This window comes from Pseudarthrobacter oxydans (assembly GCF_034258515.1).
Lineage (GTDB): Bacteria > Actinomycetota > Actinomycetes > Actinomycetales > Micrococcaceae > Arthrobacter.
Map to the genome: position 1 here is coordinate 3,652,879 of NZ_CP139438.1, position 787,225 is coordinate 4,440,103.

Annotated in this window: 700 protein-coding genes, 2 tRNA genes, 6 rRNA genes, 6 pseudogenes and 4 riboswitches (1 of these 718 cut by a window edge); of the genes and pseudogenes, 354 read left to right on the forward strand and 360 right to left on the reverse strand. The window is 65.9% G+C overall.

Features of this window, described 5'->3' with window-relative positions:
- Window positions 1–427: the 3' portion of a TrkH family potassium uptake protein gene (locus SMD14_RS16675; RefSeq protein ID WP_157241164.1), read on the forward strand. 1,007 nt of this gene lie to the left of the window's left edge; only the last 427 of its 1,434 coding nucleotides appear in the window; its start codon lies beyond the left edge, outside the window; the stop codon is at window positions 425–427.
- Between the two features lie 40 nt (window positions 428–467).
- Window positions 468–1,106, forward strand: coding sequence for a TrkA family potassium uptake protein (locus tag SMD14_RS16680; protein ID WP_171059109.1), 639 nt, complete (start codon window positions 468–470; stop codon window positions 1,104–1,106).
- Between the two features lie 72 nt (window positions 1,107–1,178).
- Here SMD14_RS16680 and proC read toward each other — a convergent pair whose 3' ends face one another.
- The 5 genes from proC to SMD14_RS16705 form a co-directional block, all read right to left on the reverse strand.
- Window positions 1,179–2,012, reverse strand: a complete 834-nt coding sequence (proC, locus tag SMD14_RS16685) for a pyrroline-5-carboxylate reductase (protein WP_321214374.1) — start codon at window positions 2,010–2,012, stop codon at window positions 1,179–1,181.
- A gap of 306 nt (window positions 2,013–2,318) precedes the next feature.
- A complete protein-coding gene (locus tag SMD14_RS16690) occupies window positions 2,319–3,308 on the reverse strand; it encodes a Ppx/GppA phosphatase family protein (RefSeq protein WP_157241159.1) in 990 nt (329 codons plus the stop codon).
- A 7-nt stretch (window positions 3,309–3,315) separates the two neighbouring features.
- Window positions 3,316–3,735: an SseB family protein gene (locus tag SMD14_RS16695; protein ID WP_321214375.1), complete on the reverse strand. Its 420-nt coding sequence runs from the start codon at window positions 3,733–3,735 to the stop codon at window positions 3,316–3,318.
- Between the two features lie 43 nt (window positions 3,736–3,778).
- The gene (gene topA / locus SMD14_RS16700) at window positions 3,779–6,505 is read right to left on the reverse strand and encodes a type I DNA topoisomerase (RefSeq protein ID WP_321214376.1); all 2,727 of its coding nucleotides are present in this window, start codon (window positions 6,503–6,505) and stop codon (window positions 3,779–3,781) included.
- Window positions 6,506–6,620: 115 nt separating this feature from the next.
- Entirely contained in the window at window positions 6,621–8,288 is a 1,668-nt protein-coding gene (locus SMD14_RS16705; protein ID WP_321214377.1) for a methyltransferase, read from the reverse strand.
- A gap of 65 nt (window positions 8,289–8,353) precedes the next feature.
- On the opposite strand from SMD14_RS16705, the gene SMD14_RS16710 reads away from it, so the two are divergent.
- Complete coding sequence (locus SMD14_RS16710; protein WP_321214378.1) at window positions 8,354–8,830, forward strand: hypothetical protein; 477 nt, start codon at window positions 8,354–8,356, stop codon at window positions 8,828–8,830.
- A 101-nt stretch (window positions 8,831–8,931) separates the two neighbouring features.
- Window positions 8,932–9,480 carry a hypothetical protein gene (locus SMD14_RS16715; RefSeq protein WP_321214379.1) on the forward strand — a complete coding sequence of 183 codons (549 nt, stop codon included), beginning with the start codon at window positions 8,932–8,934 and terminating at the stop codon, window positions 9,478–9,480.
- Here the strand turns inward: SMD14_RS16715 and SMD14_RS16720 are convergent.
- On the reverse strand, window positions 9,477–10,370 hold the full coding sequence (locus SMD14_RS16720) for a rhodanese-related sulfurtransferase (RefSeq protein WP_321214380.1): 894 nt from the start codon (window positions 10,368–10,370) through the stop codon (window positions 9,477–9,479). The genes SMD14_RS16715 and SMD14_RS16720 overlap by 4 nt on opposite strands.
- Before the next feature lie 152 nt (window positions 10,371–10,522).
- Here SMD14_RS16720 and SMD14_RS16725 point away from each other — a divergent pair, with 152 nt between their 5' ends.
- Window positions 10,523–11,215, forward strand: coding sequence for a GNAT family N-acetyltransferase (locus SMD14_RS16725; protein ID WP_157241150.1), 693 nt, complete (start codon window positions 10,523–10,525; stop codon window positions 11,213–11,215).
- A 79-nt stretch (window positions 11,216–11,294) separates the two neighbouring features.
- A complete protein-coding gene (locus SMD14_RS16730; RefSeq protein ID WP_321214382.1) occupies window positions 11,295–13,670 on the forward strand; it encodes a DEAD/DEAH box helicase in 2,376 nt (791 codons plus the stop codon).
- 32 nt (window positions 13,671–13,702) lie between these two features.
- Here the strand turns inward: SMD14_RS16730 and SMD14_RS16735 are convergent, their stop codons facing one another.
- From SMD14_RS16735 to ssd, 7 genes are all read right to left on the reverse strand, one after another.
- The gene (locus tag SMD14_RS16735) at window positions 13,703–14,137 is read right to left on the reverse strand and encodes an Rv3654c family TadE-like protein (RefSeq protein WP_321214384.1); all 435 of its coding nucleotides are present in this window, start codon (window positions 14,135–14,137) and stop codon (window positions 13,703–13,705) included.
- Window positions 14,134–14,457, reverse strand: a complete 324-nt coding sequence (locus SMD14_RS16740; protein ID WP_321214386.1) for a TadE family type IV pilus minor pilin — start codon at window positions 14,455–14,457, stop codon at window positions 14,134–14,136. Before SMD14_RS16740 ends, SMD14_RS16735 begins: the two co-directional genes overlap by 4 nt.
- Window positions 14,458–14,576: 119 nt before the next feature.
- Window positions 14,577–14,921 carry a DUF4244 domain-containing protein gene (locus SMD14_RS16745; RefSeq protein WP_321214387.1) on the reverse strand — a complete coding sequence of 115 codons (345 nt, stop codon included), beginning with the start codon at window positions 14,919–14,921 and terminating at the stop codon, window positions 14,577–14,579.
- Window positions 14,922–15,086: 165 nt separating this feature from the next.
- Window positions 15,087–15,695 (reverse strand): type II secretion system F family protein, encoded by a 609-nt coding sequence (locus SMD14_RS16750; protein ID WP_321214388.1) that lies wholly within the window; start codon window positions 15,693–15,695, stop codon window positions 15,087–15,089.
- Window positions 15,692–16,498 (reverse strand): hypothetical protein, encoded by an 807-nt coding sequence (locus tag SMD14_RS16755; protein WP_321214389.1) that lies wholly within the window; start codon window positions 16,496–16,498, stop codon window positions 15,692–15,694. Before SMD14_RS16755 ends, SMD14_RS16750 begins: the two co-directional genes overlap by 4 nt.
- Complete coding sequence (locus SMD14_RS16760; protein WP_321216295.1) at window positions 16,495–17,649, reverse strand: TadA family conjugal transfer-associated ATPase; 1,155 nt, start codon at window positions 17,647–17,649, stop codon at window positions 16,495–16,497. Before SMD14_RS16760 ends, SMD14_RS16755 begins: the two co-directional genes overlap by 4 nt.
- A gap of 152 nt (window positions 17,650–17,801) precedes the next feature.
- Window positions 17,802–18,866, reverse strand: a complete 1,065-nt coding sequence (ssd, locus tag SMD14_RS16765) for a septum site-determining protein Ssd (RefSeq protein ID WP_321216296.1) — start codon at window positions 18,864–18,866, stop codon at window positions 17,802–17,804.
- Window positions 18,867–19,129: 263 nt separating this feature from the next.
- On the opposite strand from ssd, the gene SMD14_RS16770 reads away from it, so the two are divergent.
- A complete protein-coding gene (locus SMD14_RS16770) occupies window positions 19,130–20,848 on the forward strand; it encodes a bifunctional 3'-5' exonuclease/DNA polymerase (protein WP_321214390.1) in 1,719 nt (572 codons plus the stop codon).
- Between the two features lie 166 nt (window positions 20,849–21,014).
- The gene (locus SMD14_RS16775; protein ID WP_157241136.1) at window positions 21,015–21,206 is read left to right on the forward strand and encodes a DUF1508 domain-containing protein; all 192 of its coding nucleotides are present in this window, start codon (window positions 21,015–21,017) and stop codon (window positions 21,204–21,206) included.
- Between the two features lie 2 nt (window positions 21,207–21,208).
- On the opposite strand, the gene SMD14_RS16780 is transcribed toward SMD14_RS16775, so the two are convergent.
- From SMD14_RS16780 to SMD14_RS16790, 3 genes are all read right to left on the reverse strand, one after another.
- Window positions 21,209–21,886 carry a CoA pyrophosphatase gene (locus SMD14_RS16780; protein ID WP_321214391.1) on the reverse strand — a complete coding sequence of 226 codons (678 nt, stop codon included), beginning with the start codon at window positions 21,884–21,886 and terminating at the stop codon, window positions 21,209–21,211.
- Window positions 21,883–22,677 carry an endonuclease III gene (nth, locus tag SMD14_RS16785; protein WP_321216297.1) on the reverse strand — a complete coding sequence of 265 codons (795 nt, stop codon included), beginning with the start codon at window positions 22,675–22,677 and terminating at the stop codon, window positions 21,883–21,885. The genes SMD14_RS16780 and nth overlap by 4 nt, the downstream gene beginning before the upstream one ends.
- Window positions 22,678–22,745: 68 nt before the next feature.
- A complete protein-coding gene (locus SMD14_RS16790; protein ID WP_321214392.1) occupies window positions 22,746–24,092 on the reverse strand; it encodes a hypothetical protein in 1,347 nt (448 codons plus the stop codon).
- A gap of 410 nt (window positions 24,093–24,502) precedes the next feature.
- On the opposite strand from SMD14_RS16790, the gene acs reads away from it, so the two are divergent.
- On the forward strand, window positions 24,503–26,527 hold the full coding sequence (gene acs, locus SMD14_RS16795; protein WP_321214393.1) for an acetate--CoA ligase: 2,025 nt from the start codon (window positions 24,503–24,505) through the stop codon (window positions 26,525–26,527).
- Window positions 26,528–26,627: 100 nt separating this feature from the next.
- Window positions 26,628–27,413, forward strand: a complete 786-nt coding sequence (locus SMD14_RS16800) for a DeoR/GlpR family DNA-binding transcription regulator (RefSeq protein WP_157241130.1) — start codon at window positions 26,628–26,630, stop codon at window positions 27,411–27,413.
- A gap of 7 nt (window positions 27,414–27,420) precedes the next feature.
- On the opposite strand, the gene SMD14_RS16805 is transcribed toward SMD14_RS16800, so the two are convergent.
- Window positions 27,421–28,437 (reverse strand): LacI family DNA-binding transcriptional regulator, encoded by a 1,017-nt coding sequence (locus tag SMD14_RS16805; RefSeq protein ID WP_321214394.1) that lies wholly within the window; start codon window positions 28,435–28,437, stop codon window positions 27,421–27,423.
- A 212-nt stretch (window positions 28,438–28,649) separates the two neighbouring features.
- On the opposite strand from SMD14_RS16805, the gene SMD14_RS16810 reads away from it, so the two are divergent.
- From SMD14_RS16810 to SMD14_RS16825, 4 genes are all read left to right on the forward strand, one after another.
- Complete coding sequence (locus tag SMD14_RS16810; protein WP_321214395.1) at window positions 28,650–30,713, forward strand: beta-galactosidase; 2,064 nt, start codon at window positions 28,650–28,652, stop codon at window positions 30,711–30,713.
- On the forward strand, window positions 30,700–31,635 hold the full coding sequence (locus SMD14_RS16815) for a carbohydrate ABC transporter permease (RefSeq protein WP_157241124.1): 936 nt from the start codon (window positions 30,700–30,702) through the stop codon (window positions 31,633–31,635). Before SMD14_RS16810 ends, SMD14_RS16815 begins: the two co-directional genes overlap by 14 nt.
- A gap of 77 nt (window positions 31,636–31,712) precedes the next feature.
- Window positions 31,713–32,546, forward strand: a complete 834-nt coding sequence (locus SMD14_RS16820) for a carbohydrate ABC transporter permease (RefSeq protein WP_157242935.1) — start codon at window positions 31,713–31,715, stop codon at window positions 32,544–32,546.
- Between the two features lie 72 nt (window positions 32,547–32,618).
- Window positions 32,619–33,950 carry an ABC transporter substrate-binding protein gene (locus SMD14_RS16825; RefSeq protein ID WP_157241122.1) on the forward strand — a complete coding sequence of 444 codons (1,332 nt, stop codon included), beginning with the start codon at window positions 32,619–32,621 and terminating at the stop codon, window positions 33,948–33,950.
- 82 nt (window positions 33,951–34,032) lie between these two features.
- On the opposite strand, the gene SMD14_RS16830 is transcribed toward SMD14_RS16825, so the two are convergent.
- Window positions 34,033–35,088, reverse strand: a complete 1,056-nt coding sequence (locus tag SMD14_RS16830; RefSeq protein ID WP_157241120.1) for a LacI family DNA-binding transcriptional regulator — start codon at window positions 35,086–35,088, stop codon at window positions 34,033–34,035.
- Window positions 35,089–35,098: 10 nt separating this feature from the next.
- On the reverse strand, window positions 35,099–36,304 hold the full coding sequence (locus SMD14_RS16835; RefSeq protein WP_321214396.1) for a Gfo/Idh/MocA family oxidoreductase: 1,206 nt from the start codon (window positions 36,302–36,304) through the stop codon (window positions 35,099–35,101).
- 206 nt (window positions 36,305–36,510) lie between these two features.
- Between SMD14_RS16835 and SMD14_RS16840 the strand changes: the two genes are divergently transcribed.
- The 5 genes from SMD14_RS16840 (at window position 36,511) to aroQ (ending at window position 42,694) form a co-directional block, all read left to right on the forward strand.
- Window positions 36,511–37,455, forward strand: coding sequence for a sugar ABC transporter permease (locus SMD14_RS16840; protein WP_311217723.1), 945 nt, complete (start codon window positions 36,511–36,513; stop codon window positions 37,453–37,455).
- 12 nt (window positions 37,456–37,467) lie between these two features.
- A complete protein-coding gene (locus SMD14_RS16845; protein WP_321214397.1) occupies window positions 37,468–38,391 on the forward strand; it encodes a carbohydrate ABC transporter permease in 924 nt (307 codons plus the stop codon).
- 48 nt (window positions 38,392–38,439) lie between these two features.
- Complete coding sequence (locus SMD14_RS16850; protein WP_321214398.1) at window positions 38,440–39,780, forward strand: sugar ABC transporter substrate-binding protein; 1,341 nt, start codon at window positions 38,440–38,442, stop codon at window positions 39,778–39,780.
- 139 nt (window positions 39,781–39,919) lie between these two features.
- Window positions 39,920–42,112, forward strand: coding sequence for an alpha-galactosidase (locus SMD14_RS16855; RefSeq protein ID WP_321214399.1), 2,193 nt, complete (start codon window positions 39,920–39,922; stop codon window positions 42,110–42,112).
- A 120-nt stretch (window positions 42,113–42,232) separates the two neighbouring features.
- Complete coding sequence (gene aroQ / locus SMD14_RS16860; RefSeq protein ID WP_321214400.1) at window positions 42,233–42,694, forward strand: type II 3-dehydroquinate dehydratase; 462 nt, start codon at window positions 42,233–42,235, stop codon at window positions 42,692–42,694.
- Between the two features lie 3 nt (window positions 42,695–42,697).
- Here the strand turns inward: aroQ and SMD14_RS16865 are convergent, their stop codons facing one another.
- Entirely contained in the window at window positions 42,698–43,882 is a 1,185-nt protein-coding gene (locus SMD14_RS16865; protein WP_157241106.1) for a MarP family serine protease, read from the reverse strand.
- 251 nt (window positions 43,883–44,133) lie between these two features.
- On the opposite strand from SMD14_RS16865, the gene SMD14_RS16870 reads away from it, so the two are divergent.
- Window positions 44,134–44,811 carry a Crp/Fnr family transcriptional regulator gene (locus SMD14_RS16870; protein ID WP_050684013.1) on the forward strand — a complete coding sequence of 226 codons (678 nt, stop codon included), beginning with the start codon at window positions 44,134–44,136 and terminating at the stop codon, window positions 44,809–44,811.
- A gap of 189 nt (window positions 44,812–45,000) precedes the next feature.
- On the opposite strand, the gene SMD14_RS16875 is transcribed toward SMD14_RS16870, so the two are convergent.
- From SMD14_RS16875 to SMD14_RS16885, 3 genes are read right to left on the reverse strand one after another with little or no spacing between them, the layout of a single operon-like run.
- Entirely contained in the window at window positions 45,001–45,912 is a 912-nt protein-coding gene (locus SMD14_RS16875; protein WP_157241104.1) for an NUDIX hydrolase, read from the reverse strand.
- Window positions 45,913–45,928: 16 nt separating this feature from the next.
- Window positions 45,929–46,462, reverse strand: coding sequence for a RidA family protein (locus SMD14_RS16880; protein WP_321214401.1), 534 nt, complete (start codon window positions 46,460–46,462; stop codon window positions 45,929–45,931).
- A 1-nt stretch (window position 46,463) separates the two neighbouring features.
- Window positions 46,464–46,619 carry a DUF4177 domain-containing protein gene (locus SMD14_RS16885; RefSeq protein WP_003797879.1) on the reverse strand — a complete coding sequence of 52 codons (156 nt, stop codon included), beginning with the start codon at window positions 46,617–46,619 and terminating at the stop codon, window positions 46,464–46,466.
- A 37-nt stretch (window positions 46,620–46,656) separates the two neighbouring features.
- Between SMD14_RS16885 and SMD14_RS16890 the strand changes: the two genes are divergently transcribed.
- The 5 genes from SMD14_RS16890 (at window position 46,657) to SMD14_RS16910 (ending at window position 53,860) form a co-directional block, all read left to right on the forward strand.
- Entirely contained in the window at window positions 46,657–48,942 is a 2,286-nt protein-coding gene (locus SMD14_RS16890; RefSeq protein WP_321214402.1) for a transglycosylase domain-containing protein, read from the forward strand.
- 6 nt (window positions 48,943–48,948) lie between these two features.
- A complete protein-coding gene (locus SMD14_RS16895; protein WP_321214403.1) occupies window positions 48,949–49,896 on the forward strand; it encodes a metallophosphoesterase in 948 nt (315 codons plus the stop codon).
- A gap of 139 nt (window positions 49,897–50,035) precedes the next feature.
- Entirely contained in the window at window positions 50,036–51,856 is a 1,821-nt protein-coding gene (locus tag SMD14_RS16900; protein ID WP_321214404.1) for an ABC transporter ATP-binding protein, read from the forward strand.
- Window positions 51,853–53,679: an ABC transporter ATP-binding protein gene (locus tag SMD14_RS16905; RefSeq protein ID WP_321214405.1), complete on the forward strand. Its 1,827-nt coding sequence runs from the start codon at window positions 51,853–51,855 to the stop codon at window positions 53,677–53,679. The genes SMD14_RS16900 and SMD14_RS16905 overlap by 4 nt, the downstream gene beginning before the upstream one ends.
- Before the next feature lie 104 nt (window positions 53,680–53,783).
- Window positions 53,784–53,860: transfer RNA gene (locus SMD14_RS16910), tRNA-Pro, on the forward strand.
- Window positions 53,861–53,997: 137 nt separating this feature from the next.
- On the opposite strand, the gene SMD14_RS16915 is transcribed toward SMD14_RS16910, so the two are convergent.
- A complete protein-coding gene (locus SMD14_RS16915) occupies window positions 53,998–54,225 on the reverse strand; it encodes a hypothetical protein (RefSeq protein WP_157241093.1) in 228 nt (75 codons plus the stop codon).
- Window positions 54,226–54,353: 128 nt separating this feature from the next.
- Between SMD14_RS16915 and SMD14_RS16920 the strand changes: the two genes are divergently transcribed.
- On the forward strand, window positions 54,354–55,619 hold the full coding sequence (locus tag SMD14_RS16920; RefSeq protein ID WP_321214406.1) for a helix-turn-helix transcriptional regulator: 1,266 nt from the start codon (window positions 54,354–54,356) through the stop codon (window positions 55,617–55,619).
- Window positions 55,620–55,655: 36 nt separating this feature from the next.
- Here SMD14_RS16920 and SMD14_RS16925 read toward each other — a convergent pair whose 3' ends face one another.
- Window positions 55,656–56,594: a phosphoribosylaminoimidazolesuccinocarboxamide synthase gene (locus SMD14_RS16925; protein WP_157241089.1), complete on the reverse strand. Its 939-nt coding sequence runs from the start codon at window positions 56,592–56,594 to the stop codon at window positions 55,656–55,658.
- Between the two features lies 1 nt (window position 56,595).
- Complete coding sequence (gene purD, locus SMD14_RS16930) at window positions 56,596–57,912, reverse strand: phosphoribosylamine--glycine ligase (RefSeq protein WP_321216298.1); 1,317 nt, start codon at window positions 57,910–57,912, stop codon at window positions 56,596–56,598.
- A gap of 125 nt (window positions 57,913–58,037) precedes the next feature.
- Here purD and SMD14_RS16935 point away from each other — a divergent pair, with 125 nt between their 5' ends.
- The 3 genes from SMD14_RS16935 to SMD14_RS16945 are packed head-to-tail and all read left to right on the forward strand — an operon-like array spanning window position 58,038 to window position 61,111.
- Window positions 58,038–59,612: a molybdopterin-dependent oxidoreductase gene (locus SMD14_RS16935; protein ID WP_321214407.1), complete on the forward strand. Its 1,575-nt coding sequence runs from the start codon at window positions 58,038–58,040 to the stop codon at window positions 59,610–59,612.
- 46 nt (window positions 59,613–59,658) lie between these two features.
- Window positions 59,659–60,675: an asparaginase gene (locus SMD14_RS16940; protein WP_157241085.1), complete on the forward strand. Its 1,017-nt coding sequence runs from the start codon at window positions 59,659–59,661 to the stop codon at window positions 60,673–60,675.
- Between the two features lie 58 nt (window positions 60,676–60,733).
- Window positions 60,734–61,111 (forward strand): sterol carrier family protein, encoded by a 378-nt coding sequence (locus SMD14_RS16945; protein ID WP_157241084.1) that lies wholly within the window; start codon window positions 60,734–60,736, stop codon window positions 61,109–61,111.
- A gap of 6 nt (window positions 61,112–61,117) precedes the next feature.
- On the opposite strand, the gene SMD14_RS16950 is transcribed toward SMD14_RS16945, so the two are convergent.
- The 3 genes and pseudogenes from SMD14_RS16950 to SMD14_RS16960 form a co-directional block, all read right to left on the reverse strand.
- Window positions 61,118–61,879: an SDR family oxidoreductase gene (locus tag SMD14_RS16950; RefSeq protein WP_321214408.1), complete on the reverse strand. Its 762-nt coding sequence runs from the start codon at window positions 61,877–61,879 to the stop codon at window positions 61,118–61,120.
- A gap of 24 nt (window positions 61,880–61,903) precedes the next feature.
- On the reverse strand, window positions 61,904–62,671 hold the full coding sequence (locus SMD14_RS16955) for an aspartate/glutamate racemase family protein (RefSeq protein ID WP_157241080.1): 768 nt from the start codon (window positions 62,669–62,671) through the stop codon (window positions 61,904–61,906).
- A 10-nt stretch (window positions 62,672–62,681) separates the two neighbouring features.
- Window positions 62,682–64,153, reverse strand: a pseudogene (locus tag SMD14_RS16960) (NCS1 family nucleobase:cation symporter-1).
- Between the two features lie 297 nt (window positions 64,154–64,450).
- Between SMD14_RS16960 and aceE the strand changes: the two are divergent.
- Together aceE and nboR are read left to right on the forward strand one after the other, a co-directional pair.
- Entirely contained in the window at window positions 64,451–67,231 is a 2,781-nt protein-coding gene (gene aceE / locus SMD14_RS16965; RefSeq protein WP_321214409.1) for a pyruvate dehydrogenase (acetyl-transferring), homodimeric type, read from the forward strand.
- Between the two features lie 24 nt (window positions 67,232–67,255).
- Complete coding sequence (gene nboR / locus SMD14_RS16970; RefSeq protein ID WP_321214410.1) at window positions 67,256–67,885, forward strand: nicotine blue oxidoreductase; 630 nt, start codon at window positions 67,256–67,258, stop codon at window positions 67,883–67,885.
- 2 nt (window positions 67,886–67,887) lie between these two features.
- Here nboR and SMD14_RS16975 read toward each other — a convergent pair whose 3' ends face one another.
- From SMD14_RS16975 to SMD14_RS17005, 7 genes are all read right to left on the reverse strand, one after another.
- Window positions 67,888–68,553, reverse strand: coding sequence for a uracil-DNA glycosylase (locus tag SMD14_RS16975; protein WP_321214411.1), 666 nt, complete (start codon window positions 68,551–68,553; stop codon window positions 67,888–67,890).
- Between the two features lie 36 nt (window positions 68,554–68,589).
- Window positions 68,590–69,570, reverse strand: coding sequence for an aldo/keto reductase (locus SMD14_RS16980; protein ID WP_157241070.1), 981 nt, complete (start codon window positions 69,568–69,570; stop codon window positions 68,590–68,592).
- 64 nt (window positions 69,571–69,634) lie between these two features.
- A complete protein-coding gene (locus tag SMD14_RS16985; RefSeq protein ID WP_321214412.1) occupies window positions 69,635–72,466 on the reverse strand; it encodes a molybdopterin cofactor-binding domain-containing protein in 2,832 nt (943 codons plus the stop codon).
- Window positions 72,467–72,469: 3 nt separating this feature from the next.
- On the reverse strand, window positions 72,470–73,390 hold the full coding sequence (locus tag SMD14_RS16990) for an FAD binding domain-containing protein (RefSeq protein ID WP_321214413.1): 921 nt from the start codon (window positions 73,388–73,390) through the stop codon (window positions 72,470–72,472).
- The gene (locus SMD14_RS16995; RefSeq protein ID WP_321214414.1) at window positions 73,381–74,634 is read right to left on the reverse strand and encodes an XdhC/CoxI family protein; all 1,254 of its coding nucleotides are present in this window, start codon (window positions 74,632–74,634) and stop codon (window positions 73,381–73,383) included. The genes SMD14_RS16990 and SMD14_RS16995 overlap by 10 nt, the downstream gene beginning before the upstream one ends.
- A gap of 162 nt (window positions 74,635–74,796) precedes the next feature.
- Complete coding sequence (locus SMD14_RS17000) at window positions 74,797–76,317, reverse strand: NCS2 family permease (RefSeq protein WP_321214415.1); 1,521 nt, start codon at window positions 76,315–76,317, stop codon at window positions 74,797–74,799.
- A gap of 9 nt (window positions 76,318–76,326) precedes the next feature.
- Window positions 76,327–76,821, reverse strand: coding sequence for a nucleoside deaminase (locus tag SMD14_RS17005; protein ID WP_157241061.1), 495 nt, complete (start codon window positions 76,819–76,821; stop codon window positions 76,327–76,329).
- A 406-nt stretch (window positions 76,822–77,227) separates the two neighbouring features.
- On the opposite strand from SMD14_RS17005, the pseudogene SMD14_RS17010 reads away from it, so the two are divergent.
- Window positions 77,228–78,591: pseudogene (locus SMD14_RS17010) on the forward strand (8-oxoguanine deaminase).
- A gap of 15 nt (window positions 78,592–78,606) precedes the next feature.
- Here SMD14_RS17010 and SMD14_RS17015 read toward each other — a convergent pair.
- On the reverse strand, window positions 78,607–78,792 hold the full coding sequence (locus SMD14_RS17015) for a hypothetical protein (protein ID WP_157241056.1): 186 nt from the start codon (window positions 78,790–78,792) through the stop codon (window positions 78,607–78,609).
- Window positions 78,793–79,144: 352 nt separating this feature from the next.
- Here SMD14_RS17015 and pucL point away from each other — a divergent pair, with 352 nt between their 5' ends.
- Entirely contained in the window at window positions 79,145–80,053 is a 909-nt protein-coding gene (gene pucL, locus SMD14_RS17020; RefSeq protein WP_157241054.1) for a factor-independent urate hydroxylase, read from the forward strand.
- Between the two features lie 181 nt (window positions 80,054–80,234).
- Window positions 80,235–81,746, forward strand: a complete 1,512-nt coding sequence (locus tag SMD14_RS17025; RefSeq protein WP_321214416.1) for a nucleobase:cation symporter-2 family protein — start codon at window positions 80,235–80,237, stop codon at window positions 81,744–81,746.
- Window positions 81,747–81,849: 103 nt separating this feature from the next.
- Here SMD14_RS17025 and SMD14_RS17030 read toward each other — a convergent pair whose 3' ends face one another.
- The gene (locus SMD14_RS17030) at window positions 81,850–82,605 is read right to left on the reverse strand and encodes an IclR family transcriptional regulator (protein WP_321214417.1); all 756 of its coding nucleotides are present in this window, start codon (window positions 82,603–82,605) and stop codon (window positions 81,850–81,852) included.
- 221 nt (window positions 82,606–82,826) lie between these two features.
- On the opposite strand from SMD14_RS17030, the gene SMD14_RS17035 reads away from it, so the two are divergent.
- The 5 genes from SMD14_RS17035 (at window position 82,827) to SMD14_RS17055 (ending at window position 89,257) form a co-directional block, all read left to right on the forward strand.
- Entirely contained in the window at window positions 82,827–84,272 is a 1,446-nt protein-coding gene (locus tag SMD14_RS17035) for an NAD-dependent malic enzyme (RefSeq protein WP_157241050.1), read from the forward strand.
- 37 nt (window positions 84,273–84,309) lie between these two features.
- On the forward strand, window positions 84,310–85,908 hold the full coding sequence (gene aceB, locus SMD14_RS17040; protein WP_321214418.1) for a malate synthase A: 1,599 nt from the start codon (window positions 84,310–84,312) through the stop codon (window positions 85,906–85,908).
- A 3-nt stretch (window positions 85,909–85,911) separates the two neighbouring features.
- The gene (locus SMD14_RS17045) at window positions 85,912–87,189 is read left to right on the forward strand and encodes a DUF6986 family protein (RefSeq protein WP_321214419.1); all 1,278 of its coding nucleotides are present in this window, start codon (window positions 85,912–85,914) and stop codon (window positions 87,187–87,189) included.
- Window positions 87,190–87,206: 17 nt separating this feature from the next.
- Entirely contained in the window at window positions 87,207–88,019 is an 813-nt protein-coding gene (locus tag SMD14_RS17050) for a bifunctional allantoicase/(S)-ureidoglycine aminohydrolase (protein ID WP_157241044.1), read from the forward strand.
- A gap of 86 nt (window positions 88,020–88,105) precedes the next feature.
- On the forward strand, window positions 88,106–89,257 hold the full coding sequence (locus SMD14_RS17055) for a serine hydrolase domain-containing protein (protein WP_321214420.1): 1,152 nt from the start codon (window positions 88,106–88,108) through the stop codon (window positions 89,255–89,257).
- A gap of 29 nt (window positions 89,258–89,286) precedes the next feature.
- Here the strand turns inward: SMD14_RS17055 and SMD14_RS17060 are convergent, their stop codons facing one another.
- Complete coding sequence (locus SMD14_RS17060; RefSeq protein ID WP_321214421.1) at window positions 89,287–90,468, reverse strand: zinc-dependent alcohol dehydrogenase; 1,182 nt, start codon at window positions 90,466–90,468, stop codon at window positions 89,287–89,289.
- Window positions 90,469–90,638: 170 nt separating this feature from the next.
- Between SMD14_RS17060 and SMD14_RS17065 the strand changes: the two genes are divergently transcribed.
- Window positions 90,639–90,887 (forward strand): hypothetical protein, encoded by a 249-nt coding sequence (locus tag SMD14_RS17065; protein ID WP_321214422.1) that lies wholly within the window; start codon window positions 90,639–90,641, stop codon window positions 90,885–90,887.
- Between the two features lie 33 nt (window positions 90,888–90,920).
- On the opposite strand, the gene SMD14_RS17070 is transcribed toward SMD14_RS17065, so the two are convergent.
- From SMD14_RS17070 to SMD14_RS17080, 3 genes are all read right to left on the reverse strand, one after another.
- A complete protein-coding gene (locus tag SMD14_RS17070) occupies window positions 90,921–91,628 on the reverse strand; it encodes an HAD family hydrolase (protein ID WP_321214423.1) in 708 nt (235 codons plus the stop codon).
- Entirely contained in the window at window positions 91,628–91,918 is a 291-nt protein-coding gene (locus SMD14_RS17075; protein ID WP_157241034.1) for a hypothetical protein, read from the reverse strand. The genes SMD14_RS17070 and SMD14_RS17075 overlap by 1 nt, the downstream gene beginning before the upstream one ends.
- Before the next feature lie 114 nt (window positions 91,919–92,032).
- Window positions 92,033–93,841 (reverse strand): glycoside hydrolase family 15 protein, encoded by a 1,809-nt coding sequence (locus SMD14_RS17080; protein WP_321214424.1) that lies wholly within the window; start codon window positions 93,839–93,841, stop codon window positions 92,033–92,035.
- Window positions 93,842–93,925: 84 nt separating this feature from the next.
- On the opposite strand from SMD14_RS17080, the gene SMD14_RS17085 reads away from it, so the two are divergent.
- Together SMD14_RS17085 and SMD14_RS17090 are read left to right on the forward strand one after the other, a co-directional pair.
- The gene (locus tag SMD14_RS17085; RefSeq protein WP_157241030.1) at window positions 93,926–94,657 is read left to right on the forward strand and encodes a DUF72 domain-containing protein; all 732 of its coding nucleotides are present in this window, start codon (window positions 93,926–93,928) and stop codon (window positions 94,655–94,657) included.
- A gap of 67 nt (window positions 94,658–94,724) precedes the next feature.
- Complete coding sequence (locus SMD14_RS17090) at window positions 94,725–95,831, forward strand: App1 family protein (protein WP_157241028.1); 1,107 nt, start codon at window positions 94,725–94,727, stop codon at window positions 95,829–95,831.
- Window positions 95,832–95,838: 7 nt separating this feature from the next.
- On the opposite strand, the gene SMD14_RS17095 is transcribed toward SMD14_RS17090, so the two are convergent.
- The 4 genes from SMD14_RS17095 to SMD14_RS17110 all read right to left on the reverse strand — a co-directional run bounded on the left by SMD14_RS17095 (window position 95,839) and on the right by SMD14_RS17110 (window position 98,738).
- On the reverse strand, window positions 95,839–97,419 hold the full coding sequence (locus tag SMD14_RS17095) for a family 1 glycosylhydrolase (protein ID WP_321214425.1): 1,581 nt from the start codon (window positions 97,417–97,419) through the stop codon (window positions 95,839–95,841).
- A gap of 83 nt (window positions 97,420–97,502) precedes the next feature.
- Window positions 97,503–97,880: a hypothetical protein gene (locus SMD14_RS17100; RefSeq protein WP_157242932.1), complete on the reverse strand. Its 378-nt coding sequence runs from the start codon at window positions 97,878–97,880 to the stop codon at window positions 97,503–97,505.
- 49 nt (window positions 97,881–97,929) lie between these two features.
- Complete coding sequence (locus SMD14_RS17105; protein ID WP_157241024.1) at window positions 97,930–98,253, reverse strand: J domain-containing protein; 324 nt, start codon at window positions 98,251–98,253, stop codon at window positions 97,930–97,932.
- A gap of 59 nt (window positions 98,254–98,312) precedes the next feature.
- Complete coding sequence (locus SMD14_RS17110) at window positions 98,313–98,738, reverse strand: Hsp20/alpha crystallin family protein (RefSeq protein WP_157242931.1); 426 nt, start codon at window positions 98,736–98,738, stop codon at window positions 98,313–98,315.
- A 137-nt stretch (window positions 98,739–98,875) separates the two neighbouring features.
- Here SMD14_RS17110 and SMD14_RS17115 point away from each other — a divergent pair, with 137 nt between their 5' ends.
- Window positions 98,876–99,199, forward strand: a complete 324-nt coding sequence (locus SMD14_RS17115) for a MerR family transcriptional regulator (protein ID WP_321214426.1) — start codon at window positions 98,876–98,878, stop codon at window positions 99,197–99,199.
- Window positions 99,200–99,211: 12 nt separating this feature from the next.
- Here the strand turns inward: SMD14_RS17115 and SMD14_RS17120 are convergent, their stop codons facing one another.
- Window positions 99,212–100,015, reverse strand: a complete 804-nt coding sequence (locus SMD14_RS17120) for a phosphatase PAP2 family protein (RefSeq protein WP_321214427.1) — start codon at window positions 100,013–100,015, stop codon at window positions 99,212–99,214.
- Between the two features lie 137 nt (window positions 100,016–100,152).
- Between SMD14_RS17120 and SMD14_RS17125 the strand changes: the two genes are divergently transcribed.
- Window positions 100,153–101,265, forward strand: a complete 1,113-nt coding sequence (locus SMD14_RS17125) for a DNA alkylation repair protein (RefSeq protein WP_321214428.1) — start codon at window positions 100,153–100,155, stop codon at window positions 101,263–101,265.
- Here the strand turns inward: SMD14_RS17125 and SMD14_RS17130 are convergent.
- From SMD14_RS17130 to SMD14_RS17140, 3 genes are all read right to left on the reverse strand, one after another.
- The gene (locus tag SMD14_RS17130) at window positions 101,262–103,058 is read right to left on the reverse strand and encodes a S8 family serine peptidase (RefSeq protein WP_321214429.1); all 1,797 of its coding nucleotides are present in this window, start codon (window positions 103,056–103,058) and stop codon (window positions 101,262–101,264) included. The two genes, SMD14_RS17125 and SMD14_RS17130, sit on opposite strands and share 4 nt — an antisense overlap.
- Before the next feature lie 184 nt (window positions 103,059–103,242).
- Complete coding sequence (locus SMD14_RS17135; protein ID WP_321214430.1) at window positions 103,243–104,118, reverse strand: NAD(P)-dependent oxidoreductase; 876 nt, start codon at window positions 104,116–104,118, stop codon at window positions 103,243–103,245.
- A gap of 57 nt (window positions 104,119–104,175) precedes the next feature.
- Complete coding sequence (locus SMD14_RS17140; RefSeq protein ID WP_157241013.1) at window positions 104,176–104,769, reverse strand: adenylate kinase; 594 nt, start codon at window positions 104,767–104,769, stop codon at window positions 104,176–104,178.
- Between the two features lie 299 nt (window positions 104,770–105,068).
- On the opposite strand from SMD14_RS17140, the gene SMD14_RS17145 reads away from it, so the two are divergent.
- A complete protein-coding gene (locus tag SMD14_RS17145) occupies window positions 105,069–105,812 on the forward strand; it encodes a GAF and ANTAR domain-containing protein (protein WP_321214431.1) in 744 nt (247 codons plus the stop codon).
- Between the two features lie 151 nt (window positions 105,813–105,963).
- Here the strand turns inward: SMD14_RS17145 and SMD14_RS17150 are convergent, their stop codons facing one another.
- The 5 genes from SMD14_RS17150 to SMD14_RS17170 all read right to left on the reverse strand — a co-directional run bounded on the left by SMD14_RS17150 (window position 105,964) and on the right by SMD14_RS17170 (window position 110,873).
- Complete coding sequence (locus SMD14_RS17150; RefSeq protein WP_321214432.1) at window positions 105,964–106,800, reverse strand: alpha/beta hydrolase; 837 nt, start codon at window positions 106,798–106,800, stop codon at window positions 105,964–105,966.
- Between the two features lie 145 nt (window positions 106,801–106,945).
- Window positions 106,946–107,143: a hypothetical protein gene (locus SMD14_RS17155; RefSeq protein ID WP_104999076.1), complete on the reverse strand. Its 198-nt coding sequence runs from the start codon at window positions 107,141–107,143 to the stop codon at window positions 106,946–106,948.
- A gap of 151 nt (window positions 107,144–107,294) precedes the next feature.
- The gene (locus SMD14_RS17160; protein ID WP_157241009.1) at window positions 107,295–108,491 is read right to left on the reverse strand and encodes an acyl-CoA desaturase; all 1,197 of its coding nucleotides are present in this window, start codon (window positions 108,489–108,491) and stop codon (window positions 107,295–107,297) included.
- Between the two features lie 13 nt (window positions 108,492–108,504).
- Window positions 108,505–109,602, reverse strand: a complete 1,098-nt coding sequence (locus SMD14_RS17165; RefSeq protein ID WP_157241007.1) for a ferredoxin reductase — start codon at window positions 109,600–109,602, stop codon at window positions 108,505–108,507.
- A 236-nt stretch (window positions 109,603–109,838) separates the two neighbouring features.
- A complete protein-coding gene (locus SMD14_RS17170) occupies window positions 109,839–110,873 on the reverse strand; it encodes an LLM class flavin-dependent oxidoreductase (RefSeq protein ID WP_157241006.1) in 1,035 nt (344 codons plus the stop codon).
- A gap of 110 nt (window positions 110,874–110,983) precedes the next feature.
- Here SMD14_RS17170 and SMD14_RS17175 point away from each other — a divergent pair, with 110 nt between their 5' ends.
- A complete protein-coding gene (locus SMD14_RS17175; protein ID WP_321214433.1) occupies window positions 110,984–111,388 on the forward strand; it encodes a DUF202 domain-containing protein in 405 nt (134 codons plus the stop codon).
- 85 nt (window positions 111,389–111,473) lie between these two features.
- The gene (locus tag SMD14_RS17180) at window positions 111,474–111,728 is read left to right on the forward strand and encodes a hypothetical protein (RefSeq protein ID WP_231755058.1); all 255 of its coding nucleotides are present in this window, start codon (window positions 111,474–111,476) and stop codon (window positions 111,726–111,728) included.
- A gap of 17 nt (window positions 111,729–111,745) precedes the next feature.
- On the opposite strand, the gene SMD14_RS17185 is transcribed toward SMD14_RS17180, so the two are convergent.
- On the reverse strand, window positions 111,746–112,144 hold the full coding sequence (locus tag SMD14_RS17185; protein WP_157241000.1) for a hypothetical protein: 399 nt from the start codon (window positions 112,142–112,144) through the stop codon (window positions 111,746–111,748).
- A gap of 57 nt (window positions 112,145–112,201) precedes the next feature.
- Here SMD14_RS17185 and SMD14_RS17190 point away from each other — a divergent pair, with 57 nt between their 5' ends.
- From SMD14_RS17190 to SMD14_RS17200, 3 genes are all read left to right on the forward strand, one after another.
- Window positions 112,202–112,438, forward strand: a complete 237-nt coding sequence (locus SMD14_RS17190; RefSeq protein WP_321214434.1) for a DUF2630 family protein — start codon at window positions 112,202–112,204, stop codon at window positions 112,436–112,438.
- Window positions 112,439–112,493: 55 nt separating this feature from the next.
- Entirely contained in the window at window positions 112,494–113,288 is a 795-nt protein-coding gene (locus SMD14_RS17195; protein ID WP_157240998.1) for a carbon-nitrogen hydrolase family protein, read from the forward strand.
- A 345-nt stretch (window positions 113,289–113,633) separates the two neighbouring features.
- Window positions 113,634–114,986, forward strand: coding sequence for an ammonium transporter (locus tag SMD14_RS17200; RefSeq protein ID WP_321214435.1), 1,353 nt, complete (start codon window positions 113,634–113,636; stop codon window positions 114,984–114,986).
- On the opposite strand, the gene SMD14_RS17205 is transcribed toward SMD14_RS17200, so the two are convergent.
- Entirely contained in the window at window positions 114,987–115,613 is a 627-nt protein-coding gene (locus tag SMD14_RS17205; RefSeq protein WP_321214436.1) for a PadR family transcriptional regulator, read from the reverse strand.
- A gap of 178 nt (window positions 115,614–115,791) precedes the next feature.
- On the opposite strand from SMD14_RS17205, the gene SMD14_RS17210 reads away from it, so the two are divergent.
- Complete coding sequence (locus SMD14_RS17210) at window positions 115,792–117,969, forward strand: transglycosylase domain-containing protein (protein ID WP_321214437.1); 2,178 nt, start codon at window positions 115,792–115,794, stop codon at window positions 117,967–117,969.
- A gap of 109 nt (window positions 117,970–118,078) precedes the next feature.
- Here the strand turns inward: SMD14_RS17210 and SMD14_RS17215 are convergent, their stop codons facing one another.
- The 3 genes from SMD14_RS17215 to SMD14_RS17225 all read right to left on the reverse strand — a co-directional run bounded on the left by SMD14_RS17215 (window position 118,079) and on the right by SMD14_RS17225 (window position 119,676).
- Window positions 118,079–118,672, reverse strand: coding sequence for a DUF1992 domain-containing protein (locus tag SMD14_RS17215; RefSeq protein ID WP_321214438.1), 594 nt, complete (start codon window positions 118,670–118,672; stop codon window positions 118,079–118,081).
- Window positions 118,673–118,830: 158 nt separating this feature from the next.
- A complete protein-coding gene (locus tag SMD14_RS17220; RefSeq protein ID WP_157240993.1) occupies window positions 118,831–119,331 on the reverse strand; it encodes an SRPBCC domain-containing protein in 501 nt (166 codons plus the stop codon).
- 12 nt (window positions 119,332–119,343) lie between these two features.
- Window positions 119,344–119,676, reverse strand: a complete 333-nt coding sequence (locus SMD14_RS17225) for a metalloregulator ArsR/SmtB family transcription factor (protein WP_321214439.1) — start codon at window positions 119,674–119,676, stop codon at window positions 119,344–119,346.
- 100 nt (window positions 119,677–119,776) lie between these two features.
- Between SMD14_RS17225 and SMD14_RS17230 the strand changes: the two genes are divergently transcribed.
- Window positions 119,777–120,508: a hypothetical protein gene (locus tag SMD14_RS17230; protein WP_321214440.1), complete on the forward strand. Its 732-nt coding sequence runs from the start codon at window positions 119,777–119,779 to the stop codon at window positions 120,506–120,508.
- 26 nt (window positions 120,509–120,534) lie between these two features.
- Here the strand turns inward: SMD14_RS17230 and SMD14_RS17235 are convergent, their stop codons facing one another.
- A complete protein-coding gene (locus SMD14_RS17235; protein ID WP_321214441.1) occupies window positions 120,535–121,269 on the reverse strand; it encodes a GAF and ANTAR domain-containing protein in 735 nt (244 codons plus the stop codon).
- Window positions 121,270–121,436: 167 nt separating this feature from the next.
- Here SMD14_RS17235 and SMD14_RS17240 point away from each other — a divergent pair, with 167 nt between their 5' ends.
- The 8 genes from SMD14_RS17240 (at window position 121,437) to SMD14_RS17275 (ending at window position 127,024) form a co-directional block, all read left to right on the forward strand.
- On the forward strand, window positions 121,437–122,156 hold the full coding sequence (locus SMD14_RS17240) for a GAF and ANTAR domain-containing protein (RefSeq protein WP_321214442.1): 720 nt from the start codon (window positions 121,437–121,439) through the stop codon (window positions 122,154–122,156).
- A gap of 9 nt (window positions 122,157–122,165) precedes the next feature.
- Window positions 122,166–122,513, forward strand: coding sequence for a hypothetical protein (locus tag SMD14_RS17245; RefSeq protein WP_157240983.1), 348 nt, complete (start codon window positions 122,166–122,168; stop codon window positions 122,511–122,513).
- A gap of 169 nt (window positions 122,514–122,682) precedes the next feature.
- Entirely contained in the window at window positions 122,683–123,408 is a 726-nt protein-coding gene (locus tag SMD14_RS17250; RefSeq protein WP_157240981.1) for a GAF and ANTAR domain-containing protein, read from the forward strand.
- A 2-nt stretch (window positions 123,409–123,410) separates the two neighbouring features.
- Window positions 123,411–123,665, forward strand: coding sequence for a hypothetical protein (locus SMD14_RS17255; RefSeq protein WP_157240979.1), 255 nt, complete (start codon window positions 123,411–123,413; stop codon window positions 123,663–123,665).
- Window positions 123,662–124,432, forward strand: a complete 771-nt coding sequence (locus SMD14_RS17260; protein ID WP_321214443.1) for a GAF and ANTAR domain-containing protein — start codon at window positions 123,662–123,664, stop codon at window positions 124,430–124,432. The genes SMD14_RS17255 and SMD14_RS17260 overlap by 4 nt, the downstream gene beginning before the upstream one ends.
- A 312-nt stretch (window positions 124,433–124,744) precedes the next feature.
- Window positions 124,745–124,942: a hypothetical protein gene (locus SMD14_RS17265; RefSeq protein WP_157240975.1), complete on the forward strand. Its 198-nt coding sequence runs from the start codon at window positions 124,745–124,747 to the stop codon at window positions 124,940–124,942.
- Between the two features lie 169 nt (window positions 124,943–125,111).
- Window positions 125,112–125,957, forward strand: a complete 846-nt coding sequence (locus tag SMD14_RS17270) for a type II CAAX prenyl endopeptidase Rce1 family protein (protein ID WP_409339691.1) — start codon at window positions 125,112–125,114, stop codon at window positions 125,955–125,957.
- A 101-nt stretch (window positions 125,958–126,058) separates the two neighbouring features.
- Window positions 126,059–127,024, forward strand: a complete 966-nt coding sequence (locus tag SMD14_RS17275) for a nitronate monooxygenase (RefSeq protein ID WP_409339729.1) — start codon at window positions 126,059–126,061, stop codon at window positions 127,022–127,024.
- Between the two features lie 11 nt (window positions 127,025–127,035).
- Here the strand turns inward: SMD14_RS17275 and SMD14_RS17280 are convergent, their stop codons facing one another.
- From SMD14_RS17280 to SMD14_RS17290, 3 genes are all read right to left on the reverse strand, one after another.
- Window positions 127,036–127,215: a hypothetical protein gene (locus SMD14_RS17280; RefSeq protein WP_157240971.1), complete on the reverse strand. Its 180-nt coding sequence runs from the start codon at window positions 127,213–127,215 to the stop codon at window positions 127,036–127,038.
- A gap of 109 nt (window positions 127,216–127,324) precedes the next feature.
- On the reverse strand, window positions 127,325–128,365 hold the full coding sequence (locus tag SMD14_RS17285; protein WP_321214445.1) for an NAD(P)-dependent alcohol dehydrogenase: 1,041 nt from the start codon (window positions 128,363–128,365) through the stop codon (window positions 127,325–127,327).
- A gap of 112 nt (window positions 128,366–128,477) precedes the next feature.
- Window positions 128,478–129,698 (reverse strand): multidrug effflux MFS transporter, encoded by a 1,221-nt coding sequence (locus SMD14_RS17290; RefSeq protein ID WP_321214446.1) that lies wholly within the window; start codon window positions 129,696–129,698, stop codon window positions 128,478–128,480.
- A gap of 139 nt (window positions 129,699–129,837) precedes the next feature.
- Here SMD14_RS17290 and SMD14_RS17295 point away from each other — a divergent pair, with 139 nt between their 5' ends.
- On the forward strand, window positions 129,838–130,722 hold the full coding sequence (locus SMD14_RS17295) for a helix-turn-helix transcriptional regulator (protein WP_321214447.1): 885 nt from the start codon (window positions 129,838–129,840) through the stop codon (window positions 130,720–130,722).
- A gap of 12 nt (window positions 130,723–130,734) precedes the next feature.
- Here SMD14_RS17295 and SMD14_RS17300 read toward each other — a convergent pair whose 3' ends face one another.
- Complete coding sequence (locus tag SMD14_RS17300; RefSeq protein WP_321214448.1) at window positions 130,735–131,877, reverse strand: PQQ-dependent sugar dehydrogenase; 1,143 nt, start codon at window positions 131,875–131,877, stop codon at window positions 130,735–130,737.
- A 498-nt stretch (window positions 131,878–132,375) separates the two neighbouring features.
- Here SMD14_RS17300 and SMD14_RS17305 point away from each other — a divergent pair, with 498 nt between their 5' ends.
- The 4 genes from SMD14_RS17305 to SMD14_RS17320 are packed head-to-tail and all read left to right on the forward strand — an operon-like array spanning window position 132,376 to window position 136,493.
- The gene (locus tag SMD14_RS17305; RefSeq protein WP_321214449.1) at window positions 132,376–133,491 is read left to right on the forward strand and encodes an ABC transporter substrate-binding protein; all 1,116 of its coding nucleotides are present in this window, start codon (window positions 132,376–132,378) and stop codon (window positions 133,489–133,491) included.
- Window positions 133,488–134,345 (forward strand): ABC transporter permease, encoded by an 858-nt coding sequence (locus tag SMD14_RS17310; RefSeq protein WP_321214450.1) that lies wholly within the window; start codon window positions 133,488–133,490, stop codon window positions 134,343–134,345. The genes SMD14_RS17305 and SMD14_RS17310 overlap by 4 nt, the downstream gene beginning before the upstream one ends.
- Window positions 134,321–135,091 carry an ABC transporter ATP-binding protein gene (locus SMD14_RS17315; protein WP_321214451.1) on the forward strand — a complete coding sequence of 257 codons (771 nt, stop codon included), beginning with the start codon at window positions 134,321–134,323 and terminating at the stop codon, window positions 135,089–135,091. The genes SMD14_RS17310 and SMD14_RS17315 overlap by 25 nt, the downstream gene beginning before the upstream one ends.
- Window positions 135,092–135,116: 25 nt before the next feature.
- A complete protein-coding gene (locus tag SMD14_RS17320) occupies window positions 135,117–136,493 on the forward strand; it encodes an LLM class flavin-dependent oxidoreductase (RefSeq protein WP_321214452.1) in 1,377 nt (458 codons plus the stop codon).
- Between the two features lie 230 nt (window positions 136,494–136,723).
- On the opposite strand, the gene SMD14_RS17325 is transcribed toward SMD14_RS17320, so the two are convergent.
- The 3 genes from SMD14_RS17325 to SMD14_RS17335 all read right to left on the reverse strand — a co-directional run bounded on the left by SMD14_RS17325 (window position 136,724) and on the right by SMD14_RS17335 (window position 138,451).
- Window positions 136,724–137,017, reverse strand: a complete 294-nt coding sequence (locus SMD14_RS17325) for a phosphatase PAP2 family protein (RefSeq protein WP_409339730.1) — start codon at window positions 137,015–137,017, stop codon at window positions 136,724–136,726.
- Window positions 136,996–137,577, reverse strand: a complete 582-nt coding sequence (locus tag SMD14_RS17330) for a hypothetical protein (protein WP_321214454.1) — start codon at window positions 137,575–137,577, stop codon at window positions 136,996–136,998. Before SMD14_RS17330 ends, SMD14_RS17325 begins: the two co-directional genes overlap by 22 nt.
- A 79-nt stretch (window positions 137,578–137,656) precedes the next feature.
- On the reverse strand, window positions 137,657–138,451 hold the full coding sequence (locus SMD14_RS17335) for an oxygenase MpaB family protein (RefSeq protein ID WP_321214455.1): 795 nt from the start codon (window positions 138,449–138,451) through the stop codon (window positions 137,657–137,659).
- 196 nt (window positions 138,452–138,647) lie between these two features.
- Here SMD14_RS17335 and SMD14_RS17340 point away from each other — a divergent pair, with 196 nt between their 5' ends.
- On the forward strand, window positions 138,648–139,052 hold the full coding sequence (locus SMD14_RS17340; protein ID WP_157240949.1) for an Hpt domain-containing protein: 405 nt from the start codon (window positions 138,648–138,650) through the stop codon (window positions 139,050–139,052).
- Between the two features lie 104 nt (window positions 139,053–139,156).
- On the opposite strand, the gene SMD14_RS17345 is transcribed toward SMD14_RS17340, so the two are convergent.
- Together SMD14_RS17345 and SMD14_RS17350 are read right to left on the reverse strand one after the other, a co-directional pair.
- Window positions 139,157–140,206: a metallophosphoesterase gene (locus SMD14_RS17345; protein ID WP_157242922.1), complete on the reverse strand. Its 1,050-nt coding sequence runs from the start codon at window positions 140,204–140,206 to the stop codon at window positions 139,157–139,159.
- Window positions 140,207–140,241: 35 nt separating this feature from the next.
- A complete protein-coding gene (locus SMD14_RS17350; protein ID WP_321214457.1) occupies window positions 140,242–141,102 on the reverse strand; it encodes a phosphatidylinositol-specific phospholipase C/glycerophosphodiester phosphodiesterase family protein in 861 nt (286 codons plus the stop codon).
- Window positions 141,103–141,286: 184 nt separating this feature from the next.
- On the opposite strand from SMD14_RS17350, the gene SMD14_RS17355 reads away from it, so the two are divergent.
- The 5 genes from SMD14_RS17355 (at window position 141,287) to SMD14_RS17375 (ending at window position 146,229) form a co-directional block, all read left to right on the forward strand.
- Window positions 141,287–141,751, forward strand: coding sequence for a hypothetical protein (locus SMD14_RS17355; RefSeq protein ID WP_157240947.1), 465 nt, complete (start codon window positions 141,287–141,289; stop codon window positions 141,749–141,751).
- Window positions 141,748–143,514, forward strand: coding sequence for a DUF5671 domain-containing protein (locus SMD14_RS17360; protein WP_157240945.1), 1,767 nt, complete (start codon window positions 141,748–141,750; stop codon window positions 143,512–143,514). The genes SMD14_RS17355 and SMD14_RS17360 overlap by 4 nt, the downstream gene beginning before the upstream one ends.
- A gap of 86 nt (window positions 143,515–143,600) precedes the next feature.
- The gene (locus SMD14_RS17365; RefSeq protein ID WP_321214458.1) at window positions 143,601–145,205 is read left to right on the forward strand and encodes an HNH endonuclease; all 1,605 of its coding nucleotides are present in this window, start codon (window positions 143,601–143,603) and stop codon (window positions 145,203–145,205) included.
- A 233-nt stretch (window positions 145,206–145,438) separates the two neighbouring features.
- Window positions 145,439–145,861: a universal stress protein gene (locus tag SMD14_RS17370; protein ID WP_104999110.1), complete on the forward strand. Its 423-nt coding sequence runs from the start codon at window positions 145,439–145,441 to the stop codon at window positions 145,859–145,861.
- A 200-nt stretch (window positions 145,862–146,061) separates the two neighbouring features.
- Window positions 146,062–146,229 carry a hypothetical protein gene (locus SMD14_RS17375; protein ID WP_157240941.1) on the forward strand — a complete coding sequence of 56 codons (168 nt, stop codon included), beginning with the start codon at window positions 146,062–146,064 and terminating at the stop codon, window positions 146,227–146,229.
- Window positions 146,230–146,516: 287 nt separating this feature from the next.
- On the opposite strand, the gene purU is transcribed toward SMD14_RS17375, so the two are convergent.
- The 10 genes from purU to SMD14_RS17425 form a co-directional block, all read right to left on the reverse strand.
- Window positions 146,517–147,455 (reverse strand): formyltetrahydrofolate deformylase, encoded by a 939-nt coding sequence (gene purU, locus SMD14_RS17380; RefSeq protein ID WP_321214459.1) that lies wholly within the window; start codon window positions 147,453–147,455, stop codon window positions 146,517–146,519.
- Window positions 147,452–148,918 carry a D-serine/D-alanine/glycine transporter gene (cycA, locus tag SMD14_RS17385; protein ID WP_321214460.1) on the reverse strand — a complete coding sequence of 489 codons (1,467 nt, stop codon included), beginning with the start codon at window positions 148,916–148,918 and terminating at the stop codon, window positions 147,452–147,454. Before cycA ends, purU begins: the two co-directional genes overlap by 4 nt.
- Window positions 148,908–149,759 carry a methylenetetrahydrofolate reductase gene (locus SMD14_RS17390; protein WP_321214461.1) on the reverse strand — a complete coding sequence of 284 codons (852 nt, stop codon included), beginning with the start codon at window positions 149,757–149,759 and terminating at the stop codon, window positions 148,908–148,910. The genes cycA and SMD14_RS17390 overlap by 11 nt, the downstream gene beginning before the upstream one ends.
- Before the next feature lie 54 nt (window positions 149,760–149,813).
- Entirely contained in the window at window positions 149,814–150,833 is a 1,020-nt protein-coding gene (lipA, locus tag SMD14_RS17395) for a lipoyl synthase (protein WP_157240933.1), read from the reverse strand.
- Between the two features lie 24 nt (window positions 150,834–150,857).
- Window positions 150,858–152,297 carry an L-serine ammonia-lyase gene (locus SMD14_RS17400; protein ID WP_321214462.1) on the reverse strand — a complete coding sequence of 480 codons (1,440 nt, stop codon included), beginning with the start codon at window positions 152,295–152,297 and terminating at the stop codon, window positions 150,858–150,860.
- 164 nt (window positions 152,298–152,461) lie between these two features.
- A complete protein-coding gene (gene glyA, locus SMD14_RS17405) occupies window positions 152,462–153,796 on the reverse strand; it encodes a serine hydroxymethyltransferase (protein WP_321214463.1) in 1,335 nt (444 codons plus the stop codon).
- Window positions 153,793–154,176, reverse strand: coding sequence for a glycine cleavage system protein GcvH (gene gcvH, locus SMD14_RS17410; protein ID WP_157240929.1), 384 nt, complete (start codon window positions 154,174–154,176; stop codon window positions 153,793–153,795). Before gcvH ends, glyA begins: the two co-directional genes overlap by 4 nt.
- A 196-nt stretch (window positions 154,177–154,372) precedes the next feature.
- Window positions 154,373–155,494 carry a glycine cleavage system aminomethyltransferase GcvT gene (gene gcvT, locus SMD14_RS17415; RefSeq protein WP_321214464.1) on the reverse strand — a complete coding sequence of 374 codons (1,122 nt, stop codon included), beginning with the start codon at window positions 155,492–155,494 and terminating at the stop codon, window positions 154,373–154,375.
- A 10-nt stretch (window positions 155,495–155,504) separates the two neighbouring features.
- Window positions 155,505–158,357, reverse strand: a complete 2,853-nt coding sequence (gene gcvP / locus SMD14_RS17420; RefSeq protein WP_157240925.1) for an aminomethyl-transferring glycine dehydrogenase — start codon at window positions 158,355–158,357, stop codon at window positions 155,505–155,507.
- 160 nt (window positions 158,358–158,517) lie between these two features.
- Window positions 158,518–158,615, reverse strand: a riboswitch (glycine riboswitch).
- A gap of 167 nt (window positions 158,616–158,782) precedes the next feature.
- Complete coding sequence (locus SMD14_RS17425) at window positions 158,783–159,082, reverse strand: hypothetical protein (protein WP_321214465.1); 300 nt, start codon at window positions 159,080–159,082, stop codon at window positions 158,783–158,785.
- Between the two features lie 81 nt (window positions 159,083–159,163).
- Here SMD14_RS17425 and SMD14_RS17430 point away from each other — a divergent pair, with 81 nt between their 5' ends.
- On the forward strand, window positions 159,164–159,523 hold the full coding sequence (locus SMD14_RS17430; protein WP_157240920.1) for a VOC family protein: 360 nt from the start codon (window positions 159,164–159,166) through the stop codon (window positions 159,521–159,523).
- Window positions 159,524–159,555: 32 nt separating this feature from the next.
- On the opposite strand, the gene SMD14_RS17435 is transcribed toward SMD14_RS17430, so the two are convergent.
- The 4 genes from SMD14_RS17435 to SMD14_RS17450 all read right to left on the reverse strand — a co-directional run bounded on the left by SMD14_RS17435 (window position 159,556) and on the right by SMD14_RS17450 (window position 164,347).
- Entirely contained in the window at window positions 159,556–160,224 is a 669-nt protein-coding gene (locus SMD14_RS17435; protein ID WP_157240917.1) for a GntR family transcriptional regulator, read from the reverse strand.
- Window positions 160,225–160,266: 42 nt separating this feature from the next.
- The gene (locus tag SMD14_RS17440; protein ID WP_321214466.1) at window positions 160,267–161,253 is read right to left on the reverse strand and encodes an ornithine cyclodeaminase family protein; all 987 of its coding nucleotides are present in this window, start codon (window positions 161,251–161,253) and stop codon (window positions 160,267–160,269) included.
- An 83-nt stretch (window positions 161,254–161,336) separates the two neighbouring features.
- The gene (locus tag SMD14_RS17445) at window positions 161,337–162,674 is read right to left on the reverse strand and encodes an amidohydrolase family protein (RefSeq protein WP_157240912.1); all 1,338 of its coding nucleotides are present in this window, start codon (window positions 162,672–162,674) and stop codon (window positions 161,337–161,339) included.
- A 185-nt stretch (window positions 162,675–162,859) separates the two neighbouring features.
- Window positions 162,860–164,347, reverse strand: a complete 1,488-nt coding sequence (locus SMD14_RS17450; RefSeq protein ID WP_321214467.1) for an amidohydrolase family protein — start codon at window positions 164,345–164,347, stop codon at window positions 162,860–162,862.
- 171 nt (window positions 164,348–164,518) lie between these two features.
- On the opposite strand from SMD14_RS17450, the gene SMD14_RS17455 reads away from it, so the two are divergent.
- Both SMD14_RS17455 and SMD14_RS17460 read left to right on the forward strand, forming a co-directional pair.
- On the forward strand, window positions 164,519–165,976 hold the full coding sequence (locus tag SMD14_RS17455; RefSeq protein ID WP_321214468.1) for a DUF3100 domain-containing protein: 1,458 nt from the start codon (window positions 164,519–164,521) through the stop codon (window positions 165,974–165,976).
- 103 nt (window positions 165,977–166,079) lie between these two features.
- Window positions 166,080–167,312, forward strand: coding sequence for an amidohydrolase family protein (locus tag SMD14_RS17460; protein WP_321214469.1), 1,233 nt, complete (start codon window positions 166,080–166,082; stop codon window positions 167,310–167,312).
- 98 nt (window positions 167,313–167,410) lie between these two features.
- On the opposite strand, the gene SMD14_RS17465 is transcribed toward SMD14_RS17460, so the two are convergent.
- Window positions 167,411–168,691 carry an MFS transporter gene (locus SMD14_RS17465; RefSeq protein ID WP_321214470.1) on the reverse strand — a complete coding sequence of 427 codons (1,281 nt, stop codon included), beginning with the start codon at window positions 168,689–168,691 and terminating at the stop codon, window positions 167,411–167,413.
- Between the two features lie 284 nt (window positions 168,692–168,975).
- Between SMD14_RS17465 and SMD14_RS17470 the strand changes: the two genes are divergently transcribed.
- From SMD14_RS17470 to SMD14_RS17485, 4 genes are all read left to right on the forward strand, one after another.
- Complete coding sequence (locus tag SMD14_RS17470) at window positions 168,976–169,701, forward strand: GntR family transcriptional regulator (protein ID WP_321214471.1); 726 nt, start codon at window positions 168,976–168,978, stop codon at window positions 169,699–169,701.
- Window positions 169,702–169,864: 163 nt separating this feature from the next.
- Window positions 169,865–171,211 (forward strand): enolase C-terminal domain-like protein, encoded by a 1,347-nt coding sequence (locus SMD14_RS17475; RefSeq protein WP_157240903.1) that lies wholly within the window; start codon window positions 169,865–169,867, stop codon window positions 171,209–171,211.
- Window positions 171,208–172,689 carry an aldehyde dehydrogenase (NADP(+)) gene (locus tag SMD14_RS17480; protein ID WP_321214472.1) on the forward strand — a complete coding sequence of 494 codons (1,482 nt, stop codon included), beginning with the start codon at window positions 171,208–171,210 and terminating at the stop codon, window positions 172,687–172,689. The genes SMD14_RS17475 and SMD14_RS17480 overlap by 4 nt, the downstream gene beginning before the upstream one ends.
- The gene (locus tag SMD14_RS17485) at window positions 172,686–173,885 is read left to right on the forward strand and encodes a fumarylacetoacetate hydrolase family protein (protein WP_321214473.1); all 1,200 of its coding nucleotides are present in this window, start codon (window positions 172,686–172,688) and stop codon (window positions 173,883–173,885) included. Before SMD14_RS17480 ends, SMD14_RS17485 begins: the two co-directional genes overlap by 4 nt.
- A gap of 66 nt (window positions 173,886–173,951) precedes the next feature.
- On the opposite strand, the gene SMD14_RS17490 is transcribed toward SMD14_RS17485, so the two are convergent.
- Entirely contained in the window at window positions 173,952–174,413 is a 462-nt protein-coding gene (locus SMD14_RS17490; protein WP_157240898.1) for a RidA family protein, read from the reverse strand.
- 152 nt (window positions 174,414–174,565) lie between these two features.
- On the opposite strand from SMD14_RS17490, the gene SMD14_RS17495 reads away from it, so the two are divergent.
- Window positions 174,566–174,850, forward strand: a complete 285-nt coding sequence (locus SMD14_RS17495; RefSeq protein ID WP_157240896.1) for a DUF427 domain-containing protein — start codon at window positions 174,566–174,568, stop codon at window positions 174,848–174,850.
- A gap of 59 nt (window positions 174,851–174,909) precedes the next feature.
- On the opposite strand, the gene SMD14_RS17500 is transcribed toward SMD14_RS17495, so the two are convergent.
- From SMD14_RS17500 to SMD14_RS17520, 5 genes are all read right to left on the reverse strand, one after another.
- Window positions 174,910–176,448, reverse strand: coding sequence for an alpha-N-arabinofuranosidase (locus SMD14_RS17500; RefSeq protein ID WP_321214474.1), 1,539 nt, complete (start codon window positions 176,446–176,448; stop codon window positions 174,910–174,912).
- Between the two features lie 68 nt (window positions 176,449–176,516).
- On the reverse strand, window positions 176,517–177,413 hold the full coding sequence (locus SMD14_RS17505) for a carbohydrate ABC transporter permease (protein ID WP_321214475.1): 897 nt from the start codon (window positions 177,411–177,413) through the stop codon (window positions 176,517–176,519).
- A gap of 2 nt (window positions 177,414–177,415) precedes the next feature.
- On the reverse strand, window positions 177,416–178,318 hold the full coding sequence (locus SMD14_RS17510) for a carbohydrate ABC transporter permease (protein ID WP_157240890.1): 903 nt from the start codon (window positions 178,316–178,318) through the stop codon (window positions 177,416–177,418).
- Window positions 178,319–178,345: 27 nt separating this feature from the next.
- Window positions 178,346–179,680, reverse strand: a complete 1,335-nt coding sequence (locus SMD14_RS17515; protein WP_321214476.1) for an extracellular solute-binding protein — start codon at window positions 179,678–179,680, stop codon at window positions 178,346–178,348.
- Between the two features lie 182 nt (window positions 179,681–179,862).
- Window positions 179,863–180,864 (reverse strand): LacI family DNA-binding transcriptional regulator, encoded by a 1,002-nt coding sequence (locus SMD14_RS17520; protein WP_321214477.1) that lies wholly within the window; start codon window positions 180,862–180,864, stop codon window positions 179,863–179,865.
- A 218-nt stretch (window positions 180,865–181,082) separates the two neighbouring features.
- On the opposite strand from SMD14_RS17520, the gene SMD14_RS17525 reads away from it, so the two are divergent.
- Window positions 181,083–182,429 carry an MBL fold metallo-hydrolase gene (locus SMD14_RS17525; protein WP_321214478.1) on the forward strand — a complete coding sequence of 449 codons (1,347 nt, stop codon included), beginning with the start codon at window positions 181,083–181,085 and terminating at the stop codon, window positions 182,427–182,429.
- A 33-nt stretch (window positions 182,430–182,462) separates the two neighbouring features.
- Here SMD14_RS17525 and SMD14_RS17530 read toward each other — a convergent pair whose 3' ends face one another.
- Window positions 182,463–183,215, reverse strand: coding sequence for a GPP34 family phosphoprotein (locus SMD14_RS17530; RefSeq protein WP_321214479.1), 753 nt, complete (start codon window positions 183,213–183,215; stop codon window positions 182,463–182,465).
- A 117-nt stretch (window positions 183,216–183,332) separates the two neighbouring features.
- On the opposite strand from SMD14_RS17530, the gene SMD14_RS17535 reads away from it, so the two are divergent.
- A complete protein-coding gene (locus SMD14_RS17535) occupies window positions 183,333–183,653 on the forward strand; it encodes a hypothetical protein (RefSeq protein ID WP_231754857.1) in 321 nt (106 codons plus the stop codon).
- A 108-nt stretch (window positions 183,654–183,761) separates the two neighbouring features.
- The gene (locus tag SMD14_RS17540; RefSeq protein WP_321214480.1) at window positions 183,762–184,997 is read left to right on the forward strand and encodes an NYN domain-containing protein; all 1,236 of its coding nucleotides are present in this window, start codon (window positions 183,762–183,764) and stop codon (window positions 184,995–184,997) included.
- On the opposite strand, the gene SMD14_RS17545 is transcribed toward SMD14_RS17540, so the two are convergent.
- Window positions 184,994–185,365, reverse strand: coding sequence for a VOC family protein (locus tag SMD14_RS17545; RefSeq protein WP_321214481.1), 372 nt, complete (start codon window positions 185,363–185,365; stop codon window positions 184,994–184,996). The genes SMD14_RS17540 and SMD14_RS17545 overlap by 4 nt on opposite strands.
- 455 nt (window positions 185,366–185,820) lie before the next feature.
- Between SMD14_RS17545 and SMD14_RS17550 the strand changes: the two genes are divergently transcribed.
- Entirely contained in the window at window positions 185,821–186,597 is a 777-nt protein-coding gene (locus SMD14_RS17550; RefSeq protein WP_321214482.1) for a peptidase, read from the forward strand.
- Between the two features lie 129 nt (window positions 186,598–186,726).
- Window positions 186,727–187,713 carry an aldo/keto reductase gene (locus tag SMD14_RS17555; protein WP_321214483.1) on the forward strand — a complete coding sequence of 329 codons (987 nt, stop codon included), beginning with the start codon at window positions 186,727–186,729 and terminating at the stop codon, window positions 187,711–187,713.
- Between the two features lie 128 nt (window positions 187,714–187,841).
- Here SMD14_RS17555 and SMD14_RS17560 read toward each other — a convergent pair whose 3' ends face one another.
- Window positions 187,842–188,315: an SRPBCC family protein gene (locus tag SMD14_RS17560; RefSeq protein ID WP_311216710.1), complete on the reverse strand. Its 474-nt coding sequence runs from the start codon at window positions 188,313–188,315 to the stop codon at window positions 187,842–187,844.
- Between the two features lie 227 nt (window positions 188,316–188,542).
- On the opposite strand from SMD14_RS17560, the gene SMD14_RS17565 reads away from it, so the two are divergent.
- Both SMD14_RS17565 and SMD14_RS17570 read left to right on the forward strand, forming a co-directional pair.
- On the forward strand, window positions 188,543–190,156 hold the full coding sequence (locus SMD14_RS17565; RefSeq protein WP_321214484.1) for a phospholipase D-like domain-containing protein: 1,614 nt from the start codon (window positions 188,543–188,545) through the stop codon (window positions 190,154–190,156).
- A gap of 36 nt (window positions 190,157–190,192) precedes the next feature.
- On the forward strand, window positions 190,193–190,666 hold the full coding sequence (locus SMD14_RS17570) for a GNAT family N-acetyltransferase (RefSeq protein WP_157240867.1): 474 nt from the start codon (window positions 190,193–190,195) through the stop codon (window positions 190,664–190,666).
- A gap of 54 nt (window positions 190,667–190,720) precedes the next feature.
- Here SMD14_RS17570 and SMD14_RS17575 read toward each other — a convergent pair whose 3' ends face one another.
- Window positions 190,721–192,172 (reverse strand): DUF222 domain-containing protein, encoded by a 1,452-nt coding sequence (locus SMD14_RS17575; RefSeq protein ID WP_321214485.1) that lies wholly within the window; start codon window positions 192,170–192,172, stop codon window positions 190,721–190,723.
- A gap of 91 nt (window positions 192,173–192,263) precedes the next feature.
- On the reverse strand, window positions 192,264–193,544 hold the full coding sequence (locus tag SMD14_RS17580; protein WP_321214486.1) for a wax ester/triacylglycerol synthase domain-containing protein: 1,281 nt from the start codon (window positions 193,542–193,544) through the stop codon (window positions 192,264–192,266).
- Between the two features lie 126 nt (window positions 193,545–193,670).
- On the opposite strand from SMD14_RS17580, the gene SMD14_RS17585 reads away from it, so the two are divergent.
- Together SMD14_RS17585 and SMD14_RS17590 are read left to right on the forward strand one after the other, a co-directional pair.
- Window positions 193,671–194,249: a hypothetical protein gene (locus tag SMD14_RS17585; protein ID WP_321214487.1), complete on the forward strand. Its 579-nt coding sequence runs from the start codon at window positions 193,671–193,673 to the stop codon at window positions 194,247–194,249.
- Entirely contained in the window at window positions 194,246–197,080 is a 2,835-nt protein-coding gene (locus SMD14_RS17590) for an ATP-binding cassette domain-containing protein (protein WP_321214488.1), read from the forward strand. Before SMD14_RS17585 ends, SMD14_RS17590 begins: the two co-directional genes overlap by 4 nt.
- A gap of 34 nt (window positions 197,081–197,114) precedes the next feature.
- Here the strand turns inward: SMD14_RS17590 and SMD14_RS17595 are convergent, their stop codons facing one another.
- Window positions 197,115–198,680 carry an alpha/beta hydrolase domain-containing protein gene (locus tag SMD14_RS17595; protein ID WP_321214489.1) on the reverse strand — a complete coding sequence of 522 codons (1,566 nt, stop codon included), beginning with the start codon at window positions 198,678–198,680 and terminating at the stop codon, window positions 197,115–197,117.
- Between the two features lie 391 nt (window positions 198,681–199,071).
- Between SMD14_RS17595 and SMD14_RS17600 the strand changes: the two genes are divergently transcribed.
- Window positions 199,072–199,896, forward strand: coding sequence for an alpha/beta hydrolase (locus SMD14_RS17600; RefSeq protein WP_321214490.1), 825 nt, complete (start codon window positions 199,072–199,074; stop codon window positions 199,894–199,896).
- A gap of 94 nt (window positions 199,897–199,990) precedes the next feature.
- On the opposite strand, the gene SMD14_RS17605 is transcribed toward SMD14_RS17600, so the two are convergent.
- From SMD14_RS17605 to SMD14_RS17625, 5 genes are all read right to left on the reverse strand, one after another.
- Entirely contained in the window at window positions 199,991–201,223 is a 1,233-nt protein-coding gene (locus tag SMD14_RS17605) for a saccharopine dehydrogenase NADP-binding domain-containing protein (protein WP_321214491.1), read from the reverse strand.
- A 274-nt stretch (window positions 201,224–201,497) separates the two neighbouring features.
- Complete coding sequence (locus SMD14_RS17610) at window positions 201,498–202,457, reverse strand: carbohydrate kinase (protein ID WP_321214492.1); 960 nt, start codon at window positions 202,455–202,457, stop codon at window positions 201,498–201,500.
- Window positions 202,458–202,561: 104 nt separating this feature from the next.
- Complete coding sequence (locus SMD14_RS17615) at window positions 202,562–203,356, reverse strand: ATP-binding cassette domain-containing protein (RefSeq protein WP_321214493.1); 795 nt, start codon at window positions 203,354–203,356, stop codon at window positions 202,562–202,564.
- Window positions 203,353–204,399 (reverse strand): ABC transporter permease, encoded by a 1,047-nt coding sequence (locus tag SMD14_RS17620; RefSeq protein WP_321214494.1) that lies wholly within the window; start codon window positions 204,397–204,399, stop codon window positions 203,353–203,355. The genes SMD14_RS17615 and SMD14_RS17620 overlap by 4 nt, the downstream gene beginning before the upstream one ends.
- Window positions 204,400–204,505: 106 nt before the next feature.
- Window positions 204,506–205,624, reverse strand: a complete 1,119-nt coding sequence (locus tag SMD14_RS17625; protein WP_321214495.1) for a substrate-binding domain-containing protein — start codon at window positions 205,622–205,624, stop codon at window positions 204,506–204,508.
- A 164-nt stretch (window positions 205,625–205,788) separates the two neighbouring features.
- Between SMD14_RS17625 and SMD14_RS17630 the strand changes: the two genes are divergently transcribed.
- The 3 genes from SMD14_RS17630 to SMD14_RS17640 all read left to right on the forward strand — a co-directional run bounded on the left by SMD14_RS17630 (window position 205,789) and on the right by SMD14_RS17640 (window position 210,005).
- Window positions 205,789–206,787, forward strand: a complete 999-nt coding sequence (locus SMD14_RS17630) for a LacI family DNA-binding transcriptional regulator (RefSeq protein WP_321216301.1) — start codon at window positions 205,789–205,791, stop codon at window positions 206,785–206,787.
- A 48-nt stretch (window positions 206,788–206,835) separates the two neighbouring features.
- Window positions 206,836–207,129: an antibiotic biosynthesis monooxygenase gene (locus tag SMD14_RS17635; RefSeq protein ID WP_321214496.1), complete on the forward strand. Its 294-nt coding sequence runs from the start codon at window positions 206,836–206,838 to the stop codon at window positions 207,127–207,129.
- 254 nt (window positions 207,130–207,383) lie between these two features.
- The gene (locus SMD14_RS17640) at window positions 207,384–210,005 is read left to right on the forward strand and encodes a GH32 C-terminal domain-containing protein (protein ID WP_321214497.1); all 2,622 of its coding nucleotides are present in this window, start codon (window positions 207,384–207,386) and stop codon (window positions 210,003–210,005) included.
- A 144-nt stretch (window positions 210,006–210,149) separates the two neighbouring features.
- Here SMD14_RS17640 and metH read toward each other — a convergent pair whose 3' ends face one another.
- The 7 genes from metH to SMD14_RS17675 form a co-directional block, all read right to left on the reverse strand.
- A complete protein-coding gene (gene metH, locus SMD14_RS17645; protein WP_321214498.1) occupies window positions 210,150–213,812 on the reverse strand; it encodes a methionine synthase in 3,663 nt (1,220 codons plus the stop codon).
- 644 nt (window positions 213,813–214,456) lie between these two features.
- Complete coding sequence (locus SMD14_RS17650) at window positions 214,457–215,800, reverse strand: hypothetical protein (protein WP_321214499.1); 1,344 nt, start codon at window positions 215,798–215,800, stop codon at window positions 214,457–214,459.
- Window positions 215,801–216,203: 403 nt separating this feature from the next.
- The gene (locus tag SMD14_RS17655) at window positions 216,204–216,692 is read right to left on the reverse strand and encodes a hypothetical protein (RefSeq protein ID WP_321214500.1); all 489 of its coding nucleotides are present in this window, start codon (window positions 216,690–216,692) and stop codon (window positions 216,204–216,206) included.
- 367 nt (window positions 216,693–217,059) lie between these two features.
- The gene (locus SMD14_RS17660) at window positions 217,060–221,022 is read right to left on the reverse strand and encodes a helix-turn-helix domain-containing protein (RefSeq protein ID WP_321214501.1); all 3,963 of its coding nucleotides are present in this window, start codon (window positions 221,020–221,022) and stop codon (window positions 217,060–217,062) included.
- Between the two features lie 579 nt (window positions 221,023–221,601).
- On the reverse strand, window positions 221,602–225,363 hold the full coding sequence (locus SMD14_RS17665; RefSeq protein ID WP_321214502.1) for a hypothetical protein: 3,762 nt from the start codon (window positions 225,361–225,363) through the stop codon (window positions 221,602–221,604).
- 393 nt (window positions 225,364–225,756) lie between these two features.
- The gene (locus tag SMD14_RS17670) at window positions 225,757–227,100 is read right to left on the reverse strand and encodes a Shedu immune nuclease family protein (protein ID WP_321214503.1); all 1,344 of its coding nucleotides are present in this window, start codon (window positions 227,098–227,100) and stop codon (window positions 225,757–225,759) included.
- Window positions 227,101–227,338: 238 nt separating this feature from the next.
- A complete protein-coding gene (locus tag SMD14_RS17675) occupies window positions 227,339–228,097 on the reverse strand; it encodes a hypothetical protein (RefSeq protein ID WP_321214504.1) in 759 nt (252 codons plus the stop codon).
- A 183-nt stretch (window positions 228,098–228,280) separates the two neighbouring features.
- On the opposite strand from SMD14_RS17675, the gene SMD14_RS17680 reads away from it, so the two are divergent.
- The gene (locus tag SMD14_RS17680; protein WP_321214505.1) at window positions 228,281–228,664 is read left to right on the forward strand and encodes a hypothetical protein; all 384 of its coding nucleotides are present in this window, start codon (window positions 228,281–228,283) and stop codon (window positions 228,662–228,664) included.
- A gap of 1,589 nt (window positions 228,665–230,253) precedes the next feature.
- Window positions 230,254–230,991: an NYN domain-containing protein gene (locus SMD14_RS17685; RefSeq protein ID WP_321214506.1), complete on the forward strand. Its 738-nt coding sequence runs from the start codon at window positions 230,254–230,256 to the stop codon at window positions 230,989–230,991.
- A 417-nt stretch (window positions 230,992–231,408) separates the two neighbouring features.
- On the opposite strand, the pseudogene SMD14_RS17690 reads toward SMD14_RS17685, so the two are convergent.
- Both SMD14_RS17690 and SMD14_RS17695 read right to left on the reverse strand, forming a co-directional pair.
- Window positions 231,409–232,455 (reverse strand): annotated as a pseudogene (locus tag SMD14_RS17690) (ABC transporter ATP-binding protein); the annotation flags it as partial.
- Between the two features lie 121 nt (window positions 232,456–232,576).
- Entirely contained in the window at window positions 232,577–233,596 is a 1,020-nt protein-coding gene (locus SMD14_RS17695) for a LysR substrate-binding domain-containing protein (protein WP_321214507.1), read from the reverse strand.
- Between the two features lie 96 nt (window positions 233,597–233,692).
- Here SMD14_RS17695 and SMD14_RS17700 point away from each other — a divergent pair, with 96 nt between their 5' ends.
- From SMD14_RS17700 to SMD14_RS17710, 3 genes are all read left to right on the forward strand, one after another.
- Window positions 233,693–235,072 (forward strand): MFS transporter, encoded by a 1,380-nt coding sequence (locus tag SMD14_RS17700; RefSeq protein ID WP_321214508.1) that lies wholly within the window; start codon window positions 233,693–233,695, stop codon window positions 235,070–235,072.
- 109 nt (window positions 235,073–235,181) lie between these two features.
- On the forward strand, window positions 235,182–236,393 hold the full coding sequence (locus tag SMD14_RS17705; RefSeq protein ID WP_321214509.1) for an FAD-dependent monooxygenase: 1,212 nt from the start codon (window positions 235,182–235,184) through the stop codon (window positions 236,391–236,393).
- A gap of 5 nt (window positions 236,394–236,398) precedes the next feature.
- Window positions 236,399–237,022 (forward strand): NAD(P)-binding domain-containing protein, encoded by a 624-nt coding sequence (locus SMD14_RS17710; protein ID WP_321214510.1) that lies wholly within the window; start codon window positions 236,399–236,401, stop codon window positions 237,020–237,022.
- 22 nt (window positions 237,023–237,044) lie between these two features.
- On the opposite strand, the gene SMD14_RS17715 is transcribed toward SMD14_RS17710, so the two are convergent.
- Together SMD14_RS17715 and SMD14_RS17720 are read right to left on the reverse strand one after the other, a co-directional pair.
- Window positions 237,045–239,063 (reverse strand): ABC transporter ATP-binding protein, encoded by a 2,019-nt coding sequence (locus SMD14_RS17715; protein ID WP_321214511.1) that lies wholly within the window; start codon window positions 239,061–239,063, stop codon window positions 237,045–237,047.
- A complete protein-coding gene (locus SMD14_RS17720) occupies window positions 239,060–240,793 on the reverse strand; it encodes an ABC transporter ATP-binding protein (RefSeq protein ID WP_321214512.1) in 1,734 nt (577 codons plus the stop codon). Before SMD14_RS17720 ends, SMD14_RS17715 begins: the two co-directional genes overlap by 4 nt.
- A 201-nt stretch (window positions 240,794–240,994) precedes the next feature.
- On the opposite strand from SMD14_RS17720, the gene SMD14_RS17725 reads away from it, so the two are divergent.
- Complete coding sequence (locus SMD14_RS17725; RefSeq protein ID WP_311216728.1) at window positions 240,995–241,426, forward strand: Lrp/AsnC family transcriptional regulator; 432 nt, start codon at window positions 240,995–240,997, stop codon at window positions 241,424–241,426.
- Window positions 241,427–241,578: 152 nt separating this feature from the next.
- Window positions 241,579–242,607, forward strand: a complete 1,029-nt coding sequence (locus SMD14_RS17730) for an ornithine cyclodeaminase (RefSeq protein WP_321214513.1) — start codon at window positions 241,579–241,581, stop codon at window positions 242,605–242,607.
- A gap of 5 nt (window positions 242,608–242,612) precedes the next feature.
- Here SMD14_RS17730 and SMD14_RS17735 read toward each other — a convergent pair whose 3' ends face one another.
- Window positions 242,613–244,211, reverse strand: coding sequence for a helix-turn-helix domain-containing protein (locus SMD14_RS17735; RefSeq protein ID WP_321214514.1), 1,599 nt, complete (start codon window positions 244,209–244,211; stop codon window positions 242,613–242,615).
- A gap of 104 nt (window positions 244,212–244,315) precedes the next feature.
- On the opposite strand from SMD14_RS17735, the gene SMD14_RS17740 reads away from it, so the two are divergent.
- The 6 genes from SMD14_RS17740 to SMD14_RS17765 all read left to right on the forward strand — a co-directional run bounded on the left by SMD14_RS17740 (window position 244,316) and on the right by SMD14_RS17765 (window position 250,247).
- Window positions 244,316–245,182: a chorismate synthase gene (locus tag SMD14_RS17740; protein WP_157240831.1), complete on the forward strand. Its 867-nt coding sequence runs from the start codon at window positions 244,316–244,318 to the stop codon at window positions 245,180–245,182.
- A 23-nt stretch (window positions 245,183–245,205) separates the two neighbouring features.
- On the forward strand, window positions 245,206–246,147 hold the full coding sequence (locus SMD14_RS17745; protein ID WP_157240829.1) for an ABC transporter substrate-binding protein: 942 nt from the start codon (window positions 245,206–245,208) through the stop codon (window positions 246,145–246,147).
- Window positions 246,144–247,148, forward strand: coding sequence for an amino acid ABC transporter permease (locus SMD14_RS17750; RefSeq protein ID WP_321214515.1), 1,005 nt, complete (start codon window positions 246,144–246,146; stop codon window positions 247,146–247,148). The genes SMD14_RS17745 and SMD14_RS17750 overlap by 4 nt, the downstream gene beginning before the upstream one ends.
- Window positions 247,145–247,954, forward strand: a complete 810-nt coding sequence (locus SMD14_RS17755) for an amino acid ABC transporter ATP-binding protein (protein WP_321214516.1) — start codon at window positions 247,145–247,147, stop codon at window positions 247,952–247,954. Before SMD14_RS17750 ends, SMD14_RS17755 begins: the two co-directional genes overlap by 4 nt.
- A gap of 62 nt (window positions 247,955–248,016) precedes the next feature.
- Window positions 248,017–249,129 (forward strand): dipeptide epimerase, encoded by a 1,113-nt coding sequence (locus tag SMD14_RS17760; protein ID WP_321214517.1) that lies wholly within the window; start codon window positions 248,017–248,019, stop codon window positions 249,127–249,129.
- On the forward strand, window positions 249,126–250,247 hold the full coding sequence (locus SMD14_RS17765; RefSeq protein WP_321214518.1) for an amidohydrolase: 1,122 nt from the start codon (window positions 249,126–249,128) through the stop codon (window positions 250,245–250,247). The genes SMD14_RS17760 and SMD14_RS17765 overlap by 4 nt, the downstream gene beginning before the upstream one ends.
- A 13-nt stretch (window positions 250,248–250,260) precedes the next feature.
- Here the strand turns inward: SMD14_RS17765 and SMD14_RS17770 are convergent, their stop codons facing one another.
- The 3 genes from SMD14_RS17770 to SMD14_RS17780 all read right to left on the reverse strand — a co-directional run bounded on the left by SMD14_RS17770 (window position 250,261) and on the right by SMD14_RS17780 (window position 253,422).
- Entirely contained in the window at window positions 250,261–251,127 is an 867-nt protein-coding gene (locus tag SMD14_RS17770) for a 3-hydroxyacyl-CoA dehydrogenase family protein (protein WP_321214519.1), read from the reverse strand.
- A gap of 43 nt (window positions 251,128–251,170) precedes the next feature.
- Window positions 251,171–252,391 carry an acyl-CoA dehydrogenase family protein gene (locus SMD14_RS17775; protein ID WP_321214520.1) on the reverse strand — a complete coding sequence of 407 codons (1,221 nt, stop codon included), beginning with the start codon at window positions 252,389–252,391 and terminating at the stop codon, window positions 251,171–251,173.
- Window positions 252,392–252,519: 128 nt separating this feature from the next.
- On the reverse strand, window positions 252,520–253,422 hold the full coding sequence (locus SMD14_RS17780; protein WP_157240816.1) for a LysR family transcriptional regulator: 903 nt from the start codon (window positions 253,420–253,422) through the stop codon (window positions 252,520–252,522).
- 209 nt (window positions 253,423–253,631) lie between these two features.
- Between SMD14_RS17780 and SMD14_RS17785 the strand changes: the two genes are divergently transcribed.
- The 12 genes from SMD14_RS17785 (at window position 253,632) to SMD14_RS17840 (ending at window position 265,232) form a co-directional block, all read left to right on the forward strand.
- On the forward strand, window positions 253,632–254,840 hold the full coding sequence (locus SMD14_RS17785; RefSeq protein ID WP_321214521.1) for a CoA transferase: 1,209 nt from the start codon (window positions 253,632–253,634) through the stop codon (window positions 254,838–254,840).
- Window positions 254,833–255,246, forward strand: a complete 414-nt coding sequence (locus SMD14_RS17790) for a thioesterase family protein (protein ID WP_321214522.1) — start codon at window positions 254,833–254,835, stop codon at window positions 255,244–255,246. Before SMD14_RS17785 ends, SMD14_RS17790 begins: the two co-directional genes overlap by 8 nt.
- A gap of 102 nt (window positions 255,247–255,348) precedes the next feature.
- A complete protein-coding gene (locus SMD14_RS17795; protein ID WP_409339731.1) occupies window positions 255,349–256,509 on the forward strand; it encodes an acyl-CoA dehydrogenase family protein in 1,161 nt (386 codons plus the stop codon).
- Between the two features lie 59 nt (window positions 256,510–256,568).
- Entirely contained in the window at window positions 256,569–257,345 is a 777-nt protein-coding gene (fabG, locus tag SMD14_RS17800) for a 3-oxoacyl-ACP reductase FabG (protein WP_157240810.1), read from the forward strand.
- Window positions 257,345–258,529, forward strand: a complete 1,185-nt coding sequence (locus tag SMD14_RS17805) for a thiolase family protein (protein WP_321214524.1) — start codon at window positions 257,345–257,347, stop codon at window positions 258,527–258,529. The genes fabG and SMD14_RS17805 overlap by 1 nt, the downstream gene beginning before the upstream one ends.
- Window positions 258,530–258,780: 251 nt before the next feature.
- On the forward strand, window positions 258,781–259,755 hold the full coding sequence (locus SMD14_RS17810; RefSeq protein WP_321214525.1) for a tripartite tricarboxylate transporter substrate binding protein: 975 nt from the start codon (window positions 258,781–258,783) through the stop codon (window positions 259,753–259,755).
- Window positions 259,756–259,773: 18 nt separating this feature from the next.
- Window positions 259,774–260,307 carry a tripartite tricarboxylate transporter TctB family protein gene (locus SMD14_RS17815; protein ID WP_321214526.1) on the forward strand — a complete coding sequence of 178 codons (534 nt, stop codon included), beginning with the start codon at window positions 259,774–259,776 and terminating at the stop codon, window positions 260,305–260,307.
- Window position 260,308: 1 nt separating this feature from the next.
- Window positions 260,309–261,889: a tripartite tricarboxylate transporter permease gene (locus tag SMD14_RS17820; RefSeq protein WP_321214527.1), complete on the forward strand. Its 1,581-nt coding sequence runs from the start codon at window positions 260,309–260,311 to the stop codon at window positions 261,887–261,889.
- 83 nt (window positions 261,890–261,972) lie between these two features.
- Window positions 261,973–262,971, forward strand: coding sequence for a tripartite tricarboxylate transporter substrate binding protein (locus tag SMD14_RS17825; protein ID WP_197432462.1), 999 nt, complete (start codon window positions 261,973–261,975; stop codon window positions 262,969–262,971).
- A gap of 40 nt (window positions 262,972–263,011) precedes the next feature.
- The gene (locus tag SMD14_RS17830; protein WP_157240801.1) at window positions 263,012–263,467 is read left to right on the forward strand and encodes a MaoC family dehydratase; all 456 of its coding nucleotides are present in this window, start codon (window positions 263,012–263,014) and stop codon (window positions 263,465–263,467) included.
- 17 nt (window positions 263,468–263,484) lie between these two features.
- The gene (locus SMD14_RS17835; protein ID WP_321214528.1) at window positions 263,485–264,399 is read left to right on the forward strand and encodes a CoA-transferase; all 915 of its coding nucleotides are present in this window, start codon (window positions 263,485–263,487) and stop codon (window positions 264,397–264,399) included.
- A 71-nt stretch (window positions 264,400–264,470) separates the two neighbouring features.
- Window positions 264,471–265,232 (forward strand): CoA-transferase, encoded by a 762-nt coding sequence (locus tag SMD14_RS17840; RefSeq protein ID WP_321214529.1) that lies wholly within the window; start codon window positions 264,471–264,473, stop codon window positions 265,230–265,232.
- An 82-nt stretch (window positions 265,233–265,314) separates the two neighbouring features.
- Here SMD14_RS17840 and SMD14_RS17845 read toward each other — a convergent pair whose 3' ends face one another.
- The 8 genes from SMD14_RS17845 to SMD14_RS17880 form a co-directional block, all read right to left on the reverse strand.
- The gene (locus tag SMD14_RS17845; RefSeq protein ID WP_321214530.1) at window positions 265,315–266,676 is read right to left on the reverse strand and encodes an MFS transporter; all 1,362 of its coding nucleotides are present in this window, start codon (window positions 266,674–266,676) and stop codon (window positions 265,315–265,317) included.
- A 119-nt stretch (window positions 266,677–266,795) separates the two neighbouring features.
- Window positions 266,796–268,442 carry a tripartite tricarboxylate transporter permease gene (locus SMD14_RS17850; RefSeq protein WP_321214531.1) on the reverse strand — a complete coding sequence of 549 codons (1,647 nt, stop codon included), beginning with the start codon at window positions 268,440–268,442 and terminating at the stop codon, window positions 266,796–266,798.
- A gap of 13 nt (window positions 268,443–268,455) precedes the next feature.
- Window positions 268,456–268,968: a tripartite tricarboxylate transporter TctB family protein gene (locus SMD14_RS17855; RefSeq protein ID WP_321214532.1), complete on the reverse strand. Its 513-nt coding sequence runs from the start codon at window positions 268,966–268,968 to the stop codon at window positions 268,456–268,458.
- Between the two features lie 55 nt (window positions 268,969–269,023).
- Window positions 269,024–269,995 carry a tripartite tricarboxylate transporter substrate binding protein gene (locus SMD14_RS17860; protein WP_321214533.1) on the reverse strand — a complete coding sequence of 324 codons (972 nt, stop codon included), beginning with the start codon at window positions 269,993–269,995 and terminating at the stop codon, window positions 269,024–269,026.
- Between the two features lie 109 nt (window positions 269,996–270,104).
- Window positions 270,105–270,974 (reverse strand): SDR family NAD(P)-dependent oxidoreductase, encoded by an 870-nt coding sequence (locus SMD14_RS17865; RefSeq protein ID WP_321214534.1) that lies wholly within the window; start codon window positions 270,972–270,974, stop codon window positions 270,105–270,107.
- 11 nt (window positions 270,975–270,985) lie between these two features.
- Window positions 270,986–271,756 (reverse strand): SDR family NAD(P)-dependent oxidoreductase, encoded by a 771-nt coding sequence (locus SMD14_RS17870; RefSeq protein WP_321214535.1) that lies wholly within the window; start codon window positions 271,754–271,756, stop codon window positions 270,986–270,988.
- A 63-nt stretch (window positions 271,757–271,819) separates the two neighbouring features.
- Window positions 271,820–273,349, reverse strand: a complete 1,530-nt coding sequence (locus tag SMD14_RS17875) for an NAD(P)/FAD-dependent oxidoreductase (RefSeq protein ID WP_321214536.1) — start codon at window positions 273,347–273,349, stop codon at window positions 271,820–271,822.
- Window positions 273,350–273,392: 43 nt separating this feature from the next.
- Window positions 273,393–274,235 (reverse strand): alpha/beta fold hydrolase, encoded by an 843-nt coding sequence (locus SMD14_RS17880; protein ID WP_321214537.1) that lies wholly within the window; start codon window positions 274,233–274,235, stop codon window positions 273,393–273,395.
- 164 nt (window positions 274,236–274,399) lie between these two features.
- Between SMD14_RS17880 and SMD14_RS17885 the strand changes: the two genes are divergently transcribed.
- The 9 genes from SMD14_RS17885 to SMD14_RS17925 all read left to right on the forward strand — a co-directional run bounded on the left by SMD14_RS17885 (window position 274,400) and on the right by SMD14_RS17925 (window position 283,352).
- Window positions 274,400–275,521: an alcohol dehydrogenase catalytic domain-containing protein gene (locus SMD14_RS17885; RefSeq protein WP_321214538.1), complete on the forward strand. Its 1,122-nt coding sequence runs from the start codon at window positions 274,400–274,402 to the stop codon at window positions 275,519–275,521.
- 91 nt (window positions 275,522–275,612) lie between these two features.
- Complete coding sequence (locus SMD14_RS17890) at window positions 275,613–276,266, forward strand: TetR/AcrR family transcriptional regulator (RefSeq protein ID WP_197432458.1); 654 nt, start codon at window positions 275,613–275,615, stop codon at window positions 276,264–276,266.
- A gap of 388 nt (window positions 276,267–276,654) precedes the next feature.
- The gene (locus SMD14_RS17895; RefSeq protein WP_321214539.1) at window positions 276,655–278,058 is read left to right on the forward strand and encodes an MFS transporter; all 1,404 of its coding nucleotides are present in this window, start codon (window positions 276,655–276,657) and stop codon (window positions 278,056–278,058) included.
- A 460-nt stretch (window positions 278,059–278,518) separates the two neighbouring features.
- Entirely contained in the window at window positions 278,519–278,782 is a 264-nt protein-coding gene (locus tag SMD14_RS17900; protein WP_321214540.1) for an NINE protein, read from the forward strand.
- An 18-nt stretch (window positions 278,783–278,800) separates the two neighbouring features.
- Window positions 278,801–279,172: a PH domain-containing protein gene (locus tag SMD14_RS17905; protein ID WP_104999181.1), complete on the forward strand. Its 372-nt coding sequence runs from the start codon at window positions 278,801–278,803 to the stop codon at window positions 279,170–279,172.
- 373 nt (window positions 279,173–279,545) lie between these two features.
- Complete coding sequence (locus SMD14_RS17910; protein WP_321214541.1) at window positions 279,546–280,448, forward strand: PEP/pyruvate-binding domain-containing protein; 903 nt, start codon at window positions 279,546–279,548, stop codon at window positions 280,446–280,448.
- Window positions 280,394–282,037: a PEP-utilizing enzyme gene (locus tag SMD14_RS17915; RefSeq protein ID WP_321214542.1), complete on the forward strand. Its 1,644-nt coding sequence runs from the start codon at window positions 280,394–280,396 to the stop codon at window positions 282,035–282,037. Before SMD14_RS17910 ends, SMD14_RS17915 begins: the two co-directional genes overlap by 55 nt.
- Window positions 282,034–282,690: a TetR/AcrR family transcriptional regulator gene (locus SMD14_RS17920; protein ID WP_321214543.1), complete on the forward strand. Its 657-nt coding sequence runs from the start codon at window positions 282,034–282,036 to the stop codon at window positions 282,688–282,690. Before SMD14_RS17915 ends, SMD14_RS17920 begins: the two co-directional genes overlap by 4 nt.
- Window positions 282,687–283,352 carry a haloacid dehalogenase type II gene (locus SMD14_RS17925; protein WP_321214544.1) on the forward strand — a complete coding sequence of 222 codons (666 nt, stop codon included), beginning with the start codon at window positions 282,687–282,689 and terminating at the stop codon, window positions 283,350–283,352. The genes SMD14_RS17920 and SMD14_RS17925 overlap by 4 nt, the downstream gene beginning before the upstream one ends.
- Window positions 283,353–283,563: 211 nt before the next feature.
- Here SMD14_RS17925 and SMD14_RS17930 read toward each other — a convergent pair whose 3' ends face one another.
- Window positions 283,564–284,232, reverse strand: a complete 669-nt coding sequence (locus tag SMD14_RS17930) for a helix-turn-helix domain-containing protein (protein ID WP_321214545.1) — start codon at window positions 284,230–284,232, stop codon at window positions 283,564–283,566.
- Between the two features lie 88 nt (window positions 284,233–284,320).
- Here SMD14_RS17930 and SMD14_RS17935 point away from each other — a divergent pair, with 88 nt between their 5' ends.
- Window positions 284,321–284,737 (forward strand): hypothetical protein, encoded by a 417-nt coding sequence (locus SMD14_RS17935; RefSeq protein ID WP_321214546.1) that lies wholly within the window; start codon window positions 284,321–284,323, stop codon window positions 284,735–284,737.
- Between the two features lie 80 nt (window positions 284,738–284,817).
- Window positions 284,818–285,336, forward strand: a complete 519-nt coding sequence (locus SMD14_RS17940) for a GNAT family N-acetyltransferase (RefSeq protein ID WP_321214547.1) — start codon at window positions 284,818–284,820, stop codon at window positions 285,334–285,336.
- Between the two features lie 70 nt (window positions 285,337–285,406).
- Here the strand turns inward: SMD14_RS17940 and SMD14_RS17945 are convergent, their stop codons facing one another.
- The 8 genes from SMD14_RS17945 to SMD14_RS17980 all read right to left on the reverse strand — a co-directional run bounded on the left by SMD14_RS17945 (window position 285,407) and on the right by SMD14_RS17980 (window position 296,453).
- Entirely contained in the window at window positions 285,407–286,024 is a 618-nt protein-coding gene (locus SMD14_RS17945; protein WP_321214548.1) for a class F sortase, read from the reverse strand.
- A 10-nt stretch (window positions 286,025–286,034) separates the two neighbouring features.
- Window positions 286,035–287,165: an ice-binding family protein gene (locus SMD14_RS17950; RefSeq protein WP_321214549.1), complete on the reverse strand. Its 1,131-nt coding sequence runs from the start codon at window positions 287,163–287,165 to the stop codon at window positions 286,035–286,037.
- 373 nt (window positions 287,166–287,538) lie between these two features.
- The gene (locus tag SMD14_RS17955) at window positions 287,539–288,285 is read right to left on the reverse strand and encodes a hypothetical protein (protein ID WP_157240765.1); all 747 of its coding nucleotides are present in this window, start codon (window positions 288,283–288,285) and stop codon (window positions 287,539–287,541) included.
- A 5-nt stretch (window positions 288,286–288,290) separates the two neighbouring features.
- A complete protein-coding gene (locus SMD14_RS17960; protein ID WP_157240763.1) occupies window positions 288,291–289,526 on the reverse strand; it encodes an MFS transporter in 1,236 nt (411 codons plus the stop codon).
- Between the two features lie 12 nt (window positions 289,527–289,538).
- On the reverse strand, window positions 289,539–290,426 hold the full coding sequence (gene narI, locus SMD14_RS17965; protein WP_321214550.1) for a respiratory nitrate reductase subunit gamma: 888 nt from the start codon (window positions 290,424–290,426) through the stop codon (window positions 289,539–289,541).
- Between the two features lie 2 nt (window positions 290,427–290,428).
- A complete protein-coding gene (narJ, locus tag SMD14_RS17970; RefSeq protein ID WP_321214551.1) occupies window positions 290,429–291,049 on the reverse strand; it encodes a nitrate reductase molybdenum cofactor assembly chaperone in 621 nt (206 codons plus the stop codon).
- Window positions 291,046–292,740, reverse strand: coding sequence for a nitrate reductase subunit beta (narH, locus tag SMD14_RS17975; protein WP_321214552.1), 1,695 nt, complete (start codon window positions 292,738–292,740; stop codon window positions 291,046–291,048). The genes narJ and narH overlap by 4 nt, the downstream gene beginning before the upstream one ends.
- On the reverse strand, window positions 292,740–296,453 hold the full coding sequence (locus SMD14_RS17980; protein WP_321214553.1) for a nitrate reductase subunit alpha: 3,714 nt from the start codon (window positions 296,451–296,453) through the stop codon (window positions 292,740–292,742). Before SMD14_RS17980 ends, narH begins: the two co-directional genes overlap by 1 nt.
- Window positions 296,454–296,653: 200 nt before the next feature.
- On the opposite strand from SMD14_RS17980, the gene SMD14_RS17985 reads away from it, so the two are divergent.
- Window positions 296,654–297,298, forward strand: a complete 645-nt coding sequence (locus SMD14_RS17985; protein WP_409339732.1) for a DNA alkylation repair protein — start codon at window positions 296,654–296,656, stop codon at window positions 297,296–297,298.
- 6 nt (window positions 297,299–297,304) lie between these two features.
- Here the strand turns inward: SMD14_RS17985 and SMD14_RS17990 are convergent, their stop codons facing one another.
- The gene (locus SMD14_RS17990; protein ID WP_157240757.1) at window positions 297,305–298,219 is read right to left on the reverse strand and encodes a LysR family transcriptional regulator; all 915 of its coding nucleotides are present in this window, start codon (window positions 298,217–298,219) and stop codon (window positions 297,305–297,307) included.
- A 278-nt stretch (window positions 298,220–298,497) separates the two neighbouring features.
- On the opposite strand from SMD14_RS17990, the gene SMD14_RS17995 reads away from it, so the two are divergent.
- The 4 genes from SMD14_RS17995 to SMD14_RS18010 all read left to right on the forward strand — a co-directional run bounded on the left by SMD14_RS17995 (window position 298,498) and on the right by SMD14_RS18010 (window position 303,268).
- Window positions 298,498–299,577, forward strand: a complete 1,080-nt coding sequence (locus tag SMD14_RS17995) for a PrpF domain-containing protein (RefSeq protein WP_157240755.1) — start codon at window positions 298,498–298,500, stop codon at window positions 299,575–299,577.
- 84 nt (window positions 299,578–299,661) lie between these two features.
- Entirely contained in the window at window positions 299,662–300,873 is a 1,212-nt protein-coding gene (locus tag SMD14_RS18000) for a hypothetical protein (protein WP_321214555.1), read from the forward strand.
- 8 nt (window positions 300,874–300,881) lie between these two features.
- Window positions 300,882–302,852: a tripartite tricarboxylate transporter permease gene (locus SMD14_RS18005; RefSeq protein ID WP_321214556.1), complete on the forward strand. Its 1,971-nt coding sequence runs from the start codon at window positions 300,882–300,884 to the stop codon at window positions 302,850–302,852.
- Between the two features lie 35 nt (window positions 302,853–302,887).
- Window positions 302,888–303,268 (forward strand): universal stress protein, encoded by a 381-nt coding sequence (locus SMD14_RS18010; RefSeq protein WP_157240749.1) that lies wholly within the window; start codon window positions 302,888–302,890, stop codon window positions 303,266–303,268.
- A 465-nt stretch (window positions 303,269–303,733) separates the two neighbouring features.
- Here the strand turns inward: SMD14_RS18010 and SMD14_RS18015 are convergent, their stop codons facing one another.
- Both SMD14_RS18015 and SMD14_RS18020 read right to left on the reverse strand, forming a co-directional pair.
- Window positions 303,734–305,032 carry an Nramp family divalent metal transporter gene (locus SMD14_RS18015; RefSeq protein WP_321214557.1) on the reverse strand — a complete coding sequence of 433 codons (1,299 nt, stop codon included), beginning with the start codon at window positions 305,030–305,032 and terminating at the stop codon, window positions 303,734–303,736.
- Window positions 305,033–305,156: 124 nt separating this feature from the next.
- On the reverse strand, window positions 305,157–306,092 hold the full coding sequence (locus tag SMD14_RS18020) for a dihydrodipicolinate synthase family protein (protein WP_321214558.1): 936 nt from the start codon (window positions 306,090–306,092) through the stop codon (window positions 305,157–305,159).
- Window positions 306,093–306,257: 165 nt separating this feature from the next.
- On the opposite strand from SMD14_RS18020, the gene SMD14_RS18025 reads away from it, so the two are divergent.
- Both SMD14_RS18025 and SMD14_RS18030 read left to right on the forward strand, forming a co-directional pair.
- Complete coding sequence (locus SMD14_RS18025) at window positions 306,258–307,301, forward strand: LacI family DNA-binding transcriptional regulator (RefSeq protein WP_321214559.1); 1,044 nt, start codon at window positions 306,258–306,260, stop codon at window positions 307,299–307,301.
- Between the two features lie 403 nt (window positions 307,302–307,704).
- Entirely contained in the window at window positions 307,705–308,961 is a 1,257-nt protein-coding gene (locus SMD14_RS18030; RefSeq protein WP_231755048.1) for an SLC13 family permease, read from the forward strand.
- Between the two features lie 214 nt (window positions 308,962–309,175).
- On the opposite strand, the gene SMD14_RS18035 is transcribed toward SMD14_RS18030, so the two are convergent.
- The 6 genes and pseudogenes from SMD14_RS18035 to SMD14_RS18060 all read right to left on the reverse strand — a co-directional run bounded on the left by SMD14_RS18035 (window position 309,176) and on the right by SMD14_RS18060 (window position 315,714).
- On the reverse strand, window positions 309,176–309,640 hold the full coding sequence (locus SMD14_RS18035) for a pyridoxamine 5'-phosphate oxidase family protein (RefSeq protein WP_157240741.1): 465 nt from the start codon (window positions 309,638–309,640) through the stop codon (window positions 309,176–309,178).
- A gap of 10 nt (window positions 309,641–309,650) precedes the next feature.
- A complete protein-coding gene (locus SMD14_RS18040) occupies window positions 309,651–310,100 on the reverse strand; it encodes an SRPBCC family protein (protein WP_321214561.1) in 450 nt (149 codons plus the stop codon).
- Window positions 310,101–310,195: 95 nt separating this feature from the next.
- Window positions 310,196–312,589, reverse strand: a complete 2,394-nt coding sequence (gene ppsA / locus SMD14_RS18045; protein WP_157240737.1) for a phosphoenolpyruvate synthase — start codon at window positions 312,587–312,589, stop codon at window positions 310,196–310,198.
- 149 nt (window positions 312,590–312,738) lie between these two features.
- On the reverse strand, window positions 312,739–313,557 hold the full coding sequence (locus SMD14_RS18050) for a pyruvate, water dikinase regulatory protein (RefSeq protein ID WP_321214562.1): 819 nt from the start codon (window positions 313,555–313,557) through the stop codon (window positions 312,739–312,741).
- 160 nt (window positions 313,558–313,717) lie between these two features.
- Window positions 313,718–314,377: a response regulator transcription factor gene (locus SMD14_RS18055; RefSeq protein WP_157240733.1), complete on the reverse strand. Its 660-nt coding sequence runs from the start codon at window positions 314,375–314,377 to the stop codon at window positions 313,718–313,720.
- Window positions 314,370–315,714, reverse strand: a pseudogene (locus SMD14_RS18060) (sensor histidine kinase). The gene SMD14_RS18055 and the pseudogene SMD14_RS18060 overlap by 8 nt, the downstream one beginning before the upstream one ends.
- A 183-nt stretch (window positions 315,715–315,897) precedes the next feature.
- On the opposite strand from SMD14_RS18060, the gene SMD14_RS18065 reads away from it, so the two are divergent.
- Entirely contained in the window at window positions 315,898–317,004 is a 1,107-nt protein-coding gene (locus SMD14_RS18065) for an FtsX-like permease family protein (RefSeq protein WP_321214563.1), read from the forward strand.
- A 12-nt stretch (window positions 317,005–317,016) separates the two neighbouring features.
- On the forward strand, window positions 317,017–317,736 hold the full coding sequence (locus SMD14_RS18070) for an ABC transporter ATP-binding protein (protein ID WP_231754852.1): 720 nt from the start codon (window positions 317,017–317,019) through the stop codon (window positions 317,734–317,736).
- 46 nt (window positions 317,737–317,782) lie between these two features.
- Here the strand turns inward: SMD14_RS18070 and SMD14_RS18075 are convergent, their stop codons facing one another.
- On the reverse strand, window positions 317,783–318,538 hold the full coding sequence (locus tag SMD14_RS18075) for a ZIP family zinc transporter (protein WP_321216302.1): 756 nt from the start codon (window positions 318,536–318,538) through the stop codon (window positions 317,783–317,785).
- A gap of 214 nt (window positions 318,539–318,752) precedes the next feature.
- Here SMD14_RS18075 and SMD14_RS18080 point away from each other — a divergent pair, with 214 nt between their 5' ends.
- Window positions 318,753–319,229: a sensor histidine kinase gene (locus SMD14_RS18080; protein WP_157240727.1), complete on the forward strand. Its 477-nt coding sequence runs from the start codon at window positions 318,753–318,755 to the stop codon at window positions 319,227–319,229.
- Window positions 319,230–319,300: 71 nt separating this feature from the next.
- Here the strand turns inward: SMD14_RS18080 and SMD14_RS18085 are convergent, their stop codons facing one another.
- Window positions 319,301–319,912, reverse strand: coding sequence for an NADPH-dependent FMN reductase (locus tag SMD14_RS18085; RefSeq protein ID WP_157240725.1), 612 nt, complete (start codon window positions 319,910–319,912; stop codon window positions 319,301–319,303).
- A gap of 249 nt (window positions 319,913–320,161) precedes the next feature.
- Here SMD14_RS18085 and SMD14_RS18090 point away from each other — a divergent pair, with 249 nt between their 5' ends.
- The 3 genes from SMD14_RS18090 (at window position 320,162) to SMD14_RS18100 (ending at window position 324,813) form a co-directional block, all read left to right on the forward strand.
- Window positions 320,162–322,828: a Tat pathway signal sequence domain protein gene (locus SMD14_RS18090; RefSeq protein WP_321214564.1), complete on the forward strand. Its 2,667-nt coding sequence runs from the start codon at window positions 320,162–320,164 to the stop codon at window positions 322,826–322,828.
- 201 nt (window positions 322,829–323,029) lie between these two features.
- Window positions 323,030–323,692: an SRPBCC family protein gene (locus tag SMD14_RS18095; protein WP_321214565.1), complete on the forward strand. Its 663-nt coding sequence runs from the start codon at window positions 323,030–323,032 to the stop codon at window positions 323,690–323,692.
- A gap of 179 nt (window positions 323,693–323,871) precedes the next feature.
- Window positions 323,872–324,813, forward strand: coding sequence for an SRPBCC family protein (locus tag SMD14_RS18100; protein WP_321214566.1), 942 nt, complete (start codon window positions 323,872–323,874; stop codon window positions 324,811–324,813).
- Between the two features lie 84 nt (window positions 324,814–324,897).
- On the opposite strand, the gene SMD14_RS18105 is transcribed toward SMD14_RS18100, so the two are convergent.
- Window positions 324,898–326,895 carry a rhamnogalacturonan lyase gene (locus SMD14_RS18105; protein WP_321214567.1) on the reverse strand — a complete coding sequence of 666 codons (1,998 nt, stop codon included), beginning with the start codon at window positions 326,893–326,895 and terminating at the stop codon, window positions 324,898–324,900.
- Window positions 326,896–327,103: 208 nt separating this feature from the next.
- Window positions 327,104–327,607 (reverse strand): Lrp/AsnC family transcriptional regulator, encoded by a 504-nt coding sequence (locus tag SMD14_RS18110; RefSeq protein ID WP_321214568.1) that lies wholly within the window; start codon window positions 327,605–327,607, stop codon window positions 327,104–327,106.
- Window positions 327,608–327,699: 92 nt separating this feature from the next.
- On the opposite strand from SMD14_RS18110, the gene SMD14_RS18115 reads away from it, so the two are divergent.
- The 3 genes from SMD14_RS18115 to SMD14_RS18125 all read left to right on the forward strand — a co-directional run bounded on the left by SMD14_RS18115 (window position 327,700) and on the right by SMD14_RS18125 (window position 330,186).
- A complete protein-coding gene (locus tag SMD14_RS18115; RefSeq protein ID WP_321214569.1) occupies window positions 327,700–328,794 on the forward strand; it encodes a histidinol-phosphate transaminase in 1,095 nt (364 codons plus the stop codon).
- Window positions 328,791–329,474 (forward strand): YitT family protein, encoded by a 684-nt coding sequence (locus SMD14_RS18120; RefSeq protein ID WP_409339692.1) that lies wholly within the window; start codon window positions 328,791–328,793, stop codon window positions 329,472–329,474. Before SMD14_RS18115 ends, SMD14_RS18120 begins: the two co-directional genes overlap by 4 nt.
- Window positions 329,475–329,544: 70 nt before the next feature.
- Entirely contained in the window at window positions 329,545–330,186 is a 642-nt protein-coding gene (locus SMD14_RS18125) for an NAD(P)-binding domain-containing protein (protein WP_321214570.1), read from the forward strand.
- A gap of 84 nt (window positions 330,187–330,270) precedes the next feature.
- Here SMD14_RS18125 and SMD14_RS18130 read toward each other — a convergent pair whose 3' ends face one another.
- Window positions 330,271–331,215, reverse strand: a complete 945-nt coding sequence (locus tag SMD14_RS18130; protein WP_321214571.1) for a hypothetical protein — start codon at window positions 331,213–331,215, stop codon at window positions 330,271–330,273.
- A 154-nt stretch (window positions 331,216–331,369) separates the two neighbouring features.
- Between SMD14_RS18130 and SMD14_RS18135 the strand changes: the two genes are divergently transcribed.
- The gene (locus tag SMD14_RS18135; protein WP_157240708.1) at window positions 331,370–331,708 is read left to right on the forward strand and encodes a hypothetical protein; all 339 of its coding nucleotides are present in this window, start codon (window positions 331,370–331,372) and stop codon (window positions 331,706–331,708) included.
- A gap of 49 nt (window positions 331,709–331,757) precedes the next feature.
- Here the strand turns inward: SMD14_RS18135 and SMD14_RS18140 are convergent, their stop codons facing one another.
- Window positions 331,758–332,693, reverse strand: coding sequence for a threonine/serine dehydratase (locus SMD14_RS18140; protein ID WP_321214572.1), 936 nt, complete (start codon window positions 332,691–332,693; stop codon window positions 331,758–331,760).
- Between the two features lie 8 nt (window positions 332,694–332,701).
- Window positions 332,702–332,971, reverse strand: a complete 270-nt coding sequence (locus SMD14_RS18145; protein ID WP_157240704.1) for a hypothetical protein — start codon at window positions 332,969–332,971, stop codon at window positions 332,702–332,704.
- Window positions 332,972–333,156: 185 nt separating this feature from the next.
- On the opposite strand from SMD14_RS18145, the gene SMD14_RS18150 reads away from it, so the two are divergent.
- Window positions 333,157–333,765, forward strand: a complete 609-nt coding sequence (locus SMD14_RS18150; RefSeq protein WP_321214573.1) for a thymidylate kinase — start codon at window positions 333,157–333,159, stop codon at window positions 333,763–333,765.
- Window positions 333,766–333,858: 93 nt separating this feature from the next.
- Here SMD14_RS18150 and SMD14_RS18155 read toward each other — a convergent pair whose 3' ends face one another.
- Window positions 333,859–334,713, reverse strand: coding sequence for a hypothetical protein (locus SMD14_RS18155; RefSeq protein ID WP_321214574.1), 855 nt, complete (start codon window positions 334,711–334,713; stop codon window positions 333,859–333,861).
- 194 nt (window positions 334,714–334,907) lie between these two features.
- Here SMD14_RS18155 and SMD14_RS18160 point away from each other — a divergent pair, with 194 nt between their 5' ends.
- Complete coding sequence (locus tag SMD14_RS18160) at window positions 334,908–335,666, forward strand: GntR family transcriptional regulator (protein ID WP_321214575.1); 759 nt, start codon at window positions 334,908–334,910, stop codon at window positions 335,664–335,666.
- Between the two features lie 39 nt (window positions 335,667–335,705).
- Here SMD14_RS18160 and SMD14_RS18165 read toward each other — a convergent pair whose 3' ends face one another.
- Together SMD14_RS18165 and SMD14_RS18170 are read right to left on the reverse strand one after the other, a co-directional pair.
- Entirely contained in the window at window positions 335,706–336,161 is a 456-nt protein-coding gene (locus SMD14_RS18165; protein ID WP_321214576.1) for a PTS glucose transporter subunit IIA, read from the reverse strand.
- Window positions 336,161–336,391 carry a glucose PTS transporter subunit EIIB gene (locus tag SMD14_RS18170; RefSeq protein ID WP_157240699.1) on the reverse strand — a complete coding sequence of 77 codons (231 nt, stop codon included), beginning with the start codon at window positions 336,389–336,391 and terminating at the stop codon, window positions 336,161–336,163. The genes SMD14_RS18165 and SMD14_RS18170 overlap by 1 nt, the downstream gene beginning before the upstream one ends.
- A 228-nt stretch (window positions 336,392–336,619) precedes the next feature.
- Between SMD14_RS18170 and SMD14_RS18175 the strand changes: the two genes are divergently transcribed.
- From SMD14_RS18175 to SMD14_RS18195, 5 genes are read left to right on the forward strand one after another with little or no spacing between them, the layout of a single operon-like run.
- Window positions 336,620–337,870, forward strand: a complete 1,251-nt coding sequence (locus tag SMD14_RS18175; RefSeq protein WP_321214577.1) for a PTS transporter subunit EIIC — start codon at window positions 336,620–336,622, stop codon at window positions 337,868–337,870.
- 47 nt (window positions 337,871–337,917) lie between these two features.
- On the forward strand, window positions 337,918–338,697 hold the full coding sequence (nagB, locus tag SMD14_RS18180; RefSeq protein ID WP_321214578.1) for a glucosamine-6-phosphate deaminase: 780 nt from the start codon (window positions 337,918–337,920) through the stop codon (window positions 338,695–338,697).
- A 2-nt stretch (window positions 338,698–338,699) separates the two neighbouring features.
- Entirely contained in the window at window positions 338,700–339,452 is a 753-nt protein-coding gene (locus tag SMD14_RS18185) for a copper homeostasis protein CutC (RefSeq protein WP_321214579.1), read from the forward strand.
- A complete protein-coding gene (locus tag SMD14_RS18190) occupies window positions 339,452–340,654 on the forward strand; it encodes an amidohydrolase family protein (protein WP_321216304.1) in 1,203 nt (400 codons plus the stop codon). Before SMD14_RS18185 ends, SMD14_RS18190 begins: the two co-directional genes overlap by 1 nt.
- A 54-nt stretch (window positions 340,655–340,708) precedes the next feature.
- Entirely contained in the window at window positions 340,709–342,436 is a 1,728-nt protein-coding gene (locus SMD14_RS18195; protein ID WP_321214580.1) for a DUF222 domain-containing protein, read from the forward strand.
- A gap of 134 nt (window positions 342,437–342,570) precedes the next feature.
- On the opposite strand, the gene SMD14_RS18200 is transcribed toward SMD14_RS18195, so the two are convergent.
- From SMD14_RS18200 to SMD14_RS18210, 3 genes are all read right to left on the reverse strand, one after another.
- Complete coding sequence (locus SMD14_RS18200) at window positions 342,571–343,500, reverse strand: Rieske 2Fe-2S domain-containing protein (RefSeq protein WP_321214581.1); 930 nt, start codon at window positions 343,498–343,500, stop codon at window positions 342,571–342,573.
- A 93-nt stretch (window positions 343,501–343,593) separates the two neighbouring features.
- Window positions 343,594–343,893 (reverse strand): putative quinol monooxygenase, encoded by a 300-nt coding sequence (locus SMD14_RS18205; protein WP_157240688.1) that lies wholly within the window; start codon window positions 343,891–343,893, stop codon window positions 343,594–343,596.
- 38 nt (window positions 343,894–343,931) lie between these two features.
- Window positions 343,932–345,371, reverse strand: a complete 1,440-nt coding sequence (locus tag SMD14_RS18210) for a cation:dicarboxylate symporter family transporter (RefSeq protein WP_321214582.1) — start codon at window positions 345,369–345,371, stop codon at window positions 343,932–343,934.
- A gap of 240 nt (window positions 345,372–345,611) precedes the next feature.
- Here SMD14_RS18210 and SMD14_RS18215 point away from each other — a divergent pair, with 240 nt between their 5' ends.
- Window positions 345,612–345,917, forward strand: a complete 306-nt coding sequence (locus SMD14_RS18215; protein WP_157240684.1) for a hypothetical protein — start codon at window positions 345,612–345,614, stop codon at window positions 345,915–345,917.
- On the forward strand, window positions 345,914–347,611 hold the full coding sequence (locus SMD14_RS18220) for an amidase (protein ID WP_321214583.1): 1,698 nt from the start codon (window positions 345,914–345,916) through the stop codon (window positions 347,609–347,611). Before SMD14_RS18215 ends, SMD14_RS18220 begins: the two co-directional genes overlap by 4 nt.
- A 58-nt stretch (window positions 347,612–347,669) precedes the next feature.
- Here the strand turns inward: SMD14_RS18220 and SMD14_RS18225 are convergent, their stop codons facing one another.
- Entirely contained in the window at window positions 347,670–348,701 is a 1,032-nt protein-coding gene (locus tag SMD14_RS18225) for an Lrp/AsnC family transcriptional regulator (RefSeq protein WP_321214584.1), read from the reverse strand.
- A 138-nt stretch (window positions 348,702–348,839) separates the two neighbouring features.
- Here SMD14_RS18225 and SMD14_RS18230 point away from each other — a divergent pair, with 138 nt between their 5' ends.
- Together SMD14_RS18230 and SMD14_RS18235 are read left to right on the forward strand one after the other, a co-directional pair.
- Entirely contained in the window at window positions 348,840–350,072 is a 1,233-nt protein-coding gene (locus SMD14_RS18230) for a M20 family metallopeptidase (protein ID WP_321214585.1), read from the forward strand.
- A 60-nt stretch (window positions 350,073–350,132) separates the two neighbouring features.
- Window positions 350,133–351,422: an MFS transporter gene (locus tag SMD14_RS18235; protein ID WP_321214586.1), complete on the forward strand. Its 1,290-nt coding sequence runs from the start codon at window positions 350,133–350,135 to the stop codon at window positions 351,420–351,422.
- Window positions 351,423–351,501: 79 nt separating this feature from the next.
- On the opposite strand, the gene SMD14_RS18240 is transcribed toward SMD14_RS18235, so the two are convergent.
- On the reverse strand, window positions 351,502–351,900 hold the full coding sequence (locus SMD14_RS18240; RefSeq protein WP_157240680.1) for a cupin domain-containing protein: 399 nt from the start codon (window positions 351,898–351,900) through the stop codon (window positions 351,502–351,504).
- A gap of 346 nt (window positions 351,901–352,246) precedes the next feature.
- On the opposite strand from SMD14_RS18240, the gene SMD14_RS18245 reads away from it, so the two are divergent.
- From SMD14_RS18245 to bcp, 7 genes are all read left to right on the forward strand, one after another.
- A complete protein-coding gene (locus tag SMD14_RS18245) occupies window positions 352,247–353,047 on the forward strand; it encodes a TIM barrel protein (RefSeq protein ID WP_321214587.1) in 801 nt (266 codons plus the stop codon).
- Between the two features lie 136 nt (window positions 353,048–353,183).
- The gene (locus SMD14_RS18250) at window positions 353,184–354,062 is read left to right on the forward strand and encodes a 2-hydroxy-3-oxopropionate reductase (protein WP_321214588.1); all 879 of its coding nucleotides are present in this window, start codon (window positions 353,184–353,186) and stop codon (window positions 354,060–354,062) included.
- A 120-nt stretch (window positions 354,063–354,182) separates the two neighbouring features.
- A complete protein-coding gene (gene gcl, locus SMD14_RS18255) occupies window positions 354,183–355,973 on the forward strand; it encodes a glyoxylate carboligase (protein ID WP_321214589.1) in 1,791 nt (596 codons plus the stop codon).
- A 22-nt stretch (window positions 355,974–355,995) separates the two neighbouring features.
- Entirely contained in the window at window positions 355,996–357,195 is a 1,200-nt protein-coding gene (locus SMD14_RS18260; RefSeq protein ID WP_321214590.1) for a glycerate kinase, read from the forward strand.
- Window positions 357,188–358,531: an allantoinase AllB gene (allB, locus tag SMD14_RS18265; RefSeq protein ID WP_157240670.1), complete on the forward strand. Its 1,344-nt coding sequence runs from the start codon at window positions 357,188–357,190 to the stop codon at window positions 358,529–358,531. The genes SMD14_RS18260 and allB overlap by 8 nt, the downstream gene beginning before the upstream one ends.
- A gap of 8 nt (window positions 358,532–358,539) precedes the next feature.
- Window positions 358,540–359,202: a winged helix-turn-helix domain-containing protein gene (locus SMD14_RS18270; RefSeq protein WP_157240668.1), complete on the forward strand. Its 663-nt coding sequence runs from the start codon at window positions 358,540–358,542 to the stop codon at window positions 359,200–359,202.
- 79 nt (window positions 359,203–359,281) lie between these two features.
- Window positions 359,282–359,761 carry a thioredoxin-dependent thiol peroxidase gene (gene bcp / locus SMD14_RS18275; protein ID WP_157240666.1) on the forward strand — a complete coding sequence of 160 codons (480 nt, stop codon included), beginning with the start codon at window positions 359,282–359,284 and terminating at the stop codon, window positions 359,759–359,761.
- Window positions 359,762–359,894: 133 nt separating this feature from the next.
- Here the strand turns inward: bcp and SMD14_RS18280 are convergent, their stop codons facing one another.
- Window positions 359,895–361,391, reverse strand: coding sequence for an MFS transporter (locus tag SMD14_RS18280; protein ID WP_321214591.1), 1,497 nt, complete (start codon window positions 361,389–361,391; stop codon window positions 359,895–359,897).
- A 57-nt stretch (window positions 361,392–361,448) separates the two neighbouring features.
- On the reverse strand, window positions 361,449–361,652 hold the full coding sequence (locus tag SMD14_RS18285) for a hypothetical protein (protein ID WP_157240662.1): 204 nt from the start codon (window positions 361,650–361,652) through the stop codon (window positions 361,449–361,451).
- A 146-nt stretch (window positions 361,653–361,798) separates the two neighbouring features.
- On the opposite strand from SMD14_RS18285, the gene SMD14_RS18290 reads away from it, so the two are divergent.
- Window positions 361,799–362,377: a GNAT family N-acetyltransferase gene (locus SMD14_RS18290; protein WP_321214592.1), complete on the forward strand. Its 579-nt coding sequence runs from the start codon at window positions 361,799–361,801 to the stop codon at window positions 362,375–362,377.
- A gap of 191 nt (window positions 362,378–362,568) precedes the next feature.
- Here SMD14_RS18290 and SMD14_RS18295 read toward each other — a convergent pair whose 3' ends face one another.
- On the reverse strand, window positions 362,569–362,895 hold the full coding sequence (locus SMD14_RS18295) for a hypothetical protein (protein ID WP_231754849.1): 327 nt from the start codon (window positions 362,893–362,895) through the stop codon (window positions 362,569–362,571).
- Window positions 362,896–363,222: 327 nt separating this feature from the next.
- Between SMD14_RS18295 and uraD the strand changes: the two genes are divergently transcribed.
- From uraD to SMD14_RS18350, 11 genes are all read left to right on the forward strand, one after another.
- The gene (gene uraD, locus SMD14_RS18300; RefSeq protein ID WP_321214593.1) at window positions 363,223–363,720 is read left to right on the forward strand and encodes a 2-oxo-4-hydroxy-4-carboxy-5-ureidoimidazoline decarboxylase; all 498 of its coding nucleotides are present in this window, start codon (window positions 363,223–363,225) and stop codon (window positions 363,718–363,720) included.
- Window positions 363,717–364,055 (forward strand): hydroxyisourate hydrolase, encoded by a 339-nt coding sequence (gene uraH, locus SMD14_RS18305; RefSeq protein ID WP_321214594.1) that lies wholly within the window; start codon window positions 363,717–363,719, stop codon window positions 364,053–364,055. Before uraD ends, uraH begins: the two co-directional genes overlap by 4 nt.
- Window positions 364,056–364,082: 27 nt before the next feature.
- The gene (locus SMD14_RS18310) at window positions 364,083–364,397 is read left to right on the forward strand and encodes a hypothetical protein (protein ID WP_321214595.1); all 315 of its coding nucleotides are present in this window, start codon (window positions 364,083–364,085) and stop codon (window positions 364,395–364,397) included.
- Between the two features lie 74 nt (window positions 364,398–364,471).
- Window positions 364,472–366,151 carry an amidophosphoribosyltransferase gene (purF, locus tag SMD14_RS18315; RefSeq protein WP_321214596.1) on the forward strand — a complete coding sequence of 560 codons (1,680 nt, stop codon included), beginning with the start codon at window positions 364,472–364,474 and terminating at the stop codon, window positions 366,149–366,151.
- Window positions 366,148–367,308: a phosphoribosylformylglycinamidine cyclo-ligase gene (gene purM / locus SMD14_RS18320; RefSeq protein WP_321214597.1), complete on the forward strand. Its 1,161-nt coding sequence runs from the start codon at window positions 366,148–366,150 to the stop codon at window positions 367,306–367,308. Before purF ends, purM begins: the two co-directional genes overlap by 4 nt.
- Window positions 367,309–367,724: 416 nt before the next feature.
- On the forward strand, window positions 367,725–368,030 hold the full coding sequence (locus tag SMD14_RS18325) for a hypothetical protein (RefSeq protein WP_321214598.1): 306 nt from the start codon (window positions 367,725–367,727) through the stop codon (window positions 368,028–368,030).
- A gap of 227 nt (window positions 368,031–368,257) precedes the next feature.
- On the forward strand, window positions 368,258–368,989 hold the full coding sequence (locus SMD14_RS18330; RefSeq protein ID WP_321214599.1) for an ABC transporter ATP-binding protein: 732 nt from the start codon (window positions 368,258–368,260) through the stop codon (window positions 368,987–368,989).
- Window positions 368,986–369,789 (forward strand): dipeptide/oligopeptide/nickel ABC transporter ATP-binding protein, encoded by an 804-nt coding sequence (locus SMD14_RS18335; protein ID WP_321214600.1) that lies wholly within the window; start codon window positions 368,986–368,988, stop codon window positions 369,787–369,789. Before SMD14_RS18330 ends, SMD14_RS18335 begins: the two co-directional genes overlap by 4 nt.
- 17 nt (window positions 369,790–369,806) lie before the next feature.
- Complete coding sequence (locus SMD14_RS18340; protein ID WP_321214601.1) at window positions 369,807–371,069, forward strand: MFS transporter; 1,263 nt, start codon at window positions 369,807–369,809, stop codon at window positions 371,067–371,069.
- Between the two features lie 63 nt (window positions 371,070–371,132).
- Window positions 371,133–372,662 (forward strand): ABC transporter substrate-binding protein, encoded by a 1,530-nt coding sequence (locus SMD14_RS18345; RefSeq protein ID WP_157240644.1) that lies wholly within the window; start codon window positions 371,133–371,135, stop codon window positions 372,660–372,662.
- Between the two features lie 8 nt (window positions 372,663–372,670).
- Window positions 372,671–374,401 (forward strand): ABC transporter permease subunit, encoded by a 1,731-nt coding sequence (locus SMD14_RS18350; protein ID WP_321214602.1) that lies wholly within the window; start codon window positions 372,671–372,673, stop codon window positions 374,399–374,401.
- Between the two features lie 167 nt (window positions 374,402–374,568).
- Here SMD14_RS18350 and SMD14_RS18355 read toward each other — a convergent pair whose 3' ends face one another.
- Entirely contained in the window at window positions 374,569–374,802 is a 234-nt protein-coding gene (locus tag SMD14_RS18355) for a DUF3073 domain-containing protein (protein ID WP_009359485.1), read from the reverse strand.
- A 274-nt stretch (window positions 374,803–375,076) separates the two neighbouring features.
- Between SMD14_RS18355 and SMD14_RS18360 the strand changes: the two genes are divergently transcribed.
- A complete protein-coding gene (locus tag SMD14_RS18360; protein WP_321214603.1) occupies window positions 375,077–375,742 on the forward strand; it encodes a septum formation family protein in 666 nt (221 codons plus the stop codon).
- 47 nt (window positions 375,743–375,789) lie between these two features.
- On the opposite strand, the gene clpB is transcribed toward SMD14_RS18360, so the two are convergent.
- A complete protein-coding gene (gene clpB / locus SMD14_RS18365) occupies window positions 375,790–378,435 on the reverse strand; it encodes an ATP-dependent chaperone ClpB (RefSeq protein WP_321214604.1) in 2,646 nt (881 codons plus the stop codon).
- 236 nt (window positions 378,436–378,671) lie between these two features.
- Between clpB and SMD14_RS18370 the strand changes: the two genes are divergently transcribed.
- The gene (locus tag SMD14_RS18370; RefSeq protein ID WP_157240638.1) at window positions 378,672–379,007 is read left to right on the forward strand and encodes a hypothetical protein; all 336 of its coding nucleotides are present in this window, start codon (window positions 378,672–378,674) and stop codon (window positions 379,005–379,007) included.
- A gap of 19 nt (window positions 379,008–379,026) precedes the next feature.
- Here the strand turns inward: SMD14_RS18370 and SMD14_RS18375 are convergent, their stop codons facing one another.
- The 4 genes from SMD14_RS18375 to SMD14_RS18390 form a co-directional block, all read right to left on the reverse strand.
- A complete protein-coding gene (locus SMD14_RS18375; protein ID WP_321214605.1) occupies window positions 379,027–380,076 on the reverse strand; it encodes an ABC transporter ATP-binding protein in 1,050 nt (349 codons plus the stop codon).
- Complete coding sequence (locus SMD14_RS18380) at window positions 380,073–380,903, reverse strand: ABC transporter permease (RefSeq protein ID WP_321216305.1); 831 nt, start codon at window positions 380,901–380,903, stop codon at window positions 380,073–380,075. The genes SMD14_RS18375 and SMD14_RS18380 overlap by 4 nt, the downstream gene beginning before the upstream one ends.
- A gap of 86 nt (window positions 380,904–380,989) precedes the next feature.
- Complete coding sequence (gene modA, locus SMD14_RS18385; protein ID WP_321214606.1) at window positions 380,990–381,796, reverse strand: molybdate ABC transporter substrate-binding protein; 807 nt, start codon at window positions 381,794–381,796, stop codon at window positions 380,990–380,992.
- Window positions 381,793–382,203, reverse strand: a complete 411-nt coding sequence (locus SMD14_RS18390) for a molybdopterin-binding protein (protein WP_157240636.1) — start codon at window positions 382,201–382,203, stop codon at window positions 381,793–381,795. Before SMD14_RS18390 ends, modA begins: the two co-directional genes overlap by 4 nt.
- Window positions 382,204–382,320: 117 nt before the next feature.
- Here SMD14_RS18390 and SMD14_RS18395 point away from each other — a divergent pair, with 117 nt between their 5' ends.
- Together SMD14_RS18395 and SMD14_RS18400 are read left to right on the forward strand one after the other, a co-directional pair.
- Window positions 382,321–383,190, forward strand: a complete 870-nt coding sequence (locus SMD14_RS18395; RefSeq protein WP_321214607.1) for a DUF4031 domain-containing protein — start codon at window positions 382,321–382,323, stop codon at window positions 383,188–383,190.
- Window positions 383,187–383,996 (forward strand): 2-phosphosulfolactate phosphatase, encoded by an 810-nt coding sequence (locus SMD14_RS18400; protein ID WP_321214608.1) that lies wholly within the window; start codon window positions 383,187–383,189, stop codon window positions 383,994–383,996. Before SMD14_RS18395 ends, SMD14_RS18400 begins: the two co-directional genes overlap by 4 nt.
- A 36-nt stretch (window positions 383,997–384,032) precedes the next feature.
- On the opposite strand, the gene SMD14_RS18405 is transcribed toward SMD14_RS18400, so the two are convergent.
- Window positions 384,033–384,434 carry a YccF domain-containing protein gene (locus tag SMD14_RS18405; protein WP_157240631.1) on the reverse strand — a complete coding sequence of 134 codons (402 nt, stop codon included), beginning with the start codon at window positions 384,432–384,434 and terminating at the stop codon, window positions 384,033–384,035.
- 70 nt (window positions 384,435–384,504) lie between these two features.
- Complete coding sequence (locus tag SMD14_RS18410; RefSeq protein ID WP_157240623.1) at window positions 384,505–385,119, reverse strand: phosphoribosylanthranilate isomerase; 615 nt, start codon at window positions 385,117–385,119, stop codon at window positions 384,505–384,507.
- Window positions 385,120–385,221: 102 nt separating this feature from the next.
- Between SMD14_RS18410 and SMD14_RS18415 the strand changes: the two genes are divergently transcribed.
- Window positions 385,222–385,803, forward strand: a complete 582-nt coding sequence (locus SMD14_RS18415; protein ID WP_157240622.1) for a HutD family protein — start codon at window positions 385,222–385,224, stop codon at window positions 385,801–385,803.
- Here SMD14_RS18415 and SMD14_RS18420 read toward each other — a convergent pair.
- Genes SMD14_RS18420 through SMD14_RS18445 form a run of 6 tightly spaced genes read right to left on the reverse strand, consistent with a single transcriptional unit; the run spans window position 385,787 to window position 392,660 of the window.
- Window positions 385,787–387,091, reverse strand: coding sequence for a Gfo/Idh/MocA family oxidoreductase (locus SMD14_RS18420; protein ID WP_321214609.1), 1,305 nt, complete (start codon window positions 387,089–387,091; stop codon window positions 385,787–385,789). The genes SMD14_RS18415 and SMD14_RS18420 overlap by 17 nt on opposite strands.
- A 3-nt stretch (window positions 387,092–387,094) precedes the next feature.
- Window positions 387,095–388,438, reverse strand: coding sequence for an MGH1-like glycoside hydrolase domain-containing protein (locus tag SMD14_RS18425; protein ID WP_321214610.1), 1,344 nt, complete (start codon window positions 388,436–388,438; stop codon window positions 387,095–387,097).
- On the reverse strand, window positions 388,435–389,523 hold the full coding sequence (locus SMD14_RS18430; protein WP_157240620.1) for an ABC transporter ATP-binding protein: 1,089 nt from the start codon (window positions 389,521–389,523) through the stop codon (window positions 388,435–388,437). The genes SMD14_RS18425 and SMD14_RS18430 overlap by 4 nt, the downstream gene beginning before the upstream one ends.
- Window positions 389,524–389,545: 22 nt before the next feature.
- Window positions 389,546–390,430 carry a carbohydrate ABC transporter permease gene (locus SMD14_RS18435; RefSeq protein WP_321214611.1) on the reverse strand — a complete coding sequence of 295 codons (885 nt, stop codon included), beginning with the start codon at window positions 390,428–390,430 and terminating at the stop codon, window positions 389,546–389,548.
- Complete coding sequence (locus SMD14_RS18440; RefSeq protein WP_197432452.1) at window positions 390,427–391,332, reverse strand: carbohydrate ABC transporter permease; 906 nt, start codon at window positions 391,330–391,332, stop codon at window positions 390,427–390,429. Before SMD14_RS18440 ends, SMD14_RS18435 begins: the two co-directional genes overlap by 4 nt.
- Window positions 391,332–392,660, reverse strand: a complete 1,329-nt coding sequence (locus SMD14_RS18445; protein ID WP_321214612.1) for an ABC transporter substrate-binding protein — start codon at window positions 392,658–392,660, stop codon at window positions 391,332–391,334. Before SMD14_RS18445 ends, SMD14_RS18440 begins: the two co-directional genes overlap by 1 nt.
- A 125-nt stretch (window positions 392,661–392,785) precedes the next feature.
- Between SMD14_RS18445 and SMD14_RS18450 the strand changes: the two genes are divergently transcribed.
- The 4 genes from SMD14_RS18450 (at window position 392,786) to SMD14_RS18465 (ending at window position 395,436) form a co-directional block, all read left to right on the forward strand.
- Window positions 392,786–393,967, forward strand: coding sequence for an ROK family protein (locus tag SMD14_RS18450; RefSeq protein WP_321214613.1), 1,182 nt, complete (start codon window positions 392,786–392,788; stop codon window positions 393,965–393,967).
- Window positions 393,968–394,022: 55 nt separating this feature from the next.
- The gene (locus SMD14_RS18455; protein ID WP_157240616.1) at window positions 394,023–394,553 is read left to right on the forward strand and encodes a ferritin; all 531 of its coding nucleotides are present in this window, start codon (window positions 394,023–394,025) and stop codon (window positions 394,551–394,553) included.
- Window positions 394,554–394,699: 146 nt separating this feature from the next.
- Window positions 394,700–394,765: riboswitch (guanidine-III (ykkC-III) riboswitch) on the forward strand.
- A gap of 9 nt (window positions 394,766–394,774) precedes the next feature.
- A complete protein-coding gene (locus tag SMD14_RS18460) occupies window positions 394,775–395,098 on the forward strand; it encodes an SMR family transporter (protein ID WP_321214614.1) in 324 nt (107 codons plus the stop codon).
- Window positions 395,098–395,436, forward strand: a complete 339-nt coding sequence (locus tag SMD14_RS18465) for a multidrug efflux SMR transporter (RefSeq protein ID WP_157242884.1) — start codon at window positions 395,098–395,100, stop codon at window positions 395,434–395,436. Before SMD14_RS18460 ends, SMD14_RS18465 begins: the two co-directional genes overlap by 1 nt.
- On the opposite strand, the gene SMD14_RS18470 is transcribed toward SMD14_RS18465, so the two are convergent.
- Complete coding sequence (locus SMD14_RS18470; protein WP_321214615.1) at window positions 395,378–396,463, reverse strand: LacI family DNA-binding transcriptional regulator; 1,086 nt, start codon at window positions 396,461–396,463, stop codon at window positions 395,378–395,380. The two genes, SMD14_RS18465 and SMD14_RS18470, sit on opposite strands and share 59 nt — an antisense overlap.
- A gap of 195 nt (window positions 396,464–396,658) precedes the next feature.
- Here SMD14_RS18470 and pulA point away from each other — a divergent pair, with 195 nt between their 5' ends.
- The 4 genes from pulA (at window position 396,659) to SMD14_RS18490 (ending at window position 402,240) form a co-directional block, all read left to right on the forward strand.
- On the forward strand, window positions 396,659–399,736 hold the full coding sequence (pulA, locus tag SMD14_RS18475) for a pullulanase-type alpha-1,6-glucosidase (protein ID WP_321214616.1): 3,078 nt from the start codon (window positions 396,659–396,661) through the stop codon (window positions 399,734–399,736).
- 165 nt (window positions 399,737–399,901) lie between these two features.
- Window positions 399,902–400,528, forward strand: a complete 627-nt coding sequence (locus tag SMD14_RS18480; RefSeq protein WP_321214617.1) for a nucleoside/nucleotide kinase family protein — start codon at window positions 399,902–399,904, stop codon at window positions 400,526–400,528.
- 58 nt (window positions 400,529–400,586) lie between these two features.
- Window positions 400,587–401,579 carry an aldo/keto reductase gene (locus SMD14_RS18485; protein WP_321214618.1) on the forward strand — a complete coding sequence of 331 codons (993 nt, stop codon included), beginning with the start codon at window positions 400,587–400,589 and terminating at the stop codon, window positions 401,577–401,579.
- Between the two features lie 10 nt (window positions 401,580–401,589).
- A complete protein-coding gene (locus SMD14_RS18490) occupies window positions 401,590–402,240 on the forward strand; it encodes an MBL fold metallo-hydrolase (RefSeq protein ID WP_321214619.1) in 651 nt (216 codons plus the stop codon).
- An 89-nt stretch (window positions 402,241–402,329) separates the two neighbouring features.
- On the opposite strand, the gene SMD14_RS18495 is transcribed toward SMD14_RS18490, so the two are convergent.
- Window positions 402,330–404,216 (reverse strand): DEAD/DEAH box helicase, encoded by a 1,887-nt coding sequence (locus SMD14_RS18495; RefSeq protein WP_321214620.1) that lies wholly within the window; start codon window positions 404,214–404,216, stop codon window positions 402,330–402,332.
- Window positions 404,217–404,605: 389 nt separating this feature from the next.
- Here SMD14_RS18495 and SMD14_RS18500 point away from each other — a divergent pair, with 389 nt between their 5' ends.
- Window positions 404,606–405,376, forward strand: coding sequence for a class I SAM-dependent methyltransferase (locus tag SMD14_RS18500; RefSeq protein WP_321214621.1), 771 nt, complete (start codon window positions 404,606–404,608; stop codon window positions 405,374–405,376).
- Between the two features lie 45 nt (window positions 405,377–405,421).
- On the opposite strand, the gene SMD14_RS18505 is transcribed toward SMD14_RS18500, so the two are convergent.
- Both SMD14_RS18505 and SMD14_RS18510 read right to left on the reverse strand, forming a co-directional pair.
- Window positions 405,422–406,822, reverse strand: coding sequence for an MFS transporter (locus SMD14_RS18505; protein WP_321214622.1), 1,401 nt, complete (start codon window positions 406,820–406,822; stop codon window positions 405,422–405,424).
- Between the two features lie 13 nt (window positions 406,823–406,835).
- Window positions 406,836–408,155 (reverse strand): MFS transporter, encoded by a 1,320-nt coding sequence (locus tag SMD14_RS18510; RefSeq protein ID WP_321214623.1) that lies wholly within the window; start codon window positions 408,153–408,155, stop codon window positions 406,836–406,838.
- A 290-nt stretch (window positions 408,156–408,445) separates the two neighbouring features.
- Between SMD14_RS18510 and SMD14_RS18515 the strand changes: the two genes are divergently transcribed.
- The 3 genes from SMD14_RS18515 (at window position 408,446) to SMD14_RS18525 (ending at window position 410,667) form a co-directional block, all read left to right on the forward strand.
- The gene (locus tag SMD14_RS18515; RefSeq protein WP_321214624.1) at window positions 408,446–408,715 is read left to right on the forward strand and encodes a hypothetical protein; all 270 of its coding nucleotides are present in this window, start codon (window positions 408,446–408,448) and stop codon (window positions 408,713–408,715) included.
- 36 nt (window positions 408,716–408,751) lie between these two features.
- Window positions 408,752–409,675 carry a tRNA (guanosine(46)-N7)-methyltransferase TrmB gene (trmB, locus tag SMD14_RS18520; protein ID WP_321214625.1) on the forward strand — a complete coding sequence of 308 codons (924 nt, stop codon included), beginning with the start codon at window positions 408,752–408,754 and terminating at the stop codon, window positions 409,673–409,675.
- Window positions 409,676–409,818: 143 nt separating this feature from the next.
- A complete protein-coding gene (locus SMD14_RS18525; protein WP_321214626.1) occupies window positions 409,819–410,667 on the forward strand; it encodes a DUF1206 domain-containing protein in 849 nt (282 codons plus the stop codon).
- 66 nt (window positions 410,668–410,733) lie between these two features.
- Here SMD14_RS18525 and SMD14_RS18530 read toward each other — a convergent pair whose 3' ends face one another.
- The gene (locus tag SMD14_RS18530; protein WP_321214627.1) at window positions 410,734–411,396 is read right to left on the reverse strand and encodes a zf-HC2 domain-containing protein; all 663 of its coding nucleotides are present in this window, start codon (window positions 411,394–411,396) and stop codon (window positions 410,734–410,736) included.
- Complete coding sequence (locus SMD14_RS18535) at window positions 411,393–411,893, reverse strand: sigma-70 family RNA polymerase sigma factor (protein WP_157240595.1); 501 nt, start codon at window positions 411,891–411,893, stop codon at window positions 411,393–411,395. Before SMD14_RS18535 ends, SMD14_RS18530 begins: the two co-directional genes overlap by 4 nt.
- Window positions 411,894–412,060: 167 nt before the next feature.
- On the opposite strand from SMD14_RS18535, the gene SMD14_RS18540 reads away from it, so the two are divergent.
- Window positions 412,061–412,588 carry a hypothetical protein gene (locus SMD14_RS18540; protein WP_321214628.1) on the forward strand — a complete coding sequence of 176 codons (528 nt, stop codon included), beginning with the start codon at window positions 412,061–412,063 and terminating at the stop codon, window positions 412,586–412,588.
- Window positions 412,589–412,598: 10 nt separating this feature from the next.
- Here the strand turns inward: SMD14_RS18540 and SMD14_RS18545 are convergent, their stop codons facing one another.
- The 3 genes from SMD14_RS18545 to SMD14_RS18555 all read right to left on the reverse strand — a co-directional run bounded on the left by SMD14_RS18545 (window position 412,599) and on the right by SMD14_RS18555 (window position 414,776).
- Window positions 412,599–413,321, reverse strand: a complete 723-nt coding sequence (locus tag SMD14_RS18545; RefSeq protein WP_321214629.1) for a hypothetical protein — start codon at window positions 413,319–413,321, stop codon at window positions 412,599–412,601.
- Window positions 413,314–413,892 carry an RNA polymerase sigma factor gene (locus SMD14_RS18550; protein ID WP_157240589.1) on the reverse strand — a complete coding sequence of 193 codons (579 nt, stop codon included), beginning with the start codon at window positions 413,890–413,892 and terminating at the stop codon, window positions 413,314–413,316. The genes SMD14_RS18545 and SMD14_RS18550 overlap by 8 nt, the downstream gene beginning before the upstream one ends.
- A 194-nt stretch (window positions 413,893–414,086) precedes the next feature.
- Complete coding sequence (locus tag SMD14_RS18555; protein WP_321214630.1) at window positions 414,087–414,776, reverse strand: protein tyrosine phosphatase; 690 nt, start codon at window positions 414,774–414,776, stop codon at window positions 414,087–414,089.
- Between the two features lie 179 nt (window positions 414,777–414,955).
- Between SMD14_RS18555 and SMD14_RS18560 the strand changes: the two genes are divergently transcribed.
- On the forward strand, window positions 414,956–415,549 hold the full coding sequence (locus SMD14_RS18560; protein WP_321214631.1) for a DUF5655 domain-containing protein: 594 nt from the start codon (window positions 414,956–414,958) through the stop codon (window positions 415,547–415,549).
- 75 nt (window positions 415,550–415,624) lie between these two features.
- Here SMD14_RS18560 and SMD14_RS18565 read toward each other — a convergent pair whose 3' ends face one another.
- On the reverse strand, window positions 415,625–416,476 hold the full coding sequence (locus SMD14_RS18565; protein WP_157240583.1) for a hypothetical protein: 852 nt from the start codon (window positions 416,474–416,476) through the stop codon (window positions 415,625–415,627).
- Between the two features lie 256 nt (window positions 416,477–416,732).
- Between SMD14_RS18565 and SMD14_RS18570 the strand changes: the two genes are divergently transcribed.
- Both SMD14_RS18570 and SMD14_RS18575 read left to right on the forward strand, forming a co-directional pair.
- On the forward strand, window positions 416,733–420,236 hold the full coding sequence (locus SMD14_RS18570) for a DEAD/DEAH box helicase (RefSeq protein WP_321216306.1): 3,504 nt from the start codon (window positions 416,733–416,735) through the stop codon (window positions 420,234–420,236).
- A gap of 103 nt (window positions 420,237–420,339) precedes the next feature.
- Window positions 420,340–421,014 carry a hypothetical protein gene (locus SMD14_RS18575; protein WP_321214632.1) on the forward strand — a complete coding sequence of 225 codons (675 nt, stop codon included), beginning with the start codon at window positions 420,340–420,342 and terminating at the stop codon, window positions 421,012–421,014.
- A 130-nt stretch (window positions 421,015–421,144) separates the two neighbouring features.
- Here the strand turns inward: SMD14_RS18575 and SMD14_RS18580 are convergent, their stop codons facing one another.
- Entirely contained in the window at window positions 421,145–422,434 is a 1,290-nt protein-coding gene (locus SMD14_RS18580; protein WP_157240579.1) for an ammonium transporter, read from the reverse strand.
- Between the two features lie 476 nt (window positions 422,435–422,910).
- On the opposite strand from SMD14_RS18580, the gene SMD14_RS18585 reads away from it, so the two are divergent.
- The 4 genes from SMD14_RS18585 (at window position 422,911) to SMD14_RS18600 (ending at window position 427,728) form a co-directional block, all read left to right on the forward strand.
- The gene (locus SMD14_RS18585) at window positions 422,911–423,909 is read left to right on the forward strand and encodes a LacI family DNA-binding transcriptional regulator (RefSeq protein ID WP_157240577.1); all 999 of its coding nucleotides are present in this window, start codon (window positions 422,911–422,913) and stop codon (window positions 423,907–423,909) included.
- A gap of 152 nt (window positions 423,910–424,061) precedes the next feature.
- Window positions 424,062–425,198, forward strand: a complete 1,137-nt coding sequence (locus SMD14_RS18590) for a Gfo/Idh/MocA family protein (RefSeq protein ID WP_409339693.1) — start codon at window positions 424,062–424,064, stop codon at window positions 425,196–425,198.
- The gene (locus tag SMD14_RS18595; RefSeq protein ID WP_157240573.1) at window positions 425,198–425,941 is read left to right on the forward strand and encodes a ThuA domain-containing protein; all 744 of its coding nucleotides are present in this window, start codon (window positions 425,198–425,200) and stop codon (window positions 425,939–425,941) included. The genes SMD14_RS18590 and SMD14_RS18595 overlap by 1 nt, the downstream gene beginning before the upstream one ends.
- 95 nt (window positions 425,942–426,036) lie before the next feature.
- Window positions 426,037–427,728 (forward strand): alkaline phosphatase D family protein, encoded by a 1,692-nt coding sequence (locus SMD14_RS18600; RefSeq protein WP_321214633.1) that lies wholly within the window; start codon window positions 426,037–426,039, stop codon window positions 427,726–427,728.
- Here SMD14_RS18600 and gdhA read toward each other — a convergent pair.
- The gene (gdhA, locus tag SMD14_RS18605) at window positions 427,725–429,062 is read right to left on the reverse strand and encodes an NADP-specific glutamate dehydrogenase (RefSeq protein WP_321214634.1); all 1,338 of its coding nucleotides are present in this window, start codon (window positions 429,060–429,062) and stop codon (window positions 427,725–427,727) included. The two genes, SMD14_RS18600 and gdhA, sit on opposite strands and share 4 nt — an antisense overlap.
- Before the next feature lie 205 nt (window positions 429,063–429,267).
- Here gdhA and SMD14_RS18610 point away from each other — a divergent pair, with 205 nt between their 5' ends.
- The 3 genes from SMD14_RS18610 (at window position 429,268) to SMD14_RS18620 (ending at window position 432,854) form a co-directional block, all read left to right on the forward strand.
- Window positions 429,268–429,915 (forward strand): AmiS/UreI family transporter, encoded by a 648-nt coding sequence (locus SMD14_RS18610; RefSeq protein WP_321214635.1) that lies wholly within the window; start codon window positions 429,268–429,270, stop codon window positions 429,913–429,915.
- Window positions 429,916–429,984: 69 nt separating this feature from the next.
- Window positions 429,985–431,886, forward strand: a complete 1,902-nt coding sequence (locus SMD14_RS18615; RefSeq protein ID WP_321214636.1) for an alpha-amylase family glycosyl hydrolase — start codon at window positions 429,985–429,987, stop codon at window positions 431,884–431,886.
- A 110-nt stretch (window positions 431,887–431,996) separates the two neighbouring features.
- Window positions 431,997–432,854, forward strand: a complete 858-nt coding sequence (locus SMD14_RS18620) for a prephenate dehydratase (protein WP_321214637.1) — start codon at window positions 431,997–431,999, stop codon at window positions 432,852–432,854.
- On the opposite strand, the gene SMD14_RS18625 is transcribed toward SMD14_RS18620, so the two are convergent.
- Complete coding sequence (locus tag SMD14_RS18625) at window positions 432,836–434,746, reverse strand: FAD-binding monooxygenase (protein WP_321214638.1); 1,911 nt, start codon at window positions 434,744–434,746, stop codon at window positions 432,836–432,838. The genes SMD14_RS18620 and SMD14_RS18625 overlap by 19 nt on opposite strands.
- Window positions 434,747–434,964: 218 nt before the next feature.
- Here SMD14_RS18625 and SMD14_RS18630 point away from each other — a divergent pair, with 218 nt between their 5' ends.
- From SMD14_RS18630 to SMD14_RS18690, 13 genes are all read left to right on the forward strand, one after another.
- Window positions 434,965–436,431 (forward strand): fumarylacetoacetate hydrolase family protein, encoded by a 1,467-nt coding sequence (locus SMD14_RS18630; protein ID WP_321214639.1) that lies wholly within the window; start codon window positions 434,965–434,967, stop codon window positions 436,429–436,431.
- On the forward strand, window positions 436,424–437,107 hold the full coding sequence (locus SMD14_RS18635) for a GntR family transcriptional regulator (RefSeq protein ID WP_321214640.1): 684 nt from the start codon (window positions 436,424–436,426) through the stop codon (window positions 437,105–437,107). Before SMD14_RS18630 ends, SMD14_RS18635 begins: the two co-directional genes overlap by 8 nt.
- Before the next feature lie 68 nt (window positions 437,108–437,175).
- Window positions 437,176–438,690 (forward strand): 5-carboxymethyl-2-hydroxymuconate semialdehyde dehydrogenase, encoded by a 1,515-nt coding sequence (gene hpaE, locus SMD14_RS18640; RefSeq protein WP_321214641.1) that lies wholly within the window; start codon window positions 437,176–437,178, stop codon window positions 438,688–438,690.
- Window positions 438,691–438,719: 29 nt separating this feature from the next.
- A complete protein-coding gene (gene hpaD / locus SMD14_RS18645) occupies window positions 438,720–439,829 on the forward strand; it encodes a 3,4-dihydroxyphenylacetate 2,3-dioxygenase (RefSeq protein WP_157240556.1) in 1,110 nt (369 codons plus the stop codon).
- Window positions 439,830–439,832: 3 nt separating this feature from the next.
- Complete coding sequence (gene hpaH, locus SMD14_RS18650; protein WP_321214642.1) at window positions 439,833–440,618, forward strand: 2-oxo-hept-4-ene-1,7-dioate hydratase; 786 nt, start codon at window positions 439,833–439,835, stop codon at window positions 440,616–440,618.
- Complete coding sequence (locus tag SMD14_RS18655) at window positions 440,603–441,415, forward strand: HpcH/HpaI aldolase/citrate lyase family protein (protein ID WP_321214643.1); 813 nt, start codon at window positions 440,603–440,605, stop codon at window positions 441,413–441,415. Before hpaH ends, SMD14_RS18655 begins: the two co-directional genes overlap by 16 nt.
- 103 nt (window positions 441,416–441,518) lie before the next feature.
- Window positions 441,519–442,571: a D-2-hydroxyacid dehydrogenase gene (locus SMD14_RS18660; RefSeq protein ID WP_321214644.1), complete on the forward strand. Its 1,053-nt coding sequence runs from the start codon at window positions 441,519–441,521 to the stop codon at window positions 442,569–442,571.
- 35 nt (window positions 442,572–442,606) lie between these two features.
- Window positions 442,607–443,344 carry a fumarylacetoacetate hydrolase family protein gene (locus tag SMD14_RS18665; RefSeq protein WP_157240550.1) on the forward strand — a complete coding sequence of 246 codons (738 nt, stop codon included), beginning with the start codon at window positions 442,607–442,609 and terminating at the stop codon, window positions 443,342–443,344.
- A gap of 119 nt (window positions 443,345–443,463) precedes the next feature.
- Window positions 443,464–444,264 (forward strand): IclR family transcriptional regulator, encoded by an 801-nt coding sequence (locus SMD14_RS18670; protein ID WP_066279747.1) that lies wholly within the window; start codon window positions 443,464–443,466, stop codon window positions 444,262–444,264.
- Window positions 444,265–444,415: 151 nt separating this feature from the next.
- Window positions 444,416–445,765, forward strand: coding sequence for an MFS transporter (locus tag SMD14_RS18675; protein ID WP_321214645.1), 1,350 nt, complete (start codon window positions 444,416–444,418; stop codon window positions 445,763–445,765).
- A gap of 91 nt (window positions 445,766–445,856) precedes the next feature.
- Window positions 445,857–446,840, forward strand: coding sequence for an NAD(P)-dependent oxidoreductase (locus SMD14_RS18680; protein ID WP_321214646.1), 984 nt, complete (start codon window positions 445,857–445,859; stop codon window positions 446,838–446,840).
- Window positions 446,837–447,607, forward strand: a complete 771-nt coding sequence (locus SMD14_RS18685) for an SDR family oxidoreductase (protein ID WP_321214647.1) — start codon at window positions 446,837–446,839, stop codon at window positions 447,605–447,607. The genes SMD14_RS18680 and SMD14_RS18685 overlap by 4 nt, the downstream gene beginning before the upstream one ends.
- Window positions 447,607–448,725: an L-idonate 5-dehydrogenase gene (locus SMD14_RS18690; protein ID WP_321214648.1), complete on the forward strand. Its 1,119-nt coding sequence runs from the start codon at window positions 447,607–447,609 to the stop codon at window positions 448,723–448,725. The genes SMD14_RS18685 and SMD14_RS18690 overlap by 1 nt, the downstream gene beginning before the upstream one ends.
- Window positions 448,726–448,789: 64 nt before the next feature.
- On the opposite strand, the gene SMD14_RS18695 is transcribed toward SMD14_RS18690, so the two are convergent.
- Window positions 448,790–449,047: a metal-sensitive transcriptional regulator gene (locus tag SMD14_RS18695; protein WP_104999301.1), complete on the reverse strand. Its 258-nt coding sequence runs from the start codon at window positions 449,045–449,047 to the stop codon at window positions 448,790–448,792.
- A 122-nt stretch (window positions 449,048–449,169) separates the two neighbouring features.
- Here SMD14_RS18695 and SMD14_RS18700 point away from each other — a divergent pair, with 122 nt between their 5' ends.
- The 8 genes and pseudogenes from SMD14_RS18700 to SMD14_RS18730 all read left to right on the forward strand — a co-directional run bounded on the left by SMD14_RS18700 (window position 449,170) and on the right by SMD14_RS18730 (window position 453,522).
- Window positions 449,170–449,784: a rhodanese-like domain-containing protein gene (locus SMD14_RS18700; protein ID WP_157240544.1), complete on the forward strand. Its 615-nt coding sequence runs from the start codon at window positions 449,170–449,172 to the stop codon at window positions 449,782–449,784.
- Window positions 449,781–450,542: a sulfite exporter TauE/SafE family protein gene (locus tag SMD14_RS18705; RefSeq protein WP_321214649.1), complete on the forward strand. Its 762-nt coding sequence runs from the start codon at window positions 449,781–449,783 to the stop codon at window positions 450,540–450,542. The genes SMD14_RS18700 and SMD14_RS18705 overlap by 4 nt, the downstream gene beginning before the upstream one ends.
- A 25-nt stretch (window positions 450,543–450,567) precedes the next feature.
- Window positions 450,568–450,909 (forward strand): rhodanese-like domain-containing protein, encoded by a 342-nt coding sequence (locus tag SMD14_RS18710; RefSeq protein WP_321214650.1) that lies wholly within the window; start codon window positions 450,568–450,570, stop codon window positions 450,907–450,909.
- Window positions 450,910–450,939: 30 nt separating this feature from the next.
- Complete coding sequence (locus SMD14_RS18715) at window positions 450,940–451,236, forward strand: rhodanese-like domain-containing protein (RefSeq protein ID WP_321214651.1); 297 nt, start codon at window positions 450,940–450,942, stop codon at window positions 451,234–451,236.
- Between the two features lie 57 nt (window positions 451,237–451,293).
- Entirely contained in the window at window positions 451,294–451,656 is a 363-nt protein-coding gene (locus SMD14_RS18720) for a thioredoxin domain-containing protein (protein ID WP_321214652.1), read from the forward strand.
- Window positions 451,634–451,789: pseudogene (locus SMD14_RS20305) on the forward strand (rhodanese-like domain-containing protein); the annotation flags it as partial. The gene SMD14_RS18720 and the pseudogene SMD14_RS20305, both read left to right, overlap by 23 nt.
- Before the next feature lie 159 nt (window positions 451,790–451,948).
- Window positions 451,949–453,358 (forward strand): MBL fold metallo-hydrolase, encoded by a 1,410-nt coding sequence (locus SMD14_RS18725; protein ID WP_321214653.1) that lies wholly within the window; start codon window positions 451,949–451,951, stop codon window positions 453,356–453,358.
- A gap of 11 nt (window positions 453,359–453,369) precedes the next feature.
- Window positions 453,370–453,522 carry a hypothetical protein gene (locus SMD14_RS18730; protein ID WP_157240535.1) on the forward strand — a complete coding sequence of 51 codons (153 nt, stop codon included), beginning with the start codon at window positions 453,370–453,372 and terminating at the stop codon, window positions 453,520–453,522.
- A gap of 12 nt (window positions 453,523–453,534) precedes the next feature.
- On the opposite strand, the gene SMD14_RS18735 is transcribed toward SMD14_RS18730, so the two are convergent.
- Window positions 453,535–453,885 (reverse strand): helix-turn-helix transcriptional regulator, encoded by a 351-nt coding sequence (locus SMD14_RS18735; RefSeq protein WP_157240533.1) that lies wholly within the window; start codon window positions 453,883–453,885, stop codon window positions 453,535–453,537.
- A 200-nt stretch (window positions 453,886–454,085) separates the two neighbouring features.
- Here SMD14_RS18735 and arsB point away from each other — a divergent pair, with 200 nt between their 5' ends.
- The 5 genes from arsB to SMD14_RS18760 are packed head-to-tail and all read left to right on the forward strand — an operon-like array spanning window position 454,086 to window position 458,470.
- Window positions 454,086–455,078 (forward strand): ACR3 family arsenite efflux transporter, encoded by a 993-nt coding sequence (arsB, locus tag SMD14_RS18740; protein ID WP_321216308.1) that lies wholly within the window; start codon window positions 454,086–454,088, stop codon window positions 455,076–455,078.
- A 24-nt stretch (window positions 455,079–455,102) separates the two neighbouring features.
- Window positions 455,103–455,525 carry an arsenate reductase ArsC gene (locus tag SMD14_RS18745; protein ID WP_104999201.1) on the forward strand — a complete coding sequence of 141 codons (423 nt, stop codon included), beginning with the start codon at window positions 455,103–455,105 and terminating at the stop codon, window positions 455,523–455,525.
- Between the two features lie 53 nt (window positions 455,526–455,578).
- Window positions 455,579–456,556, forward strand: coding sequence for a thioredoxin-disulfide reductase (gene trxB, locus SMD14_RS18750; protein ID WP_321216309.1), 978 nt, complete (start codon window positions 455,579–455,581; stop codon window positions 456,554–456,556).
- A 34-nt stretch (window positions 456,557–456,590) separates the two neighbouring features.
- A complete protein-coding gene (locus SMD14_RS18755; protein WP_321214654.1) occupies window positions 456,591–457,955 on the forward strand; it encodes an FAD-dependent oxidoreductase in 1,365 nt (454 codons plus the stop codon).
- Complete coding sequence (locus SMD14_RS18760; protein WP_321214655.1) at window positions 457,955–458,470, forward strand: DinB family protein; 516 nt, start codon at window positions 457,955–457,957, stop codon at window positions 458,468–458,470. Before SMD14_RS18755 ends, SMD14_RS18760 begins: the two co-directional genes overlap by 1 nt.
- 22 nt (window positions 458,471–458,492) lie before the next feature.
- Here SMD14_RS18760 and SMD14_RS18765 read toward each other — a convergent pair whose 3' ends face one another.
- The 7 genes from SMD14_RS18765 to SMD14_RS18795 form a co-directional block, all read right to left on the reverse strand.
- A complete protein-coding gene (locus SMD14_RS18765) occupies window positions 458,493–458,879 on the reverse strand; it encodes a hypothetical protein (RefSeq protein ID WP_321216310.1) in 387 nt (128 codons plus the stop codon).
- 205 nt (window positions 458,880–459,084) lie between these two features.
- Window positions 459,085–459,510, reverse strand: a complete 426-nt coding sequence (locus SMD14_RS18770; RefSeq protein WP_104999308.1) for a heat shock protein transcriptional repressor HspR — start codon at window positions 459,508–459,510, stop codon at window positions 459,085–459,087.
- A gap of 14 nt (window positions 459,511–459,524) precedes the next feature.
- Window positions 459,525–460,496: a DnaJ C-terminal domain-containing protein gene (locus SMD14_RS18775; RefSeq protein WP_157240524.1), complete on the reverse strand. Its 972-nt coding sequence runs from the start codon at window positions 460,494–460,496 to the stop codon at window positions 459,525–459,527.
- A 263-nt stretch (window positions 460,497–460,759) separates the two neighbouring features.
- Window positions 460,760–461,440, reverse strand: coding sequence for a nucleotide exchange factor GrpE (locus SMD14_RS18780; RefSeq protein WP_157240522.1), 681 nt, complete (start codon window positions 461,438–461,440; stop codon window positions 460,760–460,762).
- A 5-nt stretch (window positions 461,441–461,445) separates the two neighbouring features.
- Entirely contained in the window at window positions 461,446–463,323 is a 1,878-nt protein-coding gene (dnaK, locus tag SMD14_RS18785) for a molecular chaperone DnaK (RefSeq protein WP_157240520.1), read from the reverse strand.
- 251 nt (window positions 463,324–463,574) lie between these two features.
- Entirely contained in the window at window positions 463,575–463,850 is a 276-nt protein-coding gene (locus SMD14_RS18790) for a hypothetical protein (protein WP_157240518.1), read from the reverse strand.
- A gap of 144 nt (window positions 463,851–463,994) precedes the next feature.
- Window positions 463,995–466,202: an efflux RND transporter permease subunit gene (locus SMD14_RS18795; RefSeq protein ID WP_321214656.1), complete on the reverse strand. Its 2,208-nt coding sequence runs from the start codon at window positions 466,200–466,202 to the stop codon at window positions 463,995–463,997.
- A 198-nt stretch (window positions 466,203–466,400) separates the two neighbouring features.
- On the opposite strand from SMD14_RS18795, the gene SMD14_RS18800 reads away from it, so the two are divergent.
- From SMD14_RS18800 to pabB, 7 genes are all read left to right on the forward strand, one after another.
- Window positions 466,401–466,934 carry a MarR family transcriptional regulator gene (locus tag SMD14_RS18800; RefSeq protein WP_321214657.1) on the forward strand — a complete coding sequence of 178 codons (534 nt, stop codon included), beginning with the start codon at window positions 466,401–466,403 and terminating at the stop codon, window positions 466,932–466,934.
- Between the two features lie 71 nt (window positions 466,935–467,005).
- Window positions 467,006–467,824: a methyltransferase domain-containing protein gene (locus SMD14_RS18805; RefSeq protein ID WP_157240512.1), complete on the forward strand. Its 819-nt coding sequence runs from the start codon at window positions 467,006–467,008 to the stop codon at window positions 467,822–467,824.
- A gap of 47 nt (window positions 467,825–467,871) precedes the next feature.
- A complete protein-coding gene (locus tag SMD14_RS18810; protein ID WP_321214658.1) occupies window positions 467,872–468,495 on the forward strand; it encodes a LysE family transporter in 624 nt (207 codons plus the stop codon).
- Between the two features lie 128 nt (window positions 468,496–468,623).
- Window positions 468,624–469,160 carry a low molecular weight protein-tyrosine-phosphatase gene (locus SMD14_RS18815; RefSeq protein WP_321214659.1) on the forward strand — a complete coding sequence of 179 codons (537 nt, stop codon included), beginning with the start codon at window positions 468,624–468,626 and terminating at the stop codon, window positions 469,158–469,160.
- A gap of 112 nt (window positions 469,161–469,272) precedes the next feature.
- Entirely contained in the window at window positions 469,273–470,349 is a 1,077-nt protein-coding gene (locus tag SMD14_RS18820) for a GTP-binding protein (RefSeq protein WP_157240506.1), read from the forward strand.
- Entirely contained in the window at window positions 470,346–470,468 is a 123-nt protein-coding gene (gene ykgO, locus SMD14_RS18825) for a type B 50S ribosomal protein L36 (protein ID WP_157240505.1), read from the forward strand. Before SMD14_RS18820 ends, ykgO begins: the two co-directional genes overlap by 4 nt.
- A 16-nt stretch (window positions 470,469–470,484) precedes the next feature.
- Entirely contained in the window at window positions 470,485–472,560 is a 2,076-nt protein-coding gene (gene pabB / locus SMD14_RS18830; protein ID WP_321214660.1) for an aminodeoxychorismate synthase component I, read from the forward strand.
- A gap of 12 nt (window positions 472,561–472,572) precedes the next feature.
- Here the strand turns inward: pabB and cls are convergent, their stop codons facing one another.
- Complete coding sequence (gene cls / locus SMD14_RS18835) at window positions 472,573–474,012, reverse strand: cardiolipin synthase (protein ID WP_321216311.1); 1,440 nt, start codon at window positions 474,010–474,012, stop codon at window positions 472,573–472,575.
- 131 nt (window positions 474,013–474,143) lie between these two features.
- Between cls and SMD14_RS18840 the strand changes: the two genes are divergently transcribed.
- Window positions 474,144–475,073: an aminodeoxychorismate lyase gene (locus tag SMD14_RS18840; RefSeq protein WP_157240501.1), complete on the forward strand. Its 930-nt coding sequence runs from the start codon at window positions 474,144–474,146 to the stop codon at window positions 475,071–475,073.
- 66 nt (window positions 475,074–475,139) lie between these two features.
- Complete coding sequence (locus tag SMD14_RS18845; protein ID WP_157240499.1) at window positions 475,140–475,604, forward strand: pyridoxamine 5'-phosphate oxidase family protein; 465 nt, start codon at window positions 475,140–475,142, stop codon at window positions 475,602–475,604.
- 27 nt (window positions 475,605–475,631) lie between these two features.
- Here the strand turns inward: SMD14_RS18845 and SMD14_RS18850 are convergent, their stop codons facing one another.
- Window positions 475,632–476,342, reverse strand: a complete 711-nt coding sequence (locus tag SMD14_RS18850) for a TetR/AcrR family transcriptional regulator C-terminal domain-containing protein (protein WP_157240498.1) — start codon at window positions 476,340–476,342, stop codon at window positions 475,632–475,634.
- Window positions 476,343–476,607: 265 nt separating this feature from the next.
- On the opposite strand from SMD14_RS18850, the gene SMD14_RS18855 reads away from it, so the two are divergent.
- The 4 genes from SMD14_RS18855 (at window position 476,608) to SMD14_RS18870 (ending at window position 479,168) form a co-directional block, all read left to right on the forward strand.
- Window positions 476,608–476,862, forward strand: a complete 255-nt coding sequence (locus SMD14_RS18855) for a hypothetical protein (RefSeq protein ID WP_157240496.1) — start codon at window positions 476,608–476,610, stop codon at window positions 476,860–476,862.
- Window positions 476,863–477,146: 284 nt separating this feature from the next.
- Window positions 477,147–477,261, forward strand: a riboswitch (SAM riboswitch).
- A 12-nt stretch (window positions 477,262–477,273) separates the two neighbouring features.
- Window positions 477,274–477,552, forward strand: a complete 279-nt coding sequence (locus tag SMD14_RS18860) for a DUF1737 domain-containing protein (protein WP_321214661.1) — start codon at window positions 477,274–477,276, stop codon at window positions 477,550–477,552.
- Complete coding sequence (locus SMD14_RS18865; RefSeq protein ID WP_157240494.1) at window positions 477,549–477,959, forward strand: rhodanese-like domain-containing protein; 411 nt, start codon at window positions 477,549–477,551, stop codon at window positions 477,957–477,959. The genes SMD14_RS18860 and SMD14_RS18865 overlap by 4 nt, the downstream gene beginning before the upstream one ends.
- The gene (locus SMD14_RS18870; RefSeq protein ID WP_321214662.1) at window positions 477,960–479,168 is read left to right on the forward strand and encodes an O-succinylhomoserine sulfhydrylase; all 1,209 of its coding nucleotides are present in this window, start codon (window positions 477,960–477,962) and stop codon (window positions 479,166–479,168) included.
- A 31-nt stretch (window positions 479,169–479,199) separates the two neighbouring features.
- Here the strand turns inward: SMD14_RS18870 and SMD14_RS18875 are convergent, their stop codons facing one another.
- Complete coding sequence (locus tag SMD14_RS18875; protein WP_321214663.1) at window positions 479,200–479,502, reverse strand: DUF1905 domain-containing protein; 303 nt, start codon at window positions 479,500–479,502, stop codon at window positions 479,200–479,202.
- 185 nt (window positions 479,503–479,687) lie between these two features.
- Between SMD14_RS18875 and SMD14_RS18880 the strand changes: the two are divergent.
- A pseudogene (locus tag SMD14_RS18880) lies at window positions 479,688–481,441 on the forward strand (DUF222 domain-containing protein).
- A gap of 32 nt (window positions 481,442–481,473) precedes the next feature.
- Here SMD14_RS18880 and SMD14_RS18885 read toward each other — a convergent pair.
- Together SMD14_RS18885 and SMD14_RS18890 are read right to left on the reverse strand one after the other, a co-directional pair.
- Window positions 481,474–482,700, reverse strand: a complete 1,227-nt coding sequence (locus SMD14_RS18885; RefSeq protein ID WP_157240491.1) for a glutamate--cysteine ligase — start codon at window positions 482,698–482,700, stop codon at window positions 481,474–481,476.
- Between the two features lie 67 nt (window positions 482,701–482,767).
- A complete protein-coding gene (locus SMD14_RS18890; RefSeq protein WP_157240489.1) occupies window positions 482,768–484,291 on the reverse strand; it encodes a UDP-N-acetylglucosamine 1-carboxyvinyltransferase in 1,524 nt (507 codons plus the stop codon).
- Window positions 484,292–484,535: 244 nt separating this feature from the next.
- On the opposite strand from SMD14_RS18890, the gene SMD14_RS18895 reads away from it, so the two are divergent.
- The gene (locus tag SMD14_RS18895; RefSeq protein ID WP_231754847.1) at window positions 484,536–485,324 is read left to right on the forward strand and encodes a hypothetical protein; all 789 of its coding nucleotides are present in this window, start codon (window positions 484,536–484,538) and stop codon (window positions 485,322–485,324) included.
- Between the two features lie 13 nt (window positions 485,325–485,337).
- Here the strand turns inward: SMD14_RS18895 and SMD14_RS18900 are convergent, their stop codons facing one another.
- Genes SMD14_RS18900 through SMD14_RS18910 form a run of 3 tightly spaced genes read right to left on the reverse strand, consistent with a single transcriptional unit; the run spans window position 485,338 to window position 488,314 of the window.
- Entirely contained in the window at window positions 485,338–486,138 is an 801-nt protein-coding gene (locus SMD14_RS18900; protein WP_157240485.1) for an energy-coupling factor transporter transmembrane protein EcfT, read from the reverse strand.
- The gene (locus tag SMD14_RS18905; protein ID WP_321214664.1) at window positions 486,135–487,691 is read right to left on the reverse strand and encodes an ATP-binding cassette domain-containing protein; all 1,557 of its coding nucleotides are present in this window, start codon (window positions 487,689–487,691) and stop codon (window positions 486,135–486,137) included. Before SMD14_RS18905 ends, SMD14_RS18900 begins: the two co-directional genes overlap by 4 nt.
- Window positions 487,691–488,314 (reverse strand): ECF transporter S component, encoded by a 624-nt coding sequence (locus SMD14_RS18910; RefSeq protein WP_104999333.1) that lies wholly within the window; start codon window positions 488,312–488,314, stop codon window positions 487,691–487,693. The genes SMD14_RS18905 and SMD14_RS18910 overlap by 1 nt, the downstream gene beginning before the upstream one ends.
- A 64-nt stretch (window positions 488,315–488,378) precedes the next feature.
- A riboswitch (TPP riboswitch) is annotated at window positions 488,379–488,519 on the reverse strand.
- Window positions 488,520–488,605: 86 nt separating this feature from the next.
- Between SMD14_RS18910 and SMD14_RS18915 the strand changes: the two genes are divergently transcribed.
- The 5 genes from SMD14_RS18915 to SMD14_RS18935 all read left to right on the forward strand — a co-directional run bounded on the left by SMD14_RS18915 (window position 488,606) and on the right by SMD14_RS18935 (window position 491,543).
- A complete protein-coding gene (locus SMD14_RS18915) occupies window positions 488,606–489,148 on the forward strand; it encodes a heme-degrading domain-containing protein (protein WP_157240482.1) in 543 nt (180 codons plus the stop codon).
- A gap of 127 nt (window positions 489,149–489,275) precedes the next feature.
- Window positions 489,276–489,845, forward strand: a complete 570-nt coding sequence (locus SMD14_RS18920; RefSeq protein WP_321214665.1) for a DUF4383 domain-containing protein — start codon at window positions 489,276–489,278, stop codon at window positions 489,843–489,845.
- Window positions 489,832–490,929: an iron-containing redox enzyme family protein gene (locus tag SMD14_RS18925; RefSeq protein ID WP_321214666.1), complete on the forward strand. Its 1,098-nt coding sequence runs from the start codon at window positions 489,832–489,834 to the stop codon at window positions 490,927–490,929. The genes SMD14_RS18920 and SMD14_RS18925 overlap by 14 nt, the downstream gene beginning before the upstream one ends.
- Window positions 490,930–490,985: 56 nt before the next feature.
- Entirely contained in the window at window positions 490,986–491,201 is a 216-nt protein-coding gene (locus SMD14_RS18930; protein WP_157240476.1) for a CDGSH iron-sulfur domain-containing protein, read from the forward strand.
- Window positions 491,202–491,279: 78 nt separating this feature from the next.
- On the forward strand, window positions 491,280–491,543 hold the full coding sequence (locus tag SMD14_RS18935; RefSeq protein WP_104999338.1) for a DUF4235 domain-containing protein: 264 nt from the start codon (window positions 491,280–491,282) through the stop codon (window positions 491,541–491,543).
- A gap of 18 nt (window positions 491,544–491,561) precedes the next feature.
- Here the strand turns inward: SMD14_RS18935 and mnhG are convergent, their stop codons facing one another.
- The 6 genes from mnhG to SMD14_RS18965 are packed head-to-tail and all read right to left on the reverse strand — an operon-like array spanning window position 491,562 to window position 497,960.
- The gene (gene mnhG / locus SMD14_RS18940) at window positions 491,562–491,963 is read right to left on the reverse strand and encodes a monovalent cation/H(+) antiporter subunit G (RefSeq protein ID WP_321214667.1); all 402 of its coding nucleotides are present in this window, start codon (window positions 491,961–491,963) and stop codon (window positions 491,562–491,564) included.
- Complete coding sequence (locus SMD14_RS18945; protein ID WP_157240472.1) at window positions 491,953–492,231, reverse strand: monovalent cation/H+ antiporter complex subunit F; 279 nt, start codon at window positions 492,229–492,231, stop codon at window positions 491,953–491,955. Before SMD14_RS18945 ends, mnhG begins: the two co-directional genes overlap by 11 nt.
- Window positions 492,228–492,773 (reverse strand): Na+/H+ antiporter subunit E, encoded by a 546-nt coding sequence (locus tag SMD14_RS18950; protein WP_157240470.1) that lies wholly within the window; start codon window positions 492,771–492,773, stop codon window positions 492,228–492,230. The genes SMD14_RS18945 and SMD14_RS18950 overlap by 4 nt, the downstream gene beginning before the upstream one ends.
- The gene (locus SMD14_RS18955; protein ID WP_321214668.1) at window positions 492,770–494,374 is read right to left on the reverse strand and encodes a Na+/H+ antiporter subunit D; all 1,605 of its coding nucleotides are present in this window, start codon (window positions 494,372–494,374) and stop codon (window positions 492,770–492,772) included. The genes SMD14_RS18950 and SMD14_RS18955 overlap by 4 nt, the downstream gene beginning before the upstream one ends.
- Entirely contained in the window at window positions 494,371–494,892 is a 522-nt protein-coding gene (locus tag SMD14_RS18960) for a Na(+)/H(+) antiporter subunit C (protein ID WP_157240469.1), read from the reverse strand. The genes SMD14_RS18955 and SMD14_RS18960 overlap by 4 nt, the downstream gene beginning before the upstream one ends.
- Window positions 494,889–497,960 (reverse strand): Na+/H+ antiporter subunit A, encoded by a 3,072-nt coding sequence (locus SMD14_RS18965; RefSeq protein ID WP_321214669.1) that lies wholly within the window; start codon window positions 497,958–497,960, stop codon window positions 494,889–494,891. Before SMD14_RS18965 ends, SMD14_RS18960 begins: the two co-directional genes overlap by 4 nt.
- 194 nt (window positions 497,961–498,154) lie before the next feature.
- Between SMD14_RS18965 and SMD14_RS18970 the strand changes: the two genes are divergently transcribed.
- From SMD14_RS18970 to SMD14_RS18980, 3 genes are all read left to right on the forward strand, one after another.
- On the forward strand, window positions 498,155–499,558 hold the full coding sequence (locus tag SMD14_RS18970) for an MFS transporter (RefSeq protein ID WP_321214670.1): 1,404 nt from the start codon (window positions 498,155–498,157) through the stop codon (window positions 499,556–499,558).
- A 98-nt stretch (window positions 499,559–499,656) separates the two neighbouring features.
- Window positions 499,657–500,139: a cation:proton antiporter regulatory subunit gene (locus SMD14_RS18975; protein WP_157240465.1), complete on the forward strand. Its 483-nt coding sequence runs from the start codon at window positions 499,657–499,659 to the stop codon at window positions 500,137–500,139.
- A gap of 5 nt (window positions 500,140–500,144) precedes the next feature.
- Complete coding sequence (locus tag SMD14_RS18980) at window positions 500,145–501,326, forward strand: cation:proton antiporter (protein ID WP_321214671.1); 1,182 nt, start codon at window positions 500,145–500,147, stop codon at window positions 501,324–501,326.
- 30 nt (window positions 501,327–501,356) lie between these two features.
- Here the strand turns inward: SMD14_RS18980 and dcd are convergent, their stop codons facing one another.
- Entirely contained in the window at window positions 501,357–501,932 is a 576-nt protein-coding gene (gene dcd / locus SMD14_RS18985; RefSeq protein WP_321214672.1) for a dCTP deaminase, read from the reverse strand.
- Window positions 501,933–502,090: 158 nt separating this feature from the next.
- Between dcd and SMD14_RS18990 the strand changes: the two genes are divergently transcribed.
- A complete protein-coding gene (locus SMD14_RS18990; RefSeq protein WP_321214673.1) occupies window positions 502,091–503,791 on the forward strand; it encodes a CAP domain-containing protein in 1,701 nt (566 codons plus the stop codon).
- A 3-nt stretch (window positions 503,792–503,794) separates the two neighbouring features.
- On the opposite strand, the gene SMD14_RS18995 is transcribed toward SMD14_RS18990, so the two are convergent.
- Window positions 503,795–504,274: an SRPBCC family protein gene (locus tag SMD14_RS18995; RefSeq protein ID WP_321214674.1), complete on the reverse strand. Its 480-nt coding sequence runs from the start codon at window positions 504,272–504,274 to the stop codon at window positions 503,795–503,797.
- A gap of 237 nt (window positions 504,275–504,511) precedes the next feature.
- Here SMD14_RS18995 and SMD14_RS19000 point away from each other — a divergent pair.
- The 3 genes from SMD14_RS19000 to SMD14_RS19010 all read left to right on the forward strand — a co-directional run bounded on the left by SMD14_RS19000 (window position 504,512) and on the right by SMD14_RS19010 (window position 505,974).
- Window positions 504,512–504,585, forward strand: a tRNA-Gly gene (locus SMD14_RS19000).
- Between the two features lie 97 nt (window positions 504,586–504,682).
- Window positions 504,683–504,823 (forward strand): hypothetical protein, encoded by a 141-nt coding sequence (locus SMD14_RS19005; RefSeq protein ID WP_197432449.1) that lies wholly within the window; start codon window positions 504,683–504,685, stop codon window positions 504,821–504,823.
- Window positions 504,820–505,974 (forward strand): N(5)-(carboxyethyl)ornithine synthase, encoded by a 1,155-nt coding sequence (locus SMD14_RS19010; RefSeq protein ID WP_321214675.1) that lies wholly within the window; start codon window positions 504,820–504,822, stop codon window positions 505,972–505,974. Before SMD14_RS19005 ends, SMD14_RS19010 begins: the two co-directional genes overlap by 4 nt.
- 7 nt (window positions 505,975–505,981) lie before the next feature.
- On the opposite strand, the gene SMD14_RS19015 is transcribed toward SMD14_RS19010, so the two are convergent.
- Window positions 505,982–507,391 carry an MFS transporter gene (locus SMD14_RS19015; RefSeq protein ID WP_321214676.1) on the reverse strand — a complete coding sequence of 470 codons (1,410 nt, stop codon included), beginning with the start codon at window positions 507,389–507,391 and terminating at the stop codon, window positions 505,982–505,984.
- A gap of 143 nt (window positions 507,392–507,534) precedes the next feature.
- Between SMD14_RS19015 and SMD14_RS19020 the strand changes: the two genes are divergently transcribed.
- Both SMD14_RS19020 and SMD14_RS19025 read left to right on the forward strand, forming a co-directional pair.
- Window positions 507,535–508,389 carry a LysR substrate-binding domain-containing protein gene (locus SMD14_RS19020; protein WP_321214677.1) on the forward strand — a complete coding sequence of 285 codons (855 nt, stop codon included), beginning with the start codon at window positions 507,535–507,537 and terminating at the stop codon, window positions 508,387–508,389.
- Window positions 508,390–508,547: 158 nt separating this feature from the next.
- Window positions 508,548–508,865 carry a hypothetical protein gene (locus tag SMD14_RS19025; RefSeq protein ID WP_321214678.1) on the forward strand — a complete coding sequence of 106 codons (318 nt, stop codon included), beginning with the start codon at window positions 508,548–508,550 and terminating at the stop codon, window positions 508,863–508,865.
- A gap of 99 nt (window positions 508,866–508,964) precedes the next feature.
- Here the strand turns inward: SMD14_RS19025 and SMD14_RS19030 are convergent, their stop codons facing one another.
- Window positions 508,965–512,471 (reverse strand): bifunctional proline dehydrogenase/L-glutamate gamma-semialdehyde dehydrogenase, encoded by a 3,507-nt coding sequence (locus SMD14_RS19030; protein WP_321214679.1) that lies wholly within the window; start codon window positions 512,469–512,471, stop codon window positions 508,965–508,967.
- A 309-nt stretch (window positions 512,472–512,780) separates the two neighbouring features.
- Entirely contained in the window at window positions 512,781–514,244 is a 1,464-nt protein-coding gene (locus tag SMD14_RS19035; RefSeq protein ID WP_321214680.1) for an amino acid permease, read from the reverse strand.
- A gap of 156 nt (window positions 514,245–514,400) precedes the next feature.
- Between SMD14_RS19035 and SMD14_RS19040 the strand changes: the two genes are divergently transcribed.
- The 4 genes from SMD14_RS19040 (at window position 514,401) to SMD14_RS19055 (ending at window position 518,047) form a co-directional block, all read left to right on the forward strand.
- Window positions 514,401–515,315, forward strand: coding sequence for a LysR family transcriptional regulator (locus tag SMD14_RS19040; RefSeq protein ID WP_157240456.1), 915 nt, complete (start codon window positions 514,401–514,403; stop codon window positions 515,313–515,315).
- 152 nt (window positions 515,316–515,467) lie between these two features.
- Entirely contained in the window at window positions 515,468–515,893 is a 426-nt protein-coding gene (panD, locus tag SMD14_RS19045; RefSeq protein ID WP_197432448.1) for an aspartate 1-decarboxylase, read from the forward strand.
- A gap of 66 nt (window positions 515,894–515,959) precedes the next feature.
- A complete protein-coding gene (locus tag SMD14_RS19050; RefSeq protein ID WP_321214681.1) occupies window positions 515,960–516,886 on the forward strand; it encodes an AEC family transporter in 927 nt (308 codons plus the stop codon).
- Between the two features lie 18 nt (window positions 516,887–516,904).
- Complete coding sequence (locus SMD14_RS19055; protein WP_321214682.1) at window positions 516,905–518,047, forward strand: FAD-dependent oxidoreductase; 1,143 nt, start codon at window positions 516,905–516,907, stop codon at window positions 518,045–518,047.
- Between the two features lie 6 nt (window positions 518,048–518,053).
- Here SMD14_RS19055 and SMD14_RS19060 read toward each other — a convergent pair whose 3' ends face one another.
- The 3 genes from SMD14_RS19060 to SMD14_RS19070 form a co-directional block, all read right to left on the reverse strand.
- Window positions 518,054–519,532, reverse strand: coding sequence for an MFS transporter (locus tag SMD14_RS19060; RefSeq protein WP_321214683.1), 1,479 nt, complete (start codon window positions 519,530–519,532; stop codon window positions 518,054–518,056).
- Between the two features lie 65 nt (window positions 519,533–519,597).
- Window positions 519,598–522,228: a trehalase-like domain-containing protein gene (locus SMD14_RS19065; protein ID WP_321214684.1), complete on the reverse strand. Its 2,631-nt coding sequence runs from the start codon at window positions 522,226–522,228 to the stop codon at window positions 519,598–519,600.
- Between the two features lie 320 nt (window positions 522,229–522,548).
- Window positions 522,549–523,538 (reverse strand): LLM class flavin-dependent oxidoreductase, encoded by a 990-nt coding sequence (locus SMD14_RS19070; RefSeq protein WP_321214685.1) that lies wholly within the window; start codon window positions 523,536–523,538, stop codon window positions 522,549–522,551.
- A 142-nt stretch (window positions 523,539–523,680) separates the two neighbouring features.
- Between SMD14_RS19070 and SMD14_RS19075 the strand changes: the two genes are divergently transcribed.
- Together SMD14_RS19075 and SMD14_RS19080 are read left to right on the forward strand one after the other, a co-directional pair.
- Window positions 523,681–524,553 carry an aldo/keto reductase gene (locus tag SMD14_RS19075; protein WP_321214686.1) on the forward strand — a complete coding sequence of 291 codons (873 nt, stop codon included), beginning with the start codon at window positions 523,681–523,683 and terminating at the stop codon, window positions 524,551–524,553.
- A gap of 24 nt (window positions 524,554–524,577) precedes the next feature.
- A complete protein-coding gene (locus SMD14_RS19080; protein ID WP_321214687.1) occupies window positions 524,578–525,276 on the forward strand; it encodes a type 1 glutamine amidotransferase domain-containing protein in 699 nt (232 codons plus the stop codon).
- An 88-nt stretch (window positions 525,277–525,364) separates the two neighbouring features.
- Here SMD14_RS19080 and SMD14_RS19085 read toward each other — a convergent pair whose 3' ends face one another.
- Window positions 525,365–527,428: a PxKF domain-containing protein gene (locus tag SMD14_RS19085; protein WP_321214688.1), complete on the reverse strand. Its 2,064-nt coding sequence runs from the start codon at window positions 527,426–527,428 to the stop codon at window positions 525,365–525,367.
- A 730-nt stretch (window positions 527,429–528,158) separates the two neighbouring features.
- Between SMD14_RS19085 and SMD14_RS19090 the strand changes: the two genes are divergently transcribed.
- The 4 genes from SMD14_RS19090 to SMD14_RS19105 all read left to right on the forward strand — a co-directional run bounded on the left by SMD14_RS19090 (window position 528,159) and on the right by SMD14_RS19105 (window position 533,729).
- A complete protein-coding gene (locus tag SMD14_RS19090) occupies window positions 528,159–528,785 on the forward strand; it encodes a TetR/AcrR family transcriptional regulator (RefSeq protein WP_321214689.1) in 627 nt (208 codons plus the stop codon).
- 100 nt (window positions 528,786–528,885) lie between these two features.
- Window positions 528,886–530,403, forward strand: coding sequence for an aldehyde dehydrogenase family protein (locus tag SMD14_RS19095; RefSeq protein WP_321214690.1), 1,518 nt, complete (start codon window positions 528,886–528,888; stop codon window positions 530,401–530,403).
- The gene (locus SMD14_RS19100; RefSeq protein ID WP_321214691.1) at window positions 530,404–532,047 is read left to right on the forward strand and encodes a GMC oxidoreductase; all 1,644 of its coding nucleotides are present in this window, start codon (window positions 530,404–530,406) and stop codon (window positions 532,045–532,047) included. It abuts the gene before it with no gap.
- A gap of 80 nt (window positions 532,048–532,127) precedes the next feature.
- Window positions 532,128–533,729: an amino acid permease gene (locus tag SMD14_RS19105; protein WP_321214692.1), complete on the forward strand. Its 1,602-nt coding sequence runs from the start codon at window positions 532,128–532,130 to the stop codon at window positions 533,727–533,729.
- Between the two features lie 160 nt (window positions 533,730–533,889).
- Here SMD14_RS19105 and SMD14_RS19110 read toward each other — a convergent pair whose 3' ends face one another.
- The gene (locus SMD14_RS19110) at window positions 533,890–535,113 is read right to left on the reverse strand and encodes an ROK family protein (RefSeq protein ID WP_321214693.1); all 1,224 of its coding nucleotides are present in this window, start codon (window positions 535,111–535,113) and stop codon (window positions 533,890–533,892) included.
- A gap of 123 nt (window positions 535,114–535,236) precedes the next feature.
- Between SMD14_RS19110 and SMD14_RS19115 the strand changes: the two genes are divergently transcribed.
- Entirely contained in the window at window positions 535,237–538,392 is a 3,156-nt protein-coding gene (locus SMD14_RS19115) for a glucan 1,4-alpha-glucosidase (protein ID WP_321214694.1), read from the forward strand.
- A gap of 63 nt (window positions 538,393–538,455) precedes the next feature.
- On the opposite strand, the gene SMD14_RS19120 is transcribed toward SMD14_RS19115, so the two are convergent.
- Entirely contained in the window at window positions 538,456–539,652 is a 1,197-nt protein-coding gene (locus SMD14_RS19120; RefSeq protein ID WP_321214695.1) for an ROK family protein, read from the reverse strand.
- A 113-nt stretch (window positions 539,653–539,765) separates the two neighbouring features.
- Here SMD14_RS19120 and SMD14_RS19125 point away from each other — a divergent pair, with 113 nt between their 5' ends.
- The 7 genes from SMD14_RS19125 (at window position 539,766) to SMD14_RS19155 (ending at window position 548,390) form a co-directional block, all read left to right on the forward strand.
- Complete coding sequence (locus SMD14_RS19125; protein ID WP_321214696.1) at window positions 539,766–541,043, forward strand: extracellular solute-binding protein; 1,278 nt, start codon at window positions 539,766–539,768, stop codon at window positions 541,041–541,043.
- A 39-nt stretch (window positions 541,044–541,082) separates the two neighbouring features.
- Entirely contained in the window at window positions 541,083–542,021 is a 939-nt protein-coding gene (locus tag SMD14_RS19130; RefSeq protein ID WP_321214697.1) for a sugar ABC transporter permease, read from the forward strand.
- Window positions 542,018–542,908 carry a carbohydrate ABC transporter permease gene (locus SMD14_RS19135; RefSeq protein ID WP_321214698.1) on the forward strand — a complete coding sequence of 297 codons (891 nt, stop codon included), beginning with the start codon at window positions 542,018–542,020 and terminating at the stop codon, window positions 542,906–542,908. The genes SMD14_RS19130 and SMD14_RS19135 overlap by 4 nt, the downstream gene beginning before the upstream one ends.
- 92 nt (window positions 542,909–543,000) lie before the next feature.
- Window positions 543,001–544,677, forward strand: coding sequence for a glycoside hydrolase family 13 protein (locus SMD14_RS19140; protein WP_321216312.1), 1,677 nt, complete (start codon window positions 543,001–543,003; stop codon window positions 544,675–544,677).
- Window positions 544,677–545,474: a polyphosphate--glucose phosphotransferase gene (ppgK, locus tag SMD14_RS19145; protein ID WP_321214699.1), complete on the forward strand. Its 798-nt coding sequence runs from the start codon at window positions 544,677–544,679 to the stop codon at window positions 545,472–545,474. Before SMD14_RS19140 ends, ppgK begins: the two co-directional genes overlap by 1 nt.
- A gap of 152 nt (window positions 545,475–545,626) precedes the next feature.
- Window positions 545,627–547,327 carry a helicase HerA-like domain-containing protein gene (locus SMD14_RS19150; protein ID WP_321214700.1) on the forward strand — a complete coding sequence of 567 codons (1,701 nt, stop codon included), beginning with the start codon at window positions 545,627–545,629 and terminating at the stop codon, window positions 547,325–547,327.
- Window positions 547,328–547,397: 70 nt separating this feature from the next.
- The gene (locus SMD14_RS19155; protein WP_321214701.1) at window positions 547,398–548,390 is read left to right on the forward strand and encodes a hypothetical protein; all 993 of its coding nucleotides are present in this window, start codon (window positions 547,398–547,400) and stop codon (window positions 548,388–548,390) included.
- A 42-nt stretch (window positions 548,391–548,432) separates the two neighbouring features.
- Here SMD14_RS19155 and SMD14_RS19160 read toward each other — a convergent pair whose 3' ends face one another.
- The 17 genes from SMD14_RS19160 to SMD14_RS19240 form a co-directional block, all read right to left on the reverse strand.
- On the reverse strand, window positions 548,433–549,314 hold the full coding sequence (locus SMD14_RS19160; RefSeq protein WP_321214702.1) for a type IV toxin-antitoxin system AbiEi family antitoxin domain-containing protein: 882 nt from the start codon (window positions 549,312–549,314) through the stop codon (window positions 548,433–548,435).
- A 167-nt stretch (window positions 549,315–549,481) separates the two neighbouring features.
- Window positions 549,482–551,509 carry an NHL domain-containing thioredoxin family protein gene (locus SMD14_RS19165; protein ID WP_321214703.1) on the reverse strand — a complete coding sequence of 676 codons (2,028 nt, stop codon included), beginning with the start codon at window positions 551,507–551,509 and terminating at the stop codon, window positions 549,482–549,484.
- Window positions 551,509–553,677, reverse strand: a complete 2,169-nt coding sequence (locus SMD14_RS19170) for a cytochrome c oxidase assembly protein (RefSeq protein WP_321214704.1) — start codon at window positions 553,675–553,677, stop codon at window positions 551,509–551,511. The genes SMD14_RS19165 and SMD14_RS19170 overlap by 1 nt, the downstream gene beginning before the upstream one ends.
- A gap of 114 nt (window positions 553,678–553,791) precedes the next feature.
- Window positions 553,792–554,079, reverse strand: a complete 288-nt coding sequence (locus SMD14_RS19175; protein WP_009358243.1) for an HU family DNA-binding protein — start codon at window positions 554,077–554,079, stop codon at window positions 553,792–553,794.
- Window positions 554,080–554,511: 432 nt separating this feature from the next.
- Window positions 554,512–554,628: ribosomal RNA gene (gene rrf, locus SMD14_RS19180) — 5S ribosomal RNA — on the reverse strand.
- 204 nt (window positions 554,629–554,832) lie between these two features.
- Window positions 554,833–557,959: ribosomal RNA gene (locus SMD14_RS19185) — 23S ribosomal RNA — on the reverse strand.
- Between the two features lie 497 nt (window positions 557,960–558,456).
- A 16S ribosomal RNA gene (locus tag SMD14_RS19190) occupies window positions 558,457–559,979 on the reverse strand.
- Together the 16S, 23S and 5S rRNA genes form the textbook arrangement of a ribosomal RNA operon.
- 564 nt (window positions 559,980–560,543) lie before the next feature.
- A complete protein-coding gene (locus tag SMD14_RS19195) occupies window positions 560,544–563,621 on the reverse strand; it encodes a glycoside hydrolase family 2 TIM barrel-domain containing protein (protein WP_321214705.1) in 3,078 nt (1,025 codons plus the stop codon).
- Window positions 563,622–563,741: 120 nt separating this feature from the next.
- Window positions 563,742–564,749 (reverse strand): LacI family DNA-binding transcriptional regulator, encoded by a 1,008-nt coding sequence (locus SMD14_RS19200; protein WP_321214706.1) that lies wholly within the window; start codon window positions 564,747–564,749, stop codon window positions 563,742–563,744.
- An 89-nt stretch (window positions 564,750–564,838) separates the two neighbouring features.
- Window positions 564,839–564,955 (reverse strand): 5S ribosomal RNA (gene rrf / locus SMD14_RS19205).
- A gap of 204 nt (window positions 564,956–565,159) precedes the next feature.
- A 23S ribosomal RNA gene (locus tag SMD14_RS19210) occupies window positions 565,160–568,286 on the reverse strand.
- Window positions 568,287–568,783: 497 nt separating this feature from the next.
- Window positions 568,784–570,306 (reverse strand): 16S ribosomal RNA (locus tag SMD14_RS19215).
- Between the two features lie 665 nt (window positions 570,307–570,971).
- Window positions 570,972–571,277: a 30S ribosomal protein S14 gene (gene rpsN / locus SMD14_RS19220; protein WP_009358853.1), complete on the reverse strand. Its 306-nt coding sequence runs from the start codon at window positions 571,275–571,277 to the stop codon at window positions 570,972–570,974.
- 2 nt (window positions 571,278–571,279) lie between these two features.
- Entirely contained in the window at window positions 571,280–571,447 is a 168-nt protein-coding gene (gene rpmG / locus SMD14_RS19225) for a 50S ribosomal protein L33 (protein ID WP_013602737.1), read from the reverse strand.
- Window positions 571,447–571,683 carry a 50S ribosomal protein L28 gene (gene rpmB / locus SMD14_RS19230; RefSeq protein WP_013602738.1) on the reverse strand — a complete coding sequence of 79 codons (237 nt, stop codon included), beginning with the start codon at window positions 571,681–571,683 and terminating at the stop codon, window positions 571,447–571,449. Before rpmB ends, rpmG begins: the two co-directional genes overlap by 1 nt.
- 253 nt (window positions 571,684–571,936) lie before the next feature.
- A complete protein-coding gene (locus SMD14_RS19235; protein ID WP_321214707.1) occupies window positions 571,937–572,698 on the reverse strand; it encodes an SGNH/GDSL hydrolase family protein in 762 nt (253 codons plus the stop codon).
- Window positions 572,699–572,750: 52 nt separating this feature from the next.
- A complete protein-coding gene (locus SMD14_RS19240; RefSeq protein WP_104999378.1) occupies window positions 572,751–573,230 on the reverse strand; it encodes a MarR family winged helix-turn-helix transcriptional regulator in 480 nt (159 codons plus the stop codon).
- Between the two features lie 70 nt (window positions 573,231–573,300).
- Between SMD14_RS19240 and SMD14_RS19245 the strand changes: the two genes are divergently transcribed.
- Window positions 573,301–573,588: a YciI family protein gene (locus SMD14_RS19245; protein ID WP_157240408.1), complete on the forward strand. Its 288-nt coding sequence runs from the start codon at window positions 573,301–573,303 to the stop codon at window positions 573,586–573,588.
- A gap of 41 nt (window positions 573,589–573,629) precedes the next feature.
- Here the strand turns inward: SMD14_RS19245 and SMD14_RS19250 are convergent, their stop codons facing one another.
- The gene (locus SMD14_RS19250; RefSeq protein ID WP_321214708.1) at window positions 573,630–574,475 is read right to left on the reverse strand and encodes an SGNH/GDSL hydrolase family protein; all 846 of its coding nucleotides are present in this window, start codon (window positions 574,473–574,475) and stop codon (window positions 573,630–573,632) included.
- A 340-nt stretch (window positions 574,476–574,815) separates the two neighbouring features.
- Between SMD14_RS19250 and SMD14_RS19255 the strand changes: the two genes are divergently transcribed.
- The gene (locus SMD14_RS19255; RefSeq protein WP_321214709.1) at window positions 574,816–575,766 is read left to right on the forward strand and encodes a glycoside hydrolase family 16 protein; all 951 of its coding nucleotides are present in this window, start codon (window positions 574,816–574,818) and stop codon (window positions 575,764–575,766) included.
- A 22-nt stretch (window positions 575,767–575,788) separates the two neighbouring features.
- Here the strand turns inward: SMD14_RS19255 and SMD14_RS19260 are convergent, their stop codons facing one another.
- The 8 genes from SMD14_RS19260 to SMD14_RS19295 form a co-directional block, all read right to left on the reverse strand.
- Window positions 575,789–576,844 carry a siderophore-interacting protein gene (locus SMD14_RS19260; protein WP_321214710.1) on the reverse strand — a complete coding sequence of 352 codons (1,056 nt, stop codon included), beginning with the start codon at window positions 576,842–576,844 and terminating at the stop codon, window positions 575,789–575,791.
- Window positions 576,841–577,656, reverse strand: coding sequence for an ABC transporter ATP-binding protein (locus tag SMD14_RS19265; RefSeq protein WP_321214711.1), 816 nt, complete (start codon window positions 577,654–577,656; stop codon window positions 576,841–576,843). Before SMD14_RS19265 ends, SMD14_RS19260 begins: the two co-directional genes overlap by 4 nt.
- Window position 577,657: 1 nt before the next feature.
- Window positions 577,658–578,701, reverse strand: coding sequence for a FecCD family ABC transporter permease (locus SMD14_RS19270; RefSeq protein WP_409339733.1), 1,044 nt, complete (start codon window positions 578,699–578,701; stop codon window positions 577,658–577,660).
- A 65-nt stretch (window positions 578,702–578,766) separates the two neighbouring features.
- Window positions 578,767–579,858, reverse strand: coding sequence for an iron chelate uptake ABC transporter family permease subunit (locus SMD14_RS19275; RefSeq protein ID WP_321214712.1), 1,092 nt, complete (start codon window positions 579,856–579,858; stop codon window positions 578,767–578,769).
- Window positions 579,859–579,883: 25 nt separating this feature from the next.
- A complete protein-coding gene (locus SMD14_RS19280; RefSeq protein WP_321214713.1) occupies window positions 579,884–580,975 on the reverse strand; it encodes an iron-siderophore ABC transporter substrate-binding protein in 1,092 nt (363 codons plus the stop codon).
- 208 nt (window positions 580,976–581,183) lie between these two features.
- Entirely contained in the window at window positions 581,184–584,663 is a 3,480-nt protein-coding gene (locus SMD14_RS19285; protein WP_321214714.1) for an ATP-binding protein, read from the reverse strand.
- A complete protein-coding gene (locus SMD14_RS19290; RefSeq protein WP_321214715.1) occupies window positions 584,660–585,472 on the reverse strand; it encodes a DUF4194 domain-containing protein in 813 nt (270 codons plus the stop codon). Before SMD14_RS19290 ends, SMD14_RS19285 begins: the two co-directional genes overlap by 4 nt.
- Window positions 585,469–586,923: a DUF3375 family protein gene (locus SMD14_RS19295; RefSeq protein ID WP_321214716.1), complete on the reverse strand. Its 1,455-nt coding sequence runs from the start codon at window positions 586,921–586,923 to the stop codon at window positions 585,469–585,471. The genes SMD14_RS19290 and SMD14_RS19295 overlap by 4 nt, the downstream gene beginning before the upstream one ends.
- 230 nt (window positions 586,924–587,153) lie before the next feature.
- Between SMD14_RS19295 and SMD14_RS19300 the strand changes: the two genes are divergently transcribed.
- The 3 genes from SMD14_RS19300 (at window position 587,154) to SMD14_RS19310 (ending at window position 590,468) form a co-directional block, all read left to right on the forward strand.
- Window positions 587,154–587,456, forward strand: a complete 303-nt coding sequence (locus tag SMD14_RS19300; RefSeq protein WP_321214717.1) for a hypothetical protein — start codon at window positions 587,154–587,156, stop codon at window positions 587,454–587,456.
- 62 nt (window positions 587,457–587,518) lie between these two features.
- Window positions 587,519–589,564 carry an acyl-CoA dehydrogenase family protein gene (locus SMD14_RS19305; RefSeq protein WP_157240396.1) on the forward strand — a complete coding sequence of 682 codons (2,046 nt, stop codon included), beginning with the start codon at window positions 587,519–587,521 and terminating at the stop codon, window positions 589,562–589,564.
- Window positions 589,565–589,628: 64 nt separating this feature from the next.
- Complete coding sequence (locus tag SMD14_RS19310) at window positions 589,629–590,468, forward strand: YrzE family protein (RefSeq protein ID WP_321214718.1); 840 nt, start codon at window positions 589,629–589,631, stop codon at window positions 590,466–590,468.
- Here SMD14_RS19310 and SMD14_RS19315 read toward each other — a convergent pair whose 3' ends face one another.
- Entirely contained in the window at window positions 590,469–590,867 is a 399-nt protein-coding gene (locus SMD14_RS19315) for a YchJ family protein (RefSeq protein ID WP_321214719.1), read from the reverse strand.
- 163 nt (window positions 590,868–591,030) lie between these two features.
- Here SMD14_RS19315 and SMD14_RS19320 point away from each other — a divergent pair, with 163 nt between their 5' ends.
- The 6 genes from SMD14_RS19320 to SMD14_RS19345 all read left to right on the forward strand — a co-directional run bounded on the left by SMD14_RS19320 (window position 591,031) and on the right by SMD14_RS19345 (window position 596,853).
- Window positions 591,031–591,813 carry a hypothetical protein gene (locus SMD14_RS19320; protein WP_321214720.1) on the forward strand — a complete coding sequence of 261 codons (783 nt, stop codon included), beginning with the start codon at window positions 591,031–591,033 and terminating at the stop codon, window positions 591,811–591,813.
- A 27-nt stretch (window positions 591,814–591,840) separates the two neighbouring features.
- Window positions 591,841–592,845: an aldo/keto reductase family protein gene (locus tag SMD14_RS19325; RefSeq protein WP_157240392.1), complete on the forward strand. Its 1,005-nt coding sequence runs from the start codon at window positions 591,841–591,843 to the stop codon at window positions 592,843–592,845.
- A gap of 64 nt (window positions 592,846–592,909) precedes the next feature.
- On the forward strand, window positions 592,910–593,707 hold the full coding sequence (locus SMD14_RS19330; RefSeq protein WP_321216314.1) for an SDR family oxidoreductase: 798 nt from the start codon (window positions 592,910–592,912) through the stop codon (window positions 593,705–593,707).
- 117 nt (window positions 593,708–593,824) lie between these two features.
- Window positions 593,825–594,952: a sulfite oxidase gene (locus tag SMD14_RS19335; RefSeq protein ID WP_321214721.1), complete on the forward strand. Its 1,128-nt coding sequence runs from the start codon at window positions 593,825–593,827 to the stop codon at window positions 594,950–594,952.
- A 57-nt stretch (window positions 594,953–595,009) separates the two neighbouring features.
- Complete coding sequence (locus SMD14_RS19340) at window positions 595,010–595,393, forward strand: RNA-binding S4 domain-containing protein (RefSeq protein WP_157240388.1); 384 nt, start codon at window positions 595,010–595,012, stop codon at window positions 595,391–595,393.
- Window positions 595,390–596,853: an amidohydrolase family protein gene (locus SMD14_RS19345; protein WP_321214722.1), complete on the forward strand. Its 1,464-nt coding sequence runs from the start codon at window positions 595,390–595,392 to the stop codon at window positions 596,851–596,853. The genes SMD14_RS19340 and SMD14_RS19345 overlap by 4 nt, the downstream gene beginning before the upstream one ends.
- Before the next feature lie 12 nt (window positions 596,854–596,865).
- Here the strand turns inward: SMD14_RS19345 and SMD14_RS19350 are convergent, their stop codons facing one another.
- Window positions 596,866–597,372: a hypothetical protein gene (locus SMD14_RS19350; RefSeq protein WP_321214723.1), complete on the reverse strand. Its 507-nt coding sequence runs from the start codon at window positions 597,370–597,372 to the stop codon at window positions 596,866–596,868.
- A gap of 113 nt (window positions 597,373–597,485) precedes the next feature.
- On the opposite strand from SMD14_RS19350, the gene SMD14_RS19355 reads away from it, so the two are divergent.
- The 3 genes from SMD14_RS19355 to SMD14_RS19365 all read left to right on the forward strand — a co-directional run bounded on the left by SMD14_RS19355 (window position 597,486) and on the right by SMD14_RS19365 (window position 601,213).
- Entirely contained in the window at window positions 597,486–599,105 is a 1,620-nt protein-coding gene (locus tag SMD14_RS19355) for an HNH endonuclease (RefSeq protein ID WP_409339694.1), read from the forward strand.
- Between the two features lie 152 nt (window positions 599,106–599,257).
- Window positions 599,258–599,875, forward strand: coding sequence for a uracil-DNA glycosylase (locus SMD14_RS19360; protein ID WP_321214724.1), 618 nt, complete (start codon window positions 599,258–599,260; stop codon window positions 599,873–599,875).
- Between the two features lie 75 nt (window positions 599,876–599,950).
- The gene (locus SMD14_RS19365) at window positions 599,951–601,213 is read left to right on the forward strand and encodes an MFS transporter (RefSeq protein ID WP_321214725.1); all 1,263 of its coding nucleotides are present in this window, start codon (window positions 599,951–599,953) and stop codon (window positions 601,211–601,213) included.
- Window positions 601,214–601,256: 43 nt separating this feature from the next.
- Here SMD14_RS19365 and SMD14_RS19370 read toward each other — a convergent pair whose 3' ends face one another.
- The 3 genes from SMD14_RS19370 to SMD14_RS19380 form a co-directional block, all read right to left on the reverse strand.
- Window positions 601,257–602,507, reverse strand: coding sequence for a HipA domain-containing protein (locus SMD14_RS19370; protein ID WP_321214726.1), 1,251 nt, complete (start codon window positions 602,505–602,507; stop codon window positions 601,257–601,259).
- Entirely contained in the window at window positions 602,504–602,728 is a 225-nt protein-coding gene (locus SMD14_RS19375) for a helix-turn-helix domain-containing protein (protein ID WP_321214727.1), read from the reverse strand. Before SMD14_RS19375 ends, SMD14_RS19370 begins: the two co-directional genes overlap by 4 nt.
- A 158-nt stretch (window positions 602,729–602,886) precedes the next feature.
- Window positions 602,887–603,300 (reverse strand): hypothetical protein, encoded by a 414-nt coding sequence (locus SMD14_RS19380; RefSeq protein ID WP_157240379.1) that lies wholly within the window; start codon window positions 603,298–603,300, stop codon window positions 602,887–602,889.
- 89 nt (window positions 603,301–603,389) lie between these two features.
- Here SMD14_RS19380 and SMD14_RS19385 point away from each other — a divergent pair, with 89 nt between their 5' ends.
- The 4 genes from SMD14_RS19385 to SMD14_RS19400 are packed head-to-tail and all read left to right on the forward strand — an operon-like array spanning window position 603,390 to window position 608,139.
- The gene (locus tag SMD14_RS19385) at window positions 603,390–604,091 is read left to right on the forward strand and encodes a FadR/GntR family transcriptional regulator (RefSeq protein WP_321214728.1); all 702 of its coding nucleotides are present in this window, start codon (window positions 603,390–603,392) and stop codon (window positions 604,089–604,091) included.
- 30 nt (window positions 604,092–604,121) lie between these two features.
- The gene (locus tag SMD14_RS19390) at window positions 604,122–605,180 is read left to right on the forward strand and encodes an asparaginase (RefSeq protein ID WP_321214729.1); all 1,059 of its coding nucleotides are present in this window, start codon (window positions 604,122–604,124) and stop codon (window positions 605,178–605,180) included.
- Between the two features lie 6 nt (window positions 605,181–605,186).
- The gene (locus SMD14_RS19395; RefSeq protein ID WP_321214730.1) at window positions 605,187–606,608 is read left to right on the forward strand and encodes an aspartate ammonia-lyase; all 1,422 of its coding nucleotides are present in this window, start codon (window positions 605,187–605,189) and stop codon (window positions 606,606–606,608) included.
- Window positions 606,609–606,624: 16 nt separating this feature from the next.
- Window positions 606,625–608,139, forward strand: a complete 1,515-nt coding sequence (locus tag SMD14_RS19400) for an amino acid permease (RefSeq protein ID WP_321214731.1) — start codon at window positions 606,625–606,627, stop codon at window positions 608,137–608,139.
- Window positions 608,140–608,247: 108 nt separating this feature from the next.
- On the opposite strand, the gene ggt is transcribed toward SMD14_RS19400, so the two are convergent.
- Complete coding sequence (ggt, locus tag SMD14_RS19405; RefSeq protein WP_321214732.1) at window positions 608,248–610,086, reverse strand: gamma-glutamyltransferase; 1,839 nt, start codon at window positions 610,084–610,086, stop codon at window positions 608,248–608,250.
- A 182-nt stretch (window positions 610,087–610,268) separates the two neighbouring features.
- Between ggt and SMD14_RS19410 the strand changes: the two genes are divergently transcribed.
- The 4 genes from SMD14_RS19410 (at window position 610,269) to SMD14_RS19425 (ending at window position 614,362) form a co-directional block, all read left to right on the forward strand.
- On the forward strand, window positions 610,269–611,216 hold the full coding sequence (locus SMD14_RS19410; protein ID WP_321214733.1) for an L-lactate dehydrogenase: 948 nt from the start codon (window positions 610,269–610,271) through the stop codon (window positions 611,214–611,216).
- 164 nt (window positions 611,217–611,380) lie between these two features.
- Window positions 611,381–611,629 (forward strand): SCO4226 family nickel-binding protein, encoded by a 249-nt coding sequence (locus SMD14_RS19415; RefSeq protein ID WP_157240367.1) that lies wholly within the window; start codon window positions 611,381–611,383, stop codon window positions 611,627–611,629.
- A 147-nt stretch (window positions 611,630–611,776) separates the two neighbouring features.
- Window positions 611,777–613,093, forward strand: coding sequence for an ATP-binding protein (locus SMD14_RS19420; protein WP_157240365.1), 1,317 nt, complete (start codon window positions 611,777–611,779; stop codon window positions 613,091–613,093).
- A 9-nt stretch (window positions 613,094–613,102) separates the two neighbouring features.
- On the forward strand, window positions 613,103–614,362 hold the full coding sequence (locus SMD14_RS19425) for a low temperature requirement protein A (RefSeq protein WP_321214734.1): 1,260 nt from the start codon (window positions 613,103–613,105) through the stop codon (window positions 614,360–614,362).
- Here SMD14_RS19425 and SMD14_RS19430 read toward each other — a convergent pair.
- Entirely contained in the window at window positions 614,340–615,017 is a 678-nt protein-coding gene (locus tag SMD14_RS19430) for an HD domain-containing protein (protein ID WP_321214735.1), read from the reverse strand. The two genes, SMD14_RS19425 and SMD14_RS19430, sit on opposite strands and share 23 nt — an antisense overlap.
- Before the next feature lie 9 nt (window positions 615,018–615,026).
- The gene (gene gluQRS / locus SMD14_RS19435) at window positions 615,027–615,908 is read right to left on the reverse strand and encodes a tRNA glutamyl-Q(34) synthetase GluQRS (RefSeq protein ID WP_321214736.1); all 882 of its coding nucleotides are present in this window, start codon (window positions 615,906–615,908) and stop codon (window positions 615,027–615,029) included.
- 327 nt (window positions 615,909–616,235) lie between these two features.
- Here gluQRS and SMD14_RS19440 point away from each other — a divergent pair, with 327 nt between their 5' ends.
- Window positions 616,236–616,703 (forward strand): Lrp/AsnC family transcriptional regulator, encoded by a 468-nt coding sequence (locus SMD14_RS19440; protein WP_157240358.1) that lies wholly within the window; start codon window positions 616,236–616,238, stop codon window positions 616,701–616,703.
- A 15-nt stretch (window positions 616,704–616,718) separates the two neighbouring features.
- Here the strand turns inward: SMD14_RS19440 and SMD14_RS19445 are convergent, their stop codons facing one another.
- Window positions 616,719–617,174 carry an Lrp/AsnC family transcriptional regulator gene (locus SMD14_RS19445; RefSeq protein ID WP_321214737.1) on the reverse strand — a complete coding sequence of 152 codons (456 nt, stop codon included), beginning with the start codon at window positions 617,172–617,174 and terminating at the stop codon, window positions 616,719–616,721.
- A gap of 105 nt (window positions 617,175–617,279) precedes the next feature.
- On the opposite strand from SMD14_RS19445, the gene SMD14_RS19450 reads away from it, so the two are divergent.
- A complete protein-coding gene (locus tag SMD14_RS19450) occupies window positions 617,280–617,927 on the forward strand; it encodes a LysE family translocator (protein WP_321214738.1) in 648 nt (215 codons plus the stop codon).
- Between the two features lie 6 nt (window positions 617,928–617,933).
- Here the strand turns inward: SMD14_RS19450 and SMD14_RS19455 are convergent, their stop codons facing one another.
- The 6 genes from SMD14_RS19455 to SMD14_RS19480 all read right to left on the reverse strand — a co-directional run bounded on the left by SMD14_RS19455 (window position 617,934) and on the right by SMD14_RS19480 (window position 623,498).
- The gene (locus SMD14_RS19455) at window positions 617,934–618,911 is read right to left on the reverse strand and encodes a hypothetical protein (RefSeq protein WP_157240353.1); all 978 of its coding nucleotides are present in this window, start codon (window positions 618,909–618,911) and stop codon (window positions 617,934–617,936) included.
- Between the two features lie 46 nt (window positions 618,912–618,957).
- Complete coding sequence (locus SMD14_RS19460; RefSeq protein WP_157240351.1) at window positions 618,958–619,332, reverse strand: nuclear transport factor 2 family protein; 375 nt, start codon at window positions 619,330–619,332, stop codon at window positions 618,958–618,960.
- A gap of 39 nt (window positions 619,333–619,371) precedes the next feature.
- Window positions 619,372–619,875 carry a DUF456 domain-containing protein gene (locus tag SMD14_RS19465; RefSeq protein ID WP_321214739.1) on the reverse strand — a complete coding sequence of 168 codons (504 nt, stop codon included), beginning with the start codon at window positions 619,873–619,875 and terminating at the stop codon, window positions 619,372–619,374.
- Between the two features lie 114 nt (window positions 619,876–619,989).
- Window positions 619,990–621,189, reverse strand: coding sequence for an NADP-dependent malic enzyme (locus SMD14_RS19470; protein WP_321214740.1), 1,200 nt, complete (start codon window positions 621,187–621,189; stop codon window positions 619,990–619,992).
- A gap of 284 nt (window positions 621,190–621,473) precedes the next feature.
- Complete coding sequence (locus tag SMD14_RS19475; protein WP_157240347.1) at window positions 621,474–622,082, reverse strand: TetR/AcrR family transcriptional regulator; 609 nt, start codon at window positions 622,080–622,082, stop codon at window positions 621,474–621,476.
- Between the two features lie 129 nt (window positions 622,083–622,211).
- Window positions 622,212–623,498: an MFS transporter gene (locus SMD14_RS19480; protein WP_157240345.1), complete on the reverse strand. Its 1,287-nt coding sequence runs from the start codon at window positions 623,496–623,498 to the stop codon at window positions 622,212–622,214.
- Window positions 623,499–623,620: 122 nt separating this feature from the next.
- On the opposite strand from SMD14_RS19480, the gene rraA reads away from it, so the two are divergent.
- The 3 genes from rraA (at window position 623,621) to SMD14_RS19495 (ending at window position 627,524) form a co-directional block, all read left to right on the forward strand.
- Window positions 623,621–624,118, forward strand: coding sequence for a ribonuclease E activity regulator RraA (rraA, locus tag SMD14_RS19485; RefSeq protein ID WP_321214741.1), 498 nt, complete (start codon window positions 623,621–623,623; stop codon window positions 624,116–624,118).
- Window positions 624,119–624,228: 110 nt separating this feature from the next.
- On the forward strand, window positions 624,229–625,881 hold the full coding sequence (locus SMD14_RS19490; RefSeq protein WP_321214742.1) for an MDR family MFS transporter: 1,653 nt from the start codon (window positions 624,229–624,231) through the stop codon (window positions 625,879–625,881).
- A 203-nt stretch (window positions 625,882–626,084) separates the two neighbouring features.
- Window positions 626,085–627,524: a sugar porter family MFS transporter gene (locus SMD14_RS19495; protein WP_157240339.1), complete on the forward strand. Its 1,440-nt coding sequence runs from the start codon at window positions 626,085–626,087 to the stop codon at window positions 627,522–627,524.
- 83 nt (window positions 627,525–627,607) lie between these two features.
- Here the strand turns inward: SMD14_RS19495 and SMD14_RS19500 are convergent, their stop codons facing one another.
- The 4 genes from SMD14_RS19500 to SMD14_RS19515 all read right to left on the reverse strand — a co-directional run bounded on the left by SMD14_RS19500 (window position 627,608) and on the right by SMD14_RS19515 (window position 632,235).
- Window positions 627,608–628,099, reverse strand: a complete 492-nt coding sequence (locus tag SMD14_RS19500) for a GNAT family N-acetyltransferase (RefSeq protein WP_321216316.1) — start codon at window positions 628,097–628,099, stop codon at window positions 627,608–627,610.
- 177 nt (window positions 628,100–628,276) lie between these two features.
- Window positions 628,277–629,440 (reverse strand): mannitol-1-phosphate 5-dehydrogenase, encoded by a 1,164-nt coding sequence (locus SMD14_RS19505; protein WP_321214743.1) that lies wholly within the window; start codon window positions 629,438–629,440, stop codon window positions 628,277–628,279.
- The gene (locus tag SMD14_RS19510) at window positions 629,440–631,431 is read right to left on the reverse strand and encodes a PTS mannitol transporter subunit IICBA (protein ID WP_321214744.1); all 1,992 of its coding nucleotides are present in this window, start codon (window positions 631,429–631,431) and stop codon (window positions 629,440–629,442) included. The genes SMD14_RS19505 and SMD14_RS19510 overlap by 1 nt, the downstream gene beginning before the upstream one ends.
- Before the next feature lie 75 nt (window positions 631,432–631,506).
- A complete protein-coding gene (locus tag SMD14_RS19515; RefSeq protein WP_321214745.1) occupies window positions 631,507–632,235 on the reverse strand; it encodes a TetR/AcrR family transcriptional regulator in 729 nt (242 codons plus the stop codon).
- A 162-nt stretch (window positions 632,236–632,397) separates the two neighbouring features.
- Between SMD14_RS19515 and ptsP the strand changes: the two genes are divergently transcribed.
- Complete coding sequence (gene ptsP, locus SMD14_RS19520) at window positions 632,398–634,083, forward strand: phosphoenolpyruvate--protein phosphotransferase (RefSeq protein WP_321214746.1); 1,686 nt, start codon at window positions 632,398–632,400, stop codon at window positions 634,081–634,083.
- Window positions 634,084–634,107: 24 nt separating this feature from the next.
- On the opposite strand, the gene SMD14_RS19525 is transcribed toward ptsP, so the two are convergent.
- Window positions 634,108–634,890 carry an alpha/beta fold hydrolase gene (locus tag SMD14_RS19525; protein WP_157240333.1) on the reverse strand — a complete coding sequence of 261 codons (783 nt, stop codon included), beginning with the start codon at window positions 634,888–634,890 and terminating at the stop codon, window positions 634,108–634,110.
- Between the two features lie 48 nt (window positions 634,891–634,938).
- Between SMD14_RS19525 and SMD14_RS19530 the strand changes: the two genes are divergently transcribed.
- Entirely contained in the window at window positions 634,939–635,346 is a 408-nt protein-coding gene (locus tag SMD14_RS19530) for a helix-turn-helix domain-containing protein (RefSeq protein ID WP_157240331.1), read from the forward strand.
- Window positions 635,347–635,358: 12 nt separating this feature from the next.
- On the opposite strand, the gene SMD14_RS19535 is transcribed toward SMD14_RS19530, so the two are convergent.
- Window positions 635,359–636,579, reverse strand: a complete 1,221-nt coding sequence (locus SMD14_RS19535) for a helix-turn-helix domain-containing protein (protein ID WP_321214747.1) — start codon at window positions 636,577–636,579, stop codon at window positions 635,359–635,361.
- A 233-nt stretch (window positions 636,580–636,812) separates the two neighbouring features.
- Between SMD14_RS19535 and ald the strand changes: the two genes are divergently transcribed.
- Window positions 636,813–637,931 (forward strand): alanine dehydrogenase, encoded by a 1,119-nt coding sequence (gene ald / locus SMD14_RS19540; RefSeq protein WP_321216317.1) that lies wholly within the window; start codon window positions 636,813–636,815, stop codon window positions 637,929–637,931.
- A gap of 69 nt (window positions 637,932–638,000) precedes the next feature.
- Here the strand turns inward: ald and SMD14_RS19545 are convergent, their stop codons facing one another.
- From SMD14_RS19545 to SMD14_RS19570, 6 genes are all read right to left on the reverse strand, one after another.
- Complete coding sequence (locus SMD14_RS19545) at window positions 638,001–639,065, reverse strand: Gfo/Idh/MocA family oxidoreductase (RefSeq protein ID WP_321214748.1); 1,065 nt, start codon at window positions 639,063–639,065, stop codon at window positions 638,001–638,003.
- A gap of 210 nt (window positions 639,066–639,275) precedes the next feature.
- Complete coding sequence (locus tag SMD14_RS19550) at window positions 639,276–640,979, reverse strand: ABC transporter family substrate-binding protein (protein WP_321214749.1); 1,704 nt, start codon at window positions 640,977–640,979, stop codon at window positions 639,276–639,278.
- A gap of 52 nt (window positions 640,980–641,031) precedes the next feature.
- Window positions 641,032–643,269: an ABC transporter ATP-binding protein gene (locus SMD14_RS19555; RefSeq protein WP_321214750.1), complete on the reverse strand. Its 2,238-nt coding sequence runs from the start codon at window positions 643,267–643,269 to the stop codon at window positions 641,032–641,034.
- Window positions 643,266–644,255, reverse strand: a complete 990-nt coding sequence (locus SMD14_RS19560) for an ABC transporter permease (protein WP_321214751.1) — start codon at window positions 644,253–644,255, stop codon at window positions 643,266–643,268. Before SMD14_RS19560 ends, SMD14_RS19555 begins: the two co-directional genes overlap by 4 nt.
- A 2-nt stretch (window positions 644,256–644,257) precedes the next feature.
- Window positions 644,258–645,241, reverse strand: a complete 984-nt coding sequence (locus SMD14_RS19565) for an ABC transporter permease (RefSeq protein WP_157240320.1) — start codon at window positions 645,239–645,241, stop codon at window positions 644,258–644,260.
- Between the two features lie 357 nt (window positions 645,242–645,598).
- Window positions 645,599–646,207 carry a helix-turn-helix domain-containing protein gene (locus SMD14_RS19570; RefSeq protein ID WP_321214752.1) on the reverse strand — a complete coding sequence of 203 codons (609 nt, stop codon included), beginning with the start codon at window positions 646,205–646,207 and terminating at the stop codon, window positions 645,599–645,601.
- 123 nt (window positions 646,208–646,330) lie between these two features.
- Between SMD14_RS19570 and SMD14_RS19575 the strand changes: the two genes are divergently transcribed.
- The 6 genes from SMD14_RS19575 to SMD14_RS19600 all read left to right on the forward strand — a co-directional run bounded on the left by SMD14_RS19575 (window position 646,331) and on the right by SMD14_RS19600 (window position 651,491).
- Window positions 646,331–646,888 (forward strand): NADPH-dependent FMN reductase, encoded by a 558-nt coding sequence (locus SMD14_RS19575; protein WP_321214753.1) that lies wholly within the window; start codon window positions 646,331–646,333, stop codon window positions 646,886–646,888.
- A 112-nt stretch (window positions 646,889–647,000) separates the two neighbouring features.
- Window positions 647,001–648,245 carry a non-homologous end-joining DNA ligase gene (gene ligD / locus SMD14_RS19580; RefSeq protein ID WP_157240315.1) on the forward strand — a complete coding sequence of 415 codons (1,245 nt, stop codon included), beginning with the start codon at window positions 647,001–647,003 and terminating at the stop codon, window positions 648,243–648,245.
- A 127-nt stretch (window positions 648,246–648,372) separates the two neighbouring features.
- Window positions 648,373–649,143, forward strand: a complete 771-nt coding sequence (locus SMD14_RS19585; RefSeq protein WP_321214754.1) for a hypothetical protein — start codon at window positions 648,373–648,375, stop codon at window positions 649,141–649,143.
- A gap of 96 nt (window positions 649,144–649,239) precedes the next feature.
- Window positions 649,240–650,532, forward strand: coding sequence for a PLP-dependent aminotransferase family protein (locus SMD14_RS19590; protein ID WP_321214755.1), 1,293 nt, complete (start codon window positions 649,240–649,242; stop codon window positions 650,530–650,532).
- 45 nt (window positions 650,533–650,577) lie between these two features.
- Window positions 650,578–651,006, forward strand: coding sequence for a universal stress protein (locus SMD14_RS19595; RefSeq protein WP_157240312.1), 429 nt, complete (start codon window positions 650,578–650,580; stop codon window positions 651,004–651,006).
- A 149-nt stretch (window positions 651,007–651,155) separates the two neighbouring features.
- The gene (locus SMD14_RS19600) at window positions 651,156–651,491 is read left to right on the forward strand and encodes a hypothetical protein (RefSeq protein ID WP_321214756.1); all 336 of its coding nucleotides are present in this window, start codon (window positions 651,156–651,158) and stop codon (window positions 651,489–651,491) included.
- Between the two features lie 31 nt (window positions 651,492–651,522).
- Here the strand turns inward: SMD14_RS19600 and SMD14_RS19605 are convergent, their stop codons facing one another.
- The 5 genes from SMD14_RS19605 to SMD14_RS19625 form a co-directional block, all read right to left on the reverse strand.
- The gene (locus SMD14_RS19605) at window positions 651,523–652,143 is read right to left on the reverse strand and encodes a phosphatase PAP2 family protein (RefSeq protein WP_321214757.1); all 621 of its coding nucleotides are present in this window, start codon (window positions 652,141–652,143) and stop codon (window positions 651,523–651,525) included.
- A gap of 9 nt (window positions 652,144–652,152) precedes the next feature.
- Window positions 652,153–653,685, reverse strand: coding sequence for a dihydrolipoamide acetyltransferase family protein (locus SMD14_RS19610; protein WP_157240308.1), 1,533 nt, complete (start codon window positions 653,683–653,685; stop codon window positions 652,153–652,155).
- 21 nt (window positions 653,686–653,706) lie between these two features.
- Complete coding sequence (locus SMD14_RS19615) at window positions 653,707–654,687, reverse strand: alpha-ketoacid dehydrogenase subunit beta (protein ID WP_321214758.1); 981 nt, start codon at window positions 654,685–654,687, stop codon at window positions 653,707–653,709.
- Window positions 654,687–655,928, reverse strand: coding sequence for a pyruvate dehydrogenase (acetyl-transferring) E1 component subunit alpha (pdhA, locus tag SMD14_RS19620; RefSeq protein WP_321214759.1), 1,242 nt, complete (start codon window positions 655,926–655,928; stop codon window positions 654,687–654,689). The genes SMD14_RS19615 and pdhA overlap by 1 nt, the downstream gene beginning before the upstream one ends.
- Before the next feature lie 149 nt (window positions 655,929–656,077).
- Entirely contained in the window at window positions 656,078–657,196 is a 1,119-nt protein-coding gene (locus SMD14_RS19625; protein ID WP_321214760.1) for a histidinol-phosphate transaminase, read from the reverse strand.
- Window positions 657,197–657,287: 91 nt separating this feature from the next.
- On the opposite strand from SMD14_RS19625, the gene SMD14_RS19630 reads away from it, so the two are divergent.
- Window positions 657,288–657,713 (forward strand): phage holin family protein, encoded by a 426-nt coding sequence (locus SMD14_RS19630; RefSeq protein WP_321214761.1) that lies wholly within the window; start codon window positions 657,288–657,290, stop codon window positions 657,711–657,713.
- Window positions 657,714–657,745: 32 nt separating this feature from the next.
- On the opposite strand, the gene SMD14_RS19635 is transcribed toward SMD14_RS19630, so the two are convergent.
- Both SMD14_RS19635 and SMD14_RS19640 read right to left on the reverse strand, forming a co-directional pair.
- Window positions 657,746–659,092 (reverse strand): hypothetical protein, encoded by a 1,347-nt coding sequence (locus SMD14_RS19635; RefSeq protein ID WP_321214762.1) that lies wholly within the window; start codon window positions 659,090–659,092, stop codon window positions 657,746–657,748.
- Window positions 659,092–659,394 carry a hypothetical protein gene (locus tag SMD14_RS19640; RefSeq protein WP_321214763.1) on the reverse strand — a complete coding sequence of 101 codons (303 nt, stop codon included), beginning with the start codon at window positions 659,392–659,394 and terminating at the stop codon, window positions 659,092–659,094. The genes SMD14_RS19635 and SMD14_RS19640 overlap by 1 nt, the downstream gene beginning before the upstream one ends.
- A 183-nt stretch (window positions 659,395–659,577) precedes the next feature.
- Between SMD14_RS19640 and purB the strand changes: the two genes are divergently transcribed.
- Together purB and SMD14_RS19650 are read left to right on the forward strand one after the other, a co-directional pair.
- Window positions 659,578–661,020 carry an adenylosuccinate lyase gene (gene purB, locus SMD14_RS19645; protein WP_157240297.1) on the forward strand — a complete coding sequence of 481 codons (1,443 nt, stop codon included), beginning with the start codon at window positions 659,578–659,580 and terminating at the stop codon, window positions 661,018–661,020.
- A gap of 86 nt (window positions 661,021–661,106) precedes the next feature.
- Window positions 661,107–661,778: a histidine phosphatase family protein gene (locus SMD14_RS19650; protein ID WP_157240296.1), complete on the forward strand. Its 672-nt coding sequence runs from the start codon at window positions 661,107–661,109 to the stop codon at window positions 661,776–661,778.
- Here SMD14_RS19650 and SMD14_RS19655 read toward each other — a convergent pair.
- The 3 genes from SMD14_RS19655 to SMD14_RS19665 form a co-directional block, all read right to left on the reverse strand.
- Window positions 661,775–662,695: a serine/threonine-protein kinase gene (locus SMD14_RS19655; protein ID WP_321214764.1), complete on the reverse strand. Its 921-nt coding sequence runs from the start codon at window positions 662,693–662,695 to the stop codon at window positions 661,775–661,777. The genes SMD14_RS19650 and SMD14_RS19655 overlap by 4 nt on opposite strands.
- The gene (locus tag SMD14_RS19660) at window positions 662,692–662,985 is read right to left on the reverse strand and encodes a hypothetical protein (RefSeq protein ID WP_321214765.1); all 294 of its coding nucleotides are present in this window, start codon (window positions 662,983–662,985) and stop codon (window positions 662,692–662,694) included. Before SMD14_RS19660 ends, SMD14_RS19655 begins: the two co-directional genes overlap by 4 nt.
- Window positions 662,986–663,094: 109 nt before the next feature.
- Complete coding sequence (locus SMD14_RS19665) at window positions 663,095–663,601, reverse strand: MarR family transcriptional regulator (protein WP_321214766.1); 507 nt, start codon at window positions 663,599–663,601, stop codon at window positions 663,095–663,097.
- 153 nt (window positions 663,602–663,754) lie between these two features.
- On the opposite strand from SMD14_RS19665, the gene SMD14_RS19670 reads away from it, so the two are divergent.
- The 5 genes from SMD14_RS19670 to SMD14_RS19690 all read left to right on the forward strand — a co-directional run bounded on the left by SMD14_RS19670 (window position 663,755) and on the right by SMD14_RS19690 (window position 669,033).
- Window positions 663,755–664,258, forward strand: a complete 504-nt coding sequence (locus SMD14_RS19670) for a GNAT family N-acetyltransferase (protein ID WP_321214767.1) — start codon at window positions 663,755–663,757, stop codon at window positions 664,256–664,258.
- 88 nt (window positions 664,259–664,346) lie between these two features.
- A complete protein-coding gene (locus SMD14_RS19675; protein ID WP_139030952.1) occupies window positions 664,347–664,781 on the forward strand; it encodes an acyl-CoA thioesterase in 435 nt (144 codons plus the stop codon).
- A 235-nt stretch (window positions 664,782–665,016) separates the two neighbouring features.
- Window positions 665,017–666,093 (forward strand): extracellular solute-binding protein, encoded by a 1,077-nt coding sequence (locus SMD14_RS19680; RefSeq protein ID WP_321214768.1) that lies wholly within the window; start codon window positions 665,017–665,019, stop codon window positions 666,091–666,093.
- Between the two features lie 55 nt (window positions 666,094–666,148).
- Entirely contained in the window at window positions 666,149–667,216 is a 1,068-nt protein-coding gene (locus SMD14_RS19685; protein ID WP_321214769.1) for an ABC transporter ATP-binding protein, read from the forward strand.
- Window positions 667,213–669,033 carry an iron ABC transporter permease gene (locus SMD14_RS19690; RefSeq protein WP_321214770.1) on the forward strand — a complete coding sequence of 607 codons (1,821 nt, stop codon included), beginning with the start codon at window positions 667,213–667,215 and terminating at the stop codon, window positions 669,031–669,033. The genes SMD14_RS19685 and SMD14_RS19690 overlap by 4 nt, the downstream gene beginning before the upstream one ends.
- On the opposite strand, the gene SMD14_RS19695 is transcribed toward SMD14_RS19690, so the two are convergent.
- Window positions 669,034–670,089: an FAD-dependent monooxygenase gene (locus SMD14_RS19695; protein WP_321214771.1), complete on the reverse strand. Its 1,056-nt coding sequence runs from the start codon at window positions 670,087–670,089 to the stop codon at window positions 669,034–669,036.
- A 56-nt stretch (window positions 670,090–670,145) separates the two neighbouring features.
- Between SMD14_RS19695 and SMD14_RS19700 the strand changes: the two genes are divergently transcribed.
- A complete protein-coding gene (locus tag SMD14_RS19700) occupies window positions 670,146–670,685 on the forward strand; it encodes a TetR family transcriptional regulator (RefSeq protein WP_321214772.1) in 540 nt (179 codons plus the stop codon).
- A gap of 98 nt (window positions 670,686–670,783) precedes the next feature.
- Here SMD14_RS19700 and SMD14_RS19705 read toward each other — a convergent pair whose 3' ends face one another.
- The 3 genes from SMD14_RS19705 to SMD14_RS19715 form a co-directional block, all read right to left on the reverse strand.
- Window positions 670,784–671,971, reverse strand: coding sequence for a 4-hydroxybenzoate 3-monooxygenase (locus tag SMD14_RS19705; protein ID WP_321214773.1), 1,188 nt, complete (start codon window positions 671,969–671,971; stop codon window positions 670,784–670,786).
- A 121-nt stretch (window positions 671,972–672,092) separates the two neighbouring features.
- The gene (locus SMD14_RS19710; protein ID WP_321214774.1) at window positions 672,093–672,836 is read right to left on the reverse strand and encodes an IclR family transcriptional regulator; all 744 of its coding nucleotides are present in this window, start codon (window positions 672,834–672,836) and stop codon (window positions 672,093–672,095) included.
- 53 nt (window positions 672,837–672,889) lie between these two features.
- The gene (locus SMD14_RS19715; protein WP_321214775.1) at window positions 672,890–673,978 is read right to left on the reverse strand and encodes an FUSC family protein; all 1,089 of its coding nucleotides are present in this window, start codon (window positions 673,976–673,978) and stop codon (window positions 672,890–672,892) included.
- A gap of 165 nt (window positions 673,979–674,143) precedes the next feature.
- Here SMD14_RS19715 and SMD14_RS19720 point away from each other — a divergent pair, with 165 nt between their 5' ends.
- The 6 genes from SMD14_RS19720 to SMD14_RS19745 all read left to right on the forward strand — a co-directional run bounded on the left by SMD14_RS19720 (window position 674,144) and on the right by SMD14_RS19745 (window position 680,394).
- On the forward strand, window positions 674,144–674,983 hold the full coding sequence (locus tag SMD14_RS19720) for an ACT domain-containing protein (RefSeq protein ID WP_157240282.1): 840 nt from the start codon (window positions 674,144–674,146) through the stop codon (window positions 674,981–674,983).
- Window positions 674,984–675,299: 316 nt separating this feature from the next.
- Entirely contained in the window at window positions 675,300–676,658 is a 1,359-nt protein-coding gene (locus SMD14_RS19725) for an MFS transporter (protein WP_321214776.1), read from the forward strand.
- Window positions 676,659–676,738: 80 nt separating this feature from the next.
- On the forward strand, window positions 676,739–677,422 hold the full coding sequence (locus SMD14_RS19730) for a GntR family transcriptional regulator (RefSeq protein ID WP_157240280.1): 684 nt from the start codon (window positions 676,739–676,741) through the stop codon (window positions 677,420–677,422).
- Complete coding sequence (locus SMD14_RS19735; protein WP_321214777.1) at window positions 677,419–678,207, forward strand: aspartate/glutamate racemase family protein; 789 nt, start codon at window positions 677,419–677,421, stop codon at window positions 678,205–678,207. The genes SMD14_RS19730 and SMD14_RS19735 overlap by 4 nt, the downstream gene beginning before the upstream one ends.
- A gap of 27 nt (window positions 678,208–678,234) precedes the next feature.
- Window positions 678,235–679,659, forward strand: a complete 1,425-nt coding sequence (locus SMD14_RS19740; protein ID WP_321214778.1) for an amidohydrolase family protein — start codon at window positions 678,235–678,237, stop codon at window positions 679,657–679,659.
- A gap of 9 nt (window positions 679,660–679,668) precedes the next feature.
- Window positions 679,669–680,394, forward strand: coding sequence for an aspartate/glutamate racemase family protein (locus tag SMD14_RS19745; protein ID WP_321214779.1), 726 nt, complete (start codon window positions 679,669–679,671; stop codon window positions 680,392–680,394).
- Between the two features lie 6 nt (window positions 680,395–680,400).
- On the opposite strand, the gene SMD14_RS19750 is transcribed toward SMD14_RS19745, so the two are convergent.
- The 6 genes from SMD14_RS19750 to SMD14_RS19775 form a co-directional block, all read right to left on the reverse strand.
- A complete protein-coding gene (locus SMD14_RS19750; RefSeq protein WP_157240275.1) occupies window positions 680,401–681,321 on the reverse strand; it encodes a diacylglycerol kinase family protein in 921 nt (306 codons plus the stop codon).
- A gap of 93 nt (window positions 681,322–681,414) precedes the next feature.
- The gene (locus tag SMD14_RS19755) at window positions 681,415–682,788 is read right to left on the reverse strand and encodes an NAD(P)(+) transhydrogenase (Re/Si-specific) subunit beta (RefSeq protein WP_157240273.1); all 1,374 of its coding nucleotides are present in this window, start codon (window positions 682,786–682,788) and stop codon (window positions 681,415–681,417) included.
- Window positions 682,785–683,105 carry an NAD(P) transhydrogenase subunit alpha gene (locus SMD14_RS19760; protein WP_321214780.1) on the reverse strand — a complete coding sequence of 107 codons (321 nt, stop codon included), beginning with the start codon at window positions 683,103–683,105 and terminating at the stop codon, window positions 682,785–682,787. Before SMD14_RS19760 ends, SMD14_RS19755 begins: the two co-directional genes overlap by 4 nt.
- Complete coding sequence (locus SMD14_RS19765; protein WP_321214781.1) at window positions 683,105–684,274, reverse strand: Re/Si-specific NAD(P)(+) transhydrogenase subunit alpha; 1,170 nt, start codon at window positions 684,272–684,274, stop codon at window positions 683,105–683,107. Before SMD14_RS19765 ends, SMD14_RS19760 begins: the two co-directional genes overlap by 1 nt.
- A gap of 113 nt (window positions 684,275–684,387) precedes the next feature.
- A complete protein-coding gene (locus SMD14_RS19770; protein WP_321214782.1) occupies window positions 684,388–685,254 on the reverse strand; it encodes an IclR family transcriptional regulator C-terminal domain-containing protein in 867 nt (288 codons plus the stop codon).
- Window positions 685,255–685,335: 81 nt separating this feature from the next.
- Entirely contained in the window at window positions 685,336–686,172 is an 837-nt protein-coding gene (locus SMD14_RS19775) for a shikimate dehydrogenase (protein ID WP_321214783.1), read from the reverse strand.
- A gap of 173 nt (window positions 686,173–686,345) precedes the next feature.
- Between SMD14_RS19775 and SMD14_RS19780 the strand changes: the two genes are divergently transcribed.
- Complete coding sequence (locus SMD14_RS19780) at window positions 686,346–687,683, forward strand: MFS transporter (RefSeq protein ID WP_321214784.1); 1,338 nt, start codon at window positions 686,346–686,348, stop codon at window positions 687,681–687,683.
- A gap of 84 nt (window positions 687,684–687,767) precedes the next feature.
- Here the strand turns inward: SMD14_RS19780 and SMD14_RS19785 are convergent, their stop codons facing one another.
- The 12 genes from SMD14_RS19785 to SMD14_RS19840 form a co-directional block, all read right to left on the reverse strand.
- Entirely contained in the window at window positions 687,768–688,568 is an 801-nt protein-coding gene (locus tag SMD14_RS19785; protein WP_157240264.1) for an IclR family transcriptional regulator C-terminal domain-containing protein, read from the reverse strand.
- A gap of 21 nt (window positions 688,569–688,589) precedes the next feature.
- The gene (locus SMD14_RS19790) at window positions 688,590–689,264 is read right to left on the reverse strand and encodes a 3-oxoacid CoA-transferase subunit B (RefSeq protein WP_157240262.1); all 675 of its coding nucleotides are present in this window, start codon (window positions 689,262–689,264) and stop codon (window positions 688,590–688,592) included.
- A 1-nt stretch (window position 689,265) separates the two neighbouring features.
- Window positions 689,266–689,961, reverse strand: coding sequence for a 3-oxoacid CoA-transferase subunit A (locus SMD14_RS19795; RefSeq protein ID WP_157240261.1), 696 nt, complete (start codon window positions 689,959–689,961; stop codon window positions 689,266–689,268).
- Between the two features lie 4 nt (window positions 689,962–689,965).
- Entirely contained in the window at window positions 689,966–691,180 is a 1,215-nt protein-coding gene (locus SMD14_RS19800; protein WP_321214785.1) for a thiolase family protein, read from the reverse strand.
- A gap of 87 nt (window positions 691,181–691,267) precedes the next feature.
- Complete coding sequence (gene pcaC, locus SMD14_RS19805) at window positions 691,268–691,774, reverse strand: 4-carboxymuconolactone decarboxylase (protein ID WP_321214786.1); 507 nt, start codon at window positions 691,772–691,774, stop codon at window positions 691,268–691,270.
- Window positions 691,771–692,589 (reverse strand): alpha/beta fold hydrolase, encoded by an 819-nt coding sequence (locus SMD14_RS19810; protein ID WP_321214787.1) that lies wholly within the window; start codon window positions 692,587–692,589, stop codon window positions 691,771–691,773. The genes pcaC and SMD14_RS19810 overlap by 4 nt, the downstream gene beginning before the upstream one ends.
- The gene (locus tag SMD14_RS19815; RefSeq protein WP_321214788.1) at window positions 692,582–694,069 is read right to left on the reverse strand and encodes a lyase family protein; all 1,488 of its coding nucleotides are present in this window, start codon (window positions 694,067–694,069) and stop codon (window positions 692,582–692,584) included. The genes SMD14_RS19810 and SMD14_RS19815 overlap by 8 nt, the downstream gene beginning before the upstream one ends.
- A complete protein-coding gene (gene pcaG / locus SMD14_RS19820; protein WP_321214789.1) occupies window positions 694,066–694,623 on the reverse strand; it encodes a protocatechuate 3,4-dioxygenase subunit alpha in 558 nt (185 codons plus the stop codon). The genes SMD14_RS19815 and pcaG overlap by 4 nt, the downstream gene beginning before the upstream one ends.
- Before the next feature lie 4 nt (window positions 694,624–694,627).
- Complete coding sequence (gene pcaH, locus SMD14_RS19825) at window positions 694,628–695,500, reverse strand: protocatechuate 3,4-dioxygenase subunit beta (RefSeq protein WP_321214790.1); 873 nt, start codon at window positions 695,498–695,500, stop codon at window positions 694,628–694,630.
- A 58-nt stretch (window positions 695,501–695,558) separates the two neighbouring features.
- Window positions 695,559–697,442, reverse strand: a complete 1,884-nt coding sequence (locus SMD14_RS19830) for a TIM barrel protein (protein WP_321214791.1) — start codon at window positions 697,440–697,442, stop codon at window positions 695,559–695,561.
- Window positions 697,442–698,323: a shikimate dehydrogenase gene (locus tag SMD14_RS19835; RefSeq protein WP_321214792.1), complete on the reverse strand. Its 882-nt coding sequence runs from the start codon at window positions 698,321–698,323 to the stop codon at window positions 697,442–697,444. Before SMD14_RS19835 ends, SMD14_RS19830 begins: the two co-directional genes overlap by 1 nt.
- A 172-nt stretch (window positions 698,324–698,495) precedes the next feature.
- Window positions 698,496–699,323, reverse strand: a complete 828-nt coding sequence (locus SMD14_RS19840; protein WP_321214793.1) for an IclR family transcriptional regulator — start codon at window positions 699,321–699,323, stop codon at window positions 698,496–698,498.
- Window positions 699,324–699,555: 232 nt separating this feature from the next.
- Between SMD14_RS19840 and SMD14_RS19845 the strand changes: the two genes are divergently transcribed.
- Window positions 699,556–700,875: an MFS transporter gene (locus tag SMD14_RS19845; protein WP_321214794.1), complete on the forward strand. Its 1,320-nt coding sequence runs from the start codon at window positions 699,556–699,558 to the stop codon at window positions 700,873–700,875.
- A 100-nt stretch (window positions 700,876–700,975) separates the two neighbouring features.
- Here SMD14_RS19845 and SMD14_RS19850 read toward each other — a convergent pair whose 3' ends face one another.
- Window positions 700,976–702,052 (reverse strand): ATP-dependent DNA ligase, encoded by a 1,077-nt coding sequence (locus SMD14_RS19850; RefSeq protein WP_321214795.1) that lies wholly within the window; start codon window positions 702,050–702,052, stop codon window positions 700,976–700,978.
- A gap of 45 nt (window positions 702,053–702,097) precedes the next feature.
- Window positions 702,098–703,021, reverse strand: a complete 924-nt coding sequence (locus tag SMD14_RS19855; RefSeq protein ID WP_321214796.1) for an AEC family transporter — start codon at window positions 703,019–703,021, stop codon at window positions 702,098–702,100.
- 173 nt (window positions 703,022–703,194) lie between these two features.
- Between SMD14_RS19855 and SMD14_RS19860 the strand changes: the two genes are divergently transcribed.
- The 4 genes from SMD14_RS19860 to SMD14_RS19875 all read left to right on the forward strand — a co-directional run bounded on the left by SMD14_RS19860 (window position 703,195) and on the right by SMD14_RS19875 (window position 707,510).
- On the forward strand, window positions 703,195–704,187 hold the full coding sequence (locus tag SMD14_RS19860; protein ID WP_321214797.1) for a TIGR03885 family FMN-dependent LLM class oxidoreductase: 993 nt from the start codon (window positions 703,195–703,197) through the stop codon (window positions 704,185–704,187).
- Window positions 704,184–705,878, forward strand: coding sequence for an alpha-amylase family protein (locus SMD14_RS19865; RefSeq protein ID WP_157240240.1), 1,695 nt, complete (start codon window positions 704,184–704,186; stop codon window positions 705,876–705,878). Before SMD14_RS19860 ends, SMD14_RS19865 begins: the two co-directional genes overlap by 4 nt.
- 38 nt (window positions 705,879–705,916) lie before the next feature.
- Entirely contained in the window at window positions 705,917–707,146 is a 1,230-nt protein-coding gene (locus SMD14_RS19870; RefSeq protein ID WP_157240238.1) for a pyridoxal phosphate-dependent aminotransferase, read from the forward strand.
- 127 nt (window positions 707,147–707,273) lie between these two features.
- Window positions 707,274–707,510, forward strand: a complete 237-nt coding sequence (locus SMD14_RS19875) for a hypothetical protein (protein WP_139030984.1) — start codon at window positions 707,274–707,276, stop codon at window positions 707,508–707,510.
- A 76-nt stretch (window positions 707,511–707,586) separates the two neighbouring features.
- Here the strand turns inward: SMD14_RS19875 and SMD14_RS19880 are convergent, their stop codons facing one another.
- From SMD14_RS19880 to SMD14_RS19890, 3 genes are all read right to left on the reverse strand, one after another.
- Window positions 707,587–707,922 (reverse strand): MoaD/ThiS family protein, encoded by a 336-nt coding sequence (locus tag SMD14_RS19880; protein ID WP_157240237.1) that lies wholly within the window; start codon window positions 707,920–707,922, stop codon window positions 707,587–707,589.
- Window positions 707,882–708,988, reverse strand: a complete 1,107-nt coding sequence (locus SMD14_RS19885) for an exo-alpha-sialidase (protein ID WP_321214798.1) — start codon at window positions 708,986–708,988, stop codon at window positions 707,882–707,884. Before SMD14_RS19885 ends, SMD14_RS19880 begins: the two co-directional genes overlap by 41 nt.
- A gap of 62 nt (window positions 708,989–709,050) precedes the next feature.
- Window positions 709,051–709,251 carry a hypothetical protein gene (locus tag SMD14_RS19890; RefSeq protein ID WP_157240233.1) on the reverse strand — a complete coding sequence of 67 codons (201 nt, stop codon included), beginning with the start codon at window positions 709,249–709,251 and terminating at the stop codon, window positions 709,051–709,053.
- 295 nt (window positions 709,252–709,546) lie between these two features.
- Here SMD14_RS19890 and SMD14_RS19895 point away from each other — a divergent pair, with 295 nt between their 5' ends.
- The 6 genes from SMD14_RS19895 (at window position 709,547) to SMD14_RS19920 (ending at window position 714,946) form a co-directional block, all read left to right on the forward strand.
- On the forward strand, window positions 709,547–710,224 hold the full coding sequence (locus tag SMD14_RS19895) for a hypothetical protein (protein WP_321214799.1): 678 nt from the start codon (window positions 709,547–709,549) through the stop codon (window positions 710,222–710,224).
- A gap of 103 nt (window positions 710,225–710,327) precedes the next feature.
- The gene (locus SMD14_RS19900) at window positions 710,328–711,068 is read left to right on the forward strand and encodes a class F sortase (RefSeq protein WP_321214800.1); all 741 of its coding nucleotides are present in this window, start codon (window positions 710,328–710,330) and stop codon (window positions 711,066–711,068) included.
- 55 nt (window positions 711,069–711,123) lie between these two features.
- Window positions 711,124–711,642, forward strand: coding sequence for a universal stress protein (locus tag SMD14_RS19905; protein ID WP_321214801.1), 519 nt, complete (start codon window positions 711,124–711,126; stop codon window positions 711,640–711,642).
- A 286-nt stretch (window positions 711,643–711,928) separates the two neighbouring features.
- Window positions 711,929–712,276 carry a metal-sensitive transcriptional regulator gene (locus SMD14_RS19910; protein WP_157240226.1) on the forward strand — a complete coding sequence of 116 codons (348 nt, stop codon included), beginning with the start codon at window positions 711,929–711,931 and terminating at the stop codon, window positions 712,274–712,276.
- A 58-nt stretch (window positions 712,277–712,334) separates the two neighbouring features.
- On the forward strand, window positions 712,335–712,574 hold the full coding sequence (locus SMD14_RS19915) for a heavy-metal-associated domain-containing protein (protein WP_157240224.1): 240 nt from the start codon (window positions 712,335–712,337) through the stop codon (window positions 712,572–712,574).
- 26 nt (window positions 712,575–712,600) lie between these two features.
- Window positions 712,601–714,946, forward strand: coding sequence for a heavy metal translocating P-type ATPase (locus SMD14_RS19920; RefSeq protein WP_321214802.1), 2,346 nt, complete (start codon window positions 712,601–712,603; stop codon window positions 714,944–714,946).
- A 9-nt stretch (window positions 714,947–714,955) separates the two neighbouring features.
- Here the strand turns inward: SMD14_RS19920 and SMD14_RS19925 are convergent, their stop codons facing one another.
- Window positions 714,956–715,228 carry a DUF2277 domain-containing protein gene (locus tag SMD14_RS19925; RefSeq protein ID WP_321214803.1) on the reverse strand — a complete coding sequence of 91 codons (273 nt, stop codon included), beginning with the start codon at window positions 715,226–715,228 and terminating at the stop codon, window positions 714,956–714,958.
- 213 nt (window positions 715,229–715,441) lie between these two features.
- On the opposite strand from SMD14_RS19925, the gene SMD14_RS19930 reads away from it, so the two are divergent.
- Window positions 715,442–715,705 (forward strand): WXG100 family type VII secretion target, encoded by a 264-nt coding sequence (locus SMD14_RS19930; RefSeq protein ID WP_157240220.1) that lies wholly within the window; start codon window positions 715,442–715,444, stop codon window positions 715,703–715,705.
- 59 nt (window positions 715,706–715,764) lie between these two features.
- On the opposite strand, the gene SMD14_RS19935 is transcribed toward SMD14_RS19930, so the two are convergent.
- Window positions 715,765–716,808: an EamA family transporter gene (locus SMD14_RS19935; protein WP_321214804.1), complete on the reverse strand. Its 1,044-nt coding sequence runs from the start codon at window positions 716,806–716,808 to the stop codon at window positions 715,765–715,767.
- A gap of 72 nt (window positions 716,809–716,880) precedes the next feature.
- On the opposite strand from SMD14_RS19935, the gene SMD14_RS19940 reads away from it, so the two are divergent.
- Complete coding sequence (locus SMD14_RS19940; RefSeq protein WP_157240216.1) at window positions 716,881–717,426, forward strand: ABATE domain-containing protein; 546 nt, start codon at window positions 716,881–716,883, stop codon at window positions 717,424–717,426.
- Here SMD14_RS19940 and SMD14_RS19945 read toward each other — a convergent pair.
- From SMD14_RS19945 to SMD14_RS19955, 3 genes are all read right to left on the reverse strand, one after another.
- On the reverse strand, window positions 717,423–717,791 hold the full coding sequence (locus SMD14_RS19945) for a hypothetical protein (protein WP_321214805.1): 369 nt from the start codon (window positions 717,789–717,791) through the stop codon (window positions 717,423–717,425). The genes SMD14_RS19940 and SMD14_RS19945 overlap by 4 nt on opposite strands.
- A gap of 103 nt (window positions 717,792–717,894) precedes the next feature.
- Window positions 717,895–718,485, reverse strand: coding sequence for a hypothetical protein (locus SMD14_RS19950; protein ID WP_321214806.1), 591 nt, complete (start codon window positions 718,483–718,485; stop codon window positions 717,895–717,897).
- Window positions 718,486–718,544: 59 nt separating this feature from the next.
- Window positions 718,545–719,897 carry an MATE family efflux transporter gene (locus SMD14_RS19955; RefSeq protein ID WP_321214807.1) on the reverse strand — a complete coding sequence of 451 codons (1,353 nt, stop codon included), beginning with the start codon at window positions 719,895–719,897 and terminating at the stop codon, window positions 718,545–718,547.
- A gap of 107 nt (window positions 719,898–720,004) precedes the next feature.
- Here SMD14_RS19955 and SMD14_RS19960 point away from each other — a divergent pair, with 107 nt between their 5' ends.
- Window positions 720,005–720,439: a DoxX family protein gene (locus SMD14_RS19960; RefSeq protein ID WP_321214808.1), complete on the forward strand. Its 435-nt coding sequence runs from the start codon at window positions 720,005–720,007 to the stop codon at window positions 720,437–720,439.
- A 134-nt stretch (window positions 720,440–720,573) separates the two neighbouring features.
- A complete protein-coding gene (locus SMD14_RS19965) occupies window positions 720,574–721,545 on the forward strand; it encodes a hotdog domain-containing protein (protein WP_321214809.1) in 972 nt (323 codons plus the stop codon).
- 27 nt (window positions 721,546–721,572) lie between these two features.
- On the opposite strand, the gene dnaB is transcribed toward SMD14_RS19965, so the two are convergent.
- Complete coding sequence (gene dnaB, locus SMD14_RS19970; RefSeq protein ID WP_321214810.1) at window positions 721,573–722,955, reverse strand: replicative DNA helicase; 1,383 nt, start codon at window positions 722,953–722,955, stop codon at window positions 721,573–721,575.
- A gap of 657 nt (window positions 722,956–723,612) precedes the next feature.
- Between dnaB and SMD14_RS19975 the strand changes: the two genes are divergently transcribed.
- Together SMD14_RS19975 and SMD14_RS19980 are read left to right on the forward strand one after the other, a co-directional pair.
- A complete protein-coding gene (locus tag SMD14_RS19975; RefSeq protein WP_157240209.1) occupies window positions 723,613–723,888 on the forward strand; it encodes a hypothetical protein in 276 nt (91 codons plus the stop codon).
- A 2-nt stretch (window positions 723,889–723,890) separates the two neighbouring features.
- The gene (locus tag SMD14_RS19980; RefSeq protein ID WP_157242838.1) at window positions 723,891–724,463 is read left to right on the forward strand and encodes a hypothetical protein; all 573 of its coding nucleotides are present in this window, start codon (window positions 723,891–723,893) and stop codon (window positions 724,461–724,463) included.
- A gap of 75 nt (window positions 724,464–724,538) precedes the next feature.
- Here SMD14_RS19980 and SMD14_RS19985 read toward each other — a convergent pair whose 3' ends face one another.
- Window positions 724,539–725,165 (reverse strand): FMN reductase, encoded by a 627-nt coding sequence (locus SMD14_RS19985; RefSeq protein WP_321214811.1) that lies wholly within the window; start codon window positions 725,163–725,165, stop codon window positions 724,539–724,541.
- 217 nt (window positions 725,166–725,382) lie between these two features.
- On the opposite strand from SMD14_RS19985, the gene SMD14_RS19990 reads away from it, so the two are divergent.
- Window positions 725,383–725,928, forward strand: a complete 546-nt coding sequence (locus tag SMD14_RS19990; protein WP_157240205.1) for a hypothetical protein — start codon at window positions 725,383–725,385, stop codon at window positions 725,926–725,928.
- 98 nt (window positions 725,929–726,026) lie between these two features.
- On the opposite strand, the gene rplI is transcribed toward SMD14_RS19990, so the two are convergent.
- The 4 genes from rplI to rpsF form a co-directional block, all read right to left on the reverse strand.
- Complete coding sequence (gene rplI / locus SMD14_RS19995; protein ID WP_013602898.1) at window positions 726,027–726,479, reverse strand: 50S ribosomal protein L9; 453 nt, start codon at window positions 726,477–726,479, stop codon at window positions 726,027–726,029.
- A gap of 17 nt (window positions 726,480–726,496) precedes the next feature.
- Window positions 726,497–726,736: a 30S ribosomal protein S18 gene (gene rpsR / locus SMD14_RS20000; RefSeq protein ID WP_003800144.1), complete on the reverse strand. Its 240-nt coding sequence runs from the start codon at window positions 726,734–726,736 to the stop codon at window positions 726,497–726,499.
- 128 nt (window positions 726,737–726,864) lie between these two features.
- Window positions 726,865–727,440 carry a single-stranded DNA-binding protein gene (locus tag SMD14_RS20005; RefSeq protein ID WP_157240203.1) on the reverse strand — a complete coding sequence of 192 codons (576 nt, stop codon included), beginning with the start codon at window positions 727,438–727,440 and terminating at the stop codon, window positions 726,865–726,867.
- A gap of 70 nt (window positions 727,441–727,510) precedes the next feature.
- Complete coding sequence (rpsF, locus tag SMD14_RS20010; RefSeq protein WP_013602900.1) at window positions 727,511–727,816, reverse strand: 30S ribosomal protein S6; 306 nt, start codon at window positions 727,814–727,816, stop codon at window positions 727,511–727,513.
- Window positions 727,817–728,157: 341 nt separating this feature from the next.
- Between rpsF and SMD14_RS20015 the strand changes: the two genes are divergently transcribed.
- The gene (locus SMD14_RS20015) at window positions 728,158–729,111 is read left to right on the forward strand and encodes a hypothetical protein (RefSeq protein ID WP_321214812.1); all 954 of its coding nucleotides are present in this window, start codon (window positions 728,158–728,160) and stop codon (window positions 729,109–729,111) included.
- A gap of 57 nt (window positions 729,112–729,168) precedes the next feature.
- On the opposite strand, the gene SMD14_RS20020 is transcribed toward SMD14_RS20015, so the two are convergent.
- The 23 genes from SMD14_RS20020 to SMD14_RS20130 all read right to left on the reverse strand — a co-directional run bounded on the left by SMD14_RS20020 (window position 729,169) and on the right by SMD14_RS20130 (window position 759,153).
- On the reverse strand, window positions 729,169–730,245 hold the full coding sequence (locus SMD14_RS20020; protein ID WP_321214813.1) for a hypothetical protein: 1,077 nt from the start codon (window positions 730,243–730,245) through the stop codon (window positions 729,169–729,171).
- Entirely contained in the window at window positions 730,242–730,457 is a 216-nt protein-coding gene (locus SMD14_RS20025) for a hypothetical protein (RefSeq protein ID WP_157240199.1), read from the reverse strand. The genes SMD14_RS20020 and SMD14_RS20025 overlap by 4 nt, the downstream gene beginning before the upstream one ends.
- A complete protein-coding gene (locus tag SMD14_RS20030) occupies window positions 730,454–730,765 on the reverse strand; it encodes a hypothetical protein (RefSeq protein ID WP_231754842.1) in 312 nt (103 codons plus the stop codon). Before SMD14_RS20030 ends, SMD14_RS20025 begins: the two co-directional genes overlap by 4 nt.
- A gap of 47 nt (window positions 730,766–730,812) precedes the next feature.
- Window positions 730,813–732,591 carry a glycosyltransferase gene (locus SMD14_RS20035; protein WP_157240196.1) on the reverse strand — a complete coding sequence of 593 codons (1,779 nt, stop codon included), beginning with the start codon at window positions 732,589–732,591 and terminating at the stop codon, window positions 730,813–730,815.
- Window positions 732,588–733,871, reverse strand: coding sequence for an MATE family efflux transporter (locus tag SMD14_RS20040; protein WP_157240194.1), 1,284 nt, complete (start codon window positions 733,869–733,871; stop codon window positions 732,588–732,590). The genes SMD14_RS20035 and SMD14_RS20040 overlap by 4 nt, the downstream gene beginning before the upstream one ends.
- On the reverse strand, window positions 733,868–734,623 hold the full coding sequence (locus SMD14_RS20045; protein ID WP_321214814.1) for a glycosyltransferase: 756 nt from the start codon (window positions 734,621–734,623) through the stop codon (window positions 733,868–733,870). The genes SMD14_RS20040 and SMD14_RS20045 overlap by 4 nt, the downstream gene beginning before the upstream one ends.
- A gap of 70 nt (window positions 734,624–734,693) precedes the next feature.
- Window positions 734,694–735,794 (reverse strand): hypothetical protein, encoded by a 1,101-nt coding sequence (locus tag SMD14_RS20050; protein WP_321214815.1) that lies wholly within the window; start codon window positions 735,792–735,794, stop codon window positions 734,694–734,696.
- A 77-nt stretch (window positions 735,795–735,871) separates the two neighbouring features.
- Entirely contained in the window at window positions 735,872–739,621 is a 3,750-nt protein-coding gene (locus SMD14_RS20055) for an Ig-like domain-containing protein (protein ID WP_321214816.1), read from the reverse strand.
- Between the two features lie 63 nt (window positions 739,622–739,684).
- The gene (locus SMD14_RS20060; protein WP_321214817.1) at window positions 739,685–740,677 is read right to left on the reverse strand and encodes a glycosyltransferase family 2 protein; all 993 of its coding nucleotides are present in this window, start codon (window positions 740,675–740,677) and stop codon (window positions 739,685–739,687) included.
- Between the two features lies 1 nt (window position 740,678).
- The gene (locus SMD14_RS20065) at window positions 740,679–741,404 is read right to left on the reverse strand and encodes a glycosyltransferase family 2 protein (RefSeq protein WP_321214818.1); all 726 of its coding nucleotides are present in this window, start codon (window positions 741,402–741,404) and stop codon (window positions 740,679–740,681) included.
- 426 nt (window positions 741,405–741,830) lie between these two features.
- The gene (locus SMD14_RS20070) at window positions 741,831–743,141 is read right to left on the reverse strand and encodes a M18 family aminopeptidase (RefSeq protein WP_321214819.1); all 1,311 of its coding nucleotides are present in this window, start codon (window positions 743,139–743,141) and stop codon (window positions 741,831–741,833) included.
- A gap of 10 nt (window positions 743,142–743,151) precedes the next feature.
- Window positions 743,152–744,570, reverse strand: a complete 1,419-nt coding sequence (locus SMD14_RS20075) for an amino acid permease (protein ID WP_157240186.1) — start codon at window positions 744,568–744,570, stop codon at window positions 743,152–743,154.
- A gap of 271 nt (window positions 744,571–744,841) precedes the next feature.
- Entirely contained in the window at window positions 744,842–745,735 is an 894-nt protein-coding gene (locus SMD14_RS20080; protein ID WP_321214820.1) for an ABC transporter permease, read from the reverse strand.
- Window positions 745,735–746,658 carry an ABC transporter ATP-binding protein gene (locus tag SMD14_RS20085; protein WP_157240182.1) on the reverse strand — a complete coding sequence of 308 codons (924 nt, stop codon included), beginning with the start codon at window positions 746,656–746,658 and terminating at the stop codon, window positions 745,735–745,737. Before SMD14_RS20085 ends, SMD14_RS20080 begins: the two co-directional genes overlap by 1 nt.
- Window positions 746,659–746,813: 155 nt before the next feature.
- Window positions 746,814–748,310, reverse strand: a complete 1,497-nt coding sequence (locus SMD14_RS20090; protein ID WP_321214821.1) for a phosphatase PAP2 family protein — start codon at window positions 748,308–748,310, stop codon at window positions 746,814–746,816.
- A gap of 56 nt (window positions 748,311–748,366) precedes the next feature.
- Entirely contained in the window at window positions 748,367–749,560 is a 1,194-nt protein-coding gene (locus SMD14_RS20095; protein WP_321214822.1) for an MFS transporter, read from the reverse strand.
- Window positions 749,557–750,327, reverse strand: a complete 771-nt coding sequence (locus tag SMD14_RS20100) for a DeoR/GlpR family DNA-binding transcription regulator (RefSeq protein ID WP_321214823.1) — start codon at window positions 750,325–750,327, stop codon at window positions 749,557–749,559. Before SMD14_RS20100 ends, SMD14_RS20095 begins: the two co-directional genes overlap by 4 nt.
- Window positions 750,328–750,460: 133 nt before the next feature.
- A complete protein-coding gene (locus tag SMD14_RS20105) occupies window positions 750,461–752,143 on the reverse strand; it encodes an ATP-binding cassette domain-containing protein (protein ID WP_321214824.1) in 1,683 nt (560 codons plus the stop codon).
- A 68-nt stretch (window positions 752,144–752,211) separates the two neighbouring features.
- Window positions 752,212–753,648, reverse strand: coding sequence for an amidase (locus tag SMD14_RS20110; RefSeq protein ID WP_321214825.1), 1,437 nt, complete (start codon window positions 753,646–753,648; stop codon window positions 752,212–752,214).
- 5 nt (window positions 753,649–753,653) lie between these two features.
- Window positions 753,654–754,919 carry a M20 family metallo-hydrolase gene (locus tag SMD14_RS20115; protein ID WP_321214826.1) on the reverse strand — a complete coding sequence of 422 codons (1,266 nt, stop codon included), beginning with the start codon at window positions 754,917–754,919 and terminating at the stop codon, window positions 753,654–753,656.
- Window positions 754,920–754,965: 46 nt separating this feature from the next.
- Window positions 754,966–756,297: an MFS transporter gene (locus SMD14_RS20120; RefSeq protein ID WP_321214827.1), complete on the reverse strand. Its 1,332-nt coding sequence runs from the start codon at window positions 756,295–756,297 to the stop codon at window positions 754,966–754,968.
- A gap of 200 nt (window positions 756,298–756,497) precedes the next feature.
- Window positions 756,498–757,433, reverse strand: coding sequence for a LysR family transcriptional regulator (locus SMD14_RS20125; protein WP_321214828.1), 936 nt, complete (start codon window positions 757,431–757,433; stop codon window positions 756,498–756,500).
- 67 nt (window positions 757,434–757,500) lie between these two features.
- Window positions 757,501–759,153: a PucR family transcriptional regulator ligand-binding domain-containing protein gene (locus tag SMD14_RS20130; RefSeq protein ID WP_321214829.1), complete on the reverse strand. Its 1,653-nt coding sequence runs from the start codon at window positions 759,151–759,153 to the stop codon at window positions 757,501–757,503.
- A 106-nt stretch (window positions 759,154–759,259) separates the two neighbouring features.
- On the opposite strand from SMD14_RS20130, the gene SMD14_RS20135 reads away from it, so the two are divergent.
- Window positions 759,260–760,747, forward strand: coding sequence for a CoA-acylating methylmalonate-semialdehyde dehydrogenase (locus tag SMD14_RS20135; RefSeq protein WP_321214830.1), 1,488 nt, complete (start codon window positions 759,260–759,262; stop codon window positions 760,745–760,747).
- Between the two features lie 26 nt (window positions 760,748–760,773).
- The gene (locus SMD14_RS20140; protein WP_321214831.1) at window positions 760,774–762,144 is read left to right on the forward strand and encodes an aspartate aminotransferase family protein; all 1,371 of its coding nucleotides are present in this window, start codon (window positions 760,774–760,776) and stop codon (window positions 762,142–762,144) included.
- Window positions 762,145–762,231: 87 nt separating this feature from the next.
- Here SMD14_RS20140 and SMD14_RS20145 read toward each other — a convergent pair whose 3' ends face one another.
- The 6 genes from SMD14_RS20145 to SMD14_RS20170 all read right to left on the reverse strand — a co-directional run bounded on the left by SMD14_RS20145 (window position 762,232) and on the right by SMD14_RS20170 (window position 770,208).
- Entirely contained in the window at window positions 762,232–764,220 is a 1,989-nt protein-coding gene (locus SMD14_RS20145) for a penicillin-binding transpeptidase domain-containing protein (protein WP_321214832.1), read from the reverse strand.
- A gap of 69 nt (window positions 764,221–764,289) precedes the next feature.
- Window positions 764,290–765,738: an NAD(P)/FAD-dependent oxidoreductase gene (locus SMD14_RS20150; RefSeq protein WP_321214833.1), complete on the reverse strand. Its 1,449-nt coding sequence runs from the start codon at window positions 765,736–765,738 to the stop codon at window positions 764,290–764,292.
- Window positions 765,731–767,197: a glycosyltransferase 87 family protein gene (locus SMD14_RS20155; RefSeq protein WP_321214834.1), complete on the reverse strand. Its 1,467-nt coding sequence runs from the start codon at window positions 767,195–767,197 to the stop codon at window positions 765,731–765,733. Before SMD14_RS20155 ends, SMD14_RS20150 begins: the two co-directional genes overlap by 8 nt.
- Window positions 767,198–767,368: 171 nt before the next feature.
- A complete protein-coding gene (locus SMD14_RS20160) occupies window positions 767,369–767,506 on the reverse strand; it encodes a hypothetical protein (protein ID WP_199775297.1) in 138 nt (45 codons plus the stop codon).
- A gap of 543 nt (window positions 767,507–768,049) precedes the next feature.
- Window positions 768,050–768,634 carry a histidine phosphatase family protein gene (locus SMD14_RS20165; protein WP_321214835.1) on the reverse strand — a complete coding sequence of 195 codons (585 nt, stop codon included), beginning with the start codon at window positions 768,632–768,634 and terminating at the stop codon, window positions 768,050–768,052.
- Window positions 768,631–770,208 (reverse strand): CCA tRNA nucleotidyltransferase, encoded by a 1,578-nt coding sequence (locus SMD14_RS20170; protein ID WP_321214836.1) that lies wholly within the window; start codon window positions 770,206–770,208, stop codon window positions 768,631–768,633. Before SMD14_RS20170 ends, SMD14_RS20165 begins: the two co-directional genes overlap by 4 nt.
- A 207-nt stretch (window positions 770,209–770,415) precedes the next feature.
- Here SMD14_RS20170 and SMD14_RS20175 point away from each other — a divergent pair, with 207 nt between their 5' ends.
- From SMD14_RS20175 to trxA, 5 genes are all read left to right on the forward strand, one after another.
- Window positions 770,416–770,916: an NUDIX hydrolase gene (locus tag SMD14_RS20175; protein ID WP_157242834.1), complete on the forward strand. Its 501-nt coding sequence runs from the start codon at window positions 770,416–770,418 to the stop codon at window positions 770,914–770,916.
- 72 nt (window positions 770,917–770,988) lie between these two features.
- Complete coding sequence (murJ, locus tag SMD14_RS20180; protein WP_321214837.1) at window positions 770,989–773,148, forward strand: murein biosynthesis integral membrane protein MurJ; 2,160 nt, start codon at window positions 770,989–770,991, stop codon at window positions 773,146–773,148.
- A gap of 164 nt (window positions 773,149–773,312) precedes the next feature.
- Entirely contained in the window at window positions 773,313–774,887 is a 1,575-nt protein-coding gene (locus SMD14_RS20185) for an ABC transporter substrate-binding protein (RefSeq protein ID WP_321214838.1), read from the forward strand.
- 256 nt (window positions 774,888–775,143) lie between these two features.
- Entirely contained in the window at window positions 775,144–776,100 is a 957-nt protein-coding gene (trxB, locus tag SMD14_RS20190) for a thioredoxin-disulfide reductase (protein WP_321214839.1), read from the forward strand.
- A gap of 37 nt (window positions 776,101–776,137) precedes the next feature.
- Window positions 776,138–776,464 (forward strand): thioredoxin, encoded by a 327-nt coding sequence (gene trxA / locus SMD14_RS20195; RefSeq protein ID WP_104999538.1) that lies wholly within the window; start codon window positions 776,138–776,140, stop codon window positions 776,462–776,464.
- 4,585 nt (window positions 776,465–781,049) lie between these two features.
- On the opposite strand, the gene SMD14_RS20200 is transcribed toward trxA, so the two are convergent.
- From SMD14_RS20200 to rpmH, 8 genes are all read right to left on the reverse strand, one after another.
- Window positions 781,050–782,330 carry a ParB/RepB/Spo0J family partition protein gene (locus SMD14_RS20200; protein ID WP_321214840.1) on the reverse strand — a complete coding sequence of 427 codons (1,281 nt, stop codon included), beginning with the start codon at window positions 782,328–782,330 and terminating at the stop codon, window positions 781,050–781,052.
- A gap of 62 nt (window positions 782,331–782,392) precedes the next feature.
- Window positions 782,393–783,460: a ParA family protein gene (locus tag SMD14_RS20205; protein ID WP_321214841.1), complete on the reverse strand. Its 1,068-nt coding sequence runs from the start codon at window positions 783,458–783,460 to the stop codon at window positions 782,393–782,395.
- Window positions 783,461–783,549: 89 nt separating this feature from the next.
- A complete protein-coding gene (rsmG, locus tag SMD14_RS20210) occupies window positions 783,550–784,200 on the reverse strand; it encodes a 16S rRNA (guanine(527)-N(7))-methyltransferase RsmG (protein WP_157240159.1) in 651 nt (216 codons plus the stop codon).
- 21 nt (window positions 784,201–784,221) lie between these two features.
- Window positions 784,222–784,797: a R3H domain-containing nucleic acid-binding protein gene (locus SMD14_RS20215; RefSeq protein WP_157240157.1), complete on the reverse strand. Its 576-nt coding sequence runs from the start codon at window positions 784,795–784,797 to the stop codon at window positions 784,222–784,224.
- The gene (gene yidC / locus SMD14_RS20220; RefSeq protein ID WP_321214842.1) at window positions 784,797–785,771 is read right to left on the reverse strand and encodes a membrane protein insertase YidC; all 975 of its coding nucleotides are present in this window, start codon (window positions 785,769–785,771) and stop codon (window positions 784,797–784,799) included. Before yidC ends, SMD14_RS20215 begins: the two co-directional genes overlap by 1 nt.
- A gap of 16 nt (window positions 785,772–785,787) precedes the next feature.
- Entirely contained in the window at window positions 785,788–786,183 is a 396-nt protein-coding gene (yidD, locus tag SMD14_RS20225) for a membrane protein insertion efficiency factor YidD (protein WP_321214843.1), read from the reverse strand.
- Window positions 786,176–786,586, reverse strand: coding sequence for a ribonuclease P protein component (gene rnpA / locus SMD14_RS20230; protein ID WP_321214844.1), 411 nt, complete (start codon window positions 786,584–786,586; stop codon window positions 786,176–786,178). Before rnpA ends, yidD begins: the two co-directional genes overlap by 8 nt.
- A gap of 40 nt (window positions 786,587–786,626) precedes the next feature.
- A complete protein-coding gene (rpmH, locus tag SMD14_RS20235) occupies window positions 786,627–786,764 on the reverse strand; it encodes a 50S ribosomal protein L34 (protein WP_003800212.1) in 138 nt (45 codons plus the stop codon).
- Window positions 786,765–787,225 lie beyond the last annotated feature (461 nt).

Consider the following 787,225-nt stretch of genomic DNA (forward strand, 5'->3'; position numbering starts at 1 on the left):
CGGCTCGGCATCCACGGCCGGCGGCATCAAGGTCACCACCATCGCCGTGATGTTCCTGGCGATCGTGGCGGAGGCCAGGGGCGACACCGACGTGCAGGTCTACGGCAGGACCATCCCGCAGGGCACCATGCGCGTTGCCATCTCCGTGATCGTCGCGGGCGCCACCCTGGTGTCCGTGTCCGCCTTCCTCCTGCTGCACATCAGCGGGGCGTCCCTGGACCGGGTGCTGTTCGAGACCATTTCGGCTTTCGCCACCGTGGGTCTCAGCACCAACCTCAGCGCAGAGGTGCCGCCGGCGGGCGTTTACGTCCTTGCCGCCCTGATGTTCGCCGGCCGCGTCGGCACCGTGACCCTGGCGGCCGCCCTGGCCCTCCGCCAGCGCAGCCAGTTGTACCACTATCCCGAAGAGAGGCCGATCATTGGCTAGTTCCCCAGACGCCCCCCGGCGCCCCGCCCACAACGCTCCAGTGCTGGTGATCGGGCTGGGCCGCTTCGGTTCATCCACGGCAGAACAGCTGGTCAAGCAGGGCCGGGAAGTCCTGGCTATTGAACGGGACCGGTCCCTGGTGCAGAAGTGGGCACCGCTGCTGACCCACGTGGTGGAGGCCGACGCCACCAACATCGATGCGCTCCGCCAGCTCGGCGCGCAGGAGTTCAGTTCCGCCGTCGTGGGCGTGGGCACGTCCATCGAGTCCTCCGTGCTGATCACGGTCAACCTGGTGGACCTTGGCATCGAGCACCTGTGGGTGAAGGCGATTACGCCGTCCCACGGCAAGATCCTCACCCGGATCGGCGCCAACCATGTGATTTATCCGGAGGCCGACGCCGGCGTCCGCGCAGCCCACCTGGTGTCCGGCCGGATGCTGGACTTCATCGAGTTCGACGACGACTTCGCGATCGTGAAAATGTACCCGCCGCGCGAAACGGTGGGGTTCACCCTGGACGAGTCAAAGGTCCGTTCCAAGTACGGCGTGACGATCGTGGGCGTGAAGTCGCCCGGCGAGGACTTCACCTATGCCCGCCCGGAGACCAAGGTGTCCTCCCGGGACATGCTGATCGTGTCCGGCCACGTGGACCTGCTGGAACGGTTCGCTGCCCGGCCGTAATTGCACGGGTGCCTGGGCCCACGCCCGCCGGGTTCCCTGGCCGAGCTTGCGAGGTTAGGGAGCGGGTGGGGACTAGCCGAGCTGCCTGGTGATTTCGGCTGCCCGCTCCGTAGCCGCGCGGGCACCGGCCACAATGATGGCGGGAAGGCCCCGCTCGTCAAAAGTGGCGATGGCCCGTTCAGTGGTGCCGTTCGGGCTGGTCACTGCCTTGCGCAGCGCTGTTGGATCCGCCCCGGGCTCGGCCAGCATGAAGCCGGCCCCGGCCACGGTTTCCCTGGCAAGGAGAACGGACAGTTCCGGATCCAGGCCCAGTTCCCGGCCGGCTGCCGCCATTGCTTCCGCCAGGTAGAACGCGTAGGCGGGTCCGGAGCCGCTGATGGCCGAGACCGCGTCCACCTGCTCCTCGGGGACCTCCACCACTGTTCCCGCACCCCGCAGGACGTCCTTGACCTTTTGAAGCTGCTCCGGGGTGCAGTGGGTCCCCGGCGACACCGACACCACGCCGCGGCCCAGCTTCGCCGGTGTATTGGGCATGGCGCGGATTACCGGCTGCCCCGCCGGCAGTGCGGCCTCGAGCTGGGCGATGGACACCGCGGCAGCCACACTGACCACCACGGCGGTTGGTGAGAGGGAGCGGCTGATCTCCCGCGCAAGGTCAAGGATGCCAACAGGCTTGACGCCAAGGATGACAACGCCGGAGCCCTTGGTTGCCTGTTTGTTGTTGTCCGGCTCCTCCTCACCGGCAATCGCGGTCACGCCGTGGTGCCGCTCGGCCAGTTCCGCGGCACGCCCGGCACGCCGGACCGTTGCGACGACGTCCGCGGGATCCGTCCCCGCTTCCAGCAGGCCACTCAGAATTGCTTCGTTCATGGATCCACAGCCCAGGAAGGCGATTCGGTTGCTCATGGCTCCATCATTACAGTTAGGCCCGGCCGGCGCCGAAAATGATGACCACGGGGTGGACAACCCGGTAACCAGGGAACCGGCTGAAATGCACTCACAGGTGGCTCACATGTAAGGCGCAGGTACCTCACAACTTGGGGTCCTAACGTAGTTATTACCTCATTGAGGGTGCGAGTGATGCGGCAGGGATGGGGATCCCTGCCAGGGCACCGGCGGTCGGCAACAGGTTTTCCCCCATTTTCCTGTTGTGGACGCCGGTGCTTCCGCTTTTAATCGGCTCGTGTGCCGCGGGCACCGTCCGGCAGGGCCCTAGGCCGGGGCTTCGACAGCCTGCGGCGCCGCCACGTGGGGCGCAGGCTCCAGCGGCCCCGAAAACACCAGCTGGTCCAGCCGGCGCAGGATCAGGCCTTCACGCAGGGCCCAGGGGCAGATCCGGAGCTTCTTGAACCTGAAGAGCTCCAGCGCGGCCTCGGCAACGAGTGCTCCGGCCAGCAGCTGATGGGCACGTGCCTCGGAAACCCCCGGCAGGTGCAGCCGGTCCTCGGCCTTCATCGCCGAGATGCGCTGCGCCCACACTCCAAGGTCCGTTGCACGGAGCTCCCGCTTGACGTACGGGCCGGCCGCGCTCGGGGCCGCGCCGGCGATCCGTGCAAGGGAGCGGAAGGTCTTGGACGTTCCCGCCACGACGTTGGCACGGCCCAGCCCGTCGAATTCCCGCACCGCGGGCTTGAGGGTGGCCTGGATGTACCGCCGCAGTTCCTTGACGCTCTTGGCTGACGGCGGATCCTCGGATAGCCAGTCCCTGGTGAGCCGGCTGGCACCCAGCGGCACGGAGGTGGCAACCTCCGGAAGTTCGTCCTGGCCGAAAGCCATCTCAAAGGAGCCGCCGCCGATGTCCAGGTTGAGGATGGGCCCGGCGCCCCAGCCGTGCCAGCGCCTGACGGCAAAAAAGGTCATCGACGCTTCTTCGCTGCCGGTGAGCTCCTGCAGCGTCACAGTGGTTTCGTGTTTTACGCGCGCCAGGACCTCAGGGCCGTTGGTGGCCTCGCGGATGGCCGACGTACAGAACGCCAGGAGGTCCTCGGCCTTGTGCCTGGCGGCAAACTCCCAGGCTTCCAGCACGAATTCGGTGAGCTCGTGCTGGCCGGCGTCGTTGATGCTGCCGTCCGGTTCCAGGTACTGGACCAGGGACAGCGGCCGCTTATGCGAGGCGAAAGGTACCGGGCGCGCGCCGGGGTGGGCGTCCACAAGGAGGAGATGGACAGTATTGGACCCGATATCGAGGACGCCTAGCCGCATGGTGACATTATTGCTCGTCAGCCCGCTTGAAGTCGCGCTTGATGTTGGCCACGCCCTCAGGGTTGATCTCGAACCCGTAGGCGGCGCCCGGGTTGATAACCATGCCCAGCTCCTCGCCGATGTTAGCGATGATGGCTGCGCCCTGGGTGCCCAGCACGTTCGGCGCAGCGTCAAGGTACTGCTGGTCCACGCGGCTGGGGTGCGAGAAGACGGCAAGCACGGGATCGCCGTCGGCATTGCCCAGGACCAGCGGCTCCACCTGGGAGTCCTCGCCCTCGATGCCGTCCGAACTGATGATGTAGACCTCGCTGTTCAGGAAGGACAGGATGACGTCCACCGGGTTGGCGTCGGGCTGCCCGCCCTTGGCGAGCTTTTCCTCGAGGTCGTTCAGGGGCTGGAGATCCGTGTGCGCAGGCTGTTCAGTCATCCCTCTACCCGATCACGATCCCGTGCGGCATGCAAACGCCCGGCTACTTCTTCGCGGTGGCCTTTTTCTTGGCCGGCGCCTTGCGGGTGGCCGTGCGCTTTACCGGGCCCTTGGCGCGCTTCTCGGCCAGGAGCTCCACGGCCTGCTCGCGCGTCAGTTCCTCCAGGGAGGTGGCCCGCGGGACGGTGATGTTGGTGATCCCGTCCGTGATGTAGGGGCCGAACCGGCCTTCCTTCACCACGATGTTCTTCTCCGACACGGGGTCCGGGCCGAACTCCGCCAGCGGCGGGACGGCAGCCCGGGCTCCGCGCTGCTTCGGCTGGGAGTAGATCTCCAGCGCCTGGTCCAGCGTGATGGTGAAGATCTCCTCCTCCGAGCCGATGGACCGGGAGTCGGTTCCCTTCTTCAGGTATGGACCGAACCGGCCGTTCTGCACCGTGATGAGGTTGCCTTCGGCGTCCTCGCCCAGGACGCGGGGGAGGCTCATGAGCTGCAGGGCCTCGTCCAGCGTTACCGACTCAACGGTCATGGACTTGAACAGCGAGCCCGTGCGCGGTTTGGCCTTGACGGGCTTCTTGGGCGGCTTGGGCTTGCCGTTCTTGTAGTACTCCACCGGCTGCGCAGCGATTTGTTCCTCGGTCATCTCCGGGATGACCTCGGTGACGTAGGCGCCGTAGCGGCCGTTCTTGGCAACAACGGTGTGGCCGGTGTGCGGGTCCGTGCCCAGCACGCGTTCCTCGGGGGCAGCGGTCTCCATCAGCTCGATGGCCTTGGCAGCGGTCAGCTCGTCCGGAGCCAGGTCCTCCGGCACGTTGGCCCGGGGCGACTCCACGATCTCCCCCGTCTTCGGGTCAACAGTGGCGGCTGTGCTTTCCAGGTACGGGCCGAACTTGCCCACCCGGAGCGTGATCTGGTCCGTGATGGGAATGGAGTTGATTTCCCGCGCGTCGATCTCGCCGAGGTTGTTCACGATGCTCAGCAGGCCCGGATCCGAGTCCTCGCCGAAGTAGAAGTGCCGCAGCCAGGAGGCGCCCACGGCCTGGCCGTTGGCGATCTTGTCCAGGTCGCCTTCCATGTCCGCGGTGAACTCATAGTCCACATAGTCGCTGAAGTGCTGCTCCAGCAACCTGATGACGGAGAAGGCGATCCAGCTGGGGACCAGGGCCGAGCCCTGTTTCCGGACGTAGCCGCGGTCCTGGATGGTGGAGATGGTGGAGGCGTAAGTGGACGGGCGGCCGATGCCCTTCTTCTCCAGCTCCGCCGTCAGCGATGCTTCCGTGTAGCGCGGCGGCGGCGAGGTCTCGTGGCCCACGGCGATGATGTCGGACGCCTTGAGGGCGTCGCCCTTGGCCACATTGGGGAGGCGGCGGGCTTCGTCGGAGTCGTCGTCGCCGCGGGTCTCGTCCTTGCCTTCCTCGTAGGCGGCAAGGAAGCCGGGGAAGGTAATCACTGTGCCGGACGCGGAGAACTCCGCGTCCCGCCCGTCAGCGGACACGGCGCCCAGGCGGATGGTGGCCGTGGAGCCCTTGGCGTCAGCCATCTGGGAGGCGACGGTGCGCTTCCAGATCAGCTCGTAGAGCCGGAATTCGTCGCCGGAGAGCTGCTTGGCCACCTGGGCCGGGGTGCGGAACGAGTCGCCGGCGGGGCGGATGGCCTCGTGGGCTTCCTGGGCGTTGGCTGCCTTGCCGGTGTACACACGCGGGGACTGCGGGATGTACTCCGGGCCGTACAGCTCCGAGGCCTGGCGGCGGGCTGCGGTGACGGCTTCGTCGCTCAGCGCGGACGAGTCCGTACGCATGTAGGTGATGTAGCCGTTTTCGTAGAGCCGCTGGGCCACCTGCATGGTGCTCTTCGAGGAGAAACGCAGCTTGCGGCCTGCCTCCTGCTGCAGCGTGGAGGTGGTGAACGGCGCAGCCGGACGGCGGGTGTACGGCTTGGTGTCGACGGACCGGACGGTGAACGAAGCATCCTGCAGCCCGGCCGCCAGGGACGCAGCCAGCTCCTCATTGAGGTGGGCGACGTTCTTCGAGGTGAGGACGCCGTCGTCGTTGAAGTCCCGGCCGCTGGCTACCTTGGCGCCGTCCACGGCGGCGAGCTTCGCTTTGAACGAGCCGGCGTCTGCGCCGAACTGGCCCGTGAGGTCCCAGTACGAGGCGGCTTTGAAGGCCATCCGTTCGCGTTCGCGGTCCACCACCATGCGGGTCACCACGGACTGCACGCGGCCGGCGGACAGGCCGCGTGCCACCTTGCGCCACAGCACCGGGGAAATCTCGTAGCCGTACAGCCGGTCCAGGACGCGGCGGGTCTCCTGCGCATCCACCAGCGCGGTGTCCACATCGCGCAGGTTCCCCATGGCGCGCTGGATGGCTTCCTTGGTGATTTCACCGAAGGTCATCCGGTAGACCGGGACCTTGGGCTTGAGCACTTCGAGCAGGTGCCACGCGATGGCTTCGCCCTCGCGGTCCCCATCGGTTGCGAGGTAAAGTTCGTCGGCGTCCTTGAGCGCGGCCTTGAGCTCAGTCACCTTTTTCTTTTTGTCCGGGGAGACCACGTAGTACGGCTTGAAGTCGTGTTCAATGTCGACGGCGAACTTGCCCACCGAGGTCTTCTTCAGCTCAGCGGGGAGCTCGGACGGCTGGGGAAGGTCGCGGATGTGACCAATGGAGGCCTCTACGATGAAGCCCTCGCCCAGGTACTTGGCGATGGTCTTGCTCTTGGCCGGAGACTCCACAATCACGAGTTTCTTGCCGGTTTTGGCCTTGCTTGGCACGGTGCTCCTACAGAAAAAGGTTGCTCGGGCAGATGCGCCCATACTGGCCTAGTTCACCATATTTTGCAGAAATGTGCGCATCCATGTGGAAAAGTAGGGGGTTCCCCTGCTGGTCTTAGGCGCCCTGTTCCGGGGCCGGGATCAGGAAACCGTCGCGGACCAGATTAGCCACTTCGGTGAGCAGCCCGGTCCGGAACGAGCCAGCGTCGAACCCCTCCTCCCCCGCCATTCCGCCGCCCAGCAGCGCCTCCAGCGCCCCGGCGATCTGGCCGGCGGTCAGGTCACCGTCGCACGCTGAAACGAAGCCGGCCAGCTCGGTGCTGAGCAGGTTGGTACGGCGCAGGCCGGCGCCCTGGCGCAGCAGGATGACCCCCGGGTGCTCGGCGCCCGGCCGCTGGTGGCGCTCCTCCGTGACGTCGTCCGCCACCAGCAGGTGCGCATCCTCCAGGGCGTGCACGGCCAGCCAGTCGATGCGTTCGACCGCGGCCCCCAGGTGGGGTCCGATGGGCTGCTCAATGGGGTACGTGATTTCCTCGAACCTGCTGATGGCGGCCCGCCCCGGTTCAACGGGCCGGCGCAGCCAGACCATGCCGAAACCGATGCCCTCCACGTTCCTGGATTCGAAGTCTGCGAGGTAGGCGGCGTAGGCCTCCCGGTAGTGCTGCCGGTCCCGGCCCTCCGAGGCGTCGCGCAGCCATGTTTCCGCATACTGTTCCGGCCCCACCTGCTCGCGCTGGATAAACCAGGCGTCAACGCCCGGACTGGCCCAGCTTTGCGGCCGTTCCTGCCATGACGTTCCCTTAATGACCTCCCAGTTGCCTAAAAGCTGGGCTGTTCCGCCGGGTGCCAGGACGTCCGGCAGGCCGGCAACGAGGGCCGCCACGATCTCATCGCCCGGCAGGCCGCCGTCGCGGTACGTGAACTGCCCTGCTGCGTCCTCCCCTGCGCTGCGCGGCGTGATCACGAACGGAGGGTTGGACACCACCAGCCCGAACTCCTCGCCCTCGACGGGGTCCAGGAGTGAGCCCAGGCGCAGGCTGACCCGGTCCGCAAGCCGCGCGGGATCAACGGAGAGGGCCTGCGCATTGAGGAGGATGTTGAAGCGGGTGAAGGCCAGGGCGCGTTCGGAGATGTCCGTGGCGGTGACGTGCCGGCAGTGCTGGAGCAGGTGGAACGTCTGGATGCCGCAGCCCGTGCCGAGGTCCAGGGCGCGTTCGGCGCGGCGGCGGGCGGTGGTCTGCACCAGCGTGGTGGAGGCATGGCCGATGCCCAGGACGTGGTCGTGCCGGAGCACCCCTTCCTGCTGGTGCGCCGCCAGGTCGCTGGCCACCCAGAGTTCCGTGCCGCCGCCGGCTGCGTTGTCCCCGGCGGTGCCGTGCCAGCCGTAGGGCCGCAGGTCCACCTTCGCTGCCAGCAGCCCTGGGCCGGGAACGGGTTCAACCAGCCCCAGCGTGAGCAGGCCTTCCGCACGGATGCCGGGAAGGGCGGCGTCGAGCGTCTCCGCCGCCTGCGGCTCGGCGAGAAGCCAGAGGCGGACGACGGCGGCGAGCGCCCTGTTTGCTTCGTCCTGCCGCACGGCGCGGTCGGCGGCGAGCAGGGCCGGGATGGTCTGGTCCCGGTCCAGCGCTGCGGAGGCGGCGGGGCCCAGGAACCGGGCGACGCCGTCGGGCGTGTAGTCGAGCCGGCGCAGGTCCGCGGCGAGGGCGGCGAGCAGCTCCGGCTGGTCGCTGCGGGGGGCGTCCGGGGTGTTGCCGGCGGTGAACTCGTACGGGGATTCAGGCACCGCTCAAGTTTAGTCCGGCGGGCTGCGGCGCATTGCGGGCTGCGTTGACGCGGTAGCGTGGAGCCATGCCTTCAAGTTTTGCCGTCCTTCTGCGCGCCCGGCTCCAGCCGGCGGGGCGCGCCCGCCTGTTGCCGTGGTCCGGAGCCTTGGCAGGTGCGGCGGCCCTTGCCCTGGCCGGCTGCTCACCCGTGGTTTCCGTCGAGAACGCGGACGTCCCCCATTGGCAGGCAACCGCGCTGCCCCCGGCGCCGGGCGCCGTCATCGAGGACGCCGGCAAGATCCTCAACCGGAACCGCATTATTAAGGAAGCCGCCGATGTTCCGGCAGGGCGCTACATCCTGACCGCAACGTGCGATGGCGGCGGCAAGGCCTTCTTCGCCGTATCACTTGATGGAGCGATGCTGGCGGACGCAGGAGCGGCGTGCAACGGCAGCCGGGAGACAACCAAAATCACCCTGCCCGAGGCCGGCACCCTGGAAATCAGCGCTTCCAGCGTGGACGCGCCCCTCATCTACGCGTACCGGCTGGAACCCGCCGGATAACGGTACCTTCGGCTCTGGCCCGCCGATGGCGGCGGGCATACAGTCTGACTATGCCCAGTGTGCGGATCGCCTCCGCGCCTTGTACCGTGCGGACGCCCCGCGTGCGCACAGCGCCGGTGCCGCTGGCCCGGAAGCCGGGCGCCGCCGTCGTCATTGCTGCGCTGGCCGCCGCGATGGTGCTGGGCGGCTGCGAGTATACGTACGACGACGGCCGCAGCCTTCCGGGGCCCGTCGAGGCAGAGCCGACGCGGCTTCCCGGGCCGGTGTTCACGCGCGACCCGCTGCAGAACGACCCCGTCAGCGAGGCTGAGCTTGGCGCTTGGGTAACCCGGACGCTGCCGGACACAGGGCAGCCGGTGGCCCACGCCAGGGCAGGGCTCATGGCAGCCGGGGAAATCCGGGCCGAGTCGACGCCCGTCCTGGGGACCGGCACGTACGCGCTGGCCCTGGCGTGCCGCAGCCAGCGGCGTGTGACGTTCACCGTCCGCAGCGAGTCGCTCACGCTGGTGGATCTGGGGCTCCGGTGCGGGATCAACCGGGAGAACGTTATTTATCTTTCCTCGGAGACAGCCCTCACCATCAGGGTGGAAGCCCGGACCGGCGCCAACTACGCCTACCGGCTGCGGCTTCTCTCGCCACCCGTTCCCTAGGCTGCGCACCCGTCGGGGCAGCGCAGGGTTTCCGGGCTGGATGCGCAGTCGGCGCAGTACAGGGTGAGGGTGCGGCAGCTGGGGTTTGTGCAGTTCTCGAACTTGCTGGTGGGCGCCGAGCAGCGGGTGCATTCGCCGATGGTCTTGGCGTCCTCGCTGAATTCCAGGTGCATGCGCTTGTCGAAGACGTAGAGCGAGCCTTCCCAGAGCCCCTGGTCCTTGAATGTTTCGCCGTAGCGGACAATGCCGCCGTCCAGCTGGTACACCTCCTTGAAACCCCGGTTCACCATGAGGCTGGACAGCACCTCGCAGCGGATGCCGCCGGTGCAGTAGGTGACCACGGGCTTGTCCTTGAGGTCGTCATACTTGCCGGACTCCAGCTCCTGGATGAAGTCGTGGGTGGTGGCGACATCGGGGACGATCGCGTCCTTGAAGCGGCCGATCCGGGCTTCGAAGGCATTCCGGCCGTCGAAGAAGACAACGTCCTCCCCGGCTTCCTTCTTGCTGTCCACCAGCTCGTGCAGTTCCTCCGGCTTGAGGTGCGTACCGCCGCCAACCACGCCGTTCTCGTCCACTTTGAGTTCCCCGGGCGCGCCGAAGGAGACAATCTCGTCCCGGACCTTGACGCTGAGCCGGGGGAAGTCCTCGGCACCGCCGTCGGACCATTTCACGTCGATGCCGCGGAAGCCCCTGTACTCGCGGGTGGTCTTCACGTACTGTTTGACCGCGCCGATCTCCCCGCCGACAGTCGCGTTGATGCCGTCCTTGGAGATCAGGATGCGTCCGGTCAGCCCGAGCTTCTCGCACAGCGCGCGCTGCCATAGCCGTACCGCCTCGGGGTCCGCGATCGGGGTAAAGCCGTAAAAAAGCACAATTCGGTTCAAAGCCACGTATTTAAGGGTACCGGCACGGTCCGCGGCGACGGTGCCGGCCGGTCCGCTCCAGCTTCCGCGAAGGTCCGTGGCGTTTTCGGCTCATCACGATTGCATAAGCTCTCTGCCACCCCCTGTTGCTTAAGATCGGGCTGGAATATTCTCATCCCATGACCCCGGAAACCATGGTTGAAGACATCACTGGCCTTCTTGAGGTGTGGGTGGCGGGCTGGGCCGGTTGCCGCGGCTACAGGACATCCACCGAGGGCCGCTTTCCCGCCGTGCTGCGGGCGGATACCAGCGGCGAATGGGAATTCTTCGCGTCCGAGCCCACGGACGATGAGTTCGCGGCGCTGGCCGCCAAGACGGCCGAAGTTCCGGCCAGGGTCCTCACCATCCTGACCAATGACACGGCCCGCTACTCGGCCTTGGCCGCAAGGCACGGGCTGAATGTCACATCTGACTCGCAGGCGATGATGATTGTGGACATGGAGACCCAGGACGCCGAGGATCCCTGGCTTTCCGACGACGAACTGACCTGGACCACGTCCGCGCAGAACGGCGTCCACTACGCAGAGGTCCGTTCCGGCGACACCCTGGCCGCCAGCGGACGGGTTTACGTGGTGGGCGACACCGCGGTGTTCGACAAGATCATCACGGAACCGGCCTTCCAGCGCCGGGGCCTGGGCAGTTTCATCATGCGTGCCCTTGCAGCCAAGGCCTTCGAGCACGACGTGCAGGAAGGGCTCCTGCTGGCCTCCGCGGACGGCCAAAAACTCTACTCCCACCTCGGCTGGACCACCGTGTCCCGGGTACTCATGCTGTCCGCTTCGCACGACGGCTCAGACCTTTCCCTCAGCTGAGCCTTACCGTTCCCCCCACACTGTTACCCCGACGGCGAACCGGGGCCCGCAAGTCCCTGCCGGGTGAAACAATGTTCGGGTGAACCCCCATGACTCCCTGATTCCCTTGCTGGGCCGCGGCCCGGAACCGGAGCAGCTGCGTCATGTCCGCACTATCCCGGCCCGTGAGGCCGAGTACGAGCCCTGGCCCGCGTGGGTGCATCCGGACCTGGTTGCGGCGTACGGGTCCCTGGGCATCCAGGAGCCCTACCGGCACCAGGTGGAAGCGGCCGGAATCGCCCACGCCGGCGAACACGTTGTGGTGGCCACCGGAACCGCATCGGGAAAGTCGCTCGCCTACCAGCTCCCCGCCCTGGACGCCATCCACCGTTCCGAACTGCGGGTCATGGCCGAGCCCGGGAAGATCCATGACGACGGCGCCGTGACGCTCTACCTGTCCCCCACGAAGGCCCTCGCCGCGGACCAGCTCAATGCCATCAGGGGCCTGGAACTGCCCACCGTGCGGGCGGAAACCTACGACGGGGACACCGACCCCGCCTCGCGCCGCTGGATCAGGGACCACGCCAACTTCATCCTTGCCAACCCGGACATGCTGCACTTTGGGATTCTTCCCAACCACGCCTGGTGGGCCGGGTTCTTCCGCCGCCTGCGCTACGTGGTCATTGACGAGGCCCACAGCTACCGGGGTGTCTTCGGTTCCCATGTGGCCAACCTGATGCGCCGGCTGCGCCGGATCTGCGCGTACTACGGTGCGGGCACGGCCTACCCGGAGCCGGTATTCATCGCCGCCTCCGCGACCGCTTCGGAGCCCGAGGTCTCCTTCGCCCGGCTGATCGGGGCTCCGGTGAGGGCAGTTTCCCGGGACGGCTCGCCGCACGGTGCCACCACGGTGGCTTTCTGGGAACCCGCCCTCACCGACGTTCGGGGCGAAAACGGCGCCAAGGAGCGGCGGACGGCTGTGGCTGAAACCGCAGACCTGCTGGCGAACCTGGTATCGGCCCAGGTCCGCACCATAGCGTTCATCAAATCCCGGCGCGGGGCGGAGTCCATCTCCTCCATCACCAAACGCCTCCTGGACGAGGTGGACCCCAGCCTGCCGCAGCGGGTGGCTGCATACCGTTCCGGGTACCTTCCCGAGGAACGCCGCGCCGTGGAAAAGGCGCTCCGTTCGGGGCGGCTCCTGGGTGTTTCGAGCACTTCCGCCCTGGAACTGGGGATCGACATTTCAGGACTGGACGCGGTCCTGGTGGCGGGCTGGCCGGGGACGCGCGCCTCCCTGTTCCAGCAGATCGGCCGGGCGGGCAGGGCCGGGCAGGACGCCATCGCGGCCTTTGTTGCCAGCGATGATCCCCTGGACACCTTCCTGGTGAACCATCCGGAAGCGATTTTCGACGTGTCCGTGGAAGCAACTGTCTTCGACCCCTCAAACCCCTATGTGCTGGGTCCACACCTGTGCGCCGCGGCAGCGGAACTTCCGCTTGGTCCTGCCGAACTCGACCTCTTCGGCAGCACGGCGGAGTCCCTCCTGGACCGGCTGGTGGCCCAGGGGTACCTGCGCCGGAGGCCCGCGGGCTGGTTCTGGACACACTCGCAGAGCGCGGCGGCCATGGTGAACCTGCGGGCCGACGGCGGCGGACCGGTGAGCATCGTGGATGCCGAAACCGGGTCCCTCCTTGGAACCATGGATTCCCCGCAGACCCACTACCAGGCCCACACCGGCGCTGTTTACATCCACCAGGGTGACAGTTACGTCGTGGAGGACCTGAATGAAGATGACCACTGCGTGATGGTGCGCCGCGCCAATCCCGATTACTACACCACCGCCCGGGACATTACCCAGATCGAGGTGCTGGAGACGCAGCGCACGGTGCAGTGGGGTGACGTTTCGGTGCACTTCGGTGATGTCAAAGTCACGACGCAAGTGGTGTCCTTTCAGCGCAAGGCCCTGATCTCCAACGAAATCCTTGGCGAGGAGCCGTTGGAACTGGGCGCCCGCGATCTCTTCACCAAGGCCGTCTGGTTCGTGGTGGACAACCGTTCCCTCACCGGGGCGGGGCTGATCGAAGCGCAGTTTCCCGGCGCCCTGCATGCCGCGGAGCATGCGGCCATCGGCCTGCTGCCCTTGGTGGCGTCAAGCGATCGGTGGGACATCGGCGGGGTATCCACGGCCCTGCACGCGGACACCGGGGTGCCCACCATCTTCGTGTATGACGGGCATCCCGGCGGCGCGGGTTTCGCCGAACGGGGTTTCGACAAGGCGAAGGTATGGCTCACGGCCACCCGGGACGCCATCAAGGCCTGCGAGTGCGATTCCGGCTGTCCCTCCTGCGTCCAGTCACCGAAATGCGGCAACAAGAACAACCCCCTGGACAAGGCTGCCGCGGTCTCCCTCCTCGACGTCCTGCTCAAGGACGCCACCGAGGGCAGCTCCCTGAGGATGGAAGCACAGCGCTGACGGTGCCGGCCACACCCGGGCAGGTGCGAGGTTCAGGGCGGCGGCCCCGCGCGGGAACGCCCGGTTGCTGCCCCGAACACGGTCCGTTCCATCAGCTCCGTCCTGACCTCGATCGTTTGCCCTGCACCCTCGGTGCAGCCAAGGACCGCAGCCCCCTGCCGGGCCGCAACCTGGAACGCTACGGTGCAGGGGTCCCCGTCAGTGACGCCGCGGAGGGCATCGGCCGCCGCAAGTGCCGCGAGGTCGGCAGCGGACGCGGCCCTGCTTGCCAGGACGGCCGACTGTGCCAGCAGCAGCATCAGCGCCATGGCCGTCATCACCACCAAGGCCAGGCCGGCCGCCAGGACCGTCCCGGACCCGCGCTCCCGGCCGCAGGCGGAAGCCTGCCGGCGCCGGCCTGAGTCTGCAGCACCTGCCCGGCGCGGCTGAACGATGCGAGTCCGTCCACAGGGCCCGGCACGCATCATCCGGCCGTCTCGGCGCGGGTGGAGGCCCGGGCAGTTAGCAGCCAGGGAATGGCCGAACCGAGCGGGCCGCCCACCCGGCCGGTGACGGTGACGTCCAGCCACTCGCCGTCGGCCGAAACCGCCGCCGACGCGGACCCGCCCGTCAGGGTATGGACGATTCTTTCCACAGCGGCTGAATCTTCGCCGCGGGCCAGGGCCCGGGCACCGGCGCGTGCTCCCTCCTCCAGCCGCAACTGGGTGACCCCGGCGGAGGCACCTGACAGCAGCATGGCCAGCAGCAGGAGGACCGCAGGCAGCGTGACGGCGAACTCGGCGGTCACAGCGCCGCACGATTCCTCCGGTCCGGGACCGACGTAGGGCCTGCCCGGCCCCTGGGGCCGGGAGCCGGCCTGCGGGGTGGGGCACGGACGAACGGGTGGAAGCACGGCCGGCGCGACGGTCATGGCAGGGCCAACGCCGTGCGGATCAGAGTCAGCAGGAAGCCACGGACCTCCTCGCTGCGGAGGATGAAGACCAGCAGCCCGGCAAAGCCCACGGCAGCGAGAGTGGCTATGGCGTACTCGGCGGTTGCCATTCCCGCCTCGGATCCCAGGAGCCGGAGACCCTGCCTGGGGCTGGTTGGCGCCTTCACGCCCGGGTACAGTTCTACGACGTTGGCCGGCAGGGAACCGTTTCCGGCCCCGCCCGTGTGGTGGCTGTTGCTGCGGTGTCCCCGGGAGGCGGAGCGGGCAGCGGCGAGCGCCGCTGTCCCGTCGGCGTAGTGGCGGCGGTGATGAGTGGGCATGTGGTTTTCCTTCCGTTGGGCCGGTGGTGTTGCCGGCTGTCTCGACTCTTCCGGGCCGTGCCGGAAGCGGTAAGCCCTGCCGACTCCTAAGTGGAAAAGCCGGGTGGTTCCGTGGTGTGGACCCCGCTGTGGAGGAGAAGAGTGCAGGAAAAGGCTCATGGCGCCCTAGCCCGAGGGCACCAGCGCAAGCAGCACCGGGACCACGCCCAGGCAGATGAAGGCCGGCAGGGAACACACGCCGAGCGGAACCACCAGCTTGACGCCCAGTGACGCCGCGCGTTTTTCTGCCGCCCGGAACCGCTCGCGGCGGAGCCGGGCAGCCTGGGCGTAAAGGATCGCGGACGACGGCGCGCCGGTCAGGGCCGCGAACCCCAAGGCGTCCCGCAGTTCCAGGACCTCCGGCAGGCGGACCGCACTGCTGCGCCAGGCGGTTTCCCAGTCGGCCCCGATAGCCAAGGCAGCCACGACCGGCCGGAGAGCGTCCCTGTACCTGTCGGAAGCGGAGTCCGACACCAGGTCCAGCGCACGGCCGATGCCCGACCCCGCATCCAGCATGGCGGCCACGAGCTCCAGCATCATGGCGGCGTCCGTCAGGCCCTCCCGTCCCCCGCGCGGCAGGGATCCTCCGGAGCCGGCGGGCGCGCCCCTCATCGGGGGGCTGCCGGACAGCGCCAGCAACCTCTTCCCCGGACTGCCCGTCCCGGCACACACCAGGGCGGCGGCCGCAGCAAGCACGAGGAAAAGAGCGAGCGCTGAAGGGGAAGGCCAGGTCATGTCACGCCAGCCCCCGCCGCCGCGGCCACCAGCCTGGCGGACCACAGCCTTCCGGCAGCTGTAAGGCCAATTCCGGCAGCAAGCGCTGCCAGTCCCCATGGCGTTCCCAGCAGGATGGCCAGCGGGTCCACGCCCAGCGCCATTCCCAGGCCCAACCCCAGCAGCGGCAGCCAGGTGAGGAGGCTTACGGTGGCCTTGGGTCCGGCCAGGGCGGTCTGCCGGGCGGCATCGGCGTCGTCCTCCGCTTCGAGCTGCGCGGCGAACCTGGTGAGCACGTCCGCAAGCGGACAGCCGCTTGCTTCCGCAACATCAAAGCACGCGGCAAGTTCCGCCCAGATGCGGGATTCCCGATCCCGCCGGGGAAAGGCGGAGGGCAGCGACCGGCGGATGGCGTCCGAGACCGGAGTTCCACCGGCCGCCGCAGCGCGTGCCGATCCCAGCATGGCGCTGGAGCCCGTTGGGAGGCCCTCGCTTGGGAGGCCATCGCTGCGGGAACCCGAGGAGCCGTAAACCAACCAGATCTCCTCCCAAAGCCGGGCCGTTGTCCGCCCGCCTTTGAGCAGGGCGGCAAGTTGCTGCACAACGACGGTCATGGGCGCTGCAGACTGTTTGCCTCCCTTCCCGGCCCTGCGCCTGCTCAGCAGAAGGATCCCTGCCCTGAGGGCACCTAATGCCGGGGCCGGACCGGGTTTTCCTGCAGGGCCGGCATTTCCTGCACGGCGCAGCCTGGCGGCAGCGCCGTGCGGCGGACGGGCAAGCAGCACTGCGGCCAGCCCCAAAACCATGACAAGAAGGGGGATCATTGCAGCTCTCCCAGGCCCAGCCCCAGCCGTTCGGCCAGGACCGGCCACGCCGGGCCTGTGCCCACCGGGCCTTCACCACCTTCCCAGGCAGGCAGAACCGTCAGGCCGTCCGGCCCCTCTCCCACCAGGCCAACGCACGTCACTTTCCGGGACTGTTGCGTGCGCTCGACGTGGATGATGACGTCCAGGGCGCTCGCTGCCTGGAGCCGCACGCCGTCGGGGTTCAGTCCCGCCAGGGCACCGAGAGCTGTGAGCCGGGCTGGAACGGCAGTGGCGGTATTGGCGTGGATGGTTCCGCCCCCGCCGCTGTGGCCGGTGTTCATGGCAGTCAGCAGCTCCCGCACTTCGGCGCCCCGGCATTCACCCACCACCAGCCTGTCCGGACGCATGCGCAAGGCCTGCCGGACCAGGTCCCCCAGGTCCACCGCGCCGCCACCTTCCAGGTTTCCGTGGCGGGATTCAAGGGAGACGATGTGCGGATGCACCGGATTCAGTTCCGATGCATCCTCGATCAGGACCAACCGCTCCGAGGGAGGGCACAGCCCGAGCAGGGTGGAAAGCAGGGTGGTCTTTCCGGACCCGGTGGCACCGCTGATAAGGAAGCTCAGCCTGCGCTCCACCACCCGTTCCAGGACACGCTGCAGTCCGGAACTGAACATTCCGCCGGCGCGGAGCTCATCCATGGTGAAGACCCGTTCGCGCCGGATCCTGATGCTCAGCAGCGTTCCCGCCGTGGAGACGGGCGGCAACACGGCATGGACGCGGTAGCCGCCGGCCAGCCTCACGTCAACGCAGGGTGAGCCGTCATCCAGCCGCCGGCCGCCGGCGGCCACCAGCCGGCAGGCCAATGCCCGCAGCTGGACTTCATGGTCGAAGGCCACCGCTACGCGCTCCATCCCGCGGCCCCTGTCAACCCAGACGGAGTCCGGGGCATTCACGAAGATATCCGTCACCGCGGGGTTGCGGGTGAGGTTTTGGAGAGGTCCCAGCCCGTTGAGCTCGGCGCTGATCCGCTCCACCGCCGCCAATGATCCGGCGGTGCCCAGCAGTTTGCCCGTGGCCTGCACTGCCGCCGCCACACGGGAGGGTGTCACAGCCGCCGCGTCCGCCATCATGGACTCCCGCACCGATTCGAGCAGCCCCACATCCACGGCGTCCCGGACGGCCGGACGGCGTTCGCGCCGCCGCCCCTCGCCGGAAGCATGCCCGCCGGAACTGAGTTCCCCAATGCGCCGTTCCCCGATGCGTCGTTCCCCGATGCGCCGTTCCCCGACGCTGCGTTCACCTGAGCCTGGCGGCTGCCTCACCCGAGATCCCCCGCAGGCAGGCCGTCTCCGAGAAGATCCAGCACGGAGGCAGCGAATTGCCTGACGCTCCGCCGCTTGCCCAGATCAAGGAGCCGGCCCGACTCCATGGCCGCCGGGACGCCCCGCAGCTCGGGCACGCGCCCCTGGACGGGAAGGCCGATGGCTTCGGCAAGAAGGGCGCCGTCCAGCGCCGCACCGTGCTTGCCCCGAACCAGGAGGGAAGCCTCCACCGGAGGGAATTCCTGAAGCAGCCGCACCGCCGCTACGGCAGCCTTCAGCTGCGCCGGAACCACCACGGTGATGAGGTCGCAGTCCCAGGCGAACGTGTGGATCGGCTCCGCTCCCCGGCCGATGTCCACCACCACCAGCTCATACCCACGGCGGGCGGCATCAAGGACGCCCGCCGAGGTGGCGGCGGCAACAGTCACAGGCTGCTCACGGCTGGCGGGCCAGGACAGGAACGAAAAGCCTCCTGCAACGGGCAGGGAATCCGCAAGCTGGACCGGATCGATGCTGCCCCTGGCCTCAGCGAGGTCGGGCCAGCGCAGCCCGGGGTCTTCTTCGGCGGCGAGGGCGAGCTCCAGCCCGCCGCCCCACGGGTCACCGTCCACCAGGAGCACCCGGGCCCCCAGCCCGGCGGCAGCCTGGGCAATCCAGATGGCTGCGGTAGTGGCACCCGCGCCGCCGCAGCCGCCGGCCACGCCCAGGATGAGGCCGCCGGGGCCCGGCGAACGCGACCTGCTGAGATGGTCCGCAAGCCAGGCGGCGGCGTCGGGCAGCACAGCCACCCGCTCTGCACCGAGGACCGCGGCCAGGTGCCACAGGCTGTCGCCTTCACCGTCAAGGCCCACCAGGACTGCCGGCGCCCGTCGCCGGGGAGGCAGTTCGCGGATGTCGCTGCCCACCAGGACTGCCGCCGCCCCGTCCCAATGCCTGCCCGCCCCGGCGGCATCGGCTGCCGTGCGCAGCTGTGCTCCGGCTGCCGCAACGATCCGCTCCACGTCGGCCCGGAGGACAGCGGACGAGGTCACCAGCAGTACCTCGCCGCCGCTGTCCGGCAGCCAGGCTTCCCGGGCTCCTCCCGGGGCGTGCACCGGGAGGGCTGCCCGTAATGGCTGACCAGCCTCTGCTGCAAGGCTGAAGCCGGCGGGGCCCGGTTCAGGGTGGGACGGAATCAGCTGATGCCTGCTCATGGACCCACTTTCCACCGCCGAAAGATGGCGGGTAAGGGCGCCGGGGCCGTATGTGGAAAAGCAGGGCGCGCCACGCGCGCAGCCGCCGGCCCCAGAGCCGGCAAGCCCGGAAACAAGGCAGAATGGGGACCATGTACCTGCTGCTCGCCGCCCACCCCCACGGCGCGGCACTGCAGGAACTCACGCAGGCGGGAGCCCCGCTGCCGTCCACCCCGGAACCAAGGCTCATCAGCACAGGCGACCTCGCCGCCGTCGTACGTGAACTGGAACACCGCCGGCCGAACGGGCAGCCGCCCCGCTGGATCTGGCACCGCACCCAGGATTGGTACCCCGCCCTGCTGGCAGCCGGCGTCGAACTGGAGCGGTGCCATGACCTAAGCCTGTGCGCGAACATCCTGGCCTTTTCCCGGTTCACCGCCGACACGGAATACGCACGGAACGCGGACAGGATCGCCGTCGAGGACCCGCTGCTGCCTCCCAAAGCGTTGCAGCCGCCGCCTCCCCCGGCGGACCAGGGTGCCCTGTTCGAGGATCCCGGGACCCTGCCCCTCACTGGGCGTACTCCCGAAGAGCTGCGGGCCGAATACGCCGCCCAACAGGCGGCCCTGGCCTCGGTCGGCCATGAGGAGAACCGGCGGAACCGGCTGCAGCTCCTCCTCGCAGCAGAATCCGCCGGTGCCATGATCGCCGCCGAGATGCAGCATGCCGGCGTACCGTGGCGGGAAGACCTGCACGAACAGATCCTCGCCGGGCACCTTGGCCCCCGCCCGCCCCTGGGCCACCGCCCCGCGAAACTTGAGGCGCTGAACCAGGAGCTTCGCCGGCTCCTGAATTCGCCCACGCTGAATCCCGATTCCCCGCAGGACCTGATGCGGGCCCTGCACCGGAACGGGATCGAAGTCAAAAGCACCCGCAAATGGGAGCTGAGGGAATCCAGCCACCCGGCCATCGAACCGCTGCTGGCCTACAAGCAGTTGTCTCGCCTGCACACGGCCAACGGATGGGCCTGGCTCGACGCCTGGGTGGCCGGCGGCAGGTTCCGCCCCGAATACGTGGTGGGCGGCGTGGTTTCCGGCCGCTGGGCCTCCCGCGGCGGCGGTGCGCTCCAGATTCCGCGCCAGATCCGCGGCGCCGTCCATGCCGATCCCGGCTACAAGCTGATCGTCGCGGATGCCTCACAGCTGGAACCTCGCGTGCTGGCGGCCCTGGCCCGGGACTCGTCCATGGCCGAGGCTGCCCGCGACCAGGATCTCTACGCGGGCATCGCCGCCAAGGGATTCGGCGGGGACCGGGCAAAGGCAAAGATGGCGCTGCTGGGCGCAATGTACGGCGCAACCTCCGGCGAGGCCGGCCGGCTCATGCCGCAGCTGGCGAAGACTTATCCGCGGGCCGTGGACTTTGTGGAGCAGGCTGCGCGGGCGGGCGAGTCCGGTGGCACGGTGACCACGAGGCTGGGCCGGAGCAGCCCTCCGCCGTCCGGGCGATGGTTCCAGAGCCAACGGTCGGCCAGCGCCGAGGAGCAGCGCCGCGCCGAATCGATCGCCCGCTCCCGGGGACGCTTCACCCGCAACTTTGTTGTCCAGGGCTCGGCCGCTGACTGGGCGGCCTGCTGGCTGGCGGAATTACGACGGCGGCTGCGCACCCTCCGGAAGGACCGTCACCTTGACGCCGAGCTTGTCTTCTTCCTGCATGACGAGGTGATGGTCCACGCCCCCGTGGAGGCAGTGGACGCCTGCATCGCGGCGATCGAGGACGCGGCCAGCGCCGCGAGGGAGCTCCTGTTCGGTCCCATCCCCGTTGAGTTCCCGGTCAGCGTTGCAGTGGTTGACTCCTACGACCATGCGAAATAGCCGCCCGTCCGCGGCAATTGGGGCGTTTGGCAGCCTGCCGACCCGCAAAGTAACCTACCCGGCGGTAGCTCGACCGGCCCCCGTGACCAGCGTTACAGTTCATAGCGGCGACTGAGGCAGACCGGTCAAAAGCTGATGCAACGACGCACAGGGGAGGTCCCGGCTTATGGCGGGCAGGTTCGAAATTCATCGGGTAGGCGACGAGTCCTACCGACTGCGGCTCACTGATGCAGAGGGCAACACTGTTGCCGTCTCACCCAAGTTCAAGTCCCTCAACTCGCTGCTTGAGGGCATCAAGGCAGTCCGGGAGAACGCCGCCACCGGCATCGTGGTGGATCTCCGCCAGCAGCAGGCCTGACGCTAGACGCCCATGCGGTGGAGCCGGCTCCGGTCCCACGGAACGGCCCAACCCAGCTGTTCGAACAGCCCGTTCAGGACAATTCCGGTAAATCCCCAAACCACCACGCCGTTCACTGTGAAGGCGGGGCTGTCGAAGCTGCGCCCGGCGCGGTGGACGGTTGCCATCACGCGGTTGTCCGGCTCCAGCAGGTCACGGACGGGGACGCGGAACACCTGGGCTGACTCGGCATAGTCCACCACCCTGACGGGGGTTGGCGAACGCCACCAGGCCAGCACCGGGGTGACCAGGAAATTGCTGTGGGCAAGGCCCAGTTCCTGAAGGGATCCCAGAACTTCCACGCCGTCCGAGTCGAGGCCGGTTTCTTCCTCTGCTTCCCGCAATGCCGCCTGAACCGGCGTTTCCCTGGCGTCAAGGGCGCCGCCAGGGAACGCCACCTGCCCGGGATGGGACCCTAAAGTATGGGCGCGTTCGAGCAGGAGGACGTCAAGATCGGCCGGCGCCAGTGGCTTGTTGGAAGCTGCGGGGACGTCATCAAGGGCCCCGAAGAGCATCAGGACGGCCGCCCTCCGCGCCCGGGACTTGTCCACCGTCAGGGCGGCCCAGAGGGGATCCGGCGCCGCATCGGCACCGGACTCCGCCCGGCGCACCAGTTCGAGGAGGTCTTCGCGCGCGCTCACGGTGTCCTCTGCTGGGATTCCATCCGGATTTCGGCGGCGCGGTGGGTCTCGGCCAAAAGCTGCTCCAGCAGTGCCTCGCTGCCGGGAGCGAGCTCGTACTTCAGCAGCTTCGCAGCCTTCGCGGGATCCGTTTCGCCCAGCCCGAAGCTGGGGCACCACGTGGCCACGGGGCAGGCCCCGCAGGCCGGCTTCCGCGCGTGGCACACCCGCCGCCCGTGGAAGATCACCCGGTGGGACAGCATGGTCCAGTCCTTCCGGTCGAACAGCTCGGCCACGTCCCGTTCGATCTGCACGGGGTCGTCGGACTGCGTCCAGCCAAAGCGGTTGGCGAGCCGGGCGAAGTGGGTGTCCACCGAGATGCCGGGGATGCCGAAGCCGTTCCCCAGCACCACGTTTGCCGTCTTGCGGCCCACGCCCGGCAGGGTGACCAGGTCCTCCAGCCGCCCCGGTACAACGCCGTTGTACTCGTCCACAAGGCGGGTGCAGAGCGCAATGACGTTCCTGGCCTTGGCCCGGAAGAACCCCGTGGGCTTCAGGATCGTTTCCAGGTCGCCAGGATCCGCCTCGGCCAGGGCCCGGGCGTCCGGGTAGCGCGCGAACAGCACCCGGGTGACCTGGTTGACCGTCACGTCAGTGGTCTGGGCGGAAAGGACCGTGGCCACGAGCAGTTCGAACGGGTTGCGGAAGTCGAGCTCGGCGTGGGCGTATGGATACTTCTCGGCCAACGCCCTGTTGATCCGCCGTGCCCGCCGCTTCAGCGCCAGCACCGATTCGGAAGAGACCACCGGCATCCCGGCAGCCTGGCTGGCGAGTGCCTTGATTCCGCCGGCCTTCGAGGCCCCGGGCCCGGCCACAGGCGTCAGCCGCGCTCGATGTTGCTGAGGTCCCGCAGGACGCCCAGGCGCCCGTCAGTGTGCTGCACCAGGAACTCCTGGCCGCGGTCCTCAAGGGCCAGCACCCAGCCGCCCGGTTCAATAACGAACGCCGGCGCGCCGGTTTGGGGGTCATAGGCAGTGCGGTGCTGTGCCACGGCAAACCAGAAGGCCTCGTGGATGGGGTGTTCTTCCGATTCGTCGGGCCGGCTGGCCGGATCAACCGTGGCGCCGATGGGCTGCTCGATCCGGACCTGCTGGTGCACTGCGGTGGCGGCCGGCGGCTCCCAGCCCGCATGCCCGCCCGGGGCCGGGGAGGCAGCACCCTGGCCGGACGGGGCAGCCGGCGGGGCGCCGCCGTCGTGAACCGGAGCAGGAGTGGAAGAAGGACGGACGACGTCGGCGGGCTGGGTTGCGGGCCCCGGGTCGCCTGCTGGAGTCCACTCGGAGACCTCGGGGGCAGTGGAAACAGGCGATGCCCCGGTAGGGATGGCAGCGGTGGCGGGGGCATGGACTGCCGCGGGCTGCGGGGCGGCGCCGGGCTGCCCTGCTGACACCGGCTGCTCCGGCGAACCGTGCTGTTCCGGTGAACCGGTCTTGCCGTTTGAGCCCGGCCGGACAGCTGATGAACCTGCACCGGCACCGCCGAACAGCCCTCCGCCCGAGAACAGCTTCGAGCCCGGCTTCGACTCTTTCGAACCGGCGGCGGACTCGTCCTTCGGCTTCTTGGGAGCGCGGGGTTTCTGGACGGGAACAACCGCATCCCGGGCCACCACGTGGGCCGGCACTTCGGCCCGGCCCTGGAAGTCACCGGAGACGTAGGGCAGGAAGCGGCCCAGCACGGTTGCGGCGAACAGGACCAGCGAGCCGATCAGGCCCACAAGGAGGCTCGGCACGTAGGCGCCGGCCACGGAGATGAAGAAGAACGCCACGGCAAAGGAGGCAACCACTGACGCGAACTGGTCAATGGACAGGGAGCCAATCCGGAGCTTCGTGGCGGGAGCCAGCCTGCGCGCGGCGAAAAGCGCGCTCACGATCAGGGGCAGGACGATGCCCAGCCCCAGGAAGAACAGGTTGTTGAGGTTCCACAGGTTGTACCGTGCGCCGAAGATTGGCAGCAGGGAGGCAACGAAAAGGATGAGCGTGCCGGCGAAGACGGCCAGGTCCCGGATGGTGAACGGACCCAGCACTGCCTCGTTGGCGTTCGGAGCCTTGCCTCCCTTGGAAGCGGTGCCCGCGGTGGCCTGGGACCCTGGCCCGTCGGCTGTTCCGGCGCTGTGGCCGGAACCTGCCGTGTCGGGGCCGGTCTTCTGGCCGAAGCCTTGCTGGTTCATTCTGCTCTCCTTAGCGTGGCGGCACCGGGGCCTGCATGGTCCCGAAATCGTGCCGTCTTGACAGCGGTTCCGGTGTTGCCAGGCCCTTGCGTTGCCTGGCCGAAGCGGACCGAAGTGAAGTCACAATTCCATCTCAGCCTAGTCAAGAGCCCAGCTGATCACTAGCTGGCCGCAGCCTGCGGCGGGCCGGAAAGGCCGGCCCGCAGACCATTCACCGCTTAATAAATGCCGTTCACGGGCTCTCGTGTGACACCGCACACATCAGCGGCGGGCCAAGCATTAGTCTTGATTCCGGAACAGCTCTTTGCGGAATGTCCGTGACCAGCCGGTGCCCGACGTCGTGCAGGCGGCGGAGCCCGGACGTCGGCGGACATCCCGCCCAGCAAAGATCGATGAATGATGAGGTTCACATGTCCCAGGACACTTCAAGCGCCGTTGCACCCGCTGCCGCAGGCGCAGGGCAGCAGGTTACCCACGGGAGCGATGAGCAGGGCGACGCCTTCGAAAACCTGCTGCATGAGACCCGCGCCTTTCCGCCCACGCCGGAGTTCGCTGCCGGCGCCGTGGTCACCGCGGCGGAGTATGAGGAGGCGGGCAACGACCATCCCGCTTTTTGGGCGAAGAAGGCCCGTGAGCTGCTGACCTGGAGCAAGGACTTTGACCAGCCCCTGGACTGGTCCAACCCGCCGTTCGCCAAGTGGTTTGTGGGCGGGGAGGTCAACGCCGCGTACAACGCGCTGGACCGGCACGTTGAGAACGGCCTGGGCGACCGGGTGGCCATCCACTTCGAAGGCGAGCCCGGGGACACCAGCACCTACACCTATGCCCAGCTCACCGAAGAGGTGAAAAAGGCCGCCAACGCCTTCGAGTCCCTGGGCGTGGCCAAGGGCGACCGGGTTGCCGTCTACCTGCCGATGATCCCCGAGGCCGTCATCACGCTGCTGGCCTGCGCCCGCATCGGCGCGGTGCACTCCGTGGTGTTCGGGGGCTTCTCCGCGGACGCCCTGCGCTCCCGGATCGACGACGCCGAAGCCAAGCTCGTGGTCACCGCGGACGGCACCTACCGCCGCGGCAAGCCCAGCGCACTGAAACCCGCCGTCGATGAGGCTCTCGCGAAGGATAACCACACCGTGCAGAACGTGGTGGTAGTCAAGCGCAACGGCCAGGACGTGGACTGGACCGAGGGCCGGGACCACTGGTGGGCCGACACCGTCGGGGCCGCCTCGAACCAGCACACCGCCGTCGGACATGATTCCGAGCACCCGCTGTTCATCCTGTACACCTCCGGCACCACCGGAAAGCCCAAGGGCATCCTGCACACCACCGGCGGGTACCTCACCCAGACCGCCTACACGCACCGTGCCGTGTTCGACCTGCACCCCGAGACGGACGTGTACTGGTGCACGGCCGACGTCGGCTGGGTCACCGGCCACTCCTACGTCGCCTACGCCCCGCTCATCAACGGCGCCACCCAGGTGATGTACGAAGGCACTCCGGACTCCCCGCACCAGGGCCGCTGGTGGGAGATCGTGGAGAAGTACAAGGTCTCCATCCTCTACACCGCCCCCACCGCAATCCGCACGTTCATGAAGTGGGGCCGGGAGATCCCGGACAAGTACGACCTCTCCTCCCTGCGCGTCCTCGGCTCCGTGGGCGAACCCATCAACCCCGAGGCATGGATGTGGTACCGGAAGGTCATCGGCGGGGACAAGGCCCCCATCGTGGACACCTGGTGGCAGACCGAGACCGGCGCCCAGATGATCGCACCCCTCCCCGGGGTCACGGCCACCAAACCGGGCTCGGCGCAGGTGCCGCTGCCCGGCATCGCCGTGGACGTCGTGGACGAGATGGGCGAATCCGTGCCCAACGGCCACGGCGGGTTCCTCGTGATCCGCGAACCCTGGCCGGCCATGCTCCGCGGTATCTGGGGCGACCCGGAACGCTTCAAGGACACCTACTGGTCCCGCTTCGAGACCATGTACTTCGCCGGGGACGGCGCCAAGAAGGACGAGGACGGCGACATCTGGCTCCTGGGCCGGGTGGATGACGTCATGAACGTCTCCGGGCACCGCCTCTCCACCACGGAAATCGAGTCCGCGCTCGTCTCGCACCCGGCCGTGGCCGAGGCCGCCGTCGTGGGCGCTGCGGACGAGACCACCGGCCAGGCCGTCGTCGCATTCGTCATCCTCCGCGGCGATGCCGTGGATTCCGGCGACGCCATCGTCCAGGAACTCCGGAACCACGTCGGCAAGGAAATCGGCCCCATCGCCAAACCGAAGGCCATCCTGGTGGTCCCGGAACTGCCCAAGACACGCTCCGGGAAGATCATGCGGCGCCTGCTCAAGGACGTCGCCGAAGGCCGCGATCCCGGAGACGCCACCACCCTCTCGGACCCCACCATCATGCAGCAGATCGCGGCATCCCTCAGGAAATAGGTAGAGCATCAACGCACGACGGCGGCGCCCGGCTCACAGCCCGGCGTCGCCGTCGTCGTATGCTGGGACCAGCCCCACCGCCTAGTGAAGGATTCCTACGATGCTCGCCGTCGCCCGCCACCAGGCTATTTTGGACGCTCTCCAGCGGGAGCGGGTTGTCCGGGTGTCAGACCTGGCCCAGCAACTGGGCGTGTCCCTGATGACGGTCCGCCGCGACATCGAGGTGCTGGAGGAGGGCGGCCGGCTGGAGCGGATCCATGGCGGCGCGAAGATCCCGGGCGACACCAGCACCCACGAGCCCGGATTCGACCTCAAGTCCACGCAGCTGACGGCGGAGAAGCGCGCCATCGCGGTGGAGGCGGCAACCCAGGTCCACGAAGGCATGGCCGTGGGGCTCAGCGCAGGAACCACCACCTGGGCCCTGGCCAGGGAACTGGTCAACGGACCGCAGATCACGGTGGTCACCAACTCGGTACGCATTGCGGACCTTTTCCATCACGCCGCTTCGGCCGGCTCCGCCCGGTACAGCTCCACCGTGATCCTGATTGGGGGCGAGCGCACGCCGTCGGACGCGCTGGTGGGACCCATCGCCACCGCTGCACTGAAACAGCTGCACCTGGACGTGCTGTTCCTTGGTGTGCACGGGATGGATGCCGACGCCGGTTTTACCACCCCAAACCTGCTCGAGGCCGAGACGGACCGTGCCTTCGTGGCGGCCGCGCGCAAAACCGTGGTGCTGGCGGACCACACCAAGTGGGGCCTGCTCGGCATCAGTTCCATTGCGGCGCTGGACGACGTGGATGAGGTCATCAGCGATTCCGGGCTAGGGCCGGAAGCGCAGCGCCTCATCAGTGACAGGACCATGCTCCGGGTAGTACCGGCCTAAGCCGCGCTCAGGCTGAGCCGCGCCACATAATCGCGGTTTCCAGGACCCGCGGCGGACTGGGCTGGCCGCTGAGCTGCGCAAGCACCAGTTCGGCGGCGGCGCTTCCCAGGAGATCGGCCGGCTGGCGCACAGTCGACAGCTGGGGCCTGCACCTTAGGGCCCAGCTGCTGTCGTCGAAGCCCACGATGCCAACGTCTTCAGGCACCTGGCGCCCGGCCTCCTGAAGTGCCGTCATCGCTCCCGCGGCCACAGCATCCGAGGCGGCGAAGACGCCGTCGATATCGGGAGCACGGCGGAGCAGTTCCTGCATCCCTTCCAGGCCCGCTGCGTACGTATACAGCGGGTACTCCACCACCATCCGGGGGTCGAAGCGCCCGCCCATTGCCGCACGGAAGCCGGCAAGGCGGTCCTGGCCGGAGTCCCGGTCCAGGGCGCTGGCAATCATGCCCACCCGCTGTCGCCCCGTATCCAGCAGCCTGCTGGTGATGCTTCGCGCTGCCGCGACATTGTCGATGGCAGCGTACGGGAGCTCCGGATTACCGTCAGGATGGCCCACAAAAGCAGCGGGCAGTCCGATGTCGGCGACGGCGGTCGCGATGGGGTCCGAGGCGCGGGCAGAAATGATGACCGCGCCGTCAACGAGGCCTCCGCGCAGGTAATCCGCCACCCGGCGGCTGTCGCGGTCTGAATCGATGATCAGCGATACCAGCTGATAGTCAGCCTTGGACAGCACCTCGTTGGCCCCGAGCAGGATTGAGCCGATATTCGGGTCCTCAAAAAGCAGCGAATGCGGCTCGTGGATGATCAGGCCTATTGCCCGGGACTCCTGCTTGACCAGGTTCCGTGCCGCACTGTTGCGGACATAACCCACGCGAGCGATGGCTTCTTCCACCGCCTGCCGGGCCTCGTCAGAGACGTATTTTTCCCCGTTGACGACCCTCGAAACGGTACCCCTTGAGAGCCCGGCAGCGTCCGCCACATCGTTGATGGTGGCGCGGCGGGCACGGGTGCGTGTCAGGGACATATCTGTACTGTAGCGGAGCAAACGGACGGTGCAGCTTCCGCCCGCCCGTTGACATGCCAGCAGGGCGAAGATATTCTGTGAACGTTCCCAGATAACCCGCATCACACTTTGGCGCGCATCCCTGGGAACGTTCACAGAAATTCGACAACAGCGTCCAATGCCGCAGGGTCTCTCCCCGGCTTGCACGTCTGCTGCAAGTTGAAGGAGCAGGGTTGAGCCCCACCAGAACGCCCGTCAAGGCACTGTCCGGCAGCGGAAAGCTTGTCTACGGCTGCGATTACAACCCCGAACAGTGGGACAGCGCCATCTGGCGGGAAGACGTCCGGCTGATGAAGCAGGCGGGGGTCAACCTTGTCGCGGTAAACATTTTCGGCTGGGCGGAACTGGAATCACTCCCGGGGGAATACTCGTTTGAACGCCTGGACGAGATCCTGGACCTCCTCCATGCGAACAACATCGGGGTCAACCTCGGAACAGGCACGTCATCCACCCCGGCCTGGCTCACCACCCTGTACCCCGGGATTCTTCCCCAGTCGGCGTCCGGGACCCGCGCCTGGCCGGGCGGCCGCCAGGCCTGGTGTCCCAGTTCCCCGCAGTACAGGGAACACGCCCTCAGGCTCGTGGGCGAAACCGTCCGCCGCTACGGCGCCCACCCTGCTGTCCGCTTGTGGCATGTCTCCAATGAGCTTGGTTGCCATAACGCCCTCTGCTACTGCGACGTCTCCGCAGGCGCCTTCCGTAGCTGGCTTAAGGCGCGGTACGGCACTTTGGATGCGCTCAACAAAGCCTGGGGCACCACGTTCTGGTCCCAACGGTATTCGAGCTGGGAGCAGATCCTTCCGCCCAGGACCACCGTCTCCACGAACAACCCCACCCAGGTTCTCGACTTCCACCGCTTCAGCTCCGATGAACTGCTTGGCTACTACCAGGCCGAAGCTGAAGTCCTCCGGCAGCACAGCACCGTTCCCGTCACCACCAACTTCATGGTCACGGCCCACATCCGCAACCTGGATTACTGGTCCTGGGCACCCCATATGGACGTGATCGCCAATGACCATTATTTGGACCACCGGCTTGATGCTCCCGCAACCGAACTGGCCTTCGCTGCCGACGCAACCCGGGGGCTTGCCCAGGGCCGGCCATGGCTACTGATGGAACACTCCACCTCGGCCGTGAACTGGCAGCCACGCAACATCGCCAAAGGCCCTGGCGAGATGCTCCGCAATTCCCTCGCCCACCTTGCAAGGGGAGCCGACGGGCTCTGCTTTTTCCAGTGGCGGGCCTCAGTGCAAGGCAGTGAAAAATTCCATTCGGCGATGCTTCCCCATGCGGGAACGGACTCGCGTATTTGGCGGGAGGTCCTGGAACTGGGCAGCATTTTGGAGACGCTTGCGGAGGTCGCCGGGACCACGGTGAAGGCCGAGGCCGCCCTGGTGTTCAGCTGGGAAGCGTGGTGGGCCTACGACCAGGAGTCACACCCGTCATCGGATGTTCGGTACCTCGACCAGGTCCATGCCATGTACGCCGCTTTCTGGGAGGCAGGCATCACCGTTGACGTCGTTGCCCCCGGCGCGGATCTTTCCAGGTACAAGCTGGCCGTCGTTCCCGGCCTGTACCTTGTGCGGGAAAAGGACTCCGCCGCGCTGGCCGAATACGTCGCGAACGGGGGTACTGCCCTTGTGACCTACTTCAGCGGCATCGTGGATGAAAACGAGAAGGTGCTTGCCGGCGGCTATCCGGGGGCCTTCCGGACCATGCTTGGCATTCGTTCCGAGGAGTTCTACCCCCTGCCGCCCGGACGGACCCTGGCTTTGAGTAACGGTTCCACCGCCTCGCTCTGGAGTGAAGCGATGCGCCTCGAAGGCGCCGAGGCGCAGCTGACCTTCACCGAGGGGCACCTGTCCGGCACCGCGGCCGTCACGCGCAACCGCCATGGCGCCGGCAACGCCTGGTACCTCGGCACCGTCCTTGATCCTGCCTCGTTGCGCGACGTCGTCACCGGGGCTGCCGGCGAGGCGGGGATCAACGTCCTGGGCTCCCCCACCGGCCTTGAAGTCGTGGTCCGCTCCGGCGCCGACCATAGCTACGTCTTCCTCATCAACCACTCCGACGAGGACCACAAGTACGCCGCCCACGGCCACGAACTGATTGTGGGCGAGGACGTGTCCCATGCCGTCGTTGTTCCCGCGGGCGCCGTGCGCGTCGTCCGCACCTCCGATCCTGTTCCACAAACCGCTGGCCCCAGCGCCAGCCAAAAGGATGATGAAAGTGACTAGACCAAGCACCGCTCCGGCAGCGGCCCTGGGGACGCCGAAGACCCGGAAAGCCAAAACCACCGGCGCCCAGCGCCGCGCCGTCTTCCTGTTCATTGCGCCGTTCGGCGTCCTCTTCCTCGCTTTCTACGCCGTACCCATCATCTTCGCGGTGGTGCAGTCCCTGCTGACTGTTGAACGCAAAGGGACCTTCGGCCCTCCCCGGCAGGTCTTCGGCGGACTCGTCCAGTACCAGCAGGTGTTCCAGAACACCGAATTCTGGGAGTCGGTTGGACGGGTGCTCCTTTTCGGAGTGGTCCAGGTGCCAATCATGCTGGGCCTGGCCCTGCTGTTTGCCCTGCTGCTCGATTCGCCCCTCCTCAAGGGCAAGAAGTTCTTCCGGCTCGCATTCTTCGCCCCTTACGCAGTTCCCGGCGTCATCGCCGCCATCATGTGGGGGTTTCTGTACTCGCCGTCGCTGTCCCCCTTTGAAGCCGTCACTTCAGAGGTGAACTTCCTCTCCGCAGAACTGGTCCTGTGGGCGATCGCCAACATCGTCACCTGGGTGTACGTCGGCTACAACATGCTGATCATCTACTCGTCCCTGCTGGCCATCCCAACTGAAATATACGAGGCGGCCCGGCTCGACGGCGCCAGCAACCTGCAGATTGCCTGGCGGATCAAAATCCCGCTGGTGGTCCCGGCCATTATCCTCACCGGCGTGTTCTCCATCATCGGCACCCTCCAGCTGCTCGCGGAACCACAGACGCTGCGGAGCTTCAGCTCGGCGATCAGCAGCACATTCACGCCGAACCTCGCGGTGTACACAACAGCGTCCGTCCCCAACTACAACCTCGCCGCAGCATTCTCGGTGGTGCTGGCGCTGGCAACATTCGTTCTTTCCTTCGTCTTCCTCAAGGCAACCCAACGGAAGGTCTCCCAGTGAGTGCAGCAACGGTCACGGCAGCAGGACCCAAGTCCACCCACGGGGCGGCCAATGCCCGCGGGCCCCGTCACAGCGTGATGTCGCGCAGCGCGGCGATGCTCATCATGGGCGTCTTCACGCTCTACTTCCTCACCCCCATTTGGTGGCTTCTGGTGTCCTCCTCCAAGACGGGCGGAGAGATCACCAGTACCGCTCCGCTATGGTTCACCATGGATTCGGCCCCTACCTTCCTGGCAAACCTGGGCAACCTGTTCACGTACAGTGACGGTGTCTTCGGCCGCTGGCTCGCCAACAGCGCCCTCTATGCCGGACTGGGCGCCCTCATGGGCACCGTCATCGCGGCTATGTGCGGCTACGCGCTGGCAAAATACGAATTCCGGGGGCGGGAAGCTCTCTTCAATATCGTGCTCAGCGGGGTGCTGGTCCCGGCGACGGCTCTCGCGCTTCCGTTGTTCCTGATTTTCAGCGAAGTGAAACTGACCAACACCCTGTGGGCCGTTTTCCTTCCGAGCCTGGTCAGCCCCTTCGGCGTATACCTTGCCCGCATCTATGCCGCGGCCAGCGTGCCCACCGAGCTCCTGGAAGCTGCGCGGCTCGACGGGTCCTCCGAAGTCAGGACGTTTTTCACGGTCTCAACGCGCCTCATGGCCCCGGCGCTGGTGACCATCTTCCTGTTCCAGTTCGTCGCAATCTGGAACAACTTCTTCCTGCCCCTGATTATGCTCCGCGACCAGGTCCTGTTTCCGGTCACGCTCGGCCTCTACGCCTGGAACAGCCAAATCAGCCAGATTCCCGAGCTCCGCGTCCTGGTGATCGTCGGCGCACTTGTCTCAATCCTCCCGCTTATCGGAACGTTCCTTGCGCTTCAACGCTTCTGGAGCAGCGGGCTCGGCGCCGGAAGCGTCAAATAGCTTCCATCCTTCCCACGCAAACCGTCCCGCGGCTTCCGCCCCGGTACAGCACCCCCACTGATAGGAATAGAAATGCGCGCGCATTACGGAAAAGCCACTGCAGCCTTTGCCCTTGTTTCAGCGCTGGCCCTCGCCGGCTGCTCAGGCGGCGGAGGCACCACGGAAACCAAGGCCGCCGGATCCTGCGAACCCTCATCCGGTCCGGTCGAGCTGACCTTTACCACCTGGGTCCCCGGCATGGAAAAGGTGGTGGATCTGTGGAACAAGGAAAACGAAAATATCCAGGTCAAGGTACAGACCGGCCCCAACGGCAACTCCGGCACGTACCAGAACTTCTTCAACCAGCTGCAGGCCGGCAACGCCCCGGACCTCGGCCAGATCGAATACGACGCCCTGCCCAACTTCCGCGTCCAGGACGGCCTCGAGAACATCGCCGCCTGCGAAGGAGTGTCCGACGCCCGGGACAAGTTCGTTGACTGGACGTGGGGCCAGGTCACCTTCGGCGAGGAAGGCTCCGTCTATGCCATCCCGCAGGACAGCGGACCGATGGCGATGTTCTACCGGGCGGATCTCTTCAAGGAGGCAGGCATCAAGGTTCCCACCACCTGGGACGAATACGCCGCGGCTGCCGAGCAGATCAAAGCCCGCGGTTCGTACATCACCAATTTCCCCCGCAGCGATGTCAACTGGTTCGCCGGCAACGTATGGCAGGCAGGCGGGCAGTGGTTCTCAAGCGCCAACGACCAGTGGGAGGTCAACCTGACCGGCGCCGAATCCGAGAAGGTGGCGAACTACTGGCAGGACCTGCTGGACAAGAACCAGGTATCCACGCTGCCGTCCTTCTCCGATGAGTGGAATGCCTCGTTCAATACCGGTCAGCAGTGGACCTGGGTCTCCGCGGTCTGGGGCGCCTCAACGCTGGCCAGCGGTGCCCCAGATACCGCCGGCAAGTGGGCTGTCGCCCCGATGCCTCAGTGGGAAGACGGTGGAAAGCCCGCCGGCAACTGGGGCGGTTCCTCCACCGCAGTCCTGAAGGGCTCCAAGCACCCCTACGAGGCATCGAAATTCGCTCTGTGGTTGAACACGGATCCTGAGGCCCTGGCACTGGCAAATGAACTCGGCGGGCTCTACCCGGCTGCGAAGTCGGCCAAGGACCTCCCTGCGTTCACCGGCGGCGTGGACTACTTCGGCGGCCAGAAGATCTACGAAGTTTTCGCCGAGGCATCATCAAACGTCGATCCCAACTTCACCTGGGGCCCGACCATGACCCAGACGTACACCGACGTCTCTGACGGGTTCGGCAAGGCCGCGGGAGGCGACGGCACCCTCTTGGACGCGCTCAAGACAGGCGAGAAAAAGACTATCGATTCCCTGAAGTCACAGTCGATTCCTGTGAAGGAGTAGCCTCAACCCCCAGGGATTGCTTTCCGGCAGGACTGGCCGCCACCTCCGCTTTCAGCAGAGGTGGCGGCCAGTCCTTAATGCATTATCCGCCTTGCGGCGCCCCGGCGGACGGCGTCCACGGGCAGCCGCAGGACTGCCGGATGTGAAGTTTGGTGGGGAAGATCCGATGCTGTGGCGTTTCCCCGCGAGTGGCTCCCACCAGTGCGGCCACCGCCGCTTCCGCCATGGCAGCCACCGGCTGCTCCACCGTGGTCAGCGGCGGCCACGAGTACTCAGCTTCGATGGATCCGTCGAAAGACACCACCGCAATTTCGCCCGGCACAGCCAGACCTGCCTCATGCACTGCTCGCAACAGGCCCACTGCCTGGGTGTCCGAGGTGGCAAAGATGGCAGTCGGCCTGTTGACTGACGCAACCAGGCGCTGACCGGCGAGATAACCGCCGGGCCACGTGAATCCGCTGTACGCAATCGGCCCCTCCGGCAAACCTGCCTCCTGCAGTGCCTGGCGCCAGCCCACCTCGCGACCGTCAGTGCTGCCGGAAACGTTGGTTCCCATGGCCAGGCCGATGTTTGTATGGCCGTGGCCAATCAGGTGTTCGACGGCGATCCTGGCGCCGGCGGCGAGGTCAACGCCGATGCTGTTGAAGCCCGGCGCGTCGCGTTCCTGGTTCAGCAGCACCGACGGGATGTCCGCGGTTTCCAGGACCTCCAGGTCGGGTTCAAAAAGGACGCTGGCCAACAGCACGCCGTCCACCTGCCTGGCGGCGAGGTTGCGGATGTTGCGCCGTTCCTTGGCAAGGTTTCCGTCCGAGTTGCCCAGCACCAGGGCGTAGCCCAGGGCTGCGGCCGCGTCTTCAACGGCGTGGGAGAACTGGGCGAAGAACGGATTGGAGATGTCCGGAATCACCAGGCCCAGCGTCTCGCTGGAGCCCAGCTTGAGAGCCCGGGCCGCCGCGTTGGGCCGGTACCCCAGGACGCGGATGGCGTGCTGGACCTTCGCTTCTGTGGCTGGAGCAACTTTCTTGGGGCCGCCGTTGACCACATAGCTGACGACGGCGGTGCTCACGCCGGCGTAGCGTGCAACGTCCTTGCGGGTCACGGGGCCGCCGCGCGCAGTCTGCACTGCCGGAGTAGTCATGCTGTCCATACTAGGTACCTGTACCCGGCGCATCGCCAAAGTCACGGATGGGAAGGCGCGCCCCGTTTTGCAAGGCGGACTGGTGGGCAACTATGCCCGGAAGGGTGAACCGCGCGGCCACCCAGGCGTTCACCGGAGGCAGGGTGCGGTTGTTCACGGCAGTCACGAAGTCGTCCACCAGGAAGTGGTGGCTGCCCTCGTGGCCATTGGGCGCGCCCAGGAACTCCTCCGGAAGCCGCCCGGGATCATGGACCGGAGCCAGGCCTGAGACGAAGGCATCCCTCAGTTCTGGCGCGACATTCGCAAGGGAAGGGTCATCGAGGGGGATGCTGGGCCGGGTCTCCATCTGCTCGGAGATGTCGTGGACGTTCTGTTTGTCCTGCCAGACGGACACCGTGGCGAGCTGCTCGAAGCTGGCCTCCGTCCCGAAGAACCGGAACCGCGATTCGCGGATGTGCGAGGGATAGCCCACCCGGCGCATCTCGTTAGTGCGCATGACGCCGCCGTCGTTCAGCTCGAACAGCGCGGTGGCGTTGGAGAAGTCATTGCCGAACATGCTGACGTCCTTGTCGAAGACGCCGTCGTCGCGGTCATCCCTGACGCCCACGCAGCTGACGCTGACTGCATGGGCCGGGACTGCTCCCAGCACGCCGCCCACAGCGTGGGTGGGATACAGCATGGGCGGGTAGCTGGCGGTTTCCTTCCAGCGCTCGCCGCCGCTGTACTGGTAGGCCTCGTAGAAGCCCAGGTCCATGTCGTGGACGTAGTCGCCTTCGGCGTAGAAGATCCGCCCGAATTTTCCCTCGGCCAGCTGTTTGCGGGCAAAGACTGTGGCGGGGTTGTAGTAGCTGGTCTCCCCCATCATGTACACCAGGCCGGTTTCCCGGACGGCCTCGATGATCCGCGCTATTTCCTCTTCTGAAATCGCCATGGGAACGGCTGAGTAGACGTGCTTGCCCGCCCGGAGCGCCTGCTCCACGAGCGGACCATGCGTCCAGCGCTGCGTGAAGATGGCAACGGCGTCGACGTCGGAAGCCAGAAGGTCTTCAAAAGTCGCCATCGTGCCGGCCAAATGGTAGCGCCCGGCGGCCTCGGCTGCGCGATGTGCAACGTCGTCAACAGCGAAGACGCTGCTGACGCCCGGGTGGAGATTGAACAGGTGCGCGAACTGGCTGCCGAACTGGCCGGCTCCTACTACGCCGATCGAAAACGTCATCGTCTGCCTTTCGAGGATTGCAGGGGCGCGGCAAGCGCTCTCCGGCGGATTCCCAGTGTTTCATTGCAATCTACTCGAGTCAACAGTCCGGTGAATGGATTAATGCTTACCGACAAAAAGAAAAATTAACCCCTTGCCCACTCAAATCTACTCGTGTAGATTCTTCCCTAGTTGTTACCCCCATCACAGTCAGGAAAGGGTCGAAGATGACCACCCTTGCCAAAAACCCGAGATCCGCCACCGGCGCAGCGGTGTCTGCAGCCAAGCCGCGGGGCAGCCTCCGCCGGTTCGGCGATCTCAAGATCGCACTGCTGTTCATCGCCCCGGCAATGATCGGTTTCGTCGTCTTCTACGTGGTGCCCACCATCCGCGGTGTCTACCTCAGCTTCACGGAGTACAACATCCTGGGAGACCCCACGTGGGTGGGGGTGGACAATTACACGGCGATCGCCAAGGATCCACTCTTCTGGAACTCCCTGGCCGTCACAGGCCAGTACGTTTTCCTCAATATCGTCCTCCAGACCGCCCTGGCCCTGGGCCTGGCACTGTTGATGAACCGGGTCGCCAAGTCCACCCTCATCCGGGGAGCCCTGCTGCTGCCCTGGATGATGTCCAACATCATCGCGGCACTGCTGTGGTTCTGGATGCTGGACTACCAGATTGGCGTGGTCAACCAGTTCATCGAGTGGGCCGGCCTCCCCCGCGTCGCGTTCTTCGGCAGCGAGGAGTGGGCCATCCCCACCCAGGCCCTGATCAACACCTGGCGCCACATGGGCTACACCGCCCTGCTCATCTTCGCCGGCATGCAGGCCATCCCGGGCCACGTCTATGAAGTTGCCAAGCTCGACGGCGCTTCACCGTTCCAGACGTTCACCAAGATCACCCTTCCGCTGCTGCGGCCGGTCCTGGTCCTCGTCCTCGTCGTAACGGTGATCGGCTCCTTCCAGGTCTTCGACACTGTCGCAGTGACCACCGGCGGCGGGCCGGTCAACGCCACCCGCGTCATCCAGTACTACATCTACCAGCGGGCCTTCACCGAGTCGGACTTCGGCTACGGATCAGCCATCGCCGTCATTCTCTTCCTCATCCTCGCCCTGGTGGCCTTCATCCAGATGAAGTTCCTCAAGGGCAACGAGTCGGACCTGGACTAAGGAGCCTCCCGCATGACCACCACCAGCCGCGCAACGCTGCCGGCGCCAGCCCGCCGCCGTCGTCCCTTCAACGCCCGCCGCGCCGGCGCCTGGGCCCTCATCGTCCTCGCCATCGCCGTCTCCATCCTCCCGTTCTTCTGGGTCCTGCGCACGGCACTGTCCACCAACAACGCGCTTGCCGCCAACGCAACCAGCCTCCTTCCCGCTGAGTTCAGCTTCGGTGCGTTCCTGCGGGTCTTCGGCCTGCAGAGCCCGGCCGACGCCGTCGCAGAGGGCGGTTCCGGTGCAGCCATCAACTTCTGGCTCTACCTGCGGAACTCGATCATCTTTTCCTCCATCACTACCGCAGGCGCCGTGTTCTTCAGCGCGATGGCCGCCTACGCCTTTGCCCGGCTGCGCTGGAAGGGCCGGAATGCGGTCTTCAGCCTCTTCCTGGGGACCATGCTGGTCCCGCCGATCTTCACCGCGCTGCCCAACTTCCTGCTGATCAAGAACCTGGACCTGCTCAACACCATGCTCGGCATGGTCCTCCCGTACATCTTCATGACGCCGTTCGCCATTTTCTTCCTCCGGCAGTTCTTCCTGAACATGTCCCGGGAGGTGGAGGAGGCGGCCATGCTCGACGGCGCCAAGCACCTGCGCATCTTCTTCCAGATTGTGCTTCCCAACGCCGCCGCCCCGATCGCCACCCTGGCGCTGCTCACCTTCATCGGCCAGTGGAACGAATATTTCTGGCCCCTGCTGGTGGGGTCGCAGGACGATGTCCGCGTCCTGCAGGTGGGGCTCGGCGTCTTCAAGTCCCAGTCACCCCAGGGCGCACCGGACTGGTCCGGCCTGATGGCGGCAACCCTCATCTCGGCCCTGCCGGTGCTGGTGCTCTTCGCCGCCTTCGGCAAGAAGATCGTCAATTCCATCGGCTTCTCCGGCATCAAATAAGAACCTCATTCACCGCCTCCCTCCCATCCCCAAAAGGAAAGTAGAACCATGAAGAAATCCCTCGGCGCCGTTGCCGTTGCCGCCGCTGTGGCGCTCTCCCTCTCCGCCTGCAGCGGATCCTCCTCCTCGGCTGAATCAGCCAAGGGCGAGATCAGCTACTGGCTCTGGGACGCCAACCAGCTCCCCGCCTACCAGCAGTGCGCCGATGACTTCACCAAGGCCAACCCGGACATCAAGGTGAAGATCACCCAGCGCGGCTGGGATGACTACTGGAGCACCCTCACCAACGGCTTTGTTGGCGGCACCGCCCCGGACGTGTTCACCAACCACCTGGGACGCTACGGCGAACTGGCAGAAAACAAGCAGCTGCTGGCCATCGACGACGCCGTCAAGAAGGACAACATCGACCTGACCGCCTACAACGAAGGCCTCGCCGATCTCTGGGTGGGCCAGGACGGCAAGCGCTACGGCCTGCCCAAGGACTGGGACACCATCGGCCTCTTCTACAACAAGGCCATGCTCGCCAGCGCGGGGATCACCGAGGAGCAGATGAAGGACCTCACCTGGAACCCGGAAGACGGCGGCACCTATGAAAAGGTCATCGCGCACCTCACCGTGGACAAGAGCGGGAAGCGGGGCGACGAGCCAGGGTTCGACAAGAACAACGTCCAGGTCTACGGGCTGGGCCTGAACGGCGGCGGCGACTCCTCGGGCCAGACCGAGTGGAGCTACCTCACCAACACCACCGGCTGGTCCCACACGGACAAAAACCCGTGGGGCACCCGCTACAACTACGACGACCCCAAGTTCCAGGCGAGCATGGACTGGTTCGCCGGGCTGGCCGACAAGGGCTACATGCCCAAGCTGGAGACCACCGTCGGTGCGGCCATGGCTGACACTTTCGCGGCGGGCAAGTCCGCCATCAACGCCCACGGCTCGTGGATGATCGGCCAGTACACCGGCTACAAGGGCGTCGAGGTGGGCATCGCGCCTACCCCGGTGGGCCCCGAAGGCAAGCGCGCCTCCATGTTCAACGGCCTGGCTGATTCCATCTGGGCGGGTACCAAGAAGAAAGACGCGTCCATCAAGTGGGTGGAGTACCTCGCCTCGGCTGACTGCCAGGACGTCGTCGCGTCCAAGGCTGTTGTCTTCCCGGCACTGAAGGCCTCGTCCGAGAAGGCGTCGGAGGCCTTCAAGGCCAAGGGCGTGGACGTCACCGCCTTCACCGAGCACGTCAGGAACAAGACCACCTTCCTGTACCCGATCACGGACAACACTGCCAAGGTCAAGGGCATCATGGAACCCGCCATGGACGCGGTGGTTTCCGGCAAGGCGCCGGCGAGCTCCCTGACCCAGGCCAACGAACAGGTCAACGCCCTCTTCAAGTAGGCCCCTGCTTCGGCAACGCCCCCAATCCGTGGCTGCGTATGTGGTCGCAGCCACCCGGCTGGATGCCGCCGTCCCCTCCTCGCGGCGGCGGCATCCACCACCCTGTTTTGCATCACCCCACAAACCGAAAGAGATCTCTATGGACCCCCTCCACCTCCGTTCCGCCGGCACCAGCCTGGTGATCAGCTTCGACAGCGGAGAGGCCGAGGTCATCCATTGGGGCGCGGACCTGGGCACCACCTTGCCGGATCTCGCCATCCTCACCGCCCCGGTCCCGCACTCCGCCATCGATGCGCGCGTTCCGGCGGGCCTCCTCCCCCAGGCTTCGTCGTCGTGGCGCGGCAGGGCCGCCCTGCGCGGTTCCCGAATGGCCGACGGCGTCTCCGGGTTGGATTTCTCGGCCCGCCTCCGCGTTGCCACAGCCAGCGCCAACGGCGGTTCTGCCGTCATCGTCCAGTCGGACCCGGATGCCGGCCTCACGGTGGAATCCACCCTGGCCCTGCACGACGGCGGCCTGCTGGAACTGCGGCACACCGTCACCAATGACGGCACTACCCCCTACCAGCTCGACGAACTGGCGACCGTCCTCCCCGTGGCGCCTGACGCCGTCGAACTCCTCGACCTCACCGGCCGCTGGTGCCGCGAGCGCCACCCGCAGCGCCGGGCCATCCAGCAGGGGACCTGGGTCCGGACGGGCCGGCACGGCCGCACCGGCCATGATTCCTCCCTGCTGTTCGCCGCCGGCACCGCCGGTTTCGGCAACCGGCACGGGAAAGTCTGGGCCACGCACCTGGCCTGGAGCGGCAACCACGAGCAGTTCGCCGACACCATCGGTGATGGCCGCACCATGATCGGCGGTTCAGAGCTCCTGGGACCTGCCGAAGTCATCCTTGAAGCCGGCGGCAGCTACACAACGCCCGCGCTGTTCGCCGCCTATTCGGACAAGGGACTGGACGGGATCACCGAAGCCTTCTACAGCTGGTTCCGGTCCCGTCCGCACCACGTGCTGCCCGCCGCTTCCACAGGCCGGCCCGCCGGCAAGCCGCGCCCGGTGGTGCTCAACACCTGGGAGGCCGTCTACTTTGACCACAACCTGGACACGCTGATTGAGCTGGCCGAGTCCGCGGCCGATCTTGGCGTGGAGCGCTTCGTGCTCGACGACGGCTGGTTCCGCGGCCGCCGCGACGACCACGCCGGCCTCGGCGACTGGTACGTGGATGAAAGCCTGTGGCCCAGGGGGCTGACGCCGCTCATTGAGGCGGTCACCTCGCGCGGCATGGAGTTCGGGCTGTGGGTGGAGCCGGAAATGGTCAACCTCGATTCAGACATCGCCCGGGCACATCCTGACTGGATCGTTGGCCCGTCCGCCGTCCAGCACAAGGACGGCGGACGGCTTCCCCTGGAATGGCGCAACCAGCACATCATCGACCTGGTGAATCCTGAAGCCTGGCAGTACATCTTCAGCCGCATCGATGCGCTCCTGCGCGAGAACAACATCAGCTACCTGAAGTGGGACCAGAACAGGGACCTGCTGGAGCACGGCCACGCCGGCCGCTCCTCCGTCCACGAGCAGACCCTGGCCGCCTACCGGCTGTTCGACGAGCTCCGGAAGGCGCACCCCGGCGTCGAAATTGAATCCTGCTCCTCCGGCGGGGCACGCGTGGACCTGGGCATCCTGGAGCGGACGGACCGGATCTGGGGGTCCGACTGCAACGATGCGCTGGAGCGGCAGACCATCCAGCGCTGGACGGGCGCGGTGGTCCCGCCGGAACTGGTGGGCAGCCACATCGGCCCCACCACCTCGCACACCACCGCCCGCACGCACGATCTCTCCTTCCGTGCCATTTCCGCGCTGTTCGGCCACTTCGGCATGGAGTGGGATGTCCGGCAGGTCACCGGGGCTGAGCGTGAGGAGCTCAAGCGCTTCATCGCCCTGTTCAAGGAACACCGCGCGCTGATCCACAGCGGCCGCCGCGTCCACGCGGACGTTGCCGGCGATGCCCTGCTGCTGCACGGCGTCGTCACCGGGGCCCCCGCGGCTGAAGGCACGACGGCGGGCCTGTTCGCCCTGGTGAGCACGCGCACCTCCGCCGCCGAGGTACCGGGCCGGCTGGGCATCCCTGGGCTGGACCCTGAGCGCAGTTACCGCGCGGAGGCAATCTTCCCCACTCCGGATGACTCCGACTACGGCCACACCTACACCCAGGTGCAGCCGCCGGCCTGGCTGGCGGACGGGGCGGAGGCAACCGGACGCTTCTTCGCCGAGGTGGGCCTGCCCATGCCCAACCTCAACCCCGAGCACGGGCTGCTCGTGCGGTTCACCGCACTCTAATGACCGTCGATTGCTCCGTAAACGTCGTTTTCACGCTTCAAAACGGCATTTACGGAGCAGTCGATGGGGTTCCGGCGTAAGAATGCGCGGCACCCGAAGCCAGCCGATAGATTGTCATTCATGACTGAAGCCTCCACCGACCCTGCCGCCCGCCGCACCCTCCTGGTAATCAACGGGCCCAACCTGAACCTGCTGGGAACCCGGGAGCCGGAAAAGTATGGCACGTCCACCCTGGCGGATGTGGAGCAGCTGGCGGCCGCAGCCGCCGAGGCCCACGGTTTTACGGTCGAATGCGTCCAGTCCAACCACGAAGGCGTCCTGCTCGACGTCATCCACGCCGCCCGGAGCAACGCCGCGGGCATCGTCATCAACGCGGGGGCGTTCACCCACACCTCAGTGGCTCTCCGTGACGCCCTCGCTGCCGTGCAGCTGCCCGCCGTCGAGGTCCACATCACCAATGTGCACCAGCGGGAAGAGTTCCGGCACCACTCGTTCCTGTCCCCCGTCTGCTCGGCGGTCATCGTGGGCGCAGGCGTTGTGGGGTACCGGCTGGCGATTGACTACCTCGCAGAGGTCCTCTAACCGCTACTTCTGGATGCACTGCCCGGAGGAAACCGGAGCGCTCAACGACGCCGCCTGAGAGGCCACCGGGTTGAGGTCATCCATGGTGATGGCGAATCCCATTTCCGTGTCTGCGGTCGCCTTGGCGAAAATCACCCCTGCCACATCCCCCTCCATGGTCAGCAGCGGCCCGCCGGAGTTCCCGGGCTGCACGTCGCCGGCCAGGCGGTAGATCTCCTCGGGGGAGGCATTGTTGCCGTAGATGTCCGGCACCATCACGGTGGTGATGTCCTGGACCGTGGCCGGCTTGGACTGGAACGGTCCGCCATGGGGGTAGCCGGCAAAAGCGGCGGGGCTGCCGTTGGGCAGGTCGGGGCTAAGCGCCAGCGCATCCGCGGGGAGGTTGTCCACGGCCAGCACCGCGAGGTCGTGCTTGGTGTCGAAGTAGACGACGCGCCCGGGCATCGCCCCGCCGTCAGGCAGTTCCACCACCGGCTCCGACACGCCCGCCACGACATGCGCGTTGGTGATCACACGGTCCGCAGAGACCACGAACCCGGTGCCTGTCTGGTTCTGGCCGCACTGGTAGGCGGTCCCCGCGATCCTGAGCACGGAATCGGCGGCACGGTTCAGGGCCGGCGTATCGGTGCTGGCGTTCGGTACCGGCACTGCCGGGCCCTGTTCCAGTCCCTCGAGCAGGGTAGGGATGCCGTTGCCGATCACCGTGGAGCGAAGCTGCGCCATGGTTGCTTTGACGGGGTCCGGGGTCAGGCCGTCGATAAAGCGGATGACCTTGGATTCGGCCAGCTGCTGGGACACAAGCGGCACGCCCAGGGAGCCGATGCTGAAGGCCAGCATGGACATCACCAGCGCGGATACCACCACGTTCACGGCCCCGCCCACCAGGCGGTCCACCGCACGCAAGGGCCGGATCCGCACGGCGCCGCGGATTTGCCGGCCTGCCATCGTCCCCAGGCCGTGCCCCAGGACCACCAGGACGACGGCGGCTGCCACGATGGCGGTCAGCCTCCATCCGGAGTCCTGGACAAAGCCGCTCACCAGGGGGACTGCAAAAAAGGCTGCCACTGCTCCGGCAGCGAATCCCGCAATGCCGCCGACTGTCACCAGGAAACCATTGCGCAGGCCGTAAACCAGATAGGACAGCAGCGCCAGGATCAGGACCAGGTCCAAGACAGTCAAGCCGACCAATGAGGCTCCTTATTAAGCAGTTGAACCTTCATTCTAATGTTGGATGCTGACAATATTCTGGACAGCTCCCCGCCCTGCGGGCCGTGTGGAGTCCCGCTGCCCGCCGCCTTCACGGCCGCCCGAATTAGGTCCCGACCGGCCGTTGGAGCCCTGCATCGGGGCGTTTTGCCTGCCAAGTTCGTCACAGAACCTTGAAAATTCTGAAACAATGGCACAAGCGCCACAGCCGACACTTTTATTCAGGAGATTTCATGGACATCGAGGTACTGCGCCGAGCACCCCTTTTCGCCACGCTCGACGACGACGCATTCCGTCTGCTGACGGACGAGCTCACCGAGGTGGACCTGTCCCGCGGCGCTTCGGTGTTCCGTGAAGGCGACCAAGGCGACCAGCTGTACTTCATCGTCTCCGGCAAGGTGAAGCTCGGCCGGACCTCTCCCGATGGCCGTGAATCCCTCCTGGCCATCCTGGGCCCGGGTGAACTCTTCGGCGAAATGGCCCTCTTCGATCCCAGCCCGCGGACCGCGACGGCAACCGCCGTCTCCGAGACCCGGCTTGCCGGCCTCCGGAACGAGAGCTTGAACACACTGCTCCGCACCCGTCCCGAGGTCTCCGCGCAGCTGCTGCAGGCCCTGGCCCGCCGCCTGCGCCGCACCAATGATTCGCTGTCCGACCTCGTGTTCTCCGACGTTCCGGGCCGCGTTGCCAAGGCGCTGCTTGACCTGGCAGACCGTTTCGGGCGGCCGGCGACGGACGGTGTCCTGGTAGCCCACGAGCTCACCCAGGAAGAGCTCGCCCAGCTCGTCGGCGCATCCCGCGAAACCGTCAACAAGGCCCTCGCCGAATTCGTCCAGCGCGGCTGGCTCCGGCTGGAAGCCCGCGCCGTCGTCATTTTGGACATGCAGCGCCTCCGCCAGCGCTCCCGCTAGCAACCCGCCGCCTCCGGCCCCGGGCCCCTGTTTCCCCGCGAACGCTCTCTCACTTGATGCGCTAAAACGGCCGACGCTCTATCACTTTCCTAAGGAAAGCGAGAGAGCGTCGGTGGAAAACCAGCATCAAGTGAGAGAGCGTTTCACGTGGGCGGCAGCCCGCCAACCGGACCGAAACCCGCCGCGGACCTACCGTTCGCGCTGGGGATCGTCCGGGGTTGTCTTGGCGGCCTCGACCTCGAGCATGAGCCTGCCGTCCTCTTCAACCAGGACCGGCTGGTACACGTGGGCCTTGCGCTTGTAGCTCAGGTAGGCGATGCAGCCGTTGGCCATGGCCATCTTTTCGAGCATGATTTCAGAGCCGGGGACCAGGAGCTCACCCAAGGTGCGGCCCACTGTATTCTCCTGGCCAACCTCGTCGCCCAGGGCGGTGGTATCGCGCTCGGCGATCACGTCGGCAGCATTGACCCAGCGCCCCCAGACGCCCTTCCCGTCCAGCAGGGTGGGCTGCTGGTTCAGGGGCACGGTGGCGGCGAAGTAGCGGGTGTCGAACCGACGGTGCGCGAAGTCCGGGCTGCGCCAGTTGACCAGTGACTTCAGCAGGTCCGCCCGGACGGACAGTCCCCGCTTTGCCAGGATCTCCGGGAAGGTCTTCTCCTGCTCAGCCACGGCAATGCGGGCGCGCATCCACTCCGGGGTCGACGTCGCTTCCACCGTACTGGCCATGTCCGGGCCGGCCAGCAGCACGCCGGTTTCCTCGAAGAGCTCGCGGATGGCGCCCAGCACGTGGCGCCGCGCCAGCCCGACGTCGTCCGTTCCCATCTGCTCAGCCCAATGCTGGGGCGGGGGGCCGAGCCAGCCCACGGGATCGTCGTCGGCGGCGTCCAGCGATCCGCCGGGGAAGGCGAGGACGCCCAACGGCGAGGACCCCGGCCGGTAGGCCAGCCAGGTTTCCAGGCCTGTGGGGGAATCGCGCAGGAGGACCACCGAGGACGCAAGGCGCGCCGCGCGGGGCGTCCGTTCGCCGTGTTCGAGCCAGCTCTGGGCGGCCCCTTCAAGGTCCTGGGGAAGAGCAAAGAGCCGTCGAGCTAGCTGAGGCAAGGGAAACCTACCGGTCCTAGCTGAATTCCGCTATGAGTTCGACCTCAACAGGAGAATCGAGCGGCAGCACGGAAACGCCGACGGCGGAACGGGCGTGCTGGCCCGCATCACCGAGGACGCGCCCCAGCAGTTCCGACGCGCCGTTGATGACGCCGGGCTGTCCTGTGAAGGACGGATCGGACGAGACGAAGCCCACAACCTTGACGATGCGGGTGATCCGGTCAAGGTCACCAATGACGCTCTTGACGGCTGCCAGGGCGTTGACGGCGCAGATGGCCGCGAACCGCTGGGCGTCTTCGGGGGACACCGTGGGCTCGTCAGCATAGCCTTCGGTTCCGGCCGACACTTTGCCGGTTGCCGGGAGTTTGCCGTTAATGAACGGCAGCTGTCCCGAGGTGTACACGTGGCTGCCGGAAATCACGGCGGGGACATAGGCGGCCACAGGCGGAGCGACCTCGGGAAGGGTGAGCCCAAGGTCTGCGAGCCGCTGCTCAACAGCCGAAACAGGCGCCGCTGCTGCGCCGGGCGTGGCCTCTGCGGAGGTGCCCATGCTACTGCTTCTCCCTCTTGAGGTAGGCCACCAGGCCGTTTCCGTCCGGTCCGGGGACCACCTGCACCAGCTCCCAGCCGTCGTCTCCCCACTGGTCCAGGATCTGCTTGGTGGCGTGAATAATAAGCGGAATCGTCGCGTACTCCCATTTGGTCATGAGAGAAAGACTAGTCCTTGCCGGTAAAGTGGAAAACATGGCGACTCGTACGAACCCATTATTCGACACTGCCACCACCCTCGGTAAGATCCTCGTTTTCCTTGGCGTGAGTGCTATTTGCGGTGTCCTGGTAGCAGGCCTGCTGGTTCCCGCAGCGGCCGTTTCAGGCAGCGCAGCGAGCGGTTCCATCGAGTTCTTCGACACCCTTCCCGCCGAGTTGAAGGTTGACCCGCCCAACCAGACCACCAGGATCCTGGCTGCGGACGGAAGCGAGATCGCCAGCGTCTACACCGAGAACCGCACCAAAGTCGCCCTGGACCAGATCTCGCCCTTCGTTAAGGAAGCTGTCATCGCCGTCGAGGACAGCCGTTTCTATGACCACGGTGGCGTGGACACCACAGGCATCCTCCGCGCGCTGGTCAGCACCGCCCGCGGCAACAAGCAGGGCGCGTCCACCATCACGCAGCAGTACGTGAACAACGTCCTCAACGCCAACCTCGCCGCCGAGGGCAACGAGGACCAGATCAAGCTCAACGGTGTCAACAAGGGCGTGGGCGACAAGCTCCGCGAGATGAAGCTTGCCATCGCCCTGGAAAAGGAGTTCAGCAAGGAGCAGATCCTTGAGGGCTACCTGAACATCGTCTTCTTCAACCGCGACGCATACGGCATCGAGGCCGCGTCCCGCTTCTTCTTCAGCACCAGCGCCAAGGACCTCACGCTCCCTCAGGCGGCGTTGCTGGCCGGACTCGTCAACAGCCCGTCCGCGTTTGACCCCATCAACAACCCGGAGAACGCCAAGCAGCGCCGCGACCTGGTACTGGGCCTGATGCTTAACCAGGGCAAGATCACCCAGGCCGACCACGACGCCGCGGTGGCCACCCCCGTGGAGACCAAGGTAACGCAGCCTAAGCAAGGCTGCGCCTACGCGTCCACCGCCCCCTACTTCTGCGACTACGTGCTGCACCTGCTGGAGAACAACCCGGCGTACGGTGCGGACCGCGAAGAACGCCTGCGCCTCATCTACGGTGGCGGCCTGACCATCACCACCACGCTGGACCCGAACGCCCAGGCAGTCGCGCAGGAGCAGGTCAACGCCTCCGCCGGCGCCAACCCGGACAAGTGGGGTGCGGCCATGGTCTCAGTGCAGCCCAACTCGGGCAAGATCGTCTCGATGGCCCAGAACACCTCCTTCCTGCCCGCCGAAGGCGCCTTTGATTCCCAGGTGAACTTCAACGTGGACAAACTGGACAAGGACGGCAACGACCTCAACGGCCTCGGCGGTGCCCAGCCCGGCTCCACCATGAAGCCGTTCACCTTCGCGGAGTGGCTCAACGAGGGCAAATCCATGAACACCGTGGTCAACGCAGCACAGCGCCGCTACCCGCTGAACTTCCCGTGGCGCAACACCTGCGGCAAGGTGACAGGCGCCTACAACACGGCCCAGAAGTCACTTGGCGCCGCCGACGACCTGCAGAACGCCGAACCGCAGTGGTACCGGCCGCTGTCGGTCCTCGAAGGCCTCTACAACTCCATCAACACGGTCACTTTCGCTTCGGCGGCACAGCTGGACTTCTGCGGTATCCAGAAGATCGTGGATGCAACAGGACTCCATGGCGGGCTTCCGGCTGACGGCGAACCCAACCCGAAGATCAATATGTCCACGCTGGGCAACCTGCTCGGTTCCACCCAGACCGCCCCGCTGACCATGGCCAGCGCCTTCGCTACCTTCGCCAACGACGGCAAGTACTGCGAGCCCATCGCCATCACTGCCGTGACCGACCAGACCGGGGCCACCCTGCCGGCACAGTCCAGCAGCTGCCGGGACGCGGTCAAGCCGGAGGTTGCCCGCGGCGTGAACTACGCACTCCAGGAAGTCCTGAACCGCGGCTCCGGCTCGCTGATCCAGCCCCGGATTTCCACCCGCACCAGCTTCCCCATCGGCGCCAAGACCGGTACGTCCAACAACAACGGGTCCACCTGGGTGGTGGGCCACACCACAGGCCTGGCCACGGCTGCCTGGTTCGGCGACGCACTCGGCGCACAGGACCGGGCCGGCCAGAACATCACGGTCAACGGCAAGTTCTACCCCGGTATCGACGGTTACATGATCGCCGGACCCATGTTCTCGAACTTCATGTCCCGGATCGCGCCCGCCTACGGCACCAATCCGTTCCCGGCCCCGCCCAGCAACCTCCTGAACGGCGGCACGAACACCCGCACGCCCGCCACGACGGCACCGCAGGCAACCCAGGCACCGGCCCCGGCACCCGCCACCCAGCCCGCCCCCGCACCCGCGCCGGGCAACAGCGACAAGAAGAACTAGCCGCCGATGACTTCATCCAGCGAGTTGGCCAGCCGCGCCCGGACCATCGGGCGCGGCTTTGCCGTCACCGCCGGAACCGGGGCTGCCGCCGGAATGGCCGCCTTCGGGTACGGCCTGTGGGAGAAAAACCAGTTTGTCCTCCGTGAAGAGACCCTGGCCATCCTGCCCCCGGGGAAGAACCCCTTCCGCATCCTGCACCTGAGCGACATCCACTTCGTTCCCGGCCAGAAAAAGAAGGCTGCGTGGCTGCAGTCACTGGCCGAACTCAAGCCGGACTTGGTAGTAAACACCGGAGACAACCTCAGCCACGCCAAAGCGGTGGATCCCCTCCTGGCCGCGCTCCGTCCGCTGCTGGAGTTCCCCGGCGTCTTTGTCCCCGGATCCAATGACTACTTCGCCCCGAGCCTGAAGAATCCCGCTTCCTACCTGCTGGGGCCGTCCAAGGCCAAGCCCAAGCCGACGGCGCTTGACTGGCCGCGGCTGCGTTCAGGCTTCGGGATGGGCGGCTGGGTGGACCTGACCAACCGCCACCAGTCCCTGGTCATGAACGGCATGCGCTTCGACTTCTCCGGAGTGGACGATCCCCACCTGCAACGCGAGCGGTACGCCGGATGGCCGCGCGGGACCGTGAACCAGGACGCCGCAGACCACCTCAAAGTGGCCGTCATCCACGCGCCCTACCAGCGGGTGCTGGACCACTTCACGGAGGACGGCGCGGATCTCCTGCTCGCCGGCCACACCCATGGCGGGCAGCTTTGCATCCCGGGCTACGGCGCCCTCGTGGCCAACTGCGACCTTCCCACCTGGCGGGCAAAAGGCCTGCATGACTGGAGCAGCAATGGACGCACGACGCCGGTCAACGTGTCGGGCGGCATCGGCACCTCGCGCTTCGCCCCGGTAAGGATCGCCTGCCGTCCGGAAGCTGTCCTGCTGACCCTGACTTCGCCCGCCTGACCGGGTACGCGCGCCTATTGCCGTTCGTAACAACCGGCCAGGCTCTTTCCGGAACCACGACCCTGTGAATCGGCTCACGCCATGGCATAGGGTAGTTGCTACGGGAAACTACATTCGTTTTAGAGCTTGAGAAGCGGGCATGGCCAGGCAAACTCCATTTTTTGGGTCGATCAGTCGTCTCTACCCCCATGTCCGGCCCATTATCCCGCGGCTCGTGCTGGGACTCCTCTGCGCGCTGTTTGCCAGCGTTGTAGCCCTGGCCATCCCCCAGGTCCTGAGGGTCCTGGTCAACGAATCACTGCAGCCGGGCGGCAACACTGAGGCGATCTGGATGTCGGCCGGCATCATCCTGGTTCTGGGCATCGCTGAAGCGGGCCTGGTTGCGCTCCGCCGGCAGTTCGTCATCAACCCGGCCACCACCGTGGAGACCCGGATGCGCGTCTCCCTTTATGACCATCTCCAGGAACTGACGGTCTCCTTCCATGACCGCTGGGGCTCCGGCCAGCTCCTGTCCCGCGCCATGACCGACCTGAACTTCCTGCGCCGCTGGATGGCGTTCGGCGCCATCATGCTGGTGGTCACCACCCTCACCGTGATCATCGGTATTGCCGTCATGTTCGCCATGAGCTGGCAGCTTGCCCTGATCTTCCTGGCCGCGGCCGTGCCCATCATGGCGTACAGCTTCCGGTTCCGGACCCGCTTCAGCAAAGTGGCACGCCTCAGCCAGGACCAGGCAGGCGACCTGGCCACCACGGTGGAGGAATCCGTCCACGGCATCCGCGTGCTCAAGGCCTTTGGCCGCAGCCGGGAAGCACTCGAAACCTTCGAGTTACAGGCCGAAGAGCTCCGCCAGACGGAAATCGCCAAGGCGCGCCACCAGGCCACGTTCACCTTGGTGGTCACGCTCCTGCCGGAACTCGCCCTGGGCGCCGGCCTGGTGGTGGGTATCCTGCTGTGCTCCACCGGGCAGCTGAGCATCGGCGCGTTGGTGGCCTTCTTCGCCACCGCGGCGGTCATTGCCACACCCGTTGAATTTTCCGGCATGCTGCTGGCCATGGCACTTACCGCCAAGACCGCCGTCGACCGCCACTACGAAGTGATGGATACTGCCAACACCATTACCAGTCCCCCGGAACCGCGGAGGCCGCGCCAGCCCGCCGGCGCGCTCCGTTTCAACAACGCCACTTTCGCCTTCGAGGACGCCCCGGACAAGCCCATCCTCAAGGACATCAACCTGGAACTCCGGCCCGGTGAGACCATGGCCCTGGTGGGCATCACAGGAAGCGGCAAGAGCGCCCTGATCCAGCTGGTGCCCCGCCTCTACGACGTCACCGGCGGTTCCATCAGCATCGACGGCGTGGACCTGCGCGACTTCGACGTGGAGGAGCTCCGCCGCATCGTGGGCGTAGCCTTCGAGGACACCACCCTGTTCTCCAACTCCGTCCGCGACAACGTTCTCCTCGGCGCACCGGAGCGCACCGACGAGGCCCTGGACGAGGCGCTGGACGTGGCGCAGGCCCACTTCGCGTACTCCCTCCCGGACGGCGTGGACACGCTGATCGGCGAGGAGGGCCTCAGCCTGTCCGGCGGGCAGCGCCAACGGATTGCGCTGGCCCGTGCCATTGCCGCCCGGCCGCGGGTGCTGGTACTGGATGACCCGCTGTCCGCCTTGGACGTCCACACGGAGGAGCTGGTGGAGAACCGGCTCCGGACCGTCCTGAAGGACACCACCACGCTGATCGTCGCGCACCGGCCATCCACTGTTGCCCTCGCGGACCGGGTGGCCCTGCTCGAACAAGGCAGGATCGCCGCCGTCGGAACGCATACGGAACTGCTGGCAGGCAACGACCATTACCGTTACGTCATCGCCAGCCTGGACCAGGAACCCCGGGACCTGGATTCGGAGTTGTCGGACCTCGAGGACGATGCCGATATCCAGGAAGCCGAGGCCACCCGATGAGCGCCACGACATTCGGCACCGCCAACGAAGACAACGCCCACCTCAGCAAGAGCGACAGCAGGGCGGTACGACGGCGCTCGCTGGCGCTGCTGCGGTCACTGATCCGGCCGGTGCGCCTGCGCTTCTGGCTGACCATCGCCATGGTGGTCCTGTCCCAGGCGGCACGCGTGGCGGGCCCGGCGCTGATCGCCTACGGCATCGACCGCGCACTGCCCGCCCTCCAGGCCGGGGACAACGCGCCCCTGGTGCTCACCGGCGTCGCCTACCTCCTCGCGGCCATGGCGACGGCGGGGCTCACGGCCTTGTATGTCACGTCCACCGCCAGGCTGAGCCAGGCCATGCTGCTGGACCTGCGCCTCCGGGTGTTCCGCCACACCCAGCGGCTGAGCCTGGAGTTCCACGAGAAGTACACCTCCGGCCGGATCATAGCCCGGCAGACGTCGGACCTGGAGGCCCTCCGGGAGCTCCTGGACTCGGGGGTCAGCTCGCTCGCCTCAGGCGTGCTGTTCATGGTGTTTACTGCAGCCACCGTGTTCGCACTGGACTGGCGGAGCGGGCTGCTGGTGCTGGCCGCGGGCGTTCCCATGTTCCTCCTGGCCCGCTGGTACCAGAAACACTCCCAGATCGTCTTCCGGGAATCGCGGGTGGTCTCCGCCCGGCTGATTGTGCATTTCGTGGAAACCATGACAGGCATCCGCGCAGTCAAGGCCTTCCGGAAGGAGCAGGAAAACTCCGGGCTTTACAGCCGGCTCGCCGAGGAATACCGGCGGGTCACCGTGCGCTCCATCAACCTGAACGGCATCTTCCAGCCCGGGCTGGTGCTGATCGGCAACGTGTGCGTGGCAGTGGTCCTGCTCCTCGGAGGCTTCCGCGTCCTCGGCGGGGACCTGGAAGTCGGGGTTCTCCTGGCACTCATCCTCTCCACCAAACGGTTCTTCCAGCCGGTGGACCAGATGGCCATGTTCTACAACTCGTTCCAGAGTGCCCAGGCCGCGCTCGAAAAGGTCTCGGGGCTCCTCGAGGAGGTGCCTACTGTCCGGCCGCCGAAGAATCCCGTCGCACTGAAGGACGCCAAGGGTGCAATTGACTTCACGGACGTCGAATTCCGGTACGGAGACGGTCCTGTCATCGTCCCCAACCTGAACCTGCACATCCCTGCTGGGCAAACCGTAGCCTTGGTGGGCCAGACGGGAGCAGGGAAATCCACCCTGGCCAAGCTGATAGCCCGTTTCTACGACGTCACGTCGGGTTCGATCACGCTCGACGGCATCGACCTCCGGAGCCTCGGCACCACTGACCTGCGCCGCAACATTGTCATGGTCACCCAAGAGGCGTTCCTGTTCAGCGGCTCGGTGGCGGACAACATCGCATTGGGCCGCCCGGAAGCCTCACGCACCGAGATCGAGGAAGCAGCCAAGGCAGTGGGCGCCCACGACTTCATCATGGAACTTCCCGAGGGCTATGACACCGATGTCAACAAGCGCGGCGGGCGGGTGTCATCCGGTCAGCGGCAGCTCATCAGCTTTGCCAGGGCTTTCCTGGCCCGCCCGGCAGTACTGATCCTGGACGAGGCGACCTCCTCGCTGGACATCCCCTCCGAACGGCTGGTGCAGCAGGGCCTTGCCCGCCTCCTCGCGGGCACGGAGGCGGCCAGCCGGACGGCCCTGATCATCGCCCACCGCCTGTCCACAGTGGAAACCGCGGACAGGGTGCTGGTGGTGCAGGACGGCCGCATCGTGGAGGACGGCAGCCCGGCCGATCTCATTGGCGGCGGCGGACGCTTTGCTGACCTGCATGGAGCGTGGAAGGACTCACTGGTCTGATCCCGGTCCCCTGCCCCAGCCCGGCCGGCCTTCCTGTCCGGGCTGAGGATTTCGCATCGGGACCCGGCATCGGCTATCCTTGTAAAGTTGCTTTTGCAGCGGATCGGGATGTAGCGCAGCTTGGTAGCGCGCTTCGTTCGGGACGAAGAGGTCGCAGGTTCAAATCCTGTCATCCCGACCACAACTGAAGAGGGTCTCCTTACGGAGGCCCTCTTTTTTGTTGCCTGGAATCCGGCGCATCGGTAACTTTTTGGTAAAGGAAAAGCCCCGGAGCGGATGCTCCGGGGCTTTCCTCGCCTCCTGTTGTGAGGAAGCTGTTTACACCGGGTCAGGCCAGTTGCCCGTGTAGGTGGTGTAGCTGGTTTCGGTGCTGTTGGCCTTCTTGCCCTTGGTCTCCGTGGAGACGGGATCCGGCCAGTTTCCGGTTCCGGCTACAGCCACTCGTTCGGTGTCGGCAATGGAACCTGCAGACAGGACAGCCGGAGCCGCCGCAGAAAACGCTAAGGCCCCAGCCAAGGCGGCTGCAGCTGCAATCTTCTTCAACATATAAGTTCCTCAATACGAGTCGGATTCGTTACAAAGCCAGCACTGTCCTTGTTGACATACATTGTAAAATGTTTTCCACAGCGGCTGTCAAGCGCCAATGGGAAACCTGTGGAGAAAGGAGGAGTCCTGTGGGCAACGGATTCGGGGAGAAGCTCCGGGCGGAGAGGCTCGATCGGGGGCTGACACAGGCGGAACTGGGCAAGGACCTGTATTCACCCAGCTACATTTCCCTACTCGAAACAGGCCGCAGGGAACCAACTGCGGAGGTCATTGAAGAACTGGCACGCAGGCTGGAGCTTGCACCGAAGGCCTTGGAGGCATGGAGCCAGCCCATCTCGGTCAGCGACGCCGAGTACGTACTTGCAGGGCTCTACGCCCGCCAGGCCTGGGACCTGAGGGACTATCCCCTCGCCGCCAGCCATGCGGCTTCAGCAGCGCAGATAGCCCTGGACGGACGAAACACCAGCGCCTGGTGGAACATGAGCTACATGCAGGCCGAGTGCCTGCTGAAGCATGGCGACCTGCTGGAGTGCAGGGAGCTTGTGGAAAGGCTGCTCGAGCACCCGATGGCCAGGGAATCCGTGGGGCTGGGCGCGCGTGCCCGGCAGATGCTCGCGGTTGTGTGCCAGCGCCAGGGCCAGCTGACGGCTGCCGTGGAGCATGCAACGGAGGCAGTGGCCTTCGCGGAGCAGTTGCCCAGGGGCTCAGTGATCACCATCGGCGCGCTCCGGGCCCTGATCGGTGCGTTGGCCGAAAGCGGCCGCCTCAATGAGGCGTGGAAGTACTGCCAGGAATTGCTCGCCCAGGTGGATGAGCACGCGATGTCCCAGCTGGCCGGCGAGGTGGCCTGGGTCATCGGCAATGTGGCGTTTATGCGCCACGACTATGTGGAGGGCGTCAAACACCACGAACGGGCAGCGAAACTGCTGTCACCGGCAAATGACATCGAGCTGTGGGCCCGTTTCAATAAAGCGTCCGCCGCGGTACGGCTGTCCTCCGGAATTGTGGAGCCTGAAACGCTGTCATCCATTGAGCGGGCCGAGCTTGCTTTTTCAATCGTCAGCGGCACCAAGAGTGATGAGCTGGAAGTTGCCTTCATCCGCGCCCGGTGGCTGTACCTGACCGGGGACATCGTTGCCGCCGTCGAGAAGCTCCGGGAAATCCATGCCGAGCGGGACAACCTTGCGAAGCACACCGCCGGGGAAGTGTCTTTGCTGCTGGGGAAGTCCCTTAAGGCCGCGGGCGAAGCAGAAGAAGCCCTGGTGCACCTCGAAGAAGCGCAGAAAGCCTTCAGCGCCGCGGGAGCCGCTGACCGCGTCCAGCAGGCAATGGACGCGGTCCTGGAAATAAAGCTGGCCCAGCGGCGCGCCGCGGCCGCTGCCAAGGCAAGCTAGCCGGCACGCCGTTCGCCGGGAGCCGCTGGGGCTCCGTCAGGCGAAGGTTTTCCCCGTGAGTTTCTCGTACGCCTCAACGTAGCGGCTGCGGGTGCGTTCGATGACCTCGGCCGGCAGGGCCGGCGGAGGGGTGTCCGAGGACCTGTCCCAGCCCGATTCGTCCGATGTGAGCCAATCCCGGACGTACTGCTTGTCAAAGGAAGGCTGCGCACTGCCCGGCTGGTATGTTGCGGCGTCCCAGAACCGTGAGGAATCCGGTGTCAGGACCTCGTCGCCAAGCGTGATCGACCCCGAAACGGCGTCGTAGCCGAATTCCACTTTGGTGTCTGCCAGGATGATGCCACGCTCCCGGGCGATCTTTTCGGCCGTGGAGTAGATCTTCAAGGTGAGCTCGCTCAGGCGTCCAGCGATGTCGTCGCCCACCATGGCCACCACGGCGTCGTAGGTGATGTTCTCGTCGTGCTTCCCCACCTCCGCCTTGGCCGAGGGTGTGAAGATGGCGTGGTCCAGGCGCGAACCGTCCACCAGCCCCTCCGGCAGCGGAATGCTGCACACGGTCCCCGAAGCTTTGTATTCCTCCAGGCCGGAGCCGGTGAGATAGCCGCGGGCGATGCATTCCACCGGAAACATGTCCAGCTTCTTGCAGATCATGGCCCGGCCCTCCACCGCGGCGGGGACGCCGTCCTCCACGGTGGATCCCAGTACGTGGTGTTCCACGTCCAGCTGGTCAAACCACCACAGGCTCAACTGGGTGAGGATGCGCCCCTTGTCCGGAATCCCGCTGGACAGGACATGGTCAAACGCGCTGATCCGGTCGCTGGCCACCACCAGCACACAGTCCTGGCCGACGCGCTGCAGGATGGACTCGTCCGCCGGCTCGTACAGGTCCCTGACTTTCCCCGAGTAGACATGGGTCCATCCGGGCAGTTCGGGGGCCGTGGTGCTGAAACCGCGGGATGCTGGAACGTTGCTCATGCTAGGCCTTCGTCTCGGTCCGGTGGAGGGATGCACTGGCATTAAAGGGGACCTTCACTTCCCCGCGGGCGGCCTTGCCGCCGATGTCCGTACGGAACTGCGCGCCATCGAGCTGAATCAGTTCCACGCCGTCGTACGCTCTTTCACGCGCCTCCACCAGGTCGCTGCCCAGCGCGACGACGGCGAGCACGCGTCCGCCGGCGGACACCACTTTACCGTCCTCGTCGAAGGAGGTGCCGGCGTGGATGATGTGTACGCCTTCCAGTTCCTCCGCCTTCTTGAGCCCGCGGATTCGGTCCCCGGTGCGCGGAGTGTCCGGGTAGTTTTCGGACGCAATGACGACGGCGACGGCAGTTTCCTTCGCCCACCGCAGCTCTTCTGCCTTGTCCAGTTCGCCCTTGGCGGCTGCCAGCAGCAGGGCGCCAAGGGGCGTCTTCAGCCGGGCGAGGACGGCCTGGGTCTCCGGGTCGCCGAAACGGACGTTGAATTCGATGACGCGGGTGCCGCGCGAGGTGAGGGCCAGCCCCACGAACAGTACGCCGACAAACGGGGTGCCGCGGCTGGCCATTTCGTTGACGGTGGGCTGGGCAACGCGGTCGAGAACTTCCTGGACCAGGCCCTCGGGCGCCCATTCCAGCGGAGTGTACGCGCCCATGCCCCCGGTGTTGGGGCCTTCGTCGTTGTCGAAGATCCGCTTGAAGTCCTGTGCCGGGGAAAGTGCCACGGTGTTGTGTCCGTCGCAAAGAACGAACAGGGACACCTCGGGCCCGTCCAGGAACTCCTCGATGACAACCGAGCCGCCGGCTTCGAAGCAGGACTGCGCGTGAGCCAGGGCTTCCTCGCGGTTCGTGGTGACAACCACGCCCTTGCCCGCGGCCAGGCCGTCATCCTTCACCACGTAGGGGGCGCCGAAGGTGTCCAGGGCCGAGGCGGCTTCCTCCGCGTTGGTGGCCACCATGGCCATGGCCGTGGGCACTCCGGCTTCCGCCATGATTTCCTTGGCGAAAGCCTTGGAGGCCTCAAGCTGTGCGGCCGCCTTGCTGGGGCCGAACACGGGGATCCCGGCCTCGCGGACAGCGTCGGACACACCTGCTGCGAGCGGCGCCTCGGGACCCACCACCACCAGGTCCACGGCGAGCTTGGTGGCCAGGGCGGCGACGGCGTCGGGATCGTTGGCGTTGATGCTGTGGGTCGGGACCAGCTTGCTGATGCCGGCGTTGCCGGGAGCTGAGTGGACCTCGGACACGTTGGGATCGGCGAGCAGGGAGCGGACAATGGCGTGTTCGCGGCCTCCGGGGCCGATGACGAGTACCTTCACAGTCTCCAAGGGTACTTCGTGCACCCTGCCCGTTCCTAAGCTGTGTCGGCGGATCAATTCGGCGGTTCTTTCCGGTAGAGGGCCGCCGCGACAATCCGCGGCCCGCGCCGCTCCGAATCCTCATCATGAAGAAGCTGAGGAACTCGCCCAAAGGACCCACTGCCATGGCCGCGCTGGCAGGCGCGGTGGCAGCCGCCGTCGTCCTCGCCGTGGCCGAACTGCTCGGCGCGTTCTTCACCGCCCGCGCCACACCGCTGATCGCCCTGGGATCGACCTTCATCGACTTCACGCCGCCCTGGCTGAAGGACTTCGCCATCGCTACTTTCGGCACCAATGACAAAGCCGCACTGTTCGCGGGCATGGGCCTGACCATTGCCGTGCTGGCATGCGTCCTGGGCGTGGTGGCCTACCGGCGCTGGGCATTGGGCGTGCTGGGGGTCCTGGCCATGGGAGCGGTCATCGTCGCCAGCGTGGTGACCCGGGCAGGCGTCGCGCCGGCTGATGCCCTTCCCTCGGTAGCGGGCACCTTTGCCGGCCTGGCCGCCCTGCGGCTGCTGATGAACCGCATGCCGCGGCAGGCGGCGTGGCCCGAAGCCCCCGCGAAGGCCGCTGAGCCTGACGGACACCCGGGGACCAGCCGTCGGCGGTTCTTCGCGGCAGCGGGGATCACCGCGGCTGCTGCCGGTTTGGCCGCCACCGGAGGCCGGCTGCTGGGCGCGGCCCGCAGCAACATCCTCCAGGCACGGGACGCCCTGAAGCTGCCCGCCCCGGCCAAGGCGGCGCCGGCCGTTCCCGCCGGCGTCCAGTCACCGGTACCCGGAGTTGCGCCGTGGCTGACGCCCAACGGGGAGTTCTACCGCATTGATACAGCGCTGAGCATCCCCGAAATCGACGTGGACAGCTGGGAGCTCCGGGTCCACGGCCTGGTGGAGGAGGAGGTCCGCCTCACCTTCCAAGACCTGCTCGACGCCGACCTGATCGAGTCCCACGTCACCCTCACCTGCGTGTCCAATCCCGTGGGCGGAAACCTGGCCGGCAACGCGAAATGGCTGGGCCTGCCGCTGCGGGAGGTCCTGAAGCGGGCAAGGCCCAAGGACGGCGCAGACATGGTGCTGTCCACGTCCGTTGACGGCTTCAGCGCCTCCACGCCGCTGGAGGTGCTGCAGGACGACCGGGACGCGATGCTGGCCATCGGCATGAATGGCGAGCCCCTGCCGCTGGAGCACGGCTATCCCGTGCGGATGGTGGTTCCGGGCCTGTACGGCTTTGTCTCCGCCACCAAGTGGGTGGTGGACCTCGAAGTGACCCGGTTCGCCGACAGCAAGGCCTACTGGACCGAGCGAGGCTGGTCCGAACGCGGCCCCATCAAGACCATGGCCCGCGTGGACGTCCCCAAGTCCTTCGCCAAGGTCCCCGCAGGAAGAGTGGCCGTGGGCGGCACCGCCTGGGCCCAGACGCGCGGCATCACCAAAGTGGAGATCCAGGTGGACGACGGCGATTGGGCGGCCGCGGATCTTTCCGCAGAGGCTTCCCTGGTTACCTGGCGCCAGTGGTCCTACCAGTGGGACGCGACCCCCGGCCCGCACTACATCAAGGTCCGTGCCACCGACGGGTCCGGCGAAGTGCAGACGGACCGGCGCGCGGACCCCGTTCCCGACGGCGCGTCCGGCTGGCAGTCCGTGATGGTCACGGTCGAGTAGGGCGGCCTTCCGCCGCATTCCATCAGGCGGCCCCTAGACTGGCACCATGCCGCACAACCCGCATGCCACCTTTACCGTGGACTCCGCAGTGGAACTGGCCGTGATCGAACGGAGCGGTTTTGTGGAGTCGCGGCACATCGGTTCTGCCGTGCTCCTGGCTGCGGACGGGTCCGTGGTTACTGAGCTGGGCGACATCAACACCCCGATTTTCGCCAGGTCCACGCTGAAGCCGTTCCAGGCCCTGGCATCCATGCAGTCCGGCGTCCCGCTGCGGGGCGCGCAGGTGGCGGTGGCCTGTGGCAGCCATACCGGTTCCCTGGACCACATGGATGTCGTGGAAGGAATGCTCAAGGCAGCCGGGGTCCGCGAGGACCAGCTCCAATGCCCGGAGGCCTGGCCCCAGGACGAGACGGCCCGCAACTGGCTGGTGCGGTCAGAGCGGGGAAAATCCAGGCTTGCCTGCAACTGTTCCGGCAAGCACGCGGCCTTCCTCTGGGCATGCACCGAAAACGGCTGGGATACCCACAGCTACCTTGAGCCCAACCACCCGCTGCAGCAGCGGGTGCGCACCGTCATCGAGGAATACACGGGCGAGAAGATCGCCCACCTGGGCATCGATGGCTGCGGCGCTCCGGTGGCGGCAGTTTCCCTCAAGGGACTGGCCAGGGGGTACTCGCTGCTGGCGAAAGCCCCGGGCGACCAGAGCTTCAGCGCCCGGGCTGCCACCATTGCAACGTCCATGCTGGACTACCCCTGGGCGGTCCAGGGACGGGGCGAGGCCAACACACTGGTCATGGACGAGCTGGAGATCATCGCGAAGATCGGTGCGGAAGGCGTCCTGGCCATGGCCACCCCACAGGGTGTTTCCGTAGCCGTGAAGATCCTGGACGGGAACGTCCGTGCCACCTCACTGGTGGCCTTGACCCTCCTGGCCGCGGCCGGTGCAGTGGAGATTCCCGGGGTTGCCAGCGTGTTGGAAAAAGTGGTTGACCCTGTGCTGGGCGGCGGAAAACCTGTTGGCAAAATTCGGCTGGGTCCCGCAGTGTCGGCGCTGCTGGACTAGGCTCCTGCCGCTCGAAGTTCTCCTTATCGCCAACCCCAACGTGAAGGAAGCCGGATCCATGGCTGTTGCCCGCCGTCGTATCGACCCGGAGGAAGGCGCCGCCGCCCTCGCCGCCTGGCAGGAAGCCGCCGGCCCGTCGTCGGACGTTCCTGTCCCGCGAAGCATCCTGGCCACTGCGGTGCGCTACACGCTTGAGGAGGTCACAGCGCGGGCACCGGGCAATTCCGTGGAGGTGCGGGTGCCCCCGTTCGGCGTCACCCAGTGCGTGGAAGGTCCGCGGCATACGCGCGGCACCCCGCCCAACGTCATAGAGTGCGACGCCGCCACCTGGCTTGCGATGGTTACAGGCCGGTTGGGCTGGGCGGATGCGGTGGCCGCGCACAAGGTTGCTGCCTCCGGACTCCGGGCCGACCTCTCGGCACTGCTCCCGCTGTAGCCGGGCTCAGCCGCGGCCGATGAACGGCATCCCGGCGGCGGTGACCACCACGGACCCCACATTGGCTGTGGGCGGCATGTTGGCCATCATCAGGACGGCACGGGCGGCGTCCTCCACGGGGAAGGTGGGTTCAACCCGCCGGCTGCCGTCAGCCTGGAGCGCCCCGGCACCCACGCCGATGGTGTCCATGATCTCCGTGGCCGTGTTGCCGATGTCGATCTGCCCGCACGTGATCCCGAAGCCCCGCCCGTCCAGCTCGATGCTCTTGGTCAACCCTGTCATGGCATGCTTGGTGACGGCGTAGGCTACCGTTTTGGGCCGCGGCGAGTGCGCGGAGATGGAGCCGTTGTTGATGATCCGCCCGCCTTGCGGATCCTGCGCCTTCATGGCCCTCACAGCGGCTGCGGCGCACAGCATGGAGCCTGTGAGGTTCACTGCCAGGGTGGCGTTCCAGTCCTCCAGCGAGATTTCGTCCACGCTGGCCGCCGGGCCGAACACCCCGGCATTGTTGAACAGAAAGTCCACCCGGCCCCACTTTTGGCGGGTGGCCTCGAAAAGATTCTCGACGTCGTGGGGCCGGGTGACGTCACAGGTGACCGGCAGGGCGTTCGGATGGCCGTCCGCCGTCTCGGCAAGCTGTTGTTCCCGCCGCCCGGCGAGGGCGACGGCGTAGCCGTCGGCCAGGAGAAGGCGCGCCACTGCACGGCCAATTCCGGAACCCGCTCCGGTGACGACTGCTACGCGCCCCGGTTGCTGGAACTGGTTCAAAGTCTTCTCCTGTACTGCCGGTCGCTACGCGTCGGTGGACGCTGCAGCCTCGAGAGGTGCCGCGACTCCCGCGCTGTTCAGCGGCCAGCCTATGACGGTCTTGGGCCGGGGCGCAGCGTAGGTCCGCACCTTGGAAGTGGACAGCCGCATGCGGACCAGCGATTCAGCGATGGCCACGGCCGACGCGACACCGTCCACCACGGGCACTCCCGCCCGCTGCCGGATCTGCTCGTCCAGGCCGGCCATGCCGCCGCAGCCGAGGACAATCACTTCGGCCTTGTCCTGCGTGACGGCCTGCATGGCCTGGCTGATGATGGCTTCCACGGCCCGTTCCGGTTCCTCCTCAAGTTCCAGGACCGCCATGCCGCTGGCCCGCACCGAGGCGCACCTGGCATCCAGCCCCGCCAGCTTGAGCCGGTCTTCAATGAGCGGAACGGTACGGTCCAGGGTGGTGACCACGGAGTACTTGTGGCCCAGGAACATCGCCGTGCTGGCTGCGGCTTCGGTGATGTCCACCACCGGGACGTCCAGCAGCTCCTGCAGCCCCTCCCGTCCGTGCTCGCCGTAGCCTGCCTGGACGACGGCGTCGAACGGTTCCGGGTAGGAAGTCACGGCGTCCATCACAGCGATGGCTGCCAGGTAGCTCTCGAAGTTGCCTTCGCAGGAGTCCGCCCCGAACCGCGGCGTGATGCCAACGATCTCCGTGCCCGGTGCCGCGATGCTGCGGGCCTGGGCCGCAATGGAATCCGTCATGGACTGGGTGGTGTTGACGTTCGCAACGAGTATGCGCATCAGGGGATCCTTAGTGTTTGCTGGCGACGGCGATGGCCTCGCCGTCGCGGTCTTCGAGCCGCTGCGAGCGGTCCGCGATGAAGAAGTACACAACGGCTGCGATGCCGGCGGCGAAGAACCAGGCGAACGGTGCTGCCGCCGCCAGCGCCGGGATGAAGGCGATGAGGAGCGCCAGGACGGCGGCCGGCACCATGGCGATGATGGCCCTGGGGTTGACGCCGTTCTTGTAGTAGTAGGCGCCGGCAGCAGATGCGGTGTACAGCTCGGGAACGTTGACCTTGCCGCGGCGGATCAGCCAGTAAGGATGACCAGGCCGATGACGGCGCTGACGATGGCAGCCTTGCGGAAGTCCAGGTGTTTGGGGAACAGGTTGGTGAGGGCATAGACCGGAGCCACGAAGTTGGCCATGAGGTTCACCGCGATGGTCAGGATCAGCAGGGCCAGGCATGCCAGGACCAGGAAGAGCGTGTTGGGGATGGTCTGGACGATGTCCGAGGGGCTCTCGATGATGGTGCCGTTGATTTTGAACTGCCCTCCCGCCATCACGACGACGATGGCGCCGAAGACGAGCATGTTGATGGGAATGCCCCAGAAGTTTCCGCTGACCACGGCCTTCTTGGAGACGGCGGACCGGGTGAAGTCGCAGAAGTTCAGGACGAATGTGCCGTAGATGGAGACCCAGAGGGCGCCGCCGGCGAAGATTGTCAGCCACATTTGCGGCCCTTCGAGGGCGTTGTCCGAGGACCAGGCAATGGCGCCGCCCGCTTCCATGAAGATCCAGACGGCGATGGCGGCCATGGTGACCAGGATGATCGGGCCTGCGAAGGCCTCATACTTGCGGATCATTTCCATGCCGAAGCTCACGATGACCAGCTGGACAACCCAAAGGATGATGAACGCGATCCATCCCAGGGTGGACAGCCCCAGGATGGAGTCCTTGTCCAGCTCGCCGAGGGGCGGGAACACGGCCACGAGCATCACCCGGAAGACCACCGAGGCCAGGTAGGTCTGGATGCCGAACCAGGCCACGGCGACGGCGCCGCGGAGCAGGCTGGCGATTTGGGCGCCGCGGATGCCGAAGCTGATCCTGCTCATCACCGGGAATGGGACGCCGGTTTTGACGCCCATGAATCCGGAGAGGTTCAGGAGGCCGAAGAGCAGGGCGGCTCCGATGCCGAGTGCCAGCAGTATCTGCCAGCCGCCAAGGCCCAGGGCGAAGAGTCCGATGGCAAAGGCGTAGTTTCCGAGGCTGTGGACATCATTGGCCCACAGGGTGAAGATGCTGTAGCCGGACCAGCTGCGGCCGGCACGCTTGGTGGGGGCAAGGTCCGCGTTGTAAAGGGTGGGGCTGATGGCCTGCCCTGATGCTGCGCTGGCTGATTCGCACAGGGCTTCGACACGTTCGGCGGAGTGGGCTGAGGAATCTGACGGCGTTGTCAGGTCAGGAGCCATATCAACGCCCGTCGGGGGAGGGGTCTGCATGGGGGATCTCCGGTTCTGGAAAGGTTTCGCTGCGGTGAGCCCTGGCTGGACAGGCCGGTTCTGTTATTCCGCATTGCGAAATCTTGATATTGAATGGTGAAAAAAGGTTATGACGTGGATCACCCGCCGTCAAGGTGCCCAGCGAACGGCGCCAGTCACAAACGCGATCTTCCCGCCGGACGGCCTTCTTCCCTGAGCGAAGGGGCGGGAGCGTTTGACCGGCCGTGACCGGCTCACTAATCTCGTATAGCAATAATGTTTTCCCACATTATGAAATTAATTGCCCAGCATTCAAAGATGAAAGAGGCTGCCGTGGCTGCAGGGGAAGATACCTCCCATATCCTCAGCGGGTTGACTAACCAGCTGCCTGATCGTGATCCCGAAGAGACTGCCGAGTGGGTTGAGTCCCTGGATGCATTGATCAGGGAACAGGGCACCGAGCGTGCCCAATTCATCATGCGGAGCCTGCTGCAGCGTGCCGGCGCGCAGAGCGTCGGGGTGCCGATGGTGACCACCACCGATTACGTGAACACCATCCCGGTGGACCAGGAAGCGGAATTCCCGGGCAACGAGGAATTCGAGCGCCGTTACCGGGCGTACATGCGCTGGAACGCTGCGGTGATGGTCCACCGGGCCCAGCGGGCGAACATCGGCGTGGGCGGACACATCTCCACTTACGCCGGGGCCGCGACCCTGTACGAGGTCGGGTTCAACCACTTCTTCCGGGGCAAGGACCACCCCGGCGGCGGGGACCAGGTCTTCTTCCAGGGCCACGCCTCCCCCGGCATGTACGCCCGCGCGTTCATGGAAGGCCGGCTCTCCGAGGAGGACCTGGACGGGTTCCGGCAGGAAAAGTCCCGCGAGGGCCACGCCCTGTCCTCCTACCCGCATCCGCGCCTGATGCCGCACTTCTGGGAATTCCCCACCGTGTCCATGGGCATCGGGCCGATGAACGCGATCTACCAGGCCCAGTCCAACCGGTACCTGCACAACCGCGGCCTGAAGGACACCAGTGACCAGCAGGTCTGGGCGTTCCTCGGCGACGGCGAAATGGACGAGCCCGAGTCCCGCGGCCTGCTCCAGCTCGCCGCGAACGAGAACCTGGACAACCTCAACTTCGTGATCAACTGCAACCTCCAGCGCCTGGACGGGCCCGTGCGGGGCAACGGCAAGATCATGCAGGAACTCGAAGCGTTCTTCCGCGGTGCGGGCTGGAACGTCATCAAGGTCGTCTGGGGCCGGGAATGGGACGACCTCCTCACCAAGGACACCGACGGGTCGCTGGTGAAGATCATGAACGAAACCCCGGACGGGGACTACCAGACCTACAAGGCCGAATCCGGCGGGTTCGTCCGCGAACACTTCTTCGGCAAGACCCCGCAGACCAAGGACATGGTCGCGGACCTCACCGACGACCAGATCTGGAACCTCAAGCGCGGCGGCCACGACTACCGCAAGGTCTACGCCGCCTACAAGGCAGCCACCGAATTCAAGGGCAAGCCCACCGTCATCCTGGCCAAGACCGTCAAGGGCTACGGCCTCGGACCGCACTTCGAGGGCCGCAACGCGACCCACCAGATGAAGAAACTCACCCTGGATGACCTGAAGAAATTCCGCGACCACCTGCGGATCCCTATTACCGATGCGCAACTGGAAGCGGATCCCTATTCCCCGCCGTACTTCCACCCCGGGCATGATGCACCGGAGATCGTGTACCTCCATGAACGGCGGAAGGCGCTGGGCGGCGCCGTCCCTGAACGCCGGTCCTCCCATGATGCCGTTGCGCTGCCGGATCCCAAGACGTTTGATGTTGCCAAACGCGGCTCGGGCAAACAGCAGGCCGCCACCACCATGGCCTTTGTCAGGCTCCTGAAAGACCTGATCCGGGACAGGAACTTCGGGCACAGGATTGTGCCCATCGTCCCGGACGAATCGAGGACGTTCGGCATGGACGCGTTCTTCCCCACGGCCAAGATCTACAACCCGGGCGGCCAGAACTACCTCTCCGTAGACCGCGACCTGGTCCTGGCCTACAAGGAATCCGCCCAAGGCCAGCTGATCCACCCCGGCATCAACGAAGCCGGCGCCGTCGCAGCTTTCACCGCCGCCGGCACCGCCTACGCCACCCACGGCGTGCCCCTGGTCCCGGTCTACGTGTTCTACTCCATGTTCGGCTTCCAGCGCACCGGCGACGCCTTCTGGGCCGCAGCGGACCAAATGACCCGCGGCTTCATCATCGGCGCCACCGCAGGACGGACCACCCTCACCGGCGAAGGACTCCAGCACGCCGACGGCCACTCCCCCCTGCTCGCCTCCACCAACCCCGCCGTCGTCACCTACGACCCCGCCTACGGCTACGAAATGGGCCACATCATCCGCGACGGCATCGAACGCATGTACGGGCGGGCCGCAAGCGGCGAAGGAACCGGAGCTGCATCCGATCCAAACCTGATGTACTACCTCACCGTCTACAATGAGCCGATTACTCAGCCCGCCGAGCCTGAGAACCTCGACGTCAACGGTGTATTGAAAGGCATCTACCGGGTATCGGCGTCGGACCTTGCAGGACCGAAGGCCCAGATCCTCGCCTCCGGCGTCTCCGTCCCCTGGGCCCTCGAAGCCCAGCGGATCCTCGCCGAAGACTGGTCAGTCTCCGCCGACGTCTGGTCCGTCACGTCCTGGAACGAACTGCGCCGCGACGGCCTCGCCGCCGAAGAGGAAGCCTTCCTCAACCCCGGCGAACCCGCCCGCGTCCCCTTCGTCACCCGGCAGCTCGAAGGAGCCACCGGCCCCGTCGTCGCCGTGTCCGACTACATGAAAGCCGTCCCCGACCAGATCCGGCAATTCGTGCCCAACGAATTCGCCACCCTCGGCGCCGACGGCTTCGGCTTCTCCGACACCCGCGCCGCCGCCCGCCGCTTCTTCAAGAACGACACCCACTCCATCGTGGTGAAGACACTGCAAATGCTCGCGGCGAGGGGCGAGGTCGAGGAGGCGGCGCCGTCGTACGCCATGGACCGCTACAAACTCCTGGACGTCAGCGCCGGGACCACCGGAGGGGCCGGCGGCGACGCCTGAGACAACAAGGGTTAGGGTGTGGCTATGCGGAACACGGAGGCGGCGGACACCACCGGCGTTGTGCTCGCGGCCGGCGGCGGCGCCAGGCTGGGACGCGGTCCCAAGGCGCTGCTCCCCTACCGTGGCCGGCCCCTGGTGGAAGCGGTCGCTGAAGCGCTGCTCGACGGAGGCTGCCGCGAGGTTGTGGTGGTGCTCGGCGCGGGTGCCCACGACGTCCTGGCCGCCGCCAGGCTGGACGGCTGCCGCACGGTGGTGAACCATGAATGGCAGTCAGGGATGGGGAGTTCCCTCCTGCTGGGCAACGCCGCCGCCGATCCCCGGGACCACCTGATGATTGCCCTCGTGGACCAGCCCGGCCTGTCTTCCCTGGCGGTGGCGCGGCTGCTTGCGTCCCACAGTCCGGGCCGGGTCACCGCAGCCGCGTACGACGACGGCGCTGCCGCAGCGCAGGGTGGGGACGGCGGGCTCCGCCGCGGCCACCCCCTGGTGATCGATGCCTCCCTGCGCCAGGCCGTGGCTGCAACCGTGACGGGCGATGCCGGGGCGCGCGCCTTCCTGCGTAACCACCCGGAACTGGTGGACGAGGTGGATTGCAGTGATCTCTCCAGCGGCCTGGATGTTGATACGCCGGAGCAGCTCTACCTGCTGGACTAGCCCTACGTGCTGGGCTGGGTGGTGATGCTTCCGGCCAGGAGCAACTCCTCCAGACCGCGCTTGAAGCCCGAGCGTCCGCCGTGGGCCGGATGCCGGACCTTGGGCGCATCCATTCCGCTGGCCAGCAGGCTTCGGTGCGCGACGTTTCCCACGGCCACCACGGTTTGGATGGCGAACAGTTCCGCCAGCTCCTGCCAAAACAGAGTTCCCAGCCGGGCTTCGGCAGCCGTTGGCGTCCGGTTGGACTGCGGCTTCCCCGGAACATGGGTATGCCAAGGGCACGCGCTCCACAGCAGGGGAAGGAACTGCAGCTCCGCCAGGACGCCCCACATCACCGTTGCGGTGGGCTCGGCCGCAACAACCGCCGCCTCCGGCGGCAATGCGTAGCCCTTGCCCGGCCCGAACAGGCCGAAGGAGTTGGCCGGCCCCTGGAACATGGTGCGGTTGGTGAAGGGGACACCGGTGATCCGCATTCCCCTGAAGCCCGGGGCTTCGCCCAACAGGAGCACCTTCGGCGAGCGGTCCCCCATCTCCTCCAGGTAAAGCTCCAGGTTGCGCCGGCGCACGGCGTTCTCCGGGACACTGTGGTCAAAGAAGTTGTTGCGTCCCGGAACCGTGGGCACGGCTGCGAGCCGTTCCACGAAGCCGCCGGCGGCAGGCGCTTTCATCTGCAGTGTTCCCGGAACCCCCAGGAGTCCTGCACGCTACCAGCGCGGGTGGATGGCTTCGCGGAAGTAGTGGTCGTAAATCCAGCGGACCCCGGCGTCGAACTCTTCGCTGACGGCCACGGAAGCCGCGGCAGCGTTCGCCGCTGCCTGGTCCACGTTCCGCGCCCCGGGGATCACGGTGGTGACGCCGTCCTGCGCGGCAATCCAGGCGATGGCTGCCTGGGCCGTGGTGGCACCGGCAGGCACAAGCTGCTCGAACTCGGCCACGGCCTTCAGCCCCAGCTCATAGTCCACGCCGGAGAAGGTCTCGCCGACGTCGAAGGAGCCACCGTTGCGGTTGTAGTTCCTGTGGTCGTTCTCCGCGAAGGTGGTTTCCTTGGTGTATTTGCCCGAGAGCAGCCCCGAAGCCAGCGGCACCCGGGCAATGATCCCGACGTTGGCAGCTTTCGCTGCGGGCAGGACTTCGTCGAGGGGCTTGAGCCGGAAGGCGTTCAGGATGATCTGGACGGAGGCGGTGCCCGGGTGCCGGATCGCTTCCAGCGCCTCATCCGTGCGCTCCACGCTGACGCCGTAGTTGCGGATGGCGCCCTCGGAGACCAGGGTGTCCAGCGCGTCGTACACCTCGGCGTTGCTGTACACGGGCGTGGGCGGGCAGTGCAGCTGAACCAGGTCCAGGGTGTCCGTCCCCAGGTTCTTACGGGACCGGTCCACCCACTGGCGGAAGTTGGCCAGGGTGTAGTTCTCCGGCTGCTGGTCCACGCGGCGGCCCATCTTTGTGGCCACCGTGATATCCAGGCCGGGATTGTCAGCCAGGAACTTTCCGATGGCCTGCTCGCTCTTGCCGTCACCGTAGACGTCGGCGGTGTCGAAGAAGTTCACCCCTGCTTCCGCGGAGGCTGCCAGGACGGCCTGCGCCTGTGCCGGGTCAACGTTGCCCCAGTCAGCGCCAAGCTGCCAGGTTCCCAGCCCGACGATGGAGACGTTCCGTCCGGTCTTGCCTAAAATCCGCTGTTCCATCCCTCGACTATAGGCCGAGGCTGCGCAGCCACCGGAATTTTACGGCACCCGCCACGCCGGATCCTCAGATGGCCGAGCGCTGCAGGTTGGGCACCAGCCCCGCTTCCTTCAGGCCCAGGTAGATCTTGTCGCGTGCAATGGGCAATGAGGTAAAGCGCACCCCGGTGGCGTTGCGGATTGCGTTGGCCAGCGCCGGTGCAACCGGGTTGAACGGGCTCTCGCTCATGGATTTTGCCCCCAGCGGCCCCAGTTTGTCGTTCGTGTCGGCAAAGTACACCTCACTGCGGGGAACGTCGGCAAAGGTGGGGATGTGGTACTGCCGGAGGATGTCCGTGGTGACCCGGCCGGCGTCGTCAACCACCACCTCCTCATACAGCGCGGCACCCAAGGCCTGGGCAATCCCGCCTTCGATCTGGCCGCGGCACTGGCGCGGATTAACCACCACGCCGGCGTCCGCGGCCTGCACGCTCTGCAGGATTTTCAGCTCTCCCGTGCCGCGGTTCACCGCAACGCGGAAGCCGTGCACGTTGAACGCCACGGAACGCGGCGTCCCGCCCCAGCGTCCCTCCGCCGCGAGTTCGACGCCGGCGTCAGCGGCCGCCTGTGCCAGTTCGGCCAGCGGCACGGACGTTCCGTCAATGACCACCGAGCTACCGGCGAGGACGCAGGCCGAGGCCTGGGTCTGGCGGATGCCGGCTGCGAAGGCGCGGATCCGGACGGCGAGTTCCTCCGCGGCGGCGAGCGTTGCCTTGCCGGCCACCACGGTTCCGGCCGAGCCGAAGGCCCCGGTATCGTGCTCAACGAGGTCGGTATCGGACTGCCGCACCACCACCCTGGCGGCCTCCGTGGACAGCGCCGTGGCGGCCAGCTGGGCGTGGACGGTGGTGGTGCCATTGCCGAACTCGGCGGTTCCGACGTCGGCCTGGTACGTCCCGTCTGGCAGGAGCCGGAGGCGGGAGTGGGCAAAGTGGCCGCGCGGGGGCACGGTGTCGATCATGGAGAGCGCCGTGCCCTCGCCGGTGAGCCAGTCCGGGCCCAGTTCGTCGAGGCCGGCGGCGCGATAGCGTTCCCGGCCCCGGGCCAGGGCTTCGCGGACCAGGCTCAGGCACTGGTCCAGGCCGTAGCTGCCGTAATGGACGTCCTCCTCGGGCTCCGGCTGGGTGGACAGCATCCGGTCGCCTTCGCGCACCATGTTCCGGCGGCGGAACTCGAACGGGTCCATGCCGATGCCGGCTGCGAGCTCGTCCATGGCCGACTCGATGGCGAAGATCATCTGGCTCAGCCCGTAGCCGCGGAACGCCCCGGCCGGGACCGTGTTGGTGTACACCGCATGGGCGTCCACTTTTTTGTTGGCGCAGTTGTAGACGCTCAGGGATTCGCCGCAGCCGTGGAACATCACGCCGGGTCCGTGGTTGCCGTAGGCGCCGGTGTTGGTCAGGACGTCCAGTTCCAGGGCGGTGAGCCGTCCGTCATTGCTGGTGCCGGCCTTGAGCTTGATGGTGAACGGATGACGGGTGGTGGTGGCCGTGAACTGCTCGGTCCTGGTCAGTTCCAGCTGGACCGGCCTGCCCAGTTTCAGGGCTGCGAGGGCCACGATGTCCTCGGTGAGGACTTCCTGTTTTCCGCCGAACCCGCCGCCTACGCGGCCGGCCACCACGTGCACCTGCTCCTCCGGGAGCCCGAAGACCCGGCACAGCGTCCGCCGGACCAGGAACGGGACCTGGCTGGACGTGCGGACCTGCAGCCTCCCGTCGCCGTCCACTGATGCGATGGCCGCATGGGTTTCCAGGGCCACGTGCTGGACCCGCTGGGTGCGGTAGGTCTGTTCATGGATGAAGTCCGCGGCGGCGAAGCCCTCGGCCACGCTCCCCAGTTCGGAGTGCAGCTCGGCCACCACATTGCGGTCGGGCCGGGAAATGCGCGCCACAGTTCCATCCTTGTCCCCGTGCACCAGGGGCGCACCCGGCTGCAGTGCATCCCGGGGTGAGAAGACTGCAGGGAGTTCCTGGTACTCCACCTCCAGTGCGCGGACCCCGGCCTCTGCGGCGGCCACCGTTTCGGCCACCACCGCGGCAACCCGCTGGCCCCTGAAGCGCAGCACGTCATCCAGCACGCGGGTATCGTCCGGGTCATCGGTGAACAGTTCGTGCTGGGCAGTGGAGAACAGCTGTTCCGGTGCGTCCTTGTGGGTGAAGACGGCCACCACGCCCGGTACCTTCAACGCCTGTCCAGTGTTGATGGAGCGCACCCGGGCATGCGCGTGCGGCGAGCGCAGGAGCTTGAGGTGGAGCAGTCCCTGCAACTGGTCGGTGGGAACGTCCAGTGTGTAGCGGGCGGTGCCGGTCACCACGGCGCGGCTGGCGGGTGCCGGAACGTCGTCACCCAGCTGTCCCGGCTCGGGATCCGGCTGCCCCTCCCCCGCAATTCCGGAGCCCTGTCCCTTGGGATCGGGGTGGCCGGCGTGTCCGTAGACAGCGTCGGAAATGGCCCGGTATCCGGTGCAGCGGCAGAGGTTGCCCTTGAGGTTGCGGGGCAGGTTGTCCTTCTGTTCGTCGTTGAACGCAGCGGCCGTCATCACCATGCCGGCCGTGCAGAACCCGCACTGGAAACCCTGGCGCTCCATGAACTGCTGCTGGACGGGGTGGAGGTCTGCCCCGTCGCCGGCGGTGGACGCCAGTCCCTCGATGGTGGTGACGGCGTGACCTTCGGCCCTCACGGCCGGGTAGATGCAGCTGTGCACCGGGGTGCCGTCCACGTGCACGGTGCAGGCACCGCAGTCTCCGCCGTCGCAGCCCTTCTTCACACCGAGGCTGCCCTGCTCCCGCAGGAAGGTGCGCAGGCATTGCCCCGGGCGGGGTGCGGCGTCCGCCTCTTTTCCGTTGATTTCGATGGCCACGTTTCAGGCCCCTTCCTGCTGTGCGTCAAGCCTGCGGTGGTTCGGCGGCCAGAAGTCGCCCGATGCCCGGAGTCCGGGGGCCCCTTCGGGGGCAGCGAGTTCTGCGCGGATCTCTTCCGCCAGGCGGTAGGTCATGTCCCGGCGCCAGGCTGGCAGGCCGTGGATGTCGTTGTGGTAGAGGTCGTCAGGGATGGCCTCCCGGATGGCCGCGGCCAGGTCCCCGGTCTCCGGGACCTCGTCGAAGCGCAGCTGCACAGGCCGCTTGGTGGCCGCGGTGACGGTGAGCACCAGGCGGTGTCCGCCGTCGAGCCTTCCAACCAGCAGCACCCCCGACCTGCCCAGGTTAGTGAGGGACAGGCGGCGGAATGCCACCCTGGATTCAAGGGCCGACGCCGGGAGGAAGACGCTGCGGAGAAGCTCGCCGGGTGCCAGGCAGTTCCGGGCGTCGCCGGTGACGAAGTCCGCCACCGGCACGCTGCGGCTGGTCCCGCCGGGCGCAAGGACTGTGGCTGTTCCGTCCAAACCGGCGCAGAGCGAAATAACCGGACCGGCGGGCAGGGACGTGCACAGGTTGCCGCCCACGGTGGACATGTTCCAGACCTTGAAGGACGCCACGAAGGAGTCGCAGCAGGGCCGGACCAGGTCCAGGGCGGGCCAAGTCCGGCCGATCGCTGCGGGTGCGGCCGGAAGTTCATACAGTTCGGCGATGGTGCAGGTGGCAGCTAGCTCGATGCCTCCGTCAGTGACGGTCACCGGGGCCCAGCCGGAGCTTCCCAGGTCCAGGAGGCGCGTCAGCGGCCGGGGGCCGAACGCCAGGCTGCCGTAGGAGAACAGCACGGTGCCGCCGGCCAGCCACGCGTCGCCGTCGCGCCATTCTGCGGGGTCGGTGGTGGCGACCACGGCCTCGATGGTGTTCATGTCCATGCGATCTCCTGCTGCAAAAGGTTTGTAGGGGCCGGCGCCTTGGCTGGTGCGGGTGCTGACGGCGCGGCGGTCCGGTGGATAGGGCCGGAGGTCTCCCTCAACGGCTGATGTGATGCCGCCGGGTTGCGGGCGGCGATGATTTCGGCGAGGACGGAGACCGCCACTTCGGCGGGGGTCACTGCTCCGATGTCCAGGCCGAGCGGTGAGTGGAGCTGGGCGATCCGCTCCGGGCGCACTCCCCGGTCCAGGAGGGAATCGACCCGTTGGACGTGGCTGCGCCGTGAGCCGAGTGCTCCGATGAACGCGACATCCAGTGCCAGCGCGGCTTCCAGCAGCGGAATGTCGAACTTGGGGTCGTGGGTCAGGACGCAGACCACGGTCCGGGAATCCACCCGCCCCGCAGCCGCTTCTGCTGCCAGGTACTGGTGCGGCCAGGCTGTGACCACCTGGTCCGCCGCCGCGAACCGTGACTGGGAGGCAAAGGCCGGGCGGGCATCCACCAGGGTGACCAGGTAGCCGAGCGGTTTGGCGGCCGGCAGCAGCGCTGCGCTGAAGTCATTGGCACCGAAGACCAGCAGGCGCGGCGGTGCGAGCCTGGTTTCCACCAGGACGGCGGCGTTACTGGTGCACAGCCCTGCTGAGCCCAAATCCAGCACAGCGGTGGTGCCGGCACGGAGCATCGACTCGAGCTGCGCGGCGCTGGCCCGCCAGATTGGTTCGCTGCCGCCGGTACAGTCGCGGCTTTCCAGCAGCGTGGCCAGTCCGCGCTGTCCGGCTGCCTCGATGGCGCCGGGGTCCGGAAGAACGACGGCGCCGCTGCCGCCGGCATCAGGGCGGACGTCCAGCCTGCGGACAAGGGCCACGGGTTCGTCCGGCCCGTACCCCGCCAACTGCCGGACGGCTTCCCCCAGCGCGCACCCGCGGTTCCTGTTGGCCGGCTCGATGTACACATCCAGCTCTCCGCCGCAGGTGAGCCCGGCGGCGAAGGCATCGGCGGCGCTGAAGCCGAAGGTCTCAAGCCGGGCGACGCCGTCGTCCAGGACGTCCAGCGCCGCCGCCACGACGGCGCCTTCGACGCAGCCTCCGGAGAGGCTGCCCAGGACCGCGCCGTCCGCGGACACCAGCATGGAGGTGCCCACGGGCCGGGGGACGGAACCGCTGGCGCGCACGATGGTGGCCACTGCGAAGGGCTGTCCGGCCAGGGCCGGCGCCCAGGTGCCCAGTGACGGGATCAGGTCAAGCATGGCGGCACTCCTTCTTCCGCGCTGCGGTGGTGTCCATATTGTCGTTGCTGCGGGCTGGTTCGGAAAGCATGTGGTCCTGGAAGCGTGTGGGTCGGAAAATGCGCTGCCGTTCCGGACATCCGCTCCCCGGGTCGCGGGGGCGGATGTCCGGAACCGGTGCGCTCAGGCGCCGAGCAGCAGGTTGATGGGTCCGCGGGCGAAGTACACGAGGAACCCTGCGCTGACCACCCACATGAGCGGATGGACCTTCCAGGCCTTGCCGGACGCGGCCCCGATAACGGCCCAGCTGATGAAGCCCACGCCGATGCCATTGGCGATCGAGTAGCTCAGCGGCATGGTGACAATGGTGAGGAAGGCAGGCAGGGCCACGCTGAACTTGCTGAACTTGATCTCGCGGATCTGCGCCATCATCATTGCGCCCACCACCACCAGTGCGGCGGCGGCCACTTCGAGCGGAACCACGCTGGTGAGCGGGGTCAGGAACATCGAGCCCAGGAACAGGACGCCGGTCACCACGGACGCCAGGCCTGTGCGGGCGCCTTCACCGATGCCGGCGGCGGAGTCGATGTACACCGTGTTGGACGAGCCCGAGGTTGCCCCGCCGGCCACGGCGCCGAAGCCTTCCACGATGAAGGCGGATTTCAGCCGCGGGAACGTTCCGTCCTTGTGCGCGACGCCGGCGCTCTTGGCCAGGCCGGTCATGGTGCCCATGGCGTCGAAAAAGTTGGTGAACACCAGGGTGAACACCAGCATGGTGGCGGCCAGGGCTCCGATCCGGCCGAAGGCGCCGAACAGGTCAAAGTGTCCCACCAGGCCAAGATCCGGTGCCGAGACCAGCTGGCCGGAGAGGACCGGGGTGTTCAAGTGCCACCCGCCGGGGTTGGTTTCGGTGGCCGGGCCGATCTTCATGACTGCCTCGACGACGGCGGCCAGGAAAGTGGTGCCCACGATGCCGATCAGCAGCCCGCCCTGGACCTTGCGTGCCACCAGGATGCCCATGGCCAGCAGGCCGATGATGAACACCAGGGTGGGAACCGACGTGATGGAGCCGCCGTTGCCCAGCTGGACGGGGGGTCCGCCGGCCGACGCCTTGACAAAGCCGGAGTCCACAAACCCGATGAAGGCGATGAACAGGCCGATGCCCACCGTGATGGCGGCTTTCAGTTCCTTGGGCACGGCCCGGAAGATGGCGGTGCGGGCACCGGTGATTCCGAACAGGACGATCAGGATGCCGTTGATCACCACCAGGCCCATGGCCTCGGCCCACGTGACTTCCTGGATGACGGAAACGGCCAGGAACGAATTGATGCCCAGCCCGGCGGCAAGGCCGAAGGGCAGGTTGGCGACCAGCCCGAAGAGGATGGTCATGACGCCGGCGGTGAGCCCGGTGACGGCGCCCACCTGCGCTGCGGACAGCCAGCCCCCGGCGACGTCGGTAGGTGCATTGTCCGCGCTGAATCCTCCCAGGATCAGCGGGTTGAGGATGACGATGTACGCCATGGTGAAGAAGGTGACCAGGCCGCCGCGGAATTCCCGCGCAAGCGTGGAGCCGCGCCGGGTGATCTGGAAGAACCGGTCAAGGAAGGAGCCCGGCGCCGGGGGCTTGGGAGTGCTGTTCGCCGGACGTGGGATGCGGGTGCTTGGAGCCGAATGCTCCTCGTGGGAATTGTCCAGGATGGTCATCCCGGCCGCCTAGTAGTCGATCCTGGTTTCGAGTGCGTTCCAGGTGTTGAACGGTTCCAGCGGGGCCGGGGCCTCCGGATCGTCCAGCACCAGCTTCGAGACCGGCATCAGGGAGTTCCGGTCCTTGTTGTCGAAGTACTCGTAGAAAACGGCGTCGTCGAAGCCGACGGACGCGGCGTCATGCCGGTCGGCGGCGAAGATGACCCGGTCCACCCGGGCCCAGAGCGCGGAGGCCAGGCACATGGGGCATGGCTCGCAGCTGGTGTAAAGGGCGGCGCCGCTAAGGTCGAAGGTGCCCAGTTCGCGGCAGGCCGTGCGGATCGCGGTGACCTCGGCGTGGGCGGTGGGATCGTTGTCCGCGGTGACCCGGTTGACGCCGTCGAACGTGCGGCCGTCCGCCGTGACGATCATGGCTCCGAAGGGGCCCCCGCTGTTCAGGACGTTGGCCGTAGCCAACCTGATGGATCTGGCCAGGAACTGTTCGGCCGTGACGGTAGTACTCATGATGCGACTTCCTTTTGCCGGGAAGCCTGATGCCGCTTGCAGGACCAGTAGAACCAGGTGCGACGGTTACCAGGCTTCAGCATGTGCTGTGAAGGTTAAGTTGCGCCTGGTAGATAGCTTCCCGGGGACCGGGTGCCCGCCTTTGGCAGAATCGAGATTAGCACCGGATTGTGGTCCGCGCCATAGTTTTCTGGAAATTTAATTTCGCAATGTGAAATCCATGTTTCGGAGGTTTCACGTTCTCCGGTCACAATCCGCCGGCGTTGACGCACCGCCCGGCCGCCTCTAGCCTAGGTCCCAGCCGAGCCCCGGCCGGGCACCGCCCGCCTTCGCGGGCGCGGCCGCCTGGATCAGCAGACAGGGCCCCACTGAGCTGGCATATCGACCGCGCTCAGGAAGGTCAGCCATGACGCCAGCCACCGCACCCGCCCGCCTCTGGATCCGGAACCCGCAAGCGGCGTTTACCGCCAACCAGCTCGACGCCTCAGGCGGAGTGGTGGTAGGCGGCGCGAAGATCGAGGAGGTTCTCACGGCGGGGCAAGAGCCCGCCGAACCGTGCTCCGCAATCTTCGACGCGCGGAACCACGTACTGCTTCCAGGCCTGGTCAACACGCACCACCACTTCTACCAGAACCTCACGCGCGCCTGGGGCCCTGCGGCGAACGCCCCCCTCTTTCCCTGGCTGCAGAACCTGTACCCGGCATGGGCCAGGCTCACCCCGCGGGACCTTGAGCTCGCCACCACGGCGGCGTTGGCGGAGCTGCTGCTTTCCGGCTGCACCACGGCGGCCGACCACCACTACCTCTTCACCGCGGGCCTTGAGGATGCCATCGATATCCAGGTGGACGCGGTACGCCGGCTGGGAATGCGCGCAACCCTCACGCGCGGGTCCATGACCTTGGGATCGGACGACGGCGGCCTGCCGCCGCAGGCGACAGTGCAGGCGGCTGAGGTGGTCCTGGCCGACAGCGAGCGCCTGGTTGGCTCGTACCACGAGCGCGGCGAGGACGCGGTGATCCAGATTGCCTGGCGCCCTGCTCGCCGTTTTCGGTCACGAAAGAGCTCATGGCCGAAAGCTCCGCGCTCGCCGAACGGCTGGATGTCCGGCTGCACACCCACCTGGCGGAGACCCTGGACGAGGAGGACTTCTGCCGGGAAACGTTCGGACTCCGGACCGTTGACTACCTGGAAAGCGTCGGCTGGCTGACGGACCGCACCTGGCTGGGGCACGGCATCCACTTCAGCGACGGGGAGATCGCCAGGCTGGGTGCCGCGGGCACCGCCGTCGCACACTGCCCCACGTCGAACATGCGCCTGGCATCGGGGACCGCGAGGGTCCTGGAACTGGAGGATGCGGGAGTTCCCGTGGGGCTGGGAGTGGACGGCTCGGCGTCGAACGATGCCTCCAACATGATCCTGGAAGCGCGGCAGGCGCTTTATTTGCAGCGGCTGCGGTACGGGGCGCATGTCCCGGTGGAGCGCGCGCTCGGCTGGGCCACGCGCGGTTCGGCAGCCGTCCTGGGCCGGACCGGATTAGGCCAGCTGGCTCCGGGAATGCAGGCGGACCTGGCACTTTTCCGGCTGGACAGCCTGCGCTTCTCCGGCAGCCACGATCCAGTGGCCGCCTTGCTGCTGTGCGGTGCAGACCGGGCGGACCGGGTCATGGTGGGCGGACAGTGGCGCGTGGTGGACGGGCAGATCCCGGACCTCGATATTGCCGGCCTTATTGCGGAGCACTCCGCTGCTGCCCGCCGGCTGGTGAACGGGTAGCCCGGCCCGGGCCCGCTAAGCGCGCCGTCCGAACCCCGGGAGCGCATGGATCCAGCGTGAGATAGGCCCGGGAACGTGCTCCCGGTCAGGCGGGAGGTAGAAGTCCGGGTCGGTGCCGCCGCCGAGGGGGAGGTAGAACTCCTGGACTGAGGGTGCCGCCGTGGGTGCCGGTGAGACCGGCGTGCTGTCCTGCTGGTACATCTGATCCTCCTTCGAGGGCTTGGATTAGTTCCACAAAATGGAAAACAACTTTTGCTATGTGGAATAGCTTAGGATGCCGTCGGCAGCTTCGTCAATGGTCCGGAGGTGACCCGGTCACAAAATGAATTTTCGGCTTGTGATGTACACCACCGGCTTCCACGGGTACGCTGGATGTTAATTCGTGGCGCATGTCACGTAACCTGGGAGCAGCAGGCAGGGTTGTTAATGAGCTGGCATCAATGGATGCCGGCTCTTTTTTGTTGGGTCGGCACCACCGGAAACGCGCTTGAAATGCGCGCTTAATTTCAGTGACGGAACCTAGGTTCCACTTACCGGAAGTTGGGAACAGACCATGAGCAGCAAGATCATCCTCGGCGACAACCAGTACGGAAAGGCCGAGGTCCGGGTCGTCAAGATCACCCGCGATACCGACCGCCACGAAATCGAAGACCTCAACGTCACCTCGCAGCTGCGGGGGGATTTCACGGCCGCCCACCTCGAAGGCGACAACGCCCGCGTGGTGCCCACTGACACCCAGAAGAACACCGTGTACGCCTTCGCCCGTGAAGGCATCGGCTCCCCCGAAGCGTTCCTGCTTCGCCTCGGTGAGCACTTCACCTCCAGTTTCGACTGGGTGGCCGGAGGCCGCTGGGAGGCCGAGTCCTACAGCTGGAACCGGATCCAGGCCCACGGCACCGAACACGACCATTCCTTCGTGCGCAATGGCCAGGAAGTCCGCACTGCCGTCGTGGTGCGCGATGGCGCCACCACGCACCTGATTTCCGGGCTCAAGGACCTGACCGTCCTCAAGTCGACCGAATCCGGCTTCGTGGGCTACCCGAAGGACAAGTACACCACCCTGCAGGAGACCACCGACCGCATCCTGGCGACCGATGTCTCTGCCCGCTGGCGCTTCAAGACCGGCACCGATTTCAGCACGCTGGACTTCAACAAGAGCTACGACGACGTCAAGGGCCTCCTGCTCGAAGGCTTCACGGAAAAGTACTCCCACGCCCTGCAGCAGACACTCTTCGACATGGGCACCAAAGTGCTGGAAGCACACAGCGAGATCGACGAGATCAAGTTCTCCATGCCGAACAAGCACCACTTCCTGGTGGACCTCTCGCCGTTCGGCCTGGACAACCCCAACGAGGTCTTCTTCGCGGCCGACCGTCCCTACGGCCTGATCGAGGCCACGGTCCAGCGCGAGGACGCCACCCCTGCGGACATCGCCTGGTCGGGCATCGCCGGGTTCTGCTGAACCGCAGCGCCGTCAACCCATCCGGGCCCGGGGTTTCTTTCCATTGGTCATCCCATGGCGCTGCGAAGTGCCCGTGACCTGGGCGGCAGCTCCGGGCCCACGCCCCTGGCCTTTCAGCCACACCGTTAGCCAGACAACGTTAGCCAGACGAAGACGTCTGCCATGAACCAGAAAGTCTGCCATGAACATCAAGAACCCCCTCAAAGCCGACGCCAAACAGCGCCTGAAACGCGCCACCTCCACCAGGCCCGAGGATGAACGGCTCTCAATCGGGAGCAGCTTCGCCTACGGTTTCCAGCATGTCCTGACCATGTATGGCGGCATCATTGCCGTTCCCCTGATTGTCGGCCAGGCCGCAGGCCTATCTCCTGCCGATATCGGCATCCTGATCGCAGCGGCCCTATTCATGGGCGGCCTGGCCACCCTCCTGCAGACCATCGGCATCCCTTTCTTCGGATCCCAGCTTCCCCTGGTGCAGGGCGTTTCCTTTGCGAGCGTGGCCACCATGGTCGCGATCGTCAGCGGTGGAGGCGGGCTGCCCGCCGTCTTCGGCGCGGTCATGGTCTCGGCGGCCATCGGCCTCTTGATCGCCCCGATCTTTTCCAAGATCGTCAGGTTCTTCCCCCCGGTGGTGACCGGCACCGTCATCACCACCATCGGCCTGACCCTGATGCCCGTCGCTGCAAACTGGGCCATGGGCGGCAACCGAAAGGCCGAAAACTACGGCAGCATGGCGAACATCGGCCTCGCCGCCGCCACTTTGGCCCTGGTGCTGCTCCTGAGCAAGGTCGGCAGCGCCACTATTTCACGCCTGTCGATCCTTCTGGCGATGGTCGTGGGCACGGCCATCGCCGCGGCCACCGGGATGGCGGACTTCTCCAAGGTGGGCCAGGGGCCGATTGTCGCCTTTCCGACTCCCTTCCACCTCGGCGCCCCCACGTTCGAGATTGCGGCGATCATCTCCATGCTCATTGTTGTGCTGGTGATCCTGACCGAAACCATGGCTGACATCCTTGCCGTTGGCGAAATCGTGGGAACCCGGACCGACTCCAAGCGCATCGCCGCAGGACTGCGGGCCGACATGGGCTCCAGCCTCATCGCACCGGTGTTTGGTTCCTTTACGCAGAGCGCCTTCGCCCAAAACGTGGGCCTCGTGGCAGTCACAAAGATCAAGAGCCGTTATGTCGTGGCAGCCGGAGGCGTGATCCTGGTCCTGCTCGGCCTGCTCCCGGTCATGGGCCGCGTCGTGGCCGCCGTCCCCACCGCCGTCCTGGGCGGCGCGGGAATCGTACTCTTCGGCACGGTCGCCGCCAGCGGCATCAGGACCCTTGCGAAGGTCGAATACAAGAACAACATGAACCTGATCATCGTGGCCGCGTCCATCGGGTTCGGCATGATTCCGATCGCCGCGCCGACGTTCTATGACAAGTTCCCTTCCTGGTTCGGGACCATCTTCCACTCCGGCATCAGCTCGGCAGCGGTCATGGCGATCCTGCTGAACCTCCTCTTCAACCACCTCAAAGCCGGCAACTCGGAGAACCAGTCGGTGTTCGTGGCGGGGACGGGCCGCGTGGTGCGGGAGGAAGACCTCAGGTGCCTGGCGGAAGGCGACCGTTTCGAGGGCGGCAAGCTCATCGACTGTGAAGGCAAGGAAGTGAAGGTCGAGTCGTCCGAGAAAGCGTCGGAGCACTAGGAGCAAACGCGAAATGGCAGTTCACGGCAGTGTTCCCCAGGAACATTGCTGCGAACTGCCATTCCGGCGGTTAAGCACGACGGCGGCTTGCCGCTTTGGTGCCTCAGGTGCGGTTCAGCTCACGGGAGATTGCCTCGGCCGCCTCCCGGAGGACGGGCACGGCCTTGTCGGCGAAGTGCTCGTCCACGCGGGATACCGGGCCGGAAACAGAGATTGCCGCTGGAGTGGGCGCATTCGGTACCGCCATGGCGAAGCACCGTACACCCAGTTCCTGCTCCTCCTCGTCAATGGAGTAGCCACGCTCCCGGATGAGCTTGAGGTCGGCCAGGAGTTCGTCCACGTCACCGATGCTCTTGGGGGTTGGGGTGGGCATGCCGGCGCGGGTCACGATGCCGCGGACCACCTCGTCATCCAGCTGGGCAAGGATCGCCTTCCCGACGCCGGTGGCGTGGGTATGGGCGCGCCGGCCCACTTCCGTGAACATGCGCATCGAATGCAGCGAGGGAACCTGTGCCACGTAGATCACCATGTCCGAGTCCAGTACCGCCATATTGGAGGTCTCCCCCAGCCGGTCCACCAGCGTTTTCAGCTGCGGACGCGCCACTGCGCCCAACTGCTTGTTGGCCCCCTCGCCCAGGCGGATCAGCCGGGGCCCCAGCGCGTAGCGCCGGTTCGGCAGCTGCCGGATGTAGCCAAGGGACACCAGCGTCCGCAGCAGGCGGTGGATGGTGGGCAGGGGAAGGTCCGTTGACGCGGACAGTTCGCTGAGCGTGACGTCGCCGCCGGCGTCCGTGATGAGCTCGAGCAGTTCGAAGACACGCTCCACTGACTGCACGCCGCCCGACGCTTTTTCTGCCATTCCGTTGTCTCCTACGGTTCGGAATCCGACAACTCTTATCCGCATCGTGAAAAGAGTTGCTTGGAACACCCAACATACAGCACGCCGGTTCACTCCGCGATGAGCCTGGGCCGGTCATATATGCGGAGCTTGTATTTCCATCTTGCAGATAATAATATCCATAATACGAAAACATTTGATTGAGTAGATGCCCGTTCCCGGGCCCAACAGGAGGACATTCAATGGCGAACCCCAGCCCCGGAAATTCGATCACCCTGCGCGTGGAAGCGCCGTCCAGCTTCAGCGCCACCAGCGAGCTCGCAGCAGCCGTCGGCGCGGCAGGCGCCGCCATCACCGCCTTGGACGTCAGCGAATCCCACCATGAGACCCTGGTCGTGGACGTCACCTGCAACACCACCGACGACGAACACGCAGCCCGCGTCAAGGATGCCCTCAACGCGCTCGACGGCGTCAGGGTCCAGCACGTCTCGGACCGCACCTTCCTCATGCACCTGGGCGGCAAGCTCGAAGTCGTCCCCAAGGTAGCCCTCCGCAACCGCGACGACCTCTCCCGCGCCTACACTCCCGGCGTCGCCCGCGTCTGCCTCGCCATCGCCGAGGACCCCGCAGCGGCCCGCAACCTCACTGTCAAGCGGAACACCATCGCCGTCCTTACCGACGGTTCGGCCGTCCTGGGCCTCGGCAACATCGGCCCGGCCGCCGCCCTTCCGGTGATGGAAGGCAAGGCCGCGCTTTTCAAGCAGTTCGCCAACGTGGACGCCTGGCCCGTCTGCCTGGACACCCAGGACACCGAGGAAATCATCATGATCGCCAAGGCAATGGCCCCGGTCTACGGCGGCATCAACCTGGAGGACATCGCCGCCCCGCGCTGCTTCGAAATCGAGAACCGGCTCCGCGAGGAACTGGACATCCCGGTGTTCCACGACGACCAGCACGGCACCGCCATCGTCACGCTCGCCGCCCTGGTCAACGCACTGCGCGTGGTGGGCAAGAAGCTGGACGAGGTGAAGATCGTGGTCTCGGGTGTGGGCGCCGCGGGCTCGGCAATCATCCAGCTCCTCAAGGCACAGGGCGCGCAGCACATCGTCGCCGCCGGCCGCTCCGGTGCCATCCACTCGGGTGAAACGTACGGGGACGAGCACCGCAGCTGGATCGCCTCGAACACCAACGAAGAAGGCTTCGCCGGAACCCTGCACGAAGCCCTCGTGGGCGCGGACGTGTTCATCGGCGTCAGCGCCCCGCACGTGATCGGCGAGGAACAGGTGGCCGCCATGGCGGAGAAGGCCATCGTGTTTGCCATGGCCAACCCGACGCCGGAAATCGACCCTGTCGTTGCTTCGAAGCACGCCGCCGTCGTAGCCACCGGCCGCAGCGACTTCCCCAACCAGATCAACAACGTCCTGGCCTTCCCGGGCTTCTTCCGGGGCCTGCTCGACGCCGGAGCCTCGGACATCACCCCGGAGATGCTGGTGGCGGCCGCGGAGGCCATCGCCAACCGGGTTGCTGACGACGAGCTGAATGCCAGCTACATTATCCCCAGCGTCTTCGATCCCCATGTCGCCGCTGATGTCGCAACAGCCGTTGCCGCCGCAGCCCACGCCGCCAACGTGGCAAACGCAGCTGTTCCGGAAACCGCGGCTCCCGTTGCCGCCCTGGCCGGCGCCTGATTCACCGCCCGACTTCAGCACAAGGAAAGGACCAGAAATGGCCATCACTGTCACGGACCCCCGGCCCATCAACCGCGCGGAGGAAATCCTCACCCCCAAGGCACTGGCCTTCGTGGAGGAGCTCCACAACCGTTTCGCCGGCACCCGCAACGAACTCCTGCAAGCCCGTGCCGCCAAGCGGCAGCGCGTGGCCGAAACCGGCAAACTGGACTTCCTGCCGGAAACCAAGGACGTGCGCGACGGCGACTGGAAGGTTGCGCCGGCACCGGCAGCTTTGCAGGACCGCCGGGTTGAGATGACCGGGCCCGCCTCGCCGGCAAAGATGGCCATTAATGCCCTTAACTCGGGCGCGAAGGTATGGCTTGCGGACCTCGAAGATGCCAGCACCCCCACGTGGGGCAACGTCATCGATGCCATCCTGAACCTCCGCGACGCCGCCCAGGGCACCCTCAGCTACACCTCGGAGGAAGGCAAGGAGTACAGGCTCCGTACGGACGCGCCCCTCGCCGTCGTGGTGGCCCGCCCCCGCGGCTGGCACATGCAGGAAAAGCACCTGCTGCTCGACGGCGAACCCGCCGTGGGCGCCCTGGTGGACTTCGGCCTGCACTTCTTCCACATCGCCAAGCAGCTGGTGCTCAACGGTCAGGGACCGTACTACTACCTGCCCAAGATGGAAAGCCACCTCGAGGCCCGGCTGTGGAACGACGTTTTTGTCTTCGCCCAGGACTACCTGGGGCTGCCCCAGGGCACCGTCCGCGCCACCGTGCTGATCGAGACCATCCCGGCCGCCTTCGAGATGGACGAGATCCTGTATGAACTGAAGGACCACGCGTCCGGCCTGAACGCCGGCCGCTGGGACTACCTGTTCAGCATCATCAAGTACTTCAGGGACGCCGGCGAGGAGTTTGTACTCCCGGACCGCGCCAGCGTTGCCATGACCGCGCCGTTCATGCGCGCCTACACCGAACTGCTGGTCAAGACCTGCCACAAGCGCGGCGCCTTCGCCATGGGCGGCATGGCGGCAGTCATCCCCAACCGCCGCCACCCGGAGGTCACGGAGGCTGCGTTTGCAAAGGTCCGGGCGGACAAGACCCGCGAGGCGAACGACGGCTTCGACGGCTCCTGGGTGGCGCACCCGGACCTTGTTCCCACCTGCCGGGAAGTCTTCGACTCCGTGCTCGGTGACAGGCCCAACCAGCTGGACAAGCAGCGCCCGGAGGTCAACGTCACGGCCGGGCAGCTGCTGGACGTTTCCTCCGCCGACGGGCAGGTCACCGAAGCCGGGCTCCGACTGAACCTGTACGTGGCCATCGCCTACACGGCGGTATGGCTGTCCGGGAACGGCGCCGTGGCCATCCATAACCTGATGGAGGACGCCGCCACCGCGGAAATCTCCCGTTCCCAGGTGTGGCAGCAGATCCGCAACAAGTCGGTCCTCGCGGACACCGGCAACACCGTCACCCGCGAACTCGTGGAGCGGATCCTGGGCGAGGAAACCGAGCGGCTGCGTATCGAATTCGGCGACGAAGCCTTCCGCCGCTACTACAAGCCGGCCAGCGAACTGATCGGGGAAATCTGCCTCTCTGAGGACTACACGGACTTCCTCACCATCCCGGCCTACGAACTGGTGGGCTGAGGCATGGCAGCATCACCCGTGCCGTCGCTGTCCGCCGGAGACCTGGCCGACATTGACCGGCAACTGGCCGCCACGGACCGGCTGCTGGAGCAGAACTACCCGGGCGACGACGGCTCACGCCAGCCCGTCCACACGGTGTACGTCCCTGCGGACCGGTTCACGCCGTCGTTCGCTGCCGAGTGGGGCGCCGAAGCACTGGCTGCGGCCAAGGCCCACGGCGGCTTCGAAAGGCTGGGGTCGCTCCTGGGCCAGGACACCGCACTAGCGGAGGCCGTTGCCCCGCGCGTTCAAGCCAAGCTCTCCAGCGAGCCCATCGAGGACCTGCGCCTCGATTTTGAGGACGGCTTCGGGGACAGGGGCGACGACGCCGAGGACACCGCCGCTGTTGCCGCGGCTTCCGCCGTGGCCGCCGCAGTCGCGGCCGGGTCTGCTCCGCCGTTCATCGGCATCCGGTTCAAGTGCTTCGAGGCGGCCACCCGCTCCCGCGGGCTGCGGACCCTGGACCTGTTTGTCTCCGCCCTGGCCTCCGCCGGGGAACTCCCCGAAGGGCTGGTCCTGACCCTGCCCAAGGTGACCACCGTGGCCCAGGTCAAGGCTATGGACTACGCCGTCTCCCGGCTGGAGGACGTGCACTCCCTCCCGGCCGGACGGCTCCGTTTCGAGGTGCAGGTGGAAACACCGCAGCTCATCCTGGGGCCGGACGGAACGTCGCCGGTAGCGCAGCTCCCGCATGCTGTCCCGGGCCGGATCAGCGGCCTGCACTACGGCACGTACGACTACTCGGCGTCACTGCAGATCTCCGCCGAATACCAGTCCATGGAGCACCCCGTGGCGGACTTCGCCAAGGAGGTCATGCAGCTGGCGGTGGCCGGCACCGGCATCCGGCTCTCCGACGGATCCACGAACATCATCCCGGTGGGCGACAACGTGGAAAACGCCTGGCAGCTGCACGGCAGGCTGGTCAGGCGTTCACTTGAACGCGGCTACTACCAGGGCTGGGACCTGCACCCGGCACAGCTCCCCAGCCGCTTCGCCGCCACCTATGCCTTCTACCGGCAGGGACTGCCCGCAGCCGCAGCCCGGCTGCGGAACTACGTTGAGCAGACCGCAGGCGGCGTCATGGATGAACCCGCCACCGCCCGGGCACTGGCCGCCTTCGTCCTCCGCGGCGTCCAGTGCGGCGCAGTCGGTGCGGATGAAGTCCAGGCGCTTGCCGGCGTCGGACTTCCGCAGCTCACTGCCCTGGCCCACCCGCGTCTCGCCACCACTTCCAACTCCTAGGTAAGGACCTTCTCTTCATGGGCAAGTACTACTCCCCCGCCGGCGGACTGCCGCCGCAGACCCACCTGACCACCGAACGGGCTATCGTCACCGAGGCCTATACGGTGATCCCCAAGGGCGTGATGACGGACATCGTCACGTCCAACCTCCCGGGCTTTTCCAACACCCGCTCCTGGATCATCGCGCGGCCCATTTCCGGCTTCGCCACCACTTTCTCGCAGCTGATCGTGGAAATCGCCCCGGGCGGCGGTGCTCCCAAGGCAGAGTTCGAGGCCGGCGTCGAAGGCGTCATTTTCGTGACCCGCGGCAGGCTCAACCTCAGGCTCAACGGCGAACTGCACCAAATGGAGGAAGGCGGCTACGCCTACCTGGCCGCCGGTGCTGAGTGGGGCCTGGAGAACGTTTCGGACGACGTCGTGTCCTTCCACTGGATCCGCAAGGCCTACGAACGCCTTGAGGGCTACGAAGCCAAGTCCTTCGTCACCAACGAAAAGGACGTGGAGCCCACGTCCATGCCGGACACCAACGACGTCTGGAAGACCACCCGTTTCACGGACTCCAACGACCTTGCCCATGACATGCAGGTGAACATCGTGACGTTCCAGCCCGGCGGCGTCATCCCGTTCCCTGAAACCCACGTCATGGAGCACGGCCTGTACGTCCTCGAGGGCAAGGCCATGTACCTGTTGAACAATGACTGGGTGGAGGTGGAGGCCGGGGACTTCATGTGGCTGCGCGCGTTCTGCCCCCAGGCCTGCTACGCCGGCGGCCCGGGCGAGTTCCGCTACCTGCTCTACAAGGACATGAACCGCCAGGTGCGCCTCACCTGATCCCCTCCCAACTAGGTAGCGCCAAGTGTCGTTTTGAGGCTCCAAAACGACACTTGGCGCTACTTAGTTGGGGGAAAATTGGTGGCATGGGCACAAACTGGGGCCGCGGGTCGAAGCGGGTCGCGGCTGTCCTGTGCGCAACCCTGCTGGCAGCGTCCCTGCCCGGCTGTACCGGGGAGCCGCAACCTCCGGAGCCTGAGCCGGACAAGCCTGCCGCTTTCGCCCTCCTGGAGGACTTCAGTGCCCGGATGCTCGCGGAAGGCGCTCCCGCAGTCCTGGTCTCCGTCCGGACCCGGGGCACCACCTGGACGCATGCCGCCGGCGTGCGGAGCCTGGAAACGGGCGAGCCGGCCACGGTTTCCGATCCTGTCCGCGTAGGTGGCATCACTGAATCCTTCATCGCGGTTTCGGTGATGAAGCTGGCGGCGGAGGGGAAGCTTGACCTGGACGCCGGGGTAGACCAATACCTGCCCGAGTTCGGCAGCGTCCTCCATCCACCCGGCCCTGTGACTGTCCGCCAGCTTTTGACGCACGAATCAGGACTTCCCGACTTCTCGGTCCCCCTCCTGGCGTCCGGCAATTGGGCGGAAACGATGAACCGGCCGCTCAGCCTTGAACAGCAACTGGCCCTGGCCGCCACCTTGCCGTGGGACGGCCGGCTGGCACGGATCTTCGACTATTCCCGCTCGAACTATGCAGCCCTGGCACTGATTGTCGAGCGGCTCCGCGGCGAAGGGATCGAGCAGGTCCTCGCCGATGACACGGCCAGGCCCCTGGGCCTGGCGAAAACCCGGCTTGGCGGCTCCCCGCCCATGGGAATGATCCACGGCTACGTCGCCCTTGAAGGCAGGCGCACGGACGTCAGCATGCCGGCCTGGCAGGCGGAATCCCCTTCAACCGGGGCCGTGTCCACCGTGGAGGAAGTGAACAGTTTCTACGCCGCGCTGCTGGAGGGCAGGCTGCTTCCTCCGGACAGCGTGACGGCCATGAAGGGCGGCTACTCGCAGTACTACGGTTTTGCCCTGCGCCGCTGGAACAACACCTGCAACAACCGGTTCTACTATGGCCTTCCCGGTGATACCGACGGCTACGGCACGGTTGCCATGACCAGCGAGGACGGCCGCAGCCAGCTGGCGCTGGCGGTCGCCTACCCTCCCGCACCGCCCACCCTCGAGCTCAACCCGCTGATCCTTGAGATGCAGGACGTGGCCCAGGAAGCCCTCAACACGCTGTGCTGAGGGCTTCGTGCCGGGGTTTCACGCCGGGTTCAGGCGCCGGGGTTGAGGACCACCTTGATGCAGCCGTCCTCTTTCTTCTGGAACTTCTCATACAGGGCCGGCGCCCCCTCCAGCCCCGAACGGTGGGTGACCAGGTCCATCACACCCAGCGGATCGGCGTCGTCCTCCACCAGCGGCAGGATGTCCTCGGTCCAGCGCCGGACATTGCATTGCCCCATCCGCACCTGGAGCTGCTTGTCGAACATGGCCAGCAGCGGCATGGGGCTCGCCTGGCCGCCGTACACGCCGCTCAGGGACAGCGTCCCGCCGCGCCGCACGGCATCGATGGAGGTGTGCAGTGCGGCGAGGCGGTCCACCCCGGCGGTCTCCATCGCCTTCCGGGCGAGTTTGTCGGGCAGCAGTCCAAGCGCCTGGTGCGCAAAGCCGGCAACCGGGGAACCGTGGGCTTCCATGCCGACGGCGTCAATCACCGCGTCCGGACCCCTTCCGGCTGTCATCTCCCGCAGCTGGTCCGCCACGTCCTCGCCGTAGTCGAGCGTTTCGACGCCGTGCCGCGCCGCCATGGCGCGGCGTTCGGGAACAGGGTCCACGCCGATGACCCGCAGGCCCCGCTGGACGCCGATCCGGCCGGCGAACTGGCCCACGGGCCCTAGCCCGAACACTGCCAGGGTGCCTCCCGGTGGAACGTCCGCGTACTCCACCCCCTGCCAGGCAGTGGGCAGGATGTCGGAGAGGAACAGGTAGCGCTCGTCCGGGAGCTCGGTTCCCACTTTCACCGGACCGTAATCGGCATGCGGCACCCGCAGATACTCGGCCTGGCCGCCGGGAACAGAACCGTACAGCTCCGAGAAGCCAAAGAGCGCAGCGCCGGAACCCTTACTTTTGACCTGGGTGGTTTCGCACTGGGACTGGAGGCCCTGGCTGCACATGAAGCAGTGGCCGCAGGAGATGTTGAAGGGAACCACCACCCTGTCATCCTTGCGGAGGTTGGTGACGGCGCTGCCCACCTCCTCTACGATGCCCATCGGTTCATGGCCGATCACGTCGCCCTTGTGCATGTACGGTCCCAGGACCTCGTACAGGTGCAGGTCCGAGCCGCAGATTGCCGTAGAGGTGATGCGGACAATGGCATCGGTGGGTTCCTGGATCACGGGATCAGGTACTTCTTCCACGCTTACCGAGCGTTTTCCTTGCCAGGTCAGTGCTTTCACGATTCGCCTTTCTGGAGGTTCTGCCTTCAGTCCGGGCCGCAGCCCGTCATTCGACGCTATCGGCTTCCAACAGAAAAGATAAGTAGGCTGACTAAATACTTGCCGTCCCGGCCCCGGGCTCCTAGCGTGGGAAGGGCCAGCTCCGCAGCTACGTATGAAAGAGGAACGCCATGTCGCTCTACCAGCCGGAACCCGTTGAGATCTCCACGCGCATGCGGCCCGGCGAGTGGAGCGAGGAAAGCCTGGAGGCGCTCGTCAACAGCTACCGGACCCGCATCATGGAGATGGGAGCCAACATGGCGGAAGTGCTCACGGACATTGAGCGGAACGACGACGGATCGGTCAAGGTTGCGGTGGTATGGAACAAGGCCGCGAATGCAGGCGACGAGGACGCCGTTGCGGGCGGGCAGGCGCCTTGACCCGGCGTGGTACCAAGCCTGTGCAATGCGGTTTCAGGGCCGCGCGAGCAGCCGGCCGATGGCACTTGACGTCAGGTTTTGCAGCAGGTCCTGCGGCCCTTCATAGACTTCCACCGCCCCCGCCTCCCGGAGTTCGGCGGCGCTGACTCCGCCGCAGGTAACACCGATGGCGGGAATCCCCAATGCCCCCGCGGCCAGCATGTCCCAAACGGCGTCTCCAATGAAGACGGCGTCCGCGGCCTCCACGCCGATCGCGTCGAGTGCCGCCACCAGGATGTCCGGGGCGGGCTTGCTCTCCTTGGCGTCGTTGGCGCTGGTGGCGCTGTCAATGAAGGCATCGGCGTCGAGGACGGACCCCATGACCGCAAGGTCCTTCTTGCGGGCGGATGAGGCCAGCGCAACGGCCAGGCCGCCGGCATGGCATTGGGCCAGCAGGTCCTTTGCCCCCTTGAAGGCGCGGAGCGCGGGCCAGTGGGATGCATAGAGCGCACCATGGCTGGCCATCACCTCCGGGTCCGCGGACCGGTCCCGCCCCTCGGGCAGGAGGCTGTCCACCAACCGGTCGCCGCCCATGCCCACATAGTGGTGGATGGAGGCCATGGGGATGTCATAGCCGTGCTCTCGGAAGGCGCCCCACCAGGCAATGGTGTGGATGTAGGACGAGTCGATCAGGGTCCCGTCAACGTCAAAAAGAACCCCCCGGCGTCGCCCGCCAGGGGGTGTGGTGCCTTGGGGTGCCATCAGCCTACCGCTGCCCGTTTGGCCGCAGGGGCCTTCTTTCGGCGGGCTGCTTCCTCCTTGGCGGAGTTCACGGGGCGGACGCGTTCCCGGAGAACCGTACCGGCGCCGTCGTGGCTCTTATCCCGGATCAGGCCGGTACCGGCAATCTCCCGCGCCAGTGCCACGCCGGCAACCGCGGCCCTTTTGGTGGGAAAGGTGACCGAGATGGCCATCAGGCTCCCTGCTCCGTCCAGCATCCGGATCCTGTAGCCGCCGTCAGGCGCATCCACGAGCTCAAAATACCCGGCCATGCAAATCACTCCTCCGTCAGTCACCGCGTTGTGCTTTGTTGGAGCACTCCATGAGGTGTTAGTAAGTATACTTATCTATTGCGCGAAGGAGAAGAGACCCCGGGCCGCGCCGCCTCAGCACGGTTCCGCCGCCTCCGGCGGAATGGGGGTGTCACTCCGCCGAACCGTATCCTGATGGAGCTCCAAAGCGCTAGTCACAAGCGCGAAGTGACTGAAGGCCTGCGGCGTATTGCCCAACTGCCGGCCGGCTTTCACGGCCCACTCCTCGCTCAGCAGGCCGACGTCGTTCCGCAGGTCCAGCAGCCGCTCGAAAAGCTCCCGCGATTCCTCGTGCCGTCCCGCGCCCAGCAGTGCCTCCACCAGCCAGAAGGAGCACGCAAGGAAGACGCCCTCGTCCCCCGGCAGGCCGTCGTCGCTCTCTTCAGGGCGGTACCGCAGGACGAACCCGTCCTGCGTAAGGTCACGCTGGATCGCCTCGATGGTTCCAATCACCCGGGGATCATCGGGCGGCAGGAACCCTACGCGCGGAATCAGGAGGAGGCTGGCGTCCAGCTCGGACCGGCCGTAGGACTGCACGAAAGTATTGCGGGCAGCGTCAAAGCCATTGGCCATGACGTCCTGGCGGATGGTCTCCCGCAGCCTTTCCCACCGCTCGGCCGGACCCGGTAGCCCGGACTCCCGGACGCCTTTCACCATCCGGTCCGCCGCCACCCAGGCCATCACCTTAGAGTGGGTGAAGTGGCGGCGCGGGCCCCGCATTTCCCAGAGGCCGTTGTCCGGCTGGTCCCAGATCGTCTCCAGGTGTTCCATGAGGGCCAGCTGGACGTCCCAGGCCTCGTCCGGATGCGTCAGCAGCGAATTCCGGGTCAGCGCGAGGCAGTCCAGCACTTCGCCCCAGACGTCCAGCTGCAGCTGCTCCGCCGCTCCGTTGCCGATGCGCACCGGAGACGAATTCTCGTAGCCCTTCAGCCAGGGCAGCTCCATCTCCGGCAGGCGGCGCTCGCCGTGGATGCCGTACATGATCTGCAGGTCCGCGGGGTCTCCGGCCACCGCCCGGAGCAGCCAGTCCCGCCAGGCGGCCGCCTCCGCCGTGTAGCCGGCTGCCAGGAGGGCCTGGAGCGTCATGGTGGCGTCCCGCAGCCAGCAGTAGCGGTAGTCCCAGTTGCGGGGGCCGCCCAGCTGCTCCGGCAGGGACGTGGTCACGGCCGCCACGATGCCGCCGGTGGGGGCGTAGGTCAGCGCCTTCAGCGTCACAAGCGAGCGCACAACCGCGTCCTGGTACTTCCCCTTGACGGTGCACTGGGAAGCCCAGCCGCGCCAGAAGGCGGACGTGGTGCGCAGGACTTCCTCCGCGTCCACCGTGTGCGGCCGGGCCACATGGCTTGGCGCCCAGGTGAGCACGAACGGGACGCGGTCCCCGGCGTTGACCGTGAAGTCGCTGACGGTGTGCATGTTCTCGCTCTGAAGCGGCGCGGGCGTGACGAAATAGACAGCATCCGGGCCTGCGATGGCGTGGAGCCCCAGCTTGTCCCGACGGACCCACGGGATGATGTGGCCGTAATCAAAGCGGAGGACAAGCTCACTGTGCATCGGCACGCTGCCGCTCACCCCCTCAACGATGCGAACGATGTCCGCCACGGAGTCGCGGGGCGGCATGAAGTCGATGACCCGCACGGTGCCGTCGGGGGTTTCCCACTCCGTCTCCAGCACCAGCGTGCCGTCCCGGTAGGCCCTCCGGGTGCACGGCCCGCCGCTCTTGGGCGCCAGCAGCCAACGGCCGGCCTCCGGCGTATCCAGCAGCGAGTTGAAGCAGGCCGGGGAATCGAACCGGGGAAGGCACAGCCAGTCGATGGAGCCGTCCTTGCTGATCAGGGCCCCGGTTTGAAGGTCGCCGACCACCGCGTAATCTTCAATTCGCGCCATGTCCTTACCCTGCCACAGCCGCCCCGAAAAGGAAGGGCATCCGCCGGTGTAGCCTGAAGGAATGCCGGCCGGCGGGAAGGAACTATGGCAATCCACATCGGAACCTCCGGCTGGAGCTACGACCACTGGGAAAACGTCCTCTACCCGCCCAAATTGCCGGTGAGGGACAGGCTTGCCCACTATGTCTCCCGCTTCAGCACCGTTGAGCTCAATGCCAGCTTCTACCGCTGGCCCCGGGACACCACCTTCGCGGGCTGGAACCGGCGGCTGCCGCACGGCTTCACCATGTCCGTCAAGGCTCCCCGCGGCCTGACCCACGCCCGGAAGCTGTACCAGCCGGAGGTGTGGCTGGAGCGGATCGAGCGGTGCTGGCACGAACTCGGTGACAAACGGGCAGTCCTCCTGGTCCAGTTGCCACCCGGCATGGAACGCGATGACGCCCGGCTGGAGTACTTCCTGGCCATGGTTCCGGAGTGGATCCGGGTGTCCGTCGAGTTCCGGCATGCGAGCTGGGACAGCCCGGAGGTGTACGCCCTGCTGGAACGGCACCAGGCCGCCTACTGCATCATGAGCGGGGCCAACCTTCCCTGCATCCTGCGGACCACCGCCCCGTTCACGTATGTCCGGCTGCACGGCCCGGACCACGAGCACCTCTACGCTGGCTCCTACTCGGACACCGACCTGCACTGGTGGGCGGACCGCATCCGCGAGTGGTCCGGCAACGGCCTGGACGTGTATGCCTATTTCAATAACGACGGCGGCGGCAACGCCGTGCGGAACGCCGAGACCCTGCGCTGGATCCTGGGGGAAGGGTGACGTCACGGAGTGAGGGCAAGCAGCCGGAAGTGGCCCCGCGCGGTGCAGCCTGTGGCAGAGTGGTTCCATGGACACGGCTCCCCAGACCCCGCCAGAGCATGCAGCAACACCCACAGACCACGGCGGGACGGACCACACCCAGCTCTACGGAAACCAGGTGTTCAGGTTTGCGCACCGGATTTCGGATGCCGTTAACACCGTTCGCATCCAGTTGGCCAAACGCTGGAAGTTCGTTCCCCAGACGATCGCCTACCAGGGCTATGGCTCAACCAGCATGGTGCGCGTGCTGGGACGGGTCCTCCTGACCCAGAAGCCGTCGCCGGGCAGCAAGGCAGAACATGCAGCCCGGAACGGCAACCAGAACGTCCGCGGCTGGCGCGCCTTCACCAGCGTGCCGTTGCAGTTCACCGACGTCGAAATCACCATCGGCGATGTTGTCACCCACGTCCGGGCTGACCGGGGCGGGCTGATTGACACCGAAGTGGATGTTCAGCTCACGCCCGGCTGGCACACTGCCGTCCTGCGGGGCGAAGGCACCGAACCTGTTGAGGCGAAGATCCGGGTCATTGCCCCGGACGTAAAGTTCGGCATCGTTTCCGACATTGATGACACCGTGATGGTGACGGCCCTGCCCCGGCCTTTCCTGGCGCTGTGGAACACGTTCGTCCTGAGCGAGCGGGCCCGCATGGCCACGCCCGGCATGGCGGTCCTGCTGGACCGGCTGACCGTCGAACACCCGGACGCGCCGGTGATCTACCTGTCCACGGGGCCGTGGAACGCCGCCCCCACCCTGGCCCGCTTCCTGACCCGGAACATGTACCCGTCCGGTGCCCTGCTCCTGACCGACTGGGGCCTGACCCAGGACCGGTGGTTCCGCAGCGGCCAGGACCACAAGCACCGCAACCTGGAACGGCTCGCCAAGGAATTCCCTGACATGCGCTGGCTCCTGATCGGCGATAACGGCCAGCATGACGAAGCCATCTATTCCGAATTCGCGCAGGAGAACCCGGACAAGGTAGCCGCAATCGCCATCCGCCAGCTGTCCATCAGCGAATCGGTGTTCGCAGGCGGCCATTCGGAGGACGGGGACCACACGGCATCCCGGGTTCCGTGGATCTACTCACCCGACGGGGCGGGGATAGCCAAGCAGCTCGCCGCCCTGGACCTGCTCTGAACCTGTCCTAGGCGCTGGCACCCAAAGCCGTGACGTCGTCGCCGTCCGGCGCATCAGCACCAACAACGTCGGTGCCTATGACCTCAACGTCAAAAGCGTCGGAAGCCATGGCCTCCGCGATTGCGGTACCCGCCGCCGCGGCGAGGTCGCGCTCCTCGACGAGTTCCTGGAGCCAGAAGTAGGAGGCTTTGGGCGTCCGCTCCAGGGTTTCGAAGTCCACGTGCAGGAGCCCGAAGGGCTGGTTGTAGCCGGCGGACCATTCGAAGTTGTCCATGAGCGACCAGACGTAATAGCCGCGCAGGTCCACCTTTTCCGCCACTCCGCCCGGGGCTGTTGCCCTGAGGGCGGCCTCAAGGTGGTCGGAGAGGTACTTCAGCCTGCGCTCATCCGGGATGAACCTGGTGTTGGTGGACTTGTCCCGCACGATGATGTCCTCGAAGCTGGCGCCGCCCTCGGTGAGGATGACCGGCGGGAGGTTGGGGTACCGCTCGCCCATCTCCTTCAGGGCCACTGCCATGTATTCCGGCTTCACGGGCCAGCCGTAGGAGGTGATGTCCGCTTCCGGCCAGGTCTCCACATGGAAGGGTGTTCCGCCGTTGCCGGCCGCACTGAGGTCGCTGCCCATGGCCTCGGCCATGCTCGCCGGCACTGCACCGCCGCCCGGGCCAACAGCCACCTTGGTGGGCATGTAGTAGTTGAGCCCGTAGAAGTCCAGGGGCTGGGAGATGAGCTCCATGTCCTCCCCCGGGTGCTCGAACGAGCTGAAGAACTTGGCGGCCCGGATGAGGTCCGGATATTTTCCGGTCAGCACGGGATCGGCGTAGAGCCGGTTCTGGGCCAGGTCCATCAGCCCGGCGCTGACGTAGTCCAGCGGGTTGATGGAATTCGGGACCATGGGCGAGTAGACGTTGGTCATGCCGATTTCGCCAGGCACCTTGGCGGCGCGCAGTGCCTGCACCGCCAGTCCGTGCCCCAGCAACTGGTGGTGGACGGTGGGAAAGGCGGCCAGGAGCAGTTCCTTGCCGGGCGAATGCAGGCCGAGGGAGTAGCCGTTGGTGCTGACAGTCGCGGGTTCGTTGATGGTCACCCATCTGGCCACCCTGTCACCGAATGCCTCTGCCAGGATGCCTGCGTACTCCCCCAGCCGGTAGGCGGTGTCGCGGTTCAGCCAGCCGCCGGCTTCGTCCAGGGCCAGCGGCGTGTCCCAGTGGTAGATGGTGGCCATGGGGGAAATGCCGTTGGCCAGCAGCTCGTCCAGGAGCCGGTCGTAGAAGTCCAGGCCCGCCTGGTTGGCCGGCCCGCGCCCGGTGGGCTGGATCCGCGGCCAGGCGAAGGAGAACCGGTAGGAGTCCACGCCCAGCTGCTTCATCAGGGCAACGTCCTGGGGCATGCGGTGGTAATGGTCGCAGGCCGTCACCGGGCTGTGGTTTTCGACGATGGCGCCGTCCTTGGCCGCAAAGACATCCCAGCCTGCCGGCCCGCGGCCATCCTCGTCCAGCGCGCCCTCGATCTGGAAGGCTGCGGTGGCAACGCCAAGCGTAAACCCGGGCGGGATGAGTGCGGCGAGGTCTTTGGCGGTGATGTGCATCGGCGGGCCTTTTGTGACGGAGCGTGTGAGTACGTCTCAGGATGGCACAGCTGGGGGCAACTGACGAGCGGAACCAGCGGCCGCTACTGGGAACCGAACAGAAACTCCTTGGCATGCGCCACGGCCTTGCGGAACGCGTCATTCCGGAGGGTCACCAGATGCTCCGATTCACCGTCGGCAGGTTCCAGGTAACCGGTGTAGCCGGGGCGCAATACCCAGATGTCCCCCGCGGGCGGAAGGTAGAAAACCCCGAAGGACCGCTGCTGCTTTTCATCGGCGGTCCAGACCGGCACAACGGCCAGGGCAGCGCCGGTGGCCGGATTGATCCACTGGGCACGGGGCAGCGGCTGCTCATGCGCCTCGGGGTCCAGGAAGGGGGCAGTGCCGGGACCCCATCGCTGTTCGAAGCGCTCGTGGAACGCCGGGATCAGGGGTGAGTCGTAGCGGCGCCATTCGCTCATTCGGTTCTCCGCCTCCTCGCGGTTGTCGTTGTACTCCATCAGCCCTGCGTCAGGCCCAGGGCCCGCTCTCCCACCGCACCGGGGTGACCCTGATGGCGGGTCCGGAAGAACCGGCCTGGCTGCGCACCTTGCGGACGGGGATGGCCTGGGCAGCGGCTGCTGCCCGTTGCTGGTCATAGGCGGCACGCCGTTGCGGATCGCGCAGTACATTGAACGCCTGCATGATCTCCAGGAGCTCCCCCTGCGGGGTGGCCCCGCCGTCGACGTCCGGATGGTGGCTGCGCATGAGTGCCCGGTAGGCGCGGGAAATCTCCTGTTGGGTGGCGTGTGGCTGGACCCGCAGGATTGCGTAGTAGTCGGGGGTGTTCGTCATGTGCTGCCCTGTTCCGGGCACGGGCAACGCCAAGGGTTGCCCGTGCCCGCCGCCCGTGGCTAGGTTCCGATCTCGTGCTTCTCGCTATGCTGTGTCTGGATCTCGATCTTGCGCGGCTTCGCTTGCTCTGCCACCGGGATCCGCAGGGTCAGGACGCCCTGGTCGTAGCTGGCCTTGATGTTGTCAGTGTCCAGGGTGTCGCCGAGGATCAACTGCCGGCTGAAGACACCGCGGGGGCGCTCGGAAGCCACCAATTCCACATTGGGCTGCGTGGGGTCCTTGCGCTCCGCCCGGACCGTGAGGACGTTGCGTTCAACGTTCAGGTCCAGTGAATCAATCTTCACGCCGGGAAGGTCGAACGCCACCACAAACTCGCCGTCCTCCTGCCAGGCGTCCATCGGCATGGCAGCCGGGCGGGCGGCGGTCCCAAAGACCTGCTGCGTGAGCCGGTCCAACTCACGGAACGGGTCCGTGCGCATCAACATCATTTCCCACTCCTTCAGCTCTGTAGGTGTTTATCCGTGTCATATCCATCCTCCGTAATCTATGGTGATGGATATAGATTTTTTATAGCACTCGTGGGAAACTGAGGCAAGGCTACCGGACGGATTTTGGAGAACTTATGGCATCGCAGGAAACCGGGCGGCCGCCCGGCCCCAATGGCAGCAACCGCGCGCTGTACGCCATCTCCGTTGCGGCCAAGCTGGCGGGAACCGGCCAGCAGAACATCCGGCTCTACGAGACCAAGGGCCTGCTGACCCCGTCGCGGACGTCCGGCGGAACACGGCAGTACAGTGACGACGACATCGCCGTCCTGCTGCGGATCGGCGAACTGCTTGAACAGGGCCTTAACCTCGCAGGCGTGGCCAAAGTACTGGAACTTGAGGCCGCCAACGTCAAGCTGCACCGGGCGCTGAAGCGTGCCCGGTCGCGGCCGCCGGGCTAGGGCGGTTCCGGCTTAGTCCTTGGGCGAATCGGCCTTGGACAGTTCCCCGGTGATCCGCTCCCCCGGGATCCGGGCCGTGCGCCAGGTGTCCAGGGCTATGACCCCGCCGAGGATGATCAGTGAAAGGGACAACGACGCGAGGGCGTCGCTGAGCCAGTGGTACCCCAGGTACAGCCGGCTTACCGCCGCAAGGAAGATACCAATCCCCGCCCCCACGAAACCCAGGACGGCGGCGCGGGGATTGCGGCGCCGGGAGAAGATCAGGAAGGCCCCCACCAGGAGGAAGTCGCAGGCTCCCAGGACATGCCCTGAGGGGAACGAGAAGGTGTGGTCGATCCCGAACAGCATCTGCTCCACGGGCGGCCGCGAGCGCCGCACGATCTGGAGGATGATCTGGGAAACGATCACCCCGGTGATCATCGCGGACGCCAGCAGGATGGGGCGCCAGGCATGCTTCGCCGCGAACCCCCACGCCAGGATCACCACCAGGACGATGATGGGCAGGGCAATCGGGCCGAAGACCACAGCCAGGAAAATCATGATGACTGTCAGCGTCTGTGACCTCAGCCCGAGCAGCCAATCGCGGACGGGCACGTCGGCTGCGGACAGGCCATCGGCCTGCAGCACGCTGACCAGGGTGGCAATGAACAGAAGGGTTCCCGCCGTCGCCAGGATAATGGCTGCCCGGTACAGCCCGCGCCGGTCGGCCGGATCCAGGTAGCGTTCCTCAACCACGAACTTGTCGTGGAAGGCACGCCACTTGCCGGTACGATGCTTGGTTCCCGAGCCTGCTGATCCCTGTTGTCCCACTGTCATACCCGTCCCTGCGCCGTGAAGTTTAACCTAGGGTGAAGATTATCCCGCACGGGCCGCGTTGGCGCCGTTTGCCCGCATTTTCCATGCAGTGACGCCCTGCCGGCCATCCACCGCCAGACCCGGGGTAGCCTGTCTGCATGGGTGCCATGAACGAACTGATTGACGCGCCTGCCGTGAATTCCGTTGCCGCCATCCTGGCGGAATCCGCTCCGAATGTGCAGTGGGACAGCACGGCAGCCGCCGCCCACCTGCTGAGCGACCTCAACCTGCGCGCCAGGACTGACCTGGTGGCCCAGGCATTGCAGGCTGACATTGGAAAAGTCCCGGGGGCGGGATATCCGACGGCGGCGGGCAGCTTCCGCGCCGCACTTGGGTTCGAGGAGTTCACGGGCTGGATCTTGTGGCCGGTTTCGGAAGCTGCCGCCGCACTTGCCGTCGCTTCCGGCTCCGGCAGGGACTTCGACGACGCCATGGCCCTGCTGGCGGAACTGACGCCCAGGCTTACCGGTGAGTTCGCCATTCGCCGCCTCCTCCGCCAGGACCCGGACCGGGCGCTGGCCATCATCCAGGCGTGGACCTCCCATCCGGATGAGCATGTCCGCCGCCTGGCCAGCGAGGGAACCCGCCCTTATTTGCCGTGGGCAGTTCGGATCCCCGCCCTCGTCCAGCGGCCGGAAGCCACCCTTCCCATCCTCAGTTCCCTGTACCGCGACCCGTCCGAATACGTGCGGCGGTCCGTTGCCAACCACCTGAACGATCTTGCCCGGCACGCGCCTTCGGCCGTGGTGGCCACCGCCCGGGAGTGGCTCTCCGCGGCTGATGCCAACACGGGACGGGTGGTCCGCCACGGCCTCCGCACGCTCGTCAAGAAGGGGCATCCTGGCGCCCTGGCGCTCCTGGGCTTCACGCCGGCGCAGGTAGCGGTGGCCGGGCCCCGCCTTGACCGGAAGATCCTGAGGGTGCCCGGCGAACTGACGTTTTCATTCGACATCACCAACACAGGCAGGGCGGATGTGGCCCTGGCGGTGGACTACCTCATCCACTACCGCAAGGCGAACGGCAGCCAGTCGGCCAAGGTTTTCAAGGCCTCAACCCTCACCCTTGCACCAGGCGAGTGCAGGAGCCTGTCCAAACGCCACGCCTTCCGGCAGATGACCACCAGGGTGCACCATCCCGGCATGCACGCCCTGGAACTCCAAGTCAACGGCGCCGTGCACGGGCACGCGGAGTTCGTGCTCGAAACCGCTTAGTAGGAACCGGTGGTGAACTGCCAGGTGCGGCCGGTGAGCTGGTTGCCAGCAAGGTCCCGGACCGCCGTTCCGCCGCCGGTGACCGTCACGGTGTACTTGGTTTTGGCGGCCAGCGGCTGCGAGGGATCCAGGATCCACTGGTTGGTGGTGCCGTTCCGGAACACGTTGGCCGGAACCTGGGCGCCGGTGGCGGCATTCTTCACGGTAAACGTGGTTCCGTTGACGCCCTGGACCGCTTCGCTGAAAGTGACGCTGACGTTGTTGCCACGGCGCACCAGCAAGGCGTTGCTGCCGGGCGTGTACCCGGTGATGGCGGGCGCGGGGCCGGTGAGGAAGCTCCAGCTGACGGAGGCAAGCGGGGTGCCGGCGCTGTCCCGAATGGCGGACGTACCGCCCACCAGCGTGGCCGTGAATGTGGTGTCGGCGGCAAGTCCGGCCGCGGGGTCCAGGGTTGCCGTACGGGTGGTCGCGTTGTAGGAGACGGCGGCGGGGATGGTGGCGCCGGCGGAGTTCCTGAGCACGAAAGTCCCGCCGGTGACGCCCTGGACGGCGGTGCTGAAGGGGGCAGTGACGTTGGTTCCTGCCGCGACGGCAGTGGCATTCGCGGCAGGCGTCACGGCTGTCACCGTGGGAGCGGGGGCAGGGGCCGGAGCAGGTGCGGGAGCAGGAGCGGCCGCAGCAGAGTACAGCAGGCGGTTGGGCGTGCCGCTGGTGGCCCCCGCCACCACCCCTGCCGTGGCGTTGGAGGTGAGCGCGCCGGAGACCTGGGCAGGGGTTAGTGCCGGGTTCTGGGAGAGCAGGACGGCTGCTGCCCCGGCCACGTGCGGTGCGGCCATTGAGGTGCCGGACATTGACGCGGTGGCGGTGGAAGACGTGTGGTACGCCGAGCTGATGCCCACGCCCGGTGCGTAGAGGTCCACGCAGGAACCGAAGTTGGAGAAGGATGCCTGCCGGTCGGCGGAGTCGCTGGCAGCCACTGTCACCGCCGCCGGGACCCGTGCCGGCGAACTGCCGCACGCGTCCACGGCGGAGTTGCCGGCGGCAACCACGGCGGTAACGCCGTCGTTCACCACGGACTGGATGGCAGTGTCCACGGCTGAACTGGCGGCGCCGCCCAGGCTGAGGTTCACCACCGCCGGAGCCCCTGCTGCGTGGTTCGCTGCCACCCAGTCCAGGCCTGCCACTACATCCGAGTTGTAGCCGGATCCGTTGCAGTCCAGCACCCGGACGGGAACGATCGTGGCGCTCTTGGCCACTCCGTAGGTGGTCCCGGCAACGGTTCCGGCAACATGCGTGCCGTGGCCGTTGCAGTCGCTGGAGCCCCTTCCGTCAGCCACGGCGGTCCAGCCGGAGGTGATCCGCCCGGCGAACTCGGTGTGCGAGGCCAGGACGCCGGTGTCCACCACGTATGCGGTCACGCCCGTTCCCGAGGACGCCCAGGAGTAGGAGCCGGAAAGCGGCAGCGGCCTCTGGTCCACCCGGTCCAGGCCCCACGGCGCGGGCTGCTGGGTATCGGAGATGCCCACCAGGGCGTCGGCTTCAACGGACACCACCCGGCCGGACTTCGCGAGCGCCGCCGCCTGGGCAGGGCTGGCGGTGACCAGGGCGCCGCGGATGGCGTGGGTGAAGGTCCGGCCGACGGCGAGGCCCTGGGCCCGCAGCCCGGCCGCCTCGGCGGCTACGTCGGTACCGGGCGCGTACTGGACGATGTAGCGCCCGGTAGCTCCGGGATCAGCCGGCGCAACGGCAGCGGCGGGAAGGGCGGCGGCGGACAGGACTGCTGAGACCAGCACTGCGGCGGCGGGCAGCGCAAAGAATGGAGTGCGAATTTTGGGGTCCTCGTTCGGCGTTTTCGGGCTGCGTGGACAGGGGTTTGTGTCCCCGCCCTACCAAAAGAATAGGAGCCCGCAACGCACCGCGACGTGGTCCTTGCGGGATCCTTCGGCAACCCTTGGCGATTCCTGAGCCCGGGCCGGTTCAGCCGGTTTTGGCACCGCCGACACTGGGGGAAACGTGCGTCCGCCACGTGTGTTCCGGCTCGAATCCCAGCAGCCGCCGCGCCTTGTCGATGGACAGCATGGTCTCGTGTTCGCCCAGGTCCTTGACCACCCTGACCCCCGGGAAAACTTCCGCGGCAAGGCTTGCACTTGAGCGGCTCATGACAGTGTCCGCGTTGGCGATGATGAAGGCCTCGAATCCCGGCTTCCCGTTCTCCAGTGCCCGGGCCACCGCCTGGGCGCCGTCCCGGCCGTCGATGTATCCCCAGAGGTTCCATTTCCGGAGTGTCGCGTCCGAGTCGAAGGACGGAAACCTCTCGTAGTCCGCCACGTCCATGACGTTGGAAAACCGCAGCCCCACAATGCTCAGCTCCGGATCCCAGCGGGTCAGCTCCACCGCCATCTGCTCCTCCAGGTGCTTCACCAGGGAGTAGGTGCTTTCAGGCCGGGCGGGGTATTCCTCATCCACCGGAATGTACGGCGGGTCGACGTCGAACGGCAGTCCCAGCACGGTCTCGCTGGAGGCGTACACCACCTTCTTGATGCCGGCCCTGCGTGCCGCCTGGAACACGTTGTAGGTGGAAAGCATGTTGTTCTCGAACGTGGCGGCGTCAGGAATGATGCCCGGGGCAGGGATGGCGCCAAGGTGCACCACGGCGTCGAAACCTTCGTGCCTGTCATCCAGCCCCAGCAGGACATCCAGGACCTGGCCGTAGTTCCTCAGGTCCACCACCACCAGGCCGGGGCTGCGGCTGCCCTCACGGTCCAGGTTGAGGACCTGGTGGCCGTCCTCCGTGAGCCTGCGGACCACGTGCCGCCCGAGTTTTCCGCTACCGCCGGTTACCGCAATTCTCATCAGGTTTCCTTCATGTTTGTGGCTTTGCGCCAGGTTAGCCGCCAGGTCGGTCGGGGGTCAGTTGCCGCGGCGCGGCGTTCCAAGGAACTTCTCGACGGCGGCGATCGCCAGTCCGGTAATCTCACCGGGATCCCCGCTGCCGTTCACGGACACGAGGATTCCGCGACCGGCGTAGACCGAGACTACTTCATGCGTCTCGCGGTGATAGAGGTCCAGGCGGCGCCGGAACACCTCCACGGTGTCGTCCGTGCGCCCCTGGTCCGCCGCGCGCCGCCGCATCCGTTCTTCCAGCACGGCGTCCGGGGCGGACAATTCGATGACCGCGTCCAGGGCGTACCCCTGCGAGGCGAGCATGTTGTCCAGCTCCGTCACCTGGGGGGCTGTACGCGGATAGCCGTCCAGCAGGAACCCCGCCTGCAGGTCGCTCTCCAGGAGGCGGTCCTTGACCAGCGCGTTGGTGAGGTGGTCCGGGACAAAATCGCCGCCGTCGAGGTAGCTGGCAGCCTGGTTTCCCAGCTCCGTCTCCTGGCTGACGTTGCTTCGGAAGATTTCTCCGGTGGAGACTGCCGGGACGCCGAAGTGCCGTGCCAACTGTTCCGCCTGTGTGCCTTTGCCGGAACCCGGCGGGCCGATGATGAGCAGCCTGGTCATGTTCCTGTCCCACTTCCTGCCCCGTCGGGGCGTGCCGGCCGCCGCTTCGGGGCCCTGCCGCCGGGGCACCGGCGCCTGCTTCATTCTGCGGTAACTTCCCGGCAGGCGCCAGAGAACCCCGCCTTCACGCGTGTCAAAGTGACGCCGCCCCCAGCCGGAGGATGTATATACTTCTGGATATCGGTTTAGCAGCAGGCCGTTGGAGAGTTCTTCGATCCAGCGACCTTCATAACTTGCCTGCATTGCGGCGGGATGCTCGAAGGCGCCGGGTTGTCCTGAGCGAATGGCACCAAAAAACCGTGGCCAGCGAGTCAACAGCAAAACCCGATACATCCATAACCGAGCACCTGCATGAACTGGTCCTCAGCAGCCCTGACGTTGAGGACTTCCTTAATGAACTGGCACAGGTGTCCGCACGCAACCTTTCCGAACCCGGCGACGAAATCATGTGCGCCATCACCCTGCAGCGGCGGCGCAAGGCCGCAACGGTAGCCAGCAGCAGCCCGGAGGCGAAGGCCATCGCGGAGCTTGAGTTCGAGTTCAGCGAGACGCCCAGCCTGGCAGCTTCCACCACCCGGGCGACCATCAGCGTTCCGGACGCGCAGCATGACGGCCGCTGGCCTGAATATTCTTCTGCCGTCCTGGCCCAGGGCGTCCGTTCCGTCCTTGCGCTGCCCTTCCGGCTGGAGGGCGAAACAAAGGCGGCGCTGCTGCTGTACTCGCCCCGGCCGCGCCGCTTTGAGTCACGCATCCTTGAGTTCGCCGAGGACTTCGTGGGCCAGACGTCCCTTGCCCTGCGGCTTGCGGTCCGCTTTGCCCATTACAGCGAGACCGCGGCGAACCTCCGCGCCACCCTGGAATCCCGCACCGTCATCGACATGGCCGTGGGCATCATCATGGCGCAGAACCGGTGCAGCCAGCACGACGCCTTCGAGATCCTGAAGACGGCGTCGAGCACCCGCAATTCAAAGCTGCATGACGTGGCCGCCGTTGTGGTCAATTCGCTGGGGCAGGGGCCTGCACGGACCCACTACGACGGATAGCTTTCACAGGCGGCACGGCAACAGTCAGCGCCTGGCTCGGCGACGCTCCCTGGCCCGACGCTCTCTCACTTAACGCGGCTTTTCACCCAACGGTCTCGCACTTCTGGCGACGGCGGACTCCCGCCGTCGCCGGAAGTTTCCCGTGTGCGCCTTACTTGGCGAGGAAACGCAGCAGCGCTTCGTTGACTTCGGCGGCGTGTGTCCACAGAAGGCCGTGCGGGGCACCTTCAATCTCCACGTATTCAGCGCTGGGCAGGGCCTTGGCGAACAGCCGGCCGGTGGAGTCGATGGGCAGGATGTTGTCCGCCGTGCCGTGGAGGATGAGTGCCGGAACGTCGATCTTCGGGATGTCCGCGCGGAAATCGGTGAGCCAGGTGGGCTGGGCAGCGACAGATGCCGTTGCTCCGGCGCTGGCCGCCAGGTTCCAGCTGGCATTGACGGCTTCCTGGCTTAGTCGGGGCGTACCGAGGAACGTGTCACTGTTGTAGAAGTTCTTGAAGAAGCCGGTGAAGAAGGCGTACCGGTCAGCCGTGACGGATTCTTTCAGCCCGTCGAAGACCTCCTGTGGAACGCCGTCGGGGTTGTCCCCGGTCTTGAGCAGGAAGGGCTGAAGGGAACCAAGGAAGGCTGCCCGTGCCACCCGGGCGGAGCCGTAGGTGCCCAGGTAGCGGGCCACCTCGCCGGTGCCCATGGAGAAGCCCACCAGGACGGCGTCATTCAGGTCCAGGGTTGTCAGTACGGTGTTGAGGTCCGCCGCGAACGTGTCGTAGTCGTAGCCCTCGGTGGTCTTGCTCGATTTCCCAAAGCCGCGGCGGTCATAGGTGATGACACGGTACCCGGCGCCCAGCAGGGCAGCGGCCTGCTTCTCCCAGGAGGAGCCGTCCAGGGGGTAGCCGTGGATCAGCACGACGGGCTGGCCGGAGCCGTGGTCTTCGTAGTGAAGCTCGATGTCAGTGCTGTTTTCGGTTCCAACGGTGATGAAAGCCATCGCGGCGGGTCCTTTCGAGACTGTGGGATCGATGCGGAGCGGGCCGCAGTGCAATGCCCGCGCAATACCCACTCTAGGACGGTCCGCCATCCAGTACAGCCCAACCGTGAGGCCCGGCTGGTGCCAGGTCCCGTTACGCTACCGCTTACTGGGAAGGTTGCGGAAGCTCGCAGTTGATCTGGGGGTTGGCTCCCATGTAGTTCAACGGGCCGGCGGCAATGGTGATGGCAATGGTGCCCGCCTCTGCGCAGTTTCCGGGCGCTCCCCCGAAGTAGCCCCGCTGCCAGGCAGCAACGCCGCCGATGATCAGCCAGATGACAATCAGTGCTCCGACAATCCGCATGAGTCCTCCATTGGCCACGGCGGCGGGTGTGGGTCAATTATGCGCCGTTGACCTCGAAAAATGCGAGAGCACGGGGAAACACAAATGCACCCCCGGTTCCAGGATGATCCGGAACCGGAGGTGCATGTCGATGCATTGCAAAGGTGTCGGGTCAGGCCTTGGCGGCCTTGCCGGGCAGGGCCAGCCTGAAGATCTTGCCCCAGGTTGAGCCAACCTGCTTCAGCAGCGGTCCGGTGGTGTAGTTCAGACCGTAGCGCTGGCAGATTTCACGGACCTTGGGCGCCACCTCGGCGTACCGGTTGGAAGGCAGGTCCGGGAAGAGGTGGTGCTCGATCTGGTGCGAGAGGTTACCGGTCATGATGTGCATGAACTTTGACCCGGAGATGTTGGCGGAGCCGATCATCTGGCGGATGTACCAGTCGCCGCGGGTTTCGCCTTCGGCCATTTCCTCCGTGAAGGTGTCAGTGCCTTCGGGGAAGTGGCCGCAGAAGATGACCGCGTGGGCCCAGACGTTGCGGACGGCATTGGCTGTCAGGGTTCCGTAGAGCGCCTGCTTGCCGGAGCCGGTCAGCATGGCCACCGCGGGGGTTGCGGCATAGTCCTTGGTGAACTGGGTGACAACCTTCTTGCCAAGGGCCTTGAGGTCCTTGAGCAGCGCTTCCTTGGACTTCTTGCCTTCCTGGTACTCGGTCAGCTCGAGGTCATAGATGGCGATGCCCCATTCGAAAAGGGGAGCCAGGATCGCGTTGTACAGCGGGTTGCCCAGGTTGAAGGGCTTCCACGGCTGGTTTTCATCCATCCGCAGGAGGTTGTATCCGACGTCGTTGTCCTTGCCCACCACGTTGGTCCAGCGGTGGTGGAGGTCGTTGTGGGTGTGCTGCCAGGAGCGCGACGGCGTGACGAAGTCCCATTCCCAGGTGGTGGAGTGGATGTCCGGGTCCCGCATCCAGTCCCACTGGCCGTGCAGGACGTTGTGCCCGATCTCCATGTTTTCCAGGATCTTGGCCAGGCTCAGCAGCGTGGTGCCGGTGACCCAGGCTGCCTTGTTCTTGCTGACCAGCAGCGCGGCACGGCCCGAAATCTCCAGGCCGCGCTGGATCTTGATCACGCGGCGGATGTAGGCGGCGTCCGACGCCCCGCGCTTGGCCAGGATCTCGTCACGAATGGCGTCCAGTTCGCGCCCGAGTTCCGCCACTTGTTCATCACTCAGGTGGGCGGCGGCCGGCGGCCGCACCGTGGGGCTGCCGGATTCGGCCAGCTTCCCGGGGCGCGTCCTGCTTCCCGCCGCAGGTTTCTCCTGGTTGGAGGCATCTCCGGCGGTGGTTTTGCTGGGTGTAACTACAGACATACCGTTGTGCTCCTCAGATTTCGAGGTTGACGGGTCCGGCGGCTGCCGAGACACACGTTTGGATCAATTGGCCGGGCTCGCCATGGATTTCCCCGGTGCGGAGGTCGCGGACCTGTCCGGCCAGGAGGGGTGTGAGGCAGCTGTGGCAAATGCCCATCCGGCAACCGCTGGGCATCAGCACGCCGGCGTCCTCACCGACGTCCAGAATGGGGGTGTCGCCGTCGGCTTCCACTTCCCGATCAGACGCTTCAAAGGTGACCAGGCCGCCGTCGTGCCCCACGCCGGCATTGAACGTGGTGTTGAACCGTTCAATCATGAGGTTCCCGGGGTCACCGGCCACCGCGACGTCCGAGCCCGGAGCTGCGGTAGTCAGCGCCGCCCGCTTCCAGAGGGCTTCGGCGTCGTCCAGGAAGCTGTCCGGACCGCAGGCATACGCCGCGCGTTCCTTCCAGTCCGGGCAGATCTCGTCCAGCTGGTCGGTGTTGGTGAGGTCCATCCGGCCTTGTTCGCCGGTGTACCAGTGGGCCAGCCGGAAGTTGGGGAACTGGTCCGCGAGCTCGGCAAGTTCCTCGCGGAACAGGCTGTCCCCGGGCGTGCGGGCCGAATGGACCAGCACGACGTCGGCATCCGGACGCCGGGGAACAAGGGTGCGGATCATGGACATCACCGGAGTGATGCCGCTGCCCGCCGTGACCATCAGCAGGGGCCGGGGGTGCTCGGGAAGCACGAAGTCGCCCTGCGGCGGGGCAAGGAACAGGACGTCGCCCGGCCGGGTGGTGCGCACCAGCGTGCCGGAGACTGCGCCGACGTCCGTGACGGTGATAGCCGGGTCCTTGCCTGCCGGGGCGCTCAGGGAGTAGGACCGCCAGTGGCGGACGCCATCGAGTTCGACGCCGATGCGCGCCCACTGGCCTGCCAGGTGGGAGTGCCAACCGCGGCCGGGCCGGAAAAAGATCGTGGCGGACTGCGCGGTCTCCTGGACCACGCGCGTAACCACGCCGCGAAGCTGCCGGGCAGAATAGACGGGGTTGAACAGCGCGAGGATATCCTCCGGCGCCAAGGGCGTGGTGAGGACAGAGGCCGCCTGGGCCAGCTGACGTAGCCGGATCATAGGGTAAAGCCTAAAACGGCGCGGGCCATATTTCTCTCTCTTCGTTATATGACCGTTCCGCAGTCACGCTGTAATAATGAGGGCGCTAAGCCCCCAAAGCCGCACTATAAGTCTAACGGCTGCGGTGTGCAGAAGGTTCCCCAGTCTTCACTAAGCATACTTAGTTTACCCTCACCGCGCGTGGGCAGGCGGATATTTACGGGGAAGACGGCAAGGTTACGGCCGGCAGCTACGGGTCAGGGGCGTGCCGCCTGCCAGCCAAGTGCCGGTGCGATATACCGGGCGACGTTGCCCAAAAGCTTGGCGTTGAAATCCACGCCCAGCTGGTTGGGGACAGTGAGCAGGAGGGTGTCCGCGGCCTGCACCGCGGTGTCGGCAGCCAACTGCTCCGCCAGGACGTCCGGTGCGCCTGCATAGCTTTTCCCGAACCTGGCAGTAAGCCCGTCGATGATTCCCACCTGGTCCCGGCTGTCGCGCAGGGCGCTGCCGGCAAAGTACATGTTGTCCTCGGCGTCCACGATGGGGAGGACACTGCGGCTCACCGAAACCCGCGGCCGGCGGGCATGGCCTGCTGCGGCCCAGGCATCCCTGAACAGCTGGATCTGCTCGGCCTGCAGTTCGTGGAAGGGAACACCGGTATCTTCAGTGAGCAGGGTGGAACTCATCAGGTTCATGCCGAGATCCGCGGCCCAGACCGCCGTCTTCCTGGTTCCGGCTCCCCACCAAATGCGCTCCGCGAGCCCGGGCGACTGGGGCTGGACGGGCAGCAGTCCCCTGGTTCCGCCTGCATACCGCGGGTCCGCTTCCGCCACCCCGGCGCCGGTGATTGCCTTACGGAAGAGGGCGGTGTGCCGGCGGGCCATGTCGGCGTCGGTCTCCCCCGCCTCGGGCACGTGCCCGAAAGCTGCCGCACCCTGGCGGGCGGGCTCGGGTGAACCACGGCTGATGCCGAGCTGCAGCCTGCCGCCGCTGATCAGGTCTGTGGCTGCGGCCTCTTCGGCCATGTAGAGGGGGGTTTCGTACCGCATGTCAATGACGCCGGTACCGATCTCGATCCTGCTGGTCCGGGCGGCTATCGCGGAAAGCAGCGGGAACGGCGAGGCCTGCTGCCGGGCGAAGTGGTGCACGCGGAAGAACGCCCCGTCCAGCCCAAGCTCTTCCGCGGCCACCGAAAGGTCAATGGCCTGGAGGAGGGCGTCGCCGGCGGTCCTGGTGCGGGAGCCCTGTCCGGGACCCCAGTGGCCGAAGGAAAGAAATCCGATGCGCTCCATACCTGCCCCAACTGCACGGACACCGCGGGCATTCCCGACGGTCCGGACTGCCCTGGGCCTATTCCGTGCTGCCGCCCAGTGAAGCCCGGCGGCGTGGCTAGACTGGCAGCGTGACCAACAGCGACCAGCCCGCCAGCGCTTCCGTCCCGCCGTCGCGCGGGAAAATCGCCGAGCGCCTGTTGCCGGGCGGAGAAGAACCTGACCCGCGGTTCACCCTCGCCAACGAACGCACCTTCCTTGCATGGATCCGCACGTCGCTCGCACTGCTGGCCGGAGGGATCGCCATCGAGGCATTCACCGCCGGCCTCTTCCTGGAACCGGTCCGCAAGGGTTTGGCGGTGCTGCTGCTCCTGCTGGGAATGCTGCTGAGTGCGGGATCAGCCGTGCGATGGCTCCGGGTGGAGCGCAGCATGCGGAACAACGCGCCGCTTCCGTTGCCGCTCGTTGTCCCGCTGTTGGCCGGGGCAGGCGCGCTGGCGGCCGCCGTCGTCCTCATCTTTGTCCTCTGGCGCTGACCAGGTGGCGGCGTCCCGCACCGCCGGCGGCCATGGCGACCCGGGCCTGCAGCCGGAGCGGACCTCGCTCGCCTGGGGCCGGACCATGCTGGCCCTGGTGACGGTCAGCGCCATCTTCCTGCGCTGGCTCCCGCAGCACGGGCTCCCCATCCTGATGCTGTTCGCCGTCTCATCCGCCGCAGCGCTGGCCATCTACCTGACCCAACGCCGCCGGTACCGTGTCCGGTCCCGGGGACTCTCCAGGGAAAGGCTCGACGCCGACATAACCGCGGTGCTTTGGACGGCTTTCGCAGGGGTCGCCTTGGGCTGCCTGGGCATTGGCGTTGTCCTTGCCGGCTGAAGCTGCGGCGCAGACCCCTAGAACATCGGCAGGACAAAGCCGGCAAGCAAGGCCACAGCGCCGATGGCGGTGAGGCAGCGGCCCAGCACGGATGCTGTCCTCCCTGCTTCTTCCGGCGCCGTGGTCTGCCACTGGGTGGGGCGCTTGGGGTGATAGTAGATGGGGAGGGTGTCGCCCACCGCCAGGTCCCTGATGTCATGGGGCGACATGGGCGCGTGGTGCACCTGGTATTTGCGGTCGAACCACCGAAAGCCCACCCCCGTGGTGTCGGAATACACCACGGCCTCGGCTACTGCCCAGGGATGAACGAAGCGGCGGAGGAACCCGGTATAGAAGAGCAATCCGAGCCCTGCGGGCAGGCACAACCAGGTGAGCATCTCGAGGATTGGACCTGCCATATCAAGCACAGTGGGCATGATTCCGATGGTACAGGCGTACGCTGGGGGAAAACCGTTCCGGCCTAAGGGGTAGACATGAACGATGAAGATCTCCTCACGCGCATCCGGTCCCTTGTGGAAGAGGAGCACTCCCTCCGCGAGGCCTCCGGAGACGGCCAGATGCCGGACAAGGCGCGGCTGAAGCAGGTGGAAGAAAGCCTGGACCAATGCTGGGACCTGTTGCGCCAGCGCAGGGCCAAAGCCGGTTCCGGCGAGGACCCCAATGACGCCGAAGTCCGTCCGGTCAACGAAGTCGAGGGCTACAAGCAGTAGCTGCACGGCATCGTTGCACCCGTGCCGCTCCCCGCCGTGAAGAGATTGGAGTTCCATGCGCCTTGCAGTCGCGCAGATCATCAGCAGCGCTGACCCCGCAGCCAACCTGGAGCTGATCCGGGACTACGCTGCACAGGCCAAGGCCGCCGGCGCCGAGCTGGTGGTGTTCCCCGAGGCCGCCATGCGCGCCTTTGGCCATTCCCTCCGAGATGTCGCTGAACCGCTGGACGGCCCGTGGGCCGGGGAAGTCCGGGCCATTTCCAGGGAACTGGGCATAGCGATCGTGGCCGGGATGTTCACCCCCGGAAAGGACGGCCGGGTCCGCAACACCCTCCTGGTCACCGGCCCCGGGCTGGACACTTCATACGACAAGGTGCACCTCTTCGACGCCTTCGGTTTCGCCGAATCCAGGACAGTGGACGCGGGCCAGGCTCCGGTGACCTTTGAACTTAATGGCACGGTGTTCGGACTTGCCACCTGCTACGACGTGCGCTTTCCCGCCCTTTTCACCGCCAACGCCCGCCGGGGAGCACAGGTCAACATCGTGTGCGCGTCGTGGGGCGCCGGCGAGGGCAAGGCCGAGCAGTGGGACCTCCTGGTGCGGGCACGCGCCTTGGACAGCACCACCTTCGTGGTTGCCTGCGGCCAGGGCGATCCCGAAACCATAGGCGCCGGCCCTGCAGGCACAGCCCCCACGGGCATCGGCCACAGCGCCGTAATCACTCCCTTTGGCACCGCCGTGGCAACTCTGGGCGGAAAGCCGGAACTCGCCGTCGTCGATATCGACCCGTCCCTGGTGGACGATGTGCGCAGCAAGCTTCCGGTGTTGGCCAACGCCCGTCAGTTCTAAGCGGGGCTTTTCAGCGCGCCGGTGCGGTGAGGTTCCGTTCACCGCGCCGTAATCTCCCCATTTCCAGCGTGCGACGGCGCTTCTCACCTTCCGCATCCGGCCCGCCCTTTTACCGCGCGGCCTTCGGAGCAAAACCCGGCGGCCCCGTCCCCTTCCGGATGGCGGCTGTTTACACAGCCGAAACATTACGGACACGGGGACTTCACACACCGGCCGTTTCTGTAACGCGGACGCAACTTTGAGGCGCATTTCCCGAAACACAAAACGCGAAAGATGGACTGCGGGGGAAATGCGAGGGCCTGGAAGAGTGCCCCGCTTCGAGGCGCAACGCGAAGGGACCCGCAGGTGGAGATTTCTGCCCAACATGTCTGGCTGATGATTTCAGCCGCGATGGTACTGCTGATGACGCCCGGGCTTGGCCTTTTCTATGGCGGCATGACGCGGGCCAAGGCCGCGCTGAACATGATCATGATGAGCTTCATCTCCGCCGGGATCGTCGGGGTTGTCTGGGTCCTGTGGGGCTACTCCATGACAACGGGCGACGGCGTGCTGGGCCTCTTCGGCAACCCGTTCGCCAACTTCGGCCTGCAGAACCTCATGGGTTCCCCCGACCTGATCAAGGCCGGATACAGCGCCACCTTCGCCATCATCACTGTTGCCCTGATCAGTGGCGCCATTGCGGACCGCGCCAAGTTCGGCGCCTGGGCCCTGTTCGTCCCCGTATGGATCACAGTTGTGTACTGCCCGCTCGCCTACATGGTGTGGGGCGGCGGGCTGATGAGCTCCGGCGGCGCAGTCACCGCCGTGTTCGGCCAGGTCATCGACTTCGCCGGCGGCGCCGTGGTGGAGATCAGCTCCGGAACGGCCGCCTTGGTCCTGGCCCTGATCGTGGGACAGCGCCACGGGTTCGCGAAAGACCCCAACCACCGCCCGCACAACGTCCCCTTCATCATGCTGGGCGCCGCCATCCTGTGGTTTGGCTGGTTCGGCTTCAACGGCGGCGCCGCAACAACGGCGGAACAGGCCGGCCTCATCTGGGTGAACACGCTGGTTGCTCCCGCCGCGGCCATGCTGAGCTGGCTGGTGACGGAGAAGCTCCGCCACGGCCACCCCACCTCCCTCGGCGCGGCGTCCGGCGTGGTGGCCGGGCTTGTGGCCATCACGCCGTCCTGCGCCAACATCAGCCCGCTGGCTGCCGTGGGCCTGGGCCTGGTGGCGGGAGCTGCCTGCGCGGTCTTCGTGGACCTCAAGTACCGGTTCGGCCTGGATGACTCCCTGGACGTGGTGGGCGTCCACCTCGGCGCCGGGCTCATCGGAACCCTCGCGCTGGGCTTCATCGCCCTCCCGGCAGACGGCCTTGGCGGCGGCCTCTTCTACGGCGGCGGCGTCCAGCAGCTCATCGCGCAGACCGCGGCCGTCGTGATCACCCTGCTGCTTTCCGGCGTCGGAACCCTTGTCATTGGCCGTGCCATCAACAAGGCCATCGGCTTCCGGGTCAGCCACGAGGCGGAAACTGCGGGTGTGGACCTGGCCGAACATGCCGAGAGCGCCTATGCGTTCGGGGAGATAGGAGCGGGCTTCAATCCGCTGCCGCACACCGCATCCCCTTTCCCTGCCGCAGCGTCCGCCGCTGGCATGTCCGCCGACGCGGAGTCCGGCGCGGCTGCACAGCACCGCAAGGAAGACTCTTTCGCCTGATCAGTCAGCCAGGATCTTGTACAGCGCCCGGCGGGTCTCATCCATCTTTTCCATAGCGGCGGCGCGCTGTTCCTCGGTAACCCCGCTGCGGAACTGGTGAATGGCGCCCATCAGCTTCCCGATGCTCTGGTGGAAGTCCCGATCCGGACTGTCCTGCCCGGCGTTCCAGGCGTTTTCCATGTCCTCTGCATGCTCGGCTACGTAGGCCCGGCCCGCGTCGGTTAGGGTGAACTCCGTCCCGCGGCCCTCACTGAGCGCTGAGATCAGGTCCTCGTCAACGAGTTGCTGAAGGGTTGGATAAATGGACCCGGGGCTGGGCCGCCACGCTCCCCCCGTCTTTTCGGCGATCGTCTTGATCAATCCGTAACCGTTCGAGGGCGCTTCCGCCAGGAGCGAGAGGATGGCGGCACGGACATCGCCCCTGCTGGCCCTTCGCGGGCTTCGGCCCAGCCCCGGACCGAAGCCAGAGCCAAATCCCGGCCCGAATCCCGGGCCGAAGCCTGGTCCAAAGCCGGGGCCAAACCCGCCACCCCGGTGCCCGTGCGGCCCCCTCCGGCCCAGCCCGCGCTCAAACCGTCCCCTGCCGAATTCCGGCCCTGGAAACCTTCCTTCAGGAATGCCTTTCATGCCATCCTCCTCTTGCTTCCGTAGTCTTCGCTGGATTTATCAGCGATAGTTAACGATATGTCGCTATCTATCGACCGGTCAAGGGTTCAAGTGTGACCAAATCCTGATCTCCGAGGTGTGGATCGCCCCCTCCCACCGGCGTAGTCTTTTGGCACCCCCTAGGCTTGAGGGCTGAAGAATGGCGACGAAGAGGAAGCGCGGGCGCGGTTTCAGCCTTGCCTTGGGGAGGTTCCTCGGGTTCCTGGCAACGAGTGCCCTGTGCGGCGTCCTGGCCGCCAGCCTGGTGGTTCCGGCCGTGGCGGCCGCTGGCCTCGGCGTCAGCAACTCCATTGGCTTTTTCGACAGCCTGCCGGAAGAACTGACAGTCCAGCCGCCGTCGCAATCCACCAAGGTCCTCACCTCCGACGGCCAGCCGATCGCCATCTTCTATGCGGAGAACCGCGTCAGGATCCCCCTGGACCAGATGTCGCCCTACATCAGGGGTGCCATCGTCGCAATTGAGGACAGCAGGTTCTACGAGCATGCCGGCATTGATCCCCAAGGGATCGTGCGGGCCTTGGTATCGAACCTGACCAAAGGCAGCCAGCAGGGCGCCTCCACCATCACGCAGCAATATGTCACCAACGTGATAAATGAGGCCCGCCTCTCGGAGGACAGGCCGGATGAAGTAATCCTGAGCGGGCAAAAGAACGTCGGCGACAAGCTGCGCGAGATGAAACTGGCCATTGCGCTGGAGAAGAAGTTCACCAAGGAGCAGATCCTCGAGGGATACCTGAACATTGTGTTCTTCAACAGCGACGCCTACGGCATCGAGGCAGCCTCGCACTACTTCTTCAGCACCACCGCCAAGGACCTCAGCCTTCCGCAGGCAGCCCTGCTGGCCGGACTGGTCAACAGCCCGACGTTCTACAACCCGGCGGTCAACCCTGACAAGTCGATTGTGCGCCGGAACCAGGTGCTCTCGGAGATGCTCCGCCAAGGCATGATCACCCAGGCCCAGCACGACGAAGCCGTGGCTACGCCCATTGAACTTAAAATCAGTCCGGAACGGCAAGGTTGCGCCAACGCCTCGATGGCGCCCTATTTCTGCGACTACATCTCGCATCTCATCCTGAACAACCCTGCCTACGGGGCGAGCCTGATGGAACGGCAGAGGAAGCTGTACCGTGGGGGCCTCACCATCGTCACTACCCTGGACAGCAGGCTCCAGGCTGCCGCCCAGGCGCAGGTGGACGGTACGGCCGGGCCCAATCTGGACCGGTGGGGTGCGGCACTGGTGACGGTACAGCCCGGTACCGGCAAGATCCTGGCCATGGCCCAGAACACCGTGTTCCTTCCCGAACCGGGCAAGTTCGACACGCAACTGAACTTCAACGTGGACGCCAAGGATCCGCAGGGGAACGACCTGAACGGAGCCGGCGGTTTCCAGCCCGGGTCCACCATGAAGCCGTTCACCTTTGCCGAGTGGCTCAACGAGGGCAAATCGCTGACAGCGGAAGTGGACGCGTCCCGGCGCGTGTATCCGCTGGGATTCCCTTGGAGGTCCAGTTGCGGAAAGGTGCTGGGCGCCTACAGCACCGCCCAGAATAACCCGGAGCTGGGCGCCGCTGATGACTTGCAGAACGCCGAGGAGGGCTTCTACCGGAAGATGCCCATCAATTACGGGCTCTACAACTCGATCAACACTGCCACGTTTGCGACAGCCGCACAGCTGGATTTCTGTGGCATCCAGAAGATGGTGGACGCTGTGGGCCTCCACAGCGGACTCGACGGGACCCCGATCAACATGCACCAGCTGGGCAACCTCCTGGGCGCGATCGGAGTTGCTCCCCTTCATTTGGCCAATGCCTTTGCCACTTTTGCCAACGACGGCCGCTATTGCACACCGATTGCGCTGGCGGACGTCAAGGACGCAACCGGCGGTAACCTGCCTGCCCAAACGGTCGAGTGCCGGGACGCAGTGAAGCCGGACGTGGCCCGCGGCGTCAACAGTGTGTTGCAGGACGTGCTTAAGAAGGGCTCGGGCGTCTGGATTAACCCCAAAACCCATGACAAGTTCCCTGTGGCGGCCAAGACGGGCACCTCGAACACCAACGGGTCCACGTGGATCGTCGGCTACACCACCGGCCTGGCCACCGCGTCCTTCTTCGGTGACGCACTTGAGGGGCAGAAGCGAGCCGGGCAGAACGTCACCATCAACGGAACCTTCTACCCCCGCCTTGACGGCTACATGATCGCCGGACCCCAATGGGCCTACTACATGCTTAACGTGGTGCCGCTCTATCCCGCCGGCCCGTTCCCGCCTCCTCCGCCATCGATGATTGGCCCGAGCCCCTCGCCGAGCCCGCGGCCGTAAGCACCGGGCTATTCGCGTGGGAATTACGACGACGGCGCCTCCCGCCGTCCGGAATGCGCCATGCTGTGCCCGGCAGCGGCGGCGCGGCGGACCGGGAAGAAGCAAGCCGCTAGCCGGTCCCCTTCCACAGCCGCTGCCACCACGAGTGCCGCGGTTCCGGTTCCGGCGGCGCCTCTACGGAACGGGCGGCACGGCGTTCGCGCCACCGCGCCACCGCTTCGTCCACGTCACGGGTCTTAGTGACCACCGGCGGGCCACCCTGGAGCTGGCGCCGGGCATCGATGACCCGCCGGTTGAAGTCCTGCAGGATGTCCCGTACCTGCTGCTCGGTGTACTGGGCATCCAGCCGGGCATCAAGCTCCGCATCCTCGGTACGGAGCAGGATCGCGGCGGGGCCGAGCCCGCTGAGGTTCTCCCGCTGGATGAGCCCTTTGACCCACCAGTCGGGATCGTACCGCTCCCCCAGCCCCGGAATCGGTTTGCCCGCGTATTTGAGGTTGTCGAATTTGCCCTGGGCCATGGCATCGCGGACCAGGTATTCCGCCCGGGCGGCGTCGCTCACTTTCTTGCGCTTCTCGCGTTCCTGCGCTTCGAGGGCGTCGAGCGCGGCTTCTTCCTCGGCGCTGATTCCGGCTCCGCGGTAGGACCGGACCTCAGCGGCGCGCTCCAGGCGCCTCCGGATATCCTTTGCACCGCCGCTCACCGCTGCCACCGCCTCGCCTGGGAATGCTGCTTCCTTCCAGTATTCAGAAGCTTTTCGCCCTGTTCAACGCCTGCCGGGCGCAGCCAGCCCGTGGACAAAGGAAAGCGTACGACGCCGGAACGTCCCGCCGTCGTACGCTCTCCCGAGTGCCGCGAGGCTTAGCCGGCGTTGGCATGCTCGGCCAGGATCGCGTCGATCTGGCCCAAAGCCTCCTTCATGCCCTCCTCCATGCCCATCTTGACCATCTCTTCCATCTGTTCTTCGGAATCGAAGATAGACATGATGGTCATGCGGGTGCGGCCGCCGATGTCCTCCAGGTCAACAGCGGCATGGGCACTGCCCATGGCATCCAAGGGCGCTCCGGTTTCGTCAGCGAAGCCGTCATCGAATTCGAGCTTCCGCGGCGGCTCGATGGTCCTGAATTTCCACCAGCCTCGGGGCTTCTCGCCTTCCGGGGTGGTCATGTAATACCCGGCCTTCCCGCCGGGCTGGAAGTCGAACCGGTCAAACGTGGCCGGATAGTTGGGCGGACCCCACCAGCGCTCCAGCTGGCGCGGGTCTTCCCAGATCTGCCAGACGCGCTCGACGCCGGCGTCGAACTCCGCCACGAGCGTGAGGCTGAGGGCCTCGAGATTCTTAGTGGAACTGATAACAGGCATTGCGCAACCTTCCTATCCTTCAGCCAGAATGTCCGCGATCCGGTCGACGCGCTGCCGCCAGATCGCCTCGTACTCATCGAGCAGCCGCCGGGCTTTTTGCAGGCCTTCATGGTTACCCCGCACAATCTGCTCCCTTCCGCGCTTTTCCTTGGTGACCAGGGACGCGCGCTCCAGCACCGCCACATGCTTCTGGACGGCGGCGAAGCTCATGTCGTAGAGGGCAGCAAGGCCGGAGACGGAATACTCCCCGGCTGTTACGCGGCGGACAATGTCCCGCCGGGTGGCGTCCGCCAGCGCCTGGAACAGGCGATCGACGTCCGCATCACTGAGCTGATCTACAACCATTTGGTTGTACGATAACCCCGCGGGACCCCGGTGTCAATGGAAGCCGGGACCCCGTTCACTTTGCACCGCAAAGCCCCTGCATCCGGGTATCTTGAAGGCCATGAGCATCCTCCTGGCGGGCGCCGGTCCCGACCCTGCAGCCTTCCCCGAGTTGTTCGACCGCTTCGTCCGTGACGTCCGGGAACACAGCGGCGGGGAAGGTCCCGTCCGGATTGCCCTGGCGCTACACCACCGCAGCGGGAACCCTGGGGAAGCCCTGCCGGAGTACGCGGAACCACTCCTCGCCCGCGCACCGGTTGAGCTGGTGCCGGTCCTGCTCAGTTCGGCGTATCCGGCGGATCCGGCCGTATTCGACGGCGTCCACGGCGTGGTGGTGGGCGGCGGGCTGACGCCGGCCTACTGGGATGGGCTCAGCGCCGCGGCGGCCGCCATCTCACGGGTGGTTGGCGCCGGTACGCCGTACCTCGGCTTTTCCGCGGGGGCCATGGTGGCGCCCCGCAGGGCACTGATAGGGGGTCATCTGATTCACGGCATCGAAGTCTGCGGCGGGGAATGCTCGGAGGGCCTGGCGGAAGTCGAGATCCGGGACGGACTGGGCCTGGCCCCGTTCGCCGTGGATGTGCATGCGGCCCAGGCGGGCACGCTCAGCCGGGCCGTGGGTGCCGTGGCCGGAGGCCTGGTGGACAGGGCTGTAGCGATCGATGAGGACACCGCCCTGGTCCTGGCGGCACCGGAGAATGACGGCTTTGAGGTGCTGGGCAGGGGCACCTGCTGGGACGTCCGCAGGTCCGGGACAGGCTGCAGCGTCTCCGTCCTGCGTGCGGCTGAGTAGCGGGACGGCAGGCTGCCGGGCAGCCCTTAAGCGTCGAAGTGCGTCTGGACGCTGTCGCCGCTTAGTTGTTCAATGAGTTCCGCTGCGACGTCCCGCAGCTTCCTGTTGCGGTTGCTGGAGACTTTGGTGAGGATGTCCATCGCTTCTGCCTGGGAACACCGGTTCTGGGCCATGATGACTCCGCAAGCCAGATTGATCGCGGTCCTGCTTTGCATGGCCGCTTCCAGGTTGTCCGCCCGGCTTTGCGCAGTATCGAGGCGGACCGAGAGGTGGAGCGTGTTGTGCGCCGCTGCAGCGAAGCCCAGGGCCTTTTCGTAGACATTGGCCGTGAACATGCCCGGCTTCGACGCAAAGAAATTCAAGGCAACGCTGGCCTCGTCGCTGATCTCCAGCGGCACGCCCAGGGAACTGCGGACGTTTGCTTCCGCCAGCTGTCGGGTCAGCTCCGGCCACCGGGAGTCCGTGGCAACATCGTCCACGATCACCGGGGACATCTCCCGCAGCGCTTTGATGCACGGACCGTCCCCCACGGCCTGCTCAACCTGGTCCAGTTCGACTGCGCGCTGGCTGCTGCCGGCCACGGTAGTGGGCTTTCGCCGCAGTTTGAGGGTGACTGCACATTCAACGTGGTCCCCCGCAACGTCAGAGACAGATGCTGCAGCCAGGCCGGCGAGTCCGGTGAGGAACTCAACAACGTTTTCTGCGCCCACCAGGATGCTCTGAAGCTCTTCGATCTGTTCTCTATCCGGTGAACTCGACATGGGCCCATCTTACTGTCCCGCCTGCTGTCGGGCAGCGGGCATTCCGCCTGTCCTCCCCTCGGAAACCCCAGGCCGCGGACCACAGCTGAAGGTGGGGCTCGCCCGGCCACGGGACATGCCTGATACGGGAAGGGAAGACCTCCGGGGCTTGGCTCTATGCTGAGAGTATGGCGCAGCGACTTCCCCTTGACGAGCTCAGCACTGTCGTTGCTCGGATTCAAGGGCTGCTGCTGACGGAGGAAAAGGCCACTACGGCTGTCCGGCTCCTGGCCCAGGCCGCCAAGGAGTCGGTTGCCGGCACCATAGGGGCCGGCGTCTCGCTCATGGACGCCCGCGGGCGCCGCACCAGCAGCGGCTATACCGACGGGATTGTGAGCCAGGCGGATGCCATCCAGTACGAGTGCGGGGAAGGACCCTGCCTGACCGCGTGGGCGGCAGAGGAACCCGTGCTGGTCAGGGACCTGGAAGGTGAGTCCCGATGGCCCGAGTGGCGGAAAGCCGTCAGGGGGCTGCCCATAGCGTCAGTGGTCAGCGCTCCCCTGATCGCCGGCCGTGAATCCCTCGGCGCATTGAAGTTGTACGCCGCCGCCCCCGGCGTCTATGACGCATCCAGCGCGGCCCTGCTCCAGCTCTTCGCGGCCCCCGCGGCCACGTTGCTTGCCCACATCCAGGCCAGCGAGGCCCCGCACCGAATGACCGAGGGCCTGCAGGCATCCCTCTACACGCGGGACCTGGTGAACCGCGCCTGCGGAGTGCTGATGGAGCGATCCGGCCTGACCAATGAAGCTGCCCTGCAGCAGCTGATGAAATTGGCCCGCAGCGAGAACACAGCATTGCAGCACGTCAGCGAACGCGTCCTCGCCGGGACGCTGCCTCCCGGAGCCTAGGACCTGCAAATGGGCTTTGATCCCAACGAACCGGAACAGCGGCGCCGGCTCCGGGCAGCCATGAAGGCAGCGGATATCCCGGTGTCAGAGCTGTGGCTGAAATACTTCAGCCTGTCGGGAGACGCAGGGGAATATGAGGTGGAAGCCTATCTTCAGGGGCTCCTTTCCCTGCCCCCGGTCCAGCGCGACCTGTTGGCGCTGGCGGCAAACGAACTGATTGACGATCTCCCGCGGCCACGGGCGCCCTACTCTGACGACTTCGACAGCGGCCCCGCTTCCGGCGTTCCCGACTCGGCAGGCGAGGGGCAGCCAGGCACCGAAGACAGCACCAGCCGGCAACCGGACCGGGACGAGTAGCCCCATCGGCCGCCGCGTATCAATAGCTCCCGCAGGGGCGTAATGTCAGTAGTAGGAGATCTTCGGGACAGAAACGCTCCGGAGGTTGAACACTCGGGCCAGCCAGCGTAGAGAGCAGCGGCCGCCAACCAGAGGACGGGCTTCTGGTGCACCCAGGGATCGAGGCCTGATGGCCAAGGAAAGCACGCTCACCGCTTCAGACCAGATGCAGGACCTGCTGCTCGAAAGTCCGGGTTTCCCTGAATTCCTCCTGGGACTGGCCACCCTTTCCGCATCCATGGCGGGTGCCGACGGTCAAGTCACGTGCACCATCACACTGGAGCGGGACGGCGGATTGTCAACAGTTGCCAGCAGCAGCGAAGAGGGCCGGCGGCTGGACGAAACCCAGTATTCGTTCGGCGAGGGCCCCTGCCTCACCGCAGCCCGGCTCCAGCGCCTCGTGTGGGTTCCGGACCTGGCGGGCGACGAGCGCTGGAGCGCCTATGCCGAGGCGGCAGCCCAGGAGGGCGTCCGGTCCGTCCTTGCTGTCCCCATTTCCACAGACGCGTCATCACGGGCGAGCCTTAACTGCTACGCAGGGACGACCAGTGCATTCAATGAGGGCACCGTGGTCCTCCTGGAGCAGCATGCAGCATCCATGTCCAGGGTCCTCCGCATCGCGCTGCGCCTTCATGGGGCGGACGTCCACCCTGAGCACCTCAGGGCGGCCCTCAAATCCAGGGCAACTGTGGATGCGGCCGTGTCCCTCATCATGCTCCAGCACAGGGGCGGGCGGGACGGCGCCCTGGAGATCCTCCGCCTGGCGGCGAAATCCAGCAACCGCAAAATCCACGTGATCGCCCAGAACATCGTGCGAGGAGCCGAGCTCCCTGCACTCCCCAATGACCGAGTGTAGGGATGTATCCCTTCGGGGCCGACGGGCCCGAACTGCCGGATCGGGCAGCCCAGGAACGCAAGGGGGCTGCCCGGCGTTACCGGACCACAGACCTGCCCTTGGAAAAGCTCTGGATTTACTATTACGGCATCGGCGGCGACCTCGATGAAGTGTCGCTTGACGCCTACCTCCACGACGCCCTGGACATACCGGCCGCGCAAGTACACCTGATTGACACAGCAATGATGGAGATGATGGACGAGGAGGAGCCGCCATGACAAACCCGGAACACTTCACCGGCAGCTCCGGCACGGGAAGCCACGAACCCCCCGGTATGGACACGAGGCTGCAGGAACTGGTCCTGGACAGCCAGGACATCGCCGGCTTCCTCACCGACCTTGCCGTGGTTGCCGCTGACCGGCTGTCCACGCCAGGCAGCACGGTCCACGCCGGCGTCACCGTGATCCGCCACAAAAGGCCCAAGGCCGTGGCAAGCAGTGACGCCGAAGCGCGGGCCCTGGACGAACTGCAGAACGGATTCGGTGAAGGCCCGTGCCTTACTGCCCTGCGCACGAAAAGTCCGCTGCTGGTCCCCGACCTGGCTGGCGAGCACCGCTGGGCGCCGTACATGAAAGTGGCCCAGGCGCAAGGCGTTGCCTCCATCCTTGCCGTGCCGCTGGATTTGGCCGGCGATGCAGAGGCCGTCCTGAACCTCTACTCCAACCGCAGCCACGGTTTTTCGGCTGAAGACATCTCCACCGTGGAATCCTTCGCCCGCCAGGCAGCCGGATCACTGAGGCTGGTCCTTCGCATCACACAGCTCAGCGAGGCGAAAGCCGACCTCTCCACCGCCCTGCAGTCGCGCACCATCATCGACATGGCCGTCGGAGCCGTCATGGCCGAGAACCGGTGCAGCCGGGAAACGGCGTTCGAAATCCTCACCAAGGCCTCCAGCACGCGCAACATCAAGCTCCGCGAGGTGGCGGCGGCGGTCATCGCCTCCATCTCCGGCGAGAAGGAAATCAAGACCTACTTCGACGCCTAACACCCCGGCGCGGGCATCGGCCTGTGCCGGCGGACGTGATGAGATTCACTCGCAACAATGTTGAGGGCGATGCTGCCGGCTGGGCACTATGGAAGGTGTCGGCCGGGCCTGCACCCAAAGAAGACCGCAGCCCGCCGGCGGCCGGTGTGCTTGGTCACATCGGCCCGGATTCGGTTGCCAACCCTTTCGGCAGCCGCCACTATTGAAGTACGGGAATGCGCTTTCCCACCTGCAGTCCGTCCTCATAGACGAGGACACGGCCCGGGCAATGAAGATTCCAGGCCGCCAACCGCAAGAAATGGAAGTTGAATAATGACGTTCGATGCCAATGACTCCGTGACCCTCAAAATCTGGGACCGGTCCACGCTCCACCACACCCTTGACTCCGCGGTCAGCGACCTTTCCGCGCGGCACAACACCACCACCTGCCGCGTCGCCGTCACCTGCAGCGGCCCCAACACCTTCACCCTGAGCCTGCGCGGCGAGGGCAAGGCGCTGGCCTCCGCCTAGGCGGCCACACCAAGACGCAAGCGGACGACGCCGGGACCTCCCGCCGTCGTCCGCTTGCGTTAACCGCCCGCCCGGGAGGGGTTGACGCTGGCCTTTCCCTGCTCTGGTAGGCGGCAAGTAGACTGTGTGGCATCCAGGCCGAAGCGCCGCCCGAGCAACAAAGGTAACCATGAGGCAGCAACCACAAGCGCAAGCGGACGCCGCTGTGGCGGGCGCTGGACAGCCGGCCGCGGCGTCACTTTCCTTGCTCCCGGCGGCCCTTGTGTCGGCATCGGGCTTCCTGCTCTTCGCATGGCAGGACCGCCTTTCCGGATTCCTGCTTTTGGCGGCCGCGCTGGCCGTGGCCGGCTTCATCAGCCGCCGCCTCCTGGTTGACCTTGCCCTGATCGGAGTTGGACTGACGGCCATGAGCCTGGTCCCCATCACCACGGACATCAGCACCGAGCACATGGCGGTGATGGGAACGGCCATGATCCTGGCCGTCGGCATCCCCTATTCTGTCTCGAGGTTCGTCACGAAGGACCACGCCATCCGGTTCCCGATCAGGACCGGAACGCCGTGGACGCGCGCCGAAAAATGGTACCTGCCGGCTGTCCTGGTGATCGGCTATGCCCTGATGCCCGTGTACATGATCCGCACCGGCGTCTACAACAACTGGCCCGCAGTGAGCGACCCGGACGGCATTATCCGGCTCTTCCTGGGGACGAACGTGCTGGGCATCTGGGACGAGCTCTTCTTCATCTGCACCGCGTTCACCCTGCTGCGCCGGCACCTCCCGGACTGGCAGGCAAACCTGCTGCAGGCGGTGCTGTTCACGTCCTTCCTCTGGGAACTGGGCTTCCACGCCTGGGCACCCTTCTTCATCTTCCCGTTTGCCCTGCTGCAGGCCCGGCTGTTCACGGTCACCAAGTCGCTGTCCTACATTGTGAGCGTCCACCTGCTGTTCGACTTTGTCCTGTTCCTGGTGCTGATCCACGCGCACAACCGCGAGTGGATCAGCATTTTCCTGTACTGAACTCCCCAGCCAGAAAGCGGCCTGACATCTTGGATTCCTCCATCCCCAGCACACCCCGTTTCAGTGTCGCTTCCCTGCTGTTGCCCGTGGTCCAGGCGCCGATGGCAGGCGGGCCGTCCACCCCGGAACTGGCCGCGGCGGTAAGTACGGCAGGAGGACTTGGCTTCCTTGCGGCAGGCTACAAAACCGCCGCAGCCGTGAAGGCGGAGATCGGGACCACCCGTCAGCTGACCGACGGGCCCTTCGGCGTCAACGTGTTCGTCCCGCAGCCCTCGATGATCAGTCCCCAGGCACTGGACCGGTACGCACTGTCCCTGGCGCCGGAGGCGGAACGCCTGGGCGCCGCCCTCGGCGATCCGCGTCACGACGACGACGATTGGGACGCCAAGTTGGACGTCCTGCTGGAGGAGGCGCCCGCCGTCGTCTCCTTCACTTTCGATCTTCCGGACCCAGCCGTGGTCGCCGCCCTGCAGGAGCGGGGCGTCTGCGTCATCGGCACAGTGACCTCACGGCCTGAGGCACTCCGGGCAGTTGATGCAGGCATTGATGCACTCTGCGTGCAGGGGCCCGAAGCCGGCGGACACCGCGGCACCTTTGACACCGCCAGGCGGCCTGAGGATGAATCCCTGCACGGCCTGCTTGAGGAATTGGCGGATCTCCAGGTGCCGCTGATAGCGGCCGGCGGAATCGCCACGGGAGACGACGCCCGGGCCGCACTCGCCCGCGGAGCTGTGGCGGTCCAGGCCGGAACAGCCTTCCTGCGCGCCGACGAGGCCGGCACCAAGGCGGCCCACCGGACGGCCCTGGCCTCCGGGCGCTTCACCACCACCTCGGTCACCCGATCCTTCTCGGGGCGGAACGCCCGCGGACTCTACAACGAATTCATGCGCCGCCACGATGGCGAGGCCCCCTACGGATATCCGGAGATCCACCACCTCACCGCTCCCCTGCGCGCCGCGGCCGCTGCTGCCGGGGATCCGGATTCCATGAGCCTGTGGGCGGGAACGGGTTTTAGGCACACGGTCGAAGGCCCCGCGGCAAAAATCCTCGCAGTCCTGCGGCCCTGACCGGAGCGGGCCTATTCCTCGCCCGTGTCCTGCGCTTCCAGGTATCTGTCCATGGCTTCGCACGCCCTTTTCCAGCGGGCGTTCAGGGCGTGCCTGCTCAACGGTTCGGACATGCCGTTGAGCACTTTCTCGATGGCATCGGATGCGGCGTCCCGGGCCCGGTCCTGCGCCGCCGGGGTGTAGTAGTTCATGCCGGTTATTCGTTGCGTCCCCGGCAGGGGATTGCAGGAGAAGGCTCCCGCACGCACGACGGCGGCCGCCCCCTTTCCGGGACCGGCCGCCGTCGAACGCGTTGTGCTGTTAGAGGGTGGCGGTGTCGATCACGAAGCGGTAGCGGACGTCCGAGGCGAGGACGCGCTCGTAGGCCTCGTTGATCTTCTCCGCGGGGATGACCTCGATCTCCGCGCCGAGGCCGTGCTCGGCGCAGAAGTCCAGCATCTCCTGCGTTTCGCGGATGCCGCCGATCATGGAACCGGCAAAGGAGCGGCGGCCCATGATGAGCGCGAACGCGTTGACCGGGAGCGGCTCCGCGGGGGCGCCGACGTTCACCAGCGCGCCGTCGAGGGTGAGCAGCTGCAGGTAGGAGCTGATGTCGATCGAGGCGCTGACGGTGTTGATGATCAGGTCGAAGCTGCCGGCCAGGTCGGCGAAGGTGTTTTCATCGCTGGTGGCGAAGTAGTGGTCGGCGCCCAGCTTGAGGCCGTCCTCCTGCTTCTTGAGCGACTGGGACAGCACGGTCACCTCGGCGCCCATCGCGTGGGCAAGCTTGACGGCCATGTGGCCGAGCCCGCCGAGCCCGACGACGGCAACCTTCTTGCCGGGTCCCGCACCCCAGTGGCGCAGCGGTGAGTAGGTGGTGATGCCCGCGCAGAGCAGCGGCGCGGCGGCGTCGAGTTCGATTCCCTCGGGAATCCGGACCACGAAGTCTTCGGTCACCACGACATGGGTGGAGTAGCCGCCCTGGGTGACGGTGCCGTCGCGGTCCACGGCGCCATAGGTGCCGACGTTGCCCTTGAGGCAGTACTGTTCCTCGCCCTTCAGGCAGTTGGCGCACTCCTTGCAGGAGTTGACCATGCAGCCGACGCCGACGCGGTCGCCCACGGCGTGCCGGGTGACGGCGGGCCCTACCTGGGTGACGACGCCCGCGATCTCGTGGCCGGGAACCAGCGGGTACTGCTGCGGGCCCCAGTCGCCGCGGACCGTGTGGATGTCCGAGTGGCAGATGCCGGCGAACTTGATCTCGATCAGGACGTCGTTGGGGCCGACTTCGCGGCGTTCGATGGTGGTGGGAATGAGGTCCTCAGTCGAGGACGGGGATGCGTAAGCCTTGACGGTGGTCATGGGTCTCCTGAGGTCTGTTTGGGGGATATTGAAATGCTACAGGCGTGCAATGCCGTCACACCGGGTTCCGAGGCCCGTAGAGGTGGCCCTGTTGTAACTGGTTCTGGCAGTCCTACCCTTGGCGGTTGTGCGGGCGGGCCAGGACAAGGAGCCCCGCCATGGAAAGCAGTGCCCCGCCAATCATCAGCAGCGCCATGGGAACGGCTGTGTCCTCGCCGCCCAGGCCCGCTAGGGGCGCCACAATTCCGGCGGTGGTCCACTGCACGAGCCCCAGGACCGCCGAACTGGTCCCCGGGTGCCCGGGTACCTCCGCCGAGGCGAGGGCGCCGCCGTTGGTGTTGATCAGGCCCTGGGCCACCATGAGGGCAAAGAAGCTGCCCATGGCCACCAGCAGCGGAGTGGCCCACCACAGCGCCCCGGCCAGCATGGCCACCCCCGCGGCAAGGGCGAGGAGCTGGCCCGCAAAGATGACTTTCCTCGTCGACACACGGCCTGCCAGGCGGGCAGACAGCAGGGCGGCGATGGTCATGCCGCCGGCGTTCGCGGCGAACACGATCGAATACATGACCGGAGACAGGCCATTCATGCCCTGCAGGATGAACGCGGACGTCGCCACATACGCGAACAAGGCAATGAAGGCCGACGACGCCACCATGACGTAGCCAACAAAACGGCGGTTTGAGAGCACGGACTTGGCCGCGCGGCCGAATTCAGCCAGCCCGCCCGGGTGGCGCTTCTCCGGCGGGAGCGATTCCGGAACGACGAACAGGGCACAGAGCGTCATGAGGATGCCAAGGGCTGCGAGCGTCCAGAACGTCACCCGCCACCCGGTCAGCTGCAGGATGACCGCACCGAGCAGCGGGCTGATAATGGGCGCAACACCGCCAATCCCCATGACTATGTTGAGTACCCGGACCAGCTGTGGACCGTGGGCCAGGTCCACAATGACGGCGCGGCCGATGACCATGGCCCAGCCGCCGCCAAAGCCCTGCAGGAACCGGGCCAGCATCAGGATTCCGACGTCCGGCGACACGGCACACGCAACCGACGCCGCCGTCATCAGGAGGGTGCCGGCCACCAGCGGCAACCGCCGCCCGCGCTGGTCGCTGAACGGCCCGCCCACCAGCTGTCCCAGCCCCATCCCGGCGAAGAACGTGGTCAGGGTCAGCTGCACGGCGGACGCCGTGGTGCTGAACTCCGCCGAAACGCGGGGAAAGGCCGGAACATACATGTCCGTTGCCAGCGGCGCCACGGCCGTCAGGAAGATGACCGTGGCCACCAGCGTCGCCGGGACGGCGCTCACCGCCGGCGCACGCATGGTAGTAGGCAGCATGGTTTGATGCTCCATCCGGTTGCTGGCTGAGGGGTCTTCTCCATCAAACCGGCCGCCCGCAGGCGTAGCGAGGGCCCTGCTGAAACGGGTTTTGGCAGACCCTCCTTACGGTTTCCCGATTCGTCGTAACGTGTCCTTTATGGATAACCGAGCCGAGGTACGACAGTTCCTGTCCACCCGCCGTGGACGCATCACGCCGGAGCAGGCAGGAATTGCACCCTACGGCGGGCGCCGCCGCGTCCCCGGGCTCCGCAGGGAAGAAGTGGCCAGGCTTGCCGGCGTCAGCGTTGACTACTACACGCGGCTGGAGCGCGGAAACCTCACGGGTGTCTCGGACAGTGTCCTTGACGCCATCGCCCGCGCCCTGGAGCTGGACCGCGCCGAGCACGACCATCTTTACGACCTCGCCCGGACAGCCAACACATCGGGACGCAAGCGGGCGGCGCCCCCGGTGCCGTCAGGGGTCCGGCCGGAGCTGCAGTTCCTGCTGGACACCATCACCGGCGCGCCGGCATTCATCGGGAACAACCGGATGGACATCGTGGCCGCCAACACCCTGGGCTACGCGCTGTACTCCGACATGTACCGCAGCACCGCCAGGCCCGCGAACCACTCGCGGTTCATTTTCCTGGATCCCCGGGCCCACAACTTCTATATCGACTGGGAGCGGGCAGCGAACACCAACGTTGCCATCCTGCGGCGCGAGGCGGGCCGGAATCCGCACGACAAGGGGATTGCCGAACTCATTGGGGAGCTGTCCATGCGCAGCGACGAGTTCCGGACGCGCTGGGCTGCGCACAACGTTCGCCGCCACTACGCGGGAACGAAACTCTTCCAGCATCCCGTGGTGGGGCTCCTGGAACTGAACTACCAGGTGCTGGGGCTGGAGGAGGACCCGGGGCATTCCCTGACCGTCTACCCGGCCACACCCGGCAGCCCCTCCGATGAGGCCCTCAAGCTCCTCGCCTCCTGGGCCGCCACCGAGAACATCGTGGAACTGGCCCAGGCCGGCGCACGGGGCTGACGACGCGCCCGCTCATCTTTCGAGGTGGACGGCGAGGATCCGGTCGTCCCCGGGGCGGGGGTCGCCGCGGCCGTCGGTGTTGTTGGTCAGGAACCACAGCCGGCCGTCCGGGGCCAGCGCCACGTCCCGGATCCGGCCGTACTCGCGGCTGAAATGCTCCGTGGATGTGGCGGGGTCGGAGACGGGGACGGACCGCAGGACCTGTCCGCGCAGGTTGGCCAGGAACAGTGTTCCGCCCGCGTGGGCCATGCCGCTGGGGCTTGCGGCTCCTGGCTGCCACTGCTGCACCGGGTCCACGAAGCCCGGCCTGCCCGCGATGCCCTCCACCGTTGGCCAGCCGTAGTTGGCTCCGGGCGTGATGATGTTCAGCTCGTCCCACGTGTTCTGGCCGAACTCGGTGGCGAACATGGTTCCGTCGTCCGCCCACGCCAGGCCCTGCGGGTTGCGGTGCCCGTAGCTGTAGACCAGCGATCCCGGGAAGGGGTTGTCCGCCGGGACACCGCCGTCGGGAGTCATCCGCAGGATCTTTCCGGCGAGCGAATCCCGGTCCTGGGCGCTGTCGCGCCGGCTCGCATCACCGGCCGTCACGTAGAGCATGCCGTCGGGACCGAAAGCGATCCGGCCGCCGTCGTGGATGCTCGCGGACGGGATGCGTTCGAGGAGCGTGTCCGGCTGCCCCAGCGACAGTGAGCCCGGTTCGCCGTTGACCGGGAAACGTTGGACCCGGTTGCCGTCCGCCGCCGTCGAATACACGTACAGGTCGCCCTGGCTGCCAACGGCAAGTCCCAACAGCCCTGATTCTCCCCGTGCAGCTACACCCAGGACGGTTCCGATGGACCGCGCCGAGCCCTCAGGGGAAAGTTCCAGGACCTGCCCGCTGTTCCGCTCGCTGACCAGCGGCGTCCCGTCGCGGAAGACCACCGACCACGGAGCGTTGAGGCCCGTGGCCACCGGCTGGGGCGTGCCGGCGATGGCGGCTGCAGCGGCGGGCGCGGGATCAGTTGCGGGGACGGAGGACGCCGGAGCGGATGGAGGCGTGGAGGAGGTCGCCGGTGCAGGGGACGTGGTTGCCGGCGCGGGTGACGGGGCGGCGGTGCAGCCTGCCAGCAGGATGCTTGTTCCCGCGGCTGCCGCGGCGAGGACCCGGCGATCCATGTGTTTCTCCCGTCAACCGCATCCCACAACCCTTCCAGTCACATTAACCCGCATTGCGGATCATGGCGCCGCGTTGCCCGTTTTGACCCGGGAATGGCGGAATAAGTAGCGCCGTTTCGTCCTGTTGAGCTTCCGTTTCGGGCCGCTGGCCAAGGCCTCGCCAGGCGTGCTTAGGTGTTTCAACGGCACCGGCCAAGCCCGTAAAAACAGCACCTGCTACGAGAAGGAGGACCCGATGCCTGACATCTCCAGCCGCGCGGACAGCGCCGCCACGTGGGGTCCGTGCTGTTGCAGCTTCCGAATGATTCCGTCCCGCCGAATGGCAGCACACCGGCGCTAGCTTCGGCAGCAGTTCCACAGGTCCCCAGCGCTGAGTTCCGGCGCGTCGGGCGCATTCGTCCGACGCCGGCACACTCCTACATCCCGTTTCGTCTTCCCCGTCACCGGGCGATTCGTCGCGCCCGGATACCCGCCACTCCACCCTTCGAAAGGCATCCCATGACCTTCCCCGCATTTTCCCCGCCCCGGCCGCCCTCCGTCCGGCCGTTCACCCGCCGCAAGGCGCTGGGCGCACTCCTGGCGATTCCCGCCGTCGGCCTCCTGACCGCCTGCGGCGGCACCGCCACAGCCGGCAACCCGGCCAGCCAGGCGTCGTTTGCCCCGCTCGCCACCCCAGTCCCCGCGGGGACCACCATCAAGGTGGGCGATCCCAGCATCCGCGTGGCGCTTGAGCTGTCCGGCCTGGTCAAGGACCTGGACGGCATCAACGTGGAATTCGCCAACATCTCGGGCGGTCCGCAGACCACGGAGGCCTTCAGGGCCAACGCCCTGGACGTCGGCTCCGTGGCGGACATTCCGCCCATCCACGCAACCTGGACCGGCCTGGACGTGCGGATCATCGCGAGCGCCTACCGCCAGGACGCCGTGAACCACCCGCTGTACGAACTGGGCGTCGCTCCCGGCGCCGGCATCAGCAGGCTGGAAGACCTGCGCGGCAAAAAAGTGGCGTACAGCCCCGGACAGGCACAGGGCGCCCTGGTCCTGCGGATCCTTGAGAAGGCCGGGCTCAAGCAGGAGGACGTCAAGCTGGTGGAGCTGCCCAGCACCGGTGACGCCTACTCTTCGGCGCTGTCCGGCAAGCAGGTGGATGCGGCGCCGCTGGGCGGGGTGCAGATCAAGCGCTACCTCGCCAAGTACAGGGCCGACGGCGCCACCACCCTCCGGCACGGCCTGCGGGATGATCCGGGACACCTCTACTCCCCCGCCAAGGTCCTGGCAGATCCCGCCAAGGCCGCCGCCCTGGCCAAGTACGTTGAGGCCTGGGGCAAAGCGCAGCGCTGGATCGAGGACCACCCCAAGGAATGGCTGGAAGGCTACTACGTCAAGGATCAGGGGCTTTCCGCCGAGGACGGGCAGTACCTGATCGACGCCGCGGGCAAGCGGGACGTTCCCACGTCCTGGACCGAGGCCATCGGACGCCACCAGCAGACCATCGACCTGCTGGCCCGGGAACAGAAGAAGCCGCAGTTGAAAGCGGACGACCTCTACGACACCCGTTTCGAGGCCATCGCGGGCACCGCCTTCGCCGCGGCGGGCAAGGGAGGCACCGCATGAGCGCCGTACTGGAACGTCCCGCCGTCGAACCGCACCTGGACCCGGCGCTCGCCGCGCGCGAGGACGTGCGGCCCACCGGCCGCCGGCTGGGACCGGGAAAGCGGCGGCAGCTGGCTTGGCTGCTGGGCCCCTCGGTGCTGCTGTTGTTGTGGGCCGCCTCCTCGGCCACCGGGCTGCTGGATCCGCGCATCCTCTCCGAGCCCTGGACGGTAGTGGCCACCGCCGGGGAACTCCTCGCCGACGGCCGGCTCCAGGAGAACCTCGCCATCTCCGCCCAGCGGGCTGGCCTGGGGCTCTTCTTCGGCATCGTCGTGGGCGCCCTGCTGGCCCTGCTGTCCGGGCTGAGCCGCGCGGGTGAGGCGCTCATCGACGGCCCGGTGCAGATCAAGCGGGCCATCCCCGGCCTGGCCCTGATCCCGCTGCTCATCCTGTGGTTCGGAATCGACGAGACCATGAAGGTCCTCACCATCACCCTCGGTGTCTTTGTCCCGATCTACCTGCAGACCCACGCCGGGCTGCGCGGGATCGACCTGCGCTACGTGGAGCTCGCCCAGACCGTGGGCCTGGGCCGCGCCGCCTTCATCCGCAAGGTGGTCCTCCCCGGCGCCCTCCCCGGCTTCTTCCTGGGCCTGCGCTTCGCGGTCACGGGCGCCTGGGTGTCGCTGGTGGTGGTGGAACAGATCAACGCCACCAGCGGCATCGGCTACATGATGGAGCTCGCCCGCACCTATGGCCAAACCAACATCATCGTCCTCGGACTGGCCGTCTACGGCCTTCTCGGCCTGCTGTCCGACGGCGCCGTCCGCTTCTTCGAACGAAAGGCCCTCTCATGGCAGCGCACACTGGCGGGCTGACCGCCGTCGCCCCTTCCGCAGTCGCCCCTCCCGGAACAATCAACGCAGTTTCGGTCCGCGGCCTGATCCGCAGCTTTGGCCCCAAAGGCGTCCTGAACGGCGTGGACCTGGACATCGCCCCCGGCGAGTTCGTGGCCCTGCTCGGTCCCAGCGGCTGCGGCAAGAGCACCCTGCTGCGGGCACTCGCCGGGCTGGACCACGACGTGCGCGGCAGCGGTGTGATCACTGTCCCCGAGCGCGTGTCCGTGGTCTTCCAGGACTCCCGGCTGCTGCCGTGGGACAGCGTGCTGGGCAACGTCACCCTGGGGCTGCGGGAGCACGACGCCGAGGCCCGGGCACGCAAGGCCCTCGCCGAGGTGGGGCTCGCCGGCCGTGAGAAGTCCTGGCCGCACGAGCTGTCCGGCGGCGAACAGCAGCGCGTGGCGCTGGCCCGCTCGCTGGTCCGTGAGCCGCAGCTGCTCCTGGCAGACGAACCGTTCGGCGCGCTGGACGCGCTGACCCGGATCAGGATGCACGGACTCCTCCGGGACCTGGTGGCCGCCCACCGGCCGGCTGTCCTGCTCGTAACGCACGACGTGGACGAGGCCATCGCACTCGCGGACCGGATCGTTGTCCTCGACAGCGGCCGCGTTGCCACCGTCCGCACTGTTGCGCCCGACGTCGGAACGGCAAAGGACGCAGGCGGCCACGAAGCCCTCCGCCGCGACCTCCTCACCGATCTTGGCGTCGTCGGCGCCACCCACTGAACCTCCAGACCCGAAGGATTACCCCATGACTGCCACCAATCGTCCCAACCGCCAACTCCACCTCAACGCCTTCCTCATGAGCACCGGCCACCACGAGGCCTCGTGGCGGCTGCCCGAAAGCGACCCGCACTCCAGCACCAACGTGGAGCATTACAAGCAGCTGGCCCGCACCGCCGAGCGCGGCAAGCTGGACTCCATCTTCTTCGCCGACTCCCCCGTCCTTTTCGGCGAGGTGGGCCGCCGCCCGGCCGGCAAGCTCGAGCCCACCGTGCTGCTGACCGCCATCGCCGGCGCCACGGAACGCATCGGGCTGATCGCCACGGCTTCCACCACCTACAACGATCCCTTCAACCTGGCCCGCCGCTTCGCCTCCGTGGACTGGGTGAGCGGCGGCCGCGCCGGCTGGAATGTGGTCACCACCGCCGGCCCGGACGCCGCCCGCAACTTCGGCGTGGATGACCAGCCCGCCCATGCTGTCCGGTACGAGCGGGCCGCCGAGTTCATCGAGGTGGCCCGGAAGCTGTGGGACAGCTGGCAGGATGACGCCGTGCTCGCGGACAAGGCCGAGGGCGTCTGGGGCGACGCCGAAAAGATCCGCGTGATCGACCACGAGGGCAAACACTTCAGGGTCCGCGGTCCCCTCAACGTCCCCCGCTCGCCGCAGGGGCATCCGCTGATTGTGCAGGCGGGATCCTCCGAGGACGGCAAGGATCTCGCCGCCCGGTACGCGGACGCCGTCTTCACCGCGCACCAGACCCTTGCCGATGCGCAGGAGTTCTACCGGGATTTGAAGGCCCGAACCGCCGCCGCCGGCCGCGCCCCGGAGACCATCAAGATCCTGCCGGGCATCGTGCCGGTCATCGGCGCCACGGAGGAAGAGGCCCTGGAGCTGGAACGGGAACTGGACCGGCTGATCAAGCCCGAGTACGCCAGGATCCAGCTGGCCAAGACGCTCCGGGTGGCGCCGGAGGACCTGGCCCTGGACCGCCAGCTCCCCGAGGACCTGCCCGGCGAGGACGAAATCGAGGGCGCCAAGAGCCGCTACACCCTGATCGTCCAGCTCGCCCGGCGGGAGCAGCTCACGGTGCGCCAGCTGATCGGCCGCCTGGGCGGCGGCCGCGGGCACCGCACCTTCACGGGCACCCCGGTGCAGGTGGCGGACGCCATCCAGGAATGGTTCGACGGCGGCGCGGCGGACGGCTTCAACATCATGCCGCCGGTGCTCCCCTCCGGCCTGGAAGCGTTCGTGGACCAGGTGGTGCCCATCCTGCAGGAGCGCGGCCTGTTCCGGACCGGCTACGCAGGCACCACCCTGCGGGAGCACTACGGCCTGGACCGCCCGGCCAACCGCTTCGCCGGCACTGTTGCGCCGGAGCTGGCCTCGATCGGCCCGGCATTCTGATGGGCCGGCCCAGCGCGCTGAGGCGGCCAAGCCTGGTGCGGTGTTCTTCGCTGGTGGTCCGGGCTCTTGTGATGCGGTGGCGGCCGCCGTAGCGTCGGGCACACGTGGCTCCGGTGCCGCCGGGGACCGGTTTTTCCAGCTGGATGACCGGAGGAGTACTACACGCTGGGGCTGGTTGCGCACGGCAGGTCCTCATCAGCTGACGGCGTATGTCCGGGGCACGCTGCGGGTCAGGGCCTGGCGGGCCCGGACACCGGCGCAGGCGGGTGCACCCGCGTGGTGAGGTAGAGCCGGTGGGCAGTGATGACCAGAGCCAGCCAGGCCGCTCCGAGTGCCCAGGCGCCCAGCACGTCCGTAAGCCAGTGGTGGCCGAGGTAGACCCGGCTTAGCCCCATGGTTGCCGCAAAAACCGCCGCCGCCACTCCCGTGAGTATCCGGGCGCGGGCCGTGGTGAGGCGGAGGATGACCAGGTAGGCCACGATGCCCGCGATCACCACGGAATTCAGGGAGTGGCCACTGGGAATGAAGCTGAGTACTCGTAGGGCGGCACGGCATCGGCCAGGTCCGGCCTGGTCCTGCCCACCAGCTCCTTGCCCGCGATGGTCATCAGCAGCGAACCGAGCCCGGCAACGAGCATGAGGATGACAGGGGTCACGGACCGGCGCTTGAACGCCAGGCCGGCCATGACGGCCAAAGCCAGCACCGGCATCCCGACGGTCCCGCCCACGTCCGTATAGGTGGTGACGAGGATGTCCAGTCCCGGGGACCTGAGCGTTTTTGCGCCGTCCAGGACGGGATGGTCAAGTCCGGCAACTCCATCGGCTTCGACGACGGATTCGTAGACCTGCGCGAAAACCGCAGCCAGCGAAACCGCCAGCGCTGCCCCGACGGCCAAGGTGATGATCAATACCGCGTGGGACCCGAAAAGGCCGCTGATGCGTTTGGCGACGGACGCCAGGAGCCGGCCCGGCCTGGTATCCCACCTGGTGAGGTCCTGCCCGCCAACAAAGCGGTCCTGGTGGACTTCGCCTTTGACCCCGGTTTGGGCCGCCGCCGGGTGGGGCGGATTGTTGCCTGCAACCATGTCTTTTGGCCCTTCGCTGCCGGAGATCAAGTTAGTAAGCAACCTTACCTTGTTCTGCCGGCGCGTCAGCAGGTTGGAACTACGCGGTCACAGCCCGGCGGGAGCTGATGTCGAGCTGGTTCAGGCAGTAGTCCTTGAACCAGTGCCGGATGCCCTGGGGCAGCTTCGGGTAGGTCACCGCCAGGATCTTGAAGGTGCGGTTGAAGCGGCGCTCATGGCGGTGGCTCCAGGCCAGGCCGAAGTCCCGGCGCAACTGGTCCGGCAGGAGGCCTGCGGTGAGGAACCTGGCGAACGGCATGATGGCGAGGTACCACAGCGCCGCCCGCTTCGGATACAGGAGTCCCCGGCCAAAGCGCACGGCATTCTCATCAGCCCGCAGGGCACGCATCTTCCCATCCCAGTAGCGTCCAAACGCGGCCCTGTCCTCCGGCCACATATGCGCTGGCAGTTGCAGGGCCGTGCCCAGCTTCGCGTAATCGCGGTACATGGCGTCGGCGGACTCGTCGTCGAGTGGACCGTAGATTTTCTCGATGATGGTCAGCGCGGTGTCGTAGAGCGTCGCTGCCACCCACAGCTGCAGCCCGGCGTCGTAGGCGTTGTACCCCGGCGACTCGTCATCGGCAGCCCGGCGCACAGGCGCGTGGGCGCGGTTGACCCTGCGGCGGACCTCCTTCACCTGCTCGTCGGTGCCGTAAACCACGGCGTAGACGTAGGTCAGGGTGCCCTTGAGCCTGTTGATGGGCCGGTCCGTGAACGTGCTGTGCTCGGCGACGCCCCGCCCCACCCCCGGCTCGGCAAGCTGCAGCAGGATGGCCCGCCCTGCTCCGGCAAGCAGGATCGCCTCCGCGCCCAGATCGGCAATTCCACTCACCATTGCAACAGGCTACCGGAGGGATGCAAGGTCGGACGATGGCGGCGGGCGCGAGCAGTACCCGCGAAAAAAATCGAGTACCCACCACTCGTGCCCTCCACCCGCTCTGCACGTACCGTCCTTCAAAAGCCCTGCGCACAAACCCCGCGGGTGTTCCGACTGTGAAGGGGGCGGTCATGAATGGCACGGAGGCCCTGCCATGACTCAGCCGGACGCCTATGCCCGGCCGCTCCTGGACCCCGCAGTGCTCGAACGGCTGCGCGACGATCTCGAGGATGACGAGGGCGTGTGGAAGGTTTTCGTGGAGAACTTCATCGCGCACATGCCCCAGCGGCTGCAAAAAGTACGGCTTTCGCTCACCACCGGCGACGTGGCCGGCTCCATGGACGCCGTGCTGAGCCTGAAAACGTCAAGCCAGATGGTGGGTGCCGAACGGCTGGCAGCCTATGCCGCCGAACTCGAACAGGCGCTGCGCCGCCAGGCCGGGAGCGGGGACCCGGCCGTCACCCTGCCCCTCATCGCGGCGGACCACCTCCGGCGGATCAAGCAGTGCGCCCAGCGGACCGTCTATGTCCTGCAGAACCACCTGAAACAAGGGCATTGAACGGGGCGCCAGGATAGGGCGCCCTGCTCCCTCACTGAATGCCTCCACAAAGCAAGCGGACGACGGCGGGACCTCCCGCCGTCGTCCGTTTGGAAGGCGTGGGGCTACCGGGTGAAGGGCACCTTTTCCCATGACAGGACCGGGCCGCCCGCGCTGTTCCCTGACGCGGTGAACCGGACATAGTTGGTGGCATTGGCAGAGCCGTCCACAGTGATGCGCTGGAGATCGTCAGCCGCTGCCTCCTGGCCGTAGATGTCCAGCCACGGCGAGCCGGGCGCCAGCGGCTGGTTCTCGGCGAACACGTGGCTGTCGCCGTTGATGAGGTAAACCGGGGCGTCGAACCGGTTGGTTTCCTCAACGATGGTGTCCACGATCTCGCGGAAGCCGGAGACGACCGCCGGGTTGGCGGACGCGGCAGCGAGCAGCGAGGGGTCGAACATGTCGGCCTGGGCCATCAGCACCACTGCCCTGTCGTTGCGCCGGGCGGCGTCACTGAAGGTGGCACGGATCTGGTCCAGGACAGCCTCGGTGCGGTACTCCACTTCGGCCTGCTGTTCGGGCGTCACTGCGGTTTCGCCGAGGCCGCTCCACGGCTGGAGCGAGTTGTTGCTGCCCTGGACGTTCACCACCGAAAAGGCAACCCGGTTCTCGGTGAAGCGGACATTCTCCGGAAGACCGAGGGCCTCCTGGGATTTGACCGGCATGGTGGCACCGAGGGTCTTGCCGGGTTCGTTGAAGAACACTTCCCTCAGCTTGGCCAGCCGTTCGAGCGGGTTGTAGGCGCCGTTGTTGGCGCGGTGGCAGTCCACCCACTCGTTGTCGCCCGGGGTGAACACCAACGGGAGCTCGAATGTGTCGAACTGTTCCCGGATGAAGGCAAAATACCCGTCCGAGCAGACGGACGATCCGTTCTTGATGTCACCGACGTGGGCCACGAAATCAAGGCTGCGGTCCGCGTTGAGGTCCTGGATGCGGGCAGGGAATTTCGCGATTTCCTGTTCGCCGTAGGGAATGTCGCCGATGACGCCGAAGCTGAAGGCGTCCTGCCCGTCCGCATCTTTGGGAGTGTTGTCGGCGGCGTATGCCGGCTGGGAGGCAAGGAGGCCGAACGCAAGGAGGGCCGCCGTCGTCGCGGTTGTAGCAAGGGTCTTCATAGCCACGGTGTTTCCTGTCTGCTGGCTCGGGGTGGTTACTGCGTGCGGGCCGTCAGGAACTGCTGCAGCCCCGCGAGGTCGTCCGTGTTGATGTGGTCCACTCCGGCGTCGACAAGCTCGTTCCACATGGCGTCCCGGGCCGGGCCGGCCTGGTCCGGGGTGGCCCAGAAGCGGACGCGGTAGCCGTTGGAGTGGGCTTCGGCAACGTAGGCGTGCAGCTTGGCGCGTTCGGCCTCCGGCATGGGTCCCACGCCCTGCCAGGTGAAGAGCTTGGTCCAGTTGTTGCTGACCAGGGGCATGAGCTCGGCCGGCATGCCGGAGGTGAGGTCGGCGGCGCGGCCGTCATAGAATCCGAACCTCTGGTCCTGCGCCTGCATGGTGGCCAGGGGACGGTTTCCGCTGATCACTGCGGTGACCGGGCCGGTCTTGGTTTTGCCCTCGCTGTAGCGGCTCATGATGTCGCGGTGCTCGGCGAGCTCCTGTTCGACGGCGGCGTAGGTGGCTTCGCCTTCGCTCTTGATGTCGATGAGGAGCTGCAGGCTGCCGTCCCACCCCGGGTACACGCTGTGGCCCTCCTGGCCGCGGACCAGGTCTTCCAGCGGGTCAAGGTAGAGGCTTTCGAGCGTGACGCCGGCCTTCACATCCTCGAGGTCGTGCGCCACCAGCAGTTCACCGTCCACCAGCCAGACGTCGGCTTCAACACTGGTGAAGCCGTGCTCCAGCGCATCGAACAGCGGCCGCTCATGCTCATAGTCATTGTGGGCATGGGCGGCGGCCAGCGGCTGACCCAGGACCGGTGAAGGGCTGGAAGACTGGGCAATGGCCGCGGGGGCTGCGGCAGTCCCTGTCAGGGAAGCCAGGGCAACGAGGGCGGTGACGGCGCTTTTCACGAACACGGAGTTCTCCTTGATACAGCTGCGGGGATTCACTGCCCGGCTGTTGGGATGGGGCAGTGTGTGCGTGACAAGGATTGTTGGCGCGCAATAACACCCGAGGACCCCACGGTTGCGGAAAAGTGAACAGGAAGAGTCGGGCCTAAAGACACCAGCGGAACCAGCCCAAAAACGGCATACTGGCGCCATGACCGATGCAGCGCGAAAACCGGACCGGATCATCCTCGTGCTGCTTGGCATCATCGGCGTGCTGGTGGTGGTGGCCCTTGCCGTGGTGTTTTCCCGCGGCGACCCCGCGCCGCTGGATGAAGCCAGCCCGGCCGGCGTTGTCCAGCGGTACAGCACGGCGGTGATCGACGGCGATATCGCCACCGCAGAGACCTACCTCACCGATTCTGCCCGGACGGTTTGCCGAGGCTCCTTCTCCGGCGAGCCCCGCCCCGCGCGGGTTGTCCTGGTGTCGACGACGGAGCGGGACCAGTCCGCCACCGTGAAGGTCTCCATGGTCAACTCGTACCAGGACGGCCCCTTCGGCCCCTCCGAGTACGAGATGGAGGACATCTTCACCCTGGTCAAGGAGGACGGGAACTGGAAGATCAGCCAGGCCCCCTACATGCTGATGGCCTGCTCGGGAACGCCGGTGAAGCCATGACTTCCCCCGCGCAGCTGACGGCCCCGACGGCGGGACACGCCCAGACCACCCTGCGCCGTCTGATCCAGTACGCCCTGCTCTTCGCCTTGGTGCTGATCGCGGCGTCCGGCCTCAGCGGACTGCTGGAACGCCTGTTCACATCGGGGGCAGTCCTGGCCTCCACGGACGTGGCCGGGCTTGCCCGGTCGCTTGCATTCACCCTGATTGGCGGCCCGCTCGCCCTGCTTCTGTGGTGGTTTGTCTGGCGGCGGCTCGACGACGAGGCGGAACGCACCTCAGCCGGGTGGGGCCTCTACATCACCGCCATGTACGGCGTCTCGCTCATCATCTTCACCACCTCCTTCCTGGGGCTGGCCACGTCATTCATCGGACAGCGGGGCAACGACTGGGCGCCCACGCTGGCCAACACCATTGTTTGGGCGGCCATCTGGGCCTGGCACCGCTGGATGTGGAAGCACCCGAAGAAACCCACGGTGCACCTCGAGGACGTGCGTGCCGTCGTCGGGTCCGTGTTCGGCCTGCTGCTCGGTGCCGGCGCCGGGATCGCAGCCCTCGGCGGGCTCCTGGACGTCGCAATCCGCGGCTTCCCGCTGACCGTCACCGTTGAACCCTGGTGGTACTCCGTGCTCCGTTCGCTGGTGTGGGCGGCCGGCGGAGCCATCGTGTGGTGGTGGCACTGGTTCAGGGAGGGCGGGCGCCGCTTCCAGACGGGCCTCGTTGACGTCATCATGATCGCCGTCGGGATCTTTGCTGCCGGCATCACGGCCCTTGGCGGCGCGGGCGTGGTCCTGTTTGTGCTCCTGCGCCTGGCGTTCGACCGGAACAATCCCATGAACGAACTGCTTGAGCCATTGGCCCCGGCCATTGCCGCGGCGCTCGTGGGGGCGCTGGTGTGGCGGTATCACCGCACGGCCTCGATCCGCCGTTCCCCCGGCACCATGCGGGCAAGCCTGCTGGTCACGTCGGCCGTGGCCCTCGCTGCCGCCGCGTCCGGGGTGGGCGTTGTGGTCAACGCGCTGCTGGCTGCGGCAGTGTCGCCGCTGGCGGGAGGGGCCACGCGGACCCTGCTGCTTGGCGGTCTCAGTTCCCTCGTGGTGGGCGGGCCTGTCTGGTGGCTGGCGTGGAAGCCCCTGAAGCAGCCGCGGGCTGCCGAGGACATTCCGCCCGGACGCCGCGTCTACCTCATCGCATTCTTTGGAGTCAGCGCGGTGGTTGCACTCATCACGCTCCTGGTGATCGGCTACCGGCTCTTCGAATTCCTGCTCGGGGACGTCACCGGCGGCAGCCTCCTTGACCGCATCCGTGCACCGTTCGGGCTCCTGGTGGCCGCCGGACTGGTAGCGGGTTATCACTTCGCGCTGTGGCGGCACGACCGTGCCCTCCTCGCCGCCGCGCGGCCCGCCAGGAAACGCACCGTCGACGCAGTCACGGTTGTCACTGCGCCCCAGGCGGACGCGGAGGCTTTGGCAGCGGGCATCGCTGAAGCCACCGGCGGCGCCAGGGTCACCTTATGGCTGCGGGCGGACGACGGCGGCTCCGCCCTTCCGGCGTCAGGTCCGGCCTCCGGCGGGGCTGGTACCGCGGCGGGTGACATTGCTGCGGGTGATTCTGCTGCGGCTGAAACTTCGACTCCGGCCAGCGACGTCATTCCGCGCATCGCTGCGGCGTTGGAAGGCGTCGCGTCCCGGCACGTCCTGGTAATCCTGGGCCCCGCGGCGCGGCTGGAGGTCATCCCGCTGGCCAATGCGGGTTCCCGGCGCTAGCTGTTCTGAGAGCGGCTGCCCACGTTGGCGCCTGCTTAACAACGCACGCGCAGAAAAATGTCAGACCCTCCCGCGACGATATAGGTATGGGAAACGGCGCGGGGACTAACGCGGGGGCTGCAGTGGTGATGGAAGGCATTCGTGCCTCTGTTGGCGCCCTTGACGCCCTGTTCCTCGAGGAAGCCCGGCTGGATGTTGGTCCTGCTGGTTCCAGTCCTGCTGCTGATTTTGGTCCTGCTGTTCCTGCTGCCCCGGACCCTGTTGTGGATGTCCTGCAGCGGAAGATCGATAACCGGCTGGAGCGCCTGGCGGTTGTAGCGCGGCTGGAAGCACAACTGGCCGCGGCCAAGGCCCGGGACGCGGCGGAGATCCTCGAACTCCAGCACGCCATGATCCCGCCGAACGCCTCCCTGCAGGACAGGTCCTTCCAGGAAATGTCCATTATCGAGGAAATCGCCGGCGTCCTGACCGTAAGCTCCCCGGCCGCCGGGGCACTCATCACCCAGGCCCGGCAGCTGCGCTCCCTCCCGCTGGCCCTGGACGCCCTGTCCGCCGGGACCATCTCCTGGCAGCACGCCAAAATCCTCGCCGACGAAACCCACAGCCTCGGCCCCGCGGGCGCCGCCGCCATGGCCGCCCATTTCCTGGACGCGGACGCGCCCCACCCGGCCCGCGGAGCCGCACCCGGTGACCTGGTCCCGTCCCGGTTCCGGGCAAAGGTGCGGGCCTGGCGCGAACGCCACCACCCCGAATCCCTCGAAAAGCGCCACGCCAAGGCAGCAGCGGACCGGCGGATGGAATATTCCCCGGACCGCGACGGCATGGCCTGGCTCTCGCTGTACCTCCGCGGTGACACCGCATCCGCCATCTGGAACCGCACCACCGCCCTCGCCCGCGGACTCCAGGGCCCCAACGAATCCCGCACCCTCACCCAACTCCGCCCCGACACCGCCGCAGCCCTGCTTCTCAGCACATCGGACACGCGCAGCACCAGGGACACAGCACACGAGGACGCTGCGCACGCAAACGCGGCCCCGGCAGAAGGGGACGCTGCGCGCCTGGGCAAGGTCCCGGCGCCCAAGGCGGACGTCCTGGTCACCGTCCCGGTGTTCTCACTCCTCGGTCTCACCGATGAACCCGCAATGCTGGACGGCTACGGGCCCATCCCCGCCTCCACGGCCCGCAAACTCATCGCCGACGGCGCCACCTCGTTCCACCGCGTCCTGGTGGACCCGCGCGACGGTGCACCACTGGAAATCGGCCGCACCAGCTACCGCCTCACCAAAGCCATGAAACAAGCACTCCGCCTCCGCGACGGAAAATGCACCTTCCCCGGCTGCAACAACCGGACTTCGGACAACGAGGCAGACCACCTCCAGGCCTGGCACCACGGCGGAACCACCGGAATCAGCAACCTGGCCCAACTCTGCCCCAAACACCACCGCCTCAAACACAACAGCCGCTGGAAACCCACCCCCGGCACCAAAACCCAGCCACCCGGCTGGACCTCACCCACCGGCCGCCACTACAAGCCCGAACACCACGACTGGGAACCACCACAGTGGCCAGGGAACCCGGCTCAACTGCAGGCTGTGCGCGGTGGCCCACCTTGTTGCCCTCCGGAAATTGCTTACATCGGCCAGTCCCCAGCGGAAGATGCAATAGACAAGTTCTTGCATGCCCGTCCCTGACCTGCCGCCGGGCGGAGACCTGCCCTGCAGCGGCCTGCGTCCGAAGCGGAAACCCAAGCGGCCGCGGACGTGCCGGGGGCGTTCTTTGGCAAAGTGTTCGGCTGTGCCGGGCCCTAGCGTCCCCTGAACCAACAAGTCGCGCGTGCCATCCGCAAATTGGCATGGGGGCGTCAGCCCGAACTTCCCTAGACTGGGCAGTGAACGCTGGAAGTACACGAGCAAAGGAGCCAAGCATGAGTGGAGTAGTGGTAGTAGGGGTGGACGGCAGCCCCTCGGCATTGAAGGCCGCCGAGAAGGCGCTGGACCTTGCAAAGGCGTTGGGAGCTTCGCTTCACGTGGTGACCGCATTCGACGTCGACCGTTCCGAGACCTTCGGCGTCGGCTCGGACGAGGTGAGGGTCTGGAACTCCGATGCCTCCGAAAACGTCGCGAAGTCACTGGCCGACACGCGGCCGGGGGTGGAGGTCACCCACTTCGCCGCCCGCGGAAAACCCGCCGATTCCCTCATCAAGGAAGCCATGCGCCTGGACGCCCGGCTGATCGTGGTGGGCAACCGGAGGATGCGCGGCATCGGCCGTCTCCTGGGCAGCGTGGCCAACAGTGTGGCGCACAACGCCCCCTGCGATGTCTACATCGCCAACACGTACGAAGACTAGGCAACACCGCCGGGGCCAGCCAAGGTACCGGGACCAGCGGCCAGCAAACGGGCGACGACGGGACCTCCCGCCCGTCGCCCGTTTGCTTTAAGGGAGCTTTCCTCAAGATTTGCGAAGTTTATCTTGTCGCTAGATAAACCCCCTTCCCCTGGTATGGCTGCCTGCCTAGGGTTGCTTCACAGGCACACCAAAGGGAAACCATGAAAAGCTCAAATGACACTCCAGGGGACAACGCGTTTGAGGACCCCCGGCAGCCCCTGATTCCAGACCCGCCCGATGACCGCCAGCGCAGTGTGGCCGAATGGACGGGCGAACTCCTGATCGGAATCAGGCAGCCCCTACAGTTCCGCCTTGCCGACTGGCCCTAGCAACCTCCAGCAGGACCCGGGCCCCACAGCTCGAAAAGTGCGGGCCACCTGAATCACCGGTATGACTTCGAAAGCCATGCGCCCAACACGGCCAGCGCACTAATCCAGGTTGTTATCCGCCGTTTCCGGCCCGCACCGAAGTCCGCCATACCCATCGTTGCCGTTTGCGGGCGGGCAGGTCAACCACCGATCCCCCTGCCAAAGGAAAGCGGACGACGGCGGGAGGTCCCGCCGTCGTCCGCTTCCGTCAGCCTTCCGCCTTGGCCTGTTTCGGCGGAGGAACTCCCCTACCGCAGGACGACGGTGCGGTTGCCCAGCAGCAGGATCCGGCCCTCGCAGTGCCAGCGAACGGCGTTCCGCAGCGCCACGCACTCGGCGTCCCGGCCCACGGCCACCAGGTCATCGGCAGTGTACGTGTGGTCCACCTCGATGACCTGCTGCGAGATGATCGGGCCCTCGTCCAGTTCTGCATTGACGTAGTGGGCGGTGGCGCCCACGGTCTTGACGCCGCGCTCATACGCCTGGTGGTAGGGCTTCGCGCCTTTGAAGCTGGGCAGGAACGAGTGGTGGATGTTGATGGTTTTCCCCGCCAGCTTGGCTGAAAGGTCGTCGCTCAGGACCTGCATGTAGCGGGCCAGGACCACCAGTTCCACGTCTAACGCGTCCACGAGCTCCAGGAGCCGGGCCTCGGCGTCGGCCTTGGTGTCCTTGGTGACCGGTACGTGGAAGAACGGGATGCCGTGCCACTGGACCAGGCCCTCCTGGTCGCGGTGGTTGGAGACGACGGCCACGATCTCCACCGGGATATCGCCCGTCCGCGCCCGGAACAGCAGGTCGTTGAGGCAGTGCCCCATCTTGGACACCATCACCAGCACCCGGCGTTTCCGGCCGTGCGGTTCGAGCTGCCAGTTCATCTGCCACTTCTCCGCAACCTGGGCGAAGCCGCTGCGAAGCTCTTCAGTGCCGGCGGGCTGCCGGGCGGCCGAAGACCCGGAGGAGAAGTGCACGCGCATGAAGAAGTGCCCCTGTGCCTTGTCACCGTACTGCTTGATGTCGATGATGTCGCACCCCTGCTCCAGCAGGAACGCGGAGATCGCGTGGACAATCCCGGGTGATTCAACGCAGTCAACCGTCAGGACATGTTCGACGGCGGCGGCCGGGTCCGCGGCATCGTGTGCAGGGGCGGCTGCGGGAATGTTGGGGGTGAGCGTGGTGGCCGTGCTCATTTCTGCACCTTCTCGAGTTCCCGGGCCTTGGACGTTTCCGCTTCCCGGGCAAGATCTGCCTGGAACTCCGCGTACCTGGCCAAGTGGGCCGGGCGGCGGCGGATGGCCAGCCAGGCAACGCCGAGGATGACGAACCACAGCGGTGTGGCCAGCAGCGCCAGGAGCGTGTCCGGCTGCGTGGTCAGGGCCCACAGGACAAAGGCGAAGAACGCGAAGACCACCCAGACCATCGGCACGCCGCCGGGCATCCGGTACTTCGATGCCTCATGCAGGTGCGGGCGGCGGCGGCGGAACGCCAGGTAGCTGGCCAGGATGATGGACCAGACGAACACGAAGCAGACGGCGGACACGGTGGTCACCATGTCGAAGGCCTTGCCGATGTCCTGGCCTGCGTACATCAGCACCACCCCGGAGAGCAGCAGGACGCAGGAGAGGAACAGCGCGTTCTGCGGGACCTTGCGGCGTGACAGGGCACCGAACGCCGAGGGCGCGTCGCCCTCCTGGGCCAGCCCGTACACCATGCGGGAGGTGGAGTAGATGCCGGAGTTGGCGGAGGACATGGCGGAGCTGAGCACCACCAGGTTCACCACGGTGGCTGCAGCGCCGAGGCCGGCCAGGGAGAACATGGCGATGAACGGGCTCTGGCCTGCCTGGAACTGGGTCCACGGGGTGACGGACATCAGGACGATGAGGGCGCCAACGTAGAAGAGCAGCACGCGGATGGGGATGGAGTTGATGGCCTTGGGCAGGTTCTTCTCCGGGTCCTTGGCCTCGGCTGCCGTGGTGCCCACCAGTTCAATGCCCACAAACGCGAACACCGCAATCTGGAAGCCGGCCACGAAACCCATGAACTCGTTCGGGAACATGCCGCCGTGGCTCCACAGGTTCGTGAAGGTGGCAGGGCCGGCGTCGGACTGGAAGCCCGTGAAGATCATGAACATGCCCACGATGATCAGCGCCGCGATGGCGATGATCTTGATCAGGGCAAACCAGAACTCGGTCTCGCCGAACGCCTTCACGGTGACGAGGTTCAGGAGCAGCAGGATGGCCACGGTGGCCAGGCCCGGGATCCAGAGCGGCAGCCCCGGCCAGAGCTCCTTGGAGTAGCCGGCGATCGCGATGACGTCCGCGATTCCGGTGATCACCCAGCAGAACCAGTAGGTCCAGCCGGTGAAAAAACCCGCCCAGGGGCCGAGGAGGTCCGCGGCGAAGTCGCTGAAGGATTTGTAGTTCAGGTTGCTCAGCAGCAGTTCGCCCATGGCCCGCATGACGAAGAACAGCATGAAGCCGATGATCATGTAGACGAAGATGACGGACGGCCCGGCCGCGGAGATGGTCTTGCCGGAGCCCATGAACAGGCCGGTGCCGATGGCGCCGCCAATGGCGATCAGCTGGATGTGCCTGTTGGTGAGTTGCCGCTCGAGATGCGGCTCCTGGTGGGAAGTAGTGGATTTAGTGGTCACGTGCTGCTCCTCGAATCAATACTGGGTGGAGTGCTGCGGAAGGGGATGCCTGTTCCGGCGTTGGGTGGACGCCATAGTCCGGCGCCGAAGCAAGGCTGTTGAAGCTGTAAAGGTGGATGCCGGCAATGTTGCCCGGCTGTGTTGCCAGCCCGGTGATCAGGCTGTCCGGCGAGTAGCGGTCCCCGCTCAGGAGTTTGCGGGCCAGCGGGCCCTTGCGGCTGAGGAATTTCAGGGAACTTCCGACGCCGATCTGCGTGGCGAGTGCCACCAGTTTCGTCCGCGGGACGGACCCCGCCACGCCCGCCCAGACGGGCAGGCGTACGCCTTCGCGGCGCAAAAGTGCCGCGTAGTCATGGATTCTTTCCGGGTCGAAGCACATTTGGGTGACCACGTGCGAGGCCAGGTCCTGCTTGGCCAGCAAGCCGTCCAGTAGGTCCAGGGGGCTGGCCACCGGATGGCCCTCGGGATAGCCGGCAACTCCGGCCCGCATGGTCCCGCCGGTGTACTGGGCGATGTCTTCCAGTACCGGAAGGGCGGAGTCGTACGTGCCTGCCGGCTGTTTCCGGTCGCCGCCGATGACGAACACCTCGCCGATGCCGGCGGCGTTGCAGCCCCGGATGATCTCGGTGAGCTCGGCGCGGCTGCGGATGCTCCGCGCAGCCAGGTGCGGGACCACGGTATAACCGAGGTCGGCCGCCTCCACCGCGGTGCGCATGGTCCGTTCGATGCCGTGGTGCGGCAGGCAGGTGACGCTGAGCGTGGTGCTCCGGGGCACCAGGGCCTGGACCTGCTCAACGATTCCTTCGGAAGGGATGATTTCGATTCTGATGGGGAACATCATTGGTCCTGTCTGGTCATCAGTTATGGAAAGCTTCAGCCTTGGGCAGGTCCCGCATCAGGCCGTGGCGGCGAGCAGTGAGCTGGCTTCCTGGCGGGTGGTGCCGGAGTCCTGGATGCCGTCGGCGATGTGGGCGAGTTCGGCGGGGATGTCCCGGCCCTTCTTCCGCATCGCGGTGGCCCAGAGCCGGCCGGCGCGGTAGGAGGAACGGACCAGCGGCCCGGACATGACGCCCAGGAAGCCGATCTCGTTGGCCTCGTCCTGGAGGTCCACGAATTCCTGCGGCTTGACCCAGCGGTCCACCGGCAGGTGCCGCTCGGACGGGCGCAGGTACTGGGTGATGGTGATCAGGTCGCAGCCGGCCTCGTGCAGGTCCCGCAGCGCCTCGGAGATCTCTTCCCGGGTTTCGCCCATGCCCAGGATCAGGTTGGACTTGGTCACCATGCCCAGGTTCCGGCCCTGCGTGATCACGTCCAGGGACCGCTCATAACGGAACGCGGGCCGGATCCGCTTGAAAATCCTCGGCACCGTCTCCACGTTGTGCGCGAAGACCTCGGGCCTGGAGTCGCAGATCGCTTCGATGTGTTCGGGTTTGCCGGAGAAGTCCGGGATCAGCAGCTCCACCCCGGTGCCGGGGTTCAGTTCGTGGATCTTGCGGACCGTCTCGGCGTACAGCCACACGCCCTCGTCCTCGAGGTCGTCACGGGCCACCCCGGTGACGGTGGCGTAGCGCAGCTGCATGGCCTGCACGGAGCGGGCCACCTTGGTGGGTTCGAACCTGTCCACCGGGGAGGGCTTGCCGGTATCGATCTGGCAGAAGTCACACCGCCGGGTGCACTCGGACCCGCCGATCAGGAACGTGGCTTCCTTGTCCTCCCAGCACTCAAAGATGTTGGGGCAGCCGGCCTCCTCACACACCGTGTGCAGGCCTTCCTTCTTGACCAGGTTCTTGAGCTGGACGAACTCCGGGCCCATCTGGACCTTGGCCTTGATCCAGTCCGGCTTCCGCTCCACCGGGACAGCCGAGTTGCGCTGTTCAACGCGCAAAAGCTTCCGGCCTTCAGGTGCCAATGTCATTAGTGTTCTTCCTTTTGCATTCGACTAGCATTCGACGACGTTGACGGCGAGGCCGCCCATGGCCGTTTCCTTGTATTTGGAGCTCATGTCCTTGCCGGTCTCCCGCATGGTCACGATGACCTCGTCCAGCGAAACCCGGTGCGAACCGTCGCCCCAGAGCGCCATCTTCGCCGCGTTGATCGCCTTCGCCGCCGCGATCGCGTTCCGTTCAATGCAGGGCACCTGCACCAGGCCCCCGATCGGATCACAGGTCAGGCCCAGGTTGTGCTCCATCGCGATCTCCGCCGCGTTCTCCACCTGCGCCGGAGTCCCGCCCATCACCTCCGCCAGACCGGCGGCGGCCATCGACGACGCCGACCCCACCTCGCCCTGGCAGCCCACCTCAGCCCCCGAAATCGACGCCTGCTCCTTGTACAGAACCCCCACCGCACCCGCGGCGAGCAGGAACTTCACCACCACATCCTCCCGGTCCACCCGGGACGCGTTCTCCATCCCCGGCGCGAAATGCAGCGCGTAATACAGCACCGCCGGGATGATCCCCGCCGCCCCGTTCGTCGGCGCCGTGACCACCCGCCCGCCCGACGCGTTCTCCTCATTGACCGCCAGGGCGATCAAATTAACCCACTCCTGCCAATACTTCGGATCATGAAACTCCCCGGCCCCGTCGCCTTCGTCCTCGGACCCGGCCGGCCGGGAGCTTTCCTTCCGCAGCCGGTCATACCAGTCCGGGGCCCGGCGGCGGACCTTCAACCCGCCCGGCAGCACCCCCTCACGCTTCAAGGACGCGGCCACACACCCCTCCATCACCGAATAGATATGCAGCAGGCCCGCCCGGATCTCCCCCGGCGTGCGGCTGTCCTCCTCGTTCACCCGCATCACATCACTGATGCCCAGCCCGGTCTCCCGGCAATGCTCCAGCAACTCCGCCGCGGTCCGGAACGGCAACGGCAGCTCCTTCTTCGACTCCTCCAGCTCCAGCTGGGCCGCGTCCTCCTCGCCCTCACGGACAATGAACCCGCCGCCCACCGAAAAGAACGTCGCCGCATGCAAAACCTCGCCCGACGCGTCGGAGACCGTGAACGTCATCCCGTTCGTGTGCCGCGGCAGGACAGTCAACGGCCGCAGCACCATATCCTTCACCCCATACGGCAACGCCACCGCACCGGCCAGCTGCAGCAACCCCGTCTCCGCGATCGCCGCCAGCCGCTCCTCCACCTCCTCCGGCAAAATCAGCTCCGGATGGAACCCCTCCAAACCCAACAAAATGGCCGTCATCGTCCCATGCCCATGGCCCGTCGCCGCCAACGACCCATACAAATCCACCCGCAACGACGCCACCCCCGCCAGCACCCCCGAAGCCTTCAGCTCCTCAGCAAAAACAGCAGCAGCCCGCATCGGCCCCACAGTATGAGAACTCGAAGGTCCGATCCCAATCGAAAACAGATCAAAAACGCCAACAGCCATGGTGGGATTCCTAACGAGACGTGTAATGGGTGGGTGGAGCGTCGCTAAGGCGACGTGGGCAGGAGGGGCCGGCGGAGCCGGGCTTTTCGGAAGCGTGCGTCAGAGGCGAGGAACGAGCCAGCACGCGTGAAAAGTCCGGTCCGCCGTCGCGGACGCAACCGAGGTCAGGACAGTGGTGCGACGCCCGGGTAGAGCGGGTGCGCCGAAGCCAGGACGTCGACGCGGTGACGCAGCCCCGAAAGGTCGGCGTCGGCGTCGGCCGTCAATGCCTCGGCGATGATGTCCGCGACCTCGCGGAAGGCGTCCTCGCCGAACCCGCGCGTTGCCAGCGCAGGCGTGCCGATCCGGAGGCCGGAGGTCACCATCGGTGGCCGCGGGTCGAAGGGGACGGCGTTGCGGTTGACCGTGATGTCGATGGCCGCGAGGCGGTCCTCGGCCTGCTGCCCGTCGAGCTCGCAGTTGCGCAGGTCGACCAGGACCAGGTGCACATCGGTGCCGCCGGAGACCACGCTGATGCCCTTGGCCGTGACGTCCGGCTGGACCAGGCGCTCGGCGAGGATCCGGGCGCCGGCAAGGACGCGCTGCTGGCGCTCCTTGAACTCGGCGGACGCGGCGATCTTGAACGCCACGGCCTTGCCCGCAATCACGTGCTCCAGCGGTCCGCCCTGCTGTCCGGGGAACACAGCCGAGTTGATCTTCTTGGCGGTGTCGGCGTCGTTCGTCAGGATGATGCCGCCGCGCGGACCGGCGAGGGTCTTGTGCGTGGTGGACGTGGTCACGTGCGCGTGGGGCACCGGCGACGGGTGCAGGCCGGCGGCCACGAGCCCGGCGAAGTGCGCCATGTCCACCATGAGGTAGGCGCCCACGGAATCAGCGATGCGGCGGAACTCGGCGAAGTCCAGCTGCCGGGCGTAGGCGGACCAGCCGGCCACGATCAGCGCCGGCCTGGTCTCCTGGGCCAGGCGCTCCACCTCGGCCATGTCCACTGTGTGGGTGTCCTCGCGGACGCCGTAGGGGACCACGTTGTAGAGCTTGCCGGAGAAGTTGATCTTCATGCCGTGGGTGAGGTGCCCGCCGTGGGCAAGGTTCAGGCCCATGATGGTGTCGCCCGGCTTGATCAGCGCGTGCATCACCGAGGCATTGGCCTGGGCGCCGGAGTGCGGCTGCACGTTGGCGAACCCCGCGCCGAAGAGCGCCTTGATCCGGTCGATGGCGAGCTGTTCGATGACGTCCACGTGTTCGCAGCCGCCGTAGTAGCGCTTGCCCGGGTAGCCCTCGGCGTACTTGTTGGTCAGCACCGAGCCCTGCGCCTGCATGACGGCCACGGCGGTGTGGTTCTCGGAGGCGATCATCTCCAGGCCGTCGCGCTGGCGGGTGAGTTCGTCGTCGATCTTCGCGGCGATCTCCGGGTCCAGGGTGGAGAGGTCCGCGTCGAGACTCGGCGAAACCACCTGCTCGAAGGCCGTCACTGTACCGGTGCCTGCTGCCGCGCTGCTCACAGTTCGCCGCCGTTGGCTGCCGCGTATTCCTCAGCGGACATCAGCGGGCCTTCTTCGGTGACGGCCACCTTGAAGAGCCAGCCGGCGCCGTAGGGATCGTTGTTGATCAGGGCGGGGTCGGAGACCACTTCGTCGTTGATCTCGACAACTTCGCCGGTGACGGGAGCGTAGAGGTCGGAGACGGACTTGGTGGACTCCACCTCGCCGCAGGTCTCCCCCGCGGTCACGGTGGAGCCAACCTCGGGGAGGTCCACGTACACGATGTCGCCGAGGGCTTCGGCAGCCACAGCCGAGATTCCGACGCCGGTGGGCCCGGATCCGTCAGCAGCAACCCATTCGTGCTCGGCGGAGTACTTCAGTTCAGCAGCAACTTTTGCCATGTGTTTTTCCTTAGGTTCGTGTTTGAGAAAGTGAGAGAGCGTCGGCCCAAAACCCGCATTAGGTGAGAGAGCGTTGGCCCAAAACCCGCATTAAGTGAGAGAGCGTCGAGGGTCGGCGAGGCTGGCATCCGGCAGCATGCGTCAAAGCGACGAAGGAGCAGCATGCAGAGGATGTCAGCCCCGCCGGAACCCGGAGTTACTTGGCGCGCTTGTAGAACGGGAGTGCTACTACTTCGAAGGGCTCCGGCTTGCCGCGGAGGTCGATGTCCAGGGCAGTGCCGGGTTCTGAGTGTTCGACGTCGACGTAGGCCATCGCGATCGGGTACCCGAGGGTGGGTGAAGGCTGGCCGGAGGTCACCTCGCCCACCACGTTGCCGTCCTTGAGGACCGGGTAGTGGCTGCGGCCGGCGCGGCGGCCCAGGCCCTTGAGTCCCACGAGCTTGCGGCCGGACGTGGAGCCTGCGCCGAGTGCTTTGAGTTCGGCGAGCACGGCCTTGCCCACGAAGTCGGATTCCTTGGCCAGCGAAACCACGGGGCCCAGGCCGGCTGCGTAGGGGTTGCCTTCGCGGGAGAGCTCGTTGCCGTAGAGCGGCATGCCCGCTTCGAGGCGGAGCGAGTCGCGGCAGGCCAGGCCTGCGGGGATGAGCCCGTGGCCGGCGCCAACTTCCAGCAGCGCGTCCCACAGGCCGGCGGCGTCCTCATTGGGGATGTAGATCTCGAAGCCGTCCTCGCCGGTGTACCCGGTGCGGGCCAGCAGCAGGTCCTGCCCGTTAATTTCCACCTCGACGGCCGCGTAATACTTCAGCTCCGTCACCAGGGAGTGTTGATCCGCAGGAACGAGCGTCAGCAGGATGGCCTCGGCGTTCGGTCCCTGCACCGCGATGAGGGAGGTCTCGGCGGAAACGTCGTTTACGGTGACGTCGAAGCCGGCAGCCCGCTCGGCCAGCGCTGCGGCAACCACCGCAGCGTTGCCGGCGTTGGGCACCACAAGGTACTTGTCTTCACTCCGCCGGTAGGAAATGAGGTCGTCGATGATGCCGCCGTCTTCCTGGCAGATAAGCGAGTACTTGGCCTTGCCCACGGCAACCGCGGACAGCTTGCCGGCCAGGGCGTAGTCCAGGAAGGCTGCGGCGTCCGGGCCGGTAACCCACACTTCGCCCATGTGGGAGAGGTCGAACAGTCCGGCGGCGTTGCGGACAGCGTGGTGTTCGGCCAGCTCGGAGTTGTACTTCAGGGGCATCTGCCAGCCGCCGAAGTCGGTGAAGGATGCGCCGGCAATCTTGTGCTGCTCATAGAGCGCGGTGTAGTTCTCAGTCATCACGGAATCCTTAGTTCTCAAACTCGGAAAGAGGCGGGCAGGAGCAGACCAGGTTGCGGTCCCCTGCCGCGCCGTCGATGCGGCCGACGGGCGGGAAGTACTTGTCCTGCCGGAGCGATGCCACCGGGAAGGCGGCCTGTTCGCGCGGGTACGTCCGGTCCCATTCAGAGGAGACGACGGCGGCGGCCGTGTGGGGTGCGTTGCGCAGCGGGGACTTCTCAACGGTGAAGTCGCCGGCGGCCACCTGGTCGATTTCCTTGCGGATGGTGATCATGGCTTCGATGAAGCGGTCGATCTCCGCGAGGTCCTCGGACTCGGTGGGCTCCACCATCAGGGTGCCCGCCACCGGGAAGGACAGCGTGGGGGCGTGGAAGCCGAAGTCGATGAGCCGCTTGGCCACGTCCTCGGCCGTAACACCCGTGCGGGCGGTCAGCTCGCGCAGGTCAAGGATGCACTCGTGCGCAACGAGGCCGCTTTCACCGGTGTAGAGGACCGGGAAGTGCTCGTCCAGGCGGGCTGCGACGTAGTTCGCAGCCAGGAGCGCGGACTTGGTGGCCTCGGTCAGGCCCTGCCCGCCCATCAGCTTCACGTAGGCCCAGGAGATCGGGAGCACACCGGCGGAGCCGAAGCGCGAAGCGGAAATCGCGACGCCATGCCCGGCTTCATGGGCGGCCTTGTTCGCGTCGCCCGGCATGAACGGTGCCAGGTGTGCCTTGGCAGCAACCGGGCCGACGCCGGGTCCGCCGCCGCCGTGCGGGATGCAGAAGGTCTTGTGCAGGTTCAGGTGCGAGACGTCGCCGCCGAACTTGCCCGGCTGGGCGAGGCCTACAAGTGCGTTCAGGTTGGCGCCGTCAACGTACACCTGGCCGCCGGCGGCGTGGATCGCGTCGCACACCTCGCGGACATCGGAGTCGTACACGCCGTGCGTGGACGGGTACGTGATCATGATGGCCGAGAGGACGTCCTTGTGGGCCTCGATCTTGGCCTGCAGGTCGGCGTGGTCGATGGTGCCGTCTGCAGCGGTGGCAACAACCACAACCTTCATGCCCGCGAGCACGGCGGAGGCGGCGTTGGTGCCGTGCGCCGATGCCGGGATCAGGCAGACGTTGCGCTGCTGGTCCCCGCGGGAGTGGTGGTAGCCGCGGATCGCCAGCAGGCCGGCGAGCTCGCCCTGGGAGCCGGCGTTGGGCTGGATGGATACCTGGTCGTAGCCGGTGATTTCGGCGAGGTCGGCTTCCAGGCCCGCAATCAGTTCGCGCCAGCCCTCGGTCTGGGAGTCGGGGGCGAACGGATGGATGGAGGCGAACTCCGGCCAGGAGATGGCTTCCATCTCGGCGGTGGCGTTCAGCTTCATGGTGCAGGAGCCCAGCGGGATCATGGTGCGGTCCAGTGCCAGGTCCCGGTCGGAGAGGCGGCGGATGTAGCGCAGCAGCTGGGTCTCGGAACGGTGCGTGTTGAACACCGGGTGCTGCAGGTAGCTGGAGGTGCGCAGCACCGATTCGGGCAGCTCGAAGCCCTCACCGGACACAACCGGACCGGCGCCAAAGGCGACGGCAACCGCGGCGAGGACCTCCGGCGTCGTGGTTTCATCAACGGACACGCCAACGGTGTCCGCGTCGATGAGGCGCAGGTTGATGCCGCGGGCTTCGGCGGCGGTGATCACCTTGGCGGCCTTGCCGGGAACACTGACCGTGAGGGTGTCGAAGAAGGTGTCGGACACCAGTTCGCGGCCGGCGGTCTTCAGCGTGGCGGCCAGGGCGCGGGCGTTGTTGTGGACAGTCTCGGCGATCGCCTTCAGGCCGTCGGGGCCGTGGTAGACGGCGTAGAAGGAGGAGACGATGGCCAGCAGCGCCTGGGCGGTGCAGATGTTGGACGTGGCCTTCTCGCGGCGGATGTGCTGCTCGCGGGTCTGCAGTGCCAGGCGGTAGGCGGGGACGCCGGCGTTGTCCTTGGAAACGCCCACGATGCGGCCGGGGAGGGTGCGTTCCATGCCGTCGCGGACGGCCATGTAGGCGGCGTGCGGTCCGCCAAAGAACAACGGCACGCCAAAGCGCTGGGTGGAGCCGACGGCGATGTCCGCGCCCTGCTCGCCCGGCGGGGTGATGAGGGTGAGGGCCAGGAGGTCGGCAGCGACGGTGACCAGCGCGCCGCGCTCCTTGGCTTCGGCGATGACGGCGGACTGGTCCCAGACGCGGCCGGAGACGCCGGGCTGCTGCAGGACGACGCCGTTGATGTCGCCGTCGGGAAGTCCGTTGGTGAGGTCTGCGATTTCCACCTCGAAGCCCAGGGCTTCGGCGCGGCCCAGCACGATGGCGATGGTCTGCGGCAGGAGGTCGGCGTCGAGGACGGTCTTGCCGTCCTTCGCAGTCTTGGACTTGTTGGCGCGGCGCATCAGCAGCACGGCTTCGGCGACGGCGGTGGCTTCGTCGAGGAGGGAGGCGTTGGCCACCGGGAGCGCGGTGAGGTCCTGGACCATGGTCTGGAAGTTCAGCAGCGCCTCGAGCCGGCCCTGGGAAATCTCGGGCTGGTACGGGGTGTAGGCGGTGTACCAGGCGGGGGCTTCAAGGATGTTGCGGCGGATCACCGGCGGGGTCACGGTGTCGTAGTAGCCCTGGCCGATCATCTGCACGGCCATCTTGTTCTTGCCAGCCAGCTTGCGGAGCTCGGCGAGGACCTGCACTTCGCTGAGGGCGCCCTCAAGGGTGAGCGGCTTGTCCTGGCGGATGGAATCCGGAACTGCGCTGTCCACGAGGCCGTCAAGGGTGTCGTAGCCGACGGCCTTGAGCATGGTGTCGATGTCGGACTGGCGGCGCGCGCCGATATGGCGGTCTGCGAAGGTGGTTGGGGACGATTGAACCGTCATGAGAGGAACTCCATAATTCAGGTGGCAACCGGTGCCACTTTGATTCGGGTTCCTCCCCGCTCTGTATTGGACCTGAGAGTTTTGCGTTGCCCTGCCGTTCAGCGGGGCGCCACTTGCACCGTCGGTGAGCCCGGTTGCCCGGACTGCTTTCCAGAGTTGCCTTGCCGCGGCGGTACGTGGGCCTGAGAGATTCCTGGGGAGGATTTGCTCCTACGGCGCCTGCAGAACGTACCGGCAGGACTCTCCCGCCGCAGATCATAAGCACGTGCCACTGGTCGGTGACACGGCTCACACCTTACCGGGTTATGGGGCTGGATGCAAAATCCGCGTCTTTCCAAGGCAGGCTTACGACGGCGGGACGCGCCGGACGTGCTCGAAGGCATCAGGTGCACGGAGACAGTGCAATTAGGAAGCTTCCGGAAGTTCTAGCGGGAGGCTTCCCTGCCCAGCCGGTACCCCGCCCAGAACGCCAGGACGAGCAGTCCGACGACGGCGACGGCCAGGCCGATCTGTGTACCTTGGGTAACCAAGGCGATGCCGCTGCCGCTGAAAAGCTGGTTGCTCAGCGGCGCGTAGGCGAACCAGCCGAAGCTGGCGTCCGCGTTGCTCCATGCGACGAGGCACCCCGCCACTACCGTCACAAGGCCAGCGATGGGAACGACGGCGGCAAGAGCCCGGGCAGGCGGCGGAGTTTTGCGGTCTTCAGGTGCGTTGTTGTCCCCCATGCAGGCGAGTCTAGCCGGGCCGCCCCCGGCGTCCGGCTCAGGGGCAAGACAGGCTCCGGGCAGCGGGTTTAGGCTGGGCGGATGTTGACCATCGGCAGCACCGTCCTCGGCGTCAACGACGTCGCCCGCGCAACCGCCTTTTGGCACGCCGCCCTCGGCTACGTCCCGCAGGAGCCCGGGGACGAAACCTGGGTGATCCTGGTGCCGGCTTCGGGCCCGGGAGCGCAGCTCGCCCTCATGCTCAGCGAAACGCCGGTCCAGGAGCACCCGCGCATTCACCTGGACCTGTATGCGGACGATCAGGGCGCCGAGGTGCAACGGCTGGTTTCACTCGGCGCCCAGCGCGTCGACTGGGACCTGTACCCGGAGAACCCCGATTTCGTGGTCCTCGCCGACCCCGACGGCAACAGGTTCTGCGTCGTTGACAAAAGTCCGCGGTAGCCCCGCCGTCGAACCTTGAACTTCCGGCCGGGTCAGTTTTCAGGCAGTTGCCCGGCCAGCCCCTGCAGTGATGGTTCCCGGCCCAGCTCCACATGGGCGAACGCCAGCGCTGCCGCAAGTTCGGCCTTGCCGTCATAGATGGCCCGGCACAGGCTCAGGTGCTCCGCGCACTGGACCTGGGGATCACGGTGCCCGGTCAGGGTGAAGAGCCACTGCATCCTGCCCAGCAGAGGCTTCATGGAGTACTCGAGCAGCGAGTTGCCTCCCATCGAGACGATCTCCGCGTGCAGGGCCGTGTTGATGAGCGGGATCTCCGTGTGGTCGTGGCGCAGGGTTGCTTCTTCGGCCTTGTCCATCATGTGCTGCAGGCGCGCTGTGGACTCACCCCGGGCGGCGGCCTGGGCGGCGAGCCGCGCGGCGAGGACCTCGAGGCTGAGCCGGACATCAAAGAGTTCATTGACGTCCCTCAGGGTGATCTGCTTGACGGTGGCCCCGCGCCGTGGCGAGGTGTCAATGAAACCTTCGGCTTCCAGCTGCTGGAGGGCTTCGCGGACGGGGACCCGGGAAACGTCCAGGGCCTGTGACAGCTCGCGTTCCCTGAGCCGTGAACCGGGCGCGAAGTCACCCGAGATGATCAACTCCCGGATCCGTGCACGGGTAGCATCAGCCGAAGACGCGGGTGCGTCCGCCTGGGTACTCAAAGATGCCTCCTGTTGGTTCCAGTGCCCTGCTTCCGGGCTGCCTCAGTTATTCAGCTCCACGCGGGTGCCGACCCCCTGGTTGAGGGCAGCGTCATACAGGAGCCTCCCGATGGCAAGGTCCTGCAGGCCGATACCCACCGAATTGAACAAGGTTATGTCCTCATCCCCCAGACGGCCTGCTTTTGTCCCGGCCGCCACGTCACCAAGTTCGGCTTCCACATCGTCAAAGCCCATGACGCCTTCAGCCACAGGGACGATCAGTCCCCCTGACTTCGCTTGGGCCGTGGCCAGGCTGTCCACGAAGACCCGCGCCCGCGCCATACCCGCTGAGTCAATCTCCCGGTGGTCAGGCCGCGGACGGGATCCGACGGCGTTGACGTGCAGTCCGGGCTGGAACCACTCCCCCTTGACCAGCGGCTCAACCGCTGGCGTGAGGGTGCACAGCACGTCCGAGTTCTCAACAACTTCCTGCACACTGGCGGCCCGCGTGATGTGCAGCCCGTATGAGGAAATCCGGTCACAGAACGCAGCGACCGTCTCAGTGGAACGGGACCACACCACGACATTTTTTATCGGCAGGACGGCCAGCATGGCTTCCACATGTGCCACCGCCAGGGCCCCCGCCCCCACCAACCCCAAGGTGGCACTCCCGGGCCTGGCAAGCAGCTTCGTCGCCACCGCGCTGGCAGCGGCCGTACGGACCCGGGTGGGGACTTTACCGTCCAGGATGGCCAGTGTTTCACCGGTCAGCTGGCTTACGAGCATGATGGTGGACCGCTGCGAGGGCAGGCCGGCCCCACCGTTGGACGGGATGTCCGCCAGTAGTTTCACGGATGCCAGCTCCTCCGGCCCGGACAGCGCCGCCATCGGCAGGAACCGGGCATCCGACGACGGCAGGAGGAGCGAATCCGGCGCGGGCTGGACAGCGGTACCTCGGCTCAGGCCGGCAAAGACGCGTTCGACGGCGGCAATGGTTCCGGGCATATCGGCCAGGGTTTCGAGCTCGGAGGCTTTAAGGATCAGGGTCATGGGGTCGCTTTCGGAATGGAAGGGGGCGTTAGCTTGGGCGGTCAGGGTTGGCGGGGAAACCCCGCCCTGAGAGGCACGGTGGCTCAGAGGCTGTTCCTGACAAGGACTCCCTGCGCCACCACGGCCCGGATTCCTTCCAAGGCAGAGCCGCTGGACAGGGGATCAGAGTCCACAATGACGGCGTCCGCGAAGGAACCGGGCACCAGCCGGCCGGCGTTTTCACTCCAGCCCAGCAGCGCGGCGGCATTGACCGTGGCGGCCCTCAGGGCTTCCAGGGGGGAAAGCCCGGCCTCACTCAACAGGCGGACTTCCGTGCCGATCGGAGTCACGTCGGATCCGAACGAGTCCGTCCCCGCAACGACGGTCACGCCGGCATCATGGGCGGCTTTCACGGCTGCTTTGATGATGGGTGTGTACTCCTTGCCCCGGGCGGCAAGGATTGGGTTGGACGAACCCGCCATGCTGGTGATGGCATCCATGGTGGGCGTGAAGTACGTCCCCTGCCTGGACATCCGGGAGATGGTCTCTTCGGTGACGAAGACTCCGTGCTCGATGCTGCGCACCCCTGCCCGGACCGCGCCGTCTATCCCTTCGGCACTGTAGGCATGGCACAGCACCCCCGCTTTGCCTGCCGCCTTGACCACGGCGGAGAGCTGATCGTAGTTGTAGACCAGCTCACGGGGATCCTGCTCCGGCAGGCCCGCCCGGGGGTTGGCCCTTGTCTTAATCACCTGCGCGCCGCGGTTCAGGTTCACGCGCGTGAGGTAGGCGAGATCGCCCGTTTCCCTGACACCGCCAGCCAGGGAGGCAAGGGGTGCAAGGTCAGGGTCGGCGAGGAGCGAGTCCCCCAGCTCGGGTGAGACGAACAGCCCGGCAGGGCTCATCCGGGGCGAGGCTCCGGCGGCCCAGGCAGGCAGGGCGGCCAAGGCGACGTCCTGGTAAAAGCTGCTCGAGCCGCTCCTGACGCTGGTTGCTCCGCCCTGCAGAATGGCGCGCGCATCCGACAGCGCGTTCGCATGGACATGCACGTCGATGAGTCCTGGAATGACCCAGCGGCCGGAGGCGTCCACCACGTGTGCCCGCCCGGCAAGCGCGGCCACTGCACGTCGCGTTTCCTCCCGGGTACCGACCGCACTGACCTTTCCTCCTTCCAGCACCAGGACTCCGTCATAGACAGCGTCGCCGGTCTGGGGATCCACGATGGTGCCCCCTTCGATGATCATCGGCGGCGGCGAAGCGGGACGCCCACGGCGGCCGGGGCCTGCCGTGTTGCCCTCCGCTTTCGCCGCCGGGGCATTTCCCAGCTGGGCGGCAAGGCTGGCCACCGAGATCCCGGCGAGGGCGGCTGCTCCGGCGAGGATCCCACGGCGCGGAACGGCCGGGGAAGGGAGGGCGGCGGGGGTGTGGTCGTGCAAGCACATGGTTTCTCCAAAGGGATGAGCCCTGCGGCGGAAGCGCGGGGTCCGTGGACGGGTCAATGTCAAGCGATTGGCGGGGGCGGTCGAGCTTCGCCCCCTACGTACTGGTGGCCCCGAATGCGTTCACAATAGCCCCACTGGTATACCAAGGACTAGCGTGGTCGTGAACGCGAATTGCCGGAGCCAGGTTAGGAAACGCCTGCCGGAGCGACGATGTCCGCTGGCGGATACGCGGGCGGAAACAGCTCATCAGGGTCCCGGCGCCGGCTGTCCCGCTCGGAGTAGGCTGCCCGCATCCGGTCGAACAGTTGCTGCCCCTCGGCCCGCAGGGACTCGAGGTCCAGGCCGGGCAGGGCGCCGTCGACGACGACGGCACGCCCGGCCACGAAGGTATCGGTCACCTGGCGGGCCGTGCCGTTCAGCACGAGTGTGCGCAGCGGGTCCTCGACGACACCATCTGCGAAGCTGGCCAGCGAGACTACCGTAATGTCCGCCTGCATACCGGGCGCAAGCCTTCCCAGGTCCGGCCGCCCAAGGGCCGTGGCCCCGCCGAGGGTGGCGGCGTCGAAGTAGTCAGCCAGGGCGCCTGCGTCGGGCCTTTCCTCGACCAGCCGGGTCAGGTGCATCCCCACGTCGATGCCCCGAATCAGGTCCGGAGGGAAGGAATCGGTGCCCAGGCAGAGATTGACGCCGGCCTCGCGGAAACGGTCGAATGACACAAGCTGCTTCTGGTAGCGGAAGGACGTCAAGGGGCAGTGGACAATGCTGACGCCGTGCCTGGCCAGCAGGTCCAACGGGCCTCCGGCGGCCGCCGCAGCAGGATTCCTGGCGTCAATCACCACGCCGTGAGGAATGAGGAGGCGGGTGCCGAAAAGGCCCGTGGATTCCAGAAGTTCCAGCACGCTGCGCCCGGCAGAGCGCAGCAACAGCCCGTCTTCCAGGGGAGATTGCAGACAGTGCAGCCGCACGAGGGCGTCCCGCTCACGGGCAATCCGGGCAGTCTCCCGCATGAGGTTTTCGGACAAGGTCTCAATCCGGCACGGGAGCAGGACGCCCGTGATAAGCGGGTCCGCGAGGTCAGCCGCAAAGTCCAGGAAATCCTGTGCGTCCTGCAGCCCGGCAACCCCGCGGGCCTCATCGAAGTGGACTTCGCGGTCCCCCGCCGCAGTGGTGACGTGGACCCCCGACCGGTAGGCCGGCCCGAGGTAGCCCCGGAGTCCGATCCGACGGCTGGTCCGCGCCATGTCCACCAGTTCATCGAGCCCTTCGGCCCAGGAGCTGTGGATCTCCGAGGCAATCGGCATATAGGTGGTAATGCCGTGCAGTGCCAGTTGCGCCAGCGCGAACTCCCGCACCTTGGCGCGTTCAGCCGGGCTGAACACATCCCGGCGGTTGTTGGCGAAGTAGTTCTCGGACCACAAGTGGCCGGCGGCAACTTCAGGCGAAGGCCACGAGTCGAGGATGAGGTGGTCGATGTCGGCGAGCGCATCCAGGTCAATCAGTCCGGGGATGACCAGGCTCTTGCCGTAGTCGCGTTCCTCATCGACGGGACCGTCATAGCCGCGGCCGACAAAGACGATGACAGCACCTTCGAACACGACTTCGCCGTGCTCAATGAGGGTGTGCTGTTTTCCATCAAAACCCAGAACGTACCGGGCGGAGATTTTCGTGTACATCGTGACTCCTTGCACCTGGGCGCCGGGCATGGGTTCCGGGCGCCTACAAAAATGTGACTTGCCTCTCACTGGGTACGAGTATACAGTCTTTTGGTATACCAGAGCGACATTCCCGAAACCTGGGCTGTATATCGCTCGCTCCTCCCCGTTCCCCCTCGAAAGGCCTGCGTCATGCGCAATGAAGCGAAGACCACAGGCGGCACCGCATCCGTCCTAGTGGACGCGGTACCGTCGCATACTTTCCGTGCCCGCCCCGCCCTGTGGTTCGCAATGATCGCGCTCTCCACCGCCGTTTGTGCCGCGGCCATCATGATCGGAACCCATAAATTCCACCTCGGCCCCGCCGCGATTGTCCTGATGCCAATCCTGTGGACCGTGCTCATCGGCGGCTTCCTGGGAGTCCAGAGATGGAAACCAATCGGCGGGCGTGCCCGTGCGGTGTCCACCCACCTCATGGATGTCTCCATCGTGTTCTTCCTCGCGGGCCTCGGCACGCAGATCGGGCCGTCCTTGACGAAGTTCACGAACATCGGTCCCGCGATCCTGCTGCAGGAGGTGGGCCATGTGGTGGGCACAGTGATCCTGGCACTGCCGGTCGCGGTTGCGCTTGGCCTGGGCCGCACAGCCATCGGTGCGACGTGGTCGATTGACCGCGAGTCCTACCTTGCTTTCGCGATCCAGCGCTTTGGCGTCCGTTCGCCCGAGTACCGCGGCGTATTCGCGGTGTGGGTTTTGGGCAGTGTATTCGGTGCCGTGTTCATCTCGCTGTTGGCGGGCCTTCTGGGTGGACTGGACTTCTTTGACCCGCGGGCCCTCGCGCTGGGTCTTGGACTCGGGTCCGCCTCCATGATGCTCGGCGGCGTGGGTGCCCTGTCCATCCTGTATCCGGAGATGGCGGGCGAGATCATGGCCCTTGCTGCCCTGTCCAATCTGGTGACCAACATCGTCGGCTTCTACGCCGGCGTTTTCATCGCGCTGCCTATGTGCCAGAAGCTTTACACGATGTGGTCCCGCATTTTCGGGCGGGACGATCTGGGCCGCCGTGTCCGCGGCGGCGCTCTCCTTGGCTCCGCAGCCGGTAGCAAAACAGGCGGATCCGCGCACGCGCACTCCGGCGCGGCCGCTGTGGAAGCGGATGAGCCGGCCGTCACTGACACCGTGGACGTCAACGGCATCGAAGCGGACCCCACTGTTCTCCGTTCCCCCAGGACGTGGCTCACCGCCTTCGCCGCGACGGGAGTGGCAGGCATCCTGCTGAACACGCTGGGCACGGGTTCAATGCGACCGCTGGATGTGGTCGGCGTGACCATCCTGCTGGTCCTTACTGCCATCGCCCTGGTCCTCGCCAAGCTCGTTCCGGCGGTTCCGTCCAGCATCTGGGTCCTTGCCCTTGCAACGATTGCGTCTGCGACGTTCCTGCCCATCGGCCCCTTCATCGCCTCCACCACGCAGAACATCAACGTCCTCTTCGCAGGCCTGCCAATGATCGCCCTGATCGGCATGTCACTGGGCCGTGATGTGAAGGCACTCCGCTCACTGAGCTGGAAGATCATCATCGTTGCCCTGATGACCTTCACCGCGAGCTTCGTTGCCGCCGCAGTGATCGCGCAGGTCGCCTTCCATTTCTAGTCCATACTGCGGGGAAGGCGGCGGGCCTCCGGGCCTGGTGCCTTCCCCCCGCCGTTAACACCACAGACCCTTAACCGGGACAGCACTGCAAAAGGATCCAACCATGTTCATCACCAATGTCCGCCCGTGGGGCGGGGACGCCGTAGACCTGGAAATTAGCGCGGGACGGATCGCGGCCATCCGTACGGTGGGGACCGGCGCCGTAACTGGTGACGCTTCCGGCCGGAAGCTGGACGGGCGCGGCCGGATTGCCCTCCCTGCATTCACGGATGTGCACGTCCACCTTGACTCGACCCGGATCGGGCTGCCGTTCCGGGAGCACACCGGTTCGCCGGGGGTGTGGAACATGATGTGCAATGACCGGAAGAACTGGCGCGACACCCCCATCCCCTACCCCGATGTGGTGGCGGGGACGCTGGAACGGATGATTGCACGCGGCACCACGCGCGTCCGTTCCTATGCCCAGATCGATGTGGACTGCAAGCTTGAGCGCTTCGAGGCAGTCATGGCCGCGAAGGAGCGCTTTGCCCGTGCTGCAGACGTGGAGATCATGGCGTTTCCCCAGGCCGGCCTCCTGCTGGAGGAAGGCACTGTCCCGCTGCTCGAGGAGGCACTGCGTGCGGGGGCCACGACGATAGGGGGCATCGACCCCTGCCAACTGGACCGCGATCCCGCCCGCCATCTGGACATCGTGTTCGGCCTGGCGGAGAAGTACGGGGCCGACGTCGATATTCACCTTCACGAACCCGGGCACCTTGGCGTCTTCAGCGCCGAACTTGTCTTCGAACGCACCCGGGCGCTGGGCATGCAGGGACGCGTGTCGCTTTCCCACGCGTACGATCTGGCCAACGTCCATCCGGATGTGACTGCCCGCCTCATGGAGCAGATGGCCGAACTGGACGTAGCCTGGGCAACGGTGGCCCCGGCAAGCGGCGGCACCCAGTTCGACCTGGTCCAGATGACCGCGGCCGGGATCCGCGTGGGTCTTGGCGAGGATGGCCAACGGGACTACTGGAGCCCCTACGGCAACTGCGACATGCTGGACCGCACCTGGCAACTGGCCTTCACCCACCGGCTGCGCCAGGACCGCCTGATTGAGCACTGCGCGGCGATCGCCACCATTGGCGGCGCCGCCATCATGGACCGGACGGTTCAACGCCTCACCGGCCCGGATGACCGGCCGGGCCTCGCTGTTGGAGATACGGCAGACATCGTTATTGTGGACGGCGAAACCGTCACCAGCACCGTCATGGACCGCGGCACGGACCGTACCGTCATCCACGCCGGCAGGCTCGTCGCCGACGGTTTGGTTGTCCTTGCGGAACCGGCCGCCTGACCCACGCGCTGTCCCTGGTGCTTTCCGGACGGAGAAAGCAAAGCGGACGACGGCGGGAACCTCCCACCGTCGTCCGCTGATGTTTTGCGATCCTCCCGCTAGACCTTTGCGGGTTCAGCCACCTTCAGGGGCTCGATCTTGCCCATCACGAAGAGGTAGTTGGCGGCGCCGACCAGGGCCACCCCACCGATGACGGCAAGCGGGGCCACGAAGGAGCCTGTCTGGTCCACCAGGACGCCGATCAGGATCGGGGTGAAGATGCCGGCCAGGTTGGAGGCGAAGTTCTGGAGGCCGCCGATGGAGCCCACGTGGCGTGAGCTGGGGGCAACATCTGCCGGAAGCGACCAGATGCCGGTTGCTGCGACCGTCAGGCTGGAATACGCCACCGACAGCAGGGCCAGCGCCATCCAGGCCTCGGGCACCAGCGCAGCGAACATGATGACCGAGCCGCCGGTCAAGCCGCCGGCGATGGCGGTCTTGCGGACCCGGGTCACCGAGACGCCGCGCTGGACGGCGCGGTCTGCAACGTACCCCGCCAGCCAGCCGAACAGCACGGCGCAGATTCCGGGGATGGCTCCGAAGAAGCCGAGCTTGAGCAGGTCGAAGCCGCGCTCCTTCACCAGGTAGCTCGGGAAGAAGGTGATGAAGAAGTAGATGGCGCTGTTGAGGCAGAAGAAGCCGAACATCATGCTCAGGACGGTCCGGTACTTGAACAGCGAGCGCCACGGAAGCTTGGCGGCGCCCTCGTCATCGCTTGCGGCGCTGCGCGCACCGCCTTCCTGGATGTAGGCAATCTCGGCGGCGTCCGCCGTCGGGTGCTCTTCAGGGCTGCGGTACACCTTCCACCAGACCGCGGCCCAGATGATCCCGGCAATGCCGATGATGATGAACACGGCGTGCCATGACGTGAAGGCAACAATCAGGGTCACGATCGGCAGGGCGATCACCGCGCCGACACGGGAGCCGGAGTCCCAGATGCTCGTGGCAAACGCACGCTCCCGGACCGGGAACCAGGTGGCCACCACCTTGGCCGCGGTGCTGGGGGCGGGGCTTTCGCCAACGCCCAGCAGGAACCGGGCGGCGAAAAGGGACCAGAAGTTCGTCGCCGCAGCGGTGACCATGGTGAAGATGGACCACCATACGGCCGCGAGGGAGAACGACCTGCGCGGACCCACTTTGTCCACGTACCAGCCGGCGGCCAGCTGGCAGAAGTCGTAGGCCCAGAAGAAGGCCGCGAAGATCAGGCCCTGCTGGGTTGCCGAGAGCTCGAAGTCCTTGCCCATGAACGGCAGCGCGACACTAAGGCTGGAGCGGTCAAGGTAGTTGATGCTCAGGCCAATGAAGGCGAGCCAGATGATCATCCAGCGTTTTCGGGTCATGGTGCGGGGAGCCTTGGGGGAAGTTTTGGGGGCAAGCCTACTGCCTAGAGCAGTCATGCGGTCTCCTTTGACGTAAACATGGGCTTCGGGCGACACGGCACAAGGAGGGCCGGGGCGCGCTTGTTGGGGAAACGATCATATAGGAATGCGGTTAATCATATATAGAAAGTGATCCAAGACAAGTCCCCCCCCCCAAAAAAAAAACTTCCGCGAGCGCCCGGAACCGGCCGGTGGCTTATGATTCCCACAGCGACTCCGGCAACACACTGCAAAGAGGTAAACGCGTGCCACCACGTCAACCGTCCGAGACTTCCCGCATCAAAGCAGCCGTCACCGACGTCTACTCCGCGATGCGCGCGTCAATCCTCAACGGGGAAATCGAGCCGGGCACCCGGATCAACATCGACGCCGTTTCCCGCACCATGGGCGTATCCCAGACGCCGGTCCGGGAAGTGCTCCAGCGGCTCGAGGGCGACAACCTGGTGGTCTACACCCCCGGGCGCGGCTACAGCACCACTCCCCTGCTGGGCCTGGACGAACTGCGGTCACTGTTTGAATTCCGGCTGCTGGTGGAGCCGTGGGCCGCCCGCGCGGCAGCAGTGGACCGGCTCGCCAACCCCGCCAGGGCGCTGGAGAAAGAACTGGCCGCCTTCCAGGGCGTGATGAGGGGCGGAGGTGACCTGCGGCAGGACCTCGTTGCGCATGACACGCGCTTCCACGACACCATCCTTGCCGCAGCCGGGAACCCTGTGGTCCGGCACGCCTTCGCCCAGACGCACTGCCACCTGCATACCTTCCGCCTCTACCCGGCAGACGTTGACGGGGCCAGCACCATGGCCGAGCATTCCGCCGTCCGGGAAGCCATCCAGGCCTGCCGGCCGGAGGAGGCGGAGGCGGCGATGGCACAGCACATCAGGAATTCCTTCACCCGCTTCGCCCAGGCGTTCGAGGGAACAGTGGAGCTCGAGCCCCTTGAGGAAGGCGGCCCGCCCAGGACCCGCATCGTGTGACTCCAGGCCAGCAATCACAGGGAAGCCCGGCAACCTGCCGGGCTTCTTTTTTTGTGCGCCAGGGCCGCCGGAAAACTTGACCTGCCTCACACTTCCTATATGATTATCAAACTTCATATAGGAATAGCCCACGAACTCCTCCCAGTGCAGAGAGAAGACCAGCATGCCTTCCATTTCTTCCATCCGTACCCAGGACGTCCGCTTCCCGACGTCCCTGGAACTTGACGGCTCCGACGCAGTCAACGTCGACCCCGACTACTCCGCCGCGTACGTGGTCATCCGCACCGACGCGGGCGACGAAGGCCACGGTTTTGTGTTCAGCTGCGGCCGCGGCAACGAGGTCATCACCCACGCCATCGATTCCTATGCAGCCCTCCTGGTGGGCCGGGACATCGACGAGCTCATCTACGACCTTGGCAACGCCTCCAAGCGGCTCATCCACGATTCCCAGCTGCGCTGGCTCGGCCCGGAAAAGGGCGTGACCCAGATGGCGGCCGGCGCCCTGGTCAGTGCGCTCTGGGACATCCGGGCCCGGCGCGAAAACAAGCCGCTGTGGCTCCTGCTCAGCGAAATGCCCGCCGAGGAGATCGTCGACGTCGTCGACTTCACCCACATCCGGGATGCCCTCAACCCCCAGCAGGCCCTGGACATCCTGCGCGCCGGCGAGGACGGGAAGGCCGCACGGATCGCCGCCCTCAAGGTGGACGGCTACCCCGCCTACACCACCTCCCCCGGCTGGCTGGGCTACAGCGACGAAAAGCTGGTCCGGCTCAGCAAGCAGGCGGCAGCGGACGGCTTCTCCATGATCAAGCTCAAAGTGGGCGGGGACATCAACGATGACCGCCGCCGCATGGCCCTGGCGCGGCAGGCCGTGGGTGAACTTCCCATCGCCATCGACGCCAACCAGCGCTGGGAGGTCTCCGAAGCCATCGAATGGGTGAACCAGCTTGCAGAGTTCAACCCGTACTGGATTGAAGAGCCCACCAGCACCGATGACATCCTGGGCCACGCGGACATCCGCAGGGGCGTGGCCCCGGTCCGCGTTGCCACCGGTGAGGCCGTTGCCAGCCGCATTGTGTTCAAGCAGCTGCTGCAGGCAGGCTCCATCGACGTCCTCCAGCTTGACTCCACCCGCGTGGCCGGCGTCAACGAGAACATCGCCAACCTGCTGCTCGCCGCCAAGTTCGGCGTCCCGGTCTGTCCGCACGCCGGCGGCGTGGGGCTCTGCGAGCTCGTCCAGCATTTCTCCTTCTTCGACTATGCGGCAATCACCGGCAGCCAGGACGGGCGCATGATCGAGTATGTGGACCACCTGCACGAGCACTTCGCCGAGCCGGTCCGGATCGTTAACGGCCGCTACGCTGCCCCGCAGCTGCCCGGCACCGGCGCCGAAATGCTCAGCGCCTCGCGGTCCCGCTGGGAATTCCCGGGCGGTGCCGGCTGGGCCGAAGTAGGCAACCGCGCCGCCGTCACCGGGGCCCGGCTCGCCCCGGCGGGAGGCGTCCGATGACCACCAGCGTGGAAGAGCTGGACGCCGTCGTCGAAGCGGCCCACGCCGCCTTCGAAAAGGCCCGGACGGCGGATCCCTTCACCCGGGCGTCATGGCTGGAGGCGGTGGCAACAGCGCTGGACGCAGACGCTGACGTGCTGGTGGCCCTCGGGGAACAGGAAACCCACCTGGCGGAGGCGCGTCTCCGCGGCGAACTGAAGCGCAGCACCTTCCAGCTCCGGCTCTTCGCGGACGAGATCCGGCGCGGCGAGCACTTCGATGCCACGATCGACCACGCGGATCCGGAATGGGGCATGGGGCCGCGGCCCGACCTGCGCCGCTACAACGTGCCGCTCGGGGTGGTGGGCGTCTTCGGCGCCTCCAACTTCCCGTTTGCCTTCAGCGTGATGGGCGGCGACAGTGCCTCGGCGCTTGCCGCCGGCTGCGCCGTGGTGCACAAGGCGCACGACGGGCACCTGCAGCTTGCCCTGCGCACCGCAGAGGTTGCGGTGGCCGCACTCGACGCCGCCGGCGCGCCGTCGGGCCTCTTTGCCCTGGTGACCGGAAGGTCCGCCGCGGAGGCCCTCGTGGACCACCCTCTGACAAAGGCCATCGGCTTCACGGGCTCGACGGCGGGCGGCCGCGCCTTGTTCAACCGTGCCGCGGCGCGTGCCGAGCCCATCCCCTTCTTCGGCGAGCTCGGCGGGATCAACGCCGTCTTCGTGACGGAGAACGCCTGGGCCGCACGCCGCGACGGGATCGTCGCCGGCTACGCGGGCTCCTTCACCCTGGGCATGGGCCAGTTCTGCACCAAACCGGGCCTGCTGTTCATTCCCCGCGGGCACACCGACGCCGTCCGCGCGGCGCTGAACGAAGCGCTCAAGGATTTCATTGCCGCGCCGCTGCTCAGCGAGCGTCTGCATGAGGGGTTCGCGGGCGCCGTCGGCGGTCTCCGTGGAACGCAGGGCGTGGAGGTGCTGGTGGAAGGCGACTTTGCCGAGGCGCCGTCCCCCACCGTGCTGCACACCTCGGCGTCCGCGGTGCGCAAGGATCCGTCCATCCTCCGCCAGGAGATGTTCGGGCCGGCAAGCCTCATCGTGGAGTACGGGGACGAGTCCGAGCTCCCGGCACTGGCCGGACTCCTCGAGGGGCAGCTCACCACCACCCTGCAGGCGGAAGCCGACGACGACGTCTCCGACCTTGCCGCCCGGCTCACCGATCTCAGCGGCAGGGTGCTGTGGAACGGCTGGCCCACGGGCGTCACCGTCAGCTACGCGCAGCACCACGGCGGGCCTTACCCGGCGACGTCGTCCAACACCACGTCAGTGGGGACGGCTGCCATCCGGCGTTTCCTCCGGCCCGTGGCCTTCCAGTCCTTCCCGGCGGACCGGCTGCCGGAACCGGTGCAGGATGCCAACCCCTGGCGGGTGCCGCAGCGCATCGACGGCGAGTGGCAGCGGCCGGAAGCTGCGCCGGCGACGGCGGGCGGCGGCCAGTGAACGCGCCCAGGCCCATTGGACCGTCGTCGGTCCTTCCGGTGGATGCGGCCGGAGCGCTACTGATCGGCCGGATCTGGGACGTCGAAGCGTCCGGCCCGCGCGTCGTGGCGGTCCAGGACGGTGACGTCTATGACCTCCAGCCCCTGGCCGAAACGGTCTCCGCACTCCTAGAACGCCCGGACCTCGTGGCAGCCGTCCGGGGCGCCATGACCGTGCCCCGATGGTCGGCGTCGGAGCTCATCGAGGCGTCCCTGGCCCGCGATACAACCCGGCCGCATCTCCTGGCCCCGTTGGACCTCCAGGTCGTCAAGGCCTGCGGCGTGACGTTCGTGGACAGCATGATCGAGCGGGTGATTGAGGAGCGCTGCGGCGGCGACGCCAGCCGCGCCAGGCAGACCCGGGAGCTGGTGGCGAAGGCGCTGGGCGGCAGCATCGCCGCGGTCCGGCCCGGCTCGCCCGAAGCCGCCGAGGCCAAGAAGGTGCTGATCGCGGAAGGGCTGTGGTCGCAGTACCTGGAGGTGGGCATCGGGCCGGACCCCGAGGTGTTCACCAAGGCCCCGGTGCTTGCGTCGGTGGGCCTTGGCGCGCAGGTAGGGATCCCGTCGTTTTCCCACTGGAACAACCCCGAGCCGGAGCTGGTGCTGATCGCCACCTCGGGGGGTTCCGTTGTGGGCGCCACGCTCGGCAACGACGTCAACCTTCGGGACGTGGAGGGCCGCAGCGCCCTGCTCCTGGGCAAGGCGAAGGACAACAACGCCTCCTGCGCGCTGGGTCCGTTCATCCGGCTGTTCGACGGCGGCTTCACCCTGGACACGCTCCGCGAGGAGGAGATCCTGCTGCGGGTCGATGGCACGGACGGCTACTGCCTTGAGGGCCGCAACTCGGTGGCCCGGATCAGCCGGCCGTTCGAAGAACTGGTGGCCGCGACCCGGGGGCGCCACCACCAGTACCCGGACGGCTTCGCACTGTTCACCGGCACCCTGTTCGCCCCGACGCAGGACCGCGACCAGCCGGGGCAGGGCTTCACGCACAAGATGGGCGACACCGTGACCATCCGCAGCCGGCACCTCGGTGCGCTGATCAACCCGGTGGGCCGCGCCGAGGAATTGCCGGAATGGTCGTTCGGGCTGCGGCAGCTGTTCGAGTACCTGCACCACCAGCGGGCCCTTCAGGAGTCTGCTGCCCAGGTGCGGTAGGCGGCCGGAAGCGGACGACGGCGGGAGGTTCCCGCCGTCGTCCGCTTCTTTAAGACGTCCGCTTCTTTAATCGGCGATTTGGACAGTTGCCTCTATTTCCACCGCGAAGCCCAGCGGAAGGGAGCTGACCCCGATAGCCGTCCGGGCCGGCAGCCGCTCCGTGCCGAACGCTAGGGCCAGCACCTCGGTGGCGCCGTTGGCAACAAGATGGTGCTCGGTGAACCCGGGCGTGCTGTTCACAAAAATGACGGCCTTCAGGACGCGGGCCACCCGGTCCAGCCCGCCGAGGTGGTCGCGCACAGTGCTGAGCAGGGAAAGCATGACGGCCCGGGCCGCCTCCTTTCCCTCCGCCGTTGTAAGGTCCGCTCCCAGCTTGCCGCGGTGGATCGGCTCTCCGTCCGCGAAGGCCCCGTGCCCGGAAACATGGAGGACATCCGCATGCCGGGTGATGAGGGCAAAGGTTCCAACCAGCGGGTGCGGTGGCGGCAGCACCAATCCAGCACCGGCGAGCTTCTGCTCAGGCGTCATGTGGTCATCCCCTAGCGTGTTCGGGCCCCGTTTCCAGACTAGCGGTCCAAGGATTCCCAGAGACCGCCGGGAACAACTGCGCCCCTTATTCCGTTGGCATCGCTACGAGCATGCCGCCTGCGTCCAGCCGGCACCCAACAGAACGGAACCACATGGTCAGGGCTATCTGGAACGGAAAAGTCATCGCCGAATCCGCGGACACCGTGGTGGTGGAGGGCAACCACTACTTCCCGCGCGACGCCGTCAACGCCGGCTACCTGCGGGACAGCGACCTCTATTCGGTCTGCCCATGGAAAGGCAGGGCCAGCTACCACACGCTGGAAGTGGACGGGAAACTGAACGTGGACGCGGCCTGGTTCTATCCGGAGCCGAAGCCGCGCGCCAAGCAGATCGAGGACCGCATCGCCTTCTGGCGGGGCGTGACCATCGAGCACTAGCAGAGCGGACGACGCCGGGAGGTTCCCGCCGTCGTCCGCTCCCTTGTGGGCCGCCCCGGTCAGTTCTTGGCGACGTCCAGCTCAATCACGGCCCAGGACAGCGCCGGAAGCGTTGCCCGGAGCTCGGAGCCGCTGGCCTTCGCCCCTTGCAGCGGCTTGAGTCCCACCTGGTCCGGGCGGTCCTGGCTGTTGGCGGTGAAACGGTCCCCGCCCTCAGGGATCTCCAGGACCTCCGCGCGGACCACCTGGCGGGCATCAAACCCGCGCAGTGAGACGTCGATGTCCGCCGCTTCCTCCAGGCCGCGGTTTGCCAGGAAGAGCGCCACGCGGCCCGTCTCCTCGTTCCACGTCGCGCTGACATCCACCAGGTCGGTGCCGCCGAAGCGCGCGTTTTCGTACTTGTCCGAGTCAACGGACAGGCGCAGGATCTGTCCCGTGGCCAGCTCGGCCATGCGGGCGAACGGGTGGAAGATGGTCTGGCGCCAGGCCGGGCCGTTTTCCTCGCTGAGGATCGGGGCGATGACATTGACCAGCTGCGCCTGGTTGGCGATCTTGACGCGGTCGCCGTGGCGGAGCAGCGAGTTCAGCAGGGTTCCCACCACCACGGCATCCGTCACGTTGTACTTGTCCTCGATGAGCCGGGGGTGCTCGCGCCAGCCGGCCTTGGCGACGTTGCGCAGCTGGTCCTCGGTGTCCCGGCCGCGCTGGTACCAGACGTTCCACTCGTCGAAGGACAGGTTGATGTGCTTCTTGTGCTTGCCCTTCGCCCGGACGGCGTCGGCAGTCGCGATGACTGATTCGATGAAGTAGTCCGTATCCACTGCGCTGGCCAGGAAGCTGCCGGCATCGCCGTCGTGCTCCTGGTAGTAGGCGTGGAGGGACACGTAGTCCACCTCGTCGTACGCATGCGTCAGGACAGTCTGTTCCCAGGCGCCGAAGGTGGGCATGCCCGAGTTGGAACTTCCGCAGGCCACCAGTTCGATGTCCGGGTCTACGAAGCGCATGGCCTTGGCGGCCTCCTGCGCCAGGCGGCCGTATTCCTCGGCAGTCTTGTGGCCGATCTGCCACGGCCCGTCCATCTCGTTGCCGAGGCACCAGAGCTTGATGTTGAACGGATCCTTGTGGCCGTTCTTCGCGCGGAGGTCGGACCAGTAGCTGCCGCCGGGGTGGTTGGCGTATTCCACGATCTCGCGGGCCGCTTCCACTCCCTTGGTGCCCAGGTTGATGGCTTCCATGATTTCCGTGCCGGCCTGGCGGGACCAGTCGACGAATTCGTGCAGGCCGAACGCGTTGGTCTCCACGGTGTGCCAGGCGCCGTCCAGCCGGCGCGGACGGTTCTCGCGCGGGCCGATGCCGTCCTCCCAGTTGTAACCGGAGACGAAGTTGCCGCCCGGATACCGGATGACGGTGGCCCCGAGTTCCTTGACGAGCTTGAGGACGTCTTGCCGGAAGCCTTTGTCATCGGCTTCCGGGTGGCCCGGTTCGTAGATGCCGGTGTAGACGCAGCGGCCCATGTGCTCCACGAAGGAGCCAAAGAGGCGGCGGGGAACTTCGCCGATGGTGAAGTCGCGGTCGAGGGTGATCCGTGCGCGGGACATGTACAGCACTCCTTGGTCGTTGTTCAGGTCTGTTTCGTGGCGTTGGTTTGCAGGCGGAAGGTGGCGGTTCAGGTTCCGGCGAGGCCGGTCGTCGCGACGCCCTTGATGATCTGGCGCTGGAAGAAGAGGAAGACGAGGATGAGCGGCAGCGCAGCGAGCAGGGCGGACGCCATGTTCTGCGCGTACTGGATGCCGTAGGCGCTCTTGATGGTCTGCAGCCCCACCGGCAGGGTGAGGAGTGCGCCGTCGTTGGTGGCGATGAAGGGCCACAGGAAGTTGTTCCAGGCGCCGATGAACACGAAGATGGCGACGGCGGCCAGGATGGGCCGGGACAGCGGCAGGACGATTTGGGTGAAGATCCGCATGCGGCTGGCGCCGTCCATCACTGCCGCTTCTTCAAGTTCGCGGGGAATCTGGTCGAAGAACTTCTTGAGCACGAACACCATCGCCGGGTGGATGACCTGCGGCAGGATGATGGCCCAGGAGGTGTCGATCATGTGCAGGGCGAGCATCTGGTAGAAGAGCGGGATGATCAGGACCGGCGGCGGGACGATGATGGAGGCGATGATCACCGTCATCAGCACCTTCTTGCCCTTGAAGTCGATCCGGGACAGCGCGTAGGCCACGAGCGCAGAGATCACCAGGGTGATGGCCGTGATGGCCGCCGAGGTGTACAGGGAGTTCCATGTCCACAGCGGGATGTTGCCGTCCTGGAACACTTTCACGAACGCTTCGGGCGTAAAGCCCGACGGCGGGACCCAGCTGATCTTCGGAGCCGCGGCATCCGTCTCGGTCTTGAAGGCGGTGGCGGTTGCCCAGGCGAAGGGGACCAGCCAGAGGACTGCGATCAGCGCCGCGACCGCGACGGCGGCCATCTTGCCTGCCGTCATCTTCTTGCGTGGCTGGCGGAGGTCCTGGCTGGTACGCGTGCCTGACTCGGGGCGGTCGAGGGTCTGAATTGCCATGGTTATGCACTCCTGCGGCGGGTGATGACGAACTGCATGACCGAGACGAGCACTATCAGTCCGAAGAAGATGTAGGAGATGGCTGCGGAATAGCCCAGCCGGTAGCCGGTGAACCCGGTTTCAAAGATGTACTGCACCACGGGCCGGGTTGATCCTCCGGGCCCTCCGGCGGTCATCTGGTACACCTGGTCGAAGATCTTGAGCGAGGCGAGGATCTGGAGGAGCACGATCATCACGGTGGTGGGGGTCAGCTGCGGCAGGGTGATGGAGAAGAACTGGCGCCAGGCCCCGGCACCGTCGAGGGATGCTGCCTCATAATGCTGGTGCGGGATGTTCTGCATCGCCGCCAGGTAGAGCAGGAAGTTGAACCCCACCGTCCACCAGAGGGTGGCAATGACGATCGCCCACATGGCCACGTTGGGGTCGTTGAGCCAGGCGACCTTGGGGATTCCGATCTTGGACAGGGAATCGTTGATGAGGCCAAGCTGCGGGTTGTACATCCACGTGAAGAACAGTGAAACCACGGTGGACGCGAGCAGGTACGGGGCAAAGTAGGAGAGCCGCCACAGCCATTGGGCCGGCAAACCGACGTTGAGCAGTGCCGCCATCACCAGGGCCACCAGCACCAGCGGGACCGTGCTGATCACGGTGAAGTACAGGGTGTTGCCGAGTGAGCGCCACATGCCGGCGTCGGACAAGGCTTCGGCGTAGTTCGCAAAGCCGATCAGGCTGTCATTGGCTCCGGTCAGGGACTTGCCGGTGAGGCTCATGTAGACGCCGTAGAGAAGGGGCCACACAAGGAAAACGAGGAAGAAAACCAGGAAGGGCGCGGCGAACCCCCAGCCGCTGAGGTTGCTCCTGGTGAGGCTCCCGGGGCTCCGCCGTGCTGCTAGTGAAGAACTCATGAAGGACTCCTTTGTCGCTCGGTGGGTTTAGACGGGGTTGGGCCGGGAAAGCAGGTGGTTGGTGCGCTCTTCGAAGGCGTCCCAGCCTGCGGCCGCTTTGTCGCGGCCAAGGAGGACGTTCTGGACGTTCTCCGCGAAGTAGGTCTGCCAGTCAGATCCCGAGCCGCTGAACCAGGCTTCGGGGTCGTAGGCGATGACGTCGGCCGCATTGGCGTAGTGCGCCTGCGGCGTGAGGTCCTTGTAGGCCTGGGACTGGACCACCGGCTGGTACGCGGGAATGTGGCCCGCTTCTGCCCAGGACAGTGATCCCTTGAGGACGTCGCTGACGAACTTGTAGACGTCGCGGCGCTTCGTGTCGTCCACGTTCAGCTGCCGCGGAAGGACGAAGGAATGCGAGTCTGCGTAGGCAGCCGGGGTGCCGTAGAGCGTGGGAATGGTGGCCGCGTCCACCGGCAGGCCCGCCTTCTTGAGCGTCGGCAGCTCCCAGACGCCGCTGAACAGCATTCCCGAGCCGCCGCGGGCGAATTCCGCGATGCCCGTGCTGATGTCGCCGCTCTTGGCCGCGATGGTGTCGTCGAAAAGCGATGCCATGAAGTCCAGCGACTCAATGGCTGCGTCACGGTCGACCTTCATCGGCTGGCCCGGCGTCAGGGTCATGTCCGCGCCGTGCTGTTTGTAGAGCGTGTAGAAAAGCCGCCACATCTGGGATCCGCTGCCAAGGTAGCCAAAGGACAATCCGTGGGCCTGGGTGACCTTCTGCATCTCCCTGGCCATGGCCAGGAACTCCTGCGGGGAGGCCACTTCCTGCAGTTGTCCGTTTCCGGCCAGGACTCCGGCCTTCCCGGCGACGTCCGTGTTGTAGAACATGACGAACGGATGCGAATCCAGGGCGATGGAGAACACCTTGCCGTTCTGCTGGCTCTTCTCCCAAATGCGCGGGGCGAAGTTGTCGCCCGTGACGCCGTGCTCTGCCAGCAGGGAGAGGTCCCAGGGGTCGATCAGGCCGCCGGGGGCGTAGCCCGGCACCCGGCTGGCATGCATGATCGCCAGCTCCGGCGGACGTCCGCCCGCAGAGGCCATGGCCAGTTTGGTGTAGTACGGCGGCCCCCACGCCAGCACGGTGGGATGCACCTTGAACGCAGGGTTGGCCTGGTTGGCGCCGTTGATCATCGCCTGCATCTTGATGCCGTCGCCCCCGGACAGCAAATGCCAGAACCCGATGTCCCGCACGCCGGCAGCCTGGGCGTTTCCGCCGCAGCCCGTCAGTGCGCCTGTTGCCAGGACGCTGCCCAGGGCGGCCGTTCCTGTCAGTAACTGCCGGCGGGACAACTGTTTCCCGGGCAAAAATTCAAACTGCTTCACCAATCACTCCTTTGGATGGGTCCGCTGAAAGGTTCCTACTGTTGCCTAAAGTTCCGGTTCCGGCGCGCTCCGTCCCCGGCAGATGCCTTGGGGGAAGTGACGCAGGTCTCACGTTACATCGATGTAATGGCTGCCGCAAGGAAAAACTGTTAGCGCCAACAACTTGGTGGAATGCTCTCGTTTCAGCCGCGGCTGCTGTCCCGCTCCACGATCGTGTAGTCGATGGAGACCACGCGCTGTTCCTGGCCGCGGTCCGCCATCCGCTCCGTCAGGAGGCGTAGGGCTTCGCTGGCAATGCCGCGCTTGTCGAAGGAGACAGTGGTCAAGGAAGGCACGGCGTAGCGGCCGTCGGCAATGTCATCGAAGCCCGCCACGGCAATGTCGTCCGGTATCCGCAGGCCCCTCTTCCAGAGCACGCTCAGGGCGCCGATTGCCATGGAATCGGTGAAGCAGAACAACGCTTCCGGAACAGGATGCGTGTCCAGGTAGGCCGTAAGCGCATCGGCGGCGGTCTGCGGCGTCCATTTTTCGCAGGGGATCAGCAGCGACTCGTCCCGGTCAATGCCCAGGATCCCCAGGGCCTCTTCATAACCTTGCGTCCTCTGGATCGCCGCGGCGGATCCCCTGCCCTCGGTGGTTCCCAGGATGGCGATCCGGCGTCGCCCGGACGCGGCCAGGGCGAGGGTCATGTCCCGCGCGGCGCCGACGCTGTCCACGTGCACACGGTCGGCGAGCTTTTGCTTGACCTCACCGAGCAGGACCACCGGCGGCAGGGCAACGCCCACCTGCACGGCACTCTCGTCCAGCACTACGGGATTAAGGATGAGCCCGTCGATCAGGTTGGAGCGGGCGCGCACCATGAGTTCGTGTTCGCGCTGGGGATCCGAGCCGGTCTCCTCGATCTGCACGATCCAGCCCTGCTCGTGTGCCACTTCGACAATATTGTGGGCAATTTCTGCCGAGTACGGCGTGCCCAGGTCAGGCAGGGCCAGCGCAATCACGCCGGACCTCCCGTTACGCAGCCCGCGGGCGGAGAGGTTGGGGACGTAATCCAGTTCGAGGATGGCCTGCTCCACCTTGGACCGGGTGGCCCCGCTCACCGGAACGATGCCGTTCATCACGTTCGAGACAGTCTTGGGTGAGACCCCGGCACGGCGGGCGACATCCTTGACCGTTGCGCGCAATGCTCCCCTTCCAAACTTTCCGGGCAAGAGCCGGCAGCGAGTGGCCGCCTTCCGACGGCGGGCCTGCTGACGATTTTACCGCCAGTCGGGACGGACGACGGCGGAACCTCCCGCCGTCGTCCGCCTCCTGCGTGAGGGGTGCAGGCGGGGCTACCAGCCCGGCATTGCCGGGGGTAACGTGGCGATCAGGCTGATACCCGTTCAAGGAGGAACCCGGCATGGAAGTCGTCACTATCGAAACGCCCCAGCTTGGCGACCGCACCTACCTGGTCCACGACGGCGCGGTGGGCATCGTCATCGATCCCCAGCGGGACACCGACCGGGTGGACAAGGCCGTCGCGGACGCCGGGGTGAGGATCACGCACGTTGCGGAAACGCACATCCACAACGACTACGTCACGGGCGGCCTGCAACTCGCCAAGGACCACAATGCCGCCTACCTGGTCAACGCCGCGGACGACGTCCCGTACCGCCGCCAGCCGATCTCGGACGGAGACACGGTGCAGGTGGGAAGGATGGTCCTCAAGGCGGTGGCCACGCCAGGGCACACCCACCACCATCTCTCCTACATCGTCACGGACGGCGAGCGCCAGGCCGTTTTCTCCGGAGGGAGCCTGCTCTACGGCTCCGTGGGCCGCACCGACCTGGTCAGCGACGAAGACACCGTGCCGCTCACCCACCACCAATACGCCTCGGTGCGGCGCCTGGTGGACGAGGCGGGCAAGGACGCCGGGCTCTACCCCACCCATGGCTTCGGCTCCTTCTGTTCCTCAGGCCCGGCCAGCGGGGCGGAGTCCTCCACCATCGGCGAGCAGCTGAAGGAAAACCATGCCCTGACGGATCCGGACGAGGACCACTTCGTCCAGGAGCTCATCCACAACCTCACGGCTTATCCGTCCTATTACGCCCATATGGCCCCGATCAACCTGGCAGGACCCACGGCGCCGGACCTGGAACTGCCCGACTCCCTGGACCAGGATGAGCTGGCGGCCCGCCTCCAGCGGGGAGAGTGGGTGGTGGACCTGCGGAACCGCATTGCCTTTGCCAACAGCCACCTCAGCGGCAGCGTCAGCTTCGAATACGGCGACGGCACCAAGTTCACCGCCTTCCTGGGCTGGGTCCTGCCCTGGGACGAACAACTGACCCTGGTGGGTGAGCACCGGGACGTGGAGAACGCCATCCGGGACCTTTCCCGCATCGGGATCGACAACCCGGACGCCGCAATCGGCAGCGGACCCGGGGAACTCGCGCCCGGGGCACCCACCTCCTCCTACCGCAGCGTTGGCTGGCAGGAAGTGCTGCAGAGGCCCACCGACGAGCCCCTCCTGGACGTCCGCCGCACCGACGAGTTCGAAGAGTCGCACATCCGCGAGGCAACAAACATCCCGGTCCACGAGCTGCTGCGCCGCATGGACGAGGTGCCCGCCGGGCGGCTGTGGGTGCACTGCGGGTCCGGGTACCGCTCTGCGGTGGCGGCAAGCCTGCTGCAGCGCGCAGGCCGCGACGTGGTGCACATCGATGCCAAATTCCGTGACGCGAGGAAGGCCGGCCTCGCCCTGGCATGAGGGCTCCGCCGGCGTGAAACGGTGCCTGCCGTGTCAGAGGTTCGCGGCCTCTTCCTCCGCCAGCCTGATCATGCGGAGTTCGTCCTCCACGGCGCGGGACGGCCAGTAGTCCTTGGCCAGCTCACTGGCCCGGACCCTGTCCGCTTCCGGGATGAGCTTGCCGAGCAGCCCGCCCGCCTGGAGCAGGGCGATCAGCGCTATGGTCCTGGGTTCGGGGGCCTTGGTACCGGTCTTGGCGGACGCGGAATCCTGTACCTGGGCCCCCGCGGTGCCGGCATCGGTGGCCGTTGCGTCGGCGGCCCCTGTGTCCGGTGGCTCGAGGTTGGACGGTGCACCGCTGAGTGCCGCTTCGATCTTTTTCAGGAGTGCGGCCTCCGGAGCATGGTCCTTTTCCGGGTAGCGCACGGCGCGGAAAAGGCCCAGGTGCCTTTCGCCGACGTGTTCCACGATGCCCAGGGAGGCCATCCCCTCGTAGACGCGCTGCACTTCGGCGCGGCTCTCAAGCGCCGAGACCCACCATCGTGGAGTGTGCGGCCGTGACTTGCCGCGGAGGAGCTCCAGCTCGTGCTGCAGATGGGTGTCCGGAGCAGTGCCGGCAACCCTGACGTGCTTGCCCTGCAGCTCGATAGCACCGAGCAGGTCCAGCTCGGCCAGCACAGCACCTGCCAGCGTGGTCCGCAGTGCGAAGACCGGAATTTCGGGTTTTCCGGTGGTGTCATTTGTGGCCAGCAGCAGGAACGCCTGGGGAAGGCTCAGTTCCATCGCTTTCGGTGTTTCAGCGTCCATAGCACCATGGTGCGCCTGCCTGGCAGCGGCTACTACGGCCGAAGTACCTAGTTTCCCGGCGGATCGGCAGGCATAAGCTGATACCGTAACGTCTCTTCCAGCGCCGGGGAGGTCGCCGTGGACACCGAAACTGCCGAAGTGGTTGACCATGATGTCACCACAATCACCTGCGTGTGCGGCAACACCGTCAGCAAGGACGGATTGATACAGGCCAACTCACGCGGCGTCCCCGTGCATTCAGGAGAACCCCCTGTCCCGCCGGAATTGGCGGAATGGCCCGCCGATGAGGACCTCTACACGCTCTGTCCCTCCTGCGGCCGCGTCTACCGTGACGCAGTCATCGAAGAAACAGGGACTGCGCCCGTTGCCTTCCGGGTCGACGTCAAGGACGGTCCCATTGCCGAGGCCATCCGGGTCCACTGGAACCTCTCCACCTGAACCACGGGCAGAAGGAAACGGACGACGGCGGGACGTCCCGCCGTCGTCCGCTTGCGTGTCGCATCCGGAGGGGTCGCCGGTGGGCGGCGTTGCTGGCACACTGGCCCCATGAACGAGGCACTCTCCCCCTCCCGCAGGCCTGGCATCCGGGCAGCGATGTTTGTGGATTTCGACAACGTCTTTACCGGCCTGCAGGCACTCGATCCGCTGGCGGCGAAGCGGTTCGCCGAAGACCCGAAGCATTGGGCTGACGCATTGTCAGCCGGCGGTTCCGGGGAGGGGCCCCGCCGCTTCCTGATCCGCAACTGCTACCTGAACCCGATGGTGTACTCGAAGTACCGGACATATTGGACCCGGGCCGGTTTCCGCGTGATCGACTGCCCGTCGCTCACGCAGCGGGGGAAGAGCAGCACGGACATCAACCTGGTGCTCGATGCCATGGACGCGCTCTCCGGAAGCGGCGGGATCGAAGAGTTCTTCATCGCCTCGGCCGACGCCGACTTCACGTCCCTGATCCAGCGGTTCCGTGCGGCTGACCGGATGACGACGGTCATCGCTGCCGGCGCGGTGGCGTTCGCTTACCGGGAGATGGCGGACCACGTTGTGGAGTCCCACGATTTCGTTGCGATCCTCAACGGAACGACGGTTGAGCCCATTCATGCGATGACGTCTGTGAAGCAACCGCAGGTTCCTCCCGCAGCCAAGGCCAAGACGAAAGTAAGCTCGCCGGCAATCCGTGAGGTCCTGGAGTTCGTGCGCTCCGCGCCGGGACCGGTTGTCGGCGCGATGGTGGCCCACCGGGCGCTCACGGCAGACCCTTCCCTGAAGACGGACTGGGGCGGCTTCGGAAAGTTCGGGACCTGGGTCTCGCAGATCGGCAAGGACGTGGAGTATTCGGCAGCCCAGGGCGGCTGGGTCTGGGACGGGAAACGGTTCTCGGTCGAGGATCTTCCCGTGCCGGCGGAGCAGCAGCCGGGCGTCGAAGAGCAGGTCACCCGCGTGACGGATGTGCCGGCTCTTTCAGCGTCCCAGTTCCGGCAGATTTTCCAGTCCTTGGCGGCCCGGCTTCATGAACATCCGGTCAACCGCACCGAGCTGAGCCGCCAGGTGCGGGACGACTGCGTTAGTGCCGGCCAGCCGGTCTCACGCAACGCGGTCAGTTTCGTCCTGCAGGGCCTCGCGTACGCCAACTTCCAGCTCAGCGACCAGGCGACGGCCGCGGAACTGGCAGCAGCGTGGACGGCGAATGTGGAAGAACTCTGCCGGGTGGCGCTGCTGGAGTTCGATGCCGCTGAAAAGCTGGCGGTGCGCCGGTGGGCCAGCGGCGGGCTGCTGGATGCCTAGACGTGCTGGTCGAAAAGCACCGGGTTGCCGTCCGGATCCAGCACCATAAAGCTCGCCGGGCCCTTGGTTCCCTCGTCCGCTTCGGAGACGAACTCCAGGCCCTTGGCCTTCAGTTGCCGTTGGATATCACGCACGTCGGTGAACGGGTCCACCGCCTCGGCGTCCTGGTTCCAGCCCGGGTTGAACGTGAGCATGTTCTTCTCGAACATGCCCTGGAAGAGGCCGATGACCGTGTCACCATTTTTCAGGATCAGCCAGTTCTGCGTGATGTCGCCGCCGAACCTGCTGAAGCCGAGTTTCTCGTAGAAGGCAGCGGAGGCCGCGATGTCCTTGACCGCCAGGCTGACCGAAAAAGCGCCGAGCTGCATGTCCTACTCCACTCTCCATAAGGGACGGAACTACCGAGTGCTGCCGGCTGCTGTCCGGCGCAGCAGGAACAGACTACAAGCAGAACGCCGCTTCCAACATGGGGAGATCCATCCAGCCGCATTGGAACCCCAGCACGTAGGCGCCCGCCGTCACGGCCACTGCCTCCGGCAGCTATTATGCTGAGCGGACCATCCTGGAGGATGGGTTGGGGGCACAGGGGGCGCCGGTGGTATCAGGTTTTGGCAAAAGGGATTCTTCGGACGTGCCTGGCAACGGGCTGAATATCCCGGGCGTCCGCCGTTCGCCGAGCGGGCGCATACCGCAGTGGGCCATAGATGAGGCGCTCGGGAAGCTGCAGGACCCTGAACCTTGGCGCGCCGCTCCCACCCCGGTTGCATCAAAGAGGCGGCGCTACCGCGGGACAAGGCCCGGGCGCACCCTGAGGTGGAAATCGGTGTCAGCCACCGTCCTGGGCCTGGCGCTCGTTGCGGGGCTCTACTTCACGCCCACTCTGTTCGACCGGTTCGTCCTGCCAGCAGCCCTGCCCCACCTGCCCGGCGCCGATGTCCCTCCCCCGGGGTTTGAGGCGGCCTCGTCTCCCCTCGGCGTTCCGGCCGCCACAACAGGATCCACCGCGTACGTTCTCCAGGAGCCACCCGACCCGGACCAGCAGTTTGTTGCCTACGACCCGTGCCGTCCGATCCACTACGTGGTGCGGCCGGACCTTGCGCCCCCGGGCACGGACCAGCTCATCCAGCATTCCGTCGCTGCCGTGTCCGCGGCCACGGGCCTGCAGTTTGTGTATGACGGACCTACCACGGAGGCCCCGTCGACGGACCGGGCGGCGTACCAGCCTGACCGTTACGGCAAGAAGTGGGCGCCCATCCTGATTGCGTGGTCCACACCGGAGGAGGCACCGGACCTTGCCGGAAGGGTTGCGGGAACCGGTGGAAGCTCCTCGCTCCAGGTAACAGGCGAGCCGTACGTGTACGTCACCGGCCAGGTCCAGCTTGACGCACCGGCACTGGCTGAAACGCTGGCTTTCCCCGACGGGCCCGCTTTGGTCAGGGCGGTCATCATGCACGAACTGGCGCATGTGGTGGGGCTGGACCACGTGAACGACCCCACCCAGCTGATGTATGCGGAGAACAGCGGGCGACTGGACTTCGGGGAAGGGGACCGTGCCGGCCTTGCGCTGCTGGGCAGGGGGAAGTGCGTCCCGCGGATCTGAAGCCAGCTAAGGGGGCCCTGCCGTTACCTGTTTCAGCAGACACTCCCTAACGCGCCCGATAAGCCGTTGACTGGAGGAAGGCCGCGCACGAGCGTGCCGGCACGGACTGCCAGGGGCAAAGGAGTCATCATGCATACACGAACACTCGGACAGGGACTGCAGGTTTCGGCGATCGGCCTCGGCTGCATGGGCATGTCGCAGGGCTACGGCCCCAACCCCGGGGACCGCCAGGCGATGATCGGGGTGATCCGTGACGCGGTCGGCCTGGGAGTCACCTTCTTTGACACCGCCGAGGTGTACGGCCCCTACGTCAACGAGGAAATCGTCGGGGAAGCACTCGCGCCGGTGCGGGACGAAGTAGTGATCGCAACGAAGTTCGGGTGGCGGATCGAGGGCGGCAAATCCGTGGGGCTGGACAGCTCACCCGAGCAGATCAAACGCGTCGCGGACGAGTCGCTGCGCCGGCTGCGCTTGGACACGCTTGACCTGTTCTACCAGCACCGCGTGGACCCCAATGTGCCCATTGAAGAGGTGGCCGGCGCCGTGGGCGAGCTCGTCCAGGCCGGCAAGGTCCGCCACTTCGGGCTCTCCGAGGCCTCGGCCGCGACCATCCGCGCCGCCCACGCCGTCTTTCCGGTGACGGCCGTCCAGAGCGAGTACTCGCTGTGGACCCGGGATCCGGAGCCGGAAGTGCTGCCCGCCCTGGCCGAACTTGGGATCGGGTTCGTGCCCTTCAGCCCGCTCGGCAAGGGCTTCCTCACCGGGACTGTGGATACGTCCACGCAGTTCGCGGAAGGCGACGTCCGCGGCACCATCCCCCGTTTCACCCCGGAGAACCGCGCCGCCAACCAGGCGCTGGTGAAGCATGTCGCGGAACTCGCTGCCGCCAAGAACGCCACCCCCGGACAGATCGCGCTGGCATGGCTGCTGGCACAGCATCCCTGGATCGTGCCCATCCCCGGCACACGCCGCCGGGAGCGCCTCGAGGAGAACACCGGCGCGACAGCCGTTGCGCTGTCCGCCGATGATGTGGCGGACCTGAACGCCGTCGCCAGCCGGATTGGCGTGCAGGGCAACCGCTACAACGATACGCACATGCGCTACGTCGGGCGCTGAGCGCCACCTGAACAGCCGAACTTTTACGTGCCAACGCCTGAAAAGAGCGGACGACGGCGGGAGGTCCCGCCGTCGTCCGCTTTCCGTTTGGGAGGCGCCGCTTCCTCAGCCGGCCCCGCCCGGCACTTCTAGAGCTGCCCGGTGGGGCCGGTGTCCCCGACTTCCCCGCGCCAGCCGCCGGTTTCGGTACCGCGCGATTCGATGAAGTCCTTGAACTTGCGCATGTCAGATTTCACCTGCATCTGGTCCATCTTCAGTGCCGCACCTGCTTTTTCAGTGAGGGTTTCCGGTGCCCATTCGAAATGGACCCTAACCTTCGTGTGGTTGGCATCCAGGGGCGTAAACCTGATGATGCCGGCATGGGACTTGCCGTCGGTGCTGCGCCAGGCGATCCGGTCGTCAGGCTCCTGGTCGACTATTTCAGTATCGAATTCCCGCTGCACACCGCCCACCTTGGTAACCCAATGGTTGGTGGTGTCAGTCAGTTGGGTCACGGATTCGACACCGGACATGAACTGCGGAAAGGATTCGAACTGGGTCCACTGGTTGTACGCGGTCCGCAGCGGCACTGCTACTTCAACGGTCTCTTCAACGTGTTCCATTGCTTCCTCCTCATGAGGGACGGCCGCAACAGCGGACCGGCAGAGTTTGCCATCCTGCCAGTCAGGCGGCCGCCACTTTTGCACGATAAGTCCGGCGGGCACCGGTGTCCAGACCCTTGGAATTGCCAGAATGACGGCACCATCGGATGACATTGGCCGCCCCAGTCGTAGGCTACTGGTAGGCCGGACGCCTAATGACGGGCCCCGGGTCCCGAAGGGAACGACGAGTGGACAGTAGTGCTGGTTACTGGTTCTTGAGTGCCGCCGAGTGGGGCAACGCGGCCGCCGACGTGCATGCGGGCAATGCGGGATCGCCGTCCTGGTCGGAGGGCAACCTGGTGCGGCCCCTGGTTCACGGTGCCACCTATTTCGCCCGGCTCCACGAGGAGCTGTCCGCCCTGCAAGCGGGAGACCGCGTGTGGTTCACCGACTGGCGAGGCGACGGCGACGAAAAGCTTACGGCGGACGGGCCGGCCATCGGGGAGTTGCTGGCGCGGCTGGCCCGGGACGGGGTGGAAGTGCGCGGCCTGGTGTGGAGATCGCACGGAGAGCGCGTGTCTGCACCCATGAGCAACCTGTCCAACGAGCACCTCAGCCGCCAGATCAACGACGCCGGCGGCGAGGTTCTGCTGGACCAGCGGGTACGCCTCTTCGGCTGCCATCACCAGAAACTGTTCGTCATCCGCAACCGTAATGACCCTTCCCGGGACGTCGCATTCGTCGGCGGGATCGACCTCTCCCACAGCCGCCGGGACGACGCCGATCACATGGGAGACCCGCAGGCGGTGGAGATGGATCCCCGGTACGGGAAACAGCCTCCCTGGCACGATGCCGCCCTGGAACTGCGCGGCCCGGTTGTGGCAGATGTGCTGAAACTGTTCGCGGAACGGTGGGATGACCCCCATCCCCTGGACCGGCGCACTCCTTACCGGATGCTGCTGCAGCGCATGGCCGATATGCCCCGGCACCCCGAGCCCCTGCCGGAAACTGCGCCGCCACCGCCGCCTGCGGGCCCGCACGCAGTGCAGCTGCTGCGCACCTACGGCGTGAAGCATCCTCCGTTCCCGTTCGCACCCGATGGTGAGCGGAGCGTTGCCCGGGCCTACACAAAAGCCTTCGGCCTGGCCCGCTCCTTGATCTACATCGAGGACCAGTACCTGTGGTCTGCCGAGGTGGCGGCCGGAATCGCGGCTGCCCTCGAAGAGAACCCTGGGTTGAACGTGATCGCCGTGGTGCCCCGCTACCCGGACTCCGACGGCCCGCTGGGAGGGCCGCCCAAGCGGCTCGGCCAGCTGCGCGCCATTGAAAAGATGCGCCGCGTTGCCCCCGACAGATTCGGCGTATTCAACCTGGAGAACAGGGCCGGGACGCCGATCTATGTCCATGCCAAGGTCTGCATCATCGACGACACCTGGTTCACGTGCGGATCGGACAACTTCAACCGCCGGTCCTGGACCACGGACAGCGAGCTCACCTGCGCGGTCATCGACACCTCCGCTGGCCAGGGGGAGGCGCCCAGTGCAGATACTGGTTCCGGGGCGTCCCGGCCTTTGGCCCAGGGGCTCCGGCTCCAGCTCTGGGCCGAACACCTGGGCCTGGACCAGGATGACCCCCGGCTGCTCGCTCCGGAGGGCGGCCTCGCCCTGTGGAAGGCAACCGCGGACGCTCTGGACCATTGGCACGAAACCGGCCGCCTCGGGCCCCGTCCCAGGGGACATGCACGGCACCACACCACAGAACCCGTGCCGCGCCTTCAGCGGCTCTGGGCGGATCCTGTCTACCGCCTTCTGGTGGACCCGGACGGCCGCCCCCGCAAAATCCGCGGCACAACCAAGTTCTAGGCAGGATCCACCGCGCCAGCCGGTACATTTGAGCCGATGATTTCCATTGACCGGGACGACCCCGCCCGCGGCGACGTCCATCAACTCCTCAGCGAACACCTGGCGGACATGTTCGCCACCTCGCCGGCCGAAAGCGTCCATGCCCTGGACCATTCCGCCCTCTCGGCGCCGTCAATCACGTTCTGGACCGCCCGTGAGGACGGCGACCTGCTGGGGTGCGGCGCACTCAAGCTCCTGGCGGCCCCTGCCGGCCCGCCCAGGCACGGCGAGATCAAGTCCATGCGCACTGCGGCAGGCGCTCGGGGACGGGGCGTAGCCACCTTGATGCTCCGCCATATCCTCGACGACGCCCGCACCCGGAACCTCGAGCGCCTCTACCTTGAGACCGGTACCGAGGACTACTTCGCCCCCGCCCGGCGCCTGTATGCCCGGAACGGCTTTTCCGAGTGCCCGCCTTTCGCCGGCTACGTCCTGGACCCCAACAGCGTCTTCATGGAGCTCCGACTCTAGGACCCGCTCCAGCGGACACCGGAAACACAGCCCGGGGCGTCAGGCGGCGAGGCGTCAGGCGGCGAGGCGCGCCAGTATGGCCTGTTCCAGTGGGCTATCGGTTGCTGGCAGGCAGCCCGGCGGCCAGAGTGGTGGTTCCCGGTCCGGGTGCTCGGCGGGATAGCATCGGCCGGTCGGCGAAATCCAGCCGGGCGGCCGATCCTTTCCTGCCTGCATCGGTGTCCAACCCGACCCGTGTTTGAGCCGGTGGTGCTTCGGGCATGCCTGCCCAAGGTTGCTGATTCCGGTGGTGCCGCCGCGCTGCCAGGCGGTGAGATGGTCCGCCTCATTGTCCAGGCTGTTGTTGCTGCAGCCCGGGAAGGTGCACGTGCCGTCCCTCATCTTGAGCCACCGCTTCAACGCTTCCGGGAGCCGGTAGCTGGTGCGCCCGATTTCCAGCGGCGCTCCATCCCTCGGGTCGACCAGGACGCGGTAGAACGAGTTGGCACCGTCGGCAACGAGCCTGCGTGCAATCGACGGCGGGACCGGCCCCAGCCCATCGACCTCGGCGGGTTCGTCCGTAAGGCCCAGGAGGGAGAAGACCGGAACGGTAACCAGTACATCAGCCTTAGGGGAAGGCACGTCTCCGACGTCCTGGTTCGCACTGCCCAGCAGCAGCCCAGCGGCGATGTCCGCGCGCAACTGGCTCAGGTTGCGCGGTTCGCCCGGGCTTTGAAGGCCGCGGGCCAGTGCCGTCGACTTGTTCCAGATAGCCAAGGCCGTATCTCCGGGAAGGTACAACGACAACCAGGCCATGCCGTCCCGGTCCGGGCTGAACTCCATCCGCCGGTCCCCCACGCTCTTTGCGTGGCGTGCCTCAAGCGACTCGGGGTGGTGGCGTTCCCGCCACGCCCGGACCTTACGCCGGAACCGGGCAGGCGCCAGCTCTCCGGGTGCGGCACCGCGGGCCGGTCGGGGCGCGTCCGGGTCGAAGAAGTGCGCCTCCAGGGCAGAGGCGGCTGCGGGGCTGAGGCCGGTTGTTTCGTCGACCACGATGCGGGCGTGCTGCCAGCCGATGGTGCCGGTTTGCAGCGCATCGAGTGCCGCCGGCAACGACGTGGTTAGCGCGTGGGCCTCCCCCAGCAGGGCGGACGCGGCCCGTTCACCGATCGTCAGCACGCAGGCGACTTCTGCCACTCGGCTCACCTCCCGCGCCGACGCTTCATAGGCGCTGGCCGGCGGGCCCTCCAGCACCGCTGTAGCCTCCGTGTAGGCAGCCACCAGCTGGACTTTCAACGCCGCCGTCGCGGCCTCAACCCGCGCCAGCACCCCTAACCCGTCCAGGCAGGCCTCGGAAAGCTCCTGCAGCGGATCAGCATCAGCATCGGGAAGCCGGTAGGGCCCATCCGCGGCGGCCGACGGGCTGGCCACAACACCCGCAAGCTCATCAACCAGCCCGGCCACCGAGCCAACGGCAGCCACCAGCTGGGCCCTGACTTCCGCATCGACAACCACACCGGCTTCCATAACCACAGCATGGCAGGAGGGTCTGACAACGACGACGGCGGTGACCTCCCGCCGTCGACCGCCCACTTTAGGCTGCGTCCCAGCCCTGCGCTTACCCGCCCAGGCGCGCCATCTCCTCGCCCATCGCAGACGCAAAGACGTCGCCCGGCACGTTCAACGCGTCGAAGTGGACACCACAACACAGATTGCCGCCGTACGAGACAGCCGCGACACCGAGCCGTACGTTTCCCGGAAGAATCCCAAGGGGCCAGAGGGCGATAACCGGGGCTCCGGCGAGGCGGTAAGTTCCTTTCGGACCCGGCACGTTGCTGACGAACCCGGCAACAACACGCTGCGTCCGGGAGAAGCGGTCCAGGATGCGCGCACCAATGGGCCCGCGCATAAACTCCAAGGTGCCTTGATCCCTTGCCCGCACCTTCTCCTCACGGGTCTGGGCGGCGATGAGCCGCAGGCGCACGTCGGGGTCGGGCTCGCCGAGCGGCAGCTGCACAAGCATGACTCCCACTTGGTTGGCTGCAGCCCCGCGGCGCCGCAGCGCCACCGGCACTGACACCGGCAACCGGGCGGCGATCGGCTCGCCGGCAGCCGCCAGGACCGCCCGGAAGCCGGCCGCGGCCGCGGCGAGGAGTGCGTCATTTACCGTGGCACCCCGCGGACGCACCGCCGTCTCCAGGGCTTCGATATCTGTCTGCAGAAAAGCGACGCCGCGGTGCGAACTGCGCTCACCGAGCAGCACCGTGCCACCCACGCCAGAGCCCCACAGGGTCTTGAGGATACGAAACAGGCCGGTCGTAACACGACGCAGGGTGCGGCGTACATTGTTCCCGGGCTGGGACTGCGGCGCCACTGCAGGCCGGCGCAGATGCGCCTCACCCGCCGGCTGCTCCCCCGGTTCCCCGGGATCAAAGAGCTGCTGCACGATCACCGCCGCTGTCATCCCGTCGGCCACCGCATGATGGATCCGCAGCACAACACCCACGCCCGTCGCTGAGGCGCCCGGTACCACCAGGACCTCCCACATCGGGCGGTCCCATGCCAGTGGCTCCCCCGTCAGCTCGGCACATTTGTCCTGAAGTCCCCCAAGACCATCGACGGGCTCCACGAGGCGGATGTGGTGCTCGACGTCGGGCACGGATTCAATCCAGTGATGTCGGCGGCCCACTAGGGTTACGCTCTTGCGGAGCGCCGGCAAATCCGCAATCCGCTCGCTGAGTGTCGCCCTAAGCCGCGCCATGTCCGGTGTGCCGTCCGGAGCCAGGAAACCGCCGGGCCCGAGCAGGCAGGCGGCCAGGAACACGTTGACCTGCCCGGCGTGGTCGAGCACCAGGTTCGCCTCATCAGCAGGGGCCAGCTTTTGCGTCGCCGGGTGCATGCCTTGACAGTAACTGCGAAACACCGGCTTGTCAGCGCGTGGGCGGACAGGAAATCACTGCAGCCCCTAACGTCACACAACGCCACCGCATCCAGATAAGGACAGGCAACGCCCTACCCTTAACAAGTGACTTTGACTAAGATGCGCACCGCCGCCGCGAGCTCCCTCGCCGCCGCCGGTCTCCTGTTTACCCTCGCCGCCTGTTCCGCGCCGGCCGCCAGCCAGCCCACCACTTCCGCGCCGGCCTCCTCCGCAGCCGCTTCGTCGAGCGCCGCACCCAGCACAGCATCCGGCACGGCCGGCCCTTGCGACGGCGTGAAGGTCATCGTCGATTCCGGCGCCCTGAAGCAGGCTGCGGCTGACAAGTCCGTGTGCGTGCCCGTGGACGGTCCCACCGCTGCATCCAAGGTGCTCGAGGAAGCCAATGTAAAGACCGTTGGCACCACCCAGTACCCCAACGAGCTGGTGTGCCGGGTGAACGGTGTACCCGCCGCGGACTTCGACATCAAGCACAAGGCCGGCACGTACAAGGAAGAGTGCACCGGCATGCCCGCCGCCTTCGCCTACTGGTCCCTCTGGCTAAAGAAGGACGCCGGCGCCTGGGAATACGCGCAGGAAGGCCTGGACAGCCTCAAGCTCAGCCCCGGCGAGAGCCTGGAACTGCTCTTCACCGTCGACGGCGAACCGGCCGCCCCCGCGGCATGACCTTCCGACCCGCGCCGCTGCGCGCCGGCATTGCTCTCGCCGTCGTGTTCATCGCGGCGCGGGTCATCTACCGCGTCCTTTTCAACGGCGCGGGCCTTGGCTCGCCCATCCTGCTCGACCTGCCAGCCATGCGGCTGCCGGCCCCGTACGCCCACGTGGTGTTCCTCGGTCCGGTCACCGGGCCCGGGCTGTGGGCGGCGGTCCTGTCCGCCCTGCCGATTGCCGGGCTGTTCATCGGGTTCGGCCTGCTAAACGCATTCGTGGACGTGGCCCGCGGCTTCGTGCATCTGGCCCGCCGCGGCCCCATGCAGGGCTTGGCCCGCACCCTGGTCGTGGCGTGGGCGGCACTCCCCGCACTGGCCGACGCCGTGACCTCCGTCCGCCTGGCGTTCCGGTTGCGGGGCGAACGCTTCGGGCCCCGCGCCCTGGTGCCCGTACTCGAGCGCACCCTTGAACACGCGGCCCGGGTTGCCGCCGCCCTGGAGCTGCGCGGCTTCGGGAGCCGCGCCGCACACCAACCAGGGAACGACGACGGCGGCCCGCTCCTGGTGCGCGACGCCCGGTTCCGCATCGGCGACGCACAGGTCCGCGTTGCCGGGTTCACGCCGCCGAGCGGGTCCATCACTGTCATTACGGGGCCCACGGGCTCCGGCAAGTCCACCATCCTGCGGGGCATTGCCGGCCTGCTCTCCCACGTTGACGGCGGCGAGATCTCCGGCACCGTGCGCATCGCCGGAACGGACCGCGCCGCCACGCCGCCCCGCGATACCGCCCGGCTCATCGGCGTCGTCCTGCAGAATCCCCGCGCCGCCTTCGCCAGCACCCGGGTGCGGGACGAGATCTCCCTTGCCCTTGAGCTGCGCGGCATGCCATCAGCCGCGGCCAAGGCCCGGGTGCTGGAGGTCGCCGAGCGCATCGGGGTCTCGGCGCTGCTGGACCGGAACATCAGTACCCTCTCGGCGGGGGAGGCAACGCTCGTGGCCATCGCCGCCGCGGTGGTGGAGCAGCCTCCCCTGCTCCTGGTGGACGAGCCGCTGGCAGACCTCGACACCACGGCCCGCAGGCACGTAATCGCCGTGCTCAATGCCCTCGCCGGTGACGGCGTCTGCATCATCGTGGCGGAGCACCGGGCGGCAGCGCTCGTCCCGGTTGCCGACTCCTGGTGGACTATCGCCGACGGCGCCCTGGTGCCGGGCGCCGCGCCGTCGCCGCCTTCGCACCGCGATGCTTCTCATCCAGCGCCGGCACAGCCTGCGGGCGACACGCCCGTGCTGACAGCGACCAACCTCGCGGTGCACCGCAAGGGCACGCCGCTGGTGCGCGACGCGTCCCTGGCCCTGTACCGCGGCGAAGTGGTGGCCCTGGTGGGGCCGAACGGGGCCGGGAAGTCGTCCCTGCTCGTGGCGCTTGCCTTGGGTGAGGGGGAGGGCGGAGTAAAAACCAACGACGGCGAAACGGCCGACGGCGGTCGCGTCGCCCTGGTGCCGGACGCCTCGGACGACCTCTTCACCAGGGATACGGTCGAGGGAGAGCTCCGTGCGGCCGAGCGGCGCCTTGCGCGCCGAAAGAACGGCCAACAGCCCGCGCCCGGCTCTGCGGCGTCACGCCTGGCCCGGCTGCGGGGCGACGTCACTATGCCCATTGGACACGAGCATCCTCGGGACCTGTCCGCTGGCGAGCGCAGGGTCCTGGCCATCGCGCTGCAGACCATGGACAGTCCCCCGGTGCTCTTGATCGACGAGCCCACCCGCGGGCTCGATCCGGCTGCGCGCAAGGCGGTCTCGGCCGCGCTCCGGTCCGCGGCGGATTCCGGTACCGCTGTCCTGATTGCCACGCACGACCACGACTTTGCCCACGGTCTCGGCGCCCGGATCCTCCCGATGCGTGACGGCGTCGCGCCTTCCCCGCCGGTGACTGACGCGCCGGAACCGCTTGCCCTGCTTCCCCGGCAGGCGGGCGCCCGGCCAAAGCCAATCACCGAACCGGACACCGGCGCAGCAACAAAGCCCCGCATCCGGCTGCCGCGCGGCGTCGAACTCGCCGTCCTCGGAACCGCAAACCTCGTAGCCCTCGCAGCGTTCTGCTGGCCGCTGCTCGCCGCGGCCCTCCCGCAGGACGCAGCCGCCGCCCTCCCCTATGCAGCGCTGGCAATCGCGCCGCTCGCCGCCGTCGCCATCGTGGTGTCCCTGGACGGCTCAGTCCGCTCCGCACACACGGTCGCGCTGCTCGGCGTCCTGGCCGCCGTCGGCACGGCTGTCCGGGTGGCGAGCACCGGCGTCGGGGGCGTCGAAGCAGTGTTCATCCTGCTGATCCTTGCCGGCCGGGCGTTCGGCGCGCGGTTCGGCATGCTGCTCGGCGCCGCCACCATCGCCCTCTCAAGTGCCCTGTGGGGCGGGATCGGGCCGTGGACTCCGTTCCAGATCTTCGCCTGTGCGTGGGTGGGTGCGGGGGCGGGGCTGCTCCCCCGGCGGGTGCGCGGCAGGGCCGAACTGTGGATGCTGGCCGGCTATGGTGTGGTGGCGTCCTACCTGTTCGGCCTGCTGACCAACCTGTGGTTCTGGCCCTTCGCGGTGGGCGCCGGCACCGGCATCTCGTATGTGCCCGGCGCGCCGCTGGGCACCAACCTGAGCAGCTTCCTGCTGTACTCGCTGGTGACGTCGACGGCGGGCTGGGACACCCTGCGCGCCGTCACGACGGTGATCGGCATCGCGGTGGTGGGGCGGGCCATCCTTGCCGCGCTCCGGCGGGTAAAGCCGGTCTCCAGCGCAGGCGGTCAAGCCGAAAAGGCTCATTCCGCCCAGGCCAAAGACCGGCTTCACATCGGGGTTTGAGGCTACTGATGGAACGCGCCGACCCGATGGCTCGTCAGGGTGTCGTACTTTGCGCGGCCTCAGTAAGGAGACGGCGGGCATCGTAGTCCGTCAGGAATGCCTGGTCCTCGAGGGCTCGAACGCTGCTCTTCACGGCCGCCACGTAGTCGCCGTGGTTCCCGTACAAGCCATCGAGCACGTCCTGCCCAAGGGGCCGCTCGTAGCCGGCGATGAAGCAGAACGACGCGCCGGTGGCAGTGCCGTACCAGGTGCTCGTCGGAGCGTCGAGGAACGGCGAGCGCAGGCCGCCCTGCACGTTGCCGAACTCGTCCAGCACCGGCGCGCCGTCGCGGACGAGGATCGGTTCAGCGCGCGGCGGCGCGATGCCCTCCCGGACCCAGAGGTCGAGGTTTTGCAGGGCGGAGTTGAAGAAGATGGAGCTGGGGAACCTGCTGCGCGGCCCCTCGTTGCAGGACGCGGGCGGGACAGACCGGCCCGCGGCGATGATGTCTTCGGATGAGGCCGAGAAGGTGAGCTCGTCCGGTGTGGCGTGGCCGGCGCCCGCCATCTCGTAGTGCCGGTACCGGTCCCCTGGAGCGTCGCTGTCGGCGCGCCGGGATCCGATGCCCCGGAGGTAGTCAGACTGGGACATGATCCGCATGATGGGCACCCCGACGTCCTTGAACTGGCGGCGGACGTCGTTGGCGGGCGGGGCAGTCTCGCACTGGTTCATGGGGTACGCGCCAGCGAACGCGCCACCCGCCACAGCGACCATGTATGCGTCATAGACCGGCTCGCCGTCGGATTCGACGACGAGCGGGTGGACGCCGTTGATGTAGTTGACCAGGAAGCCTCCGGTCTGGGAATAGCCGAAGCCGTAGGCGTGCTCCACGCGGGTGGTCGGCGATCCGTAGCGCAGCGGGTTGGCAGGATCATTGCTCTTGAGCCAAGCGCCGACTTGCGAGTAGATGTCCCAGATCAGGCCGTTCTCCGTCGTCCGGGACGAGTCAGCGGCCACCGTTGCGCAGTTGCGGGGATCGGTCAGCGGCAGCGGATTGGCGAAGGACAAGGCCTCGTACCGCGCCGAATCGAAGTTCTTGAGCGCCTCAACGGCAATCGGCTTGGCGGTGATGCCTACCCAGGCGTCTCCGTTGGCGACGATCTGCTCATGGGCCATTGCCCAGCCGATGTTGAGGTCGAACAGATTACTGGGGTTGAGCATCTCAACTACCACGTTGCCGCTGAACTTCTGGCCCTCGGCCGGCTTACGGACCAGGACGCGGGTGGTGTAAGGGGCGTCGGAGGTTCGGATCTGGGCGGGACCCGCGGTGGGCCAGCTGTAGACATTCGAGGTGCCGCTGACCAGATACTCCTCCTCGTCATAACCGAGCTTCGATAGATCCTGGGAAACCTCTTGATGGCTGGCCGCACCGAACGGGTACGACTCGGCGGTAGCCGCCAAGGGACCCTGCACAGTGGGTACCGGCGTCGCCCCGGCAGACTCTGCGCCCTGCCCGGGCGGAGCGGGAGCCTCTGCGTTGGCTGGAACGGCTGACGCGCTGAGGCCCGCAAAGGCGAGGGACAGCGTCAGCAGGATGGATGCTCGGGCACGGGTGTTCATCGATGCTCCTTCTCGGATCCGGGCTGCACTGCCCGGCGCGCTCCGGAACACAGGCTTCGGCGCCGTGTGCCCTTGCTGCGAGATCGACGCTCAGTTCAAACGTGACAACGTCAGGGAGCGATGTTACTCCACAGTAGATATGGTTGACCGAAACGGTCAAGGGTAGGTATTGACTGTCATGGCGCCAACGGTGGCGCAGCGAGCATCAACCGCAAATCCTGTAAATAGGGGTGAAGCCGGTCTCCAGCGCGGGCGGTCAAGGGGGCGCAGGCTTTTGCAGCGGGATGGATCAATGTCGCTGTGAAGGTCATAGTGGGAGGATCCCTAGGATTCGCAATTCCCCGTGGATAGTCTGGGACAGGATGCCACTCTACGGAGGGTCAGGGAGAATGTGATCGAAGCAGCTGCTGCGGTAATCGGCCGGAACAATGTCACCATATCCGGCCGGGATGATGGGCCTGTGATGATGTTCGCCCACGGTTTTGGCTGCGATCAGGCTATATGGCGGAAGCTGCTGCCCTATTTTGTTGATGATTACCGGCTGGTGCTTTTTGATCATGTTGGTGCAGGACACTCCGACATCAGCGCCTATGACTGGGACAAGTACGGGTCCCTGAATGGGTACGCGTCGGACCTGCTGGAGATTTGCGCCGCCCTTGAACTCGATGACGTCATCCTGGTGGGCCACAGTGTCAGCACGATGATCGCCGTGATCGCCGCAGTGCAGGACCCCAACCCTTTCTCCCACCTGGTCCTGCTTGCTCCTTCACCCCGCCATACGGATGACCCGTACGACGGCTACGTGGGCGGGTTTTCGCGGGAAGACATCGAGGGCCTGCTGGCATCCCTGGACAGCAACTATTTCGCCTGGGCCGCGGCCTTGGCGCCCATGGTGATGGGCAACCCGCAAGAGCCGGAGCTGGCGGAGGATCTGCGTGGCAGCTTCTGCAGGACAGATCCGACCATCGCCCGGCACTTCGCCGGGGTAACCTTTTTCTCCGACACCCGCCCTGAACTGAAGAAGGTGCGCACCAGCTGCCTGATTCTGCAGTGCTCCGACGATCGGCTTGCCCCGCCGGAAGTGGGCGCCTACCTGCACAAGAATCTGGAACACAGCACCCTGGTGCAGCTCCAGGCCACCGGGCACTGCCCCCACGTCAGCGCCCCGGAGGAAACGGCCCGGGAGATTCTCCACTACCTCGATACCCGTTCCTGACAGGCGCCGCTGGCCCCTCCCCCGCCCGGTTTTGCCCGGTCGAGGCAGGTTCAGTCAATGATTGCCCATTTCAGGCGAGCTGCAGGATCCGGGTTCAGGCGAGTTTGGTTACCTGGTAGGTGTGGCCGGCCGCGCGGAGTCGCTGTATGAGCACGTTGCCGAGTGCGGTGGCCGGTGTCAGCGACCCTTTAGCGGTTGGCAGCCGGTCACCGTCGAGGGCAAGAGCGAGTGCAGTCTCCCCTGCCATCACGGCGGTGGCGGCATAGCCGGGATCACCGGGGCCAGCAGCAATCGCCTGGTAACGCTGGCCGTCCTCGGTGCGGGCGGTCACCTGGGAGTGGAACCAGCCCGCGCGCTGCGTGCTGATGCTCGGACCCGTACCCGGTGCCGGAAGAAAGCGGTCGAGGACCTTCCGGGTGGGCGGGAAGGCCATCGCGCCCGTGAATGCCCGAAGCCCGAGTGCCATTGCCCCGGCGAGGACCGCTCCTGCCGGTCCGGGGGCCACCCCCATCACCTCGCCGTACTGAAGGGAGCGGCCGTAGGCCCAACCCTGCAATGCGTTGCTGCGGCGCACTATCCGGGTGTTGACGGGGGCCATGATGAACGGCGCGGTCCAGGTGCCGTCAGCCGAACGGCGCGCAGGACCGGCGTCGGGTGGCTGTGGTGTTGTCGGCTCCCGGGTGCGGTCGGGGCTCAGAGCGTAGGGGTCCGCGGCTAGTGACCTCAGGGCGGTGCTCGATCGCACCGCGTCGAGCTGCCCGCGCATCGATTCGAGCGTGCCTCCGCTGAGGCCGCCCTTGGCCTTAGCAACGAGTTGGACCTCGGCTAAACCGCCAGCGCCATCGGCTTCTGCGGCCTGGTGAAGCAGCAGTACGGCGAGGTCGGACGGCACGGAGTCGTAGCCGCAGGAGTGCACGATCCGTGCCCCGGTCGTCCTGGCCAGAGCGTCGTAGCGATCGATCGCCTCCCGGATGAAGGACACCTCACCGGCGAGGTCGGCGTAGTGGGTACCGGCCCGGGCACAGGCCTCGACGACGGGCAGTCCGTGTTTTGCGTATGGACCGACGGTGGTGAAGAGCACGCGGGTGTTCGCAGCCAGGGCGGGGATTGAGTCTGCATCCCCCGAGTCGGCTTCGATGAGGGCCCACCCGTGCGCCGCGGCCGGCAACTGCGACCGAACCGCCTCGAGCCGGGACGAGGACCGGCCCGCGAGTCCGACTCGCATACCGGCCGGTGCATGCTCGGCGAGGTAGGCGGCGATCAGTCTGCCAACGAAACCCGTCGCCCCGTAGAGAACGAGGTCATGTTCCCGAGATGAGGTGTCCATAACTGCAGCCTTTCACAGCGGCAACTCCAAGCTGACACACGGCTCCTTGCCTTGGTCCGCAGAATGAGGTCCCCACCAGTTCCGACCCCGTGATCAGTCAGCACGGGTTTGCCCCGCCGCGGCAGATTGAGGGAATACCATTCTTGGCTCTTGAGTAGGACTCCCAATAGACAAAAGAATCACGCATCTAACGCAGGAAGTAGTGGCAGGACCAGCCCCCGTCAGAGCGACTAGGTTGCCGCCACCGTGAAGAGCCTTCGTTGATGGATGTGCTTCAGGCACCTGCGTATTGAGCAGGGACGTTGGCTTCAACTGCAGCGTTTAGTTCCTGAAGGGTCGGTGGGTTCGCTCCCGGGCGCTGCACGGTGATGGCCGCGGCTGCAGCTGCGGTGTGTCCAAGCTGCTCCAGGACAGCCGGGGCGAAGCCTTCGGTTCCTCGGGTGAGGAAGCCCAAGATCAGTGCTGACATGTAGGAGTCCCCAGCGCCGATGGTGTCTGCAACTGTCGTCTTCACGGCAGGGATGCTGATGTTAGAGTCGGCGGAGGTGAATTGTGAGCCTTCGGCGCCCTTGGTAATGACGGTCAACCGGGCGCCCAGTCCGAGGATATGTGCTGCGGTTTCGTCCAAGCTTTTCCGGGGGTAAAGCCACTGCGCGTCCTCATCGCTGAGTTTGACCACGTCCGTGAGGGCCACGAGGTCTTCGAAAATGGCTTTCGCTTCCGTGTGGCTGCCGAGCAGGGCCGGCCGGATGTTGGGGTCGTAGGTGATCATGCAGTGTCGGTGGGCCTGTTCGATCAGGGCTTTTACGGCGCTGGCACCAGGGCTAAGGAACGTGGCGATGGATCCCGTGTGCAGGATTTTCGGGAAGTACGCGGGCGGCGTGGGCCCAAGATCCCATGAGATGTCGAACTCATACGTGGCGGAGCCGTCCGGTGCGAGGGTTGCTGTTGCCGACGGTGTCCGGGTGAGGAACTTGGAACCGGGCAGAAGTGTGACGCCTGCGCTGTGGAGATGGTTTTCGATCGCGGTTCCGCGGGCATCAGGGGCGATGGCCGTGAGCAGACCTGTGGTGACGCCGAGGCGGCCGAGTCCGTAGGCAACGTTGGCCGGCGAGCCGCCCGGGTGTTCCACCTGGCCGTGGGAGGTGGTGACCACGTCGGTCAGCGCTTCGCCTACGACAGTGACGTCAAGCGTCCGGTGAGCGTCTTGCCGGGCTGTTGTGAGGTAATCCATGGTCTGTCTCTCGTGAGGAGCTAATCGTGTGGGGGCTGTTCAAGCGACGTCAGTCCGCGGACCGGGAACCCGGTGCGCGGACTGACGTCGGGGCAAGCAATTGTTCAGGCGGTGGCTGCACCGGTCATGATCGCAACCGCATCGGTCATGTTGTGGGATTGTGGTGTGATGGTGGCCGCGCATTTGCCGAGGCGCTGGATGTGGATTCGGTCCGCCACGTCGAACACGTGGGGCATGTTGTGGCTGATCAGGATGACCGGCAGGCCGCGGTCCCGGAGGTCGCGGACAAGCTGTAGGACCTGGTTGGATTCGCGTACGCCCAGGGCCGCCGTGGGCTCGTCCAGCACAACGACCTTTGAGCCGAAAGCAGCCGCACGGGCAACGGCGACAGCCTGGCGCTGGCCGCCGGAGAGGTTCTCCACCGGGACGGTCACGTCCTGGAGTGTGGAGATACCGAGCCGGGTGAGCTCGTCCTTGGCTTTGCGGCGCATGCCTTTGGTGTCCAGGACACGGAAGACACTGCCCAACAGGCCGGGGACCCGCTCTTCCCGCCCGAGGAACAGGTTTGAGGCCACGTCGAGTGCCGGCGACACCGCGAGGTTCTGGTACACCGTCTCGATGCCGTGGGCGCGGGCGTCCTGCGGCCGCTTGAAGTGCACTGGCTGTCCTGAGACGAAGAGTTCCCCGGAATCCGGGACTTCTGCTCCGGTGAGGCATTTGATCAGGGTTGATTTGCCTGCACCGTTGTCGCCGATGATCGCCAGGACCTCGCCCGGGTACAGGTCGAGGCTGACGCCGTCAAGGCCGACGACCCGGCCGAAGGTCTTGACGAGGTTCCTGGCTTTCAGGATGGGCTCACGGGTGGCGGTGTGCGGGGCTGCTGGTTCTGTCATGGTCATGACTTGACCTTTCGGATCCACTGGTCGATGGACACAGCGAGGATGATCAGGACGCCGACGGCGAGGGTCTGGTACAGAACGTCCAGGCCGGCGAGGGAGAGTCCGTTGCGGAACACCCCGACGATCAGGGCGCCGAGGAGTGTTCCCCAAACGGAGCCGCGGCCGCCGAAGAGGCTGGTTCCGCCGATGACGACGGCGGTGATGGAGTCCAGGTTCAGGTCAACACCGGCGTTGGGGCTGGCGGCGTTGGTGCGGCCGATCTGGATCCAGGCGCCGATGGCCAGGACTGCGCCGGCGGCGAGGTAGACGCTCATGAGGACTTTGTTCACCGCGATGCCGGCCAGGCGGGCGGCTTCCTTGTCATCGCCCACAGCGTAGACGTGCCGGCCCCAGGCGGTTTTGCCCAGGATGAAGGCGATGGCGATGTAGAGCAGGAGCATCACGACGACGCCTGTTGAGATACGCACCGGCCCTACGGGGAAGGTGCTGCCGGTCCAGGTCAGCAGGTCCGGCATGGCCGAGCCGCGCACGGTCGCTCCGTTGGAGTAGAGCAATGTCAGGGCGATGAAGATGTTCAGCGTGCCCAGGGTGACGATGAAGGGTGGGAGCCGGAACCTGGTGACCAGGAATCCGTTCAGGGCTCCGGCGGCGAGTCCCACGATGAGGCCTGCGAGCAGTGCTACAGGGCCGGGCAGTCCGTTGTTGACGGCGAGCTGGGCTACGACCATGGAGGAGAGGATCATGACGGCTCCGACGGACAGGTCGATGCCGGCTGTGAGGATGATGAGTGTCTGGGCGATGGCAAGGGTGCCGACGACGGAGACCTGCTGGGTAATCAGCGAGAGGTTTTCGACCCGCAGGAACCTGTCATTGAGGAGGCCGAACACGACCACGGCGATGAGCAGGACCAAGGCGGGGCTGACGGCGGGGTAACGGTGGAGGATGTTTCGGATGCGGCTAAGCGGTGTCTGGCGGTCAAGGAATTCCTCCGCCAGGTCGGCATGCCCTGCGCTGGGGGGGCCGGCGGTCTGTTGCTGGGTCACGGTTGGTCCTGATCTTTGGTGATAGTTGCTGGCGTGTAGCTAACGCGGGGGTTGTGCCCCGGGGAGGCCACAGCGGTGCGGCCTCCCCGGGTGCATGGCCGGGGTTCTACTTACCCCAGCAGATTCCGGAGGCTTCGGTGGTGGTGATGCTCTTGACGCCGTCGGCCGGCTTGTCGGTGACGAGTTCCACACCGGTGTTGTAGAAGTCCAGGCCCGGTGAGTTGGCCGGCTTTTCACCGGTCTTGGCCAGGTCCACAATTGCTTTGACACCGAGCTCGGCCATCTTGACCGGGTACTGCTGTGCCGTGGCGCCGATGACGCCGGACTTGACGTTGTTCACGCCAGCGCAGCCGCCGTCGATCGATACGACCAGCACGTCCTTTTCCTTGCCGGCTGACTTCAGGGCCTCAAAGGCGCCCGCAGCGGCGGGTTCGTTGATGGTGTAAATGACGTTGATGTCAGGATTGCTTGACAGGAGGGTTTCCATGGCCGTGCGGCCGCCGTCCTCGTTGCCCTGCGAGGCCTGGTTGCCGACGATTTCGTAGTCGCCGCCCTTGCCGCCGGTGTACTTTCCGGTTTTGGCCTCATCGCCGTTCTTCTTCTTATCCGCAGTGTCGATGCCCAGGCCCGTCAGGAAGCCCTGGTCGCGGTTGTAGTCAACCGAGACAATCTTGTCGTCGAAGAGGTCAACGAGCGCGATCGTGGCCTTCTTCCCGCCCAGCTGAGCGGCGGTCCACTTGCCGATCAGCTCGCCCGCGGCGAAGTTGTCGGTGGCGAACGTGATGTCGGCAGCGTCCGCAGGGTCCGGCGGGGTATCCAATGCGATGACGAAGAGGCCGGCGTCCTTCGCCTTCTTCAGCGCGTCGACCACCGAGGGGCCGTTGGGTGTGATCAGGATGCCCTTGTCGCCCTTGGAGATGGCGTTTTCGATGGCCTGGATCTGCGTATCCTCATCGCCGTCAGCCTTGCCCGCCGCGAGTTTGAGGTCTACACCGCCGGCCTCCGCGGCCTTCTTCGCACCCTCCTGCATCGAAACAAAGAACGGGTTTGTCGTGGTCTTGACGATCAGGGAGACGCCGACTTTTTCATCTGACGTCCCTTCGCCGGCACCTGGCGCGGTGGAACTTCCTCCACAAGCCGAAAGGCTGAGCGTTCCCAAGGTAAGGGCCGCTCCTGCCGCAAAGATGCGGGTGGACGTTGCAAGGGGGGACTTGGAACTCAACATTGAATCTCCTGGTGTTTGAGGCCTCCATGGCCTCGACAACGATGTCATACCGAGGTAAGCAGGATCACACGTTAGAGTCAATAGGAAAAGAACGAGAAGGAGTTACTTTCTTGACAACGATGTCTGATCGTTACCAGCCACCTCTGTCCCCGACGCGGCCCACGATGCGTCACGTGGCGGCACTCGCGGGTGTGGGAATCAAAACCGTTTCACGAGTGATCAACGACGAGGCTGGGGTATCCGAGGCCACCCGGCAAAAGGTGCTCGATGCCATCGCGCAGCTCAACTACCAGCTGGATGTCACAGCCGGCAGCCTCCGCCGAGCGGGCAGAAGGACACTCTCGGTTGGCCTCCTGCTGCCCAGTGTCTCCAACCCGTTCAGTGGCGAGATACACCGGGCCATGGAGGATGCGCTTGGTGCCCGGGGAATAGCCGTATTCGCCGCCAGTCTCGACGATGACCCTCGGCGGGAGCAAGCCATCATCGCAGCTTTCCTGGGCAGGCGGGTCGACGGCCTTGTCCTGACACCGATCGCTAAAAACCAGGCATATATGATCCCTGAGCACTCCAGAAACCTGCCAATGGTCTTTATTGACCGCGAGCCGGCAGGGGTTGAGGCAGATGCTGTGGTCACTGACAACGCAGTGGGCGCGGCCAAAGCGGCCGCACATCTGCTGACGCACGGACACACCAAGTTGGCCTACCTGGGCGACCGCACAGACATTCAGACCGCGCGGGAGCGCCGGCGAGGCTTCCTTGAGGAGGTCGGCAGGGCAGGAATTCCAACCTCCGCACTACCCGTCATCGATGATCTTCATGATGAGGAAGCAGCGAGGCATGCAGCCCTTGGACTGTTGAGTTCCGAGGATCCTCCGACGGCAATTTTCTCCAGCCAGAACCTCGTCACCTTCGGAACGATGCGTGCGCTGAGGGAGCTTGGCGTACACAAGCGCGTTGCCCTTGTCGGTTTTGACGACTTCACGCTTGCCGACATGATGGACCCCGGGGTTACGGTCATCGCTCAACACCCTGACCGGATCGGCGTTATGTCGGCCGAACGACTTCTGGCCAGAATCGATGGCGACGATCAACCTCCGCGGACCTACATTGTCCCCTCCGAGCTCATCCAAAGGGGATCCGGCGAAATTCGCCCGCCGGCATAACCCCTTCTGAAAAACTTCACCTCTGCAAAACCAACCTGAAGAGAGATCATGGCCAAAACCCTGTATGCCGAGTTCACCGTCAAAGCCGGCAGTGAGGCCCGCGTTGCCGAAATGATGGTCGAATTGACCCAGCACGTCCGGAAGGAACCAGGCAACGAACTGTTTCTTCCGTACACCCGCGAAGAGAATCCCCGGGAATACTTCGTCTTCGAGGTCTACCGGGATGAAGCCGCGTTCCAGGAGCACATCAACGCCGACTACGGAGCCAGGTTCAACGAGGAACTGACCCGTCACATCGAAGGTGACGCGTCGGAGCTGACCTGGCTCAACCCGGTCGTATAGCCCAGCTAGAACAGCGGCCATAGGGTAGGCACCACCTAGGGTTTCCTCAAAGCCGCCGATTCATACGCCTCAGCCCCCGTCCTGCGGACGCGGGGCTGATCGTCGTCCCATGCCCCGCGCCGCCATCAGACTCAAGAAAATCGGCCTCAAAATGACCGTTGACTTGTCCGATAGACATTCTTTACAGTCCAACGCATTGGCTGACAACGTTGTCTACTGGCTAGACACGCGCAATGAAGGGCGACACAAGCAAAATGAAACAATCCACAATGCGGAGCACGCGCAGCGTCTCAGCACTGACACTGGCCAGCCTCTCGCTCGCCGCAGCACTGGCCGGCGCCATGCCCGCGTCCGCCGCCGAACTCGGGGATGAGCAGCACCGGCCGGCTATCCACTACACGCCGGAAAAGAACTGGATGAACGACCCCAACGGGCTCGTATTCCACAAGGGCGTCTACCACATGTACTACCAGCACAACCCCTCCGGGAACACTTGGGGGAACATGTCCTGGGGCCACGCCACGTCCAAGGACCTCGTCCACTGGGAGGAGCAGCCCCTCGCAATTTCATTTGACGCGCAGGAGGATGTCTTCTCCGGCAGCGTGGTCGTGGACAAAAACAACACGTCCGGACTCGGCACCGCGGAAAACCCGCCCCTGATCGCGATCTACACAAGTGCCTACAAGGAACCGTCCCCGTACCGCGGCCTGCAGGCCCAGTCCCTGGCCTACAGCCTGGACGACGGCCAGACATGGACCAAGTACGACGGCAACCCCGTCCTGAACCGGAACTCACCCAACTTCCGCGACCCGAAGGTCTTCTGGTACGACAACCCGGCCGGCGGAGGCTACTGGGTCATGACCGCGGTGGAATCGCAGGAGCACAAGGTTGTCCTCTACAAGTCCGACAACCTCAAGGACTGGACCGCACTGAGCGACTTCGGGCCCGCCAACGCCACCGGCGGGCAGTGGGAATGCCCCGATCTGTTCCCCTTAGCTGTTGACGGTGACCCGAACAACGTCAAATGGGTCATGATTGTCAGCATCAACCCCGGCGGTGTCGCTGGCGGCTCTGCGGTCCAATACTTCGTGGGCAACTTCGACGGCACCACGTTCACCTCCGAAACCACCAAACCAGCCGCTGCCCCACCCGCCGGAACAGTCCTGGCCGGATTCAACGACGGAACCTACAACGGCTGGACAACGAACAACGAACCGGGCAACTGGAAGAATGGCCCCTTCGGTGATGCCCCAGCGACCGGTTCCTTGCCCGGCCAAAGCCCCGTAACCGGATTCGGCGGCAGCGGACTGATTAACTCCTTCAATGACGGGGACTGGCCCCTCGGTTCCATGCAGTCACCCACATTCACCGTCACCGACGACTACCTGAACTTCCTCGTGGGCGGAGGCAAACACCCCCATGTCTCCGACAAGCTGGACAATAACCCGCCCGAGGGAGAGCTCAAGTTTGAAGGCTTTGAGGTTCCCGAGGGAACTACGCTGGCCGATGCCGGCTGGGCCGGCACAGGAGACCTGACCCCCAATTTCCAGCCAGCCACCAGCGGCGGGGACTATTACATCGGCGCCAAACGGATCAACACGTTCGAAACAGGTACGGTGCCCGGCGATGACCGCCAAGGTACCCTGACATCACCCGAGTTCCCCATCACGAAAAATTTCATGAGCATGTTGGTAGGAGGCGGCAACCGCTCCGCGGACTCCGGACAGACCCTCGCAGTTGAACTGCTCATCAATGGCAACGTGGTCCGCTCCCTCGCCGGCAACAACTCCGGGTTGCTGAACTGGAAAGGCTGGGACGTCTCCGAATTCGCCGGGCAGAACGCCCAACTGCGTATCGTTGACCAGGCTACCGGCGGGTGGGGACACCTGACCCTTGACCACGTCATGCTCACCGACACTGCCGCTGTTCCCAGGTCCGATGAAGAAACAGTGAACCTGGTAGTAAGCGGACAGGTGGTCCGTACGGCCACAGGCAACGACAGTGAGAACCTGGACTGGGCATCATGGGATGTCAAGGAATTCGTTGGCCAGCAGGCACAAATCAAGGTCGTGGACAACAACCGGTTCGGCTGGGGGCACATACTCGCGGATGAGTTCACAGCTAGCCCCGCGCCAGCGGCGTCCCGCCTGGAGTCCTACGATTGGCTGGATTACGGACGGGACTACTACGCCACCGTATCCTTCGCCAACATGCCCGACGACAAGCGGATCATGCTGGGCTGGATGAGCAACTGGGACTACGCAAACAACACCCCAACCAACCCTTGGCGCAGCGCCATGGCCCTCCCCCGCGAAGTGAAACTCACCCAGACCCCTGACGGCCCCCGCCTCGCCCAAAGCGCCGTAAAGCAAGTGGAACAGCTGGGAACGAAGGTCACCTACAGCGATAAGAAGGGCGGCCCGATTTCCGCAGGCACGCACCCGCTGCCTGCACAGTCGGCAGGCCAGGTGCAGCAGGTGGACATCACCTTCGCCCCCGGGACCGCAACAAAATCCGGTATCACCGTCCTAGGCGACGGAACCTCCTCCACCGTCATCGGCTACGACGCCACGACCGGCAAGATGTTCGTTGACCGCACAAACTCCGGCAACACCACATTCCACCCGGCCTTCGCATCCATCGAGGACGCCCCCGTCACGGTAGATAAGAACGGCAACATCACCATGCGGATCTACCTTGACCGCTCATCTGTGGAGGTATTCGCCCAGAACGGGCTGAAGACCATTACCGACCAGGTATTCCCCAACCCGGGAGCCGACAAGATGGCCCTCTTTGCCGAAGGCGGTACCGCCCAGCTCAAATCACTCACCGTGACACCGCTGGAAAAGGCAATGTTCCTCCCCGAGAAGAAATAGCACACACGCTTGACCAGCTCACCTGCGAGCTGGAGCTGAAGGGACTGGGTTCGGTAATACACCGGGCCCAGTCCCTTCAGCTTTTCAGGTGTAACAGACTCCTCGACAGTGCCCGATCCGCCCCCGCCAGGGACCGGCTCCAAATCACACCTTGAAGTACTTCGCCTCCGGGTGGTGGAACACAAACGCGTCGGTGGACTGTTCGGGGTGCAGCATCAGCTCGTCGCTGAGGACCACGCCCATGCGCTCGGGCTTCAGCAGCTCCGTCACCTTGCGGCGGTCCTCCATGTCCGGGCACGCGGGGTAGCCGAGCGAGAACCGCGCACCGCGGTAGTCGAGCTTGAAATACCCCGCTGTGTCCTTGGGCTCCTCGGCGGCGAAGCCCAGCTCCTTGCGGATGCGGGCATGCCAGAACTCCGCCAGCGCCTCGGTGAGCTGCATGACCAGGCCGTTGAGCTCGTAGTAGTCGCGGTACTGGTTGGCGGCGAACATCTTGGCGGTGAACTCCTCGATCCTCGAGCCGGCGGTGACCAGCTGCACCGGCAGCACGTCAATCTGGCCGGATTCGCGGGACTTCACAAAGTCAGCCAGGCACAGGTGCCGGTCGCGGCGCTGGCGCGGAAAGTTGAAGCGCAGCCGGTCGCTGCCGATCGGGCCGCCTGAACCGCCGTCGGGGGCGAGGAGCCCCGCTGTGCCCAGGACGCCGTCGCGATCCTCCCCGTGGTGCAGCACCACCACCTGCTCCCCCTCGGAAACCACCGGGAAGTAGCCGTAGGCGACGGACGCGTCCAGCATGCCCTCGCCGAGGATGCGGTCCAGCCAGTAGCGCAGGCGCGGCCGGCCCTCGCGTTCCACCAGTTCCTCGTAGGAGGCGCCGTCCTCGCCGCGGCCGGGCTTGAGGCCCCACTGCCCCATGAAGGTGGCGCGCTCGTCGAGGAACGCCGAGTAGTCGTGCAGCGAAACGCCGCGGACAATGCGCGTGCCCCAGAACGGCGGCGCGGGCACTGGGTTGTCGGAGGCGACGTCGGACCGGCCGGGCATTGCCTCCGGCTCCGTCACAGTGAACTTCGCGCCTCCCTTGTGGATGCGCTTCTTCAGCGGCGGCAGGCCGACGTCGTCCGGCGATTCGCCGCGGGCCAGGCGGACCAGCGGCTCCATGAGGGACAGGCCCTCGAAGGCGTCCTTGGCGTACCGGACCACGCCGTCGAACTGCTCCGCCAGGTCCTGCTCCACGTAGGCGCGGGTCAGTGCTGCACCGCCGAGGATCACAGGCCACTTCTTGGCCAGGCCGCGGGACTGCAGCTCCGCAAGGTTTTCCTTCATCACCACGGTGGACTTCACCAGCAGCCCGGACATGCCGATCACGTCGGCGTTGTGCTGCTCGGCTGCGGCGATGATCTCGGCGATGCCCTGCTTGATGCCGATGTTGACCACTTTGTAGCCGTTGTTGGTGAGGATGATGTCCACCAGGTTCTTGCCGATGTCGTGCACGTCGCCGCGGACGGTGGCGATCACCATGGTGCCCTTGCCGGAGGAATCCGACTTCTCCATGTGCGGCTCGAGCAGGGCGACGGCGTTCTTCATCACCTCGGCGGACTGCAGCACGAACGGCAGCTGCATCTCGCCGGCGCCGAAGCGCTCGCCCACCACCTTCATGCCCTCGAGCAGGTGGTCATTGATGATGCCGAGCGGGGTCATGCCCTCGCTGCGCGCCAGGTCCAGGTCTTCTTCGAGGCCCTTACCTTCGCCGTCGATGATGCGCCGTTCCAGGCGCGCGCCCGTGGGCAGCGCGGCGAGTTCGGCCGCGCGCTGGTCCTTGAGCGCCGCGGTGTCGACGCCGGCGAACATGTCCAGCATGATGGCGAGGGGGTCGTAGGTGGTGTTGCCCTCGGCGTCGTATTCGCGCTTGTCCCAGACGAGGTCCAGGGCCACCTTGCGCTGTTCCTCCGGCAGGGAGGCGAGCGGGACGATCTTGGCGGCGTCGATGATGCCGCTGGTCAGGCCCGCCTGCACGGCCTCGTGCAGGAACACGGAGTTCAGGACGATGCGCGCTGCGGGGTTCAGGCCGAAGGAGACGTTGGAGACGCCGAGCGTGGTGTTGATGCCGGGGTACTTGGCGGTGATCTGGCGGATGGCCTCGATGGTTTCGATGCCGTCCCGGCGGGTCTCTTCCTGGCCGGTGGCGACCGGGAAGGTCAGGGCGTCGACGATGATGTCCTCGACGCGCATCCCCCATTCGCCGACCAGGGCGTCGACGAGGCGTGAGGCGATGGCCACCTTGCCCTCGGTGGTGCGGGCCTGGCCCTGTTCGTCGATGGTCAGGGCGATCACGGCGGTGCCGTGTTCCTTCACGAGCGGCATGATCCGCGCGAAGCGGCTGTCCGGGCCGTCGCCGTCCTCGTAGTTGACGGAGTTGACCACAGGGCGGCCGCCGATGTGTTCCAGGCCGGCCTGCAGCACGGGCGGTTCGGTGGAGTCGATGACCAGCGGGAGGGTGGAGGCCGACGCGAAACGCGAGACGACCTCCTTGATGTCCGCCACGCCGTCGCGCCCCACGTAATCGATGCAGACGTCCAGCAGGTGCGCGCCGACGCGGATCTGCTCGCGGGCGATGTCCACGCAGTCGTCCCAGCGCTCTTCGAGCATGGCCTGGCGGAACGCCTTGGAGCCGTTCGCATTGGTGCGTTCGCCGATGGCGAGGTAGGAGGCGTCCTGGTCGAAGTTGACGTGCTGGTAGAGGGAGGCGACGCCGGCTTCGCGTTCGGTGGGGACGCGGGCGGGCTGTGCCTTGCCGTCCCCGGTGGCGGCCGTGTTGGTGCCTCTGGCGGCGTTGCGGAAGGGCGCAAGGCGTTCGACGACGGCGGCCATGTGTTCCGGCGTCGTACCGCAGCAGCCGCCCACGAGGCCCAGGCCGAATTCGCGGACGAACTGCTCGTGTGCGGTGGCGAGTTCGGTGGGCGTGAGCGGGTAGTGCGCGCCGTTGGCGCCGAGGATGGGCAGGCCGGCATTGGGCATGCAGGCGATGGCCACGGAGGACTGCTTGGAGAGGTGGCGGAGGTGCTCGCTCATCTCGTCCGGTCCGGTGGCGCAGTTCAGGCCGATGGCGTCGACGCCGAGCGGTTCCAGGGCGGTGAGCGCGGCGCCGATTTCGGAACCCATGAGCATGGTTCCGGTGGTTTCGACCGTCACCTCAACGAAGATGGGGAGCCGGATGCCGCGGGTGACGATGGCCTGCTTGCAGCCGTTGACCGCGGCTTTGGTCTGCAGGAGGTCCTGGCTGGTTTCGATGAGGAAGGCGTCCGCGCCGCCGTCGATGAGGCCCTCGGCCTGCAGGGCGAAGGTCTGCTTGAGGTAGTCGTAGCTGGTGTGGCCGAGGCTGGGGAGCTTGGTGCCGGGGCCCATGGAGCCGAGGACCCAGCGCATCCGGCCGTCTGTTTCTTCGGCTGCTTCCGCGCGTTCGCGGGCGATCTTCGCGCCTTTAAGGGCGAGTTCTGCGATGCGGTCGTCGATGCCGTAGTCGGAGAGGTTGGACCAGTTGGCGCCGAAGGTGTTGGTCTCGACGGCGTCGATGCCTGTGGCGAAGTACGCGTCGTGGATGTCCGCGAGGACATCCGGGCGCGTGTCATTGAGGATCTCGTTGCAGCCCTCGAGGCCCAGGAAGTCCTTCTCCAGCGACAGGTCCCGGCCCTGCAGCATGGTGCCCATGGCGCCGTCGGCAATGACCACCCGGTGGTTCACGGCGTCCAGGAGTTCCTGCGAACGGGCAGGGCGGGGCACGGACTCAATATCAAGCGCAAAACGAGGCATCTAAACAGGTTACGTGTGGGGGCCGGAACGTTGCGCTGTGTGTCCGTGTACTACGAGGGGGTGGGGACCTTTCTCCTAAGATCCTTCACTCAAGCCCTGCCTCCGGTTGATGTCTTGGCGGAAGACCGAGAATGGACCTTGTGTGTAAAGCTGCGGCCAAGAGGGGACTCCTCAAGGCTACCGGCGCCCTGGCTGCCCCCGTCCGGTTCTTCTTGGCTGGCCGAGGCGCTGCGTTGCGCAACGGGTGCCCGAGGCTATACATGAAAGTCAGCGCCCTCGCTTAGTTCCAAACCTCGTCGTATGTCCCACTCGGGATTCGATGAGTAGTGCTAGAAATCCCTCAGAAACTGAGACTACAGATATCGCGATGTCGGCGTCCGACGTTCGGTCTAACTGCTGGGTTTAAGTTCCTGCACGACCGGTGACTTGGGATTGACCTTGCGCCGCTCGTCCGGTCGCCACGAGGACCATCTCGCCAAGGGCGTCTCGCGTCTCTTCCCGGCTTATCTTCTTACTAACAGGAACCAGCAAAGCGCCGCCGCCCAAATCCACAAAGTTCTCGGCTCGGCGAATTCTTTTGAGTGCATCCTCAGGGCTCTCGTTAACGCGCGCTTTCCGCAATCTCTTGCGCCACAACGACGTGCTCACAACTGCCTCCTTAGCCTTCGTTTGGCCAGTCTACGGCCTTTCTGCTTCTTACGCTTTAGGAAGCGTTTTATCTGGTTGGCACCGTTTTTCAGGCATGACGACGCTGCCTTGAACCCGGCTATGACCAATGTTGCGCCACGAGCTATAGCTCTCGGGGCATTCCACAAATAGGCGAAGTAGCTGACGACCGCAAGCAGCGTCCCACCAAAAGCTGCTTCCCATGCGATCTCCCAAGCCTCAGGAGTAAGCGGGACAGCAGCGGCTGTGGCGAGCACTAGCAGCACTATCGTGCAGTACATAAGGACAAGTCTTAGGGGCTTGAGCAGCAGGGCCACTGCGTCATGCTCCGGAGACCTAGCCATCCAGGATAGGAAGAGCGCTGGCCCTATTAGGAGCACAGATGCCGATTGCGAGGGGACCTTGAACTCTTGGGTCACAACAGCGACCCAGTCCCATTTTTCGGCAAGTCCTACGGCAACCAATCCACTGACAACTGCTAGCCCCAGCCGCGTGAAGCTATGGATACCGGGACCGGCGGGAATCATCTCGATGAGAACCTCTCCCACTGACGTTCGTTCGGCCGCAGCCAACGCGACGTGTGCAGTGGACCGCTCTCCTTCGGGCGTATCAACCTTTGTATCAAGCGCTCCATCGTCGACTAAGTCGACGACTCGCAACTCGCGGGCACACAAGCCTGTGGGGACCGTGACCTCTATGTGCTGGCTGCGAGCAAATCCAATGTCCGGAATTATCATCCTGGTCGCGGCGACGTAGTTACCCTCATCGAGGATGGGGAGATCACTGTCGTACGCGAATTTAAGCACGCAGCGCGTCCCAACAAAATCCTCTTTAACCTCCACTACGAGGAGGAAGTGGTCAAGAAAGCTTAGGGCAAGCCGGCCGAAAGTTTCTAGATAGGCGGTTCTACCCGAATTTTCCGGTGCTTGCTGAAGTGCCTGTAACCACTTGATAAAGTTTTCACTCGCAGCTCTGCGCTTTTCCTCATTATCCTCACCTGTTTCTGGGGCAGGGGCGAAAACGATGTCCTGGAGAACGTCTTGCTGTATACGAGAGGAGGTGGAATCCTGGGAAAAGTCGGGGACCAATGCCTCCAACATCTCCACTGCCAATCTCGTATTTTTCCAAGCGCCGAAAACCGGCAGCGGGTGGCCAGCTGGATCCTCTGTACTCACCTTGCGGAGGGTGCCTTTTTCAATTAGGGCCAAAGGTACGAGGACGCGCTCCTCAGACCCGTCAATCCTGTACTCGACCGGAACTTCGACATCGAAGGAAATTGCTCGACGGGTTGTGCCCTCTGAACCCAGCGTCAGGGCGTCCACGCGCCTGTGTACCCAGCTCTTGGAGTCTAGGAACAGCGCAGCAAGACATTGTCCTCTAGACAGCACCGGTCTACCCAAAGGTCTTTCGAGCGCGGCTTTTTGGCGCGTCTTGCTTCCAGAGTTAAGGAGGAACCGCGCGGCGCGCTTTGGCCCATACTGCACACGGCTGGCGCCGGTTCCCACGGCTTGCCTCGGCTGGCTAATCACAACTTTGAGCTTAGCGCGCACGCCAACCGCGCACGAAAGCTTCTAGCCCCCAGGGGCCGTGGGCGTAATGACCTTGGCCGTCGAGGACTCCAGGGCAGGCCGCGGCAAGGGGCCCAATCACCTTGAGGGGCCCGCAAGAACTAAATTTTCCTCTTCGGCGACGGCTTCAATCTTGCTCTCCTGATCCTTGAAACAACTAGAGCTGGACTCGAACCTTGGCCGCATCATCCACTCCCCCTATAGAAGCAAGAGCAACCATGATGAACGCCGTGATGGTGACTAATCCCGCAACGACAACTACGTGGGTGACTACTAACGACCAGTCAAAACCCTGACGGAACGCGGCAATAGTGTCCCGCCAGTGCAGCGCCATAAGCGGTGCGATGACCAGGAGCAAGGAGAGGATGCCAGCCAACAGAACCCAAGCGTTCTGCCAGGTTTGACTAGAACCAGTGAATACGGCAAACAGCGCGAGGGCCTCCCCGACTCCGATATACGCCACCAGCAGGAACTGCCCTACCGGTTGAAATGGATTGGTATCAGAATGCACACGCTGTCCTGGACTATCCTGATCGAGTCCTCCGCCATACCGACTTGGTATCCGCTGCAGCCATTTCGATTCAAAGGCAGCCGCGAGCAGAAGAACCGGGATGACTTGGGCCAGCAGAGTGTGGAATTCGTTCATATCTCCTCTTAGGTACCTCTCCGTCGATCTCTCCGTGAGCGCTCAAGTCCCCCTCGTTCGAGAGTTTTACCATTGCCGCCCTGCCCGACCATTTTTGGACGCTGGCAAGTGAGGGCCTCCATGCGAATGCCCGCACAATCCGTCTCTTCTACAAGGCTGCGCCATAGCGGCCGTCGCCGGCGTGCCCTGGTGCTTGTCTGCTAAGAGGCGGGAGTTCACCGCTTCGCGGTCGCCGTTTCCTCCGAGGCTTTCGGAGAGCTGCTGGCGCCGTTGGGCTGAATCGTAGGGCGGTTTCGTCCTGTGCCTTTTGTGCTCTGTCCTGACTGTTAGACCCTGCCACAGCGGCGCCGGCCACCACTTCATCTGTTTATCCGTCGTCACTCATTCTCTCGGCCTGGGAATCATGGTGACGAGCATCCTGCTGATAGCTCTCCGCGATGCCGCGTAGCACCCGGGCAGTGCGCGGCCATCTGGTAGAAATCTTTACCGCCATCTCTCGGTACTGCTTTTCGAGTTCGCGTTCCTGATCTCCCCCATCAAAAACCCCTCGAGTGGTAGCGCCACGCTTGTTGATCTTGCCCATGTGCACTCCCGCGTCGAGCCGGGCGTTACCAATGTTCTCGATGATCTCTCGGACCGGTTCCGCAGGCCAAACGCCGTCAGTGCCGACAGGACTTGACGCGAGGATCTGACCGATCTGTTCATCGCCGATTGCTACGCGCTGACTGTCAGAGAAGGCGAGGCGGGCGCCCCTCACCCAAGCAGTCAACTGGGAACTGTCAATGGTGCCATCCTCGGCGAGACCTGGAAGGGTATGCCAATGCTGAAGAACGGTGAAGGACCGATGGGCGAACGCTTTCTCCTGAGCGGTCAGGGACCGTTTTGGTTCATCATCGCCACGGTATAGAGCGCTGATCATTCTTACGAAGTCGCTTGGGTCCGTTCCCAGCGCGCGGTAGAGCGCAGCTGACGGATGGTGATCATGTAACAGTTCAAAAAAGGTGAACTCGTAGACTGGGAGCTCCGTGTCGTCGGGAAAGTGCTGCTCCATGTATTTCAGGACATTGCCGAGGTAGTAGCTGTTCATGGTCGTGTCGTGGACGGGACCGGGTCCGTTGAGGAGCGCGTTGAGGACAGCCTTGACGAGGCCAGCGCTCGGTTCGCCGTTGGCGTGGAGCATGTCGCTGAGGAGCGCTACTGCTTCCCATAGACGACCGTGCTTGACGAGCAGATCAATCGCTTCTGCGCGTTCCTCGGGGGCGGCGTAACGATGTTGCGCTCGGCTCCAATATGCTGCCTCGAGTTCCATTCCGAGGGTGGCAATCTCAGTCCAGTATTGTTTCGCGAACGGGACGGCAGCCATGAGTCTTTCCTGTGATTCCGGCTCTTTCAAAGCAGTGCTGGCAAGCGCAGCCTTGACCCAGGAGAAGCCTTCAACGTGGATTTTGTCGCCGGCGAAGGTCAAAGCCGCATGTCGTAGGTTTTCTTCCTGACGGCTGATCCAACCGAGGATCGCCTGCTCGGGGACGTCACGCCTTGCCGCGAGAAAGCGACCAATGATGTGCGGCGTTTTCACATCAAGTGTCAACGTAGCCAACGCTTCCGGGCCGAGTGTGAGGACCTCCTCGAGGGCCTGATTTTGTAAGCGGGCGAGTTCGACGTCGTATCCTTCTTCTCCCCACTTGTAGTTAGGGATACGCGGGCGCCAGTCAAAGAGATTCGAGAAACGGCGGGCGTCATGATCAGGTGTCAGGTCATCAGCAACGGCACGAAGAAGTGCGACATCGTCGGTGGACATTGCCCACTCGGCCTCGGCATACTCCTCGTGTTTGTCTGCCTCGCTGTTCAATGCTTCCCACATCGCATACCGTTCTTCCTCCTTCCAAGTGTCGGCACCAACAGCCTCACGAAGCTTTTGGATAACAACACCCCGTTCATCGATGGGCAGCATAGCGATCTTGGGAAGCAACTCCAGCCACCGTTCCGTGTCAGTTCCGATGACACCCATGGCCATGACAACAAGCCTGTGGACGAAATGACCCCAGTCTGCGTAGGTCACTGTTTGCTTGACTGGATTCCAATCGCGGAAGGCAGGCGCGTGAGGGGGAAATGCGGTCGCGTGGTTCTCAGGCCACACCCCCATGAGGAGCTTCCAGCCAACGTTTGGCTCGCGCTGAAGAATCCGCTGGACTACCGCGAGTTTGTCATCAACCGTAGCCCCGCTCTGAGGAAGCCAGCCAGTTACAACGGTCTGAAGACTCACGATCGGACGGTTGCTGAGCCGGCCTCCCGGGTCGATCAAGGAAAGCTGACCGAGCAGAAGCGCCGCGCGGCCAAAATACGAGGGCGACCAGCAAAGCGTTTCAATTGCCCACAAAAGACTCGGGTGAGGCGATGACGGGCCGAAAAGGACGTCCTGCGCTTGATCCCTGAACATTGTGCGGAGGACAGGCTGCGGTTGCTCAAGGCCGAGCTCGACGGCGTCCAGGAACACCTCCGGCGACGCTTCGGCCAACGCAGGCAAGGAATCTGCCAGCCGCGCCCAGGTCTCGCCGGTGGCATCGTCGTTTGCGGCTGTAAGCAACCCGCGGACGATCTTATCCACCCGACTTTGCATTCCCAGGTGCGGTGGAAGTTCGCCCTCGCTCGCAGCCGAAAGCGCCATACCGTTCGCGAGCCCCTTCTTCAAGATCTCCGAATATCCCGGCTTCGTGCCCTGCGCACTCGCTGTCATTCGGCTAACAGTGTCCATGCCTTGAAAGGGATCGGGTTCCAGCAGGACCTGCGCAACCACTTCAGCCCAGCGGGCCATGTCGCCGGTCGTCAACGAAGGCAAGAGGAGCAAGGCCGCCTCTACTGGCGATGTCAACCTCCACGTACCTCCCGAGCGGACAAAAGGGGCATCACTACGGCCGGCCAGGCTCGTGAGGAGTCGCTCTATCTCGTCCCGTGCCCGCCCAGTCAACTTCTCCAGGGCGAGGAGGTCCTTTTCGTAGCCTGACCACGATCCGGCCAATACCAGGGGCGCCAGAACGCCAGCGGACTCAGGCTTAACTGCCCAGTCTGGCTTGCGGAAGCGTGGCTCAACTGAAATAGAACGGATGAACGCGGCCATACTCCGACGGGCTAGGGCCACCATGGCTTCCGCATTGTCTAAATCGGAAACTACTGCCTTCAGAGCCTCGCGAGCGGAAACTCGATCGATCTTTCGGAGCTCGATTCTTTTACCACTGCGAACGACGTCGTCAGCCTCGGCGAGTAGGACGACACGGTGTCCGCCATTCACCGTCGCCGCAAGGTCTGGCTCGCCCTCGAATAACGGCACAAGGATCAAGGGAACCCGCGACTCGACCAACCGCTGCCACGCGGCTTTATCAGTCACTACGACGGTGCGGTAAAGAAGCTCTTCATGCGACGCCAATGCTGAGAAGAGGAAGGCCAGAGCGTCGTCCTGCCAGTGAGCGGCCAGCGTCACGATCGCATCGGCCTGCGCTGCTCCCGTCAGCGCGGCACGCAACTCATCGGCTGCGGCTGAACGCCCGGCGACGAAGAACTCCGGCGAAAGCGCGATCTGGATGCGCCCCTGAAACGAGTTCCACCACCGTTCGATGGTCTGCGCGTCGCGAGGCCGGTACCCGAGGCGCTCGGAAATCCAGTAGTGCACCGAAGGAGATGCTTCCAGCCATCCCTCAAGGCGGTGTGCATCGAGGGCCACAACGCCGGCGAACTTAGATTCGGCTACTCGATCGCTTGCCCACTTCTTCGCTCCTGCCCAGTTGCGGGGGGTCGCGAACACGAATACTGAGTCCGCGTCGTTAGGGAGTGACTCTATGCGCTTGTCGTAGTCCCTCTGCGCCTTGCCCTTCGGGTTGGCTTCAGTTCCGAACTCGAAACGCAGCTCACCGGAGGGGAGATATGTGCTTCCGGTGGATGTCGCGGTTCCATCCCATCCGGGCGCGGCACCACCTTCGTGCGACCGCACGTCGACGTTGGTGATGCCAGGGGTCACAGCTAAAAGGCGACGGATCAATTCAGGAAAGGCTCCTTTGGCATCATCCCGTGCTGCCCAACTTTCTAGTTCATTAGCGCTGATCAGCTCTGGCCCGTCGGCCCGAAGGGCAGGGGCTACTGATGACGTGCTTTCGCCGCGTTTCTTGAGAAGACGCTCGACCTCTGTTCGGGCGAAACGATGCTGCGATGAGTCCGGCAGACGGGCTGAAATCAACGTGCCCCCTCTCACCCAGTTCCTGACGGTGTTCTCATGCACACCGAGCAAGGCGGCGGTTTCCCGCACATTTAGAAATGGACTGCTTTCACCTTCACTTTTCATACCAAAAGAGTAGCACATTGTGGACTTTGTAGACTTTTCCGCGAACTTCCGTTTCGGAGGGCAGGGGTATGGGACTAAGAAGCCTTTTCAGGAGAAAGACAGCGGCGGGTGACACGGCTGGTTCAACAGCCGTCGTTGAGCCGCAGGCGGAGGTACCGCTGACGCTTGGAGAGCCGGCGGAACTCCAGCAGGCTTGGGCAGAACATGCCGAAGCGGCTAAAGGTTCCGGCGTGAACAGGCCTTCACGCCTGTACCCGCCGGCAAGCCCCGGCAAAGACCCCGCGGCCGTGCGCAGTATGGCGGCCTTGCTGCGCCACGTACGGGATGAGGACACAGCACCCGGCATCGAACCGGCCGGGTAGGGCCGGTCCGGCCCTGTTAGGCGGGCGGCCCGGCCTGCGCCGGGTCTACTAGGTTTCCTCGTCCTTCCGGACCTTGGAGATGGCGCGGTAGGCAGTGATGGAAGCGCCCAGCGCTGCCAGAGAGACCCCTCCGCACAGTTCAAAACTGGGCGCTTTCTCACAAAACGAAATCCGATGGCTGACCGTTGCCTGAGGGTCCCAGGCGGTCCTGCGCCAGTCAGTTTCTCTTCATGTAGACCCTCAGTTCAGGCTTTTCCTTGTCCCAGTTGTCTGATGCTGCTTGCCCGTGGGCTTCGAAGAACCTTGCGAGGGCCAGATGCTCCTGGTTCCTGGGGAGCACCACATGTTGGCCGACACGGAGGGCAAGACTCGAATACGGCCGTCCCATCAACACCACGATTTCTTTGACGGCGTCATAGCCAAATGTTTCAAGGCAGGGTTCGAGCAAGGCCACAACGGTCGCAGGGTCTGCCTTTCCTTCAGCCAGGACACGGAACGCTGCTTCATCCAAGGTGATTCCCGTCGTCCTCGCGTAGCTGGCTGCCTCTGAAAGGGCCGAGCGGGACGCTCCTGGACCGAATTCGGCGAGCCTCTTGACCACGGCGGTCTTCACCTCCGCAGGAACAGTTTTGCTGGTTAGCAGCAGTCCGAGATCTTCGGACGGCACGTGCCGGGGCGCCAGGTACTCCGGGAAAGCTGTGGACTGTCCGATCGCGAACTCGCGGGTGGGCCAGTCAAAGGCGATGGCGGGTTCGAACGACAGCTCCGTGTCGTTGATGATCTCTTCGCCGATCAGGAGGCCAATGAACTTTCCCGGCTCGGCGGTGATACGGGCGACGTTGAGGTACTTCGTTAGCGCCAGGCTGTCAGCCAGGCGGACCCGCAATTCCGGCTCCGGCAGCACTACACCCGAGTTAAGGATGAGAACGGCGAGTTTCGCCTTCTGCTCCTCCTCCACGTCCTCGTGGCCGTGGACCTTGCCCGCAGCCCGCAGAACGACGGCGAGGGCTTCATCAATGATGCCGCCGTTCCCCTCCACGTAGGCATCGAGATTAGCGAAAGTCGGTGTGATCCTGTTCTCCTGTGCCAGGACCGGCCAGAGGCCGCTGTCGATCTCCGCGATGTTCTGGACAACGCAGTTAGGTGAGGCGTGCCTGGCGACCAGACACACCGCGGGGCGGTTGCTTTCCGCGACGTCCTGGAGGATTTCGATGAACCGGGACGGGGACCCAACTGTAGGCGAGGCCGCAGGCTGGTTGGTGACAAGGGGCACATACCGTTCTGCTTGGTCCAGGACGTAGCCGTAGACGTTGGGGACCTTGTCTTTGATGGCGTCCAGGGAGAGGTCCTCCTGGCCGCCGAGAGCGGTAGTGAGGTTTCCTACTGTGAGGTCGTAGAGGCCGCCGGCCACGGCCGCGCGTTGAATCTCAGGGCTCAGCGGGACCAATGAACTCAGCCGCACTTCCAGTAGTGACAGGACCGTGATGGCCGCGGCGGCCCGTTCCGGTTCGTCCTGCGTGACGGTCAGGACGTTCATGGCTTCGTAGTTATCCTCAACGAAGGCCGCTAGCGTCTCGCCCACCGTGTAGTAGAGATCGCGCCGGGAGCCTGACATGGCGGCGCTGAACAGGGGCACGCGCAGGTCATCCGAGATGCTGTCGCCGTTGGCGATAGTGTCGAAGATGCTGGCTGAATACTTGGCCATTCGTCGGTAGAGGGCTTCACGCTGGTTCCCCCGGGCAAGGTAGGCGTTCAGGAACATCTGCTCGTCGGTTCCCGGAGCGGAGAGTTTCCGGACCGCCTGTTCACAGCGAGGATCATCGCCGGACAGCAGGTAATCCATGATCGCGATGTTGTAGATGCTTCGGTCGTGGAGGACCGATTCACCGGCCTCGTCCAGAACCGTTTCGATGTCCTTCGGCGATGAGAACCTGAAGTTGACGTCCATCCGATTCGGCTGGACGTTGTGCAGGAGGAAGTTCATCGCCTGGAGGCTGATGTACACCCCGAGGAACTGGGCAGCGTACAGGGAGAAGTTTCGGTCAATGTACCCGGCGCCGACGAGCTCGCGCGCCAACGGCGACCCCAGGTTCCTGGCCGCGAGCTCCGCGAACGTCAGGGCCTGCCCATCGACCGCCAGGGTTTCCGGCCTGTCCATCAGATCGGCCATGTCGGCCCCCAGCAGTATGGCCCTCGTCTTGCGGATCGCGGCCAGCCTGGCGTTAGTCTTGACACGCTCGTGCTTCTCCCAGCGTTCGGGTGAGAAGTCCGCACCCAGCTCCTCCACCACGTCCTCGTAGGTGAATACCTTGCGCTGTTGCGAGTTGATGGGGACCAGCAGCTGCTGCTGTGTCGTAAAGGACTCCCAGAAGCCAGTGGTCCTCAGCTCCTCCGGTTTGAAAGTGTCCGTGCCCTTGTTTACCTGGAACCCGGTCGGGGTACCGATGCCTGAGTGACGCAGTACGCGGCGGATGTATTGATCCAGGCGATCACCCAAGGCTTTGGCCGCCTCCGCTGCGGCGTTCAAGTGGCTGAGCCTCCGTTCGAGCCTGAGGGTTTCCTCATCGATTAGCCTGACGTTCTCGGTGACCAGATCCCGGCTGTACCCGTAGAGCCTGTCCAGCTGGCTGGTGCCCGTGCGGATCTCCTCGAAGTCGGACAGGTGAATGTTCTTGTAGACGACCATTGAGAACACTGCCTCCGGATTCAAACCCGGCAAGTGCCCTTCAGCCAGGAGAAGCTGTTCGCGGAAGACCACGTACTCGTTACGGATGTTCTTGATCAGCCTCATGTCAGCCGTGTGTCTAGCGACCAGGGTGACGAGGCGCCGGTCCATATCCAGGTCTGACGCCATCAGGACCTCTGTCATGTGGTCACGTGCGCTGCGGTGGGTGATGAACGGCACGATAGGAATGACCAGGTCGAAGAACTTCGTCCGGTTGGCCCGTTCAAGCTCAGCCCGGGCAACGTCAGGGGACTGGTCGACGGTATGGGAAGTGTCGGTGTCCTGGAGAGGCCCAGCCGGCGATGCATCCTGCTCCATGGCGCCAAGCTGTTCGAAAATGCTGTCCTTGATGGCATAAACAAAACGGATCTTTCGGCGCAGCTGCTTGGAGTTGTTCAGCAGGGTGTTCAACTCGCGCAGTGTCTCGAAGATGTGTGGGTCCTCGAACCTGTCGATGTCCTCAAACACCACGACGTCGTAGTCTGTCGCCTCGAAAAAGTAGACGATTTCGTCCAGGTACTCATCAAAGTAGCTGCCGGAATTCGCCAAGGTGACCGTTGCCGGGCCCGCGACGAACTTCTCGATCCAAAACCTGTTATGGAAAATCCTCCGTGCCGAGAAGACCACCAGAGCCAGGAAGACCACCAATGCCACGTGCATGCCAACCCGCCCGACCGGGTTGCTGCCCGCGAAGTTCACCAGACGATCCGTGAAGCGTGTGAGATACCCAAGCAGCACCAGGCCAGCCGCGACAAACCCGGCCAAACCAGCTTCCCGAACCCATTTGAAGGACCCGATTCTCCGGTACCTGGAGTCCGGGACATCCGAAGGATCCTCACGGTAGAGCAACTGCTTGACGAGTTCCTTCTGAATTCTGTTGGTCTTCGAAACCGGAGGCGCCCCGTTCTGACCCGCCGGGGGCTCATCGCCCAGCGTCGACAGCGACAGGTTGAGGACCTTCGGTCCGTCGAGGGACTGCAGGACACTGCTCTTACCAGAACCGTAGCTTCCGGTCAGGGCGATGTTGCGGTAGAGATCGCGGTCGGGCCCCGTAAGCGCGTTCTTCAGATGCCGCACATAAACGCTGTGTGGGTCATCGAGAAGCAGCGGGACCAAAGGAATCAGCCCAACCAGGGTTTGCTCTTCCTGTGCCGCAAGGGCGTCACCCTCTCCAGAACCGTCCGCCGTTTCGGGACGGGCAGGAGGTTCCGTTCCGGGGGGATCACGCCTTGCCTGCAGATTAGTTTCCTCCATGCAAGGAATCCTATGGGTGATCTGCCACGAACAGGTCGAACACCCTGTCAAGGCGAACGGGAAGCAGGCAGTCTCTCGCCCGTCGCTGCCAACGGTGGCAGGAGGACCGCGGCCCGCAGATCAAGACCCGTGACGCTATCCGGCGTTTGAAAAACTGACGGTTCACGCTGTCCGGTTTCCCCGGATCATGTCCCCTCTTGTTTTTAAGTGCGGACGCGCCGGTCGACGCAGAGGGGGAACCATGAGTATTGAGTCCATCAAGCCAGTTCCGGTTCATTCCAGCCGTCGCAAAGGACTGTTCATCGTCCGGAGTCTGTCTCTGTCGCGTTGGCTCTGTTCGCTGACCTGGTTATTTCGGCTGCTCAGGTTTCACGTCTGAAAAGAAGATCTAGTTCAGGCAGAATTACTCACTATCCATTCCGCCCTTGCCAAAAGCTCATCGAATGTCACGACTTCAGGTTCTTGAAGGTGACGCCGTGCTAGTTCAAACGAACGGATCTTCTCAGGATGGTGTTGACCCTGATCGTTCTTGAACTCGGATAGCTTTCCGATAATTAAGAAGGAACGTGGCCGTATCAAGTAAGTCAGGTCGGCCGTTTCGAAGCCATCATCACCACGCCGAGCCACTCTTTCTCCGACATTTGCGACAGCCTGGTGGACTGTCACTTGTGCTTGGCTGATACCGCCCGCGAGTTCCTTTGACATAGACCAAACGCTCGGGCGATATTCGTCCTTCAAAAGGGCCGTCCGGTGGTGCTTTATCTCCGCGAACACCATGGATTGGATAAGTCCACTGGTGCGGAGCACGGCATCTGCGCGCTTTCCGTCCCCTGCGATGGAATGACCTTTCACAATTTGCTCAAGCTTTTCTTCTGACCACGACGTGAAGAGCTGTGTACCGAGACCAACGCCCAGGATCCAGGGGTTTGTCTCGAAGAACCTCTGCCACACCGCTTCTTTGCCCTTGTTCTCCTCAACCTGAGAATCGAAGAAACCGTCGTCGTCAAGCATCTTTCGAAAGCGTTCGAGGGCGGCACGCCGACCAGCAAGGGCAACGACATCCTGTGCCTGTTCATCATCGGCAATCAAAGCCCGAAGTGCTGGCGCCTGCGACTCGTACATACGGCTGGCTGATTCGGGGTTGTTCAGTAACGCGGAGAGAGTCTCTTCGTCGAGTTTGATACCAGTGTCGGCGCCGTCGGGTTCAATGAGCATCAGTCGGCGAAAGAACTCAGCCAACCGAATGGCATCTTCCCGCCGGACTCGGAGGACCTCCTTGACCACCGTTCCGGACCCGGCCGCCGGCACACGTTGGATCCAGAGGTCCACAAGGGAGCCCTTTTCTCTAGATATCAGGACCTTGATCTGGGAGCGGGTGCCATTAATTGGGGTGACCACCCACTCTTCACCTTGGCGTTGCAGTGATGAGGACCGGCCATCGTCGTCGAGGACTTGATAGACAAAGCGGCTCGGTTGACCGTAGTCGGCCGAGTTTGGGTTGCGATTAGCGAATGTCTTGGACGTGTACAAGCGACCAGGCACCCTGGCTTGCGCGTACTCCGTTTCCGTTTCCGGCTCATACGACGAGGAAGCGAACTCCGACTCTTCTCCGGACACAGTGACCCCCATTGCAATCTCGACTGCCCTCAGACTAGCCTCCCTGCCTCGGACCAGCGCCCGGTAAACGAGACCGTGCGCGGCAAGTCTTTTACGGCCGCTATAGGTGTCCCACTTCATTGGAACTGGGACACCCTGGTCAAACAGTCCCCTGCGGACCGGACCGGTTAGATCCTGCGTAATCCAACCGTCCCGGATGTTGTCCCAAAACTTGCGGCGCAATCAACCGTCACAGCTGCAACTTTTGGTACGGCTACGAGTAGATGGGGAATCAGAGAGCGGCTGCATCCTCCTCTATCGACGGGGTACTCGAGAAGGAGAAAGCATTACTGCCCTAAGTCGATGCCGTTTCTGGGAGCTATGGCTTCCAGCGATGAAGGAAGAATGTCAGTGCTGAGGTAGCAGCGCTGAATCTGAACAGGGCCTCTTGCTGGCTGCTGAGACCTGGATGTGAACCGTTCGTGTGGCTCATTTTCCAGAAACCCTTAATGTAGTCATTTTCGCCGGGCTCGAACAACCCAGAGTTAGCTAGCGCTTGTATGGCATTGCCTCCTTCGCCATGTCCTGGTCTGGGGATGAAGCCTGCCTTAGTCTTTGCGACTTCGACAAAGAAACCCTCCACGGTTGAGCGCGTGGCCGAGTTGCAGGCCTCCCAGTCCTGTCGCTTGAACGCCGAAAATGCCTGCTGGTAGTGATTCGCCGATATGGCAAACCCACTAGCTATTAGTGCTGCTTCCAAGTCTGAGACCTGCGGCGGTAAAGGAATCTCTTCAGCTCCTACCGGGCTGATCGACCATTTGCCCTCGTCGAAACTGAGGCTGTAGCCGTCTTCTAGGAAACTTGAGCGGAGCTCAGCTACCCATTCGGGTTCGTCCTCGCCCTTTGCCGTGTCGTTTAATATTTTCGTCCCCAGGGCAATGAGCGACTCCGCGCTTGGATTCTTGCCGAGGGCCGTGCTGACTCGGGTGTCTAGGTTGTTCCAGCTCCCGCCGGGTTTGTCCTTGCCAGGGTCGTTCTTGCCTAGGTTTGCATACTTCAGCAGGCGCGTAAGTGCTCCGTGGCCGTATGCGGCAGCGCGTGTGCTAATGATCGCTTCGGTGCGTTCAGATAGTGGCATGCATGCAGGCTACCTTGAGGCATTTGTGAGAGTGCCACACGGCACCAAAACAGGCCGATTTTAATGAAGTAACCCTTATCGCCATGAGAAGTCCCGCCGCCCGGCGACAAAGGCTGCGAAGGCGTTGCTCAAATACTTGAGAGCTGAATGTGCTCATATGATCGGGAGGATAAGGAGAAGGCAATGCCGAGGAAGCCCCAGAAACTCAAGTGGGTCCCAGTGCACACGACGCACCAGGACGGCCGAAAAGTCACCCTAGCCGGAAAGGCGAGGACCCGACTGAGTGACAAGTTCATTGCGCGCAAGTATGTCGATGTGAAGGACCTGCAGGGAAAGCCCATTGGGAAGTTCGACAGCATCACGAACGACAGCGGTGCCCTGACAGTCGTGTTCGTGCTTAACGAGGGCACGGCAAAACCGGGCGGAAAATTCCTCTTGGGCCTCAAACATGAGGGCATCCATGTGGCGTATGCACTTTCAGCTGCAGAGCTCCGGCCAGGCGATGAGTTACCCCGCCCGGATAAGTCACCCCGGGCGTACGTGGGAATGCTGGGCGAAGAGTCCTAATTGCTGTTCCCAGAATCTACCAGTTCGGAGCTTTGTACGAGTCCGGGAAGACGCCTGCGACACGGCGGGACAGCTTTTTAGGTCCGCCTCAGTTTCCCTGAATCGGATCACGTGTGGCCCCAGTTGGTTGACCCCTTCCGGTCCTTTCGCCACGAGGGTGCGCGCTATGATCCGGCCCAGCCGATCCAACTCTTCGTTGAGTCGCACCCACTCCCCCCGCTCGAATTTGAAGTGCTCCATCACTTCGGGGTCAGTGTCGCATTGTGTACAGCGTCCCCGCGGGTCCACATCAGCCATCATGGTCACGTAGACGCCTCCCTTGGAGTCTCGCCAGTGGGCGGCCATGATCGGGCACCACTGAGTGTGGAACAGTTTCCCTGTTCGCGTGACGTACGCCTGCCCTTCACCTGCCACAGGTGCACCGTCGTCACGGTGGCTTAGTGGGTCAACACGAACAAGTGGCTGCTTTCGCGCAGCCTGGCCGGCTTTCATCTTGGGGGCCCTGTCGCATTGTGGACAGCGTTGTCGCATGCCTACATCAGCCATCATGGTCACGTAGATGCCTCCATGGTTGTCCCGCCAGTGGGCGGCCATGATGGAACACCATTGAGGGTGGAACCTTTTCCCTGTTCGCGTTACATATACCTGACCGTCACCAGCGACAGGTGAACCGTCGTCACGGTGGCTTTGCGGATCAGCAAGCGCGAGCGGCTCACGTTGTTTTCGCGCCTCGTGGTCGGCCTCGGCTTTTTCGTGTGTGCTGCTCACAACCGCTCCTCGCCTCATGACCTCTGCCATATCCTTCCATGACGGGGAAGTTCACCTCCACCACGCCTTCGAAGGGCCAGGCCTGTGACTTTCAACCATGAATGGCCGCGTTTTCACAGCACTATTTGGCGCACGGGTCGATCTCCAAGGGGATCCTGCACTGGGGCAGGGGAGCTGACAGTAGCCCCAATGATCAATGGGCATTGGCAGCAAACCACTGGGACGATCAGGCGGAATCGGTCGAGTACACGTCAGGCATAGGATGAGGCAGGCCTTTATTCCACTGATGCCGCTGCGCGTTCTGCTCTGCATCTGCCTTAAACGAATCCCCGCCTCGAGAGTTGCCGCCGCACTCGCACCGCCAGTGCCAATAAATTCCCGGTTTGGCACGGTGGGGATTGTCGTCGTCAATGGGTCGGCCACTGTCGGAGCTTGTCACTGCGTCTGCGAGCCCGCGAAGGAACTTCCAGACCATCAGAGGACGCTCATCTCTTGCTCGCGTGTCGTCATACGGCTTGGGCACTGAGTCGGCAGGTTCATACACCTCATAGTCGCTGATCTCAGTGGTATTGCATAACGTTCAGTCGAGGTAAGTCATGGAAAATGCGCGCACTCAGGCCGGCGGCGTCCTGCCCGGACAAGCGCCCGTAAGCGGGTCGCCCAGCGTACACCCCAGGTCGCAAATTCAACTCAGGCGGACGCCTAGGGCTGCTGTACGTTTACCGCGCGCGCTGAAGATGCACGTAGGGGTGCCCTATACGTGCAGCAGTCCCTCAGTCACGAGATTGACTTGTATTGGCTTCTGCCGACATCCTCAACGAGTGAACTCTGACGAAAAGCGCATTGCTCTGCTCATCGATGCTGATAACGCGCCGGCGTCTAAGGTCGACGTCGTCCTCGCTGAGGTCGCCAAGCATGGTGTCGCTAACGTGCGGCGTGCTTACGGAGACTGGAAGAGCGCTCATCTTAAGCAGTGGGAAGCCTCGCTTCACCCCTACGCGATTCGTCCTATGCAGCAGTTCGCCTACAGCACTGGTAAGAACGCATCCGATATGGCGATGGTGATTGATGCGATGGATCTGCTTCAGGCGGGTTCGGTTGACGGGTTCGCCCTGGTGTCCAGTGACGCGGACTTCACTCCACTGGTCATGCGGATCCTGTCGGACGGGTTGAAGGTGTATGGGTTCGGGGAGAGGAAAACGCCGGAACCGTTCGTCAATGCTTGTTCACTGTTCACCTACGTCGAGGGACTAGGGCAACCGCCGGTAAGCTCGGATGCCTCACGGGGAGATGCGGTCGACCCGAAGAAGCTCCGAAGCGATACCCGCCTTGTACTGCTAGTGCGGAACGCTGTCGAAGCAGCCAGTGGGGATGATGGATGGGCGCACCTGTCCTCAGTGGGAGGCCACATCAGCAATCAGGCGTCTTTGGACCCGCGCAACTACGGATACCGAAAGCTAAGTGACCTCATCGAGGGAATCGGTTTGTTCGAGCTTCAACGAGAGAATCTACGAGTAATGGTGCGAGACAAGCGCACCGCACTTCGCACGACCACGTAACGCCGCTGCTGCCCACGTTCGCCCACTCCTCGTCGTCTCCGAAAAGGATCCTTTCGTAAAACAGTACAAGCAGACGTGCTGATGTACTCGATGCCCCCAAGCTCGCAACAGTTCCAAGAAACAAGACCGTCTCAACAATGTGTCTCACAGGACCTGTTCTCAACAAAAGAGAAAGTGGCTTTTGATGCACTAAAGGGATTCGCGTTGGGAGTACTGGATACGCCAGAGTCAGCACATGTTCACCAGGTGCACGGCACGCTTTTGAATGTTCGGCTCCGCCCCTAGTTTCGGCGCGGAGCCGAACTGAACGGCGATCTGCCCGAAGCGAGCGGCGGCAAAGTAAGGGTCCTTTCCGGCGTCGTTCTTGGCCGGCCTTTGCCTCCCCACCTTGCAATCAACTTGGCAGCGACGAATCGTCTAGAGGTCCGCCGCCGGGGCCGCGAACTGCGCTTCATACAGCCGTGCGTACGCCCCGCCGGCAGCCAGCAGTGAAGCGTGCGTGCCCTGCTCCACGATCTGCCCGGCTTCCATCACCAGGATGAGGTCGGCGTCGCGGATCGTGGACAGGCGGTGGGCAATCACAAAGGACGTCCGGTCGGACCGCAGTGCACTCATGGCCTTCTGCACCAGCACCTCGGTCCGGGTGTCCACTGAAGACGTCGCCTCATCCAGGATCAGCACCGAGGGCCGTGCCAGGAATGCCCGGGCGATCGTGAGCAGCTGTTTCTCCCCCGCTGACACGTTGGCGCCCTCGTCGTCCAGCACGGTGTCGTACCCCTCGGGCAGCGACCGCACGAACCGGTCCACATACGTCGCCCGCGCCGCCTCCAAAATCTCAGCCTCCGTAGCCGAAGGCCGCCCATACGCAATGTTGTCCCGGATCGTCCCGCCGAACAGCCACGTATCCTGCAGCACCATCCCCAGCCGCGAGCGCAGCTCGCGGCGAGGCACCGAGGTGACATCCACGCCGTCGAGCGTTATCCGCCCCGCGTCCAGCTCGTAGAACCGCATCATCAGGTTCACCAGCGTGGTCTTGCCCGCCCCGGTGGGCCCCACAATCGCCACCGTCTGCCCCGGCTCCGCCACCAGGGACAGCGAAGAGATCAGCGGCTTGTCCGGCGAATACGAGAACGACACGTCCTCGAACACCAGCCGCCCCCGCCCGAACACCGGCCCGGCGGAAGGCGCAGGCTCCACAGACTCCTCAGATTCATCCAGCAGCTCGAACACCCGCTCCGCCGACGCAACCCCCGACTGCAGCACATTCGCCATGGACCCCAGCTGCGCCAGCGGCATGGTGAACTGCCGCGAGTACTGGATGAACGCCTGCACATCGCCCAGCTGCATCGCCCCGGACGCCACCTGCAGCCCGCCCACCACCGCAATCCCCACGTACACCAGATTCCCGATGAACGTCATGGCCGGCATGATCAGCCCGGAAATGAACTGCGCCCGAAACTCGCTGCCGCCACGGGGGCCAATGACTCAGCCTCTCGCAGCCCACAGTTCAGCCTGATAGAGCGGGTCAGGAGGGCTTAAAGGCCGAAACGGGGGTCTTGGCCGATCCCTCGTTCGATCTGAAGGCCTACTTCTGAAAGAAGTCGCTGCCCGCATGAGGCGGGGCGGCGACGTCGTGGGGGGCTGCGCTCTGAACTACGTCTGCGCGGTCGTAGCAGCCGAGCTTCTCGACCGCAAAGTCGAGCAGGGCCGAGGCTCGTCGCGTGAGGGTCATGTCCTCGGGCCAGATCCCCACGACGTTGGAGAGGGTTACGGGCGGGTCGAATGGGCGGATGGCGACCGGCCGCCCCTCGACGCTCATGGGGAGCGCGTTGGGCCGGGACATGAGCAGGCCATACCCCATGCCGCGGCCCACGAGCGCCTCGACGAGGATGATCTGGGTGACCCGGGCCGCGATCCTGGGCTCGAGCCCGCGCGCGGCGAACGCCTCGACTATATTGATGGTGCTCGGGCTCACGTCGTAGAGGATGAGTGGCTCGCCGGCGAGATCGGCGAGATCCACTGTGCTGCCCGCCGCGAGCGGGTGGTCCGGATGCAGGTGGGCCTCAAGCTCGGTCGCGTAGACCTTGCGGTGACGGTAGCCGGCTGGCAGGAACCTTTCGTATGTGATGGCCACGTCGAGGCGTCCTGACTGGAGGGCGGGGAACAGGTCCTCGTTGGTGCCCACCGTGGTCTCGAGGTCCACCCCGGGGTGCCTCCGCGGGAAGCCTTCGAGGAGCTCCGGCACCACGCTCGCGGCGAAGCTCGCGTAGCAGCCAAACTTGACACTGCCCCGCAGCTCTTCTCCCCGGCGGTCGCCCTGGACGAGCTCCCGCGTGTCCGCGAGGATCCTGCGCGCCTGCATTGCGAAGTGCTGGCCCGCGGGAGTCAGTGCGAGGCCCCGCGCCTTGCGGCGCACGCATAGCTGCTCCCCCACAGTCCTCTCGAGCCCCGTGATGGCCTGGGACAGCGCCGACTCTGAGATGTGAAGATGGGCTGCCGCCGCACTGGATGTGGTGAAGTCCGGCAGGGCAGCGAACAGCTCGAGTTGCCTCAGGCTCACATCGGCCATGGCCACCTCACCGTAGATCGGGCTTCTTAAGTACAACAGAACTTTATCTGCAAATCTCTGTGATTTACATGCAGATGTGAGTTCGCTCACCATAGAGGAACAGCAACGTCCGCACCCTTCACAAGGACAGCAATGACCTCTTCCAATGCCGTTAGCAATCCCGCCACTCAACGTCGCGTCGCGTTCGCAACGATCATCGGCACCACGATCGAGTGGTACGACTTCTTCATCTACGCGCTGGGCGCTGGGCTCGTGTTCAGCCAGCTCTTCTTCAAGCCTGCCGGGGAGGAAATCGGGCTCTTGCTCTCCTTCGCTACCGTCGGCATCTCCTTCCTCTTCCGCCCGCTCGGTGCGTTCCTCGCGGGGCACTACGGCGATAGAATCGGCCGCCGTGCCATGCTTGTCATCACGCTCATCCTCATGGGTGTAGCAACGACACTCATCGGCGTCCTGCCCACCTTCGCCCAGATCGGCATCGCGGCGCCGATCCTCCTGCTCCTCCTCCGCATTCTCCAAGGCGTCTCCGCCGGCGGCGAGTGGGGCGGCGCAGTCCTCATGGTCGTCGAGCACGCTCCTGCTGACCGCCGCGGTCGCGCTGGCGCCTTGCCGCAGGTCGGCGTCCCGCTGGGCTTTCTTCTCGCTTCGGGCTTGATGGCCCTCATGACCGGAGTCGTCTCCCCCGGCCAGGCCTTCCTCGAGTGGGGCTGGCGCGTGCCGTTCCTGCTGAGCATCGTGCTCATCGTCGTCGGCTACTTTGTCCGCCGCTCCGTTGAGGAGAGCCCCGTGTTCACCGAGATCGCCGAGCGCGGCCAGCAGACCAAGGCCCCGGTTGTGGTCCTCTTCAAACGTCACTGGCACCTTGTGATCCTCGCCGCGCTTGTGTTCGTGGGCAATAACGCCGTGGGCTACATGACCACCGGCGGCTTCCTCCAGAGCTACGCCACCGGCAAGCTTAAGATAGACACCACGGCGATGCTCATCGCGTCCACGGTCGCCTCGGCGGTGTGGTTCTTCGCGACGCTCATTGCAGGGCGCCTCGCCGATTCGATTGGCCGGCGAAACACCCACCTCATCGGCTTCGCCGTACAGGCACTGATGGCCTTCCCGCTATTCTGGCTCGTCAACACCGCGACGCTACCCGGCCTCTACGCCGGCCTGGTCCTGCTCTCGATCGGCCTCGGCCTCACATACGGGCCTCTGGCAGCCTGGTACGCCGAGATCTTCCCGGCATCCGTTCGTTTCTCTGGAGTGGCCATCCCCTACGCCATTGGGTCAATCCTCGGCGGGGCGTTCGCTCCCACCATCGCCCAAGCACTGCTGCAGGCCACCGGCACCACGACTGCGGTCTCCTGGTATATCCTCGTGGCCACCCTCGTCGGGGCCGCGGCGACGCTGTGCCTGCGCGACCGGCGCGGCATCCCGCTCGGCCCGGACCACGAGGCCGAGCAGGCCAGCGGCGCAACGATGTTCGCCCCCAACGTGGCCCACAGGGAGCTTGCGGCGAAGCCGTAGCGACCCCGTTCCCCTTCCACCGTGGCGTCCACGGAACTATTCACCATGCCGTCGTGGCCCCTTACGTTCGGCAAATTCAAGGATTACGTAATGCAGTCGAGGAGAACCGATGGTAAATCACACCACCAGAGTCGCGGTTATTGGAGGGGGGCTGGGCGGGCTTACTGCTGCGATTGCCCTCACGCGGATCGCCGGTGCCCACGTCACGGTGTTCGAGCAAGCGAGGGGGCTGGGCGACGTGGGCGCAGGCGTCACTGTCGCTCCGAATGGCCAGCGCGTTCTCGACAAACTCGGTGTCCTTGAACAGGTCAAGCGCGCAGGCGCCACTCCGGACGGCCATGGCGTCTACCAGGACGCCATGGGCAACGTTGTAGCCGAAGCAGCTTGGGAAGACTCAGCAAAGCGGTATCAAAATGTCGGCATGTACAGGCCCGACCTGGTCGACGTTTTGTCTCGAGAGGTCGCGCCCGACACGATCCGTCTCGGCCATCGTCTGACGTCGATTCAGACGCTAGACACAGGCGTCCGCCTCGAATTCGAGAACGGCGTACACGATGAGTTTGATGCAGTGGTGGGCGCGGACGGCATCCACTCGGTGGTGCGGGATTCTCTGATGCAAACCCCCGACCCCGTCTACTCCGGATTCATAGCGTTTCGCGGAGTACTTGACGCGGCCCTCCTTCCCGATGACTGGCCCATGATCAGCCAGGTATGGATGGGTGAGGGAAAGCACTTCATGTGCTACCCGCTGCAGCAGCGCAAGTTGTTCAACTATGTCGGGTTCGTACCCAGTGACAGGCCGCTCAAGGAAACCTGGTCGGCACCGGGGGACGTGAGCGAACTCGCCGCCGAGTTTGCGGGTGAGAAATGGGACCCGAAGCTTCGCCACTTCATCCAGCTCATCGACCAGACCTTCTGGTGGGGCCTCTACGACCACGAGCCACTCACTAATTGGTCGCGAGGGCGCGTCACGTTGCTTGGGGACGCAGCACACACCATGCTGCCGCACGCGGGCCAGGGAGTGAACCAGGCAATCGAGGACAGCATTACTCTTGCCTTCTTCCTCAGGGAGGCCGAAGACGCCGATGAGATTGCCGAAGCCTTCAAGCGCTACACCGCCGTTCGAATGCAACGCACGGCGATCCTGCAGAACAGCTCTCGCAGAAGCGGCTCACAATTCGACGCGCAGAATGAATTTGAGGACATCAAGAAGCGTGACGCTGATTTGCGCGCAGGACGCGATTTTCGCCGAAGTGTGCTCTTCGACTTCGACGCGGTGGCAGCCGCCGAAAAAGCACTCAAACGATTCAGGAGGATCTAGTTCGCATGACATCGATCAGCATCATTGGCACCGGCAAGATGGGCTCAGCAATTGCCGAAGTATCAGCGCGAGCCGGAGCGAGTATCCAAATCATCCGGCGCAGGGCGGGGGCTGGCTCGTCCGCCGAGCGTCCGGATGCGGATTATGGGCTTATCGGCGATGAACTCACAGGTGACCTCGTCGTCCTCGCAGTTCCGTATGAAGCGTACCCGAACATACTTGAGCACTATCGGGATCGACTCAGCGGCAAGGTCGTCATCGACATCAGCAACCCCATTGATTTCACCACGTACGATGAGTTGCTGGTCCCATCAGACTCCTCGACTGCGGTTGAACTTTCCAAGGCCCTCCCGGTGGGCGTTACAGTCGTGAAAGCGTTCAACGTCAATCTCGGCGACACGCTCAGCACCGGCACCAATGGCACAACGCGCACGACTGTCCTGTTCGCCGGAGACGATGCAGAGGCGAAAATAGCAGTCGCGGCCCTCCTCGAAGCGGCAGGACTCCGGGCGGTCGACGCTGGTCCTCTTTCGCGTGCGAGGGAACTTGAGGCAATGGGCTTTCTCCAGATCGTATTGGCAGCAATCGGGAAGACACGCTACGAGTCCGGATTCGCGCTGCTGCCGTGAGGATTCCTGAGCGGCAGGCCACTCAAACCTCCGCCACCGGGGCCGCGAACTGCGCCTCGTACAGCCGCGCGTATGCCCCGCCGGCAGCCAGCAGCGAAGCGTGCGTCCCCTGCTCCACGATCTGGCCGGCCTCCATCACCAGGATGAGGTCGGCATCGCGGATGGTGGACAGGCGGTGCGCGATCACAAAAGAAGTCCGGTCCGACCTCAACGCGCTCATCGCCTTCTGCACCAGCACCTCGGTCCGGGTGTCCACGGACGACGTCGCCTCATCCAAAATCAGCACCGAAGGCCGGGCCAGGAATGCCCGTGCAATCGTCAGCAGCTGCTTCTCCCCCGCGGACACGTTGCCGCCCTCGTCCTCAAGCACGGTGTCATACCCGTCAGGCAGGGACCGCACGAACCGGTCCACATATGTCGCCCGCGCGGCTTCCAGAATCTCGTCTTCAGTAGCGCCAGGCCGCCCGTACGCAATGTTGTCCCGGATGGTCCCGCCGAACAGCCACGTATCCTGCAGCACCATCCCCAGCCGCGAGCGCAGCTCGCGCCGCGGCACCGAGGTGACGTCCACGCCGTCGAGCGTTATCCGCCCCGCATCCAGCTCGTAGAACCGCATCATCAGGTTCACCAGCGTGGTCTTGCCCGCCCCGGTGGGCCCCACAATCGCCACCGTCTGCCCCGGCTCCGCCACCAAAGACAAACCGGAAATCAGCGGCTTGTCCGGCGAATACGAAAAGGACACATCCTCGAACACCAGCCGCCCCCGCCCGAACACCGGCCCGGCAGAAGGGGCCGGCTCCTCAGACTCCTCGTCCTCATCCAACAACGAGAACACCCGCTCCGCCGAGGCAACCCCCGACTGCAGCACATTCGCCATGGACCCCAGCTGCGCCAGCGGCATGGTGAACTGCCGCGAGTACTGGATGAACGCCTGCACATCGCCCAGCTGCATCGCCCCGGACGCCACCTGCAGCCCGCCCACCACCGCGATCCCCACGTACACCAGGTTCCCGATGAACGTCATGGCCGGCATGATCAACCCGGAAATGAACTGCGCCCCGAAGCTCGCCTCGTACAGCTCCGCGTTCTTCTGCCGGAACCGCTCCTCCACCTCGCGCTGCCGGCCGAACACCTTCACCAGCGCATGCCCGGTGTACGTCTCCTCGATCTGCCCATTTAACTCACCTGTGTTCTTCCACTGCGCCACAAACAGCTTCTGCGAGCGCTTGGCAATCAGCGCCGTGATCCCCAGCGTCAGCGGAATGGTCACCAGCGCGATCAGCGCCAGCGTGGGCGAAAGGATCACCATCATCACCAGCACACCCACCACCGTCAGCACCGACGTGACCGCCTGGCTGATGGTCTGCTGCAGGCTCTGGGAAATGTTGTCCACGTCGTTCGTCACCCGGCTCAGCAGCTCACCGCGCTGGATCGAATCGAAATACCGCAGCGGCAGCCGATGGATCTTCGCCTCGATCTCCCCGCGCAGCCCGAACACCGTCCGCTGCACCACCCCGTTCAGCACATACGCCTGCACCCACATAAACGCCGAGGACAGCACATACAGCACCAGCGCCCACGTCAGCACATTCCCCAGCGCGGCGAAGTCGATCCCCTGCCCCGGCACCAGGTCCATGGCGCTGAGCATGTCCGCGCGCTGCCCCTCCCCGGACGCCCGCAGCTGCGCGATCAGCTGCTCCTTGCTCACCCCGGCGGGCAGCTCCCGGGACACCACCCCGGCAAAAATCAGGTTGGTGCCCTCCCCCAGCAGCCGCGGCCCGGTCACCGAGAGCGCCACCCCGGCCACCGCCGTCACGAACACCAGCAGCAGCCACGCCCGCTCCGGCCGCAGCTTCCCCAGCAGCCGCTTGGCCGACGGCCAGAAGTTCATCGCCTTCTCCGCCGGGACGTTCATCCCCGCGAACGGCCCGCCGCGTCCCGGCCCGCCCATGGGACGGGGAATGCGTACGACGGCGGCGCCGCCGGGTGCGGAGGCGGGTGCGGCTTTGGTGCCGGCTGCGGGAGAGGGCTGGCGGCTCATACCGTCTCCTCCGCCGCCAGCTGGGACGAAACGATCTCGCGGTACGTCTCCGACGTCTCCAGCAGCTCACTGTGCGTTCCCCGCCCCACGATCCTGCCGCCGTCGAGCACTAAAATCTGGTCCGCGTCCACGATGCTGGAGACGCGCTGGGCGATGATCACCAGCGTGGCGCCGGCGGTGCTGCGCTTGAGGGCCTGGCGGAGGCGGGCGTCGGTGCCGGTGTCCAGCGAGGAGAACGAATCGTCGAAGATGTACAGCTCGGGCCGCTTCACCAGGGCCCGGGCGATGGCCAGCCGCTGCCGCTGCCCGCCGGAGACGTTGGTGCCGCCCTGGCTGATGGGCGCGTCCAGGCCGCCGTCCATCCGTTCCACGAAGTCCCGCGCCTGGGCGATTTCCAGGGCGGTCCAGAGCTCGTCCTCGGTGGCGTCCGGCTTGCCGTAGAGCAGGTTGCTGCGCACGGTGCCGCTGAACAGGTAGGGCCGCTGCGGGACCAGGCCGATGTGCCCCCAGAGCAGGTCCGGGTGCAGCTCCCGCACGTCCACGCCGTCCATCCGGACCGAGCCGCTGGTGGCGTCGAACAGCCGGGGCATGAGGTTCACCAGGGTGGTCTTGCCGGACCCGGTGCTGCCGATGATCGCCGTCGTCTGCCCCGCCCGGGCGGTGAAGCTGATGCCGGAGAGGACGGGCTGGTCGGCACCCGGGTAGGCGAATCCGACGTCGCGCATTTCCAGCTCGCCGCGGCGCACCTCGCTGCTGAGGGGGTTCCGTGGCGGGCGGACGCTGGATTCAGTGCGCAGCACCTCGCCGATCCGGTCCGCGGAGACGGCGGCTCGCGGGATCATCACGGCCATGAAGGTGGCCATCATGACCGACATCAGGATCTGGATCAGGTAACTCAGGAACGCGATGAGCGTGCCCACCTGCATGGAGCCGTCCTGGATGCGGAACGAGCCGAACCAGATCACGGCCACGCTGGAGACGTTCAGCACCAGCATCACCACCGGAAACGCGAGCGCCATCAGCCGGCCGGCACGGAGGGCGGTGTCCGTGACGTCGTCGTTGGCCTGGGCGAAGCGCGCGGTCTCGATGTCCTCGCGGACGAACGCGCGGACCACGCGGATGCCGGTGAGCTGCTCGCGGAGGACGCGGTTCACGGTGTCGATCCGCTTCTGCATCTTGCGGAACAGCGGCACCATCCGGGCGGTAAGCAGGCCGACGGCGATGAGCAGCACCGGGACGGCGACGGCGATCAGCCAGGACAGCTGCACGTCCTGCCTGATGGCCATGATCACGCCGCCAATGCTGAGCATGGGCGCAGTGACCAGCATGGTGGCGGACATGAGCACCAGCTGCTGGACCTGCTGGACGTCGTTCGTGGATCGCGTGATCAGGCTTGGCGCGCCGAACTTGGTGACTTCCTGCTCGGAGAACTCCCCCACCCGTTTGAAGATCGCGCCCCGAAGGTCCCGGCCCACGCCCATGGCCGCCTTCGCCGCGAAGTACACCGCGATCACCGCGCACACGATCTGCAGCAGGGTGATCGCCAGCATCACGCCGCCCAGGCTCAGGATGTAGCCGATGTTCGCCTTGGCCACGCCCTCGTCGATGATGTCCGCGTTCAGGGTGGGCAGGTATAGGGACGCGATGGACTGCGCCAGCTGGAAAACCACGACGGCGGCGAGCAGCGGCCGGTGCGGCCGCAGGTATTCAACAAGCAGCTTCCAGAGCATGGGCGGCTCCTGACACAGTGTCCACAAGAGGTGGTGCGAAGGTCAGTTTACGTCCGGAGGCTGGGAACAGGGCTGGGTCTCACTGGAGAATCCGGGCTGGTTCTCGGAGGGCGTATTTTGCTGATCCTGCAGGGAACATCAGGGCTTGCGTCTTGCCTCCCAGAATGCGCGTATTGCAAACCATCGTTATACGTTCTGTACATGACTGACCTCACTGATCTTGATCGCAGGCTGCTGTCTGCCCTCCGCGAGGACGGCCGGGAGTCTGTGGCCAGCCTGTCGCGCAGGCTTGGAGTGGCGAGGGCTACCGTGAATAGCCGCCTTGAACGCCTGCTCGCCTCTGGAACCATCGTGGGCTTTACGGCACGGGTCCGTGACGAAGTAGATCCGCTGACAATTCGCGCCATCACGCTGATCGCGGTCGAGGGCAGGTCTGCCAACAACGTCATACGGGAGTTACGCGGTTTTCCGGAAATCCGCGCCTTGCACACCACCAACGGCGGCTGGGACCTCGTAGCGGAACTGGCCACCGAAAACCTCAGCGGCTTCGACGATGTCCTTGGCAGGATCCGTGCGGTCAATGGCGTGCTCAACAGTGAAACAAGCCTGCTGCTCAGTTCGGTGCTCAGGTAGGGGCCCCGAGCGCATGATCTTGCACAATGCCAGAAATGACCTGGCAAAATGCATAGGCATTTGACGAAAGGTACGCGCTTTGCTCATTGTGGCCGCTTATCGGCGCCGAATACCGTGAGGACACTAATGGTTCACACGGAAGAAGGAGCGCAATGACGCGTTTTGTGGATGTTCACAACATGGTTCGCTGGGTGGCCCGCACGGGAACGCAAACCATCATCTCGGAAATGATGGACTACCTTGAGGACGACTTCCGCCGCTGGGAATCCTTCGATAAGACTCCCCGGGTGGCCAGCCACACCCCGTTCGGCGTCATCGAGCTAATGCCCACCAGCGACCACGAGACCTATGGTTTCAAATACGTCAATGGTCACCCCTCGAACCCCGCCCGAGGCTTCCAGACCGTAACCGCATTCGGAGTGCTGGCAGATGTCCACAACGGATACCCCACGTTCCTGACGGAGATGACGCTGCTGACAGCCCTGCGGACTGCAGCCACTTCCGGCATGGTTGGCAGAAGGCTTGCCCGCCCCGGCTCCTCTGTGATGGCCATGATCGGCACGGGAAGCCAGTCGGAGTTCCAGGCTTTGGCGTTCAAGGCCGCCCTCGGGATCACCACCCTCCGGGTCTGGGATACTGACCAGGCCGCCATGGCGAAGCTGCTGCGCAATGCGGCACCGCTGGGTTTCGATGTCCACATTGCGTCCTCTGCGGCCGACGCCGTCCAGGGTGCGGACGTCATCACCACGTGTACCGCGGACAAGGCCAACGCCACTGTCCTCAGCGCAGACATGATCTGCCCCGGCGTCCACATCAACGCCATCGGCGGGGACTGCCCGGGAAAGACCGAACTTGACGCCGCCATCCTGGAACTCGGCGAGGTGTTCGTGGAGTACACGCCGCAGACCCGAATCGAAGGCGAGATCCAGCAGATGCCGGCGGACTTTGCCGTGACCGAGTTCTGGCAGGTCCTGGCCGGAGGGGCTGCAGGGCGGTCAACGCCTGAGCAGGTCACCATCTTCGACTCTGTCGGCTTCGCCATCGAGGACTTCTCCGCCCTCCGCTATGTGCGGGATGCGGTCCAGGGATCCGACTTCTTCGAAGAGATCGACCTGGTCGCAAACCCGGAGGATCCCAAAGACCTCTTCGGCCTGGTGGGCGCGCTCTCCCCGGTCGGCTAGCCCGGCTAGTTCAGCTCGAGCACGTGCAAGCTTAGCCACAGCACCAGCGTGTCCTCAGGCTGGTCCAAATCCACGCCGAAGAGGTCACGCAGGCGCTTGAGGCGGTACCGGAGAGTGTTCTGGTGCAGGGACAAGGCTGCCGCTGTCCTTGCGGAATCGCGGGAGCAGTCAAGGTAGGTTCTCAGCGTCAGGGCATATCCGGTGCCAAAATCGGCGTCGTACTCTTGGATTCTCCGGGCGGCAGCGGACAGAAGGTGCGGTGCCGCCCGGAACGCCGCGGCCAGCTCCAGGAGGGTGAGGCGGCTGCGGACCTCCCCTGCGCTGGCGTACGTGCCCGGGAAGCCGTCCGAGGCGAGCATCAGCAGGACAAGATCGGCGTCATGCCGTGAACGGCTGATGTCCGAGACGGCGTCGACGGCGGGACCCGCCGCCGCCCGCAGCTCAACTCCCAGCGATGCCCGGGAACGATCGTTGAGCCTCCGGGCAAGGGCTTCGATTGACCCCAGGGACGACGCAGCCGCCGCCGGGAATATTGCATAAATGGTAGAGCCCGCCTGCACGCATTGAGCGCCTTGGCCGTGGGCCTCGCACTGCGTGGTCACCAAGTCCGCAATCCTCACCAACGTAGTCTCGGCTGCCTGCCCGGGTTCAGCCTGAAAAGCGACGACCGCAAAGGGACCCGAATTCCGCAGCCCCAGCTGTTCGGCAACCAGGATGGCGTCGTCGCCTCCTTCGAGGAGCCGGCGCAGCAGCTCCTCGCGTTGCTGGCGTGCGAGATCATGGCTGCTGCGGGCGCGGAGCATGTGGAGCGCTGCAATGTCCGCGGCGCGTTCCAGGGCCTGTTCTGCTTCGCCATCCAGATCGCCATGGACATCAACAACCCAGATCGATCCCAGGGGCTCCTTGCCCGCCCGGACTGCTATCGCCATCCTGTCCATGGCGGGCCGGACGCCCTCGATCCGGACTGCCCCGGAGGACCGGAACACCGCCGCGTACTGGCCCGCGTTCTCGGGCAGGTAGGGCACCTGCCGGCCAAGGATTCCCCTGCGCCGGTCCTCATCGATCGGCTGGTCCTCAAGCGTGGAGTACGCCAACACCTGTTCCTGCAGGTTCTCGATGGTGGTAGCCCCTCCGACCATCGCCGCAATGGCGTTTGCCAACGCGAAAAGGTCCCCCACCCCCAGCGGTGAGATCGTGCTGCCGGCATCTGCCGAGGCGTTGAGGGCTGAGTCCAGGAGTGCATTGAGATGCCTCCACCTCACGTCGTCGTCCACCACCAGGAGGGCGATGCCGGCTTCGTCCGCCACCGCTGCGAGGTGTCCGATGTCCTGGTGGAGCTTCTTGACCACCACTGCGGCAAAGCCGGCTTCCGCCGCATCCCGGACCACGCCTGCAGTGCCCGGGTCCGCGGGGTGCAGCCCGATCCCGAGCAAAATGCCCCCACGCAGCCCTTCAAGCGGCACGAAGGGGTCATAGAGCGACGGACTCATCAGGGACAACCTGGGCGGCACCGCTCCTGAACCGAGCACCAGTCCGGTGTCCTCAAGCATCTTCAGCAGGTGGGGCAGGTGGATGCTGTCATTGCGATGGGTGGCCTCGGTCATAGGGCTAAAGCTTCACACCTATGGTGCTGGAACACAAGAAGAATCGATAACCTTCGTTGCCTGCACTGAAGCCGCCGCGTGCTGGCACAGCAGATAGTTGACGCATGTCACTTACTCTTGATGCCGGTCCGGCCGCACTTCAAGCCGCAGAATCAGCAACCGCAGCAGCGTCCAGGGCCGGTGTCCTGGTGGTGGACGAACACGACCGCGACCGCCTCCGGGACGTGGAAGCACTGCTCATTGCCATCTGGGGCATGTCACCGCACGGCGCACCTATCCCCTTCGACCTCCTGCGCAGCATTGCGCATGCCGGCTGCAATGTGTCCGCCGCTTACGACCACGCCGGGCAACTGTGCGGAGCGGCGGTGGGGATCGTCTCCCCCGGAGGGCGATCCACTTACTCGCTGATTGCCGGCGTGCTTCCCGGCAGCGGCGACAAGGGCGTTGGCTTCGCCCTCAAACAACACCAGCGGGCTTGGTCACTGGCCCGGGGCATCGACACCATGACCTGGACCTTTGACCCGCTGGTCAGCCGGAATGCCCGCTTCAACCTCACCAAGCTGGGAGCGTACGCATCAGAGTATGCCTGCAACTTCTATGGCCAGATGCAGGACGAGATCAACGCCAACGACGAAAGCGACCGCCTCGTGGCGGTATGGCCGCTGGCCTCCCAGCGGAGCATGGATGCCGGGCGCGGAATCCATGCGGAGATCGAACTTCCACCTGACCACTCGGCTGCCGTCCTCGAATACGGCCCCGACTCGCTGCCTGTCCTCCTGGAATCGGGCGGAACGCTGTGGTGCCGCGCGCCGCGGGACATCGTGGCACTCCGCGGCTCGAACCCCGACGCCGCAGCCCGGTGGCGTGTACTCGTGCGGGAGATCTTCGAACCCGCTTTCGCTTCGGGGCGTCAAGCATCCGGCGTCACGCGAGACGGCTGGTACAAACTGACCGCGCCCGACCAGGCCTAAACCCACCCCCAAGAGGAGAACCCATGCGCATCACATCCCGTGCAGTAACGGCCCGGACGGCCGTCCTTGCCGCCGGCCTCGCGCTGGCGACAGGCCTGGCAGCCTGCTCGGCAGAGACAACACCTGCCAGCAATGCGAACGCCTTTTCGGGAGGCGCCGTGGACGCCGCGGCAGCCGCCGCTCTTCCCGAACGCTTCAAGAGCGCGGGCGTCATCAACGTCGCCTCCGACATTCCCTATCCACCCATGGAGATGTTCGACGAAAACCAGCAGCTCACGGGCCTGGACTACGATCTCGCCCAGGCCCTCGGAGCCAAGCTCGGGGTGCGGCTGGAGCTCCGGACCCAGGCGTTCGACAGCATCATTCCCTCGCTGCAATCGGGCAAGAACGACATCATCATGTCGGGGATGAACGATACCCCGGAGCGCCAGGAAACCCTGGATTTCGTGGACTACTTCCACGCAGGATTCTCGATCCTGGTGCCCGAAGGGAACCCCGGAAACATCACCACCGTCCTGGACCTGTGCGACAAAGACGTCGCCGTGCAGAAGGCCACCGTCCAAGCCGAAATCCTCCGCACCTATGATCAGCAGTGCCTGGACAAAGGATCCCGGCCCATCAGGATCTCCGAACTCCCGCTGGAGACGGACGTCCAAACAGCCGTCCGGTCCGGAAAGGCCGCAGCCGACGTCGTTGATTCGGCGGTGGCAGCCTATGCCGCCACGACCGCCGGCGGCGGGAAGATCTTCGACCTCGTAAAAGACCCTGCCAACCCGGCCGGATACAACCCCGTCTACACCGGTATAGGTGTTCTCAAGAAGGACGCTGAGCTTTCGAAGGCGCTGCTGGCCGCCCTCCAGTCGGTCATCGCAGACGGCACCTACGATCGGATCCTGGCCAAATACAGCCTCTCCGACTACACGGTCAAGGAGACCGGGCTGAACCTGGGCGGTACCAAGCCATGAACACCGCCGTCACCACCCCTCGCCAGAAACCTGCCGGCCCCGGAACCGTGCCTGCCCATGGAAGCAGCCAGGACGACGTCGTAGCCGTTCCCCTCCGGCACCCCTGGCGCTGGGTGGGAGCTTCCCTCCTTGCCCTGGGCGCTGCCGCACTGGCGGCATCACTGTGGACCAACCCGAACATCGACCACGGCACCATTGGCACCTATGTGTTCCATCCTCGGATCCTCGGGGGCGTGGGCCTGACGATTGTCCTCACCGTTGTGTCCATGGTGGTGTCCACGGTTTTTGGCGTATTCCTCGCCGTGATGCGGCTGTCCACGAATCCCGTCATGAACGCCTTCGCCTGGTTCTACGTCTGGGTCTTCCGGGGCACTCCCCTGCTGATCCAAGTGGTCTTTTGGGGCTACCTGGGACTGCTGTATTCACAGATCTCGCTGGGCATTCCCTTCACGGACTTCACTGTCTTCTCCGTGGACACCAACACCCTGGTCCCGGCCTTCACTGCCGGACTGCTCGCCATGACCCTGAACCAGGCCGCCTATTCAGCGGAAATCATTCGCGGCGGGATGCTGTCCGTCGACACCGGCCAGCACGAAGCTGCATCTTCCCTGGGCATGTCCCCGGCCTTCACCCTGTTCCGTGTGGTCCTGCCCCAGGCCATGCGGGTCATCATCCCGCCAATGGGCAATGAGACGATCTCGATGCTCAAAAACACGTCTTTGCTCTCCGTTATCGCGGTGCTGGAGCTCTACACCGTGGCCACGCAGATCTCTTCCCAGAACCTGCGCCAGGTGGAACTCCTCATCGTTGTCAGTTGTTGGTACCTCTTCCTCACCTCGGCGCTGTCCGTTCCCCAGTACTACCTGGAACGCCACTACGGAAGGGGCAACGCCCGCCAGCAGGCTCCCACTCCCCTGGCCAGGATCAGGGCAGTGCTAGGTAAGCGGCCGCCCCTCGGTGGGGCGACACCCCCGAAAGCGTCGAAAGGACAACCGTCATGACCGAGGCACTGGCCTCCCCCAGGCATCCCGGCCATCGGCCGGCCGCACAGCCGCTCCTCGTGGCCAGCAACGTACGGAAGCACTATGGCGGCGTCGAGGTGCTGAAAGGCATCTCCCTGACGGTCAACACCGGCGAGGTCATGTGCCTCCTGGGTCCGTCCGGTTCAGGTAAATCCACCTTCCTCCGCTGCATCAACCACCTCGAACGGATCGACGGCGGCCGGATCTCCGTTGCGGGCGACCTGATTGGCTACGCGCAACGCCAGGACAAAATTTTCGAGATGAGACCCCGCGAGGTTGCCAAACAGCGCCGGGGCATCGGCATGGTCTTCCAGCGCTTCAACCTCTTTCCCCACATGACCGCACTGGAGAACATCTGGGCCGCCCCGGTCGGCGTCAAAAGGGTGCCCAAGGCGGAGGCCGTCAAGCGCGGGATGGAACTCCTGGACAGGGTGGGACTGGCCCACCTGTCCAAGGCCTATCCGTCCCAGCTTTCAGGCGGGCAGCAGCAGCGGGTCGCCATCGCCCGCGCACTTGCCATGGATCCCCAGCTGCTCCTGTTCGATGAGCCAACCAGCGCCCTTGACCCGGAACTGGTGGGCGATGTCCTGGACGTCATGCGGACCCTGGCAGCGGACGGCATGACCATGATCGTTGTCACGCACGAGATCGGCTTCGCACGCGGCGCGGGCGACAGCGTGGTGTTCATGGACGGCGGCGTGGTGGTGGAGTCCGGCGCCCCCGAAGACGTGCTGGACAACCCGCAAAACCCAAGGACCATTTCCTTCCTCAAGAGCGTGATGTAGTCCCGCTTCCCACCGCCAGGACGGCACGCTTCCGTCCTTCCTCTTTGAACAGTGAGCCTGAATTGAAGATATCCCGCGCCACCATCACCCTGATCGATGTCCCCTTGCTGGAACCGTTCGTGGTGTCCTACGACAGCTACTCGTCAATGCCCAGCGTCATCCTCACCCTCGAAACAGACGACGGCCTGATCGGCTACGGCGAGAGTGTCCCGGACGGGCACATCACCGGGGAAACGCCCACGGGAACCGTCGAAGCGCTTAAGACGGAGTTGATTCCCGCAGTCCTGGGGCTGGATCCCCGCGACATCACAGCCGTCCACCAGCAGCTCAACAGGGCGCTCAAGGGCTGCGGAGCCGCAAAGGCCGCCGTCGACATTGCCTGTTGGGACCTGGCCGGCAAAGCAGCCAACCGCCCCATTTACAGCCTGCTCGGCGGGCGGCGTCCGGAGCAGCCCACGATCGCGAGGGTCATGAGCATCCTTGCCCCGGAGACCCTGGCCGAACAGGCAGTCCAGGCCCGGGGCCAGGGCTACCGCCACCTCAAGATGAAACTCGGCGGCGGTGATGGCCTGGACATCGAACGCGTGCGGGCTGTCAGGGAAGCCATTGGCTCAGACCTCGCGATCCGGGTGGACGCCAACCAGGGGTGGGCCGATCCTGCAACGGCAAGAGAGATGATTGCTGCCTTGGAACCCTACGGAATCGACTGGGTGGAACAGCCGCTCCACGCGGATGATATCGACGGTTTCAAGCTGCTGCGCCAGGCCACCGGCGCCCGCCTCATGGCCGACGAATCAGTGGTGGACGCCGACGACCTGGGCCGGTTCGTCAGGGACCGTTCAGTGGACATGGTCAACCTCAAGCTCATGAAGAGCGGCGGAATCACGCCCTGCCACCGGCTGGCCACCCAAGCCGAACTCGGCGGCCTCAAAGTCCAAATCGGTTCCATGCTGGAAACCAGCATCGCCTCGGCCGCCGGCTTCCATCTGGCCCTGTCCCATCCAAACATTGTCTCCACCGAACTCTCGGGACCCGTCAAGTTCGCCCGGGAACCCGGAAACCTTCAGTACGTCCTGCCCGAAGTCCAGATCGGCGAGGGCCCGGGGCTGGGGGTGGACGTGGACCTCGATGTCCTGGCCGACCTAACGGTCAGCGAGTGCGGGGTCACTGCGTGATCAATGAGGCAGCGCGCCGCCGTCTGCACGACATCTGGAACCACCTGCACGATCACCCGGAACCGAGCATGGAGGAGTTTGCCACCTCCGCGTACCTTGCCGGCCTGCTCGCGGAAGCGGGCCTCGAACCACGGAAATTTTCCGACTTTCCCGGTTTCACCGTGGATGCCGGGGAGGGAGTTCCCAGGATAGGGCTCAGGGCGGATATGGATGCCTTGGTGCAGGAGGTGGACGGGAAACGGATTGCTGTGCATTCGTGCGGCCATGATGCCAACATGGCGATAGTCGCTTCCGTCATGCTCGAACTTGCGGAGCAGCCGGAGCCGCTCAACGGAGCCGTCCGTGCCATCTTCCAACCCGCGGAGGAGGCGGGCAACGGGGCGGAACTGGTGGCGTCACTTGGTGTCGCGGACGGGCTTGAGTATCTCTTTGGCGTGCACCTGCGCCCGCAGCAGGAACTCCCCGCTCCCTGCCTGGCGCCCGCCATCTCCCACGGGGCCTGCCTCTTCGCCAGCGGCACCATCACAGGTGAGGACCACCATGGGGCACGGCCCCACCTCGGAGCGAACGCCGTCGAACTTGCGCTTGAAATCTCGGCAGGGCTGCAGCGCATCAAGGTCGATCCGCAAATCCCGAGTTCCGCGAAAATGACAATGCTGCACGCCGGCGGAAGCAACCTCAACGTCATCCCCGGCAGCGGATGCTTCGGGGTGGACCTGCGCGCCCAAACCAACGAAGCCATGGACACGCTGCGGACGGGGCTGGTGGAGGTGTGCCGATCGGTGGCGGCGAACAGCGGGGCGGAGATCCGCCTCGACTTCCGGGATGAGGTGCCTGCTGCAGTGATAGGGCACAAGGCCGAGGCCGTCCTGGCTTCGTCGGTCACGGCGACATTGGGCAGGGAGTACCTGCGTCCCAGGATCGTCACGTCCGGCTCGGACGACTTCCACTTCTACACCCGGCAGAACCCTGCGCTTCAGGCGGCCATGCTGGCCGTCGGGGCAAACGTCCAACCCGGACTCCACCACCCGGACATGACGTTCGACGGCGGTGCGATGGAACGCGCCGTGGATGTCCTTCTGGCGTCCTGCCGGCAGTCGCTGGCCCGGAGCGAATAGAAGGCAGGTCGAGTCATGCAGACTGGTCATACCGATACCAGCCCTGCCCGGTTTTCCGGCCGTAATTACCTTGTTCGTAGAGCTCCGCCAAGGCGGGGTGGGGCAGGTCTGCCGGGTCCTGCGTTTCCTCGAAGGTCGCTTGCCGGATCAGGTAGCTCACGTCAAGGCCCACCAGGTCCATCAGCTCAAACGGCCCCATGGGGTGGCCCAGCGCAGTCCTGGCTGCAGTGTCGATGTCGCTGACACTGGCGATGCCGTCCGCGTAAAGCCGGAGTGCCTCGTCCCGGATGGCGCCCATGAGTCTGTTGGCCACAAATCCGGGGATCTCGCGGTTGATAAGGACGGGCGATTTGCCCAATGAGCGCGCCAGATTCATGGTGGTGTCCACCGTGTCCGGAGATGTCTTGGCGTGGCGGACCACCTCAACACATTTCATGACCAGGGCCGGGTTGAAGAAATGCATGTTGCAGACCTGTTCCGGCCGCCCTGTCTCCTCGGCCACTTTCGAGGAGCCCAGCGTGGAGGAATTCGTGGCCAGGATGGCGTGCGTGGGGGCTGCCCGTCCCAGCGCCGCGAAGATGCTGCGCTTCACTTCGAGTTTCTCGGTGGCGGCCTCGATCACGAAGTCGGCATCCGCGGCGCCGGCCTCCAGCGAGCTGGTGAAGGTGAGCCGCGCCAGGGCGGCCTCGGCATCCTGTCGACTCCGGCGCCCCTTGGCCACGCTGCTCTCCATCCGGTCGGTGAGCTGGCTCCGGGCGGCTGCCAGCATGTCTGCCCCGACATCCTGGATGGTGACCTGGTAGCCGGCCAGGGCGCACACCATGCCGATCTGTGAGCCCATGGCTCCGGCCCCGACCACCAAAATCCTGTTGACCTGCATGATTCTCTTCTCCTGGTGCGCAACGTGACTTCCGGCGCCTAGCTCAGCGGAAAGCGGGAATCCCGGTGATGTGGTTACCCAGGATCAGGGTGTGGACCTCGTCGGTGCCTTCGTAGGTCCGGACAGACTCCAGGTTGTTGGCGTGGCGCAGGGGCGAATAGTCCAGGGTGATGCCGTTGCCGCCCAGGATGGCGCGGGCGTCGCGGCAGATCTTGATGGCTTCCCGGACGTTGTTGAGTTTGCCTACGGAGATCTGGACGGGTGCAAGGGTGCCGGCATCCTTGAGCCGGCCCGTGTGGATCGCCAGCAGGGTGCCCTTCTGGATTTCCAGCAGCATGTCCACCAACTTCTGCTGCGTGATCTGGTACGCAGCCAGCGGTTTATCGAACTGCATCCGCTCCAGCGAGTAGGCCAGGGCCTGCTCGTAACTGTCCCGGGCCGCCCCCATGGCACCCCAGATGATGCCGTATCGGGCTTCATTCAGGCAGGAGAACGGGCCGCGGAGGCCCGCGGCCCCCGGCAGTCTGGCAGTGTCGTCCACTGTGACGTTCTCAAGGGTGATATCGCACTGGATCGATGCCCGCATGGAGAGCTTTGGCTCTATGGGTGTAGCGGTGAAGCCGGGAGTGTCGGTGGGGACCAGGAAACCCCGGACGCCGTCCTCCGTAGCGGCCCAAATGACGGCGATCTGCGCCACGGAGGCCAACCCGATCCACCGCTTCGCGCCGCTGATGATCCATTGGTTGCCGTCGCGGCGGGCGAAGGTCTGCATGCTGGAGGGATCCGAGCCTGCCGTGGGTTCGGTGAGGCCAAAGCAGCCGATGATCTCACCCTTCGCCATGCCGGGCAGGTAGCGGTTCTTCTGGTCCTCCGAACCCCATTTGTGGATGGCAGTCATCGCCAATGAGCCCTGGACCGAGACGAACGTCCGCAGCCCGGAGTCTCCGGCTTCCAGTTCCATCGCCGCCAAACCGTATTCGACGGCGGAACGGCCCGGGCAGCCGTAGCCCTTCAGGTGCATTCCCAACAGCCCCAGGGCACCCATCTCTTGGGAAATTTCCACCGGAAAGTGCGCAGCTTCATACCAGTCCTTGATGTTCGGCTTGATGCGCTCGTGCACGAACCGGCGGACGGTGTCCCGCAGCTTCAGTTCGTCACTGCTGAGCAGCCCCTGCAGGTCCAGCACGTCCGAGCGGACCTCGCCGGCAACGGCGGAAGCGGCCTGCAGTTCCGGTTCGGACAGGGTTTCTGGTGTGACGCTCATCTTTGATCCTCCGACTGTGACGGCCTAACGGCGTTGGTTTGCGTTCGCCCCGTTCACTGTGACAGCAATTTATGTTCCGATCCAATACCAAATAACAGCACTATTGATTCGCTCGGAGCATTAGACGCTCAGTCAAGTTCCGGTGTCGGCAGCGCAATTTCAGAAAGCCTCAGAACCTCTCGGAGGGCGGGGCTGGTGTTGTCCTTGCGCCAAATCATTCGCAGCAGGACAGGGTCCGCGGGGTCCTCCAGGGGCAGGAACAACACGCCCGGATAGTGGAGATTCTCCGCAACGGAAGAGACCGTCATCGCCACCCCGATTTCAGCGGCCACCAGTGAGACCAGCGTCAGTGAATCCGGGGCTACCTGCACAATTGACGGCAGGAACCCGGCATCGCTGGCAAGCCTGAGGAGATGGTCGCGCAGGACCGCGCCGGGATCCGCGGGCAGGGTAACGAATGGCTCGCCGTCCAGGTCAGCCATCCGCACGGAAGCCCGCCCGGCCAGTGGGTGGCCGGCGTGCACGGCGATGACGAGTTTTTCGTTGGCAATGACCCGGGAGTCAAGGGCTGCCGGGATGAAGTTCCACCGTCCCAGCCCGATTTCCATGGCACCGTTGGCGACTTTGTCCAGGGCCGGGATGGCGAAATTCGAGCTGTACAGCTCGAAGTCGATGCCCGGGTGTGTTTTGCGGACCAGTTTTGCCAGCTTTCCGACCATGACGTGCGACGACGCTCCGGCGAAAGCAACCCTCACGCGCCCGGTCTCGCCCTTGCCGGCGTTGGCCACCATGGTCCTGGCCCGCCGGCAGGCATCGAGAATATCCGTCGCCGGCTGGACCAGGGCCTCGCCCGCCGGGGTGAGCCGCACAGAGCGGGTGCTGCGCTCAAAGAGTGGGGCGCCGAGCTCCCGTTCCAGGTTCTGGACTGCACGGCTGACCGGGGGCTGGGCCATGTGCAGCTGCTGGGCGGCCCGCCCGAAATGCAGCTCTTGGGCAACGGCCAGGAACGCGCGGATCTGCTGGATCTCCATAGCGGGCAATTATGCGTCAGGCACATAGAAGCGTCAAACGTCGGTGCGGCTTCCGCATCAATGCTGTTTTTCCACCAAGGGGCTGCGCGGCGGCAAGAGCAGGGCTTTTGTTGCGCTTTGCGCATCAAAGGAGGCCGGAATACGTATTGGACGCGAAGTAATGGGTTTGCCACAGTGGGTGATGTGGAGCACAAACCGGAAGGCATGACATGAATCAAACTGACGCTGCATCAAGGCTGAACCAGGCTTTCGGCCGCTCCGGCAGCGGGCCGCTGAACGGCGTGGTTGTTGCGGACTTCACCCGCGTCCTCGCCGGACCGTATTGCACCATGCTGTTGGCGGACATGGGAGCGACGGTGATTAAGGTCGAGAGCCCGCAGGGAGACGACACCCGCGGCTGGAAGCCGCCCGTCCGTGACGATGAAGCCACGTTCTATCTGTCCGTCAACCGCAACAAGCATTCGATTGTGCTCGACTTCAGGGACGAGTCAGACCTCGAAGTTGCCCGCGAACTCGCCGCAAGGGCAGATGTCCTCGTGGAGAACTTCAAGCCTGGCGGGCTGGAGCAGTTCAAGCTGGACTACGACAGCGTTTCCGCACTGAACCCGGATGTCATCTACGCGTCCATTACCGGTTTCGGCACCGCCGGGGGCGCGGGCTTGCCGGGCTACGATCTGTTGGTCCAGGCGGTGTCCGGGATGATGAGCCTCACCGGCGGCCAGGACACCGAACCATACCGTGCCGGACTGGCCATATTCGACGTGATCACCGGCCTGCACGCCAGCATCGGCATTCTTGGGGCACTCCACCACAAGGACAACACCGGCCAGGGGCAGCTTGTTGAGCTGAACCTGCTCTCGTCCGCCCTGTCCGGAATGGTCAACCAGTCGGCGGCCTATGTCACCGGCGGGCTGGTACCCACCCGCATGGGCAACGAGCACCCCAGCCTGTACCCCTATGAACCGATGCCTACAGGCGACGGGATGCTGATCGTCGTGGCAGGAAACAACGGCCAGTTCACCAAACTCTGTGATGCTCTGGGCATCCCCGAAGTTGCCGCAGACCCGCGCTTCGGCAACCCGCAGGAGCGCAACGCCAACCGTGAGGAGCTGCGGCCCATCCTCCAGGGGCGTCTGGCCGAGCGTTCCGCGGCTGAGTGGTTTGAGCACCTTTCCGGACTAGGCCTGCCCTGCGCGCCCATCCAGGACGTCAAGGGCGGCATTGAACTCGCCCGGAAACTGGGACTGGAACCGGTCGTTATGGCCGGAAACGGCGAACGCCGGATTCCCTCCGTGCGCCACCCGGTTGCCTTCTCGCAAACCCCGGTCAGTTATGAACTGGCCCCGCCGGAACTCAATGCCAGCTCCGATCTGGTCCGCACCTGGCTGGCCGCCAAGGAGGTGCGGCTCGTTGGCTGAGGAATTCCGCGCACAGGTGTACGTCCGCTGGTCCGACCAGGACGTCAACGGCCATGTAAACAATGCGCGCGTGGCAACCCTGCTGGAAGAGGCCCGGATTCAGTGGCGGCGCCACGCGGCCTCCGCAGCCGCTGCCGCCGAAACAACCACCCTGGTGGCGTCCCTGACGCTGCATTACCGCCGGCCCATCGAGTTCGGCCAGGACGTTGACGTGGACATCTGGGTGGCACGCATCGGGGACAGGTCCTACACCATGGCCTACGCCGGATACCAGGACGGGAACCTGGTCCTGGACGCCTCAACAGTCATGGTTTCCCTCGACGACGCGACCGGGAGGGCCCGGGCGCTCGACGCCAGGGAAAGAGACTACCTGGAGCGCTATCTGCGCGCTGAAGTGCCGGTCTGAGCGGCACCCAAACAACAACCGGACAAACACTGCGGGCAACCCCGGCTGTCCAGAGACAAAGGAAAAACTGTGGTTACAGAAGAGATCAACAGCGACTACTTCATGGTCGATGACTTCCTCTCCGAAGACGAACGGATCATCCGGAAGAAGGTCCGTAATTTTGTCGAAACCGACCTTCTGCCGGTCATCAACGACTATTGGGACCGGGCGGAATTTCCGTTCGCCCTCGTCCCCAAGATCGCGGCGCTCGGCATCGTCGGCACAACCATCGAAGGCTACGGCTGCCCCGGCATGAGCCGCCTGGCGGCCGGAATGGTGGCCATGGAGATGGCACGGGGCGACGGTTCCATCAACACCTTCATCGGGGTCCAGTCCGGCCTGGCGATGGGCACCATCAATACGCTCGGCAGCGAGGAGCAGAAGCAGCGGTGGCTTCCCGGGATGGCCAGGCTGGAAAAGATCGGGGCCTTCGGACTCACCGAGCCGGACCATGGCTCGGACTCCGTGGGGCTGGAAACGAGCGCGCGCCGGGACGGTGACCACTACATCCTGAACGGCCGCAAACGCTGGATCGGCAACGCGAGCTTCGCCGACGTCGTCGTTCTCTGGGCCCGGGATGAAGCGGACGGCAAGGTCAAGGCGTTCATTCTGGAAAAGAACGGCGACGGCAGCTACCCGGAGGGCTACCGGGCCGAGGTGATCACCGGCAAGATCGGCAAAAGGGCGATTCTGCAGCCCGACATCACCATTGAAAATCTGCGGATTCCGGCGGAGAACAAGCTCGCCGAGGCGAATTCCTTCCGCGATGTCACCCGTGTGCTCACCGCGACCCGCGGCGGTGCCTCCTGGGAATCAGTGGGCCACGGGATCGCCGCGTACGAGGCCGCAGTGAAATACGCGAAGGAACGCGTGCAGTTCGGCAAGCCCATTGCCAGTTATCAGCTGGTGCAGAACAAGCTCGCCAACATGCTGGCCGAGTTGACCGCCATGCAGCTGATTTGCTTTCGCCTGGCCGCACTCGCCGACCAAGGGAAAATGACCGGCCCCATGGCGTCATTGGCCAAGATGCACACGGCCCAGAAGGCGCGCTGGATCTGCCAGGAAGCCCGCGACATCCTGGGCGGCAACGGGCTGCTGCTGGAAAACCATGTGGCGCGCCATATGACTGATATGGAAGTCGTCCACACGTACGAGGGAACGGACTCCATCCAGTCGCTGCTGATCGGCCGCGATATCACCGGCATCTCCGCATTCTCAGGATGACGTCCTTCTTGCCAGGAACAAGCCAAACCAAACGAAGAACAAGCCAAGAGGGAGAGCCAATGAACAGGCTGAAGAACAAGACCGCCATCGTCACAGGCGGGGCACAGGGGATCGGCGCTGCCACCGCGCTCCGGCTGGCCGCGGAGGGCGCGACGGTTGCCATCCTGGACCTGAACGCCGAGCGGGCGGCGGCCACGGCCGCCGGGATCAGCTCAGACGCCGCCGTCGGGGCGGCCGGAGGTTCGGCAGTCAGTGCCGCCTGTGATGTCACGAGCGAGGAACAGGTTGCCGAGGTCTTCGGGCAGATCTTCGCCGACCACGGACGCATCGACATCCTGGTCAACAACGCCGGCATCACCCGGGACAACATGCTCTTCAAAATGGACCGTCCGGACTGGGATTCTGTCCTGGCCACCAACCTGACCAGCGCCTACCTTTGCGCCAAGGCAGCGCAGAAGTTCATGGTGCAGGCCCGGTACGGAAAGATTGTCAGCCTGAGCAGCCGCTCCGCGCTGGGCAACCGCGGGCAGGCTAACTATGCTGCCGCCAAGGCAGGGATCCAGGGACTCACCGCCACACTGGCACTGGAACTGGGTCCGTTCAACATCAACGTCAACGCGGTGGCGCCGGGCTACATCGCCACCGCCATGACCGCTGCGACAGCTGGACGGGTCGGCAGCACGCCGGAGGAGCACCAGAAATCCGTGGCCGAGCGCACCCCGTTGGGCCGGGTCGGGGAACCGGAGGAAGTGGCCGCCGCCATTGCCTTCTTCGCCAGCGATGACTCCTCATATGTCTCCGGGCAGACGCTATACATCAACGGAGGGGCGCGTTGATGCCCGAAGCATTCCTGGTGGGCGGGGTGCGCACCCCGGTGGGGCGCTACGGCGGCTCACTGTCCGGGGTCCGTCCGGATGACCTGGCGGCACTCGTTCTCGGCGAAGCTGTTCGGCGGGCAGGAATCGAGGCTGCCGACGTCGATGAGGTGATCCTGGGCAACACCAACCAGGCGGGAGAGGACAACCGCAATGTGGCGCGGATGGCATCCCTGCTCGCAGGCTTCCCGGACAGTGTCCCGGGGATGACCGTGAACCGGCTTTGCGCCTCCGGGCTCAGCGCCATCATCATCGCATCGCAGATGATCAAGTCAGGTGCGGCGGATATCGTAGTGGCCGGCGGAGTGGAATCCATGTCCCGGGCCCCCTGGGTGCTGGCAAAGCCTGAGAAGGCATTCGGACGCCCGGGAGAAATCGCCGATACCTCCATTGGTTCGCGCTTCCTGAATCCGAAGTTCCACGAACGCCCCAAATCCACCTTTTCGATGCCGGAGACGGCAGAGGAGCTGGCGCGCGTGGACGGTATTTCCCGCGAGGACGCGGATGCCTTCGCGCTCCGTTCACATCAACGGGCCCTTGCGGCTGTGGATGAAGGCCGTTTCCTGGCGGAGATCGTTCCGGTGGAGACTAAGCGGGGAGCTGTCAAGGAGGACGAGGGTCCCCGACGTGAAACGACCCTCGAAGCGCTGGCGGGCCTGCGCTCGGTGGTGCACCCCGGCGGCGTGGTGACCGCGGGAAACTCCAGTTCACTCAATGACGGCGCCTCCGCCGTCGTTGTTGCCAGTAAAAATGCCGTCGAGCGGCTGAACCTTCGCGCGCGGGCACGAATCGTCGACGGCGCCTCCGCGGGCGTGCCGCCGGAGATCATGGGCATCGGCCCGGTGCCGGCCACACTCAAGGTGCTTGGGCGGGCCGGCTGGTCACTCGATGACGTGGGGGCGATCGAGCTCAACGAGGCCTTCGCGGTGCAGGCACTGGCCTGCATGCGCAGGCTGGGAATGAACGAGGAGATCGTGAACCGGGACGGCGGCGCAATCGCGCTCGGCCACCCCCTTGGATCCTCCGGTGCCCGGATCGCCGTTACGCTGCTGGGCAGGATGGAGCGTGAAGGTGCGGCCAGGGGCCTGGCCACCATGTGCGTGGGGCTCGGGCAAGGTACCGCGATGCTCCTCGAACGAGCCTGACCCCTTGTTTCCTTGCTGAAAACCGCTGAATAACGACGGCGAGGGGTGACTTCACAGCGCCGCTCCCCGCCGCGAATGCCCGACTGATTATTGATGCCTTAAGCACATCAATCGGTGCTCAATTTGGTATTGGATTCGAATTGAACACTCTGCGAGAGTGATCTAGCTAACACAAAGGCGATCAACACAATGTGCAAGACCAACCACCAACCCGAACGACAATGAGGTCCGTTTTGAAGAAGCGAAGCGCAATGCATTTGAAAGTCTCTGCAGGGCTTGTGGGGATCTCGCTGGCACTGGTGGGCTGCGGCGCCGGTGGAGCGCCCCGTGCCAATGACGGATCCGACTACCCGAAGAAGCCGGTGCGGTTCCTGGTCCCTTTCGCCGCGGGTGGCCCCTCCTCCATGACAGCACTCGCCTACGCATCCTGCCTCGAACGCAGCCTGGGAAAGCCCGTCGTGGTTGAAAACAAGCCCGGCGGCAGCGGCGGCATAGCCATGCAGGAGTTGGCCGGCGCCAAGCCGGACGGCCACACGCTCGGGCTCGGCACCAACGGCCCGCTGGTCATGAACCCCATCGTGAACAAATTAGGCTACAGCCTGGCTGACTTCACCTCGGTCGGAGTCATGGCCGAGATGCCCACCGTGCTCGTGGTCGGCGCCGACTCGCCGTTTGCCGATGCGAAGGAATTTTTCGCGGCGGCCAAGGCAAGTCCCGGGAAGCTCAGCGTCGCGGTTCCCGGGGCTACCACCTCCGCAGCGATCGAGCTGACGCGGTTGAAGTCCGACTACGGCATCGAGGTCACGGCGGTTCCGACCGCCGGCAACGCGGAAATGACCACGAATCTGCTCGGCGGCCATGTCGACGCACTGTTCATAACCGACCATTCCGACGTTGCAGCACGGATCGCGGACGGATCCTTCAAGCCGCTTGCCATCAGCAGCCCGGAACGCGCCGCCTGGTACTCCGAGGTTCCGACGCTGGCCGAAGTCGGCTTCAAGGATCTGGTCAACGCAGTTTCGGTGTTCGGCGTCGTCGGCCCGAAAGGCATGCCGGAGAACGTCGTCTCCAAGCTCGAAGGCGAACTCAAGACTTGCGCCGCTGATCCGGGCGTGGCCGAACAGGTCGGCGAACGGTTTGTGCCTGACGAATTCGCCGGTTCCAAAGAGCTGCACACCGCATTCACTGCCATGCAGGACCTCTACCAACCCCTCCTGGGGAAGTAAATCAGCAAAGGCATGGATATGACGAAACCCGCTCTTGGCCCCGCAGAGGTGGACGATGCCCGTCCGGCGGCCGGACACCCCGACAGGCCCCGGCATCGGCTCCGCCGCCTGGTCCCCCTTCTCCTGGTCGCCGCCGGAGTATCGGCCGTGATCGGGTCCTGGCAGCTCTCGCTGGGAGAGCTGAACAGCCCCGGTCCCGGGCTCTGGCCCTTTATCGTCTCCGTCGCGGTGACCATCGCAGCGGTGGCCCTCGTGCTGTTCCCGGACGCGGCGGTTCCCGAGTCCTGGACCCGGCGGACGGCCGCTATTGCGGGCGGAGTGGGCAGCCTGTGCGTGTTCGTGGTGCTTTTTGAAGCCATAGGCTTCCTGGTTCCGGCGTTTCTGATGCTTCTGCTCTGGCTCCGGGTTTTCGGCCGCGAGCCGTGGCGCTGGACCGTCCCTTTGGCCCTCGGAGGTGCCGTTGTGCTGCACGTTGTTTTCGCAGGCCTGCTTGGGGTGCCGTTTCCCGACGACATCGTAGTCACCAGCCTCTCCCCGATGATCGGATTCTGATATGGACGCCCTGAACAACCTGGGCCAGGGCTTCTCTGTAGCCTTTGACCCGATGAACCTGCTGTTCGTATTCGTCGGTGTGGTCATCGGAACTGCCATCGGCGTCCTGCCGGGGCTGGGCCCGACCGCCACCATCGCGCTCCTGCTGCCGATCACCTACACGATGGATCCGGTCGGCGCGGTGATCATGCTGGCCGGTATCTACTACGGCTCGATGTATGGCGGCACGATCACCTCGGTACTCCTGCGTCTTCCCGGCGAGGCCGCATCAGTGGTCACCACCTTTGATGGTTATCAGATGACCAAGCAGGGCAGGGCCGGAACGGCTCTCGGCATTTCCGCGGTCGGTTCCTTCATCGGTGGCACGGTAGCCATCATCGGCCTTACCTTCCTGGCTCCGTTGCTTGCCAAGGTGGCCGTGGCGGTGGGCCCGGCGGGCTACGTCGCCATCATGATCCTGGGCCTGTTCCTGGTGACCTCCCTCGGCACCGGTTCAACGGTCAAGAGCCTGTTCATGGCAGGAGTCGGCCTTCTGCTCTCCACCGTGGGCCAGGACCCGGTCACCGGAACCGCACGCTTCACGTTCGGCCAGACGTCGCTGCTGGGCGGGTTGGATTTCGTCGCTATCGCCATGGGGCTTTTCGGTGTGGGAGAACTGCTCCATAGCCTCGAGCGGAGCGAAAAGGGCCAGGCCGTCACCGCCAAAATCAAGAACATCTGGCCCTCGCGCAAGGATTTCCGTGACTCCTCCGGTGCGATAGCCCGGGGCTCGGTGCTGGGCTTCTTCATCGGCGTCCTGCCCGGCGGCGGCGGCGTCATCTCATCGCTGGCATCCTACGCCATGGAGAAACGCCGCGCGAAGGATCCCAGCCGGTTCGGAAAGGGTGCCATCGAAGGCGTCGCCGGTCCCGAGACAGCGAATAACGCCTCATCAACGTCGGCCTTCATTCCGCTGCTCGTCCTGGGCATCCCGTCCAACGTTGTCCTGGCCATGATCTACGGAGCGCTCCTGCTGCACGGGATCACACCGGGGCCGCAGCTGATCAACGAGCATCCCAACGTTTTCTGGGGCGTCGTCGCGTCAATGTACATCGGCAACCTGATGCTCATCATCCTCAATATCCCGCTGGTTGGAGTCTTCATCCAGATGCTCCGGGTACGGACGGGGATCCTTTCGACCTTCGCCCTGCTGGTGGTCATGGTCGGCGTGTTCTCCATCAACAACAACCCGTTCGACATGTGGGTGGTGCTCGCGTTCGGGGTTCTCGGCTGGATCATGATCAAGGCCCACTTTGACCCAGGCCCCCTGGTGCTGGCTTTCATCCTGGGCCCGATCCTGGAGAAATCCTTCCGCCAGACGATGCTGATCTCCGAAGGAAGCTTCGGTATTTTCGCCTCGGACCCGGTGTCCGCGACCATCTTCATCCTGATCGGGCTGTTCATCGTCTACGGCTTCATCAGCCGCAGACGGCGGCAGCGCAGGACGCGCCGCGCAGCCGCTGCAGGCCCGGAAGAGGGCAATACGCTCGTCCACGCCTCGGCCAGGCGCGAGGGGACTCCGGATCCCGGCACCGAAGAATGATTCCGCGCCGCCACGTCCATCCGTGAGCGCCATCGGTTGCGAGTCAACCGAAAGACAATTCGACAGAAAGACAAGGGAGCACCTTGAAGAACGTCTTACGCCTTCAAACGACCGCCGGGCTTGCCTTGGCATCGCTGGCATCCCTGACCGTAGCAGCGTGCGGTGTGGCCGGTTCCGCCGGCCCCGGGAATGCCGGATCCGACTATCCCGCGAAGCCGGTCACCATCCTTATGCCCTATGCCGCCGGCGGCCCCTCGGATCTTACCGCCCGTTCGGTTGCCGCCTGTTTGGGGAACAGCCTCGGCGAGGCCTTCGTCGTCGAAAACAAACCCGGCGGCAGCGGAGCCGTCGCAATGCAGGAGCTGGTGGGTTCCAAACCCGACGGCCAGACGCTGGCGCTCGGTACCACCGGCACGCTGGTCATGGCCCCTATGATCAACTCGCTGAGCTACAGTCTTGCGGACGTTGAACCCATAGGTGTCATGGCCGACAATCCGACCCTGATCGTTGTGGGAACAAACTCCCCCTACAAGGACGCAGCAGAGCTCTTCGAAGCGGCCAGGGCGGATCCTGGAGCAATCTCGATGGGTGTTCCTGGTGCTACGAGTCCCGCGGCCATTGAACTGCAGCGGCTGAAGAACGACTACGGGGTTGAGATCACCGCCGTGCCGGCCTCGGGTAACGCGGAGATGACCACCAATCTGCTGGGCGGGCATGTGGATGCACTTTTCATCAACGATCATCCTGATGTCCAGGCACGGATTACCGAGGGGTCTTTCCTTCCCGTTGCCGCCACCACGCCTGAACGGCTCGGCTGGCTCCCCGACGTACCGACGCTGGCCGAATCGGGGTTCCCGGACCTGGTGAATGCCACGTCAATCTACGGCCTGTTCGGTCCCCAGGGCATGCCGGACGCTGTTGTGTCCACCCTCGAACGCGAACTCGAAACCTGCCTTAGTGACCCCAAGGTCGTTGAGCAGATCGGAAAGAACTTTGTGCCGAAGGAATTCATTGGTGCCGAGGAGCTGGGCGCCAACTTTGCCCGGATCAAGGCACTCTACGAACCGATCCTCGGCCGGTGAGCCGGGTAACAATCGTCGTCCTAGTCAACGGGAGATTTTCATGGTGAGGGAACTGAATGGCCTGGCGGAGCTTGTGCCGCTGATTGGCTCAGAACTTGGTGTGAGCGGCTGGCACAGTGTCCAACAGGACCGGATTCAGGACTTTGCCGATGCCACCGGCGACCAGCAGTGGATCCACGTCGATCCGGAGAGGGCGGCCGGCGGCCCGTTTGGGCGTCCGGTTGCCCACGGCTACCTGACCCTGTCGATGATCCCGTTCTTGGCACAAGAGGTGTACCGGGTCAATGGATTGAAGATGATCGTGAACTACGGGCTGAACAAGGTCCGGTTTCCGAGCCCGGTCCCGGTGGGTTCCCGGGTCCGGAGCCGCCTCACCCTCGTCTCCGTCACCCCGGCTGCCCAAGGCAGCCAGGTGGTGATCCGCCATGAGATTCAACTCGAGGGCGGGGCCCGGCCGGCCTGCGTGGCTGAAACAGTCTCCTTGATGGTCGGCTGAGGGGCCTCGGCAGGCCGGTGGACAAGAGAACATCCCTCAGCGAGGCTGTGGCGGAGCACATCCGGGACGGCCAGCTTGTTGCCCTTGAAGGATTCGGGCACCTGGTTCCGGTGGCGGCTGCCCACGAAATAATCCGGCAGGGACTCCGTGACCTGACGCTGGCCCGGATGACCGGCGACGTGCTGATTGACCAACTGCTGGCGGCCGGTTGCCTGAAGGGAGTCATCGGCTCCTTTGTCGGAAACAGTTCGGCAGGCTCGCTCCACGAGCTGCGCCGGCGGGTGGAGAACTCGGACCCCGTTCCGTTGGATCTTGAGGAATACAGCCACGGGGGCATGGTTTGCCGGTACCTTGCGGGTGCCTCGAAGCTTCCGTTTTATCCCATCAACTCCTACCGGGGCAGCGATCTGGTGGCACTGAACGGAAAGATCCGGTCCGTCAAGGACCCGTACGGCGGGGAGGAAATCCACGTGGTCCCGGCGCTGAATCCCGACGTGACGATCATTCACGCGCAGCGGGCCGACCGGGCCGGCAACATCCAGGCGTGGGGCATTCTTGGCGTGCAGGCCGAAGCTGCCTTCGCCGGGAGGAAGGTCATCGTTACGGTCGAGGAAATAGTGGACGACGCCGTCATCCGCTCCGACCCGAACCGCACCATCGTTCCATCCCACGTAGTCGACGCAGTGGTCCACTGCCCGCGCGGAGCGCATCCTCATTCGGTCCAGGGCTACTATGACCGCGACGACGGGTTCAGCCGCCGCTGGTCCGAGCTCGCCCGCGATCCGCGGCGGCTTCGCGACTGGCTGCAGGAAAACATCCACGGCACCCGGGACCATGCGGAGTATATTGCCCGTCTCGGCCCGGACTACTGGGACCGCCTGCAGGTCGAGGCGGCATTCTCCGTTCCGGTCAACTACGGAGGCCGCAAATGAGCATCACGGAACGATCGGAAAAATCATCGACACGCGTATCCTGCCGCCAAACGGAACCTGCACAGCCGGAAGTGACCAGCAGCGAGCTTCTCACCACCCTGTCCGCCCGTGCGCTGGAAGGAAAGCATGTGGTGTTCGCCGGACACGGACTTCCCACCCTGGCAGTGTCCTTGGCGCAGCGGACGGTTTCTCCCGGCGTCGAAATAATCTATGAGTCAGGCGTGACCGGGGCGCAGCCGGCAGACCTGCCGCGCAGTATTTCGGATTCGGTCCTCGTCACCGGCGCGGCGGGGGTCCTCCCCATGGCGCAGCTGTTCAACTTCGTGCTGCAGGGACAGCGCGTGGACGTCGGATTCCTCGGTGCCGCCCAGGTGGACAGATACGGCAGCCTGAACTCCAGCCTGATCGGTAAGGACTGGCGGGCGCCGGCCAATAAGCTCCCAGGCTCCGGGGGCGCCATCGAGGCGATGGCCGGGGCCGGCGAAATCTTCGTCGTGATGCGCCGGCACAATCCCCGGTCCCTCGTGGCAGACCTCGATTTCTGCACCACGCCCGGACCGCGCCGGGCGGCGGCGGCCCGCGGCGGCATGATGCCCGCGGGCCTGGGCGTGACCACCGTCATTACGGATCTGGGCATCATGACACGCCGGGGCATCGACGAAGAGCTTGTCCTTACCGCTGTACATCCCGGCGTCGAGGTGGACGACGTCAGGGCAGCCACAGGGTGGGACCTGGAGGTCTCGAAGAACCTGGTCACCACGGTGCCGCCGACCGGCCGGGAACTGGCACTGCTGCGGGACGTGTTGGATCCGGAGCGGGTATACCTGCGATGAGTCCGGGTCCGGTATCCCTTCGGGATTGACAGGAATCACCGGCTTGGCCACTCCCCCACGCTGGCAGTGTGACGCTCTGCCATCAGATTGCCGGTGCCGTGTTCCTGATGCCCTGATCGATTCGGCCGACCTTTTTAGTTAATGAGGGGCGTTGCCGGGGCAGGAAGCTCGCCAGTACCGCAGCAGTAAGGGCTGCTGCCGCGGCAATCCAGAAGACGTGTTCGAAGGCTCGGAAGGATGGGTGCTCTGTTCCGTCAAGCGTCAGTGTGGTTGAGGCCAGCAGCACGGCCACGGCGGCGCTGCCGATGGTGGTTCCGATGACGCGCAGCACGGTGTTCAGCCCATTGGCAGCGGCAGTGACGGTTACGGGGACAGATCCCATGATGAGGATGGGCATCGCTGCATAGGCGATGGCGTTGCCGATGCCTATGACAACAGCTCCCAGCATCACCATCCAGACTTCTTCGGTCAGGAAGAGGCGGCCAACGTAGCCGGCGGCAGAAACGAGGGAGCCCATAATGAGGGCGGTTTTGGCGCCGTAACGGCGGCTGCTGAGGGCGGATACGGGAGTGAAGAGCACCATTGCCAAGCCGATGGGAACCATGCAAAGGCCGGCAGCCATCACGCTCAGGCCGAAGCCGTATCCAGCCGCGCCAGGCATCTGCAACTGCTGGGTGGTGGAGAGCAGGTTGGAGTACATGGAGTAGCCCACGAGGACCGCCACCAGGTTCGTGATCAGCACGGGTCTCCGGGCCGATGTCCGCAGGTCCAGCATTGGTTGACTGATCTTCAGTTCGAGCGGGACCCACAGGGCCAGGGCAGCGACCGCGGTTAGTGCCGTTATCAGCGTTGGTGCACTGGTCCAGCCCCAGGTACCGCCCTTGGACAAGGCAAGAAGTGCGGCGGTCAGGGCCGTCGAGAGCAGGATGGCCCCTCCGTAGTCGAACGTGCCCGGCGTGCGGACCCGGGATGCCGGCATGACCAGCGGCACTAGCGCGACCAGGACGATTCCGACCGCAGCGGCGCTCCAAAAAATTGACTGCCAGCCGAGGAACTCATACAGCACACCGGCCAGCGGAAGACCCAGCGCGCTCCCGAAACCCAAGGTGGCGCTGATCATCGCGACGGCAGGACCCAGCTTCATGGCGGGGATCTCCTCGCGCAGGACGCTGATGCCCACGGGCACGAGGGCTGCGGCGGATCCTTGGAGCGCGCGGCCGGCGATCATGGCCGGAAAACCCAGATTCAGCGCCACCAGCGCTGAGCCGATGGTCATCATGACCAGGCAGACGAGCATGATCCGGCGTTTGCCGAACATGTCTGCCAGACGGCTCAGCACCGGGGTGGCCACTGCACTTGCAAGCAGTGTGGCGGTGAGGACCCAGGAGGCGTCCTCAACGGAGATCCCGAGCAAGCGCGGCAGGTCGGGCAGCAGGGGAACCACCGTAGCCTGCTGAAGCGTGACGGTCGTTCCGCACAGGCACAGCACCGGTACAAGGAGCCTGCCGGCAGCCCTGGGCTTCGATGCTCTGCCTTTCCCGCGTAGAGACATTCCCTTGGCGATCAGCGGGCGGTGGGGCTGTGTTGCTTGTCGGCATGCTGGGCTGCCGGCGCCCCCGCACCCGGTCCTGAAGAGGCGGCGGGGAGTACTGCTGGGTCACCGCCGTCGGACGTGGCCTGCGGAGCTTGCTCCTCCGCCACCGGCACGTGAGGGGAGGCCTTGGCTCCGGCAAAGCGGCGCCGGAAGCCGCTGACGGCCTTGATGGCAATGACGGCGAGAATAAGGCTGAAAATGATTGCGGCGGCCGGGTCGGTGACAAAGATGTCGAGGCTGCCGCCGGAAATCAGCATGGACTGTCGGAAGGATTTTTCCAGGATAGGTCCGAGGACGAAGGCCAGGACCAGCGGGCCGGCGTCGAAACCTGTCTTGGACATGATCCACCCGAGGACGCCGAAGGCCAGCACAACCCACATGTCGAAGGAACTGTTGTTGATCGAGTAAACGCCGATCAACACGATCAGCAGCGAAAAAGCGACGAGGATGCCTTGGCGCACGCGCAGCATCTGGATGAAGATGCCCACGAGCGGAATGTTGAGGATGAGCAGCATCAGGTTGCCGATGTACATCGAAGCGATAACGCCCCAGAAGAGGCCGGAGTGATCGGTCATCAGCCGCGGACCCGGGGTGATGCCGTGCATCAGCAGGGCGCCGAAGATCATTGCCAACACCACGTTGGAGGGAATGCCAAGCACCAGCAGCGGAATAAACGCCGTGGTCGAGGACGCGTTGTTCGCCGTTTCCGGTCCTGCGACACCTTCGATGGCACCCTTTCCGAACCGGCTGGGATCCTTCGCCCGGCGCTTCTCCAGCGCGTAGGAGGCCAGGGAGGAGATGACTCCGCCGCCGCCGGGAAGGATGCCGATGAAGAATCCGAGGACCGATCCTCGGCCGATGGCACCGGCAGAGTCCTTCATGTCCTTCCGCGAAGGCCAGATGTTTTTGATCTTGGCCTTGATGGCCTGGGCTTTTTCTGTCTGTTCGAGGGATCGCAGCAGTTCAGCGACGCCGAACAGGCCCATTGCCACGGCCACGAAGTCCAGGCCGCCCAGCAGCGGCGCCTGGCCGAATGTGAAACGCGCCGACCCGTTGACGGGATCCTGTCCGACCGTGGACAGGAGCAGGCCGACGGCGGCCGTGCATACGCTTTTGATGGTGGATCCGGTGCCCAGGGACGTGACCAGGAACAGGCCCATGACCATGAGGGCAACAAAGCCGGCCGGACCCATCGACAGGGCGATCTTGCCCAGCGCGGGCGCCATGAACGTCAGGCCGATGACGGCCACGGTGCCGCCGATGAAAGAACCTATGGCGGAGATGCCCAGGGCCGCGCCGGCACGGCCCTGCTTGGTCATCTGGTAGCCGTCGAAGGTGGTCACCACCGAGGCTGCCTCGCCCGGCAGGCGCAGCAGCACGGAAGTGATGGTGCCCCCGTACATCGATCCGTAATAGATGCCGGCCAGCATGATGATCGAAGCGGTCGGATCCATGGTGTAGGTGATGGGCAGCAGCAGCGCAATTGTCGCCGTGGGGCCCAGGCCGGGCAGGACGCCGATGGCGGTTCCCACCACCACGCCGATCAGGACGAACAGCAGGTTCACCGGGTCTAAGGCCACCGAGAAGCCTTCACCGAGGTTGCTCAGGATATCCATGTGAGGGTCCGTTCTAGACGAAGGCGTCAAGCGCCAGGTCGGCGGGGAAGGGTACGCCGAGGAGCCGGTCGAAGATGACATAAAGCACTGCCGGGCCAGCCGCGGCGAAGACAGCCGTCCAGCGCCACGACTCCCGGCCGAACACCCGAAGCCACAACAGGAGCATCAGCACGGCCGGGATGAAGAAGCCCACCAGTTCGAAGAGCACTATGAACGCGGCAAGGCTCGCGATGCCGGCCATTACCGACACGCTCCGGCGGCCCCAAGCCTCCAGCGGCTCATGTCCCGGCCACACGATCAGTGCCGCGGCGCTGAAGACGATGGCCAGCGAGATGGCGAACGGCCAGAGGCCAGGGGCAGGATTGTGCAGGGTGCCCAGCTTCAACTGCCATGACCCGGCCGCAGCCCCAAGGCCCAGTGCGAGCAGGACGAGCGGAGCGATTCTGCGCTGCCAGCGCAGGACGCCGGTGCGGGGCCTTTCCGGTTCCCGGATTTCGGCGGCCGCTTCCACGGGAGTAGAAACCATGGGTTCACCCTTCTTCGTGCCGGCCGTCATTGGCCGGCGGTTGAGTCGTTGTTAGTTACTTCGCCAGGAGGGGCTCGTAGCGGGTGCGCATGTCGGCAAAAACCTGCTGGGTCGCTTCCCCATTTGAGAAGCTGTTCGGCACGAACCGGTCGCCGATCTGGCCGATGACTTCGGTGTCCTTGCTGCAGGTTTCGACGCCGCTTTCGAGTTTCTCCGAAACCTGCTGCGGCAGGCCCTTGGGGGCGAAGAGCCCGTAGACCGAGGTGGTCTTGACGTCGAAGCCGGCCTCCTTGGCCGTGGGAGCGTCGGGGAAGGCCTCCGAGCGTGCTTCACCGGCAGCAGCGAGCGGGACGAGGGCGCCGTCTTTCACCTGGGCCTCAACGTCGAGGTAGTCGTTGACGAATCCGGCGTCGATGTGGCCGCCCAGCAGGTTGGTGATCAGTTCGGCGCTGCCGGAGGTGGGAACCAGCGCGAACTCGATGCCGCTCTCCTTCTGCAGGCGCTTGAGTTCAGTGGCCAGCGAGCTGGTGGCTCCGGGAACACCGATGGAGATCTTCCCGGGGTTGGCCTTGGCGGCGTCGAACAACTCCTGCAGGCTCTTGTACGGGGAGTCCTTTGGCACGGCGAAAAGGGTGGGGATGGCTGCCATGGTGCCCAGGGCCTGGAAATCGTCCTGGGAGTAGGCCAGGTCGTTGCTCATCGGGTTCAGGACCATAGGCCCGTTGGTGCTGAGCCCTACGGTGTAGCCGTCGGGTTTGGCGCCGGCCAGCTTTTGCATGGCCACTGCACCTGCTCCGCTGTCAAGGTTCTCCACCACGAAGGTGCCGCCCAGCATCTTTCCGAGGCAGGCCCCGTAGGCACGCGCCGTTGTATCCGAAGGCCCTCCGGCGGCATAGGGCATGACGAACGTAATGGACTTGGTCGGGTAGCTTTCGGATGATGCCTTGGAGGCACCGGAGCAGGCCGTGACGGAAAGCGAAAGGCCGGCGACAGTGACGGCAGCGAAGAACACGCGAGTCTTGTTCAAGGTAACCTCTGGTGGTTTCGGTCTGAAGTTGAGAGTGCACTCCGCAAGGAGTGCCCTCTCAGTAATACAGGATTGTGACCGGCGGCACAACCGCCTCCGGTGAAATAAATCATTCGTTGGGTGCTGCTGATTCAAGCCGGGAGACGCTCAGCGCCGCCCGGGGTTTCATGAAGGCGTCCCACAGCGGCCCGGTTGAGATCCACCGCAGCGGATCCATCAGGGCCAGGCTGCGCGGGACGAATACCTTGCGCCGGCGCGCGGCGATCGCGCCAACGAGAAGGTCGGCGCAGGTGTCCGTGCTGGACACCACGCTAAACGGCCACGGAAGGGAGCGGCTCTCCCCGGCCCGGCTTCCCGCCCCGGAAATCATGCCGGTGCTCACCCATGCCGGATGCGCGACGCCCACGTCAACGCCCTTATGGGCCAGTTCCAGCCGCAGCGCCCCGCCGAAGGCCTCCACGCCCGCCTTGGAGGCGGCATACGCGTTGGCCCGCGGAACATTCTTCAACGCGGCGGCCGAACTCATGAGCAGGTAGTAGCCCCGGTTCGCGGTGATCTCCTCCAAGGTGGCCTTGACGGTCCTGATCACACCGCCAAGATTGACGTCGACGATCCGCAGCAGGTCCTCGGTGCTGGAAACGGCCACCGTGGAGGCACTGCCGATCCCGGCGCAGGCAAAGACGATGTCCAGCCGGCCGAAGTGCTCAACTGTCCGCCGGGCTGCGGCCTGCAGGGACATTTGGTCCGTCACATCCGCTGCCGTGGCCAGATGGCCCTCTCCCAGCGTGGAGACCAGCTGGTCCAGGGCTGGCTGGTCGCGGTCGACGAGGGATACGTGTGCTCCCGCGGCGGCCAGGCGCCGGGCCGTGGCCGCGGCGATACCGCCGGCACCGCCGGTAACCAGTACCACCTTGCCCCGCAGCCTGTCCGGCCCCCGCAATCGGTCCGTCCCGCTCCCGCCCGCCTCCGGAGGATTCAAGGATTGGAATCTCATCCCATGTACGACCCTCCGTTGACGTCAACCGTGACGCCCGTGACGAAGCCGTTTTCAACGGCGGCCAGGTACTGGACGGCCTGGGCAACGTCATCGGCGCTGCCCAGCCGGCCCACCGGGATGCGGCTGAGATAGTTCCGGTTGACTTCGTCGGAGACGCCGGCGGCCATGCCGGCGTCGATCCGCCCCGGGGCGATGGCGTTGACGGTGATACCGAACGGTGCCAGTTCCCGCGCGAAGGAACGGGTCAGGCCCAGCAGGCCCGTCTTGGTCGCGGCGTAGTGGACGCCGCCCAGCCTGCCGCCGTCGCGTCCTGCCAGGGAGGACATGTTGACGATCCTGCCGAATCCGGTGTTCTTCATGTGCGGTACCAGGGCCTGGATACCCAGGAACGGGCCCGTGAGGTTTACCGCCAGGACACTCGTCCACTCCTCCAAGGGGACTTCGTCACCCGGGATCTTTTGTCCGTCCCGTTTCGGGGAGATGCCGGCGTTGTTGACCAGCACCGCAGGGGTTTCCGGGCTGGCCTCCACCGTCTCTGCGATCCGCTGCCAGTCGCCGGGCTCAGTGACGTCACACTGCATTGCCTGCAGGGATCCGCCCTGCGGATCCAGGTCCGCCCGGAGGCCGGCCAGTGCGGAGTCTGATGCATCCACGGCGATCACCCGGTCCCCGCTGGCCAGGAATGACTCCACGATGCCGCGGCCGATGCCCCCGGCCGCGCCGGTGACGACGACTGTTCGGTGGTGCTGCTGGTTGTTACTCATGCTTTCTCCGTTCCTCGTTGAACGGGAGGCGGCCTTCTTCTCGGCAGTCTCCCCGTGGGGCCGTTAGCGCACTCCGGCCAGGGCTTCTTCCCTGGCTTGGTCCGTGGATCCGGCCAGATAGGGTTCAGGGTCAAAGGGCGCGTTGACTTGGCGGAAGGTATAGGCCGGTTCCGGCCATAGTGTGGTCAGCCGCCCGTTGCGGTGGTCAACGTACCAGCTGCTGCAGCCGCCGTCGAGCCACACAGTGCCCTGGGCCAACTGGTCCACACGGCCTATGAAGGCATCCTCCGCTTCCCTGCTCACCTCCAGCGCCGGCACAGCGGCCTGGTCGCGGAAGTTCACCGCGCCCATGATGTAGTCGATCTGGGCCTCGGCGATGTAGACGGCGGAGTTGTGGCCCAGCCCGGTGTTGGGCCCGTTGATGATCCACAGGTTCGGGAACCCATGCACGGCCGTGGTGGCGTAGGCCTGCATGCCGTTGGCCCAGCGTTCACTGAGCGGCTGGCCGTCGCGGCCGTAGATGCGGTAGGCAATGGGCAGGTCTGTCGCTTCAAAACCCGTGCAGGCGATGATGACATCCAGTTCGTGGCTGCCTCCGTCCCCGCCGATAACACGGTTGCCCTCCACACGCGTGACGCCGCCGGTTTCCAGGTGGACGTGCTCCTGCGTGAACGTCGGGTAGTAGTCGCTGGATTTCAGGACCCTCTTGCAGCCGAACGTGTAGTCCGGGGTTAGCTTCCGGCGCAGTTCCGGATCCTCAATCTGCCGGTGGAGATGGTCCAGGGCGACCTGCGCTGCAGCGGAGACCAGCGTCGGGGTGCCCCGGCGCTGGGCGTAGCGCTCCTCGTTGGACCAGAACATCTCCTCCCGCAGTTCCTGCATCACCTCGGGCATCTTGCGGAAAAGACCCTTTTCCTCCTCGGTGTAGGCCCGGTCCGGTCGCGGCGTCACGTACGGGGCCGAGCGCTGGAACACAACGACCTCCCCGGCGATCTTTGCCACCTCGGGCAAGACCTGGATGGCCGTGGCTCCCGAGCCGACGATGCCCACCCGCTTGCCCGCCAGGTCAATCCCGTCATTCCACTGCGCTGAGTGGAACACTTCGCCGGAGAAGTCGCTCAGTCCCTCGATATCGGGCATCTTCGGCTCGGACAAATGCCCGACGGCGGTCACCAGGGTTTTGGCTGCAAACTCACCCTTAGGGGTGCTGACTTTCCACAGCGCTTCCGCCTCATCCCAGCGGGCATCGGTCAGTTCGGCGCCGAACACGATCCGTTCAAGGAGGTTCTCTTCCCGGGCAACGCTGCGCAGGTAGCCGAGGATTTCCTCCTGGGGGGCGAACATCCGGGACCATTCAGGGTTGGGGCGGAAGGAAAACGAGTACAGCAGCGACGGCACATCGCAGGCCGCGCCGGGATAGTGGTTGTCGCGCCAGGTTCCGCCCACGTCTTCCGCCCGTTCGAGAATGATGAATGAGCGTTCGCCCTCGCGGGCCAGTTTTGCGCCCATGCCAAGGCCGCCAAAGCCTGTGCCGACGATGATGACGTCGACCGGCGAACCGGACGCCGGATAACCCATAGGGGTACTTTCCACTGTTCCTCCAATGTGTGTGTTGTTGCGTGCTGGTCCCGACGGGCTAGACAAAGAGTGCTTCCCGGATCCGGCCCGCAGGAGAAGCGGCGGGGTCCGTCACAAATTCGTTGATGAGCTGGAACAGCTGGGCCGGGCGCTCCTGCGGGACGGCGTGACCACTGTCGATGACCGCGTAGCGGGCGTTCGGAAGGCCTCCGAAAAGGAGCTGGGTCTGCCGGGCGGGCACCATCTGGTCGTGGGCGCCGGCAATGACCAGGGACGGAGCGGTGATCGCTGTAAGCCTGCCGGTCAGATCGGCGACGGCGTTGAGCCGCATCTGCCCGGCAATCCCCTCCGGGAAGGTCCGGGCATCAATCAGGGCCTGGATGTCAGCGTCGCCCCGGCCGGCAAGGAAAGGGTGTCCATAGGCTGTCCAGGTGACGAACTCGCGCAGGAGGTCCTGATCCGACTCGAAGAGCCGCTTCCAGATCCGGTTGCGAAGCCGCTGCTGGGCGTCGGCCCTGACCCAACCGGCCACCAGGGTCAGGCTTGACACGCTTTCGGGGCGGGAAGCGGCGAGGTCGGCCGCCACCAGTGCGCCCAGTGAGTAGCCGACCACATGGACCGGCTGAGCAGGAGCGCGGTGGTCGATGACGGCCGCAACCTGCCCTGACAATCCGTCGAGGGTCGGTTCCCCGGCAGGGCTCTGCAGGTCAACGGCCAGGACACGGTACCGGGCGGCAAGCATGGGAAAGAGGGTGCGGAAATGAGTCTTGGCGCTTCCGCCCGTTCCGTGGACCAGGACCACGGTGTCCCGGGAGTCTTCCGGTGCAAGCGTGTCATGGAAAGGAACCGAAAGGCCCCCGACGTGGACGGCACCCTCGTTTGCATCTGGATGAATCTTCAATTCCAATCCCTTCGAATTTGACTGGCCGGTGCTGATAACGATGAGGGGATCCGATCGGGTGCAGGCAACGCGCAGTCACGCGATATTGAAAGTGCACTCCGTGCGGATTACACTCTCATAAAAGCATAAGAGTGATACGAAGCACAATCGTTGGAAGGGAAACCATGAAGATTACCGGCGCGGTCCTGGAGACCGTCGGCTCCCCCCGTCCGTACGCCCGGTCCCGCCCGCTTTCCGTTGCGGAGCTTGACCTCGCCGGGCCGGGACCGCAGGAAGTCCTGATACGGATGGAGGCTGCGGGTATCTGCCACTCGGACCTCTCCGTGGTCAACGGCGACCGCCCCCGTCCGCTGCCCATGCTGCTCGGCCACGAGGCCGCCGGGACGGTCGTCGCTGTCGGCGCGGATGTCGATGACCTTGAACCGGGCCAGCGGGTGGTCACGGTTTTCCTGCCGCGCTGCGAGGAGTGCCCCAACTGCCGCACCGGGGGCAAGCTGCCGTGCAGCGTCGGTACAGAATCGAACGGGGCCGGAACGCTGCCAGGGGGGTCCACCCGACTGACGCGTGCCGGCCAGCCTGTCCGTCACCACCTCGGAGTCTCCGGGTTCGCGACCCATGCCGTGCTCAGCCGCCGCTCGGTTGTCCCGGTCGGAAGCGACGTGCCGCCGTCGGTCGCTGCACTTCTTGGGTGTGCGGTGCTGACTGGAGGCGGGGCCGTCATCAACGCGGGGAATCCCCAGGAGGGGCAGGACATCATGATCGTCGGCCTCGGAGGAGTCGGCATGGCTGCTCTGCTGACCGCCGTCGCAATCTCCTCAGCGTGGGCCGAACCCGCCCGGATCATCGGCGTCGATGCGAACCCGGACAAACTGATCACAGCGCGGGAACTGGGGGCAACAGAAACGTACTCGCCTGCCGAGGCCGCGGACCTGGGCATCCGGGCCCACATCGTCATCGAGGCGGCCGGCCACCCCCGCGCCTTCGAAACCGCGGTGCAGGCCACGGCGCCCGGCGGCACCACGGTGACTGCCGGACTGCCGGCTGCGGGAGTGCTGTCATCCATTGAACCGTTGGGGATCACAGCCGAGGCCCGCACCATCGTCGGTTCCTACCTGGGCTCCGCAGTACCCGCCCGCGACATCCCGGTCTACGCCCAGATGTGGCGCGAAGGAAGGCTGCCGGTCGAAAAACTGGCTTCGTCGGTGATCACCCTGGACAACATCAACGAGGCGATGGATGAACTCGCCGATGGAAATGCCATCCGCCAGATCGTGATGTTCAATTGAGAGTTATCGGCACCAGAACTGAACCCCGGCAGCTGCGAACGGCCGCCCGGTACCCCACCGCTGATAGGAACGTTAATAAAGGATGAAGACGATGACTTCGGAGGCCTCCGCAAGTGGTGCTCCCGTCGGGCTGCGCGAGAAGGCCCGGATCGAGCGTTACCAGAACATCCGCGCTGCAGCAGAACAGCTCTTCAACGAGCGGGGCTACGAGCACACCACCACCAAGGAGGTGGCCGAGCTTGCCGGGGTCGGGGAGGCCACCCTCTTCCGTTACGTCAGCAACAAGCACGAACTGCTGCTGCTGGTTATCGGCGAGCGCATGGATACGACGCTCCAGGCCATCGAAGACGCGGACAAGGAACTGGCCGCCAATACTTCCACCGCGCGGGACTATGTGGAGCGGATCTACGCCATCTTCCGTGCACGCGCCCGGTTCTACGCAACCGACCCGGAGAACGTCACGAGCTACCTGCACCACGGCTTCAAGGCCGGAAGCCAGCTCGGGGCCCAGAGCATCTCCCAGGGCGACAGGGTTATCGCCCTGATCGCCGCCATCCTCGACGACGCCAGGAAAGCCGGATATCTCAGCGCCGACGTCGACTCACTGATCGTTGCGCAGAACTGCAACGGAACCTATATCCACGAGATCCTTCGCACCCCGGCGCGCGGATTCCGCCCGGAGGATCTCTGGGAGAAACTCCGCGAGCGACTGCGCGTGCAGATCGAACCGCTTTTCCGGTTTTGAAAGATCCAGCGCCTGCCGGCAGGGCGTCCATCTGGGCCGAGAAGCAGGAGTCGCTTGACTGAGGTCGTCCAATCCGTTGTCCACCCCTAGAAAAGGCGTCCAGGGCTCGTGGTCCCGCAGGATGTGCTCCTAGCTTCCCTGTTACTGCGGGCTTTGTGGTCACAACCGCCGCCTACGCGATCCTGATGGCGGAAAGCGGCCTGGTCAGGCCCTCTGCAAATGCTGTTCGGTTACCGCGTTGACGTAACCGGCATCACTATCCTATTCTTGATGAAACGATTCAAGGGAAAGGGCTTTCCAAAGTCCGGCACCCTTCAAGGTCCACGTCGACCGTCCGGAACACAACAGCTCCGGTTCCTTGCCAAAGACGACGAAGGAATTCACCAGAATGAGCACCACCCCCGGGGAAACCCGTCCTATCCCGGAAGCCGGCGCTGGCCAGCGGGACCCGAAGAAAGCGGCGATGAGCGGCTGGATCGGAAGCGCACTCGAATACTACGACTTCGCACTGTACTCGCTGGCAGCGACGCTCATCTTCCCCGCCATCTTCTTCCCCACCGAAAACCCGACCGTGGGGATCATCGCCTCGCTGGCCACCTATGCGGTGGGCTACGTCTCCCGCCCGGTAGGCGCCGTCGTACTGGGAGCATACGGTGACCGGCACGGCCGCAAGCAGGTGCTCGTCTTCGCCATGCTGCTGATGGGCTTCGCCACCTTCGCCGTCGGACTATTGCCCACGTACGGACAGGTGGGCATCCTGGCGCCAATAATGCTGGTGATCCTCCGCCTCATCCAGGGCTTCGCCGTCGCAGGAGAACTGGGCGGCGCCAGCGCGATGATCGTGGAGCACTCCCCCGACGCCAGGCGCGGCTTCTTCGCAAGCTTCAGCCTGCAGGGCACCCAGGTGGGCTCCATCCTGGCCACCGCCGTCCTGCTTCCCCTTGCAGCCATCCTGCCCGCCGACCAGTTCCAGGCCTGGGGCTGGCGGATCCCGTTCCTGCTCAGCGCCTTTGTGATCCTGGCGGGCTACGTTATCCGCCGCCGGGTGCAGGAGCCGCCGGCGTACGTAGCCCAGACCGAAACGGGCAAGGCCAAGCAGCGGTTCCCCCTCGTTGACCTGGTCCGCGGCTACCCGTGGGTCCTGGTCCGCTGCATCCTGATGACCTTCACCAACGTGATCGGTATGGCTACGCTCATCTTCGGTGTCTCCTACGCCACGCAGAAGGGCTACGGCAACGGCTTTTCCAGCAGCGACTTCCTGTGGGTCACGCTCGTGGCCAACATCGCCGCCGTCGTCACCATTCCGCTGTTCGGCGCTCTCTCGGACAAGATCGGCCGGCGGATGCTGATGGTGGCCGGCGGCGTCGGCGGTGGCGTGCTGGCCGGCGGATACCTGTGGGCCATCGAGCAGGGAAGCCTGGCACTGGTCTTCGTCTGCATCGTGATCGTCCAGGGCATCTTCTTCCAGATGTGGAACGCCACCTTTGCCACGTTCTTCCAGGAGCAGTTCCCCATGCGGATCCGCGTCACAGGGTTCGCCGTGTCGCAGAACGTGGGCCTCATGATCGCATCGTTCTTCCCAAGCATCTTCACCGCCGTCGCTCCCCCGGGATCCGCCAACGTCCCCCTGGTCATCGGGCTGACCACGCTGGGTATCTGCGCCGTCGCAGCGCTCGCTACCCTCCTGTCCCCCGACACCAAGGGCAAGTCGCTCGGCGACCTCGAGACCCGCAAGGGCAAAATTGAGGCGCCAGAGCCCGCTCCTGCCCGTGAAAGCGTGGCGGCGGGGTAACGGATGCGGCCGCGGGACGGGCTACCGCAAGTGGCACCCAAGGCCAAGCGGTCGACGGCGGGACTCCCCGCCGTCGACCGCTTTCGTTAAGAACGTCCTCGACGTCTTCAGGAGGAAACACTGCGGCTTACAGGGAAATTTGCCCAGCAGTCCGTCACACTTAGGAAGGCTATGGATTCTGGGGGATGCCGTCGTTGACTGCCGCCGCCCGGTCACCTGGGGCCGCATCATCATTCTCCGGAAGGCATCAACCATGACCCAGCAACACCCCGACGCGAACTCGGCCCCGCAGGAAAATTACGGCCCGCCTGTGCCCCCTCCTTACAACGGCGCCCAAGCTCCAACCCCGCCGCCCTTCCCCGGCCCGCAGTACTCTGCACAACCGCCTATGCCGCAGCCGCCGCAGTACTCAGGCCAGCCGCCCATGCCCCAGCCGCCGCAGTACTCAAGCCAGCCGCCCATGCCCCAGCCGGGTTACGGTTACCCGCAGTCCAAGTCGAAGATCGCGGCAGGCCTGTTGGGCATATTCCTGGGTGGCCTGGGTATCCACCGCTTTTACCTTGGATATACAAAGATCGGCATCATCCAGCTCGTGCTCGCGATCGTCCTGAGTGTGCTGGGCTTGGGATTCCTCGCCTTGTGGGGCCTTATCGAGGGCATCATGATCCTCGCGGGCGCCGTCTACTTCCAGCGGGACGCCCACGGCGTTCCGCTCCGCAACTAGGCCGAAGGAGACTGCACTTTGACTGAGATCATTCACGACAAGTATGAACAGCTCGAGCAAATCAGGGCCGGGCTCCTGCAGGGAGAAATCGTCTACGCCGTTTACGACTGCATCGGGGTCGGTACCGGCTTCGTGGGCATCACCAACATGCGCGTAATCCTCCAGGACAAGAGCTTCGTCGGAAACAAACTTGCCGTCGTGTCCGTGCCCTACAAGAACATCCGCTCCGTCTCGATGCTGTCCAACAAGTCGATGATGGGCAGGTTCGCGTCAACCTCCAGCATCGGAATCGACACGGGTGGCAGCATCAAGGAAGCGGACTTCCGCGGCGATGACAAAGCCAAGCACGCACATGACTTGATTCTCTGGAACATGCTGAACACCAAATAGCAGTCAGCACGTAGAAGGGCGATCGGATGCTCCGGCCGCCCTTCTACGGCGAGGGAAGTGCCCGGATACCGGCGGCCCAGCCACCCATCGCGTTGTGGGGCAGGGCCGACCGGTTCCGGGGCCCTGACGGCGCCTCGACGTCCACTTTCATGCCGAGGCCGAGTCAAAGCCTTGTCGGCCTTGGCACAACGAACGTACTCTTATAGAGAACCATTAGTTCTCTAAACCGGGGCCCAATGGACCGCAAGCAGCGCCGCAATCCCGCAGTTTCCAACAGCCATTCGTGCGGCACTTCCGGGAATCCTGCCTGTGATGCTTCTGGGGCATTGGACCAACGGCCGCTCCGCCCCCCTCTGTCCCCAGGGAGTCCCGGATGACTGAAAAATTTACCGGGATGCTCGCCGACTTCGGCGCCGCGGACCTGGCGTTGGCTGGCGGAAAGGGAGCCAATCTCGGTGAGCTCGTGCGCCACGGCTTCCCTGTTCCAGCGGGCTTTGTGGTCACAACCGCCGCCTACGCCACCCTGCTGGCAGAAACCGGCCTGGGCGCCGAACTGGAAGGGTTGCTCGAAGCCGAAAACGCCGGAGCACGGATCCGCGCGCTGTTCGCCGAATCCCACGTGCCGGCGTGCGTCACCGCTGATATTGCGGCGGCTTACGCCGCGCTGGGCGGCGGTCCGGTGGCCGTGCGTTCCAGTGCCACCGCCGAAGACCTGCCAGGAGCCGCCTTTGCCGGGCAACAGGACACTTTCCTGAACGTTGTCGGCGAGCAGGCAGTGACCCGTGCCGTGGTGGAATGTTGGGCTTCGCTGTGGACGGACCGCGCCATCGCCTACCGGCAGCGCCAGGAGATCAACCCGCGGGAAGTGTCGATTGCCGTCGTCGTGCAGGACATGGTGCCGGCGGACACCGCGGGAGTCCTGTTCAGCGCGAACCCGGTAACCGGCGAGCGCGGTGAAATCGTGGTCGATGCCAGCCCCGGCCTGGGCGAGGCCGTGGTTTCCGGACGCGTCACGCCGGAACACTACGTGCTGGACCGTTCGGGCCGGACAAAATCGTTCATCCCGGGCGCCCATGAGGTTGTGATCCGGGCCCTTGCCGGCGGGGGCACCCGGGAGAGCGCCGGCACGGGCAGCCGGCAGGCTGCCCTCGGCACAGGGCAGTTGGCGGAACTGGCGCGGCTGGCAATAGTGCCCAGGATCATTTCGGCCGGCCGCAGGACATGGAATGGGCCATCACCGGCGGGCGCCTGTACGTGCTCCAGTCGCGGCCGATGACCGCCCTGCCGCCGCAGCCACTACACCTGAACCCGTTCCAGCGCCTGATGGGTCCGTTCTTCCTGGAGATGTTCCAGGAACGTCCGTATCCCCTGGACGTGTCCGGCTGGATGCAGCGCGGCATTCTGGCCATGCTGCACGGCATGGCCGGAAGCGTCGGCGTCGTCTTCCCGTCGGTGAACGACTTGCTGCCGGAGGAGGACGGCGTGGTGGTCCGGCTGGTTCCTCCGGTGCCGCACCCTACACTTCGCACGCTCGGCGCACCCGTTTCCGTGGTGCGCCGGGCCCGCCGGTTCAATCCAACCCGGTGGACCCGGGACAGCAGGTTCGCCACATTCCTGGAGAACCTCCGGCGGCTCAACGCCCAAGACCCCCGGACCTTGGCCTGGCGAGGGGTGATCGGGCTCGCGGAGGACGCCTTCGCCACGATGCGGGGGATCACCGAGCTGCGGATCTCGTACCTGCCGGGAGCTTTCCTTCCGCAGGCCAAGCTGCGCCTGATGCTCATGCTGCTGGGCAAGAGGCACCTTGGCCCGGCACTCATCGCCGGCGCGGAAACCCGCACCAGCCAGGCAAACCGTGCGCTGGAGGCCCTGGCCGACCAGGTCCGGTCGCATGGCACGCTCGCCCGGGCCTTCACGGAACTTGAACCGGGCGAACTGCTTTCCCGGCTGGAGCACGATCCTGAATTCAAGGAATTCCACACACAATTCCAGGCATTCCTGGCAGAATACGGCCACCGTGAAACCGTCAGCGTGCTCTTGTCCAGTTCACCAACCTGGTCCGATGCCCCCGAGGTGGTTCTAGGCCTGGTCACCTCCATGATGGGAGAGCGGCGGCCGGCCGCAGACCAAACCGGCCAGGCCCTTGCGGAACTGAAACGTCATCCCGCCCTGCGGATCGCGGCCCTGCGGCGGCACCTGCTGTCCGCCGTCGACGCCGCAAAAGCCGGGACCGCCTTCCGCGAAGACAGCCACTTCTACGCCACCATGGTGCTGCCGCCGCTCCGGCGCGCGCTGTCCGAACTGGGCCGGCGGTTGTGCGATGCCGGGGTGCTGGCTGATGCGGCCGATGTCCAGCACCTGCGCTTTGAAGAACTGGCGGGAATGGACGACGGCGGCGCGCTGCCTGCCGCCGAGAGGGAACGCTACCGCCGGCTGGTGCTGGCCAGGGCCGCGAAACGCCGGGAACTGGAAGGCATTCCGCTGCTGGACACGGCAACGCTGTTCGCTCACATGCGTCCGGCGCCCGGGACTCTGGCGTCCGGCATGCCCGCCAGCCGCGGCCAGGCCACCGGGACGGTGAGGATCATTCGCGGGCCGGACGAATTCGGACTGCTCCGCAGCGGCGAGGTCCTGGTCTGCCCCTACACCAACCCATCCTGGACTCCCCTGTTCCAGCGCGCGGCCGCCGTCGTGGTTGACGCCGGCGGGATCGCCTCCCATGCTGCCATCGTCGCCCGGGAATACGGGATCCCCGCCGTCATGGCCACCGGGTCGGGGACCCGTGACCTGCAGACCGGCCAGCTGGTCCTGGTGGACGGCACCCGCGGACAGGTCACGGCGGCTGTTGCGGAGCCGTCGTCGTGACCGCTGGAACGGGCCAGGACCATCGAAAGCTGCCGCGCCGGCGCGGCGCGGTCCTGAACAACGCGATCTTCGATGCCGTCCTGGCAGAGATCGCCGAATCCGGATACTCTGCGCTGACTATGGACCGGGTAGCCGAACGCGCGCGCGCAAGCAAAGCCTCGCTCTACCGGCGCTGGCCCGGCCGCGCCGCCCTGGTACTGGACGCCGCCTACGCCTCTATGCATGGCCCGGACACCGTCCCGGACACCGGCAGCCTGCGGCTGGATACCTTGACCGCCATGCGGCAGGCTGCCCGGCTGCTGGAAGGGACCGTTGGACAGGCCGTTCGCGGAGTGTTGGGTGAGGCCTTGCAGAACCCCGAAGTTGCCGCAGAAGTCCGTGAGTTCACGCATGGAAACGCCAGCAGGATGATGCATGAGATCCTTGCCAGCGCCGTAAGACGGGGCGAATGCGATCCGGACCTCGTGACTGGCTTCAGGCTCGAGGCCGGTCCCGCCCTGCTGCGGCAACGGTTCATCTTCGGCTCCGGCCCCATCGAGGATGACTTCCTGGTGGGGATTGTGGACGAAGTGGTGCTGCCGCTGTTCGGCCTCGACCCGGGGCACACCCGGCGGGCACCTGAAACTGTAACTGAAGGAGAGCTGCGCCCGTGAAACCTTCCACCATTGTTTTCGACGTCAATGAAACCCTCTCGGACATGTCCCCCCTGGCAGGCAGGTTCGAAGAGGTAGGTGCACCGGCGTCCCTGGCCAAGCTGTGGTTTGCCACGCTGCTGCGCGACGGCTTTGCCCTCACCGCAGCCGGCGGCAACGGGTCTTTCGCCGAGATCGGTGCAGAGGCCCTGCGCGGCCTGTTCGCCGGCATGGACCTTGACAGGGATCCTGACGCTGCGGTGGAGCATGTGATGGCAGGACTGGCAGGGCTTGGCCTGCACCAGGACGTCCCGGAAGGAGTGAAGGCACTCAAAGCTGCGGGGTTCCGGCTGGCCACCTTGTCCAACGGCGCTACCGGGGTTGCCGAGAAACTGTTCAACGACGCCGGGATCAGGGACAGCTTTGAACTGCTGCTCTCCGTAGAGGACGCGCCGGCTTGGAAACCGGCACGGGCAGCCTACGGGTACGCCGCATCCACGTGCGGCGCAGCGCCCGATGAGCTGCTGCTGGTGGCCGTTCATCCCTGGGACATCCACGGGGCCGCGAAGGCCGGCCTCGGAACCGCATGGATCAACCGGTCCGGCGTCCAGTACCCCAAGTATTTCCAGGCTCCGGACTATACCGTGCCGGCGCTGGACAAGTTGGCTGCTGCCCTGGCCTGAGATGGGCCCGGAACGCAACGGGCGCCGTTGGCATGTCAGGCAAACCCGGAACCCAGCACGTGAATGCAGTCAGCCGCGCCCCGAGCAGACTGGACAATCTTCCCGCAGGAGACCCTCGACCGGCTCTGCCCTTAGGGCGGCTGCCGCGGCACTCCTGCGGCACCCAGGGACCGTCCGCCGCAGGGACTGTCCGCCCGCCGACGGACGTTCTTCAGGCTCCTCGCGGAGTGATCCTGGCGCAGCACTGCCCCGGGCTGTTGTTGGCCGCAACCCGTTCTTCCGGCTCGCCGCTGCCGGCCGCCGCCCCGCTGAGAAAGGCCCCGTTCATGGCACAGACGACACCGGGGTGCCCCTCCGAGAGGCGGTGGAAGGGGCAGTTGGGCAGCGTGAACCCGCCGCTGCCGTCGGGATTGGGACGGTAGCCGAAAGCGACGAGGAAGTCCTCCAGGCCCTGGCTGTCCGCGGCCAGCGACTTCCCCTTGGCATAGGCGGTGGCGAGGAGAACGTCACGCACCGGCTGGTTGTTTGCCGCCGCCTCGTCGATGGCCGCTGCCATCAGCTCCCCGGCGAGGTCGTAGTTCCTGTCCGGCACGGAAACGCCCACTTCACGGGCAACGGCCCGGTACACCTTCGAGGGGCGCCCTGACCCCGGCCCGGACTTTCCGGCGGGCTTGTGGAACTCCACGGCAAGCAGTCCGTCGGCCACCAGTCTGTCCAGGTGGAATGACACGGTACTCCGGGGAAGGTCCGTGGCGTCAGCGGCCTCGTCCCGGCTCAGCGCGGCAGGAGCAGCGAGCACCAGCTCGTACAACTGCCGCCGCTTTTCGTCCCCGAGGGAGGACAGCGCCACCACCCGGCGTGCCCACGGAAGCCTGGTCATGCCCGCACCTCTTTCTAAAAAGATTCCTCTTGTTTAAATCTACGGCACTTTCTAAAATCAAGATATCTACTTTTAGAAGGAGTCCATCATGACAACAAAAGCAGCCCACACGCCGGCGCAGGCACAGGACCTAAGAGGGGGACACCAGGCCTTCCTTTTGCTCCGCACGGTCTTCACGGTTGCACCTATCGTTTTTGGGCTGGACAAGTTCACCAACCTGCTGGTCGACTGGACGATCTACCTCGCCCCGGTGGCCACGTCCATCGTGCCCCTGCCCGCCCAGACCATCATGTATGTGGTGGGCGTCGTCGAGGTGATAGCCGGCATTGCCGTGGCTGTGCGGCCGCGGTTCGGTTCACTGCTCGTGGCGGTCTGGCTTCTCGGCATCATCGTCAACCTCCTGGTTCTCGGCGGCTTTTACGACGTGGCCTTGAGGGACTTCGGGCTCCTGGTCGGCGCACTGGCCCTGAACCGACTCTCCCCGGGGACAGGCATCTTCCGGTGAGCTGAAATGGACTGGCAACGGCGCTGGGCCCACTGGTGCAGGCCCGGCGTCGAGCCCACCCTTTCGAATACGATCTTGTGATGGCCCGCCTCATCGCTCCGGACGTTACTTACCACTCCTCCTGGCTGGAAGGAGCCGTTGAGTTCGACGGCGCCCGGCGTGACGGCGGAGGCGCCGAGGACTGGCCCCTGGAGCAACTCAAAAATCCCCAAACTTTCGGCCGCTTCGTGGACGCGCTACTTAGAGACGCACTGCCGGAGACCCCGCGCAAGCCGGGGCATGTGCCCTGCACCTACCTGTGGATCGTTGAAGGCAGCACGTTCCTTGGCTCACTCGCCATCAGGCACGAGCTGACCGACTTCCTCCTCAACGAGGGCGGGCACATCGGCTACAGTGTCAGGCCCTCTGCACGGCGCCGCGGCCATGCAGCCAGGGCGCTGGCTGATGCCCTGCCGATCGCCCGGGAACTTGGAATCCAGCGGGTCCTCCTTACCTGCGATGAGGAAAACGCAGGCTCCCGGGCCACCATCGAAAAGAACGGCGGCGTTCACGAGGACACCCGCAACGGCAAACGCCGCTACTGGATCGACACGGCGTAACCGGTCCGCGGAGGACAGGGCTGCGGTTGGAAGTCGCGATGCGCGTTCATGCTCCAGGCGTTGGTCTGCGCTAATCCGAGGGCAGGGGGCTGGCCTGGATGATGATGTTGGTCCCCCACAGATCCTCGGTAAAGCAGGTGATCAGGACAAACCTGCCCGGGACCCTGTCCCAGATCGCGCTGTCCCTCAGGGTGTCCTTGTACTCCGTGGTGATCTCATCGACGGTGAAGACCAGCGGCCCTTGCGCCGTGGATACGGTCAGCCGATCGCCCGGCTGCGCGCGTGAACTGATCCCGTTGAAGGGGGAAGGACGCCCCTCCCAGCTGTGCCCGACGATGTACGTCGTGTTGGTGGAGCCTGGACCAGGTGTGCCGTACGGGGTCAGCCAGTAAGCGTCCGGAGTAGGGGGAGGAACAAGGGAGCCAAGGCTCGCCTCCTGCTCCGTAAGAGAGAGCGGCAGGACGGCTTGGTCCATCTCCACCGCGGGGTAATCGATGTGCACGGGCGGCGAGGCGGCAGCTTCCTGCAGTGGACGATGTTCCACCGAGGGGGACGGCGGCTCTGCGGCAGCCGACAGAGACGATTGCGGCAGGGCCTCTCGACTCAGGGTCTGCGCGGACCCGCCGCCCAGGATTGCCGCCGCTAAGCCTGCCGCCCCCACGAGGGAGAGGACGGCTTTCCGCCGCAAGCCCTTGGTCCTAACTACTCCGACGCCTTCCGAGCACCAGCCTGGCTGCAAAGACGATGGCCGCGGTCACGGCAAGGGCCGCCATGACTATTCCGAGTGCCTCCTGACCTCCAACTGGGAGGCCCGCGGCCGTATCAATGTTCGTGCCCTGGTTCCGTCCCCCCGCACCAGTACCGGCCAGCGGGACAGCTGCTGCAGGGGCGGAGGAACTGGCGCCGTTGGCACCTGGCCCATTGCCCGCTGCTCCACCTGCTCCACCTGCGGCTGTCGCCGTCGGGCTGTCGACGGTTGTTGCAGTCGGCGTCGCTGTGGCGGACCCTGATGCTGTCTCCGTAGCAGTTGGTGTGCTGGTTGCAGTCGCCGTCGCAGTCGCAGTCTCAGTCGGGGAGGCCGTCTCCGTGGGCGTTGCCGTGGCCGTCGGTGTGCCCGAAATGGGCGGTGTGGTTGCGGCTGGCGTGCAAGCCGGGTTGGTGATCACGTTTGTGTCCAGGGAGACCTGACCGTTACGGGCGAGAACCCGGCCCTCCACAACGGCGTTGGTCTCCGCTGTTATGGAGGTGAGGGCAAGAATGGAACCTTTGAAACTCGATGCGGTACCCAGGGTGGCCGAACTGCCTACCTGCCAAAACACATTGCAGGCCTGGGCGCCGTTGGTGAGGATGACGCTGCTGGCTGACGCGGTGATCAAAGTCGACGCCGCCTGGAACACGAAGACGGAGTTGGGGTTGCCCTGCCCGTCCAGGGTGAGCTGTCCGCTGAGGGCCAGCGAACTGGTGGACCTGTAGACACCTTCAGTCAACGTCATGCCCACAAGGTCCCCTGCAACGCTGGTGGTCAACGGCTGCCCTGCTGCGGCGTTATAGGCAGTGGTCAGGTCCGACTGCGCTTGCACCGCAACCGCATCTGCCGCGTGGATGGCCCCCGCCGTAATCCCTGGCGGAAAGCCTGTGATTGCAGTCCCGGGGCTGACGCCCAGGTCCCCCTGGAGGGTGGATGGGCCGGTGTTGGTCACGGCGGAGCCGGCGAGCACGGAGTAGGAGGTGGCAGTGCCCAAACCCACCGGCGTGGCAGCGAAGGCGGGTGACTGCTGCCAAACCAAGGCGACCGCCAGGATAACGGCTCCGGCTGCACCCCCTGCCATTGCTGTTTGCCGGCGCCGGGATGCCCCCGAGGTGTGTCGTTGTGACCCGCGTCGTTGCGCAGAGCAGTGTTGCATGGCAGTTCCTTCCCCCAGCGGGCAAACGCCCCAAAGCACTGCCTTACAAATTGTGAGGGAGCGATACCTGCGGACTCTACGCTTCAAACGGTGGTCCGCCTACGGTCTCCGCAAACTGCGGGAAGACCCCAGAGGAACCTGGGAACGGACGACGCGGTCCCTAGTCCCCATCGTGGCTGGTCAGGGCGGGCTCCCGCGCCAATCCCAGGCCCTTGAGGGCGCACCTGGAACCCAAAAGAATTATTCAATTCCCTGGATGTGTCGCGGTTGCAGAGCATTTCCGCCGAACGTTCCGTTCCTAACCCGCCGGCCGCAGCGACGTGATCATCCGCTTGATGTCCGCATACTCCGGCGTCCCCGCATACAGCTTCGCCTTCTCCAGGTACGGCAGCGACGGGTCGCCCGGCGTCAGGTTCAGCTCGGGGTTGTAGAACGCCCCGAACGTGGCGGCGTTGGGCGGCCAGTTGAAGAAGTGGAACATGTAGCAGGCCGAGTCACCTTCGGGAAGGGGCGCGGTGGTGATGCCGTAGGCCGCCGCCGGGGTATCCGGCGGGCCTGCTGCGATGTCGTTGCCGCGGGTTTCGAAGGTGTACCGCGGAACGGTGCCGTATTGCGCCAGCTGCGGCATCTCCTGCGATTCGAGGACCGAGTAGGGGTACTTTTCGGTGCACGTGGAGCCGGTGGCCATGTTGGTGCGCAGCGTCGCCAGCAGCCGCCCATCCTCGCTGGTCACCTCGGCGAATGCCCCGCCGCCCTCGGCCAGCTCCCCCGCCGGGTCCTTGATGTTCCATGTGGAGGGCAGGTCGAACGCCAGGTCGCCGGCCGCCGTGGTGTAGGTGGTCCAGGAAGCCGACGGCGAGGCAACAGAGGGGCCACCGGAGGCACTCGGCGAGGGTGCCGCCGTCGTCGTTTGCGTGCGGGTGGCGCTTGCCGTTGCGGTAACGCCCGACGACGTCCCCTGCGGTTGGCCGGCTTGCCCGCCGCACGCGGTGAGCAGCGAAAGCGAAAGAAGTAGTGCCGCGCCGGGCCACGCTGACCGTTTCATGACATCTACGTCCCCTTCAATGCACCCTGCGGTGCGGGCTGCTTCGGCGACCGGACCGCAACGATGGTGAACACGAAGGCGATGACTGCCGTGACCACCAGCAGCATGAGGCCGATGAAGTAGCTGTTGTCCGCTGCGTTGTAGGTGGCTCCCATGACCAGCGGCGGGAAGTAGCCGCCCATTCCACCGGCCGCGCTGACAATGCCGCTGATGCTGCCCACCTTCCCCTGTGGCGCGAGCCTGCCCACCCAGGCAAACACGCCACCGGCGCCCAGGCCGAGCGATGCCGCCATGGCCACGAAGGTGAGGCCTGCCGGGATCTCGCCGTCGGGCCGCAGGTTCACGATGAAAGCCAGGACCGCGATGCCCGCCAGCGACGTGAGGACCACTGGCTTGGACCCGATTTTGTCCGCGACCGCTCCCCCGATGGGCCGGAACAGGACCGCCGCCAGGGCGAAACCCGCAGTTCGGGTGCCTGCAGCAGTGGGATCGAACTGGTAGATATCCCGGAGGTACGTGGGCAGGTACGTGGCGAAGGAGACGAACCCGCCAAAGACGATGGCGTAGAGGAAACACAGCTTCCAGGTGACGGCGAGCCCGGCCGCGTCCTTGAGTTTCGGGATCACCGGCGCGGTGTTCCGCTTCCAGTCCGGGGACTCCTTCAGGTTGAACCAGATCACGGCCCCCATCACCACCAGCAGCCCGGCAATCAGCAGGTGCGTGGGCAGGTAGCCGATCCAGGTCACCAGACGCGGGGTCAGGAAGGCCGCCAGCGCGGTCCCGCCCATCCCGGCGCCGAAAACGCCCGTCGCGAAGCCGCGCCGTGAGGGTTCGTACCAGGCGGAAACGAAGGGGATTCCGACGGCGAACACGGTACCTGCAATGCCCAGCAAGAGGCCGGCGCCCAGCACCACGGCGTAGGAACCGAGGGTGCCGCCGAGGGCCACCAGCAGGACGGGCGGGACACTGCCAAGCAGGACAACCGTGAACATGACCCGGCCGCCGTAGCGGTCCGTGAGGGCGCCCATCACGATCCGGCCCAGCGCGCCCACAAAAATGGGCATGGCCACCAGCACCGCTGTGGAGGTTGGGTCCAGCCCCATCCCCTGGGTGTAGCGCGCGCCCAGCGGCGCCACGATGTTCCACGCCCAGAAGGCGGTGACCGAGGCGGCAGTGGCCAGGGCCAGGTTCCGTCCCTTGCCCGGGTGGGAGGTTTCAGTGGGCTGGGCGGCTGCGGCCATTGTCTTCTCCTCTCACCGGTTCCGGGTGTCCCGGTCCTGGGTCCCGACGGCGGACCAGCCGCGCCGGGCGCTGGGGGCGTTGGGATTCTGCGCGGCCTTGCCGCCCGCCCCGGTTCCGGCCCTCCGGCCCGGGCGTCCACCGGCCGCAGCACCTGCCTTCACCCGGTCCCGCGAGCGGTACACGATGTACGGGCGGAAGAGGTAGTGGAACGGTGCAGTGAAGGCGTGGACCAGCCGGGTGAACGGCCAGATGATGAACAGCGCCATCCCCACCAGCGTGTGCAGGTGGAAGGAGAACGGCGCGGCGGCCATGGCTGCGATGTCCGGCTGGAAGATGAACAGCGAACGGAACCACGGAGCCACGGTTTCACGGTAGTTGTGCGCGTGCTCGCCCTCGAACACGCTGACCAGCGTGGTCCACAGGCCGAACACGATGGCGGCAGTGAGGACCACGTACATGGTTTTATCGTTCTTGGTGGTGGCCATGAACACGGGCCCGGTGGTGCGGCGCCGGTAGATCAGCAGGACGATCCCGCCCAGGGTTCCCACGCCCGCGATCCCGCCCACGAACAGGGCGTTGAAGTGGTAGAAGTCCTGGCTCATCCCCACCGCCTCCGTCCAGGACATCGGGATAACCAGACCGAAGAAGTGCCCGGCGATCACGGCGAGCAGGCCGAAGTGGAACAGCGGCGAGGCGATCCGCAACAGCCTGGATTCGTAGAGCTGGGAGGACCGGGTGGTCCAGCCGAACTGGTCGTACTTGTACCGCCAGACCAGCCCGCCCGCCAGGACCACCACCATCACGTAGGGCAGGACACCCCACAGCACAGTGTCCAGGGCAGAGAGTTCGACGGCGGCTCCGGGCTGTGTTTCAAAAGGCAGCGTTTCAAAGTTCACCATGGTCAGGCCCCCTTCACGGGCAGCAGGCGCGGATCGTAGGGGTCAAGGCCAACCGCCTCGGTGGGTGGCCCGTAGCCCGCCATCCGCATCACGGCCTGTTCGTCGGCCGGCGACTTTCCGGGGAGCATGGCGCAGATGGCCGCCAGGATCCTGGCGTGCGGCAGCTTGTCCCGCAGCAAGCCGAACTTCAGCATCTCCAGGCTGGGCCGGTACCGGATCAGCAGCTCCCGCCCCGCGGAGAAGTCCACCAGCGCCGTGTATTCCAGCACCATGGGCAGGTAGTCCGGCAGCTCTCCCTGGGTGTCCACCAAAATGTCGCTTTGCCGGTAGGCCTTCTTGAAGCTGCCCAGCACTTCGCCGCGGCGCCGGGTGTCCCCGTCCGTCCAGTAGCTCAGGTGCAGGGCGTGGCGACGGCTGAGGTCGAACTCCCGCACGTAGTGTGCCTGGCTCTCCATCAGCGGCGTGGATTCCAGTGCGTCCAGCACCTCCTGGAAGGGTTCGACGGCGGCCGGGAACTCCGCGAGTGCGGCGCGCATGAGCGGGACCTTGGCCAGGAGGTCCTCGTCCGGGTAGGACAGGCACCACGCACCGGCCATGTACGCCACCTGGTCGCGGCGGCTCACGGCTGGTCCTCCGCCGCGGCCAACGTGCCCGGCTCCGGCCCCTTGTCCGGGAAAAGGCCCGGCGGTGCCCCCCGGCCGTCCCAGTTCAGCAGGTTCACCCTGCCCTTCAGGCTGGTTCCCGCTGATACCTCACCGCTGGTCTGCCGGTCGCGCAGGGCGTTGAACGTGTCCACCGCAACCGGCACCGGCCTGCCGCTCGCCTCACCGAACGGCGAGGAATCCTGCATGCCCGGGCCGCCGTCGAAATCCAGCGAGCAGCCCATCTCCTCCAGGTCGTGCGCCTGCTCCACGTGCGCCTTGGGGATGACGTACCGCTCGTCGTACTTGGCGATGGCCATCAGCCGGTACATCTCGTACATGGCCTGCCCGTCCATGCCCACGGCCTCGGCGATGGACTCGTCCGGATCGTTGCCCAGGCTGATGCCTCGCATGAACGCACGCATGGCCGCAAGCTTCTTCAGCACCGCGGTGACCCGGTCCGCGTCCCCGGCGGTGAAGAGCTCGGCGAGGTACTCCACCGGGATCCGCAGCGCATCAATGGCGCCGAACAGGTTGCCGTGGTCCTCGCCGTCGTGCCCCTGGTCCCGCAGCAGGTCCACCACCGGGGACAGCGGCGGCACGTACCAGACCATCGGCATGGTCCGGTACTCCGGGTGCAGCGGCAGCGCCACCTTGTAGACCTTGGCGAGGGCGTACACCGGCGAGCGCCGGGCGGCGTCGATCCAGTCCTCCGGGATGTCCTGCGCCCGGGCTTCGGCCTGGACGGCGGGATCGTTAGGGTCCAGCAGGACGTCCATCTGGGCGTCGTAGAGATCCTTCGGGTCGGTGACGGACGCCGCCGCGGTGACCGCATCGGCGTCGTACAAAAACAGCCCCAGGTACCGCAGCCGGCCCACGCAGGTCTCCGAGCACACCGTGGGGATCCCCACCTCCACCCGGGGGTAGCAGAAGGTGCACTTCTCGGCCTTGCCGGTCTTGTGGTTGAAGTAGATCTTCTTGTACGGGCAGCCGGTGACGCACTGCCGCCAGCCGCGGCACTTGTCCTGGTCCACCAGCACAATCCCGTCCTCCACCCGCTTGTAGATGGCGCCGGAGGGGCAGGAGGCCATGCAGGACGGGTTCAGGCAGTGCTCGCAGATCCGCGGCAGGTAGAACATGAACGTCTGCTCGTACGCGAACTTGATCTTGTCCTCGGACTCCCGCCGGACCTTCTCCACCAGCGGGTCCAGGTGCCCGTTCTCCGCGGAGCCGCCCAGGTTGTCGTCCCAGTTGGCGGACCAGGTGACCTTGGTGTCCTCCCCGGTGATCAGGGATTTGGGCCGGGCCACCGGAAAGTCGTCGCCCAGGGGCGCGTCCACCAGGGTTTTATAGTCGTAGGTCCAGGGCTCGTAGTAGTCCTTGAGCTCGGGCTGGACCGGGCTGGCAAAGATGCCGAACATTTTCTTCACCCGGCCGCCGGCCTTGAGCACCAGCCTGCCCCGCTTGTTCAGCGCCCAGCCGCCGCGCCACTTGTCCTGGTCCTCGTACCTTCGGGGATACCCCTGCCCGGGGCGGGTTTCCACGTTGTTGAACCAGACGTACTCGGTGCCTGCCCGGTTGGTCCAGGCCTGCTTGCAGGTCACCGAACACGTGTGGCAGCCGATGCACTTGTCCAGGTTCATCACCATGCCCATTTGAGCCATGACCCGCATCAGTACTGCACCTCCTGTGAGCGGCGGCGGACCGTGGCCACCATGTCGCGCTGGTTTCCGGTGGGGCCGAGGTAGTTGAACGCGTACGCCAGTTGCGCGTAGCCCCCGATCAGGTGCGAAGGTTTCACCAGCAGCCGGGTGACCGAATTGTGGATGCCGCCGCGCCGCCCGGTGGCCTCCGACTTCGGCACGTCGATGGTGCGCTCCTGGGCATGGTGCACGTACACCACACCGGCGGGCATCCGGTGGCTGACGATCGCCCGGGCCACCAGGACTCCGTTGATGTTCAGGCATTCCACCCAGTCGTTGTCCCTGACCTGGATGGAATCGGCGTCCGCCGGGCTCATCCACACCGTGGGCCCGCCGCGGGACAGCGAGAGCATCAGCAGGTTGTCCTGGTATTCGGAGTGGATGGACCACTTGGAGTGCGGCGTCAGGTACCGGACCACCACCTCCAGCTGCCCGTTCCGGCCGAGTTTGGGTTCGCCGAAGAGCCGGTGCATGTCCAGCGGCGGCCGGTAGATGGGAAGGGCTTCGCCGATGTCCGTGAGCCAGTCGTGGTCCAGGAAGAAGTGCATCCGGCCGGTGAGGGTGTGGAAGGGCTTGAGCCGTTCGATGTTGATGGTGAACGGGGCGTAGCGGCGTCCGCCGGTTTCCGAGCCGGACCATTCCGGCGAGGTGATCACGGGCACCGGGGCGGCCTGGGTCTGGGCGAAGGTGATGAACTTTTCCTCCGAGCCCTCGGCGAGGTCCGCCAGCTTCCTTCCGGTCCGGACTTCCAGGTCCTTGAAGCCCTGCACGGAAAGCATGCCGTTGGTGGTGCCGGAGAACGCCAGGATGGCCTCCGCCATTTTGGCATCGGTGTCCAGGGCCGGCCGGCCGTCCGCGGCGCCGCCGAGCATCACGCCGTTCGAGTGGCTGAGCCGGCTCAGCGGGCCGTCCAGTTTGTAGGTGACGTTCTTGACGGTGAAGCCCAGCTTGTCCGCCAGGGGCCCGACGGCGGCGAGCTTGTCCGCGATGGCCGTATAGTCCCGCTCCACCACGGAAAAGACGGGCATGTTCTGCCCGGGGACGGCGGGGATGTCCGGCTTCCGCCAGTCGCGGACCGTCCCGCCGGGCTGGGCCAGCTGGCCAGGGGTATCGTGCTGCAGCGGCACGCTCACCAGGTCGCGCCGGACGCCCAGATGGGTCCTGGCCAGCCGGGAGAACTCGCGGGCCAGCAGGTGGAAGGTGTCAAAGTCGGTCTTGGTTTCCCAGGGCGGGTCGATCGCCGGGGTGAACGCGTGGACGAACGGGTGCATGTCCGTGGAGGAGAGGTCGTGCTTTTCGTACCAGGTGGCGGCGGGAAACACGACGTCGGACAGCAGCGTGGTGGAGGTCATCCGGAAGTCGGCGGAGACCAGCAGGTCCAGCTTCCCTTCGGGCGCCTTCTCGTGCCATTTCACGTGCGTGGGTTTCAGCCCCTCCGCGTGGTCCTCGCCCAGGACGTTGTTGTGGGTGCCCAGCAGGTTCCGGAGGAAGTACTCGTTGCCCTTCGCCGAGGACCCGAAGAGGTTGGAGCGCCAGAGGACCAGGGTGCGCGGCCAGTTCTCCGGGGCATCCACGTCCTCGATGGCCGGGTTCAGGGTCCGGTTCTTCAGTGCGTCCGCGATGTAGCCGGGGGTGTCCTTCGCAGTGCCGGCGGCGACGGCGGCCTCCGCCTCGTCGGCGAGGTCCAGGGGATTGCGGTCGAACTGCGGGTAGAACGGCATCCAGCCAAGCCTTGCGGACTGGGCTATGGCGTCCGCGGTGTGCAGGCCGTCCAGGGCGCCGGTGGACAGCGGGGACTTCAGCGCGTCCGCGGAGTAGCCGTCCTGGCGCCACTGGTCCGTGTGCATGTACCAGTACCCGGTGCCGATCATGGTGCGCGGCGGCCGGGACCAGTCCAGGGCGTTGGCCAGCGACACCCAGCCGGTGATGGGGCGGGTCTTTTCCTGCCCCACGTAGTGCGCCCAGCCGCCCCCGTTCCGGCCCATGCAGCCGGTCAGCATCACGAGGGCCAGCACCGCCCGGTAGGTGGTGTCGCCGTGGAACCACTGGCAGATCCCGGCGCCCATGATGATCATCGACCGGCCCCTGGACTGCTCGGCGTTCCGGGCGAACTCGCGGGCCACCCGGATGCAGGCCTGCGCGGGGACGGACGTGATCTCCTCCTGCCAGGCCGGGGTGTACGGGGTGGCGGCGTCGTCATACCCCGCGGCCCACTCTCCGGGCAGCCCTTCGCGGCCCACGCCGTACTGGGCGAGCATCAGGTCGAACACCGTGGTGGCCAGCTGGCCCTCCACCTCGATCACGGGCACCCCGCGCCGGAGCACGCTGCCGGTGCCGTCCGCCTGCTCGAAGCACGGCAGCAGGATCTCGGCGCTTTCACCCGAGACCTCCCGCAGGGACAGTGCGGGGTCCATCCCTTCAAGGTCCAGGTTCCATCTGCCCTCTCCGCTGCCGGAGTAGCGGAATCCCATGGAGCCGTTGGGGACGGCCGGACGGCCGGCCTTCTTGTCGAACAGGACGGTGCGGAACGCCGCGTCCTCAGCCCCTGACTCCGCCGGGATGTCACGCGCGGTGAGGAATTTCGACGGCGTCAACGCGCCGTCGTCGCGCTTTTCCAGCCTGACCAGGAACGGCAGGTCCGTGTACTGCTTGACGTAGTCCGTGAAGAAGGGAACCTGCCGGTCCACGAAGAATTCCTTGAGCATCACGTGCCCCATGGCCATGGCCAGCGCGGCGTCGGTTCCAGCCTGGGCGGGGAGCCACTCGTCCGCGAACTTGGTGTTGTCCGCGTAGTCCGGGCTGACGGTGACCACCTTGGTGCCGCGGTACCGCACCTCGGCCATCCAGTGCGCGTCCGGGGTGCGGGTGACCGGAACGTTGGAGCCCCACATCATGAGGTAGCGGGCGTCCCACCAGTCGCCGGATTCGGGGACGTCGGTCTGGTCTCCGAACACCTGCGGGCTGGCCACGGGAAGGTCCGCGTACCAGTCGTAGAAGGAGGTCATCACCCCGCCGATGAGCTGGATGAAGCGGGTTCCCACCGCGTGCGAGACCATGGACATCGCGGGGATGGGCGAGAAGCCGGCGCAGCGGTCCGGGCCGTAGATCTTGATGGTGTTCACGTGCGCCGCGGCCGCGATTTCGATGGCTTCCTGCCAGGACACCCGGACCAGCCCGCCCTTGCCCCGGGCCTGCTGGTAGCGGCGGCGCTTCTCCGGGTCGGCGGCGATGTCGGCGAACGCCAGCACCGGGTCTCCCAGCCGGGCCTTGGCCTCGCGGTACATCTCCACCAGCACGCCGCGGGCGTAGGGGAAACGGACCCGGGTGGGCGAGTACGTGTACCAGGAAAAGGCAGCCCCGCGGGGGCAGCCCCGCGGTTCATATTCGGGACTGTCGGGGCCCACGGAAGGGTAGTCGGTCTGCTGCGATTCCCAGGTGATGATGCCGTCCTTGACGTACACCTTCCAGGAGCAGGAGCCGGTGCAGTTCACCCCGTGGGTGGAGCGGACCACCTTGTCGTGGCTCCACCGGTCGCGGTAGAAGATATCCCCCTTGCGGCCACCCTCCCGGAAAACTGCCCTGCCGTCGTCGGTCTGGTCCCACTTCGTAAAGAACCTGCCCAGCTTCAGCATTGCATCCGATGCCGGCCCGTCCACCCCCGCGACAAAACGCTCCTCAGCCATGCTGCCACCGTAGGTGCGGCGCGGCTGGTCCAGTAGGGTCTTTCGACTGGTTGCAGCTGCTTGGTGGCAGGACTAGGCTCTGGTCGCCTGCCGGGCGCCTGCGCCGGAGCGCTTCCCGCCCTAGGCTGGACTTCGGACACACTGGACAGGAGGCTGCGGTGGCTGAGACGACGTTAGCCAAGGCGGGCGTGGCGGAGCTGATGGCCGAACTGGCCGGGCTCGAGGACCCGAGGGCGCGCGAGGTGAACGAGAGGCACGGGGATGACCACGGCGTGAACCTCAGCAAACTGCGTGCCATCGCCAAGCGGCTCAAAACCCAACAGGAACTTGCCCGTGACCTCTGGGCCACGGGCGATACCGCGGCGCGGCTGCTGGCGCTCCTGGTTTGCCGGCCGAAGGCGTTCGGGCGTGGCGAACTGGATGCGATGCTGCGGGAGGCGCGGGCGCCCAAGGTGCAGGACTGGCTGGTGAACTACGTGGTGAAGAAGAACCCGCACGCCGAGGAGCTGCGGGTGGCCTGGCTGTCCGATCCTGATCCGGTAGTAGCAAGTGCCGGCTGGGCTTTGACAAGCGAGCGCGTGGTGAAGGCGCCTGACGGCCTGGACCTTGAGGGGCTGCTGGACGTCATCGAGGCGGAGATGAAGGACTCCCCGGACCGGCTGCAGTGGGCCATGAACACCTGCCTGGCCCAGATCGGCATTGTGCACCCCGGGCTCAGGGCCCGCGCGCTGGAGATCGGCGAGCGCCTGGAGGTGCTCAAGGACTACCCCACTCCCCCGGGCTGCACCTCACCGTTCGCCCCCGCGTGGATCAACGAAATGGTGCGCCGGCAGGCGGGGCACTAAGGGCCGTCACCGGAAGTCGGCCGTTGATTCCTTCGCCACTTCCAGAAGCGTGGTTTGGAAGGCAATCTCGGCTGCGGCCCGCACCCTGTCGTGACGGTGCGCGAGCAGGACCCGCCTTGAGGGTGCGGTAGTGCCCAGGGAGACGATGCTGACCCCCGGGTGTTTGTTGACGACGGCGGTTCGAGGCGCCAAGGCGATGCCGAGCCCCACGCTGACCATCGCCTGGGCTTCCTGGTAGTCATTGGCGTGGAAGGCGATCCGGGGGGTGAAACCCGCGGCACGGGCGCTTCGTTGGAGCACCTCCACCACCGGGTGCGCTTCCTCGCGGACAATCCACTCCTCATCGGCAAGGTCCGCCATGTCAACCTGCTTGCGCCGGGCCAGCCGGTGGTCCTTTCCCACAACGAGGGCGGTTGCGTCCTCGAAAACCGTGGTGAGGGCAAAGTCCTCGGCGTTGATCCTGCTCCATTCGTAGTCCCAGAGGAGGGACATGCCCACCTGCCCGTTCTCCAGCATCTCGACCAAGTCCTCAAAGCGGCTGCTGCGCACATGCAGCTCAATGGCAGGGTACTGGCGTTTGAACTTGCTGATGACCAAGGGAAGAAACGAACCTCCCAGCGTGGGGAAGGTTCCCATGGTGAGGCTGCCCCTGTTCAGCCCGGCGATTTCGGCGAGGTCCGCTTCGGCAGCCGCCATCTGCCTGAGGATGCGGCGCGTGTGCGCCGCCAGGACGTGGCCGGCATCCGTCGGTACCATTCCGCGGGTCTGTCGCTGAAGAAGCGGCTGGCCGATCTCCGATTCCAGTCGCCGCAGCTGCTGGGACACGCCTGACGGCGAGTACACGTGCTTCTCGGCCGCTGCCGTGATGGATCCGAGCTCCACCACGTCCAGCAGCAGTTCCAGCCTTCGAACATTGAGCATCGGCACGGACTCCTTTGAAGTGTTGCTTACATCCCCTTAAGGATTTTAGCCTGCACCTTCATCCACAGCCGAACGGGGACGGGCCGCACGCCGTCGGAGTCAAGGAAAGGGCTGCCATGACCTTCGAAATGCCCGTCCAGCCGCCATTTGATTGAAGTAAAAGTGCAAGACCCTGCAAAAAATAGCGTTTGTAATTCAATGATGGGGCGGATCACACTAGGTCCTAGCCGAAAGGCGGAACGGCCCACAGCAGGGCCCAGGAAGGTGTGAAAGCAATCATGTTTAGAATCCCAGCAGCGTGGATGCGGGGCGGAACCAGTAAGTGCTGGGTGTTCGAATGGGACAACCTCCAAGTCCCCGGAAAGAGCGTTGACGAAGTCCTCCTTCGGCTGTTCGGCAGCCCGGACAACCGCCAGATTGACGGCGTGGGCGGGGGAACCTCCACGACCAGCAAGGCTGTGATCCTTTCCCGCTCAGCCAGCGCCGAGGCAGACGTTGACTACACCTTCGCCCAGGTGGCCGTCGAGGAGCACAGGGTTGACTGGGGAAGCAACTGCGGCAACTGCTCAGCGGTGGTGGCACCGTACGCAATCGATCGGGGCTGGGTTGATGCCGGCCAGGAAACGACATCCGTGCGGACGCTGAACACGAACACCGACCAGCTCATCCTGCAGAAGGTTTCCACCCCGGACGGCAGGCTCCAGGAGACCGGTACCCTCATGATTCCGGGCGTTCCGTTCCCGGGGCTGTCCGTGGGCATGGGTTTCTTCGATCCTGCAGGACGGACAACCGGGAAGCTCTTCCCGACCGGAGAGCCGGTGGAGAAGGTGACGTTCGACGGGCGGGAAATCCCTGCCACCCTGATTGATGCCGGTGCGCCGCTGATCATCCTGGAGGCTGCTTCCGTGGGACTCACCGGGAATGAGACAGCCGGGGAGATCGATGGCCAGGCTGAACTCCTCGTGCACCTGGACGACGTGCGGCGGGACGCAGCGGTTCGAATGGGCCTGGCCGCCACGAGGGCCGAAGCCGAGCGTGCGATTCCGAAGCTCGCGCTGGTGGCCCGGCCGTCCTCGGATGAGGGAGCCGACCTGGTGGTCCGGATGCTGTCAATGGGCAAGCTCCACCCGGCGCTGGCGATCACCGGAAGCGTCGCCCTGACTATGGCTGCACAGCATGAAGGCACCGTGGTGCGGGACCTGATCTCCACCGACGCTTCTTCCGGGCTCGCCATGCGGACTCCTGCGGGCCTCGTCCAAACCTGGGCCGAGACCCGCGACGGTGTCCCGGTTGTGGGCACCCTCCGAAGTGCCCGCCGCTTGGCCGATGCAGAACTGTTGCTGCCAGAGACCTGGTAAGCGCGCAACCACAACAATCTGCCCCTCGCGCGCTCCTGGAAGGCGCTGCGCCGAGATAGGCACCCGATCAAAAGGATCATCTCAATGACGAGCAACAAGTCATCCTTGGAACCACCCGGAACCGCTCCGCAAGAGGCACTTGCCGGGCAGTACGAAGAAGCGGACCTGCCAGAGCCGCCCAAGCATTCCCGGCGGACCATCCTTTCAGCCGTCGGCGCCTTCGCGTTGCTGGGCACCGCCACCACGGTCCTCGGCGGAAGCCTGCTGAACCCGCCCTCCAGCACCGAGGACGGGGACTTCAGCGGCGAAACCCTGGAGTTCCTGATCCCCCTCGCGTCAGGCGGCGGAACCGATACCTGGGCACGTTTCATCGGCACCGAACTAACCAACTATGTTGCGGGCCGCCCCGGTTTTGCGCCCGTGAACGAGGCCGGCGGCGAAGGCATCCTGGGCACCAACAGGTTTGCCCGCTCGGCAAAGACAGACGGCACGGAAATCCTGGTGGGCACGGCATCGACCGTTGTCCCCTGGGTCCTGGGCCGCTCGGCCGTGAAGTATTCCTTCGAAGACCTCAAGCCCGTCGTCGTCAACGGCACCGGCGGGGTCATCTATGCCCGCGCCGAGGCCGGGGTGTCCGGTCTTCAGGACCTGATAAACCGGGATACGCCCCTGGAATTCGGCGGCATCAGCGCCACGGGCCTGGACATCACCACGCTTGTTGCCTTCGACCTGCTCGAAGCGGACGTGACAAGCACCTTCGGCTTTGAAGGCCGGGGACCGGTCAACCTGGCGCTCCAGCGCGGGGAAATCGACCTGGACTACCAGACCACCTCGGCCTACGGCTCAGCCGTTGCCGGCATCGCCAAGGAGGGCAAAGCCGTTGTGCTCATGTCCTTTGGCCAGCTGGACGGAGCAGGCAACGTTGTCCGGGACCCCAATTTCCCTGATGTACCCACAGTCGCCGAGGCCTACGAAACGCTCCACGGAAAGAAACCCGCGGGCGAGAAGTTCGAAGCGTACAAGACCCTGCTGGGACTGACCTACACCTACCAAAAAGGACTGTGGGTTCCGCAGGAGACACCCGAAAAAGCCTATGAGCTGCTCCGCAGTTCCAGCGAAAAGCTCGGGACCGACAAAGGCTTCCAGGAAAAGGCCGCCAAAGTCCTCGGCGGCTACCCCCTCGTCGCGGACACCGGCGTGGCAGACCGCGTCCGGGACGCCTACTCCGTCAGCAACTCCGTCCGGTCCTATGTCACAGGGCTGCTCGCGGACAAATACAACATCCACGTTGAATAAGGACCATCATGCTTGACTCCGCAATGGCAGCGCTGGCATCCCTCGCTGATCCCTCCCTCCTCATCATGCTCCTGATCGGCACCGTAGCCGGCCTCATCATGGGCCTCATCCCGGGGCTGGGCGGCACCGGCGCCGTCGCAATCCTCCTGCCCATCACTTTCGGCATGGAACCGCCCCAGGCGCTGGCCCTCCTGATTGGAGCCCTCGCCGTCGTCCATACTTCAGACACCGTTTCCGCCGTGCTGCTCGGCGCACCCGGATCCGCGTCTGCGAGCGTGACCATGCTGGACGGTTACTCCATGGCCAAGAAAGGACAGGCAGCCCGTGCCCTGACGCTGGCGTTCCTCTCGTCAATGGCCGGAGGCATCATCGGCGCAATCGGCCTGACCCTGGCGATACCGCTTGCCCGGCCTCTCGTGCTCTCCTTCGCCAGCCCGGAACTGTTCATGCTGACCGTCCTGGGCGTAGCCCTGGCCGCAGTCCTTTCGCGGGGAAACATCATCAAGGGTGTCTCCGCCGGACTCCTTGGCCTGGTCCTCGGCATGGTGGGAACCTCACCCACCACGGCCGAGGAACGCTTCACGTTCGGCAGCCTGTTCCTCGGCGACGGCCTGTCGCTCGTGGCCGTTGCCCTGGGAATCTTCGGCCTGGCCGAAATCGCATCACGTGCAAGCCAGCGGCGCGGACAAAGGGAAACAATAACCCTCGGCGGCGGCTGGGGCCAAGGCATCCGGGAATGGCTCAGCCACTGGACCCAGGTCATCCGCGGAGCGCTCATCGGCATCTGGGCCGGCGTCCTCCCCGGCGTCGGTGCCACCGCAGGAACCTGGCTGGCCTACGGACAGGCCGTTGCCACCGCCAAGGACAAGCGCCAGTTCGGCAAGGGCGATCCGCGCGGAATCGTCGGCCCCGAAAGCGCCAACAACTCCGTGGAGGCCGGCGACCTGATCCCCACCCTTCTCTTCGGCATCCCCGGCGGCGTACCCTCCGCGATGCTCCTCGGAATGCTCCTCACATACGGCATCCAGCCCGGTCCTTCGATCATCACCGAGCACCTGGACCTGATGTACCTGATCGTCTGGTCCTTCGCCATCGCATCCATTCTCGGAGCGCTCTTCTGCTTCCTCAGCGTCAAGCAGCTGGCAAAGCTGACTAAGGTCCCCTTCGCCGTCCTGGCCGCGGGACTCGTGGCCGTTATGCTCCTCGGCTCATTCCAGGAGGGCGGCCAGCTGGGCGACCTCTGGGTGATGATCATTTTGGGCGTCTTTGGCTGGCTGCTGAAGTCCACCGGGTTCCCGCGGGCGCCCTTCCTCATCGGCTTCGTGTTGGCAATCCCGCTGGAACGCTATTACTTCCTCACAGACAGCCTGTACGAAGGCTTCGACTGGATGGCCCGGCCCGGTGTCCTGGTCTTCCTGGCGATCCTGGTCCTTCCGATGATGTGGGCCTTCGTCAAGTTCATCCGCGCCCGCCGCCAGACCAACCTCGACGACGGGCACAGGGATGAGCAGCCCGAGGACGACGAAGCGCCCCTGAAGAACTCGACCTGGTCCCTGGCAGCATCCGGCATCTTCGCCGTCGCGTTTGCCGCAGCCCTCATATCATCGGCGTCCTTCTCACCCGAGGCCAGGCTCGTCCCCCAGCTGGTGAGCATCGGCGGACTGGCCTTCTCCGGGATCCTCCTCTTCACCGAAATTCGGGCAAGGGTCCGCACGAGGGCCGATCGGGCCGGCTGGACGCTCGATGCAGGCTTCGCATTGAAAACCTTCGCATGGATGACCGGTTTCCTGGCACTCACCGCAGTATTCGGATACCTCGTGGCCGTGACGGTTTTCATTCCCGCGTTCCTGCTGGTGGTCGCAAGGGCCCGCCTCAAGGTCGCGGTCATCTATACAGGGGTGCTGTATGTCGTGCTCCTGGCGCTCCCCTCCCTGCTGCCGATCGACCTGCCGCAAGGCTGGCTCAACACCCTTGTCTAGCAGTCCCTACCCCCTAAACCATTGGAGAAAGACAAATGACGGTACTCGTGGCCTATGCGCCCGCCCCCGAAGGACGGGAAGCACTCACGGAGGGCATCAAGGAAGCGCACCTGCGAAAGTCGGATCTGCTGATTGTCAATGTGGGCCGGGGACACCATGACCTCGACGATCACGAGATTGCGGAACTGGAAGGCAAGCTGTCCGATGCCGGGCTTGCCCTCACTGTCGAATCCTCCGTTTTGGCCGACCCGGGAGATGCAGTGATCCAGATTGCGCAGGACCGCGACGTCGAAATGGTAGTCATCGGCCTGCGGCACCGCTCCATGGTGGGCAAGCTCATTTTGGGAAGCACCGTTCAGCGGATCCTCCTGGACGCCACTTGCCCCGTGCTCGCCGTGCGGGCCGACAGGCTGTAGGTACAGGCACGACCTGCCGGACCCCCGTCCGGCGCGCGTGCCGCCGTCCACGCACTCCATCGCAACAGGAAGCCCGAGAGACGGGCGCGGAGGACGGCGCGCACGCACAGGAGGCAGGGCCATCTCCGGGCCCTGCCTCCCCTTATGTGGCCATCTTTTCCGATACGCCGGACGAAGGAATCTCAATGATGTTGTCAACGAGGAATCCCGTCCGGAGGCCCCGGTTCCCGCTGTAGTTTCGGCGCCTAATAGACACGCCCAACAGTCAGCCGTCGCCTTAACTGCAAGACCTTTCTCAAACCACGCTGCAGCCGCCTCACGCGGAGCCTCGGACAACGAACTATCTACACGCAAGAAACTGCTCCCCGGAAGTCAGAACTGAATTCCTCAGTCCAAACTCCGGGGAGCAGTTCAGTGTGCAGGGGGCGCTTCTTATGGGCTGGTTTGCGGCTTACGCCGGCTACTTTAGCCGAGCAGGGTGGCGATGAGTCGCATGGAGGAGGCGATGATGGCGATGAGGCCGATAGCGCCGAAGAGGTTTTGCCACCATTTGTTGCGGAGTTCTCCCATGATGGAGCGCCTGTTGGCCATGATGACGATCAGCACGCCGAGCATGGGGGCGATGAGTACGGTGAGGGATTGGGCGATGACGATCAGGGCCACCGGTGAGGACTGGAAGGTCAGGGTGATGATCAGGCCGAAGGCAAGGATGATGCCTGTGATGATGCGGGCTGTGGGTGATCCTGCTTTGGCCCCGCGGCCCAGGCCGTCGGAGAGCATGGTGCCGCCCGCGGTGGCGTTGGCGATCATGGATGAGAAAGCGGCTCCGGAGAGGCCGAGGGCGAAGATCTTGGCTCCAACGGGGCCCGCCAAGGGTGCGAAGACGGAGGCGAGGGCGTTGATGGTTCCGGCTTCGGCTCCGGTCTTTCCCAGGACGGCTGCGGCGACCATGATAACCAGGGCGGTCATGATGCCGGGTGCGACGATGCCGGGGATGGTGTCAACGAGGGTGATGTCGCGGTAGTCGGCGCGGGTGCGGCGGTGTTCCTTGATGCCGTAGGAGGTGTAGAAGGCGGCGTTGATGGAGAAGTTGGTTCCGACGAGGGCGACGATGAGGATTTCGCTTCCGGGCGGAAGTGTCGGGACCATGCCTTCCATGGAGCGGTACCAGTCGGGTTGGGCGACGACGGTGCTGGCGATGAAGGCCAGGCCCATGAGGACAACGATGACCAGCAGGGCCTTTTCGACGATGCCGTAAACGTTTTTGAGGGCCAGGACGAGGCCGACGGCAACGGTGCAGACAATGGTCCAGAGGACCGGGGACCCGCCGAAGACCAGGGACAGGCCGAGGCCGGATCCGACGGCGTTGCCGACGGAGAACATCAGCGTGATGCCAAAAACGCCGAAGCCCGCAAGGATTCCAACCCATTTGCCCAGGTGTTCTTTGATGGAGGTAATCAGGGACGTGGGTGTTGCGATGCCGAGCCGTACGCTCATGTCGGTGAAGAAGATCATCAGGATGGTGGAGACGGCGATGACCCACACGAGACTGTAGTCGAAGCGGCTGCCTGCCTGGACGGCGGTGGTGAGGTTGCCGGGGCCGAATTGCCAGGCTCCGACGACGAAGGCGGGGCCCATAAGGGCGAGGTAGCCCAGGAATGTACGGGGCTTCTTTGTGGTGCCTTGGGCCGGGTTTCCTTGCTTGGTTGCCATCTTTTCTTCCCTGGTTATGGGGCTGGTGATGGTCTTATTCTGCTCGCGCATCGGCGAGTCCTCCTTTTACAGCGACGTTGCTGGGGGTCGTCATCGACCGGGATGGAGAGTTTGAGGCTTGGAACGGGTGGCGGGCCCGCAGGCCCGCCACCCGGAAGGATCCGGGGCGAGTGGATCAGACGCTCGCGGTGACACTGCCCAGGTTCGCGGATTTGAGGGCCAGTGCGATTTCGTCGCCTGCGCCTTCGGCCAAGGGAAGCAGCGGCGGGCGGACGGTTGCGTGCTCGAGGATGCCGCGGGCGACGAGGCCCTCCTTGAGGGCGACGGTGCCTTCCATGTGGGAGCCTCGGTGGTAGACGTTCTTAGTCACGGGCAGCAGGCGGTCATGGATCGCGCGGGCTGCAGCATAGTCCTTGGCCTTACCGGCGGCGATGAGTTCCACCAGCGGCTCCGGGGCGAGTCCGCCGTAGCCGACCAGTGCCCCGTCGACGTCGAACATGGTGTGGAGCAGGTATTCATCATGGCAGGTGAGGATCTGCAGGTCTGGATAGTTCGCGCGCAGGACGGGGATCTCGGTGTCCCAGCGCTTCATGTTGCGGACGCCGTTCTTGGTGGCAAACACGCCTTCCTGGCCGGCGATCTCGAGCTGGGTTTCCAGGTCATAGGTGGCCTTGGTGGCATCCGGGTACTGGAAGAGGATCAGTGGCAGGCCGGAGGTTTCGTAGATTTCCTTGTAGCGGGTCTGCGGGGCGCCCTTCTGGTAGCCGAAGCGGAGCCATCCGTGGGACGGATAGACGAGGCCGGCCTCGGCGCCGGCTTCAACGGCACGCTTGGCTTCCAGGGCAGCGACGGTGTTACCTTCACCGGTAATGCCGGCGATGATCGGGATTTCGCCATTCACGGCGCTCTTGAACTCACGGATGACGAGCGCCTGCTCGTCCTGGGTGAGGAACGTTCCTTCCCCCGCGTGGCCCAGGACCACCAGGCCCTTGACGCCCTCGATGCTGGCCAGCCAGCCGCCGAGCCGGTGGATCGCGTCGACGTCGACGCTGCCGTCGCGGTTGAACGGGGTTACGGGTGCGGGGACCAGCCCACGGAGATCGATGGTCATTTGAGCTACCTCTGTCTTCTTTGATGGTCGGCAGTCCCGCTATGATGAGAACGTTTGCGGGAACGTTTTCAATATTGCAACGTGTTCCACCTCACTGTCAAGAGAAGGTTTGCAAAAAGGAGGAATAGAGTGTCTGGTACGCCCCTTTTGAAGAGGAGAACCGCCATGGAACCGGCCGCCCCCGGCACGATCGTCACGCTTAAGGACGTTGCTGCGGCCAGCGGCGTGAGCATCTCCACTGCCAGCCGCGCCCTGGATGAACGTATGACGTCGCGTTCCGCTTCTGCAGCCCACGTCAGGAAAATAGCCGAGGAGCTTGGCTATCGTCGCAACTCTTTTGCGTCCAACCTGCGTAGGGGTGAGACCCGGACCCTCGGAGTGCTCGTGCCGAGGCTCAGTGATACCGTCATGGCCCTCATGTTTGAGCAACTCGAGCGGGCAGCCTCGGACCGCGGGTACTTTGCCATGGTTGCTACCAGCGGCGATGATCCCGACGACGAACGCAGGGCTGCCGAAACACTCCTTGACCGCAATGTCGACGGGCTGATCCTTGCCACGGCCAGACTTGACGACGACCTGCCCCGGCATCTGCGTGAACGGGGCGTGGCGCATGCGCTGGTGCTGCGTACCGATGGGGTTAGCCCCTCGGCCCTCGGCGACGATGAGGTGGGCGGATACCTGGCGGTCAGGCACCTCATTGATCTCGGGCACCGTGACATAGCCGTTGTGACCGGGCCGTCATTCACCTCCACCGGGATTGGCCGCCTCGCCGGCGCGCGCAAAGCCTTGGAAGGAGCCGGCCTTAAGGCGCGTGAAGAATGGCTGATGGCCGCTGGTTACGGCATCGAAAGCGGGGTTGCCGCCGCGGAATCATTGCTGGCCAGCGATACGGGGCAACGCCCGACTGCGGTGTTCGCTGCCAATGACAACCTGGCAATGGGGGTCATCGCGGCCGCCCACCGCCTGGGCATCACCGTGGGAGACGACCTTGCCCTGGTCGGCTACAACGACATACCACTCTCGTCCCGCCTCTCAATCCCGCTCTCTTCCGTGCGAGTGCCCCTGGATCAGATCGCAGGCAACGCGATAGACCTCATCGTGAACCCCGGAAAAGAACCCAGGATCCGGAAATCCATGCCAACACTCATACCCCGCCAATCGAGCGGCCCACCCCGACACTCCGCACCACCCGTTCCCCACGTCTCCTAGGGCGCCATCAGCGGCGCCATCTGGACCTTGTCGCCTCAGCGCGGGAGATTCGCTCAAGGCAATAACGGCGATCTTTCACCGACGCACGCCCGTCAGGCCGCCGCAGGAGCAGCCGTTACCAGATCACCAGGCACAGCAACCAAAGCCATACCCGCCTCCCCTGGGTAGCCACGACCCTACAACGGCCGCGGAACTGAGCCCGGTAACAACATCAGGACAGCCACCATGAGGCTGCGCAGCCAACCGCAGACCCGGTGAAAGCCGACACCCGGGACGGCTTATCCCGGGCACCGCCCGCCGCAGCCGTATCCTGCTGGTGGCGGCCGCAACCACAATCCTGGGCGCCCTCCCGCCGGGCAACACCATCTTCAGCCCGGCAGCCGCCACGGAACCGGAGCCTGCCATGACAGCTGTTCAGATCATCCCACTCGCCATCCTCGTGGTGATGTTTATCGTCGCCACGAAGTGGCCGCTGAACATCGGGGTGATGGGGCTGGTGGCGTCCTTCGGCGTCGGCTACTTCATGCTTGGAATGACAGATAGGGAGATCCTGGCGGAGTTCCCCGCCAGCATCGTCCTGACCATCATTGGGGTCACCTACTTCTTCAGCATGGCCCAGCGGAACGGCACGATCGACATCATTGTCCAGACGTGCGTGCGCCTCGTGAGGGGAAGGACCCTGCTGCTTCCCTGGGTGTTCTTTCTCATGGCCGCTGCACTGACGGCACTGGGAACCTTTTCCCCCGCCGCCGTCGCCCTGCTGGCCCCGGCCGCCATCGGCTTTGCCTACGAATCCCGCATCCATCCCGTGCTGATGGGCGCCTTCATCATCAATGGCGCCCATGCGGGGGGCTTTTCCCCGTTGTCCGTGGCCGGCGTCCTGGTGCACGGGATTGCAGCGGAAAACGGCTTTCCCATTTCCCAAGGCTCGCTTTTCGCCGCGAGCTTTGCCGTCAACCTCATCCTGTCAGTCCTGACCATCGTGCTGTTCGCCCTTACAGGCAGGCTTCGCGACAGTAAGGGTGGCCAGCACGCGGATGTTGATACGTCACCTTCCGGGCGCCCGCATGGCCAGCAGATCGTCACTCTGGCCTTGATTGTGGTGATGCTGGTGTGCACGCTGGGCTTCCGCATGCCCATCGGTTTTGTTGCCCTTTCCGCCGGCCTCCTCCTGGCACTGATCAACATCAAGGAACACCAGACCTTCATCGGCGGCATCTCGTGGTCCACTGTCCTGCTGGTGGCGGGCATGATCACCTATGTCTCCCTGCTCCAGCACGTGGGAGTGATTGATACCCTCGCCGGGCATGCCCTGGCATTGGGCGCGCCGCTGGTCATTGCCCTCGTCCTTTGTTATGTCATCGGCGTTGGCTCGGCCTTTGCCTCCTCAACAGCTTTGCTGACTGCCTTCATCCCGTTGGCGGGCCCGCTGCTGGCCACCAGTTCCCTGAGCGCCTCCGGTACGGTCGCCGCCCTGGCCATCGCCGCCACAGTGGTTGATGTGTCCCCCTTCTCCACGGACGGTGCGCTGATCGTTGCCAACGCACGGGAGGATGACCGGCAGCGCGTATACCGCCAACTGATGGCCTACGCCGGCGCGGTGGTGCTGGCCGGCCCGCTGCTGGCCTGGGCCTTGCTGGTACCGATGGGCATCGTGTGAGCGGTCCGGGCGCCTCGCAGAATGGCGGAACCCCCGCGCGAGTCTAGCTCCAGCGCGGGGGCTCCCTTGCTTCCGTGTTGGGGAACGTGGAAACAGACAGCAATCTATCCGGTGATAGCTTCCGCCAAAGTCCAATTCGGCAGATCACCGCGAATATTGATCGAACCTTGAGCAGAACCTGAGAGTGCCCTTGGATCGAACTGCCTCTGATGCCCTACGTCCAGTCCGACGAGAAATCCAGCGGCGGCCACCACCGCGTCCGCGTGTGGACAGCGAACCTGCGTCCGGTGACCTCGGTGGGGTTGATCCGAACCAGGTGCTCCTTGAGGCCTGGTTCCCAAGGTTCACGGTCCGGGTCCGCAAGCTCCAGGGGCAAGACGCCGTCTTCCACGGGCTCGGGAATGCCTTTGACCACCACGCTCCACACCTCGGTGCTGTACGCGTTCAGCCCGTCCGTCTCCAGCGCCACAGCGGCCCCTGCGAGCAAGGAACGCAACTTGGTGCCAGGGGCAGTCCGAAAATAGAGTGCCTCCTCTGCCGCCACGATGTTCACCGGAAAAATCTCGGGGGCGGTCCCGTTGATGACCGCCAGCCTGCCGATGTACGAGGAGCGCAGGTACTTCCAGCACTCCGCTTCAGTGAGGACCTCGGTGTTCGATCCCGGCTGTGTCATGCCCATGGCCATGATCCTAGACTTGCCCGGCAGGCTGGCGCAGCTCCAGGTATTCCTTCAGCGCCATCCAGGTGGCCTGTTCCCGGCGGTTGCCCACGGCCCTCACCAGGGGTCCGAGAAGCCGCAGCGGGCCGTGCGGCTCCAGCCTCCAGACCCAGCGGAGCCTGCAGTGGTTTCCTTGCGGGGCGAAAGTCAGTCCGCCGGTGATGTCCAGGCCGGCAGTCCGGCTGTGCGATTTCAGCGAACGGGGACGGTTGAACCCCGTGCATTCGATGGTCACGCGGGAGCGGCGCCGCCCCTTCATGACGGCGGCGTACCGGGTCCCGAGCCCAACGGGCCCGGGCGTGAGCTTCTCCACCTGCATCATGCGTGGGTTGTAGAGGGGCTCGTTGGTTTCGTCCGCCACGAAATCGAAGACTGCCTCGATCGGGGCGGCGATCACTATTTCTCCGATGATCGGCTTCATCGTTCCCTCCAACGCCGCCGTCCGCAGGACCCGCGGCACGGGCCCTGCGAACAGCTTTGACTCAACCTGGCAGGAGCGGAAGTGCCGAAGGTCCCTCAGCCCTGGGGGGCCAGCTGCCTGCTTTCAGCAAGCCTGATCCAGGTGTCCACCACGGTGTCCGGGTTGAGGGAGACGGACTCGATGCCCTGGTCAACCAGCCACTCCGCCAGGTCGGGGTGGTCGCTGGGGCCCTGGCCACAGATACCGACGTACTTGCCGCGCTCCCTGCAGGCCCGAATTGCCATTGCCAACAGCTTCTTCACGGCAGGATCGCGCTCATCGAAGCCCCCGGCCACCACCGCCGAATCCCGGTCAAGGCCCAGGGTCAGCTGGGTCATGTCGTTGGAGCCGATGGAGAAACCGTCGAAGTAGTCCAGGAACTCGTCCGCCAGCAGCGCGTTGGACGGCAGTTCGCACATCATGATGACCTCGAGGCCATTTTCGCCGCGCCGCAGCCCGTTCTCCGCGAGGAGGTCGATAACGCCGCGGGCCTCGTCCAGGGTCCGCACGAAGGGGATCATGAGCTTGACGTTGGTCAGGCCCATCTCGTTGCGGACGAAGGACAGCGCCTCGCACTCGAGGTCGAAGCAGTCCCGGAACGAGGGATCGAGGTAGCGTGAGGCGCCGCGGAAACCGAGCATCGGGTTTTCTTCGTGCGGTTCGTAGGCGGGCCCGCCGATGAGGTTGGCATACTCGTTGGACTTGAAATCGGACATGCGCACGATGACCGGCTCAGGCGCGAAGGCGGCGGCGATGGTGGCCACACCCTCGGCCAGGCGCTTGATGTAGTAGTCGCGCGGGCTGTCATAGGCGGCGATCCGTTCCCGGATTTCATCAGCCACGTCCGGCGCCTGGTCCTCAAGGTTCAGCAAGGCTTTGGGGTGGATGCCGATCTGGCGGTTGATGATGAACTCGAGGCGGGCAAGGCCCACGCCGTGGTTGGGCAGCTGGGCAAAGGTAAACGCCTGTTCCGGCGTTCCCACGTTCATCATCACTTTCACCGGCGCCTCGGGCAGTTGGGTGATCCCGGTTTCCTCGACCGTGAAGTCCAGCAGCCCCTTGTAGATGACCCCGGTCTCGCCGTCGGCGCAGGAAACAGTGACCTCGACGCCGTCGGACAGCGCATCAGTTGCGTGGCCGGTTCCCACAACCGCGGGGATCCCCAGCTCGCGGGCGATGATGGCGGCATGGCAGGTCCGCCCGCCGCGGTTTGTGACGATGGCGGAGGCGCGCTTCATGATCGGTTCCCAGTCGGGATCGGTCATGTCCGCGACGAGGACGTCGCCCGTCTGGAATGCCGCCATCTGGTCGAGTGCGGTGAGGATGCGGACGCTGCCGGCGCCGATGCGCTGGCCAATGGCACGGCCTTCCGCCAGGACCGGGCCGGTTTCGTTGAGGCGGAAGCGGGTCTGGCTGCCGGGGGCACGGCGGGACTGCACGGTTTCCGGGCGTGCCTGCAGGATGTACAGGCCGCCGTCAATGCCGTCCTTGCCCCACTCAATGTCCATGGGCCGGCCGTAGTGCTTCTCGATGGCGACGGCGTGCCGGGCGAGCTGCTCGACGTCGTCGTCGCTGAGGCTGAAGCGCGAGCGCAGGGAAGCCTCCACCGGCACGAAGTCGATGGTGCGGCCCACTTCCTGGCTGTTCGTGTACGTCATCTGGAGGGCTTTCTCGCCCAGGCCGCGCTTAAGGATGGCGGGGCGGCCGGCCGCCAGGGCCGGCTTGTACACGTAGAACTCGTCCGGGTTCACGGCACCCTGGACGACGGCTTCGCCCAGGCCGTAGGAGGAGGTGACAAAAACGGCGTCCTGGAAGCCTGATTCGGTGTCCATGGTGAACATGACACCGGAGGACCCGACGTCGGAGCGCACCATCCGCTGGACGCCGGCCGAAAGTGCCACGTCGGCGTGCTCGAACTTGTGGTGGACGCGGTAGGCGATGGCCCGGTCGTTGTACAGGGACGCGAAGACGTCCTTGATGGCCTGCAGGATGTTCTCGATGCCGCGGACGTTCAGGAAGGTTTCCTGCTGCCCGGCGAAGGAGGCGTCGGGCAGATCTTCGGCGGTCGCACTGGACCGCACCGCCCAGGAGAGGTCCGCGGAGCCGCCGTGCTTCTCGACCAGCTGCTGGTAGGAGTTCCGGATCTGTTCTTCGAAGTCCGGGAGGAAAGGCGTCCCGCGCACCAGGGACCGGATCTCCTGGCCTGCTGCGGCCAAGGCCGTCACATCATCAGTATCCAGGCCCACCAGCCGGTCGGCGATCTTCTGGTCCAGGCCGGAGTCTGCCAGGAAGCGGCGGTAGGCGTCAGCGGTGGTGGCGAAACCGTCCGGCACCTGTACGCCGGCGGAGGTCAGGTTCTGCACCATTTCGCCGAGGGAGGCATTCTTGCCGCCCACCCGGTCCAGGTCCTTGAGCCCGAGTTCGGAGAACCACAGGATGTCTGTTGTCATAGTTGCTGCTCCTTTGCAGAGGGTCGCGCACCTACCCGCATCCGCGCACGGCGGACGCGCGTAGGTGCGCACAGTTCCTGTCCACAGTGTCAGGTCTCCAAAAGTCCTGCCACATGACGTGCGCCACACTGGACTTGTGAAACTTTTCCCTAATGCTTGAGGTTCATCTTCTGGAGGATGGTCGCCGCCATTTCCTCAATGGACACGCTGGCCGAATTCAGGTACGGAATCCCGTAGGACTCGTACAGGCGCTCCGCGCTGCGCAGCTCGAACCCGCACTGGCGCAGGGAAGCGTAGGGGGAGCCGCGCCGCCGTTCGGTGCGGACCTGGCTGAGCCGCAGCGGATTCGTGGTCAGGCCGAAACACTTCGAAACAAAGGGCCTCAGCGGTTTCGGCAGTCCTTCCCGCTCAAAGTCCTCGTCCACCAGGGGAAAGTTGGCGGCGAAGATCCCGTGCTGCAGGGCCAGGTACATGGTGGTGGGGGTCTTGCCGCACCGGGAGGGGGCCACCAGGATGACCTGTGCCTTCTCCAATGCGCGCAGGCTCTGGCCGTCGTCGTGCTCCATGGCGTACTCCACCGCGGCCATCCTTGACTGGTATCGGGCAGCGTTCCCCAGCCCGTGCGCCCTGCCCGGTTCCCCGCTGGCCGGCGTGCCGAGCCCCTGTTCCAGGACTCCAATATGGGTCCCGATGAGGTCCACGACGATGCCCTGGCAGGTGCCAAGGATCTGCCGTATTTCGCCGTTGACCGCCGTGGAAAAGACAATGGGCTGCAGGCCCTTGGCAGCGAGGCCGTCGATGGTCTCGACGACGGAACGCGCCTGCCCCGCGTTGGTGATGAACGGGATTGTTACGCGGTCGAAATTGTTCACGGGAAACTGCGTCAGCAGGGTATTGCCGAGCGTTTCCGCAGTGATGCCGGTGCTGTCCGAGAGGAAGTAGACGGGACGGAGATCGCCGCTGCTCATGGTGCTTTTCGGACTTCCACGGCGGCGGGAAGTATGAGCCGCGGGTCATGGCGGTAGAACGTCATGGGATGCCTTTCGTTCAGCGACGGCGGGGAACGGGTCCGGGCGGTGATGACATCGAGTTTACGGCGGCGGTGGCCCCCCTCGGCTCCGCGGGCGGTTACGTGCCCTGCCCCGGCGGGCGGATGATCCGGCGCCGGGTGGCAGCCGCGATGGCCGCCGTCCGGTTGTCCACGCCGAGTTTCCCGTAGATGTGGACCAGGTGCGTCTTGACCGTCGCCTCCGAAATGAACACCTGTTTGGCAATGGCGCGGTTGGAAAGCCCGGTGGCCAACAGCTCCAGCAGCTGGACTTCTCGCGGGGTGAGGGAGGTGGCCGGGTTGGTGATCCGCTTCATGAGCAGGGCCGCCGCCCGCGGTGCAAGGACGGTTTCCCCCGCTGCGGCCGCGAACACGGCCTGCCGGATCTGTTCCGGCGGCGCGTCCTTGAGCATGTAACCGCTGGCCCCTGCCTCCACGGCGGCCAGGATGTCCGCGTCCGTGTCGTAGGTGGTGAGGATCAGGACGGGCGGCGGCACCGCCAGCCTCCGGATTTCGGCGGTGGCCGCTACCCCGTCCATGCCGGCCCCCATCTGCAGGTCCATGAGGACAAGGTCCACTCCTTCGCCCAGGACCGTGAGCCGCGCCAGTTCCTTCAGCGCAGCCGTGCCGTCGGCCGCTTCCGCAGCGACGGAGATGCCCTCAAACTCTGTGAGCATGGCCCTCAGGCCGGCCCGGACCACCGGATGGTCATCGACCAGCAGGACCCGCACGCTACTCATCGGCGCCTCCCAGGGAGGTGTCATCGAGCGGCAGCCGGATGGCCACCACCGCCCCTTCCCCCGGCACCGCCTCCAGTTCCAGCGACCCGTGGAGTGAATTAACCCGTTGCTGCAGCGAGCGCAGGCCGAAGCCGCTGCCGTCCGCACCGCCGTCGTGCGCTGCACGGACAGCAAGGGACGGGTCAAAGCCGATGCCGTCGTCGTAAATGTCCATGGTCACCTCAGTGCCCAGGAAGGTGAGGGTGACGACGGCGGTGCTGGCGCGGGCGTGGTCGCGGACGTTGGCGAGGCTGGCCTGTGCGGCACGGAGCAGGGTGACCCGGTACGGCTGCGGCAGTTCGACGGGGTCGCCGTCCACTTCCAGCCGGCAGCGGAGAGGCATCCCGCGGGCGGCGGCACCCGATTCAGTGTTCTCGCACAGCCGGCGCAGGGCCTCCACCAGTGTTGTTTCGTGCAGTTTGCGGCGAGGACAGGCCGCGGACAAAGCTGCGCGCTTCGGCCAGGTTGTCGGCAGCCGTCTGCTGCATGAGGGCCACCCGGGATGCGGCAGTGCCCCGGTCCCCGTCAGCCAGCGACTTCTCCGCCGCGCGGGCAAGCAGGACGATGCTGGAAAGGCCCTGCGCCAGCGTGTCATGGATCTCCCGGGCCAGCCGCTCCCGCTCCGCCAGCACCCCGGCCTCGTGCTGGGATGCTGCCAGTTCCTGCCGGGTCCGGCGCAGCTCGTCCGCGGCCCGCCGCTGGTTCTCGGCCTCACGGTAGAGGGCGACGTAGGCAAGGCCGGTGATGACGGCGAAGACGGCGCCAAACAGCGGCCCGACGACGGCTGCCACGTGCGGAACCGGCTCACCGCTGGCGGACCACTGGGAGGCAATGACCGCCGCTGTCATCAGCGCAATGGTCAGCAGCGCGGCGGGCCGGGGCAGCAGGTGGACGTGCAGGAAAAACAGCGGGAAAGCCAGCCAGGCGAACTCGGCGCTTCCCATCAGCAGGAGGGCCCACAGTGCCGTCACCGCGGCCAGCCACTGGATGCCGTGACGCCGGGGGTCGAAGGTGGTCCGGCCTGCGGCAAAGCGGTGTTCCAGGACAGTCCCGGTGAGGTAAACGCCGGCCAGGAGAAGGGCAACTCCGGCCCACAGAAGCGGGAAGGATCCCGCGGATCCCGGTGCAAGCAGCCGGACCACGCCCACCACCAGCAAGGTTGCGAACCCGGTGTGCAGCGCCACCCTCAGCACCCGCAGGATCGCTTCGGATGACGCCGATTCGACGGCGCTCAGCGGATCCCGCGACACACCCTCCCCGGGTGCGCTGAAAGGGGGCAGTGGCGGCGCGGCGGGCATTTCACCAGCTTATGCCGGGCTGGCCGGCGACGCGTCAATCAAAAGGTTGACGCCCGGGTCCACCATTCCTCCTCCGCGGCTCAACTGGCTGCACGATTGCCCGGGCGCCGCCGCGCGGAACAGTGGATTGGGACCTCCTTCCACAGATCCCTCCCTGCAACTCCCTACCGAGAGAAGAACAACGTGTTCCTCGCACTCCGCGACATCCGTTTCGCCAAGGGCCGGTTCGCCATGATGGGCGGCGTGGTGGCCCTGATCACCCTGCTGCTGGTCATGCTGTCCGGCCTGACTGCCGGGCTGGCCGAGCAGTCCACTTCCGCGATTGGCAAGCTGGGTGCTGCTGCCGGTTCGCCGGTGGACACGGTGGTGTTCGGCGCACCCGGTTCCAGTGTTCCCACGGCCTCCTACACTGACAGCTCAGTCACCGCCGCCCAGGTGGACACCTGGAAGCACCAGCCGGGTGTTGGCTCGGCCGAACCGCTGGGCATCACCCAAACCCGCGCCCAGGGTGCTGCCGCCGGCTCGGGCACGGCCAATGTGGCCGTCTTTGGTGTCGCTCCCGGAAGCGGGCTGGCGCCGTCCGACGTGTCAGCCGGCACTGCGGTGGTGGGCGCTTCGGTGGCGGAGGCGCTGTCCCTCAGGCAGGGCGACGCGCTGGACATCGGCGGCGTGGAACTTTCCGTCAGCGCCGTCGTCGAGGACCAGTGGTACGCCCACACGAGTGTTGTGTGGACGGCGCTTCCAGCGTGGACCGCGCTGGCACACGTGTCCGACGGCGGGCAGCTGGCCACCGTCGTCGCCGTCACCCATGCGGACGGTGCCGCCCCCGATGAAGCCGCAGCCAACGCCGCGGCCAACACAGTGAGCGCCTCACGGACCGGCTCGTTTCAGGCGCTGGGCTCGTTCAAGAGCGAGAACGGCTCCCTGACCCTGATGCAGGCTTTCCTGTACGGCATCTCGTCCCTGGTGATCGTGGCGTTCCTGACGGTATGGACCATCCAGCGGACCCGGGACATTGCCGTCCTGAAGGCCATGGGCGCCCCCGGCTCCTACATCCTTCGGGACGCCATCACCCAGGCCGCACTTGTCCTGGTGGCGGGGGCGGGCGCCGGCGGGATCCTGGGTGTTGCCGCCGGGCTCCTTGCCGCCCAGGCTGCCCCGTTCCTGCTCACGGCAGCCACCACGCTGGTGCCCGTCGTCGGAATTATTGCCCTGGGACTCGCCGGCGCGGCCCTCGCGGTGCGGCGCGTCACCACAATCGATCCCCTCCTCGCCCTCGGCGGGAACTAGAAAGGACAAACCATGAACACCATGCAGTTTCCTGCCTCCGGGCCCGCTCCCCTGAGCCTGGCCGACGTCACCCTCGAATACCCGGACGGGGGCGGAACAACAACGGCCCTGGACCGGGTCAGCCTCACCGTGCAGGCGGGGCAGCTGGTCTCCCTGGTGGGGCCGTCGGGGTCCGGCAAATCAAGCCTGCTGGCCACCGCCGCCACCCTGGTCCGGCCCACCCGGGGACAGGTGACCATCGACGGCACCGATACCGCCGGGCTCAGGGACAGGGACCTTACCGCCCTGCGGCGCGGCAAGGTGGGCATCATCTTCCAGCAGCCCAACCTGCTCCCCTCCCTGACGGCCGCCGAACAGCTCATCATCAGCGACCATTTGCGGGGAAAGCCCGCCAAAGCGGCCGGCAGGAAAGCCGCCGAACTCCTGGACGTGGTCGGACTGTCCGCGAGCGCCGGCAAACTGCCGCACCAGCTTTCCGGCGGCCAGCGCCAGCGGGTGAACATCGCCCGGGCACTGATGGGGAACCCGAAAGTCCTGCTGGTGGACGAGCCGACGGCAGCCCTGGACCACGAACGCAGCACATCGATCATCCGACTCCTGCGCGAGGTCACCTCGGAATTCAACGTGGCCACGGTGATGGTCACCCACGACACCGAATTCGTGCCGCTGACCGACGTTGTGGCCACCATGCGGGACGGCGTCCTCACGGCCCCGGTCCTGACGGGCGCCTGAAAACATGCAGGGGCGCGAACCCCGGCAGCCGCGTCCCGCCGTCGCCCTATTCACCGAGGTGGTGGATCGTGAAGGCGGCGAGGAACCCCAGGGAGGCTGTTAATCCGGTGAGGTTGTGGTGCTCCTCGAAGGCCTCCGGGATCATGGTGTCCGCCAGCATGGCCAGGATGCCGCCGGCGGCCACCGCGGTGATGAACGCCACCACTGCGCCGGGAGCGTTTTCCAGCGCGACGTAGCCAATAAGCGAGGCCACCCCGCACAGCACGGCGATGCCGCCCCACAGTCCGAAGACATAGCGGGCACTGCGGCCGGCCTTCTTCATGCCGGCACTTCCGGAGAGGCCCTCGGGGACGTTGGAGATGAAGACGGCGGCCATCATGGCCGGGCTGACGGCTCCGCCTGCCAGCATGCCCACGCCCAGGACCACGGATTCCGGGACGCCGTCCAGGAGGGCACCGAAGGCAATGGCGGTGCCGCTGCCGGGATTTTCCGCCTCGGACGGCTGCTGGTTCCCGGAGCGTTTCCGATGCTTGGCTCCGGCCCGGGACAGCGTCATGTTGGCTGCGACATACACCACGGAGCCTGCCAGGAAGCCGGCCACCGTGGGCCACAGCCCGCCACCCTGCACGGCCTCGTCCACCAGTTCGAAGGCCAGGGCCGATATGAGCACGCCTGCCCCGAAGGACATGACGGAGGAGACCAGCTTGGCCGGCAGGTTCCAGCGCCAGGACAACGCCGCCCCCAGGACCAGCGCCCCTCCGGCGGCCGTGCCCCATAACAAAGCCTGCAACCACAGCAGCATGTGCACCACTTCCCGCTCCCCCCGCGGGAGCCGTCCGACCCAGTGAAGCCGGTTCCGGGTCCGGAAGCCGTGCTTGCTGAGACAGCCAGAGTAGTGGAACCGGCCGCGGCACCAAGAATTGATGGGATCTTGAGTTAAACCTTGCTGGCCGTTGACGTTTGGGGTCCACGCTGGAGCCATAGCATCAACCAGCTTGTGGGGAGAGCAGGAAGCCATGGGAGACCAAACAGCTTTTGACGGCGACGTCATTGCCGTAGGAGGCGTCCTCACGGATCAGCATCCGGTGGACTTCCGCACACTGGGGCTTGCCGGCTGCATTGACCGGCTCACCGGCCCCCTCCGCCAGCACGGGACCGCGGTCCGCTGGGATACTCCGCACTGGGGCATCGAGATTCCGGCGGACTGCGCGTCCCTCCTCTACCAGTCGGCCCGCGAGGCCCTGAGCAACGCCTATAAATACTCGGACGCGTCCCGCCTGACCGTCCAGCTCGCCGCCGTGGACCACGGGATCCGCCTGGTGGTGTCCGACGACGGCACGGGCTTTGACAGCGAGCTCGCCACCTGCGGGCGGCACCACGGCTACGGACTGCGGCTCATGGCGGTGGCCGTGCACGAAGCGGGCGGCTCGTTGGATATCCGCTCCAGTCCGGGGCACGGCACCAGCGTCACGGTGACGCTGCCGCTCGATTAAAGACTCGGATGCCCGCCGTACTGGGACAGCGGGCATCCGTAATCATTGGCGCGTCACTGGCTCGGGGCCGCCTACCTGGTGAGCTTCTCCTCATCCAGTTCAAGGTCGCCGATGTGGCCGGGCGCGTTCGCGGCCAGGACGCGGGCAACGAAGGCGCTGTACTCCTCCATGTAGTGGCGCAGGAACTTGGCGGTCCCCTCATCCTTGACCTCGCCGCCCTCACCGAACACGGCAGCGCTGTAGTGGATGTAGGCTTCCGGGGCGTTCAGCTGCGGGGCGTCCAGGAAGCTGAGGACGCTGCGGAACGAGGACTGCATCACCGCAGTGCCGATGCTGCCCACGGATGCTCCGATGATGCCGGTGGGCTTGCGGGCGAATGAGTTGGTCCCCCAGGGCCGGGAGCCCCAGTCGATGGCGTTCTTGAGGGCCCCGGGGATGGAACGGTTGTATTCGGGGGACACAAAAAGGATTCCGTCCGAGGCTTCGATGGCCTCCTTGAGGGCGCGGCCTTCGGGCGGAAAGTCGGCGTCGTAGTCGTAGCTGTACAGGGGTAGGTCCCTGATGGGAATCTCGGTGAACTCCAGCTCCTCCGGAGCCAGTTTGATCAAAGCCTGGGAGAGGACCCGGTTGATGGAGCCGGTGGCGAGGCTCCCCACGAAATATCCGATTTTGAACGGTGCCATGAGTGTTCCTTCCAAGGGCCGGTCAGCGCCGGCCGTCCATGTTTTTTTGGAAAAGGTGCCGCCGCGGCTGGACGGCGCGTGATGCCCACTGCCCCACCAGTCCAGCACAGAAGTCCGGGAGCTTCCAGAGCGGGAAGCACGCCCTTTCGACTGGTGGGTGCCCCTTGCGGTCCGCCTGCTCCGGAGCTATTTTTGAAACGAATCAGAAAACGGTTTCCCACGGCACCATCACACGACGAATTGGATGACATGACGGACAGCACCCCCATCAGATGGCTCGACGGCGAGGCCCCTGCACAGCTCAGCGGCGGAACCACCTGGGGAATGCCGTTTGCCCGCGGCTCCGTCCCCGCCGCAGCGGCCCTTTCGGTCACGGACGCCAGTGGGGACGCGGTCGCCGCCCAGGCATGGCCCCTGGCCACATGGCCGGACGGTTCCCTCAAGTGGGCCGGCATCGCGCTTCCCGCCACGGACTCGCCGTCGGCGGCTTACCTCGTTAGGTCCGACGGCGGCGCGTCACCCCGCGAAGGCAACCTCCCGCCGTCGGACGTCACCAACGTCGCTAGCGGCACCAACGTCACCGTCACGGAAACCGCTGACACCCTCACTGTGGACACCGGCACCCTCCGGATGGTGCTCAACCGCAGCGGCTCCACCCTGTTCAGCAGCCTCACCCGCAACGGCGCCGACGTGGCACGGGACGCCCGCCTGGCCAGCCTCGTGCAGGACGCCCTATCCGAGGGTGCCGGCACCTTCAGCCGGGAAGCCTTCACCGGCGAGGTCACCGAAGTCACGCTTGAACAAAGCGGACCCGTCCGCGCCGTGGTGCGGCTGGAGGGGCACCACCGGCCTGACGCTCCCGGAAGCAGCCGCCGGGAGTGGCTCCCGTTCGTGGTCCGGTTCTACTTCCATGCCAACGCCCGCAGCGTTCGGATGGTCCACTCCTTTACCTGGGACGGCGACGCGGAGCGGGATTTCCTCGCCGGGCTTGGCGTCCGGTTCAGCGTGCCGCTGGAGTCCGGACTCCATGACCGCCATGTCCGGATGGCAGGGGCCGACGGCGGCTTCCTCACCGAAGGGGTCCGCGGCCTGACCGGTCTGCGGCGGGACCCCGGCGAGGACGTCCGCCGGGCGCAGGTGGAGGGCAGGCCCACCCCGCCGCCCGCGGCATGGAACCCGGAGGTGTCGGACCGGCTGCATTTGATCCCGGCGTGGAACGACTTTACGCTCAGCCAGCTCAGCGCCGACGGCTTCGAGCTGCGCAAGCGCACTGGGACCGGCCACGCCTGGGTGGACATCTCCGGCGGAACAAGGTCGGCCGGTTTCTGCTCGCTGAGCGACTCACGGGGCGGTTTCGGTGTGGGCATCAAGGACTTCTGGCAGTCGCACCCCGGCCAGCTGGACATCCGGGACGCCACCACTGATGAAGCCACGCTGACCGCGTGGCTGTACTCCCCCGAGGCCCGGCCGATGGACCTGCGCTTTTACCACGACGGCCTGGGCCAGGACACCTTCGAGGAACAGCTCGAGGGGCTCGAAATCACGTACGAGGACTACGAGCCGGGATTCGGCAATCCCACGGGAATTGCCCGCACGTATGAGTTGACCCTGTTTGCGTACGAGGGCACGCCGTCAACGGAAAGCCTGGCGGCCGATGCCCTGGCCGCCTCCACCCCGGCCCTGCTCCAGGCCACTCCGGAGTACCTGCACTCCGCGGGCGTCTTCGGCGACTGGGCTCCGGTGGACCGCAGCACTCCTGCCCGCGCGGAGCTTGAGGCCCATCTGGACTTCCTCTTCGATTTCTACGCCGGCCAGGTGGAGCAGCGCCGCTGGTACGGGTTCTGGAACTACGGCGATGTGATGCACACCTACGACTTTGACCGGCACGTATGGCGGTATGACGTGGGCGGCTACGCATGGGACAACTCCGAGCTCTCCCCCGACCTCTGGCTCTGGTACTCCTACCTGCGCTCCGGCCGGGCGGACATCTTCCGGTTCGCCGAGGCCATGACCCGGCACACCGGGGAGGTGGACGTCTACCACCTGGGGCCGTGGCGCGGCCTCGGCTCCCGGCACAACGTCCAGCACTGGGGCTGCAGCGCCAAGCAGCTCCGCATCAGCACGCCTGCCTACCGCCGTTTCTACTACTACCTGACCGCGGACGAACGCACCGGGGACCTGCTCACCGAACTGGTGGACAGCGACCGGAACTTCCTGGGCCTGGATCCCGTGCGCAAAGTCCGGCCCGACGCCGACAGCTACCGGCCGGACCGCGGCGCCCTGGGGGTGGGGCTCGGCACGGACTGGGGCTCGCTCGCCGCCACGTGGCTTACGGACTGGGAACGCACGGGCAACCCCCGTTCCCGGGACCGCCTCTTGGGCACCATGGCGGACATCGGCGCCCTCAAGTACGGCTTCCTCACCGGCGAGGCGCTGTATGACCTGGACAAGGGCCGGTTCGACACCGGCCGCGAGCTGATCCAGGTCTCCCACCTCAGTGCCGTGTTCGGCCTGGTGGAGATCTGCAGCGAACTGGTGGACCTGGTCCCCGATCCGGACTTCGAGCGGGCGTGGCTGCAGTACTGCCGGCTCTTCCTGGCCACGAAGGAGGAACAGGTGGAAGCCGTGGGCCAGCCGCTTGAGGGCATCTACCTTACCCAGGCGCACAGTCGGCTGACCGCCTATGCTGCAGCCCGGCTGAACGACCCCGAGCTCGCTGCCCGGGCCTGGGCGAGCTTTGCCGAAGGAGGCGAACACCTCAACCATGGGTCGGCGTTCACGCTTCGGAAGATCGAGCCGCCGCATGTGCTTGTGCCCGTGGACGAGGCACCCACAGTCTCCACCAACGATGCCTCCCAGTTCGGCCTGGCGGTGATCCAGAACCTTTCGCTGATCGGCAGGCACCTCCCCGGCTGACCCCCGCCCCCACGCACAACCGCCCCACCACCCATCCCAACTAGGTAGCGCCAAGTGTCGTTTTGAAGCTCCAAAACGACACTTGGCGCTACCTAGTTGGGGGTCTGGGAGGGGTGGTGGGGAGCCTGCAGGCGGAGCAGACTTATAGCTACTGATGACCTCAGTTACTTCATGGAATTCGGTTCAGTCGAAGGAGACGTGATGAGCACGAAAGTGGAGAAACGGATTGTGGTCGATGTACCGGTCAGCACCGCCTACAACCAGTGGACCCAGTTCGAGGAGTTTCCCCGCTTCATGGGTGGCGTGGACAGCGTGACCCGCCTCGGCAATGACCGACTCAAGTGGGTGGCCCACATCGGCGGGGTACGGCGGCACTGGGAAGCCAAGATCCTTGAGCAACTTCCCGGCCGGCGGGTGGCCTGGGCTGCGACTGAAGGCGTAACCAACTCGGGCGCCGTCGATTTCAGGGACGCCGGCAATAACCGGACCGAGCTCAGGCTGACCCTGGAGTACAAGCCGGCCGGGGTAGTGGAAAGGGTGGGTAGCCTGCTGCATGTCGTGGGCCGCCAGGCGGAACACGACCTGAAGGATTTCAAGGAATACATCGAACACCGGGGCCGTGCCGCCCAGACCGGAACCACCGCGCCGGCCGGAACGACCACGCAGGCCGACGCCAAGGCGGCGGCCGAGCAGCCGCCCTACAACCGCTTCGCCCACCCGTTCGACCAGACCGGCGGCCTGGTGGACCTCGAGGGCGAGTCGGATGAGACGGCCGAGGGTGAAAGCCACAGTTCCGCTGAACGCCGGGCCCGCCGCAGCGGGGGTAACCTCCCGCCGATCGATGGGAGCATGGGCCAGCACTGAACCCGTCCCTTCCCAACTAAGTAGCTCTAAGTGTCGTTTTGGGGCCTCAAAACGACACTTAGCGCTACCTAGTTGGGGGAGTTGCTCTGGAAACCGGGCCGCCCAAAAGGTATGTTGGTAAGCATGCTGATGATTTTTACGGACTTGTCAGCTTCCGGTGACACAGCGAAGGAGACGTTATGAGCACGAAGGTGGAAAAACGCATTCTGGTGAACGTACCGGTAAGCACCGCTTACAACCAGTGGACCCAGTTCGAGGAGTTCCCGCACTTCATGGGCGGCGTCAAGAGCGTGAAGCAGCTCAGTGACGACCGGCTCGAGTGGGTGGCCGAGATCGCCGGCGTCCGCCGGCAGTGGGAAGCCAGGATCCTGGAGCAGGTCCCGGACCGCAAGGTGGCCTGGGCAGCTACCGACGGTGCCACGAACGCCGGGGCAGTCGAGTTCGAGGACGTCGGGGGCGGCCAGACCTCCCTGCAGCTGACGCTCGAATACGAGCCCGAAGGAATCATCGAAAAGGTGGGCGACAAGCTCAACGTTGTGGACCGCCAGGCCGAGGCGGACCTCAAGCGGTTCAAGGAATTCATCGAGGATGAGGGCTACGCCAGCGGAGCCTGGCGCGGCCGCGTCAGCTCCGGGGCGCCAGTCGGCACTCCCGGCGTGGAAGACGCCGCGGGATCGCTGGGCGATTCCGGCAGGGCCGGAGTGTCCGGCAAGGTGGCCGCGGGCGTGGGCGTCGCAGCGGCAGCGGGCGCAGCAGCCGCAATGGCCGGTTCAAAGAAGGACACGGCCGAGGGCGCGGACGTAACGGTCACCCCGGTGGACTCCGGGGAGCCGGTCACCGTCACGCCGATTCCGACGGACACAACAACCACGGAGGCGCCAACCACCGCCGGCACGGTTTCGGGCACGACGGCGGCCGCAGGCTCCACCGGTTCGGTCGCCGACCTGGGCGATGACAGGATCGGCCACGCCTTCGACCAGACCAACGGCCTCGTGGACACCACCGGGGAGTCGGACGAGACGGTTGAGGGCGAGAACCTGAGCGCGGGCGAACGGCGCGGGGACGAGCGCCGGCCCGACGGCGGCCTGCCGCCCGTTGGCGGCAACCTCGGCCAGCACTAACCGGGTGTAGCCGCAGCGCAACAGAAAGCGCCGCCCGCCTCCGTCCGGAGGCGGGCGGCGCTTTTGCCCTGCCGGTGCCGGGTACTACTTCTCCGTGCCCGCGTACATCACGGCGGGCGCTGCCGGAGCCTCCATGCCCTCGCCGATGAAGAAGCTCGGGTGCGGCGGCTGGTTGTAGCCGACCGTCTCGCGGGCCACCCCGGTCCGGTACATCGGATCGTGCATCAGGGTGCGGAGCCGGACCCCGGTGGGCGAGGTGGTGGTGTAGATCCGCAGCTCAGTGCTGTCCGACGACGGGAAGGCCAGTTCCTCGCGCCAGTCACCCAGGAGGTCCGCCTGGAGCGACGGGTTGCCCTTCGTGTGGTTGTTGGTCCGGGCGCCGGTGGCCGTGAGCAGCCTGTCGCTGGACCCGGCCTCCCAGTTCCACTTCGAAATGGTGGGCACGCCCACGCCGGCGGTGGCGTCAAAGTCGTGGTCCACGATCTCGCGGAGGAGGTCCCCGTCCCACCAGGCCATGAAGTTGGCTGCCGGGATCTTCTCGGCGATCAGTTCGCCCTTCGCTGACATGAGCTGGCCGCGCGGCGAGTTCCAGGACGCATCGCCGCCAACGGCCCAGCTTTCCGAGCCGCGGAACCGGGGGTCGATGTCGCCGGTGGCGCCGCGGCCGGTGTCCTTGACGGCGGGAATGCTCCAGAGCACTTCACCGGTGCCCGCGTCGCGGAAGGTGGCGCCGCGGTTGCCGCTGGCTGACATGCTCTCGTGCACGGCGAAGGTTTCCAGTCCCGGCCGCGAGGGGTCAAGGTCCCCCGTGTGGATGGCGTCGCCATGGCCCAGCCTGGTGTTGTAGAGGGGCGTGCCGTCGTCGTCAATGGTCATGGAGCCGAAGACGAATTCGTCCTTGCCGTCCTGGTCCACGTCAGCCACGGAGAGGTTGTGGTTGCCCTGGCCCCTGTACTGGGCTCCGGCAATGTCCGAGTCGAAGGTCCAGCGCTTGACCAGCTTGCCGTCCACGAGGTCGTAGGTGACCAGGACCGTGCGCGTGTAGTAGCCGCGGCTGAACATCAGGGACGGCTTTTCGCCGTCGAGGTAGGCGACGCCGGCCAGGAAGCGGTCCACGCGGTTGCCGTAGCCGTCGCCCCAGGCGGAGACGCTGCCGCGCGGCGGATCGTAGGCAACGGTGTCCATGATGGTGCCGGTGGCGCCGTTGAACACGGTGAGGAATTCCGGCCCGGACAGGACATAGCCGGCGCTGTTCCGGTGGTCCGCTGCGGGGTCCCCGATCACGGTTCCGGCCGCGTCCGTGGTGCCGTCCGCAGTCTTGAAGGCCACTTCGCCTTTGCCGTCGCCGTCGAAGTCGTAGGCCAGCATCTGGGTGTAGTGGGCGCCGGCGCGGATGTTGCGGCCCAGGTCGATGCGCCACATCCTGGTGCCGTCCATCTTGTAGGCGTCCACGTACACATTCCCGGTGAAGCCGGACTTGGAGTTGTCCTGGGCGTTGGACGGGTTCCAGAGCTGGATGATTTCGTAAGTGCCGTCGCCGTCCAGGTCCGCAACGCTCGAATCGTTGGCCGAGTAGGTGTACGGCTTGCCGTCCTTGCTGACGCCGTCGGCGGGCTTGTCCAGCTTGATGGCCAGGTAGTTTTCGGCCAGCGGCATGACTTCGGCGCTGAGCTTGTCCTGCCCGCTGCCGTTGCCCACCGTCATGATGACGTACCTGGAAGCCGCCGTGCCGGCCGGATCAACATAGGTGGTGGTGTTGCGGATGGGCTCATCGGTGAGCTGGACGCCGTCGCGGATCACATGGAAGCCCACTCTGTCCTGGTCCAGGCCAAGCATGCGCCAGCCCAGCGTGACGCCCTGGTCCGTGAGCACGGCGACGGGCGCCCGGTTCAGGTTCTCCACCTGGCGCTTCAGTTCAGTCTTTCCGGACTGACCGGGCGCGGTATTGGGGTTGGCCTGCGCCAGCGGCACGCCGGTGAGCGCCAGGGCGGCGGCCGTGAGCGATGCCGCCGCGGCTTTGGGGGCCGCTTTCCAGGCGCGGCCCGCACGGGTTGAAGGGGAACGTTTCGAGGGATAAGCCAAAAGTACATCTCCTTTGATGCGACGGCAGCTGAGTCTGCCGCACGACAGTTTGGAACGTTTCATTACAATCCAAAATCCACCATTCACGAAGGGAGGGTGAGGTTTGGGATCCTGTAGAAAGCGTTTTCTGCCCTTAACTTCTATCAGCGCTTTACAAGCCCGGTCAAGGCCTCGACGGGAGCAAATGGGAGATATTGTTCCGTTGAGTTCAGTTCGCGCCGGCGTCCCCGCGCGGCCGGCCCGCTGCCGCCTGCAGGAGCGGCAGCGTCCTGGCGGGCATGACCTCCACCAGGGACATGGCCGTGCTGGTGCGTACGACGCCGGCAATCGCCAGCATGCTGCGGGTGACCCTATGGAGGTCGGCCGGGTCCTTCGCGGCGACTTTCGCGAGCAGGTCGGCATCGCCGGTGGTGGCGTGCATCTCGATGATTTCCGGGATGGTGCGCAGTGCGGCCATGGCCTCATCGCTGGCGGACTGGCTGATGGAGATCGAGATGAAGGCGATCAGCGGCAGCCCGAGGGCGCCGGTGCGGACGCGCTGGCTGAACGGGGCCAGGCTGCCGTCGTTGACCAGGCGCCGGAGCCGCGCGTGCACCGTGTTGCGGGCCACGCCCAACGTCCGCGACAGGGACAGGACCGTCGCCTGCGGGTCTGCGTCCATGGCCAGGAGGATTTCGGCGTCCAAGGCATCGATGAGGTGCATAGTGAGCATTTTGTCATGTTGCCCCTCCTTCATCGCCCGTTTCTGTCCTGCCTGGTTAGCCTGTGTTGCGCAGATGCTCCCTACTGCCCCACGATGCCTTCATGGCCACCATCCTTCCCCAGGCACCGGCACCAGAGGTGCGTTCCGCCGTCGCAAACCTCCCCGCGTACGTTGCCGGGAGGAGTGCAGAAACGGCCCTGACTGCCGCCCTCGCTTCGAACGAGAGCCACTTCGATCCCCTGCCCTCGGTCGTCGAGGTGATCTCTGCCGAGGCGGGCAGGATCCACCGGTACCCCAGCATGGGCGCCGTGGACGTCCGTGACGCGATCGCGCGCCACCTCTCCGTGTCCGCGGATGAGGTTGCTGCCGGGCCGGGAAGTTCCGGGGTGCTGCAGCAGATCATTTCCGCGCTATGTGGCCACGGCGACGAGGTGGTTTTCGCGTGGCGTTCCTTTGAGGCCTACCCCATCCTGGTGACGGTGGCCGGGGCCGTGCCTGTCCCCGTCCCCCTCCGCGACGACGAGCACCACGACCTTCCCGCCATGGCCGCTGCCGTCACCGCGCGGACGCGTCTGGTCATCCTCTGTTCCCCCAACAACCCCACCGGCGTGTCCATCCCGGCGGACGCGCTGGAGGAATTCCTCGGAGCCGTGCCGCCGCACGTCCTGGTGGTGCTGGACGAGGCCTACATCGAATTCCAACGGGGCCCCGGTTTGGATTCCCTGGAACTCTACCGCCGGCACCCGAACCTGTGTGTCCTGCGGACCTTCTCGAAAGCCTACGGGCTGGCCGGGCTGCGGATTGGCTACGCCATCGCCCGCCCGGCCCTGGCTGAGGGGCTGCGGCGCACCGCCATTCCATTCGGCGTCAACCGCATGGCGCAGGCCGCCGCGGTGGCGTCGCTGGAGGCGCAGGTTGAGATCCGGGAAAGGACCGATGCGGTGGCGGAGGAGAGCACCCGGGTTGTTTCCTCCTTGCGCCAGTCCGGCTGGACTGTCCCGGACAGCCAGGCCAATTTCTACTGGCTGCGGGCATCTGACGGGCTGCGGGAACAGATCCTTGCAGCGCTTTCCGACGCCGACATCCTTGCACGGGGATACGCGGGCGACGGCGCCCGGGTCACCTTGGCGGACAGGGAAACGAACAACCGGGTGCTCGCCGTGCTCGCGGACCGCGGGCGGTTTGCCGTCCAGTGAGCACGCCAACCGCGGCACCCGAAACCACCACCGCCCCAACCACACCGGACGCGGGGCCGGCGGCACCCAGCCCCGTGCCGCCGTCGGCCGTCCGCCATTCCGCCATCGAAGATGTCCTGGGCATCCTCACGGGCGCCTTCGCCGCCTCGCTGGGACTGTTCCTGCTCAAGTCCAGCGAGGCCGTCACGGGCGGCACGGCGGGCCTGGCCCTGCTGCTCAGCTACTCCCTCCCGGTTTCTTTCGGCGTAATCTTCATGGCGGTGAACGCGCCGTTCTTTGCCCTGGCGGTCTGGAAGAAGGGCTGGAACTTTGCCCTCCGGACCGGGGCCGCCATTGGGCTGGTCTCGGCCATGTCCGGCCTGCACCCGTGGGCCCTCGGTGCCCTGCATATCGACCCGGTGTACGGGGTGCTGGGCGGCAATCTGCTGGCCGGCGTCGGCCTGCTGATCCTGTTCCGGCACCAGTCCAGCCTGGGCGGCTTCAGCATCCTGGCCCTGCTGCTGCAGGAAAAGCTGAAGTGGCGCGCCGGGTACGTCCAAATGGTGCTGGACGTGGCAATCGTCCTGGCCGCGCTGGCCGTGGTGGCTCCCCTGATGGTGCTGCTCTCCGCCGCCGGAGCCGTCCTCCTGAACTTCATCCTCGCCCTGAACCACCGCCCGGGACGCTATCTGGGAAAGTGACCGCCGGTCCGCCGATTTATTCCCGGACCAGCCCTGAAATATCTTCGCGCAAGCCGCTGTTGCCCGGGACATGACAACAAGCGGAATCATCGGTGCAGGACTTATTGGAAGCCAGATTGCCCGGAAGGCGGTGGAGCTGGGCTACGACGTAGTCATCAGCAACTCCCGCGGCCCTGAAACGCTGGCCGGACTGGTGGCGGAACTCGGCCCGAACGCCCGGGCCGCAACGCCTGCGGAGGCAGCGGCGGCCGGCGATTTCGCCGTCGTCGCCGTTCCGCTGAAGAACTACAGGGACGTCCCGGCTGAACCGCTGGCCGGCAAGATCGTGATCGACGCCAACAACTACTACTGGGAACGGGACGGACGCATCCCGGCCCTGGACAACGGCGAGGCCACCACGTCCGGGCTGCTCCAGGAACACCTGCGCGACTCGAAGGTGGCCAAGGGCTTCAACCACATTATGGCCGCCGAGATCACCACGGACGGGAAGCCTTCCGCAGCCGAGGACCGGCGCGCCCTGGCAACGGCCAGCGACCATCCGGAGGCCGCCGAACTGGTCACCCGCCTTTATGACGAGTTCGGCTTCGATACCGTGAACATCGGCCTCCTGGAGGACAGCTGGCGCGTGGAGCGGGACCGCCCCGCGTACGTTGTCCGGCAGGACGCCGCCGAGCTGAAGGAAAACCTGGGTAAGGCGACCCGGACCCCCTGACGGCACGCAAGACCCGCAAACTGGCTGGCAGCAAACGTCGCGAAATCGTGTTTTGGCGACGTTAACTGCCAGCCAGTCGGGAAGCTAGTCCCGCGCGGGGACGAGGACTACCTCGAACTCGGTTGCGGGCTGGCCGAACTTCGCGTTCACGGCGGCGAGGGTGTCGCCGAACTTGGCAATCGTGGTGGGGACGTTGAAGGCGGGGCTGGTGATGACGTCCCCTACAACCCCGGACGAAAGGTCACTGGCGAGCTTGATCCTGCTGATCCGGTTCTTCTGGTTCTGGACTGCCCACAGCTGGCGGCCTTGGACCAGGATGCCGTCCACGTTGGGCACATCAAAGCCCCCAATCCGGGCTGTAGCGGCGGTCCCTGAATCCACGCCGTCAGGGTCCACGGTGAACAGCGCCCCAAATGCCGAGTGCGCCAGGATCAGGGTTTTGCCGCCGTTGACGGCGGCGATGCCGTTGGGTCCGAAGCCGGTCCAAGGGTCCGCCGCAGGTCCCGTCAAGGTGACCGTTTCCACCTCCCCCAGCCCGCCGTCCTTGTCCACCGGCAGGAAGTACAGCTCCGCCGCGAAGGAGTTGGTGAACCATGCGCCGTCCTTGGTCAGGGTGACGTCGTTGATGAACGCGTCCTGCCCGGCAGCCAGGTGGACCACGCCGACCATGTCGCCTGTGTCCGTGCTGTAAACGTAGGCGTCACCGGTACCGCCGCCGGCAACAAAGAGGAGGTCGTGCGTGACGTCCGCCTTCATGCCGATTGCCGCCCTGCCGTCCGGCGCGTCGATAAACAGTCCGGCAGTGTCGTCGCGGATGTCGCCGCGGTAGATGTCTCCATTGAGGCGGTCACCGGCATAGAAGGTGGTGCCCTCACCGGCCGCTATGCCTTCGGTGCCTGTCGCCCCCTCCAACACAATTACGCCGTCCCCGGAGGGCGGTGAGGCAGTTGCCGGTACTGCGGCGGGAACGATCAGGGCTACCAATGCAAAAACTCCGACGGCGGCACGGCGTTGTACGGTTCGGCGCATGATGCTTCCTTGGTTTTGGGCTCTTGCGCGGGGCCGATCTGCGGCAGCTCCGCACGATGGTGTTGCCAGTCTAGGCACCTGCAGGGAACCCGCCAAGACATCGGGGCCCCCGTTCTGCTTACAATCGAAACCTCAATCAACTACTGAGGGACCGATGAAGAAACTCGCCACAGCCCTGATCGCCGCCGGCCTCGTTGTCTCCGCAACGGCCTGCACCGCCTCGAACCAGCTCACCACCGCGGAAACCTGCGAGCGGATCCAGTCCGTTGTGTCGAACCCGGCCAACAACGCCGGCAAGACCGGCATGAACCGCCTGGCCAACCAGATCCGTCCGATCCACGCCGTCGCCTCGGACGACCTCAAGGGTGCCCTTGCATCCATCCTCGCGTACACGGATGAGCAGGCCAAGGAAACGCCGGACGAGGCAAAGCTTGGCGAGCTCCAGTCCGGCTACGAGGAAGCCGGCGCCACCTACAGCCAGTTCTGCAGCTGATTCCCGGCCGATTCCGGCTGGCTTGCCGCGCGCTTTCCGCCGGGTCCGGTCACGTGAGGGTGGCCGGATCCGTGTTGGCGCCACACAGGATAACCGCCACGCGTTCGCCCACGCCCGGGAGGTAGGCGCCGGACGTCAGCGCGGCATAAGCGGCAGCGGCGCCGTGTTCCACGATGATCCGGTAGTCCTCCCACAGCTTTTGGCGGGCTTCGATGATGTCGGCGTCGGACACCAGGACGCTTTCGACGCCGGCGCGGACCGCCACGGAGAAGCCGATGTCGCCGATGCGGCGGGCACCGAGGGAATCCGCCGCCACGCCTGATACCGGGACGTCAACAGGCGCTCCGGCGGCCAACGCTGAGTGCAGCGTCGGTGCCGTCTCCGGCTCCACCGCCACCACTTTGGCCCGGCCCTCGACTGCCGCCGCGATTCCCGCCATCAGGCCGCCGCCTCCCACGGCAACCAGGACGGTATCCAGCCCGCCCACCTGCTCCAGGAGCTCGAGCCCTACCGTTCCGGCTCCGGCGGCTATTTCGGGCTGGTCATAGGCATGGCAGTAAACCGCCCCGGTTTCCCTGGCGTGCTTGACGGCCGCCTGGTACGCCTCCGCGTACTCCGCCCCGCCCTGCACCACTGCCGCGCCGATGGCCTTGAGTTTGCGGACCTTCACTGCGGGCGCGGCGGCGGGGACGAACACGGCAGCGGGGACGCCCAGCTGTGCGGCTGCGTAGGCGTTGGCCAGTCCGGCGTTGCCGCCGGAGGCCACCACGATGCCGACATCCGGCTTAAGCTCGCCGCGTTCCCTGGCAGCCAAGACCCTGTTGAGGGCGCCACGGGCCTTGAACGTTCCGGTGTGCTGCATATATTCGCATTTGAACCACACCGGGCCGGGGAAGACTTTAGGGTCGCTTTCGAGGACAGGCGTTATGCGGGTGAGGCCGGAGATCCTTCGTGCTGCCTGTTCCACGTCGGCACGGGTAATCATTGCTGCGCTTAGACCTCGTCGTCCCAGGTTCCCGGCTCCTGCAGGGCGTCCTCGGGCTTGTGTTCCCGGGGCGGTTCGCCGCTGCCCGTGTAGGACGCCGGCACGGTTCCTGCAGCATGTGCCTGCTGCTCTTCCCGGATATTGCCGGCACCGGGCAGTTCCGGGTGCTGGCCGCCCTGCGGGGCCTGCTTGGCTGCGCTGGCTTCCCCGGCTTCGTCCGGATCTCCCGGGCCCCGAAGGTCTGCGGTGTTCTGCGGCTCGTCGTTGCTAGCAGTCATGGTTCTGCCTTTCGCTTGGGAACTGCGGTGTTTGGCGGGGATGTACCCGTACCGCTCTCCACCCTACGGGCTGGCCTCTTCGGGCCGCCGGAAGCTGTGAGATGGCGCCCATATCCTGTGAATTGCGACTCCGCCGGGACTTCCGGAGCGTACCCTGCGTTAACACGATGGCGAAAGGAGGCCACATGATCATTGTCCTGACCGGGATTGACGGTTCGGGAAAGTCCACGGCCGCCCAAGCCCTGGTGTCAGCCGTTGCGGCTGAAGGCGGCCGCGTACTGCTGCTCAACAACCACGCAGGCCGGCGCAGCATGTCCGTCCTGGCCGCGAAGCTTGGGATCCGCCCGCCCAGCCGTGTGGCGGACGCCGTGGAAACCACGTTCAGGGTGTGGAACGTGTTGGTGAACCACCTGCGTGCCAGCCGCTTTGACGGCCTGGTGGTGATGGACCGGCACCTGTATTGCCAGCTGGCCCTCCGGGAAACGAAAGGACTGGGACGCGGCCGCCTACTCCCCTGGCTGCTGGATAAGCTTCCCGCTCCCGAGGCTGTCGTGCATCTTGAGGTGGACCCGCTCCTGGCGCACCGCCGCATCGTCTCCCGCGGTACCGACGCGGAGACGCTGGACGACCTGGTGGCCTTCGACCGCGGGTACCGCCAGCTGCCGGAATTCAGCGGCTTCCTGAAGGTTGACGCGTCGGTGCCCGCCCCGGAGCTGGCGCAGCGTCTGGCGGGCGCCATCCGCCAACTGACGCCCTCGACGGCGGCAGCCCAGCCGGCGCTCCACGGTGACTAGCGCTCCACGGTGTCTGGCGCCGCACGGACAAAGGGCGGGCGGACCCACAGTCCGCCCGCCCTCCCCAAGAGGCAGCCCTGGCGCGACAACGCCTTAGCGCGATGAAGTCGGCGACGCCGAGGAGGTCGCGCTGCCCGTCGACTCGCTCTCCGTTGCCGTAGGTGAGGCGGAACCGCCCGGCGAGGACGTACTGGTGGAACGGGACGTGCTGGTGGACGTCGGGCTGGAAGTCCCGCTGCCGCCGTCGGCCTTCTTCAGCACCTGGTTGATGAGGTCCTCCAGCTCCTTCCGGTCCGGGTCGCCGAGGTTGGCGCCGCCCTTGGTGGCAACCACCAGCAGCCGCCCCTGGGCAGCGGAGACCTGCATCAGCTTCTGCTGGTTTTCGCCGCTGCGGGTGCTCATCGTGGCGAAGGTCTTCTCGGCGTCAGTCTCTGCCTTCACCTCCTCGCTGGTGACCTCGTACTTTTGCCCCAGCGCCTCTACGGAGAACTTGGCACACTTGTCCATCTTGCCGCTGATGTCACCGAGCACCTTCACGGCGTCCGGCCCCTCGCTGCCTGACTGGGCGGACAGGCTGCGGGGCTGGTCCCCCTCAGAAAGCGCCACGGCCACGTCGCCGCTTTCCACCTTGTCCAGCAGCCCGGCCGTGGCGATGTCCTTGCAGTCTGCAGGATCCACGTTTGCGGTGCTCAGGAGCAGGCTGGCGATGTTTCCGCCCTGGTCCACCTGTTCCTTGGAATACAGCTTCAGCTCATTGCCGTCGTCATCAGTCAAGCCGGAGATCAGGTCGCGGAGCTCATCCTCGCTGTAAACCTTCGCCTCAGCCGTAGCGGACGCCGAAGCCGTCTCCGAAGCCGAAGGGCTGGCAGCACCACCGCCACCGCCCGTACAGCCGGCCAACGCAATCATCGCTGCTGTCAACACTCCAAGCGCAGGTACTTTTCGCATCAGGTACAACCCCTTACAAGAAATAGGAAGCATGCTTAGTGTTCCTAGCCTAAGGGATTCGAACCTCCGCGGGAAATATCCGGCACAAGTCCGGCAGGTCGCCGGGCCAAAGGATCCGCCGGCCAGGCGTCCATGTGGAATAATCCGTTTCAGTGGTCCTTACCGGACCGCTCCACGGATCGGAGGGGGCACACGTGCCAGCCACAGCACCACCAGCGGGCAGCGCTGCGCCAGCCAGCCCGGGCATCAACAACTCCCAGGTCCCCAAGCATGAGCAGCTGCGCCTGATCATCCTGAAGCTGGCCAAGGACGAACTGGAACCGGGCGCCCGCCTGCCCAGCGAGCGTACCCTCATGGACACCTACGGCGTCAGCAGGATTACCGTCCGGGCCGCCATCGGCCGCCTGGTCAACGAAGGGCACCTGGTCCGGGTCCCGGCGAAGGGCACCTATGTGGCGGACTCTCCCGTGCAGTCCACCCTGCACCTGGCCTCCTTCACACAGGAGATGGAAGCCATGGGTCACGTTCCCAGCACCGTCGTGCTCGTGGCCGAGGCCGCCGCAGCCCCGGATGACACCGCGGAAGCGCTGAGCTTGGAGCCAGGGTCGGAAGCGATCCACCTCCGGCGCCTCCGGTTGGCGGATGGCCGGCCAGTAAGCGTTGATGACGCCTGGTACAACCCGGAGCACGCGGCGGGGCTGCTGGATATCGACCTGACGGGGTCCGTCTACAAGGCGCTGGCAGCGCAGTTCGGCCACCAAATCGACAGGGCACGGCAAAGCGTGCGGTCCGAGGGCGCCCCGGCGGACGTCGGGGCGCTCCTCGGCACGGGAACCGGGGCGCCGGTACTGGCATTCGACCGCGTCTCGTATTCAGGCCACCTGGCCATTGAGCATTCGCGGTCCTGGTACCGTTCCGACCGCTACTCCCTCACCATGGAAGTTCGGCTCTAGCCGCCGTCCGGCCGGGGCCAACAGACACTTCGGGCGCTGTTAGTCCATCCGGAACAGGCCGGAACCGGCGGCCACCCCGCCGGACACGACGAGGGTTGCGGTGTCCGGCTTGGAGTCAAGCACGACGACGGGACTCACCAGCGAATACCCCGCAGCAAGGGCGGCGGCGGGGTCCACATGCATGACAGGGTCACCGGCGCCGACGGTGTCCCCTTGGGCTATGAGCAGCTTGAAGCCTTCGCCCTTGAGCTTGACGGTATCGATGCCCACGTGGGTCAGCACACCGCGCCCTGACGACTCAACCACCACAAAGGCGTGGGGCAGGAGCTTTACCACCTTCCCCGACACCGGGGACACGACGTCGAACGCTTCCCCGGCCGGCGGCTCGACCGCCGCGCCCGCGCCCACCATCTGGCCCGCGAAGACCGGATCCGGAACCTCGCCCAGGGGAACAACCGTGCCGCCAATGGGCGCGTGGACAACAAGCGACGGCATCAGAGCAGGTCCTCGATGTCTTCGGCGAGCATGTCGGCCTCGGGTCCCACAATGACCTGGACGGCCGTGCCGGCGGTCAGCACCCCGTGCGCTCCGGCAGCCTTCAAGGATGCCTCATTGACCAGGGAGGAATCCTTGACTTCCGTGCGGAGGCGCGTGATGCACGCCTCGACCTCCACGATGTTGCCGGCTCCGCCCAGGCCTTCAATGATTTGTTGTGCTTTGGACATGGCTGCCCTTTCTGACGGTGCCCACGGGGGCACTTCTTCAGCACCGGGCCGGCGGCCCAGGTGCGACCAGTCACGGCTTGTCCCGCCGGACATTCGGATAACCGCGGGGTTTTCCTCATGCCTTGACAGGGTCCGTGGGATGAATCACACTGAACTGGTCATAACCAGACAGTACCGGCTGTGACCCCCACTCCACAAGCCCCCATCCGAACCCGCAGAGGTGCAATCATGCCAACATCCGAGACCGCCGCACTGGCTCCAGAGAAAAAGCCGAACAGGGCTTTCGCCACCCTTCAGCGGCTGGGCCGCTGCCTGATGCTGCCCATCGCCGTCCTCCCCGCCGCCGGCCTCCTCCTGCGCATCGGCCAGGCCGACCTGCTCGGCGCCATTCCCGGATTCGAAGGCGGCGCCGCCGTCATTTCGGCCGCCGGCAACGCCGTCTTCACGTGGCTGCCGCTCATCTTCGCTGTGGGCATCGCCATCGGCTGGGCCAAGAAGGCGGACGGATCCACCGCGCTGGCAGCAGTGGTGGGCTACATGGTGATCGACGGCGTCTTCAAGGCAATGTCGCCGCTGGTCCTGGCCGGCCAGGTTGATCCTTCCGGCAAGCAATCGCTGATCAACTACGGTGTGCTGGCCGGCATTGTGGTGGGCCTGTTTTCCGCCACCTTGTGGCAGCGGTTCTACCGCACCAAGCTGCCCGACTTCCTGGGCTTCTTCAGCGGCCGCCGCCTGGTGCCCATCCTGACATCCGTCGCCAGCCTGGTTGCCGGCGTCTGCCTGGCGCTGGTGTACCCCATCTTCAACTCCGGCCTGTCAGCGGCAGGGCAGGCTGTCGCCGGAAACCCCGAGCTCGGCGGCGGCATCTATGGCTTCGCCAACCGCATGCTCCTCCCGGCAGGCCTGCACCACATCCTCAACTCCGGGCTTTGGTTCCTTATTGGCGACTACACCGACGCCTCCGGTCAGCTGGTCCGCGGCGACCTGAACCGCTTCTTCGCGGGCGACCCCGCCGCCGGCGCCTTCATGGCCGGGTTCTTCCCCATCATGATGTTCGGCCTGCCGGCAGCCGCCCTGGCCATCTGGCGCCACGCAAAGCCCAGCCAGAAGAAGGTGGTGGGCGGCATCATGCTCTCCACAGCCCTGACCGCGTTCTTCACCGGCATCACCGAACCGCTTGAGTACTCCTTCATGTTCGTCGCCTTCCCGCTCTACATCGTGCACGCGGCCCTGACCGGCACGTCCATGGCCTTGGTGAATGCGCTGGACATCCACCATGGCTTCACCTTCTCGGCAGGCCTGATCGACTTCGTCCTCAACTTCGGCAAGGCGCAAAACGGGTGGCTGCTTATCCCCATCGGCCTGGGCTACGCGGCGATCTACTATTTCCTCTTCTCCTTCGTGATCAAACGCTGGAACCTCCGCACCCCGGGCCGCGAGGACGACGAGATCACCATAGAAACCGACGCCGCCAAGTAGGCCGGCATCCTGTCCTTGGCACCAGCAACCGAAAGCACCCTAACCGCATGGAAATCGTTATCCTCCGCACCCCCGCCGACGTGGCCCGCACGGCCGCGGACGCCATCGAGCAGCAGGTCCTCAGCGGCCCGTCAGTGCTCGGCCTGGCCACCGGGTCAACGCCCCTCGGCACGTACCGCGAGCTCACCCGTCGGCACCGGAACGGCGGGCTGAGCTTTGCCGGGGCGCAAGCCTTCCTCCTTGATGAGTATGTTGGCCTGCCCGGCACGCACCCGCAGTCCTACCACTCGGTGATCCGGCGGGAGTTCGTGGACAGTGTGGACTTCCCGGCAGGGACGGTGCACGGCCTGGATGGCGTGGCGGAGGATCTCGACGCCGAGGCCGCACGGTATGAGGCGGCCATTGCAGCATCGGGCGGAGTGGACATCCAAATCCTGGGCATCGGCTCGGACGGCCATGTGGGCTTCAACGAACCGATGTCCTCGCTGGCCTCCCGGACCAGGATCAAGACCCTCACCCAGCAGACCCGGCAGGACAACGCCCGCTTCTTTACGGATCCCGCGGCGGTTCCGGACCATGTGCTGACCCAGGGCCTGGGCACCATCCTGGAGGCGCGGCACCTGCTGCTTCTTGCGATGGGTGAAGCCAAGGCCGGGGCCGTCGCGGCAGCAGTGGAGGGTCCCGTGGCGGCGCTATGCCCTGCGTCCGCGCTCCAGCTCCATCCGCACGTCACGGTCCTGGTGGACGAGGCTGCTGCGTCCATGCTGGCGCACCGGGCGTACTACCAGGACACCTTTGGGCGGAAGCCCGCCTGGCAGGGTCTCTGAGAATGGCACGGTCCCTGAGCCGGGCGGGACTGCCGCTACTTGAGCTGGCGGTGGAAGACGCCGCGGGGGTGCGGCTCGCAGCGTCTGTGGGCGCCGCGCGGGTTGAGCTCTGCGCCGCACTCGCGGAAACGGACGGCATCACGCCAAGCATCGGCACCGTGACGCAGGCGTGCCTGGTGGGCCTTCCGGTCCATGTGCTCGTCCGGCCGCGGCCCGGCGGCTTCGTGTACACGGCTGAGGAGCTTGACGTACTTGAGCGCGATGTGGCGGCGGTGCTGGACGCCGGTGCCGCGGGCGTCGTCGTAGGAGTGTTGGCGGCCGACGGCGGCCCGGACGTTCCGGCATTTCAGCGCCTTGCCGGGGTGGCCCGCCGCCGCCACCCCGCTGCAGAGATGACCTTCCACCGGGCATTCGATACTGCCCTCGCTGCGGGCCTGGACCCTGCTGATGCATTGGCCCGTCTGGAACGGGCCGGCGCCAACCGGGTCCTCACCAGCGGCGGAAGCCCTGACTGCGCCACCGGGCTGCCCATGCTGGCGCATTTGGTTCAGCTGGGACGGGACCATGCCCCGTCGGTACAGATCATGGCCGGGGGCGGAGTACGGCTGGAACACATGTCCGGGCTGGTCCACAGCGGTGTCCACGCAATCCACACCTCGGCGCGCGGGGTAGACCCCTCCACAGGGTCCAGGGCCCGTGCCGCGGATCCCTCACTTGCTGCCGGGATGGCAGCTGCTCTTCGAAAGGCTGCATGATGGGCAGTGAACTGATACTTCGCGGCCGCCTCGTCTCCGCAACCATGGACGTCGCGGACGGCTTGGTAGCGGTCGACGGCGGACGGGTCACCTATGCCGGGCCGGCGTCGCAATTTCCCGGGCAAGGCGGGCCGGGCGAACCACAGCCCCGCCGCATCCTGCTGCCCGGGCTGGTGGACCTGCACTGCCACGGGGCCCACGGCTCGGACTTCTCCGAAGGTTCGGCGGCGGGTGGCCGTTCAGCGGCCCGCTACCTGCACAGCCGCGGAACCACCACGCTGCTGGCCAGCCTGGTCACCGCTGCCCCCGCTGATCTGCTCCGGAACGTGAAGGTGCTGCGGGCCTTGGCCGAAGAGGGGCTGGTTGCGGGCACGCACCTGGAAGGTCCCTTCCTCTCGGCCGGGCAGTGCGGCGCGCACGATCCTGGGCTGCTGTTGGAACCCGATGCAGCGTTGATGGCCCGGCTGTTGGAGGCGGCGGGCGCTTCCCTGGTTTCCATGACGCTGGCGGCCGAACTGCCGGGCGCCTCCACGCTGGTCGACCTGCTGACGGCGCGTGGAATCATCCCCTCCCTCGGCCACACCGCCGCGGACAGCCAGACGGCCTCCGCATTCCTGGAACGGGCGGCTGAAGGGCTCGCGGTGCCTGCCAATACCACCGGCCGGATCCGGCCCACCGTCACGCACCTCTTCAATGCAATGCCCAGCCTGCACCACCGCTCCCCCGGTCCGGTGTCCGCCAGCCTGGGTGCGGCCCATGCCGGCAACGCCGTCGTGGAACTGATTGCCGACGGCGTCCACCTGGCCCCGGAGACGGTCAAAATGGTGTTCGAACTGGTGGGCGCGCAAAACATCGCGCTGGTCACGGACTCCATGGCGGCAACGGGCCTGCACGATGGCCAGTACAAGCTCGGCACCCTTGCGGTGACGGTTGACGGAGGCGTGGCCCGGACGGATGGCAATGGCGCGATCGCCGGTGGTACGGCAACGATGCTCGACGTTCTGCGGTCCGCCGTGGCGGCTGGCGTCACCCTGCAGGAAGCAACGACTGCGGCCACCGCGGTTCCTGCGTCCGTCCTGGGATTCTCAGCACAGGCAGGCGACCTCCGCGAAGGCATGCCGGCCGACGTCGTTATCGTTGACCGGGACCTGCGTCTTGAGGGAGTGCTGCGGCGCGGCGAGTGGGTCACACCGCCGGGGTAGCGCTGTTCGGTTGTCCGGCCGTTGAATGTCAGACCCCACTGCCAAGATGGATTCATGGAAAGCAACCCGGTGGCGGAGGCGGAGGCGGCAGTAGACGCATCTGTGGCTGCTTTTGCGGCGGTGCTTAATGGCAGCGGTACCGCTGTTTCCGGCACGCCTGGTTCCGGTCTTGCTGGCGGTGCTGATGACGATCCGTTGCAGCGGGTTGCTGATGCGGCGTTGGATGTCCTGGGTGGGGTGGCGCGGTCGGAAGCGAAGTTGGCGGCGGTGAAGGCAGTGGCCGCGGCGGCCCTTGCCGGGGCGACGAAGGCGATGAATCCTCCGCCCGGGTCCCCTCATGAGGCCACGGCGCAGGACCGGAGCCTGGTGGCGGAGGTCGGGTGTGCGCTGGCCATCGGTGACCGGGCCGCCGGTGCTTTGCTGGCTGAAGCCCATGCCTTGACCGCGTCGCTGCCCCGGACCCTGGCCGCCCTGCAGGGCGGGACGATTTCCTGGGCGCATGCCCGGACCATGGTGGACCAGACCGTCGGCCTTGGCCCGGCCGCGGCGGCGGCCCTGGAGGCCCATTTCCTGGACCCGGACGCCCCGGGGGCGGTCCGCGGGTGCCCTGTGGGGGAGATGCCGGCGTACCGGTTCAGGGCCAAGGCGCGGGGGTGGCGGGAGCGGCACCATCCGGAGAGCCTGGCGAAGCGGCACGCCAAGTCCCTGGCGGATAGACGCGTGGAGTACTGGCCGGATAACGACGCGATGGCCTGGGTGGCCGCCTACCTGCCCGCGGACCAGGCATCCGCGGTCTGGAACCGGCTGACCGCCATTTCCCGGGGACTGCAGGGCCCGGACGAGGCCCGCACCCTGACCCAGCTCAGGGCCGACAATCTCGCCGAGGCGCTCCTGGGCGGCGGGAACATCTCCCGGGTTACCGCAAACAGCGAGGCAACCAGTGCCGGGCACGGTGAGACGGGAAGTTCCTGCGGCGCGGAGGTGGCAGGTCCCGGCCCGTCGTCGTCGATTCGGCCGCAGGTGCTGGTCACCGTGCCCGTGTTTTCCCTGATGGGCTTGACGGACGAGCCGGCGGTGCTGGACGGGTACGGACCCATCCCCGCCTCGATGGCCCGGGACCTCGTCGCCGACGGGGCGGATTCGTTCTACCGGGTGCTGGTGGACCCGCGGGACGGCGCGCCCCTGGAAATCGGCCGCAGCAGCTACCGGGTGACCAAAGCCATGCGGAACTGGCTCAGGCTACGCGACGGAAAATGCCCCTTCCCCGGCTGCAGCAACCCCTCCCTCGACAACGAAGCCGACCACCTCCTCGCCTGGCACAACGGCGGCACCACAGGGATCTCGAACCTCGGACAGCCCTGCCCGAAACACCACAAACTCCGCCACACCAGCGGCTGGACACCCACCCCCGCCACCACAACCGCACCACCCGGCTGGACCTCACCCGGCTGGACCTCACCCACCGGCCGCCACTACACAACCGAACACCAGGACTGGGAACCACCCCACTGGCCGGACGTGCCGGCGCGGCCAAAACCGAAGGAGCAGCACACCGGGCAAACGCCTGGCCTGCTGCCGTATCCATCCATGTTCACTACTCATGGCTGCCCTGCCGGAGACCTCCCTTACGTGGAACCTCCTCCCGAGGAACCTGTGGGTGACAACCTGCTGGACCCGGACGATCTGCCGGCGGACGACCCCTTGTGGGAGGACTTCTATGCCCTGCCGGCCGTTTGGGCCCGCGACCCTTTAAGGGCCGGCGACCCGGCGCTGACCACCTAGCCGGCACCACATGCCCGCCGCAGACCCGGCCAAATACAGACCCGGCCAAATAGACGGTGCCAACTACGCGGGCGGGACACCGCCCTGCCCCTGCGGCCGGGCGCATGCCCGGCTAAAGCCTCAGGCGAGCGCGCCTACTCAGCCCCCGGCAGGCACACTTCCACGAGGCCGTCGCTCACACGGGTCTCGAACAGTGGCTGCCGTGCCGTTGCGGGGCCAGCCTGGACTTCCCCCGTACGGAGCGAGAAGGTGCTTCCATGCCAGGGGCAGACGACGCACGGGTCGCCGCTGCCATCACCACCGCCAGAAGCCCCGGCAGCCTGAACCGCCCCGGCCTGAAGCCTGCCGCCCTTCAGCTTGCCTTCGTGAAGCGGCCCGGAGAGGTGGCTGCAGACATCGGACAGAACGCGCACATCTTCTGCCTCCCGGTAGACAAGCAACGGGATTTCGGCAACAACAACCTTGTGGAGCTTGCCGTCCGGCAGTTCCGCCAGCGGTGCCAGGGGCTGCCAGCCGCTCGGGAAGCGGTGCGGGATCTCCTCGCTGTGGTTAACGCCGGCCGCCTGCCGGTAGGTCAGGTGGCCACCCAGGAAACCGCCCGCACCCACCACGGCAAGGCCCAGGTAAGCGAGCACCTTACCGCTTCCCCGGCCGCCCCGGGCACGTGCAACCAAGGAGGCAAGGTATAGGCCCGTTGCGGTGATGTTGGCGGCAGCGTGAACCAGCCCCACCCGCTGCTGCTGGGGGTGCAGTTGGCTCCAATCGGTAAAACCTGCGACGGCGGAGGGCACAGCGGTGCCGGTTCCCATTCCGATCAGGACTGCGGCAGCCCGATCATTACCGGGGAAAGCATCCAGTACAGCGGCCGATATCCAGGCCCCGAGCGGCACCTGGACCGCCAGCGGATGCACGGGGTGCCCTATGGGAACGCCATGGAGGACGTCGCGTGCCCACTTCGGGCGGATAACCCGCTTCACCACCTTTCGGACCTTCTTGGCCACAGGATCCAGCCACTCGGCATCCTCCAGGCGGGTAACAAGTTCCAATGCAGGCAGCGGTTTCATGCGTCTCCCTTACCCCTTTGCTCCGTGTCCAGCCGTTGCCCGGAAGCTTACTTGCTGGGGCGGGCGGGGCACAGGGCAATGGGGCGCGGAAGGCTAACGGAGTGGAGAACCAAGCACCGTGAACTGGTGGCCGCCCATTTCGCCGGACAGCAGGGGCATGGCCTCGGTTATGGCAGCCTGCACGCTGTCCAGTTCCAGCGAAGCCCGGTGGGCCTCCGGCGATTCCCACAGTTCACATACGAACACCGTGTCCGGCGCGGCATCGTTGATGCCGACTTCATACAGCAGGCAGCCTGCCTCCTTCAGCCCGGCCATGGGCCGGACCAGGATGGAAACGACGGCGTCACGCTGGCCGGGTTTGGTCTCGAGGGTTCCCACATTCGCAAAGGTCATAGGGACAGTGTGCAGGACGGGCACGACAGAACGCGGCGCTACCGCGCCCTCGCAGGGGACGTCTCCACGGGCAGGGTTTCCGCCGGCCGGGACGGTTCTGCTTCGGGCGCCACTGCGGGGCCACCCGGCACTTTGCTGCTGGCTGGCTCCGTCGCTGCCTCCGCCGTCGTAATGCCACCGGCAAAGGCGCGAAGCATGGCGGCACGGTCGAACTGGCCCTCCCACTTTGCCACCACAAAAGTGGCAACGCAGTTCCCCAGCAGGTTCACCACTACGCGCATGGAGTCCATCAACCGGTCCGCGCCAAGGAGCAGCGCGACGCCGGCCACCGGGAAGATCCCCAGCGCACCCGCGGTGGCGGAGAGCGCCAGGAACGCCGAACCGGGTACGCCGGCCATTCCTTTGGACGTAAGCATGAGGACCCCAAGGGCGGCAAGTTGCTGGCCCAGGTCCAGGTTGTAGCCAAAGGCCTGCGCCAGGAACAGCAGCGAGATGGAAAGGTAAAGCGCGGCGCCGTCCAGGTTGAAGGAGTAGCCGGTGGGGACCACCAGGCCGGTGGTGGCGCGGGAACAGCCGGCGTTGGTCAGCTTGGTCATGATGCGTGGCATCACGGACTCGGTGGACGCGGTGCCCAGCGCCAGGAGGAATTCCTCCCGGGTGTACTTCATGAACTGCCACAGCGGCACCCGCGGATACGCCCATGCCACCACGAACAGCAGCCCGATGAACACGATTGCCGCGCCATAGCAGGCTGCGATCAGCAGCGCATAGGTGCCCAGCGAGCCCAGGCCGTATTGTCCGATGATGAAGGCCATGGCGCCGAAGGCTCCCACGGGAGCCACCCGCATCACCCAGCCCATGATCTTGAAGAACAGTTCCAGCACCGTTTCCATCAGGGTGATGACCGGCAGGCAGCGTTCACGGCCGACGACGACGATCGCCGCACCGAAGAACACCGCGAAGCACAGGACCTGCAGCAGGCTGTTGCCGGCAAAGGCGCCCACCACGCTCGTGGGAATGATTCCCAGGATGAAGGCGCCGGCGTCCTTGGGCGGGGCGGTGGCGGTTTTCGCGTTGAGGGCGTCCTGGGAGAGCGACGCCGGATCGATGTTCAGTCCCGCGCCGGGCTGGACAAGGTTCCCCACAACGAGGCCGAAGACCAGGGCGAACAGCGTGGCTGCCGTGAAATAGGCCAGCGCCTTCACCCCGACGCGGCCTACGGCCTTGACGTCGCTGACTGCCGCGATGCCGGTGACGATCACCAGGAAGATCAGCGGCGCGATGATCATCTTGATCAACTGGATGAAGCCGTCACCCAGGGGGCGAAGCGCCGCGCCGGTGTCAGGCCAGAAGTGGCCGATCAGGACGCCGCCGACGACGGCAACCAGGATCTGGAAGAAGAGGGACTTGTAGAGCGGCTGCCTGGGCGCCCCGGTTGGCGGTTGCAGGGAGGGTGCTGCGTCGGCGGTGAAGTTCATGCCAGTGCCTGTTCGTTGAAGGACGGACGGCACACGGGATGCCGCAGGGTCACGAGCAACGCTAGGGAATGCATGTTTCCGGAAAGATAAATCCGTAATGCGGAATTATTAAACCGACGGGGTCCGTCGGGGCGAAATGAGCCGGCAACTTATGTGACATGACAGCGCCACGGGGGAGTGAAAGTATCCCCTTGTCTCAGCTGCACGGGCTGCACCCCAGCCCCGAAGAAACGGAGCATCATGCCACTCACTCCCCCCACCGACGCCGAACTGGACACCATGATCCGGGCCCGCCTCGCCTCGCTCGGCATCGACCTGAACCAGCTTCCCGCCGGAACCGCCAGCGACCCGGAGACGGGAAGCCCGGGACAGGCGTCGGTCCTGGCCAGCCTGCGCTCCTTCATGCGCACCACAGTCGCTGAACTCAGCGCCTACCAGGTGCCTTTCGCCGGCCCGGCAGGCAATGCGGACCCTGCGCTCTTGTCCCAGCAGGCGGCCCCTCCGGCCCTGTACCCCTCGATTGACACTGCACGGAGGACGGCATGAACCCGGTGGAAAGCTCGACCAGCCAGCCCATGGACCGCACCATCGACCGCCGGTCATTCGTCAACAGGTTTGCCGTGCTGGCTGCGGCCACCTCGTTGGGCGCGGCGGCGCTTCCCGCCGTTGCCCATGCGGCGCCCTCGGCAACAGTGCCGGCGGGCATCAACCCGGACGCCTACGGCGACGTCCGGCCCGAGGCCCTCGCCGACATCACCGAACTGACCATCGCGGAAGCAGCAAGCCTCATCCGGCAGGGCCGGCTCAGTGCGGAACTCCTGGTGGAGGCCTACCTCGACCGGATCGGCGCCTTTGATGCGGGCTACCAGGCTTTCAACCTCGTGGCCGCCGACGACGCCCTTGCCAGCGCCCGCGCCCTGGCCGGCGCGGCGCACAAGGGTCCCCTGCACGGCATTCCCCTGGCCATCAAGGACAACTACTACACCCGCGCTTATCCCACGACGGCGAACTCCTACATCTTCAAGGACTTTGTTCCCCCTTTTGACGCAACGGCGGTCTCCAGGCTGGCGAATGCCGGCGGCATCGTCCTTGGCAAGACCCAGATGGGGCCGCTCGCCACCACCAGGGCCACCACGCCGGACGGCCGCATCACCACCGTCAATGCGTGGACGCCGGGGAATCCGCAGACGAATCCCGGCGGGTCCTCGTCCGGCTCAGCCACGGCTGTGGCCGCACGGATGGCGGCGTCCAGCGTCGGAACCCAAACCGGCGGTTCCATCACCGCGCCCTCCAACGCCCAGAACCTCACCGGGCTCAAACCCACCATGGGCCGGGTCTCGCTGTACGGCATCATCCCCCTGAGCTATACCCGCGACCACCCTGGCCCCCTCGCCAGGGATGCCAAGGACGCGGCAATCATGTTGAGCACCATGGCCGGCGAAGATCCCAACGATCCGCGGACACTGGGGCTTCCACCGGTTCCGGACCTGATCCAGGCCGCCACCCCGGTGAAGCGCGGCAACAAGGTGGCCATGCGCTGGGGGACCCGCGTGGGCGTCATCCCGGACTTCACCGCAGGCTCATCGGAAACAGCGGCCGCGCGCCGGGCCTTCCTGGACAAGCTCGCCGGCATTGAAGGCATCCAGGTGGTCGACGTGCGGTTGCCGGAGGACTGGGACACCCTCACCAGCACTGCCTTCAACAACGTCCGGCTGCCGGAACGCAGCGAGCCCTTCCTGCCGGTGCTGCGCAAGGACCTGCGCAGCTTCGGGGTGTCGGTAACCGGCTGGCTGCAGGGCTCCATGCTCGGCGCGAACGAGTATGTGCTGGGCCAGCGTGCCAAGGTCCTGCTGCTGGAACGCGTGCTGGAGGACCTGTTCGAGCAGTGCGACGTGGTGCTGCAGACCAGCCCCAACCCGTTCGATGCCATCGGCCTGCCGGAACTCGCCCTGCCCATCGGCTTCGACTCCGCGGGCGTTCCCATCGGCACCATCCTCGGCGGCCAGCCCTTCGCCGAGGACCGGCTCCTTGCCGTGGCTGCGGCGTACCAGGCCGTGACGGACTGGCACCTGCGGCGCCCGGCGAACCCTGCCGGGGACTCCCCCGAGCCGATCTCCGTTGATCCGTCCAAGTCCCGGAAGCCCTTCAGCAAGAGCGCCCGCGGCAAGGTTGCGGCCGCGCCCGTTCCACCGGGCCGGGGCCGCCTCGAGGCGCACGAGGTGGCCGAGCTGTCCCAGTAGCAGCCCCGGAAGCCCCCGGCCCGCCCCCTTCCAGGAGGCGGGCCGGGACGTCCACGGCTCAGTCCGCAGCCGGCAGTCCTCCGGCCTCCACCACCACCGCGCCGCTCGACGTCGTATCCTCCTTCAGCATCCAGCCGACCCGTTTGACGGTCCGCAGCATCACCACGCTCTCCACCAGTTCGATGTCCGGGACCTTCTGCTGCAGTGCCAGTTCGGCGTTCATCACGTCCGCCAGCGACTGCAGCCACATGATGATCACGAAATTGGTGGGGCCTGTGGTGGAGGCGCTGAGCCGGACGTTGCTGATGGTACGGATTTCGGCGGCGGCAGCCTCATGGCGGCCGGCCGGAACGTTCGCGAACCACTGGCAGGTCACCGGGTAGGAAGAGTAGGCCTGCGCAATTTCGCACCGGAACAGCAGGATGCCGCTGGCCAGCACGCGGTTCAGCTGCCGCTGCACTGTGGCCGGGTGGCGCCCCAGCCCCCGCGCGATGTCAGCCGCCGTGGCGCGTCCGTCCCGCGCGAGGTACGGCAACAGGTCCAGGTGGCTCGCCGGCAGTTCACCCTGCGGGTCCGGCCGCCGCGTCCCCGCACCGGCCGAAGCACCCAGCGTCCTCAGGGTAGCCAGCTGGGTCCGGTCCAGGACGTTCAGGCGCCACTCGTCCGCGCTGGTGTGAAGCCGTGTACAAAGCGCCGTCTGGTACTTGGTGAGCCCCTCAACGGTCTTCAGCCGGGAAACAACCCGGCTGCTGAACTCGTCCAACGATTTCGTGATGACGGTCAGCATCAGGTCCCGGTTGCTGGCCGCCTCCTCGACGGTGACGATCTCCGGCACGGCCGCCAATTGCGCCGTGACACTGTCACGCAGATGCATCTCGCAGTCCACCGCAACGAACGCCAGGAGCATCTGCTGCGGATCCCCCACCAGGTGGGCGGTGACCCATGCCGCCCCGCTTGATGCCAGCCGCTCCCACCGGGCAGCAAGCGTGGTGGCGTGGACGCCCAGCACCTTTGACGCATCCGCCCAGCCGAGCCGCGGGGAGGACTGCAGTACCTGGATGAGCGCCAGATCGTCTTCGCTGAGTTCCACGGATCACCCCTTGTTTCTTCTGCACGAATCCTGCAGAGAGGCCGTACTTGCAGCATATTTCCAGCGGTTTCGGAGGATGTGAACTGCGCCACTCCAGAATAGTCCACAGACCCGGAACGCCAATGCGAGGAGTGACAAGTGCCCGTAATCGAAGATGCGCAGGAACTGCAGGGGGACCTCATCCGCCTCCGCCAGGACCTGCACAGGCACCCGGAAATCGGGCTTCACCTTCCCCGGACCCAGGACAAGGTCCTCCAGGCCCTGGACGGACTTCCCTTCGAGATCACCCTGGGCAAGGACACCACCTCCGTCACCGCGGTGCTTCGCGGCGGCGGCATGGCTGCAGCGGAAAGCACCATGACGGACCGGCCCGCGGTCCTCCTCCGCGCGGACATGGACGGCCTCCCGGTGCAGGAAAAGACCGGCGTCGAATTCTCATCCCGGACGGACGGCGCCATGCACGCCTGCGGCCACGACCTGCACACCTCGATGCTCGCCGGGGCCGCAACGCTCCTCGCCGAGAGGCAGCACCAGCTGCAGGGCGACGTCGTCCTCATGTTCCAGCCCGGCGAAGAAGGCTGCGACGGAGCCAGCTACATGATCCGCGAAGGCGTCCTGGACGCCGCCGGCACCCGGGTCCAGGCGGCCTACGGGATGCACGTGTTTTCCTCCCTCGAGCCCCACGGCACGTTTTGCACAAAGTCCGGCGTGATGCTCAGCTCCTCGGACGGGCTTGAGGTCACGGTACTCGGCGCCGGCGGCCACGGCTCGGCCCCGCACTCCGCGAAGGATCCCGTCACCGTGGCGGCCGAAATGGTCACGGCCCTCCAGGTCATGGTGACCCGGCAGTTCAACATGTTCGATCCCGTGGTGCTCTCGGTGGGCGTGCTCCATGCCGGCACCAAGCGGAACGTCATTCCCGAAACGGCGCGCATCGATGCGACGGTCCGGACCTTCTCCGAGGAATCCCGCCTGAAGATGAAGGAAGCCGTGCCGCGCCTGCTCCAAGGAATCGCTGCCGCGCACGGGGTGGAAGTCCACGTCGACTACCAGGAGGAATACCCCCTCACCATCACCAACGAGGACGAAACCCACACGGCGGAAAAAGTCATCGCAGGGCTCTTCGGGGAGCGCCGCCTCTCCCGTTGGGCCACTCCGCTGAGCGGCTCCGAGGACTTCTCCCGCGTGCTGGCCGAGGTGCCGGGCACCTTCGTCGGCCTCAGCGCCGTCGCCCCCGGCGGCGATCCGGCCACCTCACCGTTCAACCACTCGCCTTACGCAACGTTCGACGACGGCGTGCTGGCTGACGGGGCAGCGCTTTACGCCGAACTCGCCACCTCGCGCCTGGCGGCGCTGGCAGCGGCGTCCTAGCCGCCGTCGGCCTCCCCCATCCCTCTCCCCGCCATCCTCCCCAATCCTCAGGAAGTAACCATGTCCATCGCAGTAAGCAAGCAGCAGACTGGACGCGTGTCCACCGCTAAAACCATCGTCGGGACCGGCATCGGCAATGCCGTCGAATGGTACGACTGGGCCATTTACGCCACGTTCACGCCCTTCATCGCCAGCCAGCTCTTCAGCAAAGCCGATCCCGCGTCGGCCGTGCTGTCCACGCTGGCGATCTTCGCCGTCGGCTTCGTCGCACGGCCCTTCGGCGGCTTCCTCTTCGGCTGGATTGGCGACAGGGTGGGCCGAAAGACGTCCATGACGCTCGCCGTCGGACTCGCTTCACTGGGCAGCCTGATGATCGGCATCGCGCCGACGTTCGCCAGCGTCGGCGCCTGGGCCTCGCTCATGCTGCTGGTGGCCCGCCTGGTCCAGGGCCTGGCGCACGGCGGCGAGCTGCCGTCGTCGCAAACCTACCTCTCGGAAATGGCACCCAAGGAGCACCGCGGGTTCTGGGCAACCCTGATCTACACCTCCGGAACCGTGGGCATCCTGTTCGGCACACTGCTGGGCGCCGTCCTGAACATGACGCTGACCACCGAGGCCATGAACGCCTGGGGCTGGCGGGTTCCGTTCCTCCTGGGCGCGGCGATGGGCCTGTACGCGCTGATCATGCGGTCACGGCTGCACGAGACCGATGCCTTCGAAGGCGAGTCCGTCGCCGAAAAGCGCGCTCCGATCTGGCCCCAGATCGTCCGCCACCGAAAGCAGGCGCTGCAGGTCATCGGCCTCACCGTGGGCCTCACGGTGATCTACTACATCTGGGGCGTCGTGGCGCCGAGCTACGCCACCACCGCCCTGAAAATCGACCGCGGCGAGGCGCTGTGGGCCGGCGTGGTCGCCAACATCGTGTTCATCGCCGCACTTCCCTTCTGGGGCAAGCTGTCCGACCGCATCGGACGCAAGAAGGTCCTGTGGTCCGGCGCGATCGGCGGCGGGGTACTCCACTTCCCCATGACCTGGCTGCTGAAGGACTCTGCGTGGCAGCTGGCGGTGAGCATGTCCGTGATGCTGATCTTCATCGCCGCGAGCGCCGCCATTGTCCCGGCCGTCTACGCCGAGCTGTTCCCGACGTCGATCCGCACCGTGGGCGTCGGCGTCCCGTACTCCATCTGCGTGGCAGCCTTCGGCGGAACGGCCCCGTACCTGCAGCAGTGGCTGGGAACCACCTTGGGCGTCCCGCAGGTGTTCAACGTGTACGCGGTGGTCCTGCTGGCCATCAGCGCCGCGTTCGTCTTCACCATTCCCGAGACGAAGGGCAAGGACCTGACCCACTAGGAAGCTGGGGCCGCCCGCCCCGGCGCACCACCAGTCCCCTGCCGCTCGCAAGAGCGGCAGGGGACTTTTTGGTGCCGTGCTAGATCCTGGCGTGCATTCCGAAGCTGCGAGGGCGGCCGAACGAGGCCGCGCCCAGGAATTCGACGGCGACGAACGGCTCGTCGCCCACCACCCATTCATCGTGCCCGGGAGGCAGCGCATAAGTGTCATGGGCGTGAATCGTTGACCGTCCGCCGTCGGGCGTTTCCACCTCCAGCTGCCCCGATATGCAATAGCCGAGGTGGTGGTGCTCGCAGTAGGGGGTCAACTCGGAGGGCCTTGCAGAGTCCGACCACCGCCAGCCCGGCGCGAGGATCAGGCGCGCCACGGAGTAGTCGTCAACGGTGACAAGGTCGAATTCCGCCTTGTCCGGGCAACGCTTCGAGTCCGGTGAATCCAAGGACTTGACTGCCAGTTCCCTGATGAAATTTGCCGTCATGAGGTCACAGCCTATGAGTGGTGTGGAGAACGCCCGGCGCGGACCAGGCGATGGAATGGATACCGACGAGCGGCGAAGTTGTATTGAGACCATGTAGCGGCGTGCGCCCCTGCCCCGGCGCCCACCCCTCCACCGGACCGTGCCGATGTATCTCTAACCGTAGCCCTGCAGCACCTGAAGTCAATGGGAAATTTCCTCCCCGCTCCCAAACCGGTCCGCCTTGACTCCGGCGCCCATCCTTCCCTAGACTTTTCATAAAGCAGAATCTAAATTCCACAAAGCGAAAACTTGAAGCAAGCCCGCCGCAAGGGAAGATAGATCAAAGCCCTCCCTGGAAGGACCTACGATGACGTACACAGTGAACTGCTCCATCCTCCTTACTGAACTGCCCCTGCTCGAGCGCCCCGCGGCAGCCAAGGCAGCCGGCTTTGACGCTGTCGAGTTCTGGTGGCCCTTCGAGTCCTCAGTTCCCTCCGACGCCCAGGTCACCGAATTCGAGAACGCCATCAAGGACGCCGGCGTCCAGCTCACGGGCCTGAACTTCAACGCCGGCAACATGCCGGGCGGGGACCGCGGCCTGGTGTCCTGGACGGGACGCGAGTCAGAGTTCAAGGACAACATCGAGGTTGTTGCCGGCATCGGCGGGCGCCTGGGCTGCAAGGCCTTCAACGCCCTCTACGGGAACCGGCAGGACGGCTCCACCCCCAAGGAGCAGGACGAACTCGCGGTCAGGAACCTGGCGGCAGCGGCAGAAGGCGTCGCCCACATCGGCGGCACCGTCCTCCTGGAGCCCGTCAGCGGCGCACCCAAATACCCGCTCCTCACCGCTGATGACGCACTCAAGGTCATCGCCCGCGTGAAGGCGGAGGCCGGCGTCGAAAACATCAAGCTCCTCGCCGACTTCTACCACCTCGCAGTCAACGGGGACGACGTCGAGTCCGTCATCGAAAACCATGCCAAGGACTTCGGCCACATCCAGATCGCCGACAACCCCGGCCGCGGCGCCCCGGGAACGGGCACGCTCCCGCTGGGCCAATGGATCGCCCGCAGCCGCGAACTCGGCTACACGGGCTACATCGGACTCGAATACAAGGAACCGCAGGAAACAGCCTTCAGCTGGGCCATCCGCGAACACGCCTCCCGCTAGTCCACCCGCCCCACCCAACTGAGTAGCGCCAAGTGTCGTTTTGAGCCCTCATAACGACACTTAGCGCTACCTAGTTGGGCCGGGCATCCCCACCGGCACCTCCGGCACCACACAGACTTCAGGAAAGAGAACCATCATGAGCAACGTTGCAGTCATCGGACTCGGAATCATGGGCCTGCCCATGGCCATCAACCTGGTCAAGGCCGGCCACACCGTCACCGGCTTCAACCGCAGCCAGGACAAGATCGACAAACTGGTTTCAGAAGGCGGCAAGGGCGCCACCAGCATCGCTGACGCCGTCAAGGATGCCGACGTCGTCATCACCATGGTGCCGGACTCCCCCGATGTCGAGGGCGTGGTCAGCGGCAAGGACGGCGTCTTCGCCAACGCCAAGCAGGGCGCACTGTGGATCGACGCCTCCAGCATCCGCCCGGACGTGGCCAAGCGCCTCGCCGATGAAGCCCGCGAGGCCGGCATCCGCCCCCTCGACGCCCCGGTTTCCGGCGGCGAACAGGGCGCCATCGACGCCGTCCTCTCCATCATGGTGGGCGGCGACAAGGAAGACTTCGACGACGCCCAGGACGTCCTGAACGCCGTCGGCAAAACCATCGTGCACGTGGGCCCCTCCGGCTCCGGCCAGACCGTCAAGGCTGCAAACCAGCTGATCGTCGCGGTCAACATCGAGGTCCTGGGCGAGGCCATCGCCTTCCTGGAGGCCTACGGCGTGGACACCGACGCCGCCCTCAAGGTCCTCGGCGGCGGCCTGGCCGGCTCCAAGGTCCTGGACCAGAAGGGCCAGAAGATGCTGGACCGCAACTTCGACCCCGGCTTCCGCCTCGCCCTGCACCACAAGGACCTCGGCATCGTCACCTCCGCCGCCCGCGAAGCCAACGTCGCCATCCCCCTCGGCGCCGTCGTCGCCCAGCTCGTCGCCGCCACCGTCAACCAGGGCGACGGGAGCCTCGACCACTCCGGACTCTTCAAGCAGGTCCTGCAACTCAGCGGCAGGAAATAAGCACCAGCGCCACAGGCGCCTAAGAAACACCAGCAGGGGACCCGCCGTCGTCCATGAAAACGACGGCGGCTCCCTCAGCACACCCAAAAACAGACTTTTCAAGCTTTCAAGGAGCACCCCATGAGCAAGATGCGTACCGTTGATGCAGCGGTGGCCATCCTGGAAAAGGAAGGCGCCATCGAGGCGTTCGGCCTGCCAGGCGCCGCAATCAACCCCTTCTATTCCGCAATGCGCGCCCACGGCGGGATCCGCCACACCCTGGCCCGCCACGTTGAAGGCGCAAGCCACATGGCGGACGGTTACAGCCGCGCCAAGGACGGCAACATCGGCATCTGCATCGGCACCTCCGGCCCCGCCGGCACCGACATGATCACCGGCCTGTACGCCGCCTGGGCCGACTCCATCCCGATGCTCTGCATCACCGGCCAGGCCCCCGTGGCCAAGCTGCACAAGGAAGACTTCCAGGCCGTGGACATCGAGTCCATCGCCAAGCCCGTGACCAAGATGGCCATGACCATCCTGGAGCCCGGCCAGGTTCCCGGCGCCTTCCAGAAGGCCTTCCAGCTGATGCGCTCCGGCCGCCCCGGCCCGGTGCTGCTGGACCTGCCGATCGACGTGCAGATGGCCGAGATCGAGTTCGACATCGACACCTACGAGCCCCTGCCCGTCGAAAAGCCCAAGGCCTCCCGCAAGCAGCTCGAGAAGGCCCTGGACATGCTGACCGCGGCCAAGCACCCGCTGATCGTCGCTGGCGGCGGCATCATCAACGCCGGCGCCTCCGCCCAGCTGGTTGAGCTGGCCGAGATCCTGGACGTCCCCGTCATCCCCACGCTGATGGGCTGGGGCACCATCCCGGACGACCACCGGCTGATGGCCGGCATGGTGGGCCTGCAGACCTCCCACCGCTACGGCAACGAGAACTACCTGCAGAGCGACTTCGTGATCGGCATCGGCAACCGCTGGGCCAACCGCCACACGGGCGGCCTGGACACCTACACGGCGGGCCGCAAGTTCGTGCACATCGACATCGAGCCCACGCAGATCGGCCGCGTGTTCTCCCCGGACCTGGGCATCGCGTCCGACGCCGGCGCCGCGCTGGCAGGGCTGGTCGAGCTCGCCAAAGAGCGCAAGGCGGCAGGGTCCCTGCCGGACTACAGCGGCTGGGTTGCCGAGTGCCAGGACCGCAAGGCCTCCCTGCACCGCAAGACGCACTTCGAGAACATCCCCATCAAGCCGCAGCGCGTGTACGAGGAGATGAACAAGTCCTTCGGCCGCGACACCATCTACGTGTCCACCATCGGCTTGTCCCAGATCGCCGGCGCGCAGATGCTGCACGTGTTCGGACCGCGCAAGTGGATCAACGCCGGCCAGGCTGGCCCCCTGGGCTGGACCGCCCCGGCAGCCCTCGGCGTGGTCCGCGGCAAGCCGGATGAGACCGTGGTGGCCTTGTCCGGCGACTACGACTTCCAGTTCATGATCGAGGAACTGGCCGTGGGTGCGCAGTTCAACCTGCCGTACATCCACGTGGTGGTGAACAACTCCTACCTGGGCCTGATCCGCCAGTCGCAGCGCGGCTTCAGCATGGAGCAGAACGTGTCCCTGGCCTTCGAGAACATCAACAGCACCCACCTGTCCGAGGAAACCCGCGGCTACGGCGTGGACCACCTGAAGGTGGCCGAGGGCCTGGGCTGCAAAGCCGTGCGCGTGGAGGACCCCAACGATCTCGCCGCCGCGTTCGACAAGGCCAAGGCCCTCATGGGCGAGTTCCAGGTTCCTGTCGTGGTGGAAGTGATCCTGGAAAAGGTCACCAATATCTCCATGGGGCTGGAAATCAACGCCATCAACGAGTTCGAGGAACTGGCAGAATCGGCAGCAGACGCCCCCACCGCCATCCTGGCTCTGCAGGGCTAGAACGAGAAAGACAGACACTGCCATGCGCATCGTCATTGCCCCGGATAAATTCAAGGGCTCCCTGTCCGCCCCGGAAGTCTGCAGCCACCTGGAAAAGGGGCTGCAGGCCGCGGCCGGCGGGAACCTTGAGGTGGCCCGGATTCCAGTAGCCGACGGCGGCGAAGGGACCCTGGACGCCGCGGTCGGCTCAGGCTTCACCCGCCGCAGCGCCGTGGTGGCCGGGCCCTCCGGCGAACCGGTCACGGCCGAGTTCGCGGTCCGGGGCAATGAGGCAGTCATCGAGATGGCGGCCGCCTCGGGCCTGGCACTGCTCTCCGCCCAGGCATTGGTTGGCGGAAGGCCAGGCTCGACGGCGGCACGCACCGCCACGAGCCTGGGCACCGGCCAGCTCATCGCCGCCGCCCTGGACGCCGGCTGCAACCGCATCATCCTTGGGGTTGGCGGCAGCGCCAACACCGACGGCGGCGCCGGAGTCCTGCAGGCGCTCGGTGCCCGGTTCCTCGACAGCGAGGGCAACGAACTTCCGCCCGGCGGCGCCGCCCTGGCCCGCCTGGACCGGATCGACTTCAGCGGCTTCGAACCCCGCCTGAAGGACACACGCTTTGTGCTGGCATCCGACGTCGACAATCCCCTGCTGGGCGCCCAGGGCGCCGCGGCGATTTTCGGCCCGCAAAAGGGTGCCACGCAACAGGACGTCGACGTGCTCGACGCCGCCCTGGCCAGGTTTGTCGAAGTCCTGGCCAGGGAAATCGGTCACCGCGCAATTAAAGCCGCGGAAGCCCCGGGCGCCGGAGCGGCAGGAGGCGTTGGCTACGCAGCCATCGCCGTCCTCGCCGCGACCCGCCGCCCGGGCATCGACGTCGTCCTCGAATTCACGGGGCTGGTGGACCGGCTGGCCGGCGCCGACCTCGTGATCACCGGCGAGGGCAGCCTGGACGAACAAAGCCTGTTGGGCAAGACACCCATGGGCGTTGCCCGCGCAGCCGCCGCCCAAGGCGTCCCGGTGATCGCTGTGTGCGGCCGGACCACCCTTGAAACCGGCCAGGCAAGCGCCGCCGGATTCGAGGACGTCTACGCTTTGACCGAGCTTGAAAGCAATATAAACAGGTGCATGACAGAGGCAGCGCAGCTTCTCGAGCAACTGGGAACACAGATCGGCGGAAGGCTGGCCGGCGATACGCTGGCCCGTTCCGCCACCACCAAGGAGGACCTCCATGTCTGAAGAACGTTTTGACCTGGTCATCCGCGGCCAGCGCATCCTCACCACGGCCGGGCTGGCACCCCGCGAAGTGGGAGTCCGCGGCGGGAAGATCGTGGCCCTCGAACCGCTGGGCAACGGCCTGGCCGGTGCGGAGGTCATTGAGCTGGCCGACGACGAAACCCTGATCCCCGGCCTCGTGGACACCCATGTCCACGTCAACGAGCCCGGCCGCACCGAGTGGGAGGGCTTCGCCTCCGCCACCCGCGCGGCGGCAGCCGGCGGCGTGACCACCATCATCGACATGCCGCTGAACTCCGTCCCGCCCACCACCACCGTGGAGAACCTCAAGCTCAAGCGCGAGGTGGCCGAGGACCAGGCGTTCATCGACGTCGGGTTCTGGGGCGGCGCCATCCCCGGCAACAAGGCCGACCTTCGCCCCCTGCACGACGAGGGCGTCTTCGGCTTCAAATGCTTCCTCCTGCACTCGGGCGTGGACGAGTTCCCGCACCTGGACGCGGACGAGATGGAGGAGGACATGGCCGAGCTCAAGTCCTTCGACTCCCTCATGATCGTCCACGCCGAGGACTCGCACGCCATCGACCGCGCACCCCACCCCGGCGGCGACCACTACTCCACGTTCCTGGCCTCCCGCCCCCGTGGCGCCGAGAACAAGGCCATCGCCGAGGTCATTGAACGCGCGCGCTGGACCGGTGCGCGTGCCCACATCCTGCACCTCTCGTCGTCGGACGCCCTGCCCATGATCGCCAGCGCAAAGCGCGACGGCGTGAAGCTCACCGTGGAGACGTGTCCGCACTACCTGACGCTGATGGCCGAGGAAATCCCGGACGGCGCCACTGCCTACAAGTGCTGCCCGCCCATCCGTGAGGCCTCCAACCGGGAACTGCTGTGGCAGGGCCTGCAGGACGGCACCATCGACTGCATCGTCTCGGACCACTCCCCCTCCACCCTTGACCTGAAGGACCTGGAAAACGGCGACTTCGCGGTGGCCTGGGGCGGCGTCTCGTCGCTGCAGCTGGGCCTGTCCCTGATCTGGACCGAGGCACGGCACCGCGGCATCCCGCTGGAGCAGGTGGTCAGCTGGATGGGCGAGAAGCCGGCAGCCCTGGCCCGCCTGTCCAACAAGGGCCAGCTGGCGCTCGGCTATGACGCGGATTTCGCCATCTTTGCCCCGGACGAGGCGTTCGTTGTGGACGTGTCCAAGCTCAAGCACAAGAACCCCATCACCCCCTACGACGGCAAGGCTCTTTCCGGCGTGGTCCGCAAGACCTTCCTGCGCGGCGCCGTGGTGGACGGCCAGACCCCCACGGGCAAGCTGATCCGCCGCGGCGGAGTCTAGGACGCGCCATGGCAGTGGAAGCACACCAGCCCGGGGTGCCCCGGCACCTGGTTCAGGCCAAGCGCGCTGCTGCCCGCGGGCTGGCCGTGTGGGTGGTTCCCGGGGAAGGCACAAGCCCCGAACTCCTGGCCCGCGCCGCCCGGCTTGTCCTTGCCAAGGCCCTCGAAACTGCTCCGGAGGCGGAAGTCCATTGGCCTGCCGCCGGAGCCACCACGTCCGGGGTCTCCGCCACGGAAGGAGCCGCAGACCACTCCTCCCGCACTCCTTCCGCGGCGGAGGACCCCGGCGATACTCCGGCGCCCAACGAGGCCGACGCCGGCACCTGCCTGCCGCCGTCGGCCGGCCCTGTGAGCCGGGTCGCCGTGGACCTCGCCGCGGACACCGTCCTGCTGGACGGCAGCCCCGTGCCGCTGACCGGCGTCGAATTCAAGGTGCTCAGGTACCTGGTGACCCACCTGTCCCGGGCTGTCAGCAGGGAGGAACTACAAGAGTTCCTGGAGTCGCTGCAGTTCCCCGGTGCCTCAGCCCGGGCCATCGATGTCTATGTGGGCCGGGTCCGCCGGAAACTCGGGAATGCCCGCCATGCCGTGGCCACCGTCCGGGGCGGCGGATACCAGTTTGTGCCCGGTTCCTGCGCCACCGTCCGAGGCCCGGCGGAATACAGCATATGACGCCGGAGTTGTATGACTAAGCGCGAACCCGCTTCACTTGATGTTTGCCCGTAACTGACGAGTCTTCCGAAGGAACGCCATGAGCCCCACCCTGACCACCAAGCTTCAGCCCGGAACCCAGGCCCCTGATTTCACCCTCCAGGACGCCCAGGGCCGCGAGACTTCCCTGGCCGATTACCGTGGCAAGAACGTCATTGTGTACTTCTACCCCAAGGCCGCCACCCCCGGCTGCACCACCGAGGCCTGCGACTTCCGCGACAGCCTGGCCTCCCTGCAGGGCAAGGGCTACGAGGTCATCGGCATCTCCCCCGATGCCCCGGAGGCGCTGGCCGGCTTCACGGGCGACTTCTCCCTGACCTTCCCGCTCCTCTCCGATCCCGACCACGCCGTTGCCCTGGCCTACGGCGCCTGGGGCGAGAAGCTCGTCAACGGCGAAATCGTCGAGGGCCTCGTCCGCTCCACCGTGGTGGTGGACCCCGAAGGCAACGTCACCCTTGCCCAGTACCAGGTGACGGCCGACGGCCACGTCGCGGCCCTGAAGGAAGCCCTGGGGATCTAACGCTCCCGCACTTAATGTCGGGTTTCCCCCGACGCTCCCGCACTTAACGCGGGTTTTCCCCCGACGCTCCCGCACTTAATGTCGGGTTTCCCCGGACGCTCCCGCAGTTCAAGAACTGCGGGAGCGTCCGGCGTTAAGAGCCGTTGGCCGCCGCTTTCGCCTCGGCCGCTGCCGCCTGCGCATAGGATGCAGAGATCCGACGATAGACCGGCGTGAGGAAGGCCAGCAGCGCGGCCACAACCATGATGGTTCCGGCAACCAGGAACACCAGGGCGATGCCGCGGGAGGTGCCCTCGCCCAGGAGCGGAGCCAGCCGGGCGGCACCGTCCGCGGACCGGGCGTAGGGGATGATCCAGAACTGGGCGATCGGCGCAATGAGGAATGCCGTGACCGGCGAAGCAGCGGACTCGAACGCCATGGCGAACCCGAACACCCGGCCCTGCCGCTGCAAAGGGACCACCTGCTGGATGACCGTCTGCTCCGCCGCCTCCACAAAAGGCACCAGGACCAGGTACGCCCAGATGCCGGCGATGTAGAGCCAGGCCCACTCCCGCAGCGTGAACACCGCGCCGAGGACGCCCATCAGCACCACGGCGGCGAGGAGGGTGCGCAGCGGATTGGCCCCGAGCCCGAACTTTCCGATCAGCGCCCCGCCCACCAGGATCCCGGTGAAGCCGACAGCGGAGAAGATCCCCCACAGTTCAACGGGGAACATCTCCAGGCCGTACGGGTCCATCAACGCCATGTAGACGCCGCCGATGAAGTTGTTGAATGTGGAGAAGAGGATCAGCGCGAACAGCCCCGAAATGGCCAGTACCGCGGAGAGGGAGCCGCGCAGGTCGAAGCCGCCGTGCGCATCCGTTGCCGCCGCCCGCACCTCCTCGGGCATGCGCAGGGTGAGCAGGTGCGCGAATGCAAGCGCGGTAAGCACCAGGGCGGCTCCGATGGTCCAGCCCATGCCCAGCAGCCCCACCGAGAGCCCGGAGAGCACCGAAGTGACAATGAACATCAGTCCCTGCACCATACCCACCAGCCCGTTGGCGTTTGCCCGCCGGTCCGGCTCGATGAGGATGGTGACGGTGGTGGAGAGGGCGATGTTCCGCATGTTCTCCACCACGGCGCCGATCAGGATGATCATGACGAAAACCCAGAACCACGGCCGGGCCAGGTCCAGCAGCAACGACGAGGGTGTCAGCAGGAACATGACCCCGGACAGCACGAACATCACCAGGGTGAAGGCCGCGGCGAAGCGCATCACGGCCAGCTTGCGGTAGCGGTCCACGAAGGTGCCGAAGCTGATGCTGGAAAGGGAGATCAGCAGCATGTAGGCACCGCCCACCACACCGGTTGCTATGACGTTGCGCGTTTCCAGGTACACCCAGAACGTCAGCGCAAACCAGAGGTAGCTGGTGGTGACGTTGGCGAGGGCGGTGTTCACCAGGATCCCGGTGAAGGTGCGGGAGCGCTGGGCCGGAGTGCGCAGGGAAGTGTCGACGGCGTCCGGATCAGTGAGGTGCAGGGCCTCCCCTACCCCTACCGGGACGGACGTGTCCGCCAGGTCCCCGCCGGGTCTCTTACCGCCGTCGGAAGCTGATGCGGCGCGCGGCCGGACCGGTTCCTGCTCGGTCATGCGTCCCAGTGTAGTGACGTCCCGCACTCATGGACATGGCCGGGGACGGGTCAGAGGTCAGCGTTTGTCGCGGTCGTTGAACTCAACGTCCAGTTCATAGTGGCGGAACTCGGTTTCACGGTCCGATTCGCCATCAACGACCATTTCGTGGTCGAGCTGGCGCTGGATGCGGCTGTCCAGGACCTGCAATTCGTTATCCGATACCTTTTCCAGGTCCTCGGGGAACTGGTCGTCCGGAGTGAGATGCAGCTTATCGTTCATTGTGCCCGCCATGTCTTCTGCCGTTACCTGGCTGCCCAGTCTATCGCTGCCCGGTCGGAGTGTCCCCCTTCTGCGGCACGGCAATGCCCCAGGGAAGCCTCGAGAGTGCTGTTGCCGGACTCCCTGCCCGGTGACAGGATGGCCGCATGGACATCCAGGTCCGACCCGCAACACAATTCGAGGACGTCAAAACCATAGTTGGGCCAAAGCGGCCGGACGCCAACGTGTGCTGGTGCCTGAGCTACCGCATCCCGTCCAAACTGAACCAGGCACTGCGCGGGACCGAGCGCGGGGACCTGGTGCGGCAGCTGGTGGCGGAGGATCCGCCGCCGGGGATATTGGCGTACGACGGCGGTGAGCCGGTTGGGTGGGCAGCGGTCCACCCCCGCGCGGACACCAGTTTCGCCGGCAACCGGAAGATCCCGCATGTGGACGGTGCGGATGTCTGGTCGGTCTGGTGCATCAGGGTGCGGCCCGGGTACCGCGGCAGGGGCATCTCGCACCAGTTGCTGGCAGGCGCCGTAGACCTGGCCCGGAGCTATGGTGCCCCGGCCATCGAGGGCTATCCGGTGGACAACGGCGGCAGGAAAGTGGACCTCACCATGGCCTACGTGGGCACCCGGAAACTGTTTGAGGACGCGGGTTTCACCAAGGCGGCGGACACCGGGTCCGTTCTTAATGGCTTCCCTCGGGTGCTGATGCGCCTGGAGTTGCAGTCGAGCTAGACACGCCCCGGCACGTCAGGGTTTCTTCCACCAGCTCCCGGGCCAGCCCTCGTCGATCGCCCAGAGCGCCAAGAGCAGGGCGTCCGCTGTCATGAGTCCCGCAATTAGGTATGCCCACCCTGTAAACCAACTCATAGCAATCTCCTGACCCGGTAAACCCCCAGCCACTCGATTGCTCATAAGTGTGGCACTTAAAACGCCAGTACGGAACGGCCCCCGTCCGCAGTCCTGAAAAGCGCTTCCAGCCTGTGGTGCGCTTCGGTTTCCAACTTGAGCCGGCGGGTCAGCTTCTCCACCTGCTGGGACATCTCCGCGCCTACCGGAAGCCTGTCCCCCGGCCAGCTCCAGACCTCCCTCGATTCCGCCAGGGCCTCAGCCAGCGCGCTGGCCGCTGCGCGCACCTTCCGCCTGTGAAAGTAGACGCGCAACAAAGCGCGGCCCTTATCCAGGCCCTTGTCCAGGGCCGCGCCGGCGGCCGAACCGACTCCCGCCTGGTCTGTGATCTTGACTTGTCCCATGGCTGCACCTTCTCCGAGCCGTTCAGCCTCCCCGGCGGGTCGTCTTTGACCCTCGTCCGGTGGAAGCTGCTGCCTGTCTTCGAGTGTCCCGCCCGCACCTCAACGTCCGGGCAAGCCGGTCCAAGGATTTCCGCAAGATCGGGCAACACCGCTTCTGTTGTAGTCTCTTGACACCACAGCCCGGCTGCTCTTCAATATTACGTATGCTGAAATAACAGTTCCATGATGCGGAAGCCGCGCGACAGCCCGTTGCCGGCGCCGGGAAGTCCGGCCTCCGCATAGCCGTCACCATGGATGCCAGCAGATTTACCCAAGGAACGAGCCAGCATGAAGCTTGCCGAATTCAACAGCGCGGACCCGGCCCGGGCCGCCCAAACCCTGAGGCCCTGCATCGACGTCAACCGATGGGTGGATGCCGTCACCGCGGGCCGCCCGTTCGCCAGCAAGGATGCCCTGCTGGCCTGGGCGTCGCAGGCTGCCAGCCCCTTCACCCCCGCCGAGGTGGAGTCCGCCATGGCGCACCATCCGCGCATCGGGGAACGTCCGACGGCGGCCACCACCGAAGCGTCCATGTCCCGTTCCGAGCAGGCCGGGGTGGATCCTGCGGACACGGCCCTCGCGGAAGCCCTGGCCCGCGGCAACAGGGACTACGAGGAGAAGTTCGGGAGGGTCTTCCTGATCCGCGCCGCCGGCCGAACCGCCCCGCAAATCCTGCAGGCCCTGAACGAACGGCTCACAAACTCCCATGCTGAAGAAGACACCATCGTGGCCCAGCAGCTGCGCGAAATCGCCGTACTCCGGCTTGAAGGACTGATCACCGAATGAGCGTCTCCCACATCACTACGCACATCCTGGACACGGGTGCCGGACGCCCGGCGGCGGGAGTCGCCGTCGTCCTTTACCGGAACGACGGCGGCACCTGGCGCCACGTGGCAGATTCCATCACCGACGCTGACGGCCGCGCCAAGGACCTCGGTCCGGAGCGGCTGGAGGCCGGGCACTACAAGCTCAACTTCGCCACCGGCGACTACTACGCGGGCCTGCAGACTGCCACGTTCTTCCCTGAAGTGGACCTGGTGTTCGAGGTGACCGGCCCGGAGCACTACCACGTCCCGCTCCTCCTGAGCCCGTTCGCTTACTCCACCTACCGCGGCAGCTGAAGCCCTCGAAAAATGTAGGCTTGATGCATGCCTACTGAACAACCCCCTGCCGAGCGGCGCGAAGTTACCGTCCGCCGCGCGCCCAAGTATGTGCCGTTCCTCATCCTCGGCGCACTGGTGGGCATCGCGGCGGCAGCGGTGGCGGCGTATACAGTTCCTGAGAACCCCAGCTTCGACGCCGGCGCCGTCTTTGGGTTCTTCATGGTGCTGTTCGCGGGCGGCGGCGCCATCCTCGGGGCCGTGCTGGCGCTGATCCTGGACCGCCGCAGTGTCAGGCGGCAGCAGCGGGCCGTGGTGGAAGCCGTGCCGGACTCCGAGCCGGACACGGATCCCCAGCCTTAGGCCCGCTGCAGCGGGCCCGGGTCACAAACGGGCGGCCGGAAAAGTCCTACCCCATGTCGTGAGATAATCGACCAGTGGCACGCGGCGATGGAAAACTTTCCCATGATCTTCTCCCTGGCGAAAAAGGCCCGCAGGACGCTTGTGGCGTCTTCGGAGTCTGGGCACCAGGTGAAGAAGTAGCAAAACTTACCTATTACGGGCTGTATGCACTGCAGCACCGCGGTCAGGAGTCGGCTGGTATTGCCACCAGCGACGGCAAGCGGATCAACGTCTACAAGGACATGGGACTCGTCTCCCAGGTCTTCGACGAGACCACGCTGAACACCCTGACCGGGCACCTGGCGGTGGGACACTGCCGCTACTCCACCACCGGCGCAAGCCACTGGGCCAACGCGCAGCCCACCCTCGGCGCCACCAGCACCGGCACCGTCGCCCTGGCACACAACGGCAACCTGACCAACACCGCCGAGCTCAACGCCATGATCCAGGAACGGAACGGCGGCCAGCTCACCGGCGAAATGAAGCAGGGCAACACCTCTGACACTGCCCTGGTCACCGCCCTGCTGGAAGGCGAGCCGGGCAAGAGCCTCGAGGAAACCGCCACCGAGCTGCTGCCCAAGATCAAGGGCGGCTTCTGTTTCGTGTTCATGGACGAAGGCACCCTCTACGCGGCGCGCGACACCTACGGCATCCGCCCGCTGGTGCTGGGCCGCCTGGAGCGCGGCTGGGTGGTGGCGTCCGAGCAGTCCGCCCTCGCCACCGTGGGCGCCAGCTTCATCCGCGAGATCGAGCCCGGCGAGTTCATCGCCATTGACGAGCAGGGCGTGCGTTCCCAGCGTTTCGCGGAGCCGACGCCGGCCGGTTGCGTTTTCGAGTACGTCTACCTGGCGCGTCCGGACGCCGCCATTGCCGGCCGCTCCGTCTATGAATCCCGCGTGGAGATGGGCCGCCAGCTGGCCCGCGAGAACACGCAGGTGGCGGACATCGTCATCCCGGTCCCCGAGTCCGGCACGCCGGCCGCCGTGGGCTACGCCGAGGAATCCGGCATTCCCTTTGCACACGGCTTCGTCAAGAACTCCTACGTGGGCCGTACGTTCATCCAGCCGTCGCAGACCCTCCGCCAGCTGGGCATCCGGCTCAAGCTCAACGCCCTCGAGTCCGTGATCCGCGGCAAGCGCGTTGTGGTGGTGGACGATTCCATCGTCCGCGGCAACACCCAGCGGGCCATCGTCCGCATGCTCCGCGAGGCCGGGGCAGCCGCGGTCCACGTCAAGATTTCCTCCCCGCCCGTGCAGTGGCCGTGCTTCTACGGCATCGACTTCGCCTCCCGGGCCGAGCTGATTGCCAACGGCGCCACCATCGACGAGATCTCGCAGGCCATCGGGGCGGACTCGCTGGCCTACATCTCCGAAGACGGGATGATCGGCGCCACCCGGCAGCCGCGGGAGCGGCTCTGCACTGCCTGCTTCACCGGCAAGTACCCCATCGAACTTCCGGGTGCGGACAAGCTGGGCAAGAACCTGCTGGAGCGGACGGACCTCGGCGGGCTCAAGCCCTCGCCGTCGGCCCTTCCGGGCGCAACAGCGGCCCTCTCTGTTGATTCCCAGGAAGATCCCGCGGAGAAGTCCGGCGCCACCGGTTGCGATCCCGGACCGGACTCCGAGTTTGAAAACCTGCTCACCGACGCCGACCTCGTGCCGGAGATTCATCACGCGGTCACCACCCCCGACGCTGACAAGAAAGAGTCCGTATGACTTCCGCTGCCCCCGCCCCTGGCAACACCCCCGCTAACGCAGCCGGCATCACCTACGCCTCCGCCGGCGTTGACGTTGAAGCCGGGGACCGCGCCGTCGAGCTGATGAAGGACGCCGTCAAGGCCACCCACAACTCCTCGGTGATCGGCGGGGTGGGCGGTTTCGCCGGACTCTACGACGTCTCCAGGCTCCTGACTTTCAAGAAGCCGCTGCTGGCCACGTCCACCGACGGCGTGGGCACCAAGGTGGCCATCGCCCAGGCCATGGACATCCACGACACCATCGGGTTCGACCTCGTCGGCATGGTGGTGGACGACATCGTCGTGGTTGGCGCTGAGCCGCTGTACATGACCGACTACATCGCCTGCGGCAAAGTGGTACCGGAGCGCATCGCCGACATTGTCCGCGGCATCGCAGCAGCCTGCTCGGTCGCTGGCACGGCACTGGTGGGCGGCGAAACCGCCGAACACCCCGGCCTGCTGGGCGAGCACGAGTACGACGTCGCAGGCGCGGCCACCGGCGTGGTTGAAGCCGACCAACTCCTGGGGCCGGACCGCGTGCGCGCCGGTGACGTGGTAATCGGCATGGCCTCCTCCGGCCTGCACTCCAACGGTTATTCCCTGGTCCGCCGCGTGATCAACCACGCCGACTGGGCACTGGACCGCCAGGTCTCCGAACTGGGCCGCACCCTTGGCGAGGAACTCCTTGAGCCCACCCGCGTCTACGCCGCGGACTGCCTGGACCTGGCCCGCGCCTTCCCCGTCACCGGCACGGCCGCCGTGCACGGCTTCAGCCACGTCACCGGCGGCGGCCTCGCCGCCAACCTGGCCCGCGTGCTCCCCCAGGGCCTCGTGGCCACCGTGGACCGCAGCACCTGGGAACTGCCCGCCATCTTCAAGCTGGTGTCCGAACTGGGCAACGTGCCGCTGGCGGACCTGGAACGCACCCTGAACCTGGGTGTGGGCATGGTGGCCATCGTGTCCCCCGAAGCCGCGGACGCTGCAGTGACCCGCCTCAACGACCGCGGCCTGCCGTCCTGGGTCATGGGCACCGTCACCGAGGATTCGGACGCAATCCTCAAGTCCGGTCCGGACTACGTGCAGGGCGCCAAGGGCGTGGACGGCGGCGCGGTTCGCTTGGTCAACGCCTACGCCTAATAACCCCATCGAGTGCTCCGTACCGGCCCTTTTGACCCGTCAAAACGGCAGGTACGGAGCACTCGATTGCTTTAACCAGCGCCGGGAAAGGCCGCAGGAACCGGAAATCTGAAGTAAAACACTCACTTCCCTTGACTGCTAAGCATACTTAGCTTTAGGCTTGTAAGTGGAAGTGCAGCACAGAAAGGTCAACGCGGGGTTTTCCGAGAGCGTCATGCCCGCCCCGCACGAGTCCGGCGACAATTGTCCGCTCGGTTTGACCGCCTTCCCCCGCCGATCCGGCGGATACCAAAAGAAGCAACCACAAAGACGTCCGGTACCTGCGCCGTGCAGCAGCACGGCATCAGGCAGTCCACACGCCCAATTGCGGACTGCCCGACAGGGGCACCAGGGCAGTTATCAAGGGAGCGAAAATCATGTCAGTTCTGAAAAAAGCCACCGCCGCAGCCGCTGGAAGCCTGTTTTTGCTGGGCGCCGTTGCCGGACCTTCGCAGGCAGCGGACAACAACACGTTGAATGACGGCCTTGTAAACGTCACGGTCGGTGACATCACCGTAGAAGATGCCGTTGACATCAACGTGGCAGCCAGTGTCGCAGCAAACCTTTGCGACGTCGCCGATATCGGATCGGTAGCAGTTCTTGGCGAAGCAGTAGACGCCACCGGCACCGAGCAGACGGTCTGCGATAGCGCCACCGGACCGGTCCGCATCGTCAATAACTAACAGCGCAGCGATGACTAGCAGCGCAGCGACCGGATAAGAGGGCAAGCCTCAGCGCCTTCAGCGCACCGTCCTCTTCCGGGTTTTCACTCGAGGAGCCCCAGCCATCGGCTGGGGCTCCTTTTGTGTGCCCAGCCAGTCCCCGAACTACTCACATGACGTTAAATGCGAATGATTCTTGATAGCATGTGGCTTAACCCTTTGAAAGTCCTGCCATGAAATGACCATACATGCCTGCACCAGCCCTGTCCGTGACAGATCTTGCCCTCTCGCTCGGCACGCGGAGATTGGTGCATCCCCTGACCTTTTCAGTAGAGACCGGTGAATGCGTCGCCCTGCTGGGAGCCTCGGGATCGGGCAAGTCCCTCACGGCATCGGCGCTGGCCGGCTTGCTTCCGGACGGGATCACCGCCACCGGGACGATCACTTTTGCGCCGGGGACGCCAGGGCCAACCAGGGCAGCCTTCATCAGCCAGGACCCGGCGACGGCCCTCAACCCCCTCGTTCCGGTCGGCAGGCAGCTCGCCATTCCGCTGCTCGCCGCAGGGTCCAGCCGGGCAGAAGCAAGGACGGAAGCGGCCCGCCTGTTGTCACAGGCAGGCATAGGGGAACCCGCCCGGATCCTTCCGTGCTATACCGGCCAGCTCTCCGGCGGACAACTGCAGCGCGTCTGCATCGCCCTCGCCCTGGCCTGCGGCAGTCCCGTCCTGGTGGCGGACGAACCCACCACCGCCCTCGACGCCGTCACGCAACTGAAAGTACTTGAAACCCTTCGCGGCTGGGGAGCCGACGGCCGCAGCCTGCTCTTCATTACCCACGACCTCACCGCGGCCGCCGCGCTCTGCACGCGCGCCATCGTGATGGAAGCCGGCCGCATCGTGGAGCAGGCACCCATGTCCGAGTTGCTCCAAGACCCGCAACACCCCTACACGCGCCGCCTGGTAACGGCGGCCGCAGCATGATGGGGCCGCTCACTGCCGACAACATTTCCTTCACCTACCCCAGGCCCGGCTTCCGCAAGAAAAGGCCGGCAGGGACACTCCACAACATCAGCCTGCACCTTTCACCGGGCACCAGCACGGCCCTGGTGGGGAGCTCCGGTTCCGGGAAATCCACCCTGGTGCGGATCCTGCTGGCCCTGGCAAAGCCCGACGCCGGCACGGTCACCCTCGGTGCCCGTGCGGTAAGGCCCGGACCTGTCCGGTCCCTGCGCTGGTACCGGCAGACGGTGCAGTACATCCCGCAGAACCCGGCCGGTAGCCTCGACCCCCGGATGTCTGTTGCGCAGCTGCTGCGGGAACCACTAAGGCAGCTAAGGGTGGAAGGGAACCACCGGAGCCTCGTGGCCGACGCACTGGAACGGGTCGAGCTGCCTGCCGGCCTGATGGAGAGCCGCCCCGGCGAGTTGTCCGGCGGCCAGAACCAGAGGGTGGCCATTGCCCGGGCCATGGCAGTGCGGCCGGCCTACCTGCTGGCCGATGAACCCGTCAGCGGCCTGGATCTCCCCCTGCGGGATAACGTCCTGTCGCTGTTGGGCCGGCTGGTCCGCGAGGAAGGCCTGGGCCTGCTCCTGGTCACCCATGACCTCGGCACTGCTGCCAGGTTGTGCGCCACCACCGCCGTCCTTTCGCAGGGCCGCATCGTGGAGCACGCTCCCACGCACCAGGTGCTGGAAAACCCAGGCAGCCCCGAAGCCGCTGCACTGGTGCGCGCTTCATCAGCCCTGCAGTTCCCCTGCCATGCCCCGGCCGGTGTCCTGTGACGGCACTTGGGACTGCGGTGCCGACGGACACAGCGCCTCGCCCGTCCCCCGGCCTGCTCCTGGCAAGCCAGCTTGTTTTCAATATCGGCTTCTACGCCGTGGTGCCGTTCCTGGCCCTGGTTTTGACCCGGGACTTCGGCATGACCGCCACGGCCGTGGGAGTGGTCCTCGGCGCCAGGGTCTTCTGCCAGCAGGGGCTTTTCCTGGTGGGCGGAATGGTCATGGACAGGTGGGGCCCGCGGCGGGCCATGGTGGCGGGCTGCCTCGTGCGCATTTCCGGCTACCTCACCCTGGCCATGGCCGGCAGCTTTGCGCTGTTCCTCCTGGGGGCAGTCCTCACCGGGATGGGCGGCGCGCTGTTCTCGCCGGCGCTGGAGTCCCTGCTGGGGAAGGCGGAAGAACGACGACGGAACACCGGCGGGAAGGCGGCGGGACTTTTTGCGCTCCTCGCCATCTGCGGAGAAATCGGAGCGGTGGCCGGGCCCCTGCTGGGGGCCCTGCTGCTGGGCATTTCCTTCAGCTGGGCAGCGCTGGCGGGGGCGGCGGTGTTTGCCGTAATGACCATGGTCCTGTGGCGCAGCATGCCCGCTGAAGATTCACGACCGGCGCCGGACATGCTCAGGGCCGCGGTCCCCCTGCGGGAAGCCGTCCCGCGCGCAGATGGAATCACCGGGATGCTGCGGGAGAGGCGCTTTGTGGCTTTCGCGGCCCTGTACAGCGTCAGCCTCCTGGCCTACAACCAGCTGTATTTCGGCCTCCCCGTCGAACTGGCCAGGACCGGGGCGGGAGCCGGCGCGCTGGCCGGCCTGTTCGCCGCCGCCTCGGTCCTGACCATTGCGCTGCAGCTGCCCATCTCCCGGTTGAGCGTCCGGATGGGTCCGGGACGCGCGCTCACCACCGGCTTCACCCTCAAGGGCCTGGCCTTCGCCGGAATGGCCCTGCTGGCCCAGTCCCCTGCCGCCGGCACACTGCAGCTCCTGCCGGCACTGCTGCTGGTGGCGGGGCTCTGCCTTGGGCACATGTGCGCCGGTCCGGTGGCCATGCCGCTGGTCCTCGACTTCGCCCGCGGCCGCCGCTCCGGCATCTATTACGGATTCCTGGCGAGCATGGGCGGGTGCGCTGTCCTGCTGGGCAACCTCGTCCTGGGGCCGCTCTACTCAGCGGCCACCCACCCGGGCGCCGCCGCCTTGCCATGGGCGGTAATGGCGGCACTCATGGTGATTCCCGCCGTCGGACTTCCCGGGCTCCTGCCACCCACACGCTCAACCCCTGGCACCTAACACGGGCCCAGCCCCGGCCAGTTCCCTCCACCACTCATCGAAACAGGTATCAACGTGCCCATAATGCGACTGGAAACCCACCTCATGACGCTTACCGCCGTCCTCCTCACGGTCAGCCTCACCGGATGCTTCGCCGGCGGCGGGCATGCAGCAGGCAGCGGAAACGGCGAGCGCCGCATCAAACTGGCGATGCTCCAGCCGCCGCGTTCGGGACTGTCGCCCCTCAGCGATGACGCCTTCAAGCTTTCACGCTGGAAGACAGCGGAGACCCTGGTGGAACTGGACAGGCTGGGCGAGGCGCAACCTGCCCTGGCAACGGAGTGGCTGCAGGCGGACCGGACCTCCTGGCGTTTTGTCCTGCGGGACAGCGTGGAGTTCCACGATGGAACCGCCATGACCCCGGTGGAAGTCGCTGCCTCGCTGACTGCCGCGGCGCAGGGCAGCCCCAAGCCCAGGATCCTGGACGGCGTGGAACTCACCGCCCGGGCGGAGGGCTCAAACGCGGTCATCATTACGACGGCAGCACCGGATCCGCTCCTGCCCCAGCGGCTCTCAAGCCCGCAACTGGCCATCCTCGCGGCCTCGGCATATAAGGACGGCGGTGTGGTCAGTCCCGTGAACGCGGGCACCGGGCCCTACCGGCTGGTTTCGGTGGAGGGCACATCCTCGGCCCGGCTGGACCGCTTCGACGCGTACTGGGGCGCGCAGGCGGAGGCCGACGGCGTGGACGTCCAGTTCGTCCCGGACGGCACCGCCCGGGCAGCAGCCCTCCGGACCGGCGACGCGGATGTTGTGGAAGCCATCCCTGTGGGCCAGGTGGCCCGGATCGAACCCGGGCTGGTGCACGAGGTGCCCATGCCGCGGACCAACACGCTGTACCTCAACACGGCGTCGGGCCCCTTCGCGGACCCGGCCGTCCGCGCCGCAGCCCGCGCCGCAATTGACGCCGGCACCATCGTGGACCGGGTCTATGAAGGGCGGGCAGACAAAGCCGCCGGGTTGCTGGGCCCGGCACTCCCGTGGGCAGCCGGGCAGCGGGAAAGCGATGAGTACGCAGCAGCCCTGGCCACCCGGGCGGCCGCCACCGCGGTCAGGGGGACCGCCATCCGGCTCGGCACCTTCACGGACCGCGCCGAGCTGCCCGAGGTCGCCGTCCAGCTTGAGCAGCAGCTGGAGGCCGCAGGATTTTCCGTGGAGCAGGATGTCCGGGAGTACCAGCACATCGAGGCTGACGCGCTGGCAGGGAAGTTCGATGCCTTCATCCTCTCGCGTGCCACAGTGCTGGATTCGGGCGACCCGGTTGCCTACCTTTACAGCGATTTCTCCTGCACCGGATCCTTCAACATCTCCCAGTTCTGCGACCCCCGGGTAGACGCAGCCCTGGCCACGGCCGCGGGCATGCCTGCCGGTCCGGACCGCCGCGCCGCCATTGCCGCCGCCGAAAGCCTCATCCTTGCCCGGGACGCCGCCATCCCGCTGCTCCACGAACGCGTCATCCAGGGTGAATCGGCACGGGTGGCCGGGGTGGAGCGGGATCCGCGGGAGCGGGCCCTGATTACCAGCCGGACCGGGATCACGGGCGGCGCGCAGTGAGGTCCGGGATGTCCGCTGCAGTCAAAGTCACCGTGTCCCGGGTCCTCGCCCTGCTTGCCCTGGTGGTGCTGATCGGGATGATGCCCTGGCTCTCGGGCCGCGGCGCCGAATACACCGTCCTGCGGGCCAGGTACGCGGACCGGGAGCCCACGCCCGAGGCACTCGCCGCAATCCGCGCCGAGCTCGGCCTGGAGCAGGGCCCGGCGGCCATGCTCCTGTCCTGGGTACAGGGGATCTTCGCCGGCGACCTGGGCACGTCCTGGATCAGCAGCACACCCGTGGGACCCGGCATCGCGGCGGCGCTGGGCGTCTCGGTGACCCTGATGGCGTTCGCCATCGCGTCCGCGGCACTCGTGGCGCTGCTGGCCTGCACGCCGGCGGTAGTGGACGGGCTGCGGGGGCGGCGCAGGCCGGCGTCGGGTGCCCTGTCCGCTGCGCTGACATCCCTGCCCGAGTTCCTGCTGGCCGCCGTGCTGCTGGTGGCGGGTGCCATCTGGCTGCGGTGGTTTCCGCCCTTCGGCTGGCAGGGCCCGGAGCATGCGGTCCTGCCCGCCCTTTCGCTCGGAATCCCGGCCGGCGGTCTGATCGGGCTGCTGGTCTCCGACGCCGTACGGGCAGCGTTTGCCGAACAGTGGGTGGCCACGTGGCGGATGGCCGGGGGCGGGCCTGCGCTGCTGGCCGCAGCGGTGCTCCGCCGGGCGCTTCCCGCCGTGCTCCCGCAGGCCGGCCTGGTCCTGGTGGGGCTGACCGGCGGTGCAGTGGCAGTGGAAAAGGTATTCGCCATTCCAGGGCTCGGCCGGGCGCTGCTGGGCGCGGCCAGCGCGCAGGACGTCCCCACCCTGCAGGCCGGCATGCTGGCACTGATGGGGTTCGCCCTGCTGGTGGGAACGCTGACGACGGCGGTGCGGCACCTGCTGATCGGGCCCGCGGTCCGCTTCGGAACGCTTCCGCTTCCCGAGCCCCCGCGGTCAGCGAACCGCCGGCATCTGGCCGCGCCGGCAGTGGCCGGCCTGGCCCTGCTCCTGGTTGCCGGGGCCGGGCTGCTGCGCGACCCCCTCGCCTCGGGGCACGCCAGGCTGGCGCCGCCCGCCTGGACACTCCCGTTCGGCGCCGACGCCAGCGGCCGGGACCTGTTGGCGCGGGTGGGGCACGGGGCCGTGGGAACGCTGGGGACAGCGCTGGCAGTGGTGCTGGCCTGCCTGGCCGTGGGAATCGCCGTCGGACTCTTTCCTCTTGCCGCCACGGGACCCCTGGAGGTAACGAACGCGGCCCCGCCCATCCTGGCCGGCCTTGTTGTTGCTGCGCTCACCGGCCCTTCGGCACACGGCGCGGCCCTCGCCGTGGCCGCCGTGAGCTGGGCGCCCCTGGCGGCGCACACTGCGGCTTTGGCCCAGGAAGCAAGGGCGCAGCCGTATGTGCGCATCCTTCCCGTCCTCGGGGTGGGCAAGGCACGCATCATGCTCCGCTACATCCTCCCGGCGGTGGCCGCCCCGCTCCTGCGCCATGCGATGCTCCGGCTGCCCGGAACGGCACTCGCGCTGGCGGCTCTCGGGTTCCTGGGGCTGGGCCCGCAGCAGCCCTCGCCGGAGTGGGGACTCATCCTGGCCGAGGGCATGGGCTATGTTGAGCGTGCCCCGTGGGCAGTCCTGGCACCCGCCTCCGCACTGGTCCTGGCGTCCGTAGTGGCAGTGGGACTGGCTGGCGGAGGGCGGCAGAAAGCCCGCCGCCTGCACCATTGAGGTGCGGGCAGCGGGCCCAATAACTGAAGTCGGCACCTTGGGACAGCAGGTTCCAAAGGGCCGAAAAAGAAGCGCCGCACTGGTCCTGGGACCAGGATCCATAGCTGATCCGTTAGTGCTGCGGCGTCACAGGGCTGCCCGGTAACGGCAACAGCACCTTGCGACAACTAGCCGATCCGACGGGTGTCTACCTCGTCGTCGTCTTCTTCCAAATCATCCGCGTACTTATCCACATAAGCCGAATAGTCCGGTTCAACCGGCTCATTCGCGTAATGGCTCGTGGCACGACTGCTTGGGCCCGTCAGCTCACGCTGAAGTGCCGAGTAGTCAGTGTTCGGGGAGTAGTACTTGATATCCCGAGCCTGCTTGGTAGCTTTTGCCTTTTGACGGCCGCGCCCCATGGCGTGACCCCCTTTTGTACTTGGACCGGAGGTGGTCACCTTGGCTATCGGTGAGGCCCCGGAATGTTTGGTCAATTTGTCGTACACCTAGATTACATGCTTTCGACTGCCCCCGCTTGCCACGAACGGCCCCCGCAGGTGGTTTGCGTTACCATTCACGGCCCCGAGCCGCAGGTTTCCGGCTTTTTTCTTCGGTAGAGTCACTTGGACAACTGCTGATACAGGCCGCAGACCGGCTGCCCGCCGCGGAGAGAACGCAGGAGGATCCATCCCCGTGAACCACCAGGACGTCCCGCCGAAGCCCTCCTCGCCGCCCACGGCCGGGCTGCCCCGCGTACCTGCCCCTGCTGCACGGCCGGTCCTGCACCCGCACATGCAACCGGAGGACGGTGCGGCGCCGAGGTCCAGGCGGGTGAGGCCGCGGACCCTATGGATAGCGTTCTTTGTGGCCGTCCTGCTGGCCGTCATCGGCTCACTGGTGTGGCTTGCCCTGTGGCTGAACTCCAACCCGGACAGCAGCACTTCCCGGGGCCAGGTTCCCGGGGTGCTGGAAACCACGGTCACGCCACCCGCAACGCCGCCGCCTCTGCCCCGCGAGGGGGTCCAGCCGGCCGACTATGCGCTGGGCGACTGCTTCAAGGACTTCGACCCCGAGTCGCTGTCCTCCACCGTGGTGCCCTGCGATGCCGGGCACTCAGCCCAGCTCGTGGCATTGTTCCGCTACCCGGAGCGCGGCTCCTATCCCGGCGCCGAGGCACTGAAGGCCAAGGCCCTGGAAGCGTGCCAGGCAGCAAGGCTGGGCCCGGCCGCCAACGACTACGACCTGAACTTCGAGCGCAGCTTCCCCAGCACCACCAGCTGGGAATCCGGCGACCGCAGGGTCGACTGCTATGTGACTGCCCCGGGCGGCAATGTGATCAACGCAAGCGTGCTGCCTTAGCGGCCAAACCGCCCGGGCAGCACGCCTGCGTTTTGCCCCCGCGGGCCTCAGTCCTTGCGCCGGACGGACAGGCCGCTGCCGCCCAACGGCGCGGACGGGAGGCCCGTTCCGGCCGCCGTGAGTTCCTCAAGGTCCGCCGCCGTGTCCACCAGCACCGTATCGCCGTCGCTGATCTCACCGGCGAGGATGGCTTTCGCCAGCCTGTCGCCGATTTCCCGCTGCACCAGGCGGCGGAGCGGCCGGGCGCCGTAGGCGGGGTCGAACCCGGAGATGGCGAGCCAGGCCCGGGCTCCATCAGTGACTTCAAGGGTCAGGCGGCGCTCATGGAGCCGGCGTCCGAGTTCGTCCACATGCAGCTCCACGATGCGCGCCAGCTCCTCCACGGTCAGGGCATCGAACAGCACAACCTCGTCCAGCCGGTTCAGGAACTCGGGCTTGAAGGATGCGTTGACGGTGGCCATGACGGCGTTCCGCTTGGCTTCGGCGTCCAGGGACTGGTCCACCAGGAACTGGCTGCCCAGGTTGGAGGTCAGCACCAGGATCACATTGCGGAAGTCCACCGTGCGGCCCTGCCCGTCGGTGAGGCGGCCGTCGTCGAGCACCTGCAGGAGGATGTCGAACACCTCCGGGTGCGCCTTCTCCACTTCGTCCAGCAGCACCACTGAGTAGGGACGACGGCGGACGGCCTCGGTCAGCTGCCCGCCTTCCTCGTAGCCCACGTATCCCGGAGGCGCCCCCACAAGGCGGGCCACGGAATGCTTCTCGCCGTACTCGGACATGTCGATCCGCACCATGGCGCGTTCGTCGTCGAACAGGAAATCAGCCAGCGCCTTGGCCAGCTCGGTCTTGCCCACGCCGGTGGGTCCCAGGAAAAGGAACGAACCCGTGGGGCGGTTGGGATCGCTGATCCCGGCACGCGCGCGCCGGACGGCGTCGGAGACTGCCGCGACGGCCTTCGACTGGCCGATGAGCCGCTTCCCGAGCTCGGCCTCCATGTGCAGCAGCTTCTGGCTCTCGCCCTGCAGCATGCGGCCGGCGGGAATGCCGGTCCAGGCGGAGATGACCTCCGCGATGTCCTCAGCTGTCACTTCCTCGGCCACCATCTGGGCTGGCTTGTCCACCACGGCGGCTTCCGCTTCCGCAGCAGCGGTCAGCTCGCGTTCGAGCGCCGGGATTTCCCCGTAGAGAATCCGTGAAGCAGTCTCCAGGTCGCCCTCGCGCTGGGCCTTGTCCGCGGCCGAGCGCAGCTCGTCGAGTTTGGCTTTCAGGTCGCCCACCCGGTTGAGTCCCGCCTTTTCAGCCTCCCACCGGGCGTTGAGCGCGGAGAGTTCCTCTTCCTTGTCAGCCTTGTCGGCGCGGAGCGCCGCCAGCCGCTCCACCGAGGCCGGGTCCGATTCCCCGGTCAGGGCCAGCTCCTCCATGGTGAGCCGGTCCACCTGGCGCCGCAGCTTGTCTATCTCCTCCGGGGCGGAATCGATCTCCATCCGGAGGCGGGACGCGGACTCGTCCACCAGGTCGATGGCCTTGTCCGGCAGCTGGCGCCCCGAAATGTACCGGTTCGACAACGTGGCTGCCGCCACGAGGGCGGAGTCGGCGATGGACACCTTGTGGTGGGCCTCGTAGCGCTCCTTGAGGCCGCGGAGGATGCCGATGGTGTCCTCCACGCTGGGTTCGCCGACGTACACCTGCTGGAAGCGGCGCTCAAGGGCGGCGTCCTTCTCGATGTTTTCGCGGTACTCGTCCAGGGTGGTCGCGCCGATCAGCCGCAGCTCGCCGCGGGCCAGCATGGGCTTGAGCATGTTGCCGGCATCCATCGAGGAATCACCCGTGGCCCCCGCCCCCACGACCGTGTGGATTTCATCGATGAAGGTCACGACCTGGCCCTCGGAGCCCTTGATCTCTTCAAGGACCGCCTTCAGCCGCTCCTCGAACTCCCCGCGGTACTTGGCGCCCGCCACCATGGAGCCCAGGTCCAGGGAGATGAGGGTCTTGCCGCGCAGGCTTTCGGGCACGTCGCCCGCCACCATCCGCTGCGCCAGCCCTTCCACCACGGCGGTCTTGCCCACTCCCGGTTCGCCGATGAGCACCGGATTGTTCTTGGTCCGCCGGGACAGGACCTGGATGACCCGCCGAATTTCGGAATCCCGGCCAATCACAGGGTCCAGCTTGCCGGCCCGGGCCATTCCGGTAAGGTCCGTGCCGTACTTCTCAAGCGCCTGGAAGGTGTTTTCCGGGTCCGGACTGTCCACCTTGCGGTCGCCGCGGACACCCGGCAGGGCGGCGAGCAGCGCCTCATGGGAGGCGCCGGCGTCGCGCAGCAGGCGGGCCGCGGCATCATTGCCAGCGGAGAGCCCGAGCAGGAGCACCTCGGTGGAGACGAACGTATCGCCCAGCCGGTCGGCTTCGTTCTTGGCGTTCTGGATGGCCTGCAGGGCGGGCCGGGAGAGCTGGGCCTGCTGGCTGGAGCCGCCGGAGGTGGCCGGCAGGGCCTTGATGGCGCTGCTTGCCTGGACGCTGACCGAGTCCGGATCGGCGCCGGTGGCGCGCAGCAGAGCGACGGCGACTCCTTCGCGCTGGTCCATCAGGGCCTTGAGCAGGTGCGCGGGCTCCACCTGGGGGTTTCCGGCCGTGGAGGCGTTCATGGCCGCAGCCGACAGAGCCTCCTGGCTCTTGGTGGTGAATTTGACGTCCAAAGAGAGCTCCTTCCGGGGGCAGTTTTCCTAAGTTGAGTGTACTACGCTCAACTTTCCTTTGGGGATCCTTTTCCGGGACTGTTTGCCTACAGCGAAACAGCTCAAGGGCTGCGGCGGAAGGGGCAATCGACCCTATCTGCCTCCATCGCTGCTGTTCACATCCGCCGCCGCGCACTCTACTATCGGCCTGTGGCCGGGGGCAGCGTGCCGCCGGCGCAGTCAAGAGGGGACAATCCGTGAAAAAGTTCGTGGTTCTTTACGTCGCACAGCAGTCAGCCCAGGCCCAGATGGCGGAAAGCTCGCCGGAAGCCGCGCAGGAGGGCATGAAAGCCTGGATGGAATGGGCCGGACGCGCCGGTGACGGCATCGTGGACATGGGGAGTCCGCTGGGCGCCGGAACGGAAATCACCGCAACAGGGGCCGCTGAAGCCCCTGCGGGGGTGGCAGGTTACGGGATCATCCAGGCCGACGATCTTGCCGGTGCCCAGGCGCTGCTGGACGGCCATCCGCACCTCATGATGCCCGGGGCCAGCATCCAGGTCTACGAAACCCTGGACCTTCCCGGCATGTAGGGCGGCGCACAGTTTCCTCCTACAACGGGTAGACCGAAACCGCTGTCGCCTTCACCACGAAGTGCACCGGCAAGCCGGGAACCAGGCCGAGGTCCGCCGAGGCCGCGGGAGTGAGGTCCGCCGCGAGGCTTCCCGCCCTGACCCGGATGAAGTCGCCATGCGGTTCAAGATCGGTGACGGCCACCTCGAAGGAATTCCGCGGGCTTCCGTGGGCATCGGTGAGGAACACCGAAACGGACGACGGCGGGAACACGGCCACAGCTGCCTGTCCCGGGGGGATGGGGTCCTCGCTGTGTCCGGCTATGTGCCGGCCCCGGCTGGTCAGGATGCCGTCACCGGCGAGCGTCCCGGGAACAAAGTTGAGCCCTGCCAGCCCGGCCGCGAAGGCGCTCCGGGGCCGTTGCAGCACCTGCCGTGTGGGGCCCTCCTCTGCGATGCCCCCGTTTTCAAGGATCACCACCCGGTCCGCCAGCATCAGCGCGTCCAGGACATCGTGGGTGATGATGAGGGCCGGCCGGTCCGCGAGGACATGTTTGAGCAGCCGCCGCAGCAGCGGGGCCGAGTGGATGTCCAGCGCGGCCATCGGTTCATCGAGGAGGAGGAGGCCGGGATCCGCGGCGAGCGCCCGGGCCACGGCAACGCGCTGGGCCTGCCCGCCCGAAAGCTCCCCGGGACGGCGTGCCGCAAGGCCTTCAGCTTCCACCTGTGCCAGCCACTGCAACGCCCTGGCCCTGGCCACGGGCCTGGGCGCACCCGCGCTGCGTGGACCGAAGGCCACGTTGTCCGCGGCGTTGAGATGCGGGAAAAGCAGCGGTTCCTGCGCCAGCAGCGCCGTCCCCCGGCGGTGGGGCGGGGTCCACTGGTTCCGTCCGTCCCCCACATGGAACAGGGTCCGGCCGTTCAGCTCGGCCCGTCCGCTGTCCGGCCGCAGCAGCCCCGCAATGACGGAGAACAGCGTCGACTTGCCGGCACCGTTAGGTCCCATCACCGCCACGGTTTCAGCGGGCCCCACGGAGAAGGCGACGTCGAAACCGCGCTCCGCCACGGCTGCCTGGAACGAGAACGTCACGGAACATCCCCGCCCGCCGCGGGAGCCGGCGTCGTCCGCTCTCCGGACAACCGGAGGGCGGGCGTCCTGCCCGCCGGGCGCCGGTACGCAAGTGCCACCACTGCGACTGCCACGGCCACCAGCACCAGGGAAAGCGCGACGGCGGCGTCGGGGTCCGTCTCCCGCTGCAGGTAGATCTCCAGCGGCAGCGTCCGGGTAACCCCCTGGAGGCTGCCGGCGAACGTGAGGGTGGCACCGAATTCGCCCAGGCTCCTGGCGAAGGCAAGGACCGCGCCGGAGGCCAGGCCGGGCAGGACGAGCGGCAGCGTGACGCGGCGGAAAACGGTCCCGGGCGATGCACCGAGCGTCGCTGCCACCGCCTCGTACCTGTGTCCGCCGGTGCGCAGCGCGCCTTCCAGGCTGACCACCAGGAACGGCAGTGCCACGAAGGTCTGGGCCAGGACCACGGCCGTGGTGGAAAACGCGATCTGCAGCCCCAGCACCTCAATCGCGCCGCCCAGGAGGCCCTGCCGGCCGAAGGTGTACAGGAGGGCAATGCCGCCCACCACGGGCGGCAGGACCAGCGGGAGCAGCACCAGCGCGCGCAGGAGCCCCAGCAGCGGGAGCGCGCCGCGGGCAAGGACCACCGCCAGCGGCACGCCGAGCACGACGCACAGGGCAGTGCTGGCCGCCGAGGTCCGCAGGCTCAGGCCCAGCGCCGCAAGGGAGGACTCGGAGGTGACCAGCGGAACGAAGTTGGCCCAGTTGACGCGCGCCACGATGGCCGCCAGCGGCAGGACCACCACCGTGGCTGCCAGGACTGCCAGCGCGTACAGCCAGCGGGGGATGCCCGTATACGCCTGGCGCCCGCCTCCCCTTTGCCGCCGGTTGGCCTGCTGCTGGCCGGACGGCTGCCGGCTGGACTGCCTGCCGGTCACGTGCTGCCCGCTGCCGGCCCAAACCCGGCGGCTGCGAGGACTTCCCTGCCTTCGGGGCCTGCCACCAGCCCCAGGAACTTTGCGGCAGCGGTCTTGTTGCGGCTGCCGGCAAGCGTTGCGATGGGGTAGGTGTTCACCGCTGCGGCCGACTCGGGAAAGGGAACGCTGTCCACTTTGCCGCCGGCCGCCCGGACGTCGGTGACGTAGACGAGTCCGGCGTCAGCCTCTCCCGAGCTGACTTTGCCCAGGACATCGGCCACGGAGTTTTCCTCGCTGACCGGGCTGAGGTCCGTCCCCGTCTGCTGTTCGACGGCGGCCGCGGCGGCCCCGCAGGGCACCTGGCGGGCGCACATCACAAGCTTCGTTCCGCTCCTGGCCAGGTCGGCGAAGGATCCGATTCCTGCCGGGTTCCCTGCCGGGACGGCGATGGCCAGGGTATTGGTGGCAAAGTCCCGCGGTTGGCCGTCCACCAGGCCGGCGTCCTGCAGCCTGGCCATGTTGCTGGTGTCCGCCGAGGCGAACACGTCCGCGGGAGCGCCCTGGCTGATCTGGGTGGACAGGTCCGACGAACCGGCAAAGCTGAGGGTGACGCCGGTTCCGGGGTTCTCCTTTTCGAACCGTGCCGTGAGCTCGGTAAAACTGGCTTTAAGGGAAGCAGCGGCGAAAACGGTCAGTGTTTCCCGGCTGGTTCCCTGGGCGGCGTTGCCGCCGTCGCCGGCAGCACCGGTGCCGGCACAACCGGCGAGCAGGGCCGCCAGCAGGATTGCCGCCAGCAGGGCTCCGGCCCGCCGAACCGGCGTCACGCGGCTCCCTTTCCCTGCGGGGTTTCGATGATGACCGTGGTGGCCTTGACCACGGCGGTGGCCACGGAGCCGAGTTCCAGTCCCAGTTCCTTGACGGCCTCGCTGCTCATCAGGGACACCACGCGGAAGGGCCCGCACTGCAGCTCCACCTGGGCCATCACACTGTCCGCCTTGATGCCGGTGACGAGGCCCACGAAGCGGTTGCGGGCCGAACTGCCCGTGCGGTGCGGATCGGCCGGAAGCTGCGCCAGCTTCTGTGCGTGCCGCGCCAGTTCCAGGCCGTCCACGGCGAGCCGGCCCGCGTCGTCCTTCCGCGGCGTCAGGCTCCCGTTCTCGGTCCATCGCCGGACGGTATCGTCACTGACGCCCAGGAAACGGGCGGCCTCCGAAACGCGGATAGTAGGCATAGCGCCACTCTAATACGCATTTGCGGATTCGAGAGCCCGTGGGGGCCGCATTTCAGGATTTCGTCCTCCTGGAAGGAGCAACCGGCTCGCGCAGCTGCGCAGCACTAGACTTCCCCCATGGTCCTCTACATCGATCCGCCCCTCTGGCCTGCGCACGGAACGCACTTTTCGCACCTCATTTCCGACGAATCTTTGGCGGAACTGCACGCGTTTGCGGCTGCGGCGGGTGTCCCCGAACGGGCCTTTGACGGGGACCACTACGACGTTCCGGAGCGCCGCTTCGATGACCTCGTGGCGGCCGGCGCCGTTCCCGTGGAAGGACGGATCCTGGTCCGCAGGCTCATTGCCAGCGGCCTGCGCATTCCTGCCCGGCAACGGAACAAGTCGCTCAAGGTGCCGCTGCTGAACCGCTGGAACTCGATCATGCCCGGCCATGACGCCCTCTTCCTGGACCTCCTGGACCGGTGGAGCGAGGACCACCGCCACTATCACGGCTGCACGCACCTGCTGGCGGTACTCGAAGCCCTCGACCTTCTCACCGATCCCGACGACCCGCCGCGGACAGTCCTGCTGGCGGCCTGGTTCCACGACGCCGTCTACCGCGGCATAGCCGGCCAGGATGAGGAGGAGTCCGCGCGCCTCGCCGAGGAGCGCCTGCACGGCGCCGGCCTTCCGGAAGCGGAGGCGGCCGAGGTGGCACGGCTTGTCAGGCTGACATCCGACCACTGCCCGGAAGAGGGGGACCGCGACGGCGCCCTCCTGTGCGATGCCGACCTGTCCGTCCTGGGCGGGGACCCGGAGGAATACGCCAGGTACGTTGCTGCCGTCCGCAAGGATTACGCGCACATCGGCGACGCCGACTTCGCGGCCGGGCGCGCCGCCGTCGTGCGCCATCTGCTGGAACTGGAGCCGCTGTTCCACAGCGGCAGGGCAAGGGAGCTGTGGCTGGCTGCCGCGCACCGCAATTTGAAGGGCGAACTGGCGTGAACGCACCCACCTCGAATTCCCGCCACACGTTCACTGCAAGTGCCGCGCACCGGCAACTGCCCTACGCGGTCCGGGTGGAGTGGGGGCTCGACGGCGGGAGCACCGTAACGTCCGGCGCGGACCTTGCCGTGGTGGTTGACGTCCTCTCCTTCAGCACCTGCGTAAGCGTCGCCCTGGACCGGGGCGCCGCGGTCCTTCCTTTTCCCTGGAAGGACACCGGCGCGGAGGATTTCGCTGCCCGCCACCGAGCCCTGCTGGCCGGGCCCAGGGACGGGGGCGGGCTCAGCCTCTCCCCCGCAAGCCTTAGGGCTGCCGGTTCCCTGGAGCGGGTGGTCCTGCCGTCCCCCAACGGTTCCGCGCTCTGCCACGAACTGGCGCGCACAGTTCCGTTGCTGGCCACCGTGTGCCTCCGGAATGCCGCAGCCACCGCGGACTGGGTGGCGGCCAACCTCCCGGAAGATGCAGTGATCGCAGTGGTTGCGGCCGGCGAACGCTGGCCGGACGGCACCCTCCGGCCGGCCGTGGAGGACCAGATCGGGGCGGGGGCATTCATCGCGGGCCTGGTGGCTGCGGGCAAAGGCGGCTACGAGGCCGAAGACGGCAGGCACGGATACTCGCCGGAGGCTGTGGCTGCGATGGCCGTCTTTGAAGCCGCCGAGCCCCGGCTCCGGGAGATGCTGCGTGGCTGCTCGAGCGGCCGTGAGCTGACCGGGGCGGGCTACGGTGCCGACGTCGATATCGCCGCGGAACTGGACGACAGCGACGCCGTGGCCATCATGGCGGGCGGGGCGTTCAGCCCCCGCTGACGTTGCCTGTGTTCCGCGCCGTTCCGCCCCGGCGTCCTAGCGGTAGGAGGACACGAAGGGCTGGGTGGTGGGCACAATCTGCTTGCCCAGCGGCATCAGGGACACCGGGATGAGCTTCAGGTTTGCGATGGCCAGCGGGATGCCAATGATGGTCACTGCCATCGCAAAGGCCGTGACCACGTGTCCAATGGCGATCCAGATGCCTGCCACCAGCAGCCAGATGACGTTGCCCAGCAGCGAGAACACGCCCGCACCGCCGGGTTTGTCCACCACCGTCCGGCCGAAGGGCCAGAGCGTGTACGCAGCGATCCGGAACGACGCGATGCCCCAGGGAATGGTGATGACCAGCAGGCAGCAGATGACCCCCGCGAAGAAATAACCCAGCGCGAGCCAGAAACCGCCGAAAACCAGCCAGATGATGTTGAGCAGTGCCTTCATCCCTCCATTGTGCCCCGGGGGCCGGGGCAGCGGGATGGGGGCCTGCCCTGACCGGCCCCTGAATCCGCGGCTAGACCGAAGCAGCAGCTCCCTTGGCCGCCTGCACGAAGGCGCTGACCTTGGCCAGGTCCTTGACGCCGCGGGACGCCTCGACACCGGAGGAAACATCGACGCCCCAAGCGTGCGCCGCCGTGGCGGCCTGCGCAACATTGGCGGCGTCCAGCCCGCCTGCCAGCAGCCATTTACGTTCCTGCAGCACGGGGATTTCGGCCACGGACGCATAGTCCCAGGCCTCGCCGGAGCCGGGGACGGCGGCGTCGATCAGGAGCAGGTCTTCCCCCCAGTCCTCCAGCTCCTCGGCTGCGGCACCCATGGTGACGGCCCTGACCAGCTTCATGCCGGCGTCGTGCACCGTGGCCACGTCCCCGCGCGAGCGCCGGCCGTGCAGCTGGATCCACTCCAGCCCGGCGGCACGGGCGATGGCGAGGGCGTCGGCAACCGGCTCGTCACGGAACACGCCGATGGGCGTAACCCCGGCCGGCACTTCGGCCAGCAGCGCGGAGGCCTGGGAGGGCGAGACCACGCGGGGACTGGCCGTGAGGACGAAACCCACCGCGTCGGCCCCTGCCTCCGCGGCAGCGCGGATGGATTCCGGCGTGCTGAGGCCACACACTTTGACGAACATTCCCGGCTCCTTAGGCTGTTTTCGTGTTGTCCCCCCGCAGGAGAGTAGCAGGGATGGATGGGAGCTGCCGATACCGGCAGGCAGGCCAACTAGGCTGGGCTGATGGAGATCATCCGCTTCGCAGACCGCAAGCCCCAGCCCTGGCGCAACGGCGGCGGGGTCACGCGCCAGATCGCCGGCCATCCCGACGCCGCCTCCCTCCAGGATGCCGGGTGGGACTGGCGGGTCAGCATCGCCGAGGTCACCAAAGCCGGGGACTTCTCGCCGTTCCCTGGCATGGAGCGGGTACTGACGGTGGTCGAGGGCGAACTCCTGCTCCTGACCGTGGACGGCGCTGAGCATCCCCTGGAGAGGTACCGTCCGTTCCGTTTTCCCGGCGGGGCCGCCACCTCCTGCGCCCTTCCCACGGGAGATGTCAGGAACCTCAACGTCATTACCCGGGCCGGCAGCGTCAAGGGTTTCACGTCCATCATTGAGATTTCGAAGAAACGCGCCCACCCGCTGTTTGCCGGCCAGTTGGGGATCCTGCTGCAGGGCCAGGCCACAGCCTCGGACGCAAGCCATGAACCCGAGGCCCTGGGCCGCTACGACGCCGTGGTGGGCTCGGACAGCGCGTCCCCGGAGATCCTGGGCCGCGGCTTCCTTGCCGTCGTGTCCATCGACCAGGTCACTGGCTCAGACTGAACGAGCCGACCTGCACAACAGTGCTGCTCCGGCGGGCCTCCTCTGCGGCGAAAACGGCTGCATGGCTGACCAGGGACTCCTCCAGTCCAGACACCACCGCCGACCAGTCACCGGTGGCCAGCGCAGCCACCCAGGCCTGCACCAGGCCGCGGTCGCCGCCCTCGTGCTTTTCCCCCTGGACCCGCGGCGTGGCAGCGGGGACCGGGTGGACAGCGGTTGTCCCGGTCAGGAAATCGAAGACCGAGATGGCTTCGGCTTCCACGTCGATCTCCCCATGGCTGCCGAAGATCCGGGTGCGCCGCGGGCCGACGGCGGTGAAGGCCGTGGCCGTGAAGGCGGCAGTTGTGCCGTTTTCGTATTCAATGTTCACCACCTGGTGGTCCACAACGTCGTTGTCCGAAAAATAGACGCAGCGGCCATAGGGGCCGGTTGCCAGGGCGTGCAGCAGCGACTCTGGCGTGCCGCCCGGATCCACCACGTCCGCGAAGTATGCCCTCGCGGGGTCAGCCTTAGCCCCGTTCAAGGGGCGGCCCGCACCATAGATCTTCAGCGCGGAATAGGGGCAGCGGGGCTCGGCGGGGCAGTCGATGCAGCGGCGGGCCGCACCCTCCGGCGCCCCTTCGGGGCGGAAATGGGCCAGCGTTCCGAAGGACGACACCTTCAGTGGCCTGCTCCCGATGATGAAGGACAGCCAGTCGACGTCGTGCGTGCACTTGGCAAGGAGGAACGGGCTCGAGTCTTCCTCCCGGCGCCAGTTTCCGCGGACGTACGAATGCGCGAAATGCCAGAAGCCCACGGGCTCCAGGTGTTGGACGGAGATGATCCGGCCCACCGCCCCGCCCAACAGCAACTCCCTGAGGAGCGCTGTCAGCGGGGTGTAGCGCAACACGTGGCAGACAGTCGCGGTGGCGCCGCTTTCACGGCCCAGGCGTTCCAGTTCTGCGCAGCCGGCGGGGTCGACGGCGACGGGCTTCTCCAGGAGGATGGGGTAGCCGTGGGCTGCGGCCGCCGCGAACGGACCCCCGTGCTCCCGGTCAGGCGTGGCGATGATGATGCCGTCGGCCGGCAGGCGGTTCTTGAGCATTGCCTGCCAGTCCTCGAATACGCCTTCCGCCGGCACTTTCAATTCGGCCGCCAGGCGGTTGCGCAGCAGCGGGCGCGGCTCGGCCAGGCCCGCAATGACGGCCTGTCCCGTGGCAACGGCGAGCCGGGCATAGGCTGCGCCCCTCGCGCCTGCACCTGCGATGAGGAGCCGCACCGGGTGCCCTTGCGCCGGCACGGCGCCCACTGATCAACCGTTCCCGGGATCGGCAAGCCATTCCAGCGCCACGGCGGCTGTCCACGACTGGTCCATGCTGCCCAGCGGTTCGCCGGTGAAGGGTTCGTAGTACTCACCGAAGTGGCCCTCCATCAGCTGGGCGAGGGAGGCCTCCCGCAGCTGGCGGTAGCGCTTCTCGTCGCCGCGCCTCCGCAGGCAGTGGGCCAGGTACCAGTTCATCACGGGCCATACGGGTCCGCGCCAGTACTGGCGGGGCTTCAGCCCTTCGTAGGTGGTGGACGTGGAAGCCGGCAGCGGGAAGGCCAGGCGGGGGTCGCCCGTCCAGTCCGGCCCTTCGAAGACTTCCAGTTGCCGGTCGAGGAGGGCCTGGTCATTGGTGGAAATGAGGGGCGCGAATCCGGCCATGGTGGGAGGTCCGATCCACTCCCCGGTCAGCACGTCCCGGTCGCGGGCGAGTCCTGTCCTGCCATCCACCGTCGCGTCGACGCCGTCGCGGAATTCCCGGGCCCATTCCCGCAACCGGGGCGCCTCCTCCGGCAGTCCGAACTGTTCCGCCAGCACGGCCAGGTCCTCGTTGGCCGCGGCGTAGATCGCGGACATAAAAACGTCCTTGACCTGGAAGGCCATTACCCGGGGCAACTGCGCGTCGTCGAACCGCACGTCTGCCATCTGTTGCACCAGCCAAAGGTAGCGGCGGTACTCCTCGTCGCTGGGGCGCTGGCTGTGGTCCTTGACCTTCTGCGTGTCCGTGCGGACGAACGGCTCCATCTCCCCCGGGTTGACCCTGGAATACGGGCCGTCGAAGCGGGGGGAGTTGTCCATCCCGGACTCCCAGCCGTGGTAAATGGTCAGCAGGCCCGAGCCGTCCCCGCCGCGGGCGCTCCGCAGCCAGGCGTGCCAGTCGATCCATCCCGGCAGCGTCCGGCGGGTGAATTCATCGGCGAGCCTGGCATCCTCGCCGCCCGCCGCCGTCGCCCTTTCCACGATGCGGCGCAGCATGGTGGCATGCACCGGCGGCTGGCAGATGCCGCTGGACTGCACACCCTCCGGCGAGGCCCCGCGGGTCCCCCACCGCTCGACGTCGGGGAAGTAGCCGGGGACGTCCGAGAAGACGATGTGCGGGATCATCCCGCTCTTCCACTGGGCGGCCAGCAGGTAGTCGAGCTCCCGGAGGGCCCGTTCGACGCTCACGGTCGAAAGTCCGGCGGCGACGAACGCGGCGTCCCAGCTCCACATGTGCGGATACAGGTTCGGTGCAGCCGTCACCATGGTGCCGAGGTCGTTGGCTGCCAGGACGTCCCTGGCACGGCGCCCGAGCTCCTCGAGGTCCCTGATCGGATACGTGTCCGGGCTCATGCCGTGAGCCCGAGCTGGGTTTCCGTGTCGAAGAACCGGATAGTTGCCTGGTCGAACCTCAGGCCAACCTTCTCCCCCGGGGAAACCCGTACGGTGGAGGCAACCTGGACCTTGATGGTCTGTCCGCCCAGGTCCACGGTCAGCAGCGTTGCGTGGCCAAGCGGTTCCACCACTTCCACGGTGGCGCCAAGGGTCCCCGGGGCTCCCCGCTGCTCAATGTAGATGTTTTCCGCGCGGATCCCGACCATCACGGGAAGGCCGCCGGACCGGGCCGCAGAGCGGGCCAGGAATTCAGGCGCCTCGGTGCTTTGGCCGGCGACTTCCAGGGCGCCCTGCTGCGTCACGCGGCCCTCGAGGAAGTTCATTGGCGGCGAGCCGATGAATCCCCCGACGAAGCGGTCAGCCGGCTCCTCATAGACGGTGATGGGATGCCCTAGCTGGGCTATCTGCCCTTTCTTCATCACGGCCACCCGGTCTGAAAGGCTCATCGCTTCCACCTGGTCGTGGGTCACGTAGAGCGTGGTGGAACCCAACTGCTGGACGATCTTTTTCAGTTCCGCCCGGAAGTCGAGCCGCAGGAGGGCGTCCAGGTTGGACAGGGGCTCGTCCATGAGCAGCACGTCCGCGTCCATGACGATGGCCCTGGCGACGGCGACGCGCTGGCGCTGCCCGCCCGAGAGCTGGGCAGGGTAGCGGTCCAGGTAGGGGGTGAGCTGGAGCAGGTCGGCCGCCCAGGCGACCTTCTTCTCGAGTTCATCCCTGGGCACCTTCTTCATCACCAGGCCGAACCCGATGTTGGTGCGGACCTTGCGGTGCGGGAACACGGCGTAGGACTGGAACACCATGGAGAGGTTCCTGTCCTGCGGGGGCAGGTACGTTACATCCCGGCCGCCGATGGAGATGCTCCCCTCATCCGGGAAGTCCAGCCCCGCCACCATGCGCAGCAGGGTGGTCTTCCCGCAGCCGGAGGGCCCGAGAAGCACCATGAACTCACCCTCCGCAACCTCGAGGGACACGTTGTTCGTGGCCAGCTCGGTGCTGCCGGGGTAGGTCTTGTGGAGACCCTTGATGGAGATGTCAGCCATGGGACAGCCTCTCTGGAGAGCACTAGCGGATCGTGGAGCCCCACATGTTTGTGAGGTAGCGGCGCATGAAGAAGATGAAGATCAGTGCCGGAATCACCAGCAGGAAGCCGCCGGCGAACCGGTAGGCCAGCGGCGACTCGGCGAGGGAACTGAGGACCTGGGCCGGCAAGGTGCGCTGGTTCAGGGTGAGGATCGACGCGCCGAGGACTTCGTTCCAGGACATGACGAAGGTGAAGATGGACGCCGCCGCGATGCCGGGGATGGCCATGGGCATGACCACCTTGAGGAAGGCCTGCACGGGGCTGCAGCCGAAGATGCGGGCAGCTTCCTCGACGTCGCGCGGCACGCCCAGGAATACCGAGGACGTGATCAGGATGGTGGTGGGCAGCGCCAGTGCGGTGTGGAGCAGGACGACGGCGAGGGCGCTGTCGTACAGGCCCGTCTGGAGGAACAACTGGGCCAGCGGCACGGACAGCACCACGATGGGCAACGCACGGGTGAAGAGCAGGAAGAGCTGGTAGGGGTCCCGGCCGGGGAAGGCGAAACGTGCCACCGCGTACCCGGCGGGGACTCCGATGATCAGGGAGAGCAGGAGGGTGAAGATGCCCACCTGGACGGAGTTGATGAGCCCGGGCAGGATGCCCGTGGACTGCAGGAACGTCTGCATGGTCTCGAGGGAGAAGTTGTTCGGAATAAAGCTCAGGGGGAACGTCTGCAGAGCCGCCCTGCTGGAGGTGGCGGACAGCGCGATGAGGTAGATGGGGAGCGCCATGAAGAGCGTGATGACGATGCAGCCCACCTGGAGCAGTACCCGGTTCCTGCGCCGCCGTGCCAGCGGCCTGCGGTCCACTTCCGGCTGCGGCCGCGAGCCCGGAGCCGTTGTCTTGTTGGTGGTGGCGTGGCTCATCGGGCGGCCTCCGATTGGTCTCTCAGGAGCTTGAGGTAACCGACGGCGGTCACCATGGATACCGCCATGACCACCAGGGCCAGGGCCGAGGCCACGTTGGCGTCCTGCAGGCCGGTGTACCACCGGTAGGTTTCACCGACCACCAGCGGAAAGTTCTGGCCGGTGAGGGCAAGCGCCACGGCGAAGGTCTGGAACGCGAGGATGGTCCTCAGGATCAGGGCCGTCTGGAGGCTGGGACGCAGCAGCGGAAGGGTCACGTGCCAGAGCCGGTCCCAGAACCCCGCGCCGAAGACGCCGGCTGCCTCCTCGTAGTCCTTGGGGATGGACTGCAGCCCTGCCACCACGATCACGAACACGAGGGACGTGGCCCGCCAGACCTCGGCGATCAGCACGGCCATGAACATCGAGGCGTAGTTGTCGTAGGCGAGCCAGGAGACCGGTTCAAGGCCTACGGAAGCCAGCACGGAATTGAGGTATCCCCGGTCCGTGAAGACGGTCAACCACACCAGGCCGGCGGCAAGGTCGCTGACGGCCAGGGGTATGGCCCAGATGTAGAAGTACACCGACGAGCCCCGCGGGTTTGCCCGGATCAGCAGGGCCATGGAGAGCGCCAGGACGAACTGGATCGGAATCATCACCACGATAAGGAGCAGCGTGTTGCCCACGGAGGACCAGAAGTAGGGGTCCTGCGCCATCCGGCTGAAGTTCGCGGTCGTAAGGCCTTCGGGGCCGCCGAACGCCTGAAGGATGCCGCTGACCATCGGCCAGCCGAAGAGCAGCGTCATGAAGATGATGGACGGGGCAATCAGCAGCATTGCTGCCGACGTTCCGCTCCTGCGCGGCCGGCCCCGCGGCGCTGCAGGCCGGGGCTTGGCGGCCGCCGGAGCGTCGGGGGCTGCCATCAGGCGACCTTACATGGGGTCTGTTTGGGATCGGGCGCCCAGCAGGGGACGTTGAGGCTGTCCATGATCTTCGCGAGTTCCGCACCCTGCCGGTCCAGCGTCGCCTTCACGTCGGCGTTGTTCAGGCAGATTTCCTGGAAGCAGTTCTTGAAGAGCTGGGAAACCTGCGGGTCTTTTTCTCCCAGGCCGACCGGCGGCAGTGCGAGCAGCGCATCGGAGGCCTCCTGCTGGGCCTTGACTGCCTTTGCCTCAAGGGCCACGCCGCCGGGAAGGTCGCCACCGACGTCCGTCTTGACAACGGGGAAGAAGGAATTGGATTTCAGTGTTTCAATCTGCGCCTCGGGCTTGGACAGGGCCTTGATGAGTTCGAAGGCCTTGTCCTTCTCGGGTGAACCTTGGGGCACTGCCATGCCGCCGACGATCAGCAGGTAGCCCTTGCCCTTCGGACCGGACGGCGCCGGCACCATCAGCCACTCGTCGGGCTTGTCCTTGACCGCGGTGATAAGGCGGGCCACATGGTCCCAGGCCACCAGGACCTCGCCGTTGCCGAGCGGTTCCTGCATGAAGTCGTAATTCGCGGAGGCCGGGTTCATGTTGGCCCAAAGCTCCCGCATATAGGTCCAGGCCGTGACGGCATCCGGGTTGCGGAAGGTGGTGATTTGTCCGCCAGTGAAGCTGGGGAGGAGGAAACCCTGGTAGAAGCGGTGGTGGAGGCCCTTGGGCCCGGCCGGAAGGCCGAAGACCGGCCGGCCGTTCGCTGCCTTGGCGGCCTGCGCCCATGCCAGGTACTGATCGTAGGTGAGCTTGTTGACGTCGGCTCCCGACGGCAGCCACTCAAGCGCCTTCTTGTTGATCGCCAGCACATATGTCGCCTGGATCCACGGAATGTACCGGGGAACGTCCGTGCCCAGCTTGGACAGCTCCTTCAGGTCGTCTGAGTATCCTGCCGAGGACAGGTCCTTCATCAGGGAGCTCAGGTCCTCCAGCTGTGAGGCGAAGGGAACGAGGTCGCCGTGCAGGCCTCCTGCGATTCCCACCTCCACCTTCCCTGCGGCAAGCTGGGATTTCAGGGTGGTGTTGAAGATGCCGGTGTCAACGGGGTTGTAGGCCACCTTGATATCCCCGGCGAACTTCTTGAGCGTGGCTTCGTACTTCTGCCGCTCCTCCACCGGGGAGAACTGGGTGGAGAGGAAGTTGACCGAGCCAGCCCCTCCGCTTCCGCTGGTATTCACGCCGCAGGCCGCGAGGAGGGGGCCTGTGGCCAGGGCCAGCAGGCCTCCTTTCAACAAGGTCCGCCGGCTGACGTCGAAGTGAGCGAGATCGGACATGGGAGCCTCCTGCTTAAAGGGCAGATAGTATTTTTGTCTGATGATCGATCATAATTGTGTGATCCAGACCACGTCAACGCCCCGGCTGCAGGACAGCCTGGTCCACTTCAGAGGGAGCGAGCAGCATGACCCAGCAGAGGACGCTCGTCGGGGGCTCTGGCCAGCCTCCGGTGGGGCTGGCCACCAGCGCCGGCCATGTTCTCCAGCTGCTGCGCTCGAACGCGGCAGGTTACAGCCGCGCGGAACTCCTGGACATCACGGGCATGGCGCGGTCCACCCTCTATGAACGGCTCGACGCGCTTTTCGCCGCGGGCCTGGTTTACGAATCCACCCCAATCCATGCGCAGCGCGGCAGGCCGCCGCGCGCCCTTCGCTTCGATGACCGCAACAAGCTGGTCCTCGGCATCGAGATCGGCCACACCCATGCGGGGATCCACCTCCTGTCCCTGAGCCGCGAAATCGTGGGCTCCGCCCGGCTGCCCATCGACATCACGCGGTCCCAGGAGGACGTGGCCGGCCAGGTCATCAAGGAATCCCTCCGGCTGCTCGACGGGCGGCAGCCCGTGGGGGCGGGAGTGGGACTGCCCGCTCCCGTGGACCCGCTCCACCGGCTGGGGCTGGAGCGGACTGTCCTTGCCCACTGGGACCTCCTGCGCCTGCAGGAGGTGATGGAGTCAAGGCTGGACTGCCCGGTCCTGCTGGAAAATGACGCCCGCTCGATGGCCGTCGGGGAGGTCCGGGAGCCGTTGGAATCCCTCGTGGCTGTCAAAGTCAGCACCGGCGTCGGCTCCGGCATCATCGTCGGCGGCGCCCTGGTGCGTGGCGCCCACGGCGCCGCCGGGGACATCGGGCACGTCCGCGTTCCCGAGGCCGCGGGCCGGCGCTGCCGCTGCGGCAGGGACGGCTGCCTCGCCGCGGTGGCCTCGGGGCGGGCGCTGCTCGCCGATCCGAAGCTCTCCAGCTATGGGACGCTGCGGCAGCTTGTGGACGCCTGTGACAGCAATCCCGCCGTTCGCTCCGCCGTCGCGGAAGCCGGAAGGGTGCTGGGACGTGCGCTCGCCGCGACCGTGGGCACGCTGAACCCGGGGCGCATCGCCATTGGCGGGCTCGTCGGAGTGCTCCCGGACTTCCTGGGCGCCTGCCGCCGGCAGATCCTGGACGACGCCTTCGAACCCTCCTTGGTGGACCTGGAGATTGTGCCGGCGGACAGCAGGACCGCCACGGCCATTGGACTGTGCAGATTGGTGGAGGAGAGCCTCTACGCGCCGGAGCGTGTTGAACAGTTGCTGGTGCAGCGGGCCGGCTGAGAAGTGAAGCCTTCCCACACTGGCCACGCCCCTCGGCCGTCCCTAGACTCGGGCTATGACCACTTCAAACTTCAATGCCCTCCTGTCCACCCAGATCGGCAATGAGTTCACTGCCTCGCAGCAGTACATTGCCGTGGCCACCTGGTTCGCCAACCAGGACCTCCCCCAACTGGCCAGGTACTTCTACCGCCAGTCCGTGGAGGAGCGGAACCACGCCATGATGATGGTCCAGTACATGCTGGACCGGGACATCACCTTCACCATCCCCGGCGTTCCGGCCGTCCGCAACGACTTCGCCTCCGTCACCGAGCCGCTGGCCCTGGCCCTGCAGCAGGAGAAGGAAGTGACCAAGAACATCGAGGACCTGTTCCGGGCGGCCCGTGGCGAAAATGACGCTTTGGGCGAGCAGTTCATGCTCTGGTTCCTCAAGGAACAGGTGGAGGAAGTCTCCTCGATGACCACGCTCCTGAACATCGCCGAGCGCGCGGACAACCTGTTCGACATCGAGAACTTCATCGCCCGGGAGACCATCGGCGACGGCGGCCGCGATGCTTCCGCTCCCGAAGCGGCGGGCGGCGCGCTCTAACCCCCGCCCGGCCCAACTAGGTAGCGCTAAGTGTCGTTTTGGAGGGTCATAACGACACTTAGCGCTACCTAGTTGGGCTGGGGAGGCGGTGGTGAGGTTCGGCACCACCGGTGGCCCGCCGCCGTCGTGCGTTGCTACGCTGGAAACCAAGGCTCTGCACCCGAGCCTCCGGACGACGGTTCAGTACCCGGCACACGACAAGACTGGCCAAAGGATCCCCCATGTCGTGGCTGATACTCATTCTTTCCGGCGCCCTTGAAGCCGTCTGGGCGGCAGCCTTGCACCGCGCCTTCCAGGCTTCCGGACGCCGCCGCATCGCTCCGGCCGCACTCTTCCTGGTGTCCGCCGCGGCAAGCACCGGCGGCCTGGCCCTGGCCATGCAGTCCATTCCCACCGGCACGGCCTACGCCGTGTGGGTCGGCGTGGGCGTGGTGCTGACCTCCGCCTACGCGATTGCCACCAGGGTGGAGCGCCCGACGGCGGCACGCCTCCTCCTGCTGTCCGGCATCGCCGTGTGCGTGGCGGGCTTGAAGGTGGTGGCGTGATGCTGCAGCGCAGGGTTCCCTGGGTGGTCCTGCTGGCCTCGGCGGCCCTGGAAGCCGTGTGGGCCACGGCCCTTGGCCTGTCCTACGGCTTCAGCAAGCCGCTCCCCACCATAGTTTTCGCCGTTACGGCAACGTTCAGCATGCTGGGACTGGGCTGGGCCATCCGGCACATCCCCCTGGGCACCGCCTACGCCGTGTGGGTGGGGGTTGGCGCCGCCCTGACCGTCGGCTGGGCAATGGCCACCGGCGCGGAAGCCTTCAGCGTGCTCAAAGTGGTCTTTATTGCGGGGATCGTTGGCTGCGTTGCCGGCCTGAAGGCTCTGCCGCAGGACCGGTAGAACCGCGCAGCACCAGGTCGGATGCCAGGACCACCGGCGAGTGCGTGGACTGTTCACCGGCAAGCTCGGCAGCGAGGGCATGGACCGCAGCGTGGGCAATCGCGGCGGCAGGCTGCCGGAGCGTTGTCAGCGGCGGATCGGTGAGGGCCATCAACGTCGAGTCGTCGAAACCGACGATGGATACGTCTTCGGGCACGCGCAGGCCCCTTGCCCGGGCGGCACGGATGGCTCCAAGGGCCATGACATCGGAAGCACACACAATCGCCGTATGGCCAGAGTCGAGGAGTTCGTTGGCCGCGCTCTGGCCGCCTTCCACGGTGAACATGCTCGTGGCCGTGTGGGCCTCGGGGTTGTCCACGCCCAGGAATTCGGCGAGCGCCGAGCGGAAGCCGGCGAGTTTCTGCCGGCTGGGGATGAAGCGGTGGGGACCAATGGCCAATCCCACTTTGCGGTGTCCAAGGCTGGCAAGGTGCTGGACAGCGGTGCTGATCGCGGCTGCATCGTCATTGGACACCGAAGCCGCTCCGAGTTCCGGACGGGGGCCGTTGACCAGCACGAAGGGGATTCCCCGGCCGCGAAGGCGGTGGTAGCGCTCGAGGCTCGCCTGCCCGTCGGCGTGGGCACTGCAGATGAAGATGATGCCGGCGGCACCCTGCGCCACGAGCATCTCGATGTATTCGTCCTCGGAACGCCCTCCGCCGGGCAGGGCGCAAATGACGGGAAGGAAGTCCTCCTGGGAGAGCAGGGAGACCACGGCCTGGGCTATGGCGGGAAAGATCGGGTTGGCCAGGTCCGGGACGATGATGCCCACCTGGCCCTTTACGTCACTGCGGGCCCGGTCGGGACGTTCATAGCCGAGGTCGTCCATGGCGGCCAGGACCGCCTGCCGGACTTCCCGTGAAACGCCCTTGCGCCCGTTGACCACCCGGGACACCGTGGCGATGCTGACGCCGACCTTCCGCGCCAGGTCTTCCAATTTTGGACGTTCGGTTGCGGCGGGTGCCGCCCCGCCCCCGGTCATGCTCATGTGGCTCCTTCACCGGAACAGGAGTCCGGACGTCATGGTGCTTTCAAGTGTACGGACAATTGGCTGCCCGGATCATGAAAACAAGACGTGAAATTTTCAGCAAAAACATTGACGCTATGTGAAAGGAAACTTAGGCTCGTGGATACCCCCGCTCCTCACCGCTGACGGCCGGGGCGTCTTCAAGGAAGGTCTTCCATGACTCATCACTCCACAAAATCCGGGCCGCCCGCTGCCCTCAACAGGAAACTCACCGCAGCCCTGGCCGCGGCCTGTGCCACGCCTCTGGCCCTGGGGAGCTTCGCCCTCCCGGCATCCGCGGACCACACGGCCGCACCCCAGGCGGTGGCACTCGTTGGCTCGCTGCAATCGGAAATCGGCTGCCCCGGGGACTGGCAGCCGGACTGCGCGGCCAGCCGGCTCCAGCCCGTTGAGGGCTCGGCAACGCTCTACCGCGCCACCTTCGATATCCCCGCCGGCACCTACGGCATGAAGGTTGCCCTCAACAATTCGTGGGACGAAAACTACGGTGCAGGCGGAGCAGCCGGCGGCGGCGACCTTGTCCTCAACGCCCCCGGCGGCCCTGTCACCTTCACCTACGACCACGCCAGCCACACCCTCAGCGACGACGTCCCCGAGGCACTCGGCGCCGAAGCCGGCGCGCACTGGCTGTCAGCGGACACCATCGCCTGGCAGGCCCCCGCAGCCGAGGGGACAACCTACCGCCTCTACAGCGCGCCCGACGGCGGCCTGGCGGTGGCGGACGGGCAGGTCACCGGCGGCAGCTACACAGCACTGGAAAAAACGGCCGGCGCACTGGAGGCAGGGCTGGCGGCCAGGTACCCCCACTTGGCCGGCTTTGCCTCGCTGCGGATGGCGGAAGGTGACGCGGCCCGCGCCGGCGAACTGCTCAAGGGCCAGCTGCTCGTCGCTGCCGTCGGTGCCGACGGGAAGGTCACGGCAGCCACCGGAGTCCAGGTTCCCGGCATTCTGGACACCCTGTACCGCGGCGCGGCGGAACGGGAACTCGGGCTGGCGTGGAAGGGCAACCGCCCGGAGCTGTCACTGTGGGCGCCGACTGCCCGCAGCGTCACCGTCCACACCTACGCCTCGGGCTCCGGCGGCGGGCCCGTCTCCAGCCGCCCCATGGAACCGTCCCGGGACGGTGTCTGGTCCGTGACCGGAGACAAGGACTGGAAGGGCGCCTACTACCTGTACGAGGTGGAGGTCTTTGTACCGGAAACCGGCAAGGTTGAGCGGAACCTGGTTACCGATCCCTACAGCGTGGGCCTCTCAGCCAACTCTGAGCGCAGCCTCTTTGTTGACGTGGAGGACAGGTCCCTTGCCCCTGACGGCTGGAAGAAGCTGCAGAAGCCGGCACTCAACAAGCCGGAGGACCTGTCCCTCTACGAGCTGCACGTACGCGACTTCTCGATCACGGATTCCTCCGTCCCGGAAACACACCGCGGAACGTACAAGGCCTTCGCAGACCCGGACAGCGACGGCATGCGGCGCATCCGGGAGCTGACCGCTGCCGGCATGAACGCCGTCCACCTGTTGCCCGTCAACGACATCGGCACCATCGAAGAGCGGCGCGGCGAACAGCTCGAACCAGGATGCGACCTCGCGGCCCTCCCCGCGGATTCGGAGGAACAGCAGGCATGCATCGCGGAAACGGCGGCCAGGGACGGGTTCAACTGGGGCTACGATCCCCTGCACTACACAACCCCTGAAGGCTCCTACGCCACCAGCCCGGACGGAACCGCCCGGATCACCGAGTTCCGCGAAATGGTGGCCGGCCTCAACGCTGCCGGTGCGCGCGTCATCCAGGATGTGGTCTACAACCACACCTCGAGCGCCGGCCAGTCCGGCTCCAACAACCTGGACCGGATTATCCCCGGCTACTACCACCGCCTGAACGCCGCCACCGGATCCCTTGAGACCTCCACCTGCTGCGCCAACACGGCCACCGAAAACACGATGATGGGCAAGCTCATGATCGATTCCCTGGTAACGCTTGCCAAAACCTACAAACTGGACGGCTTCCGCTTTGACCTCATGGGCCACCATTCGAAGCAGAACATGCTGGACGTCCGGGCAGCGCTGGATGAGCTGACCCTCGCCAAGGACGGCGTGGACGGCAAGAACATCACCCTCTACGGCGAAGGCTGGAACTTCGGCGAGGTGGCCAACAATGCCAGGTTCGTCCAGGCCACCCAGGAGAACATGGCCGGAACGGGCATCGGCACCTTCAACGACCGGCTGCGTGACGCCGTCCGCGGCGGCGGTCCCTTTGATCCCGACCCCCGGGTCCAGGGCTTCGCGTCCGGCCTGTTCACCGACCCCAACAGCTCCCCGGCCAACGGCACGCCGGAGCAGCAGAAGGCAACGCTCCTCCTTGCCCAGGACCTGATCAAGGTGGGACTGACCGGCAACCTGAAGGACTACTCCTTCGTTGACCGCACCGGAGCCACCGTCAAGGGCTCCGATGTGCCCTACAACGGGGCACCGGCGGGCTACACCAGCGATCCGCAGGAGGCGGTCACCTATGTGGAGGCGCACGACAACGAGACACTGTTCGATGCCCTCGCCCTGAAGCTGCCGCAGGACACTCCCATGGCGGAACGGACACGGATGCAGACCCTTGCACTCAGCACCACGGCGTTCAGCCAGGGGATCTCCTTCTGGCACGCGGGCGGGGAATCCCTCCGCAGCAAGTCCCTGGACCGCAACAGCTACGACTCGGGTGACTGGTTCAACATCCTTGACCACACGGACGGCACCAACGGCTTCGGCCGCGGACTCCCGCCCAAGGCCGACAACGAGGACAAGTACCAGTACCTGCGCCCGCTGCTGGCGGACCCCGCACTGAAGCCAGCACCCGCCGCGATCGCTGAAGCGCGCGGCCGGGCGGCTGAGCTGCTGCAGATCCGCAAGAGCACGCCCCTGTTCCACCTGGGTGATGCCGGCCTGGTGCAGCAGAAGGTCTCCTTCCCTGCCGCAGGGCCGGACCAGGCTCCAGGCGTCGTGGTCATGCACATCAACGATTCAGTGGGTCCGGACGTGGACAAGGACCTGAGCGGGCTGGTGGTGGTGTTCAACGCCGCCGATGAGGCTGTGACCCAGGCAGTTGCCGGAACAACCGGTACCGCCTACAGCCTGCACCCGGTCCAGGCATCGGGCATCGATCCGGTGGTCAGGACGGCCACCCACAATCCGGCCACCGGGACCTTCACCGTCCCGGCCCGCACCGTAGCGGTGTTCCAGGCCGGCTAGCCCGCCCCAAGCAAGCCCGGCTGAAGAGCCCGCTGCTGAGCCTCCCCGCCTTCAAGGACGGACGACGGCGTGTCCCGGCGAAACGCCGTCGAACGTTGCCGTCCCGAAGCCCAAGGCGGGGAGGCTCAGCGCATGTCCGGGCCCCGGGCAGTCTAGGCTTTTGCCATGGACTCCCCCGAGATCACCCAGGCCATGGGCGCCCTCCGGCGCCGGCTGGTTCCCGGGACGCGCATCATCCTGGGCATCGCCGGAGCGCCCGGCTCGGGCAAGTCCACCTTCGCGGCATGGATCCGGCAGCAGTTCGGGCCCGGGCAGGCCGTGGTGGTCCCCATGGACGGCTTCCACCTGGGCAACGCCATCATTGACGGCACGCCGCTCCGGCAGCGCAAGGGGGCCATGGACACGTTCGACGCCGGCGGGTACCTTTCGCTGCTGGACCGCCTGGCCCGCCGCGACGAGCCGGTGGTTTACGCACCGGAGTTCCGGCGCACCCTGGATGAACCCGTGGCAGCCTCCATTGCGGTGCCGGCGGAGGTGCCGCTGGTCATCACGGAGGGCAACTACCTGCTGATGGAGCAGGGACCATGGAAAGACATCCGCGCCCGGCTGGACGAGGTGTGGTTCGTGGACACGCCGCCGGCGCTGCGGCTGGGCCGGCTCGTGGAAAGGCATGTCTCGTTCGGGATGGACCGGCAGGCGGCGGAAGCGTGGGCAGCCGGTCCCGACGAAGCCAATGCCGTGCTGATCCAGGCCACCCGGCAGGCGGCGGACCGGGTGATCCCCTGGGATTAGGCCGTGCCGCGATTGTGAATATTTGAACCTGAACAAGAGCAAACGAACAGGAGAACCCATGGCTTCCACAGTTGGACTGGGCGACGGCCTCAACGTCAGCCCCCTCGGCTTCGGCGGAATGGCGCTCACGCCGGTCTACGGGGAGGTGGACCCGGAGGATGCGCTCCGGACGCTGCATCACGCCGTCGACTCCGGTGTCAGCTTCATTGACACCGCGGACATCTATGGCGGGGGCAGCAACGAGGAACTGATCGCCCGGCTGCTGAAGGAGCGGCGGGACGAGGTCCAGCTGGCCACCAAATTCGGGTTGGTGGGTACGCCGGCTGACGGGTACACGGACATCCGCGGCGACGCCGGCTACATCCGCCAGGCCGTGGACCGCAGCCTGCAACGGCTGGGCACGGACGTGATCGACCTCTACTACATGCACCGCCGTGACCTCCGCGTTCCGATTGTGGAAACCGTGGAGGCCATGGCGGAGCTTGTGCAGCAGGGCAAGGTCAAGCACCTGGGGCTGTCTGAAGTGACGGCCCAGGAGTTGGAGGACGCCTCCGCCGTCCACCCCATTGCGGCGGTCCAGAGTGAATGGTCCATCTGGAGCCGCGACGTGGAACGCAACGTTGTTCCTGCCGCGGCCGCCCTGGGAGTGGGTTTTGTACCGTATTCGCCGCTGGGCCGGGGATTCCTCACCGGCACCGTGGACGCCTCGAGCCTGGGCGAGAAGGACTTCCGACGCCGGATCCCCCGTTTCGCCCTGGATGCTGCAAGTGCCAACCAGGCAGTGGTGGACACCGTCCGGTCCGTGGCAGGCCAGCTGGGCGCAACGCCCGCGCAGGTGGCACTCGCCTGGCTGTTTGCCCAAGGCAGGCGGCTGGGCCTGCCGGTCGTCCCCATCCCCGGCACCCGCAAGCGGCACCGGATCGACGAAAACCTGGGCGCGCTGGCCCTGGACCTCGCCCCGGCCCAACTGGACGCTTTGGACCAGGCCTCGGCCGCCGTCGTCGGTTCCCGCTCAGCGGACCCCAACTGGGTGTCCGAGGGCCGTGAATAGACTCAGGCCCATGGACTCACTTCTGTATGACCTGCCCGCCCTGACCATCCGCCGCATTTCAGTCAGCGAAATGGACAACAACGTGTACCTGCTGACAGCCAAAGGCAGCGGCGAGCAGGTGCTGATCGACGCCGCGGACGACCTTCCCGCCATCCAGCAGCTGCTGCAGGACAGCGCCGCTGACGCGTCCGCACCAGCCCGGCTGGCCGTAGTCGCCACCACGCACCAGCACTGGGACCATGTCCGGGCGCTGAAGGAGCTGGTGGCCGCCACCGGGGCTTCGACCGTTGCGGGAACGGACGACGCCGGCGCGTTGCCTGTCGCAGTGGACCGGCCCCTTGGGCACGGGGACACCGTTGCCGTGGACGGCTTTTCGCTCACGGCCGTCCACCTGCGCGGGCACACGCCGGGCTCGACTGCCTTTGTGTATGAAGACCCCGAGGGGCCAACGCACATTTTCTCCGGCGACTCGCTGTTCCCCGGCGGCGTAGGCAACACCCAGAAGGATCCGGAGCGCTTCAGCCAACTGCTGTCCGACGTCACCGAGCGGCTGTTCGGCGCCTACCCGGACTCCGCCGTCGTCCACCCGGGCCACGGCAAGCCGACGACCCTGGGTGCTGAGCGGCCGCACCTTGAGGAGTGGCGCGCCCGCGGCTGGTGAGCACCCCGCCGCTTTCCGCTACCGAATCGGACGGCCGCTCCCGGGATCCCGGGAGCGGCCGTCCGTTTCGGGCGCGAAAGTCCGAAAGGTTAGCGGCTGCGGCGTTCGTTCGACGCCGGAGCCGACGCGCGGCGGGGACCGCTGCGGGCGGGACGGCCGGAGCCGCCGCCGTTGCTTGAGCCGTAGGACCCGCCGGAGGTGCCGCCGGTGTTGGAGGACCAGACGGCTTTGTTGCCGCCGGTGGCCGCACCTGCACCAGCGGAGCGTGAACCGCCACCGCGGGTACCTGCACCGGCACCTGCTGCGGCCCGCTGGCCGGTTGCCGGGCGACCACTGCGCTGGCCACCCGAGGTAGCCGGGCGCACGGTGCCGCCGCGCGGGGCGTCGCTGCGGGTGACGCGTGATTCTGCACGGCCGTCCGAACCGCGGCCGGCCGATGCACGGCCACCTGCTGCGGGGACGTCGTTGCGGTGCGTGGAAGCGGTGACGCGGCCACGGTTGTTGCGCCGTGCCGCTGCCGCCGCAATGGCGCGGTCCTCGTTCTGCTCAGCCACCCGGTCGAATGCTGCGCGGGCTTCGGTGCGGCCTTCGAAGGCTGCGGCCCGGCGCTCGGCGCGGGGAACATCGGTGCGGACGGGCTCGGCCGAAACCTTGCCGCGTCCGCCGCGTCCGCCACGGCCGCCCGTGGTGGGTGCGGCCTGTCGGCGGGCGCGCTTGCGCTCGGCGTTGGCACCGGTGGAGGTACCGCCGCCCTGCTGCGCGGCCTTTTTGGCCAGCAGTGCTGCGCGGGTGCGCGGATCAATCTTGTCGGCCATCTCACCCACGAGTTCTGCAACCAGCGGTGAGTTGGCGGTGACGCGCTCGAAGTTGACCTCGACGCCAGCGGCCTTCATGAGCTTCTTGACGTCGGACTGCTGCTCCGGGAGGGTCAGCGTGACCACGGTGCCGTCGGAGCCGGCACGGGCGGTGCGGCCGGAACGGTGCAGGTATGCCTTGTGCTCGGTGGGCGGATCAACGTGGATGACCAGTTCGACGTCGTCCACGTGAACACCGCGGGCGGCGACGTCGGTGGCCACCAGGACGCGGACGTCACCGTTGGAGAACTCGGCGAGGTTGCGGTCACGGGCGTTCTGCGACAGGTTGCCGTGCAGGTCGACGGCGGGGATGCCGGCGTCGGTCAAGGTCTTGGCCAGCTTGCGGGCGTGGTGCTTTGTCCGCATGAAGAGGACACGGCGGCCGGCGCCGGAGGCCAGCTCCACGATCAGCTGCTTCTTGACGGTCTGGTCGTTGACCACCAGGACGTGGTGCTCCATGGTGGTGACGGCGGCCTGCGGGTCATCCACGGAATGGGTCAGCGGGTTGGACAGGTAGCGCTGGACGATCTTGTCCACACCGTTGTCCAGGGTGGCGGAGAAGAGCAGGCGCTGGCCCTGGCTGGGGGTCATGTCCATGAGCTTCTTCACCACGGGCAGGAAGCCGAGGTCGGCCATGTGGTCCGCTTCGTCCAGCACGGTGATTTCCACGGCCTCAAGGGTGAGGATGCGCTGGCGGATCAGGTCCTCCAGGCGGCCGGGGCAGGCGATGACAATGTCAACGCCGGCACGCAGGGCCTTTTCCTGCCTGGCCTGGGAGATGCCGCCGTAGATCACGGTGGTGTTCAGGCCGGCGGCCTTGGCCAGCGGCTCGATGGTGGCGTTGATCTGGGTGGCCAGTTCGCGGGTGGGTGCAAGGACCAGGCCCATGGGGCGGCCGGGCTTGCGGAAGTACGGGGCTTCGCGCTCGGCGAGCCGGGCCACCAGCGGGATGGCGAAGGCAATGGTCTTGCCGGAGCCGGTACGGCCGCGGCCCAGGACGTCGCGTCCTGCAAGGGTGTCAGGGAGGGTCTTCACCTGGATGGGGAACGGGGTTTCGATTCCCTGGGCGGTGAGGGTGTCAGCAAGGGCTTTGGGCGTGCCGAGGGCAGCAAATGTAGTCAAAGTCAAAGGTCTTTCAGGCGGTATCCGTGCGGATATCGGCCCCCGATGCCGGTTGGCTCAAGGGTTCGCCGAAGAAAATTCAGGTGATCAACCAGCCTGCTGCCGCTTATGCAAAGCGGCGGCCGGGACCAAATGGAACGCGTTCATCGACGCAGGATGTGCCTCTCACATGAAAAAAGCCCAGTCCCTGGATGAAGGAGGACCTTCACACCGGAAAACCTGGGCATCACTGCACATCAAGTTCCACCAGTCTAGCATCCCGGGACCGCTCCCCGTTTCCGCCCCTCCCAACTAGGTAGCGCCAAGTGTCGTTTTGACCCCTGAAAACGACACTTAGCGCTACCTAGTTGGGCGTTGCCTTGGGCCCGGGGCCGGGGCAGGCTTGAGGCATGAGTGAACACGCGGCCCACCGGAATGAAGCGCAGCATCCTGCACCGCAGCAGAAGATGCACGACGCCGGCCCCTCCGGCGGCACGTTCGCCGAGGGCGTGGCAGTACACACCGGAGCCGATGCCGCGACCATCTGGGACGACCGCTACCGCAGCAAACCCCGGCTGTGGAGCGGCAAGCCCAACCCCCAGCTGGTGCGGGAAGCCGGCGGCCTCCGTCCCGGGAAAGCGCTGGACCTCGGCTGCGGCGAAGGAGCTGATGCCATCTGGCTTGCCCGGCAGGGGTGGACAGTCACCGCCGTCGACGTCTCCGCGGTGGCCCTGGACCGGGCACGTTCCCATGAAAAGGCCGAGCTGGCCCGCGAAAGCGTCCATGCCGCGGAGGGCGCCATCGGAAGCCGGATCACCTGGCAGCAGGCTGACCTTGACCAGTGGGATCCCGGGGACTCCTTCGACCTGGTGACATCGCAGTTCCTGCACTCGCAGGAGCTCACCTGGCAGGGCCCGCTCCGCACCGCCGCGGCGGCAGTCAAGCGCGGCGGCACGCTGCTGGTGGTGGGCCACCACCCGGACAGGCTGCCGCCGTGGGGCGGCGGGCACGACCACAGGGGGATGTTCTACACCGGTGACGAGCTCGTCCGGGAGCTGGGACTGGACAGCCCCGAATGGCAGCTGGAGGTCCAGACCAGCCGGGAGCGGCCGGTAACGGGGCCTGACGGCCAGCACGCAACGATCGCCGACGTCGTCCTGCGGGCCACCCGGTTGCCCTGACCCCGCGCCAGGAATCAGGCCTGCCCGGGAGCTCCGTCGAGCGCGCTACGTGCGCGGGCGGCCGGTGACCCGGGGCGCGACGGCGGCCGCGGCTACGGCGAGCACGGCGGCGAGGCCGAAGACCCCGGCGAAGGATTCCGTCGTCGTCGTAAACGCTGCGAAGACGAGGCCCGTCGCAGCGAGGGCCAGCGCCCCGCCCAGCGAGTCCGCGATGGACATGGCGGAGCTGTTGAAGCCCTCGTTTTCCTTGCTGGACAGGGCCAGGGTCATGACACTGAGCCGCGGATACAGCAGCCCCATGCCTCCGCCGGCGAAAATCCAGCCGGCAATCGCGACGGCGGCAGGCCAGTGGAGCGCGGTGGTGGCCAGGGCGAGGATCACCGCCCCGAGGACCATCAGCGCGCCGATGACCGCCGCACGGCGATGGGACAGCCTGGTGCCCAGGCGGCCCTGCACTGCCGCCGCTCCTGCCCAGGCCAGCGCCCCGCCGGTAAGCGTAAGGCCGGCGAAGGTGGGCGAAAAGGCGTACTGCTCGATCAGCAGGTACGGCAGGTAAACCTCGGCCCCGAAGAACGCGGCCGAGGCGAGCCCGCGCACCAGGATCACGCTGGGCAAGCCGCGGCGGGCGGTGAGGGTGCCCCGAGGCACCAGCGGGCGGACGGCCAGCAGGGCAATCACGACGGCGGCGGCCGCCAGGAGTGCCGGAGCGGCGGGAACGCCGGGGACCCGGATCTCCCGTGACAGGTTGAGCCCCAGCACGGCGAACGCCGCCAGGGTTGCCCAGGCCAAACGGCCCAGCGCCCAGGGTGGCGGCGGATGCGACTCCCCGGCCGGTCCGGGAGGGGGTTCCAGTCCCCGGAGCACAGGCGCGATCATCAGCAGGGCGGGGATGACCAGCCCCACGACGCCCAGGAAAACCCAGTGCCAGCTGAAGACCTGCGCAACGATCCCGGCCGCAAAGGGCCCCACCAGGGACGGGACCACCCACGCCGCGGAGAACGCGGCAAAGATCTTGGGGTGCAGGGCGCCGGGATAGATGCGCGCCACCAGCACATACAGCGCCACTGTCAGGGCTCCCCCGCCCAGGCCCTGCACCAGGCGGCCTGCAACCAGCACGGGCATGGACACCGCGGTTCCGGCAATCAGCAGGCCCAGCACAAACAAGGCCGCGGAGGCGTAGAGCGGGGCTGTGGGGCCGCGCCGGTCGGACCAGTTTCCGGCGGCAACCATGCCGATCACCCCTGTTGCCAGCGGGCCGGCAAACGCGAGCGCGTAGAGTCCTGCGCCGTCGAGTTCGCGGCTGACCAGGGGCATGATGGTGGTGACGGCCAGGGATTCGAACGCCGCCAGGAACACCAGGGCGCACGTGCCCACGGTCACCCAGAGGTACGGCCCCCGGAGGATGCCCGCGGCGGGACGGGTGGCTGGAACAACGGAATCCTGCACGGCAGCCCGGCCCCTAACTGACGAACCGGTTGCGGCCGGCGCGGTATCCGAAGATCCCCGCCAGCAGGCCCACCACCAGGAACAGGACACCCGCGGCGGTGAAGGACCCTGTGGCCTGGTGCAGCTGGCCCACCATCAGCGTGCCGGTGGAGCCCAGCCCGTAGCCCACGCCCTGCATCATTCCGGACAGGTGTGCGGCGGTGTGCCCGTCACGGGTCCGCAGCATGATCATGGTCAGCGCCACGGCGGTCAGGCTCCCCTGGCCCAGCCCCAGCAGGCCCGCCCACACCCAGACCAGGTCCAGGGGGCCGAAGATGCTGAGCGCGAAACCTGCCCCGGTCAGGAGGGCCACGGCGGTGTTGATGGCACGCTGGTCCTTCAACCTGGCGGCAAGTGCGGGCGCGAACAACGAGCCGAGCATCTGCAGCACGATGGACATCGAGACGATCAGCCCCGCCGTTGCCCCGTCCACACCCCGTTCCCGGAGGATCGGCGCCAGCCAGGCGAAGACGCTGAAGGACATCATGGCCTGCAGCACCATAAAGATGGTCACCTGCCATGCCACCGGGGAGCGCCACACGTTCACGCCGTCCCGGACGGCCTGGTGCCGGATGCGCGGCTGGCGGAGGGCCACCGGGAGGAACAACAGAAGGACGACGGCGGCAGGCACCGCCCAGGACCACAGCGCCAGGGTCCACTCGCCCGTTGCCGTGTAGACCGGGTAGGTGAAGCCGGCCCCCAACGCCGCCGAGGCGCAGATGGCCGTGGTGTAGAGCCCGCCCATCAGGCCCAGCCGGTGCGGGAAGTCGCGCTTGACCAGCCCGGGCAGCAGCACGTTGCACAGGGCGATGGCCGCCCCGCAGGCCGCTGTCCCGGCCAGGAGCGCGGGCAGGTGGCCGGCGGCCTGCCCGGTTCCCGGCAGGCCGAGTTCAGCGGGACGCAGCAACAGCCCTGCCGTAAGCACCGCCATGGCACCGAGGAGCACGCGCTCGGCACCAAACCGCCTGGCCAGTACGGGGGCCAGGGGTGCGAACACGCCCAGCAGCGTGACGGGCACGGTGGTCAGCACCACCACGGCCCAGCCGGGCAGGGCTGCCTGGGCCGTTACCTCGGGGAAGACTGCGGAGAAGCTGGAAAAGACTGTCCGCAGGTTCAGTCCAATCAGGACCAGGCACAGCCCCAGGTATACGAGCTGCCGGCGGCTGCCAACCTGGGTGGGCCCGGGCGCGGGCGTCTCGTCAACCTCTGCGTCCACCAGCGTCCCTGACTGCCCCTTCACCGCAGGGTCAATTGCCCGGCGGTTCCTTGCCTCGGCGTTGGTCGCTTCCCTCATCCGCCCATTCTTGCAGGATGGGTTGGCTGCCTGGTTATCCACATATGGACCGCGGCACCTTCCGGCGGTTCCGCCCCGGCCCCTACGTTGGAACCCGCAGCAGCCGCAGGTTGCTCAGTGATCACGCAAACGACAGGAGGGTGATGGGCATTCAGCCACCGAACGAGCCACGTGGGCACGGGCTGTCGCAGGCTGGGGAAACCCCGGCTGAGAGTAGGGCGCCCCAAGTCCACGGCAACGTCCGCAAAGCAAACGCCAGCCTGATATTGGCCGGCCTTGCCCTTGCCAGCATGACCATTACGGCGCCGCTGGCCATGTTTGCCATGCTTGCCACGTATCCGTCCAACGGCCCCTCAGAGACGCCCTGGCTGGTGCCTCTAGTCTTCTTCAGCCTGCCCCTCCTCTTTTCGCTGCCGTCCCTGGCACTGTCCGTCCCCATCGTGTACGGCCAACCGCAGTCATCGCCCGGGCGGCGGCGGGCTGCTGGTGCACTGTGCATCGGCGGCTTAGTGGTTGCCTTGGCCGCCGGGCCTGCGCTGGACCAGTTGGGGAAACTGTGAGCAGCGCATTGGCCGTGCGCCGCTATTCTGGAAGTGATGAGCGAATCCCCAGAAAACCCCCAGCAGCCGCATGTCCCGAGGCCCGTCACGCCGGGGACGCAGGCTTCCTTCGGCACGTACGGCGGCCGGCCGGTCAGCTTCGTCCGCCGCGGCACGCGCCTGCAGGGCCGCCGGCAGGCAGCCTGGGAGGAGCATGCGGAACGGTGGGCAGTGGACGTCCCCCGCCACATTGCAAACACCTCGGTCCACCCCGACTACACGTTCGACGCCGAAGCCGAGTTCGGCCGCAAGGCTCCCCTCATAGTGGAGATCGGCTCGGGCCTGGGCGACGCCGTGTGCCACGCCGCCGAGCAGAACCCGGACACCGACTTCCTGGCAGTCGAGGTCTACACCCCGGGCCTGGCCAACACCATCATCAAGATCAACAGCCGCGGCCTCAGCAATGTCCGGGTGGTGGAGGCCAACGCCCCCGAGGTCCTGGCCACGATGCTCCCGGCGGGCTCCGTCAGCGAACTCTGGGTCTTTTTTCCCGATCCGTGGCACAAGTCCCGGCACCACAAGCGCCGCCTCATCCAACCGGAGTTTGCGGACCTCGCGGCCCGTGCCCTGAAGCCGGGCGGCCTGTGGCGGATCGCCACCGACTGGTCCAACTACGCCGTCCACGTCCGGGATGTCCTGGCAAGTTCCAAGGACTTTGAAAACCTGCACACCGGCGAGCGCCGCGGGCCCGAAAGCCCCCTCACGCAGGTGTGGCAGTCGGGCGTCGAGTCCGTCGTTGGCGGAGCACCGGTCCGGGAGGGCCGCGCCCCCGTCAGCACCGAGCACACCGGACCCAACGAAGGAATCGACGAAACCGGAGGCTGGGCGCCCCGGTTCGAAGGAAGGATCCGGACCAGCTTCGAGGCCAAGGCCCACGAGGCCGGGCGTCTGATCTTCGATCTCTGCTACCGCCGGCTGTAGGACCTTCCTGCAGCCGCCGCAGCCGGCGTCAGGCCACGCTGCTGCCGCCACTCCCGCCGGCCGCCAGGGCCCGGCCACTGTTCCGCACCGCCTTCGCGTGGCACGATTGCCCTGTGTGCAGGGGGCGCACGCCAGCTCAGCGGATGCACAAAGGAACAGCCATCAAAAAGGAAATGAAGCAGGCCGTCGACGCGGCGGAGAACGTGACCAACTCCCGGACGCTGGAACTGCTGGCGAGGGCAGGGTTCGCGGCGAGCGGCATCCTGCACCTGCTGGTCGGCGCAATCGCCATCCGGTTGGCGTTTGGAGGTACGGGGAACGCTGATTTCAGCGGCGCGGTGGCCGAGCTCGCCACCCAGCCCGCGGGACCATTCCTCCTGTGGGCAAGCTTCGCGGCCTGCGCGGGGCTGGCACTGTGGCAGGTCAGCGATGCGATCTTTGACTACAACCGCCTGCCCACCAAGGAAAAAGCCGGAAAGAAGGCCAAGGCGGGCGCCCAGGCGCTCGTCTTCACCGGACTCGCGTTGACGCTCATGTCCTTCGCCCTGGGAACAGGGTCCGGCGCGGACAACCAAAAGTCCGCCACCGACCTCACCCTCACCCTGATGAAGGCTCCCGGCGGTGTGGCCCTGCTGGTCCTGCTGGGCGCCGCCATCGCCGTCACCGGAGTCATCTACGGCATCCGCGGCCTCAGGAAATCCTTCGAAAAGCACCTGGTCATGCCGGCTGCCCCGCCAGCCCGGACTGCCGTTACGGTGCTTGGCGTCGCGGGGTACGTGGCCAAGGGCACGGTGCTGCTGCTGACGGGACTGCTGATCGCAGTCGCCACCATCCAGGCCCATCCGGAGGACTCCACAGGGCTCGACGGCGGGCTCCGCGCCCTCCGTGACCAGCCCTTCGGCGTCTACCTCCTGGCCGCGGTGGGGGCAGGCCTGATCTGTTACGGCGTGTTCATGATGGTGCGCGCCAAGCTGGGCAAATTGAACCACTAGCCTGTTTTGGCGGTTCCACGGGGCTGGCGCTACCCCAAGGGTGGTGCTTCCCCACGGGCCGGCACCTCAGGGCACGGTGATCACGGCCACGGCGCGTTCGGTGGCATCGCGCAGTTCAACGCTTGAGATGCTCCCCAGCTGAAGCGGCGTGGCCCCGGTGACCTTGACCCTGCCGCTGGGAGTCGCCGTCCAGGCGCACGCCCGGTCCTCACCGCCATCACGGTCCCGTACCCACAGGGACAGCGTCCCCTCGGCCGGGAGGCTGCTGCCGTTCACGGCAAGCTCGGTTCCCCAGGTCTTCCGGGCGAGGTCGACCCTGAACTGGAGGCCGCCGCCGGACTGTACCGAGTAGGTGGCGTCCGGCTGCGGGGGCCGGACCAGGAGGGGACCGCCCGCCAGGCCCAGGGCAAGGCAGGCGGCGGCTGCGGCGGCTGCCAGCGCCGTCCACCGCCGTCGTAATGTCCGACGGCGGTGCGCCAGTTTGCGCAGCAGCGGCGCCGGATCGGGGGACGGCACCGGATCCGGCAGCCTCCCGGGCACAGCCGTGAGCGCCACTGCGTCCGGCACGGGGAGGGCGTCGAGCAGCACGGGAATCTTCTCCAGGCCGGCAAGTTCGTCGCGGCACTTCCCGCACTCCTGCAGGTGGGCCTCGAACGTTTCGAGGTCCTTGGCGTCGAGGCCGCCCAGGAGGTAAGCGCCCAGCAGCTGGTGCGGTTCCGCGGTGTTCACCGTTCCACGCCCATCTCGTCCAGGATGGTGCGCAGCGCCCGCACGGCGTAATAGGCGCGGGACTTGACCGTTCCGCTGGGGATGTTGAGCTGGACCGCGGCCTCGTTCACGGTGAAGCGCCGGTAGTGCAGGGCCACCAGGACGTCCCGGTGTTCCTTGCTCAGCCGGACCAGGGCCTCCTCGACCAGCACGCGGTTGAGGAGCTCGTCCACTCTTTCCATGACGACGGCGGGCTCGGTAACGTCGCCTTCCAGCATCTCGGCGGGGCGGCGCTGCGCCCTGCGGTAGTTGTCGATAATGATGTTCCGGGCCGTCCGGTACAGGTAGCTGCGGAGGCTCCCGGTGATTTCAGGCGTTTGCTGCCAGACGCGCAACACGGTTTCCTGGACCACGTCCTCCGCGAGCTGCGGGTCGCGGGAAATGCCCAGCACAAAGCGGCGCAGGGCAGCGCCGTGGTCGCGGTAGATGGACTTCACCACGTCCTCGTCAAGCGGCATGCCGTCCCTCCTGCCGGGTTCTTCGCACAGTTCTTTATACGCCCGTAAAGACGCCATGGGACGGCGGAAGGTTCAATGCGCAGGCGGGGTGAACCAAAGCCCGTCCCGGTGCGTCGTAGGGGTTAGCGTCCGGTGATCCGACGCCGGGCCCAGCCAAGGAGCAAACCATGAAACACACCTTAGCCGCAGGCCTCGCCGCGCTGGCCCTTTCCGCTGCGCTGGCTGCCTGCGGCGGCAGCACCGGCACAGCACCGGCCACCACCAGTCCGGCGGCCAGTCCCGCGGCCACTGCGGGATCACCCGCAGCCACTGCAACCGCCAGCACCGCCGCCGACCTCAAGACGGCCTCTACAACCGCCGGGACCATCGTTGTGGACGCCAAGGGCATGAGCGTCTACTTCTTCACGAAGGATTCAAAGGATTCCGGCACCAGCGCCTGCACGGACGCCTGCCTTGCAGCGTGGCCGCCGGTCACCACCACCTCGGAACGGCCGTCCGCGGACGGCGTCAGCGGGACGCTGGGCACCATCGCGACGCCGGACGGGAAGAAGCAGGTAACCCTGGAGGGACTGCCGCTGTACTACTTCGCCAAGGACGCCAAGCCCGGCGACATCCTGGGCCAGGGCGTCAACAATGTCTGGTATCTGGCCAGCCCGTCAGGCGCCATGATCAAGGCAGGTGGTGCAGCGTATTGAGAGCCGTGCTTTAGGGCACCGGGACGGTGGGCAGTGTCCGGGGCAGCGGGATGTCCGACGGCCCGGGGACGGGGACCGGCGGACGGCTGAGGCCGTCCGCGAGGTCCTCCGGAACGGCGGTGGGCAGCGTGCCGGCTGCCGGGACGTCGGCGGGCTTGCCCGGCACGGCCTGGCCGGGAGCGGTTGCCGGGGCTGTGGGCTCTTCGGAAGGCACAGCCGGGACTCCGCCGGCCGGCACGGAATCCGGGGCGGGGGCTGGTACGGCCGGGGCTGTTGCCGGGCCTTCTGGATTCGCCGGGAGGGGCGCAGCGGGTTCCTCGGCCCGGTTGCCGGCAGGTGCTCCCCCGGAACCGGTCACGAATGACGTGATGCTGTGGCCCAAGTGGGTAAAAGACTCGCGGATCCCCTGGTCCGACGCCGCGGCAACAGCGCCGCCGGCACTCAGCGAAACTGCCACGGACAGCGCGGTGAGCGCGAGGCGCCGCTTGGCCCTGCGGCGCGCCGCCAGCTCATCCGCACGAGGGACATCCTCCACGGTTGCGGTCTGGTGAAGGGCCGCTGCCCCGGCCGGCGCCATCAGCGCAGCGACCGCGGCGGAGGGCTCGGGCGCGGCGTCAGCGAGCTCACGGAGCTCCAGCAGCGCGGGGCGGAGCCGGGCGTCGTCGTCCATGCCTGCCTCCAGGAGCAGCTGGTTTACGAACGCGTCGCTGCGGGATGCTGCGGTGTCACTCATGATTCGCCTGGTTTCTTTGAAGCGTCTGTGCCTTGAGGTTGTGCAGGGCCCTGCGCTGGAGCTGTTTGACGGCTCCGGTGCTTTTGCCCATGATGTCCGCTACCTGTTCTATGGACAGGTCGGCCACTACGCGGAGGGCCAGTACTTCCTGGTGTTCCTCGCTGAGTCCGTCCAGCATTGCAGCGGCGCCGCCTTGAAGTTCAACGGCGTGTTCTTCCGCCGACGGCGTGGTCCTGGCGTCCTGCGCGGGATCGTAGGGGCTCAGCTGGGGCCTGCGCTCCAGCCGGCGGTAATAATCAACCATCCGCGCGTGTGCAATGGAAAAGAGCAGAGACTTGGCGCCTTGGAGCCCGCCGGTGAGAGCGCCGATTTTCGGGTAGAAGGCAAGGAACACGTCCTGCGTCACCGCCTCCGGATCATCCACCCCGCGCGCCCGGAGGTACCCCTGGACGGGGCCGGCGAAGGACCGGTAGGCAGCACCGAACAGCACCGCCGGATCTGTTCCGGCCGTACTCTCGAGTATGTCGGTCTCTTCTTGGGCCAAAGTGCTTAGCACCAGCGGCTCCTCCATCCCGGGGCGCGGCTCACGCCTGTCCCGGTCTCCGGTTCGGACTGCCAGTCTCCATGGTGTGTTGCGTGCCGTCATTCGGCATCTGGTCCGGGGCACGTTGCGGCACGTGCGGCTGGCGTTCGTGCAGTCCCGGACTGCCGTACTGCGGGAACGGAGCCACTGCCGTTCCCGCAGTACAGACTACCGACTGGCGGCTAGCGGACCGAAACGGAGGGGGTGTCCACTACGCTGCCGGCCTCGGCGGGGACAGCCGGAACGGCGGGAACGGCAGGTTCGCCGTCGACACCGGGAACGGCGGGAACGGCCGGAACAGCAGGCGCCTCGGGAAGTTCAACATCAACAGCTGCAGACCCTGTGGCGGCGGCGCCGGCTTCGGCGGCGGCGTCAGCCTCGGCAACGACGTCGGCGCAGAAGCTTTCGATGTTTGCCTCGCCTTCAGCGGCGATCACCAGCGAGGAGAAGCCCTCGGAGGAAGCGTTCAGGCCGCCGTTGGTGAAGGCGGTGCACAGGCCGAAGGCTGCGGCACCGGCTGCATCAACGGCCGTGTTGGCACCAGCGGAGGCAGAGGCCTTGGCGGAGACGTTTTCGTCGGTGACGGTGGCGCCGCCTTCGGCCGCAGCGTCGGCGTCTGCATCTGCATCTGCGGAAGCGTCGGCGTCAGCAGCAGCGTCAGCGGCCGCCTCGGCAGTTGCCTGCGCGTCGCCTGCTGCTTCTGCTGCCAGCTTCGGGGCCGGGGCGCCGAAAAGGTCGTGGGCGGTCTGCTGCGCCTCGGCGGGGAGGACACCGGAAACGGCGGCGGCGCCGGTTCCGCCGACGGCAATGGTGCCTGCTGCCAGGACTCCGGCGGCTACTTTGCTGGTGGCAAGAACGGTGAACAACGACATAAGAGACTCCAGAAACTAGACAACACGTTTGGTTCGGGCCCGGCGGGCGGACCCATCACCTCCTACATCGCAGGGGAAGGCGGAAAGGTTACGGAGGGCCAAAAGTTTTTTTCACGCCCTGCTGCAGGAGGCCGCACCGGCTGCCGGACGGCCGGGACCGGCGGCGCTACGATCGACCCATGCCTACGGATCCGGAACCCACAAAGAAGGCCAGCACCTGGCAAACAATGGTGGACAACAATAAGGCGCTGCTTCTGCGGAAGACAGGCAAAGACACCGCGCACTGGGCAGGTCAGGCCCGCGCGGCCGGCATCAAGGACGACGACGGGCTCCGCACCTGGATGCGGGACGGCTTCGGGGTGACGGGTTACGCCCGGTATGCGGTGTCATGGGAAATGTTCGGCTACCCGGAGTTCATGCTCCGGGACGCCGATGAGCTGCTCGACGGCCAGTACGCCGGCCACCCCCGGCTGCGGCCCATCGCGGACGCCATCCTGGGCTGGGCGTCCGCCACCGAAGGCGTGCAGATCCAGATGCGGAAGGGCTACGTTTCACTGCACAGCCCGCGGCGCAAGTTTGCCCAGGTTACCCGCACCACCAATACGGCAGTGGATGTGACCCTCCGGCTCGACGGCCCTGCTGAAGGCAGGATCGAGGCAGCCAGGACCCGGGCGGACGATCCCTTCACCCGGAAGGTGCGCCTGACATCCGTGGACCAGGTGGATGAGGATCTGCTGGACATCCTCGTGACCGCCCTGCAGCAGAACCGCTGACAGGCCAAGGGCACGGGACCCGGGCGCGCCTGGAGTACGGCGGCCCGGGCCGTCAATGCCCGGCCGCTAACGCTCCTAGGCGTTGGCCATCTCGGTGTCGGCCTCTTCGAACTCCACCGCGGCCACGATCTCCCGGGTTTCCGGGTTGATCATGTAGGCCTCGTCCTCTTCCTCGACCATGAGGAAGTCGCCGTGATCGGTGGAGAAGTGCCACGCCAGGACGCGCTCGCCGTCGTGGACGTAGTTGGGGTCGCCCATGGTGATCTTGAGGAGCTCATACCCCGCAACGCTGCAGAGCTCGCGGATGATGAGCTCAAAGTCGGGAGCCTCCTCCAGCGCTTCGGCTTCGGCCTGGGCCTTGCGCTCGGGCAGGTCGGTGATCATTGACGCCAGGCGCTCAATGTACGCGCCGACCTCTTCGTCGTCGAGCACCAGCAGTTCCGCCTGGCCGCGCAGCCAGGCAGCGTTAAGCGCGGTGATGTTTTCGCTCTCCAGCAGCTCCTCGAACTCGCCGTCGAGCTCCTCCATCCGGAGGACGCCCTCGGGAGTGTCCTGCGTGTCATCCAGGCCGCCGTCGAGGTAGTTCTCCTCGTCCTCTTCGGAAAGGTCGTCGAACGCCTCAACTGCCCTGTTGAAGAGGTCAAGGTGGGCGGCGGCGCCCATGCCCGCCATGCCTTCGCGGATCAGCGTGTCAGTTTCGGACCTGTCGACGGCGGTGAACACGTACTGCGCGAAACCGCCCTCCAGCGCCTGGGTGAGGTAGAAGTCCACGTAGTAGCTGCGGACGGCCACGGGTGACATCTCTTCGGTCCGGAGCAGGGCGGTGTGCATGGCATCCACGATGCTCACGTTGGCCTCTACGACGTCCTCGTCGCTTGAGTCGATGCTGCTGCTGGTCAGGACGACGGGCTGCTGGCTGGTGATCATGGAAATCCTCACTGCTGTTGACGGGTGGTGCAGGGTACGTTTTCACGCTACGTCGGGCGGGCCGACGTGTTGCTGAGGAAGAAATGAACGTCGGGCGAAGTTTCCGGGTCGGCGAAGTTTCCGGCGCCGGGACAGCCGGCGAAGGGCGGGAGCCGCGGGAACGGCGGCACGCCACGCCCGGCCGGCGAACTAAGATGGATCAGATAACCACCCACCGGCCGCGGCCCGCCGCGGCCTGCTGAAAGTAGCGCGCACCATTCCATCCCAACCGGACGAAAGTACGGCACTGGCAATACAAACCCCCGCCATCAACGACCGTTCCCTGGCGGCCGGGCTGGCGTATGCCATGGGCAGCCGCGTCTCGGGCATTTCGTTCGACGCCGCCACCGGGCTCATGCTGGGCAAGGTCCGCGGCGGGGCGGACGTGCCCTACTCCACCACTGCCAAGCTGGTCCGCAAGGCAGGCGGCTGGAGCTGCACCGTGGGCGTGTGCAGCTGCCCGGTCCGCAAGGACTGCAAGCACGTGGCCGCGCTGCTCTTCGCCGCCGAGGACAACCCCGCCATCCGCGTGCAGCTGCTGGCGCCGTCAACGTCCACACAGCTGTCCCGCAGCCCGTCCGCTCCCGCCCTGTCCGACTGGGAGCAGGCGCTCAGCCCGCTGATCTCGCAGGGAACCGCACCTCCCAGCACGGGTGTTCCGCTGGCGCTGCAATTCGAGATCGAAGAACCCGCCCCGCACTTCTCCTACACAGGCCGGCGGGACCCGCTCCGCAGCGTGCGCCAGCTCAAGGCCCGGCCGGTGATCATGGGCGCCAAGGGCAAGTGGATCCGCGGCGACGTCTCCTGGACCACCCTGAACTACCTGAACTTCCGGCGCGAGTGCAACCCGGCGCATGTGGAGTGGATGCAGGAGTTCCTGGCCGGCCATTCCGCCGCCGCCGGCCGGACGTACAACCCCTCCGGCTTCTGGCTCGGCCTGAACTCCTACGCCGGCAAGAACCTGTGGAGCCTGCTGGCAGACGCCCGCAAGATCGGCCTCACCCTGGTGCACTCGCGCGGCACTGAACCTGTGCGGCTCGCCGAAGCCCCTGCCGCCGTCGGCCTTAACCTCGGCCGCTACGGCTCCCCCGGCACCGGACCCTCCGCCGCCGGGGCAGGTTCCCAAGGCACAACAGCTGCCGACGGCGGGCTGGAACTGGCGCCCGCCATCACCGTGGAGGGGGCCGAGGTTGATCCGGCGTCCGTGGGCACCATCGGCCGGCCCGCCCACGGGATCTTCTTCACCGCCGGAGAAGCGTCGTTGCCCGGCGTGCCCGACCCCGACGGGATCATCACCCTTGCACCGCTGGAAAGCGGCCTGAGCGAGGAGCTGCTCGCGTTCGTGACGGCCGGCAGCACCCTGCACATTCCGGCCAAGGACGAATCGCGCTTTCTGACCGGCTTCTATCCGAAGCTGAAGCAGACTGCCCGGGTCACTGCCAGGGACGAATCCGTCGAGCTGCCGGCGCTCGCAGTCCCCACCCTGTCCCTGCTGGCAAACTACGGCGCGGACCACCGCGTGCGGCTGCACTGGGAGTGGCACTACAAGAGCGGAAACCTCGTCACGGCCCAGCCCCTCTGGCGCCACCCCGGCGACCACGGCTACCGCGACGACACCGCCGAGGCCCGCATCCTGGAAGGCATCGGCCAGCCGTGGGACATGGTGCCGGCGCTGGGCGAGTCCGCCACCGGCGGCTGGGGCACCCCCCGGCTCGCGGCCTCCGCCGAACTGACGGGCCTGGACACCCTGGCCTTCACCGAGGAGGTCCTGCCGCGCCTGCGCGAAGCCCCGGACGTCGAGGTGGACACCGTGGGCGACATCGCCGACTACCGCGAGGCCGAGGAAGCTCCGGTGGTGTCCATCTCCACCAAGGCCACCGAGCAGCGCGACTGGTTCGACCTTGGCATCCAGATCTCGCTGGAAGGCCAGCCGGTGTCCTTCGCCGCGGTGTTCTCCGCCCTGGCCGCCGGGCAGACCAAGATGCTGCTGCCCAGCGGCGCCTACTTCTCCCTGGACCTGCCCGAGCTGCACCAGCTTCGCGCGCTCATCGAGGAAGCCCGCTCGCTGCAGGACAACAAGGATGCGCCGCTGCAGATCAGCCGCTTCCAGGCCGGCCTGTGGGATGAACTGGCCCAGCTGGGTGTCGTGGACGAACAGGCGGCCGCGTGGCGGTCCGCGGTGGGGGGCCTGCTCGAAGGCGGCATGGACGGCCTCCCGCTCCCCGCCACCCTCAACGCGGAGCTGCGCCCGTACCAGCTGGAAGGCTTCAACTGGCTCACCTTCCTGTACCGGCACAGCCTGGGCGGCATCCTCGCGGATGACATGGGCCTCGGCAAGACCGTGCAGGCGCTGGCCCTGATGTGCGCCGCCAAGGAGCTGGCGCTGGCGGCGGCAGAGGGTCCAGTGTCCGACGCCGGCGCTCGTCCCAGCGGTGACAGCCTCACCGGCGCCATCGCTTCAGCCGGCCAGCCCGACGCCGGCGCTCCCTTTTTGGTGGTTGCCCCCACCAGCGTGGTGGGCAACTGGGCCGCGGAGGCGGCGCGCTTTGCGCCCGGCCTGAAGGTGCATGCCGTCAGCGAGACGTTCGGAAAGAGCGGGCAGGACGCCGCGGAGGTCCTGGCCGGGGCGGACATCGTGATCACGTCCTACGCCCTGTTCCGGATCGATTACGAGTCCTATGCCTCCCGCACATGGTCCGGCCTGGTGCTGGACGAGGCGCAGTTCGTGAAGAACCACCAGTCCAAGGCGTACCAGTGCGCCCGCAAACTGCCGGCGGCGTTCAAGCTGGCCATCACGGGCACGCCCCTGGAAAACAATCTCATGGAGTTCTGGGCCCTGACATCGATTGTTGCGCCGGGGCTCTTTTCCAGCCCCAAGCGCTTCGCGGAGTACTACCAGAAGCCGGTGGAAAAGAACGGTGACAAGGCGCAGCTGGACAAGCTCCGCCGCCGGGTCCGCCCGCTCATGATGCGCCGCACCAAGGACCAGGTGATCAAGGACCTGCCGCCCAAGCAGGAGCAGATCCTGGAAGTGGTGCTCAACCCGCGCCACCAGAAGGTGTACCAGACCCACCTGCAGCGCGAGCGGCAGAAGATCCTGGGGCTGATCGAGGACGTGAACAAGAACCGGTTCACCATCTTCCAGTCGCTGACCCTGCTGCGCCAGCTCAGCCTGGACGCCTCGCTGATCGACCCGTCGCTCTCGGGCGTGCGCTCCAGCAAGCTGGACGTGCTGTTCGAGCAGCTGGAGGACCTGGTGGCGGAAGGCCACCGCGCCCTCATTTTCAGCCAGTTCACCGGCTTCCTGGGCAAGGTGCGGGAGCGGCTGGACGAGGAAAAGATCGAGTATTGCTACCTCGACGGCAGCACCCGCAACCGCGCGGACGTGGTCAACGAGTTCAAGAACGGCAGCGCTCCGGTGTTCCTGATTTCGCTGAAGGCCGGCGGGTTCGGGCTCAACCTCACGGAGGCGGACTATGTGTTCCTGCTGGACCCCTGGTGGAACCCGGCCTCGGAGGCGCAGGCCGTGGACCGGACCCACCGGATCGGGCAGGCCCGGAACGTGATGGTCTACCGGCTCGTGGCGAAGGACACCATCGAGGAAAAGGTCATGGCCCTGAAGGCCCGCAAGTCGCAGCTGTTTTCCGATGTCATGGAAGGCGACGCCCTTGCCGGCGGAGCCATCACTGCCGAAGACCTGGCCGGGCTGTTCAAGGAGTAGCGGCGAAGGCGGGGCTTTGTGCCCTACGTCCGCTTCGGGGAGGCGCCGTAACCTGAAACCGGCAGAGCGGCCGGGGCGCCTGCCGGCTTCATGGAGGCGAATAGTGAAATCGGCAAACACAAGCATCATTACCGGCGTCATCCTGATAGCGGTCGGTGTGCTGTTGCTGCTGGACCTCCTCGACGTGATCGAGAGCGCGGCCTATGTGCCGATAGTGATCTTCGCCGCTGTTGGGGCTGTATTCGTGTCGCTCTTCATTCGCGGCCGGGAGTTCTGGTGGGCGGCGATCCCCGGATCGGTGTTCCTGGGCCTGGCCGCGGTTGTCGCCGCCACCCAGCTCACCGGCGGCGGCGCGGGAGCGGCCTTCCTGTTCCTGTTCATGGCAGCCGGATTTGCCGCGGTCTACCTTCGCCAGCCGGACAACTGGTGGGCCGTTATCCCGGGCGGAGTGATGTTCACGCTGGCACTCGTCGTGGCACTCCCGCCGCAGGTGCAGGGCATGCCCACCGCCGCCGTCCTGTTCCTGGGCCTGGCTGCCACCTTTGGCGTGCTGTCCCTCGTTCCGGTCCCGGCGGCCGGCCAGGCCGGGCGGATGAAGTGGCCCTTGATTCCCGCCGCCGTCCTTGCAGTGCTTGGGGTGATCTTCGCGCTGCAGTCCACGGTGCTGCTCCTCGCCGCGGACTTCGTGGTGGTTGCCGTCATGATCCTGGCGGGCACTGCCTTGCTGGTCTACGCCTTCCGGGCACGCCATGGCGGACAGGACAAGGCACACGGTTAACACCGGCCCGGGCATGACAAAGGGCCAGTCCTCGGAACTATAAGCCAGCTGCTGCTGGCACCGGTCCGGAGGTTGGCCCCCTGCCTGACTCGTGATCCGGATGGCATGCACCCGGACTTCCTGGGAATCCCTACACGCGCTGCGGAGAGCCCAGCTCCACCGGATCCTCATCCGTAAGGTATGCGAGCTCGGAGTGTGCTGCGAGGTCGATGCCGCGCATCTCGTCCTCGGGATTGATCCGCAGGCCAATCGTCTTGTCCAGGATCTTTGCGAGGATCCAGGTGATGCCGAACGAGTAAACGAGCACCGTGACAGTGGCGAGGGCCTGGACGCCGAGCAGTTCCACGCCGCCGCCATAGAAGAGTCCGCTGACCCCGTTCGGGGCAGCATCGGTGGCGAAGAGGCCGATCAGGAGCGTGCCCAGGATGCCGCCCACAAGGTGGACGCCCACAACGTCGAGCGAGTCGTCGTAGCCGAGGCGGTACTTCAGTTCAATGGCCAGCGAGCATACGGCCCCGGCGATCGCCCCGATGGCCAGCGCGCCCAGCGGGCTTACCGCGCCACAGGCGGGGGTGATGGCCACGAGCGCCGAGATCAGGCCGGACGCTGCGCCCATGCTGGTGGCTGCCCCGCGGCGGAGCCGTTCCACCAGGGACCAGGCCAGGAGGCCGGCCGAGGCAGCTACGGCGGTGTTGAGGAGAACCACCGACGCCGACTGGCCGGCGGACAGCGCGGAGCCGGCGTTGAAGCCGAACCAGCCCACCCAGAGGAGGCCGGCGCCAACCAGTACCAGCGGGCGGCTGTGCGGCTTGGCGTGCTCCACTTTCGGCCAGCCGGAGCTCTTGCCGAGCACCAGGGCCAGGGCCAGTGCTGCCGCGCCGGCGTTCATGTGCACGGCGGTGCCGCCGGCGAAGTCGATGGCCTTGATCCCGCTGGCGATCCAGCCGCCGGTCACGCTGCCATCCGCCGAAGTGAAGGCGAAGACCCAGTGCGCGATAGGGAAATAGACGATCGTGGCCCAGATGCCGGCAAACAGCATCCAGGCGCCGAACTTCATGCGGCCCGCTGCGGCGCCTGCCACCAGCGCCGTGGTGACGCAGGCGAAGAACAGCTGGAAGGCAGCAAACAGGATGACCGGGATGGACGCCTCCTCATCCGCGGCCAGCAGCTGCCCCATGCCGGGGAATTCGGTGACGTCACCGATCAGCCCCAGCCCCCCAACCGAGTTGCCGAAAGCCATCGAGTACCCGAACAGTGCCCAGAGGACAGCCACCAGGCTGGCGCCGCCGAAACACATCATCATCATGTTGAGAATGCGGCGCGACCCCACCATGCCCCCGTAGAACAGGGCGAGGGCGGGGATCATCATGCAGACCAGCGCCGAGCTGGCCAGTATCCAAGCGACATTTCCCGAATCCATGGGAAACCCCTTTCAAGATGCGAAGAGAGAACGGTAAGTTGCCGTCAGAGCCGCTCCGTGGAGGCACTCCGGGGGAGGGACGCGGATGGAGAGACCACGTTCAGCGGAGGGGCGGCTGTTGCCGTCTGGTTCCAACTGTATGGCGGCTATTTCGGGGTGGGTTTCCGGCGTGTTAAATGATCGTTTCGGTCATCCGCCAGCGAGTTTCAGGCGTCCCTCTGAGCGCAGGGTCCTCCCCCAGGGCCGCCGTGACGGTTTGCTGCGGCACGGGAGACGTGCGGTAGCGCCGCAACCGGGTCGCGATCACTCGTGCGAGTGTTCCGGCGACCTCATTGCGGGCCTGGCCGCCCATGTCGGCCATCATAGGTGGCAGGCCGCGACGGCTCTGCGGCTAAGCTGGGGAAAACCGCCACTGCACTGCATGCACGGGCACGGCAGCGAGGACCCCGGTGCAATGGTCGCGGAAGGAAGAGGGAATGGCGCGAGCGACAGTCCAGGACGTCGCCAAAACGGCAGGAGTGTCGGTCGGGACAGTTTCACGGGTCCTTAACGGCAGCCCGGCAGTCAGCGCTGCGAGCAAGGAAAAGGTCAAGGGTGCCATCCGCGAGCTCAACTACCGGCCGCTGGCTTCTGCCCGCGACCTGCGCCGCGACCGCACCATGCGCCTGCTGGCCCTCGCCAAGAGCCTCGACTCCCCTGTCATCAGCGAAGCCTTCCGTGGCTTCGGGGACGCCGCGGCACTGTCCGGCTATGTCAGCCTCATCGCACCCACCTCGGGGGACCTCGAGCGGGAACAGCAGCTGGTGGACATGCTGCGCAACGGCTCGGTGGACGGCCTGATCCTCTTTTCGCCCACCATGCCGGACGCCGATGTTGAGGCACTGGCAGGGCAACTGAGCGTTGTCCAGGTCTGCGAGATCGTCGATTCCGAGGCGGCATTCGGTGTTTCCATCGACGACCGGCGGGCCGCCGTGGACATCACCCGGCACCTCCTGGCAACGGGCAGCCGGCGCCTGGCGATGATCGGCAACAGGGCGGCACGCTCCGGCCGGCTGCGGGAGGAAGGATTCCTCGCTGCCGTCCGGGAGGCGGGTCTGCAGCCGGAGCACCTGTTGTTCGCTGAGGGCGAGTTCGGTTTCCATGCCGGGCGCCGCCTCACCAGGGAACTCCTGCTGCTGGACCCGCTGCCCGATGCCGTCTTCTGCGGCAGCGATACTGTGGCCGCCGGATGCGTCCGCGAGATTACCGACGCCGGCCTGCGGGTTCCGGACGACATCGCCGTGGCAGGTTTCGACGATTCCGTCCAGGCGGAAATGTGCGTCCCTGAACTGACCACCATCAGGCAGCCCGCCTACGAGATGGGCCGGGTGGCCTTTGAAGCGCTGTTCGCACGCATGACTGAGCCAGGCGAACACCGCCGAGGCCGCACCTTCCTCCCCCACGAGCTCGTGGTCCGCGATTCCACTAAGGGCTAGCACCAGGGGTTGACAGTCCTCGACGGCGGCTGCAAGACTTTTGGAATCGATTCCAAACCTGCGGCAGCCTTCAGTGGCGCAACAGGTTGGAATCGATTCCAAACGGCTTCACAGAGCCCCCTCCGCCACCAACCAGTTAAGGAAGCACCCCTTTGATCAACGAGCAGCAGCCGCCAGTGCAGCCCGCCGCCCTTCCCGAAGAAGCACCGGCAGAAGCGTTGCGGGTGGGCGTGGTAGGCATCGGCTGGGCCGGCCAGCAGCACCTGAAGGCCTACCACGCCCTTGACGGCGTCAGCATCGTTTCGCTTGCCGGCATGGAGCAGGAACTCCGCGACTCCCTGCAGGCCGAATACGCCATTCCGAACGCCTTCGCGGACTGGAAGGACATGCTGGACCACGGCGGACTGGACGCCGTCAGCGTGGCAGTGCCAACCTTCCTGCACGCCCCCATCACCATCGCCGCCCTGGAACGGGGAATCCACGTCCTGAGCGAGAAGCCCATCGCCCGCAACGCCGTCGAAGGCCAAGCCATGGTTGACGCTGCCCGCAGAGCCGGGCGCGTCCTGGACGTCGCCTTCAACCACCGCCGCCGCGGCGACATCCAGGCGCTGAAGGGCGTCATCGATGCGGGCGGGCTCGGCCGGCCGTACTACGCCAAGGCATCCTGGCTGCGCCGCTCCGGCATCCCCACCCTGGGCAGTTGGTTCACCAACCCGGAGCTTGCCGGCGGCGGACCGCTGGCGGACATCGGCGTCCACGCCCTGGATTACGCCCTGCACCTGCTGGGCGAACCGAAAGTGGTGGCCGTCTCGGCGGCCACCCATTCGGAACTGGGACCACAGGGGCGGGGCGGCGGCAGCGCCTACTCCGCCCTGGCATCCAGCCACGCCTTCGACGTGGAGGACCTCGCCTCGGCGTTCCTCCGGCTCGAGGGCGGCGGAACCCTGGTGATCGAGGCGAGCTGGGCCACGTACCGGGAGACGGACGACCTCCTGGACTTCACGATTTACGGAACGGACGGCGGCGCGGAGCTCAAGGTGCAGGGCGCGCCTTTCCCGCCCGTGGGCCAGCTGCGGGTGTTCACGGACAAGGACGGCGAAAGCGCCGATTACGTCCCGCCGGTACTGCCGGGCCGCGCCCATGATGCAGTGGTGGAGGACTTCGTCACGGCAGTCCGGGGCGGCGAGGCAGTCTGGGGCGGGCATGACGGCTCCCTGGCGCTCTACCGGGCACAGATCATCGACGCGTGCTACCAGTCAGCGCTGGAGCAGAGGGAGGTTCGGCTCTAATGAACGGCAAACTGAAGATCCGGGTATGGAACGAGGGCGTCCACGAGGCCATCAACGAGCCGCCCCACATCGGGGAGATCTACCCTGACGGCATCCACGGTGCCATCGCCGCCGGGCTCCGTTCCTTCTACCCGGAGGCAGAGATTACGACGGCGGTCCTCGCCACGGACGATGAGCACGGCCTCGACGAGGAGGTGCTCGCGGAGACGGACGTCCTGCTGTGGTGGGGACACATGGCCCATCATGAGGTGAGCGACGCCGTCGTCGAACGCGTCCACCGGCACGTCCTCGGCGGCATGGGCCTGATCGTGCTCCACTCGGGGCACTTCGCCAAGGTGTTCACCAGGCTGCTGGGCACCAGCTGCTCGCTCGCCTGGCGGAACGACGGCGAGCGCGAGCTCGTGTGGACCGTGAAGCCCTCGCACCCCATCGCTGAGGGCGTGGACAGCCCCATCGTCATCCCCGAACAGGAGATGTACGGCGAGCTGTTCGATATCCCGGAGCCGGACGACCTCATCTTCATCAGCTCCTTCGCGGGCGGCGAGGTGTTCCGTTCCGGCGTCACCTTCACCCGGGGCAAGGGCCGCATCTTCTATTTCAGCCCCGGCGACCAGGAATACCCGGTGTACCACCACCCGCAGGTCCAGCGGGTCCTGGCCAACGGCGTCAAGTGGGCGGCCCAGCCCGGCCTGCACCGCTCGGCCCCAGGGGTCACCAACCCCGCCCGGGACTGGTTCAGCTAGGGATGGCTGCAGCCGGCCTCCGGCATGGCAACCCTGGCGACAGCAGCTGCGGGTTTCCCATAGCCGGGGCCGGTTCCAGCGGGTACAACTGAGGGATGACTACCCCGGCACTCGTGTTAGGCCCCATGATGCGGTACGTGGACCAGACCTCGGCGAGCATCTGGGTGGAAACCCGGGACAACGCCAGCGTGACGGTCAGCGCCGGGGCCGGGGAGTGGAAAGCCCGGACCTTCGCCGTCCACGGCCACCACTACGCGCTGGTGGAAGTGGACGGCCTGGAGCCCGGATCCGTGACACCGTACACGGTGGCCGTCAACGGAGTGCCGGTGTGGCCCGAGCCCGGGACGGGGTTCCTGCCGCCGGTGATCGCCACCCTCAAACCCGGCAAGCCGCTGCGCCTGGCCTTCGGTTCCTGCCGCACCAGCGTCCCGCACGACGAGTCCGGCAACCGGAGCCACGGCGTGGACGCTTTGCGGGCCTACGCAGTGGCTATGAGTTCCGGCGGCGGCGGGGAGCCGTGGCCGGACCTGGTGGCATTCCTCGGGGACCAGGTCTACGCGGATTTAACCAGCGAACAGATGCAGGAATTCATCAAGGCCCGGCGTGATATTGAGGCGCCTCCCGGCGAAGAGCTCAAGGACTACGAGGAGTACGCGCACCTCTACCACCTGGCATGGTCCGACCCCGCGAACAGATGGCTGCTGTCCACCCTGCCCAGTGCCATGATTTTCGACGACCATGACATCCGGGACGACTGGAACTCGTCGAGGAGCTGGCGGGAGGCGATGCAGGCCACCGCCTGGTGGCAGGGGCGCATTGTGGCCGGGCTGGCCTCGTACTGGGTCTACCAGCATTTGGGAAACCTGTCCCCGCAGGAGCGCGCCGCGGATGTGATCTGGCAAAAGATCACATCCCGCCGCGGGGACGGCGAACCGGACATCAGCGCTGAGCTGGACAGTTTCGCCGAGCGGGCCGACCAGGATCCGGAAACCTACCGGTGGAGTTACTGCCGCGACTTCGGCGACACCCGGCTGCTTGTGGTTGATTCCCGTGCCGCCCGGAACCTGGACCCTGACCGCCGGGCCCTGCTGGACGACGCCGAAATGGACTGGCTGGACGCCCGGATGCGCGGCGGGTTCCGGCACCTGCTCGTGGCAACGTCCTTGCCGTTCCTCCTGCCGATGGGCCTGCACCACCTTGAAGCCTGGGACGAGGCAGTCTCCGAGGGCGCATGGGGCAGGCTCCCGGCGCGGGTCGGCGAGAAACTGCGCCAGGCGGTAGACCTGGAGCACTGGGGTGCCTTCCAGGACAGCTTCCGGCGGATGGCCGCCATGGCCGCGGAGGTGGCAGAGGGGACGCGCGGTCCGGCCCCGGAGACTGTCACCTTCCTGTCGGGCGACGTGCATTTTTCCTACGTCTCCGAAGTGGAGCGGTCTTCGGGAAGCCGCATCATCCAGGCGGTCTGCTCTCCCATCCGCAACCCGCTACCGCGGCTGATGCGCTCCTTCGGCGCCGTGATGTCCTACGGCCTGGCCGCGCCGATCGGGGCGTTGGCGGCACGCTCCGCCAGGGTTCCGGATCCGCCCTTCCGCTGGTCCGGCATCAAAGGCCCATGGTTCGACAACAACCTGGCCTGCCTCGAAGTGGTGCCGGAGGGCTTGAAGCTGTGGTGGCAGCGGGGCGTGGTGGACGGCGGCGACAACCTCAACCCCCGCCTGGAACGCGTGGCCGAGATAACCGTCGCTCCACGCAGGACGGCGGGAAATGCTGCCGTCCTGCCCTCCTAGATCAGGCCCTGGGCCAGCATGGCGTCCGCTACCTTCACGAACCCGCCGATGTTGGCGCCGAGCACGTAGTTGCCCGGATCACCGTACTCGTCAGCCGTGGAGGCGCAGCGGTCGTGGATGCCCACCATGATGTCGGTGAGCCGCTCCTCGGTGTGTTCGAAGGACCAGGAATCCCGGCTGGCGTTCTGCTGCATCTCCAGCGCCGACGTGGCAACGCCGCCGGCATTGGCGGCCTTGCCCGGGCCGAACAGCACGCCCGCCTGCTGGAACACGGCCGCCGCGTCGCGGGTTGAGGGCATGTTGGCGCCTTCGCCGACGGCAAGGAGCCCGTTGCGGACCAGCCGGGCGGCAGCACCGCCGTCGAGCTCGTTCTGGGTGGCACAGGGCAGCGCCACGGTGGCATCGACCTCCCAGACGGAGCCGCCGTCCACGTAGGACACGCCGCCACGGCGTTCGGCATAATCTTTCAGGCGGCCCCGTTGCACTTCCTTCACTTCGCGAAGAAGGGCGACGTCGATGCCCGCCTCATCCACCACGTAACCCGAGGAGTCGGAGCAGGCCACCACAGTGGCACCCAGCGCCTGCGCTTTGGCAATCGCATTGATGGCCACGTTTCCGGAGCCTGAGACCACCACGCGCTGGCCGTCGAAGGACGTGCCGCGGGTCTTCAGCATTTCCTGGGTGAAGATCACGGTTCCGAAGCCGGTGGCTTCCGGCCGGACCAGGGATCCGCCCCAGGAAATGCCTTTTCCGGTAAGGACGCCGGATTCGTAGCGGTTGGTGATGCGCTTGTACTGCCCGAACAGGTAGCCGATTTCGCGGCCGCCCACACCAATGTCGCCGGCCGGGACGTCGGTGTATTCACCAATGTGCCGGTACAGCTCGGTCATGAAGGACTGGCAGAACCGCATCACCTCGCCATCGCTGCGGCCGCGGGGGTCGAAGTCCGAGCCGCCCTTGCCGCCGCCGATGGGCATGCCGGTGAGGGCGTTTTTGAAGATCTGTTCAAAGCCCAGGAATTTGACGATGCCCAGGTAGACCGAGGGGTGGAACCGCAGGCCGCCTTTGTACGGGCCCAGCGCCGAGTTGAATTCCACCCGGAAGCCGCGGTTGATCTGCACCCGGCCCTGGTCATCAGTCCACGGCACGCGGAAGATGATCTGCCGCTCCGGTTCGCAGAGCCGTTCCAGGATTGCGGCTTCAAGGAGTTCGGGATGCCTGTCATGGACGGGCCCCAGGCTTTCAAAGACCTCAACTACAGCCTGATGGAACTCCGCTTCGCCGGGGTTCCTGGCCAGGACAGTGTCCCTGATGGCCTCCAGCCGTGCATCCATGAATCTTTCCTCACCGTGGGCGTAACACTGGGCAGCCACGCGGCGGGCGGCGTCGTCCCAAATAGTTTACGCTTCAACTTAACTGATTGCGACCAGCCGCTGTTAGGCGGCCCCAATCACAATGCTCTAACCTCCGTATTGTGACAGAAAAATTCCACTTAGCGATAATTCCGTCGGCGCTTCCGGCGGGCGGCGGGGCGTCCTGATGCCGTACGTATGCCTGCTTCTCTCCGGTGCGGCACTGCTGGTCAACGGACTCGCCACCCTGGGGCACCTGCCCCGCCGCGACGCAGCCGTCCTGGGCCTGGTGGTGGGGATCGTGCAGCTGGTGCTCGGCGTCGTCGTGCTGTCCCTGGGCGGTGCGGCCGGCACAGCGCCGACGGCAGCAGGGATCCTCCTGTTCGGGCTGACCTACGCCTATGCGGGCCTGGACATCCTGCTGGGCCTTGGGGCGAAGGGCCTGGGCTGGTTCTGCGGGATGGTTGCGTTCGTTGCCGTGCTGCTTGCCTTCTTCTGGCTTCCTGCCGATCCCCTGCTCGCCGTGCTGTGGCTGGCGTGGGCGGTGCTCTGGGGCCTGATGTTCGCCTCCCTGGCCTGCGGCCGGAGCGGGCTGGACCCCTTCATGGGCTGGGCACTGGTCCTGGCCAGCCAGGTGACCGCCACGGTGCCGGCCTTCCTGGGAATGGCCGGGCTCTGGCCGCGCAGCGCCCACGTTGCCGCCGGCGCCGCCGGGCTGTTGGGACTTCTCTTCCTTGCCGCGGGAGTACTGGCGCGGCGGCAGCCTGCGGGCGAATGGCGCGCACCGGATAAGCCCCGTACCGTTGCCGCCCTGCCCCGGGAGCCGCGGCGCTAGCCGCCGTGGCATACTGCCGTAACCAGTTTCTGCCGGATCCGCCGGCTGGAGGTCGGAAGGGGTTCTTCAATGCAGGAGTTCGTCAGCGCGGACGAAGCAGTGCGGCAGCACGTCGTCGATGCGCTCGCGCAGGCGGGGACCGCCCCGGATCGCGCCTTTCAGCAGCGGTTCGACGCACACTTCCCCGACCTGTGCCGCCTCTTCCGCACGCTGTACGGATCCCGGCCGGACTGGCAGGACCAGCTGGCCGCCCTGGTGGTCCAGGGTGCACGCTCCTGGGATGGGCGCCCTGCCGAGCTGAAGGCCCTGGACGCTGAACGGGAGGCCAACAGCGGCTGGTTCCTGTCCAACAACATGCTCGGCGGCGTCTGCTACGTGGACAGGTACGCCGAAAGCCTGGAAGGGCTGCGCTCCCACATTCCGTACTTCAAGGAACTGGGCCTCACTTACCTGCACCTCATGCCGCTGTTCCTCGCACCCGAGCCGCACTCCGACGGCGGCTACGCCGTCTCCAGCTACCGCCAGGTCAACCCCAAGCTGGGCACCATGGAACAGCTCCGTGAGCTTGCCTCCGAGTTCCGGACCCACGGCATCAGTCTGGTGGTGGACTTCATCTTCAACCACACGAGTGACGAACACGAGTGGGCCCGCAAGGCGGCGTCGGGGGATCCGGAGTACAGCGACTACTACTGGATCTTCCCCGACCGCACCATGCCGGACGCCTTCGAGCGCAACGTGCGTGAAATCTTCCCGGAAGACCACCCGGGGTCCTTCATCCAAATGGAGGACGGCCGCTGGGTGTGGGCAACCTTCCACACCTACCAATGGGACCTGAACTACTCCAACCCGGACGTCTTCCGGGCCATGGCCGGGGAGATGCTGTTCCTGGCCAACCAGGGCGTTGACATCCTGCGCATGGATGCCGTGGCGTTCATCTGGAAGCAGCTGGGCACCCCCTGCGAAAACCTCCCCGAGGCCCACATCCTCCTCCAGGCCTTCAATGCCGTCTGCCGGCTGGCCGCGCCGTCGCTGCTGTTCAAGTCCGAGGCAATCGTGCATCCGGACGAGGTGGCCCTCTACATCGATCCGGCCGAATGCCAGCTCTCCTACAATCCGCTGCAGATGGCGCTGATCTGGGAATCCCTGGCCACCCGGGACGTCTCGCTGCTGGCGCAGGCGCTCGAACGAAGGCACAACATCCCGGACGGCACGTCCTGGGTCAATTACGTGCGCAGCCATGACGACATCGGCTGGACCTTCGCCGACGAGGACGCGGCAGAGCTTGGCATCAACGGCTTCGACCACCGCCGTTTCCTGAACTCCTTCTACGTCAACCGGTTCCCGGGCAGCTTCGCCCGCGGCGTCCCGTTCCAGGACAATCCCAAGACCGGGGACTGCCGGATTTCAGGTACCACGGCGTCCCTGTGCGGCATGGAGGTGGACCCGGCCGAGGCGGTGGAGCGGATCCTCCTTGCCCACTCGGTGGCCTTCAGCACCGGCGGCATCCCGCTCCTGTACCTGGGCGACGAGGTGGGGCAGGTCAACGACTACGGGTATGCAGAAGAGGAAGGGCACGACGCCGACAGCCGCTGGGTGCACCGGCCCCACTACCCGGCGGGCCAATACGCGCTCCGCCACGACCCGTCCACCCCCGCGGGCGCGGTGTACGCCGGCCTGAAGCGGATGGTTGAGGTCCGGGCGGCCACGCCTGAACTGGCCGGTACCAGGCTGGTGGATTTTTCCACCAACAACCGTTCCGTCCTTGCCTACCAGCGGCCCGGCGCCGCGGCTGAAACACGGGTCCTGGCGCTCGCCAACTTCAGCGACCAGCCCCAGGCCCTGCCCGCCGAAACCTTCTCCGGGTACTCCCCTGCCGCCGTCGACCTTCTCTCCGAAGCAGCGCTGCAGCTGGACGAGGGGGTCACGCTCCTCCCCCGCCAGTACCTCTGGCTGCGCGTCACTCCCGTTTAGGCCCGTCCCATCCCAACTAGGTAGCGCTAAGTGTCGTTTTGGCCGCCCAAAACGACACTTAGCGCTACCCAGTTGGGCGGGCGGGGGCGGGGCGTGAAACCATACGGATCATGGCCCAGAAGATTGCGTACCAGGGTGAGCCCGGCGCCAACTCCAATATCGCGTGCAAGCAGATGTTCCCCGACATGGAAAGCGTGCCCTGCGCGAGCTTCGAGGACGCGTTTGAACTCGTGTCCAGCGGCGAGGCCGAGCTGGCCATGATCCCGATCGAGAACTCCATCGCCGGCCGGGTGGCGGACATCCACATCCTGCTGCCGCAGTCCAACCTGCAGATCGTGGGGGAGTTCTTCCTGCCCATCCACTTCGACCTGCTTGGCATCCCGGGCAGCACCATCGAAGGTGCCACCGAGGTGCACAGCCACATCCACGCCCTGGGCCAGTGCCGCAAGCTCATCCGCGAGCACGGCCTCAAGCCCGTCATCGCCGGCGACACCGCGGGTTCCGCCCGGGAAGTCAGCGAGTGGAACGATCCCCGCAAGCTGTCCCTCGCTCCCCCGCTCGCGGCCCAGATCTATGGCCTGGACGTGCTGGCCTCGCGGGTTGAGGACGACCCCTCCAACACCACGCGCTTCGTGGTCCTGGCCCGGGAAAAGGAGCTGCCGGCGCGGGATGAGCTTCCCGGACCGACAGTCACCAGCTTTGTGTTCCGCGTCCGCAACGTCCCCTCGGCCCTGTACAAGGCGCTGGGCGGCTTCGCCACCAACGGCGTGAACATGACCCGGCTGGAAAGCTACATGGTGGGCAACGAATTCGCCGCCACCATGTTCATGGCCGACGTCGAAGGCCACCCCGAGGACCTGCCGTTGAAGCTGGCCCTCGAGGAACTGGACTTCTTCACCACCGAGGTGCGGATCCTGGGCGTCTACTCCGCCGCGGACTACAGGACTGCTCAGACCGTCAGCGGCTGACCCGCTGCATGGCGCGGCTTCAGGAGACCGGCAAAGAACTCCGCCAGCTCCGCCGTCGCCGCGAGCGGCAGGACGTTGGCCACGTACTGGTCCGGACGGACCACCACCACCACGCCGCCGCGGTCCAGGCCCCGCAGCTCGAAGATGTCCGCGTTGGGATCGGTGGCGTACACCTTCTCGTAGTCGGTCAGCTTGAACGGGCCCACCTGCGGCCTGAACACCGCCGGTACCGCGTTGATGTCAACGGCGGTGTGGGGCTGCTGGTAGACCACTTTCACGTCGAACCAGGCATCCGGGTCAGCGTCCGACGGCGTCGCGGCCAGCGGTGACTGTGGCGAGTTCGCCAGCCACTCGGCGAAGTCCGCCACACCTGAGTGCCCGCCGGCCGGTGCCGCGTCGGCGAAAACGTAGATCCGCCAGCGGCCGTCAGCCGTAGCGTGGTGGCCCAGGTGCATCGGGTTGGTATCGCCCACCCGCACCACGGGCGCCGATTTGAAGCGCTTGCCCACGGGAAAACCCGTGGCCAGGTCCTGGTGGATGTCGCTGCCGGTCACCATGGACGGCGTGTACTGGGTCATGAAGCCGGCCGGGAATTCAGCGGTGCGCACGTAGAAGTCCTCAAGGTCCGAGGGGTGTTCGAACTCTTCGGGCTTCTTGGCCATCATGGTGGACCACTCCTTATCGAAATCGATAAGGTTCTTCGCCACCACCTGGCGCTCCTCGGAGTAGGTGGACAGCAGGCTCTCCGGGCTGCGGCCTTCCAGCACGTGCCCCAGCTTCCAGGCCAGGTTGAACCCGTCCTGCATGGAGACATTCATGCCCTGGCCGGCCTTGGCACTGTGGGTGTGGCAGGCGTCGCCGGTGATGAACACCCGCGGAGTACTGGTGCCGCGGTCCTCCGGCAGGACGTCGTCGAACCTGTCCGTCAGGCGGTGGCCCACCTCGTAGACGCTGTGCCATGCCACGTTTCGCACGTCCAGCGTGTAGGGGTGGAGGATCTCGTTGGCCTTGTGGATGATCTGCTCGATGGTGGTTTTGCGGATGGCGCCCTTGGTGTCCGGATCCACCTCGCCAAGGTCCACGTACATGCGGAAGAGGTAGCCGCCTTCCCGGGGGATCAGCAGGATGCTGCCTTTCTCACCCTGGATGGCGCACTTGGTGCGGATGTCCGGGAAGTCGGTAACGGCCAGGACATCCATAACGCCCCAGGCGTGGTTGGCGGCGTCGCCGGCGAGGTGGCAGCCAATGGCGTCCCGCACCTTGCTGCGGGCGCCGTCCGCACCAACAACGTACTTAGCGCGGACCACCCGCTCCTGGCCTTCGCTTGGGCCGGAGGTGCGGGCGAGGGTCACAGTGACGGGGTACTCCCCCTGGCCGGTGACTTCAAGGCCGCGGAATTCGTAGCCGTAGTCGGGCTTCATGCGGGTGGGCGAGTTGGCCATGACCTCGGCGAAGTAATCCAGGACGCGGGCCTGGTTCACGATCAGGTGCGGGAATTCACTGATCCCCATCTCGTCGTCCACGGCACGGGCGGCCCGGACGATGCGCGAGTGGTCCGCCGGGTCCGGCTTCCAGAACGCCATTTCGGTGATCCTGTATGCCTCGGCGATGATCCGCTCGGCAAAACCGAAGGCCTGGAACGTCTCCACGCTCCGGGCCTGGATGCCGTCGGCCTGGCCGATGGGAAGACGCCCTTCCCTACGTTCAACAATGCGCGTTGTGACATTCGGGAACTGGGAAAGCTGCGCGGCTGCAAGCATGCCGGCAGGCCCGGTGCCCACAATCAGCACGTCGACTTCGTCCGGAAGGTCAGCAGGCCGGTTGATGCCGACGCCTGCCGCAGGCTTGACCCGGGGGTCGCCCGACACGTAACCGTGGTGATGAAACTGCACGGGATTCCTCACTTCGTTGTGTGGCGCTTCAGCTGCACGAGCTGTTCGATAATAGAATTTCAGGTTCCATATAAGAAACCCTGCGATTGAGCACCACAGTACGCCACCTGTGACGGGGACTACAAGGGACCGGGATTCCCTCGAGAAAAGGGGTTGACGAACGCCGACGCGAGCGCGATAGTGATCGTATACGATTTTGTACTCGATGAGGAGACGGTTTGGAGCAGGTCAACGGGGACACCCTTGCAGCGGCACGCAAGGTCATCGCGGTGCACATCAACTACCCCAGCCGGGCCGCGCAGCGGGGACGCACGCCGGCCCAGCCGTCGTACTTCCTCAAGCCGTCGTCGTCGCTCTCGCTGAGCGGCAGCGCGGTGGAACGGCCTGCCGGCTGCGAGCTCCTCGGCTATGAGGGGGAGATTGCCCTGGTCATCGGCAAGGCCGCCCGCCGCGTCGGGCTCGAGGACGCGTGGAGCCACGTCGCCGCCGTTACCGCGAGCAACGACCTGGGCGTGTATGACCTGCGCTGGGCGGACAAAGGCTCGAACCTGCGGTCCAAGGGCGGCGACGGCTTCACTCCCGTGGGCCCCGCACTGATCCCGGCAGACGCCGTCGACCCCTCCCGCCTGCGCATCCGCACCTGGCACAACGGCCAGCTCGTCCAGGACGACACCACGGAGGACCTGCTTTTCCCGTTCGCCCGCCTGGTCGCCGACCTCTCCCAGCTGCTCACCCTCGAGGAAGGGGACATCATCCTCACCGGCACCCCCGCCGGCGCCTCCGTGGCCAGGCCCGGAGACGTGCTGGAGGTGGAGGTGGGCACGCTTGATGGCAGCCCCACCACCGGCCGCCTGGTCACCAGGGTGGAGGAAGGCACGACGCCGTTCGCTGACTTTGGTGCCGGCCCCAAGGTTGACGACGTGCAGCGGGAGGAAGCGTGGGGTTCGCGCGAAGCTGCCGGCCTTCCTGCTCCTGCCAGCGTCCTCACCCCGGTACTGAAAGCCAAACTCGAGAGCGTCGCCACGGCCACGCTGTCCTCGCAGCTGCGCAAACGCGGCCTTAATAACGTCAGCATCGACGGGCTGCAGGCCACGCGCCCGGACCGCCGCGTCGTCGGGCTGGCCCGGACCCTGCGCTACGTCCCCAACCGGGAGGACCTGTTCAAGTCCCACGGCGGCGGCTTCAACGCCCAGAAGCGCGCCATCGATTCCGTGAACGAGGGCGAAATCCTGGTGATGGAGGCCCGCGGCGAGAAAGGCACCGGGACGGTGGGTGACATCCTGGCCCTGCGCGCCCAGGTCCGCGGCGCCGCGGCGATCATCACGGACGGCGGCGTCCGGGACTACGCCGCCGTGGCCGGACTGGAGATGCCCACCTACTTCGCCAACCCGCACCCCGCGGTGCTGGGACGCCGCCACGTTCCGTGGGACACGGACATCACCATCGCCTGCGGCGGTACGACGGTGCAGCCCGGCGACATCATCGTGGCCGACTCGGACGGCATCCTGGTGATCCCGCCGGCCATCGCCGGGGAACTCGTCGAGGACTGCATTCGGCAGGAACAGGAAGAAGCCTTCATCTTCGAGATGGTGAAGCAGGGCAACAGCGTTGACGGCCTCTACCCCATGAACGCCGAGTGGCAGGCACGGTACGAGGACTGGAAAGCGGGCAAGAGCAATGACTGAGGCAGTATTGGCCGCGGGCAGCAAGTCGCAACAGGCCTACGACGCAGTGAAGGCCCGGATTGTGGAAGGAACCTACACCCCCGGGTACCGGCTGGTGCTCGGCAGCATCGCCAAGGACCTCGGGTTCAGTGTGGTCCCGGTCCGGGAAGCCATCCGCCGGCTCGAGGCCGAAGGACTGGTGAAGTTCGAACGCAACGTGGGCGCCACCGTGGCCGGGATCGACCCCACCGAGTACCTCTACACCATGCAGACCCTGAGCATCGTGGAAGGTGCCGCCACCGCGCTGTCTGCTCCGCTGGTCGATGCCGCGGCGATTGCCCGGGCCCGCGCCGTGAATGAGGAGATGCGCGAGTGCCTCCAGCATTTTGACCCCGTCCGCTTCACCCGGCTCAACCAGGACTTCCACAGCATCCTGTTCGAGCGCTGCCCCAACCCGCACATCCTGGACCTGGTCCACCGCGGCTGGAACCGGCTGGCAGCTTTGCGGTCCTCCACGTTCCGCTTTGTCCCGGGCCGTGCCCGCGAATCGGTGGAGGAGCACGAAGGGCTGCTGCAGCTCATCGAATCCGGAGCAGACGCCGATTCCATCGAGAAGGCCGCCCGCCTGCACCGCTCCGCCACCCTGGACGCCTACCTCGCCCAGAGCACCCCGCAACCAGCAACGCGGGGTCACTAAACGCCCAATAAACGGCCCCAATCGGCCCAGAAGTGACCCCGCGTTGAACTATCACGAAGGAAACAACAATGACGTTCACTGCAGAACAGTCCGCCACCCACTACGTGCCGCAGGACCTTCCCAACCACATCCAGCACTACATCAACGGCCAGTTCGTCGACTCCGTCTCCGGCAAGACCTTCGATGTCCTGGACCCGGTATCCAACCGGAACTACGCCACCGCCGCCGCAGGCCAGAAGGAGGACATCGACCTCGCCGTCGCCGCCGCCCGGGAAGCGTTCACCAACGGCCCGTGGCCGAAGATGAAGCCCCGAGAACGCGCCCGCGTCCTGAACAAAATCGCGGACGCCGTCGAGGCTCAGGAAGCCCGGCTCGCCGAGCTCGAGACGTTTGATACCGGCCTGCCCATCACCCAGGCCAAGGGCCAGGCCCTCCGCGCGGCGGAGAACTTCCGCTTCTTCGCCGACCTGATCGTGGCACAGTTCGACGACGCCATGAAGGTCCCCGGCTCACAGATCAACTACGTGAACCGCAAGCCGATCGGCGTCGCGGGCCTCATCACCCCGTGGAACACCCCGTTCATGCTGGAGTCCTGGAAGCTCGCCCCGGCCCTGGCCACCGGCAACACCGTGGTCCTCAAGCCGGCCGAGTTCACCCCGCTCTCCGCCTCGCTGTGGGCCACCATCTTCAAGGACGCCGGCCTCCCTGACGGGGTGTTCAACTTGGTCAACGGCCTCGGCGAGGAAGCCGGGGACGCCCTCGTGAAGCACCCGGACGTCCCGCTGATCTCCTTCACCGGCGAGACCACCACCGGCCAGACCATCTTCCGCAACGCCGCCGCCAACCTCAAGGGCCTGTCCATGGAACTCGGCGGCAAGTCACCCTGCGTGGTCTTCGCCGACGCCGACCTTGACGCCGCCATCGACTCGGCCCTGTTCGGCGTCTTCTCCCTCAACGGCGAGCGCTGCACCGCCGGCTCCCGGATCCTCGTGGAACGCGCCATCTACGACGAGTTCTGCGAAAAGTACGCCGCACGCGCAAAGAACATCGTCGTCGGCGACCCGCATGACCCCAAGACCGAGGTCGGCGCCCTGGTCCACCCCGAACACTACGAAAAGGTGGCCTCCTACGTGGAGATCGGCAAGTCCGAAGGCCGGCTCCTGGCCGGCGGCGGGCGGCCCGAAGGACTCCCCGACGGCAACTACATCGCACCTACGGTGTTTGCCGACGTCGCCCCCGACGCCCGGATCTTCCAGGAGGAAATCTTCGGCCCCGTCGTCGCCATCACCCCGTTCGAGAACGACGACGAAGCCCTCGCCCTGGCGAACAACACCAAGTACGGCCTCGCGGCCTACATCTGGACGCAGAACCTCACCCGCGCCCACAACTTCTCGCAGAACGTCGAGGCCGGCATGGTCTGGCTGAACAGCCACAACGTCCGCGACCTGCGCACCCCGTTCGGCGGCGTCAAGGCCTCGGGGCTGGGCCACGAGGGCGGCTACCGCTCCATCGACTTCTACACCGACCAGCAGGCCGTCCACATCACCCTCGGCACCGTCCACACCCCCAAATTCGGCGCCTAGCCAACCCCTTTCAAAGAAGAGAGACCACCATGAGCAACCCGTTCACCGGCCCCATCCCCACCCCCACTGTCCCGGCTCCGGACATCGTCCGCTGCGCCTACATGGAAATCGTGGTCACCGACCTCGCCAAATCCCGCGCGTTCTACGTGGACATGCTCGGCCTGCACGTCACCGAAGAAGACGAGAACGCCATCTACCTGCGCACCCTGGAGGAGTTCATCCACCACAACCTGGTGCTGCGCAAGGGACCCGTCGCCGCCGTGGCCGCCTTCGCCTACCGGGTGAAGTCCCCCGCCGAAGTGGACGCCGCAGAGGCGTACTACCGCGAGTTGGGCTGCCGGGTTGAACGCCGCAAGGAAGGCTTCACCAAGGGCATCGGAGACTCCGTCCGCGTCGAAGACCCGCTGGGCTTCCCGTACGAGTTCTTCTACGACGTGGAGCACGTGGAGCGCCTTACCCAGCGCTACGACCTCTACTCCGCCGGTGAGCTGGTCCGCCTGGACCACTTCAACCAGGTCACCCCCGACGTCCCGCGCGGCCGCAAATACCTCGAGGACCTCGGCTTCCGCGTCTCGGAGGACATCCAGGATTCCGACGGCGTCACGTACGCCGCATGGATGCACCGCAAGCAGACCGTCCACGACACCGCGCTCACCGGCGGCAACGGGCCGCGGATGCACCACATTGCCTTTGCCACGCACGAGAAGCACAACATCATCCAGATCTGCGACAAGATGGGCGCCCTGCGCATCAGCGACCGGATCGAACGCGGCCCCGGCCGGCACGGCGTGTCCAACGCCTTCTACCTCTACATCCTGGACCCGGACGGCCACCGTGTGGAGATCTACACCCAGGACTACTACACCGGCGATCCGGACAACCCCACCATCACCTGGGACGTCCACGACAACCAGCGCCGCGACTGGTGGGGCAACCCCGTTGTCCCCTCCTGGTACACCGAAGCCTCCCTGGTCCTGGACCTGGACGGCAACCCGCAGCCGGTCATCGAGCGCGAGGAAAAGTCCGAGATGGCGGTCACGGTGGGCGCCGACGGTTTCTCCTACACGCGGAAAACAGAAGGAGAAGGCGCCGGTGCCACTGAACAGAAGACCGGCTTCAAGCTGGGGGCGCAGGTCTAGATCATGCTGGATGACAGGACGATCGAGGCCATCGCGGACGAACTGGTCGAGGCGGGCCGTAACCGGAAACCTGTGCCGCGCCTGACCGCACGCTACCCGGACATGACGGTGGAGGACTCCTACGCCGTGCAGCTGTTGTGGCGGCGGCGGAACGAGGAAGCCGGACGGACCCTGGTGGGGCGCAAGATCGGCCTCACGTCCAAGGCCATGCAGGCCGCCACCGGCATCACCGAACCGGACTACGGCGCCATCTTCGATGACATGGTGCTGGAAACCGGCTGCTCCGTGGACTGGGACCAGTACACCCACCCGCGGGTGGAGGTGGAGCTGGCCTTCGTCCTGAAAGACGGGCTGAAAGGCCCGGGCTGCACCATCTTCGACGTCCTGAAAGCCACCGACTACGTTGTCCCGGCCCTGGAGATCCTGGATTCCCGGATCGAGATGGAAGGCAGGACCATCGTGGACACCATCTCGGACAACGCGGCGATGGGCGCCATGGTGATCGGCGGCCGGCCCGTTAAGCCCGACGCCGTGGACCTCCGCTGGGTCTCCGCCATCCTCTACAAGAACCAGACCGTTGAAGAGACCGGAGTCGCCGCCGGGGTCCTGGACCACCCGGCCAACGGCGTCCACTGGCTGGCCAACAAGATCGCCGCCCACGGCGACTCACTGAAAGCCGGCGACATCATCCTCGCCGGCTCCTTCACCCGCCCGCTCTGGGTGTACAAGGGAGATACCGTCCACGCCGACTACGGACCCCTGGGGAGTGTCACATGCCGCTTCGAATAGAGGACACCTTCCGCGACGCCCTCGCGGGGGCGGACCGGCCGCTGGCCGGGATGTGGGTCTGTTCCGGAAGCCCCCTGGTCGCCGAGTTGTGCGCCGGATCCGGGCTGGACTGGCTCCTGGTGGACGCAGAGCACAGCCCCAACAGCCTCGAATCCATCCTCGCCCAGCTCCAGGCCATCCACGGCTACCCCGCCCACACCATGGTCCGCCCGCCCGCCAACGACACCGTGCTCATTAAGCAGTACCTGGACCTGGGCGTGCAGAACCTGCTCATCCCCATGGTCAACTCAGCCGCTGAGGCGGAAGCCGCCGTGGCCGCAACCCGCTACCCGCCGCAGGGCGTCCGCGGGGTCGGCTCGGCCCTGGCCCGCGCGGCACGCTGGAACCGGGTCCCGGACTACCTCGCCCGGGCCAACGAGACCATCAGCGTCACCGTACAGATCGAATCCGAAGCCGCGGTAGCCGTCGTGGAAAACATCCTGGCGGTCGACGGCGTCGACGCCATCTTCGTGGGCCCGTCCGACCTCGCCGCCTCCATGGGCCTGCTGGGACAGCAGGAACACCCCGAGGTGCGCGCCGCCGTCGAACACTGCCTCGCTGCCGCCAAAGCCGCCGGGAAACCCGCGGGCGTTAACGCCTTCAACCCGGACACCGCCCGCCACTACCTCGACCAGGGTGCCAACTTCATCCTGGTGGGCGCCGACGTCGCCCTCCTGGCAAGGGGCTCCGAAGCCTTGGCAGCGCAGTACATCCAGGCGGCGGAGGCTGCCGATGGCGACAACACCGCCAGCTACTGACGTCGTCCCGCATTCACCTGCCTCGCGTGGCGCCTCGCAGAGGTGAAGACAGCCAGCAGGCCATCTGTTCAGCATATTAGCCATAAGCCAGTATAGTGAACGAATGACCTCCACAATCACCCTTGCGTTTGCTGTACCGCTCGAAGCAGAGCTGGTGGAGCAGATCCGCGCCGTCGATCCGTCAGTTACCGTCCTCTACGAGCCCGAGCTCCTGCCACCCGAGCGTTACCCGGCCGACCACTCCGGCGACCCGGCCTTCAAGCGCACTCCAGCCCAAGAAGAGCGCTACTGGGCCATGCTCAACAGCGCACAGGTGCTTTACGGCTTCCCCAACGAAAGCCCCGCCGGCCTCGCCCGCATAGCCCGCGAGAATCCGCGCCTGCAGTGGATCCACGCAATGGCCGCAGGGGCGGGCGGAGCCGCCAAGGCCTCCGGACTGGACCAGGACATCCTGCAAAAGTTCAAGATCACCACATCGGCCGGCGTCCACGCCCTGCCCCTCGCCGAGTTCGCGGCGCTCGGAATCCTCAACGGCTTCAAACGGAGCGCAGAACTGGCCCAGGACCAGGCCGCCAAAACATGGCCTGAACTGCGGATCCCCACCCGCCTGGTCAACGGCTCCACATTGGTGGTCACCGGGCTGGGCGAAATCGGGCTGGAGACCGCAAGGATCGCCAGGGCGTTGGGGATGAAGGTCAGCGGAACCAAACGGTCCGTGGAACACATCGACGGCATCGAGCAGGTGGTGGACAACGCCGGCCTTCCGGCCCTGCTGGCCACGGCCGATGCAGTAGTGAACACGCTGCCCGGCACCGCCTTCACGGAGAAGCTTTACAACCATGAAACGTTCGCCGCCATGAAGCCCGGGACGGTCTTCATCAACGTGGGCCGGGGCACCGTCGTCGACGAAGAGGCCCTGCTGGAAGCCCTCAACAACGGCCAGGTCGGCTACGCCTGCCTGGACGTCTTCGCCGTCGAGCCCCTTCCGGAGGACAGCCCCCTCTGGGAGCACCCCAGGGTCATGGTCTCCCCGCACACATCCGCCCTCAGTGCCGCCGAGAACCGCCTCATCACCGAGCGCTTCTGCAGCAACCTGCGGACCTTCCTCGACGGCGGCGACCTCCCCCACCTCGTGGACACGGTCCACTTCTACTAAGCCCCCCCGGCTCGAAGCACGGTCAGGAGAAATCCATGCGCATCGCAAGAATCAAGACGGCAGAGGGAGCCCGGCACGCCGTGGAGCGGAGCGGGATGTGGCACCACATTGTTGATCCGTTCGAGGAACCCTTCAGCTACACAGGGCACACCACCTCCGGCGCAGATGCCGTGTTCCTCGCCCCGGTCCGGCCGGCTGTGGTGCTCGGCATCGGACACAACCGGACGCTGAACGACCATCCGCTGCCCATCCAGGCCTGGCATAAGTCTGTGCACACCCTCGCCAATCCCGGCGATCCGGTGGTCGCCGTCCGGGACCGCGGCACGGTCAACGTGGAAGGCGAACTCGCAGTGGTCATCGGGAAACAAGCGAAGGAGCTGACGCCCGGCAACGCCTTGGAGCATGTCCTCGGCTATACGTGCGTCAATGACGTGACCAACGTGGACCAGGGCCTGGTGGATGAACGGAACTTCCAGGGCAAGGCCGGCGTGAACTACACGCCCCTTGGCCCGTGGATCGAAACCGACATCCCGGATCCGGACCTTGTGGGAATCGACGTCATCGTCAACGGAGTGGCCCAGGCGAACTCCGGGACGTCCAACCTGCCCTCCTCAGTGGTGGAGTGCCTCGTCTACGTAACTTCCTGGCTGACGCTGGAACCCGGCGACGTGCTTATGACAGGGGCTCCCGGGACCGCAGTGGCAGTCCTGCCGGGCGATCAAGTGGACATCGTGATCGAGGGAATCGGCACCCTTACAAACAAGGTCGCCTGAGTTCCCCCGCCTTCCGGAGCACGCATGGCATGGGACGCGATGACGCGCGCCCCTATGATGGATGGTGTTCAGTCAAATGAACACCAGTTCGTCCTGCCGCGGCAACCCGAAGGAGAATCATGGCCGATTCCCGCAACTCCGGCCCTCAACCAGACAACCAGGGCAACGCCTCACCCGCCCCCGCCGTCACGCGGGCGGCAGCCGTCCTGGATGCACTGGCCTCCTCCGCCACAGGCCGCCTCACCCTCAGCGACCTCTCGCGGGAAGTAGGCATCCCCAAATCATCCACGTCGAACCTGCTGCTGGCACTGGAGGAAGCCAGGCTTATCAACCGCCAGGGCAGTGAGTTCACCCTTGGCCGCAAGCTGGTTGAACTCGGCGCGGCATACCTTGGCCGCTTGGATGAGGTGCAGGAGTTCTACCGCTACTGCGAGCAGGCCCCGGTACTCTCCGGCGAGACCGTTCGCATCGCGATGCTCGACGGCTTGAACGTTATCTACCTAGCGCGCTACGAGGGCCACCCCGCCGTACGACTGACGTCGAATATCGGCGACAAAATGCCAGTCTCGCTCTGCGCAGTGGGCAAGGCACTGATAGCGCGGCTGCATGACCATGACATCGAGGAACTCTTCCCCGATGACGCGGAACTGCCCGTGCTGACGCCGAAGTCGCTGCGCACGGGAGCCGAATTCAAGGCACAGCTGCAGACCATCCGCGAACAGGGCTACGCCTTTGAGGACGAGGAATCCACCACCGGCGTGGTCTGCCTGGCCGTTGCCGTGCCCACCCGCGGAGCCCACGGTCCCAGCCTCGGCCTGTCAGTGACAGCACTCAAGGCCACGTACACGCCTGAGCAGGGTGCCCAGATGGTCAAGGAACTCCAGGAACTCGCCCATTCCCTGGGCAACCCCATGGGGTAACCGCCGCCACCGCCGCTTCCTTCACAAACGCATTCACCCTTGCCGTCTGTTCAACTTGCTGTATTGTGTTCAGCATAGTGATCGACGCAACAGGTGTCGTTGCTATCCCACCAGGCCAACGAGGGTCTGGAGTGCGTTTAAGGGAGTTACTGTGACAACTCGTACTAAATCACCGCAGACTGACAGGAACGGCCATGTGGTCGAACCGGGGCAGCTGCGAAGGGCAACGCTTGCCAGCTCCGTAGGGTCAGCCCTCGAGTACTACGACTTTTACATTTATGGCCTCGCGTCAGCACTGATCTTTGGTCCGCTGTTCTTTTCCCCCTTGGGTGAAAGCGGCGCAGTCATCGCCTCGTTTGCCACGTACGGCGTCGGCTTTGCCGCAAGGCCCTTCGGCGGGGTGGTCTTTGGCTACATCGGAGACCGCTTCGGCCGGAAGATGGTGCTGATCCTCACCATCGGCCTGATGGGAATGGCAAGCTTCGCCATCGGCCTCCTGCCCACCTTTGAACAGGCAGGAATGCTCGGTGCCGTCCTGCTGGTCGCCCTCCGCATCCTCCAAGGCCTTGGCGCCGGCGCCGAGCAGGCCGGGGCAACCACGCTGATTTCCGAGGTGGCTCCGCGAAGCCGCCGCGGGTTCTTTGCCTCCCTGCCCTTCGTGGGCATCCAGCTGGGCACCCTGCTCGGAGCGGGCACGTTCGCCCTGATGGCCCTCGCGGACCGGGATGTCCTGCTGGGCTGGCTGTGGCGGGTACCCTTCCTGGCCAGCGTCATTCTTATTGTTATAGCTGTCTTTATCCGGCTCCGACTGAAGGAAACACCGGTCTTCCAGGAGCTGGAGAAGCACAAAGCGGTGGTCAAGAATCCGGTGGGTCAAATCTGGAAGCACTCCAAGAAGAACGTGCTCGTCGGAATCGGCCTGCGCATGGGTGAAAACGGCAACTCGTCGGTTTACTCCGCGCTTCTGGTCTCATTCATCAGCCTTCCAGCCGGCGTATTCCCGGGCGACAAGTTCATTGGTCCAACAGGATTGCTGATCGCCGCCGGCTGCGCAGCAGTCATGGTGGTCACCTTCGGCGCCCTGTCCGACCGGTTCGGCCGGGTTCCCGTGTACCGCTACGGGGCACTATTCCAGGCCCTCATTGCACTGCCCGCGTTCTACCTGGTCACGCTGGGCAACGTCACCCTGGTTTGGGCAGTGATGGCGGTGGGCATCGCCCTGGGCGTGCAGTCCATGCTGGGTCCGCAATGCGCCCTGCTGCCTGAACTCTTCGGCTCCCAGCACCGGTTCACCGGCGTGGCCCTCAGCCGGGAACTCTCGGCAGTCCTCGCCGGCGGGTTCGCACCCATGATCGGCGTTGCGCTGCTCGCTGCAACCAACCACTCCTGGCTGGTTCCCGCGCTGTACTCACTGGTCCTGGCCGCAATCTCCTTTGTCACCACGTTCTTTACTCCCGAAACCAACGGCCGCGACCTGGTGCTCGTTGAGGACGCCAGGTAGTAGTCCCTGATCCTTGGGGGCGGCCCCTAGCGGGGGCCGCCCCCCGGGTTCGTCAGCACCCCAAGCCCCTCCGGTCCCCAAAAGGTTGAACATGAACAACGCCACCACCTCCGCCGCTCCACCCTCCGGCGTCGATCAAACCCGTCCGCGTGCAGGGTTTGTCGGGTTGGGGCTGATGGGCGCACCCATGGCCGCCAATCTGTTGCGGGCTGGATGGTCCGTCACGGGATGGAACCGCTCCCCCGCCGCTGTTGAAGGCCTGCTGGGGCTGGGCGGGAGGGGTGCCGCCACGGTGGCGGACCTAAGGGACGAACCGGTCATCATTTTTATGCTTCCCAACCTCTCCTTCATTGAAGATGCCGCAGGAGGGCTCCTCGACGCATGGCGGACCTCGCCGCCTGAACCGGGAACGGTCGTTGTGGTCATGAGCAGCGTTTCACCCGTGGGCGTCAGAGACTTCGGCCGGGCGGTTATCGAGGCAAGCGGCGGGAACGCCACAGTGCTGGATGCGCCCGTCAGCGGCGGTACACACGGCGCAAAGCAAGGAGACCTCGCCATCATGGCAGGCGGCTCGGAAGAGGACTTCGCGCGGGTCCGGCCGGCACTGCAGGCCATGGGCGCAACAGTCCGGCGGCTCGGCGGGCTCGGGGCGGGCTCCTTGGCCAAAGCATGCAACCAGCTGGTTGTCGGCACCACGACGGCGGCCCTCGCCGAAGCAGCCGAGCTTGCGGAACGCTCCGGTCTGGAGGTCACGGCCCTCTTCGAGGTGCTCTCCGGCGGGCTCGCTGCAAGCCGGGTGCTGGAACTCGTAGGTCCCCGCCTGGCAGCAAAGGACTACACGCCCACAGGACCGGCTAAGTTCATGCACAAGGACCTGTCTTTTGTCGTGGAGAGTGCACGAAGCGTCGGTGCCGCTGCGCCGATGGCGTCCGCCGGGACCGAACTCTACGCGCAGTTGCTCGCGCAAGGCCTGGGGGACCTCGACCTGGCCGTGGTGCGTAAGGCCATTGCGAACCTCAGCACCACAGACGCTTCCCACAGCGGGACCGAAGCGGCCAAGGAGACTGCACGATGACTTCACTTTTCGACCTGACCGGGCGTGCGGCGCTAATTACCGGCTCCAGCCGGGGAATAGGCAACGCCCTTGCCCGTGCCCTGGCGGATGCCGGTGCAACGGTGGTGTTGAACGGGATGGATGCGGACCGCCTCAAGGCTGCAGAAACCTCCATGTCCGCCGATTTCCCGCCAGGCCGTATCCACAGCTGCGCCTTCGACGTTACCAAGGACGCGGAAGTGGCCCGTGCCGTGGCGTGGGTAGAGGAGAATGTGGGTCCGCTGGAGATCCTGGTCAACAATGCCGGGATCCAACACCGCGTCGCCATGGTTGACCTGGACGTCGAAGACTGGGAAAGGGTCATCACCACTGACCTCACCAGCGCTTTCCTCGTGGGCCGGGCGGCCGCCCGCTTCATGATCCCCCGCGGCCGCGGCAAGATCATCAACATCTGCTCCGTCCAGGCCGACCTTGCACGGCCCACCATCGCGCCCTACATCGCTGCCAAGGGCGGCCTGCGAAACCTCACCCGCGCCATGACGGCGGAATGGGCGGCTTCCGGCCTGCAGATCAACGCCATCGCCCCTGGTTACATCCACACCGAAATGACCCGGAACCTGGTGGACGACGAGCAGTTCAACACCTGGATCCTTGGGAGGACCCCCGCGCACCGCTGGGGCACCGTCCAGGACCTCGCCGGACCGGCAGTCTGGCTGGCCTCCAGCGGTTCAGATTTCGTGAATGGACAAACAATCTTCATCGACGGCGGAATGACGGTGGTGGTCTGATGCGCACCGTTGCCGAACTGCCGGCGGCGGGTCCCGCCGTCGTCGCCCATGCTGCAGGCGACCTGCGCATTGAAAGCATTCCGCTCCCGGCACCCCTGCCCGACCAGGCCGTGGTGGAGATTGCCTACGGCGGGATCTGCGGCTCCGACCTGCACTACTGGCTGCACGGTGCCGCCGGGGAATCGGTCCTGAAGGCCCCCATGGTGCTTGGCCACGAGATCGTGGGGACTGTCATCCGCGCGGCAGCGGACGGGTCGGGACCGGCTGAGGGCGCACCGGTCGCCGTGCATCCGGCCACGCCCGGGCCGGGAGAGGGTCCGGACTATGCCAGGTATCCCGAAGACCGGCCCAACCTGTCCCCCGGCTGCACCTATCTTGGAAGTGCCGCACGGTTCCCGCATACGGACGGCGCCTTCAGCAGGTACGTCAACCTGCCGTCGCGGATGCTGCGGGTCCTGCCGCCTGGCCTGGACCTGAAGGCAGCGGCGCTGATCGAACCGGCCAGCGTGGCGTGGCATGCCGTGAGCCGCGCCGGTGATGTCAGGGGCAAGACGTTCCTGGTGGTGGGCTGCGGCCCTATCGGTACGCTGACCGTCGCCGTCCTCAAGCGTGCGGGTGCGGCCCGCATCGTGGCCACGGACCTGCACCGAAAACCGCTCGACATTGCACTGGCAGTTGGAGCGGACGAGGTGCTGGAAGCCAGCGAGGCCCAGGCCCTGGCAGCGGTCCAGGCAGACATTGTTATCGAGTCCTCCGGCTCCCACTATGGATTGGCGACGGCCATCAAAGGAGCGGTGCGTGGCGGCAAAGTGGTGATGGTCGGCTTGCTCCCGTCCGGACCGCAGCCTGTACTGATCTCACTGGCTATCACTCGGGAGCTGGAATTGCTGGGATCATTCAGGTTCAACGACGAGATCGATGAGGTCATCGCCGCGCTGGGCGACGGGTCCCTGTTCGCGGCCCCGGTGACCACGCACGTCTTCCCGCTGGAACGCGGTCTCGAAGCTTTTGAAACGGCCAAGGACTCGGCCGAGTCCGGCAAGGTCCTGCTGGACTTCGATCCTGATGCGTCGCTCTCCACCGGACCAGGAGCTGCAGAAGCAGCACGCCCGCGCTAAAGGGACCGCGCCGGGGGCAGTTTGGGGGACCTGCACCCGGCGCGGAGTCTCTGATACCGCCTGGTTAGGCGAGGGAAAGGAAGAGCTTCTCCAGCTCTTTCCTGTCCATGGTGGCGTCCTCGCGGACAATGCACTGCTCCAGGCCGCTGGCGATGATCGCGAAGCCGGCCCTGTCCAGCGCCTTCGATACGGCGGCGAGCTGCGTGACGATGTCCTTGCAGTCCCTGCCTTCCTCCAGCATCCGCGTCACGGCGGCGAGCTGGCCCTGGGCGCGCTTGAGGCGGTTGACCACTGGGGCCAGTTCAGTCGAGTCGAGTTCCATGAGGTCTCCGTAGGTGGGGTTCTTGCCTCCAACTATATACCCCTCGGGGTGTTTTTGACTACCCCCGGGGGTATCTGTAATACTCGGTGGGGTATTCAACTTCCCCCGACGAGAGGCCAGCAATGACTTCCCCTTCCACGGCACCGGCCGTCACCGCCCTTGCTCCCGAGACCCTGCGCACCTGGATCGAACAGCACCAGGACCTCGTCGTCATCGACGTGCGCTCCGCCGCAGAATTCGAGTCCATGCACATCCGCGGTTCCTACAACGTGCCCCTGCCGCTGCTGTCCGAGCACACCGATGAGCTCGCCGCCCGCCTGGGCTCCCGCGTGGTCCTGGTCTGCCAGTCCGGAGCGCGGGCCGAGCAGGCACGGCAGCGGCTGGGCAAGTCCGGGATCGACGGCGCCTACGTCCTGACCGGCGGGGCGCCCGGCTTCGCCGCCGCCGGCGGAGACGTCGTCAAGGGCAAGGACCGCTGGGACTTGGAGCGCCAGGTCCGCCTCGCCGCAGGCTCCCTGGTGGTCCTGGGCCTGGCCGGCGGCAGGTTCGTCTCGCCGAAGATCCGCATGCTCGCCGGCGCCATCGGCACCGGCCTCACGTTTTCGGCGGCCACCAACACCTGCGCCATGGGCCAGGCCCTCTCGGCGATGCCCTGGAACAAGGCCGCCAAGGAACCCACCCGCGAAAGCGCCATTCTGACCCTCCCCGTCAACACCGAGCAGACGCCGGCAGCATGATTACGGCCCTGTCGCTGGGCCTCTTCGTCGGGATCGTCCTCGGTGTAGTAGGCGGCGGGGGCTCTATCATTGCTGTTCCCGCCCTGGTCTATGGCGTGGGGATGACCCCCGCCGAGGCCATCCCCACTTCCCTCCTGGTGGTTGGCGCTTCATCCTTGGCAGCGCTGATCCCACGCCTGCGCGAGGGCATCAACTGGCCCGTAGTGCTGATTGTCGGCGCAGCCGGCGTCCCCGCCGCGTGGGGCGGGACAGCGGTGGGTCGGCTGCTGGATCCGAACATACTGATGCTCGCCTTCGCGGTCATCATGGTGGCAGCGGGGATACGCATGCTAATGAAGGCCAAGGAATCCGGCGGCGGATCCTGCAGCACGGGACCAAGCCGCGCCTTCCGCTCCTGCGCACCCAAGGCGGTGGGGGTTGGCGTACTCGTCGGATTCCTCACGGGGCTGCTCGGGGTGGGCGGCGGGTTCCTGATTACACCCGCCCTCACCCTGCTCCTGGGCCTGCGTATGAAGCAAGCCGTGGGTTCATCCCTTGCCATCATCGTGATCAATTCAGCCGCCGGCTTTGGTGCCCACGCTGCAGGATTCAGCATTGACTGGCCAGGCCTGCTGAGCTTTGCGGTGCCGGCGGTCCTTGGCTCCCTCATCGCCGCCCGCCTCGCCCGCCGGCTGAAGGACAAACACGTCCGCATCTCTTTCGCGGTGCTCATCTTCGCAGTCGCGGCATGGGTCACCGCAAGTACCGTCACCGCCTAGCAAACCACCCCCCAAGGAGAACCCCATGGGCCTCATCAGCTCCCTGAAAAAAGCCTTCAGCAAGCCCTACAAAACCGTCTCAGTAGCTGAGGCCAAGGACCTCCTGTCCTCGGGCGCCGCGCTGATCGACGTCCGCTCCGCCCAGGAATGGCGCTCCGGACGCGCACCCCAGGCGAAGCACATCCCGCTGGACCGGCTGCAGGCCGGCACCCCCGGCATCAACAAGAACCGGGCAGTGATAGCCATGTGCCAGTCCGGGGTCCGCTCCGCTTCAGCGGCGCGGCTCCTCGCTTCGCAGGGCTACGAGGCCTACTCCCTGCGCGGCGGCATGGGCGCCTGGCGCTCGGCCGGCGAACCCGTCCGCTGACAACAGCCCACTATTTTGAAGGAGAATCCCATGGCTGAAATCACCGTCACCGACGCCGAACAGCGTCTATCCACCGCCCGCATCCTTGATGTCCGCGAGGACTTCGAGGTCGAGGAAGGCATGATCCCCGGCGCCCTGCACATCCCCATGGGCCAGCTGCAGGCACGCCTGTCCGAACTGGACCCTGCCGTCCCCGTCATAGTGGTCTGCCGTGGCGGCAACCGTTCAGCCCGCGTCGCCGACGCCCTCAACGGCGCCGGCTTCACCGCCGACACCATGGCCGGCGGCATGGTCGCCTGGACCCGCGCCGGCCTGCCCACCACCTGACTCCTGCATCCCGCCAAGAACCGCCACAACAAAAAGCCCGAAAGGACACGAAATTCCATGGCTACCATCGACGTCACGGAACAGAGCTTCGCCGAGACCCTGGAGAACAACGACATTGTCTTCGTTGACTTCTGGGCGGCATGGTGCGGCCCCTGCCGCATGTTCGCCCCCACTTACGGCGCCGCAGCTGACCGGCACCCGGACATCACCTTCGCCAAAGTGGACACCGAAGCCGAACGGTCCCTCGCCGCCGCAGCGAACATCACCTCCATCCCCACCCTGATGGCTTTCAAGGACAGGACACTCGTCTTCTCCCAGCCTGGAACCCTCAACGCCACCGGCCTCGAAGAAGTCATCCAGGAAGTAAGGAAGCTGGACATGGACAAGCTCCGCGCGGATGCAGCCCGGCAGCTGGCCTGAAACGGGGACAGCGGCGCAACCGTGGCGCACCATCACGGCCGACGGCCTGGCCGGCGTCTGGCCCCGCGCCGCGGTAGTGGACGTCCGGAGCCGGGAGGAGTATTCCATCGCCCGCATCCCGGGCAGCCTGAATATCCCGCTGGGTGACCTGCCCGCCCGCCTCGCAGACTGCCCCCACGCCATTCCTGACAGGCAGCAGCAGGCTTGCTGTATACCCCCAGGGGTATTAGCATTGATACCAGAGCCCACCTTAGACCTTCCCCTCCACCGCTTTCACGAAGGAGAGCAACAGATGCTTATCGAGCGTATTTACGATGAAGACCTCGCCCAGGCCAGCTACCTGATCGGTTGTCAGGCAAAGGGCGAAGCCGTGGTTGTCGACGGCCGCCGCGACATCGCGGTGTATCAGGACCTCGCCAGGAAGAACGGCATGAAGATCGTGGCCGTCACCGAAACCCACATCCATGCGGACTACCTTTCCGGCACCCGTGAACTGGCCGCCGCCACCGGCGCAACCATTTATGTCTCCGGTGAGGGCGGCCCGGACTGGCAGTACGAATTCGACGGCGAGCGGCTGTTCGACGGCGACACGATCACCCTCGGGAACATCAGCATCAAGGCGCTGCACACCCCCGGCCACACTCCGGAGCACCTCTCCTTCCTGGTGACGGACGGCGCGTTCAGCGACCAGCCGGGCTACCTGCTCTCCGGGGATTTCGTCTTCTCCGGCGACCTGGGACGACCCGATCTGCTCGACGAGGCCGCGGGCGGCGTCGACACCCGCTTCATGGGGGCCAAGCAGCTCTTCACCAGCCTCCGGGACAAGTTCCTGACCCTGCCGGACTATGTCCAGGTCCACCCTGCCCACGGTGCCGGCAGCGCCTGCGGCAAGGCGCTGGGCGCCATCCCCTCCTCCACGGTGGGCTACGAACGCCTCTACGCCTGGTGGGGCCCCTACCTCGCCGCCAACGACGAGCAGGGCTTCATCGACGAGCTCCTCGACGGCCAGCCGGACGCCCACGCCTACTTCGGCCGCATGAAGCGCGAAAACCGTGAAGGCCCGGCCGTCATGGGAGAACGCGCACCGCTGCCCGAACTCGCACCCGGCATCGTCGCTGCAGGCCTGGCGGAGGACACCCTGACCTTCATTGACACCCGTCCCAACAGCGAAGTCCACGAAGGCACGGTGGCACGTTCCCTGAACGTCCCTGCCGGCAAATCAGTGGCCAGCTACGGCGCCTGGGTAGTCAACCCGGAAACCGACAAGAACCCGCTGGTGCTGCTGGCACCGGACCAGGACACCGCCCAGGACATGTGGGACCACCTGGTGCGCGTCGGCATCGACAACGTCGCCGGCTACGTCACAAGCCTTGAAGGCCTCCCCGCCGCCGTCCCGAAGCTCATCCAGCCCGAGGAACTCGAGGACTTCGACGCCGCCATGGTCCTGGACGTCCGCAACAGGACCGAGCACACCGCGGGACACATCCCCGGATCGCACCAGCTCAGCGGAGGCCGCGCTATGTGGCACCTGGATGAACTTCCCGCCAACGGCACCATCGTGACCTACTGCCAGAGCGGGGTGCGCAACTCGGTCGCAGCCAGCGCGCTGCGCCGCGCCGGGTACGACGTCGTCGAACTGGACGGCAGCTACGCCGGCTGGAGCGCCTGGAAGCAGGCACGGGAATCCGTGTCCAGCAACTAGGCAAAGCAGTAATGACAGCGATCGCTTTGGGACTGCGCCAGAACCTGGCGCAGTCCCTGCTGATGGTCTGCCCCACCCTGCTCGCGGCGATCGCCGCGAGCACCGCAGCGTCCGGCATCGCGGTGGCCGTGCGGATGCGCCGCGCAGACCACCGGCGGTATTAGGGCGGCGGTGACCTAGAGCGCCGCGAGCATTTCGGCGACGCCGTCCAAGGCCCCCGGGACCAGCGAGTAGTAGGCCCACGTCCCGCGCTTTTCCCGGTGCAGGATCCCGGCTTCCACCAGGATCTTCAAGTGGTGGGAGACGGTGGGCTGGCCAAGGTCCAGTGGCTCCGTGAGGTCGCAGACGCAGGACTCCCCCGACTCCTCCGCCTTGACGATCGACAGCAGGCGCAGGCGGTTGGGATCGGCCAGTGCCTTGAAAACCAGGGCTTTCTGCTGGGCATCTTCCGCGCCGAGCACCGGCCTCCCCGACGGGACGCAGCAGGAAGCGTCGACGGCGGGTTCACGAGTCTGCAACGGGTTCATGGCTTCCATTATGCAATAGATTGACATTCATCGATATAGCTGGGGATACTTCACATATCGATTTCCATCAATCTATCGCCGAGCAGCACAGGAGACCCGTGAGCACCCGGACCGAGACACCGCCCATCCAAGGGGAAGAGGCCGTCGCCGGCAAGCTCTCCACCCTGGACCGCTTCCTCCCCGTGTGGATCATCGCTGCCATGGTGCTGGGCCTCCTCCTTGGCAACCTGGTCCCCGGCCTGGACACCGCGCTGGAAGCCGTCAAAGTGGGCGAAGTGTCGCTGCCCATCGCCGTCGGCCTTCTGGTCATGATGTACCCGGTGCTTGCGAAGGTCCGCTACGACCAGACCCGCCGTGTGCTGGGCGACCGGAAACTCATGGTGTCGTCCCTGGTGATCAACTGGGTCCTGGCCCCCGCATTCATGTTCGTCCTGGCCTGGCTCTTCCTCGCAGACCTTCCCGAGTACCGGACCGGCCTGATCATCGTGGGCCTGGCCCGGTGCATTGCCATGGTGATGATCTGGAACGACCTCGCCTGCGGTGACCGGGAATCCGCTGCCGTCCTGGTTGCCATCAACTCCCTGTTCCAGGTGGTTGCGTTCGGCGCGCTGGGCTGGTTTTACCTGCAGCTCCTGCCGTCCTGGCTGGGCCTTCCCACCACCAGCGCCGATTTCTCCTTCTGGGCCATCACCCTTTCAGTGCTGATCTTCCTGGGCGTCCCGCTGCTGGCCGGCTTCCTCACCCGCACCCTCGGCGAAAAAGCCCGGGGCCGCGACTGGTACGAGGAAAAATTCCTCCCCAGGCTCGGCCCCTGGGCGCTCTACGGCCTGCTGTTCACCATCACCCTCCTCTTCGCCCTGCAGGGAGGCACCATCACCGCCCGCCCGCTGGATGTAGCCCGCATCGCGCTACCGCTGCTGGTCTACTTCGTGGTTGTCTTCGGCGCGGGCATGCTGCTCGGCAAGTGGCTGGGCCTTGGCTACGCCAAGACCACCACACTGGCCTTCACGGCGGCGGGCAACAACTTCGAACTGGCCATCGCTGTGGCGATTGGCACCTTCGGCGTGACGTCCGGCCAGGCCCTTGCCGGCGTCGTCGGCCCCTTGATAGAAGTGCCCGCACTTGTTGCACTGGTGTATGCGGCCCTCTGGGCCCGCAAGCGCTTCTTCAGCCCCGCCACCGCTATCCTCTGACCACCGTTACCACCGGAGAACACCATGAGCACCGAAACCGCCAAGAAACCGTCCGTCCTGTTCGTCTGCGTCCACAACGCCGGCCGTTCCCAGATGGCCGCCGCCTTCCTCACCAGCCTTTCCAAGGGCGCCATCGAGGTGCGCTCCGCCGGCTCCCAGCCCGCGGACAAGATCAACCCGTCCGCCGTGGAAGCCATGGCCGAGGTGGGCATCGACATGTCCGCCGAGGTTCCCAAGGTCCTGACCACGGAGGCCGTGAAGGAATCCGACGTCGTCATCACCATGGGCTGCGGCGACGAATGCCCGTACTTCCCCGGCAAGCGCTACGAGGACTGGGTCCTCGAGGACCCCGCAGGCAAGGGCGTTGAATCCGTCCGCCCCATCCGCGACCAGATCAAAACCCGCATCGAGGGCCTGATCGAATCCCTCATCCCGGCCGCCAAGTAGATCCACAAGATTCCGACCCCCAGGAGATTCCCGTGAGCGAGACCGTGAACGCCGTGAACACAGAACAGTTGATCATCATCGGGTCCGGCCCTGCCGGCTACACCGCCGCCATCTACGCCGCCCGGGCAGGGCTCAAGCCCCTGGTCCTGGCCGGCTCGGTCACCGCCGGCGGCGCCCTGATGAACACCACTGAAGTGGAGAACTTCCCCGGTTTCCCGGGCGGCATCCAGGGTCCGGAACTCATGGACGGGCTGCAGGAACAGGCGGAGAAGTTCGGCGCGCAGGTGGTGTTCGACGACGTCACGGAAGTCTCGCTGGCGGGCCACCTCAAGCGGGTGGTCACCGGCGGCGGCGACGTGCACGAGGCTCCCGCCGTCATCCTTGCCACCGGCTCCGCCTACAAGGAACTCGGGCTGCCGGAGGAGAAGAAGTTCAGCGGCCACGGCGTTTCCTGGTGCGCCACCTGCGACGGGTTCTTCTTCCGCGAGCAGGACATCATCGTGGTAGGCGGCGGCGACTCGGCCATGGAGGAGGCGATGTTCCTGACCCGGTTCGGCAAGTCCGTCACCGTCGTCGTGCGCAAGGGCGAACTGCGGGCCTCCCGCATCATGGCGCAGCGTGCCAAGGACAACCCCAAGATCAGCTTCGCCTGGAACTCCGCCGTCACCGCCATCCACGGCGATACCAAGGTCACCGGCGTCACGCTGACGGACACCCGCACCGGGGAAACCCGCCAGCAGGCCGCCACCGGAATCTTCGTCGCCATCGGCCACCTCCCGCGCACCGAACTCGTGGCCGGGCAGGTGGACCTGGACGACGAGGGCTACATCAAGGTGGACGCCCCCACCACGGTCACCAACCTCTCCGGCGTCTTCGCCTGCGGCGACGCCGTGGACCACCGCTACCGCCAGGCCATCACCGCGGCCGGCACCGGCTGCGCCGCCGCCCTGGATGCCGAGCGCTACCTCGCGGCGCTGGAGGACGCGGACAGCATCGCCACCGCCCTGGTCGAGGAACCAACCCACGCCTGACCCGCCCCGCCCACCCAAGAACAAAAGAGGACACATGGATTCGACGACGAACCTGCCGGTTGCCGTAATCGGCGCCGGGCCCGTGGGCCTGGCCGCCGCGGCGCACCTGCTGGAGCGCGGGCTTGAGCCGCTGATCTTTGAGGCAGGCACGACGGCGGGCGCGGCCATTGGTGATTGGCGACACATCCGCCTGTTCTCGCCGTGGCGGTTCAACCTCGACGCCGCCGCGGTGCGCCTCCTGGAGTCCGCCGGCTGGGAAGCCCCCCGCCCCACCGCGCTGCCCTACGGCGGGGAACTCATCGACAACTACCTCGCACCGCTGGCTGCGACCCCCGCCATCAGCTCCCGCCTCCAGACCGGCGCGCGGGTCACGGCGGTGACCCGCGCCGGCCTGGACAAGACGCACTCCCGGGACCGGGACACCACGCCGTTCACCGTGCGGGTGCAGCACGGGAACGGCGAGACCCGCGACCACACTGTGGCAGCAGTGATCGATGCGTCCGGCACCTGGGGCACCCGGAACCCGCTGGGCACCTCAGGGCTGCCGGCCGTCGGCGAAAACGCGGCAGCTGACAGGATCTCTTCGCCGCTCCCGGACGTTTCCGGCCGGGAGCGGAGCCGCTTCGCGGGACGGCGGGTGCTGGTGGTCGGTGCCGGGCACTCCGCCGCCAACACGCTGATCAGCCTCGCCGACCTCGCCCGGCAGGAGCCGGCAACCCGGATCCTGTGGGCGGTCCGTGGCGGGTCCGCAGAGAAGGTTTATGGCGGCGGGGACGCAGACGGCCTGCCGGCGCGCGGGCAACTGGGTTCACGGCTGCGGCGCCTGGTCCAGGCCGGCACCATCGAACTGCACACCCGCTTCGGCATCGCTTCGCTGAAAGCGCTGGACTCCGGCGTAACGGTGCAATCCGTCGACGGCCGAACCCTTGATGCCGATGTCGTCGTCCCCTGCACAGGTTTCCGCCCGGACCTGGCGATGCTGCGCGAGCTCCGGCTTGACCTCGACCCTGCCGTCGAGGCTCCCCGCCAGCTTGGGCCACTCATCGACCCCGAATTCCACTCGTGCGGGACGGTGCCGCCGCACGGAGCCACGCTCCTCGCCCACCCGGACAAGGACTTCTACGTCGTGGGCATGAAGTCCTATGGCCGGGCCCCAACCTTCCTGCTGGCAACCGGGTACGAGCAGGTCCGCTCCGTCGCCGCCGCGCTGGCCGGCGACCAGGAAGCCTCCGACACCGTCCAGCTGGTACTCCCCGAGACGGGCGTCTGCTCCACTGACGCCGGCACCAGCTGCGAGGTCCCGGCCGCCACCCCGGCGGGTTCCGGAGCGGGCTGCTGCACCGCCCCCGAGCCGGTACTGGTGGGCTTTCCCACCGGGCTTTCGCATGGCAGGCAGTGATGGGTCCATCGAAGGAGGACATCACGGACGGGTATGCCCGTGCGGCCCGCGAGCTCAAGGTCCTGCTGGACGGCGCAACACCACAAGACCTGCGCCGCGGCAGCAACGGCACCCGATGGACCAATGAGCAGCTGCTCTTCCACATGGTCTTCGGGTACATGGTGGTGCGGGCCCTGATTCCCCTGGTGCACGTTGTCAGCCGCCTGCCCAAGCCGGCCGGCGAGGCGTTCGCGGCGCTGCTCAACGCCGGAACCCGCCCGTTCGACGTGGTCAATTACTGGGGCTCGCGGGCGGCTTCGACCGTCTACGACAGGCGGAGAATGGGCCGGAAACTGGACAGGACCCTGGCTGCGCTCTCCCGCCGCCTGGAGCGCGAGAGCGAGGCGTCGCTGTCCCGCTCCATGGCGTTTCCGGACAGGTGGGACCCGTTCTTCGCTCCATCGATGACGCTTGCCGAGGTATACCGCTACCCCACGCTGCACTTCGACTTCCATGCCAAGCAACTGAGCCTTTAGCACCCGCGGCAGGAGACGCCTGTTACCCCATCGCCGGGGCGACGGCGGTCCGCCCGGAGAACTGGCGGCGCGCCCAGCGGGCAAGCTTCCTGCCCTTGCCCTTCCACCAGTTGTCCTCGTCCTTGTCGTGGTGCAGGCGGAAAACGATGGCCATCAGCACGAACATTCCCATCACCACATCGATCCAGGACGCCAGCACCAGGGCGATCAGGACAGTCAGCCCGTTGACGATGATGGACGGCACCGCCAGGGTCCGGAAGACAGTGCTTGCCAGGTAGCGCCGGTGGGACCTCGGGACGGACAGCGCGCGCACCATGTCGAAGCAGACGCACACCACCACAATCGTCTGGCCGAAGGCGAGCAGCAGTTGGCCCGGAAGCGAGCCGCTGAACGCTGCCACCGCCTCCATCCCCGGGCTCATCGGTGCGCCTCACGGGCAGGGCTGCTAAAAGCGGAACCACACATGGAAAACCCCCAGAAACCTTGGAACCACTGCTGCTGATCCAGCAGTGGTTCCATTGAAGTTTCCGGGGGCTCCGGGGTCACGAGTAGCGAGTACTCTAATTCCGGCCGGTACCGGCGGCGCGGTACTTAGGTCCGGCTTGCGAAAGCAGCTATGTACCGAGGGAGCGGGGCCGCCAGAGCACCACGGCCTGCGAGCGGGGGCGCGGGCGCTGGCCCCGTGCCAGGCTCACCACGTCGCCGGCCGCGCCGGCCGCGAAGATCCGTGCGTCCAGGGGCTGCCGGCGCCGGCCGAGTTCCTCGGTCAGCTCCGCAATCCGGCCCTGCAGGGCGGCCACCTGGTTCTCGAGTTCCAGGATCCGCTTGATCCCTTCCAGCGAGACGCCTTCCTGGGACAGCCGCTGCACTTCACGCAGCATGGTCACGTCCCGCTGTGAGTAGCGGCGGGACTTTCCGGGAGCGCGGCTGGGCGAGACGATACCCAGCCGGTCGTACTGCCGCAGCGTCTGGGGGTGCATGTCCGCAAGCTCAGCCGCCACCGAAATCACGAAAATGGGCTGGTCAGCACTGACGTCCACTGCACACCTCCCTGCTACAACCGGGCCTTGGCGGCCAGGCCCTCACGGACATCGGCTCCCGCCGTGGCCTCGGCAAACGCCTTGACCGCGGTTTCGGCTTCCTTGTTCAGGTTCTTGGGAACGGCGACGTCGATGGTCACCAGCAGGTCGCCGGTTCCCTTGGACGTCTTCACGCCCTTGCCCTTGACCCGCAGGGTGCGGCCCGACGGCGTCCCGGCCGGCACGCGGACCCGCACCTTTTCGCCGTCGATAGTGGGCACCTCGATGTCCGCTCCCAAAGCAGCCTCGGGGAAGGTGACGGGGACGTGGATACGGAGGTTGTCGCCGTCGCGCGTGTAGAAGGCGTGCGGCTGGACCGAGACGGACACCACCAGGTCCCCGTAACCGGCAGCGCCGGGCTGGCCCTTGCCCCGGACGCGGACCTTCTGGCCGTCCTTGATGCCGGCCGGCACCCGGACGTCGATGACTTCACCGCTCGGTTCCCGCAGGCCAATGGTGGTGCCGCGTATGGAGCCGGCGAAGGAAATGCTCGTGGAGGCAGTGCGGTCCGCACCCTTCTGGGGCGTCCGCTGGAACCCTGTCTGGCCAAAGCCGCCGCCGAACAGGTCGGCGAACTCCGGCGGAATGCCGCCGGCGGAAGGATTGAAGCCGCCGGCATGCCGGCCGGTGTTGCCGGTGAAGAGGCCGCCGAACATGTCCTCGAAGCCGCCGTTGCCCGCCCCGGCACCGCCGGGCGCAAACCGTGCGCCGCCGCCCATGGCCCGGATGGCGTCGTACTGCTGGCGCTCCTCGGGATCCGAAAGCACCGAGTAAGCCTCGGAGATGTCCTTGAATTTCTTCTCGGAAGCCGTGTTCCCCGCATTGGTATCAGGGTGGTGCTGCCGGGCCAGCTTCCGATAAGCCTTCTTGATATCGGCGTCGGAAGCGTCCTTGGCGACACCAAGGATCTTGTAAAAGTCCTTGTCCACCCAATCCTGGCTAGCCAATGGCGTTTCCTTTCAAAGTCTTCTAACTAACAGCTCTCCGCGGTACAGGGGCCCCCGCCCTTTCGCGTGGCGGCTGGGTCCTTGCGGACCCCAGCCGCCACGCTCCGGCAGGCCCGATGCCACTCCCAGGCCCCCCCTGTACCGCTGCGAGCTTTGTGGTTACCTCACCTTAGGCGAGATGACCGCCGGCGCGGAGGCCGGATAGGGGGCGGCGGTGTGGAGGGCACCGCCCCCTATCCGGCGTAGCGCCGAAGTACCCCCGACTAAGCCGGAACTGCGACGATGACCTGCGCTGCGCGGAGGACGCGTTCGCCTGACTTGTAGCCGGAGCGGAGCACCTGGCTGACGGTGTCAACCTCGATGTCCTCGCCGGGCTGCTGGATCAGGGCCTCGTGGATCGTGGGATCGAACTCCACGCCGGTCTCGTCGATCCGGACCAGGCCGTACGTCTTCAGCGCGTTCTCCAGCTTGGCGGCGATCGCGGCGAACGGACCGTCAACGAGGTCGCCGTGCTGGCGGGCCGCATCGACGTCGTCCAGGACCGGCAGCAGGGAGTTCAGGACGCCGATGACGGCCATTTCCCCTGCCACCGCGCGGTCGCGTTCAACGCGCTTGCGGTAGTTGACGTACTCGGCCTGCAGGCGGAGGAGGTCATTCCTCAGCTCGGCGGCCTCTGCGGTTGTCCCTGCCGAACCAGCGCCCTGGGCCACGGACTCCGCAGCCGGCACCTCCACACCGTTCAGGATCTCCTCAGCCTGGGCGAGCGCATCGCCGTCGGAATCCTTGGCAGCGGCGGCGTGGCCGCCCTCGGGATGGCGGGCCTGCCCGGTCACCGGGTCAACCTTGCGGTTGTCCCGGATGACCGGCTCGTGGCTGTCGCCCCGCTGGTCCGTGTTCTCCTGGCCTGCGGAAGTGTGCTCTTCCTCGTTACCGTGATGGGGCATGGCTGCTACTTCTTCGCTTCGTCTTCGTCGATGATCTCGGCGTCGACAATGTCCTCATCGGAAGCAGAGCCTGCCTTGGCCCCTGCGGAAGCACCTTCAGCACCGGCAGCACCGGTGGCGCCGTCCGGGGAACCGGACTGGGCGTAGATGGCCTCGCCCAGCTTGCCCTGGGAAGCCTGCAGCTTCTCGAAGGCGGCCTTCACGGCAGCGTCGTCGGTACCTTCGAGTGCCTTCTTGAGGCTGTCGACGTCGGCCTGGACCTCGGTCTTGACCTCTTCAGGCAGCTTGTCGGCGTTGTCCGCGATGAGCTTGTCCACGGAGTAGGCGAGCTGCTCGGCAGTGTTGCGGGTGTCGGTTGCCTCGCGGCGGGCCTTGTCCTCGGCTGCGTGCTCCTCGGCGTCACGGACCATGCGGTCGATGTCTTCCTTGGAGAGCGCGGTGCCGCCGGTGATGGTCATGGACTGTTCCTTGCCGGTGCCCTTGTCCTTCGCGGAGACGTGGACAATACCGTTGGCGTCGATGTCGAAGGTGACCTCGATCTGCGGGATGCCACGCGGGGCCGGGGCGATGCCGGTCAGCTCGAACGTGCCCAGCGGCTTGTTGTCGCGGGTGAATTCGCGCTCACCCTGGAAGACCTGGATGGCCACCGACGGCTGGTTGTCGTCAGCGGTGGTGAAGGTCTCGGACCGCTTGGTGGGAATGGCGGTGTTGCGCTCGATCAGGTGCGTCATCACGCCACCCTTGGTTTCGATGCCGAGGGACAGCGGGGTGACATCGATCAGCAGGACGTCCTTGCGCTCACCCTTCAGGACACCTGCCTGGAGGGCTGCGCCAACGGCCACAACCTCGTCCGGGTTCACGCCCTTGTTCGGCTCCTTGCCGCCGGCGAGTTCCTTGACGAGCTCGTACACGGCGGGCATACGGGTGGAACCGCCCACCAGGACGATGTGGTCGATGTCGGAGAGCTTGATGCCGGCTTCCTTGATGACATCGTGGAACGGCTTCTTGGTGCGCTCCAGCAGGTCCTTGGTGAGGTCCTGGAACTTGGCGCGGGTCAGCTGCTCGTCCAGGTGGACCGGGCCGTCGGGGGTTACGGACAGGTACTGGAGGGAGACGTTGGTGCTGGTGGAGGAGGAGAGCTCCTTCTTGGCCTGCTCAGCTGCTTCACGGAGGCGCTGCAGGGCGATCTTGTCCTTGGACAGGTCGATGCCCTTGACCTTGAGCTGGTTCAGCAGGTAGTCAACAACGCGCTGGTCCCAGTCGTCGCCGCCGAGGCGGTTGTCACCGGCCGTGGCGCGGACCTGGATGGTGGAGAAGTTGTCCTCGTCCTTGCCGACTTCCAGCAGGGAGACGTCGAAGGTACCGCCGCCGAGGTCGAAGACCAGGATGAGTTCGTCTTCCTTGCCCTTGTCCAGGCCGTAGGCCAGTGCCGCGGCGGTGGGCTCGTTGACGATGCGCAGCACGTTCATGCCTGCGATTTCGCCGGCTTCCTTGGTTGCCTGGCGCTCGGCGTCGTTGAAGTACGCCGGGACGGTGATCACAGCGTCGGTGACCTTTTCACCCAGGTAGGACTCGGCGTCGTTCTTCAGCTTCATGAGGATACGCGCGGAAATTTCCTGCGGGGTGTACTTCTTGTCATCGATGGACTTGGTCCAGTCGGTGCCCATGTGGCGCTTGACCGAGGCGATGGTGCGCTCGATGTTGTTGACGGCCTGGCGCTTGGCGATCTCGCCCACCAGGACCTCGCCGGACTTGGAGAACGCAACGACGGACGGCGTGGTGCGGCCACCCTCGGCGTTGGCAATGACGGTGGGCTCGCCACCTTCGAGAACGGAGACGACGGAGTTGGTGGTTCCGAGGTCAATACCTACTGCACGTGACATGAGTTGCTTCCTTCTTTCCTTGGAAACTGGTTGGCGCCCACTGATTGAGCGTTCTGCACTCAACTTTACTCAGCGCACAGATGATGTCAATACGAAGTTGAGCGTACTACACTCAACTTGTGATCTGGGGCGGTCCGCACATGCCGCGACTCCCGCGCAATGGCGCGGTTCCCGGGTTTTAAACGCGGACGACGGCGGTTCCCCGTTTCGCTGCTGGAGAACCTGCCGCCGCGCTGCTTCTTGCTGCCGTGTTACCTGTCGCCGTCCGGGCGGCGCTCCTCGGCAGTGGTATTCACCTGTTCGTCGGTGAGCTCCTCACCGATCACATCCGCTTCACGGGCACGGCCGGCCGTGCCGGCGGCGCCGTAATCGCCGTCCTCATATTCGCCGTCTTCACGGTTCGCGGCGACGTCCCCCACAGTGCCGGCATCCCCGTAGTCGCCGTCCACATACTGTCCGCCTTCGCCTTCCAGTCCCGGCGCTGTACTGCCCTTGCGGGGCTGCTCATCGGCGTGATGTTCCGTCATGATGACTTCTCTCCCTTGAGGTTCCGCGTCCATACGGGCGCATTTGCAGTCTATCGAGCGGGTCTTTTAGCCAACAGGGCCGCGGCGCAGCGGCCTTCAGGGGGCACGTGCAATCCGGGGCACGGCACTGGCCGGGTCCGGGGTTTAGCGGTGGCCTGCACCCTCCACCACGCGCTCGGGGCTGCCGCCGGTTTCCCGCTGGATGGCCGCATCCAGTTCCGGCCGCCCCAGCTTGCCCGGCCACCAGATGCGGGGCCCGATGTCGTAGGCGAGCGCCGGAACCAGCAGCGACCGGACCAGGACGGTGTCCAGCAGCACCCCGAAGGCCACGATGAAGGCCAGCTGCACCAGGAACATGATCGGAATGACGCCCAGCGCGGCGAACGTGGCCGCAAGAACCACGCCGGCGGAGGTGATGACGCCGCCGGTGACGCCCAGCCCGCGAAGGATGCCGGGCCGGGTGCCGTGCTTGAGGGACTCCTCGCGGACCCTGCTCATCAGGAAGATGTTGTAGTCCACGCCCAGGGCAACCAGGAACACAAAACCGAACAGCGGGACTGTGGCATCCGCCCCCGGGAAGCCCAGGATGTTGTTGAAAACAAAGGCGGAGACGCCCATGGCCGCGGCGTAGGACAGCACCACCGAGAGCACCAGCAGCACCGGCGCCAGGATGGAGCGGAGCAGCAGCATCAGGATGAAGAGGATCACCACCAGGACCACCGGGATGATGATCACCAGGTCCCGCTGTGCGGTGGTATTGGTATCCAGCGCCGTCGCGGTTACGCCGCCCACCAGCGCTTCCGGGTCCACTGACTTGACGTCGGCGCGCAGCGCCTTGACCGCTTCCTCGGCTTCAAGGGAGTCCGCGGCGGAGTTGAGGGTGGCGTTGATGAGCACCTTCCCGTCGCGGACGTCAGGTGCGCCGGGAGCACCGGGGGCTCCGGTGATGGGCACGGAACCCCGGGCAAGGAGATAAGCCTCGCCCACGCCGTCGGCCGCTTTCACGGTGTCCAGTACTTCCTTTGCCTTGCCTTGGTCCGCAACCACGACGGCGGGGCTGCCGCTGCCGGCGTCGAAATGCCGCGCCAAGGCATCCTGGCCGTCAACGGCGTTGGATGCGGTGAGGATGACGTCGGTTTGTGGAACGCCGTTGGCCTTGAGCTGCAGGACGCCGGCCGAGGCAACCAGCAGCAGCAGGACGGAAGCGATCCACACCACGCGGGGCCGCCGGGAAACCAGGGACCCGGTGGCACGCCACAGGCCCTTCTGGCCTTCCAGACCGGTGACCAGCTCGGGTTCGCGCTGGTCCGCGGGGAGCAGCTTGGGACGGAAGGGCCAGAAGGCAGCCCGGCCCAGCAGTGCCATCAGGGCCGGGAGCAGCGTCAGCGCGGCAAACAGTGAACAGAGGATGCCGGCCGCTGCCACGGGACCCAGCGCCTTGTTGGAGTTGAGGTCGGAGAAGAGCAGGCACAGCAGGGCGATGATCACCGTTGCGCCGGAGGCCAGGATGGGCTCGAAGGACGCTTTCCACGCCGTCAGGACCGCGGCGGTTCGGTTGGTGGTGTGGGTCAGGGCTTCGCGGAACCGCGCCACGTACAGCAGGGCATAATCCGTGGCGGCGCCGATGACCAGGATGGACAGGATGCCCTGGCTCTGGCCGTTCAGCTGGATCCATCCGGCCTTTGCCATGCCGAACACCAGCAGGATGGCCGCACACAGCGCGAAGACGGACGTCAGGAGCACCATGACGGGCAGCAGGAGGGAGCGGTACACCACCAGCAGGATCACGAACACTGCGGCCAGGGCCACCAGCAGGAGGATTCCGTCGATCCCGGCGAAGGCGGCAGTGAGGTCCGCCGCGAGCCCGGCCGGGCCGGTCACGAAGGTCCGCATGCCCTCCGGGGCCGCGCCGGCAACGGTGTCCCGCAACTCCTGCACGGCTTCCTTGACCTCGGCCGAGGAATCGATCGGCGCGATGAACTGGACGGCTTTGCCGTCTTCGGAGGGGATGGGTCCAATGACCGCGCTGCCGAGTTGCAGTTCCTCGAGCTCCGCCCGCAGTCCTGCAACCTCCCCCAGCTGGGCCGGCGTGAAGGCCTCACTGCTTTCGATCACGATGACTCCCGGAACCTCATCCGAGTCACGGAACTTGGCCTGCCAGTCCTGCGCCTCGGTTGCTTCTGCACCTGCCGGAAGGAAGGAGGCCTGGTCGTTGGAGGAGACCTCTTCGAGCCGCCCGAATGTTGGCCCTCCGACGCCCGCCAGCGCCAGCCAGGTCAGCACCAGGATGACGGGAAGCAGCCAGCGCAACCAGAACGGGACACGTTCCGAACCTTTGGATGTGGTTCTCATTTTTTGCCTTCCAGGGGAGGGACGCGGGTAGGATTGATTCCATACTAGAGTATCTCCATCATAGAGATAAGTGCCTGGCTAACTTTTCTTGCTCCGGCCGGTACCTCCAGGCCGGCCGGGCTGGCGTAATATCCGTCAGGACGGCCAACGGCCAAGCACCGGTGCCGTGCACTGGTGCCCCGAATTCAGGAGGTGGACATGGCAGGCAATATCGGCCCGGCCTTGCAGGGGCCTCCTTCCGGTCCGCCCGCGGGGCCGCACCCGCTGGTCCTGCTCCTGCAGGAGTTCACACTGGAGGCCAACCGGTATGTGGATACAGCAGGCGGGCGGAAGGACATGCACCGCACGGACCTCAATGCCCTGGCCGCGATCATGCGCCACACGGCGAAGGGAAACGTGGTCACGCCCGGGCTCCTGCGCAAGGAACTGCACCTGAGCTCCCCCGCGACAACCGCCCTGATCGACCGGCTGGACCATTCGGGGCACGTGACCCGCGAGCGGCACGGCTCGGACCGCCGGCAGGTCCAGCTGAAGATGACGCCCAAGGCCTACCAGGACGGCGGCGCCATCTTCGCCCCGCTGGCGCGCCACATGGGAGCTGCCATGGCCGATTTCACTCCGGCGGAACTGGAGACTGTCAGCAGGTTCATGGCCGCCATGGTGGAAGCCACGGTGGCTGCGCGGGAAGATTCGTCCGCAGGCCAGCCGGACACAGCCGCCCCACCCAACTAGGTAGCGCTAAGTGTCGTTTTGAGGGGCCAAAACGACACTTAGCGCTACCTAGTTGGGGGTAGCGTTTGGTTATGAGCGCGCAGCAGCCTGAAGACGACGTTTATACACACGGCCACCACGAATCGGTGGTCCGCGCCCATGCCGCCAGGACAGCCCAGAATTCGGCAGCGTTCGTCCTGCCGCACCTCACGCCGGGCTGCAACGTGCTCGACGTCGGCTGCGGCCCGGGCACCATCACATGCGACTTTGCCGTCCTGGTGGCTCCGGGAAAGGTGACTGGCCTGGACCGGTCACCGGACATCATCGCCCAGGCCAAGGCCCTCGCCATGGAGCGGGAGGTGCCGAACGTCGAGTTCGTGGCCGGCAATATCTACGACCTGGACTTCGAGGACGAGACGTTCGACGTCGTCCATGCCCATCAGGTGCTCCAGCACCTCACGGACCCAGTGGAGGCCCTGCGTGAGATGCGGCGGGTGGCCAAGCCCGGCGGGATCGTTGCCGTGCGCGACGCCGACTTCCACGGCATGAGCTGGTACCCCGCCATTCCGGAGCTCGACGAATGGATGGAGCTGTACCAGCGCATCGCCCGCAGGAACGGGGCCGAACCCGACGCCGGGCGGCGGCTTGTCAGCTGGGCGCAGGCTGCAGGCTTCACCGACGTCGCGCCCTCCAGCAGCAACTGGCTCTATGCCACCGGCCAGCAGCGCCGGTGGCAGGCCCGCGTCTGGGGCGAACGCGTGCTGCACTCGGCCTTCGCGGAGCAGGCACTGGAGTATGGCTTCGCCAACCCGGCGGACCTGGCAAGGATTTCCGCGGGCTGGCACCGCTGGGGATCCACCGACGACGGCTGGTTCCTGATCCCCAATGGCGAGGTGATCGCCCGGGCGTAGGGCCCGCCCCTCCGCCACGCCGCGGCGGGCACACGTAGGATTGACTGGTGCAATTCTCCCTTTGGCTCGCGCTGGCGGGCGCCGGCGTCCTGATCAGCTTCACCCCCGGCGCCGGAGCCATCAACACCATGAGCAACTCGCTGAATGCCGGGTTCCGGCGCTCCATGTGGGGAATCCTTGGCCAGCAGGCAGCACTGGTGATCCACGTGGTGATCGTTGCCCTCGGCGTGGGGGTGCTCGTTGCCAGCTCGCCCATCGCCTTCAACGTGATCCGCTATTCGGGCGCGGCCTACCTGGTGTACCTGGGCATCCGGCAGTTCCTCAGCAAGCCGGACCTTGGGCAGGAGAAGATTGCCGGCCTTCGGAACGAGCCCGCCTGGTCCATCTTCCGGCGCGGATTCTGGGTAAATCTCCTGAACCCGAAGGCCATCATCTTCTTCCTCGCCTTCATGCCCCAGTTCATCCGGCCGGAGCAGCCCCTCCTGGCGCAGTACGCAGTACTGACGGCAACCATCGTTGCCATTGACATCCTGGTAATGTGGTTCTTCTTCGCCGCCGCGGCCAGGTCCTTTGAGCGTTTCACCCACAGCGCCCGCGGCCAACTTGTCCTCAACCGGGCCTTCGGGGTGCTGTTTGTGGCCGTGGGCATCCTGCTGGCCTTCCTCCACTGACGACGCAGCGCGCTCCGGCCGCCCCACGGAAGAGCATGTGACCGAAAGTCCAGAATCTTTACAAACCAGTCAAGCATTGTGAATCACGCGCTAGCCAACAGGGGCAAATAGCGCGCATGCTTAGCATCATGAACTCACCGTCGAGCCCATACCGCGTGATCGCCGTCTGCACCGGGAACATCTGCCGGTCCCCCATGGCCGAGCTGATGCTCGCCGCGGCGCTGGAACACACAGGGCTGGGCGGTTTGGTTACGGTGGACTCCGCGGGCACAACGGGATACGAGGCCGGACGGCCCATCGACCCGAGGGCGGCCAGGCGGCTGGCAGCGGCACAACTTACCTCCAGCCGGCACATTGCCCGCCAGTGGCAGCCGGAATGGTTCCGCGAACGGGACCTGATCCTGGCGCTGGACATCGACCACCACGCCTGGTTGAGCGAGTCCGCCCCGGACCAGGAGTCCCGGGACAAGATCCGGATGCTGCGCAGCTTCGATCCGCAGCTGGCAGAAAAAGACCTTCTCGACCAGGGAATCGAAGACCCCTGGTACGGCGGCCACGCCGACTTCGACACCGTCTGGCATCAGGTACACGCCGCACTTCCCGGACTGCTGGATTACATCAAAGTGGCCGCGGTCCGGAACGCCGAGCTCCAGCGCCAGGCTTAGGCAGGCAGCAGAACGGGACAGCCAGGCGGAGCGAAGGCACGACGGCAGCAGGCGGCCGTCAAGGCTAACCGCCCATTTGTAGTTGCGAACGATTCTCAACTACATTGATGGCATGAACCTCACCGTCATCAGTTCCCTTGATGCACTCTGCCGGCAGCAGGCGTGCGAAGACCTTGCGGCAGCCCATCCGGGCAGCCTGGTGGTCCTTCATGACCTCATGGAGGACGGACTCGTGGTCCGGCGAATATTCAGTGGCCGGATCCTCCTGGAACGCGAGGAGACAATGCTGGAACACGGTTGCCTCAGCTGCGCCGTCCGGCTGGACCTTGTCCCGAGCATCGACCGGCTGCTCGAAAACACGAAGGGGGCCATCATCATTGGCCTGCCGCCTGCCGTCCCTGCATCAGCCGCGGTGTCCGCACTGCGGCGCGGCCTCACCCGCGCAGCACCCGTGGGTACGGTAATCCTCGCGTGTTCCCCGGATGCCCTGGAGGACCACATCTGGGATTCCCACACCTTGTTTGAATCCGGCTTCACTCCCGCACCGGAAGACGAGCGGACGCCGGGCGAATTCCTGGTGGGCGAACTCGCCTTCGCGGACACCGTGTTGCTCACCGAGCCGGACATTGTGCCGCCCGACCCGCCGGGCCGCGAGCGCGGGCTGCACCTGCTCCGTGAACTCGCTCCGCACGCGGAGGTAGCCCGTGATGCGGCAGCAGTCAGGCAGGGACTGCACCGCTACGCCGACGCGGTGGCCAGGACAGCACCCGGAAACGCCCAACCGCCCGGTCCCCCGGCCCGCAGCATGGAGTCGCCGTTTGCCACAGTGTTCCACCGCATCGAGCGGCCGCTGCACCCCGGACGGTTCCGGGACGCACTGGCAACCCTGGCAGAAGGATGCTGCCTCCTGCGCGGCCAGCTGTGGATAGCGTCCGCACCGGCCTGCCGGATAGCGATCCAGGGCATCGGCCCCCGCGTGTGGCTGGAGAACCTCGGCGCCTGGCCGGAGGGCCACGCCGCACCCGGGGCGGGAAGCCAGCCGGCCGGCCACGGCGCCCCGGCCGCCTCCGTCATAGCAGCGACGGGCGAGGACCTTGATGCCGCGGAACTCGGGAACCTGCTGATGTCCTGCCAGCTCACCGATGAAGAACTGGCATTGCACCACCACCAAACAAGGAGCACAGCATGAAGGTACGGAATTCACTCCGCGCACTGAAAAAGATCCCCGGCGCGCAGGTTGTCCGGCGGCGCGGGAGGACCTTCGTCATCAACAGGAAGAACCCCCGGATGAAAGCGCGGCAGGGATGACGGTACGCTCTAATTCATGAGCCCAGCCCCCGTCATCATTGCCATCGACGGGCGCTCGGGCGCTGGAAAGACCACCCTCGCCGTTGAACTGGCGGCGCGGCTGCGGGCCCACCACAGGGTGTCGCTGTTCCACCTCGAGGACATTTATCCCGGCTGGAACGGCCTCATGGTCGGCATTGACCGCTACGTCGCCACGGTTCTGGAGCCCCTGTGCCGTGGCGACGCCGCCACCTGGACCAGCTGGGACTGGCAGAACCATTACGACGGCGACTCCCGGGTCACGCTGCCGGCCGAGATTGTCATCGTTGAGGGAGTGGGCGCCGCCGCGGCCGCGGCCCGGCGCCTGCTCAGCGCCGTCATCTGGGCGGACTCACCGGAGGAGGTCCGCCGCACCCGGGCGCTGGACCGCGACGGCGGCACCTACGAACCCTACTGGGACCAGTGGGCTGCGCAGGAGGAGGAATGGCTGCGCACCGACGACGTGCCGCAGCACGCCGACGTCCGGGTACTGAACCGCGCCGACGGATCCGCCCCGGCGGACGTCCTGCAGCTCCTGCCGTATCTCCCCGCCCTGGCCCCGGCGCTGTCCCCCGAGCTTTCGGCGCGCCGTGGCCTCAGCATCCGCACCGAACAGCTGGACACCAGGCCGGATCCAGCAGCGCTGTTCAATTCCCTCTACGGCACCTCGGCCAACGCCGTCTGGCTCGACTCATCGAATGCGGGCCAGGCCGGTGACCAGGCAGGGTCCGAGGCCGCCGGGCGGAGCCGCTTCAGCATCATGGCGGACGACGCCGGCACACACGGCCAGTCCATGACGCACCGTTCCGGACAAAGCGAGCTAAGGGCAGGCTGCGCCACCGCCACGGTGGCGCGCCCCTTCTTCCGCTGGCTGGACACCGTCTGGGGCAACCCGGCAGTCAGCACCCCCGACGGCTACCCCGGTGAGTTCACCCTTGGCTGGCTGGGATGCCTGGGCTACGAACTCAAGCGGGAAACCGGCGGATCCGATCATTCCGCGCCCACGCCTGATGCTTCGCTGATCTTCGCAGGCAGGGCGGTTGTCCTGGACCATGCGGAAGGCACGGCCTGGCTCCTGGCTCTCGACGCCCCGGATGCCGACGAGTGGCTGGAAGGCGCGCGCGCCGCCGTCGAAGCAGCGTCCGGCCCCGCCGCGCAGGCGGCCGTGGCAGCCCGGGCCGGCGGCAGCAACGGCGTCGTACTTCCGGAAGCGCCCACATTCCAAAGCCGTGATACAGCCAAGCAGTACCGGGAGAAGATCGCTGCCGCCCAGCACGAAATCGCCGAGGGAAACACCTACGAGGTCTGCCTGACCACCACTCTGTCAGCGAAAGTTCCGGCGGCCACGCTGGACCCGTGGCAGGCATACCTGGCCCTGCGCCGGAGGAATCCGGCCCCTTTCGCCAGCTACCTGATGTTCGGCGGACTCACGGTGGCCAGCACCTCGCCTGAGCGGTTCCTGAAGATCGCCTCCGACGGCGGCATGCGCGCCGAGCCCATCAAGGGCACCCGCCGCCGGGCTGCCGACCCGCAGGAGGACGCGCAGCTTCGCACGGACCTGGCGTCGTCGCTGAAGGACCGCGCCGAGAACATCATGATCGTGGACCTGTTGCGGAACGACCTGAGCCATTTCGCGGTCCCGGGCTCCGTCACGGTCAGCAGGCTCTGCGCCATCGAGAGCTACGCCACGGTGCACCAGATGGTGAGCACGATCGATGCGCAGCTGCAGCGGGGATCCTCCCGGGCCGAAGCCGTGGCCGCCTGCTTCCCGGCGGGCTCGATGACCGGCGCCCCCAAGATCAGCACCATGGCCATCCTGGACCGGCTCGAAGGTGGCGGGCGCGGGCTCTACTCCGGCGCCATCGGCTACTTCTCGCTGAACGGCGCCACGGACCTCGCCGTCGCCATCCGGACCCTGGTGATCGACGCCGGCGGCGACGGAACGGCGGAACTGACGCTCGGCGTCGGGGGCGCCATCACCGCGGATTCAGATCCGGAGGACGAATACGAGGAAATCCGCACCAAGGCGTTCGGCGTCCTCTCCACCCTGGGAGCGGACTTCCCGGACGACTGACCCCCGGAGTTTTTACTGGACTGTGGCGGTCAGCCTCGCCACGTTGTCCACGTAGCGGGCCGCCAGGGGCCGGTTGATCCAGTCCGCCAGTTTCAGCTCGTGGGAGATGTCCCGGTAGGTGTCCTCCACCGCACGCATCTTGGTGACGATGTCCTCTCCCAGCAGCATCACGGACACCTCAAGGTTCAGGGAGAAGGAACGCATGTCCATGTTGCTGGAGCCCAGCACCGCCACCTCGTCGTCGATGGTGAAGTGCTTGGCGTGGAGCACGAACGGGGCCTTGTACAAGTAGATCCGGACGCCGGCCTCCAGCAGGGCCTCGTAATAGGACCGCTGGGCGTGGTGGACCAGGAACTGGTCGCCCTTCTCGGAGACGAACAGCTCCACGTCCACACCGCGCTGGGCAGCGGTGGTGATGGCGTAGAGCAGGGAATCATCCGGGACGAAGTACGGGCTGCAGATCGATATCCGGTGCTGGGCGGAGTAGATGAGCGTGTTGAAAAGCCGCAGGTTGTTCTCGGTGATGAACCCCGGGCCGCTCGGCACCACCTGTGCCGTCACGTTCCCGGGGTGCGGGTTGGACGGGAGCTGCAGCTGGTGCTCCAGGGATTCGTCGGTTTCGCTGAGCCAGTCGGTGGCAAAGACGACATTCAATGTGGTCACAATGGGCCCGTGCAGGCGCGCCATGAGCTCCACCCATTCGCGGCCCGCCTTGCGGTGCCGGGGGTTGTTGTAGGAGGGCTCGATCAGGTTCTGCGAGCCGGTGAAGGCAACCTCGCCGTCGATCACCATGATTTTGCGGTGATTCCGCAGGTCAGGCCTGCGCCACTGGCCATGGATGGGCAGGAGCGGAAGCATGCGCTTCCACTGGATCTTGCCCGCGCGGAGCCGCTTCAGGAGCTTCCGGTAGCCCTGGACCCGCAGGGTCCCGATGTGGTCGAACAGCACGCGGACTTCGACGCCGCGCTCGGCTGCCTCCTCCAGCGCGGTGAGGAGGTCGTCGGTGATGTGGTCCGTGCTCATGATGTAGAACTCGGCGTTGATAAACTCTTTCGCCTTGCGCACGGCCTCCGTCATCTGCAGGATCGAGTCCGGATAGCCGGGAATCAGGTCAACGGAGTTGCCGTCCACCATGGGCAGGGACCCGAGCCGACGGTTCAGTTCCGCGGCGGACTTCACCCACTCCGGTCCGGGGTAGTCGCTTTCGACGTCGGAAAGCGAAGAGATCCCGGCCCGCACCCGGTCGTTGACCCGCTGCTGCTGCGCCCGCCGGCGGCTGGACAGCTTGAAGTTGCCGAACAGCAGGAACAGCAGGATGCCCACGAACGGCACAAAGAAAATGCCCAGCAGCCACGCCATCGCCGTGGTGGGACGCCTGTTGCCCGGAATGATGCCCACAGCCAGCACCCTGATCAGGAGGTCGGCGACGCCCAGCAGCACCACCACCCACATTGGCGCGGTGCCGGCAAGCGAGAATGGCCACAACACGAAATAAACCCCCGGAGGATGGGCTCCCGGCGGACCGTTTCCAGCCAGGGCACTCTGCCCAGCTTATCCGTGCGGCGCCGCACTAAGCTGGAGCCATGACCTCTCCAGCTTCCGTGGTTCTCGTTTTCCTCGACCCCGCGTTCCCGGACGGCCGGCTCGCCGATGCCTCCAAGCCCCAGCTCCTGGTCACGGACCAGGGCGCCACCCGCGGGGACGGGATCTTCGAAACCATGCTGGCGGTAGGCGGCAACGTGCGGAAGGTCCAGGCCCACCTGGACCGCCTGGCCCGCTCCGCGGACGCCCTTGACCTGGTTATCCCGCCGGAGGACGAGTGGCGCAGGGCCATCGGGACTGCACTGAGCGAGTACCGGTCCGAGTATCCGCCTGCCTCCGCCGCCGAGGACGAACTCGTGGTCAAACTGGTGGTGACCCGCGGTGTGGAGGGAGCCGCCGCGCCCACCGCCTGGGTCCAGGTGTCCCCCACGGGGGCGTTGGCGCGCCGCCAGCGGGAGACGGGAATCGACGTCATCCTCCTTGACCGGGGCTACGACAGCGACGCCGCCGAGCGCGCCCCCTGGCTGCTGCTCGGCGCGAAGACGCTGTCCTACGCCGTCAACATGGCCGCTTTGCGCCATGCCCATAAACAGGGCGCGGACGACGTCATCTTCATCTCCTCCGACGGCCGGGTACTGGAAGGGCCCACCTCCACCGTGCTGCTGGCCCACGCAGGAACGTCCGACGACGGCACTTCCGTCAAGCGCCTCATCACGCCCCAGCTGGACAGCGGCATCCTGCCGGGCACGTCGCAGGGCGCGCTGTTCACCGCGGCGAAGGCTGCGGGCTGGGAACTGGGCTACGGCCCGCTTGAGCCGCAGGACCTGCTGGATGCCGACGCGGTGTGGCTGATCTCCAGCGTCCGTTTGCTGGCGCCGGTCAACCGGATCGACGGCAAGGAAATCGGCACGCCCTCCGTCCAGAAGGAGCTGACCGCCGAACTGAACGAGTTGTTCGCGGGCATCCAGTAAACGGTCCTGTGATTCCGGCCTTTGCGCTCTAGGTTCGGCGGGGGCAGTGGCCGTAAGGTTTGGTTCATGGACTCGCAGACGCAGCCGAATGACAACCTGACCTTTGACGAATGCTGGGAACTCCTGGCCAATGACACTGTCGGCCGCCTTGCACTGGTGGTTGACGGCCACCCCGAGATCTTTCCAATCAACTACGTGGTGCACCGCCGCAGCATCGCGTTCCGTACGGCCGGCGTCACCAAGCTGTGGAGTGCCCTGACAGAGAGGCCTGCCGCCCTGGAGATCGACGGCTACGATCCCCATACCGAAGAGGCCTGGAGCGTGGTGCTGCGCGGCGATACGGCGATCATCGAGGACCAGGCGGACAAGGACGCCGTGGACAGCCTGGGGCTGGAGCCATGGCAGCCGGGAGAAAAGGCAAACTACATCCGGCTGACAGCCCGTGCTTTGACCGGCCGCCGTTTCAAGGTGAACCGGCCGGACGTCTGGGCCACGCGGCAGCAGGACAAGCGGCGGGCCTCTTTCGAATAACCCGGCCGGAATGCCTGTCCGGCCAGGCTAGCCGGTTGGCTCTGCGTCCTGAAGGGACAGTTGGGCTTCAAGGCCGGAGAGCAGGATGCTTAGCCCCTGGTCAAGTTCCGCGGATCCTTCGTAGTCCGCCAGGGCGGGGGCCAGCGCACGCAGCCGCGGGAACTCCTTGGCAGGCAACCGGTGCAGTCCCAGCCGCAGCAGCACTTCGTTTTCCTCCGGGTCCACAACGAATTCCTGCAGCTCGTTCAGGATGTGGCCGTAGAGGAAGCCGTAGTAGGCGCGGTAGACGTGGAGGGCGTCCGACGGGCTGAACCCTGCCCCAATCAGCAGGGACAGGATCTGCTCGAGGGGACGCAGCGTGCCCAGCGGCCGCAGCCCCAGCGGGGTGGAGAGCGGCCTGGTCACGAGCAGCGGCACCACATTGGGGTGCTGGAGCGCAAGGCTCCGAAGGTCGTGTGCGATGCGGCGCAGCTGGGCTTTCCAATCGGGATCGTCGGGGTGGATGGTGAGTTCGTTAAGCACCAGTTCGGTGACGCCGTCCAGCAGCGCGGCGCGGTTCTCCGCATAGCGGTAGAGGCTCATCGGATCCCGGCCCAGTTCCTGGCCAAGGCGGCGCATGGTCAGCGCCTCCAAGCCTTCCGCGTCAACAACTTCGAGCGCCTTGGTCAGCACCAGCTCCCTGCTCAGCTTTTGCTTTTGGGCCGGCCCGGTGGGGGACTGGACTTTCGGGGAAGCCATGATTTCCGTCCTGGAAGGCGGCAAGCCCTTTACCCGGATAGGTAATCCATTCGCTTGCCGAATCCGTTGTCTACGAGTAAAGTCTACATTGTAGATGCGGCAGTGACACCGCCCTGTAGCCCCTGGTTTCAACTAGTAGCCCCCGGTTTCAACTAGTTCTTGATTTCCGCGGGCTTCATCAACACTCCATGCCCCGTGCACGGCATTGAGGTTCGCTGCTGTAGCCGAACGGCGGCACCACCGCACTTAGCGAAGGGAAGCCGTCATGGCGCATTCGCAGTTCGATCTCTTTCTAAAAGAAGCCACCTACATTGACCAGGCCTCGGACGCCACCCTCGACCGTGACCGCCTTTACGGCCTGTACACCAGCTGGTGCTTCATCAACCAGCAGAAGCCCGGCCTGGAGTCCAATTTCTGGATAGCCATGAATTGCCGCATCAGGCACGGCCGCAAGGGGCTGCGCATGAAAGGCCCCGCCGCTGCCGACTACATCCTGGCAAGCTACCCGGGCCTCGTCTAAGCAACGGCATCAAAACGAATACGGCGTGGACCACGTGCCTGGGGGCACAGGGTCCACGCCGTTCCTCTTTAAGCGCGCTTAGGCGCGCTCCCTGCTACTGCATCAATTGATCCTGCCGCTCCCGCGGGTCCCACCCCCGGACACCCAAGGAGGAGCCGCCGTCGTACTTTAGGTGAAGGTGCCGGACGGCACTGGGCTCCACTGCGGCGCCCGGCCTACTTCAGTTACGCAACATGACGACGACGGCGGTGCGGCCGCGGGCGGCAAGTGTTACGTTTTTGGGGAGTAATGAGTACCGGCGCCAAGCCCTGACTGGCCGGTCGGCAACCCTCCTTTCGCGGCGGGGTGCCTCAGGTGAACACTCGGCATATCGACCCATTCGAGCTGCAAGCGTGAGAGAAGGAGATCGTCGTGTCTGACGCACCTGCCCCTGAAGAGAAACTGTCGTACCGCCTCATCAGCGGGCCGGATGACCGCGCCTTTTGCGAGCGGATCTCCGCCGCGCTGGCGGAAGGCTATGTCCTCCATGGCAGCCCGGCGGCAACCTTCAACGGCAGCAGTGTGATCGTGGCGCAGGCGGTAGTCCTGCCGGCAGCCATCGCTTCCGCGGACGCTGCCGTGGCAGATGCCGTTGACGACCTCGAGTCCTCCGGCGATGACCTTGACTTCGGCGGCGAGGGCCACGCATGAGCTACGCCGGAGACCTGACCCCGCAGGAGGCCTGGGAAAAACTTGAGCAGGGCGCCATCCTGGTGGATGTGCGCACGGAGGGCGAATGGGCCCACATCGGCATTCCCGACACCAAGGCCACCGAGAACGATCCGCTGTTCATCCAGTGGACCTTCCCGGGCGGAATCCCCAACCCCGACTTCATCACCGACCTTAGCCAACAGGCGCCCGAGGACAAGTCAACCGAACTGGTGTTCCTGTGCCGTTCCGGCCAGCGTTCCATCGCGGCCGCTATCGCCGCCACGCAGGCCGGCTTCACCTCCTACAACGTCCTGGAGGGCTTTGAGGGTGAACCGGACCGTTATGGAGAACGTACCGTCAACGGCTGGAAGAACCGCGGCCTGCCGACCAACCTGGGAAAGAACTAAGTGACCTTCAACGAAGACGCCGCCGGCTGGAGCCCCGACACCCAGGCCGTCCGCGGCGGGCTGGACCGCACCAACTTCCAGGAGACCAGCGAGGCTGTCTTCCTGAACTCCGGTTTCGTGTACGAATCCGCCGCTGCTGCTGAGCGGGCCTTTACGGGCGAGGACGAACGCTTTGTCTACTCGCGCTACGGCAACCCGTCCGTGGCCACGTTCCAGGAACGGCTCCGCCTGCTTGAGGGGACCGAGGCGTGCTTCGCGACGGCGTCCGGCATGTCCGCGGTTTTCACCGCCCTGGGTGCGCTGCTGGCGGCCGGGGACCGGGTGGTTGCCGCCCGCTCACTCTTCGGCTCGTGCTTTGTGATCCTGAACGAAATCCTGCCGCGCTGGGGCGTGGAGACCGTCTTCGTGGACGGCCCTGACCTGGAGCAGTGGCGTGAAGCGCTCTCCGAGCCCACCACCGCCGTCTTCTTCGAATCGCCGTCCAATCCCATGCAGGAGATCGTGGACATTGCTGCGGTCAGCGACCTGGCGCACGCTGCCGGGGCGACCGTCGTCGTCGACAACGTTTTTGCCACCCCCCTGCTGCAGCGGTGCGGGCAGTTCGGCGCCGATGTGATTGTCTACTCGGGCACCAAGCACATCGACGGCCAGGGCCGGGTGCTTGGTGGCGCCATCCTGGGTACCAAGGAGTTCATTGACGGGCCGGTGAAGCAGCTCATGCGCCACACCGGACCAGCACTGTCCGCGTTCAACGCCTGGGTCCTGACCAAGGGCCTCGAGACCATGGCGCTGCGCGTCAACCACTCCTCGGCGTCAGCCCTGCGCCTCGCGGAATGGCTGGAGGAACAGCCTGCCGTCAGCTGGGTGAAGTACCCGCTCCTGAAATCGCACCCGCAGTACGAGCTGGCCGTAAAGCAGATGAGCGCCGGCGGCACTGTCCTCACCTTGGAACTCGCCCCCTCCGGCGGCCGCTCGGGCAAGGACGCGGCGTTTGCGCTGCTGGACGGCCTGCGGATCATCGACATCTCCAACAACCTTGGCGATGCCAAGTCGCTCATCACCCACCCGGCCACCACCACGCACCGCGCGATGGGACCCGAGGGCCGGGCCGCCATTGGGCTGAGCGACGGCGTGGTGCGGCTTTCGGTGGGGCTGGAGGACGTGGACGACCTGATTGGCGACCTGGAGCAGGCACTTAAGCAGATCTAGCGCTCCGGCCGCGGCACCCGGGGCCATGGCCTCAAGGATTCTGCAGGGAAAGGCGGACGGCCACTTCGTCGCCGTCGCTAATCTCGGCCTTGGCCCTGATGTCCTTCTTGACGGGCAAGAGGTATGTGCCGGTCCTGGTATCCGCGAAGAGCGAGGTTTGCCACGCGTGGCCGGCAATCTCCGCCGCCACTTTGACCGAACCGAAAGCTTTGCTGTGGCCGGAACTGCGCGCGCGGATATCGTCCGCGACGTCCGCCGGCAGGGTCAGGAAATGCCAACCGGCTTCCCCGGGATAGCGCCACAGGCCTGCTTTGAAGGAATACGACGCCGCCACGCGCTGAGTATGGCACGGGACGTTGGCAGGACGCCACAGCTTGCCGCACTTGCGGCCGGCGTCTTTTGTCCCGGAAGGCGAGGGCACCGCTTCCTCGAACAGGTGGCACAAAAAACTTCAAGAGTACTTTCCGGAAGGCCGTCGTAGGGCCTAATAATGTCGGACCCCCTCGCGATGATGGGGGTATGGAATCGAACGCGGCGGTGGTGCAGGGGGAGGAAGCGGTTGACGCTTCTGTCGCGGCGTTTATGGCTGCGCTGGCTGGCGGAGGCCTTGCCGCGGGCGGGCCCGCCGCTTCCGGTCGCCGTGGCCGTGGCGGGGGCGTTGATGATCCGTTGCAGCGGGTTGCTGATGCGGCGTTGGATGTCCTGGGTGGGGTGGCGCGGTCGGAAGCGAAGTTGGCGGCGGTGAAGGCAGTGGCCGCGGCGGCCCTTGCCGGGGCGACGAAGGCGATGAATCCTCCGCCCGGGTCCCCTCACGAGGCCACGGCGCAGGACCGGAGCCTGGTGGCCGAGGTCGGGTGTGCACTGGCCATCGGTGACCGGGCCGCCGGTGCTTTGCTCGCTGAAGCCCATGCCTTGACCGCGTCGCTGCCCCGGACCCTGGCCGCCCTGCAGGGCGGGACGATTTCCTGGGCGCATGCCCGGACCATGGTGGACCAGACCGTCGGCCTTGGCCCGGCCGCGGCGGCGGCCCTGGAGGCCCATTTCCTGGACCCGGACGCCCCGGGGGCGGTCCGCGGGTGCCCTGTGGGGGAGATGCCCGCGTACCGGTTCAGGGCCAAGGCCCGGGGGTGGCGGGAACGGCACCATCCGGAGAGCCTGGCGAAGCGGCACGCCAAGTCCCTGGCGGACCGGCGGGTGGAGTACTGGCCGGATAACGACGCGATGGCCTGGGTGGCCGCCTACCTGCCCGCGGACCAGGCGTCCGCGGTCTGGAACCGGCTGACCGCCATTTCCCGGGGATGCAGGGCCCGGACGAGGCCCGCACCCTGACCCAGCTCAGGGCCGACAATTTCGCCGAGGCGCTCCTGGGCGGCGGGAACATCTCCCGGGTTACCGGACACAGCGAGGCAACCAGTGCCGGGCACGGTGAGGCGGGAAGTTCCCGCGGCGGGGAGGTGGCAGGTCCCGGCCCGTCGTCGTCGATTCGGCCGCAGGTGCTGGTCACCGTGCCCGTGTTTTCCCTGATGGGCTTGACGGACGAGCCGGCGGTCCTGGACGGGGCCGGCCCCATCCCCGCCTCGATGGCACGGGACCTCGTCGCCGACGGTGCCAGCTCCTTCTACCGGGTGCTGGTGGACCCGCGGGACGGGGCGCCGCTGGAAATCGGCCGCACCAGCTACCGGGTGACCAAAGCCATGCGGAACTGGCTCAGGCTGCGGGACGGCAAATGCCCCTTCCCCGGCTGCAACAACCCCTCCCTCGACAACGAAGCCGACCACCTCCTCGCCTGGCACAACGGCGGCACCACCGGAGTCTCGAACCTCGGACAGCCCTGCCCGAAACACCACAAACTCCGCCACACCAGCGGCTGGAAACCCACCCCCGCCACCACAACCGCACCACCCGGCTGGACCTCACCCACCGGCCGCCACTACACAAGCGAACACCAAGACTGGGAACCACCCCACTGGCCGGACTGGAATGCGGGACTACGGAACGCATCTTCAGCGGCTAGGCCGAAGGGTCAGGACTTGTACGTGCCCGAGTACTTCAGCTTGCCGGGATGCCGTGAGTTACCTGCGTACTTCAACATGCCCGACGACTTTGAGGTACCTGCGTGCTTTGCACTGCCGGAAGAGTTTGACCTGGTGAAGGACCTGGACCTCCCGGATTTCGATGTGCCCGAAGACCCTGGCCCTTCCGAAGACGAACTGCCGAAGGACCCGTTTCCGGAATGGCACCTCTGGCTCAGCGAATTCGTCTCGGTCCCCTAACCTGCGCCTTTCTGCCCCCAAACCACTGCCCGCTAGGACTGCCTGACGCGCAGCAGTTCGGGGGCCTCGTCCACCTTTGAAAGATCCAGTCCGCCGCGCATGGTCACGTCGACTGCATGCTTTACCACTGCATCGAAGCCGAGGTCCCCGCCTTGCGACGAGGACAGGACCTTGTCCCGGACCCGCCGCTGTTCGGCAGCTCCTGTTCCGCGCGCAATGATGTCTTCCACCCCTTGCCGGGCCAGGGCAAGTTCACCCTGTTCCTGCAGTACCGGGGCAAGGTAGTCCACCAGTGAGCGCACCACGTCAGCGGCCCTCGCCGGGCGGAATGTGCCAAAGTCGAGCAGCTCCCCGCTGAGGCCCGCACTGCTCGCCTGCCAGGACGCCATGCGCAAAAGCACCGTTGGCACGGGGGCAGGATCGACGCCGTCCTGCCACTCGCGGCTCGCAGTCTCCACCAAGGCGCGGACCAGGACAGCTATAAGTGCGGCGTCCTCAGCACGGAGGCAGACATCGGCTACGCGGACCTCCACCGTGGGATGGTTGCGGGAGAGCCGGGCGTCGAAATACAACATGCCCTCATCCAGCATGACCCCGCTGTCCAGGAGCCGCGTGACCACCCGCCGGTACGCGGAGTACGTGCCATAGATGCCCGTGGGCCCGGCCGTCGGCCAACGGTTCCAGGCCTGGGTCCGGTAGCTCTCAAAGCCGGTCTGGATGCCGTTCCAGAAGGGGGAATTGGCACTCAAGGCGGTAAGGACGGCGAGCTTGTCCCGGATGCGGTCCAGGACAGCCACGCCTTCGTCGTGCGACTCAATGTAGGTATGGACATGGAAGCCGCACGTCAGCTGCTCCTGGGCAGTCAGGCCAAAGCGCTCAAGCATCCGCGCGTAGCGGGGATCCGGAGTGGTGTGGCTGGCCAAGCCCAGCGGCGAGGTGGCCAGGGCGGCCACCCGTGCGTGGTTTTTCTTGGCAGCCTTATCTGCCAGTGCCCGCCCGGCCCGGATCTGTTCCAGGAGCTCACGGTACTCCAGGCAGGGCCGCGTCTGGGTTTCGATCTGTTCCAGCTTGAGCTCGGCACTCAGGCCCATCTCGTCGTCGTAAACGGTTTTGTCTTCCGTCTCCAGGAGGCGGGGGGCATCCGGCGAGTCGTCGGCGGCCATTCGGCGGCCGGACAGCAGCGCATCCGCCAGGGCAAGCGGCTCCCCGCTCTCCGGATCAACGATCAGGAGCTCTTCCTCGACGCCGAAAGTTCGCATACCGACATTCTCCGACAACAGGGACGAAATTGAGGGTCAACAGCACTTCATGACGAAGCGTGAATGGTTAGTCCTGGAAGTACTCCACTTTCGCCCCGATGGTATTAAGCCGTTCCGCCAGGTCTTCGTAGCCACGCTCAATGACATAGATGTTCCGCAGCTCGGACACTCCCCGCGCGGCAAGCATTGCCAACAGCAGGCACGCTGCCGGGCGGAGCGCGGGCGGACAGCCAACCTCCGCGGCGCGCCACTTGGTGGGCCCGTTGACGTAGATCCGGTGCGGATCAAGGAGCTGCACCTGGGCGCCCAACCGGTTCAGCTCGGTCAGGTAGATGGCCCGGTTTTCGTACACCCAGTCGTGGATCATGGTCTGGCCATGCGCGTTCGCTGCGATGACCGCAAAGAAGGGCAGGTTGTCGATGTTCAGCCCGGGGAACGGCATTGGGTGGATCTTGTCCTCCGGAGCGCGCAACTCGGAAGGCTTGGTGGTGACGTCCACCAGCCGTGTCCGGCCGTTCCGGGCCATGTATTCGCCCGAGATCTCCAACTGCTGGCCCATTTGCCCCAAGGTTGCCAGCTCGATTTCCATGAACTCGATGGGCACGCGCCGGATGGTCACCTCCGAGTTGGTGACAATGCCCGCGGTAATCAGGCTCATGGCCTCGATGGGATCCTCCGAAGGGTAGTACTCAATGTCGGCATCGATTGACCGGCGTCCGGTGATCTTCAGGGTGGTGGTTCCCACCCCCTCGATAACCACTCCAAGCATCTCCAGGTAGAAGCAGAGGTCCTGCACCATGTAGTTGGGGCTGGCATTCCGGATAACGGTGGTGCCCTCGCGGTGGGCCGCGGCCATGATGGCGTTCTCGGTGACAGTGTCGCCGCGCTCAGTCAGGACAAAGGAGCGGTCCCGGGTGTCTGCGGACGGGGCCTGCACGTCGTAGAAGCCTGCTGTCGCTTCCACCGAGAGTCCGAACTGGCGCAGTGCCTGCATGTGCGGCTCAACCGTCCGGGTACCAAGGTCACAGCCGCCCGCATAGGGAAGCTTGTACCTGGCTGACTCATCGAGCAGGGGTCCCAGCAACATGATGACGCTCCGGGTGCGGCGCGCGGCGTCCACGTCCATCGCGCCCAGGTCCAGGACCGCCGGGCGGCGGAGCAGCAGGTCGGTGTCGTTGAGCCAGGTGCACTCGACACCGATGCTGGTCAGGACTTCAACGATCCGGTTCACTTCTTCGATGCGTGCGAGGCGGCGAAGAATGGTGGTCCCCCGGTTAATGAGGCTGGCGCACAGCAAAGCCACTCCGGCGTTCTTGCTGCTGTTGACGTCCACGGACCCCGAAAGGGTGCGCCCGCCTTCAACGCGCAGGTGGGTCATCTGCGGCCTGCCCACGTTCACGATGCTCCGGTCGAAGATCACTTCGAGGCGCTGGATCATTTTCAGGCTCAGGTTCTGCTTGCCCTGTTCCATGCGGGCAACGGCGCTCTGGCTCGTTCCCAGCTCGGCAGCCAGCTGGCCTTGGGTCCAGCCCTTCTCAGCCCGGGCATCCCTCAGCATGGCGGCAACGTGTTCAGCGGTTTCCTGCGTCATACACAACTTTATATCATAAATGAGTTAAAGGTCCCGTCACGGCAGTCTGAAACGCGGCCGCTGGAGAGCGTTTACCCGAACGATGCGATCGAAGGGGGACGGACTCCTTGACCGCACCTTCCAAGGGCGGGAGACTGAAGGCACCCGTTCGTCCAGCGGCAACGGAGGCAGTATGCGCCGGACACCAGCCACGCCGATGCCAGTCAGCCGGGCACCGGCCCGCAGCACACGGAGCGTGCCGGGAATGGCGGCACCGTTACTCGCGGCCCTGCTCCTCATCTGCGGCTCGCCTGCCTACGCGGTGCCCTCCCCGGGAGAGGGAGTGCAGTCGCTCCTGGGGAACGACATCTCCTGGCCGCAATGCAACACGGCTTTCCCCACGGGACAGGCTTTTGCCATTGTGGGCGTCAACAACGGTTTGGCCAACACCACCAATCCCTGCCTGGCCGAGCAGCTTGACTGGGCGGAAGGTTCCGCGGGCCACCCTGGCCGGCCCACGGTGTCCCTGTACGTCAATACTGCCAACCCGGGCGCCGCGGGATCGTGGTGGCCGGCGGAGGACGAGTACCCGGCAGGCCGGGCGGTGCACAACCCGTACGGCCCCTGCAAGGACGGGGATTACGGCAAGGCGTGCGCCTACATGTACGGCTTCGCCAAGGCATACGATGACGCCCACCACCGCGGCATCAGCAACCCGGGCTCGTACGTCTGGTGGCTGGATGTGGAGACCGAAAACAGCTGGTCCTACACCGACAAGGATGCCAACCGGACAGTCCTGGAAGGCATGACCGATTTCTTCCACAGCATTGGCGCGCAGGTGGGGATTTACTCCTCGGGCCGGCAGTGGGACCAGATTGTTGGAACTGTCAGCGGGTCGAGCAACCTTTACTCACTCCCGAGCTGGCTGGCAGGATCCCGGAACGCGTCAGGAGCAGCGATGGCCTGTTCGCATGCGCCCCTCACCGGCGGCGGCGAGGTGGAGTTGACCCAGTTCGTATCGCGGGGTTTCGACTACAACTATTCGTGCCCGTAAGCCTGGCCCGCTTTCAGGTCCCCAGCCACACCATGTTCCAGGTGCCCAGCGAGACTGCGGCAAAAACCGCTGTTGCCGCCATCACCACACCGCCGGCAAGCACCCACGCATCCAACACACTGTAGGTCGATTCGCGGGCCCACGTCCGGCGGCCGCCGCCAAAGCCGCGGGCTTCCATCGTCACCGCGAGCCGCGATGCCCGGCGGATCGCCTGGACCAGCAGCCCGAAACTCTGCCCCAGCGTCGCCTTCACGCGCTGCAGGGCGCTGCCGCGGGCACCCACCCCGCGCGCGCGGCGGGCCATCCCGATGGTCTGCCACTCTTCTGCCATCAGGCCCACCAGCCGCATGGCCGCGAGGGTTCCCAGCACGAACCGGTGCGGGAGGCGCGCCTTCTGCGCCAGCGCATCAGCGAGGTCTGTGGGGTCGGTGCAGCTCATCAGCAGAACTGCCGGCAGGGCAATCGCCAGCCCCCGCAGCATGAAGCCCACGCCCAGCTCCAGTGAGCCTTCGCTCATGGTCCAGATGCCGACGTCGATCAGCGTCTTTCCGCTGTCCGGCGCCAGGATGGAGGTGCTCCAGCCTCCCACTGCGGCGGCGAGGATCAGCGGCCAGCCGCGCTGCCACAGCAGTGCGAGCGTCAGGCCGGCCAGCGGAAACAGCAGGACCTCAAAGACCAGTGCCACCGATGCGGACACCCAGTCTATGGAGAGCGCAAGCACGGCCGTGATGAGGAAGACGGCGGCGAACTTGCTGAGGGGGTTCGCCCGGGTCAGCAGCGCGTTGTTGCCGCGAAGGTTCAGCTCCTGCCTCATGGTGCCGCCGGTTCCGCCGCGGCCATCCGCAGTTCCGTTCCACCCAGCGCCGCCGTGAATTCGGCGTCATGGGTCACGGAGACCACGGCGGTGCCGGCATCCAGCAGCTCGGACAGGAACGATGCCAGCTCCGCCCACGTGTTGGCGTCCTGGCCGAACGTAGGCTCGTCCAGGACCAGCACCTGGGGATGCGCGGCCAGGACCGTTGCCACGGACAGCCGCCGCTTCTCCCCGCCCGAAAGCGTGTAGGGGTTGGCATCCACAAGATGGGTAAGCCGCAGGCGCTCCAGCAGTTCGTCCACGCGCTCCTCACCATGGCCAAGGTGCCGGGGGCCAAACAGCAGTTCGTCCAGCACCTTCCCTGTGACGAACTGGTGTTCGGGTTCCTGGAACACGGTGCCGATCCGCTCGATGAGCTGATCGGCCTTCCACTTGTACGGGTCTATTCCGGCGCCGCGGCTCAGGTCCAGCGTGGCCGAAACCTTGCCGGCCACGGGCTCCAGGAGCCCGGCAAGCGTCAGGGCAAACGTGGACTTCCCGGCCCCGTTCGGCCCCGTGACGGCCAAGGCGTGCCCGGCCCGGACCTGCGCGGAAATACCTGCCTGCACGGGTACCGGCGGAACCTTCCGGAAGCCGCTGCGCCGCGCCCGTTCACGGGACACCGCCAGTTCCTCGGCAGCGAGCAGGAGGCCACCCGTCCCGCTGGCTGGATCCGCCGCACGCAGCCGGGTGTCCGGAACATAGCCGGGCACCCACACCCCGGCAGCAATCAGCATGCTCCGGGCCTCCCTGAGCACCTGGTCCGGCGGACCGTCCAGCAGCACGGCGTCCTTCGCGTCGGTGCCGGGCTGCAGCACCACGATCCGGTCCACCAGGTCCTTCCACACGGACACCCTGTGCTCCACCACCACCAGGGTGGCGCCGGTCTTGTCCAGGCACCGCGCCACGGCGTCGCGGACCTCCAGCACGCCGGCCGGGTCCAGGTTGGCCGTCGGCTCGTCCAGCAGGATCAGGCCGGGACGCATGGCAAGGATGCCTGCGAGCGCCAGCCGCTGTTTCTGCCCGCCGGAGAGTACCGACGTCGGATGGTCCAGCGGGAGGTGGGAAAGTCCGACGTCGTCCAGCGCCTCGTGCACGCGGCTCCAGATGGCGTGGCGGGGCACGGCGAGGTTCTCGGCGCCGAAGGCGGCGTCGTCACCCACGCGCGACAGGACCACTTGCGTCTCGGGATCCTGCTGCATAAGGCCGGCGCGCCCGCGCTGCTCGCGGGGGGAGGCTCCGTCAACCAGCAGCGAACCCGACTCGTCGGAATCGCCGGCCGCGCCGCCGTCGTCGTTCGCATCCCCCAGGACCCCCGCCAAAGCATGGAGGAGGGTGGACTTGCCGGCGCCGGAAGGCCCCAAAAGCAGCACCCGCTCTCCCGGACGGATGTCCAGGTCGAGGGCATGGACCGCCGGCCTGGCGCGCCCGGCATGCCGCCAGCCCCAGCCGCGGGCCGTGACGGCGGCGGGACGCACTGCGGTGGGCGCGCCCTGGCGGGAAGGTGCGGACATCAGGAGAAAACAGGCTCCGTAGCTGCCTTCCGCGACGCGAACGAGCTCAGGACCCCGGTCCTGGCCAGCCCCCGGGTGGCGATCCAGGACAGGGCGCCGGCGATGATCGCGCCGGAGATGGCGGTGAAGACGATGTACACCAGCTTGTCCCCGCCGGAGTAGGCGATGTTCCAGCCCCACGGAGCGAAGGAGTCGTTGAGGCCGCAGAAGAGACCGGCGGCGGCACCGGCCAGCAGTGCCACGGGCAGGTTGAACTTCCGGTACACGAAGATGGCGAAGATGATCTCGGCGCCGAGGCCCTGGACGAAGCCGGAGAACAGCACGGAAGCCCCATACTGGGACCCCATGAGCAGCTCACCGGTGGCGGCTACCGTCTCACAGAACAGCGCGGCGCCGGGCTTGCGAATGATGAGCATGCCCAGCACGGCCGGGATCATCCAGCCGCCGGCGATCAGGCCGGTCAGTGGCGGGTAGGTGGCGTTCATGGGGCCGGACACTGCGGCCGCGCCCTGGGACCAGGCCCAGAAAATGACGCCGCCGGCGATGGCAATGAGGGCCGCCACCACGATGTCCACGACGCGCCAGGACTTGCTGCTGGTCTTCTTGACTGCTGTTGTTGCCATGTGATCCTCCTGAGGAACAGGAGGGGAAAGTGGACGCGGCTGCCGGCACTGCTGCCGCTGCGCGCACTTCGAGAACTCGACTCCCTTGCGCCGGTACTAACCGGATCAGGTTCGAGGGTCTGCGGCTGCCCGCACTCTCAGCGCCCACCTGCGGATCCTGGCATTGCCAGTGATGGCCGACGGCGGCGCTCCCCTGTCGTTGAATGTTGCTTTTGCTTGAAATGATTCGTTGCAGAAATACCCTGTTGGGCGTTGTCCAGTTTACACCGCGGCGGGGGTAGATTGTGGGCCATGGCTGCCAATTCCCCGCATGTAACCGACTTCGACCCGGATTCCGATGCCATCCAGCCGGAGGGATCGCTGGCGGCACTGATCGCCCGGATTGAAGGCGAAGTCCGGGAACTGCAGTTTCCAGGCTTCTCCCTCGACGACTCCCTGAACCTGGGACTGCTCCTCGTGGAGCTGGGCAAGGAGCGCGGGCTGCCCATCGCGATTGACATCACGAAGGGCGGGCAGGTTCTGTTCCATGCGGCGCTGCCCGGTGCGACGCCGGATAACGATCACTGGATCCGGGCGAAGCAGCGCACGGCGGCACGGTATGAGGTCCCCTCACTGCTGGTGGGATTGCGCGGCCGGCTGCGCGGCGGCCGGATCGAGGACCAGGGATGGTTCGACCAGGGCCGGTACGCGGCGCACGGCGGCTCCTTCCCGCTGTACGTCACCGGAGTGGGCGCCGTGGCTACCGTTACGGTTTCAGGGCTTCCCCAAGTGCAGGATCACGACCTGGTGGTCGAGGCCCTGCGCGAAATGCTCCACTCCGCGGGGGCGGACTGATGCCAAGGCTGGCGGACTGACCCACACTGCACGCACGTCCACCGGCAGCAGAAATACAAAGGCTGCTTAGCATTTATTAGTAATCATGCTTACTATGTTGTCTCCCGGGTTTTGAGGAGAACAGGACATGGCAGCAAGCACCCGCCTGGCGGGCCCACGAACACGCCTGCAAAAGGCCTCCCTCGGAACGGGAATAGTCTTCGTCCTTTTCGGCATCCTGGGTTTCATCCCGGGCGTTACCTCCAACTATGGCTCGTTGGGCTTTGCCGGACCTGGTTCAGGGGCGCTGCTATTGAGCGTCTTCCAAGTGTCCATTCTCCTTAACGCGGTCCACCTGCTCTTCGGGATTGCAGGGGTCCTGATGGCGCGGACGCATCCCCAGGCCAGGAACTTCCTCATCTACGGGGGCGTAACCTACCTGCTCCTGTGGTTGTACGGCTTCCTTGCGGGCGACACCACGCCTGCCAACTTCCTCCCTGCGAACAACGCAGACGACTGGCTGCACCTGGCCCTCGGCCTGGCCATGATTGCGCTGGCCATCGTCCTGGCCGCCCGAGGCCCCGCCGTTCCCGCAGGCGTTGCCGGCAGCGACAGCAGCAACAGCGGCGACAACAGCAACCGGTCAGGAAGCCTCAGCGACGACGTCACGGAACCGGCACCAACGCCGCACCTGAAGGAGCACTATGAAAATCCCTGAAGCGCGCGGTCCCGCCAGCACCGCCTTGTTCGCCCTTCTCACGGAGGCGCCCGGCACCCTTGGCACCCGCCCCTGCGGCCGCACCGCCGATGACCGAACCCTGGATGACGGAACCGCGGCGCTGCACCGGGCGGTCACCGGCCAGTTGGCTGCCACCCCGGACATCATTGGCGACGACGATCTCCAGCTGACGCTCTTCTGCCTCTACGAGCTCCACTACAGCGGACTCGAAGGCGTCAGCGATGAGTGGGAATGGGCGCCGGGACTGATCCAGGTCCGCCACCTGCTGGAAAAACCGTTCGAGTCAGCGCTCAGGCTGGCCGCCCGGGAAGCAGCCGGCGAACTGGAGCTTCCCGCGGCCTCGCGTCCCACCAGCGATGCCGTGGCCGATGTCCTGTTCAGCCTCGCAGCCCGCGACACCGGCCCCAGCCTCTCACGGTACGTGGCAAAGAAGGCCAGCCTGGACCAGCTCAAGGAATTCCTGATCCATAAGTCCATCTACCAGCTGAAGGAGGCGGATCCCCATACCTTTGCCATTCCCCGGCTGGCCGGGCGCCCCAAGGCCGCGCTGGTGGAAATCCAGGCGGATGAGTACGGCGGCGGACGTCCCGAACGGATGCACAGCGCACTTTTCGCCCGCACCCTGCGAGGCCTGGGAATGGCGGACGAATACGGCGCCTACGTCGATTCCGTCCCGGCCGTCTCCCTCGCCGCAGTGAACCTGATGTCCCTGTTCGGGCTGAACCGCCGGCTGCGGGGTGCCATCACCGGGCACCTTGCCATCTATGAGATGACCTCCTCCCAGCCCAACCGCTTATACGGGAGCGGTTTCCGCCGGCATGGATTCGATGCCGCCGTCACCCACTATTTCGATGAACACGTGGAAGCAGACGCCGTCCACGAGCAGATCGCCGGCCGCGACCTGGCCGGCGGCCTCGTCGAGGCCGAACCAGGACTTCTTGGAGACGTATTGTTTGGTGCCACGGCAGCCATGGCGGTGGACGGCAGGCTGTCTGCCCATCTCCTGCAGTCCTGGGAGAACGGCGGGACGTCACTCAGGGCGGCAGTCCCGGCGGCAGCATGAGCGGCGCCAGTCCCCCGCCGTCGTCCGTCACCCCGGCTACCTAAGCAGGAGCAAGAATGAACCAGGAACCCGCCGATAGCTCCATCGTGGTGTGCCCCGACGGTCCGCTGATCGTGCGCGGCGACTTCGAGATCGTCACGCCCTCCGGCGAACCGTTGCCCCGTGAACGGAAAACCGTGGCACTGTGCCGCTGCGGGGCGTCAGCCATCAAGCCCTATTGCGATGGGACGCACAAGATGATCAAGTTCCGGACGGAACCTCCGGCAACCTGAGCAAGGCCTGCACCGGCCGGCCGCCATCGCCGGTTAGGCTAGGGACAGCCCGTTTTCCGCCCGCAAGGAGTACTAGGAATGAACCTCTTCATCAAGCTGCTCGGCACTGGCGTGAGCCTCGGCGCAGGCTTTGTCGGCACGAAGCTCGTCAACGCCATCTGGGAAAAGACCACCGGCCGGAAGCCCCCCACCGGCAAGCACGAGGACGTCCCCACGAGCCTTCACTCGGCGCTGACGTTCGCCCTGATCTCTGCCTCGGTGAGCACCATCATCCAGGTCTTGGCCAACCGTGGCACCCAGCGCGCCATCACCCGGTTCGCCAAGAGCCAGGACATCGTCTAGCAGCACGCCGAACGGTGTTCAGCCGTCGCCGGAACCGTCCTCACGGGCGGCTTTGGCGGCGGCTTTCTGCACCACGGCCTCGAGCTCATCGGAGGTGAGGAGCTCGCGGTGCAGGTGCTTGGTGCGGTAGCCGGCCCGGCCCACCATGTGTGCCGAAACGGGCACGGTGAGCAGCTGGAAAATCCACGCCACCAACAGCACAGGCCACACCCACCAGGTGCGCAGCTGCAGGCCGATGGACGCCAGGAGCAGGAACAGCCCCAGCACCTGCGGCTTGGTGGCGGCATGCATGCGGCTGAGCAGGTCGGGGAACCGCAGCAAGCCGATGGCCGCGCCGAGGGACATGATGGCCCCGACGATCATGAACACGGCGGACAGCACATCCACCCAGGCGTCCAGGCCAGTGGAATCAGGACTCATTGGGCTGCTCCCTCCGGTCCGCCACGAACCTTGCCACCGTCACGGACCCGATAAAGCCGATGATGGAAATGGCCACCACCAGCATCAGGTTGTTCAGGTGCCTGTTGACGGCCATGTCCACGCACAGGGCACCGCCCAGGATGGCCAACAGGACGTCCGTGGCCAGCACCCGGTCCAGCAGTGAAGGCCCCCGGGAGATCCTGATGATGGCACCGGCGGCGGCCACCGAGAAAATTACGGCAGTAATAGCCAGGACGGTCTGCATCATGCGCCGGCCTCCATTCGCACGGTTTCGAGTTCTTCCTTGGTGCCCATGATCCTGATCAGCCCCGCCTCGATGGACCGCACCTCGTTTTTCAGGTTTTCGACTTCCTGCGGGGAACTGATGTTGAGCGCATGCAGGTAGAGGGTGGACGTGGAGCGGTCCACCTCCACCACCAGCGAGCCCGGAATCAGGGAAATCACGTGCCCCGTGGCCGTGACCATCAGGTCCTGGCGGCTGCGGAGCGGGACGGCGACGACGGCGTTGGTCACCTTCGGCCCCTTGGCGATGGCGAGGTACAGGAGCTGCGCGCTGGCAGCCGCCACCTTGGCCAGGAAGACGAGCGCGAAGGGAACGGCGTACAGGATGTTGAACCGGCCGCTGAGTTCCACCGGCGGAAGGTAGAACAGACGCGCAACCGCCACGGCCAGCAACGCCCCGAACAGGAGGTTGCCGGGGCTGAAGTCCTGCCACAGGGCACCCCACACAATGACCAGCCAGACCAGGAGCGGCAGCTCCTGGCGGAGGGAAATACGGCGGCGGCTCATTTTCCCCCTCCCGGCGTGGCAACCATCGGAACGTCGATGTTTTCGCCCAGGACAGCGTGGATGTAGGAGGTCCGGTCCAGCATGTCGCGCGCAGCCTGGTCCGAGACCGTGAACAGCGGCCCCGCGAAAACCGTCAGGGCAAGGCCGAGGACCACCAGCCCCACTGTCGAGCCCACCATGGTGCGCGGAAGCAGGGTGACGGTGTTCCGTTTGGCGCCAGGACCGTCGGCCCGCCCGGCGGCCGGGGCAAGCAGCACCGGATCCGGGTGCTCGGCGTCCGAGGGCCGGCGCCAGAACGCACGGTTCCACACCCTGGCCACGGCAAGCAGGGTCAGCAGGCTGGTAAGCACCCCGCCGATCACCAGCACGTACGCGAGCGGCGTCCCCAGTTCAATCCCGGCCTGCATGAGCCCCACCTTCCCCAGGAAGCCGGAGAACGGCGGAATTCCGGCCAGGTTCATTGCGGGAATGAAGAACAGCAGTGCCAGCAGCGGGGACAGCTTGGCGAGGCCGCCCAGCCGGTCCACCGAGGAGCTCCCGCCGCGGCGTTCGATCAGCCCCGTCACCAGGAAGAGGCTGGTCTGGATGGTGATGTGGTGCGCCACATAGAAGACTGCGGCTCCCAGCCCTGCCGCGGAGGACATCGCCAAGCCAAACACCATGTACCCGATGTGGCTCACCAGGGTGAAGGAAAGCAGACGTTTGATGTCGCTCTGCGCCAGGGCACCCAGGATCCCCACCACCATGGTCAGCAGGGCGGCCACCATGAGGGGCGTATTCAGGGAATCCCCGGGAAAGAGGAGCGTCTCGGTCCGCACCATGGCATAGACGCCAACCTTGGTGAGCAGGCCGGCGAACACGGCCGTGACCGGCGCCGGGGCGGTGGGGTAGGAGTCGGGCAGCCAGAACGACAGCGGGAACACGGCCGCCTTGATGCCGAACGCCACCAGCAGCATCACGTGCAGGAGGGTCCTGGTGCCCTGGTCCAGCTCACCGAGCTTCATGGCAAGATCGGCCATGTTGACCGTTCCGGTGGCCCCGTAGACCATGGCGATCGAGATCAGGAACAGCACCGACGACACCACGGACACCACCACATAGGTGACGCCCGCCCGGATGCGGGGCCCCGTGCCGCCCAGCGTCATCAGCACGTAGCTTGCCGTCAGCAGGATCTCGAAACCGACGTAAAGGTTGAAGAGGTCGCCGGAAAGGAACGCATTGGACACCCCGGCCACCAGGATCAGGTACGTGGGGTGGAAGATCGAGACGGGCGCGTCCTGGTCGCCGTCGGCCATGCCCTGCCCGGTGGCGTAGACCAGCACGGCCAGGCTCACCGCCGAGGAGACCACCAGCATCAGGGACGAGAACTGGTCCACCACCATCACGATGCCCCACGGCGGCAGCCAGCCGCCGATGCTTACCGCCGCCGTGCCGCCGTCCCACACGGAGGCCAGCAGGAGGCATTCGAGCAGGAGCGTGAGGGACAGCAGGAGGATGCTGACCACCCGCTGGGCCCGTGAGTGGCGGATCAGCAGGAAGGTCAGGGCGGCGCCCACGATGGGCAGTACGACGGCGAGCGGCGCGAGGCTTGCGAGGTTCACTTTCCGCCTTCTTCCGGGCCGGGGGTGATGTTTTCCGAGCCTGGCTTTTCTTCCGCTGCTGCCTGCTCCGCGGGTATTTCGCGGCCGCCGGCCAGGACCGTGGCCATCGGGAACTCGGATGTCTCTGCGGGGACCTCGGCGTCGTCCTCGGCGTCGAAGCTTGGTGTTTCCGCAACCCGGAGGTCCTCGATGTCGGCCTGGATCTCATCCCGGCGGGCCAGGACCCAGGTGCGGTAGATGATGCCGAGCATAAAGGCGGTGACGGCAAAGGAAATGACGATGGACGTGAGGATCAGCGCCTGCGGAAGTGGATCGCTGTAGTCCCCGGCCGCAATGTCCTTTGAGTACAGCGGCGCGAGCCCCGCGTACCCTCCCGTCGCCAGGATCAGGAGGTTGGTTGCATTGGCCAGGAGCATCAGCCCCAGCAGGACACGCGTCAGGCTGCGTTCCAGGATCAGGTAGATGCCGCAGGCGTACAGGGCTCCCATGATGATCAGGAGGGTCAGGTTCACACTCATGCTTGGCCCCTTGCGGTGGTTTCGGGAGCCATGCCTTCGGGCTCGTGCTCCCAGTCGGGAGCTGGTGCCGGCGCCTCCAAGGTGGAGTCCTGTCCTTCGGCCGGCGTTCCGCCTGCAGCCGCGGAGCGCTCTTCAAAGTGTTCGTCGATCTCGGCCCCGAGGCTGCGCAGGACGTCCAGGACCAGGCCCACCACCACGATGTAGACGCCGATGTCAAAGATGGTGGAGGTGACGAACTTGATGTCGCCGAACACCGGCAGCCACAGTTCGATGATGGCCGTCTGGAAGACTTGGCCGCCCAGCAGCAGCGGCACCACGCCCGAAGCCGCAGCCACGGCGAGCCCGATCCCCAGCAGGGCGCCGGCACTCACCGGTGTGGCTTCGCGGAGCTCGAACCGTCCCCCGGCCAGGTACCGGATGGTCAGGGCGAGGCCCGCCGTGAGGCCGCCTGCGAATCCGCCGCCGGGCAGGTTGTGGCCGGCCAGCAGGAGGTAGAGCGAGAAGATGACCATGGAGTGGAAGATCAGCCGGGTGACCACCTCGAAGATGATGGACCGGCGCTCCGGCGCCAGGGTCCGGCCGGCAACGATCCACGCGTCCCGCGCGGACGCGGCGAACTTCCGGCTGACGGCCAGGGCTGCCGCGTCCCGGGTGCCGGGGTCGACGCCGCGGTGGCGGCCCACCGTGCCCTCGGCAACCGTGGCGGACTTCAGGATCCGGTCGCCGCGGCCGCGGACGAAGATGAGGCTCGCCACGCCGGTGGCCGCCAGCGCAAGGACCGTGATTTCACCGAACGTGTCCCAGGCACGGATATCCACGAGGGTGACGTTGACGATATTGAGTCCGCCGCCGCCCTCGTAGGCCAGGCGCGGGAACTCCAGGGAGACGGGGGTGGCGATCCGTGCGCCCATGGCGTAGATCGCGGCGAACACCATGGTGGCGCCAAAGCCCAGGCCGATGATTACGCGCACCACCCTGTACTTGCCGCCGGTGCGGTCCCGGAGCTCGGCCGGCAGGCTGCGCATCGCCAGGACGAAGGCCACCAGGATGATGGTTTCCACGAGCATCTGCGTCAGGGCCAGGTCCGGGGCGCCCTGCAGCGCGAACATCAGGGCAATGCCGTACCCGGTCACGGAAACCATCAGGACCGCCAGGAACCGTTTGTTGGCTTTCACTGCGGCCAGGGCGCCGATCACGATGCCTGCGCCCACCACCAGCTGGAGCGGGGAACCGGGGTCCACAAGGTAGATTCCGTCCGGCAACGGCTTGCCGGCCAGCAGGATGGCGGACAAGGGCAGCACGAACGCGACGCTGAGAATGACGGCCAGGTAGTAGTACAGCGAACCGCGCTGCGTGCGGCCGGTGATCCACACCGCCACGTCATCCAGCGCACCGATGGTGTTCTGGTAGGCCTTGTCCCCGTCCACCCACGGCGGTACCAGGGCCTGCGCCCGCGAGACCGCGTTGCGGCCAAAGTACATCGCCAGGCCGAGTCCGAACGTGAGGGCCGTCAGGCCCAGCGCAGGAGTGAAGCCGTGCCACAGCGCCAGGTGGCCGGCCTGCCCGGCGGCTGATCCGGCGTCGGCCGCGGTGGACGCAAAGAGGGCCGCGTACGGCTGGATCCACGCATCTACGGGGGCCGGCCACAGTCCATAGGCGACGGTCAGGAGGCTGAGGATGGCCGGTGCGGCCAGGAACGACGGCCTGATGGCCTTGAAGGGCGTGGGCTCCACCCCTGGCTTGACGGCGAAAGCCCCCCACATGAAGCGCGCACTGTAGGCGAAAGTGAGGATGGAGCCCAGGACCAGGCCGGCAAGGACCACCATGCCCCACGGCCCGGCAGCCGGGTCGCTGGCATGGTGGACAAAAGCCTCGAGCACCGACTCCTTGGCCACGAAGCCGGCCAGCAGCGGGAGCCCCGCCATGGACGCGGCTCCAATGGCGGCGACTACCCCGAGCGCGCGGGAACTCCGGAACACCCCGGACAGCTTCCGGACATCGCGTGTCCCCGACTGGTGGTCGATGATGCCCACCACAAGGAACAGGGTGGCCTTGAACAGGCCGTGCGCAAGGAGCATCGCCAGGCCCGCCAGGGCGGCATCCGGCGTGCCAAGGCCCACCACCACGGTGAGGAAACCCAGCTGGCTGACGGTGCCGTGGGCAAGGATGAGCTTGATGTCGCTCTGCCGCAGCGCCCGGTAGCCGCCCACCAGCATGGTGGCCAGGCCAAGTCCCAGCACCACGGGCTGCCAGTAGGCCGTCTCGGAAAAGCCGGGAGCCAGCCGGGCCACCAGGTAGACGCCGGCTTTGACCATCGCCGCGGCGTGCAGGTAGGCGCTGACAGGGGTTGGCGCCGCCATGGCGCCGGGAAGCCAGAAGTGGAAGGGGACCAGCGCGGATTTGGTGATGGCGCCCACCAGGATGAGCACGACGGCGGCGGTCACCAGCGAGCCGGAGTCTCCGCCGGCGAGGGCGGGCGCCTGGTCCAAGATGCCGGAGATGCGGTAGGTTCCGGCCGCGTGGCCCAGCATGATGAGGCCCACCAGCATGGCAAGCCCGCCGGCCGTGGTGACGATCAGCGCCTGCAGGGCGGACCGCCGTGCGGCCAGCCTGGTCCGCGCGAATCCGATCAGGAGGTAGGACAGGATGGTGGTGAGTTCCCAGAAGATGAACAGCAGCAGCAGGTCATCGGCAACCACCAGCCCGAACATGGCGCCGGCAAAGGCCAGGAGCTGCGCACCGAAAGCGCCAAGGTCCTGGTCCTTCTTCTTGAAATACCGGGCGCAATAGACCAGGACAAGGGAACCCACACCCAGCACCAGCAGCGACATGACCCAGGCCAGTGCGTCCATCCGGAAGGCAAGCTCAAGCTTGAGTCCGGGGATCCAGGGGACTGCTTCGCTGACGGATCCTGTTCCGGAATAGATAGGACCGTGCTGCAGCAGCAGCCAACCGAAGGAGGCCGCGGGAGCGGCGGCCAGTGCGTAGAACGCGTTGCGGCCCCAGGCCCTGAACAGGAGTGGCGCGAGGACAGCCACCGAAAAGTGCACGGCAAGGACTGTGATCACTGGTATCTCCGCAACGTCAGGGATTCGATTGTCAAAAGTTGGAGCAGGCGGTTCATTCGTTGGGTCCGGGAAGGTTCAGTTTATCAAGGCCGCGGTGCCGCTTTCCCCGTCTTTGCCGGCGGGCCGCCCGCCGACACCGGCGTCCCGGGGTTCGCTCCGCGTCCTGTTCGCCGCAGGCGGATACGATGCATCCTATGAACAGCGCCAGCGCTCCCGGGGCAACGCAGTCGTCCTCGGAACTTGAATCCGGGACCCAGGCCACCAGCAAGGGCCGCATCCTGGCGTGGGCGTCCTGGGACTGGGGATCAGCGGCCTTCAACGCGGTGATGACCACGTTCGTCTTCACCGTCTACCTCACCTCCAACGCCTTCGGCGGCGAAGACCGGGCCTCCGCGGTCCTGGGAGGCGCATTGGCAGTCGCAGGCCTGGCCATTGCCCTGCTGGCACCGGTCACCGGCCAGCGCTCTGACGCCGGCGGCCGGCGCAAGCTGTGGCTGGGGGTCAACACGGCCGCCGTCGCCATCCTCACGGCGCTGTGTTTCTTCGTGTTCCCGCAGCCGGAATTCCTGCTGTTGGGTGTGACCCTCATTGCGCTGGGCAACGTGTTCTTCGAGTTCGCCGGCGTCAACTACAACGCCATGCTCGCGCAGATCTCCACGCCGCGGAACATCGGCAAGGTCAGCGGCCTCGGCTGGGGCGCGGGCTACCTTGGCGGCATCGTGGCCCTGCTGATCGTGCTCCAGCTGTTCGTCCAGCCCCGCTTTGACTGGTTCGGGGCGTCCACGCAGGACAGCCTGAACATCCGCCTGGTGGCCGTCTTTTCGGCGCTCTGGTTCTTCATCTTCGCCCTTCCCGTGCTCTTCGCCGTTCCCGAACTCCCCCGCGCTGCCCAGGCACGGCGGCTCGGCTTCCTGGCCAGCTATGGGCTGCTGGTCCGGCGGATCAAGGCGATCTACGCCACCAGCCCGCACACCATCTACTTCCTGCTGGCCAGCGCCGTGTTCCGCGACGGGCTGGCCGCCGTCTTCACCTTCGGCGGGATCATCGCCGCGGGCACCTTCGGCTTTGAGCTGTCCCAGGTGATTTTCTTCGCCATCTTCGGGAATGTGGTGGCGGCTGTGGGCGCGGTCATCGGCGGGTTCCTGGACGACCGGATCGGCCCGAAGCGGGTGATCATCGGATCGCTGGCGGGCCTCCTGGTTGCCGGCACCGTGATCCTGGTGCTCGGCAACGGCGACTACGTGTTCCTGGGCATGGCCTGGGCCGGCAGCACCACCTTCTGGGTGTTCGGGCTCTTCCTTTGCCTGTTCGTGGGGCCCGCCCAGTCCTCATCACGGGCCTACCTTGCCCGGCTTGCCCCGCATGGGGAATCCGGCGAGCTCTTTGGCCTCTACGCCACCACCGGCCGCGCCGTCAGCTTCCTGGCGCCGGCGCTCTTCACCCTGAGCATCGCCCTGGCCACTCCCTTTGTGGCCCCGGGCGAGGCGCAGCGCTGGGGCATCCTGGGCATCATGGTGGTGCTCCTGACCGGGCTGCTGGTCCTGCTGCCGGTGAAGTCTCCGGACAAGGCCCCCATCGCGGTGGTTCCGGCCGCCTAGGCGCGGCGGATTCAGGGGACGCCGGCTGGTCCTGCGCTACCTCCCGGACCCGGGGCTGTCCCCACGCCAACAGGGCCTTGGCAGACTAGGCTGGAGGCATGAACGTGGACGAAACGAACCTTCCCGGCCTGGGCCGGCGCAAGGATTTCATGACGGCCTCCGGCCGCCGGATCGGCGTGGTGGAGCTGCGTGAGGGCCAGACGGAACTGATTGTTTCCACCTGGGATGATCCCGATACCTGCCAGGCATCCATACCCCTTACCAGCGAGGAGGCCGCAACCCTGGGCAATCTCCTCGGCGGGCAGCACCTGGCCATGAAACTGACGGAAGAGCACAAGGACGTTCCGGGAATTGTGACCCGCCAGTTCTCCATCGCCCCGGACTCCCCGTTCCAGAACCAGCCCATGGGCAAGGCCTGCATCCGCACCAGGTGCGGCGTCTCCATCGTGGCCATCATGCGCGAAGGCGAGGTGCTCCCCTCGCCGGGACCCGACGTCGTCCTTCACACAGGCGACCTGCTGGTGGCGGTGGGCACCCAGGAAGGCCTCGACGCGGCAGCCGATATCCTGCGTCACGGATAAACGCCGTGGATCCGCTGGCCCTGACCCTCGTTGAACTGGGGGCCGTTGTGTTCTGCCTCGGCCTCCTGGCCAGGCTGGCCGGACGGATCGGAATGTCACCCATCCCGCTCTACCTCCTGGGCGGGCTGGCCTTCGGCGCCGGCGGCATCGTCAAGCTGGAGGGGATGCAGGAGTTCGCGCATCTCTCCGGGGAAATCGGCGTGATCCTGCTGCTTCTTATGCTCGGACTGGAATATACGGCAGCGGAGCTGTTTACTGGCCTGCGGCGGTCCTGGCAGGCCGGCGTCCTGGACCTGGTCCTGAACTTCCTGCCCGGCGCGGCCCTTGCCTACCTGCTGGGCTGGGGCGGTGTCGGCGCCATGGTGATGGGCGGGGTCACCTACATCTCCTCATCGGGGATCGCGGCCAAGGTCATCACGGACCTGGGCCGGCTGGGCAACCGGGAAACGCCGGTGGTCCTGTCCATCCTGGTGTTCGAGGACCTGGCCATGGCCATCTATCTTCCGGTCCTCACCACCATCCTTGCCGGGGTCAGCTTCCTCGGCGGCCTCACCACCGTGGGCATTGCCCTCGCCGTTGTGAGCGTGGTGCTGATGGTGGCCCTGCGCCACGGGCATCACGTGTCCAAGGCCGTCCACAGCGAGAACTCGGAAGTGTTCCTCCTGAACGTGCTGGGCGCCGCCCTGCTGGTGGCCGGCCTGGCCTCCGCCATGCAGGTTTCCGCGGCGGTGGGTGCCTTCATGCTAGGCATCGCCATCTCAGGGGCAACGGCCCACAACGCCACCCGCATCCTGGAACCGCTCCGGGACCTCTTCGCCGCCATCTTCTTCGTGGCTTTCGGGCTCAACACCGATCCTTCATCCATCCCGCCGGTGCTCGGCTGGGCACTGGTGCTGGCTGTCATCACAGCGGCCACCAAGATGGCCACCGGGATCTGGGCGGCCAAGCGCGCAGGGATCGCCAGGCCCGGACGGTTTCGCGCCGGCGCCACGCTCGTTGCGCGCGGCGAGTTCTCCATCGTCATCGCCGGCCTGGCAGTGGCGTCAGGAGCGGTTTCGGATGAACTGGCAGCCCTTGCCACTGCGTACGTCCTGCTCATGGCCGTCATCGGTCCGCTGGCTGCCCGCTATGTTGAGCCGCTGGTGAGGCCATTGCTGCGGCCCCGGAGCGTGGCCGCCAAAGCCTAGGAACGCGGTCCTGATGCCAACCGCGCGCGCCTAGATCGACGTGCGGTGGAAGTTCAGGTGGCTGCGGCTCGCCGTGGGGCCGCGCTGGCCCTGGTAGCGGTTGCCGTACTCGCCCGAGCCGTACGGGTGCTCCGCCGCGGAGGACAGCCGGAAGAAGCACAGCTGGCCGATCTTCATGCCGGGCCACAGCTTGATGGGAAGCGTGGCCATGTTGGAAAGCTCCAGGGTGACGTGGCCCGAAAAACCGGGGTCGATGAAGCCCGCGGTGGAGTGCGTCAGCAGCCCCAGCCGGCCCAGGGAGGACTTGCCCTCCAGCCGGGCGGCGATGTCGTCCGGCAGCGTGACCGTTTCATAGGTGGAACCCAGCACGAACTCGCCCGGATGCAGGATGAACGGCTCGTTCTGTTCCACCTCCACCAGGCGGGTGAGCTCCGGCTGTTCCTCCGCCGGGTCGATGTGTGCGTACTTGTGGTTATCGAACAGGCGGAAGAATTTGTCGATCCTCACGTCCACGGAGGACGGCTGGACCATCGCCGGTTCGTACGGCTCAAGCACGATCCGCTGGGAGTCTATTTCGGCACGAATGTCGCGGTCAGAGATCAGCACCGTCCCAAATTACCGCATGGCCTATCAGTACCTGTTATCCACAACCGCATTCTTTCGTTGTTGCTGGCGTCTGCTGGGGCTAATGTTGCCTCAGTGATTCAGGCGCCGGATGGTCTCCCGGATGGCCCAACAGAGCTGGGGTTGTTGTGAATAAATTGGTGGCGCCCGCCTTCATTGGCGCGCTCTGCGCTTTGGTGCTGGTCTCCTCGTCGGCCGGCACGCCTCCCCTGCCGCTGTCGCCTGGGGTGGCAACGGGAGCGGCGGGTCCGTCCAGCGTCGTCCTGGCCATGGCCACCGTGAACGACGACGGCGGCGCCTCCGCGGGTGAGGGCTCGGCCGCGTCGGGGCTCACCCCCGCCGTGGAACCTGGCATCCGTCCGGCGTCGCCCGCGGGCGCTGCCGTCGCAGTGGCACCGGAGCCTGCACCCGCTGCGCCGTCACCTGGCGTGCAGGCGGCACCGGCGCCGAGTACGGCCACTGCGGAACCGGCCCCCGAGGTCCCCTGGATTCCGCCGCTCTGGGCCCCGGATGAAGAACTGGCCTCACCGGCGCCCTCCCGCTTGGCGGCTCCCGAGTCGGCCACCGCACTGCCTTCGACGGAGGCCCTGGTTCCGGACAGCAATGCCGCAGCGATTCTCACAGTCTTCACCAAAATCAATGAGTACCGGGCGTCCAAGGGCCTTAATCCGGTGAAATACCACCCAACGGTGGCCGGGCTGGCGCAGGAGTGGTCGGACAGCATCGCGTCCCGCGAGGTGATTGAGCACCGCGCCAGTTTCTGGACCGATCCGCGTGCCCTCAGTCCGACCAACGGCGCCGGCGAGGTCATCGCTATCCGAACTGACCGCGATGCCGCGCTGCTCGTGGAATGGTGGAAGAGCTCCGCCGGCCATAACGCCATGCTGCTCGATCCGCGCTTCAACGTCATGGGCGCCGGCATCTCGTACACGGACCGCACGTACCAGATCTGGGGAGTGGTGAACTTCTTCGGCTATACCACTCTTCCAGCCGGCACCCTCGATGCTCCCGGCGGTGCCGGGTCCGGCAATGCCTTCCCACCGGCGGCAGCCAGCGTGTGCGACGCACCCGTCAAACATATGCCGCCCACGCTGGACCTCTCAGCCGCAGCGGTCAAGGGGCCGGGTGACCTCGTGACCGTGGATTCCGCCGGACAGCTCCTTGCCCGCGCTGCCACCGGCGCGCGCACCTATGCCGCCGCCAGGGTCATCGGTTCAGGCTTCACGGGCGCCAAGGAGGTGTTCGTTACCGACTGGGACCGGGATGGTGCCTACGATCTCCTGACCCAGTGGACCGACGGCACCCTGACCCTGCACCGGGGCATCGCCACAGGCGGGTTCCAGGCCGCTGCCATCCTCGGGAGAGGGGGATGGGAGCCCCTCACCCTTGCCGTGGGTGGCTGGTGCGCCAACAACCGGATGCCGCAGCTGCTTGCGCTGGACGGAGCCGGGAGTCTCTTCCTGTACCCGAACAAGGGCCTGGGCGACCTTTCAGAGCGTGCGTTCGTAGGCTCTGTCGGCGCTGCCCGGAAGCTGTCCATGGTGGACTACGACGCCGACGGGTTCCAGGATGTCCTCGCGCTGCGGGCCGACGGATCGGTTCAGCTCCACCGCGGCTGGGGCACCCCCGCGCTGCGCGCCGAAACAAGACCTACGGTCGCCACCGGCTGGGGAGACGTAACAGGCATCAGGGCTCTGAGGGACGTCACCGGACTGAACTCCACGGGGTTGGCGCTGCGGCGGGCAACCGATGTTGTCCAGTACTGGGACCTGACCTCGGGAAGCCTGGCGGCGCCGTCGAACATTCCAGGACCTTGGACCGGGCAGCGGCTGGCGCAGTAGGCACTAGATGGCCGGCTGGAGCTCCAGCACGTCCTTGAGGCGTTCCAGCTGGGCCACTTCGGAACGGAGGTTCCGTTGGAACATCCTGCTGGTAAAGCCGAGCTTGTTCAGGAAACCGGGCCGGTTCAGGAACCCGATGGCCTCCTTCGCCCGGGCTTCCAGGGCAAACCGGACACGCGTTCCCCCGGATTCCGTACTGAGGTAGTACCCGCCCGAACGGTGCGCAGGTCCGGAGATGACCTGGAACTCGATCTCCGCGCCGGGCCGGGCCGTGGTAATTTCCAGTTCCGCTGGAATGCTCAGTCCGGACCGCCCGGCCACCATCTTCCGGTAGACCGCGCCCTTGGCGGCGGAAGCGCCCTGCAGCAGCGTGACGCTGCGGACCGAGTCGCACCAGAGCGGAAGATTGGTGGCATCCAGCAGGTACAGGTATACGGCCATGGCGTCACGACTGATCAGGACCTCATGCTCAGCAAATGCCATGGGGATCTTTCTGTGTGGACGTCGGCTGGCCGCAGCAGCTGCGCCCCCCGGCACCGCAGCTACCCGGTTCAGGTTAGCCAGCGCTCCGCGTGCCCACCTAGCCACGGCCGGGGACGTTATTCAAGAGTTACTGGATGACGCGCGGGCCGGCCGGGACACGGCGCCCGGCGCCTCGAATGGGCAGGGCAGGCACACATCTGCGCTAAGCTATGTTCTGCCCCTCCTCGGCGGGGCATTGCGGCTGTAGCTCAATGGTAGAGCGCTAGCTTCCCAAGCTTGATACGCGGGTTCGATTCCCGTCAGCCGCTCCATGTTTTCAGCGGGGCCGCCAGCACCCGCCGGGCCATTAGGTACCGCCCTGTATCGTCAGTAGTCAGGAACCTATTCGGTTCCACTACAGGAGCGATCATGGCTGACAAGTCCCCCCGTCAAGCAGCATCCAAGAAATCCGGCAAGTCCATCAAGGAAAAGCGCGCAGATAAGCGGGCCGCCGCAGCGCCGGCGAGTTCCCTGGATATCACCTCGAGCAAGGCCGCCAAAAAGAAGTGACCGGCCAACAGAGCCAACTCACCCTTGGCGTGCTGGCGTCCACAAGGAAACCGGACGAACGCCGCCTCCCCATCCACCCCCTGCACTTTGAGCGCATTGCGCCGGAGATCCGCCAGCACATCATCCTTGAGCACGGCTACGGGAAACGCTTCGGCGTTTCGGACGCGCACCTCTCCACCCTGGTGGGCAGGATGGCCGGCAGGGAGGCCCTCATGGCGGAGGCCGACGTCGTCCTCCTGCCGAAGCCGCAAGCGGAGGATTTGTCCGACCTGCGGGACGGCCAGGTCCTCTGGGGCTGGCCGCACTGTGTCCAGGACCGCGCCATTACGCAGCTGGCCATTGACAAGAAGCTCACGCTGATCGCTTTCGAGGCCATGAACCACTGGGCCAGCGATGGCGGCTTCGGGCTGCACGTCTTCCACAAGAACAACGAGCTCGCAGGGTACTGCTCAGTGCTCCACGCACTGGCACTGACCGGCTCAACCGGCGACTACGGACGCCGGCTCAGCGCCACAGTCATCGGTTTCGGCGCTACGGCACGCGGCGCCGTTACGGCCTTGAACGCCCATGGCATCCACGACGTCCAGGTGCTCACCAACCGCGGGGTGGCCGCCGTCGGCGCCCCCATCCACTCGGTCAACATCGTCCAGTTCGATCACGACGCCGAAGCACCCTTCCTCAGCCAGGTCATCACCGAACGGGGCAGGGTGCCGCTGGCGCCGTTCCTGGCCGAGAGCGACATCGTGGTCAACTGCACCCTGCAGGATCCCAACAACCCGCTGACCTATCTGCGCACGGAGGACCTCGCCGCGTTCAACCCGGGCAGCCTCATCGTGGACGTGTCATGCGACGAGGGAATGGGCTTCAGCTGGGCACGGTCCACCACCTTCGCGGACCCCATGTTCACGGTGGGCGACCATATCAACTACTACGCCGTAGACCACAGCCCGTCCTACCTCTGGAACTCCGCCAGCTGGGAAATCAGCCAGGCCCTGCTGCCGTTCCTGGAAACTGTGGTCAGCGGCCCCGAGGCATGGGACGGCAACGAAACAATTTCCCGCGCCATCGAGATCCGCGACGGCGTGGTCCGCAACAAGGACGTGCTCGAATTCCAGAAACGGGAAGAGGCTTACCCGCACCGGGCGCTTTAGCCGCAGGCTACGCCGCCGCCCGCCGGACAATCCTCACGGGCTGCCGACGGTCCTTGAGGTCCACCCGCAGCAGCAGCGAACCCTTGCGCGCCAGGATCAGGGCGACGGTCACGGCCGCGAGGGCCGGCACCCCGCCGGACACCAGCAGGGCCACATGCGGATCGGCATGTTCAGCGACCCAGCCGAGCATGGGGCCACCAATGGCCTGGCCGCCGATCAGCACCATGATGTACAGGCTCATCACCCTGCCCCTGATGCCCATGTTGGAGCTGACCTGGACCAGCTGGTTGGACCCGGTCAGGAACATGAGGCACCAGAACCCGGACAGCACCATCACTGCGCCGAACACCGGCATGGACGGGGCCAGGGCGGCCAGGCAGAGCATGGCGCCGTACATTCCCGCGCAGAACACCACGGACCGCAGCCGGAGGTGGCGGCGCCGGGTGGAAGCCACAGCCCCGGCCAGCGCGCCGAGCGCCACCAGGGCGTTCAGGAGGCCGTAGCCGCCGGCACCCACGTTGAAGACGTGGTCCGCGTAGGCAGCGAGCACCACCGGCAGCCCCATGGCGAAGACTGCAATAAAGCCGGCCATCAGCCACGGCCAGTAGATGGTGGGCTTGCCCAACGCGTACCGCAGCCCCTCGCGCAGCATGCCCTTGCTCTTCGGGGTGGGTGCACTGACGAACAGCTGGTCCTTGCGCAGGATGAGCAGCATGGCCACCGTAGTGCAGCAGGCGAAGGCGTTGCCGGCGAAGGCCCAGCCCGCCCCCACGGCAGTCAGCAGCCATCCGGCCAGGGCGGGGCCAATCAGGCCGCCCAGCTGGAAGGTGGTGGAGTTGACGCTGATGGCGTTGCGCAGGTAGTTGGGCCCCACCAGTTCGTTGACGAAGACCTGGCGTGCCGGCTGGTCGAGGACGGTCACCAGGCCAAGCACCAGTGCGATCAGGTAGACGTGCCACACCTCAATGGCGCCGCTGAGTGCAAGGGCTGCCAGAGCGGCGGCCAGGACCGCGGCCATGCCCTGGCACAGGATCAGGATCTTCCGCTTGGCGAACCGGTCCGCAATCATCCCTCCCCAAGGCCCGAGGAGCAGGGACGGCAGGAACTGCAGCGCCACGGTGATGCCAACCGCGGTCACGGAGCCGGAGAGTTCCAGCACCAGCCAGTCCTGGGCGATCCGCTGCATCCAGATGGCGACGACGGCGATGAAGTGGCCGATCGCGAAGATGCGGAAGTTGGGAACCCTGAGGGAGATGAACGTGTGCTTCCATGGCAGGCGTTCGCTGACGACGGCGATGGGCTGGGTTTGGTTGGGCTGGGTTTGGTTGCGCCGGCTTTGGCTATCTGGCGGGGCGGAGTGTGCGGTGTCGATGACGGGCTGGGTGACGGTTGCCGATGAAGGCGGTGGGGGTGCCACAGGTGTGTCCTCACAGTGCGTGCGGTCCGGGATGTCCTTAACGCTAGGCTGGAGGCACCGGATTATGGAGACGTATCGTCCCTATAACTCCTATTGCAGACTGCAATACAGCAACGTCCACCCCGACGCCCCCGGAGTCCATCGTGTTCGAACCAGCCCAGCTGCGCTCTTTCCTGGCCGTGGCGGAAACACTCAGTTTCACAAAGGCCGCCGAGCGGCTCGGACTGGCCCAGCCCACGGTCAGCCAGCATGTCCGCAAGCTGGAGGCGGCCGCCAAGCGGGTCCTGGTCAGCAGGGACACGCGGGACGTCCGGCTCACGGACAACGGGGACGCGATGGCGGGGTTCGCCCGGAACATACTCGCTGCGCACGACTCCGCTTCACGGTACTTTTCCGGTTCCGCGATGCGCGGACGGCTGCGGTTCGGTACTGCTGACGACCTTGCCATTACAGGCCTGCCGCGGATCCTGCGGGAGTTCCGGCAGATCTACCCGCAGATCAACCTTGAACTCACGGTGGGCCAAAGCGACCAGCTGTACCGGAAGCTCAACGCGGGGCAACTGGACCTTGTGTTCGTGAAATGGGTGGCCGGAGCCAAAGACGGAACGGTGGTGCAGCACGATTCCTTTTCCTGGGTGGGACTGGAGCAGACCACGCTGGACCCGTCAGCCCCCGTTCCGCTCATCGCCTACCCGTCCCCCAGCCTGAGCCGCAAACTGGCCATCGACGCCCTCGAGTCCCATGGCAGGACCTGGCGGATCACCTGCACGACACGGCAAATCAGCGGTGTGCTGGCGGCGGTACGGGCGGGGATCGGCGTCGCCGTCATGCCGTCGTCGCTCGTCCCGGAGGACCTGAAGATCATTACCCGGCGCTTCGACCTGCCCGCGGTGGGCGACGTGGACTTCACCCTGATCCGCAACCCGCTGGCCAACGCCGAAGTCATTGACGCCCTGACGCAGTCAATTGTGGGCCGGACCATTAACCGACCAGCATAACGCCCCAAGGTGTCCCGCAGGCGAAGCCAAGCCGGTGTTTCCATTGATTGCCGAAGGCCGCATCCCTTATGCTGAATTTTCCAGGGTCAAGCAGCCGGCCGTCATCCAACACGACGCCGCTCCTGCATGCCAGGATTCCGGCTCGGGACAGGCAGCCAATGACGACAGCCAAGAACACCCACTACAGCCCGGCCCATGCCCGTGCGCACACCCCTGCGCGGCCGCTTGGAACCCGCAATTCCAGACTCGGTGCAGGCATTGCCACCACCGACTCCGGATACGTCGGCAAACCTACCTGTGACAGATGCCGCACTGACGAGTTTGTCTACCTAGAGTCTTACATTCCGCCCACCTACCGCCGTGACGGTTCGGTAGGCACCCTGGGCGAAGTCGCCTACACCTGCACCCGGTGCGAGGATTTCTCGGCCCACAGCGTTCCAGTCACGTGGACGCCGCCCGGGTGGTACCTGGGCTAGTATCCGCAGGCCGAAGAGGGCCGGACGGCCACCGCAAGGTGAGCGTCCGGCCCTCTTCGTGCCGGCATGCTTGTGCCGGCAGACTCCTCGATCAGGGCTCTAGATCAGGGCGTCCGAGAGGTGGTTGGGCGTTCCGAACCGGTGGGCGGTGATGCTGACGGCCTGCTCGTGCAGGAAGGGCAGCAGTTCCACGCGGCCGGCTTCGGTGACCGGGTGGGCATAGATTGCCAGGTCGGGACGGCCGCCCGTGGCCTTGGCAAGGCCTGCCGCATCGCCGCCGATGAGGCGGACCCGTGCGCCGGAAAGCTTCCCCGCCGCGGCGAGCCGGCCCGCGGAAGCCAGCCATTCGGCGTCGGACTCCACCATCACTTCGATGTCCAGCGCGGTGAGCACCGGGCGCAGCTGGACGGGAAGTTCGACGGCGGAGGACACCGTGAGCGCAGAACCCGCCAGCACACCGGCTGCCACAGTCCGTACCAGGTGGCCCAGCGGCGCGCCTTCGGACAGGCGGACCGTCACGGGCAGGCTGCGGTAGCGGAAGATGTTGCGCTCCGCGCTGAGGCCGGAGACGTCCTTCGCTGTGCCGAACTCCTCCGTCCACGCCTGGGCGTCGGACGCCAGGGCCCGCTGCACGGACTCGAGCTCGGCGGGCTGCAGGGCAGCGCCGGCAGTGTTGAGGATGCGCCGCACGCCGGGGTGGGTGACAGCGGCATTCGCCGAGGCCGTGGCGGGCGCCCAATCGCCGAGCCCTGCCAGGTAGTTGGGCCCGCCAGCCTTGGTGCCTGCGCCAACGGCGGACTTCTTCCACCCGCCGAACGGCTGGCGCTGCACGATGGCGCCGGTGATGCCTCGGTTCACGTACAGGTTTCCGGCCTGGATGCTGTCCAGCCAGACGCCCAGTTCCCCGGAGTTCAGGGAGTGCAGGCCTGCGGTGAGGCCGTACTCGATCTGGTTCTGGATGGCGATGGCTTCCTCAAGGGTGTCGGCGGTCATTATGCCCAGGACCGGTCCGAAGAATTCGGTCAGGTGGAAGTAGGAGCCGCGCTTGACGCCGTAGCGCACACCCGGGCTCCAGAGCCGGCCGGTGTTGTCCAGCTTTTTCGGTTCCACGGCCCAGTTCTCGCCCTCGCCCAGGGTGGTGAGGGCGTTGAGGAGCTTGCCCTTGGCGGGTTCGATGATCGGGCCCATCTGGCTGGTGGGGTCCTCGGGGTAGCCCACCTTGAGGGAGGTCACGGCGTCGATGAGCTGGTTGTGGAACCGCTTGGACTTGGCGACCGATCCCACCAGGATCACCAGCGACGCGGCCGAGCACTTCTGGCCGGCGTGCCCGAACGCGGAGTACGCCACGTCCTTGGCTGCCAGGTCCAGGTCCGCGCTGGGGGTGACGATGATGGCGTTCTTGCCGCTCGTCTCGGCCAGCAGCGGCAGGTCCTGGCGGAAGGACCGGAACAGTTCGGCGGTCTCGTAGCCGCCGGTGAGGATCACGCGGTCCACGGCCGGGTGGCTGATGAGCTGCTTGCCCAGTTCCCGCTCGCCCAGCTGCACCATGGTCAGGACGTCCTTCGGGACGCCTGCCTCCCAGAGGGCTTCGACCATGACGGCGCCGCTGCGGGCGGCCTGCTTGGCAGGCTTGATCACGACGGCGGAGCCGGCGGCGAGTGCCGCGAGGGTGGACCCGGCGGGGATGGCAACCGGGAAGTTCCATGGCGGGGTTACGACGGTGAGCTTCGCCGGGACGAACGTGGCGCCGTCGACCGCGTCCAGCTTGCGTGCGGACTCGGCGTAGTAGTGGGCAAAGTCCACGGCTTCGCTGACCTCGGGGTCGCCCTGGTCAATGGTCTTGCCGGTTTCGCTGGCCATGACCTCAAGCAGGTCGGCGCGGCGCGCCTCCAGGACGTCGCCGGCGCGGTGCAGGATTTCGGCGCGCTCGGCGCCGGACAGGGCACCCCAGGCCTTGCCCTTCTCCACGGCGGCCTGGATGGCGCCGTTCAAGGTTGCTTCGTCATTGATGAAGGCGGCTTTCACGGAGGCGTTGCCCAGGGTGGAGGACGGGACGCGGTCCAGGATGGCCCGGCCCCAGTCGCGGTTGGCGGGCAGGGACGGGTCCGTGTCCGGGGTGTTCTCGAAGTGGTCGTGCGGCCTGGGGACGGGCGGCAGGCTCCGGTTCTGCTTTCGGTTGGGCGCCGGGACACGGTTGTCCAGTTCGGCGAGGGAGGCGAGGAAGCGCTGCTTCTCGCGCTCGAACAGGACTTCATTCTTGTCCAGCTCGAACACGGCGGACATGAAGTTGTCCTGGCTGGCGCCCTCTTCGAGGCGGCGGATCAGGTAGGCAATGGCGACGTCGAACTCGGCCGGGTGCACCACCGGCGTGTAGAGCAGCAGGGAGCCGACGTCCTTCTTGACGGCTTCGGCCTGGCCCTGGGCCATGCCCAAGAGCATTTCGAACTCGATACTCTGCTGTGCGCTATCCGCGATGCCGCGCTGCTTGGCAAGGAGCCAGGCGAAGGCGATGTCGAACAGGTTGTGGCCGGCCACGCCGATCCGGATGTTCTTGATCCGCTCGGGGTGCAGGGAGTAGTTGATGACGCGCTTGTAGCTGGTGTCCGAGTCCTGCTTGCTGCCCCAGGTTGCCAGCGGCCAGTCGTGCAGGGAGGATTCCACCTGCTCCATGGGCAGGTTTGCGCCCTTGACCACACGCACCTTGATGGCGGCGCCGCCGTTGGCACGCCGTTCAGCCGCCCAGTCCTGCAGCCGGATCATCGCGGACAGGGCATCCGGGAGGTAGGCCTGGAGCACAATGCCCGCTTCCAGGTCCTTGAATTCGGGCTTGTCCAGGATCCTGGTGAAGACCGCGATGGTCATGTCCAGGTCCTTGTACTCCTCCATGTCGAGGTTGATGAACTTGGCTTTGGGAAACGAAGCTGCGCGGGTGAACAGCGGGGTGAGCTTTTCCACCACGTGCTCCACGGCTTCGTCGAAGGCCCAGGCGGAGTGCGGGGCAACGGTGGAGGAGACCTTGATGGAGACGTAGTCGACGTCGGGGCGCGCCAGCAGGGCGTGCGTTCCTTCGAGCCGGCGGGAGGCCTCGTGCTCGCCAAGGACAGCCTCGCCGAGGAGGTTGACGTTGAGCTTGATGCCGTCCTTGCGGATCTTGGCAATCGCGGGCCCGAGCTTGGCGTCGGTGGCGTCAACGATCAGGTGGCCCACCATTTCGCGCAGGACCTTGCGGGCAATGGGGATGACCACCTGCGGCATGACCGGAGCCATGGTTCCGCCCAGCGCTACGGCGCTGCGCATGTACCAGGGCAGGAACGCGGGGACCTTGGGCGCCAGTGCCGCGAGGTTGCGGGCGGCAACGTTCAGGTCCTCGGGGCGGACCACGCCGTCCACGAAGCCAACGGTGAATTCCAGGCCGTTGGGGTCCTTCAGGACGCCGGCAAGCTGCTGGGCCGAAGCGTCCACGGGCACCTTCGAGGCCTCGGTCAGCCAGTGGCGGACCAGCGCCACGGCGTCGGCTGCCAGGGCCTTGGCCTGGGGCACGTCGACGTCGACGGTCCGGGGCGCAGTTCCGGCGGCAGCTGCGGGTTCCATTGCAATGTGGGTCATTGTTTTCCCGATCTTTCTGGGGTTCAAGGAGGTCTTATCAACCAGTATGAGCTTCCAGTCACATAAGATAAAGCGATCTTTTCTAAGCAATACCGGTTAGAAAAAATGAACCATTGAACCCGGCAGGATTGCCCTTCCCCCACCGGCCCGTCCCTCACGCGGCGAACCGTACTTGCCACCCTCTCTCACTTAATGCGGGAAAAACCGAAACGCTCTATCACCCTCCACAGGAAGGTGATAGAGCGTCCGGGGTTTAGCGACGTTAAGTGAGAGAGCGTCCGTGTTTAAGCGACGTTAAGTGATAGAGCGTCAGCCGACGGGCCGGTGCATCTCCACAATCTCCTCATGCCGGGGGCTGTCGGGATTCATCAGCGAGTTCTTCTTGCCATAGAAGAAGTAGATGGCAAGGCCGATGACGAGCCAGACGCCGAACCGCGCCCACGTTTCCCAGTGCAGCTGGAACATCAGGAATGCGGAGGCCAGCACGCCGAAGGCCGGGACGAGCGGCATGAACGGGAGGCGGAACGCGCGCGGGGCATCGGGCTTCTTGTAGCGGAACACGATGACCGAGAAACAGACGACGACGAACGCCGCCAGGATGCCGATGTTGGTCAGGTCGGCGACTGCCTTGATCGGGAACACGCCCGCCAGGAGCGCGGAGGCGACGCCCGCGATCCAGGTCACGCGCTGCGGCGTGCCGTGCCGGTCGGTCTTGGAGAACCAGCCGGGCAGCAGCCCGTCGCGGCTCATGGAGAACCAGACGCGGGTAACGCCGAGCAGGAACGTCAGCATCACGGTGAGGATGGACAGCACCGCGAAGACGGAAATGATGGTGGCAATGACCGGCAGCCCCACACCGGTGAAGGCTGACGCGAACCCGGCCTTCGGGTCGATGTCCTTGTAGTTCTGCATGCCCGTGAGGACCAGGGTGGCTGCCACATAGAGCAGCATGGCGATGATGAGCGACAGGATGATGGCCTTGGGCATGTGCTTCTTGCCGTCGGTGGCTTCCTCCGCTGCGGTACTCATGGCGTCGTAGCCGAAGACCGCGAAGAATACGGTGGCGGAACCGGCAAGAACCGGGCCGAAGCCGGACGGCATGAACGGGTTGTAGTTGTTGGTGTCGATGTAGAAGACACCAAGGCCGATGATGAAGAGGATCAGGACCACCTTGATGGCCACTGCCACCAGTTCGAACCGGCCGAACGCCTTGGTTCCGCGCGACAGGATCCAGGTCACGATCAGGCAGACCACGATGGCGGGGATGTTGACGATTCCGCCCTTGCCCTCATCCGGGGTGGATGTCATCCAGACCGGCATGTGGATGCCGATTCCGGAGAGGAAGGCATCAAAGTAGCCGGAGATGCCGATGGCCACCACGGCCACAATGGCGATGTATTCCAGCAGCAGGTCCCATCCGATGAACCAGCCGATGATCTCGCCCAAGGCCACGTACCCGTAGGTGTAGGCGGACCCGGCGCGCGGAATCATGCCCGCGAACTCTGCGTAGGACAGTGCTGCCGCTGCCGACGCGAGGCCGGCAATCAGGAACGAAATCAGCACCGCGGGCCCCACCCCGGGTGTGGTTTCGCTACCGGCGGCCACCAGCCCCGCGAGGGAGAAGATGCCGACGCCGATAATGCCGCCAACGCCGATGGCCGTCAGCTGCCAAAGCCCGAGTGACTTAAAGAGGCCACTATGTTTGTTCTCTTCTTCAATGTCGTCAATCGGCTTGCGCCGCATGATCGACTGGGTCATGTCTCGTGTGCTCATCAGGAACTCCTGCTTGGGGGGGTGCGACCCCGCCACGGCGCGCGAAAAATCGCTTGTGACGGGGGTAACTCGGTCCCAACAGTATGCAAGGGGGCTTGCATTAGATAAAGTGACTACTTCTAACCTATATTCGTTAGTTTCGGTAAGGATTTCCTCATGCTTGACGTACGCCGGCTGCGCCTGCTCCGGGAATTGAGCATCCGGGGGACGCTCGCGGAGGTGGCCGAAGCACTCCAGTACAGCCCGTCGTCAGTCTCCCAGCAGCTGGCGCTCCTGGAAAAGGAAGTGGGCGTGGAGCTGCTGCGCAAGACGGGACGCCGGGTGCAGCTCACCCCGCAGGCGGAGGTCCTGGTGGCCCACACCGCAAGCCTGCTGCAGACCATGGAACAGGCCGAGGCGGACCTTGCAGCGTCCCTGACCACCGTGACCGGCACAGTGCGGATCGCAGTGTTCCAGTCGGCCGCGCTGGCGCTCATGCCCGAGACCCTGACGCGCATGGCCAGTACGTATCCCGAAGTGCGCATCGAGATGATCCAGCGTGAGCCGGAAACGGCGCTGCACGAGACGTGGGCACGCGACTTCGACCTTGTCATCGCCGAGCAGTACCCCGGACACGCCGCCCCGCGCTATCCCGAACTGGACCGCGTCAAGCTCACCACCGACGCCATCCGGCTCGCCGTTCCCCCCGCGTCCGACGGCGGTCCCGCCATCTCCTCGATCGAGGACACCGCGGAACTCGCCTGGGTCATGGAACCACGCGGGGCGGCATCCCGCCACTGGGCCGAGCAGGCCTGCCGGAGCGCGGGGTTCGAGCCCGACGTGCGTTTTGAAACCGCGGACCTTCAGGCACAGATCCGCCTCATCGAGTCCGGGAACGCCGTGGCGCTGATGCCGGACCTGGTGTGGACTGGGCGCGGCACCACCGCCCGGCTCCTTGACCTGCCAGGTAAGCCGCACCGCACGGTGTTCACCTCCGTCCGCCGCTCCAGCGCCCAGCGGCCCGCGATCCTCGCCGCGCGGGAGACCCTTGCGGCGACCGCAGCGGCCGTGGCACAGCACGACGGCGGGTGACCGGCCGCCGTCGTGCGTGGCCTTCCAGCGTGTCCGTCCAGGGGTACCGGCCAGCGCAACGACGGGCTCCGTCACTGCGCAGGAGCCGCCCCGGCGTCACTGTTCCCTGCGTCACTGCGCCGGCGGGCCCCCAACGCTAGACTGATGCCGTTATGAATCGCACAATGTTCAAGTCCAAAATCCACCGGGCCACCGTCACGCACGCCGACCTGCACTACGTAGGGTCGGTCACCGTTGACCTGGACCTGCTCGAGGCCGCCGACATCCTTCCCGGCGAGCTCGTCTCCATCGTGGATGTGACCAACGGCTCGCGGCTTGAGACCTACACCATCGCCGGCGAGCGCGGCTCGGGCGTGATCGGCATCAACGGTGCAGCGGCGCACCTCATGCACGAGAACGACGTCGTCATCCTGATCACCTACGCCCAGATGACCACCGAAGAGGCCAAGGCCTATGAACCGCGGGTGGTCCACGTGGATGAAAACAATCGGGTGATCCAGCTGGGCAATGACCCGGCCGAGGGCCTCACGCCGGGAATGATGCGGCCCCCTTTCGCTCTTAACAACGCCACCCTGTAACCGGAGAGTGCTTTCCGGCAGACCGCTCCCCCGCACCCCCCGGGCTGATCCCCTGCGGATTGTCCCTTGCTAGGGGTACTCGCCGGGTTCTTTGTGGTCTGGTGCATCATCCTGGTGGGCTGGTTCGTGGGCCGGCAGAAAATCCTGGGCGACAACGCCCGGCAGGTCCTCAGCTCCCTCACCTTCTTTGTGGCCAGCCCGGCCCTGCTTTTCGAAACGCTGAGCAAAGCCCGCCTCGCCGAGGTTTTCGCGGCGCCACTGCTGGTCGCTGCGGTCTCGGCAGTGGCCACCGCGGCCATCTTCTTCGCCATCGCCAGGTTCTGGCTCAAACGCTCGCTGCCCGAGTCCCTGATGTCCTCCATGGCCGCGTCACTGGTGAACTCCGCCAACCTGGGCATCCCCATCGCGGTGTACGTCCTGGGCGACGCAAGCTACGTGGCGCCGCTGCTCATCTTCCAGCTCGCCTTCTTCACGCCGCTGTTCCTGATGCTCCTGGATTCAAGCACCAGCTCCCACCGCACCACGCCGCTGAACTTCATCGTGATGATCCTCCGGAACCCCATGATCGTGGGTTCGGCCCTGGGCCTGGCCGTGGCCGGGACGGGCTGGCAGGTCCCGCAACTGGTGATGGAGCCCATCCACCTGATCGGCGGTGCGGCGATTCCGGCCATGCTGATCGCTTTTGGCATGAGCCTGAACGGCACCCGCCCGCTCCAGGCCTCGGCCTGCCGGCGCCTGGACACGCTGCTGGCCAGCGGCTTCAAGCTGGCCGCCCAGCCCGCGCTGGCCTATCTCTTTGCCCGGTTCGCGCTGGGGCTTGAAGGCCATGTCCTGTTCGCCGTGGTGGTCACCGCCGCCCTGCCCACAGCGCAGAATGTTTTTGTGGCTGCCAGCCGGTACAAGACCGGCCTCACCGTGGCGAAAGACACCGTGCTGATCACAACCGTTGTGGCCGTGCCGGCGATGATCGGCGTGGCACTGCTGCTGACCTGACCCGAGTTTGGAGGGCTGATGAATACTGTTCTGGACACCGTGGTGATCGGCGGCGGCGCCATGGGCTCGGCCGCCGCGTGGGCGCTGTCCCGCCGGGGCCGGCATGTGACTTTGGTGGAGCAGTTCGGGCCGGGGCACAAGATCGGGGCCTCGCACGGCACCACCCGCAACCTGAACCTCGGTTACCACCGCCCCGAATATGTGGCCATGCTGGCAGAGGGGCTGGCCCTGTGGGATGAGCTTGAGCAGGAAAGCGGTGAGACGCTGCTGGCGCGGACGGGCGTTGTGAACCACGGCCCCGACCCCCGGCTTCCGGACATCGCCGAGGCATTGACGCAGGCGGGCATCCGCGCGGAGCTCCTGTCCCCGGCGGAGGCCGGGGAGCGCTGGCGCGGGATCCGCTTCGACCAGCAGGCACTGCACATGCCCGACGGCGGCCAGCTCAACCCCGAAGCGGCGCTTCCTGCATTCCAGCGCCTCGCCGCAGCCCGCGGCGCCGAGATCCGGCACCACACCAAGGTGGTGGACCTGCAGGTGATGGACGACGGCGTCCGGCTGGGCCTGGAGTCCGGCGCCGGCATCGAGGTGGTCACCGCTGCGCAGGTTGTGGTCACGGCCGGCGGCTGGACGGACAAGCTCCTGGGCCCGATGTTCAGCAACAGCACCAGTACGGGGCTGCAGATTGCCAGGCTGCGGGTCACGCAGGAGCAGCCGGCGCACTTCCGGGTGGCGGACGCGGGCGCAGTGTGGCCCGGCTTCAACCACTGCCCCGGCACCGGGGCGGACTACCAGGGCTGGTATTCCCCCGTGTACGGCATGGAGACGCCCGGCGAAGGGATCAAGGCCGGCTGGCACGGAGTGGGACCGCTCGTTGATCCTGACCGGCGCTCCTTCCAGCCCGAACCCCGGCAGCTCGCCGCCCTGCAGGACTACGCGCGGACGTGGCTGCCCGGGGTGGACGCCGATTCCTTCGAGGCCATCAGCTGCACCTACACCACCACCCCGGACGAGGACTTTATCCTGGACCGGATCGGCCCCGTGGTGATCGGCGCCGGGTTCTCCGGGCATGGGTTCAAGTTCACCCCGGTGATTGGCCGCATCCTCGCCGACCTCGCCACCGGCACCCGTCCGGCGCCGGAGATCTTCCGCGCTTCCCGCTAAAAGCGCCTACCGCGTCTTGTCCTCTGCTTCGGCGAGGGCCGGCTCCCCGCCCGTGCCGCCGTCGTCGTCCTTTCGGGAGGCGCCCGCCTTCACCGCCGGCATTGCCAGCACGGCCGCCACGGTGAGGATGCCGCCCACCAGCGCGGCCAGGAACACGGCGCCGGACGCAGCCACGACGGCGGGTGCCGCGCCTTCGCCGGCCGTGGTGGCGTAGACCGCGTTGGCCACCGCGCCGAAGACCGCCACACCCAGCGCGCTCCCAATGGACCGCGCGAACATGTTGCTGCTGGTGACCACGCCGCGCTCATTCCACTCAACACTGGACTGGGCAGCAATCAGGGTGGGAGTGGCAACCAGCCCCAGGCCGAGCCCCACCACGAAACAGCTGGCGGCCACCAGTGCCACGTTGGGGGTGGCGGCCGTGAGGGCCAGGACCAGAAGTCCCGCCACGGTAACGGAGATCCCGATCAAGGCCGTGGCCTTGAACCCGATCCGCAGGTAGAACCGGCCCGCCTGCGAGGCACTGAGGGGCCAGCCAAGGGTCAGGGCCGCGAGCGCCAGGCCGGCCATAAAGGGCGAAGTGTCCAGCGCCCCCTCCAGGAACGTGGGCACATAGGAGGTCAGCCCGATCATCACCGCCCCGACGCCGAAGGACACCAGCGTGGTGGTGCCCAACAGCCGGCGCGAAACCACCCAGGACGGCAGGACCGGCTCCGCAGCCCGCCGTTCCACCATCAGGAACACCGCCAGCAGCACGGCGCCCACAACAAAGATGCCGATGCTGATCGGGGAATTCCACGCCCAGCCCTGGCCGCCCTGGAGGGCACCAAGGATCAGCAGGCCCAGTGACACCGCCAGCAGGGCAGCCCCGGCGTAGTCCACCCGGTGCTTGGCGCGTTCAACATTTTCGTGCAGGGTCCTGAACAGCATCCACCCGGCAAGGAGGCACAGCGGAATGTTGACCAGGAAGATCCCGCGCCAGATTCCCAGCGAGGAGAAGATGCCGCCGAGGCTCGGGCCCACCACCGAGGAGACAGCCCAGACGCTGGCCAGGTAGCCCTGGACCTTTGCCCGCTCCTCGAGCGAGTAGATGTCCCCGGCGATGGTGATGGAAACCGGCAGGACGGCCCCCGCACCGAGGCCCTGCAGGGCGCGGAACGCGATCAGTGCGGGCATGCTCCAGGCGATGCCGCAGAGGACGGACCCGAGCAGGAACAGCCCGATGCCCGCCAGGATGATGGGCTTCCGGCCAAGCATGTCGGACAGTTTGCCGTAGATGGGCACCGAGACGGCCTGGGCCAGCAGGTACGCGGAAAACAGCCAGGGGAAGGACTCGAAACCGCCCACATCCCGGACGATCGACGGGACGGCGGTGGCCACGATCGTGGAATCGATGGCCACCAGGCCGGTGGACAGCATCAGGGCAATGAGGATGGGGCCCCGTTCGGAGCGGAACCCCACCCCTTGGGCGCGCGCGGTCTTCATGAGTCTCGTTTCAGTCTTTTTGGGTCCCTGCTACCTCCACTCTAGGTACCCGCGGCCGACCCCGACTATCGCCTGCCCTGGTGTGCGTCCAGGAGCCGCGCGCAGCGGATGAAGCCCAGGTGCGAGTACGCCTGCGGATGGTTCCCCAGGTGTGTCTCCGTGCCGGGGTCGTACTCCTCCGGCAGCAGCCCGGTGGGACCGAAGAGGTTCACCAGCTGGTCGAACAGGTCCCAGGCCTCATCGATGCGGCCCACGGCCACATACGCTTCGATCAGCCAGGTGGTGCAGATGTGGAACCCGCCCTCCAGGCCCGGCAGGCCGTCGTCGTACCTGTACCGGAAAACGGTGGGACCCACGCGCAGTTCCCGCTCCACCGCGGTGACGGTGTCCAGGAAGCGCTGGTCCGAAACGTCCATCAGGCCGGAGAGGCCGATGTGCAGGACGGCGGCGTCGAGGTCCGGGCTGTCGTAGGCAACGGTGTAGGACCTCGCCGACTCGTCCCAGCCCTCGCGCAGCACCTCCTCGCGGATGGTGCCTGCCATGGGTGCCCAGGCCGGGTCCGGCTCCCGGCCGTGGCGGGCAGCCGTCCGCAGCGCCCGGTCCAGCGTCACCCAGCACATCACCTTGGAATAGACGTGGTGGCGCGCTGCGCGCCGGGCCTCCCAGATGCCGTGGTCCGGCTCGTGCCAGCGGGCCAGGACGGCCGAGGCCATCTGGACCATCAGCTCCCAATGGTCGTCGGCCAGCGCGCCCTCCCGCTCACTCAGGGCATGGATCAGTTCGGCAACCGGGCCAAAAACGTCCAACTGGACCTGGTGGTCCGCGGCGTTGCCGATCCTGACCGGACGGGAGCCCGCGTACCCCGGGAGGCTGTCGACGACGGCCTCCGTGGAAAGCGGCGCGCCGGTCACCGAGTACAGGGGGTGCAGCCACTCGGGGCCGGGCGCATGTTCGAGGATCCGCCCCAGCCATGCCAGGAAGCCGGCGGCCTCCGCCGTGGAGCCGAGGTCCACCAGCGCGTTGACCGTCATGGACCCGTCCCGCAGCCAGCAGTACCGGTAGTCCCAGTTCCTTGTGCCGCCGATTCCCTCCGGCAGCGACGTAGTGGGGGCCGCGAGGACGGCGCCGGTGGGCTCATGGACCAGGGCGCGGAGAACCAGGGCTGACCGCCGCACCAGGGAGGGTTTGACGGAGGGCAGGGCAAGTTTCTGCACCCACTGGCGGGCATGCAGGGCCACCCCGGCCCGCCGCTCCGTCTCCCCGCCGGGGTCCGCAGGCTGCGGTTCGGTATCGCCGCAGCGCAGGTTGAGCACCACCGGACCGTCCTGCAGGTTCACCGCCGCCGTGGCCGTGGCGTGGCGCCCGTCTGAGGTGATGCTGAAGGTGGCGCCCGGCGCGAACAGGATGATGGGCTCCGAGGTCCCCACCACGTGCAGTTCCCCGCCGCGGGCCTCCATGCTGAACGGGGCGTTGGCGTAGTCCGGCCGGGGAGCAAAAGTAATCCGGGCGGCACCATGGCCGGTCAGCACCCGGACCAAACTGGTGATGCCCTCGGGCGCGGGCTCAAGGTAGTCCGTGACCGTGACGTCCGCCCACCGGGTCTCAACAATCATGGTGCTGTCCACGTACCGCTGTCCCAGCACCTGGGAGGCCTTGACCGGCTCCACGGAAAAGTGGCCGGCCGCGTCTCCGCCCAGGATGTGGGCGAAAAGTGATCCGGAATCCGGCAGCGGATGGCTCATCCAGCAGATCTTCGCGTCCGGCGTCAGCAGTGCGGTGGAGGATCCGTTGCCGATCATCGTGTGCCGTTCAAGGCCCACCGCGTCCTCGCCGAACAGCCAGGCCCGCCGCAGCTCGAAGAGGAGGGCCAGGACCCGGGCGAAGGCTTCGGGGTCGCGGACGCGGTGCGCCGCGGCGGTCTCCCCCGGCCCGACCTTGAGTCCGAGGTCCGGCCCGCGCAGGGTGGCGATGGCCAGTTCGTCACTGTGGGCGTCCCCGGCGAACATCGCGGCGCTGGCTCCGAGCCGGGACCGGAGGGTTTCCAGCGCCTCGGCCTTGGACGGTTCCACAACGGACAGGTCCAGCACGGAACCGTCCACAATGAAGAACAGCCCATGGGCGCGGGCAATCTCCCGGGCGGTTTCCGTCACGGATTCCACCACGTCCGGCGGCGCCGGGCGGGTGTGGACGGAAACGGCCACCGGTTTGCGTTCAATCCAGATGCCCTCCTGGAACCCCACGGCTTCATTGAGCGCCGCGTTGACCTTCTGCAGGACTGATTCGGTGGCCAGGGTCTGCGCGTGCGCGAAGCCCATATCCGACTCTGCGCCATGCGAACCGATCAGGTGCACCTCAACGGGCAGCCGCGACACCGCCGCAAGGTCGCGGAGCGAGCGTCCCGAAATGATGGCGGCGTGGGTATTGGGTAGGGCAGCCAGGGCGCGCAGGGCTATCGCCGCATTGCCCAGGGGCAGGATCTCGGTGGAGATGCCTTCGGCGTCGCACAGGGTCCCGCCGTAGTTGCAGGCCACCAGCAATCCCGGAACCCGTGCCAGCACTTTCAGTTCGGCCAGCAGCGCAGGCGTCAGGCCGTTGTCCGCCGCATCCGACTGGATGAAGGCGCGGAGCATGTCCAGCGGAAGGGACCGGGTGAGCAGTGCGGAATCCGCCACGCTTTGGTTCAACGGCGTAGGCATGCAGGTACCCCTTTGAGGCCGGACCAGGCCGGGACTACAGCCGCTGGATCGCCTGCGGACTACCGGTTGGTGCCCCTCCCGGGAATCCCAGTAATTCCCGAGGGGGCAGTTCCCATGCTCAGCCCCGGCCGTTTCCCCCGAAAGTCCCCTTTATTGCGTATGTGTAAAAGTCCGACGGACAGCGCCGTTGTCATGGAGAGCCGGCGTCACGCAGGGCAGCTTTCTGGACCACGACGCCGGCGCCTGCCGCCCGGAACCGGGGAACCCGCCGTCGTGCATTCCCAAAAGGGTGCTGGGCGTGACGCGCAGGACCCCGCCAGCTACACCCGGACCAGCCCGGCAGCCTCTGCCAGGAGTTCCACGGAGCGCAGCCGCGCCTCGGTCCCGGTGCTCTGGTGGGCCACAATGAGTTCGTCGGCGTCGGCGTGCCGCCCGAAACCGTCCAGGTAATCAAGGACTACGTCGGGCGTTCCCACCGCGGAGTACGTCATCATCTGGCTCACGTGCTGGCCCTGCGGGGAGTCGAGGATCATGTCCGCTTCGTCGTCGGTGAACTCGCGGCCGCCGCCGAAGAACAGGGACACGCGGGCGCGCTTGGTGGCCTGCAGCATGGCCTGCGCTTCCGAGGCGGAATCCGCCGCGATGACGTTGACGCCGGCAATGACGTGCGGGGCATCCAGCTGCGCGGAGGGCTTGAACTCGCGCCGGTACAGGGCCACGGCATCCTGCAGGGCGTTCGGCGCAAAGTGGGAGGCAAACGCGTACGGCAGTCCCAGCTGGGCGGCGAGGCGCGCGCCGAACAGGGAGGATCCCAGGATGTACAGCGGGACGTTGGTGCCCTTGCCTGGCGTGGCTTCAACGCCCTGGATGCGGGTGGGACCGGTGAGGTAGCCCTGGAGTTCCAGCACGTCCTGCGGGAAGCTGTCCGCGGACATGGGATCCCGCCGCAGCGCGCGCATGGTGTTCTGGTCACTTCCGGGCGCGCGGCCCAGGCCGAGGTCGATGCGGCCCGGGTGCAGGGTCTCCAGGGTTCCGAACTGTTCCGCGATGGTCAGCGGCGAGTGGTTGGGCAGCATGACGCCGCCGGCACCCAGCCGGATGCTTTCGGTGTGGGCGGCCACATGGGCAATCAGCACGCTCGTGGCGGAGGACGCGATGGAGGACATGTTGTGGTGCTCGGCGTACCAGACCCGCCGGTACCCGAGCTTCTCCGCGCTCTGCGCCATGGCCACGCTGCCCGCGAAGCTCTCCGCCGCCGTCTGGCCCTTGCCGATGGTTGCCAGGTCAAGGATGGAGAGGGGGAGAGTCACGGTAGGTGCCGGCCTTTCGGGAACGTTTCGCAGGGATGTGCCCGCCGGGTCGCGGCGGGCACGATAGGCATAACGACGGCGGCGCCCGGCTTATTTCTGGAACCTGCGGAATACTCAGCAAACTTATGACGTTGCCGCCCCTATGAGCCTAGAGACAACGAACCAGTTGGAACTGTCCGAAACGATCGATTTGAAGGATCTGGGAACCGTGAACCGGCTCGGCTTCGGTGCCATGCGCATCGTGGGTGACGGCGTCTGGGGTGAGCCCGCGGACCGCCGGGCGGCGGTGGCGGTGGTGCGCCGCGCCGTCGAACTCGGCGTTGACTTCATCGATACCGCAGATTCCTACGGCCCCAACATCAGCGAGGAAATCCTCGCCGAGGCACTGTACCCGTACAAGGACGGGCTGAAGATCGCCACGAAGGTGGGCTTCACCCGCACCGGGCCAGGCAAGTGGATCCCCGTGGGCCGCCCGGAGTACCTCCGCCAGCAAGCAGAACTGAGCCTGCGGAAGCTGAAGGTGGACACCCTGGACCTGCTCCAGCTGCACCGGATCGACCCCAAGGTGGACGCCGAGGAGCAGTTCGGCGTGCTGCGCGAGCTCCAGGACGAGGGCAAGGTCCGGGCGCTGGGCCTCTCGCAGGTGAGCGTGGAGGAGCTCGAGGCGGCCGGGAAGCACTTCACCGTTTCCACGGTCCAGAACCGGTACAACCTGACGGACCGGAGCTCCGAGGACGTCCTGCGCTACTCGGAGGAGAACGGCATCGGCTTCATCCCGTGGGCTCCCATTTCCGCGGGTGAGCTGGCGCAGCCGGGAGGGCCGCTGGACGAGGCCGCCAGGCGTTTGGGTGCCACCACTTCCCAGGTTGCACTGGCCTGGCTGCTGCGCCGCTCTCCCGTGATGATGCCGATCCCCGGCACCGGGTCAGTGCAGCACCTGGAGGAAAACATGGCCGCGGCCGGCGTCACCCTGGACGAGGAAACCTACGCTGAACTTGAAGCAGCAGGCGAGTAGAGAAGCACAGACAGGAGCAGCACTATGGCAAACATTCTGATGGTCGTATCGGCCGCCGATTCGCTCACCATGAAGGACGGCAGCCAGCACCCCACCGGCTTCTGGGCGGAGGAACTGGTGGTGGCACACCAGACCCTGCTGGACGCCGGCCACACTGTCCACATCGCGACCCCCGGGGGCGCGAAGCCCACCGTGGACCAGGTGAGCCTGGCTCCCGAGTCAGTAGGCGGCGAGGAACGGGCGCAAGGTTTCCGCGACTACCTCGACTCAATCGACGGCGAGCTCTCGCGCCCGCTGGTGCTGGCCGACGTCGACCCGTCCGGCTACGACGCCGTTGTGATGCCCGGCGGGCACGGGCCCATGGCCGACCTGTACCAGGACGCCGCCCTCGGCAGGCTCCTGGCGGCGGCGGACAAGGACGGCAAGGTCATCGCTCCCTTCTGCCACGGTCCCGCAGGGCTGCTGAGTGCAACGGACGACGGCGGCGCTTTCGTTTTCGCGGGACGTCGCCTCACGGTGTTCAGCAACGAGGAGGAACTGGGCGGCGGCACCGGCGAGAACACGCCGTGGCTGGTGGAGGACGCCCTGAGGGACAAGGGTGCGGTGATCGAAAATGCTGCCGCCTGGACGTCAAATGTTGTGCGGGACGGCAACCTGATCACGGGCCAGAACCCGCAGTCCAGCGAGGACGTGGCCAAGGAAGTCATCAAGGCGCTGGGCTAGTCCCGCACTTCAGGCAGAGAAGGGGCCCGGTCTGGTGACCGGGCCCCCTCTGTGCGGCGCACGTCCTTGGGCGCCGCCGCCGTTGGCGCTACTTCAGCTTGAAGTTGGCGCTGATCGAGGTACCGTCCTTTGCTGTCATCGTGAGCTGGTAGCAGCTGCCGGGGCTTGCAGGCGTCTTCCAGTTGTAGATGAACTGGCCGGCGATGGCGTCATAGCGGACAACGGTGCTGCCGGCCGCCGCTGTCGTCTCGATAGCATCGGTCTGGGCGTTCGGTGCACAGACGATGGTTCCCATGGTGAACTTCATCAGGTTGGGGTCCGTGATCTCGGTTTCGCCCGCAAAAACCTCGAACTTGGCCGGTACAGCGCTGCCGCCCTTGACCGTGTTCAAGACACCGCCCATGTCGATCGGCTGGTAGAAGCCCTTCATGGTCCAGGCCTTGACTTCGTAGGAGTGGGTAACGGTGGTGGTGTTGCCGGCGAGGTCCGTGGCCGTGGCCCTGAGGGTGTATTTCCCAACTCCCGTGCCGTAACCGGTAACCTCGCAGGTCCCAAGCACTCCGGACAGTGAATCGGAGGCCGAGCAGGTCGGCTGCGCGGGCGTCGACCCGTAGTAGCCGTCCGCGATGACCGAATCGAAGGTCACCGTGGGGGCCGTCTTGTCGATCTTGAGCGTGGTGGAGGCCTCGCCTGCAGCACGGACGTTGCCGGCGAGGTCCTTGAACTCGGGGCTGTGGACAGTCACCGAATCCCCTTCGTCCGACGCCGTCACGCTCTTCGTCGCGTCAACCGGTCCGGACACGAGATCGGTGGCGCCGAAGGTGACCTCGACGTCCGTGTTGTACCAGCCGTCGTGGTTGGCTGCGGGGCTCGTGCCCACGTAGCGGACCATCGGCGCGGTCTGGTCAATCTTGAAGGACTGCGACGTAGTCCCGGCTGGCGTGATGTTGCCTGCGTTGTCCACGAAAACCGGGCTGGGCACCTTGACTTCAGCTCCCTCCCCGCTGGAGTACACCGTCTGCGAGGACGTCAGCAGTCCCGACGTCGCATCCGTTGCCGTAAAGCGGGCCCCGACGTCGGTCACGTACCAGTTGTTCTCCCCCAGCGTGCCTGATGCGACCCCGTCGTAGCCAACGGACGGCGCCGTCTTGTCGATCTTGAATTGCTGGGAAGCGGCGCCGGCAGGTGTGGTGTTGCCGGCGTTGTCCGAGAATGCAGGACTCTGGACAGTCACGGCTTCGCCTTCCCCGGACGAGGTCACCGTCTGCGTTGCGCTGAGGGGCCCGGAGGTGAGGTCCGTTCCTTTGAAGCTGGCCTGGACATCGGAGGTGTACCAGCCGCCAAAGCCTGCGGTTCCGGTTGCAGCGTCATAGGTGACGCTGGGGGCTGTCTTGTCGATCTTGAACGACTGGGAAATGGTTCCGTCGGGCACGGTATTGCCCGCGTTGTCCGTGAACGCAGGGCTCAGGACCCTTACATCGGCACCCTCGCCGCTGGAGGACACCTCCTGGGAGGACGGGGCCAGTCCGGATGTGGCATCTGTTGCAATGAAGCGGGCCAGTACATCGGAGGTGTACCAGTTGTCGTTGCCGGCCTTTCCTGTCGCGTCGGCGTAGCTCACCGTCGGCGCCGTGCCGTCTTTCTTGATGGGGACGGTGACTGTGCCGGCCGAGCCGCCGCTGCTGCTCGCGGAGCATGAGTAGTCAGCAGGCAGCTGGTCCAGCGCCACCGTCACGTCGTTGCAGCCGACCTTGTTCAGGGTGCTGGTCGAGTCGCCCTCGGTGACGGTCCACTTCAGCGTGACGGCGTTCCGGTACCACCCGTTCAAGCCGTCCGGCTGCGCCGCGTCGAGGGTATAGCTGATCCCGGGGGCCGTGCCGTCAACGATGTTGTACGTTACCGAACTCGCGGCGGTGAGCCCACCCTTGTCGGTGTAGCTGCAGGACGCTGTCTGGGAGCCTATGCCGGTAGCAGCGTCGTCACCTGAGACGGCACTCAGGGTTGCCATGAAGGAACTGTTGCCGTCCTCGGCATCGGTGACGTTGCACATCGCAGGGGGCACAAACCCCTTGGGGTAGGAGATGCCCAGCGTTACACCGGACACACTGAGGACCGGTGCTGTGTTTGACGGCGCGGGCGCGGTTACGTTCACCACAAAAGTGGCCGGTAAGAGATTGAATGTGCCGCCCGTTGTGTTGCTGGTCTGGGTTGCGGAAATTGTGGAGGAGCCTGCGCCTACCGGGCTAACAGTTAACTGCTTCGTGTCACCGCATGAGCCAAAAGTAACCGTGGACGGGGATACTGCAGCGACCGACGGATTGCTCGACGTGAACTGGAGGGTCACCGTGGTCGACCCGGTGAGGTTACATCCGGACTTCCCATCACCACCCGTGGGACCGACGACGAGGCTTGTCGTCCCGAGGATACCTCCAACGTTGAGTGCCATGATCTCTGCCTCGGCGTCGACAACGTCGTCAAGAGTGTTACTGATCGTGTCCGCCCAGGCTATCCCGCCTCCAGCCAGCACCAGCCCCGCAGCCGCAACCGCCGCGGCCACCCGGGTGCCCGTCCGCCCCAGCAGGCTCCTATCCCCAGCAGCAGTCGTCCTACCTGGCGAATTCATCATGTGCGTCTCCCTAAGACCATGTGCCCACTGCGGGCGCAACGTACTTCAAGGTATGGGGTGAGGGGGCAACAGCACACGCGTAGTCGCACACCTGTCCTTGCTCTTTGAGTACTCGTTTTCTGACGCGCACGCTGACCGGCACTACTTGGTTTTGGGCCTGCGGCCGGCCCGATGGCGACCGCAGAAAGGGCCAGGCCAGCCCCACGGCGTGAACCCCAAAGTGCACTCGTGAAGGGTTTGGCAATAGTCTGGCCAGATGGGGACAACCACCGTGAACAATGGCGAACAGATCGACAGGCAGTCCCGCATCCTCGAAGCAGCGCTCGATCTGCTGTCCCGCCACGGTATCTCAGGGGTGAGCATGCGTGCGGTGGCGCGTGAAGCCGGGGTGGCCCTGGGCCTGGTGAACTACTACTACGACGACAAGACCAGCCTGATCCGCGCGGCCCTGCGCCGGGTGGACGAGCACGATCTCCTGCTGGTTGCACAGGATCCGTCGTCTCCCCCGGACGAGCAGCTGCGCAAGTCCCTGCGGCGGGTAGCGGGCGCCGACCTGCTGACCACCCGCTACCTGTCCCTGCGCCTGCACCTTTGGGCCCTCGCCCAGGCAGACGAGGACTATGCACAGATCAATGCTGCCGCCTTCGACCGCTATATCGACGGCCTGGCGGCGCTGGTGTCCAACGCCCTGCCCGGGCTCTCCTGGGAGGAATGCCGCGCGCGGTCATCCGACATCGTGGTCATACAAAACGGCATGTGGTTGACGTCGCTCCTTGGCGTGGACAAGGAATCCATCCAGCGGAGCATCGCACGCACGGAACAGATCGCCTTCGCCCCGCCGGGCGACGCCAGCAGCAGCCGGGACGCGTTCCAGGGGCAGTAAGGCACATCCCATCCCGGCGGCTTCCGCCTCCTCCGTAATCTTGAACGTCTGTTCAAGTTAGGTATTGAACACTCGTTCAACCTCCGCTACTGTCCTCCGTATGACTTACGCCACACCGTCTAACGACGAGACAGCATCCACCCTCTTCATCAACGGCGCGTGGGAGCCGGCAGCCTCCGGCGCAGTACGCCAAATCCACAACCCCGCCGACGGTGAACTGGCCGCCACGGCCTCCGAGGCCGGCCGGGAAGACACCGAACGGGCCATCGCGGCGGCCCGGGCTGCCTTCGACTCCGGAGTCTGGTCAAGTGTTCCGGCGCCCGGGCGCGGAACCTTCCTGCTCCGGGTCGCCGCGGAACTCCGTGAGCGGCGGGAGAAGTTCGCCCTCGCCGAGTCACTGGACACCGGGAAGCGGATTGCCGAAAGCCGCATCGACATGGACGATGTCGCCGCCTGCTTCGAATACTTCGGCCGGCTCGCCGGGCAGCAGTCCGGCCGCGTGGTGGACGCCGGGGACCCCGCCGTCGTGAGCAAAATCGTCTACGAGCCCGTGGGCGTCTGCGGCCTCATCACTCCGTGGAACTACCCGTTGCTCCAGGCCGCGTGGAAGATTGCGCCCGCACTGGCCGCCGGCTGCACCTTCGTCCTCAAGCCGTCCGAGCTGACGCCGTCCACCGCCATCCTTGCCATGCAGCTGCTGCAGGACCTCGGCCTGCCGGACGGCGTGGCCAACCTCGTCACCGGCCCCGGCGCGGAGGCGGGTGCACCGCTTTCGGAACATCCCGCCGTCGACCTTGTCTCCTTCACCGGCGGCCTGGAAACCGGCAAGCGGATTGCCGCAGCTGCTGCCGGCACCGTCAAGAAGGTGGCGCTGGAGCTGGGCGGCAAGAACCCCAACGTGGTGTTTGCTGACGCGGACTTCGATGCCGCCGTGGACAACGCCCTCAACGGCGCCTTCGTCCACTCCGGGCAGGTCTGCTCGGCCGGCGCCCGGCTGCTGGTGGAGGAATCCATCGCCGAACGCTTCGTGGACGAGCTGGTCCGGCGCGCACAGGACATCCGGCTGGGCGGCCCGTTCGACGAGACCGCAGAAACCGGGCCGCTGATCTCCGCAGCCCACCGGGACAAGGTCCACGCCTACGTCCAGCGCGGCATCAAGGAGGGTGCCCGGCTGCGGTGCGGCGGCGCGGCGCCGGCGGGGGAAAAGTACGACGGCGGCTTCTACTACCAGCCCACCGTCCTGGACCGCGTGACAAGGGGAATGTCCGTGGTCGTGGACGAGGCCTTCGGCCCGGTGGTGACCGTGGAGACTTTCCGCACGGAGGACGAAGCCGTGGCCACCGCGAACGACACCATCTACGGACTGGCCGGCGCCGTCTGGACCCAGGATGCCGGAAAGGCGCAGCGCGTGGCGTCCCGGCTGCGGCACGGCACCATCTGGATCAACGACTACCACCCCTACCTCCCCCAGGCCGAGTGGGGCGGCTTCGGCCAGTCCGGCGTCGGCCGCGAGCTGGGCCCCACCGGCCTGGCGGAATACCAGGAAGCCAAGCACATCTACCAGAACACCAGCCCCCAGGTCACCGGCTGGTTCGCTGGCCACGGCAAGGAGAACTAGATGCACTTCGACAACATCGAGGACCTCAGCGAGCGCTCATTCGACTACATCGTCATCGGCGGCGGATCCGCCGGAGCCGCCGTCGCCGCCCGGCTGAGCGAGGACCCGGACGTGACCGTGGCCCTGGTGGAGGCCGGCCCGGACGACCGCAACATCCCCGAGATCCTGCAGCTGGACCGCTGGATGGAACTGCTGGAATCCGGCTACGACTGGGACTACCCGGTGGAACCGCAGGAAAACGGCAACTCCTTCATGCGCCACGCCCGCGCCAAGGTCATGGGCGGCTGCTCCAGCCACAACTCGTGCATCGCCTTCTGGGCTCCACGGGAGGACCTGGACGAGTGGGAGTCCAAGTACGGCGCCGCCGGCTGGAACGCCGACGCGGCCTGGCCGCTGTACCGGCGCCTGGAAACCAACGAGGACGCCGGCCCGGACGCCCCGCACCACGGGGACTCCGGCCCCGTGCACCTGATGAACGTGCCCCCGGTGGATCCTGCCGGCGTCGCGCTCCTCGATGCCTGCGAACAGGCCGGCATTCCCCGCGCCAAATTCAACACCGGGACCACCGTGGTCAACGGCGCCAACTTCTTCCAGATCAACCGCCGCGCGGACGGCACCCGGTCCTCCAGCTCGGTCTCCTACATCCACCCGATTATCGAGCGCGAAAACTTCACGCTCCTGACCGGCCTCCGCGCCCGCCAGCTGGTATTCGACGCGGACAAGCGCTGCACCGGCGTGGACGTGGTGGACTCGGCGTTCGGCCGGACCCACCGGCTCTCCGCGCACCGCGAGGTCATCCTGTCCACCGGCGCCATCGACTCCCCCAAGCTGCTGATGCTGTCCGGCATCGGCCCCGCAGCGCACCTCGCCCACCACGGGATCGAGGTCCTGGTGGACTCCCCCGGCGTGGGTGAGCACCTGCAGGACCACCCCGAAGGCGTCGTGCAGTTCGAGGCCAAACAGCCGATGGTGCAGACGTCCACGCAGTGGTGGGAGATCGGCATCTTCACCCCCACCGAGGACGGCCTGGACCGCCCGGACCTGATGATGCACTACGGCTCCGTCCCGTTCGACATGAACACCCTGCGGCACGGCTACCCCACCACGGAGAACGGCTTCAGCCTCACCCCGAACGTCACGCACGCCCGTTCCCGCGGCACCGTCCGGCTGCGCAGCCGCGACTTCCGCGACAAGCCGATGGTGGACCCCCGCTATTTCACGGACCCCGACGGCCACGACATGCGCGTCATGGTGGCCGGCATCCGCAAGGCCCGCGAAATCGCCGGGCAGCCCGCCATGGCGGAATGGACCGGGCGTGAGCTTTCGCCCGGCATCGAGGCACAGACCGACGAGGAACTGCGGGAGTACATCCGCAAGACCCACAACACCGTCTACCACCCGGTGGGCACCCTCCGGATGGGCCCTTCCGACGACGACATGTCACCGCTGGATCCCGAGCTGCGTGTCAAGGGCGTCACCGGCCTGCGCGTCGCCGATGCCTCGGTCATGCCGGAACACGTCACCGTCAACCCCAACATCACCGTCATGATGATCGGCGAGCGCTGCGCGGACCTCATCCGCGCCGGCCGGTCCGGCGACACCATGACCATGGAAGAAATGGAGCTCACCGCGTCCCTCGCCTAAGCGGCAAGGTCCCGGCGGCGGGCATCAACCTTCCATGCGCCACAGCCGGCCGGTCATCATCATCTGATTTAGGAGTCCACATGGCGGAACCCAGCAAGAGTATTGATTCAAGCGGCATGGACGAGTTTGGCTACACGCAGACCCTGGACCGGAGCATCGGCAAGTTTGCCAGCTTCGCGGCAGGCGTCAGCTACATCTCCATCCTCACCGGTGTATTTCAACTGTTCTACTTTGGCTTTTCCATGGCCGGCCCGGCGTACGCCTGGTCCTGGCCCCTCGTCTTCGCGGGCCAGCTGATGGTGGCATTGTGCTTTGCCGAACTGGCGGGCCGCTACCCGGTGGCCGGATCGGTGTATAACTGGGCCAAGCGGCTCGCCTCCGGGACCTGGTCCTGGCTGGCGGGCTGGCTGCTGCTCATCTCGTCCATCGTGGCGCTCGGCGCCGTGGCCCTTGCCCTGCAGCTCACCCTGCCCCAGCTCTGGTCCGGCTTCCAGTTCGTCGGTGATGGCACCGGCCCGTACGATTTCGCCATGAACGGTGTGGTGCTGGCCAGCATCATGATCGGTATTTCCACAATGATCAACGCCTTCGGCGTGAAGCTGATGACCAGGATCAACAGCATCGGCGTCTTCGTGGAACTGATCGCCGCCGTACTCCTGATCCTCGCACTGGGCTGGCACGTGATGCGTGGGCCTGAGGTCTTCTTCGACACCGCAGGCTTCGGGGAGAGCCACGACCTTGGCTTCTTCGGCGTGTTCCTGATCGGCGCCATGGCCTCCGGCTACGTTATGTACGGTTTCGACACAGCCAGCTCCCTCGGAGAGGAAACCAAGGACCCCAAACGCACGGCACCCAAGGCCATCCTGCGTGCCGTCACGGCATCCTTCGTGCTGGGCGGGCTGATCCTCCTCTTTGGCATCCTCGCGGCTCCGGACCTGGCCGACCCCAAGCTCGGGGCGGCCGACGGCGGGCTGCAGTACCTGGTGCTCTCCGTCCTCGGGGGCCCCTTCGGCAAGGCATTCCTCGCCTGCATCGTGGTGGCCGTGGTGGTTTGCACCCTCGCCGTCCACGCCGCCGCGATCCGCATGATGTTCGCCATGGCGCGGGACAACAACCTGCCGTTCAGCCGGCAGCTCGGCAAGGTGTGCCCGGTCCGCCGGACCCCCACCGTCGCTGCCATCGTGATCGGCGTTATGGCCGTCATCCCGCTGCTGGTCAATGTGATGCAGCCGGCAATCTTCACCATCATGTCCAGCATCAGCATCGTCCTGATCTACCTGTCCTACCTGCTGGTCACCGTTCCCTTGCTGCGCAACCGGCTCCTGAAGAAGTGGCCGCTTGCCGAGGACGGCTCCGAGCCCGGCTTCAGCCTGGGCACGTGGGGACTGCCCGTGAACATCCTCGCGGTCCTGTGGGGCGGCGCCATGACGGTGAACCTGGTGTGGCCGCGCCAGGAGATCTACAACTCGGCGCCGCCGTTCGAGTGGTACCTGCAGTGGGGCGGGGTGCTTTTCGTGGCGGCGGTCGCCGGCGGCGGGGCCCTGCTGTACCGGCTGAAGATCCGCCATCAGACCGGGGTGCTGGCGGAGCACGCCGCGGCAGTCGCGGCGCACCCGTCGTCAGGTCCGGTAGTTCCGGCGGCTCCGGAAGAACTGGACGTGGTGGACGCCAAAGTGCATTAGGGCAAGTGTCCTAAACCGTCAGCTGACGGTCTTCAAGGAAGGGGCGACGACGGCACTCACCTCAGTGCCGCCGTCGCCCCTTCCTTTAGCGTTCCGCCAAGGCCTCCATTGATAGGCGAACCACCGTCACACGGATCGCTACCCCTGCCAGGATTCTGTCCTAGTCCAGTAACAATGCAAAGGCGTGGTCAAGCGCGACCCGGACTGCCCCGCGGAGGGCCGCATGGTCAGTGAGTGTCGAGGCGGCGAGGCGTGGGTGAGCGGAATTAAGCTCTTTCAGCTTTTCGTCGAGCGACGGGATGAGGACATCCCCCGCCCCTGCCGGGCCGCCGGAGAGTACGATCAGCTGGGGATCCAGGAGGGTAGCTACAACAGCAATGGCACGGGCTGTGCGCTCCGTGACTATATCGATCACTTCGGATGCTGCGGGGTCGCCCTTCCGGGCCGCCTCGATCACCATCTCGGCGTTCACCGCGGCCGGAACTCCGCCGCAGAGACGCAGCAGCTCGCTGCTGTTCGGGGATCCCGGCCGCTCGCCGTCCAGTATGTCTGCGGCAGCAATAGCCCCCAGTTCCCGGCACATGCCGCCAATGGCGTCTGTATTCCCTACGCCTTCCACCAGTTCGAGGAATCGCATTTCACCGGCTGACCCTCCGCCGCGAATGAGCCGGCCGCCAATGTAGATCCCGGCACCCAACCGCTCGCCGGAGAGGAGCACCACGACGTCATCGACGTCCTGGGCTACGCCGATCCAGCGCTCGGCGATGACAGCGAGGTTGGCGTCATTGTCGACGATCAGTGGCCAGTTGAAGTCCGGTCGGAGGGCTAGGCGGAGGTCCAGGGAGGAAAGCCCCGGCAGGTATGACTCCAGCGCAACCGCATGTCCGTTTGGCCTGACGGGGGCAGGCACTGCCATCCCGGCCGCCATCACCTTGGACGGATCCACGCCGGACCGGGCCAGGACTTCCCGTGTGGCCTTCCGTGCGACCAGTAGGCGTTCAGGCGCCCCGAGGTGCTCGTCGCGCCACTTTTCTGACCATTCGGCGACGATGGTGCCAGCGAGGTCGGACAAGCACAGCTGCAGTTTTGTGGCTCCGAGGTCGATCCCCAGCACGTAGCCGGCCCTGGCATTCAGCCCGAACCGTCGTGATGGGCGTCCGCTTCGCGTGGGCAATCCCGGGCGGGTCCCGTCTTCGGTCAGCCATCCCAGCTTGAGCAGTTCGTCGCAGACGGCCAGGACGGTAGGCCGTGAAAGGCCGGTCGCTTCCATGAGGCCGCTGGCATCCAGTTTGGCGCCGGAAACGAGGGCTCCCATCACGGCCGAGGCGGAGATCTTGCGGAGCACGGGGAGCGTGGCCTCCGTTTTTCTTGTGCTGTTTTTCAACGCCATCCCTTGACCGGCTTATCTACTGCTCACCATACTAGGGGTGCGTTTATTAACGGCTTTTATATATTCGTCCCGAGAGCACTGATGGGGATACCAGGTGCTCAAAAACCGAGGAGAGCAATGAAGCATCACCTTAGAACGGGCTGCGCCGCCGTCGCCCTTGCAGTTGCGGCGTCGACTGTCGCCTTTTCCCCTGCCAGCGCAGAAGCAGAACCCGCGCCGGGGGCGCCGGGGGCTTCCGCGACGTGGACAAAAGGCGACAAGGAGGGCGTTGGCTCGTCCGTCAGCACAGCTTCGAAGGTCTGGTACACCCTGACAGAGGGGACCCTCAGCGAGGTGTACTACCCGCGCGCAGACACCCCCAATACCCGCGAACTCCAGTTTGCCGTCAGCGACGGATCCCGCACCCAGCGTGAGAATGAGGACACGACCCGGCGGGTGGAGCTCGCTGACCCGCAGGCGCTGAGCTACCGGCAGATCACTGAAGACAGTGCCAGTCGCTGGCGGTTGACGAAAACCTATGTGACAGACCCGCAGCGCTCTGCTGTGATGCTCGGGGTTACCTTCGAGGTGCTCGACGGCGGGAATTACCAGCTCCATGCCCTGTTCGATCCTTCCCTGGCCGGCACTTCCGGCGGGGACTCCGGCAGGACTGTCGGTAATGCCCTGGTGGCAGAAGACCTTTCCATTCCGGACACCCCGGTTGCCTCCGCAGTGGTTTCAAGCTCAGGATTCAGCGCCACCAGCACCGGATATGTCGGCACCAGCGACGGCGGAACGGACCTTGGTGCAGATGGCAGACTCGACGGCGCCTACACCGGCGCCGGGCCCGGGAATATCGCCCAGACCGGAACGATCGCGCTGACGGGAGCAAAGACGGAATTCTCCCTTGCCCTGGGCTTTGGCGCGAATGCGCAGGAGGCCCTCGAGACCGCAAACGCGAGCGTGAAGCAAGGCTTCCCCAGAGTGTCGAAGGAGTACACCAAAGAATGGAAGCAGTACCTGCAATCCCTGGACAAGCCGGCCAAGGCCCTGGACGGTGATCTTCTGACGCAGTACAACGTCTCCCTGATGACGGTCAAAGCCCATGAAGACAAGACCTTCCCGGGGGCCTTCATCGCATCGCTGACCACGCCGTGGGGGCAGGTAGCGAACGCCGAGCAACACCGTGAGGGATACCACGCGGTGTGGGCACGTGACATGTACCAATCGGTGACTGCCCTGCTCGCTGCCGGGGACGAGGAAGCTGCCCGCCGCGGCGTTGAGTGGCTGTTCAAGTATCAGCAGTTGCCGGACGGACATTTCCCGCAGACGTCGAAGGTTGACGGAACCGTGGGCCAGAACGGGATCCAGTTGGATGAAACAGCGTTTCCCATCCTGCTGGCGAGCCAAATTGGACGCACAGATGCTGACTTCTACGCCAAAGAACTCAAGCCCGCAGCGGACTATCTTGTTGCCGCCGGCCCCAAGACCCCGCAGGAACGCTGGGAGGAAACAGGCGGATATTCAACGTCGACCCTGGCGTCGCAGATCGCCGCCCTGGCGGCTGCCGGAGACATAGCAGAAGGGAATGGTGACGCCGGTTCCGCTGCGATTTATCGGGCCACTGCGGACGAGTGGCAGCGCAACACGGAAAAGTGGATGTTCACGACCAACGGACCGGTAGGTGACGGCAACTACTACTTGCGCATCAGCGGAAGCGGCGACCCCAACGATGGCGCTGTCCGCGACTGGGGCAACGGTGCAGGCATCCATCCGGAGAACGCCGTGCTGGACGCCGGCTTCCTGGAGTTTGTCCGGCTTGGCGTGAAGCCGCCCGCCGATGCGCACGTCGCGGATTCCCTTGCCGAGACAGACGCCTCCATTTCACAGGACACCCCAGGCGGCCGCATGTGGCATCGCTACACGTACGACGGCTACGGGGAAAAGGCCGACGGCTCGCCATGGGACGGGACCGGAATCGGACGACTCTGGCCGCTGCTGACCGGTGAGCGGGGCGAATACGCGCTGGCTAACGGTCAGGATGCGCTCCCGTACCTGGCAACCATGCACTCCGCAGCCAACGACGGATTCATGATTCCCGAGCAGGTTTGGGACCAGGATGAACCGACAACTTACCGCCACGAACTGGGTCGCAGCACCGGCTCCGCCTCGCCGCTCTCGTGGGCAATGGCACAGTACGTGCGGCTTGCTGCGGGCATGGAAAACGGATCACCGGTTGAGACACCGCAGAACGTTGCTCGGCGGTACGGTTCAGGCGCTGTCGCCGAACCCGCACTTACGGTCGAATCACCTGCCCAGCTCAGCACTTCCGACTCCCCCAGCACCACTGTCGCTGGCATCACGGCTGCAGCCAAGGTATACGTTTCCGTCAACGGTAATGTTGCCGAGGCCCCGCTTACCCCGACGGGCGACGGCACATCCAAGTTCTCATTGGACGTATCCCTTACCGGCACCAAGAACACAGTGACCGTAGCCGCCGTGGGAGCCGACGGCGGCACTGCCGTCGAGGACCGGACCGTCCTGCATTACGGCACCCGCATCGGCGGACTGCAGGACCCGTCTGGAGATGACAACGGTCCTGGAAGCTACACCTACCCGAGCAACCCGGCCTACGTCCCCGGCGCCTTCGACCTCACTGGCGTCGACGTCTATGATGCCGACGATAACTACGCGTTTGTCACCACCATTGCAGGCGAGGTCACCAACCCTTGGGGCGGTCAGGGCATCTCACACCAGCGGATCAACGTCTACCTCAGCAACGGCGATACGACCCCCACCCCGGCCCTGCCGGGCACAAACATGAACGTCGAAGATGCCTGGGATTCCGCCGTTGTCACCGACGGTCGCTTCGACGGGGCGGGCGTTTATGCTCCTGACGGAACCCGCACGTCAGCCGTGACACTGCTGACGGTGCCGGAAGCCCGCCAGATCGTCACCATGGTGCCCAAGGCTGGCTTGGGCAACCTGAATCCTGCCTCCGCAAAATTCGCCGTTGCCATGTTTGGAAACGCCGAACCAGGTGAGGGCATCGGCAACGTACGTCCCGTCTACGACGGCGGATACTGGGCGGCCGGAGATCCGTCCTGGATCAAGGAGTGGCGCTTCGGCGGCGGCGCCGGCGTATTCGACGGCAGCACACCTTCACGGGATACCGACACCAGCGATCCAAATGCCCTGGATGTGGTTGTCCGCGAGGGCCAAAGCCAGGCCGCGGTTCTTGACTGGCAAGCAGCATCACCCGTTGTGGTTCCCATGGTCGGGCTGAAACCATAAGTCCTAATCTCAAGGCGGGGCCGGAAAACTCCGGCCCCGCCTTCCTCATTCGGCATACCGGTTTCACTGGAGTTTGCCCCGCAGCTCTTCAGGAACGGGCGGCCGCGGGAGGAACGCGCCAGGTTCGTGTTTGATCCGTGTCAAAGCGGACTCGATGGCGCCTTTGACCACCACCTCCGCTCCCAATGTGCTCGCAACGAGTTCCGGCAGCGGCAGGTCCGAATCCGTGCGCAGCAGGGTGCGTGCGTGTTCGAGGACAGGTTCGATGGCCCGTGAAATCCCTCCTGCGATGATGACGCGTTCAACGTCCAGAAGGCTGGAGAGCACAACCGCAATCCGCGCCAGTCGGTCGCCGAGCCGGGCGATGATGTCCGCCGCGAACGGATCTCCCTCGCGGGCTGCCTGGAAGACGTCCTCCGCGGTGATTTCCCCCTCGGGGATGTGCCGCAGCATGGTTTTGCCCTCGTATGAGTGAACGCGCGAGCGTGCCCATTTCCGCGCAAGTGCGCCAAACCCGTCCGTGCCCCCTTCGTCGGGCACGAACTTGCCGGCGGTAAGAGTGTCGAGGAATCGCATCTCGCCTGCGCCGCCCCGCGGTCCTCGCAGCAAGTGCCCATCGACGATCAGGCCGGCGCCGAATCGCTCGCCTGTCAGCAACGTTGCTTGATTAGCTGACGGGTCGTGGGCGCGTTCGGCAATAGCGGCGAGGTTGGCGTCATTCTCGACGATGACCATGCCCGGCAGATGGGAGGCGAAGCCGGAATTCATCAGATGCCAGAAGTCGCCTTCGGGGGACATGCCATAAGCGTCGATCGGCGCGGGAACGCCGACGACGGTAAGTAAGACGTCGTCGAGGGTGCGTCCGATGTCGTGGAGGGTCAGACGGATCATCTCCCGTGCACTCGCACCGCGGCCGGCACGCCCCAGCGCATGCGAGTCAATACTTTGTCGACGCGTGTTCAGCTCGCGGCCGCGCAGGTCGGCGACGATCGCCGTGAAGTAGGACTCCCCCGCGTCCAGCCCAACAACAACACCGGCAGCCTCACGCACTTGGTAGCGGCGGGCCGGCCGGCCTTTGTGAGTACGGCCATCGGACTGCCCGTCCTCCACTTCCTCAAGCCAGCCAATGTCGACCAGACCGTCGCAGACGCCGAGTACCGTGGCGCGCGTCAGCCCGGTCGCGGCCATGGCCTCTCCGGCTGTGAACACCTGTTCCTCGAGGGCGAAGCGAAGCAGTGCATCGGAGTTGATTTGCCGCAACAGCTGCGTTGAGCTCGCCGACGTCGTATTCATCCCTTGACGATATCGCCCGCATCCCCCATCCTCATATAGGACCTAAATATAAGATCCAAATAAATTCGACTTAGGAGCCGATGTTGCCACCTTTGACGTCCGCCGGGACGCGAGTCTCCCGTCGCACCTTCCTTGCCGCTTCCGGGGGTGCGCTGGCCGCTTTCGCCCTGGCCGGTTGTGCACCGGGAGGAGCACGCCCCACCGTCACGTTCCACCAGTCCAAACCTGAAGCTGTCCCGTACTTCCGCGATCTGGCGGCAAAGTTTTCCGCGTCGCAGGACCAGGTCCGCGTCCTGCATGACATGGCGACAAATCTTTCTGCCAGCTTTGTGCGCAGCAGTCCGCCGGATCTCGGTTGCCTCAACTACAACCTCGAGATGGCCAGGTTCATGGAGCGCGGGGCACTCTCGGACCTTTCGGATCTTCCGGCAGCAGCTTCCATCCGGGACGACGTCCTCGACCTTACGAACTGGTATCCCACCTACCCGGGCCGTACGAGCGTCATCCCCTACTCGGTCATGGCTGCCTCAGTCATCTACAACCGCCGCATCTTCGAGCAGAACGGGCTGTCCGTCCCGACAACCTGGGATGAACTGATCGAGGTATGCGAGGTGCTCAAGGCAGCCGGCATCACACCGATCTACGGCACTTTCCGCGACCCCTGGACGATTGCCCAGGGCCTGTTCGACTACACGGTCGGCGGCATGGTCGACGTGCGCGACTTCTACAAGGCAATGCACCGGATCGGCGAGAAGGTCGGACCGGATTCCGAGGTGTCGTTCCAGAAAACGCTGCTTGAGCCAGTGAAGCGCATGGTCCAGCTGACGTCGTACGTCAACCCCGATGCGTCCAGCCGCGGCTACGGGGACGGCAACACTGCCATGGCGCAGGGGCAGGCAGCGATGTACTTCCAGGGGCCGTGGGCCTTCGGAGAGATTGAAAAGGCCGGCACGGATGTGGATCTCGGCACCTTTCCGCTGCCGATGACCGGCGACCCCGCCGACCTGAAGGTCCGCGTTAACATCGACCTTTCGCTCTGGGTTCCCGAAGTCGCCAACGCCCAGGAGGGTGCCCGCGACTTCCTTCAATACCTCATGGAGCCGGAGATCCAGAACTCCTACAACGCCGAATTCCTGGGCTTTGGCACCACCAAGGACGCGCCGGCGGTGACCGACCCCCGGATCGTTGAGATGCAGAAGTACTACGACGACGGCCGCTTCTACATGGGAGCCTCACAGTTCATTCCGAACTCCATTCCCGCCGCGAACTATCTTCAGTCGATCATCGGCGGCGCCGACGTCGAGAGCACGCTGCGCCGGCTTGACGCCGACTGGGCGCGCCTGGCTTTCCGCGCGTGACCACCACTTCCGTTCTAATGCACGAAACGAGGACCATTCATGTCATCGACGACTAAGCCTTCCACTAGAGCGGTGGTGACGGCCCCGGCAGCGACCAGAGCGACGGTTGCGCGAAAGCGCCGCCTCGATCCGATCTACTACTTCTTCCTGTTCCCGGCGCTGGCGATTTTCACCCTCGCCGTCACGCTGCCGGCTGTACTCGGATTCGTCTACAGCTTCACGAACTCCGTCGGCTTCGGCAACTTCGACTTCATCGGCATCCGGAACTTCATAGCGGTTTTCCAGGATGAAGGGGTCCTCAGCGCCTACGGCTTCACGCTCGCCTTTGCGCTCGTGACCGTCATCGCCGTCAACGCCGTGGCCTTCCTCCTGGCGCTGGGACTCACGTCCCGTGTCCGCTTCCGCGCTGCACTGCGCACGGTATTCGTTATCCCCATGGTGATTTCGGGCATCGTCATCGCGTTCGTCTTCCAGTACCTCTTCTCGAACTCGCTGCCGCTTGTGGGCCAAAGCATGGGAATCGAACCGCTGGCGACGAGCATCCTCGCCAACCCCGATCTGGCGTGGCTGGCGATCGTCTTCGTCGCGGCGTGGCAGTCCATTCCGAGTGCGATGCTGATTTACATCGCAGGGCTTCTCACGGTTCCTGCCGAGGTCTACGAGGCAAGCTCCATCGACGGAGCTTCGCCCTGGCACAACCTGCGGCACATCACCCTGCCGCTGGTCGCCGGGTATGCGGTCATCAATATGGTCCTTGGCTTCAAGAACTACCTCAACGCCTACGACATCATCGTTGGCCTTACCGACGGCGGCCCCGGAGTCGCCACACGCAGCGTCGCGATGTCGATCTTCCGTGGCTTCGAAGGCGGCGACTACGCGTACCAGATGGCCAATGCCGTGATCTTCTTCCTCATCAGCATCGTCATCGCACTCATCCAGCTTCGCTTCACTCGTGGCAAAGGAGGGGTCGCAGCATGAGCAGCGCACCCAGCACCATCACAGCAGGACCCACGCCCGCCGGGAAGAAACATCCGATCCGCGCCGGCAAAAAACGCAGCAACTGGCCTGCAACCATCGTCCTCATCGTCTGCACGCTCAGCGTGCTCGTCCCGCTGTACGTCACGATCAGCATGGCGTTCAAAACCACCGGCCAGGCGGTGGACGGCAACGCCTTCTCGCTGCCAAGCCCCCTGACCTTCGACAGTTTCGTCCAGGCATGGACGCTCACGAACTTCCCGCGCGGCTTCGGAATCTCGGTGTTCGTGTCCGTGACCGCCGTCGCGGGGGAAATCATCGTGTCGGCGCTGGCAGCCTACGCGATCGTCCGCAACTGGGACCGCCGGCTCTTCCGCTGGTCCTTCTTCTACCTGCTCGCGGCGATGTTCATCCCGTTCCCCGTGGTGGCGCTGCCGCAGATCCAGCTCACGGGCCTTGTCGGACTGGACAATCCACTCGGCGTCGCGATCCTGCACATCGTGTTTGCCCTGGCGTTCAACACGATGCTTTTTACGGCCTTCCTGCGCTCCATCCCGCTGGAGCTGGAGGAAAGCATGCGCATTGACGGCGCCGGCACGTGGCAGGTGTTCTGGAAGCTCATCTTCCCCCTGCTCGGGCCGATGAGCGCAACGGTGGGCATCTTCGCCTTCATCGCGTCATGGAACGACTTCATGATGCCGTCACTCATCATTTCCGACCCGGAACTGCAGACGATCCCGGTGCTGCAGAAGATCTTCCAGACGCAGTTCAGCAACAGCTACAACGTCGCCTTCGCCTCGTACCTGATGGCGATGGCGCCGGCGATCGTCGTCTACCTCTTTACCCAGCGCTGGGTAATGTCCGGCCTGACCCAGGGCGCAGTCAAGTGACGCCAGCCGCCAAACCGACCACAGACCCAAAAGTAAAGGACAAAGTCTTGCCCTCCATCGCCACCAAGGCAACCAGCACCGGGCCCAAGCAGATGACCGACCCCGACTGGTGGCGCCAGGCCTCGGTCTACCAGATCTACCCCCGCAGCTTCGCCGACTCCAACGGCGACGGTATCGGTGACATCAACGGCATCACCGCCAAGGTCCCTTACCTGAAGGCTCTGGGAATCGATGCGGTCTGGCTGAGCCCGTTCTACCCTTCAGCCCTCGCCGACGGCGGCTATGACGTGGACGACTACCGTAACGTTGACCCGCGGCTCGGCACTCTCGAGGACTTCAACGACATGGCCTCCGCCCTGCACGCCGCCGGCATCAAGCTGATCGTGGACATCGTGCCCAACCACTCCTCGAACCGCCACGAGTGGTTCCAGGAAGCCCTCGCCTCCCCGAAGGGATCCCCCGCCCGCGACCGCTACATCTTCCGTGACGGACTCGGCGACAACGGTGAACTTCCGCCGTCAGACTGGGACTCCGTGTTCGGCGGTCCCGCCTGGGAACGCATCACAGAACCCGACGGAACTCCGGGGCAGTGGTACATGCACATCTTCGCCAAGGAACAGCCGGACTTCAACTGGGACAACCGCGAGGTTCGCGAAGACTTCCTGAAGACCTTGCGCTTCTGGTCCGACCGGGGAGTGGACGGTTTCCGGATTGACGTCGCCCATGCCCTGACCAAGAACCTCGAAGAGTCCCTGCCCACCAAGGCAGACCTCGAAACCCAGGGCGAGGCGCTGTACCTTGCCGGTGCGCATCCGTACTGGGACCGCGACGAAGTCCACGAGATCTACGCCGAGTGGCGCAAGGTCTTCAACGAGTACAACCCGCCGCGCACCGCCGTCGCCGAAGCCTGGGTGCACTCGGACCGCCGGGCCCGCTACGCCAGCCCGGAGGGCCTTGGCCAGGCCTTCAATTTCGACCTGCTGCAGGCAGACTTTGACGGCGCCCAGTACCGGAAGATCATCACCAAGAACCTCGCCGAGGCCCAGGCTTCCGGCGCTTCCTCCACGTGGGTTTTCTCCAACCACGACGTCGTACGGCACGCCACACGCTACGGGCTTCCGGTCTCCGGACCTTCGGCCGAGGGCGGGATCATGGCCGGCGAGGCCGGCAAGCAGTGGCTGCTGGCCGGCGGCAAGCAGGAAGACGTCGACGTGGAACTCGGCCTGCGCCGCGCCCGTGCCGCATCGTTGCTGATGTTCGCCCTTCCAGGCTCCGCGTACCTCTACCAGGGCGAGGAACTGGGCCTGCAGGAAGTCGGCAGCGAAATCCCCGACGCAGAACGCCAGGACCCGGCCTTCTTCCGCAACAAAGGCGTGGAAATCGGCCGCGACGGCTGCCGCGTGCCGCTGCCCTGGACAGGCTCGGGCACCTCGTTCGGTTTCGGGAGCGGCGGTGCCCACCTGCCGCAACCGGAGTGGTTCGCAGGCTACTCAGTGGAAGCCCAGGAGGCCCGGGAAGAGTCAACCCTGTCCCTCTACCGCAGGGCGCTGGCCCTGCGGTCACGGCTGCAGACCACCGAAGTGCTGGAATGGCTGGAAACCGGCCGGCCTGACGTCCTGGCCTTCCGGCGCCCCAACGGCTGGACCTCCGTAACGAACTTCGGCACGGAAGCCTTCGAACTGCCCGCCGGCAAGGTACTGGTCTCCAGTTCGCCGCTCACGGCAGGTTCCCTGCCCGGAGCAGCCACGGCCTGGCTCCAGGAAGCGTGATGGCAGCACCCTCGAGCGATACCACGGACGTACCGTCCGGACTGGATTTCGGGATCGGCATCGATGTCGGCGGGACGTGGATCAAGGGCGCGGTCATCAACATGGGCAGCGGCACCCCGGTCGGCGGCGTCCGTCGCCTCCGGACACCTGCCTGCGGCACGGTTGATGCAGTCGCAGACACCCTGGACCAGCTCATCGACGAGCTCGAATCCGAAAGCCCCGGCCATAGCGCCCCTGCTGTCGGCGTCGCCATCCCCTCGATAGTCCAGCACGGAGTGGCCAGGTCGGCAGCAAACATGGACGCCGGCTGGATCGGACTGGATGTTCAAGCCTACTTGCGGGAACGGCTTGGCCGGCCCGTTTGCGTGGTGAATGACGCCGACGCCGCTGGTATGGCAGAGGCCCATTACGGCGTCGGGAAGGACAAACGCGGCGTTGTCCTGGTCCTCACGTTGGGAACGGGCATCGGATCAGCACTCATCGTTGATGGAAAGCTGATACCCAATTTCGAGCTGGGGCATCTGGAAATCGGCGGGCACAAGGCAGAATCCCGGGCATCGGCCGTCGCCCGCGAAAATGCAGGCCTGGACTGGATCGAGTACGCGGACCGGCTCCAGCTGTACCTGTCACATGTGGAGTTCCTGTTCTCGCCCGACCTGATCATCATCGGTGGGGGAATTTCGGAATGCAGCAACGAATACCTGCCTCGCCTGTCACTGCGCGCCCCGGTCATCCCGGCCAGCCTGGAAAACTCTGCGGGCGTCGTGGGTGCTGCCCTGCGGGCAGCTGCAGCCTGAGGGCACCCGACGAAACCGTCCCCAAAAAGGGCCGACGGCGGCACTCACCACGCCGCCGTCGGCCCTTCCAACGAAGCTGCCACCCGCCCAAGCGGTCCTTAGTCACGAGGGGCGGACCGGCGCGGGGTTGCGGCCGCCGCTAAGCTAGCGCCATGGCCAACAAAACCACAGCAGAGAAGCTTGCCACCCTCCAGAAGGGCTACACGCTGGAAGGCGCCACCATAGAGCTGGGAGCCGCGATCGTGGACGGCGAGCTCCACAAGGACGCGCCGGTGCGGCTGCCGCTTTCCATGATGAACCGGCACGGCCTCGTGGCAGGTGCCACCGGCACGGGCAAGACCGTCACACTGCACATGATGGCCGAACAGCTCTCCACCGCCGGCGTGCCGGTCTTCCTGGCGGACATCAAAGGCGACCTCTCCGGGCTGGCCACCGCCGCCGTCGGCAGTGAAAAACTCACCGCACGCACGGAGGGCATCGGGCAGCCATGGCAGGGCAAGACGTTCCCGGTGGAGTTCCTGGCCCTGGGCGGCGATGGCAACGGCGTCCCCGTGCGGGCCACGGTGTCCTCCTTTGGGCCCATCCTGCTCTCGCGGATCATGGAACTGAACGACACGCAGGAATCGAGCCTGCAGCTGGTCTTCTATTTTGCGGACAAGAACGGCCTGGAACTCATTGACCTGAAGGACCTCCGTGCCGTCATCCAGTTCCTCACCTCGGACGAGGGCAAAGACCAGCTCGAGGAACTCGGCGGCCTGTCCAAGGCGACCGCCGGGGTGATCCTTCGCGAGCTTGTGAGCCTCGAGGCGCAGGGACTGGAGAGGTTTTTCGGGGAACCCGAGTTCGATACCGCGGAGCTGCTGCGGACCGCCCCGGACGGTCGCGGGGTCATCACGTGCCTGGAGCTGCCCACGCTGCAGACCAAGCCCATGCTGTTTTCCACCTTCCTGATGTGGCTGCTGGCCGACCTGTTCGAGGACCTCCCCGAGGCCGGCGACCTGGACAAACCCAAGCTGGTGTTCTTCCTCGATGAAGCCCACCTCCTCTTCAACGACGCCTCCAAGGCGTTCCTGGAGGCCATCACCACCACGGTCCGGCTCATCCGCTCCAAGGGCGTGGGGATCTTCTTCGTCACGCAGACCCCCAAGGACGTCCCGGCCGAGGTCCTGGGCCAGCTCGCCAACCGGGTGCAGCATGCCCTCCGCGCGTTCACCCCGGAGGACGCCAAGGCATTGAAGGCCACGGTCTCCACCTTTCCGCTCAGCGACTACGACCTGGAGGAAACCCTGACGTCCGCCGGCATCGGCGAGGCCGTCATCACCGTCATGAATGAGAAGGGTGCCCCCACCCCCGTGGCGCTGACCCGCCTGCGGGCGCCCGAGTCGGTGATGGGTCCGAGCGACGAGGCTTTGGTCCGCAGCACCGTGGCGGCTTCAGCCCTGCTGGCCAGGTACGGAACGGCGGTGGACAATCCGTCGGCCTTCGAAAAGCTTTCCGGGAAGGCTGCCGCTCCCACGGGGCCGACCGCCGATGGCCGGGTGGCCGTCCCCGGCAGGGCTGCCGGCGGAACTACCGACATCGACGCCGAGGCACGCCGGATCGAGGAGGAGATCCTCGGCCGCCCCAGCAGCCGGCCGGCAGCTTCCGGGGATGGAACGCGCCGCTCCCGGACGGAAGAACCGCGGGAACCACGGCCCGAGGCGCGTGATTCGATGATGGGGGATCTGGGTGGCGTGCTGGGCGGAGCCCTGGGCGGCGGGCTGAAGAGCATGGCGAGGTCCATCGGCACGCAGCTTGGGCGGGAGCTGCTGCGCGGGGTGTTCGGCACGTCGTCCCGGCGGCGCCGCCGCTGACCAGGTACCGCATCCGCCATGCCCGACTGCCGCCGTCGGCCGCTTGGCAGGTAACGTAATGACAGTGCAGATGAGTCAAGCGTTGGTGAGGATCGCGGCCGGATGGCTGCTGGGACTCATGCTTGCCGTCGCCGGAGCCGTCGTTGCGGTGAACCTGGTCAACAATACGGTGGCTGGCCCGCAGCAGCCGGTCCGGGAGTATCTGGAGGCACTGCAAAGCGGCGACGGCGGCAAGGCACTGGGGCTGCTTAGGGCAACCGTGCCGCCCAGCAACGCCGCCATGCTGGACGGAACCGCCCTGCAGACTGCAACGTCCCGGTTCACGAACGTGGATATCGGTGACGCGGTGGAGCGCCCGGACAACCAGGTCATGGTGCCCATGCAATACACCATTGACGGCAGCCGGCTCCGCACCGAGTTCCTGCTGGAGAAAACCGGAACAGAGTGGATCTTCTTCAACACGTGGGCCTTTGTTCCGTCGAGGCTTCCCACTCTTGACATCACAGTGGTCAACGCCAGCGAGGCCACCGTCAACGGCGTGCCGGTGAACATGCCGAACGGCCGAAACTCCTTTGCGGTGTTCTATCCGGGCGAGTACGAGGCCACCGTGAACGGCCAGTACTTTTCGGCATCACCCACCAGGGCCACGGTGACGGCGCGCGATGCCCCCGTAGCGCCGCTCAACCTCCTCACCCAGGCCACGGACACCCTGAAGAAGGACGTCTCGGCGAAGGTCAAGGAATTCCTGGACAGCTGTGCAGCCGAAGCAGCCAAGGAGCAGAAGCTCCAGCCCGACTGCCCGTTCTACTACGCCAGCAACAACAGGGTGCAGGACGGCACCATCAAGTGGACCGTGACGGAGTACCCCAACGTGTCCATCGAGCCCTTCGACGGGCGCTGGGTGGTGGCTCCGCTCGACGGCAAGGCCAAGGTTGAGGCCCTCCAGCAGAACCTGTTCACCGGCGCCTGGTACCCCCTCAGTGAAGAGGTGGACTTCAGCTTCACCACCCGGCTGGACGTCTCAGGAGACACGGTCAAGGTCACGCCGGTGCTGAGCTTCTAGCCCCTGCCACAACAGCCCAGTTTTAGTTGCTTAATGCCAGGTTTACCGGCCTTTGTGGCGCCAGCTGGGCGAATAACCGGGCCGGTGTGGTTGCGGCCACCGCAGCGAACCCCGGGCAAGAACCTCACGGACCTGCGCCAGGACGGATTCCGGCCCGTGAACCACGTCGTCGTAGAAGAACCTGAGCACGGGCAAGCCCTGCAGTATTGCCGAGTTATCCCGCCGCCGGTCCTTTTTGAACTGGCGCGCCTCGAGGTGGAAGGCGAGCCCGTCAATTTCTACGATGAGGAACCCTTCCAGCAGGAAGTCCACTCGTCCGATGCCGTCGATCCACACTTGGGTCTCGGTAAGAATGCCCGCATCCCGGAACAATACCCGGGCCAGTGTTTCGAGCAGGGAATCCGCACCACGGTCAACTTTGGACACCACGTTCCGCGCTTTGCCACACCGGCTGCCCTCGAGGTGGCGCAGCAGATACGACAGATCGATGTCGCCGCGGTTGTAGGCACACTCCACCATCACCACGGACTCAAGTTCCGGCAGGCAAAGAAGGGCATGAAGCAAGACATCGGGAAGTGCTGCCAGGGTCCGATACCGGGGTGGCTGCGTCAGGGCAAGACGATGGCTGACACAACGGACTGCGCTCCGGCCATTGCTCTGCCAGTAGTGCGGACTGGCAGCAGGTCGGAGCCGCCAGAGGCCGTATGACGGTGCCGCGGAAACACACGTGACCATGCCGCGGGCACGACCTGCAGCCACCAGTTCCGCATCAGCATCTACCGTGGCCAGGAGTCCTCGTTCCAGCCGTAGCACCTGGCCGCTGCGGACCGCCCGGCGAAGCTCCACATCCGTAGCACCGGCGGCCAGCACATCCCGCCGCAGCAAGACTCCCCCGGCCGACCTGAGGATCTCTGTTGGGTCCATCAAGCCAGACTGTCGGCAGTCCCATGGTCGACGGGAGGCAGCAAGGGGGCTATGTGGAGAACCCTGGGCCCGGACTGGCCCAGTTTTGGGGGCAAAAGGTGCGGCACTGGCCCGGTTTCAAGCGGCATCAAGCCAATAACCGGGCCAGTTGGACACTCGGCGGCGCGTCAGTCCATCCCGCGGAGGTCCAGGACCAGCTCACGGTCGCCGTCGCGCTGCAGCACCACGGGGATGCCCCAGTCCTGCTGGTAAAGGTGGCAGGCGGCGTGGTCCGGGATTTCGCCGTCCTCGGTCTCGGGGCCGTCACAGGCAGCAGCCCGGGCCGTGATGTGCAGGACGCCCTCGGCCACCTCAGGTGAAAGCTCCAGCGTCCGCAGCAGCCCCACGGACGTTCCGCCGCCGGACACAAGGAGCTCCGGCGGGGTGGAGGAGATCTTCAGCTGCGTGGGATCGCCCCAGCGGTCATCGAGCTTCTGCCCGGTGGGGGCGGTGAAGCGGACGGCCAGTTCAACGGGTCCTGGCGCCACAGGGCTCTTGGGCCGGTGGGTCTGGACCGCTCCCTCATCCACCTGCTGGGCTTCCTTGGGGATGGGAACGAACACCACCTGGTGCTTGTTGGCCTCAACCACCACCAGCAGTGGCTCGGAACCGGCCGAATGCGTGTGGTCCACAATCACGTCTGACGGCTCCAGGAGGCCGCGCGCGAGCGTTGACACCGTGCCCGAGGCGGGGTCGTAGCGGCGGACGGCACCGTTGTAGGTGTCCGCGATCGCCACTGATCCGTCCGGGAGGACTGTCACACCCAGGGGGTGCTGCAGCCGGGCCTCTGCGGCGGGGCCGTCCCGGAAGCCGAAGTCGAACAGCCCCTTGCCGATGGCGGACTCCACCGTGACGCTGCCGTCGTCGTCAATCACCAACTTGCGGAGGGCGGACGTCTCGGAGTCTGCCACCCAAATGTTCCCGTCCGCGTCCTCGGCCAGGCCGGAGGGCTGGGCGAACCAGGCCTCGTGCGGGGCGCCGTCCAGCAGGCCCTCCAGCCCGTTGCCGGCCACAATGGCAACAGAGCCGGTGATGGGATCGAAGCTGAAGATCTGGTGCGTCCCGGCCATGGCGATCACCACGGCGTTGAGCTTGCGCGACCAGACAACATCCCACGGCGAACTCAGGGCAACGTCCAGCGGGTGCCCGCCGAGCTCGCCGGTGAATCCCGCCGCGTCCTCATCCACGCGCGCGGGTCCCGCCTCCAGCAGCCGCTGGACGCCGCTGCCGGCCAGGGTTGAGGCCTTGCCGTCCGCGAGGGACAGCCCGCGGAGCCGGTGGTTGACGGAGTCGGCAATGACGACGTCGTAACCCGCCTTGGCTGCCACGTCTTCCGGCAGCAGGACCAGGCCCTGGGGTTCGTTGAACCGGGCCGCGGCTGCGTCACCGGCGGCCGGGCCGTCGGAGTAGCCCCGGCTGCCGGAGCCAAAGGTGCCCAGGACAGTGTGGAAGTCGGTGGCAAGCTCCACCAGCCGGTGGTGGCCGGTATCGGTGACCAGCCACGAGCCCTTACTTGCTGCGGAACCGGCGGCCGCGGCACCCGCCGCGGTACCGCCGTCGGACGTTCCCTCCGAGGCGGTGGAACCGCGGCCCGGCGGGAGGAAGAGCGCCTTGCCGGGAAAGCGCAGGGTGCCGGACGTGGGCTCGGGCGCCACGTACGGGCCGGAACCGCGATGCAGGGTCCCCTTGGCCTCATGTTGCGCGATCAGCTCGGGAATCAGCACGGCCAGGCCGTCCGCGTGGCCTTCGCCGGAGAGGTGCGCCACGATGTAGCCCTCGGGATCGATGACCACCAGGGTGGGCCAGGCCCGGGCGGTATAGGCCTTCCAGGTCTCCAGCTCCGGGTCGTCAAGGACTGGGTGGTGGATCTCGTAGCGTTCCACGGCGGCAGCCAGCGCCACGGGATCGGCCTCGTGCTCGAACTTGGGCGAGTGGACGCCCACTGTCACCAGGACATCGGAGTACTGTTCCTCCAGCGGCCGCAGCTCGTCCAGGACGTGGAGGCAGTTGATGCAGCAGAAGGTCCAGAAGTCCAGCAGCACGATCTTGCCGCGGAGGGCTTCAAGGTCCAGTGATTTGCCGCCGGTGTTCAACCAGTTACGGCCCACCAGTTCGGAAGCCCGGACCCGGGCATGCGTGCGTACGGTTTCGCTCATCAGCGTCCTTCCAGCTTGTTTCGTTCAGCCAGCTTGGCATCGCGTTCAGCCAACTTGGCAAACATATCGTTGTAAGCGGTGAGATCGGCGTCGTTATTCCTGTCTGCCGCCCGGTCCACGCGTTTGGTCTCCCTCGCGTCCGACCGGGACCACATGATGGCGACGCCGATCGCCACCAGGAGCGTGGGCACCTCGCCGATGCCCCAGGCCACGGCGCCGCCGGTCTGCTGGTCTGCGAGTGCCGACTGGCCCCAGGCCCTGCCCAGGTTCCCGAAGTAGTCCGCGGCCAGCAGGTTGGTCCCGCCCATGATGGCCACGCCGAAGAACGCGTGGAAGCCCATGGTGGCCAGGAGCAGGACGAGCCGCATGGGGTACGGCGCCCGGAGCGGAAGCGGGTCGGTGCCGATCATGCTCAGGATGAAGATGTAACCGGTCAGCAGGAAGTGCACGGTCATCAGCTCGTGGCCCACATGCTCGCGCATGGCGAAGCCGAACAGGTCCGAGTAGTAGAAGAGCACAATCGAGCCGGCGAAGTTCGCGGCGGCGAAGAGCGGGTGCGTGACCAGCTGCGAGAACTTCGAGTGGACGAACACCAGCAGCCACTCACGCGCCCCGCGGGAACCGTCTCCACGGGCAGGCAGGGCCCGCAGTGCGAGGGTCACAGGCGCCCCCAGCACCAGGAAGATCGGCGCCACCATGGTCAGCGCCATGTGGTCCACCATGTGGGCGGAGAACAGCACGCGGCCATAGACCGACGGCGGACCAGAGGTGATGTAGGTGAGCACCAGCAGGCCAATGACCCAGTTCACGGTGCGGAACCACTGCCACTTGTCGCCGCGCCGGTAGATCTTGGCCACGGCAAGGAAGTAGGACACAAGCCCGAACAGCGCCGCGGCGATCCAGAGCCAGTCCAGGCGCCACTCTGTCAGCCAGCGTTCGGGGGTCAGCTCCGGGGGAAGCTCATACCCGGTGAGGATGAAGGCGGGCGTGGCATCGGGCGCGAAGGCTGTGGGCTCCGGCGGGGCGGACCGGCCCAGCGCGACGGCGACGCCCGACGTTGCGCCCATCACCAGGAATTCCGCCAGGACCAGCTGCCAGAGGACCCGCCGCGAGGACATGGTGGAGCCCTTGCGGCTCAGCTGCGGGATCACCCACTGCCGGTGCATGAACCCGATCCCGCCCAGGACCAGCGTGGCCATCGCCTTGGCAAGGATGAGCTGGCCATACGGGGAACCGAAGAGGTCACCCCAGTTGGTGACCCGGATGCTGGCGTTGATGATGCCGGACGCGAGAACGAGCACGAAGGCAAAACCGGCCAGCGACGAGAACCGGCGGAGCGTCGGCTCGGTGATGTCGGTGGCGGTTGCGGCTTTCGGGCCGGTCAGGATTCCGGACAGCAGGGCCAGCATGATGATGCCGCCCACCCAGGTGCTGACCCCTACCAGGTGCAGGCCCAGGGAGTTGATGGCGCCTTCGTGGTCCGAGGAGCTTGAAGAATGGCCGATCAGTGCTGTGGGTACCAGGCCAGCCAGGGCGAGGATCAGGGTCAGCGCCAGGCCGCCGAGGGACCGCACTCCGAACAGGGCCGTTGTCACGACGGCGGCGATGATGGTGACGGCCAGCCAGGCCCGCCCCGTCTCGATATCCGTCATGAAGTAGACCAGGGCCTGGGTGAACTCGGCATCGCCGGAGAGTCCCTGTCCGGCAACATCAGAGTAGGTGAGGACCAGGACCGCGATGGCCGACAATGTCCACGTCGCACCTGCTGCGGCCGCTACGGCCAGGGCGCGGCTGAAGGCAGGGTGTTCGGGTGCCTCACTGCTCTCTTTGCTCCGGCTGCGGGGCCCCGCATTCCTGGGCAGGATGCCGACGGCGAAGACAAGGCCGCCGATGACGGTGGCCAGCGACACGTTGTGGATTGCCTTGCTGACGGGGAGCCCCCAACGGACAAGCGCTCCAGGATCAGAGACTGCCCTGGCGCCGGCAGCCCCGGAGAAGATGAGCGCAGCTGCCAGGCCCAGGAAGAGGGCGCCCAGCCCGGCCACTTGCCATGTCCGGGAGATGCCCAAGGCACCGCTGTCCCCCGCCTGCGCACCGTTGCCCCGAGCTCCCTTGCCGGGAACGGACGGGGGCTGGGTGGAACGTGGTTTTGCGGCAGAAGACACCATTCCATTGTCCGCTACGCCTGCCCGGGCCGCGAATCGGCTTAAAGACAAAAGGAGCGGCAACCTGGTGGTTGCCGCTCCTTTTCCGCGCCGGCTGCGTGCCGGGGAGGAAGAAGCCTACTTCTTGTTGGAAACTGCAGCCTTCAGCTTGGAGCCGGCGGTCAGCTTGACGCTGTGGCCTGCCGCGATCTGGATGGTCTCACCCGTCTGCGGGTTGCGGCCGGTGCGTGCTGCGCGGTCGGTACGCTCGACGGCGAGCCAGCCCGGAATGGTGATCTTCTCGCCCGCTGCGACAGAAGTCTCGAAAACCTCGAACAGTGCGTCGAGGACGGAGTTGACGGCTGCCTGGCTGGTGCCGGCCTTGCCAGCTACCTCTGCAACAAGTTCACTACGGTTCTTAGCCATTTATGTCCTCCTGGACGGTCATGATTCTGGAGCCTATACGCGGCATGCGTACAAGCCACTGTTCGAAAACTTACCAGCTTGGGCCTCCGCGTTCCGCAAATTCCGCGTGTTTCCGCGACTTTTTGAGGTTAATCACCGGATTTTTCGGGTTTTTCACCCCGGATTCAGCCGCCAGCGGACGCTCTCTCAGTTGATGCGGGTTTTTCGGCGATGCTCTCTCGGTTGATGTGGGGTTTCCTGGGGTGCTCTTGCAGTTTGGCGCTGGTGGTCGACGGCGGGCCGGCCGGGCAGTGCGGGAGGGTCCCACGGGAGGGGGCGTTAAGTGAGAGAGGGTCCCCCGGGAGGGGGCGTTAAGTGAGAGAGGGTCCCCCGGGAGGGCGCGTTAAATGCGGGAGGCCCCAACCTGGTGGTTGGGGCCTCGACCTAATGGTTGTCCGGCGGTGACCTACTCTCCCACACCCTCCCGGGTGCAGTACCATCGGCGCTGTGGGTCTTAGCTTCCGGGTTCGGAATGGGACCGGGCGTTTCCCCCACGCTATGACCGCCGTAACCTTGTTACCCGTCCGCCCGGGTGATCCCCGGGGGTGGGAAGTGTTGTGGTTACAACATTGTGGTGTTGTTATTTAGTTGGTGTTCCCTGCAACAAATGGTTTGTTGTTCGGGAACCACATAGTGGACGCAAGCAGTCTTGTTTTTTCTTTTTACCAACCCTGGTGTGGAACCGCTTTTGAACCGGTTTCACGGGTGTGGTGTGTGGTGTAAGTTATCGGCCTATTAGTACCGGTCAGCTTCACGAGTCGTTAGTCCTCGCTTCCACATCCGGCCTATCAACCCAGTGGTCTGGCTGGGGGCCTCTCACACACGAGGTGTATGGAAATCTCATCTTGAAGCGAGCTTCCCGCTTAGATGCTTTCAGCGGTTATCCCATCCGAACGTAGCTAATCAGCGGTGCACTTGGCAGTACAACTGACACACCAGAGGTTCGTCCGTCCCGGTCCTCTCGTACTAAGGACAGCCCTTCTCAAATTTCCTGCGCGCGCAGCGGATAGGGACCGAACTGTCTCACGACGTTCTAAACCCAGCTCGCGTACCGCTTTAATGGGCGAACAGCCCAACCCTTGGGACCTACTCCAGCCCCAGGATGCGACGAGCCGACATCGAGGTGCCAAACCATGCCGTCGATATGGACTCTTGGGCAAGATCAGCCTGTTATCCCCGAGGTACCTTTTATCCGTTGAGCGACGGCCATTCCACAATGTACCGCCGGATCACTAGTCCCGACTTTCGTCCCTGCTCGAGATGTCTCTCTCACAGTCAAGCTCCCTTGTGCACTTACACTCGACACCTGATTGCCAACCAGGCTGAGGGAACCTTTGGGCGCCTCCGTTACTTTTTAGGAGGCAACCGCCCCAGTTAAACTACCCATCAGGCACTGTCCCTGACCCGGATTACGGGCCGAAGTTAGATGTCCAAAGTGACCAGAGTGGTATTTCAACGATGACTCCACCCGAACTGGCGTCCGGGCTTCAACGTCTCCCACCTATCCTACACAAGCCACTCCGAACACCAATACCAAACTATAGTAAAGGTCTCGGGGTCTTTCCGTCCTGCTGCGCGTAACGAGCATCTTTACTCGTACTGCAATTTCGCCGAGTTTATGGTTGAGACAGCGGGGAAGTCGTTACTCCATTCGTGCAGGTCGGAACTTACCCGACAAGGAATTTCGCTACCTTAGGATGGTTATAGTTACCACCGCCGTTTACTGGGGCTTAAATTCTCAGCTTCGCCTTGCGGCTAACCGGTCCTCTTAACCTTCCAGCACCGGGCAGGAGTCAGTCCGTATACATCGTCTTGCGACTTCGCACGGACCTGTGTTTTTAGTAAACAGTCGCTTCCCCCTGGTCTCTGCGGCCCCGATCCCCTCCCACCAGCAAGTGGTGTTCAAGGTTGGGGCCCCCCTTCTCCCGAAGTTACGGGGGCATTTTGCCGAGTTCCTTAACCATAATTCTCTCGATCGCCTTAGTATTCTCTACCTGATCACCTGTGTCGGTTTGGGGTACGGGCGGCTAAAACCTCGCGTCGATGCTTTTCTCGGCAGCATAGGATCACCGAATCCCCCCAAACGGGGGTCCCATCAGATCTCAGGCATCATGAACAGCGGATTTGCCTACCGTTCGCCCTACATCCTTAGACCGGGACAACCATCGCCCGGCTCGGCTACCTTCCTGCGTCACACCTGTTAATACGCTTGCCTCCCAGGATCAGGTCCTGCGCTCCACCAAAACCCTTCACCCACAAGGGGTGTCAGGCAGGTCTCGGGCAGTTAGTATCCCCTGTTCAGCATGGGCGGTTTTTCGCCGGTACGGGAATATCAACCCGTTGTCCATCGACTACGCCTGTCGGCCTCGCCTTAGGTCCCGACTTACCCAGGGCAGATTAGCTTGACCCTGGAACCCTTGATCATTCGGCGGACGGGTTTCTCACCCGTCTTTCGCTACTCATGCCTGCATTCTCACTCGTGTAGGCTCCACCGCTGGTTTACACCGCGACTTCACCGCCCACACGACGCTCCCCTACCCATCCAAACGCCTGAACCACAAGGGCTTAGCTAATATTTGAATGCCACAACTTCGGCGGTGTACTTGAGCCCCGCTACATTGTCGGCGCGGAATCACTTGACCAGTGAGCTATTACGCACTCTTTTAAGGATGGCTGCTTCTAAGCCAACCTCCTGGTTGTCTTCGCAACTCCACATCCTTTCCCACTTAGCACACGCTTAGGGGCCTTAGTTGGTGGTCTGGGCTGTTTCCCTCTCGACTATGAAGCTTATCCCCCACAGTCTCACTGCTGCGCTCTCACTTACCGGCATTCGGAGTTTGGCTGACGTCAGTAACCTTGTAGGGCCCATTAGCCATCCAGTAGCTCTACCTCCAGCAAGAAACACGCAACGCTGCACCTAAATGCATTTCGGGGAGAACCAGCTATCACGAAGTTTGATTGGCCTTTCACCCCTACCCACAGCTCATCCCCTCCATTTTCAACTGAAGTGGGTTCGGTCCTCCACGACGTCTTACCGTCGCTTCAACCTGGCCATGGGTAGATCACTTCGCTTCGGGTCTAGATCACGCCACTGCAACGCCCTATTCAGACTCGCTTTCGCTACGGCTGCCCCACACGGGTTAACCTCGCGACGTAACACTAACTCGCAGGCTCATTCTTCAAAAGGCACGCCGTCACCAGAATCAGACTGGCTCCGACGGATTGTAAGCACACGGTTTCAGGTACTGTTTCACTCCCCTCCCGGGGTACTTTTCACCTTTCCCTCACGGTACTGGTCCGCTATCGGTCATTAGGGAGTATTTAGGCTTATCAGGTGGTCCTGACAGATTCGCACGGGATTTCTCGGGCCCCGTACTACTTGGGATACTCTCACAGGCGGTACACAACATTACGGTTACGGGGCTAACACCCTCTCTGGCCGGCCTTTCAAGACCGTTCACCTATGCCTGCACATCACACCCCACCAGCCCGGCAGAACTGGTATGGAAAGTCCCACAACCCCGACCATGCAACGCCCGCCGGCTATCACACATGGAACGGTTTAGCCTGATCCGCGTTCGCTCGCCACTACTAACGGAATCACTATTGTTTTCTCTTCCTGCGGGTACTGAGATGTTTCACTTCCCCGCGTTCCCTCCACGCACCCTATGTGTTCAGATGCGGGTCACCGAGTCACTCGCGCGCTCGGCGGGGTTTCCCCATTCGGACACCCTGGGATCACAGTCCGGTTATCGACTCCCCCAGGCTTATCGCAGATTCCTACGTCCTTCTTCGGCTCCTAATGCCAAGGCATCCACCGTGTGCTCTTAAAAACTTGACCACAAAAGATCAAAAACGCTAATTTTCGAGAGAACCACGAAAACCACTGCACCATCCCGAAAGACAGCACAACAGATCCAGGTTCATATTCTTGGAAATTGCTTCTTATAAAAGATGCTCGCGTCCACTATGTAGTTCTCAAACAACAACCCCAAACCACACACCCCACACACACAACATGCATGATCGGTGCAGCCAGGAAACCAGAAACAAACAAACCCGCAACCCCCGCCCCGCAAAACGCGACGGAACCACGGCCCTGTTGCCTCAGGACCCAACAGTGTGCCAAACACGAAACTACCCGCACCCACCAGCACCCTTCCAGGAACCCCCGCAAAGAGGAACCGTACTAAGCACCGGAAAGAACCGGCAGCCGCTATTCGTTGATATTCCACCCTTGAGCACCCGCCGCAGAACTTGCGTCTGCGCAACGGGCTGTACTCCTGACAAACCCCCGCACCGCATACACGGCACGAACAATCTGTAGGTGCTCCTTAGAAAGGAGGTGATCCAGCCGCACCTTCCGGTACGGCTACCTTGTTACGACTTAGTCCCAATCGCCAGTCCCACCTTCGACAGCTCCCTCCCACAAGGGGTTAGGCCACCGGCTTCGGGTGTTACCAACTTTCGTGACTTGACGGGCGGTGTGTACAAGGCCCGGGAACGTATTCACCGCAGCGTTGCTGATCTGCGATTACTAGCGACTCCGACTTCATGGGGTCGAGTTGCAGACCCCAATCCGAACTGAGACCGGCTTTTTGGGATTAGCTCCACCTCACAGTATCGCAACCCTTTGTACCGGCCATTGTAGCATGCGTGAAGCCCAAGACATAAGGGGCATGATGATTTGACGTCGTCCCCACCTTCCTCCGAGTTGACCCCGGCAGTCTCCTATGAGTCCCCACCATCACGTGCTGGCAACATAGAACGAGGGTTGCGCTCGTTGCGGGACTTAACCCAACATCTCACGACACGAGCTGACGACAACCATGCACCACCTGTAAACCGACCGCAAGCGGGGCACCTGTCTCCAGGTATTACCGGTTCATGTCAAGCCTTGGTAAGGTTCTTCGCGTTGCATCGAATTAATCCGCATGCTCCGCCGCTTGTGCGGGCCCCCGTCAATTCCTTTGAGTTTTAGCCTTGCGGCCGTACTCCCCAGGCGGGGCACTTAATGCGTTAGCTACGGCGCGGAAAACGTGGAATGTCCCCCACACCTAGTGCCCAACGTTTACGGCATGGACTACCAGGGTATCTAATCCTGTTCGCTCCCCATGCTTTCGCTCCTCAGCGTCAGTTAATGCCCAGAGACCTGCCTTCGCCATCGGTGTTCCTCCTGATATCTGCGCATTTCACCGCTACACCAGGAATTCCAGTCTCCCCTACATCACTCTAGTCTGCCCGTACCCACCGCAGATCCGGAGTTGAGCCCCGGACTTTCACGGCAGACGCGACAAACCGCCTACGAGCTCTTTACGCCCAATAATTCCGGATAACGCTTGCGCCCTACGTATTACCGCGGCTGCTGGCACGTAGTTAGCCGGCGCTTCTTCTGCAGGTACCGTCACTTTCGCTTCTTCCCTACTGAAAGAGGTTTACAACCCGAAGGCCGTCATCCCTCACGCGGCGTCGCTGCATCAGGCTTGCGCCCATTGTGCAATATTCCCCACTGCTGCCTCCCGTAGGAGTCTGGGCCGTGTCTCAGTCCCAGTGTGGCCGGTCACCCTCTCAGGCCGGCTACCCGTCGTCGCCTTGGTAAGCCATTACCTCACCAACAAGCTGATAGGCCGCGAGTCCATCCAAAACCACAAAAAGCTTTCCACCCCCCACCATGCGATGAGGAGTCATATCCGGTATTAGACCCAGTTTCCCAGGCTTATCCCAGAGTTAAGGGCAGGTTACTCACGTGTTACTCACCCGTTCGCCACTAATCCCCCCACAAGTGAGGTTCATCGTTCGACTTGCATGTGTTAAGCACGCCGCCAGCGTTCATCCTGAGCCAGGATCAAACTCTCCGTTGAAGTAAAACAGACACAACCCCCAGCCCCGGGAAAACGGGACAAAAAGGCTGCACAAAATTTGAAACCAGCTGTAAAAACCAGACCACCCACAGGGGCGGACAGCCCGGTCAATTCAACCAATCACTAAAACAATTGGTATCAACAAACTTGGCACACTATTGAGTTCTCAAACAACAGACACACCCGGCACCACCACCAGCAAAAAACCACCGTGGATCGCTCCGGAGCAACTTTTCAAACTTACCCGGTTTCAAGGAGCTTTGCAAATCGGCGTTTCCGCGATTTTCGTTGCTCCGAACCCGGCCCCGCCCGCGTTTGGCGCGCCAAGTGGCGAACCATTTTCAGGCTGTTTGCTAAGGGGTTTGGCCGCTATTTTTCCGCTTCAGCGGCGGCGACTCAGAAAACAATACACGGCGGGAAGCCGCTCTGCAAATCCTCCCCCTCGGGTGGGGCAGACCCCTGGGAACCCCGGAAATCCGCGGTTTTCAGGGCTCTTTGGCCTTAGCCGGCACCTCTGCGCCGCAACCTCCGGCGGTATGGACTGGCTCACATTTTGCGGCTCCCCTAGCGCACCCTCAGGGTCAGGGAGAAGTCGGCTTGACGGGGCCCAAGCCGGTACTGCGGCAGCACGCCGGGACCACAAGCAGCGGTTCCCACCCCCCTGAGCGCATGGTCCAGATAGAGGTAGCTCCGGCCGTCCGCCTTCAAGTCCGGACGGTGCGTTGCAGCGTCGAGGACGTCCTGGCTGTAGGGCCGGACAGTCAGCGCAAAGGGATCACCGGCTATCTCCAGTGCCCGGTCCCCAATCCGCAAAGCAGCGGACCGTACTCCGGACCGGGCGCCGGACTCCTGTGGCCGCACGTAGTCCACGTCCATGTCCGAAAGCGGGAGCGAGAACCAGCCCGTCCGCGCTCCCTGCCCCGTATCCGGGTAGCTCTGGTGGGGGCCCTGGCCGAACCAGCTCACCAGCTCCGTCTCTTCTCCCAGCACAAGTTCCAGCCCTATCCGCGCCCATTCCACGCCGGAGCCTCGATTGGCCCACGCGCCGTCCGGCCGGACCGACGTCCGAAGCCCGACAGCTTCACCGTCGCTCGTCCACGCATAGTCCACAAATACTCCGTACTGTTTGTCCGCAGCACCTACACGCGTCCGGACGGTCAGGACTTCGCCACCGTTCCGCCCGCCGTCGGCAGTGAGGCCGGCAGTGGACCCAGGGGCGGGGCCGGCAGCGCGGTCCGCAGTGATACCCAGCAGCCGGGTGTGGAGCCGGTTGAGGCCGGCATCCTTCCACTGGGCGGCCAGGGGACGCTCGTCGGCACCGCCCCATTCACGGCCGAGGTCGTTGTCCGTGGGGGCCCACCACAGATTCAGCGCGAACTTTTCCACCGGGATGCCGCCTATGGAGGTGGGCATGCCCGTCACCCGGCTGAAGACAACAGGTCCCAGCGTCAGTTCACCGTCCCGGACGTCCACGGCTGCAGCCGGCGCCGGACCGGCCGGAGCGTCAGGCTCCCGGACAGACTGCCCCCAGGCAAGCTCGTGACCCGAGGCAGCCCAGGCCGAATCAGCGGCGAGGACTGCACTGACGGTGAGCACCGCAGGCCGGCCGTCATGTTCCGCAGCGGCGAGGGCGGCGACACTGGCGGGCAGCTCAATGACCGCTTCCGCCCGGGGAGCCACGGGCGGAACGTCCGAAGTGCCGGCGGCGAGGGTCCTGCCGCCGGCTTCCACCGCATAACGGAAGCTGAATGCAGCGGTGTCCGCAAAGTCCTGGCCGTTGCGCACCGTGAAACCGGACCAGTCACCTGCCACCGCTATGCGCAGTGGCTCGATGACCTTCTTGAAGTCCAGCAAGCCGGGCCTGGGTCTGCGGTCCGCATCAACCAGGCCGTCGGTGACGAAATTGCCGTCATGAACTTCCTCGGCGAAGTCCCCGCCGTAGGCGTAGTGCTCGCCACCGTCCGGGGAGGCGACGGTGATGCCGTGTTCCAGCCACTCCCACACGAAGCCGCCCATCAGGCGCGGGTACTTCTCGAAAAGCTCCTGGTACTCGCTCATGCCGCCGGGGCCGTTGCCCATGGCGTGGACATACTCGCAAAGGACAAATGGCATCGCCCTGCGCCGGGCATCCAGCGCGGCATTTTCGAGCGCCGGCTCAATCCCCTGCCCGATCAGGGCCGTTTCTGCCTGGCTGGCATACATCCGGGAGTAGACGTCGACATGCGCGGAGGACCAGTCGCCCTCGTAGTGGATGGGGCGGGAAGGGTCCCGGTCCTTGGTCCAGCGGGACATGGCGGCGAGGTTCCTGCCGGTCCCCGCCTCGTTGCCGAGCGACCACATGATCACCGCGGGGTGGTTCTTGTCCCGTTCAACCGTGCGGCGCATGCGGTCCACCAACGCCGTTTCCCACTGCGGGTCGTCGCTCGGGTTGCGGGCCCAGCCGGCACTCTCAAAGCCATGGGTCTCGAGGTCGCACTCGAGCACAACGTAGAAGCCGAGCTCGTCGGCAAGTGCCAGGAAATCCGGGTGCGGCGGGTAATGGGAGGTGCGGATGGCATTGATGTTGTGCTGCTTCATGAGCCGCAGTTCGGCCTCCATTACGTCCCTGGGAACCACCCGGCCAAGGCGCGGATGGTGTTCGTGGCGGTTGACGCCGCGCAGCAGGATCCGCCGCCCGTTGACCTTGAACTGCGCGTCCTCGATGGCGATGCTGCGGAAGCCGAGCCGCAGCTCCACGGACTCTCCGGGGGTGCTGACTGTGGCCTCATAGAGCCGGGGCACCTCCGCAGACCAGGGTTCGACGGCGGGGATGCGCAGTTCCGCGCCTGCGGGCAGTTCCGCATCCAGTTCGGGAACGCGGACGACGGCGTCAATCGCCTGTCCGCCCCGGGTCACCTCGACCTTGAGGGTGCCTTCGCCGGTGGCGTGATCGTAGCCTGCGTGGACGAAGACGTCGTCGATGCCGGCCTCAGGCCTTGCCTGGAGCGTGACATCCCGGAAGATGCCGGGGAGCCACCACATGTCCTGGTCCTCCACGTAGCTGGCGGCCGAGAACTGCGCCACGCGCACGGCCAGGGTGTTCTGCCCGTGGACCAGGATCCCGGACACATCGAATTCATGGGCCAGCCTGCTGCCGCGCGTAGTACCGAGCTCTCTTCCATTCAGCCACACGGTTCCCGCGGACTCTATGCCGTCGAACCGCAGCAGGGCGTGGGGGAAGAACTCGGGGCCGGCCTCAAAGACGACTACGTGGTCGCCAATGGGATTGGCGTCCGGCACATGCGGCGGCTCCACGGCGAAGGGAAACTGGACATTGGTGTAGGCGGGGAACCCATGCCCGTGCATCGGCCAGCTCGATGGCACGGGCAGGCTCTCGAACCCGTCCAGGTGCCTGCCCCACTGCCAGCCGGCTTTCGGCGCGGTCCGGATTCCGGAACTGAGGCGAAACTGCCAGTCCCCGTTCAGCGACAACCGTGGTGCGTCACTGTGCAGGTAAGCGCGCGGAGGCAACGCGCCATTGCCGGGTTCAACAGATTCCAGGTCCGTGATCCCACCAGCACCAAGATCCAGGCGTCGGGCTGCTGAACCGGGGATGATTTCGGGCGTGCTGTCCGCCATGGCGGCAAGCGAATGGGCTGGCATGGGCTTCCTTGCTTCAGGGAGGCTGCGGCTGTGGTGCGGGGAACCGTGTCTCGCTCGCCGTACGTGAACGTTCACGGCCCGCGCTTCAAGCCTAGCCGTTCAGGTCTGCTTTGAGAAGGGTCAGGCCGACTGGCGAAGCACCAGCTGATGCTTGAGGATCAAGGAGGCGTCCGGGCTCCCAGCCTCCACTGCGCCGGACAGCAGGTCTGCCACGAGTCCGACGGCGGCCCGGCCTACTGCACGCAGGTCCAGTGCGAGCGTGGTCAGCTCGGGTGAGACCAGTTCGCCCAGGGGTATGCCGTCCATGCCGATCACTGCACAGTCCCGCGGCACTGCCCTGCCGGCGGCATTGAGGGCTTTAAGCGCTCCCGCCGCCATCAGGTCGTTGAACACCAGGAGCCCGTCGACCGTGCCGTGCTGCTCAAGCAGGGAGCGGACTGCCTCCCGTGCCGCCGGGGCGGTGTCCTGCGCCTCGAGGATGATGATGTCAATGCCGGCGTCGGCGGCCGCTGCCGCAACAGCGAGCCCGCGGGTGGTGGCCTGCCCGCCTTCGTCCGAATCGAGGTAGGCGATCCGTCGGCGCTGTGCCGCCAGAAGGTGCTCCAGCGCCATGCGTGCCGCATGGAAGTAGTCAAAGGCGATCCGGCCGGCGGCCTGTCCCGCCGGGTAGTCCAGGACCACCACAGGACGCCGTCCCATCAAGGACTGGGCTTGCTGCGAGCTGGCCCCAAGGTATCCGATCAGGGCATCGACCTGGGGCGCGAGCCGGGCCACGGCGTCGAGGCCGCTTCCGCTGCCGTGGCCAAAATCATCCATCACCACGTTCCAGCCCCGCTGCGTGGCTTCCTCCACCACGCTGGAGGCAAACGCCGGGAAATACGGGTTGGTGAGGTCCGGAATGGCCAGCCCCAGTGAGGTGCGGGCGCCCTGCACCAGGCCCTTCGCGAACCGGCTAGGGGAATATCCGAGCTCTGTTGCCAGCGCCTTGACACGTTCACGGGTGGCCGCGCTGATGCCGGGCATGTCGTTCATGGCCCGGGTGACTGTCTGCCGGGATACTCCGGCGGCGGCCGCCACGTCCAGGATAGTGGCGCGGCGGACCTGTGGGCCGCTGGAGCTGGAGGTCATGACGGTAAGTCTAGGCGGGCTGTGGGTGGTGTGTGGTTTTTAAATGCGGGAGGCCCCAACCTGGTGGTTGGGGCCTCGACCTAATGGTTGTCCGGCGGTGACCTACTCTCCCACACCCTCCCGGGTGCAGTACCATCGGCGCTGTGGGTCTTAGCTTCCGGGTTCGGAATGGGACCGGGCGTTTCCCCCACGCTATGACCGCCGTAACCTTGTTACCCGTCCGCCCGGGTGTGATCCCCGGGGGTGGGAAGTGTTGTGGTTACAACATTGTGGTGTTGTTATTGAGTTGGTGTTCCCTGCAACAAATGGTTTGTTGTTCGGGAACCACATAGTGGACGCAAGCAGTCTTGTTATCTTTTTACCAACCCTGGTGTGGAACCGCTTTTGAACCGGTTTCACGGGTGTGGTGTGTGGTGTAAGTTATCGGCCTATTAGTACCGGTCAGCTTCACGAGTCGTTAGTCCTCGCTTCCACATCCGGCCTATCAACCCAGTGGTCTGGCTGGGGGCCTCTCACACACGAGGTGTATGGAAATCTCATCTTGAAGCGAGCTTCCCGCTTAGATGCTTTCAGCGGTTATCCCATCCGAACGTAGCTAATCAGCGGTGCACTTGGCAGTACAACTGACACACCAGAGGTTCGTCCGTCCCGGTCCTCTCGTACTAAGGACAGCCCTTCTCAAATTTCCTGCGCGCGCAGCGGATAGGGACCGAACTGTCTCACGACGTTCTAAACCCAGCTCGCGTACCGCTTTAATGGGCGAACAGCCCAACCCTTGGGACCTACTCCAGCCCCAGGATGCGACGAGCCGACATCGAGGTGCCAAACCATGCCGTCGATATGGACTCTTGGGCAAGATCAGCCTGTTATCCCCGAGGTACCTTTTATCCGTTGAGCGACGGCCATTCCACAATGTACCGCCGGATCACTAGTCCCGACTTTCGTCCCTGCTCGAGATGTCTCTCTCACAGTCAAGCTCCCTTGTGCACTTACACTCGACACCTGATTGCCAACCAGGCTGAGGGAACCTTTGGGCGCCTCCGTTACTTTTTAGGAGGCAACCGCCCCAGTTAAACTACCCATCAGGCACTGTCCCTGACCCGGATTACGGGCCGAAGTTAGATGTCCAAAGTGACCAGAGTGGTATTTCAACGATGACTCCACCCGAACTGGCGTCCGGGCTTCAACGTCTCCCACCTATCCTACACAAGCCACTCCGAACACCAATACCAAACTATAGTAAAGGTCTCGGGGTCTTTCCGTCCTGCTGCGCGTAACGAGCATCTTTACTCGTACTGCAATTTCGCCGAGTTTATGGTTGAGACAGCGGGGAAGTCGTTACTCCATTCGTGCAGGTCGGAACTTACCCGACAAGGAATTTCGCTACCTTAGGATGGTTATAGTTACCACCGCCGTTTACTGGGGCTTAAATTCTCAGCTTCGCCTTGCGGCTAACCGGTCCTCTTAACCTTCCAGCACCGGGCAGGAGTCAGTCCGTATACATCGTCTTGCGACTTCGCACGGACCTGTGTTTTTAGTAAACAGTCGCTTCCCCCTGGTCTCTGCGGCCCCGATCCCCTCCCACCAGCAAGTGGTGTTCAAGGTTGGGGCCCCCCTTCTCCCGAAGTTACGGGGGCATTTTGCCGAGTTCCTTAACCATAATTCTCTCGATCGCCTTAGTATTCTCTACCTGATCACCTGTGTCGGTTTGGGGTACGGGCGGCTAAAACCTCGCGTCGATGCTTTTCTCGGCAGCATAGGATCACCGAATCCCCCCAAACGGGGGTCCCATCAGATCTCAGGCATCATGAACAGCGGATTTGCCTACCGTTCGCCCTACATCCTTAGACCGGGACAACCATCGCCCGGCTCGGCTACCTTCCTGCGTCACACCTGTTAATACGCTTGCCTCCCAGGATCAGGTCCTGCGCTCCACCAAAACCCTTCACCCACAAGGGGTGTCAGGCAGGTCTCGGGCAGTTAGTATCCCCTGTTCAGCATGGGCGGTTTTTCGCCGGTACGGGAATATCAACCCGTTGTCCATCGACTACGCCTGTCGGCCTCGCCTTAGGTCCCGACTTACCCAGGGCAGATTAGCTTGACCCTGGAACCCTTGATCATTCGGCGGACGGGTTTCTCACCCGTCTTTCGCTACTCATGCCTGCATTCTCACTCGTGTAGGCTCCACCGCTGGTTTACACCGCGACTTCACCGCCCACACGACGCTCCCCTACCCATCCAAACGCCTGAACCACAAGGGCTTAGCTAATATTTGAATGCCACAACTTCGGCGGTGTACTTGAGCCCCGCTACATTGTCGGCGCGGAATCACTTGACCAGTGAGCTATTACGCACTCTTTTAAGGATGGCTGCTTCTAAGCCAACCTCCTGGTTGTCTTCGCAACTCCACATCCTTTCCCACTTAGCACACGCTTAGGGGCCTTAGTTGGTGGTCTGGGCTGTTTCCCTCTCGACTATGAAGCTTATCCCCCACAGTCTCACTGCTGCGCTCTCACTTACCGGCATTCGGAGTTTGGCTGACGTCAGTAACCTTGTAGGGCCCATTAGCCATCCAGTAGCTCTACCTCCAGCAAGAAACACGCAACGCTGCACCTAAATGCATTTCGGGGAGAACCAGCTATCACGAAGTTTGATTGGCCTTTCACCCCTACCCACAGCTCATCCCCTCCATTTTCAACTGAAGTGGGTTCGGTCCTCCACGACGTCTTACCGTCGCTTCAACCTGGCCATGGGTAGATCACTTCGCTTCGGGTCTAGATCACGCCACTGCAACGCCCTATTCAGACTCGCTTTCGCTACGGCTGCCCCACACGGGTTAACCTCGCGACGTAACACTAACTCGCAGGCTCATTCTTCAAAAGGCACGCCGTCACCAGAATCAGACTGGCTCCGACGGATTGTAAGCACACGGTTTCAGGTACTGTTTCACTCCCCTCCCGGGGTACTTTTCACCTTTCCCTCACGGTACTGGTCCGCTATCGGTCATTAGGGAGTATTTAGGCTTATCAGGTGGTCCTGACAGATTCGCACGGGATTTCTCGGGCCCCGTACTACTTGGGATACTCTCACAGGCGGTACACAACATTACGGTTACGGGGCTAACACCCTCTCTGGCCGGCCTTTCAAGACCGTTCACCTATGCCTGCACATCACACCCCACCAGCCCGGCAGAACTGGTATGGAAAGTCCCACAACCCCGACCATGCAACGCCCGCCGGCTATCACACATGGAACGGTTTAGCCTGATCCGCGTTCGCTCGCCACTACTAACGGAATCACTATTGTTTTCTCTTCCTGCGGGTACTGAGATGTTTCACTTCCCCGCGTTCCCTCCACGCACCCTATGTGTTCAGATGCGGGTCACCGAGTCACTCGCGCGCTCGGCGGGGTTTCCCCATTCGGACACCCTGGGATCACAGTCCGGTTATCGACTCCCCCAGGCTTATCGCAGATTCCTACGTCCTTCTTCGGCTCCTAATGCCAAGGCATCCACCGTGTGCTCTTAAAAACTTGACCACAAAAGATCAAAAACGCTAATTTTCGAGAGAACCACGAAAACCACTGCACCATCCCGAAAGACAGCACAACAGATCCAGGTTCATATTCTTGGAAATTGCTTCTTATAAAAGATGCTCGCGTCCACTATGTAGTTCTCAAACAACAACCCCAAACCACACACCCCACACACACAACATGCATGATCGGTGCAGCCAGGAAACCAGAAACAAACAAACCCGCAACCCCCGCCCCGCAAAACGCGACGGAACCACGGCCCTGTTGCCTCAGGACCCAACAGTGTGCCAAACACGAAACCACCCGCACCCACCAGCACCCTTCCAGGAACCCCCGCAAAGAGGAACCGTACTAAGCACCGGAAAGAACCGGCAGCCGCTATTCGTTGATATTCCACCCTTGAGCACCCGCCGCAGAACTTGCGTCTGCGCAACGGGCTGTACTCCTGACAAACCCCCGCACCGCATACACGGCACGAACAATCTGTAGGTGCTCCTTAGAAAGGAGGTGATCCAGCCGCACCTTCCGGTACGGCTACCTTGTTACGACTTAGTCCCAATCGCCAGTCCCACCTTCGACAGCTCCCTCCCACAAGGGGTTAGGCCACCGGCTTCGGGTGTTACCAACTTTCGTGACTTGACGGGCGGTGTGTACAAGGCCCGGGAACGTATTCACCGCAGCGTTGCTGATCTGCGATTACTAGCGACTCCGACTTCATGGGGTCGAGTTGCAGACCCCAATCCGAACTGAGACCGGCTTTTTGGGATTAGCTCCACCTCACAGTATCGCAACCCTTTGTACCGGCCATTGTAGCATGCGTGAAGCCCAAGACATAAGGGGCATGATGATTTGACGTCGTCCCCACCTTCCTCCGAGTTGACCCCGGCAGTCTCCTATGAGTCCCCACCATCACGTGCTGGCAACATAGAACGAGGGTTGCGCTCGTTGCGGGACTTAACCCAACATCTCACGACACGAGCTGACGACAACCATGCACCACCTGTAAACCGACCGCAAGCGGGGCACCTGTCTCCAGGTATTACCGGTTCATGTCAAGCCTTGGTAAGGTTCTTCGCGTTGCATCGAATTAATCCGCATGCTCCGCCGCTTGTGCGGGCCCCCGTCAATTCCTTTGAGTTTTAGCCTTGCGGCCGTACTCCCCAGGCGGGGCACTTAATGCGTTAGCTACGGCGCGGAAAACGTGGAATGTCCCCCACACCTAGTGCCCAACGTTTACGGCATGGACTACCAGGGTATCTAATCCTGTTCGCTCCCCATGCTTTCGCTCCTCAGCGTCAGTTAATGCCCAGAGACCTGCCTTCGCCATCGGTGTTCCTCCTGATATCTGCGCATTTCACCGCTACACCAGGAATTCCAGTCTCCCCTACATCACTCTAGTCTGCCCGTACCCACCGCAGATCCGGAGTTGAGCCCCGGACTTTCACGGCAGACGCGACAAACCGCCTACGAGCTCTTTACGCCCAATAATTCCGGATAACGCTTGCGCCCTACGTATTACCGCGGCTGCTGGCACGTAGTTAGCCGGCGCTTCTTCTGCAGGTACCGTCACTTTCGCTTCTTCCCTACTGAAAGAGGTTTACAACCCGAAGGCCGTCATCCCTCACGCGGCGTCGCTGCATCAGGCTTGCGCCCATTGTGCAATATTCCCCACTGCTGCCTCCCGTAGGAGTCTGGGCCGTGTCTCAGTCCCAGTGTGGCCGGTCACCCTCTCAGGCCGGCTACCCGTCGTCGCCTTGGTAAGCCATTACCTCACCAACAAGCTGATAGGCCGCGAGTCCATCCAAAACCACAAAAAGCTTTCCACCCCCCACCATGCGATGAGGAGTCATATCCGGTATTAGACCCAGTTTCCCAGGCTTATCCCAGAGTTAAGGGCAGGTTACTCACGTGTTACTCACCCGTTCGCCACTAATCCCCCCACAAGTGAGGTTCATCGTTCGACTTGCATGTGTTAAGCACGCCGCCAGCGTTCATCCTGAGCCAGGATCAAACTCTCCGTTGAAGTAAAACAGACACAACCCCCAGCCCCGGGAAAACGGGACAAAAAGGCTGCACAAAATTTGAAACCAGCTGTAAAAACCAGACCACCCACAGGGGCGGACAGCCCGGTCAATTCAACCAATCACTAAAACAATTGGTATCAACAAACTTGGCACACTATTGAGTTCTCAAACAACAGACACACCCGGCACCACCACCAGCAAAAAACCACCGTGGATCGCTCCGGAGCAACTTTTCAAACTTACCCGACTCTCCGTTCCGATGCAAATCCGTGTTTCAGGATTCTCATCGGCGGGAAGTCGTCCCCACCTCTTCAGGAGCGCTCGAAAGCCCTGCCAGAATTTGGTCTTGATTTTGGGGGTTTGGCCGCCCGCGGTAACCAGCTCTTCGCTGTCTCCCTCGCGGCGACTTAGAAAACAATACACCTCCCCGGGGGCCTCCGCAAATCCCCCTGGCGAGGCGCTCTCAACCCCGTGTTTCCGCGGCAAAACGGCCCTCGGGCACCCGCGGAAGCCCATCCGGCGTCGTATCCCGTTCCTGTGTGCTGCAGCACAGTGCCTGGCAGCCGGATCGAAGGACGCCAACCGGAGAATCCTTAACAGCAAAAGGGCCGGCAACCGTGAGGTTGCCGGCCCTTTTCAAGCAGCTGGTATCAGCAGTGCTGGATTACCAGGAAGACTTGGTGATGCCCGGGAGTTCGCCCTTGTGAGCCATGTCGCGGAAGCGGACACGGGAGATGCCGAACTTCTGGAAGGTACCGCGGGGGCGGCCGTCGATGATGTCGCGGTTACGCAGACGGATCGGGGACGCGTTGCGGGGCAGCTTCTGCAGGCCCAGGCGGGCCGCTTCGCGTGCTTCGTCGGTTGCGTTTTCGTCAACCAGGGTCTTCTTCAGCTCGAGGCGCTTTGCAGCGTAACGCTCCACGATGACCTTGCGCTGCTCGTTGCGAGCAATCTTGGACTTCTTAGCCATGTTTAGCGCTCCTCTCGGAATTCGACGTGCTGGCGGATCTTGGGGTCGTACTTCTTCAGGACCATGCGGTCCGGATCGTTACGACGGTTCTTGCGGGTTACGTAGGTGTAACCCGTGCCCGCAGTCGACTTGAGCTTGATGATCGGACGTACGTCCTTGTCCTTAGCCACTAGAGCTTCACCCCACGAGCCAGAATCTGGGCGACGACTACGTCGATGCCGCGTACGTCGATGGTCTTGATGCCACGTGCAGAGACCTGCAGCGTGACGTTACGGCGCAGGGACGGAACCCAGTAGCGCTTCTTCTGAATGTTCGGATCGAACCGGCGCTTGTTGCGGCGGTGCGAGTGCGAAATGCTGTGCCCAAAGCCCGGCTCGGCTCCGGTCACTTGGCAGTGTGCTGCCATGACTTCTCCTCAAGAATTGAAAGTAATGATCCGCATATCTGCTGCTGGACCATGCTGCTAAGGGCGACCCAAAAATGACGAAGGGCAACGGTTAGTCACGCAACTTGAGCCCCTAACTACCGGCCACCCTGGAGAAATTACCGGGCAACCGGAGCAATTGCGCACGCTCCGCGCACTTAGCGCCTACCAAGTCTACGAGTTCGCGCAATTAAAGACCAATCCGGCGCTGGAGGGTGTATAAGCAGGCCCAGGGTTAGAGGTGCGTGAGCTGTGGGTACCTCGGCCTAAGGCCGTCCCCGGACGACTTCCCGGTGACCCGGCGGACCACCCACGGCCCGGCGTACTCGCGGAACCACCGGGCGTTGGCCCGGATGGCGTCCAGCCCGCTGAGTTCGGGGACGGGCGTCATGGGCGGGATGTCGATGGAGTGGTCGTGCTCCAGGACGTCCAGCACCCGCTTGGCCATGTTGGCGTGCCCGGCAGCGGACATGTGCATCCGGTCCTGCGCCCACATGCCCCAGTCGTAGTACTCGCTGAAGCGCCAGTAGTCCACCAGCAGCGCGCCGTGGTCGCCGGCGATGCCGCGGACCAGTTCGTTGTAGATGGCCGTGCGCCCACGCATGGTGCTGAACACCTTCGAGCCACGCGCGTCGAATCCCGTGAACATCACCACGGCGGCACCGGTGGCACGCAGCTTGGCGATGGCGTCGTCGTACTCCACCAAAAGGTCATCGATGTCGATCCTGGGGCGCAGGATGTCGTTGGCCCCCGCGTAGATGCTCACCAGGGTGGGTTTAAGTTCCACGGCGGCGTCCACCTGCTCAGCCAGGATGTGGCGGAGCTTCCTCCCGCGGATGGCGAGGTTGGCGTAGCCGAAGGCGGGGTCAGCGGCTCCCAGCTGTTCGGCCACGCGGTCCGCCCAGCCGCGGACACCATTGGGGCGGGTGGAATCGTCGTCGCCCACACCCTCCGTGAAGGAGTCGCCAAGGGCAACGAACCGGGTTGTGAAATCCATTCGGATAGTTTGCCATCAGTTGTTGGAAGCAACCAACCGCGGGCGAGGGACCCTAGTTTTCCCTCAGGATCCAGTGGTCCGCATCCAGCCGGCCCACTACCTTTTCGCCGATCCGAGCCAGGTCAAGGACGTCCTGCTCGGTGAGGGCATCAAGGAACAGGTCACGGACGTCCTCCACATGGCCGGGTGCAAGGCCCACGATGGTTGCCATCCCCTCGTCGGTGAGGTGGGCGGTGGTGACCCGGGCATCATGGGGATGCGGCCGCCGCTCCACCCAGCCTCGCTTCTGCAGCTTGGTCACCACGTGCGAGAGCCGGGACAACGACGCGCTGCTGCGGGCAGCGAGTTCGCTCATGGGCAAGAACCTGCCTTCCGCCTCGGAGAGCATGGCCAGGACGGTGTAGTCGAAAAGCGAAAGCTTTCCCGCTGTGTGGAGCTTGGTGTCCAAGGCCGCAGGCAGGAGGGTATTGATGCTCACCAGGGCCAGCCAGGCTCGGCGTTCGTCGGCGTTGAGCCAGCGCGGTTCGGTCATTCCCTCATTCTACGAGAGCGGACTGGTTGATCCTTCAAGTAGGTCCTGTGGCGGCCGGTAGGCTGGGGCCATGTATGTTGTCTCCCTGAGTTACCGGGTTCCGCAGGACATCGTGGACTTCCACAATGAGGGCCACATTTCCTGGCTGCAGAAGGCCTTTGATGACGGAGTCTTTATTGCCGCAGGCCGCAAGGTGCCGCGGACGGGCGGCCTGCTGCTCTCCCAGGCGGACCGCGCCACCCTCGATGCCTGCCTGAAGCAGGACCCGTTCTACACGAACGGCGTTGCGGACTTCGAAGTCATGGAGTTCCACGCCGCAAGGGTGGCGCCGGGCTACGAAATCCTCCTGGACAGCTAAATCTGCCGGACAGCTGAGGCCTAAGGCTCAGGCCGGGGACGCTAGTTGGCTTCACTGAAGTAGGACTTCGCCGCCAGCTTCTTCAGCCCGCCTTTCCGCGGCACCTTCACCGGTTCCGGCCACCGCGGGGTGAGCTCGTCCCCCAGGGTGACGCCGCGAAGTTTGCGGCCGAAGAGCGGCAGTACCCAGTCGTGGATCCAGCGCCGCTGCTGCCGCTCCCACTCCCGCAGGCTGGGCCGTAAGGGCGGTTCCCAGTCCTTGGGCGTGATCTTGTGGGGCACACCCAGCCGGTCCAGCACCTGCCCTGCCAGGTATTTGTGCCCGGCCTTGGACATGTGGAGCCGGTCCGAGTCCCACATCCGCCGGTCATGGAAGGCATCGAGGGACCAGTAATCCACCAGGACTGCGCCATATTTTGCCGCAATCGCCCGAACCCGCTGGTTGTAGAAGGTGTTGCGCTTCTTCAGCGGTTCCAACAGCGCTGAGACCTTGACGTCGAAACCGGTAAAGAGCACCAAAGTAGCTCCGGTCTCCGCCAGCTGTGCCACGAAGTTTTCATAGTCGGCCATGAGGACCACCATGTCCGTCTTCAGGTCCAGGATGTCATTGCCGCCCGCGTACAGCGTTACCAGGGCGGGCTTCATTGCCAGTGCCGGTTCCAGCTGCTCGTTGATGATCTGCCGGAGGCGTTTGCTTCGGATGGCCAGGTTCGCGTACCGCCAACCCGGCTGGGCCTTGGCCAGTTTCTCCGCAACCCGGTCTGCCCAGCCCCGGACCCCGTTGGGCAGCCGCTCATCCCGGTCCCCGACGCCCTCGGTAAACGAATCGCCCAAAGCAACGAATACCCGCCGGCCCTCCAGCTCCGGAAGCAAAGGATTAGCACCCATCCGACGAAAGTAGCCGCCCAAAGAGACGCCAAGGTAAACGGACAGCAACAGGATGTGCAGAAGGGCGGCAGCTGCCGGCAGGGTCCGCGAGCCGGGCCGGATCGGCCCGATCAGCAGCTACTTGGCCCTTGTCGCATTTTTGCGACCGATGGTCACGATCAGGTAACGTGGGCGGCTGGCCCCAATGCAGGGCCCCGGGCGCCCGATCACTGGACCCCGCTGCGCCCCTTCGGCGCCTGCTAGCTTTGGCCCCGCCAAAGGGGGCCCAAAGATGCTTTCCGCACTCGTCAACGCCTCAAGTGCATCAGTCGTTTCTTCCTGCCCTAAGCCCGGAGGTATCTTGTTCAAGAAAATAGCCATCGTTATGACCATGGGTGCTTTGTCCCTGACAGGATGCGGCCCGGCCCCTACGACCAACGGGGCGGCTGACCCATCCTCGGCCGACGGCGCGTCCGCGCCTGCCACTCCAGGCCCCACTGACACGGCCACAGCATCTCCGGCGGCCACGGCTTCGAGCAGCCAGACTCCAGCTGCGGAGGAGGCAACCGAGGCGACACCGGTCACTTCTGCGCCGGCGCCTGCCGCGGCACCCGCGCCTGCGGCCGCGGCCGCCCAGCCGGTCAGCCAGGCTCTCGCGACGACGGGTGACGGTGCGCAGGCAGCTACCGCCTTCGGTTGGGGCCCGGTCCTGACGGGCGACGAATTCTCCTACACCGGAGCACCGGACCGGACGAAATGGAGTGTCTATAACAGTGCAGGGCATGCAGGCAAAGGCCTGCGCAGCCCCCAGGCCTGGTCCGTTGCCAACGGCGTAGCCACCGTTAGCGGAGACGCAGCCGGTACCACTGGAGGCATGTCGGCAAAGTTCGCGGAGCAAAGGTATGGCCGTTGGGAAACGCGCATGAAAACCAATGCGCGGGACCCGAAATACCACCCGGTCCTGATCCTCAACAACAACAGTGCCCCGAACTGCGCCGAGATCGATTATGCCGAGGGCAGCTCAGTCACCTCCGTCATGAGGTTCTTCCTGCACTACGCCTGTGGTGGAGCGGATTTCCAGACCACAGCGGCGACGCCTGTCGATGGCACGCAGTGGCACAACTACGCGGTGGAGTGGACCCCGGGCGGCATCAGCGGATACGTCGACGGAGTAAAGACCTTCACGGACACGAACCCGGCGCACCAGCCCTCTACCGTAATGAAGCAGACAGTGCAGCTGGATTGGTTCCCGGACGGCTCCGCCACCAAGCCATCGCAGATGCAGGTCGATTGGGTCCGCGTCTACAAGTAAGACAGCCCTTTTCCGGCTGAGGCTACAGCTCGGCCTTGCCCTGGCGCCAGTAGCCCATGAACGCGACCTGTTTCCGGTCGATTCCGACGTCCCGGACCAGGTAGCGGCGCATGTCCTTGATGACGGCGGCTTCCCCGGCGATCCAGGCGTAGAAGGGCATGGCGCCGGCCGGCATGTCGGGGTTCTTGGTGGCCTGGATGTCCGAAGTCTCCATCCGCGCGGGGGTCTCCCAGAGGATGTCCACATCCACGTTGACGTCTTCGGGCTCCGGGCCGGCGCCGCCGCCGGCCGCTTTGATGCCAACCCAGCCGGGCTCAGGAACCGCCGAACGCACTGCCTGCTGGAGCAGCTCGCCGTGCGGGCGGGAGCGGCCGATCGAGGCGCCCCGGGCCAGCCAGGTGATTTCGATGTCCGCCGGCGAGGTCAGTTCGAGGAAGTCGCCGGCTTCGGGGACTTCCAGGAAGGCGTGCCCGGTCATGTATTCCGGCAGGCTTTCCAGGATGGCGGAGATGGCCGGGACGGCTGTTTCGTCGCCGGCCAGCAGGATGCGCTGCGCCAGTCCTGGGCGCCATTCGATGCCTGAGTAGGTCTCGGCGGTGACGCAGTGCGCGGCCCTGTTGTTGGGCCCGATGATGGTGATGGCGTCGCCCGGCTTCGCGTTGAGGGCCCAGTTGGCGGCCGGCCCGCCGTTGCCACAGTGGTCAAAGTGCATCACGAAGTCGACGTCGATTTCCGGGTACACAGCGTCGAGGCGCGACTGCCGGACCGTGTAGGTCCGCATCGAGCCCCGGACGGCAGGATCCATGGCGAGCCATTCGCGGTACCAGCCGGAGGAGCTCATTTCGAACACCGGGAGGGGCAGCGGGCTGCCGTCCGCCGCGAGGGACGGGATCATGAGCTTGATCCGGAGGTCCAGGGTGTCGCCGTGGACGCCGAAGTCCCGCAGCGAGTACCCGCCGAACGTGATCCTGCGGAAGTTGGGGCTCAATTCCTGGACCGATGTCACGGTGACTTCGAACGCCAGGGTCATGGGCTCGGTGTTCATCGTCTTTGCGGCGGCAGTTTCCCGGGTTTTCATGAAACGAGCTCCAGTTCGTTGGCGGGGACGTGGTGGCGGCCGATGGGAATGACCAGGGGTGTTCCGGAAAGGGGATCGGGGATAACGCGGGACTCGAGGCCAAAGACATTGCGGACCAGGGCCTCCGTGACCACCTCGGCGGGGGAACCGACGGCCACCACGGCCCCGCCCTTCATGGCGATAACGGTGTCCGCGTACCGGGCGGCCAGGTTCAGGTCATGCAGGACGATGGCCACGGTGGTGCCCCGCTGCCGGTTCAGGTCTGTCACGAGGTCCAGGACCTCCACCTGGTGCGCGAGGTCCAGGTAGGTGGTGGGCTCGTCCAGGAGCAGCACGTCGGTTTCCTGCGCTAAAGCCATGGCGATCCATGCCCGCTGCCGCTGTCCGCCGGAGAGTTCGTCCACGTTCCGCCCGGCGAGGGCCAGCGTCTCGGTGGCTTCCAGTGCGCGCTGCACCGCAGCCTCATCCTGCGGGCTCCAGCTCCGGAAGAAGCCCTGGTGCGGATAGCGTCCGCGGCCCACCAGGTCCCTCACGGTGATGCCGTCCGGGGCTGTGGGGTGCTGCGGGAGGAGGCCCAGGGTGCGGGCCAGTTGACGGGCGGGCAGCGAGTGGATGTCCTTGCCGTCCAGGGCGACGGTGCCGGCCGCAGGTTTGAGGAGCCGGGACAGGCCTCGGAGGAGGGTGGACTTCCCGCAGGCGTTGGCACCCACGATCATGGTCACCTTGCCTTCCGGGATTTCGGCGTTGAGCCCGTCCACCACGCAGCGCTGGTCATATTTCAGCGTCAGGTCCTTGGCGTTGAGAACTGCCACGTCAGGCTTCCTTTCGGTTGGCCGTGACCAGGAGCCACAGCAGGAACGGGGCACCGAGCGCACCGGTGATGACGCCCACCGGCAGGACGGTGCCGTCCAGCAGCAGGGGTGCAAGATTGGCGGCGAGGTAGTCTGCGGCGAGGACAATGAGGGCGCCCACCAGGGCCGACGCCGGGAGGCTGGCCTTGCCGGTGAAGCGCCGGGCGATGGGCCCGGCCAGGAAGGCGACGAACGAGACCGGGCCGGCAGCCGCCGTCGCCACTGCCGCGAGCGAGACGGCGATGGTGACCAGCGCGAGGCGGGTGGCACCGACGCGGATGCCCAGGCCGGCGGCGGCATCGGGGCCGAGCTCCAGGATGCGCAGCGGCCCGGCGATGGCTGCAACGGCGGGAATAAGGACGGCGAGGGCAAGGGCCAGCACCCCGGCCCGGTCCCAGCTGGCGGAGTTCAGGGAGCCGTTGAGCCAGACGAGGGCATCCGCTGCGGTGCGGATGTCTGCGCGGGTCATCAGGAAGCTCACCACGGCATGCAGCGCGGCGGCGATGCCCACACCCGCCAGGATGAGCCGGTTGCCGGCGGCATCACCGCGGCCGGTTCCGCCCATGGTGCCGCTGGAGATGGCGTAGATCAGCGCCGCGACGCCGAGCGCGCCGGCAAGCGCTGCCCCGGAAACCACGGCACCGGACGCACCGAAAATGACGATGGCGGCCACCGCGGCGGCGCTGGCGCCGTAGCTGATGCCGATGACGTCCGGGCTGGCCAGCGGGTTGCGCAGCATGGTCTGGAACAGGGCACCGGCCAGGCCGAACGCCAGGCCCACCATGGTGCCGAGGACCGCCCGCGGCAGCTTGTTCTCCATCACGATGAAGCTGGCGCCGGGGACCTTTTCCCCGCCTGTCAGGTGCCCGATGAGGATTTTGAAGAAGTCCGGGATGGTCACGGTGTAGCTGCCCAGCAGCACGGACACTGCGAACAGGATTACGACGGCGGCGGCGAGGACGGCGGTCCGGTTCACCCCCAGCCGTCCCCGGCGTTGCCCTGTCAGTCCTGGTCCCTTAAGGCCGGTTGTCGGAGCCGTATCTGACAGGTCGACGGGGGTTTTGGTGATGCTCACAGTCCGGCCCCCTTGCCGCGGCGAATCAGCCAGACGAAGACGGGCGCGCCGACGAGGGCGGTCATGATGCCGGCCGGGACTTCGCCGGGCAGGAGGACCACGCGGCCGATGATGTCGGCCCCCAGCAGCAGCGCCGGCGCAAGGACCAGGGAGAACGGCAGGATCCAGCGGTAGTCGGGGCCGGTGAGGAAGCGGACCGCATGCGGGATGACCAGGCCCACGAAGGCGACGGGTCCGGCAAGGGCAGTGGCGGAGCCGCACAGCAGCACGATGCCGAGGGCCGTGACGGCCCTTGCCGGTCCCACGCGCTGGCCGAGGCCGCGGGCAATGTCGTCGCCGAGGGCCAGGCTGTTGAGGATGCGGCCGGTCAGCAGCACAATGAGCGCCCCCGCGGCAAGGAATGGAAGTCCGAAGAGCACCGCGGACCAGTCGCGCCCGGCGATTCCGCCCACCTGCCAGAAGCGGAACCGGTCCAAAGTGTCCTGGCTGGAGACCAGGATGACGTTCATCAGCGAGTACAGGCCGGCATTCAGTGCCGCGCCTGCCAGGGCGAGCTTCACCGGGGTGGCGCCGTCCCGGCCCAGGGAAGCAATGAGGTACACCACGACGGCGGCGGCTGCTGCCCCGACGAAGGCGAACCAGATATAGCCGGAGAGGGATCCGACGCCGAAAACATAGATGCCGGTGACCACAGCCAGGGCCGCGCCGGCGTTAACACCCAAAATGCCCGGGTCCGCGAGCGGGTTGCGGGCCACGCCCTGCATGGCTGCGCCCGCAAGGCCCAGCGCACCGCCGGCCAGCAGGCCAAGGACGGTGCGGGGAATGCGGGCGTGGACCACGGCGTGGTCGCCGTTGGCGGGATCAAACGCGGTGAGCGCCTGCCACACGGTGGCGAGGGGAAGGCCCCGCGCGCCAATGGCCAGGGAGGCCCCGGCCAGCAGCGCCAGTACAACGACGGCGGCCAGCAGCCAGGCGGCGCGCGGCCCTCCAAACGTGCGGCCGGGGGCATGTACTGCGGGCCCCGTGCCCGGCACGAAGGTGCCGGGCGCCGGCTCCTGGCGGGCCGCCGTCGTCGTACTGTCCGTCATTTATCTGTTCCTACCTGAGCGGTGATTACTTCACAGCATCCGCTGCGGTGGCCAGCTGGGGCAGGAACGTATCCAGCGACCACGGCAGGCTCAGCGGGGAGGAAGCGGAGATGGACAGCGTCAGGGTGTTGTCCGAATCAGCAACCAGGGCGCCGTTCTTGATGGCCGGGATCTGGCTCAGCAGGGGATCTGACTTGATGGAGTCAGCGGTGGCTGCATCCGGCACCCAGGTCACGAAGATGTCCGATTCGAGCTCATTGGCCTTTTCAGCCGACCAGGGGAGGAAGAACTCCTTGGAACCCTTGGACTTCTCCTCAACGATCGGGGCCAGCTTCATGCCGATCCCGCTGAGGAAGCGCGGGCGGTTGTCCATGGCGGTGTAGACGTTGACGCCGTCGCCCTTGGCCGGCTCGAGGTTGCCGTAGATGAAGCTCTTGCCGGCCAGCTGCGGGTACTCGGCAACCTTGTCCTTGATGGCGGCCTCCGTGTCGGAAATCAGCTTGGTTGCCTCGGCGTCCTTGCCAAGTGCCTTGCCGATGATGGAGGTGGAGTCCTGCCAGGAAGTTCCGTAAGCGAGTTCCGGATGGGCCACAACCGGGGCGATCTCGCTCAGTTTCTTGTAGTCCTCCTCGGTGAAGCCGGAGTAGGCGGCCAGGATGACGTCCGGGGTGAGCTTGGCGATCTCGGTGAAGTTGATGCCGTCCGCCTCGGAGTACTGGACCGGGGCCTTGTCCGAGCCGAAGCCGGCGCCAAGCTCCTCCAGGGCTGCGTCCTTCCAGGGCGTGGAGCCCTGCTCGTTGCCGCCCCATTCGTTCTTGGGAACGCCCACCGGGACAACGCCCAGGGCAATGGCCACATCGTCATTGACCCAGGAAACGGTGGCTACCCGGGTGGGCTGCTTCTCGATGGTGGTCTTGCCGTACACGTGCTCGATGGTGACGGGGAACTGCGCACTGCTGGAGCTGGATGCGCCGGCGTCCGTGGTGGAGGAGGCGGGGCCTGTTGAGCATGCGGAGAGGGTAAGTGCCGCTGCGGCCAGGACAGCGGTGGCCTTGCCGGCTGACTTGAACAGCGTGCGGCGGGTGGTGCCGGGCCCGGAGAAGAGGGGGGAAGTCACAGAACTCCTTAAGTGAATGAAGCGAACTTAAGTAAGGCTAACCTACCCTTATCGCCATTACGCAAGGTTTCTGTAACTTATTCCCCTTCGTGACGAAGCACACACCCCCGCCGACGCTCTCTCACTTAATGCAGGAAAAACCCAAACCCTCTATCACCGGGTGATGGAGGGTTTGGGGAAAAGGCACATTAAGTGAGAGAGCGTGCCGTCAGCGCAGGACGATGTCCACCGGGTTCGCTTCGGAGCGCCAGGCGCCTTCTTCGCCCGGCCGCGGTTTGATGACAGGCGCCGTGAGCACGCCGGAGCGGTTGGTGCGCTTGTCGCGGAGGATTTCGGTGACGGAACCGAGGTGCCGGGAGAGGTCGATGACGTTCTCCGGCGCAGCCAGCAGCAGCTGGAACCCGAACTCGTGCAGCGCCTTGATCCCGGCGCCCGCAAACTCCTCGGACGCCAGCACGAATGCCTCGTCCATCATCACGGTGCCGTAGGTGGTGAAACCCTGCTCGGCGATGCCCAGCTGGTAGCTCAGGGCCGCGGCCATGATGAAGGCCGTGAAACGCTGCCGTTCACCGCCGGACATGGATCCGGTGTCCGCGTGCATGAAGACCTCGGACTTTTTGGCGCCGCCCTTTTTGCCCGACGCCGGCCCTGCAACCTCGCGGTGTTCCTTGCACTGGATGAACAGGTGGCCGCGCACGTCCAGCACCTCGGCCCGCCAGCGCCTGTCCTCGGGCGCCTGTGAGCCCAGCCGCTTCACCAGGGTTTCCAGGGACTTGTAGCGGGCGGTGAGCTCGGCGTCGTCGTCCCTCTCCTGGCCCTGGCCCTCCGCCTTGGAGGCGTCCGCGCGGGCGGGCCGGGTGTGGCGCGCCCGGAGCGCGCTCTGGATGGCGTCCTTGAACTGTTTGGCAGTGGGCGGCAGCGTCTGCTTGATGTCCAGCTCCAGGAAGCTGCCCTCGTGGAAGTTGACCTGCGAGAGGATGCCGTTCAGCGGAAGGATCCGGCTGCTGATGGAGCGGCGTTCCTCGTCCAGCAGGTGCAGGAGGGTGCTGAAGGATTCGTGCGTGCGCTGGTTGAAGAACTGCCGGAATTCCGCCTCCTGCGCAGGCAGCCCGTCGCTCACGATCGCATGGTAGCGGGTCTCGAACTCACCCGCGGCGCCAATGGAGGTGCCATGGTCCGCGGAGATGGCACTCCCCCACTCCCGGACGAACCCCTCGAAAATCCTCGTGAGCCGCTCGGCCGTCGCCTGCCCGCGCGACTCCGCTGCGTGCAGTTCCCCCAGCAGTCCGGTCCGCACCCGGTTGGCCAGGTTGTCCAGCTCGTGCATCTCAGTAACGTCGCCGAAGCCGGCAAAGTACGGTTCCAGCGCGCTGACGGTAGCGTCCGACGGCGGCGCCTGGGCCAGGCGGTTGCGTGCGGCTTCCAGCAGTGAATCCGCCGCGGTCAGCTGCCGGTCCAGCGACTTGTATTCGCTTTGCAGGACGGCGGCGGCCTCGGTGCTGGACTGGTGCTTCTGCCGCACTTCTTCGATGGCCGCGCGGAGGGGCTCGAGGTCCGCCTGGGCGGCCAGCGCATCCTTGAGGCGCTGTTCGATCCGGGCAAGCTCCTCGGCAGCGACCTCCGCCGAAACCTGTTCCCACGAACGGTGGTCCTCCGCGATCCGGCGCAGGGCCTCCAGCTGCCGGCTCATGCCCTGGTGCGAGTCTTCCCGGCTCTGCGCCAGCTCAGCCGCCTTGGCAACCTCCTGCCGCAGGTCCTCCACCTGGCCGGCCACGAGTTCCAGCTTGGCGGCATTGTCGAACCCGAGGACGTAGTCCTGCCGGCTGGTGAAGCGGTCGTCCTTTTCCACCGTGTGGCGGTTGCGCTTCACCACGCCGCCCAGGCTGAGGCCACGGTCCAGCCCGGCGAGCTCGTCCGGATCCTCTACGCAGGGATAGGCGAAATCCAGCGCGATCCGCTCACGGATCCAGGAACCTGCCTCGGCCGCGACGCCCGTGGTGAGGATGTCCAGCTTGGTGAGCAGGTCGCCGTCGTGCACGTCCTCCAGCGCCAGCGCACCGCCGGAGAGCGGCTTGGACACGTCAACTGCGCGCAATGCTCCGCGCACGTTGTGGTCGTTGAGGTAGCGGGTCACGGCAGCGAAGTGGGCACCGGGCACCAGGAGCGTGGTGGCGAGGTTGCGGAGCGCGCGCTCGGCGGCGGGGCGCCATTTTTCCTCCCCCTCGGCAAGGTCCATCAGCTCGCCGGCGAACGGCATCCGGTCCTCGGGTATGCCGGTGGCGGCAGCGATCGCTGCGCGGTTTTCAATGCTCGACGGCGGCAGCAGCGACTTGCGCGTCTTCAGCGAGACGAGCTCCTGCTCGGCTGCGGCCAGCTCCCGCTTCTTCGTGGCGTGCGCGTCGAACGCTTCGAAGCGCAGCTCCTGCAGGGCCTGGGAATCGTCCTTGAGCTCTGCCGACCTCGCGGCCGCCTGCTCGTGCGCCTGTTCCCAGCCGCCGGAGGTCCACTCCAGCTGCAGGCCGGCGTCGGCCAATGCCTGGCGCGCCGCCTCCTCCACCTGCTCGCGGAGCTTCAGGCCCACGCGCGCGTTCTCCAGCGACTGCTCAATGGCGGAAATCGCGTTGCCGCCCTGGTTGTTGTAGTCCGCCTCCAGCTGGCGCAGTTCCTTGGCCAGCCCGTCCCGGACCGTTCGTTCGGCGCCGAGCTCCTTGGCCTTCGCCTGGGCCAGCTCCTTGAAGCGGAGCAGCGTTTTTTCGTGTACCGTGACGGCCAGCTGCTGCTTGTAGGCCTCGAATTCTTCGCCTGCCAGGTCCCGCAGCCGGTTCGCGTCCAGCAGCGCCTGTGCATACTCCTTGTTGAGCCCGGGAACCGGGGCGAGCTGGTCCCGCTGCTGCCGGACGTCCTCCAGCCGCTGCCGGATGGACATCAGGTTGCTGAATTCCTCCACGACGTCGTCCGCTGCCGCGAGCGTGGCCGGGGCGTCCAGGACCTGGTCGCGGAAGAACGTGTTGACGCTGCCGCCCAGGCCCTTGCCGGCCTGGATCACGCGCAGGAGCGGAAGGGCCTGGTCCGAGTTGATGCCGAGCAGCCGGCGGAACCGTTCCGCAAACGCCTTGTGGACATCGAAAACCTGGGCGTCCGGGAAAATCGCCTCCAGGGCAGCCTTGGTGAACCGTTTGTCCGCGATGCCCTCCAGCGCCTCCAGGTCCAGCGGCTGGTGGTCGACCAGGTAGAACCGTCCCACGCTGGACTCCGTGCCGTTCTTGGGCAGGTCGAACAGCGCGGACACGGTAACCCGCGTGCCGGCGGCGTTGTCGAACGTCAGGGCGACGGCGGACCAGGTGGCCCCGGGCCGCTGGAAGGCACTCGCCGAGCCCTCGCCGACGGCCTTGTCGCCCACCTTGCCGCGCATGTACGTAAACGTGGTCCGCTTGTCCTCCACGGCACCGCCGGACCGCTGGGCGGCGGCCTCGTTGGACCTCGGCCGGGCGTCGAAAACCCGCAGCATGGCATCAAACAGCGTCGACTTGCCTACACCTGAGTTGCCGGTCAGCAGCGTGCCGTTCCGGTCCACGTGCATCGTGTGCGCCCCGTGGAACGTGCCCCAGTTGACCACCTGCACCAGGGCAAGGCGCATCTGGCCGGGGTTCGTCAGCTCGCCCATCGGCAGCATGCTCGCGATGCTCACCGGGCATCCTCCACTTCGGTTGCGTCCCCGGTCCCGGCGGGGTCAGCCGCCGGATCCGAGTCCAGCTCTATTAATGCCTCGGTGCCCGCGGGATCTGTGGTCGCCGCCACCAAGGCTTCTATTTGGGCCGGGATGTCGCCGATGTTCTCGAAGGGGAGGGCCAGGGGCAGGGCGTTGGAGATGGTGTAGACGTCCTCCAGGCCCGTGGGCAGGAGTAGCTGGCGGGCGAGGAGCTTGGTGATGGCCCTGTTCACCACGTCCGAATCCCGGAGCGCGTCCTGCTGGCCCGCGGGCTGGTAGTGCGCCACGAGGTCGGCGATCTCCTCGCGCGTGATGGTGGGGTCCGTCTGCGCGGTGACATGCCGGTCCAGCAGCAGGCGCAGGCGGAGAAGCACAATGGTCTCCACCCGGCTGAGCGCACGCTGCTGCCGGAGGATGCTGGAGCGGGCGCTGCCCCCGATCGCGTCCGGATCCACCGGCCGCAGGACGGCGATCTTCCGTTCGTGGTCCAGTTCCATGGTGAGGAACAGCTCCGACAACCGGCTGCGCAGGATCACCTGGTTGTCCAGGAGGACGGTCCAGAGCTTCTCGTCCCGGCCGCCGTCGATATACGGACCCTTGAGGAGCTTCACCAGTGCCTGCCGCACCTTCATCGGGAGAACGCCAGTATCACCCGGGAAGAGGGCCGCACCGTCGACGAACGTATCGCGCGGGGTGACGGCGAAAGGCCGTTCCGCACCGGACGCCGCCCCCGCCCCTTCGCCGCGCTCTGCCTCCGGGGCCGCCGTCGTGGTCATTTCTTCAGTCATCGTGAATCCTTTGGAAGCGTGACCAGCGGCAGGTAGGCCCTGCGTGAGGTTCCGTCTATCTGTTCGAAGTCCAGGGCGTCGAGGGCTTCCTTGTCGAAGCCCGCTCCGGCGTGGAGGGCGTGGGAGAGGAGCGCCCGGATGGTGTTGATGTGCTGCTCTTCCGGGGGCAGCTGCTGCCAGGCTTCGGAAAGCGTGGCGGCGCCGGCCATGGCCGCGCGCACCACCTCGGGCTTGGCCTTGCCGGTCCTCGGCGAGCGCACGCGGTCGGCATCGCTGAAGGCGATGGGGTCCGCAAGTTTGGGCGGAGCTGCGAACTCGTCAGGGTCGAAGAGCTTGACCATGGACAGCGACTCGAACCCGGCGTTGAAGAGGACAGGACCGCGGACCAGGCCGGGGCGTTCCCGTTCGTACGGAAGGGACCGGATGGCCTGCTCGGCTTCCCGGAGGACCTGGCGGAGCCGGACCGACTGGCGGAAGTCGTCGCTTTGCACGTACGTGTTGAGGCTTTCGCTCAGCTTGCCGTAGATCCGCTGGATCTGGCTGTGCTGCTGGCGAAGCTCGGCCACCAGGTTCTTCAGCGTTTCCCGGTCCTCGGGCGAGAGGTCGTCGGCGAACTGCCGGCTGAGGACCTCGCCGATCGCGGACCGGAACCTCAGCTGCTGCTGCGGGTCCTCGAGGAACGCGGTGAAGGAACGGAAGGTCCTGCCCTCGGGGCTCTGGCGGAGGCGCTTGTCCGCTTCCAGGACCTGGGCCATGGTGGCGCCCTTGGTGAGCGACTCCTCGATGATCTGGTTGCGCAGCCCGCCCACCAGTTCCTCGATCCGGTCACGCATCTTTTTGTAGTCGGCCGGCAGGCTCGCGGCGAGGTCCAGGATGTTGCCCGCGGCTTCCACCGCCTGGTCGTCGTCCAGCAGGCCGTCGAACTCGCCGGAGCTGATGTCCTGGATCAGCTGCTGGCGTTCTTCAATCTCCTCTTCCAGCGACTCGAGGCGGGCGCTCTGGTCCGGGTTGGTTTCGTTGGCGAGCTTCTCGACGTCGCCCAGCAGCGTGCCGAGGCGCGACCCGTTGAGGGTGGAGCGTTCGCTGGAGAGGCTGTCCAGGAAGGCGAGCACACGGGCGGCCGGTTCCGTTACCTCGTAAACGATCTGACCGGACTGGTTCCGCCGCGTCAGGAACTGCCGGCGCGTCCACTCGTCGCCAAAGGACTTTCCGTTGGCGCCGCCGCCCAGCCCGGGATCCTGCCTGCGCAGCTCCTCAAGGAAGGAGTCGACGTCGGCGTGGAACTCCTCGAGCGGAAGCTGGGGGCGGGTGCGGGTGAAGGATGCCTGCAGCACCGCGATCACCCAGGGCGCCGAGCGCGTCAAGGCCCAGGCGGGTCCTTTGGTCAGGAGTTCGAGGTCCCGGAGCCGGGCGCTGATGGCGTCAGCGGATGACCTGGCGGAGCGGGGCACACACTCTCCTTGGGCTGTTTGCGGGGGGCGGGGCGGCGGCTTGGATCGAAAACTGCCAACTACAAGGTTAACGCAGGCGCCGCGACCGCTTCGTGACCTACCCGGCCGTAGTGTTTCGATCCCATACCAACAGCTACTTCCGGCCCGGCGGCTATGGCTGGCCGGAGAGGTCCCACCCTACGCTTCTGCTACTGATCTCAACCAAAGCAACGTCGCAGCAGGGGGACTCAATGCACTTCGATCTCAGTTCAGTTGAAACCGCCACCTTGGTCTTCGCGGGCACCCTGGTGTTCGCGGTGGTCCTGGCAGCATTCGTCCTGGCAGCAGGACTGGTTGCCCTGGTGCTGCTGGGGATCGGAAAGCTGGGCTGGACCGTGGTTTCCACCACCCTCCTGGCCGTGGTCCACGGCATCAACGCAGGCTGGGACAGGCTGGTGCACCACGCGGCGACGGTGGATGTTTCCGGGGATTTCCAGGCCCAGCACTCCCCTAGCACCGGAACCTACCCGCGGGTAATCTTGAGGGACAGCTGAAGGGTTCTCCAACCCGGCGGATCCATGGCTACACCCGGCCATTCCGGCCAAGGAGATAACCCATGAGCTCCGCCACTGACAGCACCTCCGCAACAAGCCCCGCCACCGGCCTCCCCGTTTCCACCGCAACGGCAACGGACGCGCACCCCGGGGAGACCCCCGTTCCCGCCGGAAAACTAGGTGCCGGCGCCACAGCCCAGGACGCCCGCGCCGTGGCAGAGGCCGCCCGGGAAACCGGCTGGGAGCGCCCAAGCTTCGCGAAGGGACTCTACCTGGGCAGCTTCGACCTCGGGCTGGTCCACCCTTGGCCCACCCCCGATCCTGCCTCCGTGGAGCGGGGCGAAGCATTCATGGAGCGCCTGACCGGGTTCGCCCGCACCATGGACGGCCGGGTGATCGAGCGTGAGGCCAAGATTCCGGACGAGTACATCCGGGGCCTGGCGGACCTCGGTGTCTTCGGGATGAAGATCCCGGAGGAATACGGCGGCCTGGGGCTCTCCCTGGTTTACTACGGCCGTGCCCTGGCGCTCCTGGGCAGCGTCCATCCAAGCCTCGGCGCCCTCCTCTCGGCCCACCAGTCCATCGGAGTGCCGGAACCGGTCAAGGTTTTCGGAACCCCTGAGCAAAAGCGCGAGTACCTGCCCCGCTGCGCCGCCGGGGCCATCACCGCCTTCCTGCTGACGGAACCGGATGTGGGCAGCGATCCCGCCCGGCTGGGCAGCACGGCGACGCCAACGGATGACGGCGAGGCGTATCTCCTGGACGGCGTCAAGCTGTGGACCACCAACGGGGTGGTTGCGGAACTGGTGGTGGTGATGGCCGTGGTCCCTGCCCACACGGACGCGGACGGCACCGTGCACAAGGGCGGCATCAGCGCGTTCGTGGTGGAGATGGACTCGCCGGGCATCACCGTGGAGAACCGGAATGCGTTCATGGGCCTGCGCGGGATTGAGAACGGCGTCACCCGGTTCCACCAGGTCCGCGTGCCGGCTGCCAACCGGCTGGGGCGCGAAGGCCAGGGCCTGAAGATCGCACTGACCACGCTCAATACCGGGCGCCTCGCGCTGCCGGCGCTATGCGTCGCCTCCGGCCGGTGGAGCCTGAAGATTGCCCGGGAATGGTCCAACGCCCGCACCCAATGGGGCAGGCCGGTGGGCGAGCACGAGGCCGTGGGCAAGAAGATCGCCTTCATCGCGGCCTCCGCCTTCGCCCTGGATGCGGTGTTCGAACTCTCGGCCGAACTTGCGGACGCCGGCCAAAAGGACGTGCGGATTGAAGCCGCCCTGGCCAAGCTCTGGGCCACTGAAATCAGCTGCCGGATTGCCGACGAACTGGTGCAGATCCGCGGCGGCCGGGGCTTTGAGACCGCCGATTCCCTGGCTGCGCGCGGCGAGCGCGCCGTCCCGGCCGAGCAGCAGCTGAGGGACCTGAGGATCAACCGGATTTTCGAGGGTTCCTCGGAGATCATGCGGCTGCTGATCGCCCGGGAAGCGGTGGACGCCCACCTGGCCGCCGCGGGCGAGCTGGCATCCCTGGACGCAAGCCTGTCCGATAAGGCGAAGGCCGCCGTCGGCGCTTCCGGCTTCTACGCCAAGTGGCTCCCCAAGCTGGTGGCCGGAGCCGGCATGGACCCGCGTTCGTACAGCGACTTCGGCCGGCTGGCCAAGCAGCTGCGGTTCGTGGAGCGCTCGTCCCGGCGCCTTGCACGGCAGACGTTCTACGCCATGGGCCGCTGGCAGGCCAGGCTCGAAAGGAAGCAGGCGTTCCTGGGCAGGGTGGTGGACATCGGCGCCGAGCTGTTCGCCATGACGGCCTGCTGTGCCAGGGCGGAGATGCTGCTCCACACCGCTCCCGAAAAGGCCGCCAGCGCCTACGAGCTCGCTGAGGCGTACTGCGAGCAGGCCAGGGTGCGCGTGGACGAGTACTTCGACCAGCTGTGGCGTAACACGGACGACGGCGACCATGCCCTCACGCGGAAGGTCCTCGCCGGAGATTACACCTGGCTGGAGGAAGGCGTGCTGGACCAGTCTGAAGGAACGGGTCCGTGGATTGCCGACGCCTCTCCCGGCCCCTCCCAAAAGGACAACCTGCACCGCAGATACCGGTAGAACTGCAGGTCACAAAATAGTAAGCATCCTTGCTATCCCTCCGGGCCGATGGTTGAGTTGATCCATGAGCAGCTCAACAGACCCAGACAACCTGCCCCCGAGGCGAGCCCGGGAGGACGCTGACCGGAACCGAAGCCATCGCGGCGATACCGCCGGCGGCGAACCCACGCGCGCCTACCAACAGGTGCCGGCAAGCGATGCAGCCCCCACCTCCGCGTACGACCGCGTGCCCGCGGAACACACAGGACCGGCCGGCGCCCATGCGGAGCGGGACTACGTCCCCACGTCCTCCGCGCCGGCTGTTGATCCGAACCTCACTGACCGGCAGACCGCCGTCGCGCGGGAAAAGGAACGGTTCGGCGGCATCAAGGTGGGCTCCGCGTTCTTCGGCTGGCTCACGGCCACCGGCATGGCCGTCCTGCTGACAGCCCTTGTGGCGGCGGCCGGAACCGCTGTTGGCCTGGCCACCAACACGGATGTCAACGAGGCAGTCAACCAGGCTGCCCGGAACCAGGGCACGGTGGGGCTGGTGGGCATCATTGTCCTGCTGGTCATCCTGTTCCTGTCCTACTACTGCGGCGGCTACGTGGCAGGGCGAATGGCGCGCTTCAACGGCGCCAAGCAGGGCGTCATGGTGTGGATCTGGGCGCTGATCGTGGCAGTACTCGTTTCCATCCTTGGCCTCGTGTTCGGACAGCAGTTCAACGTCCTGGCCAACCTGAACAGCTTCCCGCGCATCCCCGTCAATGAAGGCCAGTTGACCACCACCAGCATCATTGCCGCCGTGGTGGTTGCCTTGGTGGCCCTGGTAGGTGCAGTACTGGGCGGACTCGCGGGCATGCACTTCCACCGGAAGGTGGACCGCGCCGGCTTCACGCCGGACAACGACTACGACGACGAGTAGTCAGGGCAGCATCTTCCCGTCCAGATAGAGCCACCGCCGATGTTCCCGGATGAACCTGCTGTTCTCATGCAGGACCCCGCGTTCGCCGCCGTGCCGATAGTAGGCCTTGAACTCCACGGTCCCTTCGGTATCCAGCGGCCCGCCCCGGGACGTGGAAAGGATATCCAGGCGCCGCCACTCCATCCCCGGGTCCAGTACCAGCTCCGCCGGCGCTGTCCGGGGATGCCAGGTGCGCCGGAGGTAGTCACCGTCAAGGAGCACGAACGCGCTGTACCGGGAGCGCATCAACTGCTCCGCGGTGGCGGCCTCCGCCGCGCCCCGGTGGAACCGCCCGCAACACTGTCCGTACGGCTCTCCGGACAGGCACATGCAGTTTTCGTGGTCCCTGGACTCGGTCATCCAACCGATGCTGTCACATGGGTAACAGCTTTGCTACAACCAGGGAAGCAGCCGGGCACCCGGCGGCACGGCCCCGCAAAAATCCGTAAGGTGGAGAAGGAGCCGGCGCGCAGGCAGAGTGGTGCCGCCGCCGGCCCCGCTGCAGGCAGAGAGGAGAGATGACGTGGAAAATCCGGATACGCTCATCCTCAACCTGACTTTTTTGGGCACCGTGGGAGTCGCCTTCCTGATGTTCCTGGTCCTCTTCCTGCTGGGGGTCATCACCTTGGTCCTGGCAGGACTAGGCCGGCTCGCCGCCGTTTTGCTGTTGGCCCTGTTCGGCAGGGGCACCGGAAACGAATCACTCCCGCTGGTGCGCTTGACCGGGCCTGCCGGTAGCCGGCCGGGCACGGCCGACGACGGTGCCGGCGCGGCATCCGCAGCGCGCCGTCCACGCGCCGGACTGCTCGTGCGGGCCTTCCGCCGCCGGCCGGGAAAGGCGCCCCGTGGTTGGCGCACCGCGCTGAAACCCGCCCACGTGAAGTCGTCGCTGCGCACCGCCGTCGAACACCACCCTGCGCTGGCTGCCGCCCGCCGCGAACCGCCCGTCCTGACGGAGGACTGGGCCGCCGCCGTCGCGGACGCGGACGCCCGCGCAAAGGCGAGGGCGCGTGCAGCAAAGCCGCAAATAAAACTCTCGGTGCGCGATCTTCCTGATCCAAGAGTGCCGGCTGAAAAGGTGGCGGAAGTGGCGCCGCTGGTGGAGTCCGCGCTTGATAACAGCCGCCCTTCCCACGAGCTGCCGCGGTCCTTCAAGAAGCCGCAGGCCCCCCGCCCCCTGGCTCCGCTGGACACCGGCTCGCTGCTGTCCCTGTCCGGTCCGGCGCACATCGGCAAGGCGGCAGCGGAAACAGGCAAGGGTCCAGGAACGGGCTCCGCTTCAAAGGGTAGACAGCCCTTACCCTGAGCAACCATCTGGGCTAGCGTGAAACCCATGGAATTCAGATACCTCGGAAACAGCGGGTTCAAAGTCTCGGAAATCACGTTCGGCAACTGGCTCACGCACGGCTCGCAGGTTGAAAACGACGTCGCCTCGCAGTGTGTGCGCGCCGCCCTTGACGCCGGCATCAGCACGTTCGACACCGCCGACGTCTATGCCAATACGGCTGCGGAAACCGTACTGGGCGAAGCCCTGAAGGGCGAGCGCCGCGAATCCCTCGAGATCTTCACCAAGGTTTACGGCCCCACCGGCCCCAAGGGCAAGAATGACCTTGGCCTGTCCCGGAAGCACATCATGGAGTCCATCAACGGCTCCCTCCGGCGGCTCCAAACGGACTACGTGGACCTCTACCAGGCCCACCGCTACGACTTCGAAACCCCGCTTGAAGAGACCATGCAGGCGTTCGCGGACATCGTCCGGCAGGGCAAGGCCCTGTATATCGGCGTCAGCGAGTGGACCGCGGAGCAGCTGCGTGAAGGCCACGCCCTGTCCAAGGAACTCGGCTTCCAGCTGATCTCCAACCAACCGCAGTATTCCATGCTGTGGCGGGTCATCGAGGCGGAGGTTGTGCCGGCGTCGGAGGAGCTGGGCGTGTCCCAGATAGTCTGGTCGCCCATGGCCCAGGGCGTCCTCAGCGGCAAATACCTTCCCGGCCGGCCCGCCCCCGAAGGCAGCCGCGCCACGGACGAGAAGGGCGGAGCCAAGATGATCGAGCGCTGGATGCGCGACGACGTCCTGGCCGGTGTCCAGGAGCTCAAGCCCATTGCCGAGGAAGCCGGGCTGTCCATGCCGCAGCTGGCGGTGGCCTGGGTGCTGCAGAACCCGAACGTTGCCTCAGCCATCGTGGGCGCCTCCCGCCCCGAGCAGATCGCGGACAGCGTGGGCGCTGCAGGCGTGAAGCTTGAACCGGAGGTCCTGAAGAAGATCGATGACGCCATCGGTTCGCTGGCCGAGCGCGATCCCGCCCAGACCAAGTCCCCGGCCAAACGGGAAGCATAGGCGGCCGGTGGCTTCCGAACTCCCGGACTTAGCCGTCACGGGTTCCACCGGCGGGCTGGGCGGAATGGTGGCGCGGCACCTTGCCGGGCTGGGTTCCGCCCAGCGCCTGCTGGTCCGCGATGCCGCCCGCGCCCCTGAACTGGACGCCGCCACGGCTGACGTGTGCAGCTATGAGGATTCGGCAGCCGCCCGGCGCGCCCTCGAGGGAGTGAAAGTCCTGTTCATGGTGTCTGCTGCGGAAACCGAGGACCGGGTGCAGCAGCATCGCGGCTTCGTGGATGCGGCTGCCGCCGCCGGCGTGGAGCATGTGGTGTACACGTCCTTTTATGGCGCGGCGCCGGATGCCGCCTTCACGCTGGCCCGGGACCATTACGCCACTGAGGAGCACATCAGGGCGTCCGGTTTGGAGTTCACGTTCCTGCGGGACAACCTCTACCTTGATTTCCTGCCGCTGCTGGCCGGGGAAGACGGCGTGATCCGCGGTCCGGCCGGCACCGGGGTCTTCTCCGGGGTTGCCCGCGAGGACGTTGCCCGCTGCGCCGTTGCCGTGCTGCGCGACCCCGCCATCCACAAGGGGACCACCTACAACCTGACCGGCCCGGAGGAACTGACGTTGGCACAGGCCGCCGGGATCATTACCGAACAAACCGGGCGGACCATCACCTACCATCCGGAAACTATGGAGGAGGCGCACGCATCCCGGGCGTCCTACGGCGCCCCGCCTTGGCAGGTGGACGCATGGGTGAGCACGTATACAGCCATTGCCGCCGGGGAGATGGCAGGGATATCGCCCGATGTCCATGGCCTCACCGGGCAGGACCCGATCAGCCTGGCCGAGTTCCTGGCGCGTCCGCAGCTCTAGCCCCTGCGCACCCGGGCGGCGCCTCTCCGTTGACGGGCGGGCGGGGCGGGCGTAGACCTGAGGCAAGGGCGCTTCCAGCCCGCCGAGCAGAATCCCAGGCAAAAGAGTCGCAGCGCCATGAAACAGACCTACACGAACCAGCAGTCTTCCGGTCCGGCCACAGCGGCGGGGCGTCCGGCGCCGCCCGCGGCCGCGCCCACCACGGGCCCGCTCACCCCGGAGGAACTCCAGCTGGGTGCGCGCAACCACTCCATGCCGCTGGAGGCGCTCCGCCGGGACATCACTCCGCCCGGGCTCCACTACGTGCTGACGCATTTCGATATCCCTGACGTCGATGCCTCCTCGTGGCACCTCCGGATCAGCGGCGCGGTTGAGATGGCCCTGGAACTGAGCATGGCGGCCCTCCGCAAGGACCCGGCCATCACGGTGCCGGTCACCTTGGAGTGCGCGGGGAACGGGCGCTCCCTCCTGAATCCGCGGCCGCTTAGCCAGCCGTGGATCATGGAGGGCGTGGGCACCGCGCACTGGACCGGGGTTCCGCTCGCCTATCTCCTGGGCAAGGCGGGCGTCCTGCCGCACGCTGTCGAGGTGGTGTTCACAGGATCGGACCAGGGTGTCCAGGGCGGCGTCCCCCAGCGCTACGCGCGGAGCCTGCCGATCCATGAAGCGATGCGTCCCGACGTCGTCCTTGCCTACAAAATGAACGGCAGCGAACTGCCGCCGCAGCACGGATATCCGCTGCGGCTGGTGGTGCCCGGCTGGTACGGCATGGCCAGCGTGAAGTGGCTGGAATCCGTTGAGGTGGTCACAGCCCCCTTCCGGGGCTACCAGCAGGAGGTTGCGTACCGCTACCAGGATTCAGCGGACGACGCCGGCACTCCCGTTTCGCGGATCAGGGTGCGTTCGCTGATGGTTCCGCCGGGCATCCCGGACTTCTTCACCCGCAAGCGACTCCTGAAGCCCGGCCCGGTGCTCCTGCAGGGCAGGGCCTGGTCCGGGAAGGGCGCGGTCACCGGCGTGGAGGTCGGCATCGACGGCACCTGGCAGCCCGCGCACCTGGAGAAGCCCGCCGGCGGATACGCGTGGCGGAAGTGGACCATGCCGTGGGTGGCGGACCCGGGCGTGCACGAGCTTTCCTGCCGCGCAACGGATGAAACCGGCGCAACCCAGCCCTTGGAGCAGAACTGGAACTACCAGGGGCTGGGCAACAACGTGGTGCAGCGGGTGAGTGTGACCGTGGAGTAACCGTTTGGCCGGCCTGGCCTCTGCGCCATGGAGCCGGGGCTATACTCGGTGCCAGCCATGACCAGCCTTCCTTCCTCCCCTGCCAGTGTCCGCATTGATGCGTGGCTGTGGGCCATCCGCGCCTACAAGACCCGCTCTGCCGCCACCGCCGCCTGCCGCGCCGGCCATGTCCGCCTGAACGGCAGCCCGGCCAAGGCGTCCGCGACGCTGGTCACGGGCGACACCGTGACGGTGCGGATGTCCGGCTACGAACGCATCCTTGAAGTGCGCCGGCTGATTGCCAAGCGTGTTGGTGCCGAGGCGGCCTCCCACTGTTTCACCGACCACACGCCGCCGCGACCGGTTGCCCCGGCACTTGGCCTGCCACAGCGCGACCGGGGTGCGGGCAGGCCCACAAAGAAGGACCGCCGCGAGATGGAACGGCTCCGCGGTTCCGCATGAGCGACCTTGTCCTGGAGAACGTGCGGATACCGGGGGACGACGCTCCCGTCAGCGTGCACATCAGCCGCGGCCGCGTGAGCCGGATCGGGGCTGCTGCGGAATTCCCCTCCGCCGCCCCCGTGATTGATGCGGAAGGGCGCCACCTGATTCCGGGGCTGTGGGATGAGCACGTCCACATGACCCAGTGGGCGCTGCACGCCAACCGTATTGACCTCTCGGCTGCCGGAACCGCCCGGGAAGCTGCCGCCGTCGTCCGTTCCTTCTTGTCCGGAGCCGACCCGTCGGTGACCGCCGTCGGCGTCGGCTTCCGGGACGCGCTGTGGCCGGACGAGCCCTCCCTGGCACTGCTGGATTCCGCCACCGGCAGCCAGCCGACGGCGCTGGTCAGCCACGACCTGCACAGCGTATGGCTCAACTCGGCCGCGGCCAGCCGGTATGGAGTGCGGGTTGAGGCTTCTGGTTTGCTGCGCGAGGAGCCTGCCTTTGCCCTGACCCGGGAACTGGGGCGGCTGCCGGACAGTGTCCTGGATGGCTGGGTCAGTGACGCCGCCCGGGCGGCTGCTGCCCGCGGCGTGGTGGGCGTGGTGGATTTTGAGATGACGTGGAACCGGGACCCGTGGCTGCGGCGCATCGCCGGCGGGTTTGACGCTTTGCGGGTGGAGGCCGGTGTCTATCCGGCAGACCTTGAGCGTGCCGTGGCCGAAGGCATGCGGACGGGGCAGGAGGTCGACGGCGGCGGCGGGTTGCTGAGGGTGGGACCGCTTAAGGTGCTCATTGACGGTTCCCTTAATACCCGGACTGCCTTTTGCGTGGATCCTTACCCTTTCGGCGGGTGCGGGCTGCTGACAGTGAGTGCTGGCGAGCTGGCGGCGTTGCTGGGGCGGGCGCGGGACACGGGGTTTGTTCCCGCCGTCCACGCCATCGGGGATGCGGCCAACCAGGTGGCCCTTGATGCTTTTGAAAGTGCAGGTGTTGGCGGCCGGATCGAGCACGCCCAGTTCGTCCGCCGGGAGGACTTTGCGCGTTTCGGGCCGCTGGGGGTGGCGGCCAGCGTCCAGCCGGTCCACGCACTGGATGACCGGGACGCCGCGGATTCCAACTGGGCCGGGCGGACGGACCGCGCCTTTCCGCTGCGGTCACTGCTCGATGCCGGGGCTTCGCTGCTGCTGGGTTCGGATGCACCGGTGGCGCCGCTCGAACCGTGGTTGGCGATGTCCGCCGCTGTCCTGCGGGCACGCAGCGACGGGCGCGGGCCCTGGCATCCGCAGGAGGCCATCACGCGGGAGGAGGCCCTCCTGGCTTCCGCCCGGGGCCGCTCGCGTGTGTGTGTTGGCGACGCCGCTGACCTGGTGCTCCTGGACGGGGATCCGCTGACTGTGCCGGAAGGGGAGTTCGCCGCGATGCCGGTGGCGGCCACGATGCTTGCCGGACGTTTTACCTACGACGGCGGATTGGCTTAGTTCCGGTTGCTTCTAGCCTTTGACGCGGGCCCTCACGAGGTTTGCGAAGGGCAACCTGCCGTACACGTCAACAAAGGCTGAGTGGTAGTCCGCCTCGGCCGTGGTGAGCTGTTCCGCGGGGAGTTCCTTCCAGGCGATGACCAGCTTTTCGGCGTCTGCGAGCTGCCAGACCAGGCGGCCGTCCCAGTGCCCCGGCGGCTTGCCCTGCCCGAAGTCCAGGAACTCCTGGATTTGCCTCCTGAGGCCGCGGTTGCCTTTACTGCCGGGGCCGGCTTTGCCCAGGTAAAGAGCCGCGGCGGTGTCCACCCATTCGGCGGCCAGGGCTGCTTCGGGGAGCGACGGGTCCTTCTTCTTGAAGACGCCGGCGGTGCTTTTCTGGAGGAAGCGGGGTTGGAACCCTTCCGGTGCCAGCACGGCGAAGAGCCCGGTTCCCTGGGGGATCCGCATGGCATCGAGCGCGCCGATTGGCCGGAAGCCGGCGAAGCCCTCCGCTTTCAGGCCCTTCTTGGTGAACTCCATACCCTCATTCAACAGCACGGCCTGTGCCCGTACGGCCTGCGGGGCTTGCCTTGGTTATCCACATACGCGCCGGCGGACCGGATTTTGTCCCACCCTGCTGGAAGAATTTGTCTATGGAAGCGGCGACGACAGCGGCAACGGGCCTGGCGGCGAAAGCAGGGCTGGAGGCAGCTGCGGGGCTGGAGGCGGGTGGCCTTGCGCGGCCTTGTGTTGCCGATACCTTTCGCGCGTTGGCTGCCGTCCGTCCCGCCGTTGACGGCCCGGGTATGATCGACCAGCTCCGCGGACTCGAGGACCTGAAATCTGCGGCTGCCGCGAAGCAGGCCGAAATCGCCGCGGCTTTCGACCTCACCCGGCGCCGGGAGCAGGCCGCCGCCGGCGTCCCGGTCGCTGAACAGGGTACCGGGGTGGCGGCGGAAATTGCGTTGGCGCGGCGGGAGCCCCCTGCCCGCGGCGCGAGGCTCCTGGGCCTGGCGAACGCCCTGGCCACCGAGATGCCCCGCACCCTGGCCGCTTTGCGGTCCGGGCAGCTGAACGAATGGCGCGCCACCCTCATCGTGAAGGAAACGGCCTGCCTGTCCGCCGCAGACCGGTGCGCCGTGGACGAGGAGATCGCCGCGGACACCGGCGCCCTGGTCGGCGCCGGGGACCGGGCCATCACCGCCGCCGTCCGCGCCGCCGCGTACCGGCGCGACCCCCACTCGGTGGCTAAACGCGCTTCCCGTGCCGTCACGGACCGCTGCGTCAGCCTGCGGCCGGCGCCTGACACCATGACCTACCTGACCGCACTCCTCCCGGTCAGCCAGGGCGTCGCCGCCTACGCGGCCCTGACCCGCCACGCGGACACGGTGAAGTCCGCTGGGGATGACCGGTCCCGGGGCGCGATCATGGCCGATGAACTCGTTGAACGCGTCACCGGCACCCCGGCCGGGATCAGCGGCATCGAAGTCCAGCTCGTCATGACCGACCGCACCCTCCTCCAGGGCGACAGCGAACCCGGCCGCCTCACCGGCTACGGCACCGTCCCCGCCCACTGGGCCCGGAAAGCAGTCCTCGGCGCGGCGGCCGGCCCGAAGTTAGCGGGCCTTGGAGCGGCTGGTCCAAGATTCACGGGTGCCGGATCTCTGGCTTCAGGATCAGCACGCCCGGCAACCAAGTCTGCCAGCGGCGCGGACGATGCCCAATATCAGGTCTGGCTCCGCCGGCTCTACACCGCCCCCGGCGCCGGGGACCTCCTGGCCATGGACTCCAAAGCCCGGCTCTTCCCGCCCGGGATCCGCCGCTTCCTCCAGATCCGCGACAACACCTGCCGCACCCCCTACTGCGACGCCCCGATCCGCCACCACGACCACATCATCCCCTGGCACCAGGACGGACCCACCACCAGCACCAACGGCCAAGGCCTCTGCGAAACCTGCAACCACACCAAGGAAACACCCGGCTGGACCGCCACACCAATCACCAAACCTGGACAGCGTCACACAGTGGAACTCCAAACCCCCACCGGCCACACCTACCACTCCACAGCGCCGCCGCTGCCGGGCACCGCCCCGGCTAATACACCCCCTACTGACACAGCACTGGCCGACACCGCATCAGTTGGCGCGCAAGTGCGCTCGAGGCCGGCATCCGGGCCGGCACTTGACGGGCTGCCGTGGCGCCATCGCCGAAAACACCGCCGACGGGCCAAAGCAGCCAGGCTCGCCCGTCACAGGCAATCCCTGACGGCGTGAGGACAAAGCACGCTAAGGATCACCGGAAATGCCTTCGTTAGCGTGCTCCGCGCACAAGGGAGAGAGAACTTCCCCTGCCCACCCTTCAGCCCGGAAGCGTAGAGTGGCCTAAGACGCCTGATTCTGGACGCCTTGCTGCTGAGGGAGAAATCGTGACGATTGATTGGGACGAGAAAAAGGCCCTGCTACAGGAACCGAACATTGCCAAGGTCACGCAGCTGTGCGATGAACTGATGGCAAAGAAGCCAGGGTCTGTCGTCCCCTATATCGACCCTGTGCATGACGAGGATGAGTGCCGGATTGTCAGCCTGCAGGTCAGCCCCGGGAAGGGCACCGAGTCCGGCTTCGTCTCGCATTACAACGACGACGAGGCCGCCCGCCGCGCCACCCAGATCTATGAACTGGCGGAACTCGATCCCCGCTATGTGATGCCGTGGAACGCCTATCCCTGGGTCCGCGACCCGGACATGCCCTCCGCCCTGAATGTGCAGGAGAAAACGGACGGTCTGCGCCCGTTCCGGCAGTTCCTGAAGATCAACTCCCGGGTCTCGGCAATCATCGCCCACGGTACCGATGCATCGACCTTCCTCACCCTCTTCGAGAAGACCTACCACCAGTCCCTGAAAAACAGCGGCATCAAGATATACAAGGCCACCGCCTTGGGAGGACGGGCCTTCGCCGTTTCCGAAACGAAACAGGAAGAGCTCCTGGCCAAGAACGTGGATGTTTACAAGGACGCCATGCAACGGGCCGGGATCCAGCACCTCTAGCCTGGCAGGTCCAGAGAGTCCTCGCCGACGCTCGCCATGAATGATTCAGGACCTGACCCGACCAGGCCTCCCAGCGTGAAGAGCACCACCGGCAACGCCGGCAGCCGGAGGGTGGCGGGACCGCCGCTGACGGCCTTCCGCTTCATCCTGGTCTTCGGCGTTGTCAGCGCTCTGATGGACATGGTCTACGAAGGTGCCAGGAGCGTCACTGGCCCCTTCCTGGGCGCGCTTGGCGCCTCGGCCCTCCTGATCAGTGTCATCACGGGCGCCGGTGAGGCAGTCGCCCTCGTTCTGCGCCCGGTCTTCGGACGCTTGGCGGACCGGCCCCGGCTAAGGTGGGCATTGGCGCTCACGGGCTACGGACTCACCGCGCTCTCGGTGCCCCTTCTGGGGATCACCAGCGCCTTGTGGATTGCCTGCCTGCTCGTCCTGATGGAGCGCCTGGGCAAAGCCGTGCGGAGCCCGGCAAAGGACACCATGCTCGCGGAAGCCGGCACCCGGCTGGGCCGCGGCAAGACCTTTGCTTTCCACGAAGCCCTCGACCAGGCGGGAGCCTTCCTCGGCCCGCTCCTGATCGGTGTGGCCTTCTCGCTCTCCGGCAGCTACGGCCCGGGGTTCCTCCTGCTTGCTCTTCCCGGAGTGGCAGCAATGCTGCTCCTCGTCTGGCTCAGTAAACGCGTCCCTGACCCGTCCCTCTATGAACAACACCAGCCCCCCGACGGCTCCGTCAGCCACTCGGGATCAGCCACCCCGGGTCCGGCAGTGGCGACTCCCCAGGCGTCGTCCAGGATTCCCCGGCAATTCTGGATGTACGCAGCATTCAGCAGCCTGACTATGTTCGGCTATGCAACGTTCGGGCTCCTGTCATTCCACCTCGTAGCCACCGGGCTCCTGCCGCCTGCCGTGGTGCCTGTCCTCTATGCGGTAGCCATGGCGGTCGATGCCGTGGCAGCTCTGGCATCCGGCTGGCTCTACGACAAAATCGGCTTGAAGGTCCTCATCGCCCTCCCACTTCTCGCAGCGGCCATCCCGTGGTTCGGTTTCAGCAACCACACCGCACTGGCGGTCGCGGGTGTGCTGATGTGGGGAGCCGCCATGGGCGTTCAGGAAAGCACCATGCGTGCAGCCGTCTCCGAACTGGCACCTACAGGACGGCGTGGCAGTGCCTACGGTATCTTCACCGCCTGCTACGGCATCGCATGGCTGGCCGGGAGCGTCCTCATCGGACTTCTGTACGAACGGTCAATATTCGCCCTCGCCGTTACCCTGACCGTCATCCAAGCCGCGGCCCTGGCCGTCTTCGTCATTGTCCGGCCCCACCATGCGTCCGGCTCCTGAGATCTCAGGCCCCGCGCCACATCTGGTCAGCCCGCAGCGCGGATCAGCCTTCCAGCAGTCTTCTCCGGTGCTTCAACTCCTTGACCCACGCCCTGGTGACGAGGTCCGGGAACGGCGAGCCGCCGTCGTCGTTATTCTTCTGTCCGGCCCCGTCCAGGCCGCGGAAAGCCGTCCCGGATTCCAGGTCAGCCAAAAGCGGTCCTGACGCCTTTAAGGCAATCTCCAGCACCTGGGCGGCCGCCCGCCCGGTAAGTCCGAGCTCCGTCGCCCAGCCCAGGAAGTGGCGGCGGGAAATCCCGGTCCGTTTGCCATTCATGGCCAGCGCCAGAGTCTTATCGCCGTAGATCACTGTGGAGGGGATGTCATAGACGGGCGCGATGGTCCACTCGCCGGAAGGCAGCTGGACCATGGAGACGTTCTTGGCATGCAGGTCACCGTTTCCCGTCAGCCACGCGTAGGCGCCCTGGATGGCAAGGTTCCTGAGGGCCGGAAGAGGCGCCGTGCAGTGGTCCGCGAGCGCACGGCAGACCTGCGAATAGCTGACGTTGTACTTGTCCGCCGGATAGAGCTTCAGCACCTGCGCGCCGTCCTCGACAGCCAGCCGCCGCACCCCATCCGATCCGCCGCCGGGCACGGGAACGCGGTCGAAGCGCTCCACCAGCAGCCCCGGGCGGCCCGCAACATCATGCATCAGCCGGACGCGGCTCAGCGGAATCCTCAGCTTGGCCGCGTAACGAAACATCACCAGCTCGTTCTCCACCACATGCGGGAACTCGGGGGCGTTGAGTTTGAGGATGAACTGGCGACCGGCGCCGGCCACCGGCACCGAGATCATTCCGGCGGACAGCTTGTCCTGCACGCCGGCCAGGGCCACCGGGTCGATCAGATCGGGGTCGCCCAGCAGCTGGTCGAAATCCACGGCTTGTTTTGGATCAACCCGGACCGCGTGGTCATCCGGATCCAGCGGCTCCCCGTGGCCCACGATTTGCACATCACCCACAGGATTGGCGCCGGCCGCGATAAGCAGGGAGAGATCGTCATCAGCGCTGGTCTTGATGGACCGCCGCAGCGCATTAAGGCGCCGGCCCTCGGGCAGCAGGCCGGTGAAGTAGGGCGGGGCGGCCCCTGCCGCGGACAGCACCGGTTCGCTGGTGAGCGGCAGGGAAGTCGCGACGGCGGGTCCCCCGGCTTGGAGGTAGGCGGGCAGGTAGCTGAACCGCGTGCCGCCGTCGTGCCTTTCGAGCCGGGCAGCGAGCAGGCCGGCCTTGTAGATGTCCGCGATGCGGTGCCTCACTGCTCGGCGCTGCTCTCCGGACCGGCGACCGCACGTGCGGCTTGGCTGGTGCGCGTGGCGATCTGCAGCTCCAGCCCAAGGGTTTCGAGGAGCACAACGAGGGAATCCAGCTGGACGCTTGGCTTGCCCTGCTCCACGAAGCGCACGAAACGCTCGGAGACGCCTGCCATGTCGGCGAGGTCCTGCTGCGTCAGGCGGAGGAACGTGCGCCGGGCGCGCACCTCGGCGGCGAGCTGCTCGGAAAAGGAACGCGTGGGAAGCCTCCTCAGGTACGAACGTGCCGGTTAGTCGTCACCAGAAGCCTACTCCGGCCAGAGGGCACCCGTACACAGCATTTCCGGTACGAGCGTGCCGATCCCACCCCTGAGATAGACGAGCGCTAGAAGAGCGGTGCGGTGTTCTTCTCCACCAGGGCGGGATTGCCTACCGATTCCCGCTTCTTCCTGAGGAATCCGGCCCGCTGGTACCGCTGCGCCATGATGAACCCGGCGGGCGTGCCCTGCTCGTAGGACTCAACGAAGACGGCCTCCTGCCGCCCCTCCGACGTTGTCATGAAACCGTCCCAGGCAAGGGCGACGCGATCTGGCAGCGGTTCCTGCAAAACCGACTCCCGGGCGGCCGCAACGCCTGCCTCAAGCTGGCCATCCACAAGATAACGCTGCAGGCTGCGCTGTCCCCCATGCTCCCGGATGACAAACGGGACCAGGTCCGTGCCGGACGAGACCACCGAATCAATGGCGTGATCCAAGGCCATGAACGCAAGGTTGACGAGTTCCTCCGAGTATTCGTCCATAGCAGGAGGCTAACGGGCCGGGCAGAGGAAAAGAATAGCGACGGCGGCCCTACATTGACACGCGCTGTGACCCCTGCCATATTTAAAGCGTGAACCTGTCAGACAGCCGGACAGCAGGACAGCCTGCACCCCTTGCGCGGCTCAGCGCTGCCGAAGCGGTGTTCAACGCGATCCGGCAGGACATCGAGTCCGGCCTGGTTCCGGTGGGCAGCAAGCTCAGTTCCGAGGCCAGCCTCTCGCAGCAGTACGGGGTAAGCCGCTCGGTCATCCGCGAAGCCCTGCGCTCCTGCACCGCGCTGGGCCTGACGGTCACCAAGACCGGGAAGGGGACGTTCGTCGTCGCGGACAAGGTGGCCAACGACCTCATGCTCGGCCAGTACTCCGCCCGCGACCTGACCGAAGCCAGGCCGCACATCGAAGTCCCTGCCGCCGGGCTGGCCGCCGAACGGCGCACCGAGGAGGAGCTGGAAACCCTCCGCCACCTGGTGGCCGCCATGGCCACCGAGACAGATCCGGAATCCTGGGTTGCCCTGGACTCCACCTTCCATGCGGCCATCGCCGGCGCCAGCGGAAACAAGGTGTTCGCAAGCGTGGTGGCGGACATCCGCGGAGCCCTGGCGCATCAGTCCGAAACCTTGAACATGGTGGCAGACAGGCAGCACGCCTCCGACGTGGAACACCAGGAGATCCTCGCCGCCATAGAGGCCGGCTCCCCGGAAGCGGCGCGCAAGGCAATGGCCTACCACCTCCACGCCGTGGGCCAGGCCCTCGACTCCATCCTCAACAACTAGCCACAACCAAGTACCCCACCCAAGGAATCCATGCCCTCCCCTGTGCTTTCTGCTGCCCGCGACGCTGCTGCGCTGCTTCCGCAGCACGCTCCCCTGGTCACCGCCACCCGTGACGGACTGGTGGAAAGCATCCACTACGGATCGGCCATCGCCCTCGAAGCGGACGGCACTATGGCAGCGGCGGCAGGCGCACCCTCGGCGCCGTTCTACCCCCGGTCCTCCCTCAAGCCGCTCCAGGCCGTCGCCATGGTCCGCGCCGGACTCGAACTCCCGGCAGACCTCCTGGCCCTGGCCGCCGCGAGCCACTCGGGCGGTGCAATGCACCGCCAGGGAGCGCTGCGGATCCTCGAACAGCACGGGCTCAGCGTCAGCGACTTCGGCAACAGCAGGGATCTCCCCTACGGCGCAAGCGAGCGCGAAGAATGGCTGCGCACCGGGGGCCGGTCCACGCAGCTCACCCAGAACTGCTCCGGCAAGCACGCTGCCATGGCAGCCACGTGCGTCATCAACGGCTGGCCCGTCGAGGGTTACCTGGATCCGTCGCACCCGCTGCAGCGGCTGGTTGCGGAGACCGTTACCGAACTGGCCGGGGAAGAGCCGCTCGGCCTCAGCACCGACGGCTGCGGAACACCGCTGTTTGCCCTGACCTTGTCCGGCATGGCCCGCGCCTTCGGGCTGATTGCCCGCGCCGCCGCGGAGGACTGCGCCGGCGTTGGTGCACACGACGCCGAAGCCGCCGTCGGCCTCGCCATGCAGCAGCACCCGGAGATGGTGGCCGGCGAAAGCCGCGACGTCACCGAACTGATGCGCCTCCTTCCGGGCGCGGTGGCGAAGGACGGCTTTGAAGGCGTCCAGCTGGTGGGCCTGGCGGATGGCCGGTCCGTGGGCGTGAAGATTTCCGACGGCGGCGACCGCGCCCGGATGCCGGCCACCGTCAAGCTGCTGGAGGCACTGGGCGTGGACACCGCTCCGCTGGCTGCCCTCGCAACCGCCCCGGTCCTCGGCGGAGGCCGCCAGGTGGGCCTGCTGCAGGCCGCCGGCTTCCTCTCCGAACCTTTCCTGTCCACACCCGTCAACGAAGCCCCGTAAGGACACATGACCACCGTCGAGACAACTGCCCCCGCACCGAGCCGCTCAGAACACGACCTGCTCGGCGACCGCGACATCCCCGCCCACGCCTATTGGGGCGTCCACACGCTCCGGGCCGTGGAAAACTTCCCCATCACCGGCCAAAAGCTCTCGTCCAACATGCACTTGGTCCGCGGACTGGCAGCGGTCAAGCTGGCCGCCGCCCGCACCAACCGGGAGCTTGGCCTGCTGGACGCCGAACGCGCGGACGCCATCGAGCAGGCCTGCCAGGACGTCCTGGGCGGCCAGCTGGCCGACCAGTTCGTGGTGGACGTCATCCAGGGAGGTGCCGGGACGTCGTCGAACATGAACGCCAACGAGGTCATCGCCAACCGCGCCCTCGAAATCCTGGGCCACCCCAAGGGCGACTACGCCCGCCTCCACCCCAATGACCACGTCAACCTCAGCCAGTCCACCAACGACGTGTACCCCACGGCGGTCAAGCTGGGCACCATCTTCGCTGCGCGGGAACTGCTGGACGCGCTGGCGGAACTGGAAGAGGCCTGCGCCTCGAAGGCCCTGGAATTCCGCACCGTGGTCAAGATGGGCCGCACCCAGCTGCAGGACGCGGTCCCCATGACCCTGGGCCAGGAATTCGGCAGCTACGCCATCACCATCGGCGAAGACCGGCTGCGCCTCGCCGAGGCCGAACTGCTGATTCACGAGATCAACCTTGGCGCCACCGCCATCGGCACCGGCCTGAATGCCCCCGCCGGCTATGCGGAAGCAGCATGCCGCCACCTGGCGGAAGTCACCGGCCTGCCGCTGGTGACCGCGCCGGACCTGATCGAAGCCACCCAGGACGTGGGCGCCTTCGTCCACCTGTCCGGTGTACTCAAGCGCGTGGCCGTGAAGCTGTCCAAGATCTGCAACGACCTCCGCCTGCTCTCCTCCGGCCCCCGCGCCGGATTCGGCGAAATCAACCTCCCGGCCGTCCAGTCCGGCTCCTCCATCATGCCCGGCAAGATCAACCCGGTGATCCCGGAAGTGGTCAGCCAGGTGGCCTACGAAGTCATCGGAAATGACGTCACCATCACCATGGCCGCCGAAGCCGGGCAGCTCCAGCTCAACGCCTTCGAACCCATCATCGTCCACAGCCTCCACAAGAGCATCTCCCACCTGGAAGCCGCGTGCCGCACCCTTACGGCCCGCTGCATCCGGGGCATCACCGCCAACACCGAACACCTCCGCCGCACGGTGGAACAGTCCATCGGCCTGGTCACGGCCCTCAATCCCCACCTGGGCTACGCCACCGCCACCGCCATCGCCAAGGAAGCCCTCGCAACAGGCAAGGGCGTAGCCGAACTGGTCCTGGAACACGGACTCCTCACGGACGCGCAGCTCCAGGAGCTCCTCAGCCCCGAACGCCTCGCCAACCTCAGCAAGTAGCCATTAAGGACACCCCATGACGAATCCCCCCATCCCAGACCACATCATTGACGGCGGGCACGCCCATGCCTCCGAGACCGCCCTGCATGCCGAGGACAAGGGCTACCGCAAGAACCTCAAGCCCCGGCAGATCCAGATGATCGCGATCGGCGGTGCGATCGGCACCGGCCTGTTCCTCGGCGCCGGCGGCCGGCTCAACGCCGCGGGCCCGTCCCTGGTCATCGCCTACGCCGTCTGCGGGTTCTTCGCGTTCCTGATCCTGCGCGCCCTGGGCGAACTGGTCCTCCACCGCCCCTCCTCCGGCTCGTTCGTCTCCTACGCCCGCGAATTCTTCGGCGAAAAAGCCGCGTTCGTCTCCGGCTGGTTCTACTGGATCAACTGGGCCACCACCACCATCGTGGACATCACCGCCGCCGCCCTCTACATGAACTTCTTCGGCAACTACATCCCCTGGATGGCAGCCGTCCCGCAATGGGCCTGGGCACTGACCGCCCTGATCGTGGTCCTCGCCCTGAACCTCGTCTCCGTGAAGGTCTTCGGCGAAATGGAATTCTGGTTCGCCCTGATCAAAGTCGCCGCCCTGGTCATCTTCCTCATCGCCGGCACCTACTTCGTCATCTTCGGCACCCCCGTGGACGGCCAGCAAGTCGGCCTGAGCCTCCTCTCGGACAACGGCGGCATCTTCCCCAACGGCCTGCTCCCCATGATCATCCTCATGCAGGGCGTCCTCTTCGCCTACGCCTCCATCGAACTCGTCGGCACCGCCGCCGGCGAAACCGAAAACCCCGAAAAGATCATGCCCAAAGCCATCAACTCCGTGGTCTTCCGCATCGCCGTGTTCTACGTCGGCTCCGTCATCCTCCTGGCCCTGCTGCTGCCCTACACCTCCTACGAAAAGGGCGTCAGCCCCTTCGTCACGTTCTTCGGCTCCATCGGCATCCAGGGCGTGGACGTCATCATGAACCTCGTCGTCCTCACCGCCGCCCTGTCCTCCCTCAACGCCGGCCTCTACTCCACCGGACGCATCCTGCGCTCCATGTCCGTCAACGGCTCCGCCCCGCGCTTCGCCTCCCGCATGAACAAAGCAGGCGTCCCCTACGGCGGCATCGCCATCACCGCCGCCGTCTCCCTCCTGGGCGTCCCCCTGAACTACCTCGTCCCCGCCCAGGCCTTCGAAATCGTCCTCAACGTCGCCTCCGTGGGCATCATCATGACCTGGGCAACCATCGTCCTGTGCCAAATCCAGCTCAAACGCTGGGCCGACAAAGGCTGGCTCGAACGCCCCACCTTCCGCATGATCGGCGCCCCCTACACCGGCTACCTCTCCCTCCTCTTCCTCGTGGGCGTGCTCGTGATGGTCTTCATCGACTCCCCCCTCACCATGCTCGTCACCGCCATCGCCTCCGCCCTCATGGTCGTCGGCTGGTACGCCTGCCGCACCCGCATCCGCGAAATCGCCGAAACCCGCGAAGGCTTTACCGGCCTCTCCCCCGTGGTCGCCAACCCGCCGGCGGCCGCCTTCAAGAAGTAACCCACCGTCCTTAACGTCCGACGGCGGCACGCAGGTTCTGGAGCTGCAGAACCTGTGTGCCGCCGTCGCGGTTTAACGCTCGACGCTTGAGGCGGCAGGCGTGACCAGTTACTTGGCGGGATCCACCACCATCGCCGATCCGCCGCCGCGCCTTGCCGGCTCGGCCGCGGCGACCACCAGTCCGTCATCCAGGAACTCAATGGCCGTGGCTGCGCCAATTTCTGCCGCCGAGGTTCCGGGGGCGCCCGCTGCCACAAGCTTGTGCTTGTACGTCGACGTCAGGACGGGCCCGTACGCATCGATGAATGCCTGTTCAGCCACAACATTTTCCGTGTTCCGCTGGGTGCCGCGGGGAGCAGCCAGGGCCTCCGAGATGGTCATCCCCAGGTCAATACGGTTGATGAGCGTCTGCAGGACGGTGGTGATGATGGTGGAACCGCCCGGCGAGCCGAGTGCCACGAAAGGTTCGCCCTCTTTCAGGACGATGGTGGGCGACATGGACGAGCGGGGCCGCTTGCCCGGCTGGATCCGGTTGGGATCCGTTTCGCTGTACACCACCGAGAAGTCCGTGAGCTCGTTGTTGAGGATGAATCCCCGGCCGGGAACCACGATGCCGGAACCGCCGGTCTGCTCGATGGTGAGGGTGTACTCCACCACGTTGCCCCACTTGTCTGAAACGGTCAGGTTGGTGGTGGAGATGTTCTCGGTGTCCTTCTCATCGGCGAGCGCTGCCGGCTTCACCGGGCACACGCCGTCGTACGACGTGACGTCTCCGGCGGTCTGCAGCGGCTTGACGGCCGCCGCCAGCGGATTGATCTCGCAGGCCCGTTCCTTGCCGAACACCGGATCCAGGAGCGCATTCGTGGGAACGTCCACAAAGGCGGGATCGCCGACGTACTTGGCGCGGTCCGCGAAGGCAAGCGCGCTGGCTTCGAGGTAGTGGTGCAGCACCTTGGGCACGTCAGCCTTCAGGGACGGAAGATCGAACACCTCCAGGATGTTCAACGCCTCACCCACCGTGGTTCCACCACTGCTGGACGGGGCCATCCCATAGACGTCGTAGCCGCGGTAGTTCACATGGGTGGGCTCCTGGTCCAGCGCCTCGTAGTCCTTGAGGTCCTTGGTGGTCATGACCCCCGCCGGGCCGGGCAGGGCGGAACCGGGAACCATCGGCGGGTTCTGGACTGTCTCCGCGATCTCCTTCGCAAGGGGACCTTTATAGAAGGCCTTCATGCCCTTCTTGGCCAGGAGCTGGTAGGTATCGGCGAGGCCGGGGTTCTTGAAGATTGTCCCCACGGCCGGTGCGTCGCCACCTGGCAGGAAGAGCTCACTGGTGGATGTGAAGGGCTGGAACCGGTCCTTGTTGTCCAGCGTCTGCTGCTGGAATGTGGCGTCTACAACAAAGCCCCTGGTGGCAACCTCGATGGCCGGTTCAAGGGCCTCCTCCAGGCTGACGCTCCCCCAGCGCTCGAGTGCGCGTTCCCATGTGGCAGGCGTGCCGGGCACGCCCACTGACATGCCGCTCGTGGCCTGCTTGCGGAACGGGTATGCCGCACCCGTGGCAGGGTCAATGAATGCATCCCGGGGCATGGCGGCCGGGGCCGTCTCGCGGCCGTCGATGGTGCTGACTTTGCCGCTGTCAGCGTCGTAGTACACAAAGTAGCCGCCGCCGCCGATACCGGCACTGTACGGCTCCGTGACTCCCAGGGTGGCTGCTGCCGCGACGGCGGCGTCGACGGCGTTGCCGCCCTCGCGGAGGACTTCGATGGCCGCCGCCGAGGCTTCAGGGTCCACGGTGCTGACCGCACCGCCGTAGCCGGTGGCCACGGGTTGTTTTTGGGTTTGCCGCTCGTCAGCGGAAGCGGCGGGGCTCATGATGGCGCCGGTGGTCACGCTCATCGCCAGCGCTGCGGTTACGGCAGCGAGCCGGCGTCCCGGATATGGCATGGTTGCTCCTGAATGGGTGTGGGTGAGGTGGGTCACACGCTACTCCTCGGGCATGACACTCTCAACGGTGCCGGCCACGCTCTTGCCCCGCAGGCTGCCGCGCTCGGTAGCATGAAAGCCATTGCGGGCAGCAGGACCACCAGCGCCGGCGCGCCACAGGGCCGGGGAAGACGAGGTACTCCATGTCAGGATCGAAACTCGCCATCGTCGGCGCGGGGAGCGTCGGCACCTCCCTGGCGTACGCCGCCCTCATCCGCGGTTCAGCCGGCAGCATCGCCCTGTTCGACGTCAACGCCGCCAAGGCCGACGCCGAAGTCCTGGACCTCGCCCACGGCACCCAGTTCGCTGCTGCCGCTGCGTCCGTGACCGGCGGCGGTGACATCGCCGTGACGGAGGGTGCGGACGTCGTCGTCATCACCGCCGGGGCCAAGCAGGCGCCGGGCCAGACGCGCCTGTACCTGGCCGGAACCAACGTCCGGATCCTGGAAGACCTCATGCCGCGGCTGCTCGAGCGCTCCCCGGACGCCGTCTACGTCCTGGTCACCAATCCCTGCGATGTGCTCACGGTGGCAGCGCAGCAAATCTCCGGACTTCCAACGGGACGCATCTTTTCGTCAGGAACCGTCCTGGACACCTCCCGGCTGCGGTGGCTGCTGGCACGCCGTGCCGGCGTGGCCGTGGCCAGCGTCCACGCCAGCATTATTGGCGAGCACGGAGATACGGAGTTCCCGGCCTGGTCCACCGCCACCATCGGCCCCATCCCGGTCCGCGACTGGAAGGTGGACGGCGAGCGCGTCTTCACCCCCGATTACCTTGCCGAAACGGCACGCGAAGTGACGCAGGCGGCCTACAAGGTCATTGCCGGAAAGGGCGCAACCAACTACGCCATCGGCCTCTCCGGCGCACGCATCGTGGAAGCGCTCCTTCGGGACGAGAACGCGGTGCTGCCCGTGTCCACGGTCCTGGCGGGACAGCACGGAATCTCAGGGGTGGCGCTCTCCCTGCCGAGCATCGTGGGACGCGGCGGCGTCCGCACCGTCCTCGAAATGCCCATGGACGACGGTGAAGTGGCGGCCCTGCAGCATTCCGCGGATACCCTCCGGAACACGCTGGGCACCCTGGGGATCTGAGGGATCTGACCGGCCTGCCCCCTCCCTGTCCTCCAAGAGGCCCTCGTGCCAGAGGCATTCTTTGAGTCAACACGTCCACCCTGTTGACGGCCCGCGGGCTTAGGTCTAGCCTCGGGCACATCCTGCTGTTTCAACGATGAACCTAGTTAAGGAGCACAGCCAGCATGCCGGAATTCATGGACGTCCACCACAATATGGTCGGAATCACCAAGGAGGCCCTCCAGGAGGCCCACAACGCGGACCTTGCCATCCAAGGCGACGAGAGCGTTGACTTCAAATCGGCCTGGGCCGATCCCGAATCAGGTTATGTCTACTGCCTGTCAGAAGCCCCCTCTGCTGACGCTGTGCGTCGTATCCATGAGCGCGCGGGCCACCCCGCAGACGAAGTACATCCTGTTCCGATCAAGGTCTGACCACTGGCCCGTTGGCCGCCATGTAATGCAACGTCCCCGCAACCCTTCGTCGCGGGCTGATCGCCTATGCTCAGCAGAGCGCTTTACCTTGCTGCTCTGTGCAAGCCAGCGACGCAGTTCAACGACGAACCACCCGGGAGACACGGCATGACCAACTGGCGGATCAGGGACTTCCACTCGGCGGACCTGGACGGGATCCTTCACCTGTGGGAGACCCTCAAAGCGAACAATGTGGAACCCGTCTATGCCCTCTCCGAGGTGCTGGCTTCCTGTGAGAAGGACCATGCCGTGGTGGCGGTGCAGGGCGAGCAGGTGGTGGGCGCCGCGGTCGGACGCGCCGCCCACGACCAGGGCTGGATTGTCTTCCTGGCAACGCTGCCCGAGTACCGCGGCCGGGGCATCGGCACCTCGCTGCTCGCCGCCGTCGAAAACCGGATGGCGCCCCACGGCCTGAACAAGCTCTCGGCCCTCATGCCGGAATCGGAAACCCGGGTGGAGGCATTCCTCAGCCGGGGCTTCGCGTTGAAGAAGAACCTGCGCTACTTCGAGCGCACCATTCCCGTCCAGCGGCAGGAACTCGGCGCGCTGGGCCAGCTCGGCGGGCGTGTGCTGGCGCGGGACCTGTGGGAAAACGTGGCGGGCATGCGCAAGGAGAAGGAACTGCTGGAACGCCGCCTGGTCCTTCCCCTGGCCGAGGCCGATCTAGCCGATGAATTCGGCGTAGTGCCGCCGCGCGCCGTCGTGCTCTTCGGCCCGCCCGGCACCGGCAAGACCACCTTCGCCAAGGCCATCGCCTCCCGCCTGGAATGGCCCTTCGTTGAGGTGTTCCCCTCCCGGCTCGCGGCCGACCCGCAGGGCCTGGCCGGGGCACTGCGCGAAACATTCCTGGAAATCGCCGAGCTGGAGCACGCCGTGGTGTTCATCGACGAGGTGGAAGAGATCGCCGCCCAGCGCTCGGGCGAGCCGCCGTCACCCCTGCAGGGCGTCACCAACGAGCTCCTCAAGATCATCCCGGCCTTCCGCGAACAGCCCGGCCGGCTGCTGGTGTGCGCCACCAACTTTATCCGCGCCCTGGATTCCGCCTTCCTGCGGCACGGCCGGTTCGACTACGTAATTCCTATCGGGCTGCCGGACCGGCAGGCCCGCGAAGCCATGTGGCAGCGCTTCATCCCTGCCCCCGTGGTGGACGCCGTGGACGTGGAGTTGCTGGTGGACAAAACCGAAGGCTTCTCCCCCGCGGATATCGAGTATGCGGCCCGCAGCGCGTCCCAGCGTGCGCTGGAAAAAGCAGTGTACGACGACGGCGGGCTGGCTTCCGGCGGCACGGCCTCTGTCCGCGAGGCGGTCCGGAAGGGGCCCTCCACGCAGGATTACCTCGACGCCATCGCCGACACCCGGACCACCGTCAGCGCCGAGGTGCACCAGGACTTCCTGGAGGACATCGACGCTTTGGGGCGCGTGTAGCTTTTATTTATGTCCTCCAACCCCCTCCGTCATGCCATGGCGCGGATGGGCGGCCGCGACCCGCATGAGAAGCACCGCGCCGCCACCCCGCTTGAGCTCTTCTTCGACCTGACGTTTGTGATCGCGTTCGGTGTGGCAGGCAGCCAGTTTGCCCATGAAATCGCGGCAGCCCACGTCGTCCCCGGCCTGTTGGGGTTCTCCTTCGCGATGTTCGCCGTGGTCTGGGCATGGATCAACTTCACCTGGTTTGCCAGCGCCTACGACACCGATGACTGGATCTTCCGGGTGGTCACCATGGTCCAGATCGTGGGTGTCCTGATCCTCGCCATGGGCATTGAGCCCATGTTCCACTCGCTGGTGGAGGGCAAGCACGTGGACAACGCGGTGATTGTGGGCGGCTACGTGATCATGCGGCTGGCACTGGTGTCGCAGTGGCTCCGGGCCGCGCGGCAGGATCCGGCCCGCCGTGAGACCTGCCTGCGGTACGCCAGATACCTGGCCCTGGTGCAGCTCGGGTGGATCGCCGTGCTTTTCATCGAGGCGGACGTTTTGACCTCGTTCCTCATGATCGTCCCGCTGGTTGCCCTGGAGATGGCCACCCCCTTCGCCGCCGAACGGAAAACCAGGACCCCTTGGCACGCACACCACATTGCCGAACGGTACGGGCTGCTGGCGATCATTGCCTTGGGCGAATGCCTGATCGGCGCCATTGAAACGCTTCGGGCCATCGTGGCCAACCACGGCTGGAGTGTTGATGCGGCGCTGGTGGGCTTCGGCGGCACGGCCCTGGCGTTTGCCATGTGGTGGATCTACTTCATGCTGCCGGCCGGACGCGCCCTGCACCTGCGCCGGCACCGGTCGTTCCTCTTCGGCTACGGCCACATCCCCGTTTTCGCCGCCATCGCAGCCACCGGCGCCGGCCTCCACGTGGCCGCCTACTATATTGACCACGAGGCCCGGATCAGCGCCGCCGCGGCCGTGGCCAGCATTGCCATTCCGGTGGCACTGTTCAAGGGCTCCATAACATGGCTGTACAGCGTCATGGTGGGAGCAGACCGCACCGTGATCACTGTGGCCGGCGGCGTACTGGCAGCAATGGCTGCTGCCGTTGGCCTGGCCGCGGCGGGCGCCTCAGTCCCCGTCAGCCTCTTCGTGATTGTGCTGGCGCTCGGCGCCTCTATCGTGATCGACGAACGCCACGGCTCCGAACGGCTACACCTTGCCCTTCAGAAGCTGGAGGCAGGAACTACCGCTCCCCGGAGGGCGTAGCGCCGGGAGCCTCCCTTTCCTCTGCGTCCGCCTGCCGAGCAGCCCCGCCGGCGGCATCCGGCTCCTCATAGGACAGGTTCTCGTAGTCCGTGGTGTCATCCTCATCCAACTGGTCGTCGAATTCCGCCAGCAGCCACGGATTCACCCGGGCCAGGATCTTCCGCACCTCGTCAACCTCGACGGCGGCATAGAGTACCGGGCGGGCGTCACGGTATTTGGTGACCGGCGGCTTGTCCGGCCACTTCTCGGCCAGCGCCTGGACGCGCTCAGGCAGCGAGTTGTGCGCGTTATCCGCAATCTTGACCAAGGCAGCGTCATGGTCCTCGGCGATCTCGCGGATGACGGCCTGGTAGTCGTCCGGGTTGCTGTGCAGGCGGCTGGTGACCCGTTCAATGATCTGCACGGCCCGGTCGGAGACGCCCATGTCCAGCAGGGCCTGCCTGGTCATTGGGGTGTCCTCGGCAATGTCGTGGAGATAGCCTGCGATGCGGATGTCGTCGTCAAAATCAGCTAGAGCGTCCCCCACCGCCAGTACGTGGTCCTTGTAGGGCCGCTTCAGTTTGTCCTTCTGGCGGTTGTGCGCCACCTCGGCCAGCACCTTGGCCGTCTCGGGTGTGAAGCTGCTGGCGGGCGGTTGTTCCGTGGTTTCTGGCATGACTCCAGCCTACGGGCCGGACCAAACCCAAGGCGCTTTGGGCAGGGCAGCCGGATCAAATGCGGCCAACGCCGTGGACAGCGGACCCGAAGGCAGGCCAAGGGACTCCAGCAGCCGGTCCCGCACGGCGGCCGCATCCACACCCAACGCCGCAAGGTCTGCAAGCGTAACCGCACCGTCGCGCTTTGCCAGCCTGGCGCCGTGCTTATTCACCACCAGCGGCACGTGGGCATATTCCGGAGAAGGAATATTCAGCAGCGACGCCAGATACGCCTGGCGGGGAGTGGAGGGCAGGAGGTCGTCGCCGCGGACCACCTGGTCGATGCCCTGCTCGGCATCGTCGACCACCACGGCGAGGTTATAGGCGGTCACTCCATCGTTGCGGCGCAGCACGAAATCATCCACTATTCCGGTGAACTCCCCATGCAGCACATCATGTACGCGGTACTCCGCGACGTCGGCACGCAGGCGGATGGCAGCGGGGCGGGTGGAGCGCTTGAATTCCCGCTCTGCCGGGCCGAGGTTCCGGCACGTCCCCGGGTACGCCCCCTGGGGCGCGTGCGGAGCGGACGGGGCCTCCTGGATTTCCCTGCGGGTGCAGAAGCACTCGTAGGTGAGGCCTGCATCCTGCAGCCTGGAGATCGCCGCGGCATAAAGGGTTCCGCGGCCCGTCTGGTGGACGATGCCGCCGTCCCAGGTCACGCCGACGGCTGTCAGGTCGCGCAGCTGCACCGCCTCCGCACCTGCCCTCGCACGGTCCAGGTCCTCCACTCGGAGGAGGAACCTCCGGCCGGTGGAGCGGGCAAACAGCCACGCAAGGACGGCCGTCCGGAGGTTGCCTACATGCAGCTCGCCGGAGGGACTGGGGGCAAAGCGGCCGGCTGGGGTCATGGATCAACACTATGCGGGCGGCGCGATGTCGGGGACAGCACAAGAGCCCCTCAGCTACCGATGACTTTCGGGAATCCGACGCCGGTAGCTCAGGGGCTCTTGCCGTGTATGCAGAGTGACCATGGTGTGAACAAGAGTCAATCAGGGCAGTCTCCTTGCGGGAAACGATGTTCCGCCGTCCGGGTGGTGTGCCGGGAAGCGGTAGCCTACGGGGCCGGCGGTAGCCTGACCGTTGCCAACATTTGACCAGCAGACCTACAGTTGGTGCAACCGGCAGGCGCGTTATTGATCAGTTTGACCACCCGCCGCCCCCCGAACCGACAGGAAATGATCAGATTGCAGCAACTGGACTCCACCGACAAGCGGATCCTGAGGGCCCTGGACGAGGATCCCCGCGTTCCCATCATGGTGCTGGCCCAGCGGCTGGGGCTGGCCCGGGGCACGGTGCAGTCCCGGCTCGAGCGGATGTCCTCATCCGGGGCATTAAGGCCCAACAGCAGCAGGGTGGTTCCCGGAGCGCTCGGGCGCGGGGTGGCGGCGGCCGTCAGTGCCGAACTGGACCAGAGCCACCTCAACGAGGCCATTGCCGCCCTCCGTGAAATTCCGGAAGTCCTGGAATGCCACGCGCCGGCCGGCGACACCGACCTCCTCATCCGGGTGGTGGCCACCAGTCCGGACGACCTCTACCGCGTGTCGGAGGAAATCAGGCTCTGCCCCGGCATTGTGCGCACCTCCACCAGCATGTTCCTGCGCGAGGTCATCCCCTACCGCACCACCGGGCTGCTCAGGGACTAGCAGCAGTCCGGCGCGCTACACCGGGGGTCCAGCGTTGGACTTCAGGTTCTTCATCACCAGCGTGGACGTCAGGCGCTCAACGCCGGGCAGGGACGTAAGCTCGGCGTCGTAGAAACGCTGGTACGCGGGCAGGTCCTCGGCGATGACCTTGAGCAGGTAATCAGGCGAGCCGAAGAGGCGCTGGGCCTCCACGATGTTGGGGTCCTCCGCCACGCGGCTCTCGAAAATCGCCATGGTGGCCTGGTCCACCTGGCGCAGCGTGACAAAAACAATCGCTTCAAACCCCAGCCCCACGGCGGCAGGATCGATGTCCGCCTTGTAGCCCCGGATGACGCCCGATTTTTCCAGGTCCCGGAGCCGCCGGTGGCACGGCGCCACAGTCAAGCCCACCTTGGCGGCGAGCGCGGTGGCCGTCATCCTGCCGTCCTCCTTGAGGTAACGCAAGATATTTCTGTCGATATGGTCTATCACGCAAGAATCTTACATTCTTGGTGCTTTAGCGGGCGAAAAAGGACAGCACTTCCGGAGCCGAAGTATCTAGGGTTTCTTCTGTCGGACCTCGTGGCAGGAGAAAGAATGAACCCGGAGCTGTTTTTGGCCTTTGTGCTGGTGGCGGCCGCCTTGGCCTGCACGCCCGGGGTGGACTGGGCGTACTCCATCGCGGCGGGCCTCCGGCAGCGCAGCTTCGTCCCCGCGGTGGCAGGGCTGTGCGGCGGGTACGTGCTCCACACGGTCCTGCTGGTGGCGGGATTGGCTGCCGTCCTGACGGGAGCGCCCGGGGTGTTGGGCTGGATAACCCTGGCCGGCGCCGGCTACCTGATGTGGCTGGGCATCAACACGCTGCGCTCCTGGCGCGGGGCGAGTTTCACGGCCGGGCCGGGCCGTGACGGCCAGACGCGGCTCCGCACCTTCCTGCAGGGTATGGGCACCAGCGGCATCAACCCCAAGGGCCTGCTTTTCTATGTGGCGCTCGTCCCCCAGTTCGTGAGCGCAGAGGCGCCGCTGCCCGTACCGGTGCAGTCCGGCCTGCTGGGCATGACCTTCGTGCTGCTCGCGGGACTCGTGTACACCGCCGTCGCGTTGCTGTCCCGCACCCTGCTGCAAAGCCGGCCGGGCGCCGCCCGCACGGTGACGCTCGCCAGCGGGGTGATCATGGTGGCCCTGGGCGTGGTGCTGCTGGGTGAACAGCTGCTGCCGGTGCTCGCCGGCCCGGCCGCCGGCTAGGCCGGGCTATTCGTCGCTGAGCCGTTTCCAGTCCTGTTCCCAGATCCGGCGCATCTCTTCGTCCTTGCGGATGGGCACGGGTGCGGCGATCTCCTTCTGCGGCACCGGGTCCTCGCGGCGACGCCCCCAGTCGCGCGGGTTGAGCGAGCGCCTGCTGGAATCCAGCACGAGCAGTGCGCGGTCCGTGAGGGCGTCATTGCGCAGCACCATATGGGTCTTGCGCCGGCGCAGCACCTCGGCGATCGCCTGGTGGGCAGCCTCCAGCCGGCCTTCCCTGCGCAGGGCGCGGGCCCGGACCAGCAGCAACGCTGCCGAGAGGTCGTCCGCGTTCAGGAGGCCTTCGGTCCAGTCGATCACCGTACGGCTGCGGCCCAGGCTCAGCGCCAGCGAGCAGCGCGCCAATGCCATGGGGAGCGACGGCGGCAGTCCGCCCAGTGCGTCCAGTGCGGCTTCGGCGCGGCCCGTCTCGCGCAGTGCATGGGCGAGTGCCAGGAACACCGACTCCTCGCTGAAGAGGACCGGCACCTCCACGCGTTCGGCGAGTTCGATCCGGGTCACAATCCGCGTCAGGTACGTGGACGAGTAGCGGTTGGCGTCGTCGTCGTTCCTGGTGGTCAGCCCGCGCTGCAGCAGTTCCGAAGCCCGGAGATAGCCGCCGTGCTTGTAGACGAGCAGGCCTGACATCAGGTAGCAGATCCCGGCCCAGCCGGGATAGGCACGCGCCAGGGTGATCAGCCGTTCGGGCTCCCGGCTGGTGAAGATGGCCTCGTGGACTATTTTGGCGGGCTTGGGCAGCATCCGCTTGAGCCGGGGGATCTCCCCGTCCACAGACAGCAGGGCCGGGTGGCGTCCACCCAGCACGCCGCTGAGAATGTCGCCCACTCCCCCGGCAAGTTCATGGACCGGCGTGCGCAGCTGCGGCTGCCCGAAGGGGGTGAGGTCCCGGCTGTCCCAGTAGATCGGTGCAGTATCCCCGGCGGTCATCTTTCCATGCTAACCGGCGGCTGCCCCGCGCGGATGCCGCCAGCGCCTAGGCCCGCTCCATGTACCATTCGGTGAAGGAAGCGGCGCGGCCTGCCCCGTCGAACCGGATGACCCAGAGGTTGTCGTAGCTGGGGCGGTCGCCCGAATAAACGGTGACGCCCTGCACGAAAGCGGTGTCGGCGTCGGCCCCCGCCAGCTCCCAGCTGAACGTCCAGTCGCCCGGTTGGTCCCGGGCGGCGAGCCAGCCCTCCACAATGCCGTCCTGGCCCAGCCACGGGTCCGGATCGCCCGGCCGCGTTTCATACCGCGCATCTTCCGTGAACAGGGCCCGGATGTCCTCGGGCTCGTTGCTGGTCCAGGCGGCCTGGTACTTGTCCATCCAGCCCTGCACGTGCTCGCGTGCTGAAGTTGGTTCAGTCATGGTGCCGTTCTACGCCCCGCAGTCCCGGCCCGCAAGCACTCAGCCGGTTGCGGCAGCGATCCACACGCCGATCACCCAGGTGCTGCCCGCCAGGCATGCCAGGCCGAACTCGGCGAGCATGCCCAGGCCGGTGGCCTTGAGGGCTGCCCAGCTGGAGGTCGCGGCGGAACCCACGTTCCGGGTGCGGGCGAATTCGCTGAGCAGGAGTCCGGCGGCGAAGCCCACGAAGAGTCCCACCACGGGGATGATGAACATTCCCGCCACGCCGGCCACGAGCGCGGCCACGATGCTTCGGCTGGGGATGGAATGTTCCTTCAGTTTCCTGCCGGTAAGGACAGCGCTGGCAGCCATGCCCGCCACCACGAACATCATGGCAATCGCGAACACCACCCAGCCCGCGGTGCCGGCGCCGCCCCAGATTGCCCACGCCAGCAGGCTTGCGCCAATCAGGATGCTGCCCGGAAGCACCGGAATGACTGTCCCCGCCACGCCTACGAGGATAGCCAGGCCGCACAGGATGGTCACGACAGTTTCGGAGGTCATGGACTCCAGTCTATGGTTGGCGCCCTGTCAACCCTCGACGGCGGTGCGTCCCGCGCAGGGGAGGCACCGCCGTCGTACATTCCACTAAGGGTAGGTCTGCCAGCGGAAGGGTTGCTACTCCGCTTCCACCGCAGCTGCGACGGCGGCCGTGACCGCCGGGGCAACGCGCGGGTCCAGCGGGCTGGGCACGATGTAGTCGGCCGACAGGTCCTCCGCCGCGAGCTCGGCGATGGCGTACGCCGCGGCCAGCTTCATGGCGGGGGTGATGCGCCGGGCGCCGGCATCCAGGGCGCCGCGGAAGATGCCCGGGAAGGCAAGCACGTTGTTGATCTGGTTGGGGAAGTCGCTGCGGCCGGTGGCGACGACGGCAGCGTACTTGGCTGCCACCTCGGGCAGGACTTCGGGGTCCGGGTTGGAGAGCGCGAAGACGATGGCGTCCTGGTTCATGAGCTTCAGGTGTTCCTCGTCCAGCTTGGAGGAGGAGACGCCGATGAACACGTCCGCGCCGGCGAGGGCCTCGGCCGGGCCGCCTTCCACCCCGCGGGGATTGCTGCGGGCCGCGATGTCAGCCTTCTTGCTGGCCGTGTCCGCGGCGAGGTCGGCGCGGCCACTGTTGATGACGCCCCGGGAGTCGAGCAGGACGACGTCCGTGATCCCGGCTGCGAGCAGGATTTCGGCGACGGCGATGCCGGCTGCCCCCGCACCGGAAACCACAACGCGCAGGCCCTCCAGGGCGCGGCCGGTGACTTTGGCGGCGTTGGTCAGGGCAGCAAGGGCGACGACGGCGGTGCCGTGCTGGTCGTCGTGCATGACGGGGCAGTCCAGGGCCTCGATGAGCTTCTCTTCCAGCTCGAAGCAGCGGGGCGCGGAGATGTCCTCGAGGTTGACGGCTCCGAAGCTGGGGCGCAGGCGGACCAGGGTCTCCACGATTTCGTCCACATCGGTGGTGTTGAGGACCAGGGGGATCGAGTCGAGGTCGCCGAAGGTCTTGAACAGGGCGGACTTGCCCTCCATGACCGGCAGGGAAGCGCTGGCCCCGATGTTGCCCAGGCCCAGGACGGCAGTGCCGTCACTGACTACCACCACCAGGCGCTGGGCCCAGGTGAGGGTGCGGGCGAGCTCGGGCTTGGCGTGGATGGCGCGGCTGACCTCGGCCACTCCCGGCGTGTAGGCGATGGAAAGATCGCGTTTGTTGGACAGCGGAACGGTGCTGGCAATGGAGAGCTTGCCGCCCTGGTGGGCGTCGAAGATCTCGGCTTCGCTCAGGGCGGTGGCTGCGGAATTGTCAGTGGCTGCAAATGCGTCAATGGACACGTCGTTGTCTCCTGGTGCTGGCCGTGGGCGCACGGCACGTGGGGCTCAAGTCCGGAACGGCTCGAGGCAGTGGCGATGGTGCGGCAGGAAACCCAAGGGGTGGCGGGTCCGTGGGAGCTTGGGGGATGGTCCCTGCTGCTCCGTTTGAACCATGGTAGGCGGCACAAAAGGGCCGCCGATCCGATTTGACGGCACGACCCCAGTGCCACAACGTTTTAGCACGGCTTTTTGTGAGGTACGCCACGCCAATATGGCTGATTTAATGGCGGATTGGTCTAGACCTGTTACGCGCTTTGGTGGAGTGTGTAGCCGGGCTGGCCGGTTCCGGACAGGCGTGCACAGGCTTTTTTGAGGTCTTCCTCGGCCTCGAAGAGGGACAGCCGCCGGTTTCGCACGGACTGGACCAGACCAGTGACAGTCAGCAGCAGCACCCGGGCGGCCGTGGCATCACCGCACGCCGCAGTCAGTGCCTTCTCCCCCAAGGCATCGATCTCACGGAGGAGGCCGGTGGTGTCCCTGTCCGGGAGGTAGACGCCGCGGGTCAGGCACTGCTCCACAGCCGGCTGCATGACGCGCATGTGGAAGATCTCCATCACCAGCCCGGCGAGCGCCCGGCCGCGGAAACGGGCGGCGCTGGTCCCGGCCGGCCCTTGGAGTTCCTCCAGCTGGTGGCGGTACAGGGCGAGCATCAGGTGGGTGGGGGAAGGGAAGTAGCGGTAAAGCGTGCCGAGCGGGACATCGGCCTTGGCGGCCACCTCAGGAAGGTCAACCGAGTCCAGGCCCTTGCGCGCGAAGCCTCCTGCAGCTTCCAGGATCTTGGCGTAGCGGAACCGCTGGCGCGGTGCGGTGGGCCTGGGGGCCATGGGCGGATGGTCTGGAAGAATCTCGGGCATCAGCATTCCGGGGTTGTGTTCCTATGGTGCGGTCCTCCCCATGCCGGACCGCCTGCAATCCGGTTCAACTATACGGCACACCAATATGCCCTAATCAGTCAGGTGCCTTACTTCCGGCCCGTCAGAGCGTCAGCGGACGCTCTTGATCTTCACTACAAAAACGGCCCCGAGCAGCCCGATGACGGTTGCAGTGATGAACAGCGAGACGTAACCGCCGGCATACCGTACCGCCACGAACGCCAGCGCCGGTGCCACCACCTGGGGCAGCGAGGCGGCCACATTGATGACTCCCATGTCCTTGCCGCGGTGGGCCGCTTGGGGCAGGACCTGGGTCAGCAGCGCGAAGTCCACCGCAAGGTACGCTCCGAAGCCAATTCCCAAGACAGCCGCGCCCACCAGCGCTCCGGGCCACACTGGAAAGAAGGCCAGGATCATGCCGGCCATGGCGATGACGGCTGAGGAACCTATGACGAACGGCTTGCGCCGGCCAACCCTGTCGCTCCAAGGCCCGGCCACAACCGCGGTGATTATCACCATCGCGGCATAGATGCCGGTGAGGACCAGCACTCCCGCCGCAGGGTCCTCGTGCCTGATGATGTCGCGAAGGAAGAAGAGCAGGTAGACGATGGTCAGCTGGTTCCCCACGTTCACCAGGAAGCGGGTCAGCCAGGCCCACGCGAAATCCGGATACAGCCGCGGGCTGATCCAGAAGCCCCGGAGGAATTGCCGCAGCCGAAACTCCGGGTGCTCCCCCCGTGGCAGCGCGGGATCGTTCCGGTGGAACAGGTAGGGAAGCACGGACAGCAGCAGTGCCACAGCGCACAGCCAGTAGCCCACCATGAAGTTGCCGGCCACAACAGCTCCGAAGACGGCGCCGGTCAGGATTCCCAGCGTCTGGCCCATGGCGGCCAGACCGCCCACTCCGCCGCGCTGCGTGACCGGCACGCGGTCCGGCACAGCGGCGGTGATGGCGGCGTACGCGGCGTTGGCGCCGAGCTGTACCAGGCACCAAAAGATCACCATCAGCGCCACGGTGGGGGCTCCGGACATGGCCAGGAGCGCGGCGGCAGCCAGCACGGCACCGGCCAGGATCCACGGTGAACGGCGGCCGAACCGCGACGTGGTCCGGTCCGACAACGCGCCGAAGAGCGGATTGGCCACCAGGGATACCGCAGCGCCGCAGGCAGTGACCAGGGAAAGGATGGCTTCCTTGCTGGGCGCATCGATGCTGATGGCCTGCTGCCCGATGAAGACGTTAATGGGGCCGAAGAATGCGGCGTTGATACCGACGTTGACCAGCACCAGCCCTGCGACCCAGCGCGCGGTGACCTTTTGGGTTGGCTCGGCGAGCGCCGCCGTCGTACTCTGCGTCCCTGCGCCCTGATCCAGCGGCGCGGGAGTATCGGACAGGCTCATGACGTGCTCCCCGGGGACGGCTGACAGGCGACGGAATCAGACTATCGTGGGCGTAAGCGTGCGGCCGTGCCTTACACCGGAACGGCGCCACAAGCTTCACCGAGGATCAGGGAGAGAACCACATGAGTGCAGCGTCCACGCCCGCGGAGGGCACCGCCATCAACACCGCAGACCTCTACGACGAACGCGGCGACGAACTGGCATCGATTTCGTTGCAGTTCCAGTCCCTGGGCGGCCGCTCGCACTTCAGCGGCCGGGCGCGGACCATCCGCTGCTTCCAGGACAACGCGCTGGTGAAATCCACGTTGGCCACGCCGGGCAACGGCAGCGTGCTGGTGGTGGACGGCGGCGGCTCGCTGGGCACGGCCCTGATGGGGGACATGATCGCAGAAAGCGCGGTGGCGAACGGCTGGGCCGGCGTCGTCATCAACGGGGCAATCCGTGACCGGGAAGCGATCGCCCGGCTGGACCTCGGCGTAAAGGCCCTGGGCAGCAACCCCCGCAAGAGCGCCAAGGCAGGAGCCGGCGAAGTTGACGTGGATGTGAAGATCGGCGACGTGACGATCCGGACCGGCGCCATGATCTGGTGCGACCCTGACGGCATTTTGGTGGAACGGTAGCGTCCCGGGCGAAGGAAGTTTTTTCGGCTGCCAGGAATAGGACCCGGCGTAAGATAGTTACTGAAAGCAACTATCAATGCTTGATCCTCTTCCTTACCCCTGGAGCAGCCATGTCCAAAACCCCCGCCGCGCGCGCCGCCGGAGAAACCCTGACGCAGCGCCAGATTGTCACCGTGATGGTGGGCCTGATGCTGGGCATGTTCCTGGCGTCGCTGGACCAGACCATCGTGTCCACGTCCATCTACACCATCGCCAACGACCTGGACGGGCTCTCGCTCCAGGCCTGGGCCACCACCGCCTACCTCATCACCTCCACGGTCAGCACCCCGCTGTACGGCAAGCTGAGCGACATCTTCGGCCGCCGCCCGCTGTACCTGACCGCCATCATCATCTTCCTGGCCGGTTCCCTGTACGCCGGTTCGGTCCACTCCATGACGGAGCTCGCCATTGCCCGGGGTATCCAAGGCCTGGGCGCCGGCGGCCTGCTGGCCCTCGCGCTGACCATCATCGGCGACATCGTGTCCCTCAAGGACCGTGCCAAGTACCAGGGCTACTTCATGTCCGTGTTCGGCATCTCCTCCGTGCTCGGCCCCGTGGTGGGCGGCGCGTTCGCCGGTTCCGCCACCATCCTGGGGTTCGACGGCTGGCGCTGGGTGTTCTTCATCAACCTGCCCATCGGCCTGGCAGCGCTGGCAGTGGTCTTCCTCTTCCTTCACCTGCCGGCCAAGCACGTGAAGCAGAAGATCGACTACTGGGGCGCGGCGGCCATCACCCTGGCCATCGTGCCGCTGCTGCTGGTGGCGGAGCAGGGCCGCAGCTGGGGTTGGGCTTCCTTCAACTCCTTCCTTTGCTACGGCTTGGGCGTGGTGGGCATTGCCTGGTTCCTGCTGGCCGAAAAGCGTGCCGGCGACTACGCCCTGATTCCCCTGCGGCTCTTCCGGAATGCCACGTTTGGCCTGTCCTCGCTGCTGAACTTCATCATCGGCATCGGCATGTTCGGCGCCATCGCCATGCTGCCGATGTACCTGCAGCTGGTGAAGGGCCTCACCCCCACCGAGGCCGGCCTGATGATGATCACCTTCACCGTGGGCATCCTCACCGGGTCCATCACGGCCGGGCGCACCATCTCCTCGTCCGGGACCTACCGGATCTTCCCCATCCTGGGCACGGCCATCCTCACCGCTGCCGCCACGGTCATGGGACTGTCCCTCGGGGTGGACACCGGACTGTGGGTTCCCGGCGTGATCGCGGTGTTCTTCGGCATGGGCCTGGGCTTCTGCATGCAGCCGCTCACCCTGGCCATGCAGGTGTCCGTGCCGCGCCGCGACATGGGCGTGGGCACCTCCTCAGCGGCGTTTTTCCGCTCCATGGGCGGCGCGGTGGGCACTGCCGTGTTCATCTCCATGCTGTTCAGCCTGGCGGCGAGCCGGATCGCGGACAGCATGCGGGCCGCCATGGAGAGCCCGGACTACCAGGCAGTGCTCCGCGACCCGTCCGTCGCAGCCGACCCCGCCAACGCCAAGCTGTACGAATTCTTCCGGAACGGCGCGTCCAACGAGTCCCTCAACGACACCAGCTGGCTCCACACCGCCAACAGCACGCTGACCCGTCCCATCACGGAGGGCTTCGCCTACGCCATCGACGCAGTGATGCTCACCGCGGCGGTGCTCACCGGCGTCGCGTTCCTCATCAGCTTCGCCCTGCCCGACAAGAAGCTCACGGACCAGTTGGCCGCCCCGCAGGAGCCCGCGGCGGTCCACTAAGCTGACCCGCGCCAAACAGGGGACGACGACGGCGGCGCGCACCGCCGTCGTCGTCTTCTGTTTCGAAGGGCGTCAGTCCGTAAGTGGAACCGCGGGCGGTGACGTGCCACACTGTGTAGCGCGTGTGCGCCGGCCGTCTCGGCCGGTACCGCAGCCGACGACGTCCGCACCGCATCCACCTAAACCCAGACCAAGGGAGAACCATGCCCACTGCACAGGAGCAGACAACCGCACGGATACCGCAGCGGGTGATCTGGCTGGCGCTCGCAGGGGCGGTGGGCGGATTCCTGTTCGGCTTCGATTCGTCGGTGGTCAACGGCGCGGTGGATGCCATGAAGGACGAGTTCGCACTGTCCGAGGCCGTGACCGGCTTCGCGGTTGCCATCGCCCTGCTGGGGTGCGCTGCCGGCGCGTTCCTTGCGGGCAAGGTAGCGGACCACTACGGGCGCATCCCCGCCATGAAGCTTGGTGCGCTGCTCTTCCTGGTCAGCGCGCTGGGCACCGGCTTTGCCTTCGGCGTCTGGGACCTGATCTTCTGGCGCCTGGTGGGCGGGCTCGGAATCGGCCTGGCTTCGGTGATCGCCCCCGCCTACATCTCGGAGATCTCCCCGCGGCACGTCAGGGGCCGGCTGGCCTCGCTGCAGCAACTGGCCATCACCACGGGTATCTTCGCAGCGCTGCTGTCCGATGCGCTCCTGGCCACCAGCGCCGGCGGCGCGGACCAGCCCTACTGGCTGGGGATCGAGGCCTGGCGCTGGATGTTCCTGGCCGCAGCCCTGCCCGCCGTGGTGTACGGCTGGGTAGCCTTCACCCTTCCCGAGTCCCCGCGCTTCCTGGTGTTCCTGGGCAAGGAGGATGAAGCGCGTGCGGTCTTTGATTCGATTGCTCCGGCAGAGGACACAGACCGGCACATCCGGGAGATCCAGGACGCCATCGAGGAGGACAAGCTGGCGGGCCAGAAGGGCTCCCTGCGCGGCAGGACCTTTGGCCTGCAGGCAGTGGTATGGGTGGGCATCGTCCTGTCTGTTTTGCAGCAGTTCGTGGGCATCAACGTGATTTTCTACTACTCCACCACCCTGTGGAAGGCCGTGGGCTTCGAGGAGAAGGACTCCCTGGCCATCTCGGTGGCCACGTCCGTCACCAACATCCTCGTCACCCTGGTGGCCATTGCCCTGGTGGACCGCATCGGCCGCCGGCCCATCCTGCTGGCCGGTTCCGTGGGCATGGCCGTATCACTGGGCGCCATGGCCCTTGCCTTCTCCACCGCCGTGGGCTCCGGTTCCGAGATTTCCCTGCCCGGCGCGTGGGGTCCGGTGGCCCTGGTGGCTGCGAATGTTTTTGTGGTGAGCTTCGGCGCGTCCTGGGGACCGCTGGTGTGGGTGCTCCTGGGCGAGATCTTCCCGTCCAGGATCCGTGCCCGCGCCCTTGGCCTGGCTGCGGCCGCGCAGTGGGTGGCGAACTTTGTGATCACGCTCAGCTTCCCCGTGATGGCCGCCGGCTCGCTGCCGCTGACGTATGCCATGTACGCGCTGTTCGCCGCGGCGTCGTTCTTCTTTGTCATGTTCAAGGTGCCGGAGACCAACGGCATGTCCCTGGAGCAGGCGGAGACCCTGTTCGTGGCCAAGGGCTCGAAGAAGGCCTAGCGCCCGCCCCCGTTCTGCACCCTTCAACGGGCATTGCACCCCGGAACGCCCGGGTGCATTGTCCGTTTGCGGGTGCGCAGCGATCAGAGCGGAAGCTTCATGCCTTCATGGGAGGCTTCAAAGCCGAGGCGCTCGTAGAACCGGTGTGCCCCTGTCCGCGTCTTGTGGGTGGTCAGTTGCATGAGTGTGCAGCCGCGGCGCCGGGATTCATCGATGGCCCACCGCACCATCAGGTTCCCGAGCCCTTTGCCACGGAGGCCCGCGGCCACCCGCACGCCCTCGATCTGCGAGCGCCAGGCGCCCTGCCGCGACATACCCGGGAGGAAACTCAGCTGGAAGGTGGCCACCAGGGGACCGTCCGCTGCGCCGTCCGGCACGAACTCCCCCACGACCAGCAGGTGGCAGGGGTCGGCGTCGATCGCTTCCATGGCGCGCTCATAAGGCGCCATGTCTTCCCGGCGCTCCCGCCCTGCGCCCAGCGAGTCATCCGCGAGCAGCTGCACAATGGCCGGAAGGTCTGCGGGTGCGGCGGGGCGGAGGCGGAAGGTCCCGCCGTCGACGCCGGCGGTCAACAGGAAGGGCTGGGCACCTGGGTTGCGAATCACCGGACCAGCATTCCACACGTGGGGACATGACAAATCACGACGCCGGCACTCGGGTGAGTGCCGGCGTCGTGATTGCAGGAGGGTTGGGGAAAACCCGCGTTATCTGCGAGAGGGTTGGCGAAAAAGCCGCAGGAAGTGCGAGAGCGTTCAGGCCGGGGCGCTGGCCGCCTCTGCCTGCCGCTCTTCCACCAGCGTTGCCACGGCGTTGAACAGCGGATGGTCCGGTTCCAGGCCGGTAATGCGGGCGGTGGCCTCCGCCGGGCTGGAGGACGCCAGGATCCCCTCGAGTTCCGTCGCTTCGGCGTCGGCGGGATCATTGAAGCGCAGTGCCGCCGCGATGGCGCCCAGGAGCGCCTCGGGCACAATGCCACGTTCCGCGAGTTCGGCCGCGGGGCCGATGAACCGTTCGTGCCGGCTCAGCTTCCGCAGCGGGGCACGGCCCACCCGGTGGACGGTGTCCGGCAGGTAGGGGTTGGAGAACCGGACCAGGATCTTCTGGACGTAGGCTTCCTGCTCGTCGTTGCTGAAGCCGTGCTTGCTGACCAGGAGCTGTTTGGTTTCCTCCAGCACTGCCCGGACATCCTCGGCCACGTCCTGGTCAGCCATGGCGTCGGAGATCTTCTCCAGGCCCGCCTCGAACCCGAAGTAGGCGGCCGAGGCGTGGCCGGTGTTGACGGTGAACAGCTTCCGCTCGATGTACGGCGAGAGGTCATCCACAAAGGTGGCCCCCGGGATCACCGGTGCGGAATCACCGAAGGCGGAGCGGTCGATGACCCATTCGTAAAAGGTCTCCACGGTGACGTCCAGGCCCTGCCCGGGTTCCTGGTTGGGCACGATCCGGTCCACGGCGGTGTTGGCGAACACGGCTTTCCCGTCCAGCGCCCCGGCGGCGGCCCCCGGCTGGGAGGCCACCTCCTTGGCAAGGATGTCCGTGGCGTTGATGGCGTTTTCACACGCCATCACCTGCAGCGGCGGAAGGCCGGGTTCCCGTGCCACGATGCCCCTGGCAATGACGGGTGCCACGAACTTCAGGATGTGCGGGCCCACTGCGGTGGTGACGATGTCCGCCGTCGCGATTTCCGCGACGAGCTCCGCTTCCTGCGTGGTGGAGTTCAGCGCCCGGAAATTGGTGACTGTCCGCACTGCAGGGTTTTCCCCCACCTCGTGTACGGCGTAGCTGTCCGCTGCAGCGAGCTGGTTGATGAGTTCCTCGGCAACGTCCGCGAACACCACCTCGTAGCCGGCGTCGTGCAGGAGCAGCCCAACAAAGCCGCGGCCGATGTTTCCAGCTCCGAAATGTACAGCCTTCACTATGCGTTGACCTTTCCGAAGAGCTCCAGGACTTCATCCACGGAGGTGGCAGCCTCAAGCCGGGCAACCTGTTCCTTGTTGGTGAAGACCTTTGCGATGGAGGACAGGATGTGCAGGTGTTCGTTGTTGACTCCTGCGACGCCGACGACGAACTTGACCTGCTTGCCGTTCCAGTCGATGCCCTCCGGGTAGCGGATCACGGACACCGCAGACTTCCGGATGTGGTCCTTGGCGGCATTGGTGCCGTGCGGGATGGCCAGGAAGCTGCCCATGTACGTGGACACAGACTGCTCCCGCTCGTGCATGGCTGCGATGTAACCCTCGTCCACGGCACCCCGGTCCAGCAGGAGCCGGCCGGCCTCGTCGATGGCGGCGTCGCGCGTGGTGGCCGATCCCTCCAGCACCACGCTCTCGCGGGCCAGGATCTCATGGGTGCCGGCACCGGGGGCTGCTGCCACCGGAGCCTCGGCTGCGTCGGCACCGCCCGCCTGCCCGCCCTCGGTGTTGCTCTCCCGCACCAGTTCCACGATCTCGTCGTAGCGCGGGCTGCTCATGAAGTTGTCCACCGAGTAGTGGACGGCACTGGACGTGGCCGGCTTGGCGCGTTCGGTCAGGTCCTGGTGGGTGATCACGACGTCGTAGTCGTCGCGAAGGTTGGCGATGGCCGCGTTGGTGACCTTGACGTCCGGGAACCCGGCCGCCTTGATCTTGTTCCGCAGCACCGAGGCGCCCATGGCACTGGAGCCCATGCCGGCGTCGCACGCGAACACGATGTTGCGCACCGGACCGGCCAGGACGGCCACACCGCCCGCGCCGGCAGCCGCACCGGCGCCGGTCAGGGTGGAGGCTACTGAGCTCTTCTTGCCCTTCATCTGTTCCATCTTTGAGGTGGCGTCACTGAGGTCCACTTCGTCGCTGTGCTTGGTGGTCTTCATGATGATGGAGGCCACCAGGAAGGAGGCCGTCGTGGCCAGCAGGACCGCGAGAATCACTCCTAGGTAGCTGTCGCGGGAGGTCTGGGCGAGCACGGCAAAGATGGAACCGGGGGCGGCCGGCGCCACCAGTCCCGAACCGGTGATGGCCAGCGTGGCGATGCCCGTCATGCCGCCTGCGATCGCAGCAAGGATCAGCAGCGGGCGCATCAGGACGTACGGGAAGTAGATTTCGTGGATGCCGCCCAGGAAGTGGATGATGGCTGCACCCGGGGCGGAAGCCTTTGCGGCTCCCCGGCCAAAGAACATGTAGGCGAGCAGGATGCCCAGGCCGGGGCCCGGGTTGGCTTCGAGCAGGAACAGGATGGACTTGCCCTGCTCCAGCGACTGCTGGACGCCCAGCGGGGTGAGCACGCCGTGGTTGATGGCGTTGTTGAGGAACAGCACCTTGGCGGGTTCGATGAAGATGCTGGTGAGCGGCAGCAGGCCGTTGTCCACCAGGAACTGGACCACGTTTCCGGCGCCTGTGCTGAACGCCGAAACCAGGGGGGCGATGCCGTAGAAGCCAAGCATGGCCAGCAGGGCGCCCCAGATGCCGGCCGAGAAGTTGTTGACCAGCATCTCAAAGCCGGGACGGATCTTGCCGTCCCAGATCGAGTCGATCTTCTTCATGGTCCAGCCGCCCAGCGGGCCCATGATCATGGCCCCGATGAACATGGGGATGCCGGCACCCACAATCACGCCCATGGTGCCGATGGCGCCCACCACGCCGCCGCGGACGTCGTAGACCATCCGGCCGCCGGTGTACGCAATCAGCAGGGGCAGCAGGTAGGTGATCATCGGCCCGACGAGGCCGGTGTTCGGCTTTCCGCCCGTCTCGCCAAAACCGCCCAGCTGGGGCACGGGCAGCCAGCCCTTTTCAATGAACAGGGCGGTGATAAGGCCCCAGGCAATGAAAGCGCCGATGTTGGGCATGATCATTCCGGACAGGAAGGTCCCGAACTTTTGGACGTGCACGCGCGCGCTGGTGCGGGGCTTTGCAACTGTCTCTGTTGCCATGTGATTTCCTAACCGTCATTCCTGCTGCTCCGCAGGATGGTCCGATACTTACGACGACGTAGTGCCGGCCTGGATTCAGCCGGCCGGGCTGGTGGAGATGCGGTGGAGCCATTCGAGGAAAAGCTTGAGTTCCGAGCTTGAAAGCTGGTCAGAGTGCGAGGCCTGAAGTGCGGCGTTCAGGGCGATCGCTGCCACCACTACCGAGGATTTCCCGGCGCCGCCCGGGGCCGGGCCGCTGGCGGGCTCGGCTGACACCGCAAAGATCATGGCGTCCCGGGTCATGGTGGACAGTTCGAGGTTCCGTTCGGAGGCGGGCTCCGCAATCAGCATCAGCGTCACCCCCACGTTGGCCGCCAGGATTGACCTGGCCGCTTCCCTGGGCTGGACGTTCAACTGGCCTGCCGCCGCTGCCTTGTTCAGCATCTCCTCCATGAGCGCCTCGGCATCTGCGACGATTGCCGGGCGGCTTTCCGGTCGGATGTTGCCGAACATGACCAAGTACAGTTCCGGCTGTTTCAGCCCGAACTGCACGTGGTTGTCCCACATTCTCCGGATGTCCTCAAGCGGCTGCCCGGAGGGGGCGAAGTCCCTTTCGCCCGCTACATATTCTTCAAACCCTGCGGTGACGACGGCGTCAAACAGACCTTCCTTGTCACCGAAGTGGTGGTACAGGGTGGGTGCTGTAACCCCCGCCAGCTGCGTGATCTGGCGCGTGGACACGGGAGCACCCCCCGAGTTTGCCAGCAGCTCCGCGGCAGCACGGAGCAGTCGCATTTTGGGGGGAAGCTGGCCATCCAAACTCATAACCGCTACCCTAGCACCTATAGCATTGCTATATGAACTGAATCACATACAATTTTTTTCAGGCACGTTTCCCGCCTCCGGACGTAAGCAGTCCAACGGCGGACCGGCATGGCGCCGGACGTATCGGCGGGCCTGGCAACCGGCAGAGAATGAGGACCTTCAGTGCAGAACTTCCCAGGAGTAGGCGTCAGCCCAGGCCGCGTCATCGGCACCGTCCGGCAGATGCCCAAACCCATCAGCGAACCTCCTGCCGGCGAGCAGCTGGCGGCAGGGACCACCGCGGAGGAAGCAACCGCAGCCCTGAAGGCGGCATCCCAGGCCGTGCACGATGAACTGAAGCACCGTGCAGCCCACGCCACCGGTGACGGCAAAGCCGTCCTCGAAGCAACCGCCCTGATGGCCAAGGACACCATGCTGATCAAGGGGGCCGCCAAGCTGGTTGCCCGCGGCACGTCCGCCGAACGCGCCATCTGGGAGTCCGGCTCGTCGGTCTCCGAAATGCTCCACAACCTGGGCGGCTACATGGCAGAACGCGCCACCGACGTCCTTGATGTCCGTGCCCGGATTGTCGCCGAGCTTCGGGGCGTGCCGGCACCCGGCATCCCGGCATCCAGCACCCCGTTCGTCCTGGTGGCGGAGGACCTGGCCCCGGCGGACACCGCCACCCTTGACCCGAACAAGGTCCTCGCGCTCGTCACCGCAGGCGGCGGCCCGCAGTCCCACACGGCCATCATCGCCCGGTCCCTCGGCCTCCCCGCCGTTGTTGCCGCCGTGGGTGTTGATGAGCTCCCCGACGGCACCGAAGTCTATGTGGACGGCGCCGCCGGCAACATCACCTCCGAACCGGACGAATCCCTGCGCGCAGCAGCGGAGGCGTGGGCGGCCACGGCTTCCCTGCTGGCCGAGTTCAGCGGCACGGGCGCGACGGCGGACGGCCACCTGGTGCCGCTGCTCGCCAACGTGGGCGGCGGCAAGGATGCCGAGGCGGCCGCCAAGCTGGGCGCCCAGGGCGTAGGCCTCTTCCGCACCGAGTTCTGCTTCCTGGAGCGCGACACCGAACCCAGCGTCGAAGAGCAGGCCGCGGCCTACAAGAGCGTATTTGACGCCTTCCCGGGAAAGAAGGTGGTCCTGCGCACCCTCGACGCCGGGGCCGACAAGCCGCTCCCGTTCCTGACCGACTCCACCGAGCCGAATCCTGCCCTGGGTGTCCGCGGCTACCGCACGGACTTCACCACCCCCGGTGTCCTGGACCGCCAGCTGGAGGCGATCGCACTTGCGGAGAAGCAGTCCGACGCGGACGTCTGGGTCATGGCCCCCATGATTTCGACGGCGGAAGAGGCCGCCCGGTTTGCCGCGATGTGCGCGGACGCCGGCATCAAGACCCCCGGCGTGATGGTGGAGGTCCCCTCCGCCGCCCTGACCGCCGAGGCCATCCTTCGCGAAGTTGCCTTCGCCAGCCTGGGCACCAATGACCTCACCCAGTACGCCATGGCCGCAGACCGCCAGCTCGGCCCGCTCGCCAACCTCAACACGCCCTGGCAGCCGGCCGTCCTGCGCCTCGTGGGCCTGACCGTTGAAGGATCCCGCGCGGAAGGGAACAACAAACCCGTGGGCGTGTGCGGTGAGGCGGCTGCCGACCCTGCCCTCGCCGTCGTCCTTACCGGCCTGGGCGTAAGCACCCTGTCCATGACGGCCCGCTCCCTTGCTGCCGTGGCAGCAGTGCTGAAGACCGTCACACTCGAGGAAGCCCAGCAGCTGGCCAAGCTGGCACTGTCCGCTCCCAGCGCCACGGAAGCGCGGGCCTGGGTCCGGGAGAAGCTGCCGGTCCTGGAGGAACTCGGGCTCTAGCGGCGCCGTCCGGCTCGTGCCGTCCTAGGCGGTCACGCCGAAGCCATCCAGGGCACGGACCCAGCCGCTGATGGTCTCGGCCGCCGTTCCGGGGGCGGTGTGCTGCAAAACGTGGCCTTGTCCCGGGATTTCAGCCATTGTGCCCTGCTGCGCAATGGCGGCGAGGCGTTCGCACCAGGGGCGGCGCGCAATGGGATCCTTGGCGCCGCGAAGGACCAGGACGGGCTGGCTGACGGCGGCCAGCCTTTCCTCCATGGGGTAGTCCATCATTACCGGAAGTTCCGTGAGGTACCAGCGCGGTCCCGCCCTGAAGTAGTCGCTGAACACGAGGGCGTTCGATGTCAGGCTCTCCCGCAGGAGTGCATCGCGGGTAAGGGCCAGCGCCTGCCTGGTGACGGTCTTCCTGGGGGAATCCACCACCGGCCCCATCAGGACGGCACCGGCCGCCCTGGCAGGTTCCCGGAGCGCCAGTTCCACTGCGAACTGCGTGCCCATGGAATGACCCACAACCACATAGCTGGAAACGCCGGAGTCAGCCAGGACAGCGCCCACGAACTCCGCAAAATCATCGATCTGGAGCTGGCGGGGCGGCCTCGAAGCCTTGCCGAAGCCCGGGAGGTCGAACGTATAGACGTCCGCCTCCTCGGCCAGCTCAAGATGGAGCCGGGCCAGGTAACGGTGCGAAACTCCGATGCCGTGCAGCAGGACGTAGGCAGGCCGGTTTGGGGCTCCCGCGGGGAGGACTGAGGCGTACAGCCTGCCCCGGAGTCCGCCCGCTTCCACGTCCCGGCCGCCAGTAAGTTCCATTTGCCGAGCTTACCCCCGGGGCGGGGTGGCCGCCGGTAGGCTGGGTGCATGGCACTGATAGCTCCCCGGGTAACTGGCGCCCTCCCGTCGGAGGATGCTGAGAAGCTGGGCCGGGCGCTTGCGGGCAGCGATGACATCACCGTCTTCGTGGACGGCACGGTCCATCGGCTGCCGCCACTGGCGAGGGACGCCGTCGTCGACCTCCTGCACCGCTTCAGCCGCGGCGAAGCGGTGACCGTCAGCAGCGTGGAGGACATGCTCACCACGTCCAAGGCAGCCGAGCTGGCGGGTATTTCCCACACGTACCTCCGCAACATGACGGACCGCGGGGAGATCCCGGTGGAATATCGCGGCACCCACCGGCGGATACCGCGGGCCGCCGTCATGGCCTGGCTGGAGGGGCAGAAGAAGTCCGAACAGGGCGACGACGCGGAGGGTCCCGGGAAGGACGCCTAGGTTCTGCCCGCCCTAGATCCGTGGCCGGCCCGCCCAGCGTCGCATCTTCAACGCTGCATGGAGCTCCAGGCGGGGCATCCCCTTGAGCGGATCAACGCCGAGCAGCTGGCGGATCCGGCCCAGCCGGTTGTAGATGCTGCTGCGGTGCAGGTGGAGCTTGGTGGCCACGTCCTGGACGGAGCCGTCGTTGTCGTAGAGAAGTTCCAGGACCGGCAGAAGCTCCCCGTTGCGGTCCTGGTCCTCAAGCATGCGGAAGTAGACCGAACCCGAGTCAGCCCAGGCACTCGCGCCTCCCCCCGCGGACGCAAGCAGCTGGTAGACGCCCGTGGCCCTGCAGTCCACGAGTTCCCCGAGCTGCGGGTCCACGGCGGCAGCCTGGGCCGCCAGCTTGGATTGGCGGTACGCCGCGGCGAGCTCACGCGGCCGGCCGAAGCCCTCGCTGATGCCCAGAATGATGCGCTGCACCGGACGGCCGGAGCGCTTGGCAAGCTCCAGCTGGTAGTGGACCAGCACCTGGGCGTGGTTGGCCCGGCCGGACAATTCGCGGAACAGCACGACGCAATGGGTGTCCGTGCCGGCGCTGAACAGGGCAGCGTCGACGCCGATGGTCGCCTGGAGCGCGGCAGAGCGGTGGATGAGGGTGGAGGCGATGGGGTCGGATCCGCCGGACCAGCCATCGGCGTCGAGCACTGTCACCACCTGCCAGGGACCGCGGCCCTGGATTTCCTTCCAGCCTGCAATGGCGGCCACGGCGTTTGGCTCGCCGGCGCAGGCGGCCAGGAACTCCCGCTCACGCCCCCGCCGGAATTCAGACTCGGCCGTGTTCGAATCGAGCAGGAGCCCGGAAAGCGTTTCAAGCTCGTGGTTGACGGCCGGCAACTGGGTGAGGATCGCCGTCGGATTTTCATCGGCGGAGTCCTGCTGCACCCACAGGTACCCCACCCGGAAGCCGCGCACCATCAGCGGTACGCACACCCGGCCCAGCATGCCCAGGTCCTGGTTGGCCGGCACCACCACCGGACGGACGGCGGTGGCGATGCCGTGCGAGAGCTGCCAGGCGCTGACGTCGGCCGGGACTTTCTTGCTCAGCAGGAAGTTGACCCGCACCCGGTCCGCGTGGGACTGGTTGGAGCTGTAAGCCAGCAGCACCCCGTCCAGGTCCTCCAGTGACAGGCCACGGCCCAACTTCTGAGCCACCTGTTCAACCAGCTGTTCCACACCCTGCTGCTGCATGGGCCAACATTACTGCCTGGGCAGCCTCCGGGACGAACGGACACGAGGCGACACCTGCCGCCCCACGGCTCGACAAATGTCCAGCTGATAGGAGGAAAATTCCCGGAAATACGCGGTTTCTTCGCTAGCCGCTGCTTGGTCTCGTGTCGGCTGGCTCACAACCGGATTTATCGTTGATATACGAAATCCTTCCGCACTTTCCGGCTTATCAAGCCGAGAACCTGGAGCCCACGATGATCATCGGCGTCCCCAAAGAAATCAAGAACAACGAGTTCCGGGTGGCCATCACCGCCGCCGGCGTCCACGAGTTCCGCACCCATGGACACACGATCCTGGTGGAGCGCGGGGCGGGACTCGGTTCGGGCATCACCGATGAGGAATACGCCATTGCCGGTGCCGAGATCGTCAATGAGGCTGACGACGTCTGGGCCCGCGCCGACATGGTCATGAAGGTCAAGGAGCCCATCAAGGCCGAGTACCACCGCTTCCGCAAGGGCCTGATCCTCTTCACCTACCTCCACCTCGCCGCGGAGCCCGAACTCACCCGCGAGCTCATCAACTCCGGCGTCACCGCCATCGCCTACGAAACCGTCCAGGAAGGCCGCAGCCTGCCACTCCTGGCGCCCATGTCCGAGGTAGCCGGCCGCCTCTCCGTCCAGGTGGGCGCCTCCTCACTGATGGCCCCCGCCGGCGGAAAGGGCGTCTTGCTGGGCGGCGTCCCCGGCGTCCGCCCCGCCAAGGTGGTCGTGTTGGGTGCAGGTGTTGCAGGCACCAATGCAGCGGCCATGGCCCTGGGCCTCGGCGCCGACGTGACCATCATGGATATCGACATCCACCGCCTCCGCGAGCTGGATGCCCAATACCAGGGCCGGCTCAAGACGGTGGCATCCAACAAGTATGAGATCGAAAAGTCAGTGGTGGACGCTGACCTGGTGATCGGCTCGGTCCTGATCCCCGGCGCCAAGGCCCCCAAGCTGGTGACCAACGATCTGGTGGCCCGCATGAAGCCGGGCTCGGTCCTGGTGGATATCGCCGTGGATCAGGGCGGCTGCTTCGAGGACACCCGCCCCACCACGCACCAGGAACCCACGTACAAGGTGCACAACACCATCTTCTACTGCGTGGCCAACATGCCCGGCGCCGTGCCGAATACCTCCACGTACGCCCTGACCAACGTCACCCTGCGCTACGCGGTGGCCCTCGCCAACCTGGGCGTCAAAGCAGCGTTCGACCGCGACCCCGCCCTGGCCGCGGGCCTGAACATCGCCGCCGGCCACGTGGCACACCACTCCGTGTCCGAGGCACACAACCTGCCGCTCGTCGCCGACTGGCACGAACTGGTTTCGGCTTAAGTAGTCCATCGATTGCTCCGTACGCGTCGTTTTGAACCCCCTGAACGACACTTACGGAGCAATCGATGCTTAATGCGCGAGCTTTCGTGCTTCTTCTATTAGTTTGAGGGCCTCGACGGCGTCTTCCGGCTTCACCGGAAGGGGCAGGGCTGATGCCGTGCCGCCGTCGAGGATCTTGTCCGCGAGGATCCGGTAGAACTCGGGGTAGGCGCCGCGTTCGGTGGGCAGGGGGTCGAGGTGGCCATCGCGGCCCAGCAGTCCTGCCCACTCCGGAGCCTCCTCGCCGTACTCGGCGTCCAACGGGCTGCCGCCCGCGGCAATGTACGGCTCCTGCGGGTCTACGCCTTTCTTGGTGAATCCGCCAACGGAACCCAGCACCCGGAACCTCGGTCCCTGCTGGGCGCACATCATGTTCATGGTCAGGTGGCTCAAAACACCGCATTCGTGCCGAAGTACCAGGAACACGTCGTCGTCCGCCCGCTCGTCCGACCTGCGTGCCTTCAACTCTGCGTGGACCACGGAGGCCGGGCCAAAGAGCTGGAGTGCCTGGTCGATCAGGTGGCTGCCTAGATCGAACAAGGTACCGCCGCCCTCCGCCGCCGTGGCACGCGCCTTCCAGGCCTTCGCGATGGCCGGGGACCACCGCTCGAAGCGGGACTCGAACCGCGTGACCTTGCCCAGCGCGTCAGCCGACAGGAGTTTTTGCACCGTCAGGAAGTCGCCGTCCCACCGCCGGTTCTGGAACACCGTCAGGACCCGCCCCAGCTCCCCTGCCAGCGTGATCAACTCCCGGCCTTGTCCACTGGTCACGGCGAACGGCTTGTCCACCACAACATCCAGGCCTGCCTCCAAGGCAGCCTTGGCCAGCGGGTAGTGGGTGGCAGGCGGCGTTCCCAGGACCACGAGGTCCACTTCGTCCGCGCGGGCAAGGACCGCATGGCCGTCCGGCACTGTCCTCACCCCCGGATACCGGGCGGTTGCCGCGGCGTCCCTTCCGGCGTTGGAGGTGGCAATGAGGTCCAGCGAAAAACGGGGGTCCGCCGCTATCAGGGGAGCGTGGAACACACTTCCCGAAAGCCCGAAACCCACGACGGCGGTACGGATGGTGCGCTGCGAAGCTGGGTCCCCGGTCATATTCCTACGCTACTCCCGCAGGCCTGGATGCGAGACGCCGAAATGGGGGCCTTAGGTGAGAGAGCATTCCAAAGAAACCCACGTTAAGTGAGAGAGCATTCCAAAGAAACCCACGTTAAGTGAGAGAGCGTTGAGGGTTCGGGCAGACGGCGAAGGCCGGCACCCCCTGTCCCCAGGGAGTGCCGGCCTTCGCTACAGAGCGGGTGGGGTCTACTTCTTTTCCCAGCCGATGGCGGTCCAGTCCGGAACCTGGGACAGGCTGCGGAACAGGGACGGGCCGTAGTTGGCCAGGCCGGTACGGACGAAGGAGATCTGCGGGCCGTTCATGACCACGCCCATGGAGAAGTACTTCGCCATGTGCTCCTTCTCCACCTCCATGGCCGCCTTGTTGCGCTCGGCGTTGTCCTCGATGGAAGCCAGGTCGGCAATCTTCTTGTCCAGTTCGGCGTCGCCCAACTGGTTCTCGTTGGTCTTGGAGTCGTAGTACTGCTTGACGGCTTCAGTGGCGTCCGCGCTGACGGTGTAGCCGGAAACGCTCATATCGAACTCCCGGGAACCCAGCACCTTGCCGAAATCGGCAGAAGCCCGCTGGTCGATTCCAACATCCATGCCGCCGGCCTGCAGCTGCTTCTGCAGGGTCTGGGTGAAGGCAAGGGTGGTGGGGTCGTCACCGAAGTTGCTGATCTTGAAGGCGGCAGGCTTTCCGTCCTTTTCCATGATGCCGTTTGCATTCGCGGTGTAGCCGGCGTCGGTCAGTACCTTCTTGGCGGCGTCCGGACCGGTTTCCTTCACGGGGTAGTTGTCCTGGTAGTACTCGGAGAAGGGCAGCAGCATCATGGAGCCGGAGCTGGGCTCTTCCCAGTTAAGGCCGTTGAAGCGGACCTTCCGGAGGGCTTCGCGGTCAACGGCGGCGAATATCGCCTCGCGGACAGCCACGTCGGTGATGCGCTGGGCGTTGAGGTTCATGCCACCGGCGAACAGGCGCTGGCCGCGGCGGACCTCGGAGTCCTTGGTGCCGTCAAGCTGCTTGTAGAGGGAGATGGTGTTGGCAGACATGGCGTCGATCTCGCCGTTCTTGAAGGCTGCGATCTGGGCGCTGGTTTCCAGCTGTCGGAACACGACACTCTCCAACACCGGCTTGTTGCCCCACCACTTCTCGTTGGGCACCAGGGATACCGTCTTTGCGGCGGCGTCGTACTGGTCCACCTTGAAGGGCCCTGCCATCCATTCAGGGTGCAGTTCGCCGTTGAAGCCCTCGTTGAAGATTTCGGGGCTGTTCACGGCCGGATGGATCAGTCCGGTGAAGAGGGAGTCCAGGGGGTAGACCGGCCGGCTCGTCTTGACGATGACTTCCTTGTCATTGCTGCCGGCCTCCACGGATTCAACGAACTCGTAGTTTCCTGAGCTGACAATGTCGTAACCGGCGTCCGGGCTCTTGAGGATGTTCCAGGTGTTCTGGAAGGCCTTGACGTCAATCGGCGTGCCGTCGTTGTACGCGGCCTTCTCATTGACCGTGATGGTAATGGTCTGCTTGCCGTCTTCTACCTTGTTTTCCACGGACTCGCAGAAGTCCTTGTTCGGAGTCACTTTTCCGTCGAAGGCAATGTCCCAGCATCCCCAGGTTCCCGCCTGGTCGATGGGACGGTGCAGCGCGGTGTTGTCCGCGCTGTTGCCGTTGTTGGAGAACCCATTGAAGTCCGGGCCGATGTTGCCCAGCGGAAGGGTGACCTTGCCGCCCTGTTTAAGATCGGCCGCAGGCTTCTCATTGATGCTGATGAGCTTGGACAGGTCGCTGCCTGCCTCCTGGCCCTTGGCCGTTTCCGGCCCGGTGGACCCGCCACCGCCGCCGCAGGCAGTCAGCGCCAGAGCTGCGGCAATTGCCGCCGCTCCGCCGATCCTGTTCAGATTCCTCATGGTGTTCCCTTCGTTGGTGCGAGTGGTGGTGCTGGTGATGGGCCGGTAAAACCTAGGATGCATGGTGGTCCGCCGCGTCATGGACCACCAGCATGTCCTCGTCCAGCTCCCCGTCGGGGAAGAAGCAGGCGAAGCGTTGGTCCAGGGCGGGCAGCGGGTGCGCCGCCAAGGCCTGGGCCGCCGGCGACGGCGGTACAAGCTCCAGGGGTGGTTCAAGAGTCAGGCATTTTTCCTGCTTCGCCGCCGGCAGCGCTGCGAAAACGGGGCAGCGCGTGGCGAAGTTGCAGCCCTTGGGGGCGTCCAGCGGCGAGGGCAGCTCCCCCCGGAGAATGATGCGTTCCCGCGTGCGTTCCAGCTGCGGGTCCGGAACCGGGATGGCCGAGAGCAGGGCGCGGGTGTAGGGGTGGCGGGGGTTGTCGAACACGCGGTCCACCTCGCCGATCTCCACGATCTTCCCCAGGTACATCACGGCTACCCGGTTGGAGATGTGCCGGACCACGGAGAGGTCGTGGGCCACCAGAAGGTAGCTGAGGCCCAGTTCGGCGCGGAGCTTGTCGAGGAGGTTGATGACGCCGGCCTGGACGGAGACATCCAGGGCGGAGACAGGCTCGTCCAGGACAACGAGCTTCGGGTTCACGGCCAGGGCGCGGGCTATTCCGATGCGCTGGCGCTGGCCGCCGGAGAACTGGTTGGGGAAGCGGTTGACGTGGTCCGGCTGCAGGCCCACCAGCTTCATGAGCTCCATGATGCGCTTCTTGATGGCCTGCCGGTCCATGCCCGCGTTCTGGAGCGGCTCGGCGAGCACTTCATAGACCGTGAATCGCGGATCCAGTGCGCCGGTGGGGTCCTGGAACACCATCTGGAGTTCACGGCGCATGGCGCTCTTGGTCCGGGCATCGGCGGCCTGCTTGTTGCTGATGCCGCCAATCACCACTTCGCCATCCTGGTCCTTGTGGAATTCCATGATTTCCAGCAGCGTGGTGGTCTTGCCTGAGCCGGACTCCCCCACGATGGAGAAGCACTCCCCTTCGCGGATATCGAAGGTCAGTCCGTCCACTGCCTTGATGGTGCCGATCCGCTTCTTGAGCAGCGCGCCCCGGGTCAGCGGGAAGTGTTTGCGCACGTCTTTGAGCTGCAGGACTGTTGAGCGCTCCGCCCGCGGGATGGCGTCGAAACGTGAGACGGGCACGGGCGGGGCGGCGAAGACATCGTGGGCATCAACGTCACCGCCCAGGGACTCCGATTTGATGCAGGCCGCGCTGTGGTACGCGCTGCCCGGTACCGGGAGGAGCGCCGGTTCGCCGTCGAGGCACGCGTCCTCCGCGAGCGGGCAGCGGGGGGCGAACGAGCAGCCGGTGGGTGTGTGGACCAGGTTGGGCGGCATTCCCTCAATGGGGACCAGCGATGCCTTTTCCGCGACATCAACGCGGGGTACGGCGCCGAGCAGGCCCATGGTGTAGGGCATCCGCGGGTTGTAGTAGAGGTCATCCACTGCACCCGTCTCCACCGGCCTGCCGGCATACATCACCATGATGTCGTCAGCCATGCCGGCCACCACGCCGAGGTCGTGCGTGATCATGACGACGGCGGCGCCGGTCTCCTCCTGCGCGGTATGCAGCACCTCCAGCACCTGGGCCTGGATGGTCACGTCCAGGGCCGTCGTCGGCTCATCCGCGATGAGGACCCGCGGGTTGTTGGCGATGGCGATGGCGATCATCACCCGCTGGCGCATGCCGCCGGAGAACTCGTGCGGGAAGGCCCTGAGCCGCTCCTTGGGGCTGGGAATGCCCACCATGGCAAGAAGTTCGACGGCGCGCGCCTCCTTCGCCTGCTTGCTCATGGTGGGGTTGTGGATGGTCAGCGCCTCGATGATCTGCGTGCCCACCGTGTAGACGGGCGTCAGGGAAGACAACGGATCCTGGAAGACCATGGCCAGCTCATTGCCGCGGTACCCGCACATGGCTTTGTCGCTGAGCCCCAGCAGTTCCTTGCCCTTGAGCCGGACCGAGCCGGTGACCTCGGCTGTGGCGGGGAGCAGGCCCATGATGGCGAGGGACGTCACCGACTTGCCGGAGCCCGACTCACCCACGATGCCCAGCGTCCTTCCTGGCATCAGGTCGAAGTCCACTCCCCGGACGGCGTGCACCACGCCGTTCTCGGTGTTGAAGCGGACGTTCAGGTCCCGGACGGACAGGACTGCGTCCGTGGGCGCGTGCAGGCCCGCGACGTGCAGCCGCTCCACCGCTGACTGGGGCTGCCCAACCGGACCGGCGGCAGTTTCGCTGCTCATGAGGCGTTCCCCTTTACGCGGGTTTTCAGGGCGGTGCGTTTCCTGGCGCTGCCGGATGAACTTGAGCTGGGGTCGAAGGCGTCCCGCAGGCCGTCGTTCATCATGGCCAGGGACCCGGTGAGGAGGAACATGACGGTCAGCGGCACCCAGAACATCCAGGGGAAGGTCTGCACCTGGGACGTGGCGCCGCCGATCAGCACGCCGAGGCTCACATCCGGAACCTTGATGCCGATGCCGATGAAGGAGAAGGCCACTTCCGCGAGGATGGCACCGGTAACGCCGCGGGTGATGTCCAGGACCAGCAGCGATCCGATGTTGGGGACCAGGTGCCGCCACACGATCCTGCGCGCCGGGACGCCCATGTACTGGGCGGCCTTGACGAAGTCCCGCTGCATCAGTGACATGGACATGGACCGGATCAGCCGTGCCGTGCCCATCCAGCTGAAGACGAGCAGCACGATGATGAGCAGCAGCCACGACGGCAGGTTCCGCCTGAGCCCCTCACCTCCGCCGCTGGTGGCCACCGCCACTACCAGGAGGGCCGGCATCATGATGAGCGCTTCCAGGATGAAGAGCATCACCTTGTCCACCTTGCCGCCGAAGTAGGCCATGGTGCAGCCGTAGACGGCGGCGACGAGGACAGAAACGAGACCGACGATCAGGCCGATCAGGATGGAGATCCGCGTGCCTTCCACCGTCATCGCGTAGAGGTCTATGCCCGCCTGGGAGGTCCCCAGGAAGTGCTCGGCCGACGGCGGCATGCCGATGTTGAAGGGGTCGATGGTTTCCTTGTCCCATTGGGTGAAGTATCCGCCCACAAAGGAAAAGAGGGTCAGGGCAAGGAAGATGCCAAGGCCCGCCACGGCCGTCTTGTTCCGCATGAAGCGGCGGAAGATGATGGTGTTCTTGCCAATGACGACGTCGGCGTTCTCCAGGTGCGCGTCCTGCGCGACGGCGGCCGGATCCACTGCATTGAGGTTGGTCACGGCTACTGCACCCGCACTCTCGGGTCAACAAGGGTGGTGGCGAAATCCGCCAGGATGGCGCCCAGGGCGAAGATGACCGAACCGTACGCCAGGGTGGCGGTGGCGGCATTCACGTCCTGGAGCGAGATGGCGTCGATGCTCCACGAACCCACGCCCGGCCACGCGAAGATCTTCTCGGCGAAGAAGCCGCCGGCAAAGATGGCCGGGATGGTGAAGGCGATGCTTTGGGCCACCGGGATGAAGGAGACGCGCAGTGCATGCCGGGAGATGGCCTGGTTGCGGGTGAGCCCCTTGGCGCGGGCCGTCCGGACGAAGTCCGCGTTAACGTTGTCCAGGAGGTACTGGCGCTGGGCGATCTGGTAGGACCCCCAGCCCACCAGTGTGATGGCCACCGTGGGAACGGCGTAGTGCGCGAGCATGTCGATGAACTGGGCCCAGCCCGGCTCTATGCCGGGTGTGGAGATGCCGGTGACGAAGAAGATGCGCTCGCCCACGGTTTCGTTGATGTTAATGGCACCCAGCTGCACCAGGAAGTAGGCAATCGGGGCGGGAACGATGTAGGCAAGGTAGCTGTACGAAGTGATGGCCCGGTCCTGGAACTTGTACTGGCGTGCGGCCGAGTAGACCCCCAGGGCCACGCCGATCACCAGCGTCAGGATGATGGAGGCCAGGAAGAGCCGCGTGGAGATCCAGACACGGTCTCCGAACTCGGCGTTGATGAAGGCGCCGTTGGGGCTCCGGCCCCAGTCCCAGCGAGTCACGATCCCGGTCAGCCATTCGACGTACCGTTCCCACGGGCTGAGGTCTGGATCGAGGCCCTTCAGCCGCATGGAGTTTGCCACCTGCTCGGGGGTGGGGCGGGGAATCCGTTCCTGCTCAAGCAGCGCGGGCTTCAGGGAACTGACCGCCAGGAAATACCCGGCCGAGGTAGTCAGGAAGATCATGAAGATGTACGTGATGCCGCGCTTGGCGAGGTACCTGAGCATGGGGCGCTATTTCCGTTTCGCCGCCACGGGCCGGGGGAAGGAGCACAGCGGTATCCACTGGCGCGCCGGGTTCTTGGCCCTGTCAACAATCACGTGCTGGATCCTTCCGTCATCCCCGGTTCAGCGGGGGTTGTGCCGCGTCATCGGGTCCTCCACCAGCGGGTAGCTGGCCTCCCGCAGCCTTGGCAGGCCAGGTCCTGATGGACTATGTCGCGGGTCACATTCCAGAGGAAACTATCACAAGCCCCGAGCGAAAATGCGGGCGGACGCCCGGAAAGCTACCCGCCCGTATCAGATCGTTATGAATAAGTTTGTGAAGTTCGTGTGACTGGACGGCCGGCACGAAACTGGCGTAATCTACGCGCCGCGGACCACCCGTGTGACAAGCTCCCGCCACGAAGCCGCCAACCGTTCGGGGGTAACTCCGTGCACCCTCACCAGGGTCAGCAGCCGCTCCGGATCAAGGGTTGCGCTCAAGGATCCCGCCATCAGCCAGGGGTCGGGCTCGAATCCCTCGTCCCGGAGCAGCACCTCGATATGGCGGTGCCAGAGCGCCGCGGGAGGCGCTTCGAAGCGGCCCCGGGCTGCGTTCTCCGCCGCGAGCACAAGCTCGCCGAATTCCATCACGTAGGCGATTCTTTCGGCACCGAACGCGATGAGCCGTTCCAGCCCCGGAGCGCCCGGCCCAAGCGGCGGCGGTCCAAACATGAAGCGCGCCTGGAAGGCAGCCTCCGATTCACTCAGGAGGGTAAGCATCAGCCCGGCCCGGCTGCCAAACCGGCGGAAGACAGTGCCTTTGCCCACACCGGCGTGTTCAGCGAGCCGGTCCATGGTCAAGCCCTGGGCGCCGCACTCCTCAATAAGTTCCTGCGCAGCCTTCAGCAGGCGTTCCCGGTTCCGCGCGGCGTCGCTGCGTTCAGGGGAGGGCTCCGGGGTCAGGCCGGGCCGCAGTGGGATGAAGCTCACATCAGCTATTCTAAGGCCCGGGAATAATAAGCGGACTACGGTCCGTTTATTCTGGTGAAGGCAGTAACTGCCCCAGCTTTCTAACGGCAGCGGCCCTCCCGCAGCCCTGATCCAGGAGTTCCCATGACCAAGAGCACCGTCCTCACCCTCGTCGGCAGCCTCCGCGCCGACTCCACCAACCAGAAACTTGCCGAGGCAATCCAGCTGAACGCACCGGAGCAGGTGGACGTGGTGATCCACGAGAGCCTGGGCAACATTCCGTTCTACAACGAGGACATCGACGTCGAGGGCCAGGTGCCCGAGGCGGCTGCCGCGCTGCGCGCCGCCGCCAATGAGGCGGACACGCTGCTGCTCGTCACTCCGGAGCACAACGGCACGGTGCCGGCCGCCCTGAAGAACGCCATCGACTGGCTGTCCCGCCCCTTCGGCGCCGGCGCCCTCGCCGGCAAGCCCACCGCCGTCGTCGGAACTGCCTTTGGCCAGTACGGCGGGGTCTGGGCCCAGGACGAGGCCCGCAAGGCTGCAGGCATCGCCGGCGCCCGGGTTCTCGAGGACGTCAAGCTCGCCGTGCCCGGCTCCATGGTGCGCTTCGCTGAGATCCACCCGAAGGACGACGCTGAGGTGGTGGAGCAGATCAAGGGTGTGTTCGACGCCCTCGCGGCCGCCCGGCCGGCAGCCTAGCCAGCTGGCCGTCCGCGGTGCCCGGTGCAGAGATCTGCGCCGGGCACTTCGGTTTAACGCGGCGGCCGCTCCCGCTCTGGCTGCCGCATCCGATCGTTGCTAGCGTGACGGAATGAGCCCGTCGAAGACCCCGGCCGAGACCCTTTCCATTGCCGGGACAGAAGTCCGCATCTCAAGCCCCGACAAGATGGTGTTCCCGGAACCGGGGCTGACGAAGCTGGACCTGGTGCGGTACTACCTTTCCGTCGCGGAGGGCGCACTGCGCGGTGCAGGCGGGCGGCCGATGGTCCTCAAGCGCTTCCCCAAGGGCATCGGCGCAGAGCCGTTTTTCCAGAAGCGCGTGCCGGAAAACCACCCGGACTTCATTGACACCGCAACACTGCACTACGCGTCCGGGACATCGGCCGAAGAGGCGGTCATCCGGGACGCCGCCGGCCTGGCCTGGGTGGTGAATCTCGGGTGCCTGGACCTTAACCCGCATCCCGTGCGCGCCGAGGACCTGGAGCACCCCGATGAGCTCCGCGTGGACCTTGACCCGATGCCGGGCGTGGACTGGTCGCAGATCGTCGACGTCGCCTATGTGGCGCGGGAGGTGCTCGACGACGTCGGCCTGGCGGGGTGGCCAAAAACCAGCGGCTCGCGCGGGCTCCACATCCTGGTGCGGATCGCGCCGCAGTGGTCCTACCGTGACGTCCGGCTCGCCGCAGAGACCCTCGCCCGTGAGGTTGAGAACCGCGCTCCGGGCCTGGCCACCGCGCGGTGGTGGAAGGAGGAGCGCGGTGAGAGTGTGTTTGTGGACTTCAACCAGAACGCCAAGGACCGCACCGTGGCATCGGCCTACTCGATCCGACCCCTGCCCGACGCCCGGGTCTCCACGCCGTTGACGTGGGATGAAGTCCGCTCCGCCCGGCCCGAACAGTTTACGGTCCTAACAGTGCCCGGGCGCTTCGCTGATATGGGCGACCCCCACGCGGGGATCGACGACGCCGTGGGCACCCTGGATGCACTCCTGGCCCTGGCTGCCGAGCTGGGACCCGCCGAGAAGGCGCCGCGTGCCGGGGACGGCTCCGGCCGCCGGCAATCGGTGATGCCGCTCATCGAAGTGGCCCGGACCAGGACCAAGCCCGAGGCGCTGGCCGCCCTTGGGGAGTGGAAGTCCCGGCATGCCGGCCTTGTCCAAGACCTCCATCCAGCAGACGTCATGGTGGACGGGATGCGCGGATCGAGCTCGCTCTGGTACCGGGTGCGGGTGAACCTGCAGCACGTCCCGGAGGCGGAGCGCCCGGAGCAGGAGGAACTCATTGCGGACTACGATCCATGGGAGGGCAGGGTATGGCCGGGCCAGCCGACGTCCTGACTGCGGCGCTGCCTGCCGCGCTCCCGTGACCAACTCTTATCCCAACCGGTACCTTCCCGGCATTCCCGCTCCAAAACCCCGGCCGTAACGTTAATCCACCGGACCGGACAAGGATTGCGGTGCAGGCATGCCAGCAGGGTGGAATGCAGGAGAACGCAGGGCCAGGCTGCGGGCAGCAGCAGTGGCCAGCCTCACGCTTCCATTGTGGCTCGGCGCCTGCGTAGTCCAGGCCCCCCAGGAGCCCAGGCAGGCGCCTTCCGCCCCGCTGGCAGTCAACAGGGGCGCGACGGCAGAAGCCCCGCAGTCCCTTACCCCCGCACCGCAGCCCCGGGACGCCGCGCCGCCGGAGGCTCCCGCCGTGCCGCCGGACTCATCCGGCCCCGCTGCCGGACCGGACGCGCCGGCTACATCCGTTCCGGCAACCGGCAGCTCCGAAGCCGGGGCGGCGCAAGCTGGGCTCCCGGACGGCACCATCCATGGCGAATCCGAGGCCGGCACGGTCACCGCGTACTACGTGCTCGTGGACGACGGCGGCAGGAACGGAGTGCGCTTTGGCTGCAATGACAGCCTGGTGGGCATAGCCCACGCCGGCCCTGCCGCGGAGGCGCTTCCTGCTGCCATCGGCGCGCTGCTGGACCCGCCCGGGGAGGCGCTGTCCGAGCATGAACCGAAGGCCTACAACGCCCTGTCCGGGTCGCGGCTGAAGTTCCTTTCCGGCAGCTTCGACGGCACCACCGTCACGGTGTACCTCACCGGCGTCCTTAGGCCCGGAGGGACCTGCGATGTGCCCCGCATGGAAGCACAGCTCACGCAAACAGCCGTAGCGGCCGCCGACGCCATCAGGGCAGAGATCTACGTGAACGGACGCAGCCTGGCGGAGGCGCTGGAGCTCGACTAGGGCTGCCCTGCTTCCAAGGGCCGGGCACACAACCCGGGTGACTCATTGATATACAGGTGTTGCTTTTTAGGCAACACTCCGCGGTATCCTGATGATGTGACCCACGAAACACTTGACGCCGCAGCAGGGACGCTGCCGGCCGAAGCCATTGATGCCATCGAGCGGGCGGCAACCTCCGCCCACCGCCATGAAGAACTGTTTTCAGCACGCGCCGCGAACATCCGACAGTCAGCGGTGAGGGATGTCTTTGACATTTCCATGCGTCCAGGGCTTGTCTCGCTTGCCGGCGGAAGCCCCTACCTGCAGTCCCTCCCGCTGGACCGGCTCGCCGCGACGGCCGCGAAAATCATCGCCGACGACGGGCTGACCGCACTGCAGTACGGCAGCGGGCAAGGATCCGAGGAGCTCCGCGCCCAGATCTGCGAGGTGATGGCGGCAGAAGGCATTCTCGACGCCCTTCCGCAGAACGTGGTGATCACCGCCGGTTCGCAGTCTGCGCAGGACGTGGCCACCAAGGTCTTCTGCAATCCGGGCGACGTGGTCCTCGTGGAGGAGCCCACCTACGTGGGCGCACTCAACACCTTCGAGGCGTACCAGGTGCAGGTGGAAACCATAGGGATGGACCAGTCCGGCCTGGTGCCGGAACTGCTGGAGGCGCGGATTGCCGCCCTCCAGACGGCCGGAAAGAACGTCAAGTTCCTGTACACCATCCCCAACTTCAACAACCCCTCAGGGATAACGCTGGCCAAGGAGCGCCGCCAGCAGGTGGTGGACATATGCCGCAAAGCGAATATCCTGGTGATCGAGGACAACCCCTACGGCCTGCTCCGCTTCGGCGGTGAGCCACTTAAGCCGCTCCGCGCAGAAAACCCGGACGACGTCATCTACATGGGTTCCTTCTCCAAGATTTTCGCCCCCGGCCTGCGGATCGGCTGGGCCCTGGTTCCCGAACACCTGCAGCGCCGGTATTACCTGGCAGCCGAGGCCGTGACGCTCTGCCCGCCGGCCTTCAACCAGATGCTGGTCTCGGCGTACCTCCGCGACTATGACTGGAGGGGCCAGATCCAGACCTACCGCGAGCTGTACGCCGAACGCTGCAGCGCCATGCTCGCCGCCCTGGCCGAGCACATGCCGGCCGGAACCACCTGGACCAGCCCCGAGGGCGGCTTCTTCGTATGGGTGACCCTCCCGGAGGGGGTGGACACTTATCCCCTGTTGCAGAAGGCGATCGACGCCGGAGTGGTGTTCATCCCCGGGGCCGCCTTCACGCCGTCGGACGAACCGTCCAACAAGCTGCGCCTGGCGTTCAGCGCCGTGCCCCCGGAAGCCATCACCGAAGGCGTGCGCCGCCTGGCGCCGGTGCTGCAGGAAGCCATCGCCGCGCTGTAGCCTTGGCCTGACCAAGCGCCACCGAAACCAAGCAAAGGAGCACACATGAGCGGAATCATCGTTGTAGGGGTGGACGGCAGCGGGACGGCAAAGAAAGCAGCCGAAGCGGCGCGGGACCTCGCCGCGGCCCTCGGCGCCTCCCTCCATGTGGTGTCCGCCTTCGACAGCGACAAGACCGAGGTGTTCGGCAGCGGCAGCGACCGGTGGATCGTGTCCGACGCGGATGCCGCCGAGCACGTGGCACGGACAGTCGCAGAATCGCTGGGGAGGGACATCAAGGTGACGTACTCCGCCGCCCGCGGCCGGCCGGCCGATGCACTCATCAAGGAGGCCCTGCGGATGGAAGCCCGGATCATCGTGGTGGGAAACCGCAGGATGCACGGTATTGGCCGCGTGCTTGGCAGCGTAGCCAACAGCGTTGCCCACAATGCCCCCTGCGACGTTTACATCGCAAACACGTACGACGCCGAGTAGCGGCTTTACGGACACCATGCGGGAGCCACGCCCCTGCATGGTGTCCGTTCTCACGCCCGAAAGCGCCTTTCCGGTGCTGCCCCGACGATAAAATTGGATAAGCCCCCAACGGTGCGGACACCCACTACCACCACCATCAAGGGGCCCCAATGATTACCCTCCAGCGCCGCCATCTGGCAGGCCACGACATCCTCCTTGCCCGCCACGGCAACCACATCTGCTCCATGCGGGTTGACCGCAGCAATGACCGGGTGGTCGCCTTGCTGGACGACGGCAGCGTGGACAGCGCGCCGAACCTCATCTCCCCTGGCCTGAGGCTTCCCGAGACCGTGGGCAGCGTGTTGCGGGAGGATTGGAAGCTCCTGACGGCCTGGGCCGGCATGGCAGCGGCCATGGCTGTACTCATGACGGGTGCAGCAGTGGTCCTGGGTACCACCGCAGACCCGGCAACCCTTGAGATGCTGGCCGCGCATACCTCCTACTAAGGAGCGGACACCCGCCCTGCCGGGTGCTTGGCTAAGGAACCATCCAGCCTTCGAGGGCCCACCAGATCCCGCCCATCACCACGCCGCCAAAGAGCGCGCCGGCGATCACCTGTGCCCGTGAATGCGCGCGCAGCACCACGCGGGACCAGCCCACGGCGGGTACCAGGAGCAGCAGCGGAAGCCAGGCCGGCCCAAGCATGAGCACGGCGATCACGGCTGAAGAGGACACCGCCGCCGCATGCCCGCTGATCTTCCAGAACGGGCTCACGGCCGCCAGCACCACGACCCCCGCCACCACCGCAAGGACCATTGCCACCACGCTTTGCGGCGCCCCCACCGCTTCCAGCACCAGGAGCCCGGCCAGGATGCAGGCCAAAGCCATCAGCAGCACAGGCGCACGCTGCCGGCGGTCGCTGACGTGGTGGTCCGTCACCTTCCCCATCCGTACCAGCAGGAGGAGCAGGAACAGCGGTAGCACGCAGACGAACAGGGCGGCCAGCGCTCCGTAGCCGATGGTTCCGGGGAACCCCGGCTGCGTCATGGGGCTGATCAGCAACTGGATGCTCACCACCACGGGCGGCTGGAACACCTCCGTCAGCCATCGTGCGGCACGGTTTTTCAGCCGGATGGTGCTGCTGCTGTCGGCGGCCACAGTGGTGCCCTAGTCCAGGAGGAGCGCCGGCTCCTCAAGGATGGCAGCGACGTCGGCCATAAAGCGGGCGGAGAGGTCGCCGTCCACCACGCGGTGGTCGAATGATCCGCCAAGGGTGGTGATCCAGCGCGGGATCACTTCCCCGTCCAGGACCCAGGGCTTCTGCTTGATGGTTCCGAAGGCCACGATGGCAACCTCGCCCGGATTGATGATGGGCGTGCCGGTATCAATCCCGAGGGCACCGATGTTGGTGATGGTGAGCGTGCCGCCCTGCATCTCGGCGGGCTGGGTTTTGCCGGCCCTGGCGGTGACGGCCAGGTTGTTGAGCGCCAGCGCCAGTTCCTTCAGGGACAGGTCCTGGGCGTTCTTGATGTTGGGCACCATCAGCCCGCGGGGTGTGGCTGCCGCGATGCCCAGGTTCATGTAATGCTTCACATGGATCTCGGCGCCGCCGGTTCCGTCCGCGTTGTCCACCCACGTGGCATTGACGCTGGGGTTCCGTGCGGCCGCCCAGATCACGGCCTTGGCAAGGATAAGCAGCGGCGAGACTTTGATGCCCTCAAAATCCCTGGACGCCTTGAGCCGCTTGACGAATTCCATGGTGCGGCTGGCATCAACGTCGACGAAAATACTGACGTGCGGCGCCGCGAATGCGGAATCCACCATGGCCTTCGCCGTGGCTTTCCGGACGCCCTTGACGGGAATCCGTTCGATCCTCTGGTCCTGCGGCTTGCCGGCCTTCCCCCAGAACCCGTCCGCCTTGTCCAGTTCCGCGTCCCGCTGGGCCTGGTAGCTGACCAGGTCCTCCCGGGTGACCTCGCCGCGTGATCCGGTTGCCACCACGTCCGCCAGGTCAATGCCCAGGTCCCGGGCGATCTTGCGGACCGGGGGCTTCGCCAGGACCTTGTTGACCAGGCCGGTGATGGTGCCGCCCAGCGTGGGGCGGTTGTCCACGGCGTCGACGGCGGTTTCGCCTGGCAGCCGGGTGGCAGTGCCTGCCGGTGTCCCCGGCCTTGCGGACACCTCGGCCGGCGTGCGGGGCTGGACCGGCTCCACCTCCGGCGCGTTGACGGACAGTGCACCCGCCGGGCCCCTGGTGGTGGAGCTGGTCGAAATCCTTGGCCGCCGCTTGACGGCGTCCGCCTTTGGCCCGGAGCCAACCAGGGGCCCTCCGGCCAACGCACTGTCGGCGGCGGGGGCACTTCCCGTTGAGTCGGCGTCGGACGCCGGAAGCTTTCCGTAGAGCGGCTGGACAGGCATCTCAGGCGCAGGGACGTCCGCGGGTGTCGGGTCCCCGGCGACGTCATCGCTGACGCTGATGATCGCGGTGCCGACATCGATGGTCACGCCTTCAGGGACCAGCAGTTCAGTGACCGTTCCCGCGAAAGGAGACGGCAGTTCCACGAGGGACTTAGCCGTTTCGATTTCGCAGAGGACGTCGTTAATGGCGACAGCGTCGCCCGGCTTGACCTTCCAGGAGACGATTTCGGCCTCGGTGAGTCCCTCGCCGACGTCGGGCAGGTTGAACTTGTTGAGAGTCATGGTGTCCTTGGTTGGAAAGCCTCAGTAGGAGAGGGCGCGGTCCAGCGCCTCCAGGATGCGGTCAATGTCCGGAAGGTAGTCTTCCTCCACCTTGGCAACCGGATAGGGCATGTGGAATCCGCCAACGCGGATCACCGGAGCCTCCAGTGAATGGAAGGCACGCTCGCTGATCCGGGCCGCGATTTCACCGCCGATACCGCCGAACGTGGGTGCCTCATGGGCAACGACCAACCGTCCGGTCTTCTGAACGGAGGCCGTGACGGTATCGAAGTCCAGCGGCGAGATGGACCGGAGGTCGATCACCTCCACGCTGTGGCCGTCCTCCTCGGCGGCGTTGGCGGCGGCCAGCGCAACCGGAACCAGCGGGCCGTAGGCAACCACGGTCGCATCCGTGCCGCTGCGGAGGACGTGGGCCTTGAAGGGGTCCCCCGCCCGGCCCGGCGCCTGCACGTCCACCTCGCCCTTGAGCCAGTACCGGCGCTTGGGTTCGAAAATGATGACAGGATCCTGGCACTCCACGGCCTGCTGGACCATCCAGTACGCGTCATGCGCATTGGACGGCGTGATGATGCGCAGGCCTGCGGTGTGCGCGAACAGCGCCTCCGGGGACTCCGAGTGGTGCTCAACCGAACCGATGCCTCCGCCGTACGGGATGCGGATGACCACCGGGACCGTGAGGTTGCCGTTGCTGCGGGCGTGCATCTTGGCCAACTGGGTGGTGATCTGGTTGAAGCCGGGGAAGACAAAACCGTCGAACTGGATTTCGCAGACCGGCCGGTAGCCGCGCAGCGCGAGGCCAATCGCGGTTCCGATGATCCCGGATTCGGCCAGCGGGGTATCCACCACGCGGTCCGGGCCGAACTCGCCGATCAGTCCGTCGGTCACCCTGTACACCCCGCCCAGGGGCCCGATGTCTTCACCCATCAGCAGTGACTTGGGGTCTTGCGCGAGCGTCGCGCGGAGGCCTTCGTTGATGGCCTTGGCGATAGTCATTGTGGTCATCAGTGGCCTGCCTTTGCTGCTGCCTGCGCCGATTCTTCGCCATGCTCACCGGCTGCGAACCCTGCACTGTATTCCTCGAACCATGCAAGCTCCTCCGCCACGAGGGGGTGGGCTTCTGCGTAGGTGTTGGCGAAAGCAGAGCGGATGTCAGGAGTCTCGAGGTCGTGGGTGGTGCGCCGGACGTAGGCGGCGAGCTCATCGCCGTCGGCCTTCACCTTCGCGAAGAAGGCGTCGTCGGCCAGGCCCTCGGAGCGGAGGTATTTCTCCACGCGGGCCAGCGGGTCCTTTGCCCGCCAGGCGTCTTCTTCTGACGACTGGCGGTACTTGGTGGGGTCATCGGCAGTGGTGTGGGCGCCCACACGGTAGGTGAAGGCCTCGATCAGGACCGGGCCCTTGCCTTGGCGCGCGTGCTCCAAAGCCCATTCGGTGACGGCATGGACGGCGATCACGTCGTTGCCGTCCACGCGGATGCCCGGGAAGCCGTACCCCTTGGCGCGGTTGGACAGCGGCACACGGGTCTGGACGTTGGTGGGCACGGAAATGGCCCAGTGGTTGTTCTGGCAGAAGAACACCACCGGGGCGTTGTAGGAGGAAGCGAAAACCATGGACTCGTGGACATCGCCCTCGGAGCTGGCGCCGTCACCGAAATAGGCGATGACGGCAGCGTCCTCCCCTGAACCGGAGGCTCCCGTAGCTGCCGCCAGCTTCTGGTCGCGCTGGATTCCCATGGCGTAGCCCACGGCGTGGAGCGTCTGGGCGGCAAGGACCAGCGTGTAGAGGTGGAAGTTGGTGTCCTTCGGGTTCCAGCCGCCGTTCGACACTCCGCGGAACTGCCGGAGGAGTTCGGCGAGGTCCACGTCGCGGGTCAGTGCCACGCCGTGTTCGCGGTAGGTGGGGAAGATGTAGTCCTGCGGCCGGCTGGCCCTGCCGGAACCGATCTGCGCGGCTTCCTGGCCGGTCAGCGGGACCCAGAGTGCAAGCTGTCCCTGGCGCTGCAGGGCCGTTGCCTCGACGTCGAACCGGCGGATGGCCGCCATGTCCGCATAAAGGCCGCGCAGGGCTTCAGGAGTGATCTTCTCCGCGTACTCGGTGAAGACGGGATCGAACCCAAGCTTTCCGTCCGGGCCCAGGAGCTGGACCATCTGCGCCGGGGGTTCCCCCATGACCGCCTCGGCATCAGCCTCGCGCTGGTCGTCTACCGCTGTTTCGTCGAACTCGGTGGAAGGCAGATGTGTGCCCATACCGTCTCCTCGCTTGCCGCATGCGGATGCAGTGCAATGTCGCTGGGATATATGCCTCATAAGGAATAGATTCCCTGCGGGGCATATATATTGCTGTACTGATCCTAACTTTATCTTCAGTAGGTAGCCGCAGAGCTACTTGTTAAGCGCTAGGAACCCCGTGGCGCCTTTGTATAGTTCGCACACAGCCGAAGGAACCGGGAGTTCGCCTCGACCTCGCCGATGCTCACCCTCACGCCTTCGCCCGGGAATGCGCGGACGGACAGCGCCTGTGCCCCGGCCGCCTCGGCGAACTCGGCACTGTGCTCGCCCAGGTCCAGCCAGACGAAGTTCCCTTGGGCGTCGGGAACAGCCCACCCCAGGCTTCGCAGGCCTGCCGTGACCCGCTCCCGCTCATCAACCAGGCTTTGTACCCTTTCTACAACCTGGGGGAAGTTCTGCAGCGACACAATCGCGGCCTTTTCGGCAATCTGCGACACGGCGAAGGGGGTTGCGGCCACCCTAAGGTGCTGCGTCAGCGCAGGGTTGGACACGCTGTAACCAACCCGCAGCCCGGCCAGTCCGTGCGCCTTGGAGAAGGTCCGGAGCACCACCACGTTGGGGTACCTGCGGTACATGTCGAGTCCATCCACCGCTTCGTCGTCCCGCACGAACTCCTGGTAGGCCTCGTCAATCACTACCACCACGTGAGGGGGGACGAGCCGGATGAATTCCTCGGTTTCCGCTGCGCGAAGGGCCGGGCCGGTGGGATTGTTGGGTGTGCAGAGGAGGACCATTTTGGTCCGGGGCGTCACGGCGGCGGCCATCGCGGGAAGGTCGTGCCGGCCCTCGGCAGTGACGGGGATGCGCACGCCTTCACCCCCGGAGAGGCCCACACTGATGGGGTACGCCTCAAAGGAGCGCCACGCGTAGACCACCTCATCCGGCGTACCGTCGTCGTTCCGTCCCACGAAAGTTGCCAGGAGCTGGTTCAGGGCGCCGAGGCTGCCGGCGCCCGTGACGATGTCCTCCGCGGGGACACCCAGGAATGCGGACAGCTCACCGCGGAGCCTGCTGCTCAGCGGGTCCGGGTACCGGTTGAAGTCGGTCTGGTGCGCAATGGCATCCAGGACCGCGGGGAGCGGGGGCAGCGGGTTCTCATTGGAAGACAGCTTGTAACTGGCCAGCCCGTCAACGGCGGCGGGGGGTTTTCCGGCGGCGTAGCGGGGTAACCGGGCCACCACGGGACGGGGCTGGACGCCGCCCGTCACTGTCTCAGATGACGTCATGCAGACCAGCCTACTTCGCTGGATGCAGGAGGGAAGCGCAGGCTGCCCCCTCCCTCAAGCAGCTGACAGGGAGGTATGGAAACATAGGACCATGCGTTCATTCATCGGCCGGGTCCTCATCAACGCGCTGGCCTTGTGGATTGCCAGCTGGGTTCTTCCCGGCCTGGATATCACCACATCGGCTACAACAGACGCGGTAGCCAAGACCGGCGTGGCAGAGGGAACGGACGTGGCAGGAACTGTCCTGGCGTACTTGTTCATCGGCCTGATCTTCGGATTGGTCAATGCGTTCATCCGCCCTTTAGTGAGCTTCCTGTCCCTCCCAATCACCATCCTGACGCTGGGTCTCTTCACCATCGTCATCAGCGCCGCGATGCTGTACGTGACGTCCTGGATCAGCAGTTTCACGCCGGTCCACTTCACCATTGATTCGTTCTTCTGGACTGCAGTGCTCGGAGCCATCATCATCACCCTGATCTCGCTGGTGGCCGGCCGGCTCGTCGGCGTCCGCCGGTAAGCCTGCACTTCCCCGCCCGGCCTTGCCCGGGCCTAGCGTCCCGCAAAACCACGTGCCGGTTTGTGGGAATCCGCCGACGCCGCAGCAGGTGCCGGGGCCCTTGTCCTCGACAGGGAAAACCGCGTGGCCGTGGCGGCGCCTCCCGTCCCGAGTATGGCGCCCAGCGCCGCGGTGGACTCCACCAGCGAAGGGTCGCGGCTTTGTGACACCAGCCGGGCACCGTCCTGGTAGCTGCTGAGCTGATGGCCCGGACCTATGCCTACGTCCTCTCCCGTCTGAACGTACAAGTCATTGGTCATGGTGACCGTGACCTGGTTTCTGGCGTCCGGGTTTGGTGCGCCGTCGGCCCCGGGGACCCAGTCCGTCCGGTGCTCAAGGTGGAGGCTGCTGACGTCCGGCGTTGATGCAATGTGGGCGACGGGCGATCCCGCGGTCAGGACGTACCTGAGGTCGTATTCCTCCAGGAAGGCGTCGCTTGCTGCCAGGTTCATCGCGTGGATGCCCCCTTGGCTGTAACCGACGCCCACTATAGGGTCACCCTTCCTGGCGCCGGCTGCTTCAAGGGCTTCCCGCACAGCCTTGTTGACACTTTCCGAGCTGTCTCCCACGCCTTCGACTATGCCGTCCAGGTCAAAGGGATTTGCGCCCCCCGCAGCGTCACGCAGCTGGGTCCCCGGGATCACCACCACATAGGCTCTACGCCCGCCGCCATCAACTTCGATGACCTCGATATAGCCGGCTCCGCGTTCATCAATTACCCGGACGCGTTCCAGCAGGCCGGACGGAGAAGGATCCAGGACAATCGGAATACTTTCCTCCCTGGTGACTGCCAACGGACGAGGCCTTAGTGCTGGAATCACGACCTCCGCCAGCGCCTTGAGGAAGGGGGAGACAAAGGCGGCATTGCCGATGATGTTTTCGGTGGCGCTTCGGCTGAGAAACCCTGTCCGCCAGAAGTCCGTGTGGCGTTGCAGCTCTCCTTCGACGTTTGGAACTCCAAGACCACGGGCAGCGCCTGCCAGCCGCTCCGCCATTTCGTACTCGTGCTTGCAGGCCCGGACCTGCCTGCTGATGTGCTGCAACTCGGTCCGCACCACCTGGACGCTCCGCCCAGCCTCACCCACCGCATTCAGGGCCATGGTTCCCGTCCACCGGGGCAGATCCTGGAAAGGAGTGAGGTCCTCCCAGATGCGGCGGACCTCAACCTCGATCGCGGCCAACCTGCCTGCAAGATCGTCCAGTTTTTCGGCGCCTCCCGCGAGCTCCTCCAGTTGGAAGCGGATACCGCCCACGCCGCCCCGGATCGCCAGGGGCCCATCGTCCGCCGGGCCGGAAACCCGGATGGGCCCGCCGCTGCCGGAAGGGGTGGCCTCGGCCATCAGGGCCTGCCGCTGTAGGAGCAGGCAGCCACCAAGGTCTCCTGGCTGTGCCTGGCCACAGCTGCCCTTGCCTCAATCAACGATTCAAGGGAACGGCGCAGGGCAACGGCCTGCAGTGACACAGAGTCCCGGTAGGCCCTGCCGGCCGGTGACTCCCACTGCAGCAACTGGATATCCCTGAATCCTGCCAGGACTTCCTCTGCCCGGACCAGGCAGGTCCCAATGCGATCGGCCAACTGGTCCACCTGGGCAGCACGGAGCATGTCGGCCTGCAGGTCAGGGCCCGCCAGTTCTCTGCCCATTGCCCCTCCACCACACCTTTGCCGTTGCATCCGAAACTCCCCGCCCTATCCGGGAGCTGCCTTTCCATTCCCGACGCTACGGAGCGGCCGCTCCGGACTGAAGATCCCTCGTGGTGTATGTGGACAAGTAACGTGGACAGCCGCCGCTTAAGGGGGTGCCGGACTTCATGAAAGAATCAGCACATGCCTGAAACTGCCGCCACAGCTGACACCCGTACGCCCTCAGGACGCCTGGCCCTTGCCGCGTCCCCGGAAAGAATTGCGCTCGGCCCGCTGGACGGCCGGTACCAGTCGGCTGTCGCACCCCTGGTGGACTACCTTTCGGAGGCGGCCCTCAACCGGGACCGCGTAGCGGTGGAAGTTGAATGGCTCATCCACCTGACCAGCAACAACGTCCTTCCCGGGGCCGGCCCGCTCACCCCGGAACAGCAGGAGCAGCTGCGTGCGATCGTCACTGAATTCGACGCGGCGTCCGTGGCAGAACTTGCTGACATCGAGGCCGTCACCGTCCACGACGTCAAGGCCGTGGAGTATTACATCGGCCGGCGACTGCCCGCCATCGGGATCGAAAACCTGACGGCGATGGTCCACTTCGGCTGCACGTCCGAGGACATCAACAACCTCTCCTACGCCCTGGGCATCAAGGGCGCTGTGGAGGACGTGTGGCTGCCCGCCGCGCGGGCCCTGGTGGCCCAGATCAGCAAGATGGCCCAGGAAAACCGGGCGGTTCCCATGCTGTCCCGGACCCACGGCCAGCCGGCCACCCCCACCACCCTGGGCAAGGAACTGGCCGTCATCGCGCACCGCCTCACGCGCCAGCTGGACCGGATCGCGAAAACCGAATACCTGGGCAAGATCAACGGCGCCACCGGCACGTACGCGGCGCACGTGGCGTCGGTCCCCGGCGCCGACTGGCAGCAGGTGTCCAAGTCCTTCGTGGAGGCCCTGGGGCTGACCTGGAACCCGCTGACCACGCAGATCGAGAGCCACGACTGGCAGGCAGAGCTGTACGCGGACGTTGCACGCTTCAACCGCATCCTCCACAACGTCTGCACGGACATCTGGAGCTACATCTCCATCGGCTATTTCGCGCAGATCCCGGTGGCCGGTGCCACGGGTTCCTCCACCATGCCGCACAAGGTGAACCCGATCCGCTTCGAGAACGCCGAGGCCAACCTGGAGATCTCCTCGGGCCTGCTGGACGTCCTGGGGTCCACCCTTGTGACGTCCCGCTGGCAGCGCGACCTCACCGACTCCTCGAGCCAGCGCAACATCGGTGTGGCATTCGGCCACTCCCTCCTGGCCATCTCCAACGTGGCCAAGGGCCTGGAGCGCCTGGACGTGGCCGAGGACGTCCTGGCCGGCGACCTGGACACCAACTGGGAAGTGCTGGGGGAAGCCATCCAGATGGTCATGCGCGCTGAGGCGATCGCCGGCGTCGAAGGCATGGAGAACCCCTACGAGCGGCTCAAGGACCTCACCCGGGGCCAGCGGGTGGACGCGGCCCGCATGCAGGAATTCGTGCAAAGCCTTGGCTTGTCACCGGAAGCCGAGGCCCGGCTGCTCGCCCTGACCCCCGGAAAGTACACCGGCATCGCGGACCAGCTGGTGGACCACCTTAAGTAAAAGTACGACGACGGCGCCGGGCTCCCAAGGGCCCGGCGCCTTTCTTCCGGGTCATCCCGGCTTGCCGGGAGTGCGAAACTGGAAGCATGAAGCTGCTGCTCATCCGCCACGGACAGACTCCCGGTAACGTGCTTGGCCAACTCGATACGGCGCATCCCGGCCCCGGGCTGACGGAACTCGGTGAACGGCAGGCCGAGGCCATGGCCCGCTCGCTGGCGAACGAGCCCATCGGGGCGCTGTACGCGTCCACGCTGATCAGGGCCCAGATCACCGCGGCGCCGCTGGGCCGGCTGCACGGCCTGGATATCGAGGTGCTGGACGGCCTGCACGAAATCGAAGCCGGTTCCCTCGAGAAACTGACGGACCATGAAGCCCACAAGCGCTACATGGGGACCGTCTTCTCCTGGGCCGCCGGGGACCTGGACCGGCGGATGCCGGCGGGTCCGGACGGGCACACGTTCTTTGACCGCTTCGACGCTGCCATCCGCCGGGTCGTGGAGCGGGCACTCGACCAGCAGCATGAGGCCGCTGCGGTGGTCAGCCACGGTGCGGCGATCCGCACCTGGGCTGGACGCCGGGCGGAGGACGCGGACCACGAATTCGCCGCACGCCATGTGCTGGCAAATACCGGAATCGTGGCGCTGGAAGGGGATCCGGACCGCGGGTGGAAGCTCATCCACTGGGACGGAAGCCCCGTGGGCGGACTTGCCCTCGCCGACCCAACCGCGGAGGACCCCACCGGCCGGGACCTGGCCTAGGCGAGCTGGCGGATCCGCCGGGCAGGGAAAACCGCCCTCCCGCGGCAGGGGCTGACCATTTCGCCGGCGGGTACGGGGACGAGCCGCGCGGCCATGCCCGCTGCCTCCCCCGCCGTCGGACGTTCTGCGCTGTCCATGGCCGTCAGGGACCGGAGGAAGGAACGCCAGCCGGAACCCAGGGAGTCCGGCACTTGCGGACTGCGAAGGGTCCTGGCCACGAGGGACTCGATGGCAGTGCCGGGGAACGCCTTGGCTCCGGTAAGCAGCTCCAGCAGGACCAGCCCCGTGGCGTAGACATCCCAGGAGGCGCGCGCCGGTCCTCCCGATGCCTGCTCAGGGCTCATGTAGTGCACGGTTCCGGATGACATGCCGGGTTCCGGGGCCGAGCCGGCGGGCGCCACGATGCCGAAATCGATGATGCGGACAGGGCTACGCCGCAGGCCGCTCAGCATCAGGTTGGCGGGCTTGATGTCGCGGTGCACCATCCCCTGCCCGTGGAGGTGGGCCAGGGCCTCGAAGAGTCCCCGGGCCCAGCCGGCAACGATGTCGGGGTGGTACTGGCTGGTGCGGCCAGCCTCCGCGAGGCTGGGGCCCAATGCAAGTTCCTCCACAAGGAAAGGGCGGCCGGCGAGTGCAGAGTTCCCGGATACGACGCCCTGGCCGATGAATTTGACGATCGATGGGTGCTGCAGGCCCGACAGGACGGCGGCTTCGTTGCTGATCCGCTCAAAGTGTTTGGCCGAAACGTCCACGGCCACCTTCACTGCCACATCGGCCCCGCCTTCCAGGTCCGCCGCGCGGAAGACCTGCGCGAGCGCGCCGCGGCCCAGAAGGTCCTTGAGCTGGTAGCGCCCCGCCACTGTAGGTGCGGCGGCTTTGAGGGCCGCGGTTGATCGAAGGTGCGCGGGCGCGGTCATGCGGAGAGCGCCACAGGATCCGGAACCGGTACAACTGCCCCGCGCTGGGACACGCGGCCATAAGGGGACTGGATCCAGGCGTCCAGCTGGAAACCGCACCCGCACCGCCACACGGGCGGCAGGTGCACGGGACCGCCGTCCTCCGGTTCGAAGGTATAGCCGACGGCGGCAGGCCCCACGGCGGGGGTGACGAGTTCCATGGCGGAGCCGCAGTGGACGGCGGGACTGATGGCAGCCCCGCCCTGCTGGGGCGAAGCGTTGAAGGGCGCGCTGCACGCAAGGGATTCCAAGGGCAAAAGCTCAGTAAAGGTAACCAAGACGCTCACGACTCCGGCTGTAAGGATTACGGGAATAATCGTAAGCATACATATTGCTAGCCAATCTAGCTAGCTAGGCTAGTTACTTCTCGTCGTGTTGCGCCTGCTGCAGTGCCTCGGTCATCCGCTCCAGGAACTTGACTACTACCCGGGCCTCCTCTGCGGTCAGCCCTTCGGCCACCGACATCATCTGCCGGTGCATGGCGCCGAGCGTTACGCGGACTTCCTTGTCCGATTCGACGGTGGGAACCACAACCACGGAGCGCCTGTCCGTGGGATGCGCCTCGCGGCGCACGTGCCCGCTCGCCACAAGCCTGTCAATGAGGGAGGTAGTGGAGGCGCTGGTGATGCCCAGGAACTGGCTGATGTCCTTGGGTACCACCGTTTTGCCGGATGCCTGGACGCGCAGCAGGTAGCGCAGGGCAAGAATGTCCGTTTCACCCATTCCCATGGAGTCGCGGGTGGACCGGCGTACCGCCGTTTCAGCGGTCCGGTAGTCCCGCAACGACTTCAGCACCGCCGCGCCGTAGTCCAGTTGACCGTCCGGCCCGTACCAATACCCGGAGCCTTCATTACCCGTAGAACGCATGGAATCATACTAGACCAGCTGATAACTAGACAGCCAAGTGAGTTGGCCACGGCATGAACGGCACGTTATCCCGGAGCTAACCGGAAAGAAACACCGGCGTAACGGCCGCCTCCTACTCTGGGTTTGCATAACCCTTCGGCGAATCGAGGCACAATGCAGACCAATCCGCGCCTTAACATCAGGCAGGTCCCCTGGTCCAACCCCGTGGGCGCCGCTCTGCGCCACGCCCAGCAGGCCGAACTGGACGCCCGCTTTGGCACTCCGGACCACGAACCCGGGCCGCCGCCGTCGGGCGCCGACTGCGCAGTCTTCCTTGTTGCCTATGACAAGGGCTCGGGGCAGCCCGTGGGCTGCGGCGGCCTGCGCATGCTCGACGCGGAAACGGCGGAGATCAAACGGCTGTACGTCGTTCCGTACACCCGGGGTTCCGGTGTGGCCAGTTCCATCCTCGCAGCCCTCGAGGCGGAAGCCTTCAAGCAGGGAATCACGCGGATCAAGGCGGAAGCAGGATCGGCTCAGCCGGACGGGCGGAACTTCTACGAAAACTCGGGTTTTGAAGCCGTTCCCAACTTTGGACCCTACATAGGTGTTGCGCACTCCTACTGCTACGCGAAGAGCATCAACGCCCGCAGCGCGGCCCATACCGCCATGGCCTAGGCCCGCCGGCGCCCGGCAGTCCGCCCCCGCCAGGGGCGCGGAGGCGTCACATGGGTGCGCCGGCGCCGCTCTCAGCTAACCTCGCCCTATGGAAACAGCAGACATCACTTTCCGCACCCGCAAGTGGGTCCGGCCCGAGGACCTCAACGCGAACGGGACGCTGTTCGGCGGCAGCCTGCTGAAGTGGATCGATGAGGAAGCTGCCATCTATGCCATCCTCCAGCTCGGCAACGGCCGTGCCGTCACCAAGTACATTTCGGAAATCAACTTCGTCAGCTCGGCGGTGCAGGGCGACCTCATCGAGATGGGGCTGACCGCCACGCGCTTCGGCAGGACTTCGCTGACCATGCGCGCCGAGGTCCGCAACATGATCACCCGCCAAAGCATCCTCACCATCGAGGAAATCGTCTTCGTGAACCTCAACCCATCCGGCAAGCCGGAGCCGCACGGCTATACCGAGATCACCTACGACCGGGACAGGATCCCCACGCACCACCTCACGGAGACGTTGAGCCAGGACTGACGACGGCGGCGCGTCCGTTCCGCCGCCGGGCCGCCGTTGCAGCCGCCCGCCGCGGAGCCCTGCGCAGCTTTTGCCGCCCGTTCACCCACGCGCCTCCGACCGTTCTCCTGCCTGGACCAGAGTGGACAGCCGGGCTGTTTATCGAATCGATAGCCATAACAGCCGTGAATTCCGCATGCCCGGCGTTAGGCTTGCCGGACATGCTCCGATTCCAGTCCAGAAATGAGTCCAGATCGTGCGTAAATTGAAGACCCTGGTTGCCGCCGCCGTCACCGTCACGCTTCTTGCCGGATGCGGCGGTGGGGCCGCTACCCCCGCGGCGTCAGGGGAGTCCTCCCCAGCTCCGGAAGGCGGCTCGGGGGAGACCCTGGTTGTCTACACCAACTCCAACGGCGAGGGCCGTGGGGACTGGCTGACGGCCAAGGCCGCTGAAGCGGGCTTCAAAATCGAGATCGTCGGTGCCGGCGGCGCAGATGCCACCAACAAACTGATTGCCGAGAAAAACAACCCGATTGCCGACGTCGCGTTCGGGCTGAACAACATGTACTTCTCGCAGATCAAGGCCGCAGACGCCCTGGAGCCCTACGAGCCGGCCTGGGCCGGCGAAGTGGACAAGGGACTGGGTGACGGCGAGGCCTACTGGCCCTTGGTAAAGCAGGCAATCCTCCTTGGCTACAACTCGGACAAGATCTCGAAGGACAAGGCCCCGCAGGACTGGACCGACCTGTGGACCAAGGACGAGTTCAAGGACCGCTACGAGCGCGTGACAGGCCTGGGCACCGCCACCGCCCAGCTCGTTTTCGCGGGAATCCTCAGCCGCTACCGTGACGATTCGGGCGACCTTGGCATCTCCGACGAGGGCTGGAAGCAGGTGGAGCAGTACTTCCAGAACGGCAGCCCGGCGGTAGCAAAGACCGACCTCTTTGCCCGTATCGCGTCCGGCGAAGTGGACATGGGCCAGATGCCGTCCTCGATCATCGCCGAGCGCGAGAAATCCTTCAAGGTGAATGTCGAGACAGTGGTCCCCTCCGTGGGTGTCCCGCTCGCCGTGGAACAGATCGCTCTGGTGAAGGGCACCAAGAAGGAGGAGCAGGCCAGGAAATTCATCGACTGGTTCGGCAGCTCCGAGGTCCAGGGCGAGTTCGCAAAGCAGTTCAATTCCATGCCGGTCAACAAGGAAGCCGAAGCCCAGGCCAACCCCGAGGTGGTGGACTTCTTCGCTGACCTCAAGCAGCAGGACATCGACTGGGAGTTCGTGCAGGAGAACATGGGCGCCTGGGTGGAGAAGATCGAGCTCGAGTACATGACGTAACCGGTCCGCTGCCGGCCCCGTCAACCCGAACTTCGCTTCATCAGACAGGTTTGCCATGATCCGCTTGGACAACATCGAAGTTTCCTTTGGTGATTTCACCGCCATCCCCAACCTTGACCTGCACGTGCGTCCGGGGGAGTTTTTCACCCTCCTGGGGCCGTCCGGCTGCGGGAAAACGACGGCCCTGCGGACGTTGGCGGGCTTCATCCAGCCTTCCACCGGCACGGTGCACGTTGACGGCAAGGACGTTACCCGGCTTCCCAGCGACAAGAGGCAGGTGGGGATGGTGTTCCAAAACTACGCCCTCTTCCCCAGCATGAGCGTGTGGGAAAACATCGCCTTCGGCCTCCGGGTCCGGAAGGAGAAACCGGCGGACAGTGACCGCCTGGTCCGGGACATCGCGCGGCGGGTGGAGCTCAGCGATGAACAGTTGTCCAAGAATGTGGCAGAACTGTCCGGCGGCCAGCAGCAGAGGGTTGCCGTGGCACGGGCGCTCGTGCTGCGGCCCAAAATCCTCCTGCTGGACGAACCGCTGTCCAACCTGGATGCCAAACTGCGCCACCAGCTCCGGCAGCAGCTCAAGGACCTGCAGAGCGAGTTCGGCATCACCACTGTGTACGTCACCCACGACCAGGACGAGGCCCTGGCCATGAGCGACCGCGTGGCGGTGTTCAACAAGGGCGTGGTGGAACAGGTGGGGACGCCGCAGGAGATCTACGACCACTCTGCGTCCGAGTTTGTCTGCAACTTCATCGGCGACAGCTCCGCACTGACCCCGGAGTTCGTGGCGGAACTGAACCGGCTTGCGGGGGCAGGGCTCAGCACGGACGCCAAGTCCTACCTTCGGGTGGAAAAAGCGTCCCTGGCCCGCGGGGCTGAAGGAGGCGGCGCCGTCGGACTTTCCGGCACGGTGGTGTCCCGCACCTACCACGGACTGCACAGCCGCTATGTGGTGCGCAGCCACGGAGCGGACATCCGGTTGCTGGTGAAGGAGGACGGCGGCGCCCACCCGGAACGGGGCACGGAAACCACGGTCTACCTCCAGCCCGGGCACGTCCTGCAGTACCACCCGGTGACGGGGGCTGCCCTTCGGCAGCAGGACCCGGCAGCAGTCCTGCCATGAGCAGCACTGCGGTCCGCGGCATGGCCCGCTCCCCCTTCGTGCTGGTGGTTGGCGTGGTCCTGACCTGGTTCATTGCGGCGTTCCTGGTGTGGCCCAACATCAACGTCCTGATCGCCACGTTCTTCCCGGACGGCAGCTTCTCCGGGAGGGCGGCCGAAAAGCTCTTCACGTCGCAGCGGGCCATGAAGGCGCTCGGCAACAGTTTCCTGCTGGCGGTGGCCCTGTCCATCACGGTGAACCTGGTAGGCGTGTTCATTGTCCTGGTGACGCATTACTTCCGGATCCGCGGCTCCAGGATCCTGTTCCTCGGCTATGCATCCACCTTCATCTACGGCGGCATTGTCCTGGCCGCCGGGTACAAGTTCATTTACGGGGACAAGGGAATCGTCACCTCGCTGCTGGTGAAGGTGTTCCCCGGCATGGACCCCGGCTGGTTCTCGGGCTTCTTCGCGGTCCTGGTGGTGATGACGTTCGCCACCACCACCAACCACATGCTGTTCGTGGCCAACGCGCTGAAGGGCATTGACTACCAGACCATTGAAGCGGCCCGGAACCTGGGGGCATCAACCTGGACCATCCTGCGGCGGATCGTGCTGCCCATGCTCAAGCCCACCCTGTTCGCCGTCACCATCCTGTCCTTCCTCACCGGGCTGGGCGCCCTGAGCGCTCCTCAGGTGCTGGGCGGGCGTGACTTCCAAACCATCACCCCCATGATCCTGACCTTCACCAACAGCCCCACCTCCAGGGACCTGGCGGCGCTGCTGGCGGTGATCCTTGGGCTGGCCACGATCCTGATGCTCGCCGTGATGTCGCGGCTGGAAAAGGGCGGCACCTACTTCTCGGTGTCCAAGGTGTCCTCGGCCCTGCAGAAGCAGGACATCACCCATCCGGTGGCCAATGCGGCTGTCCATGCTGTTGCCTACCTGCTGTTTGCCGTCTACACGCTGCCGGTGGTGCTGATTGTCCTGTACTCGTTCGCCGACGGCGCTGCCATCCAGACCGGCCAGCTTTCGCTCGGCAGCCTGACGCTCGAGAACTACCAGCGGGTCCTCACCCAGCCGTCGGGGCTGCGGCCGTTCTTCGTCAGCGTGCTGTACAGCGCCCTGGCTGCCGTGATTGCCGTGGGCGGGCTGTTGTTTGTGGCCAGGCTGCTGCAGAAGTACAAAAACTGGGTGGCGTCGGTCTTCGAATACCTGCTCCACATCCCCTGGATCCTGCCGTCCGCACTGCTGGCCCTTGGCCTCATCATCAGCTACGACCACCCCAATCCCCTGGTGGGCGGGGCAGTGCTCACCGGCACCACCGTGATCCTGCTGATCGCTTTCGTGACGGTCAAAATCCCGTTCACGCTGCGCATGCTGAAAGCGTCCTTTGCTTCCGTGAATTCCTCCCTGGAGGAAGCGGCGGCCATCATGGGCGCAAAGACCCTGTATGTCTTCCGGCGGATCCTCCTGCCGCTGGTGCTCCCGGCTGCCGCCGCCATTACGGCGTTGAACTTCAACAGCCTGCTCGACGACTACGACACCGCGATCTTCCTGGCCCACCCCCTGGTCCAGCCGCTGGGCCTGGTCATCAAGGCGAACACGGACGGCGCGGAGGGTGTGGACGGCGTCGCCAACACCTTTGTGTATACCGTGCTCCTGATGATCATCACCGGGGTGACCATGTACCTGGTGTACGGCCGCTCCAGCCGGGGCGGGTCGCGGAAAAAGCGGCTGCCGGCCCTTCCGCCCGCATCTGCCGCCCCTGGCCCCGGGGTCCCCGGGGCCGTCGGGTCCGGGGCGGACGCGCCGCAGCCGGCCGCTACCGTCCGGTGATCACCCGGCAGAACCGCTGACGACGGCGGTGCGTCCGTTCCGCCGTCGGGCAACCCTGAGGAGGCCGTCACGCAGCGGCTGGGCACCGTCCGCAAAGGCGACGCGTCCCAGCGCGGCGGATGCCAGGCTCAGAGCCCGCGTGCGAAGCCACCGCTGGCGGTTGTAGGCATGCAGTGCCTGGCCTTCTGGCAGCGTGTTGAGGAGGCCAGCCAGTGTTACGGCATCCACCAACGACTCGCAGGCGCCACGCCCCAAGGTGGGCATCATGGCGTGTGCGGCATCGCCGATGAGCACGGCACGTCCACGGACGTAGGAGCCAAGATGCGGAACTGTCCAGAGCCGCTGGACCAGGCATGCTTCGGGCGTGGCTGCGGCCAGCGTGCGGCGGATGGCGGGCGCGTGGCTGGAATAGCGCTCCCGGGCGTATTCCAGGGCTGATGCTGCGTCAATTCCGTACGGGCCCATCGCGGACCGGTAGCTGGCCCACCAGAAGGACCCTCCCCGGGCGGCAGCCATGCCGAACAGGTCGCCGCGGCCCCAGTATTCGCCCACCTCGTCGTGGCTGACCGGAGCAGGCAGGGTCCCGCGGAGGGCAAGGTACGGGGTGAGGCGGGCCTCCTTTCCGGCGCCCCAGACCTCCCGCCGGACTGCGCTGTGCACGCCGTCGGCCCCGACCACTAGGCTGCCGTCGTCGGGAAGTGACCTGACGGTGCTGGTGATCCGGCGGACGGTTCCCGGGACGGCACCGTCCAGCAACCGCAGCAGGTCAGCCCGGGAAATGCCGAACATCTCCCCCGCGTTGACGGTGATCCAGGGCTCTCCCTGGGCGTCACGGACCGATCCGCTGCCGAGCACCGGGCTGACCGCCCGCGCCTCTTCAAGGATTCCCAGACGCGCAAGGGCACGTTGGGCGTTGGGCCACATCCCCAGCGTGTTGCCCACGGCCGGCAGCCCGGGCCGTTTCTCGTACACCGTCACCTGGAACCGGCTGTGGTCCAGGCCCGCGGCCAGCGCCAGGCCGGCAATGCCGCCGCCAACAATCGCAATTGTCTCCATGCTGGCGACTTTACTACTTTTGTAGTATTTGCGAAACGGTCAATTAGACTGGGCGCATGCCTGACCGCCGCACGGAACTGATGGACGCCGCCCTCCGGGTGGTGGCGGACAAAGGCATGAAGGGCCTCACGCACCGGGCCGTTGACGCGGCGGCGCAGCTCGCGGAAGGCACAACGTCCAACTACTACCGGACCCGCGCGGCGCTGGTGGAGGCCGCGCTGGGCCGCATGGAGCAGCTCGACGGCCAACTGCTCCAGGACCTCGCCCCGTCGGGCCCGCCGGGAACCATTGCGGAACTGGCAGACCAGCTGGCCGGGCTGGTGCTGTCACTCACCGGGAAGCATGCGGCCCTCACCCGCGCCCGCCTTGCCCTGTCCCTGGACCAGCCGGACGCGGTTAAGGCAGGGCACTTCCGGCTGGTGGGCGGCATGGAAAATACCCTCGCGGCGCTTGGGGTAACCGATGCGGCCGCCCGGGCCCGGGACGTGGCCGACTACGGCGACGGCGTGATGCTCCACCTGCTCACGGTCCGGCGGGACGGGCAGCCTGATGCTGCAGCCATCGCCGCAGCAGTCCGGCGGCTGCTTGCGCCCTGAGCGCGCCTTCCGCTGCCGTGCACGACGCCGGCCTGCCGCCTGAGGCGGCGCCAGCCCCGCCGTCGTACCTCCACACGAGTACCTCCGCGCGCGTACTTCTAAGGCGTGCCCGGCCAGCCCGTGTAGGCCTCGGCGAGGTAGGCCATGCCGTGCCTGGACGACACCACTGAATTGAGTTCCCCTAGCTGGCGGGCGCGGGAGAAGTCATCCGCATCGGCAGGGGTGTGCAGCATGGTGGTCATCCAGTAGGAGAACTGCTGGGCCTTCCACACCCGCTCCAGGGCACGTTTGCTGTACGTCTCCAGCAGGTGCTCCGAGCCGGAGTTGTAGTGGCTGTCCAGCCCTTCGAAGAGCATCTTGACGTCGTGGATGGCCAGGTTCAGGCCCTTGGCGCCGGTGGGCGGGACCGTGTGGGCGGCATCTCCCGCGAGGAACAGGTTCCCGTAGCGCATGGGCGTGTGGACGAAGCTCCTGAAGGGCAGGACCATCTTGTCGATGACGGGGCCTTCCTTGAGCACGAAGCCGTTGCCGTTGACCCGGCTGCGGAACTCGGCCCAAATCCGTTCGTCATCCCACTCGGCCACGTTCTCCTTGGGGTCGCACTGGAAGTACATCCGCTGGACTGTCTCGGTGCGCTGGCTGATCAGGGCGAAGCCGTTGGCGGAATTGGCATAGATGAGCTCGTCGGCGCTGCGGGGGGCTTCGGCCAGGATGCCGAACCAGGCGAAGGGGTACTCATGGAAGTACCACTTGCGGTGCGCCTCCGGGATCTGGAACCGGCAGTGGCTGCGGGACCCGTCCGCCCCCACCAGGAAGTCGGCCCGGACTTCGTACTCCACGCCCTCGGAGTCCGTGAACCAGACTTTCGGCTTGCCCTCAAGGTCATGCACCGTGGTGTCCGTGACGCTGTAGCGGACGTCGCCGCCGTCGGCTTTCCTGCGGGCGGCGAGGTCCAGGAAAACGTCAGTCTGCGGGTACAGCCACACGGATTCCCCCACCAGATCCTTGAAGTCCACCCGGTGGCTTTCGCCGTTGAAGCGCAGTTCAATGCCGTCGTGCCGGTCGCCGTCGCGCAGGACCCGGTCCGAGACGCCGCTTTCCACCAGCAGGTTGACGGTGCCGTGCTCCAGGATGCCGGCGCGGACGGTCTCGGAGATCTCCTTGTGGCTGCGGACTTCAATGACGGTGGAGTCGATCCCGGCCTTGGCCAGCAGGTGGGACAGCATCAGGCCGGCCGGGCCTGCGCCCATGATGGCCACCTGGGTGGTGATGATTGTTCGTGCCATGGCATTCTCGCTTCGTTGCGGGGCCGGCTGCCGGCCGATGGGTGCTTCTGCCTCCAGTGTGCGCGCCGGCCGGCGCACCGTGATATTCCAATTCCGTTGAACGGAAGGCAGATCTTTCCGGTTACGGTTCCGCAAGCCTCCGCGCAATACCCCGTGCGGCTGTCTGCAGGGCGGGCACCAGGGCTTGCAGACGCATCTCCTGCAAGGGAACCACGACGCCGAGCGAGGCCACCGCGCGCTGGCGCAGGTCCAGTACGGGGACGGCGATGCCCCAGGTATCCGGATCCACAACGCCCTTCAGCTGCGCATAGCCCTGGTGGAACGTTTCGCTGAGCAGCACCCGGACAGCGTCCGTGCCGATCTTCCCGTCGGGGTCCCCAAACTGCTCGAGGTACCGGCTTTGGAGCAGTTTGTCCTGGTGCGCCATCAGCGCCAGGCCCGCGGACGAGGTATGCACGGGCATCCGGCCGGCCACCCGGGCCCGGTTGGCCACAGAGCCGCGGCGGGACAGGCGCTCGACGAAGAGGGCTTCCCAGCCGTCCAGCACCGCCAGGTTCACGTTTTGGTTAAGGACCTGCTGGATGTCCTCCATGAACGGCATGGCCGCTTGGCGCAGGGCAAGGGTTGGGGCGGTGCGGTTGACGAGTTCCCAGAGCCGGAGCCCGGGGCGCACCATGCCTCCAGGAGCGGCCTCCAGCAGACCGTGGCCGGCGAGCTGCCGGACCAGCCGGTGGGTGGTGGTGAGCGGCAAACCCGCGCGTTCAGCGAGTTCCGCCAGCTGCAAAGCGCTGACGTCCTCCGGAAAGGCAGAGATCAGCCGGACGATCCAGTCAACCACCGAGTCACCCGAGGCAGAATTGGCCATCGCACACCCGCGCTTCCGTTGAATGGATGGTTCAAGCCTACCCATGCAGAATCTCAGGCGGGCGGCGCACCCTTGGCAGGCGCCGTCGTCGTCCGTTTCCGGAAGCGGCGCCCGGCTCCGGGGGCAAGCACCACGGCAATGCCGACGACGGCTCCGATGACCGTCTCGATGATGCGGTCGCGGAGGAGGATCCCGGGCGAGGACGGGACCACCAGGAGGGTGGACACCAATGCCAGCGGCGTGACGAATACCTGGGCCAGCAGGTACTGGCGGATGATGAACATTTCAGCCCCGAACTGGCACAGCGCCATGACCAGCACGGTCTGCCACGGCTGAAGCCCCAGCACCAGGATCCCCGCCATCACCACCAGCCCCAGCACGGTGCCGATGATCCTCTGCACGCCGCGGCGGACACGGTGCCGCGTGGTGTGGCCCACCAGCGGAACGACGGCCGCCACCATGGCCCAGTAGTTATGGCCGAACCCGAGGCTGTTGCCGGCCCAGGTGGCCAGCGCACCGGCCAGCCCGGCAGCCACCAGGTAACCGATGCCCTCAAGCCAGGCGGCGCGCTTTTCTTCCGGGGTGCGGCGGATGGGCCGCGGCCGGACCCATGCCGTGCGGTGGCTGGGCAGCACCCGTGAGGAGAAGCCCACCAGCAGGGAAAAGGCCGTGGTGGCGGCAGCAACCAGCATGCCCTCCCACAGCGGCGGCTGGTTGGGGATCGAGGCGATGGCAGCGAAGGCGAAGATGTGGAAGAGGGACCCCGCAGGCCGCAGCCGAAACCAGGAAATGGCCACCGAACAGCCGCCTGCCACCAGCGTGGTGGCCAGGACCAGGAGCCAGGTGGCACCGGCGTCATCCAGTCCCCAGGCCGCACCCGCGCGGGCGGCGAGCGCTGCGAGGAGGATAACCAGCAGCATGAGCGACCCCGCCCGCAGCTGCAGGGCAAAACGGGTGCCGTGGGGTTCGCCGCGGCCGTAAATCCCGGTGAAGGCACCGAAGGACGCGAAGATGGCCAAATCCAGCCGGCCCAGCAGCACCAGGGAGAAGAGCGGAACGAAGACGCCCACCGCGCACCTCAGGGCCGGGTGGTGGTCCTTGTTGCCGGGAGCGATGCTGAACATTTCAGCGAGCAGCTTCACGTGGAATAGCGCCTTTCCTGCGGGACAGGGTGCCTGGGAGGCCCGGTTTCCGGTTTGACGGGGCGGCTGCGCTGACGTTCCTCCAGAATCCTACGCCCGGCGCGCGTCGCGAGATCGGAACAGCCGGGCAACACCCGCGAAACAGCGCCGCGCAATCCTTGGACCATGAAGCCCAGCGCAAGGACCACTCCCGAGGCTGAACTGAGCTGCGAGGTCTGCGGCCTGATGCCGGAACCCACCCGGACGCGCCTGACCTTGGCCAACGTGGCCGTGATGCTTCCGATCGAACTCCTGGTCCACGCCCTGGTGGTGGGCACCGAGCTCCCCTACCTGGCCAAGGTCCTCGTGTTGACCGTCACCGCCACCGTCCTGGTCATCTGGGTGGCGGAACCCTCCGCGGCGCGGGTGCTCCGCGGCTGGCTGCATGCTCCGGCCCTGCGGCAGCGGCGGCGGCTGGCTGTGGCGCCGGCGTTGTGGCGGGCCCGCACCGTCCTGCGGGACGAGCCGGGATCGCTGCAGAAGGTGACCAAGGCCCTGGCCCGCCTGGACACGAACATCCTGAGCATCCACGTGCACCCCGTGGCCGGCGGCGTGCTGGACGAGTTTGTCCTGTCGACGCCCGGTGATGTGGACGAACACCAGCTGCTCGAGGCGCTGCAGCAGGCCGGCGGCACCCGGTCCCGCGCCTGGCCCACCACAGCCCTGGCCATGGCGGACGGCCAGACGAAGGCGCTCAGCCTCGCGGCGCGGATCGCCGACGCGCCGGATGAACTGCCGCTTGCCGTGGCCGAACTGCTGCGGGCACGGATTCTTTCCCCGGCCGAGGCGCGCCTGGAAAGGCACGACGCCGGAACGCGGCTCAAGATTCCTACGGCCTGGCACGGCCCCATCACCTTTGTGCGTCCCGGGGAGCCGTTCACCCCGGCGGAATCGGCCCGCGCCCACCGCCTGGCCGAGCTGGCCGAAATCCTGGCCCACCGTCCGGCCCCGGGCCTCCCCAACTAGGTAGCGCTAAGTGTCGTTATGACCCTCCAAAACGACACTTAGCGCTACTCAGTTGGGGTTCGCGGCAGTCACAAAGCGGTTTTTCGAGCTGCAACGGTCCCGCACGGAAAAAAGCCTTGACAGTGGTCCCGGTCACTTCTACCTTTGATTTTGGGATCCCAAATTGGGATCCCAAAAATAGCAAAGAGCAGGTATGCGCTCCGGATCGCCCACCCTCTCGTTTGCCCTCCACCCGCAGGCCGGGCCCCTCGAGTGCCGGCCGCGCCCGCCCGTTCGTTCCTCCCCTATCCGCAAACTTCCCCGTGAAGGAGAAGCCGTGTCTTTCCCGAATACTGAAACAGCCGCCGCTGACGGCAGCCTGGATTCCGCCACCGCAGGTGAACCACAGAAGGACGGGGTGCAACGACGCACCGCTGTCCGCTGGAAGCTCTTCCTGCTGCTGCTGGTCCTGGTCGCAGTCAACTACATCGACCGCGGTTCCATTTCCGTTGCGCTCCCGATCATCCAGAAAGAATTCAACCTTGCCCCGGAACTCGTGGGCCTCCTGCTTTCCGCCTTCTTCTGGACATACGCCCTGATGCAGATTCCCGTTGGCTGGCTCATCGACAAATTCGGACCCCGCAAGGTCATGACGGCGTCCTGCGTCGGCTGGGGTGCGGCCACTGCTGCCTCCGGCATGGCCGGCGGTTTCCTCAGCATGTTCATTGCCCGCATGGGCATCGGGGTCACCGAGGCCGGGGTCATGCCTGCCGGCGGCAAACTGAACGCCATCTGGATGCACAAATCCGAGCGTGGCCGCGGCGCAACCATCCTGGACGCGGGTGCACCCCTGGGCGCCGGCCTTGGCGGCATCATCATCGCGGGGCTGATCGCGTCAACGGGCAGCTGGCGCATGGCCTTCGTCATCGCCGGTGCTGCAACTGTCCTCATGGGCCTCGCCGTCTGGTGGTACGTCCGCGACAACCCCCGTGACCACCGCGGCGTCAACGAGGCAGAAGCGGCGTACATCGAGGCTTCCCACGCAGCAGAGGACGCCGAGGCAAAGCTCGACGGCAGCCAGGGCAAGCGCGCCCTGCTCCCCTACCTGCGGTTCCGTTCCTTCTGGGCCATGTGCTTCGGCTGGCTGGGCTTCAACGGCGTGTTCTACGGCCTGCTGACCTGGGGACCGCTCTACCTCGCCCAGGCCAAGGGGTTTGACCTCAAGACCATCGGCTGGTCCACTTTCGTGATCTTCGGAGCAGGGTTCGTGGGCGAAATCATTGGCGGCACCATCGCCGACAAGTGGCGTGCCTCCGGCGCCTCAGCCAACCGTGTGATGCGCACCCTGCTGGGCATCTCCAGCGCCGTGGTTATCGGCGGCCTCATCGGTGTCACGGTGGTCCCGGATTCCACAACCGCTGTAGTGCTGTTGTCGATGGTGATGTTCTTCCTGCGGTGGGTGGGCCTCTTCTGGAGCATCCCGTCCATCCTGGGCGGGCGTACCAATGCCGGCGTGCTGGGCGGTGCCATGAACTTCAGCGGCAACATCTCCGGCTTCGTCACTCCCATCGCCGTAGGCCTGATCGTCGGGGCCACCGGTTCCTACACCTGGGCACTGCTCTACTTCGTAGGCTCCGCGATCGTGATGGGCGCCTCCGTCCTGACCCTGAACTACAACAAGCGGCTTCCTGTCTAAGCTAGCCATCCAAGGCAACATTCCATCCACGCCCCCGCTGCCGGGAGCAAACGCCACACGAAGAATCCGAATGGAGCACCATGCTTACCGCAGAAGATACCCAGGACAAGGAACGCCCGCTGCGCGAGGCCGTCCGGGATACCCTCCGCACCCGGATTTTCGAAGGACACTACGCTCCCGGCACGCGGCTGGTGGAACGGGACCTGGCGGCGGAATTCGCCGTCTCCAGGCTGCCCGTGCGGGAAGCACTCCGCATGCTCCGCCAGGAGGGCCTCATCAGCGACCGCGGTGCACGGGGCGCAGAAGTCAGCACCCTGAGCCCCAAGGACGTAGAGGACCTCTTTGACGTCCGGCAGTCCCTTGAAGTGCTGGCATGCCGGCTTGCCGCCGTGCGGGCAACCCAGGAGGACCTGGCATATTTGAAGGGCCTGCTCGACGACGCCGAGGGTTTCCTCGCGAAGGGCGCCGTCCGCGAAGCCCACCGTGCCAACAGCGAATTCCACGACGCCATCACCCGCATTGCGGACAACAACTTCCTCAAGTCAGCGCTTGAACCGCTCCAGGGGCGCATGCACTGGCTGTTCCGGCACGTCAGCGACCTGCCCGAACTCATCCAGGAACACCGCGCCCTGTATGCCGCGATCGCCAGCGGAGACCCGGACACGGCCGCGGCCCAGTCCGCCTCACACATCGGCAAGTACCGCGAGCAGTTCCCGGAGGACTTCCAGAAAACAGAACCCCAACTTCACCGGAAGAAAAAATGAGACTCCTCGTCATCAACCCCAACATCAGCGACGATGTCACTGCCCTGATCGAATCCGAAGCCGTGCGGTCTGCTGCACCGGGCACCGAACTGGTGGTCCGTACCGCCGGCCATGGCGTGGAATACATCGAGACCCGCTTCGAATCCCTCATCGCCGCCGGCGCTGTCGCCGAAATCATCGCCGAACATACCCGGGCCGGCGCCGATCCCGTGGACGGAGTGGTGGTGGCTGCGTTCGGCGATCCCGGCATGCCTGCCCTCAAGGAACTGGCCAACGTGCCGGTGATCGGCATCACCGAAGCCGCGCTCTGCGCCGCCGCCCTGCAGGGACACCGGTTTTCCATCATTGCCATCTCGGACCGGATCAAGCCCTGGTACCGCGACTGCGTGGAACGGTTCGGCCTCCTCGGAAGGCTCGCTTCCATCCGATCCATCAACGAAACACTCAACAGCATCGGCTCAGTCCAACAGGACTTCAAGGAGACCCTCCTGGCACTGAGCCGGCAGGCCGTCGCGGAGGACGGAGCCGACGTCGTTATCCTGGCCGGGGCTCCCCTCGCAGGACTGGCCCGGGAACTCGAGGGGGAGATTCCCGTGCCTGTTGTTGACGGCATTTCCGCCGGAATCCGGATGGCGGAGGCCGTGGTGGGGCTCCAGTCCGGTCCGCACCGCGCAGGCGCCTTCGCCCCGCCACCGCCAAAGGACCGCAGGGGGCTCAGTGAAAACCTCGACGCCGCCCTCTCCGCAGCCCGGAACAGCGCCGCTCCGGCGGTACCAGCCACTTAGACCGCTTTCATCAGAAGAAGGACACCGATGTCCCCCCAGCCAGACCTTGTCATTGCCAACGCCACCGTCGTCAACAGTTTCGGACGCCGGATCGCCCATATCGTTGTCCGGGACGGTGTGATCACGCAACTCCTCGACGCCACTGAACCCGCGCCCCGGGCCGTGCGGACCATCGACGCCACCGGGATGCTGGTCATCCCCGGCGGCGTGGACGGACACTGCCACGTGGCCCAGGTGACCGGGCGCTTCCGCACCCTGGACGACTACCGCACCACGTCCACCGCGGCCCTCTGGGGCGGCACCACCACCATCATCGACTTCGGCATTCCCCGGGACGCCCAGGAAACGCCGCTCGCAGCCGTGCTTCACAAGAAGGAGCTGGCCACCGAGTCCCGGTGCGACGTCGCCCTCCACGGCGCTGTCATCAGCTGGGACGAAACCGTGCCGTGGCAGCTCGAACAGCTCGCCGCGGAGGGTGTGCGCTCCGTGAAGATGTACACCACGAACCGCGGCACCACCATGGCGGACGGGGACACTATCCTCAAGGTCATGCGTGAGATGGTCCGGTTGGACGGACTCACGTATATCCATGCCGAACATGATCCGATCATCAGCGACTGCACGGAACAACACGCACAGGACGGCAGGATCGGCATAGGGCACCTGCACCGGACCCGGCCCGGACTTGCCGAGGAAGTGTCTGTCAAGGAAACGCTCGCCATGGCGGAATACACCTCCGCTCCCGTGTACTTTGTCCACCAGTCAACGCCGGGGGCGGTGGACCTGGTAACCGAAGCACGCGCACGCGGACTGGCGGCCTTCTCCGAGACCTGCCCCCACTACGTCACCCTCGATGACTCCGTATACGCCTCAAGGTTTCCGGAGTGGTACGCGTGTTGCCCGCCCATGCGCGATGCCGAAACAGTGGCCGCGCTGAAGGAGCGGCTGACCTCAGGGGCGATCCACGCCATGTCCTCGGACCACTCCTGCTACGACCTGTCCCAGAAACGCGAGCGCACCGACGACGTCCGGGCCATGCCGCACGGCCTGCCGGGCGTGGAGACGCGCATGCCTGTCACCTTCACCGCCATGACCTCCGCCGGCGCCAGCGTGGAGGACTTCGTGGAGGTATTTTCCGCCGGTCCTGCCCGGATTAACGCCGTTCCCGGCAAGGGCCGCATCGAGGAAGGGTTTGACGCCGACCTGGTGGTTTTCGACCCGGCCGAGGAGCGTTCCGTCGACGGCGGCGCCCTGCACATGGGGACGGACTTCTCCCCCTTCCACGGGATGGCACTGACCGGCTGGCCCGCCGTCGTTGTGTCCCACGGCCGCGTGGTGCTGGATTCCGATGGATTCCATGATCCCGGCGCTGCCGGACGCTTCGTCGCCCGCAACGGCTTCCGCCACCACCAGCCCGCCATCCCCGCCGGCGTTGCCGCCGCAGCCCTCTAGGAGCCCCCCATGCCTTCAACCACGCGCCCGCACAGGATCGGCATGATCGTGCCGTCCTCCAACACCTGCCTGGAACCGCAGACCTACCGTATCCTCGGTGACCGGACTGACGTCACCGTCCATTTCACGCGCATCCCCGTCACCAGGATCGCACTGGACGACTCCTCGGACCGGCAGTTTGATCCCGCCGTGATGCGGGAGGCTGCCAGGCTGCTGGCGACGGCGGACGTGGACGTTATCGCCTGGAACGGCACCTCCGGCTCCTGGCTGGGCTCGGCCCACGACCAGGAACTCGTGCACGAAATCACCGACGCCACCGGCATCCCTGCCACCACGTCCACCCTGGCCTACCTCGAGGCCTTCCGGAGCTTCGGTACGGAACGGATAGCGCTGTTCACGCCCTATACGGAGGACGTGAACCACCAGGTGATCGCCTCCTACGAGCGGGAAGGCATCAAGACGGTGGACCACCGCGCCCTGGGCCTGAGCGACAATGAGTCCTTCGCCCGGGTAACCGATGACGAAATGCGGCCCGGTTCCCTGGAACTCGCTTCGACCGTGCCGGACGCCCTTGTCTACCTGTGCACCAACCTCTACGGTGCCAACATCACGGCCGGGATCGAGGAAGGCACCGGCGTGCCCGTGCTGGATTCCGTGGCAGTGACCCTCTGGCACGCCCTCAGGCTCGCCGGCGCACCGCTGCTTGACCCGCGGTGGGGGAAACTCCTGGCCTAGCGACGGCTACATCCGGACGGTCAAAGCCGACGGGTCCATGGTCATCAGGACGTGCTTGCCCTGGCCTTCGTGGTCGCCGTCCAGCTGGTAGTCGTCGTTGTGCTCCAGGGTGATCTCAACGGTCTTGCCCTGGTAGTACTCCACCGCGGTGTCCTTGCCCCGGCCCTTGCCGATCATCCCCGCAACCACGGACAGCCAGCCCAGCTTTCCGTGGTGCGGGGCCAGCACGGCAACGTCCAGCAGGCCATCGTCCATCTTGGCCTCCGGGAAGATCTCCAGGCCGCCCTGGACCTTGCCGCAGTTGCCCACCATGACGCTGCGGACCCCGCGGTGCACGGCAGTCTTGCCGTCAATCACGATGGTGGCCTTCACCGGTTTGCCCGGGAGGTTGCGGATGCCGGCGTCCACGTAGGCCAGCCAGCCCACCTTGTCCTTCAGGTCCTCGTTGGTGTCGGCCATGATGGTGGCGTCGTATCCCACCCCGGCCATGACCAGGAACAGCTGCTCCTTGTCGGGATCGCTCCGGCGGGCGCGGACGACGTCGATCTTCCGCTCGGTTCCGATCAGGGCACCGGCCATGGCGCCGTCGTAGTCCGTGACATCCATTCCCAGGTTGCGGGCCAGGAGGTTCCCCGTGCCGAGCGGGAGCAGGCCCATCGGGACGTCGCCCCCGGAGAGGACCTCGGCGACGCACCGGACGGTTCCGTCGCCGCCTGCCGCGATGACAATGTCCGCGCCCTGGGCAAGTGCGTCCTTGGCCTGCCCGACGCCGGGATCCTCCTTGGTGGTTTCGAACCACAGCGGCTCGCCCCAGCCGTTTTCCACACAGTGCTTGGCCACCAGGCCGCGCACGTCGATGTCCACGGGCTTGGCTGGATTGACGATGATTGCAGCGCGCTGGAGTGAAGTGGAGCTGTTGGCAGTCATGGCGTCCTTTGGTGGCGAATGGAAAGGCTACTTCTGAAAGAAGACTAGCCTGCCCCGCGAGGGGTTCGAAGCGGGCAGGCAGCAGGCAGGAAGCTACAGCGCCTTGACCGCCCCGAGCACCTGCGCCAGTGAATCCTTTGCGTCGCCGAACAGCAGGGAGGTCTGGGGCTCGTAGAGGAGGTCATTCTCGATCCCGGCGAAACCCGGCCGCATGGACCGCTTGAGGAAGATCACCTGCCGGGCGTCGGCCACTTCCAGGATGGGCATGCCGTAGATGGGCGAGCCCTGGGACGTCTTGGCCGCGGGGTTCACGACGTCGTTCGCTCCCACCACCAGGGCAACATCCGCGGTTTTGAACTGCGGGTTGATCTCGCCCATTTCCTTCAGCGACTCGTACGGCACGTTCGCCTCGGCCAGGAGCACGTTCATGTGACCGGGCATCCGGCCTGCCACGGGATGGATGGCGAAGTCCACCTCGATGCCCCGCCCTTCAAGGGCCAGCGCCAGTTCGGCGGCCGTGTGCTGGCCCTGCGCCACCGCCAGGCCATAGCCCGGAACAATGATCACCCGCTGCGCGTAGCCCAGGAGCACCGCCACGTCCTCCGCGCTGGAGGACCGCACCGGACGCTCGCTCACGGCGGTGGATCCCGCCGTCGAACCTCCCCGGAAGGCACCGAACAGGATGCCGGCCACGCTCCGTCCCATGGCAGCCGCCATGGCCCGGGTAAGGATGGTGCCGGAGGCGCCCACCAGCGTGCCGGCCACCACCAGGAGCACGTTCCCCAGCACCACGCCGGACGCCGCCACGGCCAGGCCCGTAAAGGCGTTCAGCAGCGAGATGACGATCGGGACGTCGGCCCCGCCCACGGGCAGCACCAGCAGGATGCCCGCCGCCAGGCCGAGGACCAGCAGCAGCGCCGCGAGCGGGAGGGAACCGCTGAAAACGACGGCGGCCGCGGCCGCGACGGCGGCGAGCAGCACCGCGGCCATCACCACGGGGAGGCCCGGGAACAGCACCGGCCTCGTTGTCATGAGTTCCTGCAGCTTCGCGAACGTGACCCCCGAGCCCGCGAAGGACACGGCGCCCACCAGGAGCGTGAAGACAATCGCCAGCCGCATCCAGGGGTCGCCGGCATGGCTGAGTTCCAGGAGCGCCACCAGCGCCGCCGCGCCGCCGCCCACGCCGTTGAAAAGCGCTACGAGCTGCGGCATCTGCGTCATTTTGACCCGGCGCGCCACAGGGGCCGCCACCGCTGAGCCCACGGCTATGGCCGCAAGGATCCAGGGGATGTTCTCCAGCCTGGCGGACAGGAACACCGTGACGACGGCGATCAGGGCGCCGGCAGCACCCACCAGGTTGCCGCGGCGGGCCGTCCGCGGGGAGCTGAGCCCGCGCAGCGCCAGGATGAAGAAGACGGCGGCAATGAGGTACAGGAGCGAGGTCCACACGGGATCGAGGATGCTCATCTGCCGTCCACCTTCCCCGCCGCCCCTTTTATGCCCGCCGGTTTCTTTGCGTGGAACATGTGCAGCATCCGGTCGGTCACCACGAAACCGCCCACCAGGTTGGCGGTGGCAAGGACGACGGCGAGGAGGGCCACCGCGAGCACCCACGGGTCCGCTGCCTGGCCGGCCACAATGATGGCGCCCACCAGGATGATCCCGTGGATGGCGTTGGCGCCGGACATCAGGGGCGTGTGCAGGGTGCTGGAGACCTTCGAAACCACCTCGAAGCCGACGAACACCGCCAGCACCGTGATGGTCAGCAGGCTGATCCCGTCCATCAGAGCACCCCTTCCCGCCGGCTGCCGGCCCGCTCCGCCAGGAGTTGCGCCGTCGGCTGGTGCTGCACTTCCCCGTCATGGGTCAGGCAGGCGCCCGCCAGCACTTCGTCCTTGAAGTCGTGGACCAGGGCGCCGTCCCGGACCATGAGCGCAATCAGGTTGGCAACGTTCTTCGCGTAGAGGCGGGAAGCATCCGAAGCCATGGCCGAGGGGGCATCCTTCAGGCCCACCAGCGTGACGAAGCCGGAGCCGTCCGCCGTGGGCACCGGGATGTCCTGGCCGGGTACCACGCCTTCGACGTTGCCGCCGGACTCTGCGGCGAGGTCGACGACGACGGATCCGGCCCGCATGCCCTGCACCATTTCGGTGGTGACCAGGAGCGGGGCACGCCTGCCCGGGACGGCCGCCGTCGTAATCAGCACGTCCGCCTGGGCCACATGCGGGGCGAGCAGCTGGCGCTGCCGGGTGCCGGCGTCGGAACTGAGCTGGCGGGCGTAACCCCCGGCAGCCTCGCCTGCTTCCAGGTCCAGCCGGACGAAGGTGCCGCCCATGGATGCCACCTCGTCCGCGGAGGCCGGGCGGATGTCGTTGGCGAAGACGCGCGCACCCAGGCGTTTTGCGGTGCCGATGGCCTGGAGGCCCGCCACGCCGGCGCCGAGCACCAGGACACGGGCGGGCGGAACGGTCCCGGCGGCGGTCATGTATAGCGGAAAAAACCTGGGCAGCCGGATGGCCGCTTCCAGGACGCACCGATAGCCGGCCACCAGGGCCTGGGAGCTGAGGGCGTCCATGGACTGGGCCCGGGAGATGCGGGGCACCAGTTCCAGGGCAAAGGCGGTCACCCCGGCCTCGGCGAGCGCTTCAACCGTTGGGAGTTCGGACGACGGCGATGCGAGCCCCACCGTAACGGCTCCCCTTTTCAGGGAGCGGGCGGTTTCCGGGTCCAGGGGCCGGACGTGGGCCAGGACATCCAGTTGGGCCAGGTCGAGTTCACGGACGAGGTGCACACCGGCCTGGGTGTATGCCAGGTCCGGATACCCTGCCGCCGCACCGGCATCTTCCTCCAGGAGTACCTCGACGCCGAGCGCCGCCAGTTGCTTCACCGTTTCCGGTGTGGCCGCCACACGCCGTTCACCCTCCCGGCGTTCCCGCGGTATGCCCAGTTTCACCCGCCAACTCCCCTCGCTGCAGTAGCTCGCGGCAGGGCCTCACGGGTGGCGCCCGACCGGCTGACCGGCGGGAACGTCGCGGAGCGGCTCTGCTGCACGTAGTTGGCTAGAGTCTATGGCTCAAGCCGCGGCGGCGGGAGTGGCCTGCCGGGCGTTGCGGTAACGATTCGCCTGTCAGGCCGCCCAGGGCCTGGGTGCGGGGACTCGTGCGCCGTGCCGGGCCCGCCAAAGTCGAGGGCAATCCGCCGAGCCGTCTCCATGAGTCGGGGGACGACGGTCTTTTCGACTTCGGCGGCGGAGGCCCGGTGGGTCTGCAGCGACACGTTGGCTGCGGCAACAATGTCGTTGCCGCGCCAGACAGGTACGGCCACGCCCCGCAGGCCCTCCTCCAGCTCCTCGGACACCATGGACCAGCCCCTGTCCCGGGCTGCCTCAACTTCGGCACGGAGGTGCTCCACGCTGGCGACCGAACGGTGGGTATAGCGGTGCAGCTGGACCGCTTCGAGGTACCGCTGGAACTCAGGCTCCGGCAGTCCGCCAAGGAGGACCCTGCCCATGGAGGTTGCCCAGGCCGGGAACCGGGTGCCCACGGTGATGGTGACGCTCAGCAGCCGAGGCGACGGCACGCAGGCAACGTAGACGACGTCGGCACCCTCCAGGATGCACAAAGCCGTTGTTTCGTTCAGGTCGGCGGCCAGATTCTTGAGGTGGGGCTCAGCCACACCGGGGAGCGTCAGGCCGGCCAGGTAGGACCTGCCCACATCCAGCGAGCGGGCGGTCAGCTCATAGGCGGGACCGTCGGCGCGGAGGTACCCGAGGTCAGTCAGGGTCATGAGGAAGCGCCGCGCGGAGGCCCGTGTCATGTCGGTGCGGGCAGCAACCTGGGAGACGGTGAGCCGCGGATGGTCCGGCGTGAAGGCGAGCAGGACGTCAAAGGCCTTCTCAACCGACTTCACAAAGTAGGTGGCCTGCTCTTCCATGACCTGTGCCGTTCCTCCCTGGCCGCCCTGGCTCGCCCCTGTGGGCCGGTGGCCCGGGCCAGGCCTGTTAGATCATATCCTTCAGTGGGCGTCCCTTAGCTGCTCCAGCGTTTCCGCAAGCAGGGAATTGGCCCGCCCGCCAAGGCCCAGGAGGGGAACCATCGCGACGGCCTGCTCACGCAGGTGGTCCCAGCCGTCCACCACCCGTGCGCCGAGTTCACGGGCGCGGGCAATAGTTCCCGTGACGTGGCCGGCGTAGACGAAGTCGTAGACCAGGGCATCGGCAGCGAGCGGTCCCTCGCCCCATACGGGCCGGTCGGACCTGCCTTTACCGATGGGCGTGGCGTTGACAATGAGGGAGGCTTCCGCGGCCAGGCCCGGCGCCTGCTCCCAGCCGACGCTGCGGGCATCCATCCCGAACTCCCCGGCAAGGCTGGACAGTTCCTCCGTGGCACGGGGATCCCGGTCGGTAATGGTCACCGTGCCGGCCTGCCCCCGGAGTGCGATCAAAGCCGCCCTGGCCGCTCCTCCGGCCCCCAACAGGAGGGCATGCCGCTGGGGCCCGCTGCCCAGAAGAGCCCGCACCGCCGTGACGTCGGTGTTGTGGCCGAACAGCGCAGTCCCCTTCCGCAGCAGCATGTTGCAGGCACCGCTTAGTCGGACTTCTTCCGTGGCCTCGTCGGCGGCTTCAGCTGCCCAGTGCTTGTGGGGCATGGTCACGTTCGCGGCGATGATGTCCGGTTCCCGCAGACGGTTCCGCACTCGGTCCATGCCGCCCTGCGGTGGCACGTCCCAGGCTTCGTACGCCCAGGGGATGCCGAGCCGGCGGAGCACGGGATTCCATACCCGGGGCGACATTGCCTCTGAGGCAGCGGAGCCGATCAGGAACAACCGGGCCGGTGGCGTGGGGTCTTCCATGTGATGCCTTTCGTGTCCGTGTCATCGCGCTGCCGGGAGGGGCTGCGGGCGGAGGCGTTGTGATCGGCCTCACCACCTAGTATGCTCTTATAAAACGCATTGCGCACATATGTTCGATATGCGTACAAAATCCACGATAAACCCAACGCCTTCAGCGTGGAAGGATCACCGGAATGACGAACATCGCAGCAGGCACCGAGGCCCAGACACCTGCCGAGGCCGAACGGCAGCTCAAGCGCGCCAGGAAAGCCGCCTTGGCCGCGTTCCTTGGCGGGGCACTCGAGTATTACGACTTCTTTATCTACGCGACCGCAGCGTCGCTGATCTTCTCCAAGATCTTCTTTCCCACTGGAGACCCCACGGTGGCGCTCATCGCGTCGTTTGCCACCTTCGGCGTCGCCTATGTCGCCCGGCCCTTCGGTGCTGTCGTCTTCGGCCATCTGGGCGACAAAATCGGCCGCAAGAACACACTGGTCCTGACCCTCGTGCTCATGGGCGCTGCCACCTTCCTCATTGGGATCCTGCCGGACTTCAATAGCGCCGGCTACTGGGCACCCGCGCTGCTGGTTCTGCTCCGGCTGATGCAAGGACTCTCAGCAGGAGCGGAAACCGCCGGCGCATCTGCCCTCTCCACCGAGGAAGCTCCCGAAGGCCGTCGCGGATTCTTCGCCAGCTTCGCCATGAGCGGCATCTCCGCCGGCATCGTCCTGGCATCCCTGGCCTTCCTTCCCGTGGCCGCCATGAGCGAGGCCGACCGCCTCGCCTGGGGCTGGCGAATCCCCTTCTGGGGATCCATCATCGTGCTGATCGTCGCGTACCTGGTCCGCCGCTCGCTGGAGGAACCTGAAGTCTTTGAGGAAAAGCACGACCACGGCGAACTGGTGAAGCTCCCTTTCGCCAAGATGTTCAAGACCCACCCGGCCCAGTTCTTCCAGGTGGCCCTGATGTCCTTCGAAACCGTCACGAACACGTTCATGCAGTCCTTCGGCCTCGCCTACGCCGTCACCGTGGGCGTCCCGGCATCCACCATGCTCTGGGTCAGCATCCTCGGAAACGTCCTGGCCATCGGCACGCAGCCGCTCATGGCCCATTTCTCGGACCGGTTCGGCCGGCGTCCGGTGTTCATCGCCGGCGTCCTGGGCTCCGGAGCCATGATCTTCGTCTACTTCTCGGTGATTTCCACCGGAAACATCCCGATGATCTTCCTGACCAGCACGCTGATCACGGCCGGCACGTACGCCATGTCCAACGCGATCTACCCTGCTTGGTTCTCCGAGCTCTTCAATGTCAAGGTCCGGTATTCCGGCATGGCCATCGGGCTGCAGATCGGTATTCTGTGCGCCGGCTTCACCCCGCTGCTGGGCACGGCCCTGGTGGGCGCGGACAAGGCCAACTGGGGTCCCGCCGCGTGGATCGTGGCAGGCTCCTCCGTCCTCGCGGTAGCCGGTGCCCTGTGGGCCCGCGAAACGAGCAAAACCCCGCTGCGGCAGCTGGGCAACCACGTACGGTAAGTGCCGGGCAACAAAAAGGAAGAGGCCGACGGCGGGAAGCACCCGCCGTCGGCCTCTTCCAGTTTGAGGACGGAAGGGGCGTGGTCAGCCCCGGGCCGTGAGGTCGGCCGAGATCAGCTTTGCGGTGGCGACGATTTCCTCGGCAACCGATGAAAGGTAGGCGTCAGGGTCCGGCTTGGCAGCCACGGACTGGGCCTGCAGGGACACGTTCACTGCCGCCACCACCTTGGATCCGTCGTAGACCGGCGCGGCCACGGACATCAGGCCAAGTTCGAGTTCCTGGTCCAGCAGGCACCAGCCCTGGGCCCGGACCGTGTCCAGGACAGCCAGGAGCTCTTTGACGCTCCCCAACGCGCGTGGGGTCAGCGGCTTGATGTCGGCGGCGGAAAGGTACGCCTTGAGGTCGGCAGGGGACAGCGCGGCCAGCAGCACCCTCCCCATGGAGGTGGCATAGGCGGGGAAACGGGTGCCCACGGTGATGCCTATGGTCATGATGCGACGCGTCGTCACGCGCGCGACGTACGCGATGTCGGTGCCGTCCAGCACGGCGGCGGAGGTGGACTCACCAAGCTTCAGCGACAGTTCCTCAAGGTGCGGCTGGGCCAGCTGCGGCAGTGACAATCCGGACAGGTACGCGTACCCCAGCTGGAGCACCTTGGCCGTGAGCGCGAACGTCTTGCCGTCGGTCCTGACATAGCCCAGCTCCACCAGGGTGTGCAGGAACCGCCGCGCAGTGGCGCGGGTGAGGCCGGTCCGGGCAGCCACCGCGGTGAGGGTCATGACCGGATGCTCCGTATCAAACGCGCGGATCACCGCGAGCCCGCGGGCCAGGGACTGGACATACTGGTCACTGGCCTGCGGGGCCCCCGCTGCTGCGTCGGTCATGGTAACCAATCCTAGGGGCCTTTACGCTGCCGCCGCGGCCCTCAGCGGGACGGGGACCAGCTCCTGCAACTCCTCGAGGGTGCAGCCGAAGGTTTCGCGGACGGTGACCCCGTCGGGGCCGGTGAGGAAGACGGCTTTATCTGTGTAGACGCGGGTGACGCAGCCGACGCCGGTGAGCGGGTAGGTGCAGGACTCCACGATCTTGGAGGCACCTTCGCGGGTCAGCAGGGTCATCATCACGAACACGTCTTTGGCGCCGGTGGCGAGGTCCATGGCGCCGCCGACGGCGGGGATCGCACCGGGCGCCCCGGTGTGCCAGTTCGCCAGGTCACCGGTGGCGGAGACCTGGAACGCGCCCAGGACACAGATGTCCAGGTGTCCGCCGCGCATGATCGCGAACGAGTCCGCGTGGTGGAAGTACGAGGCGCCCGGGAGTTCGGTGACCGGGATCTTGCCGGCGTTGATGAGGTCCTCGTCGATCTCGTCGCCCTTGGCTTCGGGCCCCATGCCGAGCATCCCGTTCTCCGTGTGGAGCGTGATGTTCTGTTCCCCGGTGAGGTAGTTGGATACCAGGGTGGGCTGGCCGATGCCCAGGTTCACGAACGATCCCGGGGCGATGTCCCTGGCCACGAGCCGGGCGAGGTCGTCCCGGCCCAGGGGTGTGGCGGAGGTCTGGAGGGTTGTTGCGGTGCTCATCTCAAGCGACCTTTCCTGCAGGGGAGGCGGTACTGGCCGCGGGCACGCGGACCACAGTATTGACGTAAATGCCGGGGGTCACCACGTTTTCCGGGTCCAGTCCCCCGACGGGGACGATCTCGGAGACCTGGACTATGGTCTGCCTGGCCGCGGCGGCCATGATCGGACCGAAGTTCCGGGCCGTCTTGCGGTACACAAGGTTGCCCTTGCCGTCGGCCTTCAGTGCCTTGATCAGGGCGACGTCGGCGTGGATAGGTGTTTCGAACACCTGGCCGCGGCCGTCGATGATGCGGGTTTCCTTGCCCTCGGCCAGCATCGTGCCGTACCCGGTGGGGGTGAAGAACCCGCCGATCCCGGCCCCGGCGGCCCGGATCCGCTCGGCCAGGTTGCCCTGCGGCACGAGTTCGAGTTCGATCTCGCCGGCCTTGTACTTGGCGTCAAAGTGCCAGGAATCGGACTGCCGCGGGAAGGAACAGATCATCTTCTTCACCCGGCCCTCCTTGATCAGCAGCGCCAGGCCCTGATCGCCCTGGCCGGCGTTGTTGTTGACCACGGTCAGGTCCGTGGCGCCGCAGTCCAGCAACGCGTCAATAAGTTCGAACGGCTGGCCGGCGTTGCCGAACCCGCCGATCATTACGGTGGAACCGTCCTTGATGCCGGACACGGCCTCCCGGACAGAATCTACAAAAGTCAGCATGCGCTTATGCCTTTCCTGTGCTGGTGCCTGCGGAGGAGGTCACGTTTTCGAGGACCACGGCCAGGCCCTGGCCCACGCCGATGCAGATCGCGGCCACGCCCCAGCGTTCCCCGGAGGCCTGCAGGCTCCGGGCGAGGGTGCCCAGGATCCGGGTTCCGGACGCACCCAGCGGGTGGCCCATCGCGATCGCGCCGCCGTGCCGGTTCACGATTTCGTGGTCGATCCCCCAGGCGTTGATGCACGCCAGGGACTGCGCGGCGAACGCTTCGTTAAGTTCGACGGCGCCCACTTGGTCCCAGCCGATCCCCGCCTTGGCAAGGGCCTTGTTCGCCGCCTCCACCGGGGCGTACCCGAAGTACTGCGGATCGTTCGCGTGCGCGCCGCGGCCCGCGATCCGGGCCAAAGGGTCCAGCCCCAGCAGCCCGGCGGCGGCCTCGCTCCCCACCCAGGCCGCGGAGGCGCCGTCGGACAACGGCGAAGCATTCCCCGCGGTGACCGTGCCGTCCTCGGTCCGGAACACCGTCTTCAACCCGGCCAGCTTCTCCGCCGACGAGCCGGGGCGGATGCCCTCATCCCGCACCAGGTCCGTGCCCGGAACCGGTGCCACCAGGTTGTCGTAGAACCCCTCGTCCCAGGCAGCGGCGGAGAGGTTGTGCGAGTTCGCGGCGAACTCGTCCTGCGCTTCGCGGGTCACCCCGTACTTCTCGCGCAGCCGTTCCGTGGCCTCGCCCAGGGAGATGGTCCACTCCCTGGGCATGGCCTTGTTCACCAGCCGCCAGCCCAGGGTGGTGGAGGCCAGGGTCATGTCCCCGGCCGGGTAGGGCTTCTCCGTCTTGGGCAGCACCCACGGCGCCCGGGACATCGATTCGGCGCCGCCCACCAGCAACAGGTCGGCATCACCGGCGTTGACCTGGCGGGAGGCGATAATCGCGGCGTCGAGTGAGGACCCGCAGAGCCGGTTGACCGTGGTGCCCGGGATGGACACCGGCAGCCCCGCGAGCAGGGTGCCCATCCGGGCGATGTTCCGGTTCTCCTCGCCGGCGCCGTTCGCGTTGCCGAACACCACCTCATCAATCCGCTCCGGATCAAGCCCCGGGGCCCGCTTCACGGATTCCTTAATGACGTGCGCGGCAAGGTCATCCGGGCGGACGGCGGCAAGGCCGGACCCGAATTTTCCGAACGGGGTGCGCACGGCGTCGTACACAAAAGCCTGGTTCATAACTCGTTCCTCTGGTTTGCGTCTGGGTTTCCCAACTAGGTAGCGCTAAGTGTCGTTTTCGGGGGTCAAAACGACACTTCGCGCTACCTAGTTGGGTTGGGGTTCGTCGGTGTGTGTGTTGTCCGTTGCAGCGTTGTCTATTGCGGCGTTGTCCAGTGCGGCGTTGTCCATTGCATGGAAGACCTCTTGGGCTGTCTTGAAGGCCGTGTTCGCCGAGGGGACGCCACAGTAAATGGCCGTCTGGAGCAGGATTTCCTTGATCTCGTCCCTGCTGAGGCCGTTCCGGACGGCGGCCCGGATGTGCATGGCCAGCTCTTCCCAGTGCCCGTGCGCCACCATCGCGGTGATGGTCACGGCGGAGCGCATCTGGCGGGACAGGCCGGGCCGGGTCCAGATGCCGCCCCACGCGATCCGCGTGATCATGTCCTGGAAGTCCTCGGTGAACTCGTCCTTGTTGGCGTTGGCCCGGTCCACGTGCGCATCGCCCAGGACCTCGCGGCGGACAACCATGCCGCCGTCGTAAATGTCCCGGCTGGTGGCGTCCGGCTGGACCACGCCGTGACGCTCCGCGCCCGCCTGTTCGAAGCCGCTCATGCGCCTGCTCCCCGCGATTCTGCCCAGGAGATGAGGCTGCGCATCAGGTCTGCCACGTGGGCAGGCGCCTCGGCGGGGGCCAGGTGCGCCACGCCCTCCAGCGTGACAGCCGTGGCAGTGCCGCCGCCGGCGGTGATGCCTGCGGCCACTTCCTCCGCGGACGACGGCGGGGCCACCCCGTCCAGCGCGCCGGCTATGACCTGGGTTGGCACCCGGATGCTGCCCAGTTCGTCACGTACGTCAAAAGCCGCGAGCGCCTCGCAGCAGAACGCATAGCTGAAGCGGTCGGCGTCGCGCAGGGCGTGCAGGAGCCGGCTGCTGAGCTCGGGCTCGCGCTCCATGAAGCCCGGCGCGAACCAGCGCTGGGCCGAGCCCTGGATCATCACCGGCGTGCCCTGGCTGCGCACGGTTTCGGCGCGCTCGAGCCACCCCTCCGGGGTGCCCAGCTTCGCGCCGCTGCACTGCACGGACAGGCTCTTGAGCCGTTCCCCGTGCTTGATGCCCAGCTGCAGGCCGGTGGCGCCGCCCAGCGAGACGCCGGCGTAGTGAAAGGATGCGCCGGGGGCGATGGAATCAACGAGGTCCACCACGGCGTCAGCCAGCGCGCCGACGTCGAACGTTTCGGTGGCGGCGGGCGAGACGCCGTGGCCGGGCAGGTCCCAGGCCACCACGTCATAGTCGTTCCCCAGCAAGGAAGCGGTGCGGTTCCAAAGAATGGTGGACGTGCCCAGTGACGGACCGGCCACCACCAACGGATGGTCTCCGAGGGGTCGCTGGGGGGACAGCAGCGCTGCCTTCAGGGCTGGCTTAGCCACGGGAAGCTCCATTCGGTTCGGTGTCTGCAGGTGGATTGGCGGCAAAGTCCGGATACGCGGCCAGGATCCGCCGCGCGATTTCCGGGGCCTCGCCGAGATAGCTGGCGGGGTTGAGGATTTCCTCCAGCTGAAGGTCGCTCAGGACCCCGGCGGGGACCGCCTCGCGGAGCAGCTTGCGGTACGTGGCGGCCTGCTCCGCGGGCGGGGCCTGGAGCGTCCGGTCCACCACGGCCTGGAGCTGCTGCTTTCCGCTGAGCCCGCCCTTGTCCGGAAGCAGCGGGGCAACAGCCGCACCCACGCCTTCAGCCAAAAGCAGCGGCCCGGCGAGGTCCAGGTTCCGGCGCATGGCGTCCGGGAACACCTGGAGGCCCTCGGCCAGTTCGCGGACGTGGCCGGCGGCCCCGAGGGACAGGGCCAGGAGCTGCCGAAGGGCGGGCCACTCGGTGTGCCACGCGGCGTCCGGGCGTTCGTCGTTGAAGTTGGCGGCGGCCAGGTGCAGCTGGGCGGCCAGGGCCGGGGCCTGCAGCGCGGCGCTGCGGACCAGCACGGACAACACGGGGTTCTGTTTCTGCGGCATGGCGGAAGAGACGCCCCGGCCGGCGGCCCGCGGCTCAGCCAGCTCGCCGACCTCGGGACGGCTCAGGAACAGGACATCCGCCGCGATCTTGCCGAAGGCGTCCATCACTGCGGCCAGGGCGTTGCCCAGCGACGTCACGGCCATCCGGTTGGTGTGCCACGGTGCAGGGGCCGCGGCCAGGCCGAGCTGGGAGGCCAGGGCATCGGCGAGCCCGAAGGGGGTGGCAGCTGAACCGCGGGTCAGTACAGTGGCAGCCGCGAGGGTGCCCGCCGCGCCGCCGAACTGGGCCGGGAAGTCCAGGCCCGCCAGTGGCCGGCCTGCGGCAGCCGTGCCCTGGAACCACTGTGCCGCCCGCAGTCCGAACGTGAAGGGCAGGGAATGCTGCGTCAGGCTCCTGCCCACGCACAACGTATCCGCATGCCGTTCCGCCAGGGCCGCGAGCGCCGCCGTCGTGCGTTTCAGGTCACCCAGCAGCGCCTCCACGGTGTTGCGGGCCACCAGCATCAGCGCCGTGTCCAGGACGTCCTGGCTGGTCAGGGAGGTGTGCACCGCTTTCCCCGCCCCAAGATTGGCGACATCCAGCGCGGCAACCTGCTTCCGCAAGTCGGCAAGCAGCGGGATGACCGGGTTGCCGCCGCCCTGGGCACGCCGGGCGATGGCGGCCACGCTGTACCGGCCGGGTTCCGCGGCAGCGGACACGACGGCGGCGGCACCGGCAGGTGCCAGGCCCGCCTTCTCCAGCACGGCGGCCCAGCCGGACTCGACGGCGAGGATCGCTGCCAGGACTGCGCGGTCCCCGGTCAGCGCCGCCACAAGGGGCGACGCCGAGACGGGGCTCAGCAGTCCGGCGTCGCCCTCTCCTCCGAAGACGGCCGTATCTCCCAGGCCGGCGGCTCCGGTCACTGGAAGTCCAGGAAGACGGTCTCGCCCTCACCCTGCAGGCGGATGTCCCAGGTGAGGCCGCCGTCGGCGTCGCGGCGGGCGATGAGTGTCTTGCGGCGCTCCGGATCCAGGGAGCTGAGCAGGGGGTCGTTGGCCAGGGCCCCGGTGTCTTCCGGCAGGTAGATGCGGGTGAACAGCCGGTTGGTCAGGCCGCGGGCGAAGAGCGCCACGGAGATGAACGGTGCCGCGCCCGGCTTGGTGGGGCCTGGGTTGACCGTGGTGAAGGTGAAGACGCCGGAGTTCCCCACGGCGCCGCGGCCCCACCCGGTGAAGGTGTAGCCGTCGCGGACCAGGGAGCCGGTCTTCTGGACCACGTTGCCCTGGGCGTCGGGCTGCCAGATTTCCAGGATGGCGTCGGGGATGGTGTGTCCGGCGCCGTCGTACACCGTGCCCTGGAGCCGGATGGAGCCGGGTGAACCCGGGGCCAGGAGCTCGTTGTCCTTCTCGAAAGGCAGGGCGTAGCCGTAGAAGGGGCCAACGGTCTGGCCTGGGGTGGGAACAAGTTTGGTGCTCATTTTCCTACTCCTCGTCACCTTCTGCGCCGAGCGCCTCGTTTTCGGTCCAGGTGCGCTTGGGCCCGGTCAGGACAATGTCCCAGTTGTAGCCCAGGGCCCACTCCGGCTCGGTGAGGCTGTGGTCGTACGTGGCCACCAGCCGGTCGCGGGCATCCTGGTCCACGATGGTCTGGTAGATCGGGTCCAGCGGGAAGAGCTGGTCACCGGGGAAGTACATCTGGGTGATGATGCGCTGGGTGAACTCCGTGCCGAACAGGGAGAAGTGGATGTGCGCCGGGCGCCAGGCGTTCAGGTGGTTCTTCCACGGGTAGGCGCCGGGCTTGATGGTGATGAACCGGTAGGAGCCGTCCGGGCCGGTGATGCAGCGGCCGATGCCCGTGAAGTTGGGATCGATCGGCGCGGGGTGCTGGTCACGCTTGTGGATGTAGCGGCCGGAGGAGTTGGCCTGCCAGATCTCCACCAGCTGGCCGGCCACCGGGCGGCCGTCGCCGTCCAGGACCCGGCCGGACACGATGATGCGCTCACCCTGCGGCTCGCCGTTGTGCTGGATGGTCAGGTCCGATTCCAGTGCATGGACGTCCTGGTGCCCGAAGGCCGGGGAGTACAGCTCGATGGTCTCCGGGTCCGCATGCTGCAGGCTCTTGGTGGGATGCCGCAGGATGCTGGAGCGGTAGGGCGGGTAGTCCAGCCGGGGCTGGGTCTCGGCGGGCGCACCGTCTTTGAGGGCCCGGGCATAGGCCTCGCCCAGGGCACTGATCTCCGCATTGAGGTCAGCCTGGGTTTCGATGGCGAGGTCCAGGGGCAGGTGGGCTGCCTTGGGCTCGGCGGGCGGCACAGACTCGTCCGTTTCAAGCTCGGCGTTGATGTCTTCCGGCACGGCTGGCTCCTTTCTGGTTTTCGGTTTGGGCGGTTGTCAGGTGTACAGGCAGTGCTGCTCAGGTGCGGTGCAGCGAGTCGTACTGCACTGCGTGGCGGACCGGGGCGTTGGGTGCCCCGTAGCCGTCATAGTTGCCGCGGCGTTCCACCATTTCGAAGAACACGCTGCCAACGGTGGCCGTGTAGAAGTGGAGGAATTCGCCGTCGGCATCGCGGTCGTACAGGAGGTTGAGGTCCTTGAGGGTGGCCAGGAATCCGGGTTCGAGGTCGAAGCGGGCGTCCAGGTCCTCGTAGTAGTTCGCGGGGATCTGCAGGAATTCCAGTCCCCGGTCACGGGCGGCTCTGGCGGCGGCCACGAGGTCGTCCACGGCGAAGGCGATGTGTTCCTGGTAAGTCTTGGGCACGGCCTGGGTACCTTGCCCGGCGGCCTGCTGCACCGGCGCCAGGTTCAGCACCAGCCGCACCGCGCCGTCGGACGTCTGCATGACCTGGGAGCGCACCAGCCCGCTGGGGCTGGGGACTTCGGCGAACGGCTGCGGCTCCAGTGCCAGGGCGCTGGTGTAGAAGAGGACGGCTTCGTCGAAGTGCTGCCACGGCTGGGCGAGGTTCACATGGTCAATGACCGCGTTCCGTGCCACTCGCGGGTGCTCCAGGCCCTCGCCGAATTCATGCGTCCATGCGGCCGTGCCGTCCGGGCTGCCCTGGCACAGGAAGATCTCAGTGGAGTCCGGGGCGGAAATGCCCTGGAATACTTCCTCGTCCGCCTGGACCTTACGGGCCACCACGGGCGCCTTCAGCTGCTGCGCGCGGGCCGAGGCAATCACGGGGGAATCGACGTCGAAACCCAGCGCGGCGATGGACGGCTCGGCGTGTGATGCCGCCTGCTCGTTGATGATCACGCGGGCCTGGCCCATGGTCCACAGCTGGACGTCCTTGGTGCGGTGCCGGCCCTCGAATTCGAAGCCGAGCTGCCCCAGGAGCTTCTCAAGCTGCACGGTGTCGTCCGCCTTGACCTCGGCGAAGTTGAAGCCGGCCGGTTCGTTCACCTTGGGCAGGGTGGCCAGTTCCATGGGGTAACGACGGCGGGAGGCAGCACTGCTGCCGCCTGCGGCTTCCGCGGTGCCTGACAGCCATTTGGCACTCTGTTCCTCCAGCCAGATCAGCGACCGCATGGCGTCCACGGCCGTGCGGTCGACGTCGGACTGGCGGAAGACGTCGTTGAAGACTTCCAGCGAGACCGGGCCGGCGTAGCCGGCTCGGACCACGTGGCCCATGAACTTGGCGAGCTCGAACTGGCCTTCGCCGGGGAACACGCGGTAGTGGCGGCTCCAGGACAGGACGTCCATGGAGAGCTTGGGGGCGTCCGCCAGCTGGACAAAGAAGATCTTCTCCGCGTTGATCTTCTCGATGGGCGCGGTGTCCCAGTCGCGGGAGAGGATGTGGAAGGAGTCAAGGCACGTGCCGAAGTTGGGGTGGTCCACCATCTCCACCAGGCGGTAGGCATGCTCGTAGTCATTGACGTACTTGCCCCAGGCCAGGGCCTCGTAGGCGACCCTGATGCCGTGCTCCCCTGCCAGCTCCGCGAGTTCGGAGAGCTGGGAGGCGCGGAGGTCGTCGTCGTCGATGGTGGCCGTAGCCACGTTCGAGCAGACGAGGATGGTGTCCATGCCCAGCCGGGACATCAGCCTGAACTTCGCTTCAGCACGCCGAAGGTTGGCCTTCAGCAGGTCCGGGGTGACGCCGTCGAAATCCCGGAACGGCTGGTAGAGGTCCAGCCCCAGGCCGAGGTCTGCGGCCATCTTCCGCACATCCTCGGGGCTCAGCGGCGAGGTGATTAGGTCCTGTTCGAAGATCTCGATGCCGTCGAAGCCCGCGATGGCGCAGGCCTGCATCTTTTCCTTCAGCGTGCCGGAGAGGCAGACGGTGGCAATTCCGGTGCGCATCAGGCAGCCACCTCCTCTGCGGCCACAAGTTCCAGGAAGTGGCTGCGCATGCGGTCCGGGTCCGCTTCGAGGCCGGTAAAGATGCGGAAGGCGTCGGCGGCCTGGCCCACGGCCATGCGGCCGCCGTCCAGCACGTCGCAGCCCTTGGCGCGGGCGCCGCGGACGAGTTCGGTCTCGATGGGGCGGTAGACGATGTCCGCCACCCAGTGCCGGGGCTCCAGCAGGTCCAGGTCGAGGGGAACGCCGGGGTGGGCGGCCATGCCCACGGGGGTGCAGTGCACCAGGCCGTCGGCCAGGGGCATCAGCCGCGGCAGCTCCGTCGTCGTCCGTGCCGTCACGGTGCTGTCCGGAAAGAAGCCGGCCAGTTCAGCGGCCCGGGCGGCACCGCGGGCGGCGTCCATGTCCACGAGGTCCAGGTGGCGGACACCGGCGGAGAGCAGGGCGTAGGCGACGGCGGAACCGGCACCGCCGGCACCCAGCTGCACCACGCGGTCCAGCTTTGCGGCAGGGAGGCCGGAAGCCAGCGCGGCGGCAAAGCCGGAAAAGTCGGTGTTGTGGCCGACGAACCGGCCGTCTTCGATCACCACGGTGTTGACGGCGCCCAGCCGGCGGGCGTCCGGAGAAACTTCATCCAGGTGCTGCAGGACCAGCTGCTTGCAGGGGTGGGTGATGTTCAGTCCATTGAAGCCGAGGTTCCGGGCGCTCCTGAGGAGCTCTCCCACGGATTCCCCGGAAAGGCCCAGTTCCAGGAGGTCGATGGGCCGGTAAAGGTAGCGCAGTCCCTGCACATCACCTTCGCGTTCGTGCATGGGCGGGGTGAGTGACGGCATCACGCCGTCGCCGACCAGTCCCACGAGGTAGGACTCAGTTCGATTACTCATCCGTGCAGCTCCTTTGAAACGGCACCGGGCGGCCGGCGTTGCCCTCGGGCACACGCCGCCAGCAGGTGACTGGAATAACGATATAACAAATGTTCACTTCTCGCACTATTGTTCTAGATACGAACAAGCAGGGCCGATTCTGCGGTATTCGTGCCATGGGGCACGCACCGGCTCACCGCTGCGGAAGGCGCGCGGCCAGTTCCGCCGCGGCCTCCTGCAGCAGGGGAACGTGCGCCTCCAGGCCTTCAAGGCTCAGGCGGAAGACAGGAACGGCAGCGGCCAGCGAGGCGAACGCGTGGCCCTGGGAGTTGAGGAGCGGGACCGCGACGGCGCGCATGCCGGCCTCGTTCTCCTCATCCATCACCGCATACCCCTGGGCCCGGACCTTCTCGATTTCGGCACGGAAGGCGTCGCGGTCCGTAATGGACTTTTCCGTCAACCGCTCCAGCGGAAGCTCCGCCAACAGCTTTTCCCGCTCGGCATCCTCCGCGAAGGCCACCAGGGCCTTGCCGACGGCGGTAGTGGAGAGGGAGCCCAGGTGTCCGGGGTCGCTGGTCACCCTGAACATCTGCGGGCCGTCCACCTTGTTCACCGTCAGGTGGTGGTGGCCGTCCCGGACACTCAGGATGGTTGCCTCACCCGTCTGCTCGGTCACCCGGCGCAAAACCGGCATGGCCGTTCCTGCGAAGCCGTGGTGGTTCGAGACCCGCTGGCCCAGCTGGAAGATCCTCAGGCCCAGGTGGTACCGGCGCCCGTCCGGTTCATAATCAACGAACCCGTCCCGCGTCAGCGATCCCAGCAGGCGGTAAGTGGTGCTGAAGGGCAGGTCCGCACGGCGGGAGATTTCCGCGGCACTCGCGCCGCGGGGCTCGTCTCCCAGGAGGACCAGGAGGCCCAGGGCCTTGCCCACCATGTCCGTACGGTCCGCCTTGGCCGCCTTGGCGTCCGCTTTGATGTCGACAGCTGCATCGTCGTCAGCTGTGGTTTGATTCACACTCATACCTCGATGTTGCCACATAGTGAGAGCTATTTCTAGATGATGATTATTTTCTTGACAAGTGACTCCACTCACAGCCATCATTGCTGTATCGCACAAGTAGCTCCCACCATGTGGCTACTGTTCGGGTTTTCCCAACCGTCCAGCCGTGCCGGGCCAAGCCCCTACCCCAGGCCGCGCCGGCTGCGAGCCCCCTGATCCATCCGCGACAAAGTCGTCACATCTAAGGAACTCCATGAGCCAGTTACTTCCGTCCACTGAGCCAGGCATCGCCGCCCCGGCCGGGACGCCGAAGAAGGCAGCCCTCGCCAGCTTCCTGGGCAGCGCCGTCGAATACTACGACTTCTTCATCTTCGGTTCCGCCGCAGCCCTGATCTTCCCCACGGTCTTCTTCCCCAATGCTGACGCGAACGCGGCCATCATGTCCTTCGCCACCTTCGGCTTCGCCTACGTGGCGCGGCCGGTTGGCGCCGTCATCCTGGGCCACTTCGGCGACAGGGTGGGCCGCCGGAAGGTCCTGATGTTCACTCTCCTGCTGATGGGTGCCTCCACCTTCCTGATCGGCTGCCTTCCGGACTTCAACACCGTTGGCTGGTGGGCTCCGGCCCTGCTGGTCCTGGCCCGGCTTTGCCAGGGCCTCTCCGCCGCCGGCGAGCAGGCAGGCGCCTCCTCCATGACGCTGGAGCACGCCCCGGACAACCGCCGCTCCTTCTTCACCTCCTGGACCCTCACCGGTACCCAGGGCGGCCAGATCCTCGCTGCCCTCGTCTTCATCCCCGTGCTCGCCCTTCCGGACGAGATCAAGTACGGCATCGGCTGGCGCATCCCGTTCTGGCTGAGTGCCGTGGTGGTTGTTGTTGCCTTCTTCATCCGCCGCACCCTGCACGAGCCGCCGGCCTTCGAGGAAGCACAGAAGTCTGCGCAGATCTCCAAGCTCCCTGTCGCCGACCTCCTCAAGGGCCACTGGCGCGACGTCCTCCGCGTCATCTGCTGCGCCTTCATCGCCGCCGTCTCCACCGTGTTCGGCACCCTCGCCATCAGCTACGCCAAGACGGTTGCCGGCGTGGACGGCACCACCACTCTGTGGCTCGTCGTCGGCGCCAACCTGGTGGCACTGGGCACCCAGCCGCTCTTCGGCATGCTCGCTGACAAGATCGGTCGCAAGCCGGTGTTCATCTACGGTGCCGTGGCCAGTGCCGCGCTGACCCCCGTGTTCCTGCTCAGCCTGGAATCCGGCAGCGTGCCGCTGATGTTCCTGGCAGCCATCGGCTTCTTCTCCTGCGGCTACGCAGCCTCCAACGCCGTCTGGCCGTCCTTCTACGCCGAGATGTTCAGCACCAAGGTGCGCTTCTCCGGCCTGGCCATCGGCACCCAGCTGGGCTTCCTGATGGCAGGCTTCGCCCCGGCGATCGTCGCGGCCATGGGCGGCATCAAGCCCGGCGGGTGGGTCCAGATCAGCATCTTTACCGGCATCATCTGCTCCGTCGCGGTCATCTCCGCCCTCACGGCCAAGGAATCCTTCAGGACCCCCACCAAGCAGCTCGGCCTGAAGTAACGCACCAGCCCGGTTTCGGGACCGGAAGGCCCGCCATTCCCCGGAATGGCGGGCCTTTACTGGTTATAAATGGGCTGTTTCGGCAGCAACCTCGCAGCAACTACGGCCGGCCGGTCTCCAGCACCGACGCCAGGTCAAAGCTGACCGGCTCCTCCAGCTGCGCGTAGGTGCAGGATTCCGGGTCCCGGTCCGGCCGCCAGCGGTTGAACTGGGCCGTGTGGCGGAACCTTTCGCCCTCCATGTGGTCGTAGCGGACCTCCACCACCAGTTCCGGGCGCAGCGGGACGAAGGACAGGTCCTTGCCCGCGCTCCACCGGCTGCCTTCGGCGTTCCGCGGGGTCCGTTCGCCTTCCTCCTGCTTCGCCCAAGCCCACGGATGGTCATCGAAGGTGGTCACCAGCGGCTGGAGCTGTTCAAACAGTTCCTGCCGCCGCTTCATGGGGAAGGCGCCGATCACGCCCACGCTGGCCAGGCCGCCGTCGTCCTTGTATAAGCCCAGCAGCAGGGATCCGATGGCATCCGGCCCGCTCTTGTGCAGCCGGTAACCGGCCACCACGCAGTCGGCCGTGCGCTCGTGCTTGGTCTTGAACATCACACGCTTGTCCGGCTCATACCTGCCGTCCAGGCGTTTGGCCACCACGCCGTCCAGCCCGGCACCCTCGAACTGCCGGAACCACTGCTCCGCCGTGTCCTTGTCCGTGGTGGCGGCGGTGAGGTGGACCGGGGCCTTGCTGCCGGCGAGCGCCTTCTCAAGCGCCGCCCGCCGTTCCGTGAAGGGCCGGCCCGTGTAGTCGTCGTCGCCCAGGGCCAGCAGGTCGAACGCCACGAAGGAGGCCGGCGTCTGCGCCGCGAGCAGCTTCACCCGGCTGGCGGCGGGGTGGATGCGCTGCTGGAGGGTGTCGAAATCCAGCCGGTCGCCGGAGGAACCGATCAGGATGATCTCGCCGTCCACCACGCAGCGTGGCGGCAGGTTCTCCTTCAGCGCCTCGACAAGTTCCGGGAAGTAGCGGGTCATTGGTTTTTCGTTGCGGCTGCCGATCTCCAGCTCATCGCCGTCGCGGAAGATGATGGACCGGAACCCGTCCCACTTGGGTTCATAACTGAGCTCCCCCTCCGGGATGCCGCTGACGGCCTTCGCAAGCATGGGCGGGACCGGCGGCATCACGGGAAGTTCCATGTGCCCCATCTTGCCGGGCGGCAGCCGCTTCCGGAAGACCGGCGCTCACCCGGCCAGCAGCCACACAATGAGGATCAGCGCCGGGGCCGCGGCCGCCGTCGACAGCAGGATGGTTTCCCGGGCCACCGCAACGGCCCGCCCGTACTTCGCGGCGAACAGGAACACGTTCTGGGCCGAAGGCAGCGCCGCCATCAGCACCACGCCCAGGAGCATGTGCTGGTCCAGGTTGAAGAGAAAGCGGCCGACGACGAAGGCCACCACGGGCATCACCGCGGACTTCAGCGCGGTGGCAGTGAGGATTTCCGCAGTGTGGCCGCCGCTTTGGAGCATCCGGGTCCCGTGCAGGGACATGCCGAAGGCCAGCAGCACCACGGGGACGGCGGCTCCGCCCAGGAGGTCCAGCGGTGCCATCACGGGTTCCGGAAGTTCCACACGGAACGCTGCGAGGACCACCCCCAGCAGGGATGCGATGATCATGGGGTTCCGGAAGGGCTGGGTGAGCAGCAGGCGCGGCGAGACCCGGCCGGCCGCGGAAAGGTCCAGCAGGGTGAGGACCAGCGGGGCGAACAGGAGCAGCTGGACCAGCAGCACCGGCGCCACGGGGGTCGCGTCGCCCAGGGCATACAGCGTGATGGGGATGCCGATGTTGTTCGCGTTGACATAGGAACTGGCCATTGCGCCCACGGCGGTTTCCGCCAGCGGCCGCCGGAACCACAACCGGCTGGCCAGCACGTACAGCAGTGCGGTGGCGGCTGCCGTGATCAGCGCCAGCGGCACATAGGCCGAGAACACCACGGTGAGGTCCGATTCCAGCACCACGGTAAACAGCAGGACGGGGTTGGTGATGAAGAAGGCAGTGCGGGTCAGTGCGGAGACAGTGTGCTCACCGCCCAGGCCGCACCGTGCGGCGATGTACCCCACCGCAATGACGACGCCGATCACCGCCAGGCCGATCAGCACACCGCCCACAGGGGTACTTCCTTCCGTTTCCGCGGCCTGCGCGCGAGTCCGGGGCAGCGCAGTACTACAAGTCCAAAGTTATCTGACAAGTGACCGGCCGCCGGACAGGCGCCGCGCCCCCTGGACACAGGAAGCCCCGCGACCCCTCGACACAACACCTCCCCGGACGGTAGAGGTTAACGATGGTTACTGTCGGCTTCCACGCCTCGCACGAACAGATCAGTCCCGGGCAACTGCTTAAAGACGTCCAGCACGCGGAACGGGCAGGATTCGATGCCGCCATGTGCTCGGACCATATCGAGCCGTGGTCTGCCCGGCAGGGGCATTCCGGGTTTGCCTGGTCCTGGCTGGGGGCCGCGCTGGCCACCACCGGCCTCCGGTTTGGAGTGGTGACGGCGCCTGGCCAGCGCTACCACCCGGCCATCATTGCCCACGCTTCCGCCACGCTGGCCAGCATGTTCCCGGGCCGGTTCTGGATGGCACCCGGCAGCGGCGAGAACATGAATGAGCACATCACCGGCGACGCGTGGCCGCCCAAGGAAACGCGGCAGCGCCGGCTGGAGGAATGCGTTGAGGTGATCCGGCGGCTCCACCGGGGCGAGGACGTAACGCACCACGGCCTGGTCACCGTGGAGCAGGCCCGGATCTGGGATGTGCCGGACTCCCCGCCACCCCTGATCGCCCCTGCCATCAGCGTGGACACCGCCCGCCGCGCCGCCGCTTGGGCGGACGGCCTGGTCACCGTCAACCAGCCGGCAGCCAAGCTCAAGGACATGCTGGCCGCCTACCGGGACAACGGCGGCCTCGGCAAGGCCGTGCTGCAGGTCCACCTGTCCTGGGCGCCCCGTGAACAGGATGCGGCAGCGATCGCCCTGGACCAGTGGCGGACCAACACCTTCGCCCCGCCTGTCCCGTGGGACCTCCCCACAGCCGGGCATTTCGACGGCGTCAGCGGGCAGGTGGGCGAGGAACAGGTCCGCAAGGCCGTCAACGTTTCGGCGAGCCTGGGCCAGCACGCCGAGTGGCTGGCCGGCTACTCCGACCTGGGCTTCGACGAGCTCTACCTGCACTTCGTGGGGCAGGAGCAGGCGCCGTTCATTGATGCGTTCGGCGCGGAGGTCCTTCCACAGGTGCACGGCTCGCGGCTCCAGGCGCAGGCACAGGCTCCGGCATGAGGATCGCCGAAACCTCGGACCTCTGGTGGAAGAACGCAGTGGTGTACTGCCTGGACGTCGAGACGTTCTTTGATGACGACGGCGACGGCACCGGGGACTTCGCCGGCCTCACCCAGCGCGTGGACTACCTGGCAGCCCTGGGCGTGACCTGCATCTGGCTGATGCCCTTCTACCCCTCGCCGGACCGGGACGATGGCTACGACGTCACGGATTTCTTCACCGTGGACCCCCGGCTGGGCACCATGGGGGACCTGGTGGAGTTCATCAGGGCCGCCAAGGACCGCGGCATGCGGGTCATCGCGGACTTTGTGGTGAACCACACCTCGAACCAGCACCCCTGGTTTGTCGAGGCCCGGCAATCCACGGACAACCGGTACCGGGACTACTACGTGTGGCGGAGCGACACTCCCCCCGATACGTCCTCCGAGGTAGTGTTCCCGGGCGAAGAGAACTCACTCTGGACCCAGGACGACGCTACCGGCGAGTGGTACCTGCACATGTTCGCCAAACACCAGCCTGACCTGAACGTGACCAACGAATCGGTGCGGAATGAAATCGCCAAGGCCATGGGCCTGTGGCTTGAGCTGGGCCTGGACGGGTTCCGCCTGGACGCGGTGCCTTTCTTCCTGGAAACCCGGGGCCAGCCCAGGGACGAGGCCGCCAACCTGGATCCGCACGCATACCTGGCAGCATTGCGGAGTTTCGTCAGCCGCCGGAACGGGAGCGCGGTCCTGCTGGGCGAAGTGAACCTGCCCTACAAGGAACAGGTGGAGTACTTCGGCGGCCCCGAGGGCAACGAGCTGAACATGCAGTTCGACTTCATGTCCATGCAGCACATCTACCTGTCGCTGGCCCGCCAGGACGCCCGTCCCCTGGCCGAAACCCTGAAGAGCCGGCCACCGCTCCACCCCGACAACCAGTGGGCCATGTTCGTCCGCAACCATGACGAACTCACCCTGGACAAGCTCACCGACGGCGAGCGCGAAGAGGTCTTCGCGGCGTTCGGGCCCGAGAAGAACATGCAGATCTACGGGCGCGGGCTGCGCCGGCGGCTGCCCCCGATGCTCGGCGGCGACCAGGAACGCATCAGGATGGTGTACTCGCTGATGTTCTCCCTGCCCGGCACGCCGGTGCTGTTCTACGGCGAGGAGATCGGGATGGGCGAGGACCTGCGGCAGAAGAGCCGCGCCGCCGTGCGCACCCCGATGCAATGGAATGACGAAAAGAATGGCGGGTTCTCCACCGCCAACGTGTCCCGACTCGTGGCGCCCGTTGTCCGGGGCGAGTATGGCCCGGACAACCTGAATGCCGCCAAAGCCAAGCGGGACCCCGGTTCGCTGTTCAACTTCATGGTCACGCTGATCCGCCGCTACCGCGAATCGGCGGAGCTGGGCTGGGGCAAGTTCGCCCTCATCGACCAGCCGGAGCCGGCCGTCTTCGCCCACACGCTCAGCTCGGACGGCGGCACCCTGGTGCTGCTGCACAACTTCGGGGAGGAGCCCGTGAAGGTCAGGGGCACGGTGGGCGCGGAGGACGGGCCGCGGAATGCGTTCAGGGACGCTGTCCTGCTGGACCTGTTCGACGGCGACAACACAGCGCTGGATCCCGACGGCGGCTTCACGGTTGGGCTGGGACGCTACGGTTACCGCTGGTTCCGCCTGCACCGCAAGGGCGATCGGCCGGCACCCTAGCCGTGCGCCGGCGTCGTCCGTTTGTGAAAAAATCAACCATGCGCCCCATGCAACACTCCAGCAAGCTCCAGAACGTGCGGTACGAACTCCGCGGGCCCATCCTGCGGGCCGCCAAAGCCATGGAGGCGGAGGGGCACCGGATCCTCAAGATGAACCTGGGGGACACCGCACCGTTCGGGCTGGAGGCGCCGGAGTCCGTGGTGGTGGACATGATCCACCACCTGCGCGGTGCCCAGGGCTACAGCGACTCGAAGGGCATCTTCACGGCGCGCACGGCGATCTCGCAGTACTACCAGACCCGCGGCCTGATGCAGATTGGCGTGGAGGACGTCTTCATCGGCAACGGCGTCAGCGAGCTCATTTCAATGTGCCTGCAGGCGTTCATGGAGAACGGCGACGAGATCCTGGTGCCGGCACCGGACTACCCTCTCTGGACGGCCGCCGTCACCCTGACCGGCGGCAAGCCGGTGCACTACCTCTGCGACGAGGCGGAGAACTGGTGGCCGGACATGGCCGACGTGGAAGCCAAGATCACCAGCCGCACCAAGGGGATTGTGATCATCAACCCCAACAACCCCACCGGCGCCGTCTACCCGCGCCACATCCTGGCGCAGTTCGCGGAGCTGGCCCGCAAGCACCACCTGGTCCTGTTCTCCGACGAGATCTACGAGAAGGTGCTGTACGAGGACGCCAAACACATCCACACTGCCGCTGTGGCGGAGGACGTCTGCTGCCTGACGTTCAGCGGCCTGTCCAAGGCCTACCGGATGCCGGGCTACCGGGCCGGCTGGGTGGCAGTCACCGGACCGCTCGCCGCAACCGCCGCCTACCGGGAGGGACTGGAACTGCTTGCCTCCCTGCGCCTGTGCGCCAATGTCCCGGCCCAGCACGCCATCCAGACCTGCCTGGGCGGCTACCAGAGCATCGAGGCGCTGGTGCGGCCCGGCGGCAGGCTCCGCGAACAGCGGGACCTTGCCCACCAACTGCTGACGGCCATCCCCGGCGTGACATGCGTGCCTGCGGCTGGAGCCATGTACCTGTTTCCCCGGCTGGATCCGGAGCTCTACCCCATCAGCAGCGACGAGCAATTTGTCCTGGACCTGCTGCAGGACCAGAAAATCCTTGTCTCGCACGGTTCGGCCTTCAACTGGCCGGCGTCGGACCACTTCCGGTTCGTGATCCTTCCGTCTGTGCTGGATATCCGGGAGGCCGTGCGGCGGATCTCCACGTTCCTGGCGGCCTACCGCACCAGCCTGGAACTGCCGTAGGGGAAACAGCTCCGGCGCGAAAAGCTAACCCGCGCCTAACCGAGGGGAAACGCGGGCGCAACATTGCTTGGGCACACTTGATTCTGCAGGCAAGAGCCGGCACCAGCCCCAGCCAGGAGGCCACGCCATGAAGCAGAAAGCGACACCACATGTGACCAGAGTCCGCGCCCTGGACCAGCTCCACCGCGGCGACGAGATCGAAGCCCGCCTTTCCGTCGGGCCCTCCTACGACGACGTGGTGATCCGCCGCGGCCGCGTCCAGGAAACGGCACCGGGCATCGGCGTCGTCTGGATCCTGGACCGGCTCACCGGCCTGCGCAAAGCCATCAATACGGACGAATGCAGTGTTTGGCGGGTGGCCTGACCCCAGCCGGATGCCGTTGCCGCGGGCGTAGCCAGTATGGGCTGCCCGCCGCAACGGAGGCCCCCTGCCCGCCCGCTCAGCCTCCGGCCACGGACTGGATGACCAGCACCTCCTGGCCCGGAGCCACCTCGGTGTCCAGGCCCTGCAGCCGCCGCACCTCGTCTCCGCCCACGTAGACATTCACGAAACGCCGCAGCGCGCCCGTCTCGTCGCGGAGCCGCCGGGCGAGCACCGCGAAGTCCGAGGTCACCGCATCCAGCAGCTTTCCCACCGTCACCGGCCCGTCGGCGGGCGCAGTCAGGACCGACTGCCCGCCGGCCAGCGGATGCAGGACACTGGGGAGCACCACAGTGATGTGCCGTGCGTTGTTGTCAGCCACCGGCAACCACGGCTGCCCGGACACACAGCACATCCGGAAGGTGGGACGCCACCTCCTGGAACACCTCACCCTCGTCAGCGCTGGCGTAGACGCTTCCGCCGCGGGTCCCGAAGTAGACCCCTGCCGGCGCCGCGGTGTCCACGGACGCAGCATCACGCAGCACACTGTTGTACTCCCGTGTAGGCAGGCCATTACTGAGCCTCTTCCAGGTGCTGCCGGAATCGTCCGTGCGGTGGACTGCCAGTTCGCCGCCCGGCGGGATGCGTTCGCCGTCAGCCTTCAGGGGAACAACCCATGCGGTGCCTTCGCGGCGGGGATGGGTCAGCATCACAAAGCCGAAATCGGCGGGCAGCCCCTCCGCAATGGAGTTCCAGCTCTCCCCGTTGTCATCCGTGCGGTAGACGCCGTGGTGGTTCTGAGCGTACAGGCGCCCGTCGACGGCGGCATCCGCGGCGATCTTGTGCACGCACTGGCCGAACTCCGGGTTGGGGTCGGGCATGAAGTAGGCGGAAATGCCGCGGTTGCGCGGCTCCCAGGAGGTGCCGCCGTCGAGCGACCTGTAAACACCTCCGGTACTCATGGCCACATGGACCGTCTCCCCCGCGGGATGGACCACGATGGAGTGCGCGGCGGCGCCGCCGTACCCGGCACCCCACTCGCTGCGGTGGGGATGGTCCCAGAGACCCCGGTTCAGTTCGAAGTGTTCACCGCCATCCGTTGACTTCCACACGGAAATGGGCTCCGCCCCCGCCCAGACGACGCCGGGGCGGGACTCCGCGTCCGGGTAAATCTGCCAGATGCGCTCCAGCGCTTCGCCGGTGTCCTCCGGAAACCTGACGGCGCCCTGCTCCGGCTCCGACCAGCTGGCTCCGAGGTCATCCGAGTGGGCTACGGTGGGCCCCCAGTGTTCGCTGCGGACGCCCACCATGATCCGGGTCCGGCCTTCCCTGGTGTCTATCCCGATGCTGGGGATCTCACTCATCAGGAAATGCGGGCCGGTGAAGGACCATTGGCGCCGGTCCCCGCTCGTGGCAAGCCACAAGCCCTTCTTGGTCCCGATTGCAAGGACAAAACTCTCGGTGGTTGCCATGCCCACCATGCAACCACCGCCCAAGGCAGCCCGCAACGGTTTTCTTGCTGCCGGGCCGGCACACGGGACTGCTAGTCGACGAACTCCGACTGCGTCTCAATGAAATCCCAGTCAGCCTCGGTGAGGACTGCAGCAGGATTCTCCGGATGCGGACCGCCTGCTTCCGCAATCCCCTGGAGCACCGAAAGGGGCAATTCCTCGGCACGAAGGTTTTCCCGCAGCCATTCCTTACTTGCCAGGTCCAGGTCCAGCCACCACATGAAGATTTCCATGACTCCACGCACCTTTCGTCTGCTTCAACGTTAGGCCCGGCGGCACCCGCGGACAAGATCCACCCCTGGAAGGCAGGTAGCCGGTGCGGGTCGTCCCTGCGTGATGCGGGTACCCGCAAGTAACCGGACCCGCCGAGGGCGGGAAAAGACGAGTACCCCCTACTCAGGACTGCCCCGGGGGCGCCCGCCTAGCCTGAAAACTCAAGCAAGCTGACCGTGTTGCTGGGGCATTCGGCGCAAGCACTGTTCCTCCTCAGCATGGTCCGTTTCCGGCAAAGAACTGGGGAGAATCATCATGAAACGCACCATGGCCACACTGGGGGTGCTGGGGCTCGCGGCGTTCACCGTCGCCGCTCCGGCCACCGCCGCCGGCGACAAGACCAAAGACAAGATCACCATCTGTCACGCTGAGGGCGGCGGCTTCTACAAGGCAGTCACCATCGGCGTCAGCGCCTTGGACGGGCACGACCTCCACCTGGATGACATCGTTCCGCCAAACGACGGCATGGGCGCACGGAACTGGGACACGAAGGGAATCGCCGTTCACGCCAACGATTGCGTGGCGCCCGCAGCGCCCGTAGTGGTCACGCCGCCTGTGGTTGTGCCGCCGATCGTCGTGGAACCCCCCATCGTGGTGGAACAGCCCGTGGTCGAACAACCGGTCGTCAACCAGCCTGTGGTCGAGCCCCCTGCTGTTACGCCCGTCGTCGAGCAGCCCGCAGCCGTTCCACCGGCGGCGGCACCAGTGGCAGCCGCACCCCAGGCTGCCGTCCAGCGGCAGGCACCTGCCGCCGCCCCGGCGGCTGCCCCGGCAGCCACCAGCCTGGGAACAAACCAGGGGTACAACGCCCAGACCGCCGTCGGCGGTGCTGACAGCGCTCCGTCCTGGCTGGCTGGACTGGGTGCCCTGATGGCTGCAGGAGCGGCAGTCGCGGTCCGCCGCAGGTCGCGCACGCAGCCCCTGGGCGGCTGACGCCGGCCAAGCCGCAATTGCGGCCACCTGACAAGGAAGGCGTTCCGCCAGTGCCCGGCGGGGCGCCTTCCTTCCGGTCCCGTCTCGAGCATCGGGGAGCATTATGGAAAAGGCCCAAAGCCGGCACGTCGCTGAGACAAAACCCCGGCGGCGGGGCTGGGACCGGGGAGATCTGGCCATTCTCCTGTGCGGCGTCCTGGCTTTCCTGTCCTTTACCTTTGGCGCGCCCTTGTTCAGCCCACCGCACCCTGCCTCCGGATTCGCCGGACGTGCCGTCGAATCCGCCACTGCCGGGATTCCGGCCCCCAAGCCGGCGCCGCCCGCCGCAACCGCTGCCGCACCAGGAAATGCGCCAACTGCGGAATCCCCCGCCGCTGCCGCTCCGGAACCTCTGCTGCCCGACGCATCACAGCCCCGCCGCATCCGGTACCCGTCCGCGGGCTTCGACGTGCCCGTGCACCCCCTCGATCCGGACAGCGCCGCCGAGTCGAGCCAGACCATCGAGCCGCCCGCCACGAAAGACGGCTACTGGCTGACTCCCTTCGGCACCCCGGGCAAAGGCTCGTCCAACACCACCTACGTGATCGGCCACAGCTGGGACGGCGCGGAGGCGCCTTTCAATCACTTGAGTTCAGCCGCCGCGGTGGGCGACCGGTTCGAGGTTGACACGGCCTCAGGCACCATCACCTACCAGGTGGACAGCATCACCACCTACGTGAAGTCCAGCCTGAAGGACAGCCCCATCTGGGAGATCGTGCCCAACCGCCTGGTCCTCATCAGCTGCTACACGGAAGATCCCTGGGGGAAAAACGTCGTTGTCACCGCCTCACCTGCGGTTTCTTAGCGGCGGGAAGCCCGCCTCCCTGTGCAGGGGCCTTTCACTAGGCGGACAATGAGCTATGACGTCTGATCGATTCAACGGCACGGCCCCGCTCCTGGTGGGTGTCATGCCCAAGCAGCATCCCGAAGTCCTGCAGACTGCTGCAACCCTCGCTGCGCAGCTGGGCGTCCCGCTGGTCTGCGCCTACGTGGACGAGGCCAGTTATCTCGTGGAGTGGGACCCGGCGCGCTCCGCCCACCGGCTGTCCCTCCATCCGGAGGCGGATGACCAGGAGATCCGGTCCCTGACCTTGGAACTCACAGCAGTCATCGAAGCCGCGGTGGCAAACGTGCCGGGAGGGGCAGACAGCGTGAAGTGGACACTGCGGACACTGGCCGGAGATCCCGCACGCGGCCTCTCGCAGCTTGCTGCGGAAACCAATGCACCGATGATTATCGTGGGCACCTCGGAGCGGGGGTTCTCGCACCGCCTCGCGGAGGCCCTGAATGGATCGGTGGGCGCGTGGCTCAGCCATCATCAAAGCAGGCCTGTCCTGGTGGTTCCCTACCGGATGCCCGCCCATGAAGACCGGCCGTGATCGGCGCCATCCCCGCCCCGATCAGGCCTCCGTGGTGACTCGGATAATAAAGCGAAAGTAGTTATTCGGGGCGCTGGCGGTCCGCGCTACCAGCCAGTAAGCTGATTCAAGCAGACCGGCACAACCGCAATTGGCGCCGGATTTGCCCAAAAGCCGCTCCGGAGTGCGTATCCCCCAATAACGCACTCCGGAGCTTTTTTGTGCCTTCTTTGGCCGTGGACACCTTCGCAACGATACCCCCTGGGGGTACTTGATCGAATACCCCTGAGGGGTATAGCCTGATGCCATGGACAGCATCGAAGAAGCGGTTGCGCCCGGGCCCGGGACGGCGCACCTGCCGACGCACGGCTACACCGGCAATAAGGACGCATACCTTCGCAGGCTCAGGCGCATTGAGGGCCAGGTCCGCGGGATTGCGCGCATGGTGGATGAGGACAAGTACTGCATCGACATCCTCACCCAGGTATCCGCCGTCACCAAGGCCTTGCATGCGGTGAGCCTGGGCCTGATGGAGGAACACATCGGCCACTGCGTGGTGGGAGCCGCCTCCGAACCGGACCCGGCAGCACGCGCGGAAGCAATAGACGCCAAGGTCAAGGAAGCGGCAGACGCCATCGGCCGGTTGCTTCGCTGACCCGCCCATTACCCGATTACGTGCCGGCCACCGCCGGCCGCCCCCAAAGGAGCAAGCCATGAGCACCACCTCCCCCGCCACCACCATCGTCAGCGTGTCCGGAATGACCTGCGGCCACTGCGTCTCCGCAGTCAGCGAAGAACTCGAAGCCTTGGCGGGCGTCGAAGAAGTGGACGTCGAACTGAACGCCGGGGGCATTTCCACGGTGACCATCACCTCGAGCAAGGAACTCTCCCCTTCCGAGATCGGCGAGGCAGTGGCGGAGGCCGGCTACCTGGTCGTCGCCAATGAAGCCTGAAGACCACCACTGACACGGGGATCCGCATGAGCAACCAGGACCTTCTCCACCAGCCCGGCACCCGGGTGGTGGAGCTCGATATTGAGGGCATGACCTGCGCCTCCTGCGTCAACCGGGTGGAGAAGAAACTCGGCAAGCTCGACGGCGTGCAGGCCACGGTGAACCTCCCCCTCGAATCAGCCCACGTGACCGTTCCGGCCGGGGTCACCGACCAACAGCTCGTAGACACGGTCAATGCGGCCGGTTACAAGGCCACGCTTCGCAAGGCTCCGGCAGCGCAAGCACCTTACCCTGCCGGCGGAGGAACCGAGGTGCTGCCCGCAACCGGGGCGGCCGTCGGCGACCACGCGGCCCATGGCGGCGCCGCGCAGCTCCGCCCCCGGTTGATCCTGGCAGCAGTCCTGACCGTCCCGGTCTTCGTTATTTCCATGGTTCCCGCGGCCCAGTTCCCTCACTGGGGGTGGGTGGCCGCGCTCCTGGCGCTGCCGGTGGTGACCTGGGCGGCCTGGCCGTTCCACCGCGCGGCGGCCATCAATGCGCGGCACCTGGCGTCCACCATGGATACCCTGGTTTCCATCGGCGTGACGGCCGCGTACCTGTTCTCGGCCGGGCAGTTGCTGGTGGATCCGCGCATGACGGAACACCCGGGGATGGAAGGGATGGAGGCCGGCGGCCTCTACTTCGAGGTGGCGGCCGTTGTCACAACCTTCCTGCTCCTGGGCCGCTACCTGGAAGCCAACGCGAAGCAGAAAGCCGGCGACGCCCTGCAGGCCCTGCTGAACCTGGGCGCAAAGGATGCCACCATCCTGCGTGGCGGCACCGAACAGCGGATCCCGGCCGACCGGCTCCAGGTGGATGACATCCTGGTGGTCCGGCCCGGTGAAAAGATTGCCACCGACGGCGTGGTGGCAGACGGGATTTCGGCCGTGGACGCTTCCCTGGTGACCGGCGAGTCGGTACCGGTGGAGGTAGGCCCCGGCAGCCGCGTCACGGGCGCCACCATCAACACGTCCGGCCGCCTGCTGGTGCGCGCCACGCGTGTCGGCTCTGAAACAACCCTCGCCCAAATAGCGCGCCTCGTGTCCCAGGCCCAGACCGGCAAAGCGCCCATAGCCCGCCTTGCGGACCGCATCAGCGCCGTGTTCGTTCCCGTGGTCCTGGGCATCGCCGCGCTGACGTTCGCGTTGTGGCTCCTCTTTACGGGACCCGACGTAAGCAGTGCTGACCTGCGCTCGGCCTTTACCGCCGCCGTCGCCGTCTTGGTGATCGCCTGCCCGTGCGCCCTGGGGCTTGCCACCCCGGTTGGCCTGCTGACCGGAACCGGGCGCGGGGCCCAGCTGGGCATCCTCATCAAGGGGCCGCAGGTCCTGGAGGACACCCGGACGGTGGACACCATCCTGCTGGACAAAACGGGGACCGTCACCACCGGCGTCCTTGCCGTGGACGCGGTGCTGGCCTTCGAGGGCTTCGCGGAGGGTGGCGTCTTGCGGCTGGCCGGCGCCGTGGAGGCGGCGTCCGAGCATCCGGTGGCCAGGGCTATCGCGGCCGCCGCCCATGGGGGCACCAAGGGGATCCACCCAGCGGACGACGGCGGCGCCCTCCCGGCCGTGCAGGGCTTCCGTTCCGCCCCCGGCGGGGGCGTTTCGGGAACCGTCGAGGGCAGGCTGGTTGCTGCCGGCCGCGCGGGGTGGCTGCAGGAGAACGGCGTCACCATTGCGCAGGAACAGCACGCCGCATTGTCGGCGGCGGAAGCCACGGGCGCCACCGCCATTTGGGTTGCTGTGGACGGCACTCCCGCCGGCATCATCAGCCTGCGCGACACCGTCAAGGAAGGCTCCGCGGCCGCCGTCGCGCGCTTGAAGGCGCTGGGCCTGCGCCCCATCCTGCTCACGGGTGACAATGCGGCCGTCGCCGCCCAGGTGGCCGCCGCCGTCGGCATTGACGAGGAAGACGTTTTTTCAGGGGTGCTGCCGGAGGGGAAAGTCGAGGCGGTGCGCAGGCTGCAGGCCGGCGGCGCCACCGTGGCCATGGCCGGAGACGGCGTCAATGATGCAGCGGCACTCGCACAGGCGGACCTCGGGATCGCCATGGGCTCCGGCACGGACGTGGCCATTGAGGCGGCAGACCTGACCGTGATGGGCAACGACCTTGCCCAGGTGGCACAGGCGATCGAGCTCTCACGGAAGACGCTGGCCACCATCAAGACCAACCTGTTCTGGGCGTTCTTCTATAACGCCGTCGGCATTCCCGTGGCTGCGCTCGGCCTCCTCAACCCGATGATCGCAGGTGCCGCGATGGCCGCCAGTTCGGTGCTGGTGGTGGCCAACTCGCTGCGGCTGCGGAGTTTCGGCAGGCAGCCCGCAGGCAGGTAGTCCGGGAGTTCAGGCCGCGCCGTACCGGACGGCGGCGCGGGCCTTGGCCTTGGCCGCCTCGGTTTCGCGGTCCTTGGGAGGCGCCTGCGACACCAGCGAGTCAAGGAGATGCTGCGTGATGTGGGCGATCTCGTGAACCGCCTCCTCAAAGGCTTCCTGGTTGGCCCTGGAGGGCTTGGTGCTGCCGCTGACCTTCCGCACATACTGCAGTGCGGCCGCATGGACCTCCTCGGACGTGGCGTGCGGCTCGAAGTTGTGAAGGGTTCGGATATTCCGGCACATACAGCCATGCTAGGCTCTGGAACGCCTGCGATCGACCCCTTCCGCGGGCCCGCAGGGGCTGCCGTCCATGGGGAGTCCGGCATGGGCAGGGCTGCCCATCGACACTGTTTTGCGGACCGGGGTAGGTTTTAGGCAATGGATCTTCCGGATGAGCCGGGGGGCCGCGGGGGATGCCGACCTGGTTCGGATCCACGATCTAACAAGGAGAAACCAATGGCCATGTGGGGTGCAGACGTTCAGCAGCTTCGTCAGCTGGGCAGCAAGCTTCAGGAGGGCGCGTCACAGATCGAGACGCAGAAGTCCAATCTCACCAGCTTGCTGAACAGCACCGACTGGAAGGGGCCGGACGCGGACAAGTTCCGCGAGGAGTGGTCCGGAACCCACACCACCCAGCTGACCAAGGTGGCCGAGGCTTTGAAGGAAGCCAGCACCCGCGCCAAGCGGAACGCCGATCAGCAGGATCAGGCTTCCAACTAGCAACGCGGCTGCGAAAGCTAACGCACAGAGGGCCCGGACACCAGTCCGGGCCCTCTGCTTTAAGGGACGGGCTCGACGTCGTTCGCGTGTTCCAGCGGGGACGCCGCCCTGGGCGGCTCCTTGCCGCCCGCTCCCGCCGACGCCGGCGCAGGGCCCCGGAGTTCGTCCAGCCGGACCAGGATGACACCGCCGACGATCAGCGCTCCGCCGACGAGCTGGATGGCGCCCGGAAGCTCACCAAGCAGCAGCCAGGCCCAGATGACGGCGAAGAGTACCTCTGTCAGCGACACGAAAGAGGCCACCTTCGATCCGAGCGCCCGGGCGGCCATGATCCCGGACACGTACGCCAGGACCGTCGCCAGGACTACGAGGCCCGCCAGCGGGACCCACCACGGGGTGGTCCAGGGGCCGAGCCTGGTATCGGCTGCGCTGAAGGCCATCGGCAGCAGGCCGGTGGCGGCGGAGAGCCACATAGCGGCCGCACCCACCAGCAGCCCGCCGGAGGCCAGGACGATGGGCGGCAGTGAGTCGTTCTCCTTGGCCGTAATGAAGAAGTACATGGCAAGGCAGACGGCGGCCGCAATTCCCCAGAGGACACCAATGACGTCGATCTTCACGGCGCCTGTGAGGTCCAGCACGAGAACCAGGCCGGCAAGGGAAAGCAGGGTACCGCCGAACGTCAGGACACGCGGCCGCCTGCGGCTGGCAGCCCACAGCCACAGCACGATGATGACCGGAGCCAGGTATTCAAGCAGGAGCGCCACGCCCACGGAGAGCCTGGCCACAGCGTTGAAGTAGAAGAGCTGGCAGGCCGCCACGCCGATCAGCCCGAAGAGGAGGATGGTCACCCAGTTGTTCCGCAGCTGGTGCCAGCGTCCCCGCAGGGCTGGAACCGCGGGCACGGCGAGAATCACGGCGGCACCCGTGAGCCGGGCAGTGACGGCGGCTCCCGGGGACCAACCGGTCTCCAGGAGCGCCTTGGCGAAGGACCCGGAGAGGCCGAAGACGGCGGAGGAGAACAGGGCTATGCCCAGGCCGGAGGCGAGGAAGTTCCGCTTGCCTGCGGACAGGCGGCCGGGCGCGCGGTTGCTCGCAACGGACATTGAGCACCTCCTGTCAGGAGTAAAGTGGGATTATGGTCATGACAGTACGGGACGGCACTGTAAGGAGTCAAGATGGTTTTTGCCCCTGACACCGAGGTGGCGCTGCGGACGGTGGTGAATCTGGTCAATTCAGCGGCAAATGGGGCCGAAGGCCTTGCCACGCAGGCGGACCTGGACCGTTTCCTGGCGGCTGAGGGTTTCACCGGCTCCCGCACCAGGGATCAGCAGGAACTGGAAAGCGTCCGGCAGTTGCGCCGGCAGCTCGCAGAGCTTTGGACAGCGGATGAAGATGCGGCTGTCCGCACGGTGAACCGCCTCCTGCGCGAGGCGCGCGCGCTCCCCCAGCTGGTCAAGCACGACGACTGGGACTGGCACCTGCATGCCACCACACCGGACGCCCCGCTGGTGGACCGGATGAGCACGGAGGCCGCGATGGCGCTGGCGGATGTCATCCGCGGCAAGGAGATGGACCGAATGCGCACCTGCGACGCAGAGGATTGCGATGCGGCGGTGCTGGACCTGAGCCGGAACCGGTCGAAGCGCTACTGCGACACCGGCAATTGCGCCAACCGCGCACATGTCGCCGCCTACCGTGCCCGGCAGGCGGCCTCGGGCTAGTGGCCGCCCGGCGTGTCCGGGTGATCAGGGCTGTCGGCGGAGGCGGGTGGCTCCTGGGGGCCCGGGGCGCCAAAGCCGTGGGAGGGTTTCCGGGCCGAGCTGAGGTTCACGCCGGACCCTTTACCCAGATGCTCGGCATTTTCCTTGTAGCTCATGGAGAGCATTGCGGCGACCACCAGGGTGACAATGAAGGCGATGCCGGCCGCGGTGAAGGCCAGGTCGAAGCGGGGAGTCCGCGCACTGCCGCCCGAAGCAAAGACGACAACGGCAAGGAAGGCGACCACAGCCCAGAACGCGGAGAACATCAGGGGCCCCTTCACCGAGGTCCGCAGCCTGCGCGGTTTTCCTGGATGCTGGTCTGCCACGGTGATTCCTCCCTGCAGGCGGCACGCCGGCCGGCCTGGATCAAGTATTGCGGTGGTTTGCCCGGCCAATTTTCTACAAGGAGTAGAACCGCGCTTTCCTAGTTTACGGCTTTCCGGCGGCGTGGCCGGCATCGTGCCGAAGCGTCAGGCCCGAAAGTACCCACAGCACGCCGGAAATAATTGCTCCTCCGCCAGCCACCCCCAGCAAAGCGTGGGCACCCAGGCCGATGAAGAACGGCAGCAGGGCTGCGGTTCCAAGGCCTATGGCTCCGGAGGTGATCCAGTCCCGGGAGAGCACGTGGCGGCCGCGCAACATCAACCCGCAGAGCAGTTCAAGCGCTCCCGCCACACCAAGGCCCGTTGCGGCCACCACGCCAAACAGCAGGTCCCCGTGCAGCAGGACCAAGGAAAGTCCCGCGCCGGCCAGCACTGCGCCTGCCGCCGAGAGCATCTTGCCCGGAGCGCCATCCCGCTGGAAGCCTGCAGCCTGGATACCCCGGAGGAGGAGCGCGCCGGTGGCCAGGAGATACAGCCCGCCGGCCCAGCCCATGACCTCCACGGAGGGCGCGGCCCAGAAGATGGTGACTGCGCCGAACACCAGCGCTGCCGCCGAGCGCAGCAGGACCGGCTGCCAGAGGTCTGGCCGGGGGGCGGTTCCGGGGGCGGTGCCTGCGGGTGTCCTTGGTTGCGTCACCGGTCCAGTTTAGTGGCGGCGGTGCGCTGGCAGAACTTCGGCGCCTGTTCCCGCTGCCCCTACCCCGAACCGAGCACCATCCAACGGTCGGACCGGGCACGCAGGCCCAGGGTCAGGGCGCGCGCAGCCATGTAGCCGAGGGCAAAGGCGGCCCACAGCCAGCCAAGGCCTGCGGCACCCGATAGGCCGGGCAGCGCCACGGCAATCAACAGCGGCACATAGACGGCAAGATTCAGGACCCCGGCCAAGGCAAGGTACTTTGCGTCCCCGGCGCCGATCAGCACCCCGTCCAGCACAAACACATAGCCGGCTATGGGCTGGCCCGCCGCGACGACCCAGAGGGCAGTGGCCAGAACCGACTGCACCTCGGGATCGGACGTGAAAAGGGCACCCGCCCAGGGGGCCGCCAGTGCCAGGAGCACGCCCGTCGCCACGCCAAAGCCCAGGCCCCAGCGGATCATGGTGCGGGTCAGGAGGCGCGCCTTGGCGGCATTCGATGCGCCCAGCTCCTTGCCGATCAGGGCCTGGGCGGCGATCGCCAGGGCATCCAGGGCGAAGGCCAGGAAGGAAAAAATCGTCATTGCCAGCTGGTGGGCTGCCAGGTTGACCGCCCCTTGCGCGGTGACCACCAGCACTGTGGCCAGGATCGCGATCCGGAGGCTCAGTGTGCGCAGCATGAGCCAGGACCCCACCCGCGTCATACTGCGGATCCCCCGCCAGCTTGGCAGCAGGCTCACCCCGCTGCTCACTGCGTTCCCCCTGACGATGACCAGGTAAACGCCCGCCATCGCCCACTGGGCCACGCTGGTTCCCACCGCGGAGCCGGTCACCGACCAGCCCAGCCCGTAGACCAGCCACAGGTTCAGGACGATGTTGAGGCCAAAGCCCGCCGTGGCCACCACCAGCGGGGTCCGGGTGTCCTGAAGGCCGCGTAGGAGGCCTGTGCCGGCGAAAATCAGGAGCATGGCCACCAGCCCGGGCATGGACCAGCGGAGGTAATCGACGGCGAATCCCCGCACCTCGCCTTCCGCCCCCAGAAGGCCGATCAGCGGGTCCGCGGCCAGGAACCCGGCCACGGCCAGGACGAGGCCCAGCAGCAGTGCCAGCCAGACGCCGTCGCGGCCGGCTGCCAAGGCCTTGCCCGGCTGGCCGTCGCCGATGGCGCGGGCCACGGCAGGGGTAGTGGAGTAGGCCAGGAAGACCATCAGGCCGACGGCGGTGTGCAGCACCGCCGAGGCGAGTCCGACGCCGGCCAGCTGGGCCACGCCCAGGTGGCCCACAATCGCCGAGTCGGCGAGCAGGAACAGCGGCTCGGCCACAAGCGCACCAAAAGCGGGGACGGCAAGCCGGAGGATCTCCCGGCGCTGCCCCCTGGATGGCGCAGCAGTGGTGGGGGCAGGTAAGCGGGGCACGATGCCAGCCTAATCCGCCGGCCGCGATCGGGCCTGTGCGCATGACAAGGAACACATTGTGACGATTTAGTTGACACTTCAACCATCGGGCCGGAAGACTGGAATGCATGAACCAGTCACGACTTACCACCACCGCCGTTACTGCCCTCCGCATCATCCTGGGCTTCCTCTTCGCCGCCCACGGCTGGCAGAAGTTCAACGAATGGACCATCGCCGGCACCCAGGCGTCGTTCGCCAAGATGGGCGTTCCGGCAGCGGAAATCGCAGCCCCCGCAATCGCCGTCCTGGAGTTCGCCGGCGGCATCGCCCTGATCCTGGGCATCCTCACCCGCGTGGTTGCAGCCCTCCTGGTCCTGGACATGCTGGGGGCCCTGGTCCTGGTCCACGCCTCCGCCGGAGTTTTTGCCGCCAACGGCGGGTACGAGCTGGTGCTGCTCCTCGCGGCCGCAGCCTTCGCCCTGGCCCTCACCGGCGCCGGACGCCTCTCAGTGGACCGGGCCCTCTTTGGCCGCAGCAACTCCAAGTTGTCTGTCCTCGCCTAAGCCGAACCTCCGGCCATGGCCGGGAACCGCTCGACGGCGGGTGCCCACTCCGGTGCGCACCCGCCGTCGGCCTTTTCATCACCCGAAACAGGCCTGACTGCTGGGTAACCCAATGGCGTCAGTATGATCGCACCATGACCGACACCCCTGCCTCCAACTCCGTGACCCTCCGCTTCCTCGCCGCCCCGATGGACGTGGGACACAGCGGCTCGGTGGATGCCGGGACAGTCCTGGAGTGGGTGGACAAGGCCGCGTATGCCGCGGCGGTGGGGTGGGCGAAGTCCTACTGCGTGACTGCCTATGTGGGAAACATCCATTTCGCCGATCCGGTCAACAGCGGGGACATGGTGGAGGTGGAAGCCACCATCGTCTACACCGGCCGGTCCTCAATGCACATCCGCACCGTGGTTTCCTCCGGGGATCCCAAGGGCGGTCCGGCCACTATGCGAAGCCAGTGCATGGTGATTTTCGTGGCCGTCGGGGAAGACGGGAAACCCATCCCGGTGCAGCAGTACGAACCCGTCACCCCGGCGGAAATCGAGCAGCGGGACCACGCCCTGGCCCGGATCAAGGTGCGGGAACAGATTGTCGAAGCCATGAACCGCCAGGAATATACTGACGCGGGCACGGCCGAACGGGTGACGCTCCGCTTCATGGCTGCGCCCACGGACGTGAACTGGGGCGGAAAAGTGCACGGCGGGATCGTCATGAAGTGGATCGACGAAGCAGCCTACGTCTGCGCCTCCCGGTACTGCGGCATGAACACAGTGGCCGTATTCTCCGGCGGCGTCCGGTTCTACCGCCCGTTGCTGATTGGCCACGTTGTGGAGGTGGAAGCCCGCCTGGTGTACACGGGGACGAAGGGCATGCACATCGCAGTCCACGTCCGCTCCGGCGATCCCAGGAGCCGCGACATGAACCTCACCACCTATTGCCTGACGGTGATGGTGGCGCGCGACGCCGAAGGCAACTCGGTGCCTATCCCTGCCTGGATGCCGGTCAGCGAGGAGGACAAGCGGCTGCACGCCCACGCCCGGGAGCTACTCGAGATCCGGGGCACCGCCCCGGGCAACCGCCTGCCGAACCACCTGCTGGCGCAGGGCTAAGCGCCCCCACCCGCCGGCGCGTGGCTCCTAGAAGCCCCCGCCGCCGGCGTCGGCCGCCATGTTGGCAAACCGGGAGTAATGGCCCTGGAAGGCCACCACGATGTCCTTCGTGGGACCGTTACGGTGCTTCGCAACCAGGATGTCGGCTTCGCCGGCGCGCGGCGACTCCTTGTCATAGACATCTTCGCGGTGGAGCAGGATCACCATGTCCGCGTCCTGCTCGATGGATCCGGATTCACGGAGGTCCGAAACCATGGGCCGCTTGTCCTGGCGCTGCTCAGAGCCACGGTTCAGCTGGGACAGTGCGATGACCGGGACCTGCAGTTCCTTGGCCAGGAGCTTCAGCGCGCGCGAAAACTCGGATACTTCCTGCTGGCGGGACTCCACCTTCTTGCCGGAGCTCATGAGCTGCAGGTAGTCGAGGATCACCAGCTTGAGATCATGCTGCTGCTTCAGGCGCCGGCATTTTGCCCGGATCTCCATCAGGGACATGTTGGGGCTGTCGTCAATGAACAGCGGGGCGTCGTTCATCCGGCCCATGGTGGTGGCGATCTTGGACCATTGCTCGTCCTTGATGGTTCCCTTGCGGAGATCCTGCAGACCGATGGTTGCCTCCGCGGAGAGGAGGCGCATGGCGATTTCGTTCCGGCCCATTTCGAGGGAGAACATCACCGTGGAGAGGTTGTTCTTGATGGCAGCGGAGCGGGCAAAATCCAGTGCGAAGGTGGACTTACCCACTGCCGGGCGGGCGGCGATGACGATCATCTGGCCCGGGTGCAGTCCGTGGGTGAGCTCATCCAGCTCGTAGAACCCCGTGGGGACGCCGGTCATTCCCTCGCCGCGGTGCCCGGAGGCCTCGATCTCGTCCACTGTGGACTCCATGACGTCCTTGAGGACAACGTAATCCTCGGCAGTGCGACGCTCGGCCACGGCGTAGACCTCGGCCTGGGCCTGGTTGACCAGGTCCTCCACCTCACCGTCCGAGCCGTAGCCCAGCTGGACGATCTTGGTTCCGGCATTGACCAGGCGCCGGAGGACGGCGCGCTCAGCAACGATTTCGGCGTAGTAGCCGGCGTTGGCCGCCGTGGGGACGGTCTGGATCAACTCATGCAGGTAGGCGGGGCCGCCGATCCGGTTGATCTCGGCACGCTTGGTCAGTTCGTCCGAGACGGTAACAGCGTCCGCCGGTTCGCCGCGGCCGTAGAGGTCGATAATGGCTTCGTAGATGGTTTCGTGGGCGGGGCGGTAAAAGTCCTGTCCCCGGAGAATTTCCACCACGTCGGCAATGGCATCCTTGGACAGCATCATGCCGCCCAGGACGGATTGCTCGGCAGGGATGTCCTGCGGTGGCTTTCGGCTCGCGTCTGATCCGCGGGTTGTTTCGACCGGGTCAAGATGCGCGATTGACAAAATTGCCGTCCTCCATGTGAGCCGGGACCTGAGGTCCCGGCGGTGATCCATCCTGGTGTGGCGTTGCCCGAAGACCGCGCACCGCTACCTGTTCAGGTCTACCAGCAGGGTGTGACAACGCGGGGCCACGCCCTCCGGAGACGGCATGGCGCGAGTTATCCCCACTATCCACAGGTTTTCCACAGCGGGCGATTTCTTCCGGATCCGGCGGCTCCACAAGCTGCCTTCAGCAGCTAAAGCGGAACCAGCAGGACCCTGAAGAACAGGTACCCCGCTACGCTAGCCCCCTCCGCTCCAGCTGCAAAGCCAGCGGTGCCCGGGCCCTGTGGACAACCTGTGCACTAAGGGGCATAGCTTGTGCACAGCCTGTGGGAAAGGTTGTGGACAGCAAAAACCTTTACCGGGTGATATGCGCTTGACCTGCGGAAACATTAGCACCAGCATGTGGAGTAAATATTTCTTCCCGGGAATTTCATCCACAGCCTATATGGCCGCCAGTGGCCTTAGGTCGCCGCGCGGCGGGCAGTGACCCAGTTCATCTGCGAACCCGTGGCCTTCGTCATATGCCGCTGCGGATGTCTGGCGTCGGGCAGGCCCCCCATATGCACAACAGTGAATATTGCTGTGGATAAACAGGAACTGGCATAAGCTCTATGTATGGGCGAACTACTGCTGGTTCTGCTGCCGGCGATCGTCTTGGCGGCGCTTATTTGGGGGCTTGCCACGGCCCTCAGCCCACGCGATTCAGGCGTATCCGACGCCGAGAAATACCAGCGGGACCTCGCCGAACGTTCAGCCCGGCACTATGCCGCGCAGGTCCAGGCGGCCACCGCCGCGCGGGCCCGCCTCGAGGCCATTACGCGGCCAAGCCAGAACGCCCAGGCGATGCACTCAGATCTGGCTGCCACCAGGAAGTACACAGAACGGCAATGAAAATGGAATCGCTCGTGATCCCTGTCCTTATCCTCCTGGCCGTGGCTGCCGGAGTCTCCCTGGCTGCCCGCGCCATCAGCAGGCGAAAGGCTTCCGCCGGTGCGGCATCCACGTCGCCGCCCGTCAGTTCCGCCGAGCTCGCCCGCCAGGCGGCCACGAAACTCTCCGAGGACCAACACCGGCGGCTATATGCCCTGATTGCCCAAGGCCAGGCCATGGCCGCCATCAAGCTCTACTACGAGGTCACCGGGGATGGGCTGCGCGCGTCACGCGATGCCGTCGGTGCGCTGGCCGCCCACCCCCAGCCCTACCGGGGCCCCGAGGCAGTGCCGCCGGCCACTGAGGACGACGAGGACGATGAGCCGCAGCGGTTCCCTTACCGCTACCGGGCCATTGCGAGTAAAGGCGACGTAACCCGCGAGGTCAGCAGCAATATGCTCAACGACGAGATCTACGGCCGCATCCGCACCCTGGCCCGCAATGGGGACACCGAGGCGGCTGCCACCGCCCTTACCCGCCATTCCGATATCTCCATGAAGCAGGCCAGGGAGTTCATCGAACTGCTGGACGACTAAGCCCGGCTGGACTCGTGAAAGGGCCTACTGGAAGTTGGCTTCGCTCGCGGCGGGGAACTCTCGCGGCGGGGAACTTCAGGCGTTTCCGGAGATGCCCGCCAGCAGCTGCTCGAATGGCAGTGACTCCATGGGAACATGCTTCCGGCCCGGCTGGGACCCCTCCATCAGGCGGGTAAATTCGCCGGCAGCGCGGTCGATGCGGGCGGCAAGGGAGGACCCGTCGTCGTCGGCGGTTCCCCAGTCCTGCGGGCCGGCGAAGACGCCCGTGGGCGCAATCCTGGCGCGCAGGTAGCTGAAGAGCGGGCGGAGCGCGTAGTCCAGGACCATCTGGTGGCGCTCGGTGCCGCCGGTGGCGCCGAGCAGGACGGCCTTGCCGTCCAAGGACTTGGGGTCGAGGACGTCGATGAAGGATTTGAACAGGCCACTGTAGGACGCGCTGAACACAGGCGTCACGGCGATGATCCCGTCGGCGGCTTCCACCCCTGCGATGACCTCTGCGAGGCGCGGAGCAGCGTAGCCGGTGACGAAGTTGTTGGCGATGTCCACGGCAAGGTCCCGGAGTTCGACGACGTCCACGGTCACGTCATAGCCGGCCGCGCCCAACTGACGTTCAGCCGACACTGCCAGCTGGTCGGCAAGCAGGCGGCTCGACGACGGCACGCCCAAGCCGGCGGAAAGGACTGTGATACGGCGGGTTTCCATGACGGTCTCCTGTTGCTCGGTAGTTCGTATACAAGTTACATGCATTTGCATGTTTACATCCATACAGGCAAACCGGGGAACGTGCCAGGTTATTCCCTTGTCCCGCCGGGGAGTAGAATCGCGGCAGGCTGGGTCGTCGTCGCAGCCGGTGCCTGGCGGTCCGATGCGACACCTTCTGTATGTTTGCGCAGGGTCTGCCCGATCGAAAGTCACCACCATGCTCAGTAAACTCAGCCCATTCGTCACCGCGCTCCTCCTCGGCGGCCTCGCCGTCACCGGAGCTGCCCCCGCCAACGCGGAGCTCGTGGAACGCTACAGCCTCGATTTTTCGACCAGCGGACTAAACGACGACTTCTGCGGTTCGGGGCTGCAGGTCGCATTCACCTATGACCGGACCGGTTCGGGCTCAACCATGACCCGCGGCGAGGATAGCCTGCTGTGGGTTCAGGAGAAGCTCAGGATCGTCCAGACATTCACGTACAACGGGATGACCGTGACCGACATCCAGCCGAACACGCTCGCCAAAGACCTCAAGATCGTCGACAACGGGGACGGGACGCTCAGCATCACCGTGCTGCTCACCGGAGAGAATCGGCTGATTGGAAGTGACGGCAAGATCCTCGCCAAGGGCGACGGCCAGGTCCGCAGGCTCCTCACCATCGACCAGGCGTCGGGCAACGTGATCAGCGACGAGCTGATTTTCGGTTCTACGGGTACGAACGACGACTTCTGCGAAGCAATCCTGGCTCACTGGGGCGTCTGACCCGGTTGGCCCGTCCACGGTCCAAAGACAAGAGACCCCCGCTGCCGGGATCCGGCGACGGGGGTCTTTGTACAGTCAGGACTGTTGAGTCGTTATGACTACTTGCCTGCCACTACATCGAGTTCGATGACAGCGGCAACATCCTCGTGCAGACGGACGTTGGCCTGGTACGAACCAACCGACTTGATGTGGACCGGCAGTTCAACCTTGCGCTTGTCGATGCGGCCAAGGCCAGCGGCCTCAACAGCGTCAGCGACGTCGCCCTGCTTGACGGTGCCGAACAGGCGTCCGGTTTCGCCAGCCTTGACGACGAGCTTGACCGGCTTGGACTGCAGTGCAGCAGCCTGCTTCTGAGCGTCTTCCAGGGAAGCGTGCTCGCGGGCAGCGCGGGCAGCCTTGATGGACTCAACCTGCTTTTCGCCGCCCTTCGACCAGGTCAGGGCGAAGTTGCGGGGCAGCAGGTAGTTACGGGCGTAACCGTCCTTGACCTCGACAACGTCGCCAGCAGCACCGAGTCCGGTTACTTCGTGGGTCAGAATGAGCTTTGCCATGTTAGTTAATCCCTTCCTTAGCCGCGGCCAGCGCCGGAGTAAGGCAGCAGAGCAACTTCGCGGGCGTTCTTGATTGCCTGGGCGATCTTGCGCTGTTCCTGCACCGTAACGCCAGTGACGCGACGGGCGCGGATCTTTCCGCGGTCGGAGATGAACTTGCGCAGCAATGCTACGTCCTTGTAGTCGATGACAGTGATGTCAGCGGCCTTCAAGGGGTTGGACTTTGGTTTGGGCTTACGGAGTTCAGCCTTAGCCATCGTGGAGCTCCTATTCTAGGGAGCCCGTGGATGTTGATCCACGGGATGGTGGTGGTCCGACGGCGGCAGCCGCCTTGGTGCGCTTTGGCACTGTGGCGGGCCCCGGCGTCGGACCTTAATGGGGTGTGTTAGAAGGGAGGTTCGGAATCGGGGCCGTTGCCCCAGCCACCTGCACTGGACACGCCGGGCGTAGCCCAGGGATCGTCCTGCGCAGCCTGCTGGTTGCCGCCGCCCCAGCCTCCACCGGAGTTGCCGCCCTGGTTTCCACCAGAGTTGCCGCCTCCGAAGCCACCGCCGCTGTTGCCGCCGCCGAAGCCGCCCTGGCCACCCGCGCCGGAGCGCTGGGTGCGGTTGACCTTGGCATTGGCATAGCGCAGGCTGGGGCCGATTTCGTCGACCTCAAGCTCGATAACGGTGCGCTTTTCGCCTTCTTTGGTTTCGTAGGAACGGCTCTTCAGGCGGCCGGTAACGATCACGCGCATGCCCTTGGTGAGGGACTCGGCGACGTTCTCGGCTGCTTCACGCCAGACAGCCGCGCGGAGGAACAGGGTTTCCCCGTCCTTCCACTCGTTGGACTGGCGGTCAAAGGTACGCGGGGTGGAAGCGATGGTGAAGTTCGCTACTGCCGAACCTGACGGTGTGAACCGCAATTCCGGGTCATTGGTGAGATTACCGATGACCGTAATGGTGGTTTCGCCTGCCATCTACTGCCTCCTTGTTCGATCCTGTGAAGAGTGCGTTCCTGCGGGTGAAGAATGAAGATCAGTGCTGAAATTACTCAGCAACAACCTTCTGCTCTTCGGGGCGGGTGATCTTGGTGCGCATGATGGTCTCGTTAAGAGACAACTGGCGGTCAAGTTCCTTGGCGGTTTCCGGCTTGGCGGTGAAGTTCACCACGGCGTAGATTCCTTCGGACTTTTTCTTGATTTCGTAAGCCAGGCGGCGTCGGCCCCAAATGTCAACCTTCTCGATGGTTCCACCATCGTTGGTGATGACGTTCAGGAACTTCTGAAGCGACGGCTCAACGGTACGCTCTTCGACCTCGGGGTCGATGATTACCATCAATTCGTAAGGACGCATATGTGAACCCACCTCCTTTGGGCTAAGCGGTTACGGCATTTCCGTAACAGGAGGTTCATTTGCGATTCCGTGCGATGCCCCGCCAGAAGGGAGGCAGGGCGCAGCACAGACTTCACCATCTTAGTGCATGTGGCCCGGATAGGCGATTTGCTCCTGACCCAAGGTTAGGCGGCCGGCAACGGCCCGGAAAGCGCTGGTGCGGCGATGTGGAAAACTCCCACGGCCGGGAAGCCCCTATCATCTGACGTATGGGTAAACATTTGGTCGCCCTTGGCGCAGCGGCAATCTTCCTGGGCGGCTGCTCGGCCCCTCCACCTCCACCTCTGCCCCCGACAGCAACGGTGACTGCGCCAGCGGACGACGCAGCAACCACCCCGGCCACAACCGACGGCGGAGGGACCACCCAGCAAGCGTCCACTGACGCTTTCGATTTCGCCGCAGCAGGGGACATCAACCCGGAAGGGAACACGTCCGCGGCGTCGCCCAGTGGCAGGAACGCCGCGTCCATTGTCGCCGGCCTGAACGACGGCACGCTGGACAACTTCATCGCTTTGGGTGACTTTCAGTACGACAAGTCCGTGTGCTCCGCGCTCGGCGCTTATGACCAGCTGTGGGGACCGGCCAAGTCCAAAACATACTGGGCGGCAGGACCGAACCACGACGTCAAGCCCGGCACGAACGATGAGCTGGACAAGTATATGAACGGTGAGTGCGTCTCCGCCACGAAAAGCGCAACCAACGGCCACCTTGGCCGATTCGTGGACGCCCTCGAATGGTACTCATTCGATAAGGGCAACTGGCATTTCCTGGTAGCCCCTACCGCCACCTGGCGGTATGACGCGACGCGCGCGCGGGCCATGACGCATGAAATGGATGCCGACCTCAAGGCAGCCAGGGCAGCCGGCAAGCATCTGGCCGTCGTTTACCATGACCCCTACTTCACTTCTGACACATCCAGCCATGACCGCTTCGCTGAGGCCAAACCGTGGATTGATGTGTTCTGGACAAACCGGGTCCGGATACTGCTTTCGGGCAGCCAACACAATTATGAGCGAACGTGCCCCGTGAACAACGCGGACCAGTGCGTTGCGGACGGGATGCAGCAATTCCAGGTGTCCACTGGTGGAATCGGCCTCCGGGAATTCACCGGCAGCCCCTCTTATGTGCAGAAGAGGTTTAGCGACACATGGGGTCACCTAAGAATGAGCCTTAAGGCTGACGGCTCTTATACATGGGAATTCCGTGCTGTTTCCGGCGGAATGCAGACTGACAGCGGGTCACGAAGCGGGGGCTGATTCAACGCCAGGGTAGGTGGGCCGGGACCTCGCCACGTGGGTGTGCACCCCGCCCGGTCAGTACTCTGACACCGGTACGGCTGAACCGTCGTCCGGACGCCAATACCGCAAGCCGCCGTTCGTGGAGCCGTCGCGGGCGACGTCTATCACGGCGTAGGGGAACGCCCGACGATCCCGCCGGTCAGGTCCGCGACCGCGGACGTCCGAACACCACGTGCCTGTGTTGACGTACCGGGTTGTGCACGCCTCCAGCTCCGCTTCGAGGGCACGGTGGGTGTGGCCCGATACGTACCAGGCCACCCCGGAACCATGCTCTTCGAGGGTGCGCGCGACCCGACCCGCTGCTGCAGGAGGCTCCTCGCCTGCGGTCCTGCGCCCGGCTGCCGCGAGCACCATGCGAGTGGCGGCGCGCGGGAGCGCCGACACCGTCCGGAACCGGGACAGGCGTGCCAGGTCCCGAACGGCCGCCTCGTCGAGCGCAAGGCGGAATGACTCGGACTGCAACATTTCGTCGTACGCGGGCTCCCGGATGCGACGTTCCGCCAGTTCGGACGCCAGGCAGGACCGGGCAACGGCCCCGGCTCGGCTCAGGCGCGAGTTCGACGGGTGGGCGTTCCAGGCGGCGAGCGGTGGCAGGTTCAACTCGTCGGTCCCGTTGACCGCCGAGCGGAGCACCTCAGGAATCCGGTGCAGCGCGTGGTGCTGGTGCCCGTGCTCGGCCACGAGCACGTGGGGCACGTGCAAGAACCACGGGTGCACCCGGACCCGTGTGGGCTCGCCGGGTGACAGTAGCGCTGACAGGCGGGCGGCGACCGACGGCCGGGCCAGCTCGACGTCGTGGTTGCCGCATACGAAGTGCAGCTGCACGCCGCGGGCCGCACACGCTTCCAGCGCCCGGAACGTGTCAAGGTGCCGGGCGAGGATCGACTCGAGCCGGGCAAGGCTCTCGTCTTCGGCCAAGCCGACCAGCTCAAACGTGTCACCCACGAATGCGACGTGCCGCTGCGTACCGGCTACCGCAAGGACCTCGCGGCGCAGGAAACCGGGAAGCACTGCGCTTGGGCGGCGGGGGTCGTCATCCGATACGCCCAGGTGGAGGTCGCTGAGGAGCCACCACCGCGCCGCACCGTTCACGTGAGCAGTCCCACCACGCGCGGAAGGAAGAGGACGAGATACATCGCCCACATGACACCGACCACCCTGCGGCTCATCGTCAGGCCGAGGAGCCTCGTGGGCCGTTCGGCGTCCGGTCCCGCGCGTCGGATCTCAAGCGCGACAAGGGTAACGAGCAGGGCGATGGTGATGAGCAGGGCGGCAATCGCGAGCAGTCCCGCCAGATCGATCATGACACAACCTCCTGTCGTGCGCGTGCCATGCACGCGCCAATGGTGATGACGCCCATCGTGACGACACACGCCTGCCACGACCACACAGCGAGGTAGAACATCGCGGTGGACACCGCGGTTAGCGTGGCGAGGCCGAGAGCCAGAACAAGCAGCCCGCGAAGGGCAGGGTCGGTAACCGACGTGAGTCGGACCAGTGCCTGCCCTGGCAGCAGGATAAGGACGGCTGTCGCGGCGACCACCTGCAGCGGCGTCGGCAGCCCTACGAGCGTCACCAGTGACAAGGCGAGGGCCGCGAGACCGAGGACCAAGGTCGGCCGGCTGATGGGGCGGCTGATAGGGCGGCTGATGGGGCGGCTCATGGCGTCACCCGGTAGGCGCGGGCGTCTGCATTGCTGAACACTAGTTCCACTCCATCCTGCGCGCTTAGCCACGCCTCCAGCTCGGCGAAGCCGCCGGCGCTGCTGGCGCCCCGAAGCACAAGACTCGCTTCCGACGAGCGGGTGAGCAACAAGACGGCACCGGCAGGGTTTTTCCGGGCATTGTCGTAAACGACTGGGCCGCACGCCGCCGTAGACAAGTCGGACCGGCACATGTAGTCCATGGTCCGATACGGGTGCTCGAGGTAGGCCTCGCTGCGCCACGGCGTCGGGGGGGAAGCCGAGATGATCGTTGAGCCGGGCGGCGCGAGGCGCTGTACGGCGGCGACGGCAGCGATCTCGTTGTCGGTGAAGACGTCAAACTGGGCGTTCCCGAACCGGCCTGTCACTGTCAGCAGGCCCAACAGGCAGAACGTCAGCGCGAGGCCCCCCGCGGCACGGAGTGAGGGCTGTGTCCTGCCTTCAGTGGGAAGCAGGATCGAGCATGCCTGCAAAGCGATGAAGGGCAGAGCGAAAAGCGAGACGCGGATGAGCATTTCCCCGCCGTACAGCTGCACGGGGAAGAGCAGCAGGGGGGTGACGGCAAGGAGGACTACCCGGATGTCGAACCGCCCCCTGCGCCAGTCGCGCACCGCGCCCGCCGCGGCAAGCGCCCACAGCAGGAGGGTGAGAACGACCCTGGCCTGCACCACGAGCACGTGCCCAGCGGTCCCGCTCACGCGGTCGACGACGTTGGCATTGATTGCGGCCAGCACACCTCCTTCCGCCAGGGGCGGGTTCCCGGCGAGGTATGCACTGGCGGGGTAGGCGAGCCAGAGTGCCAGCAGGACCGCGGTGATCAGGGGCAGCCGGCCGGGCCAGACATGTCCGCTCAGGGTGAGAGCGGTGAGGGAAATGAGCAACAGGAAAGGCGTCAGTTGATGGCTCGCGCAGATGACCGCGATGAGCACGAGAGCCACCGCGAGGGCGCTCACCCGGTACCCTGGCCGGGGCTCAGCCGGGGACCGCCCTTGCCACCACGCCGCCACGTCGACGTCTCGGAAGCCGCGGAACTTGGGGGGCCGCGCAGCCAGCGGGCCGACGACAAGTGCGATCACGACGAGGTACAGGAAGAAGCCGAAGGCTTGGGGAGACAGGTAGTCCTGGTCCTGCCAGTTGCCGAGGCAGAAGAGCCAGAGCACGAGCCAGCGCCGTCGCGGATCCTGCGTAAGGTAGCGCATCAGCACGCCCAGGGCAGCGAGCCACAGACCCACGTTGAGCACCGGCGCCCACAGGGCAAGGGCTACCGGGTCGAGGCCGGTTGCCTTCAGTACTGTCGCCAGGAGGGCGAAGAAACCCGGCCAGTTAAAGTAGGCGTCAATGTCGGGGTCGATCCCCTGGCTGCGCGAGAGGGCGTCGGCAATGCCGAGATGACGGAACGCGACCTCACCACGCGGTACGTCCGTGACGAAGGCTGCCGTCCCGAAGAGCACGAGCACCAACACCAGCACCAGCCACATCAAGACCGCCCGGCCTGCCGGACCTGAGGCATCCCCTCGCAGGGCCACAACGAAGGCAACGTTCAGAATCAGGACCCCTGCCCAGAACGGGTAGGGGAGCACGGCAACGAGCCCCAGGTCGCTGTTCACGGGAACGGCGACCGTGGAAGCGGCCCACACGGCAAGCGCCAGCGACACGACCCCCGCCAGTGCGCACCAGGCGTCACGGGCCTTCCAGCGTCCTCGGATGCGGCTGGGCGCATCAATCGTGGTTGTCATCGTGACTCCTTCGTGACACGCCGGAGAACGGCGATTAACCGGAGGCCGGCAGCAACAGCTCCAATGGAGAGCACCACCAGCCACGCAAGGGCCATGGCGCCGGGGCCCGCTTCGGCCTCCAACAGCGCTGACGCGCAGAGGGCCACCCCGAGCGTCACGCCGACCACGATCGGCTCTGTGTAACGGCCGAGAGCCCGGCACACGGCGTTGTAGGCCTGCAGCACCGCGTACGGCACCAGTCCGGCCGCCAACCACCGCAGAGCGTCAGCGGATGCGTCAGCGTACCGCTCCCCCAGCAGACTGAGCAGCGGGTGAGCGAGGAGGACGAGGACGACTGCCGCCAGACCTCCTATGGCGAGCGACCAACGGAGACTCGCCCAGGTTGTAGCCACCAGGCGGTGAGGGTCGCGGACACCTTCGGAAAACTGGACGATGCCCATCAGCATCGGAGCGGAGTAGGCAGCCCAGGCCATCATCCATGCGGGATACCAGTAGGCAGCGATCTCAGGCGCCACCGTGTGGGCCAGCAGGAGCGGCAGCACCAGCCCGGGGGCGCGCTCGGTGAGGGTGAGGAGCTGGTACGGAATACCCACCGCCAGCAGTGGACGGCCGCGCGTCGAACGCAAGGATGGTCGCGGCCGATAGCCAATCAGTTTTCGCAGCTGGATCACACCGACGACGCACGCCACTGTATTCCCGAGGGTCCAGCAGGCCATCACCACGTCGGCGGAGGCGCCATGCGCCTGCCAGGCCACGAGCGCTGCAGCGCCGAGGGAAACCCCGCCGCCCAACGCATACCTCAAGGTCGCGCTGGCCCCGCGTCCCAGCGCCACCAGCGCTTGGTCCAGCACAATCACCAGGGTGCCGGTGACGGCAGCCGCAAGGAACGTTAACCAGAAGAGAACCGATGCCGACGCCGTGTCCGGCGCCACAGCCGACTGCAGCACGAGATAGCCGAGGGCCAGCACGGTGCCGGCTGCCCCCACGATGGCGAACGCCGCGTCCAGCACCCGCGCGGGCGGCTCCCCTCGTCCCACCGCAACGATGACAGCGGACCCGGCACCCAGAACCGCGAGCTGCGTGCAGATCATCACTGCCGCGACCGCGGCCATGGCGAGCCCGACCTCACGGTCTGACGTCGCGCGTGCGGCCACGACCCAGAAGGCAAAACCCCAGCCAATCTGGGCGGCCTTGCCCACAATGAGGCCGATCGAACTGCGCAGGGCGGAGTGCCGGACAGTTGAGGGGTCCGTGACCGCGGTCCCTAGTTCAGCGGTCATGACGCCAGACCTTTCGCCAGGCCCGCATAGTTGTACCAGCAGAAAGCGATGTAGTAGCGCAGCCACCTGGGCTGGCCCGAGGCGAGGCTCAAGACGCTGCCCCGGATAGCCGCGGCGGCAGGAAGCAACGCCAACCTCGCACCGCGCCAGCCGTGCTTGCGGATCATCCGTCCCAGTCCCGTTCCGTCCATCAGGAACTGGTCCAGGGCGAAGTCAAAGTCGTCGGCGGCAAAACGATGTTCGACGACTACCCGCTGTGACACCGCCGTCCGCAGCCCTGACTGCCGCATCCGCCAACGGAGCTCGATGTCCTCGCCCGACTTGAACGAGTCGTCGAAACCCACACCCAGCATCAGGTCTCGGTCGACCATCGTCGCTACGAGCCCGAACCAGTTGCGGCTGCGGCCGGTGCGATGGTGATGTGCCAGCGCCTGCCCCCAGTAGCCCGGTCCAGCGACACTTTCCAAACCGGCCTGGAGCGCGTCGTAATCGCCCTCGACGAGCTCAGAGAGCAGGTCGGCGACTCCATGTGGCCCGAACACGACGTCAGAGTCGACGAGCAGGACCCAAGGGGTCCTGCTGCTCTGCACACCGAGCGTTCGCGCCCACGGCAAACCGCGGCCTTCATCACTCAGGACCCGGGCACCTGCCGCGAGGGCGAGGTCGACCGTACGATCGGTGGAGCATCCGTCCACCACGATGATCTCCGCTACGCCGGACTGACGCAGGGCCTCCAGACAGCGTGGGAGCATGTGCTCCGCGTTGCGGGCCGGAACGACCGCGGTGACCTCGGAAGGGCTGTGACCCACTGTGCCCACCCCCTCAGATCTGCTCGTCCAGGACCGACGGCAGCAGCTCCTCGAGATACCGGACGATATCGTCAGACGCTTCGTCTGCCGTGTACGCGGAGGGCACCTGCAGCAGGTGGCAGGGCCGTCCGTCGAGCGCTTTGTTCAGGACGACGCCTTTTGCGGCGAAGTGCTCGCGCCAGGGGACGACGGATGTAGCGGCCAGGCCTGTCACGACATGCTGCGAGAAGCTTGCCATCTCGATGTGGAAGTTGCCGATCATGCGGTCGACCATCCACTCGGTTGTCCGCTCGACAATCCTGGACCGGGAGCCCTCATAGCGCTCGATGTAGATGGCCGCCGCAAGCGGAGCCGTCGTCGTCACTTCCCGGCCGGGAAACGCGGTCCCGGCATCAACCATGCGGTGCTCCGGCGACCAACGCCGGGAGAAGTCCGCGAGGCGCGGGTAACGGATGACGTACGGATGCACCACCGTGGTGAGGCGGCCGACACTCTTCGAGAGCTGAGGCGGGACGAGCGGCTTCCGGACCCCTTCAAACAGGTGCGGGTAGATTTTCCGGTGGTGCGGCTTAATGAACATCGGCTTCGCGTAGCCGAGCAGCGTGGCGTCCTCGGCGAGAAAGGCCCAGTCATCGCCCATGAACGACCAACCCTCGCGCCGCATCAGCTTGGCCGCGGTGCTCGTCTTTCCGGTCCCTCCGGCGGCCGGAAGCGCGATCGCGTGACCCCGGTACGCCATGGTTGCGGCGTGGATCATGCCAGCTCCGCGGCCGACCATTGCGGCATCGAGAACAGGGACCACGGAGGTCAACAGCTCGCCCGGTCCGTGAATGCGCCACTGCTCCCCATCCCTCACGATCTGGAGTCGTTCGGCCTGGAAACGCACACTGTTTTCCGTGTACGCAAGCTCATGCTCAAGTAGGCCAGCATCCGGCATCGGCTCCGGCCGGTCATCGACCACAATGTTGGCCGGCAGTTCGGTGTCTGTGGCGAAACACGCCAACATGCTCTTGAGCTGCGGCGCTGCCGGTGATTCTGCGTCGACGCGGATCGCGACGCGGCCGTGAATGTCGAAGTGCAAGGCCTTGGTCTTGGGCTTGGTCTGCCTGTACATGGTGTCCCCTGTCTAGTGGTGTCCGATCGGTGATGTTGCTGAGGTGGACGGCGCCGGCCATGTCGGCCGGCGTCCGACTACTTCGTCAGCGTGAGGATGAGCGTGGGTGCGTTCGTGCTGCCGGCCTCCTTGGAGTTCAGGTCCAGGCCGTCACTGCTGCTGCTGTCCATGCCCAGTGAGAGTTGTTGGCCCAGCTCACCGGTCAGGCCGCTGACGGTCAACGGAACGTTATACGTGGTGTTGGTCGTCGTCGGGCCGAGTGTGCCGATGCTGGTGCCGAGCTGCGGCTTGTTGCTGTAGGTGATCCCGCCCTCGGTCCAGCTGTCATCAGCGACCAGCTTGACGTTCTGCGTACCCGTGGACCCGCTCCCGGCACTACGCAACTGCAGGGTCGCGCTCACCAGGGTCCTGCCCGCATAGGCTGACAGGTCGAATTTCAGGTACGTGACCTCCACCGGGCTGTTGTCCACACCCAGCAGGGTGCTCGTGCCATAGTTCGTCCCGGTCGCCCCGCTCGTCACATAGCTGTCAGCGGTGGCCGTGAGCGTAACCGTTTCCGACGTGCCCCCGCCCGCGGCAGCCGTGGTGAAGGTCCAGGTCTTGTCCTGCGCCAACGCGTTACCGGCAACATCCTTCACGCCACCGGAGCCGCCCTTGATCGTCGCCGTGTACGTCGTACCCGCGGCCAGATCCGCGCCAGGGTTCAACGTCGCAACCCTATCCGTGCTGCTGTAGGTCACAGTCGCCGGCACCGTCGTCGTCCCCGTCTGCAACTCGAACGTGCTCGACGTGACCGTCGAGGCATCCATCGCCTCCGAGAACGTCCCCGTCGCGTTCGCCGTCACCGCCACACCGGTCGCACCAGCGGCCGGAGACGTACCCGTCACCGTCGGAGCCGTCGTATCGCCGCCACCCGCGGCAGCCGTGGTGAAGGACCAGGTCTTGTCCTGCGCCAACGCGTTACCGGCAACATCCTTCACGCCACCGGAGCCGCCCTTGATCGTCGCCGTGTACGTCGCACCCGCGGCCAGATCCGCGCCAGGGTTCAACGTCGCAACCCTATCCGTGCTGCTGTAGGTCACAGTCGCCGGCACCGTCGTCGTCCCCGTCTGCAACGTGAACGTGCTCGACGTGACCGTCGAGGCATCCATCGCCTCCGAGAACGTCCCCGTCGCGTTCGCCGTCACCGCCACACCGGTCGCACCAGCGGCCGGAGACGTACTCGTCACCGTCGGAGCCGTCGTATCGCCGCCGCCACTGCCGCCGCTCACCGTGAGGATGAGCGTGGGTGCGTTCGTGCTGCCGGCCTCCTTGGAGTTCAGGTCCAGGCCGTCACTGCTGCTGCTGTCCATGCCCAGTGAGAGTTGTTGGCCCAGCTCACCGGTCAGGCCGCTGACGGTCAACGGAACGTTATACGTGGTGTTGGTCGTCGTCGGGCCGAGTGTGCCGATGCTGGTGCCGAGCTGCGGCTTGTTGCTGTAGGTGATCCCGCCCTCGGTCCAGCTGTCATCAGCGACCAGCTTGACGTTCTGCGTACCCGTGGACCCGCTCCCGGCACTACGCAACTGCAGGGTCGCGCTCACCAGGGTCCTGCCCGCATAGGCTGACAGGTCGAATTTCAGGTACGTGACCTCCACCGGGCTGCTGTCCACACCCAGCAGGGTGCTCGTGCCATAGTTCGTCCCGGTCGCCCCGCTCGTCACATAGCTGTCAGCGGTGGCCGTGAGCGTAACCGTTTCCGACGTGCCCCCGCCCGCGGCAGCCGTGGTGAAGGTCCAGGTCTTGTCCTGCGCCAACGCGTTACCGGCAACATCCTTCACGCCACCGGAGCCGCCCTTGATCATCGCCGTGTACGTCGTACCCGCCTTCAGGTCAGCGTTCGGGTTCAACGTCGCAACGTTGCCCGTATACGACACAACCGCGGACACAGGCGTCGCATTTGGCGGAACCGGCGCCGTCCCCTCGTACAACTCGAACGTGCTCGACGTGACCGTCGAGGCATCCATCGCCTCCGAGAACGTCCCCGTCGCGTTCGCCGTCACCGCCACACCGGTCGCACCATCAGCCGGAGACGTACCCGTCACCGTCGGAGCCGTCGTATCGCCGCCACCCGCGGCAGCCGTGGTGAAGGACCAGGTCTTGTCCTGCGCCAACGCGTTACCGGCAACATCCTTCACGCCACCGGAGCCGCCCTTGATGACCGCCGTGTACGTCGTACCCGCCTTCAGGTCAGCGTTCGGGTTCAACGTCGCAACGTTGCCCGTATACGACACAACCGCGGACACAGGCGTCGCATTTGGCGGAACCGGCGCCGTCCCCTCGTACAACTCGAACGTGCTCGACGTGACCGTCGAGGCATCCATCGCCTCCGAGAACGTCCCCGTCGCGTTCGCCGTCACCGCCACACCGGTCGCACCAGCGGCCGGAGACGTACCCGTCACCGTCGGAGCCGTCGTATCAGCGCCACTGCTGGGATCGTAGAAGTGCCAGTACCGGCTTGTTGCGTTGACGTCGGCGAGCACCAGCAGACCGCTTTTCGCCGTGCCCCGCGCCGCACTGTTGAGGTTCTGTTTCGTTGACGTCACGTTGTGGACATACTGGTCGGCGTCCACGATGCGGGCTGTCTTCGCTGCTGTGAAGTCGATCTTGTTTAGCGGCGTTGACTTCTCGTAGATCGCGCCCCCGGAGGTGGTGCAGACGCCCGCGTTCGTCGTGCCGTTCGGCTTCGGATACGTGGCGAAGGTGCGCAGCATCTGCGTGCTCTCGTCAATCAGGACGATCACCCGGTTCGGGCACTCTGACACCGGCGCGATCGTGTGGTGCGACCACGTCGTACCGCTCAATTCCAGGAGCTGGATCAACGGCTGGGGCGCCGACGTGAACGACGTCTTGACGGCGGCGAAAACCCGGTCACCCGAGGAGTCCAGCCACTTCAAGTTCATATGGTCATCAGCGCTGCGCTGCCCCGAAACCGCCGCCACAGGAGTGCTCCATCCGGTGTTCGGGGCTCCGCTTGCACTGTCAGCACGGTAGCTCCAGTACATGCCGTCTGTGGCGTCACCGACCTGCCGGCTCCACATCAGCCCCATCTTGCCGGGTCCGAATGCGATCAGAGCCGATGTGTCGTCCACAGACACATTGCTTAGAGACGCAGGATGCTGGAACGGCGTTCCCCAGGTCTTGCCATCTGTGCCAGTGGCGTTCAGATAGATCTTGTTCCCCTGCTGCCACGTGGCCCACACCCGACCAGTCGAGTCCTTATCGATGGTCAGGACCTCAACTTTGTAGTTGTTGATCTGTGTGGAACTCAGCAGCGAGTAAGTCTTCGTACTTGAGTTGTAGCTGTAACGCCGCATCAAAGTCGGGAAGTTGGCCTCAGCAGGCAGACCGTCGTTGACGAACATGTGGCTCGCCACATACAACGTCGTCCCGTCCCACAACACGTCATGATGGGTGTTCGCCCGCGTCTCCGTCGCCACGCCCGTATTGACCCACGAGCCCGTCGCGGCATTGAGCCTGAAGATATGGAAATCCGAGCTGGCGGTGTCCCACAGGTTTCCCCACCAGAGCCCGTCGTTGAACCACAACGCACTCTCCGCCCGCTTCGTGCCCGTCGGCGTGCCCGTCCCCGAATGTGACGGACCCTCTACCCCGACATCACCCGCAGCAGCCGACGCCGCAACCGGGGCCACCAGGGCACCCACCGCAACCAGCAGTGCTGTCAGCAGTGCAAAGAGCCGCAGATTCCGCGAAGCGGGTGGACCGAAGCCAGCTACATCGGAGGAATCGTGCACGACCGCGCCTCCGCGCGCAAAACAGTGGTTCATTTCTTCATCCCTCCGACTCATTCGCGCTGTGAAATTCTGACGGTTCCGCTTTCACGCTTTCACTCACTGGACGTCCCTCCAGGCTGCCTCTATGCCAGCCGTGCTTCCCACGCGGGGCGTAACGTGGGCCAAGCGCCGGCCGCGCAGGTAGCCTGCGGCTGTGAAGGCCAGAACCGAAAGCACGGCACCGGCCCGTCCGAGTCCTCCCGGATCCCCGTTTCTGCCCCAGTCATAAAGCCCGGAAACAACGGCGCGTGGCAGGACCCTACGCACATACCGCCTTTCGGGTCCGAGCGCCCTTTTGTGGCCGACCACCTGGCTCACCTGGGCCTTTGACAGGCCTTCAGACCATGACCGGGACAGCATGTAGCGGAACGTGCCCCTGTTGGCCGGGACATGGTGGCGCACCACTGCGGCCGGTTCGTACACAATTCGGGAACCAGGCGAGCCCATCTTTGAGCGAATGCAGATCTCTGTTTCCTCGCATCCCAGGGGAATGGCACCCTGGCGGCCTAAAGCAAGGTTAAAACCCCCCACCTGGCGGAGTACCTCAAGCCGGAATGACATGTTTGCGCCAATAACGTTCCTGACCTCGCAGGCAACCCGTGGCATCCCCAGGTGGCTGCATCCAACGATCCAGTCCAGCTCCTCGCCGAAATAGCCGGGGCGGCCGGTTTCCCAAATAGGCTCCACCCGGCCACCGACGGCAAGGACGTCAGGATCGTCGTACATGGCCAGCAAAAGCTCAAGCCAGTTCGGTGCCGCTTCGGCGTCATCATCCAGGAAGGCGACGATGTCCGTATCAGCCAGGCCCACGCCGGTGTTGCGTGCCCCGGACAGACCCTGCGGCCCCGTGTTCTGGACGACCGTGACGTCATCAACCACCGAAAGAAGGCGTTCATAAAGATCAATGTTGTGGTCGATTACCAGGAGCACCTCCTGCGGACTGACGGTCTGTGCCCTGACGGATTCGATGACATCCAGCAGGTTCGCCCAGCGGTCCTCGGTGTAAGTGCAGATGACGACAGTAACGGTGGGCCTGCGAAAAGTCGTCATCTCAGGCTGCTTCCCGTAAGGAAAGGAGGCTCTGGGGGTCGGCGGGGGTCCGGGGGAAACTAACGTTTGCATATGCGTATTTGACGCGTCGCAGAGCCTCAGGACGGGCGCCGGCCGTGGGCGCCTCCCACAAGGCACACTCTCGGGCCATTGTCCCCAGCACACGCCAGCCGTCCCGGAACGTCTGCAGGTTCGAAGCCCCCGAGATGCGCTCCAGTTCGATACTCGGCACTTCTGCGATCCGAAGCCCCGCCTTGGCTGCCCTGACGATCAACTCCGTCTCAATCTCAAACCCGTCGGATTCAAGCTGGAGGACTTCCAGGCATTCACGCCTGAAGGCAATGTAGCCGTAGCAGAGATCCGAATAATTGCTGTGCAGCACCGCATTCGCCAAGGCCGTCAGTGCCCGGTTGCCCGTGCGCCGCAGCCAGGTGAGGTCCTCGGACCCGCCTCCGGTTACGTGCCGGGAACCTTTGACAAAGTCATAGTCGTGCTGGAGGGGGGCAACGAACCAGCCGATTTCCTGGGGGTCCATGCTGCCGTCGGCATCGAGCATGACGATGATGTCGCCGGCGGCTGCGGCGAATCCTGACCGGAGGGCTACGCCCTTTCCCTTGCGTTTTTCCTCCACGATCACGACATCCTCGCGGAGGGCCCGAGCAACCCCCACTGTGTTGTCCTGGGATCGGCCGTCCACGATCACTACCTCGTCCACGTACGAGGGCATTCGACGAAGCACCCAAGGCAGGTTCTTCGCCTCATTCAGTGTCGGGATTACTACGCTTACTGACGCTCTCGCTATCGACAACGTTGGCTCGGATAGCGTGTACGGAAGCTGGGTGGAAATGGACAAATGCCTCACCACTTCATGACATCGACGGAAACTGGACAATGCCGCACTCAGCTTGAAGCAAGTGCGCCACTAGCGCTTTATCCGGTCAAGGTCTTGTCTCTGGCCCCAGCAACTCATTAGCCAAGGACTCTGCCCGTGACGAAGAGCCTACTTTTGGTCCACCCGGGTATCACCAGTAGTGAGTACTCGCTTTTGTGTGGCCATCTTTCGGCCGATCAGTAAGTAACGGGGTTAACGAATGGTGAATTCGTTAGGTATAGGGGTTGTCCATCCCGTGAATGTTAATAGGTAGGGGGTTGGTTAAAGAGCCGTCCTGAAGAACACTTCCGTCGCCGCGGCCAGCCGCCTGGGGTCCTCCACGCCGCACATCTCGCGCGCGGAGTGCATGGAAAGCAACGGCACGCCCACGTCGACGGTCCGGATGCCCAGCCGGGTAGCCGTCAACGGCCCGATGGTGGAGCCGCAGGGGATCGCGTTGTTGGATACGAATTCCTGGTACGGCACCCCGGCCTCCGCGCAGAGCCGGGCCCACAAAGCCGCGCCGGGCGCATCCGTGGCGTAGCGCTGGTTGGCATTGATCTTCAGCAGCGGCCCGCCGTTGAGCACGGAGTGGTTGGCGGGGTCGTGCCGCTCCGGATAGTTGGGGTGCACGGCGTGGCCGGCATCGGCGGACACACAGGACGACGACGCCAGCGCCTGCCGCCGCTGGCTCACCGTGGCGCCGAGGCCGTCAGAGATCCGCACCAGGACGTCTTCAAGGACGGGTCCGCAGGCACCCGAGCGGGAGTTGGAGCCGATCTCCTCGTGGTCGAACGCCGCCAGGACAGCGATGGGCGCGCCAGCGCCGTCGCCGACGGGCGCGGAGGCATGCGCGATCAGCGCGGCGAGCCCCGCGTGCGTTGACGAAAGGTTGTCGAGCCGCCCGGAGGCGAAGAACTCACTGTTGCCCCCGAAAAGAGAGGGGGCCTGCGTGTCCGCAATGACGACGTCGTACCCGCCAATCTGCCCCGGATCGACGGATGCGCCGGCAACCGACGCCGCCAGCACGCCCAGCAGGTCGGAGTCTGAAGGATTTCCCAGCCCCCACACGGGATTCATGTGCCGCTGCTTGTCCAGGGTGAGCCCGTCGTTGACTGCCCGGTCCAGGTGGATGGCCAACTGCGGGAACCGGAGCATGGGCCCGGTGGCGGCCAAATGCTCGGTCCCGTCCAGCATCACCAGGCGTCCGGCCAGCTGCAGCTCACGGTCAAGCCACGAGTTCAGCAGCGGCCCGCCGTAGATCTCCACACCGGCCTGGAGCCAGCCGTGGGCGCCGGTGGTGGCCTTGGGCTTGAGCTTGAAGGTGGGCGAATCGGTGTGTGCGCCCAGGATATTGAACCCGGTGGCCGGTCCGGCGTCTTCGGGGACCACCCACGCGATCAGGGCGCCGTCGCGGATGATGAAGAAGGAACCGGGCCCGGCCTCCCACGGCTGCAGCTCATCCAGGCGGGTGAACCCGGCTTCCTCCAGTCGCCGGCCGCCCTCATGCGCAGCATGGAAGCTCGACGGCGATGCGCTGACGTAGGCGCCAAGGTCCTGGATGTGGTCTGCAGCAGAGGGAGGCAAAGGCATGGTCCCGAGTCTAGCGCCGGGCCTCCTCGGCAGGTGCCGGCTCGGCCTCGGTTGCCACGTCCGGCCGGCCTGCGGTGGCCGGGCCCTTCCGACGGTAGCGCAGCACGCCCACCGCCACCACAACGGCGGCCAGTGCAATCGAAAGCAGCAGGGATTCCCGGGTGGACTCCACGATCACCATGCCGATCAGCAGGGCCACGATGCTGATGATCGCTGCCCACGTGAGGTAGGGGAAAAGCCACATCTTCAGCTGCAGGTCCTTTGCTGCGGCTCCCATGCGCCTGCGGAGGACCAGCTGCGAGGCGGAGATGACCAGCCAGACGAACAGCGCGATGGCTCCGGAGGTGTTGACCAGGAAGAGGAACACCGTGTCCGGGGCAATGTAGTTCAGGCCCACCGTGATGAAGCCGACCACGGTGGAGGCCAGGACCGCGGCAGCGGGAACGCCCCGGCGGGAGATGCGGGTCCATGCCCGCGGCGCGTCACCGCGGGTGGAGAGTGAGAACAGCATGCGGCTGGCGGTGTAGAGCCCGGAGTTCAGGCAGGACAGAACGGAGGTCAGCACCACGACGTCCATGATGGTTCCGGCGCCCGGGATGCCGAACAGTTCGATGACCGCTACGTAGGGGCTCTTGGCCACGGAGGCAGAGTTCCATGGAAGCAGGGTGACCACCACGGCGATGGAGCCGATGTAGAAGACCAGGATGCGCCATACGGTGGACTTCACGGCCTTCTTCACGGCGTCCACGGGGTTTTCGGATTCACCGGCGGCAATGGTGGCGATCTCGGCGCCGAAGAAGGAAAAGACCACCACGAGGATTCCAGCCAGGACAGCACCCGGACCGTTGGGCATGAAGCCGCCGTTGTTGATCAGGTTGCTCAGGCCGGGAGCCGGGACACCGGGGATGAGCCCCAGGATGGCGGCGGCGCCGAAGACCAGGAAGAGGACGATCGCCGCCACCTTGATGGACGCGAACCAGAACTCGAACTCGCCGAAGGACTTCACCGAGCCCAGGTTGGTGAGCGTCAGCAGCACCATGAGGACCAGGGCCCAGACCCACTGGTCAATGCCCGGCACCCAGCGGTGCATGATGGCTGCGCCTGCGGTGGCCTCGATGCCCAGGACGATGATCCAGAACCACGCGTAGAGCCAGCCGATGCTGAACCCTGCCCACCGGCCCAGTGCCTTGTCCGCATAGGTGGAGAATGAGCCCGTTTCCGGGTTTGCCGCGGCCATCTCCCCCAGCATGCGCATTACCAGGATGACCACCAGGCCCGCGGCAGCATACGCGACGAGGATACCGGGGCCGGCCTGCTGGATGGCGGCACCCGAGCCGACGAAAAGACCTGCACCAATGACGCCGGCGATGGCGATCATGGACAGGTGCCTGGGTTTCAGGGACTTTGAGAGTTGCTGGTCAGCATGCATGGAAGCGCCGTCCTGTTGGGAAATAGCATGGGTTGAGCGATGCGCCTTGGTGGACCACCGGGGGACCGTGTGATGCACCACATCGTCGTTTCACCCTAGGTCGGCCCTTGTGCACCTTGCTTTGTGCACTCCAACAGATCTTATTGCTTCCAACAGGACGTGCCTCCAAGCAGGAACCATCAGAGGCAAACAAAGTTTCCTGCCATGCACTTTTGTAATGTGCCCGAAACCACGCGCTGTCCCTGTCTTCGGGGTGAGCATTGGTTGGCCGCTAAACGTCCCGCCGCTTCAGCAGGACTGCAGCGAGCAGGACGGGGATGACAACCCACGCGCCAAGGACCAGTGCCGCCTGCCAGGCTTCCAGGGTGTCGGGAACATGCTGGGCGGCCGTCAGGGGCTCAACGGTGTTGCCAGGCAGGTACTTGCGGGCCTCCTTGAAGAAGTCCCCGGGAATGAGCTGGAAGGCAATGGGTGCCACGAAGAAGATGCCCACCAGGCTCATGATGCCGCCGGCGGAATTCCTGATCAGCGTGCCCAGGGCCGTTCCGATGGCGGCCACGGCGGCCACATAGATGCTGTTGACCAGCAGGAGCTTCACCGACTGGGAACTGCCAAGGTCCAGCGTGAGGGCGTAGTTGTCCAGGATGGGCACAGCCACCAGCCCTGCCACCCAGGTGGATACGGCGGTAACCACGAACGACGTCACCATGACCACCACGAGCTTTGCAGCGAACGCGGGAAGCCGCCTGGGCACGGCCGCGAAGGTGGACCGCGCCATTCCGGTGGTGAATTCCGAGCTCATCAGGAGCACACCGAGGGAACCAAGGATCAGCTGGGCGAAGGCGATGCCGGAAGTTGGCACGCTGACCGCCAGGTCGCCGCCCTGGGATGCCATCCGCGCCGCAGCCTGCGGATCCCTTGTGGCCGCGTCAGCGAACTGGCCCGTCCCCCATGCGGACAGCGCGCCGAACCCGACCATGACCACCGCGGTGGAAGCGAGCAGGATCAGCGTGGAAAGGAGGCTGCGGAATTTGATGACTTCCGAGTTGAGCACCCGGAAGAACGTGGGGCCGGGCAGGGACCGTCCGCCGGCGCGGACGTTGCGGCCTCCGGCGGACGATGAGGGGTCGGGCGAAGACGTTGGTTCAGTGGTGGTTACGCTCATTACTTGCTTACCTCCGCGGCGGGCAGGGAGTGGTATTCGACGTCGTCCTTGGTCAGTTCCATGTACGCCTCCTCGAGGCTGGCGACGAGCGGCGTGAGTTCGTAGACCATGACCTGGTTTTCCAGGGCGGCGGCCGCGATGGTCCTGGGCTCGAGGCCCGTTACTTCGAGCAGTTCCCGCTCCGGGACGTCGATGGACGCGCCCCGGCCGGCGAGCAGCTGGGAGAGACGGTCGGGTTCATCGGTGCGCACCCGGACCCGCGCCTGCCCCTTGCCGGTGATGATGTCACGGATGGGTGCGTCGGCAATCACGCGGCCGCGCCCAATGACAATCAGGTGGTCGGCGGTCTGCGCCATCTCACTCATCAGGTGGCTGGAAAGGAACACCGTGCGTCCCTGCCCTGCGAGGTAGCGGACCAGGTTCCGCACCCAGACCACGCCCTCCGGGTCCAGGCCGTTGACGGGTTCGTCCAGGATGAGGGTCTGCGGATCCCCCAGCAAGGCTGCCGCTATGCCCAGCCGCTGGCCCATCCCCAAGGAGAAGCCTCCGGCCTTCTTCCGTGCCACGGCGTCCAGTCCCGTCATCTCAATAACCTCGTGTACCCGGGTTTTGGGAATACTGTGTGTCGCAGCCATGGCCAGCAGGTGGTTGTAGGCGCTGCGGCTGGTGTGGACCGCCTTGGCATCGAGCAGCGCCCCCACTTCACGGAGGGGTGCCTTGTGCTGGACGTAGGGCAGGCCGTTCACGGTGACCGATCCCGACGTCGGCCGGTCAAGCCCCATGATCATTCGCATGGTGGTCGACTTGCCGGCTCCGTTGGGGCCCAGGAAGCCGGTAACGCGGCCTGCCTGGACTGTGAAGCTGACCCTGTCGACGGCGGTTTTGTCGCCGTAGACCTTGGTCAGCCCTGTTGCCTCAATCATGGATGTTCCTTAGGACGGCAGCTGTGCACTGCGGGATGCGCTTCAGAAGACTGGTAGGCACCACGCTACCCACGGCACGGCTGGATTTCGCCCGTCTCAGGGATGATTCAGGGGCAGATCAGGGTAGTCCCGTTGGATGACCGGCCCAGGAATGACTAGGGGTGGGGAGAGTAGTAGGCAAGCGCCTGGGGCCGGACGGTGTACTCCGCGCTGCGCACGCCGGCCAGCGCCTCGCCGTCCACTGCCAGGGCCATGGGTGACCCGCCTGCGTCGATTCGCAACCGTGTGCCTTCCGACAGGTGGGTGATGCGCGAGGTTGCGACGGTACCGGTCAGCACTGCCCACAGCAGCCGCAGCCGGGCGAAGGACTCGTCCGCCGTGATCATGCGGACGTCCAGGACGCCGTCATCCATCACGGGCCGGAGCAGGGGCGCGTGGTCCCGCGGATAGTATCGGCCCCGCCCCACGTAGGCGATCCACACTTTATGCCGCCTCCCGTCGACAGTCAGGGTGGTGGGAGTGCCGGCGGCGAACGTGCGGAACATTGCCACCACGCCGGCCAGCGGTTTTCCAAGGGCGGGCTGCAGCTGCTCTCGGCGCCGGACAAAGTTCGGGTACAGGCCCACGCTGGACGTGTTCAGCATGGTCAGCTGCGCCGTTTCCGGATTGCCGGCGAGGCCTCTTTCAACGGTGACGATCCCGACGTCGGCCATGGCGGCCTCGCCCCTCGACGCCGCGGCGACGGCCTCCTTGAGGCTCCCGGTTCCGGCGTCCCGGGCGAAGTGGTTCAGCGTCCCGCCCGGGAGGACGAGCAGGGGGAGGGATCTTTCGACGGCGGCAGCGGCGGCCGCTCCAACCGTGCCGTCCCCGCCCCACACACCGAGCGCGCGGGTGCCGGGGTACTCCGCTGTTTTCCGGATCTCCTCGACCAGGTTCTCCTCCGGATGGACGGTGTTTATATGCGCTTCAGGGAATACTTCCTGCAGCGCCGCGGCTGTCTCCTCGGTGAAGGATCCCCCCAGGGTGTTCACTACGATGCTCAGCCCTTGGCCGCCCGGCAGTTCCGGCGCCTCAGTCCAGGTACGTCCAACCTGGGGAAAGGGCGGCCGCACCGGCCACCAGTGTCGGGTCACGAGTGCAGCCCCGGCGCCAAGCGCAGAGCCGAAAAGGACATCGGAGGGCCAGTGGGCTCCGGTGTGTATGCGTGAGTACGCCACCCCTGCGGCTACGGGAGCCAGCACTGCGCCAACGGCGGGCCGGACCAGTCCTGCCCCTACGGCAAACGCGACCGCCGACGCCGAGTGTCCGGACGGCATGGACGAGCTCGTGGGCTGGGGGTGGACGAACCGGAACACCGGAAGGTGCTCCGGCAGCGGCCGGGTTCGGGGGAGCAAGGTCTTGAAGATGCCGTTCGTGACGGCGGATGCCACAGCCTGGGCTATGAGTCCATGCAGTGCCGCGCGGCGCGTCCGCCCCGGGAAGGCCGCCATCACCGCCGCGGCGCCCATCCAGAGCTTGCCGTGGTTGGCGGAGGCGGAGAGGCGCCGGAAGAAGTCGTCGTGGTTTCCGCCAGGGAGGTCCGAAATATGCCTTAGCAGGTATCTATCAAGCCGACTGATCCAACGATGGCTTCGGCGCCAGTTGCTCTGCATCCACTCACCCTATCGCGCTGCTGCACGCGGGTCCGCGGCACGCGCTGGAAGTTTTGCTACTCCGCCTTGAGGGGTTTGGCTGCCCCCGCAAGGAGCAGGGCCAGGAGGATCGGCGCAAGGATGGCCAGGAGCGCGAGGTGGATGCCGGTGAGGTCGCCGAGGTATCCCAGCAGGGGAGGTCCTGCCAGGAACGAGATATAGCCAAGGGTTGATACAACGGAGACCCTGGCTGCAGCATGTTTCGGATCATCCGCCGCCGCCGACATCCCCATGGGGAAGGCCAGCGCGGCCCCAACACCCCACAATGCCGCCCCCACGGCCGCCAGCCAAACGTTTCCGGCAAGCACAAAAAGGCACAACCCCAATGCTGCAGCACCCATGCTGGCCCGCAGCACGGCAGTCCGGCCGTACTTGTCGATGACCCGGCCGCCGAGGAACCGCATGGCCGTCATCGCCAGGACGAAGAGGGCAAACATCAAGGCACCGGTGGACTCGGAGGTGCCTAGCCCGTCCACGGAGGCTTTCGCAATCCAGTCATTGCCCGCGCCCTCCGTCAGCGTGGCTCCCAGGACCACCACGCCGATGAGCAGGGTCCGGCTGTCACGCCATGCTGACGGGCCCTTTGCCGGCTTCGGTTCACCGTCCGGGGTGGACGTTGAGATGTGCGGAAGGAAGTAGCGGGGCGCGGTCAGCGTCACCAGAACCACGATGCCGGCGATGACCAGCAGGTGCAGGGGCAGGCCGATGCCGAGGTTGGAAAGGCCGGCGCCGATCAGGGCGCCCACAAAGGCGCCGCCGCTGAATGCCGCGTGGAACTGGGGCATGATGGTGCGCCGCAGTTTATGCTCGACGTCGGCACCTTCAATGTTCTGGGACACGTCCCACAGGCCGATGGCTATGCCGAAGAAGAACAGCGCGATTGCCGTGCCGGGGAGCGATGCCACGGAGAGCGACAAGGCGATGCCCACCCCCGCGAGGGCGGCCAGGAGCCCGCCAAACCGTACCGTGTTGGCGGTTCCGATCTTGCCCACCACCAGTCCCGCGGTGGGCAGTGCCAGCAGTGATCCCACGGCGGTGCACAGCAGCAGCGTGCCCATCTGCCCGGAGGTGATGGCCAGGATCTCCGTGACGGCAGGGATCCTGGCGGCCCAGCTGGCGAAGACAAGGCCGTTGATGCCAAAGACCACGAAGGTGGCGGCCGCGGCAGCCTTTAGTCCGGAGTCCTCCGAGGTACGGATATTGATGCTCATACAGTCACTACTTCCAGGGAACCTTGGTCGAGTTGTGCGCGCTCTTCGGCGCTGAATTTCTTGTCTGTCACCAGGACGTCCACCCGTTCCAGTCCGGAGACCAGCGCCCTCGCCTGCGCATCCCATTTGGATGCGGAGGCAGCCACCACCACGCGTCCGGCGGATTCCAGGCCAGCGCGTTTCACGGCTGCGTCATCGATGTCGTGGGCCAGGAGGCCGTCCTTGAGGTCCACCGCGCAGGGTGTTATGACGGCCGTGTCAAAGCGCAGGGAACGGATATTGGATTCAGCCATGGGGCCGCGGAAGCTCAGCTCGCCCGGGACCAGGCTGCCGCCGGGCAGCAGCAAGGCAGGGCGGGTACCTGCGGCGTCGGCACCGGCGAGGACGTTGAGGGACCGGAGTGACATCGGCATGATGGTCAGTTCCCTCGCGGACAAGGCGCGGGCAACCTCCGTGGCGGTGCTGCCGCTGTCCAGCCAGACATGTTCACGGTCAACCAGCAGGCCTGCCACGGCGGCTGCGATGCGCTTCTTGGAGTCCCGGTCCTCCAGCTCGCGCTGGCCGTAACCTGGATTTTCGCCGCGCACAATGAGGCTGCGCGCTCCGCCGTGGACCCGGCGGAGAACGCCGTTCGCTGCCAGGATCTCAAGGTCACGCCGGATCGTCGCCCCCGACGCGTCGCAGGCAACCGTCAGCTCCTCCACTGTTACCTCGTGGCGCCGCCGGAGCATTTCGGCAATGGTGCGATGCCGATCATCCGTCTTCATGATCAAATGATAGCAACTTCTGATCATTTGATCATTAGACGCTCTCTCACTTAATGCGGGAAATTTCCCATCGCTCTCTCACCGGTGAGAGAGCGATGGCAAAAAAGCCGCAGAAAGTGAGAGAGCGTCGGGGTCAGCGGGCGCGCTCCACGCGTTTCTCCTCCCACACCGGTTCCGGCGACTCGTACACCTTGCCGTCGGACCCGAACACCAGGAACCTGTCGAAGGTCCGGGCAAACCAGCGGTCGTGCGTCACGGCGAGGACGGTGCCTTCGAAGTGGTCGATGGCCCGCTCCAGTGCCTCCGCGGAGTGCAGGTCCAGGTTGTCCGTGGGTTCGTCCAGGAGCAGCAGAGTCGCACCGCTCAACTGCAGCAGGAGGATCTGGAACCGCGCCTGCTGGCCGCCGGAGAGTGACTCGTACTTCTGTTCCGACTGTCCTGCCAGGCCGTAGCCGTCCAGCGCCCCGGCCGCTGCCTCGCGGCCCAGGCCGGAGCGGTGCTCGTCTCCGCGGTGCAGGATTTCCAGCAGCGTCTTGCCCAGGAGGTCCGGCCGGACATGGGTCTGGGCAAAGAACCCGGGGCGGATGCGGGCTCCAAGCTTGACCGTGCCCTCGTGCGGCACTTCGGCGATTTCCACGTCGGAGACGGGCAGGTGCTCGCGCTCCGGATCGGTGCCGCCGGTGGCGAGCAGCCGGAGGAAGTGGGATTTTCCTGAACCGTTGGATCCGAGGACGCCCACCCGGTCACCGAACCACACTTCGGTGGAGAACGGCTTCATTAAGCCTGTCAGTTCCAGTGTCTCGGCAACGATGGCACGCTTGGCGGTTCGTCCGCCCTTGAGCCGCATCTGGACGTTCTGCTCGATCGGCAGTGCCTCGGGCGGGCCGATCTCCAGGAACTTTGCCAGGCGGGTCTGTGCTGCGTGGTACCGGTTGGCCATGTCGGAGCGGAAGGCTGCCTTGTTCTTGTACATGTTGACGAGTTCCTTGAGCTTGATGTGCTCCTCGTCCCAGCGCTTGCGCAGTTCCTCGAAACGGGCATTCCGGTCCGCCCGTGCCTCCACGTACGAGCCGAAGCCGCCGCCGTGGATCCAGGCGCCGGCGCCGTTGATGCCGGGTTCCAGCGTCACGATGCGTCCCGCGGCGTTGTTCAGCAGTTCACGGTCGTGGCTGATGAAGAAGACCGTCTTTTTGGATTCGTTCAGTTTGTCCTCGAGCCAGCGCTTGCCGGGAACGTCCAGGTAGTTGTCCGGTTCGTCGAGCAGCAGCAGGTCGTCGGGGCCGGCAAAGAGGGCTTCAAGCACCAGGCGCTTCTGCTCGCCGCCGGAAAGGCTCGACGCCGGGCGGTGCTGCGCGCGGTCAAAGGGAAGTCCCAGCGCGGCCATGCACACCTCGTCCCAGACTGTCTCAACGTCATACCCGCCCGCGTCACCCCAATCAACAATGGCCTGGGCATAGCGCATCTGGCTGGGCTCGTCGTCGTTCTCCACCATGGCGAGCTCCGCATCGTCCACCTCGCGCGCCGCTGCGGCCAGGGCCGGCGGAGCTGCGGACACCAGGAGGTCGCGGACCGTGGAGCCGTCCCGGACCTGGCCCACGAACTGGCGCATGATGCCCATGGATCCGGAGCGGCCGATGACGCCTTCGTCCGGCAGCAAATCCCCGGCAATAATCCGGAAAAGGGTGGTTTTGCCGGTGCCGTTGGGACCGATCAGGGCAGTCTTGGTGCCGTCCGGAACCTTGAAGGTCACTCCGTTGAGCAGCTGCGTGCCATCGGAGAGGAAGTAATCGATACCGGAAACGTCAATATGGGCCACGTGTTCCATCCTCCCACGCGGCACCCGCATGGTTTTTTGCGCCAGCTATGCCCGCAGCGCCGCGGGCTTCAGCCGGCCAGGAACTCCGGCCGCCGCCCGTGCCACGGCCGGACGGCCTCCAGCACGCCACCCACCTTGAAGACCGTGGCATCGTCGAACGGATGACCCACAATCTGCACGCCCGTAGGAATGCCGCAGTCGGCGGTTCCGCTGGGCACGGCCAACACGGGGCAGCGGTTAGCGATGTTGAAGGGCGCGGTCATGTGGCCCTCCCAATAGTGCTCCAGGTGCCCGGAAGCCTCGCCGGTTCCGTCCAGATCGATGCCGTCCAGGTAGTCGCCGTCGGCATCGAGCGACGCCACTGCGGAGGCCGGGCAGATGAGGGCATCAAACCCCGCCATCGCCGCGGCCAGTTCAACCTGGATGCGGGTCTCCGCGCGCACGCCGTCGAGGAACCGGTTCTGCTGCGCTGCCCGCCGGGCGTCAGCCATGAACCGCCGGGTGTAGGAGGCGAGCATGTCCGTGGTGCCCGCAGTCTCGTCCTCCATGGCCGGTCCCAGCAGATAGCCGAAGTGGGTGAACATCGTCCGGCTGATCAGCTGTGTGGTCCAAGGAAGGTCGATTTCCTCCACCACGGCCCCCGCCCCCCGCAGGGCGGACGCCACGGCGCGGGTATTGGCTTCCACGTCCGCGGCCACAGGATAGTTGCCCAGCCTCACGCACAGGGCGATCCGCATGCCGACGGCGGCGTCCGCGGCCCCCGGCCCGTGGTCGAGTCGGGGTGTGCCCGCCAGCGTCGTGTGGTCGCCGGGATGCCTTCCCGCCATGATGTTGGCGAGCAGCGCCGTGTCCGCCACGGTCCGGCCCATGGGCCCGTCGCCGCGGTAGTAGTCCGCGGAGAGCGGAGCCAATCCGGGAATCCGCCCATAGGGGGCTTTGAAGCCAACAGTTCCCGTGAACGACGCCGGCAGCCGGGTTGAGCCGGCAATGTCCGAAGCCGTAGCCAGCGGCGCCAGCCCGGCCGCCAGTGCCGCCCCCGAACCGCCGGACGAGCCGCCGGGGGAGTACTGCAGGTTCCACGGATTCCGGGTGACGCCCCACAACGGACTGTGGGTCACCGTGGCGCAGCTGTACTCGGGCGTCGTGGTGCGGGCATGGATAATGCCGCCCGCGTGCCTGATGCGTTCGACGACGGGATGGTCCGCAGCCGCAACCTCGCCCTTTTTCGCCAGGAGCCCTTGCGAGAGAGTTCGGCCACGGAGCCCGTGCTTTTCCTTAGCGGCCACCGGAAGACCCAGGAGCGGAGCAAGGTCCCTGCCTCGGGCGTAGCGGGTGGCCGCCTGCCTGGCGGCCAGCCTGGCTTCGTCGAACAGCGTTTCGGTCAGGGCGTTGATGGACCCGTTGACCGCTTCCGTCCTTGCTATCAGCGCGTCGAGGAGTTCCACCGGCGAAAGCTCCCGCGACCGGAACAGCCTCAGCGCGCTGGACGCGTCAAGGTAGTGCATTTCCGTCATGCGAGGGCGGCCGCGGACGGAGCAGGCGTTTCGGCCAAGGCACCGGCAACTAGTTCGCGCGCAATCCCGGTGAGCATGTCCACCCCGGCCACCATGTCGGCGTCGGTGGTGAACTCCCGCTCGCAGTGCGAGACGCCGTCCACGCTGGGGATGAACAGCATCACCGACGGGGCCACCGTGTTCATGGCCACCGAATCGTGGCCGGCCATGGTCTGGATCCGCCGTGCGGAGAGGCCCAGGTTGGCCGCAACCTTGTCCGCCAATTCCAGTCCGGCCTCGGGAAAGCGCCGGATGGGACGGATGTCGAAGTCCTTGACGTTCACTTTGATGTCGTGTTCGCGTGCCAGCACGTCGATGTCCTTCAGGAGCTTGGCCCGGGCTGCCTTGACGATGTCCGGGTCGCCTGAACGCAGGTCCGCCACCAGATGCACCCGCCGGGCCACCACGATGGGTGAGTTCGGCTCCAGGGTCAACTGGCCCACCGACGAGACGATCGCCTCGTCCGCGAAGTCCTTGGTGACATCGTGCACCATCAGGATGATCTTGGAGGCGGCCACCAACGCGTCGTGCCGGTCGGCCATGGCCGTGGCACCGGTGTGTGACTGTTCCCCCAGTACTTCGATGTCCAGCTTCTGGGTGTACCAACTGCTGTCCACCAGGCCGATGTTGATGCCTTCCCGCTCCAGAATGCGGCCCTGTTCGATGTGGATCTCGGCGTAGCCGGCGGCATCAGGGGCCTCGGCCGTGCCGAGGTACCCGATGCCTGCCAGGGCCTCGCGGACGGTGGTCCCCTGCAGGTCCCCTACTGCCAGCATCTTTTCCCGGTCCAGCAGGCCCGCGTACACGGAACTGCCCATGATGCTGGGTGCGAAGCGCCCGCCTTCTTCGTTGAACCAGTTCACCACCGCCAGGTTGAACTGCGGCAGCTCCGCTCCCTCAGCAACTTCCGCATCCAACCTGCGTGCCGCGTGCAGCGCGGCAATCACGCCGTAGGCGCCGTCGAAGCGGCCTCCCAGCGGCTGGCTGTCCAGGTGAGAACCGATAATGATGTGCGGCGCCCCGGGCACCCACTCCAGCAGCCCGAACATATTGCCGATTCCGTCCACCCGGAGTTCCCACCCGGCGTCCTGCACCCAGGCGGCGAACCACTCGCGGGTGAGCGCGTCCTCGGCGGTTGCCGCCTGGCGGTCCACGCCATTGTTCGCCGTGGCGCCGATGGTGGCCACGTGATGGAAATCGGTCAGGAAAGCTGCTGAATTCATAGGAAAGTCCTTTGTGTATTGCTGTGGGGGGGAAGGTGGGGAGCTTCTAGCCCATCCGGCCACGCGTCTCCGGCACCTTGGTGAACAGCACCAGGAGGAGTACGACGGCGGCCGCGGCTGCCATGTAAAAGCCCGGCGCGTGCGGTACTCCGCTGCCTCCCACAAGGGCGGTGCCGATGAAGGGTGCGGTGCCGCCGAACAGCGCGTAGGCGCCGTTGTAGCTGATGGCCGCCGAGGTGAACCTGGTCTTGGTGGTGAAGATCTCTACGAAAAACGTGTAGCAGCCGCCGCCGTAAATGCACAGCGCCACAACGAACAGAGACTGGCCCAGAAGCGCGAGTGGCAGACTGCCGCTGGTCACCAGCATGAAGCACGGCACGGACACCAGTGCCAGGACGGCGGAGCCGCCGATCAGCATCGGCCTTCGGCCGAAGCGGTCGCCAACGCGGCCGCCCAAGGGGAGCAGCACGGCGTAGAGCGCCAGCGCGGCAGCGTTGACCATCAGGGACTGTTCGCGGCTGAGCCCGCCCGACGTCTGTACGTAGGACACGAAGTAGGCGGAGAGGAAGTAGAAACCCATCGCCGTCAGGCCCATGACGAAGATGACCTGGACCATCCGCAGTTTGTTCTCCCGGAAGGCTTCGCGGACGGGGCTGAACTCCTTGGTCCGGCTGGCCTGGGCCTCATTGAAGGCATCGCTCTCCACGGTGCGGCTCCGAATCCAGACCCCGAACAGCGCAAGCGGCAGTGCCAGCAGGAACGGAATGCGCCAGCCCCAGGCCATGAAGTCCTCGTTGGCCATGGACCTGCTGAGGATCAGGATCAGGGTCCCGGCAACTACGGAAGGCAGCGCGGTGGCGGCGATAGTGATGTTGAGCCAGAAGCCGCGGCTCTTGACGGGGGCGTGCTCGAAGACGAACGACGGCGCGCCCACGGACTCGCCGCCGGCCGAGAAGCCCTGGACGAGGCGGCAGAGCACCAGCAGCGCCGGCGCCCAGGCACCGATCTGGCCGTAGGTGGGCAGCATGCCCATGAGGGCGGTGGCCCCGCCAATGGCGACGAGGGTGATGGTGAGGACCCGGCGCCGGCCGATCCTGTCACCGAGGGCGCCGAAGAACAGGCCGCCGATGGGCCGGACTACAAAGGCGACGCCGAAAGTGGCGAAGGTGGCGAGCATAGCCGCTACCGGGTTAGTGCCGGGGAAGAACAGCTGCGAGAAAATCACCGCGGTGAGGCCGTAGAGGGTGAAGTCGTAAAACTCGATGAACTGCCCGATGCTGCCGCCGGACAGCACGCGCTTCTGCATCTTGGTGATGCCCGGGCGAGCGCTGTGGGTGCCGGTTTCAAGGACGGGAGCACCGGTTGCTGCTGCGCTCAAGACTGCTTCGGGTGCCTGCTGGGGTTGAGGGTGGATCTGAACCACTGAATCTCCTTTGATCAACATGGTTGTCCCGCGTTCGGAGGGGATTGTGCACGCCGTGACCGGAAGGGCTTGACCCTTCCGGGAACCCTGCTGCGACCCGCGCTGGATCTACTGTGTGTGATCCATTCCACATCTGTCCAATTGATTGATCTGGACTACTCGATAGATTCCGTCAATGGTCCTGCCGATCCGTATACCCGGCGGCACGTTTCCTCGAATGCCAAAGTCCGGCGCGTCGGCTGCACCCCTTCGGGCCGGACCAGCATCACCTCGATGGGCGGAAAGTTGTCCGTCAGTGCCAGCACCACCACCTTCCCGCCGGAATAGGTCATGTCGTTGTTCAACCGCTGGTTAAGCATGGCGTAGCCATGGCCTTTCGCCACGAATGACCGCACCGTTTCATACCCGGCAAAGCGGTGCCGGACGTTGGGGACGACGCCGGCCAGCGCGTAGAGCTGCTCGTAGTACTCGCGGCTGTGGGGAAGGTCCAGCACCACGGAAGGTTCGCCGTCGAGGTCCTTGAGCGCAATGCTCCGGTTCGGGCGCGCGGCAGCCGGGTGCGCTGCGTGCACCAGGACATGGGGAGGAACGCGGTCCAGGACTTTGTAGGTGAAACCTCGGCCCAAGCCCAGGCCGTACATGAGCGCGACATCGCATTGGCCGTCCAGCAGGGCGCTTTGGAGGGTGGCGAGGTCGGCCTCCAGGAAGGATACCTCCACTCCAGGATGCTGCACCTCGAAGGTTTGCAAGATTGCAGGGAGACGGAACGGTGCCAGCGGCGCGAACACACCGACTTTCAGTTCACCCACCAGGCCGGCCGCAAGCCCGCGGGCAGACTCATACAGGGAATCCGCGTGCTCCAGCAGCACTTTGATGTCCTGGGCAAGGTGCCTGCCGGAGGGTGTGAGGCGCAACCCGCGGGTGTGCAGCCGTACGAAGAGCTGGGTGGAAAGGCTTGACTCAAGTTGGGCGATCGCCGTGGATAGCGTGGATTGCGTCACCAGCAGCCGTTCGGCGGCTGCCGTCATGTTTTCGAGCTCGGCAACCACGGAGAAATAGCGCAGCTGCGTGAGGGTGAATGGCTTGGCCATCAGTCAGTATCCATATCCTGCGGCACGAGCCGCCTTTGAAGTCCGTTAGGTCCGCGATGCCATGGGTTCAGACCGTCCGAAGCCTGTGGACGAGCAGCGCCACGTGCAGTGAAGTGCGGGATTCGGCATCCTCCAGGTCCAGGCCCAGGAGCTCCTCGAGTCGCGCCAACCGGGCATACAGGGTGGGCCTGCTGAGATAGCCGCTGCGTGCCATGGCTGCCTTGTTGCCGCCCGAGTCAAGGTACTGCGCCAGAAGGTCCAGGTGCCCTCCCTGGCCATGCGCTTCGGCCTGCAGCACGCCCTCCAGCTCGGATTCCACGAACTGCTGGACGCGCGGGTCATTCCGCAGGAGTGCGAGCAGCCCACGCAGGCGCACGTCCGTTGCCCGGTAGAAAGGTTTCCGGGCACCGCGCAGGGTGGCTGAGGTTTCCGCGACATGCGCTGCCTCATCAATCCCGGCCGCTGCATCAAGCAGCGTTGAACGTACCTGGCCCACGCCGATGTTCCACCCCGGTGAGACGCTGTCCGGCTGGCGGTCGAGGGCATTGGCCAGGCGGTGCAGCGTAGGGTCTTCCAACTGCTTCGCCGGCAAGGCGAGGATCATCCCCACCGACCCGGAGTGGATGCTGGCTGTCAGGGCTGTGCCGGAAATGGACTTGAGGGCGCGGCCCAGCTGCTCAAGGAGAACCCGCTCCTCCTCCTGGCCGGCAAGCGGGTCGCGGGTCGATGAACCGGTCCTTGATCCTGGCCCCGGCGGGGCAGGTGCCTGCCGGCCGACGCTACGGAACACCACGGGGACATACAGCGGGGAACGTTTCAAGCCCAGGGCTCCTGCCCGGACCAGTGCCTCGGCTTCATCGAGGCCGCGCGGCTGGCGGAGCGTATTGAGCAGGCCCGCCTGCGCCTGCTGGCTAAGTTCCCGCCGGTCCCTTTCGGCGAGCCGGTTAATCGCCAGCGCCTGTGCCGCACGCTCGAGCACCATCCCCGCCAGGCCGTCATCGTCCACTCCGAACGGAACTACCAGCCTTCCCCAAAGCTGCCGCTGCAGTCCCACCCGAGTCTGCAGCCAGTCCTCGGCTCCCGCGCGCGCCGTTCCGGCCGGCGAGGGGGTTGTGCGGGACCGCCGTTCCCAGTCCTCCAGCAGCTCGGTTGCCGGGTGGCCTGCGGCCGAAAAGGCAAGGACCAGGTGGGACAGGTCCTCCAGGACCACCGGAGCGCCGATCAACTCAGCCGCCTTTTCCACCACCAGCTCCGTCCCGGCATTTTCCAGGCTCAGGAGCGTGAAAGCCTCGTGGACGTCGCGCGCGTGTTCCACTCGTTCCAGCTGTTCGGCAACAATCATCCGGTGCACCACCTCCGTGACCTGGACGAAGCGGACCCGCCGCTGCACCACGGCAACCGGCAGGGTGGTCCCTTGCGCCGCCCTCCGCAGCGCGGCCAGGCTGCGCTCACGCTTGCCGGTGAGTTCGACGACGAGGCCGGCGGCTCCCGCCTGTTCCAGCGACGCCACAAATGAGGCTGTCAGCCCGGGTTCCTTTTCCAATTCCAGGCCGGTAGTGAGGACCAGTTCCCCGCCGGCAAGCAGGCCGGAAATGTCCAGCACTTCGCTGACGTGCACCCAGCGGACAGGAAGGTCCAACCGGCTGGAACTGCCCAGGAGCTGGAGGGCGCCGTTCTGAAGCACAGGCAACGCAAGGACGTCACGAACCGAGGGGAGCATTTACAAAGTGTAAACGATCCTGTGATTTGCCTTACACACCGTCCCTTACGCCCGGCGCCGGCTCCCCGAAAGACTGGACGCATTGCACGCCCATCAAGGAGAAACTTTGAACATCATCGAGCACTGGATCAACGGCAGCTACGTCCCGGTCGGCGACCACACCGCTCCGGTCACCAATCCTGCCACCGGCAAGGTCACGGGACAGGTGGCGCTGGCCACCAGCGAGGAATGCGATGCAGCCGTGGCAGCTGCCAAGGCGGCGTTTCCTGCCTGGCGGGACACCTCCCTTGCCCGCCGCACCCAGATCCTTTTCGCCTTCCGGGAGCTGCTCAATTCCCGGAAGGGCGAGCTCGCAGCCATCATCACCTCGGAGCACGGCAAGGTCCTGGATGACGCGCTGGGGGAAGTAACGCGCGGCCAGGAGGTCGTTGAGTTCGCCTGCGGCATCCCGCACCTGCTCAAGGGCAGCTACACGGAGAACGCCTCCACCAGCGTCGATGTTCATTCCATCCGCCAGGCGCTTGGTCCCGTAGCCATCATCAGCCCCTTCAATTTCCCGGCCATGGTGCCCATGTGGTTCTTCCCGCTCGCCATCGCGGCCGGCAACACAGTGATCATCAAGCCGAGCGAAAAGGACCCCACGGCCGTCAACTGGATGGCGGAACTCTGGAAGGAAGCGGGCCTTCCAGCCGGCGTCTTCAACGTCCTGCACGGCGACAAAGTCGCCGTTGACGGCCTGCTGAACCACCCCGATGTCAAGGCCGTATCCTTCGTCGGCTCCACGCCGATCGCCAAATACGTTTACCAGACCGCTACGGCCAACGGGAAGCGCGTCCAGGCCCTCGGCGGCGCAAAGAACCACATGATTGTCCTCCCTGACGCGGACCTTGACCTGGCCGCGGACGCCGCGATCAACGCGGGCTTCGGTTCCGCCGGAGAGCGCTGCATGGCCATCTCCGCCCTCCTGGCCGTGGGGGACATCGCCGAAGACCTCGTCGCAAAGATCGCCCAGCGCGCCGCGGCACTTCGCACCGGCGACGGACTGCGCGGCTGCGACATGGGCCCGCTCGTCACCGCCCAGCACCGCGACAAAGTGGCCGGCTACATCGACGCCGGCGAAGCATCCGGTGCCACAGTCGTCGTCGACGGCCGGAACATCGCCGCGGACGCCGAAGGCGACGGCTTCTTCGTGGGCCCCACGCTCTTTGACAACGTGACGCCGGACATGTCCATCTACCAGGACGAGATCTTCGGCCCGGTCCTGTCCGTGGTCCGCGTGGACACCTATGAGCAGGCGCTCAACCTGATCAACAGCAACCCCTACGGGAACGGCACGGCAATCTTCACCAACGACGGCGGGGCAGCCCGGCGCTTCGAGAATGAAGTGGAAGTGGGCATGGTGGGAATCAACGTCCCGGTTCCCGTTCCCATGGCCTACTACTCTTTCGGCGGCTGGAAGAACTCGCTGTTCGGCGACACCCACGCGCACGGCACGGAAGGCGTCGGGTTCTTCACCCGCGGCAAGGCGGTCACGTCCCGTTGGCTGGACCCCAGCCACGGCGGCATCAACCTCGGCTTCCCGCAGAACGCGTAGGCGCCCAACCTAAGAGAGGAAAAGCCATGACCTCAACCATCGAGTCCGGACCGCTGCCCGAGATAGACAGTGCCAAGGCCAGGCGGGCCTACGAACTGGACCGCAAGCACGTCTTCCACTCCTGGTCCGCCCAGGACCTGCTCGATCCCATGGTTATTTCAGCTGCCGAGGGATCCCATGTCTGGGACGGCGACGGGAACAAATACCTGGACTTCTCCTCCCAGCTGGTGAACACCAACATCGGCCACCAGCACCCCGCCGTGGTATCCGCGATCGCTGCGCAGGCCACCAAGCTGTGCACGATCGCTCCCAGCTACGCCAACGATGCCCGCTCCGAGGCGGCCCGCCTCATCGCCGAACGGACGCCGGGGGAACTGGACAAGGTTTTCTTCACCAACGGCGGAGCCGATGCCAACGAACATGCAGTCCGCATGGCAAGGCTGCACACGGGCCGCCACAAGGTGCTCTCCGCCTACCGCTCCTACCATGGCGGCACTCAACTGGCGGTCAACCTCACCGGCGACCCCAGGCGCTGGTCCAGCGATAACGGCAGCACCGGAACGGTCCACTTCTTCCCGCCGTACCTGTACCGCTCGGCCTTCCACGCAACCACCCCGGAGGAGGAGAGCCAGCGTGCACTCGCCCACCTGGAACAGCTCATCAGCCTGGAGGGCCCGTCCACGATCGCAGCACTGATCCTGGAGTCCATTCCCGGAACGGCGGGCATTTACGTGCCCCCGCCGGGCTACTTCGAGGGCGTCCGTGAGCTGTGCACCCGTTTCGGCATCGTCCTGATCGCGGACGAAGTGATGTCCGGTTTCGGCCGTACGGGCAAGTGGTTCGCGGTGGAACACTTCAACGTCGTGCCGGACCTGCTCACCTTCGCCAAGGGCGTCAATTCCGGCTATGTCCCCCTTGGCGGCGTGGCGATTAGTCCGGAGATCGCTGCCACGTTCGGGCAACGGGCCTATCCCGGCGGCCTGACCTATTCCGGCCATCCACTGGCTACAGCGGCTGCCGTGGCCACTATTAACGCCATGGAGGATGAGCGGGTGGTCCAGCATGCAGCCACCTTGGGTGAGACGGTGATCAGGCCGGCGCTTCGCGGTTTTGCTGAGCGGCACCGGTCTGTCGGTGAAGTCAGGGGCGTCGGCGTGTTCTGGGCCATCGAGCTCGTCCGGAACCGGGAAACCCGGGAACCGCTGGCACCATACGGCGGCTCCAGCCCGGAAATGAATAAACTCGTTGCCGCCTGCAAGTCGCGGGGCCTGCTGCCGTTCGCCAACTTCAACCGCATCCATGTGGTGCCGCCCTGCAACACGAGCGTTGCAGACGCCAAAGCCGGGCTGGCCATCCTGGACGAGGTGCTGGAGATCGCAGACGGCTTCGTAGCCTGATTTCCTAGCCCCTCCGCCGCCGGCGAGTTTTTGTCCAGATTATGCAGGCTTTCCCGGCCTGGAAGTCTGCGTATCTGGACGAAAACTCTACCCGGCGGCGGTGAGGAACTCCTTCAGCAGCGGTCCCGAGGTGGTCGCGCCCAACCCGCCATCCTCCACGAAGACGGCCACGGCCAGGTCGCCGTGGACAGCCACGATCCAGGCATGCGTCTTCGGGGGATTCTCGTTGCCGAATTCCGCCGTGCCGGTCTTGGCCCCCACGGGAGCGCCGGGAACGCTCGAAAGGAAGCCGGCATGCCCGGAGGTGACCACGGCACGCATCATGTCCGCCAAGGAGGCGGCCTCCGCTGCCGTGATCGGCTCGCCTGAGGCCGTCACAGGAGCCTCAGCCGTTGCAGTGGCCGAAGGCTGGGCGGCGGGTGCCGTGGAACCGCTCGTTGTCCCGGCCGATGGGGCGCCGCCGTCGGGATTCACCACCAGCTGGGGCGAGACGGGGGCACCCTTGGCCACGGAGCCGGCCATCATGGCCGCTGCCAACGGCGAGAGCAGCACCTTGCCCTGGCCAATCATGGAGGCGGCGTGTTCCGTCCCGGCCGCCTCGCCCGGAACGGAACCGAGGAACGCTTCGGCCCCCAGTGAAGGTGCTTCGACGGCGATGCCCATGGCCAGGGCGGCTGCCTCGAGCTGTCCCTGCGACACGGTGTCCCTGGCGGCGATGAACGCCGTGTTGCACGAGTGCGCGAAAGCGTCGCGCAGGCTAACGGAGCCGAGGGAGCCCTCCGGGTAGCCTTCGGCGTTCTTGAAGGTCCGCCCGTCCACTGTCAGCGTGGGTGTGCATTCAACCTTGGAGTCAGGGGTCAAGCCGTTGCGGAACATCGCCAGGGAGTCCACCATCTTGAAGATCGATCCGGGCGCGTACTGGCCCAGCATGGCGGTGTTGTAGCCGTTGCTTCCCTGGCCCGATGCCACGGCCAGGACGGCGCCGCTGGAAGGGCGCAGCGCCACGATGGCGGAGGCCGGAGCGACGCCTTGCAGGGTGCTTTCGGCCAGCGACTGCAGCCTCGGGTCGATCGTTGTCTTCAGCGGCGTTCCCGGCGTGGGCGCCACTTCGAAGAGCACCCGCCGGGGGTCTGTTGCCGCCGATTGGATTTGTTCGCGGGTCAGGTCCGCGCGCTGGGCACGGATCACGACGGCGTCCGTCCCCCGGAGCTGTTCGTCGTACTGCTGCTGCAGCCCGCCGATGCCGGTCATGTCCCCCGCGGTCAGCGCGCCGCCAGAGGCGTCAATCTGCTCGGCGGTGGCCTCGCCGACCGTACCGAGGACGGCACGCGCGAAGGTCCGGCTGGGCGCCAGGGGCACCGAGGCGGGAATGGCGCGGGCACCGGGAATGGCGGCAATCTGCTCGTCGGTGATGGTCCGGCCCTCTTCCCGCAGGGTGATCGCGGAAACGAAGGCTTCGGCGCCGGAGGCCTGCACCTGCTGGACATAGCCGGCGGCGTCAACGCCGACGAGGGCGGCGAGCCTGGCGGCCGAGTCTGCGGGATCGGCACCCACCAGCTGGGGCTTGTCAATACCGACGTTCACCACCGGCCTGTACGTGACCAGCGGGACATCACCGGCTCCGAGGATGTCCGCACGCTGCGGGGACTGGGAGCCCTTGGACAGGATCTCGCTGTCGGCGAGGCCGGGTGCCAGCGTGGCGGGGTCCCAGACCGCCAGCCACTTGTCCCCGGACTTCCTGAACTTTGCCTGGACTGTGTACTTCCACTCCGCCTCACCGAATTTCCACGTGTAGTCCAGCGGCGCGGAGGCATTGTCACCGTCAAGGGTTACTTCACCCGGTTCAACCGCCGGCTTCTGTGGGTCCAGTGCCGCAAACACGCTTCTCAGCTGGTCATTAGCAGCTGCCGCGTCTTTGCCCTCAAAGGCCACGGTCCCCACGTCCAGTGACGAAAGGCCTGCGGCGAACTGTTGTACTGCCGTTTCGGCCCCGCTTCTGCCGTCATCGCAGGCCGCCAGCGGCGTTCCCAGAATCAGCACAGCGACGGCCACAGAAAGTTTTGTTGATTTCCCCATCCGGCCATTATCACCCGTTGTGCCCGGGGCAATTGGCCATTCAGCGGCCCTTCGCAGGCGGTCCGCGTCCTAGGGCGTGTTCAGGCCCAGCGCTGGAACGGGCAGTTGGAATATGTCCTTTAGCGCATGCGTTGCCGCGTGGAGGCCGGGCATGCCCGTAACCCCAGGGCCGGGCGGCGTGGAGGAGGAGCAAAGGTAGACGCCCTGGAGCGGGGTTCGCCACGGATGCCGCGACACCACCGGCCGCTGGACCAGGCCGCGGAGGTCCATGGTCCCGGCACTGAAGTCCCCGCCGATGTAATTCCGGTTGTACTCTGCCAGCTGCGCCGCGGTAACCACGTTCGTGTCCAGCACCAGGTCCCGGAATCCGGGGGCAAACCGTTCCAGCTGGGCGGTGATGGCCCCGGCCATGTCCTTGGTTGAACCGGCAGGAACGTGGCAATAGGTCCACAGCGTGTGGCGTCCGGCGGGAGCCCGGCCGGGATCGAAGCGCGAAGGCTGGGCCACCAGCACATACGGCCGCTCGGGGTGTCGGCCCGCGCTGACCTCGTTTTCCGCATGCGCGAGTTCGGCCCTGGTACCGCCCACGTGGACTGTTCCGGCGTCTGCCAGTTCCGCAGCTGTCCACGGCACGGGGCCGGAAAGAATGAAGTCCACCTTGCACGAGCCATTCCCGTAGCGGAAGGACTCCAGCGCTTTGCGGTACCGGTGGGGAAGGGAATCCCCGGCCATGTCTGCCAGTCCCCGCGGCGCTACATCAAGCAGGGTGGCCCGGGCGGCCGGGAGGTCCTGCAGCCGGTTTATCGGGGCGTTCGTGTGGAGAACCCCGCCGTGCGCCCTGATGTCCTCCGCCAGGGCGGCGGCAATGGCGGCGGAACCACCCAGGGGAATGGGCCAACCTTCAGCATGGCCCAGCGCCCCCAGCATCAGTCCCGCCCCGGACGCGGCCAGTGACGGCAGGTGGGACACGGCGTGGGCGGCGACGCCGCTGAGGAGGGCAGGGGCAAGTTCTTCGCGGAACCGGGTGTTCCACAGTCCCGAGCCCTGCTCCAGGGTCCGCAGGCCGAAGATGCCCGCAGCGACGGGATTCCGGGGGACACGGAAGAGCTGGTTCTGCGTGAAGTCCATGACGTCGTCGACGGTGCGGACCAAGGGTCCCATGAGGCGCCGGTAGGCGGCCCCGTCCCGCCCGAGTCCCGCTGCCGTCCGGTCTAGGGACCGGTAGGCAAGGGCGGACCGGCCGCCGTCCAGGGGAGAGCCGTAGGACAGCACGGGAGTCACGAGTTGCACCCGCCGGGACAGCTCGAAGGCGCGGAAGAAGGGCGATGCCAGGGCCATGGGGTGGACGGCCGAGCAGACATCGTGGAAGTGTCCCGGCTGCATGAGTTCCGCAGTGCGCGTCCCGCCGCCGATTTCGGCCGCAGCCTCGAAAACCTCTACGGAGAGCCCTGCCCGCGCCATCACCGCTGCGGCCGCCAATCCGTTTGGTCCGGCGCCCACTACCGCAACGTCAGGCATCGGATGCGGCCTTCCGCCGGGCGCCCGGGTCCGCCGGGGTGCGCAGGTTCAGACGGAACCGGTCCGGGGCGCCGGTGAAGGGTCCGCCGTGGGGATCGTCCAGATGGTGCCGCCGGACGGGATCGTAGGTGGGGTCGTAGATGTCCCACGTCACCCGGGCCATCAGGTAGGCGACGGCCACCATGTGCGCCGCCACGGCCAGGACGTAGTAGGGCATATCCAGGTTGTGCTGGGAGGAACCCGCGCTGGTCACCTGTCCAAGGTACATCCACACAGCGGCCCAATGCAGGCCTTCGATGCCCTGCCAGACCAGGAAGTCCCGCCACCGCGGCCTGGCCAGCGCGAGCAGCGGAATCAGCCAGACAACATACTGCGGTGAGTAGACCTTACTGGTGAGGATGAACGCCGCCACTATCAGGAACGCCAATTGGGCCAGGCGCGGGCGGCGTGGCGCCGTGAAGGCAATGAGTGCGATCAGGGCGCAGGCCGCCGCAAACAGGCCGAAGGACAGAAGGTTCACCGCGTCGGCGCCCAGCTCCTGGCCCCTCAACCTGTTCAGCAGCAGGTTGTACGCAAACCACGGTGAGCCGTACCCGGCGCCGCGGTCGGCTGAGTACTGGAAGAAGTAGGCCCACCCGGAGGGATTTGCGACGGCGAACGGCAGGTTGACTGCCAACCACGCGGCCCCGGCGGCCCCGGCCGTCGTGAGCAGGGGCCGGAAGCGGCCGGTCCGCAGGGCCAGGAGGAGCATGGCGCCCAGGATGAGCAGCGGATACAGCTTCACAGCCGTGGCCAACCCGACGAAGACTCCGGCAAGCACCAGGCGTTCCCGCGAAAAAAAATACATCCCCACGGCAAGCAGTGCCACCGCCCAGAGATCCCAATTAATGGTGCCGGCCAGGACGATGCCCGGCGCCAGCGCCACCATGGCCGCATCCCAGGGGCGGCGGCTGGTCATCCGGGCCGTAGCCAGGACGGCAACCACCGTGGCTGCGGCCAGAAGCGCAACATTGATATCGAAATAGGCGAGGATCCGGGCGTTCGTCACTCCGGTACCGGGAACCAGCCACGCCGTTACCCCCGCGATCAGGGCGGTGAGGACCGGGTACTCAAACTGGCTTCCACTGGCCACAATGGGAAACTGTCCCTCCGCGAGCCCGCGGTTCCGGAAGAGTTCCGGGAAGTCGGAGTAGCAGGTGGCGTAAAACTGGGTGGGGGATTCCCAACCGTTGGCTCGGCAGTAGCCCTTGAGCAAGGTGCCCGCGAGTGCCGCCAGCACCGTCAGCAGGATCAGTACCCGCTCCACAGTGAAGATGCCGGGGGGGACAACACCCGGAGCGGCCCGGAATCCAAGGGGGCCGCCCACCACTTCCGTGAAATTCCTCAGCAGGACATCGCTCCGGCTGGGAACCACCAGGCGCAACCTTTCCTGGTGCTCCGGCGGCTGGGACTCCTGCATGGCTTGAGCTTACCGCCGCAGCGGCCGGGTACAGGGGCCACCCGCGAGCTGGAGCCCCCGCGTCGCCGCGTGGGCTCCAGCCAGAAGATGGCCCACGTCCATTCGGCCTCCTCGCTGATGGCCGGCACGGTTCCCGCGGACGGGCGGCGGTCCACGTGCCTGCTGCTCCGCCTACCGCGTACCGCCGATCTGCTGGTGCATCAGGACGAAGACGTCTTCGCGCTGCTTCTCCAGCAGGGGTTCGTTGATCAGCCTCCTGCCGCTGCGCCGGCCTTGTGCCGGCAGCAGGAGTTTCCGGAACTTTCTCATGGGTATCACCTCCTTTTGTACTGGCTGGCCCGCAAACCGGGCGCGGCAATTAATCCCTTTTTGCGAAATGCAATGGGGACTGGAATTAGGGCGCAGGAAAGCGCACCCAGGAATGTCCGGGATTTGTCAGAATTGCCGGGACAAACAGTGCTCAGACTGTTTGATTGGCAAGGCAGGGGAAAGGCCCCAAGGAAAGAGCGTGGCTCCGGCTTACGGGTCTACTCAGGGGTTCTGGCTATGGCGTTGCACGTGGGAGGCTGCGTTCCACCCAAGCGGAGCAAGGCTAGGAGCCGGTGTGTCCCCAAAACGGGCGCGCAAAGGCATCAGAGGCCGGGGCTGCGGTGACGTTCATCTTCCGTCCGCTAGTCAAAGTAATCATTTTCCCAACCTCCTTTTCTGCTCTGCCATTGCTCAGGCCAAGGGCCGTGCAACATGCGCCGATACCCCGGCAGACGCTCTGGGGTCAGGAATAAAACTACACTACGGCGAAGGATATCCGCCAGTAAGAAAGCAAAAATAAATCAAACAAATCCCGGAAAGCCTTTAAAGGCCCCAGCGGACAATAGCGGGTGTTCTTTTGTCCCAGCCCAGCGTGCAGACCTTGGCAGTGCCCAGAATGAAATGGCGGCCTTCCATGGGCGGCAATTCCAGCCAGCGTGCCGTGAGGATCCTCGAGAAGTGGCCGTGGGCCACAATCAGCACATTGTCCATGCCGGATTCCAGCACCCGGCCAATGATTTTGTCCGCCCTGGCCGCGACCTCGTCCAGCGTTTCGCCGTTGGGAACCCCGTGCGTCCAGATCAGGTATTCGGGGTTGTCCTTTCGGATCAGGTCAGAGCTGATGCCTTCGTAGTCGCCGTAGTTCCATTCGACGGCCAGGGGTTCATGCTGGGCGTCAGGGAAGCCGGCCAGCTCTGCTGTCCGCCGTGCCCGCCGCAGGGGAGACGTGAGCACCAGGTCGAAGTCGACGGGATCCAGCACCTTGCGGGCCTCCACGGCCTGCTGTTCTCCCTCGACCGTCAACGGCAGATCCGTCAGCCCGGTGTACTGGCCGCTTTTGGACCATTCGGTCTCGCCGTGGCGGAGGATCCACAGCTGGGGGCGCGGGGCAAGGGCGGGAATGGTCACTTGGACTCCTCAGAAGGGGAAGGCTCGACGGCGGCGGGAGGCGTTCCGGCCTCGGCCGCGGCAGGTGCGGGTGCGGGTGCGGCAGGTGCGGGTGCGGGATCGGCTTCAACAGGCGGGCGTCCAGCTTCATCCGGGGCGGATTCCGGCTGTTCCGCCCACCAGCGGAGCAGCCGTGCTTCCGCTTCGTCCGTAGGCAGGGGCCCGCTCTCCATCCGCTCATTCAGCAGGAACTTGTAGGCGCGGCCCACCACGGGCCCTGGTTTGAGCCCCAGCAGGGCCATGATCCGGGCCCCGTCAAGGTCGGGGCGCACAGCGTCCAGCGACTCCTGTTCGCGCAGTGCGGCGATGCGGGCTTCCAGGTCGTCATAGGCGAAAGCGAGCCGTTCGGCCTTCCGCTGATTGCGGGTGGTGACGTCCGAGCGCGTAAGCCGGTGCAGCCGTTCCAGCAGCGGCCCGGCATCGGTCACGTAGCGGCGGACTGCAGAATCGCTCCAGCCGGCGTCCCCGTAGCCGTAGAAGCGCATGTGGAGTTCCACGAGGCGGGCAACAGCCTTGGTGGTGTCGTTGTCGAAGCGCAACGCCTTCATCCGCTTGGAGGTGAGTTTGGCTCCCACCATGTCGTGGTGGCGGAAGCTCACCGCGCCGCCCGGTTCAAAGCGGCGCGTAGCCGGCTTGCCGACGTCGTGCATTAATGCTGCGAAGCGCAGCACGAAGTCCGGCCCCGGCACGGAGCCTTCACCATCCGTCTCCAGCTCCGCTGCCTGCTCAAGGACCTGCAGGGAGTGCTGGTAGACGTCCTTGTGCCGGTGGTGCTCGTCCGATTCCAGGCGGAGCGCGGAAACCTCAGGGAGCACGAACTCGGCGAGGCCGGTATCCACCAGCAGGTCCACGCCGACGCGCGGGCGGGCACCGCAGATGAGCTTGACCAGTTCGTCCCGCACGCGTTCCGCGGAAATGATGGTGATCCGTTCGGCCATCTGCGTCATGGCCCGGCGGACGTCTTGGTGCACGGATACACCCAGCTGGGCAGCGAACCGTGCCGCGCGCATCATCCTCAGCGGATCGTCGGAGAAAGAAAGCTCGGGGGCCCCCGGCGTGGCCAGGACGGAAGCATGAAGGTCACGGACCCCGCCGAAGGGATCCACCAGTTCCAGGGAGGGCAGCTTGAGGGCCATGGCGTTGATGGTGAAGTCCCGCCGAAGCAGGTCATCGGTCAAGGACGAACCGAACGCCACCACCGGCTTCCGGGAGTCAGGATCGTAGGCCTCTGCCCGGTAGGTGGTGATTTCGATCTGGAAGCCGGCCTTGCGCATGCCGATCGTGCCAAAGGCGCGGCCGATCTCCCAGTAGTTGTCCGCCCACTTCTTGATGAGTGCCACGGTCTGGTCCGGGGTGGCGTCGGTGGTGAAGTCCAGGTCGGGGGACGTCCGGCCCAGGAAAAGGTCACGCACCGGTCCGCCCACCAGGGACAGTTCGTGGCCGGCGTCCACGAAGCGCCGGCCGAGCTCCAGGACCACCGGGTCCACCTGGAAATCAACGGTCTGGGAATCAGTCTTGTGATGTGCGTGCGCCATAGTTACTTAAGCTTGGCAGAAACCAGCGTGTCGGCAGGCCAAATTAGGGTCAAGATCGCGCGGAATCGCTCAGTGCACGGCAAAGTGCGTCATATGCCGTCCATGTTGGTGTCATGTTCCGGTCATCACGAACGGGCAACAGTCGTTAGAGTGGACTCCATGGCCCATCCAGTACCGAGCGCTCCCGGCAGGAGGACGAACGCGCCATTGCCATCGGCAATTGGTGCGCACGTTGCGCCTGCCCAGCATTCGGCACCGGCATCGCTGCCCACGGTGGAGGAGGTCTCCGCCGGCGGCGTCGTGGTGGACACGTCCGACGCCGAGTTGAGGGTTGCGATTATCGCCCGCCTTAATCGCGGCGGACGCCTGGAGTGGTGCCTTCCCAAAGGCCACCCGGAGGGAAAAGAAAACAACGAGCAGGCCGCCGTCCGAGAAATTGCCGAGGAAACCGGCATTGAAGGCGACATCCTCGCACCGCTGGGAAGCATCGACTACTGGTTTACCGTCAGCGGCCATCGGGTCCACAAAACGGTCCATCACTACCTCCTGCGGGCCACGGGCGGCGAGCTCACCATCGAGAACGATCCGGACCAGGAAGCCGTGGACGTGGCCTGGGTCCCCATCCAGGAACTGGCGCGCAAGCTGTCCTTCCCCAACGAGCGCCGGATCGCCGATCTGGCCCGGGAAGTCCTTCCCGGGCACCTTTAGGGCTGCAGCCGCCCCGGGCAGCCGGTGCCTGCATTGCGGCTTTAACTGCCTTCGGGTGAGACGATGAACTCGATGTCAGCTACCAACTTTCCTTCCGATAAAGCCGGCCCGCCCGGTGACGCCGCCCCTGACGGCGTTCCCCCCGCGCCGGCCGGCGCGGACAGTTCCCCTGGCGGCACGGTTGCCAGCGAAACCAGGTCCAGCGCCATCATGGCTGCCGGGACGCTCGTTTCGCGGTTCCTGGGTTTTGGAAAGACCTGGATGCTGGGCACTGCCCTGGGTCTTGGCTCCACCGTCAATGACACCTTCATTAACGCCAACAACCTGCCCAACCTGATCTTCCTGCTGGTTGCCGGGGGCGTGTTCAACGCGGTCCTGGTGCCGCAGATCATCAAGGCAAGCAAGGCTCCGGACAGGGGAGCGGACTACATCAGCCGGCTGCTGACGCTGGCTGTGCTCCTCCTGCTGGGGCTGACAGCCCTGGTAACGCTGGCGGCCCCGGGGGTCATTGAGCTCACCACCCAGGGATACAGTCCCCAGCAGAAGGCCCTGGCCGTCACCTTCGCGTTCTGGTGCCTGCCCCAAATCTTCTTCTACGGCCTTTACGCCCTCCTCACCCAGGTGCTGAACGCAAACGGCGCATTCGGCCCTGCCATGTGGGCGCCCATCCTTAATAACGTGGTTGCCATCGCCGGCCTGGGCATGTTCATCTGGATCTTCGGTGCGAACGAGCTGAATCCGCACACCCTGGACAACTGGGGCAGCACCCAGACCCTGCTGGTTGCGGGCTTTTCCACCATCGGAGTGATATCCCAGACCGCCATCCTGATGATTCCGGTGATCCGGCTGCGGCTGGGCCTCCGGCCCCGGTTCGGCTGGCGGGGAGTAGGACTGGGCCAGGCAGCCAGGCTGAGCGTCTGGACCTTGCTGACGGCCGCCGTCGGGCAGCTTGCCTTCCTGTACGTCATGCGCATCGCCACCATCCCCGGGGCGGAGCGCATCCGGCTGCAGCAGGCGGGAGACCCGGCGGCGAACATGCTGCCCGGCAACGCCGTGCTGGAGGTTGCCAGCCAGCTCTACCTGCTGCCGCACTCCATCATCGCGCTGTCACTGGCCACGGTGCTGTTCAACCGGATGACCCGGGCTTCGCAGGACGGGAACCATGACGAGCTGCGCGATGCTCTCTCCCACGGCCTGCGGACCATGGCGGTTGCCACTGTGTTTGGTGCCCTGGCCCTCTTTGCCCTCGCCGGTCCCCTGGGCATGTTCTTCTCCGGAGGGCTTCGCCAGGACGGCGTGATGCTGGCCCAGACGCTCACCATCCTGGCGCTGAGCACGCCGTTCATGAGCGCCAACTTCATGATGTCCCGGGTGTTTTACGCGAATGAGGACGCCCGGACGCCGTTCTTCATCCAGCTGCTCCTGGCCGTTGTCTACGTGGCGGGCGCGTTCGCCATCCAGTTCCTGCCGGTCACCCAGATCATCTACGCCATCGCCGTCCTCTATATGGTGGGCAACATCCTGTCGGTGGTCATCAGTGCGTACTTCCTGCGGCGCCTGTTGGGTCACCTGGACGGGCCAAGGATCGCCAACTCCTACATCCGCATGGGGTATGCAGCGCTTGGTTCGGCCATTGCAGGTGCAGGTGCGCTCTGGCTGATGGGCAGCTACAGCCCGGACGGTTTCGCCTGGCGCGACCGGATTACAGCCCTCATAACGCTCGTCGTGGTGGGCCCGGTCATGCTGGTGGCCTACTTCTTCCTGCTCAAGCTGTTCCGCGTTGCCGAACTGCGCGACCTGCTCCGCCCCCTCTTGGGACGGCTGGGCCGCGGCGCACCGCCCGCACCTTCCGCGGAAGCCGGGACCCCGCCGTCGGACTCTCCCCCCGGCGGAGCCTCCGGTGGACCACGGCGGCCCGCGCCGGAGCGTGCCACCACCTCCGTGGACACCGGGCTCATTCCCCGGATTTCCGGCGAGTTCGACGCCGTTTCCTTCAGGGCCGGGCCGGCTCCGGAACAGGAGGACGCGGAACACGGGACACGGCGGAGGCAGGCGCGCGACGGCGACGGCCCGGCTTCGTCCGACGAGGACTACCTTCCCGCGGAGGACCAGCCCAGTACGGCCCGGGGAGGTTTGCTGCGGGAACAGATTCCGCTGCCAGGACGCCGTACCTTCCAGGGGAAGCCCGGCGAGAACCCCTACTTCAAGCCACGGCGCCCCCGAAAAAAGTGACTTTCGAGCCGGCCGCCGCCGCCTTTATCCAGGGCGCAAGGGACGCAATCGGCTAGGATCGAGAAGGTACAGGGGTAGTTGCATCCAGGGCCAGCCGCCCGGCGGCTCCTGGATGGCGGTTGCATCATTCAAGCCGGCACTCCCGGACAGTCTAGGAGGAACACGTGTCCAACCCGATCGATGTCGGATCAGTACTGGGCGGCCGTTACAAGGTCACCGCCACTGTATTGGCCTCGCACGACCACGATCTGGTGCTGGACGGTGTGGACCAGGTCCTGAACCGTCCCGTCAGCATCCTGGTTGCCGGCCCCGGCAACACCGAGCAGGTTGCCCAGAGCGCCCGGGAAGTGGCTACCGGTGAGCGGCCCGGCACCGTCCAGGTCCTGGACCTTGGCATGACCGAGGCTGCCACCTACCTCATCACCAACCACACGTCGGCTGCGGATCTGCTGGACCTGGTGGTCGCGTCGAATCCGCCCTATGTGGAACCCTTCTTCACCGACACCCTGGGCAGCGAGATCTTTGGCCAGCCAAGGTCGAACGAGCCCGAACCCTACGACGACGAAGACCACATTGAAGCGGGCTACATCAAGTACTCCGATGCACACCCAAGCCAGGTGGATCCCTACCGGCAGGCGCCGGTTGTGCCGCCGAAACCGCCTGCCCGGCCGGCGGCGTCGCCTTCCTCCGCCCGTAACTCCACCGGTGCCTCCGCAATGGGCGGGGCAGCAGCCGTGGGCGGTGCGGCAGGTGCTGCGGCTGCTGCTGAAGCCGGCTCCGGAACCCGTAGCGGCAGCGAAGCAGAAACCCGCGCCACTCCTCTGAGCGCTGGCCACGGACGGGACCACCAGCCGGTACCGGCTCCCGGAAGCGGGGAGGGCACCCCGGGCGGAAAGCCGAAAGTGTCCCTGTGGTCCGACGCCGATTACGCCTATGCCGAGGACCAGCCTTCCGGCGCGCCGGTTGAAGACGAACCTCAAACGGAGAACAATAAGTCCTCCTTGTTTGCGCGCTCTGCCGCGCCTGCCGCTGCAGGTGCTTCATTTGACAGCCAAAGCGGGTATGACGACGACCGTGACGAGGGCGGCCGCGAGCCCAGGTCCATGCGATGGCTCGTTGGCGGGTTGCTCGCTGTAGTCCTCATTGCCGGGCTTGTTTTCGCCGTAACAAACCTGGGCAGCCTTTTCTCCCCGCAGCCGCAGGCGGTTCCCACCGCCCCTGCCACCAATGGTGGTGCCCCGGAGACCACGACACCCGGAACGCAGGCGCCGACCTCCGCTGCTCCCGCCGCCCCGCCGGCAATTGAAAATATCAGCAGGCAGGGGACCTTCGATTTCGCCGCCACCTTCGATGGTGACTTGGTGAAGGCCTATGACGGCAACGCTGCCAGCTACTGGTCGGACATGGAGTTCGCAACCGAAAACTGGGGCGGCCTGGCACCCCAGGGCGTCCCGCTGGTGGTAAAGCTCAAGAACCCTGCCAAGGTTTCATCCATCACGCTTTCGCAGTTGGGGGGATCCGGTGGCAACATCACGGTGTACACCAACGACCGGCCTGCACTGGATGGTGCCAAAGCCGTAGGGACCAACAGTTTCACGTCAACCGACCTGACAATGCCCTTGGCCGAGCCGGTCCAGGCCCAGTACGTGATTGTCTCCATCAACTCCCTGCCACGGCTTGCCGCTCCTAAGACGCGCTACGGTTACGGCGTCCGGCTCGCCGAGATCAAGGTGCAGTAACCTCCCGCTACTTGAAGCGCGGCTGCCGCCGTGATGTGGGCTGTCGGGCGGTTGTCGCTGCCGGTGGCAGGGGGAGGCGCAGCGCCTGCCTGGTGGGACTGTAACCTTGGAAGAGCGCCTGCGGTGACGGTTGTCTGCTGTCTACCTGTGTTTCAGCACGTCCAGGCGCCGGAATATTCAGGATCAAGTAACAGTTGTGCCATGTGGCCGGCCTCCACGGGGAGGCGCGTCAAATAAGGAAGAGGTTCACCGTTCAGTGACCATCGCAGAAAACACCGCGTCCGACGTACGTGATGTCATCATTGTGGGCTCTGGCCCGGCTGGTTACACGGCAGCTGTATACACCGCCCGTGCCAACCTCAAGCCGCTTTTGCTTGCAGGCTCCGTTACCGCCGGCGGTGAGCTGATGAACACCACCGACGTCGAGAACTATCCCGGTTTCCCGGAAGGGATCATGGGCCCGGACCTGATGGAGAACTTCGAAAAGCAGGCCTCACGCTTTGGCACGGAGATCCAGTTCGAGGATGTGACCTCCCTTGACCTCGAAGGTCCTGTAAAGACGGTGACCATTGCCACGGGCGAGAGCTTCCGTGCGAAGGCAATTATTCTTTCTACAGGGTCCGCCTACCGGGAGCTCGGGCTGCCGAACGAAAAGCGCCTGTCCGGCCACGGCGTTAGCTGGTGTGCAACCTGTGACGGTTTCTTTTTCAAGGACCAGGACATTGCGGTGATCGGCGGGGGAGACTCCGCTATGGAGGAAGCACTCTTCCTCACCAAGTTCGCGAAATCCGTGACAGTTGTTCATCGGCGCGACACCTTGAAGGCATCCAAGATCATGGCCGACCGCGCTTTGGCCCACGAAAAGATCAACTTCATCTGGAACAGCACCGTGGACGATGTTGTAGGCGAGGACAAAGTCAGCGGCCTGAAGCTGAAGAACCTCGTTGACGGAACAGTTTCCGATCTTTCGGTGACCGGCGTGTTCGTGGCCATCGGCAACGATCCCAGGACTGACCTGGTCAAGGATGTCCTTGACCTGACACCCGAGGGGACCATTGCCGTCGAAGGCCGCAGCTCGAAGACAAGTATCCCCGGCGTTTTCGCCGCCGGCGACGTTGTGGACCCCACGTACCGCCAAGCCATCACGGCATCCGGTTCGGGTTGTGTAGCCGCAATCGATGTAGAGCATTACCTCGCTGACTTGCCCGCATAATCATCGCAAACAATATCCGAAGAGAGAGACAAGGGTTATGAGTAACGCCAAAGACGTAACAGACGCTAGCTTCAGCACGGACGTTCTGTCCTCTGACAAGCCGGTTATTGTGGATTTCTGGGCCGAATGGTGCGGGCCCTGCCGCAAGCTCGGTCCGATCCTGGACGAAATTTCGGTGGAGTACAGCGAGAAGGTTGATGTCGTCAAGGTAAACGTGGACGACAACCCATCCATCGCAGCCGAATACGGCATCACCTCCATCCCAGCTGTGTACCTGTTCCAGGGTGGTGAAGTGAAGAACACGGTTATTGGAGCTAAGCCAAAGCAGTTCTTCGAAAAGGAATTCGCTGACGTCCTGTCCTAGATTCTGCGGTTTCTGCAGTTTCGCGAGTGGCCACCGCCTTCCGGCGGTGGCCACTTTTTGTTTCAGAGACTGGACACGTGCAACTGTGCCGATCGTGGGACTGCGGGGGCTGTGCGCGCATCCGCTCGTGAGCGCCGTCAGTCCCTACGGGTCCGCTGTTTCACGTGAAACGGGGCCGTCCGGCAGATGCCGTACACCCCCTGTAAAGGGCCGGAGCCACCCGCGCTACTAGGGGGAGTGCCGTATTAGGGATGACGCACTGCAATCAGCGTAACTCCGCCCTATTTGATGCAGTTCATCTCGTCCAGAGAAGGCGCCACCATGCGGCCCCGCCCTGCGGATTCCTCCCGCTCCGGTAGGCAATCGCACAGGAACCGTACTTAGACCTGCACCGGGACGGGAATTGCTTCTATCCGTACGTGGTGAGTGGGTGCACATCGTGACTGGCTGCTGCGGTGCGGGGCTGGCGTGTTTCACGTGAAACACGCCGCCAGCGCGGCGGCCAGATTCAAGTCGACTTAGACCATTAGGTGAAGCATAAGACAACTGATGCTTCACCGGCCTTTCCACAACACACAGCTAAGTTGGGGTGAGCGCAGCCAGGGACAGCCGCACTGCTGGCGGCGCGATGCCGGGCTCAAGGTCAAGGCGCAGTCCTTCTTCCGAAGGCTCGCTCTAACTGCAGTGCACCTCGTCTCTAAGTGCCTTCCCACGACCCGCGGACAATCACTGCACGCCGGCGGTGCGCGACACTGGCGAAGCAACCAAAAGCCGTGCGCCCCAATCGCACCCCGCAGACTTGGCCCGACAGGCGGCCAAGGGACATTGGAGCTAATAGCCATGAATTTCTCCGGGGGAGCCACCTGGTCTCCTGTACGGACTTCACCCTGTTCTGCTGTCATCTGGTGGTCATTGAAGTTCAACCGGGGTGCTCAACTTGGCTGCGGCGGCTAGATCCGACGGAGCCTGTCCAACCGGTCTGCGTCCCTCTCCTGCCTGAGCAGGTTGGTCGTTCCCCATACTCATACTCATGACACGCCGACTACGAGACCGCCCGCTTAATGAGACCGTCGGCGATGGCTGGTGAATCTGCTCCTCCCGGGCTTCCGCTTGGTTCTAGGTTCTGGAGGCTCGGACTCTCAGGTGGCATGAACGCTGACAGCACACCCCGGCAGTTCGCCGGGGCCCCGGTCGAGTTTGGGGGCACCACCCCTTCCGTTTCAGCCCGGGGGAGCGCGCGCCTAGAACCGACCTTTGTACAGAACCGTTTCACGTGAAACACCGCGGTCGCCGCATGGGAGAGTTTGCGGTGCGACTGCAAACCTCCTGGTGAAGCTGCAGCCCCCCTATGTGGTGGCCCCAGAGTGCAGGCACCGCATGATGGCTGGGACCTCTCCTCTCATTGGCTAGGACGTTCCCACCATCGTCTGGCGTCTTGCCTGTGCCTTGCGATGTGGATTTTTGGGGTACCTTGCTGTACCTGACGCCTACAGCTCCACATCGGTGTGACCACCAGGCGCGCACACCGCCGAGTATGAACCCCTCGGCAGGAGCCGGACTCGACAATCCACGAGTCTATAGCCAGCCGATTCTGTCTTGGGCCGTGCACTTACCAGCACCCCTTGGTTCTTCACTAAAACAGAGTCGGGAGCAGGGTGCACGTAATCTAGGGGGCCAACTACTTGCCTCCTACTCTTTCAATGCGTGCGTACCGGCGGCCCCTTCTCACAACCGTCACGTCAGGACCATCCAACCAGCCGGCCGCAGTTAACCAATCCGCTGTCTGCCCGGTGGACCCTCACGCCATAAATCCAGCCAGGTCCTCAATGTGCACCCCATCCATGGGCCACACCTGGGCCTCATGATCCCAAGCAGCCCGCAGTCTATCCACAAGTTATCCACACCAGCAGATCGCTCCTATCCACAGCCTTATCCACAGCCACCTAGCCAAGAGCCCGCGCCGCTTGCTGATCCGCCACGACAGCCCCAAACCCCAGTTGCAGCCGAGTGTGGCAAGCCATGGTCGGTCTGCGGTCTCCCGGCGAGCCTGCTCTCAAGATTCCAAGCCCTTCCCAGTCCCTGAATAAACCATAGTTAGTAGATACAGGCGCAGAAACAGCATCGTTCTGCACTCCTAGTTTGTTTCACGTGAAACGAGGCAGTGAATCAATCCGCACCGTAGGGCTGGGCATGCCCCAGAGGAACTGCCCTATGGCGATGTACCGGTTCAACCTCCCGTTCCGTGAGGCCCACTGTCCACAAAGTTATCCACAGCGCAATCCACAGCCATGTCCACTACACCCGAAGGGTGTGTGGAAGACCACTGACGGCAGGGACACCTCAGATGGCAAGGCGGCCGGCCACCAGAACCGCTATGTTGGACACCCCGGGGATATGAGGAACAGGAAGGCGGGTGGGGCGCCGGCAGAGAACAGCAACGACCTTACCGCGCGCAGAGGGTGGTGACACCATAGTTAACGGCCACTGGACGGCCTCTGCGCATCGCGCGTTGCACCGCGGTTCGCGTGCGCCTCTCGTCCTGGACCGCAGCACGATCTGTTTGCTAGCCGGGATGGCATCCCGTAGTAGCAGGACGCGACAGCCCGCGTTAGTCCACGTGAGAGACTGCAGGCACGTCCAGCCGCCCGTATCTCCTTGACTGAACCCGTGCGGACTACACGACCCCTAACCAGCCGTTGTGGAGTTCTCCGGCCCGGAGCTATGACAGTCCAGGGGAGTGATGACAACAACCCGCCCACCACAGGTCTGCTCGCGCGGGGATCCGCCTCACTATTCCGGAACGCAAGATTGGATCCCAGAGCTTGACCGCTGGTGGTTATCCTTCCGAGCATCCGGCCGCCGCGTTGCCCCTTTTGAGCCGTCAGTGGCGTGCACCCGATTATGGGTCTGGTGCTTCATCGCTCACTCGCCGGTCATGAGCCTACACCTGTCAGTAGCCCTCTCATCCATACTCCTCGCAGCCACTCATCGAGCTACTGCAGGCGCAAACTCGACGACTGCTCGTGCTGTGCCTCTGCGGAAACCAAGAGCGCTAGGGGTTAGCAATCGTTTCACGTGAAACAAGCAGGGGTCCGTCCGGCAATGTGCCCCACGGACACTGCCGTACGATGCCGTACGTTCAGTCAAAACCTGCCTGGGTGTATCTGCAATGCAGGCCACCACTCACGCCCACCGCGCAGAAGCTCCTGGGCCGAGTTGGATCCAGAACCAGGAACGATGTGCCTAAGCGTGCGTGCGCCTTGGTTCGCTCTCGCCCCGGGAGTGGCGGCTGCGAAAAGTGCATGTATGTGGGCCGGATCGGGATATACGACCCGCGAACTTTGAAGCCCAAGTGGACGGCTCCAACCCGAGTTACCCAGCTCTTTGCCTCAAGGGCACATGTTCCACGTGAAACAGTGCGCCTGACACTCGTGCTACCGGGACTGTCGTCGTTACGGGGTAGGGGCCTCCAATAGGACTAAGAGCGTGACCATGCGACCACACGGGAAGCTTGCCGTGCGGGACGGGACAACAGACGGCCGCCGACATACCAACGCCGAACCAATGATGATCGGAAAGACTCCGACTAACTATCAGCAGCGAGTGGGCACCGCGGCCCGTGACACCTTGGGCAACCGCTGGGTCCGTTGGGCTAACCCCTCTATCCGGCCCGAAGGAGACGTGGATGAGCGGCAACATTGCCTGTTACCAGGGGTTTCACGTGAAACACACGTGGAATCACTAAGGATTGTGGCTCAGACAGGGTCAGATGCGGGAAGTCCCACCAGGAGAAACGCCCACTTCGTTCCAGAACCTCAATTGTTCGGATCTACGCGGGTATAGGGAAGGCCCCGAGTGCTACTTGCTTGGTAGTTGTTATCACGTAGGCACTGCCACCAAAAACTTAGAAGGTGGCATTCGAGTTCTCGGGCAACTTGCCTTGGACGACAGGACAACAATCGGCCGCCGACATACAACCCAACCCCATCCCCGACCACGATCGGAAATGGTTCGAGTATCTATCAGCGCCGAGTGGGCAGCGGGACAAGGTGAGTGGACGCCGCGGTCACGCGACAGACATCCTCTGGGCTACTCTAGTGTGCCCGCCGAAGGCAGGCGGGGACACGGATGAGCGGCAACAGAGCCTGTTAATAGGGGGTTTCACGTGAAACACATTTGGGAACGCTGCGGATGGCGGCACATAAGGGACTAAATACAGAGAGTCCCACCATGGAAGAGCACCGATTCCGTTCCAGCACCTCAATTATTCGGCTCTCGGGCGGGTATAGGGAAAGTCCGAGACCGCAGCTCCATGGGAGTGACGATAGCGAGCGGGGGATCATCAGTGCCGGAGACCTGGACTGCCTGGGCAGCCGGAATAGAAGCCCGATCTGCCTAACACGCAGCAACTCCACTCAGCCTTCGCGTGAAAGTCTTAACAGACAAGATGGTCAGGACACGAAGAGATCCAGCATCCTGGCACCCCAATACCCAGACAATGACCGCTAAGCGGAAGTAGCCCCAGCTCAAAGAAGAAGGCCTGATTCACACGGAATCAGGCCTTCCTTCTGCGGAACGATGCGCTTTAGTTGTTCGAACCAGGTGCGAGGACATCCATAATCCGGTTGAGATCCTCGACGCTTGCGAATTCGATACTCACCTTGCCCTTGCGGACACCAAGGGAAATCTTGACGTTGGTATCAAGCCGGTCAGAAAGGGAGGACGCCAAGTAATCGAGCCGCTCGTGGCGGGCACCAGGACGGGGGATATTGTTCTTCGCCGGCTTGGCGGGATCCTGGTACATCGTTACGGCCTCTTCAGTGGCTCGCACTGACATCCCCTCAGCCACGATCTTCTGGGCCAGTCGCTCCATTGCTGCAGCGTCGGGCAGGGCCAACAGTGCACGGGCGTGGCCTGCGGACAATACACCTGCCGCGACCCGGCGCTGTACCAACGGGGGCAGTTTGAGCAGCCGAAGGGTGTTCGACACCTGGGGACGCGAACGCCCGATACGATCCGCCAGCTGCTCATGGGTGGTTCCGAAGTCTTCGAGGAGCTGCTGGTAGGCCGCCGCCTCTTCGAGGGGGTTTAGCTGGCTCCGGTGCAGGTTCTCCAGCAGGGCGTCCCGCAGAAGATCGTCGTCGGTGGTGTCCCTGACAATTGCAGGGATGGTCTCGAGGCCGGCAGCCTGAACCGCCCGCCATCGACGTTCACCCATGACGAGCTCAAAGGGTTCACCACCGGGTTCGGTTGATTTGCGGACAACAATTGGCTGGAGGACGCCTATTTCGCGAACGGAGTGAACGAGCTCAGCCATATCGTCTTCATCGAAGACCGATCGCGGCTGTTTGCGGTTGGGGTGGATGTCCGTGACTGAAATTTCAGCGAAGCGAACGCCCGGCACCTCTACCAGCTCCACGCCTGAGTCAGTCCAGGTGGGCTCGTCCTCCCGTTCAGCGGAATCACCAGATGCCGACGCCGTAGCAGCCACCCCTGGCTGCTCCTCCTGCAGATCGGGAGCGGCCTCACCCTTGGCAGGGGATTCACTGCCCTCTTCCGTTTTGGCGAAAACACTGCCGGAAGGACGGGGCTTTGCGGCGGCGCTTCTTCCGGCAGTGCTCTTGCCTGCGGGAGATGCGGTGGACGGCTGCTTAGTGGACGGAGCAGCGGTCCCTTCGCTTGCTGCCTTGTTCGAGGACTGGTTGGCCGCGGCCTCTTCGGCTGGTTCCGTCTTCCTTCGTCCCTCAGGGAAGAAGAGGTCTACCGGACGGGAGGCGGCTGTACCGTTGCCCGAACCGTTGGCGGCGGCGGAACTTGGAATCAGCGCGCCAAGACCGCGGCCCAGGCCACGTCGCTTCTCGCTCATTGGTAATCCCTCCAGTGGTAGATCCCGGCCATGCCGTGCTCCGGTCGTTGCAGTTTGAAGATTCAGCGCTCTGCTATTTCAGCAGCGGCTTCCAGATAAGACAGGGCTCCACTGGAGGAAGGGTCGTACGTCATGACAGTCTGCTGGTAGCTCGGTGCCTCTGATATCCGCACGGAACGCGGAACAACAGCAGACAGCACCTGGTCCGGAAAATGCTGGCGGACCTCGGCCGCGACCTGGGCGGCAAGATTCGTCCGCCCGTCGTACATCGTCAAAAGGATGGTGGAAACCACAAGGTCCGCGTTGAGGTGCTTCTGGATCATCTCAATGTTCTTGAGAAGCTGGCTCAGTCCTTCAAGTGCGTAGTACTCGCACTGTATGGGGATCAGCACCTCGTTGGCTGCACAGAAGGCATTGACCGTCAGCAGTCCAAGGCTTGGCGGGCAATCGATAAAGATGTAGTCGAGCCGCTGCTCGCCGTTCTTTTCCCGCGCCTTTGCATAGACGTCAATTGCCCGGCGCAGTCGCTGCTCACGGGCCACCAGCGAAACGAGTTCAATCTCCGCGCCGGCAAGGTGGATGGTGGCGGGTGCACAGATCAGATTGTTGATGTCCGGGCAGGGCGCCACTACGTCCGCGAGCGGGACGTCGTTTATCAGGACATCGTAGATGCTGTCCACGTCGGCATGGTGCTCGATTCCCAGGGCGGTGGACGCGTTTCCCTGAGGGTCGATATCAATGACCAGGACATTCAATCCTGCCGCGGCAAGGGCGGCAGCAATATTGACGGTGGTGGTGGTCTTTCCTACCCCACCCTTCTGGTTCGAGACAGTAAAAACGCGCGTGTTCTCCGGACGGGGAAGCTTCCGGCCCACCAGCCGTTCACGGCGTTTGGTCTCATGTGCCAATTCGCGGGCGATCGGGCTGGAATCATCAATGGCGTCGATGATGTTGGATCTACCGGAGACGGTTGTTTCACGTGAAACGGCCATGGCGTTGGCGCCTGCCGCAACCCTTTCCGGATGAATTCCACCCCTGGCCGGGGGCACAATGGGACCAGCGACGGAACGTGCTGACCCCAAGGACACGAACGGCGGTATCCGTTGCGTGGAGGCTTCGCTACTGGTCACTGGGGCACACTCACTCTCGTTCGGCCAAATTTGCTGCCGTTGTCTAGCCTAACCGCTGGACCCGGCAGAGTTGGGTCACCGGGCCTGAACTAGGCTTTCTTTTGGGACTTGTTTACAACGATGCGCACCACAGTAGTAGGTTCCTCCAACAGGCTCTCGCCCACAGTCAGAACAGACGTTTCAATGCCGCCCAGTTTGCGGATGGTCTTGGCGGCCTTTTCGATTTCCTCAGCCGCACTGCGCCCCTTGATGGCCACCACCTCGCCCTTACCGGCGAGGAGCGGAATCGTGAGGCCGGCGAGGTTGCTGAGGGCAGAGACCGCCCGGGCTGTCACCACGTCAGCCTCCACATGTCCCACTGCCAACTCGGCCCGGGTCCGCATTACGGTGACGTTGTCCAGGCCAAGATCGTCAACCACTTCCTGAAGCCAGATAACCCTGCGCTCCAGTGGCTCGATCAAGGTCAGTTCCAGGTCCGGACGGGCAATCGCGAGGCAGAGGCCCGGCAGGCCTGCACCACTGCCGACGTCGGCCACATGGCTGCCCTCGGGAATCTCGCTCTCAATGACAGCGCAATTGAGCACATGACGGCTCCAGAGCCGGGGAATCTCCCGCGGCCCAATAAGGCCGCGCTCCGTTCCGGAGGTAGCCAAGTGCTCCACATAGCGCTTAGCCAGGTCCAACCGGTCGCCGAATATTTTCTCAGCGGCCACGAGTTCAGCTGCCGTGATGTCAACCATGATTAGCGGATCAGCAATTCTCTAGTCTGCGGACACAACAATGTGGCGTCCGGCGCCTTCGCCCTCGGACTCACTGACCAGTCCCAGGTCTGCAACAGCGTCATGAACAATCTTGCGCTCATAGGCGCTCATCGGTTCCAGTGCCACCGGCTCGCCGTTTTCCCTCACTGAAGCTGCCGCATCTTCCGCGATCTTCTGCAGGTGGCCGGTACGCTCCTGGCGGTAGCCGTTGATATCCAGGACCAGCCTGGACCGGTTATCAGTCGCCGAGAGAACGGAGAGCCTGGTGAGCTCCTGGAGTGCCTCAAGGACTTCTCCGTCTTCACCCACCAGATTGTCCAGGGCATCGGACTCTTCCTCTGTCACGATGGAGATGTAGGTGCGCCCGTTGCGGACTTCAATGTCGATATCGCCGTCGATGTCGGCAATGTCCAGCAGCTCCTCCAAGTAGTCCGCTGCCACGTCGCCCTCTTCCTCCAGGCGGCTGGCTGACGATCCCTTGGGTACGTCAGTTCCCGTGGATTCCCCATTCGCGGACGCGTCCCGGCTCTCGATGATGTCCTCGGAAAGGGCGTGTTCGGTGCTCTCGGCAGACATTACTTCTTCTTCCTGTTCTTGCGTTGTGGCTGGATGCGCTGGGCTTTGGCCTGCGCCACGGCCGCGGCGGCAGCAGCCTCGGCTGCCGCCTCGTCCTTCTTACCGCCCAGGATGGGCAAGGCCGGAAGGCCCTTGGCGGCACGGCGCTCGGCGAGGGCCTTGGCGGCGGGGGATCCCGGCGTCGGCATACGGCGGATGACGAAGAACTGCTGTGCCATGGTCCAAAGGTTGGTGGTGGTCCAGTAGATCAGGACACCGATGGGGAAGTTGATGCCGCCGACGCCAAAGACGATGGGCAGGATGTAGAGCATCATTTTCTGCTGGCGCATGAACGGGCTGGCCATGGCCTCTTCGGACATGTTCTTGGCCATGATCTGCTTCTGCGTAATGAACTGCGAGGCCGTCATGGCAAGGATCATGAGGATGGAGAGGATCCACACTGAAGTGAGGTTGCCCTCGCCACCGTGCAGGAGCGAGGCGGACAGCGTGGCCCCGAAGATGGTGGACTCGTCAAACTGGACCACCTGGTCGTGGCTCATGGCCCCGATACCGACGCCCTTGTCACGGGCGGCGCTGATGCCGGAGAGCACGGTGAACAGTGCGAAGAAGAACGGCATCTGGATCAGCATGGGGAGGCAGGCAGAGAACGGGTTGGTGCCGTGCTTCTTATACATGGCCATCTGTTCCTGGGCCATGGCCTGGCGGGACAGCTGGTCGGTCTTGCCCTTGTACTTGTCCTGGAGCTTCTTCAGGTCAGGCTGCAGCAGCTGCATTCCGCGCTGGGCCTTGATCTGCTTGACGAACACGGGAATCAAGGCGGCACGGATCACCAGTACCAGCCCGATGATGGACAGCGTCCACGTCCAGCCGGAGGCTTCCGGCAGGCCGATGCTGCTCAGCCCTTCGTGGAAGCCCACCATGATGATGGAAACAAGCCACTTGAACGGAAACATGATTGTTTCAAAGAAGTCCATACGATATCCCTATTCGTCAGGCCGCAGTGCGGCCTTCTCCATCAGACTGCGCAGCCAGGTATTTGTCCGGGTTGTTCAGTACAACAATTGTGGGGGTCTGGTTTTCAGGCCAGTGGCGGTGGCCGGCGGGGACGTGGTCCACACCGCCGGCGTTCCAGGGATGGCAGCGCGCCAGGCGCCGGGCTGCCAGCCAGCTGCCCTTGACGGCGCCGTGCACCGTAATCGCCTCGAGGGCATAGGCCGAGCACGAAGGAAAGAAGCGGCAGACCTGGCCGTACAAGGGTGAAATCACCTTGCGGTAGGCCATCAATAAAAGAATGAGTATGCTGCGGGGCAGGTTCCAGAGGAACAGCGCAACTGCTGCGGCACTACGTCGGAGACAGGTAACGACGACGGCGGTGGCGTTACGCACGCAGTGTCCCCTCCTGTGTAGTACCGGCCGAACTGTTGGCGGCAGCCCTTGCAGGGCGGCCGGCCAGCCGGGTCATCGTTGATTCCAATGCGGCATTGTAATCCGACAGCAGCTGGTCCCAGCTGGCAGTTGCGGACGCAGGAAGCGCCCGGACCACTATGGCAAACCCGGTGCCGTACTCGCGCAGCGAGGCAGCACCTGCTTCTCTCAGTCTCCTCTTAACGAGGTTCCTGGCCACAGCGTTCCCTACACTCTTGGAAACGATGAACCCGATCCGGCTGGGTTCGTCGGCAGCAATAGCTGCCGTATATAACACTACGTTCCGGCGTCCATTGCGGACACCGGAACGTACAGTTGTTGAAAAATCGGCTGCAGTCCTCAAACGGTTACGGGTGGCCAGCACCTTAAACTCGCAAAGAAATGTCTACCGACAAGTCAGTTATTTACGCCGACAGCTCGGTACGGCCCTTGCCACGACGGGCCGCCAGGATGGCGCGGCCGGCACGGGTACGCATACGAAGGCGGAAGCCGTGCTTCTTGGCTCGACGGCGGTTATTCGGCTGAAAAGTCCGCTTGCTCACGTTAGTTACTCCAGTGGATCAAAGGTGCGCCCACCGTATGGGGAAGAACTGGCCGACGCTAAGTTTTGTATATGCACGCTTCCCCCGGCTGCTCAAGCGCACTGCGCCTAAGAGATTCAGATGGGGCCAAAAAGCGGACACAAAGGACTTCACAACGTTAGGGCAACCTGAACCCCTGAGTCAAACTGAGGCTCCACGTGCGGGCTATCCCCAACTGTGCTTAACCTGCCCTCCGAGGCTGTGGATGAAGTGGCTCACAGGGCCGTTTTGGAAACCACATCCATGTAATTATCCACAAGCTCCTTGCCAGCTATCTTCTAGGCTTTTCATCCCCTAGAGTGGCCCAGTAGCCGATTATCCACGTGCTGTGCATAACCCTGTGGATGAAGCTGAACCCATCCTGGTTCAAGACTCGCGGCTGCAGGCAATGCAGGCAAAGCAAGTTTTGAGGGAACCGATTG

What these genes read in the sequence shown, in the direction of transcription:
- SMD14_RS19775 (WP_321214783.1), bottom strand. Translation starts at nt 686,172, where the DNA reads ATGGAAGACCCCACGCCACCGGCCCGGTTGTTCCTGATCGGCTCCGCT.
- SMD14_RS17275 (WP_409339729.1), top strand. Translation starts at nt 126,059, where the DNA reads ATGGCAGGCGGGCCGTCCACCCCGGAACTGGCCGCGGCGGTAAGTACG.
- SMD14_RS18755 (WP_321214654.1), top strand. Translation starts at nt 456,591, where the DNA reads ATGGATTCGACGACGAACCTGCCGGTTGCCGTAATCGGCGCCGGGCCC.
- narI (WP_321214550.1), bottom strand. Translation starts at nt 290,426, where the DNA reads ATGGTGAACTTTGAAACGCTGCCTTTTGAAACACAGCCCGGAGCCGCC.
- SMD14_RS17805 (WP_321214524.1), top strand. Translation starts at nt 257,345, where the DNA reads ATGCCCGAAGCATTCCTGGTGGGCGGGGTGCGCACCCCGGTGGGGCGC.
- SMD14_RS18660 (WP_321214644.1), top strand. Translation starts at nt 441,519, where the DNA reads ATGACCTCCACAATCACCCTTGCGTTTGCTGTACCGCTCGAAGCAGAG.
- SMD14_RS17400 (WP_321214462.1), bottom strand. Translation starts at nt 152,297, where the DNA reads ATGGCTGTTGGCGTTTTTGATCTGTTTTCGATTGGGATCGGACCTTCG.
- SMD14_RS19565 (WP_157240320.1), bottom strand. Translation starts at nt 645,241, where the DNA reads ATGCTCAGGTACCTCGCCAAGCGCGGCATCACGTACATCTTCATGATC.
- SMD14_RS18615 (WP_321214636.1), top strand. Translation starts at nt 429,985, where the DNA reads ATGCAGGAGTTCGTCAGCGCGGACGAAGCAGTGCGGCAGCACGTCGTC.
- SMD14_RS18190 (WP_321216304.1), top strand. Translation starts at nt 339,452, where the DNA reads ATGGGCAGTGAACTGATACTTCGCGGCCGCCTCGTCTCCGCAACCATG.
- SMD14_RS18565 (WP_157240583.1), bottom strand. Translation starts at nt 416,476, where the DNA reads ATGATCACCAGCCAGCAGCCCGTCGTCCTGACCAGCAGCAGCATCGAC.
- SMD14_RS19305 (WP_157240396.1), top strand. Translation starts at nt 587,519, where the DNA reads ATGAGCTCCGCCACTGACAGCACCTCCGCAACAAGCCCCGCCACCGGC.
- ald (WP_321216317.1), top strand. Translation starts at nt 636,813, where the DNA reads ATGATCATCGGCGTCCCCAAAGAAATCAAGAACAACGAGTTCCGGGTG.
- SMD14_RS18760 (WP_321214655.1), top strand. Translation starts at nt 457,955, where the DNA reads ATGGGTCCATCGAAGGAGGACATCACGGACGGGTATGCCCGTGCGGCC.
- SMD14_RS18310 (WP_321214595.1), top strand. Translation starts at nt 364,083, where the DNA reads ATGCCTACTGAACAACCCCCTGCCGAGCGGCGCGAAGTTACCGTCCGC.
- SMD14_RS19865 (WP_157240240.1), top strand. Translation starts at nt 704,184, where the DNA reads ATGAGGATCGCCGAAACCTCGGACCTCTGGTGGAAGAACGCAGTGGTG.
- purU (WP_321214459.1), bottom strand. Translation starts at nt 147,455, where the DNA reads ATGAGCACGGCCACCACGCTCACCCCCAACATTCCCGCAGCCGCCCCT.
- SMD14_RS19790 (WP_157240262.1), bottom strand. Translation starts at nt 689,264, where the DNA reads ATGAGCACCGCAACAACCCTCCAGACCTCCGCCACACCCCTGGGCCGG.
- SMD14_RS17985 (WP_409339732.1), top strand. Translation starts at nt 296,654, where the DNA reads ATGGCCGAACTGGCCGGGCTCGAGGACCCGAGGGCGCGCGAGGTGAAC.
- SMD14_RS18620 (WP_321214637.1), top strand. Translation starts at nt 431,997, where the DNA reads ATGGCCCAGAAGATTGCGTACCAGGGTGAGCCCGGCGCCAACTCCAAT.
- hpaD (WP_157240556.1), top strand. Translation starts at nt 438,720, where the DNA reads ATGAGCAACCCGTTCACCGGCCCCATCCCCACCCCCACTGTCCCGGCT.
- SMD14_RS19330 (WP_321216314.1), top strand. Translation starts at nt 592,910, where the DNA reads ATGGTGGCGCGGCACCTTGCCGGGCTGGGTTCCGCCCAGCGCCTGCTG.
- SMD14_RS19515 (WP_321214745.1), bottom strand. Translation starts at nt 632,235, where the DNA reads ATGAGTTTGGATGGCCAGCTTCCCCCCAAAATGCGACTGCTCCGTGCT.
- SMD14_RS17210 (WP_321214437.1), top strand. Translation starts at nt 115,792, where the DNA reads ATGGCGACGAAGAGGAAGCGCGGGCGCGGTTTCAGCCTTGCCTTGGGG.
- SMD14_RS16750 (WP_321214388.1), bottom strand. Translation starts at nt 15,695, where the DNA reads ATGACCTGGCCTTCCCCTTCAGCGCTCGCTCTTTTCCTCGTGCTTGCT.
- SMD14_RS18210 (WP_321214582.1), bottom strand. Translation starts at nt 345,371, where the DNA reads ATGAACTTCACCGCCGACGCAGCACCCTCCCTGCAACCGCCAACCGGG.
- SMD14_RS16815 (WP_157241124.1), top strand. Translation starts at nt 30,700, where the DNA reads ATGAAAGTGACTAGACCAAGCACCGCTCCGGCAGCGGCCCTGGGGACG.
- SMD14_RS18535 (WP_157240595.1), bottom strand. Translation starts at nt 411,893, where the DNA reads ATGCCGCTTGACGAGGACGTGGTGAAGTCCATCTACCGCGACCACGGC.
- SMD14_RS18890 (WP_157240489.1), bottom strand. Translation starts at nt 484,291, where the DNA reads ATGACGCAGGAAACCGCTGAACACGTTGCCGCCATGCTGAGGGATGCC.
- SMD14_RS18735 (WP_157240533.1), bottom strand. Translation starts at nt 453,885, where the DNA reads ATGAACCCGTTGCAGACTCGTGAACCCGCCGTCGACGCTTCCTGCTGC.
- SMD14_RS18405 (WP_157240631.1), bottom strand. Translation starts at nt 384,434, where the DNA reads ATGAAGGCACTGCTCAACATCATCTGGCTGGTTTTCGGCGGTTTCTGG.
- SMD14_RS16945 (WP_157241084.1), top strand. Translation starts at nt 60,734, where the DNA reads ATGGCTGTTGCCCGCCGTCGTATCGACCCGGAGGAAGGCGCCGCCGCC.
- SMD14_RS17590 (WP_321214488.1), top strand. Translation starts at nt 194,246, where the DNA reads ATGACCTTCCGACCCGCGCCGCTGCGCGCCGGCATTGCTCTCGCCGTC.
- hpaH (WP_321214642.1), top strand. Translation starts at nt 439,833, where the DNA reads ATGCTGGATGACAGGACGATCGAGGCCATCGCGGACGAACTGGTCGAG.
- SMD14_RS16775 (WP_157241136.1), top strand. Translation starts at nt 21,015, where the DNA reads ATGGCGGGCAGGTTCGAAATTCATCGGGTAGGCGACGAGTCCTACCGA.
- SMD14_RS17655 (WP_321214500.1), bottom strand. Translation starts at nt 216,692, where the DNA reads ATGAACGAATTCCACACTCTGCTGGCCCAAGTCATCCCGGTTCTTCTG.
- SMD14_RS19650 (WP_157240296.1), top strand. Translation starts at nt 661,107, where the DNA reads ATGAAGCTGCTGCTCATCCGCCACGGACAGACTCCCGGTAACGTGCTT.
- bcp (WP_157240666.1), top strand. Translation starts at nt 359,282, where the DNA reads ATGAGCCCCACCCTGACCACCAAGCTTCAGCCCGGAACCCAGGCCCCT.
- SMD14_RS19335 (WP_321214721.1), top strand. Translation starts at nt 593,825, where the DNA reads ATGAAACAGACCTACACGAACCAGCAGTCTTCCGGTCCGGCCACAGCG.
- SMD14_RS18695 (WP_104999301.1), bottom strand. Translation starts at nt 449,047, where the DNA reads ATGGAACTCGACTCGACTGAACTGGCCCCAGTGGTCAACCGCCTCAAG.
- SMD14_RS17450 (WP_321214467.1), bottom strand. Translation starts at nt 164,347, where the DNA reads ATGTACACGAAAATCTCCGCCCGGTACGTTCTGGGTTTTGATGGAAAA.
- SMD14_RS17895 (WP_321214539.1), top strand. Translation starts at nt 276,655, where the DNA reads ATGAGCACCACCCCCGGGGAAACCCGTCCTATCCCGGAAGCCGGCGCT.
- SMD14_RS18100 (WP_321214566.1), top strand. Translation starts at nt 323,872, where the DNA reads ATGAGCACGAAGGTGGAAAAACGCATTCTGGTGAACGTACCGGTAAGC.
- SMD14_RS17035 (WP_157241050.1), top strand. Translation starts at nt 82,827, where the DNA reads ATGGCGAACCCCAGCCCCGGAAATTCGATCACCCTGCGCGTGGAAGCG.
- SMD14_RS17955 (WP_157240765.1), bottom strand. Translation starts at nt 288,285, where the DNA reads ATGAAACGGTCAGCGTGGCCCGGCGCGGCACTACTTCTTTCGCTTTCG.
- SMD14_RS19905 (WP_321214801.1), top strand. Translation starts at nt 711,124, where the DNA reads ATGACGTCTGATCGATTCAACGGCACGGCCCCGCTCCTGGTGGGTGTC.
- SMD14_RS17135 (WP_321214430.1), bottom strand. Translation starts at nt 104,118, where the DNA reads ATGAGAATTGCGGTAACCGGCGGTAGCGGAAAACTCGGGCGGCACGTG.
- SMD14_RS19355 (WP_409339694.1), top strand. Translation starts at nt 597,486, where the DNA reads ATGGAAGCGGCGACGACAGCGGCAACGGGCCTGGCGGCGAAAGCAGGG.
- SMD14_RS20155 (WP_321214834.1), bottom strand. Translation starts at nt 767,197, where the DNA reads ATGCAGGAGTCCCAGCCGCCGGAGCACCAGGAAAGGTTGCGCCTGGTG.
- SMD14_RS17990 (WP_157240757.1), bottom strand. Translation starts at nt 298,219, where the DNA reads ATGCTCAATGTTCGAAGGCTGGAACTGCTGCTGGACGTGGTGGAGCTC.
- SMD14_RS16845 (WP_321214397.1), top strand. Translation starts at nt 37,468, where the DNA reads ATGACCACCACCAGCCGCGCAACGCTGCCGGCGCCAGCCCGCCGCCGT.
- SMD14_RS17870 (WP_321214535.1), bottom strand. Translation starts at nt 271,756, where the DNA reads ATGAGTAACAACCAGCAGCACCACCGAACAGTCGTCGTCACCGGCGCG.
- SMD14_RS17100 (WP_157242932.1), bottom strand. Translation starts at nt 97,880, where the DNA reads ATGAGCGAATGGCGCCGCTACGACTCACCCCTGATCCCGGCGTTCCAC.
- pulA (WP_321214616.1), top strand. Translation starts at nt 396,659, where the DNA reads ATGACTCATCACTCCACAAAATCCGGGCCGCCCGCTGCCCTCAACAGG.
- SMD14_RS19005 (WP_197432449.1), top strand. Translation starts at nt 504,683, where the DNA reads ATGGCTGACAAGTCCCCCCGTCAAGCAGCATCCAAGAAATCCGGCAAG.
- SMD14_RS20025 (WP_157240199.1), bottom strand. Translation starts at nt 730,457, where the DNA reads ATGATCGATCTGGCGGGACTGCTCGCGATTGCCGCCCTGCTCATCACC.
- SMD14_RS17310 (WP_321214450.1), top strand. Translation starts at nt 133,488, where the DNA reads ATGAGCGCCGTACTGGAACGTCCCGCCGTCGAACCGCACCTGGACCCG.
- rpsN (WP_009358853.1), bottom strand. Translation starts at nt 571,277, where the DNA reads ATGGCTAAGAAGTCCAAGATTGCTCGCAACGAGCAGCGCAAGGTCATC.
- SMD14_RS18595 (WP_157240573.1), top strand. Translation starts at nt 425,198, where the DNA reads ATGAACGGCAAACTGAAGATCCGGGTATGGAACGAGGGCGTCCACGAG.
- SMD14_RS19495 (WP_157240339.1), top strand. Translation starts at nt 626,085, where the DNA reads ATGCCCACTGCACAGGAGCAGACAACCGCACGGATACCGCAGCGGGTG.
- SMD14_RS17730 (WP_321214513.1), top strand. Translation starts at nt 241,579, where the DNA reads ATGACGCGTTTTGTGGATGTTCACAACATGGTTCGCTGGGTGGCCCGC.
- SMD14_RS17375 (WP_157240941.1), top strand. Translation starts at nt 146,062, where the DNA reads ATGAAAAGCTCAAATGACACTCCAGGGGACAACGCGTTTGAGGACCCC.
- SMD14_RS18240 (WP_157240680.1), bottom strand. Translation starts at nt 351,900, where the DNA reads ATGACGGCAAATTTCATCAGGGAACTGGCAGTCAAGTCCTTGGATTCA.
- pucL (WP_157241054.1), top strand. Translation starts at nt 79,145, where the DNA reads ATGAGCAGCAAGATCATCCTCGGCGACAACCAGTACGGAAAGGCCGAG.
- SMD14_RS17225 (WP_321214439.1), bottom strand. Translation starts at nt 119,676, where the DNA reads ATGGTTGTAGATCAGCTCAGTGATGCGGACGTCGATCGCCTGTTCCAG.
- SMD14_RS18950 (WP_157240470.1), bottom strand. Translation starts at nt 492,773, where the DNA reads ATGAGCCGCCGCCGTATTTCCCTCCGCCAGGAGCTGCCGCTCCTGGTC.
- SMD14_RS18055 (WP_157240733.1), bottom strand. Translation starts at nt 314,377, where the DNA reads ATGAGTAGCGTGCGGGTCCTGCTGGTCGATGACCATCCGGTGGTCCGG.
- SMD14_RS18025 (WP_321214559.1), top strand. Translation starts at nt 306,258, where the DNA reads ATGGAACCGGCCGCCCCCGGCACGATCGTCACGCTTAAGGACGTTGCT.
- rpmB (WP_013602738.1), bottom strand. Translation starts at nt 571,683, where the DNA reads ATGGCAGCACACTGCCAAGTGACCGGAGCCGAGCCGGGCTTTGGGCAC.
- lipA (WP_157240933.1), bottom strand. Translation starts at nt 150,833, where the DNA reads ATGACATTGGCACCTGAAGGCCGGAAGCTTTTGCGCGTTGAACAGCGC.
- SMD14_RS19525 (WP_157240333.1), bottom strand. Translation starts at nt 634,890, where the DNA reads ATGGAACTTACTGGCGGCCGGGACGTGGAAGCGGGCGGACTCCGGGGC.
- SMD14_RS19920 (WP_321214802.1), top strand. Translation starts at nt 712,601, where the DNA reads ATGAGCAACCAGGACCTTCTCCACCAGCCCGGCACCCGGGTGGTGGAG.
- SMD14_RS19595 (WP_157240312.1), top strand. Translation starts at nt 650,578, where the DNA reads ATGAGCGGAATCATCGTTGTAGGGGTGGACGGCAGCGGGACGGCAAAG.
- SMD14_RS17090 (WP_157241028.1), top strand. Translation starts at nt 94,725, where the DNA reads ATGGACACGGCTCCCCAGACCCCGCCAGAGCATGCAGCAACACCCACA.
- SMD14_RS19195 (WP_321214705.1), bottom strand. Translation starts at nt 563,621, where the DNA reads ATGCCAGCCCATTCGCTTGCCGCCATGGCGGACAGCACGCCCGAAATC.
- SMD14_RS17710 (WP_321214510.1), top strand. Translation starts at nt 236,399, where the DNA reads ATGACATCGATCAGCATCATTGGCACCGGCAAGATGGGCTCAGCAATT.
- pcaG (WP_321214789.1), bottom strand. Translation starts at nt 694,623, where the DNA reads ATGAGCACCAAACTTGTTCCCACCCCAGGCCAGACCGTTGGCCCCTTC.
- SMD14_RS20140 (WP_321214831.1), top strand. Translation starts at nt 760,774, where the DNA reads ATGACCTCAACCATCGAGTCCGGACCGCTGCCCGAGATAGACAGTGCC.
- SMD14_RS19750 (WP_157240275.1), bottom strand. Translation starts at nt 681,321, where the DNA reads ATGACTGCCAACAGCTCCACTTCACTCCAGCGCGCTGCAATCATCGTC.
- SMD14_RS18655 (WP_321214643.1), top strand. Translation starts at nt 440,603, where the DNA reads ATGCCGCTTCGAATAGAGGACACCTTCCGCGACGCCCTCGCGGGGGCG.
- gluQRS (WP_321214736.1), bottom strand. Translation starts at nt 615,908, where the DNA reads ATGACCCCAGCCGGCCGCTTTGCCCCCAGTCCCTCCGGCGAGCTGCAT.
- SMD14_RS18050 (WP_321214562.1), bottom strand. Translation starts at nt 313,557, where the DNA reads ATGAGCAGCGGCGATCTCCGTCCCGTCTACTTCCTCTCGGACAGCACC.
- SMD14_RS17490 (WP_157240898.1), bottom strand. Translation starts at nt 174,413, where the DNA reads ATGACGCCTGAGCAGAAGCTCGCCGGTGCTGGATTGGTGCTGCCGCCA.
- SMD14_RS17725 (WP_311216728.1), top strand. Translation starts at nt 240,995, where the DNA reads ATGACTGACCTCACTGATCTTGATCGCAGGCTGCTGTCTGCCCTCCGC.
- rsmG (WP_157240159.1), bottom strand. Translation starts at nt 784,200, where the DNA reads ATGGTTGACATCACGGCAGCTGAACTCGTGGCCGCTGAGAAAATATTC.
- SMD14_RS17115 (WP_321214426.1), top strand. Translation starts at nt 98,876, where the DNA reads ATGGCATCGCAGGAAACCGGGCGGCCGCCCGGCCCCAATGGCAGCAAC.
- rplI (WP_013602898.1), bottom strand. Translation starts at nt 726,479, where the DNA reads ATGGCAAAGCTCATTCTGACCCACGAAGTAACCGGACTCGGTGCTGCT.
- SMD14_RS18845 (WP_157240499.1), top strand. Translation starts at nt 475,140, where the DNA reads ATGGACTCGCAGACGCAGCCGAATGACAACCTGACCTTTGACGAATGC.
- SMD14_RS18465 (WP_157242884.1), top strand. Translation starts at nt 395,098, where the DNA reads ATGCTGCAGCGCAGGGTTCCCTGGGTGGTCCTGCTGGCCTCGGCGGCC.
- SMD14_RS19075 (WP_321214686.1), top strand. Translation starts at nt 523,681, where the DNA reads ATGAGCCTAGAGACAACGAACCAGTTGGAACTGTCCGAAACGATCGAT.
- SMD14_RS20060 (WP_321214817.1), bottom strand. Translation starts at nt 740,677, where the DNA reads ATGACGACTTTTCGCAGGCCCACCGTTACTGTCGTCATCTGCACTTAC.
- SMD14_RS19150 (WP_321214700.1), top strand. Translation starts at nt 545,627, where the DNA reads ATGGCCAACAAAACCACAGCAGAGAAGCTTGCCACCCTCCAGAAGGGC.
- SMD14_RS19615 (WP_321214758.1), bottom strand. Translation starts at nt 654,687, where the DNA reads ATGACCACAATGACTATCGCCAAGGCCATCAACGAAGGCCTCCGCGCG.
- SMD14_RS19670 (WP_321214767.1), top strand. Translation starts at nt 663,755, where the DNA reads ATGCAGACCAATCCGCGCCTTAACATCAGGCAGGTCCCCTGGTCCAAC.
- SMD14_RS19690 (WP_321214770.1), top strand. Translation starts at nt 667,213, where the DNA reads ATGAGCAGCACTGCGGTCCGCGGCATGGCCCGCTCCCCCTTCGTGCTG.
- SMD14_RS18580 (WP_157240579.1), bottom strand. Translation starts at nt 422,434, where the DNA reads ATGGATTCGGGAAATGTCGCTTGGATACTGGCCAGCTCGGCGCTGGTC.
- rraA (WP_321214741.1), top strand. Translation starts at nt 623,621, where the DNA reads ATGAGTGCAGCGTCCACGCCCGCGGAGGGCACCGCCATCAACACCGCA.
- SMD14_RS20035 (WP_157240196.1), bottom strand. Translation starts at nt 732,591, where the DNA reads ATGACAACCACGATTGATGCGCCCAGCCGCATCCGAGGACGCTGGAAG.
- SMD14_RS19655 (WP_321214764.1), bottom strand. Translation starts at nt 662,695, where the DNA reads ATGACCGCGCCCGCGCACCTTCGATCAACCGCGGCCCTCAAAGCCGCC.
- SMD14_RS19630 (WP_321214761.1), top strand. Translation starts at nt 657,288, where the DNA reads ATGCGTTCATTCATCGGCCGGGTCCTCATCAACGCGCTGGCCTTGTGG.
- SMD14_RS20095 (WP_321214822.1), bottom strand. Translation starts at nt 749,560, where the DNA reads ATGAGCATCAATATCCGTACCTCGGAGGACTCCGGACTAAAGGCTGCC.
- SMD14_RS17185 (WP_157241000.1), bottom strand. Translation starts at nt 112,144, where the DNA reads ATGCCCACTGTGCTTGATATGGCAGGTCCAATCCTCGAGATGCTCACC.
- SMD14_RS18635 (WP_321214640.1), top strand. Translation starts at nt 436,424, where the DNA reads ATGACTGAGGCAGTATTGGCCGCGGGCAGCAAGTCGCAACAGGCCTAC.
- SMD14_RS17595 (WP_321214489.1), bottom strand. Translation starts at nt 198,680, where the DNA reads ATGAACACCCGTGCCCGAGCATCCATCCTGCTGACGCTGTCCCTCGCC.
- SMD14_RS17285 (WP_321214445.1), bottom strand. Translation starts at nt 128,365, where the DNA reads ATGACCACCGTCAAGGCTTACGCATCCCCGTCCTCGACTGAGGACCTC.
- SMD14_RS17755 (WP_321214516.1), top strand. Translation starts at nt 247,145, where the DNA reads ATGACCGAGGCACTGGCCTCCCCCAGGCATCCCGGCCATCGGCCGGCC.
- SMD14_RS19740 (WP_321214778.1), top strand. Translation starts at nt 678,235, where the DNA reads ATGTCCCCCCAGCCAGACCTTGTCATTGCCAACGCCACCGTCGTCAAC.
- SMD14_RS16955 (WP_157241080.1), bottom strand. Translation starts at nt 62,671, where the DNA reads ATGCGCATACTCGTTGCGAACGTCAACACCACCCAGTCCATGACGGAT.
- SMD14_RS19760 (WP_321214780.1), bottom strand. Translation starts at nt 683,105, where the DNA reads ATGGACGGGATCAGCCTGCTGACCATCACGGTGCTGGCGGTGTTCGTC.
- SMD14_RS18005 (WP_321214556.1), top strand. Translation starts at nt 300,882, where the DNA reads ATGCTTGACTCCGCAATGGCAGCGCTGGCATCCCTCGCTGATCCCTCC.
- SMD14_RS18910 (WP_104999333.1), bottom strand. Translation starts at nt 488,314, where the DNA reads ATGGCAACAACAGCAGTCAAGAAGACCAGCAGCAAGTCCTGGCGCGTC.
- SMD14_RS19410 (WP_321214733.1), top strand. Translation starts at nt 610,269, where the DNA reads ATGTCAGGATCGAAACTCGCCATCGTCGGCGCGGGGAGCGTCGGCACC.
- SMD14_RS17885 (WP_321214538.1), top strand. Translation starts at nt 274,400, where the DNA reads ATGAAGATTACCGGCGCGGTCCTGGAGACCGTCGGCTCCCCCCGTCCG.
- SMD14_RS19880 (WP_157240237.1), bottom strand. Translation starts at nt 707,922, where the DNA reads ATGTGCTGTGTGTCCGGGCAGCCGTGGTTGCCGGTGGCTGACAACAAC.
- SMD14_RS17910 (WP_321214541.1), top strand. Translation starts at nt 279,546, where the DNA reads ATGACTGAAAAATTTACCGGGATGCTCGCCGACTTCGGCGCCGCGGAC.
- SMD14_RS19870 (WP_157240238.1), top strand. Translation starts at nt 705,917, where the DNA reads ATGCGCCCCATGCAACACTCCAGCAAGCTCCAGAACGTGCGGTACGAA.
- SMD14_RS20065 (WP_321214818.1), bottom strand. Translation starts at nt 741,404, where the DNA reads ATGCCCTCGTACGTGGACGAGGTAGTGATCGTGGACGGCCGATCCCAG.
- SMD14_RS17005 (WP_157241061.1), bottom strand. Translation starts at nt 76,821, where the DNA reads ATGAGTACTACCGTCACGGCCGAACAGTTCCTGGCCAGATCCATCAGG.
- SMD14_RS19925 (WP_321214803.1), bottom strand. Translation starts at nt 715,228, where the DNA reads ATGTGCCGGAATATCCGAACCCTTCACAACTTCGAGCCGCACGCCACG.
- panD (WP_197432448.1), top strand. Translation starts at nt 515,468, where the DNA reads ATGAATCGCACAATGTTCAAGTCCAAAATCCACCGGGCCACCGTCACG.
- SMD14_RS17445 (WP_157240912.1), bottom strand. Translation starts at nt 162,674, where the DNA reads ATGTGCTTGCACGACCACACCCCCGCCGCCCTCCCTTCCCCGGCCGTT.
- SMD14_RS18390 (WP_157240636.1), bottom strand. Translation starts at nt 382,203, where the DNA reads ATGCCTACTATCCGCGTTTCGGAGGCCGCCCGTTTCCTGGGCGTCAGT.
- ggt (WP_321214732.1), bottom strand. Translation starts at nt 610,086, where the DNA reads ATGCCATATCCGGGACGCCGGCTCGCTGCCGTAACCGCAGCGCTGGCG.
- SMD14_RS18440 (WP_197432452.1), bottom strand. Translation starts at nt 391,332, where the DNA reads ATGGCAGCCCCCGACGCTCCGGCGGCCGCCAAGCCCCGGCCTGCAGCG.
- SMD14_RS16770 (WP_321214390.1), top strand. Translation starts at nt 19,130, where the DNA reads ATGTACCTGCTGCTCGCCGCCCACCCCCACGGCGCGGCACTGCAGGAA.
- SMD14_RS16710 (WP_321214378.1), top strand. Translation starts at nt 8,354, where the DNA reads ATGCCTTCAAGTTTTGCCGTCCTTCTGCGCGCCCGGCTCCAGCCGGCG.
- SMD14_RS19340 (WP_157240388.1), top strand. Translation starts at nt 595,010, where the DNA reads ATGACCAGCCTTCCTTCCTCCCCTGCCAGTGTCCGCATTGATGCGTGG.
- SMD14_RS18855 (WP_157240496.1), top strand. Translation starts at nt 476,608, where the DNA reads ATGGCGCATTCGCAGTTCGATCTCTTTCTAAAAGAAGCCACCTACATT.
- SMD14_RS18905 (WP_321214664.1), bottom strand. Translation starts at nt 487,691, where the DNA reads ATGTCCGCACCTTCCCGCCAGGGCGCGCCCACCGCAGTGCGTCCCGCC.
- SMD14_RS17960 (WP_157240763.1), bottom strand. Translation starts at nt 289,526, where the DNA reads ATGGCCGCAGCCGCCCAGCCCACTGAAACCTCCCACCCGGGCAAGGGA.
- SMD14_RS17750 (WP_321214515.1), top strand. Translation starts at nt 246,144, where the DNA reads ATGAACACCGCCGTCACCACCCCTCGCCAGAAACCTGCCGGCCCCGGA.
- SMD14_RS18560 (WP_321214631.1), top strand. Translation starts at nt 414,956, where the DNA reads ATGCCTACGGATCCGGAACCCACAAAGAAGGCCAGCACCTGGCAAACA.
- SMD14_RS18490 (WP_321214619.1), top strand. Translation starts at nt 401,590, where the DNA reads ATGGACTCACTTCTGTATGACCTGCCCGCCCTGACCATCCGCCGCATT.
- SMD14_RS19835 (WP_321214792.1), bottom strand. Translation starts at nt 698,323, where the DNA reads ATGAGTAATCGAACTGAGTCCTACCTCGTGGGACTGGTCGGCGACGGC.
- SMD14_RS16975 (WP_321214411.1), bottom strand. Translation starts at nt 68,553, where the DNA reads ATGAAAGCGCCTGCCGCCGGCGGCTTCGTGGAACGGCTCGCAGCCGTG.
- SMD14_RS17205 (WP_321214436.1), bottom strand. Translation starts at nt 115,613, where the DNA reads ATGAAAGGCATTCCTGAAGGAAGGTTTCCAGGGCCGGAATTCGGCAGG.
- SMD14_RS17460 (WP_321214469.1), top strand. Translation starts at nt 166,080, where the DNA reads ATGTTCATCACCAATGTCCGCCCGTGGGGCGGGGACGCCGTAGACCTG.
- nagB (WP_321214578.1), top strand. Translation starts at nt 337,918, where the DNA reads ATGGAAATCGTTATCCTCCGCACCCCCGCCGACGTGGCCCGCACGGCC.
- SMD14_RS18545 (WP_321214629.1), bottom strand. Translation starts at nt 413,321, where the DNA reads ATGAGTGACACCGCAGCATCCCGCAGCGACGCGTTCGTAAACCAGCTG.
- SMD14_RS17715 (WP_321214511.1), bottom strand. Translation starts at nt 239,063, where the DNA reads ATGAGCCGCCAGCCCTCTCCCGCAGCCGGCACCAAAGCCGCACCCGCC.
- SMD14_RS19035 (WP_321214680.1), bottom strand. Translation starts at nt 514,244, where the DNA reads ATGAGCACACGAGACATGACCCAGTCGATCATGCGGCGCAAGCCGATT.
- SMD14_RS18885 (WP_157240491.1), bottom strand. Translation starts at nt 482,700, where the DNA reads ATGCGAACTTTCGGCGTCGAGGAAGAGCTCCTGATCGTTGATCCGGAG.
- SMD14_RS17070 (WP_321214423.1), bottom strand. Translation starts at nt 91,628, where the DNA reads ATGGCACCCCAAGGCACCACACCCCCTGGCGGGCGACGCCGGGGGGTT.
- SMD14_RS18925 (WP_321214666.1), top strand. Translation starts at nt 489,832, where the DNA reads ATGAAAATCCCTGAAGCGCGCGGTCCCGCCAGCACCGCCTTGTTCGCC.
- SMD14_RS18445 (WP_321214612.1), bottom strand. Translation starts at nt 392,660, where the DNA reads ATGTCCGATCTCGCTCACTTCGACGTCAGCCGGCGGACCTTGTTGAAA.
- SMD14_RS18075 (WP_321216302.1), bottom strand. Translation starts at nt 318,538, where the DNA reads ATGCTGCTGTGGTTGCAGGCTTTGTTATGGGGCACGGCCGCCGGAGGG.
- SMD14_RS18205 (WP_157240688.1), bottom strand. Translation starts at nt 343,893, where the DNA reads ATGACCTTTGCGAATGTGGGAACCCTCGAGACCAAACCCGGCCAGCGT.
- SMD14_RS16825 (WP_157241122.1), top strand. Translation starts at nt 32,619, where the DNA reads ATGCGCGCGCATTACGGAAAAGCCACTGCAGCCTTTGCCCTTGTTTCA.
- SMD14_RS19345 (WP_321214722.1), top strand. Translation starts at nt 595,390, where the DNA reads ATGAGCGACCTTGTCCTGGAGAACGTGCGGATACCGGGGGACGACGCT.
- SMD14_RS19930 (WP_157240220.1), top strand. Translation starts at nt 715,442, where the DNA reads ATGGCCATGTGGGGTGCAGACGTTCAGCAGCTTCGTCAGCTGGGCAGC.
- SMD14_RS18330 (WP_321214599.1), top strand. Translation starts at nt 368,258, where the DNA reads ATGCCTGCACCAGCCCTGTCCGTGACAGATCTTGCCCTCTCGCTCGGC.
- SMD14_RS18915 (WP_157240482.1), top strand. Translation starts at nt 488,606, where the DNA reads ATGGCTGCCAATTCCCCGCATGTAACCGACTTCGACCCGGATTCCGAT.
- SMD14_RS17180 (WP_231755058.1), top strand. Translation starts at nt 111,474, where the DNA reads ATGCTGGCCCTGGTGACGGTCAGCGCCATCTTCCTGCGCTGGCTCCCG.
- SMD14_RS17980 (WP_321214553.1), bottom strand. Translation starts at nt 296,453, where the DNA reads ATGGCTGAGGAGCGTTTTGTCGCGGGGGTGGACGGGCCGGCATCGGAT.
- SMD14_RS17190 (WP_321214434.1), top strand. Translation starts at nt 112,202, where the DNA reads ATGAACGATGAAGATCTCCTCACGCGCATCCGGTCCCTTGTGGAAGAG.
- SMD14_RS19710 (WP_321214774.1), bottom strand. Translation starts at nt 672,836, where the DNA reads ATGGCCAATTCTGCCTCGGGTGACTCGGTGGTTGACTGGATCGTCCGG.
- SMD14_RS17015 (WP_157241056.1), bottom strand. Translation starts at nt 78,792, where the DNA reads ATGTACCAGCAGGACAGCACGCCGGTCTCACCGGCACCCACGGCGGCA.
- SMD14_RS17160 (WP_157241009.1), bottom strand. Translation starts at nt 108,491, where the DNA reads ATGTCTGTAGTTACACCCAGCAAAACCACCGCCGGAGATGCCTCCAAC.
- SMD14_RS19250 (WP_321214708.1), bottom strand. Translation starts at nt 574,475, where the DNA reads ATGGGTGCTAATCCTTTGCTTCCGGAGCTGGAGGGCCGGCGGGTATTC.
- SMD14_RS17000 (WP_321214415.1), bottom strand. Translation starts at nt 76,317, where the DNA reads ATGACCATCCTGGACAATTCCCACGAGGAGCATTCGGCTCCAAGCACC.
- SMD14_RS16885 (WP_003797879.1), bottom strand. Translation starts at nt 46,619, where the DNA reads ATGACCAAATGGGAGTACGCGACGATTCCGCTTATTATTCACGCCACC.
- ppsA (WP_157240737.1), bottom strand. Translation starts at nt 312,589, where the DNA reads ATGACAACAGACATCCTGTGGTTCTCCGAACTCGGGCTCAAGGACCTG.
- SMD14_RS19610 (WP_157240308.1), bottom strand. Translation starts at nt 653,685, where the DNA reads ATGACTCTCAACAAGTTCAACCTGCCCGACGTCGGCGAGGGACTCACC.
- SMD14_RS17525 (WP_321214478.1), top strand. Translation starts at nt 181,083, where the DNA reads ATGGAAGTCGTCACTATCGAAACGCCCCAGCTTGGCGACCGCACCTAC.
- SMD14_RS17095 (WP_321214425.1), bottom strand. Translation starts at nt 97,419, where the DNA reads ATGCACATCACCGCCAAAGACCTCGCCGCACTCATCCCGCCCGGGTTT.
- SMD14_RS19535 (WP_321214747.1), bottom strand. Translation starts at nt 636,579, where the DNA reads ATGCAGCAGCAGGGTGTGGAACAGCTGGTTGAACAGGTGGCTCAGAAG.
- SMD14_RS17340 (WP_157240949.1), top strand. Translation starts at nt 138,648, where the DNA reads ATGACTCAGCCGGACGCCTATGCCCGGCCGCTCCTGGACCCCGCAGTG.
- SMD14_RS19440 (WP_157240358.1), top strand. Translation starts at nt 616,236, where the DNA reads ATGATCAGATTGCAGCAACTGGACTCCACCGACAAGCGGATCCTGAGG.
- cls (WP_321216311.1), bottom strand. Translation starts at nt 474,012, where the DNA reads ATGTGGGTGGTGGTGCTGCTGGGCGTCGCCGACCTCCTGATCAGGGTG.
- SMD14_RS19165 (WP_321214703.1), bottom strand. Translation starts at nt 551,509, where the DNA reads ATGAGCGAAACCGTACGCACGCATGCCCGGGTCCGGGCTTCCGAACTG.
- SMD14_RS16745 (WP_321214387.1), bottom strand. Translation starts at nt 14,921, where the DNA reads ATGCCCACTCATCACCGCCGCCACTACGCCGACGGGACAGCGGCGCTC.
- SMD14_RS17775 (WP_321214520.1), bottom strand. Translation starts at nt 252,391, where the DNA reads ATGAGCGTCACACCAGAAACCCTGTCCGAACCGGAACTGCAGGCCGCT.
- metH (WP_321214498.1), bottom strand. Translation starts at nt 213,812, where the DNA reads ATGCCTCGTTTTGCGCTTGATATTGAGTCCGTGCCCCGCCCTGCCCGT.
- gcvP (WP_157240925.1), bottom strand. Translation starts at nt 158,357, where the DNA reads ATGACGGTTCAATCGTCCCCAACCACCTTCGCAGACCGCCATATCGGC.
- SMD14_RS19170 (WP_321214704.1), bottom strand. Translation starts at nt 553,677, where the DNA reads ATGGTGTCTTCTGCCGCAAAACCACGTTCCACCCAGCCCCCGTCCGTT.
- SMD14_RS17720 (WP_321214512.1), bottom strand. Translation starts at nt 240,793, where the DNA reads ATGCTCTGGAAGCTGCTTGTTGAATACCTGCGGCCGCACCGGCCGCTG.
- SMD14_RS16870 (WP_050684013.1), top strand. Translation starts at nt 44,134, where the DNA reads ATGGACATCGAGGTACTGCGCCGAGCACCCCTTTTCGCCACGCTCGAC.
- SMD14_RS19060 (WP_321214683.1), bottom strand. Translation starts at nt 519,532, where the DNA reads ATGAAGACCGCGCGCGCCCAAGGGGTGGGGTTCCGCTCCGAACGGGGC.
- SMD14_RS16895 (WP_321214403.1), top strand. Translation starts at nt 48,949, where the DNA reads ATGACTTCATCCAGCGAGTTGGCCAGCCGCGCCCGGACCATCGGGCGC.
- SMD14_RS17170 (WP_157241006.1), bottom strand. Translation starts at nt 110,873, where the DNA reads ATGGAGCGCATCGGATTTCTTTCCTTCGGCCACTGGGGTCCCGGACAG.
- SMD14_RS18865 (WP_157240494.1), top strand. Translation starts at nt 477,549, where the DNA reads ATGAGCTACGCCGGAGACCTGACCCCGCAGGAGGCCTGGGAAAAACTT.
- SMD14_RS19460 (WP_157240351.1), bottom strand. Translation starts at nt 619,332, where the DNA reads ATGACTGAACCAACTTCAGCACGCGAGCACGTGCAGGGCTGGATGGAC.
- pdhA (WP_321214759.1), bottom strand. Translation starts at nt 655,928, where the DNA reads ATGGGCACACATCTGCCTTCCACCGAGTTCGACGAAACAGCGGTAGAC.
- rpsF (WP_013602900.1), bottom strand. Translation starts at nt 727,816, where the DNA reads ATGCGTCCTTACGAATTGATGGTAATCATCGACCCCGAGGTCGAAGAG.
- SMD14_RS18170 (WP_157240699.1), bottom strand. Translation starts at nt 336,391, where the DNA reads ATGTCCAAAGCACAACAAATCATTGAAGGCCTGGGCGGAGCCGGCAAC.
- SMD14_RS19700 (WP_321214772.1), top strand. Translation starts at nt 670,146, where the DNA reads ATGCCTGACCGCCGCACGGAACTGATGGACGCCGCCCTCCGGGTGGTG.
- SMD14_RS19860 (WP_321214797.1), top strand. Translation starts at nt 703,195, where the DNA reads ATGGTTACTGTCGGCTTCCACGCCTCGCACGAACAGATCAGTCCCGGG.
- SMD14_RS19675 (WP_139030952.1), top strand. Translation starts at nt 664,347, where the DNA reads ATGGAAACAGCAGACATCACTTTCCGCACCCGCAAGTGGGTCCGGCCC.
- SMD14_RS18930 (WP_157240476.1), top strand. Translation starts at nt 490,986, where the DNA reads ATGAACCAGGAACCCGCCGATAGCTCCATCGTGGTGTGCCCCGACGGT.
- SMD14_RS18070 (WP_231754852.1), top strand. Translation starts at nt 317,017, where the DNA reads ATGAACACCATGCAGTTTCCTGCCTCCGGGCCCGCTCCCCTGAGCCTG.
- SMD14_RS17855 (WP_321214532.1), bottom strand. Translation starts at nt 268,968, where the DNA reads ATGGTTTCTACTCCCGTGGAAGCGGCCGCCGAAATCCGGGAACCGGAA.
- SMD14_RS19025 (WP_321214678.1), top strand. Translation starts at nt 508,548, where the DNA reads ATGACGACAGCCAAGAACACCCACTACAGCCCGGCCCATGCCCGTGCG.
- SMD14_RS19770 (WP_321214782.1), bottom strand. Translation starts at nt 685,254, where the DNA reads ATGGAAGAGCAGGCCACCTACTTTGTGAAGTCGGTTGAGAAGGCCTTT.
- SMD14_RS19890 (WP_157240233.1), bottom strand. Translation starts at nt 709,251, where the DNA reads ATGGAAATCTTCATGTGGTGGCTGGACCTGGACCTGGCAAGTAAGGAA.
- SMD14_RS18715 (WP_321214651.1), top strand. Translation starts at nt 450,940, where the DNA reads ATGGCTGAAATCACCGTCACCGACGCCGAACAGCGTCTATCCACCGCC.
- SMD14_RS16735 (WP_321214384.1), bottom strand. Translation starts at nt 14,137, where the DNA reads ATGATGCGTGCCGGGCCCTGTGGACGGACTCGCATCGTTCAGCCGCGC.
- SMD14_RS18700 (WP_157240544.1), top strand. Translation starts at nt 449,170, where the DNA reads ATGACTTCCCCTTCCACGGCACCGGCCGTCACCGCCCTTGCTCCCGAG.
- SMD14_RS17560 (WP_311216710.1), bottom strand. Translation starts at nt 188,315, where the DNA reads ATGGAACACGTTGAAGAGACCGTTGAAGTAGCAGTGCCGCTGCGGACC.
- SMD14_RS19245 (WP_157240408.1), top strand. Translation starts at nt 573,301, where the DNA reads ATGTATGTTGTCTCCCTGAGTTACCGGGTTCCGCAGGACATCGTGGAC.
- hpaE (WP_321214641.1), top strand. Translation starts at nt 437,176, where the DNA reads ATGACGTTCACTGCAGAACAGTCCGCCACCCACTACGTGCCGCAGGAC.
- SMD14_RS19910 (WP_157240226.1), top strand. Translation starts at nt 711,929, where the DNA reads ATGGACAGCATCGAAGAAGCGGTTGCGCCCGGGCCCGGGACGGCGCAC.
- SMD14_RS17950 (WP_321214549.1), bottom strand. Translation starts at nt 287,165, where the DNA reads ATGGCAGGGGGTGCAGCCGGAGCCGTTATCCTGGCGGTCGCCTTGGTT.
- SMD14_RS17735 (WP_321214514.1), bottom strand. Translation starts at nt 244,211, where the DNA reads ATGACCGAGGCCACCCATCGCAATGACAGCATCCACCTGCCCCACCTG.
- SMD14_RS19640 (WP_321214763.1), bottom strand. Translation starts at nt 659,394, where the DNA reads ATGGGCAGAGAACTGGCGGGCCCTGACCTGCAGGCCGACATGCTCCGT.
- SMD14_RS17230 (WP_321214440.1), top strand. Translation starts at nt 119,777, where the DNA reads ATGAGCATCCTCCTGGCGGGCGCCGGTCCCGACCCTGCAGCCTTCCCC.
- SMD14_RS19415 (WP_157240367.1), top strand. Translation starts at nt 611,381, where the DNA reads ATGCCGGAATTCATGGACGTCCACCACAATATGGTCGGAATCACCAAG.
- SMD14_RS18900 (WP_157240485.1), bottom strand. Translation starts at nt 486,138, where the DNA reads ATGAGGCAGGAGCTGAACCTTCGCGGCAACAACGCGCTGCTGACCCGG.
- SMD14_RS19985 (WP_321214811.1), bottom strand. Translation starts at nt 725,165, where the DNA reads ATGGAAACCCGCCGTATCACAGTCCTTTCCGCCGGCTTGGGCGTGCCG.
- SMD14_RS17260 (WP_321214443.1), top strand. Translation starts at nt 123,662, where the DNA reads ATGACAAACCCGGAACACTTCACCGGCAGCTCCGGCACGGGAAGCCAC.
- SMD14_RS19545 (WP_321214748.1), bottom strand. Translation starts at nt 639,065, where the DNA reads ATGACCGGGGACCCAGCTTCGCAGCGCACCATCCGTACCGCCGTCGTG.
- SMD14_RS18780 (WP_157240522.1), bottom strand. Translation starts at nt 461,440, where the DNA reads ATGCCCCATCACGGTAACGAGGAAGAGCACACTTCCGCAGGCCAGGAG.
- SMD14_RS16995 (WP_321214414.1), bottom strand. Translation starts at nt 74,634, where the DNA reads ATGCTTGACCTGATCCCGTCACTGGGCACCTGGGCGCCGGCCCTGGCC.
- SMD14_RS19665 (WP_321214766.1), bottom strand. Translation starts at nt 663,601, where the DNA reads ATGCGTTCTACGGGTAATGAAGGCTCCGGGTATTGGTACGGGCCGGAC.
- SMD14_RS19625 (WP_321214760.1), bottom strand. Translation starts at nt 657,196, where the DNA reads ATGACGTCATCTGAGACAGTGACGGGCGGCGTCCAGCCCCGTCCCGTG.
- SMD14_RS18745 (WP_104999201.1), top strand. Translation starts at nt 455,103, where the DNA reads ATGAGCACCGAAACCGCCAAGAAACCGTCCGTCCTGTTCGTCTGCGTC.
- proC (WP_321214374.1), bottom strand. Translation starts at nt 2,012, where the DNA reads ATGAGCAACCGAATCGCCTTCCTGGGCTGTGGATCCATGAACGAAGCA.
- SMD14_RS17545 (WP_321214481.1), bottom strand. Translation starts at nt 185,365, where the DNA reads ATGCAGCTCGGCGCTTTTTCGGTCAGCCTGGCGGTCAAGGACATCGCG.
- SMD14_RS19830 (WP_321214791.1), bottom strand. Translation starts at nt 697,442, where the DNA reads ATGCGCACCGGAATTGCCACCGTCTGCCTCTCCGGCACGCTGAAGGAA.
- SMD14_RS17500 (WP_321214474.1), bottom strand. Translation starts at nt 176,448, where the DNA reads ATGTCCCGCGCACGGATCACCCTCGACCGCGACTTCACCATCGGCGAA.
- SMD14_RS18515 (WP_321214624.1), top strand. Translation starts at nt 408,446, where the DNA reads ATGACCATTACGGCGCCGCTGGCCATGTTTGCCATGCTTGCCACGTAT.
- SMD14_RS18895 (WP_231754847.1), top strand. Translation starts at nt 484,536, where the DNA reads ATGGCGGCACCGTTACTCGCGGCCCTGCTCCTCATCTGCGGCTCGCCT.
- SMD14_RS17455 (WP_321214468.1), top strand. Translation starts at nt 164,519, where the DNA reads ATGCGCAATGAAGCGAAGACCACAGGCGGCACCGCATCCGTCCTAGTG.
- SMD14_RS19575 (WP_321214753.1), top strand. Translation starts at nt 646,331, where the DNA reads ATGACCAAGAGCACCGTCCTCACCCTCGTCGGCAGCCTCCGCGCCGAC.
- SMD14_RS17530 (WP_321214479.1), bottom strand. Translation starts at nt 183,215, where the DNA reads ATGGACGCTGAAACACCGAAAGCGATGGAACTGAGCCTTCCCCAGGCG.
- SMD14_RS19380 (WP_157240379.1), bottom strand. Translation starts at nt 603,300, where the DNA reads ATGGACGAATACTCGGAGGAACTCGTCAACCTTGCGTTCATGGCCTTG.
- SMD14_RS17510 (WP_157240890.1), bottom strand. Translation starts at nt 178,318, where the DNA reads ATGAGTTCTTCACTAGCAGCACGGCGGAGCCCCGGGAGCCTCACCAGG.
- SMD14_RS17335 (WP_321214455.1), bottom strand. Translation starts at nt 138,451, where the DNA reads ATGGTGAGTGGAATTGCCGATCTGGGCGCGGAGGCGATCCTGCTTGCC.
- SMD14_RS20145 (WP_321214832.1), bottom strand. Translation starts at nt 764,220, where the DNA reads ATGGGGAAATCAACAAAACTTTCTGTGGCCGTCGCTGTGCTGATTCTG.
- SMD14_RS20055 (WP_321214816.1), bottom strand. Translation starts at nt 739,621, where the DNA reads ATGAACCACTGTTTTGCGCGCGGAGGCGCGGTCGTGCACGATTCCTCC.
- SMD14_RS19095 (WP_321214690.1), top strand. Translation starts at nt 528,886, where the DNA reads ATGACTTACGCCACACCGTCTAACGACGAGACAGCATCCACCCTCTTC.
- SMD14_RS16835 (WP_321214396.1), bottom strand. Translation starts at nt 36,304, where the DNA reads ATGACGTTTTCGATCGGCGTAGTAGGAGCCGGCCAGTTCGGCAGCCAG.
- SMD14_RS19105 (WP_321214692.1), top strand. Translation starts at nt 532,128, where the DNA reads ATGGCGGAACCCAGCAAGAGTATTGATTCAAGCGGCATGGACGAGTTT.
- SMD14_RS19135 (WP_321214698.1), top strand. Translation starts at nt 542,018, where the DNA reads ATGAGCAGCGCACCCAGCACCATCACAGCAGGACCCACGCCCGCCGGG.
- SMD14_RS18200 (WP_321214581.1), bottom strand. Translation starts at nt 343,500, where the DNA reads ATGAAACCGCTGCCTGCATTGGAACTTGTTACCCGCCTGGAGGATGCC.
- SMD14_RS19260 (WP_321214710.1), bottom strand. Translation starts at nt 576,844, where the DNA reads ATGAAAACCCGGGAAACTGCCGCCGCAAAGACGATGAACACCGAGCCC.
- mnhG (WP_321214667.1), bottom strand. Translation starts at nt 491,963, where the DNA reads ATGAGTCCTGATTCCACTGGCCTGGACGCCTGGGTGGATGTGCTGTCC.
- SMD14_RS18030 (WP_231755048.1), top strand. Translation starts at nt 307,705, where the DNA reads ATGACAGCTGTTCAGATCATCCCACTCGCCATCCTCGTGGTGATGTTT.
- SMD14_RS16980 (WP_157241070.1), bottom strand. Translation starts at nt 69,570, where the DNA reads ATGGAACAGCGGATTTTAGGCAAGACCGGACGGAACGTCTCCATCGTC.
- SMD14_RS19895 (WP_321214799.1), top strand. Translation starts at nt 709,547, where the DNA reads ATGAAACGCACCATGGCCACACTGGGGGTGCTGGGGCTCGCGGCGTTC.
- SMD14_RS18295 (WP_231754849.1), bottom strand. Translation starts at nt 362,895, where the DNA reads ATGGGACAAGTCAAGATCACAGACCAGGCGGGAGTCGGTTCGGCCGCC.
- SMD14_RS20070 (WP_321214819.1), bottom strand. Translation starts at nt 743,141, where the DNA reads ATGCCTTTGCCTCCCTCTGCTGCAGACCACATCCAGGACCTTGGCGCC.
- SMD14_RS20150 (WP_321214833.1), bottom strand. Translation starts at nt 765,738, where the DNA reads ATGCCTGACGTTGCGGTAGTGGGCGCCGGACCAAACGGATTGGCGGCC.
- SMD14_RS18485 (WP_321214618.1), top strand. Translation starts at nt 400,587, where the DNA reads ATGGCTTCCACAGTTGGACTGGGCGACGGCCTCAACGTCAGCCCCCTC.
- SMD14_RS19885 (WP_321214798.1), bottom strand. Translation starts at nt 708,988, where the DNA reads ATGGTGGGCATGGCAACCACCGAGAGTTTTGTCCTTGCAATCGGGACC.
- SMD14_RS17780 (WP_157240816.1), bottom strand. Translation starts at nt 253,422, where the DNA reads ATGGAGATCCAGCAGATCCGCGCGTTCCTGGCCGTTGCCCAAGAGCTG.
- pabB (WP_321214660.1), top strand. Translation starts at nt 470,485, where the DNA reads ATGAGCCCAGCCCCCGTCATCATTGCCATCGACGGGCGCTCGGGCGCT.
- SMD14_RS20125 (WP_321214828.1), bottom strand. Translation starts at nt 757,433, where the DNA reads ATGGCCAAGCCATTCACCCTCACGCAGCTGCGCTATTTCTCCGTGGTT.
- SMD14_RS17615 (WP_321214493.1), bottom strand. Translation starts at nt 203,356, where the DNA reads ATGACCATGACAGAACCAGCAGCCCCGCACACCGCCACCCGTGAGCCC.
- SMD14_RS19845 (WP_321214794.1), top strand. Translation starts at nt 699,556, where the DNA reads ATGAGCCAGTTACTTCCGTCCACTGAGCCAGGCATCGCCGCCCCGGCC.
- SMD14_RS19940 (WP_157240216.1), top strand. Translation starts at nt 716,881, where the DNA reads ATGGTTTTTGCCCCTGACACCGAGGTGGCGCTGCGGACGGTGGTGAAT.
- SMD14_RS18805 (WP_157240512.1), top strand. Translation starts at nt 467,006, where the DNA reads ATGAGCGCGCAGCAGCCTGAAGACGACGTTTATACACACGGCCACCAC.
- SMD14_RS18110 (WP_321214568.1), bottom strand. Translation starts at nt 327,607, where the DNA reads ATGCTCACTATGCACCTCATCGATGCCTTGGACGCCGAAATCCTCCTG.
- SMD14_RS20090 (WP_321214821.1), bottom strand. Translation starts at nt 748,310, where the DNA reads ATGCAGAGCAACTGGCGCCGAAGCCATCGTTGGATCAGTCGGCTTGAT.
- SMD14_RS17640 (WP_321214497.1), top strand. Translation starts at nt 207,384, where the DNA reads ATGAAACAATCCACAATGCGGAGCACGCGCAGCGTCTCAGCACTGACA.
- SMD14_RS16855 (WP_321214399.1), top strand. Translation starts at nt 39,920, where the DNA reads ATGGACCCCCTCCACCTCCGTTCCGCCGGCACCAGCCTGGTGATCAGC.
- SMD14_RS17630 (WP_321216301.1), top strand. Translation starts at nt 205,789, where the DNA reads ATGCGTCACGTGGCGGCACTCGCGGGTGTGGGAATCAAAACCGTTTCA.
- SMD14_RS18335 (WP_321214600.1), top strand. Translation starts at nt 368,986, where the DNA reads ATGATGGGGCCGCTCACTGCCGACAACATTTCCTTCACCTACCCCAGG.
- SMD14_RS19125 (WP_321214696.1), top strand. Translation starts at nt 539,766, where the DNA reads ATGTTGCCACCTTTGACGTCCGCCGGGACGCGAGTCTCCCGTCGCACC.
- SMD14_RS18970 (WP_321214670.1), top strand. Translation starts at nt 498,155, where the DNA reads ATGAACAGCGCCAGCGCTCCCGGGGCAACGCAGTCGTCCTCGGAACTT.
- SMD14_RS16790 (WP_321214392.1), bottom strand. Translation starts at nt 24,092, where the DNA reads ATGAACCAGCAAGGCTTCGGCCAGAAGACCGGCCCCGACACGGCAGGT.
- SMD14_RS16840 (WP_311217723.1), top strand. Translation starts at nt 36,511, where the DNA reads ATGACCACCCTTGCCAAAAACCCGAGATCCGCCACCGGCGCAGCGGTG.
- SMD14_RS20215 (WP_157240157.1), bottom strand. Translation starts at nt 784,797, where the DNA reads ATGTCTGCCGAGAGCACCGAACACGCCCTTTCCGAGGACATCATCGAG.
- SMD14_RS16935 (WP_321214407.1), top strand. Translation starts at nt 58,038, where the DNA reads ATGAAGAAGCTGAGGAACTCGCCCAAAGGACCCACTGCCATGGCCGCG.
- SMD14_RS18450 (WP_321214613.1), top strand. Translation starts at nt 392,786, where the DNA reads ATGACCCAGCAGAGGACGCTCGTCGGGGGCTCTGGCCAGCCTCCGGTG.
- SMD14_RS19705 (WP_321214773.1), bottom strand. Translation starts at nt 671,971, where the DNA reads ATGGCACGAACAATCATCACCACCCAGGTGGCCATCATGGGCGCAGGC.
- SMD14_RS19915 (WP_157240224.1), top strand. Translation starts at nt 712,335, where the DNA reads ATGAGCACCACCTCCCCCGCCACCACCATCGTCAGCGTGTCCGGAATG.
- SMD14_RS19975 (WP_157240209.1), top strand. Translation starts at nt 723,613, where the DNA reads ATGGGCGAACTACTGCTGGTTCTGCTGCCGGCGATCGTCTTGGCGGCG.
- ykgO (WP_157240505.1), top strand. Translation starts at nt 470,346, where the DNA reads ATGAAGGTACGGAATTCACTCCGCGCACTGAAAAAGATCCCCGGCGCG.
- SMD14_RS19555 (WP_321214750.1), bottom strand. Translation starts at nt 643,269, where the DNA reads ATGAGCAGCGAAACTGCCGCCGGTCCGGTTGGGCAGCCCCAGTCAGCG.
- uraD (WP_321214593.1), top strand. Translation starts at nt 363,223, where the DNA reads ATGAAGCTTGCCGAATTCAACAGCGCGGACCCGGCCCGGGCCGCCCAA.
- SMD14_RS17675 (WP_321214504.1), bottom strand. Translation starts at nt 228,097, where the DNA reads ATGCCACTATCTGAACGCACCGAAGCGATCATTAGCACACGCGCTGCC.
- SMD14_RS18000 (WP_321214555.1), top strand. Translation starts at nt 299,662, where the DNA reads ATGACGAGCAACAAGTCATCCTTGGAACCACCCGGAACCGCTCCGCAA.
- SMD14_RS20200 (WP_321214840.1), bottom strand. Translation starts at nt 782,330, where the DNA reads ATGAGCGAGAAGCGACGTGGCCTGGGCCGCGGTCTTGGCGCGCTGATT.
- SMD14_RS18155 (WP_321214574.1), bottom strand. Translation starts at nt 334,713, where the DNA reads ATGCGAAAAGTACCTGCGCTTGGAGTGTTGACAGCAGCGATGATTGCG.
- SMD14_RS17610 (WP_321214492.1), bottom strand. Translation starts at nt 202,457, where the DNA reads ATGGATTACCTCACAACAGCCCGGCAAGACGCTCACCGGACGCTTGAC.
- SMD14_RS17330 (WP_321214454.1), bottom strand. Translation starts at nt 137,577, where the DNA reads ATGGTTGCAGGCAACAATCCGCCCCACCCGGCGGCGGCCCAAACCGGG.
- aroQ (WP_321214400.1), top strand. Translation starts at nt 42,233, where the DNA reads ATGACTGAAGCCTCCACCGACCCTGCCGCCCGCCGCACCCTCCTGGTA.
- SMD14_RS19840 (WP_321214793.1), bottom strand. Translation starts at nt 699,323, where the DNA reads ATGAGTGTGAATCAAACCACAGCTGACGACGATGCAGCTGTCGACATC.
- SMD14_RS18285 (WP_157240662.1), bottom strand. Translation starts at nt 361,652, where the DNA reads ATGAACGATAAGCTGCATCTCACTCCGGACGACCAGTTCCCCGAGGAC.
- SMD14_RS17355 (WP_157240947.1), top strand. Translation starts at nt 141,287, where the DNA reads ATGACCGATGCAGCGCGAAAACCGGACCGGATCATCCTCGTGCTGCTT.
- SMD14_RS19685 (WP_321214769.1), top strand. Translation starts at nt 666,149, where the DNA reads ATGATCCGCTTGGACAACATCGAAGTTTCCTTTGGTGATTTCACCGCC.
- SMD14_RS17080 (WP_321214424.1), bottom strand. Translation starts at nt 93,841, where the DNA reads ATGGCGCGAATTGAAGATTACGCGGTGGTCGGCGACCTTCAAACCGGG.
- SMD14_RS18795 (WP_321214656.1), bottom strand. Translation starts at nt 466,202, where the DNA reads ATGAGAACCACATCCAAAGGTTCGGAACGTGTCCCGTTCTGGTTGCGC.
- SMD14_RS17030 (WP_321214417.1), bottom strand. Translation starts at nt 82,605, where the DNA reads ATGGCAGAAAAAGCGTCGGGCGGCGTGCAGTCAGTGGAGCGTGTCTTC.
- SMD14_RS19310 (WP_321214718.1), top strand. Translation starts at nt 589,629, where the DNA reads ATGAGCAGCTCAACAGACCCAGACAACCTGCCCCCGAGGCGAGCCCGG.
- SMD14_RS18090 (WP_321214564.1), top strand. Translation starts at nt 320,162, where the DNA reads ATGACGGACAGCACCCCCATCAGATGGCTCGACGGCGAGGCCCCTGCA.
- SMD14_RS18095 (WP_321214565.1), top strand. Translation starts at nt 323,030, where the DNA reads ATGAGCACGAAAGTGGAGAAACGGATTGTGGTCGATGTACCGGTCAGC.
- SMD14_RS19550 (WP_321214749.1), bottom strand. Translation starts at nt 640,979, where the DNA reads ATGAGGAATCTGAACAGGATCGGCGGAGCGGCGGCAATTGCCGCAGCT.
- SMD14_RS17085 (WP_157241030.1), top strand. Translation starts at nt 93,926, where the DNA reads ATGGCAATCCACATCGGAACCTCCGGCTGGAGCTACGACCACTGGGAA.
- SMD14_RS18195 (WP_321214580.1), top strand. Translation starts at nt 340,709, where the DNA reads ATGGAAAGCAACCCGGTGGCGGAGGCGGAGGCGGCAGTAGACGCATCT.
- uraH (WP_321214594.1), top strand. Translation starts at nt 363,717, where the DNA reads ATGAGCGTCTCCCACATCACTACGCACATCCTGGACACGGGTGCCGGA.
- SMD14_RS17495 (WP_157240896.1), top strand. Translation starts at nt 174,566, where the DNA reads ATGGTCAGGGCTATCTGGAACGGAAAAGTCATCGCCGAATCCGCGGAC.
- SMD14_RS17850 (WP_321214531.1), bottom strand. Translation starts at nt 268,442, where the DNA reads ATGGATATCCTGAGCAACCTCGGTGAAGGCTTCTCGGTGGCCTTAGAC.
- SMD14_RS19720 (WP_157240282.1), top strand. Translation starts at nt 674,144, where the DNA reads ATGAAGCCCAGCGCAAGGACCACTCCCGAGGCTGAACTGAGCTGCGAG.
- SMD14_RS17605 (WP_321214491.1), bottom strand. Translation starts at nt 201,223, where the DNA reads ATGGACACCTCATCTCGGGAACATGACCTCGTTCTCTACGGGGCGACG.
- SMD14_RS18555 (WP_321214630.1), bottom strand. Translation starts at nt 414,776, where the DNA reads ATGTCGTTGTTCACCGTTCTTGCCACCAGCAAAGTAGCCGCCGGAGTC.
- SMD14_RS19960 (WP_321214808.1), top strand. Translation starts at nt 720,005, where the DNA reads ATGAACCAGTCACGACTTACCACCACCGCCGTTACTGCCCTCCGCATC.
- SMD14_RS18975 (WP_157240465.1), top strand. Translation starts at nt 499,657, where the DNA reads ATGAACGTGGACGAAACGAACCTTCCCGGCCTGGGCCGGCGCAAGGAT.
- SMD14_RS18175 (WP_321214577.1), top strand. Translation starts at nt 336,620, where the DNA reads ATGCCAACATCCGAGACCGCCGCACTGGCTCCAGAGAAAAAGCCGAAC.
- acs (WP_321214393.1), top strand. Translation starts at nt 24,503, where the DNA reads ATGTCCCAGGACACTTCAAGCGCCGTTGCACCCGCTGCCGCAGGCGCA.
- SMD14_RS19465 (WP_321214739.1), bottom strand. Translation starts at nt 619,875, where the DNA reads ATGACCTCCGAAACTGTCGTGACCATCCTGTGCGGCCTGGCTATCCTC.
- narH (WP_321214552.1), bottom strand. Translation starts at nt 292,740, where the DNA reads ATGCGGGTCATGGCTCAAATGGGCATGGTGATGAACCTGGACAAGTGC.
- SMD14_RS20040 (WP_157240194.1), bottom strand. Translation starts at nt 733,871, where the DNA reads ATGACCGCTGAACTAGGGACCGCGGTCACGGACCCCTCAACTGTCCGG.
- purM (WP_321214597.1), top strand. Translation starts at nt 366,148, where the DNA reads ATGACTTCCGCTGCCCCCGCCCCTGGCAACACCCCCGCTAACGCAGCC.
- SMD14_RS18710 (WP_321214650.1), top strand. Translation starts at nt 450,568, where the DNA reads ATGGGCCTCATCAGCTCCCTGAAAAAAGCCTTCAGCAAGCCCTACAAA.
- SMD14_RS19600 (WP_321214756.1), top strand. Translation starts at nt 651,156, where the DNA reads ATGATTACCCTCCAGCGCCGCCATCTGGCAGGCCACGACATCCTCCTT.
- SMD14_RS19240 (WP_104999378.1), bottom strand. Translation starts at nt 573,230, where the DNA reads ATGACCGAACCGCGCTGGCTCAACGCCGACGAACGCCGAGCCTGGCTG.
- SMD14_RS19475 (WP_157240347.1), bottom strand. Translation starts at nt 622,082, where the DNA reads ATGCCCGAGATTCTTCCAGACCATCCGCCCATGGCCCCCAGGCCCACC.
- SMD14_RS17245 (WP_157240983.1), top strand. Translation starts at nt 122,166, where the DNA reads ATGGGCTTTGATCCCAACGAACCGGAACAGCGGCGCCGGCTCCGGGCA.
- SMD14_RS19290 (WP_321214715.1), bottom strand. Translation starts at nt 585,472, where the DNA reads ATGACTGAAGAAATGACCACGACGGCGGCCCCGGAGGCAGAGCGCGGC.
- SMD14_RS17475 (WP_157240903.1), top strand. Translation starts at nt 169,865, where the DNA reads ATGCCTTCCATTTCTTCCATCCGTACCCAGGACGTCCGCTTCCCGACG.
- SMD14_RS18685 (WP_321214647.1), top strand. Translation starts at nt 446,837, where the DNA reads ATGACTTCACTTTTCGACCTGACCGGGCGTGCGGCGCTAATTACCGGC.
- SMD14_RS18165 (WP_321214576.1), bottom strand. Translation starts at nt 336,161, where the DNA reads ATGCCGTCGCTTGTTGTCCACGCGCCCATTGGCGGCACGGTTGTTCCC.
- SMD14_RS18425 (WP_321214610.1), bottom strand. Translation starts at nt 388,438, where the DNA reads ATGAGCCCGGACACGTATCCGATCAGGGACCTCGAGGAGCTCGGGCGC.
- SMD14_RS17575 (WP_321214485.1), bottom strand. Translation starts at nt 192,172, where the DNA reads ATGGAAGCCGGTGTGGTTGTCGATGCGGAAGTCAGGGCCCAGCTGGTG.
- SMD14_RS19980 (WP_157242838.1), top strand. Translation starts at nt 723,891, where the DNA reads ATGGAATCGCTCGTGATCCCTGTCCTTATCCTCCTGGCCGTGGCTGCC.
- SMD14_RS18540 (WP_321214628.1), top strand. Translation starts at nt 412,061, where the DNA reads ATGAAACACACCTTAGCCGCAGGCCTCGCCGCGCTGGCCCTTTCCGCT.
- SMD14_RS17125 (WP_321214428.1), top strand. Translation starts at nt 100,153, where the DNA reads ATGGGTGCCATGAACGAACTGATTGACGCGCCTGCCGTGAATTCCGTT.
- SMD14_RS17555 (WP_321214483.1), top strand. Translation starts at nt 186,727, where the DNA reads ATGCATACACGAACACTCGGACAGGGACTGCAGGTTTCGGCGATCGGC.
- SMD14_RS17785 (WP_321214521.1), top strand. Translation starts at nt 253,632, where the DNA reads ATGAATCAAACTGACGCTGCATCAAGGCTGAACCAGGCTTTCGGCCGC.
- SMD14_RS19275 (WP_321214712.1), bottom strand. Translation starts at nt 579,858, where the DNA reads ATGACGGACAGTACGACGACGGCGGCCCGCCAGGAGCCGGCGCCCGGC.
- SMD14_RS19115 (WP_321214694.1), top strand. Translation starts at nt 535,237, where the DNA reads ATGAAGCATCACCTTAGAACGGGCTGCGCCGCCGTCGCCCTTGCAGTT.
- SMD14_RS18820 (WP_157240506.1), top strand. Translation starts at nt 469,273, where the DNA reads ATGAACCTCACCGTCATCAGTTCCCTTGATGCACTCTGCCGGCAGCAG.
- SMD14_RS19965 (WP_321214809.1), top strand. Translation starts at nt 720,574, where the DNA reads ATGACCGACACCCCTGCCTCCAACTCCGTGACCCTCCGCTTCCTCGCC.
- trxA (WP_104999538.1), top strand. Translation starts at nt 776,138, where the DNA reads ATGAGTAACGCCAAAGACGTAACAGACGCTAGCTTCAGCACGGACGTT.
- SMD14_RS19730 (WP_157240280.1), top strand. Translation starts at nt 676,739, where the DNA reads ATGCTTACCGCAGAAGATACCCAGGACAAGGAACGCCCGCTGCGCGAG.
- SMD14_RS16880 (WP_321214401.1), bottom strand. Translation starts at nt 46,462, where the DNA reads ATGGGCACCTCCGCAGAGGCCACGCCCGGCGCAGCAGCGGCGCCTGTT.
- SMD14_RS19350 (WP_321214723.1), bottom strand. Translation starts at nt 597,372, where the DNA reads ATGGAGTTCACCAAGAAGGGCCTGAAAGCGGAGGGCTTCGCCGGCTTC.
- SMD14_RS18080 (WP_157240727.1), top strand. Translation starts at nt 318,753, where the DNA reads ATGGGAGACCAAACAGCTTTTGACGGCGACGTCATTGCCGTAGGAGGC.
- SMD14_RS18800 (WP_321214657.1), top strand. Translation starts at nt 466,401, where the DNA reads ATGGCAGGCAATATCGGCCCGGCCTTGCAGGGGCCTCCTTCCGGTCCG.
- gcl (WP_321214589.1), top strand. Translation starts at nt 354,183, where the DNA reads ATGAGCAAGATGCGTACCGTTGATGCAGCGGTGGCCATCCTGGAAAAG.
- SMD14_RS16940 (WP_157241085.1), top strand. Translation starts at nt 59,659, where the DNA reads ATGCCGCACAACCCGCATGCCACCTTTACCGTGGACTCCGCAGTGGAA.
- SMD14_RS17480 (WP_321214472.1), top strand. Translation starts at nt 171,208, where the DNA reads ATGACCACCAGCGTGGAAGAGCTGGACGCCGTCGTCGAAGCGGCCCAC.
- SMD14_RS18085 (WP_157240725.1), bottom strand. Translation starts at nt 319,912, where the DNA reads ATGGCACCGTTCAAAATCGGATATTTCGTGGGGAGCCTCGCCACCGGC.
- SMD14_RS17915 (WP_321214542.1), top strand. Translation starts at nt 280,394, where the DNA reads ATGGAATGGGCCATCACCGGCGGGCGCCTGTACGTGCTCCAGTCGCGG.
- SMD14_RS18600 (WP_321214633.1), top strand. Translation starts at nt 426,037, where the DNA reads ATGACTACCCCGGCACTCGTGTTAGGCCCCATGATGCGGTACGTGGAC.
- SMD14_RS18585 (WP_157240577.1), top strand. Translation starts at nt 422,911, where the DNA reads ATGGCGCGAGCGACAGTCCAGGACGTCGCCAAAACGGCAGGAGTGTCG.
- SMD14_RS19490 (WP_321214742.1), top strand. Translation starts at nt 624,229, where the DNA reads ATGTCCAAAACCCCCGCCGCGCGCGCCGCCGGAGAAACCCTGACGCAG.
- SMD14_RS17705 (WP_321214509.1), top strand. Translation starts at nt 235,182, where the DNA reads ATGGTAAATCACACCACCAGAGTCGCGGTTATTGGAGGGGGGCTGGGC.
- SMD14_RS17505 (WP_321214475.1), bottom strand. Translation starts at nt 177,413, where the DNA reads ATGGCAATTCAGACCCTCGACCGCCCCGAGTCAGGCACGCGTACCAGC.
- SMD14_RS18325 (WP_321214598.1), top strand. Translation starts at nt 367,725, where the DNA reads ATGTCAGTTCTGAAAAAAGCCACCGCCGCAGCCGCTGGAAGCCTGTTT.
- SMD14_RS19325 (WP_157240392.1), top strand. Translation starts at nt 591,841, where the DNA reads ATGGAATTCAGATACCTCGGAAACAGCGGGTTCAAAGTCTCGGAAATC.
- SMD14_RS19420 (WP_157240365.1), top strand. Translation starts at nt 611,777, where the DNA reads ATGACCAACTGGCGGATCAGGGACTTCCACTCGGCGGACCTGGACGGG.
- SMD14_RS18150 (WP_321214573.1), top strand. Translation starts at nt 333,157, where the DNA reads ATGATCATTGTCCTGACCGGGATTGACGGTTCGGGAAAGTCCACGGCC.
- SMD14_RS19785 (WP_157240264.1), bottom strand. Translation starts at nt 688,568, where the DNA reads ATGACCGACGCAGCAGCGGGGGCCCCGCAGGCCAGTGACCAGTATGTC.
- SMD14_RS19175 (WP_009358243.1), bottom strand. Translation starts at nt 554,079, where the DNA reads ATGGCTAAGAACCGTAGTGAACTTGTTGCAGAGGTAGCTGGCAAGGCC.
- SMD14_RS17770 (WP_321214519.1), bottom strand. Translation starts at nt 251,127, where the DNA reads ATGCAGGTCAACAGGATTTTGGTGGTCGGGGCCGGAGCCATGGGCTCA.
- SMD14_RS18510 (WP_321214623.1), bottom strand. Translation starts at nt 408,155, where the DNA reads ATGAGGGAAGCGACCAACGCCGAGGCAAGGAACCGCCGGGCAATTGAC.
- SMD14_RS17425 (WP_321214465.1), bottom strand. Translation starts at nt 159,082, where the DNA reads ATGGGGGACAACAACGCACCTGAAGACCGCAAAACTCCGCCGCCTGCC.
- SMD14_RS18435 (WP_321214611.1), bottom strand. Translation starts at nt 390,430, where the DNA reads ATGAGCCACGCCACCACCAACAAGACAACGGCTCCGGGCTCGCGGCCG.
- SMD14_RS17635 (WP_321214496.1), top strand. Translation starts at nt 206,836, where the DNA reads ATGGCCAAAACCCTGTATGCCGAGTTCACCGTCAAAGCCGGCAGTGAG.
- SMD14_RS19430 (WP_321214735.1), bottom strand. Translation starts at nt 615,017, where the DNA reads ATGCCAGAAACCACGGAACAACCGCCCGCCAGCAGCTTCACACCCGAG.
- SMD14_RS19030 (WP_321214679.1), bottom strand. Translation starts at nt 512,471, where the DNA reads ATGACCCACATTGCAATGGAACCCGCAGCTGCCGCCGGAACTGCGCCC.
- SMD14_RS17820 (WP_321214527.1), top strand. Translation starts at nt 260,309, where the DNA reads ATGGACGCCCTGAACAACCTGGGCCAGGGCTTCTCTGTAGCCTTTGAC.
- SMD14_RS20075 (WP_157240186.1), bottom strand. Translation starts at nt 744,570, where the DNA reads ATGCATGCTGACCAGCAACTCTCAAAGTCCCTGAAACCCAGGCACCTG.
- SMD14_RS19585 (WP_321214754.1), top strand. Translation starts at nt 648,373, where the DNA reads ATGCCAGCAGGGTGGAATGCAGGAGAACGCAGGGCCAGGCTGCGGGCA.
- SMD14_RS19745 (WP_321214779.1), top strand. Translation starts at nt 679,669, where the DNA reads ATGCCTTCAACCACGCGCCCGCACAGGATCGGCATGATCGTGCCGTCC.
- SMD14_RS19755 (WP_157240273.1), bottom strand. Translation starts at nt 682,788, where the DNA reads ATGAGCATCCTCGATCCCGTGTGGACCTCGCTCCTGTACCTCATTGCC.
- SMD14_RS18115 (WP_321214569.1), top strand. Translation starts at nt 327,700, where the DNA reads ATGGCCACCATCCTTCCCCAGGCACCGGCACCAGAGGTGCGTTCCGCC.
- SMD14_RS17430 (WP_157240920.1), top strand. Translation starts at nt 159,164, where the DNA reads ATGTTGACCATCGGCAGCACCGTCCTCGGCGTCAACGACGTCGCCCGC.
- SMD14_RS18125 (WP_321214570.1), top strand. Translation starts at nt 329,545, where the DNA reads ATGACAACAAGCGGAATCATCGGTGCAGGACTTATTGGAAGCCAGATT.
- SMD14_RS17305 (WP_321214449.1), top strand. Translation starts at nt 132,376, where the DNA reads ATGACCTTCCCCGCATTTTCCCCGCCCCGGCCGCCCTCCGTCCGGCCG.
- SMD14_RS19480 (WP_157240345.1), bottom strand. Translation starts at nt 623,498, where the DNA reads ATGAGCCTGTCCGATACTCCCGCGCCGCTGGATCAGGGCGCAGGGACG.
- SMD14_RS18470 (WP_321214615.1), bottom strand. Translation starts at nt 396,463, where the DNA reads ATGAGCATGACCGGGGGCGGGGCGGCACCCGCCGCAACCGAACGTCCA.
- SMD14_RS19395 (WP_321214730.1), top strand. Translation starts at nt 605,187, where the DNA reads ATGACCACCGTCGAGACAACTGCCCCCGCACCGAGCCGCTCAGAACAC.
- SMD14_RS18790 (WP_157240518.1), bottom strand. Translation starts at nt 463,850, where the DNA reads ATGACGGAACATCACGCCGATGAGCAGCCCCGCAAGGGCAGTACAGCG.
- SMD14_RS19695 (WP_321214771.1), bottom strand. Translation starts at nt 670,089, where the DNA reads ATGGAGACAATTGCGATTGTTGGCGGCGGCATTGCCGGCCTGGCGCTG.
- SMD14_RS16900 (WP_321214404.1), top strand. Translation starts at nt 50,036, where the DNA reads ATGGCCAGGCAAACTCCATTTTTTGGGTCGATCAGTCGTCTCTACCCC.
- pcaC (WP_321214786.1), bottom strand. Translation starts at nt 691,774, where the DNA reads ATGAGCGGCTTCGAACAGGCGGGCGCGGAGCGTCACGGCGTGGTCCAG.
- SMD14_RS18220 (WP_321214583.1), top strand. Translation starts at nt 345,914, where the DNA reads ATGAACCCGGTGGAAAGCTCGACCAGCCAGCCCATGGACCGCACCATC.
- SMD14_RS18270 (WP_157240668.1), top strand. Translation starts at nt 358,540, where the DNA reads ATGGCAGTGGAAGCACACCAGCCCGGGGTGCCCCGGCACCTGGTTCAG.
- SMD14_RS18725 (WP_321214653.1), top strand. Translation starts at nt 451,949, where the DNA reads ATGCTTATCGAGCGTATTTACGATGAAGACCTCGCCCAGGCCAGCTAC.
- SMD14_RS19100 (WP_321214691.1), top strand. Translation starts at nt 530,404, where the DNA reads ATGCACTTCGACAACATCGAGGACCTCAGCGAGCGCTCATTCGACTAC.
- SMD14_RS17665 (WP_321214502.1), bottom strand. Translation starts at nt 225,363, where the DNA reads ATGGAGGAAACTAATCTGCAGGCAAGGCGTGATCCCCCCGGAACGGAA.
- SMD14_RS18355 (WP_009359485.1), bottom strand. Translation starts at nt 374,802, where the DNA reads ATGGGGCGCGGCCGTCAAAAGGCAAAAGCTACCAAGCAGGCTCGGGAT.
- SMD14_RS17250 (WP_157240981.1), top strand. Translation starts at nt 122,683, where the DNA reads ATGGCCAAGGAAAGCACGCTCACCGCTTCAGACCAGATGCAGGACCTG.
- SMD14_RS17360 (WP_157240945.1), top strand. Translation starts at nt 141,748, where the DNA reads ATGACTTCCCCCGCGCAGCTGACGGCCCCGACGGCGGGACACGCCCAG.
- SMD14_RS19425 (WP_321214734.1), top strand. Translation starts at nt 613,103, where the DNA reads ATGTCCTCCAACCCCCTCCGTCATGCCATGGCGCGGATGGGCGGCCGC.
- SMD14_RS17050 (WP_157241044.1), top strand. Translation starts at nt 87,207, where the DNA reads ATGGGCAAGTACTACTCCCCCGCCGGCGGACTGCCGCCGCAGACCCAC.
- SMD14_RS17365 (WP_321214458.1), top strand. Translation starts at nt 143,601, where the DNA reads ATGGGAAACGGCGCGGGGACTAACGCGGGGGCTGCAGTGGTGATGGAA.
- SMD14_RS18840 (WP_157240501.1), top strand. Translation starts at nt 474,144, where the DNA reads ATGACCTCTCCAGCTTCCGTGGTTCTCGTTTTCCTCGACCCCGCGTTC.
- SMD14_RS18665 (WP_157240550.1), top strand. Translation starts at nt 442,607, where the DNA reads ATGCGCATCGCAAGAATCAAGACGGCAGAGGGAGCCCGGCACGCCGTG.
- SMD14_RS17740 (WP_157240831.1), top strand. Translation starts at nt 244,316, where the DNA reads ATGTCACTTACTCTTGATGCCGGTCCGGCCGCACTTCAAGCCGCAGAA.
- SMD14_RS17235 (WP_321214441.1), bottom strand. Translation starts at nt 121,269, where the DNA reads ATGTCGAGTTCACCGGATAGAGAACAGATCGAAGAGCTTCAGAGCATC.
- yidC (WP_321214842.1), bottom strand. Translation starts at nt 785,771, where the DNA reads ATGGACTTCTTTGAAACAATCATGTTTCCGTTCAAGTGGCTTGTTTCC.
- SMD14_RS18960 (WP_157240469.1), bottom strand. Translation starts at nt 494,892, where the DNA reads ATGAGTGTGAACCTGACCCTCCTGATCATCATGGGAGCCCTGTACGCC.
- SMD14_RS20045 (WP_321214814.1), bottom strand. Translation starts at nt 734,623, where the DNA reads ATGCTCCCACGCTGTCTGGAGGCCCTGCGTCAGTCCGGCGTAGCGGAG.
- SMD14_RS17110 (WP_157242931.1), bottom strand. Translation starts at nt 98,738, where the DNA reads ATGTTGATGCGCACGGACCCGTTCCGTGAGTTGGACCGGCTCACGCAG.
- SMD14_RS17045 (WP_321214419.1), top strand. Translation starts at nt 85,912, where the DNA reads ATGGCAGCATCACCCGTGCCGTCGCTGTCCGCCGGAGACCTGGCCGAC.
- SMD14_RS17440 (WP_321214466.1), bottom strand. Translation starts at nt 161,253, where the DNA reads ATGACCCTGATCCTTAAAGCCTCCGAGCTCGAAACCCTGGCCGATATG.
- SMD14_RS19040 (WP_157240456.1), top strand. Translation starts at nt 514,401, where the DNA reads ATGCTTGACGTACGCCGGCTGCGCCTGCTCCGGGAATTGAGCATCCGG.
- nboR (WP_321214410.1), top strand. Translation starts at nt 67,256, where the DNA reads ATGCGGAACACGGAGGCGGCGGACACCACCGGCGTTGTGCTCGCGGCC.
- SMD14_RS20110 (WP_321214825.1), bottom strand. Translation starts at nt 753,648, where the DNA reads ATGCACTACCTTGACGCGTCCAGCGCGCTGAGGCTGTTCCGGTCGCGG.
- SMD14_RS19800 (WP_321214785.1), bottom strand. Translation starts at nt 691,180, where the DNA reads ATGAACCAGGCTTTTGTGTACGACGCCGTGCGCACCCCGTTCGGAAAA.
- SMD14_RS18525 (WP_321214626.1), top strand. Translation starts at nt 409,819, where the DNA reads ATGCACAAAGGAACAGCCATCAAAAAGGAAATGAAGCAGGCCGTCGAC.
- rpsR (WP_003800144.1), bottom strand. Translation starts at nt 726,736, where the DNA reads ATGGCTAAGGCTGAACTCCGTAAGCCCAAACCAAAGTCCAACCCCTTG.
- SMD14_RS18460 (WP_321214614.1), top strand. Translation starts at nt 394,775, where the DNA reads ATGTCGTGGCTGATACTCATTCTTTCCGGCGCCCTTGAAGCCGTCTGG.
- SMD14_RS17290 (WP_321214446.1), bottom strand. Translation starts at nt 129,698, where the DNA reads ATGCTGCCTACTACCATGCGTGCGCCGGCGGTGAGCGCCGTCCCGGCG.
- SMD14_RS19300 (WP_321214717.1), top strand. Translation starts at nt 587,154, where the DNA reads ATGCACTTCGATCTCAGTTCAGTTGAAACCGCCACCTTGGTCTTCGCG.
- SMD14_RS19850 (WP_321214795.1), bottom strand. Translation starts at nt 702,052, where the DNA reads ATGGAACTTCCCGTGATGCCGCCGGTCCCGCCCATGCTTGCGAAGGCC.
- SMD14_RS19900 (WP_321214800.1), top strand. Translation starts at nt 710,328, where the DNA reads ATGGAAAAGGCCCAAAGCCGGCACGTCGCTGAGACAAAACCCCGGCGG.
- SMD14_RS17580 (WP_321214486.1), bottom strand. Translation starts at nt 193,544, where the DNA reads ATGCACCCGGCGACGCAAAAGCTGGCCCCTGCTGATGAGGCGAACCTG.
- SMD14_RS19065 (WP_321214684.1), bottom strand. Translation starts at nt 522,228, where the DNA reads ATGCCTACGCCGTTGAACCAAAGCGTGGCGGATTCCGCACTGCTCACC.
- SMD14_RS20170 (WP_321214836.1), bottom strand. Translation starts at nt 770,208, where the DNA reads ATGGCGCACGCACATCACAAGACTGATTCCCAGACCGTTGATTTCCAG.
- SMD14_RS19400 (WP_321214731.1), top strand. Translation starts at nt 606,625, where the DNA reads ATGACGAATCCCCCCATCCCAGACCACATCATTGACGGCGGGCACGCC.
- SMD14_RS19510 (WP_321214744.1), bottom strand. Translation starts at nt 631,431, where the DNA reads ATGGCAACAGAGACAGTTGCAAAGCCCCGCACCAGCGCGCGCGTGCAC.
- SMD14_RS17220 (WP_157240993.1), bottom strand. Translation starts at nt 119,331, where the DNA reads ATGCCTGTTATCAGTTCCACTAAGAATCTCGAGGCCCTCAGCCTCACG.
- SMD14_RS18455 (WP_157240616.1), top strand. Translation starts at nt 394,023, where the DNA reads ATGACCACTTCAAACTTCAATGCCCTCCTGTCCACCCAGATCGGCAAT.
- SMD14_RS17540 (WP_321214480.1), top strand. Translation starts at nt 183,762, where the DNA reads ATGAACGAGGCACTCTCCCCCTCCCGCAGGCCTGGCATCCGGGCAGCG.
- SMD14_RS19200 (WP_321214706.1), bottom strand. Translation starts at nt 564,749, where the DNA reads ATGACCTCCAGCTCCAGCGGCCCACAGGTCCGCCGCGCCACTATCCTG.
- SMD14_RS18670 (WP_066279747.1), top strand. Translation starts at nt 443,464, where the DNA reads ATGGCCGATTCCCGCAACTCCGGCCCTCAACCAGACAACCAGGGCAAC.
- SMD14_RS18040 (WP_321214561.1), bottom strand. Translation starts at nt 310,100, where the DNA reads ATGAAGCCGATCATCGGAGAAATAGTGATCGCCGCCCCGATCGAGGCA.
- SMD14_RS18995 (WP_321214674.1), bottom strand. Translation starts at nt 504,274, where the DNA reads ATGGCATTTGCTGAGCATGAGGTCCTGATCAGTCGTGACGCCATGGCC.
- SMD14_RS17295 (WP_321214447.1), top strand. Translation starts at nt 129,838, where the DNA reads ATGGATAACCGAGCCGAGGTACGACAGTTCCTGTCCACCCGCCGTGGA.
- SMD14_RS19635 (WP_321214762.1), bottom strand. Translation starts at nt 659,092, where the DNA reads ATGGCCGAGGCCACCCCTTCCGGCAGCGGCGGGCCCATCCGGGTTTCC.
- SMD14_RS19450 (WP_321214738.1), top strand. Translation starts at nt 617,280, where the DNA reads ATGAACCCGGAGCTGTTTTTGGCCTTTGTGCTGGTGGCGGCCGCCTTG.
- SMD14_RS16805 (WP_321214394.1), bottom strand. Translation starts at nt 28,437, where the DNA reads ATGTCCCTGACACGCACCCGTGCCCGCCGCGCCACCATCAACGATGTG.
- SMD14_RS16890 (WP_321214402.1), top strand. Translation starts at nt 46,657, where the DNA reads ATGGCGACTCGTACGAACCCATTATTCGACACTGCCACCACCCTCGGT.
- SMD14_RS18035 (WP_157240741.1), bottom strand. Translation starts at nt 309,640, where the DNA reads ATGGGCATGACACAGCCGGGATCGAACACCGAGGTCCTCACTGAAGCG.
- SMD14_RS17815 (WP_321214526.1), top strand. Translation starts at nt 259,774, where the DNA reads ATGACGAAACCCGCTCTTGGCCCCGCAGAGGTGGACGATGCCCGTCCG.
- SMD14_RS18720 (WP_321214652.1), top strand. Translation starts at nt 451,294, where the DNA reads ATGGCTACCATCGACGTCACGGAACAGAGCTTCGCCGAGACCCTGGAG.
- SMD14_RS17150 (WP_321214432.1), bottom strand. Translation starts at nt 106,800, where the DNA reads ATGGCTTTCATCACCGTTGGAACCGAAAACAGCACTGACATCGAGCTT.
- SMD14_RS17105 (WP_157241024.1), bottom strand. Translation starts at nt 98,253, where the DNA reads ATGACGAACACCCCCGACTACTACGCAATCCTGCGGGTCCAGCCACAC.
- SMD14_RS16690 (WP_157241159.1), bottom strand. Translation starts at nt 3,308, where the DNA reads ATGCGGCTAGGCGTCCTCGATATCGGGTCCAATACTGTCCATCTCCTC.
- SMD14_RS17900 (WP_321214540.1), top strand. Translation starts at nt 278,519, where the DNA reads ATGCCCCAGCCGGGTTACGGTTACCCGCAGTCCAAGTCGAAGATCGCG.
- SMD14_RS20050 (WP_321214815.1), bottom strand. Translation starts at nt 735,794, where the DNA reads ATGTACAGGCAGACCAAGCCCAAGACCAAGGCCTTGCACTTCGACATT.
- SMD14_RS19780 (WP_321214784.1), top strand. Translation starts at nt 686,346, where the DNA reads ATGACGAACATCGCAGCAGGCACCGAGGCCCAGACACCTGCCGAGGCC.
- ligD (WP_157240315.1), top strand. Translation starts at nt 647,001, where the DNA reads ATGAGCCCGTCGAAGACCCCGGCCGAGACCCTTTCCATTGCCGGGACA.
- SMD14_RS17165 (WP_157241007.1), bottom strand. Translation starts at nt 109,602, where the DNA reads ATGATCCGGCTACGTCAGCTGGCCCAGGCGGCCTCTGTCCTCACCACG.
- trmB (WP_321214625.1), top strand. Translation starts at nt 408,752, where the DNA reads ATGAGCGAATCCCCAGAAAACCCCCAGCAGCCGCATGTCCCGAGGCCC.
- SMD14_RS17320 (WP_321214452.1), top strand. Translation starts at nt 135,117, where the DNA reads ATGACTGCCACCAATCGTCCCAACCGCCAACTCCACCTCAACGCCTTC.
- SMD14_RS17195 (WP_157240998.1), top strand. Translation starts at nt 112,494, where the DNA reads ATGCGCCTTGCAGTCGCGCAGATCATCAGCAGCGCTGACCCCGCAGCC.
- SMD14_RS19155 (WP_321214701.1), top strand. Translation starts at nt 547,398, where the DNA reads ATGAGTCAAGCGTTGGTGAGGATCGCGGCCGGATGGCTGCTGGGACTC.
- SMD14_RS18730 (WP_157240535.1), top strand. Translation starts at nt 453,370, where the DNA reads ATGACAGCGATCGCTTTGGGACTGCGCCAGAACCTGGCGCAGTCCCTG.
- gdhA (WP_321214634.1), bottom strand. Translation starts at nt 429,062, where the DNA reads ATGGATGCACGGCTGGAGGCCATCAGGGACACTGTCCTGGCCAGGAAC.
- SMD14_RS18145 (WP_157240704.1), bottom strand. Translation starts at nt 332,971, where the DNA reads ATGACTGCTAGCAACGACGAGCCGCAGAACACCGCAGACCTTCGGGGC.
- SMD14_RS17075 (WP_157241034.1), bottom strand. Translation starts at nt 91,918, where the DNA reads ATGGCCGGGTATTTTGAGCTCGTGGATGCGCCTGACGGCGGCTACAGG.
- aceB (WP_321214418.1), top strand. Translation starts at nt 84,310, where the DNA reads ATGGCCATCACTGTCACGGACCCCCGGCCCATCAACCGCGCGGAGGAA.
- SMD14_RS18850 (WP_157240498.1), bottom strand. Translation starts at nt 476,342, where the DNA reads ATGGCTTCCCCGAAAGTCCAGTCCCCCACCGGGCCGGCCCAAAAGCAA.
- SMD14_RS16905 (WP_321214405.1), top strand. Translation starts at nt 51,853, where the DNA reads ATGAGCGCCACGACATTCGGCACCGCCAACGAAGACAACGCCCACCTC.
- SMD14_RS19455 (WP_157240353.1), bottom strand. Translation starts at nt 618,911, where the DNA reads ATGACCGCCGGGGATACTGCACCGATCTACTGGGACAGCCGGGACCTC.
- SMD14_RS17935 (WP_321214546.1), top strand. Translation starts at nt 284,321, where the DNA reads ATGACAACAAAAGCAGCCCACACGCCGGCGCAGGCACAGGACCTAAGA.
- SMD14_RS17120 (WP_321214427.1), bottom strand. Translation starts at nt 100,015, where the DNA reads ATGACAGTGGGACAACAGGGATCAGCAGGCTCGGGAACCAAGCATCGT.
- SMD14_RS17625 (WP_321214495.1), bottom strand. Translation starts at nt 205,624, where the DNA reads ATGTTGAGTTCCAAGTCCCCCCTTGCAACGTCCACCCGCATCTTTGCG.
- SMD14_RS16755 (WP_321214389.1), bottom strand. Translation starts at nt 16,498, where the DNA reads ATGATCCCCCTTCTTGTCATGGTTTTGGGGCTGGCCGCAGTGCTGCTT.
- SMD14_RS17830 (WP_157240801.1), top strand. Translation starts at nt 263,012, where the DNA reads ATGGTGAGGGAACTGAATGGCCTGGCGGAGCTTGTGCCGCTGATTGGC.
- SMD14_RS17270 (WP_409339691.1), top strand. Translation starts at nt 125,112, where the DNA reads ATGAGGCAGCAACCACAAGCGCAAGCGGACGCCGCTGTGGCGGGCGCT.
- SMD14_RS17345 (WP_157242922.1), bottom strand. Translation starts at nt 140,206, where the DNA reads ATGAAGACCCTTGCTACAACCGCGACGACGGCGGCCCTCCTTGCGTTC.
- SMD14_RS16850 (WP_321214398.1), top strand. Translation starts at nt 38,440, where the DNA reads ATGAAGAAATCCCTCGGCGCCGTTGCCGTTGCCGCCGCTGTGGCGCTC.
- SMD14_RS17810 (WP_321214525.1), top strand. Translation starts at nt 258,781, where the DNA reads ATGCATTTGAAAGTCTCTGCAGGGCTTGTGGGGATCTCGCTGGCACTG.
- SMD14_RS20130 (WP_321214829.1), bottom strand. Translation starts at nt 759,153, where the DNA reads ATGCTCCCCTCGGTTCGTGACGTCCTTGCGTTGCCTGTGCTTCAGAAC.
- SMD14_RS20115 (WP_321214826.1), bottom strand. Translation starts at nt 754,919, where the DNA reads ATGAATTCAGCAGCTTTCCTGACCGATTTCCATCACGTGGCCACCATC.
- SMD14_RS19735 (WP_321214777.1), top strand. Translation starts at nt 677,419, where the DNA reads ATGAGACTCCTCGTCATCAACCCCAACATCAGCGACGATGTCACTGCC.
- SMD14_RS16990 (WP_321214413.1), bottom strand. Translation starts at nt 73,390, where the DNA reads ATGGACATGAACACCATCGAGGCCGTGGTCGCCACCACCGACCCCGCA.
- SMD14_RS18815 (WP_321214659.1), top strand. Translation starts at nt 468,624, where the DNA reads ATGAACTCACCGTCGAGCCCATACCGCGTGATCGCCGTCTGCACCGGG.
- SMD14_RS17240 (WP_321214442.1), top strand. Translation starts at nt 121,437, where the DNA reads ATGGCGCAGCGACTTCCCCTTGACGAGCTCAGCACTGTCGTTGCTCGG.
- SMD14_RS20085 (WP_157240182.1), bottom strand. Translation starts at nt 746,658, where the DNA reads ATGATTGAGGCAACAGGGCTGACCAAGGTCTACGGCGACAAAACCGCC.
- SMD14_RS17745 (WP_157240829.1), top strand. Translation starts at nt 245,206, where the DNA reads ATGCGCATCACATCCCGTGCAGTAACGGCCCGGACGGCCGTCCTTGCC.
- SMD14_RS19140 (WP_321216312.1), top strand. Translation starts at nt 543,001, where the DNA reads ATGACCGACCCCGACTGGTGGCGCCAGGCCTCGGTCTACCAGATCTAC.
- SMD14_RS17155 (WP_104999076.1), bottom strand. Translation starts at nt 107,143, where the DNA reads ATGCGGATTGTCGGAGCACTGATTGTCATCTGGCTGATCATCGGCGGC.
- SMD14_RS18935 (WP_104999338.1), top strand. Translation starts at nt 491,280, where the DNA reads ATGAACCTCTTCATCAAGCTGCTCGGCACTGGCGTGAGCCTCGGCGCA.
- SMD14_RS19080 (WP_321214687.1), top strand. Translation starts at nt 524,578, where the DNA reads ATGGCAAACATTCTGATGGTCGTATCGGCCGCCGATTCGCTCACCATG.
- SMD14_RS17700 (WP_321214508.1), top strand. Translation starts at nt 233,693, where the DNA reads ATGACCTCTTCCAATGCCGTTAGCAATCCCGCCACTCAACGTCGCGTC.
- SMD14_RS18215 (WP_157240684.1), top strand. Translation starts at nt 345,612, where the DNA reads ATGCCACTCACTCCCCCCACCGACGCCGAACTGGACACCATGATCCGG.
- SMD14_RS18280 (WP_321214591.1), bottom strand. Translation starts at nt 361,391, where the DNA reads ATGACCGAGCAGGAACCGGTCCGGCCGCGCGCCGCATCAGCTTCCGAC.
- SMD14_RS17140 (WP_157241013.1), bottom strand. Translation starts at nt 104,769, where the DNA reads ATGACCAGGCTGCTCATCATCGGCCCGCCGGGTTCCGGCAAAGGCACA.
- SMD14_RS18550 (WP_157240589.1), bottom strand. Translation starts at nt 413,892, where the DNA reads ATGGAGGAGCCGCTGGTGCTAAGCACTTTGGCCCAAGAAGAGACCGAC.
- SMD14_RS17025 (WP_321214416.1), top strand. Translation starts at nt 80,235, where the DNA reads ATGAACATCAAGAACCCCCTCAAAGCCGACGCCAAACAGCGCCTGAAA.
- SMD14_RS17995 (WP_157240755.1), top strand. Translation starts at nt 298,498, where the DNA reads ATGTTTAGAATCCCAGCAGCGTGGATGCGGGGCGGAACCAGTAAGTGC.
- SMD14_RS19130 (WP_321214697.1), top strand. Translation starts at nt 541,083, where the DNA reads ATGTCATCGACGACTAAGCCTTCCACTAGAGCGGTGGTGACGGCCCCG.
- SMD14_RS17795 (WP_409339731.1), top strand. Translation starts at nt 255,349, where the DNA reads ATGGTCGATGACTTCCTCTCCGAAGACGAACGGATCATCCGGAAGAAG.
- SMD14_RS18345 (WP_157240644.1), top strand. Translation starts at nt 371,133, where the DNA reads ATGCGACTGGAAACCCACCTCATGACGCTTACCGCCGTCCTCCTCACG.
- SMD14_RS16725 (WP_157241150.1), top strand. Translation starts at nt 10,523, where the DNA reads ATGACCCCGGAAACCATGGTTGAAGACATCACTGGCCTTCTTGAGGTG.
- gcvH (WP_157240929.1), bottom strand. Translation starts at nt 154,176, where the DNA reads ATGGCAAAAGTTGCTGCTGAACTGAAGTACTCCGCCGAGCACGAATGG.
- SMD14_RS17370 (WP_104999110.1), top strand. Translation starts at nt 145,439, where the DNA reads ATGAGTGGAGTAGTGGTAGTAGGGGTGGACGGCAGCCCCTCGGCATTG.
- SMD14_RS16820 (WP_157242935.1), top strand. Translation starts at nt 31,713, where the DNA reads ATGTCGCGCAGCGCGGCGATGCTCATCATGGGCGTCTTCACGCTCTAC.
- SMD14_RS19235 (WP_321214707.1), bottom strand. Translation starts at nt 572,698, where the DNA reads ATGGATTTCACAACCCGGTTCGTTGCCCTTGGCGACTCCTTCACGGAG.
- SMD14_RS18705 (WP_321214649.1), top strand. Translation starts at nt 449,781, where the DNA reads ATGATTACGGCCCTGTCGCTGGGCCTCTTCGTCGGGATCGTCCTCGGT.
- SMD14_RS17065 (WP_321214422.1), top strand. Translation starts at nt 90,639, where the DNA reads ATGTCGCTCTACCAGCCGGAACCCGTTGAGATCTCCACGCGCATGCGG.
- SMD14_RS17890 (WP_197432458.1), top strand. Translation starts at nt 275,613, where the DNA reads ATGACTTCGGAGGCCTCCGCAAGTGGTGCTCCCGTCGGGCTGCGCGAG.
- gcvT (WP_321214464.1), bottom strand. Translation starts at nt 155,494, where the DNA reads ATGACTGAGAACTACACCGCGCTCTATGAGCAGCACAAGATTGCCGGC.
- SMD14_RS18135 (WP_157240708.1), top strand. Translation starts at nt 331,370, where the DNA reads ATGAAGAAACTCGCCACAGCCCTGATCGCCGCCGGCCTCGTTGTCTCC.
- SMD14_RS18185 (WP_321214579.1), top strand. Translation starts at nt 338,700, where the DNA reads ATGGCACGGTCCCTGAGCCGGGCGGGACTGCCGCTACTTGAGCTGGCG.
- SMD14_RS19055 (WP_321214682.1), top strand. Translation starts at nt 516,905, where the DNA reads ATGAATACTGTTCTGGACACCGTGGTGATCGGCGGCGGCGCCATGGGC.
- SMD14_RS18500 (WP_321214621.1), top strand. Translation starts at nt 404,606, where the DNA reads ATGAGTGAACACGCGGCCCACCGGAATGAAGCGCAGCATCCTGCACCG.
- SMD14_RS19935 (WP_321214804.1), bottom strand. Translation starts at nt 716,808, where the DNA reads ATGTCCGTTGCGAGCAACCGCGCGCCCGGCCGCCTGTCCGCAGGCAAG.
- SMD14_RS18010 (WP_157240749.1), top strand. Translation starts at nt 302,888, where the DNA reads ATGACGGTACTCGTGGCCTATGCGCCCGCCCCCGAAGGACGGGAAGCA.
- SMD14_RS18140 (WP_321214572.1), bottom strand. Translation starts at nt 332,693, where the DNA reads ATGATTACCCGTGCCGACGTGGAACAGGCAGCACGAAGGATCTCCGGC.
- SMD14_RS20080 (WP_321214820.1), bottom strand. Translation starts at nt 745,735, where the DNA reads ATGAGCGTAACCACCACTGAACCAACGTCTTCGCCCGACCCCTCATCG.
- SMD14_RS18350 (WP_321214602.1), top strand. Translation starts at nt 372,671, where the DNA reads ATGTCCGCTGCAGTCAAAGTCACCGTGTCCCGGGTCCTCGCCCTGCTT.
- SMD14_RS18250 (WP_321214588.1), top strand. Translation starts at nt 353,184, where the DNA reads ATGAGCAACGTTGCAGTCATCGGACTCGGAATCATGGGCCTGCCCATG.
- SMD14_RS18245 (WP_321214587.1), top strand. Translation starts at nt 352,247, where the DNA reads ATGACGTACACAGTGAACTGCTCCATCCTCCTTACTGAACTGCCCCTG.
- SMD14_RS18395 (WP_321214607.1), top strand. Translation starts at nt 382,321, where the DNA reads ATGGTCCTCTACATCGATCCGCCCCTCTGGCCTGCGCACGGAACGCAC.
- ppgK (WP_321214699.1), top strand. Translation starts at nt 544,677, where the DNA reads ATGGCAGCACCCTCGAGCGATACCACGGACGTACCGTCCGGACTGGAT.
- nth (WP_321216297.1), bottom strand. Translation starts at nt 22,677, where the DNA reads ATGCCGGTGGTCTCTTCCGAATCGGTGCTGGCGCTGAAGCGGCGGGCA.
- murJ (WP_321214837.1), top strand. Translation starts at nt 770,989, where the DNA reads ATGTCAGCTACCAACTTTCCTTCCGATAAAGCCGGCCCGCCCGGTGAC.
- SMD14_RS18260 (WP_321214590.1), top strand. Translation starts at nt 355,996, where the DNA reads ATGCGCATCGTCATTGCCCCGGATAAATTCAAGGGCTCCCTGTCCGCC.
- arsB (WP_321216308.1), top strand. Translation starts at nt 454,086, where the DNA reads ATGGTGCTGGGCCTCCTCCTTGGCAACCTGGTCCCCGGCCTGGACACC.
- SMD14_RS18680 (WP_321214646.1), top strand. Translation starts at nt 445,857, where the DNA reads ATGAACAACGCCACCACCTCCGCCGCTCCACCCTCCGGCGTCGATCAA.
- SMD14_RS16925 (WP_157241089.1), bottom strand. Translation starts at nt 56,594, where the DNA reads ATGAGCAACGTTCCAGCATCCCGCGGTTTCAGCACCACGGCCCCCGAA.
- SMD14_RS19160 (WP_321214702.1), bottom strand. Translation starts at nt 549,314, where the DNA reads ATGGACCCAACAGAGATCCTCAGGTCGGCCGGGGGAGTCTTGCTGCGG.
- SMD14_RS20005 (WP_157240203.1), bottom strand. Translation starts at nt 727,440, where the DNA reads ATGGCAGGCGAAACCACCATTACGGTCATCGGTAATCTCACCAATGAC.
- SMD14_RS17055 (WP_321214420.1), top strand. Translation starts at nt 88,106, where the DNA reads ATGGGCACAAACTGGGGCCGCGGGTCGAAGCGGGTCGCGGCTGTCCTG.
- SMD14_RS17265 (WP_157240975.1), top strand. Translation starts at nt 124,745, where the DNA reads ATGACGTTCGATGCCAATGACTCCGTGACCCTCAAAATCTGGGACCGG.
- SMD14_RS16695 (WP_321214375.1), bottom strand. Translation starts at nt 3,735, where the DNA reads ATGACTGAACAGCCTGCGCACACGGATCTCCAGCCCCTGAACGACCTC.
- SMD14_RS19795 (WP_157240261.1), bottom strand. Translation starts at nt 689,961, where the DNA reads ATGCTGACTTTTGTAGATTCTGTCCGGGAGGCCGTGTCCGGCATCAAG.
- SMD14_RS18235 (WP_321214586.1), top strand. Translation starts at nt 350,133, where the DNA reads ATGTCCATCGCAGTAAGCAAGCAGCAGACTGGACGCGTGTCCACCGCT.
- SMD14_RS20100 (WP_321214823.1), bottom strand. Translation starts at nt 750,327, where the DNA reads ATGAAGACGGATGATCGGCATCGCACCATTGCCGAAATGCTCCGGCGG.
- SMD14_RS16800 (WP_157241130.1), top strand. Translation starts at nt 26,628, where the DNA reads ATGCTCGCCGTCGCCCGCCACCAGGCTATTTTGGACGCTCTCCAGCGG.
- SMD14_RS17300 (WP_321214448.1), bottom strand. Translation starts at nt 131,877, where the DNA reads ATGGATCGCCGGGTCCTCGCCGCGGCAGCCGCGGGAACAAGCATCCTG.
- SMD14_RS16915 (WP_157241093.1), bottom strand. Translation starts at nt 54,225, where the DNA reads ATGTTGAAGAAGATTGCAGCTGCAGCCGCCTTGGCTGGGGCCTTAGCG.
- SMD14_RS20160 (WP_199775297.1), bottom strand. Translation starts at nt 767,506, where the DNA reads ATGAGAAAGTTCCGGAAACTCCTGCTGCCGGCACAAGGCCGGCGCAGC.
- SMD14_RS17280 (WP_157240971.1), bottom strand. Translation starts at nt 127,215, where the DNA reads ATGAACTACTACACCCCGGCGGCGCAGGACCGGGCCCGGGACGCCGCA.
- SMD14_RS18130 (WP_321214571.1), bottom strand. Translation starts at nt 331,215, where the DNA reads ATGCGCCGAACCGTACAACGCCGTGCCGCCGTCGGAGTTTTTGCATTG.
- SMD14_RS17465 (WP_321214470.1), bottom strand. Translation starts at nt 168,691, where the DNA reads ATGACCCGAAAACGCTGGATGATCATCTGGCTCGCCTTCATTGGCCTG.
- SMD14_RS17315 (WP_321214451.1), top strand. Translation starts at nt 134,321, where the DNA reads ATGGCAGCGCACACTGGCGGGCTGACCGCCGTCGCCCCTTCCGCAGTC.
- SMD14_RS18410 (WP_157240623.1), bottom strand. Translation starts at nt 385,119, where the DNA reads ATGTTCGTCAAAGTGTGTGGCCTCAGCACGCCGGAATCCATCCGCGCT.
- SMD14_RS17660 (WP_321214501.1), bottom strand. Translation starts at nt 221,022, where the DNA reads ATGAAAAGTGAAGGTGAAAGCAGTCCATTTCTAAATGTGCGGGAAACC.
- SMD14_RS18920 (WP_321214665.1), top strand. Translation starts at nt 489,276, where the DNA reads ATGGCAGCAAGCACCCGCCTGGCGGGCCCACGAACACGCCTGCAAAAG.
- SMD14_RS16830 (WP_157241120.1), bottom strand. Translation starts at nt 35,088, where the DNA reads ATGACTACTCCGGCAGTGCAGACTGCGCGCGGCGGCCCCGTGACCCGC.
- SMD14_RS18480 (WP_321214617.1), top strand. Translation starts at nt 399,902, where the DNA reads ATGGACTCCCCCGAGATCACCCAGGCCATGGGCGCCCTCCGGCGCCGG.
- SMD14_RS18690 (WP_321214648.1), top strand. Translation starts at nt 447,607, where the DNA reads ATGCGCACCGTTGCCGAACTGCCGGCGGCGGGTCCCGCCGTCGTCGCC.
- SMD14_RS17255 (WP_157240979.1), top strand. Translation starts at nt 123,411, where the DNA reads ATGTATCCCTTCGGGGCCGACGGGCCCGAACTGCCGGATCGGGCAGCC.
- SMD14_RS17570 (WP_157240867.1), top strand. Translation starts at nt 190,193, where the DNA reads ATGATTTCCATTGACCGGGACGACCCCGCCCGCGGCGACGTCCATCAA.
- SMD14_RS18415 (WP_157240622.1), top strand. Translation starts at nt 385,222, where the DNA reads ATGGAGATCATCCGCTTCGCAGACCGCAAGCCCCAGCCCTGGCGCAAC.
- SMD14_RS19090 (WP_321214689.1), top strand. Translation starts at nt 528,159, where the DNA reads ATGGGGACAACCACCGTGAACAATGGCGAACAGATCGACAGGCAGTCC.
- SMD14_RS18945 (WP_157240472.1), bottom strand. Translation starts at nt 492,231, where the DNA reads ATGATGCAGACCGTCCTGGCTATTACTGCCGTAATTTTCTCGGTGGCC.
- SMD14_RS19990 (WP_157240205.1), top strand. Translation starts at nt 725,383, where the DNA reads ATGCTCAGTAAACTCAGCCCATTCGTCACCGCGCTCCTCCTCGGCGGC.
- SMD14_RS17670 (WP_321214503.1), bottom strand. Translation starts at nt 227,100, where the DNA reads ATGAAGTGGGACACCTATAGCGGCCGTAAAAGACTTGCCGCGCACGGT.
- SMD14_RS19530 (WP_157240331.1), top strand. Translation starts at nt 634,939, where the DNA reads ATGGCACTGATAGCTCCCCGGGTAACTGGCGCCCTCCCGTCGGAGGAT.
- SMD14_RS19390 (WP_321214729.1), top strand. Translation starts at nt 604,122, where the DNA reads ATGCCCTCCCCTGTGCTTTCTGCTGCCCGCGACGCTGCTGCGCTGCTT.
- purB (WP_157240297.1), top strand. Translation starts at nt 659,578, where the DNA reads ATGCCTGAAACTGCCGCCACAGCTGACACCCGTACGCCCTCAGGACGC.
- allB (WP_157240670.1), top strand. Translation starts at nt 357,188, where the DNA reads ATGTCTGAAGAACGTTTTGACCTGGTCATCCGCGGCCAGCGCATCCTC.
- fabG (WP_157240810.1), top strand. Translation starts at nt 256,569, where the DNA reads ATGAACAGGCTGAAGAACAAGACCGCCATCGTCACAGGCGGGGCACAG.
- SMD14_RS18610 (WP_321214635.1), top strand. Translation starts at nt 429,268, where the DNA reads ATGCCGTACGTATGCCTGCTTCTCTCCGGTGCGGCACTGCTGGTCAAC.
- SMD14_RS18765 (WP_321216310.1), bottom strand. Translation starts at nt 458,879, where the DNA reads ATGGAGGCGGTGGCAGCGTTCAGCGGCTCGCTTCCGGGCCAACTGCTG.
- dnaK (WP_157240520.1), bottom strand. Translation starts at nt 463,323, where the DNA reads ATGTCACGTGCAGTAGGTATTGACCTCGGAACCACCAACTCCGTCGTC.
- SMD14_RS18430 (WP_157240620.1), bottom strand. Translation starts at nt 389,523, where the DNA reads ATGGCTGACATCTCCATCAAGGGTCTCCACAAGACCTACCCCGGCAGC.
- SMD14_RS17940 (WP_321214547.1), top strand. Translation starts at nt 284,818, where the DNA reads ATGGCCCGCCTCATCGCTCCGGACGTTACTTACCACTCCTCCTGGCTG.
- SMD14_RS19875 (WP_139030984.1), top strand. Translation starts at nt 707,274, where the DNA reads ATGAAGCAGAAAGCGACACCACATGTGACCAGAGTCCGCGCCCTGGAC.
- aceE (WP_321214409.1), top strand. Translation starts at nt 64,451, where the DNA reads ATGAAAGAGGCTGCCGTGGCTGCAGGGGAAGATACCTCCCATATCCTC.
- SMD14_RS19315 (WP_321214719.1), bottom strand. Translation starts at nt 590,867, where the DNA reads ATGACCGAGTCCAGGGACCACGAAAACTGCATGTGCCTGTCCGGAGAG.
- SMD14_RS18020 (WP_321214558.1), bottom strand. Translation starts at nt 306,092, where the DNA reads ATGACCATCGATCTCCGTGGGCTGGTCCCCGCACCCGTAACCCCGTTC.
- SMD14_RS17390 (WP_321214461.1), bottom strand. Translation starts at nt 149,759, where the DNA reads ATGATGTTCCCCATCAGAATCGAAATCATCCCTTCCGAAGGAATCGTT.
- SMD14_RS18290 (WP_321214592.1), top strand. Translation starts at nt 361,799, where the DNA reads ATGGACATCCAGGTCCGACCCGCAACACAATTCGAGGACGTCAAAACC.
- SMD14_RS18015 (WP_321214557.1), bottom strand. Translation starts at nt 305,032, where the DNA reads ATGCGCGAGCAGAATAAGACCATCACCAGCCCCATAACCAGGGAAGAA.
- SMD14_RS17680 (WP_321214505.1), top strand. Translation starts at nt 228,281, where the DNA reads ATGCCGAGGAAGCCCCAGAAACTCAAGTGGGTCCCAGTGCACACGACG.
- SMD14_RS17930 (WP_321214545.1), bottom strand. Translation starts at nt 284,232, where the DNA reads ATGACCAGGCTTCCGTGGGCACGCCGGGTGGTGGCGCTGTCCTCCCTC.